The sequence below is a fragment of the Candidatus Tisiphia endosymbiont of Ditula angustiorana genome, assembly GCF_964026425.1.
Taxonomy (GTDB): domain Bacteria; phylum Pseudomonadota; class Alphaproteobacteria; order Rickettsiales; family Rickettsiaceae; genus Tisiphia.
This window is the reverse complement of the sequence record NZ_OZ032143.1, coordinates 1,038,084-1,960,829: the sequence shown is the minus strand read 5'-3', so window position 1 is coordinate 1,960,829 and position 922,746 is coordinate 1,038,084. Positions and strand designations below refer to the sequence as shown.

The following is a 922,746-nucleotide window of genomic DNA, read 5'->3' as shown; positions in this document are numbered from 1 at the left end:
TACAAAACATTAGTAAAGCCATAGGTATAAACTTTACTAACTCGTTAGATCTAATAGGCCAAACAACGTGTCTAAATTTACTATTTCTAGCCCTATTCCACATATTGAAAGAAGAATTTACTGCATCCATTTAATACCCATACTCATTTCCAAGCAACCTAAACTATAAGAAAAACCATGTCAAGTGGTTTTATAATTTAATACAAGATCATCTTGTGTAAAATATATACTTCTCCTACTTCAAGAGTTGTGAAAACAACTCATTGAAGTAGGAAATTATTTAATAATGAGTGCAAAAGGTTCTATTTTTTTAATAATACAGATAAAATTCACTCTATAGCCCTGATGGAATTCGCTGGCTTACAAACTATATACTTATCAATTCGTCGGCTTCAACAGAACCCCAAGGTTGTTCAGTTTTTTTGTAAGATAAGGTTCGTCTTATTTACCATCAATATTATTATTCTTTTGCATATTCCGGGTTGGAATCTCTTACATATTCTTTATTTTTACCTATAATTGTATAGATCACTATTTATGCTAATTAATGATAGCAGCTCTGTGCTACACACTTTACTTTCCACATAATCATCTCCTGACTTAAGTACTGTAAATTGTAATGTAACCTCAGTTCGATATAAGAATTATTAATTCTTATATCGAATTGGCTTTGTTATAAGGAAAAATGCACTCTTGAAGCGGCTGACGCGAGTGCATTTTAACTTTTTTCATCATTCAATATACGTCAATTCGGGATAAGGTTATAATTTAGAGGGAAGTCGAGATTGCAATTTACAGAAGGTTTATTTTTCTTAAGAGAATAGGCAACTAGTGTAGAAAGTATATGAACAAAAGCATTTATAGGTGATCTGTGTCTAGTATGCTCAAGGTTCATTTTGTTCTTTAAATAATCAAAAACTGTTTCAATTAAATTACGTTTTCTTAGCATAATCTTCTCCTTTAAATCCATTAATTTATTTGGCATATTTTTCTTAATCCCATGCACCATTTTTAATCCTCTTTCATATAAACTGACGAATAAGTTTTGCTTAATATATCCTTTATCTGCATACATAACTCCAGTTAAACCATCTGTTAACTCAGGTACTGGAATCCTATCATCAACGTTTCCTTTAGCCATTTTTAATGCTATAAATTGTCCTTTTTCATTAATAATTAAGTGTAACTTGAACCCATAAAAATAACCCATCGATGATTTGCTATGTTTTGCTAGCCCCTTAAATATTTTATTACTATATCGCCTTTTATTATGGCAAGCCTTGATCGTCGTTGCATCAATAAAATAACTACCTGTTTCCTCGCCAAATAACAAAGGCATAAGAATATTAAGTGGGACAAACAATCTAGGCATTAACTCGACAAAACGGTTATAGCTCAATGCTTTTGGGAAATCACCTTTGTGGATATATTCTATACAAGTCTTATAAAAATATTTAAAGTTTTTAGCATAAGAAGTATGATACATTACCATGATTGTCATAATCTCGCTTAAACTCATATCACAACGGCGATTCCTTTGTTTTGCTGTTGGTAATAATTTCTTTTTTTCGTATTCATAGTAAATTTTACAAAAATCGTCTATAAAACTATATAATTCTGTGATATCTTTTTTCATGCCTGTGTTTATTTCTTTTTCCAAAAAAACATTTATCACAGGCATTAACTCCTTGCAACTCTTATATCTACACTATTCTTTCTTATCCCTTATCCCGAATTGACGTGACACGTGCGGATAAATTGACTGATTTATTTTTAGACGGTGATATTAGCAAGGAAGATCATGAAGAAAAACGTCAGAAATTAATACAAAAACGTGAAGATATCATAAGAGAAATAGAAAACCATAATTATGCTGATGATAAATTTTCAGAATGCTTGGTTAACCTAGTAGAACTGGCTTCCGGAGCGTTAGAAACCTTTAAAGGTTCGACTACGGAGGGAAAACGTAAATTGATAAATTTAGTATTTACGAACCTAAAATTAAAAGACGGAAAGCTAGACTTTATGCTACGTCCACCGTTTGACGCATTCGTAAAATGCACTGAAATCGGAGAATGGCGAAACCGGGGGGATTCGAACCTCCGACCTAGCGATTAGGAATCGCTCGCTCTATCCTGCTGAGCTACGGCTTCTTTTTTACTGCTTTTGAAGATTAATCATTAGACCTCTTGCATAATTCTACTTCTGCTGATAATTTGGGCGTCGGGGACTAGACTCAAATCCGTAACGGAACTAGAGTACGCTGCGGATCGAGATTCCGGCTCTCCTACAAATTCCTGAGCTAGAGCGAATTCTACAAGAGGTCTATTATAGCAAAATTTTCAACAGTTGCAAGCGTGTGACACAAAATCAAAAGGATTGACATGTTTATTATTGAGCCAAATTTCAAAATGTAAATGTTCCCCGGTACTATTGCCACTATTCCCTTGCAGCCCAATCATTTGACCTTTTGTAACCATATCTCCTGCTTTTACATGTATTTTTTTCAAGTGAGCATATTTGGTGATAAATTTATTTGAATGTTTTATTTCTATCAAATTTCCATAAGCACGTTCTCGCCTTATGGTAGTAATTATTCCATCAGCAGAGGCATAAATAGGAGCACTACTATAGGCTTTTAAATCTGTCCCACAATGAAATTTCTTTTGTTTTTTCCTAGGGTGTTTGCGTACGCCGTAATGACTGGTAATCTTTACGTTATATTGTGGTAACATTATAGGAATAGCAGTAGTTAGCTTATCTAATTGTGCTAGCTCATTAATATTATGGGAACTATTTTTATTACTAGCTTTTTGAACAAGTCGCAATTCTTCTTGAGATAAGAACTTATACTTACAATTTAATTTTAGTAGTAAGTCCTTAATCTTGGTTGACCTGATCATTGCTTGGTTATTAATATTCTCAGCACAGCTGGCTTTAAACTTTTGTAAAAAAGCCTTATTATATTGGCTATCATTAATAACAAGACCAAAATCTTTTGCATAGATGCAGTTATTTTTACTTAGTGCTGCTAAATTATATTGTATAATTAAAGTGCCGTGATTTAGTTTATGATCTTTTTGTAATTGCTGAGCGGTAACAGTTAAAAGCGTCTTGTTGGTAGATGAAGAGCTACATCCTTGTAATAATAGTATAGTTAACAACAATATACAAAATTTAAGCATTTATTGCCTTGTATACCAAAGAAAATAAACCGGTACTCCGCTTAATATAAAAGAAGTACTAATTATTATATCTGTTAATGGTGTTTTATAAATAATCCATAGGCAAAATATTATTGATCCAATAGCAATTAGCCATTCATACAGTACAGATTCATCTAATTTAGTTAATAGTAGCTTCAAAAATGCTATACTACAAGTTAGATATACAAATAAAATTGAAACAACTGAAAAATCGATTACTTTTCTAATTTGTTTTAACAAGTCCTCACTTATAGTCATGATCAATAACAATAATATCCCTAAACAACATATAATTAAACTCCCAACTGGAGCACCATTTTTATTTATTTTAGAAAAAAACGATGGCATAAAACCGTCTTGTGCTAATCTTAAAGCAATTTGTCCACTAATTAATATCCATGCATTCAGCGTGCCAATACAAATAATGAAAGCAATCAGAGAAATAATTAAATGCCACTGTCCTCCCCAAATTATTTGAGCAGCATCTGCGTAAGGAGCAATTGAATGCATTAAGTTTTTTGTAGGAACTAAGCCCATTATTCCAATACTATTAATAATATAGATAATAGCAGCACAAAATGTACCGGTTATTATTGCTTTTGGTATGGTTTTTGATGGATTATCTACTACACTAGACTGAACTGTTGCTGATTCTACTCCAAAAAATCCCCAAAATGTTAATAATGTTACTTCACCCAAAATTTGATGAGAAGTTAAATTAGCTATTTTTTGATCCATAACAAAATTATTGCTATCAAATTGTAATAACGCCATAACTGGTATTATTATTAATGGAATAACTTTTAGTAAGGTTAGTATTAACTCAGAATAGCCAGCCGCTCTTATACCTCTAAGGTTTATTAACATAATAATAAGTAACAATAATATTTGTAAAAATAAACATATAAAACTGTTATATATACCAATTAAACGCATAAAATAACCAATAGCCTCAACAACAACTACTACTGAACTTACCCATGAAATAACCCAATAAGTCCAACCAGTAAAAAATGCTGCACTATTGCCAAATGCTTGTTTTACATAAATATGAAGACCACCAGTTTGAGGAAATCGTGTACAAAGCATAGAAAATAACAATGCTAAAATCATAGCCCCACAACTAGATATAACCCATCCAATTAAACTAAAAATGCCAAATGAAGCTAAACTGGCAGGTAATATTAAAATACCAGTACCGATTTGGCTGCTAATAACTAGAGCAAAAACTGACCAAAAACCAAGCTTTTGTGACATATAATCCTTAAGATGTAATAATCATAAACTTTACATAAAAAATAAAAACTGATTTATCAATTTTCAAGTTTTTGCAAGCGATATATTATATTGTTGTTTCTTACGATCGCATATAGCTTTGCCAACGTGGATCATAAGTAGGTCATTCCCGCACAGGTAGCGGAATCTATAATATCTAATAGCCTTTGCAGGTTATTTTTTGGATTCCCGCTTTTAGCTAGGAATGACATCGTTTTTGACCTTGTAAGTACCATTACTTACGTTGGCAAAGCCTACGCAAGTATGACATCATTTTTACCTATAGATACTGGTGACCCCTACGGGACTCGAACCCGTGTTTTCACCGTGAAAGGGTAACGTCCTAACCACTAGACGAAGGGGCCTTAAACTCTTTGGTATAGCTAACCCGAGAAGATTTTAGTTGCACGTTGATATCTTAGTTAAAAGTATGTCATCCCTGCGAAGGTAGCGGGATCTATAATATCTAAATAGTCTTCTAGGCTATTTCTTTAGATTCCCGCCGTTGCTAAGAATGACAAGGCTATCACCATTACTATGGCTAAAACATTCTCGGGTTAGCTATAGCCTATCTATATTCTCAGAATCAGAGCGTTCTAGTTTATACAATATCTACGAAATATTGCAAGTATGATTTTATCGTTTCTTCTTATTTTTTCCGTCGGTAGTTTTATTGAACCTGCCAATATTTTTTACAAACTTTTGTAGCCCATTTAATTCTGTACCATAAGTTTTCGTATATTCTTTAATTAACATTATATCATCTTTATGTGAGTCATTAAGTACTAAAACTTCTTCAAGAATATCATTTTTATTAAAAGTAATTCTTACTATTCTTTGTTCAATCACTTTTGGTTTAAACCATGCTCTCCTAGCTAAAGAACGTTGAACATAATACCAAGTATTCGGTGTATAGTCAGGTATAATTGTTGGTGTGCCAATTAAATCTTTTACCTCGGATTTACTAAGCCTCCTCTCCTCAAGCGTAGGTAATAAATTATCATCCACATACTGCCCTCTTGATTCTATAGTTTGACAACTACATAATGTAAAGAATATTGATGAAACAAGAAAAGTCCGAATTATAAAAAATTTCATAAAATTTATGTTTGAAATACCTAGATTTTGCAATGGAAGTATAATATACTGCTTCATCGATTTGACAAATACTTTTTGCACAGGATTATAAAATAACCCTATGTACGCGAATTTGGTATAAGAATTTGTCAATTCTTATACCAAATTCGGTGAAGTTATAGAAACAATCAGATTTGAGACGGCTCTGCATCTGATTGTTAAATTAATATTTTGCTAAAAACATGATTTTAATCTTTTAAAATCATGTTTTTAGCTTTAGAAAGGTTTAAAATGCATTCGCGTTAGCCGCTTTAAGAATGCATTTTTCCTTATTTAAAGCCAATTCGGGATAAGAATTAACTAATTCTTATCCCGAATTGGGGTTATGTATAATTTTTAAGAGGCTATATGGCAGTTCCAAAGAAGAAAACATCAAAATCAAGACGTAATATGAGACGCTCTCATCTTGCACTTGGTAAGATTAATGTAGTAGTAGATTCTCAAACAGGAGAATATAAACTTCCTCATCATATATCTCTAGCTGATGGCACATATAATGGTCGTCAAGTTATTGTGAAGAAAGAAGAAGATGAAGAAGTAGCATAAACCAAAATGGCTTGTAAAATTCTTGGGTGTGGTGCATATTTGCCGGAACGTATTGTTAGCAATGCAGAATTATCGTTATCGGTTGATACCAACGATGAATGGATTTGCTCAAGGACGGGTATATTACAAAGGCACATTGCTAGGAACGATGAATATACGTCACATTTAGCTCTTAAAGCCAGTCAGAATGCCCTAGATGATGCTGGGTTAAAGGCATCATCTATAGATTTGATAATTACCTGCAGCACTACTCCAGATAATAGTTTTCCTTCTATAGCTTCTAAGTTACAAGGTTATCTTGGGCTTAATAATGTACCTTCATTTGATCTCCAAGCGGTATGTTCGGGTTTTGTATATGGTTTACATGTTGCTGACTCTTTGATTAAATCTAGAAAATATAGAACAATATTACTGGTTGGTGCTGAAAAAATGTCGTCTTTACTAGATTGGAGCGATAGAACTACTTGTGTTTTATTCGGTGATGGTGCTGGTACTGTAATTCTGCAACATAGTGAGGATAGTTCTGGTATAATAGATAGTAATATTTACTCGGATGGTCGTTATTTTGATATTCTTTACACTGATGGTGGTGTAAGTACAGATGGCAAAAGCGGTAAAATAAAAATGAAAGGGCGGGAAGTTTTTAGGCATGCCGTAGAAAAAATGAGCAAATCAGCTGAAGACATACTACATAATAATAATTTTACCGTAGATGATGTTAACTATTTTATTCCACATCAGGCAAATATAAGGATTATAGATGCAGTTATAGAGCGACTAAAATTTAATCCAAGTAAAGTAGTAAAAACGGTTGCAGAACATGCCAATTGTTCTGCTGCTTCAATCCCTTTAGCCCTCGCTTCTCTTAAATCTTATGCTAATATCAAAAAAGGTGATATACTCCTTTTTACAGCTATCGGTGCTGGAATAACTTGGGGATCGGTTTTAATCAGATGGTAACAACTAAGACTATTACTAGAGAAAAAATTGCTCACATATTAAAATCTAAGCTGGGGCTATCAAGTATTATATGCGAGGAAATAGTCGATCAAATATTTAAGAATATTCAGCAAATGGCAAGCAACCAAAGATTGACGTTAGCAGGTTTTGGAAGCTTTTGTACTAGCACAAAAAAACCTAGGCCTGGCATAAATTTTCATACAAAAGAGACAGTGATAATTCCAGCAAAAGAGGTAATGCGTTTTATACCAACTAAAAAGTTAAAATTATTAGTTAACCTCAAGTATCGATGTAATACCATTTCCCATTATTAACTACGCTATTTAGTGCTACAGTGTAGTATTAATGTCAAAACGATGTCATCCCAGCGAAAGCTGGGATCTAATAATGTTTAATAGTCTTTTAGGCTATTTTTTTAGATTCCCGCCGTTGCTAAGAATGACAGCTCTAGGTAGTAACTACAACTGTAGTATTAGCGTAGTTAATAATGGGAAATGGTATAAGACATCGGTTTAATAGCCTAGGGGTCTCTGCGAATGGTTTATGTCATTCTGCGAAAGTAGCGGAATCTAACGAAATAAACAGGAAGGGTGCTTTAGATATTCTATATCCCTGCCTTCGCAGGGATGACATCGTTTTGACGTTAGTACTACAGCTGTAGTACTAGGTAATTTGTAGGAGAGCCGAAACCTCGATCCGCAGCGTACTCTAGTTTCGTTACGGATTCTAGTGCCGCACCGACACCATAGTACCCTACATTTTTCTATAATCGTCATCGCGAGGCATCTTTAGATGCCGTGGCGATCTAGGTAAACAACGAAGCTGTTTTTTCTAGTACGCTTCGCGTATCCTAGATTGCCGCGTCGCCGCTTTCAGCGACTCCTCGCAATGACGATTATAGAAAAATGTAGGGTACTATGCACCGACACACAAATTACCAGCAGAAGTAGAATTATGCAAGAGGTCTAAAAATGCAGATTAAGAAATATTACTCCATTAGTGAAGTAACAAAACTTCTAAATATTCACTCTCACCAGCTAAGATATCTAGAGCGGCTACTACCAAACCTAACTATACATAAGATACGTAACAGACGATATTATACAAAACAAGATATTGAATATTTGAAAGCCCATATGACAACCAAGAATATACCGATAGAATCGCAGCCTATTATCTCAAAACTATCCGATAATCAAATAAATAAAATTGATTGCCTGATCAAAAACTTTTATGACTTATCGTTGACTATCCAGCGAATTATTTCTAGATAAAAATTAATAATTCTTACATCGAATTGAGCTTAGATAGGAATATTCTGCATGAATTGAATTGTCAAAGAAAAGCCTTGAAAGGACTGAATACGATTAATAATCATATTACAAAAAAGCTGGCATAGAAAAACTCCACACCAGCCTTAGAAAGAAGGGATTTATTTTTTCACTTCTTCTTTTTCTTCTTTCTTCGTGTCTTTCTTGTTCATGTTGTTTTCATCCATGTTTACTTCGTCTTGCTGCAGATCTTTTTTCTCAGGAGCAGCTACAGCAAAAGCAGAAATAGAGAAAGCTAAAGTTAGAATAATAGTTAATAAATTTTTCATAATAAACCTCATTTTTTGTATTGGTGATTCTAGCTTAAACTTTGTAATATTCAAGTCAAATAATAGGTAGAATTACCTTTATTATAAAAATAAATTATTAATGTAATAACTCTGTGTCATTTTGGTTAATATATTTATTTTAAACCTCAATTTCGGATTAATTTCATTAATCCGAAATTGGAATGAGAATGTAAACAATCAGGCTTAAAGCGGGTTGACGCCTGATTGTTAAATATTTCATTTGCTAATAGATTAAAATGCATTCGCAAAACCGCTTTAAGAATGCATTTTTCTGAATATTCTAGCCAGTTTTGGATTAAAATTTTTAATTTTAATCCAAAACTAAGGTTTTAACGAACTCTCTATTCATATTTTTACAAGTTTATTGACTGTTCTTTGCAAATTATTTTATAAATTTCACATTTCTCAAGCAGTTTAGCATGAGTATCCCTTGCAATTAACCGTCCATGATCAATTACCAAAATTTCGTCAGCCTGCTCTATACTTGAAATACGATGAGCGATAGATAATATAGTTTTGTCTTTCATTATTTTTTGTAATCTATCTAGTAATTTTTGTTCACTCTCGCTATCTAAAGCACTCATTGCTTCATCTAGAAGTAAAATCTCTGGGTTATATAGAATTGCCCTACTGATAGCTATTCGTTGTTTCTGTCCTCCAGATAATTTAATGCCCTTCTCACCAATTTCAGTATCTAGTCCTTCTTGAAGATTTTGAATAAAATCCATTATTCCGGTATTATTAGCTGCTTTTATTATTTCTTCTTCACTAGCATCTGGTTTAGCAAAAACGATATTTGATCTAATCGTACCAGAGAAAATACTTGAATCCTGTGGGACATAGGCAATCATACGCCTTATCTGCTGGTCATTAGTCTTTGATATATCTTGCTTGGCAATTCTAATGATCCCTTTTTTAGGAAAATAAAATTTTAACATTAACTGCATCATGGTACTTTTACCAGCACCTGATCTGCCAACTATACCAATAAATTTACCTCTATCTATTTTAAATGACAGATCATCTATAACTAAACTGTCTAATCTTGATGGATATATAAAGCTTACATTTTCAAACTCTATAATCCTAGAAGTCTTATTATTTTGATAATCACATATTTGGATATTGGTGTGTTGATTTTTGGAAGAATAGTCTATAAGAGCAAAAACCCTTTCTGAGGCTACAAGAGATGAGTGTACCTCACTTAAAAGCTCAAAAATACCCCCGCTGCTCATACCGGCGATTATAGCGTAATAAATAAATGATATCATCTGACCTGATGATAAATGACCATGTACTATATCTCTGCTACCTACCCATATAACTATAGTGATAGAGAATAATATAACTGAAATAGCTATCGCGAAAAATATAGAACGGATTTTTAAGCGATCTGCCGTATGCTTTAAATAATCAGAAATTTGCTTATTGAAATCAGCTATTTTATTTGCCTGCTGATTAAAAGCTTGTATCGTGCAAATATTTGATACAGTTTCTTCTAAATTAGCTGCAATATTGGCTTGCGACTTGAGAGCATTTTTTGATAAATTTCTTACATATTTGCCAAATTTCATTAGTGGTAACAATAATAATGGTATAATGGTAATGACAATCACAGCGAGCTTAGGACTCTGAAAGAACATCAATATAATTCCACCAATTAGCATTATTAAGTTACGAACAAAGAAAGAGAGAAAATTGATAATCAACTTGGAGATAAGTTCTATATCTATAGTCAGGCGGGAGATGATATCACCAATTTTTAGCTCTTCAAAACAAGCAATATCAAAATTAATTATATTACTGTAAGCTTCTTGCCTAATTGTACTCACGATTTTTTCAGCAATATTATTAATGAAATAAGAACGGAAAAAACTACCTACACTAAAAATTATTATTAAAATAGTAATATATAATATCGATTGATCAATTGACTGCAGATAATGTGCTTTTAGACCATTATCAATTAACTGTCTAAAACTACCACCTATTGCTAGCAATGAAATTGACACACATAATAAGGCCAACATAACAATTGCTAGATCTAATTTATAGAGCTTTAAGTAACTGATAAATCTATAAGGAATTGTCTTATGTATTGAAAACATAGTTATAAAATAGCTGGTGCCGGATGTCGGATTTGAACTGACGACCTACCGCTTACAAGGCGGTTGCTCTACCACTGAGCTAATCCGGCAAATAAGAAAAAGCTCTAAAAGAAGTCATTGTAAAACAAATATATTATTTGAATTTACTTCAGGATCGAGTAAAAAACCATTCAATGACATTCCTGCTTGCACACATGGGTATCAATTTAAGTGGTCTGCACGGCTCATTAGTATGTCATCCCTGCGTAAGCAGGGATCTATAATCTCTAATAGTCTTCTAGGCTATTTCTTTAGATCCCTGCTTTCGCAGGGATGACATACTCTTTGCCCTGTAAGTATCATTACTTACGTTGGCTTTTTGATCCACGCGGGCAATGCCTACGCAGGAATGACATCGATTTGGGTGTTTTAGATTCCTGCCACAGCTCGAATGACATGCCCCCCACGGGGGAACATGTTTTTATTCACCTTAAGCTTTTTTTGACTCTTTCTTAGGAGGTTTTATTTTACGATTCTTAATTTTAACTTCCATTTTCTTTTTGATTGATGCCGGGAGTAATATACCAGCTTCTTCAATAAACCTAGCAACACGATCTGTAGGCTGAGCACCCGTACTTAACCAATATTCTATACGATCAGACTTTAAAACCACACGATTTGCATCACCTCTGACAAGCATTGGGTTATAAGTACCTACTTTCTCCAAAAAATCACCATCCCTAGGAGCTGTTGCATTGGCTACAACCACTCTATAATGAGGACGCTTCTTTGCCCCACCTCTTGCCAAACGAATTTTTGTTGCCATATACCTCTATTTCACTATTTAATCTTTTCTTCTTTAAAAGGAACGTGCTTCCTGACTACAGGATCATACTTCTTAAATGATAACTTCTCAGTTTGAGTTTTAGGGTTGCGTTTCTTTACCAAAAAATACCCTGTACCAGCTGTACTAACAAGTCTTACCAAAACATTCTTATTTTTTTTAGCCACAACTATCAGACCTTTTTGTATTATTTATAAAATAAACTGCTGGTCATAATAAAAGTAAGCTAGCAAATAGTCAAGAGTAAAATAGCTTTTGTGTACCAATAACTGTAAATTGTAAACTGCCCTTACCATTCCCTATTGTAATAAAATTTACAAGAAAGATAATTATAGAGCTCAAGAATTATTTATGTTTAAAACAAAAATCATTAAGTATCCATTGGAGAATCAGAGGTCTGTCCTAAAATATTTGATTCCATGTTCTCATGAGCATGATTATTATGATAATCATTTAATATATCAAACCAATTTTTATTTGGGTTTTGGACAAAAGTCTCTTTTATTTCACCGGTACTATTCTCAATTACTTGTACATTGAGAGCCTTTTTGTCAAAAATTATATGATATTTTGAACCAAAACCTATTCCAGCTGAAGAACAGATGTATTTCTCCTCTGTTAATAATAAATTTTTAATATTTCTTCCATAGTTGTTGCATCTCTGAATAATTCAGCAACAGCTCTAGGATCTGATTTTGTTGGTTCATTTCTTTTAGATAAAGTTATTACACGAGAAGTTGAACTAAAAATATTTTCATATGATGCACTATAAATACTGCCATCATGACAAGAAATAAACACTATATTTGGTGAGAGATCTGTTGGAATAATTTTTCTTACAGGGGTTTTGTCATCTATACTATTTAAAGCTAACCCTAGTGTTTCAATATCATTTTCTGTAGTAACTGATCCGTGTATATCAATAATAAGAAGTAAATTATTATCTGAATTTAATGATTTAATTTCTTCTTGATATTTTTCTAAAAAAAAATGATTAGTATCTGTAATATAAGAAACAAAAGGTATCCCTTGCTCTTGATATATTAGTTTTAGGGTATCATTTTTAGATTGTACTTTAAGAAGATATTCTTCTGTAGCAATCTCATTTTCCTGATCTTTTTGCTTATCTTCTTCAGTTCTTTTAACCCCGTAGATCTGATTAAATTCCTCTAAAGTCATTTCTTGACCATTCATAGTAATCTTCATTTGTGGTTTTGATTCTTTTATCTCTTCTTTAATGGCCGAATCAACCTCTATATAAAATACTTTACTTATTTTTTCTGTATGTTTTGACATAATTATTATCTAATTTTTTTATAAATTTATACCGTTATATCGAATATAATTTTGATTACAAGTATTATTTAAAACTTATGTCAGATAGCTTTTGGTTCAATTGTTTGTCGTCCTTAATTTATTCCAAGACCGAGTTCAAGAAGCATAAAGTAATATACCAATCACCACCATTATCATTCCTACTAATCCAACTATTTGAGCAACAATGATTGTAATGTTATGGTGGATTATACCATAAATTAACCAACTCAAAATAACAATAATTATCACAAGAAAACCATCAAGAGATAAGTCATCTGCACTCTTAGTAGTAAAAATTTTATAGGCCTGAGTATAAAACAAATATTGTCCCATTGTACCAGCAAATATCATATATCTATCAAAAAAAATAATTAGTTTATTTTTTGTTTTCTCTGTATATGCCATATATGTACCTATTTAACTATTACGTAAATAACCTCAGTTTGATGTAAGACATCCGTTTAATAGCCACGATGTCACCCCTGCTTCGGTGCGGGATCTAAAACTATATAACATACCTATCTATGCTATTCTTTTAGACCCCTGCCTACGCAGGGGTGACATCCGAAGGCACTGGGATGACATAATGGCGGTAACATCACCCCTAATGGCAATGATTACTTGAGCCTACTATTAATTTATTACATCAATACTTGAGGTTAAATATCTATATGTTGTTTCTCATAATTCTCATGTCGCTCTTGTGCTTCAATACACAAAGTTGCAACTGGTCTTGCTTCTAGACGTTTTAAGCCAATTGGCTCTCCAGTTTCTTCACAATAACCATATTCATTTTTTTCTATCCTTACCAAAGCTTCTTCGATTTTATCAAGAAGCTTACGATACCTATCTCTTGTCCTGAGTTCAATTGCTGTATCCGTTTCAATTGACGCACGATCATTTAAATCCGGCTCATTCCAATTTTCTTCCTTGAGATGGGCTAAGGTTTCTCGTGATTCCTCTAGTAAAGAACTTTTCCACTCAAGGAGTTTTTGTCTAAAATATTCTAACTGTTGAGGATTCATATATTCTTCATCATTGGAAGGTTTATACCCTTTTAATAAAACAATTTTAGACATACAGGCTTCTCATATTCAAACATGGGATAATATAACCTATAATTAAAAAGCATGGCAAGAAGATTATAATAGTTTCCCATTAGATTTTGATATTGGGTGAGCATTATTATAAATATTTTCCAAATGTTTTAGACTAATTTTAGTATAACGCTGGGTAGTTGACAAACTTTTATGACCAAGTAATTCCTGAATAGACCTTAACTCTGCTCCATTCTCAAGCAAGTGCGTGGCAAAACTATGTCTAAAGGAATGAGCTGATAAATGTTCTGATAATCCATAGAAGCGGCGTAATTTTATCAGTTCACGATTAAATACTGGAGCTTGTAATTTCTTACCCATTTTACCTCGAAATATCGGATCTTTTTCATCTATACTATAAGGTAATTTACTCAAATATTGTTCTATTAAATCTCTAGCAACTGGCGTCCATGGTATTATCCGTTCTTTTCTGCCCTTCCCTGTTATTTTTATAAAATCTAAGTTTTGTAAATGAGATGTAGTCATAGATAATGCTTCGGATATTCTAAGCCCAGCAGCATAAATAAGCACTAAAAGGGCTTTATTTCTTAACTCCACCCATTCTAAATCAGCAAAATCATCAATATGTTCAATGGATAATTGAGCATCTGACTGCGATAAAGATTTCGGTAATATTTTAGCTTTCCTAGGGTTTTTGACGGAAAAAATTGCATGGCAAGTGATATTAGCAGTCTTCTCTAGATATTTATAAAAATTCTTTATAGCAGACAAACTTCTAGAATTAGAAGCTGTTAGGTAATTATCTTGTTGCCTTTTAGAAAGCCAGCTCCGTACTAATCTTATGTCAACTTGCCTTATAGAAGTAATGGTTATGATTTCAGAATTATAGTGAGCCATAAAATTCAGAAAATGTTCTAAATCATTCTTATAAGAAATTATGGTATGTTCTGAACAATTCTTTTGTAATTTCAGATATTTTTGCCATTTATCTATTAGCTCTAATACTTCTTGTGCTTTTTTCTGAATCATTGATCATTTACCTATACAAAAATTACTAAATATCTCTCCTAACACTTCTTCAACACTAATTTTACCAGTAACATTACTTAAACTTCTGATAGCCATTCTAACATCTTCTGTGGCTAGCACTAAGTCATTTTCAATATTAAAATTTTCTAAATATTCCAACGCTTTTTCTATACACGCTCGTTGACGTTGTCTAGTAATATGCGGCGATTCAGTTAAACCTGCTATATTATGGGCAATATTTTCGATTTCTTTTAATAAAATATCCAGTCCTATTTTTTCTTTTATAGAGATCTTTAAATAATTTTTGTTTAATAGCAGCAATCTATCTTCCATAATGTCATTCCCGATTTCTCCGGTGTCATCCCTGCTTCCTTCAATGTCATTCCTGCGTAGGCGGGAATCTAGATCCCGCACTGAAGCGGGATGACAATGCCCCAAACTTTTATCCAAAAGATCAATTTTATTGACCAGCATTATGGTATTATCATCTATTAAATCTATAATATCAGCCATCTCCTCAAAATATAAGGGGGAGTTGCTTAACTTTATAGCATCAAGCATAATTATTTTGATATCAGCCATTTTTGCTGACTCAATTGCACGTTTGATACCTTCTAGCTCTATTATATCATTACTAGACCTTATACCAGCCGTATCTTGTAATATAATTGGGTATCCCCCTATATCTAGATGTCCCTCAATTATATCACGAGTTGTGCCTTCAATGTTTGATACAATAGCAACATCTCTTTGCATCAAAAAATTAAGTAAACTAGATTTACCAACATTAGGAGTTCCTAAAATAGTCAATTTAATTCCAGTTCGTAGTAACTCCCCTCGTCTATTATCGTTAAGGTGTTTTATTATAGCATATTTAAGACCAGCACTAATAGTCATAACCCTATTTAATATTTCTTGTGGAATATCTTCATCAGGGAAATCGATATAAGCTTCAAGTAAGCCAATAATGGTAAGTAAAGTTTGTCTCCATCCATTATAAAGTTCTTCAAGCTCTCCACCAACTTGCTTAACCGCCTGCCTATGCTGCCAAACAGTTTCAGCTTCAATTAAATCGGCAATACCTTCTGCAGCAGTTAAATCAAATTTGCCATTTAAAAACGCCCTACGGGTGAATTCCCCAGGCTCTGCAATCCTTAAACCATCTATGGTTAACAATGCTTCACTGAGCATTACGGCAATTGCTATGCTGCCATGTGTGTATATCTCCACTACATCTTCTCCAGTGAAACTGGCTGGAGCTTGAAAATATGCTACAACTGCATCATCAATTAATTCTTGATTTTTAGGATTTATGAGCTTTTTACAGTACATAATTCTCGGAACAAACTCTATATTATTATTCTTAAGCAGGTGTTTTAAGGCAAATAGGCTTTTAGGTCCAGAGATACGAAAGACTGCAACACCAGCTTTTCCTGGTTTAGAGCTTTGAGCAAAAATAGTTTCCACGACAGTAGTGATCCTCTTGCTTAAGTAATTTATTTAATTATAATCAATACCAAGTAGGCAAGGATTAAACAACTTAAATTCTGCACAAAGATGTCACCCCCGCGAAGGCGGGGGTCTAAAGAACTAGGTACTTAAACATTTTTAGATTCCGCTACCTGTGCGGGAATGACATCGAGTATGCTGTGATATTATTCCTAATTTAAACTATTTAAACACTTGTTGCCTACTTAGTAATCTATTGAAACAATTATAAAGTTTGGTAACAACTATGACAATAGAAAAGACATCTTTAGCTTTAAGTAAGCTTACTTGTCAAGTGCCTAATTATAAATCAGAAATTTTATCACTGAGTACAGCAAAAAGTGGGAATCCACTTTATAACACCCCTCTTTATAGTAAGTTTGTACAGAAATTCCTAGTTTATACCCCTGTAGACTATAGATTTAGAGATAGACAAGAATTATTTGCTGAGTTTACAAATAATGCCTTTCAGTTCTTTCAAGAAAAACAGCCTGATAAAAGAAAGTTGCAGATTGTCAGTACAGTAATTGAAAATGATCCTGCAATTAATATTCTGCTACTGAATGATGACAAATCATTTATAGTTGATTCGATCATTTGTTTATTAACAAGCCTAAATTTAAAAGCTAAATTTTTACTCCATCCTATTATAGCTTGTGTAAGGAACAATGATGGTCACTTACAAGAAATATTGGATATAAAGAAAGATAGAGAGGAATCTTTAGTCCATATCACTATTCTAGGGAGTTTTGATCAAAAAGATATTAGCTCTTTGGAAATGGCTTTAAATGAAGTTCTAGATCAGGTAGACACTACTTATAATGTATGGTCTAAAATCTTAAACAGAGTGACGTTAATTTCAAACGATATCCAAAATAATCAGCAATTATATAATGACAATCATTTAGATTATCATGAATCTACAAATTTCTTAGATTGGTTAAAAGATGATAATTTTACTTTTCTAGGTATGATTAACTTTGATCTAACTTCTAAAAATTTTTCATTGGAAGATGGTGTTAAAAAGATATGGCAAGATAGTGGTGAGGTTCTTGATATTATCGAACGCTCAGCAAATTCATTACATGAAAATAAACTAATTATTTTAGGTAAAATTAATATCTTATCAAAGGTACATAGAAGTAACTTAGTAGATTATATTTTAATTAAGAAAATTGATCAGGATAAAAAATATCACTCAGGTAGTATAATTTTTGGCTTATATAGCTCTGCAATGTATTATCAATTAGTTACTGATATTCCTATACTGAGACAAAAACTAAAATTTGTTGTAGATAAATCTGCTTTCCCGATTGGTGGATATAATACCAAAAAGCTTAAAAATATAATTCAATCTCTGCCTAAAGAAGCTTTGATACAGATTGATGAAGGTGATTTATACTGTATGTGTTTACACGTACTCTCAGGGATAACGAGTAGAAAACTTAAATTATTTATTCAACAAGATTGGTCTGGTTCGTTTATTAATATCATAATATTTCTACCAAGAGATCGTTTGACACTAGAAGTACATAGTAGCATAAATTATTATTTATCAAATATACTTAGTGGTCTAATACTTTCAGATTATACTGCAGAAGTGGTAGAAAATTTTTCATATTTATTTGTTACGTTGGAGGTACAAGGTAAAAAGAATATTGATTTTGATGTTGAACTAATAGAGCAAGAATTAGATAAACTCTCCTCTCGTTGGAGTGAGGATTTTTACCAAAAGTTATGTAAAAAATTTGGTGAATACCAAGGGGGAGTAAATTTTAAGCTTTTTGATCCAATTTTTCCTATCGATTATAGAGAAAAATTTAATGGACAAACAGCTTTAATAGATATTGAGTATTTAAAAGAGGCTAGTATTTATCACAAGCCTATATTTAATTTAATTGCTATAAATAATAAAGAGTTCCAGCTAAAAATTTACAGCCCGACGCCTAAATTAGCTCTTTCAAACTTACTACCATCTATAGAAAATTTAGGATTCAAAGCTATAGATGAACAAAGCTTTGCCATAAAAAGAGCGGGAGATATTGAAGAAAGTTGGATATATGAGTTTACTCTCGAAGCATTGATAACTATTGAAAGTGATATTGATTTACTTAAAGCAAACGTAGAAGAGGCTCTAGATAAGATATATCTTGGACTTTTAGCTAATGATTCTTTAAGCAAATTAATAGTATTATCGGGCTTTAATTGGTGGCAAGTTAAGTTGGTTAAAGCATTAACTAGATATTTACATCAAACTGGCTTTATTTATGGTAAGGGTTATGTTCAGTTGACCTTAATAAAGCATTTTTTATATACTAAAATGTTAGTTGATTTGTTTGATACTAAATTTAATCCAGCAAATTTCTCAGATGCACGTTCAAAAACTATAAAAGATAGTATCTTTAACTATCTTAATACAATTACTAGCAGTAGTGAGGACAAGGTTCTAAGACAGATGTTTGATATTATTGAAGCTATTGTAAGAACTAACTGTTATCAGCCCAGCTCTAATGACTTGAAAAATGCAACTAACAAGCATAGTACAGTCAGTAAAAATTATTTTTCTTTTAAAATTGACTCGCAGAAAGTTCCTCACTTGCCTTTGCCAGTACCATTTGCCGAAATATTTGTTTATGCTAATGATTTTGAAGCTATCCATTTACGAGGGGGCATCGTCGCTCGTGGAGGTATTAGATGGTCTGATAGAGGTGAGGATTATAGAGTAGAAGTATTAGGACTAATGAAAGCCCAAATGACCAAAAATTCAGTTATTGTACCTGTTGGCTCAAAAGGTGGATTTTTCGTTAATTTCACCGATGATAATATGACTCGCCAAGAATATATGGCAAGAGTGGTACAGTGTTATAAAAATTTTCTCCGTGGATTACTTGATATCACTGACAATATAATTGACGGCAAAGTTATTCAACCAAAAAATACTGTTATCTACGACCAAGAAGATCCATATCTAGTAGTTGCAGCCGATAAAGGTACAGCAAGCTTCTCGGATTATGCAAATAGTGTGTCGGCTGAATATAATTTCTGGTTAGGTGACGCTTTTGCTTCCGGTGGATCAGTAGGTTATGATCATAAAAAAATGGCTATTACCTCAAAGGGAGCTTGGATTTCTGTAGCAAGCCATTTCCATGCTATGGGTATTGATGTAAAAAAAGACCCTATTACTGTTGTTGGTATTGGCGATATGTCTGGGGATGTTTTTGGTAATGGCATGCTTAGATCCAATACCATAAAACTTGTTGCAGCATTTAATCATAAACATATATTTATTGATCCACAACCTGATCCAATTATTAGTTTCAATGAACGTATACGACTATTCAATTTACCTACATCAAATTGGTCTGACTATAATCAACTATTAATTTCAAAAGGTGGCAGAGTTTTTGAGAGAAGCAGTAAGTCTATCTCATTATCCCTAGAAGCCAAGTTATTGCTAAAGATAGACATTAACGAATTATCTCCTGAAGATCTGATTAGAGCTATCCTACAAGCAAAAGTTGATTTGCTTTGGAATGGCGGTATAGGAACCTATATAAAAGCTTCAACGGAAAATCACCTAGAGATAGGCGATAAGGCAAATGATAATCTTAGAGTCAATGGTAAAGATATCAGAGCTAAAGTAATAGGAGAAGGTGGAAATATTGGCGTATCACAACAAGGTAGAATAGAGTATAGCAAGCTAGGCGGAAGAATAAATACTGATTTCATTGATAATTCAGCTGGCGTTGATTGTTCGGATCATGAGGTAAATATCAAAATTGCTCTTAATCAGGCTATGTCCTCTAAGAAGATTAGTTTAGAAGAACGTAATAAGTTCTTATTTATTATGACAAAACACGTCGAAGAACTGGTCCTAGTTGATAACTATAAACAAAATCAGGCACTTGATATAATGCAATTATCTAGTACTTCAACTATCGGAGTATTTAGCCAATTTATTGATACTTTAGAAGAAGAAAAATTAATTAATAGAACTGTTGAGTTCTTACCAACTCAGGAAGAACTTAGTAAAAGGGCAATTAATAAGGAAATTATGACCCGCCCCGAGCTTTGTGTATTACTTTCTTATAGTAAACGCTCAGTCTATCATGATTTAATAACAGCAACATTTTCAAAAGATAAGTATTTTGAATCTTATCTGATTAATTATTTTCCAAAACTAATGCAAGAAAAATTCCGTGAGGAAATTTTAGCTCATCCGCTTAAGCATGAAATTATTCGAACCGTTGTAACAAATAAAATTGTCAATCAACTAGGCGGACCATCACTTAATCTTATAAAACGTGAAACTCAGACTGCTCTTTGTGATATAGTTCGTTCGTATACTATTATCTGTGAAATTTTTGATTTAGATAATCTATGGGCTATAGTAGAATCTCTAGCAAGTAATATAGATCATAAAGTTAAAATTGACATGTTCACTGAGCTTGCTAAAATTATGTGTAGGGGTATCTCTTGGTTTCTAAAACATATAAAACATCCTATCAATATTAGCAATACCATTGATGAATTTTATGAACCAGCTAGAATGCTTAGTAAAGTGGTTGGTAATCTTCTTTTAGGAGAAGCAAAAAACAAATTCGATAATAAAGTTAAGCAATATACTTTATCAGGAGTGACAGATGAAATAGCTCACAGGATTGCGACTCTTGACAGCCTAGTGTCTGTCTTTGATATAATATATATTGCAAAAAAGACAAAAGCTAAAAATAATGATGTTGCTAATTTATATTTCACTACTGGTAATAAATTTAGTATTGATTGGCTTCGTAAATCTTGTGATAAACAACTAAACGATTCCTATTGGAGCAGATTATCAATTCAATCATTAAAAGATGACTTATATGATAAACAAAGACAATTATTGACTAAAATAATTAACAACTCTAAATTAAATATTGATTTAGATTTATGGATTGATAATAATATAAATTCCGCATGTATTTTTTTAGATTTTGTAAAAGGAATTAGATTGCAAGAAACTATTGACTTAAATATTTTAATTTTAGCAAACAAGAAATTTGAAACTTTTTTGCGTAAACTTGAGTAATGCGTTATGTCGTCATCCCTAAAACAAGCGAGAATAGAATCTGGTAAAACGCTTGAAGAAATATCTAGCTGTTTGAAGATTAGGAAGCAATATTTGGTAGCTCTTGAAGAGGAGGATTTTAGTTCGATGCCAGCGGAAGTTTATGTAAAGGGTTATCTTAAATTATATTCAAACTATTTAGGAATAGTTTTAAATCTCAGTGAGAAAGACAAGCAGGAATCTTCAAAAGATATTGACCTCAGAAATAGGTCAGATCTAATGATATTGGACCATAAATGGAAGAAACAACTAATTATTATTTCTGTTTTAATATTAATAATAATTCCAATAATTTATCACTTAATATTATCATCTGAATGAAAATAACTAATGATTTATTACTTAAGTTAATGCAAGAAGTGGACCAAGGTCTTGAAGGTCTCTTGTCAAATATCGCTAGGCAGCATGAAGAAATCAATAAACTGAAGGATGAAAATAAACAGCTCAGGGATAATTATACAAAAATACTTGAGCAAATAGCTGTATATGTTGCTGAACTTGAAGCAATAAAACATAAAAATACATAAAGATGTCTATAGTAACAATACTACTTGGTAGCAAAACTTTCCAACTCGCATGTAGTGAAGGAGCAGAAGAAGAATTATGCAATCTTGCAGCCAAATTAAATGAAAATATTGCTCAGATAAAAAAAGTTAACCCATCAGCATCATTTGAATTATTATTAGTTATGTCTGCATTGAGTTTACAGGAACAAGTACAAAACTTGACTAACAAAATTGCTAAAATTGATGGTGCTAATATACCTCCCGAAGAAGAAAAATTTGCAGAAACGTTAAGTACTATAGCAGGATATTTAGAAGACCTTGCGAGAAAGATTGGAAAGTGATATTATATAATCCCGTGTACGACAACATCAATGTTTGAAAGGTAATGGGCTGCTTGGTTCGTGAGCTTAACGTATTGCCCCGGGACTATAATTTTTATTATTAGGAAACCGTCCCTGTCTGAATCTATTATACAGATATATGGATTCCACCTTACATACAGGTTCTTTGAGGATCTTAGGCAACGACCAAAGTGGTTCATTTTTTTAGGCAACTTTTGTGCTATATTACATAAACAGGATTTTTACTAATAATAGAATGCAGTCTGCTTTATTAATGTTGGTGGGCTGTTCTACTGCTCTATTACTAGTGACTTATAATCCAAATGATCCTTCCTTTAATTCTGTCACAGACAAATATCCTAGCAATTTATTAGGTCATTTCGGTGCTTATTTGGCAGATCTTTTTTACCAGTTTTTTGGTATAGCGTCCTTTATTTTGCCAATTTGTTGTATTTTTTGGTCTCTGAGTGTATGGCGTTTAAAGAAGAAATGGGCTACCGTCAGGATAATTGTGATGCTGCTGTCAATTATATCATTATCGATAGTCTGCACTAATATAAAAATTAATTATTTACCGGCAGGTGCAGGTGGGACAACAGGTACTATTATTTATCCAATAATCAAGCAACTGGATAGTAGAGCCGATTATGCTTTAATTATTACTACATTTATTTTATTATTTTTATTGACTGAAATAAAATTTTCAGTTTTCTGGACCGCTATAATTAAATTATTCAAACTAGTACCTTATAAAAAATTTATACTTTTACCTACAATATCGACAAATACCAAGTCAACAAAACAAGTTTTGATAAAAAAGATACCTTTTATTAATCAAGAAGAAGCAGCATATGCTCATAAAATAGATGCATTACAAGAAAAAAATAATGACATACAATCCCATTTTTTAAAACAACAATCTCCATTCAAAAAAGAAAATAGCGAACTACCATACTTGCCTCCTATCGAATTATTAAAACAAGCTAGTGATCCCAATATAAAAGCAGAGACTTTATCAGAACTACAACATAATGCCCAAACACTGTTAACTGTTCTTGGGGATTTTGGTGTAAAAGGTCAGGTCATTAATATTAGCCAAGGTCCAGTGGTAACGTTATATGAATTTGAACCAGCTGCAGGTACTAAATCTTCTAGGATTATAGGTTTATCAGATGACATTGCTAGATCTTTATCGGCAATATCAACTAGGATAGCCGTAATACCGGGTAGAAACGTTTTAGGTATTGAATTACCAAATAAACAACGAGCATTCTTTTGTCTAAGAGAATTAATCGAAACATTGGAATATCAAGATAACAGTATTATGCTACCATTGATTTTAGGAAAGGATCTAGCTGGCAAACCTTTTGTTGCAGATTTAGCAAAAATGCCACATCTGTTAGTTGCTGGTACGACAGGTTCCGGTAAATCAGTGGCAATTAACGCTATGATAATTTCCCTACTGTACCGCTATACCCCAGAGGAATGCCGTTTAATAATGATCGATCCCAAAATGCTTGAATTATCTACCTATGATGGCATACCACATCTTCTAACTCCAGTGGTTACTGAGCCAAGCAAAGCAGTGGTAGCCCTTAAATGGGCGGTAAAGGAGATGGAAAATCGTTATAGGGCAATGTCAAATATTGGGGTAAGAAATATAGCAGGTTATAATGCTAAAATTTCAGAAGCTGCATCAAGCGGTAAAATATTAGAGCGTACTATTCAAACAGGATTTGATCCGGAAACTGGTAAGCCTATCTATGAAACAATTGAAATGAATATGGAAAAATTACCATTCATTGTAGTAATTGTTGATGAAATGGCTGATTTAATGTTGGTAGCTGGCAAAGACATTGAATTGTCAATACAGCGTCTAGCTCAAATGGCAAGAGCAGCAGGTATTCATATTATCATGGCAACTCAAAGACCTTCTGTTGATGTTATTACTGGGGTAATCAAAGCTAATTTCCCAAGTCGTATCAGTTTTAAAGTAACTTCTAAGATTGATAGTAGAACTATTCTTGGTGAACAAGGGTCTGAGCAGTTACTAGGTATGGGAGATATGCTTTATATGGGTAATTCTTCAAAGATTACTAGGGTTCATGGTCCATTTGTTGATGATAAAGAAGTGGAGAAGGTTACCCAATATTTAAGGTCCACGGGAATGCCTGAATATATTTCAGCAGTGACCCAACAATTAGATGATGATGAAGTAAATGGCGAAAGTCTAGGAGATGATTCAAGCAGTGATGAAACTTTATATAAAAGAGCAGTACAAATCGTACAATTAGAACGAAAAGTATCAATTAGCTATATACAAAGATGTTTACGAATTGGCTATAATAGAGCAGCTACTCTTGTTGAAAAAATGGAACAAAATGGGGTAATATCTCCTCCTAACCATACTGGTAAGAGAGAAATATTATTGCCAGAAATTAGTTCACGTCCATATATTATTTCCCCATAACATATCTAGAAACTCTCTTATAGGTCAAATAGTAATTTCTTTATTGTCTAATACGATTACACGTTTTGTTTTTTCTAAGCTAATAACATGTAATTTAAAATTATGCTCTTTTGCAAATTCTAAAAGTCCTTTTAAATGATTTTTTTGTATAGAAGAGGAAATTTTAACTTCAAATGCATTATCCTGTACGATAAAATCAACCTCGTAACCTTCTTTCGTACGCCAATAACATAACTGATCTCTTTTATCATTTAGATATTTATATGCTATAAATTCTACAAAACTTACGCTATGTAAGGTTCTAAATAGCGTAAAGAGGGTGAACGTAACTGCTGTTGCATATAATGATCTAAAAGCCCTAACTTTATTTGATAAACCGTCTTACCTATTTTGTGTGCAGTTCTTTTTAGAAAAGCCCACACTAAAAATGCACAACTAATGTGATTACGCTGGATGCGTTGTTTTCTGCATTGGCATCGTTCTATACCGGTAAGTTGCTTGATTTCTCTATGCATGCTCTCAATTACCCAACGAAAGCCACACTCATCTTGTACGGCTTTAGAAGATTTTTGAGTTTTGTTATTGGTAACCTCAGTACAGGACAAAGAGATTAAGGAGAGAAGAAAATAAGTAGATAACGCGTAGCCAAAGCTCTATTACTTAGGTTATTGAAGACTTAAGAGGCAAGAGAATGATTACAGCGTTATCACAATTAATAGGAGACTACTTTTTTAATAGTTTTGCAAGCATAAAATTAATAGAACAAATAATATTAGGATTATTGCAAGTGAGAGATGTAAATCTTACACAGCTTGCCTTAACGATAAAAGGAGATAAGCAAGAATCACGCTATAAGAAATTACAGAGATTTTTTGCCAAATGTGAATTATCATATACGTCCTTAGCCAAGTTACTGGTTAGGTTGGCTGGAATTGATGCTGAACAATGGTTACTAGTGCTGGATCGGACAAATTGGAAATTTGGTAAGCTTGACATCAATATTTTAGTATTATCTATTTGCCATAAAGGCATTGCTATACCAATTATGTGGGATATGTTGCCAAAAGCAGGAACTTCTAATAACGTTGAACGTCAGCAATTAATGGAAAGGTTTATTACTATATTTGGCATAGAGAAGATGTCAGCATTGCTTGGGGATCGGGAGTTTATAGGTGATTTATGGCTAAAGTTTTTAGCCGATAAAATGATACCATTTTATATTAGAATCAAAGCCAATCTTACCATTGGTAGAGCAGAAGATGAGTTAGTTACTGCTAATCATTTAATTAAGAAGTTACAGAATGGTGAATATATGTTGTTTAAAGGAAAAAGATATTTGGGTAAGAATTATAAAGGACCTAAAGTATCTGTAGCAGCATTGCGTAATGCTCAAGGAGAATTAGTAATCATAGCTACCAATGATAACCCTAATATAGCACTAAATATATATAAAAAAAGATGGGAAATAGAAAACCTTTTTGCTTGCCTTAAGACGCGGGGCTTCAATTTTGAAAATACCCATATAATACATTTAGATAGAATTAGTAAATTGCTTGGTTTACTTGCTATAGCATTTACTTTTGCTTATGTTGTGGGTCAATGGCAAAATTCTATCAAACCTATAAAGCTTAAAAAACATGGTAGAAAGTCTATATCCTTATTCAGGTATGGCTTAGATTACTTGCAGAGAATATTTTTGAATATTGCAGAAATGATGGAAAAATGGATGGAAGTTATAACAAAATTTATTAAGCCAATAATACCATCTTTACTCCGATTATCACCTTGTTAATCTCTTTGTCCTGTACTGAGATTGGTAACAATATAATCAACTCTGTTGGTAGAAACAGTAAGTTTAAACAAATTAACATGCTTATCTTTTGCAAAGCCCTTTATATGAATCTCCACTCCGCTCTTAATTTCCTCATCTGAAAACGTTAACTTGCTAACAGCTTTATAAGGCTTAGAAGAGGAAGTTTTAGTAACGTTTCTATTTGCTTTAATAGGAGCATAATAATATTTACCCAAGGAATCAACATGTTGCATAATTTTATGCGTAGCATACCATGTGTCAAAAAGCACAGTTTGAAAAGGAATCTTTTTGCTATACACAGCATTATTTAACATATTTAATAGGTGTTCTACTTTTGTCGCTCCATCATGTTCGGGCGAAAAAATTCGGTAATCTATTACCCAAAACTTATTAATATCCGGATTATAATATACCAAACTTACTACTCCTATACCAGTAGTAATACCACCTGTAGCCCCACTGTACTGTGATCTAGCAATTTCTATTTTCTTGGTATTTCTTTTATTTAACACCGTATCATCAAATATTGTATATCCGTTAGGCGATAAAATAACATCATCCTTAATATGTTCCCATAACAAAGAAGGTGTATATTTTTCATTTTTTAAAAATCTATTAATAACATCATGGCTACATTTTTTGGCATGTTCAGCATAGTAGGTCAAACTATAATTCTTTTGACTCACTATTAGAAATTGACAGTAATCTGTCCTATTAACTGGTATTGCTTGCAATTTTATCCTCTTGGCATTTGTAAATTATACTCAACATAATTTACCATTTTTTTTCTCATAGCGTAAGTTTTGTTTAATTGCTCATAAAGATATTGTTGTTTGTCTAGAGACATACCAATTCCTGTATCATGAACAATGAATTGTAAAATCGCTTCCTCGCTTTCTTTTTCTTCCGTAGTTTCTTCATTATCGTCATTTTGGGATTCTAGGATTCTTGGGGCATGGCTGGTTAAGACAAAAACACCACCTTTGTTAGTAAATTTAAGAGCATTACTAACCAATTGCATTAATATTGCCTCAATCCGATAACTATCACCAGTGATAATAGGTGTAATATCTCTGTAGAAACTACTGACAAGCTGTATGCCTTTATAGTTGGCGGTAGGAGTTAGTTTAGTAATAATCCTGTTTACTAACTTTCTAGGATTGAATTTTTTAAAGATTTTAGGTACTAGTACTGTATTTGTACTATCCATTAAACTTGAGTGGTAATCGATAAAATCTACTATTATCTCCTGAGAATAATCCATTAACTCCGCAGCACAATCGGTAATATCATTAATAGATTGCTTCTTAAGGGGATCATTTTCTGCTGAGGACTGTGCTACGCTATGTTCAAAAATTCCAGTAGATGGATCTTTTATGTTAAGAGCTACATCTTTTACAAAGTCTCGGTGGATAAAATTAGCTAATTTTAGTTTTTTCTTAGCTAGTTCAAGAGAAATATCATTATTGATATTATTTGTTTCATTGTTGTTTTTTTGTTGATTTTCAATATCACTCGACATAGAATTAACTCCTATTTTTTGGGTTTCGGAAAGTAGACACTGAGGTTAGAATTGAAAGTTTGCAACCTTACTCTAACCTCGGTGCTTAACACCACACTACGTGGGTCACCACACCATCATTACTCTCATCAATTAACAGAGTCCAGCGAATTTTTATTGGTTTGGAAATTTTTTATAAAATCCTATAGATCAGCGGTAAAATAGAGACATAGAATGAAATTATTACTATTATTTAGGGGCGAAATAATTAGTTAAGTAAGTGGCTAGTTAACTAACTAACTTAGCTATTTATCATAGACCACCAATAGCAGGGCGATTTAAAAGTCGCAACTTTAAGTTGTCATAACCTTAAATAGTTTGTGTCTATAATTATTAAAATTTTCTCTGGTTTCAGTAATTTTGTTTGAAAATAAAGTTATTACAGAAATAGTTATTGTCCGGAGTAATGACATTACCAAGGGAGCCTTTCCTATACTTATAGTTGACTTATCTTCCCCAAAAACTGTATCTTTGACCCAATTTAAATTATTCTCACATGACCAATGATTCTTATTGAACTTTAGCAAGCTCTTTGGATTAAACTCGCTTCCGAGACTTGTTATCATAAACACATTCTCTTGTTCATAGCTATTAGTTTTATTTTTCTTATCTCGCTCTCGGCTAATTTTACATATTTGTTTGATGTGCCGAAAGCCGTTCAGATATTCAAATGGCATATCAATTACCTCAATTTTTCTTCTCTCTATTCTCCCATGTTGTAAATCGGTATTTTCTTCAAAACTCCTGACTTCTTGCCCTTTTTCTGCTATTTCATCAAAAACTTTGCTGCTATAATAATGCAAATTAGGTTCATTACTTTTCAGAGTAAAAGCAAATTCTCCTTCTTGTTTAACAACTTCTTCACATATATCTTCATGACAAAATGATGCATCTGCTGTCACAATTTTTCCCTTAATATCGTATTCTGATAAAAACTCTAGCATAGAACCATACTCGTTTTTATTTTCTATTTCTATAAAGCCAGTAATAGCTTTAAGCTGGCTACTAAACCCAGTCAAAATTTGCCTTTGCTCTTCTTTCCCATGGCTATTGCTACCACACAGGGTTTTTCCATCAATATGAATAACATCATAACCTATGTTCTTAACTTGGCATATATATTGGATTAGTTCTAATATCACTTCCCTTAAACTCTCTGGAGAAATTTTACGGATAATTAGTGTTAAATTACTATAGCAAAGTGCTTTATTCCTATTAAAACCTAACATTACCAATTCTTTTGGGCTAAAACTTTTAGCAAATCTAGAAATAGATTTTAAATTATTTCTATTACTTAATAAACCTACTACTATAAGTTTTATAACACTCGCTGCACTATATCTCTTACCACGAGCTTTTCTAAAATCTTTGACTTTTTCTAGAGATAAAGATATACTCATAATGCTCCGTTATTTATAGTTGAAAAATCTTTAACGGAGTACTTATACTATTATCATCTATTATATTCTAGATTTTTCTTTACTTTCATCTAATTTTTTAAAAATTTTTAATCGTTCTACATATTAGCCAGAAATAATTAACGTTCAGGCTACAATCCTTGCAATATAATCATTACAACGGCAAAATATTATCCAAACTTTTCAAGCTTATACCAAATATTCTTACTACAATTCTATCACTTTCCCTTCTAAACCCAAGCTAATATTAGATTATAACTCCAACAGATATTTAATCTTTAGTTGCGACTTTTAAATCGCCCTGCACCAATAGCTCTACATTTCCTGTAGTGTTCTTGTGATATTTATGATACAATAGACAAATTATTTTTTAAACTGGCTATTGTTAATCAATTTATTAGTTCAGTTAATTAAGTTTTACTAAATCAATAACCATTATGACTACTACCGCAAATAAGCCGCAACCATTTTTTTACTGGGTTGGTGGAAAAAGAAAACTCACTGATCAATTGATAGAACGTATTCCTCACTCGTTAAATAATTACTATGAACCGTTTTTGGGTGGTGGAGCTTTGTTCTTTGCCATCAAGGATAGATTCAATCAGTGTTTTCTATCGGATATTAACCTAGAATTAATTACCAGCTATAATGCTGTTAAAAAGAATCCACATGTCATTAACTCTATATTTGAACAACATCGGCAGAATCATAATAAAGAATATTATTATCAAGTTAGAAATAATAATAACAGCAATGATCCAACTAGCATTACTGCAAGGTTTCTTTATTTAAACAAATATTCTTTCAAGGGTATTTATCGTATCAATAAGAATGGTAAGTTGAATATGTCATTTTCTACTAAAAAATATGGTACTGCTAATATTGATCAGAAACTACAGCAATGTAGCAGCTTGTTAAGTGATACCTTAATTTACGCTATGGATTTTTCCTTTATCGAACCTAAGGAAAATGATTTTGTTTATCTTGATCCGCCGTATCATCAAACTGGAGAGAGGTTTTATACGAGGTTATCCTTTGATGAAAAGGAGCAAATCAGACTTAGGGATTTTGCCAAGGAACTAACTAGCAAAGGTGTAAAACTGATGATATCCAATAGTGATACTGATTTTATCAGGAGAATATATCAAGATTTTACCATAAACACTATTGACATTGAGGCTATCAGTAGCATATTTCCTGCTACTATAGTACAACTATGTATAGTGCATATGGTACGCAATTCAGTAAAGTACGTGTCATATAAGGATTTAAAAGAGGTAACATCAGATTTAAAACAAATTTACACGGCAAATAACGAAGAAATGGCTCGTTTAAAACTGCAACAATTTAGTGTAAAATGGGATAAAAAATATCCAGTAATTTCTGATATTTGGCAGCGTAGTTGGTCAGGAATAATACCATTTTTTGCCTTTCCTGAGGAGATTAGAAAGGTGATTTATACCACGAATACTATAGAGTCTATAAATCGTCAAATTAGGAAAATTATTAAAAATAAAGGTGTATTTCCAGATGATAAATCAATTCAAAAGATAATATTTTTAGCCTTACAAAATGCGGCTAAAAAATGGACTATGCCTATAAAAGATTGGTCATTAGCTTTAAATCAATTTGAAATACTTTGTGGAGATTTTAAATATGATTTATTGGAAAATAAAAAATGAACTTACACAAAAAAAATTATTGACTCTTCGAGTTTCATAATAAATCTCCTAAATCAAATTCAGCAACCTTATACAAATTTACAAGATCAACCTTAGTATAAATTCGTGTGGTTTCTAATCCCTTATGTCCAAGATGATCACTTATTTCTTTAAGTGATACGCCCTCATTGATTAAATGAGTTGCACAAGCATGGCGTAAAGCATGAGGGCCATGATGTTTAATTTTTAGATCAAGCGGCTTTAGTCTCCTACTAACAAGCTGATAAACAGCTGTAGCTTTTAAAGGTCGATATGGTGACCGCATGCATAAGAATATTGTTCTCAGCAAACAGTTATTCGGTCTTACCTCTTGTAAGTAACGTAATATTGCACTCCCCACAATTTTGGAGAGAGGAAAGATTTGTGGTTTTGATCGCTTTGCTCGTCTTAAATAAAGTAGCTCATTCTCCCAATCAAGATCTTCTAACTGTAAATTAATAACTTCACTACATCTCATACCATATACAGAAAGCAGCATTAAGATTGCATAATCTCTAATATCAATAGAATGATCAGATTTGCTGCTAGCTAGAAGTTTTTTTACATCATCCCAGCTTGGAGAGTAAGGTAGTGATTCGTGCCGGTATACACGTGGTATTTTGATTGAATTAGCTATACCGCTTTGACACCAAGCTTGATTCTCAGCATATTTTAAGAAGCTTCGAATCACTGATGCATAAGACTGAATACTTCGTCTAGAATAACCGTTTACATTATATTTTATTGTTAAAGCTTCATCTATAATGGATGGTGTAAGTTGTATCAAATTTTTCCTTTTTTCGTTAATCTTTATAAGAAAATCTTGAAGTTGGTAAAATCTATTTTTAATCGTATTTTCAGATAGTCCTTGTTCATAACGCATGTAAACAATATAAAGATTTAAGTATTCTTCAAAGGGGAAAGGAAACTTGGGTTCTTGTTTAAGACAACCAAGCATTTTAAACCAGTTTGAAGCAAAGAGAATAAACCGTGCTTTTGCAAATTTTGAATAATTGCCTTTTCTTTTAGAGTTTCTACTATCTTTTGCCCATTCTTCTGCAACTTTCTCAATTTCGATTAATGACACTGTTCTTAGTTCATAAAAACTGAGATAGTTTATAATGACTAACAGATACTGGGCAATATTTCGCAGGCTACTTTTTACTGCTCCATTATCATCCCAGTATTGTAAGTATCGTAAACGTTCCTCTACTAACGGCATACTTGCGTGATGTTGCAAAGCATTGTGCCGTTCAAATATTTTATTAAATAGAGGAATTGTTTCTTCGGGTAGCAGTTCTAAACGATTTAACTTTCTGAGCCAATCTGTTGCATACCAAATAAAACGTTCCTTTCCATATTTTGAAAAAGCCACTTTTTTTTGAGGGTGATTATATTGATAGCAAGCCCAAACATTTGCAGCCAGTTCAATCTTCTTTCTGCTAACAACTACATCATTAGTTTCTAAGTTAAGATAATCAATAATTCTCAAAAGATATTGTGCTGTTGATTGTATAGTACTTCGAGACCTACCTAATGTATCCAAATATTGTAGGTATTGTAGTCGTTCCTCTAACAATGGTGCATTAATATGCTTTCTAATTGTAGAAGCTTTTTTAAATATTTTATTAAACATACTATTACCTCCCGCCTGCCTTATTGATATAATTATAAACAATTAGTGCCAGTATAGATTAAATCATGATAATATTATGTTGATTTAAAAAGAAGTAAAAAAACTAAAAAATAAGAAAATTATGATTCTACACCACATAACTAACTACACAACATATGAACTCTTATGTGGTGTACCACATAAGAGTTCCATCCTAAACGTACATCTTTACATGCCATAAAAGTCTCTTTTGTTATAATTGCTTGGTAACCATGTGACCACATCTCTCCTTTTACTCTCATTTCACCGTAATAAAATGGTTGTTGGATCATGCGATGCACTACTGTTTTATTGACGTAGCAATTGTTTTTGCTTCTAAGACCAAGCTCCTTAGCTTTTTCAGTCAAATAATTAAGAGTATACATTCCTGTTGCATATTCTTCAAAGAGTTTTTTTATGATAGAACCTCTTACAGGATCGAGAATTACTATACTGTTTCCTCTTTCATCTCGACTATTTAGGTAACCAAGAGGGGCTGGTCCTATCCACTCTCCTTTACGCAATTTATGATCTAGGCTTCTTTTAACGTTATCACTTAAACTATCAACGTAAGATTGTGCCATCAATACGTTCATTCCCCACATTAGCTTTGCATGAGACTGAGAATCTTTATCTATTATGTAACCTTCTGTTCTAAAATGTAATTCTATCTTACCAGCTTTTATTGGTTCTTCTAGTAATGAAATTTCTGAGATTCTTCTTTGTACTCGATCTACTTTATCAGCAACTATAGCAATTGTTTCTCTATGGCTTTTAGCAAATTTGATCATCTCTTTAAATTGTTTGCGATCACCTCTGCTGGAAGATTCGATAATTTCAAAAGTTTCGATAACTTCAAGATTTTTACGTTGGCAATATTCTACTAATCTACGTCAATTCGGGATAAGGATATTGAGAACATGTAGATTAAAATCAAATTTTGTTGAAGGTTTATTTTTCTTTAATGAATAAGCAACAAGAGTAGATAATATATGGACAAAGGCATTTATTGGTGATCTATGTCTAGTATGTTCAAGGTTCATTTTATTTTTTAGATAATCAAAAACTGTTTCAATTAAGTTACGCTTTCGAAGTAAGATTTTTTCTTTCAAATCCATTAATTTATTTTCCATATTCTTCTTAATTCCATGAATCATTTTTAAGCCTCTTTCATATAAATTTAAGAACAAATTTTGCTTAATATAACCTTTATCAGCTGCTATAATTCCAGTTAATCTTTTTGTTAACTCCGGTACTGGAATCCTATCATCTACATTGCCTTTGGTCACTTTTAATGCCATAAACTCCCCTTTATTATTGATTGTTACATGTAATTTAAAACCATAAAAATACCCCATAGAGGATTTACTATGTTTGGCTAATCCTTTAAAAACTTTATTGCTATAACGCCTTTTATTGTGACAAGCTTTAATCGTTGTAGAGTCAATAAAATAAATACCTGTTTCCTCACCAAACAACAAATGAATCAACATATTTAGCGGTATGAATAATCGTGCCATTAATTCAACAAATCTATTATAACTCAAGGCTTTAGGGAAATCATCCTTATGCATGCACTCTATATAACTTTTATAGAAAAATTTAAAATTCTTAGCATAGGATGTATGAAACATAATTATTATTGTTAACATTTCACTTAAACTCATGCTACAACAGCGATTTCTCTGCTTATTTGATGGTAATAACTTTCTCTGTTCATACTCCAAATAAATTTTACAAAAATCATCTATAAAACTATATAATTCTGTGATATCTTTTTTCATGCCTGTAGTTTGTTTTTTTGTTTAAAAATATAAATACTGCAGGCACTCCTTTTTGACAATCCTTTTATCTATTACTATTTCATCTATATCTTATCCCAAACTGACGTATATTGATACAATTAACAGATTGTAAATTGTTATAGTAAGCTATAAACTATCAAATGCAATAGGAAAAAATTACTGAAAATTTTATCTTGACAAATTAATCAAGATCATAAATTGTTTTTTATTCATAACTAACATAGGACTTTAATATATGATCAATCATGTGAATTCAGTAGCATCTTCTAAGGAGAATGTAACTAAAAAATCTTATGATTTGTATTTCGCAGGTCCCTTATTTACTAATAAGGATCTTATAGGTAATTTATATTTGGCTTTAGCCCTAGAGGAGGCATCTAGTGGTAAGTATAAATGTATATTACCTCAAAATTTAGAACAAAGGGATATCCATGCTCAACATATAAAAAATAATGATTTAAAATCTGTAAAAGAAGCTGATGGAGGCATATTTAGTTTTGACGGTTCAGATCCAGATTCTGGTACAGTAGTGGAATTTATTCAGAGTAAATTTTTAAATAAACCTGCAGTATTATATAGAAGTGATATTAGGTTGGGGGGAGATTATAAAAGAATCCAGGGTGATCCTTGGAATCTGATGATGTCAAATTATCCGCGCACTAAAAATTATCCGCGCACTAAAGTTGTCATAATTGAGGATATAGTGCCAAAATACCAAGATTTATATAAGCAACATTCAGGTGATGCACACAGTATATCGAAAGCATTATCTCTTCTTATGGTTCAGTCTATTATTAAGGCATTAGATGAAGTATTTGCTACACCGCCGTTAATGCTGCCTGATAACTTAGATGAGAAAATGCTAGATAAGCACTTTCGTATACTTAATGATTTAGATGTGTACTAGTCAAGACGGACTGTTGAAAAAGTATAAATAGTTAAAATTATACTAATGTTTTTACTTTTTAGTAGCAATAGGTAAAAATACAAAAAAATAATTTTAATACACCGTCAAGTTAAGTTATAATGGACTGAAGAAATTAGACAAAAAAGAGAGTAGTTAAGTTTCCGTAATAAGTTAGAATAAAAGAGTTAAACTTAAAAGGAACAACTATGAAAAATAAGGTAAGAATTTTCAGTGCCGAAGCAAAAACAAAAATAGTGCTAGAATTATTAAAAGAGGATATTACATTATCTCAGCTATCATCGAAATATGAAGTTAATGCTAAGAGTATTGCCTCTGTCGTTTTGGCACAGCCGTGTAATATTATGTCCCATAATTCCTCTCTTGATGCTAATTCTTTATAATATACACCATTACACCCTGGGACTAAACACCTAGAATTGGTCTGATGGTAGGTTTGGTAAATAATAAGCCGATAGCCCCTTTTGTGTTTAATGGAACTTGTAATATAGAACTATTTAATAATTGGGTTGAGAAGTTTTTAATTAAAGAATTAAAAGCAGGACAGGTTGTAGTACTGGATAATGCTAGATAAGATAACAGAAACTAGTAAATTATTCGAAGCTATTCCTATGTTCTTTGCCACCTAATTCAATGTATTTTACTATATAATAATATATCTATATCTAGGAGCTACTATTTCTTTTTAGGTGGGTCAATTCTCTTTACAATTCTTGCTCTAAATGGGTCAATAGTTCGTTACAATTTACACTCGTAGCCTCCAGTGGGTTCATACACTATTAGCTCAATTCCTTGATTTTTTGTCAGTTTTATAAATTCCTCATGACCTAAATTATCATTTGCAAAACGGTGATATATTGGTTTATTATTTGGCATATATATATCAAGCCATTTTTTACTTACATCTGTCAATAACATTCTAAAATGTCCGGGTTTTGTAACAAGGTAATTGTCCGTTTTATTGTGAATCTTTTTTTTAAATTCTTAAAAAATATTTTTTAAAATTTAGATGGTTGTGGTTGTGGAATTGTGGGAAACTTCGTTAGAAGTTATCCATAATTCCACAACCAGTTAAAGTTAGTGATTCACAATAACTAGCTCACTTTAGGCTGCAATATTGACGCTATCAGCCTTTTTGCTTAACTTCACAATTACCTTGCCACTTGCATCATATTTTGCTACTCTCCTAGCACCATGGAAAATAGCCAGTTCTCCATTGGTGTATTCATGTATCATTACTCTACATTTTACATAATGATACCTCTGGTCATTACTTGGGATTTGCAAGAGTTTTTTGTTATAGGAAACAGTATTATCTTTTGCTACTACTCTTTCCTCTTGAATCGATAATATATCTTGTAAATCCCTTCCAGTATAGGGGATAAACGCACTCTCCTTAAGCTCTGGGGTCACGCAAAACTGCTCATTATATTCTGGAACAAAAACTTCCTTAAGATAACAATTTGCCTCTCTAATCGTTCTAATACCAGCTACTCTGAATTCTTGTGGTAACCGCTTCTGAAGAGAGCCAAACATCCTCTCTGACCTACCTCTCGCCTCTGGGGAATAGGCATGGATAAGCTGAATGCCAAGTTGCTTGCACGCTCTTCCTACTTGTGTCGGGTTATTCTTATCTACCTTACCACCGGCTATTGCCGTGTAAGCATAATGGCTACCTCTATCCACATACAGAGAACTAAATAACCCTTTAGCTTCTATGACTTCTGTCAGGGCTATAAAACAACTTGCTGTTCCTTCTTCTTCTATTAAAAATGCTGAATATATTTCATTGCTAGCATCGTCCATTGTCACTATCAAATCCGGATGATACCCTAGTCCATAAATCCACTCATGTGTAGAACCATCCTGATGCAGCATCATGCCAACCATGGGCTTCCTAGGTCTTTTAAGACGATGGTGAGGTTTCTTATTAGTAAGTTTAGTTACTAATCCACATCCTTGCAGCGATATCCTAACAAAATTATAACTATGCTTAAATTTATGTTTCTTTACTAGCTGTTCATGAAAATGCTTAGATGTAAAATCATAGTATGTTTCTTCGTATAATTTTAGCATTTGCTCTACTTCATCTACTGCTACTTTGTTAGGTGGCATATGACCTATCCTTCTATCTAACAGACCAAAAAATCCACTTTCTTCATACCTCACTTTCTTTCGTCTAAATGTTCTCTCACTACATCCTAATAAATCTGCTGCAACTTCGTTGCTAATTTCTCCTCTATCGTATCTGTCGTATATTTCTTCAAATCGCATTTTTATAACCTCTTGTAATATGTTTGTCTTACTTGGCATAACCTCTCTCTTCTAATTGAGAGAGACTTATACTCTATTTACGGACAATTACCTTGTTACCAAATACGGTCATACACCTTGTTATCGACAATCAATCAAACATTTGTTGCTCTTTGCTGTTATAAGTGCTAATATAAAGAGAGAATAACTCAGTCCTTAAGGTAAGTATTGCATATGGGTTAATATTATATTTTTCAGAGTTTTTTAGAAGAATTTCTAAGTTTTCTGGTATAGTTTTGGCACTTCTCCACAAATATCCTGAGTGACTTCCTGTCGCCTTAGGTAGCTTAGCAATAATATTTTCTAAATATATTTTATTATTATCACCATTTAGTTCCATTATTTTATTGCTGACTATATCATGCATTTCAAAAATAGGGTTATCCTCATTAGAATTAATATTACTGATTAGCATAAATTTAGATAATTGACATATATCATCATCTAAAGTATCTTTATGATCAGTAATGGTGGTAAGAAACTGTTTTGAAAAACTTTGGTTATTTAATAAAGCTATTTTATTCAACAACTTTATTGCACTTGGTTTTAATTCTTGAATAACCATGTTAATATTCGTTGCTATTTTATCAGTCGATTGATAAATTTTCTTTTTATATTCCTCTTTATCTAAACCTTTAATTTTGTTAAGTAATTGAGCTCCTTGCACTATCAATATTGGATAACCACTAAAAGATTGCGTTAAAAATTTGATATTATTATTATCCTTATTATCCAATAAGTTATTAGCTAAAGCTAAAATAGTAGACTTATCAAGTATAGGCATTGCTATAATATTAGGTAACTTCTCATTATCTTGCGAACAAAATACTATATTACCATTATGCTCCCAATCAATTAAATCTTGTACTTTTTTATTTTCATTAACTTTTAGATTATCAAATATTAATAACCAGTTATTAGCAGAAGTTAAATATGATATTACTCCTTTTTTTGCTAAAGCAACTTCTTCAGATATATTAGTTTGTTTGATAGTATTGAGTTGTTTAGCTAATTTAACAAATTGCTCATTAAAATCAAGGTTACAATCAAAAAACCAAATTAAATCATAATTATTTTTATTTTCATAACTATGCATTCTAATCAGTTGAGTTTTACCTATACCACTAGTACCAACTATACTTGCTTGTCTATATTTATTTAAATGCTCATCAAGGATTTTAAGTTGTTGCTCATGATTGACAAAATAACTAACTGGGGTGATTAAATTAGTTATTTGTTCTTTTGCCAAAGTTCTAGTATTAATGATTAATAATATGATTAACAGTAAAGATTTTTTCATATAATGAAACTGGTGAAAAATAAATTATGTCCTAACGGTACGTATGAAACATATTATACGAATATCTATAAAGAATAAGCAAAAATAACTCAACTTAAGTTTGAATATTAATAATAAAAATCATTAAAAAGCAGGAAAGTTTGGTTGCTAATTCTGAACCTAAATTTCACTAACCTAGTGTCAGTAGACCATCTTTACAATCTCAAAGTTCGTATAATCCCTTATGGTGATTTTTGGATTCTTATATCTTGAGAACATGTTATACCTTTACTACTGGTACTCTAGTGCTACACTGTAGTACTAGAAGCATGGGGCGAAAATAGCCTAAAATGTTATATTTCTCTCTTAATCTCAGTTCGATATAAGAATTAATAATTCTTATATCGAACTGGCTTTGTTATAAGGAAAAATGCACTCTTGAAGCGATTCTGCGAGTGCATTTTAACTTTTTTCATCATTCAATATGTGATTTTAATTATTAAAATCACATATTGAATGGAGTGTTATATTTTAACAATCAGGTGGGCAGCCGCTTCAAACCTGATTGTTTCTATATATAACCACTATTAAAATGGCTGCTGATCGTCTATTAGCGAGGAGTCGCTGAAAGCGGCGACGCGGCAATCTAGGATACGCGAAGCGTACTAGAAAAAACAGCTTCGCTGTTTACCTAGATCGCCACGGCATCTAAAGATGCCTCGCGATGACGATTATAGAAAAATGTAGGGTACTATGATATATAACACGAAAGTTCGATGTAACTTGTTACATCGAATTCAGGTTCTCTTATTATCTTTAGTCTTTAAAAGATCTTGTTTTAGCTTTAAGTTGCTGTTTTTATTAAGGATAGATCTATAAACTTGTAGATTTTCTAAGACACGTTGAGCATAATTTCTAGTTTCATAATATGGGATTAGTTCAATCCAATCAATTATTTGTCGTAAATCTTTTAAGCTTCGTGGATCACCAAACAAATTAATCCACCTGTCTACTTTATTAGGACCAGCATTATAAGCTGCAATAGCTAGTAAGTATGAACCGTCAAATTTCTCTAATATTTCTTTAAAATGATTAGTACCAAGCATGATATTATATTTAGGGTCAAGAGTTAGCTTTTTAATATGACATTTACAGCCAATAGATTTAGCCGTATCATAAGCAACTACGTCTGTAAGCTGCATTAAACCTTTAGCTCTAGCTGTACTAACTGAGTGTTGGTTAAAAACTGACTCCTGTCTCATAATACTATATGTTAAAGATGGTTCTAGGGGGGTATTTTTTACTGCCTCGGTATAAGGGGTAGGGAAAGCATAATCCTTAATAAAAGTATGATGTTGACAAGCAGTTTTTGCTACCTCTACTGTATGATAAATATTACCCTTTGTACTAATTATATCGGTAATTAATAAAATCTCAGACGGTTTTGATGATTTTTCAATAGCCGTTTTAGCATATAACAGAGCTAAATCATGCTTACCATATTTAATTAGATATTTTATGGCTCTAATAATTTCAATATTTTCATTATTATGCTTAGTGGAGGTGGGATTTTGTGGTAAAATGAAGTGCCGTTTGTTAAGTTCGATATTAGCTAACTGCCCATAAAAACTATGGGAATACTTGCTGGCCATATGATAAAATTTATTCGCTTGCTCTTTATCCCTTTTTGCTTCATAGGTTCTAGCTAGCCAATATTGCCCCCTTGATACGCTTAATGGCTTGGCTGCAACTTTCATAAATTTGTTAAAATGACTTAAAGCAATGTCCGGCTTATGCAAAAATCTAAGGGCAAGCCAACCACTAAGCCATTCTGCTTCTCTTACATGCTCAGGGTAGACAGTAAGAGGTATGCTAATTATTTTATAACTACTGACAAAATCTTTTTGGTCAATAAATTCTCTAGCGTAATAAGATTGTACACGAGCCCAACAGGCGGAATGTATTTTATCTTGCTTTACTTTTTTAAATAGAGCAATACTGTGGTTGGTAGGAATCTCTTTTTTCTTGGAATCCAAATAGTGAAATAATAAAGCTGGGGTATAATATTTTTCTGATACTTGTTGAAAAAGTTTTTCACTAGTATTAGATTTACTTAGTATAGCAATTTGGGTAATAAAATTTTGTTTATAGCCGTTACTGACATAATGCATATATTTTTTTGCACTACGCGTATCCCCTGCCCATAAATATTCATCAATTTTTTTTACATGATCTTCTTCACACAATATATTTTTGAAATTACTCAAATAGTTGCTTTCTTCTGCTTGCGTGAAGACCCCATAAATCCAACCATTTTTTATAATCTTCGCTAATTTTTGTGGATCTTTTATTAATTTTTTACTGGCTAAAGCATAAAATTTATAGCCTAAAGCAGTAATTGGTTCGTTTTCACTAAACCAGTTTACAATTAAAGCTTGGTCTGTGTCATAGTTTAAATATTGTTCTGCCATCTCTTTTAGTTTATCGACTTGTGGCCAGTGGGGATTGTTTTGTATAAATTTTATTACCTCTTCAAAGCTATTTTTCTTATAATTCCGGTCTAAGAATCTTTGAGACATAATAATTTTGATTAAGGCTTTATCTTTTGAAGACTTTGCCATCTTTTCACAATCTTGCCATGTTTTCTTGTCTAGACATGTAAAAGTTTCTTTGACAGAGTCCAATGCCATTGACTCTGATATTAGTAAATTTAGAATGATTAAAACTATTGACAGTATTGTTGGAATTCTCATAATCGGCAGTAGATAAATTAAATTATTATGGTATTATACTCGATGAAAATCAAGAATTGCGTTGTCGTCTTCAGGGATCTTCGGTGCTCACGTACTAAATGTACGCTCCGCTCCTCGACCCTTTGACTCCTAGCACTTCATAATTTTGATCTTCGTCTATCAACTCTTCATTTACGAGTAGTATATTATGAATAGAGCATTTGTCTTCCCAGGTCAAGGGTCACAAATAGTTGGTATGGGAAAAGAATTCTACGATAACTTTCAGGTGGCAAAAGAGACATTTGAAATTGTTGATGATACTCTCGAAAGAAAATTAAGTCATATTGTCTTTAATGGATCAAGTGAAGATTTAACTTTGACTATTAATGCTCAACCAGCACTAATGGCAGTGTCTATGGCAATATTGAATGTCATTAAACAACAAACCAATAGAAATATTACTAACCTGTGTTCATATGTTGCAGGTCATTCTTTAGGAGAATATAGTGCATTATGTGCAGCGGAAAGTATAGATCTACAAGTAACTACCCAATTGCTAGCAATACGGAGTAAGTCTATGCAAGAGGCTTATCCAGTAGGTGAAGGTTCAATGGCGGCGTGTATAGGTACTCCTCTAGAAAAGCTTGAAGAGATCGTAAAAGAGTTTACCAACCTTGATATAGCCAATGATAATATAAACGGACAAATAGTCATCAGTGGTAAAACTATAGCAGTGGAGCGGGTAATATCTATCGTAAAAGATTTGGGTTATAAAGCTATTAAATTGAATGTAAGTAGTCCTTTTCATTGTAGTTTGATGAAGCCAGCAGAAGAGCAAATGGCAAAGGCTTTAGACAAAGTAGTAATTAACAAACCGCTTGTTCCGGTAATACAAAATGTTACAGCCAAACCAACAACTAACCCTATAGAGATAAAACAAAACTTAATCTCACAGATTTGCGGTAGGGTGAGGTGGCGTCAAACCTTAAACGAATTGGAAAATCTAAAAATAGAACAAATAGTTGAAATCGGTGCAGGTAAGGTTCTAACTAATATGCTGAAAAAAACTGACCATAAATTTGATTTGATTAATGTTTCAAGTCTTGTAGAATTAGAAAAATTTTTAAAAATTGTGTGATTATGGTATTAGTGTTAAGACAAAAATCTGCTATATTCTCAATTTACCCCAATTTGGGATAAGAATTAAATAATTCTTATCCCAAATTCGGTGAAATTATAGATTGCTTCGTCGACCTACGGTCTCCGACGTTTTATAGACGTATATGTCATTGCGAGCGAACGTATGTGAGCGTGGCAATCCATTTTGCTAAAAACATGATTTTAATAATTAAAATCATCTATTGAACGGTAAAAAAGTTAAAATGTACTCGCGTCAGCCGCTTCAAGAGTACATTTTTCTTTATATCACAGCTAATTCGGGATAAGAATTATAATTCTTATCCCGAATTAGGGTAATTTAATTAAAACAATAAGATAATATAATAATGGCAACGCAAGCAAATACTAAATTTCCTATAAAAATTGATAAGAAACGGGATAATTTACTTACTAATTTTGGCAAAGCAGTGCTAAAAGATAGATACTTGCTAGCCGGAGAGGATTTTCAAGATTTATTCGCTAGAGTTGCTAGCTACTATGCTGATAATGCAAAATCAGCTCAGCAATTATATGAGTACATAAGCAAGTTGTGGTTTATGCCAGCTACCCCAGTTCTTAGTAACGGTGGAACTGACAGAGGGATGCCTATCTCTTGTTTTTTGAATGAAACAGATGATAGTTTAGAAGGTATTGTAGATCTTTGGACTGAGAATGTTTGGTTAGCCTCACGTGGTGGTGGTATAGGAAGCTATTGGGGCAATGTTCGTTCGATTAATGAGGCAATTAAAGGCAAAGGTACTTCTTCTGGCATTATTCCATTTGTCAAGGTTGTCGATTCTATGACCCTAGCTATTTCCCAAGGGTCAATTAGACGTGGCAATGCTGCTATATATTTACCAATTGATCATCCTGAAATTGAGGAATTCATAGATTTAAGACGCCATACTGGTGGTGATACTAATCGTAAAGCTTTAAACATGCATCACGGCATAGCTGTAACAGATGCCTTTATGCAAGCAGTTGAGAATGATGAAAATTTTCCATTAATCAGCCCTGCTACTAAAAAAGTTGTACGTGAAGTTAAGGCTAGAGATTTGTGGGTTAAGTTACTAACTACTAGAATAGAAACTGGAGAACCCTATATTTTATTTATTGATACTGTCAATAAATATATTCCGCAGCATCATAAAAAACTTGGGCTACAAGTAAAAACTTCTAATCTTTGTAGCGAGATTACCCTACCAACTGGCATTGATCATTTGGGTAAGGTTAGAACCGCTGTGTGTTGTTTGTCTTCTGTAAATTTAGAATATTTTGATGATTGGCAAAATGACCCCGAGTTTATTCCTACCGTAATGCGTTTTTTAGATAACGTACTTGAAGATTTTATTACTAAAGCACCTAGTACCATGGAGCGAGCTAAATATTCAGCAATGCGTGAACGTAGTGTAGGTTTAGGTGTTATGGGTTTTCACTCATTCCTACAATTAAAGGATGTACCAATAGAGTCGGTAATGGCAAAGGTTTGGAATAATCAAATATTTGAACATATTCATAAAGAAGTTGATAAAGCTTCAGTAGTTCTATCTGATGAACGTGGTGCTTGCCTCGATGCAGCTGAAGTAGGTATTAACGAACGGTTTAGTAATAAAACAGCTATTGCTCCTACGGCATCAATCTCTATTATTGCTGGCAATAGTTCACCTGGAATTGAACCATTTGCTGCTAATAGTTTTGTCCAAAAGACTCTTACTGGATCTTTTAATGTACGTAACAAATATTTAGAAAAGCTGTTAAGCACCAAAGGTTTTAATAATGAGCAGGTTTGGTCATCAATTGCAACTCATGAAGGCTCAGTTCAACATCTAACCTTTTTATCCAGCCATGAAAAAGATGTTTTTAGAACTGCTTATGAGATTGATCAAAATTGGCTTATTGATCTAGCAGCAGATAGGACACCATATGTCTCGCAATCTCAATCTCTAAATGTTTTCTTAGCAGGCAATGTAAGTAAAATGTATTTAAATAATATTCATTTTAGAGCTTGGAAGAAAGGTGTTAAGAGTTTATATTATTGTAGATCAACCTCAATTCAAAGAGCTGATAAAGTATCACATGATGTCAAGAAAGTGGATTTTCAAGATATTGAACGAGATAATAAGAAAAAACAAGAAGAAGTTGTGTCTTATGATGAATGTTTATCCTGTCAGTAATGAATACAGGGTAATTTAAAAGTCGGGTTGTAAGCCCAATAGATAAGGGAAAAAGTGCTTAATATGCACTTGATGTCACCCCTGCGAAAGCAGGGGTCTAAAAATGTTTTAATAAGCTTTTGGCTATTTTTTTTAGATTCCTGACCGAAGCGGGGGTGACATTTTCTATCTTCAATTGTGACTTTTAAATTGCCCTAGCAAAAAACTCGATAATCAAGTTTTTATTGAGTTATATAATTCAGGGCATTTTAAAAGTCATGAAAAGAAGCTGAGAAGATGTCATCCCTGCGAAGGCAGGGATCTAAAGAAATAGACCGAAAAGGGTGCTTTAAACATTTTAGACCTCTGCTTTCGCAGGGGTGACATAAACTGCCATGAATTGTAGCCTTCAGAAAAAAACTTGATTATCGAGAAAAAGATGTTCCTATGAAAGTCAGGGTAATTTAAAAGTTGGGCTGCAAGCCTAATAGATAAAGGAAAAAGTGCTTAATATGCACTCGATGTCATTCTTAGCAACGGCGGGAATCTAAAAAAATAAGCCTGAAAGACTATTCAGTATTATGGATTCCCGCCTACGCGGGAATGACATTACCTTCACAAGAAGGAAGAATTATTCTTATATCAAACTCAGGTTAATTTAGTATACTTAAAAAGGAAATATATATATGTCTTTACTGGATGCTCGTCCAATTTACAAACCATTTTCTTATCCATGGGCTTATGAAGCATGGCATATTCAACAACGAATTCATTGGTTACCAGAGGAAGTGCCGCTAGCTGATGATCTAAAAGATTGGAAATATAATTTAAGTCCTGGAGAAAAACACCTATTAACTCAAATATTTCGTTTCTTTACTCAAGCAGATATTGAAGTGAATAATTGTTATATGAAACATTATTCTAGGGTATTTAAGCCAACGGAAGTGTTGATGATGTTATCGGCGTTTTCTAATATGGAAACAATTCATATTGCTGCTTATTCTCATCTGCTTGATACCGTAGGTATGCCAGAAACTGAATATTCAGCATTTCTTAAATATAAAGAAATGAAAGATAAATATGATTATATGCAGCGTTTCGGTGTAGAAACGAAAGAAGATATCGCCACAACTTTAGCAGTATTTGGGGCATTTACTGAAGGATTACAACTATTTGCTTCATTTGCCATTTTACTTAATTTTCCTCGTTTCAATAAAATGAAAGGTATGGGGCAAATCATTAGTTGGTCAGTAAGGGATGAGACGTTACATACTGATTCAATCATTATGTTATTTAAAACTTTTATTAGAGAAAATCCTGAAGTATGGACTGAAGAGCTTCGTAGCCGTCTTTATGAAGCGTGTGCTACTATTGTGCATTTTGAAGATGCCTTTATTGAACTGGCATTTGAAGTTGGTGGTATTAAAGGCCTGACAGCTAGGGAAGTAAGACAATATATTCGTTATATTGCCGATCGTAGATTAATGCAGCTTGGACTTAAAGAAATTTATTTAGTTGATAATAATCCATTACCTTGGCTTGATGAAATCTTAAACGGTGCTGAACATACTAATTTCTTTGAAGGAAGGGTGACCGAATATACCAAAGCTGCAACTACTGGATCGTGGGAAGATGTATTTGCTGAGATGGATGGTGGGAAGAGTGGTGCGACTTAATGTGTTCTTCCTGGATTATTAGGTTTTATACTAATGCGTGATACATGGTCTACCATATTTGGGGGTTTTGCTGTTGGAACTTTAGCTTTAGGTAAAATCTTTTTCTCCTGAGGTGGATTGTTAATTGTTGTGTCAAAATCGCTAAATAAACTTGTCTGCGTTTGAGGATTTATTTTATTTTTAGTAGGATCACCAGTAATAACGTTTTTTATATAAGACAGGATGAATCGACCGCAATTTATATTATCAGCTATTTTTTGATGACCTAGATATGATGATTTAAAGGTAACTCTATCTTTTCCAAATGTTTCTTCTAGTGAATCTCTAATTGGTTTTAGTGGGTAAAAACGGCTAAGCCATCCTTTGGAATCATGATGATGAGATGTTATATTTCCATCTTTATCTTTATTCAGTTCTAAATATGTGAAATGTCTCCTTGTCAGCAATCCAAGAAAATATTTGTTAGACTGACACATAGGAATTATTGCTTGCTTCCAATTAGGATCTTGGTTTAGTACTCCAAGTGTATCCTTTAATGGAGCTGCAGTTGTTATAAGCGGACTTCCTTTTTGAGCATCATGAGATGGGGCAGTGATATAATTATTGTCCTTTTTAAGATAATAATTAATTTTATTCTCAGGATTCCCCGGATTTTCATACGTCTCTGTTGATAGTTTATATTCTTGGCTTCTAGATAAATCTTTCAAGACATTATATATCTGAGCAGGCTTATATGCCATATATGTCTCAATTTCTTTCTGATCTTTCATTTCATATCCTATAATATCTTATGATATATATTAGTGGTAAATAAAATAATAGTATACTAAAATGACTGCAAAAAATGGATGTTTTTAACATTAGTAATAAACTAACAGGGTTTAAGATGGTGTTATTAAAGTTTACTTTGCTCATTGAGAAGGAACTTATTAAAGATATTGTACTTTTTTGCATAGTACCCTACATTTTTCTATAATCGTCATCGCGAGGCATCTTTAGATGCCGTGGCGATCCAGGTAAACAGCGAAGCTGTTTTTTCTAGTACGTTTCGCGTATCCTGGATTGCCGCGTCGCCGCTTTCAGCGACTCCTCGCAATGACGATCAGCAGCCATTTTAATAGTGGTTATATAAAAAATGTAGGGTACTATGGAGTTTGCCAAAAAGATCTAATGTTTATGGTCATGATGATGGACATAAAAACCAATTGATGACAAGGTGTTTAGGAAGTCTTGGTTCTGTGCTAAATCGTTAGGTTTACCGCTACAACATATATGTCCATTCAAACATATAACTTGGTCAGAATTTTTCATTACAGTAAATAAGTCATGTGATATCATAAAAATCGTAATATTGAGACGTTTTTTTATTTGATTAATAATCCGATAAAATTCTTGCTGACTAGTAACATCTAATGATTGAGTTGGTTCATCTAAAATGATTAGATCAGGATTGTTGAGTAAGGTAGCAGTCAGAATTAGCTTCTGAAATTGGCCACCAGAAAGTTCTGAAATATCATGATGTTTATAATTATCAAAATCAATAAAATTACCCCATTCTTGCCAATCATTGCGAGTAGCATTTGAGGCTAATAAATACAAAAAATTTTCAGCTGTAATTGGTAAGTCTGAAGCAAAATCTAGTCTCTGCGGTACATAGCCAATTTTTAGATGTGGGTGAATTGTTATATTACCAGATGAGGCACTGTCTAATCCCAAGATTAATCTAGCTATTGTTGTTTTTCCAGCACCATTTGGACCGATTAAAGTCGTAACCTCGCCTTTTTTAACGGTAAAATTAATATTAGTAAGGGGTAACTTTTTGCCAAATTGTTTAGATACATTACTGAATTTTATTAATGTAATATCTTCTGATATAGACACAACCACCTGATCAAAATTATTATTGTGTGTCAATTATGATAACTAACTAACCTCAGTTTTATGTAAGACATAGGTTTAATCTCCTAGATATCATCCCTGCGAAAGCAGGGATCTTAAAAAATAACCAAGAATACTATTAGATATTTTAGACCCCGCACCGAAGTAGGGGTGACATCAAGCCAGTTACATCGAACTCAGGTTAACTAGCAATGTCACCGTTAACATCATTATTACCATCTTGGTCGTCATTATCACTTTCTGATTCTTCACTTTTTTCAGATTTATCCTCCTTCTCTTGTGCAGAACCAAGAGCATACACACACAATTCTTCCAGCAGAACATTATTCTTATTAGCCAGTTCTTGCAGTTTAGTTATCGCATCCATGACCTCAGCTGGTATTTTCCCACCACGTTGCTTTGATAACCAGTCATCCTGAAAATGCAAGGGATGATGCCCCGGCTCAGGTTGCCCTACATATATGGTAAACGGTGCCATTTGTCCACCAAAATCACAATTAACACTAAACTTTTTCATAACATAACATTAGATTATTAGAATAATATTAGGGATTTCAAGATTTAATCCTAAAAAACTTATCCCTAACAAAATTGTATATGATCTAACAAAAAAATAAAAGTAAAAAATTTTGGCGACAGAACTTAACTACTCAATGACGTTTTTTCAAGTAATAGATGTTTAAATTTCTCGGAAAGTTCATAATTAGTAGCAACAAACGTTTTGTCATTATTTATTATTGCTCCACCTGATTCTCGGACAATTAAATCAAAGCTAGCTTTTAAAGTGTAATTTAATGATGAAAAATAAACAGCATCAATCTTACCAGCTGCAAGTAATAGCATTCCATAACAATGAGAACCAAAAACCCTAGCATTTTTCAAAAAAACTGGGTTTATGTTAAGATCGTCAGTAGAAATTAGAAAATTATCAAAACTAGAACAAGCCGAAACTCTTAATCTACCACTATTATTAGTGGTATTATTTCCTACCCACACCCCTTTTCCCTTCTCAACATAATAAATCTCATCAAGAGCTGGAAAGTTTATCACAGTACAAATCGTGGTTAAAATTTTATTAATCTTTTTTAAACACGTTATAGATACAGCAAAAAATGGTATACTTTTCTCTAAATTACTCAAACTATCAAGCGGATTTATTAATAAAACCATCTCAGAAGCGTTATCCAATTCGAACTTATCCTCTGGAAAAAATAAAGAACTTGTATATTTTTGCAACTCATTACGTAATAAGTCTTGTGTTTTAACATAAGACTTATTGCAGAAATCATAGTTTCCCTTGTTAGATCTTTGAAGCATTTCCAGCTCCAAAAAATCTCTCTGCAGAAACTTAACAGCTTTACATGATGCAGTAATAAGTAAGTTAGTTATAGGCTGCATAAGCTATATATGATTTCAAGGGTTGATGATAGACGATAGTATAACTTCAAGAAGAGCCAGGCAGTAGCAAAGTCGAGCGGCGTAGAGTACATGAGTAACGGAGCAGCTTCGATCTCTAGGTCGCGGGAACGCTAATTCTTGAAGTTCTACCTGAGTATATATTACTTTGCTCTCTCAACAAAGCTTATATCTTCAATTTTTACAACTATTTTCTCCCCGGTAACTAAATAAGGCGGTACCATTACCTTTACTCCATTGGTTAAAATCGCTGGTTTATAAGAAGATGTTACCGTAGAGCCTTTAATTACAGGATCAGTTTGCATAATTTCAGCAATAACGGTTTGCGGTAATTCAGCATTTAAAGCTTTTTCTTCATAAAACTGTACCTTGAGTACCATATTATCCTCAAGAAATGGCAAACATTCGCCAAGAATTGCCTTATTAATTAAAATCTGCTCAAATGTCTTATTATCCATTAACACGAGATCATCATCTTCAAAGTATAGGAATTGTAAATCCTTATTCTCAAGCTGTGCTTTTTCAACGTAATCGGATGAATTAAAACGCTCATTAAGTTTTGTACCAGTTTTTAAATTTTTCATCTCTACTTGCACATAAGCCCCACCTTTACCAGGTTTGGTATGTTCAGGTGTTTTGCTTACAACCCATAAATCATCATTATACACTATAATGTTACCAGCCCTAATAGCATTTGCTGAAATTTTCATATTATTATCACTTATTTAAAATAATTATTTTGTATATTTGTTCAAGCTGGTTATTAACACCTTTCTAGGTCTATTTTATCATTTTTATCGATAAAGGTCAAATGTATACTACTCGTAAATGAAGAGTTGATAGACGATAGAATCAAAATTATGAAGTGCTAGGCGTACATTTAGTACGTGGCTACCTACGATCCACAGCTGTCGAAAGTTCGAAGTGGATCATATTTTCAGCTCCACCAAGTTTGGATTACCGCCACAAAAAAGTACAAAATCTTATACTATCTGGTATTGAATTCTTTAACTAGATAAACTGATAGTTGTTGAATCAAATATATTAAATTTTTGTTTATCATTTCCTGCAAATTTATTGTTATAGTAAAATACATTGAATTAGGTGACAAAGAACATAGAAATAGCTTCGAATAATTTACTAGTTTCTGTTATCTTATTTTTAATCCATTTTTTCATATTAGCCCAAAATTTTTCTATTGGATTTAAGTCTGGTGAATATGGGGGTAAAAAAATAACCTTACAACCTACTGATTCTATTAATTCTTTCGTCTTCTTTGATTTATGGAAACTAGCATTATCCAGTACTACAACCTGTCCTGCTTTTAATTCTTTAATTAAAAACTTCTCAACCCAATTATTAAATAGTTCTGTATTACAAGTTCCATTAAACACAAAAGGGGCTATCGGCTTATAACCGCTGTCATTGCGAGAAGGCGTAAGCCGACGAAGCAATCCACTTATGGTTACTTTTTTGGATTGCTTCGTCGACCTACGGTCTTCCTCGCAATGACGTTACCCTATTTAAAACCCCTTCCTCTTCTAACTTTCGACAGTTGTGGGTTGAAATCCTTCCCGCCTACGCGGGAAGGATTTGCCTTGAGCTAGTTTATAACATCGTTTTCATGACTCAAACATTTTCGGGTTTAGCTATAGCCCCTTGTATTATTATTAACCATTAATTATATAAAATACTTAGTGGGGTCAAATATTATGATATATTCTAACCTTAATGCGATGTAACAAGTTAATACTAGGCTCAAGTAATCATCGCCATTAGGGGTGATGTCATCAACTATGATTTAAAAAAAAGAGAATAATAATTATTCTTACATCGATATTTGAGGTTAATTTAAAATTTATAAGGTTATTGAAATGAATATGGATAAATTTACTACACATGCAAAATCTGTCATCTCTAATGCCCAAAGCTTAGCAGCAAAAAATGATCATCAGCAACTATTGCCATTACATATACTGGCGAGTTTGTTAAATGATGATAGCGGCATTATTACTAACCTCATTAATATTTTGGGTAGTAGCTTAGACGATTTAAATAAAGCTGTAACTATAGAATTAAACAAAATCCCAAAAGTACAAATTGAAGGAGGAGGACAGCTTTATTTATCATCGGAAAGCTTAAAATTACTTAATAAAGCCTCAGATCTTGCTAAGGATAATGCTGATAGTTTTGTAACTATTGAGCGAGTTTTTGAAGCATTATCATATGACCAAACATCTGCTGGTAAAATTTTATTGGATAATTCAATAACTAGTAAAAAAATAAACGCCGCAATTCTGCAGTTAAGAAAAGGTAAGAAAGCAGATAGCGAATCTTCTGAAAGTAGTTACGATGCCCTAAAGAAATATGGTAGAGATGTCACGCGGCTAGCAGAACTTGGTAAACTTGATCCAATAATTGGCAGAGATGAGGAAATTAGAAGAACAGTACAAGTTTTGTCAAGAAGAATGAAGAATAATCCAGTGCTGATAGGAGAGCCAGGAGTTGGTAAAACAGCCATAATAGAGGGGTTAGCCCAAAGAATCTTTAGCCAAGACATTCCAGAAACGCTAGCAAATTGCCGTATCATTGAACTTGATATGGGAGCTTTAATTGCTGGGGCTAAATATCGCGGAGAATTTGAAGAACGACTAAAAGCGGTATTAAACGAGATTAAAGAATCTAGAGGGGAAGTCATTTTATTTATTGATGAACTACATCTTTTAGTAGGAACTGGCAAAACAGATGGGGCTATGGATGCATCAAATTTACTAAAACCCATGCTTGCTAGAGGGGAACTCCATTGTATTGGTGCTACCACTTTAGATGAATATCGTAAATATATTGAGAAAGATCCAGCTCTTGCTAGAAGGTTTCAGGCAGTTTACGTTAGTGAACCAACAGTAGAAGATACTATATCAATTTTACGTGGTATTAAGGACAAATACGAATTACATCATGGTGTAAGAATTGCTGATAGTGCTATAGTTGCTGCCAGCACTTTATCCAATAGATATATTACTGATCGTTACTTACCAGATAAAGCCATTGACTTAATCGATGAAGCATGTAGTCGGTTAAAAATAGAATTATCTAGTAAACCAGAAGAATTGGATGAACTTGATCGTCGTATTATTCAAATAAAGATTGAACTAGCAGCTCTAAAAAAAGAAAATGATGAACATTCAAAAAAGAAAATTATCCTCTTAACCGATGAATTAGAAAAACTTGAATCTCTTTCTTATGATATGAGTGCTAGCTGGCAAGCTGAAAAATCCAAAATACATATTGAGCAAAAATTAAAAGAGGAACTAGAAAAAGCTAAAGCAGAACTTGAACGAGCAGAAAGAAGTAGCGATCTTGCACGGGCTAGTGAGCTAAAATATGGTGTTGTTCCTGATTTGACTAAGAAATTACAACAAGCAATAGAAGGAGGAGATAACAAACTATCAAAAGAAGTCGTATCGGAAAACGATATAGCTATAATCATATCTAGAATTACTGGTATACCGATTGATACAATGCTATCAAGCGAACGTGAAAAACTACTAGCTATGGAAGATAAACTTCGCAGGTCAGTGATCGGTCAAGATGAAGCTATAAAAGGAATCAGTGATGCCGTACGCCGTTCTCGTGCTGGTTTGCAAGATATTAACAGACCACTTGGATCATTTTTATTCTTAGGTCCAACTGGTGTTGGGAAAACTGAACTAACCAAAGCTTTAGCACTTTTTTTATTTAATGATCGTAACGCTATTCTCAGAGTTGATATGTCTGAATATATGGAAAAACATTCCATATCACGTTTGATTGGCTCACCTCCAGGATATGTTGGTTATGAGCAGGGTGGCATTTTAACAGAAGCAGTACGCAGGAGACCTTATCAAGTTATTTTATTTGATGAAGTAGAAAAGGCTCATTCAGATATTTTTAACATCATGCTGCAGATTTTAGATGAAGGACGACTAACCGATAGTCAAGGGATAACCGTTGATTTTAAAAATACCATTATTGTTCTTACTTCTAACCTTGGAGCTGAAATACTTATTAATCAACGAGAAGAAGATGACCAACATAAAATCAAAGAACAAGTAATGGAATATGTACGAGCCGTATTTAAACCTGAATTCTTAAATAGGCTAGATGAGATTATTCTATTCCATAAACTAAATCGTGCCAACATACATGATATTGTTAAAATACAACTGGATAATCTAAAAAAAATTCTTTTGCAACAAAATATTATATTGCAATTTGATGAATCAGCTATAAATTACCTTGCTGATAAGGGTTATGACTCAATGTTTGGTGCTAGACCATTAAAGAGAGTTATTCAACGAGAACTACAGAATCATTTTGCCAAAATGATTCTTTCGATTAGTATTATGAGCGGTGATACGGTAAACATAAAATCAACTGGTAGTGAACTAGTTATTAATAAAGTAACCTGAGAAGATTTTGCCATAGTGAATGGTAACATCCGAAGGTGCAGGGACACCCTAGGCTATTAAACCGATGTTTTACATCGAATTGAGTTTATAATAGAATATAATTAGGAGAATAAAATAATTATGAGTATTGAAATTATAGTTCCATCTCTTGGAGAGTCTGTATCAGAAGCGGCTATTGCTAAATGGCATAAAAAACAAGGAGATGCGGTAAAAGTGGATGAGCTACTTTTAGAACTTGAGACAGAGAAAGTTACGTTAGAAGTAAATGCACTTTCCTCTGGTGTAATAAGCAAAATACTTAAGAATGAGGGCGATACAGTATATGTGGGTGAGAGTGTAGGACAAATCACCGAAGGAGAAGCTTCTAGTGTAGCTTCTCCTAGTACACTAGACAAAGAGATAAAACAGCAACCTGCAAGTACAAACAAGGTTGATGTTCCGCCTTCGGTGCAAAGATTAGTGAGTGAAAATAAACTACAATTAACTGACATAAAAGGTACTGGTCGAGAAGGCAGAGTGACCAAGGGAGATGTACTAGAGTTCATAAATACCCCGCCTGCAAAAGAAACAGAATTACCTGTTATAGCTAATGTTGTACAGGCAAATGAAGGGATGGTTGAGCGTGTTAAAATGTCACGTCTTCGTAAAACTATAGCGGATCGTTTAAAACAATCACAAAATACTGCAGCTATTCTAACTACTTTTAATGAAATTGATATGTTGAAAGTTATTAATTTGCGTATGCAATATCGTGAAGAGTTTGAGAAGAAGCATAAGGTTAAGCTGGGATTTATGTCATTTTTTGTAAAAGCTACTATTGAAGCTCTTAAAGCAGTCCCATCGGTAAACGCCGAGATAGAAGGGGATGAGATTCTGTATAAGAATTATTATGATATTGGTGTTGCAGTAGGGACAGAGCAGGGTCTAGTAGTGCCAATAGTTAGGCAGGCTGACAAATTGAGTTTTGCTAAGGTTGAGAAAGAAATTGCTGGTTTGGGTAAAAAGGCTAGAGAAGGAAAATTATCTATGTCTGATTTATCAGGTGGAACATTTACCATTTCAAATGGCGGTGTTTATGGATCACTATTATCAACTCCGATTATTAACCCTCCTCAATCAGGTATTTTAGGTCTTCACAAGACCGAAGAAAGACCAGTAGTGGTTAATGGTAAGATAGAAATACGTCCCATGATGTACGTTGCTTTATCTTATGATCATCGTATTATTGATGGTAAAGAAGCAGTTACTTTTCTTGTAAAAATAAAAGAATTGATTGAGAATCCTGAGAAATTGTTATTAAATCTTTAATATACTCCAATGATCCTACGAATTGGATTTGAAAATGAGGGGCGAGTAAGCGGAATGTACATTTAGTACATGAGTACGCGAGTTCCTGATATTTTCAAAAAACAATTCGTAGGAGCAGAAGAGTATATGGAAAAGGAATATAATTGAGGAGTATAGTTATGGTGAAGAAAAAATATGCTTTCGATGATCCAGATGTTAAAATTGAAAAGTTTCGTCCTACTAGCAAGGATATAAAGGATTATATTACAGCTCAGCATGCAACTTTAGCAAGTGACCCTAAGGAAAGTTTAAGCCTTAACCAGTATTTAAAGGGCAAATATTTTGAAGATAGTAATGTAGTAGTAGTTGCAGATTTATCTGATAGGACTTTTAGTAGATCTGGTAATGTAACAGACCTAAGCGGAGGAGATTTTACTGGTTGTATATTTAAAAATACTACTTTTAAAGAATGTAATTTAGCTGATGCAGTGTTTTGTGATGTTGATTTTGACAAGGCTTATTTCGAAGATACTATTCTACAAAACATAGATTTTAGAGGAGCTGACCTTGCTAATTGTAGGTTTTCTGATAACTATAAAGGATACTCTCAAATAGGGAAAGAACGTGATATTGAGGGGATAAAATTCAGCACCACTTCTTCTTTAGGCAGAAAATATGCTGACATAAAAAGTGACTTAGTTCGCAAAAAAGAGCAGCAAGATTTTATAAGTAGTAAACAAAAAGAATTAGAGGAGGCGGAGAAGAAGTTAAGCTTGAAAGCTCAGGCTTGGCGTATTGGAGGTTATAAAACCGGGAATTCAGAATATGATAGGCTGGAAGAAGAGCTGAAGCTAATGGTTGAGCAAAAAATATTTCCTAGAGAAGATAATCCAATGCATGAAACTTTTCAAAATATTTATGGCAGTAGCAGTTGTACTTTTGATCCAGCTTATGTACGAGGATCAACTAAAGAACAGCGAAATCAAGAAATACAATATGTACCCTTAGCTCGGAAAGATATAGAGCAATATTTGCAGACAAGAAAGAGTAATGAACATTTAAGCTTAAATGATTTTGCTAAATCTAAATTAGAGAAATCACAGATAAGATCAGGAGCAAGAATTATTGCAGATTGTTCTAGTAGAGTTGATACTTCTACTAATAATGAATGGTATGATAGAGTTGATTTATCTGGTTTAGATTTCTCAGGAGCAGATTTACGGGGTGCTGTGTTCGCAGGGTCCGTTTTATCCGGATGCAAATTTAATGGCACTAATATTAGTGAAGCGAATTTCGAGAGTGCAGAACTTGATGGAGCTAATTTTTTAAGGTCTAAAGCAGATAACGCCAATTTTTTTAATAGTAATTTAAGTCAGGCAGTCGTTGATAATAGTCAGTTCACACATGCTTTTATGGCTCGTTCTAATGGTCAAGAGGTTGTGATAAATAACTCCAACTTTGATTATGCAAATATAAAAAATGGTAAATGGGATCACGCAAAATTGACTGATTCAACATTTAATCAGGCAGATTTGCAAGGTATTGCTTTAATATCAGCAGATTTACGAAGAGTACAAATGCAGCATGCAATATTAGATAAAGCTATTTTAACAGAGTGTCAAGTTATAGAGAGTGATTTATCTAATGCTTTGATGGAAAAGGCTGAAGCACATAAAGCAAAATTTAAAGATACTATATTGCAGAACATAGAAGCAAAAGGATTAGATTTGTCGGATGCTGAGTTAAGTGGTTTGACTAAGCTGGATGGAGCGAATTTAGAAGCAGCTATTCTAAGAAGGATTAATGCTGAAGGAGTGAATTTTATTAAGGCCAATCTAAATATGGTGGAAGCACAAAAGGCCAATTTCAGAAATGCAATTTTAGAAGGAGTAGAGGTCAAATTTGCTAACTTAACAGAGGCGGTTTTGGAAGGAGCGAAGGCTAAAGGAATCAATACAAGTTATAGTATACTAAAAAAAGTTCATGCACAAAAGGCTGATTTCTCAAATAGTATAATGAGGAGTATTGACGCTCAGGAAGGTGATTTTACCGAAGTAATATTCATGAATGGTGATCTTACAAAATCAAAATTGCAGCAAGCGATATTGGAAAAAGTACAAGCAGAAAAGGTTAAGTTAGAAGGGGTGAATTTACGTGCGGCAAAGTTAGCTGAGGCTGATTTGTCCAAAGCTACGGTCGATATTGATACTGATATTGTGGACGTAAATTTGATGGGTTTAAAAGGCACATTCATTCAAAATGGTCAAGAAATTATCCCGCAGAAGCTTCAAGAAGAGCAAAAACAATTGGAACAAGTAAAAAAAGCGGAGCAATTAGAATTAACACTAGAGAATTTACCTCACATCGCTGTAGGCCTATTAAAAGAGACAGGGGCATTTCTTCTTGATATTGCTACTATAGTACCTTCAGCTATTAGGAATCCGCTGGATACAAAGAAGCTATTATATGATGAGCTATATGCTGATTTCCTGAAATTTCAAGAAGTCAGTGGAAAATTATTAAGTGATAAGTTGCTAATTGAAGAAAGGCAAAAATTACAAAAAGAACAAGTAGAGCATGCATCTAATCTAATCAAGGGAGCTGGTGCAGTGGCTGATATATATATTCCTGCTCTGAATGAAGCACAATCTGATCTATTGAAAGATCAGATCGCTCAGCGTGTTTTGTTGTCAGTTTTAGGAGCTGTGTTAAATCCTGCTCCAATGATTTCACCTACAGAAGCTAGTAGAGTTAATCCTGATATATTTGATGGAGTAGATAAAAATTTTATTAGAAGGATAGTGCCGTTGGTGCTAAAATTAGGAGGTGGCATATTAGAAGGAGAATCAAATAAAAAAGTACAAGAAATTTATAAAAATCTAATAATTTCTAACGAGAATTCAGGGCGTGATATCATTAAAAATGCTTTGGAAATCTTCACCAGCCCTAAAGTAGCGGAAGTAGTCAAGAAAGATTTAGTTGAGTTTTTACGCGATCCAGCTAATCAAAAAGAAATTACCAAAATTGCTGAGAATGTTCTAGACGATACATTTACTAGATTCGTATCAAAAGAATTTTTTAAAAATACTATGTTACTGGCAACTAATGCAAGTAGCACGATATTAGATCATACTCCTGAAATGGTTATGATTTATGAGCTTTATATGAAACATCAAGATCTTGGCTTGGAATTATTGACTGATAAAAATTTATCTTCGACTCGAAAAGAAGAAATAGTGGAAATACAAAAAGCCATGGTAGCGTATATTTTAGATAATGCTGGTAAGGTCGTTCAAGATCTAGCTCCTGCCTTAAAATCGATGCTACCACAATATTTTGCTGATAATAAAGATAATATTTTAGGTTTTTTGGATCAAACAGAAGTTCAGCAAAATATAAGATCTCTTGGTCTGAATCCTAAATTTGTACGTGATGCAACAGCAGCAACTATTCCATTTATTGTTGATGTTTTACCGATAATAGCAGAACTTACTGAAAGTTGTTTAGCAGACAAAGAGGGGGTAAGAAGAATCATTGAGCAAACTAAAGATGTTATGAACGTACCTGAATCCAAACAAGCAGAAAAAGTTGGTGAATTAGTAAACTCTCTTATTAAGTTTAATAAGGATAATCCTAAGGTTAAAGAAGTTTTACAAGAAAAAATACCTGAGCTTTTAATAAAACATGCTAAAGACCTTGGTCCTGTGGTTGAGAAATTTTTAAATGAAACCGAGATGGGTAAAAAACTAAAACTAAAAGGTGAAGCAGTTGTTAAAGTACTAGGGGATCATGCTAAGGAAGTAGGAACAATAACGGCTTCCTATAAGAAGGGAGAATATAGTGCAATGGTTCGTCCATTGATTAATTTGTTATCTGATGCAAAAGTTCTAAGTTTAGCTGTAGGAGCTACTATTAACCTTTGGAAGTATAATTTTCAAAAACATTTTGTGTCTAATTCAACACGTGAAAAAGTAATTGGTGAAAAAATGGGTCAAATTATTGGAGATATTTTGCTAAGTCCTCTTTTAGTATCATTGCCAGGAGAGAAAAGATATTTATCTTCCATTTTTCAGGAGCAGGCTGAAAAATATAGTCGAAGTAATTCATATGAGTATTCACCAATACTTGATTATTCCTTAAGTAATAAAGATTTAAGAGGATTATCTTTTGAAAAAGTAGATATGAAATTAGATAATTTTGAAATTAAAGGATTTAATTTTAATGAAGTAACATTAGGGAAATGTTCTCTGAAAAATGCTGAATTGAAAGAATGTTCTTTTAAGAGAGTTACTTTTAAAGAACATATAGACTTTGAAGGAGCTACCATTGATGGTAATACTTTAACTACACTTCTTCCGGAAATTAAAAAATATAATAAAAAACATCCAGAAAAAACAATGAATTTAGATAATATAAGAGTTGTTGGGAATATAAGTGAAGAAGTTAAATCAAATCCTTTGCTAAAAAATGTAGATTTGAATAAAGCTACTATAAAAAAAATAAAAGTTGTTCCACCAGTACCTAAAGCAAGTCAAACAATGTCGCCAAATGAACATAGAAGAAGATATGATAGAAATGCTAACAAAGAAAGACAAACAAATCTGTTAATCAGATAAAATAATGTTTGACATTGTTCTGAATAATCGGTATAAAACTTCACACAGGGCAACAATCCTGTAGCTGTTTGAAAAGTTGATAAAACTGAAAACTAAATACACACTGCGATAATAAAAATTTATGATCGTGAGTGGATACTGTAAAGTAGCAGAATTAGTTCTGTACACATCGTACAATCTCAAGCTTTAAAAGAATCAAAGTAAATAAAATAAGAGCATTTGGTGGATGCCTTGGCACTAGAAGGCGATGAAGGACGTAATACGCTGCGATAAGCTTCGGGGAGCTGCGAATAAGCTTTGATCCGAAGATTTCCGAATGGGGAAACCCACCTGCTTAGCAGGTATCGTATAGTGAATACATAGCTATGCGAAGCAAACCCAGTGAACTGAAATATCTCAGTAGCTGGAGGAAAGGACATCAACCGAGACTCCGTTAGTAGTGACGAGCGAACGCAGACTAGGCCAGTGGCTTCAGAATAAAAACTAGAACAACATGGAAAGGTTGGCCATAGAGGGTGATAGCCCCTTATAGGTAAAAAGTTTTGGAGTCCTTGAGTAAGGCGGGACACGTGAAATCCTGTTTGAACATAGGGGGACCACCCTCTAAGCCTAAGTACTCTCTAGTGACCGATAGTGAACAAGTACCGTGAGGGAAAGGTGAAAAGAACCCCGATAAGGGGAGTGAAATAGACCTGAAACCGAATGCTTACAAGCAGTCGGAGCAGACATTGAGTTTTAAAGCTCGTTTATATGTTCTGTGACGGCGTACCTTTTGTATAATGGGTCAGCGACTTAGTTTATCTAGCAAGCTTAAGCCGTTAGGTGTAGGCGTAGCGAAAGCGAGTCTGAATAGGGCGACTTTAGTTAGATGAATTAGACCCGAAACCGAGTGATCTAGCCATGGCCAGGTTGAAGGTGGAGTAATATCCGCTGAAGGACCGAACCCACTACTGTTGAAAAAGTAGGGGATGAGTTGTGGCTAGGGGTGAAAGGCCAATCAAACTCGGATATAGCTGGTTCTCCGCGAAATCTATTTAGGTAGAGCGTTATAGCGATTACCGTCGAAGGTAGAGCACTGGATGAGCTAGGGGGTCCTACAGACTTACCAAACTCAACCAAACTCCGAATGTCGACGAGTACAGCATAGCAGACAGACTGTGGGTGCTAAGGTCCATAGTCGAGAGGGAAAAAGCCCAGACCGCCATCTAAGGTCCCTAAATCATGACTAAGTGTTAAAGGATGTGAGAAAACCAAAACAACTAGGATGTTGGCTTAGAAGCAGCCATCATTTAAAGAAAGCGTAATAGCTCACTAGTCTAAATAAGTTTTCTTGCTCCAACAATGTAACGGGGCTCAAGTCATGTACCGAAGATGCGGATTTGTACTTTAATAGTGCAAATGGTAGCGGAGCGTTCCGTAGGCCTGTGAAGGTGAACTGTGAAGTTTGCTGGAGGTATCGGAAGTGAGAATGCTGACATAAGTAGCGATAAAGAATGTGAGAAACATTCTCGCCGAAAGTCCAAGGGTTCCTGCGTAAAGTTAATCTGCGCAGGCTTAGTCGGCCCCTAAGGTGAGGCTGAAAGGCGTAATCGATGGGAATCAGGTTAATATTCCTGAACCTGAGGAATGTGACGGAAATAGTAAATTGTATACGCTTATTGGATTGCGTGTGCAGTGAATGTTTTCCAGGAAATAACACCTCATTAAAGACCGTACCCTAAACCGACACAGGTGGACAGGTAGAGTATACCAAGGCGCTTGAGAGAACGATGCTGAAGGAACTAGGCAAATTGCATCTGTAACTTCGGGAGAAGGATGACCTGTAAATGGGCAACCATTTATAGGTGGCACAAACTAGGGGGTAGCGACTGTTTATTAAAAACACAGGGCTCTGCAAAGTCAATAGACGAAGTATAGGGTCTGACGCCTGCCCAGTGCTGGAAGATTAAGAGGAGGGGTGCAAGCTCTGAATTGAAGTCCCAGTGAACGGCGGCCGTAACTATGACGGTCCTAAGGTAGCGAAATTCCTTGTCGGGTAAGTTCCGACCCGCACGAATGGCGTAACGATTTCCCCGCTGTCTCCAGTATCGACTCAGCGAAATTGAATTCTCCGTGAAGATGCGGAGTTCCCGCGGTTAGACGGAAAGACCCCGTGAACCTTTACTATAGCTTTGCACTGGTATTAGGAATTAGATGTGCAGGATAGGTGGGAGACTATGAAGCGGTGGCACAAGCCACTGTGGAGTCATCCTTGAGATACCACCCTTTTGATTCTTGATATCTAACCGCGATCCTTGAATCAGGATCCGAGACAATGCATGGTGGGTAGTTTGACTGGGGCGGTCGCCTCCCAAAGAGTAACGGAGGCGCGCGATGGTTAGCTCAGGTTGGTCGGAAATCAACTATTAGAGTGCAATGGCATAAGCTAGCCTGACTGCGAGTCTGACAAGACGAGCAGAGACGAAAGTTGGTCATAGTGATCCGGTGGTCCCGAGTGGAAGGGCCATCGCTCAACGAATAAAAGGTACTCCGGGGATAACAGGCTGATGATTTCCAAGCGTCCATAGCGACGAAATCGTTTGGCACCTCGATGTCGGCTCATCACATCCTGGGGCTGGAGAAGGTCCCAAGGGTTCGGCTGTTCGCCGATTAAAGTGGTACGTGAGCTGGGTTTAGAACGTCGTGAGACAGTTTGGTCCCTATCTGCCGTGGGTGTAGGAAGTTTGAGAGGATCTGCCTTTAGTACGAGAGGACCGAGGTGGACGTACCTCTGGTGGACCAGTTGTCGCGCCAGCGGCATAGCTGGGTAGCTAAGTACGGAAGGGATAACCGCTGAATGCATCTAAGCGGGAAACCCACCTCAAAACTAGACTTCCCTATCAGAGCCGTGGAAGACCACCACGTTGATAGGCCAGGTGTGGAAGCACGGTAACGTGTGTAGCTAACTGGTACTAATAGCTCGATTGTTTTACTTTGCTGAGGTTGTACTTGTGTACAGCATTAATTCTGCAAGAAACATAAAAAGGTTTTCAGTTTTATCAACAACTCAAATTTTAGACCTCTTTTGAAATTATGGTTCTATAAATAAATGTCTAAAGAAGTCTATTATATAAAAAAATTTGTATTGCTAGCTTGGTGGTTATAGCACGAGTGAAACACCCGATCCCATACCGAACTCGAACGTGAAACCTCGTAGTGCTGATGGTACTATGCCCTGAGGCATGGGAGAGTAAGTTGCTGCCAAGCTTGCAATGCAAATTTTTTATGAAGGCCATGTACACTCAAATGATCCTACGAATTGGATTTGGAAATTAGGGGTGAACTAAAGTAGTACGCGAGTTCCTGATGTTTTTCAAAAAAACAATTCTTAGAAGCATAAGAGTGTACAGATTGTCATTAGACCTTTGTTTTGTGTTCCAATTCTCCAAATCATTTAACTACCCTTGCAAGCAAGCCTTTTAAAAAGTAAGTTTTAAAAAATCAACTAAATTATCTACTAACAATAATCCATATTATTTGATAAAATTAGAGCAAAAAGAAGGAGGGAATATGAACAATATTAACACTAAGTTTTACATACCACTAGTAATATACTCGATGAAAATCAACAATTGCGTTGTTGTTGTCCAAGACCTGCGGTGCTCACGTACTAATGTACGCTGTGCTCCTCGGCTTGGACACTCCTAGCACTTGTTGATTTTGATCTTCGTCTACCAACTCTTCATTTACGAGCAGTATACTACTTGGTATATTCACTTATTCATTAAATTTTTTTAATAAAATATCTCAGTGTTCTTTAATATTTGTGTTTTTAGCTTTAACTGCAAATATCATATCTGAACTATATGGCAGGAAAAAAGCTTTGACTGCTGTGACGTTGTGTATAATAGTAAGCTTTGGTTTGTTATGGGACTTCAATTATTATATTCATGGTCGTGTTATTAATGGAATTATTATTGTATCTTTGGTATCTATATTGTTATCAACATATTGTAGTACAAGTGTATTTTTACAGCTCAAGTCAACATGTTCTTTGAATACAAGAAATTTTGCTGGTTTAATGATGGGTGCGGTTGTAGATGGCATTGTGATTCAGGATTCTTTGTAAATATATTCTCTACAAGTAGAGTTTTGTCGGTGTTTTTAAAAGAAGTATTATTTAAATGTGCATATTCATTAACAGTTTATATATGTATATTTTTGGGATCATTTTTAGTCCAAAAAGTATATTGCAATAATAGGAGTACCCGCGAACTGAGGAATTCTTGAGTAAAAAATATAGCTGAGTATACTGCTATGATTTCAAGAGTTGGTAGACGATAGAATCAAAATCATGATAGTAGCGGGAATTACCAAGTCGAGGGACTAGGGGCGTACAGTTAGTACGTGAGTATACCCTCCTCCTTTCAAGTGTTGGTGTTGTGGCACGATGGGACTTCGCGTACTCATGTAGGTTTGACTACGTTCCGTTCGCTCGCCTTACTATTACCCACAAAATAACAATGGTGAAAAAGAAGTAAAAATAATATACTGATTTGCAATTAAAATATTACATTGTAGAGGTATAGTATGAGTCAAGAAATAATAAATAATTATTTGACCGAGGAATTTAGTGGAGCTATTTTGGGTGATAAAAGGCTGACAAATAGGTTAATAAAGATAGCTGATAATTTTGCAAATATACCTGAAAGCTCAATTAATCAAGCATGTGGAAATTGGGCAGAAACAAAAGCAGCATATCGTTTTTTTAAAAACGATAATGTTAAGGAATCAAAAATATTAGAAGCCCATATTGCTAAAGCAGTAGAAAGAATCAAAGAGCATGATAAAGTTCTTGTTATACAAGATACTAGTTATATCACATATACTAGTCATAAAAAAACTACTGGATTGGGTGTGTTATCAAGAAAAGAGGGAAAGAATGTTAAAAATATTGAATGTAAAGGTCTGATAATGCATACTGCCTTTGCGGTTGCTACCAATGGATTAGCACTTGGGTTGTTGGATCAAAAGATTCACAATAGACCAGCAGTGCCTGAAGAAATACAACAGTTAAAAAAAACTAGTCATGGTAATGCGGTACATATTAAAGATAAAGAAAGTATGAAGTGGCTTAATGCATTACAGAACACTATTAATGCAACGAATAATAGTAATACCCAAATTATAACTGTTTGTGATAGAGAAGCTGATATATATGATTTTTTTGAATTGGCACAAGCTCAGAAATCTAAAGTTTTAGTTAGAGCTGCACAGGATAGAGAAATAAATAAAAAGTCAAAATATTCCAAAAAAGATAGACAATATTTGTGGAAGGTAGTATCGGGTTTCCAGTGTGCTGGAGAAATAGCAGTTAAAGATACTAGTCAAGAAAATAAAGCTAATAGGATTAGACATTTGGAAGTTAGATTTGGAAAATTTATAATGAATCCTCCTGTAAACAATGTAAGACATAAAACAGAAACATTGCCAAATTTACCAGTATATGCCATCAATGTTATTGAGCGTCGTCCCCCTAGTGGAACAACACCATTAGAATGGATGTTACTAACCAATATAGTTATCAATAATTTTGAAGAAGCTATAGAGAAAGTAAGATGGTATTGTTTAAGATGGAGAATTGAAATTTTTCATAAAATTTTAAAATCTGGATTTAGGGTTGAACAATGTAGACTTGCAACAGGAGAAAGATTAATAAAATACTTGACAATCATGAGCATAATTGCTTGGAGAATTTTTTTTATTACTTTAATTGGCAGAACTAATCCTAATCTACCATGTAGTGTAATATTAGCTGAAGAAGAATGGCGAGTTTTGTATGTAAAGATACACAAAGCAGCTCCCCCTAATAATACAATTCCTACAATAAAAAATGCTATAATATGGGTTGCTAAATTGGGTGGGTATTTAGCAAGAAAAAATGATCTAGAGCCTGGTCCTATTGTATTGTGGAGAGGATGGCAACGGTTATTTGATCTAGTTCAAGGTTATCAATTAGCTAACTCTAATATTTGTGGGTAATAGTAAGCGCAGGGGTGACATCGTTGTGTTTATGTTCTCCTTGCGTAGGGTTTATGTCATTCCTACTTCGGTGCGGAATCTAGAAAAATGACCAAGATAGGTTGTTAAGTTATTTTAGACCGCTACCTTCGCAGGGATGACATCCGAAGGTGCGGGGAAGACATCGGGATTAAACCGATGTTTTATATCGAACTCATACAATAAAAAAGCCATGATAAATATAACGTGATCAGTTATATATAGTGGTAGGATGGGTAAACTGTATCTCGAATTGAAGCTTTGAATTTTAAAGACTTCGTACCTGAGCAAAGACCCATCCTGTTTGGATAAAGACTACGAACGGATGTCATAAGGTTTAAACCTTGCGTATGAGTATGTAGCGTATCCTATTATTAATATAAATCATGAGGCTCTATATGGCAACAACTTATATTGGTGTGGACGTTAGTAAAAAAACTTTAAGTATCTATATACCAGCTACCAACAAGGCTTTACTACTATGCTTAGCACCATTAATAAACACTATACTGCCTTATCTGAATTAAATGTTGTCTTTGAACCTACTGGTGGATATGAACATAATTTAAGAGAATTTTTAAAAATAAATAAATTGCCTTTTGCTACAGTACACCCTAATAAAGTGCGTAGTTATGCTAAAGCTAAAGGATGGCTTGCTAAAACTGATAATATCGATAGTAAATTGTTGCATGATTATGCAACGTGCTTTGCTTTACCAGTGAATGTTACTTATGATAGTAATAGTCAACAACAGTTACATGCTTTATTAAAAAGAAGAGAACAATTATTACTATTTAAGAATCAAGAAATTGCTAGGCAGGATACAGAGTTTAATGCTGTCGTCATTTTATCTTTGAACCAGCATATTGCTAGTTTAACAGCACAATTACAAGAGATTGAGGATAGTATCAAAGAATTAATTTCTCCCGATTTTAAAAGATTAAAATCATGTTTTTAGCAAAATATTAATTTAACAATCAGATGCAGAGCCGTCTCAAATCTGATTGTTTCTATAACTTCACCGAATTTGGGATAAGAATTGACAAATTCTTATCCCGAATTCGCGTATTACGTAAAGCACTAGGTTTACGTTTTAGAGCTGTTATATAGTGCCATGGATTATAAATTTTCTGATAGCATTTAAAACAACGAACATGTTCTGCAATAATCTTGCTTTCATGTAAAATTACTATCTGCCAAGCATAGGATTTAATCTGTACACTAAGTCCCACATATTCACATGGGACACTATACATATTAGTGTCCCATTGTATTAAGCTCAAAGGTGATATGGTCGTTGGATGTAATCTATAACCCGTAAACTGCCCTCTATATCTTATTAAATATGCCTTCTCTTCCTCATATATTTCTAAAATCGTTCTTTCTGTAAATTCAGGATGTCTTTTAGTTTTAGCCCACTCTATAGACATCTCTCTTAGCTGAATGTTAATAGCTTCATAACTATCTCCTTTCAATATTGGAGTAAAAAAGTTACGTCTAGTGTCTCCTACTTGTTTCTCAACCTGTCCTTTCTCCCATCCCGATGCTGGAGTACAGGCAAGTGGCTCAAATAAATGGTGAAAGGCCATTTGGATAAACTTCTCGTTAAAGATACGATCCTTGCCAATCAATATTTTTTTGACAGCCGTCTTCATATTGTCATAAATACCATTCTTACAACAACCAGCAAAAAACTTGAAAACTTGATCATGGGCATCCATAACCATTTCCAGCTGCTCATTAGGATAAACCACTACCAAAGAATAACGACTATAGCATAGCTTTATTCTTGCTGCTTTAACTTTAGCAACTTCCCCATTTAAACATATTTCTTCCTCTCCCCAATCAAATTGAAATGCTTCTCCAGGTTCAAAATTTAGTGGAATAAATACTTGCCTGCCCCTTGCCTCGTATTCTCTACGAAAGCTTCGCACAATTAGATTCACAGATTCGTAACTTCCTGTATACTCAATTAACCTGAAGAGTTGCAGAAATGGTTAACGGTAATAGTTTGGAAATTATCGTTTATTAAGGTACGTAACCTATCTTTATAATCACCGATGTTGCTAAAAAATTTGTTTATTGCTTCCGAAAATTGTTCAAAATTATGATAAAATTTATTATTAGTTGTAATACGGTGCATAAACTTCCATAATCTCTCAATTGGGTTCAGATTTGGACTATATGGTGGCAAAAATACTAGCTCTATTTTCGTATTTACTAGGTATTCCTTGACTTTCTTGGATTTGTGGTAACTAGCATTGTCACAGATTAAATATATTCTCTCCTTGTCACTATTCTCCTCTTCTAACTTTTGTAAAAAATTAACTATCTGCTCCCCATTTATTTTGGGGTTCTCTGTACTTACTAACTGCAAATCGGCTAGGTTAATAGCACCAATCATGTGCTTTCTTTTCCAGCCACTGAATGTTGGTAAGGTTTTATCTTGGTTCTTTCTTATCCAACCACACCTTGCCCTTGCTTGATACTGAGGATGAACACCATCCATAAAATATATAGCTTCCTTATCTCTGAGATTCCCTTTTAGCAAACTGTAGTTTAACTTAAATAATTCTTGCTTGTCAAAATCCAGCTTAGCCGGTACTATTTTCGGCTTCTTGTAAACAAATCCCAGTTTGTATAGTAATTTTGTTACTCCCGTTATCGTATATGTCACACCATATTTGTTCTCAATGTGATGCATAATATCTTTCGCATAAACATAATTATTTGCTTCTAGGTGAGTCACTAATTCTGTCTTCTCACCATCACTTAATTTGCTTGCACTACCCCCATTGTCGGTATTAAGCTTATTGGCTTTTTGATAATCAACAATATGTTTTCTTATCGCTTCGTGGCTCAAGAGTAGTACCTTAGCAATCTCTACATTACTATACCCATCGTCATACATCAAAACTGCCTTAATACGATCACGTATGCGTCCGTCTCGTTCTGTCTTATGACGTTCCTTCAACTTTTCTCTTTGTTCTTCTGTCAATACATTCTTACTCATAATGTCCTAAACTTTATAATATCTCTCCTATCTTTGCAACTCTTCATTTATGAGTAGTATATAACCCGATATCTGAAGCTGTTGGTATAACTTTTTTGCCGTCATTCTACGTCGAACCGGCTCCTTGCTATTCTCTGCTAGTAGCTGATTTAGTACTTCAAGATGATTGCCAAGAACTGGCTTACCTTTGCTATATTTTGCTAACTCAAATTTAGTTTGATCGCTGCGAATGACTTTTCTTACTGTATTCTTTGATATATTCAGTTCTCTAGCAATTGCTTTAATTGCTTTGCCATCAACGTAATACATTCTACGTATTTTTCCAATTGTTTCCACTATAAACACCCTTTAAAAAACTCCTTAAAAAAATATTAATTTTTTGGAGATATTGTTACTTATTTAGGGGGTCAATTTTCATTACAATTTTTCCCTTAAAGGGATCAATAGCTGATTACAATTTACATAGGTTAATAACCTCTTCCTCTGTAGCTTTTCAGCTGTTACTTACAATAATGACAATTATCTTAATTTATATTAATTTTATGGTTTGGTGGGCAACGGGGATTGTATCAATTACCTGGTTCAGAAAAAAATATGAAAGATTTTTATTGGTACTTAAATAATATGTTGGACTTCTTAAATTTATTGTGCATTCATGACATGTAAACAATAATATCTAAAATATTATACTCATATGGATAATGTCATAAAACAAAGATTAAAATTACAACAAAAGAAAGCCAAAATTATTACTGAAGAAGCTAAACTTAAAATTATAGAAAGAAAAGTGCGTACTCGTCGCTTAATTAAACTGGGGGGATTAATTGCTAAAGCAAAACTTGATGACTTACCTACCAATAGTTTATTTGGAGCATTAGTTTCTTTAAAAAATGACTTAACAGACTCCCCACATATCAAAAACCAATGGACTAAAATTGGTAAAGATATTTTTGATCAAGAATTAAAAGATAAGCATCTATTATCTTAAAATTTGTAACTCATTGGAAAAGCAAAATTATATACTGCTCGTAAATGAAGAGTTGGTAGACGAAGATCAAAATCAACAAGTGCTAGGAGTGTCCAAGCCGAGGAGCACAGCGTACATTAGTACGTGAGCACCGCAGGTCTTGGACAACAACAACGCAATTGTTGATTTTCATCGAGTATACTCTTCCAAGAAAAGTTACAACCAGCTCTAAGGAGACAAAATAGCCTATTGATAATTATATGAATAAATATAATTATCAAAGATTTCATTCAGCTATTGGTTATAAAAAACCTATGCATATCTATCTTAATTATATGCATACATGCAAATTGCTGCTTAATAAATGCAAATAATAAATTTTACCATAATTTTGCTCAATTCTCAGAAGCTATAGATAGATTTTTTGGTAATATTGATAAATACAAAGTTAATTTGCTTACTCTTATAACTGACCAATTTCAGACTATAACTTTTAATCATTTTGCCAACTCTTCAGGTTAATTGAGTATATACACCAATTGCACGCTCTAACTTTACAAAAAATTTATTCTACACTCAAATTTGTTTTGGTAGTCATAAAATTAATCCTTATTTTTGTTGTAGAGAATAGACACTGAGGTTAGAGCTGAAATTTGAAGTTTGTGTTCTAACTTCAGTGCTTGATACCACACCATGTGGCATCTATTCCCAATTCTGTATAATCACAAAGGTGTAGTTGTTTTTCCCCTAATATTAAGCCACAGACAAAGTATCTCTCACTTTTTTGTCGTGGATATCTAGAGCTTTAATTAACAACTCTCCTATTTCGTCACTAATCATTCTTTCTGCAAAATCTATTGTTATTTCGCTGACAACTTTATTAGACTCTAGAATTTTTATTAGTTCCATTGCCCTATCATTACTCATATCCACGTAACCAAAATCTATCTCTTTGATGGTTCTGTTAATTTCTAGAGCTTTAAAAAGCTGCACAATCCCAAAATCACTGATATCATTGCCCTCAAGTTCTATGTACTTTATAGTGCTATTATTTGCTAAAAACCACGCTAATGCAACTGCCCCATGACAACCAATATTGTTATATTTAAGTTTTATATAATCCAATGTGCTGTTAGTCTCTAGCCCCTTGATAAGCAGACTTATTCCCTCACAACCAATATTATTGCCGTTAAGCTCAGTACAGGACAAAGAGATTAACAAGGTGATAATCGGAGTAAAGATGGTATTATTGGCTTAATAAATTTTGTTATAACTTCCATCCATTTTTCCATCATTTCTGCAATATTCAAAAATATTCTCTGCAAGTAATCTAAGCCATACCTGAATAAGGATATAGACTTTCTACCATGTTTTTTAAGCTTTATAGGTTTGATAGAATTTTGCCATTGACCCACAACATAAGCAAAAGTAAATGCTATAGCAAGTAAACCAAGCAATTTACTAATTCTATCTAAATGTATTATATGGGTATTTTCAAAATTGAAGCCCCGCGTCTTAAGGCAAGCAAAAAGGTTTTCTATTTCCCATCTTTTTTTATATATATTTAGTGCTATATTAGGGTTATCATTGGTAGCTATGATTACTAATTCTCCTTGAGCATTACGCAATGCTGCTACAGATACTTTAGGTCCTTTATAATTCTTACCCAAATATCTTTTTCCTTTAAACAACATATATTCACCATTCTGTAACTTCTTAATTAAATGATTAGCAGTAACTAACTCATCTTCTGCTCTACCAATGGTAAGATTGGCTTTGATTCTAATATAAAATGGTATCATTTTATCGGCTAAAAACTTTAGCCATAAATCACCTATAAACTCCCGATCCCCAAGCAATGCTGACATCTTCTCTATGCCAAATATAGTAATAAACCTTTCCATTAATTGCTGACGTTCAACGTTATTAGAAGTTCCTGCTTTTGGCAACATATCCCACATAATTGGTATAGCAATGCCTTTATGGCAAATAGATAATACTAAAATATTGATGTCAAGCTTACCAAATTTCCAATTTGTCCGATCCAGCACTAGTAACCATTGTTCAGCATCAATTCCAGCCAACCTAACCAGTAACTTGGCTAAGGACGTATATGATAATTCACATTTGGCAAAAAATCTCTGTAATTTCTTATAGCGTGATTCTTGCTTATCTCCTTTTATCGTTAAGGCAAGCTGTGTAAGATTTACATCTCTCACTTGCAATAATCCTAATATTATTTGTTCTATTAATTTTATGCTTGCAAAACTATTAAAAAAGTAGTCTCCTATTAATTGTGATAACGCTGTAATCATTCTCTTGCCTCTTAAGTCTTCAATAACCTAAGTAATAGAGCTTTGGCTACGCGTTATCTACTTATTTTCTTCTCTCCTTAATCTCTTTGTCCTGTACTGAGGCCGTTAAGGTTTATTTCACTTAGAACTTTATTATGTCGCAAAGCTTGGCTAAGTAGCTTGACCCCAATACCACCTTTTCAAGATATAAGTTTTCAAGTAGTTTATTAAAATAAGGAAAAATGCATTCTTAAAGCGGCTAACGCGAATGCATTTTAAACCTTTCTAAAGCTAAAAACTCGATAATCAAGTTTTTTTCTGAAGGCTACAATTCATGGTAGTTTATGTCATCCCAGCGTAGGCTGGGATCTAAAAAAGTTTAAATAGTCTTTCAGGCTATTTTTTAGATTCCGCACCGAAGCGGGAATGACATCTTCTCAGCTTCTTTTCATGATTTTCAAACTGCCATGAATTATATAACTTAATAAAAACATGATTATCGAGTAAAAACATGATTTTAATCTTTTAAAATCATGTTTTTAGCAAAATGTTACCTTTTTCGTACTACACCTTGGGTTTTACTACTACTATTTTCAAGGACTACTTTCATAGCATTTCCTACTTGTAGTAGTTCAGGTAACGATTCTAACGGGGTTCTTAACGATGTAAGGTTTTTCAAAAAATATGCTGGTAGAATATTTTTTGTCTTATCCTTAACTAAATTTGCAAAAGATGTGATGATTTGTTCCCTGTCAGGTATTAATTTGACTGTTTCTTGTATTTTAGATTCAATAATCAATATATTTTTGGCTGCTTTTTGGCAATATCCTAACTTCTCAAGAATGCTTTTATTGGTATCTAATACAGCAAGGAGGTTTTCTTTTATGTGAGATAATTCGGTTTCAATTGATTTTTTTAGCTCTTTTCCTTGATCAGGTATATTTCCAAGGATTCTAGTCATACCTTTACGCAGAAGGTCAACACCTCCCATTATACCATTTTTAGTATGAGGGATTTCTTCAGATAAGTCAATAAGTTTTTTAAAAGATTTCTTTTCTTTTGGATCTTGTGCAACCAATTTATTAATTTTCTTCAAAGAGTCAATATCTAACCCTAATTCTGCTACAGCTACAGGTGATACTCCTGCTATTTCTGCGATTTCAACAATCTGCGTAGCTTTGGAATATTTTTCTTTAAGATTTGTACTTTTTTCTATTTCGGCTCGTTTTTCTCTAACTATTTCTAGTTTTTCTTGCCAATTATCTACTGTCTTTGTTAGATTCTCAGTACTGAGAAAAGATTTTACTGAGTCTAATAAGCCACTTCCCTTAAGTATTAAACCGACTACAGGCATTTGCACAGCTATTATACCAATTAATAAATTACCTAAATAATCAACGATCTCTTTTGACGCTCCAGGATACAAGCTATCTAGTCTATTTTGAAACTCCAAAATACTTTCAAGAACTTTTATTATTAGCTCAATGAAAGCATCTTCAAAGAATAATATCTCTTCCTTTACCTGTTGCTGTTCATCAATGTACTTTTCTAATTCATCTAAGGAATTACCTACTGTTTCTCTGAATGATTCAGCTATTTCTCGTTCCCTTTGTTGATCTTCTGAATCAAGAAATATGTTATATATTTTTAATAGCCCTTAAGTTCCTAGGAAACGTTTTGAGTGTTTTCATAGAATCAAACTTTAACTGCTCTATAGCACTAGCAATAGAAGCATCTGATAAGATAATGGGTAAAGCGACTTTTGAAAGGAAAGAGTATATATTAGGCATATAGATAATTGAATTATATTAAAATTTTTAAATTATTACTCAAATAATACAAATAAAAACTACACTTTAAAACTGTTATATTGCTCTGACAGTTAGTTTTTGATATGTTATAGCTAATTGATTTGATCTGAGCTATTATATAGTTAACCCGAGAAGGTTTTAGCCATATGTTAATGTTATCTTAGCTAAAGCTATGTCATCCCTGCATAGGCAGGGATCTACGATATATAATAGCCTTTCAGGCTATTTTTTATATTCCGTACCGAAGAGGGAATGACATCAAGGCTATCATCATTACTACGGCTTAAATATTTTTTGGTTAGCTATACGTGCTAGCTTTATCACAACAAATCAAGTTTTAGATCAAGAATACCTTTAACTTCTTGCATAAGCTAGCAAAATTTTTTAACATAAACATATTTTTAGAAAACCAATTATGTATAAATTCCTATACTTCACCGTTATCATTTTACTAAACTATTCAGTTTATGCTGTTAACTTATCTGATGCTCTAACTAGTGCGTATAATAATAATGGTGAGTTACAAATCAATAGGCAGACTTTTTTAAATGAAATTGAACAGTTTTCTGCAGCTTTTTCAGGTTTTATGCCCAGTGCGTCTTATAATATTGATTCTGCTATTAATACGAATAAACCGAATAGTCAATATGCTGCTTCTTCTAAAAAAGAGCTGAAATCACAACAGGGAGCTTTAGTAATAGAGCAGCCTATATTTAGTGGTGGGAGTAGTGTTGCAACTTTGAAAGCTGCCCAATCAGCTTTTAGGGCATCGCGTGCTAAATATTATGCAGAAGAACAAAAAATTCTTCTTAACCTAATAAAAACTTATCTCGATTGTTATGAAACAAAAGAAAAATATGAGATTTCTGAAATTAGTGTAAAAGCTAACAAACAGCAATTAGAAACCATTGAAGAAAAACTAAAATTAGGTGAGGCAACATCAATAGATTTAGCTACTGCCAAGGCTGGTCTTGCAAAAGCTGAAACTGAGAAGTTAACCGCATATGCTAATTATCAAGCAACAAAAGCAAGTTTCATTCGGATGTTCGGTATAGAAGCGAATGATATTGATATGCCTCCTATACCTGATAACTTACCTAATTCATTAGAGGATTTAATGCAAAGAGCGATAAATGTTAATCCTAACATAGATAGTACAAGACATAGTGTTAAAAGTCATAAAGCTAGTGAACTGGCAGCAAAAGCTGAACTTTTACCCAAGGTAAGCTTTAAAGTTCAATCTGGTAAAACCCATTACACTCCAGAAAGCATATCTAATAGCAATAATAGAAGTACTACATCTACATTATCAGTTAATATACCTATTTATTCTCACGGGGGTAGCGAATATTCAAAAATTAGGAAAGCTAAAAATAGTACTAGGAGTGCAGTTATTCAACTTGATGATACAATAAAACAAATTCGGGCAAGTGCTATTGGTAGTTGGGAAGGATTTGAAGCAGCAAAGTCTAAAGTTATTGCCACATCACAAGGTGTAGAATCTGCTCAAATAGCTTACGATGGGACAATGCAGGAAGAAATTGTTGGTTCTAAAACAATCTTAGACGTTTTAATTGCTGAAGAAAAATTACATAGTGCTAGGGTGTCAAAAGTTGATGCACACAGAGACTCTATTTTAGCAGCTTACCAAATAAAATCTTTACTTGGGGAATTGACAGCAAAAAGCTTAAAATTGAAAGTTAAATATTTTACTCCTGAAGATGAGTTTAAAGGACTCAAGAAGAAACTTATTATAGGTTTTTAATTATACTCGATGAAAATCAAGAATTGCGTCGTCATTATCCAAGATATGTGGTACTCACGTACTAAATGTACGCCTAGCACCTCGACTTGGTAATTCCTGCTACTATCATGATTTTCATCTTCGTCTATTAACTTTTGGAATCATAGTAGTGTATGAGTAAAGATCATAAAAAAAACCAAGATATGTCAGTTGAAGAGATATTGAAATCAATTAAAGGAGTGATTGATAGTCGTGGTACAGTCAATTCAGGAGGATTGGGTAGCAGGAGCGATGGAGCAACGCCTATATGTAATAGGCAAGCGATCGAAAACGACACTACCGGCTTCTCCTCAATTGACTATAGTAATAGCCAATCTAACGATGATGAAATACTAGAATTGACAAATATAGTAGGGGATGAGGCAAATAAGTTAGAAAATAATAGGCATAGTGAACTAGAAGAGGAACTATTGCAGACATCCTTGCTATCCGATAAATCTGCAGCAGAAACTACTAAGATTTTCCAGCATTTCTCGAAAACAGCTCAAGAGATTAGTGCAAATACTTCGAACCCTACGGTCAAAACATTAGAGAATCTAATTATTGAAATGTTACGACCACAATTGAGTCAATGGTTAGATAAAAACTTGCCTTTATTAGTAAAACAATTAGTAGAAAAAGAAATTCAAAAATTAGTACCAAATGATCACAAATGACTTAGTGGAGGACATCATTTGTGTTAGTCTTATTTTAACAGGGTAATTTAAAAGTCGAGCTATAAGCTTTGATAAATAAGGGATAGAGTTCTTAATACGGCTTCGGTGTTATTCCCGCGTAGACATTGCCCGCGTGGATCAAAAAGCCAATGTAAGTAATGGTACTTACAGGACCAAAAACGATGTCATTCTTAGCAACGGCGGGAATCTAATACGATCTTACGATGTCACCCCTGCGTAAGCAGGTATCTAAAATAACTTAACACAACCTATCTTGGTCATGTTTTTAGATTCCGCACCGAAGCAGGAATGACATAAACCCTCGCAGGGATGACATCGCTTCTAGCTAAGCTAAGATTAACATAAAACCTTTTCGGGTTAGCTATACTTAGGCTATTTATCGTTTTTGATTACTTGTATAATAAATTTAACATGAGAATAATTATAAATGTACTTTAACATGGAGAGTAAGAAGATTATCTTAGGTAATAAATTTTTTATAGTCCTAGTAACTATCTTTTTGTTTATGGATAAGGCTGATGCTGCTCCACCACCTCTTCCCCCAGCATTGCCACAATTAGAAAGTGATAAAGTGAATAAACAGAAAGAAGAGGCAGATTCTTTGCTGGGAAAAATACAGCAATTTATGCATTCTAAGAAAATTGATAATGAAGTATCAGGATCAAGCAAACCAGCATCCACACCACAAGATACTAATAATGAAGAAGGTGAGACAGATTCCTTCATTGATTTAGGGAATCATAAATTACCAACCTTAGAAAATACAAAAGAATTGGATCGATTAGATAAAAATCCGTACCAAAAAATTGATCTAGATAGACCTAGTAAGAATGACAGTAATACCAACAAAGATTCTCCTATTCTTCCACCCACTGAGGTTAAAGATGCTGTGCCTATTAAGTCACTTGATTCATCTGCCCAGTCTAAACCTCAAATAGATATTCCGAATAAGTCTGAGCCACAAGCTACTACTCCTATCGTACCTTCTGTAACTATACCTGATAAAGAGAAAGATCCAGTAATATTGCAGCAGCCAAGTAATGAAGATAATAAAGAAGTGGTTGCTCCTAATCTAGATATATTGCCTTCTTCGCAAGAAAAAAAGCCTACTGAACCGCAAGTAACTGCTCCTATCGTACCAATAGTATCACCTAAGGAAAATACTGAATCTAAAGTGACTAAGCCTCAAACTCCTATACCAGTATTTGTAAAAAAGGATAAGCAGCTAGATGATTCTAGTAAAACTGTCCTAGAGAAAGATAGTAATGTAATCAAAGAAGTGCAAGAAGTAAATAAGCATCAACCTAATCAATCTGCAATTACAAAAGATAAAGCTAGCACCATCAAAGAAACATCGCCAAAAATAACTGAATTTGTACAAGATGAAGCACAAATGTTACTTTTGCCAAATGATGATGTAGTATTGGGAGAGCTTACAGAAGAGGCAAGATTAGATCAAATGGATATGTATTCATTTATTCAAATGTTTAAGAAAATTTATGATAGTGACAATAGAAAGCAGCAAAGAAAGATGATAGATAATTTTATTGATAATTATGATAGTGCTTTCCATACTGTTATAGTAGGTGATGCAACGGATAGAGCATTTGAGGCAGTTAGAAAAAATAATTTATTTGTTCTTAGGATTCTTTTGGATAATTATCCAATCATCCAAAGAAGGGGGAATGATAATTATACTCTTTTACATGAAGCTGCAGAAACTAGTAATTACTATATAGCAAAATTGTTAATTATGCGTGGTATAAACATTAAGGCTACTAATTATCATTGTAGAACGGCATTGGACATCTCTGATGAACAAAATAATAATGTGGGCTGTTTGATAATAAAAGCAACAGCAAATTAATCTTGTTATACTCTTCTGCTTTGAAGAATTGTTTTTTGAAAATATCATGGATTCAAAAGAAAATTAGTTTATTTTTGCTAATCTAGCGCTATGTCTTCCACCTTCAAATTTAGTCGTTAAAAATTTATCGATCATTTTACAAGCTAGTTCCTCATTGGGTATTTTAGCTCCTAACACTATTATATTAGCATCATTATGAGCCCTTGATCTTTCTGCCATAAATAAGTCAAAACATAAAGCTGCCCTTATTTCAGACGTACGATTTGCGGCAATTGACATACCTATGCCAGTTCCACAAATTAAAATTCCCAAAGGAGCTATATTTTCTAAAATCCCATCAACAACTTTTTTAGAATAATCTGGATAATCCACTGTTTCTTGATTGTAAGTACCACAATCAAGAATAGATATATTTTTATCGTGTAAATAACTGATAATTTTGCTCTTGAGTAGAAATCCGGAGTGATCACTGGCTATTATAACATCGTAAGTTTTCATAATTACTTAATTTTGATAAAAAATACTAGACTTGATTCTATATTAAAGTTAGTTTATTGCATAATAAAATTGCAAATTTTTTGGTAAGTTATGAAGGGTAATATAGTTTTTGTCTATTTTATAGTGTTTTTGATTTCTGGATGTAGTACACAACCTCCAGCCCCTATTGAGTATAATTATGGAAAGGATTTTGCCAAAAAGCCTACAACCATCAATTCACCAATTACAGCATATTCCGAAAATAAGAAGATATTAGAAAGCGATGAAGATGAAATAATAAGTAGAGAAATTGATGAGAAGGAAAAAGATTTTGACGCTCCAACTGGTTTCTTAAAAGATCGTAATGCCATAGAAACTGAAAATCGAGACGACGTAATAATAGTTCCAAAAGTGAAACCAAATGATAGTAAGCTAATCTACCACGAGGTACAACAAGGAGAAACATTAGTATCAATAGCAAATGATTATGGTCAAAAGGTTGAAGAATTAGCTGAGCTAAATAATATTTCCACACCATATCATCTTAATGAATCCCAAATTATCACAATAAAGATTAGTACTGAGTTATTAAACAAAAAAAATCAAGAGAGTCTTGTAAGAAAAACGAAAAATGCTGTTCAAACTAATACACCAAAATTTATCAAACCAATTGAAGGTAAAATTATTATCAAATTTGGTGAGCAAACATCTAAAGGAAAAAGCAAAGGAATTAATATTGCTGCAGACGAAGGAACTGCTGTAAAATCTATTGCAACAGGTCAAGTAGTGTTTGCAGGTAATGATACAAAGTTTGGTAATTTATTAATAATAAAGTTAAACAATAGCGACCTTTATGTTGCTTATGCTCATTTGCAAGACTTACTTGTTCAAAAAGGAGCAACAATTTCACAAGGCAAGATAATAGGACATGTAGGGAGTACTGGAGATGCTAAATATCCTCAACTACATTTTGCTATTCGCGAGGGAAAGATAGCTGTTGATCCGCTGAAATATGTAGACTATTAGGTACAAAGATAGGGTAATTTATAAATTTGTTGACACTGTAATATAACCTCCGTTCGATTGTAAGACATTGGTTTAATAGCCTAGGGTATCCCTACCTCTCCTTTTATGTCACCCCTGCTTCGGTGCGGGGTCTAAAAAAATAGCATAGAAAGTATGTTAGACCCCTGCTTTCGCAGGGGTGACATATACGATGAAACGATGTCATTCCTGCGAAAGCAGGAATCTACCGTCTTGCTAGTCAAGAAAAAAAGTAGATTATTATTCATAAATTTTATTATTTTTTACCATAGAATTTAAACAAATAATTATTTTACGCATAACGGTTACTAAAGCGACCTTTGCTTTTTTACCAGCATTAGTCATACGTTCATATAATGCCTTCATTTTGTCATTATGACGCATCGCTACTAAAGCAGCCATATACAAGCTTTTTCGAACAAAAAACCTGCCCCCTCTAATATGAGCCCCATTAGTTTTTTGACCGCTTTGGCTTGTTTTTGGGGCGAGTCCAACTAAGCTTGCAATTTCCTTATTGCTCAGCACACCAAGCTCTGGCAGTTCTATTAGCAAAACACTAGCTGTTTTTTCACCTATACCTTTATAGCTTATGAGTAAATCATTTTTTGCCTTTAAACTCTTATCTTCCTTTATAGCAGCCTTTATATCTTTTCTAATTTCCTCAAGCTGTTTTTTGCCACACTTTATCATTTTTTCGAGATATTTCTTAGCCTTCTCGGATGCAACTTTTGTTCTGCATTGATTAGCATGTATATCTTCTTCTATATTACGTTCTATGCTCCTTAGAGATTGTAATTCTTCTTGTATAACAGAAATTATTTGGTCTCCTTTCTCATCATTAGCAATAAAAGCTGCATATTTCTCAAGTAATAACGCATCCAATTTATCAGTTTTAGCAAAATGGTTACAGACCTTAGCAAAAGCGTGAACTCTATTAGGATGAGCTCTATGCACAGCAAGCCCGGCTTGTTGCAACATCCTCATAACCAAACGTTCATAACCGCCAGTAGATTCCAAAACAGTAAGCACAATATTTCGAGAAGCTATTTCTGATTTTATAAAATCAGAAATAGCTTTATCTGTATTTTTAATCTTACAATGAATATTGTTCATAGATATATCAAGCGTATTTTTTGAAACATCTATTCCCATAAATATCTTGCTTTTTTCAGTCATTTGCTTTACCTATAATTAGTGGTTGTTTTGCAAAGTTTTGATACATGATTGTAAATTCGATCTCTAAAGGATCATCCTACCGTTCGTATTATACTTTGCGATTCAAGGAAGGAGTGCACCAAGATTCCCTCGGTCTTTAAAGACCAATCTAAATTAAACGGCGTCACTCCTTCCGACCATATTAACTCCATATTGAGCTAATATTCAAGATACAATCTAAAAAAATAGACAGGAAGGGTGCTTTAGATATTCTAGATCCCTGCCTTCGTAGGGATGACATCACCCCCTAATGGCGATGATACTGAACTTACTATAGTTAAGTCCATAGGATTAGGTAACAAAGAACATAACGATTGTAGGTTGTCATTCCCGCGTAGGCGGGAATCTAGATACCTGCTTTCGCAGGTATGACACAAAATTTGTATCACCTAGGGTGTGTCATCAATTAAGTTGACAGGAGCGTTTATTTGTTGTGTAATAGAGAAAAAATTAAGGATAAATTTTCTCTATGCGTCGATATGCTCTACGTGACGATCAATGGGATCGGATTAAAGATAAGCTACCTGGAAGGGAAGAGTCTGTTGGTGTAACAGCCAAGGATAATCGCCTATTTGTAGAAGCAGTCTTGTATCGATATAGGGCTGGTATACCTTGGAGAGACCTACCTGAACGTTTTGGAGATTTTCGAGTGATTCACCTACGTCATTCAAGGTGGAGCAAGACAGGTGTGTGGAAAAAGGTTTTTGAGATGCTGGCTGAAGATGCTGATAACGAGTATGCCATGATTGATTCAACCATTGTTAGGGCTCATCAACATAGTGCCGGTGCTAAAAAAAAGAGTTAGATGATGACCAAGCAATTGGACGAGGTAAAGGGGGGCTGAGTACTAAAATCCATGCCACATGTGACGCTCTAGGGAATCCAACGGGATTCCATCTTACCCCGGGTCAAGCTCATGATTTGCAAGGATCTGATGTTTTGATGAATGAATTGACGAAAGCGGATGCTGTACTTGCTGATAAGGCTTATGATGCCGATGTACGTATGCGAGATAAGCTGAAAGATAAGGGATGTATAGCTGTGATTCCCCCAAAGAAGAATCGTGTGAATCCAGCTAAGTATGATAAGGACCTATATAAAGCTAGGCATTTGATTGAGAACTTTTTTGCAAAATTGAAGCAATATAGAGCTATTGCAACACGATTTGACAAAACATCTCAGAACTTTTTGGGTGCTGTTTATATGGCTTCCATGGTAATTTGGCTCAATTGATGACACACCCTAATTCAATAGGTTTCACTATATTAATTTATTACATCGATAGTTGAGGTTAGTTAATGCTCAAAAGAGCTTTGATATAATTAACCTAGATTCTAATCCCCTTGATTTTTCTTATACTATTAGGCTTTTAGGACATGATAGTTCTACTAATGATGGTTGTAGTATTTTATAATAGAGGTTGAAATAAGGTGCAACTTTAGGCTTCAATGCCGTCAGGTATTTTTACTCTATATTTTCATACTTCCTTATTTTTATTATCTGGCAAAAATCCTCCAATTTGCGCATCCCACAATGTTCTATAAAAACCACCTTTCTCGAATAGTTTAGTATGGGTGTTATCTTCAATAATTTTACCTTGATCAAACACTAGGATACGATCCATATGCATCAAAGTAGATAAACGATGGGCAATCACAATGGTGGTTTTACCTTGCATTAGTTCCCATAAGCTTTCTTGGATAGTGCTTTCAGTAAGAGAGTCTAGCTGAGAGGTTGCCTCATCCAAAATCAAAATTGGGGCATTTTTGAGGATAGCCCGAGCTATGGCAATCCGCTGACGCTGTCCACCTGATAATTTAACTCCTCGTTCTCCTACCAAAGATTCATACATTTGGGAGAGTTTGGTTATAAAGGCGTGGGCATGGGCACGCTTCGCCGCCTCTATCACTTCTTCATCACTTGCATCAATACGCCCATAACGAATATTTTCCATAAGTGATCGGTGGAACAGTGAAGGATCTTGTGGAATCATTGCAATAGCTTCTCGCAAGGAATCCTGCCTGACTTCTTGAATATCTTGACCATCTATAAGAATTTGACCATCTGTTACATCATAAAGACGCAAAATTAAATTTACAAAAGTTGATTTACCGCTACCGGAATATCCAACCAAACCAACCTTTTGCCCAGCTTCAATAGTTACTGATTTATTCTGAAATAACGGTTCAATGCCTTTGTAATGAAATTTAACTGATGAAAAAGTGATTTGACCATTGGTAATTAGCAAATTTGAGGCATTGTCTTTATCTTTGATCTCTAGCGGTATAAGAAGCTTGGCAATACTCTGCCTACATTTGCCAACAGCTTTATTTAACTCATCTACTTGCTCCATAGCCCACCAAGTCATATATCCTACTTCAAGACTCAAACCTAAAATAAGTGCAAAATCACCACTACTTACCATTTGCTTCATCCGTAACTGAATTAAAAAATAAAGCATGAATCCAAGCATAATAGAAAGAGAAATGCCCTGCATAAAATGCAATGTTATTGCAAATATTGCTTTTGCTTGAAAAGTTTTTTTTGTTATAAGCAAAGTTTTTTTAAGATAAGATATTTCATAAATACGTCTAGCAAAAATTTGTACATTACTGGTATTGGTAATACTATCGACTAATTGCCCTGAAACAATTGATTCAGCAGCAGCATGAGATTCTGATAAATTAACAAGCTTTTTGGACATGCGTAGACTAAAGGAAGCAAATACAAGAAGGCATATGAACAAGGCATAAAAAAACTTAGGATGCACATAATACATATTTACCAAGGACACCATTAGCAGTACAGCCACTCGAATAAGATGCCTTGTGATGTCATGCACAATACGTTCTATGTTATCAGCAAGTGTATTAATTCGAGTGGCAATAGCACCTGCTAAATTATCTTGAAAAAATTGTTGCGTATGTTGTAGTACATAGCCAAAAGTTTCACTAATAATTTGATTCTTTATCATTGGCTGGAACTTATAGTTTATATATCCCATACCACGCCAACAAAGATCATGTATCTCAAAATTCAACACAAAAAATACAGCAAGCCAAAATATAATAGACAGCGTATTGTTTAGCTGTAATGTGCCTAAAGAATCAATCATATATTTAATAAGCAAGCTATTACAAGACCCCCAAAGTCCAGTGATCATAGCAAGACAAACAAAAATAATCACAAAACGTTTGTAGCCTCGCAAAAAATGCCATATAAAAGACCACAAATTTGGTGTTAATGTGTAATCCATATCATCTTTCCTTATTTTTATCATTTGGCAAAAATCCTCCAACTTGTACATCCCACAGGGTTTTGTAGATTCCTCCTTTAGTAATTAACATAGTATGAGTACCATCTTCTACAATTTTGCCACGCTCGAATACTAAAATACGATCCATATGCAGAAGTGTTGATAAACGGTGAGCAATGACAATAGTTGTAGCATTAGTAGTTTCCAAAACTTCATTAATAGATTTTTGGATTAGGGCTTCAGTTGGTGAGTCAAGTGCCGATGTTGCTTCATCTAAAATAATGATGGGTGCATTTTTTAAAATAGCTCTAGCGATTGCAATACGTTGCCGTTGCCCACCACTTACTTTTACCCCTCGTTCACCAACTATTGAATGGTAACCATTAGGCATTCTCTCAATATCATCATGTATTTTAGCTTTTTTACAAGCTTCTTCAATCTCTTGTAAAGTAGCATCATATTTAGCTAGCTGCAGATTCTCTAGAATAGAACGATGAAACATCGTAATATCTTGAGGGATTACTGAGATATTGCTTCTTAGCGACTCCTCCGTTACTTGTGAAATATCATATCCATCTACAAAAATATATCCGCTTTGTAAATTGAAATATCTAAGCAAACATTTAATTAAAGTAGTTTTCCCAGCACCTGATGTGCCAACTATACCGACCCTTTCTCCAGGTTTGATGTGCAATGTAAGATTGTCAAATATAGTACTTCCACTACTATAACGGAAGGTTACGTCTTGATATTTAATATCACCTTTGACACGAGGAAGCAACTTAGCATTTTCTGCATCAGTAACATCTGAGATAGTATGAATAAAGTTAAATGAAGATTTAATGGCAGCAATCTTAGGATTTATGGAAAATATTATACTGTCTAATAACTGATCAATCGCCCACTCAATGTTAAAAGTAATTGCTATAGTAACTGCAAATTCACCAGCGGTGATTTGTTCGGTTTGGTATAAATATGCCACTACCCATATTTGGGCTGCTGCTAGTATAGTAATTAATATGGAATCGATCAGATCTACATAATAAGCATCATATTGCCTAGTTTTTCTATCCCAGCCTTTCCATTTATCAATTGCAGGAAGAAGTTTTAGTTTTAGCTCCGTCCAGCTATTACCAATGATCTTAATACCGAAAATATTGGCAATAGAATCATTGATAATGCCAACCGCTTCTTGTCGAGCCTTAACATATTCTTCTTGCAGCTGTCCTTGTTTTTTTAATAAAACTGACATTATTGGTACATACACAACAAGAAAAGCAATTACAACCCCGGCTATTTTATAATTCATCATGAACAAAAATATTATGCCACTTACAATAGTTACAAGCTGTACTAAAGAATGATTGAGAACAGTCACTATGGTTATAATACCATCTTGAAAATCAGTGATTTTACTAGCAATTTCTCCTGATAAATGAGAATCAAACCAATGTAAAGAGTGTCTGATAGTTTTGCCATAAGTGCTTTCGATGATTTCTGCAAGCATCGCTGGCTTGTATTTAATATCAAAAAGCCTAACGATAAAAAACGTACCGTGATTCATCATTTTATATAATGCAAACAACCAAAGAAGTAAGGTAACATCTATTTTTGGATCTTTAGCAATAGTATCAATAATTTCTTTAATTTGATAGTTAACGAACATATTAAACAGTGAAGCACCAATGGACATAAGCATAATGCTAGCTAGGTACACCCGGTATTTGTAAGCCAAGGCGTATAAGTATGATTTTAATTCATAGTTTTGTTGTTTAATAGAGAACATAAAATATTTCTTTTAATTATAGAAAAATCCATTATAGCAGGTTATAATATCTCCACTAAGTACTATCTTTAGTATTTTTTTTAATTAGTGATAAGGTTATAACCTGCTATAATGAATTATTTACATAATTAAAAGAGAACTGTAGTGCAAAAATTTCTAAAATATTCAGCTGGGTTATTTATTTTAATAATCGTTATATTGCTGATAATTCCTTTATTTATTTCCTTAGAATCATATAAAGGTCTAGCAACTGATAAAGTCAAAGAAATAACTGACCGAGAGCTACAAGTTAATGGTAAGATTACCCTGTCTTTATTGCCAACTCCCACTATTACCGTTAAAGATGTAACACTTGCTTCCCTACCTAATGCTCATTATCCTTCTCTATTGGAAGTTAAGGAAGTGAGTGCTTCTATTTCTATATTATCTCTACTTAAAGGAAAGATAGATATCTCAACGATTGAAATTAACAAACCAATAATTAATTTAGAACGGATGCGAAATGGTCTAGCTTCTTGGGAATTTCCTAAAATGCAAAGCAATGTTAGTAACAGTTCAACTGATAAAAATGCAGGGTTTTCGTTAGATATAAACTTAATTAAAATTGTTGATGCTAAGCTAAATTATGTTAATTTTAACGGTAGTACTAAAGGTAATAGTATTTCCCCAACAACAATAGATATTGATAGATTAGAAATTAAAAATCTCCATGGACCATCTGATTTAGCCTGTCAGTTCTATTCTTCCGGCAAGAATTATGATATCAAAGGTAATATACAAGACAAGCAAGGTGTCATATCTTTAACAGTAGATTTAAATGCTCTACAAGAAAAGGTTAATTTCTCAGGTGACTTTGCTTACGACAATATGACTTTTGCTGGACAGCTCAAACTGGAAGGAGCTGCTAAGAATCTGCAAAGTATTTTTCCTGATATACCTATCCTACACGATTTAGATCATAAACTAACTTTTAAAATTAATAGTGATAAGAAATTATTTAAAATAAGTAGTATTGACTTTACGGCAGGTAAGCTATCAGCTACAGGTAATGCTAATTTTTATTTTGAAGATAATAAGGGAGATTTAAGCGTTAAATTATTGGATAAGCCATTCTCTTTTGCCACAGGCTTTGCATATTTAGATCAGAATTTATCTCTATATAATATTAATCTAATTGTCGATAAAGCTAATTTAACAGGCAATATAGGTCTTAAGGATTGGGATAAAGACCTAGTTGTTTCTTATAATTTAAAAATTAGTGATATACCAACCTTTGCTAACTTATTTGGTAAGACTCTACCTATTAATCTTGGCAATGCTTTGGTAAAAGGTGAGACTATTAAACAGCAAAATCTTTTTAAAACTAATAGTATGATAATGCTGGCAAAAACTACTAATAACATTAAGGGAACTATCTCTTTAGATAAGGATATTAAACCTGCTATTACTATTGAGAGTTTTGGTGATAATTTAGGTCAAACTATAGGTCAATTAACCAATAGCTTGCCTAATAAAATACTTGGTAGCTATTCTCTTTCAACACAAGTCGAAGGAGATATGACAGAAATTATAAAAATCAACATAAATAAATTTACTGTCGCGTTAAAAAAGAACCCTGTAAATTTTAGTGGGGCAGTAAGTATAAATTTGACATCTGCTAAACCAAAGATTCTATCAGATATAAAAATAGCTTCCTTAAATTTAGATGATTTAAGTGACGCACCTCCTAATAGTGGCCCTACTAACTCTGTGCAAAATGTAGACAACTCTGTGCCTTGGTCTAAAGATACGATAGATTTGTCATTTTTAAACAAGTTTGATGGAGATTTAACCTTAACTATACAGAAAATTATTAAAGGGAGTATGATTTTTGATAATATAAAAACTACTATGCTATTAGCAAATGGTGTGCTGGATATAAAATCTTTAAATGGCAATTTATATGGTGGCACTTTAATTGCTACTGGACAAATTTCTTCTCAAGTTAATCAACCTGTTAGCTTTAAAGCTAGTATTAAGGATGCCGAGTTAAAAAATATAGTACCACAAGGAGGTAAAATTAAAGTTACTCAAGGGGTTGTTAATTTTGCACTCGATCTAAAAACAAAAGGTCAGAGCCAATTGCAATATGTAAGTAACTTATTTGGTAAAACAACATTAACGGCGTCCAACGGTAAAGTTAGTGGATTTGATCTACAAAAAGTATTAGATAGCCTTAAAAACATTAAAGACCTTCAAACTATTTTAAAAATGCTCGATGGTTTCTTTGCAAGTGGTGAAACAAAATTTCAAAAACTTGCTGTAGATACTGAAATAACAGAAGGCATAGTTAATATAACACATGGTACATTAGATGCCCCCTCGTCAAAGGTAGCAGTTACCGGCAATATTAACCTTCCTGCCTATACATTTGATACAGATAGCGTTATTACTGTCGATATAAAATTAATGCCACCATTCAAAGTTCGTTTTTATGGCTATCTTAATAATCCACAACATAAACTTGATACTAAAGCATTACAGCAATATCTTGTGAAGAATTTAGTAAATAGCGTGGTTAACGATGTTAAAAAAGGTAAAAAACCTGAAGACATACTAAAAGATATTATTGGGGTAGGCAAAGATAGACAGCCCGTAGGAGAAGGAGTGCAAAATGATCAAGATAGGGGATCTTCTACTAATGGAGAGCAGCCTATCAACAAAGTAAAATCTACCATTGAAAAAGGTTTAAAAGGGTTATTTAAATAATGCCTTTAATGTATAATTATTAACTCATGTATGGAGCTCCTGTAAAATGCAAGAAAAAAAATAACGTTAATAGCAAAAAAGGAGCTAAGATTAATGTTCAAAATGTCCAAGGCAAAACGCCACTACATTGTTTGTTAGAAAGCAAGGAAGTTAGCACAGCAACTAAGCTAGCAATGATACAAGAATTTCACCAGTTATACAATGTGACACTTCAGGATCAAGACGGTAAAACCGTAAGAGATTATGCTATGGAATATTGCCAAGAATCACTGCCTTTACTTGGTATTAGTGAGTTGTAAGAGAATTATCAATACCTCTTCGCGGTAATTTAGTATATATATTATTACTCCTTTGACCTTGTTTACCTAGTTGAACACTCCCAGTAGTGGGGATATTAGTTATCATGATTACAGTAATTGTTGGGTTTGGCTTTGCTTTACTGCATTTTCTAGAGCTAGAGAGAGAAGCTGAAAACCATCCTCAAAAAAAAATTTCTTGCTCTAGAGAAGATTGTTTAATATCTAAATGTTGATAGCATAGGTCAAGCATTTGCTGCGTTACTGTTGGTATTTCTAAATATACAGCTAAAGTTATAAAATAGGTCATAGTTTCTTCTATAATCTTTCTAGCTTTTTCCGGTGATTTAGCTCCTAGAGTTTGTAAGTTATGAATTCGATCAAAAATTTTAATCAATGCTACATCATATTTTTTTTGTTGAAATAATAAATCTAAAGTCTCTTTGGAGCTGATCTTGCCATAAGGTTTGACCCTTGTTAGATCTTCTACTTGACTTGCTACTAGACTTCCAAAAATTTCAGCAATCATGCTTTTGGTAAGTTTTGTATCCTCTATCGTATCGTGTAGTAAGGCGGTTACTATCATGTCAGTTCTAAACAATATTGGCATATTTAAAGCTGTATAGTTAGCGAGCATATAAGCTACTTCAATAGGATGTGAGTAATAGGGTTCACCCGATTGCCTCATTTGACTACCATGATATTTTCGAGCATAAAAAATCCCTTTTTTGACTTCAATAATATCCACTGGCTGCATTACTTTTTTGTTTAGCAGAATCACTTGATCCTCTAACTTCTTCGAATAAACACAAGACTGATATTCTGCCTGCCAACAGTTAATATTTTTCATAAAATACCTATAATAATTTCTAATTATAAAGCATATTAAACTAAAGATTAAGATATTTTTAACTTTGTTACATAAATGTTTATAAAAATAAAGACTAATTGAATATCTGAATTGCAATTACACCATATTCATCATCTCTACTCTTATGTTATGCTTTTCTAGAGCCTCACTTAATAATTTTACTTCAGGACTAATAATAATACTCTCATCATCTTTTACAAAATCGTCTTGTATTATGCTGACAATTGTATTAGTCTCTAGAACTTTCAACACTTCCATTATCCAAGCATTCGTAAAATTGTTATAACCAAAATTTATCATTTTGATAGTTCTATTAACTGTTAGAGCTTTGACAAGTTGCACAATCCCCTCATCACCAATATTATTCAAACTAATATCTATTTTCTTGATAGTTTTATTATTTGCTAAAAATTGAGCTAGTACAATTGCTCCCTTATCACCAATATCGTTATAATGAAGATTTAGTTCAATTATATTATTATTGTTCTCCAAAGCTTCTGTAAGGCTAATTATTCCCTGATCACTAATTTTATTGTTGAAGAGATTTATATGAGTCACAGTATTATTGTTCTTAAGAACTCTAGCCAGTATACTCGCAGCTTCGTTATTAGTACCGATTAATTCTATGTGAGTTACAGTTTCATTACCCTCTAAAGCTTCAGTTAGCAGCAAACTTATATCATCATTATCGAGATTAGGATAGTGAAGCTCTATCTTGGTCAATTTTTCACCAGCTTGTAACTTGTTAATCAGTTCAGTAAGTTTATTCATAATATTTACCCTCTAAAATTTGATAGATATTCTATTAAATAAAGTTTTCAGTTAATCTTCAAGAAAAAGATTTAAGACTAACTAAAAAAGTGGTGGAAATTGTATCTTATAGTTACGCTTCTAGCCTTTTATTGTGGTTTTCTAGAGCCTCAATTAATAACTCTGATACTTTAGGACTAATATCACTATTTTCAATACTTTTACGGTCTATTATTATTTCACTAATAATCTTATTAGCTTCTAGAATTCTCACCAGTTCTATCACCCCATTGTTACTAATATTGTTATAGCTAAGATTCATTTGGGTTATACTCCTATTGATTTCTAAAACCTTGAGAAGTAGCATAAGCCCATCATCACCAATAAAACTCAGCTTAAGATTTATTCGCTGTATAGTATTGTTATTTTCTAGAAATTGAGCCAGTAATATTGCCCCATAGTCACCAATATTGTTGTACTTGAGGTCTATAGTGGTCAAAGTGTGGTTAGTTTCTAATGCTTTGACCAGCTCGCCTACCTCTTTATAACCAATATTGCTGTCAGCAAGATTTATGTGTTTGATAGTCTTGTTACACTTCAAAGCTTTGCTAAGTTGTTCAGCTTCTTTTACCCCAATATAGTTTCCTGCGAGATTGATGTAGCTTATAGCATTGTTATACTTTATCATCGTTCCTAACGAGCATATTCCTTCTAGCCCAATATTAGTATATGCAATATCTATATAATCTACAGACTTATTATACGTTAGAACCTTGGCAAGTGCTTCACCCCCCTCAGATTTAATACGGTTTTCACTAAGATTTATTTTCGTTATATTATCGTTGTACTCCAAACCTTCCGCAAGGCTAATAGCTCCTTTGCTACCAATATTATTTGCTGCCAGTTGTATTTGGCATAGTTTATTATTGATTTTCAGAGCTTCTGCAAATCGATTAGCTCCCTTATCAGCAATCTTGTTGTAGCAGAGATCCATATGAGTTACAGTATTATTGTTTTCTAGAACTTTTGCAAGGGCATACATACCCATATAACCAATATTATTGTTGCTTATATCTATTTGGGTTATAGTTCTGTTGTTTTGCAGAAATTTTGCAATCATTTTTGCTCCATTATCTGCAATATCATTATCGTGCAGATTTATGTGAGTTACCGTTTCATTGTTCTCCAAAGCTTTGATAAGTAGCTTGACACCAATATTACCAATATCACGATGGCTAAGGTTTATATGAGTCAATTTTTCACCAGCTTGTAATTTTTCGATAAGCTCAGTGAATGTAACAAGTGTAGTAGGTTTAATAAGTCTGCTCATAATATTTACTCTCCAAAATTTGTTTATCGTTGAATTGTATTAATAAGATACTCAACTAGTAATTATTTAACTGGTATTTGTACAGTAAAGGTTGTCCCCTTACCATCGCTGCTAATGTCAATTTTACCCTTCAGTTCATCAATAAATTGTTTGACTAGGCTTAAGCCTAAACCTAATTCAAAAGTTGATTCTGAGCTTGTTTTTGATTGCAATTCCTCCCTAGTAGCTTGACTAGTAGAATTGTCTAGACTATTTACAAAACTTACGCTATGTAAGGTTCTAAATAGCGTAAAGAGGGTGAACGTAACTGCTGTTGCATATAATGATCTAAAAGCCCTAACTTTATTTGATAAACCGTCTTACCTATTTTGTGTGCAGTTCTTTTTAGAAAAGCCCACACTAAAAATGCACAACTAATGTGATTACGCTGGATGCGTTGTTTTCTGCATTGGCATCGTTCTATACCGGTAAGTTGCTTGATTTCTCTATGCATGCTCTCAATTACCCAACGAAAGCCACACTCATCTTGTACGGCTTTAGAAGATTTTTGAGTTTTGTTATTGGTAACAATATAATCAACTCTGTTGGTAGAAACAGTAAGTTTAAACAAATTAACATGCTTATCTTTTGCAAAGCCCTTTATATGAATCTCCACTCCGCTCTTAATTTCCTCATCTGAAAACGTTAACTTGCTAACAGCTTTATAAGGCTTAGAAGAGGAAGTTTTAGTAACGTTTCTATTTGCTTTAATAGGAGCATAATAATATTTACCCAAGGAATCAACATGTTGCATAATTTTATGCGTAGCATACCATGTGTCAAAAAGCACAGTTTGAAAAGGAATCTTTTTGCTATACACAGCATTATTTAACATATTTAATAGGTGTTCTACTTTTGTCGCTCCATCATGTTCGGGCGAAAAAATTCGGTAATCTATTACCCAAAACTTATTAATATCCGGATTATAATATACCAAACTTACTACTCCTATACCAGTAGTAATACCACCTGTAGCCCCACTGTACTGTGATCTAGCAATTTCTATTTTCTTGGTATTTCTTTTATTTAACACCGTATCATCAAATATTGTATATCCGTTAGGCGATAAAATAACATCATCCTTAATATGTTCCCATAACAAAGTAAGGTGTATATTTTTCATTTTTTAAAAATCTATTAATAACATCATGGCTACATTTTTTGGCATGTTCAGCATAGTAGGTCAAACTATAATTCTTTTGACTCACTATTAGAAATTGACAGTAATCTGTCCTATTAACTGGTATTGCTTGCAATTTTATCCTCTTGGCATTTGTAAATTATACTCAACATAATTTACCATTTTTTTTCTCATAGCGTAAGTTTTGTCTAGAAACACATAATGCTCAAAAGCTTTACCAGCTTCAAATCCTATCATTTCTTGATACTCATATTTTCTTAAATAATTAACAAGAGCAGTATCAAAAAGATAGAATTTAGGTGTTTCTGTAATAATTTGTCGTTTAGTACGTGATCTATAAGGATATAAATGATACCCAAGATACATATCCTCTAATATTTCAAAATATGTTCTAACAGTTTTTGCATCTACTGCACAATCCCGAGCAATATTACTATAATTGATCATCTCACCATTAGAAATTCCTATAATTTCTAAAAATCTAGCAAAAGCTTCTCTTTTCCTCAGACTTGCCTCAAACTGGACTTCCGGTAAAATATAATCATATAAATACGAAGCTAAATATTTATGAATATTCTGCGAAGCTATATAATGGTCTGGAATAAGCCCATGATTACATATTTTATGCCAATTCAGTTCTTTCAGTTCAGGATAACATAGTGGTAAAAACATATATCTCCAAGCTCTACCTCCAAGTAAATTAGCTCCAGTTGATTTTAATCGCCTTGCACTTGATCCACAAAGAATAAATTGTAGAGAATTATTTGCCAAAAACTTATTTGATTCTATTAAATGATGCACTTCATCAAGAAGCAAAGGTACTTTTTGTACTTCATCGATAATGATAGTAGATACTTTATTTTGCGCGTTTATTTCTTCTCTTAAACGTTCCGGATGTTGGAAATAAATTTGATATATATCTGCTTGCAGTAAGTCTATATAAAGAGCGTTTGGAAAGCATTTTTTTAAATATGTTGATTTACCAGTTTTACGAGCCCCCCATAAAAAACAAGATTGCTTCTCAGGTAATCTTAAATTTAAAAATCTCTTGATAATCATGAATATATTCCTAATAAATCTGATATTTAAAGATTATATTCCTAATATATCTCTTTGTCTCTTATTTTTATATATATTGAGTTAGGGTATACTCGAATGAATCTTGAACATATAAGGATTATTCTTGTTTCTTGGTCTGTGGCGTAGTATTGCTAGAGCTAGCAAATACTCTAAATTCATCAAGTAGCATCTTTATGTATAACTGCACCTCTTCCAAATGAAATGTGATCTGTGATACACCTTGCTCTTTCTTAGTAGTTAGAGTAATTAACTCTTTTATTTCTTTATGCAATAGTGCCACTTCATCTTTTGCCTTGATGTAGGTATTGGGGAAATCTTTACTGGTGCTAAGAATATTGTTATAGTTTAGTTTGATATTATTAAACCACCTAACCAATAACCTAATTAACAACATCTGCCCAATGATTATGCTAAATGCTAGAATGACTAATAGTGGGTAATACATATTCTGCTTCCATTGTATTGTTCTAAGATTGATACCATTTACATTATAGAATTATAAGATTACTAGGATTGTAAAAATAAATGGGGTTGAAATAGGTTGATTTGGGGTTGATTTGGTTAAGAAATTTGTATATGATCATAGATACCTCAATAAAAGGGTTATTATTTAAATAGCATTTGATGCTATTTGATTAATGCTAATAGTAAGTACTTAGAAATTTTGCGAACTTGAAAGTACTTACCAGTTGACTATAATATTCAATATAATACTTGAGCTTTATTTAAGAGTAGAGCTTAAGTATTATATTGTTTTTTTAGTTTGAGATTTAGCAAAATATATTCTTTGCTTTAAAAAATTAATCAATAATCATTGTTCTCTTTTTTAATAATCTCATTCTATTTTGCTAGTTTATTATAGTTATTTTGAGGTGTCAAGAAAAAATATTTCTACAGTGGAAGTATTTAATTTTTAATTGTTCTGAGTATATGGCTCTTGTTCACCCAATACAAGAATTCCTCAAAAGAAAGTTTGATGAATTAAAATTAACAAGAAAAGATTTTGCTGAACAAAGTGGCATTTCTTATTCTACTGTAACTAATATTATGCAATGTCTGAAAGCTAACCCAACTATTAGCAATATATTGAAAATTGCTGACTACTTTAAGTGTTCTATGGATGAAGTTGTAGGAAGAAATAAATATATTTCTTTACCTAATGTAGAAAGTCTAGAATTTTATAAAATTATACCAAATGACATTACTTCTAATATAAAGAAGTTTTTGATTGATAAGGTAAATAAACAAAATTTAAACTTATATAAATTAGGCATGAATATAGGTTTTAGTAATAACTCTTTACATAGTTTTGTTAATAGTAATAGGGGACAAAAAACTTTAAATAGTCAAATTGTAGTAGCCCTAGCAGATTATTTTCAAGTATCACTAGATGAAATGGTTGGTAGAATTGCTCCTACTAAAAATACTGACAATGTTAAGTCTTCTGATTGAATTTTTAGTTGCTACTGACAGGCACTATAAATTTACTCATCTGACAATTATCTTGTAACCGTGTCTATAATCACACAATTAAGGTTTATGATATTTATCAATTATCCAATCTATAAATGTATTATCAACAGACTGCTTCTTCAAAGCATACTCATATACTTCTTTTATTAGAGTTGTAAGGTTTTTCAATGAGAAACTTAAGTTTCTTTCAATTAACATATTAATTGTTGCACTAGTAGCTTTACTAAAAATTTTTATCTGATCAACAGTTAGTATCTCAAGGTTTATTTCATTATCAACAACAAGAGCTTCCAAGTTAATGTCTAAGGCTTTTGCAATCAATTGTAAATTATTAGCACTAGGATTTTTTGAACTACCATACAAAATGCTATAGACAGTATTTCTACTTAGTCCAGTTTCCCTCTCTATATCTATAGCATTTATCTTTCTTTGAGCCATTAACGAGTTAAGTTTGGCCTGTAAATTTGCCATAAGTAAGACTTTGTATACAAAATTAATATTTTTTAAATATAAGGTATAATAATCAAAAAGTAAATACCAATTACATTATTTCCGTGTTAATTCTAATTATTTCTGCTGCTCTAGCTGTTGTTTTTGTCTATATATAACCTCGAGTATCGATGTAATAAATTAATAGTAGTCTCAAGTAATCATCGCCATTAGAGGTGATGTCACCCCTGCGTAGGCAGGGATGACACCCTAGGCTATTAAACTAGATAATCAAGTTTTTTTCTGAAGGCTACAATTCATGGCAGTTTATGTCATCCCCGCGAAGGCGGGGATCTTAAAAATCTTTAAGTCTAAGATGTTTTGTATTTTTAGATTGTATCTTGAATATTAGCTCAATATGGAGTTAATATGGTCGGAAGGAGTGACGCCGTTTAATTTAGATTGGTCTTTAAAGACCGAGGGAATCTTGGTGCACTCCTTCCTTGAATCGCAAAGTATAATACGAACGGTAGGATGATCCTTTAGAGATCGAATTTACAATCATGTATCAAAACTTTGCAAAACAACCACTAATTATAGGTAAAGCAAATGACTGAAAAAAGCAAGATATTTATGGGAATAGATGTTTCAAAAAATACGCTTGATATATCTATGAACAATATTCATTGTAAGATTAAAAATACAGATAAAGCTATTTCTGATTTTATAAAATCAGAAATAGCTTCTCGAAATATTGTGCTTACTGTTTTGGAATCTACTGGCGGTTATGAACGTTTGGTTATGAGGATGTTGCAACAAGCCGGGCTTGCTGTGCATAGAGCTCATCCTAATAGAGTTCACGCTTTTGCTAAGGTCTGTAACCATTTTGCTAAAACTGATAAATTGGATGCGTTATTACTTGAGAAATATGCAGCTTTTATTGCTAATGATGAGAAAGGAGACCAAATAATTTCTGTTATACAAGAAGAATTACAATCTCTAAGGAGCATAGAACGTAATATAGAAGAAGATATACATGCTAATCAATGCAGAACAAAAGTTGCATCCGAGAAGGCTAAGAAATATCTCGAAAAAATGATAAAGTGTGGCAAAAAACAGCTTGAGGAAATTAGAAAAGATATAAAGGCTGCTATAAAGGAAGATAAGAGTTTAAAGGCAAAAAATGATTTACTCATAAGCTATAAAGGTATAGGTGAAAAAACAGCTAGTGTTTTGCTAATAGAACTGCCAGAGCTTGGTGTGCTGAGCAATAAGGAAATTGCAAGCTTAGTTGGACTCGCCCCAAAAACAAGCCAAAGCGGTCAAAAAACTAATGGGGCTCATATTAGAGGGGGCAGGTTTTTTGTTCGAAAAAGCTTGTATATGGCTGCTTTAGTAGCGATGCGTCATAATGACAAAATGAAGGCATTATATGAACGTATGACTAATGCTGGTAAAAAAGCAAAGGTCGCTTTAGTAACCGTTATGCGTAAAATAATTATTTGTTTAAATTCTATGGTAAAAAATAATAAAATTTATGAATAATAATCTACTTTTTTTCTTGACTAGCAAGACGGTAGATTCCTGACCGAAGCGGGAATGACATTAACCCTAGCAAGGGCGAGTAGGGGTGACATAATGGCAGCAGGGAGGACATCGTGCTGATGATTATTTTATTCTGTTAACCGATGCCGGTGAGAAGAAATCGCCTTGCATATTATCAACTTTTAAGTTGATTAAAAAATTGGCTATCTCCCCATTTTCAACAAATTCTGCTACAGTTTGAACACCTAAATTTTCAGAAATTTTAATTAATCGTTTAATGAAATCTTGACTTTGTATATCGCTAGTAATGTTACGTACATAACTACCATCAATTTTAATAATATCTATTGGTAGATTTTGTAATTGTTTAAATGAAGTAAATCCAGCTCCAAAATCATCCAAAGCAAATTTACAACTAAATTTTCTTAATCTGTGCATAAAGGATTTTATTTGTTGGTAATGCTGATTAAGGGTAGTCTCAGTAATCTCAATAATTAATCTTCCTGAAACATCATATGTTTGTAATAGTTTTTCTGCTATCTCTAGGAGAGAAACATCTAATATACCAATATTTGAAATGTTAACTGCAAGCACTAAGCTAGGGTTAGCATCTAGTTCTTTAATTGCCATTTCTAGCACTATTTGATCTATTATAAAAATTAAACCTTTCTTTTCAGCTTCTGGAATTATTGCTCCTACAGAAAATAGATTGTTATTTGTGTCAGGAATCCTTAGTAAACATTCATAGTAATGAATTTTCATTGTTTTACGGTCAATAACTGGCTGATAAGCAAAAACCATTGTTTTGTTTAATAAAGCTTTTCTTAAGAGATTCAGCTGCTTATTGGACTCTTTAACACACTCTATATTATAATATTTATGGTCATACTCACGGTAATAACTTTGGTCACCTTGATAAGAAACTAGCCAATTTAATAGATTATATACTTCTTCAGCTTTATTGGTAAATTTGGGAAACTCTATGCTAGCGCTACTGCAATTCATATAAACTGCAGGTAATAGATCATCGACATAAAGTTGAGATAATAAATGTATTTTTAGGACAACTTCCTTAGCTAGATTTTGGTCTAGTGTGGGTAAAACCAACAATATTCTATCATGCTCAATTTGTTTATAAACTAATATAGAAGGAGCAGTAATTAATTTATTACAAACTTCAGAAATAATTTTATTAAGTTTGTCAATTATATAAATATCTCCTCCCATCATAGCATTCAATTCGTCGTAATTTAATAACTTAAAAGAGATACAATACCCATGCCCTGCTTTATTAAGTTCAGATTGCAAATTTCTAATTTTTGTATCTAATTTTGCCATAACCAACTAAATATAATATTTACTAAATACTAAAATCCCAGTAGACTTGATACAAGTAAAAGTTTTATATATGTATAACTATGACCAAAATAAATAGAATAAAAAGAAAACTAGATGTGTTAAAACCACATTATTGCGAAATAGTTGACGAAAGTTACAAGCACGCTAGCCATAATGGTGGCATTACTGAAAGTCATCTTAAGATCAAAATTTTTTCAGCAGCTTTTATAGGAAAAAGTTTGCTAGAACAACATAAAATAATTAACAATCTTTTAGCAGATGAACTAGCTAGTGGACTACACGCATTATCAATTGATATGAAAAACCCCCGCTCACCTACTGATTAATAAACTCTTCTTTTTTTCTTGACAATCGATTATATTACGTAAGAATGGACAAGGTTTATTCAAATAAACTTTTACTCGATCTTGAAATAAATTTATTATGCCTAATATGTGTAATTGGAACAAAAATTTACCTATTCTAATTCTTGTTATTTTAGCTTGTGTAATGTGGTATATATACTCGGTGAACTTCAAGAATTGGCGTCGTCGTGTCAAAGATCTGTGCTGCTCACGTACTAATGTACGCTCTGCTGCTCGACTTTGACACTCCTAGCTCTTCTTGAAGTTGACCTTCGTCTACCCAACTCTTGAAATCATAGCAGTATACCAGCCCCTGAAGGGCTTGATATTAAAGTATGGCATCTTTCTATTATATTTATTACCACTATTGTGGCTATAATTCTTAATCCTTTACCTATGGGGGCTATAGCCTTATTTAGCATACTCTGTTGTGTTCTGACGCGAACCCTTTCCTTAGAACAAAGTCTATCCGGGTTTAGTCATAGCATTATATGGCTGGTGCTGTTTGCTTTTTTTATTGCTCAGGGTTTTATAAAAACAGGCTTTGGGGAGCGGATAGCTTATCACATCATTCTACTTGTCGGACAAAGTACCCTTGGTCTTTCATATGCTTTGGTAATTGTTGATTTTATACTCGCCCCTTTCATTCCTAGTGTATGTGCTAGGGGAGGAGGGATAATTTTTCCTATTGCTCAGTCACTCTGTACCGCTTACTCTGATAAAACAAATTACGAAACATCCGTTTCAAACGGTGGATTTCTCATGAAAGTAGTCTTTCAATCAAATGTGATAACTAGTGCTATGTTTATTACCTCTATGGCCGCTAATCCTTTAGCTGTTAAGTTCGCAGCTGATGCTGGGATTATAATTTCATGGAGTGACTGGGCAATAGCAGCTATAGTGCCAGGCGTGATTTCTCTTGCTGTCATGCCTCTTATTCTTTATTACTTGCATCCCCCCTCAATTAAATACGATCCATCTGCTATACAAATAGCTAGGGCAAAATTGCAAGAAATAGGTGATATATCATTGCAAGAGATTATTATGCTAATAACTTTTGTAATTCTAATTTTTTTATGGATGCTTGGCAGCAAATGGGGATTATCAGCTACTACAGTCGCACTGTTGGGCGTATGTATTTTATTATTATGCAAAATAATTAAGTTCGAAGATATTCTTGCAGATAAAGGTGCATGGCATACCTTTATTTGGTATGGCACTTTAGTTATGATTTCAAGTTTTTTGTCTGATTTCGGTTTAATATCATGGGTTAGTGATAAACTTAGAGATAATTTATTATGTTTTTTCTCTCCAATGATTGGTATAATTATACTTTCTGTAATATATTTTTATATACATTACTTTTTTGCCAGTACTACAACCCATATTGCTATACTTTTTCCTACTTTTCTAGCGTTATTTATGCATGCTAGAATGCCTGGTTTACTATCTGCATTGCTACTTAGTTTTTTATCAATATTATCTTCGGGTCTTACTCATTATGGACTCAGTAGTGCTCCAATATATTTTGAGACAGGATATATGAAAATCAGAACATGGTGGTATCTTGGTTTAGTTTTGAGTCTAGTATATGGCATTATATGGATTTTTATAGGTGGTATGTGGTGGAAAACACTAGGTTTGTGGTAGAATTGCTACTAAAATATATAGCAATCATTGCTGAATAATTTTATTTATTATAGAATTAGTCTTTAACCTTGTATAATTTGCTGTTAGACTCTCTTTTAAGATTAAATATGATAGGAGTCTAATACCAATGGGTAGTATATTATGACAGATGACAAAAAAGAATCTACGCCGTTTGAAAACCTTGAAAGTTCTGAGATAGATAGTACTACAATTGTGCCTAAAGAGATAGAAATAGCTAATACGTTAGACAATCAAACAGTGCAACCCAAGAAAAGAAAAGAAAAGCTTTCCAAAAGCTTTGATGATATGGAGCTTGAACGTGAAAATAAGTTAAAACGTACCCCCTCTCAAAAATCTGTAAAAAGTAAAGATGATTTATATATAATTGAGCAAGAGAAAAGTGAAAAATTAAAATCGCTTAAAACAAATGAAGTTAAAATTTCAGATGAATTTGCAAAATCTTTAGAACAGGAAAGTATAGAACTAAAGAAGGAATCAAGAATTAAACGATTTTTTAATAAAGTTAACTCTGTTTGGGATTGGACAAAGAGTACGAGGGCTTTCAAGGGGATAAAGTGGCTGTTAGATACAAAAGTGGCTAAGGTACTATTTGGTAGTGCTGTAGGCCGTACTGTTACAATTGTACTTGCAATAGTAATACTAGCCGGGGTCTTCCCGCCAGCAGGCTTGACCGCGGCTGCAATAGCATTAGCTGGAGTAACTAGTGAAATAATAGTTGATGTCCTCAAAACAAGAAAGCTCCGTAAACTTGCACAAGAAAATGACCTGTTGATGCAAAATCGAGGGGACATAGACAAGCAACAATACTTACTACTACTCGATCCCAAATTAGCCAAGGTATTGGAAAAGAAATTACATGTCCCAAATAACCATGTTCCAAATAGCAAAGGTAAACATTACCACTATGTAGATCCCAAAGTAGAAATGGTATTTAGTGCAAGCAAATTCATAGTTGATAATGTTCAAAATGCTGCTAGTTTAGCGTCTAGCATAAGTGCTGCTGTTAGTGGAAATCCTGTTCAGATTCTTGCAGCGGTAAAAAGTGGTACACTTTCAGCTATTTCTATAATTGGCTCAGGTGTAGCTGAAAAGGACTCAGCTAACCTTACTACAGCATTTAAAATCAATATTAATGATGAACTACGTAAGGATGATGTTGCCCATTATCGGAATTTACGAGAGCTACGTGAGGTCGCCCAAAAACAACATATCCAAACTGCAACTTTGGCTGAATTAATACAAGATAAAGATTATTTTAAGTTAACCGATGAGCAAAAACAAAATAAATTTGATATATATCAACAAACTTTAACTGAACTGATGTTTGACAAAAATTATAACAAGTTAACCGATGAGCAAAAACGAGCTACACTTCATACAGCAGTCAATAAGCTTGAAGAAAAACTTAATGAAAAAGCAACTGAACCTGAAACTAAAGAAAAGAACAAAAGTAATAATATACTGACAGCAGCTGCAAAAGGTACACTAAGCATTTTAAAAGATCTAGGTAGGGTGCATAATCCTTTTTATGAACAACCTAAGGTAATAAGGGATTATAGCCCATTAACGAAAGCTATGGAGGCTGCTAAAAAATCTGCTAAAGAGATCGTAACACCTGAGGTTATAGCACAGTTACGAAAAAGTAAATCTGCACCAAATTTATCACAAGAAGAAAGCTTTCTTCATCGGAAGAAACTGCAGAGAAGTAATTCTATAGATAACCATAATCAACATTCAATGTGACTCACCTATCATTATCGTAGTAAGTTACCTACTCCCCCTATTGTTCTTATTTACTGGTGGTTTTACTGGAGGAGTACTAGGTGGTGAAGCAATAGATGAAGTACTAGAACGCAAAGGTTTATGATTATCATGCTTTACTAAACTACGCCTTAGTCTTTTTGCCTTGGATAGTTCTCTGCTCACTTTTTGTTCTTCTTTTAATAATTTTACTTTCTTTTGTGCCTGTATTACTGGTGCTAATATTTCTTGTCTTCTCTGCTTGAACTCCTGTAGATTTTGTTGTTTAGGAGATGGAGCATCTTGATTTTGTGAATTGTTCAAGAGTTCTTTAACAATATCAACAACCTTATCTATAATCTTTGCAAACCAACTTTTTTCCGGCTTTATATCATCCAAAATAGCGTTTTCCTTTGGAACATCGTATCGTCTATTATTATTGTTAATTTCCAGTGGCTTAGATGGTTTCTGTGCCTGTACCCTACGAGAATTAGCTGCTAAATTATTATTCCTTGGACGTGGGGCTACTTTACTTATTGATTTTGTTGACTGAAGTATTTTTTTCTCATCTTCTTTTAATTTTTTCAGTGTTTCTCGCAAATCGTCTACAGTTGGAATTGAACCTTCCACAGTTGGAGTTGGTGCAGAATTCTTTAATGTTTCTTCCGTAGGTCTTGTGTCTTTTAGAGCCTTAAGTCTAGCTTCTATTTCGCGATCTTTTCGTTTGCCTAATTCAGCATATTTATTATCTAAATTAACTTCAGATTGCATTTCCTCTATCAACTTATCTACTTCCGAAGAAGGAACAGAACCACCCATTCTATCTAATGAATCATTAATCATATTTGTCACCATCTCGGATTCAAACAATTTCTTATCTAACTCGCCAAGTGTTTTCTCAAATTTTGCATCAATATTTTGTATTTTCTTACTCAAATCATTAGATTTTTTCTTGGACATATGAAACTAACCCACTATTTAAATACATGAGTTATTATAGTTTATTCTATTAGATCCTACTAATAATTTTATCAAATATATATTTTTTTAGGGTCTTTAGCTTGTAAGATTGTTACTTTTGTGATATAAGTTATATGCTATAATTAGGGCTTATTTCCTATGCAACCAGATCTTGCCCCTCCCCCACTATCAAATAAGCAGTTACTTGCATTCTTTGCAATGATAGTAGGAATGTTTATGGCAGTGTTGGATATTCAAATTGTTGCCAGTTCTTTATCAGTCATTGCAGCCGGCCTTTCTGCTTCTAGTGATGAATTATCTTGGGTTCAAACATCATATCTTATAGCAGAAGTGATTATAATACCAATAACCGGTTTTACAGCCAAGCTTCTCTCCACTAGAATTTCTTATTTTATTGCTGCTCTTGGTTTTACCGTTATGAGTATTCTATGTTCGCTAGCCAGCAACATAGAAACAATGATTATTTTTAGAGCTTTACAAGGATTTTTTGGTGGAGCAATGATACCAACTGTCTTTAGTACAGTATTTATAATTTTTCCTGCCTCAAAACGCCCAATAGTTACTGTGATAGTAGGATTAGTCGTAACAATAGCCCCAACACTTGGACCAACACTGGGTGGTTACATTACTGAAAACTTATCTTGGCATTTTATGTTTTTACTCAATGTAATACCTGGTATTTTTGTTTGTGTAGTCGTATATTTATACGCTGATTTTGATCAACCTAATTACAATTTGCTTAAAAATTTTGATTTTGTTGGCATTATTTTACTGACTGTTACTCTTGCTTCTTTGCAATATGTTTTAGAAGAAGGAAATAAGAAAGGCTGGATAGAAGATAATTTGATATTATTCCTTATCATACTAATTGTTGTTGGATTTATTATGTTAGTTATTAGAGAACTGACCTTTATTAATCCAATCTTAGATCTAACAACTTTTGCTAACAAAAATTTTACTTTTGGTTGTATCTACTCTTTTGTCATAGGTATAGGGCTATATGGTGCAGTCTATTTATTACCTTTATTTTTATTTACAATAGCTGGTTTTAATACTGTGCAAATTGGTTTTACTATGATGGTTACTGGTATGGCACAATTTCTGTCAGCTCCACTTGCAGGAAAAATGCTTGGCTCTGGACTAGATTTAAGAATTATGCTGGCTATCGGTCTTGCTATGTTTAGTTTAGGTTGCTACCTAAATAGTTTTTTAACAGCAGATGCTAAATTTGCCGAGTTTTTCTTACCGCAATTTATTAGAGGACTGGCGATGATGTTTTGCTTTTTACCTACTAATAATATTGCTTTAGATAGCATGAGTAAAGATAAAGTAGGGAATGCTAGTGGGTTATATAATCTTACTCGTAATCTTGGAGGGGCTGTTGGTCTTGCGGTTATTAGCCTACTTCTTACAGATAAAACTAAGATTTTTAGCCAATATTTAAATGAAAATATTTCTTCCACTTCACCCTCTATTCTAATGAAATTACAATTTCTAGGACAATTATTGGATGGTAAAGTGGTTGATCCGGAAAAGGCTTCGTATTTTTTGTTAGCCAGTAATATAAATAAGGAAGCATTTGTAATTGCGATAAATAGCATTTTTAGTATTATAAGTGCATTATTTTTTGTGGTAATGATCTTTCTACCGTTTACATCAACTGTTAAAGGCGGAGGAAAGTATGATGCACACTAAAATCTTTACTTTAATTATTTTGTTATTGCTGTTGTTTGGTCTAACAGGAGTACCTACTGATATTTTTGCATTGTTGGTTTCCTTGATTATCCCCAGTATAGCTTATCTTGTGGCAATAAAGCTCAATTTGATCCCTGATAGGATCTATTTAAATTATCGTTCTATATTATATTTTATTTGGCTAATTAAAGAAATAGTTGTATCTAGCTTAGGAGTAATGAAGATTATATGGCGTAGAAATCTTAATCTACAACCAGTCTTTGAGTGGATTAATTCAGAACAAAAAAACGATACAAGTCTTGTAATATATGGTAATTCTATTACCCTTACACCAGGAACTGTAACACTTAACATATCAAATAGTATGTTATTAGTTCATGCTCTAGAACAATCATCAATCGACAATCTAAAATTTGGTAATTTTACTATGAGTAAAAGAGTTCAGCACATTTCAAAGAACGACTGAAAGGCTAATAGATAAGGGGGGGAGTACTCAATATGACATCGCTTTTATCGATGTAATAAATTAATAGTAGGCTCAAGTAATCATCGCCATTAGGGGTGATGTCATCAACTATGATTTTTAAAAAATTAAAAAAAAGTTTAAAATAAAAAACCAAATTGGTTTAGAGAAATAACAAAAAATCTCTAGCTTAACATTCACAGTAAACCACGACTTGATAAAAATTTAAATAAATATAGGTTTAAATTTTTATCAAGTCTTTGCCGATTTTAAATAATAATCTCTAACCCTTGCATTAGCAATGACAATAATTTTACGCATTAAAGCAGTAATGGCAACTATAGGCTTTTTACCTCTAGCAATTAGCTCTCTATAATATTCACCTAACTTGCTCTTTGATTTAGCTGCTGCCATTGCTGCAGTAAATAATTTGGTTCGTACATTTTGTCTACCACCACTAACTGAACGATACCCTTTATATTGTCCACTATCCTTAGGATGTGGGGCTACTCCGACTAAACTAGCTATTTGCCTCCGATCAACCTTACCAATCTCTGGTAAAAATGCTAATAAAACTTTACTAACAACCTTACCAATACCGGTTACTGTCTCCAATACCTCAAGCTGTTCTACAGTCTTTTCATCGGTTGTTAACTCGGCTATCTCTTCTTCTAATTTCTTTATAGCTTTGGATAAACATAACAATAAATCTTCTATACTATCTTTTATCATATCATTATTAGGTCCTGCCATCCTATTTTTCTCTTGAGTCTGCAATTTTACTAAATCATCACGACGAGATAAAAATATTTTTAGCTTGCTCATCTTTTGATCAGGTTTTTGTTGTAAAGATAATTCCTTATGCCTTTCTTGTCCATATTTTACTAAAGCTTGAGCATCTACAGAATCAGTTTTAGCACGAGTACCAAGTGATCTTATAAAGTACTTTACTTTTTGGGCATGTGCTCTATGAACAGCACATTTTTTGCTTAATAAAAAATTTACTAATTCAGTTTCATATCCACCTGTAGTCTCTAATACTATTAGGGAGTCAGTCAAAAAACTTTTATATTGCTTAAAAAATTCCTTAAATCCAATAGTGTTATTAGAAAAAGTCATAATTTTATTATTATTAGATATTGCTACTGCAAAAGTTGATTTTGCTATATCAATACCAATAAAATTGTTATATAATTTATCCGTTGGGGTCATAAAATCCTCGACATATTTACGATTGTAAGCGGGCGTTTCAGCCCAATGAACTATTTAAACGTTCGAGCTTATTAAGTAAGTGGTCTCTTGATGACAATGTTTGTATAAACTCACCCCTGACGAGTGCCACTTACTTTTTTCATTATATCATAGTTTTATCTTACAACCCCTGATTCTCCTTCGGATGTCACCCCTGCGAAAGCAGGGGTCTAAGATGTTAAATAGTCTTCTATGCTATTTTTTTAGCCCCTTGCCTACGCAGGGGTGACATCCCACAACTTTCGACAGTGTGGGTGACATCCGAGGGTGCAGGGATGACACCCTAGGCTATTAAACCGATGTCTTACATCGAATTGAGGTTATGTTATAAATATCGGTCATTTTAGAATGTTATTAATAGATGTTAAGTAAAAAATGACTTGATATACCAAAAATTAATAATTTAATTATTGACAGGGAACAGCAATTTTTATTAAAATTGCAAGTTGAAGTAGCTAAATTAATGCTAGAATAATGATGTGCCTTTTATGTTATACGAAAATCTTAATGATTTGCACAAGATCACAGATAATATTAGTATTAAGTTGCATGAAAACTCTATAGTAGGGAAGATATCCTCTAGGTTAAAAGACCCTTGTTCTATCACAAAGAAGTTGATAAGAAAAAATGTTGGTTTTCACCGATTAACTGATACAATTGCCTCTAGGATTATAGTTGATAAGCAAGAAGACTGTTACAAAGTACTGGATATTCTTAATGATAACTATTGTATCTTTAATAAGGAAGACTATATTGCTAATCCTAAACCTAATGGTTATAGTTCCTTGCATGTCGTGGCTGCTGCTGGTATACTTAGACGTAATACAGAAATACAGATACGGACTAGAGATATGCACCATATAGCAGAATTTGGCACCGCTAATCATGATGAATATAAAAAGACTCAAGAAGCAAAAATAAAAGAAATATTTTCTCAAAAGGTACTTAATGTTGCTGCTATTCATACTGGACTAAATAACGCATATAAGCTCTTTAAACAGTTCAATTGGACTATGCTTGAACTAATGGCTTATGAGCAGAAAATTGAAATTCTTTGGCATAGTTTGCAAGATAACTTGTGTAAGATACGAGAACAATTTATAGGGGAATAAAAATATAAAATTAACTTTTATATTTAGTAACATATTTTATTATGTTAACTCCTATGTAAAATAAAGGAGTGCTGCATATTGTGAAGAAAAGTTTAAATGAATAGCTGTTCACTATAAGTGACCACATACGATCTATTGGTAGCACTCCAAATATACTCATGAAGCTAATAACAATACAAGTATCTACAAATAGCGAAATTGCTGTACTGCCATTGTTCCTAAGCCATAGCCATCTACCATGAGTGACTTTACGTATCCATAAATAAATTGTAATATCAATGAGTTGAGCAGTGTAACAGGCAATAATTGAACCTATGGAAGCAATACTATATAACCCAAAAACCTTATGAAAAGTTATATTATCGATTTTAGACCACTCTGTGGCATTTAACCTATCCATTATTGCTATAATTAATGTAACAATTATATTCATAGCTAGTGCAAGTTTAACACAGAAATTAGCTTTGCTTTTCCCATAAAATTCAGCAATTAAATCAGTAAGTAAAAATGTTAATGGGTATGTTATCGCACCTACAGAAAGTTCAAAAGTATAAAAAGGTAATATTGGTAAGAAAACAAACTTTTGATATATTAAATTACCTATTACAATGAGAATTGCAAATAATACGCATATAGTAATATAAATTTTTTCATCTATGGTCATGTTGTTGGAATCATAAATTAAGAATATTTTGAGTGAAAACTATAATTTAAAATAAATAAGTCTACCTAAAATTCAACTTATAAAATTATTTATATATGGTAAAGCTTGTTGTATTACATCATCATCCACCACGGTTTCACCATATAATTAATATTGTGACATTAATACAAAAATTTTACTTTTCTTGTATGTAGAATAATATAATTATTCTTTACTAAATGCACCAATATCTATATTAACTCATCTTAACTCTAAATATAATTTTTTTAAAGGTTACAACTATGCTCAAGAAAATTAAGGTACTTTGCATGGCTACTCTGATGGTTATAACACCAACTTTAACAATGGCAATTAGTGGTGAGGTTAGAAAAATTACTCCACCAAAATTAGACACTGCATATTTGGGACAAAAAATACTTTGTTATCGTCCAATGAGACATGGTTCTCCTAGAATGAGTGTAGAGGAAAAAGATAGTAAAATAATCGCTAATAACTATGGACATGGTGGTAGTGGTTGGACTCTTGGGCCTGGTTCTGCTGAGTACGTTAATGACTTACTTATAAACTCAAAATATGCAACTGATCTTACAAAAGATACGCCAATTACCATTATTGGAGCAGGCGTCTTGGGATTGTTTACAGCTTATGATTTAGAACAAAAAGGTTTTAAGAACATTACGATTGTTGCAGAAAAATTTGATGGACTGGCTTCTAATAATGCGGGTGGTTTACTTGCTCCAGTATCTATGGATAATGGTCAAAAAATACAGACAGTTCTTCAAAAAATAGAAATTGATGCTTATAAATTTTATGCGTCAATCGCTAAGAAACAGCACCCACACTTTAAGGAGGGAGCTATCATTGTTCCAACTTATTTTAGAACTCGGGAAGAATCTGGTTTAGAGCCTTATGTTGGTAAAGTCATGAAGCCAGCAAAAGATGTGACAGTTGATTTTGATAATGGTACGACAAGGAAGATGATTGTATATGATGACGGTATTTTTATGGATACAGGCATACTTATGGCAGAACTTAACGAATATTTAAGAAGTAAAAATATTAAGTTTGTACAGAAAAAAGTTAACTCATTTGCTGAACTTGATGGAAAATTTATCTTCAATTGTACTGGGCTTGGTGCCAGTAAGCTTAATAATAGACCTCTTTCGAAACTGGTTGACGTAGTTCAAAATTATAAATGCCAGAGATCAAATTAAATCTAAGACCAAATCTTTTACGTCTATTTCGATATTTGTCAGCAATAATTTTGAACCGTTTTAGCATACCAATAACGTTTTCATTTAGAACTCTTTCTCCTGCTAACCTACGATTATTCTTTTTATCATTTTTAGTTAAAGGATTTTTCTTGCTTTTTTTCTTTGGTAATTCAGAATTATTGTGAATTTTTTGTATATACTCGATGAAAATCAACAATTGCGTTGTTGTTGTCCAAGACCTGCGGTGCTCACGTACTAATGTACGCTGTGCTCCTCGGCTTGGACACTCCTAGCACTTGTTGATTTTGATCTTCGTCTACCAACTCTTCATTTACGAGCAGTATACCTTGATATCCTGTATCAGTAATCGCTTTAACCTTAGGATGGATAAGAATTTTGGATTCCTTAAATAATCTAAAGTCATGTTTTTTACCGTTAGAAAAATCTGTACATATTACTTGGTGTGTTTTCTTGTCTACCACTATTTGAGTTTTTAGTGTATGCCTTTTCTTCTTTCCTGAATAATAGAATTTTTGTTTTTTTTGGGTCTTTCTATAGGACTCTCAGTAGCATCAATCAAGACTACTTCATAATTCATATCACTCTTCATTAGAGCTTTACGACCTGGAAGAGCAAAGTTTGGGTGTTTAACTAGGGTGTCTTCTACCCATTTAACAGCTTTATATGCTGAACTTTCACTAATCCCATAGTTCTGACCTATATGGAAATAAGTACGGTATTCTCTAAGGTATTCTAAGACCATCAGCAACTGTTCCTCCAAATTGAGCTTATTTTTACGCCCACCTTTTGATTTCTTAAGACCATCAGCTTGCCTCAAAATATCCACCATCTTTGAGAATGTTCCCTTCTTTACTCCTGTTAATCGACGAAATTTTTCATCCTCTAACTCTTTAATCTGATCGAATTTCATATTATTACTTCAAATCAGATATTTATAACACCATTCTACATCATTGTCTAGTTTCGAAAGAAGCCTAATGATGAGAAATTGGTGTCAGTCCAAGGTCACTTGATTATGCTTAAAGATCAAAATCCTAAAGATCTACAATATATGATTTTGACTCGTTGGGATGAAGGCAAAACTAAGTCTGGACAGAAAGTAGAACGTGATTTTTATATTTTCCCAAAACATATGCCCAATACTGGTGTTAATGATGTAGGAGTCATTGGTGGTACTTTTATTGAAGGTGCAACACCTGCAACACCTAATGACGAGGAATTTGGTATTATACTACAAAATGCTAAAGAATTTTATGGGATAAAATAAGTCCTGTAATTAAGGTTAGTTCATTAATCATGAATTTTATTAAATTCATTCTTTACTATTTTTAATAAACATTCTAATATTCTATTCATAGTAGCTTACTTTTTGTTTTTGTATTCTAACCTCAGTTCGATATAAGAATTAATAATTCTTATATCGAACTGGCTTTGTTATAAGGAAAAATGCACTCTTGAAGCGGCTGACGCGAGTGCATTTTAACTTTTTCCATCATTCAATATGTGATTTTAATAATTAAAATCACATATTGAATGGAGTGTTATATTTTAACAATCAGGTGGGCAGCCGCTTCAAACCTGATTGTTTCTATATATAACACGAAAGTTCGATGTAACAAGTTATATCGAATTCAGGTTATTCTAGTAAGCTACTTTATCTCTTGAAATCATAGCAGTATATTACTCAAACTTAGTTCTGTTTGTAAATTTTTCCATAAAAACTGATCTGATTGAACTAATTTAATCAATTTATCTAGGGCTACTTTATCTTCATTACCATTTCCATGGATTAGTACTATGTCACCATCTTTAACTGTTTCATGTTCAGGAAGCTTATGTATCCATGCACTTGCACCTAATTGTATTAGCCCATAAGAAGTTAATATATCTAATATTTCTTGACTGGCTACTAACCCAGGAAATCTAAAAAATGGAGATGGTAATTCGCCCCTTTCAATTAGCAAGTGTTCGGTTTGTAATATTTCGTTTTCTATATCAGTATTTGGCAGTAATAAAAAATTGTCTGTAAAATCTTTATCAGGGTAGAAAATATGACTAAAACTATGATTAACCCATGTGATTTTTATATTTTGGGCTGGAAGAGTTTGTAACCACATAAAGTCTTCTAGATGAGTTGCTATCCATAAACCACTTACAGCTATTAATAGGTTTATTTCTTGACTTCTTTTAGCAGTTTTTAAAATTGCATCAAATAAATTATGTTCTAACCTTTTTATTGAGGGACACATATCTATGGATAAAAAACATCCTTTGACTTTTGGAATATTCTTGAGACCTTGATTCTCTCTGCTATCTTTTATATTATTAAAATAATACAATGATCTATAATATACAGAAGATTCAAGTTCCTTTAATGAGAAATATCTGCCATCTTGATCGCTCTTACGGTAAGCACATAAGTTCTGAGCAACTATCTTAACTTCTAGAGTATTAATATTAACTATTACAAAATAGTACTCATTACTCCTTTTAAATGACCGAATTACAATAAATGACTGATTATTAAATATGCATGGTATATGAGATGTTTTTTTGTAATTAAAGATTAACTTATTTGTATTTGTTTGTTGCATAAACCTCTTATTTTATATAATGTAGAGTGCAGTACATAGTACGGTAGTTATGTTATCTAGAGTTTTAGTACTTGCTTCCTAAATTTATATCTAACTAACTTACTCCTTAAAACCTTGCCTCTAGAATCATTTCTGCAAATGTTGGTTTAGAATGAGCTTCTAATATTTTATCAACTATTCCTGCATTATAAATAATTATTATTTTTTGACTACAAAGATAATTTGCAATAATATACTAGACAAATTTTTTACTCATTTTGTTTCCCATTTAAGGTTACCTTTAAGCAACATTTTGTAAATAATTAAGATAAACTTTCATTGGTTTTTGATAACCAATGCTAGAAATCTGTGGTGGTTATATTTATCTATGTAATTATTAATACCTTCTTTAACCTCCTTAATGTTTTTATTTCCCACTTTTTTTTCATGAGGTGATCCTGATATTACTTGCAAATTTTTTATATTAATATAGATTCTCTAATATTGGTGTATAAACGTTTGAATAACTAATAATTTTATGTCAAGCGTGGTTCTGAAATTGTCCACTACGGCAAGCCATTTTAGAAATTAAAAATTATAATTTAGTTAAGTTGTAATGACCAAAGAAGAGCTAATTAATTTTGAAGGTGTTGTCCTTGAACTTTTGCCTAACGCAACTTTTAGAGTGAAGTTGGAAAATGGTCATTTTATTACCGCTCATACTTCTGGTAGGATGCGTAAGAATCGTATTAGGATACTTGTCGGAGATAAAATCACAGTGGAAATGACACCTTATGATCTAACAAAAGGTCGTGTTATCCACCGTCATTAGAGTCTTTCATATTTTATGTCAAATATAGAATCCACTTTTTTAAAACAGCAGAATATACCTATAGTTCTAGCCTCACAATCACCTGCAAGGCTTGAATTACTAAAAAGAATAAAGGTATTTCCTACACAAATTATTCCCGCTAATATAGATGAAACAGAGTACTTACGAGAGTTACCAAACCAATTGGTAACAAGATTAGCACAGGAAAAAGCCGAGGTTGTTGCCAAAAAAATAAGTGGTGAAGCTATAATTATAGCAGCTGATACTGTTGTGGTTCGCGGTAGAAAAATACTACCTAAAGCTTTAACAAGTGAAGATGTTAGATATTGCCTTAATATTTTATCTGGAAGGCGTCATAGGGTTTATACAGGCATCTGTATAATAAAAAAGACTCTTGAACAAGTTCTGCTGCGACAAAAATTAGTGCAAACCATAGTCAAGTTTAAAAGATTGAGCCAGCAAGAGATAGAATTTTACTGTAGCCTAGATGAAGGAATCAATAAATCAGGTGGCTGCGGAATTCATGGATATGCCGAAGCTTTTGTTCCTAGCATATATGGATCTTACTCAAATATTATGGGATTACCACTACTGGAAACCCTGCATATGCTTACTTCTTTAGGTTTTACAAATAGACCTCTTAAATAACCTGAATTCGATATAACAAGTTATATCGAAGGGGTTAAGTAGAAACAATCAGGTTTGATGCTCGCTTACACCTGATTGTTAAAATATAATATTCCATTCAATAGGTGATTTTAATTATTAAAATCACCTATTGAATGATGAAAAAAATTAAAATGTATTCGTAGAACCGCTTCAAGAGTGCATTTTTTCTTATAACAAAGCCAATTCTTCCAAGAAACAGCTAGCTAACATATTGATTTTCATGCACTTTTTACTTTTTTGTTTCTTCCATTATGAACTTGATCGCTCGGTATCAAGTGTTAGCTCCTAACAAACTGGTTTGAAAGAAGGTTTTATTTTTACCATAGCTCACCACCAACAGTTTGTTTATGTTTTTACATAATGCACAGCATTTTGTTTGGTGCTTATATCGAGGTTAGATAATAGATATCTTTTGAACTCTACTTCTGTTGGTAATTGGGACAAAGATTCGGCACTCGAATCCGTAGCAGAATTTGAGTACTGCTTGCGGTTCTTGCTTAGCAAAAATGCCTATAAATCTACTCATTACATAGAAACCTTCACAACCTAGCTATTTATACAACAAAGTTAAGAAATATTTATTTTTATTACCTAAAAAGTAATAAATCTTTGCAAATACTTTAAGTTTTAGGGTGTGTCATCAATTGAGCCAAATTACCATGGAAGCCATATAAACAGCACCCAAAAAGTTCTGAGATGTTTTGTCAAATCGTGTTGCAATAGCTCTATATTGCTTCAATTTTGCAAAAAAGTTCTCAATCAAATGCCTAGCTTTATATAGGTCCTTATCATACTTAGCTGGATTCACACGATTCTTCTTTGGGGGAATCACAGCTATACATCCCTTATCTTTCAGCTTATCTCGCATACGTACATCGGCATCATAAGCCTTATCAGCAAGTACAGCATCCGCTTTCGTCAATTCATTCATCAAAACATCAGATCCTTGCAAATCATGAGCTTGACCCGGGGTAAGATGGAATCCCGTTGGATTCCCTAGAGCGTCACATGTGGCATGGATTTTAGTACTCAGCCCCCCTTTACCTCGTCCAATTGCTTGGTCATCATCTAACTCTTTTTTTTAGCACCGGCACTATGTTGATGAGCCCTAACAATGGTTGAATCAATCATGGCATACTCGTTATCAGCATCTTCAGCCAGCATCTCAAAAACCTTTTTCCACACACCTGTCTTGCTCCACCTTGAATGACGTAGGTGAATCACTCGAAAATCTCCAAAACGTTCAGGTAGGTCTCTCCAAGGTATACCAGCCCTATATCGATACAAGACTGCTTCTACAAATAGGCGATTATCCTTGGCTGTTACACCAACAGACTCTTCCCTTCCAGGTAGCTTATCTTTAATCCGATCCCATTGATCGTCACGTAGAGCATATCGACGCATAGAGAAAATTTATCCTTAATTTTTTCTCTATTACACAACAAATAAACGCTCCTGTCAACTTAATTGATGACACACCCTAGTTTAACCTATAAGTTAGGATATCAAAATATTAAGGATTTTTATGGAAGGCATTAATAATAGTTGGCTAAAGTTTGAATCATGTGATTATGCTGATAGGTTACTCGCTAAACTCTCTCAGCTGAATAGTGAAGTAGATCAACCAATAGATATGAACATTGTTAAAAAAGCCATCTATTACGCCAAAAAGTATCATGGAGAGCAGAAAAGACAAACAGGAGAACCTTATTACTCACATCCAATAGAAGTGGCGTATATGCTTGCAGAATACGCAGCACAAAATGATAAGCTGTACTTTAGAACCGATTTAACTGTAACCGCTATACTGCATGATACCATTGAGGATACTAAACTTACCAAAAGCAATATTGCCTATATCTTTAGTGATCTAATTGCTGATCAAGTAGAAAAACTAACTAGGGTTAAGTGCGACAGAAAGATTAGCTCGGCAGAAATCATGGAATTATTATGGCAGCAAAAGAGATATGATATCATAATGGTTAAAATATTTGACAGAATTCACAATTTAGAAACTGTTGGTATAAAATCTCCAAAAAAGATTAAGAAGATAATAGAAGAAACTTTTAAAAATTTTATAAGTATTAGCATGTGTTGTGGAACAAAACAACTAGAAAATATATTAACTACTTTATGTTACAAACATTTACCAATTACTGACCCCTTAGAGCTCACAACAATTATCCAACATAAATACCAGCTTCCTACTCCAACTTTTGAAAATGATATAAACCAAAAGTAAATCCTATACTTTCCTAATAATTAAACTAGCATTAGTTCCTCCAAATCCGAGTGAATTAGAAAGCACATAACTAATCTTTGCATTTCTAGCTTCTAAAGCAACTAAATCTATTTTTGCTTCTGCTATCGGTTTATGCAAATTTAGAGTTGGTGGAGCGACTTGGTCTCGCATAGCAAGAATTGAATATATTAATTCTACGCTACCAGCTGCTCCAAGTAAATGACCAATAGATGATTTGGTTGACGACATAAGAACATTCGGGTTAGCATCCAAAAATAATTTTTGAACAGCCGTTAATTCTATAGCATCACCAACTTGGGTAGAAGTGCCGTGGGCATTGATATAATCAATAAGACTTGCATCAATTTTTGCATCTTTAAGAGCGTAAAACATAGCTCTATAAGCCCCTCTTCCATCGGGATGAGGTGAGGTCATATGATGAGCATCACCAGTAGAACCATATCCAATAATTTCAGCATAAATCTTAGCATTTCTAGCAAGAGCATGCTGATATTCTTCAAGTACTACAACACCTGCCCCTTCTCCCATTACAAATCCATCACGATCTTGATCCCATGGTCTTGATGCAATTTCAGGCGTAGAATTATATTTAGTAGATAATGCCCTTGCAGCAACGAATCCAGCCACTCCAACCGGAGTAACCGGTGCTTCAGCTCCACCAGCAACCATAACATCTACATTACCGTATTGAATCATACGCATAGCATCCCCTATAGCATGAGAGCCAGTGGAACAAGCTGTAACGACAGCCTGATTTGGCCCGGTAAATCCGTATTTAACGGAAACATGACCTGAAAGGAGGTTAATTAATGAGGAGGGAATAAAAAATGGACTAACTTTACCATTATTTTCTTTATGAAACTTTACAGATGTTTCTTCGATCATCCCAAGTCCACCTATTCCTGAACCAAGTATTAAGCCGGTCCTATCTCCCGATAATTCATCTTTTACTTTCCATCCGCTATCCTCAACTGCCTCAATAGCTGCTGCGATACCATATTGGATGAATAAATCCATCTTATGGACATCGCGAGGGTGAATAAATTTTTCCGGGTTAAAGCCATTATCTGTTGAGTGATCCACTGTACCCGCTATTTTACAGGCAAGGTTAGAAGTATCAAATCTTGTGATTGACTTGATACCACTGCGACCCTTTATAATACCTTCCCAAGAGGGCTTTACACCAATTCCTAGTGGTGTGATAAGCCCAATACCGGTTACAACAACTCTTCTAGTCGACATGATTATTTATAATTAGTTGTTTTTTTATTATGTACTGTACAACATCAGAGACAGTTAAAATTTTCCTAGCATCTTCATCTGGTATATCACATTTATACTTTGCTTCTATTTCCATCATTAATTCAACTGTATCTAAACTATCGGCTTTAAGATCCTCAACAAATCTAGATTCAAGGGTAATTGAATCTTTTTTTACTTTTAATTTATTAACAACGATTTCAATAACCTCTTGTTCGACAATATCTTGCTCAACAACATTTTGTGTAATATTTATATTTTCACTCATAATTAGAACCTCATAACATAAATTAAATTTAGTAAAACACTCAAACTCTAGCCACTTATAATGACTTGTATAGAATAAACATAGTTTCATACATAAGTAAGTCGCGAGTAAGTCGATACAACAATTTCAAACTTCTAGCATAAAAATATATTTTATGCCAGTGTAAAATTTCTTTAGTTCTTAAATTAAAATATTACTAATGGCTTGCAGTCTAGCATACACTCCTTTTCCTGATAATAGAAGCAATAATACCAAACAACAGAAGAGTAATAGTCATAGCCAGTGCAGCGTAAGATGGAATCTCAATAAAATGTTCAGCGAATATTTTTATGCCAATAAATATTAATATTAATGCTAGCGAATATTTTATATAACTAAATTGCTCAACAATATTAGCTAAACATAAGAATAAGGCACGTAAACCTAATATGGCAAAAATATTAGAAGTATAAATTATGTAAGGATCCTTAGTGATAGCAAATATTGCTGGTATACTATCAATGGCAAAGACAATATCCATGATTTCTATAATTATTAATGATGCAAGAAGGGGGGTAATACTCAATCTATTATTAGTTTTAACAAAAAATTTGTAACCGGAAATTTTAGGAGTAAGATTAAAGTATTTTTGCAGAATTCTATAAATATACGATTCCTCTACTTTAAAACTTTTTTTTGCTATATAAAAAGTTTTGATGCCTGTAACTATAAGAATAGCTGCAAAAATATATAATAACCAAGAGAATTTCGAGATAACAATGACACCTAGATATATAATTATAGCTCTAAAAACAATGACACCTAGAATTCCCAAGAATAATATCCGATGCTGATATATTAAAGGAATAGAGAAAAACTGAAAAACCATCAATATAATAAAAATATTATCCAATGACATAGCTTTCTCTATAAAAAAGCAAGTGTAGTATTCCCGGGCTTTTTCTCCTCCCATATCAAAAAAAATGAAAATACCGAAGAGGCATGCTATAATTAAATAAAAAAGACTAAAATAAATAGTTTGGCGGAAGCTCATCACTTTATTTTCTTGGTTTGCAAAACCAAGATCGTAGATTAGTAAACCTACAATCACTGTACAAAAAACAACCCACGTCAAGATTCCCTCCATAAACTACTATAACAACTTGAAGAATTAATTCTCAAGTTCTTGAATTTTCCATATGATCTGATGTTAAGCATTAGCCATTTGTGAAGTAAAGTGGGATTCTTTGATACCGAGATTTTGTAAAGCATTGTGCCATTTACTCTCTGGATGATCAGAAAAAATAAATTCTTTATCACACTTTGTTATTATCCACAAATTCTCCTTAATCTCTGTTTCAAGCTGCCCTGCTTTCCAAGCAGTGTATCCAATAATAAATAAACTATTTTTAGGCCCATGACCAGAAGCAATATCATGAGGGATTTTAGGATTAGAGCTAACTGCTAAATGATTCTGAAACTTCAATAGTAGATTTTCGTTATAATCATCAGAATGTAGGAAGAATCCGCGTTCATGCTCAACTGGTCCTCCTAGATATATAGGCATCATAATGTTACTATCTACTTGATCATCAGATATTTTAAAAAACGATTTTATCTCTATATGATTCACCAAATTATTGAAAATTAAACCCATTGCTCCTTCTGCTGTATGAGACAGCATATAAACAAGTGATTTATTAAATATACCCTCAAGCATGTAAGGAGTAGCGACCAGAACCTTACCAGATAAATTATCAAAAATCTTATCGTTTACACTCATAATGTTTATTGTATTTTAAAATTTATTAACATACTAGCTTTTAGATACATATAATGTTAAATTACGGCTATTCAATAGATCTCTTTCGAAATTTCATCTGAGAGGTCTAATAAAAATTTTGAACATGATGGTAAATATACTCAACTCCTGTTCTAAACTTAAAGTAATTTTTGAAAAAGTCTAATGTTTACTTGGTTTGATATAATAATACTGGCAATTATTACTACTTCATCGATGCTCGGGGCATATGGAGGAATAATAAAGCTTACTATTAGCTTACTTGGCTTTATAGTCTCAATTCTTTTTGCCTATTACCTATCTCCATATACTATTTCCATTATTACTCGATATTTTAATAACCACATTGCATTGGTAGTTACCTCTGGGATTATTTCCTATATTATCTCTCTAATCATATGCTCTTTTGTAACCCGTAAATTTCTTTTGATGATTTCTATTATAAGTGGTGGGGTCATTGACAGATCTCTAGGCTTAGCCGCAGGCATGTTTAGAGGTACGATTATTTGTTTGTGCATCTTCCTAGTCCTAACAATTTTCTTTTCTGACAGTTACTTACAAGCAGAAACCCTAAAAGACGTTATGCAAAATACTACTATTGATAAATATCCAAAATGGCTTAAGGAATCTGTGACTACATCGTATCTAGATAATTTAAGTAAAAATCTTATAAGAACTCTACCACAAGATAGTTTTGAGTCCATTAAATTACCTAAAAAATCAAAGATTATTGATACTACAAATGTGTTAGAAAAATCACAATCTCAAGAATCTCCTAATAAAGTAAAACAACTCCCTGAAGATCTTATGCAAGAACTTGATGAAGTATTATCAAAAAAAGTAGAGAATCATGACTAGGCTATTGAATGGAGTGTTATATTTTAACAATCAGGTGGGCAGCCGCTTCAAACCTGATTGTTTCTATAATACCATTTCCCATTATTAACTAAGCTAATACTACAGTTGTAGTTACTACCCAAAGCTGTCATTCCCGCTTCGGTCAGGAATCTAAAAAAATAGCCTAAAAGACTATTAAACATTATTAGATCCCAGCTTTCGCTGGGATGACATCGTTTTGACATTAGTACTACAACTGTAGCACTAAATAGCATAGTTAATAATGGGAAATGGTATAATTCCACCGAATTTTGGATAAGAATTGATAAATTCTTATCCAAAATTCGCGTGATATAGTTAAGCCCATAGGATTAGGTGACAAAGAACATAACAATTGTAAATTGTCATTCCCGCGTAGGCAGGAATCTAGATACCTGCTTTCGCAGGTATGACACAAAATTTGTATCACCTAATTCAATAGGTTTCACTATATATATACAATCAGAATGAATAACGGTTAAACTGTTAGTTCAATTCATTAAACTCTACTCGAGCAAATAATTTTGTTTGGAGTAGGGAGAGTTCTGAATGATCTTTTGAACCTTCTTCTGCTAATTTATTGGCTTTAGTTAAAAGGTCTAAATCTCTAGCTAGATCAGCAAAAAAGAATCTTATTTCACCACTTTGCTTTGTTCCTAATATTTCTCCGCTACCTCTTAAGAGTAGATCTTGCTCTGCTATATAAAAACCATCATTGCTGTTTCTCATCACTTCAAATCTAGATTTTGCAACCATACTTAATTTTTGAGGATCATATAGAAGAATACAATGAGATTGTAAAGTTCCACGTCCAACTCTACCTCTTATCTGGTGTAACTGAGCTAAACCAAACTGTTCAGCATTTTCTATGACTATTAAGGTTGCTTCTGGTACATCGATACCCACTTCAATTACAGTTGTAGCAACCAAGATTTTAATATTACCATTCTTAAATTGGTGCATAATCATATCTTTTTGCTCATTTTTCATTTTACCATGTATAGTAGCTGTAATGTTAGGGTAGGCATTCTCAATGGTAACTAGTCTAGTATTGATGTCGGTTAATCCTGTATTTTTTGCCTGCGTTGTTAACTCTTCATCATTTTGATCGATAAGGGGACATATCCAGTAAATTTTCTCTCCAAATTTTAGCTTTTTATCCAAAACTGAAATTACATTATTTAGCTTGGTCTTTGGCAATATGCTAGTAATAATTGGTAGTCGATTTTTTGGTTTGCTTGTTAATTTAGCAATATCCATATCTCCAAACATGGTCAAAGTAAGACTTCTAGGAATAGGGGTTGCGGTCATCACTAAAACATCGGGATGCGAGGCTTTGTTAATTAAATCTAACCGTTGTTGTACACCAAATTTATGCTGTTCATCAATGACGATATAACCTAAATTTTTAAAGTTTACTTTTTCTTGAAATAATGCATGAGTGCCAATTAATATATCAATATCTCCGTTTTCTAGGCTTGATAGAACTTTGTTTCGTTCTTTGGTAGATATTTTTCCAGTAAGTAAACCAAGCCTTATTCCGGTTTCACTTAAGGCTTTAACGAAGAATTGGTAATGCTGGTTTGCTAATAAATCGGTAGGGGCCATTAGTGCAGCTTGAAATTTATGGTATGCTACAGTGACCATTGTCAATAAAGCTACTAAGGTTTTACCAGAGCCAACATCGCCTTGGAGTAAGCACATCATTTCTGTAGAAGATAATTGATGTTTCTCAATTGCTTCGATTACTTTTTTTTGGTCTAGTGTGAGTTCAAAGCCTAATGTCTTAAGTATTGCTTGTTGTAGCTGACTAGACCCTGTAAATGAATTACCTTGTTTTAATTTTGTTTGCTGGCGGAGATATTGTAATGAAATTTGATTAGCAAAAAGTTCTTTTTCTGCTAATCGTCTTAAGGTTTGAGCATGTAATTCTTCTAATTTCTTAGTTTTAACTTGATATAAATGCAAAGTTTTTAAATCTTCTAATAATGATTTAGTATAGTCCTTTACTTCTTGAAAACTCTCAGGAATACAGCTCCACTCTTTCTCAAACAAATCAAGCCCCTTTATTATATAGGAATAAAGTTGCTTATTAATTATCCCATAGGTTAAAGGATAGATTGGTTCTAGGGGGCTGGTAAGTTTTTGGTCAAAAATAAGTATTGGGTGGGTTATTTGAGGTAAGCTAGAGAAAACTTGTACCTTACCATTAATTGTATGTTTACTGCCTATTGTAAGTTTACTTAGGATAAAATAAGAGGGTCTATTAAAAAATATCAGCAGAATTGAGCCAGTCTCATTAGATCCTAAAATTTTCAAAGGCTGTTTTTTGTTCTTAGGCACAAGAACTTCTTCAATTGTTATTTCAGTTTGAATTAACTGACCATTTTTTAGTGAAGATAAATTTGGTGAAATTATTTTAACTTGATAAGAAGTAGGACAATAAAATAACAAATCTCTTAAATTGATTATTCCCAATCTTTTGAGTCCAATAATTATATTATCACTAACGCTAATACGTGATTTAATCGGTGAGAAAAAAAACTTGTTAATTGCTAACATATATTTTTTTAATTAGTATAATCCTATATCAACCTTAATATTCTCAATTTTTTCTAGCTCTGCTTTCAGATTTCTTTTTATTTCTTCAATTTTACGATATTTTTCTGCTATTTCTTTTTGTGTTTGTAGATCAAATTCTCCTGCCTGGGTTATTGGGATTTTGACTTTAACATTTTTGATAATTTCAACAGTAACTCTTTTATTTTGAGTACCTTTTGCATAAGTTTTTAGGTTTTCAGTCAAATAGGAATATACATATTCTAAAGAGATATTTGCTATTTTGGTTATTAATGCTCCGCAATGTGTTGTCATGGAAAATTTACCGTTACGCACAAATACTGTGCCGGCATAAATTCCGTCTGTTGTCCACGTTAAGCATTCGCAATCATAGTCATAGCTATCAATGTAACCAATAATACCTCGATCAATTGTTTGTGCTGAATATAGGGGATAATCACCTTTATGATTTTTGACAAAAATATTTGTATATTTTGCTAACCCTTTTTTAACATCAAAAATATCAGCTATTGACAGTTCTTTATAAAGAGGAGAGGTCTCTATATGAAATTCATCCTTTATTTCTATAGATGCATTATTTAATGATTGGGATATGTCTTCAAGTATAGAGCTAAACTCTATTGGAGAAATTAGATTACACTTATCTATTGCTCCAAGTTCTATCCTTTCCTCTTCACTCCAATTGCAATCAATATTCCAATCTCTTAAATTATTTTTAAACCATTCAACTTTCAGTATTTTGCATCTCTTATCATGATTGATACTAGCAAAATATTTTTTACTTCCTTTAAAAGCATTGTATAAATTGACTGCTTCTTTTAGATCATCTTGTTCAATATCAAATCTATAAATATCTCTACTTTCTCCAATCTCACTTACTAAATAAGTAAATACTGGGTCAGTTTGCACTTCAGTAGTATTATTCTTCTTTGTTAATGCTAAAATGTATGTTTTTTTACTAATTGTAAAAAATGTTTTAACAGGCAATGAAATTATTGCATCAATATAGCAAATATCTAAAATATATTGTCTTAAATTTTTATCATTTTGCCTGTTAAACATTCCTTCAGGTACAATTATAAAAGCCTTGCCATCTGGTTTTAAAGCTTTTATAATCCATTCCACAAACAAACCTTCAACACCCATTGCATTGATTTTGTAATGGTTTTTTAGGTTCGTTTTGGCAATTTCTTCCTTAAAATTACTACTTCCACTACTAAAATAAGGAGGATTTGTCAGAATTAGATCATACTGGTTTTCAACAATTTCTGATAATGTACCTAGTATTGATTCCCTCTTTAAAATAAAGCTTTCATTGAATATATTAGCAAATCCTTTTGTAAGCCCTGCATTATCTTTTATAAGGTCACAAAAATAAATCAGCATATTTGCCTTTGCTAAGATAATTATTCTTTGTGCATCTTTATCAAAACCTTTATCAAAACCAACTATTTTTACCTTTTGTTTTATTTTACCATTTTCAATAGTGAATAATTTATCAAGTTTATCTTTTATAAATTCCAAAGGAAATTTTCCGACACCACAAGCAGGGTCACAAATTGTCATGCCTTCTTTTAATGTACCTTCTGCCATTTCATTCACTGCACGCACCACTTTAATCGGTGTAAAAAACTGTCCCCAGTTCTTTTTACTGGTACTTTCCTTTAAAAAACTTTCAAATAATTTGCTTTTAAAATCATGATCAATATGTTCAAGTTTACCATAGTCTCTAAACTTTTCTAAAACTTTTTTAAAGACAGTTCCGTATCCAGTAACGGCTTTTTGATCTTCACTTACAAATATAGTGCAATTTATAATCGTTGTTTTATCTATAGGATTTTCTGGAAATAACTCTTTTATTTTGGGTCTTATAATATTTGCATAATGTTGTAGTACATCATTATATTCATCATATTTGTACATATCTATTAATTTATCAAACGAATAAGTACCAGTTAATATATTCAAATCGCTCAAATATTTGAATATAAACAACTCAACAAAACTATATAAGCAATTTTCAGGAGTTGCACCGCTTACGCTCCAAACATCTTGCCAAATTTGTTTAGAAAGATCTGTTGGATTGACTAGTTTTTTAGGTAAAATCCTATCATTTTTCTCATTTATCGATTGTATTATTTCTGTAATAATTTTTTGTAAATTTTCATCTGTTGGATTAAATTTATATTTAAAAGCATTACCATTCGCATCTTCAATACTATTTCCAGTTGCAACATTAATCCAAAGCGTTTCTTGTGTATCCGTTGCAATTATTAGTTTGGTTTTTAACTTTTCTGCAACCTCGATTCCTTGTAAAATAGCCTGATTTTTCTTGTCAACTGTATTGAATTGCTTAGGATGTTTATATTCAATTATTGCTATAATTTCCTTCTGCTTTACAATAATTGCATCAATTTTTCTATATTCAACACTTCCATAATCTATACTTCTTATTATATCATATTGTTTCAAAGCACTAATAGTTGTTGCACCAATATTATAAAAATTCCAAGTTCCTATTTTTGGGGGATTTTTTATTAAATCTCGTTGCAGTAATTCTTCACTCATAATAGTAACTATATTTTGTTCACAGCATTTAGAGCTTAGTGCATAAAAATATCAATATTGTTCCATCCTACTAGGTCTAAGTTGGCTCTAATAGGTAGAAACTTAAAAATCTGTTTTGCAATATCTAACCTATTTTCGGCCAGTAACATATCTTGCAAGATAGCACGAAGTTGATGTAGGTAAAGGACGTCTTTGGCAGCATATTCTTTTTGCTCAGAGGTAAGATCCAACCTACCCCAATAGGAAGATTGTTGTTGTTTAGAAATTTGGACTGAAAGTAATTCACGGCATAAGTCTTTTAAACCATGAGTATCAGTATAGGTTCTAACCAGTTTAGAAGATATCTTTGTACAAAATATGTTCTCCAAATCTATTCCAAGATATTTTCTTATTGCTGCTAAATCAAATCTAGCATAGTGAAATATTTTGCATCGATTATTATCAAGTAATAGTTTTTTTAAATTAGGTGCAGCGTAATTCTTGTCAATAAAGTTTACTAAGTAAGCCTTACCATCTCCATTACTCAGTTGCAAAAGGCATAGCCTATCCCTATGTAAGTTTAATCCCATCGTTTCTGTATCGATTGCTAGGTCTCCGGCAATATTAAAATCTTCCGGGAGATCATTCTGAAAAACTATAATACTAATACTAACCTCCTAAGTTATTTTAACTTAAGTTCGATGTAAGGCATCGGTTTAATCGCCTAGGTGACATCAAACCTGTTTCATCGAACTCAGGTTATTTTATGGTAAAAACCTGTTCTTTTGACGACGCTACTCCTAAAACTCTTCTTGCTTCTTGGTCAAGCATATCTCTATCTAGAGATTCTGGTCTAAGTAGTTTTACTTTATGTTCAAGTTCAACGCGTTCTGCCCTTAAAGTTTCTAGTTCACTATAGGTTTTTTCGAGTCGTTGATTTAATGTAAAATAAGCAATAATCCCTCTATTACCACAAATAGAATGGAAGATAAAATAAACTAATAATAAAGATAGCAAAACATTAAATATTATCTTTTTGGAATTTTTAACTGAATCAATAAAATATTGATAATTCATAATATTTTAATAATAAAAAATAATATTGGGGCGGTAAGAATTATGCTATCAAATCGGTCTAGAACACCGCCATGACCTGGTATTATAGCACCAGTATCTTTTATAGCAAATTTACGCTTAAAATATGAAATAAATAAATCGCTCATTTGTGCTATTAGTGCTAAACAAATAGCTGCTATAATTAAGTGCCGTTTGTTTAATAAATAGTCAGTTGGTAAGTCAAAGCTAGGTACTAAACTTAATAAAAACGCTGTAAGCCCACTAGCTAATCCCCCTATGATTAGTCCACTCCAAGTTTTGTTAGGACTAATCTTGATGGTCAGCTTAGGTCCGCCTATATTCTTCCCACCAATCATAGCAAATATATCAACTGACCATATTATAATGAAATATAGTAATAATAGCCATCGATTTTTATCTTCAGTAGCAATTATTATTAAAGATATAGTAGGAATGGGAATGATAACAAAGCCCAGTAATATATGCAAAAAGGACGATTTTGTCATTTGATACCATTCATATAACATAATTATGGCAATTAATAACATAACTATATAAAATAATGACTTAATGAACATTATCGCTATAATAAATACTGGTCCTATTACTAGGGCTGATAATATTCTTACTACTATATTAGGCCTCTTATCTAGCACCAAAATTCCTTTTTCTTCTTGAATAATCGTTTAACGCTTCTAATATATCTTGTTTGTCAAAGTCAGGCCAATATTTAGGTAAAAAATATAGTTCAGCATAGGCGGCTTGCCATAGTAAAAAATTACTGATTCTACATACACCACTAGTACGAATTAACAAATCTACATCAGGCATTTCTGGATCATACAAATAATTAGCAAATTCATTCTCGCTAATTTCTGTTTTACCAGAATTAATGATTTTCTGACATGCATCAACAATTTCTGCTCTCCCGCCATAGCTAAAAGCAAAACAAAGAGTTATTTTGTTATTATTATGTTTTGTCAATTCTATAGCATCATGAATTTGTTTTTGTAACGTAGTATCTAACAGATCCAATCTACCAATAATTTTTATTTTAACTCCGTTCTTGTGTAGTGACGCAGTCTCATTTTTTAGGTAGTAACGTAGTAATTTTAGTAAGAATGTAACCTCAGTCTTTGATCTACGCCAATTCTCTGATGAAAAAGTATAAAGTGTAACGTAAGGTATATTAAGTTCTATAAAATTTGGTAATAATTTTTTTACTCTATCAGCACCTGCTCTATGTCCCTCAGATTTTGGTAAGCCTTTTTCTAAAGCCCACCTTGCATTACCGTCCATGATGATGGCTAAATGATTTACTTTGTTGATTATACTCATATTTATTGTTTGTATATACTCTTACCTTAATTCGATATAAGGTCAATTTAAATAATGACCTACTAGAAATTACTTAAATTACCAAGTGTACAAGTCTAAGTAGGTATAATAGTCCTATAATGTCATTCCCGCGTAGGCTTTGCCTGCGTAGATCACTAGTATGTCATTCCGCGTAGGCTTTGTCCGCGTAGATCACTAGTATGTCATTCCCGCGTAGGCGGGAATCCATAATATCTAATAGCCTTTGCAGGTTATTTTTTGGATTTCCGCTTTTAGCTAGGAATGACAGCGTTCCATCGTATATGTCCCTACTTCCCTTTATGTCATCCCTGCGAAGGTAGCGGGATCTATATTATCTAATAGCTTTTGCAGGCTATTTTTTGAATCCCCACCGTAACTCGGACGCCGAGGCTGCTTAAGTTGACAAAACTTGCACACTTGGTTTAAATTGATAATTTTTTCAAGATCGTAATAGATCATTTATAGATACTTTACTTCTAGTTCCTTTATCCACCTGTTTAACGATTACTGCACAATATAAACTTGGTTTTCCTGAATCAGCAGGTAAGCTGCCGGGTACTACAACTGAGTAGGCCGGAACTCTACCATAAATTATCTTTCCACTTTCCCTATCTACTATCTTGGTAGAGGCACCAATAAATACTCCCATACTAATTACACTTCCTTCTTCTACTAAAACCCCTTCTGCTATTTCTGATCTTGCACCTATAAAACAATTATCTTCAATTATTACCGGGGTATTTTGTATTGGCTCTAGTACCCCACCAATACCTGTCCCGCCGGAAATATGACAATTCCTCCCTATTTGTGCACATGATCCTATGGTAGCCCAAGTATCAATCATTGTTCCTTCTCCTATATATGCACCTATATTAATAAAAGAAGGCATAACAATAATGTTTTTAGCTAAATATGTCCCCGTTCTTATAAATGCTCCGGGAACGATACGACAGCCATGGGTTCTAAATAATTCTTCATTATGATTTGTAGAAAATTTGGGAGCAATTTTATCATACCATTTCATACAATCACCAGAATGGATTTGCGAATCAGTTACAATAAAATATAATAAAATTGCTTTTTTTACCCAAAGATTAACTCGCCAATCAGCCCCTTCTTTTGCACAAACTCTAATTAATCCTTGATTTAAACCATCAATAATATTATTCAATATTTGTTTGGCGTAGTTAGTTTTTTCTGAATCCTTGGTTAATTTATCGCGTATTTGCCACAATTCTTCTATAGTATTGATATGTTTTTGCATAACGTCCTTGCTAAACTATTAAAAAAATCATAATTTACTTTATTTTTAAGTCAACCTATATACTCAAATTTGAGTATACAAATTAGATCACGTAAATGAGTATTGCTTGCCCAAATTGTAACACTACCTTTATAGTTTCAAAAGAACAAATAGGTATGACTGGTAGGAAGGTCAAATGTTCAAAATGCCACCATATATGGTATCAAAAGGCAGAGTTTGATCAGCAAGAACCTCCTATTATATCAGATAATACCACAAAAAACGCTAGCACTAATGAAAATAATAAAATATATTTAACTAAAGGTACTAACTTACCGGCTTTATTACCAACTAAAATTCCTGAGCAATCGCATATTTTATCTATATTATTGTGGCTTAGTTTAATTGTCTTCTTATTATTAATGTTATTTCACGAGAAGTTTAATATACCAGCTCTGTATAAAGAGAATAATAATATATTAACTATAAGAAATATACATGTTGAACAAAATAAAGAAATGGGACAAATTAAAGTTTCCTATAGGATAAGTAATATTTCCGACCATGATGTGATAATACCACTTATTAGGGTTAGATTGCTCAATAAAAAATATGTAACAGTAAAATCCTATATAATGAATCAAAAAAATATTAAACTGTCCCCTAAGCAACATATCGACATTGCTACGTATCTTGATGTAGTTCCTCGTTCAAGTGAGTTGTTAAATATTATGCTTGGTAATAGTTTGGATTTCATATTACATTAGACTTCTTCTGAAAGAGATTTATAATCAGTTCAAATACTCCCATAACACGCGAATTTGGGGTATAACATAACCTGAATTCGATGTAACTTGTTACATCGAACTTCCGTGATATATATAGAAAAAAATGAATAAACAAATTATATACCCTAAACTAATTCCTAGGCTCTTCGCTTCTTGCCTAGATTCGTTTTTGTTGTCAATTTTTACAACTCCGATCACCCACTTTATATTATCTAGACTGTCTTTATTTTTTTTTAAAGCTAGTATAGCGGACATACTAATAATGGGTAGCAAGAAACCGGAGTTAGTTCAAAATGTAACTGCTAGTAGTGTTTTTACATTATTTATTTTAATGTTTATAATTAATTTTGCCCTAGCTGCAACATATTTTATTGGTTTTTGGATTTATTTGGGTGCTACTCCAGGAAAAATGGTTATGCATATGAAAATAGTAGACGCAGTAACTCTTGAAAAACCTAGTAAATGGCAATTAATTAAAAGATTTTGTGGATATGTATTAGTGCTAGTTGGTATTTGGTTTATACTCTTTTCTAAACAACGCCAAGCTTTGCATGATAAAATTGCTGGAACAGCGGTTATTAAGAGTTAAAACACACTAGTATTAATTTTAAAAGTTGTAGTATCACTAGATTATTAGTAGTAAAGGTATGCTAAAATGAATAAACCAAATGAAATAGATCAATTGATATATCTTTTCTCCAAACTACCTAGTCTTGGTCAAAGATCAGCAAGGCGTATAGTCCTGCATCTTTTACAAGAAAAAGACGTTAGGTTAAAAGGTTTAATTTCAGCTCTTTCTTACGTAGATAATAATGTTGTCAAGTGCGATATTTGTGGCAACATAGATTCTCATCATATTTGTAGAGTATGTTCATCTGATGATCGCAACGAATCTATTATAGCAATTGTTGAAACAGTGACAGAATTGTGGGCAATAGAGCGTAGTGGCATTTTTAATGGATATTATCATGTACTAGGACATAATTTATCAACTGCAAATAGCCATAATTCTAAAACACTAAGACTACCAGAATTATTAGCTAGATGCCAAGAGAATAACATTAATGAAGTAATTATTGCAACTAATTCCACCTTAGAAGGTCAAACTACAGCTTATTTCATTACTGAATATTTCAAAGATTATACTATCAAAATATCAAGATTAGCTAGCGGCATTCCAATAGGTGGAGAACTAGACTATTTAGATGAAGGAACTTTATCAGCTGCAATAGCCTTAAGACAGCCTTTTGACTAAATTTATTAAAAATTATTTATTGTATTGAAAAATCTAATATAATATATAAGCCGTTGGTTATATATTAAATTTTGTTAATAAATTATCAAAAGTTACTAAACTAGAATTATTTACATGAAATGTTAAATATTTATACATTATAGGTATTAACATACCACTAAATGTTAATTTGAAATTTTTAGATATTTTCATTAGTTATTTTATATTTCACCTTGCATATAATTATTTTAAGTAAAGTAAGCATATGTACCAACTTTTTTGGACTATTTTAGTCATATTTTTGATTCCTGTAGTTCTTTATATTTGCAGGTACAAGATGTTTTCGTGGTTTAATTTAAGAAATAATTCAAAAACTAAAATATTAGAATTAGAACAAAAGATATCAGAGCAAGATAATATTTTGAATCACGTTACTCATGAAATTAGGACTTCGATACATGGGGGAAGTAGTATTGCCCAGTTTTTATATGAAAATTGGGATAAAATGGATGAGCAAGAACACGTAAAGTATGTCAGTATAATAGCTAAAAATAATCAGCGTCTTATAAAATTAATTAATGACCTACTAGACCTATCTAAGTTTAGTACCGGAAAAATGCAGTTTAATTTTGTTGCTATGGATCTATTATCTTCTATAAAAGAGACCGTGCAGCAACTTACAGAATTAAACATAATTAACGATCGAGTTAATATTATTCTTATTGATCATAGTATTACAAAAGCAATGATTAATGGAGATAAAGTTAGGATTAACCAATTATTGAATAATTTATTTAATAATGCACTTAAATATACTAAGGAAGGATTAATTATAGCGATAATTGATTTAAAAAATCATGAAAATATTCCTTATTGGTGCTTTAGCCTAATCGATACAGGTATAGGAATTCCAGACTCAGAACTTGAGACTATTTTTGAAGTATTTACTCGTAGTTCACGAACTAATAATAATTTTCTTGGTACAGGTGTTGGTTTATCTATTTGCCGAGAAATTGTACTGGCTCATAATGGTTATATTTATGCCGAGAATAACCATAAAAGAGGAACAAAATTGGAATTTATGATTCCTGTATACGATAAAAAAGAGACATAAAATGCTTACAAAGGATAATATTGCAAAAGTATTTACGATACTTTTTGTTGATGACGAGCCAATTTGCCATGACGCAATAAATTTAGTGCTACATTATGAACAAAAATACAAAATTATCAGTGCTTATTCCGGACAAGCAGCAGTTAATTTATCTAAAATATATGCTAATACAATAGAGTTAATATTTCTTGATATTTCTCTTCCTGATATGACAGGTTGTGAAGTACATAAACAAATAAGAAGTGATGAGAACCTTGCACATATTCCTATAATTTTTCAAACTGGTTTGTCTAGCAATCATCAGGAAATACAAAAACTCTTACAAAAACAAGCAACATACCTAATCCATAAACCTTATAAAAACGAAGAACTGCTTGAAACTATAAGGCAGTTCCATAAAACTTTCTAGATATACTCATTTATAAGCCAATATAAGAATAACCTCAGTTCGATATAAGAATTATTAATTCTTATATCGAACTGGCTTTGTTATAAGGAAAAATGCACTCTTGAAGCGGTTCTGTGAGTGCATTTTAACTTTTTTCATCATTCAATATGTGATTTTAATTATTAAAATCACATATTGAATGGAGTGTTATATTTTAACAATCAGGTGGGCAGCCGCTTCAAACCTGATTGTTTCTATATATAACACGAAAGTTCGATGTAACTTGTTACATCGAATTCAGGTTATTATATGTTTATCTTTTAATAATGAAACAAGGTCACCATTTTCATACATCTCACGTACTATATCGCAACCACCTATCAATTCCCCTTTTATATAAAGCTGTGGTATGGTAGGCCAATCACTGAAAGATTTGATATCTTCACGTAAGCTAGGATTGGTTAAGACATTAATATCACGAAATTCTATGCCAAGTTTTTTTAAGATAGCAACAACGGTAGCAGAAAAACCACATTGAGGAAAATTGGCAGTGCCTTTCATAAATAATACAATATCATTATTAGCAATTTCATTTTTTATAAAATCAAAGTTTTTATTCTCTAACATTCCTAAACCTGATAAAAATTATAACTTCTTTTACTCTTAAATGTTATATTATGCAAGCTCAAATAGTTGATAAAATTTTTGAAATTTTAAGCCAAAATAATCCTACTCCCCGAACAGAACTAGAATATGTTAATAATTTTACTCTATTAGTAGCGGTGATATTATCCGCACAAGCAACTGATGTTTCAGTTAATAAAGCAACTAGATTATTGTTTGTGGAGTATAATACACCGGAAAAAATATTAGAGCTTGGGGAAGAAGGGTTAAGAACTTATATAAGATCAATAGGTTTATTTATAACCAAAGCAAAAAATATTGTTGCACTTTGTCGAATTTTGATAGATAAGTATGACAACAAAGTACCTAACAATTTTGATGACTTAATTAAATTGCCAGGTGTCGGAAGAAAAACTGCTAATGTAGTATTGAATTGCCTCTTTGGTAAGTCAACTATCGCAGTTGATACGCATGTATTTAGAGTTTCCAAAAGATTAGGGCTAGCAAATAGTAATACTCCCAAAAAAGTAGAACTTGAATTAGTTAAAGTTATCGATATAAAATGGTTACAACATGCTCATCACTGGTTGATATTGCTTGGTAGGTATATTTGCAAAGCACGAGTACCAAATTGCCCTGCTTGCCCAGTTAAAGAATATTGTGAATATTATGCTAATAATTTTCTGAAGTAGCAAAGTGTAAATATACTCAAATGATTTGAAGAATTGGCTAGGAGTACAAGTGGCAAGTTAACTAGTCATACATTTAGTATACTGCTCGTAAATGAAGAGTTGGTAGACGATAGAATCAAAATCAACAAGTGCTAGGAGTGTCTAAGCCGAGGAGCGCAGCGTACATTAGTACGTGAGTACCGCAGGTCTTGGACAACGACAACGCAATTGTTGATTTTCATCGAGTATATGTGAGTACGCAAAGTCCCGATAATAAGACAATGCCAACACTTGAAAGACGAAGAGTATACCAAACCTATTGCTTACGTAGTTAACCGAATCTGATGTAACTTGTTATTCTGAATTCTCATAGATGGAGAGGTGGCCGAGTGGTTTAAGGCGCTCGCCTGGAAAGCGTGTTCACGGTAACGTGTCAGGGGTTCAAATCCCCTCCTCTCCGCCACTTTGGTACAAGTGTTTGTTTTTTCAAAAATATCGAACGGGAAACGTAGAGAGGTCTCAAGTTTTTTGCCCCTGACGTTTAAGGTGAAATGGGAATGTTCGTCTAACTGTGTCAAATAGAAAAAGATAATCTTTTAAATATATAAAATAAAGATTATTGATGTTGTAAATAGCGAAGAATGTGGATAAGTTACTATCAACTTATCCACATGTTCTTCGCGTAAAATAATAGGAAATTTGACATGAGTAAAGCAATGAAACCAATTCAACTAGATAAAGTATCACAAATACTTAATCAAGATAAATGTATGGAGATCATACAAGGACTATACCAAGGCAAGCCATTACTTGGTCCAAGTGGACTGCTAACGTCTTTAGTGAAAGATTTTACGGAGCTTGCCCTAGAAGGTGAAATGGATTCTCACTTACTAGAAAATAGTTTGGAACAAGGTAGTAACCGTAGAAACGGCATTAATACTAAGACTATGAAGACGGCTACAGGTTCCTTCGAACTTGAAACACCAAGAGACCGTAATGGTAGTTTTGAACCACAATTGATTAAAAAAAGACAAACTATTTTAAATGAGGAGCTGGATAATAAAATATTAGCTCTTTATGCTCTTGGGACATCTTACGAAGGGATTGCTGGACACCTACAAGAGATAATATGGTGTAGAGGTATCAGCTGCTACAATTTCATCTGTTACCGACAAGCTGATGCCGCAATTAAATGAATGGCGAAGTAGACCACTTGAAGCGATGTATGCGATAGTTTTTCTTGATGCTATGTTTTTTAAGGTTAGACAAGATAACAAAGTAACAACTAAAGTTGTTTATAATATTATGGGGATTGACCAAAATGGTCATAAGGATATTCTAGGATTTTATGCTTGTGAATCAGAAGGATCACATTTTTGGTTAGGTGTTCTTAACGATTTAAAAACACGTGGTATGAGAGATATATTAATAACCTGTATTGACGGGCTAGAAGGTTTTCCGGAAGCCATTAATACAGTATTTCCAAAAACTGAAATACAGCTTTGTATAGTACATCAAATTCGTAATTCTTTAAAGCATGTAGCTAGCAAAGATCAGAAATCATTTATGGTAGATTTAAAGATGATTTACCAAGCAGAAAGTAGAGATGTGGCAGAATATAACCTGCTACGACTTGAGGAAAAATGGGGTAAAAAATATCCGATGGTTATTAAATCTTGGCAACAAAATTGGGATAATCTAGCAACTTATTTTAAGTATTCAGGCGAGGTTAGAAAGCTGATTTATACCACCAATCCGATTGAGGGTTTTCACCGTCAAGTCAGAAAATATACTAAAACAAAAGGAGCTTTTACTAGTGAAAATGCTTTGTTTAAACTGGTATTTTGTGCTATAAAACAGATTACAGCTAAATGGAATATGCCAATACCAAATTGGGCAGTGACCGTTTCGCAGCTAGATATTTTCTTCCCTGATAGGTTGAATTTTAAAGTATGATATTCTATACTGACACAGTTCAGCGAATGTTCTCAAAAATTGATGAGAAATCAGGCTCTTTTAGCTTATCGCTACAATCTTTGAAATCAGTCGCCGCCATTTAATAATTGACTCACTTAATTGTTCTTTGAGTAGCTCAGGTTTTTATGATTATTTTTTCTAAAACTATTTTACTGTCAAAAGCACCATTGGTATCTTTTTTGTGCTTTTTAATGTTTAGTATATCCTTTAATTTATAAGAATTGCTATTACATATTACCTCAAGTACTTCTATGATATCAGCAATTTCTTCGATAGATTCACTTTTTAAGAATTCTTCTACCTCTTCAGAAAGTTTCTGTCTTAATAATTGTTTATACTCAGCTGGCTTTGCAATACGAAAGACTGGTATTCGACCAGATTTTAAGATAATTTGTGGAACTAAATCTCTCACTAATTTTGTCATATTACCTACGTATTATAGGTTGAAGGTTAACTAATAGTCATAAAATTGGCATTTTCTAGCCATAGAATTTTGCAAATGATTTCACTGTTAGGATACAGTTTTGCTACTATATGTCGATAAAAATTCAACTGATCAATATAAGATTCCTTAACTAATTGACAGGTTTTAGGTGGACTAGCATCAGATTTGTAATCAATAATGGTTATTTTCCCCGTATCAATAGCAAGTAAATCAATTCGTCCTATCTTAACCTCATCATTTATAGTTGTTCCTATCGTCACCTCAGTTTTTAATTCCTGAGAAATAAGTGCCATAAATTCTATATTATTCAGTAATTTATCAATATTGCTATGAATCTTTTCTTGCAGAGTTGTTGGTAACTTGTAAATAAACGGATGTTTATTCATACTAGAAAAATCATTGATCTTTGTGGCATCTTCTAGAATTTTATGAAATATCTTACCATATTCCAAATGATCATTAACTATAAGAGGAGAATTGACTGAATAATTTTGCTTTGTATTTTTGGTGATTTTATTAATTAAAAAAAGATTTGGTATCCAATCTTCAATGTCATCTCTACTTCCCTTTATGTCATCCCTGCGAAAACAGGGATCTAGAATATCTAAAGCATCCTTCCGGTCTATTTCTTTAGATTCCTGCTTTCGCAGGAATGACATATGCGATGAAATGATGTCATTCCTGCGAAAGCAGGAATCTAGATACTTGTTTTCGCAAGGGTAACACTCTATGGTACTTACATCCTGCACCGAAGCAAGATGACATAGCCCATTTCCACTTCCTTCAATAACTGATTCATAAACTATAATACCATTTTCCTGTACCTTCCCGTGCATATTCATTGTCCTAGCAATCAACTCATACCAACAATTTTGTGGCAGCTTACTACTTGACTGATAACCACATATCACTAAATGGTCTTCGGCTCTAGTCATTGCAACATAAAGTAGTCTGATATATTCTTGTAAGTCTTTTTGTTGTTCCTTTTCTTTGAGAGCTTTAAAGAATTCCGGGCTATTGGCTGATTGAGTGGTAGAGAACACTTGACCATTTTCGTCCCAAATGAATTTATTACTATTAGTTGGTACTGAACTAGTATCGCACAGAATAACAATAGGTGCTTGCAGACCTTTAGAAGCATGCACGGTCATAATTTTTATCTTACTTGACAATTCTAAGTTTCTTTTAATCTCAATTTTGTTATTTTCAAACCAATAAACAAAGCTTTGCAATGAGCTATCTATATTATTAGCATAATTGCTACTCAAATATATCAATTCATTTATTACGTCATTACTATCAAATCCATTAGATTCAACTAAAACTTTTCTAACATCCAAACAATCGACAATAAGTGAAAAAAAATTCTCACAATTGGCAACCTTGTATAGTTGCAAGAAATGATACAGTTTCTTATATATACTTGCATAGTCTGGGATAGTTTGTAGGTAACCCCAAATAGAATTCTTGCCTCGAGAAATTGCAATAGTTTGTAGTGCCTGTTCACTCATATCGATTATTGGTGATTTTAACAGACTAGCCAAATTCAAATCATCTTGAGGTAGTAGTACAAATTTCGCTATGCTCATTAAGTCTAATACTGACAAACTTTTATTTAAAGTGATCCGATCAACATCTTCTACTGGCAAACCATGTTGCTTAAGACAGTTAATAATCTCAAAAATCAACTCATCTCTCTTGCGTACCAAAATCATAAAATCTGATTCTTTGACTTCGGAATTAGTAGCAGGCAGGATTCTTCGACTTGCTATTTGGCTTTTTATAAAACTAGCAATTTGTTGTGCAAGTAATTGCTGAGCAGATTTGGATTTATTATGCTCTTCTAGTAAAGGCCAAAACAACTTACTATCTTTTTCACCCTTAACTAATGGCCAAAGTTCAACTCTACCTTTATGAGTTTGACGAAATGGCAAAATTTTAGGATTATCAGATGTAAATAATTGTGGGGTAGTATGTTTAATTTGTTGAAAAATTAGATAGACAATATCAATAATTTCTTTAGTAGATCTATAAGACCACTGGAGGGTAATATTTCTGAAATTCTTATTTGCATCAGATAGGTTTTTATACAAATTTTCATTAACATAACTAAAAGAGCTAAGATCTGCTCCTTGGAAGCTAAAAATCGACTGTTTCTCATCGCCTACGACAAAAATAGTACTTTTTTGCTTAGTGCTAGAAGTAAAGTCTGCTATAATTGCAGTGATAATGTCCCATTGTTCCGGGCTAGTATCTTGTGCTTCATCAACAAGCAAATGGTCAATCCCGCCATTAAGTTTATAAGCTACCCAATTTTTTGCAGCATTATCCGTTAATAATAACTGCGTAAGATAAATTAAATCATCATAATCAAGCAAACTATGCTGGGTTTTGTAGGAATCATATTTATCAAGAAAAATCTTTGCCAAGTTACGTAACGAATTTGAGTAATTCTCCATATCTTGCATTTTAGCCTGTTGATCTAGCTGAAAAATTTTCTCTTGAATATATTCAAGTTCATTCAATAACTTTGGGTACTTCATTGCCACAGATTTAGGCAATATGTTCTTACGCTTCAGGTTTTCTTTAGTAAGGAAAAATTGTTGAATTTCTTGATCTAGGTCAATAGATATTGAGTATTTTGCCAATAATTGCTTAGCTTGGTCATAAATATTTGATAATTGTGCAAAAATAGTTTGAGCATCGTACTCTACAGAATCCATGTGTTTGGCAAATAATTTCTTAAACTTAATTTTTTGCTGGATTATTTCAGAGAAAATATCATTGATCGTTGTTTCATGGAAATTTGTCAGAAAAAAACTAATCAGCTCATTATAAGTCGGATCTAAATAGATTTGGTTTCTTATTTTGCTAAGAACCCCTTGTGCTGTAATCTCGTCAAGAATCTGAAATTTTGGATTAATGCCAACTTCAAAAGGAAATACTTTAAGTATCTTCTGACAGAAAGCATGGATAGTGTAAATATTAATACCATCTTCAGAGTTTAGTAGTCTGTGATATAAAGTTTTAGTATATTGTACCTCACTTTCTAAAGGCTCTCTAGTAAGTAATAAACCTAACTCTTCAGTTAATTTAGTGGTTTCGTTTGCAGCAAATTTAGCAAGCTTATTTTTAATCCTACTCTGCATTTCAAGGGTGGCTGCATTAGTAAAAGTTAAGCATAGGATCTTTTCAAATGGGACTCCCTTAATTAGTAATCGCAGTACCCTATCTGTTAAAATTTTGGTTTTGCCTGTACCAGCTGAGGCAGAAACCCAAACAGAATATTCTGGGTCAGATGCTTGTTGTTGTAATTCATTCATTTAATTCCTATTTGAGTTAACTTAAACTCAATAATCAAGTTTTTTTCTGAGGGCTACAATTCATGGCAGTGTATGTCATCCCTTCCTTATGATGTCCCCTGCTTTCGCAGGGGCATCCGAAGGTGCAGGGGCGATATCACTCTACGCGGGAATGACATCGTTTTTACCATATATGACACCACTTGTATTTTCCAATGATGCAATCATATGATTATCTTCTATAGCAACTAGCCGAGCCTTAACAATTTGTCCTACGTCAAAATTACCTTCAAGTTTTACCGAAATAAAATTTTCTGTATGAGCTATGTTATTCTGTTCTACAAGTAGCTCTACTTCCTGCCCTATATTCCTTTGGAAAAATTTTTGTAATTGTTGTTCTCCGGCAGTTCTTAAAATTTCTGCTCTTGCTTTTCTAATCGATTTTGCTATTTGCGGCATTCTTGCAGCCGGAGTTTCATCGCGTTCAGAATATGGAAAAACGTGTAAATATTGTAAATCTGCCTCAGAGATCAGTCTTTTTGTATTCTCAAACATTGCATCAGTTTCCGTCGGAAAACCAGCTATAATGTCTGCACCGAATGATACATTTGACCTTAAATTACGCAATTTATGACAAAAATCAATAATATTTTGACGATTATGGCGACGTTTCATACGCTTAAGTATCATATCATCACCAGCTTGTAAACTAATATGAAAATGCGGCATAATCTTTGGTACATAAGCCATAAGATCGAACAAATCATCATCGATCTCAGCTACATCAATTGAAGATAATCTAAGCCTCTTTAGTTCTGGAACCAAGCCAATAATTCGTCTAATCATCTGGGCAAAAGTTGGATTTCCTGGCAAATCTGGTCCATAAGCTGTCACATCAACTCCTGTAAATACTACTTCATTGTAACCATTTTCTACTAATGCCCTTAACTGCCGTACTATAACGCCCATCGGTACTGACCTACTATTACCTCTACCATAAGGTATCATACAGAACGTACAACGATGATTACAACCATTTTGCACCTGAATGAAGGCACGAGACCTACCGTCAAAACTACTCACCATATGATTAGCAGTTGCAGTAACCGACATTATATCATTTACCACCACTTTTTCTTCGGTAAATTGATAATTGCTAGCAATCAATTTTTCTTCATTACCAATTACTTTATCAACCTCAACCATATTAGCAAAAATAGCTGGGTTATTCTGAGCAGCACAACCAGTAACAATAATTCTTACATCAGGATTATTTCTTTTAGCCTTACGAATTGCTTGACACGACTGTTTTTCAGCTTCCTTAGTAACCGCACAAGTATTAAATACTATGACATTCTCGAGACCAGAAATAGCTAAGTTATTTTTGATCACTTCACTTTCATAAATATTTAATCTGCAGCCAAAAGTTATAACTTCTTGGGTTACAACTGCTTGTAATTTAGCCATAAAAAAACTCCCCTCGTGAAACTAAAGCGGCAGGACCGGTCATAATTATATTCTCGCCTTGTTTTGACATTTGTAGACTACCTAATTGAAACACCACTTGACAAGGAGAGCTAATAAATCCAAGCTTTACCGCAGAAGCAAAACTAGCACATGCTCCACTACCACAAGCAAGAGTTAAGCCTGTACCTCTTTCCCAAACCGATAAATAAATTTTATTATCCTTGATTGAAGCAAAATTAACGTTAACACCATCAGCAAACAATTCTTTTTCCTGTAATTTTTCTCCTATTATTTCTTTATCTTCAATAGTGAGATCGCTAAAAATAACAAAATGTGGATTACCAATATCGGCACAAATAACTTCCTTGATGTCGATCATATAACGCTCTACAACCGGCCAAATTTTTTCGGATGAAGGTATCCAATCTTCCTCGAAACTAACTATCCCGCTATCTACTTCAATATCGTTCTCATTCAGTATCTTACAAGATAATTGTTTTCCGTATATTAGATCTCTTGCAGAATTCGCTTCTGCTGAGGAATTTGTAGGAGACACGGAACGGAGAACCGGAGCGTACTCTAGTGTACGTGAGGATTCGAGTACCGGATCGACACACAAATTACCAGCAGAAGTAGAATTATGTAAGGGGTCTACCCTCAAAGTGATTTCCTTTATACCTAAATCAAGATATATCAGCTTGGTAAGACATCTTGAAGCATTACCACATAATTTGGCACTTGATCCATCTTGGTTATATATAATCATCTCATAGTAATTTGGTTTTTTATCATAAATAATAAACTGATCACAACCAATACCAGTATGGCGATTGGCAATCTTTAGAGATAATTGTTGCAAATCACAATTTTTAGGTAAATCACGCTGGTTGATAATCACAAAATCGTTACCTAATCCATGCATTTTAGCGAAATTGATTTTTTGGGACACGAAAATATCTTTAGTTGTTTGAGTTTAGCCATTATAACCTCAAGTATCGATGTAACAGGCTTGATGTCACCCCTGCGTAGGCAGGGGTCTAAAATATCTAATAGTATTCTTGGTTATTTTTTAAGATCCCTGCTTTCGCAGGGATGACATCTAGGCGATTAAACCTATGTCTTACATCGATATTTGAGGTTATTATACCAAATATATGAAATTTATGTAGAAAATAATAGACTCCTTGCATAACTAGTTGTAAAGAGTTATTTTAAGGTCATTGGAATCTAATAAGTGATAAAATGACTTTCAACTCAAGCAAACTTAACAATGGACTAACCGTTGTTACTTACCATATGCCTAATATAAATTCTGTAGCTATTAATGTCATTGTCAATGTAGGTAGCCGCTATGAACAATCTTCAGAAATAGGCATATCCCATTTTCTTGAACATATGGCATTTAAAGGCACAACAACTAGGTCTGCTAAACAAATTGCTGAAGAATTTGACTCTATAGGAGGACATTTTAATGCATATACCTCGCATGAACAAACTGTTTATTATTCAAAAATATTGAATGAAAACTGCTATAAAGCTTTAGAAATACTGGCGGATATCATACAAAATTCAGTTTTTTCAAAGGAAGAAATAGCCAAAGAATATCAGGTGATTCTACAAGAAATTGCTCATGTTCAAGATAACCCTGATGAACTTATCCACGAAAAATTTTACAGTAGTGCTTATGAGAATCAAGCACTTGGCAGGTCAATTCTAGGAACTCACGATAGTTTGGCTAAATTTGATAGAGAACATTTTAGTAATTATGTTGACAAACATTATAATGCCGAAAATATTTACTTATCAGTAGCAGGAAATATTTCCCATGAGCAAGTTGTAGAATTTGCCAAAAAATTATTTTGTTCATTAAAAAATAAACAAAATAGTCATTTTGAGAAAGTTAGATATACTGGGGGACATAGCTTTATCACCAAAGATCTTGAGCAAACTACCATAGTTCTAGGTTTCGAGAGTGTACCGTATTTTAACATACAACAATTATATCATACGCAAGTTCTTTCACTAATACTTGGCAATGGTATGTCATCGAGATTATTTCAACAAATCAGGGAAAAACTTGGACTGGTTTATTCAATTGGTAGCTATAATAGCTCCTACTATGATAGTGGAATTTTTGGCATATATGCCTCCACTAATCATGATAAACTACCATTCCTTGCAGAACAATTAGTTAATGAAATAAAAAAAATTTCTACAGACATCAAAGACTCAGAAATTGATAGGGCTAAAATACAACTAAAAACTAGTATCTATATGGCTCAAGAAAAATCTTCTTATAAATCAGAAGAAATTGGTAAGAATTTTGCTGTTTTTGGCAAATATATACCTACTGAACAAATTATTGAACATATTATGAATATAACAAAACAAGATATAATAAATATTGCTAACAAAATATTTGTTACAAAACCTACTTTATCTATTATTGGTCCTAAACCACTTGCCATAGATTATCAAGAATTATGCCATAAGCTAGCTCTATGAAATCGGTGCTATTAACTAGAAGTTTAGAGGATAATGATGAAATCATTAGAGAATTGGAGAAAAATTGTAGTTTTAAATATATCTGTTCTCCTTTAGTGGAATATCAAGCTTTGCCATTAAATAGCACTATTTTGCATAATTATGTTAATATAATTGTCACCAGTAAATTTGCTGCTAGAATCCTTGCTGGACATCAAGAGGTAGAACAAAAGAACGTATGGATAGTCGGCAATTCATCAAAGTTAATTCTAGAACAAAAAAATTTTGTAGTACGATATGTTGCTACAAATATTCAAGATCTACTAGAAAACATCCCTCAAGAAATATATGATCAAACCATATATTTATCGTCAAATGAAATTACTCAAGATTTGCCCCAAAAAATAAAAAGACACATTATTTATCAGGTAAAATACGCGACCCAGCTATACCAAATAGCAGAGATTGAAAAGGGCATCAATTTTATTTTACTATATTCACAGAACAGCACTAAGACCTTCATTGAATTATTAATAAAAAATAATTTGCTAAAACTACTAGATAATAGTTTAGTGATTACTATAAGTGAAAAAGTGGCAAATATTATTAGATATTTTGCCAAAAATGTGGTTTATTGTGATAATGGACAGCCACAACAAATGTTAGAGTTATTAATTTATAATGCAAGAATCAGAAACTAATATAATAAAAGTTCGTAGTAATAATCCTATTATTCTCACAATTATTCTAATTGTGTTATTTGCAATATCGGTAACTTATATGACTTTTTTAAATAATAAAAAGGTCGATTCTGAATTACCCAATAATACAACTATTTCTAAAACAGACTCTATGTCAGAACATGATGTAATTCAAGAAGATAATAGTCCAAAACAAGAAAAGGTCTTATTAAACCACCAACCCGAACCATCTAAGACCCCCCCTAATTATACCATTTATTTACTTAGCGTTAATCTTTTAGTGATGAATTTTTTACAAGATAAAGATTATACACAGCAAATTCGTCAAATTGAAACTGTAGAGTTACCTACAAAAATAAAAAATATTTTGCTAGACCTACACAATTATAATGAAAATTATTTACTTAATAATAGTTTAGGTTTAGTCAAGATCTTTCCAAAAGCAAATTGTTGGATCGAGAAATTTATTAAGATTGAAAGAAAATCTAGTTTTACCAAAGATAAAGAAAAGCTAAAGTTGAGAATAATAGGCAATCTAGATTTCTTTATTAATTTCTTTTATTCAGAAGAATTACAGCAAAAATTTGTAGAGTAAAATAATGATAAGATTATTAATAATTTGTATTACATTTTTGTTATTATATTTAGGCTTTTCTGTCTTAAATCAGCTTGACTCAACATTAACCTTAAATTTATATGATTATTATATAGAAACCTCCTTTTTTACTTTCATTATTTTATATATATTATTTACACTTTTTAGTGCTATTTTTTTTAAAATAATATTTCTAATTATTGACCTACCTACTAATTTAAAAGATCTTTTCTTTTCCAAAAGAGCCACTACTGACAATTACCTACTGATGAAGGCTATGGCAGAATATATTGCTGGTGAAAAATCAAAGTCAGTAGCTTTGATCCAAAAAATAGCTTACCGTTTAAGTGAAGAAAACAAGGTATTTCATACTTTACTTTTAGCAGAAGCAGAATTAGATCCTTCAATAAGAATAAAATATTTTCAGGAATTAGAGCAATCTAAACATTATAGTGCCTTTGTTACCAAAAGACTTGCACAAATATTTTATCAAAATAATATGTATGAAACAGCTGAGAATTATGCTGTTAGATCATTTAACCTAAATGAATTTGATAGTGAAACTTTAGAAATTTTACTTGATTGTTATGCTAAACTTTCTCTGTGGACAAAATTTATCTTTGTGGTGTCTAAACTTAGCAGAGTTGACGCACAAAAACTAGACTCTATAAAGAACAAAATTGCTGATTACTATGTTGACGCTGCCAAAAATATGCTGGAAGCTAATGAAGAAAAAGATGCTATACATTATTTAGAATCAGCTATTAAACTTATACCTTCACATACCTTCGCATTAAATCTTTATCTACCTCTAAATTCTTCTAGCTGGAATAATAAAAACATTGAAATATTAAAAGCTGCCTTCGCACATAACCCTTCTTTTGAGATTGTAGAATTATATAAACAATTCTCCTCTGTAACCCCTTCAAGAATTTACGAAGATCTAGCAATTTTAGTGAATCCTAAACAATATTTAGGGCTATTTTTAGCTATAGCCGTTTATTTAGACTTACCGGAAAAGATTAAAAATCTTAAAAATGAACCTGAACTATTACCTTTTCATGATATTTAAGCTTAATATAACCTCAAATATTGATGTAATACCATTTCCCATTATTAACTACGCTAATACTACAGTTGTAGTTACTACCCAGAGCTGTCATTCCCGCTTCGGTGCGGAATCTAAAAAAATAGCCTAAAAGACTATTAAACATTATTAGATCCCAGCTTTCGCTGGGATGACATCGTTTTGACATTAGTACTACAACTGTAGTGCTAAATAGCGTAGTTAATAATGGGAAATGGTATTACATCAATACTCGAGCTTAATATATTTCCTGAGAAGTATCTTTTTCGGGAGGAATATTATGGAAAGCATCATTATCTTGACCTTGGTTTTTTTCTTGATAATCTAATACTGGTATATCATGAATTTTGAATGCTTCCATAATACTACTAGAAGAAGTAACTTTACCAGTTGTTGGATTTATTGGTAACAATCTAATTGATTCTGGTACTTTAAATGCCAGTGATGGAATATCAGAATAAGCCTTCTCCATAAAATCAATAAATATAGGCAAGGCAACACTTGACCCTGTTGCAGTTTTTCCTAGTGTTTTTGGCGTATCATAACCAATATATGTTCCGACAACTATTTTTGGAGTAAAACCAATAAACCAAGTATCCATACTATCGTTGGTAGTACCACTTTTGCCAGCTATAACCTTAGCAAGTTTTTTTGCAGTGGTTGCCGTACCTCTTTCAACTGCTCCAGTGAGAAATGAGATAATCTGATAATCACTTGCTTCATCGGTAATCATCCGATAGTCAGGTTGAGGTAGGATAGGGAGTGATAAGTTATCAGTAAGCTGGGAGTCAGATACATTACAATTTTTACATTCTCTATTATCTCTACGATAAATTATTTTACCATTACGATCTTTAATTAGCTCTACGAAATGCGGCGTAACTTTTTTTCCTGAATTAGCAATTATTGCATAAGCATTGGTCATTTTTTCTAGTGTGGTTTCGAGCGAACCAAGTACCATAGAATAAAATCTCTTCGGCTCATTATTAATACCAAATCGCTTGATTATCTCAGCAACTTTGCTTAGTCCTATAGCTTGTGCTACCCTAACAGTAACAAGGTTTCGTGATTTCTCAAGCCCTATACGCATAGTAATTGAACCTAGAAAATTCCCTTTATAATTTTTTGGTCGCCAAACTGGCATGCCAGGACCTTGCGGAATCTCTACTGGACCATCTTCAAAGATTCTATTTGGCTGGATTGCGTTTTCTAAAGCAGCAAGATAAACAAAAGTTTTACTGAGTGACCCTGGTTGTCGCAGTGCCTGAGTAGCACGATCAAATTTACTAACTGTGAAATCATATCCACCAACGCTGGCAAGTACCTGACCTGTTGTAGGATTCATCACTATAATCGCACCATTAACGGTAGGAATTTGCCTTAATCCGTAATTAGCATTTACTTTTTCGACTACTACAACGTCACCTTTCTTTAAAAGAGTTTTTACTGATTTAAGATCATTTTTTGCCCACTTCATTTCTGATAAAACTATTTTTGACTGACTCAAGTCACAAAGACCAATTTCTGCTTGATTATCCGAAACATTTAACACAACAGCTAATTGATATTCTAAAATAGCTGGAGGCTTTGCTACTTTATTTAAATTATCTTGCCAGTTATTTAAATCAATATTAGTTATGACTCCTCTAAAACCATGCTTCCTGTCATATGCTCTTATGCCTTGCCTAAGAGCATTTTCTGCAGCTTGCTGATAACCAGCATCAAGTGAAGTAATGACCGTTAACCCTCCAGTATAGAAATATTCTTTATTGCCAATTTTACTAATGACTTCTTCCCGTACTTGCTCAGCATAATAACCGGCTGTAACGGTTTCATTACGATCCCGCTTTTGCAAAGTAATAGGGCTATCTATTGCTTCTTTTGCTGTTTCTTGCGTTATATAACCATCTTCCAACATTCTCATAATAACATAATCTCTACGATCTTTCACCCTAGCATAATTTCTCTCCGGATTAAAATTTGATGGTGCTTTTGGTAGACCAGCGATAAAAGCTGATTCAGCAACAGTTAAATCTTCAATAGACTTATTAAAATAATTCTGAGCAGCCATAGCAACTCCATAAGCTCCCCTACCAAAAAATGTTTGATTAAGATATAACTCCAAAATTTGATCTTTAGTAAAGGTTTTTGATATCCTATAGGATAAAATTGCCTCTTTGATCTTACGTTCTATTGATACTTCAGAGGTTAATAAAAAATTCTTGACTACTTGTTGAGTAATAGTTGACCCTCCTTCTACTCTACGATGATGCAAAATATTAGAGATATTGAATATGGCTGCTCTGATTATACTTATAAAATCAACTCCTGGATGTTCAAAAAAATTCTTATCTTCTGCTGAAATAAACGCTTCTATAAGAGAGCGTGGTACACTACTAATAGGTACAAAAACTCTACGTTCCAAAGCATATTCCTCCATTAATTTTCCATTTTGTGCATAAACTCTTGTTACCGATGGTGGATGATAATCGGCAAGTTGAGAATAATCAGGTAGATCTTTAGAGTAATGATACAACAAATATATACAAGCACTAAGAGCTATTATGCCTGATATTATAAATAATTTAAAAGATATATAAAAAAATTTGAGCATTTTTGACAAAGTGTTTCTCACATTTATTTAAGTAAAAGTTTTATCTTAGATAATATTTCTGCTACCAGCTTTTTGTCTATAGTCAATTCAGGAGAATTGGGCAGCAGGAGCGATGGAGCGACACCTATATGTAATACCATTTCCCATTATTAACTACGCTATTTAGTGCTACAGTTGTAGTACTAATGTCAAAACGATGTCATCCCAGCGAAAGCTGGGATCTAATAATGTTTAATAGTCTTTTAGGCTATTTTTTTAGATTGTATCTTGAATATTAGCTCAATATGGAGTTAATATGGTCGGAAGGAGTGACGCCGTTTAATTTAGATTGGTCTTTAAAGACCGAGGGAATCTTGGTGCACTCCTTCCTTGAATCGCAAAGTATAATACGAACGGTAGGATGATCCTTTAGAGATCGAATTTACAATCATGTATCAAAACTTTGCAAAACAACCACTAATTATAGGTAAAGCAAATGACTGAAAAAAGCAAGATATTTATGGGAATAGATGTTTCAAAAAATACGCTTGATATATCTATGAACAATATTCATTGTAAGATTAAAAATACAGATAAAGCTATTTCTGATTTTATAAAATCAGAAATAGCTTCTCGAAATATTGTGCTTACTGTTTTGGAATCTACTGGCGGTTATGAACGTTTGGTTATGAGGATGTTGCAACAAGCCGGGCTTGCTGTGCATAGAGCTCATCCTAATAGAGTTCACGCTTTTGCTAAGGTCTGTAACCATTTTGCTAAAACTGATAAATTGGATGCGTTATTACTTGAGAAATATGCAGCTTTTATTGCTAATGATGAGAAAGGAGACCAAATAATTTCTGTTATACAAGAAGAATTACAATCTCTAAGGAGCATAGAACGTAATATAGAAGAAGATATACATGCTAATCAATGCAGAACAAAAGTTGCATCCGAGAAGGCTAAGAAATATCTCGAAAAAATGATAAAGTGTGGCAAAAAACAGCTTGAGGAAATTAGAAAAGATATAAAGGCTGCTATAAAGGAAGATAAGAGTTTAAAGGCAAAAAATGATTTACTCATAAGCTATAAAGGTATAGGTGAAAAAACAGCTAGTGTTTTGCTAATAGAACTGCCAGAGCTTGGTGTGCTGAGCAATAAGGAAATTGCAAGCTTAGTTGGACTCGCCCCAAAAACAAGCCAAAGCGGTCAAAAAACTAATGGGGCTCATATTAGAGGGGGCAGGTTTTTTGTTCGAAAAAGCTTGTATATGGCTGCTTTAGTAGCGATGCGTCATAATGACAAAATGAAGGCATTATATGAACGTATGACTAATGCTGGTAAAAAAGCAAAGGTCGCTTTAGTAACCGTTATGCGTAAAATAATTATTTGTTTAAATTCTATGGTAAAAAATAATAAAATTTATGAATAATAATCTACTTTTTTTCTTGACTAGCAAGACGGTAGATTCCTGACCGAAGCGGGAATGACATACTAGTGATCCACGCAACAAAGCCTACGCGGGAATGACATCTTCTCGGCTTCTTTTCATGATTTTTAAACTGTCCTGAATTATATATAGTAAAATACATTGAATTAGGTGACAAAGAACATAGAAATAGCTTCGAATAATTTACTAGTTTCTGTTATCTTATTTTTAATCCATTTTTTCATATTAGCCCAAAATTTTTCTATTGGATTTAAGTCTGGTGAATATGGGGGTAAAAAAATAACCTTACAACCTACTGATTCTATTAATTCTTTCGTCTTCTTTGATTTATGGAAACTAGCATTATCCAGTACTACAACCTGTCCTGCTTTTAATTCTTTAATTAAAAACTTCTCAACCCAATTATTAAATAGTTCTGTATTACAAGTTCCATTAAACACAAAAGGGGCTATCGGCTTATTATTTACCAAACCAGCTATGATATTAGTTCTTTGATACTGTTTACCACTTTTTTGTCCTAGCAACAATTCTCCTATCTTACCCCAACCTCTATCTTGGCAAATAGTCCTATCTATACCACTTTCATCAAGATATACTATTTGCTCTTTGTCATATTTACTGACCTTTTCTAAATATTCAGATCGTTTCTCTGCACTTGCTTCCAAATAGCTAAAGGTTTTTTTTTATAACTATAGCCTAACTTCTTTAATATTCTTCCAACTTGAGTGCCTGTAATCCCAAATTTCTTACCAATATCTTTTAGCGTAATATTTGAATTATTTTTGACAAAATCTTCTAATTGTTGCTTGTCAACTTTACTTTTAAATCCTAATCTTACTTTTGCTAATATTGTTCCTTCTTTTTTCTTCCTTACCTTCCAACGACTAATTGTATTCTCGTGTATATCAAATATCTTAGCAGCAGATCTTTGACTATTACCTTTTTCTATATAATTTATTACTTTTTCTCTTAAATCTCGACTATATGGGCTTGTTGACATTTTTTCTCTTATTTATATCATATAAACTCATCTAATTCAATGTGTTTCACTATAACTCAATAAAAACTTGATTATCGAGTTTAAAATACATTCGCAAAACCGCTTTAAGAATGTATTTTTCCTTATATTAAAGCTAATTCTTATCCCGAATTGGGGTAAATTGGATCACAGCACCATTTCTCCGCTCAAACTACTTGCCCCAGCCTTGATAATTTTTACATCGATAATCTGACCGAACAAATCTCTTGCAGGGTTTATTACATGTACCGACTGCATATAACATGTTTTCCCTATCAGTTGATTGTCCAATTTACCGTCACGATCAAACAATACTGGCATTATTTTGCCAATACAACTTTCATTAAACAATAATTGTTGGCGAGATATTTCTTGCTGTAAAATTGCTAAACGCCTAGATTTGATATGTTCAGGCACTTGCTCTTTAACCGCAGCAGGTGTACCAGGTCTTGGACTATATTTAAAAGAATAACACTGACCATAACCAACCTTCTTTACTAGATCTAAAGTATCAGCAAAGTCTTCATCCGTTTCTCCGGGGAATCCTACAATAAAGTCAGATGAAAAGACTATATCTCTTCTCGCATTTCTTAAACGATTAATAATATCGAAATAATAATCTCTGTTATGTCTACGATTCATTGATTTTAAAATTTTATTAGAACCTGACTGTACTGGCAAGTGTAAAAACGGCATTAATTTTGGTTCAGACCCATGTAACAGAATTAAATCTTCTGTCATATCAATAGGATGAGAAGTAACGTATCTAATACGCTCAAGATTTGGTATTTCTGCTACGTAGCTGATTAGATCTGCTAAACTACACTCTTTGTCTTCAATAGTTTTTCCATGATAAGCATTAACATTCTGACCTAGCAAGATTACTTCTTTTGCTCCGTTTGAAACGGATTTTATAATTTCTCTGTATATTTGTTCTAGATTCCTTGAGAATTCTGCACCCCGAGTATAAGGCACAACACAGAAAGTACAAAATTTGTCACAACCTTCCTGAACTGAAATAAGGCTACTTACTCCTTGTATATTAGACTGTTCAGGCAGCTTATCAAATTTATCTTCTTCAACAAAATCTAATTTAATTACATGTTTTTCATGTCTAGCAATCTTTGCTATCAACTCTGGTAAATCGTAGTAAGATTGTGGTCCTACTACTATATCTACATAACTAGCTCTTCTAAAAATTTCATCACCTTCAGCTTGTGCAACACATCCAGCAACAGTAACGATTACATTACCTTCTCCCTTTGACTTTCTATCATCTTTAATTTGTTTGATACGACCAAGCTCGGAATACATTCTTTCTGCAGCTTTCTCCCTAATATGACAAGTATTTAAAATAATCATATCAGCTTGATGCATAGAATCAGTTGACTGATAACCGAATGGCTCTAGCAAATCCTGCATCTTGATGGAGTCATATACATTCATTTGACATCCATAAGTTTTAATAAAAAGCTTTTTTTTCACGTTTTTTACTTAACAAAAATAAATTAGGTTGCATTATATATAATACTGTAAAAAAGATGACATATTTTTTTTGGAATGATTTTATTTGAGGTTTGGAAAGTTATGAAGCTTATAGCACATATGTTTGTGTAATACTCTAACTATGATATACCAGCCTCTTGTTTTAGATAACAAAACTTACGCTATGAGTGAAAAAGTGATAAATTATTTTAAGAATAAAAAAACATACCAAAGAGGATAAATTACATGTAGCTAAATTATTAAAAAAATTTACTTTGTTATAAGTCGGATACATGTATGCATTTGCTTTTTTGCTATTGACGTTATTTTTTTTCTTGCATTTTACAGGAGTTCCATACATGACTTATTTATCTGCAAAGGCATTCTTCCGTAAAGCTTTTAAGCATAATGGGCGTCCTAACAAACTAGCGATAGATAAGAGCGGTAGTAATATTTCTACTTTTAAGAATTTTGTTATGCTCATGGCATCATAATGTCTAAAACCTGAGGTTTTACGATTTTCGCTAGATCACGATTTACAAATGCGACAAAACCTATAACCTAAATTTCTCTAGCACTAACCCATTGATAGGAGCTGCGATCACTAAATACTTGTCGTAAGAATTGGTTATTCAGAGCATGACTAGTTTTATAACCCGTGATGTCAGCTATTAGATGACCTCCTGTAGTATATAAATCTCCGAACAGGTCGAGAAGTTTGTGACGCACGAATTCATCAGTATATCTTAGTCCATCGTGGTTTATTATAATATCTTGATCTATCCCTATAGCGTTATCGAGAGATGCCCCCCGTGCTAAGCCCTTACTTTTTAAATATTCAAGTTCATGGACAAATCCAAAAGTTCTAGCATCAGCAATATTACTTTTGAAAGACTCATTTTCTGAGAAGACTAAATTTTGCTTGCCAATAGCCTTACTAGCAAAATCTATTGTTATATCAACCGTCATGCTATGAGCAGGGCTACACACTAACTCACAATCTTTGTGAATTGCCCTAATTTCTTTTAAGATTTTTAGGTATTTCTTTGGAGCATTTTGTAATTGTCTACCAGCACATTCTATCATAAAGACGAATGGTTTACTGCTACCATCCATTATCGGGACTTCAGAACCATCGATTTCAATTATTAAATTATCGATTCCACATCCCCAAAGAGCTGCCATTAAATGTTCTATAGTTGAAACATAAATATTATGTTCATTTTTTATGGTAGTAGATAAAGAAGTTTCTGAAACATTTAAACAACTAGCTTGAATAAAATTTATCTCTTGCCTTACATCAGTTCTGACAAAAACAATACCGGTATTTTCTACAGCTGGTCTTAAAGTCATCTGAGTAATATTACCGGAATGAACGCCCACACCATAACAACTTACTGGGTTTAGTATTGATACTTGCATTGGTTAATTTTACTAACATTTTAGAAATTCAACTTATTCTAATGCCTTAAACAATTACATGCAAGTTACATTATGTTACAAAATATTTCATCAATATATACTCTTCTGCTTTAAAGAATTGGCACTTGTTAAGATTTTTGCTATTTTAATTCGATGTAACAAGTTATCAGTATCATTCCTGTTATGGGGTTACCCTGATTCCCCTTCGATGTCACCCCTGCGAAAGCAGGGGTCTAAAAAAGTCTAACACACCTTCTTGGTCTATTTTTCTTAGATTCCTGCCTACGCAGGAATGACATCTTCTCAGCTTCTTTTCATGACTTTTAAACTGTCCTGAATTATATAATTCAATAAAAACTTGATTATCGAGTTAAACTTTTTTACTCACATTAATAGCCATATTACACATTAATTTAATAACTTTATTGATTAAGGAAGCAAATACTACCTTACTGCTACCTTGTACTAGAGCTATATCTTTATGTTCAATTTCTTCAGCCTGAAATTGTTTTATGCTATCTACTAATTCTTTCTCTAAATTATACAATTCGAGATAATCTATTTGTTTTTGATAATGTTGTTCAATCACTTCTTCTACACCTTGCGTTAATAGCATGGCAGTTTTTGTTCCTATCAATATCGATCCACTACCAAGTATATAGCCAATAATATGCCAAAATGGTATCAAAATAGTTGGTCTAACATTACGTTGTAATAACAAATTAGTAAAGTAGCTCAAATGTACTTCTTCTTGCTGCATCATATGTTTTATTGTAGAGGAAGCTTCGTGGTTTTTGCAATAATTTAATTGCCCTTGATAAATTCGTTTAGCCCCATATTCTCCAGCATGATTCACTCTAATAATTTCTTTTATAATATTGTCTGAATTGATGAAATCTGGTCTTGCCATATGCTGCCTTAGTATCTAAATAACGGATAATTTATTGCATTTTACGCGAACTCGGGATAAGAATTTGTCAATTCTTATCCCGAATTGGGGTATTTTATAATATATCAATTTTATTAGATCGGGTGATCTTAGAGATAGTACTAGGAATTAATATAAAAATTCCAAAAACAAGAACACTATATTTTAATATAATACTACAATAGAAAATAAAAATGTTTATTTTTACAGTAGGTATGAATTTTGCTATGCCAATTAAAATGGCTAGGGATATTAGAGCGGTTGGAATACTAATTTTGTGCTGTAGACGATCAATTGCCTGATTTTCTATCCATCGTAAGGATAACCCAAAGCCAATGAGAGCTCCTATTGCCATCGGTATCATAGGTGGCCATGGTAAAGATTGAGACACTATGGTGTATAGTGAAATTATTATAGCAAGTAAAAACCAAAATTTTTTGCAACTATGTTGAAACACTTCTACAAGCAATGCTCTTTCTAAATATGTTTTCCATATATGGAAAACACAAAATCCAAATATCAAACCACCAATTACATCATATATACTATGAACACCAAGATATACTCTTGAAAGACCAATACCAATTATTGGCAGTAAGCATAAATACTTGAAAGGACTATTTTTAAGACTTAAAAAGATTGCTAGCCAAAAAGTGGTTGCCACTTGAACATCACCACTAGGAAAGCCAAAAGGATCATACACAGATATTAAATGTAAAGATATATCAGGGCGCGATATTTTAAATAAATTCTTTAACAAGCAATTAAGTAAAGTACAAAAAGGTATTAGAAATCCTAATGATCTAAATAATAATGCCGATGGATTTAACCAATATCCTAAAGCAGTAAGGGTAATGTAAAAGTAATCACTAGCAAAAAATGGAAATAACTTAAATATGGTTGTTAGAAAATCTGTTCTTGTTTCTACAATCCAACTAGGATCTATCATGAAAAGAACTCTTATAATGATTGATATAGTTTGCAATAAAAACTGATGCTGGGATACAAAATCCGATTATAGCCCATTGTATTTGCCTGATAGCTAATGGTAAAGAGGAGATATAACCAACTGTAAAAAGTATTTTGACTATAAAGAGCATGAAAAAACACAGTATTGTTGCTGATATTTTGCTTCGTAGATTTATAATTATTATTTTTTTTGTAAAAATGTTCTCAGAAAATATTACTCCAATAAGAGCGTAATATGCCATATATAGATGTTCTTCTACCTTATGTATAGATGCAATGTACAACATCAAAAATGTAGTAAAAGTCAATAAAACTGGTGGCAATATTTGCTGTTTTGTACTTGCAAGAAATGTATAAAAGGCTATTAATAAAGAACCAAAAAATATGGCTCCTAGAATATCAAAATAATTATGATAGCCAAAATAGACTAAACTCATTCCTATGCCAAATAGCAAGCCAGTTATCAGAATTTTACATATACGGCTTTGTGTTTTTGTCATCAGCCAACCATACAAAACAACTGAAGACTGCATATGACCACTTGGAAAAGCAAAACCTTGTTTACCAATATGAGCGGATAGTGGTACTTGAAATATAATTTTTAGAGCAAAATTAAATAACATACTTACTAATATTAAACATATTGCATTAAAAAACACTTTTTGCTCTAACCAAATATAGCCTAGTATAAGTAGTGGGATAATGACTATATCATGACTAAAACTTAAAAAAATCTTAGCAACATTGTCTAGCATAAAAAATTGTAGAAGATTTGAACTTATAGACACTATGTATTTACTTGGTCGCCAATTAAACTTTACCCATTATACAGATACTCTGTATACAAGATTTTATCATTTTGTCAATAGCTAATTACCCTGGCTAGAAGCAGGGCGATTTAAAAGTCGCAACTTTAAGTTGTCATAACCTTAAATAGTTTGTGTCTATAATTATTAAAATTTTCTCTGGTTTCAGTAATTTTGTTTGAAAATAAAGTTATTACAGAAATAGTTATTGTCCGGAGTAATGACATTACCAAGGGAGCCTTTCCTATACTTATAGTTGACTTATCTTCCCCAAAAACTGTATCTTTGACCCAATTTAAATTATTCTCACATGACCAATGATTCTTATTGAACTTTAGCAAGCTCTTTGGATTAAACTCGCTTCCGAGACTTGTTATCATAAACACATTCTCTTGTTCATAGCTATTAGTTTTATTTTTCTTATCTCGCTCTCGGCTAATTTTACATATTTGTTTGATGTGCCGAAAGCCGTTCAGATATTCAAATGGCATATCAATTACCTCAATTTTTCTTCTCTCTATTCTCCCATGTTGTAAATCGGTATTTTCTTCAAAACTCCTGACTTCTTGCCCTTTTTCTGCTATTTCATCAAAAACTTTGCTGCTATAATAATGCAAATTAGGTTCATTACTTTTCAGAGTAAAAGCAAATTCTCCTTCTTGTTTAACAACTTCTTCACATATATCTTCATGACAAAATGATGCATCTGCTGTCACAATTTTTCCCTTAATATCGTATTCTGATAAAAACTCTAGCATAGAACCATACTCGTTTTTATTTTCTATTTCTATAAAGCCAGTAATAGCTTTAAGCTGGCTACTAAACCCAGTCAAAATTTGCCTTTGCTCTTCTTTCCCATGGCTATTGCTACCACACAGGGTTTTTCCATCAATATGAATAACATCATAACCTATGTTCTTAACTTGGCATATATATTGGATTAGTTCTAATATCACTTCCCTTAAACTCTCTGGAGAAATTTTACGGATAATTAGTGTTAAATTACTATAGCAAAGTGCTTTATTCCTATTAAAACCTAACATTACCAATTCTTTTGGGCTAAAACTTTTAGCAAATCTAGAAATAGATTTTAAATTATTTCTATTACTTAATAAACCTACTACTATAAGTTTTATAACACTCGCTGCACTATATCTCTTACCACGAGCTTTTCTAAAATCTTTGACTTTTTCTAGAGATAAAGATATACTCATAATGCTCCGTTATTTATAGTTGAAAAATCTTTAACGGAGTACTTATACTATTATCATCTATTATATTCTAGATTTTTCTTTACTTTCATCTAATTTTTTAAAAATTTTTAATCGTTCTACATATTAGCCAGAAATAATTAACGTTCAGGCTACAATCCTTGCAATATAATCATTACAACGGCAAAATATTATCCAAACTTTTCAAGCTTATACCAAATATTCTTACTACAATTCTATCACTTTCCCTTCTAAACCCAAGCTAATATTAGATTATAACTCCAACAGATATTTAATCTTTAGTTGCGACTTTTAAATCGCCCTGGGCTAGAAGCTCCAGTGATTATGATTGTCTTTTTATTGGTGATCATTTATAATTACCTGTACAAACTATCAGAGTTGGCTAGAGGAGAAACAACGTATTGTTAAATGTTAAAATATTTGATCCTTGATGACTTAGTGGAAATCTAATATATTGTATAATATAGGGAGGGTGCTTATGAATTTACCCAAAAAAATGAAGAACCATAAAAAACAAAAAAACTATACTCTGTTATATGTGCTTGTAGCTATGATTGTATTGGTGTATTTTGTAACTTTAATAAAGCTTTCAAGTTAGAACTATGGAAAAAAAAACTATCCTTCAATTTTTTGGAGGTATTATTCTATTGGTAGGTGTAATAATTTTTGCAATTAATCATAGAAGCACATCTAAGGATGATGTAGATACTAATATAGTAGAAATTGTAACGGTTATAAAAAATCATAGATTTGAGCCAAATATTATTAGAGTAGAAAGTGGTAAGAAGATTCGTTTTACTATCCACAACCAAGATAGTACAGTAGAAGAGTTTGAGAGTCATGATCTGCACCGCGAAAAGATTATTATGCCAAATGACTCTATAAATATCATTCTTGCCCCTTTAGCCCCGGGTAAATATGATTTTTTTGGAGACTTTCATCAAGAGACAGCACAAGGGTCTCTCATTGTTAATTAAATTTATTTAGGTTTAGATGTTTAAAATAGCATTAGTGGTATTCAGGGAATGCCTAGAAATAGCTTTGTTGCTTGGTGTAATACTTGCTGTGACAAAACAATTAGAAAAATCTAGAATTTATATAATTGCTGGAGTCATGCTTGGTACAGTTTCTGCTGCGTTATTCGCTTTCTTTACTCGTAGTATAACCGTAGCATTTAGTGGCCTAGGTGATGAGATATTTAACTCTGGAATTATTTTGTTAACAGTTGGATTAATTGGTTGGACTATAGTATGGATGCAAGGTTATGGTATTAAGATAAAACAAAATCTTAATGATTTATCTGTAAAAATTAGTAGCGGCGATAGTAGTTATATAATGCTAGTACTGATTGTTGCGGCAACTATTCTTCGAGAAGGAATGGAAATTATTATATTAGTTTATAGTATTTCTTCAGTCGAAATTATTGACAGTAATAGCTATCTACTAGGATTAATTATTGGTATGGTCAGTGGTCTAACCTTGGGTGTCATTATCTATTTAGGTTTAATAAAAATAGTAAACCAACAATATATATTTCGCATATCTTCCATTTTATTAATGCTTGTTGCTAGTGGCTTTGCAGCAGAAGCTGCTGGTATATTGAGTTCTTCAGGGATTATTACTATTTTATCCGACCAGCTTTGGGATAGCTCTTGGCTCATTTCTGACAGAAGTATCTATGGTAAATTCCTAAAAATGATTACTGGATATATTGCTAGACCTAACGGATTACAAGTTGTTTTTTATATTTGTACTCTAGGTTTAATTAATATCTTAATACAAATAAAAATCAGACACACAAAAGTAGTAACAGAGAAATAAAATTATTTATGATTAATTTTTTATCAGAAGTTGCTCCGCTTATAGCTTTTTTTATTGGCTATTTTTATGGTGGTAGTATACAAAGTGCGACGTTATATATACTTATTACTTCAATTATTTGTGTTAGTCTGTGTTATCTTATAGAAGGCAAAGTTTCCAAATCCTCCTTAATATCTTCTGGAGTGTTGTTAGTTTCAGCTAGTATAGTTTTGATTAGTGGTAACTCTATGTATATCAAAATCAAACCAACTATTCTATATGTAATTTTTGCTAGTACATTTTTTATCAGTGCTGTAAGAAATAAGACCTTTTTGAAATATATGTTTAATCATTTTGTCCAACTTGAAGATAAGAGCTGGAATATTTTAAGCTATAGATCTGCTGCTTTTTTACTGTTCATGGCAGTGTTAAATGAAATAATATGGCGTAATTTTGCAGAATCTACATGGGTTATATTTAAAATATTTGGAGCAATACCTGTAACGATCATTTTCTTTTTACTACAACTACCTTTTATACTGAAGAACAGACTTCCAGATTCAACAGAGTAAGGTATACTCTTCTGCGTTGAAGAATTGTTTTTTGAAAATATCATGGATTCGCACATGTTGCCATTATGTCATCCCAGCGAAAGCTGGGATCTAAGAAAAGTTTAAATAGTCTTCTTAGCTATTTTTAGACCCCTGCTTTCGCAGGGGTTGTACATATACGATGAAACGATGTCATTCCTGCGAAAGCAGGAATCTAAAGAAATAGACAGGAAGGTGCTTTAGATATTCTAGATCCCGCACCAAAGCAGGGGTTGTAAGATAAAACTATGATATAATGAAAAAAGTAAGTGGTGCTCGTCAGGGGTGAGTTTATACAAACATTGTCATCAAGAGACCACTTACTTAATAAGCTCGAACGTTTAAATAGTTCATTGGGCTGAAACGCCCGCTTACAATCGTAAATATGTCGAGGATTTTATGACCCCAACGGATAAATTATATAACAATTTTATTGGTATTGATATAGCAAAATCAACTTTTGCAGTAGCAATATCTAATAATAATAAAATTATGACTTTTTCTAATAACACTATTGGATTTAAGGAATTTTTTAAGCAATATAAAAGTTTTTTGACTGACTCCCTAATAGTATTAGAGACTACAGGTGGATATGAAACTGAATTAGTAAATTTTTTATTAAGCAAAAAATGTGCTGTTCATAGAGCACATGCCCAAAAAGTAAAGTACTTTATAAGATCACTTGGTACTCGTGCTAAAACTGATTCTGTAGATGCTCAAGCTTTAGTAAAATATGGACAAGAAAGGCATAAGGAATTATCTTTACAACAAAAACCTGATCAAAAGATGAGCAAGCTAAAAATATTTTTATCTCGTCGTGATGATTTAGTAAAATTGCAGACTCAAGAGAAAAATAGGATGGCAGGACCTAATAATGATATGATAAAAGATAGTATAGAAGATTTATTGTTATGTTTATCCAAAGCTATAAAGAAATTAGAAGAAGAGATAGCCGAGTTAACAACCGATGAAAAGACTGTAGAACAGCTTGAGGTATTGGAGACAGTAACCGGTATTGGTAAGGTTGTTAGTAAAGTTTTATTAGCATTTTTACCAGAGATTGGTAAGGTTGATCGGAGGCAAATAGCTAGTTTAGTCGGAGTAGCCCCACATCCTAAGGATAGTGGACAATATAAAGGGTATCGTTCAGTTAGTGGTGGTAGACAAAATGTACGAACCAAATTATTTACTGCAGCAATGGCAGCAGCTAAATCAAAGAGCAAGTTAGGTGAATATTATAGAGAGCTAATTGCTAGAGGTAAAAAGCCTATAGTTGCCATTACTGCTTTAATGCGTAAAATTATTGTCATTGCTAATGCAAGGGTTAGAGATTATTATTTAAAATCGGCAAAGACTTGATAAAAATTTAAACCTATATTTATTTAAATTTTTATCAAGTCGTGGTTTACTGTGAATGTTAAGCTAGAGATTTTTTGTTATTTCTCTAAACCAATTTGGTTTTTTATTTTAAACTTTTTTTTAATTTTTTAAAAATCATAGTTGATGACATAGTACTCGAGGATGACACACTATATTGGATTGGAAATTTTGGTATGAACAAGTTTAAAAATATTGCTGTTTATGGTGGCGGTAGTTGGGGAACTGCACTAGCCTGTCAAGTGGCAAGATGTTACGATAATGCTCCAATATTTTTACGTGATAATAATATTGTTGAAGAAATAAAAAATAATAAAACCAATAGCAAATATTTGGGTAGCGATATTACATTACCAAGTAATATAGTGCCTTATAGTGAGTTGGCAGCTATTTTAGATCAAGAAGTAATAATTATTGCTGTACCATCTTTTGCTTTTCATGATACTCTGAATATATTAAAAGATACTGGGATATCTAAGGATGTGGCGTTATTAGTTGCAACTAAGGGCTTTTCTAGAGATCCTACAGAACTACTATCCGATAAAGTAAAAAAGATATTACCAAATAATCCATTGGCGTTTATTGCTGGACCTAACTTAGCTAAAGAAGTTGCCCAAAATTTATTAAGTTCGGTAACTATTGCTTCTGTAGACATTGATCTTGCAAGAAGATTGGCAATTAGTTTAATATCACAGCAATTTAAGGTTACTGTAACTGACTATGTGGTAGCAATGCAAGTGGCATCTGCTGTTAAAAATATTGTAGCAATAAAAAGTGGTTGGTATGAGGCAAAAGGTTATGGACAGAATGCTAAAGCAGGTCTGATAACGGGGGGGCTTCAAGAAATAAGAATTTTATCTGAGGCCATTGACGGAGAACTAGGGGATAGCTCTATTTTATATGCTCCAGGCGTATTAGGGGATTTGGTGCTAACTTGTTACTCTAAAGAATCACGAAATAGTAGATTTGGTTATGAATTAGGGAAACATTTAGATGTTAATAAATTTTTAAATGAACATTTATACTTAGTGGAGGGTCGAGAATCTGCTAAACTGGTATTGGATCTCATAAGAAAATATGATCTAACATTACCGATTATTTCATCAGTAATTAAAGAACTGAAATTAGTATGAAGTTTTTTGGCAATTTATCACAAATATTTGGTAAAATAATATTATCAGAATTCTGTTTGTTATTATTAATTTTTCCGTTAGAAAATTTTAGAATTAATGGAGAATCTATTATTTTCCCAGCTTTTGAAGTTAGTTTACTCTACTATTTTTCCACATTTTATCATATTGGTTTCTGGCTAATATTTTTAGCAGGAATAATTTTTGACCAGTTATATTCCATGCCAATTGGTACAAATTCTTTGGTTCTGATAATTGCTCACATAATTTTAGAATTCACAGGAAAATTTTTTGTACTTAGAAGTTATTTAACAAATTTTATCGTCTTTTGTTTTTATTATTTCTTTATATTACATTTTAGATATTTGCTAATTTTAAGCAAAGGCTTATCTTCGGAGGGGTATTTTATGATGTTAATGCAGTATCTAACTACTATATTCTCATATAATTTGCTACGAATTCCACTTGATAAAGCATTAGAATATTTTAGAAAACATGCTAAATAGTAAAATATTATATAGCCAGTTAATATCAAGAAGGGCTTTTCTCATAGGTTCAGGAAAACTGACATTGCTTTCGTTATTGGCTGGAAGAATGTTTTTTATGGAGTTGCTTGAAAATGATAAATATCGTACTTTATCTGATAAAAATCGTATAAGTTTTATTCTAATTCCACCTTTTAGAGGGCAAATTTATGATATCAGCGGTAACATTATGGCTACAAACCAAACTTGTTTTAGGTTGTTACTTGACATACATGATGGCAATGATTACAAAAATGAATTAGCTCTAGTTGCCAATATCCTAGAATTATCCGAGGAAAAACAAAATTACATTAAGCAAAAAATAAAGAAAGCCAATAAACATATTCCTTTAGTTATACTAGATAATCTTAGCTGGCAACAAATGTCACTTATTGAAGAACAAAAGTTAAATTTAAGTTCTATTTTTGTAGATGCTGGTTATGCAAGATTTTACCATTTTTCAGAAGCGACTTGTCATGTGATAGGATACACTGGACAGATTAATGAGCAAGAAAAACAAGATTTACAAATTAACAATTTAGGGGATTTTAATATTGGAAAATTTGGTGTAGAAAAATATTATGAAGACAAGTTACGTGGCAAATTTGGTTATAAGCAGATAGAAGTAAATGCTTTGGGCAAACAAGTAAGAGAAATCACCAATATTCAAAGCCAGCAAGGTGAGGACTTACATCTAAATATTGACGTGGAACTACAACAAAGAGTGCAGCCATACTTAAATAAACAAGGTTGCTCTGCAATAGTTATCGATAGCAATAATGGTAATGTGCTAGTGCTGGCTATGTTACCAGTATTTGAGGCCAATAATTTTATAAAATTATCCCAAGATTACTGGCAAAGTTTAGTCAATGATCCCTATAAGCCGTTGATTAATAAGACCATACAAAGTACTTACCCACCTGGATCTATTTTTAAAATTATTACAATTTTAGCCGGATTAGAGAATGGCATTAAACCAACTCAAACTGTTAATTGTACTGGTGCTTCAGTATTAGGTAATAATAGTGCTAGGTGCTGGAATCGTCATGGTCATGGCATCGTTGATATGTATAATGCTATCAAACATTCTTGTAATTCGTATATGTATGAAATAGCTCGCTTAACAGGTCATAAAAGAATATTAGATATGGCAAGAAATTTTGGTTTCGGTACAAAAACTGGCATTGATTTAACCGGAGAAGCATCAGGTTTTATCCCTTCAGCAGAGTGGAAAATGAAAAAATTTAACTCTAAATGGACGATTGGTGATACTCTTAATTTATCGATAGGGCAGGGATTCTTATCAGCTACTCCAATCCAGTTAGCTAGATTTGTAACGGCAATTGCCAGTAATGGGAAATTGTATAATCCTAAAATTGCTAAAGATATATCAGTAAAAGATGGGTCAGTATTTGATCAGGTTAATATAAATCAACAATATCTAGATATTTTAAAAGAAGGTATGTATAGAGCAGTTAATACGCAAGGTGGGACTGCCTATTATAGTAGAATTCTGACAGAAGGGCATCAATTAGCTGGTAAAACAGGTACGGCACAAGTGCAATCAAAGGCTAATATCAATGATGATTTAAATAGAGAGTCAATTGCTTGGGAAAGGCGTAACCACGCTATATTCGCTGGGTTTGCTCCTTACCTACAACCTCGTTACTCTATTTTAGTTTTTGTAGATCATGGTGGAGGTGGGGGTAGGGCAGCAGCTCCTATAGCTAGTAAGATTATGGCTATGGTACTTGATAAATATAATTGAACCTGAATTCGATGTAACTTGTTACATCGAACTTTCGTGTTATATATAGAAACAATCAGGTTTGAAGCGGTTCTACACCTGATTGTTAAAATATAACACTCCATTCAATATGTGATTTTAATTATTAAAATCACATATTGAATGATGAAAAAAGTTAAAATGCACTCACAGAACCGCTTCAAGAGTGCATTTTTCCTTATAACAAAGCCAGTTCGATATAAGAATTAATAATTCTTATATCGAACTGAGGTTAATTGAATATTTTTTACTATTCGTACTTAGTGCTAGCGATTTTATAGTATATATTAGCATTTATATAAAAACTTAGAAACTTGCAATATGACAGATCCAATTCTTAAACAATTTGTAATTATTTTACCTGAGATAATGCTGACCTTACTAGCTTTATTTACTCAGACATATGCAGTGTTATTTAGTACAAAAACTAAAACCATTAGCAATACTCAGATATTACTATCGGCAATATTACTTATTGTTGCCTTTCAACAGTTGCAGTATCTTGCTTTACAAGTTTCAGATAATGATGTAATAGCTTTTCATAATTCTTTTGTCGTTAATCATTTTACTGTTGGTTTTAAATTCTTTGTTTTATTATTTTCAATAATGACCATAATGATTTATCAGGCATATTGTAAAATCACTAAGGAGGAGTTTAAAACAGAATTTATAACCTTAGTGCTACTTTCTACTGTTGGTGTTTTTATTACTATATCAGCCCGTAATTTTTTACTTTTATTTGTTGCTATGGAGTTACAGGCACTGGTAGCCTATGTATTAGCTGGCTTTGATCTGAATAATATTAAAGCATCAGAAGGAGCGTTAAAATATTTTATCCTTGGGTCTTTGATTAGCTGCCTAACGTTATTTGGCATTTCCTTTATTTATGGATTTGGCGGTAGTTTAGATTATAGTAATATTTTTCAGAAATTGAATCATTCACCGCAGCCAAATATTGGTTTAATAGTGGGCTTAGTGCTTTTTTTAAGTGGTATCTTATTTAAATTATCAGCTGCTCCTTTGCATAGTTGGACGCTAGATGTATATGAAGGCTCTCCCATTCCTTCAATTACCTATTTCTCTGCTGCCACAAAAATTGGTAATGTGGTGGTGTTATTAAATATAATGACTATGGTAATTGGAGATTATAAGCAAATTTCAGTTGATCTAATAAAAATCACTGCGATTTTGTCCATGCTTATTGGGGCAGCTGGTGCTATTAGACAAACCTCCCTCAAAAGGCTAATGGGTTACAGCACTATTCTAAATATTGGCTATGTTTTAATGGCTATTTCTTTTCATACTCCTCACGGTGATAGGGTAGCATTACTATATATGATTATTTATGCTGCTTCTGTCACTGGCTTTTTTGCCTGCCTAATTACTCTGCTGGGTAAAAAATCAGATTCGGCAACTTTTGATGATATTAAAGGCCTTGCTTCTACTCGTAAGGCGTTAGCTGCTGGGATTGCGATTATCATGTTCTCTATGATAGGCATTCCACCACTGGCAGGATTTCTTGCGAAATACAGCGTTTTCTATCAGGCTATTATAGAGAAGCAATTTACTCTAGCATTTATAGCTATTGGCACAAGTGTTATAGCGGCTTATTATTACCTGAAAATAGTTAAGTCTATGTACTTTTTTGAGGTGGATAAAAGTTTGAAACGAGTTTTAATACCAACACCTAAGAGCTTAAAATTTATATGCTATTTGATTATTGGAGTTTTATTGCTTCTGTGTGTTTTTATCCAGCCACTTGCTGATACTATGGATGGTTTATAGCTATGTCATGGCAGGAAAAATATAATCTACTAATTTTTGATGAGATAGATAGTACCAGTTCTGAAGCTATTAGGATGGCTAAGGCTTGTCCTGATAAAAATTATGTAATATTTGCTAAAAATCAAACAAAATCGCGTGGGAGAAATACAAAGGCATGGCATTCTAGTCTAGGAAATTTGTATGTTAGTATATTATTAAATCATAAGATTGATCTTAACTTTATTCCACAATTATCTTTTGTTATGGCTATTGTTGTTTATAAAACCATAAGATCTTTGTGGGTGGAATCAGAGAATTTTATCAAATTAAAATGGCCCAATGATGTTTTGATAAACGACAGGAAAGTATCGGGTATATTGCTTGAATCTATTAGTATAAATGATAATAATTATCTTATTATAGGTGTTGGCATCAACGTTAAGGGAAGCCCTTTAAATATTGATCAATTGGCAACCAATTTATCCGATGAGAATATAGCAGTAAAAGATCTAGAATATTTATTAGAGCTTCTCATGATTAACTTTGAAAAATATTTTAGTAGATGGAAACAAGAAGGGTTTAGTAAAATAAGACAATATTGGCTTAAAAGAGCTTATAAGTTAGGTAAGATGGTTACCGTAAATGATGGAAACACAAAAATCTCAGGAATTTTTAAAGACATAGATGAAAAAGGGAGCATAAGGATTGAGCTTGCTTCAGGGCAAGTCTGTTGCGTTAATTATGCTACGGAAATAATTTATTAACTGATATTTTTTTGATAAAACTCTATAGCCTTGTTTAAATCTTCTGCTGTATCAACAGAAATGGGGATATTGTTAACATAACATACCCCTATGGACATGTTATTTTGTAATGCTCTTAGTTGTTCAAGTTTTTCGCTTAATTCTAAAGTTGAAACAGGTAAGTTTATGAATTTAGTTAATGCTTCTTTGCGAAACCCATACATTCCTACATGATATAGAAATTCTTCTGCACCGTGTGGAATGAGATTACGAGAAAAATACAAAGCCTTATCATTATGGTCAGTAATAACTTTGACATTACTATGACCATTTACGGCATCTATACCAACTTTTACTACTGGGGTCATAATATCATGGCTACTGGACTTTAGGTTTTCAATAACTTTGATAATTGATTCCGGTTCAACAAAAGGCATATCACCCTGTACATTCAGGATATAATTAATATTGTGATTGTTAGGGATTAGCTGAAATGCTTCGTATACACGTTCGGTACCAGTTTGACATTCTTGGTTTGTCATAATAAATTGTCCACCGCAATCAGTAACTTTTTTAGCTATAGTTTCTGAATCAGTTGCCACATAAATATTTTTTAGTTTGGTTAAATATACTTGCCTAAGAACACGCTCAATTATTGAGATTCCCCCTACAAGTTGTAGAGGTTTTTTGGGAAGTCTTACTGAATCAAGTCTTGAAGGGATAATAATTGCAACATCAGAATGCATAAACTACCATATAATTATATTTAACCTCATGTATGGATCTGCCGTAAAATGTTGTCAGTATGAAATTAGCCAATTATTAAAGCAGATGATAAATTTACTGACACTACTACAACTTACAAATCTTGCCTCTGAAGCCTATGAGACTTTCAAAGATTCTGAAAGCCCTCAAAAACGTAAAATGATAAGTTTCATATTTCAGAACCTCAAACTAAACGGTCAGAAGCTAGAGTTTACTTTGCATTTCCCGTTTTATATATTCGAAAAAACTACTACTAGTCTTGAATGGCTCCCCGGGCCGGACTCGAACCAGCGACCGAACGGTTAACAGCCGTTTGCTCTACCACTGAGCTACCGAGGAACATTTGCCTTTATATAGAAGACTAGGTTTCTTATAACAAATCTTTTGACTAGGGTCTAGTATTTTCTTATTTTATCTATAAAAAATAAATAGACCTCTTGCAGAACTCGCTTATACTGAGGAATTTGAAGGAGACTTGGAATCTCGACCCGTAGCGTACTCAATGCGAGGAGCAGAATACCAGTAGCACATACAAATTACCAGCAGAAGTAGAATTATGCAAGAGGTCTATTTAAGAAACATTACTATGCTGGTGTACCTGAGCATTCATTACTAATCCAAACCCAATAAGCATTGATACCATCATTGTACCGCCGTAAGATATAAAAGGTAAAGGCACACCTACCACTGGCAATAATCCCATCACCATAGCTATATTTATAAATACATGACTAAATAGGATTGATGTTATACCTATTACCATCAGTTTACTAAATATAGCTCTACAATTCACAGCAATCATTAATGAAATTATTATAATTGCAGAATAAAGAGTCAACAGAAACAAACTACCAACAAAACCAAATTCTTCAGCAAAAGTAGCAAAGATAAAATCGGTCTGATGCTCTGGTAAAAAATCTAGATGGCTTTGGCTACCTTTAGCTAGCCCCTTACCCCACAACCCACCAGAACCAATAGCAATTTTTGATTGAATAATGTTATATCCAGCTCCAAGAGGATCTTTCTCAGGATCAAAAAAAACCATGATTCGTTTTCTTTGATAATCATGCATCACTTGCCACATAACTGGTATGCAAGTAAGGACTATAATACCAATTATCACAAAATTTCTTACTCTAAAACCAGCAGCAAAAAAAATAATACTAGCAATAATGATATTAATCACTCCAGTACCTAGATCCGGTTCTTTTATTATCAGTATAACTGGTACTATCACACCTATTATAGGCAATAATATCTTGTAAAATCTAGCAAAATCCTCAATTTTTAGCTGATGAAAATACCTAGCTAACATTAACACTACTGCTAGTTTTGTTGGTTCAGAAGGCTGCACACGGATGACTCCTAAATCTATCCAACGCTTTGCTCCCATAGAAATAGATCCAAAAAGCTCAACACTAACTAATAAGATAATAATAGCAATATAAAATATATATGAAAACTTAAATATATATTTTATATCAATGGTTGCAATAATAATCACAACTGGTAAAAACAAGAAAAAATGCATCATCTGCTTATACGCCCAAGGGTGAATATTACTGTCTGAAGCGGAATATAGTACAACAAAACCAATGCTACAAATCATACTAATAAGAATAATTAAAGTAATTGGTAGTTTTTTTAGTTTTTCAAAATAATTTCTTTGAATTGACATTCTAGGTAGATATCCATAAAAATTAGCTGTAAAATGATATTATTAATTACGATTAAAAAACATGAAATTATTATTACATAACACACTTACTCACAAGAAAGAAGTTTTCATACCGCTAGATAGTAATTTAGTAAAAATGTATGTTTGCGGTCCAACCGTCTACGATCATCCCCATATTGGTAACGCTAGGTCCGTAGTAGTATACGATATTTTATACCGGTCACTAAGCAAAATATTTGGTCAAAATCATGTAAAATATGTGCGTAATATTACCGATGTTGATGATAAGATAATAAATAGAGCCAAAGAACTCAAAATAACGATTTCTGACTTAACAGTTAGAATTACCGAAGAATTTCATGCTAATATGCAATATCTAGGTTGCAAAACGCCAAATATCGAGCCAAAAGCCACCATGCATATTGATGACATGATTGTGATTATTCAAAAATTACTTGACCTAAACCACGCTTATATCGTAGATAATCACGTTTATTTCGATATTTCTACCGCCCCAAATTATACAAAATTATCAAATCGTAATCTTGATGAAATGCTAGAGGGGGTGCGTATTGAAAATAACCCATCAAAAAAGCAACCACACGATTTTGTATTATGGAAACCAGCCAGTAAAGATGAAGAAATATTGGCAAATTTCGATAGCCCTTGGGGAAGAGGTAGACCAGGCTGGCATATAGAATGTTCAGCGATGAGCTATAAATATCTAGGAGAAAATTTTGATATTCATGGTGGAGGGGCAGACTTAATTTTTCCTCATCATACTAATGAAATAGCACAAAGTACATGTGCTTTCCCGAACTCTCACTTTGCTAAATATTGGGTGCATAATGGATTTCTGACCTGTAATGGTGAGAAAATGAGTAAATCGCTCAATAATTTTATTACTGTAAAAGACTTGATAGATAAAAAAATCCCTGGTAGCGTAGTTAGATTACTGTTACTGAGTAGCCACTACCGTAAACCATTAGATTACAACAATAAAGCTCTAGAAGATGCTACAAAAACAATGAATTATTGGTATAGAGCGATAGAGAATTTGGACATTAACAAACTTGACGTTCAGAACATTCCAGAAGAATTTTTATCTCACTTATTCGATGATCTGAATACACCTCTGGCCATTAAAATAATAAACGATTATGCTAAACTGGTCTTTGCGAGTAACAAAGAAGATGATAAGTACTTATATGCCTCTTACCTACTTTCATGCAGCAATTTTATAGGTCTAATGACCCAACCAGCGAGTAGGTGGTTTTACTGTGAAATAAATGATGAACTGATTCTCCAGCATATTGAGCAACGTAGGCAAGCCAAATTACAAAAAAATTGGTTATTAGCCGACCAAATTCGTCAAAATTTATCAAAAGATGGCATAATTCTAGAAGACAAACTAGATGGATCAACTAGTTGGAGAAAAGTTTGATTAAGAATACATTTACTAACTATTAAGGAATGTTTTTTTATATTTTCTTGATTTAAAATCAAAAATGTTTATATGACTAGTTAAAATCGTTTTTACCGGTTTTGAATTTCAGCTACTTAATATAAAACTCGATAATCAAGTTTTTATTGAGTTATATAATTCATGGCAGCTTAAAAGTCATGAAAAGAAGTCGAGAAGATGTCCACAACTGTCGAAAGTTAGAAGAGGAAGAGGTTTTAGAAGTCATAATGGCAGTTTAAAAGTTGTGGGCTTATAACCGCTGTCATTGCGAGAAGGCGTAAGCCGACGAAGCAATCCACTTATGGTTACTTTTTTAGATTGCTTCGTCGACCTACGGTCTTTCTCGCAATGACGTTACCCTATTTAAAACCCCTCCCTCTTCTAACTTTCGACAGTTGTGGAAGATGTCATTCCCGCTTCGGTCAGGAATCTACCGTCTTGCTAGTCAAGAAAAAAAGTAGATTATTATTCATAAATTTTATTATTTTTTACCATAGAATTTAAACAAATAATTATTTTACGCATAACGGTTACTAAAGCGACCTTTGCTTTTTTACCAGCATTAGTCATACGTTCATATAATGCCTTCATTTTGTCATTATGACGCATCGCTACTAAAGCAGCCATATACAAGCTTTTTCGAACAAAAAACCTGCCCCCTCTAATATGAGCCCCATTAGTTTTTTGACCGCTTTGGCTTGTTTTTGGGGCGAGTCCAACTAAGCTTGCAATTTCCTTATTGCTCAGCACACCAAGCTCTGGCAGTTCTATTAGCAAAACACTAGCTGTTTTTTCACCTATACCTTTATAGCTTATGAGTAAATCATTTTTTGCCTTTAAACTCTTATCTTCCTTTATAGCAGCCTTTATATCTTTTCTAATTTCCTCAAGCTGTTTTTTGCCACACTTTATCATTTTTTCGAGATATTTCTTAGCCTTCTCGGATGCAACTTTTGTTCTGCATTGATTAGCATGTATATCTTCTTCTATATTACGTTCTATGCTCCTTAGAGATTGTAATTCTTCTTGTATAACAGAAATTATTTGGTCTCCTTTCTCATCATTAGCAATAAAAGCTGCATATTTCTCAAGTAATAACGCATCCAATTTATCAGTTTTAGCAAAATGGTTACAGACCTTAGCAAAAGCGTGAACTCTATTAGGATGAGCTCTATGCACAGCAAGCCCGGCTTGTTGCAACATCCTCATAACCAAACGTTCATAACCGCCAGTAGATTCCAAAACAGTAAGCACAATATTTCGAGAAGCTATTTCTGATTTTATAAAATCAGAAATAGCTTTATCTGTATTTTTAATCTTACAATGAATATTGTTCATAGATATATCAAGCGTATTTTTTGAAACATCTATTCCCATAAATATCTTGCTTTTTTCAGTCATTTGCTTTACCTATAATTAGTGGTTGTTTTGCAAAGTTTTGATACATGATTGTAAATTCGATCTCTAAAGGATCATCCTACCGTTCGTATTATACTTTGCGATTCAAGGAAGGAGTGCACCAAGATTCCCTCGGTCTTTAAAGACCAATCTAAATTAAACGGCGTCACTCCTTCCGACCATATTAACTCCATATTGAGCTAATATTCAAGATACAATCTATTAATTATTCTTTGCCATTTGCTGCTTATTAATAACAATATGAAACACTAACATCATACTAATTGAAATGATTAGCATAAATAATGGTAATTGTGTCAATGATCCGTTATGCATATATCCCATTAATGCTGTAAAACTTGTGACAATTATATAATACATAAAACCAAAAAGTGAAGCTGCTGTGCCAGCAAATTTGCCATAATTTTCCAAAGCTTGACTTAAGCAATTCGGAGCTATCATAGTGATGCCTGTCATAATAATACCTAGCCATAATAAAGTTTGTAATAAAGACCCTGTCACATTATCTTTATTAATTAGATTAAAATAACTAGATAACAAGAATAGCAAAGATCCTAAACACATAACCTTAATAGCTGCAAAAATAATATTATCAGAAGTTTTTTGCAGTTTATGCATCTTTTTGGATATAAGTCCACCTAAAGCTAAGGGAATACATATAAAAAATGATATCATACCAAATGATGAAGTTAAAATATTTAGTCCTGAGATAAAATAAAAAGGCGCTTCAGTAAAATAACCAAATAAAATACCATTCACTGCTCCAGTTAAAAATGCTAAACCAAGCAATCTTGGATCTTTAATCATTTTACCAAAACATTCTTTATAAAGTGGAATAACCAAACGTTCAGTTCTAAGATTTAGGTTAGTTTCTGGCAGTCTAGCTGATATTAACACCATGATAAATATTGCAATCACTATCAGAACAAGAAATACCGCCGACCAATGATAAAATTTTATTACAAAACCACCTATAATTGGTCCTATAGCAGGAGCAAATGCTATGGCAATAGCTATCGTTGAGAACATTTTACCACGCTCTGCTGGTTTTATTATATCTCTAGCTATGGCTTGCCCTAATACCGACCCAACACTAGCTCCAAAAGCTTGCATAAATCTTGCAGCAAGTAGCATATTAATATTATCTGCTAAATAACAAATGAAGCACGATAAAGTATAAATCAAAAATCCTGTAAGTATGCAAGGCTTACGCCCATAAAAATCAGATAAATTACCCCATATTAAAACACCAACAGCAAAGCCAAACAAAAAAATAGTAAGTGTGTATTCTGCTAAATTAGCACTAATTTTCAAATCCTTCGCTAAGTCAGGAAGTGAGGGGGTATAAATCGTCTCACTTAACGTCGGTATTATAACCATTAATATAATAATATATAGTGGTGCGACTATGATATTCTCAATTTTACCTAATTTCATTAATAACTTCCATTGGTTGCAGATCTTGTCCTTTATACATTAAAACTTTAGAACATTACACAAAATTTTTGGATGGTAAATAATTTCTTACTTTAATTCTAAGAATCTGGCAAATCAAGGCAATATCCTGTGGAACGAACCGTTTTTATAAATACTTCAGATTCTTTATTTTTTAGAGATGCTCTTATTCTATTTATATGTACATCAATAGTACGTAGGTCAATAGCTGTATCTTTGCCCCACACTTTGTCTACAATATCTTGACGGGAAAATATTACTTTAGGTGCTTTTATAAAAAGTTGTAAAATCTTAAATTCTGTTGGTCCTAAACGAATTATCCTGCCGTTATTAGTTACTTTATAGGTAGTAATATCCATACTTACTTCCTTATATTTTATAACTTTATCTTGTAGAATCAAATTAGATCGTCGGAGTAATGATCTTATTGAAATCATTAGCTGATCTGGTGTGAATGGTTTAATAAGAGAAACAACAAAGTTATTATCTTCCAAAGTATAATTAGACGGGGATTCTCCTGAGTGTAGCAAAAAAATTACTGGTACTTTCGCTAAACCATTAATTTCTCTTAGTTTAGTTGCTATTTCTGTAGCAACTTTACCTTGTACCATCGAATCAACAATAATTATATCAGGGTGATTTGCAATAGAGAAGACCATAGCTTTTTCTATTGTGTTAGCTTTAACAAGATTAAACCATGCTCTCTCTATGACATTAGATAAAGAAACGTTAATGCTTTTAGTTGATTCTATAATAAGAACTCTAGGTGGTAATTTATCAAACATTTTAAATACTAATTAAATGAAGACTTTAGGCATGACTAAATTCTTCTTTGTATACCCAAATGATTGAGGGATTGGAGCATAAAACAAGGTATAAGCATGCTAGACGTACATGTAGGTAATGTGAAGTACGCGAACCCTCAAAGTTTTTGCTGAGTCAATTTTTAAAGTAAAAAGAGTATAATTCAGTTATGCAAGAGTCTAATATTACATTGTTGTGAATTTATTGTAATGATATTAATTTGACTTTTTAAAGTACAATATTATCGAATTAATTAATAAATTTCTACTAAATTTATTAATATAAGCCTACTAATTTAATTATTTGTTTACAATCCGTGTAAAATGGTTATATTTTTGCAATCAAAAGGTATTAGTGATTTATTAATTATGCTCTATAATAAAGATAACACTTGAATTAAATGTTTTTTATTGTTATAAATGGCTTTATTTTGTAGCTGGAGATTCTTATATATGGCTTTTTACGAATCAGTTTTTATCATACGTCAAGATATTTCGTCTGCTGATGTAGATAAAATTACCGATGACTTTACTAAAATTGTTAAAGATAGTAACGGCGAAGTTATTAAAACTGAATATTGGGGTTTAAGAAGTTTAGCCTATAAGATTGGTAATAATAAAAAAGGACATTATGTTTTTATGGGGCTTAAAACTGCTTTTTCGGTAATAAATGAACTGGAAAGGAAAATGAAGCTAAGTGAAAATATTATTAGGTTTGTTAATATCAATGTTGATTCAATAAGTGCTGAACCTTCGCCGATTCTAAGAAGTAAAAGTTCAGATCATGAAGAAATAGTTGATGTAACAATTAATAAAGACTAAATAGTAATAAAATTGGAAAATATTAAAATGTTTGAGAATGATGCTGTTGACTCTCAGTCAATGACTAGAATGGCTGATAGAAGTAATAAAAGAGTGTTTTTTAGAAAACGTAAGGGATGCCCTCTTTCTATTCCAAATGCTCCAGTAATTGATTACAAGAACCCTGATTTGTTAATAAAATTTGTATCAGAAGGTGGTAGAATGTTGCCTAGTAGGATTACCAATGTATGTGCCAAAAAACAAAGAAAACTGAAGAATGCTATAAAAATTGCTAGAATCCTAGCGTTGTTGCCTTTTGTATTTCAAATTTGAGCAGAGGAATAAGATGGAAGTTATTTTGATTAAACCTGTAAGAAAACTCGGAAAGATTGCAGAGATTCTTAAGGTAAAAAAGGGGTTTGCTCGTAATTATCTTATCCCCAAAAAGTTAGCAATTAGGACAACAGAACCTAATAAACAGTTCATAGAAGCCCAAAAACATGATCTTGAAACGAAGGAGCTAAAAATAAGATCTGAGGCAGAAGCTATTAATAATGTTATCAGTGGTAAGGAATTAATATTTATTAAGCAGTCTGCTGATGATGGTCGGTTGTTTGGTTCAGTGAATAATAAAGAAATTGCTGAAAGTTTGTCTAAGGCTTCTTTGCACTCAATATCACATTTAAGTATAATTCTTGAGAAACCAATAAAGTCAACAGGTGTATTCGTGGTAGAGGTTAGGTTGCACGCTGAGCTTAGTACAAATATAACGGTAATTGTTGCAAGGTCAGAATCTGAAGCACAGGATTACTCAAGGAACAATAAGCAAGATACTATTAGCTCCCTTGAAAGTTCTAATCAACAAGAAGCCTCTACTCCTAACGATGTGGAGCAGATATAAGACTAACTCTCTTCCTTCAGACCTCTTGCATAATTTTCTTCTGCTAGGGAATTTGAAGGAGACATGAAACCTCGACCCACAGCAGACTATGATGTATGTGAGGATTCGAGTCTAGGTGCATTGCCTAAATTACCAACAGAAGTAGAATTATGCAAAAGGTCTATTTCCCCATCCGTAGGGTTATTTGACTATATTTAATGGAGAGCTGGTAGTTTTTATGGTGATAGCATGTAATTTATTATTATTCAGTATTTCTGCTAAAGCTTTTTTTACCATCTTATGCTGATTAATTAGACTGATTCCAAGAAAAGCATCATCTTGTATTTCTAAGGAATAATGATCCTGATCTCCAGCTAAATCAACAATTTTTATTTTGGCATTTGGAAAACTATAACGTATAATTTCTTCAAGTTCTTTAATAGATATTGCCATTGTTCTTTAGATTTTTTTTATGTAACATAATCTTAGTTCGATGTGAGACATCGGTTTAATAGCCTAGGGTGTCTGCACCTTCGATGTCACCCCCTTCAGTGCGGGGTCTGAAAAATAGCATAGAAGATATGTTATATAGTTTTAGATCCCAGCTTTCGCTGGGATGACATAATGGCAGCAGGGGGTGATGACATCACCCATAATGGTGATGATTACTTGAGCCTACTATTAATTTATTACATCGATACTTGAGGTTAACATACAGCAAAAGCTTAAAGTCTGCAATCATAGAAATTTAACAGTCGGTCAGGGTAATTTAAAAGTCACAATCATTAGTTGCTATAGATACAAATTTAACCACTACCGATGTCATCCCTGCTTCGGTGCGGGATCTATATTACTTAATAGTCTTTCAGGCTTATTTTTTTAGATTCCCGCCGTTGCTAAGAATGACATCGAGTGCATATTAAGCACTTTTTCCTTTATCTATTAGGCTTGCAGCCCGACTTTTAAATTACCCTGCAGTCGGTCTGTAGGGCTGGTAAAGTAAGGGAAAGGGTGTTAGAATCTTATTACAAAGTTTTTTAATTTAAATAATTAACTTTGTATGGACTTCCCGTAAAATGCAAGAAAAAAATAACATATAACAGCAAAAAAGCAAATGCAGTTATGTATACTCTTCTGCTTTGAAGAATTGTTTTTTAAAAATATCAGGAACTCGCGTACTCATGTACTAAATGTACACTCCGTTCGCCTTTCATTTCCAAATCCAATTCTTTAAATCATTTGAGTATACCAACTCTTGAAATCATAGCAGTTTTGTGAAGCCAATTCTTTAAAGCAGGAAGAGTATATCATCCAATAACCTAACATTCTGTTATCACTAGGTAAGATTACTCTTAAGGCAAGTACTCACCTAGTTAGTTTTAGCAATGCACTCTTTTTTACTTTCTAATAACAGTCAACTAAGTCGTCAGCATGCTCGTATAGTGGATCCTGTCCTTCAAGTTCAGTCACTTCTTGAACACAAGAAATATTATCCTTATAATCATGAGAGGTACTGATTATTAATGACTTAACATTTTCTAATAGCTCTGAACGACTCTCTGTATCTAACCCTACAATCCATTGAACGGTTTTTTGTACTTCTTCAGGTAGTGATTCAATTGTAGTAAAATCTAACTTTTCAGGAGATACATTATTAACATATTCTAAATATTCTAATGCACATTTGGAATCCTTTGCATATAACTCTTTAATCCACTGAAGTGTTGTTGTAAATTTCTCACTAGTTACAGTAGGATCTGTTTTTCCATTAGTCACTATAGTACTACTAGATTCTAATTCATTACTTACCATTGCATTTAAGACTTCAGGTTCTGCAGTAGCCACCACTATATCAGAATAGTCTGAGTTGCTATCACTTTCATACCCTTCATCATTAACTCCATTACTTACCATTACATTTGAGACTTTAGATTCCTCAAGATTATCCCTCCAATCAGCTTTTAATCTATCACACAGATCTTGTATTAACTTGGAATTATTTTCTAAATATTGCTCAGCGACTACCTTTAACTTTGTTATATTATTTTGGCTAGAATCGTCTAGGTTTTTACATTCTTTTGGAATAGGAAGTAATATCTCTGTATTTTGCCCTTCACCCGTTAGATCTAACCTAACCTCATTTACATCAGCTTCCTCGTCATTTTTCATAAGTGTATCAATTAAGCCGTTAAATAACCACCCTAATGCTCCATCAAAATTAGCTGACGGTATTTGGGCTTTTGTTTGCTCACCTTTTCCAAAATTGATAGAACAAATCATAGTGTGTTCCATAATATCTGCTTGTTCATGATAACTAAGTCCTTCTTTAAGTACCTGTAGCACTGTAGCAGCTGGACGATTAGCACCAAGACCACCGTCGGCAAAAGCATAAGGCTTACCCGCAGCATAATCATAATCTTTTACGGCCTCTTTATTAACAACAGCTTTAAAATAGGTTGGGGCTACTGTAGTTGCAAGAAGCACATCCTTTATTCTAACATGTGGACTATGTTTATCATGACTATCAAAGATCTGCATACTATTCTTTCCTTCATTCAAATCAGCAACTGGTATAATAAGGCGGCATAGACTATCATCCAATCTATTATCCCCTAAATGCTTTTCTAGCATTTTCTTCAAAGGTTCTTGACTATATTTGTGTTTTATTATTCCCCAGTTAAACCAGCTTTGAGGGAAGATTTCAGGAGCAGTGTTTTCAAATAGTGCTAAAGCTTCTTTAGCTGAATAACGCGGTTCTGCTGATCCTTCTTCCTTAGGAATTGTCAATAAGGCTGCAATTAACCCACCAACACTAGTGCCAGAAATAATATTAAATAATTTAGATATAGGTTGCTGGGTTATTTCTTCTATTTTCGCTAGTACAACTAACTCAGCTATTCCTTTTACCCCACCACCTGAAAGGCAAAGAACTTTGTTTTGTTCCGTTTGATTTGTAGTCATAAACTATGCCTCCGTAACCTTTTAAAGTTTCCTGATATTTAGGTTATCATAAAATTTATATTATAACAAATAAAATTTTGTATCATAATAAATAAAAGTAAAAAATAAGTTATATAGTATCGTAGGGAATCCTAAAATATTACACACCAAACTTGTAAATTGATTTATCAATTTTTCAAAGTATTTGAGTATATAACCTAACATGCTGCAAAATTTTCTTTGCAGCCTCACTAGCAGGAAGGAGTGTAACATCAAGCTCAAATAAATTAGAATGAGAAATTTGAATCAAAGGATATTTTGGATAAACATCTTGTACATCGATTGATTTGTAACGAAGCAGCCTATCTAGCTGTTGAATTCTCATAATATTTTCTTCTTCTGAAATCAATAATTTTACAGGAATAAATGTTGACTTACGGTTCGATGCTAGCTGTTGTACTTGATTAAAAAGCTTATGATCACCATCAATCTCATAGAGACAATTAGTAAGAACATAGTTATTATAAGTTTCTTGGCTTAGAAAATTAAAGATACCATCTCGTATATGTTTAATTGTATCCCAAGCAAATTCTGGAATAGGAGTCAATCCATCATAATTTAGAAGTGAGAAAATAGGATTATTGATATGCTGGTTGTCACATATGCTGTAGCCAGCTTTTGCTATTTCCTTTGCTATAGTATACTTGCCAGTCCCTGGTTTACCTATTAGGTAGATAACGGTAGTCATTTTGTTTAATCTCACTAAAAGCTAATTATATTAATTTAACAATCAGATGCAGAGCCAGGGTAATTTAAAAGTCACACTCTAGAGTTGAAATAAGTAATTATTAAGAACATCAAACGTCATTGCGAGAAGGCACGAAGTGCCGCCGAAGCAATCTAGGAAACAAAAAAAATAAAATTATCGTATTTTTGCTGGATTGCTTCGTAGGTTGCAGCAAGCAACCTCCTCGCAATGACGTTTGTAAGCACATGCCCTTCTAAAATTATTTCGGTTTTTCAACTTTAAAGCGTGACTTTTAAATTACCCTGTGCAGAGCCGTCTCAAATCTGATTGTTTCTATAATTTCAAAGTATTTGAGTATATATTACATTAATTACAACATCGCCATTCTTTAAGACTTGATTTGTTGATGAAAATTGCTCAACAAATTCTATGGTGCGAGCAGACATAACGTTTTTGAGATCTATTATTAGCTCATCAGAAAGTTTTTCTCCTATAATTTCTAATATCTCAATATCAGCTTTGACTGACAAATTCTTTTCTGCTTTAGCTTTCCTAACCAAGTCTAGTATTTCAATAAGTCTATCAGGCTGAATTTGATCCACCGGAAAAGATAAGTTTTTGATTTGAGGCCAGTTGCCCCTTGTATGTATAGATTTTGTACTATACAAAATTTGCCAAATTTCTTCTGTTATATGTGGCAAGAAAGGGGCTAATAATTTGAGCAAAATTTTTATTGAATAATATAAGGTTATTATAGCACTATACTGCCCTTTATTATCTGAACCATCCATATTATAAGCCCGGGTTTTGGTGATTTCGAGGTAATTATCACAAAATACTGACCAAAAAAACTTTTCTATCAAATCCACAGCATTGGCATACTCATAATTTTGCATATCTGATTCAACTTTGCTTACTAACTCAACTAGTTTAACTATTAACCACTGGTCAAACTTATGACAAATCTTGCTTTCTATATCAGATATTTCAGCATTTTTATCTAGTGGGTCTAATTTATCGAAGTGAATAGCAGCAAATTTAGCAGCGTTCCATAATTTATTAACAAGCCTCTTGCCATTTTTCATTACGTCTTCAGAGTAAACAGTGTCTGCTCCAAGCTTAGATTTAGAAGTCCAATAACGTGTTACATCAGCACCGTATTGCTCAAGCAATTTTTGTGGCACAATAACATTTCCTTTAGATTTTGACATTTTGCTACGATCAAATGCTAGACACCATCCACTAATCATAATGTTTTTCCAAGGAAGTGTATTTTCATGTAACTGAGCTTTAAGTATTGTATAAAAAGCCCATGTCCTAATAATTTCATGACCTTGTGGATGCAAGTCAGCTGGGAATAATTTTTTGTGACGCTCGATATCTACGTTAAACTTTTCAGATATACCGTGACTACCTAATTGTGGTGAGATGGAACTTGTCGCCCAAGTATCCATAACATCATAATCCGCCTCTATTTCATCTCTAGAGTAGCCAATTGGTAGATCTTGGGTGGGGTCTACTGGTAACTGATTTATATTGGGAAATATAGCTTTGCCTACTTCACCAGTTCTTTTAGAATACCAAACAGGGAATGGCACACCAAAATAGCGTTGACGACTTATACACCAATCCCATGATAGACTATTTATCCAGCTCTCAAGCCTAATTTTCATATTTTTGGGATACCAATTCAGCTCATTTGCTCGTTGCATTAGAACATCTTTATGTTTTATCGTACGAACAAACCATTGAGGTGTTATAAGTATCTCTAGTGGTGTACCTGAACGTTCGGCACATTTTACTGTTTGAGTAATTTCTACCTGTTTGACTAATAAATTTTCCTCTTTTAAAATTTCTATAATTTTACTTCTAGCATCTTTTATTTTTAAACCATTTATTTGATTATAAAAACGTGAATTTGATAATTCAGCTGGGCAATTTATGATCCCTTGTGCATCTATAACGATTTTCATGGGTAAATTATAAGTTTTCCACCAAATTATGTCAGTTGTGTCACCAAAAGTACAGCACATAACAAGTCCAGTTCCTTTATCTATTTTAACTAAATCATCTGCTAAAATAGGTACTTTAACATCAAATAGCGGTGTTATGGCAAATTGACCTTGCAAATGTTTATATCTATCATCATTTGGGTTATAAAATACCGCAACACAACCTGGTAGTAATTCTGGTCTAGTGGTAGCAATAATAATCTTCTCACCATTATTGGTGTGAAAAATTATATCATTCATCATTGACGTTTTTTCTTGATCCTCGATGTCAGCTTGAGATAAAGCTGTTTGATCAATTGGATCCCACAATATTGGTTGATTATTGCGGTAAATTTCTCCTTTGTCGACTAAGTCTAGAAAGGACATTTGTGATATTTTTTGTGATAATGGATTAATCGTTTGATATTCCAAAGTCCAATCAACAGACAAAGCTATTTGGTTAAATAATGAGCGGAATTTTTCTTCCTCAGAAATAACAACTTCCTTACATATTTCAATAAATTCATCTCTTGGCATACTGTTTGCTTTTAGTTGTTTTTGTTTTTCAACTAAACGTTCGGTAGGCAAACCATTATCATCAAAACTAATTGGATAAAAAATATTTTTACCTAACATCCGTTGGAAACGGACAATAAAATCAGCCTGAGTATAACTGTAAACGTGACCTATATGCAGTTGTCCTGAGACTGTTGGTGGTGGGGTATCTACTACAAAACTATTTTCTCTTGTTTCATTTTTATCCCAAAGATAAATTTCTTGTTCTTGCCAAAATTTTTGCCATTTTCTTTCGCTTTCACTAAAGCTATAATCTTTTGGAAATTCAGTCATAATAATATCTTAATTATATAAGGAATGTTACTAACTAACCTGAATTCGATATTCGGTTATATTTATATATATATACTCGATGAAAATCAACAATTGCGTTGTTGTTGTCCAAGACCTGCGGTGCTCACGTACTAATGTACGCTGTGCTCCTCGGCTTGGACACTCCTAGCACTTGTTGATTTTGATCTTCGTCTACCAACTCTTCATTTACGAGCAGTATAGCAGATTTTTTTGATCCACTAATAGCAATTCCCAATTATTTTTGTGGTATTGCTCATTTTTTTTAACAAAGATATATCATAATTAATAGCAATGCCAAATAAATTTTTTCTGAGCCTTAAATTAATGAGGCTGCAAAGCCCTACTGGCTATCTGTTGCTATTTTTCTCAGCATGCTTTGGGGTACTGCTTACCAATATTACAATTTATAATTTAGTAAAATTATTATCATTGTTTTTTATCGGAAGTATCATTACTAGGGGAGCTGGTTGTGTTCTTAACGATATTTTTGATAAAGATTTTGATAAGCATGTTTTAAGAACAAAGGATAGACCACTAGCTAATGGATCATTAAATGTAAATGAAGCGATGATTTTGCTAACTATATTATCAGTCTGTTCCTTGACAATTTTATTATCATTAAATAAAACAGCGATTTGCCTAGGGTTTCTTAGCTTTATCATGATTGTTTTATATCCGCTAATGAAAAGAATGACAAGCTTCCCGCAAGTATTTCTAGGGCTAACATTTAATGGAGTATTGATTGGCAGTAGTGCCGTAATTGATAAAATATCAATAGAATCGGGTATTATGTATATTGCCTGCTGTTTTTGGATTATTGGTTATGACACTATTTATGGTTTTATGGATATAAAGGACGATAAGAAGATTAAGATCAAGTCAATGTCACTTTTTTTAGAAAAGAGAAATTATAAATTACATTTATATGTTTACTATACCATCTTCATATTATTATTCATACTTGCTAACATTATAGCAACCCATCGACCTAACTATATAGCTATTCTCTGTGCTTATATAATGCTAACTTGGCAGGTAGTAACATTAGAAATTTCAGACCCACAAAATTGTCTTACTAGGTTTAAAAGTAATAATTACGTTGGCTTAATCTTGGCTTTAGGTGCATTAGCATAGTACCCTACATTTTTTATATAACCACTATTAAAATGGCTGCTGATCGTCTATTAGCGAGGAGTTGCTGAAAGCGGCGACGCGGCAATCCAGGATACGCGAAGCGTACTAGAAAAAACAGCTTCGCTGTTTACCTGGATCGCCACGGCATCTAAAGATGCCTCGCGATGACGATTATAGAAAAATGTAGGGTACTATGGTGCATTAGATTTGAATAATTAAATAATTATGCTGACGTTCCTAACTTAACTCTACCCCTTAATTAACCTCAGTTCGATATAAGAATTGTTAATTCTTATATCGAATTGGCTTGTTATAAGGAAAAATGCATTCTTGAAACGGCTGGCACGAATGCATTTTAATCTATTACCGCTAATAATCTTATTTTTATATTGTATAAAAATAAGATTATTAGCAAATTAATATTTAACAATCAGGTGAAGAACCGCTTCAAACCTGATTGTTTCTATATGTATCCCGCAAGTTCGATGTGACAAGTATACCATTTCCCATTATTAACTACGCTAATACTACAGTTGTAGTTACTACCCAGAGCTGTCATTCTTAGCAACGGCGGAAATCTAAAAAAATAGCCTAAAAGACTATTAAACATTATTAGATCCCAGCTTTCGCTGGGATGACATCGTTTTGACATTAGTACTACACTGTAGCACTATAGTTAAGTCCATAGGATTAGGTGACAAAGAACATAACGATTGTAGGTTGTCATTCCCGCGTAGGCGGGAATCTAGATACCTGCTTTCGCAGGTATGACACAAAATTTGTATTACCTAATTCAATAGGTTTCACTATAAATAGCGTAGTTAATAATGGGAAATGGTATTACATCGAATTCAGGTTAATTATTAAGGCTTCTTCAAGCAATTTTTTCTGTTGCTCATTATGTATGATCGGTGAGCCAACTGCTGGTGAAGCAGACTCATTCCTACCAACATATACAAATTGATTATTAATTGATGCATTTTTTAGGCTCTCATTTAAGTGATCTTTAACAAAATTCCATGCCCCCATATTTTTAGGTTCTTCTTGACACCAAATAAACTCTTTAACTTTATTATATTTACCTAATATTTTAATGATAAAATCCGTTTCAAACGGATATAACTGTTCAAGTCTAATAATCACTATATCTAAAATACTCTTTTCTTCTCTTTTTTCTAATAAATCATAGTAGACTTTACCACTACATAATATAATTCGTTTCACTTCCTTGGCATTTATGGCATCATTAATTTCGTCTAGCACAGGTATAAAGCTTGTATTCTCATCAAGCTGGGAGAGAGGTGATACAACCATTTTATGTCTTAATAAAGATTTTGGTGACATTACTATTAGTGGTTTACGAATATTACTGTATATTTGACGACGTAATAAATGAAAAAATGAAGCTGGCGTTGTAGGATATGTAACTTGAATATTATTTTCAGCAGCAAGCTGCAAGAACCTTTCGAGTCTTGCAGAGCTATGCTCTGGACCTTGTCCTTCAAGTCCATGTGGCAGTAGCACTACTATACCGCTCATCCTGAGCCATTTGCTTTCACTACTAGAAATGAATTGGTCGAAAATTATTTGAGTTCCGTTAGCAAAATCGCCAAATTGAGCTTCCCAAATTACTAAATCTTTTGGATTAACTAATGAATAACCATACTCAAAACCTAAAACTGCATATTCAGATAAATTACTGTCAGCAATTTCAAAATTTGCTTGGCTTTGCGATAAATTATTTAATGGTGTATAAGTTCTATCATCCACCTGACTATGTAACACTGCATGACGGTGAGAGAAAGTGCCACGCCCACAATCTTGACCAGTAAAACGTATTTTCGTACCTGTATTTAATAAACTGGCAAAGGCTAACTGTTCTGCAGTTGCCCAGTCAATAGGTTTATCTTGCTTTAAAGTATTTTCTCTTAATTCAAATAATTTTACAAGTTTGGGATTTAAAGGAAAATCTTTTGGTATCTGACAAAGCTTTATACCAAGTTCTTTTAAGGTGTTTTTGTTAACACCAGTAGAGAGCATTTGGGCATTTGACCTAGTATAACTAGACCATAAACCTTCCAAAAACTGAGCTTGCGGCTGATAATTTTTGGCTTGTTCATATTCTTGATCTAATTTCAGTTTAAATTGTTCTTTTAATGTAGGAAAATAATTTTGGTCAATTATTCCACCTGCTACTAGTTTATTTGCAAAAATAGTTGCCGGGGATTGCTTATTTTTTATTACATTATACATAACACCTTGAGTATACATAGGTTCATCACCTTCATTATGACCATATTTACGATAACAAATGATCTCAACGACTATGTCTCTAGCAAATTTATACCGGTAATTCACTGCAATATTGGTAGCCTTGATCACGGCTTCAATATCATCACCATTTACATGTAGAATTGGACTATTAATTATCTTAGCAAACTCAGTAGAATATCTACCTGGTCTAGTGTCATAACTATTCGCTGTAAATCCAAGCTGATTATTAATGACAAAGTGAATAATCCCACCAACCTTATAAGGCTTTAGATCCGACATAAATAAACTCTCAGCTACTACACCCTGACCACAGAAAGCACTATCACCATGAACCAAAATACCCATCACTTTCTTACGATTAGTATCTTGGATGCTATCCTGTTTTGCTCGCACTTTACCAGCTACTACCGGATTCACCGCTTCTAAATGCGATGGATTATCTGCCATAGAAAGATGCACCTTAGACCCTTCTCTTATCTGATCTGATGAATAGCCAATATGATACTTCACATCACCTGAAATACCTAAATCAGTCGGCAAGATACTACCTGTTATAAATCCAGACAAAATAGCTTTATAAGGTTTATTCATTACCTTAGCCAGTGTGCTAAGTCTTCCTCGGTGAGCCATGCCTATTACTACATCTTCTAGTCCATGGATAATAGACATATTTATAGCTTTATCTATAGCCACTACGGCTGTCTCTCCACCTTCTATTGAAAAGCGTTTTGCTCCAGGAAATTTGGTATGTAGATATTGTTCAAATCCTTCAATCTCCACTAAGTCTTGCAATATATTCTTCTTGTCTTGTTCTAATAGACTTCCTGCATAAGTCAATCTAGTTGGTGATTCTTGTTCGCTCGAAACTCGCCTTGCTCCGTAACAATCATCTGAGTACACGAAGGTAGCCGGATTCGTTTCTTCTAAGAATTCCGGGGCTATCTTTGACTTATGCAAGAAGTTTAATATCAGATCCTGAGCATTACTTTCTATCTGCTCAAAAAACCAAGTTTTCTCATCTTCATTAGTCACATGAGCAAATTCTACAGCAATATCTTTAATATAAGTTTGATCAAGCAAATTAACCAATTCCTTAAGGGAACATGCTTTTATTCCAAAAAATTCATCATCAATTTCTATAATATTATTCAACTGATCTATGGTAAAACCAAAATCTTCTATATTAAGTCTCAACTCATTTTTAGTCTTAAGAACCTCAAGATTCAAGGGATCTAGCTTGACTAAATAATGTCCATAATTACGGTAACTGGCAATCATTGCTTTTGCTCTGAGCTTGTTATAGTCAATTGAGGAGAAGTCGGTAGCGTCATCTTCGATCGCTCGCCTATTACATATAGGCGTCGCTCCATCGCTCCTACTACCCAATCCCCCTGAATTGACTATAGTTGCAGCAGAAAGTTCCGTAACATACGGCAGGGATTTTTCTTGAGGTGAAGTAATAACATGAGCAATAGTTTTATTAACTTGGTAACTATTATTATTCTCAATATTTTGGAAATAGTCTTGCCAGCTTTCATCAACTGCTTTATGATCTGATAAATATAGCTGATATAGTTCTTCTATAAAAACAGCATTGCTACCAAATAAAAAACTAGTTTGTTTTAAATTTTTATCCATAAACTCCTATTCCTGATTAGTAAAAAACCTAGATAGTATTCTCCGTGGGGAATGACATCGTTTTTGGTCTTGTAAGTATCATTTCCAATTCTCCAAATCATTTGTCGTGTTTGAAGTACAAACCTAAATTACCATACCGTTTACTTGATGCTCCCAAAGTTCTTTGAATCTACCATTTGGCATTGCAAGTAGTTCTACAAAATTTCCATCTTCAACAATTTAACCGTTTTCTATCACAACAATTCTATCTAAATGTCTTATTGTTGACAGACGATGAGCTATGGCAATTACAGTTGCATTATTTTTTTCAAGTAGTGTGTTTATAGATTTTTGAATTTCTAGTTCGGTTTGACTGTCAAGTGAAGAAGTCGCTTCATCCAAAATTAAAATTGGGGCATTTTTAAGAATAGCCCTAGCAATTGCTATACGTTGACGTTGACCTCCACTTAGTTTAATTCCTCTCTCGCCTACAAGGGTGTTATATTTCTCAGGTAAGGTTTCAATAAATTCATGAAGATTAGCTGCTCGTGCTGCACTTTCTATCTCAGTGTGTGTTGTATTTTCTTTAGCATACCCAATATTTTCTCCAATAGAACGATGAAAGAGCATAATATCTTGCGGAATTAGAGATATTTGACTGCGTAGGCTCTCACAAGATACATTATAGATACTTTGATTATCAATAACAATATCTCCAGTTGTTATTTGAAAGTTTTTGAGTAATAAAGATATTAATGTTGATTTTCCGCCACCAGAATGTCCAACAATTCCAATTTTTTGACCAGCTTTGATATTAAGATTTAAATCCTTAAATATACAATTAGTGTTATTGTAACCAAAAGATAAATTCTGAAATACAATATCACCTTTGGTAATCGTTAATTGAGTTACAGCAAGGTTATCAATTGTGTTTTGTGGGACTTGCATAATTGTAAAAGCAGAGCGAAAAGCAGCAACATCCTCTAGGAAATCTTTTATTTCCATTGTAGTTTGCCAACTATTTTCAGTAAATAAAAAAGTAAGTGACATAACAAAAGCAATATCACCAATTGAAATCTCGTTATTATTTTTCATATAAATGACATAACAAAATAGTGAGATTAAAAATACCCAATAAAATAAACATAATATTATAGATATAATTAAGTCATATCTATAATATTTGATAGTTAATGGGTTATGGACATTATCATAATAATGCTGTATTTTGCCTAACTCGCGTTGCTGTGTAGCAAAAGCAAAAACTGTAAAAATATTAGTAATACAATCTGCTACAGTTCCAAATAAATAATACCATGAATCTTGCTTTTCCTGCTCCATTCTAGCAAGCTTGGTAAAAAATTTAAATGCCATTGGTGCATATATAAAGCTAAATGCTAGAACAAAAAAAAGTATTTTTATATTAGTCAAACCTAGTGCAATACCAGAAAATAACGTAATAAATAAAGGTTTACTCAACTGAAATTCAAGTGCTTGATGTATTTTAAAATAGTTATCACCAATTCCTTTTACTTTCGCAACAATTGAGCCGGAAAGGTTATGTTGAAAAAAAGTATATGATAATTTAAAGCAATGTGTACAAACTTTATTTAATATATCTTGTAAAATATATGTCATACATTTTAATTGAGCAAAATTATGCATCCGCCATGCACCATCAAGGATAATTTGGGAGCTTATAAATATCGTTATCGGTTTCCAACTTTGTTCAAAAGTAATATTTTGATTTTGAGTAAACAAATCAATTAATAGCTTTATAGCATAATTATATATAATTGGATATACACCATGTACACATGGTGCAATCATCATGATAAAATATAAATACTTATATGGTTTTATAACTAACCAAAGAAAGGAAAAGGGGGTTGACATTTTTGTATAAATTTATTGTTATATTTGTTTACTAAATCTTCATAAATTCCTTGAAAATAATCATCGCTATTTTTGATTTGCCTACGTCTAGTTTTTCTTTAATATAGTTAAGTCCATAGGATTAGGTAACAAAGAACATAACGATTGTAGGTTGTCATTCCCGCGTAGGCGGGAATCTAGATACCTGCTTTCGCAGGTATGACACAAAATTTGTATCACCTAATTCAATAGGTTTCACTATCACTAATGATCGGCTAGGTAAGGTAGTTTTCATAAAGCTATTTTTTTATCTTAGATCAACTATATACCAAATAATTAAATAATCAACAACAATTTAACCTTAGATTGCAAAATAAATTTAAAATTACAATCAATAATTGTTATATGTCATAATCAGCAACAATAATATATATAGTCAATTGATGAGAAAGGTAGTGCCGTCTTCGATCGCTCCTCCTGAATTGACTATAGCTTTTCTACCGTAGTTTTAGTGAAGATAAACCAATTAGAGCAAATATTATGGCTATAATCCAAAAACGTATCACAACTTTTGATTCCGGCCAGCCATGTTTCTCAAAATGATGGTGCAGCGGAGCCATTTTGAAAATTCTTTTACCATTAGTAGCTTTAAAATAATATACTTGAATAATTACTGATAAAGTTTCAATAACAAATAATCCGCCAATAATTGCTAGTACAATTTCATGTTTGGTTATAACGCTAATAACACCAAGAACACCACCAAGACTTAAGCTTCCAGTATCTCCCATAAAAATTTCTGCTGGCTGTGCATTAAACCATAAGAATCCCAAGCTAGCACCAACAATTGAAGCACAGAAGATAGTTAATTCAGAAATATTTGGTATATACATAATTTGTAGATAATTTGCATAGAAACTATTACCGACCAAGTAAATAATTAAGGTAAAAGAACCTGCAGTAATAGCAATAGGTACTATGGCAAGACCATCAAGACCATCTGTTAGATTCACCGCATTTGATGCACCAACTATCACAAACATGCTAAATGGTATATAAAACAAACCTAAATCAATCAATAAATTTTTAAAAAATGGAATAGTGAGCAGATTGTTTCCCTGACTATTGGAATCTCTTAATAGTAAACAGGCAATTAGACAAATAGTGAACTGAAATAGTAATTTCTTCTTTCCGCTAACGCCTTTATGGTGGTTTTTTGTTACTTTAGCATAATCATCCATAAAACCAAGTACACCAAAACTAACAAATACAAATAACACTATCCATATATATTTATTAGTAAGGTCAGAGAATAATAGAGTAGAAAGACAAACAGTGAAGAGAATCATTATCCCCCCCATAGTTGGTGTTCCTACTTTTGCTTTGTGCGTTTCTGGTCCGTCGTCACGAATTGGTTGACCATATTTTTGTAAATTTTGTAAAAATCTAATTAACCTAGGCCCTATTAAAAAAGAAATGGTCAAACTAAATAATATGGCAAGTCCAATACGAAAAGTAACATAGTGGAATAAATTGGCTATATGTAATTTATGTATATAGGGGGCAAGAAGGTTGTATATCATTGTAGTAATTCAAAAGATTGTATAATTTTACTAAGTTGGATACTGTTAGATCCTTTTAGTAAGAGTAATTCATCGCCTTTAAGTAATTCATTTAAGTTTTCTATCAACAAATCAACATTATCAAAATGCATTTTTTCTATGTCATTTGGCAAAGAATCGTATATATGTTTGGTAAGATTACCTACTAAAAAAACCCTCTTAGCACCAGAATCGAGAATTGCTGGTATTAAGTCTTTATGGAATTTTATCGAATTTTCTCCCAATTCTAGCATATCACCTAGTATAGCAACTTTTTTATGTCCACTAAGCTGTTTTAGATATAATAAAGCAGCTTTTACTGATGCTGGATTAGCATTATAATAATCACAGATAATTTGATAGTTTTGACCATTATATTTAGCGTTGACTAGTGTACCACGTCCTTCAGTTAATGATATTTTGCTTAATTGTGTTGCTGCAGCATTAATATCTAAGTTCAATATTGCTGCTACCTGAAGAGCGGCAGTATAATTTCTAGCATAATGTTCCGGTACAAAAGGAATTTTTACATCTATTTTAGTATTACAGATAGAATAATGTAGACGTACTTCTTGTCCAATATGCTCATATGATATTAATCTAGAATCTGTGCCTTCGGACTTACCAAAACTATATATATTATTAATCGATAATTGTTTAAGATTCTGTAAAATTCGGTCATAATATTGATGGTCTGAATTTACAATAGCTATGCCATTTTTTGGCATTCCTTCAAAAATTTCACATTTGGCATCAACCAAACTAAGCATAGATTCAAAAAATTCAAGATGAGCTTCCGCTATTGTAGTGATTACTGATATGTTAGGTTGTACCATTTTTGTCAGCTCTCTTATTTCTCCTGAATGATTCATACCCATTTCAAAAACAGCATATTCTATATCATCAGGCATCGAAGCAAGATTTATAGGCACACCAAGGTGGTTGTTAAAATTTCCTCTACTAGCAAAAGTAGATCCAAAATAACTTAATATAGTTTTGATTGCTTCCTTAGTACCCGTTTTACCAATACTACCGGTAACACCAATAAACCTTGCTTTAGATTTTCTACGTTTATACTCAGCCATGTGGTGTAGAGCAGCTAAGGTATCAGAGACCATAATTACTTTATTATCAGGTAATCCTTTTATTTCCTTACTAATAATTACTGCATTTGCTCCTCGTTCTAGAGCGTGTAAGGCATAATTATGTCCATCATTATTACCTTGCAGAGCAATGAATAAATCGCCGTTTGCAACGGAGTTGGAATTAAACTGAATCTGCCTCCCTTGAATATCAGGATGTAGCTCAATATTCAACGCACTACTCAAGTCTTTTGCTGACCAAATCATTATTTTCTCAAATATAATCAGTTAACTCTTCATTTACGAATAGTATACTCTTTTTCCTAGCTTTGCATGACAGCTGCAACTTCGTCCGCAAAATTTTTATCTTCTTGCTTTATGCCTGCACCTAGTTCATATCTTATAAACTGTGTAATTTTAATCGAAGTTCCTAATTCTTTTGCAGTGTTATTTATAACTTCAGAAACTGTTAATTTATCATCAAATAAAAAGTTTTGTTCAAGCAGAACAACTTCTGCTAGGAACTTACGTATTCTACCTTCAACCATTTTTTCAATGATATTGTCCGGTTTACCGGAAGCTTTTGATTGTTCAAAAAATATATTTCTCTCACGTTCAATTAATGTTTGATCCAAACTTGATGCATCAAGGCTATAAGGATTACTTGCCGCTATATGGGTAGCAATTTTCTGTCCTAATTCTAGGAGCTTAGCTTTATCTTTGGTAGTTGATTGTAAACCAACAATGACAGAAATCTTACCTAGACCATCAGCAACAGTATTATGTACATAAGATGCAACTACACCTTCTGATACCCGTAAGACATCCATACGACGTAGATTTAAATTTTCACCAATTGTAGCAATATTGTCTAATATTTCTTCTTCAACTGATCTACCTGTTGATGTTTTTGCTAATTTTAGTGATGGTAAATTATCTTGTTTCAAAGCTAGTTCAGCAATATTCCTAACCAATTGTTGAAACTTATCGTTTCTTGCAACAAAATCTGTTTCCGAATTTACTTCTATAATAGCCCCAACATTATCTTTAATGTGTATTGCTGTTAGTCCTTCAGCAGCAATCCTATCTGCTTTTTTTGCTGCAGCTGATAATCCTTTTTTTCTTAACCAATCAATAGCTGCTTCAAAATCTCCCTTTGTTTCAAGCAAAGCCTTCTTGCAGTCCATCATTCCTGCACCAGTTTTCTCTCTTAATTGTTTTACAAGTCCAGCATTTATCATTTTACTCTCCTTTATTTAAGGTTTATAGTTATTTTTATTGGATTGAGGAGTAGTATACTCAAGTATAACTTCAAGAATTGGCTAAAGATCGAAGTTGATCCGTTACTCATGTACGCTACACCGCTCGACTTTGCTACTGCCTAGCTCTTCTTAAAGTTATACTATCGCCTACTAACTCTTGAAATCATAGCAGTATATGCATGTTAACTTAACCTGAGTTTGATGTAAGATATCGGTTTAATAATCTCGATGCATCCCTACACCTTCGATGTCATCCCTGTTAGGGTTGATGCTCCCCCTAATTCACCTTCGATGTCATCAACTATGATTTTTAAAAAATTAAAAAAAAGTTTAAAATAAAAAACCAAATTGGTTTAGAGAAATAACAAAAAATCTCTAGCTTAACATTCACAGTAAACCACGACTTGATAAAAATTTAAATAAATATAGGTTTAAATTTTTATCAAGTCTTTGCCGATTTTAAATAATAATCTCTAACCCTTGCATTAGCAATGACAATAATTTTACGCATTAAAGCAGTAATGGCAACTATAGGCTTTTTACCTCTAGCAATTAGCTCTCTATAATATTCACCTAACTTGCTCTTTGATTTAGCTGCTGCCATTGCTGCAGTAAATAATTTGGTTCGTACATTTTGTCTACCACCACTAACTGAACGATACCCTTTATATTGTCCACTATCCTTAGGATGTGGGGCTACTCCGACTAAACTAGCTATTTGCCTCCGATCAACCTTACCAATCTCTGGTAAAAATGCTAATAAAACTTTACTAACAACCTTACCAATACCGGTTACTGTCTCCAATACCTCAAGCTGTTCTACAGTCTTTTCATCGGTTGTTAACTCGGCTATCTCTTCTTCTAATTTCTTTATAGCTTTGGATAAACATAACAATAAATCTTCTATACTATCTTTTATCATATCATTATTAGGTCCTGCCATCCTATTTTTCTCTTGAGTCTGCAATTTTACTAAATCATCACGACGAGATAAAAATATTTTTAGCTTGCTCATCTTTTGATCAGGTTTTTGTTGTAAAGATAATTCCTTATGCCTTTCTTGTCCATATTTTACTAAAGCTTGAGCATCTACAGAATCAGTTTTAGCACGAGTACCAAGTGATCTTATAAAGTACTTTACTTTTTGGGCATGTGCTCTATGAACAGCACATTTTTTGCTTAATAAAAAATTTACTAATTCAGTTTCATATCCACCTGTAGTCTCTAATACTATTAGGGAGTCAGTCAAAAAACTTTTATATTGCTTAAAAAATTCCTTAAATCCAATAGTGTTATTAGAAAAAGTCATAATTTTATTATTATTAGATATTGCTACTGCAAAAGTTGATTTTGCTATATCAATACCAATAAAATTGTTATATAATTTATCCGTTGGGGTCATAAAATCCTCGACATATTTACGATTGTAAGCGGGCGTTTCAGCCCAATGAACTATTTAAACGTTCGAGCTTATTAAGTAAGTGGTCTCTTGATGACAATGTTTGTATAAACTCACCCCTGACGAGCACCACTTACTTTTTTCATTATATCATAGTTTTATCTTACAACCCCTGCTTCAGTACGGGGTCTAGAAAAGTCTAAATAGTCTTCTTGGCTATTTTTTTAGACCCCTGCTTTCGCAGGGGTGACATCGAAGGTGCTTAGAATAATAATTATTTTTATGTCGAATTCAGGTTACTTACGATAATTTACGCTAACTACTTGATTTTCTAGATCCTGAAATAAACTCAGGATGACATCGAGGCTACTTAAATTGACACCCCCCAAATACTAGTTATTTTTTTGTTGTAGCAACTTCTGCAAGCTCTAAAGCTGTCTCAAACTCCGACTCTAGTGCTTCTTGATTATTTAGGTCTAGAGTTTTAGAAAATTTCTTGGTTGATTTTAACTTAGTAATACCTTTTATATTTGTGCCTTTTTCTTCATGAGTAGCTATGCTTCCTAAATCAACACCAGATGCAGCTAAAGCCTCTTCTATACCGGCAAGTGCTGCATCAGCAAACAAGGTGCAATAAAGTCTTATAGATCTTATTGCATCATCATTACCGGGAATAGGGTGGTCTATATTGTCTGGATTAGAGTTAGTGTCAACAATAGCAATTATTGGAATACCTAACTTTACTGCTTCTTGGATTGCTAAATGCTCCTTATTAGTATCAATTACCACAAGCAAATTGGGTCTTGTCCCAATATGTCTAATACCCCCTAAGGATTTAAGTAATTTATCCTTTTTACGGGTCATTTCCAGTATTTCTTTCTTAGTATAACCGGAATATTCCTCTTCATTCCCTAAAACTTTCTCAAGATTATCCAGCTTTTTTATTGAGCCAGAAATTGTCCCCCAGTTGGTTAACATACCACCAAGCCATCTGTGGTTAACGTAATATTGCCCACATTTCTCTGCATACTCAGCTATTATATCACTGGCTTGAACTTTAGTACTGACAAATAATATTTTACCGTTTTTCTTGACAGTTTCATAAATTACACCCAAAGCTATCTGCATTAGGGCAGCAGTTTGTTGTAAGTCAATTACGTGGATATCATCTCTGACACCATAAATGTAAGATGCCATTTTTGGATTCCAACGTGAGGTTTTATGACCAAAATGTACCCCAGCATCAAGTAAATCTCTGACATTAACAGCTTGTAGTTTAGACATTATTAAATCTCCTTAAAATGTTAGTTATGTACCTACTATATAGGTACTCCTCTGCAAGAGTTGATACCAAAGAAATTGGACTAACAACTAGGCTCTTACGTGTGAATTTTGCTTTAATATTAATAAGCAAAGTGATTATATATTTTGATCAACATATTTGCAAGGGTTATGTTGAACGTAATTTATCAGGGTAATTTAAAAGTCGGGCTGCAAGCCTAATAGATAAAGGAAAAAGTGCTTAATATGCACTCGATGTCATTCCCGCGTAGGCGGGAATGACATCGATGATGGTTGAATTTATATCTATAACAACTATTAATTGCGACTTTTAAATTACCCTGTAATTTATAGAGGTAATTCCATAATATTTACAGTATTCTCTCCTCCTAGCTCAACTTGAGTATCAGAAGCATAAATATCATCAAGTGCTATAGCGGATGAACCGTCATTACTAAATTGACTTACTGTAGTGACACTGTTACTGTTATTATTTTCTTTGGCTTGTGTAAAATGTGCAAACATACATGCTCCTACAATCGTTCCAAAAAGTGATGGATGTTGCTGGGCAATATCTGTAAACTCTAATTCTTCTAATTTTATATTAGTAACTTCCTCTTCTCTAATAATCTTTGCTTTAATTAACTCTTGCACAAAAGAATTAGTGGTAATAGATTGTTGTAATTCTTTTAAATAGTTAGAAAAATCTATTTTTGTCATTATCCCCTCATTAGTTATAAAGATATCCGGCACGTGCAGTTTTTCTTTAACATTAGCAGCATAAGAAAGTAAGTTCTTTGCCATAACACTCAAACCACATGACATAAAAAAGTTATCTAATATTTTCGAATTGGTAGTATGATCAGCCTGCCAAGTCACATCATCACTTGATAAGAAACTACAAGTAGTATTTTTAAATTTTACTGGATTATCTAATAAATGAGTACCGTAGCAAGATACAGATGTGAGTTCGGTAGAATCTACTTCATAAGTTAACCTTGATATTTGATCTATAATTAAAGAAGCAGGTAACATTTTCGGTGATCCCTGACATCCTTCAGGATCATAGCTTAGACCAAGATGATATTGATCTTCTTCTATAATACCATGCATTTGCAAAATTATATTAAGTTTTTTTATATTATATTTTTGTATATAAGGCTTTGCGATCTCGTATATCTTACCTAAATCATTCCATCCATACCAATGATGACCAAAAACTAGTGTATGTCCTGCGGATTGTAAGGATTCTTCGCTAATAGGGGAGTGCATAGCATTAAATATGCTCAATCCTGGACCTATTAATTTTACATTTAGAGTGTCTACTCCAGGCATTTCATAAAATTTATGTTGATTTAATAAGTTATAGTTGTCACAGGGTCCATTTTTAATGTTAAATAGAACATCATTTACAAAACTTACTGTCTTTTTCATAATCCTCCTTTAATTTCTTTTATTCGATAATCAAGTTTTTTCTAAGGCATACAATTCATGGTAGTTTATGTCATCCGAGCTACGGCGGGGATCTCAAAAACCTTTACGTCTAAGGTATTTTTGTATTTTTAGATTGTATCTTGAATATTAGCTCAATATGGAGTTAATATGGTCGGAAGGAGTGACGCCGTTTAATTTAGATTGGTCTTTAAAGACCGAGGGAATCTTGGTGCACTCCTTCCTTGAATCGCAAAGTATAATACGAACGGTAGGATGATCCTTTAGAGATCGAATTTACAATCATGTATCAAAACTTTGCAAAACAACCACTAATTATAGGTAAAGCAAATGACTGAAAAAAGCAAGATATTTATGGGAATAGATGTTTCAAAAAATACGCTTGATATATACTGCTCGTAAATGAAGAGTTGAAGGAAGAGAAGAAAGAAGCTAGAATATGATTATGGGAAATATTTTAACATCTGAACAAAGAACGGTACTGAAGTCACGTCATGGTAATGAACGAGATAGGAGAGTATGTGACCGAATTAAGGCAGTTTTACTGTATGATAAAGGTTGGAGCTATGGAGAAATAGCAGAAGCATTGCTGTTAAGTGAAGAAGCTATAAGAAAGCATGTAAGAGATTATCAAAAATTTAATAAATTAGAGACAGCTAACGGTGGTAGTGCAAGTAAGCTAAGTGAGCTAGAAGAGAAAGAGTTAATAGAGCATTTAGAAGTATGTAATTATGTTTATGCCAAAGATATTAGCAATTACATAGAAAAAAAATACGGTGTTGCCTATACAATAGCAGGAGTAACAAAGCTATTAAGGAGATTAGGCTTTGTATATAAAAAGCCAAAGATCGTACCCGGCAAGCTTGATGTAGATAAGCAAGAACTATTTAAGCTAGAATATAGTTTGTTAAAAGGTAATCTCAAGGCTAAAGAAGCTATATATTTTATGGATAGCGTTCATCCTCAGTATCAAACAAAAGCCCGTTATGGTTGGATCAGAAAGAATCAAAATAAAACTTTACCAACATTTAGTGGCTGGAAAAGGAAGCATTTAATAGGAGCAATTAATTTATCTGATTTGCAATTAGTTAGCACAGATAATCCTAAAGTAAACGGTGATTATATAATCAATTTTCTACAAAAATTAGAAGCAGAAAATCCTAATAAAGAGAAGATATATTTGATTTGTGATAATGCTGGGTATCATAAGTCAAAGAAAGTAAAGGAGTATCTAGGGCGTGTCATCAATTAAGTTGACAGGAGTGTTTGTTTGTTGTGTAATAGAGAAAAAATTAAGGATAAATCTTCTCTATGCGTCGATATGCTCTACGTGACGATCAATGGGATCGGATTAAAGATAACCTACCTGGAAGGAAAGAGTCTGTTGGTGTAACAGCCAAGGATAATCGCCTATTTGTAGAAGCAGTCTTGTATCGATATAGGGCTGGTATACCTTGGAGAGACCTACCTGAACGTTTTGGAGATTTTCGAGTGATTCACCTACGTCATTCAAGGTGGAGCAAGACAGGTGTGTGGAAAAAGGTTTTTGAGATGCTGGCTGAAGATGCTGATAACGAGTATGCCATGATTGATTCAACCATTGTTAGGACTCATCAACATAGTGCTGGTGCTAAAAAAAAGAGTTAGATGATGACCAAGCAATTGGACGAGGTAAAGGGGGGCTGAGTACTAAAATCCATGCCACATGTGACGCTCTAGGGAATCCAACGGGATTCCCTCTTACCCCGGGTCAAGCTCATGATTTGCAAGGATCTGATGTTTTGATGAATGAATTGACGAAAGCGGATGCTGTACTTGCTGATAAGGCTTATGATGCCGATGCACGTATGCGAGATAAGCTGAAAGATAAGGGATGTATAGCTGTGATTCTCCCAAAGAAGAATCGTGTGAATCCAGCTAATTATGATAAGGACCTCTATAAAGCTAGGCATTTGATTGAGAACTTTTTTGCAAAATTGAAGCAATATAGAGCTATTGCAACACGATATGACAAAACATCTCAGAACTTTTTGGGTGCTGTTTATATGGCTTCCATGGTAATTTGGCTCAATTGATGACACACCCTAGTAAATAGCAAAATAGAATTAGTATTTTTACCTCCCTATAGCCCTAATCTTAATCCGATTGAACGATTATGGAAATTTATGCATAGAATTGTAACAAATAATAAATTTTACCATAATTTTGCTCAATTCTCAGAAGCTATAGATAGATTTCTTGTAATATTGATAAATACAAAGGTAATTTGCTTACTCTTATAACTGACCAATTTCAGACTATAACTTTTAATCATTTTGCCAACTCTTCAGGTTAATTGAGTATATCTATGAACAATATTCATTGTAAGATTAAAAATACAGATAAAGCTATTTCTGATTTTATAAAATCAGAAATAGCTTCTCGAAATATTGTGCTTACTGTTTTGGAATCTACTGGCGGTTATGAACGTTTGGTTATGAGGATGTTGCAACAAGCCGGGCTTGCTGTGCATAGAGCTCATCCTAATAGAGTTCACGCTTTTGCTAAGGTCTGTAACCATTTTGCTAAAACTGATAAATTGGATGCGTTATTACTTGAGAAATATGCAGCTTTTATTGCTAATGATGAGAAAGGAGACCAAATAATTTCTGTTATACAAGAAGAATTACAATCTCTAAGGAGCATAGAACGTAATATAGAAGAAGATATACATGCTAATCAATGCAGAACAAAAGTTGCATCCGAGAAGGCTAAGAAATATCTCGAAAAAATGATAAAGTGTGGCAAAAAACAGCTTGAGGAAATTAGAAAAGATATAAAGGCTGCTATAAAGGAAGATAAGAGTTTAAAGGCAAAAAATGATTTACTCATAAGCTATAAAGGTATAGGTGAAAAAACAGCTAGTGTTTTGCTAATAGAACTGCCAGAGCTTGGTGTGCTGAGCAATAAGGAAATTGCAAGCTTAGTTGGACTCGCCCCAAAAACAAGCCAAAGCGGTCAAAAAACTAATGGGGCTCATATTAGAGGGGGCAGGTTTTTTGTTCGAAAAAGCTTGTATATGGCTGCTTTAGTAGCGATGCGTCATAATGACAAAATGAAGGCATTATATGAACGTATGACTAATGCTGGTAAAAAAGCAAAGGTCGCTTTAGTAACCGTTATGCGTAAAATAATTATTTGTTTAAATTCTATGGTAAAAAATAATAAAATTTATGAATAATAATCTACTTTTTTTCTTGACTAGCAAGACGGTAGATTCCCCATTTTTATAAATCCTCTAAACTCCATTTTGCTCTAGGACAAAAATCGAGTAGGTTAGTAAGATTGTTTTGCAAACGTTCTAGCCCAGCATAAGCGATCATAGCGGCATTATCGGTACATAAATGTGCTGGGGGTACTAAAAGTGCATATCCTTGAGTTGCAGCTTGATACTTAAGTATAGACCTCAAATAATCATTAGCAGCAACCCCACCGGCAAGCACGCAAGTTTTTTGTGGCAATAGCGACTTACCTATAAATTCTTCATACATTCTAAAGCTATTAAGCATTTTTACTGACAATATTTCTCCAACCACATATTGAAAGCTGGCTGCTATATCATTAATTTCTTGATCACCTATAGGTTCTAATTTGGATATTAATATGCGTACTGCAGTCTTTAAACCTGAAAACGACATATTACAGCCAGTTTGATGAATAATAGGTTTTGGTAAAATATACTTAGACGGATCGCCAAATTTTGCTCTTCTCTCAATTTCTACTCCTCCAGGGAAAGGCAAACTCAGCATTTTAGCTACTTTATCAAAACACTCTCCAACCGAATCATCTATAGTTTGTCCTAAAATTTTATATTTGCCAAGGGAGGAAACGGCAACAAATTGACAATGTCCGCCGGAAACTAATAGAAGTAAGTAAGGATATTCAGCCTTATTGGTTAATCTAGCAGTAAGTAAATGTCCTTCTAAGTGGTTAACTGCAACAAAAGGCTTCTTTAAGACACTAGCAATGGACCTGGCAAACATTGAGCCAACTATTACTCCTCCTATCAAGCCGGGACCAGAAGTAGCTGCGATTCCATCTATATCAGATAACTCAAGATGGCTTTCATCTAAAACATATCTAACTGCTTTTTCTAAATTTTGTAAATGTGATCTAGCAGCAATTTCCGGTACTACCCCTTGGAATAGCTTATGCTCTTGGTGCTGGGAAATAACAATATTTGACAAAATTTCTTTATCTGAGGTGACTATTGCCACGCCAGTATCATCACAACTTGATTCAATACCTAGTATTTTAATTATTGTAATCTCTCCTTTAATAAATCATTCACTAGGCTAGGATTGGCCTTGCCTTCAGTTTTTTTCATTACTTGTCCTACGAAAAAGCCAAATAACTTATCCTTACCACTTTTATAAGCAGCAACAGAATCAGGATTTTCCGACAGTATTTCGTCAATTATAGCAGATAGTATACCACTATCTGACATTTGCACTAAGCCCTTTTCTTTAATAATTTTCTCCGGTTGCTCACCAGTTTCAAACATAGTTTCGAAAACTACTTTGGCAATTTTTCCTGAAATAACCCCATCTTCTATTAACTTCACCATTTGGGCAAGCATTTTTGGGGTAATTTTACACTCATTTAAGCTAATGGAATTTTTATTAAGCTGACCAAATAACTCACTAATAACCCAATTAGCAAGTATCTTTGGATTGCATAAGGTCACTGCTGCTTCGAAATAATATGCTACCTGTTCATCAGCCGCAAGCACCTCAGCGTCATATGTGTTTAAACTATATTCGGCAATATATCTTTTGATTTTTGCATCTGGAAGCTCTGGTAGTTCTTGAGCTAATTGCTCTATTAGCTCCTCAGATATCACTACAGGTAATAGATCCGGATCAGGAAAATATCTATAGTCATGAGATTCTTCTTTTAAACGCATTGTCCTAGTTTCACCAATATCAGCATCAAATAATCTAGTCTCCTGTATTATTGTCTGACCATTTTCAATTAAATTTACCTGCCTATTTGCTTCAAACTCTATTGCCCGCATAATATTACGAATCGAATTTATGTTTTTGATCTCACACCTTGTTCCGAGTAGATTCCCGGGAAGCCTTACTGAAACATTAGCATCGCAACGTAACGAACCTTTTTCCATATCACCATCACAACTTCCTATATATCTCAACAAAGCCCTGAGTTTACGAACAAACTCAGCCGTTTCCTCCGGTGAGCTAAGGTCTGGTTCAGTAACAATTTCCATTAATCCTATACCAGCCCGGTTTAAATCAATGAAGCTATAATACGGAGATTGATCATGGATAGACTTGCCCGCATCTTGTTCTAAATGCAAACGATTAATTCTAATCTTCTTGGTTGCTCCCTGCTGAGTTACTATGTCTAAATAACCATCTTGGACAATTGGATGATAGAATTGCGAGATTTGATACCCTTGCGGTAAGTCAGGGTAAAAGTAATTCTTACGATCAAATCTTGAATTAAGATTAATTCTTGCCTTAAGCCCAAGACCAGTCTTAATTGCTTGGTGAACACAATATTCATTTAATACTGGTAACATTCCAGGCATTGCTGCATCAATCAACGATACTTGTGAATTGGGAGGAGCAGCAAATTCGGCGGAACTAGCAGAGAAAAGTTTGGATTTTGAAGAAATTTGAGCATGTATCTCCACACCTATAACATATTCCCATTTACCTGTATTACCAACAATATAAGTCATTTAAAATCTCTTTAGTTTACTATATAAAATGTGAAAAATTTTTAAGATTAAATCTTTATCATATTTTCAATAAAAATTGTAGTTTTTTATAAATCTTTATTTTCTATATCTTTTAAACTACCTTAGTACTACAGTTGTAGTATCACTATAGTTAAGCCCATAGGATTAGGTGACAAAGAACATAACAATTGTAAATTGTCATTCCCGCGTAGGCGGGAATCTAGATACCTGCTTTCGCAGGTATGACACAAAATTTGTATCACCTAATTCAATAGGTTTCACTATAGATTATCAGTAGTAAAAATGATGTCATCAACCTTGCGAAAGTAGCGGTGTCTAAAAATGTATAACATCCTTTATGCTATTTTTCTAGATTCCCGCCGTTGCTAAGAATGACATCGTTTTGCAAGTCTAATTTTAACAGTCTATCTTCCAAGAACATATACAAAAGTGAACAAAAACAACCATACTACATCGACAAAATGCCAGTACCAAGCTGCAAATTCAAAACCCAAATGACCATTACCTTTCACAAAATCCCCTCGCCGCACTCTATAATAACAAACGCTTAAAAATATAGTGCCAATTATTACGTGAACTCCGTGAAAACCTGTTGCTAAGTAAAAATTAGAAGAATAGATTCCATCTTTAAAACCAAAAGCTGCATGATGATATTCATAAGCTTGCATTAAACTAAAAAACACACCAAGTATTATGGTAAAGCCAAGAGCGGTTACACAATCCTTTTGGTTATTTTCCTCAATAGCATAATGTGCCCAAGTTACTGTTGTACCGGACAACAAAAGAATCAATGTGTTAATAAAAGGAATGTCAAAAGGATCAAATGTTTGAATACCAGCAGGAGGCCATACACCAGGCTTTACCACCCATACACCATCTAGCATTCCTACAGGGAAAAGGTTTGCTTTAAAAAATGACCCAAAAAATACAGCAAAAAACATTATTTCTGATAAGATAAATAGTGCCATACCTATCCTTAAGCCAATTCTTACTGGCTGCGTATGATGTTTTCCAATTAATCCCTCTTTAATTACATTACTCCACCATGAATATAAACAAAAAATCACTGAAAGAATACCAGCCCCAAAAACATATTCACCAAATCTATATGCATGCATAAACATTATGCTACCGCTAGCTAAAAGCAATAAGGCAAATGAAGTCAGGATTGGCCAAGGACTTGGATCAACAAGATGAAATAGATGTTGTTTTTCTTCTAAAGAAACAACATTATTGTTTTTAATAGATCTATGTAACATAACAAACTCATAAGCAATTCACTGCTTGGTCATTTTATGCTATCTTCTGTAAATATCAAGAATATACTCAACAGGATAATTTAAAGAATCGCGATCAGTAGTTGCTGTAAACGTAAGTTTAACTACTACTGATGTTATTCCTAGCTAACCTCAAGTATTGATGTAAGACATCGGTTTAATAGCCTAGGGTGTCCCTGCCTCTCCCTTGATGTCATCCCTGCGAAGGCAGGTATAGTGAAACCTATTGAATTAGGTGATACAAATTTTGTGTCATACCTGCGAAAGCAGGTATCTAGATTCCCGCCTACGCGGGAATGACAACCTACAATCGTTATGTTCTTTGTCACCTAATCCTATGGACTTAACTATATCTAAAAAAGTAGCATAGAAGGTATGTTAATAGTTTTAGATCCCAGCTTTCGCTGGGATGACATAATGGCGGTGACATCACCCCTAATGGCGATGATTACTTGAGCCTACTATTAATTTATTACATCAATACTCGAGGTTAGCTAAAATCGGGAATCCAAAAAATAACCTGCAAAAGCTATTAGATATTATAGATTCCCGCCTACGCGGAAATGACATCAAAAACTTATTGAATTGCAATCCTTTTAATACTGATTAGCTACCTTTTAAACCGTTCTAGCAACTATTAATTGTGATTTTTAAATAGAATCCAATTACAATTAATACACCTCAGGAGGAGCGTGTGAAAAATCTGAGCCTCTTCCATCACACGGTACTTCTTGAGCCAAAGCTTCTTGACCACAAGTACTCGGAAGCGAAGCATAATCATTATCAGGTATAAACATCTTGCTAAAAGAGCTAAGAAGCATATTTTGAGAATTAGTTAACTCAGGTATCTCATCCGTATGATTACCGTTGATGATTGAGCTAATCCGACCGGATAGAGCTTCAATTTGTGTATTATCTAATACTTGTAAGAACATTTCTAGAAGCTGAGATTCCCTAGGAGTTAAAGTACTCAAGCCTTTTTGTAGAGTTTCATATTGACTATCATCTAAATCTTTAATCAATAATTGTTGTTTATCACATTCATTCGATATTGCACGATTACTAACAGTACTAGAAGCATTATTATCTTGTCCTTCATCAGTATTATCACTCGCTACTAACTCACTAGAAACATTAGATTCGTCAATGTTTGCTGCTTTTAAGCTTTTTTCTCTATTGACACTCTCAACCAATGTTTTACAGAGACTCTCAAGTAATTCTTTGTTATTTTCTACATATTGCTTACCAATTTCTTTTAATTTAGCTATATTATCCAGCTTAACATTATCCAATTTCTTACATTCTTTTGGTATAGGAATTGAGATCTCTGTAAATTGACCAGCTTCTGGTAAATCTTTTTTAACTTCATTTGTAGCACTACTTTCGGTAGCTTTCGTAATTTTGCTTACTATGTTTCCTTTAACTACCCAACCTATCGAACCATCCAATTTTTTTGATGGTATCTCCGTTTCTCTATTAGTTTGTTCAAAATTGATAGAACAAATAGTCGTATGTTTTAACATTTCTACTTGTTTTTCAATAGTTAGCCCTTCTTTCAGCACTCTTAGAGCTGATGCTGCTGGACGATTAGCACTTAAGCCTCCATCGACAAAAGCATAAGGTACTCCAGCATCATAGCCAAAACCACCTACACCCTCTTTATTAACAACAGCTTTAAAATAAGTAGGAGCTGCCGTAGTAGCAAGAACTACCTCTTTTTTTAGTGGACTGTCAGGGGCATGACTATCAAAAACTTTATTAGGATCATTTTTGCCACTTACGTCAAAAACAGGTATAATAATGCGACTTATAGCCTCATCCAATGTACTATTACCCAAATATTTTTCTAATATTGCTTTAAGAGGTTTTTGACTATATTTATGGCTGAATATGTTACCGATTGGTCCATTAAAATACCACTTTTGTGGAAAAATATCAGCAGCAGTATTTTTAAATAGTTCTAAAGCTTGTTTTGCTGAAAAAAGCGGTTCTGTTGACCCCTCTTCTTTAGGGATAGTCAATAAAGTTGCAATTAACCCCCCAACGCTAGTGCCAGTAATAACATTAAATAATTTAGATATAGGCATGCCTGTATATTCCTCAATCGCTGCAAGTACAACCAACTCAGCAATTCCCTTAATTCCACCACCTGAGATAGAGAGAATCCTATTTTTTATTATTTCATCTATTTTACCCAATTTTGTTTCACCTATGTCGCCCATAATTATAACTCAACTAAAGTTAATGAAAAATATTTATACAACATCCATAGTGGGAGACCTTGTCAAAAAGATCAAGCAATAGATGATGAAAACTACTAATTATTATCTACCTATATTGTATAATAACCACTATATACTAAATAGTAATTAACTTTTTTGTAATATATGTAGCTTGTCACAAAAAATAAAATTATTTTACACTTTATAAGTTGGTTAAGTGGTCTATAATCCGATTTAATTAAATTTGATTGATAAGATCTAGATGAGCAAACCTAAATCCGTTTTTTTATCAGCAATTTCAGGCAATATACTGGAATATTACGATTTCACAGTATATTCAGTATTTGCATTAGTAATTGGTCACACATTTTTTCCTTCAAGCTCAGAATTTTTACAAATATTGTTGGCTCTTGGGGTATTTGCAGCAGGATTCATTACTAGACCAGTTGGTGGTATATTTTTTGGTTATGTTGGCGATAAATATGGAAGGCGTATAGCCTTAATTATTTCCATGCTTGGTATGACTATACCAACATTTACTATGGGACTAATTCCTTCTTATCATGACATAGGAGTTTATGCACCGATAATATTAACCATAATGCGTCTTTTTCAAGGCTTATGTATTAGTGGTGAAGGAGCTGGAGCTGCTATTTTTATTCTAGAACATCATCAAAATTTACGACCAGGTTTTACTGCTGGTTTAGTACATGGCTCAAATATTGCTGGTACGTTAATAGCCACTCTTGTAGGAATTATTATTGAACAATATTTTTATCATTTTGATTTTGCTTGGCGTTTTGCATTTTTACTAGGCGGAGTTATGGGGCTTGTTGGTTTCTATTTACGTCTTCGTGTATCGGAGACTCCAATTTTCAAAATGTTAGCTGAACAAAAGAAAACTTTAAAAGCACCTTTTATCAACGTAGTTAGGACAGCTTGGAAAGCGATGTTTTTAACCTTTTGTACAGGTGCAGTTGCTAGTAGTGTCGTCTATTTAGTAAAAACCTATATTAATGTGTATTACCATGATGTTATGCACCTTGATAATACAATTGCTCTTACTTATATGTTATATACCTGTTTTATATCGATGGTATCTATGCCATTATTTGGTGGATTAACTGATATTATTGGAAAATTTAAGACTTTAGCTTTAGTAAGCTTAGCGATCTTGATATTAGCTTTACCTATTTTGTTATCTATGTCATTACCGTTCATGTGGCAACAAATTCTAGCACTAACTATCTTAGGTATTCTTAGTGGGGCAATAGCTGGGGCAGCCTATAGCTTTATTATATCTTTATTTACTCCTGAACAAAAATTTTCAGGGGTATCCTTTAGTTATAATTTGGGTATTGCTATATTTGGTGGTACTTCTCCTCTTATTTCTCGTTGGCTTGTTGAAAAAACAGGCTTGTTTTATGCCCCTGCCTTTTATATTATGACTACTTCTAGTATATTTTTAGTTATCATTTATTTTATGAGAAATGAAATAAGATGTTTACTTAGTAGGAATTCTTTCAAAACTAGCAAGAGATAATTAACCTTCGTTTGATGTAATAAATTAATAGTAAGCTCCGTATCATCGCCATTATGGGTGATGTTACCGCCATTATGTCATCCCAGCGAAAGCTGGGATCTAAGAAAAGTTTAAATAGTCTTCTTAGCTATTTTTAGACCCCTGCTTTCGCAGGGGTTGTACATATACGATGAAACGATGTCATTCCTGCGAAAGCAGGAATCTAAAGAAATAGACAGGAAGGTGCTTTAGATATTCTAGATCCCGCACCAAAGCAGGGGTTGTAAGATAAAACTATGATATAATGAAAAAAGTAAGTGGTGCTCGTCAGGGGTGAGTTTATACAAACATTGTCATCAAGAGACCACTTACTTAATAAGCTCGAACGTTTAAATAGTTCATTGGGCTGAAACGCCCGCTTACAATCGTAAATATGTCGAGGATTTTATGACCCCAACGGATAAATTATATAACAATTTTATTGGTATTGATATAGCAAAATCAACTTTTGCAGTAGCAATATCTAATAATAATAAAATTATGACTTTTTCTAATAACACTATTGGATTTAAGGAATTTTTTAAGCAATATAAAAGTTTTTTGACTGACTCCCTAATAGTATTAGAGACTACAGGTGGATATGAAACTGAATTAGTAAATTTTTTATTAAGCAAAAAATGTGCTGTTCATAGAGCACATGCCCAAAAAGTAAAGTACTTTATAAGATCACTTGGTACTCGTGCTAAAACTGATTCTGTAGATGCTCAAGCTTTAGTAAAATATGGACAAGAAAGGCATAAGGAATTATCTTTACAACAAAAACCTGATCAAAAGATGAGCAAGCTAAAAATATTTTTATCTCGTCGTGATGATTTAGTAAAATTGCAGACTCAAGAGAAAAATAGGATGGCAGGACCTAATAATGATATGATAAAAGATAGTATACTGCTCGTAAATGAAGAGTTGGTAGACGAAGATCAAAATCAACAAGTGCTAGGAGTGTCCAAGCCGAGGAGCACAGCGTACATTAGTACGTGAGCACCGCAGGTCTTGGACAACAACAACGCAATTGTTGATTTTCATCGAGTATATAGAAGATTTATTGTTATGTTTATCCAAAGCTATAAAGAAATTAGAAGAAGAGATAGCCGAGTTAACAACCGATGAAAAGACTGTAGAACAGCTTGAGGTATTGGAGACAGTAACCGGTATTGGTAAGGTTGTTAGTAAAGTTTTATTAGCATTTTTACCAGAGATTGGTAAGGTTGATCGGAGGCAAATAGCTAGTTTAGTCGGAGTAGCCCCACATCCTAAGGATAGTGGACAATATAAAGGGTATCGTTCAGTTAGTGGTGGTAGACAAAATGTACGAACCAAATTATTTACTGCAGCAATGGCAGCAGCTAAATCAAAGAGCAAGTTAGGTGAATATTATAGAGAGCTAATTGCTAGAGGTAAAAAGCCTATAGTTGCCATTACTGCTTTAATGCGTAAAATTATTGTCATTGCTAATGCAAGGGTTAGAGATTATTATTTAAAATCGGCAAAGACTTGATAAAAATTTAAACCTATATTTATTTAAATTTTTATCAAGTCGTGGTTTACTGTGAATGTTAAGCTAGAGATTTTTTGTTATTTCTCTAAACCAATTTGGTTTTTTATTTTAAACTTTTTTTTAATTTTTTAAAAATCATAGTTGATGACATCCGAAGGTGCAGGAACACCCTAGGCTATTAAACCGATGTCTTACATCAATACTTGAGGTTAATTAAGTTATTTTAACACTCCCACTATAGTGATGGTATAAATTACTATGACCAGCAACAAAGAAAAAGCAGTAACATGGTTTACAAATTTACGTGATCAAGTATGTACTGAATTCGAGAAAATTGAACTTGAATATAGTAAGGCGAAAGGTTTAGCTCCTACAAAATTCATACAATCACCATGGGCTCGAAAAAACGGTGGTGGTGGCGTAATGTCTGTAATGCGTGGTAACTTATTTGAAAAAGTTGGCGTTAATATTTCTACAGTTTTTGGGGAATTATCCCTAGAATTTAGTAAAAATATACCGGGTACTGGAGATAGTAGACAATTTTTTGCTACTGGTATTTCTATCGTTGCTCACCTTACTTCTCCATTAATACCAGCAGTACATTTTAACACACGCTACATTGAAACTACTAACCATTGGTTTGGCGGTGGTGGAGATCTAACACCATTTTATTCTAATGAAAATGAGACGATAAAATTTCATAATGCTTTTAAACATGCTTGTGATAAACATAATCCAAATTATTATCCTAAATTTACAAAACAATGTGATGAGTATTTTTACTTAAAACATAGAAATGAGCCAAGGGGAGTAGGCGGTATATTTTATGATTATTTAAATACTGGAAATTTTAATAATGATTTTTCTTTTACTAAGGACGTAGGACAAGCATTTTTAACAGTATATCCTGAAATTGTTAAAACAAAGATGCTACTGCCTTGGACTAATGAACAAAAGGATTATCAATTAGTGCGTCGTGGTAGATATGTTGAATTTAACTTATTATATGATCGTGGGACAATGTTTGGCTTAATGACAGATGGCAACGTTGAAGCAATATTAATGTCTCTGCCCCCAGAAGTACGCTGGTAGCCTTATAATCCCTAGATTTTTAAGTATTTGGTGCATTCGATTGGATTCGAACCAACGACCTCTGCCTTCGGAGGGCAACACTCTATCCAGCTGAGCTACGAATGCTTAATCTTAAGCAAATATGGGGCGAATGACGGGACTTGAACCCGCGACCCTCAGATCCACAATCTGATGCTCTAACCAACTGAGCTACATCCGCCATGCAACCTGCGTTAAAGTAAATTATTATTACCCGTAAGTCAAGTATATTCAACTCAAATTACCATGACTTAATACATTTATTTTTAGAGTTTTTGCTGTCATAATTATATGATATTATTTTACTAATTCATCTAACTTACCTTCTTTCTCAAGTTTATGAAGAGTGTCACAGCCACCAATATGCTTATCATTAATAAATATTTGTGGTAATGTACGTTGTCCATTAGCTTTAGCTTGCAACTCTAACCTTTGCTTGTCACTATAATTATCTACGATTATTTCTTTGTAAGATATATTTTTTCGATTAAGTAGTTTTTTTGCCTTAGTGCAATAGGGGCAATATGTTAATGTATAAATTATGACAGTGTATAGAATAATTTTGTGCATAATTGTTATCCTATTTTATAGTTATAAAACTATTATCCACATATAATAAACTTTTAGCAAGTTACAAATTAATGATAAATAAATTTTCAATAGTATCTAAATATAGTCCAGCTGGCGATCAGCCAAGAGCAATTAATGAAATCGTTAAAGGTCTTGAATCTAGAATGCGTTCACAAATACTCTTTGGTATTACTGGTTCTGGTAAGACCTTTACTATGGCAAATATTATTGAAAGAACCGGTAGACCATCGCTTATTATGGTACATAATAAGACATTAGCTGCCCAAATTTATTCAGAAATGAAGGCAATTTTTCCCAATAATGCCGTTGAATATTTTGTATCATATTATGATTATTTCCAACCTGAAGCATATATTGCAAGAACTGATACTTATATAGAAAAAGATTCTTCGATAAATGAACAAATAGATTTATTAAGACACTCTGCCACTAGGTCACTACTGGAACGTCGGGATGTAATTGTTGTATCCTCAGTGTCTTGTATTTATGGCCTTGGTTCACCAAATCTTTATTATCAGATGACAATAAGCCTTAAGTCTGGGGAAACTTATGCTAGAGATAAATTGCTTAATGACTTAGTAAATTTACAATATGAGCGTAATGATGTGGGGTTTGAACGCGGTACGTTTAGGGTAAAAGGTGATAATATTGACATATTCCCAGTACATTATAACGATAAAGCTTGGCGATTGTCATTCTTTGGCAATGAACTTGAATATATAAGCGAATTTGATCCGATTACAGGTGAAAAATTAGCTAAATTAGATCAAGCTGTGATTTATGCTAAGTCCCACTTTGTAACACCTAAAGAAGTAGTACAAAATGCTATATCGCAAATTGAGGAGGAATTACAACGACGCTTAGAATTTCTTAAAGCACATGATAAATTAGTAGAGGCTCAAAGATTAAATCAGCGTACCCAATATGATATAGAAATGATGATGGAAACTGGCAGCTGTAAAGGCATTGAAAATTACTCTCGATTCCTGACTGGTAAAGCAAATGGGCAGCCTCCGCCAACCTTATTTGAATATTTGCCTAAAGATGCTTTACTATTTGTCGACGAAAGTCACGTATCTGTCCCACAAATTAGAGCAATGTATAATGGTGATAGGGCAAGGAAAGAAGTATTAGTGGAACACGGGTTTCGCCTTCCATCAGCCTTAGATAACAGACCATTAAAATTTGAAGAATGGCAAGATTTTAGACCTCAGACGGTTTTTGTCTCGGCAACACCTGGGCCTTTTGAATTAGAAGAAACAGCAGGGATTATGGTCGAACAAATTATCAGACCAACGGGACTACTAGACCCAGAATGTATTATAAAACCAGCGACTAACCAAGTTGAAAATTTGATAAGCGAGATTCAATATATGATAAATAAAGGATTCCGTGTTTTAGTAACAACATTAACTAAAAAAATGTCAGAAGATTTAACAAATTATCTACAAGAATTAGGGTATAAAGTATCATATTTGCACTCTAATGTTCATACTCTTGAACGTATGGAAATCATAAGAGATTTACGCCAAGGTACTATAGATATTATTGTTGGTATTAATTTATTGCGGGAAGGTTTAGATATTCCAGAATGTGGACTTGTTGCAATACTCGATGCTGATAAAGAAGGTTTTTTGCGTTCTGAAGTCTCATTAATTCAAACTATCGGCAGAGCTGCAAGGAATAGTCAGGGAAGGGTAATACTCTATGCAGATCGCAATACTAAGTCTATTGATAAGGCAGTAAGTGAGACATATAGGAGAAGGAAAATTCAGGAGGAGTATAATAGGCAACATGGCATAATACCGCAGACAATTAATCACCATATCCATGCACTAATTGAATTAGAAAAATTGGATAGTAAGTTAGATAATAAAAAACAAACTCATATATTATTGGACAATCCAGTGAAATTGAAAGCTCATATCGATAAATTAAAGAAGGAAATGTATGCAAAGGCTAGTAATTTAGAATTTGAACATGCGGCAAAAATACGAGACCAAATTAATGTACTAGAAGAGGCAGCCTTAGAGTTAACTTAATTTAAAGTACTTTCTGTTCCAATGGTCTATCTAACCCATTAATTCAGGATAAGAATAAGCCTTTTAAAGAATGAGTAATAGTAATGTATTGGTTAGGATGAAAAAAATAAGCAATACCGCAAAAATAATGAAAACAGCTATTAGTGGATCATAAAAATCTGTTATATTTTAGATATAACCGAATTTGGAATATTCTATATGTATACTAAAAGATTAGAAGCATCTGTAATGCATGATATCTTAGTCCAACTTGATAATCTTGGTTGGATTGTCGATGAAAAAGACCCAAAATGTAACGTCTTTCAGCAAAGAGTGAAACTTACAAAGCAAAAAGAATTACTTAACGGTAAAATACCTGACTTTGTACTATACAAGGAAGTAACGAACCAATAATAATAATTGAGGCAAAAAAACCGAATGAAAGTATACAATTAGCAATGAACCAAGCATTGAATTTGTATGCTAAACCACTAAATACGCCACTTATATTTGCTTATAATGGAAGTTATATTGAAACACAATATTTGTATAATGGACGTAATCTTAAAATTGATGGGGAAGATGTAAGGCAATTTATAAATCACCATACGGCACTCAGATTTGTTAATGAGGGTTCTGAAATACTATCTGCGGTAAATTTTATTCAGCATTCAAGAGACGAACTTATTAAGGTATTTAAAAGTGCAGCTAATTTACTAAGAGAGGATTGATTACAAGCTGGTCTTGATAGATTTGGGGCATTTTCTGATATTTTGTTTTTAAAAATTCTTGATGAAATTTCTGTTCTAAAGATGTGTGGAAGTGAAGAGAATACATTAGATGAGTATCTTAGATGGAGTTCATTTACTAAGAGAAAAGGAAAAGAATTGTATCAATATGTAAAAGATGTTGTTTGGATTAAGATTAACGAGAAATATGGCGATATTTTTAACGAAGCATTCCCTATTAGTTCACCTGATATTTTTGAAGAAATTATTTGTGAGCTTTCAAAACTTAACCTTACAGCTTCAGATAGTGATGTGAATGGTGATGCTTTTGAGTATTTTTTAAAAAATGCTTACCAAGGCATCAAAATTAAAGATTTAGGCGAATATTTTACACCTAGAAACATTGTAAGAACAATGATAAGTATGGTTAATCCTAAAATTGGCGAAACCATTTATGACCCTTTTTGTGGTACAGGAGGGTTTTTAATTGAAGCGTTTAGATATTTAAAAATCAGAACTTCGTTTAACGATGAGATGCAAAATATTCTAAGAAAAAAAACAATTTACGGTTCTGAGATTACTGTAAATGCAAGAATTGCAAAAATGAATATGATTTTGTTCGGAGACGGACATAGTAATATCAAAAAACAAGACACCATTTCTGATTATGTAAATCAAAAATATGATATTGTAATTACAAATCCACCATATTCGCAACAAACAAGGTTTGGGTATTTATATCCCATTCAATCAAATAATGGTGACGCTATTTGTGCTTTGCATTGCTTTGAAGCTTTAAAACTAGGTGGTAGAGGTTGTTTACTTGTAAAAGAAAATTTTCTTTCAGATGGGGGCGATGTTGGAAAGGTAAGAGAGTATATTTTTAATAACTCATCAAATGTTTCTATTGTTTCATTGCCAAGAAAGCTTTTTGAACCTTACACACCAACAAAAACAAGCATTGTGTATTTCGAGAAAAACAGAAAGATATCAAACACGTTCTTTTTTGCAGTTAATGCGGTTGGTCATGAACTTGGTTCAAGAAAGAAGCCAATTAAGGACAATGATTTGCCAGCTGCACTTGATGCTTTCAATAATAAAAAGACTGTTTTGGAAATTGAGTCTGCTATAATAGCATCAACTGAAATCGCCAAGAATGGTTATAGTTTATGGATTTATGATTATTTTGATATTTTTGCTAATTTAAAAGGCGATATTATAAAACTTGGTAATTATATTGAGGAGATAACAGAAAAAACAGAGCCGTCTTTACAACCAATTACAGATTTTAGAATTCTAGGTGTAAGTAATAGTATTGGTGTTTTTGACAATGAAATTTTAAAAGGTGAGGACATAAACCAAAAATACAAGCAGGTTCAAGCTGGAGATTTGGTATATAATCCGCATAGGATTAATGTTGGTTCTTTAGGTTTAGTCTTTGAGGATTTAAGCGGTGGTTATGTAAGTGGTATTTATATCGTCTTTAGAGTTTTAAAAAAATTCCAAGATACTCTACCATCCGAATATTTATTACATATTTTAAAGTCAAAATATTATTTAGCCATTATTGGCAAATACGATACAAAGTATGGAGCTGTTAGAGCAAACTTAACTTATGAACAGCTTTGTAATATACACATACCATTACTTAAAAAAAATGAAATGAAAGAATTTTTAGAAAAAATAAGTAAACTAAATAATATCACGGAAGAATTTCAGAAAATTAAAAATAATCTTAAAGAATCTATACATAAAATTTTACCTCATTTATGAATTAAATATAATTTCAGATTATTTGACATAAAGTAACAAATTACATACTATACCGCAACTAAAATATGTCTTTGGAGAAAACATGCAATCAAATCGGTTATATTTATTTCGAGATACGCGTTTTTTGCCTATCTTCATAGTACAATTTTGTGGTTGTCTGAATGATAATATACTAAAAAATGCTCTAATTATATTAATTACCTATAAGCTATCTAGCCAACTGATGGATTTAACCCAATTGCTTGTGCTAGCTGCTAATACTATTTTTGTATTACCTTTTGTAATATTTGCAAGTATTGCAGGACAGATGGCTGATAGATATGAGCGATCAACTTTAGTTAAAATCATTAAATTATTTGAACTAGCTATAGTGCTTTTTGCTACTTATGGGTTTTTTTACAATAGTTTAGTTATACTTTTTTTATCTATATTTTTTATGGGTATACATTCAACATTTTTTGGACCAATAAAATATAGTGTTCTGCCGGACCATTTATACCAAAATGAGTTATTGGGAGCTAATGGATTTGTTGAGGCAGGAACATTTATCTCTATTTTAATTGGTACTATTATTGGAGGGTACTACACTATAAGCGGTAATCTAATAACTATTAGTTTGATAATTATTGCTATAGTTGGCGTTGTTTCTAGTTATTTTCTGCCAAAATCAAATAATTCTAACTCTAAAATTAAAATAAATTTAAACTTATTTCGTGAAAGCATAGAAATGATTAAATATGCTAAAGCTAAAAAACAGATATATTTAGCGATTCTTGGTATATCTTGGTTTTGGTTTATCAGTGCAGCAATACTTGCCCAAATCCCATCTCTTGCTAAAGATACTTTTGGAGCAGATGAAAATGTCGCTAATTTGTTCCTTGCAACATTTTCAGTTGGAGTAGGCATTGGTTCTTTTTGGTGTAGTAAGATTTTTGAAAATGAAATTACCACAAAATATGTTTTTGTCTCGGCAATTGGCATAAGTATATTTGGCATTGATCTGTTTTTTGCCAGTCGCATTAGTGCAATTCATTATGAACCGGAACAGTTAAAGAGTATATTTGTCTTTTTATCTAAAAGGCATAATTGGCGGATTATTATAGATTTATTTTTTATAGCTGCTATAGGAGGTTTATATATTGTTCCACTTTTTGCATCATTACAATATTTTAGCTCTTCAGCTCATCGTAGTAGAATAATTGCTATAAATAATTTTATTAATGCTATATTTATGGCTGTGTCTACTGCAATACTTTCATTGTTATTCCATTGGGGATATTCGATACCATTTGTTATATTATTTATTAGCCTACTTAACATAGTAGTAGCTTATTATATTTATCAATTAATTCCTGAAGTAAAAATAGTACCTTTTGCTGTTATCCGAAGTATTTTGAAATTTATTTTTGATTGCATGTATAGAGTGGAAGTTAAAGGCATTGAAAATTTTTATAAAGCTGGCAAAAGATCAGTAATTATAGCTAATCATATTTCATATATTGATCCTGCCTTACTTGCAACCTATCTACCTGAAGAAATGACTTTTGCCATTAATACAACTATAGCTAAAGCATTGTGGGTAAGACCATTTCTAAAAATGGCAAAAACGCTGTCGGTTGATCCTACTAATGCAATGGCTATAAAAACTTTGATTAGAGAGGTACAAAAAGATAAAAAAATTGCTATATTTCCCGAAGGAAGAATAAGTATTACTGGTTCTTTAATGAAGATATATGAAGGACCTGGCATGATTGCTGAGAAATCTGATGCAACAATTCTACCTGTAAGAATAGATGGTACACAATTTACTCATTTTTCCAAACTTAAAAACATACTAAAAACACGGATATTTCCTAAGATTACTATCACTATTCTACCACCAGTAAAATTTCCTTCTAAGCCGAATATAGATAACAGGGAAAAGCGTAAATATATAGGTCAGGCTCTTTATGATATCATGGCTGATATGATGTTTGAAAGCTCTGATTATCATAATACTATATTTCAGTCTCTAATTGAGACAGCAAAAGCTTACGGTTTTAACAAAAAAATAATACAAGATATTGATGATAAATCTATTACCTATCGCCAATTAATATTGGGATCTTTTACTTTAGCAAATTTAATAAAACAGGATACGGAAGTAGCTGACTATGTAGGTCTTATGCTACCTAATATGGTTGAAACTATTGTTACTTTTTATGCTATGCAAGCCTGCTGCCGTCGACCAGTTATGATTGACTATATGAGTGAGGTTAGCAATATAGTGGATTCATGTAAAACAACGTCAGTTAAAATAGTATATACTTCAAAACAGTTTGTCGAAAAAGCTGGATTACAGGAAGTGGTGGCAAAAATCTTAGCAGTCAATATAAAAATTATTTACCTTGAAGATTTAACACAAAGAATTGGTTTATATTTAAAAATTAAGGCTATTATTGCCAGCTTCTTCCCACAAAGTTATTACAACAATATATGTAGCAGTTATGATGATAATGATCCATCAGTTGTAGTATTTACTTCGGGTATTTCAGCAACAGCTAAAGCTGTAGTATTATCACATAGGAACTTGCAGGCTAATAGATGCCAACTTCTAGCTAAGGTACATTTTAGTCCTGATGATTTTGCCTTTATGGCTTTACCGCTTTTTCACTGTTTTGGTTTATCTGGAACAATAATGATGACACTCAATGCTATACCAGTGTTTCTTTACCCGTCTTCTCTACATTATAGGAGTATTCCTGAGGTAATATACGATATCGGAGCGACAATTATGTTTGGTACGGATATATTTTTGCATGGTTATGCTGTCTATGCTCATCCTTACGATTTTTATTCTATAAGATACGTATTTACCAGTAGTGAGAAACTGAGAAAAGAAACAAGGGAATTATGGCTTGATAAGTTTGGTATAAGAATTTTTGAAGGATATGGTACGTCAGAAACATCTCCAATAATATCTTGTAATACCCCAATGCATTATCGTGCTGGAAGTGTAGGGCGTTTGATGCCTAAAATAGAATATTACATTAGACCAATTCACAATAGACCTCTTGCAGAATTTGCTTCTGCTGAGGGATTTAAAGAAGCCACGGAGCTTCGACCCGCAACGTACTCAAATGTATGTGAGGAGCAGAATACCAGTAGCACAAATAAATTATACTCAAATCAGAAGAGTATACCAGCAGAAGTAGAATTATGCGAGAGATCTATTGGAATAGAGGGGATAGGACAACTATTCATCAAAGGACCAAATATTATGCTTGGCTATATGCACTCTAATAATCCCGGAGTTATCCACCCTACATCATCAGAAGAATTGGGTTTGGGATGGTATGATACTGGAGATATCGTAAAAATTGATGAAGGTGGATATCTTACCTTATTAGGTCGTATTCAGCAGTTTATGACAATAGAAGAAGTAATTTCGCTGATATTAATAGAGGATTTAGCTAATATGATCGATGTTGATAGTAAGCATGTTGCCATTTGCCCTGATGATGATAATAAAGACAGACAGATTTTTCTCTTTACCACAAGTCAGACCATAAATAGTGAAAAATTCATAGAAATAATGCATAAAAATTCAATAAACTCAAACCAAAAGAATATACCAGTTATTATCCCTGTTAAAGAAATACCGATTCTACCAATAGGTAAAGTAAATTATCGGCAAATAACTAAAATGCTTGAAAATTATAAAAAAGTAACTAGAATGCTGAAATAAGGTAGGGAGCTATGTAAGTAATGGTGCTTATGTGACTGAAACGATGTCATTCCTGTGTAGTACTACAGTTGTAGTTACTACACAGAGCTGTCATTCCCGCGTAGGTAGAGGAATCTAATACGATCTTACGGTGTCACCCCTGCATAGGCAGGGGTCTAAAATAACTTAACACAACCTATCTTGGTCATTTTTTTAGATTCCGCACCGAAGCAGGAATGACATAAACCCTCGCTGGGATGCTTACTATTACCCACAAAATAACAATGGTGAAAAAGAAGTAAAAATAATATACTGATTTGCAATTAAAATATTACATTGTAGAGGTATAGTATGAGTCAAGAAATAATAAATAATTATTTGACCGAGGAATTTAGTGGAGCTATTTTGGGTGATAAAAGGCTGACAAATAGGTTAATAAAGATAGCTGATAATTTTGCAAATATACCTGAAAGCTCAATTAATCAAGCATGTGGAAATTGGGCAGAAACAAAAGCAGCATATCGTTTTTTTAAAAACGATAATGTTAAGGAATCAAAAATATTAGAAGCCCATATTGCTAAAGCAGTAGAAAGAATCAAAGAGCATGATAAAGTTCTTGTTATACAAGATACTAGTTATATCACATATACTAGTCATAAAAAAACTACTGGATTGGGTGTGTTATCAAGAAAAGAGGGAAAGAATGTTAAAAATATTGAATGTAAAGGTCTGATAATGCATACTGCCTTTGCGGTTGCTACCAATGGATTAGCACTTGGGTTGTTGGATCAAAAGATTCACAATAGACCAGCAGTGCCTGAAGAAATACAACAGTTAAAAAAAACTAGTCATGGTAATGCGGTACATATTAAAGATAAAGAAAGTATGAAGTGGCTTAATGCATTACAGAACACTATTAATGCAACGAATAATAGTAATACCCAAATTATAACTGTTTGTGATAGAGAAGCTGATATATATGATTTTTTTGAATTGGCACAAGCTCAGAAATCTAAAGTTTTAGTTAGAGCTGCACAGGATAGAGAAATAAATAAAAAGTCAAAATATTCCAAAAAAGATAGACAATATTTGTGGAAGGTAGTATCGGGTTTCCAGTGTGCTGGAGAAATAGCAGTTAAAGATACTAGTCAAGAAAATAAAGCTAATAGGATTAGACATTTGGAAGTTAGATTTGGAAAATTTATAATGAATCCTCCTGTAAACAATGTAAGACATAAAACAGAAACATTGCCAAATTTACCAGTATATGCCATCAATGTTATTGAGCGTCGTCCCCCTAGTGGAACAACACCATTAGAATGGATGTTACTAACCAATATAGTTATCAATAATTTTGAAGAAGCTATAGAGAAAGTAAGATGGTATTGTTTAAGATGGAGAATTGAAATTTTTCATAAAATTTTAAAATCTGGATTTAGGGTTGAACAATGTAGACTTGCAACAGGAGAAAGATTAATAAAATACTTGACAATCATGAGCATAATTGCTTGGAGAATTTTTTTTATTACTTTAATTGGCAGAACTAATCCTAATCTACCATGTAGTGTAATATTAGCTGAAGAAGAATGGCGAGTTTTGTATGTAAAGATACACAAAGCAGCTCCCCCTAATAATACAATTCCTACAATAAAAAATGCTATAATATGGGTTGCTAAATTGGGTGGGTATTTAGCAAGAAAAAATGATCTAGAGCCTGGTCCTATTGTATTGTGGAGAGGATGGCAACGGTTATTTGATCTAGTTCAAGGTTATCAATTAGCTAACTCTAATATTTGTGGGTAATAGTAAGGCTGGGATGACATCGTTTTGACGTTAGTACTACAACTGTAGTAGTAGGCAGGAATCTAAAAAATAACCTGCAAAAGCTATTAGATATTATGGATTCCCGCCTACACGGGAATGACATACTAGCGATCCACGTGAGCAATGCCTACGCAGGGCTGACGTCAATGCAGGGGTGGTATACTACTCATAAATGAAGAGTTGATAGACGAAGATCAAAATTATGAAGTGCTAGGAGTCAAAGGGTCGAGGAGCGGAGCGTACATTTAGTACGTGAGTACCGAAGATCCCTGAAGACGACAACGCAATTCTTGATTTTCATCGAGTATATCTAGGCCGCTTAAGTTGACACCCATGTACTATCTTGGATTAATAAACCATTTATAACAAACTAATCTATTTAATAGAAAAATATTATGCATAATGTTGTTGGTAAAGTATTATTGATTATTGTTGTTGTTCTTCTAGCATTATTTGCTTATAAAACTATGAAGACTCCTAGTGCTTCTACTACGGTTTCGATTAACACTCTTGATCAGCAAGTGTTAGACAGAAAAGAAGAAGTGGAAAAAACCGAGAAAATTATAAAAGAATATTTGTTAAATAATCCTGAAATAATCATTCAGGCAATAGAAGGTCTTCAGCAACGTAAAATGCAAGAAATGGAAATAAAAACTAGCGAATATATAAAAGATAATAAATCTGAAATAGAGGATTCTCTTACATCTCCTGTACTTGGTAACCCGAATGGAGATGTAGTCATCGCTGCTTTTTATGATTATAATTGTAGTTATTGTAAAAAAGGCCATAACTTTATTAACCAGTTAATCAAATTAGATACGGGGGTTAAAGTCGTTTTAAAACCATTCCCGATTCTTGGCGATGCATCTAATTATGCTGCAACTATTGCTTTAGCTGTTTATAAAACCACTCCAAATAAGTTTCAAGATATTCATGATGGTTTAATGGTCTTAAAATCTATTACCAAAGAATCTGTAGAAAAATTGTTACTAGTAAATAATCTAAATCCTGAAGTAATTGCGGAAGAAATCAATAAAGATGAAATAAAAAATCTCATCGACAAAAATGTTAAGTTAGCAAAGGGTTTAAAAATACAGGGAGTACCTGCTTATATTATTAATGGTAAATTAATAGCAGGAATGGTAGATCTAGACCAATTGCAGACGATAGTTGCTGATATACGAAGTCAAAATAAGTAGTTTAGGTGTCATCCGTTCCTGCGTAGTACTACAGTTGTAGTTACTACACAGAGCTGTCATTCCCGCCTCGGTGTGCGGAATCTAATACGATCTTACGATGTTACCCCTGCGTAGGCAGGGGTCTAAAATAACTTAACACAACCTATCTTGGTCATTTTCTATATCCCAGCTTTCGCTGGGATGACATAATGGCGAGTAGGGGTGGCATAAAAGGAAAGGCAGGGGTGACATCACCCCTAATGGCGATGATTACTTGAGCCTACTATTAATTTATTACATCGATAGTTGAGGTTAAGATAACATTAACATATATAAATGATCCTAGCCAAAATATTTGCAAAATTGACTTGCAATAATACTTAAAAATATTATACTTACGTCTATTAGCAACGTGGCTTTGGTATGCCTAGTTTTTGCTAGACTGATCTTAAAATACCAAATAAAGGAATTATAATGCCTAAATTAAAAACAAAATCAGCGGTAAAAAAGCGCTTTAAGCTTACTGCTACTGGCAAAGTCTGTGCCACTCAAGCTGGAAAGAAGCACTTCATGCGACGTCGTACAAAATCTCAGCTTCGTAACCTTAGAGGGACAACAATTCTCTGCGATCAAGATGCAAAGAACTTGAAAAAATTCTTTCTTCCATATGGAATTTAATAATTTAAATAAGGAAATAGGTGAGATATGTCACGAGTAAAATCAGGAAAAGTTTCAAAAAATCGTCATAAAAAAATTCTCAAACTTGCTAAAGGTTATAGGGGAAGATCAAATAGTTGCTTTAGGGTAGCAATTGAAAAAGTTGAAAAAGCTCTACAATATGCTTATAGAGATCGTAGAAATCGTAAGCGTGATTTTAGAGGGCTTTGGATACAAAGAATCAATGCAGCAGTACGCGAGCATGATTTAGTATATTCACAGTTTATGGGTGGACTGAAAAAAGCTGCCATAGATATCGATCGCAAGGTGCTAGCTGAATTGGCAGTCAACAACCCACAAGGTTTTGCAGATATAGTGGTGCAGGTAAAGACTCATCTGCAATAGACTTATTAGATATCTTGGATCATTCTACTGCTGATGGTAATTTGGCCGTTGGGATTAGACTAGAATCCTCACGTATATTTGTTATACTGCTTGCGGGTTAAGGTTTCGTCCCTCTTGCAAATTCCCTAGAGAAGAGTATCCTGTAAGAGACCTATTGTTGCTTGCAACTTAGGAGTAGTTTTGCCATCAAAATGAATGAGAGTGTTGAGAACAGGTTCTTTGTGGTAATTTTGTCGTCAAAAATTGCTTCCATTTCTCACATACATCTGCGTACTGCTTGCGGTATTCATCTACATTTTGCCTAAAAATTCCTCAAAAATTATTCAGTTCAATTGGCAACTGGCGATAGTAATTTATTGCATGTATCTATTGTAATTTAGTATAATCTTACTTTTAATTCATTCTTAAATTTTATTAACAATATAAAAATAATAATTTTATGATTAAAAAACTTTTATATACTTTTTTGATTCTTATAATTGCTTCTACTCTTTCTAGTTGCGGTCGAAATCTTGCGGCAAATACATATACTAGTGATTCAACATTAAATATTGTATTGGAAGGAAGGCTTCTTGCCAAAAGAGATATAAAAATCACGGAGGATGAAAGACTTGGTGATAATGCAATTGGTGGTCTAACTGGTGCTATCGCTGGGGGTGCGGTCGCTGCTAGCGGAACTAATAACGCAGCTATAATTGTTGGTGGTGCTATTGTTGGTGGTGTTACTGGTGCAATAATGCAATCTGCTTTGGGAGCATCAAAAGGTACAGAATATATCGTACAGGTTAATAGATCGAATTTGAAAGACGATTATTACGAAGGTAGCAGACTTTTAAGAAATGCTATAGCAGCTGTACGTGCGACAGGTATTATCACCATTGTGCAGGCTAGAGAAGATAAAACCAATCCTGTGATAAATGAGGGGCAAGATGTTCTAGTTATTCTTTCTGAGAAGAGAACTAGACTCATTCCAGCTACATATAAAAATTAATAAAAATACATAGTTATATGGTCAGAATTTTCTTTATAATTTTACTGTTTTTTTCTACATCGGCTTGTACTAAAACGACTTTTGTTAGATCTGCACCTGATTATTCGCAATCGCTAACTAAGTCCAAAGTTGCTTTACTTTTACCACCAAAAGTTGAAGTAAATCAAATTGATGCTTTTAACAAAAAAACGAGAGTTTATAGTTATGAGGATCGCCTTGAAGAAAATATTGTAGATACATTCATAACCAAAATGCAGGACAAAGGGTATAATATTAAACTTTTCTCTAGAACAGAAATTGGTACTAACAAACTGTCAAAATATGTCGTTGATATTAAGGATAATTTTGATGAGACTCTAAATATACTCTATGCTAGTGGAGCTTGGAAAGAGGATGCGGCATATTCTATTGATGAAAAGATTCCTTCTGCAGTTGATCTTGGTGGGAAAGCTGGAGCTGATTTACTAGTTGTAATAAATTTCTATGCGGAGAGTAAAACATCTGGTGCAGTAACTAGGGATTTTTGTACAGAGATTTTGAAGGGATGTATAACTGGTAGAGTCAATTTATCAGACCCATCAGAAGTTTCGCGAGTTAGATTAGCTATTCTTGACGTACCAACTGGTAGGGTACTATGGACACACTCGGTAGGACTGTCTAATGATATGATTGACACCACTATTGCTAGTTTTTCTGATAATGACAAAGTGGATAAGAAAAATCTTTCTATATTGTTTAATTCAGCACTTGCAGATCTTCCTGATGCGAAATAGGTCTGTTATACCTTTTTATATTCATCCACAGATGGCTGGTTGAATGGATCGATTTTTAGGTGATTTGCAATTAGTATAGTACTCAACATTACGTGAATAATTTGATCTACAATTACCTGTTCATCGATATGTACAAAATTCTCTAGCATCACTGGTCGTTTGACTTGACCTAATGCATTATATATATTATTAGCATGAGCAGCTAGAGCTATTGCAATATCTGAGTTTGCTTTGTTAGTAATAACTTGATAAAATTTATCATCCGGACCTTCTAAATAAAGCTGCAATTGACTGTGTTGATCAAATGTTCCTTTTGCTATTATAGGGGTTATACCAAAACCATTCTTACCAAGTGATTCAGCTATAATCTGTTGTTGCCATCTACATAGACCATCTAATTGATAACAATAATTAAACATAACTAATATATGTCTATTTAAAGAATATTGATTAAGGTAATACTCCGCTATCTCACAAATATTAAATCCATCAAGAATAATATCTGATATTTTTTTTGAAGCAGCTAGTACGACTTTATGTACATCAACTCCTGCAATTGCGGTTGGGAGCAGAGATGCATTAGAAATTACGCCAAATCTTCCACTACGAATGTTATCATGTTCCAGACAATTTGTACCAAAAGACTCTGCTAAATTACGTAACAAATTATTATTAAACGGTACTATTACATAAACATTTTGAGGGGGAACATGTAAAACTTCTAAAACATACTTAGTTAATAAATAGGTTTCATTTGTGTTCCCAGACTTACTCAATGAGAAAAAGACTGCTTTACTTAAATCAACTAATGCCAGTTTCTCATCAATTTCCAACTGATCTAAACTATCAAGATATATTAGCCTTTTAGTAGCTACTGCCTTTATACTTAATAATGCTCTAACATTTAAAGAAGACGCACCAAAGCCTATAACTACCACAATATCATATTTTAAAGCAAGCTGAGCTGCGAGATCCTTTATTGCATCTTGCTTAATCAGATCAAACCTTAAAAAATCATATTTATTGGCTTTAATCTGTAAAATAAGATCGTTATATACCTTACTAAGCATTTAATCTCCGGTTAATATGATCCCGCTACCTTAGCAGGGATCATCTGTCAAATTCAACCTGAATTCGATGTAACAAGTTACATCGAACTTGCGGGATACATATAGAAACAATCATGTTTGAAGGGGTTCTTCACCTGATTGTTAAATATTAATTTGCTAATAATCTTATTTTTATACAATATAAAAATAAGATTATTAGCGGTAAAGATTAAAATGCATTCATAGAACTGCTTCAAGAATGCATTTTTCCTTATAACAAGCCAATTCGATATAAGAATTAACAATTCTTATATCGAATTGAGGTAATTCAGGTTATCATAATTTAAATAAGTTGCCTATACCACTACGCATTAGGCTTTTGGGATTCATATTGCTTGCCTTTTTCATGAAACCACTTATTTGTTTAAATTGTTTCAATAGACTATTCACTTTTTGTACTGATGTTCCAGATCCTTCAGCGATACGTTTTCGACGTGAGGCATTTAGCAAATCTGGGTTTTTTCGTTCTTTTTTGGTCATAGATAAAATTATTGCTTCTTGGTGGTCTATTAATTTGCCACTTAATTTCGATTGATCGACCTTATCGATAATTTTATTAATACCAGGCAACATACTCATCATACTACTGAATCCACCTAGTTTCTTTATACTCCTCATTTGCGTTAGATAATCTTCCAAATCAAATTTACCTTTTTTAAGTCTAGCAGCCGCTCTTTCTGCCTCTTGATGGTCTATTATACTTGCTGCTTTTTCAACGAAGGAGATGATATCTCCCATGTCTAATATTCTTGAAGCTATGCGTTCTGGGTCAAATAATTCTAGATTTGTCAATTTCTCGCCAGTGCTTAAGAACTTAATAGGTTTCTTGGTAACATGTTTAATGCTTAGAGCCGCCCCACCTTTGGCATCGCCATCAATACGGGATAAAATTACACCGGTAATCCCTAATTTTTGATCAAAATTGCTAGCTATAAGTACTGAATCTTGCCCCGTCATTGCATCAACCACCAAAATTATCTCTTTTGGGTCTATTAAATTTTTTATATTTGATGCTTCTTTCATCATCTCATCATCGATTTGCAACCTACCTGCTGTATCATAAATAACGACGTCATAGGCAGATAATTTCGACTCGTGTAAAGCTCTTTTCGCAATATCTATAGGAGTATGGTTGGGAACAATAGTTAAACAATCTACCCCTATAGATTTACCAAGGATAGTTAATTGTTCCTGAGCAGCTGGTCTATAAATATCAAGAGAGACTAAAAGTACTTTTTTATTTTGATTTTTTAGCCTAAGTGCTAATTTGGCACTTGCTGTAGTTTTTCCACTGCCTTGCAGACCAACCATTAAAATATTTACCGGTGGTTCAGATTTAAGCTGTAAACTACTTTCATCTAGAGACGAGGATAATATATTGATTAACTCATTATGGACAATCTTTACTATCATTTGCCCTGGGGCTACTGATTTTATGACTTCCTGCCCCGTAGCTTTTAATGCTACTACAGCAATAAAATCCTTAACTACTGGCAGTACAACATCTGCTTCAAGAAGGGCAATCCTAATATCACGCATAGTATCGTTTATTTGGGCTTCCGATAAAGTACCACTTCTTTTGATACGATCAAAAATTTTCGTTAGATTTTGAGTTAATGTTTGAAACATAAAATGTAATAAATTACTTGAATTCACCGCATTGTAGCATACTTACTAATAATCACTAAGCATATTAGCAAAAAAAAGAGCAATTAATTTGTGAAATAAAACTTTCAGCTTTTATTAAGAACTAGTGATATTGTTACAACCAAAAATTTATTATTTCAATTTTCTATGTTATTTTTTCTTGCTATCAATTAACCAAATCAGCAATATAATTACTAAATAGATATATAAAATATAAATAAATCAATGGTAAAAGAGAATAGCTATATTTTGGCAACTGGCGATGAAACGGATTATAGACTCAGTATTTTGAATAAAATATATGGTAAATATACTAATATTCTATTAGACAGGTTAGAACTTCGCCCTAGTATGAAAGTAGCGATTATTGGTTGTGGATCTGGTGAGACTATTGATATAATATATCAGAAAATTGGACAAGATGGCAAACTATTATGCCTAGATATAAGCCAAAAACAGATAGAGCTTACTAAAAGTAAGTTAAGTAGTAAAAACATCGATATTGTTGAATACCAAGTTGCAGATATACAAAATTATCAGGGTAATGAGCAATATGATCTCGTATATTGTAGGTTTGTACTCATACATCTAACACATCCCCAAAAAGCCTTAAATAACATGTTAAGTTTATTAAAGCTAGGTGGAACTATTGCATGTGAAGAGCATGATTATAAAGCCATATTTAATTATCCATATGCTCGTTCAATAGAACAATATAAAGAATTATTACATAAAATTGCAAAAAGACTTAGTGTAGATTATTCTTATGGTATAAAGCTATTTAATACTTTATGCAGCCTTCAATTAACAGATGTAAAATTTGATTTTCATCAACCAGTTTTTAATGGGGCTGAAGAAAAACTATTATTAAAATTATCTCTTTTAGAAGAAAAAGAACATTTTATTAAGCATAAGTTGATCGATAATTTAGAAATAGAAAAGATGCTAAAAGACATGGATCAGATTATTCAAGATAAGACGGTTATACAAAGTGCAGGTGGGGTATTTCAATCTTGGGGGAGAAAACTCCAATAAACGCGAATTCGGAGGCAGGAGTAACATTGTAGGGTTTTATGTTACCCCTGCTTCGGTGCGGGATCTAGAAAAATAAACCAAGAGGATTTGTTAAACTTTTTTAGACCCCTGCTTTCGCAGGGGTGACATCACCCCTGCCACCATTATGTCATCCCAGCGAAAGCTGGGATCTAAAACTACATAACATACCTTCTATGCTACTTTTTAGACCCCTGCCTACGCAGGGGTGACATACGAAGGAGCTGGGATGACATAATGACAGACAGGGGTGACATACGAAGGTGCAGGAACACCCTAGGCTATTAAACCGATGTCTTACATCAATACTTGAGGTTATATTATATCTTAAATATTGCTTTAGTTAGCTCATCATAGCTCTTTAACCTAACCAATATAGGTTCTAAATCATCCAGCTTGATCATACAAGGTCCGTCACTTGGGGCATTATCTGGGTCTTGGTGAACTTCCATAAAAACACCTGCTACTCCGACGCTAACAGCTGCCCTTGCTAGTATTTCAACATATTTTCTTTCGCCACCACTACTGTTGCCTATGCCACCTGGTTGCTGAACTGAATGGGTTGCATCAAAAATTACAGGAGTCTTAGTTTCTGCCATAATTGGCAAACTACGCATATCCGATACTAATGTGTTGTAACCAAAACATGCACCTCGTTCGGTAAGCATGATATTTTCTGCACCAAACGCTTCAAGCTTAGCATACACATTCTTCATATCCCAAGGGGCAAGAAACTGGCCTTTTTTAACATTAACAACCTTATTAGTCCTAGCTGCAGCATGCAGCAAATCTGTTTGTCTACATAAGAAGGCAGGGATTTGGATTATATCAACAATTTCAGCAACTTTAGCACACTGATCCTCTATATGAACGTCAGTAAGAATAGGGCAGTTAAAGGCTGTTTTTACTTTAGACAAAATTTCCAGCCCTTTCTCAAGACCGCTACCCCGGATACCATTTATTGAAGTTCTATTGGCTTTATCGAATGACGATTTATAGATAAAGGGTATGTTAAGCTTAGCAGTAAGGGTCACAAGCTTGTCAGCCATAAATAATGCATGATCTAGACTTTCTATTTGGCAAGGTCCAGCAATAAACACAAATGGTAAGGTATTACCAATTTTGATATTATGTAAATCAATTATTCTTTGCATAGGTTCTGTAAACATCTCTCTTTAATGGGTTTATCGCTCGTTGTTTTCGTCCTCGAATCCTCATGTGGATACCTAACCGTCATTGCGAGGAAGACCGTAGGTCGACGAAGCAATCCATTTCTAGTCACTTTTTGGATTGCTTCGTCGCTACTATAAGTAGCTCCTCGCAATGACGTTGAAGAATCTTGTGTGCATCACCTAGAATGCATACATCGTCCTTAAATTTTACTTGGCAATGGGCAAGCTAGACTCTTCTTGCTTATCGTCAACTTGCTCAATTTTTTTAATTATCCCAAGATTTTTCCTAGAAGACAGATTGGCAAGAATAATAGCATTAATTATAAACAAGGTGGCAAGCACTACCGTGGTTTTAGTCAAGAAATTAGCTACAGTTCTGCCTGTTACAACACCCATATTACCACTACCACCACTCATACCACTTAACCCATCATTGCCAGTCTTTTGCATCAGAATTACGATAATTAGCAATATTGCTATTACAATATGAACAAAAAGTAATATATTCATCATTTTCTAAAAAACCTATAATTTAATATTTGAACTAAAATTTGATAATCAAGTGAAGATTTGCCAATCATAACCCCATCAATATTCTGTATACTCAATATTTTTTCTATATTACCTAAATTTACAGATCCACCATACACTAAGCTAACATTATTTGCAACTTGGCTTTGCTGAAGAAAATAATTGAGGACATCAAATATCTCTGTTAATTCTTCTTGGTTAGGAATAATCCCTGTTCCTATAGTCCAAATCGGCTCATAGGCTATTATTACATCTATCCCCTCCCCTATTGTATCATTTGGCAGGGATTCCACTAATTGTTTTAATAAAAATTTTTTATAATTATTATTTTTTCGTGTAGCTAGGTCTTCTCCGATACAAATAATAGGGCTGATCTTGGCGTTCAAGCAATTCTCTGCTTTTTGTCTGATTAATTCATTGGATTCTTGAAAGAAACTTCTACGTTCACTATGACCAACAATAGCGTAATTAATACCACTTAGTTTCAGTAATAGGCTTGAATATTCTCCCGTATAACTTCCTTGTCCTTCAAATTGACTGACATTTTGTCCACAAAACTCTATAGATTTGAATTTATCAGATAAATAAGCAAGATAGGGAGCAGGAGGAGCTATAATAAATTTGTTGTTATGTTGCTGCTCTGTCAGCCTAGCACAAAATTTAAATGCATCATCTAAATTTATATGCATTTTCCAGTTAGCAATAATAAGTTTTTTCATAAAAATCGCTTGCAGATATTAGTGTACAGAACTATTTTAGTATACTACAAAAACTTGAAGAGAAAAATTTATATTTATGTTAAATAATATTAGAAACGCTGCTGATAGTTTTGTAATGCGTGTTTTACTTGGAATGATTGCCTTTGCATTTGTTGGATGGGGAATTAAAGATGTATTACAGACTACCAATAATTTTGATTTGATTACATTTTCTGATACAAAAACTATTAGCGAAGAAGATTTTCTAAAAGCAAAAGCTGAACAAATTCGTGTTATTCAAAAACAAACTGGAACACATCTTAGTGAAGAAGATATAAAGCAGTTGAATATTGATAATTTTATTATTAAAAAACTTATCAATAATCGCATCATGAACTATTTAGTACACTATTATAATCTAGATCTAACTGATGATACTGTGATTCAGTTTATAAAAGAATCTGCTAATTTTAAGAATGAGCAAGGTCTATTTGACGTAGCGCTCTTTAAAGGTTTCTTAAAAAATTCTTATATTAATGAGGAGGACTATGTATCTGACGTTAAAGAACATACCTTAAAGAATAGTCTAATTAGTATTTTTATAGAATCATTTCAAACACCAAAAATAATGGTCAAAAATATCGTAGACTATATGGCCGAAACAAGAGAGGTCGACCTTGTACAAATTGACCTAAAAGCTCAGCCTAAAGGTGCGTTTATGACTTATGCAACTCCGGTCGAGTTAGAAGAACTATACAAAGAAAACCAAGAGTTATTTGAAATACCAGAAAAACGTAGCTTGTCTTATGTAAAAATATCAAGTGAAGTGTTAGGTAAGCAAATTCATAATAGCGATGAAGAATTATTGAAGTTTTATCAGGATAACCAAGAAGAATTTGCTAATAAAAAATTTAGCGAGGTACGAAAACAGGTTAATGAATTATTGCAACAACAAAAAATAGAAGAGCTGAAGCTACTGTTAGCAAAAAATCTAGAAGATGATGTGGCAGCTGGTTCAAGTTTAACAGAAATTGCTGGAAAATATGAATTACCAATACAGAATTTAGATTCTGTAAGTTATAAGGATTTAACTAATAATATACAAGATGAATTTCAAGATTTGGCTAAGCCTGCGAGTGGCGAGCAAACAAAACGTAGTCAAACCGTTGTTCCTACGCGAAGTCCCATCGTGCCACAACGCCAACACTTGAAAGGCGAATTGTATATTGATCTTGGTCAAAATGCTGACAGTATTTTTGATCTTGCAGAAGGAGAATTATCATATCCAATGGAGCTAACTGATAAAGGAGCTTTTATATTGGTTGAGATTAAATCTATTCAGCCAAGTAAATTACAAGAATTCTCGGCAGTCAGAGATCAAGTATACGAACTATGGTATAAGCAATATATTAGAAAGATAAATTTAGGAAACATAGAGAGTCTTGCTAAAGAATATAAACCTGGTAAAAGTAAAAAACCTCTAGACATTACTACCAACCAAGCTGCAACTTTTTCTAGGTATGAAATTCATAATAATCAGCAATTACCAGCAGAATTACTATCAGCAATTTTTAATGCTAACATTGATTCCAATACTCCAGTTTTTCAGTCAAAAGATAAGGCGTATTTTGCTTATGTAAAATCAAAAAGAATTGATAAGACGAAAAGGCAAGAAATTCAGAAAAAAAATGAAGTAGATATTGCAGTAGCCATAAGAAACAATGTTATTGATGAGCTGATTAGCTATGCCATCAAGAAAAATAAAATGAAACAAAAGAGTATGTGATTTATATTGTAATCTCAGTTTGATGTAATAAATTAATAGTAGGCTCAAGTAATCATCGCCATTAGGGGTGATGTTACTGCCATGATGTCATTCCCGCTTCGGTCAGGAATCTACCGTCTTGCTAGTCAAGAAAAAAAGTAGATTATTATTCATAAATTTTATTATTTTTTACCATAGAATTTAAACAAATAATTATTTTACGCATAACGGTTACTAAAGCGACCTTTGCTTTTTTACCAGCATTAGTCATACGTTCATATAATGCCTTCATTTTGTCATTATGACGCATCGCTACTAAAGCAGCCATATACAAGCTTTTTCGAACAAAAAACCTGCCCCCTCTAATATGAGCCCCATTAGTTTTTTGACCGCTTTGGCTTGTTTTTGGGGCGAGTCCAACTAAGCTTGCAATTTCCTTATTGCTCAGCACACCAAGCTCTGGCAGTTCTATTAGCAAAACACTAGCTGTTTTTTCACCTATACCTTTATAGCTTATGAGTAAATCATTTTTTGCCTTTAAACTCTTATCTTCCTTTATAGCAGCCTTTATATCTTTTCTAATTTCCTCAAGCTGTTTTTTGCCACACTTTATCATTTTTTCGAGATATTTCTTAGCCTTCTCGGATGCAACTTTTGTTCTGCATTGATTAGCATGTATATCTTCTTCTATATTACGTTCTATGCTCCTTAGAGATTGTAATTCTTCTTGTATAACAGAAATTATTTGGTCTCCTTTCTCATCATTAGCAATAAAAGCTGCATATTTCTCAAGTAATAACGCATCCAATTTATCAGTTTTAGCAAAATGGTTACAGACCTTAGCAAAAGCGTGAACTCTATTAGGATGAGCTCTATGCACAGCAAGCCCGGCTTGTTGCAACATCCTCATAACCAAACGTTCATAACCGCCAGTAGATTCCAAAACAGTAAGCACAATATTTCGAGAAGCTATTTCTGATTTTATAAAATCAGAAATAGCTTTATCTGTATTTTTAATCTTACAATGAATATTGTTCATAGATATATCAAGCGTATTTTTTGAAACATCTATTCCCATAAATATCTTGCTTTTTTCAGTCATTTGCTTTACCTATAATTAGTGGTTGTTTTGCAAAGTTTTGATACATGATTGTAAATTCGATCTCTAAAGGATCATCCTACCGTTCGTATTATACTTTGCGATTCAAGGAAGGAGTGCACCAAGATTCCCTCGGTCTTTAAAGACCAATCTAAATTAAACGGCGTCACTCCTTCCGACCATATTAACTCCATATTGAGCTAATATTCAAGATACAATCTAAAGAAATAAACAGGAAGGGTGCTTTAGACATTCTAGATTCCCGCCTACGCGGGAATGACATAAAGAGAATCAGGGATACATAATGGCAAGTAGGGATGGCATAATGGCGGCAGGGGTTGTAAGATAAAACTATGATATAATGAAAAAAGTAAGTGGCACTCGTCAGGGGTGAGTTTATACAAACATTGTCATCAAGAGACCACTTACTTAATAAGCTCGAACGTTTAAATAGTTCATTGGGCTGAAACGCCCGCTTACAATCGTAAATATGTCGAGGATTTTATGACCCCAACGGATAAATTATATAACAATTTTATTGGTATTGATATAGCAAAATCAACTTTTGCAGTAGCAATATCTAATAATAATAAAATTATGACTTTTTCTAATAACACTATTGGATTTAAGGAATTTTTTAAGCAATATAAAAGTTTTTTGACTGACTCCCTAATAGTATTAGAGACTACAGGTGGATATGAAACTGAATTAGTAAATTTTTTATTAAGCAAAAAATGTGCTGTTCATAGAGCACATGCCCAAAAAGTAAAGTACTTTATAAGATCACTTGGTACTCGTGCTAAAACTGATTCTGTAGATGCTCAAGCTTTAGTAAAATATGGACAAGAAAGGCATAAGGAATTATCTTTACAACAAAAACCTGATCAAAAGATGAGCAAGCTAAAAATATTTTTATCTCGTCGTGATGATTTAGTAAAATTGCAGACTCAAGAGAAAAATAGGATGGCAGGACCTAATAATGATATGATAAAAGATAGTATAGAAGATTTATTGTTATGTTTATCCAAAGCTATAAAGAAATTAGAAGAAGAGATAGCCGAGTTAACAACCGATGAAAAGACTGTAGAACAGCTTGAGGTATTGGAGACAGTAACCGGTATTGGTAAGGTTGTTAGTAAAGTTTTATTAGCATTTTTACCAGAGATTGGTAAGGTTGATCGGAGGCAAATAGCTAGTTTAGTCGGAGTAGCCCCACATCCTAAGGATAGTGGACAATATAAAGGGTATCGTTCAGTTAGTGGTGGTAGACAAAATGTACGAACCAAATTATTTACTGCAGCAATGGCAGCAGCTAAATCAAAGAGCAAGTTAGGTGAATATTATAGAGAGCTAATTGCTAGAGGTAAAAAGCCTATAGTTGCCATTACTGCTTTAATGCGTAAAATTATTGTCATTGCTAATGCAAGGGTTAGAGATTATTATTTAAAATCGGCAAAGACTTGATAAAAATTTAAACCTATATTTATTTAAATTTTTATCAAGTCGTGGTTTACTGTGAATGTTAAGCTAGAGATTTTTTGTTATTTCTCTAAACCAATTTGGTTTTTTATTTTAAACTTTTTTTTAATTTTTTAAAAATCATAGTTGATGACATCCGAAGGTGCAGGAACACCCTAGGCTATTAAACCGATGTCTTACATCAATACTTGAGGTTATTGTATGTTATCATGATATAAATAAGACAATTTAAATAACTAATTTTAACTATATTGTTACTAAATCTTGCATATTAATATATATTAAGATTATATTATGTCATATTAATATAATCTTAATATGTGTTTATTATGTCAAAACATCGTACGCTACTAGAAGAAAGGCTTTCTAATACAGTAACATTACTTAAGAATGAAATTGATAAAATAGAACGAGCTAAAAAGTTATTTGCTACTGATAGTAGTGTTCATGAGATATTGAAGGCTGCTGATTTGGAAAAATGTTGTAATTTTGTAAAAAATACGGAAAGTAAATTAATAACTAGTCAGGAACTAAAATTAGCCAGTCGGGAATTAAAAGTTAGTTTAAAGGGTCTATATATAAAAAAATCTACCTTACTAAGGTATGATATAGATGATTGCAGAAATTTTGAAGAACGCAGTGACCAAATAGACGAAATAATTCAAGCTAGAAAGTTACTTAAATGTATTGACCAACATAATTTTAAGGAAGCACTGAAGATTGCTGGGTTGAGCTATATAATTAAGGAGTCTACACCATGGATAAGTAGAATATTGGAAAATACTTTTTTTGAAAATTTGGATGAATATTTAGAAGTTAAACGGGGAGAATATGAGACAATACTAGAGGCACGTCAGGCTGAATATGAGCGTGAACCAAGTACTCCAGAACTATCCCTATCAACTCCTCTTGAAGGATCAAGTAACTGTAATACGTATGTTACTAATAACAACCCTCCAATACCACCTTCAGCACCACCTAGTGTACAACCACTTGATCATTTATGCCCGCAACTACCTTCAGATATTACGACTACATCCCATACAATGAACCCTCTTCCGAAAGCTCGTAGACCTGCACCATCAATACCAGCTTCAGCACCACCTCCATATAGTAAATATTATAGTGAAGCAGTGCATGATGTATCTGATGAGACCCTTTTAGGTGATTTATATCATCATAATTAAGCTCAGTTCGATATAAGTACCCATAGTACCCTACATTTTTCTATAATCGTCATCGCGAGGCATCTTTAGATGCCGTGGCGATCTAGGTAAACGGCGAAGCTGTTTTTTCTAATACGCTTCGCGTATCCTAGATTGCCGCGTCGCCGCTTTCAGCGACTCCTCTCTAATAGACGATCAGCAGCCATTTTAATAGTGGTTATATAAAAAATGTAGGGTAACCTCAGTTCGATATAAGAATTAATAATTCTTATATCGAACTGGCTTTGTTATAAGGAAAAATGCACTCTTGAAGCGATTCTGCGAGTACATTTTAACTTTTTTACCGTTCAATAGATGATTTTAATTATTAAAATCACATATTGAATGGAGTGTTATATTTTAACAATCAGGTGGGCAGCCGCTTCAAACCTGATTGTTTCTATATTATAACACGAAAGTTCGATGTAACAAGTTACATCGAATTCAGGTTAGGGTACTATGATAAGCACCAAACAAAATGATACGCATTATGTCAACATATAACTCAAACATTTTCGGCAGGGTAATTTAAAAGTCGGGTTGTAAGCCTAATAGATAAGGGAAAAAGTGCTTAATATGTACTCGATGTCATTCCCGCGTAGGCGGGAATCTACCGTCTTGCTAGTCAAGAAAAAAAGTAGATTATTATTCATAAATTTTATTATTTTTTACCATAGAATTTAAACAAATAATTATTTTACGCATAACGGTTACTAAAGCGACCTTTGCTTTTTTACCAGCATTAGTCATACGTTCATATAATGCCTTCATTTTGTCATTATGACGCATCGCTACTAAAGCAGCCATATACAAGCTTTTTCGAACAAAAAACCTGCCCCCTCTAATATGAGCCCCATTAGTTTTTTGACCGCTTTGGCTTGTTTTTGGGGCGAGTCCAACTAAGCTTGCAATTTCCTTATTGCTCAGCACACCAAGCTCTGGCAGTTCTATTAGCAAAACACTAGCTGTTTTTTCACCTATACCTTTATAGCTTATGAGTAAATCATTTTTTGCCTTTAAACTCTTATCTTCCTTTATAGCAGCCTTTATATCTTTTCTAATTTCCTCAAGCTGTTTTTTGCCACACTTTATCATTTTTTCGAGATATTTCTTAGCCTTCTCGGATGCAACTTTTGTTCTGCATTGATTAGCATGTATATCTTCTTCTATATTACGTTCTATGCTCCTTAGAGATTGTAATTCTTCTTGTATAACAGAAATTATTTGGTCTCCTTTCTCATCATTAGCAATAAAAGCTGCATATTTCTCAAGTAATAACGCATCCAATTTATCAGTTTTAGCAAAATGGTTACAGACCTTAGCAAAAGCGTGAACTCTATTAGGATGAGCTCTATGCACAGCAAGCCCGGCTTGTTGCAACATCCTCATAACCAAACGTTCATAACCGCCAGTAGATTCCAAAACAGTAAGCACAATATTTCGAGAAGCTATTTCTGATTTTATAAAATCAGAAATAGCTTTATCTGTATTTTTAATCTTACAATGAATATTGTTCATAGATATATCAAGCGTATTTTTTGAAACATCTATTCCCATAAATATCTTGCTTTTTTCAGTCATTTGCTTTACCTATAATTAGTGGTTGTTTTGCAAAGTTTTGATACATGATTGTAAATTCGATCTCTAAAGGATCATCCTACCGTTCGTATTATACTTTGCGATTCAAGGAAGGAGTGCACCAAGATTCCCTCGGTCTTTAAAGACCAATCTAAATTAAACGGCGTCACTCCTTCCGACCATATTAACTCCATATTGAGCTAATATTCAAGATACAATCTAAAAAAAATAGCCTGAAAGACTATTAAGTAATATAGATCCCAGCCTACGCTGGGATGACATCGGTAGTGGTTGAATTTGTATCTATAACAACTAATGATTGTGAATTTTAAATTACCCTGCATTCTCGGGTTAGCTTTGTCTATTAACTATATAGGATTTTACTATAGTATTGGTCTAAACATAAATAATTATTTAACTAACGCTCTGTTTTTGTTGTTCTATTATTAAACTTTATCAGACTTTTACAAATATACACACAATATTTTGTTCACAGAATATTTTTCTTAAAAATTTTTCTTTTTACCCCTTGAACTGTTACAAAATCAGGCATATATAGAATACACATTATAAGTATTAAAAACCTATGGAGGTAAGAATGTCTTTTATACCATTGCACGATAGAATTGCGGTAAAACCAATTCAACAAGAAGAAAAAACAAGTGGAGGAATTATTATTCCTGATACAGCAAAGGAAAAACCAATACAAGGTGAAGTAGTAGCTGTAGGTAAGGGAACAAGAAGTGAGAATGGTACTGTCCATCCATTAGAAATTAAAGTAGGAGATAAAGTGCTTTATGGCAAATGGGCTGGCACTGAAGTAAAAGTTGATGGTTTAGATTTGGTCATTATGAAAGAAAGTGATGTCATGGGCATAATTGGTTAATAATTTATTTATTGTAAGGAGAATATATATATGGCAGTAAAATTAATAAAACACGGCTCACATGCACGTGAACAAATGCTAAAAGGTATTGATATTTTAGCTGATACCGTAAAAGTAACATTAGGTCCAAAAGGTAGAAATGTTGCAATTGAACAATCATTTGGAGCACCAAGGCTAACCAAAGACGGCGTAACTGTTGCAAAAGCCATTGAGCTAAAAGATAAAGCTCAGAATTTGGGAGCCCAATTGGTAAAATCTGTGGCAAGCAAAACATCTGATGTCGCTGGTGATGGAACAACTACCGCAACTGTGTTAACTCAAGCAATAGCAAGAGGAGGCAATAAAGCCGTAGTAGCCGGTTTTAACCCTATGGATATAAAACGCGGTATAGACTTAGCAGTTAACCTAGTAGTTGAAGAAATTAGGAAAGCAAGTAAAAAGATCAGTAGCCAAGGGGAGATTGCTCAAGTTGGTACTATTTCGTCAAATGGTGATAAAGAAATTGGTGAAAAAATTGCCATGGCTATGGAAAAAGTAGGCAAAGAGGGAGTAATTACCGTCGAAGAAGCCAAAAATTTTAGTTTCGATGTAGATGTAGTTGAAGGTATGATGTTTGATAGAGGTTATCTATCACCATATTTTGTTACTAATTCCGAAAAGATGGTAGCAGAATTGGAAAATCCTTTTATCTTACTATTTGAAAAGAAATTATCAAATTTACAACAAATGTTACCAGTACTTGAAGCGGTAATGCAATCAGGACGTCCTTTACTTATAATCGCTGAAGATGTAGAAGGAGAAGCATTGGCTACTCTAGTAGTAAATAAATTACGTGGTGGGTTAAAAGTTGCAGCAGTTAAAGCTCCTGGCTTTGGAGATAGGAAAAAATTCATGATGGAAGATCTATCTATTTTAACCAATGGTCAGCTTATCAGCGAAGATCTTGGTATGAAGCTTGAGAATGTTAATATCAAAATGTTGGGTACTGCTAAAAAAGTTACCATCTCTAAAGACAATACTGTCATAATTGACGGTGCTGGGAGTAAGGTAGACATTGCCGCTCGTTGTTCACAAATTCGTAAACAAATTGATGAATCTACTTCAGATTATGATAAAGAAAAATTACAAGAGCGTTTGGCTAAACTTGCTGGTGGTGTAGCTGTCTTAAAAGTTGGCGGTACTACTGAAGTTGAAGTAAAAGAAAGAAAAGATCGTGTTGAGGATGCCCTGCATGCTACTAGAGCTGCAGTAGAAGAAGGTGTTGTTGCAGGAGGTGGGGTCACTCTTTTCTATGCAGCAAAAGCTTTAGAATCGTTAAAAAATACTAACGAAGATCAACAGGCTGGTATTAACATAGTTAAGGATGCATTGCAGGCTCCATTAAGGCAAATTGCAGAAAATGCTGGTGAGGAAGGAGCTATTGTAGTTGGAAAACTTAATGATAGTAAAGACAAAAATTTTGGCTTCAATGCTCAAGACATGTGTTATGTTAATATGATTGAGGCTGGTATTATTGATCCGACAAAAGTTGTGCGTACAGCTTTACAAGATGCTGCATCAGTTGCTTCTTTGATTATTACTACAGAATCATTTATTATTGATGAGCCAGCTGATAAAGATGAATCTGCTATGCCACGTGGTGGTATGGGCGGCATGGACTTCTAACGCTCATTATCCTCATACGAACAACACTTTGATGTCATCCCTCTGCTTTCTTGTAGGGATGGCATCTTTTTACCATTCATTTGAGTATACTGCTCGTAAATGAATGAGTTGGTATACGATAACCTCAAGTATACTACTCGTAAATGAAGAGTTGATAGACGATAGAATCAAAATTATGATAGTAGCAGGAGTCGAAGGGTCGAGGTGCTAGGCGTACATTTGTGAGTACCAGACATCTTGGAAAACGACAACGCAATTGTTGATTTTCATCGAGTATATACTCAAGAACCTAAGCAAGGGGTAGATATGTTTGTTGCTTATCAGAATAAGTAAAAATTTGCCCAGTTTTTATATCAAAAAACCATAAATGAATAATTAGCTCTTTCTTGGTCACTAGTTCATTAATCCATGGAAACGTCATACAATTTTGATATGATTGTTTAAGTGCTAATTTTGTATAATCATCAGCATTATGATGTCTAAAATTAGGTGTTTTTATCAGAGAAACCCAGTTGGTTATAAAATCATTCTGCACTCTATCGTCACTATTTAATAATTCTTGAATTCCTCCACATTGGCTATGTCCTAATACAATTAAGTGTTCAACTTTCAAAAAGCATATTCCAAACTCTAAGGCAGCACTTGTGCCATGATGAGATCCATCTTTTTCGTAAGGAGGAACAATATTTGCTACATTACGTACAACAAATAAATCCCCTGGATCACATTGTAGTATTAATGCCGGATCTACTCGTGCATCACAACAAGCAACCACCATAATCTTTGGTTGTTGACCATCACGGGATAGACTCTGCATAATAGATTTATTACCATAAGCATATTTTTTTCTAAATAGCTGATAGCCTTTTAGTATTTTTTTAAAACTTTGTTGCATATATGACCCTCAAGACGTCACTGCAATTATAGCAGATATTTTTCAAGCACTAATAGATTTTAAATTTTTGTAGGCATACCATCCCAACGTTTTATTAAATCAGTGTTAATATCAAAAATATCAAGAATCCGTGAAATTGAATAATTTATCATATCATCCAAGGTTTTAGGTAAATTATAAAAAGCAGGTACTGGAGGGGCAATTATCCCACCATAATTCGTTACTTTTAACATATTTTCTAAATGACCTAGATGTAAAGGCGTCTCTCTTATCATCAACACCAGTTTTCTTCGTTCTTTTAGTGTGACCCCTGCTGCTCTACTGATTAAATTATTCTCAATACTGCCAGCAATTGATGCCAGAGTTCTCATGCTACATGGGGCTATTATCATGCCAAATGTCCTAAAAGCACCGCAAGAAACCCTAGCCCCAATATCAGAAAGATTGTAACAGTAATCTGCTATATCTTTTACTTGTTCTATGGAATAATTCGTCTCATGTAATATGGTAAGATGAGCAGATTTTGAAATAATTAGATGACTCTCAATATTTATCTGCCTCAGAATCTCAAGTAACCTTATACCATATATTGCTCCAGAAGCTCCAGAGATTGCCACAAGCAATTTTTTTTTATTATCGCTAGTCATAGCTATATTTTTTCCTTTCAAAGTGTATTTGCTTATATTAAAATGATGCTTGGTTTACAAAAAACCAAGCTTTTAACTGATTATGGAGTTTGCATATGAGTCTCATGAGCCACATACAAAGTTTACAAAAAAAACATAATGATTTAGAAAGACTAATAAATACCGGATTTTTGCATTTGCAAGATAATACTAAAGTCAGGCAGTTAAAGAAACAAAAATTAATATTAAAAGATAAAATCTTATTGCTATATAAAGGTTTCACCAAGAATGCTACTATCTCTCAGAAGTAAAGGATTAGCTATTATTTTGTCTTCACCCTCGGCTACTGGTAAATCTAGCTTAGCTAGAGCAATTTTAAAAATCGACAGTAATCTTAGATTATCCGTTTCTGCAACTACTAGAAGGTCAAGAACAGATGAAGTTGATGGAGTAAGTTACTATTTCAAGACCAAAGAGGAATTTAATAAATTAATTGAGCAAGATGCATTTCTTGAATATGCAAATATTTACAATAATTATTATGGAACACCTAAAAAAGTTGTAGAAGACTTACTAAATCAAGGGTTAGATGTTTTGTTTGATATAGATTGGCAAGGTACAAAGCTAATAAAAAAAACCTTGCCAAATGTAATTACAATTTTTATTTTGCCACCGAGTCCTAGTATTTTGCAACAACGAATTAAAGATAGAGGGCAAGATAGTAAAGAATCAATAAAGTTGCGTATGAAATTGGCTACTAAAGAAGTGTATTATGCCAAACAATATGATTACGTGGTTATTAACAATGATTTTGATACCACTCTTGCAACAATATACTCTATAATCACTGCTGAGCGATCGAAAAGAATAAGACTTGATTTAGGCAAGTTTTATAATGATTGGCATGACCAACTTTGACGTTATACGCGAATTTTGGATAAGAATTAACTAATTCTTATCCAAAATTCGGTGAAATTATAGAAACAATCAGATTTGAGACGGCTCTGCATCTGATTGTTAAATTAACCTGAATTCGATGTAACAAGTTAATACTAGACCCAGTATCATCTCTATTGTGGGTGATGTCACCCCTGCGTAGGCAGGGGTCTAAAGAAGTAGCAAGGATTAAGTGCTTAAACATTTTTAGATCCCTGCTTTCGCAGGGATGACATCGAGCGTGCAGAGAATAATAATTATTCTTACATCGAACTGAGGTTAATTATTAAAATCACATATTGAATGGAGTGTTATATTTTAACAATCAGGTGGGCAGCCGCTTCAAACCTGATTGTTTCTATATATAACACGAAAGTTCGATGTAACAAGTTACATCGAATTCAGGTTAATTAGACAAAATTTCTCTTTAACTGGTCTACATTTATTTCTTTTATAAATTGATCTTGTATTGTCTGCAAGTTATCTTGAACATTATCCCAAAAATTTTTAATTTCTTGTTCGTAAGCAACCAGTTCAGACATAGTCCAATTAAATTGTTCAAAAAGTTTATATAAATTATTTAGGGTGTGTCATCAATTGAGCCAAATTACCATGGAAGCCATATAAACAGCACCCAAAAAGTTCTGAGATGTTTTGTCAAATCGTGTTGCAATAGCTCTATATTGCTTCAATTTTGCAAAAAAGTTCTCAATCAAATGCCTAGCTTTATATAGGTCCTTATCATACTTAGCTGGATTCACACGATTCTTCTTTGGGGGAATCACAGCTATACATCCCTTATCTTTCAGCTTATCTCGCATACGTACATCGGCATCATAAGCCTTATCAGCAAGTACAGCATCCGCTTTCGTCAATTCATTCATCAAAACATCAGATCCTTGCAAATCATGAGCTTGAGTGTGCCAAGAATCAATAACTTCATCGTAGTAAGTTATTGAATGCTTAGTAATAGATGGTGGTAGGTCCACCGAGATCGGCTAGCACGAGCAGATCTCAAACGACCCCACGGTGCTGTTTCTTTCAAGGAGATGGTGTTGAGCGGATGGGGAAAAGGCGATGTAGATCGTCACGTATGATTCAAGGAGACGAGCGTAAGCGAACCAATCGATGAGGTGTCGAAATCTGAGTAAATACTGTCAAAACTAGGGAATCTCAAGCATCGCTAGGATAAGGACTAATCGGTAATGTGTGTTTTGGATTAGTGACAGTCGATATAGAGATGGCGTGAACTTGAATTAGGCTATTACTTAGAACTTGGGAACCATTCCTATTCTCTTTTCTTCCATGGGAGTGGGGTGGATAAAGTTGTAGTAGCGATGAAGGTTTGGAAACAAACTGGAGCAAAGGGCTTTACTTTTGGAGTGATAGAAGATCAAACAACCAATTAGGTAGGAAATGATACTTATATGACTAAACATTATGATGTAAGCAAGGATGAAGTAATGAATGCTTGGAAGAGTGTTCGAAAAAGCGGAGGAGCATGTGGCTTTGATGGCATCACTATAGAAGATGTTGAAGGAGATTTGGATAATCAACTCTATAAGATATGGAATAGGATGTCAGCAGGAAGCTATATGGCTAAATCTGTGCTTTTAGTGAATATCCCTAAAGCTAAGGGGGGATATCGCCAACTTGGGATACCTACTGTTTGTGATCGCATAGCACAAGTAGTTGTTAAGAATAGACTAGAATCAATACTAGAAGACAAATTTTGCCAAAACTCGTATGCTTACAGACCCGGTAAAAGTGCAATAGATGCTGTGACGGTATGTAGAGAGAGGTGTTTTGTGCATGAGTGGTTGGTAGAGATTGATATTAAAGGATTCTTTGACAATATAGATCATGATATATTACTGGATATGCTTTTAAAACATACTGATGACAAAGTTATTGTATTATATGCGAAAAGGTTCTTGAAAGCGACAGGAATAGAGAGTGGCAGGAATATAGAAATAGCAAGGGAAAAAGGCACTCCGCAGGGTGGGGTAGTCAGTCCGATACTTGCTAATTTGTATTTACATGAAGCTTTTGATAATTGGATGCAAGAGATACATAGCAATATAAAGTATGAGAGATATGCCGATGATATTGTGGTTCATTGTTGCAGTGAGAAGCAAGCATATTTTATTAAAGAGAAAGTTCAAGCAAGGCTAAAGCAATATAAGCTAGAGCTGAACCTAGAAAAGACCAAGATAGTATACACAGGAATTAAAAACGATCATGATCATAGGAAGCATAATTTACCACGTAAATTTAGCTTTTTGGGGTATGATTTTAAGCCAAGAATATGGCACGGTAAACTTGTATATACGCCTGGAATTGGCACAGGAGCTATGAAAATGATTAAAGATAAAATAAAGAAGACGTGGCAACTTAAGGTAAGTGTGAGTGGTAGCTTAGAAGATATAGCGGAAAGGGTGAATCCGGTTATTCGAGGATGGATAAACTATTATGGTCATTATAGGAGATCGGATTTATACAAACTAGAATACGTGATAAATAACTATCTAGTGCGATTTATTAAGAAGAAGTACGAGAGTTATGCAACATGGAATAAGGCTTGGAAACACTTAGGCAAACTAAAAGCAGAATCAGCTCACACATTTTGTCATTGGTACATGATAAGTGAATCCAAAGGAAGAGCCGTATAACGCGAGAGTGTTACGTAAGGTTCTGTGAGAGCCTGAAGTGCAAACCTTGGGCTACTCGACCCCGGGGTAAGATGGAATCCCGTTGGATTCCCTAGAGCGTCACATGTGGCATGGATTTTAGTACTCAGCCCCCCTTTACCTCGTCCAATTGCTTGGTCATCATCTAACTCTTTTTTTTAGCACCGGCACTATGTTGATGAGCCCTAACAATGGTTGAATCAATCATGGCATACTCGTTATCAGCATCTTCAGCCAGCATCTCAAAAACCTTTTTCCACACACCTGTCTTGCTCCACCTTGAATGACGTAGGTGAATCACTCGAAAATCTCCAAAACGTTCAGGTAGGTCTCTCCAAGGTATACCAGCCCTATATCGATACAAGACTGCTTCTACAAATAGGCGATTATCCTTGGCTGTTACACCAACAGACTCTTCCCTTCCAGGTAGCTTATCTTTAATCCGATCCCATTGATCGTCACGTAGAGCATATCGACGCATAGAGAAAATTTATCCTTAATTTTTTCTCTATTACACAACAAATAAACGCTCCTGTCAACTTAATTGATGACACACCCTAGCTAAAATATTTTCTGCGTAATCTTTACTATTTAAGGACTTTAAATGATTATTCATGGTTTTACTAAGATTAGTACTATCTTGCCCTAAATCTACTAGAAACTTTGAAGCTTTTGCATCTATAACCATTAAGTTACCAGAAGGTAAGAAAACTAGGGCATCTGGTCTAAGTTTTAAATTATCGGTAGTTGTCACAGAATACTGTATGATAAAGTCTAAATTAGAACGTAGACCTGATGATTTTAGAATGTTCTCAAGAGTAATTTCAGCAAGTAATCCAGCTCCAGATGGAGAAAGAAGGGATTGTTTAATAATGTCTACTGTTCCTTTAGATTGTTCGATATCCCTACTTAATGATCCAACCATGTTTATTAAACGTTCAAACTCGTTATTAAATTTGCTTGTTGCCCCCGAAATATTTTTTTCTGATAATTCCCTTGCTTCTTGATTTTCCCGTCTATGAATTTCAATTAATTGTTTAGACAATTCATTACCAAGATCAAATAAAGCATTTTTTGCAGATGCATAGGACTCCTGTCTTGCTTTATCTGCTTCAGCTATCAATTGACTTTGATAGTCTACTTTACTAGATAATTGCTCAATTTTTTGGATATAAGAAATTTTTTCTTGCTGCAAAATTTGATTCTGCTTACTTGCTTCTAAATAGTTATTTGATAGAAAGCCTAATTCTGCATTTAGTTTGCTTGTCTTATGATAAAACCAAGCAAATAAACCAAATAAAACAACAAGTCCGGTAGTAAGCAATAATGGAATATAACTCATTGATAAATTTACTCTTTAGTTAGTAATTTCGGGATTACCCGCTCTTCTAAAGGACCAGTTGGCATAGCTGGCTTTAATAATTTCGGAGTTAAAATGAATTTAGTCTTTTGTTCAATAGGCGAAAGAGTAACAAAATAACTATGCGGTTGCTGAATTATCCCGTATTTATCCCATTCTGGGTATTGCCTATCTAGGTTACCTTTAAATTCATGAGGGCCATAAACTTCAATCTCACCAAATTTATATTTCTTTAGTGGAAATACTTCATTAATATAAAAGAAATCATTAGGAAATCTACCTAACGTTCTGAAATTAGCATATATAAACATGTTGTCTTTTGGACGAAAAATAAAAATATCTATACATACCTTGTTACATATAGTGTAAAAATCTTGATGGTAAGTTTTATAACCTAACTCGACAAAATCTGTTAATATATCTTGTAACCTTATTTCATCAGCGTGCATTACGCCAATATCTAAGTCATCATCAAAAGGTATGATGCCTTTATGCCTTGCTGCCCCAAGAAGTGTACCACTTGTAATCCAATATTGTATGTTATGTTTAGTCAATATCTCATGAGTATCTTTCATTAATTGGTATAAGCTTAGGGCTTTGTTTTCACTAATTGTATATTTCTGTACTTGTTGGTCGGTAGGAGTTACATATCTCCATTTGTGATCATAAAACTCTACATAGCCTAGGTACAAACCATAGGTAATTATAAGTACTCCAGCTATTTTTAAAAAAAAGTTATTAGTTTTTTTATGATTTTTGTGCATATATATTTCCCATGTTTATTTTAGTAGACTTTTTTAAAGTTATAAACTATAAGTTGCTTTAGTCAGATAATTATATAATTAATAATATATGAAAGTAAAACCAGTAATTATGGCTGGTGGTCTAGGAACTAGATTATGGCCATTATCACGACAGATGCAACCGAAACAATTTATAAGAATATTTAAGAATTTGAGTTTAATACAAAAAACTTTGATTACAAACAGAACTTTAGGCAAACCAACTTTAATAATTACTAAGGAATATGAATTAATAGCAAAAGAGCAACTTAGAGAGCTAAATATAGAAGCAGACTTAATAATAGAACCTATGCCTAAAAATACAGCTTCATGTGCAATTATATCAGCTATTCAAGCAAAGAATAATGGTTATGATACGGTCATACTACTGCCTTCTGATCATTATATACATGATATTGATAAGTACCTAATTACTATTAATGAATCTTTGAATTATGTCGCAAAATTTGGTATTTGTACTATTGGGGTTAAACCTAGTTTTGCAAATACCGAATATGGTTATATTAAAATAAATAAGTTATTAGCAGATAGAACTTACAACACCCAACAATTTGTGGAAAAACCTACTCTTCAACAAGCACAAAATTATCTAGCAAATGGCAAATATTTTTGGAATTCAGGAATTTTTATTTTTAATATAGATTTTATTTTAAAGCAGGCTAAATTATGGCAAAAAGAACTCTTTAAACATGCATATGATGCATATTATTTTGCAACCAAAGATCATAATAATATAGCACTTGCTTTAGAACCATACTTACATATTACCCCAATTTCCTTAGACTATGCTATAATCGAAAATATTAGTCAAATGATTATGATAGAAGCCAATTTTAGTTGGAGTGATATTGGAAATTGGCATTCTTTATGGCAAATACAAAAAGAAGATATAACGAATAATTACTGCGAAGGCGATGTTATAAACATTGATAGTACAAATTCATATATTAGTTCTAATAATAAGCTTACTGCTGTAATAGGAGTTGATAATATAATAATTATTAATACTGAGGATGCTTTACTGATCGTAAATAAATCAAGAGTTGAGAAAATAAAGCAGCTTGTAATGGAAATGACAGAGATGGGACGAAAAGAAGTATTATGAACTTACGTGAGAGTATAAAAAATTATGTCAGCAATTTTCAAGAAGAATATGAATATAAAGAAAGGATGTTGGACTTTTTAGATAATTGTAAAAATCCATTTAGTAGGGAGACAAAAGAAGGACATTTTACCGGTTCGGGATTCTTGGTTAATTCTAATAAAACAAAATTCTTACTAATGCATCATCGTAAGTTGGATAAATGGTTGCAACCAGGAGGACATTGTGATGGTAATAATGACATTTTGGCTGTAGCAATTAAAGAGGCACAGGAAGAATCTGGTATTTTAGAGATTGAACCGATTTCTAGACAGATTTATGATATAGATATTCATCTAATTCTTAGTAATTCTATAGACCAAGAACATTATCATTATGATGTGAGATTTTTATTAAAAACCGTTTGTAACGACCATTTTGTAAAAAATTCTGAATCAAACGAATTACGATGGATAGAATTTGCTTCTAATCATCAAGAACTTGTGCTAGATAATTCAGTAGAAAGGATGATAAAGAAGTACACTCTTATGCTTTGAAGAATTGGCTTCGTAAATATATGATGCTATGATCTCAAGAGTTTAGACGATAGAATCAAAATTATGATAGTAGCAGGAGTCAAAGGGTCGAGCGGCGTAGCGTACATTTAGTACGTGGCTACCTACAATCCCTGAAGACTACAACTGTCGAAAATTAGTAAATACAGCTTCTCTATACGTCTATTAGCGAGGAAACCGTAAGGTCGACGAAGCAATCCAGTAACATCATTTATCTATAGATTGTTTCCTAGATTGCTTCGCTTACGCTCGCAATGACGCTGTGGTATAGGTATTGTAAACTTTCGACAGTTATGCCCTGAAGACGACAACGCAATTCTTGAAGTTCTACCTGAGTATATATACCTTAATTTTTTGGTTATAATTTATGTTAAAAATCTTTGAACAATATAAGTCTCATCCATTTGCTAAATATTTTCTGATTTTGTTTGGCGTAATAGTCGTCTACTTAGCTTATCATATTTATATTTGGATTCATACAGAATCGACTGATAATGCGTATATTGAGGCTGACATATCCAGCGTTAGCTCTGAGATTAATGGAGTGGTTAAGAATGTATTTATTTCAGATAATATGAGGGTAAAAGAAGGTGATCTTATTGCTGAGATCGATGATCAGGATTATAAGTCACGTCTTGCTTCGCTGGAAGCTTCTATTAAGGCATCTATTAAAAATATAGAAATCATAGAATAAAAGACTTTAATAGCTCAAATTAGTTTAGAGCTTTGTCAAGAGGTTGTTGATTCTGCTAGTACTAATTTGGAGATTAACTCAGTTGATTATATAAGAACTCAAGAGCTTAACAAAGAGAGTTTTGCTAGTAAAAAGACGTTAGATGAATCTAAAATGTCTTTTACTAAAGCAAAGACTGATCATAATCAGGCAAAGTTAAACTTGCAAATTGCACAGCAGAACTTACTACTTTTAGCTTTACAGAAAACTGCTGAGGAAGAAAAAATGAAAGGGTTACTGGAAGATAAAAATATAGTAGCTAGAAGTTTAGTAAATACCCAAATTATAGCCCCAGTTAACGGAGTAATAGCAAATAGTAGCTTGCAGGTAGGTAATTTTATTAATCCAGGGAGAGTATTATTTTTTGTTGTGCAGGATGAACAAATGTATGTAAAAGCTAATTTTAAAGAGACGCAAATTGCAAAATTGCAACCAAAGCAAAAAGTTAAATTACAGTTTGATTCTTTACCAAAAAAGATCATATACGGCAGAATACGTAATATATCACCAGCTACCGGCTCAAAATTTAGTCTAATTCCGACTGATAATGCAACTGGTAATTTTACTAAGATTGTTCAACGGATTCCTGTGCTAATAGATTTTGAGACTCCTAAAGATATTACTAGTAATTTGATACCAGGAATGTCTGCTATAGTTTCGGTCAGGACTAATTAACCTGAATTCGATGTAACTTGTTACATCGAACTTTCGTGTTATATATAGAAACAATCAGGTTTGAAGCGGCTGCCCACCTGATTGTTAAAATATAACAAAGCCAGTTCTATATAAGAATTATTAATTCTTATATAGAATTGAGGTTAATTAGTACAACTGTTGAAAGTTAAAAAATCGTCATTGCGAAGTGCTGTTGTAAGGCTTAAACCGTCATTGCGAGGAGCCGCTGCAAGCGGCACTTCGCAATGACGGTTAAGAAAAAACTTGATTATCGACTAATAGTGAAGTATCAACTTAGAAATCAGGTTATATCAAGGATGGTTCGTTATATGATGCAATCTATGATTAAATCAGGGTAATTTAAAAGTCACAATTAATAGTTGTTATAGATATAAAGTTAACTACTATCGATGTCATTTCCGCGTAGGCGGGAATCCATAATCCATAATCCATAATATTTAATAGTTTTTCAGGCTTATTTTTTTAGATTCCCGCCTACGCGGGAATGACATCGAGTGCATATTAAGCACTTTTTCCTTTATCTATTAGGCTTGTAGCCCGACTTTTAAATTACCTTGGATTAAATTATCGAATTAAGCATTGACATATCAGAATAAATATATATAATGCACTTTCTCAGGTCGGGCAAGTATATGAAAATATTTAAAACAATCAATAAATAGAAAAGATATTATGACACAAGATAACAAATATAAAAACTACACCGAGAGCAACGGGGTATATTATGCTATGGGGAGTAGTACTGATGAGAGTTGGGAATCATACGTAGGTAAACTAAATTTAATACGTAATCCTGATAACCTATATAACTTGGCATTATCTTTGTACAAGCAGGATTATAAGTACAGTGCCGAAAAATTTATGAAAATATCGCTACTGGGTGGTGAGTTGAGGGCTGCTGACATGTTAAGTACATGGGATTCTGATAATAAGAAATATTATCAGGATATTAAACAATATTTTGCTAAGCACAAAGATACGAATAAATGGGAGTCAGTTAATGAGAATTTGTCAATTTATAGTGCTGTAATAGGTATAGCATGCTATAACTACAAAGCAGGTCACTCCAACCAATCATGTGGATGGAATGAATTTTATGTGCGTGACTTGGAGTATTTATTAAAAAATATTGATCAATTTATCAATCCATTACAAAATGCCACAATTGCAGTAAAATCTGATAACGTGATAGTAAATCAAACCAATGTGCTAGATGATGTTACAAGTGATACTGCAAAAACACAAACAGAAGTGCGTGAAGACAATCAATCATTGAATGTTAATGCGGAGGAATTATCTAGTGATAATGTTAATGATACTGTATCGACTGACCAGGCAATAATTAACTATAAGCAACTAATAGTGAGCGATGTTGAGGTAAATGAAGACCAAGAGAATTTGTTGCAAAATGTTGATAATGCTGATACTTTGCAGAAAGTAGCACCTGACAATGTCCAATTGGATACTTTTGCTGAACTAGGGTCCAAAGATGAGGATCAGATGGTAGATATCAATCAGTCATTAGAAATTTCGACAAACGATGATTCTTCCTCAATAACTACTGACAATAACCTTACTGAGCAACCAAAAGAGTTAACGGTTGATACTGATCTAGTAATTAAAGAGTGCGATAATTTGGAGCAAGTAGCTGTTAATAATGATACCCAAACTGACTGTACGAAGCCAGTAATGAAAGTATTACCAACTATCAGAAGTACCACTAGCAATTCCGAATCATGGCAAGAGAATGTGGTAAATAGTACAACTGCAGTTCCTATCAACCAGCCATTAGCAACCTTGGTAAGCAATAGTAAACCATTAAAAGCAATAAAAATTAAAGATTCAACACAAAATGATTTTATCAAAAGTGTTAAATCAATTTGGTTTGGGATGAAAAGCTTTTTTTCCTTTGATAAATCATCATCTAATGATGTAGCGCATCAATCAAAAGAAGCAATGCACCATAAAGATAATAGTGTAAACAAAAACTTTACGTTTCAAGATTCTCGCTCTATTACTGAAGATTTTGTGAATACACTAGGTGATGACAATGTTATAGACGGATACTAAAGAAAATTCTACAGCATAAATTTATAAATTTCAGTCTTGGATTAGAACGTCAAATTCTAATCCAAAGCTGGGTTCAACAGTTATGGACTATTACAGTTGTAGTATCATATCACTAGACTATCAGTAGTAAAAACGATGTCACCCCTGCTTCAGTGCGGGGTTTAAAAAAGTCTAAATAGCTTAAAAGAACACTTTCTTATATCCCGCATCGAAGCAGGGATAACAACATTGTGAGTAACTACAACTGTAGTATTAGAATAAGTTGACATTCGTCTAGCAACTTTTGAAATCATAGCAGTATATACTCTTCTGCTTTGAAGAATTGTTTTTTGAAAATATCAGGAACTCGCCCCTCATTTTCAAATCCAATTCGTAGGATCATTCAAGTATACTTCAATTAATTAATTTTTTGCTCGACGACTAAACCAGCTTTGCAAATAAGTTTCTGCAATATCGCTATTCTCTATTAATAAGACGTTTTCGGCATTTCTATTATCAGCTGCATTGGTAAAATTAAAGCTACCAGTAATCACCTTACTTTTATCAATGATCATAACTTTGTTGTGAGCAATACCTGGTACTTTATCTATTGAGACATCAATACCAGCCCGTTTTAATTCATGCATTTTAGAATATCTATCGTGTAAGTTACTACGATCCAATAATATCCTTATTTGAACACCGTTTTGCTTAGCTTTAATTAGTTGATCCACTATATTTTGCGAAGTTAAACCAAATGCTTGAACATAAATACTATCCTTAGCCTTGGATATTTCTTTTGCTATTAATGATCCGCAGCCGGATGGTGGAGTAAAACAAACATTTAAATTATCAGTTTCAGTATGAAAACTGTGCCAAGAAGCTGTTTCTCGTACCTCATTATATCCTATTCCGGTAGTAATGCCGAGTAAGAACGATATTATTACGGATAGATTAAGCTTTTTAGGTAGTTTTTTCATTTTCTTATACTATGCCGAAACCGAGGCCTTAGCACCCTTTAATTTTTGGAAATCGTCACCAGCATGATAAGAAGAACGGGTTAATGGACTGGCGGAAACCATCAAAAACCCTTTAACCCTTGCTACTCTTTCAAAATATTTAAATTCTTCTAGGGAAACATATCTAGCAACTACTGCATGGTTTTTGGTTGGCTGTAAATATTGTCCTATAGTTAGAAAATCAACTTTAGCTTCCCTTAAATCGTCCATTACTTGCATAATTTCATCGTTTGTTTCTCCAAGACCAACCATCATACCTGATTTAGTAAAAATCTCAGAGTCTAATTTTTTCACATTATGCAAAAGACTTAATGAATTATAGTATCTCGCTCCTGGTCTAATAGTTTTGTATAGAGAAGGCACTGTCTCTACATTATGATTATAAACGTCAGGTTTTGCTAATACCACTATTTCAGCTGCCCCATCTTTCTTAAGAAAATCTGGGGTTAGAACTTCAATTGTGGTATTAGGAGCAACTAGTCTTATTTCCTTTATACAATTGGCAAAATGCTCAGCCCCACCATCATCTAAGTCATCTCGATCAACTGAAGTAATTACCACATGTTCAAGCCCTAATTTCATTACGGCTTGTGCTAGTCTCTGTGGCTCGTGAGGATCGAGTAAATCGGGACGACCAGTTTTAACATTACAAAATCTACAAGCACGAGTACAGACAGATCCCAAAATCATAACTGTAGCATGTTTTTTTGCCCAACATTCCCCTATATTAGGGCAAGCAGCTTCTTGACAGACTGTATTTAATTTTAAACTCTCAATTAGTTTTCTTGTATCATGATATTGATATGAATTTGGTGCTTTAACCTTTATCCAATCAGGTCTTTTAAGGGCTTGAGCTTCTTCTATCTTGATTATGTTTGACATATAATCCTGCTTTGTTTATGGTCTGCTTTTTTATGAATTTTATATTCAAATCATTTGAGTATATCATTAAACAAATTGTTTTATTGGTAGTTTAACTATATCTGTAAGGCTAGTGCTGTTATCACAGTTGTAAGATAATTTGGGTTCAATAGGAATCTTACAGATTAAAGGTATATTATATTCTTTGGCAAAATTTTCTCCACTATTACCATTAAATATCTGAATTTTCTTGCCCGAACTTGGTTCAACTAGATAGCTCATATTTTCTATAATACCTAAAATTGGTAGGTTAAATTTTCTGTATAAATCAATCGATCTGACGACGTCTATTGCAGCCATTTTTTGTGGAGTAGTTACTATTATTACTCCATCTAGTTGGTAATTTTCTAAAATACTTAAGTGAATATCGCCAGTACCAGGGGGCATGTCAATAATCAAATAATCTAACTCCTGCCAATGGGTGAGAGATAATAGTTGATAAATGGTCTTGCTGGCCATTGGACCACGCCAAACAATGGCTGAGTGATCCTTAATAAGAAATCCGATAGAAATAATTTCAATGCCTCGCGATTTTAAAGGGGTCATTTTATTATACACTATTTCTGGTACACCACTAATACCAAATATTTGCGGAATTGACGGACCATAAATATCAGCATCCACTATTCCCACCTTGTATCCTTCAAGATTTAGTTGCTCCGCTATCAATGCTGTTATAGTAGATTTACCAACTCCCCCTTTACCGGATGCCACCAATATTATCTTCTTTACTCCATCAATGAAATGCTTAACTTTTGGATTAGTTGATTTTTTAGCTACACCTTTGCTACTAGTTAAAACTATAGTTATTTTTCCAATATTAGGTATTTCATTTAATTTATTAATAGCTTTAATTTTTATTTCATCGATTTCCTTGGAATCTTTACCAAGAATATCAATGGCAAACCCAATATTTTTATCCTTAATTATAATATTAGATATAATACTGACTAATTTTGTATTGTCACTAAAAGTGATATCTGAAATTTTATTTAGTATTTGTTGCTGGTTTATATCAATCATCGTTTTTAAGTAAAATGAAGCTATTATACAGGTTAAATTAGTATATTTATAAACAATAATATTACTGTCATAGTAGTTTTTTTGCTCTAAGATTCATCTTTTTTAAAAAAAGATAATAAATCACTGGAAGTACCTTAATTTTTAGTTTAATTTATATATTAGAGATTTAAAATATTATGGTTTTTTATGGAAGATATTAATTATTGGGACAACTCAAGGTATGAATCTCAGCCTATATTTTTACTAAATATCTCTCCCCCCTTCTAATTTGTTTATAGAACCGTGATATTGTTACAACCAAGATTTATTATTTCAATTCTCTGTATTATTTTTTCTTGCTATCGTTCAACCAAATCTTCAATATCTATAAACACTATAATAAATATAAGGTTAATAAATGATAGGATATCAGCAAGAACACAAAAGCCTAACGAGAGAACAAAAAGAAGCAGTAGGGTTATTATCGATTGGGACTTTTTTGGAATATTTTGATCTGATGCTTTATGTGCATATGGCTGTACTGTTAAATGAGTTGTTTTTTCCAAAATATGACCCTCATACCGCTGCCATCCTTTCAGGTGCTGCCTTTTGTTCCACTTATTTACTAAGACCTTTTGGGGCTATAATATTTGGCTGGATAGGTGACAATATAGGACGAAAATCAACTGTTGTTATTACAATTTTATTATGTCATTATCTTGTCTAGTAATGGCTAATCTACCAACATACGAGCAAATTGGTGTTAGTGCTGCTTGGCTTATCACTATTTGTCGTATTTTTCAAGGTATGTCTTCTATGGGAGAAGTTGTAGGAGCTAAACTTTATTTAGCAGAAATGGTCAAGCGACCAGCACAATACCATATTGTTGCGTTGATTACAGTTTGTTCAACTTTAGGAGCAACAGTGGCCTTAGGTATAGCTTCACTGGTTACTTCTTTTGGATTTAATTGGCGTCTAGCATTTTGGTTTGGTACAGGAATTGCGTTAATTGGTGCAGTAGCAAGAACAACTCTTAGAGAAACACCTGATTTTGCGAATGCTAAGAAACGAATAAAAAACACCATTGAAAAAGCTAATATAGGTACAGAAGGGCTAAAATCTAATCCTGCTTGGCAAGAAAAAGTTAACCAAAAAACCTCTCTAGCTTATTTTTTAATAGAATGCACAGGACCTATATGGTTTTGTATTGCTTATATTTATTGCGGTAATATATTGAAAAATGTTTTTCAATATAATGCAGAACAAATTATTCATCAAAATTTTATCGTTACTTTAATAGAGATGTTCAGTACTATAATTATCACTTTCCTAGTTTATAGAATACATCCTTTGAAGATCCTTAAAGTAAAATTAGTAATATTTTCTATCTTTTCTTTTATTTGTCCTATTTTATTACAAAATATATCAAGTCCTATAGAATTATTTTTTATTCAAATAGCTATTACAGTATTTGCTCCTACAGGTTTCCCAGGTTTTGCTGTGTTTTGTATGCATTTCCCAGTATTTAAGCGTTTTACATACACTAGTTTTACATTGTCGATAACAAGGTGTATGACCGTATTTGGTAACAAGGTAATTGTCCGTAAATAGAGTATAAGTCTCTCTCAATTAGAAGAGAGAGGTTATGCCAAGTAAGACAAACATATTACAAGAGGTTATAAAAATGCGATTTGAAGAAATATACGACAGATACGATAGAGGAGAAATTAGCAACGAAGTTGCAGCAGATTTATTAGGATGTAGTGAGAGAACATTTAGACGAAAGAAAGTGAGGTATGAAGAAAGTGGATTTTTTGGTCTGTTAGATAGAAGGATAGGTCATATGCCACCTAACAAAGTAGCAGTAGATGAAGTAGAGCAAATGCTAAAATTATACGAAGAAACATACTATGATTTTACATCTAAGCATTTTCATGAACAGCTAGTAAAGAAACATAAATTTAAGTATAGTTATAATTTTGTTAGGATATCGCTGCAAGGATGTGGATTAGTAACTAAACTTACTAATAAGAAACCTCACCATCGTCTTAAAAGACCTAGGAAGCCCATGGTTGGCATGATGCTGCATCAGGATGGTTCTACACATGAGTGGATTTATGGACTAGGGTATCATCCGGATTTGATAGTGACAATGGACGATGCTAGCAATGAAATATATTCAGCATTTTTAATAGAAGAAGAAGGAACAGCAAGTTGTTTTATAGCCCTGACAGAAGTCATAGAAGCTAAAGGGTTATTTAGTTCTCTGTATGTGGATAGAGGTAGCCATTATGCTTACACGGCAATAGCCGGTGGTAAGGTAGATAAGAATAACCCGACACAAGTAGGAAGAGCGTGCAAGCAACTTGGCATTCAGCTTATCCATGCCTATTCCCCAGAGGCGAGAGGTAGGTCAGAGAGGATGTTTGGCTCTCTTCAGAAGCGGTTACCACAAGAATTCAGAGTAGCTGGTATTAGAACGATTAGAGAGGCAAATTGTTATCTTAAGGAAGTTTTTGTTCCAGAATATAATGAGCAGTTTTGCGTGACCCCAGAGCTTAAGGAGAGTGCGTTTATCCCCTATACTGGAAGGGATTTACAAGATATATTATCGATTCAAGAGGAAAGAGTAGTAGCAAAAGATAATACTGTTTCCTATAACAAAAAACTCTTGCAAATCCCAAGTAATGACCAGAGGTATCATTATGTAAAATGTAGAGTAATGATACATGAATACACCAATGGAGAACTGGCTATTTTCCATGGTGCTAGGAGAGTAGCAAAATATGATGCAAGTGGCAAGGTAATTGTGAAGTTAAGCAAAAAGGCTGATAGCGTCAATATTGCAGCCTAAAGTGAGCTAGTTATTGTGAATCACTAACTTTAACTGGTTGTGGAATTATGGATAACTTCTAACGAAGTTTCCCACAATTCCACAACCACAACCATCTAAATTTTAAAAAATATTTTTTAAGAATTTAAAAAAAAGATTCACAATAAAACGGACAATTACCTTGTTACAAAACCCGGACATTTTAGAATGTTATTGACAATACACTAGTTTTACATTTGCTTTATCACGTTCTTTAACGTACACTGGTGCTTCTTTCGGCATTGTTTATTTGGTAGATTATTTTAGTCATTGGGGTTTGTTATTTATGATTATTCCAATCCTTATGGGGTTTACATTTGGAATATCTCATTTTACAAAATTAGAGATGGCAGCTGGAAATTATAATTAACAGACAATCCACGGCTATTGTGTATCTCTAAAATATCTAGAGCATTTAAACAGAGTTTAGTTAATTCGTTTTCTAATTCTAATCCGTTAATAGTTGTTGTTATTGACAAAAACGTAATTAAAGTTTCTTTAATAATCTTCTTTACTTTCTCCGGTGATTTAGCCCCAATTGTTTGCAAGTTATGTTTTCTGTCAAGAATTTTAATTAATGCTACATCATGTTTTTTTTGTTGAAATAATATATTTAATGTTTCCGCCGAGCTAATCTTGCCATGAGGCTTAACTCTAGTCAGGTCTTGCACTTGACTAGCCACCTTGCTGCCAAAAATATAGGTAATCATGGGTTCGGTCAGTTGTGTATCTTCAATGGTGTCGTGTAGTAATGCAGTCACAATCATGTCAGTTCTGAAATATTTTGGAATTTTTAGTGCTGTGTACTGGGCAACCATATAAGCCACTTCAATCGGATGGGAATAATACGGCTCGCCTGATTGTCTCATTTGACTGCCATGATATTTTTTAGCGTAGTAGATGCCTTTTTTTACTACATCAATGTCTATTGGTTGCTTTACTTTTGTATTTAGCAAAATTAATTCATTAAGCAACCTCTCAGCATATGCACAATACTGGTATCTTGAATTATCCCAATAGTTAATATCTTCCATAAGAAACCATAATATTTTAATTATAAAGTTATTTTAAACTAAAATTTTAACTGTTTAAAGCATTTACTACTTTTTATTTTTAAAAAGGTGCATATTTTCTAATCTTGTTGTATAAATTAACCTCAATTCGATGTAACAAGTTAATACTAGACCCAGTATCATCTCTATTGTGGGTGATGTCACCCCTGCGTAGGCAGGGGTCTAAAGAAGTAGCAAGGATTAAGTGCTTAAACATTTTTAGATACCTGCCTTCACAGGGACATCGAGCGTGCAGAGAATAATAATTATTCTTACATCGAACTGAGGTTAAATTACAGTTTCTTATCCATAAAAATAATATCCAATAATTCAATAATGTAAATTGTAATAGATCTCTTTCGAAATTTGCTTATGTTAGGGAATTTGCAGGAAATACTTTACTGCAAACTGCAGCGTACTCTAGTATACATGAGGATTCGGATACCGGATCATTGTCCAAATTACCAGCTAGAAGTAGAATTATGCAAGAGGTATATTATTCATCCTGATATACTCCCCACAATACTGTTTTAGGTAGCCATCCAGTATAATTTTTGCAGCACACCTGACAATAATCTTGTTTGCATTTATTAAGTAGGCAACGGACATAATTACTTACTCTTGCAACAATTGTATGTTGATCATTAGCTACTCGAGTCAGAGCTACTAACTCGGGACTTACCACAATCACCGACCTTTTACCGGACAATACACTTGAATGTACCCAGCCTCCTTCTCCTTTTGTATCACGAATTTGCCTCCATTGTTCATATTCTGCAATAATTTCTACTGGTTCACCTTTTTTAACAAATACCCATTCTATAGGTGTATTTATCGAAGGACCAACTCTAGCATTTACCTCATTAGCCTTTATTGAGGCAAATCTAGGTATCGGTAATTTCTGATTATCAGCTTTTGTTAGTAAAGGTGTAATGGTCAAGATTATAATCAAAATATATGACTGTTGCTTTAGTAATTTGATTGCCATGGTTATTCTTAATCATTCTCTTCTAATTCACGCAAAGCATCATCTCGTTTAGCTATTACATAATTACCTGATCTAAATTGCCCTTTGATACGATTTATTTCATATTCACTAAGGCCAATAAATTTTAAAATTGTTCCACCAAGCTGTAACCCCGTCTCATAATTTTCTGGTATGATTGTTGTTGCTCCAGCATCATAAAATTCTCTAGCCTTCTCTAGATTTTTTAATCTTACAATAACTTCAAGATCTGGAAAATGACTTGAAATTGTTCGAAGAGATTTTTTGATAGTAACACTATTATTCATTGTAAGTACTAGAGTTAAAATCCTTTCTGCTCCCACAGCTTTTAGCGTATCAATCTGTGATACATCTCCTTTAAAAACTGGAAATCCATTAGCTGTTTCTGCTTTTACAATTTCGTCATTAACATCTAGTGCTATATAATTGATTCCTTCAGCTTCCAGTACTAATGCTACCATTCTACCAACACTACCAAAACCAGCAATTATTATATGGTTTGTTAAATCTCTTGCTCCAAGTTCTATAATTTGTATTGGAGTTTTGCCAAGTTGTTTATCAAGTCTTTCAGCAAGTTTTTTTCCTAAAATTGCCAGTAATGGAGTTAGTGCCATAGTACATGTCACCACTAACAACAGAACATTAGCCGTACTCTCTTTAATAACCTGAGTTTCTTTACCAAGACCGAATAAGATAAAAGCAAATTCTCCACCTTGTGATAATAATAAACCTGCATGCAAGGCTACTCCTTTATTAAAACCAAATAAAATGCAAGAGGCGGCAATAATGAGCGTTTTTACTACAATCAAGGCAATAGAACAAGTTAGTATAGTTGATATTTGAGCGTATATTTCTTGAGCGTCAATATTCATTCCAACGCTCATAAAAAATAGTCCTAGCAATAAGCTTTTGAAAGGGTATATACTTTCTTCAGCTTGCAGCCGAAATTCTGTTTCTGCAACCAAAACACCTGCAACAAAAGCTCCTAAAGCAAGTGATAAACCAAAATATTGCGTGGCCCAAGCTGCAGATAGAACTACCAATAGAGTCATGGAAATTGGTAGTTCGTTTATATCACCATTGTCCGATGAAATTAACCCAAATAAAGGTCTTAGTAATACTCTACCTGCAACAAATATTGCAAATAGTGCTATGATAGCCTTAAGCAAAGCTGTTCCTAGAGCTATCGCTAACGAATCTTTACTATCGCTAGCAAACAGTGGTACCATAACTAGCAATGGCACAACAGCTAAATCTTGTAATAATAAGATAGCTAGGGATATACGACCTAGTTGAGTTGATTGGCTACGGCTTTCCTCAATAACTTGCATAACAAGGGCAGTTGAGGATAAAGCAAGACCACCTCCAATAATAATTGCAGCACTACTATTACCGCTGATTAGTACAACAACGGCAGCAATTACTATAGCTGTAGTTAACACTTGTAGTGAGCCAAGACCAAATACATACCGCCTCATTACCTTTAATCTTTCAAAAGATAATTCTAAACCTATAGCAAAAAGTAAAAAAACTACTCCTAATTCTCCTAGTAATTTTGTTTGATCATATGTTACAATCTTAAATCCATGGTCTCCAATTACTGCTCCTGCAATTAAATAACCCAAAACAGGGCTTAGATTAAGGCGTTTAAGTATTGCTACAACAAATACAGCTGTTCCTATTAAAATTATAATATTGATAAGAATATGCTCTTCCATTTACACCTTTTCCCCAGAAGTATTAATACATTATTTTTTAAATACACTAAGTAGTTTTCAGTAAAAAATCTAATATTTTTAACCTCAAGTATCGATGTAAGACATAGGTTTAATCTCCTAGATGTCATCCCTGCGAAAGCAGGGATCTAAAAATAACCAAGAATACTATTAGATACTTTAGACCCCGCACCGAAGCAGGGGTGACATCAAACCTGTTACATCGATACTTGAGATTATTTTTAATTTATTTTTTGTTCCACATCTCTTCCAACTTAAAATACTCTCTAGTTTCTGGATAGAAAATATTAACTAATACATTTCCAGCATCTATTAATACCCATTCAGATGTTCCAAGCCCTTCAATATTAGTATCGATATTAGCTTGATGTTTTAACTCTAAAGCTAAATATTCAGCAATTGCTCCAACATTTTTAGTTGAACGCCCGCTTGCAAAAATAATATATTCAGCTAATGTAGTTTTTTGTCTTATATCTATTACTAGTATATCTTCTGCTTTTTTTTCTTCTAAACATTTAACCATAAACTCTTTCAATAGTTTAGTATTTTCTATCATAATTATCTCCAATTGCTAAAGTAACCTGAGGTTACTGTACTATTTCGCTCCCTTATTTGCCAACACCCAACTACTATCCAAATAATCATTACCATACTTATGCAAATATTCCTGATATTTACCTTTAAAATCAGTGATAGTTCGGTGGGATAGAGCAATAATCCTTGTGGCTATGTTGCTAGCAAAATCTCGATCATGAGTTACTAATATTAGAGTTCCTTGGTAGTTAATTAGAGCTTTTTTTAACATATCCTTAGATTCAATATCTAAGTGATTAGTTGGCTCATCTAGTACCAATATGTTACTTTCTTCCAATATAATTTTTGCTAGTAATAAACGTGCTCCTTCCCCTCCACTTAAATTTAGAATATTCTTGCTTACTTCATCTTTACGGAATAATAATTGACCTAGTACACTACGTAGCACATTATCACTTTCAGTAGGTATTTGGTTGGATAACCAATCAATAACACTCATACTTTCATTTAGCAATTCATGATGATCCTGAGCAAAATAGGAAATTTGAGTTTCATATCCCCATTCATAACTTCCTAAATCTGCAAGTGTTTTACCAAGAAGAATTTTTAATAAAGTGGATTTACCAATACCATTTGGTCCAATAATAACAATTTTTTCCGCGCGCGAGACAGTAAAATTCACATTATTTAATATTTTTTTATCCTCGTAGCTTTTAGAAATACCCTGAACTTTTAACGCTAATTTTCCAGATGGTCTTTTTTGCTTAAAATTAAAATATGGGCTAACACGTGAACTTTTTTGGATATCAGGTAATTCCATTTTTTCTATTTGTTTTTCTCGGGATGCAGCCTGTCTAGCTCTAGTGACCAACGCTCTAAACCGGTCAACGAAACTCTGCATAGTAGCAATTTTTTTCTCTAAATGAGAGAATTCTTTAAGTTTTTGTTCGGTAACCAACTGTTTATCACGAACAAAAATATCATAATTACCAGTATAAGTCTTGATAGTACCATAATCTATATCAAGAATATGTGTAGAAATATTATTAAGAAAAGCAAGATCGTGTGAAATAAATACCAAAGCACCTTTGAATTTCTGTTTTAGATAATTTTCTAGCCAATAAATTGAGACTATATCAAGATGGTTTGTTGGTTCATCAAGTAACAATATATCAGGATTATTGAATAAACTTTGTGCCAGTAACACCCTAAGTTTATAGCCGCCGGATAAAACGGATAAAGGCTGATAATGATATTTTTCTTGTATTCCTAAACCAAGCAGTAACTCAACTGCAAAAATTTCTGATATATATCCATCATTGTCAGCTATAATTTGTTCCAACTCACCCAATCGATAACCTATTTCCTCATCACATTGATCATTACATTGAGATTTTTCTAGTAATTCTTCCTTTTCTTGCAAAGCTTGCCATAATTCATTCCTACCAGCAATAACAGTGTTAATAATTGAAGTATTTTCATAAAGAAACTGGTCTTGTTTCAAGCAACCAACACGAGCATTCTTAAGTATATTGACTTCACCAATACTTGCTTCCTCTTCTTTGATTAAAACTTTAAAAAAAGTAGATTTACCAGCACCATTTGCTCCAACAAGCCCATACCTATTACCTTTCTTAATATGTAGGCTCACATCAGTAAATAATATTTTTGCGCCATAGCTCATGGCCAAATTAGTTGTAATAATCATAAGGTATTATCAGGTAATATTGTCCCATTTTTTAATCGTAGCTTAACTTGCTTAAGTGATCTTGGGCTTGCATCAATCACTTCAAGTTCAACCTGCTGCTCAATATCAATTTTAGTACCAACCAAAGGCACATTACCTACTTTTGCTAAGACTAGGCCACCAATTGTATCGAATTCATCATCCTGGAGTTTTAGTGTCACACCAAGAGCTAATTCGAGATCCTCAACTTTCACTCGAGCATTTGATAAAATTGTATTATTATTGATAATTCTGAAACTATCATTATCTGATTTCTTATCATGCTCATCATCTATTCTACCAACTATCTCCTCCATAATATCTTCCATGGTTACAATACCGTCAGTTCCACCATATTCATCCACAACTATCGAGATCTGCACACGATCTCTTCGCATTTTTGCTAGTAAATCTATCAATTTCATTGAGGGAGCAGAGATGATAGGTTTACGAATTATTTTTTTTAGCTGCAACTCTTGATTTGTAATAAGTTGCTTAGTAACAAGGATCTTGAACAAATCTTTTATATGAATAAAGCCAACTATATTATCCAAAGTTTCATCATAAACTAATGTTCTAGTATTAGGTATTTTGCTATTAAGCATTTGGCTTAACTCATCTATACTGGCAGTTAATTTTACTGCCTTAATATCAGATCTAGGGATCATTACATCTTCTACAGTTTTATGACCAAATTTCAGAAGATTCATAAAAATCTTTTTTTCTTCTAACGTCATTTTTTTACTGTTAGATTTTAGCTTTTTAATTGCATCATAAAAATTATCCTCTAGTTTCTCTTTAAAAAACAGCCGAGAGAAAAAAGATTTAAGAGCAACAATTTTTGAAGGATTTTTCAGCATAGCCCTTTTAGAATTAATAGATGTAAGGTTTTCTTTTTTCGAAGAAGTGGACAGAACTTAATATGGGGAGGCAATAGCAAAACCCTTTAATATCTCTACTTCTAAATTTTCCATAATATCTGCTTCCTCGTCATCTTGGTGATCGAAGCCAAGTAAATGTAAAATACTATGTACCAAAAGATGGATAAAATGATCCCCAAATGCTTTATTTTGACTTATAGCTTCGCTTTGAATTATTTCATAGCCAAAAGCTATGTCCCCCAAATACATATAATGTACATTAGGAGTAAATTCAAGTAAATGCCGAAAGTCTAATTCTATATCAGGAAATGATAGTACATTTGTAGCTTTTGCTTTGCCACGAAATTGGCTATTCAAATTTAACATTTCATTATTATTAGTCAGTAATATTGCTAACTCAAACTCTGCAACTCCCTTAAAATTCTTATATTTGCTTAGTATAGCACCAATAACCTTCTTCACTAATAGTTTATTGATAAATTTTTGATTTTTCCAATCTTGACAAGCTCGAATAATCTCTACATTGATTTTCATGATATAGTTTCTTGGCTGAAAATGCTCAATAATATTATATAACAATATCCTGCAGATAATACCAAAAATTTTTCTTAGTGGTAGTATTAGTTTGTGGTATCTTATTAAATAATTTATAATAATTACTATTAACTAGTTAACCTTAAGTATCATGTAACAAGTTACATTGTTAAGCATCAACTGCGAGCGATGTCACCCCTGCAAAAGCAGGGGTCTAAAAAAATAGCATAGAAGGCATGTTATATAGTTTAAGATCCCAGCTTTCGTTGGGATGACATCGAGACTATTAATATAGATGTCTTACATCGAACTCAGGTTAGTTAAGCAATTACAATATATTTATGATAAAAATAGGCAATATTCAGCTACCTCATTCGGTGATATTAGCTCCAATGTCTGGTGTTACTGATCTACCATTTAGAAAGTTAGTGAAAAAATTTGGTGCAGGACTTGTCGTTTCTGAAATGGTAGCAAGTAGAGCGATGATTATTGAAACAAGACAATCTTTGCAAAGATGTGCGATTATTGGGGACGATGCTACTGGTTCATGTGTACAGATTGCTGGGTGTGAACCTGATATAATAGCAGAATCAGCTAGAATGAATGAGGATATGGGGGCAAAGATTATTGATTTAAACTTTGGTTGTCCAGCTAAGAAAGTGGTAGGAGGTTATTCTGGCTCAGCTTTAATGAGAGATGAGAAATTAGCTGCAAAAATTTTAGAAACTACGGTAAAATCTGTCAAAATCCCAGTAACTTTGAAAATGCGGACTGGTTGGGATGATCAAACTAAGAATGCTCCAAATTTAGCAAAAATAGCCTATGATGTTGGAGTGCAAATGATCACTATTCATGGCAGAACAAGATGCCAGTTTTATTCAGGTCAAGCAGATTGGGAGTTTATAAGGCAAGTTAAAGATGTAGTGAGGATTCCAGTTATCGCTAATGGAGATATTACTTCTTTGTCTAAAGCCAAGGAATGCTTACAAAAATCAGGTGCTGATGGCATAATGGTTGGTCGGGGAGTATATGGTAGACCATGGTTTATTTCTCAAATAGCACATTATCTTAAAACTGGAGAAGAGCTTCCGCCACCTTCAATAGCAGAGCAGCTAGAAATAATACTGAGTCATTATGATGCTATGTTAGAGTATTATGGAAATGATACAGGTGTTCAGCTAGCTAGAAAACATATAGGTTGGTATAGTAGTGGTTTAGCAAACTCAGCTGAATTTAGAGGAGGGGTTAATATGATCACTGATCCAATTCAGGTTAAAGAAAAGATCATGGAATTTTATGGAAATTCTTTTAACATCGTGACCCCAAAACTCTAATGCTATCTGATAGGACTAACTTCCCTAGGACGGCTATTGTTCCTAATAGCAGGAGGAGATGTAGTAGGACGAGATGGATAGGTATTCATCGATTTTCTAATGGTATTAACTTTTTGCTTGGCTTTTTCAAGATCCATTGTTTTTGCATGAGTTTGGCGTAATGTTGTTCCTATGTTTTTAGATTCTTCAGTGGTAAGAATTGCCTCGCCTTTTGCCATTTTAATTAAATTATCCACAACGAAAGCCCCACAATCTTTATCATTTTGTTGTTGCTCAGTGTGTAAATCTACTATTTTAGCATCAGGACAAACTTTTTTAACCATATCTACTAACTCCACTCTTGTATCTATATCTGTTCCCATAGGATCATTATAGGTAAACACTATACCTCCCTCGTTGTCTTTAGTGATTGCTAAACTAACCCAATGTTCGTATCCAGTGTTAAGGGGTATAATAACCGCTTCCTTGTTATCTACTATTAAATCACTATACACAGCTTTATAAAGAGTGTCCTTTAATAAACTTTCTTCTCCTATAGAAGCATGAGTAATAATAGAAACCTTTGTTTGATCTACAGACGCTTTTAATACATTGCCAATATCATCTTCGTCATATAAATAATCTAGTTTAGTTAATTTGCTACCCTCAGGCAATGAATGTTCTACCTCATTTTGTCTAGTTGATACCCCCCTTTCATCTGCCACTTGCTGAAGGGTATTGGTAATTCTTTTAGCATTTTCTTGTTTATACTCATTTAAATTCTCTTGCATATCCTTAATAGTTAAGCTGTTGATTCCAGGAACAGTTTCCCTTTGCTTAACTTCAGCAACAATATCAGCCCTTTTCCCATGACCTTGAGCTAATGGGATGCAGCCATTAGTTAAATTTTCGACCGAGCCTCCTTGAGTTATAGTATATTTAGCCTGTTTGGCAATATTCTGAAGTCTCAATGGATCAGATAGGTCAAAATATATATCAACAGGGTTTATTTCTGTTTTACCAAGATCTTTTTGGAATTGTTGAGATAATTGTGATATATAATTTTCTAGTTTTTTAGCCCCACCAACTTTATCTTGTAAAATTGCTTCAACTTCTAGCTTAATACCTAATTGTTGATCTTTGTCAATGATATCAAATTTGTTTGCAATAATATTGGTTACATCATCGATAGATGAAGGATTGCTGGCTATAATTACCCTAGTATTACCCAATTCTTTTGCCGCTTTTACTACCTCATTTAATCTCTCTTTATTAGGTAATTCCCCTGATAATAATATATTAGGGGGTCTTTTTAGAATCTCTGACTCTATTAAATTGCTAACTTGCATAGATTGGATGTATGAAGTTTTTTCTTGTACTACATGCTTTTCAGCCACAGCCCTAATTTGGTCGTTAGCATTGGCAAAAAACACGTGATTGACCTGTGCAAGAAGAGGTGACCAGTAGTTATAATATGGCAAAGTTTGATTATATGCATTATAATTACCAAAGGTAAAACAAGTTTGAATACCTGATTTTTTTAATGCTGCTAAATCATTTGTATCAATTATAGGTTTTTCCATGTTTGAATTATATTGAATATTAAGTATAGGCGTTTCTCCTTGTTTAACTTCATGCAATATTTCACTTATTATATTATCATTATTTAGTTTGCCATTTTGAATGTTATATTTAAGTTCCCTAGTTGGTATGTTTAAGTCAGAATTAGCCACTATAATATTTTGCTGAGTCTCTTGACCTACATGACCATTAATATTAAATAACCTTACCTTATTTTCTTTTTTACCTGTTTTTGCCATACGTACTCCAAAGTCATCATATCTAATGACTATCATCTTAAATGAAAAAACAAGTCTATACAAATCAATTATATATCTAAACCAGTATTACGCGAATTCAGGATAAGAATTTGCCAATTCTTATCCCAAATTCGGTAAAATTATAGAAACAATCAGATTTGAGACGGCTCTGCATCTGATTGTTAAATTAATATTTTGCTAAAAACATGATTTTAAAAGATTAAAATCATGTTTTTAGCTTTAGAAAGGTTTAAAATGCATTCGCGTTAGCCGCTTTAAGAATGCATTTTTCCTTATATTAAAGCCCATTCTGTATAAGAATTAACTAATTATTATACAGAATGGGGGTAGTATTGATAAATTGTGCAGCCTCATTGTATTTTAAGTTAAATTTTACAGATATAGTTGCATAATAATCTCACCCCCTTTAATAATATACTATATATAAGCCTGCACTAATATATTATTTAATTGGTAGAGGGATGGTTAGGTGATAATAGTAATTGCCTATGGAAATAATTAGGTAAAAATAATGCATTGGAATGATGTTGACGAAATTGCTATAAGTTTAGAAAAAAATTATTCCGATGAGGATATATCTGAATTAACACTAAAAGATCTTGAGGACTTAATAAAATCATTGAGTGATTTTGATGACCACGAAATTGAGACAAATAAAGAAGTGTTAAAAGAAATTCTCGAGGCTTGGAAAGAGATTAAAGATAGTAATTTTGAAGATTAATTATATACTCTTCTGCTTTGAAGAAGAGCTATCATAAATACTTGCGGAGAATGTACGTACTTGTACCTCATGTAGTTCATCTATAGCTAACACGAAAAGGTTTAAGGCATAGTAATGGTGATAACCTTGATGTCATTCGAGCTGCGGCGGGAATCTAAAAAATAGCCTAAAAGACTATTAGATATTATAGATCCCTGCTTACGCAGGGATGACATCGCTTCTAGTTAAGCTAAGATTAACATATACCTAAAACCTTTTCGGGTTAGCTATAGAATCTAAATAATTTACAGAAATAACTTGATTTTTTTGCGGAGATAGGGCATTATCTGCGTTAAATTGAAAGAAGGGGCGTTTAGCTCAGTTGGTAGAGCATCCCGTTTACACCGGGACGGTCGGCAGTTCGAGTCTGTCATCGCCCACCATATATCCCTCAGGTTTCAGGGGGTTTATCACTTCAATAAAAAATCTGTATTCCCCTTATATGCTATTTTTTCACTAAAGTTGCCGGAATACGACCCCTAAAAAACTCTCTCTTTAACTAGTTTTTTGAGGGAGGAATTATTACAAAAGTGTTAAAATATACACCTAGTCCGCTTACCCCTTGTTTGTTACCCCCGTCATGTTAGATATTTATTATATAGTTTTTATTTTTAGCGTTTTTGATATATACCTAGTAATATTGGTTCTTGGAAGATAATAATTTTATGATAAGAAAAGTAATTATATTTACTGTCATTGCTATTTCGTTGTTAGTATGTACTATATTAGTTGCGGTGAACTTTGTTGATTATAGTTCCGCCAGTAATAGTCTTGTTAATGAATTAAAAATTTCTCCTCAGAATTTAAAAAAAATAAAAATAATTAAATTTCTCATACCTTATTTGATTATTGATCACATAAAAGAGGAAGGGAAATTAGAATTAGAAAATATAGAAATTCACTTTGTCCCATGGTCATTATTAATTTTCAGACCAAGAATTAGTGCTGTAACCATATATAGTGCCGCAATATATTCAGATGAACAAGATTTTGACATTATAAACCATGATAGGCTAGTTAGTTCATTTATAACAAATGATATAATGGATATAAATTTTAATGTTAAAAATCTGAGTATTTTAAATAAAAATAACCAACCTATTCTTACTTTAAATAATTGCTCTTTATTTAAAAATAACTCTATTGCTAATAGCACTTCATTCAAAGGGGATGGAGGATATGTAGGAAAATTATCTGGGTTTTTTGAAAAAAAGGTCAACCAAATAAATCTCGATCTTACTATCTCTAATGATGATTATAATTTTCATTTGCTAGAAACCTATATAGACTCTAAACTAATAAATGGCAAAGCAGAATATTTAATACAAAATTTAGCTGATATATTACATATTCTAGTGCCAGATTTAGATTCTTTATTTAGAAGATTTAATCAGAATGAAAAGATAAATATAAAATTTGATATCTTACCTACTGGGCAACTGCTCAAGCTAGAAAATGTAACCATAGACTCTAATTCGCTTGTAGGTAATGGAGGGGTATATTTGAGCAGAAATGACAATGTTACTAGTATAATAAAATTATATTTCCCTAAAATAGACGTAAAATCACTTATCACTTCATCAAGCAATATTAACCAATTTAGTGATTCAGTTTTTGGATTAAGACTTATCTTTGATAATAAATCAATCATAACGAATGTTTTAGTTGACCAAATAATATTAGGTAACGATGAGATATTAAATAATACTAAACTTTCATTTAATTTAGATAAAGGGGTATTAGTGGTCAATGATTTTTCTGGTATAATAAAATCCGGAGGAAATTTTCAATTGATAGGTAATATAACCCAAAACTCAGTACGAAGTATATTTGATGGCACAATTTACTTGCAACATAATGACCTTAATTCTGTGTTGAATACTTTAGGTTATAAACAAGCAGTGAGTAAAAAATCTACAGCTTTTATTTTATCTTCAGATTTAAAACTAACCTTAATAGATGTCTATTTACAAAACCTTATGCTAAAAACTGACAACACTAAAGTTACAGGTAATATTACTGCTAGATTTATTGGTTCTATGCCGCATTTTATAGCGACCCTTGACTTTTCCTCGATTGATTTAAATAGAGACGATTACCCGATAATCTCACCAATGATCAAATTTGCTAAAAGTTTGTCAGAGAATATGAAAGATGAATCATACTTAGCTAAATATATTCCCATTAGGACAGCTGATTATTTAGGGAATTTTGATATTACTATAAATGATCTGATTATAGGAAATAATTCATTTGGCAAAGCATATATCTTAGCAAATGTCTCACCAGGTAATATTGGAATTAGTAATCTTGATATAAGAAGCAATAGTGATTACATCAATCTTAGTGCTAGTTTGTTAGCAAGTAACATTAAACCGCAATTAACAGTTACAATAAATGATGGCTCTCTTAATGTTAACTTTTTAACCCCTAAATCTTTACTTAATCTGCGAAATAACTTATTGAATGAATTTGATGTAGAAAAAATAGAGTTAAAATTAAATTGTGCATTATCAAAAATAATTCAGAATGATCTAGTATTACAAAATGTTAAACTGGCTTTAGCAAATAATAATGCTTTATTTAAGATGGATAACCTTGAAGCAAATCTACTTTCTGGTAAATTAAAAGCAGAAGGTAATATTTTATTAAATCCATATACTCTGAACTTTGTTTATGCACTTAATTCTATTGATTTAGCTCAATTATCTAATATTTTGCCAAGAGGATTACTAGACAATTATGGTGGAATGAGCATAAATGGAACACTTGCTACTCATGGCAATAGTTTAAAAGAATTATTGTATGAGCTTAACACTCAATCAGAGTTTGTAGTAAAAAATGCCAAGATTAGTAACTTCTCTGTTGATTCATTGATAGAAAAAATTAATAATAAAGACTATAATCTAAAGTATTTAAAAGATGATTTAGCAAAATCTATGTATCAAGGGCAAACTGAATTGAATAGTTTGCGTGGTAATCTTCAGTTAAAAAATGGAATAGTTACAATGAAAAACTTAGTATTTAATACAAAATATACTAGCGGAGCTGCATCATTAGCTATAAATATATATAATTTAGATATGGTATTATCTTCAATATTATCTTTCTATATAGCAGACTTAAATCCTAATCTAGATAATTCTAGTAATCAAAATACACCTATAAATCTTACAATAAAAACCTCAGGCACTATATTAGATCCCATAAAAACGTCAGACGAGACTGAACTAAGAAAGGCTTTAGAGAACAGAAGGAAATCCACAATTAAAGGAGAATAAATGTTATTATTAAGAATTTTAAAAGATTATAGACTGTTCGAAATATTGGTTCTTGGGGCAATTAGTGGCATGCCACTAGCTATATTATTTACTAGCTTAGTTGCTTGGCTTAAAGATTCTAATATTGATATTGCAATTATTACCACTTTTGCCGTTGCAAGACTATCCTATTCGCTAAAAGTTTTTTGGTCTCCTTTGGTAGATTATTTTAAGATACCATTATTAAAGAAATTTGGTCATAGAAAAAGTTGGCTGATACTTTGTACTATACTAATATCTTTAGTACTATTCAGTATGAGTACAGTTTTACCTAATGAATCATTAACTTTACTATATTTTCTTACTATCTGCCTTGGTTTCTTGTCAGCAACATTTGATATTAGTGTTGATGCGCTTAGGATAGATAAATTTGATCAGGAAACCCAAGCTATAGCGAGTGCTACGGCAGTATTAGGCTATAGACTTGGCATGCTGATTACTGGAGCTGGGGCTTTGTATTTTGCTGAAGCCACAAGTGATTGGTCAGCTACATTTGTGGCTATGAGTATAATTTTTGTTGTAGCAACAATTTTTATAATTACTGTCAATGAACCTACATTATTACGAGAAAATGTTGATATTTTATCTTTATTATCATTAACAAAAATAGTAATTAACCCTTTTAAGGACTTTTTTGTTAGGAAATATGCTGTTACTATTTTACTAGCAGTAATATTTTTTAAATTAGGTGATGCTATGCTTGGTGTAGTATCTATGCCATTTTATATGGAACTTGGTTATACAAAGGGACAGATAGCACTGATTATTAAATTTTATGGGGTACTAGCTACACTTACTGGATCTTTTGCTGGTGGAATAGTTGTATACCGACTTGGAAATTTTAAAGGGCTGATTATAACGGGAATTATACAAAGTATCACGCATTTTGCATTTATTTGGTTGAATCATCAACCAGTAAGTTCTGAAGCTTTCTGCATTGCTATTACTATAGAGAACTTTGCTGGAGCTATGGGTACTACTGCACTTGTTGGATATATTAGCAACCTTTGCAACAAACAATATTCTGCATCGCAATATGCTTTACTCAGTAGTAGTAGTAGTTTATTTAATAACACAGTCACCGTTTCTGGTGGTAGCCTAGTAAAAATGTTGGGTTGGGATAATTTTTTTATCTTAACAATAATTCTAGCCTTGCCAGGACTTATAATATTGTTCTATCTTAATAAAAAGATTCCTAAAACGTAAAATTATGTTAATACGATTATTGCTATTTTTTACTTGCGTAATAACATTCAGTATAAACCTACGTCCTGTTTATGCTGCAAAAAAGCTTGTGTCTTCGCCACCTCAGACAAGTCTTGTCGTAGATTACAATACTGGTAGGATACTGCACGATAAAAATTCTACTACTAGAATATATCCGGCTTCATTGACAAAATTAATGACCTTGTATTTGTTATTTGAAGCGGTAGAATCTGGCAGGTTATCAATGAATCAAAGATTATATGTTTCAAAAAACGCAGAGAAAATGTTGCCCTGCAAATTAGGGCTTAAAGAAAAAGAAACTATTACTGTAAGAGAAGCTATTTTAGGTCTAATTATTAGATCAGCAAACGATGCAGCTATGGTAGTAGCTGAAAATATTAAAGGTACTGAAGAAAGATTTGCTCAGTTGATGAATATTCGTGCTAGACAGCTTGGTATGAAAGATACTTATTTTAAAAACGCTTCTGGATGGCATCATCCTTGTCAGAAAACTACGGCCCGAGATCTTGCTAAACTATCTATAGCTATTAAGCGAGATTTTCCTAAATATTATGCTTTCTTCTCTAGAAACAACTTTGTTTTTAGAGGTAATATTGTACGAGGACATAATAAAGTAAATGAAATTTATGAAGGAGTTGAAGGGTTGAAAACTGGTTATACCATTCCAGCCGGCTATAACTTGATTACTGCAGCAACTAGACAAAATAAATCTTTGGTTGCTATTGTTACTGGTGGTAAATCCGCTGAGTCTAGAAATATGCAAATGGTAAAACTATTAGATAGCCATTTTGACCAGCCTAGAAATGATAAGACTATGGTTGATAAATTGATAGTCAAGACAACAGTACCATCAAGAACATATGGTAAGAAAACAAAATCAACTAAAGTTGCTACAAATCTTAAAGTAAGAAACAGAAAAAGACTATAGAAATATTATGAGAAATGTTGCTGTAGTTATTTCAGGTTGTGGATATTTAGATGGGGCTGAAATCTTTGAAACAGTTTTTACATTATTGGAACTTGATAAGCATAATGTAAATGTAAAAATTTTTGCTCCTAATAAAAATCAACATTATGTGATTAACCATCTAAATGTGATTAACCATCTAACTCAAGAAAAAATGTTAGAGGAACGTAATATATTGGTTGAATCAGCACGCATTGCTCGTGGTAAAATCCAACCATTAAATCAAATACGTGCTGAAGATTTTGATGCTTTAATATTACCGGGTGGGTTTGGTGCTGCACTAAATTTGTCTGATATAGGACTCAAAAATGAAAATGCTACAGTACTAAAAGATTTACAGGAAATAATAGTAGGCTTTTATAATTTATCAAAACCAATTGGAGCTATATGTATTGCTCCTGCTTTACTTGCTATAGTCTTAAGAAATCATACAAAAATTAAGGTTACCCTTGGAGAATCAAATGATCTGATAAATAAGCTAGGAGCAACAGAAGAAACTTGTAATGCTCAAGATATAGTCGTGGATGAAGATAATAGATTGGTTACTACTCCTGCTTTTATGTTAGATGCTCCTTTAGCACAAATACATAAAGGTATTAAGGGTTTAGTAATTAAAGTGCTGCAAATGTGTGCTAATATCTGAGATTTAAGCCATTTTATAAAAGACAATTGGTATTAAATAAGAGAATCAATATGAATAGATTAATACAAGCAGATGGGATGCAGCCTCAAACTCGTCTAACTAGAGAACAAAAAGAGGCTGTCGGATTACTTTCAATTGGTACATTTCTAGAGTATTTTGATCTGATGCTATATATATATATGGCGGTAATTCTTAATGAGTTTTTTTTTCCGAAATATGATCCCCATGCAACACAATTACTTTCAGCCTTTGCTTTTTGTACCACATATTTATTAAGACCTATTGGGGCGTTAATTTTTGGATGGATTGGTGATACTATAGGACGTAAAGTAACTGTTATTATTACCACTTTTATGATGGCATTTTCTTGTATTATTATTGCTAGTTTGCCAACTTATACTGAAATAGGTATTACTGCTGCTGTGGTTGTATCAATATGTCGTATTATGCAAGGTATGAGTTCCATGGGAGAAATAATAGGGGCAGAATTATATTTGACTGAAACTATAAAACGTCCACAACAATATATGTCTGTAGCATTAATAAGTTTTTTTTCTGTATTAGGGGGAACCTTTGCTTTGGGCGTTGCATTTATTTCTAGCTCTTACAACTTCAATTGGCGTTATGCTTTTTGTTTTGGTGCATTGGTTGCGTTAATTGGTTCAGTAGCTAGAACAACTCTACGAGAAACACCAGAATTTGCTGACGCAAAACGACGAATGAAAATGATTTTTGCAGATATTAATGAGAATTCTAGTATATTGGACAAGAATCCTATTTGGACAGAAAAAGTTAATAAAGTAACAGCTTTATATTTGTTTTTAATATTCTGTACTTGGCCAGTATGTTTTTATTTAACATTTATTCATTGTGGAGAGATTCTTAGAAATAATTTTGGTTATACGGTTGAACAAGTTATTTATCAAAATTTCTTTGTTTCAATAGTAGAAATGTTAGGGAATTTATCATTGATATATTTAAGTTATTACGTGTACCCTCTAATGATTTTAAAAATTAGAATGGTAATTTTTTGGGTTCTTATTCTAGTTTGCCTATACTTATTGAATCATGCTAGAACAGCTTTTGATATTTTTCTATTCCAAGCATTTATTATATTGATTGTACCTAGTTTAATACCAGCCCATTCAATTTTATTTATATATTTCCCTGTTTTTAAACGCTTCACATATGTTAGTTTTTTATATGCTATATCTAATACTATTATGTATATTATCACATCTTTTGGGCTTATTTATTTAACAAAATATTTAGGTAATTATGGATTGCTGATTATTATAATTCCAGTCATGATAGGATATAGCTTTGGCATATTTCATTTTGAAAAATTAGAGAAAACAGCTGGAAATTATCCGAAAAAGAAAAAATGGTTTCTCTTAATGAATTAGGTGGTGTCTATTAAAGAAGATTTAATTTTTGTTGGTGTAGTATCATCAGTACACGGAGTGCAGGGTAATGTTTACGTCAAATCTTTTACTACGCCAAATACTAATATCATTAAAATGAATTTGGTGGATGAATTAGGAAAAAAAATTATCCTTAAACTCATTAGTCAAAATTCTAAAGGTGATATAATATGTAGATTTAACGAAATTAATAGTAGGACATTAGCTGAAGGGTTAAAGGGATGTAAGCTTTTTTGTCATAGGCGTGATTTCCCTTCATTAAGTGAAGATGAATTTTATATTGAAGACTTAAGAGGTTTACTGGTACTAGATAGCAATTTGGTGGCTATAGGAAAAATTACAAATGTTTTTAATTTTAAAGCAGGCGATATCATTGAAATCGAGTTTATCAGCAATAAAAAAGTAGAATTATTTCCTTTTAACAAGCAATTTTTCCCAGTAGTGACGAAAGAGCATGCTATTTTAGCAAAGATTTAACTATAGCAATTAGTCCTCATTACGTCGTTCTGATCTCTTTCGGTCATTAGGGTTTAATACTGCCTTACGAAGCCGGATTGATTTAGGAGTAACTTCTACTCTTTCGTCATTTTGGATATAGCTGATAGATTGTTCTAATGTCATAATGACTGGTGGGATAAGACGCATAGCTTCATCTTTGCCAGAAGCTCTGACATTTGATAATTGTTTGGCTTTCAGAGGATTTACCTCTAGGTCATTATCCCGATTATGTTCGCCTATAATCATTCCCTGATATACTAGTTCATTAGGGTTTATAAACATTTTTCCACGATCTTCAAGATTCCATAGAGCATAGGCAACAGATTCACCATCTCCATTAGAAATTAACACTCCATTACGTCTTCCTTCAATAACCCCTTTATACGAACCATAACTATGAAAAACACGGTTCATAACACCTGTACCTCGAGTTTCGGTTAGAAACTGACCGTGGTAACCAATAAGACCACGTGATGGCCCTAAAAATGTGACTCTAGTTTTACCGCCACCAGATGGACGCATATCAGTCATTTCTGCTTTACGTATTGCTAAGGATTTAACAATAACTCCAACAAAATCATCATCAACATCAACTTGGATTTCTTCAATTGGTTCTAATCTTTTTCCCTGTTCATCCTCTTTGAATAATACACGTGGTCTGCTGATTGATAGTTCAAAACCTTCACGTCGCATAGTTTCAATTAATATTCCTAATTGTAACTCACCACGACCTGCAACTTGAAAAGCATCTTTTTCTTCAGTTTGACTGACATGTATTGCCACATTACTTTCGATCTCTCGCATCAATCTATCACCTAAAACTCTTGATGTAAGCTTTGATCCTTCCCGTCCAGCAAGAGGGGAGTCATTTACTCCAAAGGTCATAGATAATGTTGGTGGATCTATAGGTAAGGAAGGGAGTGCTAGCATTATTTCAGGGTCACAGATAGTATCAGCTACCGTAGCGTTCTGAATTCCAGCAATAGCAATGATATCCCCTGCATATGCTACATCGACAGCTACGCGTTCCAATCCTCGGAATGACAGTATTTTACTTATTCTAGCATTTTCAATTACCATATTATCGCGATTAAGTACTTTAACATTTTGGTTGATTTTAACCGTACCGCTCTGCACTAGACCGGTAAATACACGACCAAAATATGAGTTATATTCTCTAGTAGTAACAAGCATAGAAAAGGGAAGGCTGCTATCAGCAACAGGAGCAGGTACATGAGATACTATCAAATTAAAAAGAGGAGAAAGGTCTTTTTGCTCATCTTCTAGATGGCGCGATGCCCAACCGCTACGTCCCGAAGCGTAGATAATTGGGAAATCTAGTTGTTCATTAGTTGCCTCTAATGCCATAAATAATTCAAATACTTCATCAACTACTTCACTTACTCTTCTATCAGGACGGTCGATTTTATTGATAACAACAATTGGTTTCAAACCAAGTTTTAGAGCTTTTGACAGCACAAATTTTGTCTGAGGCATTGTACCTTCAGAAGAATCAACTAGTAATACAACTCCATCTACCATAGTAAGAATGCGTTCTACCTCACCACCAAAATCAGCGTGACCAGGAGTATCAACTATATTGATACGGATATTTTCCCACATAAGGGAGGTACATTTGGCTAAAATAGTTATACCACGTTCGCGTTCAAGGTCATTTGAATCCATAGCACGTTCTGCTACTGCTTGGTTTTCTCGGAAAGTCCCACTTTGCTTAAGCATATTATCAACTAGAGTGGTTTTACCATGATCAACGTGGGCGATAATGGCAATATTGCGAATAGCAGACATCAAAAACCTTTAATATATTTTTTAGATGTGCATTATAGAGCAAAATATATCAAATTGGAATAGAGTTCTTGTGTTATAGTGAATTCAGTTGAATTAGCAACAACGTTGCTCCTCGCTTGCTAGAGTAAATAATTCTTATATCGAGTTAATAGCCTAGGGTGTCACCCACAGCTGTCGAAAGTTAGAAGAGGAAGCGGTTTTAGAAGTCATAATGACAGTTTAAAAGTTGTCGGCTTATAACCGCTGTCATTGCGAGAAGGCGTAAGCCGACGAAGCAATCCACTTATGGTTACTTTTTTGGATTGCTTCGTCGACCTATGGTCTTCCTCGCAATGACGTTACCCTATTTAAAACCCCTTCCTCTTCTAACTTTCGACAGTTGTGGGGTGTCACCCCTAATGGCGATGATTACTTAAGCCTACTATTAATTTATTATACTATTTCCCATTATTAACTACGTTAATAATGGGAAATGGTATTACATCGATAGTTGAGGTTAATTAGTATTTTAAATTATAGATTCTATATTTGCTATCTTACAGCTATTAACCAAATTATTATCTAGAGTAGCAATTTTTGCTTCAAGGCGTAGGGATAATTCAAGGTAAGAAGCATCATAAGACGTTAGACCATATTTAGTTGCAATCTTTGCTATTGTATGTAGAGATTCAGGGCTAGAACAAAATTTATCAATATTAATAGGAAGAGTATTTAAGAGGTGTAAATACTCTTCATAATTACTTTTAGTAATACGCTGTTTTTTTAAGGATGATATAAGCACATTGTTACATTCTAAAAAAAAGACAGCAGGGGCAAATATATTATATACTTTGTTAGAAATCTGATGGTAAATGTTATCGACCTTAAGCTGTTGCTCATCCGATAAAATCGAGGACATAATGAATGAACAATCTACTACTAAATTCATTTTCTACCAAGATTTTTCATTTTAATAACATCATCTGTAGAGCCAAGAGGGCTACGTTTTTTAAGTTCAGCAAGTTTTTTAAATAGATCATCAAATCTTTGGGAATAATATTTAGCTACAGGTATAACAAAAGCTACCTCTTTTCCTCTGTTTGTTATGCATAATTCTTCACCTGCTTCTACTTCTTTAATTAGCTCCGGTAAGTGAGTTTTGGTTTTAAACATACCAACTATTCTCATGAATCCTCTTTAATAAACTAGTTAATTAAACTAGTTTATTATATTTTAATAAGTAATGCAATATGCTAATAACAGTGATTAATATATTTCATTTTACTTAAATAATATTAATAATTTGCTTGCAAAAATTTTAAAATTAATTTATTAAGTTCTGAGTTTTTGGGTTCAAGAAGAATACCCTTCAAAAGGGTAATGCAGTTTTTCCTGAAAATTACCTAATTAACCTCAGTTTGATATAAGATATCAGTTTAATAGCCCCTATGTCACCCCTGCTTCGGTGCGGGGTCTAAAAAATTTTAACAAACCCTCTTGGTTTATTTTTTTAGATCCCAGCTTTCGCTGGGATGACATAATGACGGTGACATCACCCCTAATGGCGACGATTACTTGAGCCTACTATTAATTTATTACATCAATACTCGAGGTTAATTATACAAAATAACAAAAATAAATATAAGAGAACAACAGATGTCAAAAGTAAAAAAGGCAAGATCAAAACTATCCCCTTTAAATTTTAGCATACCATTAGATTCTAGCATACCAAAAGATAAACAGGTAATAAATACTCCGGATGCTAACCAACTAGAAATTAAACAGCAAAAGGATTTTTCGGAGGAAAAAACTCAATCTGATAAGATGTTATTATGTATTGATTGGGATGGAACAATAGTAAAAGGCTCCTTACACAAGGCTCTTAATACTACTTTCAATTATAAGAATTGTGTAGATCTATTTCTAGCAGATGAAACAAAAAGTTGGAAAAATAAAGAGCTATTAGTAGAATTGTTGCAAAAAGTATTAACTATAGGATGTCATATAGCTATTGTATCTTTTGGCTCATATCCTAATTGGATCAAATACGCTCTTAAGCAACTTGCTTTAAAATCAACTCTATTGGAAAAAATTTATGTAGTGTCGCATCCTCGTAGAGATGGCTGTGAAGGCAAACAGGAGCATATAGAGGAAGCCAAGAGGCATTTTGGTGTTTCTGAGAATGAGAAGGTTGTTTTAATAGATGATGATTTAGATAATGTGGATATAGCAAGGAAAAATGGTATGCAGGGGATACATGTTGCCAAGGATATCGGGTATTTAACTGAGGCTTCTAAGATAGTTACAGCACAAGAACAAAAAGAAAATCAAATACAGACTGACTTTGATCAGCCAACAGAGAGTAAATTAGAACTGTTAGGTGAAGATCTTCCTTCCCTAGGAGATTTTTCCCTAGTAGACTCTTATGACACATTGTAGGGATTATACTATTTTGCTTTGAAAAAAAGCAATAGCAAAACTTCTAGGTATAACCTGAATTCGATGTAAGACATTGGTTTAACAACCTAAGGTGTCATCCCTGCGAAGGCTTTGTTGCGTGGATCACTAGTATGTCATTCCCGCGTAGGCGGGAATCTATAATATCTAATAGCCTTTGCAGGTTATTTTTTGGATTCCCGCTTTTAGCTAGGAATGACATCGTTTTTGGTTCTGTAAGTACCATTACTTACGTTGGCTTTTTGATCCACGCGAGCAATGCCTCCCAGCGAAAGCTGGGGTCTAAAACTATATAACATACCTTCTATGCTATTTTTAGACCCCACACCGAAGCAGGAGCATAATGGCGGTAGGGGTGACATTACCTTTAACAGAGATGATACTGAACCTAGTATTAACTTGTTACATTGAATTAACGTTATTTTAACTGTCAGTAAAAATTCATACATTAGACCTCATTCGAAACTGGTTGACGTAGTTCAAAATTATAAATGCCAGAGATCAAATTAAATCTAAGACCAAATCTTTTACGTCTATTTCGATATTTGTCAGCAATAATTTTGAACCGTTTTAGCATACCAATAACGTTTTCATTTAGAACTCTTTCTCCTGCTAACCTACGATTATTCTTTTTATCATTTTTAGTTAAAGGATTTTTCTTGCTTTTTTTCTTTGGTAATTCAGAATTATTGTGAATTTTTTGTATATACTCGATGAAAATCAACAATTGCGTTGTTGTTGTCCAAGACCTGCGGTGCTCACGTACTAATGTACGCTGTGCTCCTCGGCTTGGACACTCCTAGCACTTGTTGATTTTGATCTTCGTCTACCAACTCTTCATTTACGAGCAGTATACCTTGATATCCTGTATCAGTAATCGCTTTAACCTTAGGATGGATAAGAATTTTGGATTCCTTAAATAATCTAAAGTCATGTTTTTTACCGTTAGAAAAATCTGTACATATTACTTGGTGTGTTTTCTTGTCTACCACTATTTGAGTTTTTAGTGTATGCCTTTTCTTCTTTCCTGAATAATAGAATTTTTGTTTTTTTTGGGTCTTTCTATAGGACTCTCAGTAGCATCAATCAAGACTACTTCATAATTCATATCACTCTTCATTAGAGCTTTACGACCTGGAAGAGCAAAGTTTGGGTGTTTAACTAGGGTGTCTTCTACCCATTTAACAGCTTTATATGCTGAACTTTCACTAATCCCATAGTTCTGACCTATATGGAAATAAGTACGGTATTCTCTAAGGTATTCTAAGACCATCAGCAACTGTTCCTCCAAATTGAGCTTATTTTTACGCCCACCTTTTGATTTCTTAAGACCATCAGCTTGCCTCAAAATATCCACCATCTTTGAGAATGTTCCCTTCTTTACTCCTGTTAATCGACGAAATTTTTCATCCTCTAACTCTTTAATCTGATCGAATTTCATATTATTACTTCAAATCAGATATTTATAACACCATTCTACATCATTGTCTAGTTTCGAAAGAAGCCTATTTTGTCAGTGTATTCTTTAACTCCACCACGTTTTTGCTTTCCACAAAAATATAACTTTGCCAAATAATTTTCATCAAAACTAAGGATTATTTCTCCCATTTTTCTTAAAGCTTTGTTATAATCATTCCAGTTACGAACTTTTTTTATAGATGGTATACTGCTTGTAAATAAAGAGTTGGTATTTCTGCTTTGAAGAATTGTTTTTTGAAAATATCAGGAACTCGCGTACTCATGTACTAAATGTACACCTAGTTCGCTCGCCCCTCATTTTCAAATTCAATTCGTAGGATCATTTGAGTATAGATGATAGAATCAAAATCATGATAGTAGCAGGAATTACCAAGTCGAGGGACTAGGCGTACATTTAGTACGTGAGTACCGCTAGAATCTTGGATAATGACGATGCAATTCTTGATTTTCTATTCTAGAGTATATTATATACTTTTGATGAGTTTCTTGCCATTCTATTCAATTTCTAGGTTCATAACAACCTATTTTGACTATCCACGTTAGCAATGCCTCCCCACGAAAGCAGGAATGACATCAATTCTATCACTATCACTATGGCTCAAACATTTTTGGGTTAGCTATACAAGAATAATTACTCTTCACTACAAAGGTAATGTCACTTCTGCCTACGCAGGGGTTTGACATTGAAAGAGCGGGATAACATCAAGGACTATTATACCTACTTAAACTTGTACATTTGGTTAATTTATGAAGTCATATACTTTTAAAGAGCATTTTTTAGAGCTAAAGGCTAGGTTTTTACGAGTATTTGCTGCATTCATTATTGGTTTTATTATTTGTTATTATTTTAGTAGCGATATATATAACATTTTATTAGAGCCGCTTGCAGAACTAGATCATGCTAATATAAGGAAAGTGATCTATACTGGTCTTACTGAAGCATTCTTTACTTATATAAAACTTGCAGCTTTTGTTTCTTTTGTCATGATTATGCCAATTATCGCTATAGAATGTTTTTTATTTATAAGACCTGGGTTATATTCAGGTGAGAAAAAATATGCTGCTTTTATTCTTTTTATGTCACCTATTTTGTTTTGGTGTGGGAGCATCTTTGTATTTTACTTTGTTATGCCGCGTGCATGGCAATTTTTTCTAAGCTTTGAAGATAATAATGCTATTATTCCACTAATTCTAGAAGCTAGAATTAGTGAATATTTAAACTTAGTAATTCAGCTAATTATTGCGTTTGGTATGGCTTTCCAATTACCAATTATTATGTTAATATTAAATTTATTAAAAATATTAACAGCAAAAGACTTAGTGGACAAAAGAAGATCGTCTATAGTAATTATTTTTATTATTGCTGGTATTTTAACTCCACCGGATGTACTTAGCCAATTTGCTCTTGCAATACCAATGCTTTTATTATATGAAACTTCAATTATTATGTGTAAATTTGTAGAAAATCGAGGAAGTTAAATGTTAGATATAAAGTGGATTAGGGAGAATAAGCAGGAATTTGATGATCTACTTATCAAAAGGGGAATTACCCCAATGTCCGATAAAATTACTAAACTAGATGAAAGCAAACGCCAACTAACTAATCTTATTCAGCAATTTCAGCATGCAAGAAGGAAAAAATCTAAGGATCTAGGCAACATGCCTAACAAAGCTAGTAAGGAATTTGAAGAAATAAAGCATGATGTGGATCACATAAATGAAAAGCTGGAAGAACTGAATCTAAAATTAAATAGTAATCATCAGTTAAATGATATGTTGGAGATCCTGCCAAATCTTCCTGATGATGATGTACCATACGGTACTGATGGAAGTATGAATAAACTGCTTAAAACAGTAGGAGACATTACAACAAAACTATCTCCTCCATTACCTAAGCAGCATTTTGAACTTGGTGAAAGTTTAGGTATGATGGATTTTGTCCGTACTGCTAAAATGTCTGGTAGTAGGTTTGTAACTTTAAAAGGAGAGTTAGCAAAGTTAGAACGTGCATTGATTAATTTTATGATTGATACTCATACTCAGGAATTTGATTTTACTGAATTATCTCCTCCAGCTTTAGTACGACCAGCTGCTATGTATAATAGCGGTCAATTGCCAAAATTTGCAGAAGAGTCGTTTGAAACGGTAAATAATTACAGGCTAATTCCAACAGGCGAAGTACCTCTCGTTAATATGGTGGCTGATACCATAATAGCTAGGGAAGAATTGCCTATACGTTATGTTGCTTACACACCCTGTTATAGATCAGAATCTGGCAGTAGTGGTAAAGATACTAGAGGTATGTTCCGTGTGCATCAATTTGGTAAAGTTGAGTTGGTTACAATAACTACTGCAGAAGAATCTCAGCGTGAACATGAATATATAACTAATGCAGCTGAAACTATTCTAAAAAAACTTGATCTACCATATAGAGTTATGTTGCTTTGTACTGGAGATATGGGATTTACTGCCAAGAAAACCTATGATCTAGAAGTATGGTTGCCTGGGCAAAATCTATACCGTGAGATTTCAAGTTGTTCTAATTGTGGAGATTTTCAGGCTAGAAGGATGAAAGCTAGATATAAAGAATTTGGTAGCAACGAAACTACTTTTGTCCATACTTTGAATGGTTCTGGTTTACCAATTGGTAGGACAATAATCGCAATTCTAGAAAATTACCAAAATGCAGATGGTTCAATAACAGTTCCAAATGTTTTGGTGAGTTACATGGGTGGGTTGGAGCGAATTCATACTACTAAAGAGTATAAATAACATACGCGAATTTGGGATAAGAATTTGTCAATTCTTATCCCAAATTCGGTGAAATTATAGAAACAATCAGATTTGAGACAGCTCTGCATCTGATTGTTAAATTAATATTTTGCTAAAAACATGTATTTAATAGGTATCATTGGTGTTCAAAATAGCTAGCAACTCAAGAAAAGTTGATAAGGATTTATATAATAATTCTGCAGAGGATTTCATTCCAATTGCTTGTCATTATAATGAGAATACTTTGTTAACTAAGAATGGTGAACTACTCCAAACTATCCAAATAAATGGTATCAATGCAGAAAATATTAGCACTAAGTTATTCAATTTACGAGAAGTAGTGCGTAATGCGATCAAGAAAAATGTTCGTAATAAAAATTTTGCATTTTGGATACATACTGTACGACGTAAGACAAACTTAGATGACCCAACTTCTTATAATAAATTGTTAGCAGCTAATATTCACAATTTATGGCAAAAAAAGAATTACTGGGATGATAAATTTGTTAACACCTTATATATCTCAATAATTTATGATTCTGCTGAAATTAAAGTTAAAAATCTCAACCTTTTAATAACTTCTTTGTTTTTTGATAAAGTTGTCAGTCTCCAAAATAAGTACTTAAGTAGTGTTTTTGAAATACTAAATAGCACTGTTGATACAATACTTTTGGATTTACAAGATTTCGGTGCAGTAAAGTTAGGAATAAGATTTGAAGGGGAAGAATCTTACTCTGATCTAATGTTTTTATATCGTAGAATAATCCATCTCAACGAAGAATATTGCCTAGTACCGATTGCAAATCTATCTAATGCTTTAGCCTCTAATCAATATGCAGTTGGTAACGATAAGATTGAAGTAATAAGTAGTCATGATAAAAAGTTTGCATCCATTATTTCAATAAAGGAATATCAAGAAGTATCATCAGCTGCACTTGATGGATTCCTACAATTACCTGTGGAATTAATAGCAACAGAAATATTTTACTTCGTTGATAAAAAAGAAGTATCTAAAACATTTGAACAACAGGCATATATTTTACAAGTTAGTAAGGATACTAAACTTGCTGAAATTACAGGAATAGATAAGATAATGAACCTTGATGCTTCAATCCCGAACCAATTTTGTAAACAACAAATTTCTATTGCTATTATAGGGTCAGACTTGGAAAAATTGGATCAATCAATTGCCCAAGCATCTAAGGAACTTGCTAAAATTGGCATTGTCCATGTGCGGGAAGATATAAACTTAGAGCAGACATTCTGGGCACAGCTCCCAGGGAACTTTTCCTATGTTAGGAGGCTCGCTCCCACAATTATAGAAAATACCGCCGCTTTGGCCTCATTACATAATTTCCCGACCGGAAGCCAAAATAACATATGGGGTAAAGCGGTGACTTTGCTTAGAACAGAAAAAGGAACTCCTTACTTTATGAATTTTCATGCTAAAAGTAATAATAGAGGAAATACTTGTATTTTTGGCACAGATAATACTGGTAAGACTGTACTAACAAATTTTTTAATTTCTGAAGCCACTAAATATAAGCCAACAATATTATATCTTTCCAATAATAATAATTCAAAGATTTTTGTTGAATCAATTGAAGGGCAGTGGTTTGAAAAGGAGAAGAACCTAATAAATCCATTTCTACTAGATGATACTCTAGAGTCAAGGCATTTCGTTATCGAATTTCTTAAAATAATTTGCAATCATTCTTTTTACCCTCTAACCAAAGCAGAATTAGCTTTCCTAGAAAACTTCGCTGATAAAATTTGGACTTTAGATAATAAAGATCGTAATTTTTCCTCCATTTTAAAAACAATGGACTTTTCTATAGAAGATGGAGATTTAATTAAACTAAGGTTGACTGATTATACAAAAGGAGGATTATATGATGGTATATTTGATAGTGATAAATTCCCTTTATCTGAAGGCGGCATAATCGGATTTAATTTGTACCCTTTCTCTGAGAAGTCTTTTACTGAACGTTTTTATCCAACAGATAGAAAACTTCTAGAAGATTTTTCAATGAATTTGACTAAGCATAATAGTTTATGTGCAGGATTAATATATGCTTTTAATTATCACTTAACTATTATAGGGAAGAGTCCAAAAATATTAGTAATAGATAATCTAGATTCCTTGTATAGACCGGAAAATTTTGATAATATATCACAAATGATTTCTGATAGATTGCTGAATAATAATGGACTCATGGTTAGTAATTTTGATTTTAGTTATCTACAGTCGATAAAAACAAGGGTGCTACAGCATTGGTTGGATTTAACAGACACTAAAATAATTTTACCATCAGAAATAAAATCACAGTATTTAGAACAAATTTTAGGATTAAATGAATCAGAAATAAATAAATTATCGAAATTTACAATTGCTTCTAGAATGTTCTTAATAAATCAAAATAATCAATCTATTGCTTTGGAGTTAAGTATAGGAAGTTTAATTGGCATTATCAAGATTCTATCCTGTAGAACCGAGGAATTAAAAATATATCAAGAAATATTACAACAATATCCAGGACATCCTGATAATTGGATTAATCCTTTGTATATGGCATTAAATCATATTTAATAGGAAGAGGAATTTGGTGCTAAAGAAATATTATCTAGCATTTTTTTTGTTGATTTACTCTAGCAAGAGTTATGCAGCATTTTGGGATGAAATTGCACAATGTTTCAGTAACCCTTGCAATTGTGGTTATAGCACGATAGATGAAACATGGAACGGAAGTATCAAACGAACAATAAAGCCAAATCCTATATGCCCACCATGGAATAGGAGGGATGGACGCGATACAGATAATTGCTTGGTTCAATTTAACCCTCCTGAGAAGTTTATTGGATTTTATCTTCGTCACTGTGCAGAACGTACACCAGAAAGCTCCTATTTTGCACCAAAGATTCGTATAAGAACTCAAAGTTGTAATGCATTTGCATGCTGGAATCAATCCACTACTTTGAATTGGGATGGTGAATGCGTAATATGGCCTGGGGCTTATGCCTTACCCTTACTCAGAATTTGTGCTAGGGTTGCTGTTCCTGCAATTGGACCTACAAAACTGAATAAAGAAGGAACGCCAGCAGATCCTGGTTATACTCCTGGAAAACACTTGAATGATGTTGGCTTTCTAGAGGATGATAAACCGATTATTGGAGATGATGGAAAACCGATTGTTGGAGATGACGGGAAACCGTTTAATAGACCAAAGCTATGTGCATATAGTGATCCTGGTTTGGTAAATCTTGTTTCAGCTACCGGAGTTCACTTAGATCCTCTGGACTGGAACGCAGTAAAACAGCCTCTTCACAAAACAGATGAGTTACACCCTCTTGCAAAAATTCTAAAGTTTTTAATAGGAATTAAGTCTAGTATGAGTATATCAGGACTATTAGGTAAGTTATTAGACATGATTGGTTCTGACAATACACCAGGTCTTGATGTTATAAAAGAAATAGTTAGATGGATAGGATATATTTTTGAACAACAATGGCTGTATAAGGTGGCAGAAGAAATAGTAGAAGCACTTGGTGCACTAAATCGTTCTGTTGATGACTACCCATTTGGTTGCGTTGAATTACCATTAGGTCCTTTTCCACCACCATATTGCTCTACATTAAAACAATTCATTATTACTCCCACTACAAAGCGTGTATGCAGTAAAAAGAAAGGTGATTTATTTGTTCAATCTTCAAATGCACCATGTGTGGTATCTAAATTAAGAAATAATCTTATTCATAATGTCGTACGTGTTAGTTTAGATAATCTTGTGCCTCTTTGTAAAAATGAAGAAGACCCTCAAAAAACCGATAAATGTGTAAGAATAAACACTCCTGACCCATTTTCTTCAGCTAAAGGAATTCATATTGCTACTGATCGACGCGATACAATAAAAAAATGTTCAGATGGTGATGCAAAACTTTGCGTTAACACAAAAATTCCCTTTAAATGTAATGTTACTGAGAATGATTGCGAAGATAGATTTAGGATAGTCTACACACAAAAAGTAGGTAATATCTCTACACCAAGTAGTTACTATGTTGATGATTTACCTGATTGTAATAGCGAAGAAGCAAAGGGTAAGATTACTTGTCAAGAAATATGGGGCATAAATATTGGTGAGTTTATTGATGTTGATCTTGCATTTCCTCTTATACAAGGTCAAGATGCTACAAGTTTACTACCGCTCAAGAAAACCTTTAAGCTCAGTGATAGGTCTTTTGTTGCTTCAATTACTATAGATACTACATTGGATACTACCTTAGAGCCTCATCTTCGTCGTGATCCAAAATCTATTTGTGTAGCAGAAGGAGAGAGCTTGGTTGGTTGTGAAGACAGGGTGATAGATGGTTACCAAATCCTAACCTACCAGTGTGAAAAATTTCCTGGGATCTGCCTTAAAAATACCTATTATACTCCTCAATTTATTGCGTCAATACAAGTGTCAGACAATAAAGGGAATGTTGTTGATTCAACTAATACTGTTATTACACCATTGTCAGTTAGTCAGTCAATAGCAGGTAAGACAGAAGCAATAATAAATTTAGCAGGATTTAATTTTACTTCCTTCATGGCATATATTTCTAATACCCCCCCAACTATATATACTGCTATGCCATTTTCTGGAACAAAATCTATGAATCCTTTAACGATATATGGTAACTACAAAGATGACAAGACCCCTTATGATGCTAAGACAGGAATTCCTAATACAAATGTTGTATATTTAAAGGGTCTTGAATATATAAATGGTAAATATATTCAAGGTGCAACACATGGCTGTTTACAATTAAAAGATATAGACAAATGTATTCCGGGAGTAAATGATACTAACTGTGTACTAGCAAGACTACTTGAATCAGATACAGTTGATTGCTCAAAATTTAAGACAAAAAGTATGCAATACCTAGGTCTGCAAATCTGTCAGGATACTCATACTGATTGTAACTCTGTGGAGACTATAGATGATCTTAAGACAAAGGGTATTACGATTTATAAATGTGCTAACTCTACGTATTGTTATAAAAATAATCGTAAGCCAGATGTTGAAGTATGTAAAGTGTCTGTAGATAGTAATAATAGAATCGATCCTTCTCCGTCACTAGGTCCTACAATAAACACTGATGGAAAGTATTACACTGCTACTTTTAATAAGGATGGTGTTCTTATTGATAAGGATGGTATTCCTCTTGACAAAACTGCTGCAATCCGAGATAAAACCCCACAAGAATTAGGTTTTTGTACCTTAGTTCCTGCCCCTAAATGTCAAGCAATTACCACCCCGACTAATGACAGTGGTAACGCAACATGGTCTAGCACAGAAATAGGTGATCCTGACACAAAAATAGGTGATTTGGCATTAGGTACTTGTAAGCCTGGTTGGGTAGTAATTGATCCGAATAAACCACTACAACGTTATTGTCTATCAAATATCGATACTAAAACAGTGGCCTTTGAAGCCTTACCGGATGGTGTTGGATGTAAAGAGAATACTGGTCTTAATTTCAAATATACAAGCGATAAAAAAGATTTTCCTGTTAAAAATAACTACGATACTTTAACTAAGGTTGGAACCTTTATACTTGGTGGCTCATACGGTTCTGCAGCATATACTTACGATGCATTTTATTGCGTAAATTATGAGTTTGATATACCAAATACTAACATGCTAAGCTCTTTCACCATAGGTGGTAATGGTTCATATTATGATGATTACATAATGATTAAAGTTAATAATCAACTTATCAATACTGGTCCTGACAGATTTGACTTGATGGAATGTAGAAATTACAACGCTGACCGTACTCACTGTGATGTTTACATTTCTAGAAATGGCGAATTTGTGAAAGCACCCGACATATATAAATCTAATAACCTAACACAACTTAATCTTATGCCACATTTACGAAATGGTAAAAATAATATTAATACTTGTGTAGGAATAGTTGGAGGAGGAACTTTGAATGTTACTATTAAATATCAACTGAAATAACTTGGGCTTGATAAAGACATCAGGCTATCACCATTACTATAGTCAATTCAGGAGGATTTGCTGCTAGGAGCGATGCCTATATGTAATAGGCGAGCGATCGAAGACGACGTTTGCCTACTTCTCATCAATTGACTATATACTCGATAATCAAGTTTTTATTAAGTTATATAATTCATGGCAGTTTGAAAATCATGAAAAGAAGTCGAGAAGATGTCATTCTTAGCAACGGCGGGAATCTAAAAAAATAGCCTAAAAGACTATTTAAACTTTTTTAGATCCCAGCCTACGCTGGGATGACATAAACTGCCATGAATTGTAGCCTTCAGAAAAAAACTTGATTATCGAGATATAGCTAAAACCTTCTCGAGTTAGCTATATCTTAGTTGCGATGCAACTAGCTGTGAATAATTTAATTTGTGCTAGACATGTTGCTACGGCAGTTTCAGTTCGGAGGATATTTGGTCCTAGACTTATTGATAAAGTATTGGGTCTTAATGAAAGCATTTGGAGTTCATTTTGTGAAAAACCACCTTCTGGACCGACAACAACTGAAATATTTGCCGCAATATCTGATGAATATATAGGCATGATTTTTAATAAAGTATTATTTTCATCTTCATTTTCATTGGCATATATTATAGAATTATCTAGAGTTTGCTCTAGGAAAAGACTAAGTGATACTACTGGCATAAGAATGCAGGGTATTAAACGTTCGGACTGCTCTGTAGATTCGATAATACATTTCATCAATCTTTGAGTATTAACAGTGCGAAATTGAGATCTGTCTGCGATTAGTGGAATAATTTTTGTTACCCCAAGCTGTATAGCCATATCTATGGCATCCAACATTCTATCACTTTTAATAATGGATATTCCTAAAGTAAGTTCAGGTTCAACTGTTGCTTTTCTTAAAATATTAGTAAGTCCAACATGTAAATTATTTTTTGTCATACCAGTAATTTGTGCTATAAACTCACCATCTGTGCCGTTAAAAATTCTAAAATGATCGCCAACCTTTAGTCTTAATACTGTTTTAAGGTAGTGACTATGATCTTCTGCAAGATTTAACGAATAGTTTTCAATTAGTTTGATATTGGTATATATTCTGTGAAGATGAGAAAATTTCATAATTTTAACTCTAATGGTTAACACCTAGGCATTTTGACTTTTTCATTTACTTCAAAATATTATTTTAATAATTAAAATTATGTTTTGAGTAACAATATATTATTAAGGAAAAAACAACAATGAAAAAAACTAACTCAAACAGAAGGAGATAATGTAGTATGAAAAGAAAATTCACAGAAATAGAAGATAATTTGTTTAAAACACTTCATAAAAAGGGTAATCCTTTAGTATTGTATAATATTTGGGATGTTGGTTCAGCACAGATTGTAGAGAAGTCCGGGGCAAAAGCATTAGCTACAAGTAGCTGGGCAGTAGCAAAATCTTATGGTTGTGAAGATGGTGAGAAATTCCCACTTAAATTAGCCTTGCAAAATTTAAAGAATATTATTGAAAAAGTCAAAGTACCCGTGAGTTTTGATTTTGAATCAGGATTTGCATCGAAGTTAAGTGATTTAATAGAAAATGTTGAACACGTAATTAAAACAGGGGCAATTGGTATAAATTTTGAAGATCAAATTATTGGGAAAGAAAAGGCAAGATACTCTATAGAAGAACAATGTAAACGAATTAAAGCAATTAAAGAAGCTATAAAGGAGTTATTGCCTAATATGTTTATTAATGCTAGAACGGATATCTTTCTTCAAAAAGATACATCTGAGCATAATGAACAAGACTTAAAAGAAGCTATAGAACGAAGCAAAGCTTATGCAGAAGTTGGAGCTGATGGGTTTTTTGCACCAGGCTTAGCAAATCATAATTTTATAAAACAATTATGTGAATTTTCACCTATTCCTGTCAATATAATGGTGCAAGATATAACGACAGTAAAAAACCTTGTTGATTTAGGTGTATCTAGAATTAGTTACGGTCCTTTCCCATATATTGCAGTGATGCAAGAATTGGATAAATCTGCAACTGAAGTGTTAACATATATAGATACAAATAAAAAGACGTAATAGGAGAGGACTAGTACATTATTATGGATAACAAAAAAGATACTACCATAAAAGATAAAAAAGAAAACCCCAAAGAAATAGGCGGCTTTAAAGGTCAAGAACCAACTACCTATGGAGATTGGCAGCATAAAGGTAAAGTAACTGATTTTTAAAAAGATTAAAAAATTTATGCCAAATTTTCATCAAGTCAAAATTCTACCATATAATGCACAAGAATTATATTACTTAGTTCTTGACGTAAAGTCATATCCTGAATTTTTGCCATGGTGCAAGGCTGCTAGAATCATTTCAGAGAGCGAGAATCAAATTATAGCTGAATTAGTAATTCAGTTGAAAGGTTTCACAGACAAATATCAATCAAAAATTATATACTCAAATGATTTAAAGAAACAAAGCTATTCTATTGAAGTAGAAGCAGTTTCTGGACCATTTAAATATTTAAAAAACTTATGGCAATTTTCCAAAGAAGATACTGGTAGTAAAATAGAGTTCTTTATTGATTTTAAGATGAAATTTGCAATAGTTGACAAGTTAGTTAGTATATTTTTTACTGATGCTACTGAAAAAATGGTTGATGCATTTGAAAAAAGGGCAGATACTATGTTAACTAAAATAAACTTAGCAAACTACTCTTGAAATAGGGATCTATTTAATTAGTGCAAATTTAATATTTATTATTATTTTATAGCAAAATTGAAGGCCGCTACTTTAATTTTGCTACTCAACTTTTACCCAAAAACTTGAAAATTGATTTATCAATTCTGCAAGTTTTTGAAGTAGGTCAATATAGGAGCAGATATAAAAATAGATGAATATGTACCAACTATTATACCAAAAAACACTAATATACTAAAGCTATAAATAGCTTCCCCACCAAATATTACCAAAGCTAGGTTTGCGAGCAAGGTTGTAACAACTGTTAGAATAGTCCTAGACAGAGTTTCATTAATACTCAGATTAATAATTTGTGGCATTACTTTCTTATGTGATTTGCGTAAATTTTCTCTGATTCTATCATAGATAACTACTGAATCATTCACAGAATAACCTATTATGGTAAGAATAGCAGCTATGGAGCTTAAATTGAAGTCTAGCCTCATTACACTCATAAAACCTAAGCTTAGTATGGCGTCATGTAACAAAGCTACAAGTATGCCAAGCCCAAAATACCACTCAAATCTAACCCAAGTGTAAACCATTATGGCAAGAAACGAAAGAATTAGTGCCGTTATTCCTGATTTTATCAGTTGAGTACCAACTTGTGGACCGACAAAATCTACTTTACGATACTCAAATTTATAAGGAAACTGGTTTTTTAAAGTTGATTTGATAAGCTTAATATTTTGCATTAAAGTATCTTCACTATTGCTGCCAACTCGTATTGACAAATCATGCTGATTACCAAAATTTTGTAATACTACTTCACCAATCTTAAGGTTATTAAGCACTTCACGCATTTTGGTTAAATCAGGGTCTTGATCAAGCCGCACTTCTATAACAATCCCACCAGCAAAATCAATACCAAAATTAAATTTGTAAATCCCTATCCAAATAATACTTACAAGAGATAAAATAATGGACATCGTATAACTTACTTTTCTAAATCTGATAAAATCAAAGTTGATTTTATCAGGTAAAAGCCTTAATGGATATAATTGCATTATTGAATTCTTTAATTTATATACCGAGAGCTTGTCTATACAATTCTAAGATCGCATCTTGTTCAGCTAGCTTATTTCTATCAAGTTTTTTTAGTTTTAACACCGACTTCATAGCCTTGGTATCAAAGCCACTAGAGCTGGCTGCATCAAATATATCTTTTATTGCTTCAGATAATTCAGCTTTTTCTTGTTCAAGCCCTTCTATTTGATTTATATATTGTTCTAATTGTTCTTTAGCTATCACTTCTGTCATAAAATTCAAGTTTATTGTTTATCAAAAATTATATACTCTTCTGCTTTGAAGAATTGTTTTTTGGAAATATCATGGATTCGCATGCTCACATACTAATATGTACGTTCCGCTTGCTCACCATTCATTTTCAAATTCAATTCTCCAAATCATTTGAGTATAATATGGCTAGTATATATTATTTTATCAAGCCACTAAGTAATTTATAGATAATTTTGCTATAAATGCTAGAAAAATCTTTAGATTAGTTGTTACCCGAACGATCCTTATAAAAACAAAGAGCTATTAGGCTTGAAATAGCACAAGCAATTACATAATAAATAGATGAAGTAATAGTACCAGTTTTTTGCACAAGATATTCTAGTATTAAAGGTGTTGTACCACCAAAAATACTGGTTGCTGTATTATAAGACAATGATAAAGCAGTATTTCTGATATTGGTTGGATAAAATTCAGCTTGCAGTGCAGGTTCAGGACCAATATAACAAGCAGCTAAAATTGATAATACGATTTGAGATATAATTATAAAACAAAATTCTCCAGTTTCAATTACATTCATCAAAAAAGGGATAACTAAAATAATTACCAGTAAATTAATCACAAAAATTTTCTTTCGACCAATTACATCAGATAAATAGCCAGAACATAAAGTAACAATAGCCATGATTATATAACAATAATTAGCTAAATTGCTAACTTGGTCATCGGTAAAACCACGATTTATCCTCAAAAATGACATTAGATAAGTAGCTTGTAGATAGAATATTACTGAACCTGTAGAATTGATGAAGATTGATATTAACATATCAATCCAATATACAGAGATAACTTTTTTCAGAGGAGATTTTAAAATCCCACCATCTTCTTTTATACTTTGAAAACTAGGGGTTTCACTGGTATATTTTTTGATATAAAGTCCAGCAAATAAAATGAAAATTCCTAATAAAAATGGTATTCTCCACCCCCAATCATTAAATTGTTGTGCTGATAAAAGACTTTGTATAAGCTGCGAAATGAGTGATCCAAATAATATGCCAATACAAATACTGGACATTGGTATACTGCCAGTAAAGCCACGATGTACCTTACCTGTATGTTCAATAGCAAATGCAATTGAGCCAGTAAGTACTCCGCCCATTGATAAACCTTGCAGCATCCGAAGTAGAATCATTAATATAGTTGCGGTAACACCTATATTGTCATAAGTTGGTAATATGCCAATTAGTGCCGTTGGCAGAGACATACAGAATATAGATGTACTTAAAGCAGTTTTTCTACCAAAACGATCTCCGAGTACCCCAAAAAATACCCCACCTATTGGTCTCATTAAATAACCGATAGCAAATACCAAAAAAGCATGCAATAAAGACGAGCTAGGACTTGATCCAGGAAAGAACTTTGCCCCTATTATAGGAGCAAAGTAACCAAATAGTGCGTAATCATACCACTCAAATGCATTTGCTACACCACTTGCAAAAACTAACTTACATTTATTCATATTTTTTATTATTTCATTGGTGATCAAGGATTAGAACGCTTATTACCCCAATTCGGGATAAGAATTAGTTAATTCTTATCCCAAATTCGCGTTTATTAGCAACATATATGATGGCTTACTCATAATGCCCACTCAAGCTGATTATTAGTACAGTCTTTTCATCTTCAAAAATTTCGTATATCAATCTATGTTTGATATTAATTCTTAGAGAATAGCAACCTTTTAAGTTGCCTACGAGTTTTTCACTGCTGATAGGTCTTGGATTATTTTTTAATTCAGTCCATAGTTTTCTAGCCTTATTATCAAGTTTTTCTGACTTTAACTTTTGAAAATCTTTAAATGATTTTTTAGTAAATTTCAAATTGTACAATGACATCAATTCATATCATCTTCATTTAAGCACTCATCCAAAGGTTCTTGCCTAGCTTTTAGTATTTCCTTAACTAATCCAGGTATCGAATATAATTCTAATGTTGCTTGCAAAGATTCGTAGTCTTCTCTAGATAATAGCACTGCGTCATAATGCTTACCTTTTAAATATACTGGTTTATGTGTTTCGTTTGCTTCTTGTACAAGGCTAAATAAATTAGCTCTTGCTACCGATATTGTCTGTACGTTCATAATTTATCTCCCTTATAAGTATACTCTTCTGCTTTGAAGAATTGTTTTTTGAAAATATCAAGGACTCGCGTACTTAACCTCAGTTTGATGTAATAAATTAATAGTAAGCTCAGTATCATCGTCATTAGGGATGATGTCACCCCTGCGAAAGCAGGGGGCTAAAAATGCTTAACCTCGATCTACTTTTTTTAGATACCGCACCGAAGCAGGGACACCCTAGGCTATTAAACCGATGTCTTACATCAAACTGAGGTTACGTACGCTCCGCTTGCTCGCCTCTTATTTTCAAATCCAATTCTCCAAATCATTTAAGTATATACACATATAGTACATGATATTGTACATTCAATATCATTTCAACAAAATGTTTGAAGAGAACAAGCATTGCTAACCTGAATTCGATGTAACAAGTTACATTGAATTCAGGGATACATATAGAAACAATCAGGTTTGAAGCGGTTCTTTACCTGATTGTTAAATATTAATTTGCTAATAATCTTATTTTTATACAATATAAAAATAAGATTATTAGCGGTAATAGATTAAAATGCATTCGTAGAATCGCTTCAAGAATGCATTTTTCCTTATAACAAGCCAATTCGATATAAGAATTAACAATTCTTATATCGAATTGAGGTATTGCTAGTACTTCTTCATGCAGTAGCTTTATCATTTTGTGTAATATTTCCTTTCTCAGAATATATTATAAACAATGTTGCAGGTATTATTATCAATGCTCCGTATAAAGTACTGTTTTCAGGGATTTCATTAAACACAAGATATCCAGCTGATGCTGAAATTATTAACTCTAAATATCTATAAGGGGTGGTGGCAGTGGCATCAACTAGAGAGAAAGCCTTTAATAAGAAAAATAAGATTAAACTACCCCCAGCTCCTAAGGTAAATAGCAAAATAAATTCTGAACTGCTAGGTGTTTGCCAATACATTATTGATGACGGTATTGATACTAAAGATGTTACTAGAGCAGAATAAAATAGCATACTAATCATTGATTCTTTTACTACAAATTTCTTATTGATAATATCTAACATGGCAAAAGCTACAGAAGCTAAAACAAAAATCAATATCTGTGGATTAAAGTCACTAGCATGAGGTTTCAGGGTAATAACAATACCAATAAAACCAAATAAAGTTGCTGCCCATCTTTGCCAAATAATATTCTCATTTAAGAAAAAAACTGCTAGAACTAGAGTAAATAAAGGTGTAGCAAAACCAATAACTGTAGCAGTAGTCACTGGGGCAATATTGAGACCATAAGTCCAAGACGTCATAGCAAAAAACAATAAAACCCCTCTTGCAATATGTATAAAAGGACGATTAGTTTTAAGAGTCTGTTTCCCATAATATAAAATAAAAGGGACAAGAATTAAAGCACTAAAGAAAAAGCGAAAACAAGTTACCTCAAAACTATGTAGCCTAAGTCCAAGATATTTTGCTGTTATGTCATTAGTTGCACTACTTACTAAGCTTAATATAAACCAACCAATACCAACAAAATAAGTGTTTAATTTATTATTCATTGTATAGACCTTAATTCATTATTTTTTTTATATTTTTTGTATTAGTGTTTTCTATATTTAGTGTTATAGTGTCACTAATATTAAACAAGTTTAAAAATCTTATTATCAATTTGATTTTCAAATAAGACAGAATATATATAATACAGCAATATATTTAAAGCAAGAAAAGGTTTATAGTTATGATAAAAGTCACGAAAAAATTTGGAATATTGCTGTTGGTAAGTTGTGTAAGTATTTCTAGCTTTGCTAATTCTGATTCAACTAATAATGACTATGATGCCGATTATTATGAAAATGAAGGTAATCTTGTGTTTAAAATAAGAGGGGGGGGTATCAAATCTAGTGCAAAGCAACAAGGTTTTCCTAAGGCTACCGCCAAAAACCCAGTATCGATTGGTAATTTTGTTGAAAATGGTTACGGTTTTGATGCTTCTACATCAATATTCTTTGCTAGTAACGTTGCCGCAGAGTTATCTTTAGGTTTTAATGTATTACGTACTAAAAATAATAGTTTAAAGAATGTGGCTTATAATTATGGTGGTAATCCAGCAGATGTTGGTAAAAGAAAAGCTCTTTATATTATCCCCCTGACTGTCACGGGACAATATCATATAGCTCCCTTTGGTGCTATTAGACCTTATGTTGGCGTTGGTTATCATGGAGCTTATATGTTCAGTAAATCTAAAGGATGTACAGTCAAAAATGGTCACGGTGCTGTATTACAGATCGGGGTTGATTTATATGCTAAAGATGATACATTGATTAACTTAGATGTAAGGCAGTATTTTCTTAAGACCAAAATTGATTATAAAAATAGTTTAATAAAACAACCTATATCATCTAAAGTAAGGTTTAATCCGTTAATGATTGCAGTAGGTATTGGTTATAGGTTTTAGACTTGCCTGACCTAATTAAGCGAGAAATTGAAGTAGTCTAAGATGTCTATTGTTGACTTATTAGTTAGAAGAGACTATATCTTTTCTAGACATATCAATATTATATTATTAGTTTTTTACTATGAGTTTACAACAAAAATTACCTATACTGCCTAGAGCAACTGCTATTTGGTTGATTGATAATACTGCTTTAACTTTTAAGCAGATAGCGGATTTTTGTGGGATTCATGAGTTTGAAATTAAAGGCATTGCTGATGGTGAAGTATCTCAAGGTATTATGGGGCTAGATCCTATTGTTGGAGGACAATTAACTCAAGAAGAAATAATGCGTTGTACGAAAGATCCAAGTAGTAGTTTAAGACTTTTTGTGAGTAGTGCCTATGATTTGGTAAGCACAAAGAAAAAACAACAATCTAGATATACTCCTATTGCTAGACGTCAGGATAAACCAGACGCAATATATTGGCTACTTAAAAATTGTCCAGAAATTTTAGATAATCAAATTATAAAACTAGTTGGTACTACTAAGCCAACCATAGAAGCTATCCGTGAGCGTAGTCACTGGAACATGAAAAACATTCGCCCACGTGATCCAGTTTTACTTGGAATTTGTAGTCAAGTGGAATTAGACAAGAGTATTGAGCAAGCGAAGCTTTTATCTAAGCAAGAAAAAACTGATAAAGAATAGACTTCCTGCATAAATCAAAAATAGTTGAGGGATTTTTAGAAGAAACGAAGCCGAGTACCGCAGCGTACACAGACGATTGTTACGGAGCAAGGCGAGTTTCGACGACAAAATCACCAACTAGATTGATTTATGCAGGAAGTCTAATAAGTCAGGGCAACTTAAAAACCACGATTAGTAGTTGCTATAGACATAAGTTTAACTATTCTTGATGTTATTCCTGCGTAGACGGAAATCTAAGAAAACAGCCTGCAAAGGCTATTAGATATTATAGATTCCCGCCTACGCGGGAATGACTTGCTTATGATTCATGCAACAAATCCTCCATGCGAAAGTTGAGAGGATTTAAAATGGCATCTTTAGTCCAGGTGGCAAACCAATATTACCTAAAGCATCAGACATAGAGTTTTGTGAATCTTCATCGACCTTGCTTTTAGCATCGCTGAAAGCAGCAACAATTAAATCTTCCAATAATTCTTTCTCTGTCTCTTTAAGCAAAGAAGAGTCAATGGAAACCTTTCGAACCTCACCACGACCACTAACGGTAATATTTACTAACCCACCACCTGCTTTTCCAAAATATTCAGTATTTGCCATTTTTTCCTGCATTTCTTGCATTTTTTTTTGCATTGACTGAGCTTGTTTTAAAAATTGATTAAAATTTGTCATACTATTTACCTTTTAATTTTTTAACAAAATATCTGAAATTGTAACATTTGGAAAGTGTTGTGTTAAAATTTTCCAATCTTGACTTGATTTTACTTTATTTAGCAATTGTTCTTTAAGAGTGATTATTTTTAACTGTTTTGTAATGATAACATTCCAAGTTTTACCTGACCAAGCAAATAATAAATTAGCAATTTGTTCTTTTATTTTTGTATTGAGATTGCTTCCAGCAATTTCTATAGTTTGAAAAACAAAAGATTTTAACTCCACTTGGTTTAGTAATCTATAATAAACTTCCATCTCATTATGCAAATGTAAAAACTCAAGAAAACCGGTAATTTGATAGTTCTGAGTTGATTGTTGTAATACCGGCTGTTCTAGTTGCTCCCCATCATTATATTCCACTAATTCTTCTAGCGATGGCAACATCTGTGAGTAAATAGATTTTATCACCAGCATTTCAGCTTCTATCAATTGATTATGTGAAGTTTTCATCTCTATAATTCCTTTACTATATATTTGCCAAATAATAGATAATTGAGAAAAAGTAGTTTTTGTTAGAATATTTGTAACATTATCATTAAAAGATACATATATAGGATTTTGATAATTAGGTAATATCTTTATTTTACTAAGATAGGCAGTAAAATCAGCAACTAATGCTACAAAAGTTTCTAAATTTGCTGAAGACATATAAAGATTGTTTACTAAATCAATCGATTTAGCAGCATCTTTTTGAATAATATATTCAAAAAACTTAACTATACTAGCTGTATCCACCAAACCAAGTATTTGATAAACGATTTCAGGAGTGATCAAGTCTCCTGCTGCCAAACTCGTTACTTGGTCTAGTACTGAAACTGCATCTCTAGCTGAACCATCAGATCTGGACGCAATTATTCTAAGAGCCTCTATCTCAACGTTTAACTGTTCTTTTTTAGTGATGAACTGAAGCAATTGAAAAATCTCATCAAATGTTAGTCTCCTTAAATCATATCGCTGACATCTAGAAATTACGGTTAATGGAATTTTCTGTGGTTCAGTAGTAGCAAATATAAATATTACATGTGCTGGTGGTTCTTCAAGGATTTTAAGTAGAGCGTTGAATGCACCTTTAGACAGCATATGAACTTCATCAATTATGAAGATACTGTACCTAGCGATTAGCGGCTTATATTCACTGCTTTCTATTATTTTACGGATATCATCAACACTTGTCTTGCTAGCAGCATCAATTTCAATTATATCGGGATGGTTATTTTTATTAAAACTGCTACAATTCTGACAATTTTCACAAGGTTTAATACTATCACCTTCAACTATCAGACTGGTACAATTAATAGTTTTAGCGATAATACGTGCTGAAGTAGTTTTGCCAACGCCCCTAATACCAGTAAGAAGATAACCTTGAGATATACAATTTTTTAGAATAGTATAGCTTAAAATTTTTGTTAAAACTTCTTGTCCGTATAGTTCAGAGAAATTAGTAGGGCGATATTTTCTAGCAAAATTAATATATTGGTCGGTTGTTTTTGTCACTTGTATATTCATAAAATATGATCTACTCAAATGATTTCAAGAATTAGATTTGAAAACAGAAGAGTATGCTAGTAATGACCCACTAGAGACTATTTTGGCTGCTTCCTTTCGAACCTGACCACCTGAACAGCACCAATGCCCACTACTAGCACATGATAAAATAGTTCTTTTATCATCTAGAGGCAAGTTATTTAAGTAGCTAAATTGTATTTTTTTTCTATATCGCTTTTTGTCAGTCTACTTGGTGTTCCGAATATGTCTGGATTCTTAAGCTTAAATAAATCGTCATCAAATTTTTGTACTTTTGCAATATGATTAAATATTATGGTAATAACATTTTCATCTTCAAGTATTTCTAGCTTTTTTATTTGTTTAGTTTTTTTATCAAAAGTAATCTGACTACGCCGCTCTGATAAAGTATGATAAATAGTAATTTTAAACATATTATCTTGATCTATTACTGATTCAATTTTGAAATATTTATCAAAATCTATACTATCTTCTAATAAAAAATTAAATACATTCTCCTCTGCCTTAATACGACTTACATGTTTCATATCATAGTCATACACAGAAACATAATTAGCATTACCAATAACCACCAAAGGAAATGGTGGGTAATAATTACATCGAAACTTAGAAGGCTTATTTATTAATAACTTACCTTCAGCTTTATTCCCTGCTGAATCCTCTTGGCTAAAGTCCACAGCCATGGATTTTATTTCACGTAAATATATTTTAAGTTGATCAATAGCTTTGTTATCAAGAGGCCTATGCTCTAATATTAGAGTTCTAGCAGAATTCGCTTCTGCTAGGGAATTTGTAGGAGGATCGGAACGCAGAACCGCAGCGTACTCTAGTGTACGTGAGGATTCGAGTACCGTACCGACGCCCAAATTACCAGTAGAAGTAGAATTATGCAAGAACTCTATTTCAGCATAGGCTATGGTTAGAAACCAATAAATGGCAATAATACCTTTACAAAGCCAGCTCATCTTTTATACCTATATGTGTTACCCCAATTCGGGATAAGAATTAACTAATTCTTATCCCGAATTGTCTTTAATATAAGGAAAAATGCATTCTTAAAGCGGCTAACGCGAATGCATTTTAAACCTTTCTAAAGCTAAAAACATGATTTTAAAAGATTAAAATCATGTTTTTAGCAAAATATTAATTTAACAATCAGATGCAGAGCCGTCTCAAATCTGATTGTTTCCATAATTCCCCCGAATTTGGGATAAGAATTAATAAATTCTTATCCCGAATTCGCGTGTGTTATATTTCGTTTCGCTGCTTTAAGTGTATTCTTTAGCAAACAAGCGACAGTCATTGGTCCAACACCGCCTGGAACTGGTGTTATATATCTCACTTTATCAACAACATTGGTAAAATCAACGTCTCCTACCATCTTGTCGCTATTAGGAAGTTTACTAATACCAACATCAATAACTATAGAGTTAGGACTGAAATATTCTTTTGTTAATGTTAAAGGAGATCCAATAGCAGATATTACTATATCAGTACGGGAAGTTATAGAACTTAAATTTTGAGTTCTTGAATGGCATATAGTTACAGTACAATCTTCTCTAAGTAATAAAGCTGATAATGGTTTACCTACAATATTAGAACGCCCTATAATTACAGCATTTTTTCCAGCTAAATTTGGTTCAACTTGTTTAAGTAACTCAATGCAACCAAGAGCCGTGCAAGGTACAAAGCCATTGCCTGAGTTACTATGTAGATAACCAACATTTATAGGATGGAAACCATCAACATCTTTGCTAGGATTGATGGCAGATAAGATTAAATTTTTATTGATATGTTCAGGTAGAGGAAGTTGTACGATAATTCCAGAAATATTTGAATCATTGTTGAGCATACTGATTTCATGCAGCATATGTTCAATGTCAATTTCACTGGGCAAATTTATTTGCAAAGCGTCCATACCAATTGCTCCTGCTGCTTTGATCTTATTTCTTACATATATACTACTAGCTGGGTTATCACCCACTAGTATAATAGCAAGAGTTGGTACTAACTTGTGTTGATCCTTGATTAAATTAATCTCTGCCCGTAACTTAGATAATATTTGTTCTGCAACATATTTACCATTAATTATATTACTACGTTCATTCACTATTTATGTACTCCTTTGGTAGTTGAATATTCGAAGTGTAAGGCCTTACCCTCAAATACCCTGCCATAGGCATGATGTAAGCTGCTAGCTGCTTCGGCAAAACCAGTAAGAATTAATTTTAATTTTGCCGGATAACTAGCAATATCGCCAATTGCATAAATGCCTGAAATATTTGTTTCAAAATATGAAGGTTCTACAATTATATGATTAGTTTTGAGATTTAATCCCCAATTTTTTATTGGCCCCAATTCTTGGGCAAGCCCGAAGAATGGTAATAAAATATTCGCGGGTAAAGTACAAATATTCCCCTCAAAATCTTTGACGTTGACGGCTTCTAGTTTGCCATCTTTTCCTACTAAATGGTCTAGTTGATAATTAATTACTAACTCAATTTTGCCACTATTTGCTAGTTCTTTGAGTTGTCTTATACTTTCATTCGCCGCCCGAAATTTCTCACGCCTATGCACTAAATATATTTTTTTAGCAATTTCAGAGAGTGATATTGCCCAGTCTACAGCCGAATCTCCTCCACCAGCTATTACAATTTCTTTGTTGGCAAAACTATTGCGGTTATTGATAAAATAAAATACTGATTTTCCCTCAAATGTTTCTATATTAGATAATGGAGGTCTATTAGGTCCAAAAGAACCGCATCCAGCAGCTATAATAATAACTTTAGCAGTAATTAGGATGTCTTTAGAAGTGGTAATTTGGAATCGCCCCTCTTCTTTTTTCAACTGCACTACTTGCTGATTTAGATGATAAACCGGATCAAACGGTTGTGCTTGCAATGCCAATTGTGCTATCAACTCTTCTGCCATAATTTTAGGATATGCTGGTATGTCATATATAGGTTTTTCCGGGTAAAGTTGGCTACATTGCCCTCCTATTATCTCCTGCGAGTCAACAACATGGCAACGCATACCAAGCATCCCAGCTTGAAAAATAGCAAATAGACCAACTGGACCTGCACCAATTATTATAATATCAGTGTCGTGCATAAAATAAAATTTTTATAAATAAAAAAATAGTATAGCTAAACCATCAAGGTTTTAGATAGCTTCTCCGTCATTGCGAGGAGTCGCTTTGCGGCGACGAAGCAATCCAAATTTGACTATTTTCTTGGATTGCTTCGTCGGTCTTGTGACCTCCTCGCAATGACATTCAGGAACTTATAACAATATCAAGAACCTAATCGAGTTAGCTATAAAACTCTTAGTGATAGCAGGATTTTATGTTAGAATGGATAAATAATCAACTAATCAGTTTAAATTATATTTTGTATCATGATAAATTTTTATTTAGTTATCAATATTTTGTTTATTGGTTTAATGATCTATTTATTACTTAAAAATGTAAATATTTTTGTCAAACTCTTAGTGCTAAATAGTTTAACTAGTATAATAACCTTATTCATTTGTTTTCTTGGTTCATTTAAAATGAATAATTGTTATTTAGATATTGCTCTAATTTATTTTCTCTTAAGTTTTATAGCAAGTGGAGCATATTTAAAGTATTTTATTGGTCAATCTAATAAGGTGATGTGATGCGAAAACTAGTAGAGAAAAAAGAAATAGTAATATTAGGTTGTGGTTTTAGTGGTATGCTTACGGCATTGTCGTTTGCGAAAGAAGATATTAAGACTACCATCCTTGAGTATCAATCGATAAATTCTGATAATTTTTGTACTGATATCAGAACGACCGCCTTAACCCCTGCTTCTGTGCAGTTTCTAAGAGGTCTTAATGTATGGTTTGAGATTGAGAAGATAGCTAGTAAAATGCTTGAAGTCTATGTTGTTGATAATAAAGCACCAGAGATGTTATGTATGCCAAATATCAAAGGAAATGATGCACTAGGTTATATAGTAAAAAACAGTGAATTTAAGAAAATATTACTAGCAAATGTTAGAAAAAACCCTTTGATTAAGGTAATTGATCAGTGTGATTATAAAAAAGTTGATAGTAAACCTGATCATTCAACCATATATTTGGATGACAATAAGACTATGAATAGTGACTTATTGATTGTTTGTGATGGACGTAATTCTAAAGTTCGTCAATATTATTTTTTTAATAAAATAGAGAAAACTTATAACCAAACCGCCTTAACATTTGATATTAAGCATGAGAAAGATCACGAAAACTGTGCTATTGAACATTTTATGCCATCTGGTCCTTTTGCCATTTTACCTCTCAAGGACCAAAAGGCCTCATCTATAATATGGACTACGGGGCAAGAGCAAGCTGCATTATTGATGAGTTTACCAAAGGAAGAATTTGAGTATTTAGCAAGTAAAAATTGTGGGAATTCTTTAGGGTCTATTGCTTTAGATAGTACTATTAGCTCTTTTCCTTTAAAGGCTCGTATAGCTAGTAAATATTTTTATAATAAAATAGCAGTTGTGGCAGATAGTGCTCATATAATTCATCCTCTAGCTGGTCAGGCTTTGAATCAAGGAATAAAGGATATTGAAACTTTAACTCAATTAGTGGTCAGTAGTGGTATAAGTGCAGGAATGCTAGAACGATATCAAAAATTAAGACAAAATGATAATTTTCATATGTATATGATTACTGAAAGCTTAAATAGTATTTTCTCAAACCATTCAAAAACCTTGTGGTATCTAAGACGTTTGGGGCTTAAAACTATTGATAATATACAGCCTATTAAGAATTTGTTAGTAGAGTATGCCATGGGTCGTAGATAAAATGAATAAGGAAATTATAAAAAAAGTTCAAAATACCAGTTGACAGGATGGTAGATTTTGCATATAACTACTCCTACGAAAAGACGAACATTAATTGTTCGTAGCTGTTTTTAAAAGTAAATAATCAGATATAAGTAAATAATCAGATATAGGTAGTGACAGCAAAATGTACTTATCACTAAAAGTGATAAATTAAACCTGTCAATTTTTTGAATAAAAAGTAGACAGAATCAAACTTGAGAGTTTGATCCTGGCTCAGAACGAACGCTTTCGGTATGCTTAACACATGCAAGTTGAACGGATTAATTTAGGGCTTGCTCTGAATTAGTTAGTAGCAAACGGGTGAGTAACACGTGGGAATCTACCCATCAGTACGGAATAACACTTAGAAATAAATGCTAATACCGTATATTCTCTTCGGAGGAAAGATTTATCGCTGATGGATGAGCCCGCGTCAGATTAGGTAGTTGGTAGGGTAATGGCCTACCAAGCCAACGATCTGTAGCTGGTCTGAGAGGATGATCAGCCACACTGGGACTGAGACACGGCCCAGACTCCTACGGGAGGCAGCAGTGGGGAATATTGGACAATGGGCGAAAGCCTGATCCAGCAATACCGAGTGGGTGACGAAGGCCTTAGGGTTGTAAAGCCCTTTTCAGCAGGGAAGATAATGACGGTACCTGACCAAGAAAGCCCCGGCTAACTCCGTGCCAGCAGCCGCGGTAAGACGGAGGGGGCTAGCGTTGTTCGGAATTACTGGGTGTAAAGAGTGCGTAGGCGGTTTAGTAAGTTGGAAGTGAAAGCCCGAGGCTTAACCTCGGAACTGCTTTCAAAACTACTAATCTAGAGTGTAGTAGGGGATGATGGAATTCCTAGTGTAGAGGTGAAATTCTTAGATATTAGGAGGAACACCGGTGGCGAAGGCGGTCATCTAGGCTACAACTGACGCTGATGCACGAAAGCGTGGGGAGCAAACAGGATTAGATACCCTGGTAGTCCACGCCGTAAACGATGAGTGCTAGATATCGGGAGAATTTCTTTCGGTTTCGTAGCTAACGCATTAAGCACTCCGCCTGGGGAGTACGGTCGCAAGATTAAAACTCAAAGGAATTGACGGGGGCTCGCACAAGCGGTGGAGCATGCGGTTTAATTCGATGTTACGCGAAAAACCTTACCAACCCTTGACATGGTGGTCGCGGGAAGCAGAGATGCATCCCTTCAGTTCGGCTGGACCACACACAGGTGTTGCATGGCTGTCGTCAGCTCGTGTCGTGAGATGTTGGGTTAAGTCCCGCAACGAGCGCAACCCTCATTCTTATTTGCCAGCGGGTAATGCCGGGAACTATAAGGAAACTGCCGGTGATAAGCCGGAGGAAGGTGGGGACGATGTCAAGTCATCATGGCCCTTATGGGTTGGGCTACACGCGTGCTACAATGGTATCTACAGAGGGAAGCAAGACGGTGACGTGGAGCAAATCCCTAAAAGATATCTCAGTTCGGATTGCTCTCTGCAACTCGAGAGCATGAAGTTGGAATCGCTAGTAATCGCGGATCAGCATGCCGCGGTGAATACGTTCTCGGGCCTTGTACACACTGCCCGTCACGCCATGGGAGTTGGTTTTACCTGAAGGTGGTGAGCTAACGTAAGAGGCAGCCAACCACGGTAAAATTAGCGACTGGGGTGAAGTCGTAACAAGGTAGCCGTAGGGGAACCTGCGGCTGGATTACCTCCTTTAAAGACTTAATTATAGCATGTTATTACTTTTGTAATACTTGCTCAAGTCCGACTTTCGCTGTCACTACCTTTAACTGATTGTTTATCAAATTTTAAAAACAGCTCTTTCTTTAAGTATTTTTCTGTATTCACCAAGCCTAGCAAAATAAATATTTCCCAATATATATACCCGATGAATTTCAAGAGTTGGCTAGGCGTGCGAGTGGCGAGTGGACTAGGTGTACATTTAGTACATGAGTACGCGAGTTCCTGATATTTTCAAAAAACAATTTTTCAAAGCAGAATTAGACCCCTGCTTTCACAGGGGTGATGTCACCCCTAATGGTGATGATACTGATCTTACTATTAATTTATTACATCAAACTGAGGTTAAGTAATGGTATTTACAGGACCAAAAACAATGTCATTCCCGCGAAGGCGGGGATCTATAGAAACAGACAGGAAGGGTGCTTTAGACATTCTAGATTCCCGCCGTTGCTAAGAATGACATACTAGTGATCCACGTTGGTAAAGTTTTCGTTGGGGTGATATAATGCTTTTGTAGCAAAGTGGCGGCTCATCGCTTATTATAGTGAAACCTATTGAATTAGGTGATACAAATTTTGTGTCATACCTGCGAAAGCAGGTATCTAGATTCCCGCCTACGCGGGAATGACAATCTACAATCGTTATGTTCTTTGTCACCTAATCCTATGGACTTAACTATACCTCACACTCCGCCATAATGGCGGTAGGGGTGATGTCACCCCTAATGTGGCGATGATTACTTGAGCCTACTATTACTTTATTACATCGATACTCGAGGTTAGTTAGTTGTAGCGAATATACAGGGTAATCAACATGCTGTATCACCAATAAGTTCTACAAGTGATTGATATTCCAGCTCTGTAGATGCCGGTAAAAAATCTGCTAGAGTTTTGAGGTCGCATGTTATTGTTGGTTCTTGGGTAGAAGAGTTGCGAAAAAGGTATGGGCTTTTAAAAAACCATGCGTATTCCTTTTCCATATCCTTGGCAGTTAAGTCATTTAATATAATACCATTTTGTGCTGAAAGTTTAAATGATTCATAGTTTTTATAGCCATTACCTTCCTTAACTTCTAAAGGCATCTTGGTGTTTTCTTGTTCCAATAATGCTTGTTGCTTTAATAAATGAATTGATAGTAAATGTAGATTGTACTCAAGGATCGTACGAACACTTTTATGATATCCACCAGCAACCATTTTTTCATGGTTGTTTATCAATGATTCTAAAGGCTCTTTGCTATATTGTGTATTATTATCTTCTATAAAAATCTTACTATTCTTGCCATTATCTTCAAATGATTTAATTAATATTGTTCTCATATGTGAGGCTGGAACAGTTATCATATACTCTTTATCTGGATGATGCTCCAATGTAGCTTTAGCAATAAAACTATGCAAGTTTGTTGATAAATTTTTATGAAATTCCCCTTTATAAGAAGCGGCTCTTGCAATCCCTATATGTCCAGTAAAATGAGCATTTTTAGATGTCATCATACTCACAAACATTTCAATTGATTCTTGGTCAATCTTATTATGATCTTGCCAAATTTTATTTGCAACAAAAGCAACATATGTTTCTGTAAGATCTTGGTCATGATAACGTAAACTAGGTCAAAATCCTGTAATACCAATGTCTGCCTTTGTTATACCTGTATGTTCACCATAATATTTCTTGCTATTTTTGCTCTGATTCATAGCATATTCGTACCACATATCACAATTTTTTTCTGTAACTTTCGCCATATAGAAATGAAGATCTTCTTGTTGTAAATGGTAAATTTCTGATTTTACCTCTTGTGATTCATATATAGATTTTAATTTATCTTTAAGATTAGAATGTCGTTGATCAATTGCAGTAAAATCAAAATTCATGAGTATTTTTAAAGCATGAAGATACTGCATTGATTTGTCATCTGTAGATTTCGCTTTATTATGGGTATTACAAGCATTTTCATGTTATATAATTAATCTTTATTATTTTGCCTCTAATGAAATCAAATAAAACGCTATTGCAGCAGCATTTGAGACATTTAAGCTTTCTACTTTGCTTGAAATGGGTATTTTAACTAAGTGATCACATGCTTCTTTAACTAGACGTCTGATTCCTTTATCTTCAGAGCCAAGTACTATTGCCATTTTATCTGAAAATATTTTTGTACTTAAAGATTGTGTTGCGTTACCATCAAGACCAATAATCCAAAACCCATGTTTTTTTAGATATTCTATTGACCACCTTAAATTAGTGACTTTAACCATTTGTACTAGTTCTAAAGCTCCAGAAGCTGTTTTTGCTATGGTAGCGTTTTCATCGGGTGCATTATCTAGAGGTAATATTATGGCTGTGATGTCAAAAGAAGCTGCACTACGAATAATAGCACCAATATTTTGTGGATCAGTTATTTGATCCAAAATAGCAACTTTACAATTAGGAATAGTTATGTCAATATCTTCAATGCGATTAGAGAAGATACTTTTAACGTTAGCGGCTATTCCCTGATGATTATGATTTGAACCAAAAAGACGGGTCAAGTAATCTATATTGGTAATCTCATACGGGTGGTTAGAGATTAAATTTTTGTGCAAATTGAAAATATCTTCTGTACATAAAACATTTTGAATATAACGTTTTGGGTTGCTTAATGCTGCAAATACTGGATGTTTGCCATATATATAGTGCAAATCTTTAGAAATTTTAGCTTTATTTCTCATCTTATTAGAACCTAGAGTAATTTATTCTTGACACAAACTACTATTTATTATAGAAAGTTACAACTGATAAACGTTCTGAAGTAACGTAAGTTTAATATTAGCTTATTTAGGATGGTTCAAGAGAAAAGATTCGGGGTCATTTGAGCTTCAGTTTTATAACAAAAAAGATGTGATGTCCTTCCCGCGTAGGCGAATCCATGATACCTAACAGCTATTTAGGCTGTTTTTTGGATTTTCACCGCGGGAAGGGTATCGAGGCTTCTTAAGTTGACACCCATGCGATTACGCAGGAATGATACTGATGTTGTATTAAGGGTTGTATCCTTATTTATAAAGGCTTGTAGTCCGAAGTTCAAATGTTCTTGGAAAAGAGCAGAGAAGATTTGTTGGCACTTATACTAATTTATATTATGCTTTACGTTTAATTAGACCATTTAATACTTGCGTAAATTCTTTGGAGGAATGGCCGAGTGGTCAATGGCAGCAGACTGTAAATCTGCCCGCGTGAGCGTACGAAGGTTCGAATCCTTCTTCCTCCACCACAAGTTGGTTAGGTAGATACGCGGGTGTAGCTCAATGGTAGAGCTCCAGCCTTCCAAGCTGGTCACGTGGGTTCGATTCCCATCACCCGCTCCAAGAGTATAGGTGATAATTGGAAATTGGATAAATTTGTATTTTTATGTTAAATTGTATTAAATCTTAAATTGTGGAGAATGAATTATGGCAAAGGTAAAATTTGAAAGGGATCTACCCCATTGTAATATAGGTACTATAGGACACGTAGATCATGGTAAGACTTCTTTAACAGCTGCAATAACTTTAGTGTTATCAAAAGAAGGTGGAGCACAGGCTACTAATTATGATGACATTGATAAAGCTCCTGAAGAGAGGGAAAGGGGTATAACTATTGCTACTGCTCACGTTGAATATAGAACTAAAAGAAGGCATTATGCTCACATTGATTGTCCTGGTCACGCAGATTATATAAAGAATATGATAAGCGGTGCAGCTCAAATGGATGCTGCTATATTGGTAGTATCTGCTGCTGATGGTCCAATGCCCCAAACAAGGGAACATATATTGCTTGCTAAGCAAGTTGGCGTACCTGCAATAGTTGTATTTTTGAATAAAGTTGATATGGTTGATGATCCAGAATTGCTTGACTTAGTAGAAATGGAAGTCAGAGAACTGTTATCAATGTATGATTTTCCTGGAGATGATATACCAATTATCAGGGGTTCAGCTTTACAGGCTCTAGAAGGAAAACCTGAAGGTGAAGCTGCGATTAAAGAGTTGATGAATGCTATTGATGAATATATACCTCAACCTGAGAGAGATACAGATAAACCTTTTTTAATGTCAATAGAAGATGTATTTTCTATTTCTGGAAGAGGTACGGTTGTTACTGGTAGAATCGAAAAAGGTATAGTAAAAGTTGGTGAAGAGGTAGAGATTGTTGGTATAAGAGATACTCAAAAAACTACTTGTACTGGTGTGGAAATGTTTAAGAAGCTATTAGATCAAGGTGAAGCCGGTGATAATGTTGGTATATTACTGCGTGGAACTAAAAGAGAAGATGTATGCAGAGGTCAAGTGTTAGCTAAGCCTGGAAGTATAACTCCGCATACTGAGTTTGAAGCTGAAGTTTATGTACTTACCACGAAAGAAGGTGGTCGTCATACAGCATTTACAGATAAATATCGACCACAGTTTTATTTTAGAACGACTGACGTAACTGGAGAAATTACTTTGAAAGATGGTAAAACAATGGTGATGCCTGGTGATAATGCGAATCTAAAAATTGCATTGATCGCTCCGATAGCTATGGAAGAGGGCGTACGTTTTGCTATACGTGAAGGTGGTAGGACAGTAGGAGCCGGTGTAGTATCAAAGATTATAAAATAATAAAAAATAGTCATCCTGAGAAAGTTCAGGATGACTATTTTTTTAAGGTTAGGCAAAATATGTTTAATTAGGCTTAATTAGAGTAAGTCTATTAAAGAATGTGCTTTGACTGGTCTAGCTGTTTATAAAAAGGTTTAGTTAATGAAAAATAATCAAAAAATCAAAATTCGTTTAAAGTCGTTTGATCACCGCTCGCTTGAGCAAGGTACTAGAGAAATAGTAGGGGCTGTTAAAAGAACCGGTGCTGATATAATTGGTCCAATTCCGCTGCCAAGGACAATTGAGAGATTTACCGTTAATAGGTCTCCACATGTCAATAAAAAATCAAGGGAGCAATTTGAGATTAGAATTCAGAAAAGGCTTTTGATAATAAGTTATCCAACTCCTCAGACTGTTGATGCTTTAAAAAAAGTTGATTTGCCTGCTGGTGTTGATGTTGAGATTAAGTTAGAGAGTGTTGAGTGATGAGAACCGGTTTAATTGCTAAAAAAATTGGTATGAGTTCAATTTTTAATGAAAAGGGAGAGAGATCTACCGTTACTTTTCTACAAGTTGAAGATTGCCAAGTAGTAGGACAAAAGACCTTAGAAAGGGATGGCTATAGTGCTTTGGTTATTGGGGTAAAAGATAAAAAATTATCTAAAGTAACAAAACCAATGAAGCAGGTATTTGCTAATGCTCAAGTTATGCCAAAGGAAAAATTGAAGGAATTTAGAATTTCTGAAACTTGTTTCCTTGATGTAGGTTCTGTATTGCACGTGAATCATTTTGTTATTGGTCAGTTTATAGATGTTGTAGGTACTACTATTGGTAAAGGTTTTGCCGGTAGTATGAAAAGGCATAATTTTAGAGGGCTTGAAGCTTCACATGGTGTATCTGTGTCTCATCGTTCGCATGGTTCTACTGGTGGTAGACAAGATCCTGGTAAAGTATTTAAGAATAAGAAAATGGCTGGTCATATGGGAAGTACAAGAGTTACTATTCAAAATTTGAAAGTAGTCGATACTGATATGGAAAACAGCATAATCATAGTTAGTGGAAATATTCCCGGTTCAAAAGGATCTTATGTCTACATTAAGGATGCTATTAAGAAAACCATTACAGCTATAGGATAAACTATATGAAAGCCAAATTATTAAATCTTGAAAATGAAGCTGTTGGTGAGATTGATTTAGATAACGAAGTGTTTGCCGTAGATTTTGTTAGGGAAGATATTATCAAGCTTGTTGTTGATTGGCAGAGAGCTAAAGCTATGGCTGGTACACATCAAACAAAGACAGTGTCGCAAGTATCTGGTACTACAAAGAAACCTTTTAAGCAAAAAGGTACGGGTAATGCAAGGCAAGGATCTTTAAGATCTGTCCAAATGAGAGGTGGTGGAGTTTCTCACGGTCCAGTAACAAGGAGTCATGCTACAAAATTGCCAAAAAAAGTTAGAAAACTTGGTTTGAAACATGCTTTGTCAGAAAAATTGGCTGAGGGAAAACTGCTAATAGTAGATTCTTTAAAATTACATGAATCCAAAACTTCTAATCTTATGAAATTATTAAATAATTTTCATGGTAAGAGTTATTTTATTGTTAGTGGTGATGAGGTTGATATTAATTTTTCTTTGGCAGTAAAAAATATTCCAAATACTATTTCAGTACCGCAAATTGGTGCAAATGTTTATGATATAATACGCCATGATTATGTTTTGTTATCACAAGAAGCTGTAGATGCTTTAGAAAAGAGGTTAAAGTGAAATCTTATAAACATTATGATCTTATTAGGAATCCTGTGATTACTGAGAAGAGCAATATTTTATCTGAGCAACAAAATAAGTTTACTTTTCATGTTGCTGATAGTGCTGAGAAAGCTTCTATTAAGATGGCTGTTGAAAAGATTTTTCAGGTTAAGGTTAAAAAAGTTAACATAATGAATGTAAAAGGTAAGAGAAAAAGATTCAAGGGTGTTAATGGCAGACAATCAGATAAAAAGAAAGCAATTGTGACGTTAGAAAAAGATTATACTATTGATTTTACAGGGGGTATTAAATAAATGGCTTTAAAAACGTTTAATCCAGTTACTCCATCCCTTAGAGAATTAGTACAGGTTGATAAATCTGATCTTTGGAAGGGTAAGCCTCATAAACCTTTAACTAAAGGTTTATCTAAGACTGGTGGTAGAAATAATTTGGGTAGAACCACTTCTTGGCATAGAGGAGGAGGGCATAAAAGGCTTTATCGTATAATCGATTTTAAAAGAAATAAACAGGATATATTTGCCACTGTTGAAAGAATAGAATATGATCCTAATAGAACTTCCTTCATTGCTTTAATTAAATTCGATGATGGTGAGTATTCTTATATTTTAGCACCACAAAAGCTTATTGTAGGAGATAGAATAGTATCAAGTGATGAAGCTGACATAAAAGTAGGAAATTGTTTATCTTTGAAATCTATTCCTGTTGGTACTACTTTACATAATGTAGAAATGAAAGTTGGTAAAGGTGGTCAAATTGCAAGATCTGCTGGTACTTCTGTTAATTTAGTAGGTAAGGATTCGGGTTATGCACAGATCAAGCTTCGATCTGGAGAATTTAGGTTGATACCGTTAGATTGTAAAGCTACCATAGGTGTTGTTTCAAACCCTGATCAAAAAAATACCAATTTAGGTAAGGCCGGAAGAAATAGATGGCTAGGTTGGAGGCCACATGTTCGTGGTGTTGCAATGAATCCAGTCGATCACCCACATGGGGGAGGAGAGGGGAAAACTTCTGGTGGTCGTCATCCAGTGACTCCATGGGGTTTCCCAACTAAGGGTAAGAAAACACGTAAGAATAAGCTTACATCAAAATTTATTATTAAGAGAAGAAAGTAATTGGGTAGTAATTATGGCTCGTTCAGTTTGGAAAGGACCTTTTGTAGATGGTTATCTGATAAAAAAAGTACAAAAATTGATTGAATCTGGTAAATCAGAAATGATCCAGACTTGGTCTAGAAGGTCAACAATTTTACCATTTTTTGTTGGAATAACATTTGCTGTACATAATGGAAATAAATTTATACCTGTTACTGTAAGTGAAGAAATGGTTGGTAAAAAATTAGGTGAATTTTCTCCAACTAGAACTTTTCATGGTCATGGTACAGATAAAAAAGTTAAGAGAAAATAGATATGGTGAAGGTGAATAAAGGCTCTACTACAGCAATTGCTAAGTCTCTTAGAGTGAGTCCGAGGAAATTGAATTTGGTTGCAACTTCTATTAGGAATATGAAAGTGTCTGAGGCTCTAATTCAGCTTACCTTTTCCCCTAGAAGAATTGCTCAAGATGTAAAAAAATGTTTGCAGTCTGCTGTTGCTAATGCTGAAAATAATTTTGGTTTAGATATTGATACTTTGTTTATTACTTCTGCAACTGTAGGTAAGGCGTTGGTGATGAAAAGAATTATGCCAAGAGCTAAAGGAAGAGCAACAAGGATTAATAAATTTTTTAGTAATTTATATATTACAGTTACTGAAGTTGAGGGGAAATAAGATATGGGGCAAAAAGTTAATCCGCATGGCTTTAGAGTTGGTCCGACATTAATTAAAGGTTGGGACTCGGTGTTATATGCTGATAAGAAGCACTATAAAGTCCTTCTTATCCAAGATTTAGAGGTTAGAAATCTAGTTAATAAAAACTATGTGCAAGCACAAGTTAGTAGGGTGTTAATAGAGAGACCTTCTAATAAGAATGTTATAATTAATATTTTTGCTAAAAAGCCTGGAGTTATTATAGGTAAAAGTGGTAACGACATTGATAAATTAAAAAAATCTGTCCAAAAAATTACGGGTTTAGAAGAAATATATATTAACATACATGAAGTAAAGAAGCCTAATATAGACTCTAATATTATTGCTCAAACGATTGCTATGCAGCTTGAAAAAAGAGTGTCTTTTAGAAAAGCTATGAAAACTGCTATCCAAGCCTGCTTCAAGCAAGGAGGGTTAGGTATAAAGGTTGCTTGTTCTGGACGTTTAGCTGGAGCTGAAATAGCGAGAACAGAGTGGTATAGAGAAGGTAGAGTACCTTTACATACTTTGAGAGCTGATATTGACTATGCGACTGCTGAAGCTATGACAACTTATGGAGTTATAGGTATAAAGGTTTGGGTCTATAGGGGTGATCATGTGGAAAATAGAAAGAAACATAATTAATTTTGAAGTAAAATAATGTTAGCTCCGAAAAAACAAAAATTTAGAAAAGCACATAAGGGGAGAGTTCCCTCAAAGGCAAAGGCTGGTACTATGCTAGCTTTCGGTTCTTTTGGCTTGAAATCGTTAGATGGTTTAAGGGTTACCGCAAGACAAATAGAGGCAGCAAGAAAGGCTGCAGTTCGTTGTATGAAAAGGCAGGGGAGATTGTGGATTAAAATTTTTCCTGATTTGCCTGTGTCAAAAAAGCCTGCGGAAGTTAGGATGGGTAAAGGAAAAGGCTCTACTGAATTTTTTGCAGTGAGAGTATCACCTGGAAGAATTATGTTTGAAGTGGAAGGGGTTACAGATGATGTAGCGACGAAAGCACTTGAGCTTGCTAGTGCAAAATTGCCTGTAAGAACAAAGATAGTGAGGCGTTATGAATAATTTAGGGGTATCAGCAAAGGAATTGGTTGGGCAGACTACGGAAGAGCTTCACAAAAAGAGAATTTTGTTTAAAAAAGAGTTTTTTAATCTAAGATTCCAAAGAACGTTAGGTGAATTAAACAATACTAGCAGGTTTTCTTTTGTAAAAAAAACAATAGCTCGTATTAATACAGAGTTAACTATAAGATCAAAAACTGGAGAATAGGGAAATGCCGAAAAGAGTGCTACAGGGCGTTGTTGTAAGTTCGAAAACTGATAAGACTATTACAGTTAAAGTAGAACGTAGGTTTAAGCATCCTATATACAAAAAAATTGTAAAAGTCTCTAAAAAATACGCTGCTCATGATCCAGAAAATACTTATAAGGATGGTGATAAGGTTAGTATAGTTGAAAGTCGCCCTATATCTAAGACTAAGTCTTGGGTAGTGTTAGGGGATGTAAAGGTATCTCTCTAATAATAGGTTTAGTTGTTACAGAATGGTGAGTTTTATCCTTTGACTTTGTTGTTTAGATTGTTTATTTTGTTGCATTATTAAATTCTCAAGTGGAAGTAAGTTATGATTCAGATGCAGAGCATCTTAGATGTTGCGGATAACTCTGGTGCTAAAAAAATTATGTGTATTAAAGTGCTTGGTGGTTCACATCACATGATAGCAAATCTTGGGGATGTCATTGTGGTATCTATAAAAGAAGCTTTACCAAGCGGAAAAGTAAAAAAAGGTGACGTACATAGGGCTCTAATTGTTAGAACAAAAAAGGGTGTTAGAAGGGCAGATGGTAGTACAATTAAGTTTGATTCCAATGCAGCAGTACTTTTAAATAAGCAAGGGGAACCAATAGGTACGAGAGTTTTCGGTCCTGTAACTAGAGAATTAAGGGCAAAAAAATTCGTTAAGATTATGTCACTTGCAGAAGAGGTGTTGTAATGATTAAGCTAAAAATTAAGAAAGGTGATGAAGTTATTGTTATCACCGGAAAAAATAAGGGAAAAAAGGGTAAGGTCTTAAAGGTTTTGCCTGAACAAAATAGAGCTATTGTTTCGGGTATAAATATTGTTCGCAAGCATGTTAAGGCGAGTAAAACAAGTGAAGGTGGCATAGTGTCAAAGGAGTTATCCATACATATATCCAATGTTGCTCACATAGATCCTAAAACAGGTAACCATACAAAAGTTGCTTTTAAATTTCTAGAAGATGGCTCTAAAGTAAGAGTAGCTAAGAAGTCTGGTGAAATTATCAGTAGTAAGGAAGGTAAGTAATGTTGCTCAGGTTTAAAGATTTATACACTAAAGAGATTGTACCAAACTTACAGAAGGAGTTTGCGTATAAGAATAAACATCAAATGCCTAAAGTTGTAAAAATTGTTGTTAATATGGGGGTTGGTGAAACGGTTGCGGATTCTAAGATAATTAATAATGCTGTCAATGATCTGACTCTAATTTCAGGACAAAAACCTTTAGTGACTGAGGCCAAAAAGTCTATTGCTACTTTTAAGCTTCGTGAAGGTATGAAAGTTGGTTGTAAAGTTACTCTGCGCAAAGATAGAATGTATGATTTTCTAGAGAGATTAGTAATCGTTGCTCTGCCGCGTATTAAAGAATTTAGAGGTTTTTCAAGCAAAAGTTTTGATGGTAGAGGTAATTTTACTTTTGGTATAAAAGAACAGATTGTTTTTCCAGAGATTAATTACGACAAGATAGATGTAATTCGTGGTATGGATATCACGATTGTTACAAGTGCTATGAATAATGAAGAAGGTAAATTATTACTTTCTGGCTTTAATTTGCCTTTTTATAATTAATGTTTAGAAGAAAAATAGATGGCTAAAGTAAGTTCTATAAAAAAGAATAATAGAAGAAGAAAGATGGCACAAAGTTTATATAACAAGCGTGCTAAATTAAAGGACAAGATTTACGATAAAACTTTATCTTTGGAAGAAAGATTTTCGCTAGTGATGGTTTTAGCTAAGTTACCTAGAAACTCAGCTATGAATAGAGTTCGAAATCGGTGTGAGCTTACTGGACGTCCAAGAGGAGTGTATAGTAAATTTGGTCTATCGCGAAATAAGCTGAGAGATCTTGGTAGTAAGGGATTAGTTCCTGGTTTGATTAAAGCAAGTTGGTAAAATAACTTGAATTCGATATAACTTGTTATATTGAATTCAGGGGTTAAGTAGAAACAATCAGGTTTGAAGCGGTTTAGTAGCTGATTGTTAAAATATAATATTCCATTCAATAGGTGGTTTTAATAATTAACATCACCTATTGAATGATAAAAAAAGTTGAAATGTACTCGTGTCAGTCGCTTCAAGAGTACACTTTTCCTTATAACAAAGCCAATTCGATATAAGAATTATTAATTTTTATATCGAATTGAGGTTAAAATAGTAGGTTTATCGTATGTCAATGACAGATAATATAGCGGATATGTTGACTAGAATTAGAAATGGTCAAAAAAGTAAATTGATGAGTATATCTCTACCGTGCTCAAAAATAAAATGTGCTATTTTGGACGTTTTAAAAAAAGAAGGTTATATAAAAGAGTATGTAGTTGTCAAGGATGGTAATATAAGTCATATTGAAGTAGACCTAAAATATTCTGTTAATGGCAAACCTGCTATATGTGAAATAAATAGAGTTTCAAAACCAGGTAAGAGGATTTATTCTTCTATTGATAAACTAAAAGGATATTATAACAATATGGGTATTTATATTCTTTCTACTTCTAGAGGAGTTTTATCAGATAGAGAAGCACATAGCCAAAAAATTGGCGGTGAAGTAATTTGTAAAGTGTTTTAAGGTATAAATAATGTCACGTATTGGAAAATTGCCAGTCCCTGTACCTGAAGGGGTGAAAGTTGAACTTGATGGGTTGAAAGTCAATGTTATTGGTCCCAAGGGAGAATTGACAAAAACTTTCGCAGGAAGTATAGCAATTTTATTGCAAGATAATCAGCTTTTTGTAAAACCATTAGCAGAGACTAAAAGTGCTAGATCTATGTGGGGTACGGCACGAAGTATAATAAATAGTATGATAAAAGGTGTTAAAGAAGGTTTTACAGAAGAGCTTGAAGTCAACGGTGTTGGTTATAAGGCTTTGGTGAAGGATAAATATTTAAACTTAATGCTTGCTAAAAGTCATAATACTAAAGTAGAAATACCTCAAAATATTAAAGTTACCGCTCCTAAACAAAATCAGATTATATTGGAAAGTGTTGATAAAGAAAAATTAGGTCAGTTTATATCAATTATTATAAAGCAGAGGCCACCTGAGCCATATAAAGGTAAAGGTATTAAACGCAAAGGTCAATATGTTCAGAGGAAAGAAGGTAAGAAAAATTAAAATTTAAGAGTTAAATATGCGTAGTTCAAAGTTAAAGTTTGATATAAGAAAGGCTAGAGTAAGGTCTAAGATATCAAAGGTATCAAACAGACTCAGACTGTCTATTTTTAAGTCTGGAAAGCACATATATGCACAAGTCATAGATGACAAACAGTCAATAACTATTGCATCTGCTTCGACTTTAGATAAAGAAATTAGACAGTTAAAAAAATCCAACTGTAATATTGGTACAGCCACGAAAGTAGGTGATTTAATAGGCGAAAGAGCATCGCTTAAAGGGGTACAAGAAGTTGTATTTGATAAGGGTGGTTATAAATATCATGGTGTTGTTAAGGCTTTAGCTGATGCAGCAAGAAAGAAAATGAAATTTTAATTTTAGGTTTAAGAAATGGCTAAAGCTAAAAAAAATACGGGTGAAGCACTAACAGAAACTTTGGTGGATGTAAACAGAGTTACTAAAGTAGTAAAGGGGGGTAGAAAATTCTCTTTTTCTGCTTGTATTGTTGCTGGTGATAAAGCTGGTAAGGTTGGTTATGGTCATGGTAAAGCGAAAGAGGTAACAGAAGCTAGAGCTAAGGCTACTCAAGAAGCAAGGAAAGATATGATTAGAATTCCTCTTTATCAAAATAGAACTATTCATCATGATGTCATTGGTAAAAGTGGAGCAGCTAAAGTCATTTTAAGAAGAGCCAAGGCAGGTACTGGTGTTATCGCTGGTGGTGCTATGAGGGCAATTTTTGATTCTTTAGGAGTGCATGATATTGTTGCCAAATCTTTGGGTTCTAGTAACGTATATGCGATGATTGCTGCAACTTTTGATGCGTTATCTCAACTTTCTTCTCCAAAGAATATTGCTGAAAGGAGAGGAAAAAGGATAAATGAGGTGTCAACTAAATCTACAAAAGGGCAACAAATAATATCAGAACCAAGTGTGCAAGTTTAAGTAGTGTAATAGCCTTTCCAGCGTAGACTCATGGATGTCAAGAAGTTTTGATGTGTCATTCCTGCTTCGGTGCGAAATCTAAAGAAATAGCCTAGAAAAGGTTGTTATGTATTATAGATTCCGCTTACCTAGTGCGGGAATGACATATATGACATTGGAGGTGTTGGGATAACAGCAAAATTGTTTAAGTTGACACTTATGTATACTCGAATGATCCTACGAATTGGATTTGAAAATGAGGGGCGAGTAAGCGGAGTGTACATTTAGTATATGAGTACGCGAGTTCCTGATATTTTCAAAAAACAATTCTTTAAAGCAGAAGAGTATACACGTGAATGGGGCTTTGAAGCAATAGGCTATAGTGAGTCTTTATATTAAAGTAAAGTAATAATTGGGTTGTAGGAATTTATGAGTAGTGATCAAGAAAAAGTAAATGAGGCAAAGGTTAAAGTTACCCAAATTGGTAGTAGTATAGGTCGTAAATATGATCAGGAAAAAACCTTGGTAGGTTTAGGTCTGAATAAAATGCATAAATCTGTTATTTTGAAAGATACGAACTCTGTTAGAGGAATGATCAAGAAGGTACAACATTTGTTAAAAGTAGAAAATATAAATTAGAGTTTAGAAAATGAAATTAAATGAGTTATCTAACAATTTTGGTGCCAAGAGAGATAAAAAAAGAGTAGGTCGCGGTATTGGCAGTGGTAAAGGTAAAACATGTGGCAGAGGCGTTAAGGGGCAGAAATCTAGATCGGGTGTAGCTATCAAAGGTTTTGAAGGGGGGCAGATGCCTATAATTAAAAGATTGCCAAAGAGAGGCTTTAGCTGTCCTAGTTCTAAGAAATATAGTGTAGTAAATATTGCTGATATAGAATTTTTAATAGCAGAAAATCGTTTAAACTCAACAGAAATTGTAACAAAAGAGAAATTAGTTGAAGTCGGATTAATTAAGAATACTAACTTATTGGTTAAGTTACTATCTGTTAGCAGTGGTGAATTTAATAGTCCCTTATCATTTCAATTAGATGCTTATTCTGGCTCTGCTAAGAAGTTAATAGAACAAGTTGGTGGTCAAATATTGTAATTTATGAGTTTAAATTCCACACAAAAATCTAATAAAGACTTAGCTAATAGGGTTATTTTTACTATTTTGGCTCTGATAGTATGTAGATTTGGGTCATTTATTCCTATAGCGGGTATTGATTCAGTTGCGTTAAGCAGTGTGGCTGAACAAAATCAATCTGGTATACTTGGTATGTTTAATATGCTATCTGGGGGTTCTCTAGGTAGAATGTCTATTTTTGCTTTAGCAATTATGCCATATATAACTGCTTCAATTATCATTCAATTAATGTCAATAGCCTACAAGCCTTTGGAGAATTTAAAAAAAGAAGGTGAGGTTGGTAAAAGGAAAATCAATCAATTATCTAGGTATTTAACTGTTTTATTAGCTTCTTTTCAGGCATATGGTGTTGCAATAAGTTTGGAACATGTTGTGACTAATGTAGGTCCAGTAGTTATTATACCGGGACTTTTTTTCAAGGTTACTACCGTTATCACTTTAGTTGTAGGTACTATGTTCTTAATGTGGCTTGGTGAACAGATTACTGGTAGAGGTATTGGCAATGGATCGTCCTTAATTATATTTATAGGTATAGTGTCGGGGGTACCAAGTGCTATTATAAGCATGTTTGAGTTGTCAAGAAGTGGTGGTTTGTCTCTGATAGTAGTTATGGCTATTTGTTTAGGAGTTATTGTAATTATAGCTATAATAATTTTCTTTGAGAAGGCACAAAGAAAAGTTTTGGTACAATATCCAAAAAGACAAGTTGGTAATAAAATTTATGGTGGTGATTCGACTCATATGCCTCTTAAACTTAATACTTCTGGGGTAATTCCGCCAATATTTGCTAGTTCAATTTTATTGTTTCCTGTGACAATAGCTAATTTTTCTAGCAATAATTCGGAAATTATGAGTTTATTAACTTTCCATCTAGGGCATGGAAAGCCTTTATATATTTTGTTGTATGTTGCGTTGATAATGTTTTTTAGTTTTTTTTATACAGCAGTAGTTTTTAATTCAGAAGAAACAGCAAATAATTTAAGAAAATATGGGGCATATATTCCTGGCAAAAGGCCTGGTAAGAATACTGCGGAATATTTTGATTATTTGTTAACTAGGTTAACTGTAATAGGTGGTATATATCTTAGTTTTATATGTATAGTTCCTGAAATGTTAATGAATAAATATGCCGTATCTTTTGCCTTAGGGGGTACAAGTTTTTTAATTGTTGTTAATGTTGTTCTAGATACATTTGTACAAATTCAAACTCATTTATTTAGCAGTAGGTATGAGGGGTTAATTAAAAAAATGAAGTTAAAAAACTAACTGATATTATAAAAAAACAATTCTTTAAAGCAAAAAATTATACATTTTAACTTAGTGGAGGGTATATATACTGCTATGATTTCAAGAGTTGGGTAGACGAAGGTCAACTTCAAGAAGAGCTAGGAGTGTCAAAGTCGAGCAGCGGAGCGTACATTAGTACGTGAGCAGCACAGATATTTGACACGACGACGCCAATTCTTGAAGTTCACCGAGTATATTATGTTATGTTTAAAGATGAGTTTCAAATGATTATAGTGCTTATAGGGTCTCCTGGTTCAGGGAAGGGAACTCAAGGGCAGTTATTGGCAAGAAAGTTAAATTTACCTCATGTATCTACTGGCGATATATTCAGGCAAATGGTAAAGGTTAATAACAAGGATGGTTTGTTAATTAAAGAGTATATGGTACAAGGAAAACTTGCCCCTGCTAAATTGGTGAATAATGTAGTTAAGGAGTTTTTAACTCAGGATGTGTATAAAAACGGTTATGTTCTAGATGGTTATCCTCGTAATTTAGAGCAAGCTAATTTTCTAAGAAGGTTTGCTAATCAAAAGATTAAAGTTGTGTTTTTCGACATAGACGATCAAGTGATTATCAAGAGGATTCTAGGTAGGTTTAATTGTGAAAATTGTGGACAAATTTATAATAGTTATTTCATTAAACCTAAGATTGATAATATCTGTGATGTTTGTGGATCAGATAAATTTATGCACAGACAAGATGATGATGAACAGACTATTAAGCAAAGAATAGAAGAATATAAAATAGAAACTTATCCGTTACTTAACTATTATAGAGATAATAGTGAGTTCTATGTTGTTGATGCAAATAAGGATAAAGAAGAAGTAGAACTTGTTTTGTATAAAGTGTTAAAAATGATTTGACTTTAAGGGATATTTTTATATTATTCCCTTTTGGTTATTATCGAAATTTTGGAGATTATTTGTGGCAAGAATAGCGAGTGTTAATATTCCAGCAAACAAAAGATTAGTAGTTAGCTTAACATATATTTATGGGCTTGGTTTTTCTGCTGCAGAAGAGATTTGTCAAAAAACTGGAATATCTGAAAGTAAAAGGGTCAAAGACTTAACAGATCAAGAGCTTATTATTTTACGTAATATTATTGAAAAAGAATATAAAGTAGAAGGTGATTTAAGAAGAGAAGTGAATCTTAATATCAAAAAGAAAAAGGATATTAGGAGTTACCAAGGTCTTAGACATATAAGAAAGTTGCCTGTTCGAGGTCAGAATACTCATTCTAATGCTCGAACAAGAAAAGGTAAGGCTGTTGCGATTGCCGGTAAGAAAAAAGTTACAAAGTAATATGGTATAATGATGAGTCAGGCTGCTAATACTAAGGTCAAGAAAAAAAGAAAAAATATTACTCTTGGTGTTGTTCATATAAAAACAACTTTTAATAATACTATTGTTACTTTTACAGACGTGCAAGGTAATGCTATAGCTTTTTCAACAGCAGGTACACATGGTTTTAAGGGGGCTAGAAAAGCTACGCCTTATGCTGCTCAAATAACTGTTGATAAAGCCTCAGAAGTTGCAAAAGAACACGGTCTGAAAACTGTTTCAATTAGAGTGCAAGGTGCAGGGGCTCAAAGGGAATCAGCTATGCGTGCGGTATTTAGTCAAAATTTTATAGTTACGTCAGTTTTGGATGTTTCGTCTGTTGCACATAACGGTGTTAGAGCACCAAAAAGAAGAAGAGTATAGGGGCATAGGTAAATAATGTTATCATTAAATAAAAACTGGAGTGCATTGATAAAACCTTCTAAGATAGTTTATGACAGTCCTGATAAGAGTAGTAATATAGTAAAAATTGTGGTTGAACCTTTAGAGAGAGGCTTTGGTTTAACAATAGGTAATGCTATGAGGAGAATTCTACTTTCATCTCTTCAGGGTGCTGCAATAACATCAATAAAGATACTAGGGGTGGTGCATGAATTTTCTGCTATACCTGGGGTTAAGGAAGATTTAGTTGATGTAGTTTTGAATCTTAAGTCTGTGGTCATTAAGATGCATTCTTCAGAAAGAAAGATTGTCAGATTAAGGGCTACTGGTCCTTGCGTTGTAACTGCTGGGATGATTGGAACAGAGCATGATGTGGAGATACTAACCCCTAATCATGTGATTTGTACTTTGGCAAAAGGGGTTCAGCTTGAAATGGAATTAGTGTGTGAGACGGGAAAAGGTTATGTTCCTGCTGCAAGCAGTGTTAGTTCGGAATTAGCTATTGGCGTAATCCCAATAGATGCGTTATTCAGTCCTGTAAGAAAGGTTACCTATAAAGTTGATAATACACGTGTTGGTCAAGTTACAGATTATGATAAACTAATTATGACCGTTGAAACTAATGGTAGTATTACTCCGGAGATGTCTATAGCACTTGCTGCTAGAATTCTGCAAGATCAGTTACAATTATTTATTACGTTTGAAGAACAAACAGAAGATAAACAGGATAAGTTAGAAGAATTAGCATTTAATCCAGCATTGTTGAAGAAAGTTGAGGAATTAGAATTATCTGTTAGATCTCAGAATTGTTTAAAAAATGATAATATAATTTATATAGGCGATCTTGTTATCAAAACAGAAGCAGAAATGCTTAGAACTCAAAACTTTGGTAGAAAATCTCTTAATGAGATTAAGGATATATTATCAGGCTTTGGTTTAAAATTTGGTATGGACATACCAGGATGGCCTCCAGAAAATATTCAGGAGCTATCTAAGCGTTATGAAGATCCATATTAATAAAAGGTAATAACATGCGACATAAAATTAAGGGTAGAAAGCTTAATAGAACAAGTAGTCATAGACAGGCGATGTTTGCTAATATGGCTGTGGCACTTGTGATGAATGAGCAAATAAAAACAACTTTACCTAAGGCTAAAGAGCTTAGGCCATATATTGAAGTGTTGATAACTAAGGCCAAAAAATCTGATTTAGCGACTAGAAGAATGGTGCTTGCTAAAATCAAAGATAAAGTTGCTACTGAAAAACTTATTAGTGTTTTAGGCAAAAGATATAGTGAACGTCCAGGTGGTTATACTAGGATAATAAAGGCTGGTTTTCGTTATGGGGATATGGCATCAGTAGCTTATATTGAGTTCGTTGATAGAGATGTAAATAGTAAAGGCTGTGGACTTCCAAAAGCAGAAAGCCATAACCATGAAGAATAAAATTAATGAATCTGTAGGAAAATAATCAATATGGCTAATCATTCATCAGCAAAAAAGGCAATAAGACAAACAATAAAAAAAACTTTAATAAATAAGAATAGGTCAAGTAGAATTAAAACATACATAAAAAAAGTTTTGCAAGAAGTTATTAGTGGCTCAAAAGAATCAGCTAAATTAGCTTTGACTGTTGCACAATCTGAAATAATGAAAGGCGTAACAAAAAACATTATCAAATTAAATACAGCCTCACGTAAAATCAGTAGATTATCTCAAAAAATTAAAAATATGAATTAGCTTCTAGCTTCTTGTGTATGCCTTCTGTGTCTCAGTTCGATGAAAAACGGTTTAATACCTCGGTGTCATTCCCTGCCTTACTATTACCCACATCTCTAGAGATTTGTGGGACGTCATATATGACGTCAATAGGTTCAAATATACGACTTTTAAAAGATGTGGGTAATAGTAGGTATGTAAGTATAAGTGAGGATTCGAGAACAAAAAGGAGTGTCCACAAATTGATTCTTTTTGGTAATTTTGTTGTCAAAATTTGCTTTCGTTTCTCATGGACATCATAGTACCCTACATTTTTTATATAACCACTATTAAAATGGCTGCTGATCGTCTATTAGCGAGGAGTCGCTGAAAGCGGCGACGCGGCAATCTAGGATACGCGAAGCGTACTAGAAAAAACAGCTTCGCTGTTTATCTAGATCGCCACGGCATCTAAAGATGCCTCGCGATGACGATTATAGAAAAATGTAGGGTACTATGCATGGACATATACGTACTGCTTGTGGCTACTTTTTTACTCAGAAATTCCTAAGAAATTATTCAATTTGTGGGTGCTTTCCCAAAATAACGAACAGATAGACCATAAGAATGAAACCTTCACAGCTAGATAGAAAATGTATGCAAGGACCTAGTTGAGAGGGATATACTTGATGAAAATCAAGAATTGCGTTGTCGTCTTCAGGGATCGTAGGTAGCCACGTACTAAATGTACGCCTAGCACCTCGACCCTTTGACTCCTGCTACTATTATAATTTTGATTCTATCGTCTATCAACTCTTCATTTACGAGTAGTATATGCTAAAGATTTCCGCTTTTATTATCACAAAAAATGCAGCTATTAGAGTTGCAAGAGCTATCAATAGTGTTAAAGGCATTGTGGAGGAGATTATTGTTATTGATAGTGGGAGTACCGATGATACAGTGCAAATTGCTAGAAATTTGGAAGCCAAAGTCATTTCTAACGAATGGAATGGATATGTTAAACAAAAAACTTTTGGTGAAAATTTATGTCAGAATGATTGGATATTAAATATTGATGCTGATGAAGCATTGTCAAAAGAATTACAGGATGAAATAGAGTTTATATTCGCTTCAAATAATCAAGATAACTATTTAGCCTATCGCACTAAAATTGTCACATTGCACCGTAATGATGATAAGACTCGCTGCTTTGCTCCTTATAATAAATGCATCCGATTGTATAATCGTAAATATAGTAGTTTTTCTGATAATAATAACATTACTACCCATGATTCGGTGTTATTTAATCTAAATATTAGTTCACAAAACAAAATATATGATTTAAATGGTATAATTTATCGTAGGCTTGACACGTCAATTGAACAACTGATAGCTAAAGCAAATTGCTATTCCTCCGAGCAAGCAGAAAATTTAGTTAAACTAGGTAGGAGTCCATCAAAAACAAGAATTGTTACAGAAACTATGGTTTATTTTTTTAAATCATTTTTTATAAGACGATATTGTGTATTTGGTTTTGATGGTTTTGTTGACTCTATGATTTTTGCTTTTGCACGGTTTATAAGACTTGCTAAAGCAAGAGAGTTGTTAAATAATAAAAAAGACGATAACAACATAGAAGCGTAGATTACATAATAGTCTACAATTTTTGTAAGGAGTTTAGTAGCAAGCTCAGCATATAGACATAAATACAGGGCAGTTTAAAAGTCGCTACCAGTGGGTGGTATAAATATAGATTTAGCTACTATCGATGTCATACCAGCTTCGGTGCGGGATCTAAAAAAATGTCCTGAGGGGTTGTTTATAGATTGTAGACCCTTGCTTTCGCAAGGGGAACATCAATTCTATTACTATGACTCAAACATTTCTAGGTTAGCTATAATGTATATAAGGCTATACGCTAGTTATGGTTAAAACATTTCCATGTTAGCTACACTACTACTTTCTGTAAACAAAATTAAAAAATTTTAAAATAATTGCTTGCACAAAATAAAATTTTACTGTATGTATGACTAGAAATAATAAAACCGTTTGCTACGGTTTTTTGTTATAAGAAATATATACTCAAATGATTTGAGTATAATCGAGGTTGAAAATGAATAGATTAAAGAGATTATCGGCAATCTAATCAAAAATAAATATTGGTAAAGTTCAAATGACCCTAGGTAAGATATTAATAAGTCGAAGATCCTATATATATGGACTATTATTTGTTGCAGTAGTGACTGTTGTAGTGATAGTTTCTATCAAAAAAGTAGTCAATAGACAAGTTCCAGCACAGCAAGTTGACAATCAAGCTGTCGTAATTCCTGTTGAAGTGGTTAAGGCTCAATATTCAGAGGAGACAAATGATATATTGGTTACAACAGGCAAAACCTTAGCCTATGAAACACATGCAGTTAAAGTCAATACAACAGGAAGAATTAAAGAACTTGACTTGCCTATAGGTAGCTATGTTAAAAAAGGTGATATTTTAGCGGTATTAGATACCACGCAAATTGACTATCTGATTGAACTGGCAAATGAAGAGTATCGTCTTAAAGAGAAAAAAGCTAATGCGATGAAGCAGTTATTGGATAAGAATCTCATTAGATATACAGAGTATGTGAACCATAACATAGAATACTTGGATGCTAAACAAAAATATTATACATTACTTGATGAAAAAACCAATCATTATGTTGTTGTACCATTAAGTGGAATTGTTGAACGAAAACTTGTCACTGTTGGGGAGCTTGTTACACAAAAGGATAAAATAGTCGTTCTTTATGATATTCATATTATCAAGGTTGCGTTTGGTCTTGATGAAAGTGACTATCAAAAATTTAAAAGTTCGGGAGGAAGCTATGTCAATATCTATATTCCCGCTTTAAACTTAGCCCTTAAACTAAGTGATTTTAAAACTTCAGAAATTGCCCAAGATAAGAATCACTCAGTCTATATTGAAGCATTTATTCCAAATGATGATAATTCAATCATGCCGGGCTTATTTGTTAACGTAAATGTTATTTTCAATGGTAACAAGCAACGGATAAAATTGCCAAACTCAGCTATTTTTTTTGACTCTTATTACTATGTCTATATTATTGAGAATAATACAGCTAAAAAAGTAAGGATTGAAATAGGTGATAGTGATAGCCAAAGTGTAGAGGTAGTTAATGGCATCAAACCGAATGACCAAGTGGTTATTTCAGGAAAGAAGGGATTGCATGACGGAGCTAAGGTTTTGATTGAAGATGAGACAACTCACTCAACAATACAAAATAGGCCATAACTTATTGACGCACCGGAATCGAAACTTGATAAATCTAGGGTATTTCAATATAATTTACAATATATTAATACTTTTTTTCATTGTCGGAGGACTAAATATAAATGAATAAAAAAATTCAAATACTATATTTTTTTATAATACTGCTATTTTGTAGTTCTGTTAATGCTCGTGAGAATAATGATGATAACCCAGCTCAACTTAAGCAATTAAACAGAATTCAAGCAGGTATTATACAGGACAAAAGGAGGAAGGAACTTGAGCTTCAGGAAGAATTGAAGAAAAAAGAGCAAGAACTGGAGGAGTCTTACAACATTAATGGTAGTAATGCCTCAAATAATTCAAATTCTTCATCGAATACTGGGCAAGGAACTAATAGTAGTAATAATATTGCTCCAGAACAGTATATTGGTAGTAATAATCGTAATACTCAAGATAATGCAAGTTCTAAAATTAATTCTAAAGTATATGTAAATGATGACAAGAATCTTGATATTATAAAAGTTCCAAATATTACTGATTCTGTGCAGAAAACTAATCAATCACAAAGTGATATTATAACTGGAAATTCGAACCAACAAGAATTATTAGGTGATAATGAGCAATCGGATAGTCAAATTAACCAATTGGATTCAGATGGTGAACCGCTGGAAATACGTGAAAATACTTTGAAATTTGAACTATTACAGAGTGATATTGAAGAAGCTGAAGCAAAATTATTAGAGTTGCAGAGCAGAGAAAATGATTTGAATAATGCTTATATGGAGAAAAAATTAGCATTTGAAGAACTAGAGCAACTACAATCACAATTGCCTAAACAACAGGAGATAAAAGATAATTCATTAAATCAGCTGCAAAATCAAGAGGCTCAAAAAAATGTGGCTGGTTTACAGGGGGGGGTAGAGGCTCAAAAGAAATTGCTTGATGATTTACAACCAAAAGAGCAAGAAGTTGCAGATTTGACTGCAGCTTTGGCTCAAGAAAAACAGGCAAAAAATGATGCATTAGCAGAGCAGGCTAAGTTGGCTGAAGAGGTTAAATCTAACGCACTAGTTCAGAAACAGTTAAAGATTCAGTTAGAAGAGACAGAAAAAAATACACAAAATCAGCTGACAAAACTTAGTGCAACAAAAAATTTAGAATATAATAAGTTGAATACAGATTTACAAGCTAAGTTGGCTGAAGATAAAAAAGAGTATGAGCGAGTTCAGAAAGAATTAGTAGAAGAGCAGAACAAATTTAAGGAAGAAAATGAACGGTTACAAGCAAGTAAGACAGAGTTGGAAAAGAACGTAGCGGCTTTGAATGCAGAAAAAGAGAAAACGATTAAAGAGCTAGAAGCAAAAATGGCAGATTTGACTAAAGCAAACAATGAAGCATTAAAAGTGGCACAAGATAACCATGTATTAGCTCAAAAACAATTTGCGGACGATAAGAAGCAGTTGGAGGAAAGAATTGTAGTGTTGGATCAAGAAAGAGAGAAGAAAGCTAAGGAGCTGGTAGAAAAAGAGCAAGTAGTTACAGCTTTGACTAAAGAGACACAGGCAAAAGATGTGGAATTAAAAAGGGTACAAGATAAGTTGAATGAAACGATAGCAGCTCACGCATTAGACAAACAAAACTTAGAGAAAGAGAATGAGTTAGCGGTGGAGAAGTTTGCAAAGGCAGAAAATGATATAGCAACTTTGATGAAACAAAAAGATGAATTGGATGTAATGGTTAAAGCTCGTGATGATGCAATAGCAGCTTCGACTCAACAAGCAAAGGATGTACAGGATAAGTTTGCTGCATCGGAGCAAGCTTACAAAGATGCGATAGCTGAAATAGCAAAGAATCAACAGGCATTAGAATTGTTTAAGAACGAATTAGCAGCAGAAAAGAGCAAATTTGAAGAAGCAAGTAAAAAGTTAGTTCAGGATAAGGATAAGTTGGAAAAGAACTTAGCAGTTGCTGAAAAAAATGCAGAAGCTTTGACTAAAACAAACGAGAAGGTGGTTAAAGATTTAGAAATTCAGCAAGAACAACTTGCAGCTTTGACTGCAGCTCAGGAAAAGCAAGCTGCTCTAGTTAAAGTAAAAGAGCAAGAAGTTGTGGAGTCAAGGAAGATAAAGGATAAATTAGATGAAGAGGTTAAAGCTCATGAAGCAAGAGAGCAAGAAATTAAAGTAGCAAAAGAGAAGGCAGCACAAGAGTTAACAGCTTTGACGGAAGCTCAGAAAGAATTTGAAGCAAATAAAAAGCAGTTGGATGAAAGAATTGTAGCTTTGACTGAGGCTCAGCAAGTAAAAGAGCAAGAATATAAAACACAAATTGAGGATTTGACTAAAGCAAACGAGCAGGCAATTAAAGATCATGAAAAACAAATAGCAGATTTGAATGCAGATTTGCTTAAAGAAAAACAGGCAAACTATGTAGAATTAAAAGCGTTACAGGCTCAGTTAGACGGAGAGGTTAAAACTCAGAAAGCAAAAGAGCAGGAATTTGCAGCACAAATGGCGGCTTTAACTAAAGAGAAACAGGAGCAAAATGCGGAATTACAAAAGGTACAAGATAAGTTAGCTACAGCGGTTGAAGATCATAAAAAACAAATTGCTGGTTTGAATGCAGAAAAAGATGCTGTAGCTAAAGAGTTGGAAGCCCAACAGCAGAAAGTTACAGATTTGAATCAAACTCTAGCAGAAAAAGAGCAAAAAATAACAGATTTGAATGCAAAACAAGATGAGACGGTTAAAGCTCTAACAGATATGACTAAAGAAAAACAGGTAAAGGATGAAGAATTCAGAAAGGTAGAAGGTGAGTATGAAGAAGCTCAGCAAAAATTAGCGAAAGATAAGAACAAATTTGAGGAAGAAAGTAGGAATCTACAAGAAAAGATGATAGCCTTAGAGGAAGATAAGAAGCAGTTGGAGGAGAGCTTAGCAGAGGTTAGAAATAATGCACGAGAGTTGCAGGAAGCTCAAAACCAATCAGTGGCAGAGTTAAAGTCACTACATGCTAAGTTGGATGGAGAGGTTAAAGCTCATGAAACACAAATTGAGGATTTGAATGCAACTTTGGCTAAAGAAAAACAGGCAAATGAGCAAGAAATAGCAAATTTGGTTAAAGAAAAAGAGCAATTGGTTAAAGCCCATGAAGAAAAGATTGAAGCTGTGACTAAAGCTCAGGAAGAAAAAGAAGAAAAAATTATAACTTTGATGAAACAAAAAGATGAAGTGGCTAAAGCTAAGGAGAAGTTGGAGAATAGTTTAAAAGTTGCTAATAATGAAAAAGATGCTATTCAGGCTAAATTTGATAAAGCAGAAGAATCAGAAAGGTTAGCACAGGCTGAGATAACAAATAAGCAACAGGCATTAGAGTCAGTTCAGAAAGCATTAGAAATAGAGAAGACCAAATTTAAGGAAGAAAGTGATAATCTACAAAAAGAGATGACAGCCTTAGAGGATGGTAATAAGCAGTTGGAAAAGAACTTAGTAGATGCTAGTAACGAAAAAGATGCTGTACAGGCTAAGTTAGAGGAAGTGCTTAGAAATCACGCATTAGATAAACAAAGATTAGAGCAAGAGAATAAGGTAGCGGTGGAGAAGTTAGCAGAAGTTAATGAAAAATCACAACAACAGATAGAGGCTTTGACTAAAGAAAGAGATGTATTGGATGGAGTGACTATGAAGCACGCAGCTACGATAGCAGAGAGGGACAAGGAATTAGCGGATGCTAATGAAAAATTACAACAACAAGTACTTGCTTTGACTCAACAAAATGATGATGCACAAGCTAAGTTAGTTGAGTTTGCTCAAATGCTTGAAGCTAACAAATTGGAAAAACAAAGGGCTCAAGATGCGATAGAAGAATTGGCACAATATAAGAATCAGTTGGAAGAAAAGTTAGCAGCTGCTAAAGATGATACACTAAACAATGAGAGAAAGGTTCTTGATCATGAGCATGCTAAGAATCTGGTAGTTTTAGAAAAAGAAGGAGGGGAAATAAACAAGCAAATAAAAGATCTTGAGGATGAATATGCTAAGAAAGAGGAAATTTTAGAACAAGAAGAGGAATTAATCAACAAGGAGATAAAAGCTCTTGATAATGAATATACTAAATATGTGGAAGCATTAGAAAAAAAAGAAGAGAAAAGAAATAATAAGATAGAAGACCTTAATAATGAGTGTAAGCTGGCAACTGGACAAGCAAAGGAGGCATTGCAGGAGCAAATAAATAAGCAGAAAGAACAGAATGCGAGTAAGCGTAAAAGGGATATGGACAGATTGATAGAAAAAGAGAAGGCTATTGCTACAGCTAAGAGAGTGTTAAAAACAAAAAAGGATAACATAGAGAAGGCGATAGAAAATGCTGAAAAGGACTTTGCTACAGCTAAGAGAACGTTCAAAACAAAAAAGGATGATACAGAGAAGGCGATAGAAAATGCTGAAAAGGACTTTGTTACAGCTAAGAGAACGTTAAAAACAAAAAAGGATGATACAGAGAAGGCGATAGAAAATGCTGAAAAGGACTTTGCTACAGCTAAGAGAATGTTAAAAACAAAAAAGGATTATACAGAGAAAACGATAGAAAATGCTGAACAGGACTTTGCTACAGTTAAGAGAACGTTAAAAACAAAAAAGGATGATACAGAGAAGGCGATAGAAAATGCTGAAAAGGACTTTGCTACAGCTAAGAGAACGTTAAAAACAAAAAAGGATGATACAGAGAAGGCGATAGAAAATGCTGAAAAGTACTTTGCTACAGCTAAGAGAACGTTAAAAACAAAAAAGGATGATATAGAGAAGGCGATAGAAAATGCTGAAAAGGACTTTGTTACAGCTAAGAGAACGTTCAAAACAAAAAAGGATGATACAGAGAAAACGATAGAAAATGCTGAAAAGGAACTTGGTGAACTTTATAAACAATTCAAATTAGAGCAAGACCGTCTAAATCAACAAGGGAATGATAGTGGTATTGCTACAGCTAAGAGAGTATTCAAAACAAAAAAGGATGACATAGAGAAGGTGATAGAAAATGCTGAAGAGGACTTTGCTACAGCTCAGAGAACGTTAAAAACAAAAAAGGATGATACAGAGAAGGCGATAGAAAATGCTGAGAAGAACTTGGCTACAGCTCAGAGAACGTTAAAAACAAAAAAGGATGACATAGAGAAGGCGATAGAAAATGCTGAAAAGGACTTTGCTACAGCTCAGAGAACGTTCAAAACAAAAAAGGATGATACAGAGAAGGCGATAGAAAATGCTGAAAAGGACTTTGTTACAGCTAAAAGAACGTTAAAAACAAAAAAAGATGATACAGAGAAGGCGATAGAAAATGCTGAAAAGTACTTTGCTACAGCTAAGAGAACGTTAAAAACAAAAAAGGATGATACAGAGAAGGTGATAGAAAATGCTGAAAAGGACTTTGCTACAGCTAAGAGAACGTTAAAAACAAAAAAGGATGATACAGAGAAGGCGATAGAAAATGCTGAAAAGTACTTTGCTACAGCTAAGAGAACGTTAAAAACAAAAAAGGATGATATAGAGAAGGCGATAGAAAATGCTGAAAAGGACTTTGCTACAGCTGTTAAACAATTCAAAACAGTAGAAGAGAAAATAAGTAATGGTGTTAATGATGTACGTACAACAAATATGAGAGTTCAAAAAAACTTAGTGAATCAATCCTTGTCAGTAAAAACAGCAAATCAAGGCTTAACTAATGTACGAAATGAAATGAGAAAGGTACAGGGGAGCAGTACACCATTGAATAGTAATAATAACAGTATAAGTGTAACTTCTAGAAGCAATCGTTCAATTACTAGATCTAGTGTAAGTAGTATAGGTAGTGTAGGTGATTTAACACAATCTCCTAATCCATTAAATGAGAAAGTTGCTGCAACTAACCGACTAAAACAACAGAGCAACAAAACTTCAGTTGTAATCCAAAAAGAACCCCCAACTGAGGTAGCTAGTCCAGTAAAAATAGTAGAAACAGGGGCTAAGAACGTATTAAGAGAACAGAATATTCCACAACTTGTACCCTCAAAGCTGCCTAAGGTAATCGATCCAGCGATGGTAAAAGTAACTCCAGCTGTAAATGACAATACCAAGCTGCCAAATACCATGCGAAAATCAGCAACTACAACTAGAACCCCAGATGCAACTAGAATAAACAATGTCAAACCGCAACCCAACATCCCGCACTCCCTATCGAGGCAAATAGGACCGTCGAGTTATATGAGGAATTAATATGAAACTCGATAATCAAGTTTTTATTGAGTTATTCACCTTACGTATAGCATTTAAAAATTGCAGAAAAGTACAAGACGTCATTGCGAGACCACGTAGTGGTCGTGGCAATCCACATTCATTAGATTGCTTCGTCGCCACAAAGTGGCTCCTCGCAATGACGCTAGGCTGTTTTTCCTATGATTTTTAAATTGCCATAGGAGTTATGTGTAAGGTGAGTGAGTTATATAATTCAGGACAGTTTAAAAGTCATGAAAAGAAGCCGAGAAGATGTCATTCTCAGCAACGGCGGGAATCTAAAGAAATAGCATAGACAGTGTTGTTAGATATTTTAGATACCAGCTTTCGCTGGGATGACATAAACTGCCATGAATTGTAGCCTTCAGAAAAAAACTTGATTATCGAGTGAAAAAACTTTTATGATAAAAAAATTATTGGAACATAGTAGCTTCTTTATTGTCATAAATATTGTGGTTGTGCTATTTGGTATATACTCATATTTGCAGCTGAAAATTCAACTTTTACCAAACATTCCTGTTTCAAATATTTATATTTCTATCATCAATCCGAATGTAAAGCCGGACCTGATAGAGAAATATACTACCAAACCTTTTGAGGAAGTTTTTTCACATATTGATGGTCTTAAGTCGATTATTGCTATTAGTCAGTTAGGAGAGAGTAAAATAACTCTAACTATTGCCAAAAAAGTTCCTATAGAACAAGCAATTAATCAAGTTAGAGATTTGATATTAAAAAATAAGGCTCTCCTGCCAGAGGGGGCGAAAGAGCCTATAATATCTACTGAAAGCTTTTCTGTTTTACCAATGATGTATATTGCGGTGAGTTCTAAGAACAATGTATCAACTACTGCTGATGATATTGAGTTAATCAAAAAAAAGCTTAAATATGTCGATGGTGTAGCCAATACATCTAGTTTTGGTGTGAGTGAAAAAGTGATTAATATCGATATTGATCCTGAAAAGATTGCAAAATATTATATCCCGTTAGATAGTATTCTTGCTTCGTTAACACTACAAAACAGTTATTTCTCTGGTGGTAAGTTATCAAATCAATATAAAACAGAGTATATTTCTTTTGATACAGCAATTAATAAGTTGAGTGATTTTGGCGAAATCAATTTAGAAAGTAATAATGTTGCTATAAAATTAAAAAATATTGCCAGCATTACAATATCAGATAAAGAAGCACTTAGCCTTGCTTATTTTGGCATGGATAAAATTGTTTTATTAGGTATTTTTGCTAAGTCGGATGCAAATCCAATCGATGTATCAAAGAGTGTAAAACATTTCCTAGAACATTATGAAAGAGCTAATCCCCAATTTATCTTTCAGGTTATTATCGATGATAGCCAAGATATTTTACAAGCATTTCAAGAAGTAAGAAAAACTTTGCTTGAATCGGTCTTGTTGGTGTCAGTAATTGTTTTACTGCTAATGGGCTCATTGCGATATTCAATTATTGCAATTTGTGCAATTCCAGTCTCGATTGCAGCTTGTTTTGTTATGCTGTACTTATGTGGTTTTACACTCAATGCCATAACGATGTTGGCTATGGTACTGGCTATAGGGTTAGTGGTTGACGACTCTATTGTAGTGATTGAGAATGCTGAACATTATTATCGGAAGAATAAAGATGCTTTAACTAGTATATTGCAAGCAATTTATAGTCTTTTTTTATCTGTTTTAATATTGATGTTTACGCTAGTAGTAATATATGTCCCTATTTTGTTTATTAAAGGAGAAGTAGGAAAAATTTTGCAGGAATTTGCTTTGTCAGTAATTGCTTGTTTAGTGATGTCCTTTATCGTTGCATTTACCTTAACACCCATATTATTTTTAAAACTAGCAAATAATACGCATGAAAGCCGATTTGCTCAAATTGTTAATAAGATGCTGGATATGATTACCTATAAATATACGGGGTCTTTATTTTTTATTATACGTCATGCCAAAATATTTTTATCCTTGGTGGCTATCGTTGTAGTGGCTGGTACATATGTTGCAGTTAACAATATGAAAATAGAAATTGAGCCATTTGAAAAAAAAGATATGCTTATACTTACTAACACCTTTATGGTTAATACCAATTTAAGTTACATCCATCACTATATGGAGAAAATTACTAAAATAATCAAGGATAATGATAATATAAAATATACTCTGAACATTGAAGAATCGCCACGTTCAACGATTTGGTTGATATTAAAAGATAAAACTAAAGCGGTACAAACATTGCATGAAATTGAAGCTAAACTAGCAAAAATAGCAGTGGGTGGAGATATTTCAGTGAAATTTGCTCAAGGGAAAAATGCTGGTTCAGCAAAGGGTAACGTTGAGTTAAGTTTTTATGTCAATAACCAATCATCCATGGAGAATGCTTGGCAAGCTGTTCATTTTATACAGACTAACTCAAAAGATTTATTTACTAATGTTATAGCTATTGAGGCTTCGCCTGTACAAGATTATAAAATTTGGTGTAATCAAGATAAGTTATTTAAATATGGTTTAAGTCAGAAAGATATATCAAGTACCTTAGATATTCTGTTTAATGCTAGGAAAATAGGGAACTTTAAGCACTATGATAATACCTATGATGTCATCGCTAAATCAGATCCTAAATTTGGCAAGACACTAAGTAATATACAAAATATGTTCATTACAACACAGAAGAATGGAGAAAACCTTATTCAGCTTAAGGATATATGTGATATTAATAGGGTGAATACCGTTAATCAAATTATGCGTTATAATGAGCAATATTCTATTGAAGTAATTGCCACTGCTAAACATGGTATTAAATTGCAGGATGCAGTTCATTTTATTAATCAGTTAAACAGCAAGTTACCAAATGATAGTGATATTAGCTATAGTGAGCAAACGCAAATACTTATTGATTCAACATCATCATTTACAGTACTAATTTTACTATCTGTACTTGGACTCTACTTATTAATGTTTGCACGCTTTAACGACTCAATTCTATCATTTTTTATTTTAGTTGGGGGAATTCCAGCTGCTTTAAGTGTAGCATTATTGAGCTTATATTTTTCTCAAGGGGGATTGAATATATATACGCAAATATCACTTATCACATTAGCAGGATTAATGACTAAGCATAGTGTGTTGTTGTGTAGTGCAATGCATCAGAAGGGACAAAGAACTCTAAAAACAATAGTAACAGCGGCAACATCAAGAATCAGGGCAATTTTAATTACTTCTTTAGCTATGAGTATTGGTTTGTTGTCACTTTTCTTTGATAATGGCAACTATGCTAATAGTCGTTTTCAAATGGCTATAGTTTTGGTAACAGGGATTGTTGTTGGATCGATATTAACACTTTATGTAACACCTTTGCTTTATGTTGGTTTTCATCAACTGTCGAAAGTTAGAAGAGGCAGGGGGCAGTAGTAAAAGCTATTAATTAAATATATAAAAGATAGCTTTAATTATACAGGATAATGATAGCACAAATATTAATCCCACTAAGTATAATATTACAAACCAAAGCCATTGTTTGGATTTTTGAGAAAATTGTTGAGAAATAAAAATTTTTCTCAACTTACTAATACATAGGGTGATGAGTCGATTTTCCACGGAATATATAATAACAATAAGTTGTATAACCCAATATTATTGGTAAAAGTGTTGCCGCTCCTACCAACATTAGAGATTGTGATTCTGCTGCCGCTGCCGCTTGCCACAGAGATATTTGATGTGGTACTATAAAAGGCCAAATACTTAAGATAAGCCCCAAATAGCCTAGAACAAAAAGTAAAACTGAGTAACAGAAAGGCTGAAATTCTTTATTCTTATAAAGAGCTGAAAGTAACCTAAATAATGTAAAAATAGTTAAAATGGGGATTAATGAGAGATATATAAAATTAGGCATACTAAACCAAAATATACGAATTCGCTCATTTAAAAACGGTACCCATAAACTTACTAAACCCATAAATAATATAACATACATTAATACGTATGATGCGGATTTACGAGCCCATATTTGGGTATTTTCGTCAGTCTTCATTATCAGCCAAGTAGCACCAAGAAGAGCGTAACCAAATACTAGAGCAATGCCTGTCATGATAGAAAAAGGTGTTAGCCAATCAAAAGCATTGCCAACAAATACCCTGCCATCAATTTTAATTCCTTGTATAAAAGCTCCTAGCATAATCCCCTGAAATAATGCAGCGATGATAGAGCCAAAATGGAAAGAGTAATCCCATATAAAGCAATATTTTAGAGAGGCTTTAAATCTAAATTCAAAAGCTACTCCGCGGAAGATTAATCCCAAAAGCATTACGGTAATTGGTATATAGAAGGCTGACATCAAAACTGAATAAGCTAGTGGGAATGCGGCAAATAACCCACCACCACCTAAAACTAACCAAGTTTCATTACCGTCCCAAAATGGTACTACAGAGTTCATCATTTTATTGCGGCAATCTTGAGTAGGAGCAAATGGGAATAATATACCAATTCCTAGATCAAAACCATCTAATAATACATAAAGAAAGATTGCTGTGACAATTATTCCACCCCAAACCAAAGGTAAATCTATATAGGGAGCAAAATTAAGCATGGTTGATATATCCTTACCTGTTAGATTTCCTAGTACTACAGTTGTAGTACTAACGTTAAAACGATGTCATCCGAGCTACGGCAGGGATCTAATAATGTTTAATAGTCTTTTAGGCTATTTTTTTTAGATTCCCGCCTACGCGGGAATGACATACTAGTGATTCACGTGGGCAGTGCCTTCCCGCATAGCCGCGGATGACAGCTTTTCACCTAGTACTATAGTTGTAGTACTAGGTTTGTAGTACTAGGTCCTTTTTTTATTAAAGTTATAATATAATAAATGCCTCCGCCAAATATAAAAGCATATACTATAACAAAAGCAATTAGTGAGGCAAAGATATATTGACCTAATACTGGTGAAGATATTTCAGATGTTCTGAGTATATTATATACTACATAAGGTTGCCTACCAACTTCTGTAACAAACCAACCTGCTAATATTGCTATAAAACCAGATGGAGTCATCAACATGCACCAATATTGAAACCATTTTGTATCAAATAATCTTTTACGTAAGTATAAAACTAATGCAATAACCCCAGTAATTACCATTAATATACCGATTCCTACCATTACTCGGAAGGCAAGAAATATTATTAATACAGGAGGTCGATTTTCTTTTGACCATTCTTTTAAACCTTTTACTTCTCCATCTAAGCTGTGTGTCAGTAATAAGCTAGCAACTTTTGGTATTTCTATAGTATATTTTGTCGTCTCTTCTTCTGCTGAAGGCCAGCCAAAGAGTCTAAGGCCTGCTCCTTTCTCCGTATCCCATATACCTTCTATAGCAGCAACTTTTGCCGGCTGATGTTTTAGAGTATTTAACCCATGTTGATCACCAATAAGAAGTTGTATGGGGGCAACAGCTACTGCCATCAACATTGCCATGCCAAACATGATTCTAGCATGGTTAACAAATTTTTCATGTAAAAGATAGCATGCAGCAACACCACCAATTGCAAAAGCTGTAGTTAAATATGCTGCTACAATCATATGACAAAAACGATATGGAAATGAAGGATTAAAAATAATTTCTAACCAACTTACCGGGTATAAAATATTATCTGCTCGTACTTCATAACCAGTAGGAGTTTGCATCCAGCTATTAGCTGCAAGAATCCAAAAAGCAGAGATAATTGTACCAACTGCCACGATTAAAGTGGCAGCGAAATGCATATTTTTACTGACTCTATTCCAGCCAAATAGCATAATTCCAAGGAAAGATGATTCCAAAAAGAATGCAGTAAGCACTTCAAAACCTAATAGTGGTCCAAGTACATTACCTACCTTATCAGAGAAACCTGACCAATTAGTACCAAATTGATAAGACATAACAACGCCTGATACCACTCCCATACCAAAAGTAATAGCAAAAATCTTAATCCAAAATTTATATATTTCTTGATAAATATTATTGCCAGTTTTAATCCATAACCCTTCTATGACAGCAAGCCAGCTAGCAAGACCAATGGTAAAGGATGGAAAAATTATATGAAAACTTATGGTAAAGGCAAATTGTATACGAGATAGTAGATTAGGATCGAATTCCATATTGTTACTTTTTTGCTATAGTCAATTGATGAGAAGTAGGTAGCGTCGTCTTCGATCGATCGCCTATTACATATAGGCGTCGCTCTATCGCTCCTGCTACCCAACCCTCCTGAATTGACTACAACCGATAAGAGGCTTCTTTGATAAAAAATACTATAGTCAATTTTATTTTCAAATGCTACCATACACTATGCGTACTAGATTGTCACGTTAAGTTAACCTGAATTTGATGTAATAAATTAATAGTAGGCTCAAGTAATCATCGCCATTAGGGGTGATGTCACCGCCATTATGTTATCTCTACCCCTTCGGATATCTTAAAAATTTTTTAAATATTGCTTGCATGTAATGGAATTTTACTGTACTATGACCACGAGTTTCCGTTTGAAACGGATATTCGTGATATAAAAACTAACTGGAGGAATAAATATGAAGTTTGGAATGATGTTTAATACAGTACGCTATGGTGGTTTAACTACTTTATTTGATAAAAATCCTTTATTTACAGCTGTAAAAACAGGTAACGTAAAGTTAGTAGATCATTTAGTTACAAAAGGTAATGTAAATAATCAAGATAAAGACGGTAATACTGCACTACATTATGCAATAGAACATAAGGACAATCTTAAGAGTACTAAGATCGTTGAAATGTTATTAGGCATGAACGCAGATCCAAATATAGCTGATAATGACACTAATACACCATTAGACATTGCTTCTATAAATGGTAATTATTCAAATATTCGCCTATTAGAAAAATATGGTGCTAAAGTTACAAAACCAAATTTGTTTAAGGCTCAGCTGGGTAAGAATATACAGAAAGATATAAATGATTTTCGGGAATTATTGAAGAACAAATCAATGGCTTTATCATCTGATGCTCATTTAAAAAAGATAAGTGATATTGTAGACTCCTTATATGAAGCAATAAGTCATGACACTACGGATTATTCATTTAATAATAAATATACTACTATATACCAAAATGTACTTGAGCGTGGTATTGATGCAGCTGTTCCATTGTCAGGGGCAGATGAGGGGCTATCTTTTGATTCTTAATGAAGCAAGTGGGTAGCAACTGGAAAATGGATGAAACATATATTAACCTCAAGTATCGATGTAAGACATCAGTTTAACTCGATAATCAAGTTTTTATTGAGTTATATAATTCAGGACAGTTTAAAAGTCATGAAAAGAAGGCGAGAAGATGTCATTCCCGCGTAGGCGGGAATCTACCGTCTTGCTAGTCAAGAAAAAAAGTAGATTATTATTCATAAATTTTATTATTTTTTACCATAGAATTTAAACAAATAATTATTTTACGCATAACGGTTACTAAAGCGACCTTTGCTTTTTTACCAGCATTAGTCATACGTTCATATAATGCCTTCATTTTGTCATTATGACGCATCGCTACTAAAGCAGCCATATACAAGCTTTTTCGAACAAAAAACCTGCCCCCTCTAATATGAGCCCCATTAGTTTTTTGACCGCTTTGGCTTGTTTTTGGGGCGAGTCCAACTAAGCTTGCAATTTCCTTATTGCTCAGCACACCAAGCTCTGGCAGTTCTATTAGCAAAACACTAGCTGTTTTTTCACCTATACCTTTATAGCTTATGAGTAAATCATTTTTTGCCTTTAAACTCTTATCTTCCTTTATAGCAGCCTTTATATCTTTTCTAATTTCCTCAAGCTGTTTTTTGCCACACTTTATCATTTTTTCGAGATATTTCTTAGCCTTCTCGGATGCAACTTTTGTTCTGCATTGATTAGCATGTATATCTTCTTCTATATTACGTTCTATGCTCCTTAGAGATTGTAATTCTTCTTGTATAACAGAAATTATTTGGTCTCCTTTCTCATCATTAGCAATAAAAGCTGCATATTTCTCAAGTAATAACGCATCCAATTTATCAGTTTTAGCAAAATGGTTACAGACCTTAGCAAAAGCGTGAACTCTATTAGGATGAGCTCTATGCACAGCAAGCCCGGCTTGTTGCAACATCCTCATAACCAAACGTTCATAACCGCCAGTAGATTCCAAAACAGTAAGCACAATATTTCGAGAAGCTATTTCTGATTTTATAAAATCAGAAATAGCTTTATCTGTATTTTTAATCTTACAATGAATATTGTTCATAGATATATCAAGCGTATTTTTTGAAACATCTATTCCCATAAATATCTTGCTTTTTTCAGTCATTTGCTTTACCTATAATTAGTGGTTGTTTTGCAAAGTTTTGATACATGATTGTAAATTCGATCTCTAAAGGATCATCCTACCGTTCGTATTATACTTTGCGATTCAAGGAAGGAGTGCACCAAGATTCCCTCGGTCTTTAAAGACCAATCTAAATTAAACGGCGTCACTCCTTCCGACCATATTAACTCCATATTGAGCTAATATTCAAGATACAATCTATTAGATATATAGTGAAACACATTGAATTAGGTGAGTTTATATGATATAAATAAGAGAAAAAAATGTCAACAAGCCCATATAGTCAAGATTTAAGAGAAAAAGTAATAAATTATATAGAAAAAGGTAATAGTCAAATATCTGCTGCTAAGATATTTGATATACACAAGAATACAATTAATCGTTGGAAGGTAAGGAAGAAAAAAGAAGGAACAATATTAGCAAAAGCGAGATTAGGATTTAAAAGTAAAGTTGACAAGCAACAACTAGAAGAATTTGTCAAAAATAATTCAAATATTACGCTAAAAGATATTGGTAAGAAATTTGGGATTACAGGCACTCAAGTTGGAAGAATATTAAAGAAGTTAGGCTATAGTCATAAAAAAAACCTTCAGCTATTTGGAAGCAAGTGCAGAGAAACGATCTGAATATTTAGAAAAGGTCAGTAAATATGACAAAGAGCAAATGGTGTATCTTGATGAGAGTAATATAGATAGGACCATTTGCCAAGATAGCACCAAACAAAATGCTATGCATTATGTAAAAACATAAACAAACTTTGGTGGTGAGCTATCAACCTCATTGTATAGTATTTACGACTATACTGTGTTAAAGTTGCAGTTAGCCGAGTTAATGGTAAAAGCACTATAACCGACAGCACCAATGGTGCAGCGAAAGCAGCCCGTAAGATAGCATGGTTTTGGAGCTATTGGTAAGATCATTGATGGCATTATGTATTTATGGCACATAAGAGACCTCGTTTAGGAGATTAAATTTTTCACTAAATACTCCAACTTTATATTAGCTCGGTCTAATTAATGGAGGAAGTTTATATGACAAATAAAAATGATAAACAAAAATTATCTGTAATCAATCCTAATGCAGCAGGAGTAGATTTTACTGCAATTCCAGGGCTAAGTGAACTAAGTGTACAAACGATAGTATCGGAAGTGGGGTTAGATATGGACAAATGGAGTACAGAGAAACATTTTACATCTTGGCTTGGTTTAAGTCCTGCTAATAAAATTACCGGTGGTAAAGTATTTGATACTAGAACAAAAAAGGTAGAAAATAAAGCAAGTATGGCTTTTAGGATGGCCGCTTTTAATCTAGGTAGAGGTAAATCAGCACTAGCAGGGTTTTATAGACGGATCAAAGGTAGGGCTGGTACACCAAAAGCTATTACAGCAACAGCAAGGAAGTTGGCATGTATGTTTTATCGATTATTAAAATATGGTCAAGACTATGTAGAACGGGGAATCGAGGCATATAAAGAACAATATCAGAAAACAATGATGAGAAACCTGCAGAAACAGGCAACACGACTAGGGTTGAGCGTAGTTAAAATAGAACCTTCTTTAGAACCAGTTTGTTAGGAGCCTACACTTGATACGCTTCGCGGTCAAGTTTATAATGGAATAAACTGACGCAATACCTTAAAATTAGAACCGGATCTGTACAAGAGTTATGGTCGATAAGCTCAATGGTGTTTTCTGTACCCGATTAGGAGCGTGACTTTGGAGGATGGTGTTTTGTACATTGATGGATCAGACATTGATACCTCGTTTGGAAGAGTATAATTTTTTAAATCCCTCTGACTTGTAGCAGGTTCATGTTAAGATTAATGTGCAACTATACTATAAGGAGGATTTATTATGAACAATGATAATAATACCAATACATTACAAATTATCAATCCTGATGCTGCTGGAATTGATATAGGATCAAAATCACATTATGTTTGTGTTCCACAAGATCGGGACAAAGAATATGTAAGAAGATTCGGGAGTTTTACTGATGACTTGCATAAGATTGCTGATTGGCTAAAGAAATGCGGTGTTAAAACTATAGCTATGGAGTCAACTGGCGTGTATTGGATACCAGTATTTCAAATACTTGAACAAAGAGGTTTTGAAGTATATCTAGTCAATGCTAAATATGTTAAAAATGTCCCTGGACGCAAAAGTGATGTACAAGACGCCCAATGGTTACAAAAATTACATAGTTGTGGTTTATTACAGTCATCATTCAGACCTGAAGATAGTGTTTGTGTACTAAGAAGTTATATACGTCAAAGAGAGCGTCTGATCAAAAACTCTACAACGCATGTATTTCGTATGCAGAAAGCTTTAACAGAGATGAATATGCAACTACGTAATGTAATTACCGACATCACAGGTACAACAGGTATGGCAATTATCAGAGCGATTATAGGTGGTGAGCGTGATCCAGTAAAATTGGCAAAATTTAGAGATTACCGAATCAAAAGTAGTGAAGAAACTATAATTAAGTCACTACAAGGTGATTATCGCAAGGAACATCTCTTTGTGTTGAAGCAGGAGTTTGAATTATACATGGGTTATCTAAAAAAAATTTGAAGAGATTGATATTGAAATAGAAGGACATTATAAAGATTTTGAACCCAAAGGGAATGAAGTAATAAAAGATGACTCAAAAAGAGCCGGTAGCAACAGACCTAAATTTAATCTTAAGCAGGAACTCTATAACATGACTGGTCTTGACTTTAGTACAATACCAGGACTTAATGTACTAACTATCCAAACAATTATATCTGAAGTCGGTACAGATATGTCGCAATGGAAGTCAGAAAACCACTTTGCTTCATGGTTGGGTTTAAGCCCTGCTAATAAAATAACTGGTGAAAAAGTCTTTAGTACTAGAACTCGAAAAGTAATCAACAGAGCTTCCACTGCTTTCAGAATTGCAGCTGCCGCAGCAGGTAAAACCAAAACCGCTATTGGATCATTTATGCGTAGAATAAAAATCAGTAAAGGAACTCCAAAAGCTATCACAGCAACTGCCAGGAAAATAGCTTGCTTATTTTATAGGTTGTTGAAATTTGGACAAGTATATGTTGAGCAAGGTATAAGCAATTATGAACAAAAATACAAGAGCAAATTAGTACAGGTTCTTGAAAAACGTGCAAAAGAATTAGGATTTACTTTAACAGCAGAAAATACTGAAAATCAATATGTTATGTAGCAGTTTGTTGGAAGAGGTTGGGGTAAGATAGGAGAATTGTTGGTTGGACAAAAATGTAAATTGTAACGAACTATTGACCCATTTAGAGCAAGAATTGTAAAGAGAATTGACCCACCTAAAAAGAAATAGTAGCTGCTACATAAATTAATAATTTGTTAATAATGTGTAGGAGTGTTTAGGGAGTGTTTATCGTGGAATCAATTTCAAAGATACGTAAAATGTATCATGTTGATGGCAAGGCAATTAGAGCAATTGCCAAAGAGCTTAATATATCAAAAAATACTGTTAAAAAGGTTATACGCAGTAATGCGACCAAGTTTGAATTAGCTAAATATAGTAAAGCTAAGCCAGTTTTAGGTGAATATCTTGCGATGTTAAATCAGCTATTAGCAGAGAATATCAAAGAACCAGTTAGGCGTAGAATGACTGCCAAGAAATTACATCAGCAGCTGAAGATATCAGGTTATCAAGGTAGTTATGAATCTGTGAATCTAATAGTTAGAAGATTCCGAAGAGATCATGAAGCAAAAGGTAAGCAAGTTTTTATACCACTAAATTTTGAGCTAGGAGGAGCATTCCAGTTTGATTGGGGAGAGGAAGAAATATGTTTAAATGGGGAGGTTACTAGAGTTAAAGCAGCGAGAATAAAGCTATGCTATAGTCGTTATTCTTTGGTAGTGGTTTATCCTAATGAGCAGCTGGAAATGGTTATGGATGCCCATGATCAAGCTTTCAAGTTTTTTGCTGGTTGTTGTAAGAATGGTATTTATGACAATATGAAGACGGCTGTCAAAAAAATATTGATTGGCAAGGATCGTATCTTTAACGAGAAGTTTATCCAAATGGCCTTTCACCATTTATTTGAGCCACTTGCCTGTACTCCAGCATCGGGATGGGAGAAAGGACAGGTTGAGAAACAAGTAGGAGACACTAGACGTAACTTTTTTACTCCAATATTGAAAGGAGATAGTTATGAAGCTATTAACATTCAGCTAAGAGAGATGTCTATAGAGTGGGCTAAAACTAAAAGACATCCTGAATTTACAGAAAGAACGATTCTAGAAATATATGAGGAAGAGAAGGCATATTTAATAGGATATAGAGGGCAGTTTAGCGGTTATAGATTGCATCCAACTATAGTCTCACCTTTGAGCCTTGTGCAGTATGATACCAATATGTATAGTGTTCCATGTGAATATGTAGGTCTTGCTGTACAAATTAAATCCTATGCTTGGCAGATAGCTATTCTACATGAAGGTAAGGTTATAGGAGAGCATGATCGCAGTTTCAAGCGTTACCAAAAAATTTATAATCCATGGCATTATATCTCAGCACTAGAGCGTAAACCAGGAGCTTTGCGTAATGGTGTACCCTTTAAAGAGCTGATGAGTTTATTACCAAATATATTTAGTAAGATACGCCATAAACTGGAAAACTACAAGGACGGTGATAAACAATTTGTAGCAATTCTGCAGTTTGTTAATAAGTAGGACTGGATAAGGTAACTAATGCCTGTAATCTAGCAATTACAATTGGTGGCTGCAGTGCTAAGTTAGTGGAACAATATTTACAACCATCTATGCAAGAAGATATCAATGAATATAAGTTTATTCAGTTAAAAAATCCTCCAAATGCTGATTGTAGCAGCTACAGCAAAATATATTTAACAGTCCATTCAGTAGCGGAGGGAAATTAAATGAAAGAGTTGATATTATTATTAGATAAGTTGGGTTTAGTAGGAATGAAGATGCAATTAACAGAGATGGATTTAGCAAAAGAAACGTCAGTGGAAGGAGTGTATCAAACATTAAAAAGGCTTTTTGAAGCAGAATGTCAGTATAAAAAATCACGTTCATTGAATTATCGGTTACAGCTAGCTAGGTTTCCTACAATAAAGCTACTTTCAGACACTAGCCAAGCTAAGTTGGTTGGCAATATTGATATACAGAAAGTTGTTGATAATCACCAAAATATAATGTTAATAGGCGCCTCTGGGTCAGCTAAGACTCATCTAGCAATTGGTTTAGCTTTTACTGCGGTTGAAAAGGGTTACAGGGTGAGGTTCTACACTTTAAATGAACTAGCTAGCCAATTACTCAATGCTAGAATGCATAACTATGAACTCAAATTCATCGATTCAGTTAAGAGATTCAATGTTATTGTGATAGATGAACTGGGCTATGTATACTGCTCGTAAATGAAGAGTTGGTAGACGAAGATCAAAATCAACAAGTGCTAGGAGTGTCCAAGCCGAGGAGCACAGCGTACATTAGTACGTGAGCACCGCAGGTCTTGGACAACAACAACGCAATTGTTGATTTTCATCGAGTATACCAATAAAAGCCGAGGCTAGATTCTTATTATTTGAGCTGTTTGCTAAATTATATGAACAATCTTCGCTCATTATAACGACCCATTTGAGATTTGAAGAATGGGGTGATATATTTGGTAATCCTAAGGCAACAAAGGCAATTATTGATAGGATAACGCATCATTGTCAAATCATAGAAACTGGTAATAAAAGTTTCAGAGGAGGCAAAGATGTAAATTAGTAAAGAGCAATATTGTAATAAAAAAATCATCAACTGAGTATAGTTAAATATTATCTGAATCTGAATTTTAATAATGGTTAAAATCTGATCAAAAAACTATAATTCATTTTATTTTTTAGTATGGTTTGGTGGGTCAATAGTTCATTACAATAGTGGGTCAATAGTTCGTTACAATTTACATTTTTAACAGTATTTTTTGATATATTAAGCTCTTTGGCAATTGCTCTAATTGCCTTGCCATCAACATGATACATTTTACGTATCTTTGAAATTGATTCCACGATAAACACTCCCTAAACACTCCTACACATTATTAACAAATTATTAATTTATGTAGCAGCTACTATTTCTTTTTAGGTGGGTCAATTCTCTTTACAATTCTTGCTCTAAATGGGTCAATAGTTCGTTACAATTTACAGATATGTATCAAGAAGTGTTAGATCGCTGCGTAATAGAGTTTGGTATGGATGCAAATTCTGTGAGGAAGCTAGTAGACAAAAGACATCCTGACGTGATGAAAGTATGGAATAAAATAGCCTCTGAAGAATTACAAAATTTAATGCCTGAAATAAATAGTGGTAAGCACCAAGTATCGGGTCACGTCAATTCGGGATAAGGATATTGAGAACATGTAGATTAAAATCAAATTTTGTTGAAGGTTTATTTTTTTTTAATGAGTCGGGTAATGAAAGAAAGTTACCTTTCTCCCATCCCCTAAGAACCGTACAGGATACTTTCGCATCATACGGCTCAAGCCTCTTAAAGCCCAATTTATTTAGAACCAGCTTCAACATTGAATCTCCGATTATGGATCTGTTTATGGCAATTGATGTGTAGCATCATCAAATTTGAGCTCCTATTATACTACTCATAAATGAAGAGTTGCAAAGATAGGAGAGATATTATAAAGTTTAGGACATTATGAGTAAGAATGTATTGACAGAAGAACAAAGAGAAAAGTTGAAGGAACGTCATAAGACAGAACGAGACGGACGCATACGTGATCGTATTAAGGCAGTTTTGATGTATGACGATGGGTATAGTAATAGACCTCATTCGAAACTGGTTGACGTAGTTCAAAATTATAAATGCCAGAGATCAAATTAAATCTAAGACCAAATCTTTTACGTCTATTTCGATATTTGTCAGCAATAATTTTGAACCGTTTTAGCATACCAATAACGTTTTCATTTAGAACTCTTTCTCCTGCTAACCTACGATTATTCTTTTTATCATTTTTAGTTAAAGGATTTTTCTTGCTTTTTTTCTTTGGTAATTCAGAATTATTGTGAATTTTTTGTATATACTCGATGAAAATCAACAATTGCGTTGTTGTTGTCCAAGACCTGCGGTGCTCACGTACTAATGTACGCTGTGCTCCTCGGCTTGGACACTCCTAGCACTTGTTGATTTTGATCTTCGTCTACCAACTCTTCATTTACGAGCAGTATACCTTGATATCCTGTATCAGTAATCGCTTTAACCTTAGGATGGATAAGAATTTTGGATTCCTTAAATAATCTAAAGTCATGTTTTTTACCGTTAGAAAAATCTGTACATATTACTTGGTGTGTTTTCTTGTCTACCACTATTTGAGTTTTTAGTGTATGCCTTTTCTTCTTTCCTGAATAATAGAATTTTTGTTTTTTTTGGGTCTTTCTATAGGACTCTCAGTAGCATCAATCAAGACTACTTCATAATTCATATCACTCTTCATTAGAGCTTTACGACCTGGAAGAGCAAAGTTTGGGTGTTTAACTAGGGTGTCTTCTACCCATTTAACAGCTTTATATGCTGAACTTTCACTAATCCCATAGTTCTGACCTATATGGAAATAAGTACGGTATTCTCTAAGGTATTCTAAGACCATCAGCAACTGTTCCTCCAAATTGAGCTTATTTTTACGCCCACCTTTTGATTTCTTAAGACCATCAGCTTGCCTCAAAATATCCACCATCTTTGAGAATGTTCCCTTCTTTACTCCTGTTAATCGACGAAATTTTTCATCCTCTAACTCTTTAATCTGATCGAATTTCATATTATTACTTCAAATCAGATATTTATAACACCATTCTACATCATTGTCTAGTTTCGAAAGAAGCCTAATGTAGAGATTGCTAAGGTACTACTCTTGAGCCACGAAGCGATAAGAAAACATATTGTTGATTATCAAAAAGCCAATAAGCTTAATACCGACAATGGGGGTAGTGCAAGCAAATTAAGTGATGGTGAGAAGACAGAATTAGTGACTCACCTAGAAGCAAATAATTATGTTTATGCGAAAGATATTATGCATCACATTGAGAACAAATATGGTGTGACATATACGATAACGGGAGTAACAAAATTACTATACAAACTGGGATTTGTTTACAAGAAGCCGAAAATAGTACCGGCTAAGCTGGATTTTGACAAGCAAGAATTATTTAAGTTAAACTACAGTTTGCTAAAAGGGAATCTCAGAGATAAGGAAGCTATATATTTTATGGATGGTGTTCATCCTCAGTATCAAGCAAGGGCAAGGTGTGGTTGGATAAGAAAGAACCAAGATAAAACCTTACCAACATTCAGTGGCTGGAAAAGAAAGCACATGATTGGTGCTATTAACCTAGCCGATTTGCAGTTAGTAAGTACAGAGAACCCCAAAATAAATGGGGAGCAGATAGTTAATTTTTTACAAAAGTTAGAAGAGGAGAATAGTGACAAGGAGAGAATATATTTAATCTGTGACAATGCTAGTTACCACAAATCCAAGAAAGTCAAGGAATACCTAGTAAATACGAAAATAGAGCTAGGGTGTGTCATCAATTAAGTTGACAGGAGCGTTTATTTGTTGTGTAATAGAGAAAAAATTAAGGATAAATTTTCTCTATGCGTCGATATGCTCTACGTGACGATCAATGGGATCGGATTAAAGATAAGCTACCTGGAAGGGAAGAGTCTGTTGGTGTAACAGCCAAGGATAATCGCCTATTTGTAGAAGCAGTCTTGTATCGATATAGGGCTGGTATACCTTGGAGAGACCTACCTGAACGTTTTGGAGATTTTCGAGTGATTCACCTACGTCATTCAAGGTGGAGCAAGACAGGTGTGTGGAAAAAGGTTTTTGAGATGCTGGCTGAAGATGCTGATAACGAGTATGCCATGATTGATTCAACCATTGTTAGGGCTCATCAACATAGTGCCGGTGCTAAAAAAAAGAGTTAGATGATGACCAAGCAATTGGACGAGGTAAAGGGGGGCTGAGTACTAAAATCCATGCCACATGTGACGCTCTAGGGAATCCAACGGGATTCCATCTTACCCCGGGTCAAGCTCATGATTTGCAAGGATCTGATGTTTTGATGAATGAATTGACGAAAGCGGATGCTGTACTTGCTGATAAGGCTTATGATGCCGATGTACGTATGCGAGATAAGCTGAAAGATAAGGGATGTATAGCTGTGATTCCCCCAAAGAAGAATCGTGTGAATCCAGCTAAGTATGATAAGGACCTATATAAAGCTAGGCATTTGATTGAGAACTTTTTTGCAAAATTGAAGCAATATAGAGCTATTGCAACACGATATGACAAAACATCTCAGAACTTTTTGGGTGCTGTTTATATGGCTTCCATGGTAATTTGGCTCAATTGATGACACACCCTAGTATTTTTGCCACCATATAGTCCAAATCTGAACCCAATTGAGAGATTATGGAAGTTTATGCACCGTATTACAACTAATAATAAATTTTATCATAATTTTGAACAATTTTCGGAAGCAATAAACAAATTTTTTAGCAACATCGGTGATTATAAAGATAGGTTACGTACCTTAATAAACGATAATTTCCAAACTATTACCGTTAACCATTTCTGCAACTCTTCAGGTTAATTGAGTATATCACCACCTTTTGATTTTGGGATAACATGATGTATATCCCAATCTGTTTCTAATGTGATGATTTGCGTGCAATTCGGACACTTACCTTTTTGCTTATTCCATAGACTTAATAATTTTCTGTTATCTGATAAAGATTCATACATTTTATGTTTTAATCTTTTTTCAAAATAATCATCCCATTGCTTATCATATGGATTAGCTTCGGACAAAATCTTTACATGTCGCTTAATAGGTAGTTTAGCTGGGTCAATAAGCTTATAAATAATTGGTTCTTCCCCTAATTTTGGCTTGTCAGCTATACAAGCAAATCTCCAAGCATCACCTCTTATAAACTTAAAATACTTATTCTTAACCCAGTTACTACTCTTATTTGGATGCCGACGTTTAGACCATCACCATACAATCTTAAATATCTCGTGCCTTAATTTACTGAAACTCTCTTTAGCAACTATATGTCTATGATATAAAGTCCAACCCCTGATAATAGGGTTGAGCATAGTTATCAATAAAACTTGTTTGATCATCTTATTATCTTTAGCAATTTTCCTTATCTTTCTTATGACGTTTTGTAAGTTGTTTTTAGATGGCTTGATAAGAAACTTGCCATTATATACTGCTCGTAAATGAAGAGTTGGTAGACGAAGATCAAAATCAACAAGTGCTAGGAGTGTCCAAGCCGAGGAGCACAGCGTACATTAGTACGTGAGCACCGCAGGTCTTGGACAACAACAACGCAATTGTTGATTTTCATCGAGTATATTTCCGTACATTCTGTCCTAAGAAATCAAAACCTTGATCAATATGAGTAATTTTGGTTTTAGTACTAGATAGCTTCAATCCTCGCTCTTGTAAAAATTGCTCTACAATAGGTAAAACAAGATTCTCTAATTGTTCCTTGGATCGACCTGTGATAATAAAATCATCAGCATAGATAATATAGTTGATCTTATGAGCCGGTTTTCTTGAGGATATTTTCATCGGAAACTTTTCAGCTAGTAACTTACCCAATCCACTTAGAGTCATATTCGCAAGTAATGCTGAAGCGATGCCACCTTGCGGAGTGCCAGATTCAGTAGGGTAGATATTACCAGCTTCCATATATCCAGCTTTTAGCCATTTTCTTAATATGGTTTTATCCATTGGAATATTATCTAGAAGCCATTGATGACTAATGTTATCATAACATCCTTCAATATCAGCTTCCAGTATCCATTGAGCAGCGCATTTCCTAGAAAGGACTATATAACACTGTTCTATGGCATCTGCAGCTGATCTTTCTGCTCTAAACCCATACGAATGTCTATCTGCTGTTGTTTCTGCAACTGGTTCTAATGCTAGCTTATAAAGAGCTTGCATAGCTCTATCTTTCATAGTAGGTATACCAAGTGGTCTCTTACCATTCACCTTTGGTATATAAATCCTTCTAAGAGGGGATGGATTATAACCATGTTGCCTCAAGTTTATTATTGCCTGAGATTTAAGATCAGGTGTATGCCAAATTTCTTGATCTACACCCGCAGTTCTTTTTCCTCGATTCTCAGTCACTCTTCTAACTGCAAGAGCTTTGCCGCTAAAAGAATGGGTTAATAGTCGTTGTAAAGCTTTAACTTTACCCCATCTACCTTCCTGTATTGCTTTTACGATACGCATCTGATGACTTCTAATAACTCTGTTACATCGACTCCAGTTAATACTGTGCCAACTCACATTGCTGTCAGTAGATGCACTAGCTACAATTTGATTTGTAACCACCATTTGCTTTTCTCCTTTAAAAGTTTCATCAAATTCTCTCGTAATAAGAGACCATAACGGAAGTCTGCCCGCTTTCGCGTAGGATAATGTTACAACCCTTATCTGCCTCATTACAAAACAGCCTTCGCTTTCTCCGTCTCTCCTCTACCTGCATCCCTATCAGTTTACCTTACGGCTTACTTTCCCAGTCCGGGAAGAAATACAGGCTTACTGTGTTCTATATATATGACATAGATAGGTTAGGTTCTACCTTTCTGCCGGTGATCATAAAGTCTACGTATCGTGAGCCTATAGCACAATAACCAGATCACTTATCCTTTTGGACAGAGCTTATCAGCATCTTTAGCTCCTTACGACTGTAACGACATTTATCAGTAGTTCACATATGTTAACCATACCATCTAAGCCTAGCCTCTAACCACATGATGCTTGCAGTTTAATCTTTACCTCACAGCTTAGATTCTCTTTAAAAGCCGAGTACATTGTCCTGGTAGCTTCAAACAAAGAATTACTTCAATGCATGTACCAGTAGGCTACTGTTGGTAGAACAACAGGTTTAATCAATTTTCATAGTTAAACAATCATATATATAACCTCACATCGCCCATAAGCAACAAGAGTAGATAATATATGGACAAAGGCATTTATTGGTGATCTATGTCTAGTATGTTCAAGGTTCATTTTATTTTTTAGATAATCAAAAACTGTTTCAATTAAGTTACGCTTTCGAAGTAAGATTTTTTCTTTCAAATCCATTAATTTATTTTCCATATTCTTCTTAATTCCATGAATCATTTTTAAGCCTCTTTCATATAAATTTAAGAACAAATTTTGCTTAATATAACCTTTATCAGCTGCTATAATTCCAGTTAATCTTTTTGTTAACTCCGGTACTGGAACCACAACTGTCGAAAGTTCGAAGGTATAGGTGGTTTTAGAGGATTTTCATAAGTAAAAAAGTAGATATAATCAAGTATTAGTAAACATAAAGAGGCTAATACAAATGAATATATCGGAAATAATGAATTTAATAGATAAGGAAAAATTAGAGGAATTAGGAACATTATATAAAGTTGATAAAATCAATAACAAAATTACAGGAAAATTTATTGTTAAAAATTTTGTAAAATGCGTTCTTATGAAAAGAGCTGTTAGTTTACGCTCATTAGAGATGCTATGTAATAATAGCAAAGAATTGTCTGAGTTGTTAAAATCAAAAAGACCAAACAAGAAGCAAGTAGATCATAGTTCTATTGGTAAGAGGTTGGAAAGTATAAACGTTAAATATTTTCAAGGAATTTATGAAGATTTAGTAAATAAATATAACAATAAATTTGCAGGAAATGATAAACAAAAATTTAATATATTTGATTCAACAATTATTAGTTTATCTAGTAAATTATTGAAAGATGGTATAAATGCTGGAGGGAAGGAAACAGCTAGGCATATTAAGATTAGTGTTGGATTAAAGAATTCAATAGCAAATAATATAAGATTTTGTAATGGACAATCGGAAGTCAGCGAAGATATAGCATTAGTTAAAGCGATTAACGAAGCTAAGATAGAAAAAGAAGATGTATTGCTATTTGATAGAGGAGTGTCAAGTGCAGATAGTTTTAGAGAGTTAGATAAGCAAGAAAAGAAATTTATTACCCGTATAAAGTTAAATAGAAAATATCATTTAGTTAAAAGAAACGATATAGTGAATGCAGGGAATTTAGATATTACAAGAGACGAAATAGTAAATCTATATAACAAGAAACATCAGAAAATTAATTGTAATTTAAGGTTAATTAAAGCTAAAAATGTTGCTAAAGATGAGTTATGGTTTTTGACTAACATATTAGATTTATCTGCAGAGGAGCTTGCTGAATCCTATAAGAAACGCTGGTCTATAGAATTTTTTCAAATTTATCAAACAAAATTTACAATTTAAGAATTTTGTCAGTCATAATATGAATGGAATGCAGGTATATTTATATTGCATTTTAATAGCAGCAATTTTGTTTATAATTTTTAAAATTAGTAATAAACTAACAGGATTTAAGATGGCGTTATTAAAGTTTACTTTGTTCATTGAGAAGGAACTTATTAAAGATATTGTACTTTTTTGTGGCGGTAATCCAAACTTGGTGGAGCTGAAAATATGATCCCCTTCGAACTTTCGACAGTTGTGGGTGGGTTACTCGGCTTCTACTTTGTATGATACTTTAAATCGCCTAACCACAAATAATTAAGATACGAATGCTAACGTGTACCGGCATGAAAATTAATGTAAATGTTACTGATAGTAAATGTTATAATGCTTGAAGTTAAACTGATAATGTTATAAAATGATTGTAAGTTTTAAATGTAAACATACTGAGAAATTACATAATAGAGAACTAGTTAAACGTTTTGAGGCTTTTGGCGAGCAGGCACGCAAAAAATTATATATGTTGCATACAACCGTTAATTTAGAAGATTTACGTGTTCCGCCTTCAAATCGTCTAGAAGCTCTTAAAGGTGTACGTAAAACCCAATATAGTATTCGTATCAATAAGCAATGGCGTGTGTGTTTTGTTTGGTATGACGGGAATGCTTACGATGTAGAAATTGTTGATTATCACTAATTTATTAAGAGGTATTAGCTATGACAAAGAAATTATCCCTTATTTCACCTGGTCAAATTCTTCTTGAAGAATTTATAGAGCCTATGGGAATAAGTCAAAGCCAACTAGCTCGTGATATTGGTGTACCTGTTACCCGTATAAATAATATAATTAAACACCATCGTTCTATCACAGCTGATACTGCTCTAAGGCTTGGGAAATACTTTAATGTGAATCCTCGCTGGTGGATGAACATGCAGAATCAATACGATTTGGAATTTGCCGAAGATAACGGTTGGAAGACCACAGAACAAAAAATACGTACTTTATCTGTAGCAAGTTAAACATTCATTCTAAAAATCTAATCATAGAGCAAGTTGTGATTAGGTCAAATTGCTTTTATATGTCTGACAATACTAAGATTTACCAATTTAAAGTACATCTTAAAGATATAAGTCCAATGATTTGATGTAGATTTCTAATTCAAATTTAGCTTTGCCTCTGCTTTTGAATGGTCTTGAATAGACTTATTGGTGTTAAGATACATGCAAGTACAACATATGTAATTAGGATTTAAAAACTAAATAAAATTAAATTTTTCTTATGAAACAATATCATTACTTAGTGATTATTATATTATTTATATTTAGTGGTTGTACACAAAAAAAAAAGATGACCTCACTATGTGACTCAGGTTGCCAAAAAATATATATAATAGCACCAACACAATTAAGGTTTAATAAAAAGCACCAAATTCAGGTGATAGTAATTATTGATGTATTTCGTGCTTTTACTACAGCGGCTTATGTCCTAGACCGTAATCCAACAATATATATGCTGGCAAAAGAAAGTACTATCATTTCTCGTTTGGCAACAAATTTCAATAACCCTTTATTAATTGGGAAATCAGAAAAAGGAGTAGATCTCATTTATGATATTCCAAATTCTCCAACAAGAGTTAGAGCTGTTACTATAGCTGGTAGAAGTGTATTACATAGGACAGAAGCAGGGGCTTGGGGAATTCTTCTTGCTAAGGAAGCAGATATAATACTTGCTGCAGGTTTTGTTAATGCAGGTGCAACTGCCGAATATATTAAAACACTATCAAATGCAAAAGTTATAATAATTCCTATGGGACATGAGGGTACAACTCCTTCCCTAGAAGATAATGTTTGTGCTGAATATATTAAAGATCTCATTAATGGAAAAAAGACAAATTTGACTAAATTTTTGTCTATACTTCGAGAAAGTTCAGGCAAATACTTTTTTTCTCAAGACCAGTGGCAATATCCTAAAGAAGATTTTTTTCGCTGTCTTAAAATAGACCACTTCAATTTTATAATCAAGGCAACTATTATGGATAATTATGCAATCCTAACTCGTGGTAATTAACGTTCTTAAAGGTAAGGTTTCCGGTACTATTCCTAATAGTTCAATAATTAGATTTCTAATCCCATATCCTTGCCACTTAAGCTTATTAAGGGTAGATTTAGTCATATTTTTCCATTCTTCCCGACTTACTGATTGTTTAATATCATACATGTAAGCAAAATAGGGAGTATTTATAGCAAAATGCATAGGGTGAATAGTAATAACTTTTGTTGCTTGATTCAAAACAATATTCCGCAACCTTTCATCCAGTTGCATTGGGTGATTACGCCACAAATATCCACCATCTTCCAAAGAAATAGGGACTTCAAGAAAACCAAACCGATCTTTAAAAGGAGTAATTATTTCTAGATCCGTACATACATTTGATGATATTAACATACCTGCCTCAAACATAGCTTGCTTAGATAAATTACATGTGGCAAACCGATGACAACGGAAAGCTGCCAAATTATGAGGCAAATCCATAACGTGCTTTACTACCTCTGAAATTGTAGTACCATGTGATGAATTTGTACCAAAATACGGATGGAGTCCTATTTCAATTTTATTTATAACGGCTTCTACTATAGATGAATTATGGGTACTAAAAATAGTAGGAGTAATCTTTTTATCTTCTAAAAAAGCTAAGATTCCTTCTATAGCAGGTTCACATGCCCAATCAAGGTCAACAGTTACTATAACACTCATAAGCACATCTCATGAAATTTACGAAAACGTTCTTCGTTAATATCATGCTTTGCAAATAATTCTGACATTGAACCATAAGAACGCAAGTCTTCGGTACGTTTACTAGTTGACCATGTATCATCATCTCTCATATATTGTGCATTACCATAAGACAAGATATTAAATAATGAAGCATCCATTTCTTTATTATCCTTAAAATGCAAACTTATTCTTCTTCCTGATAAGGCTTCCATACTACTATCCTTAAACTGTTCATACATTTTAGTTGAGATTGCATGGGCATTATCTTTTTCAGGGTTGTCGTATGACATATACTGATAAAATTTCCAGCATGATAAGTTACCACCTGCACTTTTTAGAGAATTAAGAATATCTTTAACTTGACTCGGTAATGTTAAATAATTTTTAGTACTAATAACACTGTGAAACTTTAATTCAATACCAGCCTTTGAAATTAAGCTACATTTATTCATAATATTTTTATAATACTCCTTATATCCACCAAAATTTCTACCAATTTCTGTCAAAAAACTATCTTCAGTACTATCAATCGTAACAGCAACAATATCGACTACTCCCTGCATTTCATTAACAACATTTTCATCTAAGTAAGTACCATTGGTATAAAGCTCTATAGTTAAGTTTTTAGCTGGATCTTCTGAACGAAATTTTCGAATATGACGAAGTAACTCAATGAACTCTTTTGGTGGATGTTTACCAAAAATAATTACTTCTCCACCTGATAATGTAAGACGGCGAAAGTTAAGTTTGTGATACAAATGGCTCACTAATTCTTTCTTGGATTCTAGATTAAGTTCTGCCTTGAGCTGATGCGGTGCATCTTCAAGTACACAATAACTGCATCTTAAATTACAACGATTTGTTATCATCCAATAGCCTTTGTAATATGAATCACTCATACATTCCTCCGTTTTTATTAAGCTACTAATTTTTTTGATACCTTAATAGAGTTCTTGTGTAATTAAGCGATCGTTTAATTACACAAGAACTCTATTAATAGTTTTAACAAACTTTCCACCAAAGTAAGTTAAAAATTCTTTATCGTATTCACTATCTCCAAATGCTTCAACTGTTCCAGACCAACTAATATGATTTAAAAGTCTATGAATTGCACGTAATTTTGAGGACTGCCAATTAGCTACAAAAGCTATTTCTTGATAAATTTCAACATGCAAATCAAAAATATCTAGTAATAAACTTATTGGCATAGACATTTGCACAACTTGTTTTGACACAGTTATCTTCCTTGCTTCTGGAACTAAGGATTGTAACTTTTTAATATCTTTCAAATCAATTGGGGTAATAAATAGTATATTACCTTCACCATCAGCAATTACAGCACCGCTATAGGCTATAATCCAATCTACTTTTAGATTATTCTGTCTAATCTCTTTAAGCAAATCATTAAGTGAACGTGCACTACATATAATTTTTGTTGAAAATTGCTGGAATTTTGACATGCATTTTTTTGTTCTTTCATAATCATTTTTATGAAAAAGTGTACCGTCAAAATCACTTATAGCTACAGCTTTTTTATTATGAATTTTTGCTACAAGTAACCTCTCAAGTATTTTATCACTATAAAGTTTACCAATTTCAAGCGACATTTCTGATAGTTTAGGTAGATTATTAAGCACTTCTTCAATAGCATCTAGTGCTTCATTATTATTACTTATGAACTTAGCATAAGGTAAATCTGATAAGAATTCAGCGGCAGCATTATTTTGTATTCTTGCTATATTCGGTATACCAGAAGCAAGAGTTTCAAAGATTGAGCGACCAAAGGTTTCACAAGTTGAGGTAGAGATATGAATGTGTAAATCTTCAATAGCCGATGCAAGTTTAGCTGGAGGTATATAGCCGGTTAATTCTATAATGTTATCAAGTCCCAATTTTTTAATTTTATTCTTAACCGCATTATAATATTCCTGATTTTGAACTGGTCCAATGATACGGAGTGTTGCCTCAGAGAATCTGTTTTTCACTTTAGCAAATAAATCTATTAATCCAAGAGTATTTTTTTGAGGCTTGATGCTACCTAAACTACAAAATACCGGTAGTTTATTAAAAAAACGAATTTTAGGTATAAGTAAACTTGTATCTACACCTCTTGGAACTACTTGAATCTTTCGTTTCGAAACTGCATAAAATTCTATTAATTGCTTTTTTTCCAAGTAACTTGGTGTTAAGACATTTTGAGTATTAGCTAGAGTCAAAAACTCCATTTCTGTATATTTGGATGGTACGTTTTCGCCAGATGCTTGGTAAGAAGGCGTCAAAAACATAGGGAATGTCCATGTTTTTATCTCTTCCCGTAATTTAATATCAATAAACCCAAATTGCATTGATATATGGATAAAAATTATATGAGTAAATTGCTGTTCAACAGATTTTACTTTTTTTGCAATAAACTCAGCATTAGCAAGCCTTTTTTCAAACCGATTATCCAAATTCACAGGATAATCAAAACTCCAAGTTGCTGACGAATTGGTTTGTCCACCAAATTGCATTATGCTTAAGCAATTTTTAAAACCTCGTTTTAGGGTATCTACCAACCTAGCTCCACCATCACGTTGAGTTTTATCAGGACTAAATTTTTCTGTAACTAATAATATTTTCATGTTTAGATACACCTTTACTTTTAGGATTTGGTAACAAAAGATTTACTTTATTCTGTATGTAAATACTTACAAAAATCATTGATTAAACAAAATATGTTGGTAAAAGAAATTTTTATATCTAAACCCTTATCGGGTTAGATATATCCTTAAATAATTCTTCATAACCTTTAAAAATTTTTAACCAACAAAATTTATCGTCCAAAGGCTTTCTAACTTGAGGATATTTTAAAATCTGTTCAACCTGATTAACTATTTGTTGAAAATCATTGAAGTTAACCAGTAATCCACGATCGGCTGTAATAACCTCTAGCAAAGCACCACTGTTACCAGCTATTATAAAAGTTCCTGCTGTTAAAGCCTCTAAAATAGAACGTCCCATTCCTTCTGAATGAATATATGAACCACCGGGAACTTCTGTTACTTTATCACAACTTAATTGCATGTAAATATCTGCATTGATAATCTCTTCACATATTTTTTCATTTTCGAGTACTCCAAGAAATTCTACAACTGAACTCAGATCATTCTTATCTACTAGTCCTTTTATTTGTTCAAGTAAAGGACCTTCCCCGGCTAACCTCAACTTAAAGCTATAGCCTCTTAACACTAACTCATGAACCAAAGATATCATTAATGAATGATTTTTATATGGAACAAAACGAGCGGCACAGAAGATAGTAAAAGGTTTATTATCTAAAATCCTTGCTGCCTTTAATGCAGATATATTTACTCCACCTACAAAACGTTTAAAAGGACATTTTATACCAATTTTACTTAAACGATTTTCCGTGTAAGTAGAATTGGTTATTAATAAATCTACAGTATCATTTAAAATATCAACCCAATATGATCGCCGCATAATATATTCTGACATTTTTCCACTAATCAAAGAAGCTTTCAAAATTTCATTACCACCTGTACGGTATATAAATTTAGTTTTTGGAAATATATTACGAAGTTGTTTAAGATCTTCTATCCATCGCCCACTATTAAAAAATATAATAACTGGATTAAATACATTATCTAATTTATTTAAATTTATTGGTTTAGTTTCTTTGTTTAATATAATACAATCTTGCCCTTCAGCATTTTTTGTAATTATACTCAAAATAGGAAACCTAGAATGAGTAGTGAAATATTCTGTAAAATATTTGGCATGCATTTCCATGCCACCGATTAATGGAGGAAGACGATCAGCAAAAAATAGAATACCTAACTTTTGCATATAGTTTCTTTTTTAAATTCTTGTTCCAAGATATTAACTATCTTCTCTGCTGCGTAACCATCCCCATAAGGAAAATGCACTCTTGACATTGCAGCCAGCAAATTCGGATTTTTTAATAAATTATTGCAATTCTTTATAATATTAACTGATTTTGTTCCTACTAATATACCTGTATTAGCTTCAATTACTTCTAATCTTTCAGTTGTATCTCTAATAATGAGTACAGGCTTTCCAATAAATGTTACTTCTTCTTGTATCCCTCCAGAATCAGTTATTACAAAAAGACATTCTTTTAGCAATTTAATAAATAGAATATGATCTATTGGTGAAACTAAATCAATATTATCTATATCTGATAATAACTTCTTCACAGCCTTACTTATAGAAGGATTAGGATGTAAACAAAATATTATTTTTATATCTAAAAACCGTTTAGAAATATTATGTAAAGCATTACAAACTTCCTTTAGCACTTCACCATGATTTTCTCTTCTATGAATTGTAACTAAGATAAATTTTGATTTATAATCTGTTTCCAATCTATATAATTTGTTATTAACAAGTCTTACTGCATCTATGGATGTATTACCTACTACCCAAATTTTATCAACTTGTACCCCTTCTTTGATAAGATTGATTTTTGCTTGATTGGTTGGCGTAAAAAAATAAGTACTAAGTTTATCTATAAAACATCTATGTACTTCCTCAGGCCATGGTGAATATATATTACCTGTCCTCAAACCTGCTTCAATATGTGCTAATGGTATACGCAAATAGAAACTAGCAAGGGCTGCTACAAAAGCTGTTGTAGTATCTCCTTGAACAATAATTAAATTTGGTCTTGATTTTTCTAATATATTACTAAATTGTGATAACATATGCACTGTGCTTTGGCAAAGAGAACCATTACTTTCTATAGGTTCAAATTGATAACTGACTTTAATGTTCATATCTAAAAGCAAAGAATCAAGTAAAGATGTATGTTGTCCGGTTATACATATCTCATTCTTAAAATACTTATTATCCTTAAAAGCTGTAATAACAGGGGCAAGTTTTATCGCCTCAGGTCGTGTCCCTATTACTGTCATTACTGTTTTCATTTTATAAATACTCCGGTAAAATCAAGAAAAATTTTTTCATGAAATAAATGGTTAGATATATCCAAAAATTCATTGTGAGCAACTAACACAACCACCATATCTGCTTTTATTAGTAAATAATTTATTGATTTTATATTTTTAACATATGGATCAAAAGCAATAACATCAAATTCTTGTTTAAGAGTCTCAGTTATTATGATAGCCGGTGATTGTCTAGTGTCAGGTACATTAGGTTTATAAGTTAGACCTAAACAAGCTATGGTTCTAACATTATTTTCTTTTGCTACTTTATTTATTTTCTGAATTACCCAATTAGTTTTATTGATATTAACTTCCCTTGCTTTTAGTGTTAACTGGACAAATCTAGGTGCTGCATTTGCTAAAAAGTACGGGTCTATAGCTATACAATGACCACCCACACCTGGACTTGGTTGTAAAATATTTACACGAGGATGCTTGTTCGCTAACCAAATCAATTCATTTATGTTTATATTAATATGATCAGCAATCATAGATAACTCATTAGCATAAGCAATGTTAATATCACGATAGGTATTTTCTGCAAGCTTAACTGCTTCTGCTGTTTTTGAATCAGTAACTTCTATCCCACCATGAATAAATGATCTATAAAAATCAGATGCTCGTATCCCAGATTGTCTGTCTATTCCCCCTACAACCCTATCATTATGTATTAATTCATTAAGAATATTACTAGGTAATATTCTTTCTGGACAATAAGCTACAAATATATTAGCACAAACAGCTCGAAGTTGTTTAGCCATTATCTCGGTTGTTCCTATCGGACATGTTGATTCAATAAGAACCAAATTATCAGTTCTAAGATAAGGTGTAATAGATTCAATTGCTGCATTTACATAAGAGATATCTGGTTTGTTTTCTAAATTTAAAGGAGTTTGTACAGTAATTATATAAATATCGGAATGTTCAATCTTTGTAGATATTTTGATATTCCCATCATGCATTCCTTTTATAAATAAATCTTTTACCTCTGCTTCAAAAGTAATATGATTAGTTGTATTTATTCTCAATATTACCTTTTCATCAATATCTACCCCGAGAACTGAATAACCTGAATTTGCTAAAACACAAGCAATAGGAAAACCTATATATCCTAACCCTATAATACAAACTTTTTTATCCATTTTACTCATAATTTTGGCTTAAACTGTCATTTACAAAATTATTTTACACTATTTATGCAACTTATGCAACATTAAATTGCACTTATTAAACTCTCTAGGTTCTATGAACAAAATGTGTGATAGTATTCGTTGTCCAAAGACAGAAGGACTACCAAGAATGAGTACTGGTATAAGATACTTTTCTTTTTGAAAACTTTATATTACACCGTCAAGTTAAATGATAAGTAATTTATATTAAAATATATTAATAATTTTACTAGGGTGTGTCATCAATTGAGCCAAATTACCATGGAAGCCATATAAACAGCACCCAAAAAGTTCTGAGATGTTTTGTCAAATCGTGTTGCAATAGCTCTATATTGCTTCAATTTTGCAAAAAAGTTCTCAATCAAATGCCTAGCTTTATATAGGTCCTTATCATACTTAGCTGGATTCACACGATTCTTCTTTGGGGGAATCACAGCTATACATCCCTTATCTTTCAGCTTATCTCGCATACGTACATCGGCATCATAAGCCTTATCAGCAAGTACAGCATCCGCTTTCGTCAATTCATTCATCAAAACATCAGATCCTTGCAAATCATGAGCTTGAGTGTGCCAAGAATCAATAACTTCATCGTAGTAAGTTATTGAATGCTTAGTAATAGATGGTGGTAGGTCCACCGAGATCGGCTAGCACGAGCAGATCTCAAACGACCCCACGGTGCTGTTTCTTTCAAGGAGATGGTGTTGAGCGGATGGGGAAAAGGCGATGTAGATCGTCACGTATGATTCAAGGAGACGAGCGTAAGCGAACCAATCGATGAGGTGTCGAAATCTGAGTAAATACTGTCAAAACTAGGGAATCTCAAGCATCGCTAGGATAAGGACTAATCGGTAATGTGTGTTTTGGATTAGTGACAGTCGATATAGAGATGGCGTGAACTTGAATTAGGCTATTACTTAGAACTTGGGAACCATTCCTATTCTCTTTTCTTCCATGGGAGTGGGGCGGATAAAGTTGTAGTAGCGATGAAGGTTTGGAAACAAACTGGAGCAAAGGGCTTTACTTTTGGAGTGATAGAAGATCAAACAACCAATTAGGTAGGAAATGATACTTATATGACTAAACATTATGATGTAAGCAAGGATGAAGTAATGAATGCTTGGAAGAGTGTTCGAAAAAGCGGAGGAGCATGTGGCTTTGATGGCATCACTATAGAAGATGTTGAAGGAGATTTGGATAATCAACTCTATAAGATATGGAATAGGATGTCAGCAGGAAGCTATATGGCTAAATCTGTGCTTTTAGTGAATATCCCTAAAGCTAAGGGGGGATATCGCCAACTTGGGATACCTACTGTTTGTGATCGCATAGCACAAGTAGTTGTTAAGAATAGACTAGAATCAATACTAGAAGACAAATTTTGCCAAAACTCGTATGCTTACAGACCCGGTAAAAGTGCAATAGATGCTGTGACGGTATGTAGAGAGAGGTGTTTTGTGCATGAGTGGTTGGTAGAGATTGATATTAAAGGATTCTTTGACAATATAGATCATGATATATTACTGGATATGCTTTTAAAACATACTGATGACAAAGTTATTGTATTATATGCGAAAAGGTTCTTGAAAGCGACAGGAATAGAGAGTGGCAGGAATATAGAAATAGCAAGGGAAAAAGGCACTCCGCAGGGTGGGGTAGTCAGTCCGATACTTGCTAATTTGTATTTACATGAAGCTTTTGATAATTGGATGCAAGAGATACATAGCAATATAAAGTATGAGAGATATGCCGATGATATTGTGGTTCATTGTTGCAGTGAGAAGCAAGCATATTTTATTAAAGAGAAAGTTCAAGCAAGGCTAAAGCAATATAAGCTAGAGCTGAACCTAGAAAAGACCAAGATAGTATACACAGGAATTAAAAACGATCATGATCATAGGAAGCATAATTTACCACGTAAATTTAGCTTTTTGGGGTATGATTTTAAGCCAAGAATATGGCACGGTAAACTTGTATATACGCCTGGAATTGGCACAGGAGCTATGAAAATGATTAAAGATAAAATAAAGAAGACGTGGCAACTTAAGGTAAGTGTGAGTGGTAGCTTAGAAGATATAGCGGAAAGGGTGAATCCGGTTATTCGAGGATGGATAAACTATTATGGTCATTATAGGAGATCGGATTTATACAAACTAGAATACGTGATAAATAACTATCTAGTGCGATTTATTAAGAAGAAGTACGAGAGTTATGCAACATGGAATAAGGCTTGGAAACACTTAGGCAAACTAAAAGCAGAATCAGCTCACACATTTTGTCATTGGTACATGATAAGTGAATCCAAAGGAAGAGCCGTATAACGCGAGAGTGTTACGTACGGTTCTGTGAGCTTACTATTACCCACAAATATTAGAGTTAGCTAATTGATAACCTTGAACTAGATCAAATAACCGTTGCCATCCTCTCCACAATACAATAGGACCAGGCTCTAGATCATTTTTTCTTGCTAAATACCCACCCAATTTAGCAACCCATATTATAGCATTTTTTATTGTAGGAATTGTATTATTAGGGGGAGCTGCTTTGTGTATCTTTACATACAAAACTCGCCATTCTTCTTCAGCTAATATTACACTACATGGTAGATTAGGATTAGTTCTGCCAATTAAAGTAATAAAAAAAATTCTCCAAGCAATTATGCTCATGATTGTCAAGTATTTTATTAATCTTTCTCCTGTTGCAAGTCTACATTGTTCAACCCTAAATCCAGATTTTAAAATTTTATGAAAAATTTCAATTCTCCATCTTAAACAATACCATCTTACTTTCTCTATAGCTTCTTCAAAATTATTGATAACTATATTGGTTAGTAACATCCATTCTAATGGTGTTGTTCCACTAGGGGGACGACGCTCAATAACATTGATGGCATATACTGGTAAATTTGGCAATGTTTCTGTTTTATGTCTTACATTGTTTACAGGAGGATTCATTATAAATTTTCCAAATCTAACTTCCAAATGTCTAATCCTATTAGCTTTATTTTCTTGACTAGTATCTTTAACTGCTATTTCTCCAGCACACTGGAAACCCGATACTACCTTCCACAAATATTGTCTATCTTTTTTGGAATATTTTGACTTTTTATTTATTTCTCTATCCTGTGCAGCTCTAACTAAAACTTTAGATTTCTGAGCTTGTGCCAATTCAAAAAAATCATATATATCAGCTTCTCTATCACAAACAGTTATAATTTGGGTATTACTATTATTCGTTGCATTAATAGTGTTCTGTAATGCATTAAGCCACTTCATACTTTCTTTATCTTTAATATGTACCGCATTACCATGACTAGTTTTTTTTAACTGTTGTATTTCTTCAGGCACTGCTGGTCTATTGTGAATCTTTTGATCCAACAACCCAAGTGCTAATCCATTGGTAGCAACCGCAAAGGCAGTATGCATTATCAGACCTTTACATTCAATATTTTTAACATTCTTTCCCTCTTTTCTTGATAACACACCCAATCCAGTAGTTTTTTTATGACTAGTATATGTGATATAACTAGTATCTTGTATAACAAGAACTTTATCATGCTCTTTGATTCTTTCTACTGCTTTAGCAATATGGGCTTCTAATATTTTTGATTCCTTAACATTATCGTTTTTAAAAAAACGATATGCTGCTTTTGTTTCTGCCCAATTTCCACATGCTTGATTAATTGAGCTTTCAGGTATATTTGCAAAATTATCAGCTATCTTTATTAACCTATTTGTCAGCCTTTTATCACCCAAAATAGCTCCACTAAATTCCTCGGTCAAATAATTATTTATTATTTCTTGACTCATACTATACCTTTACAATGTAATATTTTAATTGCAAATCAGTATATTATTTTTACTTCTTTTTCACCATTGTTATTTTGTGGGTAATAGTAAGGTTATTTTAGTAGCCGTGTTGGTGCTTTCATTTCTAGTAATTTGCTGCTGGGTCATTTAAATTTATCCTTCAATTATTCTCTAGTAAAGCATAGAAGATTAACTAAAAACGAATAGTTGACATTTTTACCCATTTATTTTGTTGTTTGGTAGTCTTGACAACTACATAATGAATATATTAGAATACAATGTATTCAACAATACATTGACATTATTATGACCACAATTACTACACGTATTCCAGATGATTTAAATAACTCTTTATCTTTGATAGCTAAATCAATGGAAAGATCAAAAAGCTATATTGTTCATAAAGCAATTGAAAGCTACATTAAAGAACAACTAGAAGATATAGAGGATGTAGAAGATGCTTTAGTACGAATAAAAAGTCCAAACAGAAAATTTTATACTTCTGAAGAAATGAAACAAAGATTAGAAGAAAGATATCGTGCAGAGCATGGTTTATAAAACTAAATGGGAGGATAAAGTAGATGCAGATTTATCAAATATTTCTCCTGATATCGCTTTAAAAATATATAATAAAGTGGAAAACTATTTAACATCGATGCCACAAAAATTAGGAAAGCCGTTAATTGGTAAATACAAAGGTCTTTATCGATATAGATACGGTGACTACAGAATACTTTATGAAATTGATTTAGAAAATAATTTGCTCATTATAAATAAAATAGGACATAGAAGTAATATTTATTAGTTTAGAATTTTTATATTGATTTGTATTATCAGTAAGAGGTAGTAGGCTACTTATATAGTTAAGTCCATAGGATTAGGTGACAAAGAACATAACGATTGTAAGTTGTCATTCTTAGCAACGGCGGGAATCTAGATACCTGCCTTCGCAGGTATGACACAAAATTTGTATCACCTAATTCAATAGGTTTCACTATAACAGTTGGTAAGAAAATAAAAAATCTAATAATTGTCGGTGGTGATAGATGCCAATTTTATTTTTAGCATTTGTTATATGTTTTTCTGCAGTTCTGTACGATATGCCTAGTCTAGCTGCTATGTGCTTTTTAGGAAAGCCAAGAGCTGCAAGTGTAAGACATTCCATAGATCTTTGAGTAAGAATGAAAGACTTGCCTAAATATTTTACGTTAATTTTAGTTGTTTGCATAATAGGGTTATTTTAGTTAATTGTTTAAAACCCCTTCAGGAAATAATTCTGCCAAGCTATTGGGGCTAAAAATTTTTACGTATAAGCCATTGTTGTGTAAGTTTTGGCAGTATGAATTACTGCATCTTATACTACCTAGAACTAGGCTAACGTAAAGACTTACAAGACTAATAAACTGTTCAAAAGATTCAAAGTGGCTAAGGTAATAGCTAATAATTTCCGGACTATTAGTTGATGGCAAAAAATAAAACCCTTCAATTTTATCTTTGGTTCTTTGGTAAATGACAAAACTGTTACATGCTTGCTGACTGTAGAATTGTATTAGAGATTGGTAGCTAAGATTTTTGTTTTGGCTATTGTCAATATTTTTGGTGCAAAAATTCCGGGTACAGAAACCCATAGTTGTGCCATTGCTTAAAAATTGACGATAGCCAAATTCTTGAATCTGTAAGTTAAACGTACCAGTTAATTGGTCAATCAGTTTTGCTTGTAGTACATTTTTTACTAAACCAGTAAACACAACTTCATTGATTAAACACTGGTTCATTAGCCGCTCACTCATTGGATATTTAATCATTTTTTTACCATTTTGTTCATGCTTACTCTCACTATTTTTGTAAATTTCATTAGACTTCTCGCATAATACTACTTCTGCTGGTGATTTAGACAATGAGTCTAGACTCAAATCCGTAACAGAATTTGAGTACGCTGCGGATTGAGGTTCTGAGTCTCCGTCAAATCCTTGCACAAAAGCAAATTCTGCAAGAAGTCCATTAACTGGCTTCATTGAAGCAAGCTGAGGTTGAGATTTTTCTAAGGTAGTTTTGTTCATAATTTTTACTCTAATTGCCTTTATTAATCACAGTATGACAAGGTTTTTTTATAAAACAATAGGCTTTTCATTGCATGAAATGGTCTTTTATATAAAAAAGAAAGACTAAAGCAAAAAAATAATTTAAATTATTTCATATTGTGAAATTTATTTTATCAAATGCACCTTTAACTTCCACTTGCCACTACCCCGCCTAACAGTATCGTTTTATCTCTGCGGTGAAATAAGCAAATGACCTTGGGTGTTCAAGTTGATGCTGGCAAATGCGAGCTACTACTTGCTCGATTTTTTGGTAGATAAAATCTTTGCTAATACCGCTTTCTAGCCATTCTATAAGCAACGACGCATCTGCTGGTAAAACCATATCGTGCTTATTGAACAACCCTTGTAGCTTTTGAGTTAGTTCTGCTATTTCGGTTTTTGCTAATTTGGCAATCACTGGTGACTTATCCACAGGTCTATCATCATCCTCTAATCTTATATCAATATAATTATCTTTAGACATGCGCGCGCAGGTAATACGATCGTATATACGGTCGTATTTAATTTGTGTATACGATCGTATCGTTAGAGTTGACTCTTTTTTGTCCTCAAATTTGCTAATGTACTTACGATGTTTTCCCCATCTTTTTGCTACATTCAAGGAATTTTGTCGTGATATTTTTATGACCTTTTGATATTCTTTTTTCAACTGTAAATGCGTAATGTTTTTATCAGAAAAAATGAAAAATTTTTTCAAAATTCTTTTATAATTTTGCCATTTTTTTAGGGAAATTTTTAAAAAATTGACCAATTTTTGGTCATTATTTGGCAGTTTTCCACAACTTATCCACATATGTTCAAGTAGTCTAATGTAAATACCTAATTCATCATGTTTAAGTAAATCAGTACCTTCAAGAAAAGATGAAAGAGAAGAGGGTTTGCTGGTTGGTTGTAACATACAATTCTCCTAATAATTTGGTTAGTAAAATACTTATAAAAAATCTTCAAAAACGCTAAAAAGTTGAAAAACAAAAAATTATTTCAAGGCAAATCAAAAAAACTCTAAAAATTTTTAAAAAAATATTGAAAAAAAACAAAAATTTTGGACTTATCCACAAGGTTAAAAAAGTTATACACACGATATCCACATATTATACACACACTTATACACGGATTAATGCACGGATTTTGTGGATAACTTTTACCACTTAGTACCTAAAATTAAGAAGATTTTATTGATATTTACAACTAATAATAACCTTGCTATTTCGGTTAGCTATAAAAACATATAATCAACTCAAATGATTATATGTAATAAAAATAACAACCTAAAGTAAATGTTATAGATAAGCTATTTAAGTATAAGATTATTCTCTACCACTTAACTAGCTTAAGTAATTGGTCGATAAAAGAGATTTATAACGAACTGAAAGTATCAATAGCTAAAATCTATTTCAGGTTTGGGAGGGTTCTTTTTATTTTTTAATTCTTCTTCAAATATTTGGTTAGAAAGCTTAAAAAAAATGTTGGCATCAACTGCTCCCTTAGTAACCGTGTAAATTTTGATCATATTAAACCAAATAAGGCAGGAGTTTATCAGTTATAGATCATTTCATATTATGAAATGGCTATTGTAAATCAAAAAAAATAGTTAACAGTAATATAAAGCAGTAGGGCTAAAAGCTTAACAACAGGGGAATATTATGCAAAATGCTTATATACAGCAGATGATAAAAGAAATAGACAGAGATAAACGTTCGTCTGAAGAAATTTACACAGCAATTGTTAGCAAACTAACAATTATGTCTAAAGGTAAACTTACAGACCAAGAACTTCACGCAGCAGCTAGAAACTTAATAGGTTTTTGTCAGGAGATTATCGATTATAAGATGAAAAAGCAAAGGACTGAGCAAAGTAAGATGAAATGTGATTTAAAAAAAGCCCATATTTAGATTTGGAGAGTAATAATCAAAAGTACTCCCAAAATACGCAAGAATACTAAAATGCGTTGTGCGAGGCTTGAAATAGCTAAATAGGGGTATCTATGATAAAGCACTTGATAAAGTTACTCCTGCTACGAGTTAAAACAATTATTTTTACAATAACTAAAAATTATTAATGCTAAAAAAATATTACACTTGGCTCTAATACTGGGGTTACTTGGATAATTTAATGCAAACTCAACTTGACTTGTTCAGTATTTGCTCTATCTCTGAATGCATAATACTTATTAATTTAAACTCTAATTTATTATTACTATTATCAAAGGAAAAAATATGACAGACAAAGCAACAAAATCAATAATTTTAGTTCGTGTTTCAACAAGGGAGCAAGAAGAAGGGTATTCAATTGAAGCTCAAAAATATAGATTACGTCAGTTTGGGATAAGATATAGATGAAATAGTAATAGATAAAAGGATTGTCAAAAAGGAGTGCCTGCAGTATTTATATTTTTAAACAAAAAAACAAACTACAGGCATGAAAAAAGATATCACAGAATTATATAGTTTTATAGATGATTTTTGTAAAATTTATTTGGAGTATGAACAGAGAAAGTTATTACCATCAAATAAGCAGAGAAATCGCTGTTGTAGCATGAGTTTAAGTGAAATGTTAACAATAATAATTATGTTTCATACATCCTATGCTAAGAATTTTAAATTTTTCTATAAAAGTTATATAGAGTGCATGCATAAGGATGATTTCCCTAAAGCCTTGAGTTATAATAGATTTGTTGAATTAATGGCACGATTATTCATACCGCTAAATATGTTGATTCATTTGTTGTTTGGTGAGGAAACAGGTATTTATTTTATTGACTCTACAACGATTAAAGCTTGTCACAATAAAAGGCGTTATAGCAATAAAGTTTTTAAAGGATTAGCCAAACATAGTAAATCCTCTATGGGGTATTTTTATGGTTTTAAATTACATGTAATAATCAATAATAAAGGGAAGTTTATGGCATTAAAAGTGACCAAAGGCAATGTAGATGATAGGATTCCAGTACCGGAGTTAACAAAAAGATTAACTGGAATTATAGCAGCTGATAAAGGTTATATTAAGCAAAATTTGTTCTTAAATTTATATGAAAGAGGCTTAAAAATGATTCATGGAATTAAGAAGAATATGGAAAATAAATTAATGGATTTGAAAGAAAAAATCTTACTTCGAAAGCGTAACTTAATTGAAACAGTTTTTGATTATCTAAAAAATAAAATGAACCTTGAACATACTAGACATAGATCACCAATAAATGCCTTTGTCCATATATTATCTACTCTTGTTGCTTATTCATTAAAGAAAAATAAACCTTCAACAAAATTTGATTTTAATCTACATGTTCTCAATATCCTTATCCCGAATTGACGTAATATATGTTGTAAATATATTCCATCAATTTCAATGTACGCGAATTCGGGATAAGAATTTGTCAATTCTTATCCCAAATTCGGTAAAATTATAGAAACAATCAGATTTGAGACGGCTCTGCATCTGATTGTTAAATTAATATTTTGCTAAAAACATGATTTTAAAAGATTAAAATCATGTTTTTAGCTTTAGAAAGGTTTAAAATGCATTCGCGTTAGCCGCTTTAAGAATGCATTTTTCCTTATATTAAAGCCAATTCGGGATAAGAATTAACTAATTCTTATCCCGAATTGGGGTAATGTGATAAATTGTACAGCAAGTTTGCAAATCAGAACGCCCTTGCTAAGTGAGGAGCTTGACGATGCCATTTACACTCCTAATAAATAATACTGCTCAAACCACTAGTTACGTCGGGATAAGGTTATAATTTAGAGACCTATCGACGTTATACACGTCAAAAATCACCATAAGGGATTATACGAACTTTAAGATTGTAAAGATGGTCTACTGATACTAGGTTAGTGGAATTTAGGTTCAGAATTAGCAAACAAACTTTCCTGCTTTTTAATGATTTTTATTATTAATATTCAAATTTAAGTTGAGTTATTCTTGCTTATTCTTTATAGTTATTTCGTATATACTACTCATAAATGAAGAGTTGCAAAGATAGGAGAGATATTATAAAGTTTAGGACATTATGAGTAAGAATGTATTGACAGAAGAACAAAGAGAAAAGTTGAAGGAACGTCATAAGACAGAACGAGACGGACGCATACGTGATCGTATTAAGGCAGTTTTGATGTATGACGATGGGTATAGTAATGTAGAGATTGCTAAGGTACTACTCTTGAGCCACGAAGCGATAAGAAAACATATTGTTGATTATCAAAAAGCCAATAAGCTTAATACCGACAATGGGGGTAGTGCAAGCAAATTAAGTGATGGTGAGAAGACAGAATTAGTGACTCACCTAGAAGCAAATAATTATGTTTATGCGAAAGATATTATGCATCACATTGAGAACAAATATGGTGTGACATATACGATAACGGGAGTAACAAAATTACTATACAAACTGGGATTTGTTTACAAGAAGCCGAAAATAGTACCGGCTAAGCTGGATTTTGACAAGCAAGAATTATTTAAGTTAAACTACAGTTTGCTAAAAGGGAATCTCAGAGATAAGGAAGCTATATATTTTATGGATGGTGTTCATCCTCAGTATCAAGCAAGGGCAAGGTGTGGTTGGATAAGAAAGAACCAAGATAAAACCTTACCAACATTCAGTGGCTGGAAAAGAAAGCACATGATTGGTGCTATTAACCTAGCCGATTTGCAGTTAGTAAGTACAGAGAACCCCAAAATAAATGGGGAGCAGATAGTTAATTTTTTACAAAAGTTAGAAGAGGAGAATAGTGACAAGGAGAGAATATATTTAATCTGTGACAATGCTAGTTACCACAAATCCAAGAAAGTCAAGGAATACCTAGTAAATACGAAAATAGAGCTAGTATTTTTGCCACCATATAGTCCAAATCTGAACCCAATTGAGAGATTATGGAAGTTTATGCACCGTATTACAACTAATAATAAATTTTATCATAATTTTGAACAATTTTCGGAAGCAATAAACAAATTTTTTAGCAACATCGGTGATTATAAAGATAGGTTACGTACCTTAATAAACGATAATTTCCAAACTATTACCGTTAACCATTTCTGCAACTCTTCAGGTTAATTGAGTATAATATGTTTTATACGTACCGTTAGGGCATAATTTATTTTTCAACAGTTTTATTATATGAAAAAATTTTTACTATTAATCATTAATACTAGAACTTTAGCAAAAGAACAAATAACTAATTTAATCACCCCAGTTAGTTATTTTGTCAATCATGAGCAACAACTTAAAATCCTTAATGAGCATTTAAATAAATATAGACAAGCAAGTATAGTGGGTACTAGCGGTATAGGTAAAACTCAATTAATTAGGATGTATAGTTATGAGAATAAAAATAATTATGATCTAATTTGGTTTTTTGATTGTAACCTAGACCTTAATGAACAATTTGTTAAATTAGCCCAACAACTCAATATGGTTAAACAAACTAATATATCTGAAGCAATAACTCTAGCCAAAAAAGAAGTAATGTCATATTTAACTTCTACTAGTAAATGGTTATTGGTGTTTGATAATTTAAAAGTTAATGAAAATAAAAAAATTCAGAACTTTATTGATTGGGAACATAATGGTAATGTGGTGTTTTGTTCTCAAAATAACGAGAGATTACCTAATGTTATATTAATGACCTTGTTTAATAAACCTACTATCGTAGCTTTGGCTAATAGTTTATTGGATAATAAGGATAAAAATAGTATCGAATTTTTAACGCAATCTTTTAGTGGTTATCCAATACTTATAGTTCAGGGGGCTCAATTACTCAATAAAATTAAAGGTCTAGATAAAGAAGAGTATAAAAAGAAAATTTATCAATCAACTGATAAAATAGCAACAAATATCAGCATGGCTATTCAAGAATTAAAACCTAGTGCAGTAAATTTACTTAATAAAATAGCTTTGATAAATAACCAAAGTTTCTCAAAACAATTACTTGCTATAATTATTGATAACAAGGATACTCTGGATGATGATATATACCAATTATCTAAGTTTATGTTGATTAGCAATATTGATTCTAATCAGGATAATCCTATTTTTGAAATGCATGATATAATTAGCAATAAAATAATGGAACTAAATGGCAATAGTAATAAAATATATTTAGAAAATATTATTAGCAAATTACCTAAATCACAAGGAACTTATTCAGGATATTTGTGGAAAAGCACTCAAACTATACCAGTAAATTTAGAGATTCTTCTCAAAAATGCCGAAAAATATAATATTAACATATATACAATTCTTAGTTTAAGAAGTGAATTATTTTCTCTATATGTAAACACTGGCAATATTAGCAAAGTCCAACAAATGATTGATTGGTTTAATCAAAAAGATAAAGAATTTAAATTGTGGCAAATGTCTGAATCACAAAAATTGTATTATGCTATATACTTAAGAACAATAGGAGTGTTTCAACGAAAAATATTAGGCAATTTTGAAACCTCTATTTTTTATTTTACTAAATCGTTAAAGGTTTTAGATAAACTTGATGATGAAGTTAATTATTCTCTTAAAGTGAATGTTCTCTATAATATGTCTATAGCTTATGCATCTTTAGGCGAAATTAAATTAGCTGAAGAACTTCTTAAAAAGATAGAAAAGTTAGTAAAACCAGGAGTAATGCAAGAAGATGAAATATATACAATATATATTATAAAAGGTACATTATTTGAGAGGCGAGGTCAATATAAAGAAGCTTTAGAATGTATAGATAAAGTTATTGAAATATTTATAAAAAATGGACAGCATATTAATGACCCATACGCTCTTATAGTTTATGCGTATAGAACAGAATTGTTGAATTTTTTGGGTAGATATCAAGAAGCTTATAATCAGATTCAATCATTATATAACTTCATACAAAATGAGTATAAAGATAAAGAAATATTAGGATATATTTATATAATAATGGCAAAAAGTGCATTAGGTTTAGGTAAAGTAGATAAAGCTTATGAATATATTAATAATGCTATCCCCATGTTGTTAGCAGAAGACAATAACAATTCAGAGAACACAAATTATTCTAAAAATCGTTATTTAGCAGATAGTTATGTAGTACAAGGTGATATTTTGTTTACCCAAAATAGGCTTAAACAAGCCATAGAATCATATAAAAAAGCGTTTGTTATATTTCATCATTTATATGGAAATAGAAGTAAAAATGTTGCCCAAATGAGTGATTTATATAATCATGGAGCAAAAGCTGCCTGTAAAAGCAAAGATTTATATAATTATAAATTCTTTGGCAAGCCACAAATTAAGGAGTTTGGCATACACCATCCTAATACCGTTGATATGCTTGAATATTGTAAACAATATGACATGGATTTGTGGGTCAAGAATCATTAAGCATTAGTTGTGTCAACCAGCAATTATAAAAGTCAATCTAGTTCACTGAAATGGGTCTTATATCTTAAAAACATGTTATAAGTAGTATAATGGACTGAAGAAATTAGACAAAAAAGAGAGTAGTTAAGTTTCCGTAATAAGTTAGAATAAAAGAGTTAAACTTAAAAGGAACAACTATGAAAAATAAGGTAAGAATTTTCAGTGCCGAAGAAAAAACAAAAATAGTGCTAGAATTATTAAAAGAGGATATTACATTAGCTCAGCTATCATCGAAATATGAAGTTAATGCTAAGAGTATCCGGAATTGGAAGAGTCAATTTGTAGCGAATGCAGCATTAGCTTTTGAACTTTCTAAAGTATTGAGTGAATATCAAGAGTAAATTAATAAGCTAAAGGAACCAAATGATGAACTTGCTAAAGTACTCGGGAAAACTACTGTTGAGAGGGATTGGGCTATGGGAAAGTTAAAAAGCTTGGACTTATCAAATAGAAAAAGTCTTGTCGAATCGAAGCTAAAGCTGTTACCAAAGGCAAGACAGTGTGAATTATTGGAAGTTAATCGTGCTTCAGTATATTATAAAGCTAAGCCCTTTAGTATAGACAATTTGAAGGTTTTAAATAGAATAGATGAGATATATACAGAAAATCCTGAATTTGGTTATTGTTATATTCATCAACAATTATTGGAAGATGGTTTTCTGTTGGTAAGGATCGAGTACTGAAATATATGAGGATGATGGGGATAGAGACCATTTATCCACACAAGAAACAACTTACTTCTGTAAAGGATAATCAACATCAGATTTATAGCTATTTACTTGATCAATATTGGACTAAATTTGGCACAACAAAAGAGGTACATGTAGCTCATGTTAATGAAGTGTGGAGTGGTGATATTACTTAACCTGAATTCGATGTAACAAGTTACATCGAACTTTCGTGTTATATATAGAAACAATCAGGTTTAAAGTGGTTCTACACCTGATTGTTAAAATTATAACAAAGCCAGTTCGATATAAGAATTATTAATTCTTATATCGAACTGAGGTTACTTATGTCAGAACTAATGGTGGTTTTATGTATTTATCTGCTATTATAGATTGGCATAGTAAAGCCATATTGAGTTATAAATTATCAAATTCAATGGATGTGACTTTGGTAACTGATGTATTAAAAGATGCCCTTAATAAATACAAAGCTCCAAAAATATTTAATAGTGACCAAGGCAGTCAATATACTAGCCATAACCATACACAGATGCTGAAAGATCATAACATTCAAATCTCAATGAACGGTAAAGGCAGGAGTATTGATAATATAATTATTGAGAGATTTTTTAGAACCTTGAAATATAATTGTATATTTATTAATGATTTTAGCAATATTTAAAGAGCTAAAAGATGGTATTGATAATTATATGAATAAATATAATTATCAAAGATTTCATTTAGCTATTGGTTACAAAAAACCTATGCATGTCTATCTTAATTATATGCAAAACTACATGCAAATTGCTGCTTAATAAATGCAAAATAGGAAACAAAATTATCTTTTTTTTGTGTTGATTTTTCAGTCCATTATATGAGTTTGGTGATATAATAACGTAACCTCATGAATCCTAGCAAAAACTGAATGAAAGCTTGAAGAATAATCTATGAAAATATTAATCCTTGGTATAACAGGCATGCTTGGCAATGCCATGTTTAGGTTTATGGCTGAAGATCATAACCTTAACGTTTACGGGACAGCTAGGAATAATGGTGCTTGCCGTTATTTTTCTGAAGAGTCATCTAAACAACTCATTGCCCCAGTAAATATAGAAAATCATGATTCTCTTATTAAATTATTTGCAACAATTCGACCTGATGTGGTAGTAAATTGTATTGGGCTAATTAAACAACTAGAGGATGCAAATGATTCCCTACAAGCACTATCAATTAATGCTTTGCTTCCTCATAGACTTAGTATAATATGTCAAGCTATAGGGTCTCGTTTTATACATGTTAGTACAGATTGTGTATTTTCCGGGTCTAAGGGTAACTATACAGAGAGTGATTTTGCAGATGCTAATGATCTCTATGGTCGCTCAAAGTTTTTAGGGGAAGTAAATTATCCTAACACTATAACACTTCGTACTTCAATTGTCGGGCATGAGTTATCGGGAGGTAAGAGTCTTATTGGCTGGTTTCTTGCACAAAAAAAACAAGTTAGAGGATTTGCCCAAGCCGTGTTCTCTGGACTTCCAACTATTGAATTAGCAAGGATAGTTCGTGACATCGTTATACCGCGACCCGATATGCGTGGACTTTATCATGTTGCAGCAAAACCGATCAATAAATATGATTTGTTAAAACTTGTGGCTAGTACTTATAAAAAAACAATCGAAATAATTCCATCTAATGAACTGGTCATTGATCGCTCACTTAATGCCGAACTTTTTAATAAGGCAACGGGATATGCACCACCTGAGTGGCCAGAGTTAATTCAACGTATGTATAAATTTCAATAAAAGGTAAGAATGTTTGTTAATAAAATTTTAATGATTACTGGAGGTACGGGGTCATTTGGTAACACAGTGATGAAACGATTACTAGAAAGTGATATTAAAGAAATTCGCATATTCAGTCGGGATGAAAAAAAACAAGAAGATATGAGGATTGCTCTCAATAACCCAAAGCTTAAGTTTTATATTGGGGACGTAAGAAATTATGATAGTATTTACTATGCTATGAAAAATGTTAATTATGTGTTCCACGCTGCAGCCTTGAAGCAAGTTCCATCATGTGAATTTTATCCGATGGAAGCAGTGCGGACTAATGTACTGGGAGCTGAGAATATGATGAATGCAGCTGTTGCCAATGGTGTTGAGCGGATTGTAGTACTCAGTACTGATAAGGCGGTATATCCTATCAATGCCATGGGTTTATCAAAAGCAATGATGGAAAAATTGTTGATAGCTAAAGCTCGAATGAGTTCTAAAGGAGATACCGTCCTGTGTTGTACTCGTTATGGTAATGTAATGGCTTCCCGTGGCTCGGTAATACCTCTTTTTGTTAATCAAATTAAAGAGGGAAAACCGCTAACTATTACCGACCCAAATATGACACGTTTCTTAATGTCACTTGAAGATTCTGTAAACTTAGTGTTATATGCCTTTGAACATGGGCAACAAGGTGATATTTTTGTGCAGAAAGCTCCGGCTGCAACAATTGAAGTATTAGCTCATGCTATAAAAGAATTATTTAATGCTAATAATGAAATTCGTTTAATTGGCGTGCGTCATGGAGAAAAAATCTATGAATCCTTGGTTTCTTCTGAGGAGATGGTCAAAGCTGAAGATTTAGGAAATTATTACAGGATTCCTGCCGATAATCGTGATCTCAATTATTCAAAGTTTTTTGTAGAAGGAGATCTAAACGTTGCTTCTCTAACTGACTATACATCATCTAATACAGAAAGATTGAATATAGAACAAGTTAAAAAACTCTTACTAACACTTGACTTCATTAAAGAGCAACTTAATGCTTAAAGTAATGACCATTATTGGTACTCGCCCAGAACTTATTAAAATGTCTAGAATAATTTCTGAGTTTGATGAGTATACGAACCATATTTTGGTTCATACAGGGCAAAATTTTGATTATGAACTGAATCAGATTTTCTTTGACGATCTTAACATTCGTAAACCAGATTATTTTTTAGAAGCTGCTGTTAGTGGTAATGCAACACAAACCATTGCACGCATTATTGAGAAAACTGATGAGGTTTTAGGAAAAGAACAACCAAATGCATTATTGCTTTATGGTGATACGAATTCCTGCCTTTCGGTTATCGCAGCCAAAAGGCGGAAGATACCAGTTTTTCATATGGAAGCCGGCAACCGTTGTTTTGATCAAAGAGTACCAGAAGAGCTAAATCGTAAAGTAGTTGACCATTTAAGTGATATCAATATAGTTCTGACTGAACATGCCCGTCGTTACCTTATTGCCGAAGGTGTATCTCCGGAGAGAATTATTAAGTCTGGTTCGCATATGCAAGAAGTGTTAGGTTATTTTATGCCTAAAGTGCATCTATCAAATGTGCTAGCTAGGCTAGAACTTCAAGCTCATCAATATTTTTTAGTCAGTATTCATCGCGAAGAGAATGTAGATGTGTCAGCCAATTTACAGGACTTACTTAACACTTTACAGATGTTGGTTAAAGAATATGATATGCCCGTGGTTGTATCAACACATCCTCGTACACGTCAGCTGTTAGAAAAATTAGGTATTAAAGGTTTGGATAAACAAATTCGGTTTTTAAAACCATTCGGTTTTCTAGATTACATCAAACTGCAAATGGAGGCTTTCTGCATTTTATCTGATAGTGGTACAATTACTGAGGAAGCTTCTCTTCTTAAATTACCAGCAATTACCATTCGTAATACTCACGAAAGACCTGAAGGTATGGATGAAGGTGTTTTGATAATGAGTGGTCTTAAAGTAGAAAAGGTTCTAGATGCTGTACGCATTGTAACCAAACAACATAGTAAACATAGTCATTTACAAACAATCGTTTCAGATTATAATGCTGGCTTAGTCTCACAAAAAATACTCCGTATTGTTTTGAGCTACGTGGATTATATTAATAGAGTTGTATGGTTTAAGTGAATTAGTACCACCCTCCTAAATTGAATTGTTAAATGTACATAAAGGTTTGTATGACTAGAATATCTCAGGCTAATTTGCCTTGTCGATTCTCTCAATCTCAAATGAAAGAGTTTGCACTGCTTGCGAGCAATAAGATTATTGATGCAAAAAATAATGGTATGTATTATCTTGAGCCATTTAAACACCTAGTAATTGATAATTTTTTACATGCTGATTTAGCTCAAAGTTGTTTGGATAATTTTCCTTCCCCTAATGAAGATATATGGGATAGAAGCTATGATGAAGATATTGAGATAAAACAAAGGACTATATGGAAATCAGAATTTGATATACCGGAAGCTATTGTTGATACTATTCGTTTGCTCAATTCGTCTATATTTCTTTTAGCCTTATCAGAGACTTTTAATATTAAAAAACTTGTGCCTGATCCATATTTTACTGGTGGGGGGCTTAATCTCACAATGCCAAATGGTTTATTAGATGTACATGTTGATGGTAATTATCATGACGCAACGGGACTTAATCGTCGTATGAATGTTATTATATATTTCAACCCAAAATGGCAAGAAGGATGGGGAGGAGAATTTGGAATATATAATAATAATGGCGAGAATTGTTTAAAAAAGATTGCTCCATTATTTAATCGTCTTGTTGCATTCGATACGCACGATAAAAGCTATCATGGTTTACCAGATCCATGTAAATTTCCAAAAGGCGAATATCGTAAATCGATCATTTTATATTACTATACAAAAGCCCCTCGGGAATCTATTAATAATATTATTGACAAACCTCATAGAGCTCTGTGGAAAAAACGTAATTTTACTGATAAGGATGGTAAAATTATTAGAGAATATAGCTGAGATTTTATGAGTAGTAGTTTAATGAAGATACTGCAAGTGAATGGATATGAATCACCAGGTCGTAGATTTAGTGGATTATCTATAACACCACTTCTTAAAAAATATGGCATTGAATCTCGTCATTTAATTTGGGAGAAGGATACTCAAAATCCGGAAATACTAACTTTTGAAGGATCAATAGCTCGAAAAATTAATCGGGTAATTAATAAAATAGAACGAATTACTTCTTTACAGTCGGTACTGCATTTGAACGCTTCGCGAATCATCAGAATGCCGGCCTTTAAAGAAGCTGATCTTATTCACCTTCATATTATAAGTTCAGGATATTTTTCTATATCAGATTTATCAAAGATTACCAAGCTAAAGCCAACGGTTTGGACTTTACATGATCCTTGGGCTATGACAGGACATTGTATTCATCCGTTTGATTGTAAACGTTGGATGACTGGTTGTGGTAATTGTCCTGACCTGACTAGCCATATACCACTTGCTAGGGATAATACTAGATTTTTATTTAATTATAAGCGTGCAGCTTACAAGAGATCTAATTTCGATATTATTGTAGCCTCAAAATGGATGCAAGATATGGTTAATAACTCACCAATGTTTGAGAATAAACTAGTTCATTTAGTGCCATTTGGGTTAGATCTAAACTTCTTTTCCGCTGCTGCTTGTCCAAATGCACGAAAGCTATTTGATATTCCTGAAGATGCTTTGGTAATATGCTTTCGGGTAGAGCAAAATGAGTTTAAAGGAGTACCTTATATTATTCAGGCACTCGAACGTATTAAGTCAAAGCAGCCAATTTGCTTGTTGACTTTGAGTAGTGGGGGAGCATTATTACAGCAATTTGCCGACCGATTCCAGCTGGTAAATCTTGGTTGGACTAATGATGAAGAATTAGTGCGGGAGGCATTGGTAGCTGCAGATATTTTTTTAATGCCATCAGTTGCAGAAGCATTTGGTATGATGGCAGTTGAAGCAATGGCCTGCGGTAAACCTGTAATTGTTTTTGAAGGTACTTCATTGCCTGACGTTACTTTTGCTCCAGATGTTGGCTTAGCAGTACCTATGCGTGATGGAGAAGCTTTGTACTTAGCACTACAACACTTAATTGATAATCCGGATGAATGTAAAAGGCGAGGACAAAAAGGTAGAATGATGGCTGAATTGCATTATGGAGATGAAACCCAAGCTAAAAAGTTAGCTGATATTTATAATAGGGTTGTTGCTAGATGAAAATTTTACTTTTAACAGATATGCCTCCTTGTCATAATTTTACTGCAGGATTAGTATTAGACCGTTTAGTACGGTTTCTACCAATTGAACAAATTGCAATTTGCTCAATTGTACACCCCTACCTTAAACCAATCATACCTAAAGAATTAGAGATAATTCCTCACCTTAAATTGATAAAACCTCGGGAAATGGCTCCGAGGAGATTGTGGGGCAAAGCAGGTAGGCTGCTAGCACTTGTCTTTGAGTTAATTCAAGCAATGCGGGTAAAATACTCAATATTACCACAAATTGTTAATTTTGCAAAACAACAGCAAGTTGATGCATTATGGGTGGTGTTGGAAGGACAAACTATTGTACGTTTAGCAAAATCTCTTTCTTGTAAGTTAGCATTACCATTATTTACTCAAGTATGGGATCCTTTCGAGTGGTGGTTGCGTGAGAATAATATTGATGTATATACTAGGCGACGACTTCTAGCAGAGTTCGATGAGGTCATAAAACATAGTAAGTCATGTGCATCTGCTTCATGGGCAATGTCAAAGACTTATTTGCATAAATACGGTGTGCGTAGTATACCTATAATTGCTAGTTTACCTAATAAATTTGTCAAGATACCTGCAACAAAACCACATGAGAATAGGAATGAATTTATCATTGCTATAGCAGGACAATTATATGCACAAGATGCATGGCAATGCCTTATTAATACTCTGAATCAAGTTAATTGGTCTATAGCAGGAAGGCGAATTCGTCTTAGAGTCCTTGGGGCTCACTTTCAGGTATATACTCAGTCGCCAACCAATTTCGAATATCTAGGATGGCAGTCACAAGAAGAAACCATCAATTTCTTAGAAGATTCAGATCTCCTGTACATGCCGTACTGGTTTTCAGAAGAGTATCGTCTTGAGGCTACCAATAGTTTTCCTGGAAAATTGGTCTCCTATTTTGCCGCTGGTCGTCCTGTTTTTTGTCATGCACCATATTATGCATCACCTACTAGATATATAGCCAAGCATAATGCAGGGATTTTGTGTACATCTATGGATTCTCTAGTTGTTTTGCAAAAACTAGAACATGCTATCCTAAATACAACTTCATATGCAATAGTTACAAAAAATGCTACTGCTTGTTTTTTGATGGACTTTACTTTAGAGCATATGCAGAAAACATTTTTTGAGTTTTTAGGATTAGATAGCGCATCAAAAAATAACTTAAAGAATAAATTCTCTGAAGTATATAATAAAAATATTTTTGGAGGATCTGTATCACGTTCTGGCGAAGGGTCTGATCTATTACAGACGGAAATTGTTAGAAACGAGATACCAAAGATTATTAGAGAATTTAAAATTAAAACCTTTCTTGATGCTCCATGTGGTGATTGGTATTGGATGCAAAAGACAGAGCTTGAAGTAGAACAATATATTGGCGTTGATATTGTAGATGCTTTGATAGAAAAAAATAAAGAAGAATTTGGTAATGCTACAAGAATATTTAAAGTTTTGAATCTAGCTAAAGACACTTTACCAAAAGCTGATCTTATTTTTTCACGAGATTTACTAGTACACCTAAATTTTGAAGATGCATTTAAAGTAATAGCTAATTTTAAAAAATCAGGTGCTACTTATCTATTAACAACAACATTTGTAAATAGAGGGTTAAATGAGGAGCTTAAAGAAACTTTTTGGCGTGTTTTAAACTTGCAACAACCACCGTTTAATTTTCCAAAACCAATTTTATTAGTGAATGAGGGTTGTACAGAAGATGCGGGTTTATATTCTGATAAAAGCTTAGGACTTTGGTTATTAAAGGATATCTCATTATCAATTGGATGGGATTGAAAATGAGTAAAGAGAATTTGCTATGATGAATAAATACAGTTTAGACAAGTCATGTGAGCTATTTCAATGAGCAATAGCATCTTTTATCCAAAGGTTTCACTTATTATTCCCGTTTACAACGGTGCTAATTATATGCGTGAAGCAATAGATAGTGCAGTTGCTCAGACTTATAAAAATTTAGAAATTTTAGTTGTTAATGATGGATCAAATGATAATGGTGCAACAGAACGCATAGCCTTGTCTTATGGTAACAAGATTCGTTATTTTTCTAAACCAAACGGGGGGGTAGCTTCAGCCTTGAATTTGGCAATTAAAGAAATGAAAGGAGAATATTTTTCATGGCTTAGTCATGATGATGTTTACGTTCCAGAAAAAATTGAACATCAAATTAATGTACTCAATAGTCTTCCTAACCGTAATACGATTATTTACGGGGGGTATGAAGTTATAGATCGTAAATCCAAATCACTGTCTTTTACAAGACCAGATCAAATATTATCAGTGGAAAAATGTAATATACCATTATTCCCTCTTATGCGGGGATTAATTCATGGATGTGTTCTCTTAATACCCACAAAATATTTCCGTGAAATTGGCATTTTTGATGAAACATTATTAACTACCCAGGATTATGCACTTTGGTTTGAGTTTTTACGGATAGCACCTATTCATTTTGATGATCGTATTTTAATTAAAAGTCGTACTCATCTAGACCAAGGAATACATAAAATTACTAGCCATATGAATGAATGTAGTGAATTATGGTCTGGGTTTCTCAGAAGGTTAACTTTAGAAGAAATGACTATAATGGAAGGATCGCCTTATTTATTCCTACATCGTACTAGTGTTTTTCTTGCAAATGCTTCTTGTTATCAACCATCTAAGCTAGCTGAATCAATGGCTAATGCTCTTTTAACTGACATTAAGATTAGTGTAATTATGCCAATTTATAATAGAATTGATTTGGCAATTGAGTCTATAAAGAGTGTTGTTGCACAAACTCATAAGTGTTTTGAATTGATTATAGTAGATGATGGTTCTGAAGATGATGTATCTAGGTTAATTGAGGAATGTAATAAAGATAGTAGAATTAAATATATTCATAAGGAAAATGCAGGATCAGCAGCAGCACGTAATCTAGGTATTAAACATGCATCTGGGCAGTACATAGCGTTCATTGATTCTGATGATTTGTTTTATGACAATAAACTTGAGGTTCAATTGAAGTTTATGGAGGATAATAGTTTGTTATTCTCGCATACTTCTTACCATAGGATAGATTGGGCTGGAAATTTGATCAAATATATAAACTCTGGTACTTTTAGCAAGCAAGTCTTTCCAAACATTATTACTAAATGTCCAATAGCAATGTCTAGTGTGATGGGAAAAACCTCCCTTTTTATGTCAAACAAATTCCCTGAAAATATAAAGATTGGTGAAGATATATGCTTATGGATATCTATAGCAAGCAAACATGATATAGAAGCAATTGATTTGGCCTTATCATGCGTTAGGGTTAATTATGGAATTAGTAACTGTTTCAATAATAGAAAAATGACAATAAGGTTAATTAATATTTTCTCATTTGTTATGAATGATGAATATTTAAGTCAATTTGATAAGCACGTTCAGTTGTTACTATTTTCTGCAGCAAATATATCTAGCTTGCCATTAGATAAATTAATAAAATTTAATGACTGGCAATCTGAGAGACGTAACCCTAATGTAATAGTGAAGTTAATTAGATCACTGCGTGTAGATGGTTTTAGAATAACGTGGAACAAAATTTGTAGGAAACTAGGTATATAATGGACTGAAGAAATTAGACAAAAAAGAGAGTAGTTAAGTTTCCGTAATAAGTTAGAATAAAAGAGTTAAACTTAAAAGGAACAACTATGAAAAATAAGGTAAGAATTTTCAGTGCCGAAGCAAAAACAAAAATAGTGCTAGAATTATTAAAAGAGGATATTACATTATCTCAGCTATCATCGAAATATGAAGTTAATGCGACAGAACCGTCTAATGACTAATATTACCAATACTCATTGATAGGCTGGCTGAAACGAATTTCTCTAAATCACCATCAAGTATACCCTTAGTATCAGAAGTTTCATGGTTGGTACGTAAATCCTTAACCATCTGATAAGGCTGTAATACATAAGATCTTATTTGATGTCCCCAACCATTTTCAGTCTTGGATGCATTTTGTTCATTAATATCATCGGTACGTTTTTTTAACTCTGACTCATAAAGCCTTGCTTTAAGCATTTTCATAGCTTGTGTTTTGTTTTTATGCTGCGATCTATCATTTTGGCACTGGGTTACGATATTAGTCGGTAAGTGGGTAATCCTTACTGCAGAATCGGTAGTGTTTACATGTTGTCCCCCAGCACCGGAAGATCTATAAGTATCAATTCTAAGATCTTTTTCATCTATTATAATGGAAATATCATCATCAATTTCTGGATATACCCAACTGCTAGCAAAACTAGTCATCCTTTTACCTGCGGCATTAAAAGGTGATATCCTAACTAGCCTATGCACACCAGATTCTGTTCTAAACCAACCATATGCTTGGTAGCCATTAATTTTAATAGTACATGATTTTATTCCAGCTTCTTCGCCATTAATAAGATGAATAATTTCACTTTTAAAACCCAGCCTTTCTGCAAAGCGTAAATACATACGCATCATAATTGATGCCCAATCGTGGCTTTCTGTTCCTCCAGCTCCAGCGTTGATTTCTAGAAAGCAATTATTACTGTCAAATTCTCCAGAAAATAAACATTCAGTCTCAAATTTTCCGGCAATAATAGATAGTTTCCCTAAATCTTCTTGAACTTGCTGCAAAACTTGTTGATCATTTTCAATAAATGCCAAATCCTCAAGTTCTAAACATTCCGTAAGATTAGACTGAAGTTGTTTAAACGAGTTAAGCTTGATATCTAGAAGTCTTTTTTCTTTTAGAATACTCGAGGCCTTCTCTTGATTATTCCACAGATCCGGATCTTCTGATATATTTTCTAGCTCTAAAAGCCTTTTGGTTGCGTTATCGAAATCAAAGCGACCTCCTGAGCAGTTCTAAAGACTGTTCGATTTTTTTTACATAATGTTCAATTTCAGCACGCATTATTAATTTTCCTACTATAAAATGGAATTTTATTATATAAAGATAAAACTTCTTTCTAATTTTAACATTAGACCAAATATACCATGAATAATCAAAACTTTATCAGAAATTTTTCAATCATCGCTCATATTGATCATGGTAAGTCTACTCTAGCAGATAGATTAATTGAATATTGTGGGGGGCTGGCAACTCGAGAAATGAGTCATCAGGTACTTGACTCAATGGACATAGAAAAAGAACGTGGTATCACTATCAAAGCACAGACTGTTAGATTAACTTACAAAGCAAAAGATGGTAATACATACTATCTAAACCTAATGGATACTCCTGGTCATGTGGATTTCTCTTATGAGGTGAGTAGATCGTTAGCTGCTTGTGAAGGTTCTTTGTTAGTAGTGGATAGTAGCCAAGGTGTTGAGGCACAAACTCTAGCAAATATTTATCAAGCGATCGATAATAATCATGAAATTATTCCAGTTCTAAATAAAATTGATCTACCAGCTGCTGATCCTGATAAAGTTAAGCAACAGATAGAGGATGTAATTGGTATAGATGCAAGCGATGCATTATTGATTTCTGCAAAAAGTGGTATAGGAATAGAGGAGGTACTTGAAGCAATTGTTAATAGGCTGCCATGTCCAAAAACTAATCAAACAGATATTCTAAAGGCATTATTGGTTGATAGCTGGTACGATTCTTACCTAGGGGTAGTAATTTTAGTTAGAGTTATCGATGGAGTTTTACGCAAGAATATGCGTATTAAAATGATGGCTACCAATTCTAGTTATAATGTTGAAAATGTTGGGTATTTTACTCCTAGAAAACATATATCAGATATTTTATACCCAGGAGAAATAGGCTTCTTTACTGCTTCAATAAAACAAGTTGCTGATTGTAAAGTTGGGGACACAATAACTGACGAGAAAAGACCTTGTAAGGAATCTTTGCCTGGTTTTAAACCGCATTTACCGGTAGTGTTTTGTGGTTTATATCCTTCAGATGCTTCTCAATTTGAGCATTTAAAAGATTCTTTAGCTAAATTAAAACTTAACGATGCTAGCTTTGAATTTGAAGCAGAGAGTTCAACAGCCTTAGGTTTTGGCTTTCGCTGTGGGTTTTTAGGGTTACTACATCTTGAAATAGTACAAGAAAGATTGGAACGCGAATTTGACCTTGATATGATAACCACCGCTCCTAGTGTGATTTATAAGATTAATATGCGTGGTGGAGATCAATTAGCAATACATAACCCAGCTGATTTGCCACCTGTGCAAAATATCGACTCAATGTTAGAGCCTTGGGTTAAGGCAACAATATTAGTACCAGATGAGTTTTTAGGTAATGTGTTATCTTTATGTACCGATAAAAGAGGCGTGCAAATTGAATTAACTTATGTAGCCGGTAGGGCTATGGTAATTTACCGATTACCGTTAAATGAGATAGTATTTGATTTTTATGATAAGTTAAAAAGTTATACAAAAGGCTATGCTAGCTTTGATTGGGAAATAGATGTTTATCAGGAGAGTGATTTGGTAAAATTATCTATTTTAGTTAATAGCGAGCCAGTTGATGCTTTATCTACTATAGTACATCGTTCAAGGTCAGAATATCGAGGTCGAGAATTGTGTAAACGCCTTAGTGATCTAATCCCAAGGCAATTATTTCAAATTGCTATTCAAGCTGCTATTGGCAGTAGAATAATTGCTAGAGAAACTGTCAAAGCAATGCGTAAAGACGTCTTATCTAAATGCTACGGCGGTGATATAACTCGTAAGCGTAAATTATTGGAAAAACAAAAAGCTGGCAAAAAACGTATGCGTAATATTGGTAATGTTGAGATCCCTCAATCTGCTTTTATAGCTGCTCTTAAAATAGGAGATGAGTGATATCATAACCTGAATTCAATACAACATTCTAGGGTTCTTATATCTTAAAAACATGTTATAAGTAACCTCATTTCGATATAAGAATTATTAATTCTTATATCGAAATGAGGTTAAAGTAGCATGATCTATTCTAGCACCTCTAATAATAGTCATTTCTTCTAAATCTTGATAGCTCAAAGAAAATCTACATTTCATATAAACAAATAACATGATGATTTTTGGTGAAGAACAGAATCCTTTAAAATATTTAAGCAGTTTCGGAGAAGTATAAAATGGCATAGATATACTTTCTTTACACTATTCTACTCTTCCCTTGTGTTATTTGCAATAGATGCGACAGAACCGGGGGTATTTGTATATTAATAGGTTTATTACAAGCAAGGTAATTTATGCATTATACAAGGATTACACCTTTGAAACTATCTTATATAGTTCACTTAATAAAGTTGCAAATTCAATTTGCTCAAAACCTTTCCTAGGGACAACTATCATTGCCCAACTATTTTGTTTGAATTTTGATTCCTTGCTTAGCAGTCTAACTAAATGCCTAATGCGTCTTTTGATTTTATTACGAATAACAGCGTTTCCTAACTTTTTTCCGACTTTCATGCCAAAAAGTAATGTATTTGACGAATTATGTAGAATCTCACTAGATTTCTTACATAGCTGCACTTGGGTAGTTTTGTCGTCAATATTACCTTTTACATTTAGTTTTGCAAAGAATTTAGTAGAATTCTTTGCTATTATTGTGATAAAATAAGGACTATGGAACTTTTTTCCTAACTTATTAACTAGGTTAAATTCTTTCTGATTTTTTAGGGATGAGATAAGCACTTACTACGCTGATAATTTTTTTCTGCCTTTTGCTCGGCGTTTCCTTAAAATTTCTCTACCGCCGACAGTTGCCATTCTTGCCCTAAATCCATGTCTTCTTTTTCTTACTAAATTGCTAGGTTGAAATGTACGTTTCATAAATTCACATCCAATACGAAATAATATATTTCTTTATAGTTAGATAATGTTAAACTGTCAACTTAAATAACATTATTTAAAACTAGGGCAGTTTAAAAGTCACAGTCAATAGTTGATATAAACTTAACTACTACCGATGTCATTCGAGGGTTCTGTCACATTTGTAAATCGTGGTCTAGCGAAAATTGTAAAACCTTAGATTTTGGACATTATGATGCCATGAGCATAACAAAATTCTCAAAAGTAGAAAATTTATTATTAGCTCCAGTAATTTGTTTTTTTTGAATCATACGAATATTTTCTATACCAGTAATATAGTTAAGCCCATAGGATTAGGTGACAAAGAACATAACAATTGTAAATTGTCATTCCCGCGTAGGCGGGAATCTAGATACCTGCTTTCGCAGGTATGACACAAAATTTGTATCACCTAATTCAATAGGTTTCACTATATTACCCACTGACTTTTTGCCTTTCCTTACTCGCATATCTATTAACTTCACAAATTTTATCACCCATCTTTGTAAAGTAGCGTAGTCTATTTTATCACCTCTAATAATAGCCATTTCTTCTAAATCTCGATAGCTCAAAGAAAATCTACATTTCATATAAACAAATAACATGATAATTTCCGGTGAAGAACAGAATCCTTTAAAATATTTAAGCAGTTTCGGAGAAATATAAAATGGCATAGATATACTTTCTTTGCACTATTCTACTTTTTCCTTGTGTTATTTGCAATAGATGCGACAGAACCATTGAAATTTGATCCCTTTTAACCAGGATTTCGGACTAAGCTCATATTCAGTCGAGCTTGTGCCTCATTGTCACTCAGCCATATATGCTCTTGGGATAATACTTGAAACTGTTTATCTGCTATATCCTGATTTAATACCTCATTTTTATCTTTGAGCTCAGTGTAATGAATACCTAGATAATTAATTTGAGGATATTTATCTTTAAGTACATTTTGTACTGAAATTAGATTTTTCAATCTGTCATCGACAAGAACGATATTTTTGTAATTTTTATTTAATTGCTCCAAGAAACCTAAAAGCACTTTCCCTTTATCTGCTTTGTTCGTGAATATAACACGAGAAATACATTCAGGAAAGTAACCCTTTAATAAATCATCATTATCTTTAAAATGATACCCAAGAGACTTTAAGCGTGATAAATGAAGTTGTGCTTCATTCTGAACGATACCGTATTTCCTACTGCTGTTAGCCGTAAACCCGATAATAGTCATTTTTTGAGAATCAAGTTCGTTAACAAAACTTGGCATGTCCGAAGAAACCAACTCAACCTTACTAGAAGATAAAATCTGACTAGTTAAATACTCTTCCATCGGTACTTTACACCCATTAAGTACAATCTCTTTTCCTTGAAAATCTTTAAAGATGGCTTTGAGGTGTTTTGAACGATAATTGTCTTTCTCGCCCGCATATCTCAACACGCTATCCCGTGGCACAAACAGTACATAATCGAGGTCAAATAAAACAAGAGTGTTTTCGCCGTCAAATTGAGAAGTATATGTTTTAATCTCGTTAACCGAAGATGCTTGTACAATTTGAGCATTTGCTTCAAAAGCGAAAAAGCCCATGAACACCATGAATCCAATCTTGATACCCAATTTAATCTAGTTCAAGTAATTTTTCATCGTTACACAACCTTCTTGATGCTGTTTAATAAAGAATAAGTATTCTCAATGGAAAATTTAGGAATTTCTTTTTTAATCATTGTGACACTCCCCTGTGTTAATTTATGAGGCTCAAGTAAGCTCAATACTTCAACATCAAAAAACTCCTATGTTCCAATCTTGGATTTGAAATATACTAGAATGGTCCTACGAATTGGATTTGAAAATGAGGGGCGAGTAAGCGAAATGTACATTTAGTACATGAGTACGCGAGTTCCTGATATTTTCAAAAAACAATTCTTCAAAGCAGAAGAGTATAACCTGAATTCAATATAACATTCTAGTACCCTCAATGTCATCTTACAATCCCTGCCCCTTCGGATGTCACCCCCTGCGAAGGTAGAGGGGTCTAAAAAAATAGCATAGAAGGTATGTTATATAGTTTGAGATCCTAGCTTTCGCTGGGATGACATAATGGCGAGTAGGAAAATAGCCTAAAGGCTATTAGATATTATGGATTCCGCTACCTGTGCGGGAATGACATCTTCTCGGCTTCTTTTCATGACTTTTAAACTGCTCTGAATTATATAACTCAATAAAAACTTGATTATCGAGTATGAGTTTTAAACATCTAAATTAACTACATTCAAAGCATTTGCTTGAATGAATTGTCTTCTAGGTTCAACAATATCTCCCATTAATGTTGAAAAAATCACCTCGGCACTATCTTGTTCATGTACTTTAACTTGCAGTAAAGTTCTTTTTTGAGGATCTAATGTTGTCTCTCCTAACTGATCGGAATTCATCTCTCCAAGACCTTTAAAACGTTGAATAGCTATACCTTTTTTACCATGTTCTAATATATAATTCAGTAACATACTAGGTAACGTAATCATAAATTCCTGGTTTTTAATCAACAACTTTGCTTGTCCACTAAATAAATTTACAAGTGGGGTAAATGCTTTAGCTAGCTGAATAAATTCAAAAGACTCAAGCTGTTCTTTTGACAAAATTTTACTTTCTTTTACCCCCCGAACAAAGCGAAAAAATTCTATATTATTTGCGTTAACTATAAACTGCCAATCTGTCTTATCAGGTGTGATATCACCAAGATTTAAAATATTTAAAGCCTGATTTATTTCATTCGTTTTATTCTCATCAAATATTTGATTACCTAATAAACCTTTTATAGCTAGACATTCTGCAATTTGTCGATTAAATTTTTTGCTTACTTGGTCAAGTAACGTAGTGAACCTGATAACCGCCTTTATTATCCCCTCAAGATCATTACCAATGATCTCTGATCCATTATACAGCATAATTGTTGCATCACTAATAGTAGATTTGACTAAATAATCTTGCAGAGCTTGTTCATTTTTCAAGTAAAGCTCGTTATTACCTTTTTTTACTTTATATAAAGGCGGCTGAGCTATATATAGATATCCTTTATCAATTAATTGACGCATATGCCGGTAAAAGAAAGTAAGTAATAAGGTTCTGATGTGCGAGCCATCAACATCAGCATCAGTCATAATAATTATTTTATGATACCTTAACTTATCCAAAGAAAAGTCTTCATTACCAATAGCAGTGCCAAGAGCTGTTATTAGAGTCCCTACTTGCTCAGAGTTTAACATTTTATCAAATCTAGCTCTTTCAACGTTTAAGATTTTACCTCGCAGTGGCAAAATTGCTTGAAATTTCCTATCTCTACCCTGCTTTGCTGTACCACCGGCAGAATCTCCTTCCACAATAAATAACTCTGAAAGAGCAGGGTCTTTCTCTTGACAATCGGCAAGCTTTCCAGGTAAGTTAGAAATTTCAAGTGCCGATTTCCGACGAGTTAATTCCCTTGCTCTTTTTGCTGCTTCTCTAGCAGTTGCAGCTTCAATAATTTTATTAATAATTATTTTTGCGTCACTAGGATGTTCTTCAAACCATTCTAAAATCTTAGTATATACGGCATTTTCTACGATAGGCCGCACTTCAGAACTAACTAATTTATCTTTAGTTTGTGAAGAAAACTTAGGATCTGGTACTTTTACTGATAAAATACATGAAAGACCTTCTCTCGTATCATCACCAGTGAAATTTACTTTATTTTTTTTGTTAAGCCCAATATTCTCAATATAAGTTGTGACAACTCTAGTAAGAGCGGCTTTAAAGGCAATAAGGTGCGTACCACCATCACGCTGCCTTATATTATTGGTAAAACATAAAATATTTTCATGATATGAATCATTCCAATTCATAGCTAGTTCGAAAGTAATCCCTGTTGCTTGGTTATTGGTATTGAGTGCTATACATTTATGTAATGAGGTTTTGGCTCTATCAACATACTTGACATAAGCTTCTACACCACCAGTAAAGCAGAATTCTACTTCTTGTTGTTCAGAAAAACGATGATCCTTTAATAATATCCTTACACCAGAATTCAAAAAGGCTAGTTCTCTAAGCCTATGCTCTACAGTAGCAAAATTAAATTCAATCGTGCTAAAAGTTGTAATAGACGGAAGAAAAGTAATTTCAGTACCATTTTTCTCTGATGAATCTCCTTTCAGTAACAGTGGTACTTCCGTAGCACCATCTCTAAATTTTATAAAATACTCCTTATTAGCCCGCCAAATTTTAAGTTCTAACCATTCTGACAGAGCATTTACCACAGATACACCAACACCATGTAATCCACCAGATATTTTATAAGAATTCTGATCAAACTTGCCTCCAGCATGCAGTTGAGTCATAATAACCTCAGCTGCTGATATGCCTTCTTCATGAATATCAACAGGTATCCCTCGTCCATTATCACGCACTGTTACAGATCCATTTGCATTTAGTATTACTTCAATTAAGTTACAATAACCAGCTAAAGCTTCATCGATTGCGTTATCAACAACCTCATAAATCATATGATGTAATCCTGAACCATCGTCAGTATCACCAATATACATACCGGGTCTTTTTTTTACTGCCTCAAGACCTTTTAAAACTTTGATGGAGTCAGCTCCATATTCTAATTCTGCTATTGATTGTTGTTGATTAGTTGACATATTATACATAAAATGAAAGATAAAGAATAACTATACACCAAATTTACAGCAAGTGTATAGCAATTATGCCAGTGAAGCACAAAATACTATCAATAATTTGTCACAGCAATTGCAACAAGCTCAGCAGGTCTTACGTTCTTTAGAGGAGCAACAGTATCAAGCTAGCTCGAGAAGCTATGATATGCAACACCAACTAGATTATCATACTCGACAATATGAGACTGGCTTAAGAAACATAGAATCACAAAGAGCTAGTTTGACCACATCAGCTGATCAGCTAAAACAAGCTTTTGCAGCATTTACACAAAAAGCTCCAGCCCTTGAAGCAAAAATAAGTGAGGTAGAGCAATTACCGGGTCAGTTCCAAAACCTGTATGATCAAATAGCCCAGCGAAGAGAAAGCTTGAAAGGTTTGACCGAAGAGGAAGCCGGTAGCCATATTACTCAATATCAGCAAGATGTTGAATTGTTAAAAAAGCAACGTAGCGAAACAGAAAGCAAAATACGCCATTCGATGGATAGCATCACCCAAGAGCATCAACAGCTAGCAAGGGAAAAAGCTAATCTTGAATATCAGCTTGCTAACTACCAATCACAGCAAAATCGATTGTTGCAGGATACTAGGGCGTGTCATCAATTAAGTTGACAGGAGTGTTCGTTTGTTGTGTAATAGAGAGAAAATTAAGGATAAATCTTCTCTATGCGTCGATATGCTCTACGTGACGATCAATGGGATCGGATTAAAGATAACCTACCTGGAAGGAAAGAGTCTGTTGGTGTAACAGCCAAGGATAATCGCCTATTTGTAGAAGCAGTCTTGTATCGATATAGGGCTGGTATACCTTGGAGAGACCTATCTGAACGTTTTGGAGATTTTCGAGTGATTCACCTACGTCATTCAAGGTGGAGCAAGACAGGTGTGTGGAAAAAGGTTTTTGAGATGCTGGCTGAAGATGCTGATAACGAGTATGCCATGATTGATTCAACCATTGTTAGGACTCATCAACATAGTGCTGGTGCTAAAAAAAAGAGTTAGATGATGACCAAGCAATTGGACGAGGTAAAGGGGGGCTGAGTACTAAAATCCATGCCACATGTGACGCTCTAGGGAATCCAACGGGATTCCATCTTACCCCGGGTCAAGCTCATGATTTGCAAGGATCTGATGTTTTGATGAATGAATTGACGAAAGCGGATGCTGTACTTGCTGATAAGGCTTATGATGCCGATGTACGTATGCGAGATAAGCTGAAAGATAAGGGATGTATAGCTGTGATTCCCCCAAAGAAGAATCGTGTGAATCCAGCTAAGTATGATAAGGACCTATATAAAGCTAGGCATTTGATTGAGAACTTTTTTGCAAAATTGAAGCAATATAGAGCTATTGCAACACGATTTGACAAAACATCTCAGAACTTTTTGGGTGCTGTTTATATGGCTTCCATGGTAATTTGGCTCAATTGATGACACACCCATGTAACAATTTGTAAAAAATAAGGGAATGTTCGTCTAACTGTGTCAAATAGAAAAAGATAATCTTTTAAATATATAAAATAAAGATTATTGATGTTGTAAATAGCGAAGAATGTGGATAAGTTACTATCAACTTATCCACATGTTCTTCGCGTAAAATAATAGGAAATTTGACATGAGTAAAGCAATGAAACCAATTCAACTAGATAAAGTATCACAAATACTTAATCAAGATAAATGTATGGAGATCATACAAGGACTATACCAAGGCAAGCCATTACTTGGTCCAAGTGGACTGCTAACGTCTTTAGTGAAAGATTTTACGGAGCTTGCCCTAGAAGGTGAAATGGATTCTCACTTACTAGAAAATAGTTTGGAACAAGGTAGTAACCGTAGAAACAGCATTAATACTAAGACTATGAAGACGGCTACAGGTTCTTTCGAACTTGAAACACCAAGAGACCGTAATGGTAGTTTTGAACCACAATTGATTAAAAAAAGACAAACTATTTTAAATGAGGAGCTGGATAATAAAATATTAGCTCTTTATGCTCTTGGGACATCTTACGAAGGGATTGCTGGACACCTACAAGAGATAATATGGTGTAGAGGTATCAGCTGCTACAATTTCATCTGTTACCGACAAGCTGATGCCGCAATTAAATGAATGGCGAAGTAGACCACTTGAAGCGATGTATGCGATAGTTTTTCTTGATGCTATGTTTTTTAAGGTTAGACAAGATAACAAAGTAACAACTAAAGTTGTTTATAATATTATGGGGATTGACCAAAATGGTCATAAGGATACTCTAGGTTCTGTTGACAAAAATTATAGTTAGGAAAGAGGAATAAAAAGTTGCCATAGTAAGAAGAAATGGTAGTTTTTAGTTATCAAAAAAAGGAACTACCAATATGAAGTATTACATAGAAGAACAAGCATGGGAAGTAATTTTATCATTTTTTAAGGAAAGAAATGGTATACACAACAAGAATGAAGAAAAAATGAGACAGTTTATTGAAGCAATATGGTTTATTGTTAGAACAGGTTGCCAATGGCGTCTTCTACCTGATGATTATGGTTGTTGGTACAGTATTTATCGCAGATTTAAGAGATGGGTTGACAAAGGTATATGGGAGGATTTAATGGATTATGTTAAAGTAGATGCAGATATGGAATCAATTATGATTGATGCAACTATTGTGAGAGCACATGCTTGCTCATCTGGATATATCAAAGGTAATCAAGAAGAAGCGGCTTTAGGTAGAAGCAGAGGTGGTTTTAGTACTAAAATTCATGCCCTTGTTGATGGTCTTGGTAATCCATTAAAGTTTATACTAACTGCTGGGCAAAGAAATGATATAACTCAAGCGGGAAATCTTACTCAAGATGTTCAGAATACGACTGTGATAGCCGATAAAGGATACGATAGTAGTGCATTTGTAGAAAGTTTAGAAAATAAGAGGTGTGAGATTGTTATACCACCAAAATCTAACCGTAAAGTACAACGTGAATATGATAAACATACTTATAAGGAACGACATTTAATTGAGTGCTTATTTGGTAAAATCAAACATTTTAGGCGTATATTTTCTAGATTTGATAAAGCTCCAGCCACTTTTTTAGCTTTTCTAAATTTCGTTGGAACTTTAATATGGTTACGTTAAAATTTTTGTCAACAGAACCTAGGAATGTATCTATCGAAAGCAACCCAACTGCTTCTTTTTGTTCTTTAGTTAGACTAGTCTGATTATCAATAATTCTTATATCTGCTTGGACAAATTTGCTCATAATTATCTAACCATATATTTTAAGTAGTTACTCAATAACACTATGTACTTTGTATTTCACGTAAGTTGTCTTGATAAATTCGATAAAGATTTTCAATTGTTTGCTCATAATCAATAGGTTATGCTATAGTCCAATTAAACTGGTTAAAGATATTATTGTTTTATTTAACTTGAACGCTGAACTAAGTTTTCCTTTATCTAATGCAGGACTACCATGTATTTTACCTTTTAGTCTAGCAGTGTTTATGCTTTCCTTAGTACGCTCTGCAATTAGAATTTTATCATCAATCGTGGAAATATTATCCATAGCCATCTTGATTTTTATACATATTGAACTTGTCTATGATAAAATTGAACTTCACTTTGATAATTTTAGAATGAATTTATAAGGTTTTTACACAATCTGCTGAACTCAACTTTGAAAAATGACATAAATGGCGTAAATATTTAATAGATAAATGACGCAAGCAAACTGGTTAGTTTTGGATAACTGTAATTTTTTGTAAAATGAAGTCCAGCTAAAAATGGGGGGTACGTCTTGATGGGTATCTGTTCAGGTGAACGGTTAGTGACAATTACAATGATATATGTTGACAAAAGGCATATATTGTCATACCATGATTGAATGATAAAAAAATATATTTACAATTTTTCATCAGAAAAAAATCAAAAACTTATACTGGAAAGGGGGATAAGTTTTGAAGAGATAATTTCGGCTATTGAAAGTAATTGTATATTAGACGTAATTGAGCATCCTAATTCACAAAAGTACGCTAATCAACGAATGTATGTTGTTAAGTTTAATCATTATATTTATCTTGTCCCTTTCGTTACTGGAGATGACGGAACAATTTTTCCTAATCGTAAAGCAACACAAAAATATTTAAAGGAGGTGAAGAGCTATGAAAAAAAATGATTTCTCAGAAATATTACTTGATCAAGAAGAAGAACTGCTATCTAATTCTTTTGATAATGAAGAATGGCAAACAGTAAAAAACATTCAGCAAGAAAAAAAAAGAGCTTTAGAAGCAGCAAACAATTATTTACAAAAGGATATGAGAATTAATATTCGTATTTCTAGCAGCGATTTGAATCGTATCAAACAAAAAGCTGCTTATGAAGGATTACCTTATCAAACTCTTATAGCTAGTATTCTTCATAAATATTCTGCAGGACATTTATAAATTAGGCTTCTTTCGAAACTAGACAATGATGTAGAATGGTGTTATAAATATCTGATTTGAAGTAATAATATGAAATTCGATCAGATTAAAGAGTTAGAGGATGAAAAATTTCGTCGATTAACAGGAGTAAAGAAGGGAACATTCTCAAAGATGGTGGATATTTTGAGGCAAGCTGATGGTCTTAAGAAATCAAAAGGTGGGCGTAAAAATAAGCTCAATTTGGAGGAACAGTTGCTGATGGTCTTAGAATACCTTAGAGAATACCGTACTTATTTCCATATAGGTCAGAACTATGGGATTAGTGAAAGTTCAGCATATAAAGCTGTTAAATGGGTAGAAGACACCCTAGTTAAACACCCAAACTTTGCTCTTCCAGGTCGTAAAGCTCTAATGAAGAGTGATATGAATTATGAAGTAGTCTTGATTGATGCTACTGAGAGTCCTATAGAAAGACCCAAAAAAAACAAAAATTCTATTATTCAGGAAAGAAGAAAAGGCATACACTAAAAACTCAAATAGTGGTAGACAAGAAAACACACCAAGTAATATGTACAGATTTTTCTAACGGTAAAAAACATGACTTTAGATTATTTAAGGAATCCAAAATTCTTATCCATCCTAAGGTTAAAGCGATTACTGATACAGGATATCAAGGTATACAAAAAATTCACAATAATTCTGAATTACCAAAGAAAAAAAGCAAGAAAAATCCTTTAACTAAAAATGATAAAAAGAATAATCGTAGGTTAGCAGGAGAAAGAGTTCTAAATGAAAACGTTATTGGTATGCTAAAACGGTTCAAAATTATTGCTGACAAATATCGAAATAGACGTAAAAGATTTGGTCTTAGATTTAATTTGATCTCTGGCATTTATAATTTTGAACTACGTCAACCAGTTTCGAAAGAGGTCTAATGTGTTTAACTATATTTACGTTAATTCGGGATCAATACAAAATGGTTTGCAGACATAGACAAACTTAACACATATTTAAGTTTGATTACATGAAGAAAATTAACATAGCAACCGTATTTAGTGGAATTGGTGCAATAGAACACGCACTGCAAAGATTGCAAATAAACCACCATATTGTTTTTGCTTGTGATATTGATCAATATTGCAAACAAACATATTTTGCTAATTATAAAATCAAAAAAAATCAATGGTACAATGAAATAAAAGTACTCGATGGCAATAAATATAAAAATAAAATAGATTTATTTGTAGGGGGAAGTCCTTGCCAATCTTTTTCAATGGTTGGAAAAAGGAAAGGGCTTGAGGACGATAGAGGTAATTTGTTCTTTGAGTTTGCAAGATTAGTTGACGAAATAAAGCCCAAGATTTTTATTTTTGAAAATGTAAAAGGTCTATTATCTCATAATAGTGGTAAGACTTGGAAAACAATTGAAGAAACCATAAAAGGACTAGGTTATACATATTATAAACAAGTTTTGAATTCAAGAGATTATGGCATACCACAAAATAGAGAGAGACTATTTGTTATTGGTTTCTTAGAAGAACAAAGTTTTGAATTCCCAAAACCAATCCCCCTTGAAATAACACGTAACCCAACTGAAGGGAATAGATCAAGTTTTATAGTAAGAGTAGTCGCAGAGTATATAGAGAAAAAAACATAGATATATTAGTTATATAAGTACTATATAGTAACCTAGCAACAACTTTTGATTACTGATAAGATATTCGAAAACCATGTTTTATGTAAACAAATAACATGATTATTTTCGGTGAAGAACAGAATCCTTTAAAATATTTTAGCAACTTTAAAGAAATATGAAAGGGCATAGCTATATCTTTTTTTTGACTATACCTAATTTTTTTACCATTTACAACTGATGCCATTATAGTTGCAATTTTTAACTCTCCATGGTGTCAGAATCACCGATAAAGGTCACTTTATAATCACAATGCGAATTAGGAAATAAATCATTAGAATTAGTACATACTGTAGAACCACCATCATACTTAATGCCCAAAGTATCAAAAGCAACCTCACAGGTGTAAATTGTAAGCAGATTTTGACCCACTATTGTAATCACATCTGACCCACCTCTTGCAACAGTAGAACCCTGATGAGATATGGATTGTGGAGATTAAATTATGAACTTAGGTGGGTCAATAGTTCATTACAATAGTGGGTCAAAATCTGCTTACAATTTACATCTTACAAAAGCGAGATCAAGCAACCTATCTATCTTACGTAAGATGTGATTACTAGGAATCAATGTTTCAATATCTATATAAACAAAATGTTTAAGCTGATAAATGTGATGTCCTTGCATTGAATGTTCAATTTTAATAGTTCATAAAATTATCATAATATAAATTATACTTCACTAATTCAACTAATCTTCTCAGCAACTTTTTCAACAGCCCGACCTGTTATATATACATTAATATTCAAAAAAATATTCCATTCTATTATTTAGGGTGTGTCATCAATTGAGCCAAATTACCATGGAAGCCATATAAACAGCACCCAAAAAGTTCTGAGATGTTTTGTCATATCGTGTTGCAATAGCTCTATATTGCTTCAATTTTGCAAAAAAGTTCTCAATCAAATGCCTAGCTTTATATAGGTCCTTATCATACTTAGCTGGATTCACACGATTCTTCTTTGGGGGAATCACAGCTATACATCCCTTATCTTTCAGCTTATCTCGCATACGTACATCGGCATCATAAGCCTTATCAGCAAGTACAGCATCCGCTTTCGTCAATTCATTCATCAAAACATCAGATCCTTGCAAATCATGAGCTTGACCCGGGGTAAGATGGAATCCCGTTGGATTCCCTAGAGCGTCACATGTGGCATGGATTTTAGTACTCAGCCCCCCTTTACCTCGTCCAATTGCTTGGTCATCATCTAACTCTTTTTTTTAGCACCGGCACTATGTTGATGAGCCCTAACAATGGTTGAATCAATCATGGCATACTCGTTATCAGCATCTTCAGCCAGCATCTCAAAAACCTTTTTCCACACACCTGTCTTGCTCCACCTTGAATGACGTAGGTGAATCACTCGAAAATCTCCAAAACGTTCAGGTAGGTCTCTCCAAGGTATACCAGCCCTATATCGATACAAGACTGCTTCTACAAATAGGCGATTATCCTTGGCTGTTACACCAACAGACTCTTCCCTTCCAGGTAGCTTATCTTTAATCCGATCCCATTGATCGTCACGTAGAGCATATCGACGCATAGAGAAAATTTATCCTTAATTTTTTCTCTATTACACAACAAATAAACGCTCCTGTCAACTTAATTGATGACACACCCTAGTAACTATTGATATTTTTAATACTTTTATAAATTTATTCTCTAGGATATAATTGTTACACTAAACCAATAAAGGTACTAGAATGTCATATAGAGCAAAAATAGCAAAAGGAGGTAAAGTTTCTATACCATCTGCTTACAGGAAATATCTTAATATAGCAGATGGAGAAGAGATAATCTTTACTGCCAAAGAAGGTGAAGTGGTCATTTCTCCTATGAAATTTCTTCTTGAAAAAGCACGTAAAACTATCAATAAGTATCACCCTTCTAGTGAGAGTTTGGTTGATAGATTAATTGCTGAAAGAAGAAATGAGGCAAGAAATGAATAAGGTAGTATTAGATGCTTCTGCCCTACTTGCTTTAATCAAATATGAAACAGGAGCTACAGAAGTAGAAAAACTTCTAGGTAATATAATTATGTCAAGTGTAAACGTTTCTGAAGTAGCAGCAATATTGTTAGACTCTGATATGACTGAAGAAGAATGCAAGAATTCTATAGAGCCTTTTATTAGCTCTATTATCCCTTTCGATAGTGAGCAATCATTTCTTTCTGCTCTCTTAAAAAAACATACAAAACACAAAGGTCTATCTTTTGGCGATAGAGCTTGTATAGCACTTGGTATCAAACTAAATGTTTCTATATACACTGCTGATAAAGCTTGGTATAACTTAGAAATCAATCAAGCAGATATTAAGTTAATAAGGTGATGTTATTATATTAAAATATTTTTAAAAGACAGATTAATATTTATGAGCCTATAAAATATTTTACAAAAGCTGATTACAATCTACAAAGAGCTTTCTAGGGCTATTTATATGCTTCCATAGTCATTTGGCTCAATTGATGACGTGCCCTAGTAAAAGTATATTACAAAAGTATTAAATTTTCTAACTATCTTGTAACACAGATTTTTCCCTAGGAAAGATCGTTTAATATTTTGTACACAGCGGCACGACTTATACCCATCTTTTTAGCTAAAGCTGAATACCCTGGTCCTTATATTGCAGTAATTGTTTTCGATCAATTCGCCGCTTAGCTCCAAATTTTATGCCTTTGAGCTTTGCTTCAAGTCGACCTTCATTGGTACGCTCTAGAATCCGGTGACGTTCTGCTACTGCCGATAAAATGGTTGCTACCATTTTACCAGTTGACCCTTCGGTACTAATACTGTCATCTAAAAAACGTACTCCTACATTTATTTTGTTAAAGCGATTAATTAAGCTTATCATATCTGCCGTATCCCTACCTAATCTATCGAGCTTGGTAATTAACACTACATCACCTTCCTCTACTTTCACCATTAATAAGTTTAGTCCCTCCCTATCAAGATTACTACCAGTTAGTTTGTCAAAAAATATTCTTGATTCTTGCACTCCTGCTTTTTTAAGAGCTTGCTTTTGTATTTCTAATGATTGATCGGAAGTTGATACTCTAGCATAACCAAATAATCTCATATTCTACTTATATATAATACGGAATCTTTATATCCGATGAATGATTAGGAAAGTCTTTAATATTTCTTGTTATTAGTAAACCATTATTATATTGAGCAGTTGCCCATATTATGGCATCAGGTATTTTAATTCTATGTTTCTTCCTAAGAGATATGGCTATTTCACAAATTTCCTCATTAAGATTAATAACAGTAAAATTATTTAAAAATTCTCTAATAGCTTGTTCATCATCTTCTGTAGTTCCAACTAATATTTCTATTTTAGTTATCACACTAATTTGGGGATCCTTATATTGTTCAATTTCTTTACCGGCCTCTACAATCCCTTGTAAATAGTCTATTAAAATATTAGTATCAAATAATGCTTTCATTTAGACCATTCATCTCTTAGTTTTTGTTGATATAGCAAACTATCTATATTTTTTCCTTTCCAAATCCCAAATGCCATTCGATAATTTTCCTTACTTTTATTATAGCTACCAATATAATTATCTAAAGCTTGCCTTACAATTTCCGCTCTTGATACTTTTTTTCTTTTAGATAGCTGGTCTAGAATTTCTATTTGTTTATCAGGTATGTCAACTATTGTTCTCATAATGTTCTATTTCCAATTTATTATATGTGTTATCGTCATCTGATATAATAAGCTTTATCATTGAATTCAAGTTAATAGTTGTTACTTTCAATCAAAGAATTGTCTACTAAGTGGAATAGTATACTATACTGTCTACTATATGTTAATTATCGATTAAATAGATAATAAATTAAACCTATTTATTACTGTCCACTAACTTATAATTTATTGGACAGTGACTTAAGATAGCTTGCACTTTAAAACTTAAGAGTACTATAGAGATTTTGAGAATTCATAAGTTAATTTTGCTTTAAAGGCTTATTTTCTGTAATAGTACCAACTACTGTACCATTTAAGCTTACTCTATTGCTCCCTAAAATTATAGCTTTACGATAGTTTATATTGCGACAATATATTCTCAAAAATTTACGTATTTTAGTTTTAGGCAAATACTCTTGCTCTAACAAAAGTAACTCCTTATGAATACCAATAGCTAGGGGAGTAGGTGGGGTGGTAAAACATTTGGGGTAAGTAGTTTGCAGCAAGTTTAAGATATTAGTATATTCATCCTTGCTTAGTAATATTTTCGGTCGGGCTTTTAATTGAATTTGGGTGTTCTTCTCTTTGGAAGTGATGTTGGTATGGTTGTTTGTCTGTATAATTACAGGCTGAGCTGTATTATTGCCTGCTAGCTCAGCATTATTGTTAACGCTAGGTTTGACTTGAGTTATATTTGTCTTTAATCTTAATATTGGTCTATTATACATAATATATCTTATCATTATATCTTATCATTGGTAAGCGATATAGATGGAATTATCTAAAAGATTTTAGTTTTTGGATTTCTTCAATAGTTAAACCAGTAACCTTGGCAATGTACTCAAATGTATAAAAAATTCATACTAGCAAAAAAATTAGATAAAGTTATGCAGTTCTGCTCACAAATAACATACCCCCAAAAAATGTTTATGTTAGTGCTTTATCTACTATTTTAAAAGCATATAATAAAAAATTAAAGGTTAATGTGAAGTTGGTGCAGGCTAGTATGTTATTTCTCACAAAAAGGGGTTCGAAGCACAAATCCCCGCCGATAAACCAGCATGAACTAAGCCTTTTATAATATAGGTTTTAGAGTGTTTTTTGTGTTATTAATTAAACCATTTAAAAACTCGTATTTTTGTCTCCATTTAAACTATCTTTCAATTTTCTTTTTTGAATATAAGTATTAAGCGATATATGGTTATTATAACCAAAGAATTTGGATATTTTTCTTACCGACAGACCTAGTTTTAGTAATTCTTTAATTTTACTAACGTCTTTATCAAACTTGCTTTTTTGTATACTACCAATTGGTTTACCTAATATTTGTCCTTGAGCTTTTTTAAGTGCAAGGGCATCTTTAGTACGAACACTGATTAGATCACGTTCAAGATCTGAAAATAATGCAAACAAGGTAATTGTGACTTTGGAATTCATATCCTGCTTGCTAATGTCAAGGTTTTGTTTAAGTATTACCACTCTGATATTTTTTTTTACTAATTCATTGACCAGATCTATGACTTCAGGAGTACTCCTGCCAAGCCTACTCAGCTCTGTTACAATCAACATATCAGTACTACAGAGTTTTCCTAAAACGTCTTCTATCCTTCGCTGTTTAGAAGTTTTTCTAGAAGAAACTTGAATTTCAATAAACTCAGATATTTTTAGATTATTTCTCTGGGCATACTCTAATATTGCAAGTTTTTGATTATTTAATTCCTGTTTATCGGTTGAGGTACGAATATAAGCTATAATTTTGGTCATTCTCTAGCCTGTTAAGTTTTAACTGTATTTTTATGAAAAAACTATACATATTGTATTATTTATATAACATATATAGCACTTACAAAATAGCAGTATCTTATCGACCGTTTTATCATATACAAAAAGCTATGATTTATGGTTTTATGGTTACAGGTTATAAACGCATCAAAATTTTAAGCGAGGCTGAAGTCAATGATCTTTATTCTTTGCCAAAGTTCACATTAGAAGAAAGGATTGTTTTCTTTTCTTTAAATAAGAAGGAGAGGCAGCTCATTGAAAAAATTCCCGATATTTCTTCTAAAGTTCATGCAATATTATAACTTGGCTATTTTAAAGCTAAAGGTCGGTTATTTTCTTTTGACTACAAAGATGTTCTGCTAGACTTGGATTATGTGTTAACTCAGTATTTTGCCATACAAGATAAGCGTAAAAGTATATTGCTTAAGGCAAAAAAAGAAGAAAGCAATAAGAAAATTTTGGCTTTACTGAATTTTAGAGACTTCAATGATAAAGCACGTAAAGAGCTTGTAGAACAAGCTTTGCTTTTAGTGCGTATTCATGCAAATCATCTAGATATTTTTAGGGAAATACTATCTCAGATTCAGATAAAACAAATTGTATTACCAAGTTACACTATATTACACGATATAATCAGCCTATCAATCAGTATCGAATTTAAACGTATAGAAAATATACTTCGAGATAATATACCTCCAGCACTTGATAATTTTTTGTTAGGTATGACTCAATCAGGCTCTACAATGAATTTATCAACACTCAAGCGAGAACCAAAGAATTTTAAATACTCAGAACTCAAAGAAGAATGTGCTAAGTCTCGTATATATTCAGAATATTATAAACTATCCAAACAGCTAATAGATAAACTTGAAATATCACCTAAATGTATTAGGTACTACGCCAGTATTGCAGATGAGTATAATATTTACAGATTAGAGCAATTTAGCAAACCACTTAGAAACCTGTATTTGCTATGCTACATTAATCAGAGATACAAAGAGATCATCAATAATTTAGTTACTAGTTTTATCTATTGTAATAACAACTTCATTCAAGAGTCCAATGAATATGCTCATCAGCAACTCGTACTCCATACAGTTCATTATAATGATAATTTACCAAAAGTAAGTAGCTTATTAAGATTTATGGGAGAGGCGGAACAAATAGAGCATACAAATTTTTGGAAATCTGCGTACAATATTCTCCCTAAAACTCAGTATCTACCAACAGCTGACTATATTGAGGGACAATCCTTTGACTTTGAGTCTGCTAAATGGGAATTCTATGTTAATAAAGCCAAGCGTATTAAGGGTAATCTCCGTATGCTATTTAGATCAATAGAGTTTTGTAGCAGTAAAAAGGATGATGATTTAATGCAAGCAATATCCTTTCTACAGGATGTTTTTGATAAAGAAGTGCCGCTAAGTAAGATCGCTAACGATAAATTTCCTGACACATTTATTCCAAAAAGTATCAGAAAATATCTATATATTTTTAAAGGCAATGAAACTAACACCAAACCCTCTGATGCAGCACAAACGTCACCTACGTCCAACCAAAGTCAAATCTTGGCTGGAACTGCCGTAACCACAACTCCTACGGCTGTTACTACAGCAACTAAACCAACCTCAAGCACGGCTACAACCTCCAATGCTTATCATCTAGATAAATATGAGTTTTATCTATACCAATCTATTGTAAAGGAAATTGATAAGGGGAATATTTTTTGTAATGAAAGTACTAAGTATAAAAGCCTAAGCACGGATCTTGTTTCTGATAAGGTATGGCAAAATAAAGACGAACTCATACAAAAACTGAACTACCCTAATATTGCTGTTGATATAGAACAAAGACTTGATGAATTAGAAACAAAACTTCATGCAAAAACTTTAGAAGTGAATAGAAAAATTGCTAGTAAAGAAAATAGCCACATTAAAATAAAAGAGAGTAAGACTAAAGCTGGCAAAGAGGATAAAGATGGTAACAAGAACTACAAATGGCACTTAATCAATCCTACTGTAGATAAGAGAGATGATAATTTCTTCGCTGGAATACCAAATATTAATATTAGTGAGTTGTTATATTGTATCAATGAGCAAACCAACTTCTGTGAAGCTTTTGATCATATCAAACCACGTTACTCTAAGCAAAAAGCTGATTATGAAGGAATCATTGCCTGCATTGTAGCCAATGGGTTTAGTTTTGGTACTTATCGCATGGCACGAAGTTGTGATATAAGCTATAGCACTCTGAGTAATATAGAAAAAAACTTTTTGAGCCTAGAAAATTTACGAGAGGCTAATGATATTATCAGTAACAAAATAGCTAGTCTTAAGGTATTTAACTCGTGGAACATTTTGACGGATAAATTACTAGCTGCAGTAGATGGCCAAAAGTTTGAAACAAGGTTAGATACTATGCAAGCAAGATACTCTCCCAAATATTTTGGCTTATATAAAGGCATTGTTCCGTTTAGTATGGTACTTAACCATGTGCCGATCAATTGCAAGATGATTGGTGCGAATGAGCATGAGAGCCATTATACCTACGACATTATATATAATAATACCTCTGACATTGATCCAAACGCCATATCAGGAGATATGCATTCAATTAACAGGGTTAACTTTGCTGTGCTTGATTCCATAAGCAAATTATTTATGCCAAATTTTAGCGACCCAAAAGAACAAGTCAAAAGCCTTAGAAGTATGAAGCCTTTGACCTTATACAAAGACTGCTTTATCAAACCAACTAAACTCGCCAATAGAAAACTCATCACAGAAGAATGGGATAATATTCAAAGAATATTTATATCGCTCGCGACGATGGAATCAACCCAAGCTACTATTATAGGTAAGTTGTCATCTCATAAGAGGTACAGCAGAATTAAAACAGCTCTTTGGGAATATGATTCAATACTGAAAAGTCTCTATTTATTAGATTTCATCGATGATGACATTTTACGGAGTCAAATTCGTAAAGCTTTAAACAGGGTTGAAGCTTACCACCAGCTACGTAGAGCTATAGCAAAAGTACATAGTGGGAAGTTTAGAGGACAGACCATTTTAGAGAATGAGATATGGAATCAATGTTCTAGATTACTGGCGAATTCTATAATATTATACAATGCAATTATACTAGACAAACTGCTTGCAGAGCTTACCACACAAGGAAATATAGAGGGAATAAACTATTTAAACAGCGTGTCTCCAGTAAGGTGGGAACATATTAACTTTATCGGCAAATATGAGTTTATGCAAGTAAAAGAGACAATAAAAATAGAGGATATAGTTGCACAGTTACAAAAAAATCTAAAAACAACCTTGTAAACCTAGAGATATAAGGTACATAGAGCATCCTAGTTTATCGGCGGGGATTTGTGCTTTGGATACCATCATCAAGTTTATCTAAAATCGTTAATGCTTTAGTACAATAACGAATCGATTGTTCAAAATTTTTTAATATTTTTTTATGATATAGTGAAACACATTGAATTAGATGAGTTTATATGATATAAATAAGAGAAAAAATGTCAACAAGCCCATATAGTCAAGATTTAAGAGAAAAAGTAATAAATTATATAGAAAAAGGTAATAGTCAAAGATCTGCTGCTAAGATATTTGATATACACGAGAATACAATTAGTCGTTGGAAGGTAAGGAAGAAAAAAGAAGGAACAATATTAGCAAAAGTAAGATTAGGATTTAAAAGTAAAGTTGACAAGCAACAATTAGAAGATTTTGTCAAAAATAATTCAAATATTATGCTAAAAGATATTGGTAAGAAATTTGGGATTACAGGCACTCAAGTTGGAAGAATATTAAAGAAGTTAGGCTATAGTTATAAAAAAAAACCTTTAGCTATTTGGAAGCAAGTGCAGAGAAACGATCTGAATATTTAGAAAAGGTCAGTAAATATGACAAAGAGCAAATAGTATATCTTGATGAAAGTGGTATAGATAGGACTATTTGCCAAGATAGAGGTTGGGGTAAGATAGGAGAATTGTTGCTAGGACAAAAAAGTGGTAAACAGTATCAAAGAACTAATATCATAGCTGGTTTGGTAAATAATAAGCCGATAGCCCCTTTTGTGTTTAATGGAACTTGTAATACAGAACTATTTAATAATTGGGTTGAGAAGTTTTTAATTAAAGAATTAAAAGCAGGACAGGTTGTAGTACTGGATAATGCTAGTTTCCATAAATCAAAGAAGACGAAAGAATTAATAGAATCAGTAGGTTGTAAGGTTATTTTTTTACCCCCATATTCACCAGACTTAAATCCAATAGAAAAATTTTGGGCTAATATGAAAAAATGGATTAAAAATAAAATAATAGAAACTAGTAAATTATTTGAAGCTATTTCTATGTTCTTTGTCACCTAATTCAATGTATTTTACTATATGTTCCCATTACTCCTAAGTATCTAGCGTAATAAAACTTTTGATTTTCAGACATTTGCCACAATTTAAATTCTTTGTTCTTATCTTTCTTACTAAACCAATCAGCCATTTGTTGTGCTTTATTATTATGAAGATTTACATATAGAGAAAATAACTCACTTCTTAAAATCATGATCGCATATATGTTAATATTATACTCTTCAGAATTTTTTAGAATAATTTCTAAATTCTCTGGTATAGTCTGGGCAGTTCTCCACAAATGTCCGGAGTAAGTTCCTTTTGCTTTAGGTATTTTGGCAATAATATTTTCTAAATATATTTTATTATTATCACCATTTAGTTCCATTATTTTATTGCTAACTATATCATGCATTTCAAAAATAGGGTTATCTTCGCTAGGACTAATATTACTGATTAGCATAAATTTAGATAATTGATATATATCATCATCTAAACTATCTTTATGATCAGTAATGGTGGTAAGAAGCTGTTTTGAGAAGGTTTGATTATTTAATAAAGCTATTTTATTTAGCAACTTTATTGCACTTGGTTTTAATTGTTGAATAACCATATTAATATTTGTGTCGATAACAAGGTGTATGACCGTATTTGGTAACAAGGTAATTGTCCGTAAATAGAGTATAAGTCTCTCTCAATTAGAAGAGAGAGGTTATGCCAAGTAAGACAAACATATTACAAGAGGTTATAAAAATGCGATTTGAAGAAATATACGACAGATACGATAGAGGAGAAATTAGCAACGAAGTTGCAGCAGATTTATTAGGATGTAGTGAGAGAACATTTAGACGAAAGAAAGTGAGGTATGAAGAAAGTGGATTTTTTGGTCTGTTAGATAGAAGGATAGGTCATATGCCACCTAACAAAGTAGCAGTAGATGAAGTAGAGCAAATGCTAAAATTATACGAAGAAACATACTATGATTTTACATCTAAGCATTTTCATGAACAGCTAGTAAAGAAACATAAATTTAAGCATAGTTATAATTTTGTTAGGATATCGCTGCAAGGATGTGGATTAGTAACTAAACTTACTAATAAGAAACCTCACCATCGTCTTAAAAGACCTAGGAAGCCCATGGTTGGCATGATGCTGCATCAGGATGGTTCTACACATGAGTGGATTTATGGACTAGGGTATCATCCGGATTTGATAGTGACAATGGACGATGCTAGCAATGAAATATATTCAGCATTTTTAATAGAAGAAGAAGGAACAGCAAGTTGTTTTATAGCCCTGACAGAAGTCATAGAAGCTAAAGGGTTATTTAGTTCTCTGTATGTGGATAGAGGTAGCCATTATGCTTACACGGCAATAGCCGGTGGTAAGGTAGATAAGAATAACCCGACACAAGTAGGAAGAGCGTGCAAGCAACTTGGCATTCAGCTTATCCATGCCTATTCCCCAGAGGCGAGAGGTAGGTCAGAGAGGATGTTTGGCTCTCTTCAGAAGCGGTTACCACAAGAATTCAGAGTAGCTGGTATTAGAACGATTAGAGAGGCAAATTGTTATCTTAAGGAAGTTTTTGTTCCAGAATATAATGAGCAGTTTTGCGTGACCCCAGAGCTTAAGGAGAGTGCGTTTATCCCCTATACTGGAAGGGATTTACAAGATATATTATCGATTCAAGAGGAAAGAGTAGTAGCAAAAGATAATACTGTTTCCTATAACAAAAAACTCTTGCAAATCCCAAGTAATGACCAGAGGTATCATTATGTAAAATGTAGAGTAATGATACATGAATACACCAATGGAGAACTGGCTATTTTCCATGGTGCTAGGAGAGTAGCAAAATATGATGCAAGTGGCAAGGTAATTGTGAAGTTAAGCAAAAAGGCTGATAGCGTCAATATTGCAGCCTAAAGTGAGCTAGTTATTGTGAATCACTAACTTTAACTGGTTGTGGAATTATGGATAACTTCTAACGAAGTTTCCCACAATTCCACAACCACAACCATCTAAATTTTAAAAAATATTTTTTAAGAATTTAAAAAAAAGATTCACAATAAAACGGACAATTACCTTGTTACAAAACCCGGACATTTTAGAATGTTATTGACAAACCATATTAATATTTGTTGCTATTTTATCAGTTGATTGATAAATTCTCTTTTTATACTCCTCTTTGATCTAAACCTTTAATTTTGTTAAGCAATTGAGTTCCTTGCACTATCAATATTGGATAACCACTAAAAGATTGTGTTAAAAATTTGATATTATTGTTATCCTTATTATCCAATAAGTTATTAGCTAAAGCTACAATAGTAGACCTATCAAGTAGGGTCATTGCTATAACATTAGGTAACTTTTCATTATCTTGCGAACAAAACGCGACATGACCATTATGTTCCCAATCAATTAAATCCTGTACTTTTTTATTTTCATTAACTTTTAAATTATCGAACACCAATAACCACTTATTAGTAGAAGTTAAATATGATATTACTTCTTTTTTTGCTAAAGCAACTTCTTCAGATATATTAGTTTGTTTGATCATATTGAGTTGTTTAGCTAATCTGACAAATTGTTCATTAAAATCAAGGTTACAATCAAAAAACCAAATTATATCATAATTATTTTTATTCTCATAACCATACATCCTAATCAGTTGAGTTTTACCTATACCACTAGTACCAACTATACTTGCTTGTCTGTATTTACTTAAATATTCATCAAGGATTTTAAGTTGTTGTTCATGATTGACAAAATAACTAACTGGGGTGATCAAATTAGATATTTGTTCTTTTGCCAAAGTTCTAGGGTGTGTCATCAATTAAGTTGACAGGAGCGTTTATTTGTTGTGTAATAGAGAAAAAATTAAGGATAAATTTTCTCTATGCGTCGATATGCTCTACGTGACGATCAATGGGATCGGATTAAAGATAAGCTACCTGGAAGGGAAGAGTCTGTTGGTGTAACAGCCAAGGATAATCGCCTATTTGTAGAAGCAGTCTTGTATCGATATAGGGCTGGTATACCTTGGAGAGACCTACCTGAACGTTTTGGAGATTTTCGAGTGATTCACCTACGTCATTCAAGGTGGAGCAAGACAGGTGTGTGGAAAAAGGTTTTTGAGATGCTGGCTGAAGATGCTGATAACGAGTATGCCATGATTGATTCAACCATTGTTAGGGCTCATCAACATAGTGCCGGTGCTAAAAAAAAGAGTTAGATGATGACCAAGCAATTGGACGAGGTAAAGGGGGGCTGAGTACTAAAATCCATGCCACATGTGACGCTCTAGGGAATCCAACGGGATTCCATCTTACCCCGGGTCAAGCTCATGATTTGCAAGGATCTGATGTTTTGATGAATGAATTGACGAAAGCGGATGCTGTACTTGCTGATAAGGCTTATGATGCCGATGTACGTATGCGAGATAAGCTGAAAGATAAGGGATGTATAGCTGTGATTCCCCCAAAGAAGAATCGTGTGAATCCAGCTAAGTATGATAAGGACCTATATAAAGCTAGGCATTTGATTGAGAACTTTTTTGCAAAATTGAAGCAATATAGAGCTATTGCAACACGATATGACAAAACATCTCAGAACTTTTTGGGTGCTGTTTATATGGCTTCCATGGTAATTTGGCTCAATTGATGACACACCCTAGTATTAATGATTAATAATATGATTAATAGTAAAGATTTTTTCATATAATGAAACTGGTGAAAAATAAATTATGCCCTAACGGTACGTATAAAACACATTATACGAATAATTATAAAGAATAAGCAAAAATAATTCAACTTAAGTTTAAATATTATATAATGGACTGAAAAAATTAGGGGTTATATTCTTTTATGAGCATATTTGCCGGGGGCAAGTTCGATGGATTTTAAACTATCATAATCTAGCGATTTTATTAACTCACCACTATTATCTTCTAACCAAGTAAGCCAGTAAGGCCACCATGATCCTTGATGCTCGTCAGCATTAATAAACCATGATTCACTAGTAAAGGTTAAGTCTTTATTAGTTTTATAATTATATTTAGACATTGCAGGAGGATTAACCACACCTGCAACATGTCCAGAACTTGCAAGACAAAAGGTTTTGTTACCTTTTAATAGTTTTAATCCTTCATACACTGATTGCCACGGAGCTATATGATCCTCATTTGCAGCAAGGAAAAAAGAATTACAGTCAATCTTGCTCAAATCAATTGGCGTACCAAATAATGATAAGTTACTCGGTTCTTTCAATAAATTATTTAGATACATATTACGTAAGTAATAGCTATACATATTAGTTGGTAAATTCGTTGGATCAGCATTCCAATATAATAAGTCAAATGGCATTGGAGTTTGACCAAGCAGATAGTTATTAACAAAAAACGACCATACTAAATCATTAGCTCTTAGCAAACTAAAGCTATTCGACAAATAATGACCATCAAAATATCCTTTAGAATTCATTTCTTGTTCGATCATGGCAATCGATGACTCATTGACAAAAATACTTACTTCCCCAGGATTTTTAAAGTCTAAAAGGGTAGTAATAAAGCTGACACTATTAATATAATTTAAATTATTTGCCTTCAGATAAGCAATGGCAGTCGCAAGAAAAGTTCCACCAATACAATAACCCATAGCATTAATATGGTTATATCCAGACTGCATTATATATTCACAAGCTTCTAAAACTCCTTCTTTTAAATAGTCCTCAAAACTTTTATCAGCTAGAGTTTCATCGGGATTAACCCAAGAGACCATATATACTTGAAAATTATGTTCGACAAGAAATGCTACCATTGAATTATGTTCAGATAGATCAAGTATATAGTATTTATTAATACAGGGTGGAATTATAAGTAATGGTATCGCACGTGTTTTTTGCTTAGGTTCATAACATATTAACTGTATTAATTGATTCTGAAAAACAATTTTTCCTTTAGTAGTAGCTATATTTTTGCCAAGTAAAAAAGCATTATTATCGGTAGTTTTTATATTTAATATATCACTAGAATTTCTTATATCTGCAAGAAAGTTCTCTAAGCCTTGAACAAGATTTTGACCACCTGTTTCCAAAATTTTACTAAGAACTATTGGGTTGCCAAAAGCAAAATTTGACGGAGAGAAAGCATTAATAAATTGATGCGTCATAAATGCCAAATGCTGTTTAAGGTCAGGTGCTAGTTCATATTGTTCGATATTATCCTGTAACCATTCTGAAGACATTAAATAGAACTGCTTAACAAAATCAAAATACGCATTATCCTGCCAAGCTAAATCCTTAAACCTTCTATCTTTACTATTTGGTGAAAAAAGAGGAGTAGTTGATTTTCCTACAAATTTCTCTACTGAATTTATAACAAGATTCTGAAATTTCTCAACATACTGAATATTTAGTTGCCAAAATTTTTCAGGATTTTCTATAAATTGTTCACTTAAGCTTGATAATATAACTCTATTTTTATCCATATCAATAAGAGATGCAGGGATCATATTCCCCCTACCCTGCATAAGACAAAGTATTATCTCTTGGTATTTATCACTAACTTTTTTTATATTTTTGATTATTTCATCACTAGAAATATTATCCATTATATCCAATTCCAATTCTTCAAATCATTTAAGTAACCTCAAATATCGATGTAAGACATCGGTTTAATAGCCTAGGGTGACATCCCTGCCCCTTCGGATGTCATCAACCCGCGTAGGCAGGGGGCTAAAGAAGTAGAGAGGATTAGGTGCTTAAACATTATTAGATCCCAGCGAAAGCTGGGATCTAATAATGTTTAATAGTCTTTTAGGCTATTTTTTTAGATTCCGCTACCTGTGCGGGAATGACAGCTCTGGGTAGTAACTACAACTGTATATTAGCGTAGTTAATAATGGGAAATGGTATAATAAGTCAATATTGGCTTATCAATATTTCAAGTTTTTGTGGATATACCAAGCATATCCCAAATTTTGTCAATCTTTTCAACAACTTCACTAGTCATTTCTATTTTCTTACCCCAAACTCTATTAGTTTCTGGGGCTATTTTATTAGTTGCATCTATTCCCATTTTACTACCAAGGCTAGACACAGGTGAGGCAAAATCAAGATAATCTATTGGTGAATTATCGATAAAAGTAGTATCCCTAGAAGGATCTACCCTAGTCGATATGGCCCAAACCACTTCTTTCCAGTCACGAATATCTATATCATCATCTACCACAATAATAAATTTTGTATACATGAATTGTCTTAAAAATGACCAAATCCCCATCATTATTCTTTTTGCATGACCTGCATAAGCTTTGCGAATAGATACCACAGCAACTCTGTAAGAACAGCCTTCAGGTGGCAACCAAAAATCAACGATCTCTGGAAATTGCTGTTGAATTATCGGAATAAACATTGCATTTAATGCTTCACCAAGTATAGATGGCTCATCTGGGGCTTTACCAGTATAAGTACTTAAATATATGGGTTGCTTTTTCATGGTAATAGTCTTAACATTAAACACTGGAAAATATTCAACATCATTATAGTAACCTGTATGATCACCAAATGGTCCTTCTGGTAGATACTCCTCAAAACTTACATGCCCTTCAATAACAATTTCACTATGAGCTGGCACTTTCATATCTATACTGACACAATTTACTAGTTCAATTGACTTACCTCTTAATAATCCAGCAAAATTATACTCAGACATATTATCGGGTAGCGGCATAACAGCAGCCATAGTTACAGCAGGACTTGCCCCAATAACCACTGCAGCAGGGAAAGGATCAATCTTTGCTGATTGCCAACGCTTATGTTGCTGAGCTCCACCTCGCATTTTAAGCCAGCGCATAATAAGTTTGTTACGCTCTACTACCTGCATTCGATATATACCAAGGTTAAAATTATCTATTTTTTCTAAGCTAGGTCCTTTTGTAACAACTATTGACCAAGTAAGTAGTGGCGAAATATCAAGAGGCCAGCAGGTTTGTATCGGCAATATATTAACATCAGGATCATTAATTATCACTTCTTGACAAGGAGCTTTTGACAAAATCTTGGGTGACATAGCCAATATTCTTTTGGCGAGTGGCCACATAGCAAAGGTTTCTTTAAAGGAAGAAGGTAATTCTGGTGCTTTAAGAAAAGCTAGCAATTCACCAAATTTCCCCAACTCTTCTGTATTTTTTAAACCAAGTCCTAAGGCAATTCGCCGCGTGCTGGCATATAAATTAGTTAAAACTGGCATATCAGATTTAGTCCCATCATCTCTAATAACATTTTCAAACAAAAGAGCAGGACCATCTTTTATTAAAACTCTTCTACTGATTTCTGTTATTTCAAGGTTAGATGATACAGGATAAGATATACGATTTAGGAGACCATTTTGCTCTAAAATTTTTAGAAATTGTGGTAAATCTTGAAAACTCATATAATTTTACGAAAATATAAATACAGGCTTAAAATAATAGCGATAATAATGTTAGCATAACAAGCAAAGATAAAATTTAAATCTTTAGAAGCAAGATTTTGTAATACAAAGTGTAAATATGTGATAATTATTGCAGAAAGTGCCGTAATTAAAATCTGCCTTAGACTAGATTTTTTATTATAAGGCTGTCTTAAAAAAACCGACAATGTTAGAAAAACAAGTACAAAATTATACATTGGCCAAATCAATCTTTGATGTCCCTCAGCAATTAATTTAATCTTCCTCTGCTTCGATAGATTATTGTTGGGTTTTAATAATTCATGAATATAATATTCATTGATTTCTCGACTATACTCTTCTTTTTCCAATCTTTTAGCATCATTACTGACTAATTCTACTGTTAGAACATCAAATGATAAATTAGTTAAATTACCATTATAGTCATATACCTGCCTAACTCCATCTTTTAGTTGAAAAAACGAGGAGTTGTTGTATATTTTAAATACCCCCAATCTAGAAAATAAAATTGCATGATTATCATGTTTACGATTATCAAAAAGGATTAAATCTTTCATAGTACCATCAGCCAATCTTTTATCAAAATAAACTGTGATATCTTTAGAAATTGTATTAAATGTCTTCTCATTTAGTAAAGTGGATGCATAATTATTTTTCATGAAATTAAGATCTGATTTAAGCTTTGCATAAGATAATGGCAATAAACTAGTCGAAATATAATAAGCAAATAACGTAACTGCCAAGGCTACAATCAATGCTGGACTAGCTAGTTGTATATTACTTAATCCCAAATTTTGCAGAATAATTATCTGACGCCTCTCACTTAAAGCATTATAAGTATAAATAATAGTGATAATAGTTGCAAAAGGTAGCAAAATAAATAACAAAGATGGAATAACTAAAATAATTAAATTTAAGAAATCCTGAGCTTTTATTCCTTTATCAATTAAGTGTAAAAACTTTAATATCTGGGTAATCCATACAAGGCTAGTGATCGAGAAAATAATTATCACCAAGGATGGTACAATATTTCTTATTATATAACGTTTATATATTAACATTCTGTAATCAATCTATTGTCTTTCAAATATAACTAAGTGTGCAAGTTTTGTTAACTTAAGCAACCTCGGTGTCATCCCACAACTGTCGAAAGTTAGTAAATACAGCGTCTCTATAAGTCTATTAGCGAGGAGGTCGTAAGGCCGACGAAGCAATCCAGTAACATCTATAGCTTGTTTCCTAGATTGCTTCGCTTACGCTCGCAATGACGCTATGGTATAGGTTCGACAGTTATGGGTATCATCCCCGCCTACGCGGGAATGACAGCGTTTTGCGTATACTGCTATGATTTCAAGAGTTGGGTAGACGATAGTATAACTTCAAGAAGAGCTAGGCAGTAGCAAAGTCGAGCTGCTAGGCGTACATGAGTAACGGAACAGCCTCGATCTTTGGTCGCAGGAATGCCAATCCTTGAAGTTCTACCTGAGTATATAACTAATTTTCAAAATCAAAGTCTTTCCCTTGTTCAATATATTGTCTTATTCTTGACATTAATTCTTGGAAATACACCAAATTATGCCACGTCATAAGTACTGCCCCTAGAATCTCTTTTACCTTTACCAAATGATGTAAGTAAGCTTTATTATAATTTTTACATGCTGGGCATGGACAATCATATTCTAGCGGTTCATGATCGCTACTATACTTACTATTGCGAATATTTACTATACCATATTTGGTAAAAGCTTGACCATTCCGGCCCGAACGGGTTGGAATAACGCAATCAAACATATCTATTCCCCTTGCAACCGCACCAATAATATCAGCTGGTTTACCAACCCCCATAAGATATCTTGGCTTATATTTAGGTAACAAATCCGGAGCATAGTCTAACACATTGAACATTACTTCTTGCCCCTCACCTACTGCTAGACCTCCGATAGCATACCCTTCAAAATCTAATTCTACCAAATTCTGTGCTGACTGAACACGTAACTCCTGATATATACTCCCCTGTACAATACCAAATTGACCATAACCTTCTCTTTGAACGAAGGCTTTTCTTGACCTCTCTCCCCATCTAGATGTCAATTCCATAGATGATTTTGCTTGCTCAAATGTTGCAGGATATGGAGTACATTCATCAAACGCCATAGTAATAGTGCTATCAAGAAAATATTGTATCTCAGTTGCACGTTCGGGAGTTAACATATGCTTACTACCATCAATATGAGAGTTAAAAATTACACCTTCTTCGGTAATTTTACGTAATTTCGATAGGGACATGACCTGAAAACCACCTGAGTCAGTAAGTACAGGCTTTGACCAGTTCATGAATTTACGCAAACCCCCAAGCTTAGCAATTCTTTCAGCAGTTGGTTGCAGCATTAAGTGATAAGTATTACCAAGTACTATATCAGCTCCGGTAGACTCTACCGCTTCAGGTAACATGGCTTTTACCGTACCTTTCGTACCAACTGGCATAAAAGCTGGGGTACGTATCTGACCGTGCCTAGTAGTGATAACACCAGTTCTTGCTTTTTTATGTTGAAACTTTAAGTCAAATGAAAATTTTTGCACTATTAATTTACCTTTTCAATACACATAGCTATCCCCATCCCCCCACCTATACAAAGTGTTGCTAGCCCTTTTTTCGCGTTAATTTTTTGCATTTGATGAATTAATGTTACTAAGATTCTTGCTCCACTTGCTCCTATTGGATGACCAAGAGCAATAGCCCCTCCGTTCATATTAACTTTATTAATATCCCAATTCATCTGTTGATTTACATAAATAGCTTGAGCGGCAAAAGCTTCATTAGCTTCTATTATATCTAGATCTTCTACTTTCCAACCAGCTTTGTCCAAGCTGGTACTGGACCTGTTCCCATAATATTTGGATCTACCCCTACTTCAGCATATGATACAATTCTAACAAGAGGTTTTAGATTATATCTCTTTAATGCTTCTTCAGATACTACCATTAAACAAGCTGCTCCATCATTAATAGAAGAAGCATTACCAGCTGTTACAGTACCTTCTTTGTCAAAAGCTGGACGTAGTTTAGCTAAAACTTCTGATTTAATATCAGCTCTAATTCCCTCATCTTGATCAAACAGCAATGTAACTTTTTGCATCTTAACCTCTACTGGTAAGATCTCGTCTTTAAAACGACCTTCTGCTTGTGCTTCACGTGCTTTTTGGTGTGATCTTAGTGCGAATTCATCTTGCATTTCTCTAGTAATATTAAATCTTTTAGATATATTTTCGGCAGTAATTCCCATTAAATTATTAGAAAATACATCGGTCAAACCATCATACTGCATCAAATCTACCATTTGTGTGCTACCTAACTTATAGCCAGCACGAATATACGATCCATGTAAACCCAAAGACATATTTTCTTGCCCGCCAGCTATCACAATCTCATTATCACTTGCAATAATGCTACTTGCCGCTAAACATACCGTTTTTAACCCAGATCCACATACTTTATTAACTGTGAAGCCTGTAACTTCTTTAGGTAATCCAGCTTGGATTAGAGCTTGCCTAGCAGGATTTTGTCCTACGCCACCAGTGATTACCTGCCCCATTATTACTTCATTAATAATGGCTGGATCTAGTTTGCTATCTTTTAAAATTGATTCTATAATGATAGCTGCAAGTTTGGTTGCTGGAATTGATCCTAGGCTTCCTAGCAGAGATCCTACTGCTGTTCTTTTTGCATGAGTTATATAAACTGCCTTTTTACTCATCGAATATACTCCTTAAATAAGATATCTAAATTATCATTAATCAAATAGCTAATATGACCACCTGGTACTTCGAAGATCATAGATTCTCTAAATAATTTGTGTAAAGATAAAATGGATGATTTTGGTACTATTTTATCGTTATTTGCAATTATTTGATATACTGGTTTATTTATTAATGTCGGATCAATGGTGATATTATTGACTTTCCATTAGGCTTCTTTCGAAACTAGACAATGATGTAGAATGGTGTTATAAATATCTGATTTGAAGTAATAATATGAAATTCGATCAGATTAAAGAGTTAGAGGATGAAAAATTTCGTCGATTAACAGGAGTAAAGAAGGGAACATTCTCAAAGATGGTGGATATTTTGAGGCAAGCTGATGGTCTTAAGAAATCAAAAGGTGGGCGTAAAAATAAGCTCAATTTGGAGGAACAGTTGCTGATGGTCTTAGAATACCTTAGAGAATACCGTACTTATTTCCATATAGGTCAGAACTATGGGATTAGTGAAAGTTCAGCATATAAAGCTGTTAAATGGGTAGAAGACACCCTAGTTAAACACCCAAACTTTGCTCTTCCAGGTCGTAAAGCTCTAATGAAGAGTGATATGAATTATGAAGTAGTCTTGATTGATGCTACTGAGAGTCCTATAGAAAGACCCAAAAAAAACAAAAATTCTATTATTCAGGAAAGAAGAAAAGGCATACACTAAAAACTCAAATAGTGGTAGACAAGAAAACACACCAAGTAATATGTACAGATTTTTCTAACGGTAAAAAACATGACTTTAGATTATTTAAGGAATCCAAAATTCTTATCCATCCTAAGGTTAAAGCGATTACTGATACAGGATATCAAGGTATACTGCTCGTAAATGAAGAGTTGGTAGACGAAGATCAAAATCAACAAGTGCTAGGAGTGTCCAAGCCGAGGAGCACAGCGTACATTAGTACGTGAGCACCGCAGGTCTTGGACAACAACAACGCAATTGTTGATTTTCATCGAGTATATACAAAAAATTCACAATAATTCTGAATTACCAAAGAAAAAAAGCAAGAAAAATCCTTTAACTAAAAATGATAAAAAGAATAATCGTAGGTTAGCAGGAGAAAGAGTTCTAAATGAAAACGTTATTGGTATGCTAAAACGGTTCAAAATTATTGCTGACAAATATCGAAATAGACGTAAAAGATTTGGTCTTAGATTTAATTTGATCTCTGGCATTTATAATTTTGAACTACGTCAACCAGTTTCGAAAGAGGTCTATTGAAGTTTTGCAAGCATATTATTGCCTACTACATCATCCATAATTTGTATATATGTATTTCTAGACAAAGCAGTTCCAGACATCAACCAATTTTCTACTCTAAAAGATAAATCTCTTATTTTTGGTACAGTTATGGTAAAAAATTTATCAAGTTTTGTACTGAAATAATTTGGCATTAATAGGAAAAAAAGAATCTGAATATGTAGTTCAGGAATCATTGGCAAATTTCGTACATAATAATCTAGACCAAGATATTGGTATATATTCCTTGCTGTAGCAAAATGGGAGAAATCCCAAGGTGTTGAAAGTAATGTTAATGTTCTTATCATGTTTGGTACTATTATAGTGGCTGCCATTCCTATAATACCACCAATGCAGTGTCCCACTAAGTCTATTTGATAATTTTTTTGTCTTAAATTGCTAATAATTTCAACTACCCTCTTTACGTAGTCTTCTAACAAATAATCAGCTTCATCAACTTCAAACCAATCAACTAGAAACACCTCACCACAATGTCTTAAGTTATCAACAAAGCTTTTTGATTTAGCTAAGAAGAGAATTTCCGGGGAATTAAAGATCGAAGGAATAACTAAAAATATTCTTTTATTACTAATAATGCAATCTTGCGATGCCAGTGTTTTATAATATAAAATTTGATAATATTTTGTTTTAGTTATTTTTTTACCCAAGGAACAATACTTATTACCCAATAAATATTTTGATGAATAATCACTATATTGATCAAAATATTTTTGATATTTGTCATTGTCCAACATATTTTTTTATACACTAATTAATTACTAGGACCAATTAAAATATCTTGACATAGGGAGGCTAATAATATATAAGTTCCTAACTTTCTTTGGTTTCCATAATAGCCTTAAGCCATTATAGAAAAACTCTTGAACATGTCCTCAAGTTTTTTTTTTGTCTTAGGGAATCCTTATTATGACTAGTATACAGTCAAACTTATTTAAAAGCAAATTCAGAACTATATTTTGGTCTATCCATAATCATGAACTTGGAAAATTCATACCTATGTGTGGTCTGATGTTTTGCGTCCTATTCAATCAAAACATATTAAGAATTTTAAAAGATAGTATTTTAATTTCAGAGATTAGTGCTGAAGTAGTAAGTTTTACTAAAGTTTATTGTGTAACACCTGCAGCAGCTTTATTCGTTATAATCTATGCTAAGATGCTTAATCATTTTAGTTTTGAAAAGATTTTTTGCTATTTAATCACTTTTTTTGTTGGATTTTTCATTCTTTTTGCTTTCATTATTTATCCAAATGTCGATATTTTTCATATTAGTCCAAATTCGCTAGAACAAATTATGGGGACTTATCCTCATCTTAAATGGTATATAGCTTTAATTGGTAATTGGAGTTATGTGGTTTTCTATACATTATCTGAACTTTGGCCAAATATCTTTTATGTTTTACTTTTTTGGCAGTTTGCTAATGAACTCACTACAACAGAAGAAGCAAAAAGGTTTTACACACTTTTTTCATTATTTGGCAATTCTTCTTTAATATTTGTGGGCTTTTTGATGATGAACTTATCATCTGAGAACACTATTGCTAAATATTTCTTAACCGTATCGGATAACAAAACTACACTTATAAAAATATCAACAAGTCTCGTGGTAGTTTCTGCTGTTATATCATGTTTACTTGTAAAATTTATTACCAAAAATGTTTTTATAAATCCAACATTTTATGCAAATGCTAAAGGTGGTAGATCCACTAAAGAGGGAATGGGTTTAATTGAAAGTTTTAAATATATAATAAGATCAAAATATTTATGGTTAATGCTAATTTGCTCTGCTGCCTTTGGTTTATCAATGAATTTAGTAGAAGCAGTATGGAAAGCAAAAATTAAGGAATTATACCCCACTGTTAATACTTATGCAGAATTTAATAGTCTTTACATTCTTTGGACTGGAGTTGCTATTATGGTAATGACTATAATAGGCAATAATATAATGCGTAGTCATGGCTGGTTTGTTGCTGCAGTAATTCCACCAATTGTCATGATGATTACTGGTATATTGTTTTTTATCTTAATCGTATTTGACCACCAAGTATTATCCATATTTGATAGTGCTATTCTCATGACACCATTGGCTCTTGCGGTATCAATTGGTGCTTTACAAAACATTCTAGTGAAGGGTAGTAAATATTCAATTTGGGATACCTCAAGAGAAATGTTATATATTCCTCTTGACCAAGAACTAAAGACAAAAGGTAAGGCAGCTGTAGACGTCATTAGCTCAAAGGTTGGTAAATCTTCGAGCGGTTTAATACAGTCAATTATTTTCACATTAATACCAACAGCTACTTTTAGCTCTATATCACCATTTTTAATGGTGGTATTTACCATTGTTTGTATTGTATGGATTCACTCGGTAAGAAAAATATACTTTGAGTATAAGAAAATTGCCTAGCCTACTCACTATGCACTACTATTCGCTTATCCCTGCCCCTTCGAGTCACCCCTGCGTAAACAGGGGTCTAAATAGCATAGAAAGCATGTTATACCATTTCCCATTATTAACTACGCTATTTAACACTACAGTGTAGTACTAATGTCAAAACGATGTCATCCCAGCGAAAGCTGGGATCTAATAATGTTTAATAGTCTTTTAGGCTATTTTTTTAGATTCCTGACCGAAGCGGGAATGACAGCCTTGGGTAGTAACTACAACTGTAGTATTAGCGTAGTTAATAATGGGAAATGGTATTACTCATCATTTTTTACTACCAATACTTCTAATCCTTTTATTCTATTAAAATCTCGTCCATTCAAAGTTAATATTGGATATCCATGAGATATACAGGGTAATTTAAAAGTCACACTTTAAAGTTAAAAAACCGAAATAATTTTAGATGGGCATGTGCTTACAAACGTCATTGCGAGGAGGTTGCTTGCTGCAACCGACTAAGCAATCCAGCAAAAATACGATAATTTTATTTTTTTTGTTTCCTAGATTGCTTCGGCGGCACTTCGTGCCTTCTCGCAATGACGTTTGATGTTCTTAATAATTACTTATTTCAACTTTAGAGTGTGACTTTTAAATTACCCTAGTAATTTAACACAAAAAAATAATTGAAATTAATCACTTTTCCACTTAGTGGGAGAGAATTTTGGAATATAATATTTAAAGACTTAAAGAATTACTTTATTAATTAGTGGGTTTTTTATATACTTCCATTATTCAGATTATTACGCTTACAAAAAGAATATATAAAATTAGCCTTTCAAAAATAGGAATTTATGCTCAATAACATTAACTTTATAAGTAAAGAATTATCAAATAATCAAGCAACTGTAGTTTTTATTAACGAACAACTGAAGTTAGACAATGAGTTATTGCTACTTGACCAACAACATCATGGTTTAATTTCTAAAACTATTCAGAATAAATTAGTATTTGCTGGAAAATTTGGACAAATTAAAATTGTTAATTCTATCGGTAAGGATGGAGAAATAAGATATTTAATTATAGTTGGCATTGGTGATGAAACAAAACTAAAGACCTCTTGTATTGAGGAGATCGGGGGGAAAATTTTATCCAGTAGTACTTGCTGTAAAATTAGAACTATTGGTATAAAAATCTCTCATAATATTGGACAATATGAGCCGGCTGTTGTGGCGATGCTTATAGCTAGCGGCTGTTTGCTTGCTTCATATAAATTTGATAAATACAAAACTAAACAAAGCGAAATAGAAAAATTTGTTGTAGAATCTCTTGAAATTTCTACAAGCAACAACTCTAAGGCAGAAGAATTATTTAATGAGAAGAGATTATTAGCCAAAGCGGTATTTTTTGCTAGAGATATAATGAATGAACCAGCCAATATCAAAACTCCTTTATCTTACTCGGAAAAGATATTAGAGCATCTTGAACCATTAGGAGTTGAAATTACCATCATCGGTGAAAGAGAAATGAAAAACCTTGGTATGGGGGCTTTGCTTGGCGTTGGACAAGGTTCACAGAATGAATCTAAACTGGTAGTAATGCAGTATAATGGTTTGGATGATGATACTCCTCCCGTAGCTTTTGTTGGTAAAGGAGTTACTTTTGATAGTGGTGGTATTTCACTTAAACCAGCAGCAAATATGGGAGACATGAAATATGATATGGGCGGCTCAGCAGCAGTAGTTGGAGCAATCATGGCTTTGGCTAGCCGTGCAGCAAAAGTTAATGTTGTTGGTGTAGTCGGTCTTGTAGAAAACATGCCTTCAGGTAATGCTCAAAGACCAGGAGATGTGGTAACCACTATGTCCAAACAAACAGTAGTGGTGGATAATACTGATGCAGAAGGCAGGTTAGTCTTGGCTGATGCAATTTGGTATACTCAAGAAAAGTTCAAACCTCAATGTGTAATCGATCTTGCTACCCTTACCGGAGCTATTGTTATAGCTCTTGGCAAAACTTATGCTGGTTGTTTTGCCAATAATGATGAGCTAGCTGATAAACTAATAAATGTTGGTAATAAAGTTAATGAGAAATTATGGCGGATGCCTCTACATAAAGATTTTGATGAAATGATTAAATCTGATATTGCCGATCTTGTAAACATCAGTACTCCGCCTGGAACAGCTAGCAGCTGTACAGCAGCTCAATTCATAGGAAATTTTATAAAGGAAGGTGTAGCTTGGGCTCATCTTGATATTGCTGGTGTTGCCTATAATAAAACAGGTAATCCTCTTGGTCCTAAAGGAGCAGTAGGTTACGGCGTAAGGCTTCTTAACCAATTTATCCAAGACAGTTATGAAAAATAATCAACCAAATCGCATATTTGTAGTTGGTAATGAAAAAGGTGGAGCGGGTAAAACTACCTGCTCCATGCATCTTATTACTGCCTTACTTTATAATGGTCATACGGTAGCTAGTATTGATACTGATTCACGTCAGGGTTCTTTAACAAATTATTTAAAGAATAGGGATGACTATAATCTAAAAAACCCGGGTAAAACGGTTGCCATTCCTCAGCATGTTCACTTAACTGAAAGTCAAGAACAAGTCATTGACCTTAAAGAAGAGGACGAGAAAACTAGGTTTGAACAAATATTTGAACAGGCAAAAAAAGCAGATTATGTAGTAATCGATACACCAGGAAGCTACTCTTTCTTATCAAGGCTAGCTCACTCTTATGCTGATACTATAATTACGCCAATTAATGACAGTTTCCTTGATTTTGATGTACTAGGTAAAGTTAATGCTAACAATTTGTCAATTATTACCCCGTCAATCTATAGCCAAATGGTTTGGGAACAAAAAATGCAGAAGGCTAACCGTAATGGCGAAACAATTAATTGGATTGTAATGCGTAATAGATTAAGCAACTTGGATGCAGTAAACAAAAGGAATGTTGCTACTTCTCTTGAACAATTAGCAAAAAGAATTAGCTTTAAAATTGCCCCAGGCTTTAGTGAAAGAGTAATTTTTCGGGAATTATTTTTACAAGGATTAACATTACTCGACTTAACAACAGCTAATCATGGCAAAACACTTAGTATATCTCACGTAGCTGCTCGACAAGAATTACGAAATTTCTTAAACTTTCTTGAAATTATTTGAGAGTATAATCAATATAACCCAAGAGGATAATATGGCAACAATACCATTAATATCACAATTTATCGGTTGGAAATATTTGGCAAAGAAGTCACTTGGAGCTAATGATGGTGGAGCATTAGGAGGAATATACAAAAGTTCCGATGACCTTCTATCCATGATTAAAAGCGAAGGGGATTCTCGAAAAAATATATCAGAGTTTTTGGGTTCGCAAATTTTTCAAGCAACAAATCCAAATCATGGAGCTAAAGTTTCTCTCATTGTACCTGATCATCTTACCGAGAAAGTACATCAGGAAGGAGGACTTCAAAGTGATGGTTCTGAAGTATATGTACAGTCTGAATTTTTTAAGAATTATAGTGGTGACATGTATGTAGATATGGATAAACACATGTCTACAAAAACTAAACCAAGCGGTTGGCTTCGAAAAGATGGGGGAAGACCGATTTTCATGGGAACAAGAGAATTATTATCTAATACTTTAAGCAAAGCTTTTGAAGAACTTCATTATAGTTCTTTTGATAAAATAGCCCCAACTAGCTTATTAATAGGTGACTTTGATATTCATACAGGTAACATAGGAGTTATAAGAGATCCAGAGGATTCTACCATTCCTCCCAAACTAGTTCGTATAGATTTTGCTGGAAGTCTTGACCAATTAGAGGATAACATACATCCATATTCTTGGTCTAGACATCTACCATTACGAGGTCCAACTAACCATTTTAGGGAATTCCCAAGTAAATTAAGGCATAATGATTCATTTGTAAAAGGTTTACTTGATACTGCACAAGTCGATTTAAATAAGACTATCGATGACAGTTTTGCAGAATTATCAAAATATTATAGTGACAAGCTTCTAGCAAATTGGGCAAAAATGGCAATGAGTCAGAAATTTAAGAATATACCCCTAGAAAACATAAAAATTGCCGATATTAAAGATGCCTTTAAGGAAACTATGCAAAAGAGGCAACAATCATTAAAAGAGTATGGGTTGCAAATTAAATTGGGTCTTTTAGTAACAAAAGGAAAAATTAACACACTAAAATTAAGAGAATTAATCCAAGAACATCCCGATTATTTTAACAATATAATCAATCAAAGCAAAAAATTAAAATTAAGAAAAGAAACTAAAATAGAGTATATTTTAGGCTATAAAGCCCGAGAAGTAGCATTAATTAAAGAAATATCAAAAATATTACAAGAAGAAAAACAGCTACTGACCAAAAAAATAAGCGATCTCGAACCACCTATGCAAATATCTAGAAAAGCACTAGACGTTATGCATACTAGCGAAACAACTACTACTAATGTTCAATCTTCAACTTCAAAAGTAGATTCTATAACATTAGCCTTTAGACAAGAAATTATTGCCAAACAACAAGCAATATTACAAAACGTCCTTGCTGAAGCAAATATTAAGACGGATAAAGGAGTTGCAGTTGCAGGTCTTGCTACTAATTCTCAGGAGTTTAAAGAGTTTGTAGAAAATAACAACGAATTAATACAAAAGGCTTGGGCTGCCCCCAGTATAAAAGCAAATATAGCACAAGCCATGAATGATGAAGTACAAAGTTATGCTAAGATCCTTCAGGCTAATCATTTTAAACCTTTAACTTGGAACGAACGAGAAACAGTAACAAACACAACCTCTACTAGGTCAAGGGTTATTAAAGTCAAAGATGAAGAATTATTTAAATTAATAGAAACTAATATAAAGACCTCTACGAAAGTAATGTTAGAAGATGGCGTAACAGAGAAAGAGATTAGTAATTATCGAAATATTAATCTACCATTAACAATCAAGCCATCTAGTACAGCTGTCCATCTTTCGTTCCCGGTACAAAACGAGAAAGGTGAAAATATTGCAAGCTCGAAGGCACTTTATTTTACTACTCACTATAACGAGCAAGGAAAGTTAGTGGAAATAACCAACCCATTATCACTAAAGTTTGCTGGGGATGATAAAGATGCTATAGGATACATACAAAGAGGGAATAATATCTACACTATCCCTGTAACCAAATGTCAATATGAAGCAATGGTACAAGAAGTAGCAAAAAATAAAGAATGTAATATCAATATGTCACAAGCTATTGCAAGCGACTCTATAGGTGAATTAACGCAGATTCAGAGTAGCTTAAAACGTCATGTGAACAACACCCCACCTGAAACAAAAACAGTAGTATCAAAAACACAAAAGACATTATCCCGACAGCAACAGCGTGATAGAACTCATGGTTACATTTAATACTTCATTTTTGCTTTTAGTAGTGAGCTGATTTTTAGTAGCAGAAGTAGAGAAGGAATTGTGATTATAATAATAAATGTAAAAAAGCTTTTCCATCCGAATTGTACGACAATATATCCTGAAAGAGCTGGAAAAATCGATCTTGAAAATCCCATCATAGAAGAGAAAAATGAATATTGAGTGGCACGAAATTTGCCTGTGCATATTGAAGCTATAAAAGCAATGTAAGCTGTCATAGCCATCCCGCAAGTTATACCTTCACAGACTGTGGTAATAAAGAATAATGGTAAATTCTTGCCATAAATCTCATGCACAATTAATAAGGTATGTGCTATTGCATGAATTACTCCAAATATCAGCAAGCTATCTAAGATATTCTTTTTCTTCATCACTAAGCTGGCTATTAGTCCGCCAATTATTGTAGATATTATGCCAAAAAATTTCCCTGCACTGGCTATTTCAAATTCGTTATAACCAAGATGTATTAAGAAGGGGTTCATCATCATAGTAATAAAATCATCTGGTAATCTATATAAAATAAGGAAAAATATTATTAAAAAAACTAAGGAAAAAGACCCTACAGGTCTTAAGATATTTTGTACAAAGTTTGAAATATTTATTTTATGATCTGGATAAGTTTTTGAGGATAAGCCGTGTTCTAACCGCAAGATACTTACAACCAAAATAGCAGAACAAACAAGTACAGAAATGGCAAAAATTTTATATATATTATTCCATCCTAAATAGCTTGATAGATAGATAGCTCCGGAACTTGAAATTAGCATACCAATGCGGTAGCCAAAAATATAAATTCCAGACGCTGCTCCTTGAGATTCTTTTGCAATAATTTCGGTTCTGAAAGCCCCTAGGATACTATCTTTAGCTGAACTTAAAAATGATATTATCAAGCCTACTAGTGCAAACAATATTAAACTGTGGTGAGGATTCATGGTACTTAAAAGAAAGATAGCAAATGCCAACAAAATCTGGATCAAACAAATCCAAGATAATCTATGACCAAGTAGTTTACTTAACCAACCTAACTGTATAGTATCAAAAATAGGAGCCCATAAAAAGTTAATAGAATAGGGCATTACGATAACAGCAAATATACCAATAGATTGTAAGTCAATATTTTCCTTGGCCAGCCAGTAGTTTAAAGTATTACCTGTAATCATTAAGGTAAACCCGCTAGTTAGTCCAAATAACCAAATAACGAATAATTTTGAAGGAGTTAACATAAAGTTAATATTGGAAAAAAGTTAGAATATAGTAATAATTTTCTTTATACAAGCTAGATTTCTCTACATCTATGCTATGGTAGTTTAAAAATCGGGCTGTAAGCCTAATAGATAAGGGAAAAAGTGCTTAATATGCACTCGATGTCATTCTTAGCAACGGCGGGAATCTAAAAATACAAAAACACCTTAGAGGTAAAGGTTTTTTGAGATACCCGCCGTAGCTCGGATGACATAAACTACCATGAATTGTATCAGGGTAATTTAAAAGTCACAGTCATTAGTTGTTATAGATATAAGTTTAACCACTACCGATGTCATCCCTGCGAAGGCAGGGATCTATATTACTTAATAGTCTTTCAGGCTTATTTTTTTAGATTCCCGCCGTTGCTAAGAATGACATCGAGTGCATATTAAGCACTTTTTCCCTTATCTATTAGGCTTACAACCCGACTTTTAAATTACCCTAGAATTGTATGCCTTAGAAAGAACTTGATTATCGAGTTTTAGGTTGACTGAATTGATAAAAAATATTATTATTACTTTTTTAAACTTAAGCTAGTGAAAGTTTGAAGGTTGATTTATCACTTTTTAGGTTTTTGCAAGTAATACCAAGGATAGTTTTATATGAAAGTTGTAAGTTCGTTAAAATCTTTAAAGAAAAGAGATAAAGATTGTCAGGTTGTAAAAAGAAAAGGTAAAATCCTTGTAATAAACAAGAAAATCAAAAGATTTAAAGCTAAGCAAGGCTAAACTGTATATTTAGGGAGATTTGCACAGCCAAATAGTTAATGTGCATAGTAAGTATTAACTACGAACGATGATATTAACGTCCAATATGTTGAGTTTCTTTCTTTTTATCTTCTATTCTTTCTACAAATTTGAGAGTTGCAGTAGGAGTTTTCTTTTGTGTTTTTTCCTTAACTTCTTTAGAATTAAGTGTAATAGGCTTGCTGTCTACATGTTCTGAAAGCCCATATTGTCCAACATTCTTGCCGGTTAATACATAAGTCACGTAATCTATCATATGTTTTACAAAATTGCTAAGCCCCCCTATAGAATGAGCTTCTAGTTGAAACCATGTTTTCCCGTCTTTCGTTTTGCCAACTAGAAATTCTCTAAATATTTCTCCAGCTTGCACTGATGCATCTGACTCAGCTTTGTTACCTCTATGATGTGAAGAGATTCGTTCTTTAACTAATCCCAAATCTTTTAAGGTATCGTACATACTTCCATTGTCCTCAACCATTATATGAGCACCTTTTAGAAAATCACTCGTATGCTGAAATACAACTTTTTCCATTATATCTATTATTACACCAGCTTTTTCAAGACTACCCTTTGGATCAGTAGAATTTTTGGGTGTTTTGAGTATATTCTGTACAAGAGCTTTTTTGCTATCTAATGGGTTTATGGGGAGTAGGTTAACACGGTTAACCAAAAGATTTTTTAAATCTTCAACATTTAATTCTGAATATTCCGTAAATTTTTTAAATATTTCTTTAATAGTCATAAACATTCCATGTAAAAATATTAAATTGTGCTATTTAATAATATTTGGTTTTGTAGCTTGAATAGATCAGAGGCGGCAAACCTCGCCAATTTTAGCATATCATAAAATTGCTCTTCGGAAAAGGGTTTTTTTTCTGCTGTGCTTTGAATTTCTATTATATTTCCATTGCCTGAGAAAACAAAATTGGCATCTACTTCTGCGTTACTATCCTCTAAATAATCAAGATCAACTATGGGCTGTCCTTTATATATACCACATGAAATAGCGGCTACTTGGCTAATTAAAGGATTAGTTCTAAGTATTTTTCTAGCAATTAATGATCTAATCGCTAAATGAAGTGCAATATAGCTACCAGTAATTGCCGCTGTTCTAGTTCCACCATCGGCATTAATTACATCACAATCAATGATAATTTGTTTTTCTCCTAAGGCTTTTAGATCAATTGCGGCACGCATCGATCTACCAATTAATCTTTGAATTTCTTGCGTCCTACCTGACTGCTTTCCTTGCGTCGATTCACGCTTTATACGCTGGTGGGTTGAACGTGGTAACATACCATATTCGGCAGTTATCCAGCCCTGATTTTGCCCGCGTAAAAATGGCGGGACACTTGTTTCATAGGTTGCACTACATATTACATGGGTATTACCGAACTTAACAAGACACGAACCACAAGCATTAAGTAGAACTGATGGTTCAATTGAAATATTGCGTAATTGATTATTCTTTCTATTAAAATCTCTCATTGGATTATTACTTAATTAAAATTGACTTGAAAATACAAAGATTTACACTATATGTTAAGAAAATAGATTTTTGCAAGAAAAAAGGCTGTAAATATGGAAAAACAACAGGAAAAGAATAATGATAACCAAGAAATTAAGGTTGATAATGATGCTCAGCTACTAAATGAAATAGAGGAAGATCCTGCAGATACCCTGATTTTGCAAGATAGTTTGCAAGAGATTACTAGCTTGAAAAGTCAAATTGAAATTTTACAGGATAAACTGCTAAGGACAATAGCCGAATCTGACAATACTAGGAAACGTTTAGAAAAATTAATTGAAGATGCAAAAGACTATGCCATTTTCTCTTTTGCTAAAGATCTGCTCAGTGTTAATGATAATCTCTCTAGAGCTTTGGAGCATAAGCCACAAAATACGGAAGGTGATCTAGCTAGTATTATTACCGGGGTAGAAATGACTAAAAGTGAGTTGACTAGCATACTAAAAAAGCACGGTTTAGAATCAATAGAACCATTATTAGGGGAAAAGTTTGATTACAATATACATCACGCAATTTCACAAGTAGTATCAGATGAATATGATCAAGATAGTGTTATAGGTATTATGCAATCAGGCTACAAAATAAAAGATAGGCTAGTTAGACCTGCTATAGTGCAAGTATCGAAAAAAATATAGCTAACCTAAAGAAGGTTTTAGCTATATGCTAATCTCTCGCCTTCGATGTCATCCCAGCGAAAGCTGGGATCTAATAATGTTTAATAGTCTTTTAGGCTATTTTTTGGATTCCCGCCTACGCGGAAATGACAGCTCTAGGTAGTAACTACAACTGTAGTATTAGCGTAGTTAATAATGGGAGATGGTATTAGACCCCTGCTTTCGCAGGGGTTGTAAGATCGAAAGCATAGGGATGACCATAGTACCCTACATTTTTTATATAACCACTATTAAAATGGCTGCTGATCGTCATTGCGAGGAGTCGCTGAAAGCGGCGACGCGGCAATCTAGGATACGCGAAGCGTACTAGAAAAAACAGCTTCGCTGTTTACCTAGATCGCCACGGCATCTAAAGATGCCTCGCGATGACGATTATAGAAAAATGTAGGGTACTATGAGGGATGACATACTACCGATCTACACAGAAATAACACACTTTGGGATAATTTATAAAAGAAGAGGAATCATCTTGGATAAAATTATTTTTTGGGTCATTGTTATTGGGACTGTTATAGTAACTTTGACTTTGATCTCTGATATATTGATGCCATTTTTTATAGCTGGGGTAATATCATATATATTACATCCTATAATTGATAATCTCTCATTACGATATAAACTATCTAGAACTATAATAGTTTCGGTAATTTCTTTGCTGTTTTTTAGTATTTTTGCTATAGTGGTTGTGGTAGTGTTGCCTATCATATATCAACAAACAACTCTACTTATTAGTAAGATTCCTGCCTATAAAGATTACTTACAAACCGAATTAGCACCAGTTATTACGGCAAAAGTTTATTCAATAGATCCAAATATTGCCGATAAGATAAAAGATTCTATTAGTAATTTTGTTAATGGCATATTTTTGCTTATCACAGGTCTTGCTAATAATATTTGGCATGTGACGAAGGTAACAGTCAATTTATTTGTGTTAATTTTATTAATACCGCTTATATTGTTTTATTTTTTACGGGATTGGCTAACAATGGCAAAGAATATAAACCTCTTGCTACCTTTAAAAGCTAAAAAGAGAATTCAAGAAATATTATCAGCAATTAATTATTCCTTATCTGCTTATATAAGAGGACAACTAAATGTTTGTTTATTATTATCAGTTTATTATGGGGTCTCTTTATCGATTCTTGGCGTAGATCTAGGGGTATTATTAGGAATTTTATCTGGTTTCTCAATAATTATACCATTCGTTGGAGTTTTTATATCCTTTTCTCTTACCATGATTGTTAGTTATTTTGCTTTTGGTATGGTCAATAAATTATTTTATATAATAATTATCTATTTGATTGGTCTAATAGTTGAGGGGTATATTTTATCACCGAAAATCATAGGTGATAAGATAGGATTACATCCTCTTTGGATAATATTTGCGGTTCTAGCACTGGGTAACCTATTTGGCTTTATTGGTATATTTTTTGCTGTGCCAATTGCTAGTATAATAAAAGTTTTGTTTTTAGCCGCTATCGATTTTTATAAATCCAGCAAGTTTTATAAAAATTAACCACTCTCAATGTCATTCCTGCTTCGGTCAGGAATCCATAATATCTAATAACCCGAATTCGGGATAAAAATTAGTTAATTCTTATCCCGAATTCGCGTGACATGATATTCTTATTCGCTTGCATAAACCAATATATCCAATATAGTCATAGAGCAAAATAAATATAAAATAGGCATTATGACTACAGTTAAAAATCAAGAACCACAAGCTATTACAGACTCAGATAATAACGTTTGCAATCCTAGCAAATTTGTTAGTTTCCTACAATCCGTGCTTCCATGTTGTGCCAAAGTAGGAGATGTAGCTGTGGTTGTATCAAAGGACACAGTTATAGTAGGAAAGACAGTGGTAGAGATTCTCCATCCTAATGGTCATGTGCCGAGTATTCATGAGCTAAATATTAGTGGTGAGGCAGATAATGAGTATGATGATATAGCATGCTAAACTTCAGTAATGTTCCATTGTTGGAAGTTAGGATTCCCTCATGAAAAAAAGTGGAAAAAAGAGTAGCTTCGGTGTAGGATCTAAAACTATATAACATATCGTCTATGCTATTTTTTTAGACCCCGCTACCTTCGCAGGGGGCATCGAAGGGGAATCAAAGGTGACGTCACCCCTAATGGGGATGGGTAAGAGAAGCGAGAGTATTAAATCGATGTCTTATACCATTTCCCATTATTAACTACGCTATTTAGCACTACAGTTGTAGTACTAATGTCAAAACGATGTCATCCCAGCGAAAGCTGGGATCTAATAATGTTTAATAGTCTTTTAGGCTATTTTTTTAGATTCCTGACCGAAGCGGGAATGACAGCTTTGGGTAGTAACTACAACTGTAGTATTAGCGTAGTTAATAATGGGAAATGGTATTATATCTAATTGAGGTTAATTATGCCAAACTCCCAACAATATATATTACCATTATTTAGTAATGATCTATATGTTCTAGATAATTTTATTAATTCACTTTCTAATCAAGTCGCGTACAATTCAATCAAAAACTGGTCTGTATCTTGGGGAAGTAAACCGTATGAGTTTACACTTTTGATTTATGGACCACCATCCTCTGGTAAGACCTATCTTAGTAAAATATGGCAAAATTTGTCGAATGCATTTTTTATAAAAAAAGATTTAGATATACTTAGTGCAGAAGATATAATGCAGTATAATGCTTTTATTATGGAAGATATAGAATTTTGGGATGAAAGGAAAGTTCTCCATTGTTTTAATTTAATAAGTGAGTGTCGTAAATATTTGTTGATGACTACAGGAAGTTTAGCTAGTAATTTTGCGTTACAGGATTTATCCTCAAGAATTAATTCTGTTGTAAGATTAGAAATAAACCAGCCTGATGATGAATTAATGACTAAGTTAATCTTTAAGTATTTTTCTGATCAATCGCTTAAAGTATCTGACTGTGTAATTGAATATTTATTAATTAATTTGCCGAGGCAATTTGATCAAATGATAAAATTATTAGGGGTAATAACGCATTTTGCATTAGTTCATAAGAGAGCTGTTACTGTTCCTCTTATAAAACAAGTTCTTAAATAATATCGCCTTAGTGTGGGCTTAATATATATAATTTTGATTATGTGGTAAAAATGTTATAAAAACAGTTGATTTCTTTTATATAAGCTATTAACGTATAATTTCAATAATTAGTTTTAGGAAAAATCAATGTCTATAGATGTTCTTGTTGTTGATGATGAAGCAGATATTAGAGATTTAGTCTCAGATATTTTAAAAGAGGAAGGATTTACTACCAAGACTGCTGCTAATAGTATTCAAACTTTTAAAATACTCCAGGAAAGAACCCCCTCGGCAATTATTCTAGATATTTGGCTTCAGGGTAGTGAACTTGATGGGCTTGGGATTTTGGAAATAGTAAAAAAACGCTATCCACTAATGCCTGTGATAGTTATTAGTGGACATGGTACTATTGAAACTGCAGTAAATGCTATCAAAATGGGTGCATATGACTATCTAGAAAAGCCATTTAGTCACGATAAGTTAGTGATTTTATTAAAAAGAGCCTGTGAAGCAGCTAAGTTAAAGCGTGAAAATCTTGATTTAAAATCAAAGGTTATTGATAAAACTGAGCTTATAGGTAACTCTCACATTACAGCTAAGCTTAAGTCTGATATTGAAAAAGCTGCTTTAGCTACTAGTAGAGTATTGATTCAAGGTAAAATTGGTAGTGGTAAAGAACTAGCTGCTCGATTAATTCATAAAAAATCAAAAAGGGCTAATGCTCCTTTCGTAATCTTTAGTCCAATATGCATGGATCCTGACCGGGTTCATCAAGAATTATTTGAAGGAATAGAGAACCAAGGCATTATACGTCCTTCGATATTAGAAATAGTAAATAATGGTACTTTATACATAAATGAAATTAGTGGTTTGCCAGTTTCGGTACAAGTAAAATTGCTTAAATTTGTGCAAGATCAAATGTTTCATAAGGTAGGGGGAAGCAAAGCAATAAAATTAGATATACGGATTATTGCTGCAACTTCTAAGGTTATACAAGAAGAAATAAGTAAAGGTGAGCTATTGGAAGATTTATATCATCGCCTAAATGTTATTTCCCTAAAAATACCATCTTTATATGATAGAAAAGATGACATGTCTGTATTAGTGAAATATTTTGTTAGGCAGCTTGCTAAATTTTCTGGTTTAAAAGCACGTGAATTTTCTGATGAAACGATTGCAGCTCTGCAAGTTTATAGTTGGCCAAGTAATATAAGGCAATTACGCAATGTGATAGAGTGGACTTTAATTATGAATCCGTTATCTTCAAATAATAATGAAGTAATAAAACCATCTATGATACCACCAGAAATTCTAGTTAATAATGCTAGTTCTGCAAAGCAGGAAGATAATGTTGATATGATGACCATGCCACTTCGAGAGGCAAGAGAGGTTTTTGAAAGGCAATATTTAGCTGCTCAAATGTATAGGTTTAATAATAATATTTCTAAGACCTCATCCTTTGTAGGTATGGAACGTTCGGCTTTACATCGTAAATTAAAATTGCTCCATTTACATATTCCTAATAATAAATTTAACGAGGAGGAAATTTATGACAGTTACGAATAAGAAAACTCTAGCAAATTTTATAGCTAATAAGCATGCTGTAATTGTTATTAAAGTGATGATGGGGGTAATAGCTCTCTTTGCTGGAAGTCAACTCAGTATTCCTATCGAACCAGTACCAATATCTATGCAAACTGTGGTGGTTAGTATTATCGCTTTTACTTATAGCCCGCAACTGAGTTTTGCTACAATTTTAACTTATCTTACAGCTGGAATAGTAGGGCTGCCAATGTTTGCAGATTTATCTAGTGGTTTACATTGTTTTTTTGGTACAACATGTGGTTATCTTATAGGAATGTTACTTGCAGCTCCTGTTATGGGTATACTTAATAGTAGGTTGTTTGAAAAATTTACTAAGAGATTTTTAGTAGTGTTTTTTAGTTGTCTTATTGGTCACATTATAATTTTCTTTTTGGGAGTTAGCTGGTTGACAACAATTATAGGAATTAAACAAGCTATTTATAGTGGGTTTATAATATTTATACCAACTGGTTTAGTGAAAATTTTAATATTTTCTTCTTTATATCATTATATAACAGGTGTAAACAGAAAGAATGCTCTGTAAACAACCTCAGTGTCACCCCTGCGAAAGCAGGGGGCTAAAAAAATACCCTAAGAGACTATTCAGTATTATATATCCCTGCCTTCGTAGGGATGACACTGAAGGAAGTGATAATGGGCAGGTTGTATTATTGGAGTATTTCAAACTAAAATTCTTTATTCTAATTTTTCTTTCATTCCTTACCGGATGTTCGGATTCTCCGAGAGATGCAGATGGTTTGTTATCTAATAGTCAAAGTCTTGTTATTAGGAATTATATAATAGAACAAAATAAAAATAAGGTACGAGTAAATATTAAAAGTAAATTTGGTTCAAATTTAAGGGGATTAAAATTATTAGGTGTTAAACTGATAGATGAAGATCTTTCTAGTGTTGATTTAAGTTTCTGTGAAATATCACGTGTGGATTTCTCAGGAGCAAATTTTGAGAATGCAATTCTAACAAAATCTGTAATTCAAGAAAGTGATCTCTCTAATACTAAATTAAAAAATATATCAGCTTATGGCTCAGATTTTCAAGCATCTATATTTGAAAATGCCCATTTGGAAAATAATAATTTTATTCAATCAAATTTTGAGGACACTGATTTTATCAAAGCTAATTTAGAAAATGTTAATTTTGAAAATGCCAATCTTATTAAAGTTGTATTTGATGATAGTATTATAAGTAAATCTAATTTTCAGAAAAGCAATTTAGGAAAAAGTAGTTTTAAAAAGGCAGTTATATCAAACTCTATTTTTTATGGTACAGATTTGCGGCAAATATTAGCTAATTACGCTAGTATCACTGATTGTTATTGTGAATCTGTAGATCTAACAGGGGTGGATTTTACTGGAGCGATTATTAATAATTCAGATTTTACTCATGGTATTATTAATCAGGCTCAATTAAAAAATATAAAGCTTACTAACTCGTTATTCTCTTTTTCTTCTTTTCAGTCTGCGAATTTTACCAATGCAATTATTGAAAGTTGTAATTTTGAAAATACCAATTTTAATAATGCACAATTGCAGCAAGTGCAAATTCAAAAGAGTATTATGGATAATACTCACTTTAATAACACTAGCATAAAGGATCTATCAATAAAGAATTGCAGTAGCATTTTGCTTAAGTTAAATAAAATTAATATTGTTAATAGCGATATTGAGAATAGTAATCTTACTGGTATATTACTGAATAATAGCTATGTCAAACAAGCAACGGTTATTAATTCTGATTTGACTAATAGCGAGTTAATAAACTCTAATTTCTCTAGTACTCAATTTAATAAGGTAAATTTTACTAAAGTGCTTATGCAGAATACTGTTTTAAATAGTACCAAATTTGTTGATAGTCATCTTTATCAAATAGCTATCATAAATTCAGATTTGTCAGAAGTGACCTTTGATAATTCATCAATTATAAATTCTCAACTAAATAATGTGAGATATAAAGATGGTAATTTTGTTAATTCAGATTTTAATAGAAATATTGTATTAAATAGTCAGGACTTTGATAAGCTTAAGTCAGCAAATATTATATATTCTGTAAAAGATTTAGAACAGGTAAAAGACTTATCAAATATGAATTTACAAGGTTTAAATTTACTAGATCTTGTATTTAATCAAACTATTTTTTCAGGTTCGGTTCTTAAAAGGGTAGATTTATCTAATTCTAAGCTTCAGAGTTGTATATTACAAAATACTGACTTAACTATGGCAAATCTAAATAACACAGATTTTAGTAAATCATCGCTTATCGGTAGCAAATTAGAATCTGCCAAACTTTATAATACAAATTTTAATGATACTGATTTAACAAATGTTAATTTCATTAGAGCTTTTGTTAGTAAAATATCTTTAGTTAATGCAAAGCTGGATGGAACTAAAGGCCTTGATGGTCAGAGCAGTAAAAATATAGAATAATATAACCTACGCGAATTTAGGATAAGATTTGTCAATTCTTATCCTAAATTCGGTGAAATTATCGAAACAATCAGATTTGAGACGGCTCTGTATCTGATTGTTAAATTAATATTTTGCTAAAAACATGATTTTAAAAGATTAAAATCATGTTTTTAGCTTTAGGGTGTGTCATCAATTGAGCCAAATTACCATGGAAGCCATATAAACAGCACCCAAAAAGTTCTGAGATGTTTTGTCATATCGTGTTGCAATAGCTCTATATTGCTTCAATTTTGCAAAAAAGTTCTCAATCAAATGCCTAGCTTTATAGAGATCCTTATCATAATTAGCTGGATTCACACGATTCTTCTTTGGGGGAATCACAGCTATACATCCCTTATCTTTCAGCTTATCTCGCATACGTGCATCGGCATCATAAGCCTTATCAACAAGTACAGCATCCGCTTTCGTCAATTCATTCATCAAAACATCAGATCCTTGCAAATCATGAGCTTGACCCGGGGTAAGAGGGAATCCCGTTGGATTCCCTAGGTTCTGTTGACAAAAATTATAGTTAGGAAAGAGGAATAAAAAGTTGCCATAGTAAGAAGAAATGGTAGTTTCTAGTTATCAAAAAAAGGAACTACCAATATGAAGTATTACATAGAAGAACAAGCATGGGAAGTAATTTTATCATTTTTTAAGGAAAGAAATGGTATACTCAATTAACCTGAAGAGTTGCAGAAATGGTTAACGGTAATAGTTTGGAAATTATCGTTTATTAAGGTACGTAACCTATCTTTATAATCACCGATGTTGCTAAAAAATTTGTTTATTGCTTCCGAAAATTGTTCAAAATTATGATAAAATTTATTATTAGTTGTAATACGGTGCATAAACTTCCATAATCTCTCAATTGGGTTCAGATTTGGACTATATGGTGGCAAAAATACTAGCTCTATTTTCGTATTTACTAGGTATTCCTTGACTTTCTTGGATTTGTGGTAACTAGCATTGTCACAGATTAAATAGACCTCTTTCGAAACTGGTTGACGTAGTTCAAAATTATAAATGCCAGAGATCAAATTAAATCTAAGACCAAATCTTTTACGTCTATTTCGATATTTGTCAGCAATAATTTTGAACCGTTTTAGCATACCAATAACGTTTTCATTTAGAACTCTTTCTCCTGCTAACCTACGATTATTCTTTTTATCATTTTTAGTTAAAGGATTTTTCCTCAGTACAGGACAAAGAGATTAACAAGGTGATAATCGGAGTAAAGATGGTATTATTGGCTTAATAAATTTTGTTATAACTTCCATCCATTTTTCCATCATTTCTGCAATATTCAAAAATATTCTCTGCAAGTAATCTAAGCCATACCTGAATAAGGATATAGACTTTCTACCATGTTTTTTAAGCTTTATAGGTTTGATAGAATTTTGCCATTGACCCACAACATAAGCAAAAGTAAATGCTATAGCAAGTAAACCAAGCAATTTACTAATTCTATCTAAATGTATTATATGGGTATTTTCAAAATTGAAGCCCCGCGTCTTAAGGCAAGCAAAAAGGTTTTCTATTTCCCATCTTTTTTTATATATATTTAGTGCTATATTAGGGTTATCATTGGTAGCTATGATTACTAATTCTCCTTGAGCATTACGCAATGCTGCTACAGATACTTTAGGTCCTTTATAATTCTTACCCAAATATCTTTTTCCTTTAAACAACATATATTCACCATTCTGTAACTTCTTAATTAAATGATTAGCAGTAACTAACTCATCTTCTGTTCTACCAATGGTAAGATTGGCTTTGATTCTAATATAAAATGGTATCATTTTATCGGCTAAAAACTTTAGCCATAAATCACCTATAAACTCCCGATCCCCAAGCAATGCTGACATCTTCTCTATGCCAAATATAGTAATAAACCTTTCCATTAATTGCTGACGTTCAACGTTATTAGAAGTTCCTGCTTTTGGCAACATATCCCACATAATTGGTATAGCAATGCCTTTATGGCAAATAGATAATACTAAAATATTGATGTCAAGCTTACCAAATTTCCAATTTGTCCGATCCAGCACTAGTAACCATTGTTCAGCATCAATTCCAGCCAACCTAACCAGTAACTTGGCTAAGGACGTATATGATAATTCACATTTGGCAAAAAATCTCTGTAATTTCTTATAGCGTGATTCTTGCTTATCTCCTTTTATCGTTAAGGCAAGCTGTGTAAGATTTACATCTCTCACTTGCAATAATCCTAATATTATTTGTTCTATTAATTTTATGCTTGCAAAACTATTAAAAAAGTAGTCTCCTATTAATTGTGATAACGCTGTAATCATTCTCTTGCCTCTTAAGTCTTCAATAACCTAAGTAATAGAGCTTTGGCTACGCGTTATCTACTTATTTTCTTCTCTCCTTAATCTCTTTGTCCTGTACTGAGGGATTTTTCTTGCTTTTTTTCTTTGGTAATTCAGAATTATTGTGAATTTTTTGTATATACTCGATGAAAATCAACAATTGCGTTGTTGTTGTCCAAGACCTGCGGTGCTCACGTACTAATGTACGCTGTGCTCCTCGGCTTGGACACTCCTAGCACTTGTTGATTTTGATCTTCGTCTACCAACTCTTCATTTACGAGCAGTATACCTTGATATCCTGTATCAGTAATCGCTTTAACCTTAGGATGGATAAGAATTTTGGATTCCTTAAATAATCTAAAGTCATGTTTTTTACCGTTAGAAAAATCTGTACATATTACTTGGTGTGTTTTCTTGTCTACCACTATTTGAGTTTTTAGTGTATGCCTTTTCTTCTTTCCTGAATAATAGAATTTTTGTTTTTTTTGGGTCTTTCTATAGGACTCTCAGTAGCATCAATCAAGACTACTTCATAATTCATATCACTCTTCATTAGAGCTTTACGACCTGGAAGAGCAAAGTTTGGGTGTTTAACTAGGGTGTCTTCTACCCATTTAACAGCTTTATATGCTGAACTTTCACTAATCCCATAGTTCTGACCTATATGGAAATAAGTACGGTATTCTCTAAGGTATTCTAAGACCATCAGCAACTGTTCCTCCAAATTGAGCTTATTTTTACGCCCACCTTTTGATTTCTTAAGACCATCAGCTTGCCTCAAAATATCCACCATCTTTGAGAATGTTCCCTTCTTTACTCCTGTTAATCGACGAAATTTTTCATCCTCTAACTCTTTAATCTGATCGAATTTCATATTATTACTTCAAATCAGATATTTATAACACCATTCTACATCATTGTCTAGTTTCGAAAGAAGCCTAATGAGCAATACCAACAAGCGGAGATAACATTTTGATTCCCGAACCTATCCCAGCAAGTATTGAACCCTTAACACCAATCGCTCCTAAGCCTGCCCCAAGTCCAAAAGTTAAAGCTGTTAGCCCCAATCCTTGTACTAGCCCAGTCTCTCTTGCAGATTTTTGATACTTACCAGCTCGCCACTCTAAATCTCTGCCATAGCTATCCAACTGGCTTTGAGCAGCTTCCCCATAACTTCTTAACTGGTTTTGCAACCCTTCAGCATGCGATTGCTGCCTTGTATACTCAATTAACCTGAAGAGTTGGCAAAATGATTAAAAGTTATAGTCTGAAATTGGTTAGTTATAAGAGTAAGCAAATTACCTTTGTATTTATCAATATTACCAAGAAATCTATCTATAGCTTCTGAGAATTGAGCAAAATTATGGTAAAATTTATTATTTGTTACAATTCTATGCATAAATTTCCATAATCGTTCAATCGGATTAAGATTAGGGCTATAGGGAGGTAAAAATACTAATTCTATTTTGCTATTTACTAGATACTCCTTTACTTTCTTTGACTTATGATACCCAGCATTATCACAAATCAAATATATCTTCTCTTTATTAGGATTTTCTGCTTCTAATTTTTGTAGAAAATTGATTATATAATCACCGTTTACTTTAGGATTATCTGTGCTAACTAATTGCAAATCAGATAAATTAATTGCTCCTATTAAATGCTTCCTTTTCCAGCCACTAAATGTTGGTAAAGTTTTATTTTGATTCTTTCTGATCCAACCATAACGGGCTTTTGTTTGATACTGAGGATGAACGCTATCCATAAAATATATAGCTTCTTTAGCCTTGAGATTACCTTTTAACAAACTATATTCTAGCTTAAATAGTTCTTGCTTATCTACATCAAGCTTGCCGGGTACGATCTTTGGCTTTTTATATACAAAGCCTAATCTCCTTAATAGCTTTGTTACTCCTGCTATTGTATAGGCAACACCGTATTTTTTTTCTATGTAATTGCTAATATCTTTGGCATAAACATAATTACATACTTCTAAATGCTCTATTAACTCTTTCTCTTCTAGCTCACTTAGCTTACTTGCACTACCACCGTTAGCTGTCTCTAATTTATTAAATTTTTGATAATCTCTTATATGCTTTCTTATAGCTTCTTCACTTAACAGCAATGCTTCTGCTATTTCTTCATAGCTCCAACCTTTATCATACAACAAAACTGCCTTAATTCGGTCACATACTCTCCTATCTCGTTCATTACCATGACGTGACTTCAGTGCCGTTCTTTGTTCAGATGTTAAAATATTTTCCATAATCATATTCTAGCTTCTTTCTTCTCTTCCTTCAACTCTTCATTTACGAGCAGTATATTCCTCTAAAAATCTTAAGAATTTGCTCAAATTCTTTTGCTTTATGCCCAAATTCCAAATATGTATTATTAATTGGTGTATCGTATTCATCAATCAATATATATACTTTTTGTTTAAAATGTTTATATAAAATCTGACTTAAAAACTTTAGGCTGTTTTTTAAATAGCTTATGTTAATATCACCACTTAGATAATTTTTTAACTTTACTTTTTGCGGGATACTGAGAAATTTACTACCTTCTTGAGTATATTGTTCTAAATAATTAAATCTTTCGTATAATTCTATTATTTGATCTATAATGCTACTAACTCATGTATGGAGTTCCTGTAAAATGCAAGAAAAAAAATAACGTTAATAGCAAAAAAGCAAATGCATACATGTATCCGACTTATAACAAAGTAAATTTTATTAATATTTTTTAATAATACAGATAAAACTCACTCTATAGTCCTGATGGAATTCCCTAGCTTACAAACTTGAACATAATCACCTTAACGGCTTTATTTAAGCCCATGAGTTAGACAGTTTTTTTGTAAGCTAAGGTTTGTCTTATTTACCATCAATATTATTATTCTTTCGCATATTCCAAGTTGGAATCTCTTACATATTCTTTGTTGTTTACCTATTAATTATATAAATCACTATTTATGTTAATTATAATATCTCCGTTACTACCCACTCTTTAGCTACAAACTTTACTTTCCTCATAATCATCTCCTGACTTGAGTACTGCAAACACCACTCTTGCCAGTTTATTAGCTACAGCTATCACTGTTTTATTATGCCCTCTTCGATCAGATAAATTAAACATCCACTGGCTAAACTTACTAAAATCTTTTTTAGATTTCTGTTCTTCTGAGGTGAATCTTATCTTAGCATTTAGTACAGCTCTAGCCCCCTGAATTAATAAAGTGCGTAAATATACATCTCCTCGCTTGCTAATTCCAAGTAGCTTATCTTTTCCACCACTTGAATCTTGTCACAGCTTCACATATAGCTTTAGCATCAGCTTGATCGTTTTTATTAGTTTTAACATACGGTTTAACAAATTGTGGAGCCATTAGTTTTACTATATGCCCCAATTTAGTTATTTCTCTTGCCCAGTAACTAGCTCCACCGCAAGCTTCCATTCCTATCACATTTTGGCGTATTAGCCATAAATGTTAAAACCTGATCTCTCATCAATTCTTTCTTTAATACCGTCTTACCATTTTTATCTACACCATGAATTTGAAAAATTCTTTTTGCAATATCTATACCAATTGTGGTAACTTCCATCTTAGCCTCCTGATTGTTGTTTTAATATATTTAATATTAACTCTAGAAGATTAGCAACTGCTTTTCATTCTTTATATCAGGAGCTCCATACCATTACCTTACGCATGGCATTTAAAAGTCATAGGGAGAATAGCCTAGAGCTATTAGCGAGGAGCCACTTTGGTGGCGACGAAGCAATCCAATAAATGTGGATTGCCACTACACTCACGTGGTCTCGCTAATAGACGTCTTGTACTTTTCTGCAATCTTTAAATTGCCATGGGGGTTATGCGTAAGGTGAGTTCTTAAGGCAGTTCCAATCAATATCATCTAAAAAATATTATATTTATGAACATTAAAGTTAAAATTAAAAAATTAGAACATTCTGTAGATATTTTGCCCAGTTATGCTACTGAGCATAGTGCTGGTATGGATCTAGTAGCAGCAAATATTGAACCAATAATTATAAAACCACAAGAAGTAAAGTTAGTACCCACGGGAATTTGTATAGCATTACCTAGTCATTTAGAAGCCCAAATCAGACCAAGATCAGGTTTAGCACTAAAACATGGTGTTACCGTGCTGAATTCACCTGGTACAATTGATGCTGATTATCGTGGTGAGATAAAGGTAATTTTAATTAATCATGCTCAAGAAGATTTTATAATTGAGCGTGGTATGAAAATTGCTCAGATGGTTATCGCTAGATATGAGCAGATATTATGGGATGAGGTTGATTCGTTAGATGAAACATCTAGAGGTCTTGGTGGATTTGGTTCGACTGGGAAATTCTAAATTAGACTAACGATATTGCCTAGCTATACTCAAATCATTTGAGTATATGTCTAATACAAAAATTAATAATTTATATTTTCCAGTCGGAGTGTTTAGTTTCTCCAGTTTTATAAAAAGAAGTTACTTCTTTTATAAAATGTTTAAAATCCGAATTTTCTTTAACTAGTCTATTAGCCATATTCCAATCAATCTCTAATCTTTCTTTAGCAGGAATTAGTATTCGACCTTTTTCGGATTCGTTTATGTTTAATAAAATAAATCCTATACCGTGCCTAGCAGAAAGAATTTCCAGTTCACGAGAAGTGTTACTATCCTTACTTTCTACTAGAGAGAAAGCTACTAAATATCCATAGTGAGCCCATGACGAATTTGATAATGCTTGAAAAAAGGATTCTCGTACATTGGAGTGATTAATTTTTACTTTCACCTCAAAAGACCAAAGTTTAGCTTTTATATCCGCATATTGTTTGACGCAATCTTTGATCGGCTCTGTCCAATCTTTCGTCATAGCCTTCATTCCTACTAGGTCGGGATATAACCATTTATTAGCATTAGTACCACTACGATTTGAAGAACGTTTATCATTAATAGTCATGTTATAAATACTAAGCTCATCCCAAAGAAATTCTGAAAGCTTTAGATACACCTCTTTTTCTTTTATATTTGACCATTTTTCAGCGTCTTCTATCTCCGCTTGATCAGTTTTTTTAGTAAAATAATATTTACGCGGACACTCTTGTGTTATTTTAATACCAGGCTCTTGTTTTTGTATGGCTTCATTACGTTCTTTAGTCATTTCTCCACTAAAGAGTACTATAATAATTTGAGCTATTTTTGCTGGATCAGTTACATTGAGTATTGATTTGCATTTACTGTTCTCCGCTTTTTTCTTGACTTCCTCAGGATAAGTTTTTACTAGCCATGCAGCTATTTCTCTAGAAGTAAATTTCTGACCTTCATTGGCTTTAAGGAAACCAATAATTGCTCTGTTACGGTTAAATTGCATAGATACTACTATTTTATAAACTACTAATAAATAATAATCAGAATAGTAAAGAATTTAAATATAACTAATAATATAATTCCAAGTTATTATCTTTAAATTTAAATATAGTTGTAATATTACAACTCATTTTTAACAAATACCCAATCTTCATCGGAAGACTCAGTTTCACTATAGTAATAGTTTTGTTTAGAGAATTGTTTTAATTTTTCAGGTACATCTATAAGATTTTCTGCAATAAAGTTAAGCATGCTGCCCCTAGCTTTCTTGGCGTTTATAGCTATTATTTGTAATTTATTATTTCTTTTTTCTTTAAAATATATATTAATTATTGGATATTTAAGATCATTTTGATTTATGGCAGGGGAATATTCATTAGATGCTAGGTTGATTAGATATTTATTTTGATGAGTTGCTAATATTTGATTTACATAATTGGTGATATCGTCTTGCCAAAAATTTGATAATTTTTCAAAATTTGGCAATTTTGTTGACATTTCTAGCCTATAGGGTTTTATTTTATCAAAAACTCTTAGTGGTCCATATAAACCTGATATAATTAACGTGTGTCCTTGCAAGAAATCCCATTGCTCTTTAGAGAAACTTCGTCTATCAATATTATCATAAACATCCCCATCATAGGCAAATATCGCTTGCTTTTGAGGATGGTTATCGAAATCTTGAAATCTATGATAATTAAGCTCAGCCAGTTTGCTACTTACATTCATTACCTGCTTGATCTGATTCTGCGATAGGCTTTTACATATCTGTAAGAGATACTGCATTTTAGTAAGGAAATGCGGCTGCGTACATGGTAAATCCGGTATTTCAGAGATGAAATCCTGAGTCTTAGCTGGTGAAATTATACTTAACATATCTGTAATCTAGACAAAAAATTTATACCATGTCCGAAAACTAATCATCACGTCGTCGTACTTCATGATATCCGCCTCCTCACGTACTAGTTATACGCTCCGGTGCTCGGCATTCGTACTCCGAGTAGCAATTTAGTTTTGGGAAATGGTATTACAACTTAACTGATTCAATTAATTTTCTAACTCCATCTACTGATTTATTAAATAGATCTTGCTCTTCATCATTTAATTTTATTTCCACTATTTTTTCTACACCATTTTTACCAATAATAACTGGTACTCCGACATACATATCTTTTACTCCATATTCCCCTTGGAGATAAGCAGCACAACTTAATATTTTACGTTTATCTTTTAGATAACTCTCTAACATTTCAATAGCAGAAGTTGCCGGAGCGTAATAGGCAGAACCATTTTTAAGTAGTGAAACAATTTCTCCACCACCATTTTGTGTGCGATCTATTATCGCATTAATACGTTCTTTCGTCGACCACCCCATTTCTACTAAATCTAAAACTGGTATGCCGTTAATTGTCGAATATCTAACCAAAGGAACCATTGAGTCACCATGACCTCCAAGTACAAAACTACTAACATTTTCTACGGAAACATTAAATTCATTGGCTAAGAAAAAGTTAAATCTTGATGAGTCAAGCACTCCAGCCATACCAACCACCATATTGCTAGCTAGTCCACTTTCCTTTAACATTACGTAAACCATAGCGTCAAGTGGATTGGTTATAACAATGACAAAAGCGTTCGGTGCATATTGCTTAATGTTGTTAGCCACAGTTTTTATAACAGTAGTATTAACATTAATTAAATCATCACGACTCATTCCGGGTGAACGTGGTACTCCAGCTGTAACAATGATAGCATCTGAACCTTCTATGTCTTTATAATCGTTAGTACCTTTGGCAATTATATCTGATCCTGTAATTGTTCCAGCTTGTGATATGTCTAAAGTCTTACCCTGCGAAGGACCTTCAGATAAATCAAACATAACTATATCAGCAAGTTCTCTCAAGGCTATCAAATGTGCAAGTGTTCCGCCAATCTTTCCCCCACCAATTAAAGCAATTTTTGTTCTTTTAGCCATACTTCCTCCTGAAAAGCATTTTATGAATTCATTGAATCAAAAAATTCTGTATTAGTTTTAGTGTTTTTAAGTTTATCAATTAAAAATTCTGCTGCATCGATAGTTCCCATTGGGTTAATGATTCTACGAAGAATCCACATTTTGGTTAAAATGGCTTTATCAACCAATAGCTCCTCTTTACGTGTACCAGATTTAGTAATATCAATCGCAGGGTAAATACGTTTATCAGCTATTTTACGATCGAGAACTATTTCAGAATTACCAGTACCTTTAAATTCTTCAAAGATCACCTCGTCCATACGCGAACCGGTATCAATTAAAGCAGTTCCTATTATAGTTAATGAACCACCATTTTCAATATTTCTTGCCGCTCCAAAGAATCTTTTTGGTCGTTGTAATGCATTTGCATCAACCCCTCCTGTAAGAACTTTACCAGACGATGGTACAACAGTATTATAAGCTCTGGCAAGTCTTGTTATTGCATCAACCAATATTACTACATCTCTTTTATGCTCTACTAACCTTTTAGCTTTCTCAATAACCATTTCTGCAAGCTGAACGTGTCTAATAGCTGGTTCATCAAAAGTTGAGCTAACTACTTCACCACGCACTGAACGTTGCATATCAGTAACTTCTTCTGGGCGTTCATCAATTAACAAAACAATTAAAAATACTTCGGGGTTATTGGTGGTAATAGCATGAGCTATATTTTGCAATAGAACAGTTTTACCCGTTCTTGGTGGAGCAACAATCAACGCACGTTGTCCTTTACCCATAGGAGCAACCAATTCAATTATTCTTGTACTAAAATCCTTACTATTATCTTCTAGCTCTAGGGATAATTTTTCTTCAGGATAAAGTGGCGTTAAATTATCGAAATGTACTCTATGATAGGCCTTAGAAGGGTCTTCAAAATTAACTTTGTTTACTTTTAACAAGGCAAAATAACGTTCTCCTGGTTTTGGAGCTCTAATTTGCCCTTCTACCGTGTCCCCTGTACGTAGTCCAAAACGACGAATCTGACTTGGGGAAATATAAATATCATCAGGACCGGCGGAGTAATTTACCTCTGGAGACCTAAGAAAGCCAAATCCATCAGGTAGAATTTCTAATACACCTTCCCCTGAAATCAAATCACCTTGTTCAACAGATTTCTTGAGTATAGCAAAGACTAGCTCTTGTTTTAGCAAAGCACTAGAGTTCTCAATATTAAGATTTTCTGCTTGTATTTGTAACTCTTCAGGTGATTTACGCTTTAATTGTTTAAGATTGATGGTAACAATACCATCTTTATTAGGACTATCGTACTTGATACTATTATTGTAATGATTATCAGATGATTCCTTATTGTTAGTAACTGTATTTTGGGTCATACCTATTTTTTTTAGATTAGTTAAGATCAGACTTTTCTAGAAACTTTATTCTTTCTAGGTCATTTTGTTGTTAGAATCAATCGAAGGAATCCTCATGTACACTAGTACTACTTACGATTTTTTGATTAATTTTTTAGTAAAAATTCCTTTCATAGCTAGTTTTGAAATAGGTCTATTGCTTTAAAAACTGGGAGAATCACGAAACCTACGAAAGTCAAGTTACTTAAAGATTAAGGTTAGACTACTACTCGAATGATTAGACTTCTTGCACCTTTGATGTCACTCCTGCGAAAGCAGGGGTCTAAAAAAGTCCAATAGTCTTCTTGGGCTTATCTTTTTAGATTCCTGCCTACGCAGGAATGACATCGTTTTCATTAGACTTTTCTTGCATAATTCTACTTCTGTTGGTAATTTATTCGTCGTGTCTAGGCTCGAATCCGTAACGGAATTTGAGTACGCTGCGAGTCGAGATTCCGTGGCTTCTTTAAATTCTTGCACATAAACGAACTCTGCAAGAAGTTTATTGAAATTAGCAACACAAAATTTTGACAGTTCAGCTAGACTATGTGGACCTAGAGAGCATTCGTATTTCCGAGTAACTAACTTAATTTGGGAATTGGTATTAATACTAACTTAATTATTTATATTTATCAAATTATTTTGCGGTTGTCAAACAAATTACACATGGTAGGGTAATTTAAAAGCTATAACCAATAGTTGATGCACATGTGTATACTAGTGACCCCCACGACAAAGTCAGTCAATTTACCATAACCTTCCTTTATTTACTGCTTTAAGAGTAGGTCTAGTAGGTTTAGTAGGTGTTTCTAGTTCTTTTTTAATTGTTTCTATATGCCTTAACGTTTTCTTTACTTGTTGAATTTCTGTTTTAATAGTACTAGTAATCCTAGACATGCTTGGATTATTTTGCGGCTTCATTGATGATAATTTATCTGTTTGAGTTTCCTGAACTATAGGGGCTTTTGTAGGCATTTCTTGCTCTGATTTTATTGCTATCATTGAAGTATTTATGGTATCTTGCCTATCATGCACTTCTTCTACCTTTGGGTTGGGCAGCCTAACAGTATCCTCAACTAGCTCTTGAGGTTTAGGTTTGTCCATCTGTGCTATCAAATTGCTCTGTAACTTATCCACCAAAACTCTGTTATCTAGTTGGTCCGTAGTTAACTCATTTAATCTGTATGCTTCTATATTTTCTAACTTAGCTTCTGTTGGTGTTGACACCACAAAATCAGAACTACTAGGTTCGGGTATTTGTTTTGTTTCTATGCTAGAATGTTGAATAAGAGGAGGTGGTGGTGTAGACACTGAAGTTGACATGGTTGGTGTAGTTTGATTGCTATATTTGTCTGTAAGATATGTAGCAATATCCTGTAAATTATTTGTAGAAATAGGTAATTTTTTAATCACAGAAGAATACCAAGATTTATCTGCTGCAATTTTATTTGTTATGTCAGATATTATCCCCTCTTTATGATTTCTTAGTCGCTCAGAACCAAGTTCTATTAAAGTTGGAGATAATTGTTCCGAGATTTTGTTATTTTGTTGTTCTGTAATCTTTATATCTGTTTTATTTTGAATTTTGTTAATAGATTCTTCAAGGATTGGCTGTAATATTAATTTTGCATCTTCATCTTTAATAATTGGATTAATAGAATCGGCAAATCGTTTGATATTTTCTTCTGTAATTTTTGTCTTATCTAAGGTTAGAAACGAAGAATTTTTTGGAGCATTATCTACACTAAAAAATTTCTGAGCTTCCTTGCCAATTAAGCTATGTAATTCTGTTGGTGTCCACTCTTCAAATAACTTAGTTGCTAATTCACTGGGCATATGAACATAAGGTAGAAGCTGTTTACAAAAAGCCTCTTGTCTACTCTTTTGTTCTTCCATAGAACCAGTATCTGTATCCTGTATCTTTGTACTAAGAGTCAATAAAAGCCTTTTGCTTTCATTTGCTCTATAATTAACAAGCTCTGGACTTAAGCCATTATTCCTACTAGCTGCTAATTCTTTTATAAAAGAATTAGCAGATTCATTAACTGCATTAGAAAGAGCTGTAAGTTCTGTCTTATTAAGTTCTTTGAAGTCTTTAGAAAATTTAACAGTTTTATTTCCTTGGCTAATAGTTTCGTTAAAAATATTAAGTTGCTCGGTACTAAAAGCTCTTGGATCTGCTTGTAAACTTTCCATAGTGTTGTTAATTACTGTACTGGCATAATCTGATTTAGGAATTGCTTGACCTTTTAACTCTAATATTACTTTTTTAACAGCTTCAAGAGCGATCTTATTCTCATCATTGTTACTACTTTTAATATCATTTAATACAAATCCTTTTAAACTAGCTTCTAAGTTTGCAAATTGCCTATCTGTTTTTGCCTTGTCATTGTCGTTCATAAGTCCTTTAGAACGTTCTATATTTAAACTAAAATTATCAAGAAGTTCTTCTGTCTTTTGATCAGATAAATTACGGTAAAAATTTTCTACTGCTAATCCAGCTATTGCACTCATAAATGATTCGTTAGTATCAATGAGTAATTCATTAGCTATGAGTTCTTTTGATAATTGTGGAGTTAGTTTTTTTAGAAATTTAAGTTTATATGTGTATGCCCTTCCTATTAATTTATTTATATTTTCTATCTCATTTTTAGTCTTAACTCTAATAATATCATCTTTTTTGTCTGCTAAATTGCTATCACTTTCGTACCCAGAATCAACAGATCTTACCGATATATTATCATCTTGATTAGTACTATATTCAGAATGAATAGACTCCTTCTCCCTCTCAAAATTAGATATATTTAAATTACTGGATTCTATAGTTGCTCTATCGTCTGACATAAAAACCTTTCATTATATTAACCACAAAATTGGAAGATATATAATCCCTATTACAAAAGAATCTCTATTGAATTGATGATTTTTGCAAGCATTTTGATATAGAACAAATATACTTAATGCATTTCAAAGTTGGCGTTGTTGTATTTTTGTGGAAAACCCTGCTAATATTTATTCTTCACAATTGTTTGCCTTCAGATATAATATCATATGTAGATATTCTAAGAGTTAATTATGTTACAAATTAGCGATAAAATTTTTTCTAATCTTAGTGGGCAGGAAAAATATGATATAATAAGTAGTAAGCAACGTGGAGATTGGGATAATACAAAAGATTTTATTATTAAAGGTAGAGAATGGATAATTGATGAAGTAAAAAAATCAGGTCTGCGAGGGCGGGGTGGTGCTGGATTTTCGACTGGCATCAAATGGTCGTTCATGCCTAAAGACCATCCAAAGCCTAGTTACCTAGTGGTTAATGCTGATGAATCAGAACCTGGTACGTGCAAGGATCGTGATATTTTAAGGTATGAGCCACATAAATTAATTGAAGGTTGTTTGCTCGCCAGCTTTGCTATTAACGCACATACTTGTTACATATATATTCGTGGTGAATTTTATAACGAATCCTCCAATGTACAGCGTGCTATAGATGAGGCTTATGATGCCGGTTTTATAGGTAGTAATGCTTGTGATACAGGGTATCATCTTGACATTCATTTGCATAGAGGTGCTGGGGCGTATATTTGCGGTGAGGAAACAGCTCTGCTCGAGAGCTTAGAGGGCAACAAGGGCTTCCCTAGATTAAAGCCACCATTCCCGGCTAATTTCGGCCTATATGGTTGCCCAACAACTATTAATAATGTTGAATCAATTGCCGTTGTACCCACTATACTCCGGCGTGGAGCTGATTGGTTTGCTGGAATCGGTAAGCCTAATAATACCGGAACGAAGATTTTCTGTATTTCTGGTCATGTAAATAAGCCATGTAATGTTGAAGAAGCCATGGGCGTACCTTTAAAGGAGTTGATTGAGAGATATGCCGGAGGTGTACGGGGTGGATGGAGTAATCTGAAAGCTATTATCCCAGGTGGCTCATCAGTACCGTTGCTACCAAAGTCATTATGTCAGGATGTTGCAATGGATTTTGATAGTTTAAGGGCAGCTGGTTCGGCACTCGGGACTGGTGGAGTCATTGTTATGGATAATTCAACGGATATTATTTACGCTATTGCTAGGCTTAGTAAATTCTACATGCATGAGTCTTGCGGTCAGTGTAGTCCCTGTCGAGAAGGTACAGGCTGGATGTGGCGAGTTATGATGCGACTGGTACGCGGTCAGGCAAAAATAGATGAAATAGATCAGTTACTGGACGTTACAAAAATGATCGAAGGACGTACTATTTGTGCCCTTGGAGACGCTGCTGCTTGGCCTATTCAAGGATTAATTCGTCATTTCCGTCATGAGATTGAAGAAAGGCTAGCTCGGCAAGGGTAACTATATGAAGCAAATATAAATGAAGAAAATAATAGGTCTGAACATAAGTAGAAAATCTCAATTTATTATTGCATTTGGTATAATGGGGTTATTATTGCTTATATCATACCGTAGTCGTTCATCTTGTATTACTTACATGTTACCATCAGAATATTTAAATAATGGAAATTTAGCATATTTCCAATTTAATAATCATAATGAACTACAAGAGTTACTTCCTAAAAATATTAGATATATCGAACAATATAATATAATTGCCAGTGGGCAATTTAGTGTTAACCAATTTAAAAATGCTATTGGATCTAAAACAGATATTATTGATGTTGATTTAAGGAATGAGTATCATGGATTCAACGACCTAAACCCAGTGTCCTTTATCAGTTTACCATATGATGACGTCAACGCTAATAAATCTCAAGAGGAAATTATAGTACGGGAGCAATATCTTTTTGGTTCAATATTACCAACTTACAAGCAACTTAGTATATATGTAAATAATTTGAAGACTACGCCAACAAAGAAGGATCTAGCAATCTGTGTACCTATTTCTACTAAGACTGAAGCTGATATAATGGCAGGTTTGAATATTGACTATTATAGAATTACCACATCAGATCATAGAGAGGCAAATCGTGATAATTTAGATAAAATGGTAGCACTTTTTGATCAAAAATTAAAATTAAATCCAAGTCGATGGGTTTATTTACATTGCTTAGGTGGAAGAGGTCGTACCACGGCAGCTATAGCTGAGCTTATGATGTTAAAGCAACAAGAAGCTGGCGAGTTACAACCATTCGATGATTTGGTAACATATGTAGAATCAGTTAGTAATGGTTATAAGTTAGTAGCAAGTTGTAAGCCTAGTGATCAAAATTATCGCTGTCAATGGAAGTGGGATCGTTATAATACTTTAAAAATATTCTATAATTTTGTGCGAACAAGAACTGAGAATCAAACTTTTAGTGATTGGCATAATGTAATGTTCCAAAAGAAAAAGACATTGTAATTAACTTAATCATATTAATTAAAATAATTATTATCATGGAACAATTAAATGCAACTGAAGCAAAACGTGAGTTTGGTGTATTACTTAGTCAAAGTGCAAACAGAACCTATCAGCATTAGTAGAAATGGCAAGCCTATAGCTGTAATAGTTTCTGATAAAGAGTTTCAAGAATTAGAATCTTTTAAAGAACAAGTATTAAAACTTGCAATTTCTGCAGGGTAATTTAAAAGTCATAATCGTTAGTTGCTATAAGTACAAGTTTAACCACTACTGATGTCATCCCTGCGAAGGCAGGGATCTATATTACTTAATAGTCTTTCAGGCTTATTTTTTTTAGATCCCAGCTTTCGCTGGGATGACATCGTTTTGACATTAGTACTACAACTGTAGCACTAAATAGCGTAGTTAATAATGGGAAACGGTATAACTTGTTACATCGAATTCAGGTTAATATAAGGTACGATATACAGATTGTTTATATAAGAGTATATACTAAAAAAGTATTAGGGGAATTGCACAGTTGCCAATATAATTAGATTTACGCTAATAATTTACACAAGGATCAATGACTATTTTTTTGACAATCATTATTGTTCTAATGATAGGATGTGCCGCATTGCTTTCAGCTATTGAAACGGCCATCACCGCGTCTTCTCCGGGGAAAATACAAAAATTTAAGGCAAAAGGTATTAAACGTAACACTGTATTACAAGTTCTAAAGAATAAAGAAAAAGTAATTGGCACATTATTGATTGGTAATACTCTGCTTAATACTGTTTGCACTACCATTGCTACCAGTATATTTATCGATTGGCTAGGTGATGGCGGTACTGTCGTAGCTTCAGCAGTTATGGCTTTCGTGATAATTGTTTTCGGCGAAATAATACCTAAAGCTATTGCTGTAGCAAAAGCAGAACAGTTAGCATTATTCACTTCTCCAGCAATTATATTTTTTCTAAAGCTTTTGAAACCAATTAATTCTATTTTTGAAGTTATAATTAAGCTGTTCTGTTTTATTTTCCGTATTAATCTACAACAAAATATCTCGGGAGCAGAAGAAGTCAGAGGAGTGATTGAACATTATCATCAAGAAGGTAATGTTTATAAATCTGACCGTGACATGTTAGGGGGTATATTAGATATTAGGAAAATGACAGTATCTGAAATTATGATACATAGAAGTAACATAGTAGCCATTAATGTAGATTTGCCTAAAGAGGAGATAGTGAGGCGAGCATTATTATCTAGCCCTCATACAAGAATACCATTATGGAAGGACACTCAGGACAACATAATTGGCGTACTGCACATGAGAGATCTACTCCGGGCTCTTTATGAAAAGAATAACGATGCAAAAAAAATTAATATCAAAGAATTAGTAAATCAGCCTTGGTTTATACCTGATAATGCTTTGGTAACTCATCAACTTCATGCTTTTAGAGAAAGAAAGAGTCATTTTGCCTGTGTTGTTGACGAATATGGTGATCTACAAGGTATTATTACTCTAGAAGATATTCTAGAAGAGATTGTTGGTCCTATTATCGATGAGCATGATTATCCTATTGACACAATTGTAAAAAAATCTGATGTGGAGTTTATTATTGATGGATCTGTAACTATAAGAGATGTAAATAGAGAATTAAATTGGAATCTACCTGATGATGACGCAAATACCATAGCTGGCTTAATTATCCATAAACTTGAGCGTATTCCCAATCAAGGAGAATCTATCAAGATATTTAATTTAAGTATCACTATTAACAAAAAAATAGGTAACAGACTTGATAGCATAAAGGTCATTATTCTACCAAATAAAGAATCTGAAAGTGATAAGTAGCCTTGGCAATTATTTACAAATATCTGCAATCTTATTCAGCATACTAGCAGTTGTTAACTCTTTATATCGTTCTGCTACTTTTTTTTTCTATCTTAGTTTCCTGTCAACATTATTGTCTTTCTTGCTATTAGTATATGGATTTATCATCTCAGATTTTTCCGTGCAGAATGTCTTTCTGAATTCTAGTACATTAAAACCTCTTGGATTTAAAATTGCTGCTAGTTGGGCAAGCCATGAAGGTTCTATACTGCTGTGGCTATGTTTATTACAAACTATAGGCGTTATTTATATTGCACTATTCAATAGCCGTCCAACTCGAGTCTATCACATAATTATACTAGCACTAATACAAATATTATTTGGTAGTTTCATTTATTTTACCTCTAATCCATTTGACAGCCTATCATTCCGTCCCGCCCAAGGCCTTGGTTTAAACCCTATGCTTCAAGATATTGCACTAATAATACATCCACCTATATTATATTTAGGTTACGTCTGTTACGTCGTACCTTTCACATCTGCTTGCGTAATTCTGCTCACATCTAGTTTAGACTTTGTTAATCTCAGAGCAATTAAAATATTTACCAATTTAGGAATGCTATTTTCAACCTTAGGAATAGCCTTAGGATCATGGTGGGCTTATAGAGAACTTGGCTGGGGAGGATTTTGGTTTTTTGATCCAGTAGAGAATATTTCCCTGTTACCATGGCTATCTGCTATTGCTCTACATCATTCAGTCTTGGTAACGATAAAATCTGGACAAATGAAAAATTGGACTATAACCTTATCAATCATCACTTTCTTACTTGTAGTATTTGGTACGTTTTTAGTACGTTCAAGCGTAATCACCTCAATTCACTCTTTTGCATCATCACCTAAGCGAGCGATCTATATGCTAGCAATATTTGCTATCCTTGCTATATCAAGTTTAGTGTTACTCATTCTAAGAGGTCAGAATATCGGTATCCTTCTTCCAACAAAATCAGACAAACCTAGACTTATTATTTGGGGTAGTAGCTTTTTCTTAACAGCCTTAGTAGTATTACTATGTGCCACCATTTACCCCATTGTTTATTCTTTATTATACCAAGAATCTATTACCATTAGCGAAAGATTTTTTACCAATAATTTTATAATCTTTATTATTCCAACGCTTCTACTAGCTGGTATTGCTCAAACAAATAATATAAGAACAAAAAACCTACTAGACTTCTTGCATAAATCAAAAAATCTCTCGAGATTTTTAGGAGAAACGAATCCGAGTACCGCAAGCAGTACAATAGACGATTGTTACGGAGCAAGGCAAGTTTCGACAACAAAATCACCAACTAGATTGATTTATGCAAGAAATCTACTTATCCTAGCTTTTTCTTTAGTAATAACTTTTACTAGCTCGTATCAAATTCAGTATGGTTTTATTTCAGCATGTACCATGACATTTTCTCTTTTTCTAATAATACAAAATTGTTATTACATACTAGCAAAAAGTAATTTTTTTAGAGACAAGCTAAAAGCTAATAGACCTCTTGCAAAATTCACTTTTGCTAGGGAACTTGCAGGAGCCACGAAATCTCGACCCGCAGTGGACGATGATTCCGCTACAGATTCAAGTCTAGATGCATTGCCTAAATTACCAGCAGAAGTAGAATTATGCAAGAGGTCTAATATTGCCATGATCTTAGGACATCTAGGTTTTGGATTACTTGTTTTTACTATTACTGTTAATTCATTATTACAGAGCGAAGTAGATTTTATAGGAAAAGTTGGAGACAAGGTAGTATCAGGAAATTTTGAAGTTACGCTCAGAGATATTAGAGTATCATCAGCTCAAAATTATTATCGTCAAATTGCTGAATTTTGGATTCAGGATAAACAGAATAATATCACTATATTAAAGCCTGAAAATAGATTATATATAATAGAAAAGCAGCTATCGCAAGAAAGTAATATATACTCTTATTTAGCTTATGATCTTTACGCGGTTCTAAGTAAAATTGATGATGATGTAATTCACGCAAAAATATATTACAAACCAATGATGAGTTTTATTTGGATATCTATTATGCTTATGGCTGGAGGATTCTTAATCGGATTATTGAAAAAATGACAGTTTTCTTCTTAATAAGGCATGGTGAAACTGATTGGGCATTAAACGAAAGATATAAACTAAAAGGTGCAAGTAGAGATTTACCTTGTTTGACAGAAAATGGCACAAGAGAAGCTAACGAAGTATCTAAAGACCATAGATTAAAAAAAGCAGAAATAATTTTATCTTCTCCTTATACTAGAGCACTTCAAACTTCTGCAATTATATCAAAAAATATTAATCTAGATATTATTGTTGAATTTGATTTAAGAGAATGGCAACCGGATTTAAATTTTATGATAAAAAATCAATACGAATTAAAAAGTACAATTGAGGATTATGAAAAAAATAAGGGGGTATATCCAGCTGGTATTAGTAAAAGATGGGAATCAAAAGAGTTATTAAGTAATAGAGCAAATAATGTATTAAGAAGGTATTTAGATTATAAATATGTAATAGTTGTAACTCATAAACAAGTAATAAAAACTTGGATAAACACTATCAGAATAGATCATTGCTTTATTAATGAGTTAAATATGGTTTAAGTTAATAAAAGAAGTGTTGCTAACTAACTTTCATAGCAACTTCGAAACAATAAATCAATTTATAGTTAAATTATTATTGACTATTTAATATATTTAGTATATGATTGATTTAGAATAAAAAAGCAGTTTTATGAAAACTACCTTACCTGACCGCTCACTAGTTATTAAAGAAAAGCTAGAGAATATTGTTAAAGAAATCCTATATGTAGGCAAATCAAAAATAGCGATGATTATCTTATTTGGCTCTTATGCTAGAGGAGATTGGGTAGAGGATATAGAGAAGGTAGGGGATATTAGTTATTATAAGTATCAAAGTGATTTTGATCTTTTGTTGATTTTAAAGAACGGAGAATATGCTGGCTATCCAGCTATAAACCTACAACATAAGATAGAGAACAGGCTAGGTAAAAAATTCTCATTAGATGAAAAACCACCAATTACTCTGATACTTGAACCTATTAAACTAGTAAATATGCAACTGGAAAAAGGGCAGTATTTCTTTAGTGATATCAAGAAAGAGGGAATTCTTTTATATGATAGTGGTGAATTTATACTGTCTGAAGCTAAGGAACTATCATGGCAGGAACGTAGGCCAATAGCTGAAAAAGATTTTAAATATTGGTTTAGGAAAGGTATAGAATGCATAATTGACGTCCATAATATCTTACAAAGAAATAATTTTAATAAGTGTGCTTTTGAACTCCATCAAGCTACCGAGAACTTTTATAATGCTATCCTGTTAGTTTTTACTGGTTACAAGACAAAGTCACATGATATACTGGAACTTGGCGATAGGGCTAGAAGTCATCATTACGATCTCTATAAGATATTTCCACATGAGACCCCTGAGCAAGAAGAGTGCTTTACGTTACTGCGAAATGCTTATGTTGACGCAAGATATGATCAAGATTATACAATTAGTAAAGAACAATTACTTTACCTTATTAACCGGGTAAAGGAATTAAAGATAGTGACTGAAAAGATATGTCTAGAAAGGATTAATAAAGAAGACTTAATGTGATTATTTTTCCTGAGGTATTTTCTTAATAAAAACTTTATCAAATAGGAATATATACTCGAATGATCCTACGAATTGGATTTGAAAATGAGGGGCGAGTAAGCGGAATGTACATTTAGTACATGAGTACGCGAGTTCCTGATATTTTCAAAAAACAATTCTTCAAAGCAGAAGAGTATACTCTCATTTGCTAAATAAATAGAATGTAAGCATAGTAATTGAGGTTAAAATAATGGAACTTTTTAATTTAACAGGCAAGACAGCTTTAATTACAGGAGCTAGTAGTGGTCTTGGAGAACAATTCGCACGCCTTCTTTCTAGCCCTTACTATTACCCACAAATATTAGAGTTAGCTAATTGATAACCTTGAACTAGATCAAATAACCGTTGCCATCCTCTCCACAATACAATAGGACCAGGCTCTAGATCATTTTTTCTTGCTAAATACCCACCCAATTTAGCAACCCATATTATAGCATTTTTTATTGTAGGAATTGTATTATTAGGGGGAGCTGCTTTGTGTATCTTTACATACAAAACTCGCCATTCTTCTTCAGCTAATATTACACTACATGGTAGATTAGGATTAGTTCTGCCAATTAAAGTAATAAAAAAAATTCTCCAAGCAATTATGCTCATGATTGTCAAGTATTTTATTAATCTTTCTCCTGTTGCAAGTCTACATTGTTCAACCCTAAATCCAGATTTTAAAATTTTATGAAAAATTTCAATTCTCCATCTTAAACAATACCATCTTACTTTCTCTATAGCTTCTTCAAAATTATTGATAACTATATTGGTTAGTAACATCCATTCTAATGGTGTTGTTCCACTAGGGGGACGACGCTCAATAACATTGATGGCATATACTGGTAAATTTGGCAATGTTTCTGTTTTATGTCTTACATTGTTTACAGGAGGATTCATTATAAATTTTCCAAATCTAACTTCCAAATGTCTAATCCTATTAGCTTTATTTTCTTGACTAGTATCTTTAACTGCTATTTCTCCAGCACACTGGAAACCCGATACTACCTTCCACAAATATTGTCTATCTTTTTTGGAATATTTTGACTTTTTATTTATTTCTCTATCCTGTGCAGCTCTAACTAAAACTTTAGATTTCTGAGCTTGTGCCAATTCAAAAAAATCATATATATCAGCTTCTCTATCACAAACAGTTATAATTTGGGTATTACTATTATTCGTTGCATTAATAGTGTTCTGTAATGCATTAAGCCACTTCATACTTTCTTTATCTTTAATATGTACCGCATTACCATGACTAGTTTTTTTTAACTGTTGTATTTCTTCAGGCACTGCTGGTCTATTGTGAATCTTTTGATCCAACAACCCAAGTGCTAATCCATTGGTAGCAACCGCAAAGGCAGTATGCATTATCAGACCTTTACATTCAATATTTTTAACATTCTTTCCCTCTTTTCTTGATAACACACCCAATCCAGTAGTTTTTTTATGACTAGTATATGTGATATAACTAGTATCTTGTATAACAAGAACTTTATCATGCTCTTTGATTCTTTCTACTGCTTTAGCAATATGGGCTTCTAATATTTTTGATTCCTTAACATTATCGTTTTTAAAAAAACGATATGCTGCTTTTGTTTCTGCCCAATTTCCACATGCTTGATTAATTGAGCTTTCAGGTATATTTGCAAAATTATCAGCTATCTTTATTAACCTATTTGTCAGCCTTTTATCACCCAAAATAGCTCCACTAAATTCCTCGGTCAAATAATTATTTATTATTTCTTGACTCATACTATACCTCTACAATGTAATATTTTAATTGCAAATCAGTATATTATTTTTACTTCTTTTTCACCATTGTTATTTTGTGGGTAATAGTAAGCTCACAGAACCGTACGTAACACTCTCGCGTTATACGGCTCTTCCTTTGGATTCACTTATCATGTACCAATGACAAAATGTGTGAGCTGATTCTGCTTTTAGTTTGCCTAAGTGTTTCCAAGCCTTATTCCATGTTGCATAACTCTCGTACTTCTTCTTAATAAATCGCACTAGATAGTTATTTATCACGTATTCTAGTTTGTATAAATCCGATCTCCTATAATGACCATAATAGTTTATCCATCCTCGAATAACCGGATTCACCCTTTCCGCTATATCTTCTAAGCTACCACTCACACTTACCTTAAGTTGCCACGTCTTCTTTATTTTATCTTTAATCATTTTCATAGCTCCTGTGCCAATTCCAGGCGTATATACAAGTTTACCGTGCCATATTCTTGGCTTAAAATCATACCCCAAAAAGCTAAATTTACGTGGTAAATTATGCTTCCTATGATCATGATCGTTTTTAATTCCTGTGTATACTATCTTGGTCTTTTCTAGGTTCAGCTCTAGCTTATATTGCTTTAGCCTTGCTTGAACTTTCTCTTTAATAAAATATGCTTGCTTCTCACTGCAACAATGAACCACAATATCATCGGCATATCTCTCATACTTTATATTGCTATGTATCTCTTGCATCCAATTATCAAAAGCTTCATGTAAATACAAATTAGCAAGTATCGGACTGACTACCCCACCCTGCGGAGTGCCTTTTTCCCTTGCTATTTCTATATTCCTGCCACTCTCTATTCCTGTCGCTTTCAAGAACCTTTTCGCATATAATACAATAACTTTGTCATCAGTATGTTTTAAAAGCATATCCAGTAATATATCATGATCTATATTGTCAAAGAATCCTTTAATATCAATCTCTACCAACCACTCATGCACAAAACACCTCTCTCTACATACCGTCACAGCATCTATTGCACTTTTACCGGGTCTGTAAGCATACGAGTTTTGGCAAAATTTGTCTTCTAGTATTGATTCTAGTCTATTCTTAACAACTACTTGTGCTATGCGATCACAAACAGTAGGTATCCCAAGTTGGCGATATCCCCCCTTAGCTTTAGGGATATTCACTAAAAGCACAGATTTAGCCATATAGCTTCCTGCTGACATCCTATTCCATATCTTATAGAGTTGATTATCCAAATCTCCTTCAACATCTTCTATAGTGATGCCATCAAAGCCACATGCTCCTCCGCTTTTTCGAACACTCTTCCAAGCATTCATTACTTCATCCTTGCTTACATCATAATGTTTAGTCATATAAGTATCATTTCCTACCTAATTGGTTGTTTGATCTTCTATCACTCCAAAAGTAAAGCCCTTTGCTCCAGTTTGTTTCCAAACCTTCATCGCTACTACAACTTTATCCGCCCCACTCCCATGGAAGAAAAGAGAATAGGAATGGTTCCCAAGTTCTAAGTAATAGCCTAATTCAAGTTCACGCCATCTCTATATCGACTGTCACTAATCCAAAACACACATTACCGATTAGTCCTTATCCTAGCGATGCTTGAGATTCCCTAGTTTTGACAGTATTTACTCAGATTTCGACACCTCATCGATTGGTTCGCTTACGCTCGTCTCCTTGAATCATACGTGACGATCTACATCGCCTTTTCCCCATCCGCTCAACACCATCTCCTTGAAAGAAACAGCACCGTGGGGTCGTTTGAGATCTGCTCGTGCTAGCCGATCTCGGTGGACCTACCACCATCTATTACTAAGCATTCAATAACTTACTACGATGAAGTTATTGATTCTTGGCACACTCAAGCTCATGATTTGCAAGGATCTGATGTTTTGATGAATGAATTGACGAAAGCGGATGCTGTACTTGCTGATAAGGCTTATGATGCCGATGTACGTATGCGAGATAAGCTGAAAGATAAGGGATGTATAGCTGTGATTCCCCCAAAGAAGAATCGTGTGAATCCAGCTAAGTATGATAAGGACCTATATAAAGCTAGGCATTTGATTGAGAACTTTTTTGCAAAATTGAAGCAATATAGAGCTATTGCAACACGATTTGACAAAACATCTCAGAACTTTTTGGGTGCTGTTTATATGGCTTCCATGGTAATTTGGCTCAATTGATGACACACCCTAGTTTCCAAGATAAAAAGGAACATTTTGGTAATATAGTTACTTTGATGTTTGTCCCTACTGAACAGGCAATTGAAAAAATTCTGATTGCAGATAATAATTTTTTACAAAAAGCTTGGGAAAGCAATATTTTCCCAGTTGGTCCAGCAGGACTTATGAATATGCTATCATTTGCTAAATTCCAAATTTCAGATTATAGACGTTCAGAAAATCACAAATTAATTATAGAAGAGGTAAGAAAATTATTGACCTCTATTGCTTCGTTAGCGGAGCATTCGCAGAAACTTGGCAATAATATTCAGCATATAGTCAATAATTATGATAAATTTGCCGCTTCTTTTAATCGACATTTTTTATCTAAGGCTAGGAATATTCAAAAATTAGGCATAGATATTGGTAACAAAACAATCCAGCATCCTATAGAGCGTTATCAGCTTGTTTCATCAAAATCTGAAATTATTGATGCCCAGTTGCTCGAATCATCCGATAAAATCAAGGAATTAGAATAGACCTCTTGCATAATTTGCTTATGTTGAGGAATTCGCAGGCACTCCCATAATTTTAAAAAATGAGGAATTGACTTTAATTGTTAAAATATATATACTTAAATTAGCGTTATAATGACGTCAGTATGATATCAAAATTATGAGACATAGAGCGTGACAAAAATTATTAATTCTAAATATAAGGCTAGCAGAAGACTTGGTGTAAGCCTGTGGGGCGATAGTAAAGATGCCTTCAATACAAGAAATTATCGTCCTGGTCAACATGGTCAGAATAGTATGGTTAAAACCTCTGATTATGGTCTACACTTGAAGGCTAAACAAAAACTTAAATGCCATTATGGTAGAATTAACGAGAAGCAATTTAGAAATACTTTTACTCTCGCACAAAAAATGAAAGGCAATACGGGTGAAAATTTTATAGCTTTGTTAGAAAGAAGGCTTGACGCTGTTATATATAGAATGAATATTGCACCAACGATTTTTTCTGCAAGACAATTTGTTACCCATGGTCACATTAAAGTGAATGGTAAAAAGGTTAATATCCCAAGTATGAGACTAAAAGAAGGAGATGTCATCGAGCTAAAGGAATCAGCAAAACAAATCCCTGTAATACTCGAGACAGCTAGCAAACAAGGAAACGCTGTACCAAGCTATTTAACTTTTGATTCCAATTCATTGTCTGGTCAGTTTGTTAGAATCCCAGTAATTTCTGATGTTCCGTATCCATTCGAACCAGAAGTACATTTAGTAGTTGAACTCTATTCAAGATAATTAAGAGACTAAATATCATCCTCGCAGCTTACTCTCCATGCTATCACCCCTGCGTAGGTAGGGGGCTATAATACTTAACACATCCTTTTAGGCTATTTTTTTAGATCTCAGCCTACGTTGGGATGACAATTCATATTAAAACCTGTCCTACCTATAGTAGCTTATCGATCACCACGTTCCAACCAATGTCCTTCAGCTGGTGACAAGTCACTTGCCACAGCCCTTCTGTCATCAAATACAAAACATTCTCCTTGCCATAACCTATTACGATTATGGGTTACTTCTAAATATTGTAAAATACCGCCCTTAAGATGGTACACATCATTAAAACCCAGTTTCTTCAAATAGGCTGTTGATTTCTCGCATCTAATCCCACCAGTACAAAACATTGCTACTTTTTTTCCAGCAAGTAATTCTTTATTCTGCTCTACCCATTTGGGAAACTGCTTAAACGTTTCTGTCTTCGGATCTATAGCCCCTTTAAAAGTACCTACACAAACTTCATAGTCATTTCTAGTGTCTACTAATACCACATTATTTTGGCTAATAAACTTGTCCCAGTCCTTTGGCTCAATATACTCTCCTTTCAGATTTGCAATATCAATATCCCCAACTGTCATAGCAATAATTTCTTTTTTCAGCTTTACTTTTAATTTTTGAAAAGGATGGATATCACAGTAATTTATTTTAATATTTACATCTTCCGCAGACGTAAGTTTTATAATTTCATCTACTAAAAAATTTACCTCTTCTTTTGTCCCAGAAATTGAACCATTAAATCCTTCTAGAGCTAAAAGAATAGTACCCCTAATTCTTCTTTTTTTACCAATAAGTAAAATCTTTGGCAGCAAAATCTCAAGGTTTTCTAGGTTAGTAAAACTATAAAAACTTAATACTGCTATTTTAGAATCATTATTCATACTGACTTCATTACTACTAATTTTCAGATTTGGTAACTGGCAAAGCTATAAACATAGAAACACCCCGTCTCTGTACCAACAAGATTATATTTTGCTTTTTAATAGATTGGGCATTGTCATACAACACATTTAATTGATCTATAGAAGCTATAGGTTGTTGATTGCTTGCTATTACTAAATCACCAATTTTAAAACCATAATTTTTTCCATCTTTTGCGATATCAGTTACAATAATGCCCTCGACTTTACTTTTAATGGCAAATTTTCGTTTAAGATTATCCGTTAAATTACTAAAAGTAATATTATTTTTTACAACAGAAAATTTATTATCAGAAGTTTTATCGCTTACCTTGTCGTTTACTTTTTTAGGCTCTAGATCCTCTTCACTACTAATCTTGCCACTTAATTCTTGATTTTTGCCATCGCGTGTACAACGATAATTTTTACCTCTTGATCAACGATAGTTTCAGCAACCATTACCTGCAGCCTCCTAGAATTTTTTACCGGTTGTCCAGCAAATTCTATTATTACATCCCCAGGTTTTATACCAAATTTATCAGCTGGACCATCTTTTTGTACTTCCACTACTAACGCTCCCGAAGCTTCTTTTAACTCAAACCCTTCAGCTATTTCATTAGTTACTTCTTGAATTACTACCCCAAGCCTACCGCGATTAATTTTTCCATTTTGCCTTAGCTGGTCAATAATTGATTTAGCAGTATTAGATGGAATAGCAAATCCAATACCAATACTAGTCCCAGAAGGTGAAAATATTGCTGTATTGACTCCTATAACTTCACCATTAATATTAAACATTGGCCCACCGGAATTACCATTATTAATAGCCGCATCAGTTTGTATAAAATCATCTACTATACCGTTAGTGTTATCAATATCACGTCCCTTTGAAGATATAATACCAGCAGTTACTGTTCCTCCAAGTCTACCAAAAGGATTACCAATAGCAATAACCTGATCTCCTACCCTAGCTTTACTGGAATCACCGAATTTTACAAAAGGTAAAGGAGTTTCAATCTCAATTTTTAAAAGAGCAAGATCAGTTTTTTTATCACTACCTACCAATTTAGCTGATAGCTCTCTATTATCCGTTAATTTTATGTGAATCTCATCTGCATTTGCAACTACATGATGGTTGGTAACAATGAAACCTGTAGGATCTATAATAAAACCAGAGCCAAGGGGAACAGATTTAGGATTTGAATACATCTCATCAAAATCAAAAGGTAGATTAAAACGCTCCAAAAGTTCATTAAAATGATCGAATGGAAAACGCTCGAAAGATTTTTTATGAGAATCTTCTAATTTTTGGTTATATTGTACTGTATACACATTTACCACAGCTGGAATAAGTGGCTCAACAATATCTGCAAAACTATAATTATGGGATTCAGGTATCTTTATTGGCACTGACTGTAAATTACTAGATTCCTCAGGAGTAATTTTGCTTGACTGAATATTTTCAGCAAAAACAGAAGATGCTAACCACATAGTCATCAGAAAAGTGGCAATTAAAGACCTTAGTAAATTGTTAAACTTACAAATATTTTGAACCATATCATCTACCTAACTACTAATCATTTTTACTCTCTCAATGTCATTCTATTTACCCAAATTTAGATATTTAAATAGCTCTGCTTCCGGAGACAATACAAAAGAAGTATCATCTTTCTTTAAAGTATTTTTATATACTTCCAAGGATCTATAAAATTTATAGAATTCTGGATCAACAGAATAAGCAAGATTATATATCTTAGCTGCCTCCCTGTCACCATCACCTTTTATGATTTGAGATTGCATATAAGCTTCAGCAAGTAATATTTTACTTTCTTTATCAGCTCTTGATCTTATGCGAGCTCCTTCTTCTTGCCCTTCAGCTCTTATTTGGGTAGCTTCTTTTTCACGAGCAGTTTGCATGCGGCGATAAATTGCTGCACTATTCTCTTTTGGTAAATCAGCTCTTAAAATTCTAACGTCAATTACATCAAGTCCAAAATTCTTTGCTTCCTCATTAACCTGATTTAAGATATTTGACATTATGTCAGACCTTGCACTTGTAAGAAGACTAGTCAAAGGTAATCTACCTATAACTTTCCTCATTGAAGATTCTAGGTTTTTATTAAGTCTAATTTTAACACCTTGGTAGTTATGTACAGTTTTGTAAAACATCACAGGATCAACAATACGAAATTTGGCAAAAGCATCTACGATTACCCTTTTTCCATCAGAAGCAGTTAGCTCTTTTGCTTCCGCCTCTACATTTAAGATACGTTTATCAAAAAATTCAACATTTTGAATAAATGGAATCTTTATATTTAATCCTGGACTTTCAATGGTTCTCATTGCCTCACCAAATTGAAATACCACAGCGGAATGGCGTTGATCAACGGTAAATAAAGCACTGCTAACTGATAATAATAATCCGAAAACTACGAAACTTATATAATAAATTGTCTTCATCCAGCACTACTCCTTAATTTTATTTTGCTGAATTGCCATATGCGGCAAAACGCCATTAGTACCCATAATAACTTTGCTGGTATCCGTTAGAATATTTTCTATAGCTTCTAAGTAAAGGCGATCCTTAGTTATTGACTTATTAGCAACATATTGTGTATAAACAGCAGCAAACCTTTTGCTATCTCCTTCAGCTCTTGAGATAACCTCTTGTCTGTAACCTTCTGCTTCTTGGACAATTTTAGCCGCCTGCCCTCTAGCTTTAGGTAAAATATCATTATTATAGGATTGTGCTTGATTTATCTCACGTTCTTTATCGGCTTTAGAAGTTTGTACATCCCTATAAGCATCAATTACTTCAGCTGGCGGTTCAGCTTTTAGTAACTGCACTTTCTCAATACCAACACCAGCATTATAATGATCAAGGATTTTCTGTGTTAAACCTTCAATCTTATTAGTGATTTCTTGTTTTTGGTCTGATAATATCGAAGAGATAGGAGTATTGCCTATAACTTCTCTTATAGCACTTTCAGCAGCTGTTTTTACAGAATCTTCTGGATTAACAATATTAAAAATATATTTTTCTAAATCATTAATATGCCACATTATATCACAATTTAGTGCAACAATATTCTCATCGCCAGTAAGCATAGTACTTTCAGCAGCCACAGCTTTGGTGTTATCCATATTAGACCTAAGGCTACTTGTTGATCTATAGCCGATCTCAATTCTACGAGACTGGTTTACCTTCTCAACTACTACCTGTTCAAACGGCAAGGGAAGGTGATAATTCAAACCAGGGAATCCTTTACGAACAAACTTACCAAACCTCATTACTGCAGCTTCTTCTCCTTCCTTAACTTCATAAACTCCGGAGGCAAACCAAACAGCAACTAATGACAACAAAACTAACGCCATTATGTTATTGTTAAAGCTAAACTTATTATAGAAATCATTAAGGTTAAACTTATTTTTTTTCCTTGGTCTAGTAAATATATTATATTCACTTTTTTCTTCCTCTTCAGAATCTCCCCAAGGGGATTTTTTTAGAACTTGAGTATATATTCGATTAAACATTTTCTGCTATTGCTATTTTGTTAATTTGTATATTATATCACTAAATATAGTTAGCACTAATACTATTTGATAAAAAAAATTTAGTATATTATTATATCTTGTATATCTAACTGCGTCAAGGTTCGTTACTAAAAAATCAGCAGTTTCCGGTAAAGAAGAAAGGGTAAAGTATTCAAGTGGAAGGAGGAGAAGGAAAAAAAAGATTTCATAATATAGTTAAGCCCATAGGATTAGGTGACAAAGAACATAACAATTGTAAATTGTCATTCCCGCGTAGGCGGGAATCTAGATACCTGCTTTCGCAGGTATGACACAAAATTTGTATCACCTAATTCAATAGGTTTCACTATATCAAAATTTTCAGGAATTTTAGTTGAAATAACACATATGGATTTTTTAGTAAGAGTAGAGAAGTCCTGAACCCCTGATAAGTCTTTGGTGGAGACAGGGGGAATCGAACCCCCGACCTTTTGAATGCCATTCAAAAGGTCGGGGGTTCGATTCCCCCTGTCTCCACCAAAGACCTCCAAGCTTTTCATCATTTTCTACTTTCCTCGTAAATATCCTTATGCTGCTTATATGCTGCTAATAATTTCAAAAATGGTATCTTAATTGCTCTATTACCTCGTTTAAACCTGATGTTTAAGTTGAGGTATTATGCACACTATATGCTGCTCTTTTTTTCCTGCCTGTTCTACTACTGGTAGTGATGTTGGTAATAATTCTACTATCTTTTACCATTTTGTTGGTAATTTTGTGCCACCTGAATGGCGGGGTCTTTCTTCCAGTAATGGTAAAGTTTTAAGTAAAACTGCTAAGCAACTCCTATCATTAATCGTATTTCGCTTGCAAATCTATCATAATAATAGCATAGATGAACTCCAGGAAACTTATAACTTTTTTGAACAGTCTTTAGGAGTTTGCCAAGAACGGGTTAGACAATGTTTGATGGAGTTGCAGAAAGCTGGCTTTATTGATCTTCGTAAAGCAACCATAGTCAAATATGGCATTAAGTGTCGTAATGTCCCTTGTATTAAACTGGCAAGAATTTTCCAACCTCATTCTCAAAAAATTTCTAGTGAAAATGAAAAAATTTTAGACTCAACTCAAAAAAACTTTGGGGCTAACCCCAAAGAATTTTTGCCTCAACCCCAAAAAAGTTTGGATCACTCTATATATACTACTCATAAATGAAGAGTTGCAAAGATAGGAGAGATATTATAAAGTTTAGGACATTATGAGTAAGAATGTATTGACAGAAGAACAAAGAGAAAAGTTGAAGGAACGTCATAAGACAGAACGAGACGGACGCATACGTGATCGTATTAAGGCAGTTTTGATGTATGACGATGGGTATAGTAATGTAGAGATTGCTAAGGTACTACTCTTGAGCCACGAAGCGATAAGAAAACATATTGTTGATTATCAAAAAGCCAATAAGCTTAATACCGACAATGGGGGTAGTGCAAGCAAATTAAGTGATGGTGAGAAGACAGAATTAGTGACTCACCTAGAAGCAAATAATTATGTTTATGCGAAAGATATTATGCATCACATTGAGAACAAATATGGTGTGACATATACGATAACGGGAGTAACAAAATTACTATACAAACTGGGATTTGTTTACAAGAAGCCGAAAATAGTACCGGCTAAGCTGGATTTTGACAAGCAAGAATTATTTAAGTTAAACTACAGTTTGCTAAAAGGGAATCTCAGAGATAAGGAAGCTATATATTTTATGGATGGTGTTCATCCTCAGTATCAAGCAAGGGCAAGGTGTGGTTGGATAAGAAAGAACCAAGATAAAACCTTACCAACATTCAGTGGCTGGAAAAGAAAGCACATGATTGGTGCTATTAACCTAGCCGATTTGCAGTTAGTAAGTACAGAGAACCCCAAAATAAATGGGGAGCAGATAGTTAATTTTTTACAAAAGTTAGAAGAGGAGAATAGTGACAAGGAGAGAATATATTTAATCTGTGACAATGCTAGTTACCACAAATCCAAGAAAGTCAAGGAATACCTAGTAAATACGAAAATAGAGCTAGTATTTTTGCCACCATATAGTCCAAATCTGAACCCAATTGAGAGATTATGGAAGTTTATGCACCGTATTACAACTAATAATAAATTTTATCATAATTTTGAACAATTTTCGGAAGCAATAAACAAATTTTTTAGCAACATCGGTGATTATAAAGATAGGTTACGTACCTTAATAAACGATAATTTCCAAACTATTACCGTTAACCATTTCTGCAACTCTTCAGGTTAATTGAGTATATATAGATAATAATAAAAATATATCTAATAAATCTAGATATGGCAAATCTGAAATTTTTCAAAATGAAAAAAATCAAGTTGATGCTAATGAAATTGATAAAAACCAGCAATTACCACAACAAAAGATTGAGCCAATTTTACAATTTGCACAAGAATTATCAGATGAAGCACAAGTTGATAATACTAATACATCTGCTGAAAATCCTATGAGAGATGCCTTGCCACTCAGTAGAACATTACAAAAAGTTGTTCAGCAAGTCTCACAGAAACGTCAGTATGGAACTAATAAAAATTCTAGAATCTAATAAAGTTGTCAGCGAAATAACAATGTATTTTGAAGAGGAAACGATTAGTAATGAAATATTAGAGTTGTTAATTAAGGCTCTAGATATCCACGACAAAAAAGTGAGAGATACTTTGTCTGTGGCTTAATATTAGGAGAAAAACAACTACACCTTTGTGATTATACAGAATTGGGAATAGATGCCACATGGTGTGGTGGTCGAGTAGCCCAAGGTTTGCACTTCAGGCTCTCACAGAACCTTACTATTACCCACAAATATTAGAGTTAGCTAATTGATAACCTTGAACTAGATCAAATAACCGTTGCCATCCTCTCCACAATACAATAGGACCAGGCTCTAGATCATTTTTTCTTGCTAAATACCCACCCAATTTAGCAACCCATATTATAGCATTTTTTATTGTAGGAATTGTATTATTAGGGGGAGCTGCTTTGTGTATCTTTACATACAAAACTCGCCATTCTTCTTCAGCTAATATTACACTACATGGTAGATTAGGATTAGTTCTGCCAATTAAAGTAATAAAAAAAATTCTCCAAGCAATTATGCTCATGATTGTCAAGTATTTTATTAATCTTTCTCCTGTTGCAAGTCTACATTGTTCAACCCTAAATCCAGATTTTAAAATTTTATGAAAAATTTCAATTCTCCATCTTAAACAATACCATCTTACTTTCTCTATAGCTTCTTCAAAATTATTGATAACTATATTGGTTAGTAACATCCATTCTAATGGTGTTGTTCCACTAGGGGGACGACGCTCAATAACATTGATGGCATATACTGGTAAATTTGGCAATGTTTCTGTTTTATGTCTTACATTGTTTACAGGAGGATTCATTATAAATTTTCCAAATCTAACTTCCAAATGTCTAATCCTATTAGCTTTATTTTCTTGACTAGTATCTTTAACTGCTATTTCTCCAGCACACTGGAAACCCGATACTACCTTCCACAAATATTGTCTATCTTTTTTGGAATATTTTGACTTTTTATTTATTTCTCTATCCTGTGCAGCTCTAACTAAAACTTTAGATTTCTGAGCTTGTGCCAATTCAAAAAAATCATATATATCAGCTTCTCTATCACAAACAGTTATAATTTGGGTATTACTATTATTCGTTGCATTAATAGTGTTCTGTAATGCATTAAGCCACTTCATACTTTCTTTATCTTTAATATGTACCGCATTACCATGACTAGTTTTTTTTAACTGTTGTATTTCTTCAGGCACTGCTGGTCTATTGTGAATCTTTTGATCCAACAACCCAAGTGCTAATCCATTGGTAGCAACCGCAAAGGCAGTATGCATTATCAGACCTTTACATTCAATATTTTTAACATTCTTTCCCTCTTTTCTTGATAACACACCCAATCCAGTAGTTTTTTTATGACTAGTATATGTGATATAACTAGTATCTTGTATAACAAGAACTTTATCATGCTCTTTGATTCTTTCTACTGCTTTAGCAATATGGGCTTCTAATATTTTTGATTCCTTAACATTATCGTTTTTAAAAAAACGATATGCTGCTTTTGTTTCTGCCCAATTTCCACATGCTTGATTAATTGAGCTTTCAGGTATATTTGCAAAATTATCAGCTATCTTTATTAACCTATTTGTCAGCCTTTTATCACCCAAAATAGCTCCACTAAATTCCTCGGTCAAATAATTATTTATTATTTCTTGACTCATACTATACCTCTACAATGTAATATTTTAATTGCAAATCAGTATATTATTTTTACTTCTTTTTCACCATTGTTATTTTGTGGGTAATAGTAAGCTTTCTAGCCAAGGGGTACGAGTCATATTAGCTAGTAGAAGGCTAGATAAACTGCAAACTTTATCTTCTGAGCTTAGCAATGCTGTTGCCTTGGAAATGGATGTAGCAGATAAAATCTCTGTTCAAAGAGCCTTTGATACACTGGAGCAACAAAGAGAACTCATAAATATTTGTATTAATAATGCCGGAATTGCAAAACTCACACCAATCTTTGAGTCGGATGAACTGGATGACTTCGAGTCTGTCATGAAAACCAATGTAATGGGAGTTTGGTACGTTAGCAAAATGGTTGCCAATCATATGAAAAACCATGAAATCCACGGGTCTATTATCAATATTGCTAGTGTCAATGGAGCAAATCGTTTACGTGAAAATATCACTGGCTACTGTGCCTCTAAAGCATCTGTGATTCAAATGACAAAGGCATTAGTAGGAGAGCTGGCAACTGTACATATTCGGATTAATTGTATTATACCTGGTATATTTCACACACCGCTTACAGATTACAAATTAAGTACAGAGGAACAACGTAAAGAATTAGAAGAACTTATACCACTACATTTTGTAGCAGAACCTACTGACCTTGATGGTGCAATTTTATACCTTGCCTCAAACAAAGCATCTCGGTATGTCACAGGTTCATGTATTACTGTTGATGGTGGTATACTGCTCGTAAATGAAGAGTTGGTAGACGAAGATCAAAATCAACAAGTGCTAGGAGTGTCCAAGCCGAGGAGCACAGCGTACATTAGTACGTGAGCACCGCAGGTCTTGGACAACAACAACGCAATTGTTGATTTTCATCGAGTATATTTCGTGGGGAGGCAAATAACTCCACTTACGTCAATTAAGAATAATTATTCTTAATTGACTAAGCAAAATTTTAAGAAAAATGCACTCGTAGAATTGTTTCAAGAGTACATTCTAACTTTTTTAATTATTATCATGAAAGATAGTTGAGGAATTTCTGAGTAAAAAATGTAACTTTTGCGAAGCCAATTCTTCAAAGCAGGAAAGTATACACTGCTTGCAAAGAGTGTTCTGTGACATTTTATGTACAAAGTAAGTATTTTAATTGTATAAAAAAGGTACACTATTAGTTTTTTATAAATAAGGAAGTAGGTTTCTGTATAATCTTCGATGAGTAGTTATAAATTTAAAAATTTATGGGGTAAAAGTGAATTCAGAAAATACCATATTACTTGGACTTGATAATGATGGTAAAAAATTATTTTCAAATGATTATCAGCATATTTTATTATTAGCTCCTCCTAGTTCTGGTAAAGGGGTATGTTTTGTTATTCCCAGCCTGTTAACATTTCAAGAATCTACGATTGTACATGATATAAAGCTTGAAAATTATATGCTTACTAGCAGCTATAGAGCTTCTATTGGACACAAGATTCTTGTTTGGAATCCGCTTGGTGGAAAAGATAAAACTCATAGGTACAACCCTTTGGATTTTATTAACCATAATGAAAAAATAATAGATGATATTCAAAAAATAGCTTATTTCTTGGTAAAGAATGATGAAGCTTATGACACTGATGCAAGAAATTTATTTACTTCAATAGTTCTGTACCTTTGTGCGAATACTACAAAAACTAAATCATTTGGTGAAATTGCAAGAATGCTACAAGGGGATTTAATTCAAGAGCTATCTGATGGAATTAATAAGTTAAAAAATATCATACATCCGATTGGGTATCAAAATATTACAGCATTCCTTAAAAAAGACAGGCAAGAACAAAATTCTGTTATTCAAGTTTTGAATCACTATCTAGCCCCTTGGAATAACCCTTTGATAGATTATGCAACTTCAAAATCAGACTTTGATATAGCAGAGTTTAAAAAAGTAAGATTACTTTGTATGTGGGAATAAATCCTACGGATATTAATAGATTGCAACCGGTAATGCAGTTTTTTTATAGCCACGTTGCTGAATGACTAATGACAACCGCTCAAAACCTTGGACATGGTAAAGAAAACGGTGGTGTATGCTTGTTTATAGATGAATTTTATTCAATCGGAAAATTGAAAATGTTCACATCTTGTATGCCATACTTTAGAGGATACAAAATTAAGCTTTTTTTAATTGCAACGGATTTTTGGAAAATAGAAAAAATTTATGGAAAAGCTGACACTCAAAATATAATAACAAGCTGCGTTTCTAAAATTGCCTTTTCATCCAACGATTATAAGACTGCAAATAAAATATCTCAAATATGTCTTGATAGAACTAAAAATATAGAGTTACTGTCATGGCAAGAAATTATTAATTTACCTTCAGATTTGCAAATTATTTTGAGAAATCACGAACAGCCAATAATTTCAAAGAAAATTTTCTATTACAATGATGAAAAAATGAAGAAAAAGCTAATATATCCAATCGCTATTTCATAGCGTATACTCTAGAATAGAAAATCAAGAATTGCGTCGTCATTATTCAAGATTCTAGAGGTACTCACGTACTAAATGTCACACTACTGGACAAAAAGGTTAGGTTGGTTGCACAAAGTGTAACTTAAACAATTTTATGATTAAGGAATCAAAAAATTGCTTAGAACGACTATAAGCTTGTTTAATTGATCTTATACCTAACTGTAGTACAGAATAACTCCTACATCCTAGCGTTTTCTTCATTTTTATCGGTTGCTCTTGCTCTCCAATTGCTCCTATTTTTATTGCCATTGCATATGCTATAAATAAACATTTTATAAAATTCTCTAATCGCACTTTACTCTTTATATGCGTATCTTCCATTCTAAAACCATTACTTTTGCACCCCTTAAAGGTTTTCGATATTCCATTATTAAAACATCTATAAATTTAGAATTGACAAATTCAGGAGAATCACCGACACTGAGTAAAGCAGCATTGCTAACCCTAGTTGAATGGGTAAAGAAATATCATAATAGGAGTACCTATATTGAAATTCATGCAATGGGAGAACATTCCCACAGAGAATCGTCAGCGCCTAATAAATTTATTAGGAACAATGTCATTGAAAAAACTACAAAGTTTGACAATAAACATGGAGAAAGGCAATGATAGATCAGGAGAAAAAATCACCTCAAATTACGTTATTAAGTGGAAAAATCCAAGCTTGTCACTACGACCGTCTAGCAATTGTCTATGTAAGGCAGTCAACCCTGCAACAAGTAGAACGGCATAGTGAATCGACAAAATTACAATATAATCTAGTGGGAAGAGCCTATGATTTAGGATGGTCTGCTAACAGAGTAGTTATAATTGATGATGATTTGGGTCAATCTGGTTCAACTGCAGAAGGTCGTCCTGGATTTCAGCGTTTAGTTGCTGAAGTTGGGTTAAACCGTGTTGGTATAGTATTAGGAATAGAAATATCGCGATTGGCTCGTTCATGTAGGGATTGGTATCAATTACTAGAAGTATGTGCACTTTTTAGAACCTTGATTGCTGATACTGATGGTGTTTATGATCCAGTTTCTTATAATGATCGGCTACTATTAGGTCTTAAAGGTACAATGTCTGAAGCGGAATTACATATAATTAAACAGCGTATGCTACAAGGAAAGAAAGCCAAGGCTCGTAGAGGAGAGTTAGGTATGCAAGTTCCTATGGGATATGTTAGAAGGGCTTCCGGAGAGATTATTAAAGATCTAGATGAGCAAGCACAAACAATTATTCAAATGGTATTTGAGTTATTTGATAAATTCTCTACAATTAATGCAGTATTGAAATATTTAGCTAAAAATAACATTCAAATGCCATATAGAGAACGTAGTGGTTTGCAAAAAGGTGAATTAGCATGGCATCGTCCTAATAGAGCTACCTTATCAAATTTATTACATAATCCTATATATGCTGGAGCTTATGTATATGGTCGTAGACCCACTGAACCACACAAAAAAAAGCTTGGTAGACCCTCTACTGGAAGGACAGTTGCTAAAATGTCTGACTGGGAAGTGATGATAAAAGATAAAGTTCCTGCTTATATTAGTTGGCAACAATATGAACGTAACCAAAGACAATTATTAACCAACTCTATACAAGGAATTGGTATAGCAAGACAAGGTAGTTCACTATTAACTGGTCTTATTGTTTGTGGTCGGTGCGGTCTAAGAATGGTTACTTGTTATACAAATAATAGTAATAAACTACGTTACATTTGTCGTAGGATGGCTGTTGATTATGCTGAAGATACTTGCCAATCATTAGTTGGAGATGGGCTAGATGAATTAATTACTAATCAGGCATTAGAAGTATTAAAACCAAGTGCTTTAGAAGTTAGCTTACGTGTGGCAACAGATGCTGAGCAAGAGCATAATAATTTACAAAAACATTGGCACAAGCAGCTGGAGAGAGCAAAATATGAAGTTGAACGTAGCTATCGACAATATAATGCCTCAGAACCGGAGAATCGTCTTGTTACTAGGACTCTTGAGAAAAAGTGGGAAGAATCATTATCTGCAGAAGAAAAATTAAAGCAAGAATATAACAAATTTTTAGCTAATCAGTCAAAGATTCTCTCTAGCACTGAACGTGAATTAATATACAAACTAGCCAATGATATTCCTGCCTTATGGGCATCAGAAACTACTACAGTAGAAGAACGGAAAGAAATTTTACGTTTACTTATTGAGCGTGTTCTAGTAACAGTAGAAGGGATAAGTGAGAAAGTGTCTGTGGAAATACATTGGTCAGGTGGATATAAAACTAGTACGAATTTTATTCGTCCTGTAGCAAAACCTGAACAACTTAGTTATTATCATGAATTAATTGCATTGACAACAAGTCTAAGAACTCAAGGTATGACATTGCAACAAATTGCCGATAATTTAAATCAACAAGGACTCCATCCACCTAAATTATTAGGCGGTTTTAGTAAAAATATAGTAGGTACATTACTGAGTCGTAACAATGTTATACCTTTTCATAGAAAAACACTATCAGCAGGAGTTGATCGCACTTACGATGAATTTACTTTTAGCGAATTATCTCAAGAAACAAATGTACCACAACCAACTTTATATAAATGGATGCAACAAGGAGGATTAAAAGCAAGAAAAGCAAAAAATACATTAAACCGTTGGATTTGGCTAATTACAGCCGATGAGCAAGAAATTAAAAGATTAAGCTCATTAAGAGAACAACCAAAACAATGGATTTACCATTCTAGGGTAGAAAAAGTAGACTAAATAATAAACATTAATTAAAATATCAACAACATCACTATTATAGAGGCATTATGGCTGGTAAATCTCAATTTCCCAACGTTTTTTGTAAATATCTAAAGCCTGATAGGGATTGTCATTGGTAGCTATAATGACTAACTCTCCTTCTCCATTACGCAAAGCAGAAATAAAAACCTTAGGTCCTTTATAATTCTTTCCTAAATATCTCTTACCTTTGAATATCCTATATTCATTATTCTTTAGCTTTTTTACTAGGTGATTTGCGGTAACTAATTCATCTTACGACCTGCCAATAGTTAAATTTTCCTTTATTCGTACATAAAACGGGATATTACGATCTGCTAAAAATTTCAACCAACTATCACCGATAAATTCACGGTCTCCAAGCAATGATAATATTTTTTCTACCCCAAATGATTTCAAAAATCTATCTATTAATTTTTGACGTTCACTACTATTGGAAGTGCCAGTTTTTGCTAACATATCCCACATAATTGATATAGCTATACCATTGTGACAAATTGACAATACTAAAATATTGATGTCAAGCTTGCCAAACTTCCAGTTAGTACGATCAAGTGCCAGCAACCATTTTTCTGATTCAATTCTAGCCAATGCTACTAATAATTTAGCCAATGCAGTATAACAAAAATTAACCCTAGAAAAAAATCTTTGTAGTTTGCGATATCGAGAATGATCATTGCTCTGCCCATCAATTACCAAGGCTAGTTGAGTAAGATTGACATCTCTAACGTAGAACAATCCTGTTATTATCTGTTCGATTAATTTTATACTTGCAAAACTCTTAAAAAAATAGTTTCCTAATAGTTGTGATAACGCTGAACTCATACTCCTTCTTCTTAAGCTTGAATAACCTAAGTTATAGGACTTTGATTATGCGTTATCCACTCTTTTTTCTTCTTGTTAATCTTTTTGTCATGTACTGAGAAGCCTTTTTATAAGTCTTTGATCTCCAAAGTTAACATGCCTAAATTCCCTTTCTAACCACTTATCACCTAAGTTGTAAGAATTAGATAACGCTTGCATATCCCCCTTCTTTCCCCCTCTTATATTTTAAGTATATAATTCAATATTATTTTATACTTAATTTTATATTTGTGGGTAAAAGTAAGACTTGTAACAGGGTTAAAAATAGATTTTTTTGTAGGTAAAATTTCAGGAAATTTGTCTGAGAAGTTACATATGAATTACATATGAAATTTTTAAAAAGAGTAAGAAAATCCTGAAATCCTAATAAGAACTGGCGGGGCGTAGTGGACAATTTCAGAACCACGATAGACATAAAATTACTGATTATTCAAACGCTTACAGTCTATTACTAAAGCTCTGTAACCTGATATTGTAAATCCATATTTTTACCACAAAAAGCTAGAGAAAGTTTAATGATCTTTTTGACGTGAGAATGTTCTTTAACCTTTACATCATATTGCTTATCTATAATTTGCTTTAATCCCATTTGGGCTACCAAGGCTAAATCTTCTGTATTTTTGGCAATCTTATACTCAATAATAATTGCCTTATCTCCTTTGCCAACTTTGGGGATCATGATTACATCAGGGCGTCCATCACCTGATTCTTGCTCACTTGATATTATATAGCTCGGTGCTAGCATATTAACAATCCCTAACATAAAGCCACTATAAAATAATTCTGCCTTTTTCTCCCCTACCTGATGAAAACTAGTGCTACTGTGCAGCAACTCCTGCATTTTTTGTTTAAACTCCTCTATTTTACCAGCCGGCAGTAAGCTCATTAGCGGATAATATAATGAACTATCCATTTGCAATTGTTTGCCAAGCCATTGCAGTAATCGAGTTTCATAAATAAATTTTACTTCTTCATTTGGTGCACTTAATTCAAAAATATTTCTTGTTGGCTCGACAGCGGTAGGATTCAAATAACCACTAAATAATAATAAGCTAAACAAACCTGAACGTGAACTAATATCAGCAAAACTTATCTGTTTCATAATAGGAGCAATAATAGCTTTACCAGCAGCCAATACTTGAATATCCTGCTGCATCTCATCTGACAATAAAACATTATCAATCCAACCAGTTCCTCCACTGTCAACCCAATAATAATCTAGCTTCCCTTCACTTGATAAACACATCATAATTGACCAAGGGTTATAGATGACTTCTCCCCCAAAATTATAGCCATTATACCAATCCTTAATTTCTGCTGGATTGGTAGTAAGTGGTACTTTAGTTAATAACTCATCCACTTCTATTTGAGTAAATCCATAAACACTCGCAAATTTTTTATCTAATAAACTATATTCTTTAACATTATTCAAACCGGAAAATAATTCAGCTTTGGCAATCCGCAAAATTCCTGTAATAACTCCACGTTCAACTGGCAATTCTTGATCGCCAGTTTCCCTTTTAAAGGTAGATTTCATGATTCCACGAAAAATTTCTAACACTTTCTGAAATTCTGCCTCATTAGTACCAAACCATCTGTAAGCACTATTAATGGGCGTATCATATTCATCAATCAATACCCAAGGCTTTTTATTGTAATGTTTGTACAGCAAGTGGCTTAAAATAGCCAAACTATTTTTGATATTATCGAGAGTTACTTCCCCAAATAAATAGTGGTTGAAATCTGCACGTTCATCTGATGCAAGCTTATCACTATTAGCTAAATATCTATGTGACTGAAATAATTTCCGTAACTGGCTTTTTACTCCTTGTTCGATATCGTGATAGCTTGAGCCTTCTACGCTTTTAAAGGTGATAAATATTACTGGAAATTGACCCTGACGCTTCATAGCATTTGTTACACTAGCAATTTTTAACGGTTTCAGTTCTTTAGTTTCACCAAAGCCTGAATCTACTTTTCCACCAGCAAACAATTTATAGTTTACCCGGTTTTCTAGCAGCAAAGGATTGCCCTCATTATCTAGCTCTATTTCTAGAAAGCGCCTGACCATATCCATATTAATACTCTTCCCCCAACGCCTTGGTCGAGTAATTAGGGTGACTTTACCGCTATCTTCTAATAACTCCTTGATCATTAAACTTTTATCAACGAATATATCGCTATTAATTAGCAGATCATAGAAGTCATCACTACCCACTAACATCTTTGGTTGATAATTAATATTATTTTTACTCTTTTTTTCTGTCATTGTTTTTACTGTTTTCTACTAACTATAATACCATTATACACCTGTTTTATTATCCACTAATAGATATTACGTCAATTCGGGATAAGGATATTGAGAACATGTAGATTAAAATCAAATTTTGTTGAAGGTTTATTTTTCTTTAATGAATAAGCAACAAGAGTAGATAATATATGGACAAAGGCATTTATTGGTGATCTATGTCTAGTATGTTCAAGGTTCATTTTATTTTTTAGATAATCAAAAACTGTTTCAATTAAGTTACGCTTTCGAAGTAAGATTTTTTCTTTCAAATCCATTAATTTATTTTCCATATTCTTCTTAATTCCATGAATCATTTTTAAGCCTCTTTCATATAAATTTAAGAACAAATTTTGCTTAATATAACCTTTATCAGCTGCTATAATTCCAGTTAATCTTTTTGTTAACTCCGGTACTGGAACCCTATCATCTACATTGCCTTTGGTCACTTTTAATGCCATAAACTCCCCTTTATTATTGATTATTACATGTAATTTAAAACCATAAAAATACCCCATAGAGGATTTACTATGTTTGGCTAATCCTTTAAAAACTTTATTGCTATAACACCTTTTATTGTGACAAGCTTTAATCGTTGTAGAGTCAATAAAATAAATACCTGTTTCCTCACCAAACAACAAATGAATCAACATATTTAGCGGTATGAATAATCGTGCCATTAATTCAACAAATCTATTATAACTCAAGGCTTTAGGGAAATCATCCTTATGCATGCACTCTATATAACTTTTATAGAAAAATTTAAAATTCTTAGCATAGGATGTATGAAACATAATTATTATTGTTAACATTTCACTTAAACTCATGCTACAACAGCGATTTCTCTGCTTATTTGATGGTAATAACTTTCTCTGTTCATACTCCAAATAAATTTTACAAAAATCATCTATAAAACTATATAATTCTGTGATATCTTTTTTCATGCCTGTAGTTTGTTTTTTTGTTTAAAAATATAAATACTGCAGGCACTCCTTTTTGACAATCCTTTTATCTATTACTATTTCATCTATATCTTATCCCAAACTGACGTATATTAGTAAAATTTTTGCTAATCATACTATTTTTTATCAATATTGAAGTCAAACCTTAACTTTTGTATTCTAGTCGAAATTAATTATATATGCCTCTTCTACACCTAATAGAGGTGGGATACAAGTTTTAGCTGTACTAAACAAATACTATTATCACCATCACGTAATTGTTCACCTGTTACTTTCTTTATTGTTGTCATTGATGTTGTATCTACCATTCCATGCTCTAATAAATCATCCTCTTTGCCAGTAATTTGCTCAGTTATTTTAGGCTTATCGTTAATTGTAGTTCTAGGAGTCTGTCGGAAATAACTAAAGTAATTCTATATTTGGATCTTTTTGGCTGCTAATAAACAGGATTTTCTTAAAATAGGTACACTATTCCTTCAAAAATCCTATTTATTATCGCCTAAAAATAGCTCAAAATATAATTAATTAGTTATCTCCGACAGACTCCTAGCAGTTACTTCATCAAATGCAACTTGCGTGTTTGCAAGCTGTACTTTAGTATTTTTTATTTGTAATGTATGCATAACAATTGTATCTCTTACTTCAGCTATCGCTTCAAAAGTATTACAACTAGTATATGCTTAGAGTCAAGTTTAGTATCTATTCACGACCCCGACCAAAATTTAACTATAGGGTAATGTTGTATAAGTTTTTTAAATTTAAGATTGCGGTTTTCGCGTCTTTAGGGTAAGTTTTTGAATATAAAATAGACTAATGATTAAATTTTGACCGGTGTCGTGAATGGATACCAAGTTTAAGGAAGCACACGTTTTGTCACGGTTAGAGAAGTTTATAATCACTCCCTTCTTACTTTTCAAATACTTTTTCTTACGTCGAACTAAGGTTATTTAATAATTAAAAAACTTGATTATTAAATAAAAATGATATATTTGATTTATAAAGTTACTTGCTAAATGAAATTGAAGATATAAATTAATGAATACTCAGGATATAGTTTGCATAGCTCTTTTTGCTGCAATTACGGCTGCGTTAGGTATCATACCTGGTATCGTAATTTCTGTTATTGGTGTTCCTATAAGTGTACAATCTCTAGGAGCTATGCTTTCTGGCAGTATTTTAGGAGCTAAAAGAGGTGCTTTATCTCAAATTCTTTTTCTAGGAATAGTATCACTTGGTCTTCCAGTTCTTGCTGGTGGGCATGGAGGCTTAGGATCAATTTTAGGACCGAGTGGTGGATTTCTTTTAGGATGGCCGATTGCAGCGTTTGTTATTGGTTTTTTATTTAAAAAAAATTGGTCTAATTTAACTAATATTAGTGCTTTTATATATATAATAATTGGAGGCATACTAATTATGTATATTATAGGTATTTTATGGCTTAATATAATTATTAATATTTCTATAAATCAAGCTCTTATTGGAAGTATGATATTCATCCCAGGAGATATTATTAAAGCAATTATTGCTACTACTATAGCAATGGTAGTAAAACGTTCTTACCCTATAATACAAGATTAAGTTTTTATTTTATAATTTTAATATTAGTAAAAGTATAAGCTATAAAGTCTATATGATAAAAATTGAAAATGTTAGTTACAGTGTTAATAATTATGACATTTTATCAAATATCAGTTTAATACTAAGTGAAAGAAAAATTGGTATAGTCGGAGCAAACGGTAGTGGAAAAAGTACATTTGCAAGACTTCTTAATGGCATTAAACTACCTACTACTGGACTTGTAACAATTGATGGTTTAGATACACGTAAATTTGGTAAAGAAATAAGACGGAAAGTTGGATTTGTATTTCAGAATCCAGACAATCAAATTGTTTTTCCAATAGTTGAAGAAGACCTTGCTTTTGGTTTAAAAAATCTTGGTTACAATAAAGATAAGATTGAGCAAAGTATAAATTCAATCTTATCCTTATATAATATACATAATTTGCGTAAATCTCCATCTCATCTTCTTAGTGGCGGACAAAAACAATTATTAGCTATTGCCGGGGTATTAGTGATGAAACCTGATTACATAGTATTTGATGAGCCTACGACGCTTTTAGATTTAAGAAATAAAAAAAATATTTTCCAAGTAATAGAAGATTTAAAGCAAGTTGTTATTATGATTTCTCACGACCTTGAATTATTATCAAATTTTGATCGTGTAATTGTTTTTGAGCAAGGGCAAATAGTTGGAGATGATCATCCTTCTGTTACTATACCTTTATATAAAAATATGATGATATGAATTTAGATACTTATTATCAATATAACTCTCCTATCCATCGCTTATCCCCAAGGATTAAGCTATATTCTCTAGTCGTTTTTTCAAGCGGATTATTTTTAGTATCTAATTTATTTCTGCTTAGTATAAGCTTATTTTTTACATTTTTTTTGTATTTTATAGCTAAAATACCACTACAAAAATTATTTATTCAATTACGCCAGATTATTATTATATTATTAATTATTCTACTTGTTCATATATTTACCAATAATTGGATAGTAGGAGTACAAGTCATCACTCGATTTGCAACATTATTACTTTTTGCTTCATTGATAACACTTACAACACGTATATCTGAAATGATTGATAGCCTTAATGAAATTTTAATTTTATTATCTTATGTTGGGATTAATCATAAGAAAATAAGTCTATCCCTATCTCTTGCCATACGATTTATTCCTGTGATTGTTAGTATCTTTCAAGAAATAAGTGTAGCTCAGCGTACCCGTGGTTTAGAACGTAATTTTATTGCAACTATAATTCCTACAATTATAAAAATTCTAAAAACGGCAGAAAATATTGCTGAAGCTATTGAATCACGTTCTTGGTAATTAACTAATTATATTTATAGAATGAAGAAGAATATCATATATTTATATAATGATTTAGGAGTGTCTATCGAATGTAAATTGTAATGTGTTTTTGACCCTCTATTGTAATTATAAGTGACCCTCTTATCATAACAGTAAAACCCCTGAAGATATAGCTTTTATACAACTTATCAATGGGGTCAAAATTTGTTACAATAGGGGGTCAAAAACACATTACAATTTACAAATATAGGTGAAATAATGAATTAACTTATTAATACATCTAGCAATCTACTTGCTTTGTAAATTAAATGCTAGTAAATAACCATTTATTGATTTGTGCTGCAACGACCAACAGCAGAGATAAAAAGTAAATATAAACTTGTTAAACAACTAAATCTTCCATCGTGGGAGAAGGCATACAAAGGCTAAGCTAAGATATTAACCTAGGATTATGAAGACTATGTCTTATTCTCATGACTGTCAATCAGTAATTTCAATTCTGCTCGTAATCAAAAAAATCTGGGGTTCTACGTCAGAACGCCTACTTATACAAGTAGCGTGATATTGTTACAACTAAAAACTTATTCTTACAATTTTCTATATTATTTTTCTTATTATCACTAGGGTGTGTCATCAATTAAGTTGACAGGAGCGTTTATTTGTTGTGTAATAGAGAAAAAATTAAGGATAAATTTTCTCTATGCGTCGATATGCTCTACGTGACGATCAATGGGATCGGATTAAAGATAAGCTACCTGGAAGGGAAGAGTCTGTTGGTGTAACAGCCAAGGATAATCGCCTATTTGTAGAAGCAGTCTTGTATCGATATAGGGCTGGTATACCTTGGAGAGACCTACCTGAACGTTTTGGAGATTTTCGAGTGATTCACCTACGTCATTCAAGGTGGAGCAAGACAGGTGTGTGGAAAAAGGTTTTTGAGATGCTGGCTGAAGATGCTGATAACGAGTATGCCATGATTGATTCAACCATTGTTAGGGCTCATCAACATAGTGCCGGTGCTAAAAAAAAGAGTTAGATGATGACCAAGCAATTGGACGAGGTAAAGGGGGGCTGAGTACTAAAATCCATGCCACATGTGACGCTCTAGGGAATCCAACGGGATTCCATCTTACCCCGGGGTCGAGTGTAGCCCAAGGTTTGCACTTCAGGCTCTCACAGAACCTTACTATTACCCACAAAATAACAATGGTGAAAAAGAAGTAAAAATAATATACTGATTTGCAATTAAAATATTACATTGTAGAGGTATAGTATGAGTCAAGAAATAATAAATAATTATTTGACCGAGGAATTTAGTGGAGCTATTTTGGGTGATAAAAGGCTGACAAATAGGTTAATAAAGATAGCTGATAATTTTGCAAATATACCTGAAAGCTCAATTAATCAAGCATGTGGAAATTGGGCAGAAACAAAAGCAGCATATCGTTTTTTTAAAAACGATAATGTTAAGGAATCAAAAATATTAGAAGCCCATATTGCTAAAGCAGTAGAAAGAATCAAAGAGCATGATAAAGTTCTTGTTATACAAGATACTAGTTATATCACATATACTAGTCATAAAAAAACTACTGGATTGGGTGTGTTATCAAGAAAAGAGGGAAAGAATGTTAAAAATATTGAATGTAAAGGTCTGATAATGCATACTGCCTTTGCGGTTGCTACCAATGGATTAGCACTTGGGTTGTTGGATCAAAAGATTCACAATAGACCAGCAGTGCCTGAAGAAATACAACAGTTAAAAAAAACTAGTCATGGTAATGCGGTACATATTAAAGATAAAGAAAGTATGAAGTGGCTTAATGCATTACAGAACACTATTAATGCAACGAATAATAGTAATACCCAAATTATAACTGTTTGTGATAGAGAAGCTGATATATATGATTTTTTTGAATTGGCACAAGCTCAGAAATCTAAAGTTTTAGTTAGAGCTGCACAGGATAGAGAAATAAATAAAAAGTCAAAATATTCCAAAAAAGATAGACAATATTTGTGGAAGGTAGTATCGGGTTTCCAGTGTGCTGGAGAAATAGCAGTTAAAGATACTAGTCAAGAAAATAAAGCTAATAGGATTAGACATTTGGAAGTTAGATTTGGAAAATTTATAATGAATCCTCCTGTAAACAATGTAAGACATAAAACAGAAACATTGCCAAATTTACCAGTATATGCCATCAATGTTATTGAGCGTCGTCCCCCTAGTGGAACAACACCATTAGAATGGATGTTACTAACCAATATAGTTATCAATAATTTTGAAGAAGCTATAGAGAAAGTAAGATGGTATTGTTTAAGATGGAGAATTGAAATTTTTCATAAAATTTTAAAATCTGGATTTAGGGTTGAACAATGTAGACTTGCAACAGGAGAAAGATTAATAAAATACTTGACAATCATGAGCATAATTGCTTGGAGAATTTTTTTTATTACTTTAATTGGCAGAACTAATCCTAATCTACCATGTAGTGTAATATTAGCTGAAGAAGAATGGCGAGTTTTGTATGTAAAGATACACAAAGCAGCTCCCCCTAATAATACAATTCCTACAATAAAAAATGCTATAATATGGGTTGCTAAATTGGGTGGGTATTTAGCAAGAAAAAATGATCTAGAGCCTGGTCCTATTGTATTGTGGAGAGGATGGCAACGGTTATTTGATCTAGTTCAAGGTTATCAATTAGCTAACTCTAATATTTGTGGGTAATAGTAAGGTTCTGTGAGAGCCTGAAGTGCAAACCTTGGGCTACTCGACCCCGGGGTAAGATGGAATCCCGTTGGATTCCCTAGAGCGTCACATGTGGCATGGATTTTAGTACTCAGCCCCCCTTTACCTCGTCCAATTGCTTGGTCATCATCTAACTCTTTTTTTTAGCACCGGCACTATGTTGATGAGCCCTAACAATGGTTGAATCAATCATGGCATACTCGTTATCAGCATCTTCAGCCAGCATCTCAAAAACCTTTTTCCACACACCTGTCTTGCTCCACCTTGAATGACGTAGGTGAATCACTCGAAAATCTCCAAAACGTTCAGGTAGGTCTCTCCAAGGTATACCAGCCCTATATCGATACAAGACTGCTTCTACAAATAGGCGATTATCCTTGGCTGTTACACCAACAGACTCTTCCCTTCCAGGTAGCTTATCTTTAATCCGATCCCATTGATCGTCACGTAGAGCATATCGACGCATAGAGAAAATTTATCCTTAATTTTTTCTCTATTACACAACAAATAAACGCTCCTGTCAACTTAATTGATGACACACCCTAGTCCGATATGAAGAACAATTATATTAAGTAATTCTGGAGAAAATAATTTTTTTATCCTTGCTTCTTGTGCTTCTTTATATTCACCATGATTAGCGATGCCAAACTCTGCTATATCATGCATTTGACTAGTCCGTACTTGTATTTCCACATTACGTCTAAATGTACCAATAGTAGTCACAATATGCAAGGAACTATAGCCATTAGCTTTAGGATTAACAATATAGTCTTTATATTTTTCATGGTTACTAGGATATATATCATTAATAATATCCAGTACTTTATAACAGTCTTCTTGCGTATCAACTATAATTCTAAAAGCAACGAGGTCAGTTAATTGATGAAAACCCATACCTTTTCTTACCAATTTCTTTAAGATAGAATGAGGGTCTTTTAATCTGCAAGATATCTTCGCCACTATAGAATTTTCTTGCAATTTAGTACTAATAATATCAGTGATATTGTGTAAATTATCAATATCCTCGTATAACATAAAACTCATACTGTTACTTTATTATTGATTTAGATTATTAATATATAGTCAATGAAAATCAAGAATTGCGTTGTCGTTGTCTTTACTATCAGGAATTCGCAAGTATTTACTCTTCAAAAGCATCGAATATACCCGTAATATTAATAAAAACTATTACCCTGTCAAGATTAAATTATTAATTTATAAATAAGAAAGAGTTTCCAAATGATATAATTTGTTAAATAATTAACCTCAGTTTGATGTAAAACATCGGTTTAATAGCCTAAGGTGTCATCAACTATGATGGCGATGATTACTTGAGCCTACTATTAATTTATTACATCAATACTTGAGGTTAATTATTATTCTAAATGAATACAAAAGGTTCAAGACGGTTCTCAATTTTTGCTACTCAACTTGCATAGTTCATCGTTTATTGCGTAACATCCATTAATAATTTTTATATCGAATTGAGATTAATGTACTTAGTGTTTAGTTATTTTATGTTATTATACAGTCAGTTGATTTGAATTTGCTACGTTGTTTATATAGCTAATTCGCGGGAAAGTTTTAGCTATAAGAAAATAATAGAGAGGATAGGGTGAGAGTTTTAGTAGTAGGTGCTAATGGTTTTATTGGTTCATATATCACCGCTGAGTTATTAAAAGATAATCATGATGTAGTTTGTGCAGTTAGAGATATAAAAGCTACCAAAAAAAAATTTCCTAACCTAGAAATTTTAGCTTGTGATTTTAACAATGATACTGATCAACAAAAGTGGCTTAACAATTTACAAAATATTGATGTAGTCATTAATGTATCCGGAGTGTTAACTTCAACTAATAACAACAAAATAGAGAATGTTCATTTCTTTGGTCCAAAAGCTTTATTTGATGCATGTATTTTAGCTAAAGTAAAAAGAATTATTCATATTTCAGCTCTTGGTATAGATAATGAGAAAACTACTGACTATGCTGTAACAAAGAAAAAAATTGACAATTATTTAAGAACTTTAGAAAATATTGATTGGGTAATTTTACAACCATCGCTTGTGTATACAAGTGGTTGTTATGGAGGCACTTCATTATTTAGATCTCTTTCAGCTTTACCTTGGTTTATTCCTTTAATAGGAGATGGATCACAACAATTCCAACCCATACATATGGATGACTTAACTAAAGTGGTTGTTAATTGCACTAAAAGAGAAGGGGAAATTTGTAGAGTATTAAAAATAGTTGGTCCAGAAATAGTTACAGTAAAAGATATATTGATTAATTTTAGGAGCTGGCTTGGTCTAGATCCTGCCAAACTAATAAAGATTCCTTTAATATTCATTAGAATTGCAGCTAAGTTAGGAGACTTTTTTAGTATAGACCCACTTAATAGCACTTCATATAATATGCTATTACAACCAAATATTGCAGACAAGAAAGACTTTATCAATTTTACTTCTGTCGTTCCAAGAAGTTTTGAGCAAGGATTAGCCACTGAACCTCTTACTGTTCAATCACTATGGCATGCAAGACTTTTTTTGTTGAAACCACTATTAAAAATCATTTTAGGTTTATTTTGGATTATGACAGGCGTCATTACGGGGGTTTTTACTTCAGAACGAGGTCTGAAAATAATAACAGAGTTAGGATTTAGCGAACAAATTGCACAAGTTATGTTATATTCAAGCTGTCTTGCTGATATAATTCTTGGAACTATGATGATTATCAAGCCAAGAATTATAGGGGTATGTATACTACAGATTTTATTAATGCTAGCTTATACATTTTTTCTAACCTTTCTTAAGCCTGATTTATGGCTAGAACCCTTGGGGTCACTTACTAAAAATATTCCTATAATACTTCTTACTCTTGTCTTGCTTGCTATAGAAAAGGATAAATAATGGATTGGTATTCTGTCGTCAAAACTATTCACATCATTAGCTCTACTATTTTGTTTGGTACAGGTATTGGTATTGCTTTTTTTATGTGGTGGGCTAATAAAACCGGGGATTTAGCAGCCAAAGTTTATGCAGCACGTACTACGGTTATTGCCGATTTTCTCTTTACTACCACTAGTGCTATTATTCAACCAATTAGTGGCATAATATTAATCAATATAGTTGGATATGATTTCTTTGATTTATGGCTTGTTTTAACTTATTTAGGATACGCTATTACAGGAGCATGTTGGCTACCAGTAGTATGGATTCAAATACAATTACGGAATATTGCAGTCAGAACATTAAAAAATAATGAGCAATTACCAGCACAATATTATAAATTATTTAATTTATGGTTTTATCTTGGCTGGCCAGCATTTATCAGCCTAGTTATTATTTTCTTTTTAATGATTTTTAAGCCGATGTAAAATATCTAGAATATATTATAACTTCCTAGACAGTTACTTAACTAATAGTTATTTATATTTGATTTTTAATTTCAATCCTAAATATTTTAAAATAACACCAGCGAATTTAATTCTATCAAATTCACTTTGTTCTAATTCAGATAAAATTTGAGCATGAAATTTATCATCCATATTTAACAACTTTGGGGAATACTCAAAGTGTATGCCAGATAAAACTACATTCCCCTTATTATATTTGATTTTTAAAACTGCTGGTAAAACTGATTGGTCTAGAAATTGATAGTAAGCAAGAATATTGATATTTTTATATAATTGAGGATCTACAAAATAAGGACCTCCATTATAATAAATCATAATTTTGTTAGATAAAGAATTATCGTCTATAGCTAACTTAATTAATGCTGCACGTACACCACTATTATCGTCATAATTGTATTTTGCAAGAACAGGACCGATAGTTTTGTTGGGGAAAAATGCTAATTCTCTTTCTCCTAGGATTTCTAAAGAACCATCTTTATCAAATTCTACAAATCCTGAACCATAATAAGCCCCTGCACAAATACCTAAATAGTTACCTCCATTTTCTACATAATTTTTTATAGCTTTATTTCCTTTACCATTAAGTTGTTTAGTATAATATACATCCCTTCCGCCGGGTATTATTAATAGAGCAGCTTGATTTGACCATTTGTTTTCTATAATTTCTGAGGCATTAATTAAATGTATTTTATAGCTAGGAAAAACAATTTGCTTTAGTGTATACATAATGTGCCTAATAGATTCGATAGATACTCCTAAATCATTATATAAATATATGATATTATTCTGCATTTTATAAATATAATTATTAATTACCAAGAACGTGATTCAATAGCTTCGGCAATATTTTCTGCCGTATTTAGAATTTTTATAATTGTAGGAATGATAGTAATTACGTTCTAAACCACGGGTAATTTAAAAGTCGGGCTGCAAGCCTAATAGATGAAGGAAAAAGTGCTTAATATGCACTCGATGTCATTCCCGCGTAGGCGGGAATCTAAAAAAATAAGCCCGAAAGACTATTAAGTATTATGGATTCCCGCCTACGCGGGAATGACATCGATGGTGGTTGAATTTATATCCATAACAACTATTAATTGTGACTTTTAAATTACCATGGTCAGTTAGAATCTTTGGTGCTACTATAGCATTTGTTCTGTTATTTGTTGTTGTCACAAATATCAACTTTTTTCTTCAGTCTTACTTGTACCCAAAGTCACAAAGCGCTGACCCGAAGTATCTAAGGCACGGCAAGCAATTGATTGAACCTGCTTAGTTGCATTATCTGCTTTCTCAGTCAGTTCTTTTATGTATGTTTCCTGTTTCTTGATTTTGTCTTCAAGATAACCGATACTCTGCTCGTTTAGTTTTAATATGCCATCATATTCTTTCTGCTTCAATTGGCTATCAAACTCATATTGTTGTAATAATTGTGTACGCAATAATTCTTCGGCATTTGCCATAGCCTCTTTTATTTTATTTGGCATTTCTTCCACTTGCACTTTTAAAGCATCATAGTCTTGTTCTTTTGCTACCAAATCAGCTTCTCGTCTTAGTAAATTATCTTTTAAGTCAGATAATTCCTTTTCCATAATGACTCTTCTGTTATTATATTCATCAGTTTCCTTGCGACGCTTTAATTCCAAAGCATAACTATATTCTTCTTCCTCACGCTTTCTAGTTTTTGTAAGAATATCTTTCTGTTCCTTGTAATCTTGCTCAAGAATCGTACGTTGTTGTTGCCAATGGGATTTCTCACTAGCCATTTCCTGTTGAAAATTCTGTTTTATTTGCTGCATTTCTAGCTCAAAACGCTCTTTTTGTTCAGATTGAGCTTGCAATAAAGCTGATAAAGTATTTGCTGTTTCATGAATTTGATATAGTTCTTGTAGATGCGTTTGTTCTAAAATAATAGCCTCCCGCAAATTGGCTAATTTTTGAAACTCATCCAACAATTGTTCTGATAAATTATCAATTTTTTTAATAGTCTTTGATTTTAAAGTACTTAAGTCAGCTAATATATCATCCGATGAATTATTGATTGCTTTGGTTACTATTTGTTGTTTCTCTTCCTGCTTTTTATGTTCTTGAGGACTCGCAACCTGTTTTTCAGTTAATTTTGTTACCACCTCATTATAGGCTGCTAAGATCTGATCCTTAGTACTTTTAACCGAAACTTCTTGAATATTCTGTTTTTTTGTCATCTTATTAAAACCACTTATAAATGTTTACTATACTGCTCATAAATGAAGAGTTGGTAGACGATAGAATCAAAATCAACAAGTGCTAGGAGTGTCCAAGCCGAGGAGTACAGCGTACATTAGTACGTGAGTACCGCAGGTCTTGGACAACGACAACGCAATTGTTGATTTTCATCGAGTATACAAACACACGCAAGGTAAACTCTTCTCTATTCCTGATAATTGCAATAACAGATTAGATTGTAAACTAATATCAACCATTACACAAGCAAATACAGGGTAATTTAAAAGTCACACTCTAGAGTTGAAATAAGTAATTATTAAGAACATCAAACGTCATTGCGAGAAGGCACGAAGTGCCGCCGAAGCAATCTAGGAAACAAAAAAAATAAAATTATCGTATTTTTGCTGGATTGCTTCGTCGGTTGCAGCAAGCAACCTCTTCGCAATGACGTTTGTAAGCACATGTCTATCTAAAATTATTTCGGTTTTTCAACTTTAAAGTGTGACTTTTAAATTACCCTGAGTAAATATAAGGTACTTATAAGGTACTTTTCTTTTTGAATACTTTATAGTAATATTATAACATTCCATAATTATTTTTCCATTCTAAAAAAATATATTATCTTATAATAAACCTTTATGAGCAAGTGTTACGGCACGAGTATAGTCAATTACACTAAGAATTAAAAATGAAAATAGCTACTTGGAATATTAATTCTATAAGAATAAGACTACAACATTTACGGGACTTTTTAATAGAAGTAGATCCAGACATTGTTTTGTTACAAGAAATCAAGTGTGAGACTGATAAGTTTCCTTTTGATGAACTATCAGATCTAGCATATAATTTCTATGTGTATGGTCAGAAATCCTATAATGGTGTGGCTATCTTATCAAAGTTTCCAGCTGATGAAGTGGTAAAAGACTTTCCGGGTATTAATTGTACTAATCAAGCACGGATTATAGAAATATCTCTACAGACTCCTATAGGTTTTTGTAGTATCACTTCATTATATGCACCTAATGGTTCATTGGTAGGTAGTGATAAATTTAAGATGAAATTAGAATTTTATGACAATTTAATTAATTACTTTGAATCCAAGAGATCTCTTGATACTAAGGTGATAGTTGGAGGAGATTTTAATATTGCTCCTTTTGATATTGACGTATACTCAGCAAAAGAGTTACAAAATACTACTTGTTTTACTAATGAAGAAAAACAACGACTGAGAATTATTTTAAATTCTAGTTTTGAGGATTTATATAGATTATCAAATCCTACTAAGCAAGAATTCTCTTGGTGGGATTATAGAGCAGGTTGCTTTGAGCAAAATAAAGGTATGCGTATTGACATGATACTTGCGTCGAGCAATGTTGCAGATTATCTAAATGATTGCTACATGCATTATAATTTACGAACTAAAATTAAGCCTTCTGATCATATACCCGTTGTTGCTATCATTAGTTAACCTCAAGTATCGATATAAAACATCGGTTTAATAGTCCCCATGTCCCCTGCTTCGGTGCGGGGTCTAAAAAAGTCTAACACACCCTCTCGGTTTATTTTTCTAGATCCCGCACCGAAGCAGGGATTGTTAATTAATCTGTGGCAGGTATAGCAATAATAATTCTTCTTATTATACATTTTCTTCGATCGATTTCTAAAGAAAATAATATATAATGAAAATTATTAAGAAATGAACTAACTAACATGACCACATTTACTAATATAAAGATTCCTCGCTGGCTATATCGTTTTGATAATTTTAAACGTGCTTTTGCTTTGCTACGTGAGGCGATGTACACAATGCGAGAACGCAAGATAAGTCAGTTAGAGATGGAAGGAATCATACAGCGTTTTGAATATACGTGGGAATTGACATGGAACGTACTTAAAGACTACCTAGAATATAAGGGGGTGATACTATCAACCATTACCCCAGCTACCGTACTTAAGGCAGCTATTGCCGCTAATTTGATTAAGAATGGTGAAGTATGGATGAATGCTTTAGATTCTCGTAATAAGATGTCACATACCTACGATTTCAAACAATTTGAACAAATTATTATAAATATTGAAAAGGATTATTATCCTGAATTGGAGAACATGTATTTAGTGATGCTGAAATTTGCAGAAGAAGAGATGGTAGATGAAAGTAAACATATCTAATCATGGATTAAGTACGGAACAGTTAAACATACTGCGTAATATTTTGTTGCCCTTCTCAAAACAAATCGAGAGTGTTGGTTTGTTTGGTTCGCGTGCTACTGGTTTTTATCGTCCTAATTCTGATATTGATATAGTTATTTATGGTGCGCTTGATGAAAAAACCCTCGATCGTATATTTACTTTACTTAATGACAGTAACTTACCGGTTAAAGTAGATGTACAATCTTATGATCTGATCACCTATCCACCTCTCAAAGAACATATCGATGCTAACATGCTACTATTGTTTACACATGACCAATTTGAAGAGAATTTACTTTAGTGATAGTAAAAGATGAGCTGAAGTAATGTTAAACTAAGCATAAACATGAAAAATCCTTTATCGATATATATACACTGGCCGTTTTGTTTGTCAAAATGTCCGTATTGTGACTTTAATTCTCATGTTGTAAATAAAGTAGATCATGATACATGGTTGAAATGTTATGAATTAGAGCTTGATCATTTCAAGGATACTATAGGTCATAAATATATAAAATCTATTTTCTTTGGAGGTGGAACTCCATCTTTAATGAAGCCATTTGTTGTTGAAGGAATAATTAAAAAAATAGCAAATTTAGCAATAATAGATGAGCAGACAGAAATTACTTTAGAAGCAAATCCCACTTCATTTGAGACTGAAAAATTTAGGGACTTTAGATCAGCTGGAATAAACCGTGTGTCAATTGGCGTCCAGTCTCTAGTGGAAGATGACTTAAAGAGTTTAGGACGACAACATAATGTAGGGCAAGCAATCAAAGCTATTGAGACAGCTCGCCATCTTTTCCCTAGAATATCTTTTGACCTAATTTATGCAAGAAGTAACCAAACTCTAGAAAGTTGGCAAGATGAACTTACCAATGCCATGCAACTTGCCTCAGGTCATATCTCACTATATCAATTGGTCATCGAAAAGGGTACGTTATTTTATAAATTGTTTAACGAGGGAAATCTAACTATACCAAGCTCAGATCAAGCAGCTGACCATTATGAGTGGACTAACTGGTATTTAAAGTCCCAAGGATATCTTAGATATGAAATATCAAATTATGCTATATTAGGTCATGAATGTAAGCATAACTTAACATATTGGCAGTATAACGATTATTTAGGTATAGGTCCGGGTAGCCACAGCAGGGTTAATATGTGTGATAGTAATTTTACATCTAATCTCTATAGTATCATGATGTGGCATAAACCAGAAAAATGGTTACAAGCTGTTGATAGTTTAGGATGTGGTATTCAGCAGATTAATAAACTTTCTATGCAAGAAATAATTGAAGAAATGTTGATGATGGGACTACGTCTTGAAAAGGGTATAACTATTGATAGTATACAGAAAAGAACTGGTAAACAATTATTTGAGATTTTAGATATGGAAAAGGCAACATACTATAAAGAGCTAGGTTTACTTAGGTGGGATGAAGGATTAGGTGATAAAGGTCATATTAATCTTACAAACAAAGGTCTAATGTTACATAGCTATATAGTGCCAAGGTTATTTAAAACCTCAGTTTTGGATTAAAATTTTTAATTTTAATCCAAAACTGGCTAGAATATGAGGTTTAAATAGACTTCTTTATATTAATGTATATGTTGGAACAAAAAGAGCATATACCCTACATTTTTCTATAATCGTCATAGCAAGGCTCTTTAGATGCCGTGGCGATCTAGGTAAACAGCGAAGCTGTTTTTTCTAGTACGCTTCGCGTATCCTGGATTGCCGCGTCGCCGCTTTCAGCGACTCCTCGCTAATAGACGATCAGCAGCCATTTTAATAGTGGTTATATAAAAAATGTAGGGTACTATGCAAAAAGAGTTAGATAAGATACAAAAAAGGATTAAGAAACTTAAAACAAATAATCATTTTCACCCTAAACTTAATCCAAAAAAAGAAATTGATGCGTTGGCTATAGCGTTAGATTTGTTTTCTAGTGTGATGCTGGGGTTTATTGTTGGTTTTACATTAGATAAATTGTTTAATTCTAAACCATTTTGTATTATAATATTTTTGTTAATAGGTATGCTTGCAGGTTTTAAAATAATTTGGCAAAAACTAAATAAGAAATAATGTCCCATAGTCCCTTAGATCAATTTGCAATAAAGAAACTAGTAGAAATTAATTTATTTGGTTTCGATATTAGTTTTACTAACTCTAGTTTGTTTATGTTACTTGCTGGAGTTGTAGGTCTCTCCTATTTTTATTTAGCCTTAAAAGGCAAAAAAATTATACCATCTAGATTACAGCTTAGTGCTGAAATAATTTATGATATAATTACAGTGATGCTCAATCAAAATGTTGGAGAAAAGGGGCGTAAGTTTATACCGTTCATTTTCACTTTGTTTATGTTTATTTTGTTATGTAACTTGCTTGGCATGCTTCCTTACGGATTCACTGTTACTAGCCATATTATAGTAACATTTGCCTTAGCAATTATGATATTTTTTATGGTTACAATTATTGGTTTTATTAATCACGGTATACATTTTTTATCAATATTTTTGCCTAAAGGTACGCCATCTTGGTTAGCTCCGCTTATGATTTTGATAGAATTATTTGCCTATCTAGCAAGACCTATAAGTTTATCTTTAAGGTTAGCTGCTAATATGGTGGCAGGACATATATTACTAAAGGTGATGGCAGGATTTATAGTTTCATTAATGATTTTCTTTAAATTTTTGCCAATTCCACTAATTGTGATCCTTATTGGATTTGAAATTTTTATAGCAATACTTCAAGCTTATATATTTACAATTCTTTCTTGTGTATACTTGAATGATGCTGTAAATTCACATTAGGTTTTGCGAAGACTGCATTTTTATGGTTTTATAGATCGTTATTTTTATTCTCGAATCCTCACGTACATCATAGTCCGCTGCGGTTCTCCGAACAAAAATGCCTATAAATCTACTCATAAAATAAAAATGAAGCCATACGCAAGAATCTAGAATTTTTTATATTTAGGAGTTTAAATATGGACGGAACGTCTCTAAAATTTATTGGTGTAGGATTAATGGCTATTGGTATGTCAGGTGCTGCCATTGGTGTAGGTAGTATATTCAGTGCATTGCTGTCTTCAATTGCCCGTAACCCTTCAGCTACTGATCAATTACAAAGAATGGCATTCATTGGAGCTGGACTTACGGAAGCTATGGGCTTATTCTCGTTCGTAATTGCAATTTTATTGATATTTTCTTAAGTAACTATGCCTCAATTTGATGTTACCTTTTATTGTTCGCAAATCTTTTGGTTGGTAGTTGTTTTTAGTATCTTATACCTTCTAGTTCATAAGTTCATTGCACCACTAACTGAAAAGATTCTTGAGAATAGGCAAGCTTATATAGATACTAATATTGCTAGTGCAGAAAGTCTTGGGGAAAAAGCTGATAGCTTGCACAAGCAATATGCAAATACGCTAGCAGAGATATCAAATATAGTGGAAAATATTAAAAAAGAAGCTAGAGATGCAATGGAAGCATCTCTTTTATCAAAAAAAATGCAACTCCATAATGAGTTGAAAGCACAAATTACCAATAATCATCATGATATAGAAAAAACTAATAAATTATTTTGGATTGATGAAAATGATTCATGCATCAATTTAGCAAAATTATTAATTCAAAAAATTACTAATCAAGAAGTTGATTTAGAATTACTAAAAGAATCTTACAAAAAGATAAAATAATGCAATTATTTGATGAAAAATTTTGGCTAGCTATCTGTTTCCTAATTTTTGTGTATTTGGTCTATAGACCGATAAAAAATATAATTTTAAAATCGTTAGATGACAAAATTATGGCTATCAAAGACCAAGTCTTAGAAGCCCAAAAGCTTAACGAAGATATGACGTTGTTATTTGAAGATGCTGCAGTCCAAATACAACAGATTGAAGTTTTAAGAGAAAAAATGATCAAAGATGGCAAAGAAACTGCCAATAATATAATTAAGCAGCAAAACGAAGAATTTGATAAGTTTCTAGAAAGCAAAAAACTTGAGACTATAGATTTAATGAATAGGCAAAAGCTAGAAGCTTCTCAAATGCTACAATCTGAGTTTTGCGATAAAATGCTAGAATTAGTAGCTATATATATGCAATCTACAAAAAACGATTCCATATCAGATAGTGAGATAGCTAAGAAACTCATGAGAAATCCAGCATCTGAAAAATTTATACAATAACTGTACCTCAATTCGATGTAAGACATCAGTTTAATAGTCTAGGGTGTCCCTGCATGTCACCCCTGCGAAAGCAGGGGTCTAAAAAATAGCATAGAAGGTATGTTATATAGTTTTAGATCCCAGCTTTCGCTGGGATGACATAATGGCGGTGATATCACCCCTAATGGCGATGATTACTTGAGCCTACTATTAATTTTTTACATCAGACTGAGGTTAAGTAGACTCCAATTCTTTAAAAGTAGCAGTATATACAAGCTCATTTTAATATTAATAGGAGGAATAAATGATACAGTATCCGCAGGAACAAAGAAGCCTAACTAGAGAACAGAAAGAAGCGGTTGGATTGCTTTCAATTGGTACATTTTTAGAATATTTTGACTTGATGTTATATATTCATATGGCGATGTTTCTTAATGAGTTGTTTTTTGAACCTACTGATTCTCTCTCCACCTCTTTAATGATGTCTTTTGCCTTTTGTACTACCTTTGTTTTTCGGCCTATTGGTGCCTTAATATTTGGTTGGTTGGGCGATAATATAGGACGTAAATCTACTGTTATAATTACAACTTTTATGATGGCTGCATCATGTTTTGTCATGGCTAATCTCCCTACCTATGCCCAAATAGGGGTAGCTGCTACTTGGATAATAACAATTTGCCGTGTTGTTCAAGGCATTACTTCTATGGGGGAGTCAGTAGGGGCAGGACTTTATTTAACCGAAACGATTAACCCACCAATCCAATATGTAAGTGTGACATTGATGGCGGTGTCTGCTTCCTTAGGAAGTATAGGTGCTTTAGGAATTGCCTCACTTGTTACTTCCTATAGTTTTAACTGGCGTCTAGCATTTTGGATAGGTGCAATAGTGGCATTGATTGGTTCTGCTGCTAGAACAACATTGCGGGAAACACCTGAATTTGCTAATGCAAAACTGAGACTAAAAAGAAAATATGAGAAAGCTAATATTGATATAAAAGCATTGCATAATGATCCAGTCGTTAATGAAAAAGTTAATAAAAAAACAGTAATAGCTTTCCTTTTATTAGAGTGTTCTACACCTGTATGTTTTTATTTTCTCTTTATGCATTGTGGTGCTATTCTCAAGACCGATTTTGGTTACACATCAGCTGAAGTTATTCATCATAATTTTATTGTCTCTATATTACAGGTCTTAATCATATCAATATTATCTTATGTAAGTTACAGAGTATATCCATTATTAACCGTAAGAATTATACTTATTATATATTCTATTTTTATTTTATTTTGTCCATATTGGCTGAATAATCTTCATTTTCCGTTTGAGTTATTTCTCATTCAGACAGTTATTATTTTATTTAAGTACTGTCATACCTCTGCTGCTCCCATTTTTTATAAAAGCTTTCCTGTATTTAAACGTTTTACCTATGTTAGCGTGATATTTTCTGTATCTCGTGCTTTGATGTACGTTATTAGTTCTTTTGGTTTCGTTTATATTATTGACTATTTTGGCAATTGGGGAATATTGATTATTATGATTCCTACAATTATAGCTTTTACCTACGGGTTATTGCATTTTGAGAAGTTAGAAAAAGACTCTGAAAGTTACCCACAAAAGAGAACTACATAGTGTAAGCTCAGTATCCGCCATTAGGGGTAATGTCACCCCTACTCGCCATTATGTCATCAACTATGATTTTAAAAAAATAAAAAACCAAATTGGTTTAGAGAAATAACAAAAAATCTCTAGCTTAACCTCAGTTCGATATAAGAATTATTAATTCTTATATCGAACTGAGGTTATTTAGACTTTTCTAGACCCCTGTTTTCGCAGGGATCGTAGGTAGCCACGTACTAAATGTACGCCTCGACCCTTCGACTCCTGCTACTATTATGATTTTGATTCTATCGTCTATCAACTCTTCATTTACGAGCAGTATACTACGCTGCAGGGTGTAAAGGTAACTTTATTATAGAGTAAGAATTGATTGATGGTGATATATCGAGGGTACTAAAAATTTCAACAAGGGCTGTGGTGAGGTCATGAATCATTTGGTCGGTATGATTAGGTGTTGGGATGATTCTTAAACGTTCTGTGCCACGTGGTACTGTTGGAAAGTTAATATGCTGAACATAAATATTATATTTATCCAACAACATTTCAGAGGCTTGTTTGGCTTTAATTGGATCACCAATAATTATTGGTATAATATGACTATCATTTTTTAAATAATTTACTTTAGCTTTATCAAAAGATTCTTTTACCTTGGCTATTACCTTTTGGTAAGTTTCCCTCTCTATATTAGAATTTTTTAAATGACGAATACTGGCAGTTGCTGCTGAAGCAATAATTGGGGGTAGAGAGGTGGTGAATATAAAACCTGGTGCAGTAAGCCTTATAGAATCGATAATTTGATGATTGGCTGCAACATAACCACCAATAGTGCCGTAAGCCTTACCGAGTGTTCCTTGGATTATATCAATTTTATCAGCACAACCCTGAAGATCGGCAACGCCAGCACCATGCTTGCCGTACAGACCAACTGTATGTACTTCATCAATAAAGGTTAAAGCATTATATTTTTTAGCTAAATTCACTATTTTTTCTATTGGTGAAAATAATCCGTCCATAGAATAAGCTGATTCAAAAACAATAATCTTCGGTCTATTAATATCCACCTTTTTGAGTAATTCTTCAAGATGGCAAGTATCAATGTGCCGATAAATATGTTTTTCAGCTTTTGAATTACAGATACCGGAAATAATAGAAGCGTGATTTAACTCATCTGAGAAAAAAACTATATTAGGCATTATTTTTGCCAGTGTTGCAAGGCTAGTATCATTGGCAACATAACCGGAAGTGAAAACTAGAGCTAATTCTTTATTATGTAGGATTGCTAGTTCCTTCTCTAATTCTATTATGCTGCTATTATTGCCACCTATATTTCTTGTACCACCAGAACCAATGCCGTATTTGGATGTAGCATCTAACGCAGCTTTGGTAACATCTGGATGCTTACTCATACCAAGATAATCATTAATACACCACATTACAATATTTTTATCATAATACCAAGCAGATGGAAAGTTATTTGCCTGTCTTTGAACAGGCACAAATTCACGATATCTTCCTTCTTGTTTAATTCTAGTTATATGGTGATCGAATATATTATGATAGTTAGACATTACATTATTTTTTTATTAGTTTACTAAGTGTACAAGTTTAAGTAACCTCAAGTATCGATGTAACAAGTTAATATTAGGCTTAGTATTATCCCTATTATGGATGATGTCACCCCTACTTTCCTTTATGTCATCCCTGCGAAGGCAGGGATCTAGAATATCTAAAGCACCCTTCCTGTCTATTTCTTTAGATATCTGCTTTCGCAGGGATGACATCATTTTTGATCCTGTAAGTACCATATTAACGTTGGTGTTTTTGATCCACGCAACAAAGCCTTCGCGGGAATGACATCGTTTTGCCATGCAGACACTATTCCTTACTTTATCGTCTTAGTCATAAAGCAAATACTAACTATTGATTATGACTTTTAAATTGTCCTGTTTAAAACTACCTAACCTGAATTCGATGTAACAAGTTACATCGAACTTTCGTGTTATATATAGAAACAATCAGGTTTGAAGCGGCTGCCCACCTGATTGTTAAAATATAACACTCCATTCAATATGTGATTTTAATTATTAAAATCACATATTGAATGATGAAAAAAGTTAAAATGCACTCGCAGAACCGCTTCAAGAGTGCATTTTTCCTTATAACAAAGCCAGTGCGATATAAGAATTAATAATTCTTATATCGCACTGAGGTTACCTACGTCCAAATAATCGCTCAATATCTTTGAGTTTGAGTTCGATGTAAGTTGGTCTACCATGATTACACTGACCAGAAAATGGAGTTTTTTCCATTTGTCTTAATAATTCATTCATTTCTTCAGAAGATAATTTACGACCTGCTCTGATAGCATAATGACATGCATAGGTTTCTGTAACATATTCAATCAATTGAATCAAGGAAATATTTTCACCAAGATCAGATAAATTATCTGCCAAGTCTTGGGTAAGTTGGTTTATATCGGTATTGCCAAGTAAGCTTGGAGTCTCTGATACAATGATGGATCGCTCGCCAAATTTCTCTAAGCTTAAACCTAATTTAGAAAGCTCCTCCTTTTTATTATACAATAAATCAGCTCTTTTGACATCCGGTAATTCTACTATCTCAGGCATGAGTAATCGTTGCTTAATTAATCCATTGTTACTTATCATTTGCTTAATTTTCTCGTATCCTAAACGCTCATGTGCTGCATGTTGATCTACGATAATAATACTATCTGCTGTTTGTGATATTATATAAGTGCCGTGCAGTTGGGCTCTCGCTGCTCCGAGTGCAACATTAGGCTTTTGGCATAACTCTACTTCTGCTGGTAATTTAGGCAATGGTGCTAGACTTGAATCCGTAACGGAATTTGCCGTACTGTTTGAAGGGCGAGGTTTCAATTCTCCTACGAATTCCCTAGTAGAAGCGAATTCTGCGAGAGGTTTATTATTACAATCTAGGTCTAGGATATCATCCTCTAGCACTTCTACTTTAGCATGTGGGTCTGTCTTTATTAATTGTTGCTGAACATTAGAACTATCATTGTGCCTAGGAATGGTTAAATTTTGAGCCTTATAAGTACTGATATTATCAGATATACTCAAACCATCCGGATATACTTTGTTAGAAGAAGAGGTAGGGTTCTTTTGAAAAGCCTTATTTGTTTTAACAAAGTTATTAGCAGTAGTAGTATTGCGAAAAAGACCTAAGGCAGTTGTGGCAATATTCGTTGACACCATATGACTTCTAGTGGCAAGGGCATCTTTGATAGAGCTTATCAGTAATCCCCGTATGGTACCAGGATCATGAAACCTTACTTCTGTTTTGGCAGGATGCACATTAACGTCAACCATGTGGGGATCTATCTGTAGAAACAAAACTGAAACTGGATGTCTATCCCGAGCTAAATAATCCTGATAAGCTAGTCTTAGAGCGATTTGTAGTAATTTATCCTTAACGGGTCTATTATTAACAAATAAAAACTGATCCTCAGCAGAAGCTCTATTAAAGGTAGGAAGGCTGGTAAAGCCATATACTGATATTTCCGGTCTTTGTAGATTAATATGGACAGAATTTTCAATAAAATCATAACCCAATATATCAATTATTCTTTGCTTTAAAAGATCATCAAAATTTCCATCTTGGCCTTTTACTTTTATGATGTTTTTGCCATCATGAGATAAATTAATGCTGATTTTAGGATGAGCTAGTGCAATTTTCTTGATTACATCAACCGAAGCTGCCAATTCAGTTTTATCAGATCTTAAGAACTTTAGTCTTGCAGGGGTAGCAAAGAATAAATCACGTATTTCAATCTTAGTACCCTCGTTATGAATGGTAGGTTTAATCTCTTTATTATGTCCACCGCTAGATTGTATATGATAAGCCCTATCAGCCCCACGTGCCTTTGAAGTAATCAACATCTTACTTACAGAACTTATTGAAGGTAATGCCTCTCCGCGAAAGCCAAAAGTGTGAATATTTTGTAAATCTGACTCATCAAGTTTAGAAGTAGTATGACGTTCTACGGCAATTTTTAGATCTTCCTCAGACATGCCTATTCCGTCATCAGAAATAATAATAAGATTTTTCCCTGCCTGCTCAAGCATGATATCTATCTTAGTGCTAGCTGCATCAATAGCATTCTCAACTAGTTCTTTTACTACCGAAGCTGGTCGTTCAATTACTTCCCCAGCAGCGATGCGGTTTATAGTACTATCTGATAGGAGTTTTATCTTCATTACTTACTAACACAAATGTTTTACTACAATAAGGACACACAATAGATCCTTTGGTTGAATCAATCTCCAAATAAACTCTTGGATGATCAAAAGGTGGTTCTTTGCCAAAACATGATACGGATGTAGAGATAGTCTCAATAATTTCCATATTTTGCATAAATTTGAAGCTATATAAGAGTTTTTTTTAGTATCTTACTACTATAAAACATAAGTGAAATTTATTCAAAATAAAAATTACTATTAGTGGTCTAGAAAATAATGATATAATAGAGAAAGAATCCTTTCACCAAACCATTTTATTAAATTGTTGGTAAAAATTTTAAAAATCATTTTACTAACCACTATAATCATTATGGTGATAAGGAAACTATAAATAATATCAGCTGGGTAATGCATAGCAAGAGTAATACGTGAGACTGCCACTAATAAAACAATAAAAAAAGCTATAATTTTTTGCCCCATTGTTATATATGGCCAAATACAGTAAGACACCATTAATGCTAATCCGGAGTGACTACTTGGAAAGCTGGATAAACATCTTTCAAGTTCAACATTAGCAATTGTTACAAAACTATTAAGAGGTAATGAGCAAAATGGTCTAGCTATATTAACTGAAAACTTAAATAGAGCATAAGTACAACCGAATGTAGCATAAATTATACCAATCATTACCATTTTATTATATATAGACCAAAATTTGATCTGACGCTGATTAGAATCTTGAATCTTTTTTAACTGGATATAGAAATATCCACAATATATAAAATAAACGATAGCAAAGTTGGTAATATTAAAACAATAAGAGATAATTTGTAGAATATAAGCTATTATGCTAAAATGGTTAGTAATTCTATTGATCCACAAGAATATCTCTTGATTAAGGCCATGGAAATTATATAAAAGTTCAAACATTTTCAATTTCAATTTTGTTTGGTTTAAGTATATGCTACAAATAACAGTGCTAGGATGTGGCTCATCACTTGGTATGCCGATAATTAATTGTGATTGCAATATATGCACTTCTACTTCAAGTTACAATAAAAGAACTAGATCATCAATATACATAGATGATGGTAATAGTCAAATTCTTGTTGATTTTGGTTTTGACATCAAGAATCAATTAATGCGAGAAAAGATTAAAAAATTGGACGGTGCTATATTAACCCATTATCATGCAGATCATGTTAACGGTATTGATGATTTACGTGTATTTCCATTTTTCCAAAAAACACCACTAGAAATTTTTTCTGACAGTAGCACAGCATTGAAAACTGAGAATCGTCACCAACATTTATTTGCTCCGGATAAACTGATTGCAAGACCGGTAGATTTTTTTGCAAAATTTAAAATTAATACCATAGATGTACAATTCTTCAGACAACATCATGGTCCTATAGATAGTTTAGGTATTAGAATGGATGATTTTGTATATTCTAGTGATGTGCTAGCTTTTCCGGCAGAATCTAAACCATTTTTGAAGAATATCAATGTTTGGATATTAGACTGTATGGCGTATGAATCTAATGATTGCCATGCAGGATTAGATAAAATTTTACAGTGGAACGATGAATATAAACCTCAACAAATATTATTAACGAATATGAATCATTTTATTGATTACCATGAGATATCAAAAATATTGCCAAGTAATATAAAACCTCTATATGATGGTTACAAATTTATAGTTTAACAAACCTGAACCTGAGTTCGATGTAATAATTATCCTTCCTTGCTGAATGATGTCATTCCCGCGAAGGCGGGAATCCAAAAAATAACCTGCAAAGGCTATTAGATATTATGGATTCCCGCCGTAGATTGATGACATCTATAGTAGTTAAACTTATATCTATAACAACTAATGACTATGACTTTTAAATTTCCTAGGTCTATCAACTTTTCAAATTATAGGAGTATATGATAATACTCGATAAGGTTTCAAGAAACTATGGCAAAACTTATGCTGTTAAAGATATTAGTCTTGAGTTCAAGAAAAAAGAAACTATAGCGATTATAGGATCTTCTGGTAGTGGTAAATCCACTTTATTGCGAATTATCAATGCTTTAGAAGTTCCTACTAGTGGGCATGTGTTAATTGATGACAAGAAATTGACGCAAAAAAATAAAAGGAAGCTTTGTCTTAAAATTGGCATGGTTTTTCAAGCTTTTAATCTTTTCCCGCACTTAAATGTCCAAGATAATTTAATATATGCTCCTGTTAATATTTTAGGAATGAAGCAAATGGCTGCCATTGCTAAGGCAGAGAAATTATTAGAACAATTTGGTTTAAAACAAAGAATTACCGCCTTTCCTGTCAATTTATCTGGGGGACAAAAACAAAGAGTGGCGATTTGCCGAGCCTTGATGATGGATCCAGAAATAATGTTATTTGATGAGCCTACTTCAGCTTTAGATCCTGAAAATATTAAAGATATTATTGAAATTATATCTTTATTTAAAAGTCAAATGACCATGATTGTAGTTACTCATCATATTAAATTTGCTAAAGCCATAGCCGATAGGATAATTTTTATGGATCACGGACAAGTTTTAGCTGATCAGCCGGTAGTAGAATTTTTTGAAAAACCCAAATCTCATAGAGCAAGATTATTTTTAGAGAATATAGGTGATTTAATGTGAGCAAAAAAAGTCTTGTAAAGTTAATTATTATTCTCTGTATTAGTACTGTCATTACCTTCTTTGTACATAAACTGATAGAAGCACAACTTTTTGGTTTCTCTTGGGATAACCAAAAAAGTATAACTTGTTTTATAATGATTTTGGTGATTATCAGTATAGTTTATAATTCCTTTAGTCAAAAAGGTATAAAGATACTCTCTATTCAATTATTAACTTGGGGCGGAATCTTCTTAATTATAATTACTGGTTATGCTTTCAAGTTTGAATTAAATTACGCCGCTCAAAGAGTCATATCCGTACTAATACCATCATATAATTGGGTCAATACACAAGGGGAATTAGTAATTAGTCGTAGTAGCGATGGGCATTTCTACGTTAACGCCGTGGTAAACGGAATAAAAGTTAAATTTATGATTGATACCGGAGCAAGTGATGTTGCTCTTACTATTAGTGATGCTAAAATGCTAGGATTTGACTTATCAAAACTAAATTACACTAGAACTTACTCTACAGCTAATGGTACGAGTAAGGCTGCTCCCGTGAGATTAAATAGTGTTGAGATTGGTAGAGGAGCTTTTTTTAGAAATGTTGAAGCTCATATAGGTACTGGCGGTTTTGACGTATCGTTACTCGGCATGTCGTTATTAGAGCGTTTTAAAGGTTTCAGAATAGATCGAGATATGTTGATTTTGAGTTATTAGGTGTATACTCTTCTACTTTGAAGAATTGCGTTGTCGACATCGTTTTTGGTCTTGTAAGTATAGCTAACACGAAAAGGTTTAAGACATAGTAATGGTGATAGCCTTGATGTCATTCCCGCTTCGGTACGGAATCTAAAAAAATAGCCTAAAAGACTATTAGATATTATATATCCCTGCCTACTACTACAGTTGTAGTACTAACGTCAAAACGATGTCATCCCTGCGAGGGTTTATGTCCACAACTGTCGAAAGTTAGAAGAGGAAGCGGTTTTAGAAGTCATAATGACAGTTTAAAAGTTGTCGGCTTATAACCGCTGTCATTGCGAGAAGGCGTAAGCCGACGAAGCAATCCACTTATGGTTACTTTTTTTGGATTGCTTCGTCGACCTACGGTCTTCCTCGCAATGACGTTACCCTATTTAAAACCCCTTCCTCTTCTAACTTTCGACAGTTGTGGGTTTATGTCATTTCTGCTTCGGTGCGGAATCTAAAAAAATAGACCAAGAGGATTTGTTAAATTTTTTTAGACCCTGCAACTGAAGCAGGGGTGACATCCGAAGGTGCAGGGACATCGTTTTTGGCTTTGTAAGTACCATTACTTACGTTGGCGTTTTTTGTCCACTTTTTCTGTACTCGTCTGTGCTATAACCTTATTGACAAACAGATAGCAAGGTAAAAACAAGACTGCTAACCCTAAGTTAAACGTTGCTATCTTTAAGAATCCTTCTTTATATATATCTAAGGACTCTAGACAATCTACTTCCCCATTTATGGAAGGGATTGACATGAACTTCGATATTAAAATTCCTGCTAAATTAGAAAATGCTGCAAATAACATTATTATACCCATTACCAAACCTTTTAAGTGTTTAGGTGCAAGTAAAGTTGCTTGTTCTTGTATTAATGGTCCTATACATAGTTCTCCAAGCCCTATAAATGCTATACCACCTACTAAATATAGGAATCCTATCTTTCCTTCTATATTTGCATTTAAACATCCTATATATAATATAAAAAAGCATATAGCCATGGTAGAAATACCAAAAACAAATATAGGAGTGGCATATTTTTTATCAAATTTCATATATGTTCCTAATAGAGAACCAAATATTATAATTGAAAGAGGGTTTATTGCCTGAAAAGCAGCAGGTGGAATTGTTAAACCCAATATTTCATTTACAACATTTCTTTGAGTAAATAAGTTGACTAGTGAGCCAAGTTGCATTTCTAATGCAAAAAAACACATAAAAAATGTCATTAGTATTAATAATACTGTTAATCTTTTTCTTTGTAGTGGCGATGATTTTACTATTATGTAAATAAATACACCTAAAATTAGAATACCACACAAAGCAAGTATATTAGCAAAGAACTCACTTGATATAAGCATTCTAGCAACTACAAGAGCAAAAAGAAGGCTAGCTATCATTAATATAGTAAAAATATTTAACCCTAGTATTTTCTTGTTCATCAGTTTTGGTCGTGGGGAAATACCATTATCTCCTAACAAATATTGAAATTTGATAAAAATAGTAAGTCCTAAGATCATATACTCGATGAAAATCAACAATTGCGTTGTTGTTGTCCAAGACCTGCGGTGCTCACGTACTAATGTACGCTGTGCTCCTCGGCTTGGACACTCCTAGCACTTGTTGATTTTGATCTTCGTCTACCAACTCTTCATTTACGAGCAGTATACCACCCCCAGCTATACCAAAACCATAGTGCCAACCATATAAATAAGCTATATAACTACATAATATGGATGCCATGAATGATCCTAGATTTACACCTACATAAAATAAAGTAAATCCTCTACTTCGTTCTGGGTCGTCTTCCTTGTAACATGAACCTAACAAATTAGTTATATTCCCTTTAAACATACCAGTACCTACAGCAATTAACGCAAGACCTATATATATTAGCTCAGACTCCAATTCAACTAAAGTTAAGGACAGGTGACCAATAGTGATAATGATACCGCCAAGTAGTACCATATTACGGAATCCTGTTAATTTGTCAGCGAGGAAGCCGCCAAGCACAGGACCTGCATAACCAACTGCTGCAAATAATGAATAGATGGCATAAGCTTTTGCATCTTCATAGCCTAAACGGGAAGTCAAGAACAGTACTAAAAGAGATCTCATCCCATAGTAACTAAATCGCTCCCACATTTCAACAAAAAATAGTATTATTAAAAATTTGGGAAACCTCGTTGAATTTGGTACATTTAAAATTGCACTCATAAAACACCTGAATAATAATGTTAAAATTTGAATGTTATAGTTAAGCCCATAAGATTAGGTGACAAAGAACATAACAATTGTAAATTGTCATTCCCGCGTAGGCGGGAATTTAGATACCTGCTTTCGCAGGTATGACACAAAATTTGTATCACCTAATTCAATAGGTTTGACTATATATGGAAGTAGGTCATTCTAATGCTAAGCCAAAGAACTTACTAAAACTTAATAAGATTCTTTAGCACGCACGTCAAAAGACAGCACTTTTCAATAACATTTTTTAAAATTTCACATAAATTAAGCGAGAAAACAAAAAATCACGGTTAAATTATGTGTTGTTAAATTAAGAATTAAAGCTTTTTGGAAAAACAAAAATAAGGTGATTAGCACCAAAAATGATGGGGGCATGCGGCAAAGGAAAAGAAGATAGAATTTGCATTAGTATTTTTAACGCTTATTGATAATCGTGGGTTTTTCAAATCATCTGATTCTTTTAACATAAAAATAACCTATAATTAGATAGAAAATGTTATGCCATATATTTAGGGTATGACATTTATAAGTATAATATGGTAGGAAAAAGAGTCAAGTAATTTAAATATAAAGAATTTACAGGGTAATTTAAAAGTCACAATCGTTTGCTATAGATGCAAGTTTAACCACTACCGATGTCATCCCTGCTTCGGTGTGGGATCTATATTACTTAATAGTCTTTCAGGCTTATTTTTTTAGATTCCCGCCGTTGCTAAGAATGACATCGAGTGCATATTAAGCACTTTTTCCTTTATCTATTAGCCTTGCAGCACGACTTTTAAATTACCCTGAGAATTTAAAATACGGTAGCACTTTACAAGCTTCTATAGTAGAATGAGCGAATCTACTTTGTATAAAAAGGTTATTAGTATGTTAAAAAACTATTCGTGTTTAAAGGGAATCATATCAAAGGATTTAGAAGATCATATAAAACACACAATGACTCATCATAATCTTATAGTACAAGCTAATGGATTAGACTATCAAGTAAATATAGACACTCAGTCCGATTCGACACCTAATGTTAAGGTGTACTATACCAATCAGTTTAGTAATGAGCTATTAACTAATTTAAATAAACTAGGAAATGAAGGATTGTTTAGTTTGGATAAGTTACCTCGCACTTCTAGGCTTGATTATCTTCGTAGTGGAATTTTAAAAGTAGCTGATTTAAAGAATATGCTACCAAAATCATGGCAAGAAATATCAGCTTTGTTAGACCAATATCTTATATGTGGTGCAAAAGTGTGTATTTTAGGTGAATCGTATTATAATAGTGAAACAATACAAGAGATGCCTTATGGCTTACATCTAAGACAAACATATAATCATCTACCTCCTAGAGGTATACATGATATACATATGAACCAAGGTACTTCTTTAATGATGCCGCAAAGTGAAAGTAATGGTATTTATCAAGATGGAGCTACATTTGTAGAAACGCCTGATAATACAAACAAAGCTTTCTTCTTTAGATTCACGGAGCAATCTTTGGTTACTGATGATGCCGGTAACCCTCTTGATGAATAAACGCGAATTCGGGATAAGAATTTGTCAATTCTTATCCCAAATTCGGTAAAATTATAGAAACAATCAGATTTGAGACAACTCTGCATTTGATTGTTAAATTAATTTTTGCTAAAAACATGATTTTAAAAGATTAAAATCATGTTTTTAGCTTTAGAAGGTAGGAAAAGGAAAAGATTTTTATGAAAAATTATAGAATTGAAACTGATTCATTTGGAGAAATCAAAGTAGATGATCATTTTTACTGGGGTGCGGGAACTCAAAGGTCTCTTGAAAATTTTAAGATAGGTAATCAAAAAATGCCTATCCAATTGATTAAGGCATTGGCAATTTTAAAAAAATGTGCAGCAAAGGTCAATAGGGAATTAGGTGATCTTAAGCCTGAAATAGCAGAATCAATAGATCAAGCTACCACTAGAATATTAGATGGGGAATTTGATGATCAATTTCCTTTAGTAGTATGGCAGACTGGGTCTGGTACACAGACTAATATGAATATGAATGAAGTAATCGCCTCTATTGGTAATGAACAGCTAGTAGGTAAAAAAGGTGGTAAATCACCAATTCACCCCAATGATCATGTGAACATGGCCCAATCATCCAACGATTCCTTCCCAACTGCTATGCACATAGCAACCGTACTTGCTAGTAAACAACAATTGATTCCATCATTGGTAAGTCTGCATTCAGCGTTAAATACCAAAGCTCAAGCTTGGAATAAAATAGTTAAGATAGGGCGTACTCATCTGCAGGATGCTACACCAATAACTCTTGGACAAGAATTTTCTGGATATGTAACGCAAGTGGCATATGCTATAGAGCGGGTTGAAGAATCACTAAAAAGAGTATATTTCTTGGCACAAGGTGGTACTGCAGTAGGTACTGGTATTAATTGCCGTAAAGAATTTGCTGTAAAATTTTCTGATAAAGTTGCCTCATATACTAACTATCCGTTCAAAAGTGCTGCTAATAAATTTGAAGCACTAGCTACTCATGACGCATTAGTAGAATTCTCTAGTACCCTAAACACTATAGCGGTGAGTTTAATGAAAATTGCCAATGATATTAGACTGCTCGGATCAGGGCCAAGATGTGGTTTTGGTGAATTACACCTACCAGAAAATGAACCTGGTTCGTCAATTATGCCAGGTAAGGTCAACCCAACACAAATTGAAGCCTTAACTATGGTTTGTGTTCAGGTCATGGGAAATAATCTTGCAGTAACTGTAGCCGGATCAAACGGTTGTCTCGAGCTAAATACCTTTAAGCCTGTTATAATATATAATATTTTGCAGTCAATAGACTTAATTTCTTCTAGCATCAATAGTTTTGTTACGCACTGTATTGATGGGCTAGTACCAAATATAGAACGTATTAATAAGCTCAGAGAACAATCGCTAATGTTAATAACAGCATTAAATCCACATATAGGTTATGATAATGCAGCAAAGATTGCAAAAAAAGCCTATCAAGAAGGCATAACTTTAAGAGAAGCGGCTATAAAATTAAATTTTTTATCAGGTGAAGAGTTTGATAGCTTAGTGCTAGCAGAAAATATGGTATAATTAGGGTGATGCCCATAAGTATATTTTATGGTAGAAATTTTTGCATTCTTTACTATACTAACAACAATTTAATTTAACAGGTAGAATATTATTATGGCTTTACATTTCAAAGCACCAGAGAATATAGTTCTTAAACCAGTTATTACAGTATTTGGTGTTGGGGGAGCTGGTGGTAATGCGGTAAATAATATGGTACTTGCAAAATTACAAGGAGCAAATTTTGTTGTTGCTAATACTGATGCACAATCACTGGAACATTCTTTATGTGATAATAAAATACAGTTAGGAGTTGCTATTACTAAGGGTCTTGGAGCTGGTGCATCTCCAGAAATTGGTGCTTTAGCCGCTGAAGAATCAGCTGACGAGATTAAGGGATACTTAGAGGGTAGCAATATGGTGTTTATCACTGCCGGAATGGGTGGAGGCACTGGTACAGGTGCTTCTCCGGTTGTTGCAAAGATAGCCAAGGAACTAGGAATTCTTACTGTCGGAGTGGTAACTAAGCCTTTTCATTTTGAAGGAAAGCATAGGATTAGAACTGCCGAGCAAGGTTTACTAGATTTACAGAAATTTGTTGATACTTTGATAGTAATACCGAATCAAAATTTATTTCGTATAGCAAATGAGAGTACTACATTTGCAGATGCCTTTAAAATGGCAGATGATGTATTACATGCTGGAGTTAGAGGGGTTACTGATTTGATGATCATGCCAGGGCTTATCAATCTAGATTTTGCTGACATTAGAACGGTGATGAGCGAAATGGGTAAAGCTATGATGGGTACTGGGGAATCCTCTGGCGAGGAGAGGGCAGTTAAAGCTGCTGAAGCAGCTATCTCTAATCCATTATTAGATCATAACTCAATGCGTGGTGCTAGGGGGGTTTTAATTAACATTACTGGTGGTACGGATATGACATTATTTGAAGTTGATAGTGCTGCTAATAGAATTAGAGAAGAAGTGGGTGATAGTGATGCTAATATTATTTTCGGTTCTACGTTTAATCCAGAATTAAATGGTGTTATTAGAGTATCGGTAGTTGCTACTGGTATTGATGCTGATCACTCAATAAGTAGTAAATCCCAACCTATTGAATTAATAGCAAGTACTACTACAAGTTCTGAACAGATGGATAGTCAGTCCAATTCGATAGAAACAACAATATTAGAAGAAATTCCAGATTTTGCTCAATATACTGGTGAAAAGCCTAGTTTAGTGGATTCTGAAACACAACCTTTAAATTTAAGTGTTCAAGCAACATCAATTGATATGCTAAATCAGCAAACTATAAGCAGTAATGATGCAAAATCATCTTTATTAAGTAGAATGTGGAATTCACTCAGATCTAATACTACTCAAACTCAGGAGCAAATAAAAAAGCCTACACCGCCTATTCTTCAAAAGAATGATGTAGAAGTTGATATCCATGATATTCCAACCTTTCTAAGGAAACCAAAATAATTTGTTTTTTTATAAGAGATTCTTTAGGGTAGGCTTTTAAATTACTCTACAATTTTCAGGGTAATTTAAAAGTCACAACCATTAGTTGCTATAGATGCAAATTTAACTACTATCGATGTCATCCCTGCGAAGGCAGGGATCTATATTACTTAATAGTCTTTCAGGCTTATTTTTTTAGATTCCCGCCTACGCGGGAATGACATCGAGTGCATATTAAGCACTTTTTCCTTTATCTATTAGGCTTGCAGCCCGACTTTTAAATTACCCTACAATTTTCAACAAATATATTTTACTAAAAATATTTATTGTCTATTATCATCAGATTATCCTATAAGTATAGTGTACAAAATGACTAAACTAGATTTTAGACATATTTCATCTGTAATAGATGATTATGATGTTTTTTTATTTGATCTTTGGGGAGTGGTAGTAGAAGGTAACCAAATTTATCCCGGAGTAGTTGATAATATTAACAAGATGCTTAAACAGCAGAAGAAAGTTTTTTTTGTTACTAATGCCCCACGCAACACATTTTTCTTGTTGACCAAAATTAACAGCTGGGGCATTAACGCAACGAAAGAAATGATTATTAGTTCTGGTGAAGTAGCAATTGATATGATACTAGAAAGTGATAAAAGATTTGCTATAAAACATCCTATAGTTTATCATCTTGGTCAAGAAAATAACGATCTTATGGACGGATTACAGACACCTACTACCACAAACATAAATGAAGCTAATATTTTGCTGTTAACGCTTTATCGTGATGAAGGAAAAAATTTAAATTTAGATGAGTTTGACGATTTATTAAAAACTGCAGTTAAAAGAAACATGGTTAGCATATGTGCGAACCCAGATCTTGGAATTAGGCAACAAGGAATACAGAGATATTGTGCTGGATACTTTGCTGCAAAAATAAAACAATTTGGTGGTGAAGTAATTTTTACCGGCAAACCCTATATAGAAATATATCATAAAGTATTAAACCAATTACCAAATATTGCATTGAAACGTATTCTTATGATAGGCGATACTTTCTATACTGATATTTTAGGGGCAAATAAAGTAGGAATTAATTCAGCTTTAGTATTAACAGGTAATGCTACAAAGTTTCATAACCAGTATCATACTATTGAAGAAAAAATGCACCATTTGAAAATTGCAGCAACTGAGCAGGAAGTAATGCCAAATTTTGTTATTCAATTGACTGCAGATTAACAAGGATACTTGAATGATTTGAAGAATTGTTTTCGATTCTTGTATTCATGTACCTCATGTACTATGCACTCGCTTACCCTTTATTTTTAATCCAATTCGGAGGATCAATGTAATTTAAAAGTCAGGTTGTAAGCCTAATAGATAAGGAAAAAAGTGCTTAATATGTACTCGATGTCATCCACACGGAGGCATTGCCCTCGTGAATCAAAAAGCCAACGTAAGTAATGGTACTTACAGAACCAAAAACGATGTCATCCCTGCTTCGGTGCGGGATCTATATTACTTAATAGTCTTTCAGGCTTATTTTTTTAGATTCCCGCCGTTGCTAAGAATGACATCGAGTGCATATTAAGCACTTTTTCCTTTATCTATTAGGCTTGCAGCCCGACTTTTAAATTACCCTGCGGAAGATCATGCGAGTATATATTGATATTAGTAGAATAATTTGTTATATACACTATTTGGATTAACCAAAATTATTTAGACTACAGGAATAATTTTATTAAAAACTTATTATTAATTGCGGTCGTGGCGAAATTGGTAGACGCACAGCTTTGAGGGGGCTGTTCTTAACAGAGTGGAAGTTCAAGTCTTCTCGACCGCACCAGTTTTCTATATACTCTCAACTTAGTTGTCTTATAAAACCTAACATGTTAGAATACAAGTGACTCATCCTTCTTGGCTACTGAGGGTACTTTTAGAAAATTCAGTATATACTCTTCTGCTCCTACGAATTGTTTTTTGAAAATATCAGGAACTCGCGTACTCATGTACTAAATGTACACTCCGCTTACTCGCCCCTCATTTTCAAATCCAATTCGTAGGATCATTCGAGTATACTCAAATGAGGAGTTATGCAAAATCAATCAAAAAATATGTTGTCGGTTCATCAAAACCAATTTGACGAAACATTTGAGCAAATTAATAATCTTCTGAATAATGATGAATTTGGCAAAGCAATAGAGATTATGAGTAATCTCCACTATGCAGATCTTGCAGATGTTTTAGATAATATAAATCAGAAAACATATAAAACAATTCTTCCCTTATTACAGGATACACTAAAGCCTGAAACTTTAGTGCAACTTAGTGTGAACAGTAAACCACTTATAATGCAAATTTTAGGTATACAGAAAAGTGTACAGTTAATTAATCAACTTGCTATAGAAGATGCTGTTGAAGTTATCGAGGATCTTGATGATCTAACAAAAGAAATGATCTTAGATAATCTCAAAGCAGAAAAAAGACAGCAAATTATAGAAGGCTGTACTTATCCAGAAGACACTGTTGGTAGGGTAATCGAAAGAAATTTTGTGTCATTTCAAGAAGATTGGACAGTAGCCACGGCTATAGATTTTATTAGACACAAACATATAGCACAAGATTTTCATGCTGCTATTGTACTTGACAGTAAATACCGACCTATAGGTAGTATACTTCTAAGCACTTTACTTAAGCATAAAGGGGATAAGTTAGTAAAAGATCTTATGAATCCTGAATTTAAAATTACCGATGTATTTACTAATTTAAGTGAGTTAAGTTTTATTTTTAAACAATATGCTCTAACAATTGTACCAGTGGTGAATAAAAGTGGCAAGTTAATAGGTACTGTTTCAATAGATAGTATGCTTTACATCATTGAACAACAAACAGAAAAAGATATAATGTCACTCGGTGGCGTTTATACTCAAGATACATTTTACAATCTATTTTATACTGTGAGACATAGATTCCCTTGGTTATTTGTCAATTTAATTACTGCTTGTATGACATCGATAATTATTAACCAGTTTAGTATTACAATCTCAAAACTTATAACACTGGCAGCTATTATGCCTATTGTTGCTTCTATGGGAGGGAATGCCGGTACACAAGCCATGACAGTGACAGTTAGAGCACTTGCCAACAAAGATATTCACCATAATAACGTGCTGAGAGTGATTCTTAAAGAAATAGCTGTATGCGGATTTAACGGCTCTATATTGGCCTTAGTTGGGGCACTATTAAGCTTAGCAATGCTTTCTGATCCAAATCTTAGCTTGATTTTCTCCATAGCCGTTATCCTAACTTTTCTAATTGCTGGTCTTTTTGGCTCAGTAATACCAATTACGCTACATTATTTAAATATTGATCCCGCCACTGGCTCAGGTGTATTCTTAACCACCATAACTGATTCATTTGCATTTTTTACCTTTCTTACTTTAGCTTATACCTTTTTGGTGTAAACTTGCCTTGTGATTATTTAGATTCTTATATAAAATTCATATATACTTCTCCTACTTCAAGAGTTGTTTTCACAACTCTTGAAGTAGGGAATTATTTAATAATTATACTGGTGCTTAGATTCACTTGATAATTTTCCTCTCGAATACTTATATACTACTCGTAAATGAAGAGTTGATAGACGAAGATCAAAATTATGAAGTGCTAGGAGTCGAAGGGTCGAGGAGCGGAGCGTACATTTAGTACGTGAGCACCGAAGATCCCTGAAGACGACAACGCAATTCTTGATTTTCATCGAGTATATGATGATGCTTGACAGCCAGTAACAACAAATGGATATCTGTGTTAATAATATCAAAAAGAAACGTAAAGTGAAAATATTTTATAATATAGATAACTTTAATAGCTAATAATTATTGATTTACAACATCTATATCTATATTTTTACTTGATAGTCAAGCTATCATTAGCTGAATTAAATATAAACTAACTCACTTAAAGGAAAAATTTATGCACAAAGGTGAATTCATTGATTATATAGCAAACCAACAAAATTGTACTAAAGTTGAAGCTGAAAAGATTATAAATACATTTACCAATGCAGTCACTTCTATTCTTGCTGAAGGTAAAGACGTAATACTGATTGGCTTTGGTAAGTTTTACTCTAGTAAAGTAGCAGCTAGAGCTGGCAAAAATCCTAGAACTGGTCAGCCTCTTAAAATTGAAGCTTACGTTCAACCTAAGTTTTCTGCTGGTGAAAAACTAAAATCTGCCTGCAATGGACGTAAAGACTCAAAACCAAAAACTGCAAAGTAAAATAGAAACAATAAGGCTTAATGCTATAGCTAACCCTAGAAGGTTTTAGCTATATATTAATCTCTTAGCCAAAAACGATGTCATATAACGAAGTCCATGCAATCATCCCTGCATCTTCTGATGTCACCCTACGCAGGGGTTGTAAGATAAAACTATGATATAATGAAAAAAGTAAGTGGCACTCGTCAGGGGTGAGTTTATACAAACATTGTCATCAAGAGACCACTTACTTAATAAGCTCGAACGTTTAAATAGTTCATTGGGCTGAAACGCCCGCTTACAATCGTAAATATGTCGAGGATTTTATGACCCCAACGGATAAATTATATAACAATTTTATTGGTATTGATATAGCAAAATCAACTTTTGCAGTAGCAATATCTAATAATAATAAAATTATGACTTTTTCTAATAACACTATTGGATTTAAGGAATTTTTTAAGCAATATAAAAGTTTTTTGACTGACTCCCTAATAGTATTAGAGACTACAGGTGGATATGAAACTGAATTAGTAAATTTTTTATTAAGCAAAAAATGTGCTGTTCATAGAGCACATGCCCAAAAAGTAAAGTACTTTATAAGATCACTTGGTACTCGTGCTAAAACTGATTCTGTAGATGCTCAAGCTTTAGTAAAATATGGACAAGAAAGGCATAAGGAATTATCTTTACAACAAAAACCTGATCAAAAGATGAGCAAGCTAAAAATATTTTTATCTCGTCGTGATGATTTAGTAAAATTGCAGACTCAAGAGAAAAATAGGATGGCAGGACCTAATAATGATATGATAAAAGATAGTATAGAAGATTTATTGTTATGTTTATCCAAAGCTATAAAGAAATTAGAAGAAGAGATAGCCGAGTTAACAACCGATGAAAAGACTGTAGAACAGCTTGAGGTATTGGAGACAGTACCCGGTATTGGTAAGGTTGTTAGTAAAGTTTTATTAGCATTTTTACCAGAGATTGGTAAGGTTGATCGGAGGCAAATAGCTAGTTTAGTCGGAGTAGCCCCACATCCTAAGGATAGTGGACAATATAAAGGGTATCGTTCAGTTAGTGGTGGTAGACAAAATGTACGAACCAAATTATTTACTGCAGCAATGGCAACAGCTAAATCAAAGAGCAAGTTAGGTGAATATTATAGAGAGCTAATTGCTAGAGGTAAAAAGCCTATAGTTGCCATTACTGCTTTAATGCGTAAAATTATTGTCATTGCTAATGCAAGGGTTAGAGATTATTATTTAAAATCGGCAAAGACTTGATAAAAATTTAAACCTATATTTATTTAAATTTTTATCAAGTCGTGGTTTACTGTGAATGTTAAGCTAGAGATTTTTTGTTATTTCTCTAAACCAATTTGGTTTTTTATTTTAAACTTTTTTTTAATTTTTTAAAAATCATAGTTGATGACATCAGCTTTAACAGAGATGATACTGAACCTAGTATTAACTTGTTATATCGATACTTGAGATTAAGTAAGAGTATACTCTTCTGCTTTGAAGAATTGGTTTCGCAAATACTTGCGGGGATTTCGTGTACTCACGCACTTCATGTACGCCTAGTCCGCACCCCTTGTTTATTGTCCCCATTCTCCAAATCATTTGAGTATACTCTTTTTGAGGTAACCATGATCAAAATGAAACATCGCTTTAATTTGTTGCTCATACTTATTAGATTTTATCAATTCTTTATTTCCCCTCTACTTGGTGATAATTGCCGTTTTGATCCATCATGTTCAGAATATGCTAGGTCAGCAATAATAATGCATGGTAATATTAAAGGATTATGGTTATTTATTAAGAGAATAATTAGGTGTAATCCTTTCTGTCAAGGAGGATATGATCCTGTGCCTAATACTACCCAACCTGAAAATTAATTGGAAGAGTATAGAGCTACTCATAAAAACAAAATCTTCACATCTTCACGAAGCCTAATTTCTCAAATCATTTTTGCTCAGTCTTGATCAAATGTAGTAATTTTTCTTTTGCCTCTGCTTTAGCACGTAGGCTTGCATAAGTGTCTTGCTTACTGTCATCTGTAATATGGTTCACAAATACAATAGCCCTATTACCTCTTTGAATCCAACCAACAAACCACCCTTGCTGGAGGTCTAACTTCTTCGTTCTATTTTTATTAAGCTGAGAACCGTTGCCTGTTTTCCCATAAAGTTTCCAACCGTTTGGTAATTCCTCCACAAAGAGTATATTTTTTGTCATTTCATGAGATTTAAGACTTATTGGTAATTTGTTATCAATAAGATTCTGTAAGAACACGCTTTGCTCTTCAGGTGAGATTTCCAACGAACTGGATAGCCATGAATTCGTTAATCCATTGTTTTTACCTTTATCGCCTAAAACATTTTGATTCCCATAGTTAAATTTTACAACATAGTCTTTGAATTTACTCATTCCAAGCTTTTGCGTCAAAACTTGAGAATACCAAACACAACTATTTTGCATCCATGTTGTTGGATTGTGGGGCTGTTTCCACCTATCAAGCCAATCTACATAACCTTCTTTAAATGGTAACTCAGGATGAGTCTCATCAACTAGCAATCCTTCTTCATATCCCATCAGACTAATAGCAATTTTGAATGTTGAGCAAGGTGCATAGCGTGATGCACAATCACCTTCTTGTTTGATAATTTTATCATTTTCTTTAGCCAAAAAGCATTTGCTATCTGCCAGTGAGGATGTGTTAAACAATAACCCAATGCTTAAATATAAAATAAGTTTTTTCATTATACCTTCTAAAAATTTAAATTTGTTTCTTCTTTTATTAAGCCAATAAGCCTTATCGGAGCTTCTGTTGCCCCTCTTACCTTAATTGGAAGAGCTAAGATACAGCTTCCTGTTATAGGTAGACTTGCCGAATTAGCAACATTTTCAACAATATATTTGCCATTGCCCAAAAACAATTTATGAACGGGAAATCCATCTGCTGGCCTGTCTGGTGATAAAGTGTCAATACCAAGTCCGCACACACCTCGTTTTGTCAGTACCTCCGCTGCTTCAACTGATATAGAAGGAAAAACGTGATTATTGCTATACTTTTCCGGATCACCCCAAAACTTTTCCCATCCTGTTTTGATCATCACAAAACTTCCCTCATTGATAACTCCATATTGTCCTTCAAAACGCTCAATGTCCGTTAGGCTTAGACTATAACGCTCATGACAAGAGCTTGACACGTCAATCATAACACAAGGAGCAATCAGCTGCGATAATGGTATTTGGTCAATGGTAGTACTACCTGGAATACAGTGTGCTGGTGCATCCATATGTGTACCAATCCCGGCATGCATTTTGAACTGCTGCACGCGAAATTCTTCATTCTGTAGGCAGTCAGAATAATCCAATTTAACCTCAATATTAAACCCACAACCTCCACTCCATGAAGGAGTTTGCTCATCAAGAGTGTGTGTGAGATCAATAATTTTGTATGGAAAAATCATGGTTATCCTTCCTTCAAACTTACCAAAAAGAATCAGTTCGCAATATTCCTATTATAAAGAAAGTAATATAAACAACTATACATAAAACTATATATAAAGTATAATTAAATACGTAACCTGTCTGCGATCTACTCACCAAAAAACCAAAGTAATTTACCGTTTTGGCAAAGCTATTTGGACCAAATCTATCTATCACTCTTTGATCCATCAAATTGCATAACTTACTTAAGTTAGTTACTAATCTTACTATCACAAGGTCATAAACCTCATCAAAATAATATTTATGTACCAACAGCTTTTCTATAAATCCTATTTTTATTTTTTCTTTGATGCTTCTATAAAAATAAATCCCCAAAACAATACCTATTAGTCCCAAAAGCATTGGTAATAATTTTATATAAAGAGGAGGATGAATTGCTAGTATTTGGTAAATATGAATATTAAATATACTATCAAGGAAATAACCATTCGGTTTGTCAAGAGACAATATATAATAACCTATCATCCCTGCAAAAAAACTACCTGCTACTAAAAGACTAAGTGGTCCATTCATGATATTGGGTGATTCATGGACATGATTGATATCAATAGTTAATCTAGTTTTTCCATGAAATACTAATAAGATAATTTTCATAGAATAAATGGCAGTCAGAACTGCAGCAAGAATTCCAAGAATAAACACGATAGTACCGATACCACCGCTACTATATGCTAGCTCTAAAATAGCATCTTTTGAATAAAATCCTGCTAAAGGATAAATACCTATGAGAGCCAGTGATCCAATTAAAAAATTACAATAAGTAATAGGCATCTTATCTTTCAAACCACCAATCTTAAAAATATTTTGCTCGTGACAAGCGTGAATTACACTACCAGCTGATAAAAATAATAAAGCTTTAAAAAATGCATGGGTGACTAAATGAAAAATACCAGCATTATAAGCTGATACACCACAAGCAAGAAACATATAACCAAGTTGGCTACAAGTAGAATAGGCAATAATTTTTTTTATATCATCTTGAACTATGGCAATACTTGCGGCAAATATACATGTAATAGCACCAATAATGGCAATAAAGTGCAATACCCCTATACTATATTCAAATAAATAAGAACATCTAGCTACTAAAAAGACCCCAGCTGTTACCATAGTTGCAGCGTGAATAAGTGCTGAAACTGGAGTTGGACCTTCCATAGCATCTGGTAGCCATATATGCAAGCCAATTTGAGCCGATTTGCCCATGCAGCCCAAGAATAATAGCAAACATACAATATCAATTATTGTTGCTTTAAAACCTAATATACTTAATTGTATATTAGATAATGACTTTGCTTTACCAAATACACTAGCAAAATCAACTACACCAAAATAAACAATAATGGTAATAATCCCAAGTATAAAAGCAAAATCTCCTACCCTATTGACTATAAAGGCTTTAATTGCTGCTTTATTCGCTGCTTCTTTCTGATACCAAAAACCAATTAACAAATATGAACATAGGCCAACACCTTCCCAACCAAAAAATAATTGTAAAAAATTATCTGCTGATACCAAAGCTAGCATGAAGAAAGTGAATAATGATAAAAATGCTAGAAATTTAGGTAATCCATCATCATCTGCCATATAGCCAAGAGAATAAATATGTACAACAGCTGAAATCCAAGTAACCACTATAAACATAATAGCAGTTAGCTGATCGACGTAAATCGCCCAACTTACTTTCATGTTACCAACTTCTAGCCATTTTGCTAAAATTATATGAATAATGGCTTTGTTTATGCCCACATTGTAAAATATAAACATAGATAATAATGCCGATAAACTTATAGCAATAGTAGCAATGAAAGTTGCTTGTTTTTTGCTAAAACACTGACAAAACAGACCATTGATGATACCAGAGATTAAAGGTAACATTACTGTAAGTGTTGCTGCCGAAGCTATCATATCAATTAGCCCTTCATCTGATTTATATCACCCACTTCTATTGAGCCTTTATTTCTAAAATAAACTAGTAATATTGCAAGCCCTATTGTGGTCTCGGCAGCTGCTATTGTTAAAATTATTATACTAAAAATTTGTCCAGATATCTCATGTGCATAAGTAGAGAATGCCACAAAATTGATGTTTACAGCCAGCAGCATCAATTCAATCGACATAAGAATTGTTATGACATTTTTACGATGCATAAACAAACCAACCATCCCTATACTAAAAATGAGGGCCGACAAAGTTAAATAATGTTCCAAAGTAATAGTACTAATCATATTTGAGTCCTTCTATTCCCTCATTTAAATGTGGTTTGACCATTAATATGGAATTATCTTTATTTTTAGCATGCTGCTTAGCAATATCCTGTCTTTTAACTCCGCTACGATGCCGAATAGTTAAGGTAATACAAGATATCATCGCCACAAACAGGATAATACCCGAAACTTGAAAAGGTAAAATATAATCGGTATATAGTATTTTCCCAATAGCATGAGTATTAGTGACATCTGATTTTATCTCAAATTGGCTATTATCTAAAATTATATTTTTAGTACCTAACCAAATTATCAGGACAAGATCAGCAAACATAATAAGTGCAACAGCAATACTTATAAATAAGTTTCTTTTAAATTGCACAATAACATCGGTAAAACGAATATTCAACATCATTATAACAAACAAAAATAATACTGCTACTGCCCCAACATATATAACAATCAATATCATTGCTAAAAATTCTGCTCCTAGCAAAATCATTAGCCCCGAACCGTTACAGAAAGTAAAGATCAACCATAAGACAGAATAAACAGGGTTTTTACTCATGACTACCAAACAACTACTTATAACCATTAACCCCGCAAATAAATAAAAAAATATCTCCATAATTATCTATATTTATAATCATCATGTAACTTAATTGCTAATTCTTGTTCCCACATATCACCATTTTTCAGCAATTTTTCTTTGTCATAAAGCAATTCTTCATGGGTAATAGTAGCAAATTCAAAATTAGGACCTTCCACTATAGCATCAACTGGACAAGCCTCCTGACATAAACCACAATAAATGCATTTAGTCATATCAATATCGTACCTAGTGGTACGCCTACTACCATCTTCTCTTTCTTCTGCTTCAATAATAATAGCTTGAGCCGGACAAATTGCTTCACAAAGCTTACAAGCAATACAACGTTCCTCACCATTGGCGTAACGCCTTAATGCATGTTCACCTTTAAATCTTGGGCTTATCCTTCCCTTCTCATAGGGATAATTTATAGTTACTTTAGGTTTGAAGAAATACTTCAAAGTTAGACTAAGCCCTGAGATTATTTCAAATAAAAAAAAAGACTTCAGGTAACTAATTATTTTCATTTTATTATACACCAAAAATTTGTAGCACTAAGCATGTTTACAATTTATTTTTTCTTCCTAGAGAAGGTTTTAGGTATACTAATACTTATAAAGTTCTATCTTTTAATAAATCAGCTATTGCCTGATAAGATTTCAGAGCTTTTTCTGGATCACTGGCAATCATTTCTGCTCCAAGTTTCTCATTATTATTCATATTCCATAAACGACAATTATCAGGGCTAATTTCATCAGCCAACATTACCATAAATTCCTCACCATTAAACACTCTGCCAAATTCTAGTTTGCATTCAACAAGCCTTATACCAATACCTGTAAATAATCCACTTAAAAAATCGTATGTTCTTATGGCTTTATGTTTTACTTCATCAATTTCTTGTTTACTTAACCAACCAAAATTTAGTATTTGGTGTTCATTAATTATAGGATGCTTTAACTCACTACTTCTAACTCTAAAATCGATAATTGGATGATCAAATACGTATCCTTCTTCCATAGAGAATTCTTTTACAAACCTACCGCAAGCTACTGTAGAAACCAATATTTGAACGGGGAAAATATCTACAGATTGTATTAATTGCTCACGCATATTAATTTTTTCAATTAGATGGTTATCTATTCCTACCATATCAAGTTTGCTCATTATGAAGGACGAAATATTATTATTCAGCACCCCTTTACCCGAAATATCAAAAATCTCTCCGTTTTCTAAAGTAATTTTGTCAGTAAAGGCCATAATAAAAGCAAAATCTTCTTGTGACTGATAAAGAGCTTTACTTGATCCTTGATATAACTTTTGTTTCATTTGAAAAATAATATACTTCTCCTACTTCAAGAGTTGTTTTCACAACTCTTGAAGTAGGAAATTATTTAATAATGAGTGCAAAAGGTTCTATAATAGTGGCTTTCACCTTTTGCACAAATTTAATATTTATTATATCAGAAGAATAGATTAAATAAATATTTAATGCTAATCCAGCTAGCAGCGATTGCTATAAAAGCTATAATAAGTCCAACTATAGAGGTAATAAATCCAAGAACTATAGTTAATCCATCTCGGTTTAAAAGACCTAATGCCATTATTGTAATGCCCAGTGCAGGTATGGCGTTAGTTAGAGGTAAAGGTATTGATATGGCAATAGAGCAAATCAGCGATATTAAACCAATAAATTGTTCACAATATATAGAGGCTGCGAAACTAAATCTTGGTCGTATATATTTTTCCACAAATTTAATCTTTGGTACAATTTTGTCACTTATATTAATAAGTATACCATTGCTAATTTGATAGTTATTAATTTTGGATGGTAAAGAAACTTGTCTAAAGCCAAGCAACATCTGCATAGATAGAATCATCAAAGGAATCCCTACTATAGTAGTAAAACCTGGAGGATACGGCAGCGGAATTGCAACTGGTATTGCAAAAAAAAGTATCATTAATAGAAGACCATTTTCATGAAAATCAACTAATAACTCACTAATTCTAGTCTTTTCTTTTTTTTCTTTTTGTCCTAATTTATAAAAAACACTAGATACTTTAGTTCTATCTAGTTGTTTATCTTTTGATGCAATGTTAAACATTTTTACTTAATTTTCTTGTAAATTATACTATATTTTAGATTATTAGAAAATAATTAATAATTCTCTTACGTTCGTTAGGTTATCTCAAAATTACGATTTTATAGTAATTAAGAAATCCACTACGGAATGTAGCACAATTGTAATGGATTTAGCAAAGAATATTTACTTTATTATCATTAGTTAACCTCAGTTCGATATAAGAATTATTAATTCTTATATTGAACTGGCTTTAATTTAAATGCTTTGTTAAAGTTATCTGAAGATTTTATACAGCAAAAATAATGACTCTATAGATAATTTATGTAAAAAACTAACTATTTCACCTTACATATACTCAGGGTAATTTAAAAGTCGGGCTGCAAGGCTAATAGATAAAGGAAAAAGTGCTTAATATGTACTCAATGTCATTCTTAGCAACGGCGGGAATCTAAAAAAAATAAGCCTGAAAGACTATTAAGTAATATAGATCCCGCACCGAAGCAGGGATGACATCGGTAGTGGTTAAACTTGTATCTATAACAACTAACGATTGTAACTTTTAAATTACCCTGCATATACTGCAGCAAATAAGTTGACTATTTTACAAAAAGAGTAAGACCTATGAATAATAATTTACTTGAATTAGTATCAATTACACAAAGTTTTACAAAAGATGATCATAGTACACAAAAGATACTAGATAATGTTACTCTAAAACTAAAACCTAATGAGATAGTTGCGATACTGGGAAAATCTGGATCTGGAAAATCAACATTACTAAGAATTATCGCAGGTTTTGCAAAACCAGTTAAAGGTAAAGTAATACTAAATAAAAAACCTGCTTTTCGTGATCGTTGCGATATTAGTATGATTTTCCAAACATTTGCACTTTTTCCATGGTTGACTGTTTTTGAGAATGTTGAGCTAGGTTTAAAAAGTTTCAATATTTCTGAATATGAACGTCGCAAGCGTGCATTAGAGGCCATAGATATGATAGGACTTGATGGTTTTGAGTCAGCATACCCAAAAGAATTATCAGGTGGTATGAAGCAACGAGTAGGTTTTGCTAGAGCATTAGTTCTCAGACCAGAAATTTTACTTATGGATGAAGCTTTTTCCGCTCTTGATGTTCTAACGGCTAATACCTTAAAGAATGATTTTCTTGATCTGTGGAGTAGTGGAAAAACTCAAATGCAGTCGGTGGTACTGGTGACTCATTCGATTGAAGAAGCAGTAACTATGGCTGACAAAGTGTTAATACTTTCATCTAATCCTGGGCGTATTGTATCAGAATTAGCAATTACCCTCCCTCGTTCACGTGATGTTCAAAGTATGGAATTTCGTACTGTGGTAGATAAAATTTATGCTCTCATGGTATCAGCCTATGAAAAACCACCTTTGCCTGTTAGTAATAAACAGAAATCTATTGTTGGCAACATCGATCAAAAAATTCATTTGTCGGTAACTGAACTGATCGGTAGCATTGAGGCACTTTCTGCATTGCCATATAAAGGTTCTGCAAATTTATCAGAATTATCTAAGATTTTTCACATTAACAATATGGAGGAAATTTTACATATTGTTGGAGCTTTACAAATATTAAATTTTGCTAATGTTACTTCTGAGAGTATAAAATTAAATAAACATGGCAAGCTTTTTTTCACAAGTAGTTTAGAAGATAGAAAAAAAATGCTTGCTCAGCATTTACTTGACAATATTCCTCTTGCATCCTACATCTGTGAAATTTTACATCAACGTTTAGATCATAAAGCACCTCTTTCGCGTTTTAAGACACAGCTTGAGGATACATTATCTAGTGAAGATGCCACTATAACTTTAAAGTCTATAATAGGTTTAGGAAGATATGCAGAAATCTTCTCCTATGATGATAATAAAAAGGTTTTTAGCTTAGATAATCCAACAGCTTGAAAGTCGAATTGTATACATCGTATTATTTAGTAACTATTAATCTTTTTAATACTTTATACTTTGAAGTTACCTACGTCCCACAAATCTAGAGATGTGGGTAATAGGAAGCTACTTTCGCAGGGGTTGTTTTTACTACTAGACTTCTTGCATAATTCGCTTATGCTGAAGAATTTAAAGAAGCCACGGAACGCAGAACCGCAGCAGATGATGATGTGCGTGAGAAGCAGAGTACCGGGAGTACGAATAAATTACCAGCAGAAGTAGAGTTTCGAAAGATATCTATTTTTTAGCTCACTATTGTATCAACCTGATCAACACATGTTTTTTCTTACCTGCAGAGATCTTAATAAGCTGGTTATCCTGCATAAAGGTCAAGTCAATAACCATGTTTTCGTCTTGGATTAATTGATTATTGATTTTTGCTCCAGCCCCTCTAATCAACCGACGCCCTTCGGATTTTGATTTAGCAAGACCTGCTTCATAAAGTAATTCATATGCTGGAATACCTAGAGCTAACCTCCCCTGCCCTACATAAATAGTTGGTAAATTTGTGTCAATTTCTCCTTGTTCAAAAACCTTGCTAGCTGTTTCTAAAGCTGTTATAGCTGCCTCTTCACCATGACAAAGTTTGGTTAAATTAAAGGCTAATTGCTTTTTGGCACTATTAATATCAGAGGCACTAAGTAAGATAAACTCTTGCATTTCATCTTCTCCTAACTCACTATATAATTTCGCGAACTTGACCACATCTTGATCTTCACAATTCCGCCAATATTGATAATAATCGTACGGGCTTAACATATCCTCATTTAGCCACACAGCTCCACCAATAGACTTGCCCATTTTGTTGCCAGAAGCAGTTGTTAGTAAGGGCGTAGTCATACCAAAGACTTCATTACCTGTTAGTTTCCTTGTAAAATCAACGCCCATTACTATATTACCCCACTGATCACTGCCACCTATTTGTAAAGAACAACCATATAGTTTATTTAAATGATAAAAATCGTAGGCTTGTAGCAACATATAATTAAATTCTAAGAAACTCATATGTTGCTCTCTCTCTAAACGTAATTTTACAGAGTCCATAGATAACATACGATTCACAGAAAAAAAACTACCAAAATTGCGAAGAAAATATAAGTAATTTAACGATTCTAGCCAATTTGAATTATCAACTAATATTGCATCATTTTCCCCAGTACCAAATTTAATAAATTTTGATAATGATTTTTTTATACCTTCAGCATTTTTGGCAATTTCTTCTTTTGTTAAAGGTTTCCTTGCCTCATCTTTACCGGTAGGATCACCAATTTTACTAGTTGCCCCTCCTAGAAGTACTATTGGCTTATGACCATATTGTTGCAATAAACGCAGTATCATAATTTGCATCAGACTACCTACATGTAAAGATTGTGCTGTACAATCAAAACCAATATAAGCAGAGATTTTGCTGTTTTTCATTAGCTCTGTTAGTTTTTCTAAATCAGTACATTGATATAGAAAACCTTTACTATCAAAATTTTTAATAAACATTTTTAAAACTAATTTTTTTAATAGACCTCTTTCGAAACTGGTTGACGTAGTTCAAAATTATAAATGCCAGAGATCAAATTAAATCTAAGACCAAATCTTTTACGTCTATTTCGATATTTGTCAGCAATAATTTTGAACCGTTTTAGCATACCAATAACGTTTTCATTTAGAACTCTTTCTCCTGCTAACCTACGATTATTCTTTTTATCATTTTTAGTTAAAGGATTTTTCTTGCTTTTTTTCTTTGGTAATTCAGAATTATTGTGAATTTTTTGTATATACTCGATGAAAATCAACAATTGCGTTGTTGTTGTCCAAGACCTGCGGTGCTCACGTACTAATGTACGCTGTGCTCCTCGGCTTGGACACTCCTAGCACTTGTTGATTTTGATCTTCGTCTACCAACTCTTCATTTACGAGCAGTATACCTTGATATCCTGTATCAGTAATCGCTTTAACCTTAGGATGGATAAGAATTTTGGATTCCTTAAATAATCTAAAGTCATGTTTTTTACCGTTAGAAAAATCTGTACATATTACTTGGTGTGTTTTCTTGTCTACCACTATTTGAGTTTTTAGTGTATGCCTTTTCTTCTTTCCTGAATAATAGAATTTTTGTTTTTTTTGGGTCTTTCTATAGGACTCTCAGTAGCATCAATCAAGACTACTTCATAATTCATATCACTCTTCATTAGAGCTTTACGACCTGGAAGAGCAAAGTTTGGGTGTTTAACTAGGGTGTCTTCTACCCATTTAACAGCTTTATATGCTGAACTTTCACTAATCCCATAGTTCTGACCTATATGGAAATAAGTACGGTATTCTCTAAGGTATTCTAAGACCATCAGCAACTGTTCCTCCAAATTGAGCTTATTTTTACGCCCACCTTTTGATTTCTTAAGACCATCAGCTTGCCTCAAAATATCCACCATCTTTGAGAATGTTCCCTTCTTTACTCCTGTTAATCGACGAAATTTTTCATCCTCTAACTCTTTAATCTGATCGAATTTCATATTATTACTTCAAATCAGATATTTATAACACCATTCTACATCATTGTCTAGTTTCGAAAGAAGCCTATTAACGAAATCTAATAATTGCATGATGTTTCCTAAATATTTTACCAACAGAGTCACTATACCAGTTAAATCATCATTTAAAGATATCGCTGTGTGTTCCCGTACGTTCTAGTCTTAATACCACAGCTGTCGAAAGTTAGAAGAGGAAGCGGTTTTAGAAGTCATAATGACAGTTTAAAAGTTGTCGGCTTATAACCGCTGTCATTGCGAGAAGGCGTAAGCCGACGAAGCAATCCACTTATGGTTACTTTTTTGGATTGCTTCGTCGACCTACGGTCTTCCTCGCAATGACGTTACCCTATTTAAAACCCCTTCCTCTTCTAACTTTCGACAGTTGTGGTCTTAATACTTCATCGTTTAAGTAGTAAAGTAATATCCAGTCAGGTTCTATATGACAATTCCAAATATTATTCATATTTACAATTTTGTGTAAACAATATTTGGTAGGTAATAACAAATGATGTTCTACACCTTCATTAATATTTTTTACCAACAAATCAGTTGTTTCTACTAATTTTATAATGTTTTTACCACGTTTGTGCATTATAGATAATTCTTTCTCAAATCGTCTAGTAGCACTTTGTATAATCATATCAAGTTTAGTTTTTTGTACATTTCTTCATAAGATGGATATATATTTATATTTAAGCCTTCACTTGATTCTTTTAATGTTTTAACAGATTCTTCGTTTAATTTCTTTTCTTGATGTATTCTAATATATATAGCTTCTCTTACAAAATTCATTATTGTATCTTTTCTGTACGCAGTGTGAATTTTTAAGAACTGATGTAGTTCATTAGGAATATCGATACTTAGCCTTGTCATTTTCGTACTCATTATTTAGTAGCTACTTAAGTAAGTATATCAGTAAATTATAAAAACAGAAATATTTTCTTATATATTAAACGACTTTCCACACCCACAACTACCTTTTTCGTTTGGGTTATTAAAAGTAAACCCGGATTTAAACTTGTTTTCTACATAATCCATTTCACTTGCTAGAATATACATCAGAGCTTTTGGATCGATTAATATTCGTACACCTTTATCTTCTATCACCTCATCAAACTTATTCTTGTCATCCGCATATTCTACGTAATAAGATAGACCAGAACAGCCACCAGATTTTACCCCAACCCTAATACCAAAAGATGGTTTATTACGTTTGTCTATCAATAGCTTTATTTGCCTAGCTGCTGCATCAGTCAATGACATAATATTTTTCATAAGTCTACTGCAATTTTTTAGTTTTATAATCAGCTATTGCAGCTTTTATTGCATCTTCTGCCAATAAAGAGCAATGGAGTTTTACTGGCGGTAAAGATAGTTCTTTGGCTATTTCAGTATTTTTTATACTACCAGCCTCATTAATAGATTTACCCTTAACCCATTCTGTTACTAAAGAACTTGAAGCAATAGCAGAACCACAACCAAAAGTTTTAAATTTGGCATCTGTAATAATTCCATCTTCACTAACTTTAATTTGTAGCTTCATTACATCACCGCATGCAGGAGCTCCGACAAGACCTGTTCCAACATATGCATCATTTTTATCTAATGACCCTACATTACGAGGATTTTCATAGTGATCCAGCACTTTTAGACTATATGCCATTTTATTTCCTATATTAATAATTATTACTTCTTCTAACAATCTTTAGTGTCATTCTCGCACCTCTTGTCATTCCCGCGTAGGCGGGAATCTAGATCCCTGCCTACGCAGGGATGACACAAGATTTACAAGGTTAACACAAAACAGAATTGCTTCGTCACCATTAAAGTAGCTCCTCACAATGATGGTCAAACCGCAAAGCAACTTGTCACTAATAGACAATTAGGATTTGTTAGTGTACCGCCCACTTGATTTGCTTTAAGTTAACCCCCTCTTGCACCATCTCCCAAAGAGGGCTTAATTCTCTTAACTTGTTAATTTTTGACGCTATTAACGCTGCAGCATAATCGATTTCTTCTCTAGTAGTAAATCTACCAATACCAAACCTAATAGAGGTATGTGCCATTTCTTCATCAACACCCATAGCTTTTAGCACATATGATGGTTCAAGCGAAGATGATGTACAAGCAGAACCGGACGAAACGGCTAAGTCTTTAATAGCTAGTATCATAGACTCACCTTCCACATAAGCAAAACTTAGATTTAGATTCCCCTTATATCTATCATGCCTAGCACCATTTAGATAAACGTCGGCAATTTCTTTAGTAAGATTATCATAAAACCTATCAAAAAGCTCTTCTACATGCTTAGCATCTTTTTGCATCTCAAGCAGAGCTATTTCAGCAGCTTTGCCAAGCCCAACAATTAAAGGAGTTGGTAGAGTTCCAGAACGCATACCTCTTTCCTGCCCACCACCATTTAAAATCGGCACTAATCGTACCCTAGGTTTTTTCCTTACATATAAAGCACCAATACCTTTGGGAGCATAAATTTTATGCCCAGAAATACTTGCAAGATCAATATTACAATCATTAACATCTATTGGAATTTTGCCGTATCCTTGGGCAATATCTGAGTGAAAGAATACTCCTCGTTCACGACAAATTTTGCCAATTTCTTTAATTGGTTGGATAACACCAATCTCATTATTTACAGCCATCACCGATACCAGTATAGTTTGATCTGTTATGGCATTTTTCAATATTTCTAAATCAATCAAACCACTTGGCTGAATTGGCAAATATGTTACCTTAAATCCTTCATCTTCTAAATGTCTACAAGCATCTAAAACGCATTTATGTTCACTTACCACCGTCACTATATGATTTTTTTTATTACCATAAAATTTAGCAATTCCTTTAATAGCTAAATTATTAGATTCAGTAGCACCAGAAGTAAAAATAATCTCTTTAGGATCTGCTCCAATAAGCCTAGCTACTTCTTTTCTCGACAACTCCACAGCTTCTTCAGCTTCCCAACCAAAGGAATGACTCCTAGAATGCGGATTACCAAATTTAGTGGTAAAATATGGTAGCATACATTCCAAGACCCTTGGATCTATAGGAGTTGTCGCTTGATAATCCATATAAATTGGTAGTGATTTACCACTTAATTTTACTTTTTGTCTTAATTTTTCTAATTCATCCATACTAGTTACTCTTTTAGCGTTCCTGTGATTTTTAAGATCATCCCTGTACCTAGAAGGGTTATACGTCATTGCGAGGAAGTAGCTTTTCTGCGACGAAGCAATCCAAGAAAATTAGATATGGATTGCTTCGTCGCTACTAAAGTAGTTCCTCGCAATGACGTTTAAGTTAGAAGCGTATATTTCTTCAAATGCTTTAATAAACGTTACAATATCTTGGTTAGTTTGTTGATAATCAAAGCTGACTCTAATCGAAGACCTAGTATCATCCGTACTAAACCCCATATTCGATAAAACATGTGACTTACCAACTTTCCCTGATGAACAGGCAGAACCGGAACTAACTGCTATACCCCGTAAATCAAAAGCTATCAATTTGGTTTGTGCATCAGTGTTCGGTACGATTATCAACGTGGTATTTGGTAATCTTTCAACATCTTTCGACACTATTTTAACATTTTTATAGTTGCACAAATTTTGCTCCAAATATGTCTGTAATTTCTTCATTTTTTTGTATCTATCTTCTATCTCTGTAGTCGCTATTGATGACACAAGCCCGAACGAAGCAATCGCTAGTACATTTTCTGTACCTGAGCGGATGTTTCTCTCTTGCCCTCCACCAATCATCATTGCTTTAAGCGTATGCTCTGCTTTAGCAATCAACGCACTACTTCCCTGTACTCCTCCCAATTTATGACTTGATATAGTAGCAAAATCAACTCCTAATTCTTTAATATTGACCGATATTTTGCCAACTGCCTGAACACAATCACTATGAAATACTGCCCCATATTTTTGGGCAATTTTAACCAGCTCTTGTACATTTTGTACAACACCACTTTCATTATTAGCTAGCATTACAGACACGAGCTTTTTATTACTATGACTAACCGATAGTAGTTCTCCTAAATGCTGAGCATCAACAATGCCATCACTATCGACACGAATAATTTTAATATTATTTCTATATTTAACATGATCAAAGATCGATAAATGTTCTATGCTAGAAACAAAAATTTCTCCGTCATAATAATTATTCATCAGCAAATTATTACTTTCTGTACCAGAGGAAGTAAAAATAACCTGATATTCTCTAGAATTTATGTCAACGCCCACAGATCTTGCAACTTGCTCCCTAGCTGTTTCTACTAAATTCCTAGCATAACGCCCTTTGGTATGAATAGAAGACGGATTATATGCTTCTTCAAGCAAATTCTTCATAAGCTCCTTAACCTTAGGATGAACGTTAGTAGTAGAATTATGGTCTAAATATAACATATAATAACCTCTATTCGATGTAACATTACCGTGTCCTCAGTTCGATGTAACAAGTTATATTGTTAAGCATCAACTGCGAACAATGTCACCCCTGCGAAAACAGGAGTCTAAAAAAGTAACCTAATAGGACAGTTGAACATTTTTAGATCCCTGCTTTCGCAGGGATGACATATGAGGACACGGTAATGTTACATCGATATTTGAGGTTATAATAACATAATTTATTCGTCCACTAATACATAAGTTAAAATAATTTTCAAAAACTTTTAGAGCTATCTAGTGTATCAGCTAGCATATCAGCTACAGAGATGGTGTCAAAATAGTTCCTTATATGCTTACTTAAACCTAACCATAAATGATGAGCGTTACATTTTACTTTATTAGGTACACAACTATTCTGAGATTTTCCTAAACATCTTGTCATTTCAATATTCTCATCTACCGCATCAATAATATTAGTAATCTTGATATTATTTAATTTTTCATTAATGATGTAACCACCTTTTGGACCTTTCGCTGATCTAACTATATTAGCTTTCTTAAGTTTTGCAAAAATTTGCTCCAAATAGTTAACCGGTATATTTTGTTTTGCCGAAATCTCTGCCAAGGTAACAGGCATATCCGACATTTGCGATGCGATTTCTAAGATAGCCATTACAGCATATCGTCCCTTTGTAGTTAATTGCATACAAACAACTCCACTAATAATAGCATTATTATATAATACCCTACTAATTTAGTCAAGTATTATTTTATCATAGCGGTTTATAAAGTCGCAGTCAATAATTGATATAAACTTAAATTTAACTACTACTGATGTCATCCGAGCTACAGCGGGAAGGCATTGCCCACCTGGATCACTAGTATGTCATTCCCGCGTAGGCGGGAATGACATCGTTTTTGGTTCTGTAAGTACCATTACTTACGTTGGCTTTTTGATCCATGCGGGTAATGCCACAGCGGGAATGACATCCAGTAATCAGAGATGATATAGAAAGTAAATTGAAGGTTATGTCTTTTACTTTACAAGCCCTGTAGCCTAATTTTAAAAATTACTACTATTTAACGTCGGATTATCGTATAAATGTATCAAATTTAGTATATAGTACTATATACTAAATGACCGCATTTTACATACCCCCTCACTTCAAAAGTTATCTTTAATGCGAATTTTCTGCAATATATTGATTATTATTACTTTGTTATCGGTTTTTGGTTTTGCAATAGCTGACAAGCAAGGGATGAACAAACAATTTAGCTTTATGTCAGCGGATTATATTGAATATAACCAAAAAGAACAGCTTATTTATGCTAAAGGTGATGTTCAAGTTATATTGGATAATTACTTTCTAACAGCTAATTCTTTGATTTATGATATAGGGCAAGATAAACTTTGGGCTGAAGGTGATATTAGAATTAAAGATCAGAAAAATAGAGTTATTCTAGGAGATCTTGTTATATTAAAAGACAAACTAAAGGCAGGGATAATCTCAGATTTTATTTTATATTTTGGTGATAATACACTATTAGTATCAAAATTAGCAGAAAGAGTAAATGAAGATGTTTTTCGTCTGCATAATACTACCTTTACTCCATGCAAAATACTATGTAACCAAAAACCTATTTGGCAAGTTTCTGCAAAAAATACTGAGATATATCTTAATAAGAATAAAATGGTTTATAATCACCTATTTTTTGAGGTATATGGTGTACCAATCTTGTATATACCATATTTTTCTCATCCAACACCTAAGGCTCCCGCAGAATCGGGAATATTGATACCTAGAGTACGGGATAATGCTTTGGGAATACCGCTATATTATAGAGCTAAACCTAATCTAGACTTTACTCTAACCCCTAGGATTTTTTGGCAAAAGCATAATATTATATATAACATTTTTGAACTAGAAGCTCGTTACAAACCGAATAAAACTGATTATATATCTTTAGACGCTAATTATGGTAAAGTACCATACTCTATAAAAGATGGTGATGTAACGATAAAAAACCGTAAGGTGAACTCATATTATCTATTAAGCAATGGTAATTTTACCAAAAACGATTATAGATACGGATTTAGGTTACAACGTACTTCTGATAAAGCTTATTTAAAAAATTACTATAACAATTATACTCCGTATTTAATGTCTAAGTTATATTTAGAACATGTCAATAATTATAATTACTTATTGACGGAAGGAATATATTTTGAAGGGTTGGGAACAAATGATTCTAGTAGTACGAATCCATTAATTTTCCCCAAGGTTAGAACCAAGAATGTTATACCTCTAAATGACGAAGAAACTAGTAACTTAGTTGTAGAGAATAATGCATTAATCTATAAAGAAAGAAGTGGAAAGGAACTAGGTCGAGTTGCATTACAACTAGCAGTGGATAATAATTTTTTAACCGAGGCAGGTCATTTGTTTAACGTTACCTTACGGAATAGATCAGATGTATATTTTATTAATCACCTATATCCAAATGATTCTAGGACTAATCATGTTCTAACTAGAAATACACCTGAAATCCAAAATATTTGGCGTTACCCATTAGCTGGATCAATTTTTGATAAAACTAGCCTGTTTGTAGAACCAATTATATCCGTAACTATTGGACGTAGACATAATTCTAATAAGAAATTTTCCTTTATTGATCCATCAAAATATGAACTATCAGAAAATAATATATTCAATTCGAATCGCTATAGTGGTATAGATTATCATGAATTTGGCAATAGATTAAGTTATGGGGTTAATTCTTCTATACTATCGGAAGAGAATTATACAAGTTTATTTCTAGGACAAACCTATAACACTGCTATTAATGCTAACTCTATTAATAATATTGAAAATGTTGGTAGAATTGCTAGTAGTTTTGCTGATAAGATAGAGCTGTTCTATAGATTTAGAAAAAGTAGAAATTTTGATCCAATTAGAGATGAATTAGGTGGAAGCCTTAACTCTAAGAAAATTCAGTTAACTGCTGGATTGGTTCAGATTTCAAATTTACAGAAATATTATTTTACAGATAAATTAACTGATAACAAAATAAGGCAATTTTACTACAATTTCACTTATCAATTAACAGAAAATTGGTCAGTTGCCTATGATATGAGAATAAATTGGCCAAAAAGCAAACTAAATGTTCTTTCTAAGAGTATCCAAGTGACATACTTGAATGATTGTGTTAGAATAGCTGGAAAACTTTCAGACAATTATATGGTAGATGGTAGTAGGGGAATAAAAAAGAATTCTGCTATACCTACTATTTCTATAGGTTTAAAAATATTAAACATGTGAGTCTAAAATTATGAAGAAGTTATTTTGTTTAGTTGCTATCGTTTTTAACCTAGCTATAGCGAAAGCAGAATTATCCAATATAGTTGCATTAGTTAATAATGAGCCAATTACATTACATGAATTTCTAGCTAGAAAACACATGATCATGGCACTTAATAATATTAACAATCCTGATTCTCAAACAGATAAGCAACTTGACAGGATGGCAATTAACAGCGTGATTAATGATTTACTGCTTTATCAGTCTGTAAACGGTAAAAAAAGTTCTGATAGTGAGTTAAATGAGTCTATAGAGACTATTGAGCAACGTAATAAAATGGCAAAAGGACAATTAATGCAACTTTTGAAGAGTAAATCTGTAGATATTAATAGTTTTAAATCTCAGATTGGTGCTGAAATTATCAAAATGAATATTTTATCTAGTATTTCCAGATCAGTTGCTATTAGTGCAAAAGAAGTTGATGCTATAATATTAGCGACTAATTCAAAAGACGCAGAAATATCGGTCCAAATCTTTACTTCAAAAGATAAACAGGATAAAACTTTGCAAAAGATGTATGGGTTACAAAAACGCCTTACAAATTGTCACGATATCAAAGAATCTTTATATAAAGATTTTTCTACGTTAGAGATAGTCAATCAAAATTTAAGTACTCTAGATTCTACGCTACAAACAATTCTCAAGGATTTAAATACAGGAGAAAAAAGTAGTGTTTTCGAGATGCAAGATGGGTTTAAGTTAATCTTAATGTGTAATAAAAAGATAGTTAATGTTACTCTAGATGAAAATGATTATGTAGTAAATCTTCTGACCAATAAAAAAATGTCACAAAAAGCCCAAAAATACTTTGAGGATATGCGTAAGAAAGCATATATCAAAATAATGCTACCTTTGTGATATACTCGAATGATCCGAGTACACTACCTTCAATCGCCAAGCATGCCAGCCAACATGGTATTGTTCCTATTAAGAAATATGGTCAAAATTTCATTTTTGATAGTAGTCTATGTGATAAAATAGTTCGCGTAAGCGACCTCCAAGAAAATGACTCTGTATTAGAAGTTGGTCCTGGTACAGCCGGACTCACTAGAGCTATCCTTTCCCACAACCCTAAATCTTTAACTGTGGTTGAAACTGATGCTAGATGCATACCGTTACTAACGGAAATAAGAGAGTTATACCCTAATCTGCATATTATTCATTCAGATGCTTCTAAATTTGATCTATCAACCTTAAGTCATGACAAAACACATGATAAAATAACTATTATTTCAAATTTACCTTATCAAATAGGTACAGAGTTAGTCATAAAATGGTTAAAAAAATCATACTTAATAAGTAGTATGACTTTAATGCTGCAAAGAGAGGTTGTAGAGCGAATATGTGGTAAAGTTGGGACAAAATCTTATGGCAGATTATCAATAATATGTCAGTTACTTTGTTCAGTCGAAAAATGCTTTGATGTTAATCCGCAAGCTTTCTACCCTGCACCAAAAGTCCACTCTGCAATAGTGAGACTCGTGCCTTTTGATAATCCATTAACATCTGAAGTAATTGGGAAAGTTGAACTAATTACTAGACTAGCCTTTAGTGAACGTCGTAAAATGATTAAATCATCTTTAAAGAAACTAACCCCGTACATAGAAGATTTGTTATCTCAATTAAAGATTGATAATTCTTCTCGATCTGAAAATTTATCACCACAAGATTATTTGTCTTTAGCAAAATTATACTCAAATGAACCACTACATCGCTATTAATATCACTACCAGTAAATATTTATTGTTAATTGTCAATTTTTTACTTTGGTATACTTGGTAATGTAATGATACAATTCATTACGGTAAAAGTAACCTACTTAACACGCCAATTCGGGATAAGAATTAACTAATTCTTATCCCGAATTGGGGTTTAACCATATAATCTCAGGTATATATTTATGAGAATAACCAAAATCTTCCTAATCTATTGTTTCGTAGCTATAGTAAATCTACCTTATGCATTATGTGCAGATACAAATAAAACAATTTATATAACATCTGATGATGGTCCTCTTGGAGGAACAGAAAATGTTATTAATGTCATGACCCAAAAAAAGACTCCTATTACCATGTTCATGGTAGGATTACATTATGATAATTCGAGTCCTAGACTAAAGAAAGCTGTTGATCTAGCTAAAAAAAACCCTTTTATTGAAATAGGAAATCACAGCTATACTCACGCTAATAACCACTATAGGAATTTTTATCATCATCTTCCGAATGTAATTAAGGATCTTAAAAAAAATAATACTGTTTTTGGTTTCACTGGTTCACATATCAATACTAGACTACCAGGTAGAGATGTATTCCGTCTCCCTAACCTAAGTAAAGATGATCCATATATTTCAAAAGAAGAAGATAAAGTAGAAAAAATAGATGATGATGGAATATATAAAAATGGCTTCTATCTATATGGCTGGGATTTAGAATGGACACATAATCAGCATGGCAAGCCAATTCAATCCTTAGATACATTAGTGCAAGAGATAGAAGATAAATTTAACAGAAATGATACTGTCTTACCTAATAAATTAATTTTACTTATGCATGATGAAATGTTTCAAGACCAATTTAATGGCAAAGAAAATTTAAGTCAGTTAGTTGATCTTTTACATAAAAGAAATTATAAGTTTGATTTTATTAAAAATTATCATGTAGAGTGATTTTTATCTATAAATGCTTTAAAGAATTGGATTAGAAAATAAATGGTGAGCAAATAATTTATATTAACCTCAGTTCGATGTAAGAATAATTATTATTCTCTGCACGCTCGATGTCATCCCTGCGAAGGCAGGGATCTAAAAATGTTTAAGCACTTAATCCTTGCTACTTCTTTAGACCCCTGCCTACGCAGGGGTGACATCCCCCACAATAGAGATGATACTGGGTCTAGTATTAACTTGTTACATCGAATTGAGGTTATATTAATAACAAGTATATTTTATTAAGATTAGCTCTAGGGTAATTTGAAAATCACAATCAATAGTTAACGTATGTAGTAGCATGAACTATCAAAGAGGTCATTCCCGCCTACGCGGGAATGACCTCGTTTTTGATCCTGTAAGTACCATACTAACGTTGGCGTTTTTGATCCATGCGGGCAATGCCTACGCGGGAGTAACATCAAGGATACACTAATGCTATATTGAACTTAGGTTGTCTATTCGCTTTACACTCCGTGACGTTCTATTATTTGGCTTTTTATCTCTGCAATAGCTTTAGCTGGATTTAAACCTTTCGGACAAGTTTTTGTACAGTTCATAATCGTATGACAACGATATAATTTAAATGGATCTTCTAAAGCATCTAAACGTTCTCCAGTATATTCATCCCTAGAATCAGCAATCCACCGATAGGCTTGTAGTAAAATCGCAGGTCCTAAATACTTATCACCATTCCACCAATAACTTGGGCAAGAGGTGGAACAACACGCACATAATATGCATTCATATAAACCATCTAGTTTTTCTCTATCCTTAAGAGACTGCAATCTTTCAGTATTGGAAGGTGGCGGACTGTCAGTTTTTAGCCAAGGTTCTATTGATTCATATTGAGCATAGAAATGCGACATATCAGGTACTAAATCTTTTACTACCTTCATGTGCGGTAGAGGATATATCTTGACATCACCACGAATTTCTTCAATAGACTTAATGCAGGCAAGTGTGTTAGTTCCATCTATATTCATCGCACAGCTACCGCAAATTCCTTCACGACAAGAACGCCTAAAAGTCAAGGTAGAATCTATTTCATTTTTTATTTTAATTAAGGCATCTAGAACCATTGGACCTGTCTTGCATAGATCTAACTCATAAATATCAATTCTAGGATTTTCTTCAGAATCTGGGTCATATCTATAAATTCTGATATTACGTAACTTAACCGCTTCTCCAGAATGTTGATATATAGTACCTTTACGGACTTTAGAATTAGGTGGTAATCTAAGTTCTGCCATGTTTATTCCTTATCCAAAATTCTAACTATATTTCAGAGCAATTTAAAAGCACACTTCTCTACCGTAGCCACAACTTTTAAATTACCCTGCTGTTCTTTTCTGATTTAGTTTCTTAACTTTTACAGTACCACCATGGTCATTTTTTATTGGAAATAAATTTTCCTCTTCTGAATTCATAGACCTACCACTAAGCAAGTTTTTAATCTGCTGACCGGACAACGTCTCATGTTCAATCAATACTTTAGCTAATAAATGAAGTTGATCAATATGTTTAGTTAATATATTTTTGGCAAAATCATAGCCTTTTTCAATAATTTTTCTCACTTCTGTATCAACTAATTCTGCTGTATGTACAGAAGTATGACCTGCTCCCCTACCACTAGTATATAGATCTTCATTACTCGAACCATGATATACTGGTCCTATTGCATCACTTAACCCCCAGTCCGTTACCATATCTCTAGCCATTTGGGTTGCCATTTTAATATCTGAAGAAGCCCCAGAAGTAACTTTATCTCTGCCAAAAATAAGCTCCTCAGCTACCCTGCCAGCCATTGCCACCGCTATATCAGCTTCCATTTTATCACGTGGCATAGAAAAACGATCATTTTCAGGAAGTCGCATAACCATTCCAAGTGACCTACCCCTTGGAATAATAGTTGCTTTGTGAATTGGATCAGAAGCAGGACAATACAACCCAACCAATGCATGCCCTCCCTCATGATAAGCAGTTATTTTTTTCTGCTCATCTGACATAACCATAGAACGTCTTTCTACACCCATTAACACTTTATCTTTTGCCTCTTCTAAATCTGCCATACTTACTTCTTTTTTACCCTTGCGAGCAGCAATTAATGCAGATTCATTGACAAGATTAGCAAGATCTGCTCCTGAAGATCCAGGAGTTCCTCTAGCTATGATTCTAGCGACTATATTTGAGGCACATTTTATTTTCTTCAAATGTACTTGTAAAATTTGTTCTCTACCATCAATATCTGGATTAGGAACAGTAATTTGGCGATCAAATCTCCCAGGTCTTAGCAACGCTGGATCCAATACATCTGGTCTGTTAGTTGCAGCAATAATAACTACCCCTTCATTATCCTCAAACCCATCCATTTCGACCAGCATTTGATTTAGTGTTTGTTCACGTTCATCGTTGCCACCACCCATACCAATACCTCTGTGGCGACCTACTGCATCTATTTCGTCAATAAAAATTATGCAAGGAGCATTGCGTTTACCTTGTTCGAACATATCACGAACACGGCTAGCACCAACGCCAACGAACATTTCAACAAAATCAGAGCCAGAGATACTAAAGAATGGGACATTTGCCTCGCCAGCTATAGCTTTTGCTAGGAGAGTTTTACCTGTTCCAGGTGATCCTATAAGTAAACATCCCTTTGGAATTTTACCACCAAGTTTTTGGAATTTGCTTGGGTCTCTAAGGAAATCAACAATTTCAGTTAATTCTTCTTTAGCTTCGTTAATTCCAGCAACATCTTTAAAAGTAATTTTCGGGCCTTTATCTGAAACTAGCTTAGCTTTAGATTTACCAAAACCCATGGCTTTTCCTCCACCTTGCATTTGACGCATGAAAAATACCCACCCACCTATCAAAAGAATCATTGGAAACCACGAAACAAATATGTTAAACAACAAGTTCATTTTTGTATCAGGTGGCACTATTTCAATATGAACCGAATTGCTATTTAGGCGATTTATTAGATCTGGATAGTCAGCAGCATAAGTCGAAAAAGAAGATCCATCACTTAGAGTTCCATCAATTATTCTACCTTGAATTTTAACAGAACTTATTGCTTTTTCATCAATTTTGGTTAAAAAGTCTGAAAAAGCGATATTACTTTTTCCTCCAATAAAACCATCATTTTGAAACGCATGAAAAACAAGTACTATTAAAACAAAAATCGACACCCAAATTAGAACATTCTTACTTTGATTATTCATCTACTACTCACCTAACAGAAATGTGTAAAACGCGATATAAAATTAGGAGAGAAAGAAACACTAAGCCTTCTCCCCAAACCTTGGTCATTATAATACGATATATGGGGTATGGCTATAACTTTTTCAAGTATCTTGACTACTGGTAGGGTGAATAAAATAGCTATATGATTGTTAAAACTTGCGTCTTTCAGTATTTTAAAATCTAAATCTTGCCTTATTTTACTATAATCCTTGATCGTTAGGTTACTGATCAAATAGCCTGAATTATTAGACCTCTTGTATAATTCTACTTCTGCTGGTAATTTGGGCGTCGGGGCTAGACTCGAATCCTCACATACGTTATTCGTACTGCTTTCGGTTCTGTGTTCCGGCTCTCCTACAAATTCCTGAGCTAGAGCGAATTCTACAAGAGGTTTATTGATATAGAAATGAAATCTACCATCCCATACATCTACATTATTAAGCCTAATATCTATAGGTAAATTCCTACCAAATTCTCGGTAAATTATTAGATTATTACTAATTTTTTTAATCACGCAACCATGGAGTGTCTTAATAAAGTCTATTTTTTGTTGTAATAGTTCTGTTATCATGCTTATTGAGCCTGATCTACTAGTGCGGTTCTTACCGCTAATAATGATAAGTACAAAACTGATTACCTGTAGTGTTATTGCACTAGAAAATTCTGCAAATTTTAATAAATTTACAGTAGCAAAACCGAAATCATAAATTTTTACTGATTCTGCGATGCAAGCAATCAATTCCGGTTGCCATTTTTCTTCTACTACTTGGTTAATTCTAGATTGTTGAGAAATTATTTGATTTTTTATAGATTCTCCTTCTAGGGATAGCTTTTTTCTAATGATATTTCGTTGATATTTGTCAGATTTATTAGATTCATCTTCAAACCATTTTACATTATTGGTAACTAAATATGCAATTAACTGCTGTTTCGGAATGTTAAACAATGGTCTCACTATTTTAACATTATTATACCAACTAATATTGCTAGCACTAAGTCCAAATAGGCTACTTTTTTTTTCTAATCTCAGACAATAATTTTCCATATAATCATCCAAGTGATGTGCTGTTAAAATTGCCAATATATCTAACTTGCTACATAAATCAGTCATTAATTTATAACGACCTTCTCTAGCCCTTGCTTGTAAATTAGAAAAATTATTTTGGTAATCGAAATGAAGTTGGTGATATCTATGTCCCAATTTATGGCTTAAGTCTCGTACATACTCATGCTCCATCTTAGACTGCTCTCGTAAATGATGATTAACTAACATCACTACTAGCTTAATACTATTAGTGCTAGCCCATTTATGTGTTAACATTAAAAGGGCTATGGAATCAGAACCACCCGAAATAGCCAATGCGATAGACCTCAGGTGAGGTCTATCAACTAGCTTTTCAATATTCTGCTGAAATTGTTCATAAAGCATTATTTAGGCAAATCTTTTTTGTCAGATTTTTTCTCAATAGAGCTAGTATCCTCTTGGTTTTTAGCTGAATTTTTTCTTAAGGATAGTATTCTTTTTTTATAGTCTCGTTCTTTGGCAAGATAGTTTTGAGCTTCTTGTGAGATTTTTTTATATAATTCACGTTTTTGGTCATTAATTTTAGCCACTTCTATTCTATATTTTATTATTTCTTCTCTTAGTTCTGCTGAAACTCCCGCAACATAAGACTTGAAATCGCTCTCAATTTTTTGTAATTCATCATTACTGCCATTACTACTAATATTAGTTTTATTGGCATTTGATTTTGCAGCTGTTGTATCTGCTAAGCTATTTGAACTTAGTAATAGTAATCCTATTATAGTAGTAATTAATCTCTTTTTTTTCATCATCATACGCTCCTAAAATGTTTTTATATATTTTTTACTAAACGTGAAATCTAGCAAAATTTAATATACACTATAATAATCCTATTTAGTCAATCAAAATATACTGAGAAAATCTTTTTAATACCAAATAATATCATAATTTTTTAATATACTGTTATATTTAGAGTATTAGTTATTAAATATGATAATTTTACTTGATATTAATTGATACTTTATCTAAAGTAGTTGAATGCAACAAATTTGTTAATATACAAGAAGGAAAAAATATGGGACGTAACAAACATAATCAGGGAGACTGGGCTAATCATTTCCGGAAATATAATTTTTCAAAACAAGATAAACCTCTTCCTAAAGTAGAGCCTCTTAAGTCGTATACAGCTAAAGATATGCTGTTATTGACAACTCTTTCTATGATTCGCCCTAACTCGATAGATAATAAAGATAGTTTGCCAGCACATTATATTGTAAAACGTGCAACAAGTGAGGGTTATACATTAGAGGGTACTACTACCTCTGATGGCATTACTACTCCTAAAAATAATACTACTGAAAAACCAATTTCTCACGATCAGGATGTTAGTAGTACAATGTTAACAGGAGCAATTTTAGGCATAGCTGGTAGTTTAGCTGCTGGTTCTGTTATTATAGGTTCTGTCGCTATATACAGAGCATGTAAAAGTTCTCACAGTAAGAACGAAAACGTTGATTACCCAATAGTTCCTCCAGTAGATATTAATCCGATAGATATTAACTTGTCAATAACGACAACACCCCAATATGTACTAGAAGAGACTCAAGATATATCTTTAGCAGGTAATACAACAACGTAGGTAGAACAGTAATAAAAATAATATAGTATCAACTCTTCGCTGCTTTCAAGAATTATTTTTTAAAAGCAGCATGGATGAACCGTAGTCACATATAGCTAACTCGAGAAGGTTTTAGGCAAAAACGATGTCATCAACTATGATGTTTAAAAAATTAAAAAAATCAAGTGCAAAGGCTATTAAATATTATAGGGTAATTTAAAAGTCACAATTAATAGTTGCTATAGATATAAATTCAACCACCATCGATGTCATTCCCGCGTAGGCGGGAATCCATAATACTGAATAGTCTTTCAGGCTTATTTTTTTAGATTCCCGCCGTTGCTAAGAATGACATCGAGTGCATATTAAGCACTTTTTCCTTTATCTATTAGGCTTGCAGCCCAACTTTTAAATTACCCTGCTCAAATTCGTGCTTATTCTTCTTGACACTAAAGACAATAAGCTTTAATATGTAACCCTAACCAATAAGTAGGTTAGGTCTTATATGGCAGTTATTTCTAAAATTTTTTCGTATCTCTCTATAACTCACAATACATCACCTACCTCAAAATTAACAAATAGACTGTCAGAATATGTCTTTCCTATCGAAAGGCATGAATTATCTAAATTTCTATATGTAACATTGTTGATGTTTTGTATTTTATTTATACAAAATATTATCAGAGCCTTAAAAGACAGTTTGGTTAATACCATGATTGGTACCGAAACTGTATCATTCCTTAAATTTTGGGGGGTTCTACCTTCGGCATTTCTGCTGTCGATAATCTATGTGAAATTAGTAAATAACATGAAAGGAGAATATATATTCTACCTTATATTGTCAATTTTCCTACTATTTTTTGCCTTATTTGCCTTTTATATTTTTCCTAATCACCTAGCATTACATTTGAGTAGTGAACATGCTGGCGTTTTAATAAAGTCTTATCCAAACTTGAAATGGTTTATATTACTTTTATCTAATTGGAGTTTCTCTCTGTTTTATATTATAGCAGAATTGTGGTCGAGCGTGATATTTGCATTACTTTTTTGGCAATTTGTTAATAATATAACCTCGGTGGAACAATCGAAAAGATTCTATCCTTTATTTGGACTTTTTGCTCAAACGGGACTTTACATATCAGGTAAGTTTCTAGAAAATTTAGCTTATTTAAATCAATTTCTAATTAAAAAGTTTGACCTACAACATACAGAGACTGAACTTTCAGTACAAATTATATTAGGTTGTGTACTGGTATTAGGCGTAATAGCATTGGCAACTTTTTGGATGCTGAACCATAAAATATTAGATAAAATTCAGGTAGAAAAACTGCAATTTTCTGTCAAGAGACAATCGTTAACTCTTATAGAAAGTTTTAAAATGATTATTGCTTCAAGATATATTAGATTAATTGCTACATTACTTGTTTGTTATGGTATAGCTATAAATTTAGTTGAAGGACCTTGGAAAGCATCAGCTTCAAAGATTTATAAAACACCTACGGAATTTGCTGCTTTTGTTGGCAATTACCTAAGTATTACTGGTATATTTACCATTTTATTTGTTATTCTTGGCTCTAATATTGTAAGAAGGTTGGGCTGGTTTACAGCAGCAAGTATAACGCCAATAATGGTCTTTATAACTGGCATGCTATTTTTTTCAGTATCTAACTTTGATGGGTTTGCTGCCATAATAGTGGTTAGCTTTATGCTAACTGATCCTTCTTTGATTGCTATTACAATGGGACTAGTAAACAATGTTCTAAGTAAATCAAGTAAATATACTTTATTTGATTCTACAAAAGAAATGTCATATGTTCCTCTAGATACCGAACTTAAGACAAAAGGTAAAGCAGCTGCCGACGTAATTGGTACTAAACTTGGAAAGTCAGCAAGTGCCCTTCTCCAGTCTTTAATATTTATTATTTTGCCTTGTGCGACTTATCAATCTATTTCTATATATTTAATGATAGTATTTGGCATAATTTGTACCATATGGATTTGGGTGATTAGAGAATTAAGTAAAGAGTACAATAATATAACATCATGAATCTTAGATATTATTCCTTAAATCTAAGATAACAACTAATATACTCAAATGATTTGAAGAATTGGATTTGAAAATGAATGGTGAGCAGCATAGTACCCTACATTTTTTATATAACCACTATTAAAATGGCTGCTGATTGTCATTGCGATGAGTCGCTGAAAGCGGCGACGCGGCAATCCAAGATACGCGAAGCGTACTAGAAAAAACAGCTTCGCTGTTTACTTGGATCGCCACGGCATCTAAAGATACCTCGCGATGACGATTATAGAAAAATGTAGGGTACTATGGGTGAGCAGGCGTAGCGTACATCTAGTACATGAGCATACGAATCCATGATATTTTCAAAAAACAATTCTTCAAAGCAGAAGAGTATAGCTACAATTTAGCATATTAATTTTTAACTCCTGCTCTAAAATAACAACTAGATCATCAGAGGATTTTGATTTCCATTTACCAGCAACATAATAAAAATGGTAAGGACCACTAATCGGTGAAGATAACCAAATTTCTTTAGCAGCTGAGTGTTTGTTAATAACAAATACTCCTTGGTTAGTAGTTAGGGTTAGAATATCACCTTGAAAATCAATATCGATAAGACAATTCTTATCCTCTGCCTCAATTGTATCGGCAATTAAAGATATTGTTTTTTCAGCCAATTTGGCAAATTCAGTATTGTCCATACTTAATGCTCCTTCAAATTTTTGCGATAAATCTCAACGTACTTATTGTGATCGTTAAGGTTATTGGAAAAATTATGCCCTCCCTTAATGTTCACAACAAAATATAATGAATCAATTGTAGCAGGATTTACTACAGCTTCTAAAGATTTTACTCCAGGGCAAGAAATAGCTCCAGGTGGTAAATTAAAGACATAATATGTATTATAGGGTGATTGGATAGCTAAGTCTTTTTTAGTTAATCGCCTTGCTAGTTTATCTTTCCCAAGTGTTATAGCATAAATCGTCGTTGGATCTGCTTGCAATTTCATATGTTTGGTAAGACGATTTAGAAATACAGCAGCAATCAAAGGTTTTTCTGCATCTAAGCTAGCTTCCTTCTCCACAATGGATGCTAAAATTAAGACGTCAAGACGGGTTTTTAATGGGGAATTGGGTGATAATTTCGCCATGACTTTGTCAAGCTGCAGGGACATTAATTTTCGCATTTTATCAATGATCTGCTCTTTTTGATCGCCATATGAAAAAAAATAAGTAGATGGCATTAAAAATCCTTCAGGAATTGTTCCTAGAATCTCACCAATTAAGCGTTCTTCATTATTAATCTTCTGTATTATTTCATGCACACGCATACCCTCAGGTATAATCATTTTATGAATAATCGATTTGCCATTGGACAATATTTTTAAAGTTTGCATTGGAGAAATATTTTGAGTAAAAATATATTCCCCACTTTTTATAGGATGTTTTAATGAATACATTTTTGTAAGAAATGCAAATAAATAAGGATATTTAATGATTTTGTTATCATTTAATATCGTAGTAATTTGATTAATCGACAATTTAGGCTTGATTATTAGAGTTTTACTTTCTGCAAGTAAACCAGGTACAAATAAGTAAAATATACAAAAATTGATTCCGCTGATCAGCAAAATCAATGTAATAGTTACAAAAACAATTTTTATTTTTAGTATTTTCTTAAACAAGCTATACCTAATTAGAATGAGATGATTTCAGAAGATTATAACATAAAATAAACTAGCACTAATAGTATACTTTAGAATAAAAAATCAAGAATTGCGTTGTCGTCTTCAGGAGCAGCATTGACCATAGTACCCTACATTTTTCTATAATCGTCATCGCGAGGCATCTTTAGATGCCGTGGCGATCTAGGTAAACAGCGAAGCTGTTTTTTCTAGCACGCTTCGCGTATCCTGGATTGCCGCGTCGCCGCTTTCAGCGACTCCTCGCTAATAGACAATCAGCAGCAATTTTAATAGTGGTTATATAAAAAAAGTAGGATTCTATGAGCATTGACATACGCCTTAACTTCTTCTTCACTTTGTAATTGTTCTCTTAAGTAATTAGCAAATTTTTCCATATGATCTCATATATAGTGAAACCTATTGAATTAGGTGATACAAATTTTGTGTCATACCTACGAAAGCAGGTATCTAGATTCCCGCCTACGCGGGAATGACAATTTACAATTGTTATGTTCTTTGTCACCTAATCCTATGGGCTTAACTATAACGCGAATTCGGGATAAGAGTTAACTAATTCTTATCTCGAATTGGAGTATATACTCAAATGATTTAAAGCACGAGGTATCTTCTTGGAATTAATAGATACATTAAACGCCATAGAGACCCATTTTCCAAGTTCTTCCTCTTGATCTAAAATTTCAGGTAATACTTTCCAATATGATATAGTTACCAGCTTATTTTTGCTATTATAGGTAAATGGCTGTGAGCCAAAAGATTTAAAATATTTAGCGGCGAAGCTATCTGCTTTAAAATATAGCTCACTTTCTGCAATAATCCCTATTATCACTCTATCTTTATATATACCATAACTACCGAACATCGCACGAGTAGTTATTTGACCTTACTATTACCCACAAATATTAGAGTTAGCTAATTGATAACCTTGAACTAGATCAAATAACCGTTGCCATCCTCTCCACAATACAATAGGACCAGGCTCTAGATCATTTTTTCTTGCTAAATACCCACCCAATTTAGCAACCCATATTATAGCATTTTTTATTGTAGGAATTGTATTATTAGGGGGAGCTGCTTTGTGTATCTTTACATACAAAACTCGCCATTCTTCTTCAGCTAATATTACACTACATGGTAGATTAGGATTAGTTCTGCCAATTAAAGTAATAAAAAAAATTCTCCAAGCAATTATGCTCATGATTGTCAAGTATTTTATTAATCTTTCTCCTGTTGCAAGTCTACATTGTTCAACCCTAAATCCAGATTTTAAAATTTTATGAAAAATTTCAATTCTCCATCTTAAACAATACCATCTTACTTTCTCTATAGCTTCTTCAAAATTATTGATAACTATATTGGTTAGTAACATCCATTCTAATGGTGTTGTTCCACTAGGGGGACGACGCTCAATAACATTGATGGCATATACTGGTAAATTTGGCAATGTTTCTGTTTTATGTCTTACATTGTTTACAGGAGGATTCATTATAAATTTTCCAAATCTAACTTCCAAATGTCTAATCCTATTAGCTTTATTTTCTTGACTAGTATCTTTAACTGCTATTTCTCCAGCACACTGGAAACCCGATACTACCTTCCACAAATATTGTCTATCTTTTTTGGAATATTTTGACTTTTTATTTATTTCTCTATCCTGTGCAGCTCTAACTAAAACTTTAGATTTCTGAGCTTGTGCCAATTCAAAAAAATCATATATATCAGCTTCTCTATCACAAACAGTTATAATTTGGGTATTACTATTATTCGTTGCATTAATAGTGTTCTGTAATGCATTAAGCCACTTCATACTTTCTTTATCTTTAATATGTACCGCATTACCATGACTAGTTTTTTTTAACTGTTGTATTTCTTCAGGCACTGCTGGTCTATTGTGAATCTTTTGATCCAACAACCCAAGTGCTAATCCATTGGTAGCAACCGCAAAGGCAGTATGCATTATCAGACCTTTACATTCAATATTTTTAACATTCTTTCCCTCTTTTCTTGATAACACACCCAATCCAGTAGTTTTTTTATGACTAGTATATGTGATATAACTAGTATCTTGTATAACAAGAACTTTATCATGCTCTTTGATTCTTTCTACTGCTTTAGCAATATGGGCTTCTAATATTTTTGATTCCTTAACATTATCGTTTTTAAAAAAACGATATGCTGCTTTTGTTTCTGCCCAATTTCCACATGCTTGATTAATTGAGCTTTCAGGTATATTTGCAAAATTATCAGCTATCTTTATTAACCTATTTGTCAGCCTTTTATCACCCAAAATAGCTCCACTAAATTCCTCGGTCAAATAATTATTTATTATTTCTTGACTCATACTATACCTCTACAATGTAATATTTTAATTGCAAATCAGTATATTATTTTTACTTCTTTTTCACCATTGTTATTTTGTGGGTAATAGTAAGGTTATTTGACCGAAAGGTGCTAATATATCTTTTATATATTCAATAAATTCATTATTTCTTACAATCTTGTACATACTTTGTACTTTTTATTTTTATAAGCTCATCATACTTTGCTTTAAGCTCATCTAGAGAATAATTACCATCATAATAGCCTTGGATATTAATGATTCTTTCTAAATAAAAATTCAACTGCTCAGCATTATTCTTTAGAATATCGTTATCAATTTTTAAGTCTTTCGTAATATAACCCAATGCTTGATTTTTGATAGCTGAGCAGTATAATTTAAATTCTTGGATTTTTTTTATAATGCTTGGAATATCTTCTGGCTTCATTACTATCAGTGCTACTAACATAACCACTAATATTTCTCCTAGAGACATAATAGACCTCTTCATAATTCTACTTCTGCTGGTAATTTGTGCGTCGGGACTAGTACTACAATTGTAGTATCACTAGATTATCAGTAGTAAAAACGATGTCACCCCTGCAAAAGCAGGGGTCTAAAAAAGTTGAATAGTCTTCTTGGCTATTTTCTTAGACCCCTGCTTTCGCAGGGGTGACAATATTGTGAGTAACTACAACTGTAGTACTAGACTCGAATCCGTAACGGAACTATTCCAACCCTCCTACAAATTCCCTAGCAGAAGCGAATTCTGCAAGAGGTCTATTTTATACTAACTTTTTATGACGATATTTAGGATTAATAATATTTTCCCCTGTTAAATTAATCATATAATCATGGTAATCTTGGTAATTTCCTTCAAACCATGTAGCATTTCCATCTTTATCAAAAGCAATAATATGTGTTGCTATTCTATCTAAAAACCAACGATCATGGCTTATTACTAATACACATCCAGCAAAATCCAAAATCGCATCTTCCAAGGCTCGTAACGTATCAACATCAAGATCATTCGATGGTTCATCAAGTAATATAACGTTAGCTCCCTCTTTTAGTAATTTGGCTATATGCACTCTATTGCGTTCACCACCAGAAAGTTGCCCTACTTTCTTCTGTTGGTCTCCACCCCTAAAATTAAAGGCTGCACAATAAGCTCGACTTTTCATTGATCTAGAACCAAGTTGTAACTCTTCAAGACCTGAGGAAATCTCATCCCACACAGTCTTGTTATCGTCTAAATCATCTCTTGATTGATCAACGTAACCAAGTTTAACAGTTTGTCCTAATTTAATAGAGCCGTGATTTGGATCAGTTGTGCCAGTGATAATGTTAAATAAAGTAGATTTACCTGCTCCGTTTGGACCTATAATACCAACAATAGCTCCTGGAACAACCTTAAAGCTAAAATCTGATAACAACACCTTATCACCGTATCTCTTTGCTATATGCTCTGCCTCTATAACTAAATCGCCTAGGCGTGGACCATTAGGTATAATAATTTGTGCAGTGCCGGATCTTTGTTCTTTTTGTTTGGTCAACAAATCCTGATAGGCGGTAATTCTAGCCTTACTTTTTGATTGCCTAGCTTTTGGTGATTGACGTATCCATTCAAGTTCTCTTTTTAATTGTTTACTCCTATCATCTTCTTCTTTATCTTCAAGCTCTAATTTTGCTTGCTTTTGCTCGAGCCAAGCAGTGTAATTAGAATGCCATGGAACACATCTACCACGATCCACCTCTAATATCCAATCCGTTACATTATCAAGAAAATATCGATCATGGGTAATAACTACTACAGTACCTTTATAATTTTTTAAATAATTTTCTAGCCAAGATACCGATTCAGCATCTAAATGGTTTGTCGGTTCATCAAGTAATAACATATCAGGCTTTTCTAGTAAAAGTTTACATAACCCAACTCGTCTTTTTTCCCCACCTGAGATTTTTGTAACATCAGCATCTTTATCTGGACACCTTAATGCAAACATAGCAATCTCTATTTCCCTCTCTAAACTCCAAGCATCACAACTATCTATTTTCTCCTGTAGATCAGCCTGTTTTGCTAGAAGTTCGTTCATTGCATCATCTGACATTTCCTCAGCAAATTTATAGCTTATTTCATTAAATTCATCGATTAAAGCTTTCTTCTCACTTAAACTTTCCATAATATTATCAAAAACATTTCTAGTAGGATCAAGATGCGGCTCCTGAGCTAAATAGCCAACCCTAATCCCACTAGCTACAAAAGCCTCACCGTCATATTCTTTGTCAATACCTGCCATAATTTTTAAAAGAGTAGATTTACCTGCACCATTTGGACCAATAATACCAATTTTTGCTCCTAGTAAGAAGGATAAATACGTTTCTTTTAAGATTTGTTTACCATTAATAGTCTTACTTAGACCATTCATAACATAAACATATTGATATGACATAACTCTTAATTCCTTTATTTTTTGTAATTTATTTGTAGTTTCTAAATAGTACTGGTACAGATTAATCTGTACATGAATTCTTTAAGGGAACTAATATACATATACAACCTAAATATTTTGTTTATTTGTCCAAGTTGTAAATTCAGACATACTAAAAACACCTTTTAAGTTTCCATGAACTTGATCCTTTAACCATTGTAAAGCACCTTTTTTGTAACCATCTCCATCTATAATGATAATAACATCATAAACACTTTGTTTTCTAATATTTAATATTGTATAAGGGTATTTTTCATCTGCAGAACCGCCTGATTGTTGCCACTTAGATTCAATAACAAGACAATTAGAATGTTTTGTAGGATGATATAGAATAAAATCGCATTGCCAAGCAGTATTATAGATAGTTTCTCCTAAATTAAATTGTCTAGTATAGATTGGTTGGGCTAATGCTTGTGAAGCAATAAATCTAGTCTTGGGAACAAAAACGTAACCTTCCCTAACAAGACGATTATTTATAAATACCTCAAGTTCGTTCCCTGTTTTATTTGCAGTTGTTCCACCTTGTATTTTATTCATAATTTCTAATCAAAACCTCTTCTGCATTTTTCCTTCCATTAGCTTTACAATTAATAGTGCGTGGCACTTCTATAATTTCTATATAAAAATCTTTATACATATGCTTTATAAACTGAATATTAGAGTTTGAAAGCATAAAATATACACCCTTATCGTTTAACTCTTTACATTTTTGATAAAGTTTTATCTGATCTATTTCTGTAAAATCAAGTTTTGTATATTTAGTAAACGATTTATTATTTATAGGATGATAAGGAGGGTCAATATAAACAAAATCACCTTTATTTGGAGAAATTTCGCTGAAATCTTGATGTTGTATATCAACATTTTGTAGTAGTTTACTACAAGCTATTATATTTGTCTCATCAACTATTGCTGGATTTTTGTACTTCCCCATAGGCACATTAAATTCCCCTTTGTTATTGACTCTATACAAACCATTATAACAGGTTTTATTAAGATATATAAAACGTCCAGCAACTTCTACATCATTATCATTAATAAATTGTTTTCTGATTTTGTAATAATATTCTTCACAATGATTTACTTTATGTTTTGTTAGTAGCTTTATCAATTCTTGAGGATTATTTTTAATCACAGCATATGTAATAACTAAATCTAGGTTTATGTCTGATATAGTTGCACTAGATGGAGTAAGAGCAAACAAAAGGGCTCCTCCTCCTACAAATGGTTCATAATATCTTTTATAAGTTTGCGGTGTTCTTGTGGATAATTCTTTTATTAAACTTCTTTTTCCACCTACCCATTTTACAAATGGTTTTGCTTTACTGTCGTTTTCAGTTATTATGTCATCATTTTTTAGTACACTTTTTCCTATTTTTGATAAAGCTTCATTAAACGATATTCCTAAATTGTTTACTAATTCAATTTGCATAAGAATTTACCAAAGTTTTATATGCCAAGTATCAACTGTCCTTTAGCATTTACAAGAATGTTATTAAACATAACACCTAATTTTATGATTCCCCAAATTATCTCTTAAAGATAAATTTATTCAAATATCTTCCAGTGTGTTTCTTGTTTATAAAATAGACCTCTTTCGAAACTCGCTTATACTGAGGGGTTTGAAGGAAACACTTCACCTCGAACCGTAGCATACTTAAATGTACGTAAAGATTTGAGTACCGGATCTACGTACAAAATCATCAACAGAAGTAAAGTCACGATAGGTTTAATGATAATTCCCAACCACTCCACACTTAAACACAGCCCAAAAACTTTCTATTGTGTTGCTTCTCTTATCCTATGAATCATAAGCCAAACTGTTTTTTTGAGTAACTTTTATATCTCTTGAAAGTTACAGTGAAGATAAACTTTTTTATGTGTTGTTACTTGAAATATAGCAGTATATAACTCTTTTTTTAACTATTAAAACTTTAATCTAGATTTAGCCCAATCTCTATTAAAAACCTCTAAACCTGAATCTGTTAGTGGATGATCTAATAATTGTTTGATAATTTTACTAGACATTGTAGCAACATCAGCTCCGTACATAGCAGATTGATAAACATGGTTAGGGTTTCTTATAGATGCAGCCAGGATTTTTGTCTGATATTGATAATTATCATACATCTGTCTTATATCGCTTATTAAACTCATACCATTTTGACCTATATCATCAAGCCTACCTATAAAAGGTGATACATAATACGCTCCAGCTTTTGCGGCGATAAGAGCCTGATTAACAGAAAAGCATAACGTCATATTCACTTTTCTTCCTTTATCTGCAAAATATTGGCATACTTTAATACCATTCCATGTCATAGGTAATTTAATAACAATATTGCTGGATATTTCTAAAATTTTATTACCTTGGCTAATCATAGTATCGACATTATTGGCAACTACTTCTACACTAACATCAGAGCGTACTATCTTACATATCTTAACAATGGTTGATCCAAAATCATCTTTTGTTTTAGACATCAAAGAAGGATTAGTAGTTATACCATCAATTATACCCAATTGGTTAATCTCATCAATTTCTTTAATATCAGCACTATCTAAAAAAATTTGCATTTAATTTAACCTCAATAAAATTGAATCAAGCTCCTCTAAGCTACCATAGTGGAATATTAGTTTTCCACCAATTGGGTAGTCTTCAATAGTTACTTTTATGTTAAACCTTTCTGACAACGATTTAGCTAATAATTGTAGATCGTTCTCTTTACTACTTTCTTTTAAAAAACTTTTCCCTATACGTTTATCACGTTCTGGGGTTTTTGTATATTCATTTTTAGACCAATTTCTTACTATATCTTCAGTTTGTCGAACACTTAAATCATTCTCAATAATATGATTAGCTATTACCTCAGCCTGCTCATGATTAATTAAGCATCTTGCATGACCCATAGTTAAAAGTCTTTCATTTATTTTATCTTTGATAGATTGTGGTAATTGATTTAGTCTTAACAGATTAGCTACATGACTACGACTTTTACTAAGTTTTTCTGCTAGCTGCTCTTGTGTATAACCAAACTCTTTTATTAACCGCTCAAATCCTTCTGATTCTTCTATAACCGATAATTCCTCCCTTTGAATATTTTCAATTAGAGCTATTTCTATAATCTCTTTATCATTTAAATTTTTTATAATTGCAGGAATATCAGTAACCTTAGCTATCTTACAAGCACGCCAACGTCTCTCACCAGCTATAATTTTATATTTCCCATTGCTAATTGAACTAACAATAATTGGTTGTAACAAACCATTATTACTTATGGAATCGGATAATTCTTTTATTTTATCATACTCAAATTTTTTCCTTGGTTGATTATTCCTAGCTTCAATTTTATCGATATCTATAATTTTCACTAATTCATCTTTCTCTATAGTAAAAACCTCTTCTCCAAGCAAAGCTGACAACCCTTTACCTAAACCTTTATTTTTCATATATTTCTACCTAAAATCTCTTTAGTAAGTTCCATATAAGCAATAGAGCCAGCACATTTATGATCGTAAATAATTGCTGGCTGACCGTAAGATGGTGCCTCAGATAGTTTTATATTCCTTGGAATAACTGTCTTAAATACCAATCTTCCTAAGCATTTTCTAACATCCTCTTCCACTTGCTCAGTTAATAGATTGCGTTTATCATACATAGTAAATAAAATACCAGCAATTTTTATTTTTGGGTTTAGATTCTTCTCTATAATTTCAATTGTTTTTAGTAAATGACTTAACCCTTCTAATGAATAAAAATCGCACTGCATAGGAATTAACACATTATCACAAGCAACTAACGCATTGACTGTCAGCAGATTAAGAGATGGAGGGCAATCTATTATAACATAATCATAGTCATCGACTAAGTTATTTAATAAATCTGATAATAAATATTCTCGCTTTTTTATATTTAACAAATCCGACTCGGCACCAGACAAATTAGTATTAGCTGTAATTAATTGTAAATTTGGAATATTTGTTTGTATTATAGCTTCTTCAATAGGCTTTGAACCTGTTAATACCTGATAAATAGTAACTTTTCTATCTTGTTGACTTATACCAAAGCCAGTGCTACTATTTCCTTGAGGATCTAAATCTATTACTAAAATTTTTTTATCCATTACAGATAAAGCTGTCGATAAATTTACAGTAGTCGTAGTTTTAGCAACTCCACCTTTTTGATTAACTATCGCAACTATTTTTGTCATGTATATTACTAATTTCTAGAATTTTACTATTATTAGAAGTCTCACTATCATATACCGAATGACAAAAAGACCACCTCTTTTTGGCAATCTCAATTTCTTTTTGATACTGCTCACCTTTAAATAACAAATACTTATTTTTTACATTAATATGTTTGGTATAAACAAATATTTTCTCTAACTGAGCAAATGCCCTAGAAGTTAATATATCACAATCTAATTTAATATCTTCTATTCGTTGATTAACCACCTTTACTTTGTTACTAGAAATTTTAGAAGCTTGCAATAAAAAAATAGACTTTCTTATATCAGATTCCACTAAAGTAACATTCTGTATCCCTGCAATAGACAATACTATCCCTGGAAATCCACCACCCGAACCAACATCTACTAAATGGATATTTTGCTCATTTATGTATTTCATTAATTGCAAAGAATCTAAAATATGTCTTACCCAAAACTCATGTTCAGTATTACAAGAAACGAGATTAATAGTTTTATTCCATTTCAATGTTAACGATTGATATTTTTCAAGAGCATTTATTGTTTCACGTGAAATGTTACCATAGTTAAGCATTAATTTCTATGTCTTGTTTTCATATAAATTATAATTGCTATTAAAGCGGCTGGAGTAATACCGGATATTCTTCTAGCCGCACCAATAGTATCTGGTTTATGATGATGTAGTTTTTCTCGTACCTCTGTAGACAAACTTGGTATTTTAAAATAATCAATATCATCATCTAACAATTCCAACTCTTCTTCTTTAAATAATTGAATATCTGCATTCTGTCTAATCAAATAAGAGGAATACCTTGATTCGATATAAAGATAATGAAGAAGTTTTCTATTTAATGAAACAAGCTCTGGAAAGATTTCTATTGTTTTATCGACACCAAAATTTGGTAATCCTAATAAATCAAAGGCTGTTTTATGCGAACCATCCTGTGAGATAGACACACCTAGATTAGCTAACTTAGTGGTTGTTAAAGAAATAGTTTTTACAATATTTTCTGCCTTATGAATATCTTCACATTTTTTGTTAAAAATCTCTTTGCGTAAATCAGATACAATACCAAAATCTATAGCCATTTGAGTTAGTCTTAAATCTGCATTATCTGCCCTAACTGAAAGCCTATATTCAGATCTAGAAGTAAACATTCTATAAGGCTCTGCTGTACCAAGAGTAATTAAATCATCAATCATAACACCAATATAGGCATCTGCTCTAGTCAAAATAAAATTTGATTGACTTTTTAGTGATAAAGCTGCATTAATACCTGCTATGATTCCTTGCCCCGCCGCTTCTTCATAACCAGTAGTGCCATTAATTTGACCAGCAAAGTATAACCCCTCAACTTTTTTTGTTTCTAACGTTGCTTTTAATTCTCTAGGATCAACATAATCATATTCTATTGCATAGGCTGGTCTTAACATTGTAGCCTTCTTAAGACCAGGAATTGTCTTTAGTAATGCTAGTTGTATATCTTCAGGTAATGATGTAGATATACCATTTGGGTATATAGTATGGTCATCCAAACCTTCAGGTTCTAAAAATATTTGATGACTTGCTTTAGAAAACCTAGTAACCTTGTCCTCAATAGATGGGCAATATCTTGGTCCTATGCCCTCGATTTGTCCAGAATACATAGCTGATTTATCTAAATTATTTCTAATAATTTCATGAGTTTGTTCAGTTGTTCTAGTAACGAAACAATTTATTTGCTTTACCTTAATAGAATCTGTAAGTTCAGAGAAAGGGCGTGGTACGGCATCTCCAGCCTGCACTTCTACTTCGTTATAATCAATTGTTCTCCCATCTATTCTTGGAGGTGTACCAGTTTTTAACCTACCAAGAGAAAAACCTAGATCTTTTAATGTGTTAGATAAGCCGTATGATGGTCTTTCACCCACTCTACCAGATGGGATTTTTTTAGGTCCTATATGAATGAGTCCAGATAAAAACGTACCTGTAGTCAACACAGTTTTTTGACATTCAATTCTCGTACCATCGTCTAAAATCAATGCTTTTACTTTAGAGTCTTGGATTTCAATATTTTCTACAGATGCATATAAAATTGTCAAATTTGGGTGATTTATCAAAGCATTATACATAGCTTTTTTATAAAGTTTTCTATCAGCTTGAGCTCTTGGTCCCCAAACTGCTGGCCCTTTACTTTCATTAAGCATCTTATAATGTATACCAGCTTGATCTATAATTTTACCCATAAGCCCATCAAGTGCATCTACCTCTTTCACTAGAGTACCTTTTGCCACTCCACCTATTGCAGGATTACAAGACATTTCACCAAGATTATCTAGCTTTAGAGTGATTAAAAGAGTATCTACACCACGACGTGCAGAAGCGGAAGCTGCCTCACAACCAGCATGACCACCACCAATAACTACAACGCTATATTTCATAAGACTTAAGTTATTCTACAATTTCTTTTTTAGTAAAGAATAATTTCACTTCTCTTTCTGCACTTTCTAAACTATCAGAACCATGGATACTATTAGCCTCAATATTCTCTGCAAAATCTTTTCGAATTGTGCCTAGTTCAGCATCATTTGGGTTAGTAGCCCCCATTATTCTACGATTTTTTAAAACAGCATTTTCCCCTTTAAGTACCTGCAAGACGACTGGACCAGAAATGATATATTCCACTAAACTATTAAAAAATGCCTTTGACCTATGTTCTGCATAGAAATTTTCTGCTTGATCTTTAGTTAAAATAGTCATTCTTTGAGCTACTATTTTTAGTCCAGTATTTTCTAAGTAAGAAATAATTTTACCAATTAGGTTTCTTTTCGTAGCATCTGGCTTAATCATTGAAAATGTATATTCTTGAGTCACAGTAAACCTTTATTAATTTATTGTTAATATTTATATAAATTTATATATTTTTGGCAAGCAAATTCTGATAGCACGGTTAAAGTAGTACTTTATGCAATTTTTCTAGAACTATAATTCCAAGTTAAGGAAAAAAGTATTGCCCCCAAGAAAGCAGAAAAGATAAAAAATAAGAAAACACCATTCCAACCTAAATTATCAGAAATCCAACCAACACATACCCCAGCCAATGCAGCACCAAGATAACCAAATAGACCTGAAAGACCGTTAGCTGTACCAACTGCTTGTTTATTAGTAAAATCTGCTGTAGCAACACCTATTAATACTTGCGGCCCAGATACAAAGAAACCAGCCAAAGCAAGAATAATCATGCTAAATATTTCATACTCGTTTGGTATTTGCCAAAATAAAATAAGAGTAAAAGCCAAAACAAACATAAATACTGAACCAACTGGCCCACGTCGTCCTTGAAATAGCTTGTCTGACATCCATCCAGCAACAACACCACCAATTAAACCTAAGATGTCATAAGAAGCAACTTGTAGACCAGCTTGAGCAATAGTAACGTTTTTTAGTTCACGTAAAAATACGGGTGCCCAAAAAATTACACCTGACCGTACAATATAAACAAACATATTAGCAAAACACACATACCACACTAGCCTATTACAAAATACAATTTTTATTAGTTGACTCGTTAATAAATTATCACCATCGCTTCCAAGAGATATATCACATTCTTTATACTCTTCCACTATGGGTAAATTAACCTCATTGGGAGAATTACGTAATCTATTAAATAAAAATAACGATATTAATAATGCCATTATTCCAGGAATTATAAATGCTACTTCCCAACCATAAACGTCTATTAAATAGCCACACACTATCATAGTAGTTGCTCCACCAATTTGATTAGAAGTAGCCCCCAAAGACCATTTCATTCCTAATTCCTTAGAAGCGTACCAATAAGTCAACATACGTGTTGCAGGCGGCCAGCCCATGGATTGAAACCAATTATTCAGAATCCATAAAAGACCCAGTGAGGTTATACTAGAAGCACAACCCGATAACAATGTTATGATGCCTACAAGGGCAAGACCAACCACCATAAATATACGAGCGTTTGATCTATCACTAAAGAATCCATTACACAACTTTCCTACACCATAAACTATAGAAGAGGCTGTTAAAATCCAGCCAAGTTGAGTTTTTGTTACCTCAAAATGATCCATTAAAGCAGGCATTGCAATATTAAAATTCTGACGACAAAATATGAATGTTGAATAACCAATAATTATTGAATATAAAATTCTAATACGCCAGCTATTATACTTTCTAGCATAAGGAGGTCTTTCTTTGAATGTGGTACTTACCATCGTTTCCTCAGGTTATTACTTGCAAATATTTGAAGAGAGTATATATGCTTGTCAGGGAAAATACCACAAGCTATTATGTATTTTGTATCTAAAGCTTATTTTTTATCAAATGTACTTGAGATTTATTGCGAACTAGGTTAACCTCCTATAGAATCTAAGATAATAAAATTAATTCTAAATGACAATTATGACAAAATTATTAAGATTTTCTATGTTTTTTGTTATACTCTTGCAGTTATTATCATGCACTCCTGGTCCTCCTTACGAGATTAAAAGCCCTTGTGTGTCTATTGAATCAACAGATTCTTCTAGTACTGGCAACCCATGTGTTCGTAGACCGGTAAATTTAACTAGAGATATTGCCTAAACCCCCTTTCGGGATAAGAATTGACAAATTCTTATCCCGAATTCGCGTCTAAAGATTTGCTTTTATAATAATGTACAGAATCAGTAGATTTTATAATTACCTAATAGATTATATCTTACCAGCAAGATGTTTGTCTTGTGCTGAAATGACTGCCACTAAAGAGGATTTTTGTCTAAATTGTTGGAAGAAACTTGATTTTATTACAAAACCTTACTGCAATATTTGTGGTTGTAGATTAGATATATCAATTTTAGATAATATGTGTTGTGCAAAATGCTTTCAACATAAACCTTGCTATGACATGTCTCGTAGCTTAATTAAATTTAATGAGCATAGCAAAGAAATAATTCATGCCTTTAAATATCAAGATAAAACTATTTTCTCCAAAACTTTCAGCAAATTACTTTATAGACAATACCACAGCGAATTTCAAGATATTGACCTGATTATTCCAGTTCCAATGAATAGGTTCAAAAGATTGTTTAGAATGTATAATCCTGCTTTGATTATGGCTCAAGAAATCAGCAAACTACTAAAAAAACCGGTAAGTCCTGACGTATTAATTAAGTCAAGATGGACCAAATCCCAAACTTTTTTATCTAAAAAAGAACGAGAAAAAAACTTATCAAATAGCCTTATATTCAATAAAAAATATCAAATTATAGACCAAAAAATATTATTAGTAGATGATGTATTGACCACTGGCACTACCATTAACAAATGTGCTAAAATATTAAAGGATTCCGGGGCTAAGAGTGTTTACGTTATGACAATTGCCATGACATAAATGGCAGGAAGATGTCATCCCCGCGTGTAGGCGGGAATGACATCTTTTTCGTTCTACTTAAAAATTCACTTTAACCTTCAAACTACCTTGGTGACCAATATATTTGCTGGCAATGTTAGCATTATAGGCAACGCCACATTCCATCATATTATATTTCGCAGTTAAGCCAGTACCAACAGTGAAGGAGGTCTTAGCAGGTTTAACTAATCTAGTCGGTAATGGTTCATTTATCCCATCTAACCTTGCATCAATAATTGGTGCTTTTCCTTTGAAGTCATGATTAACGTAACCATGCAATTCTGGTATTAACAGTACTTCGTTAACCTTCAGGGTTATCGCAGTTCTTAACCCCAAAATACCTTCAAGTTTATTGTACGACCTTTTCTTAACAGCTAGGTTTTGGAATTTTGTACCAGTTTCCGTATAGCCAGAATCCTTAAATTGCAAATATCTGAGTCCAATTGTTGGGGTAATCATTAACTTTTCAGAAGCTTGATAATTATACCCTGCAAGTAATTGACCACTATAAGAAATAGATTTATACTTAGCAGCAGCAGTCTCTAGAGCAGTAACAGTTTTCACCTTCGTTGCGATCAGGCGTCCTTCTGAGTTCTTAACCCTAGTTATGCCATATGATGCTATAGCTTCAGTAAACCAATTATTTGGAAAATCATATAAACTATATAAAGAGAAGATATTAGTCTTGCCGTTAGTTTTATCACCAACCTTCTGATCTTGATGAGACATTTGTGTGTTAATTCGGCTATAAGCTGCACCAAGTAGCAGATTATCATTTACTAAGCCATCAAATCCAACTATTCCACCAGCTGATTTCGATTTATAACCACTAACTCCTTTATACGTTTCTTGGCAAGCAGTACCATAGAATGGACTACCCCATACTCCATACATTACCTGATCATCATCACCAGACCCTATAGCTGATGCAGGATTATGCATTCTCATAGACTGTCTTGAAGCAATTTGGATAGCAGTTTGAGATATCAACGTTCCCATTATTGCAGATGTTTTTGCAAGACTCTCTCCTATTGGATGTTCATTACCAGGCAATAGTTTCTCAATCGCTTGAAGGGCATGCTTTCTATCCATTAAACCTATATTGCTCCTGAACTTACCAGCAGAACTATTACGATCTGTTACATTATTCAATTGTGTATAAAACTCCCGATCTTCCTGTGGTAGGGATTTATCAGCAATTTCTTTAGCTATAACTTCCTTAGAAATATCAGTTATATACAGTTTTAGCTCACTAGAATCCATGGACCACTGTACAAAACGGTTTTGTTCACCAGTTGGGTCAAATTTAATTTTACTGTTATCAATTGCAACAAGACCCTTACCATCAACTGACGAAATCACAACATACTGAACACCCTTAGGAATTTTGTTAAGATCAGTCTGAGCCTTCACTTTTATCATCAGCTCATCTGCTTTCGATAAATCCAATTTACTACCTGTCTGAACCTCTATATTACCACCTGCTCCATTTGATGTATCGTAGGCAGTAACTAGTTCTATCTTTCCTGTCAGCTGTGCCTGACCAGTATATTGTAATTTATTAGCTGCAAGATCTACTGTGAAATCTTTAGCTGCTAAATTACCAGTTATAGAGGCTGTTTTAGGTAATATAATTATCTTAGCTTTATCTGCTTTAATATTAGCAAACCTAATATTTTGTTCTAATATTACAAACTTATCTGCAGCAAAACTTGCTTCTGTTCCTTCAGCAGTTTGTTTAAACCAAACATTATCGGCAAACGTTACCTTACCACCATTAATTTTAGCATCAATCAGTACTGCATTATTAAATTTTGCAATACCTGCATTTTTTATTTCATCCGAAACAATTTGTGTACTATAGGCAAAACTTTTCAATAATCTTGATAGGCTAGACCCATCTACAGTGAAGTTTGGCACAGATATAGTTCTGTTTTTAGTACCAGCAAAAGTTGCAGTCTTATCTTTAGCAATTGTTATTTGCTTAGAATAAACATCACCTTTTACCGTAGCATTTTTATAAAAGGTTACAGCAGACAATTTTAATTTATCTGTTCCAAGGTCATAAGCAAAGCTTTTATCCGAGTCGAAAACTACTTTACCAGTATTATTAGTTTCAGTTGATACATCGGAATAGACAGCACTCCTAATAGTAATTTTATGATCACCCAGTAATTTAATAGATTTTAACCTGTTATTCTCTGACCCAATATCTTGCACGCCAGTGGTAAAATCTGCAGCTAATTCAAGAGTATGAACATTATTACCATCAACCCTAATACCACCTACAATACTTGGTCCCCCTAAAGTTAAAGTTGTCGACTGTGTCTTATTAGAGAAGCTAATATTATTCGCCGAAACTGCTTTGGTAATCTTTACATCTGCTCCCGCTATTTCTAGAGTATCTACTGGATTTTCAGCACCTATTGTACTATTAATAGTCATAGAATTGGTATTGCTAAATTTAACCGTACCTTGGTCTTTTGCCTTTCCCTTAATATTACCAGTCGTCACAATATCAGCAAACTCAGCAATTGCCTTATCATATATTATGATGTTCTGACTATTACCAGTTTGAACTTTGTTGCCAAATTTGGTAGTAGCTTCGACTTCTATAGTACCAACAGGATTTGTTGCCGTTCCAACTACACCACTAATGCCACTAACGCCACTATTGCCTTTGAATATTAAACCAACTGCAGTTCCTCCTGTTGAGTTAATAGAACCTGTTAAATTAAAGTTATCAGTAAAAATTAAATTACTAGTACCATTACCTTGAATTTCAGTAATAGTATGATTGCCACCTGCTAATTGTACATCACCTGCCCCAACTTTTAACATCTTTAAGTTAGTAATCGAACCTGTTACTCTACCCTCTCCTAGGAATGCTAATGTTCCCTTAGCATTACCAGTACCAGTACTAGTTACACTACCAGTGATGTTCTTAGTATGTGCCAAACTAACTGTACCATCATTATTTTGGAAATCTACATTACCTGTAATATTACCATTAGCGGTAAGTACAGTATTAATAGCAAATAAAATATTGCTATTAACCGCACCCAATGTTAGTTCATTTACATTTAATTCTATATTTTTGCTATGAATGGTAATCTGCTGAGTGTTAAATTTACCAGCACCAGAAAAAATTACCTTTTTTAGGTTATTACCACCAGTACCTAAAGATAAGCCTACTCCAGCAATCGTCAATGTTTTTCCATCTACAACAGAATGAAGCTTAACTATACCCTTACCATCAGCACCTACACCTGGATCTAGATCGTGTAGCAAAGTTATAGTTCTATCTGCAGCAGCATCACTATTCCGTAAGACTAACTGAGAATCTGCATGGTTAAAAGTAATCTGATCAGCCTTAGTAGCATTTAAATCAAAACCACCGTGTTTTGCATCAAGTATATAAGTTGCTGGGACACCAACTTCCCCAATACGAATATCTTCAATCTTTGCCGAGGTAGCACTATTATCGGTAAATTCCGCCCCCTTAACAAGGAGCAATCTATCTGCACGACTGATGTCAAGCCCATTAGCACCTCCTGCAATGGTAACTTTACCACCAACACTCAAACCAGTTAGATTATTACCTGTACCAAGCTTAGCTCCTCCTCCTGCTGCAGATTCTAGAGTTAAAATTGCATTATTACTGTCCATCCACACGAAACCACCTACTCCACCAGCAAATCCTGCTAAATCATTGTGAAAAATTATGGTGCGATTATTATTTTCTGTATATAAGGACAATGCTGATGCTGCATTGCCGAAAATAATAGTTTGATTACCACCACCACCACCAACATCATCAAGAAGATGAACATCATCAGCTGAGGCATCTATTAATAGAGTCTGATGACCCCCAGCAGCACCTATATTTATGGTCTTAATCTTTCCAATGTCTTTATTTGTAGCTTGGAGGTTAGTACGAACATTTAAAGTACCCTGATGACCATTTACTATTGTTGAGTCGAAAGTATAAGGTTCACCAGCAGCAGCACCGTTGAATATCAGCATTCCAGCATTAGCAGCATCAAAAGTAACTTTTCCTTTAAAATGACCACCAATTGTTACAGGGCGAGCACCAACAAAGTTAAGATCATCAGTATAGACACTTCCTCTTAATGCAGTAGCAGTGTTGATATTAATTTGGGCAAGTCTCGCACCATCAGTACCAATATCCCCAGTTACCGTACCAACTGCTGCGAAAGTTAATGTTCCCTTACCATTTATAGCCGTAGTGATAGCACCATTGATTGTTTTACCACCCCCAACATTAAGTACAGAATTTGCATCGGTAAGATTAGTGTTCTTAGCCCAAACATGACCATCTAAAGTAACCGCTCCATTACCTATGTTTATAGTTGCTAAAGACTTCTTACTCAGAAGAACATCAGCAGCACCAATATTTCCAGTTACTCTACCAATTCCTTCGAAGGTTAATGTACCATTAGCATTATCAGGATCAACCTTAGTATTCAATATATCACCAGTGATTGTCTTATTGTCTGCTAGCTTAAGTACAGAATTTGCATGGGCAAGATTAGTGTTCTTAGCCCAAACATTATCGCTTAAAGTAACTGCTTTATCACCGATATTTACGGTTAGTAAAGAAGCACCATCAGCACCAATCGTCCCAACTCCACCACCTGTTATAAAGGTTAATACGCCCTGCTCATGTATACCAGCCAAGACATTGCCGACAGTTATATCCCCATCATCATCAGAATTAACTATAAGAGTTGAGGCTGCACCCCGAAGCGTTACATTACCCAAGCCGTAGGTATTGACTGCTGCAATGAAGCCATGATCAGCCGCAGTAGCTGCAGTACCAGTTAAAGTTAGTGTTTGACCAGCTGTTATAGTTGGAGATAAGTTACCACCAACTATAGAACCGATTGACATATCTGCATCAACCGTAAGCCTACCATTTTTACCATTTAGGTTGATAGCGGTAATAATGGCATTTGCTCTGTCAGCAGTAAGTGTGAAAGCATCACCATAGGTAAATGCGTCGCCATTCGGAGGTGAAGGAGCAGGAGCAAGTGGATCCATAGCCCCACCCACCTGATCAATCTGATGCCATTTCGCATCACCTACAACATTATTCAACGTCGCATTATCTGTCATCAAAGCACCATTCGGAGCTTGCACTCCAGCCCCCAATGCCACACTACTACTGCCTAGGCTAGCTACAACCGAGGCAATTGCACTACTAGCCAGTAAATATTTAAAGAATTTTTGTTTTTTTGCCATCATTTTACCATTTTATAATTAAAAAAAATAATTCACTTCTAGATTCCTACCATCCACTATGTCACCCCTCCCTCTCTTATGATGTCACCCCTATCCACCACAATGTCAACCCCTGCGTAGGCAGGGGTCTAAAAAAGTCTCACAAACCCTCTCGGTCTATTTTTTTAGATCCCTGCCTACGCAGGAATGACATACACCCTAGCAAGGACATAAACCTTTCGCAGGAATGACATAAAACCTCGCAAGAATGACATTTAGACAACCTCTTTATACAAATCTACCCAATTCGGGTTGTGTTCTTCAATCAGCCGTATTTTCCACTGACGCTTCCAACTTTTTAAGCACTTCTCCCTATAAATAGCTTCGTTAATATTAGTAAATTCTTCTGCATAAACAAGTTTGCCCACCTTGTATTTTGAAGTAAAACTAACAAAAGCGTAAGTCTTGTGTTCATAAACTCTGCGTACTATATTATTAGTTATACCAATATACAACACTCCATTTTTTTTGGAACAAAGAATATAAACCCAATAGCTTTTCATAACTTTCCCCTCTCGGTTTATTTTTCTAGATTCCTGCCTACGCAGGAATGACATAAAAGCCACAATGTCACCCCTATCCACCATGATGTCACCCCTGCGTAGGCAGGGGTCTAAAAAACTTAACACAACCTTCTTGGTCTATTTTTCTAGATCCCTGCCTACGCAGGGATGACATAGACCCTCGCAAGGACATAAACCTCTCGCAGGAATGACAAACCCTACGCAGAGATAACAACTACTACAACTATCAGGCATTCTAACACATAAGTTTATATCACATAGTTACTAATCATGTCAACAAATACAAGGACATAATAATGATTAAAAACTGTATTATTATAAATTATAGACTATCTTTTTATTCATAGCATTATCAATTTAATTACGAATTGCTATTGACTAAAATAGTTGCTGGTAATATAATGCCGACTTAATTTGTTTAAATTTTAGTTAGGATATTTTTCATGTTCGCAATCGTCAAATCAGGCGGGAAACAGTATAAAGTCGGCAGAAACAGTGTCATCAAAGTAGAAAAAATTGACGGTGAAAGAGGTGCAAAAATCCAATTTGACCAAATATTGATGATTGGTGAAGATTCAAAGCCATCTTTTATAGGTACGCCAATGGTTAAAGGAGCTCTTGTTACTGCTGAAATTACTAACCAGTTTAAAGATAATAAGGTTATTGTCTTTAAGAAAAAACGTCGTCAGAATTATCGTCGCAAGACTGGTCATAGACAGGAATTGACCGAACTGAAAATATTAGACATTACTAAACTATAATAGGATTTATTTAAGGATATATAGATGGCAACTAAAAAAGCTGGTGGTAGTTCTAGAAACGGCAGAGACTCAGCCGGTCGTAGGTTGGGTCTCAAAAAATATGATGGACAATATGTGATACCAGGTAACATTATTGTTAGACAACGTGGCACTAAATTTTACCCAGGTAAAAATGTTGGACTTGGTAGAGATCATACGTTATTTGCCTTGGTTGCAGGCAAAGTAGAATTTTCTAGTAAGAGAAACCATAAAATAGTCAATATTGTGTAGGTTTATGTCATTCCTGCGTAGGCAGGAATCTAGAAAAATAAATCAAGAAGGTTTGTTAGACTTTTTTAGACCCCTGCCTACGCAAGGGTGACATCGTAAGAGAGGCAGGAGTAACATTGTAGGGCTTCATGTCATCCCTGCGAGGGTTTATGTCATTCCTGCGAAAGCAGGAATCTAGAAAAATAAATCAAGAAGGTTTGTTAGACTTTTTTAGACCCCTGCCTACGCAGGGGTGACATCGTAAGATCGTATTTGGATTCCCGCCTACGCGGGCAATGACATACTAGTAATCTACGCAGAGATGACATTGAAGCCACAGGAATGACATCGAAAATTACGCTTTCAGATTTATGTCAATAATAGTTCAAAAATTTGGTGGAACTTCCGTTGCTAACATTGCAAGAATAAAAGAAATTATTCCAATTATTAAGCTTGAAAAGCAGCATGGCAATCAAGTAATAATTGTCGTCTCGGCTATGGCCGGGGTTACCAACCAGCTAGTTACTCTATGTAATGAAGTTTCTAGCCTTAAGACTAATTCAGAACTCGCAGAATATGATGCCGCTCTTTGTAGCGGGGAGATGGTAACAGCATCCTTACTAGCCCTTAAACTACAAGAGCAAGGCATGAATGCAAGATCTGTGCTGGCATGGCAATTACCGATCTTAACCAATGATAATTATAGCAAAGCTTTGGTTGAACAACTCTCTACTAGTTTATTAATAGAATGTATTAAGCAAAACATCATCCCAATAGTTGCTGGATTCCAAGGTGTTACCAATAATAATAGGTTGACAACGCTTGGTCGAGGAGGATCAGATACTACCGCCTCTTTAATTGCAGCTGCTATGAAAGCTGATAGATGTGATATATACACTGATGTGGAAGGAGTGTTTACTGCCGATCCTCGAATTGTCCCGGGAGCAACAAAATTATCACAGATTAGTTTCGAAGAAATGCTGGAATTTACATCTTGTGGGGCTAAAGTGCTGCATCCACGTTCCTTAGAGGTTGCTATTAGATATAATGTACCCATACGCGTTTTATCATCGTTTTTACTTCCATTATACCACGAAAAAAACGGTACACTAATAACATCTAGAGATAAAATTATGGAAAATAGGCAAATTACTGGTATTACTTCCAACAAAAATTTATTACAACTAGTGGTATCCTCCCAATTGAGTTTTTCTAAGATATGCAACCTCATCGCTGACCATAATATTCACCTAGAATTAATGGAAAATATTGAGGCAAATATACAATATAGTTTCATTATCCAACTATCTGATAAAAATAAATTACAACATTTACTAGATGATCTAAAAAATACTAATCAAATAAATAATTTTATCATTGATAGTCAAATTTCTATAGTATCAATTATTGGTTATGGTATTAAAAATGATCAAACCCTACTTGGTATGGTATTAAATGAACTAGAAAAAGAAAATATATCAGTGAGAAAGATACAAATCTCAGAAATTAAAATTTCTATCCTAATAAAAGACCTAGATACCGAAAAAACAATACGTTGCTTGCATCAATTATTTGAATTATCAGAAAATTAAGCAGAATTATGTCTAAAAGAAAAAAATTTGTAGAACTTTTTGTAACTTTTTTCTATATAGGTAGAATAAAATACTGTCCTGGTACATTTGGGTCTTTAGCTGCTTTCCCTTTGTGTTACTTGATCGTATATCTTTCTATAACTAATCAACTAATTTTTTCATTTACTAATTTCACAACTTTACAAGCACAATTTATTACTCTCTTTATTATTACTCTTTTGATTTGCCTGTTGTTATTTATATTAGGCACATACTTCTCTTCAATATACATACAATATGGTACACAGGACGATCCAAAAGAAGTGGTGATTGATGAGGTAGTTGGTCAAATGCTAACAATAATACTAAGTTGTTTTTCTGTGGTTTTCGTAAACTACTCAGGACTTACAAAATATTTAAGTTCACAACTAATAAATTTTATCTTTTTATTTGCTTTGCCCTTAGTGTTGTTTAGATTTTTTGATATAATAAAACCATGGCCAATAAATTGGCTCGATGCTAATATCAAAGGGGGTATTGGTATTATGGTAGATGACATTGCAGCAGCAATCTTTGCTTCAGTCATGCATTATGCTATCACTTTTACTTTAATAAATTGGTTTGGCTAAATAATATTTTAATTAGGCTGTTCTAGGTTTGGAAACTTATGATCTTGACATAATAGGAGTTTAGGGATATATTATACTCTTTCTAAAAATTTCACCATTTTCAACTTTAAAATGCTATCTAGGATTCAAGTATACTCGGATGATCCTACGAATTGAAAATGAATTAGGGACGCACGCAGCGTACTTTGGTACGTGAATCCAATAATATCTCAAAAAGCAATTCTTTAAGCAGAAGAGTATATAATGCACCCGTAGCTCAATTGGATAGAGTATATGACTACGGATCATAGGGTTAGGGGTTCGACTCCTCTCGGGTGCGCCATTCTCCGATTTCAGTGCATTTTACGAATAATCAACTAATATGATAGTCAAACTCTCTGATACTAACTTACATCACAAAAAAACTAACATTGTTAAAGATCATAATAAATTGCCTAAAATGAGAACAGGTACTGATGACTTTAAAACATTGTTGTTAAACAGTGATGTATTTGTTGATAAAAGTCTAATGATCAAAGAGTTGCTAGAGGATAGTGGAGAAGTGATCCTAATTACTCGACCAAGACGCTGGGGTAAGAGCCTGAATATGGATATGCTCCGGAAATTCTTTGAAATTGAAGTAGATGAAAAAGGCAAGCCTTTACCACTAGAACAAAAGATAAATAACAAACTATTCCTTGGAGGTACAGTAGATTTAGGTATTAAAGGTGAAAGGACTCTAAAACCTTTAAAGATTAATAGTAATGAATACGCTATGGTTCAACAAGGTAATTATCCGGTTATTTCTATAAATTTCAAGGATGTTAAGGGCAGCAGTTACCAAGAAATTGAAAGCGGTATACGGAATCAGGTTATACAACTATTTGCGAATCATTATTATTTAAAACATTACCTAACTCAAGACATAGGACTGTTAGATAGTGTACAAAAAGCAAAATTAGAACGATATTTTACAGAAGAGCTGACTAAAGAAGATTTAAAGTATAGTTTAAGGTTTTTAAGTGAAATACTTTACAAACATTTTAACCAAAAAGTTTATATATTAATCGATGAATATGATACACCAATTAACAGTTCATACATTGAATTTGGCGATAAATCAAAAGAGTTTGATGATGTACTAAAGATATTCCGCGGAATATTTGGCAGCGGCTTAAAGAGCAACCCTTATGTAGAAAAAGGAGTAATAACTGGCATCTTGCGTATTGCTAAAGCTAATTTATTTTCCGATTTGAATAATGTTAGTGAATATACCTTACTTGATAAAAATTTTGCTAAGTTTTATGGCTTCACCCAAGCAGAAGTTGATGAGCTATTAACCGTCGTCCCAACCAAAACTAATCCCGAAGAAATTAAAAACTGGTATAATGGTTACACCTTTGGTGGAGAGATCATCTACAACCCATGGTCAATTATGCAATGTCTTGCACGTGAGGGCGAGCTTGATCACTATTGGCTAGATAGTGGTGGGACTAACATTATCGATAAAGTTTTTGTATCAGATGAAATACAAGAAGATCTAACTAAACTATTAGAGGGAGAAGGTATAGTAAAGAAATTATATAAACAAATTTCTTTAACAGAAATTGAAGATAATCAAAATATATTTTATAGCTTATTATTATTCACTGGTTATCTGAATGCAAATCTCGCTAATGATAATAAAGAAGACCCTAGATATTGTTTCACCATACCTAATAAGGAAGTACGCAACATCTATGTAGAAAGGGTTATAAAATGGCTCACTAAAAAATTAACCATAAAAATGAATGAGTATGATAATTTTATTAACTTATTGATTAATGAACAAATAGATAAGTTTGGAGAAAGATTACAAGAGTATTTGTTAAGATCAACTAGTTATCATGATTTAACGGAGGAAAAGGATTACCATAATTTAATAGGAGGGTTGCTTGCTCCCCTAGTCAGTCAATATATGATAGAATCAAATAAGGAAACTGGATATGGTAGATGTGATCATATATTAATCCCTATAGCTGGACTTAGAGATAACGCACTGATCATTGAATATAAAATAGCTAAACCTACTGAAAATTTAGAATCCATTGCAAAAACAGGCTTAAAGCAAATTATAGATAAACAATATGATACTACGATAGGAGAACACAAACATGTCAAGAAGATTGTAAAAATCTCTATGGTCTTCTGTGGCAAAAAAGTAGTACTAGAATACCAAATTGATTAAGAAAAATATTGTATACATAAATTCTTTACCCCTATAACCAAAATTCACTCTTTAAAATGGTTATTTGGGGCTAACTATAAAAGCCCTGTTAAGGGCAGAGCTTTGTTATAATTAGCCTGAATTCGATGTAACAAGTTACATCGAATTCAGGCTAATTAAGTATTTTATATTCTTGTAATAATTTATAACAAGTAATTAACGTAATAATTATAGTAGTACACATGACAATTGCTAATGGTAGAAAAGTACCATGATGAAAATAACTAACTAATTGTACACATATTGCAGTAACAATAAATCTTCCTGACATTGCTACGGCAGTAATTCTACCCTTAGCATTTGGTATAGTTTCTAACATTAAGGGCCATAAAATATTACAAGGAAATATTATTCCAATAGCAATTAATTGGATCACTATAGTTATTATTAATGGATCATTAATCTTGTATATTACTAAGATTATAGCAGAAATAATAAATGCACTAAGCATTAAAATACCAAAAAATAAACATTTTTTTTGTCCAAATCTTTTCAAAAAATAACTACTAGAAAAATTGCCAATACAACATATTGCCGCCATAACCCCTTGATAAAAACCAAATTGTTGAATAGGTACTCCTAGGTCTCGCATATAGTAGATAGGAGAAATAGCAATAAAAACCCAATAACTCTGCAAAATAAAAATTGCAATTATTAAATAATAGATAGTCTTCTTTGATTTAAAAATTACATTATATTCTCTTAGTGATATTTTAACATTATAGTTTACTTGACTTTTAGGAATGAATAATATTCCAAGTAAAAAACAAATTAATCCCAGTGCTAACAATATAGAAAAATTACCTCTCCAACCAAGCAAAAAACTTACATAACTTCCTATTACTGGAGCAAAAGCCATCCCCAAGGTAATGGCTCCATTAAGAATCCCCAACATTTGTTGTTGTTGTTCAGCGGAATAGATATCAGCAATTACTACATAACCTAATACTGCTATTCCAGCAATACCGATGCCTTGTAATAATCTACCTAATAGCAATACATAATAATCCATTGCAAACGCACAAGATATGCTACCAATCACAAATATTATTAAACCTATAATAATAATTGCTTTTCTACCAAATCTATCCCCTAAATTTCCAACAATTAAGGAAGTGATACAGTGTCCTATAAAGTTTATTCCAAGTAATAACTCTACTTCAAAAGTAGAAATATTAAAGATAGTTTGTATTTCTGGAAAACTAGGAACAAATAAATCTATCTCAGCTCCCACTAAAATTTCCATAATTAAAATAGTAATAAATAAATACATAAAAATAATCTTTGTAAAATTCAGAAACAACTTGTTAATTAAGAGATATGTAACTCGATAATCAAGTTTTTATTGAGTTATATAATTCAGGACAGTTTAAAAGTCATAAAAAGAAGTCGAGAAGATGTCATTCCCGCGTAGGCGGGAATCTAAAAATACAAAAACACCTTAGACGTAAAGGTTTTTGAGATCCCCGCCGTAGCTCGGATGACATAAACTATCATGAATTGTATGCAGGGCGATTTAAAAGTCGCAACTTTAAGTTGTCATAACCTTAAATAGTTTGTGTCTATAATTATTAAAATTTTCTCTGGTTTCAGTAATTTTGTTTGAAAATAAAGTTATTACAGAAATAGTTATTGTCCGGAGTAATGACATTACCAAGGGAGCCTTTCCTATACTTATAGTTGACTTATCTTCCCCAAAAACTGTATCTTTGACCCAATTTAAATTATTCTCACATGACCAATGATTCTTATTGAACTTTAGCAAGCTCTTTGGATTAAACTCGCTTCCGAGACTTGTTATCATAAACACATTCTCTTGTTCATAGCTATTAGTTTTATTTTTCTTATCTCGCTCTCGGCTAATTTTACATATTTGTTTGATGTGCCGAAAGCCGTTCAGATATTCAAATGGCATATCAATTACCTCAATTTTTCTTCTCTCTATTCTCCCATGTTGTAAATCGGTATTTTCTTCAAAACTCCTGACTTCTTGCCCTTTTTCTGCTATTTCATCAAAAACTTTGCTGCTATAATAATGCAAATTAGGTTCATTACTTTTCAGAGTAAAAGCAAATTCTCCTTCTTGTTTAACAACTTCTTCACATATATCTTCATGACAAAATGATGCATCTGCTGTCACAATTTTTCCCTTAATATCGTATTCTGATAAAAACTCTAGCATAGAACCATACTCGTTTTTATTTTCTATTTCTATAAAGCCAGTAATAGCTTTAAGCTGGCTACTAAACCCAGTCAAAATTTGCCTTTGCTCTTCTTTCCCATGGCTATTGCTACCACACAGGGTTTTTCCATCAATATGAATAACATCATAACCTATGTTCTTAACTTGGCATATATATTGGATTAGTTCTAATATCACTTCCCTTAAACTCTCTGGAGAAATTTTACGGATAATTAGTGTTAAATTACTATAGCAAAGTGCTTTATTCCTATTAAAACCTAACATTACCAATTCTTTTGGGCTAAAACTTTTAGCAAATCTAGAAATAGATTTTAAATTATTTCTATTACTTAATAAACCTACTACTATAAGTTTTATAACACTCGCTGCACTATATCTCTTACCACGAGCTTTTCTAAAATCTTTGACTTTTTCTAGAGATAAAGATATACTCATAATGCTCCGTTATTTATAGTTGAAAAATCTTTAACGGAGTACTTATACTATTATCATCTATTATATTCTAGATTTTTCTTTACTTTCATCTAATTTTTTAAAAATTTTTAATCGTTCTACATATTAGCCAGAAATAATTAACGTTCAGGCTACAATCCTTGCAATATAATCATTACAACGGCAAAATATTATCCAAACTTTTCAAGCTTATACCAAATATTCTTACTACAATTCTATCACTTTCCCTTCTAAACCCAAGCTAATATTAGATTATAACTCCAACAGATATTTAATCTTTAGTTGCGACTTTTAAATCGCCCTGAATTGTATGCCTTAGAAAAAACTTGATTATCGAGTGTAATAAAATATAATGATATTATAGGCAAATGAAATGCATTATCTCCAAAAAATTTGAATAATATAATTTAACTAACAAATAAATCAATTTTTACTAGTAAATCTTTCTTCATTTTTTGTTCGGAAATCATCCACTAGGGTACGCCACCTCCTATCAGGGTTTCAGGGGGATTCCTAATTATAGTCAGAAATTTTTATGCAACTCTATTTATTTTAAATAAACGGATTAGTAATTAATAATTTATTTTGACTAATAACAGCTGATGTACCTAATGGCAGTGGTAGATTTCGTGCTATATGTCCTATATCTTTTATAAAGAAGGCAGGTACTTGTGAATTTTCTACTGCAATTTGAATTGCCGTTTGTGTAAGATCTCTACCATCTTGTTCCTCTCCGTTTGTAAATTCACCGAAAAGAATTGCTTGGCTTTTTTCTAAAATTCCTACTTGTTTTAATTGTTCTAATCTTGCAAATATTCTATAACCTCTTTCTCCTACATCTTCAAAAATTAATATTTTATTGGTAGAATTAAGTTGCCAGTTTGTACCAAGAGAATATTGCACCATAGATAAATTACCACCAAGGATTTGTCCTAAAATTGACTCTCTATTCGTCAAATTTTTTGCTATTGCATTTATAGGATAAAGATCATAAGTAAAATTTTTAGTATTACCTAAAAGAACATTGATTATATCAATGTGGTCTTGAGCATTTACGCCTCGCACTATTCTGTCTAAAACTGTAGCGTGTAAAGATGACCACCCTATTATTTGGTTAAAATATAAGTGTAACGCAGTAATATCGCTAAAGCCTACTAATACTTTATATTTATTGAACATATGAGGTCTCAAAAAAGGAATTAATTCCATAGAACCATATCCTCCTCTATAAGCCCATATAACATTTGAATCTAGATTTTGTAAAGCTGAAATAAAACTTTGTAGTCTTACTTCTAATGTTGAGGCACTAAATACACTTGAATCATCAATAATGTTATCTGCAATACTTATTTGTATATTATAATAATTCTTAAATAATGCTTGGATCTGATCAAAATATTGGTACATACCAAGCGTTTTTGAAGAAGGAGCTACAACATCTATAATTAATTTTTTCATTGAAATCTCTTAAGGCATTTAAAATTATATCCTTTCTTTAATTTATGATTTAAAATAAAAAGATTGATACTAATATGGTGCCGCTAGTAGGAATTGAACCTACGACCTCATCATTACCAATGATGTGCTCTACCTCTGAGCTATAGCGGCCTAGTTTTAAGAGAAGTCTCAGACTATATGAGTATGATCTTTTTGACATATATTGCTTTATTGGTCAAGCAATAATTTTAAAATAATTACTTAGTCAGTTAGCATTTGAGTGTATAGTGTATAATTAGATTCTTTTTCGTCTAGTAAAAAAAACTCTATTACCATGCGTTTTCAATAATAATTGGTATACTGTAAGGTTTAATAATTATTAGGTCAAATCTAACTTGATAATTTTGGTATTTTGGGTTAGAGCTTAAAAATACACTAGCAGATCTTTTTATTCTTGCTTGTTGATGAGTTGATAATATCCGATCATCAACGTCAGAACGCCTTGCTTTTACCTCTATAAAAACAAGTTGTTTCCCACGTAGGGCGATAATATCAATCTCACCAACATAATATCTTTTACGATGGTGAAGAATTTGATAAAATTTAATTTTATAAATAACAATAGCCACATACTCAGCTATTAAACCGAATGTAATCCTTTTCATAATAATGTTTGCAAGAACTTGAAGAATTTCGAGTACATTCACCGCATAATAGCATATATATCAAGTAGCACTAATGACTTTCATATATAAAATATAAAAAAAATCGCAGTATACTTAATGCTTTAAAGAATTATTTGTTGATTCTTATTATGAAAACCCCCATTATACAAATTCTAGATAACAAACCACCACATGAATTAGCATTTTGGTAGCGAGGGAGGGATTTGAACCCCCGACACGCGGATTATGATTCCGCTGCTCTAACCAACTGAGCTACCCCGCCATGATGGAAAGAGCTTCAGAAAATCACATGCTAGACAACTACAAACAGACTCTGTAAAATTTTAACGTTTAGAGAATTGAGTACTTTTTCTAGCTTTATGCTTACCATATTTTTTCCGTTCTACAACCCTTGAGTCTCTTGTTAAGAAACCGGATTTGCGTAAAATACTATGAAATTCTGGTGCAATTTTGTCAAGAGCTCTAGAAACACCGTGTAATACAGCACCCAGTTGTCCTGATATTCCACCGCCTCTGACAGTACATATTATATCATATTGTCCAGCAGTATTGGTTACAACAAATGGTCGCAAGAGAGATTTGGTATGAGCTTCACGAGTGAAATATTGCTCCATATTTTTTTTGTTGACAATTACCTTGCCACTACCGCTTTTTAACCAAACTCTAGCTATTGCACTTTTTCTTCTACCTGTACCATAGACTTTATTATCACTGCTTCCTACAGGCGTTTTAGGCTTAACTAACTTACTCTGAACTGTATCGCTTTTGGTTTTTTCGCTTTGAACCTTTAATGTTGTCATAATTCACTATTTTTTATTCTTTGTATTTTTGCTTGCAAAATCATAAGACTCAGGTTGCTGAGCTTTATGTGGGTGTTCATTCTCTGCATAGACATATAGATTACCCATCTGCTTTGATCCCAAAACATTTCGCGTAATCATTCTTTTTACAGCAAGCTTAACGACACGTTCAGGATACTTACCAGACAGAATTTTTCCAGCTGTTGTATCCTTTATTCCACCTGGAAAACCAGTATGGCGATAATAAAACTTACCATCTTTAAGGTCTGATTTTTTACCTGTCAAGCAAATATGCTTGGCATTAATTATTATTACATAATCTCCACAATCTAAATGAGGAGTGAAGGAAGGCTTATGTTTGCCGCGTAAGATTTTAGCTACTTCACTAGCAAGTCTACCTAATACAAGGTCTTTAGCATCTATGACCCACCACTTCTTCTGAATTTGTGATGGTTTTGCAGAATAAGTTTTCACGTTATATATCTTTATTAATTAGAATTAATGTTATCATTGTCCCAGCCTAGGCTATACTAAATAGCATTATAACCACTATTTTGTCAAGATAAATGTAAATATATATTTAACATAGTTCTTGACTACTCGACAAACATAATTTTTTTATCAGTAGCAAAATACATACTACCACAGCAGGTTTTTCCATGATATTCAATATTTTTAGTAATTTTAGTAATCTGTGGAGTAGTGCTTAAATTACCATTAACATCTGATTGGAAACTATATAATTCACCTTTAGTGGAAATAATATTTAAATTCCACTCTTTTGTCTCAACTACCTTACCAATTATAGGGGGTAGGAATGATGCAGCTTTAACTTTTTTAATATCTTTCCCATCATTTAGATCTGCTACAAACTTGACTTTACCAAAATCAGTACTTATAGCAGCTATTTGTCCAGCATTATTTGTTATAAATAAACTATTACCAGCTAACAGCATGGATTGCACATCATAAGCTTTGGTTTGCCAAAGAATATTACCCGTCATGATATCTAACTTTACTATCTTACCAGCACTATTAGCTATATATATATGAGAGTTATTGACAATAGGTTTGCATAATATAGAGGCTGCCTCAAAATTTGGTAAACCTATTTCTTGATGAGATAAATCGTTAGTCCATAAAACTTGGCCGCTACTAGCTTCTAGAGCAAGAATTTGCCCTGAATTATAGTTTACTATTACATGATTATTTTGTACTATTGGGCTAACATGGTAACTTGATGACAAAGTTTCTACTACACCTTCATGTTGCCAAACAAAATTTAAGTTATCAATATTAATCGCTAATATTTGATTAGTTACTGTTTGAACTACAATAGTATGATTATTAATTAATACCGGTTTTACTCTAGTAATATCAGGCAACTCTTTTCTGATTATTTCATGACCTGACCTACTATCTAATACTACCAAGAATCTTGAACCATAGGTAACATATAGTTTATCATTGTGGCATAAGATCCCTCCACCAACATAATAATCACTCTTGTTAGTGCTGATATTATATGACCACATAATAGATTTATCTTTCATAGAAAAAGCGGAAATATTACCTTTAGTATCAATGGTATAGGCAACAGCTTTATTAAAAATTGGCTCTGATATTATTTTATATTTTGCAACAGTATATTCCTTATTTTGCAGCTGTTCAGGGCTAAATATATTTGTTTTTACAGTAGAATCTATTTGAATTGTTTCATTACTTTCTACAGATAATCTAGGAGTTAATTCTACAATATTTTTAATCTTTTTAGCTCCAAGGCCGCAAGAAGTTAGAATAAAAGGTAGTAAGAAAATAATTAATCGTTGTTTTATCATAATTTAAGCCTTTGTTATTACGCGAATTCGGTGAAATTATAGATTGCTTCGTCGACCTACGGTCTCCTCGCAATGACGTTTTATAGACGTATATGTCATTGCGAGCGAACGTATGTGAGCGTGGCAATCCATTTTGCTAAAAACATGATTTTAATCTTTTAAAATCATGTTTTTAGCTTTAGAAAGGTTTAAAATGCATTCGCGTTAGCCGCTTTAAGAATGCATTTTTCCTTATATTAAAGCCCATTCGGGATAAGAATTAACTAATTCTTATCCCGAATTGAGGTTTATTGTAAGTTTGAAAGTAAAGCTTTAGCCTGCTCTTTAACTACTTGAGTTGTACTTTCTAGTGATATTACCTTTTTCAAAGTATTTTCTGCTAAATCTTTTGAGTTGTTGTTAATATACCAAATTGCTTTGATAATATTTGCAGTACCAAAGAATGGTTTATTCTCATCATCAAAATAATTTAAATATTCCTCGATTTCATTAATGTTTACATTAGATAAATTTGTTTCATCTATCATTAAACTTAACCAAACTAGACGTGCATATGCACTTGTTAATTCGGCATAATTCTTGTTATCAATAATTTTCTTTAATAAAGTTCTAGCCTCTATAAAATCTCCTTGTTGTATTTTTATACTGACTTGTTCGATAGCAGCAAGCTCCCCTACTTTATTATTACTTGTTTCAATTAAATTATCCAACGACTTTATGGTTAGATCTTTGTTGTCATTGATAAGCGACATAGACTTAACTAAAATATCACCTGTCTTTTGATTATTCTTTATTTTCTTACCATCAAGCCAATTGTTTATTAGCATAAATAATACAACTATTAGTGCGAGGATTATAGTTATAGGAAGAAGTTTTTTAAAGTAATAAAGTTTCTTTTCTTCATTTTTATCATTTAAGACTTCTTCTAAAATGTCAGTCATTATTATTTACCTTTTTGTTCATAAGAACCTAACGCTTACAAGCAAATTTGGTTCTTGCATCCTTAGCTCTTTTTATTGATGTAGCTGATCTACTCGGAAATTCTGTTTCAAGTTTATCAAGAATAGAACATGCCTCTTGTATTTTCTTCAATTCCCCAAGAGATAATACTAATTTTAACAATGAGTCAGAAGCTTTAGAGCCTTTTGGTGATTGTTTGTAACCTTTTAGATAATTTATAGCCGCTTTATCAAACATATTACGTCTAAAAAAAGATTCTCCATACCAAAAATATGCATTACTTACCAAAGGACTATTAGAGTAATTTTTTAAAAAATTTGCAAATTTTTCTTCTGCATCGGTTAATTTATTATCTTTTAAAGAGGCAAGTGCTAAGTCATAAAGTTGCTTATCTTTTGCTATCCCCGAGATGGGTTTTGCAATATTATACGACGCAACTTCTTTTTGTACTTCTTTAGTAGCTGGTATTTCAAAGACATCGCCAACTATAGAATCATCTGCTAAATTTTTTGCTGTACTGGTATCCTCAGAACTTATTACCTCTTGTTTTGTAGAGGCTAAAATTCTCTCTAATTTGGCAATAGTATGTTCAATTATTTCGACTCTGCCAAGTAAGTGTTGATTCTCTTTCTCCAAAATATCTAATCTTTCTGTGCAATCATTAGATGAATCAAATTTCAAACCTTTTCTAGTAATTTGATTTCCAGCAAATACTTGCGTAGAAATTAAAATAATCAATAAATATATAGAAACTGCTTTCATGAATTAATATTTAATTTAAATGTTGTAACACCATCTGAGTATACTAAATGACGTTGTTTTAGCCACATTATACCATTTCCCATTATTAACTACGCTAATACTACAGTTGTAGTTACTACCTAGAGCTGTCATTCCCGCTTCGGTCAGGAATCTAAAAAAATAGCCTAAAAGACTATTAAACATTATTATATCCCAGCTTTCGCTGGGATGACATCGTTTTAACATTAGTACTACACTGTAGCGCTAAATAGCGTAGTTAATAATGGGAAATGGTATTATACCCCAATTCGAGATAAGAATTAGTTAATTCTTATCCCGAATTCGCGTATTATGAGTTATGCATAAACCCTTAAACAGCTTTTGGCATCTGTTGCAATATAAAGTTTTTCACTTTCTCAAATGCTGTGTTTTCAATCTGCCTAATTCTTTCCTTAGAGATTTTATATTCTATACTAAGAGTATCAAGAGTTTTTGGAGAATCTTTTAATTTACGCTCAGTGAGAATATGTAATTCACGATCATTTAATATCTTCATCGCTTGTGTTAACAAATTATGTTTGTTAACAGAATCCTCTTGGCTAATTAATCTTAGCTCTTGGCTTGGACGAGTTTCCGGTAAAAATTCAATTAGTTCGCTATCACTGTTATCATTTCCACTATTTACCAAATTATTCAATGATAAGTCTGAACCAGATAACCTAGAATTCATTTCACTAACTTCATTCTTAGTCACTCCAAGTTCTTGAGCAATTTGAATAAAATCTTGATCTGTAACAGCTCTTGAATATAGGTTAGTGATTTTATGCTTAATTTTACCAAGGCTGAAAAATAACTTTTTTTGTGCTGCCGTAGTACCCATTTTAACCAAAGACCAAGATCTTAGGACATATTCATGGATTGAAGCTTTAATCCACCACAAAGCATAAGTAGACAAGCGAAAACCTAAATCAGGATTATATTTCTTTACTGCTTGCATAAGACCTAAATTCCCTTCTGACACAAGCTCATTTAGAGGTAGCCCATAATTTCTATATCTAATGGCAATTTTTGCTACCAATTTCAAGTGGCTAGTTACTAGCTTATGAGCAGCTTCTAGGTCATTCTGCTCAAGATAGGCTTTGGCAAGTAGAAATTCTTCCTCTTGTGAAAGTGACGGAATTTTATTGATCTTTTGCAAATATTGATAAAACCCTGATTCTGCAGAAATTACTGGCACACTGATTTTGTTAGTCATATAATACCTTTAAAATAGATTCCTTTACTTAAGGATATACTAGAATGGGTACATAATATCATAAGTTTAAAATATTTTAAATAGACTTCTTGTAAAAAATTGAAATTTGACTTTTTACAAAAAGAGAGCAACATAGTGTTACAAAAATCTAATAGAAATTTTGCCTTAGCCCTAGTTAGTTTAGTACTTAGCATGGTTTTTTTAAGCTTTGCATCAATACCAATTTACAATTTATTTTGTAAAGTCACTGGATATGGTGGCACTACCACAAGACAGGAACTCAATATATATTCTCCTAAAAAAGGAACTAGAACCATAACTATAGAATTTGATTCCAATGTTGACAGTAAATTACCTTGGCGATTTATTCCTAAGCAAAGGAGGTCTAAAGTTACCCTAGGACAAAATACACTAATTTTTTATGAGTCTGAAAATCTAAGTAACGATGATATAATAGGCACTTCCGTTTATAATGTTACACCTAATAAAGCTGGTAAATATTTTGTTAAAATACATTGTTTTTGTTTTGAAGAACAGTTATTAAAAGCAGGAGAAAAAATGTTGATGCCAGTGACATTTTTTATAGACTCTGATTTTGAGGAAGATAAAGAAATGAATGATGTGGATACAATAACCCTATCTTATAGTTTTTATAAGGTAAGAACCATTGAAAAAGATTCAATGAAGTTCAAATAATAATTTAAAAAGTAGAAATTTAGTATATTATACTCAAGTGATTTGAAGAATGGGAACATAAAAAAACAAGGGGTAAGCGGACTAGGTATACATTTAGTACATTAACCTCATTTGATGTAAGAAATCGGTTTAATAGCCTAGGGTGTTATCCCTGCACCCCGGATGTCACCCCACAACTGTCGAAAGTTAGAAGAGGAAGGGGTTTTAAATAGGGTAACGTCATTGCAAGGAAGACCGTAGGTCGACGAAGTAATCCAAAAAAAGTAACCATAAGTGGATTGCTTCGTCGGCTTACGCCTTCTCGCAATGACAGCGGTTATAAGCCGACAACTTTTAAACTGTCATTATGACTTCTAAAACCGCTTCCTCTTCTAACTTTCGACAGCTGTGGATGTCACCTCTGCGTAGGCAGGGGTCTAAAAAAATAGCATAGAAGGTATGTTATATAGTTTTAGATCCCAGCTTTCGCTGGGATGACATAATCGCGAGTAGGGATGACATCACCCCTACTCGCGATGATACCGAGCCTAGTATTAATTTATTACATCGACACTCGAGGTTACATTAGTACGTGAATTCCTGATATTTTCAAAAAACAATTCTTCAAAGCAGAAGAGTATATATACCGTTCATTCAATTTATTATATATATATTATGACCATAACAATTCATTCACAAGAACACTTTAAGAAAATGCATATTGCAGGCAAACTTGCTGCAGAAACCCTAGATTTTATTACTGATTACGTAAAACCAGGAGTGAGTACGATCTATTTAAATGATCTTTGCCATGAGTTTATTGTGTCCAATAATGCAATCCCCGCACCTTTAAACTATAATGGGTTTCCAAAATCAATTTGTACTTCTGTTAATCATGTAGTATGCCATGGTATTCCAAATGATAAACTCCTTAAAAATGGCGATATAATAAATATCGACGTTACTGTAATTGTCGATGGATGGTATGGTGATACTAGTAGAATGTATTATGTTGGTGATGTAGGAATTAAAGCAAAACGCTTAGTGCAGGTTACTTATGATGCTATGATGATAGGAATTGAACTAGTAAAACCAGGAGTATATTTAGGAGATATCGGAAATGCTATACAAACTTATGTTGAAAAACATAATTATTCAGTTGTTAGAAATTATACTGGTCACGGGATAGGGCGTATATTTCATACAGAACCAACTGTTCTACATTATGGCAAAGCTGGCACTGGCTTGGTCTTGGAGGAAGGTATGTTTTTTACTATTGAACCAATGGTAAATGCTGGACATTATTCCACTCATCTAAGTAAATTAGACGGTTGGACAGTCACAACAAGTGATAAATCATTATCAGCACAATTTGAGCATAGTTTAGGCGTAACCAAAGATGGTTTTGACATTTTTACTTTATCACCAAAACATTTGATACATCCACCTTATAAAACAGACTTATTGTAAAACTAAATATGAAAGATGATATACCCCATTATATTGGGCATAGACAACGCCTAAAACAACGTATTATTGTTTCTGCAGAAAATCTTGCAGATTATGAATTACTTGAAATGATATTATTTTTTGTAATACCTAGAAAAGATGTAAAACCATTAGCAAAGGAATTATTAACACAATTTAGTAGTCTCGCTAATTTAATAAATACAGATAAAGAGAAATTGCTTAATATTAAAGGAACTAATGATAATTTATATGTAAATTTTGTCATTATGCGTGAACTAATTAACAGAATGCTAAAACAAAAAGTAATAAATCAAAATGTAATTAGTTCTTGGAACGTTCTAATAGACTATCTAAAAGCAACGATGGGTAGCATGAAGACAGAACAATTTCGTATCTTATTTTTAAATAAAAAGAATGTCCTAATTGCTGATGAAGTTTTAAGCCAAGGCACTATAGATCAGGCAACAATATATCCAAGAGAAATAATTAAAAGAGCTTTATTTAATGAAGCTGGTGCAATTATATTGGTACATAATCATCCAAGTGGTGTTAGTAAGCCTTCAAATACCGATATTGAACTAACACACAAAATAGTAGAAACTTGTGCTAATATGAACATATCGGTTCATGACCACGTAATTATTACAGCCAATGAATATTTCAGTTTTAAGTCTAATATGCTATTATGAGTAACTTTATTAATTATAGTTTTTTGTTTTTATTATCTTTTATAGCAACAAGCTTTCTTACTTGGCTATTGATTTCTAGCCTTCCATCTTTTGGAGTGGTGGATATACCAGATCCACGTAGAGTACATAGTAGAATCACACCAAGAGGAGGTGGGCTTGCGATAGTTATAGTGGTAATAATTGCTCTTATCGCCTATGAATATTTTGGGGCAAAAACTCTGATAAACTCAATTAAAATTGTACCTTTACTGCTGATCATTTCCACCATTTCATTTTTAGATGATCTTATTTCTATTCCGATATTTGTAAGACTAATTTTTCACATAATTTGTTCTACAATAGCCATTTTTTTATTTTTATCTCCAGCAGTATTGTTTCATCACGAATTACCTTTATATATTGATTTTGTGCTATCTATAATAGGATTGATTGTCTTTATAATAGGATTGATTGTCTTTTTAAATATTTATAATTTTCTTGATGGAATAGATGGCATTAGTGGTGCTGAATCTATTCATTTATCGATCACTATATTGATACTTTGTTATCTAAAATCTGATATAATAATAAATATAAATTTTATAATTATGCTTAACATCATTATATTAGCATGTTCCATAGGTTTTTTGATATTTAACTGGCATCCTGCCAAAATCTTTCTAGGAGATGTAGGTAGTATAAGCTTAGGATTTTTATTAGGTTTATGTTTGCTACTTATTTCAGCATCTAGTGTTCATTTGTTTGTTGCCTCATCTATTGCTAGCTTATATTACCTAGCAGATGGAGGATTAACCATACTAATTAGACTAGTTAATAAGGAGAAAATTTGGCAACCTCATTTAAAGCATTTTTTTCAAAAAGCAGTCAGAAATGGTAAGAGTCATAGGGAAGTAGTGAGTAGAATTATAATATGCAATATATTACTCATGGTATTATCAATTATTTCTCTGTACTTTCCTTTATTATCAATTATCTTTGCTATATTAGTAGTAATGGTTACAATAATTAATTTTGCCCATGAAACCGCTCAGCCATGACATCAACATAATTATTAGACGAATCTTTGGTAAACAGCACCCATTGCTTGCAGAAATTATGATTAATTGGAGCAAGATTGTTGGATCGAAATTTAGTACCAAAACTAGCCCGTTAAAAATATCTAGCCCTAAAGAGAAAGGACAGAGAATAAATATTTTACATGTACAAGTGGAAAATTCGAGCATCGCCTTAGAACTATCATTTCATCAACAGATAATTATTGAGCGTATTTCCGTTTATCTAGGTTTTAAGGCCATACATAGTTTAAGAACTACAATATATGCTACAAGAAATAACTAGAATAGACTTCTATTTTCATCGAGTATTATCCTGAAATCTTGGAAATATCGGCTCTGGCTGGTTAATGTTACTACCTAGAGCTAAAGTAAACTCCTTTGTTAAATGTTTAAACATTCTCTGATTTTTTGGTACACCAAGCTGATCAAGCATTTTATTAGCCGAATCAGGGATAAATGGTTGTAACATTACAGCAATATATCTTAGTGTCTCAAGTAGCGTATATAACACCTCATTCATCCTTACAGGATCAGTTTTTTTTAACTGCCAAGGAGCTTCTCGATCTATGTAAATATTGGCTTCTTCGGTTAAAGTAATAATATTTTCTAACACAGAATTAATAGCAAAAGTCTTAATGAACAGTGAATTGTCTGATATAATTTGGTGGGATAGCTTCATTAAAAATGACTCATAAATGCTATCGATAGATTCCTTGCTAATTGACGGAATTTTTGCCTCATTGTTATTATAAACAAAGGCTAGGGTTCTTTGTAATAAATTACCAATTTTATTAGATAGCTCACTATTAACTCTATTGATTAAGCTACTACGAGAATAATTACCATCTGAGCCAAATATTACCTCTCTCATTAAATAATATCTAACTGGATCTAAACCAAACTCTTTTATTAATTGCAATGGATCAATTACATTCCCTATAGATTTCGAAATTTTTTGCCCTTCATTAGTCCACCACCCATGTGCCATAACACATTTTGGTAGCGGTAAGCCAGCTGCCATCAAAAATGCTGGCCAGTATACGGCATGAAAGCGTAATATATCTTTCCCGACTATATGAACATCAGCCGGCCAAAATTTGTTATACTGGCTTGTATCATTTGGATATCCTAAAGCCGAAATATAGTTGGTTAGTGCATCAAGCCATACATATATTACGTGCTTTTCGTCATTTGGTACTTTAATCCCCCACTTAAAACTAGAACGTGATATGGATAGATCATGCAACCCTGATTTGACAAAACTAATAACTTCATTACGTCTAGTATTTGGTCTGATAAAATCAGGGTTGGTATCGTACAAATCTAATAATTTATCTTGCCATTTTGATAGGGCAAAAAAGTAACTTGGTTCTTCAAGCCATTCAACAGGAGCTTTAGTCGGAGCTAGCCCATCTTCTGTTAATTCTGATTCATCATAAAAAGCCTCATCGCGCGTCGAGTACCAGCCTTTATAGCTATCAAGGTAAATATTGCCACTATCCAGCAATTTTTGCCATAGACTACTTACCGCTTGTTTATGCCTAGCTTCTGTAGTTCTAATAAAATCATCATTAGAAATGTTCATTGAGTGCATTAATGTACGAAAAGTTTCAGATACTGTATCGGTAAATATTTGTGGTTCAACATTTTTGGCAATAGCAGATTTTTCTACCTTTTGACCATGTTCATCAGTACCGGTCAGAAACATTACCTCTTTACCTGATAAACGCATAAATCTTGCTATTACGTCAGACGCAACGCTTGTATAAGCATGCCCTATGTGAGGTATATCATTAACATAATAAATAGGGGTGGTAATATAATATGTATTTTTCATAATGAATTTATAATGGATAAACCTATATTTACCTCAGTTTTGGATTAAAATTTTTAATTTTAATCCAAAACTGAGGTTATATTTGTTATAGTTATTCTTGCTAAATATGTATACTATTAAAAATAATTAAAGCAACTTTTGAAGTAGAGGGAATTATATGAAACATTATACATTGTTAGAACAAGAGTTAGAGCAAATTTCTCAAATTAATAACGTGATTAACATACTTTATTGGGATATCGCAGTAAATATTCCGCATGGATCAATTGATAGTAGAACAAGCGAAATAGCACTACTATCTTCCATAGCCCACTCTAGGTTACAATCGAAAAAATTAGCTGAACTAATAGAATCTGTCTCTGAAAACGTGAACACTCTTGATGTTTGGCAGTTAGCTAATTTACGAGAAATAAAAAGACGAATTACAGAATCTACATGTATAGATGATGATTTACGGAAAATGTATGTTACTGCTAGTGCAAAATGTGAGTTAATTTGGCGAGATGCTAGAAAAAATAATGATTATCTATCACTTAAACCTTACCTACAAACAGTATTAGATTGCGTACAAAAAATGGCTAAATCTAAAGCCAATGCACTAAACTGTCCTGTATATGATGCTTTACTTGACACATATGACCCTGAACGCACACTTGATGAAGTCAAAGTAGTGTTTAATAATCTAAAAAAAACTATACCAGAATTAATTGGTCAAATAGTAGAAAAACAAAGTAAAGAAAATGTTCTACCTATCATTAATAGTATTAGTGAAGCACAACAAAAACTAATTGCTAAAAGGCTTATGAAAATAATGGGTTTTGACCTCACTAAAGGTAGGTTAGATGAATCAACCCATCCATTTTGTAGGGGTACTCCTGATGATGTTAGGTTAACTAATAGATATAATGAGCATAATTTTATTTCAGGGATTATGGGGATTATGCATGAAACTGGTCATGGTTTATATGAACAGGGCTTGCCCAGCAAATATAAAAACCAACCAGTAGGTAAGGCTAAAGGTATGGCTGTCCATGAAAGTCAATCTTTATTTATGGAAATGCAAGTAGGTAGGTCAGGGGAATTTTGTCAATATCTATCAAAGCTACTTAAGGATGAATTTGGATTCAAAGGACTAGAATATTCCGCAGAAAATCTTTACAAATTAATGACAAGAGTCAAACCTGGTTTTATTAGAGTAGAAGCAGATGAAGTGACTTATCCAATGCATGTAATAGTTAGGTTTGAACTAGAAAGATTACTAATTAGCGGAGATCTATCTTTGGATGATCTACCACATTATTGGAATAATAAAATGCAGGAATATTTAGGCATTACTCCACAAAACGATAGAGACGGATGCTTACAAGATATACATTGGCCAATGGGCAGTTTTGGTTATTTTCCATCCTATACTAATGGAGCAATTATTGCTTCAATGGTCATGAAAAAAGCACAGGAAGTTAATCACAATATAAAAAAGGAAATAACAAGAGGAGAATTCAATGGTGTAAACCAATTCTTAGATAATAATATTAGAAGCTATGGCTCATTAAAAAATACCAGTGAATTAATTAAAGACGCTACGGGTGAAGATCGCATTCAATCGGAAATATTTTTAAAATATCTCCAACAAAAGTATTTATAACTTATTTAACCTCAAGTATACTCAAATGATCCTACGAATTGGATTTGAAAATGAGGGGCGAGCGAACTAGGTACACATTTAGTACATGAGTACGCAAGTTCCTGATATTTTCAAAAAACAATTCTTCAAAGTAGAAGAGTATATCGATGTAACAAGTTAATATTAAACTTAGTATCATCCTTATTAGAGGGTGATACCACCCCTGATCCCCCTTCGATGTCACCCCTGCGAAAGCAGGGGTCTAAAAAAATAACCAAGAGACTATTCAACATTTTTATATCCCGGATTCGTAGTTCGAGCCTTTGGCTCTTACTCGCCCATACCATCATTCCTAGGTTCTGTTGACAAAAATTATAGTTAGGAAAGAGGAATAAAAAGTTGCCATAGTAAGAAGAAATGGTAGTTTTTAGTTATCAAAAAAAGGAACTACCAATATGAAGTATTACATAGAAGAACAAGCATGGGAAGTAATTTTATCATTTTTTAAGGAAAGAAATGGTATACACAACAAGAATGAAGAAAAAATGAGACAGTTTATTGAAGCAATATGGTTTATTGTTAGAACAGGTTGCCAATGGCGTCTTCTACCTGATGATTATGGTTGTTGGTACAGTATTTATCGCAGATTTAAGAGATGGGTTGACAAAGGTATATGGGAGGATTTAATGGATTATGTTAAAGTAGATGCAGATATGGAATCAATTATGATTGATGCAACTATTGTGAGAGCACATGCTTGCTCATCTGGATATATCAAAGGTAATCAAGAAGAAGCGGCTTTAGGTAGAAGCAGAGGTGGTTTTAGTACTAAAATTCATGCCCTTGTTGATGGTCTTGGTAATCCATTAAAGTTTATACTAACTGCTGGGCAAAGAAATGATATAGTTAAGCCCATAGGATTAGGTGACAAAGAACATAACAATTGTAAATTGTCATTCCCGCGAAGGCGGGAATCTAGATACCTGCTTTCGCAGGTATGACACAAAATTTGTATCACCTAATTCAATAGGTTTCACTATATAACTCAAGCGGGAAATCTTACTCAAGATGTTCAGAATACGACTGTGATAGCCGATAAAGGATACGATAGTAGTGCATTTGTAGAAAGTTTAGAAAATAAGAGGTGTGAGATTGTTATACCACCAAAATCTAACCGTAAAGTACAACGTGAATATGATAAACATACTTATAAGGAACGACATTTAATTGAGTGCTTATTTGGTAAAATCAAACATTTTAGGCGTATATTTTCTAGATTTGATAAGCTCCAGCCACTTTTTTAGCTTTTCTAAATTTCGTTGGAACTTTAATATGGTTACGTTAAAATTTTTGTCAACAGAACCTAGCTAAAAGCGGGAATCCAAAAAATAGCCTGCAAAGGCTATTAGAACCTGAATTCGATGTAACAAGTTACATTGAACTTTCGTGTTATATATAGAAACAATCAGGTTTGAAGCGGCCGCCCACCTGATTGTTAAAATATAACACTCCATTCAATATGTGATTTTAATTATTAAAATCACATATTGAATGATGAAAAAAGTTAAAATGCACTCGCATCAGCCGCTTCAAGGTATACTTGCAGCAAAACTGCATAACTCTATTAAATTTTTTTGCTGGTATGAATTTATTTTATAAATTTGGGTTTCTACTATGCAAATATCACCGATTAATAAAAAAACTAGTTAAAAAAGTACCAGTCATATTATAACATTTGAAATATTAACAATAATGATAATTAATCGAAATGCAAAAGCCAAAAGTAGCGACCTTAAGTTCTGAAGAACGAGAAGAACTAATACAACATATTAAGGCAAGTTCATTAACAGGAGATGAACAGCAAGTGATAATAGAACTTGTGAAATTTTGTAACGAACTAATAGACAAGCTAGCATCATCAAATGTCAGTATAAATAAGCTTAAGGAAATGCTGATTGGTTTTAAGGCAGATAACAAAAAAAAGATAGTTCAGATTCATTAAAAGAACCGCCAAGTGAATCTGATAACGGGAATGGTGGTAATGAAGAAGAGTGCGATAAGCCCAAAAAGATAGATCGTAGTAATTGGCAAGGTAAATATGGGTTTGATGATTATAAGGATGCGAATACCAGCTATTTAGCTCCTGAGAATTTTTGTAGTGGTGATAGCTGTCCTCACTGCTATAATGGCAAACTATATAATAGTGAAGCTAGAAAATTGCTACAATTTACAGGTAATGCTCCAATTACAGTTAACAGATATGTAAAGAAAACGCTACGCTGTAATGCTTGCGATTATAGAGTTATGAACAATAAAAATATCAACAAATGGACAAATAGTAGCAGAAGTGCAATAGTGTTACAAAAGACCTATGGTACTCCTTTCTACCGTTTATCTAGGCTGCAAAGTTTAAGCGGAGTTCCTGTAGCATATAGCTCGCTTTGGCAACAATATTTAGATGTTTGGCAAGAAGGTGGTGGAATTGAGATTTACGGGGTATTATTGGAAATGGCTGCCGAATGTAGTTCACTGAACCTTGATGATACTAGAGCTAGGATTTTAGAAATTACTATAGCCAATAAAAAATTACGTACTCAAAATAAGAAAGGACGCAGCTGTTATACTACTACTATATGTGCTAAGACTACAAATAATGAGGTGATAGTTTTATATTTTACTGGTAATAAGCATGGCGGGGAGAATATTGGTAACGTACTAAAGAATCGTAAGAATAGAACAGATTCTATCCAATTAATGACTGACGCAAGTAACAATAATAACCCGGTATTATCAGAATCAGGTAAAGAATTACTGGCAATAATAGTGATGATCAATTGTTTGTCACATGGTCAGAGAAAATTTACAGAGAATGAACTATATTACCCTGAAGAATGCGGATATTTTCTCAGACAAACACGTGGGATTTACCACAATGAACATCAATGTAAAGAGATGAGTCCTGAAGAAAAACTGGAGTACCATCAGGAACATAGCAGTAAATATATAGAAAACATATATGACAAAATAGACGAATTATTTAACGACAAGAAAGTTGAGCCTAATAGTAGGCTTGGACAAGCTATGAGATATTGGTTAAATAATAAAGAAGGTTTGACCCAATTTTTAAAAATTCCAGTTAGCAGTCTTGATAATAATTGGGCTGAGAGAGTACTGCGTACCATTATTTTACAAAGGAAGAATTCATTATTCTTTAAAACAATCAATAGTGCTGAGGTACATAGTGGTCTATATAGTATAGTAAAGACTTGTAGTGAGAATGAGATCAATGCCTTTAAATATTTAAATTGGCTACAAGAGCAGAGTAGCAAAGCAAAGAAGCATCCTGCGAATTATACCCCTTTTTCCTATGCAAGATATATGAATAATACGGAATTAATCAAGACAGCAGCTTAAATGACAGAACGCCAATCATTAGAGAGTTTGGCAGAACTAGGATCGCCATTATGAATAAGAATGTATAAGGTTCTATGGCAAATTTGATAAGATAAATTATCAGAAGGGAAGAGTTTTGCGGTAAATTTACCTTTGGATAGGCGTTTAGAGCATAGCCAAAAGCCTTGACCGTCAAAGGACAAAATTTTAATGGCAGTTCTGTTTTTATTATAGAATAAAAACAAGGAACCATTAAGAGGGTCAGAAGAAAGTTTTTGTCTACAAACAGCGATTAAGCCATCTATACCCTTGCGAAAATCGATGGCAATAGTGGCAACAAAAATAACTGACGCCGGGGTTAGTTGCAGCATAGAAATGTCTGAATTATGGTTTTTAGCTCTAGTGTTTGGATAATAAGCTTGGTACCATTTGGTTCAATAATGTGACAAGTATACTGCTCGTAAATGAAGAGTTGAAGGAAGAGAAGAAAGAAGCTAGAATATGATTATGGGAAATATTTTAACATCTGAACAAAGAACGGTACTGAAGTCACGTCATGGTAATGAACGAGATAGGAGAGTATGTGACCGAATTAAGGCAGTTTTACTGTATGATAAAGGTTGGAGCTATGGAGAAATAGCAGAAGCATTGCTGTTAAGTGAAGAAGCTATAAGAAAGCATGTAAGAGATTATCAAAAATTTAATAAATTAGAGACAGCTAACGGTGGTAGTGCAAGTAAGCTAAGTGAGCTAGAAGAGAAAGAGTTAATAGAGCATTTAGAAATATGTAATTATGTTTATGCCAAAGATATCAGCAATTACATAGAAAAAAAATACGGTGTTGCCTATACAATAGCAGGAGTAACAAAGCTATTAAGGAGATTAGGCTTTGTATATAAAAAGCCAAAGATCGTACCCGGCAAGCTTGATGTAGATAAGCAAGAACTATTTAAGCTAGAATATAGTTTGTTAAAAGGTAATCTCAAGGCTAAAGAAGCTATATATTTTATGGATAGCGTTCATCCTCAGTATCAAACAAAAGCCCGTTATGGTTGGATCAGAAAGAATCAAAATAAAACTTTACCAACATTTAGTGGCTGGAAAAGGAAGCATTTAATAGGAGCAATTAATTTATCTGATTTGCAATTAGTTAGCACAGATAATCCTAAAGTAAACGGTGATTATATAATCAATTTTCTACAAAAATTAGAAGCAGAAAATCCTAATAAAGAGAAGATATATTTGATTTGTGATAATGCTGGGTATCATAAGTCAAAGAAAGTAAAGGAGTATCTAGTAAATAGCAAAATAGAATTAGTATTTTTACCTCCCTATAGCCCTAATCTTAATCCGATTGAACGATTATGGAAATTTATGCATAGAATTGTAACAAATAATAAATTTTACCATAATTTTGCTCAATTCTCAGAAGCTATAGATAGATTTTTTGGTAATATTGATAAATACAAAGGTAATTTGCTTACTCTTATAACTGACCAATTTCAGACTATAACTTTTAATCATTTTGCCAACTCTTCAGGTTAATTGAGTATATAGTAATTTTGTTTGGGGGCAGCTACAGGATCAGTAGCTATAGAATTTACTAGTTGAAATGGGACAAAATTAATATTTTGTTGTAGAGCTTGATTTGAAGTTGAGACAGGAGAAGTTTTGAGGGTAGGTTCATGGGCTTTTTTAATTGAACTAATTGTTGCTTTATTAATATTAAGATGTTTAGCTATCTCTTGGTAAGAATAATGATGGAGTAATTGGTGAACTAATTCCTTTAGATGGTTTGGTATGGGATCAAACTTGTTAGTTTTAGTTTGACGCCAGGCTTTAAATTGCTGAGCTACTTGCTCAATAGCACCAAACAAAATGCTAAGCATTATGTAATAACATAAACAAACTGTTGGTGGTGAGCTATGATAAATAACACCTTCTTTCAAACCAGTTTGTTAGGAGTAATTGATGGTATTTGCATAGTAGGAACCCAAATGTATAAAAATTCATACTAGCAAAAAAATTAGATAAAGTTATGCAGTTTTGCTGCAAGTATACGATCATCATGATAGACAAACATTAGCCGAAGAAACATTAAAGAAAACAGTTGAGCATTATCAATTAGCAAAAGAACAAGCTGAGATGGAATCACAAGGGCTACAGTACGTTTCCAAGCATAATACTGCTGCTAATCGGCAATTATTTGAGCAACACAGGCAGCAGACCTTAAGACAATCCATGATCTTACTCCTCAGCAAGAAATCTCAGATAAGTTACAATCGGCAATTAATTCTAGAAATCAAGAAAGAAAATCATTGCAACAACTAGCTCAACAATATCCTACTTTAGTAAGCAAGCTAGTGACACAACATTTTACTACCTATGCAGCAGCATATAAGCAAGAAAAAACAGACGATATAAATAGTAAAGCATTAGAAGAGTTAGATTCTATTGTAAAAATATGTGGTGGTTATAAAAAATTAGGTTTAACTCCAGTAATAAAACAATCCCCTGAACTTAGTAAAATAAAACAACAATCTGCTAAAATGGAAAAAAAAGCAGACAAACTAATGGCTAAGTTAGAAACAACTACTCAATCTTTGCGTAAAGAACTTAACAAAATACAAGCACTAGCTGATAATTTACTAGGTTCTGTTGACAAAAATTTTAACGTAACCATATTAAAGTTCCAACGAAATTTAGAAAAGCTAAAAAAGTGGCTGGAGCTTTATCAAATCTAGATAGCAGAGCTTCAAGTGGTGGAGCTTCCAAGAAACAGCTAGCTAACATATTGATTTTCATGCACTTTTTACTTTTTTGTTTCTTCCATTATGAACTTGATCGCTCGGTATCAAGTGTTAGCTCCTAACAAACTGGTTTGAAAGAAGGTTTTATTTTTACCATAGCTCACCACCAACAGTTTGTTTATGTTTTTACATAATGCACAGCATTTTGTTTGGTGCTTATATCGAACTGAGGATATTAGATATTATGGCTTCCTGACCGCAGCGGGAATGACATACTAGTGATCCACACGGGCAAAGCCTTCACGGGGATGACATAACTACAACTGTAGTACTAAGCTAAAGCTTTTACTTGAATAATCGTGAGAGTAATATCAATAAAAACTCTTAGGATCTATATCCACTTTCAAATGACAAAAAGAAGGGATTTTGATTAAACTTAACCATGTTTGTAAAAATTTTTGTAAATTAAATTTCCTATCCACTATGATTAGAATACGGTAGCGAAACTTTCCTGCTAATTTAAACATTAATGCACTAGATGGTCCGAGTATTCTAGCTGAACTTTTTGGTGCAATTGCAACTAGAGTTTTGGATATTTCAAGCACTTTATGCTCATTTTTCCCAGACAAAATTATTGATGCCATTTTGGTGAAAGGAGGCATATTCTCTGCTTGCCTTGTTTCAAGTTCATATTGTAAAAACTGATCTCCTCCATTTTTTATATAACTAAATATAGCATTATCTGGATAATAAGTTTGCATTAATACTAGACCTTTTTTATCTTCTCTTCCTGCCCTACCTCCTACTTGGTGAAGTAGTTGATAATTGCGTTCACTTGACCGCAAGTCTCCACCACCAATAGCCCCAAGATCAGCATCAACAACACCTACTAAAGTAAGGTTAGGAAAGTGATAACCTTTAGTAATCATCTGAGTACCAATTAGAATATCAACCTCAGAATGCTCCATTTTATATAGTAATTCGCGGATCTTTTCAGGTTTTTGGGCATAATCTTTGCTAATTACCGCAATTTTATTATCGGGAAAAAGATACCTAGTTTCTTCTTCAATTCTTTCAATCCCAGGACCACAAACAGTTAAAGAATCTTCTTCCCGACAATCAGGACAAAAAATATGAATCCTACTTTGATAACCACAATGGTGACATTCAAGTTTTTTGCTAGATTTATGTACCACTAACCAAGCAGAGCAAGAATTACAAGTAAAACGATAACCGCAAAGTTTACATAACATCAAAGGGGCATAGCCCCTACGATTCAAAAATAATAACACCTGCTCTTTGCTTGCTAGCTTTTTACCAATTAATGCTATTAACTCCTTAGATAAGTAAGAATTTTTTGATAATTTCTCCTTTTTCATATCAATTATTTGAATTTCTGGCAAAGTCGCCTCCCGGTAACGATTTGACAATTCAATTAATTGATACTTATTGGTACTTACGTTATAAATTGTTTCAATAGACGGAGTAGCCGAGCATAATACTACTTTTGTTTTGGATAAGCTTCCCCGCAATACCGCCACATCGCGAGCATTATATAATATACCATCATCTTGCTTATAAGAACTATCATGCTCTTCATCAATAATAATTAATCCAAGATTACTATACGGTAGAAATAGACTACTTCTAGCACCAATTATAACTTTAATCTCATTGTTGAGCAAACCTCTTAAAATCATCTTTTTCTGAGCTTTAGTAACCACAGAATTCCATATTACTGGCTGAAAGCCAAAGCGTGCTGTAAAACGATTTATAATTTGCTGACTTAAAGCAATTTCTGGTAACATTATCAATATTTGGTTACCTTGCTTCAAATAATCAGCCAATAGATGAAAGTAAATTTCTGTTTTACCTGATCCGGTTACTCCCTTAATAATTGATGGTTTATCCGATTGACTTAATAGAGAAAGTGCTTCTTGTTGCTCTACTGAAAGAGTTGGCAAAATAAAATCTTTGTTTAATTCTTGATGCTTTATTTTTATAGGTTGCTGGGCAATATCGATAGGCAAAGCCAACTTGGCAACCGAACCAAGTGAAGTCATATAATAATTAGCAGCCCATTTAATTAAATCTAATATTTCCTGATTAAACCTAAATTCAAGTGGCACTTTCTGTTTAATAGATTTAATTTTATTAGTGTTCTCTGAAACTTCAGTATCTAATTGCCAAACTATACCCGTTAATTCTTTATTCCTAAAGGGGACAACTACTAAATCTCCTATAGCTAATTTTAATTCATTTGGAATTAAATAATCCAACGGAAAAAGCTTAGCTAATGGCAATAATATTTTGGCAACTTGCATTGAAATTCATTTTCAGGTCATTTGAGTATACCATTACTATACACGTCAGTTTGGGATAAGATATAGATGAAATAGTAATAGATAAAAGGATTGTCAAAAAGGAGTGCCTGCAGTATTTATATTTTTAAACAAAAAAACAAACTACAGGCATGAAAAAAGATATCACAGAATTATATAGTTTTATAGATGATTTTTGTAAAATTTATTTGGAGTATGAACAGAGAAAGTTATTACCATCAAATAAGCAGAGAAATCGCTGTTGTAGCATGAGTTTAAGTGAAATGTTAACAATAATAATTATGTTTCATACATCCTATGCTAAGAATTTTAAATTTTTCTATAAAAGTTATATAGAGTGCATGCATAAGGATGATTTCCCTAAAGCCTTGAGTTATAATAGATTTGTTGAATTAATGGCACGATTATTCATACCGCTAAATATGTTGATTCATTTGTTGTTTGGTGAGGAAACAGGTATTTATTTTATTGACTCTACAACGATTAAAGCTTGTCACAATAAAAGGTGTTATAGCAATAAAGTTTTTAAAGGATTAGCCAAACATAGTAAATCCTCTATGGGGTATTTTTATGGTTTTAAATTACATGTAATAATCAATAATAAAGGGGAGTTTATGGCATTAAAAGTGACCAAAGGCAATGTAGATGATAGGGTTCCAGTACCGGAGTTAACAAAAAGATTAACTGGAATTATAGCAGCTGATAAAGGTTATATTAAGCAAAATTTGTTCTTAAATTTATATGAAAGAGGCTTAAAAATGATTCATGGAATTAAGAAGAATATGGAAAATAAATTAATGGATTTGAAAGAAAAAATCTTACTTCGAAAGCGTAACTTAATTGAAACAGTTTTTGATTATCTAAAAAATAAAATGAACCTTGAACATACTAGACATAGATCACCAATAAATGCCTTTGTCCATATATTATCTACTCTTGTTGCTTATTCATTAAAGAAAAATAAACCTTCAACAAAATTTGATTTTAATCTACATGTTCTCAATATCCTTATCCCGAATTGACGTTATACACTAATTAGCAGAAGCACTAATAGATAAACAACAACAAAATGCAAAAATATTCATCTTTTTCAAAAAAATATAATAATTCCTAGTAATATTCTAATTTTTAGTTTAACTTGTATAGCGATTTAAAATATTATGATTTTTTATGGAAGATATTAACTATTGGGACAACTCAAAGTATGAATTTTGTCAATATGCTACTAGGTTACTGAACAAAATCTGTAAGATAAATGAGGAAGTAAACCGACCAATAGATATTGATGAAGTTAAAAAAGCTATTTATTATGCCAAAAAATATCACGGCAGCTAGATGCGGCAGTCTAGCGAACCCTATTACTCGCATCCGATTGAAGTAGCATATATGGTAGCAGAATATGCAGCATCAGAAATTCCAAGATATTTCAGAACTGACATGATTGTTACCAGTATACTGCATGATACTATCGAGGATACAAAACTGACAGAAAAGATGATGTAGCATTTATTAAAATTTTTAGCCGAATTCACAACTTACAACTCCTACTCGCCATTATGTCATCCCTGCGTAGGCAGGTATCTAAAAAAATAGCCAAGAAGACTATTAGATACTTTAGACCCCTGCCTACGCAGGGGTGACATCACCCATATTGTTATATGCGTCACGATTAGAAATCAGTAATATAAATAATAAAGCAGAAAAATATATTAATCAAATGGTTTTACAATTACCATAACAACAGCCACTATCATCAATAGTGCTGGTACTTCATTAATGATACGATAAAATCTTTCAGAATGATTATTTTTGCCGTCAACAAAATTCTTCCTCCATCTAGCTAATAAACCATGAAAAATAGTGATACCTAGAACTGCTGTCATTTTTACGTAAAACCATGTTCCTAAAGCTACTAATCCGTATATATAACTGTTAATTATACCTAAGGTATAAGTGCTGATCATAGCCGGATTCATAATGATTCTGAGTAACCTGCTTTCCATTAACTGAAACATCTTGTCAGTTTCACTACCTACTACAACTTTAGTGTGGTAGACATATAATCTTGGTAGGTATAGTAAACCTATCATCCAAGAAATTGCTGATACAAGATGGAATGCTTTAAACCATAAATAATAACTAGCCATTAATTTTACCTCCAATGTCTTATGGGAGTGTCAAATTAAGCAGCCTCGATGTCATTCGAGCTGCGGCGGAAATCTAAAAAAATAGTCTAAAGACTATTAGATATTATAGATACCTACCCACGCAGGGATGACATACTAGTGATCCACATGGACAATGCCTATGCATAACATCGAGACTACTTAAGTTGATACTCCATTACTTAGTTTTTTAAATTACAAGGACACATAGTAAAATTATAAGGACATATTCTTTTATTAATTGAACTACATATCAAATCTTTTGTATCGAAACCGTAATTAACTAAATTTGATACCATTTTAGTTATGCTATTGATGAACAATTTATTTGTTCCAAGAGCAGGAGTCCTAATATATTCTATTTTGTACTTACCAGCAATCTTTCTATATTCAATGTCCAATTCTACCAATGTTTCAACATGTTCTGATACAAATGCTATTGGGACTATTATAAGAGATTTATCTTCTTTGCCCGCTATCTCAATTTCATCCTCTGTATTAGGTTTAAGCCATTCCACTGGACCAACACGACTTTGATAAGTTATTTTATAATCTAAATTATCTATACTAAGCTTAGACACCAAATTTTCTACAGTCTTTTCAATCTGCCACTGATATGGATCTCCTGCTTTTATTATTTTTACAGGTAGACCATGAGCTGAAAATAGTATACGAAAACTTTTTTTGTTTTTCAATTTTTTTAATGATTGCTTTATTAATGATAAATGAGCTTCAATAAATTCGTCATCGATAGGGTAACAACAAACAGTTTTAATATGTTGGGAATCCTCACTTTTATTTTTATAAAGAGAAGATATAAAATCTTTAATAGAAGATCCAGTAGTGGTGCTAGAAAAATGTGGGTATAATGGTAACAATATTATTTCTGAAGGGTTATACTCATTTATTTTTCTTACTGCTTCTTTGGAATCAGGATAAGAATAACGCATTGCTATAAAAATCTTAAAATCCTCATTCAGAGTTTGTTTTAACTTCTCTGTAATAGCAGCTTTTTGAGATTCTGTTTCTTGTAAAATAGGCGAATTATTACCTACTAGAGAATATATTTTCTGAGATTTTTTATTTCTAGTAATTGATATTATCTTAGCAAGAATAAACCTTAGGGGATTTGGCAGGTTAATAATTGCTTTATCATAAAATAAGTTAAATAGAAATCGTTTAACTGAGCTTAAGCTATTTGGTCCACCAAGATTAAAAAGTACTATGGCTATTTTTTTTTGAGGTATTTTAGTATTTAAATTCTCTAACATAATTAACTAAAAACTCAACATTTTCAACTGGTGTATTTGGTAAAACACCATGTCCTAGATTAAATATAAAATTTCTTTCTTTAAAATTTGCAATTATTTTACTTACTTTTTTTGCGATAATTTCTTTATTAGTAAGCAATATAAATGGGTCTAAATTACCTTGTACAACAATTTTCTCACTCCATAATTTCATGGCACTAGCTGGTACAAACTGATCTACCCCAATAACATCCACTCCAGTATTACTAATATATTTTTCATATAAAAGTCCAGAGCCTTTTGGAAAACCTATAATCGGTAAACATGGAAACTGTTCTTTTAAAGCTACTACTATTTTTTTTGTTGGTTGTACTATAAACTGATCATATTCTGCTTCTTCTAATATCCCTGCCCATGAATCGAATAATTGTACTAAATCTGCCCCAGCTTTTACCTGTTCCTTTAAATGAATAATAGTTTTTTCAGTAATAAAGTCTAGAAGTTCTTGTGCTAAGTTATTATTTTCATAAATAAATTTTTTACTTGTTTCAAAACTTTGTTTGCCTCTTCCCTCAAGCATATAAGTCATTACCGTCCAAGGACTACCGGCAAAACCTATCAATGCAGTATCAACTGGCAAATTTGCTTTAGTTTTATTGATTATTTCATAAATTACATTTAGTTTTCCATTATAATTTCCTTCAAGATATTTAAAATCTTCTTTTGATTGAAATTTACGTAATATTGGTCCTGTATTTTCTTCAAATTTTACATCCCAGCCAAGTGCATCAGGTAAAACTAAAATGTCAGAAAAAATTATAGCAGCATCAAAGCCATACCTTCTTATTGGTTGTAAAGTCACCTCTACAGCCTTATCAACATTATAGCATAGATCTAGGAAACCACTAACAGTTTTTCTTATTTTTTGATACTCAGGTAAATATCTACCAGCTTGACGCATTAACCAAATAGGTACAAGATTATTTTTTTTCTTAAAAGTTTGTAAAAGCTGATTCATGAAATAATCCATAATAATTTATAATATTATATAATATTTTTTTAGTTGATGTAGACATTGTTAATATGTAGATTAATTATATATACACATAGTTATACACATTTTTTTTATTGCTAAATTACTAGTAAGGTTTATTGATTATAATTATTACTCACATTATTCATAGGATTATTTTTTTAGTGGATAATTCATAGTGGTTTATGTGTGTAGAATGAGAAAACGTGAAGGATATTAGATATCTAGCATTTTACACACAAAATTATCCACAAAATTATTCTTTAAATTATAGAGGTTATTAACCTCTATATACGGGATATGTATAAGTAGTTATTGGTTACTTTTAATATAGAGATTAAAATATGAATAAAAAATTATCCACAAAGACTAATAAACTATGAATAAGCTGATTATTCACTTAGTTTCAGACTCTTCAGTGCAAACAGTTAAACATGCAGCTAATACTGCCTTGTCACAATTTAGCAAAATTGAGTCAAAATTGTATCATTGGCCAATGTTAAGAAATGCAGAATCATTAAATGAGGTTTTGAAAAAGATCAAGATGAAACCAAGCATTGTATTATACACTATTTTAGATCATGAACTAAGAAGAAATTTAACTAAATTTTGTTATGATTTAAAAATTCCTTGTATTTCTGTTGTAGGTAGAATTGTAAAAGAAATTTCAGTTTTTTTAGGTGTAGAAACAGAAGAAAGTTTAGTTTATGATTATAAATTTGATGAAGGTTATTTTGATAAGATTCATGCTATTGATTATACTCTTAGACATGATGATGGTCAGATGACTAGTGAATTAGACGAAGCTGATATTATTCTGATTGGTCCTTCTAGGACATCAAAAACTCCAACTTCTGTATATCTAGCATATCATGGATTTAAAACAGCAAATGTGCCTTATATTCATGGTTATCCGTTTTTAGATCTTTTAGGCAGTATTACAAAACAGCTTGTAATTGGTTTGATTATTAACCCAACTCGGCTAATTGAAATAAGAGAAACTAGAATGCATTCGTTACAGATGAGCGATAATACCAATTATACAGATTTTAAAATAGTCCAAGAAGAATGTATGCAAGTAAAACAAATTTGCGAGCAACAAGGGTGGCCAATAATTGATGTTTCAAGAAGATCTGTAGAAGAAACCGCTGCTGTAGCTATGAAACTTTATTATGATCGTAAGAAACATGTTCTTAACAATTTAGATACTAACCAAGTGTGCAAGTTTAAGTAAGTATAATAGTCCTTAAGGACTGATGTCATTCTTAGCAACGGCGGGAATCTAAAAAAATAACATGGATAATGTTGTTAGATATTTTAGATCCCTGCCTTCGCAGGGATGACACCAAGGCTACTTAAGTTAATAAAACTTGCACCTTGGTATACTAACATTTTTAAGTAAACTTAAAGCAGTCATTTACAATAAGAATTTTACTTAGTATGATTATATAGTTAACCCGAAAAGGTTTTAGCTAAAAGCGATGTCATCCCTGTGCAAGCAGGGATCTAGAGAAATAGACAAAAGAGGGGCTGTAGAATTTTTTTAAGACCCCTGCTTTCGTAGGGGTGACATCAAGCCTGTTACATCGAACTCAGGTTAATTGTTAAAACAATATTAAAAATAAGAGATTATGGCAAGTAATATAACAGATGATTCTTTTAACAAAGAAGTTTTAGAGTCCACTACACCTGTATTAGTTGATTTTTGGGCTGAATGGTGCGGACCGTGTAAAATGTTAACACCTATTATTGAAGAATTAAGTAAGGAATTAGTGGGCAAAGTAAAAATTGTTAAAATGGACATAGATCAAAATCCCAATATACCTTCAAGTTTAGGTATTCGTAGTATACCTACAATGATTTTGTTCAAAGATGGAAAACAACTAGCTACTAAGACTGGAGTATTCCCCAAAAATATTATTGAAGAATGGATTAAAGCGAATTCGGGATAAGAATTAACTAATTCTTATCCTGAATTGAGGTGATTAACTCTTCAGTAAAATATAACTCATGTTTTAATATATGACATCTAAACTAGTATCTATAGAGATATCTGATGGTTGTGTAGAAGGAATCAATAACCAACAAAGAGTAGAAAGTTTAAGACACTTTTTTATTAAAGGAGGTAAACTTTTTCCTTCGTCAATTCCTATCTTAAATAACATAAATCTTTCCTGTCAAAGAGGCGAAAAAATTGCCTTTATTGGTAGCAATGGTTCAGGTAAGAGTTCTTTACTTAAGGTGATTGCTGGAATTTACCCATTAAAGTTTGGAAAAATTAAAGTTCATGGTAACTTTGCTGCCATTATTGAGATGGGAGTAGGTTTTGAATTAGAGCAAACTGGCAGAGAAAATATCAAAATGCTCATGATTTATAATAATATGTTAGGTAAATACAGTAAAGAATTGGAACAAGAAATCATAGATTTTTCTGAGCTAGGGAATAAAATAGATTTACCGGTAAAAAATTATAGCTCTGGTATGTTATCAAGATTGGCTTTTTCTGTATCGGCTTTTCAAGATTCAGATATTCTTTTGCTAGATGAAGTTTTTGCTGCTGGTGATAGTCATTTTATTGAGAAGTCGACCAATTTTATGAAAAACAAGTTACAAAATATACCTATTTTAATATTAGTAAGTCATCAAGAAAATATTATTAAGGAGAATTGCAATAGATGTGTGTTATTAAAAGAAGGTAGTATTATCGCAGACGGTAATCCAAATGAAATACTAAAAATTTATAATAGTGGGAATTATTAATGATAAAGTATTTTTTTTCCAAGAAATACTGGTTGTCAGTGGTGTTATTAACCCAAGCTTCTATATCTCGTCAAAATAAAGATTCTTTTTTAGGTTCGTTATGGGGTTTAGTTCAGCCTTTTGTGCATATAATGATCATTTCATATTTTTTTGGATTGGTACTTAAGATACCAAGAGAAGCAATGATTATAAACCTAGTTGGTGGTTTACCGTTATGGACATTTATTGTTAGCAGCTTAAATATATCATCAAATTCATTAATTAATCGTAGTGGTATTATAAAAAAGGCAATAATTTCTAGGACTATCTTTCCTATATCGGATAGTTTAATACAAGTTTATACCCTAATTTATTCGTTTGTAGCTATGTATGTAGCTTTTATCATTTTATATCCCGAAAAATTTAGTATATATATACTTTTTGTACCAATTCTTGTGTTACCACTGGTTATTTCTGTGATTAGTAGTTCTATTGCTTTTGCATTTTTAACCCCTTATATACGTGATGTTCCACAGATATTAAATTTGATTTTGAATGTTGCATATTGGACTATACCAATAGTGTACCCATATTCTATGGTACCAGAATCAAAGAAAATATTTTTTGAAATTAACCCCATTTTTCTTGTCATAAGACCAGTTCAATTCTTAGTAATAGAAGGAGTGCTGCCAGATGTATTTATGATTATAAAATCCTTTATTGTAGCTGTTATTGTGTCATTTTTCAGTTATCTTGGTTACAGATTTTTTTCTAAAAATGTCATATATTATATATAGTTAACCTAAAGAAGGTTTTACTCGATGACCAAGTTTTTATTGAGTTATATAATTCAGGACAGTTTAAAAGTCATGAAAAGAAGCAGAGAAGATGTCATTCTTAGCAACGGCGGGAATCTGAAGAAATAGCATAGACAGGGTTGTAGATATTTTAGATCCCAGCGAAAGCTGGGATGACATAAACTGCCATGAATTTAGCCTTCAGAAAAAAATTTGATTATCGAGTTTTAGCTATATGACACTTGCTTTCGGTTTAGATTTTGTAGATTTAAATAAATTAGAAGGTCTAAAAAAATTAGATGAAATTTTTTTAAATTTTCTGCGTAGCCATAGTTATTCTCTTTATGAAATTATTTTATCATTAAGGGCTAATCCCGATCAAGTTGATCAAAAATATTACTCAGATTTTTTATTAGAAATTTCGCCTGTTTTTGATGATTTTCTAGCTAAGTTATTTGGTATTGAACAAGAAATAGCCAATCTAAGATTTAGTCATAAAGAGTTTGATGTAATTTATGAATGTAAGAGAAAGTTCATCCAGCGTATTGCAGTAAAAAAATATCCTCCTGAGACACTAAAAGAGATTGATTTCGATAGTGTATCAATTTTTCTAGAAAAACTTTTAGGAGGGGAATTTACTCAAGGCAAGTTTGCTCGTCAAGTAATAAAATGGCAATTAGATGATGAAAAATATGCTTTTGAGTTAGATATAGCAGCAAAATATGCTGCCTTCATGGTTTATAATAGACCTCTTGCAGAAATAGAGTTTCAAAGGAGATCTAATGAATCTGAAAGTATATTATTTTCTCTACCAAATAAAATAGGTAAAGATAATTTAATAGATCTTAATAAGGTAGCTAAATATAAAAAACATGTAAGAGTAGGGTTTGATTGTTTAAATTCCACTCAATGTCATCCCTGCGAAAGCGGGGATCTAGATCCCCGCCTACGTGAGGATGATAGTGGGATACAAAGGGATGACATTAACCCTAGCCTAGATACAGTCTTAAATGCTACTCACTATTGTATCTACTGTCATAAACAGGGAAAAGACTCGTGTTCTAAAGGGTTATACTCGAATGATTCTGCGAATATACTACCGACTACGCTATCAAAGTCGGGCTGTCCGCTGAAGCAGAAAATCTCTGAGATGAATTATGTAAAGTCCAAAGGATTCAATTTAGCTGCTCTTGCTATTATTGTCATTGATAATCCAATGGTAGCTGCTACTGGTCATAGGATTTGTAATGATTGTTCCAATGCTTGCATTTATCAAAAGCAAGAACCTGTAGATATTCCTCTTGTTGAATCTAATATTTTGGAAACTACTTTACTTCTACCTTACGGGGTGGAAATATATTTATTACTTACCAATTGGAATCCACTTAACATTTTTGCTCTGATGCCAAAGCCTCCAACTAATTACAAAGTTTTAGTAGTGGGTCAAGGACCAGCTGGGTTTAGTTTAAGCCATTATTTATTACGAGACGGACATACTGTAGTAGCTATAGATGGCTTAAAAATCACCCCATTACCTTTTGATATTAACAAGCCTATTAAATATTGGTCTGATTATAAAAAAAACTTATCAGAAAAAATACCTGAAGGTTTTGGAGGAGTAGCCGAGTACGGTATTACTGCAAGGTGGGATAAAAATAATTTAACTATATTACGTCTGATATTGGAGAGAAACAGTCATTTTAAGCTTTTTGGTGGTGTAAGTTTAGATAGTAATATAACTATGGAGCAGGTATTTCATTTAGGATTTGACCATGTTGCCTTGTGTATTGGAGCTGGTAAGCCTAAAATCGCCCAAATGAAAAATTTTCTTGCAAAAGGTGTAAAAACAGCCTCCGACTTTTTAATGACCTTACAATCAGGAGGAGCTTTTTTAGAACAATCTAACACTAATTTGCTTATTAGGATGCCTATTATTATCATTGGTGGGGGACTGACCTCCATTGATGCAGCAACTGAAAGTTTAAATTATTATAAGTTACAAGTAGAAAAATTTCTAAAGAAGTATGAATTGTCAGTTGAGGAGAATGGGAAAAATCATACAGAACAAAATTGGACAGATGAGGACAAATTAATAGCCGAAGAATTTATCTCGCATGCAAAATTATTTAGGCAAGCACAAAATAAAGAATCTATAAAGAAAATCTTAGATGAACTAGGTGGAGTAACAATTTGTTATAGAGGAAAGTTAAAGGATTCTCCTGCCTACAAGTTAAATCCTGAAGAAATTATGTATGCTATGGCTGCAGGTGTAAATTTTGCTGAAAATATGATACCTTTAGGCATTGATGTTGATCAGTATGCTTACGCTGAATCAATAGAATTTGATAATTTAGGTATAAGGAAAAAATTTAAGGTAAGGACTGTACTTATGGCAATAGGTACGCATAAAGATAATAGTTATTTGGAAGACATATACTCAAATGATTTGAGTATAACATATTTTGGTGATTGTAATCCTCAATATTCTGGAAGTGTGGTTAAAGCCTTAGCAAGTAGTAAAGAGGGGTACAAGTTTATTGGGACAAAACTTATCAAAAATAAACCAAGTTTTTTTGGTAATAATCTAGATTTTTTCGCTAAACTAGATTATTTACTAGCTAGCCGTATCGAACGGATTAATATACTATCTTATAAGATAGTAGAGCTGGTAATACATTCTCCTCTCGCTGCTCAAAATTTTCAACCGGGGCAATTTTTCCGTTTACAAAATTATTCTAGTGATATTTCAAAAATTATCGAACCATTGGCTGTCACTGGAGCTTATGTTGATGCAGAAAAAGGGTTAATTCATTTAATAGTTTGGCAAAATGGTAAATCAAGTAAGTTATGTAGATATTTATCGCAAAATGAACTAGTAGTACTAATGGGACCTAGTGGTAAGCCAACTGAGATATTAAAGGATAGCAATGTAGTGCTTGTTGGTGGAGGAGTTGGAAATGCAGTTTTATGCTCAATAGCTAAGGCTCTTAAAAATAATAATTGTAAAATTATATATTTTGCTGGTTATAAAAATTTACAAGATAGGTTCTATCAAGAGAGAATAGAAGAAGCAGCCGATATAGTAGTTTGGTGTTGTGAAGAAGGTATTTTATCAAAAAATAGGGCGGAAGATATTAGTGTTAAGGGCGATTTGGTGTATGCTATAATGGGGCATTGTTACCTTTGGAAAAATTTGAGCATAGATAGAATAATAGCTGCGGGTAGTATAGAAATGATGGAAGCTATAAGAGATATAAAAGATGATTTTTTTGGTAATAAAACTCAATTAATAGTAAGTCTTAATTCTCCTATGCAGTGTATGATGAAAGGTATTTGCGGACAATGCATTCAGAAAGTTACAGACGAAAGGAAATATATTTTTACTTGTGCTTGCCAAGATCAAGATGCAAAAATAGTTGACTTCCCAGGGTTTAAAAGTCGTTTAGAACAAAACTCTCTCCAAGAAAAAAATTAAAATGACAAAAATATATAGATATATAGACTTACCAATTGCTCTAATATACTCAAATGATTTGAATATATTATTGGTATCAGATGGGAACTTCTTAACAGGTTTATATTTTGTAGGGCAAAAACATATGCCAATTTTAGATAGTAGCTATCATGAGCAGCAAAATTCCAGTATATTCGATCAAACTTACCAAGAGCTAACAGAATACATAAATGGTACTAGAAAAGAATTTACCGTACCTTACCGTTTCACGGGGACTAATTTTCAGGAGAAAGTATGGTCCACCATCTCTGCCATCCCATATGCTAGAGTGATGAGTTACAAGGATATTGCAAATTTAATATTTGCTCCTAAAGCTGTACGTGTAGTAGCAAACACTGTGGCACGCAACACTTTGTCAATTATAGTGCCATGTCATAGGGTTATAGGTACTGATGGTAGACTAACTGGTTACGCTGGAGGACTTGAACTCAAGAAAAAACTTTTAGAATTAGAAGAAGGCTGTTTAAGGATATGATTGCATCGAGAATGTACTATACTTGATAAAAATCAAGAATTGCGTTGTCGTCTTCAGGGATCGTAGGTCACAACTGTCGAAAGTTAGAAGGTATAGGTGGTTTTAGAGGATTTTCATAAGTAAAAAAGTAGATATAATCAAGTATTAGTTAAACATAAAGTGTAAATTGTAATCATCTTTTGCCCCCCTATTGTAATAAACTATTGCCCCCCCTAACCACATAAAAAAATTAGTTAATTTTGGTTAAAATTCAGATAGAATTTTCTAAAATCATTGTAATTTTTAGGGAATGTTCGTCTAACTGTGTCAAATAGAAAAAGATAATCTTTTAAATATATAAAATAAAGATTATTGATGTTGTAAATAGCGAAGAATGTGGATAAGTTACTATCAACTTATCCACATGTTCTTCGCGTAAAATAATAGGAAATTTGACATGAGTAAAGCAATGAAACCAATTCAACTAGATAAAGTATCACAAATACTTAATCAAGATAAATGTATGGAGATCATACAAGGACTATACCAAGGCAAGCCATTACTTGGTCCAAGTGGACTGCTAACGTCTTTAGTGAAAGATTTTACGGAGCTTGCCCTAGAAGGTGAAATGGATTCTCACTTACTAGAAAATAGTTTGGAACAAGGTAGTAACCGTAGAAACGGCATTAATACTAAGACTATGAAGACGGCTACAGGTTCCTTCGAACTTGAAACACCAAGAGACCGTAATGGTAGTTTTGAACCACAATTGATTAAAAAAAGACAAACTATTTTAAATGAGGAGCTGGATAATAAAATATTAGCTCTTTATGCTCTTGGGACATCTTACGAAGGGATTGCTGGACACCTACAAGAGATAATATGGTGTAGAGGTATCAGCTGCTACAATTTCATCTGTTACCGACAAGCTGATGCCGCAATTAAATGAATGGCGAAGTAGACCACTTGAAGCGATGTATGCGATAGTTTTTCTTGATGCTATGTTTTTTAAGGTTAGACAAGATAACAAAGTAACAACTAAAGTTGTTTATAATATTATGGGGATTGACCAAAATGGTCATAAGGATATTCTAGGATTTTATGCTTGTGAATCAGAAGGATCACATTTTTGGTTAGGTGTTCTTAACGATTTAAAAACACGTGGTATGAGAGATATATTAATAACCTGTATTGACGGGCTAGAAGGTTTTCCGGAAGCCATTAATACAGTATTTCCAAAAACTGAAATACAGCTTTGTATAGTACATCAAATTCGTAATTCTTTAAAGCATGTAGCTAGCAAAGATCAGAAATCATTTATGGTAGATTTAAAGATGATTTACCAAGCAGAAAGTAGAGATGTGGCAGAATATAACCTGCTACGACTTGAGGAAAAATGGGGTAAAAAATATCCGATGGTTATTAAATCTTGGCAACAAAATTGGGATAATCTAGCAACTTATTTTAAGTATTCAGGCGAGGTTAGAAAGCTGATTTATACCACCAATCCGATTGAGGGTTTTCACCGTCAAGTCAGAAAATATACTAAAACAAAAGGAGCTTTTACTAGGACGTGTCATCAATTAAGTTGACAGGAGTGTTTGTTTGTTGTGTAATAGAGAAAAAATTAAGGATAAATTTTCTCTATGCGTCGATATGCTCTACGTGACGATCAATGGGATCGGATTAAAGATAACCTACCTGGAAGGAAAGAGTCTGTTGGTGTAACAGCCAAGGATAATCGCCTATTTGTAGAAGCAGTCTTGTATCGATATAGGGCTGGTATACCTTGGAGAGACCTACCTGAACGTTTTGGAGATTTTCGAGTGATTCACCTACGTCATTCAAGGTGGAGCAAGACAGGTGTGTGGAAAAAGGTTTTTGAGATGCTGGCTGAAGATTCTGATAACGAGTATGCCATGATTGATTCAACCATTGTTAGGACTCATCAACATAGTGCTGGTGCTAAAAAAAAGAGTTAGATGATGACCAAGCAATTGGACGAGGTAAAGGGGGGCTGAGTACTAAAATCCATGCCACATGTGATGCTCTAGGGAATCCAACGGGATTCCATCTTACCCCGGATCAAGCTCATGATTTACAAGGATCGGATGTTTTGATGAATGAATTGACGAAAGCGGATGCTGTACTTGCTGATAAGGCTTATGATGCCGATGTACGTATGCGAGATAAGCTGAAAGATAAGGGATGTATAGCTGTGATTCCCCCAAAGAAGAATCGTGTGAATCCAGCTAAGTATGATAAGGACCTATATAAAGCTAGGCATTTGATTGAGAACTTTTTTGCAAAATTGAAGCAATATAGAGCTATTGCAACACGATATGACAAAACATCTCAGAACTTTTTGGGTGCTGTTTATATGGCTTCCATGGTAATTTGGCTCAATTGATGACACACCCTAGTTTGGTTTTAGGGTAAGCAATTTTATCTATAGCTTCTTTAGTAAAATTAAATGAATAGGTTGCCATATTACCCTCTTATTTAAGTTATTGCATAATTAATATAACCTAAGCCACTTTATCGTTTCAAAAGTTAGATAGATAGTTAATTTCAGATTGACTTAATAGATGATTAAATAGCGTCAATAAAAACAAAGCAAGTCTTAATTTATTTTCTTGTTTTCAAGTATTAAACTGTTTTATTTATAAATATTAATTTTCAATTTTAAGTATTGACTCATTTGTTCTAATTATTAATTTTTTTTGTTTATATTAATAACAATTTCAATGAAAATATGGAGGAAGAAGTAGCATTTCTCATGCTAATTATATGCTATGTTTTAAGAAAAATGACCTTAATTCTTATGACAGATTGACAAACATATTAAATTTAGATACTTTTAAATCTTAAAGTTTGAGTAAATGAAGAAATCTTATAAATATTAGGGTTTTAATGACTAAAAAGGAGGTATTAAATGTTAATTTTAATAAAAAAAGTAATTAAGTCAAGAATCATGCCCCCTTGGTTTGAGACCAGAGGGTCGGGAGTTCAAATCTCTCTGCTCCGACCACTTCCTGATACGGCTTACATAATCTTAAGAAATTCTTATGATTCTTCTCAAAGTTTTGTATGCTACTTCCATGCCGTTTTTTCACAAAAGTTGCCGGAATACGACCCTCAAAAAATCTTCTTTTTAACGAGTGTTTTGAGGGGGGAAATATGACAAAAACGTTAATTTTTCCGACAGCTTAGTTGAAAATCCTGATACCATCTTTTATAATATAGTAGGTAATTTTATCCCACCTGAGTGGCGAAATCTTACTAACAATTGTGGGAAGCGATTAAGTACAACTTCTCGTCAACTTTTGTCGTTGATAGTTTCTCGTCTACAATTTGATAACAAGAGGGATAGACCAGTAGAAGAATTACGGGAAGGCTTTCTTTTCTTCCAACAAGAGCTAGGAGTTGGTCAAAAACGGGTAAAACAATGTCTGTTAGAACTGAAAGACAGTGGTTTAATTGATTTTTATTCAACCATTCTGATTATACATAATATGAGATGTCCTCATATTCAATGTATCAAACTTCTTAAAAATTTTGTCAGTTTCCGTAAAACTAGTGACGACTCTAACCAACAAAAATCTTCAAAGCAATCTGAAACAAACCATAACTCAATAGGCCAAAATATTCAACCTAACTCGAAAAAAATTTCCACCACACAATATAATAGATATATATAGTGAAACACATTGAATTAGATGAGTTTATATGATATAAATAAGAGAAAAAATGTCAACAAGCCCATATAGTCGAGATTTAAGAGAAAAAGTAATAAATTATATAGAAAAAGGTAATAGTCAAAGATCTGCTGCTAAGATATTTGATATACACGAGAATACAATTAGTCGTTGGAAGGTAAGGAAGAAAAAAGAAGGAACAATATTAGCAAAAGTAAGATTAGGATTTAAAAGTAAAGTTGACAAGCAACAATTAGAAGATTTTGTCAAAAATAATTCAAATATTACGCTAAAAGATATTGGTAAGAAATTTGGGATTACAGGCACTCAAGTTGGAAGAATATTAAAGAAGTTAGGCTATAGTTATAAAAAAAAACCTTTAGCTATTTGGAAGCAAGTGCAGAGAAACGATCTGAATATTTAGAAAAGGTCAGTAAATATGACAAAGAGCAAATAGTATATCTTGATGAAAGTGGTATAGATAGGACTATTTGCCAAGATAGAGGTTGGGGTAAGATAGGAGAATTGTTGCTAGGACAAAAAAGTGGTAAACAGTATCAAAGAACTAATATCATAGCTGGTTTGGTGAGTCTATAATATAGTTTGTGTAAGTTGCAAAAAAAGCAGTAAGAGAGTACTGTAAAAAAAGTAACTTAAACAAGGAAAAATTATGGCTAAAAAAATAGATATACTCAATTAACCTGAAGAGTTGCAGAAATGGTTAACGGTAATAGTTTGGAAATTATCGTTTATTAAGGTACGTAACCTATCTTTATAATCACCGATGTTGCTAAAAAATTTGTTTATTGCTTCCGAAAATTGTTCAAAATTATGATAAAATTTATTATTAGTTGTAATACGGTGCATAAACTTCCATAATCTCTCAATTGGGTTCAGATTTGGACTATATGGTGGCAAAAATACTAGCTCTATTTTCGTATTTACTAGGTATTCCTTGACTTTCTTGGATTTGTGGTAACTAGCATTGTCACAGATTAAATATATTCTCTCCTTGTCACTATTCTCCTCTTCTAACTTTTGTAAAAAATTAACTATCTGCTCCCCATTTATTTTGGGGTTCTCTGTACTTACTAACTGCAAATCGGCTAGGTTAATAGCACCAATCATGTGCTTTCTTTTCCAGCCACTGAATGTTGGTAAGGTTTTATCTTGGTTCTTTCTTATCCAACCACACCTTGCCCTTGCTTGATACTGAGGATGAACACCATCCATAAAATATATAGCTTCCTTATCTCTGAGATTCCCTTTTAGCAAACTGTAGTTTAACTTAAATAATTCTTGCTTGTCAAAATCCAGCTTAGCCGGTACTATTTTCGGCTTCTTATAAACAAATCCCAGTTTGTATAGTAATTTTGTTACTCCCGTTATCGTATATGTCACACCATATTTGTTCTCAATGTGATGCATAATATCTTTCGCATAAACATAATTATTTGCTTCTAGGTGAGTCACTAATTCTGTCTTCTCACCATCACTTAATTTGCTTGCACTACCCCCATTGTCGGTATTAAGCTTATTGGCTTTTTGATAATCAACAATATGTTTTCTTATCGCTTCGTGGCTCAAGAGTAGTACCTTAGCAATCTCTACATTACTATACCCATCGTCATACATCAAAACTGCCTTAATACGATCACGTATGCGTCCATCTCGTTCTGTCTTATGACGTTCCTTCAACTTTTCTCTTTGTTCTTCTGTCAATACATTCTTACTCATAATGTCCTAAACTTTATAATATCTCTCCTATCTTTGCAACTCTTCATTTATGAGTAGTATATCAACTAATTTTAGTTTTCTTTCGATCATTGCTAAAAATCCTTCTTCTTTAACCTCAAAAATTGTTCCATATATGCCAAAATCCTTAGCAATAGTTATTTGTGGTAGTAGAATTACTAAAATCATTGTTAGTATTCGTTTCATTTATATTTTCTTTAAATCTTTACCAATTTCTCTCCATTGCTCAAGTATCTCTGGTTTACTAGCAAGTACCATTTTACTAACTAGCAACATGCCATACAGAGCTTGGTCATCTTTTGGATGCAAGTAATCTAATCCTGCTTTTATTATCAGCCCACCCAGCATAATCTTTTTTCTAGCATCTTGTTTGCGTTCTAAATAATTAGTACTTTGATTATTCATACTATACTTGTAATTGTTATATGTATTCATATTGTCTCTGTTTGCTTTGTTATAAAACGGATACTGAATTTTTTCGTACATTTAATCTCTCTAATTTATTGTTTAATTGGTTGTTATTTGATAGTTTTTGCTGTTTCTTAATATTTGTTCCTTTTGAATCATCCCCTAAATCATCCTGCTTTAGGTTACTGATTAGTTTTGCTAAATTCTCTATTACATTCTGATGTACTTGCCTGCTTATTGATATCACTCCTTCTCCCGTAATAAATTCATCAGCTGCAAATATTACTTTAGTTCTTTTATCTTTATATTTTTGGGCTTCCTCGTTTATTAGTTCTATTGCCTGATTAATTTGGCCAAAAAATAAATTGCTCTCTTTTGGTTGTTGGTTTATTCTTGCTTCTTCTAATTCCTTACTTACCCTTTCTTTTTCTAGCTTTAATATTTCTTTTTGTGATACATACATAATCTTGCATTGATTACCAATATCACCAAATAACAAAAACCCAAGCCAACCAATTCCAACCCCAAGTAAGATAGACACTAGTAAAACAACAATTTGTTTCTTGCTAAATTCGTTATCACTTCTTATATTTATGTTCCTATTCATCTCCATACACTTACCGTATTATTACTTATCCATTTTTTCTGTAGTTGGCAGAATAGCTAGCTCACCATATTTTTTTGCCAAGGCTTTTACTGCTTCATCTTTACTAAGACCACTGCGTCTTGCTTCTAATAAATATTTAAAATCAGCTGCTTCTGTTGAGTATAATCCTTGCGAATATGGATCTAGACTAAGGCGTCCAACAACTTTTAAGCCAGTAGATATCAACAGCATCTCGGCATATTTACTTGGTATACTCGATGAAAATCAAGAATTGCGTTGTCGTCTTCAGGGATCTTCGGTGCTCACGTACTAAATGTACGCTCCGCTCCTCGACCCTTCGACTCCTAGCACTTCATAATTTTGATCTTCGTCTATCAACTCTTCATTTACGAGTAGTATATCAAACTAATAGACTCAATCAACGGTACAATATCTTTAAAGGCTTCTGAAGTACTAAATGAGTTTAGTCCTTTCTCATCTTGCTTTAATATTACCGTCCAAGCACTATTTTCTAAAATGCTCCTACGCTCATCACTTTTTTGAAAATCAGTAAAATTTTGCACACAAATCACTAATGAACCCCCATATTTTCTAACAGTTCTACCAAAACTTTCTAAGAACTTGGCTGAATAATCTAAAATCATCCAAGCTTCATCAACAATAAGTAAAAATTGCTTCGACCTATCACCACATAAGAACTGCATAGTTACTTGCATCAATACTACCTGTAATATTACCGCCAGTAATACTGGATCATTCTTGACCTCCTCAAACTCAAAAATGGTTAGTATTTCTTTAAATGATGCAGCTTTACCTTGCTCAAAAAATTTACCATGTACTCCTTTTTCACTATAAGGGTATAAAGTCTCAGCAAGAGCTTTTGCTGTAGTTGCCCCCTCTAATTCTTCTAATACTTTAGTAAGTTTGGTAATATCTAGCGTAGTACCATGTTTTTCTATACCCTCATTTATTGCTCGTTCAATGATAGCTTCCTTATGAGCATCCTTGCTAATACCACACATAGCACCAATAATGCTTTTGGCGTATATGATACTATCTTTAGTAACAAAATGATTACCTATCTGTAATATCTCTATTCTTTGATCTAGGTTTATTTGGTCTTGATCCTTAGCAGTAAGCATCTCAATTTGTTCTAAGGACAAACCAGTAACTGATCCTATTTCCACTAAATTACAATTTCTAGCAAGCATAGAAAGAGCCTTAGCGTGTTTTGTTCCACTACCTGCTATTTGAGCAAAAGGATTTAAAGAAATATTACTATGCTGATTAAATCTAATTGTTTCTCCGCCAATTAACTCACAAATATTTTGGTAACTACCACCTATATCTAAGATAAATACTGAAGCGTTTTGTGCTAGCATTGAGGTAGCTAGTTCTTGCAAAAATACTGACTTACCTGAACCAGATGGTGCCATAACAGCTACATTGTAATTACCGCTATTAATTCTTACAAATGGATTCCAATTAAATAACTCACCTCTGCGTCCTATTAATAGAACTCCACTTTGATTTACTCCTTTCCACTCACCATGGATCGGCAACTTGGCTATCACTTCTTTAGCCTGAGCAATTTTAACTAGCTGGAAATGCTGTAAAAACTTCCAGCTAAGTGCCTGATGCATTGGTAACTGAGATAACATTGCTGGTAATTGGAGATGCTTGTTAACTTGTAATTGGAAGTCGTGTGCATTATATAGGCTAATTAAAGATTCCTCAGCTATTTCTATTTCTGACTGAGGTGCAGTAATCATTATTTGCAGTGATTCTGTCAAAAACTGCTCGCCATTTTTAGCTTTAGCAATTATCTCCCGCCACTCTAAAGCTTCTTTCTTCAAATTAGTATCATGCCTTGCATACCATTGTTCAGCAGCATGTATGCTTCTATGTCCTCTTGCTAGAATTTTTGAGCTTTGTGTTTTACTTACATTATTTGCCACTGTGTAACTAATTATTAGCCTTGCTGGTAAACTATGATCACTGGCTGAACCAAGTAAATTAATCATCTCCAGTAATGACCACTGCTCTGGTAGCATACTTGGGTAAAAACATTTAGAGACTAACTTGTTAGAATCTAGGTTAGAGGCTAGTTTATTAGATGTTAATTTGTTTGGTTTTAATCCATTATCGTTATAAATACTATCTAGATGAATTAGGCAGTCTTCTTTAACAATGGTTCTTGAAAGTGGTGTCAAGATTTGATTAGCTAAAGGGTTTATTGGATCATATTTACGGCTTAATCTTTCTTGCATTTGCATTTGTGCCATATCGCCTGCTACAAACATTAAATTTTGTGCATCACATATATGGGGAGATAATTTTATTGCTTGCAGCTTTTTTACTAATTTGCTTTGGAACGCCACTACTTCTTCGATAGATTTTATACTATTATTACCTTCACTTTTTTTGCTAAAAGAAACATATATCCGAAAATCTTTAGCCATCCTTCCATCTGAACTTGTAAAATCTTTAGCACATTTACTAATAAATTCTCTACGGAATTCTGTTAATTGCTGCAACATCTGATTAGAATTGGTTCTAGCATTACTCCATAATTTTAATTTTTGCTCTATATTATGACTGGCAATCAGTAAAAATTGTAAATAGCAATTTACTGGTAATTCATTATTAAAAAATAAGCTTAAGTTTTTTTCCAAATTAACATCTGTTCCAACTATCGGAGCTATTTCTAGCATGAAGCCTATTACATTATTTTCATTAAAGAAGATATTACATTTAGGATCAAAATATCGATAACTTAGATATCCTGCTAAAGATTTTGCTCCTTTAGTATTTTGTTCGATATGTTCTTGCAACAGTTGTGTACTGCTGTAATTTACCTCGGCAGGACTAGCTAAACCGCAAATATTCCCTATATTTTGTAATAGATTAACTATGTTCATATGATCATCTCATTGTCTTATTTGATATATAACAAGTTGCCATCTTTAAGTACTTTCTGATTAGTTTCTTGTTGCAACTTTATTTTATGAACCTTATTAGCTTTAATGTCAGGTTTGTCCAAGTGTCTAGCATAGCAATTTTTTCCTTGACACTTTGCCCTTTCCTTTAATTCTACTTCGACAATTTCTCCGCTATTAATTTTTTGATCAACTATGCTCAAAGGCACACAATTAAAACCACTTGCGTCTTTGCAGCTAAAAGATGAACCATATCCACCACAGGCAGATAAACTAAATACTGTAATAATCAGTAAAATATTTGATATTCCTTGCATTACTGTTCTCCGTATTGTTTATTTGTTGGTTTTTTGGTTCTTTCCTTGGCTATCTTTTTATGGGTGGTTAATTCTCCGACAAAAAAGCCTTTCATGAAGACAACATCTACCTTTACTCCACTAGGTATAGTAAGAACAGGCGACATGTTCTCTGCCATTCTTAAGTAATAGTCAGCTATTTTCTCAGCAGCATTCGATGTTCCTGAGAGAATACCATCTGTTACCATATCCTTAAAACCTTTCTTTGGGCTAGCAATTGCTCCAAGGCCGGTGATAGTCATACTATCTAGACCTTTACTACTTTGGCTAAGCCCGCTAATAACTCCACCTATTAGGGCATTTTTTATATGCTTACTGCTCGTAGCTACTACTTTCCCCTTAATGCCATTCATACCATCTGGCCCATGCACTATTCCAGCTATGTTACTGGCAGTTACTAACTCTGTGATTGGATCAATACAAACCATTTTCTCCAAGCGGATAATTACTCTTTCGCTGGATAAGTCACCATAACTACTACCTAAAATACGGCAGGTAGTAATATCAAGATTAAAGTTCTTGGGTAAGTTGCCTCTTTCTGTTAGTCTAATTACTATTGGAGTAGCATGTTCATCTGGGGTATTTAATGCAGTAGATACTGCAAGACCACCAAGTAAATAGCCACTAACATAAGAAGTTTCAGGGATATAAATCTTAGTATCTTTTGGTTTATCAAATTCTATTTCACCATTTAAGTCTATAACACCAATATTTACATCACTGCCAAAATCCTTACCTTTTGTATTTTGCTCTGCTTCTTGGTGAATTTGACGCATTCTTTTTAATTCTTCTGTGCTACTGATCAGCTCATTTTTAGCAAAATTTAGTTGAATCTGCATTTTAGTTAGTTCTAATTTTATCTCTTCTTGTAGTTTTTGTTCTTTTTCTCTAAAGTTTGTTTCTGCTAACTGTAAGCGTTCATCAAATTTACGCCTATTGTCGTTTAACAAATCTTCAAAGTGGTTGTGCCACATTTTCTCCGGGTCTAACGCTTCACTTGCTACTTCTAATTTAGGTTTAGTATTATCATTAATAATTGCTTTGTGCTTAATTTTTCCTTGCATTATGTTGATTAGAACAAGTACTGTAATGATGCTACCACCCAAAAGCAGTAACAAGAAATTATGCTGTTTACGTCTAATATCCTTATTATTAGTTGTATCTAACGACTGTTTTTGACTATCAGCTATAAACGAACTAGCCACTGGAACTTTATCTGAAACCTTGAGCTGCATATTCTCTACTATTTTGCTCTTCCCTAATAAAAAAGAGAGTCTTTCTTTAAGCTTTGCAAATATTGTCATATCAGTCCCTATCTTGCTCCTTTGCTACTATCCAAACAAACCCTTTAGCTTTAGGAAGAAGTATGGTTTTGTCGATAGTGGTAGCTAAACAAAAATCAAATAGATTACTAAAATCTGCTTCTTTAAGATGAACTAAGTCTTGGGCTTTTCTGTTGATTACTACTAGTCTTGCTCCAATAAGCTTACCAAAACGGTAAATCCTATCTTGCTCTATGGAAAGTCCTATGTTACATAAGCGGTCAATTTTTCTTTTTACCTGAGTAACGTAATATTTACCTTCCTTGTCAGCAATCATGTTCCTTATCATTCCAGCAATTTCTTGTTCTTGGGTGTTTACTGAGCATTTATTGTTAACAGCTGAATTATTTAGGAAACCATTGGATGGCTTATTATAAAAACTATCCATGGAAATCTTGATAATTTGCCCTTCCATATCTTCCACTTTAAGTATTAAATCAGCAACATTCCCAGAAAAGTTGACTAAGGCTAGCTCCAAAGTCTGAGCAACTGGAATTTTCGGTAATAAAAATATGTTTTGTGCCTTGCTATCCGCTATTATTTTATACTTGCTTTCATCACCAATAATTTGTGCTATGCCTATTTTGCCAAACTCTATTCTATTAACGTTACTTGCACTTATTTTAGCCTTGATTTTATTGCCAGCTATATATTCAAATTCTTGTGCTGCAAGTGCTGCATTACTCGTTAGTATCATGGCAATTATTAGTATTATTTTGATCATTATTTATTCTCTTATTTTTCTTATCCTTTATTTTTTATCTTTATCATTTTCTTTGTTATGTTGTGCCGTTTCTTGACCTTCTTTGATTCTTACAAATTCTTTAAGTCTTAGCTGTCTACCTGCCCATTCATAAGATAATTGATAAGAAGCAGGACTAACCTCAAAGCCCTTATCGCCAAACCTTGAGGTTAGCATGCCAGCGGCTATTACCTGCAAATTCTTACTATCAACTTCCAAGCTTTTGATGGAAAAGTAGGTTGATAAGGCAAATTTTTTGTACTTCTCTTTGCTATCTGCAAAATAACTTTGAATATTTCTCATATAGGTAGTATCACTTTGAGAAATATATTTAAATATGATACCTGCTTTGTAATCTATTATTTCTGGATTTAAATCTAGTAATAATGGTAGGTACATTAAACTTGTTTCTTCCAAATATCCTTTGGAGACTCCATTATTACTAATCCATACTTCTTGGCTAAGACTTGGCATCAATATTACTTTCTCATTGTTTGTCAATAATTTAACTGATAGTCCTAAAGCAGTTAGGCAAAGCAGCAACGTCAGTATTAAAAACAAATTTCGCTGTCTTGCTACTTGCTCGATGTTACCTATTGCTATTATCTTTTCCATTTTTATCTCTGCTTATTCATATCTATTTACATTTAAATTAGTATTACTACATAAGCAACCTTACATGAGACTCTGGTAAATTAGCTGATATAATCAGCCTAGTCAGTGGTAGATGCCAATAGAGCCAACGCTGGATTATTCCAAGCCACCATTGATGCATAAACCAACCACCTATAGCAAAACCAATAGCACCACCAGTAAAAGACCATAGCACGCCTTTAAAACATAAAATGATTAACCCAAAGCTAATGCCCCCTATTATTGAACCAATAGATATGTTCCAAAATCTAACGTGTTTGTTTAAGCAATTATTAAATCGTACTCTTTCCATAATTGAATCTCACAAGTAAAAAACAATATTGTCACAATTTACACTTGATTTAAGTCATAGCAGCAAGTATGCCCATACAAACAGCACTGCTACCTATAAAAACTGTACCGCCACGAAATACCCGAACACGACCATCACCTTCAGACATAATGGCTGTGGTAATACCACCAATACCAGCTCCATAAACCCAGTAATCTGCGGCAAATTTTACCAGTGGTTCAGTTACACCTTTACCAAATTTACCTAAATCTACTGCTAAACTTTCTGATGTAATAAGGGTAAGTAAAATGCCAATTATTCCATAACTAAGATATAAGAAACTCTTATTCCAGTTGTCATCTAGACAATTTTGTTTGCTAGTTATTTTCTTTGAATCGACCATAATTCTCCTCTTTTGTTATTTTTTGTTACTTTCTCTGTAGTAAACGGTGTAACTAAACATTAAGTAATAAATTATGTGATCCTTTTAAAAATAAATAGGGGGCATTTTCCCCCATTATTTTTGAAGACTACATACTTAGAAAACAATACCCTTCAATTGCCAAGTATTGGTGTTTGATGTTGTCGTATTTTTAAAGATAATAGACCTCTTTCAAAACTAGACTTTAAGGAAGAGAGGTGTTATAAGTATCTGATTTGGAGTAATAATGAAATTCGATCAGGTTAAAGATTTGGAGGATGAACAGTTTCGTCGATTAACAGGAGTAAAGAAGGTGACATTCTCAAGGATGGTGGATATTTTGAGGCAAAGAGACAATTTGACTAAACTCTTAATAAAAAATAAATAAATTGTATTAATTCTCCTCTAATATTTTGATAGCTAATGTGTATAGTTCTTGTTCTATCCATTCTACCCTAGCTAGTTTTGCCAACGGTATAAAGTTCTTTAAAGTATCAAAAGCGATTCTTTTCTGTTTTTCTTTTGACTTAATGTAATGAAGAGTTTGCATATTATGTAACCTATCAGCAAGCTTGATATACCATGCATCTATATCTTCTGACTCACGTAATTTCTGCAAGGCATGTTCTCCTTCAATTTTTACTTTTTTTATTGCAATATCATCAAGCTTCGTCAGTTTGTTAACTAATTCTGCTATTTTTGTGCCAAATGAAAACCGTATCTGACTAATAGTAAGTTCTGTATCTTCTACAATATCATGCAATAAGGACGCTGCTATTATTTCAGTTTTACATGAAATTCCGGATGCTATTAATGCAACCTGTATTGGATGATGATAAAATGATTCGCCAGAGTGTCGTTTCTGATCTGCCTGGTGTTTGATAACGTATTTTAATGCCAGTTTTACAACAGGAACATCTATTATGGTACTGTGCCTTTTACTACATGCTTTAATTTTATCTAAGAACTCCTTTTTCAAAGATTCTTGTAGTTGCTGGCTATGAGACTCATGTAACGAATGTAGCAGGATAATGACTTTTTTACCGGTCATAAACGACTCCCTATTGAATGTTTACTCTGAAGCTTGCTTAGTCTATTAGCGACGAAGCAAGCCAATCTAATGAATAATGGATTGCCACGACCACTACGTGGTCTCGCAATGACGAGTTATAGACGCAGACGTCATTGCGAGGAGCTACTTTTAGTAGCAACTAAGCAATCCAGAAAAATGATTAGATTTGGATTGCTTCGTAGTGCTTACGCACTTCTCGCAATGACGATATCATTCTTGATCATGTAATGCCCCTGCTATTGATACTTCTTCTGTAGTTTCAGAGAAACAATAATATGCTGGTTCAACAAAATTACTCCAGTATTTTACTCCGGCTGTTCCAGAGTCTTGGATAGTTTGATAATAGGAATGACCTGATAACTCCTCAACAAAATAAGCAAATGCTTTACCTCTGGACATCATCTCATCACATAATATTTCTCTACCTTCTACCCCTAATTTATGTTGGATGATTTCTAGTAAACATTCTTTGGCTACATTTTGTATTTGAGATGATATTGATATTTTTTCCGTTAGTTTAATTGAGTCCTGATCTCCCAACTCGGCTCCTATGCTCAGAGTTAAATCAGCAAGGAACTCATCTTTAACAGTACCATAACCTTTTCTTAAATATTCTGACAAATATGAAGCAACCTCTTGTTTCCCTGCCACTAAATGTAAATATAAATCCCAAGCGGTGTTTTTTTGGCTATTATTAAATATTTCCTGGAATTCTGGAAGTTCAATATTTTTAACTGTCTCCAACATAGACATGTCTGAGTCATAATTTTTTAAAACTTTGTCAAAATCAATCTGATATTCTTTACTTAAATAGTTGTGAATTTGTTCTTGAACATGCATTGATGTATCAGACTTAAGTACTCTACTATATAAAAATTGCTTGCCTGGCATAGTTACCTCCCTTTAGTGTTATTTAATTGTAGTTTTGATCTATTTAATGGTGGTGGTGTATTAGATGGAGAATATCTACTCATAAATCTTCCTATCATACGATCTACTTTTTTAGTTGTCTCAGTTTCCATTTTTAAAGACTCATCTCTTTCTTTGCTTTTTAGTAGCGGTTTACTGGTGTTAATTGACTCTTGTGCTTCTAGCTTTAGTTTTACAAAAATATTCAATTTTTCTTTATCAGGATTAGATTCTGGTAATGCATCAGCCGATAGTTGTATTTTCTTCAGTTTTTCATAAAAAGATTTATCAGCTGCTTCTATCTTGGTCATTACTTTGTCTACATCTTTCTCTCCTTGTCGTCGTATTTTATCAAGTTCAGCTAATTGTTTCTCTACCGGAGTTAAGCCTAATTTCTTATACCCCCCACATATTTTTACAAGGTTCTCTAACTCTTCTAATGCCGTACTACTTGCATCTGCTGTTTTTTCTTTGTGATATACTACTGCATGAGTATCATAATGTCTTGCTACTGACTTAGCTGCTAGATCAGGACATAGCTCAGCAACTTTGTATAATGCTTTTCTTTCTTTTTCTCGCGAGCTAGTTAATGGTTGTAATTCATTTAAGATTGCTTGATATTTGCTAATTGCCTGCTCAGGAGACATGTCATGGATATACTGAGAATCTTCTGACATTTTTTCAAATAATTGTCGATTAGCAACATTATCACTCTTTTCTGTTAACTGCATTTCCTGTGATATTGATTCTGCTTGTCGTTTTGCTAACTCATGATGCTCTGTTGTTTTCTTTAATGTTTCTTCGGCTAATGTTTGTCTATCATGATGATATGTCTTTTTTTCTTCTTGCGTTGACAAATCACTATTTACAATATTAGCAGTAACTATCATATCCTGAGCAGTAGTGATATTTTGAGAGAGGTCGATTTCTTGTCCCTTATTTTTCTCCAAAGCTAGCATCATTCCTCGATATTTACCTTGGGTTACTGGCAAACTATAGACATGTCCTAGATGTTCTATATAGCCTATTGCCTCATCTCCTTCACCATTAAATCTTACTGGCTTTGGACTACTGATCTCTGACAATTTACCTTGACTATCATAATGAGCAGTAAAATATACTGCTCGGTCTAAGGCAATATTTCGACCATTTTCATCTTTTACAGCTAATGACAAATGCATAGGACCGCTTTTATTTACCAATTCTGTTGGTAGGTCTATGGTTCGATAGTTATTGATTTGCTTAAGAGTGCCATCTGACAAAGAGACTAGAGTATTAATTTTATGAGTTGTTTCCTTGATAGTAGCTAACTCATTACCTGAATCATTTCTTACTATTTGGCTTCTGATATTGGTTTGCCTATCACCATCTTGCCAATTTATTGTATGGAATCGATCAGCAAAATTATGGTGAATTTTCTTATAACCTGCTATCTCTGTTCTTTCTAGCTCAGCTTTAACTTTACTATTTAGAAATGCTTGATTAATTATTGCACTATTATTAACATTTCTGAGATATTTGACAAATTCCTGATCGTCATGGTAATGTACTGTTACATCAAGATTCGCAGCGATATAATCTTTTAAGATATTCCGCTGTTTTTTCAGGATTTCTTGCCTTATGGCTTCAGTGATAGGATCTAATTCTTCTTTTTTACCAAAGAAGCTGCTACTACTGACTGAATTAGCTAAAACAACTAAGTCTTGTGCTTCTTCTATTTGTTCTATAACCTCATTACTATCCCCTTGAGGAATATTAGTGGGTTGTGGGTTATCTTTCATAATCCTACTCTACTATTTTGTGTTAGAAACAATTTAACATTTGGTATAGCAAACTGTCGTCATTGCGAGACCACGTAGTGACCGAAGCAATCCATAAAGTAATTAGAAATTGCTTCGTCGTAGCAATGTTACTTCCTCGCAATGACGCATGTATACTGTCATTGCGAGGAGCTACTTTAGTAGCTACGAAGCAATCCAAAGCTTCTCGCAATAACATCGGTATGGCTAGTACTTACGTTATAAAGCTGCAAAAATAATAGAATTTGACTAGTGGAAGAAATTTGTGTATGATCATAGTTACACCTCAATAATGGTTGTAATTTAATAGCAGTGCTATTGGATTAATTTTGCTAGTAAGTACTTTAAAGCCTCGAAACCTTGGAGTACTTACTAGTTTATAACCTAAATGTAACATTCAAGTTTTAGCTTTATTAATAAGCTAAACACTTGAGCGTTACACTGGCTTTTTTAGTTTGAGACTTATAGCTAACCCGATTAGCATTAATCCGTCATTGCGAGGAGTGCATAAGCACGACGAAGCAATTTAATTTTTCTAGATTGTTTCGTCGCTACTAAAGTAGCTTCTCGCAATGACGCCAATTTATATGGCTAAATACTAGTCGGACAGCTAAACCAAAATGTGTATTTTGGTTCTAAAAAACTAGTCAATAGTTACTGACCTATTTTTTTTGGTCTCATACTATTTTTGGGAGTTTAATATAATTATTTTGGGGTGTCAAATAAATTATGTCCTCAGGACATAATTATTATTTAAATAGCACTTTTTATATTAGAAAATGGCTCTTGTTTATAAAATACAAGAATTTTTAAAGAGAAAATTCGACGAATTAAATTTAAAAAGAACGGATTTTGCTAAAAACAGCGGCATTTCCTATCCTACTGTAATTGATATAACAAAAGGGTATAAACTAAATCCTGATATAAGTACTATACTTAAAATTGCCAATTATTTTAGATGCTCACTTGATGAAGTTATAGGTAGAAATGACTATACTATTTTACCTAACACAAGAAATTTGGCATTTCATGAAATTACTTCAGAAGAGATAATAACTAATATAAGAAGATTTCTAGAAAACAAAGTAACGAAACAAAATCTAAATTTATATAAACTAAGTATAGATATAGGCTTTAGTATTAAACCTTTACATAGGTTCGTTAATGTTAATAGGGAACAAAAAACTTTTAATAGCCAAATCGCAGTAGCCCTAGCAGATTATTTTCAAATATCACTAGATGAAATGGTTGGCAGAATTAAGCCTACTACCTCTGATAATAATGAACCTTCTCAACAAAACTCCAATAGTGATACTGAGGTGAAGTAATAATAAACTGAAAACCCAAAATGTCATTGCGAGACCACGCAGTGGTCGTGGCAATCCATTATTCATTAGATGGGGTTGCTTTGTCGCTACTAAAGTATCTTCTCGCAATGACGGTGTGTTGCAAACCGACTCCTCATAATGACGGAGTAATGTTAGTCGTATTAGCTATAAAAACATTATATTGACTTTATACAAGTATATATTTAAAATCTAAGGTGGGATTACTGTAAAGTAATTCTGGAGGTTCGAAAGCCTCTATCTAACGGCGGTATGCATCAACCGTAAAAATGATGCTTCTCGATCTTTTTTGGTCGGGGGGATGGTAGAGTCTGGCTTAAGTGTTTACATTTAAGCTAGACGGTTACCATAGCTGTCTGTTAGCAGTCTTTCGAACCCCCGATCACCAATCTAGACTCATTTCTTCTAAAAATCTTGTCTTTGGTGGTCAAAAACTTACAGTTTATTGACATTCAGGGGAAGATTATATGCATTTAAGTTGGGATTGGGATACAACCATTTTTGCTATTTTTTTAGTTTTTAACTTAGCAGTAGGTTTATTTTATAGTCGTGGTATAAAAAATATTAACGAATATGCTATAGGAAACCGCAATTTCTCCACCAGCACTATAACTGCTACAATTATTGCCACTTGTATAGGGGGCGGTTTCTTTTCTGAGGCAGTTAGTGAATCGTATAAACAAGGTTTATATTTTATCATTCCAGCAATTGGTGAACCTTTGGCTCTCATAATTGTTGGTTACTTATTAGCTCCACGTATGGCAGAGTTTTTGGGTAATCTTTCCATAGCTGAAGCTATGGGTACTCTATATGGTAAAAAAGTTCAATTGGTTACAGCTATAGTAGGTATTTTCCTTTGCACCGGAATAGTTGCATTGCAATTTAAGGTTTCAGCTACCATGCTGCAACTTTTCTTTAATCTTTCTAGTTTTTATGCTGTTTTGGCAAGTGCTGTTATAGTAATATTATATTCGGCTTTTGGTGGTATAAAGGCTGTTACTTTTACAGATATAATACAATTCTTTACTTTTGGCACTATCATTCCTGTAATTACTTTAATGATTTGGGGAACTCTGCATGATCCTCATAAAGTTTTTGTAACAATTAATGAGAATCCTTTATTTGATTATAGGCAGCTATTTAATTTTAACTCTAAGTCTATAAGCTCCTTTTTGCTGTTATTATTTTTTCTAATCCCAGGTTTTCAACCGGTTTTTTTTCAAAGATTGGCAATGGCTAAGAATATCACACAAGTTAGACAGTCTTTTATAACAGCAGGTTTAATATGTCTTGTAATATTAGTAATAATAATGTGGGTTGGAATATTATTACTGGCAGACAATCCTAATCTTAACCCTAATAACTTGTTAGCCCATATTATAGAGAATTACAGCTATTCAGGATTAAGAGGACTTACTGCTATAGGTATTATAGCGATAATCATGTCTACGGCAGACTCATACATTAATTCTGCAGCTATATTATTCACTAATGATATTTTAAAATTATTAGATTTTAAGGTTATAGCTAATCCTACTAACATTACTCCATCATTACGAGAAGCCACTTTGGTGGCAACGAAGCAATCTAATGAATGTGGATTGCCACTACACTCACGTGGTCTCGCAATGACGCTGGGGATGCTTCGACGTAATAGTAATGATTTGGTTATATTACGTATTATTGCTGTTTTTGTTGGTATTTCTGCTATTTTCCTAGCTTTTAAAGCAAATAGTATACTTGCTTTACTGTTAATAGCATTAGATTTCTATATGCCTGTAGTTTCAGTACCTTTCCTCTTGGCAATTCTAGGCTTTCGTAGTAGTAGTAAAGCAGTATTAATGGGAATGTTTGCTGGATTTATTACAGCAGTTAGTTTTAAAGTCCTAAATGTAAAAATGGAGCCTATAGTACCAGCTATGGCAGCTAATTTGTTAACTTTGATGTTTAGCCATTACTTTTTTAAACAAGCTGGTGGTTGGATTGGGGTAAAAGACACAAGCCCCATCATCGCTCTTAGACTTGAACGTAAAAGAAAATTTAGGAAAATTATTAGTGCAATCAAACAATTTAATCTGATAAATTTTTGTAAAGGTAATCTACCAAAAAATGAAATTACTTATTTTCTATTTGGCTTCTTTGTAATAGTTTCCACTTATTCATCATTATTTACTATCCCAGAATATTATAGCACAAAATATGCTAATATTTATCACTTCATTCACCATTCAGTATTAATAATAGCTACCGGATTTGTAACTTATTCGATATGGCCTCCTAGATTTAAAAACGAGATATTTATCGCATTAGTTTGGAATTTAGGTATTTTATATCTGTTGATTTGTGTTGGAAGTATGTTGGTTATGATTAGCGAATTTCATCAACTACAATTAATGATATTTATTATTAACTTGTTAGTTACGGGAATATTGCTTAGGTGGCAGATAGCTTTATTTATCACAATTTTTGGCACATTTACATCATTACAATTTTTTAAATGTTGTATGGGTAAATATTATTTAACTAGTAATTTTGGTAATATACAATTCCAAATAATTTACCTTTTATTACTATTTAGTAGTGTACTAATAGCATTTCTGAAACCAAAACAAAAATATGAAGAATTGTCTGAGACCATGAAGAGTGTATGGGAAACAAAATCAAGAAAACTAACGCATGATTTGATAAAAATAGCACAACATGAAGAAGAGTTTTTTAATAGAATAGAAGCTCAAGAACAACAGCAACTTCATAGCTTGCAACTCCAATTTAAAGCATTATGTACAAAACTACAAAAAACAGCTAATAAAGACCAAATTTCTCGGATTACTGAAGAATTATATGAAGTAGCAAAACGAATAGAGGCTTGGGCTTTATATCTTTCGACTATTACTCACAGAGTAAGACGTCAAGTGCATATTAAGCCTACTAAAATTAACATTATGGATTTAGTAAATGAAGTAGTAGTAGAATGTGAAAAATTATCTGATCAACCATTACGGTTTGTTAGCCAATATGCAATAAAATATCATAATATAATATGCGATCCAAAGAAACTGAAGGCAGTAATAAAAAGCCTGTTGATTCATGCTATCAACAATAATGTTGATAGTAATCTAGTGAGTATTTTTCTAGAGGATGATGTTCTAGATTTTAAGGTAAATATCTCGGAAACTACTAAAAGTAAAAAATCAATTGAAGCAGTAAGACTAACAATAAAAAATCAAGGAGATCACCTTACGAAGCAACAACTTAAATTAATTTTCACTCCAACTTTTAGGGAAACTAATGAACTAACTTTTTTTGAGTGTTCTAATATTATAGATGCTCACTATGGGAATTTTAAGGTCGATAATAACCAAGATAAAGGTATAAATTATAATATCACTATTCCTGCTAATATTAAGGAGATTCGACCTAAAGTAATGGATTTGCCTGATATAAGGATTGAGAACTTTGAAAAGATTACAGAAATATTTTTACAGGAACAAAAGGACGATAGATTAAATATAGCACAAAAATTACTGCAAGCAGGGGTTGACTTTGATATTATTGAGCAAGCTACCTTACTTAAAAAGGAAGAAATTACCAATATTAAGGTTACTTGAGAACTGTTACTAGAGTCACTATAACTGCTTCGGTATTTTTATTATAGTAAAACTTATAAAATTAGGTGATATAAATAGAAGAAAAATATCAGTAATTTTTAGGAAATTATGTTATATTCTTGTCACCTAATATTATAGGTTTTACTATAGAAAACAATAGTCTTCAACTGCCAAGTATTGGTGTTTGATATTGTCGTATTTTTTAAGATAATATTTTTCCTAGTGTCTCTATTCTACCGCTGATCTATTAAATTTCGCAAAAAAATACCCTAGGCAAAAATTTTCTCTAGACTCTGTCAATTAGTGGGATTAAATGTGGTGTGGATACTACGCAGGGTGGTGGTCGAGTAGCCCAAGGTTTGCACTTCAGGCTCTCACAGAACCTTACTATTACCCACAAATATTAGAGTTAGCTAATTGATAACCTTGAACTAGATCAAATAACCGTTGCCATCCTCTCCACAATACAATAGGACCAGGCTCTAGATCATTTTTTCTTGCTAAATACCCACCCAATTTAGCAACCCATATTATAGCATTTTTTATTGTAGGAATTGTATTATTAGGGGGAGCTGCTTTGTGTATCTTTACATACAAAACTCGCCATTCTTCTTCAGCTAATATTACACTACATGGTAGATTAGGATTAGTTCTGCCAATTAAAGTAATAAAAAAAATTCTCCAAGCAATTATGCTCATGATTGTCAAGTATTTTATTAATCTTTCTCCTGTTGCAAGTCTACATTGTTCAACCCTAAATCCAGATTTTAAAATTTTATGAAAAATTTCAATTCTCCATCTTAAACAATACCATCTTACTTTCTCTATAGCTTCTTCAAAATTATTGATAACTATATTGGTTAGTAACATCCATTCTAATGGTGTTGTTCCACTAGGGGGACGACGCTCAATAACATTGATGGCATATACTGGTAAATTTGGCAATGTTTCTGTTTTATGTCTTACATTGTTTACAGGAGGATTCATTATAAATTTTCCAAATCTAACTTCCAAATGTCTAATCCTATTAGCTTTATTTTCTTGACTAGTATCTTTAACTGCTATTTCTCCAGCACACTGGAAACCCGATACTACCTTCCACAAATATTGTCTATCTTTTTTGGAATATTTTGACTTTTTATTTATTTCTCTATCCTGTGCAGCTCTAACTAAAACTTTAGATTTCTGAGCTTGTGCCAATTCAAAAAAATCATATATATCAGCTTCTCTATCACAAACAGTTATAATTTGGGTATTACTATTATTCGTTGCATTAATAGTGTTCTGTAATGCATTAAGCCACTTCATACTTTCTTTATCTTTAATATGTACCGCATTACCATGACTAGTTTTTTTTAACTGTTGTATTTCTTCAGGCACTGCTGGTCTATTGTGAATCTTTTGATCCAACAACCCAAGTGCTAATCCATTGGTAGCAACCGCAAAGGCAGTATGCATTATCAGACCTTTACATTCAATATTTTTAACATTCTTTCCCTCTTTTCTTGATAACACACCCAATCCAGTAGTTTTTTTATGACTAGTATATGTGATATAACTAGTATCTTGTATAACAAGAACTTTATCATGCTCTTTGATTCTTTCTACTGCTTTAGCAATATGGGCTTCTAATATTTTTGATTCCTTAACATTATCGTTTTTAAAAAAACGATATGCTGCTTTTGTTTCTGCCCAATTTCCACATGCTTGATTAATTGAGCTTTCAGGTATATTTGCAAAATTATCAGCTATCTTTATTAACCTATTTGTCAGCCTTTTATCACCCAAAATAGCTCCACTAAATTCCTCGGTCAAATAATTATTTATTATTTCTTGACTCATACTATACCTCTACAATGTAATATTTTAATTGCAAATCAGTATATTATTTTTACTTCTTTTTCACCATTGTTATTTTGTGGGTAATAGTAAGCTCACAGAACCGTACGTAACACTCTCGCGTTATACGGCTCTTCCTTTGGATTCACTTATCATGTACCAATGACAAAATGTGTGAGCTGATTCTGCTTTTAGTTTGCCTAAGTGTTTCCAAGCCTTATTCCATGTTGCATAACTCTCGTACTTCTTCTTAATAAATCGCACTAGATAGTTATTTATCACGTATTCTAGTTTGTATAAATCCGATCTCCTATAATGACCATAATAGTTTATCCATCCTCGAATAACCGGATTCACCCTTTCCGCTATATCTTCTAAGCTACCACTCACACTTACCTTAAGTTGCCACGTCTTCTTTATTTTATCTTTAATCATTTTCATAGCTCCTGTGCCAATTCCAGGCGTATATACAAGTTTACCGTGCCATATTCTTGGCTTAAAATCATACCCCAAAAAGCTAAATTTACGTGGTAAATTATGCTTCCTATGATCATGATCGTTTTTAATTCCTGTGTATACTATCTTGGTCTTTTCTAGGTTCAGCTCTAGCTTATATTGCTTTAGCCTTGCTTGAACTTTCTCTTTAATAAAATATGCTTGCTTCTCACTGCAACAATGAACCACAATATCATCGGCATATCTCTCATACTTTATATTGCTATGTATCTCTTGCATCCAATTATCAAAAGCTTCATGTAAATACAAATTAGCAAGTATCGGACTGACTACCCCACCCTGCGGAGTGCCTTTTTCCCTTGCTATTTCTATATTCCTGCCACTCTCTATTCCTGTCGCTTTCAAGAACCTTTTCGCATATAATACAATAACTTTGTCATCAGTATGTTTTAAAAGCATATCCAGTAATATATCATGATCTATATTGTCAAAGAATCCTTTAATATCAATCTCTACCAACCACTCATGCACAAAACACCTCTCTCTACATACCGTCACAGCATCTATTGCACTTTTACCGGGTCTGTAAGCATACGAGTTTTGGCAAAATTTGTCTTCTAGTATTGATTCTAGTCTATTCTTAACAACTACTTGTGCTATGCGATCACAAACAGTAGGTATCCCAAGTTGGCGATATCCCCCCTTAGCTTTAGGGATATTCACTAAAAGCACAGATTTAGCCATATAGCTTCCTGCTGACATCCTATTCCATATCTTATAGAGTTGATTATCCAAATCTCCTTCAACATCTTCTATAGTGATGCCATCAAAGCCACATGCTCCTCCGCTTTTTCGAACACTCTTCCAAGCATTCATTACTTCATCCTTGCTTACATCATAATGTTTAGTCATATAAGTATCATTTCCTACCTAATTGGTTGTTTGATCTTCTATCACTCCAAAAGTAAAGCCCTTTGCTCCAGTTTGTTTCCAAACCTTCATCGCTACTACAACTTTATCCGCCCCACTCCCATGGAAGAAAAGAGAATAGGAATGGTTCCCAAGTTCTAAGTAATAGCCTAATTCAAGTTCACGCCATCTCTATATCGACTGTCACTAATCCAAAACACACATTACCGATTAGTCCTTATCCTAGCGATGCTTGAGATTCCCTAGTTTTGACAGTATTTACTCAGATTTCGACACCTCATCGATTGGTTCGCTTACGCTCGTCTCCTTGAATCATACGTGACGATCTACATCGCCTTTTCCCCATCCGCTCAACACCATCTCCTTGAAAGAAACAGCACCGTGGGGTCGTTTGAGATCTGCTCGTGCTAGCCGATCTCGGTGGACCTACCACCATCTATTACTAAGCATTCAATAACTTACTACGATGAAGTTATTGATTCTTGGCACACTCAAACACTGAAGTTAGAACACAAACTTCAAATTTCGTCTCTAACCTCAGTGTCTATTCTCTACAACAAAAATAAGGATTAATTTTATGACTACCAAAACAAATTTGCCAATGAAAAAATAGGTGATTATATATATTTATTTTGGAATACCAAATTGTTCAGGTTTATTAAAGTTTTGCTTGATGTCTGATATACCAAGAATGCCAACATTGATATATTTATGAAGAACTAACTAAACTTGAATCTAGAACAAAAAATAGGGGGTTGGGTCTAGTGTTTGTCAAACAGTTTATAGAAGATTTGCATGGCGTATGTTGTTAGAAGTATCGAGGGTAAAGGCACAATCTTCGTATGTGACGTACCGGTTAAATTACCTTTACTTGATGGTATTATTTATAATGAATTGTAAGTGATGTTATAGTTGAAATATCATAAAAGATGTTTAAGCGAAGCATCTATACACTAGGAACTTTAGATGCTTATCAGGGACAGTTTTTTAATAAGAATAAACTCAGATCACTAGGTTAAGGGATCAAAAAGATAATTGCTAGTGCTGATAGCTTATTTATGGTACAATTTCTGTAATTAAATAATTTATTTTCAAATATAATCAAATAATATGACTATTGAACCTTATGATCAGAATACAACCAATCAAGATATTTATATGGAAAATAATACGCCACCAAGAATGAGAACAGGTACTGATGACTTTAAAACGTTATTGTTAAATAGTGACGTATTTGTTGATAAAAGTCTAATGGTCAAAGAGTTATTAGAAGATAGTGGAGATGTTATACTCATTACTAGACCAAGACGGTGGGGTAAGAGTTTGAATATGGACATGCTTTGGAAATTTTTTGAAATAGAGGTAGATGAGAGAGGTAAAGCTTTACCACTAGAGCAGAAGGTAAATAACAAGCTATTTACTGGTGGTATAATAGATTTAGGTTTTGACGAAACTAAAGAATTAAAACCTTTGAAAATTGCGAGTGATGTGAGTAGCATGAAACGTCAAGGTCAATTTCCTGTGATCTTGCTCAATCTTAAAGATGTTAAAGGTGGTAGTTATCAGGAAATTGAAAACGGCATAAAACGACAGATTATAAGTCTATTTTTGCAACATCAATATTTAGAACATTACATAAGAGAAAATACAGGAATACTGAAGGACATTCAGAAACAAGAACTTAAGAAGTATTTTACAGGAAACCTTGATAAAGATGACATAAAAAGTAGTTTACGTTTTTTAAGCGAATTACTCTTTAAGCATTTTAATCAAAAAGTGTATATATTGATCGATGAGTATGATACACCTATTAATAGTTCTTACCTTAAGTTTGGTAACAAGTCAGAAGAGTTTGAACAGGTACTTGAGCTGTTGCGTGGTATGTTGGGTAGTAGCCTAAAAAGTAATCCTTGCTTAGAGAAAGGTGTAATAACTGGTATATTACGGGTTGCTAAAGCTAATTTATTTTCGGATTTAAATAATGTTACTGAATATACATTACTTGATGAAGAATTTTCTAAGTTCTATGGCTTTACTCAGGCAGAAGTTGATGAGTTATTAACCGTCGTCCCAACTGAAACTGATCCAGATCAAATTAAAGGCTGGTATAATGGTTATAATTTCGGTGGTGAGGTAATTTATAACCCATGGTCAATTATGCAATGTTTAGCTCATAAAGGCAAGCTTGACCACTATTGGCTAGATAGTGGTGGGACAGGTCTTGTTGATAAAGTATTGTTATCAGATGAGATGCAAGAGGATTTACAAAACTTAACTGCCGGGAAAAGTATTACCTCCGTTATTACCAAAAAAATTACTTTTGCTGATATCGATAAACCAATAGGACTGTTTAGTTTGTTGTTATTTAGTGGTTATCTAAACCCAACTGCTATAGCACCAGAAAGAAATATTTATGAATTATCGATACCTAATGAAGAGGTAAAATACATTTATGAAGCAAGAGTATTGCAATGGGTGACTGATCAATTAAAAATCGATAGTTCTAGATATTATTCTTTTGTCAGCTTGCTACCTGTTTGCAAAATAGAAGAATTTAAAGAAAGACTACAAGAATTATTACTAAATGCTACTAGTTTTCATCAAACTGGCGAGAAAAAAGCTGAGCTATTTTATAGTGGTTTCATGCTCGGTTTAATTAACATGCTAACACCTGATTATATCATAGAAAGCGAAAGAGAAACAGGTACTGGTAGAGCTGATATTATGTTGCTACCTAAAATTGGAAAGCAGAACAATGCTATTATCATTGAATATAAAATATGCAAATCTCCTGATATTCTAGTATCTGTTGCAAAAACAGGACTAGAACAAATAGTGAAAAAACAATATGAGGCTAAAATAAAAGAATACTCACATGTTCAGAAAATCATCAAAATTGCCATAGCTTTTTGCGGCAAAGAAGTGGCACTGCAATATCAGATTGATGTATTCTTTAAACATAATATAAATACAAAAACATGAATAATGAAATTAGTTTAATATTTTTAATATATTGGACTTTGGACAAAAGGATTTTGTTAAGTGATTCATTTGAACAGCCAAAATGGCATAATTTTAAATTAATTGCTACAGCTAAAATTAGGGTATATTTGCAGCCAATGCAGTATAACAAAAATTAACCCTAGAAAAAAATCTTTGTAGTTTGCGATATCGAGAATGATCATTGCTCTGCCCATCAATTACCATTATCGAAAAAGTCAATATACGCTAATAGGATGATTCCTTATCATCACCAATGAAAATAATCTACATTATTGCATGCTTTTTAACATTATACTTGATTCTGCAACCTCAGATTGTGACTTTTAAATTACCCTGATTAAACATTTGATTAAATTACTAGTTATGTTAGCTCATTTATACTATAACTTCTAAAAAGAGTTCTATGTAATTTTAAGTAATAAGTAGTTAATTACAATTTACAAAAAAGTTATAAATCTAATTTAAGCAGACATATGAAGTAATATTTTAACATGGGAAACATCAATATTTTTTTTGGCATTCCAGATATCATACTGTTGCTGAAGATTAAGCCAGTATTCAGGGCTTGTGTTTGGAAATGCTGTAGATAAACGAATAGCCATAGAAGAACTAATGCTAGATTTTTCATTGATTAAAAATGATAAAGTTTTACGGGTAACTCCAAGCGATAGAGATGCCTCAGTGACAGTTAAATTTAAAGGTTCTAAATATAATTCTTTTAATATACTACCTGGGTGTGGGGGATTGAACATATATACCTCGTTTTAATGATAATCCAAATAATCAACGTCATAGGCATCTCCATTACTAAAACGAAATATCGGACGCCAGTTACCATTAATTTTAACTGACCAAAAGTCTTTCATATTACCTTGCAGCTTGTATAATCCGAGTCTTGGTAAATTTATGTTTTCTACCTTAGTTACAGCATTTAAGTCAGCTAGTAACAGCCTGAGTTTTTTTATATGATCACTTTGTATTTTTGTAGTATCGCCATTATTAAAGAAACTGTTTAGACCTTTATGGCTGAAAGTTTTGATCATATCATAAATAATATTACCTTATGACGATTGTAACATATAACGTTATAGTTATCAAGCTAATTATCTAGCCTAAACTATAATATGAATAAAAAGCAAGGTGGTTCAACTACAAATAAAACTAAATTTACAACTTAGACGAACAAACAAAGTAGTTACTAATTGAATTTTATAGTTTCAATTTAACAGATATTAATTAAAAAACCCAACGGGCTTGGTAAAACGTATACTTACAGCAAACTGCTTTGCAATCTTTTAGCAGTACAAATTATTTTAAAACTAATTCACCAAGTAAATTGTTGGTAAATTCTTCAGTTACCAGCTCATAATTGCAAAAATCAGGCTCTTGCTGTACTCTAGTAGCAAAATCTTGCCTTTGAGCAGTAACATTATCCATAATCTTAATTTTCTCTAAAGCTGCAGCCTTAAAATTATTATCCTGACTTAGGCTGAATGCGTTGAGCCAATATTTTTTGGCTTGCTCAAACAAACCTACAGACTCGGAATACTCAGCATATTTTAGCATTATATATGGATTTTCTTTATCTTGTTTTAGCCATGCTTTAAAACATGCTTTTATCCTAAATTCATTATTAACTACTTTATAGCAGTCAATTGCTTTAGCATATTCACCTTTGTTAAAAAATAGCTGACCAAGTTTTTCATATATTTTTGGTAGATGACTATTCGCCTCTATAGCTTTTACATAGTAAGCCAATGCCTCATGTTCACCATTCTGCTCAGCGATACTAGCTAAGCAACTATAGGCTATAGCCTTAAGATTCTTGCAGGCAGGAGAGTCCTGATAATCCTCTAGATACTTTATAGCTTGATGAAGATAAACTTGGTCAAGTTTATCTTCATCAATAGGCAAACTACTAACTTGGTACTCAAGATTTTCTGTTACTTTAGCATGGCAAGCCGTTATTAACTCTGCAATTTTGGCATGATCAGGTAACTTAACTCCACAGACACTGGCAAAGAATTTCACATATTCATATTGCTGCTGTAAACAATAACCATAGCCTTGTATCTGATGCTGAAGTTGAACATTACCAAGTTCAGCATATTCAGCAAAAATCTCCAATGCTTTCTGCAAGATCATTATGGCATTTGGTATGCTTACTATTTGCTCACAGTTAAGTACTTTTTGCAACTTTAATAATAAGTCCAGCTCTGAAAAATATTCATCTTTGTCATGCTTTGGCAAGAGGTTGTTGTAATTAATTGATGATGGTATCCAATCTTTAACAAGATGATAATTTTCGGAAAATGCATTGAGTGGATTGACATTTGAACACTTAGTTGCATTACCAATAGCCTTAACTATCACCTCTAATAGTTGATTAAAATTATTACTGGCAGTATTTAACAGATGAGATGAACACTCCATAGCTTTATTAGAAATAGTTATATTGACCATATCACCTTTAGCGTCAGAATATTTGGATGACGTGTCTATTGCCGCAAGTAAATCAGGTACAACTAACTCACCTTCGTCAGTTGGTTTATAGAATAGATGTATTGAACCATCATCTTTGAGCTTATTAATCAGTGCCTTATGCTCCTCTGTTGCCCTTTGATTATCTGTTAATATTTTCTCTATAGATTTTCTGATATGCTGAATATTCTTGTCTTTTGACACTTGGGTAACTACTAAAGATATGCTACCCTCTATAGTTCCAATATCATTAAAACTTTTTATAAAATTAGATAGTGTTTCAAGGAAGTCATTGCCTCTCTTACTCCTTAAATCTGATTCAGTTATCACCAACACAAATTTTAGCTGCTCTGTAGTTTCAAAGAGCCTTTTAATATAAAAGCTGTTAGCAATTTCTTGAACAGGATCAGTGTCATTAAAGCCAGGGCAATCCCAAATGATTAGGTCTTTATCTTTAGCAAAACATTTATTAGGAATCTTAGTCTCGGAAGCCAATTTATGACCAATGACAATATCATCAAGTAGCTCCATCGCGTCAATAACCAGTTCATCAGTTTCATCATCAAAAATCGCCTGCAACTTCCTACCACTAAACACATGAGCGAGTGTACTCTTACCAGCTCCGGTATTACCAAGCAGCAATATCCCCTTCTTACCATATTCCTGCAGGCGGTCGTTACCATCTCGGATTAGATTTGATACTTGCTTGATAGTAGCCTGATCATCATTATCAAACTGATTATCCCCATCTGCTACCTGAAATAATTTCACAACAGCTATCTCTGGAACATATTCTTTTACTTTTGCCTCCTCTATGGCTTTTAATTTAGCTGTTTCTTCTATTGCCTTAGCTTCCTCTTGCTCTCTAAGCTTTGCCTCTTGCTCAAGTCTGTCAGCTTCTTGTCTGGCTTTTTCATCTGCCTCTGCTTGTTGTTGCTGTTTTAGTATCTTAGCAGCTTTTTTAGTAGGATCTCTATTAATCTGTAATTCTGTTTCTATCTCCTTTGCTACAACATCTCCTATTTGGTTATTATGAAGGGAAAGAGTAGTAATATAGGGATTAATCTTTAAGCCTTCTGCTAGACCTTTAGCTCCTGCATCTGCTATCTGGTTATAATGAAGGTGAAGAGTAGTAATAGATTGATTAATCTTTAGGGCTTCTGCTAGACCTTTAGCTCCTGCATCTCCTATTTGGTTATTTCGAAGGTCAAGAGTAGTAATAGATTTATTATCCTTTAAGGCTTCTGCTAGACTTTTCGCTCCTGCCTCTCCTATATGTTCACCGTTAAGGTAAAGGGTAGTAATAGAGTTATTTCTTATTTGTTGTATAATAGCTTGTTTTAATGGCATTTTTCCTCTCTTTTATTTAGGTCAAAAGTGATAAGTACTTAGTAGTTATCAATAAAGTACTGTTAATTGTTTTTAACAATAGCCATATCAATCCATCTAAGATTAAATAATAATAATTTGTTAAACAACTAAATAACTACTTGTCACTATTTTTTAGTAAGAGTTGTGATTTTTTTAGCATCACTTCCAACAAACTGCTACATAACATATTGATTTTCAGTATTTTCTGCTGTTAAAGTAAATCCTAATTCTTTTGCACGTTTTTCAAGAGCCTGTACTAATTTGTTCTTGTATTTTTGTTATAATTGCTTATACCTTGCTCAACATATACTTGTCCAAATTTCAACAACCTATAAAATAAGCAAGCTATTTTCCTGGCAGTTGCTGTGATAGCTTTTGGAGTTCCTTTACTGATTTTTATTCTACGCATAAATGATCCAATAGCGGTTTTGGTTTTACCTGCTGCGGCAGCTGCAATTCTGAAAGCAGTGGAAGCTCTGTTGATTACTTTTCGAGTTCTAGTACTAAAGACTTTTTCACCAGTTATTTTATTAGCAGGGCTTAAACCCAACCATGAAGCAAAGTGGTTTTCTGACTTCCATTGCGACATATCTGTACCGACTTCAGATATAATTATTTGGATAGTTAGTACATTAAGTCCTGGTATTGTACTAAAGTCAAGACCAGTCATGTTATAGAGTTCCTGCTTAAGATTAAATTTAGGTCTGTTGCTACCGGTTCTTTTTGAGTCATCTTTTATTACTTCATTCCCTTTGGGTTCAAAATCTTTATAATGCCCTTCTATTTCAATATCAATCTCTTCAATTTTTTTTAGATAACCTATGTATAATTCAAACTCCTGCTTCAACACAAAGAGATGTTCCTTGCGATAATCACCTTGAAGTGACTTAACTATAGTTTCTTCACTACTTTTGATTCGGTAATCTCTAAATTTTGCCAATTTTACTGGATCACGCTCACCACCTATAATCGCTCTGATGATTGCCATACCTGTTGTACCTGTGATGTCGGTAATTACATTACGTAGTTGCATATTCATCTCTGTTAAAGCCTTTTGCATACGAAATACATGCGTTGTAGAGTTTTTGATCAGACGCTCTCTTTGACGTATATAACTTCTTAGTACACAAACACTATCTTCAGGTCTGAATGATGACTGTAATAAACCACAACTATGTAATTTTTGTAGCCATTGGGCGTCTTGTACATCACTTTTGCGTCCAGGGACATTTTTAACATATTTAGCATTGACTAGATATACTTCAAAACCTCTTTGTTCGAGTATTTGAAATACTGGTATCCAATACACACCGGTTGACTCCATAGCTATAGTTTTAATACTACATTTTTTTAGCCAATCAGCAATCTTATGCAAGTCATCAGTAAAACTCCCGAATCTTCTTACATATTCTTTGTCCCGATCTTGTGGAACACAAACATAATGTGATTTTGATCCTATATCAATCAGGATTGATAATTTGTAATGTATTGGTATTATTATCGTTGTTCATAATAAATCCTCCTTATAGTATAGTTGCACATTAATCTTAACATGAACCTGCTACAAGTCAGAGGGATTTAAAAAATTATACTCTTCCAAACGAGGTATCAATGTCTGATCCATCAATGTACAAAACACCATCCTCCAAAGTCACGCTCCTAATCGGGTACAGAAAACACCATTGAGCTTATCGACCATAACTCTTGTACAGATCCGGTTCTAATTTTAAGGTATTGCGTCAGTTTATTCCATTATAAACTTGACCGCGAAGCGTATCAAGTGTGGGCTCCTAACAAACTGGTTTGAAAGAAGGTGTTATTTATCATAGCTCACCACCAACAGTTTGTTTATGTTATTACATAATGCTTAGCATTTTGTTTGGTGCTATTGTAAAACAACTTAAACTTATATTAGTGAAAATATGAGGTAAAAATATCACAAAATATGATGCAAATTGTGATTTTTTATGATATAATAACTCCCCTACGATACAGATACTACTCAGTACTATATTCTACCAATAATAATGTAGCTAGACAATATTTAGGTAAGCACCGTGGCATTGAGATAATACTAGAAAATTTTCAATTAAGCGGGGATCTTAAAACTAACATGATGTGGGATAATGGAAGCAAACAATATTATCCAGCCTTAATTGCCTTTGCACGAGATCAAGAAGGTAGAATCACTGGTGGACAATCGATCTATTTAAATAAAGAAACAGGTGCTAAAGCTGATATTGCCGTTAATAAACGTTCATTTGGTAAAATTAGTGGTTCTTTTGTGGAAATTCAACAAGATAATCAACAGGAGTATAAGTTAAGGAATAATATAACAATTATAGCAGAAGGAGTAGAAACAGCTTTAAGCTTGCAGGAAGCAGGCATTAAAGGTAAAATCATCTGTAGCTTAGGGATAAATAATATCAAGAATTATCAGCCTACAACAGGCGAGAAGATAATTATTGCTGCCGATAATGATGGACAAAGTGCCATATCAGTTAATATTGCCACTAAAGCTAAAGAACAATTAGCAAATAAAGGGGCAGTAGTATCGGTAATAATGCCGCAAGATATAGGGGATTTTAACGATATGCTCAAAACTAAAGGGACAGAGTCTATTAAAAATCTTATAGAACCTGAAATAGCAAAATTAACAACAAATGAAACACTAAACGAAAAAACAATTAAATTTACTGAGTCATTAAAACCAATTGACAATAGTAAGGCTGATAATAATCAATCACAAATCAAATATATAGAACTAGAACTTGGAAAATCAACAAATAATAATGTGTTGCAGGAGTTTCAACAGCAGATAAAATCATTGGAAAGATTTACTACCAAAGAGAATATCAGTACAGCCTTACAAATATATAAGGAAAAAGGCATAGAGTCTTTTATTAGCTATAGTAATGATAGTTGTTCTAAAGCTATTGAGCAGAAAATAACAAAAGACTTACAAATAATGAAAAATAAGTTTGATCCTAATTATAATCTTAGTGCTGTTAAATTTTGTGATATAGTAATAGATGATTTTAAAGATAAAAGCTATCCAGTAGCAGAAGATTACTTAGCTGCCATAGCCAAAGATAAACGAGTGATGCAATATATCAACCCACAATCAATAATAGGTAAGGAAATAAGTAATGAGCTAAAGCAAGCATCAGAAATAAAGCAAAATCGCGGAATAAGAGTTATTAAATAAGAACAAAAAAAATATGTCAAATCAACTAAAACATGATGCATTGTTTAAAAAGATAATGGTCAATCAAATAGCAGCCAAAAAATTTTTGGAACATTATTTACCAAAAGAGGTTAAGGAAATAGTTGATTTAAGCAAAATAACAATAGAGAAAGAGTCATTTGTTGAGGACGACCTAAAAAGAGCTCTTAGTGATTTAGTCTATTCTGTTAAAACTAAAGATAATGAACAAGCCTTTGTGTATGTGTTGATTGAGGCGGAGATAAGACCAAAATATTGGATGGCACTCAAATTATGGAAATATATGTTGCTATTAGCTGAAAGACATAAAAAAGGTAGAGATAAATTACCTTTGATAATACCAATGGTGTTTTATCATGGTACTAGAAAGTTTAATGTGCCAAAGAACTTGTTTGAGTTATTTAGCGATCCTAAACTTGCAAAACAACTAATGTGTGAGGATTATAAGCTAATAGATTTACAAGCAATGTCTGATGATGAGATAAAGCAGAAGCAACATTTCGGTATGTTAGAATTTATGATGAAAAATATACAGAAGCGAGATATATTGAAGTTGTGGGATGAACTGCTAACAAATTTTAAACCATATATTAGTATAGATAAGGCAACAGGATATATTTACATAAAATCGTTTTTATGGTATAGTAACGCTAAGATAGAAGAAGGTAAACAACAAGAGCTAGAAAGGCTAATAGCTAGTCATTTAACTGCAACAGAAGAGGAGAATATTATGAGAACTATTGCTGAGAAATATATTGATGAGGGTATAGAAAAAGGTATCCAAATCGGTGAAGCTAAAGGTATCCAGATCGGTGAAGCTAAAAAAGCTGAAGGTAAAGCTGAAGAGAGAGTTGAAATAGCAAAAAAAATGTTAGTTCAAGGCTCTGATTTTGCCTTTATTTCTGCTGTAACTGGTCTTAGCAAATCTTTTATTCAATCTCTTGCTCAGAAAAAATAATTTATTTTTAGTAATATTTTGAGATAAGCTGAACAAAATTTTTATGATTACTAAATAGATTATAAAAAATAAATATAAATTAGCCATTTTAAGGGGGGTTATAGTGCAATTTTTCCTTTTTATGCATTTTTACATGAAATCATTAAAACGCCCTAAAAATGTCTTAAAATAGTTTTTGACATTGTTAATGAGTTTGCAAATTCATTGTTAGTTTAGTAATAGGAATATTACCGCCTGCGAAAGCAGCGATCTAAAACAACGCCTGAAAATCCCTAAGGTATTATAATTCCTGCCTACGCATGACACATTTTGCATTTAAATGATGTTATATTCTAGACTTTTGACGGAGCGACAATATAATATTTTGAATAAAATTATCAATTTTATTATGCTTTACTACGATGCAAGCTTTGTAGGTTAAGGTTTTTATGACTCGAACAAACTGCTTTGCAATCTTTTAGCAGTACAAATCACATTTTAAGTCGCCAAGTAAATTGTTGGTAAATTCTTCATTTACTAGGTCATAATTGTAAAAATCATGCTCATCTGCTCTAGTGGCAAAATTTTGCCCTTGAGCAGCAACATTATCCATAATCTTACTAATTTTCTTGTAAGCCGCAGCCTTAAAATTATCATCCTGACTTAGGCTGAATGCGTGGTGATAATATGTTTTAGCTTTCTCAAATAAACCTATAGACTCAAAATACTCAGCCTGCTTTAGCATTATATTTGGATTTTCTTTATCTTGTTTTAGCCATGCTTTAAAACATGCTTTTATCCTAAATTCATTATTAACTACTTTATAGCAGTCAATCGCCTTAGCATAGTCACCCTTATTAAAAAATAGCTGACCAAGTTTCTCATATATTTTTGGTAGATGACTATTCGCCTCTATAGCTTTTACATAGTAAGCCAATGCCCCATTTTCACCATTCTGCTCAGCGATACTAGCTACGCAACTATAGGCTATAGCCTTAAGATTCTTGCAGGCAGGAGAGTTCGGATAATCCTCTAGATACTTTATAGCTTTATGATAATAAACTTGGTCAAGTTTATCTTCATCAATAGGCAAACTGCTAACTTGGTACTCAAGATTTTCTGTTATACTCGATGAAAATCAACAATTGCGTTGTTGTTGTCCAAGACCTGCGGTGCTCACGTACTAATGTACGCTGTGCTCCTCGGCTTGGACACTCCTAGCACTTGTTGATTTTGATCTTCGTCTACCAACTCTTCATTTACGAGCAGTATACTTTAGCATGGCAGGTTGTTATTAACTCTGCAATTTTTGTATGATCAGGTAATTCAGCTTTACAAACACTAGCAAAGAATTTCACATATTCATATTGCTGCTGTAAACAATAACCATAGCCTTGTATCTGATGCTGAAGTTGAACATTACCAGCATATTCAGCAAAAATCTCCAATGCTTGCTGCAAGATCATTATGGCATTTGGTATGCTTACAATTTTATCACTAAGTACTTTTTGCAACTTTAATAATAAGTCCAGTTCTAGAAAATATTCATCTTTATCATGCTTTGGCAGGAGGTTGTTGTAATTAATTGATGATGGAATCCAATCTTCGACAAGATTATAATTTTTAGAAAATGCATTATTGACATCTGAGAATTTAGTTGCATTACCAATAGCCTTCACTATCACCTCTAATAGTTGATTAAAATTATTACTGGCATACTGCTCGTAAATGAAGAGTTGGTAGACGAAGATCAAAATCAACAAGTGCTAGGAGTGTCCAAGCCGAGGAGCACAGCGTACATTAGTACGTGAGCACCGCAGGTCTTGGACAACAACAACGCAATTGTTGATTTTCATCGAGTACAGTATCTAACAGATGAGATGAATACTCCTGAGCTTTCTTAGAAATAGCTATGTTGACCATATCACCTTTAGCGTTAGAATATTCAGATGACATGTCTATTTCCGCAAGTAAATCAGGTACAGCTAACTCACCTTCTGCATTTGGTCTATGGAATAGATGTATCGAGCAATCTTTGAGCTTATTAATCAGTACTCGGTGTTCATCTGTTGCCCCTTGATTATCTTTTAATATTTTATCTATAGAGTTTTTGATATGCTGAATATTCTTGTCTTGCGATACTTGGGTAACTACTAAAGATATGCTACCTGCTATAGAGCCAACATCCTTAAAACTTTTCATAAAATTAGATAGTATTTCAAGGAAATCATTACCTCTTTTACTCCTTAAATCTGATTCAGCTATTACCAATACAAATTTTAGCTGATCTGTAGTCTCAAAGAGCCTTGTAATATAGAAACTGTTAGCAATTTCCTGAACAGGATCAGTATCATTAAAGCCAGGACAATCCCAAATGATTAGATTTTTAGCATCTTTAGCAAGACATTTATTAGGAATCTTAGTCTCGGAAGCAAGTTTATGACCAATGATAATATCGGGAAGTGGCTGCATTGCATCAATAACCATCTCGTTAGTTTCATCATCCATAATTGCCTGCAGCTTCCTGCCACTAAGCAAATGAGCAAGTGTACTCTTGCCAGCTCCGGTATTACCAAGCAGCAATATCCCCTTCTTACCATGTTCCTGCAGGCGGTCGTTACCATCTCGGATTAGATTCGATACTTGCTTGATAGTAGCCTGATCATCATTATCAAACTGATTATTCCCATCTGCTACCTCAAATAATTTCACAACCTGTATCTCTAGGACATATTCTTTTACTTTTGCCTCCTCTATGGCTTTTAATTTAGCTGCTTCTTCTATTGCCTTAGCTTCCTCTTGCTCTCTAAGCTTTGCTTCTTGCTCAAGTCTCTCAGCTTCTTGTCTAGCTTTTTCATCTGCCTCTGCTTGTTGTTGCTGTTTTAGTATCTTAGCGGCTTTTTTAGTAGGATCGCTATTAATCTGTAATTCTGTTTCTATCTCCTTTGCTATTCCTTCAAGGTAAAGAGTAGTAATATGGGGATTAATCTTTAAGGCTTCTGCTAGAGCTTTCGTTCCTGCCTCTCCTATATGGTTATTTCGAAGGTCAAGATAAGTAATAGATTTATTATCCTTTAATGCTTCTGCTAGGGTGTGTCATCAATTAAGTTGACAGGAGCGTTTATTTGTTGTGTAATAGAGAAAAAATTAAGGATAAATTTTCTCTATGCGTCGATATGCTCTACGTGACGATCAATGGGATCGGATTAAAGATAAGCTACCTGGAAGGGAAGAGTCTGTTGGTGTAACAGCCAAGGATAATCGCCTATTTGTAGAAGCAGTCTTGTATCGATATAGGGCTGGTATACCTTGGAGAGACCTACCTGAACGTTTTGGAGATTTTCGAGTGATTCACCTACGTCATTCAAGGTGGAGCAAGACAGGTGTGTGGAAAAAGGTTTTTGAGATGCTGGCTGAAGATGCTGATAACGAGTATGCCATGATTGATTCAACCATTGTTAGGGCTCATCAACATAGTGCCGGTGCTAAAAAAAAGAGTTAGATGATGACCAAGCAATTGGACGAGGTAAAGGGGGGCTGAGTACTAAAATCCATGCCACATGTGACGCTCTAGGGAATCCAACGGGATTCCATCTTACCCCGGGGTCGAGTAGCCCAAGGTTTGCACTTCAGGCTCTCACAGAACCGTACGTAACACTCTCGCGTTATACGGCTCTTCCTTTGGATTCACTTATCATGTACCAATGACAAAATGTGTGAGCTGATTCTGCTTTTAGTTTGCCTAAGTGTTTCCAAGCCTTATTCCATGTTGCATAACTCTCGTACTTCTTCTTAATAAATCGCACTAGATAGTTATTTATCACGTATTCTAGTTTGTATAAATCCGATCTCCTATAATGACCATAATAGTTTATCCATCCTCGAATAACCGGATTCACCCTTTCCGCTATATCTTCTAAGCTACCACTCACACTTACCTTAAGTTGCCACGTCTTCTTTATTTTATCTTTAATCATTTTCATAGCTCCTGTGCCAATTCCAGGCGTATATACAAGTTTACCGTGCCATATTCTTGGCTTAAAATCATACCCCAAAAAGCTAAATTTACGTGGTAAATTATGCTTCCTATGATCATGATCGTTTTTAATTCCTGTGTATACTATCTTGGTCTTTTCTAGGTTCAGCTCTAGCTTATATTGCTTTAGCCTTGCTTGAACTTTCTCTTTAATAAAATATGCTTGCTTCTCACTGCAACAATGAACCACAATATCATCGGCATATCTCTCATACTTTATATTGCTATGTATCTCTTGCATCCAATTATCAAAAGCTTCATGTAAATACAAATTAGCAAGTATCGGACTGACTACCCCACCCTGCGGAGTGCCTTTTTCCCTTGCTATTTCTATATTCCTGCCACTCTCTATTCCTGTCGCTTTCAAGAACCTTTTCGCATATAATACAATAACTTTGTCATCAGTATGTTTTAAAAGCATATCCAGTAATATATCATGATCTATATTGTCAAAGAATCCTTTAATATCAATCTCTACCAACCACTCATGCACAAAACACCTCTCTCTACATACCGTCACAGCATCTATTGCACTTTTACCGGGTCTGTAAGCATACGAGTTTTGGCAAAATTTGTCTTCTAGTATTGATTCTAGTCTATTCTTAACAACTACTTGTGCTATGCGATCACAAACAGTAGGTATCCCAAGTTGGCGATATCCCCCCTTAGCTTTAGGGATATTCACTAAAAGCACAGATTTAGCCATATAGCTTCCTGCTGACATCCTATTCCATATCTTATAGAGTTGATTATCCAAATCTCCTTCAACATCTTCTATAGTGATGCCATCAAAGCCACATGCTCCTCCGCTTTTTCGAACACTCTTCCAAGCATTCATTACTTCATCCTTGCTTACATCATAATGTTTAGTCATATACTGCTCGTAAATGAAGAGTTGGTAGACGAAGATCAAAATCAACAAGTGCTAGGAGTGTCCAAGCCGAGGAGCACAGCGTACATTAGTACGTGAGCACCGCAGGTCTTGGACAACAACAACGCAATTGTTGATTTTCATCGAGTATATAAGTATCATTTCCTACCTAATTGGTTGTTTGATCTTCTATCACTCCAAAAGTAAAGCCCTTTGCTCCAGTTTGTTTCCAAACCTTCATCGCTACTACAACTTTATCCACCCCACTCCCATGGAAGAAAAGAGAATAGGAATGGTTCCCAAGTTCTAAGTAATAGCCTAATTCAAGTTCACGCCATCTCTATATCGACTGTCACTAATCCAAAACACACATTACCGATTAGTCCTTATCCTAGCGATGCTTGAGATTCCCTAGTTTTGACAGTATTTACTCAGATTTCGACACCTCATCGATTGGTTCGCTTACGCTCGTCTCCTTGAATCATACGTGACGATCTACATCGCCTTTTCCCCATCCGCTCAACACCATCTCCTTGAAAGAAACAGCACCGTGGGGTCGTTTGAGATCTGCTCGTGCTAGCCGATCTCGGTGGACCTACCACCATCTATTACTAAGCATTCAATAACTTACTACGATGAAGTTATTGATTCTTGGCACACTCAAGCTCATGATTTGCAAGGATCTGATGTTTTGATGAATGAATTGACGAAAGCGGATGCTGTACTTGCTGATAAGGCTTATGATGCCGATGTACGTATGCGAGATAAGCTGAAAGATAAGGGATGTATAGCTGTGATTCCCCCAAAGAAGAATCGTGTGAATCCAGCTAAGTATGATAAGGACCTATATAAAGCTAGGCATTTGATTGAGAACTTTTTTGCAAAATTGAGGCAATATAGAGCTATTGCAACACGATATGACAAAACATCTCAGAACTTTTTGGGTGCTGTTTATATGGCTTCCATGGTAATTTGGCTCAATTGATGACACACCCTAGATCTTTCGCTCCTGCATCTCCTATTTGGTTATTATGAAGGGAAAGAGTAGTAATATAGGGATTAATCTTTAAGCCTTCTGCTAGACCTTTAGCTCCTGCATCTGCTATCTGGTTATTATGAAGGGAAAGAGTAGTAATATAGGGATTAATCTTTAAGCCTTCTGCTAGACCTTTAGCTCCTGCATCTGCTATCTGGTTATAATGAAGGTGAAGAGTAGTAATAGATTGATTAATCTTTAGGGCTTCTGCTAGACCTTTAGCTCCTGCATCTCCTATTTGGTTATTTCGAAGGTCAAGAGTAGTAATAGATTTATTATCCTTTAAGGCTTCTGCTAGACTTTTCGCTCCTGCCTCTCCTATATGTTCACCGTTAAGGTAAAGGGTAGTAATAGAGTTATTTCTTATTTGTTGTATAATAGCTTGTTTTAATGGCATTTTTCCTCTCTTTTATTTAGGTCAAAAGTGATAAGTACTTAGTAGTTATCAATAAAGTACTGTTAATTGTTTTTAACAATAGCCATATCAATCCATCTAAGATTAAATAATAATAATTTGTTAAACAACTAAATAACTACTTGTCACTATTTTTTAGTAAGAGTTGTGATTTTTTTAGCATCACTTCCAACAAACTGCTACATAACATATTGATTTTCAGTATTTTCTGCTGTTAAAGTAAATCCTAATTCTTTTGCACGTTTTTCAAGAGCCTGTACTAATTTGTTCTTGTATTTTTGTTATAATTGCTTATACCTTGCTCAACATATACTTGTCCAAATTTCAACAACCTATAAAATAAGCAAGCTATTTTCCTGGCAGTTGCTGTGATAGCTTTTGGAGTTCCTTTACTGATTTTTATTCTACGCATAAATGATCCAATAGCGGTTTTGGTTTTACCTGCTGCGGCAGCTGCAATTCTGAAAGCAGTGGAAGCTCTGTTGATTACTTTTCGAGTTCTAGTACTAAAGACTTTTTCACCAGTTATTTTATTAGCAGGGCTTAAACCCAACCATGAAGCAAAGTGGTTTTCTGACTTCCATTGCGACATATCTGTACCGACTTCAGATATAATTATTTGGATAGTTAGTACATTAAGTCCTGGTATTGTACTAAAGTCAAGACCAGTCATGTTATAGAGTTCCTGCTTAAGATTAAATTTAGGTCTGTTGCTACCGGTTCTTTTTGAGTCATCTTTTATTACTTCATTCCCTTTGGGTTCAAAATCTTTATAATGCCCTTCTATTTCAATATCAATCTCTTCAATTTTTTTTAGATAACCTATGTATAATTCAAACTCCTGCTTCAACACAAAGAGATGTTCCTTGCGATAATCACCTTGAAGTGACTTAACTATAGTTTCTTCACTACTTTTGATTCGGTAATCTCTAAATTTTGCCAATTTTACTGGATCACGCTCACCACCTATAATCGCTCTGATGATTGCCATACCTGTTGTACCTGTGATGTCGGTAATTACATTACGTAGTTGCATATTCATCTCTGTTAAAGCCTTTTGCATACGAAATACATGCGTTGTAGAGTTTTTGATCAGACGCTCTCTTTGACGTATATAACTTCTTAGTACACAAACACTATCTTCAGGTCTGAATGATGACTGTAATAAACCACAACTATGTAATTTTTGTAGCCATTGGGCGTCTTGTACATCACTTTTGCGTCCAGGGACATTTTTAACATATTTAGCATTGACTAGATATACTTCAAAACCTCTTTGTTCGAGTATTTGAAATACTGGTATCCAATACACACCGGTTGACTCCATAGCTATAGTTTTAATACTACATTTTTTTAGCCAATCAGCAATCTTATGCAAGTCATCAGTAAAACTCCCGAATCTTCTTACATATTCTTTGTCCCGATCTTGTGGAACACAAACATAATGTGATTTTGATCCTATATCAATCAGGATTGATAATTTGTAATGTATTGGTATTATTATCGTTGTTCATAATAAATCCTCCTTATAGTATAGTTGCACATTAATCTTAACATGAACCTGCTACAAGTCAGAGGGATTTAAAAAATTATACTCTTCCAAACGAGGTATCAATGTCTGATCCATCAATGTACAAAACACCATCCTCCAAAGTCACGCTCCTAATCGGGTACAGAAAACACCATTGAGCTTATCGACCATAACTCTTGTACAGATCCGGTTCTAATTTTAAGGTATTGCGTCAGTTTATTCCATTATAAACTTGACCGCGAAGCGTATCAAGTGTGGGCTCCTAACAAACTGGTTCTAATGACGACTCTATTCTAACCACGTTAAATCCCAATTTTGTTGCCTGTTTTTGTAGGTTTTTCACCATTGTTTCTTGATGTTGTTTTTCATAAGCCTCAATTCCTTGTTCGACGTAGTCTTGACCATATTTTAATAATCTATAAAACATACACGCTAACTTTCTTGCTGTTGCTGTAATAGCTTTTGGTGTTCCAGCTCTACTTGTTATCCTTCTGTAAAATCCTGCTAATGCTGATTTACCTCTACCTAGGTTAAGAGCAGCCATCCTGAAAGCTATACTTGCTTTATTTTTTACTTTTTTTGTTCTCGTATCAAATACTTTACCACCAGTAATTTTATTAGCAGGACTTAAACCAAGCCAAGAGGTAAAATGTTTCTCTGTACTCCATCTGTCCATCTCTAACCCCACTTCCGATATTATCGTTTGTACACTTAACTCACTTAACCCTGGGATTGCGGTAAAATCTACTCCTGCGACATTATATAATGATTGTTGTAAATCGAACTTGGGGGAATTTTTGTTCTTGCGTTGCTTATTTGTTACATCACCATCACCACGTTTATCAAATTCTTTGTAACAGCTTTCTGTTGCTTCGTCACACTCCTTGATTTGTTTTAGGTAAAATTCATAAATATCTAATTCTTGCTTTAATACTACAAGATGCTCTTTGCGATAATCTCCCTCCAAAGCTTTGATAATAGTCTTTTCATCACTTTTTATACGACTATCCCTAAATGTGGCTAATTTATTTGCATCCCTTTCACCAGCAATAATTGCTTTTATTATACTCATTCCTGTAACGCCTGTTATATCACTAATCACATGATGTAACTGGCATGTTACACGAAATATCCAGTATCTCCATAGACTTATTATACTTTAGAGCCTTGGCAATCTTTCCTACTCCTTCTTTTCCTATATTATTGTCAGCAAGAGATAGCCAATATATACTATTATTATTCTCTAGAAACATAGCTAAGCCTTCTACTCCACCATCTTTAATATTATTTTCATCAAGATTTAGTATAGTTATATTATGGTTTTTTAAAGCTTCTGCAAGTTGGCAAGCTCCCATATCACCAATATTGTTACCGTTAAGATATATTTTGGTTATAGTATTATTGTCTTTCATCGCTTCTGCAAGTTTACATATACCAATATTGCCAATATTATTATCGCTAATATCTATTGTGGTGACAGTGTTATTATTCTGCAAAAACTCTGCAATTAGCTCTGTTCCAGCATCACCAATCGCGTTGCCACAAAGATATATGCCCTTCACTGTGTTATTGCTTTTCAAAGCTTGGCTAAGTAGCTTGACCCCAATACTACCAATATTATAATTTTCAAGATTTACATCGGACACATTTTCACCAGCTTGTAGTTTTTCAAGAAGTTCATAAAATTTATTAAGTTCAACAAGTTTAGTCATAATATTTGTACCTCCAAATTTATTAGATATTTTTAACGACATTCCAGGATTTGCTGCTATAGTTAAACCCTTAGAATCAGGTGACAAAGAACATGACGATTGTAAGTTGTCATTCCCGCGTAGGCGGGAATCTAGATACCTGCTTTCGCAGGTATGACACAAAATGTGTATCACCTAATTCAATAGGTTTCACTATAATTAATTAGCTAACAATTTCACCGGTACTTGACAGGTAATAGTTGTACTCTTACCCTCTTTGCTGGTTATTGTAATCTCACCGTCCATTTCATTGATAAGTTGTTTGACAAATGTTAGTCCTAAGCCTAATCCTTTATTATATTTAGCAATTGTATTTGCATCATCTAATTCTTTACGCATATCTCGCTGTTTTCCCTCAACGATACCAACCCCTGTATCATGCACAATAATTTGTAACATCTTATCTCGTGCATTATTTGTGCCATTTAAAGGTGGGAATAAACCAACTGTCACAATAACATGACCTTCTTTAGTAAATTTAATAGCATTACCCACTAATTGATCCAATACTGCCTGCAATTTAGAATGATCGCCAATGATATAATCTGCCATATCATATTGAAAATTACAGGAAAGATTTAACCCTTTACTTATCTCAGCTGGCTTAGCTTTAGTGATCGTTTTATTGACTAATTCTTTTATGTTAAATTTTTCTAGAGTTATGGTTGGTGCTGCAGCATTCTGCCTTAAAAAGGCTAGAACATAATGCGAATAATCAAGTAATATTTCAGCACAATCTACTATAGTTTTTAGATAATGTTTCCTCTCTGGTTCTTGTTCTACTTCATAAAGAACAGTTATTAGGGCAAACATCCCACTGCAAGGCACTTCTATGCTATAACCAATATTGCGAATTAAATCTATCCTCATTAATTCATCAATTTTTAGTTTATTTTGTGCTTCTTGCAATTCTAGTTGTATTTCTTTATATCTAATAATATCCGCATAATTTCCTTGTGGAGCTATCATTTGGCAAGCTTGATCGGATGGTATTAATGTGACAGTTGTTGGAGCTAGATGTAAAATCCAGTTTTTTTCTGTAGAATTTTCTATTTTATTGTTATCTTGTTGTTGATTTTCATTATTAATTGTCATAGCATACCTCTGCTGTTTTCAGTGATGGAAATAGAAAGCCAGAGGTTAAATGGTTAAACTTGCATAGTAAAATTTAACCTCTGAGCTTGATGCATGCCTTAATTAGCAGCATCATTCACACAGATATCGCCATAATTCTTGACAGTACAGAGGATTTGCCAAGTTTTTAACAGATTTTTGTCCAACCTGATAAAGAGCTGCACAAATGAGACACTTAGATTGTGCTAATTAATAAAAGCAATTCTTAATTATAAAAATAAACAGAATATTATAGTGTTTATTATACTAATAATAACACTAAAAAAACCTAAAACTACAGTATTATCTGGCATCTAAGACTATTTTAGATATAATCTATAATAGAATATTTAATAAATAACTTTATGTCAGTAACTATAGAAAAAACCCAACCATTCATCCAATGGGTTGGTGGTAAAAGAAAAATTGTTGATCAATTAATTAAACATATTCCTTCAGGAGTAAGTAATTATTATGAACCATTTCTTGGCGGTGGTGCATTATTTTTCCAAGTCCGACACATGTTTAATAAATGCTATCTATCTGATATTAATCTTGATTTAGTGACGTCTTATAATGCGGTTAAAAAGAATCCACAAGCAATAAGTAAGTTACTTGATTCACATCAAGCAAATCATTGCAAAGACTATTATTATCAAGTTAGAAGTGATAATAATAGTAATAATCCTAATAAAATTACTGCAAGATTTATCTATCTTAATAGATATTCCTTTAAAGGAATATATCGTGTCAATATCAATGGTGAGCCAGCTCAAAGCTTTTCTGGTAGAAACTATCATAAATCTGACATTATTACTAAATTACAACAATGTAGCAGTCTGTTATCTAATACATCTATTTGTGCTATAGATTTTTCTTTTATTGAACCGCAGAAAAATGACTTTGTCTATTTCGATCCACCTTATCACCAATCCGGTGAGAAATTTTATACTAGATTGCCATTTGATGAACAAGACCAAATGAGACTAAGAGATTTTGCTAAGGAACTAGATAATCAAGGTGTTAAATTTATGATCTCTAATAGTGATACAGCTTTTATTAGAAACTTGTACCAAGATTTTAACATTAATACTATCCAGGTCACCTATTCCATGTCACAGCAAAGAAAAACCTCTTATGAGGTAATAATTACAAATTATTAGTTTTAATTAATAATATTGTAATTATCATTCCAGCTAATTAATTCTAAGCTACAATTTTGAGCTTGCAAGGCAGCTTTTAAATCTTGCATATGACGATCTCTAATGTAATAATCATAAAAAGCTGAAGTGGGTTTAAGAGTTACTTTTTTATTGATGTTATCTTCTTTTACCACTATTAATTTACTAAAGGTAGCGATATCAACATATTTATTGTATCGTTCAATTAAAAATTTTCTAGCTTTATACCATAATGAATCAGGATTTAATTGTTTACTTAGCTCAAGCAAATAGGCATAATTTTCATCTTTAGTATTATTTCCTTGTGTTGTTGATATAGATCGCTTACATGGCATAATTTGTAACTTTGTTATTTTATTACCATATACCATTTGTACTTGCTGTAATATTTTAGTTTTAACATGTTCTGATAAGGAAATATCTTTTAATAACTTAACCTGAAATTGCTCCTCTAAAACTTTACCAAATGTACAAGAAGTTAACAACTGATAAGCTGTATCAGTATCAAAAGCACCAGAAATTTTACGTTTTAATTGAGCCTGCTGGCTATTATCAGTCTCTTTAGTTTTATTGTCATCACTAGATTTAAACTGGAAATTACTAGAATTAGCTTTAGTAGTTTCTCGTAGTTCATTGCTTAAAGCTTTAGCCATATAGCTCAACAACACTTTCTTATGACCAAAATGATGATTTGAATATTCCCCAGCTAGCTTTAATAGCAACTTATTGATAAAGTCTAAGTTAAATTCTCGATTTGATTTAATCTGCAATAAATCGGCATCTTCTTGAGTTAAAGGATAAAAATCAGCTAATCTTTTTCTTCTGAACCAGCTATTTTTATGGTTTACAACTGGAATGCATGAACTATTGGAACAATTTGACTCTATTACTGACTGACGTTTCTGTGAGACTTGCTGAACAACTTTTTGTAATGTTCTACTGAGTGGCAAGGCATCTCTCATAGGATTTTCAGCAGATGTATTAGTATTATCAACTTGTGCTTCATCTGATAATTCTTGTGCAAATTGTAAAATTGGCTCAATCTTTTGTTGTGGTAATTGCTGGTTTTTATCAATTTCATTAGCATCAACTTGATTTTTTTCATTTTGAAAAATTTCAGATTTGCCATATCTAGATTTATTAGATATATTTTTATTATTATCTATATATATAGAGTGATCCAAACTTTTTTGGGGTTGAGGCAAAAATTCTTTGGGGTTAGCCCCAAAGTTTTTTTGAGTTGAGTCTAAAATTTTTTCATTTTCACTAGAAATTTTTTGAGAATGAGGTTGGAAAATTCTTGCCAGTTTAATACAAGGGACATTACGACACTTAATGCCATATTTGACTATGGTTGCTTTACGAAGATCAATAAAGCCAGCTTTCTGCAACTCCATCAAACATTGTCTAACCCGTTCTTGGCAAACTCCTAAAGACTGTTCAAAAAAGTTATAAGTTTCCTGGAGTTCATCTATGCTATTATTATGATAGATTTGCAAGCGAAATACGATTAATGATAGGAGTTGCTTAGCAGTTTTACTTAAAACTTTACCATTACTGGAAGAAAGACCCCGCCATTCAGGTGGCACAAAATTACCAACAAAATGGTAAAAGATAGTAGAATTATTACCAACATCACTACCAGTAGTAGAACAGGCAGGAAAAAAAGAGCAGCATATAGTGTGCATAATACCTCAACTTAAACATCAGGTTTAAACGAGGTAATAGAGCAATTAAGATACCATTTTTGAAATTATTAGCAGCATATAAGCAGCATAAGGATATTTACGAGGAAAGTAGAAAATGATGAAAAGCTTGGAGGTCTTTGGTGGAGACAGGGGGAATCGAACCCCCGACCTTTTGAATGCCATTCAAACGCTCTACCAACTGAGCTATGACCCCTAAAAATACTTTATATCAGCCCAGCTTTATACTATAGTTACAGTGCTGAATCCATAAATTTTTTGAATATTTCATTATTTTCTAATATCTCGAACTCTTCTTTACACCAAGGGGAAAAGTTTGCTGAGTACTCCTCTGTGTATAACTTAAAATCTTGCCATTTAAGTAATTTTACTTCTGCTATTTCTTGTTCATTTATTTTTATGATATCATCTGATAAAGCCAAATATATCGGGCATATTTCATTTTCTACAATATTATTTATAGCAAATTTATAGCGATAATTAGCAATAAGATCTACTCTCTGTAGACTTACTAAACCTAATTCAAATTTTGCATGCCTATAAATTGCTTGTTCATAAGTTTCGTTAATTTGTGGATGTCCGCAGAAACTATTTGACCAAAATCCACCCCAAGTTTTTTTAAGTAAACTTCTTTTTTGTATCAAAACTTCTTTTTTGCTATTGAAAAGAAATACAGAAAATCCCCTATGCAATGGAGTATTAGAATTATGAGCTTTTAACTTATCCTCTATTCCAAGGACATTATCTTGTTCATCAACTAATACAACATGTTTCGAGTATAACATAACACTAATTCTCCACTAAGTGTTTTTCTATAATATTTAAATAATTACCTAAAATTTGTTGGTTTTTATTGACAAATTTCAAAGCATTAGCCTGATAAATTTCAGCTTCCTGAGTACCAGTTTCAGATAGAAGATACTCAATTTTATTCAGCAAATCGCTTTCATCTCGAATTTGAGTAGCAGCTTTATTAGTAAGCATTTCATTAGCAATATTAGCAAAATTACTCATATTTGGTCCAAATATAATATAATTAGCAAAATATGCTGGTTCAAGTACGTTATGTCCTCCTTGTTTAAATGAACCGCCAATGAATGAGATATAGGCTATGCTAAAAAACAATCCAAGTTCGCCAAATTTATCAACAATGTAAAGATCATCAGTTAGAATAGGTATATTTTGTTCGGACTTGATACTATAAGTTAAATTTAATTGAGTACACGCTTTTCCTATATCATTCTTACGCTCAGGATGGCGTGGAATTAGAATAAAATAGCAATCTGGGTGTCGTTGTTTTATTGGTTTTATAATATTAAGTACTACTACCTCATCGTCTAGGTGGGTGCTAGCAAATACAATAACTCTTTTACCACTCATATGTTGTGTAAAAATTGTTAACTCTTGTTCATTTACAGGTAATTTTTTGTTGGCAAATTTAATGTTACCTAAATTAACTATATTTGTCACACCAAGTTGCATAAATTTTTGGAAATCACGGTTACTTTGCACAATAATCTCACTAAAGTTAGCGGTAACTAACCTAAAAAATGAACTTATTTTTTTCCATGATTCAAATGATTTATCAGAAATACGTGCATTCAATAATAATAGTTCACAATGTTTTGCCCCTTCACTAATGAGACATGGCCATAACTCTGATTCAACAAAAATTCCTAGGTTTGGTTGCCAATTTCTAAAAAACTTTTTAACAAAAATAATATTGTCTATAGGAATGAATTGATGAATGGCATTTTGCGGTAGTTTTTGTTGTAATATTTTTCCAGAAGATCTAGTTCCCGAAGTAACCAAAAACTTTAAGGAGGTTTTTGGCATAGTTCTTTTTAACCAAAGATTATTGATATTTTCAACTAAGGTAAGAGCTATAAGAGATTCCCCTATACTGGCTGCATGTATCCAAACTAAAGTTTCATTTCGTTTAGTATGTGCATGGAAAATAGCAAAACGTTCCTTAATACGTTTTACATCTTCTTTGCCAATAATAACTCTTAATACTAATAAAAAAAAATACACTGGAAGAAGTAGAAAACTTAAGACATGGTATAAATAGATCATAGATAGATTTACTTCAACCCTGTTAATGCTTGTGCTAAATTAATATTGTCCTGGTTTTCATTTCCTACAAAAGCTAGTGGTAAGCCTATAAAAGCTGTTATTTTACCAAAAGGTAGAGGCATAATCAGTTTATCCCAACTTTTGAGTAAAAAATATCTAGAAGCACTACAAGAAACTGGTATCAATTTTATATTATATTTTTGAGCCACTTTGTTAATATTACTATTTATTTTATAAATAGGTCCACGTGGACCATCTGGTGTAATCACTATATTACTGCCGTTATGTAACTTTTTGATAATTATTTTTAAAGCTGATACAGGATTCTTATTACTAGAACCATTTATTACCCCAAAGCCAAATTTACCTACTATATCACTAATTATTCTGCCATCTCGATGAGGGGAAATAAGAGCATAAATATCTTTATGACCGGCAAATATTCCTGGACCGAAAGCCAGCCTATTATGCCAAAAGGCAAAGATTACCCCTTTTTGTGCTAAAAATTCCTGTTTATTGTAATTATCTGAAAAGACAAATTGCCAGCGACAGGTAAAATAAACCACTCTCAAATAAGTATACAGCATCTTAGTAACTACACTAAGTACAAAATTGTTTTTTTTAAGGATTTTTTTTATCACGTTAATTGATTACAAGCATTCTTTATACGCGAGCATGCTTGCTCCAAATTGTTTATTGAAGTTGCGTATGAAATTCTAAAATAACCTTCTAGACCAAATGCAATACCAGGAATAACTGCAACGTTACATTCTTCAAGCAGATATTCTCCAAAGTCGTTACTATCTTTGATAATTTTACTAGAAGGGGTTTTAAGACCAAATAATTCATTGCATTTAGGAAATAGATAAAATGCTCCTGCTGGTTTATCACAACTAATACCCTTAATATCACTTAGGATTGATAAGGTTAGATCACGTTTTTCTTGAAAGTTTTTTGCATTAGGCCTAATAAAATCTTGAGTGCCAGTTAAAGCTTCAATAGCTGCCATTTGGCTTATAGAACAGGGGTTAGAAGTACTTTGTGACTGAATAACAGTCATTGCCTTAATTAATGATTTAGGACCAGCCCCATATCCTATACGCCATCCTGTCATAGAATAAGCTTTTGATACACCATTAACAGTAAATATTCGATCTTTTAAATCCGGTGCTACTTGGGCAAAAGTATAAAATTTAAAATCATCAAAAATAATATGCTCGTAAATATCATCTGACATAATATTTACATTGGGATATTTGCGTAGTAATTCAGCAATATCTACTAGCTCTTGGTAAGAGTATGCAGCTCCTGTTGGATTACTCGGTGAGTTAATAATTAACCATTTAGTTTTTTGGGTAATTACTTGCTCTAGAGCTTCAACAGTAAGCTTAAAATTGCTGTCAATGCCACAGTTAACAAATACCGGAATTCCCTCAGCTAACATTACCATGTCTGGGTATGAGACCCAGTAAGGACTGGGAATAATTACTTCGTCCCCTTGGTTAAGGGAAGCCATAAATAAATTATAGATTACTTGTTTACCACCGCTTGATACTATTATCTCATCTAACTCATAATCTAAATTATTTTCATACTTGAATTTAGTCTGTACTGCTTGTTTAAGCTCCAAAGTGCCATCAACATTTGTATATTTTGTGAAACCATCTCGCACCGCTTTAATTGCAGCCTCTTTGATATTATTGGGTGTGTCAAAGTCAGGTTCACCAGCCCCAAGAGAGATTATATCTCTACCTAGCTTTTTTAGTTCAAATGTTTTTTTGACTAAAGCTAAAGTTGGAGATGGTTTTATTAGATCTAAGCGTTTAGCAATAAGTGACATGATTCTGTAGAACCTTATAATTATTTTCGTATTACGCGAATTCGGGATAAGAATTTGTCAATTCTTATCCCAAATTGGTGTGTATTATACTATGTTGTTAAAAAAAAACAATTATTGAAAGCAAAATAGTACAATATGATTTATTTTATATAATTTATTACTATAACTATTAGTGTCATTTGATATATATGTTATTATATGATGAATATATGTTTACAAAATCAAATTCATAGCAATTTATGTTCGGCAGCAAAATTATTCGTAACAGTTACGGCTTAATAAAAGACAAAATAAAATTATATTATCATTGTAGTAAAAATTTTCCATCTTGGTATAGGGAGAAAATTTTTACGTGTATCAATTATTTTGTCGATGTAAAATATAAGGTAACACACTTAAAAGAAACTAATTTTAATCTTGGTATAGAACATTTGTATAAAAATAACTTAAATGACGCTATACTAAGGCTCAAATTGGTTGATAAAATTTTTTCTCCTAACGACCATCAAGCTAATTATTGGCTTGGTTGGACATATTTCTTAAAAAATAATTATGAAAAAGCTTTGTATCATCTACAAAAAGCTTTTGAAGCTGATCAAGTAAGGTTAGAATCTTTTCTACAAAATTATAATAATTTGTCAGAGATTCCACCGCAAATTTGGCATCAATATAGAAATCTTACCGCTGAATATTATGGCAATAAATTTCGTAGTAATAATAAACTATACCTACCTTACAGTTTTGTAAGCACAACTATGAATAACATAACAGACTTACCTGATAATTACCATATTTTGGAGCTAGGTAGTAATATAGGTCTAGTGGGTTATGAAGTGAAAAAGCGTTTTCCTGATGGCTGTACTTTTACCGGTGTTGAAAATTCAGAAATTATGAATAAGCTTGTTACCGTATATGGCAATATTTATGATCAGTTATTAGAAATTTCAATATCGGATTTTATTAAACACGACTCTAATAAATATGATGTAGTACTAAGTTTTAACTCTCTTTCTTTTACTAAAAACCTATTATATTACTTTAATTCTATTTATTCTATAGTCAATGCATTAGGATATTTTGCATTTTGTTTACCAATAGATAACGTCACAAACCTTTCATTAAAGAGAAAAGGATTTATTTTTACTATAGCAGATATTAAGAAAGCTTTAGGTCAAACTAAGTTTACCATATTAAATAGTGAAGAATTAGCTCTAGAAAAAAATGATAAATACTATATGGTGATTTGTAAGAAAAACCATTAATGACGCCATGAAGCAATTTATATTACTATTGTTAATTAATTTTTCTAGTATAACTGCAATAGCAAGTACTCAAAATACTCAAGATGATGAAGATTTTAGGTATGTTTATAATGAAGGTAAGGGGTGTACTCAAGTCTATGACCCTTATGAGAAACTAAATCGTAAAATCTTTGCCTTTAATTCTGTTTTAGACTATCTGTTCTTACGACCTATTACTATAGGCTATAAACGAATTAGTAATAATTATACTAGGGCTAGAGTGAGTAGTTTTCTAGATAACATTAGTATGCCTTTGACTGTTGTCAATTATGGCTTACAGATGAATTATGATCAAACTATGAAAAGTCTATGGAGATTTTTAATCAATGCTACGTTTGGTATAGGTGGGTTATTTGATGTGGCAGATAAAATTGGATTGAGAGTTACCAAACAAACTTTGGGTAGTACTTTCGCCCACTATGGAGTTGGTCCTGGACCATATTTAGTCATACCATTTCTTGGTGGTACTAATGCAAGAGATAGTACAGATGCTATATTTACAAATAGTTACTTAAATCCTATAATGTACGCGGTACATAGAGATTTTGAAATCATAGTTTCTGGTGTACAACTTATAAATACTAGGTTAGGATTATTACCGTTTACTGACTATATAGGATGTAGTTCTACTGATCCTTACATAGCTGTAAGATCAGCTACGCATCAAAATCGTGAATCTGTAATTTGCTATCCTAAGCAATTTAAATGCCTTAAACCTAATTAAAAAATGCAAAATTATGAAAAAAATTATTGTTTATTTAATTTTAAGTTTCCTGTCTTTGTCAGCCTACTGTGCTACTACTGATAACAAGGTGATTGATAATTATGTTAATCAGCTAATAAAAGATGGGCTAGACGTATTTAATGATGAGAGTTTAAATCAAGACGCTAAAATTGCTAAAAGTAAAAAGCTAATTTTAGCTAACTTAGATCTGAATTGGATGGCTAAATTTACCCTTGGTGTTTACAGAAGAACTCTAACTCCTGAACAAATTAAACAATTCACAGAAGTTTACAGTAATTATGTAAGCAAGTCCTATGCTGATTTAGTAAAGAATTACCATGGTCAAGAACCTAAAGTTCAACAAGTGCGTGTTCTTGATGAAGGAGAGTTTATGGTAGAAATGTTAATAGGAACTGCTAAAGTAAATTACTTAGTGCGTCAAGTAAAGGGTGCAAGCGATAAAACTAATTTAAAAGTCTCAGATGTTATTACAGAAGGTGTTAGTCTTATCAATTCTCAACAGTCAGAGTTCATGAATATTCTCAGTAATAGTGGTTTTGATAAGTTAATAGATGAATTGATGAAAAAGTCGTGATTTTTTAAAAGGCGTATACTTATACGTCATTGCGAACGAACGTATGTGAGCGTGGCAATCCATGAAGCTTGTCATATAGATTGCTTCGTTGACCTACGGTCTCCTCGCAATGACGTTTTATAGACGCATATGTCATTGCGAGCGAATGTACGTGAGCGTGGCAATCCATGAAACTTGTCATATACTCGATAATCAAGTTTTTATTAAGTTATATAATTCATGGCAGTTTGAAAATCATGAAAAGAAGCCGAGAAGATGTCATTCCCGCGTAGGCGGGAATCTAAAAAAATAGCCTAAAAACTATTTAAACTTTTTTAGATCCCAGCCTACGCTGGGATGACATAAACTACCATGAATTGTATGCCTTAGAAAAAACTTGATTATCGAGTAATAGACGACAACTTGAATAGAAATAATAAAAATATTTTTCATAAAACACTTAGTGCAAATTATAATTATTGTATACTACAAAAACTTAAACCAATTATTATAATTAGCATGAAAATTCTTGCAGGTCTTAGTCATAAAAAATTAGTTAGATGTTTATCTGAGGAACTAAATTGTAAATATGTCGAAACTTATATTACAACTTTCGATGATGCTGAAACAAGGGTGGAAATCCTTGAAGATATGCATAAGTGTGATGTTGTTATAGTACAATCTACTTCTAGACCAGCCAATAACCACTTGATGGAACTTTTATTATTAGTTGATACGGTAAAAAGAGCGGGAGCTTCACAAGTAACTGCGGTTATACCGTATTTTGGTTATAGCCGCCAAGATCGTAGATCTTGTAGTTTTACTCCAATATCAAGCCGTCTTGTAGCGAGTATGCTGGAAGTTGCTGGTGTTGATCATGTAATAACTGTCGATTTGCATTCACAGCAATTAGAGGGTTTTTTTAAAATTCCAGTACAAAATCTTGATCCAATAAGTTTATTTGCTCCGATTATTGAAACTTATAATAATTCTATTATTGTATCTCCAGATGTTGGTGGTTTTGTACGCTTACTATTACCCACAAAATAACAATGGTGAAAAAGAAGTAAAAATAATATACTGATTTGCAATTAAAATATTACATTGTAGAGGTATAGTATGAGTCAAGAAATAATAAATAATTATTTGACCGAGGAATTTAGTGGAGCTATTTTGGGTGATAAAAGGCTGACAAATAGGTTAATAAAGATAGCTGATAATTTTGCAAATATACCTGAAAGCTCAATTAATCAAGCATGTGGAAATTGGGCAGAAACAAAAGCAGCATATCGTTTTTTTAAAAACGATAATGTTAAGGAATCAAAAATATTAGAAGCCCATATTGCTAAAGCAGTAGAAAGAATCAAAGAGCATGATAAAGTTCTTGTTATACAAGATACTAGTTATATCACATATACTAGTCATAAAAAAACTACTGGATTGGGTGTGTTATCAAGAAAAGAGGGAAAGAATGTTAAAAATATTGAATGTAAAGGTCTGATAATGCATACTGCCTTTGCGGTTGCTACCAATGGATTAGCACTTGGGTTGTTGGATCAAAAGATTCACAATAGACCAGCAGTGCCTGAAGAAATACAACAGTTAAAAAAAACTAGTCATGGTAATGCGGTACATATTAAAGATAAAGAAAGTATGAAGTGGCTTAATGCATTACAGAACACTATTAATGCAACGAATAATAGTAATACCCAAATTATAACTGTTTGTGATAGAGAAGCTGATATATATGATTTTTTTGAATTGGCACAAGCTCAGAAATCTAAAGTTTTAGTTAGAGCTGCACAGGATAGAGAAATAAATAAAAAGTCAAAATATTCCAAAAAAGATAGACAATATTTGTGGAAGGTAGTATCGGGTTTCCAGTGTGCTGGAGAAATAGCAGTTAAAGATACTAGTCAAGAAAATAAAGCTAATAGGATTAGACATTTGGAAGTTAGATTTGGAAAATTTATAATGAATCCTCCTGTAAACAATGTAAGACATAAAACAGAAACATTGCCAAATTTACCAGTATATGCCATCAATGTTATTGAGCGTCGTCCCCCTAGTGGAACAACACCATTAGAATGGATGTTACTAACCAATATAGTTATCAATAATTTTGAAGAAGCTATAGAGAAAGTAAGATGGTATTGTTTAAGATGGAGAATTGAAATTTTTCATAAAATTTTAAAATCTGGATTTAGGGTTGAACAATGTAGACTTGCAACAGGAGAAAGATTAATAAAATACTTGACAATCATGAGCATAATTGCTTGGAGAATTTTTTTTATTACTTTAATTGGCAGAACTAATCCTAATCTACCATGTAGTGTAATATTAGCTGAAGAAGAATGGCGAGTTTTGTATGTAAAGATACACAAAGCAGCTCCCCCTAATAATACAATTCCTACAATAAAAAATGCTATAATATGGGTTGCTAAATTGGGTGGGTATTTAGCAAGAAAAAATGATCTAGAGCCTGGTCCTATTGTATTGTGGAGAGGATGGCAACGGTTATTTGATCTAGTTCAAGGTTATCAATTAGCTAACTCTAATATTTGTGGGTAATAGTAAGGTTTTGTACGTGTACGTGATGTGAATAGGCTTTTTAACATGAATATAGCTGTTATTAATAAAAGTAGAGATATCAAGAGCTCTAATGATAAATGTCAAATGTCAGAAATAATAGGTAACGTTTCCGGCAAGCATTGTATATTAATTGATGATATTGTTGATAGTGGCGAAACCCTTTGTAAGGGAGCTAAGCTATTAATGGAAGTAGGAGCTTTATCTGTCAATGCTTTTATAACTCACCCAGTGCTTTCTAGAATGTCTAAAGAAAATATTCAGAATTCTGATGTAATGAACGTATATATAACTGATACAATAGAAACTACTGATTTACCATCTAAGTTCCATGTAATATCGGTTGCTCCAATTATTATAGCAGCATTACAAAAATCTGTAAGATTATGAGAATTTAGAACTTTATGCATACTGATAAATGTACACTTGAAATAGACTTAGCAAAAATTCGTGCTAATTATCGTATTATTTCTAAAATTTGTAAAACTTCAGAGATTGCTTCCGTGGTAAAGGCTAACAGCTATGGACTTGGTGCTGATGCTATCGCACCAGCCTTACAGATGGAGAATTGTCAAAGTTTTTTTGTAACCTCAGTTGATGAAGGAATATCATTACGTAAAGTATTGGGGCAAAAATCTAATATTTTTGTGTTTAATGGTGTATTTAGCAATGATGTTGAGGAATTTAGGAATAGTAATTTAATTCCTGTGCTTAATAGTTTAGAGCAAGTTGAAATTTGGCAAAAATTTGCTACTCTTAAAAAAGAAGTGCTACGCTGTACAATCCATGTTGATACTGGTATGAATCGCTTAGGAATGCTCGACACAGAAATGCAACATATAATAGACAAACCCGATCTATTAGTTGGTCTTGAATTGCAGTATATTATAAGTCATTTATCTACATCTGAAATAGTTGATGATCCTTATAATTTACAACAATTAAAAAAGTTTAAGCGTTATTTAAAATATTTCCCAAAAGTCAAAGCTAGTCTAGCTAACTCTAGTAGTATATTTCTAGGACAAGAATATCATTTTGACTTAATACGTCCTGGTGCAGCATTATATGGACTTAATCCTTTGGGAAATGCCTTGGAAAATCCGATGCATAATCCAATAAGACTGACTGCTCCAATAATACAATTGCAAGAATTACCACCGGAAAGTTACATTGGTTACAATATGACCTTTAAAACAAATAGTAATAGACTAATTGCTACCTTGCCTCTTGGTTATGCTGATGGCTATCCCCGGGCTTTTAGCAATTGTGGGGTAGTAGTTATTGATTCGCATTCAGCTCCTGTAGTTGGCAGGGTATCAATGGATTCAATTACTATTGATGTTACTGAACTACCACCAAACAAAATTTTCCTAGGACAACAAGCTGAAATTATAGGGAATTATTGTACTTTAGATAAAATAGCGAATATAATAAATACCATTGGTTATGAAATTCTCACTCTACTAGGTAGTAGATATAAGAGAGTATATAAAAATGATTCTTGATACCGTTAATTTATTAGGTAAACATACTATTAATTTTGCAAGGACTATAGGGGCTTTTTCTCTATTTACTATTGCGGGAGTCACTAGTATTTTTAAGAGACCTTTATACTACAACTTAGTGTTAAAACAGTTATTGTCTATAGGTTTTTATTCCCTACCAGTTGTAGCTATGACTACCTTCTTTTCTGGTGCTGTGCTGGCATTACAAAGCTATACAGGTTTTTCTCGTTTTTCGGCTGAAAGTTCAATAGCTACGGTGGTAGTTCTTTCAATAACTAGAGAGCTTGGTCCAGTTCTTGCTGGTCTTATGGTTGCTGGTAGGATTGGTGCATCAATTGCTGCTGAAATAGCTACTATGAGAGTGACTGAACAAATAGATGCACTTTATACTTTGTCAACTGATCCCATAAAATATTTAGTTTTTCCAAGAGTACTAGCAGCAGTTATTACGTTACCATGTTTAGTATTAATAGGTGATATATTAGGAGTAATGGGTGGTTATTTGGTAAGTGTTTATAAGCTTGATTTTAATAGCTTTAATTATATAACGAATAGCTTTAAGTTTTTAGAACCAATAGATGTCATTTCTGGCTTGGTAAAAGCAGCAGTGTTTGGTTTTATTATCTCAATAGTAAGTTGTTATAGTGGTTACTATTCAGGTACAGGAGCAAAAGGAGTTGGGACGAGTACAACTTCCGCGGTAGTAAATTCTTCAGTTCTTATTCTAATCAGTAATTACTTGATAACAGAGTTGTTTTTTAAAGTATAAGACTCGATGACATACGCGAATGCATTTTAAACCTTTCTAAAGCTAAAAACATGATTTTAATCTTTTAAAATCATGTTTTTAGCAAAATATTAATTTAACAATCAGATGCAGAGCCGTCTCAAATCTGATTGTTTCTATAATTTCACCGAATTTGGGATAAGAATTGACAAATTCTTATCCCAAATTCGCGTATATTAGAATAGATTATGGATAACGAATCAAAAATAAAAATACGCTCATTATATAAATCTTTTGGCGATCATAAGGTACTTGATGGTATAGACTTAGATATAAAGCGGAATAGTTCAATAGTAATTCTTGGGGGATCAGGAACTGGTAAATCAGTGTTAATAAAGACTATAGTTGGTTTAATGCAGGCTGATGAAGGTAGTATAGTTATTGATGAAGTGGAGACTGTAAACATTTCAAGTAAAGATAGATTTAAAATGATGGAAACCATGGGGTTTCTATTTCAGGGAGGAGCTCTTTTTGATTCTTTAACTGTTCAAGATAATATTACATTCTTTACTGAAAAACTGTATAAACTATCTCCAAAAAATAAAGAGGAGTTAGCTGCATCTAAACTTAATTCTGTAGGTTTGTCTACAAAAATACTGGGTCTTTATCCATCTGAGCTTTCCGGAGGTATGCAAAAGCGAGTATCTTTAGCTAGGGCTATTTGTGGCGATCCGTTGATTCTTTTCCTTGATGAACCAACTACCGGTCTTGACCCTATCATGGCTAATGTTATCAATGAATTAATAATTAAAGTTCAAGAGGAGCTAAAGGCTACTACCATCACCATAACTCATGATATGAATAGTGCTTATATGATAGCTAAAGAGGTTGCTATGATTTATAAAGGGAAGATTTTATGGTTTGGTAAAAAAGATGAGATAAAAAATAGTGATAATCCTTACTTGCAACAATTTGTTAATGGTTTAACTACTGGACCAATTGAGATTTAGTAAGGTGTATTCAATAATAGAAAGTCAACTAAATCTACAAAATTAAATAACAACCTCCATAGAACCTAATGAGTTTCTTAACCAAGTTTTTTGAAAATTGAAAAAATGTTATAATTATTTCAATTTTAGGTGTATTTTTAGTTGACTAGCTAATGTATAAGTTGTAAAATATGTCTTTTAGGTAGCTTCTTGGTATAAGCATTATTTATCGATAGCTTTAAAAAATTATCGAATATTACTTAGTGCTTGAGAGTTTTTTTGCTATACTACTAATGAGTATTATATAATTCAAGTTATTTATTATGGCTATTTCCCGTTTTCTTGATCCAAAAAATGATTTTTGCTTTAAGCAAATCTTTGGTACAGAGAAAAATAAAGATATATTAATTCACTTCCTTAATGATATTTTAGGATATCAGGGAAAGGATCAAATTATTGAGGTTAGTTTTCTTAAAACTATCCAAGATCCTGTAATTGCTGCATATCGGCAATCTATTGTCGATGTTTTGTGTAAAGATCAGAATGGCACACAAGTAATTATTGAAATGCAGGTTAGCGAACATAAGGGATTTGAGAAAAGAGCTCAATTTTATGCAGCTAAAGCCTATTCACAGCAGATACTTAAAGAAGATAAAAATCATAAGAAGTTAGCAGTATATGCTAAACTAAAAAGGGTGATATTCCTAGCTATTGCCGATTTCATCATGTTCCCAGATAAGAAAGATTGGAAATCAACACATCGAATGTTGGATAACAAGACTTATGAACATGATCTCAAGGATTTTTACTTTATCTTTGCTGAACTGCAGAAATTCCATAAAACCATTGACCAACTAGAAACTATTGAGGAAAAATGGATGTATTTCTTTAAACATGCCCATCATAGTACTTTAATAGAAATGGAGCATTTAATTGGTCACGATATTATTATTAAAAGAGCTTTCCAAGCAATAGACCAAGCTTCTTGGTCAGAAGAAGAGCTAAATACCTATGATCATATAACCAAAACCCAACTAGATAATCTAGCAGTAGAGCAGTTCAAAATCGAACAAGCTGAAAAAGCTGCTAAAACTAGAGGTGAGGCTAGAGGCGAGGCTAGAGGTGAAAAGAAAAAAGCTATAGCTATAGCTAAAATTTTACTTAAAGAAAATATGACGTCTGAGTATATAGCAAAGATTACCGGTTTGAGTATTGAAGAAATCAATAAGCTAGAAAAGTAATTGATTACTTAACCATTTCTGTCCTCTAATTGAAAGTAGAGGATAAACTTGTTGTTTAATTTTTTGATAGTATTGTTCTATATAATTTATCTCATCTGCGTTTAGCATTCTGCGATCTATTAAATCTTTTGCATAAGGAACAAGGGTAAGCGTGTCAAACTCTAGATAATTTTCATCCTGTAAAGTATTTTTGACATACATCAGATTTTCTATTCTAATGCCAAATTCGTTCGTTTTATAATAACCTGGCTCATTGGATACAATCATACTAGGCTCTAGAATAACGTTACTGCGTAAACTAATATTTTGTGGTCCTTCATGAACACTTAAGAAACTACCAACACCATGACCTGTACCATGTGGGTAATCTTGTCCATCTCTCCATAAAAACTGCCGAGCTAGCACATCTAAATTAGCTCCAGTAATAAGATTAACTGGAAACTTAATCATCGACAAAGCAATATGCCCCTTAAGAACTTGAGTGTAACGTAATTTTTGTTCTTTTGTAGGGTATCCACCTATAGCAAGAGTCCTAGTTACATCAGTAGTACAACCGTTATATTGACCACCAGAATCAATTAATAATATGCCTTTACCTAAGATTTTCTTTGCCCCCGTGCTTGTTGCTCGGTAATGAATTATAGCACTATTTTCCTTAAAGCCACATATAGTAGGGAAGCTATCCATAACATATTGATCTTGCTTAAATCTAAACCCTGTTAATATTACTCCTAAATCATATTCAGTTTGATCTTGTAAATTTGGTAGTTCGAATAAATATGCAAAGAATTCGCATAGTGCCACCGCATCCTTAATATGGGAATTAATTGCATGGTTAATTTCAATATCGTTTTTACGGGCTTTAGCTAATTGACAAGGATCATTAATTTTTTCTATTATCTTAGTGCTTAGCAAATCTATGATATAATTTGAAGTGAAGTTTTCGTCAATTAGGATTTTATTAGCTTGACTCAATATATCAGAAAATTGTGCTGAAGGTAAGATAGTTATATGAGGACGAGCAAGTATAATATCTTGGTCTACCCTATTTGGATTAGTAAATAAATATAGTTGATCCTTAGTGATTAGAACTATACCAAGCATCAATGGTGAATATGGAATGTCACTTGCTCTGAGATTTAATAACCAGCATATTGAATCTGCTGCAGTAACAATCATGGTATCTGCAAAATATTTAGTGAGTAAATTACGGCACATGGTAATTTTATCACTATACGATTGACCAGCAAACTTGTCATCATAAATATATATTTTTGATGATGGCTCAGCCGGCCTATTACGCCAAATTTGATCTACTAAATTATTAGATATTTTATGTAAACGAGGCTTTATTTTAGAAAATATTTTTAACTTAACATTAGTGAAGAGTTTCGCATCATATCCTAATATACCATCATTACCTAAATAATCATCCCAAGGAAAATAGGGTAAATCTTTAATATCAAAAATCTCAAAAATTTTTGGATCTAGTTCACGCTTACTTTGTTCTAGATAACGACCATCTGTGAAAAATATAACATTATTTTTGCAGATCACCACAATACCGTTTGACCCACTAAAGTTAGTCATATATTGCAGTCGTTTAGCACTTTCATGAACATACTCACTAAGATATTGATCATTAGACGGTACTATATAGGCATCTATTTTATACTTAGCGAAAAGACTCCTAATATTGCTAATACGTTCTTGCATTAAATTATTATCGATAAAAAAGATTTACCTTTCTTTGCTGCTATTAGGTGATTTCTTAATTAAAGAACTCACATGGCTGGGAGCAACATTATCTGTAGTCAGAGCCTTAGGTGATATATCACTTGCAATGGATTTCCCAATCAGTTGAGCGGTTTTTAGAACTTCAGGACTCAATGTTTTTAAGTTACCTAAAGATCTGTCTACCTGTTTCTCTCTTCCAAGCTGCGAAGTTCTACCTAGCATTCCATCAATAGGAGCTTTAAAATAATCAGCAATAGCTATAACCGCTTCGGTACTTAGCATTTTTTTGTTATTATCATCTTCTTTTAAAAAAGGACGAACGCTGTCTTCACTACGACCAATTTTTGATCCTAATTCGTATTGAGTCATTTGGTTTTTGTTCATCTTCTCGTTGATAAAGCTCTTCAAATTAGCACTTAATGCTTCTGGAGATAGTTGCATATATTCTTGTTTTTCTTGAGACTCAAATTCCTTTCTACCTAGCACTTCATCAATAGAGCAGTCAAAATAATTTGCAAGTTTGATTATGTTTTTTATTTCAGGATGTCGATTATCCAACATCCCTCTCATAGTAGTTGGAGGAATGCCTGTAAGTTCAGCAAGATCACTTGCCTTTAGTTGTTTTTCTTCCATTTTATTCCCAAGGAATTCTCTTATATTTTCAATCCAGCCCATTGTAAATATTTTTTTTATAAAATTGATCCGTGAAAAACGGTTTTTTCTTGACAATAAAAAATTGTCACAGTAGAGTTGTTTATCTTACTAAATGAACCAAGGAATTATTTAGTAAGATAAACTTTAAAAACTAAAACTATTTAGTACATAAATTCAACTACTAAATATAGGTAAGTTGAATAAAAACGAAATAATACTAAATGTTAGTTAAGCACAAAACCTCAATCATAAAAGGAAATGCCTTATGAATATATACAATATTTGCTCAGTAATCAAATTTATTCTTGCTTATTTAGCAACTTTATTTTTAAAAATGCAACCTCAACTACCCTATCTAATAATGAATAGGAATATTTTACCTACAATCATAGTAAGAGGGTTTTATGCAAAATGATCTTAATGATAAAGATCTAAAACAACTATATAGCAAGATTATGACTATATCAGGTTACATAATTGCCATGAGATCAGAGTGTATAAGAGAAGCTAAGAAGACTGAAGATGCTCTAAAAATCCTAATCAAGCGTACATATGACATTAGAGGTGGACTTTGGATATGTTTGATTACTATATGGTTTTTAACCATACTTTTTTTGCAGAAAAACTTTTAGCCAGTACTTATTAAATTTACAAACTTAAAATTGGAAGACGAAAAGCTAGACTTTATGTTACATTCACCGTTCGACACGTTCATAAAATGCACTAAAATCGAAGAATATTTAAAATCTAAGTCTAATAGTTCCTTAAAAGGAACAGTGCTTACAGTGGACGTGTTTGATTCGGAATGATCGAGTATTAATGCAGAAAGTGTAAATTGTAATCGGTTTTGACATTGCAAGCTTGGATCAAAAACGCTAACGTAAGTAATACTACTTACAGGGCAAAAAAGACGTCCCTGCGAAAGTAGGGGCTGTAAGATAAAATCTATTGCCTTAATTCTTTAGATACACTAAATAAGTTTAATAAAAAGTCCGCATTCATTAGCGAGTCCAATAGTTCTTTCTATCTCTAGAATAATCACTTTATCTTTCTGTATGGCTAATCCTTTATAACCATAATTAGCTAAGTTACTTATTGTCTTTGCTCCTATTGTAGGTATATCAATTCTAGTATCTTGACCTTTCTTCATCATTTTAATAAGTACACCACCTGTAGAATTTTTACGTAAATATGAACATCTTTCTATTAAATTATCTGTACCCTCAGCCGCTTCAATACCTATAATATACCCATTATCAACAATTACTGACTGTCCTACATCAAGATATCCTATACTATCTAATAGCTTTATCCCCAGTTCGATATCTGTATTATCTATTCTAGATGGAACAGCTATGGTCATAACATCATTATTTGTTCTTAATATTTCATAACTAGAAATTACTTTAAACCCTTTTTCTTCTAGGAAATCTGTCACTATACTAAGAAGTTTATCATCTCCTAAAAATTTTTGTTTCAATATGCGTGCAAGTAACCTTGATCCCATTAAATCTACTTTAATTGATCGCAAATTAGGACGATTTAGACCACCAGCAAGAATTATATTTTTTACATCATACTTACGAAAATATTCAATTATTGGCTTAACCATACCGATTTTAAAAAATTGGTGGGTAAAATCCTTATACAATGCCGGATTTGCTTCTCCCTCCAAAGCTGCAATATAACATTGCCCGCCTTGCTTAATGAAACTATTGGCAAGTGAAATTGGCAATGAGCCATTTCCTGCTATAATTCCAATTATACTCTTTTGCTTTAAAGGGTATATTTGCAACATTTTACCTGCTTACCTTATCATGCTCAACTTTTCTTGGCTGACAAAATACCCTAGTAATATCCTGTTTTATAAAAGTGATAATTTGTTCTACAATAGGATTACCTTTATATTGCTTTAAAACTATCTCAATTCTATCAGTAAAAATACCTTCGCCAATAAAAATCTCATCTACGGCTTTTATAGTATCAAGCGTTTCCTGGTTATCAAAGCCACGTCTTTTCATCCCAACTAAGTTTATTCCTTCAAGAAATGCCCTTTCATTTGTAACTACCCCAAATGGAATCACATCTTTGCTCACTGCAGACATACCCCCCACCATCGAATGTTGTCCTATACGTACGAATTGCAGAACAGCAGAAAGCCCTCCTATAATGGCATAATCATCAACTTTAACGTGACCACCTAGGCTAGCATAGTTTGCAAAAATTACATTATTTCCTACGATGCAATCATGTGCTATATGTACTCCAACCATAAATAAACCATTATTACCTACAGAGGTAACCATACCACCACCTTTACTACCAGCCTGAATAGTTACATATTCTCTAATAGTATTATTACTGCCTATGATAACCTCTGACTCTTCTCCCTCATACTTAAGTATTTGAGGGGGCTGACCAATAGAAGCAAATGGATATATAACTGTATTAGCACCAATTTTTGTTTTTCCCTCTATAACTACGTGTGATTTTAACTCAATATTATCCGCCAAAACCACATCCGACCCAACAGTACAAAAAGGACCTATCTTGACATTTTTACCAATTGAAGCCCTTGGATCTACTATGGCAGTTGCGTGTACAGCTGATAAGGTCATTGTTAATTCCTATTTTTAACCATTGCAGTAAATTTACTCTCTGCAACTATCTGATCATTGACTTTGCTGTTACTTGAAAATTTCCAAACAGAACCTCTATTTTGTTCTATTTTAGCATAAATATGTAATGTATCACCTGGTTCAACAACTTTACGAAATTTTGCCTCTTCAATAGTCATAAAGAAAACATCTTTATCTTTGAAGTCCATTGATTTGGCTACTAAAATAGCAGATAGTTGAGCCATAGCCTCAATAATTAGCACACCAGGCATTACTGGTTTTGTAGGAAAATGACCAGTAAATTGCGGCTCGTTAAAAGTAACATTCTTGATACCAACAATAGACTCATTAAGTTTAAATTCTAGCACCCTATCTATTAATAAAAATGGATAACGATGAGGTAGCATTTCCATTATTTCTATAATATTAATTGTCATCTATATCCCGTTTTTTTGTTTACAAGTTGCTTCATAATTACTGATTGTTTATGCCAATCTCTAATTGGTACTGCAGGATATCCACCAACTGTAACTCCTAGTTCAACATCTTTTATCACGCCAGATTGGGCTGCTACTTGGACTTTATCGCCTAGTACTATATGTCCGGATATGCCTGACTGCCCTCCTAAAGCACAATATGCTCCTACCTTAGTACTACCTGCTATACCTGCTTGGGCAACAATAACTGACCCCCGTCCTATTATAGCATTATGTCCTATCTGCACTAAGTTATCTATTCTACAAAAATCTTCTATTATTGTATCATTTATCGATCCTCTATCAATAGTAGTATTACTACCTATTTCAACATTATTACCTATTTTTACCATACCAGTGTGCAAAATTTTCTTATGAATTCCTTTATCTGTTGCAAAACCGAATCCATCTTGTCCAATTCTCGCTCCCGCTAATATTACCACATCATCACCTATTATACTGTAACTTACTGAAACATTTGAGTATATTAATGCTCTATTACCTATTACTACTCCAAAATCTATACTCGTCCCAGATTCTATAATGCAATTATCTCCTATTATAACATGATCTTCAATAACAACGTTATGCCCTATATAACAATTACTTCCTATAGTGGCAGAATCTGAAATATAAGCAGATGGCATAATTTTGTTAGGATAAGTTTTTGCTTTACTATAAAACAAATCTACTAATTTTGCATAAGCAAAATACGGATTTTTTGTTTTTAATAAAATTGTTCCATTATTAGATTCGTGCAAAAAATTCTCTGGGACTATGCAGCATGAAGCTTTAGTGTTTTGGAATTGAATAATATATTTGTTATGAATTAAAAAACTTATATCACCAACATCAGCCTCTTCTAATGACTTAACATTATGGATTAACAAATCATTTGAGTATACTATCTCAGTATCTATTAATTTTACAATTTCTGATAATTTATAAGGAGCAGATTTCTTATAAAAACGTGAGTTTATCATGGTTATTTAATTTTACAAAATAATGGCGACAGTATAAACGCTAGTTAGAAAATACTCAAGTTTTCTTACAATAATTTACCCCAGTTCAGGATAAGAATTAGTTAATTCTTATCCCGAGTTCGCGTAATTTGTATTTCAGGATATTGTTCATGATTGTATAATAGTTATTATACAATCTAGATATTTCATAAAGTATACGATAAGAGATTTATTATAGAGATGGTGGCCAGAGCCGGAATCGAACCGGCGACACAAGGATTTTCAGTCCTTTGCTCTACCAACTGAGCTATCTAGCCGTATAAACAGACCTATTGTGTAATAAACTCAAATCAATTGACTACAGCTAAAGATTCAAGGCAGAGTTTCTTATAACTAATTAAAAAAACTTTGTCCATATAATTTTTTAAATGATAAAGAGTATATAATTTTTATCTAGACAAATAACCCTACATTCTCTCTGATTCCCCTTCAATGTCACCCCTGCGAAAACAGGGGGCTAGAAAAGTCTAAATAGTTTTCTTGGCTATTTTTTTAGACCCCTGCCTACGCAGGGGTGACATTGAAGGTGCTTAGAATAATAATTAATGTCGAATTCAGGTTACTTACGATAATTTACGCTAACCACTTGATTTCCTAGATCCTGAAACAAGTTCAGGATGACGTATGCTCTAGTTTTAGATGACAACCGACTTAAACCAAACACTAGTACGCGAAAGCTAGGATGACATCGTTTTTGCTCCTGTAAACACTATTACTTATGTTGGCGTTTTTGATCCACGTTGACCAAATACTGAGTAGTCCCTCAATCTAACTTCGTTACAACTAACTTTCGGATTTGACATCAGATATCTGAACTTTATATTCCTTATTAAGTGCTTTGATCGCGTATAGCCACAATATTACAATAACAAAAAACACACCAGCAAAATAAGGTGTAGCTTCAGTGAAGGTAAAAGCAGGGAGCAAGATAAAGAATGTTGACTGGATAATACCACCTCCAGATTTACCGAACCTACCACCTATAACTTCTACTGCCGCTTGACCTTTTGTTCTAAGATCCTTATCAAGAGGAATATATGCCATATTCTTGGTAGCATCAAATAGTGAATATTTTGTTGCCTTACTTAAAATATTCTGAATCATGCCAATCATCACTGCTACTGCCAAAGGTCCAGAAGTGAATAGACCAGTAACGTACATCGCAATAGTACTATCAAAGAAAATGAAAGCAAAAAAAGCAATACCAGTAATTAACATCATCAAAGGAGTAATCATAGCGGCTGTGAACCAAGAAACCCTTCTTAGAATATTACTGCCAATAATCATGAATAATATAGCTGTAACACCTTGCCAAGCCTGAAATTGCCCCATATACATGGTATATTCTTCTTTAGTTGGATATAGCTGCTGAATTTTTGATTTCCATACACCTTCTACAAGATTTACTGACACACCATAACATATAATTAGTAAGGCAATAAGTCCTAAATATTTTGAGCTAAAAATCATTTTGAAGCTTTCTATGAGAGATAACTTAACCTTGCCTTTCTTGGTTGCTTTACTTGTTGAGTCATATAAAGTAGGATCGGTTAAAACATGCTGATTCATCCATCTATATAACAACATGATAACTACAGCACTACTCATCATAATAACAAGTAGTGGCGTAAATTTCAGTTCTTCTGAAACTATTTGAGTTTCTTTGCTTAAAAAATAGCCAAGTATTAATGCAGTGACTGGTAAAGATAAATTCGCTAACATACCAAACATAGAATAAAAGCGTTTTGCTTCTTCGGTCTTGGTAATTTGGTTAGCAAATTGCCAAAATAATAAGCTAAGCATCATACTTCCCCAAAGTTCTGATATAGCATAAAAAATTGCAAAGCTCCACTTGCCAACTACCCTAATGAACCACTTAAAATTTGGATATTCATTACTCAATGCATCGATTGTTTCGGGATTAGGATGCACTAACTCTGGGTAAGGATATAAGACAAAAGTGAATAGGACAAAATATGCAAGAAAAAAACTAGTTACAGCATAAAAAACATTTTCTTGTTTTAACACATCACAAAGCTTTACGTAAGCAACCATAAATAGTACTGCCATTGGTAAAACAACATAGGTTTTTACAAAACTTATTGATTCAGGACCAATATCTGTTACCACAAATCCATCTTTTATCGATCTAAGAGTGGAGTAGTTGAGCAAAATACAAAACATCATAGCCGCCATCGGCAAAAATTTCTTATTTTCATGCCCTTCAATTGGCCAAACTACTCTTCTCATTTCTGAGAAATAACTATTATTTTCCACCTTATTCATACTATTTGATTATCATTATAAGTCAGTGGACTTATACAGATATATACAAGAAAAGTCAAACGAAATGATTATTTTTTGCTAGATAAGTCTAATTATTACTCGATAATCAAGTTTTTTCTAAGGCATACAATTCAGGGTAATTTAAAAGTCACACTCTAGAGTTGAAATTAAGTAATTATTAATAACATCAAACGTCATTGCGAGAAGGCACGAAGTGCCGCCGAAGCAATCTAGGAAACAAAAAAAATAAAATTATCGTATTTTTGCTGGATTGCTTCGTCGGTTGCAGCAAGCAACCTGCTCGCAATGACGTTTGTAAGCACATGCCCATCTAAAATTATTTCGGTTTTTTAACTTTAAAGTGTGACTTTTAAATTACCCTGGGGTGTACACTCTAGTTTTGGCTTTGTACTTCTTCTCCTAGTAGTGACACATATGTCGAAGGCTAACAGTATCATCACTAACACTGCTCTGATATCCAAGATTAACTTCGCCATTATAGGGATAAGAAGCTTCCGCCTCCTCGTGTGTAGATGTTGGTAACCAATTAGGCGTTAACTTGCTATGTAAATTAATGAGATTGTTGCATTTGGTTATTTGACTATTTACTATTTCTATATTCACTCCTTCAGCATGAATATCAGATTGAGCTTTTCTCACTACTGCTACAAACTCATCTATTATAGCCTGCATAGACTCAGGAATTTCTATTCGGTATTTAGGTAGCATTTCAGTACATTTTTTGGGTGTAAGCTGTAAGGCTGCTCCATACATTAGAGTTTTTATCTCAACATCTTCTTTCTCATTGCTACAAATATGGCAACGGCAATTAAAAAAGGCAAAAGCAGCTTTTACATTGCCTAAGCACAAAGATAGCCAAAAACTTTTTGCAGCCTTAGTCCAGTTATCATTTATATTTTCCTGTTGTCCATTATCAAATTCTAATGAAACTGCCTTTTTGCTATAATATATTCCTAATTTATAAAAACCTTTAGCTGTATATTTTTCTTCTCCTGCCTTTTTTCTTGATTTTGCCATCTTGATATCTTCCTTAAGTTATATAAGGATTAATTATACAAATTTATAGATTTACTATTCAAATACTCAAATATTCCCTCATCCGAACCTTCCACTCCAAATCCTGAATTCTTGCGTCCAGCAAATGCTGCTTTGGCATTAGCAGGTAGTGAATCATTAATTGATACCATACCAAAATCAAGTTTTTCTGCCATTATTTGAGCCGTGGATATATTTTTGCAATATATATAAGCTTGCAATCCATACTCTGTATTATTGGATCGAGCTATAACCTCGTCTATATTAGCAAATTTATAACAGGCAAGAACCGGTCCAAATATCTCTGTTATAAAAATCTCCATATTATCCTGACAGTTGCTAATAATTGTTGGCTCAAAAAAATTATTATGAGCTTTACCTCCACATATGATTTTCCCACCTTTATTTTTAGCATCTTCGATCAATTTTAAAATCTTATCTGTAGCTGCTTTGTTAATCAGTGGCCCTATAACTGATTCAGGATCAGAACCATCTCCTACTTTAAGGTTAGCAAATTTCGTAGTAAGAATCGATAAAAATTTATCATAAATTGTCTCTTCAATAAATATTCTGTTAGGAGAAGTGCAAGATTGTCCACTATTCCTGATCTTTCCTAATATAAGCTCACTTGCAGCCTTCTCTAGATCAACGTCACTTAATACAATAAATGGTGCATTACCGCCAAGTTCTAGAGACAACCGCTTCATAGTAGCACTAGAGTTTTGGTATAATATCCTCCCTACCCTAGTAGAACCAGTAAATGATAATTTACGAATTCTAAAATCATTACAAAATATCTGCCCAATATTATTGGCATCACCTGTGATAATATTTAGTACTCCAGCTGGCATGCCAGCATCACTTGCAAGTTTAGCCAAAATCAATGCAGAAAAAGGAGTGAGTTCCGATGGTTTAAGTATAACACTGCAACCAGCAGCCAGTGCTGGGGCAACTTTTCTTGCTACCATGCTACTTGGAAAATTCCACGGAGTAATTGCACAAACCGGACCAACCGGTTCATATTCGGTAATAATTTTGTGATTTATTGATTTACCAAGCTTGATTTTACCTTGAATATTATAAATATTACTGGCAAACCAATCAATAAACGACGCTCCATATGCTACCTCCCGCTTTGCATCTTCTAATATTTTCCCTTGCTCTAAGGTAATTATACAGGCTAATTCATCAATATTCTCTAATATTAAAGAATGCCATTTTCTTAATATGATGATTCTTTGTTCAAAAGAAGTCTGTGACCAATCTTTAAAAGCTCTAACAGAACTGTGAATAGCACCAACAATTAAATCATTGGGCAAATTTGGTATCGAGCCAATTACCTCGCCATTCGCAGGATTTGATACTTCCAACTGTTCTTGGCAATCTAGCCAATTTCCATTTATGTAATTTTTTTTATTAGACCTCATTCGAAACTGGTTGACGTAGTTCAAAATTATAAATGCCAGAGATCAAATTAAATCTAAGACCAAATCTTTTACGTCTATTTCGATATTTGTCAGCAATAATTTTGAACCGTTTTAGCATACCAATAACGTTTTCATTTAGAACTCTTTCTCCTGCTAACCTACGATTATTCTTTTTATCATTTTTAGTTAAAGGATTTTTCTTGCTTTTTTTCTTTGGTAATTCAGAATTATTGTGAATTTTTTGTATACCTTGATATCCTGTATCAGTAATCGCTTTAACCTTAGGATGGATAAGAATTTTGGATTCCTTAAATAATCTAAAGTCATGTTTTTTACCGTTAGAAAAATCTGTACATATTACTTGGTGTGTTTTCTTGTCTACCACTATTTGAGTTTTTAGTGTATGCCTTTTCTTCTTTCCTGAATAATAGAATTTTTGTTTTTTTTGGGTCTTTCTATAGGACTCTCAGTAGCATCAATCAAGACTACTTCATAATTCATATCACTCTTCATTAGAGCTTTACGACCTGGAAGAGCAAAGTTTGGGTGTTTAACTAGGGTGTCTTCTACCCATTTAACAGCTTTATATGCTGAACTTTCACTAATCCCATAGTTCTGACCTATATGGAAATAAGTACGGTATTCTCTAAGGTATTCTAAGACCATCAGCAACTGTTCCTCCAAATTGAGCTTATTTTTACGCCCACCTTTTGATTTCTTAAGACCATCAGCTTGCCTCAAAATATCCACCATCTTTGAGAATGTTCCCTTCTTTACTCCTGTTAATCGACGAAATTTTTCATCCTCTAACTCTTTAATCTGATCGAATTTCATATTATTACTTCAAATCAGATATTTATAACACCATTCTACATCATTGTCTAGTTTCGAAAGAAGCCTATTATAACCCGGATAGAGGAGATATTATCTTTAATCCATTAGATGCTAGATCTCACAGTTGGGATTTTTGGACTGATACTAGTTTTAATAATAGCTAGTTTTAATAATAGTAATGATCATGAACAAGCAGAATATATTGATCCAAAGTTAGATAAATTTGCTAAAGTACTGTTTAAGTTTAACAAGAAGACTAGTAGCGGCTTTGATCCATTTTGGAATAATAGTAGTGCAGCTATTTTTTGTGCTTGTGTTCAATCCTTAATAAAAGAAGGCAATAAATCAATTACTGAATTGCAGAAAATGTTACAGCTATCTTCTAGGCAATCACTTGAGAAAAAATTAGCTAATACAGTAGCCGCTAGATATTTAACAGCCAGTAATAAGACTACTGCTAGTTCTATTTTATCAGTGTTGGCGACTAGTACTGCTCCTCTAAATCTCTTATTTGACTCTGAAAAAAAGTTTTCCCTGACCAAATATTTTACTGAAGTAACCCAAGGCAGTCCCGCTTGGTTATTCTTGAGTAACAGGCCAGATATGCGAAACGTTACAATGCCGCTAACTAGCTGTTTATTTGAACTAGCAATTTCATGTCTAATTGGCATAGGGATCAATGAAAAAAGACGTATGTGGTTTATTATCGATGAACTAGCGTCTTTAGGTAATTTGCCTAGCTTTCCTACTTTAATATCAGAATCACGAAAATATGGTGGATGCGTTCTTTGTGCTACTCAATCAATTAATCAAATATTCGATAATTTTGGTATGTTGCAAGGCAGTAGTATCTTTGGCCAATTTGCTACTAAGTTTCTCTTTAGAAGTGATGAGCCAGCTACAGCTAAAATTATTACTGAGATATTTGGACAACTGGAATATGCTACTAGCCAAAAAAATACTTCTTATGGAGCTCATGAGCTTCGAGATGGTATTAGCTATAGTGAAAATACTAAACATAAAGCTTTAATCACTACCGATGATCTTGCTACTTTAGCAGATTTAGAGTGTTTTGTTGGACTACCTGAGCCAAAAGCTAGAATAGCTAGAATTAAAGTGCCTTTAGCTGCGGATGTTCCTAAAAAACACCCATATTTTGTTGCTGCAAGTAAGCTTACTGATAATAATTCCATTAATAATCATAATGTTCAGGAAGCTAGTGTTTCTAATATTTTAAATGACCAAGCGAGTATAACAGATGTTGAGCAAGTAGTACCACAAGATCAACGCAAGGATCAACCTTGGTGGCAAGAAGCTAGGCAAGAATATGTTGCTATAACTAACGAGTGTAATACATTAACGAATATTCATGGTAAAAAATGAGTAAAAAAATAACGGCTGACTTTACTACAGTTTATGACAAAGTAGATAAGCACTTTACTACATGTATAGAACTGGTTAAAGAACTGCCATATATTAAACGGGAGGTTCAAGATATTTTAACATCTTTTAGTGATTCCACTAAGCAATATAGTAATAATATTAATATTCAGTTGGAAGATTTTAAAAAAAATCTTTCTAAGCTTAGTGAGGAGTGCTATATTTTAAGCAAAATACCGGAGAAGTTAGATAAAAGCATAATAGCTATAGCCCCTAAAGTTGCTGAGGAAATTCAAAATCACAACCAACTTAAAATAGATGAAATGACTATAGCGATTAATAGCTGTAGTCAAAATCTCAACAAAATTAAAGATGATATTGAGTCTCTTAGGATTAATCGTAGCAAGAATTTCTTTCCTGTGGTAGCGATTAGTCTTAGTTTATCAACTATTACTACAACCACTGTCCTTTATTTTGTGTTACAATGGTTTCCACCACAGCAAAAATATCTAGTTGATAAAGCTCACGATATTCATACAGAAGGAGTAGTACAAATATTTGATATGCAAGGTAAATTCTGTAATAAAGCAAAAATAATCAAGGATTAAATATGCAAATAAAGACCAAATTTGATATGAGAACGGTAGATCAAATTAAAGAAATTGAGTATAATTAATATTATGAACATTTTTATTACTAATATTTGTCCAATATTATCAGCACAGGCACTTGATAATAAACGAGTCCTAAAAATGATAGTTGAGTCTGCTCAATTACTTAGTACTGCTATTTTCTGCAATAGTCAAATTGTCTATCCTGATATTTATAAACCTACCCATTTGAAACACCCTTGTACTATTTGGGCATCTTCAAATAGAAATAACTGGTTTTGGCTTTCTGAACATCTTATAGCTCTTTGTCATGAATATACACATCGTTATCATAAGAAACATAAAACTCAACAATTAATCAGCAACTTACTTAAATATTCTTCGCATTTAATCGACGATAATAATATGACACCATTCGTCAATTGCACTAAATCAGACTATTTACAAATTGATTTTTCTAATCACTCTAATACTTTTAAAGCATATCAGCAATACTTAACTGTAAAATGGAATAACGATATAATAAAACCAAAATGGACAAATCGTTCTATTCCAAAGTGGTATACTCAGAAATATATTCAAAATTATTAACTGATGTTACGCAGCTAACCATTCTCGCCTTTACACTGCCTAATTTTATAAAAATACTTAGTTGTTGTAAATCTTGTGTCTGTTTATCGCTTTCTCTTATTCCATATCTTGTTTTTAAAGCACTATTACTAATTATAAGTTTATGATGTTTCAACTTCTTTAGTAATTAAAGATCGTATCAATGCATTAACCGCTTGCTGCTGCTCTGAACTACGAATTTTCATAAAATTCTTTGAAACCTCTATGTACATATGCTGATTTTCAACAAATACTGGCTGTACAGTATCAGCATCTTCTAAATCTTTATAAAAATACTCTATATTTTTATCTAGTGCTTTAGCAATAAGAACTAATCTACCTATTGATATTCTATTAATGCCTCTTTCGTATTTTTGTAACTGCTGCCCTGTTACTTCTATTATATCCGCCAGTTGTTGTCGTGACAATCCTTTAGCAAGTCTTAGAGAATAAATCTTTTCTCCAATAAGTTGATCGATCTTATGTAAATAGTCATTTCTTCTTGCTATCATTTTTTTAACATTGATGGTATCATATCTTAAAAGCCTTCATTATACTCTTCAAGCTTTCTAAGATTATGTTATGATAAGTTACTTAACGTGTCAATAATTTAATTTATTATTATAAAAGTAACCTTATTTTTACCTTTGATATATAACTAATTTGTTGTTTGTCACAATTCTTCCAAATTTATAATCGTAATTGGGGTAAGGCTAAAAATAGCAACCCATCTTTAGTAAGTTGTTTAAAACCTGTTCCTTAATCCTAGGTCTATATAAATCACACAGCTTATATCTCCTTAATGATTTTTGCCCCACAAATCCATGTTATATTGTTTGCAATATTCAAACATATCAACTGTATTAGGGTGGTGTATGCCAAACTCCTTAATTTGTGACTTGCCAAAGAATTTATAATTATATAAATCTTTGCTTTTACAGGCGGCTTTTGCCCCTTTGTTATATAATTCACTTACTTGAGCAACATTTTTACTTCTATTGCCATATAAATAATGATATATAACAAAAGCTTTTTTATAAGATTCCATAGCTTGCTTAAGCCTATCTTGGGCAAACAAAATATCACCTTGTACTACATAAGTAGCTGCTAAATCAAAATTTTTAGAATAATTTATGTTCTCCGAATTGTTGTTTTCCTCTGCTAACAATATAGCCTTATTAATGTATTCAGAAGCTTTATATACTTTACCTAAACCTAATTTACTTTTTGCCATTTCTGTATAAATACATGAAAATTTAATATCATAATCATACCCTATGAGCTTCTTAGATGTGTTATATAATTGTTGAGCTTGAGCATAAGCTTCTTGATATCTACCAAGACAATTCAGTACCATTACTCTATAAATATAAATTCTGTTAAGGTATAAGCCATTAGCATGGAATCCATTTTTTATAAGAAGCTCAATACTTTGATCTCTATATTCTAAAGCTTCGTTATATTTTCCTTGTGTATAAAATAAGTAAGCCTTTAAAAAATATATTGTATATATATGTTCTACTTCTTGTGTTGCTAATTTTTCAATCTTTTTAAGTAATTCTTCAGCCAATTTTATCTCACCTATGTTTATATACGTTATACATATTTGATGAATTAAATTAAATTTTAGAGCATCATTGCCTTCATCATTATCAAGTGTATATAAAACTTCTAATGATTTAGTAAAATAAGAAATCGCTGTTTCAAAATTTCTTATTAACCTATTATAGATTCCTATTGCCCCTAAATATCTACTGTAATAAAATTTGTAATTCTCAGGCATTTGCCATAATTTAATTTGTTGATTTTTTTGATTAAACCAATCAACCATTTGCTGGATTTTGCTATTATCACCAACGTTTATATATAAAAGTAATAACTCACTTCTTAATTTAAGTATTGTATATATGTTAATATTATATCCTTCAGAATTTTTAAGAATAATTTCTAAGTTTTCTGCTATAGTCTGAGCGGTTCTCCACAAATATCCTGAGAGAGTTCTTGTAGGTTTAGGTAATTTGGCAATAATATTTTCTAAATATATTTTATTATTATCACCATTTAGTTCCATTATTTTATTGCTAACTATGTCATGCATTTCAAAAATAGGGTTATTATCATTAGAATTAATATTAGTTATTAGCATAAATTTAGATAATTGATATATATCGTCATTAAGGGTATCCGGATTATCAGTGATGGCAGTAAGTAATTGTTTTGAAAAACTTTGATTGTTCAATAAAGCTATTTTATTCAGCAACTTTATTGCACTTGGTTTTAATTGTTGAATAACCATATTAATATTTGTTGCTATTTTATCAGTCGCTTGATAAATTTTCTTTTTATATTCCTCTTTATCTAAACCTTTAATTTTATTAAGCAATTGAGTTCCTTGCACTATCAATATTGGGTAACCACTAAAAGATTGCGTTAAAAATTCGATACTATTATTATCCTTGTTGTCTAATAAGTTATTAGCTAAAGCTACAATAGTAGGCCTATCAAGTAGGGTCATTGCTATAATATTAGGTAACTTTTCATTATCTTGCGAACAAAACGCGACATGACCATTATGTTCCCAATCAATTAAATCCTGTACTTTTTTATTTTCATTAACTTTTAAATTATCAAACACCAATAACCACTTATTAGTAGAAGTTAAATATGATATTACTTCTTTTTTTGCTAAAGCAACTTCTTCAGATATATTAGTTTGTTTGATAGTATTGAGTTGTTTGGCTAATTTAACAAATTGCTCGTTCAAATCAAGGTTACAATCAAAAAACCAAATTAGATCATAATTATTTTTATTCTCATAACCATACATCCTAATCAGTTGAGTTTTACCTATACCACTAGTACCAACTATACTTGTTTGTTTATATTTACTTAAATTGTCCTTAATAGTCTTAAGCTGTTGTTCATGATTGACAAAATAACTAACTGGAGTGATTAAATTAGATACTTGTTCTTGAGCAAAAGTATTACTATAAATAATTAGTAATATAAATAATGTTAAAAATTTTTTCATACACTAAGCTTCTGCATATATCTTTTATTTGACTATACCTAATTTTTCTACCATTTACAACAGATGCGACAGCATCCCCCAAGACATCGATTTAGTAAACATTTTCAATGCTTCAAAATAAGATAATAAAACGTCTTATCTTTTAGTAATTTAGTATACTTCTCCTACTTCAAGAGTTGTGTTCACAACTCTTGAAGTAGGAGTTATTTATATCTTCATTAGATTATTTTTTCCCGTGTTAGCTCTGATTGTTTTTGCTGATCTAGCTGTTGTTTTTGTCTATATATCTCTGTTAATCTTTTTTCTATTTCTGTATTTTTCAAATAAAGACCAATTAGCTTATCATTCATCCTATATTCTAAATAAGATTTTGCATCATAAGTATTATTGTTAATTTTTATCATCCCGTGTTCTTTAAGCTCTTGTATTTCAGGACTCAATTCTTTTAGTACATGTGCTTGACGTTCTTTATATAATTGCCTTGTTAGCACAGTTACTTTCTTTGTATCTTTTATTCCTTCCACTAGCATTATTTCAAAATCAGCCCCTCTTATATAAGACCTTATTTCCTGATTATTCATTAAGTCATTTAGATAACTTTGCACGGTTTTAAATTGTTGTTTATTTTCTTTAATTAATATCCCGTGTTCTTTTATTATTTTTATATCTTGTTCAATTTGCTTCTTACAATGTTGTTGACTAAATTTAAACATTAGCGGTGCTACTCTATCCTTTAACTCTGAAGTATTTCGCTTTAATTCCTTAATTAATAATTCTTCTTCCCATATATTATGCTTTGCTATATATAAACTATCCCTTTTAATATTCTCTAATAGATCAGGCTGGCAATCATGCACTCTCCTTTTATCATTGATACTCTCTCCTTCCATCTCTTCTGATATACGATAAGTTAAACTTTGATAGTCCTTACCCACCTTTAAACTTAAGTCCCTCTCTTGCTCGAGGCTATTCAGTAATCCCTTAACTTCTTGTGTTTCTTGCCGCTCCCGCTCTATTCTATTAAATTGTGGAATTACCCAATCTCTAAAACTATCGACCCGTATTTTATCTGCCGCCTTTACCATATCGTCATATTTTAATGGCTTTATTTGATGCTTTAGATCCTCTACATTGAACTTATCATTAAATTTTTGTATTTCATCTATCCTATCCTTATATACTTCAAGTACTATTTTAACTCTCTATTTTTATTGTCATTAATGCTAACAGTTTCTTTAAATGCTTGTTTGAAGCCTTTTTCCTCTCCTATCTTAATAATGTCACTTAAACTATCTGCACTATATGTTTTTAGTTCTTCTAACTCTGAAGTCCATTTATTGACCAATTCAGGGTTTTGTCCTTTATATTTCTCTACTATCTCCTCTATTCTTCTCTCATAACTATTATTCTTAGCCAGTTTTGTTTGAACTTTTTGTACGTAGGTTAAATCTTTTACTACTAAACTTTGCCACCATTTACTACTACAAAGACTATCATATATTTTACTAGATATTTTTACTTTATCATCATAGTCTAGTTTATTACTTGTTTGATTTCTCGCTTGCCTTATTTGATAAGTTTTAATTTGCTGATATACTGTTTGCTCTATGGCTCTTTGGTGAGCTTTAATTATTTCACCCTTTATCCCACTTAATTGTTCTTGATGTAGCAAGCTTATATCCCTGACCATAATATGATATAGCTCTATCCTATCAGCACCATAAGATTCTAAACTTGCAATATGAGATTGATAATGATCGTTATCACCAAAACTACGACCACTACTGCCATAACTTAAAGTTATTTGTTTTTGCTCATACTCATGTTGCAGTTCTGCTATTAATTTTGGTAATTCTAGACACTCTTTATCTTTGATTTTGCTATTCGCAGCTATAGCAACTAGTGTATCTCGGTATAGACTATCTTGTAACCCTAAAAACTCATGTTTACTCCCATCTTTTTTGGTAGTTTCAGCATATTTCATATAATAGTCAGCTTCTGATGAGGTCAGCTTCTCTTGCCAGCTGACTTCTTTTGCAGCTGCTTGTCTTATGTGTTCTATGGCAAGTATAGTACCGCTACTTCTAGCTTGCCACAATATTCTTTCTCCTATCGCTAGTTCTTTCTGTGGTAGTAATTGTTGTAGTCTTGCAGCCATAGACCGACTATAAGATAAGGAACTATTTTGCTGCTGACAATTTATGATAGCTTCCCTGATATTATCTATATTGCAACCTACTGGTAATTGGTCAGCCAAGTCCCATTTATCTAGTAAGATGTCGGTATGGATAGTACCATTAAACTCTAGTCGACTTGGGTCAATGATAGTTACATTGCCAATATGACCATTAGCCTCATTAATCATGTGGCATATTGTTCTAGCCGCTTTGATGCCGGCTTGATCATGATCAGGCCAAATAACTACTCTTCTACCTCGCAATTGCTGCCAATTTGCTTTATCTGCCGAACTACTACCACCCAACCAAGATAGTACAATATATTCGGGCAGTAATTCTTGGGCTTTATCACAGGTCTTCTCACCTTCCACTATTAATATAGTAGTATTTAATTTACTCTTCTGCTCATCTGTTATTTTCTCTATATGATAGATCGGTTTATAACCATTATCACTAAAACCCTTTAACCGCCAAGCTTCTTTATTTAATGATTCATTTTGGCAATAGCTCACAGGTAGTACTTGCTTCGTTCCATCTTGGTTACTTATCAGTCTAACCGTTAAACCTATTAGCTGGCTCTTATCATTTCTGTAATAATAGATGCCTGCAATAGTATTACTTTTCAGCATACCAGCCAAGTGAATATTAGGATCGAATTTAGGTGCAGATTCAGGGACGTAAGGCTGTGCATACCATTCATTGATTAAGTGTGTCACTTTTTCATGCCCATCACTTTCTTGTAGTTGCTTATTGCTGCTGTAGTTATCATTATGATAATTATTTACTCTAGCCCTGATACCAGATATCGAGGCTACTTGCTCTAATGCTTCTAATTTGCTGCAGTTAAGAGCCTTCTGAACAAAAGAAAATATATTGCCTCCCTCTCCAGTACTATGGCGAATCCATAATCCTTTCCTTAAATTCATACTCAAACTGCCAAGGCTAATCTCAACACCACTCCTTTTAAAATTTTTGCCATCACTATTAATCCTTCTAGCATAGCTTTCAAAAATATTACGATAATTATATTCACTCAAACTTTGGATAACTTCATTGAAGTCTAATCTCTCATTCCTAGCTGCATTAATGCTATCATATTTGTTAGTTTCTAGTCTAACTTTACCGTCTCTTACTTCCTCTATTTTGTTGCTAGTTATTTCTTTCTGATCTTCACCTTGAATATCAGCCGAGATGGATATTAGTTCTGCATCATTAATATAGTTATAATATTCATAAATAAGCCCTTGTAGATCATCTTCTTTTGCTAGTGCTGCCAAATTTTCTATAGTTAATTTTCCCTCCTTTTGTAAAAGGTAAAGCTGATCCAAAAAGCTCTGTTCATATTTATTAGGCAAACTATCAGTTAACGACGTTATTTCTGCTGATAAGCTCTCAAGTAACTTCGGATAGTTTCCTGCTGTTAGTTTATTTTGTAGTTCTTGTGCTTTAATTGCACCTTGCTCATAATTTCTGAACCTTTTAGCTATGACCTCAAAATTGTTAATAGCATCTTTCCGACGCTGGCTAATACTCAAAATGTTACCAAAGCCAATACCTCTAAAATTACCCAGTAATTTAGGATTTTTCTTTACTTTAGAAATGGCATCTGCTAATTGCTCATACCGGCATTCTACTAACAAATCTTGCCATTTCTGCAGTATTTTTGATACAGGAGTTTTATATATACGACTTAAGAATTCAGGGAATAATTTTTCCCGATAAGTAATTATTTCTGCTAGTTCTTTTTTTATCTCTTGATGCTCTATATTAGTCTTTTCTAATAGTTCAGTTCTCTCTGTTAGTAACAGCTTGGTTTCAGTAATAAATTCATTGAGATCAGCCAAATTAGTGGTAAAGATATTTATCAAGTTTGTATTATTTAAGGAGTCGGTACTATCATTTTGGGTGGAATGCAAACCATGACAAATCTCCATCATTTGTCCCCAATGATTATTTGTAATTAATGTTGCTCCTTGATTGATGTTGTTCAAGAAGTATTTATAAGTTGAATAGCCGGCATGTTTTTGGATTGTCTGATAATTTAAATTAAGCTGGATAAGTCTATCACCCATCCTTACTTGATCCTTAACATCGCTACCTCCTGCGTCTTTAATACTGACACTACCATAATAATTATCACAAATAATTTTAGCATGTTTTTGCAACTTCGCCTTTGCTTCTTGTAGTTCCTTATAGATAGTTTCTAGTTCCTCCCTATCATACTCTGACAGATATTGCCAAATAAGCTGATTACGCTTCTCTTTTGATAATGTTGCCCATAATATTTTTTTATTACTAATGTCTTTACTATCAATCTTTTCATCAACCTCTCTATTAAACATTAAATCATACGGGTCTATAATAATTTCTCTAACATTCTGTATCTCGATATTAGCACTTTGCTTAAATAGCACACATAGTCCAACTAGTTTAATAGGCATTTCTTGACGCTCTCGCCATTCTTGTATCTTACCACGTAAATCAAATACTTCTCGTCTAGAGTCTAAATAATTCTTAATTACTTGTTGATTAGGGGTTAAATTATCAAGCTTACGGTAATCAATCGCTAAATTATTATCTACTCTTCTACTGATCCCTAACATTAAACCAATATACCAAGTAGGTATTTCTTCCCTAACTAACTTTGAATCTTTTCCACCTGATACCTTATAGGCAAAACTTACGCTATGTAAGGTTCTAAATAGCGTAAAGAGGGTGAACGTAACTGCTGTTGCATATAATGATCTAAAAGCCCTAACTTTATTTGATAAACCGTCTTACCTATTTTGTGTGCAGTTCTTTTTAGAAAAGCCCACACTAAAAATGCACAACTAATGTGATTACGCTGGATGCGTTGTTTTCTGCATTGGCATCGTTCTATACCGGTAAGTTGCTTGATTTCTCTATGCATGCTCTCAATTACCCAACGAAAGCCACACTCATCTTGTACGGCTTTAGAAGATTTTTGAGTTTTGTTATTGGTAACAATATAATCAACTCTGTTGGTAGAAACAGTAAGTTTAAACAAATTAACATGCTTATCTTTTGCAAAGCCCTTTATATGAATCTCCACTCCGCTCTTAATTTCCTCATCTGAAAACGTTAACTTGCTAACAGCTTTATAAGGCTTAGAAGAGGAAGTTTTAGTAACGTTTCTATTTGCTTTAATAGGAGCATAATAATATTTACCCAAGGAATCAACATGTTGCATAATTTTATGCGTAGCATACCATGTGTCAAAAAGCACAGTTTGAAAAGGAATCTTTTTGCTATACACAGCATTATTTAACATATTTAATAGGTGTTCTACTTTTGTCGCTCCATCATGTTCGGGCGAAAAAATTCGGTAATCTATTACCCAAAACTTATTAATATCCGATTATAATATACCAAACTTACTACTCCTATACCAGTAGTAATACCACCTGTAGCCCCACTGTACTGTGATCTAGCAATTTCTATTTTCTTGGTATTTCTTTTATTTAACACCGTATCATCAAATATTGTATATCCGTTAGGCGATAAAATAACATCATCCTTAATATGTTCCCATAACAAAGAAGGTGTATATTTTTCATTTTTTAAAAATCTATTAATAACATCATGGCTACATTTTTTGGCATGTTCAGCATAGTAGGTCAAACTATAATTCTTTTGACTCACTATTAGAAATTGACAGTAATCTGTCCTATTAACTGGTATTGCTTGCAATTTTATCCTCTTGGCATTTGTAAATTATACTCAACATAATTTACCATTTTTTTTCTCATAGCGTAAGTTTTGTAGGTATACTCAATTAACCTGAAGAGTTGGCAAAATGATTAAAAGTTATAGTCTGAAATTGGTCAGTTATAAGAGTAAGCAAATTACCTTTGTATTTATCAATATTACCAAAAAATCTATCTATAGCTTCTGAGAATTGAGCAAAATTATGGTAAAATTTATTATTTGTTACAATTCTATGCATAAATTTCCATAATCGTTCAATCGGATTAAGATTAGGGCTATAGGGAGGTAAAAATACTAATTCTATTTTGCTATTTACTAGATACTCCTTTACTTTCTTTGACTTATGATACCCAGCATTATCACAAATCAAATATATCTTCTCTTTATTAGGATTTTCTGCTTCTAATTTTTGTAGAAAATTGATTATATAATCACCGTTTACTTTAGGATTATCTGTGCTAACTAATTGCAAATCAGATAAATTAATTGCTCCTATTAAATGCTTCCTTTTCCAGCCACTAAATGTTGGTAAAGTTTTATTTTGATTCTTTCTGATCCAACCATAACGGGCTTTTGTTTGATACTGAGGATGAACGCTATCCATAAAATATATAGCTTCTTTAGCCTTGAGATTACCTTTTAACAAACTATATTCTAGCTTAAATAGTTCTTGCTTATCTACATCAAGCTTGCCGGGTACGATCTTTGGCTTTTTATATACAAAGCCTAATCTCCTTAATAGCTTTGTTACTCCTGCTATTGTATAGCTAACACCGTATTTTTCTTCTATGTAATTGCTGATATCTTTGGCATAAACATAATTACATATTTCTAAATGCTCTATTAACTCTTTCTCTTCTAGCTCACTTAGCTTACTTGCACTACCACCGTTAGCTGTCTCTAATTTATTAAATTTTTGATAATCTCTTACATGCTTTCTTATAGCTTCTTCACTTAACAGCAATGCTTCTGCTATTTCTCCATAGCTCCAACCTTTATCATACAGCAAAACTGCCTTAATTCGGTCACATACTCTCCTATCTCGTTCATTACCATGACGTGACTTCAGTGCCGTTCTTTGTTCAGATGTTAAAATATTTCCCATTATCATATTCTAGCTTCTTTCCTCTCTTCCTTCAACTCTTCATTTATGAGCAGTATATATGATTCTATACTAAACCGTTCCCGTCCTTTTGCCGCATCTTCTTCCACTCTTCTATAAACTATATCTTCTAATACATCTCTAGCTCCATACAGTTTTACTTCATATCTAAACCTACTCATCAACACATTAAATGCTTCATAACCCATAATAGCTTCATGGTATATTTTCATATAGTCCACTGTTTCACCTTGTAGCTTATATCCAGTAACTGCATAACCATATTGAAATTGAACTGGATATAGTGGGTCAGATGTATCAATCTTGACTATCTTCTTACTGCCATCTGCTTTATGTACTAGCAATTGCACGCAGCCATGACCAAACTTATCGGACTTATTAAAATCTATAACTGTTGCTACCTCGCCATTTAGTACTCCATTAAACCCCTTATATTCTGCCTTGTTACTGGTAAAAACTATTTGCTCACCTCGCAACAATTCTATCATCTCATGGCCAGATTTAAAATTACCACTCAGTCCCTTTAAAATACCAGCCTGTTTTAACTTCTCTCTAACTTGTATGTTAAAATAATTCACAGCCACATTAGTATAAGCACCTATTACTATCGACCTAATCGACACTAAATCATCTCTAGCTAAATTCTTGGCTTGCTCTAAATACTCATTAATATAATCTGTTACTAACGCTTCTTTAGTTACTTGTACATTGTCATAAATATTAAATACTCCAAGCCCTTGATAAATCTCTAATGCTTTTTCTATCTTATAAAGACCCATTAGCTTGGTAGCTTGCCTTTGTAGTCTCATAGTCCTTACTATTACCCACAAAATAACAATGGTGAAAAAGAAGTAAAAATAATATACTGATTTGCAATTAAAATATTACATTGTAGAGGTATAGTATGAGTCAAGAAATAATAAATAATTATTTGACCGAGGAATTTAGTGGAGCTATTTTGGGTGATAAAAGGCTGACAAATAGGTTAATAAAGATAGCTGATAATTTTGCAAATATACCTGAAAGCTCAATTAATCAAGCATGTGGAAATTGGGCAGAAACAAAAGCAGCATATCGTTTTTTTAAAAACGATAATGTTAAGGAATCAAAAATATTAGAAGCCCATATTGCTAAAGCAGTAGAAAGAATCAAAGAGCATGATAAAGTTCTTGTTATACAAGATACTAGTTATATCACATATACTAGTCATAAAAAAACTACTGGATTGGGTGTGTTATCAAGAAAAGAGGGAAAGAATGTTAAAAATATTGAATGTAAAGGTCTGATAATGCATACTGCCTTTGCGGTTGCTACCAATGGATTAGCACTTGGGTTGTTGGATCAAAAGATTCACAATAGACCAGCAGTGCCTGAAGAAATACAACAGTTAAAAAAAACTAGTCATGGTAATGCGGTACATATTAAAGATAAAGAAAGTATGAAGTGGCTTAATGCATTACAGAACACTATTAATGCAACGAATAATAGTAATACCCAAATTATAACTGTTTGTGATAGAGAAGCTGATATATATGATTTTTTTGAATTGGCACAAGCTCAGAAATCTAAAGTTTTAGTTAGAGCTGCACAGGATAGAGAAATAAATAAAAAGTCAAAATATTCCAAAAAAGATAGACAATATTTGTGGAAGGTAGTATCGGGTTTCCAGTGTGCTGGAGAAATAGCAGTTAAAGATACTAGTCAAGAAAATAAAGCTAATAGGATTAGACATTTGGAAGTTAGATTTGGAAAATTTATAATGAATCCTCCTGTAAACAATGTAAGACATAAAACAGAAACATTGCCAAATTTACCAGTATATGCCATCAATGTTATTGAGCGTCGTCCCCCTAGTGGAACAACACCATTAGAATGGATGTTACTAACCAATATAGTTATCAATAATTTTGAAGAAGCTATAGAGAAAGTAAGATGGTATTGTTTAAGATGGAGAATTGAAATTTTTCATAAAATTTTAAAATCTGGATTTAGGGTTGAACAATGTAGACTTGCAACAGGAGAAAGATTAATAAAATACTTGACAATCATGAGCATAATTGCTTGGAGAATTTTTTTTATTACTTTAATTGGCAGAACTAATCCTAATCTACCATGTAGTGTAATATTAGCTGAAGAAGAATGGCGAGTTTTGTATGTAAAGATACACAAAGCAGCTCCCCCTAATAATACAATTCCTACAATAAAAAATGCTATAATATGGGTTGCTAAATTGGGTGGGTATTTAGCAAGAAAAAATGATCTAGAGCCTGGTCCTATTGTATTGTGGAGAGGATGGCAACGGTTATTTGATCTAGTTCAAGGTTATCAATTAGCTAACTCTAATATTTGTGGGTAATAGTAAGCTCATAGTCCAGTCGTCTTGGTGTTTATGACGCATCACTTCAGTTAATGTACTTACCTTTGCAACAGTGCATATCTTCTTAAAAGCCCCAGCCATACCAACTGCAGCAAACTGATTATTATCACCCACTATTATCGCTTTTGACCCTGACTTTAATACTGTATACTCGATGAAAATCAACAATTGCGTTGTTGTTGTCCAAGACCTGCGGTGCTCACGTACTAATGTACGCTGTGCTCCTCGGCTTGGACACTCCTAGCACTTGTTGATTTTGATCTTCGTCTACCAACTCTTCATTTACGAGCAGTATACTTAGTAAATAGTCCATATTTGCCAATTCGACCATACTAGCTTCATCTATGATTAATATGGTCTTATCATCTAACTCTCCACTAATATTTTGATACGAACTCAAACTACTCTCTATTCTGTCTTGATGTTGATATTCTATTTCCTTATAATAATCAGAACGCAGCACTAACTCAAACGTTTGCCCCTTAGCTTCTTGCCATTCTTTACGCAGTAGTGCTATATTCTTTGATTCAATACCCGTACTACTTGCTAGAACTTGTGCAGCGGTACTACTTGGGGCTGTTCCTATTACCCTGTAACCCGCCTTGTTATACTGAGATACTATTTCCCGCATGACAAAAGTCTTACCAGTTCCAGGATATCCTTCTAATACGCTGATATCTTTACCATTGACAATTTCTCTTACTGCTTTACGTTGCTCATTTGTTAAAGGCTCGCATTGTTTATCAATTAACTCTATCTTTAGCCCTGTTTTGTTGTTTACCACTTCCTGCACAGCAACACCAACTTGCCGAATAATAGCAATTAATTTCTTCCCTATAGAAAGCTTATCTATTGCTCCATCATCAATAGACAGATTATGTTTCTCACTATGCTGTAACTCCTCTACTATCCCAATAAATCTTTGCTCTAACTCTGCCCTTTTGGTTAATGCGTATAAGGTACGACCTTTTAAATCACTAAGATTTATTAAACTAATCTTATCAGACGCCAGCAATTTACTATAGAGCAACATAAATTCAGTAGAATATTCTTGATTCAATAGTTCTATATCTGATAATACTGGACTATTATTATCAGTAACACTATTATCACTGCTATTGTCAACGCTACTAATAGTAGCAATATTAATAGTATCTTCCGTACTAGGTACGCCGCTATCTTGCTTACTACTAGGCTCTGTTACAATAGTTGTATCTATAGCAATATCTTCCTGAATATTCTCTTGTACTAATTGCTTGCTTAGCTCTCTTAAATTTTGTTGAAATTTTTGCTTATCAATACTACCATCTGCACTATTTTCCATTTGTTTTTCTGCTTGACCTAACTCCAAATCTATAGCTAACGTATCGGCTAATGCTATAGCAATTTCTTCCTTAGTAAAAACTGGCTTGTTAATTGATAATTTCTGAAAAACTAATTCTATATCTTCTTTAATCTTTGTAGCATTTTCTTTTAGTATTTGCACATTTGCTAATTTTAGCTTCGAGTCTTTTATATACCACGCTGTTCCTTCATGGATAGTCGGTATTAAATCAATTCCTCTTGCTTTATGCGATAAATGTGATACCTTAGCTAAATGACCATATTTTTCTAAATATTGGTTGATGAAATAGGCTACATTTTCCCGATAATAATATAAAAATTTCTTCTTCCCCATTCACGTCCTTTCTCACCAAAAATTACTTCGCCATTTTCTAAACGTAGTAGTTTTCTAGTAGTCATCTGAATGTGGGCATGAGGATTATTTGGATTGTCATAATGAATGTTTATATCTGCTATCATGCCATGGCTAACTAGGCACTCAGAAGCAAAGTGTTCGGTAAGTTCAGTATTCTGTTGTTGAGTTAATTCCTTTGGTAAGGCTATGGTCAGCTTTCTAGCAGTCTCAGCATTTTCTCTTGTTTCACTACTTTCTGCTCTATTCCATAATTCTTGTCTATCATACACCCAACTAGGAGCTCCCTCTGGAGCTAGAATTACGCTATGAACAAGTCCTTTCTTGCTGCTAAAATTATAGGTAACAGTACGCTTTTCTCCTGTTTTACGGTCAGTTGTAAAAAACTGCAATTTACTTCTTGAAATATAGCTACTTGCTGCAACTGCATTTTGTCCTTTGCTTCTTCGTACTTCTGATTTATTACAGTGATATATTGCCATTGCTATTACCGCTATAAGCTGTAAGTTTTGGGTAATAGCAATGACAAAAACTGAATCTTTGAGCGCAGGCAAACTAGGTTTACCTAGTTTGCCCAAGTGCGGGTAGAGGGATTCCAAAAGCAAATGCTAAAACCTAACTTGTAACTACATAGTTTATTTTATTGGCAAGCTTTATATAGGCAGCAGAATGCTCCTTAAGTGGGTTGTTTAGGTAGGATAGGTGGGTGAAGAAAAGAGAAAATGGTTTATCTAAAAAATAGCTATAGGTGGAAAATATTAATTGATTGTAAAATAAACGAACTGTATAAATTTAAGAAAAAGTAGCTATAATTTTATTGAACTGGTAGTAAGTTAAATGTATTACAAATTACTTTATTAAAAATAAGCTTTTTGTAATAATAACTGCAAGCGTGAAAATTGGTCAGAAAATTTAATAAAAATACTTCTTTGTTTAAAAAGGCAAAAAATTATAGATATATTGAAAATATTTAATGTTTTTGTAATAATATAAAACTGCTTAACAAGGTAGATTGAACTCGTACAAGACTCCTTTTGAGTTGGTTATTTTAGATTTTTTATCTGAGATTGACCAAGGTAAGTAAGCTCGGTAATGACGTTAATAAAACCAGTCAATAAAATTTTCAGTTAGTCTTTAAGAAAAATAACAATATCAAGACTAACTGAAAAAGTAGTGGAATTTTTTCTAGTTTATAGTTATACCATTAGTTTCTATATAGTTGTTCTCTAGATTTTCAATTAATAACTTTAGTTTAGGATCAATATTATTAAGATTAACATCATAATTTTCATTGCCGCCAAAACTCACCATTATTTTGCTGACAATATTTTTATTACTTAGAATTTTTACAAGTTTCTTTGCTACTTTATGACTAAAAATATTGTGACCAAGTGTTATTTCGCTTAGAGTCCTATTAATTTCTAAAGCCTTGAAAAGTTGTAAAGCCCCCTCATTACCAATATTATTACCATTAATATGTAATCGCTTAAGGGTTCTATTATTTGCTAAAAATTCAGCCAATATCATTATGTTCAAGGTCTATTTCGTCCAAAGTATTATTATACTCTAACGCTTTAACAAGGTACTTTACTCCTTTATAGCCAATATTGCTTTCACCAAGATTTATGTTGGTTACAGTCTCATTATACTCTAAATCTTTACTAAGTATCTCAGCTCCTTTTGGCCAAATATAGTTTCCAGCAAGATTAATATGGGTTATAGTATCGTTATACCGTAACATACTACTTAACGACTTTATTCCACAATCCCCTATATCAATATCTCTAAGATCTAGGTATTTTACAGAGTTATTATGTCTTAGAACCCTAGCAAGTTCCCCAGCTCCCCAATTTCCAATATGATTTTCACTAAGGTTTATTGCCGTTATATTATTATTGTTCTCCAAACTTTCCGCAAGCATAAATCCCCCATTTTTGGCAATATTATTTGCTGCCAGCTGTATTTGACATAAATTTTTATTTATTTTTAGAACTTTGGCAAATCGAATAGCTCCCCTACTAGTAATCTCGTTATGGCACATATCTATATGACTTACACTATTATTGTTTTCTAGGGCTTCGGCAAGCCTATGCATACCTATATCACCAATTTTATTGTTGCTTAAATCTACTCGGGTTACTGTGTTGTTGTTTTGCAACAACTTCGCAACTATCTTTGCTCCCTCATCGTCAATATTACTATTACGAAGATTTATGTGGGTTAGCGTTTTATTATTTTCTAAAGCTTTGCTAAGTAGCTTGATACCACCACTACTACCAATATTATGGTTGCTAAGATTTAAGTAGGTTAATTTTTCATCAGCTTGTAGTTTTTTCTTAGCTTGTTTTAGTGCAAAAGAAATATCACTTGTTAATTTAACTTGTTTGTTATTTTGTGGTTGATTTTTAATATTGGTCACCATACAATTAGCTCCTGTTTTTTTCTTTTAGAAAATAGTGGCACGGGGGTTAGATTTTAAAAATTTTCTGATTCTTTGCTTCTAACCTCGGTGCTTGAACACCACACCACGTGTGTCACTACTAATATATTACCCTCATCACTAACAGAGTCCAGAGAAGTTTTAGCACCTAGGGTGTTTTTTTATGAAATTTGATAAGTCTGCGGTAAAACGGAGACAGTGGGTAAAATTATTGTTATAGTTAGGGGTTAATTATTTTAGATTTTTTATCTGAGATTGACCAAGGTAAGTAAGCTCGGTAATGACGTCAATAAAATCAATAAATTTGGATTTCAGTTAGTCTTCAGGAAAATAACAATACAAGACTAACTGAAAAAGTAGAGGAATCTATATCTAGTTTATATTTATTCTATGTATTTATCTCTTAAAGCCTCGATTAATAACTCTGATAGTTTAGAATAATTAGAATTAATATCATATTTTTCGTGGCCATAAAAACTTATCATTATTTTGCTGACAATCTTTTTATTCTTTAGACTTTTTATAAGCTCCTCTGCATCATTATGATACAAAAAAGTGTAACCAAGCGTTATTTCGGTTAGAGTCCTATTAAATTCTAAAGCCTTGCAAAGTTGAAAAGTCCCCTTAGCACCAATATAATTATCATTGAGATGTATTCGCTTGAGAGTCCTATTATTTGCTAAAAATTCAGCTAGTATGTCTGCTCCTTGATCGCTAATATCATTATGTGCAAGGTTTATCTCGTCCAAAGTAGCCGAGTAACCAACTCTCATTACTGAGAGTCAGTCCTCTAAGAACCGTGCTTGCAACTTTTATTGCACACGGCTCAAGTTCTAGGTAAGGCAGCATTGCCACCCAGCAGTTTTATACTCAACTCAGGACTAAGATCATCCACTGTTAGTCTAATATTGTCCGTCTTATCCCTGTGTTTAAAGTAATCTTTAAACACAGGATTAAATGGACTTACTTCACTCCTGATTTTAATGTGCCGTCTTATAGAAGTTTCACTTGCTTTGTATAGGTAGAGAGGAATTTTATTTCCTTTCTTATCTTTAACCATAGCATGAAAATTCCAATTATTTAGCCCACGTCTAATGTAGTATTTCTTAGTAGTCCAAGATTTACTTTTATTAGGGTGTCTTCGTAATATCCAGGACTTAAGTATTGTATAAACCATGTAATCCACATATGAGAAAGCCCTCGACGACACAGCATTACGAAAATAATTAGCCCATCCCCTTATTTTAGGGTTTAATAGGTTTATCAAATCTTCTGTCTTTGCTGAATAATTATCTTTAATTTTACTCCTAATGTCCTTTAGAAATACTTTAATATTTTCCTTTGCAGGTTTTATTAATAGTTTTCCTTTATACTTACGTATACTGCTCGTAAATGAAGAGTTGGTAGACGAAGATCAAAATCAACAAGTGCTAGGAGTGTCCAAGCCGAGGAGCACAGCGTACATTAGTACGTGAGCACCGCAGGTCTTGGACAACAACAACGCAATTGTTGATTTTCATCGAGTATACATTAAAACCTAAAAAATTAAAACCTTCGTCGATGTGGGTTATTTTAGATTTCTCTTGCGATAGCTCTAATCCTCTTTCTGCTAGGAATTCTATTACAATTGGTATTACCTTTTCTTTTAGCACTTCAGGTGAACTTCCTGTAATAACAAAATCATCCGCATAAGAGATAAAGTTGATCTTTTCTTTGACTCTCATTCTTATATTGCTGCTTCTGATTTTCTGTTCGATTCCAGATAATGCCATCAATGCTAAAGTTGGCGAAATAATACTTCCTTGACCAGTTCCAAGCTCTGTGGGATATAACCTTTGCTTTTCCATAAATCCAGCTTTTAGAAATTTCCTAAGGATTTGTTTATCCATAGGAATATTTTCTAGTAGCCATTGATGTGAGATTTTATCAAAGCAGGCATGTATGTCCCCCTCAAAAATCCATTCAGCAGATCGCTTTCTAGATAGTACAGTAAAGCATTGTTCACTTGCATCTTTCGTGGATCTTTTCGGTCTGAAGCCGTAGGAATTTAAGTCAGCTCTTTCTTCTGCTATTGGTAGTAAAGCTATGTGCCACAGGGCTTGCATTGCTTTATCTCTCATAGTTGGGATTGAAATTGGTCTAAATTTTCCTTGTTGCTTCTTAGACGCATATATCCTCCTTGACGGTAATGGTTTATATCCATGTCGCTTAAGTGATAGAGCAGCTTGTATTTTCTGTTTTGATGTTTTCCAAATAATACCATCAACACCAGGTGTTTTGCCACCTTTATTGAGTACAACTCTTTTTACCGCTAAACATTTAGCATAAAATGAGCAAGTCAGGATTCTCTGCAAGGCTTTCACCCTACCTTTCTTCCCTTCTCGTTCTGCCTTAGCAATACGCATTTGTAGTCGAGTTACTTGCTTATCAATCTTCTGCCATGAGAGATCATCCCATGTTTTAGCTGTAAGAGCTGAAGAGGCATCAGTAAATATTGCTATTTCTGTCATTTGCGTTTCTTCATTATTTCGATTCTCCAAATTTTCTTGCTATCTAGAACCAGCTGGACGTAGGCACACTTTCGTGTCTGATCATTTGACCAGTATCTGCCTCATTACAAAGCAGCATTAGCTTTTTCCAGCATCCCAAACCTGCACGATTATCAGTATCCCTCACGAGATGCATTCCTAAAGATTGCTCTTTAGGAATCGTACAGGGTTTCCACGTTCCATGTTAGAAGTATGCCGGGTTAGGTGTCTGCTTTCGACCGGGAAATATAATGACCACGAGAATGCATAATAAATGCATTGCTCCGATTTCCATTACCATTTTTGGTTCAAGTGTATCAACGACTTTCACTTGTTTATAGTTATGATCTTTATCACAGATTCAGTTGCCTTCACCATACCGGCTTGCTTGCACTCACCCAATATGTCGTTATCAGGAGGAACATCTTCTCGCGATTCAGTCCCCACATAATTGCTTATGTTTCGTTACTTTGTCAGGGTCGCTGCTTTATTCAGACCCCTAGCATCATCCGGTGGTACGAATGGTCCTCTCTGAAGCGGAGGACAACTCCTTAACATAGCCTCGTGTCGCAGTTATTAATATTTAACGCTTTAACAAGATGTTTTGTTCCTTCATAACTAATATTATTGTTGCTTATATCTATTCGAGTTACTATGTTGTTGTTTTGCAAAAACTTTGCAACTATCTTTGCTCCCTCATCGTCAATATTACTATTATGAAGATTTAGGTAGGTTACCATTTCACTATTTTTTAAAGCTTTGCTAAGTAGCTTGATATTACTACCAATATTATGGTTGCTAAGATTTAGATAGGTCAATTTTTCACCAACTTGTAGTTTTTTCTTAGCTTGTTCTAGTTCAAAAGAAATATCACTTGTTAATTTATCTTGTTTATTATTTTTTTGTTGATTTTTAATATTGCTCACCATACAATTACTCCTGTTTTTTGACTATAAAAAATAGACACTGAGGTTAGATTTAAAAATTTTCCGATTCTTTGCTTCTAACCTCGGTGATTGACACCACACCACGTGGGTCACTACTAATATATTACCCTCATCACTAATAGAGTCCAGAGAAGTTTTAGCACCTAGGGTGTTTTTTTTGAAATTCGATAGATTTGCGGTAAAACGGAGATATTGACTGAAATTATTGTTATAGTTAGGGGATAAATAGTTATAGTAAAATTCAGTTAACTTTTTTATAATAAAGCTTTAATAGTTTTTTTTGTCATCAATATTATTGAGTTCTTGCCTAAGGTGTAGTTTTTCTGCTTGCTGTTTTGCCTTGTTACAAATACAAGAAATGCTAAATTTATCGTATTACCTAAAATACGGTAATAGACTCAAGGTTGAAGAAACTTTTTCTAGACTTAAACCTTATAAAATATTTATGCTTTCAACTAAGATAATAGAAACTAACGAATGATTATGTTTTTTGTCATCTAATTTAACAGGTTTAACTATATGCCTAATGATCTATACTATTTTTATGAAAGTGATTTAGATAAAGGAAATTTCAGTAAATTTTACAATAGTCTGCCCTCTTCAGGTCTAAAAAAACAATTTCTAAATTCTATACCAAAGGGTAATATATGCTGGGACAGCACTTGGGTTTTACAAGGGTATAAGGGGCCATATCCTAATGGTGAAAGTGGTGACAGTGAAAAATTGTCTCCAAGTTGTGGATTACAAGAGGTAAGATATTGGTGGGGTGTATCAAAGCATATAAACTGGATTCCTATAGCTGGTATCCTCGTCTGGGGTGCATCGAAGATTGCGGGTAAAATAACTGATGTGTCTAAATGGTGTAGTTTATATTTTGATAGTAAAACCGGTGAATGCCTTAGCCACGATAAAGAGGTAGCTGCATCAAAACTAAATGACATAGGAAGACAATTATTTGATAGTGGTAAATTTAATGAAGCAAGGGAATATTTTAGTAATGCTTACACACACTCAAATAACAAGGCAAATTATGATATCTATAAGGATAATGAAAATAAAGCTAAAACTGAAGTAGATGCAATAAACTTAAACTCTCAGGGAAATAATTTATTTAGTCAAGGCAAATATAGCGAGGCACAAAGTAAATATCAAGAAGCTTATGATAAATCGCAGGTTAGCAAAGAGTATAATACATATAAGGCTAATAGAGATAAAGCCCAAACTGAAATAGATGCAATAGGTTTAAAAGAACTAGGAGATAAAGAATTTAACGCTGGTAGATATGATGGTGCAAAAGTTAAATACCAGCAAGCCTACGATAAATCCTCAGTTGCTGCTAATAAGACGACATATACTACTTGCAGTAATAAAGCTAAAGCAGAACTAGATGCTATAGGTTTAAAAGAACTGGGAGATAAAGAATTTAACGCTGGTAGATATGATGGTGCAAAAGTTAAATATCAGCAAGCCTACGATAAATCCTCAGTTGCTGCTAATAAGACGACATATACTACTTGCAGTAATAAAACTAAAGCAGAACTAGATGCTATAGGTTTAAAAGAACTAGGAGATAAAGAATTTAACGCTGGTAGATATGATGGTGCAAAAGTTAAATATCAGCAAGCCTACGATAAATCCTCAGTTGCTACTAATAAGACGACATATACTACTTGCAGTAATAAAGTTAAAGCAGAACTAGATGCTATAGGTTTAAAAGAACTAGGAGATAAAGAATTTAATGCTGGTAGATATGATGGTGCGAAAGTTAAATACCAGCAAGCCTACGATAAATCCTCAGTTGCTGCTAATAAGACGACATATACTGCTTGCAGTAATAAAGCTAAAGCAGAACTAGATGCTATAGGTTTAAAAGAACTAGGAGATAAAGAATTTAACGCTGGTAGATATGATGGTGCAAAAGTTAAATATCAGCAAGCCTACGATAAATCCTCAGTTGCTACTAATAAGACGACATATACTACTTGCAGTAATAAAGTTAAAGCAGAACTAGATGCTATAGGTTTAAAAGAACTAGGAGATAAAGAATTTAATGCTGGTAGATATGATGGTGCGAAAGTTAAATACCAGCAAGCCTACGATAAATCCTCAGTTGCTGCTAATAAGACGACATATACTGCTTGCAGTAATAAAGCTAAAGCAGAACTAGATGCTATAGGTTTAAAAGAACTAGGAGATAAAGAATTTAACGCTGGTAGATATGATGGTGCAAAAGTTAAATATCAGCAAGCCTACGATAAATCCTCAGTTGCTACTAATAAGACGACATATACTACTTGCAGTAATAAAGTTAAAGCAGAACTAGATGCTATAGGTTTAAAAGAACTAGGAGATAAAGAATTTAATGCTGGTAGATATGATGGTGCGAAAGTTAAATACCAGCAAGCCTACGATAAATCCTCAGTTGCTGCTAATAAGACGACATATACTGCTTGCAGTAATAAAGCTAAAGCAGAACTAGATGCTATAGGTTTAAAAGAACTGGGAGATAAAGAATTTAACGCTGGTAGATATGATGGTGCAAAAGTTAAATATCAGCAAGCCTACGATAAATCCTCAGTTGCTGCTAATAAGACGACATATACTACTTGCAGTAATAAAACTAAAGCAGAACTAGATGCTATAGGTTTAAAAGAACTAGGAGATAAAGAATTTAACGCTGGTAGATATGATGGTGCAAAAGTTAAATATCAGCAAGCCTACGATAAATCCTCAGTTGCTACTAATAAGACGACATATACTACTTGCAGTAATAAAGTTAAAGCAGAACTAGATGCTATAGGTTTAAAAGAACTAGGAGATAAAGAATTTAATGCTGGTAGATATGATGGTGCGAAAGTTAAATACCAGCAAGCCTACGATAAATCCTCAGTTGCTGCTAATAAGACGACATATACTGCTTGCAGTAATAAAGCTAAAGCAGAACTAGATGCTATAGGTTTAAAAGAACTAGGAGATAAAGAATTTAACGCTGGTAGATATGATGGTGCAAAAGTTAAATATCAGCAAGCCTACGATAAATCCTCAGTTGCTACTAATAAGACGACATATACTACTTGCAGTAATAAAGTTAAAGCAGAACTAGATGCTATAGGTTTAAAAGAACTAGGAGATAAAGAATTTAATGCTGGTAGATATGATGGTGCGAAAGTTAAATACCAGCAAGCCTACGATAAATCCTCAGTTGCTGCTAATAAGACGACATATACTGCTTGCAGTAATAAAGCTAAAGCAGAACTAGATGCAATAGACTTAAACTCTCAGGGAGATAATTTATTTAAGCAAGGCAAATATGGTGAAGCTCAAAGTAAATATCAAGAAGCATCTAATAAATCCAAGGTTAGCAATCAGTATAATAAATATAAGGCTAATATAGACAAAGCTAAATATAAGTCTGTGTTCACAGACTTTAGCCTTATGTTAACCCAAGATATTACTGATAGTGAGTTAAAAGAATTTGCTGATAAATTAGAGAGAATGATAGATGAAGGATATGGAAGTGATTCCGAGATTGTAAGTAGGTTTCATATAGTATGCTTAAGAATAGCTAGAAAGGAAATGAATAGTCAATTAGAGTCAATTAATCGAGAAGATATAAATGACCTCAGAACTGCAATTATGAACTTAATAGAAACCGAAATTAAGGTATTAAAAAAACTAAATATTACCGATCCAAAGTTAGAGCAAGAATTAGAATCATTAGAGGAAAAGTTAAATGTTATAGATGATGAGAATGAGGCAGGTAATAATGATGTAAATATAGAATTAATTGCAATTCGAGTTAAGGAAATCGACCAGGAAATAGAGACGAAAGTATTTGAAACACTAGCACAAGAGAGGCAGTTAGAACATGGTGGAAATGCTCTAGCACTACGAGATCCATTAATCACTCCTATAGTTGAAACATATCTAATGAATGGAATGAATGAGATTTTACAACTCAGAATTTCATCTATAGAAGAAGAAAATACAAAGCAAATCAAGTTATTACCTTCTAATGTTACAGATACCGAAATTAGTGGAATTAATTTACATGATGTGGCAAACCAACTGGTGTGTGCAACTAATGAAAATGAAATTACCGTAATTCCATTACTTGTTACAGCACAAAACATTAATATAGGAAGCAATATTAATCATTGGGTAGGCTTGATTAGTGAACATAGCTTGGATGGAATTATAGTAAGTTATTTAGATTCAGAAAACTCAAGTTTGGAAGGATTAAGTGAATATATTTTAGATGTTTTTAAAGTTATCCATCCTAACTACAAAATCTCTTTTAGAGAAATTGCAGTAGAACAGCAACGGTATAATAATTGTGGTTCTGAGCTAATTGAAAATATCGTACTATATATAACTGGATCTAGGACGGACCAAGAATCTGCTATTTACCTTCATTCCTCATTATGGGAACAAAGTTTAATATTGGCTGATATTAATACTCCTCAAGATAAAGATATGAGGTCAACTCTAACTACTTTATCTAAAAAAACTACAGATAGTGCTTGCAATGATAGGGCATTCGTCACAAACTATGATGATGTAGACAGCTCATTTAGTGAATGTACAAACCTCAGTGGTTCTATTAATTACGATATGGAGAATTTATGACATACCACATAGCAGAGTTAAGGAGATAGAAGTATTTAGCGAAGTTATAAACTTTATTAGATACTTTTTACGAAGCTCAACTTTGGAGAATTAAAATAAGAAGAAATTAATTATATAGAGGTACTTAATCTCAATTATACTGTTGCGACTAAATCCATAATTTATCAAAAGGTAAACTTCATGACCAAACAAAAATTAGAACAAGAGTCCCAAATTAATCCAGCCGATAAAGCTCAATTGTCAGAAGAACTAAATTCTTTACTCAAAGCTTTAGAACCTTATAAATTTATTTTTGATTCTAGAACATTCAATAAGATTCCTTCCTCTCCACCAAGAACCATTACCATCAAACTAAATGTAGAGAGAACATTATTATGTTTAAAACATAATAATCATGAGTTTGAGATTGAGAATGATAGCAATATAATAGAGAAACAAGCCTATGATAATGTTAGGAGTACACTACAAAATAAAAGAACTCTTATTCAAGAAAATAAATGGGATGAATCTTTTAAGCTAGCTAAGCAACAAATTTTTTCTTATTTAATTAAAGAAAATAAGTTAGAGGATCAAGAGGGTTGTTTTTTAAGGGAATTTCAACAATTTATCAATGAATTACCCGAAGTCTCGTATGAGTTTATGTCTGCTCGTAATCAACTTCAGGAAATTAATTTTGAAGATTGGGATATTGACGATAGTACGGAAGATGATCCACGTTTGGTAGACTTAAAGAAAATACATGAAAAAATGTTAGCATCTTTCGACTCTGAGTTATATAAGACTATGGATAAAAACTATATTGAGCTAAAAAATCAGAATGCAAGTGGTACTACGGTAAATACTCAAGAAGAAGAACAAAAAACTGACGATACGCTGCTACCATTTGAAAAAAAATATCCTAAACAAAGTGATAAGATCAAGAGAATCTTTGAGATGCTAAATGACCTTGAAAGATGTGAAGAGCTAGATTGCCAAATAGAGATTATTGCAGGTAAACTAGGTTTATCTTTAGAATCAATAAAAAAGTTAAAAGGCTATTTTAATGCAAGCAATATAACTAAGGCACAAAAGACTGTTAATTTTATAGAAGATAACTACTGGTACACTGACGAAGATATGAACTCATATGGTCGCCGGTTAGAGAAATATGGCGTAAATTTTGATACTCAATTTTCAAATAGACTCACTGAGGATGGTATAAAAACTTTACCATCTATAGAATCGTTAATAGAGAATCATCCTAGATACATCAGTTATAATATAGGAGGGAGTGCAAATAAAGATAAAAGTGGAATGCACTGGGTAGCTATTGTTCTAGTAAAACGAGGAGAGATAGTTACAATATTATATAAGGATTCTAAAGGAGATTGGAATAATAGCTCTGAAGCCATTGAAACTCTATTTAATGAGTACTACAATAACAATGTGGAGTTTATCAGGCACTCACAAGTTGAACAAAAGGATGATGCTAGTTGTGGTCCTATGACTATAAATAACTTAGAGATTATGGCACTAAAAGTTAAAGAAGCTAATGATGAAGGTAAAGATGGTATAACTGAATTAATCAGATTATTTAAAGGTGAATTTGGGGAAATAGCTTTTACCACTCAAGATCAAGTCCAAAATATAAGAATATCTCATTCATTACAAAATAAGTCATATAGCAAAGCTAATTTGAAGCAAGATAGCAATGTCGATGATCTAAGCACTATAATAACAAAGCTGAAATTGACTGATAATGATATATCAATGAAAGACGGCAAAAACTTTAATCTAGTAATAATCGAAGGAGATGGTAATTGTTTTTATTCTGCTGTTGCAGATCAGCTCAGAAGACTTGATATAAAAATAAAAAACAATGAAGCAAATAATCAATCAGAAGCCTGTTATACTCATCAAGACCTCAGGGCATTAACTATAGATTATATAGAAAAAAATAAAGAGCAAGAATTTGGTAAGTATCTTGAAGAGAGATTACAAGCCCAAAATACAGATTTATTACATCGTGATTTACCGTCAAATATACATACAATTGATCAATATATAGCATCTCATAGCGAAGAAGGAGCATGGGCTGATTCTAGAATGATTGGAGCATTAGTCCAAGCATTAGATATTACCCTAAGAATATATTACCAAGACGGTATGCATGGAACATATAATGCTCCACAAGATGCGGATTCCACTGTCAAGAAAATTGTAAATCTCCAATATACTGGTAATCATTATAATTCTCTGGTTGAGGTTGATATAGAAGATACTATAAGCCAGAAGAAGGATGAGATAGAGTCTTATATTCATAAGATAGATGAATATTATGATAAATTAAAGTTAAAGGATTGGGGAGTAGATGAATTAAAAAGCTGGTCTAATCAGCATAAAGGGCAATTAAGCAAGAATTTCGGTGATAGTATAGAAGCAGGAGAAAAAATATGTGAAGCAATAGCTGTAATGGACAGAGCTAATGAGCTTGCAACTGCTGGTCATAGACTACGTAATACTCAAAAAGCTGTAGTTTTAATTTTTATACAAACAAATACCAAGGGTCATATTAGTCAAATCAATACAGGCGAAGGTAAGACAACAATAATTTCGGTTATAGCAGCGTTGAAGGTGATGCAAGGATATAAAGGACATGTAATTACTAGCAATAATGTGCTTGCTGCTGATGGAGTCAAAGACAAGAAATTATTCTATGACTTATTAAATATTACTACAGCAGACAATAATCCTGATGATAAGTACACTGATGGTCCTAGAACCTGTTATAGTAAAGATATAGTATATGGCAGTATAACCAGTTTTCAATTTGATTGGCTAAGGGATTCATTTGAACAATTAAAGACTTTAGGAGATATAGACTTTAATAATATTTGGGTCATGTTAGATGAAATAGATAGTTTACTAATAGATCAAGGGAGTAATATAGCAAAATTATCCGGTCCATTTCCTGGAATGGAGAGCTTAAGATATGTTTATATTAATATCTGGGTTGCACTAGCTAAAACCGAGGAGCAAGTAACACAACAAATATTAGCAAAGTTACAGACTAAAGCTGATGAATTAGCCAATGACTCTAAAACTAATGATGATGAAAAACAACTCAAATATGAAGAATACGAAGATAGTCTTAGAGAATCATTTTTAGATGAGATCAAAAAACAGATCAAGAATCAGAAAGATCATTTAATCAACAAAAAGATATTAGCAAAACATTTACATCAATATGCAGAAGATAGTATAGAAAGATGGATAGAACACGCATTTACTGCAAAGTATCAATATAACGAAAATGTAGAATATAAGATAAGCAAAGACAAAGATGGTGAAAATATTATAACCCCAGTAGATAATCAAAATACCGGTGTTTCTATGAAAAACACTATATTGTCTAATGGATTACACCAATTTTTACAAATTAAGCATAATTTATGCTTAACATATGAGAGCCTAACTAGTTGCTACGTTTCAAATTTAGATTATATCAAAAAATATGGTAGTAAATTATCTGGCGTTACTGGCACCTTAGGATCTGAGCCAGAAAGAAATCTACTTGGATCGGTATTTAATCTTGGATTCTCTGTTATTCCCCCATTTAAACCTAAGCAGTTTATACAATTTCCAGGCAAAGTATCTGCAGATGATCAATTTGTCAACGATGTAGCCATAGCGGCTCTGGGGGAATTAACAAGAGTTCAGAAAGAATATCAATATCTTGAAGAAAAACAACAAGTTGAAATAAGCGAAATCAAGACACCAAGAGCAGTCTTAATAGTGTGTACAAGTATTTTAGATGTTGAAATAATAGCTAAAGAGATAGATAGGGAGGCAAAATCAGCTGGGTTGACTCCCAAAATTCTTAAATATATAGATGAGACTGATGTCCATATTACGGAAAATATATTAGATGTCTGTGATATAGTAATAGCTACAAATTTAGCTGGAAGAGGAACGGATTTTAAAACTAGTGCTAATTTAGAAAGTAACAGTGGTTTACATGTTATAGAAGCTTTTTTACCATGCAACAAAAGAGTTGAGGATCAGGGTTTAGGTAGAACTGGAAGACAAGGTAATAAAGGTACTGGTCAGATTATTGTCAGAATAAGTGAGGTAGAAGCATTAGGTATTACAGTAAATAATACTGAAAATATAGACTTTGATGAAATTATTCAATGTAGAGATGAATTAGAAACTATGCGTATAAATGACATAGCCGATAATAAGATAACTGAATTAGAATTCAAGGGGCAGTTATTTAATAAATTTTCATCACAATATGGGACATTAAAAGAAAAGCATAAAATTGGCATAGGAACTGATGTAATAAAATGGACATATGTTTTAAGAGACCTTAAAGAAAGATGGGCTTTTTGGCTAGAAAAGCAAGCATATACAGCAGAAAACATTAAACAAATCATAGCTAAACAACGATCTTGGTTAACAAAAAAAGAAGATTATCTTTTAAAGGCTGTAGAGCAAGAATATAATAAATTTCAAACGGAAGCGAAACCAATAATTAATGGTACTATAAGCCATAATCCTTTTTATAGTATTTGTTTATCTGAAAGATATTTAGAAAATAGTACTGATAAAGCAAATAGAGAAAAAGCTAAGTTAGAACTTGAGCATGCCCTTGATATTAGTGAGAACAGCGAATTATTATATTCTGCATATATTAAATTATTTGAAATAGCAATAGAAGATGGTGGGCAAGTTTTAAAAAGATATAAGAAAGTAGTAGCGAAAATCTTCTTTTATCCTTTAGAAAGTGGCTGCCCAGATTACAAAAAACATGCCATTGAAAATCTTCAAAAAGCAGCAATAACATTAACAATAGAGCATGATTATTTAAAGGAGTTAATTGAAGGCAAGAATACAAATGATGCCCAACAAGAAGAATCGATTTTAGCATCAATAATTATTAAGCAAGAACAAGAGCCTACTAGCACCATCAATGATCAGCAAGATCAGGGTGTTGTAGGTAACCCAAATCTTTTTGTAAAACACTTACAAGCAAGGTTGTTATGTTTAGGTGCTTATAAAGGAAATATAGAAAGTTTAATAAAACAGATAAAGGGAGAAGAAAAATTAGAGAATCCTAAGGACTCCATTGGACCAAATGATGGTGTTATTATTGATGTTAAAGTACCAAAATATTTAAGTAAGTTAGATTCTCAAAATGCACTTAAAAAGCATATAACAGACAGATCGGTTGATGAGCTTGAGTATGTGGGTACGAGTTCAGTATATCAATTACGCAAAATCCATGATGTACATGAAGAAGTAATAACCGGTGCCCAGATACAAATAGGGGGTGCTTTTGCACTACTTGCAAGTGCTGCGGTATTTCCTGTGTTATTACCAGTGAATGGTCCACTTGCTGGTGCGATGATTTCAGAGGGTATAACTGATATTATTACCGCATTAATACAACAAGGACAATCTGCTTTTAATGCGAAGGATTATACCAAGGGCAAGGTAATTAGCTATGGTATAACTATATTAACTATGGGTATAGGTGCCATAATGAGTAGTACTAAAATTTTAAATAAAGCAATGAATGCTTGTCGTAGTTTAGCAACAAAATTAAGGTCAATCAAAGGACCTTTTGCAGGAATATGTAAGTTTTTAGGCAATCAACTAGATAAATTAGCGATATATTTGGAACTAATGATAGAAAAGATAGAGTTTGCTAGAAAAACAGCCGTAGAGCAAGCTAAACACCTAACTCAGTTAAAAGATGTAAATAAATTGCAACAATTTCAGCAATTTCAGAAGGCACTAAATCAGAAGGCACTAAAATTTTCAGATGCGGTAATATCTCGCGGTCAAATGGTTACTCAGATTGTCAAGCAATCAGCGGTCGGTACACTCAAAGGCGTGGTAATTTCTGTGGCTATGGAAAAGATAGTGATTGCTAGCTTAAATAATCTGATGACTGGATTACAACCTATAATAAAAGAACAGGTTCATAATGCTGTTAGTTGCAAAATAAAAGACGAATATCAAAATGGAACTCAAAAAGGGATCTTATTAACTCCAGAGTTAATAAATCAAGCTATTGCACAATTATTCAACACTAGCTTAGAGGAAGATATTAAGCATGTTAGTAAGGAGATTGGTCTTGGAATATTAAGACATTCGAGTAATTGGAAAATGCAATTAGCTACTCTTGCTTTTGAATCTATATTATCTGGTATTGATATTGCAACATGTACAAATACAATATGTAATAAATTTATTACTAACCTAGCTCACTTATCTAATCAACAAGCTAATAATAATGGTAGTGATAGGAACAAGTTGATTGAAACTATTATAACTCAAATAAGCGAGCCAGTATCAGTTATTATATATGGTAAAATAGTTGCGATTACTGGTAAAGTAGTTGTAACATTACCTAAAGCTATATATAGAGGATATAAAGCATACCAAGAGAAAAAAGTCGATGAAAAGGCTGTTGCTGATATGAGACAAAAATTGAATCAGATTGATACTGCAGATGACACAGCCAAAGCAGCAGATACAAAATGTGTACATGATGCAGTATCAGAAACATTAGGATTAGATAGTGATAAGGGTAGTAAACAACTTGCTGATGCTACGAATTTAGTCGCATCAGGAGATGGAGCAAGCATTGAAGATACAAAACAACTATTTATCCAAAATGGGATAGATGTTACTTCCTGCAGCACAGAAGATGTACAAGTACAATTTGCAAAACAAGATTCAGATAGAGCGGTAGTATGCCTAAGCGGTAATCAGCTACTTAGTCATGCAATAGGTGTTACTATGGAAGGTGATTGCCTTATGGTCAAGGAAGGTGGACAAAAAATACCTTTAGATCAATATAAGCAGAAGCATGGTTACACCAAAGCAGAGTTTATAATACCAAAAAATGTTAATGCCTCAACTTTGCAAGATATCCAACATAAATGTAATCTAAATCGAATTGTAAGAGCCACGCATCCAATTAGTTATGTTGGACAAGGTGATGGGATAAAATTTGGAAGAACAAATGTGCCTGATGATAATAATCGTTATAGTGCTACAAAAAATATGACAATAAAAGATGCTATGATAAAGCATTATGCTGATGGAACAAATGATTTTTTTGATCTAATTGTTTATTCTGCAAAGCTAAAATCGGAAAATCCAGATGTTGAGTTTGTGGTAAAAAAGGGATCAACATTACAAATTAACCGAGGAACAAGATCAAAACAAAATGATACAGAACTGGAGAACTTAGTTAATCTTGAAATAAAGGATTGTAATAAAACAGATGCATCTCATACCATTGGATTTAATGTAGAGATAAATATTCCAAAGATACGTAGTAGTTGTAGTGAAAAAGATATTGGACATATAAAACATATAACTGCAAGAACAAATATTATGCCTCATGCTATAAATAATAGTGGAAAATTTGATAGAGCAAGAGATAATATCGGGTATAAGGTGTATGAAGAGTTTATCAATAACGGTGCAAAAATCTCAGATATAGAAACTTATCAGCAAAAATATGTAACAAAGTCGTTAGAATCTTTACAATCAAATAGTACTACGAATACAACAGGAATTGATATGCTACAAAATGTAGCGAGACAAGGCATACAAAATACATTGAAGGAATATAATAGAGTGGTAGACCTCTCTCAACACAATCCAAAGAAAAAAGATACAAAGGAAGAGCAATTAAATGGTCTGCACCATTTGCAACCAATACACATAAATCGTATCCATTGCTATTTTACTCAATATACTTTAGATGGAATGCAAAGAATATTGAGATTAAGGCTTGCTAAGCAAAATCTTACTAGAGTAACTACGTTAGAAGGCTATATATATCAAGAAGATTATACCAATATATACAGCATATTTTTTGAGCTAAATAAAATCGATGCAGATATTATATTAGTTCCTCTAGCTCTATATAACAAACATGCGGTAGGAGTGATGTTGGTAAAACAGCAAGATAATAGTATAAAGGCTTTTTATATCGATCCGGAGAATAATACTATACCTAAACAACTAGAAAATAAACTTGTTGCTTTTAATATAGCGGTAGAACAATTGCCAGTACTAACACAACAATATACTAATTGTGGTCCTGAAGTAATTGAAAATTTTATGTTATATTTGACAGGAGAGCGTTTATCACAAGAAGAAGCAATTCCCTTTCACTCACAACTTATAGAAGAAGCACTAAAGGATTATAGACAGTTAGAAACTAAAGAAATTAGTACTAGTAATGGTAGTATGATTACTTATCAATTCAGAGACGTGATTGCTACTTATCCTTTAGAGAATATACAATTAGGGAGTACTAGCATAAATGTGCATGCTACTGATATTCCTTACATCAATCTACTAAATGAGGAAGAAATTCAACTAGGAGTTGCCACGGTGGAAGGAAAATTAATATCCGTAGATTATCATCCAGTCAATATTAAGAATGCTGTAAATGACCACAACTATAGAAAAAATGATTTAGCATATGATTCAGATCGTATAATGGTAGATAATGCAGTTATTAGGAATCAGCTTCAACCTATTGATGTATATGTTGATTTTAGTGCTTCTAATATTAATCAACCTAATATTTATAATTCTACTGATATAGAAGAAATGGATAGTGCCGTTAGTAATAAAGAGCAAGCATTAATTGCTTATTCTATAGAATATTCATCTCCAATCTCCATAACGACAGAAGATACAAAATTATTCAAAAAAGATAAAGATCTTAATACAAATAGTAATAAGAACTCTATCAACGATGATCTTATCAGAGAACAGAAAGCATTTTTTGCCTATAACCAAGGGAATATACTAGGTAATGAAGCTTGGGAAGCTGAAAATGATGAAAACGATGATAGATCGGTAGAAGCAGAGCAGAAGTTTGCAAAATCACTACAATTATATAAAGTAGCTGTCGAATTATCACCAACTAATATTGCTTATAAGCATGCCTTGGATATAACAAGCTTAAAAATAGAAGGTAATAGTTTATTTAGTGAAGGTGTGGAATTAGCTAATATAGCTTACGATCTACAAAAGGAAGCTAATGAATTAACTGTTGATCAAGAAGTTTATCATGAAATATTAAGGAAATATCAACAAGCTTTAGAATTTTATAAGGCAGCTCAAGCTAGTTTCCACGAAGGATGGTGTTTAAGTAAAGATGTTAGATTTAAGTTGTGTATTGAGATAGTTCAGGATTCTATAGGATTAATTCAGGGGCATATTGAAGAGATTCAAACAGAAGTTGATGGTGGATCAATAGAAAAAAATGATGTCACAGATACAAACAACTCTTTAACAAGAGGTTCTATAGAGTTATTTAGGCAAGATGATCAAGACTGTGTATTAAATGATTATCTAATGGGAAATATTGCTCAAGAAATTTATTACATGTAAGTAGTATGAGCATATAAAATGATAATTCATATATAGGTATTCTAGATGAGGAGACATGCAGCAAGGATTTTGGAGAGTAAGATAAAAACGAATAGTATTAGTAGTAAAAATGCTTTACCTCCAAACACAACAGAAGCCCAAACGGTTTCTGTTGCTGCGTCTTTACCTATAGCACCAACTCTCTCGGTATCTAACAAAATTAATCATACATTTCAGGAGAAACTGCAAGAACTTTTGAACTTTAATATTCAAGCTCATAATGAGGCAATTAGCAAGTATGTTAGGGAGTTGCAAGGAAAAATAGGACTAGAAGAAGAACCAACACGCTCAACGGATACAATAACAACAAATATTACATATCTTATAGAGGGGAACATTGATAGAGTTAATAAACTAGCTAATTTAATACAAGATTTAATAGTAAATTATCCCGATCTTTTTAGGCAATTTAGCAAGTTTTGTAATAACTTTTATGATTTAGGATTAAATAGAGAAAATGTACAACGAACCCAAATATTAGCTAAGACAGCTCGTTCTTTAGAACTTGATCCTATTAAGTTAGAATTATGGTTAACTGGAGTTGCTTCTCAGAAAAGGCAAGCTATAGATTATGCAAATAGTAACGATACAAGACACAATAATGATAGTTTTAATAAAGTTCCTATAATAGAAGACCCATGTCCTAAAAATATTGATGCAATAGTTTTTTCTAAACTAATCCAGTATAAATCAGACCCACAAGCTAAATCATTAGAGAAATTATTATCAGAAATGATTTTTACTACAGATACTAAAGATATAGAGGATAATAGTGAAAGTAATAATTATCAATCAAGGATATCTGAATTACAAATAAAGTACCAAAAAATAGTCGAATATTATAAAGGGTGGGCAAATAAGGGAGCTAAAGAGATTCATGATTGGGCTAAAGGTAAGAAGAATAATCTTAATGATGAAGATATTTGTGAAGCAATAGCTGTAATGGATAGAGCCAATGAGTTAGTAACTGGTGGGTATCGTCTACGAGACACCCAAATATTAGCAGTTTTGTCTTTTTTAAGTATAGAAGAAAATAAAGGAAAATTATGTCAAATTCAGACAGGTGAGGGTAAAACCACTATAGTTTCACTACTTGCTGTCATCAAACGATTACAGGGTGAGAAAGTAGACATTATAACTAGTAATAATGTCTTAGCTGCAGAAGGAGTGGCTGCTCGAGAAGATTTTTACAGTTTATTTGGTTTTAGTGTTGCAACTAACAACCCTGATAATAATCATGGTAATAACGAGGATACTGATAATGGTAGTAGCAAAAAAGACCAAGAAGAACCAAAAATATGTTATAGAGCAGATATTGTTTATGGTTCTATAAGTAATTTCCAGTTTGATTACTTGAAAGATTCCTTTTTAGGCTACGGAACTCTTGCCGGTAGAGAATTTGGCACTGTCATACTCGATGAAGTTGATAGTATGTTGGTGGATAATGGTAGGCATATTGCTAAATTGGCAAATCCTTTTCCTGGGATGGAGAGTCTCAGATATGTATATATCAAAATTTGGCATGAATTACATAAAGCAGAACAAAAACTCGCAAGTTTTCCTATCACTAAAAAAATAGAAATCATTAAAGCTAGAATAAAAGCAGCTAATCCAACAGATACAGACTTAATACCCAAATATCTAAAAGCTTATGCAGAGAAACAATTAGATAAATGGATTGATAATGCACTTTACGCAAAATATGCTTGCCATGAGAATCAACAATATATTATCAAATCTAAAAACGGTGAGGGCATAATTACTCCTGTCGATTACATGAATACAGGAGTAAATCTCAATAATACTGTTTGGCCTTACGGTTTACATCAATTTCTACAACTAAAGCATAATTTACATTTAACTACTGAGACCCTTACTAACTCCCATGTATCAAATATGCATTATATTAAGAAATATGGTAGTAAAATATTTGGTATGACAGGTACTTTAGGCTCAAATGCTGAGAAATCTTTGTTATCTAAAATATATAATGTAGATCATACGGAAATTCCTACTTATAAAGAAAAAAAATTTACAGAATTAGCTGGAATAATAATTAAAGATAGTAATTGGCTTGATAGCATTATACTTGGCATATTAGAACAAATTAATCTAAGTAGAGCAGTGCTGGTTATTTGTGAAACTATTCAAGATGTTAAAATAATAAAACAAAGCTTAGAATTATTTAAAAGCTTAGATAAAAATGCTATTAATACAATTAAAACTTATGTTGATGAAGATGACGCGAAAATTACCAAGGATAGGGTAAGTTCTAGAGATATAATTATAGCGACCAATATAGCTGGTAGAGGAACAGATTTAGAGACAGTCGAAGAGCTGAATCAATATGGTGGATTACATGTCTGCGTTACTTTTCTGCCATCTAACCAAAGAGTGGAAGATCAAGCATTTGGTCGCACAGCTAGACAAGGCAATACTGGCAGTGGGCAATTAATTATCAGAGAAAGTGAGATTAGAAGTTTAGGTATAATAAAACCACTGGAAGATATTAAGATTCATGAAGTAAAAGAGTTTAGAAATGAAGCAGAAAAATTAAGAGTGCAGAATATTTTAGATAAAGTAGTAGAGCTTGATCTTCAGGATGAATTATTTCATTGTTTTTCTAATTTGTATCAGGAGTTACGAGAAAAGAATAAACATATTGAAGGATTTCATTTTGTACTAGAAGACCTAAAAGAATATTGGGCTTTTTGGTTGGAACGACAAGAGCTTAAAACCGACAATTTACCTAAGTTAGAAATAATCGAGCAAAAGAAAAATCTAACGCAGAAATCAGAACAACATTCTCCTATCAAAGCTTCTGCAGAACAAGTATTTGCCAAGTTCACAGAAGAAGCAAAAATTCTGATAGAGGGACAAAAAGCTTATCAAGATGGAATAGAAACTAATGATAATGTAGTAAAGAGGATCATTCACAATCCTTATCATAGTATAAAACAAGCCGAGTATTTCGTACAGAAAAATAATTTACGCAATAATAAATTATCTAAAGCTGAGGATGCATTAAAGCAGGCTATTTTTCTAAGCGGTAGCACAGAAATATTACCCAGTGCCTATATAACGCTCTTTGAACTAGAGATAGAACGTAGCTGGCATCTAATAAGGAAGTTTACCTCAATATTTACTGCTATATCTAATGGAACGTTTATTATTAAAGAGCCAGAATCATCAACACCTAATGCAAATTACCAAGATATTGCTAAACAGTACCTTGAAAAGGCAAAAAAACCTTTAGAGAAAGAAATTAATTACCTAAGAGAATTTTTTAAAATCAATAATGATTTTAATTTAATATTATTACCTGAATCTTCTAAGGATAGTAATCAAGATATGTTAAACCACACTAGCCTAAAAGCTTCAATAGTCTATAGAGCTACAGATACAGACTATTTCCACCTTAAGTCAAAAGAATATGATCAAGAAGTTGTTCATAAGGTACATGGTATAATAGAGCTAGCAGAACTTTTAAATAAATATCAAGACGACATCAACAATAAACCTATTTGTATTCACTACTGTAATAAGAACAATAATGATCAAAACGCAGAAGGCATAAACAATGTTATAACTATTTACATATTAAAAGATAATGATCATATTAGCATATTATATGATGACCCTTTAGGCAATAAGATGCCATATGATATAATATGGTTGCTTACAAAATATTGTCACAATCAACGAAAACAAATAGATCCGGTTGATCAAATGGAGCAATTAGCTAAAATGTTCTTTCTTGAACAAGAAGGAGTCATTGTACCAATGGCAAGAGAAGCAATAAAAGAGGAGACTATTCATAGTGGAAATGAAAAATCTTATCAAGAAGAGTTACTACAAAGGAACTTGTTATTAAAACATTTATACTCTAAATTAGTATGTTTAAAGATTCAGCAAGACAATATAGATGAGCTTATCAAGAAGCTTAGCAGTGTAACAGGGGACTTGATAATTAATAGTAGAAACTCCGAATCTAAATATTTTCAGAAAATTGCCTCTAACAAAGAAGTGATTACTAGTGTTGAAATAGCGGAATTAGAGCATATCGGTTTAGGCAATATATACGGGTTGAATACTGTACAAGAATTGACTCACGGAACTACTGAGAATATAACTAGACAAGTATGTAATGGTTTATCTTTACTTAAAACTGCAGAAGAGTTTCCTTTTTTATCTCTTATCATGAAACAAGTTAGTTATATCTTAATAGCAGAAGGAATATCTAATTTAACAAGTGAATTGATAAATCATAAAGAAGAGTCATTATCTTGCAATCAATTATTTTATCTAAATGGCAGAATAATCAATGAAGCTATTAGTTTAATAGCCGAAGAACCAGTAACCTTTATTGAGAAAATTATGCAATATACAATTAAGTCATATCAAGAACTTATTGTACAAGAAAGCCTGCCGTCTGTGATAAGTTTATATGAAGAGCTACATAATCAACAAATTGCAATAATTCAAGAGTTCTTAGATAAGGTAAATTTTGATCAGACAAAGACAGAACAAGAATATACGAATTTAAAAGATGAAAAAGATAGTGAAGTAGTACCCTATGATGCGTATCAAACCCAAGATTTGGAACAAATGCAAGGACAAGATGTTGGATTGATTGGCTGTGATTAGGTTATATAAATTGTATTTCAGTTAATTACGCTTTATAATAATCCACGGTTTATAAATTCTAGATAAAATTTTAACATCATTTTAATACTAGCTTTAAATATTAGCAGTGAGTTGATCTTTATTGGCAAGGAGAATAATTACTGTCCTACTAAATCTCATAGAATGAAAATATTTGGAATAATATAATGAATACAGAAAGCGAATTAACATCTGAAAATGAAAATATAGTAATACCTAAAATGAGAGTCGGAGACGATGATTTTAAAAGTCTATTGTTCAATAGTGATATTTTTGTTGATAAAAGTTTACTAGTTAAAGAGATTATTGAAGATAGTGGCAGCGTAGTACTTATAACTCGCCCAAGACGTTGGGGTAAGAGCCTGAACATGGATATGATTAGGAGATTTTTAGAAATCGAAATAGATGAACATGGTAATCTATTACCACTTGCACAAAAGATAAATAATAAACTATTTACTGGAGGAAAAATAGATTTAGGCTTTGATGAAACCAAAGAGTTGCAACCTTTAAAAATATCTATTCATAAAAATATAATCAAGCGTCAAGGACAATTTCCAGTAATATATGTAAATTTTAAAGAAGTGAAGGGAAGTAATTATAAGGAAATTGTTAGTAGCATTATAGATCAAATAATGGAATTATATGAAAAATTTAACTATTTAGAACAATATGTTCAAGAAGATAATAAAACCTTCAGCATTCCACAAAAAGTGAAACTAAAAAATTATCTAAACGGTACTATTAACATAAACTATTTAAAAAACAGTTTAAAGTTCTTAAGTCAGATTTTGTATAAACATTTTAAACAAAAAGTATATATTTTGATCGATGAATATGACACACCGATTAATAATGCATATTTGGAACTTGGGTATAAAACAAAAGAATTTGACCGGATTATTTTGCTGTTTAGAGGGATATTTGGTAGCAGCTTAAAAACAAATCCCTACTTAGAAAAAGGAGTAATTACTGGTATATTACGGATTGCTAAAGCTAACTTGTTCTCAGATTTGAATAATGTCACTGAATATACATTACTTGATAAAAAATTTGCTAAGTTTTATGGCTTTACCCAAACAGAAGTTGATGAGCTATTAACCAAAGTATCAACCAAGACTAATCCTGAAGAAATTAAAAATTGGTATAATGGTTACGCCTTTGGTGGAGAGGTAATTTATAATCCATGGTCAATTATGCAATGTCTTATACGTGAGGGCGAACTTGATCATTATTGGCTAGATAGTGGGGGAACTGGGCTTGTTGATAAAGCATTATTGTCAGATGAAATGCAAGCAAATTTGCAACAACTTGCTGCAGGAGGAAGTGTAACAACCCCAATTACTAAACAAATAAGTTTTGCTGACATCAGCAAACCAGTAGGATTATTTAGTTTGTTACTATTTAGTGGTTATTTAAATCCTACAGCTCAAAATTCAGAAGAAAATATTTATGAGTTGTCAGCACCAAATCAAGAAGTAAGGTACATATATAAAGCAAGGATGCTCCAATGGGTTACAGATCAACTGAAGATTGATAATTCTATTTATTATTCGTTTATTAGCTTGCTACCAGTAGGTAAAATAGAAGAATTTAAAGAGCGGTTACAAGAATTGTTGTTAAATTCTACCAGTTTTCATCAAACAGGAGCGAAAAGGGCTGAATTATTTTATAGTGGTTTTATGCTAGGACTTGTTAACATGTTATCTTCTAGCTACATCATAACCAGTGAACAGGAGTCAGGCAATGGCAGAGCTGATATTATTATGATTCCTAAAGCTGGCAAGCTAGACAATGCCATCATTATTGAATATAAGATCGCTAAAACTACAGAAGATTTAGCCTTGGTAGCCCAAATGGGATTAAAGCAAATTGTAGATAAGCAATATGACACTAAGATAAAAGAACATTCTCATGTCAAAAAAATTATTAAACTTTCAATGGCTTTGTGTGGTAAAAATATGGATTTACAATATCAGGTTACAGAGCTTTAGTAATAGACTGTAAGCGTTTGAATAATCAGTAATTTGATGTCTATTGTGGTTCTGAAATTGTCCACTACGCCCCGCCATTCGGTACAAGTTGTCGTTTTTTCAAAAATATCGAACGGGAAACGTAGGGAGATCTCAAGTTTTTTGCCCCTTAGTTTGAGGTTCTGAAATACGAAATTTATCATTTTGCGTTTTTGGGGCATTTCAGAACCTTTAAAAGTTTCATAGGCTTCAGATGCTAGAGTTATTAGCGTTGTAGCGGTATCAGTAAATTTATCGTCTGCTTCCTCATAAACTTTAATTAAACGAGCAATTTCATATTGGCGATCTTTTAATTGTTGTTTTTTTCTTTGAAATTCTTCTGTACTAAGTTCTCCATTGAGTCGCAAATCTATTAATGAATTTAATCTATTCTCATTTTCGGTATGCTCTTTCTTTAAAGCAGCTGTTGCTTGCCCATACTCATCTTTCTTTAGCTCATTAGTGTTTTTTAAATAGGCTAGAGTCTCTTTTAGCATTTCTGGGTCTCTCTTATACCTATTCTTTTAAAAACCTCTTCTATTTGCCTTAAAACTTCATCTTCCCTTATATATATTTTCTTGTCTAGGTTCTTATATCTTAAAAACATATTATAAGTAGTTATAAGAGGGTGACTTGATAAGAGCTAGACTGAAATAGTCGTGCATAGAATAAGTACCCTCTTATCGTTAAGTTTACTTTGAACAAATTGCAGAAGGTGCTGGAAGCAGCAGTCTTGTACAATAAGATGAAGGAGATTATATCATGAATAAAATAATAGGTCTAGATGTAAGTAAAAAATGTGTCGATAACAAGGTGTATGACCGTATTTGGTAACAAGGTAATTGTCCGTAAATAGAGTATAAGTCTCTCTCAATTAGAAGAGAGAGGTTATGCCAAGTAAGACAAACATATTACAAGAGGTTATAAAAATGCGATTTGAAGAAATATACGACAGATACGATAGAGGAGAAATTAGCAACGAAGTTGCAGCAGATTTATTAGGATGTAGTGAGAGAACATTTAGACGAAAGAAAGTGAGGTATGAAGAAAGTGGATTTTTTGGTCTGTTAGATAGAAGGATAGGTCATATGCCACCTAACAAAGTAGCAGTAGATGAAGTAGAGCAAATGCTAAAATTATACGAAGAAACATACTATGATTTTACATCTAAGCATTTTCATGAACAGCTAGTAAAGAAACATAAATTTAAGCATAGTTATAATTTTGTTAGGATATCGCTGCAAGGATGTGGATTAGTAACTAAACTTACTAATAAGAAACCTCACCATCGTCTTAAAAGACCTAGGAAGCCCATGGTTGGCATGATGCTGCATCAGGATGGTTCTACACATGAGTGGATTTATGGACTAGGGTATCATCCGGATTTGATAGTGACAATGGACGATGCTAGCAATGAAATATATTCAGCATTTTTAATAGAAGAAGAAGGAACAGCAAGTTGTTTTATAGCCCTGACAGAAGTCATAGAAGCTAAAGGGTTATTTAGTTCTCTGTATGTGGATAGAGGTAGCCATTATGCTTACACGGCAATAGCCGGTGGTAAGGTAGATAAGAATAACCCGACACAAGTAGGAAGAGCGTGCAAGCAACTTGGCATTCAGCTTATCCATGCCTATTCCCCAGAGGCGAGAGGTAGGTCAGAGAGGATGTTTGGCTCTCTTCAGAAGCGGTTACCACAAGAATTCAGAGTAGCTGGTATTAGAACGATTAGAGAGGCAAATTGTTATCTTAAGGAAGTTTTTGTTCCAGAATATAATGAGCAGTTTTGCGTGACCCCAGAGCTTAAGGAGAGTGCGTTTATCCCCTATACTGGAAGGGATTTACAAGATATATTATCGATTCAAGAGGAAAGAGTAGTAGCAAAAGATAATACTGTTTCCTATAACAAAAAACTCTTGCAAATCCCAAGTAATGACCAGAGGTATCATTATGTAAAATGTAGAGTAATGATACATGAATACACCAATGGAGAACTGGCTATTTTCCATGGTGCTAGGAGAGTAGCAAAATATGATGCAAGTGGCAAGGTAATTGTGAAGTTAAGCAAAAAGGCTGATAGCGTCAATATTGCAGCCTAAAGTGAGCTAGTTATTGTGAATCACTAACTTTAACTGGTTGTGGAATTATGGATAACTTCTAACGAAGTTTCCCACAATTCCACAACCACAACCATCTAAATTTTAAAAAATATTTTTTAAGAATTTAAAAAAAAGATTCACAATAAAACGGACAATTACCTTGTTACAAAACCCGGACATTTTAGAATGTTATTGACACAAATGTTTGATTGGTTTAATCAAAAAGATAAAAATAAAGAATTTAAATTGTGGCAAATGTCTGAATCTCAAAAATTTTATTATGCTAGGTACTTAGGACTAGTAGGAATGATATCAATAAATCTTGACACAGCGATTTCTTATCTTACTAAATCAATAAATATTTTAGATAAGCTTGAGGATGATGCATCTAATCATTCCCTTAAATTTAATTTAATATCCCATATATCTGCATTGCATATGTTTTTGGGTAATATAACACTTGCTGAGAAATTTCTTAAAAAGATAGAAGAATTAGCAAAACAAGGAATAATACAAGAAGCTGATTTATTTATAATATATCTTTTAAAAAGTGCATTATTTAATATACAAGGCAAATATAATGAGGCTTTAGAGTGTATAGATAAAATGATTAAAATATTTAATGACCCACATATTAATGACCCATACTTTACTGGAGCTTATATGCTTAGAGCACAAATATTGAATTCTCTTGATAGATATCAAGAAGCTTATATTCAAGCTCAACAAGTATATAACATACACAAACATATAAAAAATGAAAATAATGAAATATTTGCAAATGTTTATATAAAAATGGCAAGAAGTGAATTAGGTTTAGGTAAAGTAGATAAAGCTTCTGAATACATTAATAAAGCTATTCCAATACTTTTAGCAGATGAAAACAGAAATCCTGAGGTAATAAATTATTCCAAGGATTCCCACTTAGCAGTTGGTTATGTAGTGCAAGGTACCCTAATTCGGGATAAGAATTATAATTCTTATCCCGAATTAGGTGTAATATAAAGAAAAATGTACTCTTGAAGCGGTTCTGCGAGTACATTTTAACTTTTTTACCGTTCAATAGATGATTTTAATTATTAAAATCATCTATTGAACGCAAATGATATTTTAACAATCAGGTGGGCAGCCGCTTCAAACCTGATTATTTCTATATATACAGCCGAATTTGGGATAACTTGTTATCCCAAATTCGCGTAAGGTGATATTTTGTTTGCTCAAGATAGGCTTGAACAAGCCATAGAATCTTATAAAAAAGCGTTTGTTATATATCATTATTTATATAAAGATAAAAGTAAAAATATTGCTCAAGTAAGTGAGTTATATAACAAAGGAGCAAAAGCTGCCTGTAAAAGCAAAGATTTATATAATTATAAATTCTTTGGCAAGCCACAAATTAAGGAGTTTGGCATACACCACCCTAATACAGTTGATATGTTTGAATATTGCAAACAATATAACATACGTCAATTCGGGATAAGGATATTGAGAACATGTAGATTAAAATCAAATTTTGTTGAAGGTTTATTTTTCTTTAATGAATAAGCAACAAGAGTAGATAATATATGGACAAAGGCATTTATTGGTGATCTATGTCTAGTATGTTCAAGGTTCATTTTATTTTTTAGATAATCAAAAACTGTTTCAATTAAGTTACGCTTTCGAAGTAAGATTTTTTCTTTCAAATCCATTAATTTATTTTCCATATTCTTCTTAATTCCATGAATCATTTTTAAGCCTCTTTCATATAAATTTAAGAACAAATTTTGCTTAATATAACCTTTATCAGCTGCTATAATTCCAGTTAATCTTTTTGTTAACTCCGGTACTGGAATCCTATCATCTACATTGCCTTTGGTCACTTTTAATGCCATAAACTCCCCTTTATTATTGATTGTTACATGTAATTTAAAACCATAAAAATACCCCATAGAGGATTTACTATGTTTGGCTAATCCTTTAAAAACTTTATTGCTATAACGCCTTTTATTGTGACAAGCTTTAATCGTTGTAGAGTCAATAAAATAAATACCTGTTTCCTCACCAAACAACAAATGAATCAACATATTTAGCGGTATGAATAATCGTGCCATTAATTCAACAAATCTATTATAACTCAAGGCTTTAGGGAAATCATCCTTATGCATGCACTCTATATAACTTTTATAGAAAAATTTAAAATTCTTAGCATAGGATGTATGAAACATAATTATTATTGTTAACATTTCACTTAAACTCATGCTACAACAGCGATTTCTCTGCTTATTTGATGGTAATAACTTTCTCTGTTCATACTCCAAATAAATTTTACAAAAATCATCTATAAAACTATATAATTCTGTGATATCTTTTTTCATGCCTGTAGTTTGTTTTTTTGTTTAAAAATATAAATACTGCAGGCACTCCTTTTTGACAATCCTTTTATCTATTACTATTTCATCTATATCTTATCCCAAACTGACGTATAATAAGTTAATTATTGCTATTCACTTTATCAAAAAGTTACCACAAAAAATACCACTTAACTTGGGGTAAATGATCAAAATGATGTCACCTTTAGTAGTTGAAGTTTACCTCTATTAGACGAGCATCAATTTACTGATAATGGTTATAGTGACTCAAACCTTGTTCGCCCCGCATTAGAAAAACTACGTGATCAAGTTGCAGCAGGTATAATAGACAAAATTTACATTCACTCACCTGATCGATTATCAAGAAAATATGCATACCAGATGATTTTAATAGAAGAATTTGAGAGGTATGGTGCGGACGTTGTTTTCTTAAATTTTCAAAAATCGAATGAAAATCCGAAGTCACAGTTATTATTACAAATGCAGGGAATGATTGCTGAATATGAACGTTCAAAAATTATGGAGCGACCCCCGGGGAAAAATTCATGCAGCAAAAAGAGGTTCTGTCAATGTGCTTTCGGTTGCAGCTTCGTGGCTCAAGAGTAGTACCTTAGCAATCTCTACATTACTATACCCATCGTCATACATCAACACTGCCTTAATACGCTTACTATTACCCACAAAATAACAATGGTGAAAAAGAAGTAAAAATAATATACTGATTTGCAATTAAAATATTACATTGTAGAGGTATAGTATGAGTCAAGAAATAATAAATAATTATTTGACCGAGGAATTTAGTGGAGCTATTTTGGGTGATAAAAGGCTGACAAATAGGTTAATAAAGATAGCTGATAATTTTGCAAATATACCTGAAAGCTCAATTAATCAAGCATGTGGAAATTGGGCAGAAACAAAAGCAGCATATCGTTTTTTTAAAAACGATAATGTTAAGGAATCAAAAATATTAGAAGCCCATATTGCTAAAGCAGTAGAAAGAATCAAAGAGCATGATAAAGTTCTTGTTATACAAGATACTAGTTATATCACATATACTAGTCATAAAAAAACTACTGGATTGGGTGTGTTATCAAGAAAAGAGGGAAAGAATGTTAAAAATATTGAATGTAAAGGTCTGATAATGCATACTGCCTTTGCGGTTGCTACCAATGGATTAGCACTTGGGTTGTTGGATCAAAAGATTCACAATAGACCAGCAGTGCCTGAAGAAATACAACAGTTAAAAAAAACTAGTCATGGTAATGCGGTACATATTAAAGATAAAGAAAGTATGAAGTGGCTTAATGCATTACAGAACACTATTAATGCAACGAATAATAGTAATACCCAAATTATAACTGTTTGTGATAGAGAAGCTGATATATATGATTTTTTTGAATTGGCACAAGCTCAGAAATCTAAAGTTTTAGTTAGAGCTGCACAGGATAGAGAAATAAATAAAAAGTCAAAATATTCCAAAAAAGATAGACAATATTTGTGGAAGGTAGTATCGGGTTTCCAGTGTGCTGGAGAAATAGCAGTTAAAGATACTAGTCAAGAAAATAAAGCTAATAGGATTAGACATTTGGAAGTTAGATTTGGAAAATTTATAATGAATCCTCCTGTAAACAATGTAAGACATAAAACAGAAACATTGCCAAATTTACCAGTATATGCCATCAATGTTATTGAGCGTCGTCCCCCTAGTGGAACAACACCATTAGAATGGATGTTACTAACCAATATAGTTATCAATAATTTTGAAGAAGCTATAGAGAAAGTAAGATGGTATTGTTTAAGATGGAGAATTGAAATTTTTCATAAAATTTTAAAATCTGGATTTAGGGTTGAACAACTCAGTACAGGACAAAGAGATTAACAAGGTGATAATCGGAGTAAAGATGGTATTATTGGCTTAATAAATTTTGTTATAACTTCCATCCATTTTTCCATCATTTCTGCAATATTCAAAAATATTCTCTGCAAGTAATCTAAGCCATACCTGAATAAGGATATAGACTTTCTACCATGTTTTTTAAGCTTTATAGGTTTGATAGAATTTTGCCATTGACCCACAACATAAGCAAAAGTAAATGCTATAGCAAGTAAACCAAGCAATTTACTAATTCTATCTAAATGTATTATATGGGTATTTTCAAAATTGAAGCCCCGCGTCTTAAGGCAAGCAAAAAGGTTTTCTATTTCCCATCTTTTTTTATATATATTTAGTGCTATATTAGGGTTATCATTGGTAGCTATGATTACTAATTCTCCTTGAGCATTACGCAATGCTGCTACAGATACTTTAGGTCCTTTATAATTCTTACCCAAATATCTTTTTCCTTTAAACAACATATATTCACCATTCTGTAACTTCTTAATTAAATGATTAGCAGTAACTAACTCATCTTCTGCTCTACCAATGGTAAGATTGGCTTTGATTCTAATATAAAATGGTATCATTTTATCGGCTAAAAACTTTAGCCATAAATCACCTATAAACTCCCGATCCCCAAGCAATGCTGACATCTTCTCTATGCCAAATATAGTAATAAACCTTTCCATTAATTGCTGACGTTCAACGTTATTAGAAGTTCCTGCTTTTGGCAACATATCCCACATAATTGGTATAGCAATGCCTTTATGGCAAATAGATAATACTAAAATATTGATGTCAAGCTTACCAAATTTCCAATTTGTCCGATCCAGCACTAGTAACCATTGTTCAGCATCAATTCCAGCCAACCTAACCAGTAACTTGGCTAAGGACGTATATGATAATTCACATTTGGCAAAAAATCTCTGTAATTTCTTATAGCGTGATTCTTGCTTATCTCCTTTTATCGTTAAGGCAAGCTGTGTAAGATTTACATCTCTCACTTGCAATAATCCTAATATTATTTGTTCTATTAATTTTATGCTTGCAAAACTATTAAAAAAGTAGTCTCCTATTAATTGTGATAACGCTGTAATCATTCTCTTGCCTCTTAAGTCTTCAATAACCTAAGTAATAGAGCTTTGGCTACGCGTTATCTACTTATTTTCTTCTCTCCTTAATCTCTTTGTCCTGTACTGAGGTTGAACAATGTAGACTTGCAACAGGAGAAAGATTAATAAAATACTTGACAATCATGAGCATAATTGCTTGGAGAATTTTTTTTATTACTTTAATTGGCAGAACTAATCCTAATCTACCATGTAGTGTAATATTAGCTGAAGAAGAATGGCGAGTTTTGTATGTAAAGATACACAAAGCAGCTCCCCCTAATAATACAATTCCTACAATAAAAAATGCTATAATATGGGTTGCTAAATTGGGTGGGTATTTAGCAAGAAAAAATGATCTAGAGCCTGGTCCTATTGTATTGTGGAGAGGATGGCAACGGTTATTTGATCTAGTTCAAGGTTATCAATTAGCTAACTCTAATATTTGTGGGTAATAGTAAGCTTAATACGATCACGTATGCGTCCGTCTCGTTCTGTCTTATGACGTTCCTTCAACTTCTCTCTTTGTTCTTTTGTCAATACATTCTTACTCATAATCTCCTAAACTCTACAATATCTCTCCTATCTTTGCAACCCTTCATTTATGAGTAGTATACCAGGGCGATTTAAAAGTCGCAACTAAAGATTAAATATCTGTTGGAGTTATAATCTAATATTAGCTTGGGTTTAGAAGGGAAAGTGATAGAATTGTAGTAAGAATATTTGGTATAAGCTTGAAAAGTTTGGATAATATTTTGCCGTTGTAATGATTATATTGCAAGGATTGTAGCCTGAACGTTAATTATTTCTGGCTAATATGTAGAACGATTAAAAATTTTTAAAAAATTAGATGAAAGTAAAGAAAAATCTAGAATATAATAGATGATAATAGTATAAGTACTCCGTTAAAGATTTTTCAACTATAAATAACGGAGCATTATGAGTATATCTTTATCTCTAGAAAAAGTCAAAGATTTTAGAAAAGCTCGTGGTAAGAGATATAGTGCAGCGAGTGTTATAAAACTTATAGTAGTAGGTTTATTAAGTAATAGAAATAATTTAAAATCTATTTCTAGATTTGCTAAAAGTTTTAGCCCAAAAGAATTGGTAATGTTAGGTTTTAATAGGAATAAAGCACTTTGCTATAGTAATTTAACACTAATTATCCGTAAAATTTCTCCAGAGAGTTTAAGGGAAGTGATATTAGAACTAATCCAATATATATGCCAAGTTAAGAACATAGGTTATGATGTTATTCATATTGATGGAAAAACCCTGTGTGGTAGCAATAGCCATGGGAAAGAAGAGCAAAGGCAAATTTTGACTGGGTTTAGTAGCCAGCTTAAAGCTATTACTGGCTTTATAGAAATAGAAAATAAAAACGAGTATGGTTCTATGCTAGAGTTTTTATCAGAATACGATATTAAGGGAAAAATTGTGACAGCAGATGCATCATTTTGTCATGAAGATATATGTGAAGAAGTTGTTAAACAAGAAGGAGAATTTGCTTTTACTCTGAAAAGTAATGAACCTAATTTGCATTATTATAGCAGCAAAGTTTTTGATGAAATAGCAGAAAAAGGGCAAGAAGTCAGGAGTTTTGAAGAAAATACCGATTTACAACATGGGAGAATAGAGAGAAGAAAAATTGAGGTAATTGATATGCCATTTGAATATCTGAACGGCTTTCGGCACATCAAACAAATATGTAAAATTAGCCGAGAGCGAGATAAGAAAAATAAAACTAATAGCTATGAACAAGAGAATGTGTTTATGATAACAAGTCTCGGAAGCGAGTTTAATCCAAAGAGCTTGCTAAAGTTCAATAAGAATCATTGGTCATGTGAGAATAATTTAAATTGGGTCAAAGATACAGTTTTTGGGGAAGATAAGTCAACTATAAGTATAGGAAAGGCTCCCTTGGTAATGTCATTACTCCGGACAATAACTATTTCTGTAATAACTTTATTTTCAAACAAAATTACTGAAACCAGAGAAAATTTTAATAATTATAGACACAAACTATTTAAGGTTATGACAACTTAAAGTTGCGACTTTTAAATCGCCCTGGTAGTATACCAAACAAAATGCTAGGCATTAAAGTTAAAAAGTATTCATATTTTTTAAGAAATAAAAATAATAAATGGTTGTAAATAGCTAATATTTTAGTTTAGTATAATTATAAGAATTAAAATAATGTGTTAGGTATTTAATGGATGATATTAGTTGTTGGCAATCAAAATTTCAATCTTGTTATTACTCTGATAGGTTGTTGGATAAGCTTTTGAAGCTAAACAGCAGAGTAAATCGACCTATAGATATTGGCAAGGTAACTAAAGCTATTTACTATGCTAAAAAATATCATGCTGAGCAAATGAGGCAGTCAGGAGAACCTTACTACTCACATCCAATAGAAGTAGCGTATCTGCTGGCAGAATATGCAGCAGATAATGCTAAAAACTACTTTAGGACTGACTTAACTGTGACCTCCATACTTCATGATTGCCTAGAAGATACTAAACTTACCAAAAGCATGATTGCTAGTATTTTTGGAGAGCTAATCGCTGGACAAGTATACGATTTAACTAGGGTTAAACCAAACAGAAAGATTAGCTCAGCAGAAATGGTAGAATTATTATATAAAGAGAAGAAATACGATGTCTTAGTTGTTAAGATATTTGATAGGTTTCATAATCTTCAAACTATAGAAGCTAAATCTCCGGAGAAAGCAAAAAAAATTATACTAGAAACTATTAGTAGGTTTATGAGCCTCAGTATATATCTTAGAGTACCAGTAATTGAACAGATATTACTAGAATTACACGCTAGAATTACACAGAAGCAAGTTGATAAGCAGTATTATAATAATTTCCTGCTTCCTTCTCTAATTTCACAAAATACAATACTCCAACTCCATAACCTATTGTCATAGGTAGTATAATTAATGACAGTCCCCATTTCCCCAAATATTTCTCACAGTAGATAATTCCAAATGATGTAGTAATATGCATTAAAGCACGGGATATGGCATATATAAAACCACCATAAGTAAAACGTTTAAAAATAGGAATATGAGTGTAAAAAATTGGGGTAGCTGGATTAGTGCTAAGCACAAATAACATAAAAAATGATTGAAGTAAAAATAGATGCCATGGGTTAGCTATATTATTCAATAAATAGGGGCAAAGTAAGGCAACAGGCAAGAATATTAGAACTTTTGCTTTAAGTATTTTTAATGGATGTATCTTATAACTTAAATACATTAAGGATATATAACCAAACAGATTTACCATTGATACGATAAAATTGTGATTAATTACTTCTTCCGGTTTATAACCAAACTGACTTTTAAGGAGATTACCACAATAAATATAGGTAAAATAAAAACATATTGGCCACCCACATTGTATTAAAAATAAAGCTATAGCTGTTTGTTTTTTTACTTTCTCATATAAAATTGGATCATCTTTTAACGTAATAATATTAACGTTCAATTTATCTAAAGTATTTTTTAACCTACGTTTTGCATCTGCAAAGTCCGTTGTTTCTTTTAATGCAGTTCTAGCAACACCCCCTACCATCGCAATACATGCTCCCATCCAAAATGCGATACGCCAATTAAATTCGTACTTAGTTGCAACGAAGGCAATGCCTAAAGCTGTTGTTCCCCCTAAAATAGAAAAAATTGCAATTAACATTACAGCAGGATATTGCATAGGGGGTCTTACAAATTCAGTTAAATAAATCTCTGCCCCTACTATTTCTCCCATGGAAGAAATACCTTGTATCATACGACATAGGGTAACTAGCCATGCTGCTGCTATACCTATTTGTTCATATGTCGGAAGAGTAGCTATTATAATACATGAAAGAGACATTAAAAATGTTGTAATAACAACAGTTATTTTTCGACCAATCTTATCGCCTATTTGACCAAAAACGAATGCACCAACTGGTCTTAAAACAAAAACGGAACAAAATGCAAAAGCAGACTGTAATGAAGCACTAAAAGGATCAGCTTTTGGAAAAAACAACTCATTCAACAATACAGCCATGTGTACGTATAGCATCAGATCAAAATACTCTAGGTTCTGTTGACAAAAATTATAGTTAGGAAAGAGGAATAAAAAGTTGCCATAGTAAGAAGAAATGGTAGTTTTTAGTTATCAAAAAAAGGAACTACCAATATGAAGTATTACATAGAAGAACAAGCATGGGAAGTAATTTTATCATTTTTTAAGGAAAGAAATGGTATACACAACAAGAATGAAGAAAAAATGAGACAGTTTATTGAAGCAATATGGTTTATTGTTAGAACAGGTTGCCAATGGCGTCTTCTACCTGATGATTATGGTTGTTGGTACAGTATTTATCGCAGATTTAAGAGATGGGTTGACAAAGGTATATGGGAGGATTTAATGGATTATGTTAAAGTAGATGCAGATATGGAATCAATTATGATTGATGCAACTATTGTGAGAGCACATGCTTGCTCATCTGGATATATCAAAGGTAATCAAGAAGAAGCGGCTTTAGGTAGAAGCAGAGGTGGTTTTAGTACTAAAATTCATGCCCTTGTTGATGGTCTTGGTAATCCATTAAAGTTTATACTAACTGCTGGGCAAAGAAATGATATAACTCAAGCGGGAAATCTTACTCAAGATGTTCAGAATACGACTGTGATAGCCGATAAAGGATACGATAGTAGTGCATTTGTAGAAAGTTTAGAAAATAAGAGGTGTGAGATTGTTATACCACCAAAATCTAACCGTAAAGTACAACGTGAATATGATAAACATACTTATAAGGAACGACATTTAATTGAGTGCTTATTTGGTAAAATCAAACATTTTAGGCGTATATTTTCTAGGGTGTGTCATCAATTAAGTTGACAGGAGCGTTTATTTGTTGTGTAATAGAGAAAAAATTAAGGATAAATTTTCTCTATGCGTCGATATGCTCTACGTGACGATCAATGGGATCGGATTAAAGATAACCTACCTGGAAGGAAAGAGTCTGTTGGTGTAACAGCCAAGGATAATCGCCTATTTGTAGAAGCAGTCTTGTATCGATATAGGGCTGGTATACCTTGGAGAGACCTACCTAAACGTTTTGGAGATTTTCGAGTGATTCACCTACGTCATTCAAGGTGGAGCAAGACAGGTGTGTGGAAAAAGGTTTTTGAGATGCTGGCTGAAGATGCTGATAACGAGTATGCCATGATTGATTCAACCATTGTTAGGACTCATCAACATAGTGCTGGTGCTAAAAAAAAGAGTTAGATGATGACCAAGCAATTGGACGAGGTAAAGGGGGGCTGAGTACTAAAATCCATGCCACATGTGACGCTCTAGGGAATCCAACGGGATTCCCTCTTACCCCGGATCAAGCTCATGATTTGCAAGGATCTGATGTTTTGATGAATGAATTGACGAAAGCGAATGCTGTACTTGTTGATAAGGCTTATGATGCCGATGCACGTATGCGAGATAAGCTGAAAGATAAGGGATGTATAGCTGTGATTCCCCCAAAGAAGAATCGTGTGAATCCAGCTAATTATGATAAGGATCTCTATAAAGCTAGGCATTTGATTGAGAACTTTTTTGCAAAATTGAAGCAATATAGAGCTATTGCAACACGATATGACAAAACATCTCAGAACTTTTTGGGTGCTGTTTATATGGCTTCCATGGTAATTTGGCTCAATTGATGATACACCCTAGATTTGATAAAGCTCCAGCCACTTTTTTAGCTTTTCTAAATTTCGTTGGAACTTTAATATGGTTACGTTAAAATTTTTGTCAACAGAACCTAGGATTTTATGCTTGTGAATCAGAAGGATCACATTTTTGGTTAGGTGTTCTTAACGATTTAAAAACACGTGGTATGAGAGATATATTAATAACCTGTATTGACGGGCTAGAAGGTTTTCCGGAAGCCATTAATACAGTATTTCCAAAAACTGAAATACAGCTTTGTATAGTACATCAAATTCGTAATTCTTTAAAGCATGTATACTCGATGAAAATCAAGAATTGCGTTGTCGTCTTCAGGGATCTTCGGTGCTCACGTACTAAATGTACGCTCCGCTCCTCGACCCTTCGACTCCTAGCACTTCATAATTTTGATCTTCGTCTATCAACTCTTCATTTACGAGTAGTATAACTAGCAAAGATCAGAAATCATTTATGGTAGATTTAAAGATGATTTACCAAGCGGAAAGTAGAGATGTGGCAGAATATAACCTGCTACGACTTGAGGAAAAATGGGGTAAAAAATATCCGATGGTTATTAAATCTTGGCAACAAAATTGGGATAATCTAGCAACTTATTTTAAGTATTCAGGCGAGGTTAGAAAGCTGATTTATACCACCAATCCGATTGAGGGTTTTCACCGTCAAGTCAGGAAATATACTAAAACAAAAGGAGCTTTTACTAGTGAAAATGCTTTGTTTAAACTGGTATTTTGTGCTATAAAACAGATTACAGCTAAATGGAATATGCCAATACCAAATTGGGCAGTGACCGTTTCGCAGCTAGATATTTTCTTCCCTGATAGGTTGAATTTTAAAGTATGATATTCTATACTGACACAGTTCAGCGAATGTTCTCCTGACCAATTTCAGACTATAACTTTTAATCATTTTGCCAACTCTTCAGGTTAATTGAGTATATAGTGTTGCTTTATTATGACAAGTATTTCATTAGCACAGCTTTCTATTTCTTTGGTCGCCTTATCGTCTTGCGGGGAACATTCTATTACTCCTCTTCCACTTTTAATAGAGTGTTTAAAAGCTACTCTTTCTTTAATAACAGAGTTTAAAATATAATCAGGATTGATATTATTTTGATCAAAAAAAATCTTTGCTTCCTCTATGGCTAAATTTGAATGTATGCTGGGTACTTTATTAAATACTAATAACAACGGTATTTTTCTATTTTGTATTGTTTGAAGCTTCTTTCAGCTTCTTGAAATATAATATTATTCTCCAGTAAATTTTTAATAGTTGTCAAAGTAATTTTGATATTTGTATCAATTAACTTCAAAAAAGATCTGTATATCTCTTGATGTAACTCTATAGAGAAGTGTTCCGCTCTCAAGAAGTTTCCTATTCTATCTATATAATTTTGTTCAACTATGATAGCTCCTAGTATCATCTGTTCCGCCATTATAACCGATGACAGGTTATTATTACATGATTTGTTGATTATCATATTTTATCCATATATTTATAATGTTTAATTTATTACTGAGAATAAACTAATTGTTCTCAGTACATGACATAAAGGTTAACATGATATAGTTGTTGGCCATCGTGAAATTAATGGTTTAATAAACATATCAATAATGATAGTTAATTCCTTGTGCATTTTATCTTGATTTAAATATATTTTTCGTAAATAATCAAGTCCATACCTGAAAGTTGACATTGCCTTTCTACCGTGAGCTTTCAATTTTATAGGTTTAATAGAATGTTGCCATATGCCTACAGTATAAGCAAAGGTAAAAGTTATAGCTAATATCCCTAGTAATTTGCTTATCCTATCTAAATGTACTAGATGGGTATTTTCAAAATTGAAGCCCCGCGTTTTAAGGCAAGCAAAAAGGTTTTCGATATTCCATTATTAAAACATCTATAAATTTAGAATTGACAAATTCAGGAGAATCACCGACACTGAGTAAAGCAGCATTGCTAACCCTAGTTGAATGGGTAAAGAAATATCATAATAGGAGTACCTATATTGAAATTCATGCAATGGGAGAACATTCCCACAGAGAATCGTCAGCGCCTAATAAATTTATTAGGAACAATGTCATTGAAAAAACTACAAAGTTTGACAATAAACATGGAGAAAGGCAATGATAGATCAGGAGAAAAAATCACCTCAAATTACGTTATTAAGTGGAAAAATCCAAGCTTGTCACTACGACCGTCTAGCAATTGTCTATGTAAGGCAGTCAACCCTGCAACAAGTAGAACGGCATAGTGAATCGACAAAATTACAATATAATCTAGTGGGAAGAGCCTATGATTTAGGATGGTCTGCTAACAGAGTAGTTATAATTGATGATGATTTGGGTCAATCTGGTTCAACTGCAGAAGGTCGTCCTGGATTTCAGCGTTTAGTTGCTGAAGTTGGGTTAAACCGTGTTGGTATAGTATTAGGAATAGAAATATCGCGATTGGCTCGTTCATGTAGGGATTGGTATCAATTACTAGAAGTATGTGCACTTTTTAGAACCTTGATTGCTGATACTGATGGTGTTTATGATCCAGTTTCTTATAATGATCGGCTACTATTAGGTCTTAAAGGTACAATGTCTGAAGCGGAATTACATATAATTAAACAGCGTATGCTACAAGGAAAGAAAGCCAAGGCTCGTAGAGGAGAGTTAGGTATGCAAGTTCCTATGGGATATGTTAGAAGGGCTTCCGGAGAGATTATTAAAGATCTAGATGAGCAAGCACAAACAATTATTCAAATGGTATTTGAGTTATTTGATAAATTCTCTACAATTAATGCAGTATTGAAATATTTAGCTAAAAATAACATTCAAATGCCATATAGAGAACGTAGTGGTTTGCAAAAAGGTGAATTAGCATGGCATCGTCCTAATAGAGCTACCTTATCAAATTTATTACATAATCCTATATATGCTGGAGCTTATGTATATGGTCGTAGACCCACTGAACCACACAAAAAAAAGCTTGGTAGACCCTCTACTGGAAGGACAGTTGCTAAAATGTCTGACTGGGAAGTGATGATAAAAGATAAAGTTCCTGCTTATATTAGTTGGCAACAATATGAACGTAACCAAAGACAATTATTAACCAACTCTATACAAGGAATTGGTATAGCAAGACAAGGTAGTTCACTATTAACTGGTCTTATTGTTTGTGGTCGGTGCGGTCTAAGAATGGTTACTTGTTATACAAATAATAGTAATAAACTACGTTACATTTGTCGTAGGATGGCTGTTGATTATGCTGAAGATACTTGCCAATCATTAGTTGGAGATGGGCTAGATGAATTAATTACTAATCAGGCATTAGAAGTATTAAAACCAAGTGCTTTAGAAGTTAGCTTACGTGTGGCAACAGATGCTGAGCAAGAGCATAATAATTTACAAAAACATTGGCACAAGCAGCTGGAGAGAGCAAAATATGAAGTTGAACGTAGCTATCGACAATATAATGCCTCAGAACCGGAGAATCGTCTTGTTACTAGGACTCTTGAGAAAAAGTGGGAAGAATCATTATCTGCAGAAGAAAAATTAAAGCAAGAATATAACAAATTTTTAGCTAATCAGTCAAAGATTCTCTCTAGCACTGAACGTGAATTAATATACAAACTAGCCAATGATATTCCTGCCTTATGGGCATCAGAAACTACTACAGTAGAAGAACGGAAAGAAATTTTACGTTTACTTATTGAGCGTGTTCTAGTAACAGTAGAAGGGATAAGTGAGAAAGTGTCTGTGGAAATACATTGGTCAGGTGGATATAAAACTAGTACGAATTTTATTCGTCCTGTAGCAAAACCTGAACAACTTAGTTATTATCATGAATTAATTGCATTGACAACAAGTCTAAGAACTCAAGGTATGACATTGCAACAAATTGCCGATAATTTAAATCAACAAGGACTCCATCCACCTAAATTATTAGGCGGTTTTAGTAAAAATATAGTAGGTACATTACTGAGTCGTAACAATGTTATACCTTTTCATAGAAAAACACTATCAGCAGGAGTTGATCGCACTTACGATGAATTTACTTTTAGCGAATTATCTCAAGAAACAAATGTACCACAACCAACTTTATATAAATGGATGCAACAAGGAGGATTAAAAGCAAGAAAAGCAAAAAATACATTAAACCGTTGGATTTGGCTAATTACAGCCGATGAGCAAGAAATTAAAAGATTAAGCTCATTAAGAGAACAACCAAAACAATGGATTTACCATTCTAGGGTAGAAAAAGTAGACTAAATAATAAACATTAATTAAAATATCAACAACATCACTATTATAGAGGCATTATGGCTGGTAAATCTCAATTTCCCATCTTTTTTTATATATATTTAGTGCTATATTAGGGTTATCATTGGTAGCTATGATTACTAATTCTCCTTGAGCATTACGCAATGCTGCTACAGATACTTTAGGTCCTTTATAATTCTTACCCAAATATCTTTTTCCTTTAAACAACATATATTCACCATTCTGTAACTTCTTAATTAAATGATTAGCAGTAACTAACTCATCTTCTGCTCTACCAATGGTAAGATTGGCTTTGATTCTAATATAAAATGGTATCATTTTATCGGCTAAAAACTTTAGCCATAAATCACCTATAAACTCCCGATCCCCAAGCAATGCTGACATCTTCTCTATGCCAAATATAGTAATAAACCTTTCCATTAATTGCTGACGTTCAACGTTATTAGAAGTTCCTGCTTTTGGCAACATATCCCACATAATTGGTATAGCAATGCCTTTATGGCAAATAGATAATACTAAAATATTGATGTCAAGCTTACCAAATTTCCAATTTGTCCGATCCAGCACTAGTAACCATTGTTCAGCATCAATTCCAGCCAACCTAACCAGTAACTTGGCTAAGGACGTATATGATAATTCACATTTGGCAAAAAATCTCTGTAATTTCTTATAGCGTGATTCTTCCTTAATCTCTTTGTCCTGTACTAAGATGAATAATAGAATTTTTGTTTTTTTTGGGTCTTTCTATGGGACTCTCAGTAGCATCAATCAAGACTACTTCATAATTCATATCACTCTTCATTAGAGCTTTACGACCTGGAAGAGCAAAGTTTGGGTGTTTAACTAGGGTGTCTTCTACCCATTTAACAGCTTTATATGCTGAACTTTCACTAATCCCATAGTTCTGACCTATATGGAAATAAGTACGGTATTCTCTAAGGTATTCTAAGGCCATCAGCAACTGTTCCTCCAAATTGAGCTTATTTTTACGCCCACCTTTTAATTTCTTAAGATTATCAGCATGCCTCAGAATATCCACCATCTGTGAAAATGTTAGCTTCTTTACTCCTGTTAACCGACGAAATTTTTCATCCTCTAACTCTTTAATCTGCTCGAATTTCATTATTACTTCAAATCAGATATTTATAACACCATTCTACATCATTGTCTAGTTTCGAAAGAAGTCTATTGATCAACTTGCTTTATGTAGTGATTTTTTCTTGCCATTATAGCAAAACTTACGCTATGAGTTAAAAAGTGAAAAATTATTTTAAGAATAAAAAAACATGCCAAAGAGGATAAATTGCAAGCAATAGCAATTAATAGAACAGATAACTGTCAATTTTTAACAGTTAGCCAAAAGAATTATAGTTTGACCTACTACGCTGGACATGCAAAAAAATGTAGGCATGATGTTATTAATAGATTTTTAGAAAATGAAAAATATAGCCCTTCTTTGTTATTGGAACATATTAAGCATGATGTTATTGTTTCACCTAACGGATACAATATTTGATGATACGGTGTTAAACAAAAGGAACACGAAGAAAATAGAGATTGCTAGAACACAATACAGTCAATCCTTCTTTTTGTCTAGTTTCGAAAGAGATCTAGCGTAGTACTATTGGACAATTTCATAAGGTTAGTAAAAAATATCTTAAGTATCTATTGTCTATGAGTTTTGTTTTGGATATAATTAAAGGGACAATAATACTACTTTTGATTTGTTATTGAATAATTGTGTGATTTAATTATGAGCGAAGAACTTCTGCAACGAGATTTAATCAAGAATCCTCAAAAAATAGGGACTTGGAATTTTTATAATATTGGTGCAACAACTATTAGTGCTTTAATAAAAGCTGATATAATAAGAAGTATAGATTATGGGGATGTATCAAACAAGAGAGTTGATGCCATTATCACAAAACAAAAAGAAGTTATTGCTATTGTGGAATTTAAACTACCTAAAAACTTTAATACCAAGGATAAAAAAAATAATGCCATTTTGCAAGAAATTGAGGTTGCCAAAAAACTAAAAACAAAATTAATTATTGCAACTGATACCCTAGAAACGGTATGGATTAATGTTGCTACTGGTAATAACGTAAAAACGAAAAAGGTGATGATTTTAAGTATCTTTTTAACTCCAAAGATACAAAATTGCAAAAAGTTATCAATGAAATAATACAATCAATAAATGAAAAAATGATAGAATCTTACCAAAAAAACTAATCAATCCAACCGACTTAGCAAAACAAATATGGCAAGATGTTTGGAGTGTTAGTGGTGCAACCCCTGAGAATTGCTTATACACATTTGTTGAATTATTTATATTCAAATATCTAAGTGATTTAAAAATATTGCAAGGTACTTATAATTTTTATCCTTTACTCAGGATGTATGAAGAAGGCAATGAAACTAACACAGTTTTGCAACATTACGCAAATATTATCAGACCACAAATAAAGGAGCTGTTTCCTGAAAATGCCCTAGACAAGACCACCATAATAAATGGTAGCATATTTATCAGTAAAGAACAAAAAGCTGTAGATGGTTACGGAACAGTCTTTAAAAAAGTTTTACAAAAATTTAGAGATTATGGAAAACTTGAGCATGTTGACCATGATTTTAAAAGCAAGCTTTTTGAAAGTTTTTTGAAAGAAAGTATCAGTAAGAAGAATTGGGGGCAGTTTTTTACTCCAATTAAAGTTGTTCGTGCTATCAACGAAATGGCAGAAGGTGAACTAAAAGATGGGATGACTATTTGTGATCCAGCATGCGGAGTGGGTAAATTTCCATTAGAATTTATAAAAGACAATCTTGATAAGCTTTTTAAAGTTGAAAACAATAAAATAATACAAAAAGTTCAAATAGTTGGCTTTGATAAAGGTTTTGATAAAGATGAACAAAAAACCATCATTTTAGCAAAAGCCAATATGCTTATTTATTTTTGTGAACTGATAAAAGATAATATTGGATTAACTAGAGAATTTGCCAAAATATTTAATGAGAGTTTTATTTTAAAAACAAACTCAATACTTGGTACTCTTTCCGATGTTGCAGAAGAGAAATATGACTTAATTTTAACAAACCCTCCTTATGTTACTAGTGGAAGTAGTAACACAAAAGAAGAGATAGCTAAAAATATTACGTTAAAGAATTATTACAAGATAAATGCCATGGGTATTGAGGGACTTTTCATGGAATGGATTATAAAAGCTCTAAAAAAAGGTGGCAAGGCTTTTATAGTCATTCCTGACGGCATTTTTAATAGACAGAATGATAAAAAACTAAGGCAATATATTTTGGATAGTTGCTATATTGATGCAATTATTTCTTTGCCATTAAAGACATTTTTTACAACACAAAAAAAGACCTATATTTTAGCAATTACAAAAAAATCTGATATTTCTGATATTCAAACTGATCCTGTATTCACTTATTTGGTCAGTGAAATAGGTGAAAGTAGAGATATCTACAGATTTGATATTGAGCAAGATGACTTAAAAGAAGCTGTTAATTTATATAATGCTTTTAAGGGCAATAAGAAGTATTTTGCAACTCTTAATCATGATAAGAGGTGTAAGATAGTTTCGATAAATGAATTTGACAGTGATAAAAATTGGTCTGTAGAAAGATGGTGGAGTAAAGAAGAAAAAATTGAATTAGGCATTGAAGGAATAGACCAAGTAGTTTCAATTAGTGAGTTTAGTGATATAATTAGCGATTTAGTAACGAGCTGTAATGAGTTTACTACATCTTTGCAAGATATTGGTTTTAATGTAACTCAAGAAAAAAAAAGTACTTAGAAATACCTTTAAATGATTGTAGCTATTTTAAATTATTTATAGGTAAAAGAGTTTTAAAAAGGGATTTAATAAATATTAAAGATGGCAACATACCTGTATATAGCGCAAATGTATTTAATCCAATTGGCTTGATAAAAAATAGTAATATAAAAAATTTTGATAGTAATTTTGTTATATGGGGTATTGATGGTGATTTTAAATTTAATTTTATTAGAAAGCACACTCCATTTGTGACAACTGACCATTGTGGCACAATAAGAATATTGGAAGACACTATCTTGCCACAATATTTAATGATTGAGCTAGATAGAATTAAGCATATTTATGGTTTTGATAGGGGATTAAGAGCTTCTCTAAAAAATATGCAGAATATCATTATTAGATTACCTGTAGATGTCGATGGGAATCTTGATATTGACATCCAACAAGATATTATAGAAAAATATCAAGTAATCTCTGAAATTAAGCAAGAAGTTGGGGAATACAAACATAAAATAGATAAACTTGTTATCAAAATTGATGATGCAATCGAGTATTGCCAAAGTGTAAAAATAGAGGATATTTTTAATATAAAAAAAGGAATAGCAAAATACACTAAGACTTATATTAAAAAACATAAAGGTTCGTATCCTATCTACTCAGCAAACACAAAACAAGGTGGTGTTTTAGGTTATATAAATCATTTTGATCATGATGTTGAATCTATCCAGATTACTACCAATGGATATGCTGGCACAGTTTTTTATAGGTCAAAACATAAATTTAGCATAAATGGAGATGCAAGATTGTATATCCCAAAATGTGATAACCTTGATTGTTTATATCTATCGTTTGAATTACAAAAAGTATTAGATAAAAATAACTTTAACTGGGAATACAAGCCAACCATAGAAAGAACAAGAAATATTGAAATCAAAATCCCAATTACTGCAACAGGTGAATTTGATTTACCAAAACAAAAGGAGATAGCAGAAAAATATCGTAAAATCGAAGAAATAAAAAATAATATAAAAAGAGAACTTGAAAAAATAGAAAATATACAAGTTGATATTGGTTTATAATTTTTAATCTATACTCAAATGATTTAAAGAATTGGAACGAAAAACAAGGAGTGAGCAAGCTCAAGAAGTGCAATGAGCTATGCGAGCATACCAATTATTCGTGCAAATATTTGCAGAGTCAATTTGAGGGGGCAGAGGATTGCTAAGTGTTAGGTTGTAAACAGAGCCTAACAGATCAAGTATAAAATTAATTAATTCTAGGTGTTTAGTCCCAGGGTGTAATGGTGTATATTATAAAGGACCTAAAGTATCTGTAGCAGCATTGCGTAATGCTCAAGGAGAATTAGTAATCATAGCTACCAATGATAACCCTAATATAGCACTAAATATATATAAAAAAAGATGGGAAATAGAAAACCTTTTTGCTTGCCTTAAGACGCGGGGCTTCAATTTTGAAAATACCCATATAATACATTTAGATAGAATTAGTAAATTGCTTGGTTTACTTGCTATAGCATTTACTTTTGCTTATGTTGTGGGTCAATGGCAAAATTCTATCAAACCTATAAAGCTTAAAAAACATGGTAGAAAGTCTATATCCTTATTCAGGTATGGCTTAGATTACTTGCAGAGAATATTTTTGAATATTGCAGAAATGATGGAAAAATGGATGGAAGTTATAACAAAATTTATTAAGCCAATAATACCATCTTTACTCCGATTATCACCTTGTTAATCTCTTTGTCCTGTACTAAGGTATAACCTATAAAACTTTTTCTTTTATCATTTTATCTTTGGCGATCAAAACTCTTAATTATTAAAACATTAGAGAAGGGGGCGCATCATAGTACCCTACATTTTTTATATAACCACTATTAAAATGGCTGCTGATCGTCATTGCGAGGAGTCGCTGAAAGCGGCGACGTGGCAATCCAAAAGGTGCAGTGGCAAAAAATAAAACAGCAAGCTGTTTATTTGGATCGCCACGCCACTTTGTGGCTCGCGATGACAACTATTTGTTTCTATAATTTAGTATTTTTTATTATTAGTTGCGACTTTTAAACTGCCCTGGAATTAAAAGAGTATAAAAAAGACTGTACAAAACTATCTGAACGTGTTACTTTTATTATGCTTGATGAAAAATTAGCATTAAATGCTTCACATCGAGAATGTATTGAAGATCACTTTTACTGATCCTATTATATTGTACAATTTTTAATTAATAAGAGGTTATTATGTTCGAAATAGTAGACTTAAAGAATTTTAAAATTAAGCAACCTAGTTATACAAGTACGTTATTTTCAAGTTTTGATAGAGATTTGTTAGAGACGATAAAGAAAGGCGATGTTGATAAGTGTAAGGAGCTTTTTAATGGTAAATCTTTTCAGCAGGATAACACTGATGTACAAATATTTAGAAATATACTCACTGAAGTAATTGGTGATTCAGAGGTTAATGATACAATATTTCTTCAAACTGTAGGGAAAGCTATAGACGATCCACATACTGATACGGGGACGTGGTTGTATTATTCTATACGCACGTCTAAATTTAGTCATGGGTCATTAAGCAATGCTCTAAGTAACGCATTTGAGCATATTGGAAAGCATGCTAGGGATCTTTATCTATATAATTGGCTATCTCCAGAAACAAAGGACACTGAATCAAAATCCATTACTTCAGATGAAAATTCAGGTACTGATGCTAATAAAACAGTTTGTGACAATTGTGATCCACTGCAAAGTGAAGCTCCTATTATAGGCAAGGTTGATAGTGACACAGGAGCGGAAGATTGCTTATAATTGTGAAAAATTAAGAATTTAACTTTTTTATGCTCATTATTTGGATAATTATCCATTTGAGCCAAAAGTACATCTAGTAGTTGTGTTATATTCAAGATAAATAATATTTGCAAAATTGCTTTTTACTAATCATGTTATGTACTGCTCATAAATGAAAAGTTGATAGACGATAGTATAACTTCAAGAAGAGCTAGGAATGTCAAAGTTGAGCAGTGGAGATATTTAGACACGACGACACCAATTCTTGAAGTTCACCGAATATACTTTATAGCTAAACCTTCTCACGCGAATTCGGGGTAAGAATTTGTCAATTCTTATCCCGAGGGGGTTACTTGTCATAACTGTTGAAAGTTAGAAGAGGAAGGGGTTTTAAATAGGGTAACGTCATTGCGAGGAAGACCGTAGGTCGACGAAGCAATCCAAAAAAGTAACCATAAGTGGATTGCTTCGTCGGCTTACGCCTTCTCGCAATGACAGCGGTTATAAGCCCACAACTTTTAAACTGCCATTATGACTTCTAAAACCGCTTCCTCTTCTAACTTTCGACAGCTGTGGTTACTTGTTCGTATAGCTCAGCTGGAACTAAATAAGCCGTTAGTTTATTATGATTCAATAAAGATCTCACCACTAGATTTAGCCAGCAATGCCGTAGGACTCTTTTTTAATATAGGATTTTACTATAATTATCTTTTATCAAAAGGAATAAATTCTCTTTGTACATACCCAGTATATAATTGCCGAGGTCTGCTAATTTTTTGTTCAGGATCTTCATGCATCTCTTTCCATTGTCCCATCCAACCAACAGTTCTTGCTATAGCAAAAAGCACTGTAAACATCTGTGATGGTATCCCCATAGCTTGATAAATAATACCAGAATAAAAATCAACGTTTGGATAAAGCTTACGATCTATAAAATATTGGTCATTGAGAGCAATTTTTTCAAGCTCAGTAGCGATTTGTAGTAATGGGTTATTATTTTCTCCTAATTCATCTAATACTTCTTTGCAGGTCTCTCTAAGTACAACTGCTCTTGGATCATAACTTTTATAGACTCGGTGACCAAAACCCATTAAGCGGAAAGAATCATTTTTATCTTTTGCTCTTGCAATATATTGTGGAATACGATCTATTGTCCCAATCTCTTTCAGCATATTAATTACTGCCTCATTTGCTCCGCCATGTGCTGGTCCCCATAAAGACGCTATGCCAGTACTGATACAAGCAAATGGGTTAGCACCGGACGATCCAGCTAAACGTACTGTTGAAGTGGAGGCATTCTGCTCATGGTCAGCATGGAGAATAAATATTTTATCTAAGGCGTTCTTTACTACTTGGTTTACCTTATATTTTTCACAAGGCGTCGCAAACATCATATGGAGAAAATTTTCAGTAAAATCTAAACTATTATCAGGATATATAAAAGGCTGACCTATTGAATATTTATATGCCATTGCTGCAATAGTTGGCATTTTTGCAATCATTCTAATAGCAGCTAACTCTCGTTCATTTTCTTCTACGTTTAAAAAATTTGGATAAAATGCAGATAAAGACCCTACCACAGCCAACATAATTGCCATAGGATGAGCTGAGTGACGGAAAGCCATAAATAAACTTCTAAGCTGTTCATTAACCAGCGAATGATTAGTAACTTTCTGAGAAAAAGATTTATACTGATTCGTGGTTGGTAATTCACCATTTAACAGTAAATAGGCGACTTCTAAGAAACTACTTTTTTCTGCTAACGTTTTAATATCATATCCTCGATGTCTTAATATCCCTTGATCCCCATCTATGTACGTCATTGCAGATTTACAAGCTGCTGTAGACATAAAGCCAGGGTCATAAGTGAAATAGCCTGTTAATGAATATATACCGCTAACATCAATAACATCTTGACCAATCGATGCTTTTTTTATTGGTAAATTAAAAGACTTATCACCTATTTTTAATTCAACATTTTCCAAAGTTTTAATTCCATTATTTGTCATATGTTCTCTTTTATCATATTTTATGTTGCCCACTAATACAAAAAATGTATTTTTTTATATATTTTACCAAATTGTCATCAACCCCTGCTTCGGTGGAATAATACCATTTCCCATTATTAACTACGCTATTTAGTGCTACAGTTGTAGTACTAAATAGCGTAGTTAATAATGGGAAATGGTATAACATAACCCCTCACCGAAATACTACCTAGAACTTGTACACTTGGTATATTTGTTAAACCGAGTTATATGTATCTCTATCCAAAGTACCTTCACTGTTATCGATAATCAAGGTAATTGTTGCATCACCTGTAATATTAATGGTAGTACGTAACATATCTAATATCCTATCAATTCCAGCAATTATAGCAACACCTTCAATCGGTAAATGGATTGAAGACAGAACCATAGGTAGCATTATTAAAGAGGCCCCTGGAATACCAGCACCACCTATAGATCCAAGAGTTGAGGTAATAATAATGACTAAATAATCATGCACCGCTAAATCTATACCCATCATTTGAGCAAAGAATATGGTGGTAAGAGCTAAATTTATAGCAAACCCATCCATGTTTATCGATGCCCCAAGTGGCAATATGAAAGAAGTGCTAGATTCAGAGATACCTAGCCGTTCACGACAAACTTGCATAGTTGTAGCAAGCGTTGCTTTACTACTAGAAGTAGAGAAGGCAAGTATTTGGTATTCCAAACTCTTTTTATAAAAAGGTAATGGTGACATTCGACAAAATACATAAATTAGCGTGCCAAAAATACCATATTGACATATCATGGCAATCACTACGGCAGCAACTAATTTTGATAAACTAATCATTACATCAAAGCCTTGCGTACCGACTACCCAAGCCGTTAAAGCAAATGCACCATATGGAGAAAGTTGAATGATCATTGAGATCATTTTTAACACCATTTTTGATAATCTATGAAATAAATCTTTAATGGGTGCAGCACTAGCTCCCATTTTATTTAGTATAAGTCCAGAAAATATTGCAAAGAATACAATTTGTAAAACATTAGAACTGGCAAAAGCCCCTACGACATTATCAGGCACAATATTCACAAAAAAATCAATCATATTAAAGGATTTCTCTTGTGAAATATTTGAGGCAACATCAAAGTTAATATGAACACCATGACCTGGCTTTAATACAAGAGCAACTGTAAGACCAAAAACTGTGGCAAAAAAAGTAGTTCCTAAGAAAGCAGCAACAGCCTTTATTCCTACTCTTCCAAGAGAAGTAGGGTCACTCATACTAGTTATGCCTGCTACTAAACTAAAAAATATTAAAGGAGCAATAATCATTTTGATCAAACGCAAAAAAATATCTCCTACCGGTTTTATATAAGATACATATTCAGGACAATATATACCAAACATTATACCTAGGATTAATCCCAAGGTAACTTTTTTCCATAATTTCATTGTTCTACTTAATTAAATTAAAGAGTGTTTTGATTAAACTTATTTTGCTGATTTCATGTAAATGTCTATAGCTAACCTAAAGAAGGTTTTAGCTATATGTTAGTTATCTTAACCTCAGTTCGATATAAGAATTAATAATTCTTATATCGAACTGGCTTTGTTATAAGGAAAAATGCACTCTTGAAGCGGCTGATGCGAGTGCATTTTAACTTTTTTCATCATTCAATATGTGATTTTAATAATTAAAATCACATATTGAATGGAGTGTTATATTTTAACAATCAGGTGGGCAGCCGCTTCAAACCTGATTGTTTCTATATATAACACGAAAGTTCGATGTAACTTGTTACATCGAATTCAGGTTATCTTAGCTTAGCTAGAAGAGATGTCATCCCTGCGAAGGTAGCGGGATCTATAATATCTAATAGTCTTTTAGGCTATTTTTTTAGATTCCGCTACCTGCACGGGAATGACATCAATTCTATCACCATTACTATGTCTTAAACCTTTTCGGGTTAGCTATATATATTGAGTAAATCTTAGTTCTAATAAACACTCTCTTAAAATTAGATACTTTGAGTTACCCAGTTTAAATACGCCGGTAGCCCGTCTTGAATGTCGAGCTTTATTATTTGCGGAAGATCATAATTATGTATATCAGTAATCACCTTTTCTATTGTATTGTAGTTATCAGACTTAGCCTTTATCACAATACGATATTCTAGCACAGAAGATATCTTGCCTTCCCATTTAAAATAGCTGACTATATTGTCTACTTGTATACAAGCAGCTAGATTTGCTTCCAACAAACTAATGGTTAGTTTGTCTACTACCTGTTGGTTATCGGTCGTAGTTAAAATTACACAACATCTTTGTACCACTTATACCTCAACAAAGCAATTAGGTGTTTCAAATAATTTGACTTTTGTAATAACAAAAGAACTATTAGTAAATAATTTGGGTAAAATATCCAATTTTAGGTATAACGCTATATTTTCTGCGGTTGGATTTTGTTGCATATAATATATTTTTTGACCAGTCCAGTCACATATTCTATCTCCCATTTCTCTATCATTTTGATGTAATATAAGATTATGATCAAAATTATCATCTATCCACTTTTGTATTATTGACTTCATGTGACCAAAATCTATAACCATACCAAGATTATCGGTAACACTTGATCCCGCTGTAACTTCAAGGAGATAACGATGACCATGTAGAAATTGACACTTATTCTCATGTCCAACAACTCTATGACCTGCATCAAATTCAATTTTACGAGTACACTTTATCATAATTAACCTCAAATATCGATGTAAGACATCAGTTTAATAGCCTAGGGTAACCTGAATTCGATGTAACAAGTTACATCGAATTCAGATTCCCTATGACTTTTAAATGCCATGCGTAAGAGGAGTTCTTTAAATATGAGCTAGCAAAGATTCATATCTAGCAATATCCAATTTAATAATCTCAATTTTTGTATCATCAATTTCTTCGTCTATTTCTTTTGTTAAATAGTCTATTTTCCTAATTATCTCATGTAGTTGCAAACTGCTAGTATCAACAGCAAACTCTGTTACTATATTTATATTTGTCCACGTGACCTCAGCTAACCCTGAGTAGATAAAGTACTTAAATACAGAATTATCTACTGTAATTTTTGTCAATCCATCTTTTAAATTTGCAATCAATAACTCATGGCCTGGTAAAACCTCAAATTCTCCTAATTCTCCCGGCATCGTTACCATCCTAGCTTCCATGTCAAACATAACATTCGCTGGCGTTACAATTTTAACCCTAATTGTTTTATTCATTATGCCACTTTTTCTTTAAGTGTTTTACCTTTCTCTACTGCTTCATCAATGCTACCAACCATATAAAAAGCAGCCTCTGGTAAATAGTCATATTTGCCAGAAACCAACCCATGAAACCCCTCAATAGTATCAGCTAAACTAACAAATTTTCCAGCTATACCTGTAAATACTTCGGCAACATGGAAAGGTTGAGATAAAAAGCGTTGAATTTTCCTTGCCCTAGTAACGGTTAATTTATCTGCTTCCGATAACTCATCCATTCCTAGAATGGCAATTATATCTTGCAGAGACTTATATGACTGTAAAACTTTTTGTACCTCACGAGCAACCGAGTAATGTTTCTCTCCAACAATTGCCGGATTTAGTAATTGTGAACTACTATCAAGTGGATCTACTGCCGGGTAAATACCAAGCTCAGCAATTTGTCGACTAAGTACGGTAGTCGCATCTAAATGGGTAAAAGAGGCAGCAGGAGCAGGATCAGTTAGGTCATCTGCTGGCACATAAATAGCCTGCACAGAGGTAATTGATCCAAGCTTTGTTGAAGTAATACGCTCTTGTAGCTCTCCCATATCTGTTGCCAGTGTTGGTTGATAACCAACTGCTGAAGGTATTCTGCCTAAAAGGGCTGATACCTCAGAACCAGCTTGGGTAAAGCGAAAAATGTTATCGACAAAAAACAAGACATCCTGTCCTCCATCTAAATCCCTGAAACTTTCGGCTATAGTAAGACCAGTTAAAGCAACTCTAGCTCTTGCACCGGGTGGTTCGTTCATTTGCCCATAAACAAGAGCTACTTTAGATTTTTTGGGATTTTTTAAATCAATTACCCCAGAGCCAATCATTTCGTGATAAAGGTCGTTACCTTCTCTAGTCCTTTCCCCAACTCCTGCAAAAACCGTATATCCTCCATGTGCTTTTGCTATATTATTAATAAGTTCCATAATTAACACTGTCTTTCCTACCCCAGCACCACCAAATAACCCAATTTTTCCTCCTTTTGAATAAGGAGCTAAAAGATCAATGACTTTAATCCCTGTAACCAAAATGTTTCTTTCAGTTGATTGATCAACAAAATTTGGAGCTGGTTTGTAAATTGAAGCAAAGTCAGTTGAATCAATCTTACCTCTTTCATCAATTGGTACACCAACCACATTTATTATGCGTCCGAGTGTGCCAATACCGACAGGTATCTTAATAGTCTCTCCTGTATCTGCTACTGCTTGCCCTCTTACTAGCCCTTCTGTTGGTCCCATAGATATACATCTAGCAATATCGTCTCCTATATGCTGTGATACTTCTAGTATCACTTTCTCTCCATTATTATCGCACTCAAGTGCATTGAGAATTTTGGGCAATTTACCATCACTACTAAACTGCACATCGACTACAGCTGAAATAATCTGCACAATCTTGCCAATAGTTTTCGTCATATTTTACCTTAATTTATTTTTTATACGGCTTCTGCCCCTGCAATAATCTCTATCAAGTCCTTAGTAATCAGATCTTGTCTAGATCTATTAAGTTTTAGTGTTAACTTATTAATAAGCTCCTTAGCATTTTTTGTTGCATTATCCATTGCTGTCATTCTAGCTCCTTCTTCGCTAGCTCTATTTTGTAGTAGAGCATAATTAATTTGAGCCGATACATAAAGATTAATCATATGCAAAATAAGCCCTTCACCTTCATATTCATAGCTCAAATATTTCTCATTTGAACATAGCTGTTTTTCAATTGGCAATATTTGCTTTTTAGTTGGAATCTGTATCATAGCATTTTTACAGTTGTTAAAATATATTTGACAATTGCTAATTCTAGAATCCTCTACCATCTCCATCAGTTTTTCTTTGACCTGAAATGACAAATTATTATGAGCTTTTGGAAATTCATAATAATTATCAATATAATGGGAATATTGCCCCTTAAATGCATCATAACCCTTTTTGCCAATAATAATAAGCCTTACTTGTTTACCAGCATTTTCCAAATTTGCAATATCAGATTTTACCTGCTTGGACAGTAAAAAATTAAAAGCTCCGCATAAACCTCGTTCGGAGGTGACTACTATTAGTAAATATGACTTATTTATATTCAAGTCACCTTGGTCTAATAATCCTTCCGAAAAAAATTTTTTCTGTTCGATAGGCAGATCCTGTAAATTATTGCCAAATGCCACGCTAGACATTATACCCTGCAGAATCCCAATATAATCCTCTGAGTCTTTAACTTGGTTTTTGGCTTTTGTAAACTTAGTAGCCGAAACTATCTGCATAGCCTTAGTGATTTTTTGCGTTGTTTTAATGCTCTTAATACGAGATCTTAACTGTTTTAAACCTGACATACTACCTAATTAATCTTAACCTAAAGTCGATACAACATTACCATATCATCAATGTCATTCCCGCGGATGACCTCACCTTCGCAGGGAGGAATAATTATACCATTTCCCATTATTAACTACGCTATTTAGTGCTACAGTTGTAGTACTAATGTCAAAACGATGTCATCCCAGCGAAAGCTGGGATCTAATAATGTTTAATAGTCTTTCAGGCTATTTTTTTAGATTCCCGCCGTTGCTAAGAATGACAGCTCTGGGTAGTAACTACAACTGTAATATTATCGTAGTTAATAATGGGAAATGGTATTATTCTTATATTGAGTTCAGATTAACTTACTGAACAAGCATTAAAGTTCTGCACAAAATTTTCTAAGAAAATTTTTAACCTTTGTTCCATTTCTTCAGTAATTTGTCCTTGCTCTCTAATAGATACTAAAATATCGTTTTCACTCAGTTTTATTTCTTGTAGCATTCTATGCTCAAATTCTTTTATTCGTTCAACAGGAATACTATCAAGATAATTTTTTACCCCAGCATAAAGACTAACCACTTGTTCCTCAACAGGGAAAGGGCTATATTGATCCTGCTTCAATATTTCGCTAAGCTTTGTACCATGTGAAATAAGTTGTTTAGTTGAAACGTCTAAGTCTGAACTAAACTGAGAAAAAGCTGCTAACTCCCTAAATTGTGCTAACTCAAGTTTCACACTTCCTGCCACTTGCTTCATAGATTTTACTTGTGCTGCTGATCCTACCCTACTCACTGATATACCAATATTTACTGCCGGTCTGATACCTTTATAGAATAACTCATTTTCTAAAAAAATCTGTCCATCAGTAATTGATATAATATTGGTTGGAATATATGCGGAAACATCACCTGCTTGGGTTTCAATAATTGGCAAAGCTGTAAGAGATCCACCACCAGCTTTATCTGACATTTTTGCTGCTCGTTCAAGTAACCTAGAATGTAGATAAAATACATCTCCTGGATAAGCTTCACGTCCCGGCGGTCTTCTAAGTAATAGTGAGATTTGTCTATAGGCAACAGCATGTTTGCTTAAATCATCGTAAATAACTAGTGCATGCATACCATTATCACGAAAATACTCACCAATACTGCAACCAGTGTAAGGTGCAACATATTGTAACGCAACAGGATCAGAGGCAGTAGCGGCTACAACTGTAGTATATTCCATTGCTCCTGAGTCTTCTAATCTTTTTACTACCTGTGCAACAGTCGATCTTTTTTGACCAATAGCTACATAAATACAATAAATTTTATTTTTTTCATCGCCGTTAAGATGAGCTTGTTTTTGGTTAATAATAGTATCGATAACAATAGCGGTTTTACCTATTTGCCTGTCACCAATAATTAGCTCCCTCTGACCTCTACCAATAGGAATTAGGGCATCAATCACTTTAATACCCGTTTGCACCGGCTCTTTAACACTTTTTCTAACAATTATCCCCGGAGCTTTTTCCTCTATATTCCTATATGTATCAGTTATAATCTCGCCTTTACCATCAATAGGATTTGCCATACCATCAACGACTCTACCAAGCAATGACTTACCAACTGGTACTTGTAAAATCTTTCCAGTTCTTTTTACCGCATCACCTTGTTTGACTTCTCGATCACTACCAATTAATACAATACTTACAGAGTCTGTTTCAAGATTAAGAGCAAGACCTTTCACTCCTGACGCAAACTCAACTACCTCGCCAGCTTCCACATTATCGATACCATATACCCTAGCTATACCATCACCAACTGTTACAACCTGCCCTACTTCTCGTAAATCGCTAAGCTGATCAATATTAGCAATTTCTTTTTTTAATATTTCAGCAAGTTCGACAGCCTTTAATTGTTGGGTAGACCCCATAGTTATTCCTCATATAAAATTTATTTAACACACGAATTTGGGATAACAAGTTATCCCAAATTCGGCTGTATCTTTGTAGTTTTCAAGGTTTTCGTTATTTTTTCTAACATTCCAGCAATAGAATAGTCCCTAACTATGCTATCATATTGCACCACAATACCACCAATAATTGACTGACTTTGGCGAAAATTTATAGCAACCTTCTGCTGAAAGTCATCTGCTAAATATTTTGTTAACCATTCTTTCTCTCTAGTCTGCAAAGATTTAGAAGAAGTTACTTTTACCATTTTAATATTTCTGCTGTTATTAAGTAGTTGTTGGTATAATACTACTATGTTTGATAAAATAGGCATACGTGAATGCCTTAGTAATATTAACAAAAACCGCTTAACTATAGATTCAATATTAAAGGTTTCTGTAATTAACTCAATTATTTTACATTTGTCAACATCCTTTACTATAGGAGAAAATATAACAGCCTTGATTTGCGAATTATCCTCGATAAATTGATTAATAATGGTAATCTGCTGTAATATTTTATCTTCCAAGCTACTTGCCAATGCATTATCAAATAAAGCAGAAGTATAGTTACGTACTAATTTATTGTTAATCATTATGTTTTTATATCCATTAAAATTCTATAACGTTAGTACTACAGTTGTAGTACTAACGTCAAAACGATGTCATCCCTACCGCCATTATGTCATCCCAGCGAAAGCTGGGATGACATAATGTTTAATAGTCTTTTAGGCTATTTTTTTAGATTCCGCACCGAAGCAGGAATGACATCGTTTCATCGTATATGTCCCCCTGCTTTCCTCAATGTCATCCCAGCGAAAGCTGGGATCTAAAAAAGTAGCATTCTAAGCTATTTAAACTTTTCTAGACCCCTGCTAAGCAGGGGTTGTAAGATCGTATTAGATTTCGCTACGCGGGAATGACATCAATTCTATCACCATTACTATGCCTTAAACCTTTTCGGGTTAGCTATACTAAAACTAAATCAAACAATAATAAGCCACATACAGCCAAGAAAACACGCCATGTACGATTGCCCATAATACCGACGAGTGGTTTATATTAAATGAAATAGCCATAGCAAGTGCCGAACCAAATGACACGCCATGCTGCATAACAAGGTTTATTTTCCTCCTTGGTGGGTAGATTCCATAATCTTCACGGTTCATTTTACTCATTTCTTTTTCCTCATATAATTCTAGGACAATTTATAACATAATTTATGCTTACCACTAAGTAGCAAAAAGAAAATTTTTTTTATATATGAATAGCCCTACCATAAGCCTGTAATACCGCTTCTCCCATCATTTCAGATAAAGTTGGATGTGGAAAAATGCTATTCATTAAATCAAGTTCTGTACCCTCCATAGTTCTAGTGATTACATAACCTTGAATTAGTTCAGTAACCTCTTCACCTATCAAATGAGCTCCTAATAATTCACCAGCCTTTACATCAAAAATCGTTTTAATCATTCCTTCATTATAACCATCAACCAAAGCTTTACCGTTAGCGATAGATGGGAATCTACCAATTTTTACTTGGTAACCAGCTTTTTTCGCTTGTTCTTCAGTAAGTCCTACACTAGCAATCTGTGGTGAGGAATAAGTACAGCCTGGAATATTACGTTTTTCTATAGGATGAGCCTTAAGACCCGCTATAGTTTCCGCAGCAATAATACCTTCATGACTTGCCTTGTGGGCAAGCCATGGTGCTGATGTTACATCACCTATTGCATAAATGCCTTCTTCCGAAGTTTGCATAAACTGATTGGTAATAATATGACCTCTATCTATTTTGATATTAGTTTTTTCTAAATTAAGGTTTTCCGTGTTACCAACTATACCAACGGCTATAAGCAAAATTTCAGCTTGTATCTTGTAATTTTTGCCATCTATCTCAACTTCAACTACAATATGGTCTTGGGTTTTGCTATGATTTAACAATTTGCTATTAGTATGAATTTTTATACCTTTCTTTTCAAAGGTTTTTCGTGCCATTAAAGAAATCTCCTCATCTTCACTAGGTAAAATCCTATTTTGTGCTTCAATTACAGTGACATTTGTTCCTAAATCATTATAAAATGAAGCAAATTCTATACCAATCGCTCCTGATCCAACGATAATCATAGATTTTGGTAATTTATCAAGAACCATAGCCTCTTTGGAGGTAATAATTTGCTTGCCATCCGGCTCAAATCCATCTAAGATTCTAGATCTTGCACCTGTTGCAATTATTATGTCCTTTGCTTTAATCGAAATTTTTTGACCATTATTATTGATATCTACTACCTTGCCTGTTCCTAGCCTAGCCGTGCCATCAATTATCGTAACCTTATTTTTTTTTAGCAGAGATTTAATACCAGATGTTAACTGCGTCGATATATCTCTAGAACGCTGTACTATTTTTTTTAGGTCAAAACTTGCTTCACCTACTATAATACCATAATCTTTAGCATGTCTAATTTTTTGAAATAATTCAGCTGATTTAAGCAATGCTTTTGTTGGTATACAACCCCAATTTAAGCAGACTCCCCCTAAATGCTCCTTCTCAATCAACACAACTTTTTTATTTAGTTGTGCGGCCCTAATCGCAGCCACGTAACCACCTGGTCCACCACCAATAATCGCTAGATCGTAATTTTCCATTAATATATCCACTTATTCACTACTTATAATATCAATTTTTATAAAAGTTCATTAACCTTCTAATCCCCACAAGGGTTGACGTCATTCCCGCGTAGGCTTTGCCCGCGTGGATCACCAGTATGTCATTCCCGCGTAGGTGGGAATCTAAAAAGGTTGAATAGTCTTCTAGGCTATTTTTTAGACCCCTGCTTTCGCAGGGGTGACATCCCCTAATAATGACATTCAATCTCTTAATTATAGGATTTTACTATATAACCTCAGTTCAATATAAGAATTAATAATTCTTATATCGAACTGAGGTTAAGCTAAGATTAACATATACCCAAAACCTTCTCGGGTTAGCTATACTATAACTCCACTAATAAAAATGGCTACTGAAATTTATAACAAGTTTGATTTTTTATACCTTTATGAGTTAGTATACCTTCCTTAACACCAAAGATTAGATCACGACTGGCCGATGCAGAAGAAATATCCTTATGTAATAGAATATAATCTTTCCTTGAAAACCAACTATTTGGTAATTTTATTTTAGCAAATTCTAACCTAGACTTAGGAGTTTTGACTGGAGATACTACATTATTAACATATAGTTGCAGAGTCTCTAGTATCTGTGTTGCCATAAATTCAATGAATAAGGTAGACTCCCCTGCTTTATCACACTCAGCTAAAACGTTATAGTACTCACTTTGTTCGTTTTTTATTAGTACCTCCACCGGAATATATTTAAAAATTGGATCTGCTTTCATTAATAATAATTGTTGCCATAACCTACCCATTCGTCCATTACCATCTGAGAAAGGATGGATAAATGCTAGCTCATAATGAAATACGCAAGCTTTAATTAGCCACGGAATATCCTTATTTTGTTTTATGAACTGAAATAATTTATCCATTAATAATGGGACACGACTAGCTTTAGGAGCTATATGAGTTATTTCATCGCCTTTAAATATGCCAACTCCGCTAGCTCGAAAATAGCCATTATCAACTATTAACTCTTGCATCAATAATCTATGTGCCTCTAGTAAATAATCTATTAATAATGGATTTAGTTTATGTAAATTATTATATAATTTAATGGCATTGTTAACTTCAATAATATCATTTTTAGGACCTAGTACCGGTTTCCCATCAATTATATTGGTTATTTGGTCTAAACTTAAACTATTACCTTCAATTGCTAAAGAAGAATGGATAGTCTTTATTTGGTTACTTTTTCTAAGTTTTACTGCAGGCAGAGAAAGCTTAGCTCCAGATAAAATACCAAGCTCATATGCAATATCTTGCAGTAATGTAAGTACTTTATTACTTACTTGAAAAGGTGGTTTGTTATTCATAAAATGATAGTATCATATGATACTATCATTGGCTATAATTTAATTTGGAAAATTGTTTTCTACTACGATCCGTAAACAGAATACTATAAGCCATTTTCCTTTTTAATTTGATTTAATGAGTAAGTTTTAAAACCATCGTTATAAAACTCATCTAAAGCTTGCCTGCCAATTGCAGGGCAATTTAAAAGTCGCAATCATTAGTTATTATAGATGTAAGTTTAACCACCACCAATGTCATTCCTGCGAAGGCAGGGATCTATATTACTTAATAGTCTTTCAGGCTTATTTTTTTAGATTCCCGCCTACGCGGGAATGACATCGAGTGCATATTAAGCACTTTTTCCTTTATCTATTAGGCTTGCAGCCCGACTTTTAAATTACCCTGGCCAATTGTAAGATCATTTTGATTGACTAAATATAACTCTACAGCTTTTCTTAGTACATAGGCTTTACTACGGTCATGCACTTTAGCAAAAGTTTCAATTTGTTCATTTAACTGGTCATCTACATCAAAAGATAAAGTATGCATAATTAAGTTACTCTTAATAAATTTAATTAACTATAATCATCAATATACTATATTAGTAATAATTTTTAAATTAGATTTTAAACATGAAACATCAGCAGATTACTTTAGATAAACTAGGGTCTGATATTAATATTCCAGTAAGATATAGTAATAAAGCCAAACGAATTAGCATTAGAATAAACCACAAAGGAGCTGAATTAGTTTTACCTAATAAAAATTTTAATACAGGATATAAATTCTTGTTAGAAAAAGAATCTTGGATTAGACAAAATTTGCAAAAATTCTTAAATAAGCCTCCCTTTGATTATAACACAATAACAGTCTTTGACGAAGTATATTCGTTATTAAATATTGATGCAGATTATGAAAAAGTACAAATCACGGATGATGTTATTCAAATATATTCCTTACCCTCACAACACAAAAGTACTTTAGTAAGATTTTTGAAAGATATGTTGTTACTAGAAACCACAAAACTGGTTACTCTTCTAGCGAAAGAACATAATATAAACTTTACTAGAATTAAAATTATGAATAATAAGGGCAAATGGGGAAGTTGCTCTAGTAAGGCTGTACTTGCTTTTAATTGGCGTCTTATTTTTGCTCCAAAAAAAATATTAAAATACTTAGTGGCCCATGAAATGTGTCATATAATTGAAATGAATCACAGTACTCGCTTTTGGAATTTAGTAGCAAGACTTTATCCAGACTATAAGTTGGCTAGATTATGGCTTAAGGAACATGGCAATAATCTCCATCAATATTTAATGTCTTAGTAAGTCTATTTGTTTTTGATAATCTTTTGATTGGAAAATAAAATTACCTGATACTAAAATATCAGCTCCAGCTTTTATGCAGTTCTTACCGGTAACATCATTTATTCCTCCATCTACAGAAAGCATTATAGGTTTACCAAAATTTTTGATTTTTTCTGAAATAATTTTGACTTTCTCTAGCTGATTCTCTATAAACTTTTGGCTAGAAAAACCGGGATTTACAGTCATTGCTAAAATTAGATCTACTTTATCAATAATATAATCTATAGAATTTGGACTTGTAGAGGGAAGTAGTGCCACCCCAGCTTTTAGCCCTAAATTTTGAATAATACTTAAAGTTCTGTCAAGATGGATAGTGGTTTCAGGATGGATAGTGATAATATCCGCTCCACTACTAGCATAGTCTTTAATCGAATATTCTGGGTTATTAATCATTAAATGTACGTCAAATGGTAATGTAGTGTGAGGTCTTAAAGCTTTGATTATAGGAGACCCAAATGTTAAGTTAGGTACAAAATGTCCATCCATAACGTCTATATGGATCATATCAGCCCCAGCTTCTTCCAAAAAACTGATTTCTTTTTGCAAATTAGCAAAATCTGCTGATAGTAACGAAGGTGCGATCTTAATTATTTTCACTTTTGTTTTTATCCTCAATATGAACTTTTTGGCTATTTTTTCTTCTTGCTATATTCTGTTTTAAAGCACTAGACAGTTTTTGAAATTTACTCTCACTATTTTGTAATTTCTGCTGCTTTTCCTTTGTTATAAAAACCCTCCTATAAATTCTTCAAGTTTTATTACTGACATTCTATAACTATTCAAATAAATTTCTACTATCTTTTCGACATTTTATTATTATACTACAGGTTATGATTTTATAATGAACTAGTATAGCCATAATGAATCAACATATTGTAAATTCTCCTGAATCACTTGATGAAAAGCGTAATAATGCCCGTCAAGGTGGGGGGGGAGAGAGAATCGCCTTACAACATAAAAAAGGTAAGCTTACTGCGAGAGAAAGGATAGAAGTATTGCTAGATCCTGAGAGTTTTGAAGAAACAGGAATGTTTGTTGAACATAGATGCAGTAATTTTGGCATGAACGACAAAAAATTCCTAGGGGATGGTATAATAACTGGACATGGCACTATAAATGGTAGGTTGGTTTTTGTGTATAGCCAAGATTTTACCGTGTTAGGTGGATCTCTTGGAGAATATCACGCTAAAAAAATTTGCACTATACTCGATTCTGCTTTGGCAGTAGGAGCACCAGTTATTGGCATAAATGATTCGGGGGGTGCAAGAATTCAGGAAGGGGTTGACGCTCTTGGTGGTTATGGAGAATTATTTCAACGCAATGTAATTGCTTCCGGTATTATTCCACAAATCACCTTAATTATGGGACCTTGTGCTGGTGGTGCTGTTTATTCTCCTGCCTTAACAGATTTCATATTCATGGTTAAAAATACTTCTTATATGTTTGTAACAGGACCAGACGTAGTTAAAACTGTTACAGGTGAAGAAGTAAGCCAAGAACAACTTGGCGGGGCAAAAATGCATACTACCAAGAGTGGTGTTGCTGACCTTGCTTTTAAAAATGATATAGAGCTACTTCTAGAAACTAGAAGGTTTTTTAATTTTTTACCTCTATCAAATCGCAGTCCCCTACCACATCGTCGTACCGAAGACCCAGCTGATCGGGTTGATATGTCCCTAAACACCTTAGTCCCAAGCATTCCGAACAAAGCTTATGACATGAAAGAATTAATTGAGCGTATTGTTGATGAAGGAGAATTTTTTGAGCTGCAACCAGATTTTGCTAGAAATATTATAATCGGCTTTGGTTATATGGAAGGAAGACCTATAGGATTTGTTGCGAATCAACCATTACATTTAGCTGGCTGTTTGGATATTAACGCATCAAGAAAGGCAGCAAGGTTTGTTCGTTTTTGTGATGCGTTTAATATCCCAATAGTAACTCTAGTTGATGTACCAGGTTTTTTACCTGGCACTGATCAAGAGCATAACGGAATTATTAAACATGGAGCAAAATTGTTATATGCGTACGCTGAAGCAACTGTACCAAAAATTACCATAATTACTAGAAAAGCTTATGGTGGAGCTTATATAGTGATGAACTCAAAACATCTTCGTGGTGATGTGAATTATGCGTGGGTTAACTCAGAAATTGCAGTACTTGGGGCTGAAGGAGCTGCTGAAATAATATTTAAAGAAGAATGCAAAGATCCAGAATCAAAAAAACGAAAAATCCAAGAGTATAAAGATACTGTCACTTCTCCTTTCGCTGCAGCATCTAGAGGATACCTAGACGATATTATAAAGCCTCAAAATACTAGATGGCGCATATGTAAAGCATTAAACTTTCTTCAAAATAAAAAAATACAATTACCATGGAAGAAGCATGATAACTTACCACTTTAGTATACTTAAGCACGAGATTTTATGACTAAACCATTATTTGATAAAATTTTAATCGCCAATCGTGGTGAAATAGCTTTGAGAATAATGCAAACCCTAAAGAAAATGGGTATTAAATCAGTTGCAGTATATTCTGAAGCAGATACACATTCAATGCATGTACAATATGCTGATGAAGCTTATTATATCGGCAATTCTCCTGCCACTGAGAGCTATTTGTCAATTAAAAATATTGTAAATGCTATTAGAGCAAGTGGTGCTTCGGCGGTGCATCCAGGATATGGATTTTTATCAGAAAATTCAAATTTTGCAAATATCTTAAAAAGGGAAGGAGTTGCCTTAATAGGTCCCAATGCTTCTGCTATTAAGAAAATGGGTGATAAAATTGAAGCAAAAAAAATTGCTATGGAAGCAGGAATCAGCCTAGTCCCTGGCTATATTGGTACTATCAGCAATATAAATCAGGCCATAGAAATTGCAGAAAAAATAGGTTTCCCTGTTATAGTTAAGGCAACAGCTGGTGGTGGTGGTCGTGGAATGAGAGTGGTAAGAAATTCTGAAGAAATGGCTGATGCCTTTGAATCAGCTAAGCTTGAGGCAGTAAATAATTTTAGCGATGGTAGATTATTCATTGAAAAATTAATTAAGTCCCCAAGGCATATTGAAATACAATTATTAGCTGATCAATATGGTAACAGTGTTTGTCTTGGTGAGCGAGAATGTTCAATTCAACGTTATCATCAAAAAGTGATTGAAGAAGCCCCAAGCTCCTTTATTACCGAGGAAATACGGCAGAAAATGTATAAAGAGACCTTAGCTTTATCTAGCAAGGTAGGTTATTACTCAGCCGGTACAGTTGAATTTATAGTTGATTTAGATAAGAATTTTTATTTCCTTGAGATGAATACTAGGCTACAAGTTGAGCATCCAGTAACTGAACTGATCACTGGTATTGACATAGTAGAAGAGATGATAAAAATTGCTGCTGGTGAAAAATTATCATTTTCTCAAGAAGATATAAAATTAAAGGGGCATGCGTTTGAATCGAGAATTTGTGCAGAAAATCCAACGCGTGGATTTCTGTCGTCTAGCGGTAGAATTACTGAATATGCAGAACCACCAAAAAATGCTAACATACGTGTGGATACAGGTCTTGGACTTGGTGGAGAAGTCAGTATGTTTTATGATTCAATGATTGCAAAACTTTGTACTTACGGAGAGACCAGAGAACAAGCTATTGAGGTTATGCGTTCTGCTTTAAGTGCTTACATAATACAAGGTATTTCTCATAATATTAGTTTCTTAGAAGCAGTAATATCACATCCTCGTTTTATAGCAGGTGATATAAATACTGCTTTTATAGAAGAAGAATATCCAGATGGTTTTTCTGGAGCAAGCTTAACTTCTGAAATCACTAAAATATTCCTCGCTACAGCCATTTTTATTTATATTACCGAACAAAAACGTGCTTCGTTAATTTCTGGTCAAATAGTCGATCAAACTCATAAAATCGGCACTAGATGGGTTGTATCAATTGATGATAAACTATTTCCAGTTTTAATTAAATCAGTAGATTATGGTTATAATATAAGACAAGAAAATGATAGAATTTATATACGTAGTAACTGGAACTTAGGCAGTAGACTCTTTTCCTGTATTGTAAATGGTAGAAAAGCCAATATAAAACTTGACAATATCTTAACAGGTTATATGTTATCACATTCAGGTATTACTGTTAAAGCCTATGTCCGTTCCCCACGGATGTCCGAACTAGAAGCGTTGATGATTACAAAAAATATCCAAGAAGAGCAAACAGAACTGCACGCCCCGCTTGCGGGACAAATTATTGCAATTAAGGTTCAAGAAGGTAGTAAGGTAGTTATTGGTCAAGAGATTATGGTTTTAACTGCCATGAAAATGGAAAATATACTTGTTGCCGAACGTAATGGGAAAATTGCTAAAATCCTAGTTAATGAGAAAGATCAGGTGGTTAGTGGGCAGGTGTTACTTGAATTTGCTTAGGTTTAAACTAGGGTGTGTCATCAATTAAGTTGACAGGAGCGTTTATTTGTTGTGTAATAGAGAAAAAATTAAGGATAAATTTTCTCTATGCGTCGATATGCTCTACGTGACGATCAATGGGATCGGATTAAAGATAAGCTACCTGGAAGGGAAGAGTCTGTTGGTGTAACAGCCAAGGATAATCGCCTATTTGTAGAAGCAGTCTTGTATCGATATAGGGCTGGTATACCTTGGAGAGACCTACCTGAACGTTTTGGAGATTTTCGAGTGATTCACCTACGTCATTCAAGGTGGAGCAAGACAGGTGTGTGGAAAAAGGTTTTTGAGATGCTGGCTGAAGATGCTGATAACGAGTATGCCATGATTGATTCAACCATTGTTAGGGCTCATCAACATAGTGCCGGTGCTAAAAAAAAGAGTTAGATGATGACCAAGCAATTGGACGAGGTAAAGGGGGGCTGAGTACTAAAATCCATGCCACATGTGACGCTCTAGGGAATCCAACGGGATTCCATCTTACCCCGGGTCAAGCTCATGATTTGCAAGGATCTGATGTTTTGATGAATGAATTGACGAAAGCGGATGCTGTACTTGCTGATAAGGCTTATGATGCCGATGTACGTATGCGAGATAAGCTGAAAGATAAGGGATGTATAGCTGTGATTCCCCCAAAGAAGAATCGTGTGAATCCAGCTAAGTATGATAAGGACCTATATAAAGCTAGGCATTTGATTGAGAACTTTTTTGCAAAATTGAAGCAATATAGAGCTATTGCAACACGATATGACAAAACATCTCAGAACTTTTTGGGTGCTGTTTATATGGCTTCCATGGTAATTTGGCTCAATTGATGACGCACCCTAGATCTAATAATAGCTTGAAAATTAATTGTAACTAGTACTACAGTTGTAGTATCACTAAATTATCAGTAGTAAAACGATGTCACCCCTGCTTCAGCACCTTCCTATTACCCACATCTTTGGAATCGTGGGACGTCATCCTGAATTTATTTCAGGATTCATTAAAAATGCTATAATCTAGATATTGTGGGTAACTACAACTGTAGTACTAGGTAGGTGGTAGAGCTTCAAATATACTCAAACGATTTTGAATAATAAAAATGTTGAATTACTTTTATCGAGATCTTAAAAAATATTGTAATAGCGGTAAATTAATATTTGTTCTAATAATTATAGCCATTATATTGGCTTGCTCGACTTATTATGTGATTTCAATTGAGTCGAAATCTCTTGGTCCAGACCCAAGTAGAGTTATAGGGCTTATATTAGTAGATCTTGCTGTATTCTTATTTTTAGGCATTTTATTAGCTCGTAAATTTTTACGAGATTTTATTGATAAAGGTGAGAGGGAGACGTCTTCAAAATTACAAAATCGTATCATTATTACCTTTAGTTTGATTGCTACAATCCCAACTATTATTGTTTCAGTGTTTTCAGCATATTTCTTTAACTTTGGTATTCAATCTTGGTTCGATAAAAAGATTTCTGCTGTGCTTGATCAGTCAATAATAGTAGCAGAATCTTATATAGACGAACATAAATTGCAGTTACGAGAAACAGCATTATCTGTCGCTGATGATTTAACTGAGATGTATTATAATTTAATACATAATCCCCTTTCATTTAATGAAGCATTAAATACTGAAGTTGAGATGCGTTCTCTTGATGAAGCTATAGTTTTTCATAGACCTACTAATACTGTTATTGCTAATACATTCTTAAGTTTCGCAATTTCATTTGCTACTATTCCAGCTCATTTAATGAAAAGAGCTGAGGTAGGAGAAATTGTTGAAATAAAATCTGATCCTAAAAAGATTCGAATGCTTACAAAACTTAAAGATCATAATGATATATATTTGTTGGTAGGTAGATTGATTGATGCCAAAATTATTGATCATATTGATAAAACTAACGGTGCAGCTGAAGAATATTATCGTCTTAAAAAACATATATCTAGTATGCAGATCAAATTTTCTATAGTATTTATTTTTATTGCTTTATTACTGCTATTAGCTGCAATAAGCTGGGGGATGATTTTTGCTACAAAGATAGTAAAGCCTATTCGGAAATTAGTGATTGCTACTGAAAAGGTTAAAAATGGGGACTTAACTATTCAAGTGCCAGAAGACCTTGTTAATAAAGATGAAATAAGCGTTTTATCCTCAGCTTTTAATAGGATGATTAAACAAATTGATCATCAACAAAGAGATCTAGTTATAGCTCAGCGTGCACTTGCTTGGTCTGACGTAGCAAGGAAAGTAGCACACGAAATTAAGAATCCTTTGACACCTATTCATCTTGCCTCCGAAAGATTGCTTAGGAAATTTAGTAATCAAGTTGAAGATAAGGCAGAGTTCAACAAATACATACAGATGATTATACGTCATACTGACGACATTAAGAAAATTGTCTCTGAATTTGTTAATTTTGCAAGATTACCAGCCCCAATATTTATGGATTGTGATCTAGTAATTCTTATAAAGAATATGGTTGAATCACGAAAATTAATTAATGATAAAATATTATATAAGTTCATCACAACTGATCAGCACATAGATTTCATCTGTGATACAACTCAAATTAATCAGATTATGGTTAATTTATTAAAAAATGCCGAAGAATCTATAGGACTTACTAGATTTCAACAAGGTGTTATTGCTGTTTCTATAACCAAGTCTAACCATCAGATTACTATTACAGTAAATGACAATGGAGTAGGATTCCAAGCAAATTTAATTGATAGGGCTACAGAAGCCTATATAACAACTAGATCTAAAGGAACTGGTTTAGGGCTAGCCATTATCAAAAAAATAGCACAAGATCATTGTGCAACACTAGAGTTAGCAAACAAGCACGAGGGAGGGGCAATTGTCAACATAACGTTCAACCTTGATGAATTAAAATTAAAGATCCATAATTCGAAGTCGATAAATCACATTTTCACTTAATATTCTTGCCTTACTTTACTTTTTTCTTGGTAGTTCTCTCATATTTAAAGTCATGCTTTATAACAATATACTTAATCTGTAATCGTGATTTTTATCACATATTAATAAATTCTCCTTTAAAAATAAAATTATAAATACACTTTTTACTTTCCCTCTCTATGACAATCGCATTAACATTAATTAATCTTTAATAAATAAATTAACTAACAGGTAATAAAATGGTTTTATTTAACAAGCTACAAAATAACTTTCTTATTAATAGATCTAATAGATATTTAGTAACAAAGTGCATAATTTTTCTTTTTTTTTTATTACAAGGGTTTGGTACATCTAATGTTTTGGCAGCAGGACTAAGAAATGAGCAAATATACTCAAATGATTTGGAGAATTGGAAGGTAAAACAAGGGGTGAGAGAACGGAGCGTACATGAAGTACGTGAGTACGCGAATACCCCGCAGTTTTACAAAACCAATTCTTCAAAGCAGAAGAGTATAAATCTACCTCATCCAGACCCAACTACTCATAGAGAATACTTTGAAAATGAAATAGAGGCAACTCTGCAACTTATTTATGAAGCTCATGGTGAGTTGAAAATACTAAAACAAAAATACAATTCACATAGAGTAACAAAAGCATTTGGTAAAAAAAACAATTATTATTCAGGAGAACTTAAGTTACTAGAAGCAGATTATTTAACATTACTTGATTCACAGAAAGAGTATAGTTCAAAGAAAAACATGATCGAAGAAAAAATATCAGATAACGAAACGCTGAAAGATATAAAAGAGAAAGGTTTAATACTAATAAATCAACTAATAGATGAGGGTCAAAATAAATATTATAGTGATGAAGTTCAGACAAACGATGATAAAAATAGTTTGGTGGAACTAGAAATGTATTTAAGCACAAAAGAAGCAGAGTTAAAACAAAGCTCTTGCCAAGATGATGTAACAAGCATTCTAAAAGATCTAGGCGTCTCCCTAGAAGATTTGGAAAATTTGTATAGTGATAAAACACAAAAAGATCCCACTATTAGCCTTAATGAAGTAAAGAAAAAATTAGAAGACACACAACAATATATAGATGAGATAGAACAGACAGTGTCAACACTCAACCAAGAAAAAGATAATTACGACCAACTATCAAGTGCTATTAAATTACAACAAGATAAAATTAAAGCATTATTAGAAATAAAAAATGAACTTGAATCCAAGGTAGATATACAACCTCAAACTTCTAATAATTTGGTGTCAGTAAAATCACCTTATATATCTCTTGATGACCAACCTCCAGCTCCAAGCTTAAGTATGCAAACAGAGATATTACCATACCAAATAGAGCCTTCTGTTGTTACGCCTCTAATATTAGATCCCCCTAATAATGAAACGCTAACCAATGAAGCTATACCACAAGTAAACACTAAAAGTTTACACGATGAATTTCAAGAGTTTTCAACAGAAAATGACGGTAATAATCAATGTAAGGAGATTATTACTCGCAGACATAGCGTCGAAACAGAACAACCTAAATATTATCAAGATAAGAAAACTATTACTCGTACGTTTAGCCTCGAACTCCCCCGACCCCAATCACTAGACGAAGGTTTTTTTTCTCATCACAGCACATCAGAATCTGAAAAGGAAGAGTGGAGCGACTCTGAAGATGAATCATTCATAGATTCTTCCTTCAAAAGGTTTTCACGGTCATCTTCATTAGCACCACTCGATCCACTATATTATTCAAGAAGATCATCAGATGCCTCAAATCTTGATTCTAGTGATGAATCCCTAGATAGTAAACTAGATGACGAGGAATCTAAACCACCAAGATTGTATAGAAGATCTTCTTCAGCTCCTCCTATATTGCAATCTCATCCTCTAGAAATAGATAGAACTCCAAATGCAACATCTGATCAAGATGTTGCACCCTCTCAAAACAGTAATGAAATAGCAATAGTAACGTTTCCCCTACCAATAACTCAAGAGGCTGTGCCAATAGTAACTGAATCTCAGTCTCTTGCAAAAACTACACCTCCAGTAACTAAACTTCAGTATCCTGCAGAAACTATAGCTCCTATAGAAACTATGCCCTCAGTAGCTAAATTAACTAACCATCCACCTCTTCTAGAACCGACATTCTATGAGGATAAACCTCCACAAATAACTCAAGAACAATCTTCAACAATACACGCAATAGTTGACCAAGTTGTAATATACAATGTGGACAATAAACAAGGAGTAAGCGAAAACAACGTAGAGCTACATGAATATAAGAATCCACCGAAACTTTACAAAACTAAAAGGCAGAAAAGGAGTATAGCTGTACATGATATATTTGAAGATAATCTTGGGTTAGAAGAATTGTTTAAAGAAGAGGCTGTGCCAATAGTAGCTAATGAGCAGCCTCCTGAGGCTAAATATCATGCAGTTGAACATATTGTAGATAAGCCTGAATATCACGCAATTGAACATATTGTAGCTAGGTCTGAATATTACGCAGTTGAACATATTGTAGCTAATGATCAACCTCTTGCAGCTGCACCTGCACCTCAACCTCCTGCAGCTGCAGATGCACCTCAACCTCCTGCAGCTCAACCTCTTGCAGATAATGATCAATCTCAGAAGGATGAACAGATTGTAGATAATAAGCAAACTCTCGTAGCTGCACCTCAACCTCCTGCAGAAACTATAATATTAGTTGAAAAAAACCTTATATCCCTCCTATTAATTTCGATATCGAACAAAATATAGCAAAATATACTACATATATAGAATTTGATTACTTGGATTTAATTTCAAATGCTTTAAGTACTAGAAATAATCTATTAAAACATAATTCTACGGTAAATATGGCAGCGGCAGGGGATAATGATTATTATATTAAAAAAGGAGGGTGGATTCAAGTTATGAACTCTACTAGCAAACAAAAAGGAAATACTTTACCCTTTAAAAATAATCAGCAAGGCTTCGTTCTAGGTTTTGATGCACAGCCTCTTGATGAACTTATTATAGGAATCGCATATGCTAATGCAAATTCATACACTGAATTTCAAAACATCTTTAATGATAAGCAAAATACTATTTTACGTCAATTCGGGATAAGGATATTGAGAACATGTAGATTAAAATCAAATTTTGTTGAAGGTTTATTTTTCTTTAATGAATAAGCAACAAGAGTAGATAATATATGGACAAAGGCATTTATTGGTGATCTATGTCTAGTATGTTCAAGGTTCATTTTATTTTTTAGATAATCAAAAACTGTTTCAATTAAGTTACGCTTTCGAAGTAAGATTTTTTCTTTCAAATCCATTAATTTATTTTCCATATTCTTCTTAATTCCATGAATCATTTTTAAGCCTCTTTCATATAAATTTAAGAACAAATTTTGCTTAATATAACCTTTATCAGCTGCTATAATTCCAGTTAATCTTTTTGTTAACTCCGGTACTGGAATCCTATCATCTACATTGCCTTTGGTCACTTTTAATGCCATAAACTCCCCTTTATTATTGATTATTACATGTAATTTAAAACCATAAAAATACCCCATAGAGGATTTACTATGTTTGGCTAATCCTTTAAAAACTTTATTGCTATAACGCCTTTTATTGTGACAAGCTTTAATCGTTGTAGAGTCAATAAAATAAATACCTGTTTCCTCACCAAACAACAAATGAATCAACATATTTAGCGGTATGAATAATCGTGCCATTAATTCAACAAATCTATTATAACTCAAGGCTTTAGGGAAATCATCCTTATGCATGCACTCTATATAACTTTTATAGAAAAATTTAAAATTCTTAGCATAGGATGTATGAAACATAATTATTATTGTTAACATTTCACTTAAACTCATGCTACAACAGCGATTTCTCTGCTTATTTGATGGTAATAACTTTCTCTGTTCATACTCCAAATAAATTTTACAAAAATCATCTATAAAACTATATAATTCTGTGATATCTTTTTTCATGCCTGTAGTTTGTTTTTTTGTTTAAAAATATAAATACTGCAGGCACTCCTTTTTGACAATCCTTTTATCTATTACTATTTCATCTATATCTTATCCCAAACTGACGTATTTTACACGTAGCTGCAATTTACAGCAAATATACCTTATCACCAAATATGTATCTGAGTTCTTATCTTAAATATGGTAAAGCCTTTATTAAAAATCTAGGGAAAAGAGATACTATATCAATTAACAGCAAGACTAACGGTTATGTAGGACGTGCGAAGCTTGAAACTCACTATAAAGTTGATTTAGATAAATTTTTGTTCAAACCAATGGTAGGAATAATATTTGATCGTTTTCTAATCAAAAATTTTACAGAATATAGGAAAGATTTTAATATTAATGTACCAACTAGGAAAGGAAAAAGAGTATCATTTGAAACTGGAATTGATTTCAGTAAACGCATTTTGGTAAAAAATATTTCAATTATTCCTAAGGTACACTTCAAACTAGATCAGACTATTCTACTAAATAATTCAAACGACATTATTAATTTTACTAGCATAGAACACCATACTCAAACAGTAACTATCACAAAATCTCTAAGACCTTCTCCAAAGAATGTTATGTATACTTTAGGAGGTTGTATAAACATGCAATCTGTATCAGCACTTGAATTAGGTGCTGGTTATGATTATAGTTTAAAGAAAAATTTTACTACCCACTCTTTCTATGTTAATGGATCAGTGAAATTTTAATATAAGTTGCTAATTATTACATAATTAGCAACTCTCGTTAAAACTTTCCGACACTACCTACATTTCGGTTAGGTTTTTTATGAACAAGTCCTTTCATATCTAGAGAACCATCTAAAGCAGGGGTGGCATTAGCATCGTGTAATAGCTGAGACGCATCCTTAAAAAGAGGGTCAGCTGTTACACAATCAGGTTGCAACCCGTGAATAGCAGCTGAATTTACCCTAATATTACCCTGGGCATTTTTAACTATCCCTACATATTCTCCTTTGTTTTTAAGGACTTCTTGCTCAAGTTGCTCAAGAGTGCTTTTATCTACTGGTAAAGTATAAGTTTTACCCTTACGTTTCAAATATAAAGGTGACTTATTGTCATCAGAACAAGAAAATATTTCTGTAGGTTTGGTCAGATGCACTAACTTGCCATTCTTATAGTGAGCAGTCAAATATACAGCATCTTCTTTACTAATATTACGTCCATTTGTATCTTGTACTGCAAAAGACATATGGCACGCCCCCTTCATATCTATAGATAACGGTATATTTACCATACGAGCATTTTTAATTTCTTCTCCCTCACTAGTTTTATATTTAGCATTTTTGTCATCATGATTCAATGTTGTTTCATTTATTGTCACAACATCCTGACCGTTTTGCTGCAAGCTAAAGCTTTTACCTGATTCTTTTTCTTGCCATTCAATATCTTTATACTCATTTGCAAATTTTTCATGAATATCTGTATAGCCTCTTTGTTCAATATTTTCTATCTCTCGTAGTACTTCTGAGTCCTGAAATGCTTTGGATAATTCATCAACATTTTCTTGGGCAAATTGAGCAAAACTGCTTGTAGATTTCAAAGAAAATTTATTAACAATTGGCTGGACTTGCTCTCTTGACAATTCCTTAAAAGCTTGCAATATTTTATCATCGTCATAAACATTACCCTTAGTCTTATTCTGAACCAACACTTTATCTACAGTTTGCTCTTCAATTGAAGTAGGTACTGTTTGCTCCTAAACAATTACCTTTGCCACATTAGTTGCAACTTCCTCGGTTGACACGCCACTATCCATACTAGACCTATACTCTGTACCTACTGATTGCTCTAGCTTTTCATGCATGTTATCTGTTTGGCTATCAACTGCTCTAAACTCTTTAGTAATATTCTCTGTTTCCGTACTTACTGACGTCTTCTCTTTACCAGCTATCTCATCCGTTTGAATCCCAGCTCCTTGTACTTCCGGCTTAATTTGTAATTTTTTCAACTGCTCTAGAAGTGCAGCATTTTTAGCTTCAAGTTCCGCTATCCTAACATCCTTATCTTTAAGCTCTGTTACCCTAGCCTGTTCATCTTTTTGGATTCTTTGGGCATGTTCCTGAGCAACCTCCAACCTCCCCCAAAGTTCATCCATAACCCCTTTTTGTTTTTCTTCTAAAGCATTATACTCTAAATCTTTTCTTACACTAAGTGTTTCTAGCTGATTTTTTGTATCTTCTTTTATTTTTTCTAACTGAGATTTTAAACCCGCATTCTCGTCGGTTACTTGATTTAGCTGAGTTTTAAAGTTTTTATTTTGGTCATATTGCTCATCAGAAATAGCTTTTTCCAACGTTAGTTCTTCTTGGACTTCGGTTAATTCTTGTTGAATTTTCTTTAGCTCTGCCTGTTGTTTTTCGTATTCTGCCTCTAAATAATTATACTCTAAATCTTTCTTCCCACTAAGTATCTCTAACTGTTTTTTTTCATTTTTTTCTGCTTGTAACTGAGTTTGTAAATTATTATTCTCATTGGTTAATCCACCTAGCTGAGCTTGTAATTCTTTAGCTTGCTTACTTTCTACACCATATTCTTGCTCAACTGCCTTTAGGCTTTCTTGAACGGTTATTAATTCTTGTTGCTTCTTTTCTAGCTCACTCCGACTTTCTTGCTGCTCTAATTTTAGTTTTGATAATTCCTCATCTACCTCTCGCAATTTTGCTACAGCTGCCTCTGATTGTCCTTTAAGCATTGCTTCATAGGCTAATCGTGCTGCCTGTAAGTCGAGAGTTGCTGATTCTTTTTCTTTAGTAAGTCCTGCTATTCGACTTTCTGCCCCTTCTCTTGTTTCTTTTAACTCAGTCGTTAATTGATGCTGAACCTTGGTTAATTCCTCTACCTGATCTTGTAATTCTTTAGCCTGCTCACTTTCTTTTCCATGCAATTTTTTAGCTTCAAGCAATTTCTCACTAGTACCGGTTAATTCTTCTTTCGTCTTTTGTAGCTCTGCCTGTTTTTCTTGCTGCTCTGATTTTAGTTTTGATAATTCCTCATCTACCTCTCGCAATTTTGCTATACTGCTCGTAAATGAAGAGTTGGTAGACGAAGATCAAAATCAACAAGTGCTAGGAGTGTCCAAGCCGAGGAGCACAGCGTACATTAGTACGTGAGCACCGTAGGTCTTGGACAACAACAACGCAATTGTTGATTTTCATCGAGTATACAACTGCCTCTGATTGTTCTTTAAGCATTGCTTCATAGGCTAATCGTGCTGCCTGTAAGTCGAGAGTTGCTGATTCTTTTTCTTTAGTAAGTCCTGCTATTCGACTTTCTGCCCCTTCTCTTGTTTCTTTTAACTCAGTCGTTAATTGATGCTGAACCTTGGTTAATTCCTCTACCTGATCTTGTAATTCTTTAGCCTGCTCACTTTCTTTTCCATGCAATTTTTTAGCTTCAAGCAATTTCTCACTAGTACCGGTTAATTCTTCTTTCATCTTTTGTAGCTCTGCCTGTTTTTCTTGCTGCTCTGATTTTAGTTTTGATAATTCCTCATCTACCTCTCGCAATTTTGCTACAACTACCCCTGATTGTTCTTTAAGCATTGCTTCATAGGCTAATCGTGCTGCCTGTAAGTCGAGAGTTGCTGATTCTTTTTCTTTAGTAAGTCCTGCTATTCGACTTTCTGCCCCTTCTCTTGTTTCTTTTAACTCAGTCGTTAATTGATGCTGAACCTTGGTTAATTCCTCTACCTGATCTTGTAATTCTTTAGCCTGCTCACTTTCTTTTCCATGCAATTTTTTAGCTTCAAGCAATTTCTCATTAGTACCGGTTAATTCTTCTTTCGTCTTTTGTAGCTCTGCCTGTTTTTCTTGCTGCTCTGATTTTAGTTTTGATAATTCCTCATCTACCTCTCGCAATTTTGCTGCATAATTTTCTTTTGCTTTACTATACTCTAAATCTTTTTCCTCACTAAGTACCTCTAACTGTTTTTTTTCATTTTCTATTTTTTCTAACTTAGTTTTTAAATCATTATTCTCTTGGGTTAACTCATTTACCCGAGCTTCTAACTTTACAAATTCATTTGGTTTAAGTGCTTTGTCTAGCTCATCAAATAAACTAAGATCCTGCGGTATAATAAATTGCTGCTGCCCTATTTGCTGCTCTTTTTTTTCTCTTTCCAGTACTCCAATCTGTTCTTGGAGTTCATTTATTAGGGCTAGATTTTTTTGTATTTGCACATTTGTAGATAATCTTTCCTTATCTGTAGATAACTTTAATTGCTCTAATTGGTAGGTTTGATCAGCTGCTTCTTCCTGTGCAATATCAAGCTGTTTATTCAACTTACCAAGCTCAATTTGACGTTTCAGTAACGCCTCAACATCATTAGCTCTTTCTTGTAATATAGGATACTGACTGACTGAACCTTCTTGTTGTTGTTTTTCACTGGATAGAGGGGGGTAAGATTTTTCTTCCAATTGTTCTAATGCTTCAAACAACTTCTCTTCTTTTTGCTTGCTTTGCTCAATGATTTGAGTTTTTTGCTCTATTTGATCTTGGATTTTCTTTATTTCTTCTTCCTGTAGTTTTACATTTTTATATTGCTCCACTATTATAGGATTTTCTGCTAACATAACGTCTATTTCTTTTGTTATCTCCGCTTGGCATTCCTCGAATAATTTTTGTAGTTTTGGCTGAACATAAACTGTCAAATTATCAGATAAATCTGTCTTTTGTAACTCCTCTTTTTGCTCGATTAAATAGGTCTCTCTTGCTTGTAGATTCTGTATACCACCATTAAGTTCTGCAATAACCTGCAAATTTTTCTTAAGCAACTCTTTTTTGTCACCTTCTTTTAGTAATTCATTTCCTTCAAGGAATTTAGCAAATTCCTCTTTGTGTTCAATACTCTTATGAGAAATATCTTTTCCATCTTCATGTAAAAACTGCTCAAACTCTCGACATAGCTCAAGATTTGATACAATGTTTTCATATTGCTGCTTGACCAAATCTAACTCTGAATCTATAAATTCATTTTGTTCTTGGATGGCTTGTATTATTTCGTCTGCTGATTGAGCAGCTAGGTATCCTTTTATTTTTTCCTGCTGTTTCCAAAGTTTTTCCAACAATTCTGATGCATCATTATCTTGTTCTTGTAAAGTCTTTCTAGAGTCCTCTAATAGTATACTGCTCGTAAATGAAGAGTTGGTAGACGAAGATCAAAATCAACAAGTGCTAGGAGTGTCCAAGCCGAGGAGCACAGCGTACATTAGTACGTGAGCACCGCAGGTCTTGGACAACAACAACGCAATTGTTGATTTTCATCGAGTATACTTGTTTTTTTACTAAATCTTTTTGCAGCAATTCACGTTCTTTATTAGCATCACCAAATATTTCCTGCTCAACCTTTATCTTTTCTTGAAGTTGTTTTATTGCGGATAAAGTTTCTTCTGATTCTCGTAATGACATTATTATTTACCCATAGTTAAAATTATCTAAATTAACCTCAAATATCGATGTAATAAATTAATAGTAGGCTCAAGTAATCATCGCCATTAGGGGTGATGTCACCCACAGCTGTCGAAAGTTAGAAGAGGAAGCGGTTTTAGAAGTCATAATGGCAGTTTAAAAGTTGTGGGCTTATAACCGCTGTCATTGCGAGAAGGCGTAAGCCGACGAAGCAATCCACTTATGGTTACTTTTTTAGATTGCTTCGTCGACCTACGGTCTTTCTCGCAATGACGTTACCCTATTTAAAACCCCTTCCTCTTCTAACTTTCGACAGTTGTGGGATGTCACCCCTGCCGCCATTATGTCATTCCCGCTTCCCTTTATGTCATCCCTGCTTCAGTGCAGAATCTAAAACTATATAACATACCTTCTATGCTATTTTTTTTAGATTCCCGCCTACGCGGGAATGACATAAACTTTTACCGGGATTACAACCCTAGGCTATTAAACCTATGTCTTACATCGAATTGAGATTAAATTAATCTTATAAAATTATTTAAGTATACTCGATGAAAATCAACAATTGCGTTGTTGTTGTCCAAGACCTGCGGTGCTCACGTACTAATGTACGCTGTGCTCCTCGGCTTGGACACTCCTAGCACTTGTTGATTTTGATCTTCGTCTACCAACTCTTCATTTACGAGCAGTATATAACTATAACTTCAAAAGTTGTTAAAAACAACTTTTAGAAACAAAATCTCTAGATTATTGGAAATCTTCTATGTTAATTTCGTGGATTTATAAGAATTCTTGCTAAAGTAACTCACCTTACGCATGGCATTTAAAAGTCATAAGGAAGAAAGCCCGACGTCATTGCGAGGAGGTTGCTTGCTCATAACTGTCGAAAGTTAGAAGAGGAAGGGGTTTTAAATAGGGTAACGTCATTGCGAGAAAGACCGTAGGTCGACTAAGCAATCTAAAAAAGTAACCATAAGTGGATTGCTTCGTCGGCTTACGCCTTCTCGCAATGACAGCGGTTATAAGCCCACAACTTTTAAACTGCCATTATGACTTCTAAAACCGCTTCCTCTTCTAACTTTCGACAGCTGTGGTTGCTTGCTGCAACCGACGAAGCAATCCAGCAAAAATATGATGATTTTATTTTTTTTGTTTCCTAGATTGCTTCGGCGGCACTTCGTGCCTTCTCGCAATGACGTTTGATGTTCTTAAAATTACTTATTTCAACTCTAGAGTGTGACTTTTAAATTACCCTGAATAGTAAGCCCATATCTCGGACTCGTGGGACGTCATATATGATGTCGGTAGGTTAAGTGTATGGCTTTTTAAAGATATGGGGATGAAAGTATAAGACAGGTCTATTTAATAACCTTTGGGATAGTAACTGTACGAGTATGCCACAAAGTATATATACCCTTAGCTATATTCTCACTAGCAGAATAATACTTAGCTCGCGTATTATTAGGTAAATGAAGATGCATATTCTCATCAATAATTGACACTCTTCCTGCATTAAACTCATTTTTTATATGTCTTTTATGGGTTTCGTTCATTGTGGAGTTATAATACACCGTAACAGTTTTAGTAGGTAACATATCTACGGTTTCCGAAACCATAGAAGTAGATTCACCTGGTACTATAATCAAGCTATGCTTGTTATATAAAACAGCTCCAAGAATAGCCTTATACATACTTGGTTGTCCTTTCTTAAAGTCAAATAATTTAAAGGGTACTCGATTTTCTTGTAAAACCCTTTGGAAAGTTGATGTCACCGTATCCATTATACTATCTTTTTCATGTACACTAAGCTCTTTATTGTTTTGACAATCATATTTTCCTGTACGTGGTCCATTGGATACTAATACGAAATAATTATTTTTTAATGCAAGGTTACTAACATAATTGGCTAACTTCTCTGTTTCTTTATTTGTGTAGCAATGATATGTACCATTTTCCGGTACATCCCCTGCTAAAATCACTGCTAAATATTTATCAAAGGAAGAAAACATTGATTTAAATGCACCATATTCTGATTCAATATCAGAGACCTGCATATTATGAGCTACCCCATTAGTAGTAAGTAGTATAGTGTTCACGCCAGTAAGTTGAGTATTCTGCTTATCTAATGCATGGCTAGGTAAGGCGATTATGTCTGCACCAAAAAAATCATCACGTTTTTCTTGGACAAGTTGCTTGTGTGATAAAGTGCCATTATCTAATAGTTGGTGAGAAAGATGTACTGCGATAATCTTTTTTGCCAGTTCAATATCTGACTTTAATTTAGTTATTGATTCTATGCCGTAATAACCAACTGAAACTATAATGGCAAGATTTTTGTTACTGCTAATTTGATCCTTAACGGTTTCTAATTGAGATTTATCGTATTCCTCAACATTCAGCGTAACAAACTTGCTTTTAAAGTATTTCTCGCTTTCTCTTGCTACTCCTAGCAATTGACTACGATCCCCGACAAAAGCTTTATCGCTTATGATATACAAATTAGCACTCTTTGTTTCAGCTGCGTGGGTGTGCATCACAAAAGATGATATTATTAAAACTGTAAAAAAAATATAGCAAAGATATGTTCTAATAATCATAAATTATTTCAAATTTAGAATTGTGTCATCGCCCAAATGTTATTGCTGAGGAGTTGTACAACCATTATCTATTAACGAGGAGTCACTTTAGTAGCAACGAAACAATCTAAGAGATTAGGCATAGGTAAGCCAATATATTGGATTGCTTCGTCGACCTTAGGTCTCCTCGCAATGACGAGTTATAGACGCAGACGTCATTGCGAAGAGTGCGTAAGCACAACGAAGCAATCCATTTCTAATCACTTTTATGGATTGCTTCGAAAGTCTTATGACTCCCTCGCTAATAAACGTTGGTTGTTTTTCCACAACTCTTAAACTGCCCTGCTTCGCAGATATAATAGTTTTAAGCTCGATTAACCTTCCATTAGTTGTTTACGAGCAACTTTTCTTTTTCTTCTTTCTGTTTCTTGATCTTTACGAACACGTTTTACTGAAGGAGGCTCATAGAAACGCGACATTTTCATTGAACGGAACACAAGCTCTCTTTGCATTTTTCTTTTCAAATTTTTAATTGCTTGCTCACCATTCCCAGCATGAACGTTTACTAGTATCACTTTTAATTACCCCCTTTTTAGCATAAATTAGACTATTGAATGATAGTAACATTATCTATATACTAAGCTTATATGTCAAGATTAAAAGATGCATTTAATGACTATTTACGAAAAATATCATAGTTTGAAAGTACAATTTGTACAAGTTATAGCAAAACTGCTAATCTTTGATGAGTGGAATAATAAATTATTGGCAGATGCGGAAAAGGAATGTGGTTTTGTTAAGGGGTATTGTCATATAATTTTTCCAAAAGGTTTAAGGGAAATAGTTGATTTTTTTGAAAACTGGCAAGATCAAAAAATGCTTGAGTTATTATCTCAACAAGAAACCCCAGCTAAAATAAAAGATAAAATTGATTTAGCTTTGAAAATTAGAATAAAAAATTGTACACCTAAACTTGTACATTTGAAGAATCGTACTTATTTTACCACACCATCAAACACTCTATTTGCTACAAAAATAGGCTTGCGTACCTGTGATTTAATTTGGCGTTATGCAGGTGATACATCTATAGATTATAATTATTATACTAAGAGAAGTTTGTTACTCAGCGTTTATATAAGTTCTATACTCTATTACATTCAAGATGAGTCAGAAGATAATATAGATACTGATAAATATATTACTAAATCCTTATCCAATATTATAACTATAACTTCTAAATGTAAGAATATTTTTAAATTACCAAATCCCGTCGATATACCAATTATTCGACTATTTTTATAATAATCAAGATTACAACATGACTAATAAATACTACCAAGATATCCAATCTAATGTCGATTTTCCAACGATTGAAAAAAAGATTTTAGCTTATTGGCAAAAGCACAATATTTTCCAAAAAACTATAGATGCTAGACCATCAGTAAAAAATGGACAAAATAACGAATTCATCTTTTATGATGGTCCACCCTTTGCTAATGGCCTACCGCATTATGGCCATCTGCTAACTGGTTTTATCAAAGATGTTTATGCACGCTATCAAACTAGTAAAGGCAAAAGAGTCGAGCGACGCTTTGGTTGGGATTGTCATGGACTCCCTGCCGAAATGCAAGCAGAAAAGGAATTAAGTATTTCTGGTAGAACGGCCATTATCAATTTTGGTATTGATAAATTTAACGAGCATTGTCAATCATCGGTGATGAAATATGCTGATCAGTGGCAGGAATATGTTAATCGACAAGCACGATGGGTGGATTTTACCAATTCCTATAAAACCATGGATAAAGCTTTTATGGAATCTGTGCTATGGGCTTTTAAAGAATTATATAACAAAGGACTGCTATATGAATCAATGAGAGTAATGCCTTATTCTTGGGCATGTGAGACACCTTTGTCTAATTTTGAAACAAGGCTAGACAATTCATATAGAGAAAGAACTGATAAGGCGGTTACGGTCAGTTTTGTACTTGAGGGTAAATTACCAAATTCTGTACAATATAACGAGTACAGAATGCTGGCATGGACTACAACGCCATGGACTTTGCCTGCTAATTTAGCACTAGCCATTGGATCAAATATTGAATATGCTCTAGTGCCAAATGGTCAGGTTTGTTATATTTTGGCTAAATTTGCTTTGGAAAAATATCACAAAGAATTAGGGCTTAGTGCTGACACAAATTATGATATAATTGAAGGTAAGTGCTTATTAAACCTGAATCTCACTTACAAGCCATTATTCGATTATTTTGCCAATCATCCAAGTAGCTTTAAAGTACTTTCCGGAGATTTTGTTGTTGAGGGAGACGGCACCGGTATCGTACATATGGCTCCTGGTTTTGGTGAAGAGGATCAGATTCTTTGTCAATCTCAAGGAATAGAACTTGTTTGTCCTGTAGATAATGCTGGGAAATTTACCAAAGAAATTTATGATTTTGTCGGTTTACAAGTATTTGATGCTAATGATCAAATTATTATTAAGCTAAAAAATCAGGGTAATTGGCTTAAAACCGAGCAATATATTCATAGTTATCCCCATTGTTGGCGTACTGACACCCCTCTTATATACAAAGCCGTTCCTTCTTGGTATGTAAAAGTTACCGAATTTAAAGACAGAATGACCCTATTAAATCAACAAATTAACTGGATACCCTTACATGTCAAGGATAATTTATTTGGCAAATGGCTAGAAAATGCTAAGGATTGGTCAATTAGCCGCAACAGATTTTGGGGTACACCGCTACCTGTATGGAAATCAGATGATCCGACTTATCCTAGGATTGATGTGTATGGATCAATAGAAGAGTTAGAAAAAGATTTTGGGGTTACAGTTACCGATTTACATAGACCTTTTATTGATCAACTAACTAGAAAAAATCCGGATGATCCAACCGGTAAATCAATGATGGTTAGAGTAGAAGATGTCTTTGATTGTTGGTTTGAAAGCGGCTCTATGCCTTATGGGCAAGTACATTATCCATTTGAAAATAAAGATTGGTTTGAAAAACATTTTCCTGCCGATTTTATAGTGGAATATTCAGCACAAACACGCGGTTGGTTCTATACTTTAATGGTACTGTCAACAGCCCTTTTCGACCAACCACCTTTTCTAAATTGTATTTGTCATGGGGTTATATTAGACAGCACCGGGCAAAAATTATCAAAGCGTCTTAATAATTATGCTGATCCGCTAGAATTATTTGATAAATATGGTTCTGATGCTCTAAGAGTTACCATGCTCTCTTCTAATGTAGTCAAAGGTCAGGAACTGCTGATCGATAAAGACGGTAAAATGGTTTATGAGAGCTTACGTTTATTTATCAAACCCATTTGGAATGCTTACCATTTCTTTACTATGTATGCCAATGCTGATCAGATAAAAGCGGAAAGCCACTTTAATTCTCAAAATGTGCTAGATCGTTATATCTTATCAAAACTAAAAATATCAGTAGAAAAAATCCAGTATGGGCTAGATAATTTTGATACTCAAATAGCTTATAATAATGTCGGCAATTTTTTTGAAGTATTAAATAATTGGTATATTAGAAGAAGTAGAAATCGTTTTTGGAAAAGTGAAAAAGATCAAGATAAAAAAAATGCTTATAATACTTTGTATAGTTGTCTTGAAATAATGTCTATTGCTCAATCCAGTTTACTACCATTAATTTCTGAGGAAATTTATTTAGGACTTACAAGGCTAGAAAAGCAAGGAGGCAGTGTTCATTTAGCGGATTTTCCTAAACTTGACATGATAGAAGTCGATTATGATTTAGTCAGCATCATGGATCAAGTATTAGATATTTGTAGTAATGCTTTATTCATTAGAAGTAACGAAAATATCCGGGTTCGGCAACCACTGAGCAGTTTAACGATCATTAGTAAAAATAATGAATTACTAGTAAAATTTGAAGAATTAATTAAAGATGAGATTAATGTTAAAAGGATAATTTATAAAGATGATGTAGAAAATCATGCTGATTACAAATTATCGATTAACTTTCCTAATTTAGGGAAACGTCTACCTCATAAAGTCAAAGATATCATAATAGCTTCTAAAAAGCATCAGTGGCAACTGATGAATGAGCATCTAGTAATAGCGGGAGAAACATTAAATCAAGATGAGTTCTCTCTAATTTTAGAACCTAAAAATGTTAAAGGTACAAAGTCTTTAGCTAATAATCATGGACTAATATTACTGGATTTAGAAATAACAAAAGAACTATACGAAGAAGGTATTGCAAGAGATTTAGTACGCTTTATTCAACAAGCAAGAAAAGATGCCAACTTTGCCATGAATGATAGAATATTCCTAGAAATCATAGGCAAACCGGATTTTATGCAAATAGTTGAGCAACATAGTACATTCATTCTCGAGCAAACCTTAAGTGAATTTGCTAGCGATTTCACGCCAGAATATATGACTAATATTGAATTAAATTCAGACATAATAACTATAAGGGTAGCAAGATTTTCTAAGTAACCTCAAGTATCGATGTAAGACATCGGTTCAATAGCCTCAATGTCCTCCCGGTAAGAATTTATGTCATCAACTATGATTTTTAAAGAATTAAGTTGGTTAGAGAGTTAGCAAATAAATCTCTAGGCTTAACATTCGCAATAAACCACGACTTGATAGAAATTTAAACATATATTTATTTAAATTTCTATCAAGTCTTTGCTAATTTTAAATAATAATCATTAACAATGACTGTTGGTTAACACAACTAATGCTTAATGATTCTTGATCCACAAATCCATGTTATATTGTTTGCAATATTCAAACATACTGGTAGTATTAGGGTGATGTATGCCAAATTCTTTAACTTGCGGTTTACCAAAGAATTTATAATTATATAAACTTTGCTTTTACAAGCTGCTTTTGCTGCATGATTATATAAATCACTTACTTGGGCAATATTTTTACTTCTATCTCCATATAAATAATGGTATATAACAAATGCTTTTTTATAAGATTCTATGGCCTGCTTTAGCCTATTTTGGGTAAATAGAATATCACCTTGTACTATATAACTAGATGCCAAGTCGGGATTATTAGAATAATTTGTTGTTTGCTTCGAATTGCTATTTTCACTTGCTAAAAATATGGAAATAGCTTTTTTAATATATTCATAAGCTTGTTCTACTTTATTTAAACCTAATATACTTCTTGCCATTTCCGTATAAATATTTGCAAATATTTCATTATCTTCATTCTTGATAGGCTTATATATGTTATATACCTGTTGAGCTTGAGTATAAGCTTCTTGATATCTACCAAGAAAACTCAACATCTTTGCTCTAGATATATAAGTTCCAGTAAAATATAGGTCATGAATATGCGAGCCATTTTTTATAAACAGCTCAATAATTTTATCTACATATTCTAAAGCCTCATGATATTTTCCTTGCATCTCACATAACACACTTTTCGAGGAATATATTAGAGACATATCAGCTTCTTGTATGCTTCCGTGTTTTACTAATTTTGCCATCTTCGCAAGCAATTCTTCAGCAAACTGTGTTTTACCTAAAAACACATAAGAGTCATATATATGGGATATTAAATTAAATTTAAGACAATAATTAGCTTCATCATGGGGTTCGAAGCACAAATCCCCGCCGATAAACCAGCATGAACTAAGCCTTTTATAATATAGGTTTTAGAGTGTTTTTTGTGTTATTAATTAAACCATTTAAAAACTCGTATTTTTGTCTCCATTTAAACTATCTTTCAATTTTCTTTTTTGAATATAAGTATTAAGCGATATATGGTTATTATAACCAAAGAATTTGGATATTTTTCTTACCGACAGACCTAGTTTTAGTAATTCTTTAATTTTACTAACGTCTTTATCAAACTTGCTTTTTTGTATACTACCAATTGGTTTACCTAATATTTGTCCTTGAGCTTTTTTAAGTGCAAGGGCATCTTTAGTACGAACACTGATTAGATCACGTTCAAGATCTGAAAATAATGCAAACAAGGTAATTGTGACTTTGGAATTCATATCCTGCTTGCTAATGTCAAGGTTTTGTTTAAGTATTACCACTCTGATATTTTTTTTTACTAATTCATTGACCAGATCTATGACTTCAGGAGTACTCCTGCCAAGCCTACTCAGCTCTGTTACAATCAACATATCAGTACTACAGAGTTTTCCTAAAACGTCTTCTATCCTTCGCTGTTTAGAAGTTTTTCTAGAAGAAACTTGAATTTCAATAAACTCAGATATTTTTAGATTATTTCTCTGGGCATACTCTAATATTGCAAGTTTTTGATTATTTAATTCCTGTTTATCGGTTGAGGTACGAATATAAGCTATAATTTTGGTCATTCTCTAGCCTGTTAAGTTTTAACTGTATTTTTATGAAAAAACTATACATATTGTATTATTTATATAACATATATAGCACTTACAAAATAGCAGTATCTTATCGACCGTTTTATCATATACAAAAAGCTATGATTTATGGTTTTATGGTTACAGGTTATAAACGCATCAAAATTTTAAGCGAGGCTGAAGTCAATGATCTTTATTCTTTGCCAAAGTTCACATTAGAAGAAAGGATTGTTTTCTTTTCTTTAAATAAGAAGGAGAGGCAGCTCATTGAAAAAATTCCCGATATTTCTTCTAAAGTTCATGCAATATTACAACTTGGCTATTTTAAAGCTAAAGGTCGGTTATTTTCTTTTGACTACAAAGATGTTCTGCTAGACTTGGATTATGTGTTAACTCAGTATTTTGCCATACAAGATAAGCGTAAAAGTATATTGCTTAAGGCAAAAAAAGAAGAAAGCAATAAGAAAATTTTGGCTTTACTGAATTTTAGAGACTTCAATGATAAAGCACGTAAAGAGCTTGTAGAACAAGCTTTGCTTTTAGTGCGTATTCATGCAAATCATCTAGATATTTTTAGGGAAATACTATCTCAGATTCAGATAAAACAAATTGTATTACCAAGTTACACTATATTACACGATATAATCAGCCTATCAATCAGTATCGAATTTAAACGTATAGAAAATATACTTCGAGATAATATACCTCCAGCACTTGATAATTTTTTGTTAGGTATGACTCAATCAGGCTCTACAATGAATTTATCAACACTCAAGCGAGAACCAAAGAATTTTAAATACTCAGAACTCAAAGAAGAATGTGCTAAGTCTCGTATATATTCAGAATATTATAAACTATCCAAACAGCTAATAGATAAACTTGAAATATCACCTAAATGTATTAGGTACTACGCCAGTATTGCAGATGAGTATAATATTTACAGATTAGAGCAATTTAGCAAACCACTTAGAAACCTGTATTTGCTATGCTACATTAATCAGAGATACAAAGAGATCATCAATAATTTAGTTACTAGTTTTATCTATTGTAATAACAACTTCATTCAAGAGTCCAATGAATATGCTCATCAGCAACTCGTACTCCATACAGTTCATTATAATGATAATTTACCAAAAGTAAGTAGCTTATTAAGATTTATGGGAGAGGCGGAACAAATAGAGCATACAAATTTTTGGAAATCTGCGTACAATATTCTCCCTAAAACTCAGTATCTACCAACAGCTGACTATATTGAGGGACAATCCTTTGACTTTGAGTCTGCTAAATGGGAATTCTATGTTAATAAAGCCAAGCGTATTAAGGGTAATCTCCGTATGCTATTTAGATCAATAGAGTTTTGTAGCAGTAAAAAGGATGATGATTTAATGCAAGCAATATCCTTTCTACAGGATGTTTTTGATAAAGAAGTGCCGCTAAGTAAGATCGCTAACGATAAATTTCCTGACACATTTATTCCAAAAAGTATCAGAAAATATCTATATATTTTTAAAGGCAATGAAACTAACACCAAACCCTCTGATGCAGCACAAACGTCACCTACGTCCAACCAAAGTCAAATCTTGGCTGGAACTGCCGTAACCACAACTCCTACGGCTGTTACTACAGCAACTAAACCAACCTCAAGCACGGCTACAACCTCCAATGCTTATCATCTAGATAAATATGAGTTTTATCTATACCAATCTATTGTAAAGGAAATTGATAAGGGGAATATTTTTTGTAATGAAAGTACTAAGTATAAAAGCCTAAGCACGGATCTTGTTTCTGATAAGGTATGGCAAAATAAAGACGAACTCATACAAAAACTGAACTACCCTAATATTGCTGTTGATATAGAACAAAGACTTGATGAATTAGAAACAAAACTTCATGCAAAAACTTTAGAAGTGAATAGAAAAATTGCTAGTAAAGAAAATAGCCACATTAAAATAAAAGAGAGTAAGACTAAAGCTGGCAAAGAGGATAAAGATGGTAACAAGAACTACAAATGGCACTTAATCAATCCTACTGTAGATAAGAGAGATGATAATTTCTTCGCTGGAATACCAAATATTAATATTAGTGAGTTGTTATATTGTATCAATGAGCAAACCAACTTCTGTGAAGCTTTTGATCATATCAAACCACGTTACTCTAAGCAAAAAGCTGATTATGAAGGAATCATTGCCTGCATTGTAGCCAATGGGTTTAGTTTTGGTACTTATCGCATGGCACGAAGTTGTGATATAAGCTATAGCACTCTGAGTAATATAGAAAAAAACTTTTTGAGCCTAGAAAATTTACGAGAGGCTAATGATATTATCAGTAACAAAATAGCTAGTCTTAAGGTATTTAACTCGTGGAACATTTTGACGGATAAATTACTAGCTGCAGTAGATGGCCAAAAGTTTGAAACAAGGTTAGATACTATGCAAGCAAGATACTCTCCCAAATATTTTGGCTTATATAAAGGCATTGTTCCGTTTAGTATGGTACTTAACCATGTGCCGATCAATTGCAAGATGATTGGTGCGAATGAGCATGAGAGCCATTATACCTACGACATTATATATAATAATACCTCTGACATTGATCCAAACGCCATATCAGGAGATATGCATTCAATTAACAGGGTTAACTTTGCTGTGCTTGATTCCATAAGCAAATTATTTATGCCAAATTTTAGCGACCCAAAAGAACAAGTCAAAAGCCTTAGAAGTATGAAGCCTTTGACCTTATACAAAGACTGCTTTATCAAACCAACTAAACTCGCCAATAGAAAACTCATCACAGAAGAATGGGATAATATTCAAAGAATATTTATATCGCTCGCGACGATGGAATCAACCCAAGCTACTATTATAGGTAAGTTGTCATCTCATAAGAGGTACAGCAGAATTAAAACAGCTCTTTGGGAATATGATTCAATACTGAAAAGTCTCTATTTATTAGATTTCATCGATGATGACATTTTACGGAGTCAAATTCGTAAAGCTTTAAACAGGGTTGAAGCTTACCACCAGCTACGTAGAGCTATAGCAAAAGTACATAGTGGGAAGTTTAGAGGACAGACCATTTTAGAGAATGAGATATGGAATCAATGTTCTAGATTACTGGCGAATTCTATAATATTATACAATGCAATTATACTAGACAAACTGCTTGCAGAGCTTACCACACAAGGAAATATAGAGGGAATAAACTATTTAAACAGCGTGTCTCCAGTAAGGTGGGAACATATTAACTTTATCGGCAAATATGAGTTTATGCAAGTAAAAGAGACAATAAAAATAGAGGATATAGTTGCACAGTTACAAAAAAATCTAAAAACAACCTTGTAAACCTAGAGATATAAGGTACATAGAGCATCCTAGTTTATCGGCGGGGATTTGTGCTTTGGATACCAAGATGAGATCTTGTATCTTGAACACTTATCTGACAGTCAAAATTTATCTGACAATCTGATAAGTTAATTTATGCTGTCTGTAAGATCAAATCTTGACTTCTACAAATTATTTGACGTAAATTGAGAACCTTGATCCGTATTGAAAATCTCTGGCTGACCATGTTGTTCTATAGCTTCTTCTAGTGCTTCAATACAAAAATCACTATCTAAGATAATAGACACCTTCCAGCTCAGAATATAACGACTAAACCAATCAATGATTGCTGCTAAATAGACAAATCCTTGTGCCATTCTAATATAAGTTATATCGATACTCCATACCTGATTTGTCTTGGTAATCTCAACTCCTTTTAAAAGATAAGGATATACCTTATGAGCTTGGTTGCGCTTACTTAAATTTATTTTGGGATAAACAGCTTCAATAGCCATTATTCCATAATAACGACTTACTGCTTTGCGACCGATAACAATTCTAAATGGTACAAGATGCTTAGACATTCTTCTCGCCCCGAAATACGGATGCTCTGTATAGATTTCATCAATTGTTTTCATTATTTCTAAGTCTCTTGCAGTTATTCCTTTTGCCTTGTAATAATAAGTAGATTTATTAATTAACAGTAGATCACATTGCCTTGCAATGCTTAGATTTCTACAATTATAATCATACTTTTCCTAGTTTCCAAGCCCAAACAATGTAGATTTTTTTTCAGCCAGTCTCGCTCAACACTTAACTGTCCTATTTGTTCATATAATTGTTTTATCAGTTCTTTACTATCTGGATCTTTGGTTGCGGGCTTAACTTGAAAACCACTTACTAAATTTTCTATACCTCTTTTTTTCCATACTTGTATTTGAGTTGCATGAACCCCGTATTTACTGCTTATTTGTGCTATTGTCATTTCAGCTTTTATTGCTTCTAGAACAATTTTTGTTTTTTCTGTTGCGCTATATTGCGTTGCTTTTTTAGACATATAATTTCCATTTTTTCGTTGTGAAATTATATTTCATTTTTCATTTTTACCAGTCCAGTTTTTGGGGGCCATTATACTGTCATATATGATTTTAATATACATAAGAACAAGCTCTTATGTATATTAAAATATCATATATTCAAGTTATAGTGAATTGAAATATTAGAACAAGGACTGAAGTCTTTCCCAGCTGAAGCTGGGGGTTTTAACCAAAAAGGTGACTATAAAAAGCATTTTTGATATGATCAAAGCCATAGGTAAATAATGAAAACCATTAGACCTCTTTCGAAACTGGTTAACGTAGTTCAAAATTATAAATGCCAGAGATCAAATTAAATCTAAGACCGAATCTTTTACGTCTATTTCGATATTTGTCAGCAATAATTTTGAACCGTTTTAGCATATACTCAATTAACCTGAAGAGTTACAGAAATGGTTAACGGTAATAGTCTGGAAATTATCGTTTATTAAGGTACGTAACCTATCTTTATAATCACCGATGTTGCTAAAAAATTTGTTTATTGCTTCCGAAAATTGTTCAAAATTATGATAAAATTTATTATTAGTTGTAATACGGTGCATAAACTTCCATAATCTCTCAATTGGGTTCAGATTTGGACTATATGGTGGCAAAAATACTAGGGTGTGTCATCAATTGAGCCAAATTACCATGGAAGCCATATAAACAGCACCCAAAAAGTTCTGAGATGTTTTGTCATATCGTGTTGCAATAGCTCTATATTGCTTCAATTTTGCAAAAAAGTTCTCAATCAAATGCCTAGCTTTATATAGGTCCTTATCATACTTAGCTGGATTCACACGATTCTTCTTTGGGGGAATCACAGCTATACATCCCTTATCTTTCAGCTTATCTCGCATACGTACATCGGCATCATAAGCCTTATCAGCAAGTACAGCATCCGCTTTCGTCAATTCATTCATCAAAACATCAGATCCTTGCAAATCATGAGCTTGACCCGGGGTAAGATGGAATCCCGTTGGATTCCCTAGAGCATCACATGTGGCATGGATTTTAGTACTCAGCCCCCCTTTACCTCGTCCAATTGCTTGGTCATCATCTAACTCTTTTTTTTAGCACCGGCACTATGTTGATGAGCCCTAACAATGGTTGAATCAATCATGGCATACTCGTTATCAGCATCTTCAGCCAGCATCTCAAAAACCTTTTTCCACACACCTGTCTTGCTCCACCTTGAATGACGTAGGTGAATCACTCGAAAATCTCCAAAACGTTCAGGTAGGTCTCTCCAAGGTATACCAGCCCTATATCGATACAAGACTGCTTCTACAAATAGGCGATTATCCTTGGCTGTTACACCAACAGACTCTTCCCTTCCAGGTAGCTTATCTTTAATCCGATCCCATTGATCGTCACGTAGAGCATATCGACGCATAGAGAAAATTTATCCTTAATTTTTTCTCTATTACACAACAAATAAACGCTCCTGTCAACTTAATTGATGACACACCCTAGAACTCTTTCTCCTGCTAACCTACGATTATTCTTTTTATCATTTTTAGTTAAAGGATTTTTCTTGCTTTTTTTCTTTGGTAATTCAGAATTATTGTGAATTTTTTGTATACCTTGATATCCTGTATCAGTAATCGCTTTAACCTTAGGATGGATAAGAATTTTGGATTCCTTAAATAATCTAAAGTCATGTTTTTTACCGTTAGAAAAATCTGTACATATTACTTGGTGTGTTTTCTTGTCTACCACTATTTGAGTTTTTAGTGTATGCCTTTTCTTCTTTCCTGAATAATAGAATTTTTGTTTTTTTTGGGTCTTTCTATAGGACTCTCAGTAGCATCAATCAAGACTACTTCATAATTCATATCACTCTTCATTAGAGCTTTACGACCTGGAAGAGCAAAGTTTGGGTGTTTAACTAGGGTGTCTTCTACCCATTTAACAGCTTTATATGCTGAACTTTCACTAATCCCATAGTTCTGACCTATATGGAAATAAGTACGGTATTCTCTAAGGTATTCTAAGACCATCAGCAACTGTTCCTCCAAATTGAGCTTATTTTTACGCCCACCTTTTGATTTCTTAAGACCATCAGCTTGCCTCAAAATATCCACCATCTTTGAGAATGTTCCCTTCTTTACTCCTGTTAATCGACGAAATTTTTCATCCTCTAACTCTTTAATCTGATCGAATTTCATATTATTACTTCAAATCAGATATTTATAACACCATTCTACATCATTGTCTAGTTTCGAAAGAAGCCTAATGTCAGGTTATCAATATGTTTATCCATCAGAAACAGTTTGTCGGATGGAATTTTTGTTAAAATCAGCCTCAGATATGATAGCATTTCGTAAGATTCAATGTATTTATTTACGTGCCAAGTTTTCATATTTACCTAAGCAGATTTCTGAAATTACCGGTTTAAGTATTAGTCGAGTTAGGTAAATTCATACAGCTTATTACAAACTCGGAGAATCAGTATTAAAAGAAACTAAAAGAGGTGGTAGGAATCATTGCTATATGGACGAGGCTACTGAAAGTAAAATACTGGAATCTTTTAATCATAGAGCATCACAAGGGGAAATTGTAGTAGTCAGAGAAATACAGAAAAAATATGAAGAAGTTTTGCAAAAGAAAGTAACTAAATCAGCAATCTACAAAATTTTACATCGTCATTGTTGGCGTAAAGTTTTCCCTCGTCCCCATCATCCAAAGCAAAATAAAGATGAGATGGAAGCTTTTAAAAAAACTTCAGCTCAGTGGTTACCGCCGCAAATACACAATCTAAATCACAGGGGCTTGAGTTACAAGTGATGTTTCAAGATGAGTCTCGTTTTGGAAGGATAAATGATATAAAAAGATGTTGGAGTTACAAAGGCAACAGACCTGCTGTCGCCAAACAAGTTATCCGGGAGTATAGTTATATTTATGGAGCATTTTGTCCAATTACTGGAGTATCGGATATGCTAATCTTACCTTCTATGACATTAGACTGTATGAATATTTTTTTACAAGAATTATCCACAAGACATCCTGATAAGTTTATTTTGTTGATATGTGATGGGGCATCAAATCATGTCAAACTTCTATAACAATACCACAAAACATAATGATTCATCATCTTCCACCTTTGTCTCCCCAACTAAATCCTGCTGAGAATATATGGAAAGAAATAAAAGAAAAGTTCTTTTACAACAAACTATTCCATTCAATGGAGGATGTATTAAATAGAATGTCGGATGCTATATTAAAATATGAAGCAAGTCCTCAAATTATTAAGTCTATCACTAGTTGGAACTGGATTATTAATCCTATTAATTCTGTATTGAAAGATAATTAGTATTAGATAGATAAATCTTAACTACTATACTCGATGAAAATCAACAATTGCGTTGTCGTTGTCCAAGACCTGCGGTGCTCACGTACTAATGTACGCTGTGTTCCTCGGCTTGGACACTCCTAGCACTTGTTGATTTTGATCTTCGTCTACCAACTCTTCATTTACGAGCAGTATATTATAACTACTAAGTTAATATAATCAAATGTTGACTAAATTAACCTACAATAAATATTATAAATATATTTGACTATTACATTTAACTAATTATACTATAAATTATATATTTATTATAAGTTAAAAGAATGTCTACTAAAATAGCTATTAGCCAATTTAAGTCTCATTGTCTTGAAATAATTGAAAAACTACAAGTTAATGGACAATCAGTTATAATTACTAAAAGAGAGAAAGCAATAGCTAAAGTATTACCAATTGATACCAAAAAAGTTTCATTATTTGGAATGCTTAAAAATAAAGCTGAGATAAAAGCTGATATATTAGAGCCAATTGACGAAAAATGGAACGTAGAACATGAATAATCCTATAGTACTCGATACCCATGTTTTACTATGGGCGTTGTTACAACCTGAAGAATTATCAGAAGATGTTAAACAACAAATAAATTTAGCTCAAGAAAACTCGCAATTATTTCTAAGTTTAATTTCTCTATGGGAAATTGCTATGCTTAAATTAAAAAAACGTATTAACATTTATGAACCTATAAAAAACTTCCTAGAATCTATAGCTAATATTAACGGATTATCTATCAAAGATATCTCCCCAGAAATTGCTGCAGAAAGTATTTCTCTATAATTTTCCTTGTTTTTTGCTCACGCCTTCTAGTAATTCTACATAATTGCTTTATATGCCTGTGACCATTTAGATATTCCCAAGGCATATCTATCACTTCTATTTTTCGTTGTTCAATACGACCATGATTATATTCAACATCTTTCTCAAAAGTTCGTACATTTTCCTGCTTGCTATCGCTAAAAGCTTGCTCTGTTGTTCGCAACAAATTTGCTTCATTGCCCTTTAAACATATAGCAAAATCAGCACCTTGTTGAATTATTTCTTCGCATATATCTGAGTGGTCAAAGGCTGCGTCGGCAGTGATATTTGCCCTTTGTATGTCAAATTTTGTAGTATTTCTAACATTGCTTTATTTTCGTCTTTATTCAATATTTCTTCAAAACTAATTACATACTTAGTTTTATTATTAAAACCAGTTAAAACTTGTATTGCTCTATTCTCTAAATCCTTACTACCTCTCAGAGTCTTACCATCTATATGCACTTCCTGAAACTCCTTAGTTTCCTTCATTCCGCTAATTACTTTTACAATCGCATCATGTAAATCCTTTGGATTTATCTTACGTAACATTATAGTTAATGTACTATAACATGGCGTAATAGCATTATAAAAACCTAAATTCTGTAACAGTTTTTTACTTAAAAATTTCTTAAATCTTGCTATAGACGCTATGCTATTACAATTACACAACAAACCTGCAACAATTAACCGCAATATCGCTGCTAAATTATACCTTTTCCCACGCATGTTTCTTGGATCTTTGACTTCTGATAAAAAGTTTGTTACAGTCATAAATGCTCCGTTATTTGTAGTTGAAAATCTTTTGACGAAGCATTTTACATTAAACTCATGTTACAGGGCTTATTTCTTTTCTTGCCTAAATTTGCTAAAAAATAATTTTGATTATTTTTATCAAAATACTTGCAAAAATCATCAATTGAGCAGAATATTTTCTCTAGGGAAGCGAACATAGTTACCTCTTTAATTGTCAGTTAAAATTAGTAACTTTAATTCACTTCCCACTACACTGCAACCCTTATATCTTTATATAATCCTTCTACTCTTATATCGAACTTAGGTTATTTTAAATAAAATGGTAGCTTTCAAATATCGAAATTATTGACTGATAACAATAACATACTTATCCTAAAACGAAGTTTTAGGATAAAGTGAAGACCAATCTCTGAACTTTATAAAAAACGTAATGGATTTGATAAATTTTTTCAAATTCACAGCAGAAGCAATTTAGTAAATTGAATCTTGCTAAATTTCCTGTACCTAATTTTTGAAAATTACCAAAGTAACAAAAATACATTGCCCTAGATACTAGCCTTTCAATCTTTGGTCTTATTTTTATAGTCGTCTTGTATTCCTGTTCATCAAGGTATCTATTTAGTACGTGGCAAACCTTTACAGGATCAGGGTTTCAAGAAGAATAATTTTACCACATAATAAAAATTCTTAACGTTAGGATATGGGATTGCAGACAAGTGTTTAATTTAGCTCTTTGACAGCGAAATCTGCGTATATCAAGAGGTTAAAGGCATGCCGTTCACCTGAACAGATACTCATCAAGACGTACCCCCCATTTTTAGCTGGACTCCATTTATTGAACCTAAAATTATTTATGCCTTCATGCAAGCAACCTGTGTAAATGATCATCCTACATTCTGTTCTAAACACCAAACCGTAGGCTAGAGCTTGCAGACTTAATAAATTCTACAAATAGTGGATGAGGGGCAAATATTCTAGATTTTAACTCTGGATGGAACTGCACTCCTATAAAATATGGATGTTTTAACAATTCAACAATTTCAACCATATCATTATCAGATGCATAACCACTAAATATCATATCAGTATTTTGAAATTGTTTTTTAAACATCATATTAAAAGTATATCTATGTCTATACCTCTCTGTAATATTTGTTTTTTTATAAATTTTATAAGCAAGTGTATCATTTATAATAGAACACGGATAACTTCCTAATCTCATTGTTCCACCTACTTGTTGACTGTTTTCTCTATTTTCTATTAAACTACCTCTAATCCATTCTTTCATATTACATATTATATTAGTCCCTTTAATATTAAACTCAGAAGAAGTAGCATCTTTTATATTTAATACATGTCTTGCATATTCAATTAATGCTAATTGCATGCCTAAACAAATCCCTACAAAAGGTATTTTATTCTCCCTAACATACTTAATTGCTAGGATCTTACCTTCCGTATCACGTACTCCAAAACCACCAAGAACTAAAACTCCTGCACTGTCCGCAAGTTTTTCCGTAATATTTTCTTCTGTTATTTCACCTGCATCAACCCACTTAATTATTACCTTATACCTATTAGCAACTCCCGCATGCATTAATGATTCAGTTACCGACTTATAAGCATCTTTAGTTTTCATATATTTTCCGACAATCGCAATGGTAATGTGTGTTTTTAAATTCGAAATTTGTCTAACAATATTATTCCATTTTTTTGTATTAGCTAAAATTGTAGGGGCTACTCCAAAATGCTTTAATATCTGTACACATAAATTATCACCTCTATATGCAGTAAGAGCTTTATAAATATTTTTTTGGTCTAATGCCTGAATTACTCTTTCTTGACTTATATTACAATGAAGAGCTACTTTTTGTTTTATGTCAATAGGAAGAGGTTTTTCTGACCTTAAAAGTAGTATATCTGGTTGAATACCTGCTCCTCTTAATTCTTTGACAGAATGTTGAGTTGGTTTGGTTTTAAGTTCTTTTGCTACTCTTAAATATGGTACTAAAGTTATGTGAATAAAAGCTGTATTCTCTTTACCTAGGTCATAACGAATCTGACGGATAGCTTCTAAGAAAGGTTGGGCTTCAATATCTCCTACTGTACCCCCAATTTCACAAATAATAAAATCTTCCTTATTAAGATTAGAAGTAATAAATTCCTTTATTAGGTTAGTAACATTAGGTATGACCTGTACTGTTTTGCCAAGGTAGGCACCTTGGCGTTCCCCTAATAATAAATCAGAGTATATTTTACCAGCTGTAACATGATCACGTTTTGTAGTATTAACAGCAGTAAAACGCTCATAATGACCTAGGTCTAAATCAGTTTCTGCTCCATCTTCAGTTACAAAAACCTCTCCATGTTCATTAGGTTGCATAGTACCGGAATCAATATTAAAGTAGGGATCAAGTTTTCTTAAACGCACCCTATATCCATATTCCTGTAACAAGACACCAATAATCCCACTAGCAACACCTTTACCTAATGAAGAAACTACTCCTCCTGTTATAAAAATAAATTTTACTAAGTTATGCATTAAATAATTACTGACCTAAGCTAAAGTTATACATAATATTGGAACTTGACCATTGAAAAGACAAGTACGATTATTGGTTCTTCAAGTTATAATTTACGCTACTATAGGAATAGTATATTGTTGCATTATTAAAGTTATAATAATTTTAAATAAGAAAAAGAGGAAATAGTTGCTCTTAGTATCTTTAATATATAAAATCATTGTAATAACTAATATCGGATTTAGTCTCTACTTGCTTTATTACCCAATAGATAAGGGTCGTATGAGATGAATGGCTTATGTATAGTTTGAAGCTAGAGGAGAAATTCCTCTAGCTTGCTTGACTATACATATTATGATGCCTTATAAAGTATCTACCATACTACCACTTGCCCCATCATCTCCCATAGTAGTAACTGCTTTTGATGGTTCATGGCAGACAATTAATAGAGCTTGATCTACTATTTCTGATATCTTAGATTTGTAAGATTCATCTGTTAATTCTTGATATTTAGTACGTAATAATTTATTAAGGTCACTATGTATAGCATTTCCATCTTCTCTTACGCATCTATATTTTTGTGCTTCTATTATAGCGTTTGCTAAAACTCTACACTCATTTAGCTTTAATTTCTGATTATTACTAAACTTTTCATGATCAATAGCATTAATAAGCGTAGATAACCTATCAAATTTATTTTCAGCAATATACTTTATAATTAATGACTTTTCTGCTTCATAAAATGCAATTTTTGACTGAGCGTTTGTGTTGGGATTATCATTAATTAGATTTTCTTCTACCCATTGAGTAATAGGCTCAGGGTTATTAAGAATGCTATGAATAAAAAATCTCGAATGATTTTCCTCTAAAACCATTTGTAAGTTACTTTTAGGCATACAATGTTCTCCTGTAATTTGTTGATATGAAATATATTATACCTTTTAATTTAATAACTATTGATGCAATTACGTTGCAAGCTTAGGTTAATTCATAATTATCTATCATAGGTTCAGATGCACCAGTTACATTAATAGACTCATTATATTTTACATACTCACTATTAATTTGTTCTTTCCACTGGTTATCCAAAGTTATTGTTTTCCCATGACAATCTTTAGTGTTTTTATAATCATTTTGTACTAATTTTAGAAATGCATTGAATATTTCTTTCATCCCTTCTTGACTATCATTTATTGTACATCCTGTTTTTAACCCTTTAAAAGGTATTAGTGAAATTATTATATGAGTAGTAACTTTTTTTTGTAGTATGTCTTTTATAGTGTTATTATCCATGTTTGAACGAAATATTGCATTATCATTGTAACCTTTTCTAGAATTATATTGTAATTCTCTATACAGTTTTCCTTCTTGTATTGAATATTTTGCTGTTGTTGTTCCACTGGCGGAAGGATATACTGCAATAGTATTATGAGCTTCACCTTTTTGTCTAGGTGCCAATACTTTTGTTTCTAATGGTTTAAAATCAAACACTGAGTATAGATGCTTTGCAACGTGAAATTGAAAAATATTATGTAAATTATTATCAAAATCAATTTTTGTATTATATTGGGAATTAGTAGGGTTTACACCTCCTATTTTAACATTAAAATTATATTTAGTATTATATTGATCTTGATATTTATGCATTTCTTCTGTTATGTGGTGAATATTTAGTTTCCCAAATATTAAGGAATTTATAATATCTAATGCTTTCGCTGCTCTTTTAACTATTGATCCCTCATTGTTTACAATTCTAATACGCTCATCATATTGTAGGACGGGATATTTAGTAATTTCAGTGTGAGACTTTATAGTATATTCCTGCTGTTCTAATTTTAATGTTGCTGCTTTTTTTGCATCATCTTTATTTTTATATACACGTATCTCTTCCAATAAAGAATTACCTTCGTCAGGGAAAGCAGCATACTTATCCTGATTAAATAAAGTTAATATTATTCTTGCAATTCCTTCACAAGTCATTGTTATAGTATTAAGGTCATTTGCATCCAGTATTACTTCAGTGAGGTATCTTATACCATAAGTGATATATTTGCTAAATTTAGAACTAAAATCTGTCTTAGCTTTATCTTTTTCGTTTTGAGAAAAATCATTACAATTTATAAATTGTGTTATAAGGGCATCGTCATATATTAAGTAATATTCTCTACTAGTAGTAGATAGTTTAAATATTTCTTGTTCTTCAATTTGCAATGTGGAGTTAGCAACTAGTTTAGAATGTTGCTCAGTAGTTAAACATATTCCGTCTTTAGTGCTGATTATAGGCTTAATAGCTTCTAGTATATTTTCCATATAAGCCATGTAGTCACTTTGCTCTTTCTTTGCTACAACCATTTCCTTAATAGCTTTTTCTATGAAAGCATATGGAGTCACATGTCGCATTTGTTTTTTTGAACTTCCTAGTAGTTTAGGACGTCCTACTATTAAGATTTGATTATCGTTTATATCTTCATTAATTATGATATCTACTAACGCATCTTGACTCATATCTATTTTAAAGAGATGTTCTAAAAACTTATAAATATAAGATTTATGTTTTTTTGTAACAAGTAAAGGATTCATAGGTGTGGAGTGAAATACTTCAGCACTGCTACTACTAGGTAAGTTGGTTGATGAACTAGAAGATTGAGTGGAGATAATGCTTTGCTGACTTATAATACTACTAGATTCTTTTTTGCTTTTTCTATCCATAATTTTGTGTTTGTGTTAAATATAATTCCATATAAAGGATCACGACGGGCATGTTAACATGTTTTATTTTGGAAAGCAACAAATTTTATAATTTAATTTAATTAACTATTTATGATAGTTATGCTTTATGAGTATATGGCTGGATACTCTTAAATTAATAATACTTGGGGTATCAGTAATATTTCTGTTATTATTATAAATAGTTATACCAATTCCCGGATTTAATTTAGTAAATAATTCATACAACAAATCGATTTAATTAACGTCAATTCGGGATAAGGATATTGAGAACATGTAGATTAAAATCAAATTTTGTTGAAGGCTTATTTTTTTTTAATGAGTCGGGTAATGAAAGAAAGTTACCTTTCTCCCATCCCCTAAGAACCGTACAGGATACTTTCGCATCATACGGCTCAAGCCTCTTAAAGCCCAATTTATTTAGAACCAGCTTCAACATTGAATCTCCGATTATGGATCTGTTTATGGCAATTGATGTGTAGCATCATCAAATTTGAGCTCCTATTATCACCACCTTTTGATTTTGGGATAACATGATGTATATCCCAATCTGTTTCTAATGTGATGATTTGCGTGCAATTCGGACACTTACCTTTTTGCTTATTCCATAGACTTAATAATTTTCTGTTATCTGATAAAGATTCATACATTTTATGTTTTAATCTTTTTTCAAAATAATCATCCCATTGCTTATCATATGGATTAGCTTCGGACAAAATCTTTACATGTCGCTTAATAGGTAGTTTAGCTGGGTCAATAAGCTTATAAATAATTGGTTCTTCCCCTAATTTTGGCTTGTCAGCTATACAAGCAAATCTCCAAGCATCACCTCTTATAAACTTAAAATACTTATTCTTAACCCAGTTACTACTCTTATTTGGATGCCGACGTTTAGACCATCGCCATACAATCTTAAATATCTCGTGCCTTAATTTACTGAAACTCTCTTTAGCAACTATATGTCTATGATATAAAGTCCAACCCCTGATAATAGGGTTGAGCATAGTTATCAATAAAACTTGTTTGATCATCTTATTATCTTTAGCAATTTTCCTTATCTTTCTTATGACGTTTTGTAAGTTGTTTTTAGATGGCTTGATAAGAAACTTGCCATTATATACTGCTCGTAAATGAAGAGTTGGTAGACGAAGATCAAAATCAACAAGTGCTAGGAGTGTCCAAGCCGAGGAGCACAGCGTACATTAGTACGTGAGCACCGCAGGTCTTGGACAACAACAACGCAATTGTTGATTTTCATCGAGTATATTTCCGTACATTCTGTCCTAAGAAATTAAAACCTTGATCAATATGAGTAATTTTGGTTTTAGTACTAGGGTGTGTCATCAATTGAGCCAAATTACCATGGAAGCCATATAAACAGCACCCAAAAAGTTCTGAGATGTTTTGTCATATCGTGTTGCAATAGCTCTATATTGCTTCAATTTTGCAAAAAAGTTCTCAATCAAATGCCTAGCTTTATATAGGTCCTTATCATACTTAGCTGGATTCACACGATTCTTCTTTGGGGGAATCACAGCTATACATCCCTTATCTTTCAGCTTATCTCGCATACGTACATCGGCATCATAAGCCTTATCAGCAAGTACAGCATCCGCTTTCGTCAATTCATTCATCAAAACATCAGATCCTTGCAAATCATGAGCTTGACCCGGGGTAAGATGGAATCCCGTTGGATTCCCTAGAGCATCACATGTGGCATGGATTTTAGTACTCAGCCCCCCTTTACCTCGTCCAATTGCTTGGTCATCATCTAACTCTTTTTTTTAGCACCGGCACTATGTTGATGAGCCCTAACAATGGTTGAATCAATCATGGCATACTCGTTATCAGCATCTTCAGCCAGCATCTCAAAAACCTTTTTCCACACACCTGTCTTGCTCCACCTTGAATGACGTAGGTGAATCACTCGAAAATCTCCAAAACGTTCAGGTAGGTCTCTCCAAGGTATACCAGCCCTATATCGATACAAGACTGCTTCTACAAATAGGCGATTATCCTTGGCTGTTACACCAACAGACTCTTCCCTTCCAGGTAGCTTATCTTTAATCCGATCCCATTGATCGTCACGTAGAGCATATCGACGCATAGAGAAAATTTATCCTTAATTTTTTCTCTATTACACAACAAATAAACGCTCCTGTCAACTTAATTGATGACACACCCTAGTATGTTCAAGGTTCATTTTATTTTTTAGATAATCAAAAACTGTTTCAATTAAGTTACGCTTTCGAAGTAAGATTTTTTCTTTCAAATCCATTAATTTATTTTCCATATTCTTCTTAATTCCATGAATCATTTTTAAGCCTCTTTCATATAAATTTAAGAACAAATTTTGCTTAATATAACCTTTATCAGCTGCTATAATTCCAGTTAATCTTTTTGTTAACTCCGGTACTGGAATCCTATCATCTACATTGCCTTTGGTCACTTTTAATGCCATAAACTTCCCTTTATTATTGATTATTACATGTAATTTAAAACCATAAAAATACCCCATAGAGGATTTACTATGTTTGGCTAATCCTTTAAAAACTTTATTGCTATAACGCCTTTTATTGTGACAAGCTTTAATCGTTGTAGAGTCAATAAAATAAATACCTGTTTCCTCACCAAACAACAAATGAATCAACATATTTAGCGGTATGAATAATCGTGCCATTAATTCAACAAATCTATTATAACTCAAGGCTTTAGGGAAATCATCCTTATGCATGCACTCTATATAACTTTTATAGAAAAATTTAAAATTCTTAGCATAGGATGTATGAAACATAATTATTATTGTTAACATTTCACTTAAACTCATGCTACAACAGCGATTTCTCTGCTTATTTGATGGTAATAACTTTCTCTGTTCATACTCCAAATAAATTTTACAAAAATCATCTATAAAACTATATAATTCTGTGATATCTTTTTTCATGCCTGTAGTTTGTTTTTTTGTTTAAAAATATAAATACTGCAGGCACTCCTTTTTGACAATCCTTTTATCTATTACTATTTCATCTATATCTTATCCCAAACTGACGTGTAATAGCCTTAAAAGCATCTTAAAACGCATTTGCTTGTCCCAGTTAATACTATACAAGATATTGAAATTGCAGCTGTAAGACTTAGATGTATTGGCTTGCAATCATAAACACAAATTCTAGCAATCAAGGAAAGTTTTTGATTAAGGATGTTAGACCAATAGCCTCTACTTTTTCAGATAATTTAAAATTGATGTCTCCAGGAAAAATAATTTTTATTTGATCAAGTTTTAAATCTTCTAAACTGATTTTTATTGATGGGGTAATTTTAGGAGTATCAGTGTACTTAAATTCAAATCCTATACGTTTACCATCTTTGAAAATTAAAAGGTCTATTTCTGCCATGTTATGAGAAGACCAAAAATAACACTCTTCTGTTTCTGCATTGTAATATCTAATGGTTTGTTCTAAGGCAAAACCTTCCCAAGATGCACCTATTTTAGGGCTATAAATAATAGCTTCACTATTATTTAGTCCTAAGAGAGTATGATAAATGCCACTATCTCTAAAATAGATTTTTGGTGTTTTAACTTGTCTCTTTTTTAAATTTTCATACCATGGTTGCAAGACTCGAATCATAAATGTTCCTTCTAAAATATCGAGATAATGCTTTGCCGTGTGATAAGAAATACCTAAAGATTTACCTAACTCTGAAGCATTAAATATCCCTCCGTGATAATGACAAATCATAATCCAAAACTTACGTAACTGCATTGCAGGTATCGAGAATCCCAAATTTGGTATATCTCTCTCTAAAAAGGTTTTGATATAATTTTGTCGCCATAAAAAACTTAATTCATCACTTTTAGCAAGATATGATAAAGGGAATCCTCCACGTAACCATAATTTGTTAGTGTCTGAAATTTCTGATATCTCAAATGGAGTCATTTCTATGTAACCAATTCGTCCAGCCAATGTTTCTGAACTTTGTTTAATTAGGTCTTTTGAGGCACTTCCTAATACTAAAAACTTAATATTTTCTCTGTCGGCTAATACTCTAAGGATAGAAAATAAATTGGGTTTATATTGGATTTCATCAATAATAACGAAACCTTGTAAGTCGGAAAGAGCAAGCATAGGTTCTCTAAGTCTTGCTAAATCTAAAGGATTTTCAAGATCAAAAATATTAATTTGGGGGATCTTTTTTAAACTAGCAAATTGTCGAGAAAATGTTGTTTTACCGCACTGCCTTGGTCCAAGTAATGCACAAACTTTATGAATTTGAAAATGTTGCTCAACTAGTGAAAGGAATTTTTGTCTAAGCATTTTAATTTACTAACTATGAAAATTAGCAATTATACTTCTAATTTTCATAGTTAGTAAATTATTTTGTGCTTATTAAGGATTTCTAGTAATTTTTTATAAAGAACGCCGTAAAACCCATATGTCTTTAGCATGTGGGATGTAAGGCGTTACTTACCTTGAGTTTCAATATATCGTCTAATTGTATCGGCATTAGCTTCGCCAATCGAGCAAACAAAATAACCATCCGACCAAAAAGTATTTTCTTTCCAAAATTGTTGTTTTAAATATTCATAGTGTAACTTCCATATTCTGTATGTAGATATTGATTTTAAGCGATTAACAATAGAACTAATAGCAAATTGAGGAGTGATATTTAATAATATATGAATATGATCTTGGTCAGTTTCGATGATGTCGATCGAGAAAGAAAAGTTTTTAGATACCTCAAAAATAATTTGTTTAATATTATCTAAAATTGCTTTGGACAAAAGCTTTTTTCTATATTTACAAACAAATATTAAGTGTATTTTTATGCTGTATTTACATCTATTTTTTGAAATATAGTTTGACATTATACCACAAGTATTATACTATATGCTATGATAGTATAATTTAATAATAATGCAAACTAATTTCGCTTACAAATATCGAATATATCCGACTAAAGAGCAAAAGCAATTACTCTCTAAACACTTTGGTTGCGTGCGTTTTGTATGGAATTATTTTTTAAATGAAAGAAAGGAACACTATTTAAAAAATAAAGAAGAAATAGAAGCAAAAAGGATAAAAGGTAATTTAAATTATTACGATAATGCAAAACGACTAACCTTGCTAAAACGAGAAAAAGAGTGGTTAAGAGATTGTAATTCTCAAAGTCTACAAGCAACCTTAAAGCATCTTGATAGTGCTTATAGAATGTTCTTTAGGAAGACTCATGCTTTTCCTAATTTTAAGGATAAAGATGCTAAGCAGTCTTTTACAATTCCACAACATTTTAAATTGGAGGATAATAAAATACACTTTCCTAAATTTAATGAGGGGATAAAAGTTGAAGAACATAGAAAATTACAAGGTAAATTTGTAGTAGCAACATTATCTAAAAGCACTACAAATAAGTATTACATTTCTATCATTGTTGAGAAAGAAATACAAACCTCTTCGTTAATAGAAAAATCAATAGGTATCGATTTAGGAATAAAAGACTTAATAGTTTGTTCTGACGGTAAGAAGTATCACAATATCAGATCATTATCTAATTTAGAAAACAAGTTAAGATATAAGCAAAAACAATTATCAAAAAAAGTAAAAGGAAGCAATAACAGAAAAAAAGCTAAGCATAAAGTGGCTATTGTTCACGAGAAAATTAAAAATACTAGAAGCGATTATATTCATAAAATTACTAAAGCAATTATCAACGAAAACCAAGTAATAATTGCAGAAGATCTACATGTTAAAGGTATGATGCGAAACCATAAGTTAGCTAAAGCAATTAGCGATGTAGCTTGGCATGAGATACATAGACAACTTGAATATAAAAGTAAATGGAATGGTAGAGCCTATCATATAATAGATCGGTTTTTTCCTTCTAGCAAAATGTGCAGTTCTTGTAATTTTGTTAATGATCAACTAACACTAAAAGATAGAACATGGAGTTGTCCAAGTTGTGGTACTCAATTAGACCGGGATTTAAACGCATCAATAAATATACTAAATCAAGGTCTAAACAATTTACAGGCGGTAGGGATTACCGTCTAAAGCTTGGGGAGCTGCCCGTTCTAACAAGGAGCGTTGAACCAAGAAGCCAAATGGTCTTTAGCCGTTTGGTAATTCACATCGACTAAACGTCGCGGTCTATATGGTGGAAGACCAGTGGCTATTAATCCCGAGAAAATAGAAAAAATCCAAGAAGTTTTAAGAGTTGGCAAAACCAAAGCTTCTATCTGTAGAAACTTTGGCATTAAACGTTATATCGCACTTTGATTTACCTTCGGAAAAATCTGAGGTTTACGCTTAGAACCCCTATTAGCTAAACATAAAAAGACTAATACAATTTACTTTGGCTTGGTTTTAATATTATTAAAAGAAAACTGATTTCCTAAAATCTCAGAAAGTTTTGATAATTCCGGTTCACTTTTCTTTTTTGATGCAGGTCGAGATTTTGGCTTTAGGTAAACATTACTGGTAATACCAGTTTTTTGATTAACTACCTTATAAACTGTAGCTTTGTTAAAGTAGAACTCTACAGCAACCACTTTACGCCCTTTTTTAATTTCTTTAAATCTTAAATCTAGATTATATTGATTATTGATTTCTTGGCAGGCATGAATAAAGGTCTTACGTTTGAAATCAGCATAAAGTTTTAACTTATCACCAACAGCAAAGCCTTCTCTTAATTGGTCAACCGATTTACGTACCCATCCAGTCTCTTTAAATTCTTGGATTAACTCATACAAGCGAGTTGTGTAAAAACTACCAAAATTAACTATTTCCTTAAGATTATATACTCAATTAACCTGAAGAGTTGCAGAAATGGTTAACGGTAATAGTTTGGAAATTATCGTTTATTAAGGTACGTAACCTATCTTTATAATCACCGATGTTGCTAAAAAATTTGTTTATTGCTTCCGAAAATTGTTCAAAATTATGATAAAATTTATTATTAGTTGTAATACGGTGCATAAACTTCCATAATCTCTCAATTGGGTTCAGATTTGGACTATATGGTGGCAAAAATACTAGCTCTATTTTCGTATTTACTAGGTATTCCTTGACTTTCTTGGATTTGTGGTAACTAGCATTGTCACAGATTAAATATATTCTCTCCTTGTCACTATTCTCCTCTTCTAACTTTTGTAAAAAATTAACTATCTGCTCCCCATTTATTTTGGGGTTCTCTGTACTTACTAACTGCAAATCGGCTAGGTTAATAGCACCAATCATGTGCTTTCTTTTCCAGCCACTGAATGTTGGTAAGGTTTTATCTTGGTTCTTTCTTATCCAACCACACCTTGCCCTTGCTTGATACTGAGGATGAACACCATCCATAAAATATATAGCTTCCTTATCTCTGAGATTCCCTTTTAGCAAACTGTAGTTTAACTTAAATAACTCTTGCTTGTCAAAATCCAGCTTAGCCGGTACTATTTTCGGCTTCTTGTAAACAAATCCCAGTTTGTATAGTAATTTTGTTACTCCCGTTATCGTATATGTCACACCATATTTGTTCTCAATGTGATGCATAATATCTTTCGCATAAACATAATTATTTGCTTCTAGGTGAGTCACTAATTCTGTCTTCTCACCATCACTTAATTTGCTTGCACTACCCCCATTGTCGGTATTAAGCTTATTGGCTTTTTGATAATCAACAATATGTTTTCTTATCGCTTCGTGGCTCAAGAGTAGTACCTTAGCAATCTCTACATTACTATACCCATCGTCATACATCAAAACTGCCTTAATACGATCACGTATGCGTCCGTCTCGTTCTGTCTTATGACGTTCCTTCAACTTTTCTCTTTGTTCTTCTGTCAATACATTCTTACTCATAATGTCCTAAACTTTATAATATCTCTCCTATCTTTGCAACTCTTCATTTATGAGTAGTATATAACACGAATTTTTTCTAACCTCTTGAGCTAAATAAGGCATAATCCTATCGGTAAATTCGATTGTAATACTACCCTCTGTCTTATTGTACTTAGCCATCGAACAAACATTTATTCGCCACACCTCCTGTAAGTCTATTCTTTCTACCTGTAGGTCTGTCTTCATTAATTTATTTGCTGCATGTTTTAAAATTCCATAGCAGTTAGCTAAAGATACATTAAATAATTCACTAAATTCCTTTGCAGTTAAAACGTGTTCTCTTTGTAACTGCTCTGGCTGTAGATATTTCCCATATTCATCAACACCACCTATTTTACTAATTAAGTGCAAGAAAACTTGATAATCAGTAAGATGAAAATCACCAAAGTTAGCAGTATTCAATTTTTTATTTTTATAAACCTTTGGAGTTTTTGACTGTAAAATAAGATTCCCCATACATAATAAACCAAAAATTAATAACTAATCATGACTTTATACTATAAGACATATTAAATGTGAATAACTATAGTGACTTTGACTATAAAAAAGTCATAGTAATTCCTGCTAAGCCTTATAAGTATTGACTTAGCAGATTTTTTAATATCAAAATTTTCGGTAGATTAATTTTATTCATAATATGCTCAAAAAATACAAATCACAAATAATTATATCACTAGTATAAAATGTTAATTAATGTGCATAATTAATGTGAATAAGTGCAATATTCGACTATGAAAAAGTCATACACGCACCCAGCTAAGCAGCATAAGTACTGGTCTAGCGGGGTGCTGAGAATATCTTAGAATATATTTAGAATATTATTTATGAAAGGGATAACTTCTGTGGATAACTGCAAGAACCTAGCCATTAAGTCAACCGTTATTAGGTAATAAACTTAAAAAAAGCTTACAAAACAGTATTAGTGATAACAACTAACTCATTGGATGCTAAAAAGCAGAAATATGCAATAAAGGGAGATTGTTTTAATGACGATTTAACCAAATTAGAGCAAATGCGTTTTAAGATGCTTTTAAGGCTTTTACAGAAGAATCTTTGTTTTTAAGCTGGGAAAATACATAAAAAAACAAATACCAGTATATAATAGCTTTAAAACACGTAATTTAATGGTATTACGTCAGTTTGGGATAAGATATAGATGAAATAGTAATAGATAAAAGGATTGTCAAAAAGGAGTGCCTGCAGTATACTCGATGAAAATCAATAATTGCGTTGTCGTTGTCCAAGACCTGCGGTACTCACGTACTAATGTACGCTGTGCTCCTCGGCTTGGACACTCCTAGCACTTGTTGATTTTGATCTTCGTCTACCAACTCTTCATTTACGAGCAGTATATTTATATTTTTAAACAAAAAAACAAACTACAGGCATGAAAAAAGATATCACAGAATTATATAGTTTTATAGATGATTTTTGTAAAATTTATTTGGAGTATGAACAGAGAAAGTTATTACCATCAAATAAGCAGAGAAATCGCTGTTGTAGCATGAGTTTAAGTGAAATGTTAACAATAATAATTATGTTTCATACATCCTATGCTAAGAATTTTAAATTTTTCTATAAAAGTTATATAGAGTGCATGCATAAGGATGATTTCCCTAAAGCCTTGAGTTATAATAGATTTGTTGAATTAATGGCACGATTATTCATACCGCTAAATATGTTGATTCATTTGTTGTTTGGTGAGGAAACAGGTATTTATTTTATTGACTCTACAACGATTAAAGCTTGTCACAATAAAAGGCGTTATAGCAATAAAGTTTTTAAAGGATTAGCCAAACATAGTAAATCCTCTATGGGGTATTTTTATGGTTTTAAATTACATGTAATAATCAATAATAAAGGGAAGTTTATGGCATTAAAAGTGACCAAAGGCAATGTAGATGATAGGATTCCAGTACCGGAGTTAACAAAAAGATTAACTGGAATTATAGCAGCTGATAAAGGTTATATTAAGCAAAATTTGTTCTTAAATTTATATGAAAGAGGCTTAAAAATGATTCATGGAATTAAGAAGAATATGGAAAATAAATTAATGGATTTGAAAGAAAAAATCTTACTTCGAAAGCGTAACTTAATTGAAACAGTTTTTGATTATCTAAAAAATAAAATGAACCTTGAACATACTAGACATAGATCACCAATAAATGCCTTTGTCCATATATTATCTACTCTTGTTGCTTATTCATTAAAGAAAAATAAACCTTCAACAAAATTTGATTTTAATCTACATGTTCTCAATATCCTTATCCCGAATTGACGTATATTGGTATCCAAAGCACAAATCCCCGCCGATAAACTAGGATGCTCTATGTACTGTTAATAATTATTATAACAATATACTTATTATTAGCCTTATTCATACTATAAAATGTAAGTGGTCATTGAGTATAAACCTCATCCCTTATCGCTACTCTTAAAACAAGCACTGTTAATAGCTCTTCTTCTATGCTACAAATCACTCTATACTTTCCTATTCTATATCTCCATAATCCAACATAATCATATTGCATTGACTTGCCTAAATCTTTAGGATGGCTACATCTTAGTACCTTATTTTTAAAATAATTACTGATCAACCCTTGCGATGTTTTATCTAGCTTTCTAAATTCTTTAACAGCCTTGAGATCAAATTCAACTTTCCAAGTCATTATTATCTTCCAACTGCTCTAAAGATATTCTAGGATTTTTTTGCTCTAATCTGTTTAAAGCTATAAAATAATCTTCCCTTTCTTCCAAAAAGCCCTCTACTGCTTTTCTGATAAGATAACTTTTCTTTCTATCTATAATTTTTCCAAGTTGGTCTAGTCTATTATAAAGATCATCTGGTAGCTTTGATGTGATTGTATGCATAGGTATACTTTTGATACATTATATACTATTGAATATAGTATATACTTCTTGTAAAGTCAAGGTTTAGCAAATATTTTGTTGAAATTATATTTACGATTCAAAAAATAAGAAAACTTACTTTTGCTTGAATTTCATATTATCAAAAGAAAACTGACTTTCAGAAATATCAGAAAGTTTTGATAATCCCATTTCTCTTTCCTTTTTTTCTAATTGAAGTTTTGTTGGTTTTTTGTAGATATTAGGTTCTGTTGACAAAAATTATAGTTAGGAAAGAGGAATAAAAAGTTGCCATAGTAAGAAGAAATGGTAGTTTCTAGTTATCAAAAAAAGGAACTACCAATATGAAGTATTACATAGAAGAACAAGCATGGGAAGTAATTTTATCATTTTTTAAGAAAAAAAATGGTATACACAACAAGAATGAAGAAAAAATGAGACATTTTATTGAAGCAATATGGTTTATTGTTAGAACAGGTTGCCAATGGCGTCTTCTACCTGATGATTATGGTTGTTGGTACAGTATTTATCGCAGATTTAAGAGATGGGTTGACAAAGGTATATGGGAGGATTTAATGGATTATGTTAAAGTAGATGCAGATATGGAATCAATTATGATTGATGCAACTATTGTGAGAGCACATGCTTGCTCATCTGGATATATCAAAGGTAATCAAGAAGAAGGGGCTTTAGGTAGAAGCAGAGGTGGTTTTAGTACTAAAATTCATGCCCTTGTTGATGCCCTTGGTAATCCATTAAAGTTTATACTAACTGCTGGGCAAAGAAATGATATAACTCAAGCGGGAAATCTTACTCAAGATGTTCAGAATACGACTGTGATAGCCGATAAAGGATACGATAGTAGTGCATTTGTAGAAAGTTTAGAAAATAAGGGGTGTGAGATTGTTATACCACCAAAATCTAACCGTAAAGTACAACGTGAATATGATAAACATACTTATAAGGAACGACATTTAATTGAGTGCTTATTTGGTAAAATCAAACATTTTAGGCGTATATTTTCTAGATTTGATAAAGCTCCAGCCACTTTTTTAGCTTTTCTAAATTTCGTTGGAACTTTAATATGGTTACGTTAAAATTTTTGTCAACAGAACCTAATAGGCCAGACCATGGCCTTTCTTTTAATTCATCATCAGGAATCTTATGAACATTAATCAGCTGATAATCATTCATCCAAAACTCGCGTGCAAGGTGGTTATTAGTGCCAAATAAATCCCATAAATTGCGTGCTACATCGTACTCTTCAGTGCCATTATACAGCACCAAAGGATATATTAGCGGTAGATGCTTAGATTTGGGGTGGTTTTTTAAATATCGATCGCAAATCCGGGTCATATATTTAAATAAATGGAAGGCCATGAACTTATCAGCGGTACTTTGGTGTTCCAGCAAAATGAAAATATAACCATCCTGATCATTAAATTTAGCCGAAAATAATACATCCGAGCTACTACGAGTAAGCTTTGGTTCAATAAAGCTTGCGTTTTCTACTTTTAAAGAAGAAGTATCAATTATAGCCAGCACATCCTTAGGCAAATGAGTTTTAAGAAAATCATAAGCTACTCTAGGATTTTCCATTGCTACTTTAACAATTTCATCATGCTTCGGCTTCTTTAACTTTTTGGACTTCTTTGTGACCATTATGATAATTTATTATTAGTTTTTTTGTTTGCTATGCTTGAGTACCAAACAAATTAGGTTGTATATGTTTACTCTCAGTAGGTATAATTGCCTATTACTTATTCAATATATGATTTACTAGCAATTGACAAGCTTATTTTTATTTGTTAGCATTAAAGACTACCATAATATTATTTAAAAAACAAATTCATTACAACTGCACTAAAATAGCAAATATGCAATCTCAAGATATTAACGATTTACGTAAAATAGCCGATATTATTAGTACTAAGCTAAGTGAAAATGATATAGCAGCAACAACATATTACAGATTAAAAGACCCTTGTTCTGCCTTAAATAAGATGATACTAAAGACTAACGAATTAACTGACCTAGTTGCTTTTAGATTTATAGTTGATAAGCTAGAATATTGTTATAAAGTGTTGGATATTATCCGTGGCATCTATTCTGTTAAAACAGCAGAGAAAAAGAACTATATTGATTATCCTAAAGATAATGGTTATCGTTCCTTGCATATTGTTACGAGTATCGGTAACCCGAGACGTGATGTGGAAATGCAGGTACGAACCAATGAGATGCATGATATAGCAGAATTTGGTACAGCAAATCACAATGAATATAAAAAGACACAGGCAGCAAAGATAAGAGAGTTACTGCCTAGTGGCATGTTGAATATAGCTGGTATTAATACTGAGCTAAATAAGGCTTATGATATCTTTAGCCAGTTTAATTGGACTATACAAGAACTTATTGCTTATGAGCAAGCAATTGAAAATATTTATCGTATTTATCAAGACCAAGACAGCTTGCGTAAAGTATGAAGTGCATAGTGTTATTGAGTAACTAAAAATATGTGGTTAGGTAATTATGAGCAAATTTGTTCAAGCAGATTTGAAAATTATTAATACTCCGACTAGGGCGTGTCATCAATTAAGTTGACAGGAGCGTTTATTTGTTGTGTAATAGAGAAAAAATTAAGGATAAATTTTCTCTATGCGTCGATATGCTCTACGTGACGATCAATGGGATCGGATTAAAGATAACCTACCTGGAAGGAAAGAGTCTGTTGGTGTAACAGCCAAGGATAATCGCCTATTTGTAGAAGCAGTCTTGTATCGATATAGGGCTGGTATACCTTGGAGAGACCTACCTAAACGTTTTGGAGATTTTCGAGTGATTCACCTACGTCATTCAAGGTGGAGCAAGACAGGTGTGTGGAAAAAGGTTTTTGAGATGCTGGCTGAAGATGCTGATAACGAGTATGCCATGATTGATTCAACCATTGTTAGGACTCATCAACATAGTGCTGGTGCTAAAAAAAAGAGTTAGATGATGACCAAGCAATTGGACGAGGTAAAGGGGGGCTGAGTACTAAAATCCATGCCACATGTGACGCTCTAGGGAATCCAACGGGATTCCCTCTTACCCCGGATCAAGCTCATGATTTGCAAGGATCTGATGTTTTGATGAATGAATTGACGAAAGCGAATGCTGTACTTGTTGATAAGGCTTATGATGCCGATGCACGTATGCGAGATAAGCTGAAAGATAAGGGATGTATAGAGCTGTGATTCCCCCAAAGAAGAATCGTGTGAATCCAGCTAATTATGATAAGGATCTCTATAAAGCTAGGCATTTGATTGAGAACTTTTTTGCAAAATTGAAGCAATATAGAGCTATTGCAACACGATATGACAAAACATCTCAGAACTTTTTGGGTGCTGTTTATATGGCTTCCATGGTAATTTGGCTCAATTGATGATACACCCTAGACCTATTATTTTATTCATAGTATAATCTCCTTCATCTTATTGTGCAAGGCTACTGCATTGCAGCACCTTCTACAATTTGTTCAAAGAAGACTTTCTAAGAGGATACTTATTCTGTCTACGACTCTTTCAGTCCAAAATCCATCAAGTCACCCTCTTATAACTACTTATAACATGTTTTTAAGATATAAGACCCATTTCAGTGAATAAACTAGATTGACTTTTATAATTGCTGGTTGACACAACTAATGCTTAATGATTCTTGGTCCACAAATCCATATCATATTGCTTGCAATATTCAATCATATCAACGGTATTAGGATGGTGTATGCCAAACTCCTTAATTTGTGGCTTGCCAAAGAATTTATAATTATATAAATCTTTGCTTTTACAGGCAGCTTTTGCTCCTTTGTTATATAACTCACTTACTTGAGCAATATTTTTACTTTTATCTTTATATAAATAATGATATATAACAAACGCTTTTTTATAAGATTCTATGGCATGCTTTAGCCTATTTTGGGTAAAATTGCTATTTTCACTTGCTAAAAATATGGAAATAGCTTTTTTAATATATTCATAAGCTTGATCTACTTTATCTAAACCTAATATACTTCTTGCCATTTCCGTATAAATATTTGCAAATATTTCATTATCTTCATTCTTGATAGGCTTATATATATTATATAGCTGTTGAGATTGAGTATAAGCTTCTTGATATCTACCAAGAAAACTTAACATCTTTGCTCTAGATATATAAGTTTCAGCAAAATATAGGTCATGAATATGCGAGCCATTTTTTATAAACAGCTCAATAATTTTATCTACATATTCTAAAGCTTCATGATATTTTCCTTGCATCTCACATAATACACTTTTCGAGGAATATATTATAGACATATCAGCTTCTTGTATGTTTCCGTGTTTTACTAATTTTGCTATCTTCGCAAGCAATTCTTCAGCAAACTTTATTTTACCTAAAAGTACATAAGAGTCATATATATGAGATATTAAATTAAATTTAAGAGAATAATTGGATTCATCATCATCAAGTTTATCTAAAATCTCTAATGCTTTAGTAAAATAAGGAATCGATGTTTCAAAATTTTGCAATATTTTTTTATGATATGTTCCTATCGCTCCTAAGTATCTAGCATAATAAAATTTTTGATTTTCATACATTTGCCACAATTTAAATTCTTTATTCTTATCTTTCTGAATAAACCAATTAACCATTTGTTGTGCTTTATTATTATGAAGGTTTACATATAGAGAAAATAACTCACTTCTTAAGATCATGATTGTATATATATTAATATTATATTTTTCAGAGTTACTTAAAAGAATTTCTAAATTTTCTGGTATGGTCTGGGCAGTTCTCCACAAATATCCTGAGTGAGTTCCTTTTACTTTAGGTAATTTGGTAATAATATTTTCTAAATATATTTTATTATTATCACCATTTAGTTCCATTATTTTATTGCTAACTATGTCATGCATTTCAAAAATAGGATTATTCTCACTAAAATTAATATTGCTAATTAGCATAAACTTAGATAATTGATATATATCATCATCTAAAGTATCTTTATGATCAGTAATGATGGTAAGCAGCTGTTTTGAAAAACTTTGGTTATTTAATAAAGCTATTTTATTCAGCAACTTTATTGCACTTGGTTTTAATTGTTGAATAACCATATTAATATTTGTTGCTATTTTATCAGTTGATTGATAGATTTTCTTTTTATACTCCTCTTTATCTAAACCTTTAATTTTGTTAAGTAATTTAGTTCCTTGCACTATCAATATTGGATAACCACTAAAAGATTGCGTTAAAAATTCAACACTATTGTTATCTTTATTATCCAATAAGCTATTAGCTAAAGCTATAATAGTAGGCTTATCAAGTATGGGCATTGCTATAATATTAGATAACTTTTCATTATCTTGCGAACAAAACACTATATTACCATTATGTTCCCAATCAATAAAATCTTGTACTTTTGTATTTTCATTAACTTTTAGATTATCAAACACCAATAACCACTTATTAGTAGAAGTTAAATATGATATTACTTCTTTTTTTGCTAAAGCAACTTCTTCAGATATATTAGTTTGTTTGATAGTATTGAGTTGTTTGGCTAATTTAACAAATTGCTCATTAAAATCAAGGTTACAATCAAAAAACCAAATTAGATCATAATTATTTTTATTCTCATAGCCATACATCCTAATCAGTTGAGTTTTACCTATACCACTAGTACCAACTATACTTGCTTGTCTATATTTATTTAAATGCTCATCAAGGATTTTAAGTTGTTGCTCATGATTGACAAAATAACTAACTGGGGTGATTAAATTAGTTATTTGTTCTTTTGCCAAAGTTCTAGTATTAATGATTAATAATATGATTAATAGTAAAGATTTTTTCATATAATGAAACTGGTGAAAAATAAATTATGCCCTAACGGTACATATAAAACATATTATACGAATAACTATAAAGAATAAGCAAAAATAACTCAACTTAAGTTTAAATATTAATAATAAAAATCATTAAAAAGTAGAAAAGTTTGTTTGCTAATTCTGAACCTAAATTCCACTAACCTAGTATCAGTAGACCATCTTTACAATCTCAAAGTTCGTATAATCCCTTATGGTGATTTTTGACATGTATAACGTCGATAGGCCTCTAAATTATAACCTTATCCCGAATTCATACAATAAATAAGCCATGATAAATATAACGTGATCAGTTATATTAGTGGTAGGATGGGTAAACTGTATCCCGAATTGAAGATCTAAATTTCGGAGACTTCGTATGTTAGCAAAGACTCATCCTATTTGGGATAAAGACTACGAACGGATGTCATAAGGATTAACCTTGAGTATGTAGCATATCCTGTTGTTAACTATAAATCATGAGGCTAGCGTAACTAGTGATTTGGGCAGTATTATTTATCAGGAGTGTAAATGGCATCTTCAAGCCTCTTACTTAGCGAGGACGTTCTGACTTGCAAACTTGCTAATTTGCTGTACAATTTATCACATTGAAATTGATGGAATATATTTACAACATATATTGATATAATTAACAACTTGTAAATTGTTATAGTAAGTTATAAACTATCAAATGCAATAGATCGAGTACAAGTCTTTTTGATTCAAACTAATATTATGCAACAATTAATACAACAATTCAAACCGTTCATTATTGCTATTATTATGTTTTTATTTTTTAATATTGGTTTTTATATTTACCTTTTACATCTACAAAAAGAAAAAGAGAAATTAATGCTTACTGGTTATTTAGATAGTGTTGGTAGTTTATTATTTCATGATTTAACAACAGTCTTCAACAAATCTAGCGATAATAAAACCTTTTTTTATTTAAAAATTTTTCAAGAACAAATAATGGTATAAGCGAGAATACAATAAAAAATAAACCATATACAATTTCTATCAGAAATTCAGCAGAAGATTTCATATTTGATTTACAAGAACTAAGGGAGAATTTAAATAGAATATTCCCCAATTTCATAGGTTATGCAATTATAATCAATGATTATAGTGTTGCATTTGGTTTAGACTATAAGCAAAATTTTAATATAATAAAAGATTATCAAATTGATTTAAACACAGTTTTAACCATAAAAGTTGGAGTTAACAAAAATTCTAGTTTTTATCTTTTGAATAGAAGAAAAATATATAAAAATACTTTGATAACGGCTATTTCAACTTTTTTATTTGTTTGTTATTTTTGTATTTGTATTTAAAAATAACAAAAATAATAGAAGAAAGATTGTCCATATTAGAACATGACTTACACGAAGAAAGGAAGATTAATAATACGCTACTGAGCAACAAAAAAATTAATCAAAAACTAAAGAAGCTCTTTATAAAAAAAGCAACTGAGATGTATATCAAGCAAGAAATGGGGATAATACTAGGTAATGAGAAAATAATTCAGAATATATCCCCAAGTGACTATTTATTTCCAATGTGCTTATATGATACATCTCCTGAAAAAATAAATATAGTAAATTTAACTAAGTCTTTAAAAGAATATTTTTCACCTTATTTTATTAGAGTAGCTTTAAAGATAAAAAAAACTATAGATACAATTAACATTAATTGTGCGACCGAAGTTTTTTATCAGTTAATTTTTAGCCTTATTTTTAATTTAATGGAATTTATGGATAGACAAAGTGAAGTTCCTAAAATAATGGAAATAAGATTTACCGAAAAAAAAGTTATTATTGAATATGACAGTTTCCCTTTAAACGAAGAAAGAATGGTTGATATATCTGAAACTATAGTGTTAGAATATATGGATGTATTTCTACTTAGCTGTCGTAAAATATTCAAATCTCTAAAGGAGCATAAGTTTGAGTACAGTGTATCTTCTACTGATGAATCTAATATAGTTGAGATTATTTATCCTATAGTAATAAATAAATCAGTACAAAAACAAGAGCAAGTGTTAGATTTTGCTAAATATGTGAATAATATTAGAAAGAAAAAATGAAAAAATATTTATTAATAATAATGGTATTAATAATGCCTTATACATCAGTTGCTCAAGCAGAAATATCCAATCTTGTTATACCAGTAAGCTATTTTGTAGATCATGTTAAACAATTAACTTTAGTTAAGAATAATTTGATCAAGTATAGACAAACAAGTCTCGTTGGCATTAGTGGTATGGGCAAGACTCAGCTTGCGAGAATGTACACCTATGAGAATAAAAATAATTATGATCTTATTTGGTTCATTGATTGCAATTTAGATATTAATGAAGAGTTTCTAAAACTAGCAAAATCAATTAATGAAAAAGCTAAGACTAATTTAATATCAGAAGATGTAAGAACAGTAAAAAAAGAAGTATTGTCTTACTTATCTAGTAAGAAAAAATGGTTGTTAGTATTTGATAATTTAAAGATCAAAGAAAATCATAAGGTGCAAGAATTTGTTAATTGGGAACATAATGGTCATGTTATCTTTGCTTCCCAAGACAGTGAACTATTAGCTAATACAGTCAAAATGACGGCATTTGAAAAAAATGATGCTATTACTCTTGCTAATAATATTTTAGAAAAAGATGATCCTAAACTAGCAGAATTTTTAGTTCAAGAATTTGTTGGTTATCCTATATTGATAGTACAAGGTACACAGTTATTGAACCAAGTACCGGGTTTAAATCAAGAAGAATATAAAAAGAGGATACGAGATTCTGCTGATAAAATTAAATTAAATATTACTTTAGCAATTAAGGAATTAAAGCCAAATGCTAAAAGATTACTGAATAAGATAGCTTTAATCAATAACCAAGCTTTTTCCAAGGAACTATTGAAGATTATTGCTGATGACAAAAACACCATTGATGATGATATTTATCAACTGTCTAAATTTGCTTTAATTTCTAATACTGATCCAAATGAAACCAATCCTGTTTTTGAAATGCATGATGTTATTGCTAATAAGATCATGGAACTAAATGGAAATAAGAATAATAAAAGTTATCTAGAAGATATTATTACTAAGTTAATGGATGGAATACCAAAAAATGTACTTAAGGGACGTATTTTTAGAAACACAAAAACCATTAGGGAAAACATGGAAATAATTCTAAAGAACGCACAAAAATATAATATAAAGTATAAAGTGATGGAATTAAGATTTCATGTACTTAATAGTTATCTTAATATTTTTGATTATTATAATGCAGAAAAACTAGTTGAGTGGTTTAATAAAAATGATAAAGAGGGTAAATTAAAATTATTATTTATGAATAATAATGAGAAACGCATATATGCTGGGTATTTAGGATTAATAGCTGCATATTATAAAAGCAAATATTCAGATTATAATGTAACACTTGAATATTATAAAAAAGCACAAGAAGTTTTTAAAGGTATAAAAGGGTATAATTCTTATAGATACAATATATTGTATAACTTAGCATCGACCTATACTATATTAGGGCAAATTCAAAAGGCACAAGAAAATATTCAGATAATTGAAAAGATGTTTAGTGATGGTTTAGTAGACGAAAGTGAACTTTTTTATATATATGTTGCGAAAGCAAAATTGCTTTTTACTTTAGGAGAATATACTAAAGCATTAGAACAAATCAATGGTGCTGTAAATGTATTTCTCAGTAATAGGCTAGGCTGCACCAAGATAATTTATTATTTACGAATAGTTATGTACTTAGAGCTGAGATATTAAATGCTCTTAGCCAATATAAAGAAGCCTATGCTCAAGTTAAACAATTATATAATATGCATAAACCCTCTAAAAAAGATGATCATGAAGTATTTGGTCGCATTTTTATCCAAATGTCAAGAGCAGAGCTAGGTTTAGGTAATACTAATAAAGCTATAAACTATGCCAGCAAGGCTAAAACCATATTCATTAATGACCCAGCTAGACCTAATAAAGATATCAGCATTTCATCAGACACATATTTAGCAAAGGCTTTTGTTGCAGAAGGAGATGCATTAGCAGCTCTTGGTCAGAATGAAAAGGCGGCTGAATCCTATGCTTCAGCAGAAGTATTATATTATAATAATTATCGGGACAATATGAAAAATGTCGATGAAGTAAGCTACCTGTATTGGGCTGCAGCAAAAGCGACTTGCAATTTACCAAATAAATTTTGGTATATAAAATTTAGCACCCAACTCATAGAAAAATTTGGTGCAACCCACTTTAGAAGTATAGATCTTTTGAGTAAGTGTAAAAACTAATAACAATTTGATAAAATATTCACTTTTGCCCCAAATTTACTTTTTTTGTATGCGTTGTTGTAATATCCAATTAATAAACCTTTTCTCTAGTTCTTTTTTGGGTTCGGGTTTCGAGTAATTAAACACTTCTAACATAATATTGACTAGGGTGTGTCATCAATTGAGCCAAATTACCATGGAAGCCATATAAACAGCACCCAAAAAGTTCTGAGATGTTTTGTCATATCGTGTTGCAATAGCTCTATATTGCTTCAATTTTGCAAAAAAGTTCTCAATCAAATGCCTAGCTTTATATAGGTCCTTATCATACTTAGCTGGATTCACACGATTCTTCTTTGGGGGAATCACAGCTATACATCCCTTATCTTTCAGCTTATCTCGCATACGTACATCGGCATCATAAGCCTTATCAGCAAGTACAGCATCCGCTTTCGTCAATTCATTCATCAAAACATCAGATCCTTGCAAATCATGAGCTTGACCCGGGGTAAGATGGAATCCCGTTGGATTCCCTAGAGCATCACATGTGGCATGGATTTTAGTACTCAGCCCCCCTTTACCTCGTCCAATTGCTTGGTCATCATCTAACTCTTTTTTTTAGCACCGGCACTATGTTGATGAGCCCTAACAATGGTTGAATCAATCATGGCATACTCGTTATCAGCATCTTCAGCCAGCATCTCAAAAACCTTTTTCCACACACCTGTCTTGCTCCACCTTGAATGACGTAGGTGAATCACTCGAAAATCTCCAAAACGTTCAGGTAGGTCTCTCCAAGGTATACCAGCCCTATATCGATACAAGACTGCTTCTACAAATAGGCGATTATCCTTGGCTGTTACACCAACAGACTCTTCCCTTCCAGGTAGCTTATCTTTAATCCGATCCCATTGATCGTCACGTAGAGCATATCGACGCATAGAGAAAATTTATCCTTAATTTTTTCTCTATTACACAACAAATAAACGCTCCTGTCAACTTAATTGATGACACACCCTAGATCGACTTCAGTAACTTCTAACTTAAGGTTTTTTATCTCTTCTATTACAGTCTTAAGTACTTTTTCCATCAATTCAAAATCATCATTATTTAAATAATTTTTTGTTTCAATAAAGGGATTATACGTCAGTTTGGGATAAGATATAGATGAAATAGTAATAGATAAAAGGATTGTCAAAAAGGAGTGCCTGCAGTATTTATATTTTTAAACAAAAAAACAAACTACAGGCATGAAAAAAGATATCACAGAATTATATAGTTTTATAGATGATTTTTGTAAAATTTATTTGGAGTATGAACAGAGAAAGTTATTACCATCAAATAAGCAGAGAAATCGCTGTTGTAGCATGAGTTTAAGTGAAATGTTAACAATAATAATTATGTTTCATACATCCTATGCTAAGAATTTTAAATTTTTCTATAAAAGTTATATAGAGTGCATGCATAAGGATGATTTCCCTAAAGCCTTGAGTTATAATAGATTTGTTGAATTAATGGCACGATTATTCATACCGCTAAATATGTTGATTCATTTGTTGTTTGGTGAGGAAACAGGTATTTATTTTATTGACTCTACAACGATTAAAGCTTGTCACAATAAAAGGCGTTATAGCAATAAAGTTTTTAAAGGATTAGCCAAACATAGTAAATCCTCTATGGGGTATTTTTATGGTTTTAAATTACATGTAATAATCAATAATAAAGGGGAGTTTATGGCATTAAAAGTGACCAAAGGCAATGTAGATGATAGGATTCCAGTACCGGAGTTAACAAAAAGATTAACTGGAATTATAGCAGCTGATAAAGGTTATATTAAGCAAAATTTGTTCTTAAATTTATATGAAAGAGGCTTAAAAATGATTCATGGAATTAAGAAGAATATGGAAAATAAATTAATGGATTTGAAAGAAAAAATCTTACTTCGAAAGCGTAACTTAATTGAAACAGTTTTTGATTATCTAAAAAATAAAATGAACCTTGAACATACTAGGGTGTGTCATCAATTAAGTTGACAGGAGCGTTTATTTGTTGTGTAATAGAGAAAAAATTAAGGATAAATTTTCTCTATGCGTCGATATGCTCTACGTGACGATCAATGGGATCGGATTAAAGATAAGCTACCTGGAAGGGAAGAGTCTGTTGGTGTAACAGCCAAGGATAATCGCCTATTTGTAGAAGCAGTCTTGTATCGATATAGGGCTGGTATACCTTGGAGAGACCTACCTGAACGTTTTGGAGATTTTCGAGTGATTCACCTACGTCATTCAAGGTGGAGCAAGACAGGTGTGTGGAAAAAGGTTTTTGAGATGCTGGCTGAAGATGCTGATAACGAGTATGCCATGATTGATTCAACCATTGTTAGGGCTCATCAACATAGTGCCGGTGCTAAAAAAAAGAGTTAGATGATGACCAAGCAATTGGACGAGGTAAAGGGGGGCTGAGTACTAAAATCCATGCCACATGTGATGCTCTAGGGAATCCAACGGGATTCCATCTTACCCCGGGTCAAGCTCATGATTTGCAAGGATCTGATGTTTTGATGAATGAATTGACGAAAGCGGATGCTGTACTTGCTGATAAGGCTTATGATGCCGATGTACGTATGCGAGATAAGCTGAAAGATAAGGGATGTATAGCTGTGATTCCCCCAAAGAAGAATCGTGTGAATCCAGCTAAGTATGATAAGGACCTATATAAAGCTAGGCATTTGATTGAGAACTTTTTTGCAAAATTGAAGCAATATAGAGCTATTGCAACACGATATGACAAAACATCTCAGAACTTTTTGGGTGCTGTTTATATGGCTTCCATGGTAATTTGGCTCAATTGATGACACACCCTAGACATAGATCACCAATAAATGCCTTTGTCCATATATTATCTACTCTTGTTGCTTATTCATTAAAGAAAAATAAACCTTCAACAAAATTTGATTTTAATCTACATGTTCTCAATATCCTTATCCCGAATTGACGTTATTTGGAAGCAAGTGCAGAGAAACGATCTGAATATTTAGAAAAGGTCAGTAAATATGACAAAGAGCAAATAGTATATCTTGATGAAAGTGGTATAGATAGGACTATTTGCCAAGATAGAGGTTGGGGTAAGATAGGAGAATTGTTGCTAGGACAAAAAAGTGGTAAACAGTATCAAAGAACTAATATCATAGCTGGTTTGGTAAATAATAAGCCGATAGCCCCTTTTGTGTTTAATGGAACTTGTAATACAGAACTATTTAATAATTGGGTTGAGAAGTTTTTAATTAAAGAATTAAAAGCAGGACAGGTTGTAGTACTGGATAATGCTAGTTTCCATAAATCAAAGAAGACGAAAGAATTAATAGAATCAGTAGGTTGTAAGGTTATTTTTTTACCCCCATATTCACCAGACTTAAATCCAATAGAAAAATTTTGGGCTAATATGAAAAAATGGATTAAAAATAAGATAACAGAAACTAGTAAATTATTCGAAGCTATTTCTATGTTCTTTGTCACCTAATTCAATGTATTTTACTATATAGTAATAAAATATTTAAGGGGCTAGCAAAACATAGCAAATCATCGATGGGTTATTTTTATGGGTTCAAGTTACACTTAATTATTAATGAAAAAGGACAATTTATAGCATTAAAAGTGACCAAAGGCAATGTAGATGATAGGATTCCAGTACCTGAGTTAACAGATGGTTTAACTGGAGTTATGTATGCAGATAAAGGATATATTAAGCAAAACTTATTCGTCAGTTTATATGAAAGAGGATTAAAAATGGTACATGGGATTAAGAAAAATATGCCAAATAAATTAATGGATTTAAAGGAGAAGATTATGCTAAGAAAACGTAATTTAATTGAAACAGTTTTTGATTATTTAAAGAACAAAATGAACCTTGAGCATACTAGACACAGATCACCTATAAATGCTTTTGTTCATATACTTTCTACACTAGTTGCCTATGGGCGATGTGAGGTTATATATATGATTGTTTAACTATGAAAATTGATTAAACCTGTTGTTCTACCAACAGTAGCCTACTGGTACATGCATTGAAGTAATTCTTTGTTTGAAGCTACCAGGACAATGTACTCGGCTTTTAAAGAGAATCTAAGCTGTGAGGTAAAGATTAAACTGCAAGCATCATGTGGTTAGAGGCTAGGCTTAGATGGTATGGTTAACATATGTGAACTATTGATAAATGTCGTTACAGTCGTAAGGAGCTAAAGATGCTGATAAGCTCTGTCCAAAAGGATAAGTGATCTGGTTATTGTGCTATAGGCTCACGATACGTAGACTTTATGATCACCGGCAGAAAGGTAGAACCTAACCTATCTATGTCATATATATAGAACACAGTAAGCCTGTATTTCTTCCCGGACTGGGAAAGTAAGCCGTAAGGTAAACTGATAGGGATGCAGGTAGAGGAGAGACGGAGAAAGCGAAGGCTGTTTTGTAATGAGGCAGATAAGGGTTGTAACATTATCCTACGCGAAAGCGGGCAGACTTCCGTTATGGTCTCTTATTACGAGAGAATTTGATGAAACTTTTAAAGGAGAAAAGCAAATGGTGGTTACAAATCAAATTGTAGCTAGTGCATCTACTGACAGCAATGTGAGTTGGCACAGTATTAACTGGAGTCGATGTAACAGAGTTATTAGAAGTCATCAGATGCGTATCGTAAAAGCAATACAGGAAGGTAGATGGGGTAAAGTTAAAGCTTTACAACGACTATTAACCCATTCTTTTAGCGGCAAAGCTCTTGCAGTTAGAAGAGTGACTGAGAATCGAGGAAAAAGAACTGCGGGTGTAGATCAAGAAATTTGGCATACACCTGATCTTAAATCTCAGGCAATAATAAACTTGAGGCAACATGGTTATAATCCATCCCCTCTTAGAAGGATTTATATACCAAAGGTGAATGGTAAGAGACCACTTGGTATACCTACTATGAAAGATAGAGCTATGCAAGCTCTTTATAAGCTAGCATTAGAACCAGTTGCAGAAACAACAGCAGATAGACATTCGTATGGGTTTAGAGCAGAAAGATCAGCTGCAGATGCCATAGAACAGTGTTATATAGTCCTTTCTAGGAAATGCGCTGCTCAATGGATACTGGAAGCTGATATTGAAGGATGTTATGATAACATTAGTCATCAATGGCTTCTAGATAATATTCCAATGGATAAAACCATATTAAGAAAATGGCTAAAAGCTGGATATATGGAAGCTGGTAATATCTACCCTACTGAATCTGGCACTCCGCAAGGTGGCATCGCTTCAGCATTACTTGCGAATATGACTCTAAGTGGATTGGGTAAGTTACTAGCTGAAAAGTTTCCGATGAAAATATCCTCAAGAAAACCGGCTCATAAGATCAACTATATTATCTATGCTGATGATTTTATTATCACAGGTCGATCCAAGGAACAATTAGAGAATCTTGTTTTACCTATTGTAGAGCAATTTTTACAAGAGCGAGGATTGAAGCTATCTAGTACTAAAACCAAAATTACTCATATTGATCAAGGTTTTGATTTCTTAGGACAGAATGTACGGAAATATAATGGCAAGTTTCTTATCAAGCCATCTAAAAACAACTTACAAAACGTCATAAGAAAGATAAGGAAAATTGCTAAGATAATAAGATGATCAAACAAGTTTTATTGATAACTATGCTCAACCCTATTATCAGGGGTTGGACTTTATATCATAGACATATAGTTGCTAAAGAGAGTTTCAGTAAATTAAGGCACGAGATATTTAAGATTGTATGGCGATGGTCTAAACGTCGGCATCCAAATAAGAGTAGTAACTGGGTTAAGAATAAGTATTTTAAGTTTATAAGAGGTGATGCTTGGAGATTTGCTTGTATAGCTGACAAGCCAAAATTAGGGGAAGAACCAATTATTTATAAGCTTATTGACCCAGCTAAACTACCTATTAAGCGACATGTAAAGATTTTGTCCGAAGCTAATCCATATGATAAGCAATGGGATGATTATTTTGAAAAAAGATTAAAACATAAAATGTATGAATCTTTATCAGATAACAGAAAATTATTAAGTCTATGGAATAAGCAAAAAGGTAAGTGTCCGAATTGCACGCAAATCATCACATTAGAAACAGATTGGGATATACATCATGTTATCCCAAAATCAAAAGGTGGTGATAATAGGAGCTCAAATTTGATGATGCTACACATCAATTGCCATAAACAGATCCATAATCGGAGATTCAATGTTGAAGCTGGTTCTAAATAAATTGGGCTTTAAGAGGCTTGAGCCGTATGATGCGAAAGTATCCTGTACGGTTCTTAGGGGATGGGAGAAAGGTAACTTTCTTTCATTACCCGACTCTCTTAAGAAAAATAAACCTTCTATAAATTGCAATCTCGACTTCCCTCTAAATTATAACCTTATCCCGAATTGACGTGTACTATAAAATCTCCTATTTTTTTATTATCTAAATGATTGTCTAAAGGAGCATCTAAAATTTTTTGTAATTGATCCAAGTGTTGTTGTTTAATATTAGTGTCATCTGATGAATTAGTAGCTGATGAACTAGTAACTGATGAATTAGTAGCTGGTGAGCCAATAGCTGATGAGCTAATATTTCTAGACGGTTTTGTAGAGTGTTGATGTTTTTTTGACTTTGCCATATAAATAAACTAATGTAAATTAAACATTGATCCAGAAGCACTTAATAAAAAATAAAATAACAAAAATTACAATTTATTATGTAATTATGTAATAGTTAATATTATTTAATTATATAATACTTAAAGTATATTATCAATATTACTATATGTCGTATTATCTAGGGTATATCTTCGGTTCTAACATAATCCTTTTAGTTTAAGATTAACCAATTAAATTAATAAATGGAGAAATTGAATTATGGCAAAATTTACAATAAAAGAAGAAGAGGTTACTAGGGTGTGTCATCAATTGAGCCAAATTATACTCGATGAAAATCAACAATTGCGTTGTTGTTGTCCAAGACCTGCGGTGCTCACGTACTAATGTACGCTGTGCTCCTCGGCTTGGACACTCCTAGCACTTGTTGATTTTGATCTTCGTCTACCAACTCTTCATTTACGAGCAGTATACCATGGAAGCCATATAAACAGCACCCAAAAAGTTCTGAGATGTTTTGTCATATCGTGTTGCAATAGCTCTATATTGCTTCAATTTTGCAAAAAAGTTCTCAATCAAATGCCTAGCTTTATATAGGTCCTTATCATACTTAGCTGGATTCACACGATTCTTCTTTGGGGGAATCACAGCTATACATCCCTTATCTTTCAGCTTATCTCGCATACGTACATCGGCATCATAAGCCTTATCAGCAAGTACAGCATCCGCTTTCGTCAATTCATTCATCAAAACATCAGATCCTTGCAAATCATGAGCTTGACCCGGGGTAAGATGGAATCCCGTTGGATTCCCTAGAGCGTCACATGTGGCATGGATTTTAGTACTCAGCCCCCCTTTACCTCGTCCAATTGCTTGGTCATCATCTAACTCTTTTTTTTAGCACCGGCACTATGTTGATGAGCCCTAACAATGGTTGAATCAATCATGGCATACTCGTTATCAGCATCTTCAGCCAGCATCTCAAAAACCTTTTTCCACACACCTGTCTTGCTCCACCTTGAATGACGTAGGTGAATCACTCGAAAATCTCCAAAACGTTCAGGTAGGTCTCTCCAAGGTATACCAGCCCTATATCGATACAAGACTGCTTCTACAAATAGGCGATTATCCTTGGCTGTTACACCAACAGACTCTTCCCTTCCAGGTAGCTTATCTTTAATCCGATCCCATTGATCGTCACGTAGAGCATATCGACGCATAGAGAAGATTTATCCTTAATTTTTTCTCTATTACACAACAAACAAACACTCCTGTCAACTTAATTGATGACACACCCTAGAATAATTATAATTAGAATTAATATAATCGTAATTAATATCATAATTTTCGTGACCATAAAAACTTATCATTATTTTGCTAACAATTTTTTTATTCTTTAAACTTTTTACAAGCTCCTCTGCTTCATTATGATACAAAAAAGTGTAACCAAGCGTTATTTTGGTTAGAGTCCTATTAAATTCTAAAGCCTTGCAAAGTTGAAAAGCCCCATTAGCACCAATATAATTATCATTGAGATGTATTCGCTTGAGAGTTCTATTATTTGCTAAAAATTCAGCTAGTATGTCTGCTCCTTGATCGCTAATATCATTATGTGCAAGGTTTATTTCGTCCAAAGTAGCCGAGTAACCAACTCTCATTACTGAGAGTCAGTCCTCTAAGAACCGTGCTTGCAACTTTTATTGCACACGGCTCAAGTTCTAGGTAAGGCAGCATTGCCACCCAGCAGTTTTATACTCAACTCAGGACTAAGATCATCCACTGTTAGTCTAATATTGTCCGTCTTATCCCTGTGTTTAAAGTAATCTTTAAACACAGGATTAAATGGACTTACTTCACTCCTGATTTTAATGTGCCGTCTTATAGAAGTTTCACTTGCTTTGTATAGGTAGAGAGGAATTTTATTTCCTTTCTTATCTTTAACCATAGCATGAAAATTCCAATTATTTAGCCCACGTCTAATGTAGTATTTCTTAGTAGTCCAAGATTTACTTTTATTAGGGTGTCTTCGTAATATCCAGGACTTAAGTATTGTATAAACCATGTAATCCACATATGAGAAAGCCCTCGACGACACAGCATTACGAAAATAATTAGCCCATCCCCTTATTTTAGGGTTTAATAGGTTTATCAAATCTTCTGTCTTTGCTGAATAATTATCTTTAATTTTACTCCTAATGTCCTTTAGAAATACTTTAATATTTTCCTTTGCAGGTTTTATTAATAGTTTTCCTTTATACTTACGTACATTAAAACCTAAAAAATTAAAACCTTCGTCGATGTGGGTTATTTTAGATTTCTCTTGCGATAGCTCTAATCCTCTTTCTGCTAGGAATTCTATTACAATTGGTATTACCTTTTCTTTTAGCACTTCAGGTGAACTTCCTGTAATAACAAAATCATCCGCATAAGAGATAAAGTTGATCTTTTCTTTGACTCTCATTCTTATATTGCTGCTTCTGATTTTCTGTTCGATTCCAGATAATGCCATCAATGCTAAAGTTGGCGAAATAATACTTCCTTGACCAGTTCCAAGCTCTGTGGGATATAACCTTTGCTTTTCCATAAATCCAGCTTTTAGAAATTTCCTAAGGATTTGTTTATCCATAGGAATATTTTCTAGTAGCCATTGATGTGAGATTTTATCAAAGCAGGCATGTATGTCCCCCTCAAAAATCCATTCAGCAGATCGCTTTCTAGATAGTACAGTAAAGCATTGTTCACTTGCATCTTTCGTGGATCTTTTCGGTCTGAAGCCGTAGGAATTTAAGTCAGCTCTTTCTTCTGCTATTGGTAGTAAAGCTATGTGCCACAGGGCTTGCATTGCTTTATCTCTCATAGTTGGGATTGAAATTGGTCTAAATTTTCCTTGTTGCTTCTTAGACGCATATATCCTCCTTGACGGTAATGGTTTATATCCATGTCGCTTAAGTGATAGAGCAGCTTGTATTTTCTGTTTTGATGTTTTCCAAATAATACCATCAACACCAGGTGTTTTGCCACCTTTATTGAGTACAACTCTTTTTACCGCTAAACATTTAGCATAAAATGAGCAAGTCAGGATTCTCTGCAAGGCTTTCACCCTACCTTTCTTCCCTTCTCGTTCTGCCTTAGCAATACGCATTTGTAGTCGAGTTACTTGCTTATCAATCTTCTGCCATGAGAGATCATCCCATGTTTTAGCTGTAAGAGCTGAAGAGGCATCAGTAAATATTGCTATTTCTGTCATTTGCGTTTCTTCATTATTTCGATTCTCCAAATTTTCTTGCTATCTAGAACCAGCTGGACGTAGGCACACTTTCGTGTCTGATCATTTGACCAGTATCTGCCTCATTACAAAGCAGCATTAGCTTTTTCCAGCATCCCAAACCTGCACGATTATCAGTATCCCTCACGAGATGCATTCCTAAAGATTGCTCTTTAGGAATCGTACAGGGTTTCCACGTTCCATGTTAGAAGTATGCCGGGTTAGGTGTCTGCTTTCGACCGGGAAATATAATGACCACGAGAATGTATAATAAATGCATTGCTCCGATTTCCATTACCATTTTGGTTCAAGTGTATCAACGACTTTCACTTGTTTATATTTACGATCTTTATCACAGATTCAGTTGCCTTCACCATACCGGCTTGCTTGCACTCACCCAATATGTCGTTATCAGGAGGAACATCTTCTCGCGATTCAGTCCCCACATAATTGCTTATGTTTCGTTACTTTGTCAGGGTCGCTGCTTTATTCAGACCCCTAGCATCATCCGGTGGTACGAATGGTCCTCTCTGAAGCGGAGGACAACTCCTTAACATAGCCTCGTGTCGCAGTTATTAATATTTAACGCTTTGACAAGGTGATTTACTCCTTCATAGTTAATATTGTTGTTGCTTAGGTCTATTTTGGTTACTATGTTGTTGTCTTGCAAAAACTTTGCAACTATCTTTGCTCCCTCATCGTCAATATTGTTATTGTGAAAATTTATGTGGGCTACCGTTTCACTATTTTTTAAAGCTTTGCTAAGTAGCTTGATATTACTACCAATATTATGTTTGCTAAGATTTAGATAGGTCAATTTTTTATCATTTTGTAGTTTTTTCTTAGCTTGTTCTAGTTCAAAAGAAATATCACTTGTTAATTTATCTTGTTTATTATTTTTTTGTTGATTTTTAATATTGCTCGCCATACAATTAGCTCCTATTTTTTGCTCTTTTAGAAAATAGACACTGAGGTTAGATTTAAAAATTTTCCGATTCTTTGCTTCTAACCTCGGTGCTTGAACACCACACCACGTGGGTCACTACTAATATACTACCCTAATCACTAACAGAGTCCAGAGAAGTTTTAACACCTAGGGTATTTTTTATGAAATTCGATACGTCTGCAGTAAAATGGAGACAGTGACTGAAATTATTGTTATAGTTCGGGGCTAAATAGCTATAGTAAAGCTTAATTAACTTTTCTGTAATAAAGTTTAATAGTTTTTTCCTTAGTGTAAACACCTTCTTATACTCTTTTATCCAGCTAGAATTGTGTTTATGACAAGGCACTAACCAAAGAGTTATAAACTTTTGTGGTAAAAGTTAAAAGTTGAGTTTTTGTTTACGTAAGCTGCAAATTCCTCAAAACTTTTTACTAGCTGACTTTCCTGTACTGTAGCACTTTGTTCCTTATAATACTATACCTGATAAATATATAAAAGTGCTTGTATTTCTGCTTTACTATGACTACCCGCTATCGGCTGACGCTACTTGTTGCTCTATAATTAAATAATTATAAAAAGTTTTTAATAGTATTTCTTTTTTAATTTCTATGCTTAAATTATCAACTGTTTCATTTAAAAAATTGGCTGTTTTAATTTGGCAAAGAAATTTCCATTATTAGAAAAGTCAATTATTATTCTTTTTCTTGTTCTAATTGAGTTTTTCTTTTCCCAATTATCTTGATATTGTGTACATTCATTATTATCAAAATCATTCATATCTTTGTTCAACAGAGTTAAGATAAAATATCAGTGTTAGTTTCCAAAAAACCATTTGAATTTGCTGCCCACATTCTTGCATAAAGACCATTTTTAGCAACTAATTCACTATGCGTTCCATCCTCAACTATTTTACCGTTATCCAGCACTAATATTCTATCCATATTAAGTAAAGTAGAGATTCTATGTGCAATAATTATGCTGGTTTTAGCTTTGGCAAAATTGATTAAAAAATCTCGTATAGCATTTTTAGTGATTGCATCTAAACTTGATGTTGCTTCGTCCATAACCAAGATAGGGGCATTTTTTTAAATAGTTCTAGCAATAACCATTCTTTGTCTTTGTCCACCTGATAGCTTCATTCCTCTTTCACCAACTAATGTATAACGTCAATTCGGGATAAGGATATTGAGAACATGTAGATTAAAATCAAATTTTGTTGAAGGTTTATTTTTCTTTAATGAATAAGCAACAAGAGTAGATAATATATGGACAAAGGCATTTATTGGTGATCTATGTCTAGTATGTTCAAGGTTCATTTTATTTTTTAGATAATCAAAAACTGTTTCAATTAAGTTACGCTTTCGAAGTAAGATTTTTTCTTTCAAATCCATTAATTTATTTTCCATATTCTTCTTAATTCCATGAATCATTTTTAAGCCTCTTTCATATAAATTTAAGAACAAATTTTGCTTAATATAACCTTTATCAGCTGCTATAATTCCAGTTAATCTTTTTGTTAACTCCGGTACTGGAATCCTATCATCTACATTGCCTTTGGTCACTTTTAATGCCATAAACTTCCCTTTATTATTGATTATTACATGTAATTTAAAACCATAAAAATACCCCATAGAGGATTTACTATGTTTGGCTAATCCTTTAAAAACTTTATTGCTATAACGCCTTTTATTGTGACAAGCTTTAATCGTTGTAGAGTCAATAAAATAAATACCTGTTTCCTCACCAAACAACAAATGAATCAACATATTTAGCGGTATGAATAATCGTGCCATTAATTCAACAAATCTATTATAACTCAAGGCTTTAGGGAAATCATCCTTATGCATGCACTCTATATAACTTTTATAGAAAAATTTAAAATTCTTAGCATAGGATGTATGAAACATAATTATTATTGTTAACATTTCACTTAAACTCATGCTACAACAGCGATTTCTCTGCTTATTTGATGGTAATAACTTTCTCTGTTCATACTCCAAATAAATTTTACAAAAATCATCTATAAAACTAGGGTGTGTCATCAATTAAGTTGACAGGAGCGTTTATTTGTTGTGTAATAGAGAAAAAATTAAGGATAAATTTTCTCTATGCGTCGATATGCTCTACGTGACGATCAATGGGATCGGATTAAAGATAAGCTACCTGGAAGGGAAGAGTCTGTTGGTGTAACAGCCAAGGATAATCGCCTATTTGTAGAAGCAGTCTTGTATCGATATAGGGCTGGTATACCTTGGAGAGACCTACCTGAACGTTTTGGAGATTTTCGAGTGATTCACCTACGTCATTCAAGGTGGAGCAAGACAGGTGTGTGGAAAAAGGTTTTTGAGATGCTGGCTGAAGATGCTGATAACGAGTATGCCATGATTGATTCAACCATTGTTAGGGCTCATCAACATAGTGCCGGTGCTAAAAAAAAGAGTTAGATGATGACCAAGCAATTGGACGAGGTAAAGGGGGGCTGAGTACTAAAATCCATGCCACATGTGATGCTCTAGGGAATCCAACGGGATTCCATCTTACCCCGGGTCAAGCTCATGATTTGCAAGGATCTGATGTTTTGATGAATGAATTGACGAAAGCGGATGCTGTACTTGCTGATAAGGCTTATGATGCCGATGTACGTATGCGAGATAAGCTGAAAGATAAGGGATGTATAGCTGTGATTCCCCCAAAGAAGAATCGTGTGAATCCAGCTAAGTATGATAAGGACCTATATAAAGCTAGGCATTTGATTGAGAACTTTTTTGCAAAATTGAAGCAATATAGAGCTATTGCAACACGATATGACAAAACATCTCAGAACTTTTTGGGTGCTGTTTATATGGCTTCCATGGTAATTTGGCTCAATTGATGACACACCCTAGTATTAATTCTTAGCAATGAAAAGAAGAGGCTACATCATAGTATACTGCTCGTAAATGAAGAGTTGGTAGACGAAGATCAAAATCAACAAGTGCTAGGAGTGTCCAAGCCGAGGAGCACAGCGTACATTAGTACGTGAGTACCGCAGGTCTTGGACAACGACAACGCAATTATTGATTTTCATCGAGTATATTGATGGCATTGATAAAGAGAGTATAGAAAAACTCATTAAATTTTTACAGAATGAAATAGCTGAGCTTGATAAAAAATTAAATGAGGTAATAGACGAATCAGAAGAGTTGAAAGAGAAGGTAAAAATATTAGAGAGTGTGCCTGGTATTGGTAAATGCGTAGGTAAAAAACTAATTAGTTTTTTACCTGAATTAGGAAATAAAAATTATAGTAGTAACGAATTGTCAGCAATTGTGGGAATAGCTCCTTATGCTCGTGATAGTGGTAATAAGCAAGGACGAAGATTTATTAGAGGTGGCAGGAAAATACCACGAGATGCTTTATACCTTACTATTACCCACAAATATTAGAGTTAGCTAATTGATAACCTTGAACTAGATCAAATAACCGTTGCCATCCTCTCCACAATACAATAGGACCAGGCTCTAGATCATTTTTTCTTGCTAAATACCCACCCAATTTAGCAACCCATATTATAGCATTTTTTATTGTAGGAATTGTATTATTAGGGGGAGCTGCTTTGTGTATCTTTACATACAAAACTCGCCATTCTTCTTCAGCTAATATTACACTACATGGTAGATTAGGATTAGTTCTGCCAATTAAAGTAATAAAAAAAATTCTCCAAGCAATTATGCTCATGATTGTCAAGTATTTTATTAATCTTTCTCCTGTTGCAAGTCTACATTGTTCAACCCTAAATCCAGATTTTAAAATTTTATGAAAAATTTCAATTCTCCATCTTAAACAATACCATCTTACTTTCTCTATAGCTTCTTCAAAATTATTGATAACTATATTGGTTAGTAACATCCATTCTAATGGTGTTGTTCCACTAGGGGGACGACGCTCAATAACATTGATGGCATATACTGGTAAATTTGGCAATGTTTCTGTTTTATGTCTTACATTGTTTACAGGAGGATTCATTATAAATTTTCCAAATCTAACTTCCAAATGTCTAATCCTATTAGCTTTATTTTCTTGACTAGTATCTTTAACTGCTATTTCTCCAGCACACTGGAAACCCGATACTACCTTCCACAAATATTGTCTATCTTTTTTGGAATATTTTGACTTTTTATTTATTTCTCTATCCTGTGCAGCTCTAACTAAAACTTTAGATTTCTGAGCTTGTGCCAATTCAAAAAAATCATATATATCAGCTTCTCTATCACAAACAGTTATAATTTGGGTATTACTATTATTCGTTGCATTAATAGTGTTCTGTAATGCATTAAGCCACTTCATACTTTCTTTATCTTTAATATGTACCGCATTACCATGACTAGTTTTTTTTAACTGTTGTATTTCTTCAGGCACTGCTGGTCTATTGTGAATCTTTTGATCCAACAACCCAAGTGCTAATCCATTGGTAGCAACCGCAAAGGCAGTATGCATTATCAGACCTTTACATTCAATATTTTTAACATTCTTTCCCTCTTTTCTTGATAACACACCCAATCCAGTAGTTTTTTTATGACTAGTATATGTGATATAACTAGTATCTTGTATAACAAGAACTTTATCATGCTCTTTGATTCTTTCTACTGCTTTAGCAATATGGGCTTCTAATATTTTTGATTCCTTAACATTATCGTTTTTAAAAAAACGATATGCTGCTTTTGTTTCTGCCCAATTTCCACATGCTTGATTAATTGAGCTTTCAGGTATATTTGCAAAATTATCAGCTATCTTTATTAACCTATTTGTCAGCCTTTTATCACCCAAAATAGCTCCACTAAATTCCTCGGTCAAATAATTATTTATTATTTCTTGACTCATACTATACCTCTACAATGTAATATTTTAATTGCAAATCAGTATATTATTTTTACTTCTTTTTCACCATTGTTATTTTGTGGGTAATAGTAAGGCTTTATACATGGCGGTATTGGCGGGGAAGAATGGTGTCAAGAATGGTTTTCAATATTTAAAAGCTTTATATGATAGGCTTGTTAACAATTTTAAACCTAAAAAGGTTGCTATAGTTGCATGCATGCGTAAACTACTTGAAGTGTGCCATAAACTTATTCAACAAAAACGTTGTTTTGTTATTTAGATAAATATTTTTTATTTTTTTGAAAATTTAGATAAAAGATAATTGCTGTTTTTGCATTCCTAAAAATATGAGCTTTTACCACGCTACTTGGTATAGAGTTCATTAATTTAGTAACAATGTCTTCTAAATAATTTTTATTATTCTTATCTCCATTTATTTCTACTATTTTCTGAGCAATAACATCGTGCATTTCGAAGATAGGATTAGTTTCATTTGGATCAGTATTGGAGATTAAAATGAATTTAGAGAGTTGATAAATATCATCATCAATGGTACTTTGATCATCAGTGATAAATTTTAGAAGTTCTTTTGAAAAAGATTGATTATTGATTAATGCTATTTTACTTAGTAATTTTTTTGTGTTAGGCATTAGTTCCTTGATTGCTAACGTAATATTTAGTTTAATCTTATCAGCAAATTGTTGAATTCTTTGCTTATATTCTTTCTTATCTAGACCTTGCACTTGGTTCAATAATTGTACCCCCTGCACTATAAGGATAGGGTAACCAACAAATTCTTGTGCTAGAAATTCTGCTGATTTTGGATCATTATTTTCTAAAATATTATTAGCAAGAGTAATAGCATCTTTCTTATCAAATGCTGTCATCTTAATTATACTGGGTAATCCATCACTATCTTGAGAACAAAATATAATATTACCGTTATGTTCCCAATTAATAAACTCTTGTATTTTCTGATTTTCTTTAACTTTTAAATTATCCAATACTAGCAACCATTTATCCTTACTGGATAAATAAGCCATTAGTTCTTTTTTTACTAAGGTTATATCTTCTGATATTAGATTAGATTTAAAAGTACTATTAATAGTTTTTGCTAGCTTCAACAATTCTTCATTAATATCTAAGTTACAGTCAATAAACCAAATAATATCATAATTCTGTCTGTTCTCATAAGAATACATTCTAGTAAGCTGAGTCTTCCCCATTCCACTAACACCTACTACACTTGCTTGTTTATATTTAGTTAAATTATTCTTGAGTAGAGTTAGTTGTTTGATGTGATTAATAAAATAAGTGACCGGTACAACAGAGTTGGATACTTGGTCTTGAGCAAGTGAAATACTGGACACAACTAATATTATTATTAATATATATTTCTTCATTTTTTCTTTCTGATACTATTTGAATATTTAGTAAAATCTAACCCTTGTTTTTGTACTGATTTATCTATTATTATAGGATAAGTAATTTCAACTATATTAGATTCGTCATCAGAAGATACACTGTACTTAAACTTATGCTCCTTTAGAGATTTGAATATTTTACGACAACTAAGTAGAAATACATCCATATATTCTAACACTATAGTTTCAGATAAATCCACCATTCTTTTTTCGTTTAAAGGAAAACTGTCATATTTAATAATAACTTTTTTGTTAGTAAAACTTATTTCCATTATTTTAGGAATTTCACTCTGCCTATCCATAAATTCCATTAAATTAAAAATAAGGCTAAAAATTAACTGATAAAAAACTTCGGTCGTACAATTAATATTAATTGTGTCTATATTAGTTTGTACCTTTAAGGCTATTGTAATGAAATAAGGAGAAAAATATTCTTCTAAATACTTAGTTAAATTTACTATATCTATTTCTTCAGGAGATGTATCGTATAAGCACATTGGAAATAAATAGTTACTTGGGGATATATTCTGAATTATTTTCTTATCACCTATACCCATTTCTTGCTTGATATACATCTCGGTTGCTTTTTTTATAAAGAGCTGCTTTAGTTTTTGATTAATTTTTTTGTTGCTCAGCAATGTACTATTAATCTTTTTTTCTTCGTATAAATCATGCTCTAATATATAAAGTCTCTCTTCCCTTCTTTTTTTTATTCTGAGGTAAACATACAAAAACAATGAGCAAATTAAAAAAGTCAAAACGACAGTTATAAAAGTATATTGGTACACTTTATTGTTGTTTAAAAGATAAAATTTAGAATTTTTGTTAATTCCTACTTTTATGGTCAAAACTGTGTTTAAATCAATTTGATAATCTTTTTTTAGATTTAAATTTTTTTTATAGTCTAGACCAAATGCAACACTATAATCATTGATTATGATTGCATAACCTATGTAATGGGGAAATATTTTATTTAAATTATCCCTTAGTTCTTGTAAATCAAATATAAACTCCTCTGCTGAATTTTTAATAGAAATTGTATATGGTGTGGTTTTTATTGTATTTTCGCTTATACCATTATTTGTTCTTGAAAAATTTTTAAATAGAAAAAAGGTTTTATTGTAGCTAGATTTGTTGAAGACTGTTGTCAAATCATGAGATAATAAACTACCAACACTATCTAAATAACCAGCAAGCATTAATTTTTCCTTTTCTTTTTGTAGATGTAAAAGGTAAATATAAAAACCAATATTAAAAAATAAAAAAACAATAATAGCAATAATGAACGATTTGAATTGCTGTATTAATTGTTGCATGATATTAGTTTGAACCAAACTTGTACTCAATCTATCTATTGCACTTCAAACTCAAACCTCATATAGATAGCAATAACATGTATTCATAATCTAGGCATATTTCCGTCTATATGCATTTAAAAATCATATCCAACTTAATTTTAACAATATCTACTAGTTGTTGTAAATCTTGTGTCTGTTTATCGCTTTCTCTTAGTCCATGTCTTGTTTTTCAAGCGCTATTACTAATTATAAGTTTATGATGTTTCAACTTCTTTAGTAATTAAAGATCGTATCAATGCATTAACCGCTTGCTGCTGCTCTGAACTACGAATTTTCATAAAATTCTTTGAAACCTCTATGTACATATGCTGATTTTCAACAAATACTGGCTGTACAGTATCAGCATCTTCTAAATCTTTATAAAAATACTCTATATTTTTATCTAGTGCTTTAGCAATAAGAACTAATCTACCTATTGATATTCTATTAATGCCCCTTTCGTATTTTTGTAACTGCTGCCCTGTTACTTCTACTATATCCGCCAATTGTTGTCGTGACAATCCTTTAGCAAGTCTTAGAGAATAAATCTTTTCTCCAATAAGTTGATCGATCTTATGTAAATAGTCATTTCTTCTTGCTATCATTTTTTTAACATTGATGGTATCATATCTTAAAAGCCTTCATTATACTTTTCAAGTTTTCTAAGATTATGCTATGATAAGTTACTTAGTGTGTCAATAATTTAATTTATTATTATAAAAGTAACCTTATTTTTGCCTTTGATATATCACTAATTTGTTGTTTATCAAAATTCTTCCAAATTTTAGGTTTGTCAATAATATATATTTATACTTTTTCTCAAATTAACGACGATTCCTTTCGCTTGTTACCTAGTTAATATCAATTATTTTTGCTCCTTGGTCTGTGGCGTAATATTGCTAGATATAGCGAACTCTCTAAATTCATCAAGTAGCATTTCTATAGTATACTTGCAGCAAAACTGCATAACTCTATTAAATTTTTTTGCTGGTATGAATTTATTTTATAAATTTGGGTTTCTACTATGCAAATATCACCGATTAATAAAAAAACTAGTTAAAAAAGTACCAGTCATATTATAACATTTGAAATATTAACAATAATGATAATTAATCGAAATGCAAAAGCCAAAAGTAGCGACCTTAAGTTCTGAAGAACGAGAAGAACTAATACAACATATTAAGGCAAGTTCATTAACAGGAGATGAACAGCAAGCGATAATAGAACTTGTGAAATTTTGTAACGAACTAATAGACAAGCTAGCATCATCAAATGTCAGTATAAATAAGCTTAAGGAAATGCTGATTGGTTTTAAGGCAGATAACAAAAAAAAGATAGTTCAGATTCATTAAAAGAACCGCCAAGTGAATCTGATAACGGGAATGGTGGTAATGAAGAAGAGTGCGATAAGCCCAAAAAGATAGATCGTAGTAATTGGCAAGGTAAATATGGGTTTGATGATTATAAGGATGCGAATACCAGCTATATTCTTTAAAACAATCAATAGTGCTGAGGTACATAGTGGTCTATATAGTATAGTAAAGACTTGTAGTGAGAATGAGATCAATGCCTTTAAATATTTAAATTGGCTACAAGAGCAGAGTAGCAAAGCAAAGAAGCATCCTGCGAATTATACCCCTTTTTCCTATGCAAGATATATGAATAATACGGAATTAATCAAGACAGCAGCTTAAATGACAGAACGCCAATCATTAGAGAGTTTGGCAGAACTAGGATCGCCATTATGAATAAGAATGTATAAGGTTCTATGGCAAATTTGATAAGATAAATTATCAGAAGGGAAGAGTTTTGCGGTAAATTTACCTTTGGATAGGCGTTTAGAGCATAGCCAAAAGCCTTGACCGTCAAAGGACAAAATTTTAATGGCAGTTCTGTTTTTATTATAGAATAAAAACAAGGAACCATTAAGAGGGTCAGAAGAAAGTTTTTGTCTACAAACAGCGATTAAGCCATCTATACCCTTGCGAAAATCGATGGCAATAGTGGCAACAAAAATAACTGACGCCGGGGTTAGTTGCAGCATAGAAATGTCTGAATTATGGTTTTTAGCTCTAGTGTTTGGATAATAAGCTTGGTACCATTTGGTTTAATAATGTGACAAGTATAGTAATTTTGTTTGGGGGCAGCTACAGGATCAGTAGCTATAGAATTTACTAGTTGAAATGGGACAAAATTAATATTTTGTTGTAGAGCTTGATTTGAAGTTGAGACAGGAGAAGTTTTGAGGGTAGGTTCATGGGCTTTTTTAATTGAACTAATTGTTGCTTTATTAATATTAAGATGTTTAGCTATCTCTTGGTAAGAATAATGATGGAGTAATTGGTGAACTAATTCCTTTAGATGGTTTGGTATGGGATCAAACTTGTTAGTTTTAGTTTGACGCCAAGCTTTAAATTGCTGAGCTACTTGCTCAATAGCACCAAACAAAATGCTAAGCATTATGTAATAACATAAACAAACTGTTGGTGGTGAGCTATGGTAAAAATAAAACCTTCTTTCAAACCAGTTTGTTAGGAGTAATTGATGGTATTTGCATAGTAGGAACCCAAATGTATAAAAAATTCATACTAGCAAAAAAATTAGATAAAGTTATGCAGTTTTGCTGCAAGTATACGTTGCTATAGTAGCTATGTATGCGTAAATTACTTGAAGTTTGTCATAAGCTTATTCAACAAAAACGCTTATTTGTTGTTAATCAATAATATTTTTTATTGATATAAAATACAGATAAAAAATATTTATTTTTTTAAAGATAATTGCTGTTGACAGATCAATTTTTTCATAATACATTTAATCGAACCGAGTTGCCAATTAATTTATAAGAGCAGAGCTAGGTTTATGAACGTTTGAGGTTAATTTGTAACATTAAAACACTCAATAAAAACTATATTTTTTAGAAATATGTTTGTATTGAAAATGTTTTAGTATCGAGTCTCACATGGAATCAGCTTTAAATATAGCTTTTGCCAGTATAATTAATTGGCAACTCGGGTTAATCAGTAAAATGAGGTTACATTCAATAAAAATATTTTTAAGCTTTCTATTATAGATTTTCGTATTTGGGTTCATCTTGGATGTACTGAGGAAGAGAAGGTTCATCCCCAAATGATTAGCCTTAATATTGACTTGTGTTTTGAGGTCTGTCCTCAAGGGGCTTATACAGATAAGCTAAAGGATGTTGTTTGTTATTCTAAGATAGTTGAGTTAATTACTGTCTTTTGTCAAGATAAGCACTTTAATCTTGTTGAGTATTTAACAGAATCTATTTATAAGGCAATTTTTGATTACTTAAATTCATTCCAACATCTAACCCAATCAATTAAAATTGAGACCCGTAAAGTTTCTCCTCCTGTACCAAATATTCATGGGGGTATTAGTTGGACGCATTACATTAATTTTATTAATGAGGATGGGTGATGATTTATATAAGCTTGGGATCAAATTTAAGTAATCGCCTCGATAATTTATGGGAATCTGTTAACTTAATTAGGCAATATTGTTTATCAAATATTAGATGTTCTATCATTCTTGAAACTAAGGCCATTTTACCATGCAATGCTTCTGATGACTGGGATAAGCCATTTCTAAACATGATAGTTGCTGGAGAGACAAACTTATCGCCAACAGAATTATTGCAATCATTGCAAAATATAGAAATAATTATAGGACGTCCTAGAGAGCATGAATTATGGGCTCCACGTGTTATTGATTTAGATATTTTGTTTTATAACGATCTAATTATAAACACAAAGAATCTTGTTATTCCCCACCCTAAACTGGAAAATCGTGATTTTCTCAAACATCTATTAGCATTAATGGGTAAAGAGCCATGGAAATTCCAACCAAGTATAGAGAACTCTTTTATAAAAAGCTCTGTCTTAAATCCTCGGTTGGTAGGAATCGTTAATATAACTAAGGATTCTTTTTCAGATGGCGGAAATTTTTATGAAACAAATAAAGCTATAAAACAAGTGATAAAGCTTGTAGAAGATGGAGTCAGCGTTATTGAAATTGGTGCTCAATCAACAAGACCTAATGCAACTATTCAACCTATTGAATCTGAATATGCTAAGTTAGATGAAGTGTTAGGGGAGCTTATGCCTATTATTACTGATAAAAAGATCGATATAAGTGTTGATACATTGCATCCTTTTATTGCTGTAAATCTTATAGAGAAATATCATATAAGATGGATTAATGATGTTGGTGGAGGGTTTGATGATAACACATTAAGGGCTATAGCAAAAGCTGGTTGCAAATTTTGTCTTATGCACTCTATTACTATTCCACCAAGCAAAAATCAGATTATACCTTTAAACGTCAAACCAATTGATTATATGATTCAATGGGGTAAGGGTGCTATACAAAGGCTTACTAAGCTTGGATTTACTCTAGAGAATATCGTTCTAGATCCTGGTATAGGGTTTGGCAAAACAGCTTATCAAAATATTGAAATATTAAGAACTATAGATCAGCTTAAAACCTTAGGTTCTTTAATAATGATAGGTCATTCTAGAAAATCATATATTCATGCTTTTTCTGAAGAACCCAATGTTTATGCTAGAGACATAGAAACAATTGGAGCTTCCTTGGCTATTAAAGATAAAGTAGATTTTTTACGAGTACATAATGTGAAAGATCATATGAAGGCTTTGGTTGCCTATCACTCATCTAATAACGAGTAATGGCATGATAAGCAAACAATCTAGGTCTATTATAGGAATCATGGCAGCAACAAAAGATGGGGTCATAGGACGTAATAATGCCTTACCATGGTATTATCCAGATGAAATCAAGCATTTTAGAGCTACTACCCACAACAGTATAGTTATTATGGGACGTAATACTTATCAATCTATGCCGAAAACACTATTTATAGACAGGCAGGTCTTTGTTTTATCTAATGATAACAACTTAAAATTAAATGATACTAAAGTTTTTACCTCTCTACAAAAATGTTTAGAACATCTTAAAGAATCGAAAACTAATGATAAGATTTTTATGATCGGAGGTAGACAAATAGCTCATTTATTTCTAGAACATAATTTAATTTCTTCCTTTATTCTTACAGAAATACATAAATTATATTCTGGTGATGTATATTTGGATCTTCGGTATTTCAGAAGATGGACGAGATATATACTAAAGAAATCAAGTGATTATACAGTTTATCTATTAAAAAATCCTGAGGAGGTTTCATGGAATTTATAAATAATTTGAATGATGCATTGGAAAAATGGTCTTTACTTAAACACCCATTTTACCAAGCTTGGAATAATGGTATCTTAAATAAGGATACACTGAACGTTTATGCACAAGAATATTATCATCATGTTGCTGCTTTTCCTAGATATATCAGTCAGATTCATGCTTTATGTGCTGATATCCGGGCTAGACAAGTCTTATTAGAGAATTTGGTTGATGAAGAACAAGGTGACAATAATCATCCAGAACTATGGTTACGTTTTATCGAAGGATTAGGTGTTTCTCGAGATGATGACAAGAATCCAAAATTTGAGTCAACAAAAAGATTGGTTAATGGTTTTTTTGAGTTAACTCAAACAGATTATTCTACTGGGCTTGGAGCCTTATATGCTTATGAAAGACAAACTCCAACCGTATCAAAAGTCAAGATTGATGGTCTGAAAAAACATTATAATATTCACAATCAAAGAACCTTAGAATTTTTCGTTGTTCATGCAAAAACTGATATATGGCATACCAATGAACTTATTAAGCTGATTAACAAACTTAATAGCATAGAACAAAAACAAGTACATTATGGAGCCGTGAAGGGAGCCAAATTACTTTGGCAATTTCTTGATGGGATGGAAGGGTTATATGCAAATTTATGCCATTAAAACTCATAAAATCCAATATGGTGAGTCATTACAAACTATATTGACTCAGTATATTGCGGATTTAAAAGAAGGGGATGTTGTAGCTATAACTTCAAAAGTAATTAGTGTATTAGAGGGGAGGTTTGTTAAAAAAGGTGATATTGATAAATATACATTAATTCTACAAGAGGCAGATCAAATATTAGAGACAGAAGAAAATAGATATGATATTTATTTAACTCTAAAAAATGGCTTACTAATTCCATCTGCGGGTATTGATGAATCTAATGTCGATGGTGTTTATGTATTATATCCTCAAGATGTTCAGAAAACAGCCTATTGGATTTGGCAATATTTGTGCAGTAAACATAATATTCGCGATCTAGGAATTGTTATAACCGATAGTCATGCAACTATTATGAGACGAGGTGTAACTGGAATTGCTCTTGGTTGGTGTGGTTTTAGCCCCTTATATTCCTATATTGGTAAGCATGATATTTGTAATCAATCTTTAAATGTCACACAAATTAATACATTAGATTCATTAGCAGGAGCAGCGGTTTTTGTTATGGGGGAAGGCAATGAGCAAACCCCTATAACTATTATTAAGCATGCTCCTCGTATGACCTTTCTTGACAGACCTCCATCGGAAGAGGAAAAACTTAGCATTGTCATTAGTATGGAAGAAGATTTATATGGTCCATTATTAAAATCAGCGAAATGGGTGATGAATAAATTAGGTTCTGTCCCATTTGGCAGGCTGCATGGTATACATTGAGAACTTTCTACCAGTTTAGGTTAGAATTTTTGCAAATTCCTTTAAAGCCTAATTATAACAAAGCTCTGCCTTTAACAGGGCTTTTATAGTTAGCCTCAAATAATCTAAAGAGTGAATTTTGGTCATAGGGGTAAAGAATGGGTCTATCAGAAAGATTGTGTAAGTATGATATCAGAGTTAGTCCATCTTTGATCGACATTTGCCCATTTTTGGTCATCAGTACCACAAAGTATGGCAAATTGATTCAAGGCAACTGACCAATCTTTAATTGGCATTGTCCACTTCTTTTGAGTGTTTGTCAATGCCAAAAATATTATTTTCTGAATTGATTTATCATCTGGAAATACCCCTTTATTTTTAATAATTTTCCTGATTTGCCGATTGGCTGATTCAATAGTATTATACTGATTATCTTTCAAAATAGAATTAAGTATACTTGCAGCAAAACTGCATAACTTTATCTAATTTTTTTGCTAGTATGAATTTTTTATACATTTGGGTTCCTACTATGCAAATACCATCAATTACTCCTAACAAACTGGTTTGAAAGAAGGTTTTATTTTTACCATAGCTCACCACCAACAGTTTGTTTATGTTATTACATAATGCTTAGCATTTTGTTTGGTGCTATTGAGCAAGTAGCTCAGCAATTTAAAGCTTGGCGTCAAACTAAAACTAACAAGTTTGATCCCATACCAAACCATCTAAAGGAATTAGTTCACCAATTACTCCATCATTATTCTTACCAAGAGATAGCTAAACATCTTAATATTAATAAAGCAACAATTAGTTCAATTAAAAAAGCCCATGAACCTACCCTCAAAACTTCTCCTGTCTCAACTTCAAATCAAGCTCTACAACAAAATATTAATTTTGTCCCATTTCAACTAGTAAATTCTATAGCTACTGATCCTGTAGCTGCCCCCAAACAAAATTACTATACTTGTCACATTATTAAACCAAATGGTACCAAGCTTATTATCCAAACACTAGAGCTAAAAACCATAATTCAGACATTTCTATGCTGCAACTAACCCCGGCGTCAGTTATTTTTGTTGCCACTATTGCCATCGATTTTCGCAAGGGTATAGATGGCTTAATCGCTGTTTGTAGACAAAAACTTTCTTCTGACCCTCTTAATGGTTCCTTGTTTTTATTCTATAATAAAAACAGAACTGCCATTAAAATTTTGTCCTTTGACGGTCAAGGCTTTTGGCTATGCTCTAAACGCCTATCCAAAGGTAAATTTACCGCAAAACTCTTCCCTTCTGATAATTTATCTTATCAAATTTGCCATAGAACCTTATACATTCTTATTCATAATGGCGATCCTAGTTCTGCCAAACTCTCTAATGATTGGCGTTCTGTCATTTAAGCTGCTGTCTTGATTAATTCCGTATTATTCATATATCTTGCATAGGAAAAAGGGGTATAATTCGCAGGATGCTTCTTTGCTTTGCTACTCTGCTCTTGTAGCCAATTTAAATATTTAAAGGCATTGATCTCATTCTCACTACAAGTCTTTACTATACTATATAGACCACTATGTACCTCAGCACTATTGATTGTTTTAAAGAATATAGCTGGTATTCGCATCCTTATAATCATCAAACCCATATTTACCTTGCCAATTACTACGATCTATCTTTTTGGGCTTATCGCACTCTTCTTCATTACCACCATTCCCGTTATCAGATTCACTTGGCGGTTCTTTTAATGAATCTGAACTATCTTTTTTTTGTTATCTGCCTTAAAACCAATCAGCATTTCCTTAAGCTTATTTATACTGACATTTGATGATGCTAGCTTGTCTATTAGTTCGTTACAAAATTTCACAAGTTCTATTATCGCTTGCTGTTCATCTCCTGTTAATGAACTTGCCTTAATATGTTGTATTAGTTCTTCTCGTTCTTCAGAACTTAAGGTCGCTACTTTTGGCTTTTGCATTTCGATTAATTATCATTATTGTTAATATTTCAAATGTTATAATATGACTGGTACTTTTTTAACTAGTTTTTTTATTAATCGGTGATATTTGCATAGTAGAAACCCAAATTTATAAAATAAATTCATACCAGCAAAAAAATTTAATAGAGTTATGCAGTTTTGCTGCAAGTATACCTTGAAGCGGCTGATGCGAGTGCATTTTAACTTTTTTCATCATTCAATATGTGATTTTAATAATTAAAATCACATATTGAATGGAGTGTTATATTTTAACAATCAGGTGGGCGGCCGCTTCAAACCTGATTGTTTCTATATATAACACGAAAGTTCAATGTAACAAGGAATTCAGGTTTTGGTAAACATTCAGGGTGGTTTAAAAGTCACAATCAATAGTTGGTATTTATTTTGTAATCAGAAACAATACGGTAAAAAATAGTGTTTACATAGCAAAAAGATGCCATGCCTAGCTAAAAGCGGGAATCCAAAAAATGACCTGCAAAGGCTATTAGATATTATGGATTTCCGCCTACGCGGGAATGACATCGGTAGTGGTTAAACTGACGACGCCAATTCTTGAAGTTCTACCTAAGTATAACACACTTTCTTCACAGCACTAATAACATCTTCTATAGTTGGCAGTGCTAATTTTTCTAGATTAATAGCATATGGTAGAGGAACATCCTTACCCGAGATAATCTCTATAGGAGCATCTAGATAATCAAATGCTTGGTTCATTACCATACTAGCTATAGTTGCACCAACACCTGCAAAAAACCAGCCTTCTTCTATAACAACCAACCGATTAGTTTTTTTAACCGACTCTAATATAGTTTCTATATCTAAGGGCTTGATAGTTCTTAGGTCGATTACCTCACAGTTAATGCCACTATCATACAAACTATTTGCTGTATCTAAGGCCAACTTAACTTGCAAAGAAAATGTTACTATTGTGACATCATCACCTTCAATAAGTTTCTTAGCCTGACCAAATGGAATTGGTTCTATTATTTCGGGGACTTCAAAACTATGACTATAGAGAATTTCATTTTCTAGAAAAATAACCGGGTTATCGTCACGAATAGCAGTCATTAGAAGCCCTTTGTGATCTTCTGCACTATAGGGAGCTACTACCTTAAGCCCCGGAATATGACTATAACAAGCTGTATAATTGTGACTATGTTGGGCAGCAACTCGACTTGCTGCCCCATTTGGTCCACGAAATACTATTGGACATTTAATAGTTCCACCAGACATATAATGAGTTTTAGCTGCAGAGTTAACTATTTGATCCATTGCTTGCATGGCAAAATTAAATGTCATAAATTCAACAATGGGACGAAGCCCAGCAAATGCCGCTCCGATAGCCACACCAGTAAAACCATGTTCTGTTATTGGCGTATCAATTACCCTTTTTGAACCAAACTGCTCTAATAACCCTTGGGTTATCTTATACGCTCCTTGGTACTGAGCAACTTCTTCTCCCATAATAAAGATACTATCATCTCTTAACATTTCTTCTTGCATTGCTGCACGTAAGGCTTCCCGTACCGTCGTTTGTAACATGTTTCTACTCATTCAACGTAAATATTCGTATATAGCTCTTTTTCATCCGGTAAGGCTGATCTTTCTGAGAATCCAACTGCTTCTGCAATAACCTCTTTAACCTCTTTCTCAATTTCTTTTAACTGCTCTTCACTAGCATATTTATTAGCCAAAATTATATTTTTCACTTGTGATAATGGGTCTTGTTCTTTATAGTTTTCCACTTCTTCCTTACTACGGTATTTACCTGGATCAGACATTGAATGTCCTCTGTAACGATAAGCATCCATTTCTAATATTATTGGTCCACCATCATTTCTAACAAACTCCGCAGCCTGCCGAACATAATCATAAACTGATTCTAACGACATACCATTTAGTTTAAATCCCGTAATACCACATGACTCTCCTTTCTTGTAAAGATCAGTCATAAAGGTAGAACGAGCTACTGAAGTACCCATTGAATATTGATTATTTTCAATAATATAAACTACAGGTAAGTGCCATAACGCCGCTAAATTAAAAGCTTCATATACTTGACCTTGATTAACTGCCCCATCTCCCAAGAAAGTAAAACATACATTATTAGTATTTCGATATTTCGCAGCAAAAGCTAGACCAGTACCTATAGGCACTTGAGCCCCTACAATACCATGTCCACCGTAAAATTTGTTTTCTACGTCAAACAGATGCATTGAACCACCCTTGCCTTTCGAGCAACCAGTTTCTTTACCCATCAGCTCTGCTAATACGTATTTTGCTTCAGTCCCTGCTGAAATAATATGAGCATGATCCCTGTAACTGGTAATAGTACTATCACCAACCTGTTTTACTAAATCCACACCAGCAATTATTGCTTCTTGCCCAATATATAAGTGACAAAACCCACCTATTAGACCCATACCATAAAATTGCCCACATTTTTCTTCAAATCTTCTAAGCAACAACATTTTCCTATAAGACTCAAGACACTGAGGACTATTTAATTTATATTTTCCAGAAACAATCATGTATACTCCTATAAAAGCTTGAAGAATTGGTTTTCCAATTTGGGCATACACTATAATACAAAAATCATCAAGGGTTAACTGCCAATTTATGTTTTAGATTTACTAATTTAATATGACAATTAACGCTACATTTAGGATTGGCTACTTTCTTTTTTGCAATACAATTTTCCTTAGGCTTTAAAGCAATATTATTCAAAAATTCTTTAGTCTCCTTATGCATATATTGTACTCTAACCTTTGCTATACCTTGTTTTTTAAATCCTAAAATTTCAGCAGATTTTTCCGAAACATCTATAATACGGTTCTTTTTAAAAGGACCGCGATCATTAATCATAAGAATCAGGGATTTATTATTACTTAAGTTAGTAACTTTAACCAAACTAGGTAATGGCAAACTAGGATGAGCTGCACTTAGCATATGTTTATTATATGTATCACCATTTGCTGTTTTTTTTCCATGAAATTTATGCTTAGAACCATACCAAGACGCTATACCTACTTGGTTACAATTAATATCTTCCTTAGGTTTATAAGTCTTACCTTTGATAGTATATTTATTGCCTATCTTATAATGCCCCTTATAATGAACATTTTTAGGATCTTCCTGCGATAATTTACGATATAGACTAGGCTTAGTAGAACAAGAGCTAAGCCCTATACAATAAACTAACAACAAAAGAATAGATCTAAGTTTCACTTTCATTTATATCATATTTAACCTGAATTTGATATAACAAGTTATATCGAATTCAGGGGTTAAGTAGAAACAATCAGGTTTGAAGCGATTCAGCAACTAATTGTTAAAATATAATATTCCATATAACAAAGCCAATTCGATATAAGAATTATTAATTCTTATATCGAATTGAGATTATTTTTTATCATTTTCTTCAGTTTCTTTTATTTTAACATGACAGACAACCCTTGCCACACCATTAATCTGGGAAGCAATAGAAGTAACTTTTTCTAATTCTTCCTCAGACCTTGCTATACCAAATATATATACTATATCATTCACTGTAACAATGGTATAATTTACCCATTTTATATCTCGGTTAACAAAAGTTCTAGCCTTGATCTGACTAGTAATCATAGCATCTTTAGTATATTGCACTAAGTCAAAATGATCACTTTTTTTATCTATTATTAGTTCGTTAATAACTTCACGAACTCCTTTTTCACCCCACACAATTTCTACAGCTTTTAATGCATCTTCTTTTTTGTCTATGATTCCAGTCAGTAGTACCCTACCCTGATTTACCTCAACCTTAATCTTAGTATATAATTCCCTGAAATTATTTTTTATAAAAGAAGCTTTGATTTTTGTAGATATTTTTACGTCATCAATTGTCTCCGCAATTGATTGATCTTTTGCAACTGCAAGAGTAGAGGTAGTTGCTGCAGTAAAAATAGCTGGCAGACAACCTGTAAGCATGAAAGATAAGATTATAATAATAAAGTTAATTCTATACATAACCCTCCTTAAATCTACTAATTTAACCTCAAGTATCGATGTAAGACATCAGTTTTATAGCCTAGGGTGTCATTCCCGCTTCGGTGAGGAATCCATAATATCTAATAGCCTTTACAGGCTATTTTTTGGATTCCCGCCTACGCGGGAATGACATCAACACTCACGAGGATGATACTGAGCCTAGTATTAACTTGTTACATAGAACTCAGGTCAATTTAGAGTCAGTAATATTCGTGCCTTAAGATAACCTCAGGTTAAAATAAAGCCTTTAAATAGTTTATTATAATAAAATTCATAATAAACACAACTGATTTCATTGTTTTAAGTTAGATTTGGGGAGTAACCTGATCGATATAACTTGTTATCAGTATCATCCCTATTAAGGGTGATGCCACCCCTGATTCCCCTTCGATGTTACCCTTACTATTACCCACAAAATAACAATGGTGAAAAAGAAGTAAAAATAATATACTGATTTGCAATTAAAATATTACATTGTAGAGGTATAGTATGAGTCAAGAAATAATAAATAATTATTTGACCGAGGAATTTAGTGGAGCTATTTTGGGTGATAAAAGGCTGACAAATAGGTTAATAAAGATAGCTGATAATTTTGCAAATATACCTGAAAGCTCAATTAATCAAGCATGTGGAAATTGGGCAGAAACAAAAGCAGCATATCGTTTTTTTAAAAACGATAATGTTAAGGAATCAAAAATATTAGAAGCCCATATTGCTAAAGCAGTAGAAAGAATCAAAGAGCATGATAAAGTTCTTGTTATACAAGATACTAGTTATATCACATATACTAGTCATAAAAAAACTACTGGATTGGGTGTGTTATCAAGAAAAGAGGGAAAGAATGTTAAAAATATTGAATGTAAAGGTCTGATAATGCATACTGCCTTTGCGGTTGCTACCAATGGATTAGCACTTGGGTTGTTGGATCAAAAGATTCACAATAGACCAGCAGTGCCTGAAGAAATACAACAGTTAAAAAAAACTAGTCATGGTAATGCGGTACATATTAAAGATAAAGAAAGTATGAAGTGGCTTAATGCATTACAGAACACTATTAATGCAACGAATAATAGTAATACCCAAATTATAACTGTTTGTGATAGAGAAGCTGATATATATGATTTTTTTGAATTGGCACAAGCTCAGAAATCTAAAGTTTTAGTTAGAGCTGCACAGGATAGAGAAATAAATAAAAAGTCAAAATATTCCAAAAAAGATAGACAATATTTGTGGAAGGTAGTATCGGGTTTCCAGTGTGCTGGAGAAATAGCAGTTAAAGATACTAGTCAAGAAAATAAAGCTAATAGGATTAGACATTTGGAAGTTAGATTTGGAAAATTTATAATGAATCCTCCTGTAAACAATGTAAGACATAAAACAGAAACATTGCCAAATTTACCAGTATATGCCATCAATGTTATTGAGCGTCGTCCCCCTAGTGGAACAACACCATTAGAATGGATGTTACTAACCAATATAGTTATCAATAATTTTGAAGAAGCTATAGAGAAAGTAAGATGGTATTGTTTAAGATGGAGAATTGAAATTTTTCATAAAATTTTAAAATCTGGATTTAGGGTTGAACAATGTAGACTTGCAACAGGAGAAAGATTAATAAAATACTTGACAATCATGAGCATAATTGCTTGGAGAATTTTTTTTATTACTTTAATTGGCAGAACTAATCCTAATCTACCATGTAGTGTAATATTAGCTGAAGAAGAATGGCGAGTTTTGTATGTAAAGATACACAAAGCAGCTCCCCCTAATAATACAATTCCTACAATAAAAAATGCTATAATATGGGTTGCTAAATTGGGTGGGTATTTAGCAAGAAAAAATGATCTAGAGCCTGGTCCTATTGTATTGTGGAGAGGATGGCAACGGTTATTTGATCTAGTTCAAGGTTATCAATTAGCTAACTCTAATATTTGTGGGTAATAGTAAGGATGTTACCCCTACGTAGGCAGGTATCTAGAAAAGTCTAAATAGTTTTTTTGGCTATTTTTTTAGACCCCGCTACCTTTGCAGGGGTGACATCGAAGGCACTTAGAATAATAATTACACGTAATCATACAATTCACGCGAATTCGGGATAAGAATTAACTAATTCTTATCCCGAATTGGGATAATTCATCCCACATACCATTCAGAAGCCACAGTTAAACCCATGCTTTTAAGGAAGCTACGTTTGGGTTCGTCATATGCACCACAAACGACAAGAAACTGAGTAGCATTTTTAGTTTTTGCGAGTTCCTTGATTTCCTTAATCAATTTCTGACCAATAGAATTCCAATCGTGTTTACTTTCCACACAAAAATCATCGATCATAAGCGTTAGTCCACCCGGGTTATAAACTTTCGGTGCTGACATTAATCTACCGATGATGAAACCTAAGACTTTTTCTTTATAAACTGCAGCCAGCATAATGTGATCGTCTAACCTCAATAATTCTTTGAACCATTGCTTTTGAGATTCCTCGGATTCAGGACCAGCATATTTCCAAAACTGTGGCTGAGCTTTTTCATAAGCACGACGCTTTTTATATGACAGAGCGACAAATGATGAGATGTCAGTAGTTTCAGCAAGGCGGATTAAAATATTTTCCTGAAACTTTACTGTATTCTTTACTTTGGTATTAATTTGAACCATTGATTACAATCGCTTTACTAAAAAATGTTTGCGTCCAGCAAATACCCCCTCTCCTTCCATAATAAAATCATCGACATATTTAAATCCCGCTTTTTCATAAACATGTCTAGCCCTTGAATTTGTGACATCTGGATCGATAAAAAAAGTATCAGCTTGGTTATCATAACTACTTCTAATAAAATCAATAAATACTTCTAAAGTCCTTGCCCCTAATCCTTTGCCAAAATAGGCTATATTACCAATGGTATAATCCATGCTATAGGTGTGACCATGCTTTGAAAGATAAGCTTTTTTGAGTAGTGGTATAGAATATTCCTGCTTTTCTTGTAGTGTCATGACCAAGCAATAAGGTTCGTTATAGACACACCCAATCCAATATGTGTATAGGCCATCTGCGTAGCTTGAAGGCTTTATACGACCGTTGATGAAATTTAAAATATCATCTTTATGTTCTTGGCTATTATCCCAAAATTCCTGAACATGGGGTTCTTTTAACCAGTTAAAAATAGTTTCTTTATGACTTAAGTTAGCTTTTTCAAAATGAATATTCATAACATATCCTGTAACAAGGTTTATCTTACTTTTTCTTGGCTATAACTTCATAATAATGATCAATTTTCCCATCCTCTTTTGGTGAAGTTTTCACTTCTTTAAAACTAATAATGTTAAACTCTTTAAAAAGATCAATTGTTTGCTCTTTTGTATGAAAAGTCATATTTTTCTTATCCTCCTTACAAAAAGTTACAATTTCTGGATCAAAAGTGTTCCCAACAAAATAACCACCTAAATCAATCTTATTTACAATATTACTCCAAAATTTTTCAAAATATTCAGGTTTACAAAACGGTACAGAAAAGCTAGCAACTATGATGTCTACATTTGGTAATTCTTGAGAATCTAACTCTTCAAAAGAAGATATTAAAGTTTTAAAATGATCTTTATATTTAACAATTTCTGGATACTTAATAAGCATAAAATCAAAAGCCATTTTTTGGTTGTCTATTGCAATAACATTGAAGCCTTTTTCTAATAACAAAAATGTTTCATGTCCTACTCCTGCCCCTAAATCAATGGCTGTACCTCGCATTTTTTGATTATCTAGTAATTCAACTTTTTTAAAGAATTCAACAACAAACTCTCTTGCTGGTTTATGAAGTTTTTCTTTGTAATAAGCCTCCCATGCATTTGGCTTTAAAAGAGATTTTGATTTATTCATTCAATTTCTTTCCTTAAATATAGTTTTGCCATCAGACCATCATTCTGATAACCAAGGCTTTTATAAAACTCATGGCTTCCATCCTTGGCACGCCTAAGACCAGAGGTTAAATCAACGATGCTTGGACTAGACTGTTGTGCAACGTTCTCTACAAAATCCATCAGTCTTTTCCAATAGCTTGACCTCGGTAACGTTTATCAACCACAACTCCTTCAATATGAAATCTTGTTTTATCTGATATAAAAAGTTGAGACTTAGACCATGCAACCCACCCAACAATTTGGGATGACGTCCCTCAAATCTAGAGATGTGGGTAATAGGAAGCTACTTTCGCAGGGGTTGTTTTTACTATACTCGATGAAAATCAAGAATTGCGTTGTCGTCTTCAGGGATCTTCGGTGCTCACGTACTAAATGTACGCTCCGCTCCTCGACCCTTCGACTCCTAGCACTTCATAATTTTGATCTTCGTCTATCAACTCTTCATTTACGAGTAGTATACTAGACTTCCTACATAAGTCAAAAAAGCTCTTGGGATTTTTAGAAGAAACGAAGCCAGTTACCTTCGCATACACAGACGATTGTTATGGAGCAAAAGCAAATTTTGACGACAAAATTACCAAAAAGAATCAGTTCGTAACACTCCCATTTTTTGCAGTACATATAAGCACATTACCATCAACTTGCACTATGCGAAGTAGATCTCCTTTATGTACTGATTTTATAGTATCTTTGCTGAGTTTAGCATTCATAATAGTTCCTGACCACAATACCTGTCCTGTTTCCCCTACTAGAAGTTCATGGCTGTATACCACTACTTCCTTACCAACCATATCAGAATATTCGTACTTATCATATTTCTTGTAAACATAAAATTTTAGCGGATACCATAAGGTAATCAGGCACATAAAAGAAGCAAAGCCAAAAATTATATACTGGTATTTTAAAAGACCCGGGTAATTGTTTAATATTATTGCAGTAGATACTCCACCTAGACCCAAAAATAAAAAACCAACATTTGGAATGTTAGCAAATTCTATAATTATACAAATAACGCCAGCGATCAGCCACCATTCTACTATTGAAATTTCAGATAGGATCATAGAATACCTTCAACTAATATAATCTCAAGTATCGATGTAATAAATTAATAGTAGGCTAATCATCGCCATTAGGGGTGATGTCACCGCCATTATGTCATCCCAGCGAAAGCTGGGATCTAAAAAAATAGCCAAGAAAACTATTAGACTTTTTTAGACCCCTGCCTACGCAGGGGTGACATCTGAAGAGGTAGGGATGACACCCCACAACTGTCGAAAGTTAGAAGAGGAAGGGGTTTTAAATAAGGTAACGTCATTGCGAGGAAGACCGTAGCATAACTGTCGAAAGTTAGAAGAGGAAGGGGTTTTAAATAGGGTAACGTCATTGCGAGAAAGACCGTAGGTCGACGAAGCAATCTAAAAAAGTAACCATAAGTGGATTGCTTCGTCGGCTTACGCCTTCTCGCAATGACAGCGGTTATAAGCCCACAACTTTTAAACTGCCATTATGACTTCTAAAACCGCTTCCTCTTCTAACTTTCAACAGCTGTGGACCGTAGGTCGACGAAGCAATCCAAAAAAGTAACCATAAGTGGATTGCTTCGTCGGCTTACGCCTTCTCGCAATGACAGCGGTTATAAGCCAACAACTTTTAAACTGTCATTATGACTTCTAAAACCGCTTCCTCTTCTAACTTTCGACAGCTGTGGATGACACCCTAGGCTATTAAACCGATGTCTTACATCTAATTAATGGTTAATATATACTGCAAAAACTTGAAGAATTGGTTTATCAATTCTTCAAGTTTTTGGGTAGAATAAGTCCTCAGCATCTTCCCACGTAGGCAGAATGACCGAGGGAGAATTTAGTCATGAACAAATGTCTTTAAAAACATTATAACATTAGCTATATCTTGAGGTTTATTTAAACCAGCAAAAGTCATCTTTGTGCCAGATATATATTGACTAGGTTTATGCAAAAAATGAAATAAACTTTCTTCATCCCAAATTCCCCCTTTGCTGGATAAAGCACTTGAATATTTATAATTCTCTGCTTTAGCTTTTTCCGCCCCAACGATATTCCATAGATGTGGTCCAACCTTATTAGCTTTATTCTTATCAAGAGAATGGCACATTAGGCATTTTTTTGCTATCTCTCTTCCTGCTTCAGCATTAGCAGTTTTCATCAATTCTTCTATATTCACTGGTGCTTCTACAGCAGCTTTAGCGTCAGGGTCACTATGAGAATCTTCTGTTACTTCTATACTGTAACCTCGAGATTCAGGATGTAAAACAGGCTTATACAAAATATTTGTTATAAACCCTACCATCATTGCAATTAAACTGGCTAACAAAATAGAAGCGGCAATTTTATTTAATTCTATTCCAGACATATTTAGGTCGTCTCCGTAGAGAGAATATGTATTATCTTAGAACCATTTTTATACTGGAGCGGGTGAAGGGATTCGAACCCTCGACTTCGACCTTGGCAAGGTAGCGCTCTACCCCTGAGCTACACCCGCTTTTAAAAGGCTCACTTATACAAAAACAAGTCATGAATATAAGGAAATACTGTAAAAAGATCAAGAAGAAATAACATCAAAAGAAATTTAATTTTAATCGTAGATACTTATTAATTAGGTTACCCTACAGAAATGTAGAAAACTCTTGCTTAAAATAACTAAATCCACTAGAAATTATTACTTTTATCATGGAGCAAATTATGGGGCAAAAAAACAATCCTAATAACAGTTTGCTAGAAAAGCAAACAAATAATATTAATTATGATGATTTTCCTTATGAAAGTTTTCCTTTTACTTATACAAGACCGGAACATTTAAGAACTATTGGCCTATTATTTAACATGAAACCTCCTGCTATAGAGACCGCTAGGATACTTGAGATGGGTTGTGCTGAAGGTGCCAATATAATTGATTTTGCTGAAAGTTACCCAAAATCTTATTCTTTAGGAATTGATTTGTCAAAAGTCCAAATTGTTAATGGCATGGAAATAGTTAAGAGTTTAGGTCTTAAAAATATTGAACTAAAACACTTATCTATACTAAATCTTGATGAGTCAGTTGGTAAGTTTGATTATATAATTTGCCATGGAATAATCTCGTGGGTGCCTACTATAGTTAAGGACAAGATTTTTGAAATTTGCCATAAATTATTAAACCCTAACGGTATTGCCTTTATTAGTTATAATACTCTGCCAGGTTGGAATATGCAAAAAACTATCAGAGATATGATGATGTTTCACAGTAGCACCTTTACTGACAACCATAGTAAAATACAACAAGCTAGATTATTATTAGATTTTGTTAATGATTCTTTAGAAGGTTCAGATAATTCTTATTCTAAATTCTTACAACACGAAACTAAACTTCTGAAAACTACAAATGATTCATATTTACTACATGAATATCTTGGAGAAGAAAATACAGCTTTTTATTTCCATGAATTTATAAGTACAGCTAGAAAACATAATTTAAATTATCTTGGAGATTCTTCACTTTCTGCGATGTTTGTCGGTAATTTACCCGCTAAGGCCGCAGAGCAATTACAAGCGATAAATGATATTGTTAGAACCGAACAATATATGGATTTTATCACTAATCGTAAATTTAGGACTACTTTGTTATGCCACAATAATGTCACTATAGATAGGAAAATTGAACCAAGTAAGTTAAGTGATTTTTATACTACTGCTAATATTATACCAGTCATGCCTGAAAATGAAGTGGATATGAATAATACAGTAGAAAGTTTGGAATTTCATTATAATAATTCAGAATCCCCTAATATTTCGACGTTTTCTCCTATAATAAAGGCAGTTTTCTATGTTTATGCTGATAATATTGGGAATCCTTTGACTTTGGATCAAATTTGTAAATTGGCTATGGAAAAATTAGAAAAATTACAGCTTAAAGATATTAGAGAAGAATTGGATTCTGCAATTATACAACTAGTGTTACAAGGGTACGTACAAATATTTGCAACAAGACCTCAGTCAGTATATGAAATCTCGTTAAAACCAAAAGTAAGTGATTTAGCAAGATATCAAGCTCAAAAATTAGACTCAACTAATTTGTTTGTGACAAATCGAATTAATGCTATTGTTCTATTGCAATTGCATGAAAAATATATTATTGAGCTATTAGATGGACACAACTCTATCCAGCAGATTGAAGAAAAAATATTTGAAAAATTTGCTTCTGGAGTATTAGTGGCATCTAATGAAAATGGTAAGATAAGCGACGAAAACCTTTTAAAGCCATTTATTAGTCATTATGTAGATGTTTGCTTGCAAAAATGCAAAAGAAATTATTTATTAATTGGGTAAAGTGATGTTAGTTGATAAAATTAAGACCAAAGTTGATCATGAAGAGATAAATGTGATTATCGAGATTCCAATGCAAGATAGTCCTATAAAATATGAGATGGATAAGGAATCAGGAGCAATATTTGTTGATAGATTTATGCAAACTGCTATGTTTTACCCATGTAATTATGGCTTTATTCCGCATACCTTATCAGAGGATGGAGACCCGGTAGATGTATTGGTTGTATCACATTATCCTGTCATACCTAGCTCTGTGATTAGGTCACGCCCTATTGGTGTTTTAATGATGGAAGATGAATCTGGATTGGATGAAAAAATTATTGCTGTACCTAGCTCTAAGCTAGATATTACTTTTGATTCAATAAAAGATTTAGATGATCTTTGCCCAATGTTGAAACAACGTATAGTACATTTTTTTGAACATTATAAAGATCTAGAGAAAGGTAAGTGGGTGAAGGTAACTGGCTGGGAAAATGCTCAAAAAGCTAAGGAGTTGATTAATGAAGGTATATTAAGGGTATCTACTAAGATAGAAAATCAATAATTGACATTTGCTTTATGATCGGAAACGATAAGGTGCAGAATAGTGCTTACATGACATCGAGACGGCTTAAATGAAAGGCAACGGATATACAACATTATTTCGTTCTGGAATTATAGTAGCTGCCTTTACTTTAATCTCCCGTATATTTGGTTTGGCTCGCGAATTATTCATTGCTTCATTATTTGGTGCTGGTAATATTGCTGATAGTGTTAATGTTGCTTTTAAATTACCCAACCTATTTAGGCGTATTTTTGGGGAAGGGGCACTTTCAGTCGTTTTTGTACCTATTTTTAATACAAAACTCATAGAATCTCGAGAAGCAGCACGCCATTTCACTGGCATTATCTTTACTATTTTACTCATTACTTTAATAAGTGTAGTAGTGTTAATGCAGGTTTTCATGCCATCATTAATGTTCATTATTGCTCCTGGTTTTCATGAAGATCTAGACAAGTTTAATTTGACAGTTATTTTGTGTCGCATTACCATGCCATATTTAATTTTTATCTCGGTAAGTGCTTTACTAGGGGGAATTTTAAATTCAGTAAAAAGGTTTGCAGCTTTTGCTTTTTCTCCGATCATTTTAAGTATTACTGTTATAATTACAACGGTAATATTACAAGAACATATATCTACTCCTATATCGATTAGTTTATCTTTGTTGATTGCTGGGTTATTACAAATTATCTTTATGTTTTTTTGTGTAATTAGGGTTGGTTTATCATTCCCACTAGTTTTTGACCCATGTAATAAAGATGTAAAAAAGTTCTTGTTTGGTATGGGTCCAGCGACTATTAGCTCTGGATTTCAGCAGCTTAACTTATTTATCTCGCAATCAATAGCTAGCTTCATCGAAGGGACAATTTCAATATTATCCTATGCAGATAGAATATACCAATTTCCTTTATCTATAATAGGGGTAACTTTTGGTACTATATTATTACCAGAATTATCAAAAACATACCAAATGAATGATTTAGAAAAAGCGTCAAGAATTCAAAATAATGCTATTAAAGTGGGACTTTTATTATCTTTGCCAGCTGCGTTCGGTATTATCACTTTATCAGAATCAATCATTCATGTAATATATGAGCGTGGAGCTTTTACTTATGCTGATACAATTAAAACTGCTGAAGCTATTTCCGGTTTTGCCCTTGGTTTACCAGCTTTTATACTTGCCAAAATTTTGATGCCTATATTTTATGCTAATAGTGATACGAAAACTCCTTTAAAAGTAACATTATATTCTCTTACTGTGAATACTATATTAAATATCGTTCTGATGAAACCATTTGGTCATCTTGGTATCGCTCTTGGCTGCTCTATTACCGCTTGGTATAATGTTTGGTTGTTATATATATATACAAAGAAATATGGTCATTCTTTCATTGATTCAAAATTATACTCTTTTTGTGGCAAGATTTTATTCAGCTGCGTAATAATGGTACTAGTAATTTGGGTGATTAAGCACTATTGTTCCGAATATTATTATTCCGAATTGTTATTAGTAAAAACTTTTATGCTGGCAGCCACGATTTTAGCTGGAGCAATGACGTTTTTTCTAATGGTTTTTTATTTTAGACTTTATCCAAAATAATTTAACCTGAATTCGATGTAACAAGTTAATACTAGACCCAGTATCATCTCTGTTAAAGCTGATGTCATCAACTATGATTTTTAAAAAATTAAAAAAAAGTTTAAAATAAAAAACCAAATTGGTTTAGAGAAATAACAAAAAATCTCTAGCTTAACATTCACAGTAAACCACGACTTGATAAAAATTTAAATAAATATAGGTTTAAATTTTTATCAAGTCTTTGCCGATTTTAAATAATAATCTCTAACCCTTGCATTAGCAATGACAATAATTTTACGCATTAAAGCAGTAATGGCAACTATAGGCTTTTTACCTCTAGCAATTAGCTCTCTATAATATTCACCTAACTTGCTCTTTGATTTAGCTGCTGCCATTGCTGCAGTAAATAATTTGGTTCGTACATTTTGTCTACCACCACTAACTGAACGATACCCTTTATATTGTCCACTATCCTTAGGATGTGGGGCTACTCCGACTAAACTAGCTATTTGCCTCCGATCAACCTTACCAATCTCTGGTAAAAATGCTAATAAAACTTTACTAACAACCTTACCAATACCGGGTACTGTCTCCAATACCTCAAGCTGTTCTACAGTCTTTTCATCGGTTGTTAACTCGGCTATCTCTTCTTCTAATTTCTTTATAGCTTTGGATAAACATAACAATAAATCTTCTATACTATCTTTTATCATATCATTATTAGGTCCTGCCATCCTATTTTTCTCTTGAGTCTGCAATTTTACTAAATCATCACGACGAGATAAAAATATTTTTAGCTTGCTCATCTTTTGATCAGGTTTTTGTTGTAAAGATAATTCCTTATGCCTTTCTTGTCCATATTTTACTAAAGCTTGAGCATCTACAGAATCAGTTTTAGCACGAGTACCAAGTGATCTTATAAAGTACTTTACTTTTTGGGCATGTGCTCTATGAACAGCACATTTTTTGCTTAATAAAAAATTTACTAATTCAGTTTCATATCCACCTGTAGTCTCTAATACTATTAGGGAGTCAGTCAAAAAACTTTTATATTGCTTAAAAAATTCCTTAAATCCAATAGTGTTATTAGAAAAAGTCATAATTTTATTATTATTAGATATTGCTACTGCAAAAGTTGATTTTGCTATATCAATACCAATAAAATTGTTATATAATTTATCCGTTGGGGTCATAAAATCCTCGACATATTTACGATTGTAAGCGGGCGTTTCAGCCCAATGAACTATTTAAACGTTCGAGCTTATTAAGTAAGTGGTCTCTTGATGACAATGTTTGTATAAACTCACCCCTGACGAGTGCCACTTACTTTTTTCATTATATCATAGTTTTATCTTACAACCCCTGCGTAGGCAGGGGTCTAAAAAAAGCCTGAAAGACTATTAAACATTATTAGATCCCAGCTTTCGCTGGGATGACATCGAGCGTGCAGAGAATAATAATTATTCTTACATCGATACTCGAGGTTACGTTGGTTTTTTGATCTACGTTGGCAATGCCGTAGCTAGGATGACATCAACCCTAACAAGGATTATGCTCAATCTACTAACTTATCCCGAATTAGGGTAACTTGTTACATCGATATTTGAGGTTAATTTATTAATGATGAAAACTGAATCTAATTATCAAGATTTTTTGAAAACTATAGCCATAATAACCATGGTGATAGATCATTTAGGGTTATACTTTTTCCCTGAATACGAAATAATGCGGGTTATCGGTCGTATTAGTATGCCAATTTTTTGCTTTTTTGTTGGCTATAATTTTCATAAAAAACCAAAAATTAAAATTCTTGTAGTCGGAGTTCTACTACATATTTTTACTACCATATTATTTAAGCAGTTCACCACAACTAACATACTTATTCCTATTTTTCTAGGTCAGTGCTATCTTTATTATTTTCAAAATAGCCTAAATAATTTTTTCTATAAGGGTTATTGTCACGTTGTCTTACTTGGCTTACTATTACCCACAAAATAACAATGGTGAAAAAGAAGTAAAAATAATATACTGATTTGCAATTAAAATATTACATTGTAGAGGTATAGTATGAGTCAAGAAATAATAAATAATTATTTGACCGAGGAATTTAGTGGAGCTATTTTGGGTGATAAAAGGCTGACAAATAGGTTAATAAAGATAGCTGATAATTTTGCAAATATACCTGAAAGCTCAATTAATCAAGCATGTGGAAATTGGGCAGAAACAAAAGCAGCATATCGTTTTTTTAAAAACGATAATGTTAAGGAATCAAAAATATTAGAAGCCCATATTGCTAAAGCAGTAGAAAGAATCAAAGAGCATGATAAAGTTCTTGTTATACAAGATACTAGTTATATCACATATACTAGTCATAAAAAAACTACTGGATTGGGTGTGTTATCAAGAAAAGAGGGAAAGAATGTTAAAAATATTGAATGTAAAGGTCTGATAATGCATACTGCCTTTGCGGTTGCTACCAATGGATTAGCACTTGGGTTGTTGGATCAAAAGATTCACAATAGACCAGCAGTGCCTGAAGAAATACAACAGTTAAAAAAAACTAGTCATGGTAATGCGGTACATATTAAAGATAAAGAAAGTATGAAGTGGCTTAATGCATTACAGAACACTATTAATGCAACGAATAATAGTAATACCCAAATTATAACTGTTTGTGATAGAGAAGCTGATATATATGATTTTTTTGAATTGGCACAAGCTCAGAAATCTAAAGTTTTAGTTAGAGCTGCACAGGATAGAGAAATAAATAAAAAGTCAAAATATTCCAAAAAAGATAGACAATATTTGTGGAAGGTAGTATCGGGTTTCCAGTGTGCTGGAGAAATAGCAGTTAAAGATACTAGTCAAGAAAATAAAGCTAATAGGATTAGACATTTGGAAGTTAGATTTGGAAAATTTATAATGAATCCTCCTGTAAACAATGTAAGACATAAAACAGAAACATTGCCAAATTTACCAGTATATGCCATCAATGTTATTGAGCGTCGTCCCCCTAGTGGAACAACACCATTAGAATGGATGTTACTAACCAATATAGTTATCAATAATTTTGAAGAAGCTATAGAGAAAGTAAGATGGTATTGTTTAAGATGGAGAATTGAAATTTTTCATAAAATTTTAAAATCTGGATTTAGGGTTGAACAATGTAGACTTGCAACAGGAGAAAGATTAATAAAATACTTGACAATCATGAGCATAATTGCTTGGAGAATTTTTTTTATTACTTTAATTGGCAGAACTAATCCTAATCTACCATGTAGTGTAATATTAGCTGAAGAAGAATGGCGAGTTTTGTATGTAAAGATACACAAAGCAGCTCCCCCTAATAATACAATTCCTACAATAAAAAATGCTATAATATGGGTTGCTAAATTGGGTGGGTATTTAGCAAGAAAAAATGATCTAGAGCCTGGTCCTATTGTATTGTGGAGAGGATGGCAACGGTTATTTGATCTAGTTCAAGGTTATCAATTAGCTAACTCTAATATTTGTGGGTAATAGTAAGGTATAAAGCATCTCGTGGTATTTTCCTGCCACCTCTAATAAATCTTCGTCCTTGCTTATTACCACTATCACGAGCATAAGGAGCTATTCCCACAATTGCTGACAATTCGTTACTACTATAATTTTTATTTCCTAATTCAGGTAAAAAACTAATTAGTTTTTTACCTACGCATTTACCAATACCAGGCACACTCTCTAATATTTTTACCTTCTCTTTCAACTCTTCTGATTCGTCTATTACCTCATTTAATTTTTTATCAAGCTCAGCTATTTCATTCTGTAAAAATTTAATGAGTTTTTCTATACTCTCTTTATCAATGCCATCAATATACTCGATGAAAATCAATAATTGCGTTGTCGTTGTCCAAGACCTGCGGTACTCACGTACTAATGTACGCTGTGCTCCTCGGCTTGGACACTCCTAGCACTTGTTGATTTTGATCTTCGTCTACCAACTCTTCATTTACGAGCAGTATACTATGATGTAGCCTCTTCTTTTCATTGCTAAGAATTAATACTAAATCTTCTCGCCTTTGCTGATATCTCTTCAAAGTCTCTGATTCAACTTGATATAAATAATTAGCTGTAAGTTGCATCTTATCGCCATAATATGCTAATTTAAATGCGTCCTTCTTATCAGTTTTACACAAATTCACCGATTTACTAAATGAATTAAAACTATAGGTATTGACCTTATGTATCTGTTGCTTATGGGCGATGTGAGGTTATATATATGATTGTTTAACTATGAAAATTGATTAAACCTGTTGTTCTACCAACAGTAGCCTACTGGTACATGCATTGAAGTAATTCTTTGTTTGAAGCTACCAGGACAATGTACTCGGCTTTTAAAGAGAATCTAAGCTGTGAGGTAAAGATTAAACTGCAAGCATCATGTGGTTAGAGGCTAGGCTTAGATGGTATGGTTAACATATGTGAACTACTGATAAATGTCGTTACAGTCGTAAGGAGCTAAAGATGCTGATAAGCTCTGTCCAAAAGGATAAGTGATCTGGTTATTGTGCTATAGGCTCACGATACGTAGACTTTATGATCACCGGCAGAAAGGTAGAACCTAACCTATCTATGTCATATATATAGAACACAGTAAGCCTGTATTTCTTCCCGGACTGGGAAAGTAAGCCGTAAGGTAAACTGATAGGGATGCAGGTAGAGGAGAGACGGAGAAAGCGAAGGCTGTTTTGTAATGAGGCAGATAAGGGTTGTAACATTATCCTACGCGAAAGCGGGCAGACTTCCGTTATGGTCTCTTATTACGAGAGAATTTGATGAAACTTTTAAAGGAGAAAAGCAAATGGTGGTTACAAATCAAATTGTAGCTAGTGCATCTACTGACAGCAATGTGAGTTGGCACAGTATTAACTGGAGTCGATGTAACAGAGTTATTAGAAGTCATCAGATGCGTATCGTAAAAGCAATACAGGAAGGTAGATGGGGTAAAGTTAAAGCTTTACAACGACTATTAACCCATTCTTTTAGCGGCAAAGCTCTTGCAGTTAGAAGAGTGACTGAGAATCGAGGAAAAAGAACTGCGGGTGTAGATCAAGAAATTTGGCATACACCTGATCTTAAATCTCAGGCAATAATAAACTTGAGGCAACATGGTTATAATCCATCCCCTCTTAGAAGGATTTATATACCAAAGGTGAATGGTAAGAGACCACTTGGTATACCTACTATGAAAGATAGAGCTATGCAAGCTCTTTATAAGCTAGCATTAGAACCAGTTGCAGAAACAACAGCAGATAGACATTCGTATGGGTTTAGAGCAGAAAGATCAGCTGCAGATGCCATAGAACAGTGTTATATAGTCCTTTCTAGGAAATGCGCTGCTCAATGGATACTGGAAGCTGATATTGAAGGATGTTATGATAACATTAGTCATCAATGGCTTCTAGATAATATTCCAATGGATAAAACCATATTAAGAAAATGGCTAAAAGCTGGATATATGGAAGCTGGTAATATCTACCCTACTGAATCTGGCACTCCGCAAGGTGGCATCGCTTCAGCATTACTTGCGAATATGACTCTAAGTGGATTGGGTAAGTTACTAGCTGAAAAGTTTCCGATGAAAATATCCTCAAGAAAACCGGCTCATAAGATCAACTATATTATCTATGCTGATGATTTTATTATCACAGGTCGATCCAAGGAACAATTAGAGAATCTTGTTTTACCTATTGTAGAGCAATTTTTACAAGAGCGAGGATTGAAGCTATCTAGTACTAAAACCAAAATTACTCATATTGATCAAGGTTTTGATTTCTTAGGACAGAATGTACGGAAATATACTCGATGAAAATCAACAATTGCGTTGTTGTTGTCCAAGACCTGCGGTGCTCACGTACTAATGTACGCTGTGCTCCTCGGCTTGGACACTCCTAGCACTTGTTGATTTTGATCTTCGTCTACCAACTCTTCATTTACGAGCAGTATATAATGGCAAGTTTCTTATCAAGCCATCTAAAAACAACTTACAAAACGTCATAAGAAAGATAAGGAAAATTGCTAAAGATAATAAGATGATCAAACAAGTTTTATTGATAACTATGCTCAACCCTATTATCAGGGGTTGGACTTTATATCATAGACATATAGTTGCTAAAGAGAGTTTCAGTAAATTAAGGCACGAGATATTTAAGATTGTATGGCGATGGTCTAAACGTCGGCATCCAAATAAGAGTAGTAACTGGGTTAAGAATAAGTATTTTAAGTTTATAAGAGGTGATGCTTGGAGATTTGCTTGTATAGCTGACAAGCCAAAATTAGGGGAAGAACCAATTATTTATAAGCTTATTGACCCAGCTAAACTACCTATTAAGCGACATGTAAAGATTTTGTCCGAAGCTAATCCATATGATAAGCAATGGGATGATTATTTTGAAAAAAGATTAAAACATAAAATGTATGAATCTTTATCAGATAACAGAAAATTATTAAGTCTATGGAATAAGCAAAAAGGTAAGTGTCCGAATTGCACGCAAATCGTCACATTAGAAACAGATTGGGATATACATCATGTTATCCCAAAATCAAAAGGTGGTGATAATAGGAGCTCAAATTTGATGATGCTACACATCAATTGCCATAAACAGATCCATAATCGGAGATTCAATGTTGAAGCTGGTTCTAAATAAATTGGGCTTTAAGAGGCTTGAGCCGTATGATGCGAAAGTATCCTGTACGGTTCTTAGGGGATGGGAGAAAGGTAACTTTCTTTCATTACCCGACTATTATACAATTCTTGGCAAATCTCTGCTTCATAACCTCCAGTAGGCTCACATACTATTATCTTAATTTCTTGCTCTTTTATTAATTTTATCAGTTCTTCATGCCCTAACTTATCATTGGAAAAACGATTATATATCGGTTTATTGTTAGACTCATATAAACATATATCTAACCATTTTTTACTTACATCTAGACCTATTATTTTACTCATGATATAATCTCCTTCGTCTTATTGTGCAAGGCTGCTGCTTCCAGCACCTTCTGCAATTTGTTCAAGGTAAACAACTAAGAGGGTACTTATTCTGTTCACGACTATTTCAGTCCAGTGTCTATCAAGTCACCCTCTTACAATTACTTATATCACATTTTAAAGATATAAGTGTCTAGAAATTGATCGAGCTGCAATAAGTGGTAGGGGCATTGGGGCTGAGCCACTAGGTATTCTTAACACAGTTGGCATTGGTAATGTTACTTTTGATGACGATGAGCCAATAAGCTGGGGTAAGATCGTAGACCTTGAAAGCCTAATTGCTGCAAGGAATGCTGATATTGGTACGCTTGGCTATTTATGCAATGCCAACATACGGGGAATTTTAAAGCAAACAGAAAAAGCTGAAGGAACTGCCCAATTTGTTTGGGAAAGTAGTAGTGAGCTAGGTTTTGGTTACCTTAACGGCTATAGAGTTGGAACAACCAACCAAATACCAGCTGATACTATATTATTTGGCAATTTTGCTGATCTAATTATTGGACAATGGGGAGTACTGGATGTATTAGTAGACCCTTACACTTTAGGAACTAGCGGTGGCATTAGAATAAGAGTCATGCAAGATGTAGATATTGCAGTTAGACACTCTGAGAGTTTTGCAGTGCTAACTAGATAATAATTATTGGTAATTATTTTTAATATCACGATAAGAACTTATAACACGCAAAATTTGCAGTGGCTTTGTTTTAGGATTATATATTATGTAGTAGCTATAAACTAGCCAAAAACGTACAGGTTGATCAATTAAATCTTCACGTTTACTTCCAATGTTAGGATTTGCAGCTAGTTTTAAAAACGCTTGTTCAAAAAGACTGGCTATTTTCTCAGCAGCTTTGGGATTATCTTTGGCGATATATAACCAAATATCCTTAATATCTTGCTCTGCTTGAACAGTTAAGCAAAAATTATTTTTACTCATGAGATTTTAATTTATCTCTACGAAAATTCCTGAAATTTTGCAAAGCTTGGTCACCTGAAATGACCTTACCTTCAGCTGCTTGGTCAAGACCTATTTGAATTTCCTGATTAAGCCACATTTTATAGTTTTCAAAACTAGTGTTGTGAGTTTCTGATTTAATAAGTAAACGTAATGCAGTTCTTATAACTTCACTGGAAGAATGATAAAAACCACTTTCTACCTGTTTATCTATATATTTTTCGAGTTCTGGTGTTAAGGACACATTCATAATTATCAGCCATAATAACAATAATTGACATTATAGTAACATAAATAGTTATGGCATTTCAAGAAGATTTTGCTGAGTTTTTAGATACAGAACAAGGTTTTGCAGTAGAGGCAACAGTAATGCCAAAAGATGGACTAGCTTACCAACTCAAAGGGATATTTGTTAGCAACTACTACCCTATAGATATTGGAACAAGTGGCTTTGTCGGATTTAATCCAAGCTTTGAGTGCTGTGAGGAAGAGGCAAGAAAAATCAATGAAGGAGATATACTAACTATCCGGCAAACAAAGTACAAAATTGTTGAAATCAAACAAGATGATACTGGCTGGGTAGTGCTGGGATTAGAGCGACAAAGCTGATATGCTACATGCTAGAACCAGCATAAGGCAAACTTTTGTGGATATCATTAAAGGAAAAACGGCAGCAAAAGATAAAGTTTACGATAACCGGTTATATAGCATGAATGACAGCACTTTGCCTGGGATTATTATATTTTCTAGCCAAGAAGAAATAGTAACCAGCACTATCAGTCCACCAAGATGTCAGAACAGGACGGCACGAATAACGGTAGAATGTTATGCCAAGGCTACTACTTCGGTCAATATCATAGTTGATAATATGACAGCTGAAGTGGAAAGTTTAGTGTTAAATAATCCTGAACTAAGGAAGCTTTGCAAAGATTGCCGTTTGGAATCAACCGATATTAGCCTGAATTCAGATGGCGATCAACCAGTAGCAGTAGCAAGCCTCGTATTTGCAGTAAGCTACCAAACTAAAGAGACTTCACCGAATATAATAATATAAATCCAATAATGAGAAACCAATATGTCAACACATGCAGGATCAGAAGGAATAGTTAGAATTGGTACAACACAGGTAGCCGAAGTTAAATCATGGTCGTTGGAAGAGGTATGTGATACGGTAGATGCCAGCATTATTGGCACTGAGTGGCGTAAGTCTCAGGCTACTATCAAAAGCTGGTCAGGTTCGATAGAGGCCTTTTGGGATGAAGCTGATACTGAAGGTCAAGGAAGGCTTACCATTGGAGCAACCATACAGCTAAGTCTTTACCCAAAAGGCGAGAATGAAGAAAAAATATATTTTACTGGTCTAGCAATTGTTACTGGCATTTCTCGGCAAGCTTCTTTTGATGGGTTAGTTGAGAGTTCCTTTACCTTTCAGGGCAATGGTAAATTATCAGAAGTAAAACAAGAATAGTAGAAAGTAGGAGAAGACAATAATGACTGGATTATGAAGGCTAAAGATACTGAAGGTAATTGCCTGTTTAGCAGAGCAGACAAACCAAATTTAATGAGAAACTGTGACCCTGATGTGTTAATTCGTGTTGCAACCTCAATCATGGAGAGCAATGATACTGAGGTAGCAGAAAAAAACTAACTAACCAGCCAACATTACTTAACATGTTTGTTTTAGCGGAGCATTTAGGAAAAACCATAGCTGAAATCGAACAAATGACAATAGATGAGTGGTATCATTGGCTGGCATATTTTAAAATTAAAAAACAGTATCAACATAAACACAAATTAACAAGGTAAATGAGTTCTAACAATAAAGAAGTCAGAGTAACTTTTAGAGGAGTTGATAAAACCAAAGAAGCATTTGGCAGAATCAAGCAGAATTTCAAAAAACTACAAGATCAGCTTGGCAGAATTAAACTAGGCTTTGGTAGAATCGGTACGGCAATAGCTGCGGCATTTAGTGTAGCAACCTTAAAGAAGATTATTGATAGCGGTGAGGAGATTGGTAAACTTGCTAATAAGCTAGATATTAGCACCCATAGTTTATCAGAGTTAAAATATGCTGCAGAGAGATGCGGGGTGGAGTTTAGTACCCTTACTTCAGGTCTTGAACAAATGGCAATGAGGGTGTCAGATGCAGCAAGAAACTCCGGGGAAGCAAAAGATGCTTTGAGGTTACTGGGTTTATCAGCTAAAGAATTGAATCAAGTAGCACCCAATGAACAGATTGGACAAATTGCTGAAAACTTGCTAAGAGTCAGAGATGCTTCAGATAGAACACAGTTGGCAATAAAGTTGTTTGGTTCTGCTGGAGCTGCCCTGCTATACTGCTCGTAAATGAAGAGTTGGTAGACGAAGATCAAAATCAACAAGTGCTAGGAGTGTCCAAGCCGAGGAGCACAGCGTACATTAGTACGTGAGCACCGCAGGTCTTGGACAACAACAACGCAATTGTTGATTTTCATCGAGTATACCAATACTTGAACAAGGTGAAGATGGTATAAGAAGGCTTAGAGAAGAAGCAAGGAATCTAGGGCTATCATTGTCACAGGAAGAATGTGAGGCAATGGCTAAGTTTAACGCAGAACTCTCAAAATTACAGGCAATAATGACCAGTTTAATAACCTCAGTATTAGTGCCTATATTACCGTTACTGATAGGATTTTTTGCGGCTATTAGGGAGGGACACCCAGCCATAACTTTTATAATTACTGCAATATCTACTTTGCTAGCTTTGAGATTAGCAGTATGGTTTATTGCGGCTGCTACTGCTGTTAGGTCTTTTACGGCAGCTCTTGTAGCAAATCCATTAGGCTTAGTAGCAGTGGCAATATCAACTGTGGTAGCTGGGCTCGTTACCTTAACTAAATGGTTTAACAAATCAACTGAAGTAACTAAAGAATTTAATCAGACTTTAGAGGAAACCAAAACATTAACAGCAATAACCATCCCTAAAGCGTCACTTGAGGTAATGAGTAAAAGGAACGAATGAAGCAAAACGGATATTTGAACAAACTAGGACACCGCTGGAAAAGTATAACATGGAAATGGAAAAACTAAATAAACTGCTTAAGCAAGGTTTAATTGACCAAGATACATATAACAGAGCTATGGAACAAAATAAACAATTACTTGGTAATATGGCAAATGAATCTGAAGATGCATTTAATTTGATTAAAGATCGTTCCAAAGATGCAGCAGATAGTTTAATTGATAATTTTGCCAAGGCTGCCTTTGGTGTAGGTGATCAGGTAAAAAGTTTGAAAGATACTTTTAGTGATTTTTTTAAACAGTTGCAAGTTGATATATTAAAGATGACGCTTAAACAGGCTTTCTCTTCGGCTAGTGGAGGTACATTTGGTGAAATGTTTGGCGGCGGAGGAAGTTTGGGAGGGATAAGCTCCATTTTTGGAGGTTTGTTTGCAAGTGGTGGTACGGTAAAGCCCGGTAAAGCACATGTGGTTGGTGATGGTGGTGAGCCTGAGTTGTTTATTCCCAATAGTGTTGGTAGCATTGTACCCTTTAGCAAACTGGAAGCATCGGGTGCTAGCAGCAACAATATTGTAGTTAACATGAATATTCAAACCCCGGATATTAGCTCATTTAACCAAAGCAGAAGTCAAATTGCCGCTGATATGGCAAGACAGATAGCAAGGAGTTCTAGAAATTTGTGACATATAACTTGACAAAAATTTGTACGTAACGTACATTTGAGTAGTAGATTAAAGAGGGTTACAATCCTACTATGAATTTTATTACCACTGTAGAAGCAAGAGAACATTTTTCTGAAGTACTGAATCGTAGTGCTTATGGGAAAGAAAGAATCATTTTTACAAGGCGAGGAAAAAAACTTGTTGCTATAATACCTATGGAAGATTTAAATTTGCTTGAAGCTCTTGAAGATAAATTAGATGTAGAGGATGCAAGAAAATCCCTAGAAGAAGCTAAGCAACGTGGCACTATATCTCTAGCTGACTTTAAGAAAAATGAAGATATTTAGAAGATATTAAATTGTGAATGTTAAATACAATATCGAGCTAGCACCACTAGCTCAGAGACAACTCAAGAAATTACCAAGACAATTACAAAAGGACATTATCAAAAATCTCGAAAATCTAAACCCCAAAATACCTAATCTTGGAATAAAAAAATTAAGTGGGATGGATGATTTGTATAGATTAAGAGTTGGTGATTACAGAGTAATCTATAAAATTCAACATAACATCTTGCTTATTTTAGTTTTAAAAATAGGACATAGAAAAGATATATATAATAATCTTAACTCTCTGATTAACAAGCTAATTTAATCATTTATGTCTGTCTTTGCTGAGGTGCAATTTCCGTCTGAGATATCTTATGGTTCTAAGGGTGGCCCAATATTCTCAACTAACATCGTTACAACATTTAGTGGTCATGAGCAACGCAATATTAACTGGCAAATGGCAAGAAGCAGATATGATATAGGTAGTGGTATCAAGACGCAAGCCCAGTGGCAGGAGCTAATAAGTTTTTTTCGGGCAAGACGTGGCAGAGCTATAGGTTTTCGTTATAAAGACTGGTCTGATTATCAAGGTATACTCAATTAACCTGAAGAGTTGCAGAAATGGTTAACGGTAATAGTTTGGAAATTATCGTTTATTAAGGTACGTAACCTATCTTTATAATCACCGATGTTGCTACAAAACTTACGCTATGTAAGGTTCTAAATAGCGTAAAGAGGGTGAACGTAACTGCTGTTGCATATAATGATCTAAAAGCCCTAACTTTATTTGATAAACCGTCTTACCTATTTTGTGTGCAGTTCTTTTTAGAAAAGCCCACACTAAAAATGCACAACTAATGTGATTACGCTGGATGCGTTGTTTTCTGCATTGGCATCGTTCTATACCGGTAAGTTGCTTGATTTCTCTATGCATGCTCTCAATTACCCAACGAAAGCCACACTCATCTTGTACGGCTTTAGAAGATTTTTGAGTTTTGTTATTGGTAACAATATAATCAACTCTGTTGGTAGAAACAGTAAGTTTAAACAAATTAACATGCTTATCTTTTGCAAAGCCCTTTATATGAATCTCCACTCCGCTCTTAATTTCCTCATCTGAAAACGTTAACTTGCTAACAGCTTTATAAGGCTTAGAAGAGGAAGTTTTAGTAACGTTTCTATTTGCTTTAATAGGAGCATAATAATATTTACCCAAGGAATCAACATGTTGCATAATTTTATGCGTAGCATACCATGTGTCAAAAAGCACAGTTTGAAAAGGAATCTTTTTGCTATACACAGCATTATTTAACATATTTAATAGGTGTTCTACTTTTGTCGCTCCATCATGTTCGGGCGAAAAAATTCGGTAATCTATTACCCAAAACTTATTAATATCCGGATTATAATATACCAAACTTACTACTCCTATACCAGTAGTAATACCACCTGTAGCCCCACTGTACTGTGATCTAGCAATTTCTATTTTCTTGGTATTTCTTTTATTTAACACCGTATCATCAAATATTGTATATCCGTTAGGCGATAAAATAACATCATCCTTAATATGTTCCCATAACAAAGAAGGTGTATATTTTTCATTTTTTAAAAATCTATTAATAACATCATGGCTACATTTTTTGGCATGTTCAGCATAGTAGGTCAAACTATAATTCTTTTGACTCACTATTAGAAATTGACAGTAATCTGTCCTATTAACTGGTATTGCTTGCAATTTTATCCTCTTGGCATTTGTAAATTATACTCAACATAATTTACCATTTTTTTTCTCATAGCGTAAGTTTTGGATGAATATTTTCTAGAGCTGGACTTATTATTAAAGTTGCAAAAAGTACTTAACTGTGAGCAAATAGTAAGCATACCAAATGCCCTAATGATCTTGCAGCAAGCATTGGAGATTTTTGCTGAATATGCTGAACCTAGTAATGTTCAACTTCAGCATCAGATACAAGGCTATGGTTATTGTTTACAGCAGCAATATGAATATGTGAAATTCTTTGCTAGTGTTTGTGGAGTTGAGTTACCTGATCATGCAAAGATTGCAGCAGAGTTAATAACTGTTTGCCATACTAAGGTAGCAGAAAATCTTGAGTACCAAGTTAGCAGTTTGCATATTGATGAAGATAAACTTGACCAAGTTTATTATCATAAAGCTATAAAGTATCTAGAGGATTATCAGGACTCTCCTGCCTGCAAGAATCTTAAGGCTATAGCCTATAGTTGCGTAGCTAGTATCGCTGAGCAGAATGGTGAAAATGAAGCATTGGCTTACTATGTAAAAGCTATAGAGGCCAATAGCCATCTACCAAAAATATATGAAAAACTGGGACAGCTATTTTTTAATAAGGGTGACTATGCTAAGGCGATTGACTGCTATAAAGTAGTTAATAATGAATTTAGGATAAAAGCATGTTTTAAAGCATGGCTAAAACAAGATAAAGAAAATCCAGATATAATGCTAAAGCAGGCTGAGTATTTTGAGTCTATAGGTTTATTTGAGAAAGCTAAAACATATTATCACCACGCATTCAGCCTAAGTCAAGATGAAGATTTTAAGGCTGCAGCTTTAGAGAAAATTGGTAACATCATGGTTAATACTGCTGCTCAGGGGCAAGATTTTATTACTAGAGCACAGGAACACAATTTTTACAATTATGAGCTGGTAACTGAAGAATTTACCAACAATTTACTTGGCGACTTAAAATGTGATTTATACTGCTAAAAGATTGCAAAGCAGTTTGCTGCACGTATACGTTTTATCAAGTCCGTGGGGGTTTTTAATTAATATTTGTTAAAACCCTAGTTTAGAAAAAGACCTTAATTAGTTATCCAATATTTTTTTAAATGAACACAATTATGATAATTAGGCGATGTTGTCACGAGATGTAATTCTATATTGAATCAAACTTATCTATACTATATCATATTTTTATCGAAACAGCATATTACTACATTTTATTAAAACTTAATCGGTAAAATAATTTAGTAAAATTTAACTAAAAATTTTACTACCAAAAACATAAATATAATTGAATAATATGATAGTTGAGCTTTCAGACACTAATACACATCTCAAGGGAACTGATACTGTTACGGAGAGTAGTAAGCTGCCTAGACTGAGAGTAGGTACTGATGACTTTAAGACATTATTATTAAATAGTGATGTATTTGTTGACAAAAGCTTAATGATTAAAGAACTGCTAGAGGATAGTGGAGAGGTGATCTTAATTACTCGACCAAGACGTTGGGGTAAGAGCCTCAATATGGATATGCTTTGTAAGTTCTTGGAAATTGAAGTGGACGAGATAGGTAAGCCTTTAGCTCAAGAAAAGAGAGTAAATCATAAACTCTTTACTGGAGGCATAGTAGATTTGGTCTTTGATGAAACCAAAGAGCTACAGCCTTTAAAAATATCCATTCATAAAAATATAATAAAGCGTCAAGGCCAATTTCCAGTAATATATATAAATTTTAAAGAAGTGAAGGGGAGTAACTATAAGGAGATTGTTAGTAGCATTATAGATCAAATAATAGAATTATATGAAAGATTTAATTACTTAGAGCAATATCTTCAAGAAGATAATAAATTTTTCAGTATCCCGCAAAAAGTAAAGTTAAAAAATTATCTAAGTGGTGATATTAACATAAGCTATTTAAAAAATAGCCTAAAGTTTTTAAGTCAGATATTATATAAACATTTTAAACAAAAAGTATATATATTGATTGATGAATACGATACACCAATTAATAATGCATATTTGGAGTTTGGGCATAAAGCAAAAGATTTTGAGCAAATTCTTAAGATTTTTAGAGGAATATTTGGTAGCAGTTTAAAAACGAATCCCTACTTAGAAAAAGGAGTAATAACTGGCATCTTGCGTATTGCTAAAGCTAATTTATTTTCCGATTTGAATAATGTTAGTGAATATACCTTACTTGATAAAAATTTTGCTAAGTTTTATGGCTTCACCCAAGCAGAAGTTGATGAGCTATTAACCGTCGTCCCAACCAAAACTAATCCCGAAGAAATTAAAAACTGGTATAATGGTTACACCTTTGGTGGAGAGATCATCTACAACCCATGGTCAATTATGCAATGTCTTGCACGTGAGGGCGAGCTTGATCACTATTGGCTAGATAGTGGTGGGACTAACATTATCGATAAAGTTTTTGTATCAGATGAAATACAAGAAGATCTAACTAAACTATTAGAGGGAGAAGGTATAGTAAAGAAATTATATAAACAAATTTCTTTAACAGAAATTGAAGATAATCAAAATATATTTTATAGCTTATTATTATTCACTGGTTATCTGAATGCAAATCTCGCTAATGATAATAAAGAAGACCCTAGATATTGTTTCACCATACCTAATAAGGAAGTACGCAACATCTATGTAGAAAGGGTTATAAAATGGCTCACTAAAAAATTAACCATAAAAATGAATGAGTATGATAATTTTATTAACTTATTGATTAATGAACAAATAGATAAGTTTGGAGAAAGATTACAAGAGTATTTGTTAAGATCAACTAGTTATCATGATTTAACGGAGGAAAAGGATTACCATAATTTAATAGGAGGGTTGCTTGCTCCCCTAGTCAGTCAATATATGATAGAATCAAATAAGGAAACTGGATATGGTAGATGTGATCATATATTAATCCCTATAGCTGGACTTAGAGATAACGCACTGATCATTGAATATAAAATAGCTAAACCTACTGAAAATTTAGAATCCATTGCAAAAACAGGCTTAAAGCAAATTATAGATAAACAATATGATACTACGATAGGAGAACACAAACATGTCAAGAAGATTGTAAAAATCTCTATGGTCTTCTGTGGCAAAAAAGTAGTACTAGAATACCAAATTGATTAAGAAAAATATTGTATACATAAATTCTTTACCCCTATAACCAAAATTCACTCTTTAAAATGGTTATTTGGGGCTAACTATAAAAGCCCTGTTAAGGGCAGAATCTTGTTATAATTAGGCTTTAAAGAGATTTGCAAAAATTCTAACCTAAGCTGGTTAAAAGTTCTCAACGTATACCATGCGGCCCGCCATTCGGTACAAGTGTTTGTTTTTTCAAAAATATCGAACGGGAAACGTAGGGAGGTCTCAAGTTTTTTGCCCCTTAGTTTGAGGTTCTGAAATACGAAATTTATCATTTTGCGTTTTTGGGGCATTTCAGAACCTTTAAAAGTTTCATAGGCTTCAGATGCTAGAGTTATTAGCGTTGTAGCGGTATCAGTAAATTTATCGTCTGCTTCCTCATAAACTTTAATTAAACGAGCAATTTCATATTGGCGATCTTTTAATTGTTGTTTTTTTCTTTGAAATTCTTCTGTACTAAGTTCTCCATTGAGTCGCAAATCTATTAATGAATTTAATCTATTCTCATTTTCGGTATGCTCTTTCTTTAAAGCAGCTGTTGCTTGCCCATGCTCATCTTTCTTTAGCTCATTAGTGTTTTTTAAATAGGCTAGAGTCTCTTTTAGCATTTCTGGGTCTTTTCTTATACCTATTCTTTTAAAAACCTCTTCTACCTGCTTTAAAACCTCATCTTCTCTTACATAAATCTTTTTGTTTGGATTCTTTGGATCCCATGTACCTAAATAAGTCCATTCGTCCACTTTGCCATCTGAATATGTTTTGCTGTGAGTTTCAGCTGTTACAACTTTACCAGTTACTGCACAGGTGATTAATCCTCTAAAAAGAAAATCCTTACCACCATATTTAAAAGGCTTCTTCTTCCACCCTAAACGTACATCTTTACATGCCATAAAAGTCTCTTTTGTTATAATTGCTTGGTAACCATGTGACCACATCTCTCCTTTTACTCTCATTTCACCGTAATAAAATGGTTGTTGGATCATTCGATGCACTACTGTTTTATTGACGTAGCAATTGTTTTTGCTTCTAAGACCAAGCTCCTTAGCTTTTTCAGTCAAATAATTAAGAGTATACATTCCTGTTGCATATTCTTCAAAGAGTTTTTTTATGATAGAACCTCTTACAGGATCGAGAATTACTATACTGTTTCCTCTTTCATCTCGACTATTTAGGTAACCAAGAGGGGCTGGTCCTATCCACTCTCCTTTACGCAATTTATGATCTAGGCTTCTTTTAACGTTATCACTTAAACTATCAACGTAAGATTGTGCCATCAATACGTTCATTCCCCACATTAGCTTTGCATGAGACTGAGAATCTTTATCTATTATACGTCAGTTTGGGATAAGATATAGATGAAATAGTAATAGATAAAAGGATTGTCAAAAAGGAGTGCCTGCAGTATTTATATTTTTAAACAAAAAAACAAACTACAGGCATGAAAAAAGATATCACAGAATTATATAGTTTTATAGATGATTTTTGTAAAATTTATTTGGAGTATGAACAGAGAAAGTTATTACCATCAAATAAGCAGAGAAATCGCTGTTGTAGCATGAGTTTAAGTGAAATGTTAACAATAATAATTATGTTTCATACATCCTATGCTAAGAATTTTAAATTTTTCTATAAAAGTTATATAGAGTGCATGCATAAGGATGATTTCCCTAAAGCCTTGAGTTATAATAGATTTGTTGAATTAATGGCACGATTATTCATACCGCTAAATATGTTGATTCATTTGTTGTTTGGTGAGGAAACAGGTATTTATTTTATTGACTCTACAACGATTAAAGCTTGTCACAATAAAAGGCGTTATAGCAATAAAGTTTTTAAAGGATTAGCCAAACATAGTAAATCCTCTATGGGGTATTTTTATGGTTTTAAATTACATGTAATAATCAATAATAAAGGGGAGTTTATGGCATTAAAAGTGACCAAAGGCAATGTAGATGTGTAAATTGTAACGAACTATTGACCCACTATTGTAATGAACTATTGACCCACCAAACCATACTAAAAAATAAAATGAATTATAGTTTTTTGATCAGATTTTAACCATTATTAAAATTCAGATTCAGATAATATTTAACTATACTCAGTTGATGATTTTTTTATTACAATATTGCTCTTTACTAATTTACATCTTTCCCTCCTCTAAAACTTTTATTACCAGTTTCTATGATTTGACAATGATGTGTTAATCTATCGATAATTACTTTTGTTGCCTTAGCATTACCAAACATATCACCCCATTCTTCAAATCTCAAATGGGTAGTGATGATAAGCGAAGACTGTTCATATAATTTAGCAAACAGCTCAAATAATAAGAATCTAGCCTCGGCTTTTATTGGTACATAGCCCAGTTCATCTATCACAATAACATTGAATCTCTTAACTGAATCGATGAATTTGCTTTCATAATTATGCGTTCTAGCATTGAGTAATTGGCTAGCTAATTCATTTAAAGTGTAGAACCTCACCCTGTAACCCTTTTCAACCGCAGTAAAAGCTAAACCAATTGCTAGATGAGTTTTTGCAGAACCAGAACCACCTATGATCATGATATTCTGATGATTATCAATCACTTTTTGTATATCAATATTCTCAACCAATTTAGCTTGGCATGTATCTGATAGTAACTTTATGGTTGGAAACTTAGCTAACTGCAACCTATAATGCAGAGAACGTGACTTTTTATATTCACACTCTGCTTCAAGCAGTTTCTTTAACACATCATACACACTAGTAGTAGGGGCATCATTTGTTAAATTACTTGACTCAGATAACAGCATCTTCATACCTGCTAAACCTAATTTGTCTAATAACGATATTAAATCTTTCATTTAATTTACCTCCGTTGTTAAATGCAACTTGCTATAGATACTGCAATCAGCATCAGGAGGATTTTTTAGCTGAATAAACTCAGTCTCTTGGATATCTAGTTTCATTGCTGGTTGTAACAAATATTGCTCAACTAATTTAGAGCTACAGCCGCCAGCAACAATTGTTAGGTTACAAGCATTGGTTACCTTTTCTAATCCATACTTATTAACAAGTAGTAGGATATCTATAAATTGTTTATCACCATCCTTGTAAGTCTCTAACTTATTTCGTAATTTGCCAAATATCTCAGGCAACAAACTCATTAACTCTTTGAACGGTCCACCATTACGTAAAGCACCGGGTTTACGTTCTAGAGCTGCTATATAGTGCCATGGATTATAAATCTTCTGATAGCGTTTAAAACTACGTACATGCTCTGCAATAATCTTGCTTTCATGTAAAATTACTATCTGCCAAGCATAGGATTTAATCTGTACACTAAGTCCTACATATTCACATGGGACACTATACATATTGGTGTCGTATTGTATTAAACTCAAAGGTGATACGGTCGTTGGATGTAATCTATAACCCGTAAACTGCCCTCTATATCCTATTAAATATGCCTTCTCTTCCTCATATATTTCTAGAATCGTTCTTTCTGTAAATTCAGGATGTCTTTTAGTTTTAGCCCACTCTATAGACATCTCTCTTAGCTGAATGTTAATAGCTTCATAACTATCTCCTTTCAATATTGGAATAAAAAAGTTACGTCTAGTGTCTCCTACTTGTTTCTCAACCTGTCCTTTCTCCCATCCCGATGCTGGAGTACAGGCAAGTGGCTCAAATAAATGGTGAAAGGCCATTTGGATAAACTTCTCGTTAAAGATACGATCCTTGCCAATCAATATTTTTTTGACAGCCGTCTTCATATTGTCATAAATACCATTCTTACAACAACCAGCAAAAAACTTGAAAGCTTGATCATGGGCATCCATAACCATTTCCAGCTGCTCATTAGGATAAACCACTACCAAAGAATAACGACTATAGCATAGCTTTATTCTCGCTGCTTTAACTCTAGTAACCTCCCCATTTAAACATATTTCTTCCTCTCCCCAATCAAACTGGAATGCTCCTCCTAGCTCAAAATTTAGTGGTATAAAAACTTGCTTACCTTTTGCTTCATGATCTCTTCGGAATCTTCTAACTATTAGATTCACAGATTCATAACTACCTTGATAACCTGATATCTTCAGCTGCTGATGTAATTTCTTGGCAGTCATTCTACGCCTAACTGGTTCTTTGATATTCTCTGCTAATAGCTGATTTAACATCGCAAGATATTCACCTAAAACTGGCTTAGCTTTACTATATTTAGCTAATTCAAACTTGGTCGCATTACTGCGTATAACCTTTTTAACAGTATTTTTTGATATATTAAGCTCTTTGGCAATTGCTCTAATTGCCTTGCCATCAACATGATACATTTTACGTATCTTTGAAATTGATTCCACGATAAACACTCCCTAAACACTCCTACACATTATTAACAAATTATTAATTTATGTAGCAGCTACTATTTCTTTTTAGGTGGGTCAATTCTCTTTACAATTCTTGCTCTAAATGGGTCAATAGTTCGTTACAATTTACATCATAATCAGTAGGCTTTAATCCAACACTTGCTAAAATTTCAGCAACAATAGCTCCAAGGCTTGAAGCTCCCAGCTTACCGTTAATCCAGTGACCAGTTGGCCATAATATTCCATCTTGCCATATGCTTTTAAAGTCAGGCCAAAAAGGGAAAGGTCTTGCGTCATAAGTCCAAACAAATCTTTTTGGTATCAGTTGCTCACAGCCTTCTTTACTATTACGTTCTGCTAGATAATCTAGTGTAGCATTTAGTGCATGACGTTGAGCTGAAAAATTTACTCTACCTTTAGAATTTCTAGGAAAGTACGACTCAACGGAAGTCGGGTCATAAAATACATTAGGCTGATTAGTGCAAGCATCTACTGACGGAAAACCAAATTCAGTAAACCATATAGGCTTCATCTTCGGCTGCCAGCTAGTAGCTCCACCATCCGGGTTATGATGTGCAGTTGTCCACCAATGTTGTAAATTTTTCCAAGCATATTTATCAGGGGTTTGTGGTGATTCAGCAGCAAAATAATGTTTTTGCTTCCTTTGCCAGTCCCAATAATAGTCCCAACCTTCACCACTTTCCCAGCCTTTTTTAATAAGCTCTTCGGTAATCTGAGAATGTGGCAAGTCCTCAGTAAGAGGAAAATAGGCATCAATACCGACAAAATCAATGTTTGGACTAGCCCACAGTGGATCAAGATTAAACCAACCACCTTTTGTATGATGGTATTCTGTCCAGTCAGCAGCATATGTTACTAGAGTATTACCTAATTTTGCTTTTACCATAAAGGCTAGCTGAATAAATTGCTCAACTGCTGGGTATGATCCAGCTCTATCGGTAAAGGAAGTTAGGCTAACCATTTCAGAGCCAATAATGAACGCATCAACTTGTCCAGCCATAAGGTCTGCATAATGCATAATAAAACTATTATATCCTGAAACCGGGTTATTAAACCAGTTATCAATTTCACTGCTACTAGCCGCTGTTATCCTTCCTCTCCAAGGTTTCGGCTTTGGCTCAAGTTCATCTACAAAGAGCATGGGATAAAACATTACTTTATACCCACGCTGCCTAATATGTTGACAAATAGCTACTACGCTATCATCAGAAGGAGTACCACCATAGGTTGGAGTAGATTCATTGATGTAAAGTACTACTTCAGCCTGCGACCTAGCAACTCCTGCTACTTGCCAATCAGTTGGTAATATTTTTGTGCTATCACCATAATATTCTACTTTGGGTACAATGCGACAATCAATAGCTCTGCTAGAGGTTGCAAACCAAGTTACTACTAATGCCACCCACTCAAGGTTCGGTAAAGTCCTTGCCATTTGCTCCAGTGCTACAAACATATTAGGCTTGTTTGCATAATTATGCATGTTAAGATAGTATTTGTTCCTTAGTGGCATCCAGCTATTGCCAATATTCATACCATCTTGTTTAGTATAAATCTGATCAGCATAAACAAATTCCCCAGCTCCCGGGATCAATACTACCTCTTTAATTTTGTCCTCTACTGCTGGCTTAAACTTAACTAAACGCTTAACCTCAAAGGTAAAATTCGGAATGCGATTGTCAAACTGCTCAAGAGGAAAATCCTCTATTACCACATAGCATAAACCTCTATAGGCTGGATATGTTTGAGCAGATTTGTACTTACCAATAATGTCATCGGGCATTTGTTCTTCAGTACCAAGATGAATGTTAAATTTCCCCTGATTACTTCTCAAGATATCTTCAGTAAGCAACTTGCTATCAGCCCAAATTCTAATAATTTCATTAACTTCACCTTCACATATGCTAATTGCTAGGCTAACAAAATAGCTATAAGTGATGGTGCTTTGAGTAGTAATAACTGTTTGTCTGCCTCCTCCACCTTTACCACCACTGTTTTGCCCTTCAGAATGTTCATGCTCAGTTGCCACTTCTTTAATATCAGTAGCCCAAATAATATTGCCAGCAAGCCTCATTGAGCCGTATATTTTAGGTATTACTTCACCGTAACTTGATAGCTGCCCCCTTAGGTCACTAAGCCTTGACCCTTCTTGGGTAGGTAATTTAATACTTTGCTTTTTTCTTGGTAAAAAAAGATTATTGGCTGCCATACCCAAATTAGCACCCATAATCGCTCCAACAGGCCCGCCAATGAAAAAGCCGCCTACCGCTCCTGCTACTGGTAATATGGCATTGGTCATTGGTAGCTAAACCTATAAATCCCAACTAGCATTCTCTGCCATGCAGCTGATAAATAATGTTCGACTACTTGACCTGAACCTGAATAACAATGAATAATGCCTATACCTCCACTAAAATAGTTGCTGGCTATACCGACATGTTGGGGATGGCTAAATAGCTTAAACAACAGCACATCACCTAGTTTTACTTGCTTGTTACCAATGGTTTTTAAATGTAAATCTAGAAACTGCTTTAATCTTACCCCATCAGGATAAGGAGAATAGCTAGTTTCATCAAATTCTGCTAATAGTTTGCCATCTGCCCCAACTAGCCTTAGTTCCATAGCAACTCCCATAATCAGCCCAATGCAATCAACACCGCCATTGCTGGCATAACTTCTCTTCAGTCTACCTTGGTGATGATACTTAGTGCCAAGCCATGTTCTGGCGTTTGTTACTATATCTTTACCGCTGATCATTATTACTCTAGTTACTTCTACGTGTTCCAGCGGTACTCATCAGTCTATCTATGCCGGGCAAATCAGGTTCACCACGGAAGTTGACAATGTTTTGAAATTTCTCTATACATGTTTCACTACTTTTATCACAACCAACAATAATAGCAAATTTATCAGATACACTAATAGCAAAAGGCATTGGTAGAGCTAATATTATCTTTGTATCAGCAAAATCTTTTACTTCCATCTTTAGTCCATGATTACTACCGCTATACCAAATAACGTAACCTCCAGTAAACCAGCCATTGGGCTGATTAAGGCTTTGAGCAAAGAAGCTTTGCTGGTCAATCACCCTCGATACTGTTTCTTCCACAGTAAATCCTGGTTGTTGCAGGTTAAACTTGCATTTTGTATCACCAAGATTAGCTCGACAATGAGGCAGATAAGTTTCACACATTGTTTGTGATAAAAATTGTGTAAGCCCTCTTATTTCAGCACAAAACATGTTGCTATTTAAGGTTACTTCTCCTAATACTCCCCGCTTTTGTATTAGCTTACCACTATTTGGCTCTTGATAATTTACTAAAAATATTTCAACTTCAGCAAAATCATATTTACCAGCCAGTAAATCGCTAGCATTTATTTTAGGGGTAAAAATCTGTCCTGATAAGTCAAGATTATCTACTGCCATATTACTGCTACTCTCAACATTGGTTGGAGTAAAACTGGCAATAGAGTCATATTGCAAATCATCAATCAGTAAATTTTGGTCATAATCAGTAAATCCTAAAATTATTTTGTCCAGTCTAGTAATTTTCCAGCAGGTAGCAAGGCTTGTCACCTCAGATTTTAAGTGATGAGTTAATGTTGGCGGTAAGTTTCTCATACTCTAATTTCAATGAGAGGAATATTACCCCAAGAGCCTATGTTAAAGCTATCCATCGATAAATCAAGGTGATCCGTGTCAAACCTAACTGGTACGTCAAATTCAAAATCTGCCGTTATTTCTTCATCTCTTCTCGGAGGCTGAGCAAAGACAATTGAGCCATTGGTAAAATTAATATCAATTTCTTCTGTTTGAACTGGACAAGAATCAAGGTAAATTTTGCAAAAACTATTTTTTACTGGTTTAGTTATAATTCTAGCATAAATATATCCACCACTAATATAATTTTTAACTAATTGGAATTTTTTTGTTTGACCGTCCCCTTTGCCTAATAACTGATTTATATACTACTCATAAATGAAGAGTTGCAAAGATAGGAGAGATATTATAAAGTTTAGGACATTATGAGTAAGAATGTATTGACAGAAGAACAAAGAGAAAAGTTGAAGGAACGTCATAAGACAGAACCTTACTATTACCCACAAAATAACAATGGTGAAAAAGAAGTAAAAATAATATACTGATTTGCAATTAAAATATTACATTGTAGAGGTATAGTATGAGTCAAGAAATAATAAATAATTATTTGACCGAGGAATTTAGTGGAGCTATTTTGGGTGATAAAAGGCTGACAAATAGGTTAATAAAGATAGCTGATAATTTTGCAAATATACCTGAAAGCTCAATTAATCAAGCATGTGGAAATTGGGCAGAAACAAAAGCAGCATATCGTTTTTTTAAAAACGATAATGTTAAGGAATCAAAAATATTAGAAGCCCATATTGCTAAAGCAGTAGAAAGAATCAAAGAGCATGATAAAGTTCTTGTTATACAAGATACTAGTTATATCACATATACTAGTCATAAAAAAACTACTGGATTGGGTGTGTTATCAAGAAAAGAGGGAAAGAATGTTAAAAATATTGAATGTAAAGGTCTGATAATGCATACTGCCTTTGCGGTTGCTACCAATGGATTAGCACTTGGGTTGTTGGATCAAAAGATTCACAATAGACCAGCAGTGCCTGAAGAAATACAACAGTTAAAAAAAACTAGTCATGGTAATGCGGTACATATTAAAGATAAAGAAAGTATGAAGTGGCTTAATGCATTACAGAACACTATTAATGCAACGAATAATAGTAATACCCAAATTATAACTGTTTGTGATAGAGAAGCTGATATATATGATTTTTTTGAATTGGCACAAGCTCAGAAATCTAAAGTTTTAGTTAGAGCTGCACAGGATAGAGAAATAAATAAAAAGTCAAAATATTCCAAAAAAGATAGACAATATTTGTGGAAGGTAGTATCGGGTTTCCAGTGTGCTGGAGAAATAGCAGTTAAAGATACTAGTCAAGAAAATAAAGCTAATAGGATTAGACATTTGGAAGTTAGATTTGGAAAATTTATAATGAATCCTCCTGTAAACAATGTAAGACATAAAACAGAAACATTGCCAAATTTACCAGTATATGCCATCAATGTTATTGAGCGTCGTCCCCCTAGTGGAACAACACCATTAGAATGGATGTTACTAACCAATATAGTTATCAATAATTTTGAAGAAGCTATAGAGAAAGTAAGATGGTATTGTTTAAGATGGAGAATTGAAATTTTTCATAAAATTTTAAAATCTGGATTTAGGGTTGAACAATGTAGACTTGCAACAGGAGAAAGATTAATAAAATACTTGACAATCATGAGCATAATTGCTTGGAGAATTTTTTTTATTACTTTAATTGGCAGAACTAATCCTAATCTACCATGTAGTGTAATATTAGCTGAAGAAGAATGGCGAGTTTTGTATGTAAAGATACACAAAGCAGCTCCCCCTAATAATACAATTCCTACAATAAAAAATGCTATAATATGGGTTGCTAAATTGGGTGGGTATTTAGCAAGAAAAAATGATCTAGAGCCTGGTCCTATTGTATTGTGGAGAGGATGGCAACGGTTATTTGATCTAGTTCAAGGTTATCAATTAGCTAACTCTAATATTTGTGGGTAATAGTAAGGTTCTGTGAGAGCCTGAAGTGCAAACCTTGGGCTACTCGACCCCGGGGTAAGATGGAATCCCGTTGGATTCCCTAGAGCGTCACATGTGGCATGGATTTTAGTACTCAGCCCCCCTTTACCTCGTCCAATTGCTTGGTCATCATCTAACTCTTTTTTTTAGCACCGGCACTATGTTGATGAGCCCTAACAATGGTTGAATCAATCATGGCATACTCGTTATCAGCATCTTCAGCCAGCATCTCAAAAACCTTTTTCCACACACCTGTCTTGCTCCACCTTGAATGACGTAGGTGAATCACTCGAAAATCTCCAAAACGTTCAGGTAGGTCTCTCCAAGGTATACCAGCCCTATATCGATACAAGACTGCTTCTACAAATAGGCGATTATCCTTGGCTGTTACACCAACAGACTCTTCCCTTCCAGGTAGCTTATCTTTAATCCGATCCCATTGATCGTCACGTAGAGCATATCGACGCATAGAGAAAATTTATCCTTAATTTTTTCTCTATTACACAACAAATAAACGCTCCTGTCAACTTAATTGATGACACACCCTAATAATTCCATAATTTGTTCAAATTGCAATAAATATTCTTGTTGTTTATCAAGATCTTTTAATTTTAAATTATTGTTCATTTGTTCATTATCGCCAACAAAAATAGCATATTTAGCCTTTTGTAGATTAGCTCGTACCATTCTTTTAGCTATTTTGCCGTTAGTATCTAAGGTAACAGGAATATTTTTTTGACGCAATTGATTTGTTAAAATTAAGCAATATTCTAAATTATTGTCGCTGATGGGAAAGACAAATACTGGTCTTGGTTTAGATATGTGGTACTCTTTCATTAGGCTCAGGCGTTCAATTCCAGCAGCAAAGCCAATGGCTTTTACTTCAGGACCTCCCATAAGTTTGCTCAGCCCATCATAGCGACCACCAGCAAGAACTGTCGATTGACTACCAAGTTTGCTAGTAGTAAACTCAAAAGCTGTATGACAATAATAGTCAAGTCCCCTTACTAATCTTGGATTAATGATATATTTTACATTGAGTAAATCTAAGTATTTTAGTAAATTGTCAAAATATTTTGCAGCATCACTGCTATAATATTGAGACATGATGGGGCTATTGACAACTATTTTTTTATCGTTCTCATCTTTTGAATCTAATATACGCATTGGATTCTTGATAAGCCGCTTTTGGCTATCTTCTGATAATTCTGACTTATAATCATTGAAATATTCTACCAACTTTTGTTGGTAAACAGCACGAGTTGTAGTACAACCCAGTGAGTTTATTTCTAAAGTTGTATCTTGATCTATTTCTAAAGTCCGAAGAATATCTAATGCAAGCTTGATTGTTTCAGCATCGGTGCTAGGTCCTTCTCCACCAATATATTCAAAATTTATTTGATGGAACTGCCTTTGTCTTCCAGCTTGTGGTCGGTCGTAACGAAACACTGGACCGCTTGAGAAAAATTTAATAGGTAATGTTTGTTGCAGATTATTAGATATAAAAGCCCTGATAATGCCAGCTGTAAATTCCGGTCTAAGAGAGATATGATTACCACTTTTATCAAGAAAACTATATATTTCCTTACTTATTACATCAGAAGTTTCTCCAA

At 33.0% G+C, this 922,746-nt stretch carries 833 protein-coding genes, 19 tRNA genes, 3 rRNA genes, 2 other RNA genes and 57 pseudogenes (2 of these 914 running past the window's edge); 445 read left to right on the top strand and 469 right to left on the bottom strand.

Annotation, left to right across the window (positions count from 1 at the left end):
- From AAGD29_RS09435 to AAGD29_RS09405, 7 genes are all read right to left on the bottom strand, one after another.
- Positions 1 to 130 carry the beginning of an NTP/NDP exchange transporter gene (locus tag AAGD29_RS09435; RefSeq protein ID WP_341757939.1) on the bottom strand. The gene continues 1,409 nt to the left of window position 1, outside the view, so 130 of the gene's 1,539 nt are visible here — the first part of the coding sequence; its start codon is at positions 128 to 130; the stop codon falls past the left edge of the window.
- 615 nt (positions 131 to 745) lie between these two features.
- Positions 746 to 1,636, bottom strand: a complete 891-nt coding sequence (locus AAGD29_RS09430) for an IS982 family transposase (RefSeq protein ID WP_341757938.1) — start codon at positions 1,634 to 1,636, stop codon at positions 746 to 748.
- 440 nt (positions 1,637 to 2,076) lie between these two features.
- A tRNA-Arg gene (locus AAGD29_RS09425) sits at positions 2,077 to 2,153 on the bottom strand.
- A gap of 189 nt (positions 2,154 to 2,342) precedes the next feature.
- Positions 2,343 to 3,185, bottom strand: coding sequence for a M23 family metallopeptidase (locus AAGD29_RS09420; protein WP_341757937.1), 843 nt, complete (start codon positions 3,183 to 3,185; stop codon positions 2,343 to 2,345).
- A complete protein-coding gene (locus AAGD29_RS09415) occupies positions 3,186 to 4,463 on the bottom strand; it encodes an amino acid permease (RefSeq protein ID WP_341757936.1) in 1,278 nt (425 codons plus the stop codon). It lies immediately after the preceding gene.
- Positions 4,464 to 4,771: 308 nt separating this feature from the next.
- Positions 4,772 to 4,846 (bottom strand) — tRNA-Glu (locus AAGD29_RS09410).
- Between the two features lie 271 nt (positions 4,847 to 5,117).
- Positions 5,118 to 5,579 carry an outer membrane protein assembly factor BamE gene (locus tag AAGD29_RS09405; protein ID WP_341757935.1) on the bottom strand — a complete coding sequence of 154 codons (462 nt, stop codon included), beginning with the start codon at positions 5,577 to 5,579 and terminating at the stop codon, positions 5,118 to 5,120.
- Between the two features lie 387 nt (positions 5,580 to 5,966).
- On the opposite strand from AAGD29_RS09405, the gene rpmF reads away from it, so the two are divergent.
- The 4 genes from rpmF (at position 5,967) to AAGD29_RS09385 (ending at position 8,398) form a co-directional block, all read left to right on the top strand.
- The gene (gene rpmF / locus AAGD29_RS09400; protein ID WP_341757934.1) at positions 5,967 to 6,164 is read left to right on the top strand and encodes a 50S ribosomal protein L32; all 198 of its coding nucleotides are present in this window, start codon (positions 5,967 to 5,969) and stop codon (positions 6,162 to 6,164) included.
- Positions 6,165 to 6,170: 6 nt separating this feature from the next.
- Positions 6,171 to 7,124 carry a beta-ketoacyl-ACP synthase III gene (locus AAGD29_RS09395; protein WP_341757933.1) on the top strand — a complete coding sequence of 318 codons (954 nt, stop codon included), beginning with the start codon at positions 6,171 to 6,173 and terminating at the stop codon, positions 7,122 to 7,124.
- The gene (locus AAGD29_RS09390; protein WP_341757932.1) at positions 7,118 to 7,438 is read left to right on the top strand and encodes an HU family DNA-binding protein; all 321 of its coding nucleotides are present in this window, start codon (positions 7,118 to 7,120) and stop codon (positions 7,436 to 7,438) included. Before AAGD29_RS09395 ends, AAGD29_RS09390 begins: the two co-directional genes overlap by 7 nt.
- Positions 7,439 to 8,095: 657 nt before the next feature.
- Positions 8,096 to 8,398, top strand: coding sequence for a MerR family transcriptional regulator (locus tag AAGD29_RS09385; protein ID WP_341757931.1), 303 nt, complete (start codon positions 8,096 to 8,098; stop codon positions 8,396 to 8,398).
- Between the two features lie 158 nt (positions 8,399 to 8,556).
- On the opposite strand, the gene AAGD29_RS09380 is transcribed toward AAGD29_RS09385, so the two are convergent.
- The 10 genes from AAGD29_RS09380 to mnmE form a co-directional block, all read right to left on the bottom strand.
- Positions 8,557 to 8,724, bottom strand: coding sequence for a hypothetical protein (locus tag AAGD29_RS09380; RefSeq protein ID WP_341757930.1), 168 nt, complete (start codon positions 8,722 to 8,724; stop codon positions 8,557 to 8,559).
- Between the two features lie 374 nt (positions 8,725 to 9,098).
- Positions 9,099 to 10,844 (bottom strand): ABC transporter ATP-binding protein, encoded by a 1,746-nt coding sequence (locus AAGD29_RS09375; protein ID WP_410521211.1) that lies wholly within the window; start codon positions 10,842 to 10,844, stop codon positions 9,099 to 9,101.
- Positions 10,845 to 10,867: 23 nt separating this feature from the next.
- Positions 10,868 to 10,942, bottom strand: a tRNA-Thr gene (locus AAGD29_RS09370).
- A 380-nt stretch (positions 10,943 to 11,322) separates the two neighbouring features.
- Positions 11,323 to 11,658 carry a 30S ribosomal protein S16 gene (rpsP, locus tag AAGD29_RS09365; RefSeq protein WP_341757928.1) on the bottom strand — a complete coding sequence of 112 codons (336 nt, stop codon included), beginning with the start codon at positions 11,656 to 11,658 and terminating at the stop codon, positions 11,323 to 11,325.
- Between the two features lie 14 nt (positions 11,659 to 11,672).
- A complete protein-coding gene (gene rpmG / locus AAGD29_RS09360) occupies positions 11,673 to 11,843 on the bottom strand; it encodes a 50S ribosomal protein L33 (RefSeq protein WP_341747615.1) in 171 nt (56 codons plus the stop codon).
- 451 nt (positions 11,844 to 12,294) lie between these two features.
- Entirely contained in the window at positions 12,295 to 12,972 is a 678-nt protein-coding gene (locus AAGD29_RS09355; protein ID WP_341757927.1) for a hypothetical protein, read from the bottom strand.
- 135 nt (positions 12,973 to 13,107) lie between these two features.
- Positions 13,108 to 13,398, bottom strand: coding sequence for a SemiSWEET family sugar transporter (locus tag AAGD29_RS09350; RefSeq protein WP_341757926.1), 291 nt, complete (start codon positions 13,396 to 13,398; stop codon positions 13,108 to 13,110).
- A 254-nt stretch (positions 13,399 to 13,652) separates the two neighbouring features.
- A complete protein-coding gene (gene dksA / locus AAGD29_RS09345) occupies positions 13,653 to 14,072 on the bottom strand; it encodes an RNA polymerase-binding protein DksA (RefSeq protein WP_341757925.1) in 420 nt (139 codons plus the stop codon).
- 63 nt (positions 14,073 to 14,135) lie between these two features.
- Positions 14,136 to 15,080, bottom strand: coding sequence for a tyrosine recombinase XerC (locus AAGD29_RS09340; protein ID WP_341757924.1), 945 nt, complete (start codon positions 15,078 to 15,080; stop codon positions 14,136 to 14,138).
- 3 nt (positions 15,081 to 15,083) lie between these two features.
- On the bottom strand, positions 15,084 to 16,547 hold the full coding sequence (gene mnmE / locus AAGD29_RS09335) for a tRNA uridine-5-carboxymethylaminomethyl(34) synthesis GTPase MnmE (protein ID WP_341757923.1): 1,464 nt from the start codon (positions 16,545 to 16,547) through the stop codon (positions 15,084 to 15,086).
- Between the two features lie 268 nt (positions 16,548 to 16,815).
- On the opposite strand from mnmE, the gene AAGD29_RS09330 reads away from it, so the two are divergent.
- The 6 genes from AAGD29_RS09330 to AAGD29_RS09305 all read left to right on the top strand — a co-directional run bounded on the left by AAGD29_RS09330 (position 16,816) and on the right by AAGD29_RS09305 (position 24,995).
- Entirely contained in the window at positions 16,816 to 21,639 is a 4,824-nt protein-coding gene (locus AAGD29_RS09330) for an NAD-glutamate dehydrogenase (RefSeq protein WP_341757922.1), read from the top strand.
- Between the two features lie 6 nt (positions 21,640 to 21,645).
- Complete coding sequence (locus AAGD29_RS09325; protein ID WP_341757921.1) at positions 21,646 to 21,999, top strand: helix-turn-helix domain-containing protein; 354 nt, start codon at positions 21,646 to 21,648, stop codon at positions 21,997 to 21,999.
- The gene (locus AAGD29_RS09320; protein WP_341757920.1) at positions 21,996 to 22,205 is read left to right on the top strand and encodes a hypothetical protein; all 210 of its coding nucleotides are present in this window, start codon (positions 21,996 to 21,998) and stop codon (positions 22,203 to 22,205) included. Before AAGD29_RS09325 ends, AAGD29_RS09320 begins: the two co-directional genes overlap by 4 nt.
- Positions 22,206 to 22,207: 2 nt before the next feature.
- Positions 22,208 to 22,525, top strand: coding sequence for a cell division protein ZapA (locus AAGD29_RS09315; RefSeq protein ID WP_341757919.1), 318 nt, complete (start codon positions 22,208 to 22,210; stop codon positions 22,523 to 22,525).
- A 43-nt stretch (positions 22,526 to 22,568) separates the two neighbouring features.
- A non-coding RNA gene (ssrS, locus tag AAGD29_RS09310) (6S RNA) lies at positions 22,569 to 22,727 on the top strand.
- Positions 22,728 to 22,742: 15 nt separating this feature from the next.
- Entirely contained in the window at positions 22,743 to 24,995 is a 2,253-nt protein-coding gene (locus AAGD29_RS09305) for a DNA translocase FtsK (RefSeq protein ID WP_341757918.1), read from the top strand.
- 24 nt (positions 24,996 to 25,019) lie between these two features.
- On the opposite strand, the gene AAGD29_RS10405 is transcribed toward AAGD29_RS09305, so the two are convergent.
- Both AAGD29_RS10405 and AAGD29_RS10400 read right to left on the bottom strand, forming a co-directional pair.
- Positions 25,020 to 25,265, bottom strand: coding sequence for a hypothetical protein (locus AAGD29_RS10405; RefSeq protein ID WP_410521210.1), 246 nt, complete (start codon positions 25,263 to 25,265; stop codon positions 25,020 to 25,022).
- A 160-nt stretch (positions 25,266 to 25,425) separates the two neighbouring features.
- Positions 25,426 to 25,525: pseudogene (locus tag AAGD29_RS10400) on the bottom strand (IS701 family transposase); the annotation flags it as partial.
- Positions 25,526 to 25,686: 161 nt separating this feature from the next.
- Here AAGD29_RS10400 and AAGD29_RS09295 point away from each other — a divergent pair.
- Positions 25,687 to 26,787 (top strand): IS4 family transposase, encoded by a 1,101-nt coding sequence (locus tag AAGD29_RS09295; RefSeq protein WP_341757405.1) that lies wholly within the window; start codon positions 25,687 to 25,689, stop codon positions 26,785 to 26,787.
- On the opposite strand, the gene AAGD29_RS09290 is transcribed toward AAGD29_RS09295, so the two are convergent.
- The 3 genes from AAGD29_RS09290 to AAGD29_RS09280 all read right to left on the bottom strand — a co-directional run bounded on the left by AAGD29_RS09290 (position 26,784) and on the right by AAGD29_RS09280 (position 29,769).
- A complete protein-coding gene (locus AAGD29_RS09290) occupies positions 26,784 to 27,542 on the bottom strand; it encodes a transposase (RefSeq protein ID WP_341757916.1) in 759 nt (252 codons plus the stop codon). The genes AAGD29_RS09295 and AAGD29_RS09290 overlap by 4 nt on opposite strands.
- Before the next feature lie 2 nt (positions 27,543 to 27,544).
- Positions 27,545 to 28,330, bottom strand: a complete 786-nt coding sequence (locus AAGD29_RS09285; RefSeq protein ID WP_341757915.1) for a hypothetical protein — start codon at positions 28,328 to 28,330, stop codon at positions 27,545 to 27,547.
- A 332-nt stretch (positions 28,331 to 28,662) separates the two neighbouring features.
- Positions 28,663 to 29,769 (bottom strand): ISAs1 family transposase, encoded by a 1,107-nt coding sequence (locus AAGD29_RS09280; protein ID WP_341757404.1) that lies wholly within the window; start codon positions 29,767 to 29,769, stop codon positions 28,663 to 28,665.
- A gap of 452 nt (positions 29,770 to 30,221) precedes the next feature.
- On the opposite strand from AAGD29_RS09280, the gene AAGD29_RS10395 reads away from it, so the two are divergent.
- Entirely contained in the window at positions 30,222 to 31,469 is a 1,248-nt protein-coding gene (locus AAGD29_RS10395; protein WP_410521209.1) for a Dam family site-specific DNA-(adenine-N6)-methyltransferase, read from the top strand.
- A gap of 34 nt (positions 31,470 to 31,503) precedes the next feature.
- Here the strand turns inward: AAGD29_RS10395 and AAGD29_RS09265 are convergent, their stop codons facing one another.
- From AAGD29_RS09265 to AAGD29_RS09255, 4 genes and pseudogenes are all read right to left on the bottom strand, one after another.
- Entirely contained in the window at positions 31,504 to 33,123 is a 1,620-nt protein-coding gene (locus AAGD29_RS09265) for a site-specific integrase (RefSeq protein WP_341757914.1), read from the bottom strand.
- 140 nt (positions 33,124 to 33,263) lie between these two features.
- Entirely contained in the window at positions 33,264 to 33,665 is a 402-nt protein-coding gene (locus tag AAGD29_RS10390; RefSeq protein WP_410521208.1) for a recombinase family protein, read from the bottom strand.
- Positions 33,660 to 34,019: pseudogene (locus AAGD29_RS10385) on the bottom strand (recombinase family protein); the annotation flags it as partial. The pseudogene AAGD29_RS10385 and the gene AAGD29_RS10390, both read right to left, overlap by 6 nt.
- A gap of 15 nt (positions 34,020 to 34,034) precedes the next feature.
- Positions 34,035 to 34,925: an IS982 family transposase gene (locus AAGD29_RS09255; protein ID WP_341757407.1), complete on the bottom strand. Its 891-nt coding sequence runs from the start codon at positions 34,923 to 34,925 to the stop codon at positions 34,035 to 34,037.
- 256 nt (positions 34,926 to 35,181) lie between these two features.
- Here AAGD29_RS09255 and AAGD29_RS09250 point away from each other — a divergent pair, with 256 nt between their 5' ends.
- The 3 genes from AAGD29_RS09250 (at position 35,182) to AAGD29_RS09240 (ending at position 36,445) form a co-directional block, all read left to right on the top strand.
- Positions 35,182 to 35,853, top strand: coding sequence for a nucleoside 2-deoxyribosyltransferase (locus tag AAGD29_RS09250; RefSeq protein ID WP_341757913.1), 672 nt, complete (start codon positions 35,182 to 35,184; stop codon positions 35,851 to 35,853).
- Positions 35,854 to 36,059: 206 nt separating this feature from the next.
- The gene (locus tag AAGD29_RS09245) at positions 36,060 to 36,254 is read left to right on the top strand and encodes a hypothetical protein (protein ID WP_341757912.1); all 195 of its coding nucleotides are present in this window, start codon (positions 36,060 to 36,062) and stop codon (positions 36,252 to 36,254) included.
- 44 nt (positions 36,255 to 36,298) lie between these two features.
- The gene (locus tag AAGD29_RS09240; protein ID WP_341757911.1) at positions 36,299 to 36,445 is read left to right on the top strand and encodes a hypothetical protein; all 147 of its coding nucleotides are present in this window, start codon (positions 36,299 to 36,301) and stop codon (positions 36,443 to 36,445) included.
- Between the two features lie 164 nt (positions 36,446 to 36,609).
- On the opposite strand, the gene AAGD29_RS09235 is transcribed toward AAGD29_RS09240, so the two are convergent.
- The 4 genes from AAGD29_RS09235 to AAGD29_RS09220 all read right to left on the bottom strand — a co-directional run bounded on the left by AAGD29_RS09235 (position 36,610) and on the right by AAGD29_RS09220 (position 42,219).
- A complete protein-coding gene (locus tag AAGD29_RS09235; protein WP_341757910.1) occupies positions 36,610 to 36,783 on the bottom strand; it encodes a hypothetical protein in 174 nt (57 codons plus the stop codon).
- Between the two features lie 192 nt (positions 36,784 to 36,975).
- Positions 36,976 to 38,184, bottom strand: coding sequence for an ISNCY family transposase (locus AAGD29_RS09230; protein WP_341757410.1), 1,209 nt, complete (start codon positions 38,182 to 38,184; stop codon positions 36,976 to 36,978).
- Between the two features lie 91 nt (positions 38,185 to 38,275).
- Positions 38,276 to 39,484 carry a hypothetical protein gene (locus AAGD29_RS09225; RefSeq protein ID WP_341757909.1) on the bottom strand — a complete coding sequence of 403 codons (1,209 nt, stop codon included), beginning with the start codon at positions 39,482 to 39,484 and terminating at the stop codon, positions 38,276 to 38,278.
- Between the two features lie 776 nt (positions 39,485 to 40,260).
- Positions 40,261 to 42,219, bottom strand: a complete 1,959-nt coding sequence (locus AAGD29_RS09220) for a lytic transglycosylase domain-containing protein (RefSeq protein ID WP_410521207.1) — start codon at positions 42,217 to 42,219, stop codon at positions 40,261 to 40,263.
- A 184-nt stretch (positions 42,220 to 42,403) separates the two neighbouring features.
- Between AAGD29_RS09220 and fabD the strand changes: the two genes are divergently transcribed.
- From fabD to AAGD29_RS09205, 3 genes are all read left to right on the top strand, one after another.
- On the top strand, positions 42,404 to 43,333 hold the full coding sequence (gene fabD / locus AAGD29_RS09215; protein ID WP_341757907.1) for an ACP S-malonyltransferase: 930 nt from the start codon (positions 42,404 to 42,406) through the stop codon (positions 43,331 to 43,333).
- A gap of 367 nt (positions 43,334 to 43,700) precedes the next feature.
- The gene (locus AAGD29_RS09210) at positions 43,701 to 45,527 is read left to right on the top strand and encodes a ribonucleoside-diphosphate reductase subunit alpha (protein ID WP_341757906.1); all 1,827 of its coding nucleotides are present in this window, start codon (positions 43,701 to 43,703) and stop codon (positions 45,525 to 45,527) included.
- A 665-nt stretch (positions 45,528 to 46,192) separates the two neighbouring features.
- On the top strand, positions 46,193 to 47,182 hold the full coding sequence (locus tag AAGD29_RS09205; protein WP_341757905.1) for a ribonucleotide-diphosphate reductase subunit beta: 990 nt from the start codon (positions 46,193 to 46,195) through the stop codon (positions 47,180 to 47,182).
- Here the strand turns inward: AAGD29_RS09205 and AAGD29_RS09200 are convergent.
- The 6 genes from AAGD29_RS09200 to AAGD29_RS09175 all read right to left on the bottom strand — a co-directional run bounded on the left by AAGD29_RS09200 (position 47,179) and on the right by AAGD29_RS09175 (position 51,951).
- Positions 47,179 to 47,952, bottom strand: a complete 774-nt coding sequence (locus AAGD29_RS09200) for a hypothetical protein (protein WP_341757904.1) — start codon at positions 47,950 to 47,952, stop codon at positions 47,179 to 47,181. The two genes, AAGD29_RS09205 and AAGD29_RS09200, sit on opposite strands and share 4 nt — an antisense overlap.
- Before the next feature lie 397 nt (positions 47,953 to 48,349).
- Positions 48,350 to 49,045 carry a metal ABC transporter ATP-binding protein gene (locus tag AAGD29_RS09195; RefSeq protein WP_341758792.1) on the bottom strand — a complete coding sequence of 232 codons (696 nt, stop codon included), beginning with the start codon at positions 49,043 to 49,045 and terminating at the stop codon, positions 48,350 to 48,352.
- 217 nt (positions 49,046 to 49,262) lie between these two features.
- Positions 49,263 to 49,598 carry a DUF2610 domain-containing protein gene (locus AAGD29_RS09190; protein ID WP_341757903.1) on the bottom strand — a complete coding sequence of 112 codons (336 nt, stop codon included), beginning with the start codon at positions 49,596 to 49,598 and terminating at the stop codon, positions 49,263 to 49,265.
- A 125-nt stretch (positions 49,599 to 49,723) separates the two neighbouring features.
- On the bottom strand, positions 49,724 to 50,479 hold the full coding sequence (locus AAGD29_RS09185) for an inositol monophosphatase family protein (protein WP_341757902.1): 756 nt from the start codon (positions 50,477 to 50,479) through the stop codon (positions 49,724 to 49,726).
- A gap of 161 nt (positions 50,480 to 50,640) precedes the next feature.
- On the bottom strand, positions 50,641 to 51,207 hold the full coding sequence (gene efp / locus AAGD29_RS09180; RefSeq protein WP_341757901.1) for an elongation factor P: 567 nt from the start codon (positions 51,205 to 51,207) through the stop codon (positions 50,641 to 50,643).
- Between the two features lie 390 nt (positions 51,208 to 51,597).
- Complete coding sequence (locus AAGD29_RS09175) at positions 51,598 to 51,951, bottom strand: transposase (RefSeq protein WP_341757900.1); 354 nt, start codon at positions 51,949 to 51,951, stop codon at positions 51,598 to 51,600.
- A gap of 420 nt (positions 51,952 to 52,371) precedes the next feature.
- Between AAGD29_RS09175 and clpB the strand changes: the two genes are divergently transcribed.
- The 9 genes from clpB (at position 52,372) to AAGD29_RS09130 (ending at position 67,848) form a co-directional block, all read left to right on the top strand.
- Positions 52,372 to 54,948, top strand: coding sequence for an ATP-dependent chaperone ClpB (gene clpB, locus AAGD29_RS09170; protein WP_341757899.1), 2,577 nt, complete (start codon positions 52,372 to 52,374; stop codon positions 54,946 to 54,948).
- Positions 54,949 to 55,068: 120 nt separating this feature from the next.
- The gene (odhB, locus tag AAGD29_RS09165) at positions 55,069 to 56,256 is read left to right on the top strand and encodes a 2-oxoglutarate dehydrogenase complex dihydrolipoyllysine-residue succinyltransferase (RefSeq protein WP_341757898.1); all 1,188 of its coding nucleotides are present in this window, start codon (positions 55,069 to 55,071) and stop codon (positions 56,254 to 56,256) included.
- Between the two features lie 158 nt (positions 56,257 to 56,414).
- Positions 56,415 to 60,851 (top strand): pentapeptide repeat-containing protein, encoded by a 4,437-nt coding sequence (locus AAGD29_RS09160; RefSeq protein ID WP_341757897.1) that lies wholly within the window; start codon positions 56,415 to 56,417, stop codon positions 60,849 to 60,851.
- A gap of 198 nt (positions 60,852 to 61,049) precedes the next feature.
- A 23S ribosomal RNA gene (locus tag AAGD29_RS09155) occupies positions 61,050 to 63,827 on the top strand.
- A 155-nt stretch (positions 63,828 to 63,982) separates the two neighbouring features.
- A 5S ribosomal RNA gene (rrf, locus tag AAGD29_RS09150) occupies positions 63,983 to 64,097 on the top strand.
- 559 nt (positions 64,098 to 64,656) lie between these two features.
- Positions 64,657 to 64,959, top strand: coding sequence for a hypothetical protein (locus AAGD29_RS09145; protein WP_341757896.1), 303 nt, complete (start codon positions 64,657 to 64,659; stop codon positions 64,957 to 64,959).
- Positions 64,960 to 65,420: 461 nt separating this feature from the next.
- Positions 65,421 to 66,872, top strand: coding sequence for an IS4 family transposase (locus tag AAGD29_RS09140; RefSeq protein ID WP_341757292.1), 1,452 nt, complete (start codon positions 65,421 to 65,423; stop codon positions 66,870 to 66,872).
- Positions 66,873 to 67,288: 416 nt separating this feature from the next.
- On the top strand, positions 67,289 to 67,417 hold the full coding sequence (locus AAGD29_RS09135) for a hypothetical protein (protein ID WP_341757895.1): 129 nt from the start codon (positions 67,289 to 67,291) through the stop codon (positions 67,415 to 67,417).
- Positions 67,372 to 67,848, top strand: a complete 477-nt coding sequence (locus tag AAGD29_RS09130; RefSeq protein WP_341757894.1) for an IS110 family transposase — start codon at positions 67,372 to 67,374, stop codon at positions 67,846 to 67,848. Before AAGD29_RS09135 ends, AAGD29_RS09130 begins: the two co-directional genes overlap by 46 nt.
- A 52-nt stretch (positions 67,849 to 67,900) precedes the next feature.
- On the opposite strand, the gene istA (AAGD29_RS09125) is transcribed toward AAGD29_RS09130, so the two are convergent.
- Genes istA (AAGD29_RS09125) through AAGD29_RS10380 form a run of 3 tightly spaced genes read right to left on the bottom strand, consistent with a single transcriptional unit; the run spans position 67,901 to position 70,239 of the window.
- Positions 67,901 to 68,863, bottom strand: a complete 963-nt coding sequence (istA, locus tag AAGD29_RS09125) for an IS21 family transposase (protein WP_410521206.1) — start codon at positions 68,861 to 68,863, stop codon at positions 67,901 to 67,903.
- Positions 68,863 to 69,903 carry an IS630 family transposase gene (locus AAGD29_RS09120; RefSeq protein ID WP_341757344.1) on the bottom strand — a complete coding sequence of 347 codons (1,041 nt, stop codon included), beginning with the start codon at positions 69,901 to 69,903 and terminating at the stop codon, positions 68,863 to 68,865. The genes istA (AAGD29_RS09125) and AAGD29_RS09120 overlap by 1 nt, the downstream gene beginning before the upstream one ends.
- A 27-nt stretch (positions 69,904 to 69,930) precedes the next feature.
- Positions 69,931 to 70,239 (bottom strand): hypothetical protein, encoded by a 309-nt coding sequence (locus tag AAGD29_RS10380; RefSeq protein ID WP_410521152.1) that lies wholly within the window; start codon positions 70,237 to 70,239, stop codon positions 69,931 to 69,933.
- 358 nt (positions 70,240 to 70,597) lie between these two features.
- Between AAGD29_RS10380 and AAGD29_RS09110 the strand changes: the two genes are divergently transcribed.
- Positions 70,598 to 70,891 carry a conjugal transfer protein TraD gene (locus AAGD29_RS09110; RefSeq protein ID WP_341757892.1) on the top strand — a complete coding sequence of 98 codons (294 nt, stop codon included), beginning with the start codon at positions 70,598 to 70,600 and terminating at the stop codon, positions 70,889 to 70,891.
- Positions 70,892 to 71,623: 732 nt separating this feature from the next.
- Here the strand turns inward: AAGD29_RS09110 and AAGD29_RS09105 are convergent.
- The 3 genes from AAGD29_RS09105 to AAGD29_RS09095 form a co-directional block, all read right to left on the bottom strand.
- Positions 71,624 to 72,079: a hypothetical protein gene (locus AAGD29_RS09105; RefSeq protein WP_341757891.1), complete on the bottom strand. Its 456-nt coding sequence runs from the start codon at positions 72,077 to 72,079 to the stop codon at positions 71,624 to 71,626.
- 5 nt (positions 72,080 to 72,084) lie between these two features.
- Positions 72,085 to 73,185 (bottom strand): IS4 family transposase, encoded by a 1,101-nt coding sequence (locus AAGD29_RS09100; RefSeq protein WP_341757405.1) that lies wholly within the window; start codon positions 73,183 to 73,185, stop codon positions 72,085 to 72,087.
- Positions 73,186 to 73,714: 529 nt separating this feature from the next.
- Entirely contained in the window at positions 73,715 to 74,617 is a 903-nt protein-coding gene (locus tag AAGD29_RS09095; RefSeq protein ID WP_341757890.1) for a hypothetical protein, read from the bottom strand.
- 773 nt (positions 74,618 to 75,390) lie between these two features.
- On the opposite strand from AAGD29_RS09095, the gene AAGD29_RS09090 reads away from it, so the two are divergent.
- The 3 genes from AAGD29_RS09090 to AAGD29_RS09080 all read left to right on the top strand — a co-directional run bounded on the left by AAGD29_RS09090 (position 75,391) and on the right by AAGD29_RS09080 (position 79,323).
- Positions 75,391 to 76,740 (top strand): TolC family protein, encoded by a 1,350-nt coding sequence (locus AAGD29_RS09090; protein WP_341757889.1) that lies wholly within the window; start codon positions 75,391 to 75,393, stop codon positions 76,738 to 76,740.
- Between the two features lie 152 nt (positions 76,741 to 76,892).
- Positions 76,893 to 77,435: a DUF2497 domain-containing protein gene (locus AAGD29_RS09085; protein WP_341757888.1), complete on the top strand. Its 543-nt coding sequence runs from the start codon at positions 76,893 to 76,895 to the stop codon at positions 77,433 to 77,435.
- A gap of 460 nt (positions 77,436 to 77,895) precedes the next feature.
- Positions 77,896 to 79,323 (top strand): ankyrin repeat domain-containing protein, encoded by a 1,428-nt coding sequence (locus tag AAGD29_RS09080; RefSeq protein ID WP_341757887.1) that lies wholly within the window; start codon positions 77,896 to 77,898, stop codon positions 79,321 to 79,323.
- A gap of 63 nt (positions 79,324 to 79,386) precedes the next feature.
- Here the strand turns inward: AAGD29_RS09080 and rpiB are convergent, their stop codons facing one another.
- Positions 79,387 to 79,821, bottom strand: coding sequence for a ribose 5-phosphate isomerase B (gene rpiB, locus AAGD29_RS09075; RefSeq protein ID WP_341757886.1), 435 nt, complete (start codon positions 79,819 to 79,821; stop codon positions 79,387 to 79,389).
- Positions 79,822 to 79,911: 90 nt separating this feature from the next.
- Between rpiB and AAGD29_RS09070 the strand changes: the two genes are divergently transcribed.
- Positions 79,912 to 80,826: a LysM peptidoglycan-binding domain-containing M23 family metallopeptidase gene (locus AAGD29_RS09070; protein WP_341757885.1), complete on the top strand. Its 915-nt coding sequence runs from the start codon at positions 79,912 to 79,914 to the stop codon at positions 80,824 to 80,826.
- Positions 80,827 to 81,084: 258 nt separating this feature from the next.
- On the opposite strand, the gene AAGD29_RS09065 is transcribed toward AAGD29_RS09070, so the two are convergent.
- Positions 81,085 to 82,020: an IS110 family transposase gene (locus AAGD29_RS09065; protein ID WP_341757706.1), complete on the bottom strand. Its 936-nt coding sequence runs from the start codon at positions 82,018 to 82,020 to the stop codon at positions 81,085 to 81,087.
- 508 nt (positions 82,021 to 82,528) lie between these two features.
- Between AAGD29_RS09065 and AAGD29_RS09060 the strand changes: the two genes are divergently transcribed.
- Positions 82,529 to 83,292 (top strand): IS5 family transposase gene (locus AAGD29_RS09060; protein WP_341757859.1). Its coding sequence is split into 2 segments (ribosomal slippage): positions 82,529 to 82,861 and positions 82,864 to 83,292, totalling 762 coding nucleotides; the frame shifts between segments, so codons are not numbered across the junction.
- Positions 83,293 to 83,536: 244 nt separating this feature from the next.
- Here AAGD29_RS09060 and AAGD29_RS09055 read toward each other — a convergent pair.
- Both AAGD29_RS09055 and AAGD29_RS09050 read right to left on the bottom strand, forming a co-directional pair.
- A complete protein-coding gene (locus AAGD29_RS09055) occupies positions 83,537 to 85,339 on the bottom strand; it encodes an ABC transporter ATP-binding protein (protein ID WP_341757884.1) in 1,803 nt (600 codons plus the stop codon).
- A complete protein-coding gene (locus AAGD29_RS09050; RefSeq protein ID WP_341757883.1) occupies positions 85,317 to 87,101 on the bottom strand; it encodes an ABC transporter ATP-binding protein in 1,785 nt (594 codons plus the stop codon). The genes AAGD29_RS09055 and AAGD29_RS09050 overlap by 23 nt, the downstream gene beginning before the upstream one ends.
- Positions 87,102 to 87,245: 144 nt before the next feature.
- On the opposite strand from AAGD29_RS09050, the gene AAGD29_RS09045 reads away from it, so the two are divergent.
- The gene (locus AAGD29_RS09045; RefSeq protein WP_341757882.1) at positions 87,246 to 89,849 is read left to right on the top strand and encodes an AsmA family protein; all 2,604 of its coding nucleotides are present in this window, start codon (positions 87,246 to 87,248) and stop codon (positions 89,847 to 89,849) included.
- A 26-nt stretch (positions 89,850 to 89,875) separates the two neighbouring features.
- A complete protein-coding gene (locus tag AAGD29_RS09040) occupies positions 89,876 to 90,148 on the top strand; it encodes a hypothetical protein (RefSeq protein WP_341757881.1) in 273 nt (90 codons plus the stop codon).
- A 181-nt stretch (positions 90,149 to 90,329) separates the two neighbouring features.
- Here AAGD29_RS09040 and AAGD29_RS09035 read toward each other — a convergent pair whose 3' ends face one another.
- The 9 genes and pseudogenes from AAGD29_RS09035 to AAGD29_RS08995 all read right to left on the bottom strand — a co-directional run bounded on the left by AAGD29_RS09035 (position 90,330) and on the right by AAGD29_RS08995 (position 95,801).
- Positions 90,330 to 90,995: an HD domain-containing protein gene (locus AAGD29_RS09035; RefSeq protein ID WP_341757880.1), complete on the bottom strand. Its 666-nt coding sequence runs from the start codon at positions 90,993 to 90,995 to the stop codon at positions 90,330 to 90,332.
- Between the two features lie 117 nt (positions 90,996 to 91,112).
- Positions 91,113 to 91,787: a hypothetical protein gene (locus AAGD29_RS09030; protein ID WP_341757879.1), complete on the bottom strand. Its 675-nt coding sequence runs from the start codon at positions 91,785 to 91,787 to the stop codon at positions 91,113 to 91,115.
- A 112-nt stretch (positions 91,788 to 91,899) separates the two neighbouring features.
- Positions 91,900 to 93,096 carry a hypothetical protein gene (locus AAGD29_RS09025; RefSeq protein WP_341757878.1) on the bottom strand — a complete coding sequence of 399 codons (1,197 nt, stop codon included), beginning with the start codon at positions 93,094 to 93,096 and terminating at the stop codon, positions 91,900 to 91,902.
- 62 nt (positions 93,097 to 93,158) lie between these two features.
- Positions 93,159 to 93,308, bottom strand: a complete 150-nt coding sequence (locus AAGD29_RS09020) for an ATP-binding protein (protein ID WP_341757877.1) — start codon at positions 93,306 to 93,308, stop codon at positions 93,159 to 93,161.
- 50 nt (positions 93,309 to 93,358) lie between these two features.
- Complete coding sequence (locus AAGD29_RS09015) at positions 93,359 to 94,258, bottom strand: transposase (RefSeq protein ID WP_341757876.1); 900 nt, start codon at positions 94,256 to 94,258, stop codon at positions 93,359 to 93,361.
- Positions 94,218 to 94,391, bottom strand: a complete 174-nt coding sequence (locus tag AAGD29_RS09010; protein WP_341757875.1) for a hypothetical protein — start codon at positions 94,389 to 94,391, stop codon at positions 94,218 to 94,220. The genes AAGD29_RS09015 and AAGD29_RS09010 overlap by 41 nt, the downstream gene beginning before the upstream one ends.
- 2 nt (positions 94,392 to 94,393) lie before the next feature.
- On the bottom strand, positions 94,394 to 94,948 hold the full coding sequence (locus AAGD29_RS10375) for a DUF4143 domain-containing protein (RefSeq protein ID WP_410521205.1): 555 nt from the start codon (positions 94,946 to 94,948) through the stop codon (positions 94,394 to 94,396).
- A pseudogene (locus tag AAGD29_RS09000) lies at positions 94,931 to 95,335 on the bottom strand (AAA family ATPase); the annotation flags it as partial. The pseudogene AAGD29_RS09000 and the gene AAGD29_RS10375, both read right to left, overlap by 18 nt.
- A 118-nt stretch (positions 95,336 to 95,453) precedes the next feature.
- Entirely contained in the window at positions 95,454 to 95,801 is a 348-nt protein-coding gene (locus tag AAGD29_RS08995) for a hypothetical protein (RefSeq protein WP_341757874.1), read from the bottom strand.
- Between the two features lie 422 nt (positions 95,802 to 96,223).
- Between AAGD29_RS08995 and AAGD29_RS08990 the strand changes: the two genes are divergently transcribed.
- The gene (locus tag AAGD29_RS08990) at positions 96,224 to 96,808 is read left to right on the top strand and encodes a helix-turn-helix transcriptional regulator (protein ID WP_341757873.1); all 585 of its coding nucleotides are present in this window, start codon (positions 96,224 to 96,226) and stop codon (positions 96,806 to 96,808) included.
- A gap of 78 nt (positions 96,809 to 96,886) precedes the next feature.
- Here AAGD29_RS08990 and AAGD29_RS08985 read toward each other — a convergent pair whose 3' ends face one another.
- A complete protein-coding gene (locus tag AAGD29_RS08985; protein WP_341757872.1) occupies positions 96,887 to 97,300 on the bottom strand; it encodes a helix-turn-helix transcriptional regulator in 414 nt (137 codons plus the stop codon).
- A gap of 567 nt (positions 97,301 to 97,867) precedes the next feature.
- Here AAGD29_RS08985 and AAGD29_RS08980 point away from each other — a divergent pair.
- Positions 97,868 to 98,803, top strand: coding sequence for an IS110 family transposase (locus AAGD29_RS08980; RefSeq protein ID WP_341757706.1), 936 nt, complete (start codon positions 97,868 to 97,870; stop codon positions 98,801 to 98,803).
- 123 nt (positions 98,804 to 98,926) lie between these two features.
- On the opposite strand, the gene AAGD29_RS08975 is transcribed toward AAGD29_RS08980, so the two are convergent.
- On the bottom strand, positions 98,927 to 100,141 hold the full coding sequence (locus AAGD29_RS08975) for an EAL domain-containing protein (RefSeq protein WP_341757871.1): 1,215 nt from the start codon (positions 100,139 to 100,141) through the stop codon (positions 98,927 to 98,929).
- Between the two features lie 80 nt (positions 100,142 to 100,221).
- On the opposite strand from AAGD29_RS08975, the gene AAGD29_RS08970 reads away from it, so the two are divergent.
- The 3 genes from AAGD29_RS08970 to AAGD29_RS08960 all read left to right on the top strand — a co-directional run bounded on the left by AAGD29_RS08970 (position 100,222) and on the right by AAGD29_RS08960 (position 103,920).
- Positions 100,222 to 100,488, top strand: coding sequence for a BolA family protein (locus tag AAGD29_RS08970; protein ID WP_341757870.1), 267 nt, complete (start codon positions 100,222 to 100,224; stop codon positions 100,486 to 100,488).
- A gap of 321 nt (positions 100,489 to 100,809) precedes the next feature.
- Positions 100,810 to 102,156, top strand: a complete 1,347-nt coding sequence (locus AAGD29_RS08965; RefSeq protein ID WP_341758791.1) for a DASS family sodium-coupled anion symporter — start codon at positions 100,810 to 100,812, stop codon at positions 102,154 to 102,156.
- Positions 102,157 to 102,297: 141 nt separating this feature from the next.
- Positions 102,298 to 103,920 (top strand): hypothetical protein, encoded by a 1,623-nt coding sequence (locus tag AAGD29_RS08960; RefSeq protein ID WP_341757869.1) that lies wholly within the window; start codon positions 102,298 to 102,300, stop codon positions 103,918 to 103,920.
- 24 nt (positions 103,921 to 103,944) lie between these two features.
- Here AAGD29_RS08960 and AAGD29_RS08955 read toward each other — a convergent pair whose 3' ends face one another.
- Positions 103,945 to 104,877 carry a hypothetical protein gene (locus AAGD29_RS08955; protein ID WP_341757868.1) on the bottom strand — a complete coding sequence of 311 codons (933 nt, stop codon included), beginning with the start codon at positions 104,875 to 104,877 and terminating at the stop codon, positions 103,945 to 103,947.
- A gap of 159 nt (positions 104,878 to 105,036) precedes the next feature.
- On the opposite strand from AAGD29_RS08955, the gene AAGD29_RS08950 reads away from it, so the two are divergent.
- On the top strand, positions 105,037 to 106,593 hold the full coding sequence (locus AAGD29_RS08950; RefSeq protein WP_341757867.1) for a DHA2 family efflux MFS transporter permease subunit: 1,557 nt from the start codon (positions 105,037 to 105,039) through the stop codon (positions 106,591 to 106,593).
- Positions 106,580 to 107,059 carry a Na+/H+ antiporter subunit E gene (locus AAGD29_RS08945; RefSeq protein WP_341757866.1) on the top strand — a complete coding sequence of 160 codons (480 nt, stop codon included), beginning with the start codon at positions 106,580 to 106,582 and terminating at the stop codon, positions 107,057 to 107,059. The genes AAGD29_RS08950 and AAGD29_RS08945 overlap by 14 nt, the downstream gene beginning before the upstream one ends.
- A gap of 249 nt (positions 107,060 to 107,308) precedes the next feature.
- Here the strand turns inward: AAGD29_RS08945 and AAGD29_RS08940 are convergent, their stop codons facing one another.
- Positions 107,309 to 108,268 (bottom strand): IS110 family transposase, encoded by a 960-nt coding sequence (locus tag AAGD29_RS08940; RefSeq protein ID WP_341757783.1) that lies wholly within the window; start codon positions 108,266 to 108,268, stop codon positions 107,309 to 107,311.
- Positions 108,269 to 108,795: 527 nt separating this feature from the next.
- Here AAGD29_RS08940 and AAGD29_RS08935 point away from each other — a divergent pair.
- Complete coding sequence (locus tag AAGD29_RS08935) at positions 108,796 to 109,419, top strand: bifunctional (p)ppGpp synthetase/guanosine-3',5'-bis(diphosphate) 3'-pyrophosphohydrolase (protein WP_341757865.1); 624 nt, start codon at positions 108,796 to 108,798, stop codon at positions 109,417 to 109,419.
- 10 nt (positions 109,420 to 109,429) lie between these two features.
- Here AAGD29_RS08935 and AAGD29_RS08930 read toward each other — a convergent pair whose 3' ends face one another.
- Positions 109,430 to 110,083, bottom strand: coding sequence for a queuosine precursor transporter (locus AAGD29_RS08930; protein ID WP_341757864.1), 654 nt, complete (start codon positions 110,081 to 110,083; stop codon positions 109,430 to 109,432).
- A gap of 281 nt (positions 110,084 to 110,364) precedes the next feature.
- Here AAGD29_RS08930 and AAGD29_RS08925 point away from each other — a divergent pair, with 281 nt between their 5' ends.
- A complete protein-coding gene (locus tag AAGD29_RS08925; RefSeq protein WP_341757863.1) occupies positions 110,365 to 111,297 on the top strand; it encodes an FAD-dependent oxidoreductase in 933 nt (310 codons plus the stop codon).
- Here AAGD29_RS08925 and AAGD29_RS10370 read toward each other — a convergent pair.
- Positions 111,230 to 112,228 (bottom strand): annotated as a pseudogene (locus AAGD29_RS10370) (IS5 family transposase). The gene AAGD29_RS08925 and the pseudogene AAGD29_RS10370 sit on opposite strands and share 68 nt — an antisense overlap.
- A 105-nt stretch (positions 112,229 to 112,333) precedes the next feature.
- Here AAGD29_RS10370 and AAGD29_RS08910 point away from each other — a divergent pair.
- Positions 112,334 to 112,585 (top strand): hypothetical protein, encoded by a 252-nt coding sequence (locus AAGD29_RS08910; protein WP_341757862.1) that lies wholly within the window; start codon positions 112,334 to 112,336, stop codon positions 112,583 to 112,585.
- Positions 112,586 to 112,985: 400 nt separating this feature from the next.
- On the opposite strand, the gene AAGD29_RS08905 is transcribed toward AAGD29_RS08910, so the two are convergent.
- Positions 112,986 to 113,912 (bottom strand): hypothetical protein, encoded by a 927-nt coding sequence (locus AAGD29_RS08905; RefSeq protein WP_341757861.1) that lies wholly within the window; start codon positions 113,910 to 113,912, stop codon positions 112,986 to 112,988.
- 595 nt (positions 113,913 to 114,507) lie between these two features.
- Here AAGD29_RS08905 and infA point away from each other — a divergent pair.
- Complete coding sequence (gene infA, locus AAGD29_RS08900) at positions 114,508 to 114,723, top strand: translation initiation factor IF-1 (protein WP_341757860.1); 216 nt, start codon at positions 114,508 to 114,510, stop codon at positions 114,721 to 114,723.
- A gap of 15 nt (positions 114,724 to 114,738) precedes the next feature.
- Positions 114,739 to 115,371 carry a nucleoside triphosphate pyrophosphatase gene (locus AAGD29_RS08895; protein WP_341754058.1) on the top strand — a complete coding sequence of 211 codons (633 nt, stop codon included), beginning with the start codon at positions 114,739 to 114,741 and terminating at the stop codon, positions 115,369 to 115,371.
- Positions 115,372 to 116,032: 661 nt separating this feature from the next.
- Here the strand turns inward: AAGD29_RS08895 and AAGD29_RS08890 are convergent.
- A protein-coding gene (locus AAGD29_RS08890; protein WP_341757859.1) for an IS5 family transposase occupies positions 116,033 to 116,796 on the bottom strand; the annotation gives its coding sequence in 2 pieces (ribosomal slippage) (positions 116,033 to 116,461 and positions 116,464 to 116,796; 762 coding nt in all).
- A 121-nt stretch (positions 116,797 to 116,917) separates the two neighbouring features.
- On the opposite strand from AAGD29_RS08890, the gene AAGD29_RS08885 reads away from it, so the two are divergent.
- Positions 116,918 to 117,634 (top strand): HD domain-containing protein, encoded by a 717-nt coding sequence (locus AAGD29_RS08885; RefSeq protein ID WP_341757858.1) that lies wholly within the window; start codon positions 116,918 to 116,920, stop codon positions 117,632 to 117,634.
- A gap of 3 nt (positions 117,635 to 117,637) precedes the next feature.
- Here the strand turns inward: AAGD29_RS08885 and fabF are convergent, their stop codons facing one another.
- The 4 genes from fabF to AAGD29_RS08865 form a co-directional block, all read right to left on the bottom strand.
- The gene (gene fabF, locus AAGD29_RS08880; protein ID WP_341757857.1) at positions 117,638 to 118,897 is read right to left on the bottom strand and encodes a beta-ketoacyl-ACP synthase II; all 1,260 of its coding nucleotides are present in this window, start codon (positions 118,895 to 118,897) and stop codon (positions 117,638 to 117,640) included.
- Positions 118,887 to 119,183, bottom strand: coding sequence for an acyl carrier protein (gene acpP, locus AAGD29_RS08875; protein ID WP_341757856.1), 297 nt, complete (start codon positions 119,181 to 119,183; stop codon positions 118,887 to 118,889). Before acpP ends, fabF begins: the two co-directional genes overlap by 11 nt.
- A gap of 211 nt (positions 119,184 to 119,394) precedes the next feature.
- Complete coding sequence (locus AAGD29_RS08870; protein WP_341757855.1) at positions 119,395 to 120,297, bottom strand: TerC/Alx family metal homeostasis membrane protein; 903 nt, start codon at positions 120,295 to 120,297, stop codon at positions 119,395 to 119,397.
- A gap of 75 nt (positions 120,298 to 120,372) precedes the next feature.
- Positions 120,373 to 120,945, bottom strand: a complete 573-nt coding sequence (locus AAGD29_RS08865) for a YqgE/AlgH family protein (RefSeq protein ID WP_341757854.1) — start codon at positions 120,943 to 120,945, stop codon at positions 120,373 to 120,375.
- A gap of 183 nt (positions 120,946 to 121,128) precedes the next feature.
- Here AAGD29_RS08865 and AAGD29_RS08860 point away from each other — a divergent pair, with 183 nt between their 5' ends.
- Positions 121,129 to 121,821: a CvpA family protein gene (locus tag AAGD29_RS08860; protein WP_341757853.1), complete on the top strand. Its 693-nt coding sequence runs from the start codon at positions 121,129 to 121,131 to the stop codon at positions 121,819 to 121,821.
- Positions 121,822 to 122,325: 504 nt separating this feature from the next.
- Here the strand turns inward: AAGD29_RS08860 and AAGD29_RS08855 are convergent.
- The 7 genes from AAGD29_RS08855 to dapD all read right to left on the bottom strand — a co-directional run bounded on the left by AAGD29_RS08855 (position 122,326) and on the right by dapD (position 130,666).
- Complete coding sequence (locus AAGD29_RS08855; protein ID WP_341757852.1) at positions 122,326 to 124,401, bottom strand: ATP-dependent DNA helicase RecG; 2,076 nt, start codon at positions 124,399 to 124,401, stop codon at positions 122,326 to 122,328.
- 12 nt (positions 124,402 to 124,413) lie between these two features.
- Entirely contained in the window at positions 124,414 to 126,987 is a 2,574-nt protein-coding gene (locus tag AAGD29_RS08850) for an N-6 DNA methylase (RefSeq protein ID WP_341757851.1), read from the bottom strand.
- A gap of 35 nt (positions 126,988 to 127,022) precedes the next feature.
- On the bottom strand, positions 127,023 to 127,634 hold the full coding sequence (locus AAGD29_RS08845) for a ribonuclease H-like domain-containing protein (RefSeq protein WP_341758790.1): 612 nt from the start codon (positions 127,632 to 127,634) through the stop codon (positions 127,023 to 127,025).
- A gap of 91 nt (positions 127,635 to 127,725) precedes the next feature.
- The gene (locus tag AAGD29_RS08840; protein ID WP_341754077.1) at positions 127,726 to 128,043 is read right to left on the bottom strand and encodes a septum formation initiator family protein; all 318 of its coding nucleotides are present in this window, start codon (positions 128,041 to 128,043) and stop codon (positions 127,726 to 127,728) included.
- Positions 128,040 to 128,702, bottom strand: coding sequence for a phosphatidate cytidylyltransferase (locus AAGD29_RS08835; RefSeq protein ID WP_341757850.1), 663 nt, complete (start codon positions 128,700 to 128,702; stop codon positions 128,040 to 128,042). Before AAGD29_RS08835 ends, AAGD29_RS08840 begins: the two co-directional genes overlap by 4 nt.
- Positions 128,689 to 129,381 (bottom strand): polyprenyl diphosphate synthase, encoded by a 693-nt coding sequence (uppS, locus tag AAGD29_RS08830; RefSeq protein ID WP_341757849.1) that lies wholly within the window; start codon positions 129,379 to 129,381, stop codon positions 128,689 to 128,691. The genes AAGD29_RS08835 and uppS overlap by 14 nt, the downstream gene beginning before the upstream one ends.
- Positions 129,382 to 129,841: 460 nt before the next feature.
- The gene (dapD, locus tag AAGD29_RS08825; protein WP_341757848.1) at positions 129,842 to 130,666 is read right to left on the bottom strand and encodes a 2,3,4,5-tetrahydropyridine-2,6-dicarboxylate N-succinyltransferase; all 825 of its coding nucleotides are present in this window, start codon (positions 130,664 to 130,666) and stop codon (positions 129,842 to 129,844) included.
- Between the two features lie 95 nt (positions 130,667 to 130,761).
- On the opposite strand from dapD, the gene AAGD29_RS08820 reads away from it, so the two are divergent.
- The 5 genes from AAGD29_RS08820 to AAGD29_RS08800 all read left to right on the top strand — a co-directional run bounded on the left by AAGD29_RS08820 (position 130,762) and on the right by AAGD29_RS08800 (position 134,190).
- A complete protein-coding gene (locus tag AAGD29_RS08820; RefSeq protein WP_341757847.1) occupies positions 130,762 to 131,412 on the top strand; it encodes an MJ0042-type zinc finger domain-containing protein in 651 nt (216 codons plus the stop codon).
- Positions 131,413 to 131,536: 124 nt separating this feature from the next.
- Positions 131,537 to 132,022, top strand: coding sequence for an RDD family protein (locus AAGD29_RS08815; protein ID WP_341754072.1), 486 nt, complete (start codon positions 131,537 to 131,539; stop codon positions 132,020 to 132,022).
- A gap of 66 nt (positions 132,023 to 132,088) precedes the next feature.
- Positions 132,089 to 132,688: a recombination mediator RecR gene (recR, locus tag AAGD29_RS08810; RefSeq protein WP_341757846.1), complete on the top strand. Its 600-nt coding sequence runs from the start codon at positions 132,089 to 132,091 to the stop codon at positions 132,686 to 132,688.
- 316 nt (positions 132,689 to 133,004) lie between these two features.
- Positions 133,005 to 133,781, top strand: coding sequence for a HAMP domain-containing sensor histidine kinase (locus AAGD29_RS08805; protein ID WP_341757845.1), 777 nt, complete (start codon positions 133,005 to 133,007; stop codon positions 133,779 to 133,781).
- 1 nt (position 133,782) lies between these two features.
- Complete coding sequence (locus tag AAGD29_RS08800) at positions 133,783 to 134,190, top strand: response regulator (protein WP_341757844.1); 408 nt, start codon at positions 133,783 to 133,785, stop codon at positions 134,188 to 134,190.
- 276 nt (positions 134,191 to 134,466) lie between these two features.
- On the opposite strand, the gene grxD is transcribed toward AAGD29_RS08800, so the two are convergent.
- Entirely contained in the window at positions 134,467 to 134,796 is a 330-nt protein-coding gene (gene grxD / locus AAGD29_RS08795) for a Grx4 family monothiol glutaredoxin (RefSeq protein ID WP_341757843.1), read from the bottom strand.
- A 50-nt stretch (positions 134,797 to 134,846) separates the two neighbouring features.
- Between grxD and nth the strand changes: the two genes are divergently transcribed.
- From nth to AAGD29_RS08780, 3 genes and pseudogenes are all read left to right on the top strand, one after another.
- Positions 134,847 to 135,485, top strand: coding sequence for an endonuclease III (gene nth / locus AAGD29_RS08790; RefSeq protein WP_341754065.1), 639 nt, complete (start codon positions 134,847 to 134,849; stop codon positions 135,483 to 135,485).
- A 354-nt stretch (positions 135,486 to 135,839) separates the two neighbouring features.
- A tRNA-Ser gene (locus AAGD29_RS08785) sits at positions 135,840 to 135,927 on the top strand.
- 307 nt (positions 135,928 to 136,234) lie between these two features.
- A pseudogene (locus AAGD29_RS08780) lies at positions 136,235 to 137,420 on the top strand (IS256 family transposase).
- A 136-nt stretch (positions 137,421 to 137,556) separates the two neighbouring features.
- Here AAGD29_RS08780 and AAGD29_RS08775 read toward each other — a convergent pair.
- From AAGD29_RS08775 to dapF, 5 genes and pseudogenes are all read right to left on the bottom strand, one after another.
- On the bottom strand, positions 137,557 to 137,865 hold the full coding sequence (locus AAGD29_RS08775) for a nucleoside triphosphate pyrophosphohydrolase (protein ID WP_341753919.1): 309 nt from the start codon (positions 137,863 to 137,865) through the stop codon (positions 137,557 to 137,559).
- Positions 137,866 to 137,891: 26 nt separating this feature from the next.
- Positions 137,892 to 138,545: a PD-(D/E)XK nuclease family protein gene (locus AAGD29_RS10365; protein WP_410521204.1), complete on the bottom strand. Its 654-nt coding sequence runs from the start codon at positions 138,543 to 138,545 to the stop codon at positions 137,892 to 137,894.
- A 183-nt stretch (positions 138,546 to 138,728) separates the two neighbouring features.
- Positions 138,729 to 141,209, bottom strand: a pseudogene (locus AAGD29_RS08765) (UvrD-helicase domain-containing protein); the annotation flags it as partial.
- 141 nt (positions 141,210 to 141,350) lie between these two features.
- Positions 141,351 to 142,655 carry a tRNA (N(6)-L-threonylcarbamoyladenosine(37)-C(2))-methylthiotransferase MtaB gene (mtaB, locus tag AAGD29_RS08760; RefSeq protein ID WP_341757842.1) on the bottom strand — a complete coding sequence of 435 codons (1,305 nt, stop codon included), beginning with the start codon at positions 142,653 to 142,655 and terminating at the stop codon, positions 141,351 to 141,353.
- Positions 142,648 to 143,604: a diaminopimelate epimerase gene (dapF, locus tag AAGD29_RS08755; RefSeq protein ID WP_410521151.1), complete on the bottom strand. Its 957-nt coding sequence runs from the start codon at positions 143,602 to 143,604 to the stop codon at positions 142,648 to 142,650. Before dapF ends, mtaB begins: the two co-directional genes overlap by 8 nt.
- Positions 143,605 to 143,897: 293 nt before the next feature.
- On the opposite strand from dapF, the gene AAGD29_RS08740 reads away from it, so the two are divergent.
- From AAGD29_RS08740 to AAGD29_RS08725, 4 genes are read left to right on the top strand one after another with little or no spacing between them, the layout of a single operon-like run.
- The gene (locus AAGD29_RS08740) at positions 143,898 to 145,160 is read left to right on the top strand and encodes a pitrilysin family protein (RefSeq protein WP_341757841.1); all 1,263 of its coding nucleotides are present in this window, start codon (positions 143,898 to 143,900) and stop codon (positions 145,158 to 145,160) included.
- The gene (locus AAGD29_RS08735; protein ID WP_341757840.1) at positions 145,157 to 145,840 is read left to right on the top strand and encodes a uroporphyrinogen-III synthase; all 684 of its coding nucleotides are present in this window, start codon (positions 145,157 to 145,159) and stop codon (positions 145,838 to 145,840) included. The genes AAGD29_RS08740 and AAGD29_RS08735 overlap by 4 nt, the downstream gene beginning before the upstream one ends.
- Complete coding sequence (locus tag AAGD29_RS08730; protein WP_341757839.1) at positions 145,821 to 146,435, top strand: hypothetical protein; 615 nt, start codon at positions 145,821 to 145,823, stop codon at positions 146,433 to 146,435. Before AAGD29_RS08735 ends, AAGD29_RS08730 begins: the two co-directional genes overlap by 20 nt.
- Positions 146,436 to 146,439: 4 nt before the next feature.
- Entirely contained in the window at positions 146,440 to 147,507 is a 1,068-nt protein-coding gene (locus AAGD29_RS08725; protein ID WP_341757838.1) for a tetratricopeptide repeat protein, read from the top strand.
- A gap of 253 nt (positions 147,508 to 147,760) precedes the next feature.
- On the opposite strand, the gene AAGD29_RS08720 is transcribed toward AAGD29_RS08725, so the two are convergent.
- Positions 147,761 to 150,136: a penicillin-binding protein 1A gene (locus AAGD29_RS08720; RefSeq protein WP_341757837.1), complete on the bottom strand. Its 2,376-nt coding sequence runs from the start codon at positions 150,134 to 150,136 to the stop codon at positions 147,761 to 147,763.
- A 475-nt stretch (positions 150,137 to 150,611) separates the two neighbouring features.
- On the opposite strand from AAGD29_RS08720, the gene AAGD29_RS08715 reads away from it, so the two are divergent.
- Positions 150,612 to 151,547, top strand: coding sequence for an IS110 family transposase (locus AAGD29_RS08715; protein ID WP_341757706.1), 936 nt, complete (start codon positions 150,612 to 150,614; stop codon positions 151,545 to 151,547).
- 164 nt (positions 151,548 to 151,711) lie between these two features.
- Here AAGD29_RS08715 and AAGD29_RS08710 read toward each other — a convergent pair whose 3' ends face one another.
- From AAGD29_RS08710 to miaB, 3 genes are all read right to left on the bottom strand, one after another.
- Positions 151,712 to 152,230, bottom strand: coding sequence for an IS630 family transposase (locus tag AAGD29_RS08710; protein WP_341757328.1), 519 nt, complete (start codon positions 152,228 to 152,230; stop codon positions 151,712 to 151,714).
- Positions 152,194 to 152,565: an IS630 transposase-related protein gene (locus AAGD29_RS08705; RefSeq protein ID WP_341757490.1), complete on the bottom strand. Its 372-nt coding sequence runs from the start codon at positions 152,563 to 152,565 to the stop codon at positions 152,194 to 152,196. The genes AAGD29_RS08710 and AAGD29_RS08705 overlap by 37 nt, the downstream gene beginning before the upstream one ends.
- 165 nt (positions 152,566 to 152,730) lie before the next feature.
- The gene (miaB, locus tag AAGD29_RS08700; RefSeq protein WP_341757836.1) at positions 152,731 to 154,068 is read right to left on the bottom strand and encodes a tRNA (N6-isopentenyl adenosine(37)-C2)-methylthiotransferase MiaB; all 1,338 of its coding nucleotides are present in this window, start codon (positions 154,066 to 154,068) and stop codon (positions 152,731 to 152,733) included.
- Between the two features lie 359 nt (positions 154,069 to 154,427).
- Here miaB and AAGD29_RS08695 point away from each other — a divergent pair, with 359 nt between their 5' ends.
- Positions 154,428 to 154,562, top strand: a complete 135-nt coding sequence (locus AAGD29_RS08695; protein ID WP_341757835.1) for a DDE-type integrase/transposase/recombinase — start codon at positions 154,428 to 154,430, stop codon at positions 154,560 to 154,562.
- A 67-nt stretch (positions 154,563 to 154,629) separates the two neighbouring features.
- On the opposite strand, the gene lpxC is transcribed toward AAGD29_RS08695, so the two are convergent.
- The 5 genes from lpxC to AAGD29_RS08670 all read right to left on the bottom strand — a co-directional run bounded on the left by lpxC (position 154,630) and on the right by AAGD29_RS08670 (position 159,407).
- Positions 154,630 to 155,490, bottom strand: a complete 861-nt coding sequence (lpxC, locus tag AAGD29_RS08690) for a UDP-3-O-acyl-N-acetylglucosamine deacetylase (RefSeq protein ID WP_341757834.1) — start codon at positions 155,488 to 155,490, stop codon at positions 154,630 to 154,632.
- A 370-nt stretch (positions 155,491 to 155,860) separates the two neighbouring features.
- Positions 155,861 to 156,400: a demethoxyubiquinone hydroxylase family protein gene (locus AAGD29_RS08685; RefSeq protein WP_341757833.1), complete on the bottom strand. Its 540-nt coding sequence runs from the start codon at positions 156,398 to 156,400 to the stop codon at positions 155,861 to 155,863.
- A 94-nt stretch (positions 156,401 to 156,494) separates the two neighbouring features.
- Positions 156,495 to 157,367, bottom strand: a complete 873-nt coding sequence (locus AAGD29_RS08680; RefSeq protein ID WP_341757832.1) for a phosphatase PAP2 family protein — start codon at positions 157,365 to 157,367, stop codon at positions 156,495 to 156,497.
- Complete coding sequence (locus AAGD29_RS08675; protein WP_341757831.1) at positions 157,354 to 158,142, bottom strand: phosphatase PAP2 family protein; 789 nt, start codon at positions 158,140 to 158,142, stop codon at positions 157,354 to 157,356. The genes AAGD29_RS08680 and AAGD29_RS08675 overlap by 14 nt, the downstream gene beginning before the upstream one ends.
- 158 nt (positions 158,143 to 158,300) lie before the next feature.
- On the bottom strand, positions 158,301 to 159,407 hold the full coding sequence (locus tag AAGD29_RS08670) for an ISAs1 family transposase (protein ID WP_341757404.1): 1,107 nt from the start codon (positions 159,405 to 159,407) through the stop codon (positions 158,301 to 158,303).
- A 620-nt stretch (positions 159,408 to 160,027) separates the two neighbouring features.
- Here AAGD29_RS08670 and AAGD29_RS08665 point away from each other — a divergent pair.
- The 9 genes from AAGD29_RS08665 (at position 160,028) to AAGD29_RS08625 (ending at position 169,160) form a co-directional block, all read left to right on the top strand.
- The gene (locus AAGD29_RS08665) at positions 160,028 to 160,402 is read left to right on the top strand and encodes a cupredoxin domain-containing protein (RefSeq protein ID WP_341757830.1); all 375 of its coding nucleotides are present in this window, start codon (positions 160,028 to 160,030) and stop codon (positions 160,400 to 160,402) included.
- Between the two features lie 16 nt (positions 160,403 to 160,418).
- Entirely contained in the window at positions 160,419 to 161,246 is an 828-nt protein-coding gene (locus AAGD29_RS08660) for an FTR1 family protein (RefSeq protein ID WP_341757829.1), read from the top strand.
- Between the two features lie 8 nt (positions 161,247 to 161,254).
- Positions 161,255 to 161,797 (top strand): septation protein A, encoded by a 543-nt coding sequence (locus tag AAGD29_RS08655; RefSeq protein WP_341757828.1) that lies wholly within the window; start codon positions 161,255 to 161,257, stop codon positions 161,795 to 161,797.
- 417 nt (positions 161,798 to 162,214) lie between these two features.
- Complete coding sequence (locus tag AAGD29_RS08650) at positions 162,215 to 163,174, top strand: IS110 family transposase (RefSeq protein ID WP_341757783.1); 960 nt, start codon at positions 162,215 to 162,217, stop codon at positions 163,172 to 163,174.
- Positions 163,175 to 163,368: 194 nt separating this feature from the next.
- On the top strand, positions 163,369 to 164,325 hold the full coding sequence (locus AAGD29_RS08645; protein WP_341757827.1) for an NAD(P)H-dependent glycerol-3-phosphate dehydrogenase: 957 nt from the start codon (positions 163,369 to 163,371) through the stop codon (positions 164,323 to 164,325).
- On the top strand, positions 164,322 to 164,828 hold the full coding sequence (locus AAGD29_RS08640) for a hypothetical protein (protein WP_341757826.1): 507 nt from the start codon (positions 164,322 to 164,324) through the stop codon (positions 164,826 to 164,828). Before AAGD29_RS08645 ends, AAGD29_RS08640 begins: the two co-directional genes overlap by 4 nt.
- A complete protein-coding gene (gene mrdA / locus AAGD29_RS08635) occupies positions 164,818 to 166,614 on the top strand; it encodes a penicillin-binding protein 2 (protein WP_341757825.1) in 1,797 nt (598 codons plus the stop codon). The genes AAGD29_RS08640 and mrdA overlap by 11 nt, the downstream gene beginning before the upstream one ends.
- A gap of 339 nt (positions 166,615 to 166,953) precedes the next feature.
- Complete coding sequence (nuoN, locus tag AAGD29_RS08630; RefSeq protein ID WP_341757824.1) at positions 166,954 to 168,417, top strand: NADH-quinone oxidoreductase subunit NuoN; 1,464 nt, start codon at positions 166,954 to 166,956, stop codon at positions 168,415 to 168,417.
- 2 nt (positions 168,418 to 168,419) lie between these two features.
- On the top strand, positions 168,420 to 169,160 hold the full coding sequence (locus AAGD29_RS08625) for a biotin--[acetyl-CoA-carboxylase] ligase (RefSeq protein ID WP_341757823.1): 741 nt from the start codon (positions 168,420 to 168,422) through the stop codon (positions 169,158 to 169,160).
- Here the strand turns inward: AAGD29_RS08625 and AAGD29_RS08620 are convergent.
- The 3 genes from AAGD29_RS08620 to rodA all read right to left on the bottom strand — a co-directional run bounded on the left by AAGD29_RS08620 (position 169,157) and on the right by rodA (position 171,576).
- The gene (locus tag AAGD29_RS08620; RefSeq protein WP_341757822.1) at positions 169,157 to 169,885 is read right to left on the bottom strand and encodes a 3-deoxy-manno-octulosonate cytidylyltransferase; all 729 of its coding nucleotides are present in this window, start codon (positions 169,883 to 169,885) and stop codon (positions 169,157 to 169,159) included. The two genes, AAGD29_RS08625 and AAGD29_RS08620, sit on opposite strands and share 4 nt — an antisense overlap.
- Before the next feature lie 283 nt (positions 169,886 to 170,168).
- Positions 170,169 to 170,243: transfer RNA gene (locus AAGD29_RS08615), tRNA-Asn, on the bottom strand.
- A gap of 232 nt (positions 170,244 to 170,475) precedes the next feature.
- Positions 170,476 to 171,576: a rod shape-determining protein RodA gene (rodA, locus tag AAGD29_RS08610; RefSeq protein ID WP_341758787.1), complete on the bottom strand. Its 1,101-nt coding sequence runs from the start codon at positions 171,574 to 171,576 to the stop codon at positions 170,476 to 170,478.
- Between the two features lie 67 nt (positions 171,577 to 171,643).
- On the opposite strand from rodA, the gene cysS reads away from it, so the two are divergent.
- Positions 171,644 to 173,026: a cysteine--tRNA ligase gene (cysS, locus tag AAGD29_RS08605; protein ID WP_341757821.1), complete on the top strand. Its 1,383-nt coding sequence runs from the start codon at positions 171,644 to 171,646 to the stop codon at positions 173,024 to 173,026.
- Between the two features lie 486 nt (positions 173,027 to 173,512).
- Here cysS and AAGD29_RS08600 read toward each other — a convergent pair whose 3' ends face one another.
- From AAGD29_RS08600 to AAGD29_RS08590, 3 genes are all read right to left on the bottom strand, one after another.
- Positions 173,513 to 174,448 carry an IS110 family transposase gene (locus AAGD29_RS08600; RefSeq protein ID WP_341757706.1) on the bottom strand — a complete coding sequence of 312 codons (936 nt, stop codon included), beginning with the start codon at positions 174,446 to 174,448 and terminating at the stop codon, positions 173,513 to 173,515.
- A 219-nt stretch (positions 174,449 to 174,667) separates the two neighbouring features.
- Positions 174,668 to 175,903, bottom strand: coding sequence for a multidrug effflux MFS transporter (locus tag AAGD29_RS08595; protein WP_410521150.1), 1,236 nt, complete (start codon positions 175,901 to 175,903; stop codon positions 174,668 to 174,670).
- 98 nt (positions 175,904 to 176,001) lie between these two features.
- Complete coding sequence (locus tag AAGD29_RS08590; protein ID WP_341757820.1) at positions 176,002 to 176,706, bottom strand: winged helix-turn-helix domain-containing protein; 705 nt, start codon at positions 176,704 to 176,706, stop codon at positions 176,002 to 176,004.
- 471 nt (positions 176,707 to 177,177) lie between these two features.
- On the opposite strand from AAGD29_RS08590, the gene rpsF reads away from it, so the two are divergent.
- The 3 genes from rpsF to rplI are packed head-to-tail and all read left to right on the top strand — an operon-like array spanning position 177,178 to position 178,426.
- On the top strand, positions 177,178 to 177,546 hold the full coding sequence (gene rpsF, locus AAGD29_RS08585; RefSeq protein WP_341757819.1) for a 30S ribosomal protein S6: 369 nt from the start codon (positions 177,178 to 177,180) through the stop codon (positions 177,544 to 177,546).
- Between the two features lie 27 nt (positions 177,547 to 177,573).
- Positions 177,574 to 177,858 carry a 30S ribosomal protein S18 gene (gene rpsR, locus AAGD29_RS08580; RefSeq protein WP_341758785.1) on the top strand — a complete coding sequence of 95 codons (285 nt, stop codon included), beginning with the start codon at positions 177,574 to 177,576 and terminating at the stop codon, positions 177,856 to 177,858.
- Between the two features lie 13 nt (positions 177,859 to 177,871).
- Positions 177,872 to 178,426, top strand: a complete 555-nt coding sequence (gene rplI, locus AAGD29_RS08575) for a 50S ribosomal protein L9 (protein WP_341757818.1) — start codon at positions 177,872 to 177,874, stop codon at positions 178,424 to 178,426.
- 180 nt (positions 178,427 to 178,606) lie between these two features.
- Here rplI and AAGD29_RS08570 read toward each other — a convergent pair whose 3' ends face one another.
- From AAGD29_RS08570 to AAGD29_RS08550, 5 genes are all read right to left on the bottom strand, one after another.
- Positions 178,607 to 178,858, bottom strand: a complete 252-nt coding sequence (locus AAGD29_RS08570; RefSeq protein ID WP_341751523.1) for a BolA/IbaG family iron-sulfur metabolism protein — start codon at positions 178,856 to 178,858, stop codon at positions 178,607 to 178,609.
- A gap of 951 nt (positions 178,859 to 179,809) precedes the next feature.
- The gene (locus AAGD29_RS08565; RefSeq protein WP_341757817.1) at positions 179,810 to 181,366 is read right to left on the bottom strand and encodes a patatin-like phospholipase family protein; all 1,557 of its coding nucleotides are present in this window, start codon (positions 181,364 to 181,366) and stop codon (positions 179,810 to 179,812) included.
- Positions 181,367 to 181,541: 175 nt separating this feature from the next.
- Entirely contained in the window at positions 181,542 to 182,093 is a 552-nt protein-coding gene (locus AAGD29_RS08560; protein WP_341757816.1) for a hypothetical protein, read from the bottom strand.
- Positions 182,094 to 182,434: 341 nt separating this feature from the next.
- Positions 182,435 to 184,933 (bottom strand): valine--tRNA ligase, encoded by a 2,499-nt coding sequence (locus tag AAGD29_RS08555; protein WP_341757815.1) that lies wholly within the window; start codon positions 184,931 to 184,933, stop codon positions 182,435 to 182,437.
- Positions 184,934 to 185,057: 124 nt separating this feature from the next.
- Positions 185,058 to 185,189 carry a hypothetical protein gene (locus AAGD29_RS08550; RefSeq protein ID WP_341757814.1) on the bottom strand — a complete coding sequence of 44 codons (132 nt, stop codon included), beginning with the start codon at positions 185,187 to 185,189 and terminating at the stop codon, positions 185,058 to 185,060.
- A gap of 50 nt (positions 185,190 to 185,239) precedes the next feature.
- Between AAGD29_RS08550 and ubiA the strand changes: the two genes are divergently transcribed.
- Positions 185,240 to 186,088 carry a 4-hydroxybenzoate octaprenyltransferase gene (ubiA, locus tag AAGD29_RS08545; RefSeq protein ID WP_341758784.1) on the top strand — a complete coding sequence of 283 codons (849 nt, stop codon included), beginning with the start codon at positions 185,240 to 185,242 and terminating at the stop codon, positions 186,086 to 186,088.
- Between the two features lie 840 nt (positions 186,089 to 186,928).
- Here ubiA and AAGD29_RS08540 read toward each other — a convergent pair.
- The 8 genes from AAGD29_RS08540 to AAGD29_RS08505 form a co-directional block, all read right to left on the bottom strand.
- Entirely contained in the window at positions 186,929 to 190,000 is a 3,072-nt protein-coding gene (locus AAGD29_RS08540) for a 2-oxoglutarate dehydrogenase E1 component (RefSeq protein WP_341757813.1), read from the bottom strand.
- A 219-nt stretch (positions 190,001 to 190,219) separates the two neighbouring features.
- Entirely contained in the window at positions 190,220 to 191,875 is a 1,656-nt protein-coding gene (locus AAGD29_RS08535) for an ABC transporter ATP-binding protein (RefSeq protein ID WP_341757812.1), read from the bottom strand.
- 476 nt (positions 191,876 to 192,351) lie between these two features.
- Complete coding sequence (mraY, locus tag AAGD29_RS08530) at positions 192,352 to 193,437, bottom strand: phospho-N-acetylmuramoyl-pentapeptide-transferase (RefSeq protein ID WP_341757811.1); 1,086 nt, start codon at positions 193,435 to 193,437, stop codon at positions 192,352 to 192,354.
- Positions 193,434 to 194,804: a UDP-N-acetylmuramoyl-tripeptide--D-alanyl-D-alanine ligase gene (locus AAGD29_RS08525; RefSeq protein ID WP_341757810.1), complete on the bottom strand. Its 1,371-nt coding sequence runs from the start codon at positions 194,802 to 194,804 to the stop codon at positions 193,434 to 193,436. The genes mraY and AAGD29_RS08525 overlap by 4 nt, the downstream gene beginning before the upstream one ends.
- 56 nt (positions 194,805 to 194,860) lie before the next feature.
- Positions 194,861 to 195,778 carry a translation elongation factor Ts gene (tsf, locus tag AAGD29_RS08520; RefSeq protein ID WP_341757809.1) on the bottom strand — a complete coding sequence of 306 codons (918 nt, stop codon included), beginning with the start codon at positions 195,776 to 195,778 and terminating at the stop codon, positions 194,861 to 194,863.
- Between the two features lie 463 nt (positions 195,779 to 196,241).
- Positions 196,242 to 197,201 (bottom strand): IS110 family transposase, encoded by a 960-nt coding sequence (locus AAGD29_RS08515; protein ID WP_341757783.1) that lies wholly within the window; start codon positions 197,199 to 197,201, stop codon positions 196,242 to 196,244.
- A gap of 393 nt (positions 197,202 to 197,594) precedes the next feature.
- Entirely contained in the window at positions 197,595 to 198,482 is an 888-nt protein-coding gene (rpsB, locus tag AAGD29_RS08510; RefSeq protein WP_341757808.1) for a 30S ribosomal protein S2, read from the bottom strand.
- Between the two features lie 345 nt (positions 198,483 to 198,827).
- Positions 198,828 to 199,913 (bottom strand): hypothetical protein, encoded by a 1,086-nt coding sequence (locus AAGD29_RS08505; protein WP_341757807.1) that lies wholly within the window; start codon positions 199,911 to 199,913, stop codon positions 198,828 to 198,830.
- A gap of 463 nt (positions 199,914 to 200,376) precedes the next feature.
- Between AAGD29_RS08505 and AAGD29_RS08500 the strand changes: the two genes are divergently transcribed.
- The 4 genes and pseudogenes from AAGD29_RS08500 (at position 200,377) to AAGD29_RS08485 (ending at position 203,151) form a co-directional block, all read left to right on the top strand.
- Positions 200,377 to 201,183, top strand: a complete 807-nt coding sequence (locus AAGD29_RS08500) for an IS630 family transposase (protein ID WP_341757806.1) — start codon at positions 200,377 to 200,379, stop codon at positions 201,181 to 201,183.
- Between the two features lie 59 nt (positions 201,184 to 201,242).
- A protein-coding gene (locus tag AAGD29_RS08495) for an IS5 family transposase (RefSeq protein WP_341757805.1) occupies positions 201,243 to 202,006 on the top strand; the annotation gives its coding sequence in 2 pieces (ribosomal slippage) (positions 201,243 to 201,575 and positions 201,578 to 202,006; 762 coding nt in all).
- A gap of 18 nt (positions 202,007 to 202,024) precedes the next feature.
- Positions 202,025 to 202,103, top strand: a pseudogene (locus AAGD29_RS10360) (transposase); the annotation flags it as partial.
- Positions 202,104 to 202,278: 175 nt separating this feature from the next.
- A complete protein-coding gene (locus tag AAGD29_RS08485; RefSeq protein WP_341757804.1) occupies positions 202,279 to 203,151 on the top strand; it encodes an IS110 family transposase in 873 nt (290 codons plus the stop codon).
- A gap of 46 nt (positions 203,152 to 203,197) precedes the next feature.
- Here the strand turns inward: AAGD29_RS08485 and tsaD are convergent, their stop codons facing one another.
- From tsaD to AAGD29_RS08465, 4 genes are all read right to left on the bottom strand, one after another.
- Positions 203,198 to 204,232, bottom strand: coding sequence for a tRNA (adenosine(37)-N6)-threonylcarbamoyltransferase complex transferase subunit TsaD (gene tsaD / locus AAGD29_RS08480; protein WP_341758783.1), 1,035 nt, complete (start codon positions 204,230 to 204,232; stop codon positions 203,198 to 203,200).
- Positions 204,229 to 205,677: an Asp-tRNA(Asn)/Glu-tRNA(Gln) amidotransferase subunit GatB gene (gene gatB / locus AAGD29_RS08475; protein WP_341757803.1), complete on the bottom strand. Its 1,449-nt coding sequence runs from the start codon at positions 205,675 to 205,677 to the stop codon at positions 204,229 to 204,231. Before gatB ends, tsaD begins: the two co-directional genes overlap by 4 nt.
- 425 nt (positions 205,678 to 206,102) lie before the next feature.
- Positions 206,103 to 206,957 (bottom strand): cytochrome c oxidase subunit 3, encoded by an 855-nt coding sequence (locus AAGD29_RS08470; RefSeq protein WP_341757802.1) that lies wholly within the window; start codon positions 206,955 to 206,957, stop codon positions 206,103 to 206,105.
- 689 nt (positions 206,958 to 207,646) lie between these two features.
- Positions 207,647 to 209,197, bottom strand: a complete 1,551-nt coding sequence (locus tag AAGD29_RS08465) for a patatin-like phospholipase family protein (RefSeq protein WP_341757801.1) — start codon at positions 209,195 to 209,197, stop codon at positions 207,647 to 207,649.
- Positions 209,198 to 209,459: 262 nt separating this feature from the next.
- Here AAGD29_RS08465 and AAGD29_RS08460 point away from each other — a divergent pair, with 262 nt between their 5' ends.
- The 4 genes from AAGD29_RS08460 (at position 209,460) to hemF (ending at position 213,366) form a co-directional block, all read left to right on the top strand.
- Positions 209,460 to 210,740 carry an MFS transporter gene (locus tag AAGD29_RS08460; RefSeq protein WP_341757800.1) on the top strand — a complete coding sequence of 427 codons (1,281 nt, stop codon included), beginning with the start codon at positions 209,460 to 209,462 and terminating at the stop codon, positions 210,738 to 210,740.
- Between the two features lie 426 nt (positions 210,741 to 211,166).
- Positions 211,167 to 211,757: an IS110 family transposase gene (locus AAGD29_RS08455; RefSeq protein ID WP_341757799.1), complete on the top strand. Its 591-nt coding sequence runs from the start codon at positions 211,167 to 211,169 to the stop codon at positions 211,755 to 211,757.
- 31 nt (positions 211,758 to 211,788) lie between these two features.
- Positions 211,789 to 212,274, top strand: a complete 486-nt coding sequence (locus tag AAGD29_RS08450) for a transposase (RefSeq protein ID WP_341757798.1) — start codon at positions 211,789 to 211,791, stop codon at positions 212,272 to 212,274.
- A 258-nt stretch (positions 212,275 to 212,532) separates the two neighbouring features.
- A complete protein-coding gene (gene hemF / locus AAGD29_RS08445) occupies positions 212,533 to 213,366 on the top strand; it encodes an oxygen-dependent coproporphyrinogen oxidase (protein WP_341757797.1) in 834 nt (277 codons plus the stop codon).
- Between the two features lie 28 nt (positions 213,367 to 213,394).
- Here hemF and AAGD29_RS08440 read toward each other — a convergent pair.
- The 3 genes from AAGD29_RS08440 to grxC all read right to left on the bottom strand — a co-directional run bounded on the left by AAGD29_RS08440 (position 213,395) and on the right by grxC (position 213,954).
- Positions 213,395 to 213,471, bottom strand: a tRNA-Arg gene (locus AAGD29_RS08440).
- Positions 213,472 to 213,488: 17 nt separating this feature from the next.
- A tRNA-His gene (locus AAGD29_RS08435) sits at positions 213,489 to 213,565 on the bottom strand.
- 116 nt (positions 213,566 to 213,681) lie between these two features.
- Positions 213,682 to 213,954 carry a glutaredoxin 3 gene (gene grxC, locus AAGD29_RS08430; RefSeq protein WP_341754140.1) on the bottom strand — a complete coding sequence of 91 codons (273 nt, stop codon included), beginning with the start codon at positions 213,952 to 213,954 and terminating at the stop codon, positions 213,682 to 213,684.
- 74 nt (positions 213,955 to 214,028) lie between these two features.
- Here grxC and uvrB point away from each other — a divergent pair, with 74 nt between their 5' ends.
- The 11 genes from uvrB to AAGD29_RS08375 all read left to right on the top strand — a co-directional run bounded on the left by uvrB (position 214,029) and on the right by AAGD29_RS08375 (position 228,031).
- Positions 214,029 to 216,017 (top strand): excinuclease ABC subunit UvrB, encoded by a 1,989-nt coding sequence (gene uvrB / locus AAGD29_RS08425; protein WP_341758782.1) that lies wholly within the window; start codon positions 214,029 to 214,031, stop codon positions 216,015 to 216,017.
- Between the two features lie 198 nt (positions 216,018 to 216,215).
- Positions 216,216 to 216,410, top strand: a complete 195-nt coding sequence (locus AAGD29_RS08420; protein WP_341757796.1) for a hypothetical protein — start codon at positions 216,216 to 216,218, stop codon at positions 216,408 to 216,410.
- Positions 216,411 to 216,454: 44 nt separating this feature from the next.
- A complete protein-coding gene (locus AAGD29_RS08415) occupies positions 216,455 to 216,727 on the top strand; it encodes a hypothetical protein (RefSeq protein ID WP_341757795.1) in 273 nt (90 codons plus the stop codon).
- A 42-nt stretch (positions 216,728 to 216,769) separates the two neighbouring features.
- Complete coding sequence (locus AAGD29_RS08410) at positions 216,770 to 218,497, top strand: N-6 DNA methylase (protein WP_341757794.1); 1,728 nt, start codon at positions 216,770 to 216,772, stop codon at positions 218,495 to 218,497.
- 82 nt (positions 218,498 to 218,579) lie between these two features.
- Entirely contained in the window at positions 218,580 to 222,224 is a 3,645-nt protein-coding gene (locus AAGD29_RS08405) for an acyl-[ACP]--phospholipid O-acyltransferase (RefSeq protein ID WP_410521149.1), read from the top strand.
- Positions 222,225 to 222,554: 330 nt separating this feature from the next.
- Positions 222,555 to 224,006, top strand: coding sequence for an IS4 family transposase (locus AAGD29_RS08400; RefSeq protein ID WP_341757292.1), 1,452 nt, complete (start codon positions 222,555 to 222,557; stop codon positions 224,004 to 224,006).
- 416 nt (positions 224,007 to 224,422) lie between these two features.
- Positions 224,423 to 225,226: a DsbA family protein gene (locus AAGD29_RS08395; protein WP_341757793.1), complete on the top strand. Its 804-nt coding sequence runs from the start codon at positions 224,423 to 224,425 to the stop codon at positions 225,224 to 225,226.
- 453 nt (positions 225,227 to 225,679) lie between these two features.
- Positions 225,680 to 225,883 (top strand): 50S ribosomal protein L35, encoded by a 204-nt coding sequence (gene rpmI / locus AAGD29_RS08390; protein ID WP_341747956.1) that lies wholly within the window; start codon positions 225,680 to 225,682, stop codon positions 225,881 to 225,883.
- A gap of 27 nt (positions 225,884 to 225,910) precedes the next feature.
- Positions 225,911 to 226,267, top strand: coding sequence for a 50S ribosomal protein L20 (gene rplT, locus AAGD29_RS08385; RefSeq protein WP_341757792.1), 357 nt, complete (start codon positions 225,911 to 225,913; stop codon positions 226,265 to 226,267).
- A gap of 439 nt (positions 226,268 to 226,706) precedes the next feature.
- On the top strand, positions 226,707 to 227,258 hold the full coding sequence (locus AAGD29_RS08380) for a hypothetical protein (protein WP_341757791.1): 552 nt from the start codon (positions 226,707 to 226,709) through the stop codon (positions 227,256 to 227,258).
- Between the two features lie 17 nt (positions 227,259 to 227,275).
- A complete protein-coding gene (locus AAGD29_RS08375) occupies positions 227,276 to 228,031 on the top strand; it encodes a hypothetical protein (protein ID WP_341757790.1) in 756 nt (251 codons plus the stop codon).
- Positions 228,032 to 228,036: 5 nt separating this feature from the next.
- Here the strand turns inward: AAGD29_RS08375 and AAGD29_RS08370 are convergent, their stop codons facing one another.
- Together AAGD29_RS08370 and ffh are read right to left on the bottom strand one after the other, a co-directional pair.
- Positions 228,037 to 229,101: a hypothetical protein gene (locus AAGD29_RS08370; RefSeq protein ID WP_341757789.1), complete on the bottom strand. Its 1,065-nt coding sequence runs from the start codon at positions 229,099 to 229,101 to the stop codon at positions 228,037 to 228,039.
- Between the two features lie 315 nt (positions 229,102 to 229,416).
- Positions 229,417 to 230,769: a signal recognition particle protein gene (ffh, locus tag AAGD29_RS08365; protein WP_341757788.1), complete on the bottom strand. Its 1,353-nt coding sequence runs from the start codon at positions 230,767 to 230,769 to the stop codon at positions 229,417 to 229,419.
- A 243-nt stretch (positions 230,770 to 231,012) separates the two neighbouring features.
- On the opposite strand from ffh, the gene AAGD29_RS08360 reads away from it, so the two are divergent.
- Positions 231,013 to 231,822, top strand: coding sequence for a class I SAM-dependent methyltransferase (locus AAGD29_RS08360; RefSeq protein ID WP_341757787.1), 810 nt, complete (start codon positions 231,013 to 231,015; stop codon positions 231,820 to 231,822).
- A gap of 338 nt (positions 231,823 to 232,160) precedes the next feature.
- Here the strand turns inward: AAGD29_RS08360 and kdsA are convergent, their stop codons facing one another.
- The 3 genes from kdsA to AAGD29_RS08345 all read right to left on the bottom strand — a co-directional run bounded on the left by kdsA (position 232,161) and on the right by AAGD29_RS08345 (position 234,262).
- A complete protein-coding gene (gene kdsA, locus AAGD29_RS08355; RefSeq protein ID WP_341758781.1) occupies positions 232,161 to 232,994 on the bottom strand; it encodes a 3-deoxy-8-phosphooctulonate synthase in 834 nt (277 codons plus the stop codon).
- Between the two features lie 225 nt (positions 232,995 to 233,219).
- Positions 233,220 to 233,525: a preprotein translocase subunit SecG gene (secG, locus tag AAGD29_RS08350; RefSeq protein WP_341757786.1), complete on the bottom strand. Its 306-nt coding sequence runs from the start codon at positions 233,523 to 233,525 to the stop codon at positions 233,220 to 233,222.
- Positions 233,522 to 234,262: a triose-phosphate isomerase family protein gene (locus tag AAGD29_RS08345; RefSeq protein WP_341757785.1), complete on the bottom strand. Its 741-nt coding sequence runs from the start codon at positions 234,260 to 234,262 to the stop codon at positions 233,522 to 233,524. The genes secG and AAGD29_RS08345 overlap by 4 nt, the downstream gene beginning before the upstream one ends.
- Positions 234,263 to 234,338: 76 nt before the next feature.
- Between AAGD29_RS08345 and AAGD29_RS08340 the strand changes: the two genes are divergently transcribed.
- Positions 234,339 to 236,027: a peptidylprolyl isomerase gene (locus AAGD29_RS08340; RefSeq protein ID WP_341757784.1), complete on the top strand. Its 1,689-nt coding sequence runs from the start codon at positions 234,339 to 234,341 to the stop codon at positions 236,025 to 236,027.
- A gap of 145 nt (positions 236,028 to 236,172) precedes the next feature.
- Here the strand turns inward: AAGD29_RS08340 and AAGD29_RS08335 are convergent, their stop codons facing one another.
- Complete coding sequence (locus AAGD29_RS08335) at positions 236,173 to 237,108, bottom strand: IS110 family transposase (RefSeq protein ID WP_341757706.1); 936 nt, start codon at positions 237,106 to 237,108, stop codon at positions 236,173 to 236,175.
- Positions 237,109 to 237,609: 501 nt separating this feature from the next.
- Here AAGD29_RS08335 and AAGD29_RS08330 point away from each other — a divergent pair.
- Complete coding sequence (locus AAGD29_RS08330; RefSeq protein WP_341757783.1) at positions 237,610 to 238,569, top strand: IS110 family transposase; 960 nt, start codon at positions 237,610 to 237,612, stop codon at positions 238,567 to 238,569.
- A gap of 344 nt (positions 238,570 to 238,913) precedes the next feature.
- Positions 238,914 to 239,771, top strand: a complete 858-nt coding sequence (locus AAGD29_RS08325; RefSeq protein ID WP_341757782.1) for a hypothetical protein — start codon at positions 238,914 to 238,916, stop codon at positions 239,769 to 239,771.
- Between the two features lie 663 nt (positions 239,772 to 240,434).
- Here AAGD29_RS08325 and AAGD29_RS08320 read toward each other — a convergent pair.
- Positions 240,435 to 241,370 carry an IS110 family transposase gene (locus tag AAGD29_RS08320; RefSeq protein WP_341757706.1) on the bottom strand — a complete coding sequence of 312 codons (936 nt, stop codon included), beginning with the start codon at positions 241,368 to 241,370 and terminating at the stop codon, positions 240,435 to 240,437.
- A gap of 595 nt (positions 241,371 to 241,965) precedes the next feature.
- On the opposite strand from AAGD29_RS08320, the gene AAGD29_RS08315 reads away from it, so the two are divergent.
- Together AAGD29_RS08315 and groL are read left to right on the top strand one after the other, a co-directional pair.
- Positions 241,966 to 242,253: a co-chaperone GroES gene (locus AAGD29_RS08315; RefSeq protein WP_341757781.1), complete on the top strand. Its 288-nt coding sequence runs from the start codon at positions 241,966 to 241,968 to the stop codon at positions 242,251 to 242,253.
- Between the two features lie 30 nt (positions 242,254 to 242,283).
- Complete coding sequence (groL, locus tag AAGD29_RS08310) at positions 242,284 to 243,918, top strand: chaperonin GroEL (protein WP_341757780.1); 1,635 nt, start codon at positions 242,284 to 242,286, stop codon at positions 243,916 to 243,918.
- A 289-nt stretch (positions 243,919 to 244,207) separates the two neighbouring features.
- On the opposite strand, the gene AAGD29_RS08305 is transcribed toward groL, so the two are convergent.
- Positions 244,208 to 244,813, bottom strand: a complete 606-nt coding sequence (locus tag AAGD29_RS08305; RefSeq protein WP_341757779.1) for a carbonic anhydrase — start codon at positions 244,811 to 244,813, stop codon at positions 244,208 to 244,210.
- A 59-nt stretch (positions 244,814 to 244,872) separates the two neighbouring features.
- Positions 244,873 to 245,460: a UbiX family flavin prenyltransferase gene (locus AAGD29_RS08300; RefSeq protein WP_341757778.1), complete on the bottom strand. Its 588-nt coding sequence runs from the start codon at positions 245,458 to 245,460 to the stop codon at positions 244,873 to 244,875.
- A 104-nt stretch (positions 245,461 to 245,564) separates the two neighbouring features.
- On the opposite strand from AAGD29_RS08300, the gene AAGD29_RS08295 reads away from it, so the two are divergent.
- Entirely contained in the window at positions 245,565 to 245,750 is a 186-nt protein-coding gene (locus AAGD29_RS08295) for a DUF465 domain-containing protein (RefSeq protein ID WP_341755487.1), read from the top strand.
- Entirely contained in the window at positions 245,728 to 246,357 is a 630-nt protein-coding gene (gene gmk / locus AAGD29_RS08290) for a guanylate kinase (RefSeq protein ID WP_341757777.1), read from the top strand. Before AAGD29_RS08295 ends, gmk begins: the two co-directional genes overlap by 23 nt.
- A 428-nt stretch (positions 246,358 to 246,785) precedes the next feature.
- On the opposite strand, the gene AAGD29_RS08285 is transcribed toward gmk, so the two are convergent.
- Together AAGD29_RS08285 and AAGD29_RS08280 are read right to left on the bottom strand one after the other, a co-directional pair.
- Positions 246,786 to 246,917: a hypothetical protein gene (locus tag AAGD29_RS08285; protein ID WP_341757776.1), complete on the bottom strand. Its 132-nt coding sequence runs from the start codon at positions 246,915 to 246,917 to the stop codon at positions 246,786 to 246,788.
- Between the two features lie 51 nt (positions 246,918 to 246,968).
- A complete protein-coding gene (locus AAGD29_RS08280; RefSeq protein ID WP_410521141.1) occupies positions 246,969 to 247,364 on the bottom strand; it encodes a transposase in 396 nt (131 codons plus the stop codon).
- A gap of 438 nt (positions 247,365 to 247,802) precedes the next feature.
- Between AAGD29_RS08280 and ltrA (AAGD29_RS08275) the strand changes: the two genes are divergently transcribed.
- Complete coding sequence (gene ltrA / locus AAGD29_RS08275; RefSeq protein WP_341757463.1) at positions 247,803 to 249,047, top strand: group II intron reverse transcriptase/maturase; 1,245 nt, start codon at positions 247,803 to 247,805, stop codon at positions 249,045 to 249,047.
- Positions 249,048 to 249,097: 50 nt separating this feature from the next.
- Here the strand turns inward: ltrA (AAGD29_RS08275) and AAGD29_RS08270 are convergent.
- The 3 genes and pseudogenes from AAGD29_RS08270 to AAGD29_RS08260 all read right to left on the bottom strand — a co-directional run.
- Positions 249,098 to 249,546: pseudogene (locus AAGD29_RS08270) on the bottom strand (IS5 family transposase); the annotation flags it as partial.
- Positions 249,547 to 249,624: 78 nt separating this feature from the next.
- Positions 249,625 to 250,407, bottom strand: a pseudogene (rmuC, locus tag AAGD29_RS08265) (DNA recombination protein RmuC); the annotation flags it as partial.
- An 8-nt stretch (positions 250,408 to 250,415) separates the two neighbouring features.
- Positions 250,416 to 251,189: a LicD family protein gene (locus AAGD29_RS08260; protein ID WP_341757775.1), complete on the bottom strand. Its 774-nt coding sequence runs from the start codon at positions 251,187 to 251,189 to the stop codon at positions 250,416 to 250,418.
- 88 nt (positions 251,190 to 251,277) lie between these two features.
- Between AAGD29_RS08260 and AAGD29_RS08255 the strand changes: the two genes are divergently transcribed.
- The 4 genes and pseudogenes from AAGD29_RS08255 to AAGD29_RS08240 all read left to right on the top strand — a co-directional run bounded on the left by AAGD29_RS08255 (position 251,278) and on the right by AAGD29_RS08240 (position 256,383).
- A complete protein-coding gene (locus tag AAGD29_RS08255) occupies positions 251,278 to 252,333 on the top strand; it encodes a mannose-1-phosphate guanylyltransferase (protein WP_341757774.1) in 1,056 nt (351 codons plus the stop codon).
- Positions 252,330 to 252,866, top strand: coding sequence for an NUDIX hydrolase (locus AAGD29_RS08250; protein WP_341757773.1), 537 nt, complete (start codon positions 252,330 to 252,332; stop codon positions 252,864 to 252,866). Before AAGD29_RS08255 ends, AAGD29_RS08250 begins: the two co-directional genes overlap by 4 nt.
- 385 nt (positions 252,867 to 253,251) lie before the next feature.
- A pseudogene (locus AAGD29_RS08245) lies at positions 253,252 to 254,292 on the top strand (HlyD family secretion protein).
- 693 nt (positions 254,293 to 254,985) lie between these two features.
- Positions 254,986 to 256,383, top strand: a complete 1,398-nt coding sequence (locus AAGD29_RS08240) for a hypothetical protein (protein WP_341757772.1) — start codon at positions 254,986 to 254,988, stop codon at positions 256,381 to 256,383.
- Between the two features lie 401 nt (positions 256,384 to 256,784).
- Here the strand turns inward: AAGD29_RS08240 and AAGD29_RS08235 are convergent, their stop codons facing one another.
- The 3 genes from AAGD29_RS08235 to AAGD29_RS08225 all read right to left on the bottom strand — a co-directional run bounded on the left by AAGD29_RS08235 (position 256,785) and on the right by AAGD29_RS08225 (position 259,325).
- The gene (locus AAGD29_RS08235; RefSeq protein ID WP_341757771.1) at positions 256,785 to 257,342 is read right to left on the bottom strand and encodes a phospholipase D family protein; all 558 of its coding nucleotides are present in this window, start codon (positions 257,340 to 257,342) and stop codon (positions 256,785 to 256,787) included.
- Positions 257,343 to 257,351: 9 nt separating this feature from the next.
- Positions 257,352 to 258,263, bottom strand: coding sequence for a lipoyl synthase (lipA, locus tag AAGD29_RS08230; RefSeq protein WP_341757770.1), 912 nt, complete (start codon positions 258,261 to 258,263; stop codon positions 257,352 to 257,354).
- 66 nt (positions 258,264 to 258,329) lie between these two features.
- Entirely contained in the window at positions 258,330 to 259,325 is a 996-nt protein-coding gene (locus AAGD29_RS08225; RefSeq protein WP_341757769.1) for an Mrp/NBP35 family ATP-binding protein, read from the bottom strand.
- A 397-nt stretch (positions 259,326 to 259,722) separates the two neighbouring features.
- Here AAGD29_RS08225 and AAGD29_RS08220 point away from each other — a divergent pair, with 397 nt between their 5' ends.
- The 3 genes from AAGD29_RS08220 to AAGD29_RS08210 are packed head-to-tail and all read left to right on the top strand — an operon-like array spanning position 259,723 to position 262,158.
- On the top strand, positions 259,723 to 260,031 hold the full coding sequence (locus AAGD29_RS08220; protein WP_341757768.1) for an MFS transporter: 309 nt from the start codon (positions 259,723 to 259,725) through the stop codon (positions 260,029 to 260,031).
- Positions 260,013 to 260,915, top strand: a complete 903-nt coding sequence (locus AAGD29_RS08215; protein ID WP_341757767.1) for an MFS transporter — start codon at positions 260,013 to 260,015, stop codon at positions 260,913 to 260,915. The genes AAGD29_RS08220 and AAGD29_RS08215 overlap by 19 nt, the downstream gene beginning before the upstream one ends.
- A gap of 34 nt (positions 260,916 to 260,949) precedes the next feature.
- The gene (locus tag AAGD29_RS08210) at positions 260,950 to 262,158 is read left to right on the top strand and encodes an ISNCY family transposase (protein ID WP_341757766.1); all 1,209 of its coding nucleotides are present in this window, start codon (positions 260,950 to 260,952) and stop codon (positions 262,156 to 262,158) included.
- Positions 262,159 to 262,508: 350 nt separating this feature from the next.
- On the opposite strand, the gene AAGD29_RS08205 is transcribed toward AAGD29_RS08210, so the two are convergent.
- The 7 genes from AAGD29_RS08205 to ybeY all read right to left on the bottom strand — a co-directional run bounded on the left by AAGD29_RS08205 (position 262,509) and on the right by ybeY (position 269,645).
- Positions 262,509 to 263,210, bottom strand: a complete 702-nt coding sequence (locus AAGD29_RS08205) for an HD domain-containing protein (RefSeq protein WP_341757765.1) — start codon at positions 263,208 to 263,210, stop codon at positions 262,509 to 262,511.
- A 514-nt stretch (positions 263,211 to 263,724) separates the two neighbouring features.
- The gene (locus tag AAGD29_RS08200; RefSeq protein WP_341757764.1) at positions 263,725 to 264,216 is read right to left on the bottom strand and encodes an SH3 domain-containing protein; all 492 of its coding nucleotides are present in this window, start codon (positions 264,214 to 264,216) and stop codon (positions 263,725 to 263,727) included.
- 8 nt (positions 264,217 to 264,224) lie between these two features.
- Positions 264,225 to 265,952: a cation:proton antiporter gene (locus tag AAGD29_RS08195; RefSeq protein WP_341757763.1), complete on the bottom strand. Its 1,728-nt coding sequence runs from the start codon at positions 265,950 to 265,952 to the stop codon at positions 264,225 to 264,227.
- 244 nt (positions 265,953 to 266,196) lie between these two features.
- Positions 266,197 to 266,526, bottom strand: coding sequence for a ribosome silencing factor (gene rsfS, locus AAGD29_RS08190; protein ID WP_341757762.1), 330 nt, complete (start codon positions 266,524 to 266,526; stop codon positions 266,197 to 266,199).
- 39 nt (positions 266,527 to 266,565) lie between these two features.
- Positions 266,566 to 268,155 carry a ribosomal protection-like ABC-F family protein gene (gene abc-f / locus AAGD29_RS08185; RefSeq protein ID WP_341757761.1) on the bottom strand — a complete coding sequence of 530 codons (1,590 nt, stop codon included), beginning with the start codon at positions 268,153 to 268,155 and terminating at the stop codon, positions 266,566 to 266,568.
- Between the two features lie 53 nt (positions 268,156 to 268,208).
- Positions 268,209 to 269,144: a hemolysin family protein gene (locus AAGD29_RS08180; protein ID WP_410521203.1), complete on the bottom strand. Its 936-nt coding sequence runs from the start codon at positions 269,142 to 269,144 to the stop codon at positions 268,209 to 268,211.
- Between the two features lie 3 nt (positions 269,145 to 269,147).
- On the bottom strand, positions 269,148 to 269,645 hold the full coding sequence (gene ybeY / locus AAGD29_RS08175; RefSeq protein ID WP_341757759.1) for an rRNA maturation RNase YbeY: 498 nt from the start codon (positions 269,643 to 269,645) through the stop codon (positions 269,148 to 269,150).
- Between the two features lie 341 nt (positions 269,646 to 269,986).
- Between ybeY and dusB the strand changes: the two genes are divergently transcribed.
- Positions 269,987 to 270,979 (top strand): tRNA dihydrouridine synthase DusB, encoded by a 993-nt coding sequence (gene dusB / locus AAGD29_RS08170; RefSeq protein ID WP_341757758.1) that lies wholly within the window; start codon positions 269,987 to 269,989, stop codon positions 270,977 to 270,979.
- A gap of 2 nt (positions 270,980 to 270,981) precedes the next feature.
- Here the strand turns inward: dusB and AAGD29_RS08165 are convergent, their stop codons facing one another.
- Complete coding sequence (locus AAGD29_RS08165; protein ID WP_341757757.1) at positions 270,982 to 272,814, bottom strand: Ulp1 family isopeptidase; 1,833 nt, start codon at positions 272,812 to 272,814, stop codon at positions 270,982 to 270,984.
- Positions 272,815 to 273,310: 496 nt separating this feature from the next.
- On the opposite strand from AAGD29_RS08165, the gene iscX reads away from it, so the two are divergent.
- From iscX to rimM, 8 genes are all read left to right on the top strand, one after another.
- Positions 273,311 to 273,520, top strand: coding sequence for a Fe-S cluster assembly protein IscX (iscX, locus tag AAGD29_RS08160; protein ID WP_341757756.1), 210 nt, complete (start codon positions 273,311 to 273,313; stop codon positions 273,518 to 273,520).
- Between the two features lie 346 nt (positions 273,521 to 273,866).
- Positions 273,867 to 273,942 (top strand) — tRNA-Val (locus tag AAGD29_RS08155).
- Between the two features lie 282 nt (positions 273,943 to 274,224).
- Positions 274,225 to 276,840 (top strand): AsmA-like C-terminal region-containing protein, encoded by a 2,616-nt coding sequence (locus tag AAGD29_RS08150; RefSeq protein WP_341757755.1) that lies wholly within the window; start codon positions 274,225 to 274,227, stop codon positions 276,838 to 276,840.
- Positions 276,841 to 278,085: an AmpG family muropeptide MFS transporter gene (locus AAGD29_RS08145; RefSeq protein WP_341757754.1), complete on the top strand. Its 1,245-nt coding sequence runs from the start codon at positions 276,841 to 276,843 to the stop codon at positions 278,083 to 278,085.
- Positions 278,086 to 278,089: 4 nt separating this feature from the next.
- Positions 278,090 to 279,034 (top strand): D-alanyl-D-alanine carboxypeptidase family protein, encoded by a 945-nt coding sequence (locus AAGD29_RS08140; RefSeq protein ID WP_341757753.1) that lies wholly within the window; start codon positions 278,090 to 278,092, stop codon positions 279,032 to 279,034.
- 7 nt (positions 279,035 to 279,041) lie between these two features.
- Positions 279,042 to 279,716 (top strand): isoprenoid biosynthesis glyoxalase ElbB, encoded by a 675-nt coding sequence (gene elbB / locus AAGD29_RS08135; protein ID WP_341757752.1) that lies wholly within the window; start codon positions 279,042 to 279,044, stop codon positions 279,714 to 279,716.
- Between the two features lie 50 nt (positions 279,717 to 279,766).
- Complete coding sequence (locus AAGD29_RS08130) at positions 279,767 to 281,122, top strand: MFS transporter (protein ID WP_341757751.1); 1,356 nt, start codon at positions 279,767 to 279,769, stop codon at positions 281,120 to 281,122.
- Positions 281,123 to 281,125: 3 nt separating this feature from the next.
- On the top strand, positions 281,126 to 281,617 hold the full coding sequence (gene rimM, locus AAGD29_RS08125) for a ribosome maturation factor RimM (protein ID WP_341757750.1): 492 nt from the start codon (positions 281,126 to 281,128) through the stop codon (positions 281,615 to 281,617).
- Between the two features lie 9 nt (positions 281,618 to 281,626).
- Here the strand turns inward: rimM and typA are convergent, their stop codons facing one another.
- The 3 genes from typA to AAGD29_RS08110 form a co-directional block, all read right to left on the bottom strand.
- The gene (gene typA, locus AAGD29_RS08120; protein ID WP_341757749.1) at positions 281,627 to 283,447 is read right to left on the bottom strand and encodes a translational GTPase TypA; all 1,821 of its coding nucleotides are present in this window, start codon (positions 283,445 to 283,447) and stop codon (positions 281,627 to 281,629) included.
- 508 nt (positions 283,448 to 283,955) lie between these two features.
- Positions 283,956 to 284,375: a type II toxin-antitoxin system VapC family toxin gene (locus AAGD29_RS08115; RefSeq protein ID WP_410521148.1), complete on the bottom strand. Its 420-nt coding sequence runs from the start codon at positions 284,373 to 284,375 to the stop codon at positions 283,956 to 283,958.
- A complete protein-coding gene (locus AAGD29_RS08110; RefSeq protein ID WP_367364440.1) occupies positions 284,372 to 284,614 on the bottom strand; it encodes a type II toxin-antitoxin system Phd/YefM family antitoxin in 243 nt (80 codons plus the stop codon). The genes AAGD29_RS08115 and AAGD29_RS08110 overlap by 4 nt, the downstream gene beginning before the upstream one ends.
- A gap of 468 nt (positions 284,615 to 285,082) precedes the next feature.
- On the opposite strand from AAGD29_RS08110, the gene AAGD29_RS08105 reads away from it, so the two are divergent.
- Positions 285,083 to 285,865, top strand: coding sequence for an HAD family hydrolase (locus AAGD29_RS08105; protein WP_341757746.1), 783 nt, complete (start codon positions 285,083 to 285,085; stop codon positions 285,863 to 285,865).
- 466 nt (positions 285,866 to 286,331) lie between these two features.
- Here AAGD29_RS08105 and AAGD29_RS10355 read toward each other — a convergent pair.
- Positions 286,332 to 287,324, bottom strand: a pseudogene (locus AAGD29_RS10355) (IS5 family transposase).
- A 785-nt stretch (positions 287,325 to 288,109) separates the two neighbouring features.
- Between AAGD29_RS10355 and tatC the strand changes: the two are divergent.
- From tatC to AAGD29_RS08075, 4 genes and pseudogenes are all read left to right on the top strand, one after another.
- A pseudogene (tatC, locus tag AAGD29_RS08090) lies at positions 288,110 to 288,864 on the top strand (twin-arginine translocase subunit TatC).
- Positions 288,842 to 290,134, top strand: coding sequence for a serine--tRNA ligase (gene serS / locus AAGD29_RS08085; protein WP_341757745.1), 1,293 nt, complete (start codon positions 288,842 to 288,844; stop codon positions 290,132 to 290,134). Before tatC ends, serS begins: the two are co-directional and overlap by 23 nt.
- A 151-nt stretch (positions 290,135 to 290,285) precedes the next feature.
- Positions 290,286 to 292,724, top strand: coding sequence for a VirB4 family type IV secretion/conjugal transfer ATPase (locus AAGD29_RS08080; RefSeq protein ID WP_341758780.1), 2,439 nt, complete (start codon positions 290,286 to 290,288; stop codon positions 292,722 to 292,724).
- A 16-nt stretch (positions 292,725 to 292,740) separates the two neighbouring features.
- Complete coding sequence (locus AAGD29_RS08075) at positions 292,741 to 296,142, top strand: hypothetical protein (RefSeq protein WP_341757744.1); 3,402 nt, start codon at positions 292,741 to 292,743, stop codon at positions 296,140 to 296,142.
- Positions 296,143 to 296,514: 372 nt separating this feature from the next.
- Here AAGD29_RS08075 and AAGD29_RS08070 read toward each other — a convergent pair whose 3' ends face one another.
- The gene (locus AAGD29_RS08070; RefSeq protein ID WP_341757743.1) at positions 296,515 to 297,270 is read right to left on the bottom strand and encodes a 16S rRNA (uracil(1498)-N(3))-methyltransferase; all 756 of its coding nucleotides are present in this window, start codon (positions 297,268 to 297,270) and stop codon (positions 296,515 to 296,517) included.
- 158 nt (positions 297,271 to 297,428) lie between these two features.
- On the opposite strand from AAGD29_RS08070, the gene AAGD29_RS08065 reads away from it, so the two are divergent.
- The 3 genes and pseudogenes from AAGD29_RS08065 to AAGD29_RS08055 all read left to right on the top strand — a co-directional run bounded on the left by AAGD29_RS08065 (position 297,429) and on the right by AAGD29_RS08055 (position 298,862).
- Complete coding sequence (locus tag AAGD29_RS08065) at positions 297,429 to 298,226, top strand: isocitrate lyase/phosphoenolpyruvate mutase family protein (RefSeq protein WP_341757742.1); 798 nt, start codon at positions 297,429 to 297,431, stop codon at positions 298,224 to 298,226.
- Between the two features lie 17 nt (positions 298,227 to 298,243).
- A pseudogene (locus AAGD29_RS08060) lies at positions 298,244 to 298,378 on the top strand (DUF1674 domain-containing protein); the annotation flags it as partial.
- Between the two features lie 16 nt (positions 298,379 to 298,394).
- Positions 298,395 to 298,862: a type II toxin-antitoxin system RatA family toxin gene (locus AAGD29_RS08055; RefSeq protein WP_341757741.1), complete on the top strand. Its 468-nt coding sequence runs from the start codon at positions 298,395 to 298,397 to the stop codon at positions 298,860 to 298,862.
- A gap of 119 nt (positions 298,863 to 298,981) precedes the next feature.
- On the opposite strand, the gene secF is transcribed toward AAGD29_RS08055, so the two are convergent.
- The 6 genes from secF to AAGD29_RS08025 all read right to left on the bottom strand — a co-directional run bounded on the left by secF (position 298,982) and on the right by AAGD29_RS08025 (position 303,797).
- Positions 298,982 to 299,887, bottom strand: coding sequence for a protein translocase subunit SecF (gene secF / locus AAGD29_RS08050; RefSeq protein WP_341757740.1), 906 nt, complete (start codon positions 299,885 to 299,887; stop codon positions 298,982 to 298,984).
- 16 nt (positions 299,888 to 299,903) lie between these two features.
- On the bottom strand, positions 299,904 to 300,140 hold the full coding sequence (locus AAGD29_RS08045) for a DUF2312 domain-containing protein (RefSeq protein WP_341751598.1): 237 nt from the start codon (positions 300,138 to 300,140) through the stop codon (positions 299,904 to 299,906).
- A gap of 241 nt (positions 300,141 to 300,381) precedes the next feature.
- Complete coding sequence (locus tag AAGD29_RS08040) at positions 300,382 to 301,635, bottom strand: MFS transporter (RefSeq protein WP_341757739.1); 1,254 nt, start codon at positions 301,633 to 301,635, stop codon at positions 300,382 to 300,384.
- 115 nt (positions 301,636 to 301,750) lie between these two features.
- Positions 301,751 to 302,011, bottom strand: coding sequence for a Txe/YoeB family addiction module toxin (locus AAGD29_RS08035; RefSeq protein ID WP_341751596.1), 261 nt, complete (start codon positions 302,009 to 302,011; stop codon positions 301,751 to 301,753).
- The gene (locus AAGD29_RS08030; RefSeq protein ID WP_341757738.1) at positions 302,011 to 302,256 is read right to left on the bottom strand and encodes a type II toxin-antitoxin system prevent-host-death family antitoxin; all 246 of its coding nucleotides are present in this window, start codon (positions 302,254 to 302,256) and stop codon (positions 302,011 to 302,013) included. The genes AAGD29_RS08035 and AAGD29_RS08030 overlap by 1 nt, the downstream gene beginning before the upstream one ends.
- 653 nt (positions 302,257 to 302,909) lie before the next feature.
- Positions 302,910 to 303,797 (bottom strand): DMT family transporter, encoded by an 888-nt coding sequence (locus AAGD29_RS08025; protein WP_341757737.1) that lies wholly within the window; start codon positions 303,795 to 303,797, stop codon positions 302,910 to 302,912.
- Between the two features lie 179 nt (positions 303,798 to 303,976).
- Between AAGD29_RS08025 and AAGD29_RS08020 the strand changes: the two genes are divergently transcribed.
- Positions 303,977 to 304,693, top strand: coding sequence for an OmpW family outer membrane protein (locus AAGD29_RS08020; protein ID WP_341757736.1), 717 nt, complete (start codon positions 303,977 to 303,979; stop codon positions 304,691 to 304,693).
- A gap of 121 nt (positions 304,694 to 304,814) precedes the next feature.
- Positions 304,815 to 305,381 carry a cell cycle transcriptional regulator TrcR gene (locus AAGD29_RS08015; protein WP_341757735.1) on the top strand — a complete coding sequence of 189 codons (567 nt, stop codon included), beginning with the start codon at positions 304,815 to 304,817 and terminating at the stop codon, positions 305,379 to 305,381.
- A 342-nt stretch (positions 305,382 to 305,723) separates the two neighbouring features.
- On the opposite strand, the gene AAGD29_RS08010 is transcribed toward AAGD29_RS08015, so the two are convergent.
- The 6 genes from AAGD29_RS08010 to AAGD29_RS07980 form a co-directional block, all read right to left on the bottom strand.
- Entirely contained in the window at positions 305,724 to 306,047 is a 324-nt protein-coding gene (locus tag AAGD29_RS08010; RefSeq protein ID WP_341757734.1) for a YbaB/EbfC family nucleoid-associated protein, read from the bottom strand.
- Between the two features lie 12 nt (positions 306,048 to 306,059).
- Complete coding sequence (dnaX, locus tag AAGD29_RS08005) at positions 306,060 to 307,595, bottom strand: DNA polymerase III subunit gamma/tau (protein ID WP_341757733.1); 1,536 nt, start codon at positions 307,593 to 307,595, stop codon at positions 306,060 to 306,062.
- 47 nt (positions 307,596 to 307,642) lie between these two features.
- An RNA gene (ffs, locus tag AAGD29_RS08000) (signal recognition particle sRNA small type) lies at positions 307,643 to 307,738 on the bottom strand.
- A 36-nt stretch (positions 307,739 to 307,774) separates the two neighbouring features.
- Complete coding sequence (locus AAGD29_RS07995) at positions 307,775 to 308,578, bottom strand: outer-membrane lipoprotein carrier protein LolA (RefSeq protein WP_410521147.1); 804 nt, start codon at positions 308,576 to 308,578, stop codon at positions 307,775 to 307,777.
- A gap of 263 nt (positions 308,579 to 308,841) precedes the next feature.
- Positions 308,842 to 309,723 (bottom strand): bifunctional 5,10-methylenetetrahydrofolate dehydrogenase/5,10-methenyltetrahydrofolate cyclohydrolase, encoded by an 882-nt coding sequence (locus AAGD29_RS07985; RefSeq protein WP_341757732.1) that lies wholly within the window; start codon positions 309,721 to 309,723, stop codon positions 308,842 to 308,844.
- Entirely contained in the window at positions 309,723 to 310,724 is a 1,002-nt protein-coding gene (locus AAGD29_RS07980) for an NAD(P)/FAD-dependent oxidoreductase (protein ID WP_341757731.1), read from the bottom strand. Before AAGD29_RS07980 ends, AAGD29_RS07985 begins: the two co-directional genes overlap by 1 nt.
- Before the next feature lie 285 nt (positions 310,725 to 311,009).
- Here AAGD29_RS07980 and AAGD29_RS07975 point away from each other — a divergent pair, with 285 nt between their 5' ends.
- The 3 genes from AAGD29_RS07975 (at position 311,010) to AAGD29_RS07965 (ending at position 314,168) form a co-directional block, all read left to right on the top strand.
- Positions 311,010 to 311,270, top strand: a complete 261-nt coding sequence (locus AAGD29_RS07975) for a monovalent cation/H+ antiporter complex subunit F (protein ID WP_341754685.1) — start codon at positions 311,010 to 311,012, stop codon at positions 311,268 to 311,270.
- A complete protein-coding gene (locus AAGD29_RS07970; RefSeq protein ID WP_341757730.1) occupies positions 311,270 to 312,433 on the top strand; it encodes an FAD-dependent monooxygenase in 1,164 nt (387 codons plus the stop codon). Before AAGD29_RS07975 ends, AAGD29_RS07970 begins: the two co-directional genes overlap by 1 nt.
- Before the next feature lie 232 nt (positions 312,434 to 312,665).
- Positions 312,666 to 314,168: ribosomal RNA gene (locus tag AAGD29_RS07965) — 16S ribosomal RNA — on the top strand.
- Positions 314,169 to 315,003: 835 nt separating this feature from the next.
- On the opposite strand, the gene AAGD29_RS07960 is transcribed toward AAGD29_RS07965, so the two are convergent.
- The 3 genes from AAGD29_RS07960 to rlmB all read right to left on the bottom strand — a co-directional run bounded on the left by AAGD29_RS07960 (position 315,004) and on the right by rlmB (position 316,902).
- Positions 315,004 to 315,687, bottom strand: a complete 684-nt coding sequence (locus AAGD29_RS07960; RefSeq protein ID WP_341757729.1) for a hypothetical protein — start codon at positions 315,685 to 315,687, stop codon at positions 315,004 to 315,006.
- Between the two features lie 117 nt (positions 315,688 to 315,804).
- A complete protein-coding gene (locus AAGD29_RS07955) occupies positions 315,805 to 316,095 on the bottom strand; it encodes a hypothetical protein (RefSeq protein WP_341757728.1) in 291 nt (96 codons plus the stop codon).
- A 72-nt stretch (positions 316,096 to 316,167) separates the two neighbouring features.
- A complete protein-coding gene (gene rlmB / locus AAGD29_RS07950; protein WP_341757727.1) occupies positions 316,168 to 316,902 on the bottom strand; it encodes a 23S rRNA (guanosine(2251)-2'-O)-methyltransferase RlmB in 735 nt (244 codons plus the stop codon).
- A 456-nt stretch (positions 316,903 to 317,358) separates the two neighbouring features.
- Here rlmB and AAGD29_RS07945 point away from each other — a divergent pair.
- From AAGD29_RS07945 to AAGD29_RS07775, 35 genes are all read left to right on the top strand, one after another.
- Positions 317,359 to 317,444, top strand: a tRNA-Tyr gene (locus tag AAGD29_RS07945).
- Positions 317,445 to 317,464: 20 nt separating this feature from the next.
- Positions 317,465 to 317,538: transfer RNA gene (locus tag AAGD29_RS07940), tRNA-Gly, on the top strand.
- A gap of 84 nt (positions 317,539 to 317,622) precedes the next feature.
- The gene (tuf, locus tag AAGD29_RS07935) at positions 317,623 to 318,807 is read left to right on the top strand and encodes an elongation factor Tu (protein WP_341757726.1); all 1,185 of its coding nucleotides are present in this window, start codon (positions 317,623 to 317,625) and stop codon (positions 318,805 to 318,807) included.
- A gap of 141 nt (positions 318,808 to 318,948) precedes the next feature.
- The gene (gene rpsJ / locus AAGD29_RS07930) at positions 318,949 to 319,272 is read left to right on the top strand and encodes a 30S ribosomal protein S10 (protein ID WP_341748171.1); all 324 of its coding nucleotides are present in this window, start codon (positions 318,949 to 318,951) and stop codon (positions 319,270 to 319,272) included.
- The gene (rplC, locus tag AAGD29_RS07925) at positions 319,272 to 319,922 is read left to right on the top strand and encodes a 50S ribosomal protein L3 (RefSeq protein ID WP_341757725.1); all 651 of its coding nucleotides are present in this window, start codon (positions 319,272 to 319,274) and stop codon (positions 319,920 to 319,922) included. Before rpsJ ends, rplC begins: the two co-directional genes overlap by 1 nt.
- Before the next feature lie 5 nt (positions 319,923 to 319,927).
- A complete protein-coding gene (gene rplD / locus AAGD29_RS07920; protein ID WP_341757724.1) occupies positions 319,928 to 320,551 on the top strand; it encodes a 50S ribosomal protein L4 in 624 nt (207 codons plus the stop codon).
- Positions 320,548 to 320,847: a 50S ribosomal protein L23 gene (gene rplW / locus AAGD29_RS07915; RefSeq protein ID WP_341757723.1), complete on the top strand. Its 300-nt coding sequence runs from the start codon at positions 320,548 to 320,550 to the stop codon at positions 320,845 to 320,847. Before rplD ends, rplW begins: the two co-directional genes overlap by 4 nt.
- Positions 320,848 to 321,669: a 50S ribosomal protein L2 gene (gene rplB, locus AAGD29_RS07910; RefSeq protein ID WP_341754674.1), complete on the top strand. Its 822-nt coding sequence runs from the start codon at positions 320,848 to 320,850 to the stop codon at positions 321,667 to 321,669. It begins immediately after the preceding gene.
- A gap of 13 nt (positions 321,670 to 321,682) precedes the next feature.
- Positions 321,683 to 321,961 (top strand): 30S ribosomal protein S19, encoded by a 279-nt coding sequence (gene rpsS, locus AAGD29_RS07905; protein WP_341748176.1) that lies wholly within the window; start codon positions 321,683 to 321,685, stop codon positions 321,959 to 321,961.
- 2 nt (positions 321,962 to 321,963) lie between these two features.
- Positions 321,964 to 322,323 (top strand): 50S ribosomal protein L22, encoded by a 360-nt coding sequence (rplV, locus tag AAGD29_RS07900; protein ID WP_341748177.1) that lies wholly within the window; start codon positions 321,964 to 321,966, stop codon positions 322,321 to 322,323.
- Positions 322,324 to 322,326: 3 nt separating this feature from the next.
- Positions 322,327 to 322,986 carry a 30S ribosomal protein S3 gene (gene rpsC / locus AAGD29_RS07895; protein WP_341754673.1) on the top strand — a complete coding sequence of 220 codons (660 nt, stop codon included), beginning with the start codon at positions 322,327 to 322,329 and terminating at the stop codon, positions 322,984 to 322,986.
- Between the two features lie 15 nt (positions 322,987 to 323,001).
- On the top strand, positions 323,002 to 323,412 hold the full coding sequence (gene rplP, locus AAGD29_RS07890; protein WP_341757722.1) for a 50S ribosomal protein L16: 411 nt from the start codon (positions 323,002 to 323,004) through the stop codon (positions 323,410 to 323,412).
- Positions 323,405 to 323,617 (top strand): 50S ribosomal protein L29, encoded by a 213-nt coding sequence (gene rpmC, locus AAGD29_RS07885; RefSeq protein WP_341757721.1) that lies wholly within the window; start codon positions 323,405 to 323,407, stop codon positions 323,615 to 323,617. The genes rplP and rpmC overlap by 8 nt, the downstream gene beginning before the upstream one ends.
- Before the next feature lie 4 nt (positions 323,618 to 323,621).
- A complete protein-coding gene (gene rpsQ, locus AAGD29_RS07880) occupies positions 323,622 to 323,867 on the top strand; it encodes a 30S ribosomal protein S17 (RefSeq protein ID WP_341757720.1) in 246 nt (81 codons plus the stop codon).
- Between the two features lie 102 nt (positions 323,868 to 323,969).
- Positions 323,970 to 324,338, top strand: coding sequence for a 50S ribosomal protein L14 (gene rplN, locus AAGD29_RS07875; RefSeq protein WP_341748182.1), 369 nt, complete (start codon positions 323,970 to 323,972; stop codon positions 324,336 to 324,338).
- Positions 324,338 to 324,670 (top strand): 50S ribosomal protein L24, encoded by a 333-nt coding sequence (rplX, locus tag AAGD29_RS07870; RefSeq protein WP_341754669.1) that lies wholly within the window; start codon positions 324,338 to 324,340, stop codon positions 324,668 to 324,670. Before rplN ends, rplX begins: the two co-directional genes overlap by 1 nt.
- A gap of 2 nt (positions 324,671 to 324,672) precedes the next feature.
- Positions 324,673 to 325,212, top strand: a complete 540-nt coding sequence (gene rplE, locus AAGD29_RS07865; RefSeq protein WP_375359106.1) for a 50S ribosomal protein L5 — start codon at positions 324,673 to 324,675, stop codon at positions 325,210 to 325,212.
- Between the two features lie 18 nt (positions 325,213 to 325,230).
- The gene (gene rpsN, locus AAGD29_RS07860) at positions 325,231 to 325,536 is read left to right on the top strand and encodes a 30S ribosomal protein S14 (RefSeq protein ID WP_341748185.1); all 306 of its coding nucleotides are present in this window, start codon (positions 325,231 to 325,233) and stop codon (positions 325,534 to 325,536) included.
- 274 nt (positions 325,537 to 325,810) lie between these two features.
- Positions 325,811 to 326,209, top strand: a complete 399-nt coding sequence (gene rpsH / locus AAGD29_RS07855) for a 30S ribosomal protein S8 (RefSeq protein WP_341757719.1) — start codon at positions 325,811 to 325,813, stop codon at positions 326,207 to 326,209.
- A gap of 10 nt (positions 326,210 to 326,219) precedes the next feature.
- On the top strand, positions 326,220 to 326,753 hold the full coding sequence (rplF, locus tag AAGD29_RS07850) for a 50S ribosomal protein L6 (RefSeq protein ID WP_341757718.1): 534 nt from the start codon (positions 326,220 to 326,222) through the stop codon (positions 326,751 to 326,753).
- Between the two features lie 16 nt (positions 326,754 to 326,769).
- Complete coding sequence (rplR, locus tag AAGD29_RS07845) at positions 326,770 to 327,126, top strand: 50S ribosomal protein L18 (RefSeq protein ID WP_341751354.1); 357 nt, start codon at positions 326,770 to 326,772, stop codon at positions 327,124 to 327,126.
- A gap of 15 nt (positions 327,127 to 327,141) precedes the next feature.
- Positions 327,142 to 327,696, top strand: coding sequence for a 30S ribosomal protein S5 (gene rpsE / locus AAGD29_RS07840; protein ID WP_341757717.1), 555 nt, complete (start codon positions 327,142 to 327,144; stop codon positions 327,694 to 327,696).
- 408 nt (positions 327,697 to 328,104) lie between these two features.
- The gene (rpmD, locus tag AAGD29_RS07835) at positions 328,105 to 328,314 is read left to right on the top strand and encodes a 50S ribosomal protein L30 (RefSeq protein WP_341754664.1); all 210 of its coding nucleotides are present in this window, start codon (positions 328,105 to 328,107) and stop codon (positions 328,312 to 328,314) included.
- Between the two features lie 10 nt (positions 328,315 to 328,324).
- Positions 328,325 to 328,780, top strand: coding sequence for a 50S ribosomal protein L15 (gene rplO / locus AAGD29_RS07830; protein WP_341757716.1), 456 nt, complete (start codon positions 328,325 to 328,327; stop codon positions 328,778 to 328,780).
- Between the two features lie 3 nt (positions 328,781 to 328,783).
- Positions 328,784 to 330,085 (top strand): preprotein translocase subunit SecY, encoded by a 1,302-nt coding sequence (gene secY / locus AAGD29_RS07825; protein WP_341757715.1) that lies wholly within the window; start codon positions 328,784 to 328,786, stop codon positions 330,083 to 330,085.
- Between the two features lie 245 nt (positions 330,086 to 330,330).
- Positions 330,331 to 330,969, top strand: coding sequence for an adenylate kinase (locus tag AAGD29_RS07820; RefSeq protein ID WP_341758777.1), 639 nt, complete (start codon positions 330,331 to 330,333; stop codon positions 330,967 to 330,969).
- Positions 330,970 to 331,030: 61 nt separating this feature from the next.
- Positions 331,031 to 331,408, top strand: coding sequence for a 30S ribosomal protein S13 (gene rpsM / locus AAGD29_RS07815; RefSeq protein ID WP_341754660.1), 378 nt, complete (start codon positions 331,031 to 331,033; stop codon positions 331,406 to 331,408).
- A 9-nt stretch (positions 331,409 to 331,417) separates the two neighbouring features.
- Positions 331,418 to 331,810: a 30S ribosomal protein S11 gene (gene rpsK, locus AAGD29_RS07810; protein WP_410521146.1), complete on the top strand. Its 393-nt coding sequence runs from the start codon at positions 331,418 to 331,420 to the stop codon at positions 331,808 to 331,810.
- Between the two features lie 15 nt (positions 331,811 to 331,825).
- Positions 331,826 to 332,845: a DNA-directed RNA polymerase subunit alpha gene (locus tag AAGD29_RS07805; protein WP_341754659.1), complete on the top strand. Its 1,020-nt coding sequence runs from the start codon at positions 331,826 to 331,828 to the stop codon at positions 332,843 to 332,845.
- Positions 332,846 to 332,859: 14 nt separating this feature from the next.
- A complete protein-coding gene (gene rplQ, locus AAGD29_RS07800) occupies positions 332,860 to 333,273 on the top strand; it encodes a 50S ribosomal protein L17 (protein ID WP_341757714.1) in 414 nt (137 codons plus the stop codon).
- Positions 333,274 to 333,303: 30 nt separating this feature from the next.
- Positions 333,304 to 333,567: a 30S ribosomal protein S20 gene (rpsT, locus tag AAGD29_RS07795; RefSeq protein WP_341748197.1), complete on the top strand. Its 264-nt coding sequence runs from the start codon at positions 333,304 to 333,306 to the stop codon at positions 333,565 to 333,567.
- Between the two features lie 792 nt (positions 333,568 to 334,359).
- The gene (locus AAGD29_RS07790; protein ID WP_341757713.1) at positions 334,360 to 335,169 is read left to right on the top strand and encodes a glycosyltransferase family 2 protein; all 810 of its coding nucleotides are present in this window, start codon (positions 334,360 to 334,362) and stop codon (positions 335,167 to 335,169) included.
- A gap of 607 nt (positions 335,170 to 335,776) precedes the next feature.
- A complete protein-coding gene (locus AAGD29_RS07785; protein WP_341757712.1) occupies positions 335,777 to 336,817 on the top strand; it encodes an efflux RND transporter periplasmic adaptor subunit in 1,041 nt (346 codons plus the stop codon).
- A 101-nt stretch (positions 336,818 to 336,918) separates the two neighbouring features.
- Positions 336,919 to 343,041, top strand: coding sequence for a hypothetical protein (locus AAGD29_RS07780; protein ID WP_341757711.1), 6,123 nt, complete (start codon positions 336,919 to 336,921; stop codon positions 343,039 to 343,041).
- Positions 343,042 to 343,460: 419 nt separating this feature from the next.
- The gene (locus AAGD29_RS07775; protein ID WP_341757710.1) at positions 343,461 to 346,469 is read left to right on the top strand and encodes an efflux RND transporter permease subunit; all 3,009 of its coding nucleotides are present in this window, start codon (positions 343,461 to 343,463) and stop codon (positions 346,467 to 346,469) included.
- 154 nt (positions 346,470 to 346,623) lie between these two features.
- On the opposite strand, the gene cydB is transcribed toward AAGD29_RS07775, so the two are convergent.
- Positions 346,624 to 347,643, bottom strand: coding sequence for a cytochrome d ubiquinol oxidase subunit II (gene cydB, locus AAGD29_RS07770; protein WP_341757709.1), 1,020 nt, complete (start codon positions 347,641 to 347,643; stop codon positions 346,624 to 346,626).
- A gap of 215 nt (positions 347,644 to 347,858) precedes the next feature.
- Positions 347,859 to 349,193, bottom strand: coding sequence for a cytochrome ubiquinol oxidase subunit I (locus AAGD29_RS07765; protein WP_341757708.1), 1,335 nt, complete (start codon positions 349,191 to 349,193; stop codon positions 347,859 to 347,861).
- A 429-nt stretch (positions 349,194 to 349,622) separates the two neighbouring features.
- On the opposite strand from AAGD29_RS07765, the gene AAGD29_RS07760 reads away from it, so the two are divergent.
- On the top strand, positions 349,623 to 350,252 hold the full coding sequence (locus AAGD29_RS07760) for an ankyrin repeat domain-containing protein (RefSeq protein ID WP_341757707.1): 630 nt from the start codon (positions 349,623 to 349,625) through the stop codon (positions 350,250 to 350,252).
- Positions 350,253 to 350,460: 208 nt separating this feature from the next.
- Here AAGD29_RS07760 and AAGD29_RS07755 read toward each other — a convergent pair whose 3' ends face one another.
- A complete protein-coding gene (locus AAGD29_RS07755) occupies positions 350,461 to 351,396 on the bottom strand; it encodes an IS110 family transposase (RefSeq protein WP_341757706.1) in 936 nt (311 codons plus the stop codon).
- 281 nt (positions 351,397 to 351,677) lie between these two features.
- On the opposite strand from AAGD29_RS07755, the gene AAGD29_RS07750 reads away from it, so the two are divergent.
- From AAGD29_RS07750 to AAGD29_RS07720, 7 genes and pseudogenes are all read left to right on the top strand, one after another.
- Positions 351,678 to 352,040, top strand: a complete 363-nt coding sequence (locus tag AAGD29_RS07750; protein WP_341757705.1) for an IS630 transposase-related protein — start codon at positions 351,678 to 351,680, stop codon at positions 352,038 to 352,040.
- On the top strand, positions 352,012 to 352,164 hold the full coding sequence (locus AAGD29_RS07745; protein ID WP_341757704.1) for a hypothetical protein: 153 nt from the start codon (positions 352,012 to 352,014) through the stop codon (positions 352,162 to 352,164). The genes AAGD29_RS07750 and AAGD29_RS07745 overlap by 29 nt, the downstream gene beginning before the upstream one ends.
- A 281-nt stretch (positions 352,165 to 352,445) precedes the next feature.
- Positions 352,446 to 352,988, top strand: a complete 543-nt coding sequence (locus AAGD29_RS07740) for a transposase (protein WP_410521145.1) — start codon at positions 352,446 to 352,448, stop codon at positions 352,986 to 352,988.
- A gap of 279 nt (positions 352,989 to 353,267) precedes the next feature.
- Positions 353,268 to 354,615: pseudogene (locus tag AAGD29_RS07735) on the top strand (IS110 family transposase).
- A 191-nt stretch (positions 354,616 to 354,806) separates the two neighbouring features.
- Complete coding sequence (gene istA, locus AAGD29_RS07730) at positions 354,807 to 356,105, top strand: IS21 family transposase (protein WP_341757703.1); 1,299 nt, start codon at positions 354,807 to 354,809, stop codon at positions 356,103 to 356,105.
- 206 nt (positions 356,106 to 356,311) lie between these two features.
- Entirely contained in the window at positions 356,312 to 356,812 is a 501-nt protein-coding gene (locus AAGD29_RS07725; protein WP_341757702.1) for an ATP-binding protein, read from the top strand.
- Positions 356,813 to 356,945: 133 nt separating this feature from the next.
- Complete coding sequence (locus AAGD29_RS07720) at positions 356,946 to 357,167, top strand: ATP-binding protein (protein ID WP_410521202.1); 222 nt, start codon at positions 356,946 to 356,948, stop codon at positions 357,165 to 357,167.
- 77 nt (positions 357,168 to 357,244) lie between these two features.
- Here AAGD29_RS07720 and AAGD29_RS07715 read toward each other — a convergent pair whose 3' ends face one another.
- Positions 357,245 to 357,448, bottom strand: coding sequence for a hypothetical protein (locus AAGD29_RS07715; RefSeq protein ID WP_341757701.1), 204 nt, complete (start codon positions 357,446 to 357,448; stop codon positions 357,245 to 357,247).
- 140 nt (positions 357,449 to 357,588) lie between these two features.
- Here AAGD29_RS07715 and AAGD29_RS07710 point away from each other — a divergent pair, with 140 nt between their 5' ends.
- Complete coding sequence (locus AAGD29_RS07710; protein WP_341757700.1) at positions 357,589 to 357,783, top strand: hypothetical protein; 195 nt, start codon at positions 357,589 to 357,591, stop codon at positions 357,781 to 357,783.
- Between the two features lie 393 nt (positions 357,784 to 358,176).
- Here AAGD29_RS07710 and AAGD29_RS10350 read toward each other — a convergent pair.
- Positions 358,177 to 359,205: pseudogene (locus tag AAGD29_RS10350) on the bottom strand (IS5 family transposase).
- Positions 359,206 to 359,277: 72 nt separating this feature from the next.
- Here AAGD29_RS10350 and AAGD29_RS07695 point away from each other — a divergent pair.
- The 3 genes and pseudogenes from AAGD29_RS07695 to AAGD29_RS07685 form a co-directional block, all read left to right on the top strand.
- Positions 359,278 to 359,979, top strand: a pseudogene (locus AAGD29_RS07695) (IS630 family transposase); the annotation flags it as partial.
- 59 nt (positions 359,980 to 360,038) lie between these two features.
- A protein-coding gene (locus tag AAGD29_RS07690; protein ID WP_341757317.1) for an IS5 family transposase occupies positions 360,039 to 360,802 on the top strand; the annotation gives its coding sequence in 2 pieces (ribosomal slippage) (positions 360,039 to 360,371 and positions 360,374 to 360,802; 762 coding nt in all).
- 18 nt (positions 360,803 to 360,820) lie between these two features.
- Entirely contained in the window at positions 360,821 to 361,042 is a 222-nt protein-coding gene (locus AAGD29_RS07685) for a transposase (protein ID WP_341757360.1), read from the top strand.
- Here AAGD29_RS07685 and AAGD29_RS07680 read toward each other — a convergent pair.
- From AAGD29_RS07680 to AAGD29_RS07665, 4 genes and pseudogenes are all read right to left on the bottom strand, one after another.
- Positions 361,039 to 361,260 (bottom strand): hypothetical protein, encoded by a 222-nt coding sequence (locus tag AAGD29_RS07680; RefSeq protein WP_341757698.1) that lies wholly within the window; start codon positions 361,258 to 361,260, stop codon positions 361,039 to 361,041. The two genes, AAGD29_RS07685 and AAGD29_RS07680, sit on opposite strands and share 4 nt — an antisense overlap.
- Before the next feature lie 183 nt (positions 361,261 to 361,443).
- Positions 361,444 to 361,611, bottom strand: coding sequence for a group II intron maturase-specific domain-containing protein (locus AAGD29_RS07675; protein ID WP_410521201.1), 168 nt, complete (start codon positions 361,609 to 361,611; stop codon positions 361,444 to 361,446).
- A 196-nt stretch (positions 361,612 to 361,807) separates the two neighbouring features.
- Positions 361,808 to 362,806 (bottom strand): annotated as a pseudogene (locus tag AAGD29_RS07670) (reverse transcriptase domain-containing protein); the annotation flags it as partial.
- Positions 362,807 to 363,376: 570 nt separating this feature from the next.
- A pseudogene (locus AAGD29_RS07665) lies at positions 363,377 to 363,700 on the bottom strand (transposase); the annotation flags it as partial.
- Between the two features lie 106 nt (positions 363,701 to 363,806).
- On the opposite strand from AAGD29_RS07665, the gene AAGD29_RS07660 reads away from it, so the two are divergent.
- From AAGD29_RS07660 to AAGD29_RS07640, 5 genes are all read left to right on the top strand, one after another.
- The gene (locus AAGD29_RS07660) at positions 363,807 to 364,739 is read left to right on the top strand and encodes an IS4 family transposase (RefSeq protein ID WP_341757696.1); all 933 of its coding nucleotides are present in this window, start codon (positions 363,807 to 363,809) and stop codon (positions 364,737 to 364,739) included.
- Between the two features lie 19 nt (positions 364,740 to 364,758).
- A complete protein-coding gene (locus AAGD29_RS07655) occupies positions 364,759 to 364,953 on the top strand; it encodes a hypothetical protein (RefSeq protein WP_341757695.1) in 195 nt (64 codons plus the stop codon).
- Between the two features lie 183 nt (positions 364,954 to 365,136).
- Complete coding sequence (locus AAGD29_RS07650; RefSeq protein WP_341751247.1) at positions 365,137 to 365,415, top strand: type II toxin-antitoxin system RelE/ParE family toxin; 279 nt, start codon at positions 365,137 to 365,139, stop codon at positions 365,413 to 365,415.
- 20 nt (positions 365,416 to 365,435) lie between these two features.
- Positions 365,436 to 365,738 (top strand): HigA family addiction module antitoxin, encoded by a 303-nt coding sequence (locus AAGD29_RS07645; protein WP_341757694.1) that lies wholly within the window; start codon positions 365,436 to 365,438, stop codon positions 365,736 to 365,738.
- Between the two features lie 259 nt (positions 365,739 to 365,997).
- On the top strand, positions 365,998 to 366,786 hold the full coding sequence (locus AAGD29_RS07640) for a 2-phosphosulfolactate phosphatase (RefSeq protein ID WP_341757693.1): 789 nt from the start codon (positions 365,998 to 366,000) through the stop codon (positions 366,784 to 366,786).
- Here AAGD29_RS07640 and AAGD29_RS07635 read toward each other — a convergent pair.
- From AAGD29_RS07635 to AAGD29_RS07605, 7 genes are all read right to left on the bottom strand, one after another.
- Positions 366,769 to 367,473 (bottom strand): hypothetical protein, encoded by a 705-nt coding sequence (locus AAGD29_RS07635; RefSeq protein ID WP_341757692.1) that lies wholly within the window; start codon positions 367,471 to 367,473, stop codon positions 366,769 to 366,771. The genes AAGD29_RS07640 and AAGD29_RS07635 overlap by 18 nt on opposite strands.
- On the bottom strand, positions 367,470 to 368,393 hold the full coding sequence (locus AAGD29_RS07630) for a radical SAM protein (protein ID WP_341757691.1): 924 nt from the start codon (positions 368,391 to 368,393) through the stop codon (positions 367,470 to 367,472). Before AAGD29_RS07630 ends, AAGD29_RS07635 begins: the two co-directional genes overlap by 4 nt.
- Before the next feature lie 78 nt (positions 368,394 to 368,471).
- A complete protein-coding gene (locus AAGD29_RS07625; RefSeq protein ID WP_341757690.1) occupies positions 368,472 to 370,115 on the bottom strand; it encodes a glycosyltransferase in 1,644 nt (547 codons plus the stop codon).
- A 118-nt stretch (positions 370,116 to 370,233) separates the two neighbouring features.
- On the bottom strand, positions 370,234 to 371,340 hold the full coding sequence (locus tag AAGD29_RS07620; RefSeq protein ID WP_341757689.1) for a glycosyltransferase family 4 protein: 1,107 nt from the start codon (positions 371,338 to 371,340) through the stop codon (positions 370,234 to 370,236).
- Positions 371,328 to 372,428: a non-hydrolyzing UDP-N-acetylglucosamine 2-epimerase gene (gene wecB / locus AAGD29_RS07615; RefSeq protein WP_341757688.1), complete on the bottom strand. Its 1,101-nt coding sequence runs from the start codon at positions 372,426 to 372,428 to the stop codon at positions 371,328 to 371,330. Before wecB (AAGD29_RS07615) ends, AAGD29_RS07620 begins: the two co-directional genes overlap by 13 nt.
- 8 nt (positions 372,429 to 372,436) lie before the next feature.
- On the bottom strand, positions 372,437 to 373,612 hold the full coding sequence (locus tag AAGD29_RS07610; RefSeq protein WP_341757687.1) for a nucleotide sugar dehydrogenase: 1,176 nt from the start codon (positions 373,610 to 373,612) through the stop codon (positions 372,437 to 372,439).
- Between the two features lie 260 nt (positions 373,613 to 373,872).
- Positions 373,873 to 374,268 (bottom strand): transposase, encoded by a 396-nt coding sequence (locus tag AAGD29_RS07605; RefSeq protein WP_410521141.1) that lies wholly within the window; start codon positions 374,266 to 374,268, stop codon positions 373,873 to 373,875.
- Between the two features lie 438 nt (positions 374,269 to 374,706).
- On the opposite strand from AAGD29_RS07605, the gene ltrA (AAGD29_RS07600) reads away from it, so the two are divergent.
- Complete coding sequence (ltrA, locus tag AAGD29_RS07600; RefSeq protein ID WP_341757463.1) at positions 374,707 to 375,951, top strand: group II intron reverse transcriptase/maturase; 1,245 nt, start codon at positions 374,707 to 374,709, stop codon at positions 375,949 to 375,951.
- 36 nt (positions 375,952 to 375,987) lie between these two features.
- On the opposite strand, the gene AAGD29_RS07595 is transcribed toward ltrA (AAGD29_RS07600), so the two are convergent.
- A complete protein-coding gene (locus tag AAGD29_RS07595; RefSeq protein ID WP_341757292.1) occupies positions 375,988 to 377,439 on the bottom strand; it encodes an IS4 family transposase in 1,452 nt (483 codons plus the stop codon).
- A 306-nt stretch (positions 377,440 to 377,745) separates the two neighbouring features.
- Here AAGD29_RS07595 and AAGD29_RS07590 point away from each other — a divergent pair, with 306 nt between their 5' ends.
- The gene (locus tag AAGD29_RS07590) at positions 377,746 to 377,997 is read left to right on the top strand and encodes a ribbon-helix-helix domain-containing protein (RefSeq protein WP_341757686.1); all 252 of its coding nucleotides are present in this window, start codon (positions 377,746 to 377,748) and stop codon (positions 377,995 to 377,997) included.
- On the top strand, positions 377,987 to 378,244 hold the full coding sequence (locus AAGD29_RS07585; RefSeq protein ID WP_341757685.1) for a type II toxin-antitoxin system RelE/ParE family toxin: 258 nt from the start codon (positions 377,987 to 377,989) through the stop codon (positions 378,242 to 378,244). Before AAGD29_RS07590 ends, AAGD29_RS07585 begins: the two co-directional genes overlap by 11 nt.
- A 189-nt stretch (positions 378,245 to 378,433) precedes the next feature.
- Here the strand turns inward: AAGD29_RS07585 and AAGD29_RS07580 are convergent, their stop codons facing one another.
- The 4 genes from AAGD29_RS07580 to AAGD29_RS07565 form a co-directional block, all read right to left on the bottom strand.
- A complete protein-coding gene (locus tag AAGD29_RS07580; RefSeq protein WP_341757684.1) occupies positions 378,434 to 378,667 on the bottom strand; it encodes a helix-turn-helix transcriptional regulator in 234 nt (77 codons plus the stop codon).
- Between the two features lie 16 nt (positions 378,668 to 378,683).
- The gene (locus AAGD29_RS07575; RefSeq protein ID WP_341757683.1) at positions 378,684 to 379,499 is read right to left on the bottom strand and encodes a hypothetical protein; all 816 of its coding nucleotides are present in this window, start codon (positions 379,497 to 379,499) and stop codon (positions 378,684 to 378,686) included.
- A 193-nt stretch (positions 379,500 to 379,692) separates the two neighbouring features.
- Positions 379,693 to 380,439 carry a DUF1376 domain-containing protein gene (locus tag AAGD29_RS07570; RefSeq protein WP_341757682.1) on the bottom strand — a complete coding sequence of 249 codons (747 nt, stop codon included), beginning with the start codon at positions 380,437 to 380,439 and terminating at the stop codon, positions 379,693 to 379,695.
- A gap of 477 nt (positions 380,440 to 380,916) precedes the next feature.
- Positions 380,917 to 381,051 carry a hypothetical protein gene (locus AAGD29_RS07565; protein ID WP_341757681.1) on the bottom strand — a complete coding sequence of 45 codons (135 nt, stop codon included), beginning with the start codon at positions 381,049 to 381,051 and terminating at the stop codon, positions 380,917 to 380,919.
- 133 nt (positions 381,052 to 381,184) lie between these two features.
- Here AAGD29_RS07565 and AAGD29_RS07560 point away from each other — a divergent pair, with 133 nt between their 5' ends.
- The 17 genes and pseudogenes from AAGD29_RS07560 (at position 381,185) to AAGD29_RS07480 (ending at position 397,502) form a co-directional block, all read left to right on the top strand.
- A complete protein-coding gene (locus AAGD29_RS07560) occupies positions 381,185 to 381,433 on the top strand; it encodes a hypothetical protein (RefSeq protein WP_341757680.1) in 249 nt (82 codons plus the stop codon).
- 324 nt (positions 381,434 to 381,757) lie between these two features.
- Positions 381,758 to 381,880 carry a hypothetical protein gene (locus AAGD29_RS07555; RefSeq protein ID WP_341757679.1) on the top strand — a complete coding sequence of 41 codons (123 nt, stop codon included), beginning with the start codon at positions 381,758 to 381,760 and terminating at the stop codon, positions 381,878 to 381,880.
- A gap of 79 nt (positions 381,881 to 381,959) precedes the next feature.
- Positions 381,960 to 382,850, top strand: a complete 891-nt coding sequence (locus AAGD29_RS07550; RefSeq protein ID WP_341757342.1) for an IS982 family transposase — start codon at positions 381,960 to 381,962, stop codon at positions 382,848 to 382,850.
- Positions 382,851 to 383,550: 700 nt separating this feature from the next.
- A complete protein-coding gene (locus AAGD29_RS07545) occupies positions 383,551 to 384,591 on the top strand; it encodes an IS630 family transposase (protein WP_341757344.1) in 1,041 nt (346 codons plus the stop codon).
- Positions 384,592 to 384,654: 63 nt separating this feature from the next.
- Positions 384,655 to 386,883 carry a tetratricopeptide repeat protein gene (locus AAGD29_RS07540; RefSeq protein ID WP_341757678.1) on the top strand — a complete coding sequence of 743 codons (2,229 nt, stop codon included), beginning with the start codon at positions 384,655 to 384,657 and terminating at the stop codon, positions 386,881 to 386,883.
- A 176-nt stretch (positions 386,884 to 387,059) separates the two neighbouring features.
- On the top strand, positions 387,060 to 387,263 hold the full coding sequence (locus tag AAGD29_RS07535) for a transposase (RefSeq protein ID WP_341757677.1): 204 nt from the start codon (positions 387,060 to 387,062) through the stop codon (positions 387,261 to 387,263).
- Between the two features lie 75 nt (positions 387,264 to 387,338).
- Positions 387,339 to 387,605: a hypothetical protein gene (locus tag AAGD29_RS07530; protein ID WP_341757676.1), complete on the top strand. Its 267-nt coding sequence runs from the start codon at positions 387,339 to 387,341 to the stop codon at positions 387,603 to 387,605.
- Between the two features lie 14 nt (positions 387,606 to 387,619).
- Positions 387,620 to 387,787 carry a hypothetical protein gene (locus tag AAGD29_RS07525; RefSeq protein ID WP_341757675.1) on the top strand — a complete coding sequence of 56 codons (168 nt, stop codon included), beginning with the start codon at positions 387,620 to 387,622 and terminating at the stop codon, positions 387,785 to 387,787.
- Between the two features lie 146 nt (positions 387,788 to 387,933).
- Positions 387,934 to 388,405 (top strand): annotated as a pseudogene (locus AAGD29_RS07520) (IS3 family transposase); the annotation flags it as partial.
- A 132-nt stretch (positions 388,406 to 388,537) separates the two neighbouring features.
- Positions 388,538 to 389,392, top strand: a complete 855-nt coding sequence (locus tag AAGD29_RS07515) for an SDR family oxidoreductase (protein WP_341757674.1) — start codon at positions 388,538 to 388,540, stop codon at positions 389,390 to 389,392.
- 9 nt (positions 389,393 to 389,401) lie between these two features.
- Complete coding sequence (locus AAGD29_RS07510; RefSeq protein ID WP_341757673.1) at positions 389,402 to 390,412, top strand: polysaccharide biosynthesis protein; 1,011 nt, start codon at positions 389,402 to 389,404, stop codon at positions 390,410 to 390,412.
- Positions 390,405 to 391,532, top strand: a complete 1,128-nt coding sequence (gene wecB, locus AAGD29_RS07505) for a non-hydrolyzing UDP-N-acetylglucosamine 2-epimerase (RefSeq protein ID WP_341757672.1) — start codon at positions 390,405 to 390,407, stop codon at positions 391,530 to 391,532. Before AAGD29_RS07510 ends, wecB (AAGD29_RS07505) begins: the two co-directional genes overlap by 8 nt.
- A 50-nt stretch (positions 391,533 to 391,582) precedes the next feature.
- Positions 391,583 to 392,395, top strand: a complete 813-nt coding sequence (locus AAGD29_RS07500) for a 2OG-Fe(II) oxygenase (protein WP_341757671.1) — start codon at positions 391,583 to 391,585, stop codon at positions 392,393 to 392,395.
- Positions 392,396 to 392,401: 6 nt separating this feature from the next.
- The gene (locus tag AAGD29_RS07495) at positions 392,402 to 393,634 is read left to right on the top strand and encodes a glycosyltransferase family 4 protein (RefSeq protein WP_341757670.1); all 1,233 of its coding nucleotides are present in this window, start codon (positions 392,402 to 392,404) and stop codon (positions 393,632 to 393,634) included.
- Positions 393,631 to 395,472 carry a hypothetical protein gene (locus AAGD29_RS07490; RefSeq protein ID WP_341757669.1) on the top strand — a complete coding sequence of 614 codons (1,842 nt, stop codon included), beginning with the start codon at positions 393,631 to 393,633 and terminating at the stop codon, positions 395,470 to 395,472. Before AAGD29_RS07495 ends, AAGD29_RS07490 begins: the two co-directional genes overlap by 4 nt.
- Positions 395,473 to 395,538: 66 nt before the next feature.
- On the top strand, positions 395,539 to 397,281 hold the full coding sequence (locus AAGD29_RS07485; protein WP_341757668.1) for a glycosyltransferase family 2 protein: 1,743 nt from the start codon (positions 395,539 to 395,541) through the stop codon (positions 397,279 to 397,281).
- An 86-nt stretch (positions 397,282 to 397,367) separates the two neighbouring features.
- Positions 397,368 to 397,502, top strand: a complete 135-nt coding sequence (locus AAGD29_RS07480) for a hypothetical protein (RefSeq protein WP_341757667.1) — start codon at positions 397,368 to 397,370, stop codon at positions 397,500 to 397,502.
- Here the strand turns inward: AAGD29_RS07480 and prfB are convergent.
- Positions 397,492 to 398,602, bottom strand: a protein-coding gene (prfB, locus tag AAGD29_RS07475; RefSeq protein ID WP_341757666.1) for a peptide chain release factor 2 whose coding sequence is annotated in 2 segments (ribosomal slippage) — positions 397,492 to 398,532 and positions 398,534 to 398,602 — 1,110 coding nt in all. Because the reading frame shifts where the segments join, the coding sequence is not laid out codon by codon here. The two genes, AAGD29_RS07480 and prfB, sit on opposite strands and share 11 nt — an antisense overlap.
- An 83-nt stretch (positions 398,603 to 398,685) precedes the next feature.
- Between prfB and lepA the strand changes: the two genes are divergently transcribed.
- Entirely contained in the window at positions 398,686 to 400,488 is a 1,803-nt protein-coding gene (gene lepA / locus AAGD29_RS07470; RefSeq protein ID WP_341757665.1) for a translation elongation factor 4, read from the top strand.
- A 111-nt stretch (positions 400,489 to 400,599) separates the two neighbouring features.
- Here the strand turns inward: lepA and AAGD29_RS07465 are convergent.
- The 6 genes and pseudogenes from AAGD29_RS07465 to gyrB form a co-directional block, all read right to left on the bottom strand.
- Positions 400,600 to 400,767: pseudogene (locus tag AAGD29_RS07465) on the bottom strand (IS6 family transposase); the annotation flags it as partial.
- Positions 400,768 to 400,893: 126 nt separating this feature from the next.
- Positions 400,894 to 401,322, bottom strand: coding sequence for a ribonuclease P protein component (gene rnpA / locus AAGD29_RS07460; RefSeq protein ID WP_341754585.1), 429 nt, complete (start codon positions 401,320 to 401,322; stop codon positions 400,894 to 400,896).
- Between the two features lie 3 nt (positions 401,323 to 401,325).
- Positions 401,326 to 401,460 carry a 50S ribosomal protein L34 gene (gene rpmH, locus AAGD29_RS07455; RefSeq protein ID WP_341748129.1) on the bottom strand — a complete coding sequence of 45 codons (135 nt, stop codon included), beginning with the start codon at positions 401,458 to 401,460 and terminating at the stop codon, positions 401,326 to 401,328.
- A 466-nt stretch (positions 401,461 to 401,926) separates the two neighbouring features.
- Positions 401,927 to 402,152 (bottom strand): annotated as a pseudogene (locus tag AAGD29_RS07450) (IS6 family transposase); the annotation flags it as partial.
- A gap of 83 nt (positions 402,153 to 402,235) precedes the next feature.
- Positions 402,236 to 403,063, bottom strand: coding sequence for a DUF2608 domain-containing protein (locus tag AAGD29_RS07445; RefSeq protein ID WP_341757664.1), 828 nt, complete (start codon positions 403,061 to 403,063; stop codon positions 402,236 to 402,238).
- A gap of 659 nt (positions 403,064 to 403,722) precedes the next feature.
- Complete coding sequence (gene gyrB, locus AAGD29_RS07440; RefSeq protein WP_341757663.1) at positions 403,723 to 406,149, bottom strand: DNA topoisomerase (ATP-hydrolyzing) subunit B; 2,427 nt, start codon at positions 406,147 to 406,149, stop codon at positions 403,723 to 403,725.
- Between the two features lie 52 nt (positions 406,150 to 406,201).
- Here gyrB and AAGD29_RS07435 point away from each other — a divergent pair, with 52 nt between their 5' ends.
- The 5 genes from AAGD29_RS07435 to AAGD29_RS07415 all read left to right on the top strand — a co-directional run bounded on the left by AAGD29_RS07435 (position 406,202) and on the right by AAGD29_RS07415 (position 409,287).
- A complete protein-coding gene (locus tag AAGD29_RS07435) occupies positions 406,202 to 406,795 on the top strand; it encodes a hypothetical protein (RefSeq protein ID WP_341757662.1) in 594 nt (197 codons plus the stop codon).
- A 54-nt stretch (positions 406,796 to 406,849) separates the two neighbouring features.
- A protein-coding gene (locus AAGD29_RS07430; protein WP_341757661.1) for an IS5 family transposase occupies positions 406,850 to 407,613 on the top strand; the annotation gives its coding sequence in 2 pieces (ribosomal slippage) (positions 406,850 to 407,182 and positions 407,185 to 407,613; 762 coding nt in all).
- A 184-nt stretch (positions 407,614 to 407,797) separates the two neighbouring features.
- Complete coding sequence (locus tag AAGD29_RS07425; RefSeq protein WP_341757660.1) at positions 407,798 to 408,289, top strand: transposase; 492 nt, start codon at positions 407,798 to 407,800, stop codon at positions 408,287 to 408,289.
- Positions 408,273 to 408,461 carry a transposase gene (locus AAGD29_RS07420; RefSeq protein ID WP_341757659.1) on the top strand — a complete coding sequence of 63 codons (189 nt, stop codon included), beginning with the start codon at positions 408,273 to 408,275 and terminating at the stop codon, positions 408,459 to 408,461. The genes AAGD29_RS07425 and AAGD29_RS07420 overlap by 17 nt, the downstream gene beginning before the upstream one ends.
- Positions 408,462 to 408,534: 73 nt before the next feature.
- Complete coding sequence (locus tag AAGD29_RS07415; protein ID WP_341757658.1) at positions 408,535 to 409,287, top strand: IS5 family transposase; 753 nt, start codon at positions 408,535 to 408,537, stop codon at positions 409,285 to 409,287.
- 247 nt (positions 409,288 to 409,534) lie between these two features.
- Here AAGD29_RS07415 and AAGD29_RS07410 read toward each other — a convergent pair whose 3' ends face one another.
- Complete coding sequence (locus AAGD29_RS07410; RefSeq protein WP_341757657.1) at positions 409,535 to 409,717, bottom strand: hypothetical protein; 183 nt, start codon at positions 409,715 to 409,717, stop codon at positions 409,535 to 409,537.
- 318 nt (positions 409,718 to 410,035) lie between these two features.
- On the opposite strand from AAGD29_RS07410, the gene AAGD29_RS07405 reads away from it, so the two are divergent.
- The 4 genes from AAGD29_RS07405 (at position 410,036) to AAGD29_RS07390 (ending at position 412,230) form a co-directional block, all read left to right on the top strand.
- Positions 410,036 to 410,326 (top strand): toxin, encoded by a 291-nt coding sequence (locus tag AAGD29_RS07405; protein WP_341757656.1) that lies wholly within the window; start codon positions 410,036 to 410,038, stop codon positions 410,324 to 410,326.
- On the top strand, positions 410,313 to 410,594 hold the full coding sequence (locus tag AAGD29_RS07400; protein WP_341754343.1) for a CopG family antitoxin: 282 nt from the start codon (positions 410,313 to 410,315) through the stop codon (positions 410,592 to 410,594). Before AAGD29_RS07405 ends, AAGD29_RS07400 begins: the two co-directional genes overlap by 14 nt.
- Before the next feature lie 69 nt (positions 410,595 to 410,663).
- Positions 410,664 to 411,508, top strand: a protein-coding gene (locus AAGD29_RS07395; protein ID WP_341757655.1) for an IS5 family transposase whose coding sequence is annotated in 2 segments (ribosomal slippage) — positions 410,664 to 411,051 and positions 411,051 to 411,508 — 846 coding nt in all. Because the reading frame shifts where the segments join, the coding sequence is not laid out codon by codon here.
- 89 nt (positions 411,509 to 411,597) lie between these two features.
- A complete protein-coding gene (locus AAGD29_RS07390; protein ID WP_341757654.1) occupies positions 411,598 to 412,230 on the top strand; it encodes a DNA (cytosine-5-)-methyltransferase in 633 nt (210 codons plus the stop codon).
- A gap of 52 nt (positions 412,231 to 412,282) precedes the next feature.
- Here the strand turns inward: AAGD29_RS07390 and AAGD29_RS07385 are convergent.
- The 3 genes and pseudogenes from AAGD29_RS07385 to AAGD29_RS07375 all read right to left on the bottom strand — a co-directional run.
- Positions 412,283 to 412,396, bottom strand: a pseudogene (locus AAGD29_RS07385) (IS6 family transposase); the annotation flags it as partial.
- Between the two features lie 71 nt (positions 412,397 to 412,467).
- Positions 412,468 to 412,650, bottom strand: coding sequence for a hypothetical protein (locus AAGD29_RS07380; protein ID WP_341757653.1), 183 nt, complete (start codon positions 412,648 to 412,650; stop codon positions 412,468 to 412,470).
- Between the two features lie 399 nt (positions 412,651 to 413,049).
- Positions 413,050 to 413,813, bottom strand: a protein-coding gene (locus tag AAGD29_RS07375) for an IS5 family transposase (protein WP_341757317.1) whose coding sequence is annotated in 2 segments (ribosomal slippage) — positions 413,050 to 413,478 and positions 413,481 to 413,813 — 762 coding nt in all. Because the reading frame shifts where the segments join, the coding sequence is not laid out codon by codon here.
- A gap of 160 nt (positions 413,814 to 413,973) precedes the next feature.
- On the opposite strand from AAGD29_RS07375, the gene AAGD29_RS07370 reads away from it, so the two are divergent.
- Both AAGD29_RS07370 and AAGD29_RS07365 read left to right on the top strand, forming a co-directional pair.
- Positions 413,974 to 414,219: an AbrB/MazE/SpoVT family DNA-binding domain-containing protein gene (locus tag AAGD29_RS07370; RefSeq protein WP_341757652.1), complete on the top strand. Its 246-nt coding sequence runs from the start codon at positions 413,974 to 413,976 to the stop codon at positions 414,217 to 414,219.
- Positions 414,212 to 414,598 (top strand): type II toxin-antitoxin system VapC family toxin, encoded by a 387-nt coding sequence (locus AAGD29_RS07365; RefSeq protein ID WP_341757651.1) that lies wholly within the window; start codon positions 414,212 to 414,214, stop codon positions 414,596 to 414,598. Before AAGD29_RS07370 ends, AAGD29_RS07365 begins: the two co-directional genes overlap by 8 nt.
- A 208-nt stretch (positions 414,599 to 414,806) precedes the next feature.
- On the opposite strand, the pseudogene AAGD29_RS07360 reads toward AAGD29_RS07365, so the two are convergent.
- The 5 genes and pseudogenes from AAGD29_RS07360 to AAGD29_RS07340 all read right to left on the bottom strand — a co-directional run bounded on the left by AAGD29_RS07360 (position 414,807) and on the right by AAGD29_RS07340 (position 417,721).
- Positions 414,807 to 415,345, bottom strand: a pseudogene (locus AAGD29_RS07360) (recombinase family protein).
- A gap of 7 nt (positions 415,346 to 415,352) precedes the next feature.
- On the bottom strand, positions 415,353 to 415,715 hold the full coding sequence (locus AAGD29_RS07355) for a type II toxin-antitoxin system VapC family toxin (RefSeq protein WP_341757650.1): 363 nt from the start codon (positions 415,713 to 415,715) through the stop codon (positions 415,353 to 415,355).
- Complete coding sequence (locus tag AAGD29_RS07350; RefSeq protein ID WP_341757649.1) at positions 415,712 to 415,939, bottom strand: ribbon-helix-helix protein, CopG family; 228 nt, start codon at positions 415,937 to 415,939, stop codon at positions 415,712 to 415,714. Before AAGD29_RS07350 ends, AAGD29_RS07355 begins: the two co-directional genes overlap by 4 nt.
- 278 nt (positions 415,940 to 416,217) lie before the next feature.
- Positions 416,218 to 416,700 carry a ProQ/FINO family protein gene (locus AAGD29_RS07345; RefSeq protein ID WP_341757648.1) on the bottom strand — a complete coding sequence of 161 codons (483 nt, stop codon included), beginning with the start codon at positions 416,698 to 416,700 and terminating at the stop codon, positions 416,218 to 416,220.
- 379 nt (positions 416,701 to 417,079) lie between these two features.
- Positions 417,080 to 417,721 carry a recombinase family protein gene (locus AAGD29_RS07340; RefSeq protein WP_341757363.1) on the bottom strand — a complete coding sequence of 214 codons (642 nt, stop codon included), beginning with the start codon at positions 417,719 to 417,721 and terminating at the stop codon, positions 417,080 to 417,082.
- A 32-nt stretch (positions 417,722 to 417,753) separates the two neighbouring features.
- Between AAGD29_RS07340 and AAGD29_RS07335 the strand changes: the two genes are divergently transcribed.
- The 5 genes and pseudogenes from AAGD29_RS07335 to AAGD29_RS07320 all read left to right on the top strand — a co-directional run bounded on the left by AAGD29_RS07335 (position 417,754) and on the right by AAGD29_RS07320 (position 422,122).
- Entirely contained in the window at positions 417,754 to 418,041 is a 288-nt protein-coding gene (locus AAGD29_RS07335) for a hypothetical protein (RefSeq protein ID WP_341757647.1), read from the top strand.
- A 12-nt stretch (positions 418,042 to 418,053) separates the two neighbouring features.
- Positions 418,054 to 418,365: pseudogene (locus AAGD29_RS10345) on the top strand (DUF4158 domain-containing protein); the annotation flags it as partial.
- A 96-nt stretch (positions 418,366 to 418,461) separates the two neighbouring features.
- Entirely contained in the window at positions 418,462 to 421,068 is a 2,607-nt protein-coding gene (locus AAGD29_RS07330; protein ID WP_410521188.1) for a Tn3 family transposase, read from the top strand.
- A 200-nt stretch (positions 421,069 to 421,268) separates the two neighbouring features.
- Positions 421,269 to 421,640 carry an IS630 transposase-related protein gene (locus tag AAGD29_RS07325; protein ID WP_341757646.1) on the top strand — a complete coding sequence of 124 codons (372 nt, stop codon included), beginning with the start codon at positions 421,269 to 421,271 and terminating at the stop codon, positions 421,638 to 421,640.
- Positions 421,604 to 422,122, top strand: coding sequence for an IS630 family transposase (locus AAGD29_RS07320; protein ID WP_341757645.1), 519 nt, complete (start codon positions 421,604 to 421,606; stop codon positions 422,120 to 422,122). Before AAGD29_RS07325 ends, AAGD29_RS07320 begins: the two co-directional genes overlap by 37 nt.
- A gap of 1 nt (position 422,123) precedes the next feature.
- Here AAGD29_RS07320 and AAGD29_RS07315 read toward each other — a convergent pair whose 3' ends face one another.
- Positions 422,124 to 422,711 (bottom strand): hypothetical protein, encoded by a 588-nt coding sequence (locus AAGD29_RS07315; protein WP_341757644.1) that lies wholly within the window; start codon positions 422,709 to 422,711, stop codon positions 422,124 to 422,126.
- A gap of 101 nt (positions 422,712 to 422,812) precedes the next feature.
- Here AAGD29_RS07315 and AAGD29_RS07310 point away from each other — a divergent pair, with 101 nt between their 5' ends.
- Positions 422,813 to 424,021, top strand: a complete 1,209-nt coding sequence (locus AAGD29_RS07310) for an ISNCY family transposase (protein WP_341757410.1) — start codon at positions 422,813 to 422,815, stop codon at positions 424,019 to 424,021.
- Between the two features lie 250 nt (positions 424,022 to 424,271).
- On the opposite strand, the gene AAGD29_RS07305 is transcribed toward AAGD29_RS07310, so the two are convergent.
- On the bottom strand, positions 424,272 to 424,928 hold the full coding sequence (locus AAGD29_RS07305; RefSeq protein ID WP_341757643.1) for a hypothetical protein: 657 nt from the start codon (positions 424,926 to 424,928) through the stop codon (positions 424,272 to 424,274).
- Positions 424,929 to 424,994: 66 nt separating this feature from the next.
- Here AAGD29_RS07305 and AAGD29_RS07300 point away from each other — a divergent pair.
- Positions 424,995 to 425,758, top strand: a protein-coding gene (locus tag AAGD29_RS07300) for an IS5 family transposase (RefSeq protein ID WP_341757317.1) whose coding sequence is annotated in 2 segments (ribosomal slippage) — positions 424,995 to 425,327 and positions 425,330 to 425,758 — 762 coding nt in all. Because the reading frame shifts where the segments join, the coding sequence is not laid out codon by codon here.
- Positions 425,759 to 425,949: 191 nt separating this feature from the next.
- Here the strand turns inward: AAGD29_RS07300 and AAGD29_RS07295 are convergent.
- The 6 genes and pseudogenes from AAGD29_RS07295 to AAGD29_RS07270 form a co-directional block, all read right to left on the bottom strand.
- Positions 425,950 to 427,704, bottom strand: a complete 1,755-nt coding sequence (locus tag AAGD29_RS07295; RefSeq protein WP_341757642.1) for a class I poly(R)-hydroxyalkanoic acid synthase — start codon at positions 427,702 to 427,704, stop codon at positions 425,950 to 425,952.
- A gap of 332 nt (positions 427,705 to 428,036) precedes the next feature.
- Positions 428,037 to 429,527, bottom strand: coding sequence for a UbiD family decarboxylase (locus tag AAGD29_RS07290; protein WP_341757641.1), 1,491 nt, complete (start codon positions 429,525 to 429,527; stop codon positions 428,037 to 428,039).
- Positions 429,524 to 430,606 (bottom strand): LptF/LptG family permease, encoded by a 1,083-nt coding sequence (locus tag AAGD29_RS07285; RefSeq protein ID WP_341757640.1) that lies wholly within the window; start codon positions 430,604 to 430,606, stop codon positions 429,524 to 429,526. The genes AAGD29_RS07290 and AAGD29_RS07285 overlap by 4 nt, the downstream gene beginning before the upstream one ends.
- Before the next feature lie 433 nt (positions 430,607 to 431,039).
- The gene (gene tgt, locus AAGD29_RS07280) at positions 431,040 to 432,125 is read right to left on the bottom strand and encodes a tRNA guanosine(34) transglycosylase Tgt (RefSeq protein WP_341757639.1); all 1,086 of its coding nucleotides are present in this window, start codon (positions 432,123 to 432,125) and stop codon (positions 431,040 to 431,042) included.
- Positions 432,126 to 432,127: 2 nt separating this feature from the next.
- Positions 432,128 to 433,299 (bottom strand): annotated as a pseudogene (locus tag AAGD29_RS07275) (acetyl-CoA C-acyltransferase).
- Positions 433,296 to 433,508 (bottom strand): annotated as a pseudogene (locus AAGD29_RS07270) (alpha/beta hydrolase); the annotation flags it as partial. The pseudogenes AAGD29_RS07270 and AAGD29_RS07275, both read right to left, overlap by 4 nt.
- 68 nt (positions 433,509 to 433,576) lie before the next feature.
- On the opposite strand from AAGD29_RS07270, the pseudogene AAGD29_RS10340 reads away from it, so the two are divergent.
- Positions 433,577 to 434,572: pseudogene (locus AAGD29_RS10340) on the top strand (IS5 family transposase).
- Here the strand turns inward: AAGD29_RS10340 and AAGD29_RS07255 are convergent.
- Complete coding sequence (locus AAGD29_RS07255) at positions 434,566 to 435,345, bottom strand: hypothetical protein (RefSeq protein ID WP_341757638.1); 780 nt, start codon at positions 435,343 to 435,345, stop codon at positions 434,566 to 434,568. The pseudogene AAGD29_RS10340 and the gene AAGD29_RS07255 overlap by 7 nt on opposite strands.
- A gap of 172 nt (positions 435,346 to 435,517) precedes the next feature.
- Between AAGD29_RS07255 and AAGD29_RS07250 the strand changes: the two genes are divergently transcribed.
- From AAGD29_RS07250 to AAGD29_RS07235, 4 genes are all read left to right on the top strand, one after another.
- Positions 435,518 to 437,017 carry an Npt1/Npt2 family nucleotide transporter gene (locus AAGD29_RS07250; RefSeq protein WP_410521144.1) on the top strand — a complete coding sequence of 500 codons (1,500 nt, stop codon included), beginning with the start codon at positions 435,518 to 435,520 and terminating at the stop codon, positions 437,015 to 437,017.
- Between the two features lie 830 nt (positions 437,018 to 437,847).
- Entirely contained in the window at positions 437,848 to 439,359 is a 1,512-nt protein-coding gene (locus AAGD29_RS07245) for a leucyl aminopeptidase (protein ID WP_341757637.1), read from the top strand.
- Positions 439,349 to 440,158: a division plane positioning ATPase MipZ gene (locus tag AAGD29_RS07240; RefSeq protein ID WP_341757636.1), complete on the top strand. Its 810-nt coding sequence runs from the start codon at positions 439,349 to 439,351 to the stop codon at positions 440,156 to 440,158. Before AAGD29_RS07245 ends, AAGD29_RS07240 begins: the two co-directional genes overlap by 11 nt.
- Before the next feature lie 31 nt (positions 440,159 to 440,189).
- Positions 440,190 to 442,406, top strand: a complete 2,217-nt coding sequence (locus tag AAGD29_RS07235; protein ID WP_341757635.1) for a Sca4 family protein — start codon at positions 440,190 to 440,192, stop codon at positions 442,404 to 442,406.
- Here the strand turns inward: AAGD29_RS07235 and AAGD29_RS07230 are convergent.
- Complete coding sequence (locus AAGD29_RS07230) at positions 442,403 to 443,647, bottom strand: AmpG family muropeptide MFS transporter (protein WP_341757634.1); 1,245 nt, start codon at positions 443,645 to 443,647, stop codon at positions 442,403 to 442,405. The two genes, AAGD29_RS07235 and AAGD29_RS07230, sit on opposite strands and share 4 nt — an antisense overlap.
- Before the next feature lie 624 nt (positions 443,648 to 444,271).
- Here AAGD29_RS07230 and ykgO point away from each other — a divergent pair.
- The gene (gene ykgO / locus AAGD29_RS07225; protein ID WP_094648811.1) at positions 444,272 to 444,397 is read left to right on the top strand and encodes a type B 50S ribosomal protein L36; all 126 of its coding nucleotides are present in this window, start codon (positions 444,272 to 444,274) and stop codon (positions 444,395 to 444,397) included.
- Positions 444,398 to 444,470: 73 nt separating this feature from the next.
- Here the strand turns inward: ykgO and AAGD29_RS07220 are convergent, their stop codons facing one another.
- Positions 444,471 to 445,157: a hypothetical protein gene (locus tag AAGD29_RS07220; protein WP_341757633.1), complete on the bottom strand. Its 687-nt coding sequence runs from the start codon at positions 445,155 to 445,157 to the stop codon at positions 444,471 to 444,473.
- 20 nt (positions 445,158 to 445,177) lie between these two features.
- Positions 445,178 to 445,903 (bottom strand): ribonuclease PH, encoded by a 726-nt coding sequence (gene rph, locus AAGD29_RS07215; protein WP_341757632.1) that lies wholly within the window; start codon positions 445,901 to 445,903, stop codon positions 445,178 to 445,180.
- 93 nt (positions 445,904 to 445,996) lie between these two features.
- Here rph and grpE point away from each other — a divergent pair, with 93 nt between their 5' ends.
- From grpE to AAGD29_RS07180, 7 genes are all read left to right on the top strand, one after another.
- A complete protein-coding gene (grpE, locus tag AAGD29_RS07210; protein ID WP_341754047.1) occupies positions 445,997 to 446,578 on the top strand; it encodes a nucleotide exchange factor GrpE in 582 nt (193 codons plus the stop codon).
- A gap of 433 nt (positions 446,579 to 447,011) precedes the next feature.
- Positions 447,012 to 448,133 carry an AI-2E family transporter gene (locus AAGD29_RS07205; RefSeq protein WP_410521143.1) on the top strand — a complete coding sequence of 374 codons (1,122 nt, stop codon included), beginning with the start codon at positions 447,012 to 447,014 and terminating at the stop codon, positions 448,131 to 448,133.
- Positions 448,134 to 448,310: 177 nt separating this feature from the next.
- Entirely contained in the window at positions 448,311 to 448,577 is a 267-nt protein-coding gene (locus AAGD29_RS07200; RefSeq protein WP_341754050.1) for a hypothetical protein, read from the top strand.
- Positions 448,578 to 449,024: 447 nt separating this feature from the next.
- Complete coding sequence (locus tag AAGD29_RS07195) at positions 449,025 to 449,687, top strand: HdaA/DnaA family protein (protein ID WP_341757631.1); 663 nt, start codon at positions 449,025 to 449,027, stop codon at positions 449,685 to 449,687.
- Between the two features lie 126 nt (positions 449,688 to 449,813).
- The gene (locus AAGD29_RS07190; protein WP_341757630.1) at positions 449,814 to 451,232 is read left to right on the top strand and encodes a sigma-54 dependent transcriptional regulator; all 1,419 of its coding nucleotides are present in this window, start codon (positions 449,814 to 449,816) and stop codon (positions 451,230 to 451,232) included.
- Positions 451,216 to 451,794, top strand: a complete 579-nt coding sequence (locus AAGD29_RS07185; protein ID WP_341757629.1) for a biotin transporter BioY — start codon at positions 451,216 to 451,218, stop codon at positions 451,792 to 451,794. Before AAGD29_RS07190 ends, AAGD29_RS07185 begins: the two co-directional genes overlap by 17 nt.
- Positions 451,795 to 451,921: 127 nt before the next feature.
- Positions 451,922 to 453,694: a pentapeptide repeat-containing protein gene (locus AAGD29_RS07180; RefSeq protein WP_341757628.1), complete on the top strand. Its 1,773-nt coding sequence runs from the start codon at positions 451,922 to 451,924 to the stop codon at positions 453,692 to 453,694.
- A gap of 171 nt (positions 453,695 to 453,865) precedes the next feature.
- On the opposite strand, the gene AAGD29_RS07175 is transcribed toward AAGD29_RS07180, so the two are convergent.
- From AAGD29_RS07175 to AAGD29_RS10325, 10 genes and pseudogenes are all read right to left on the bottom strand, one after another.
- A complete protein-coding gene (locus AAGD29_RS07175) occupies positions 453,866 to 454,288 on the bottom strand; it encodes an IS5 family transposase (RefSeq protein WP_410521200.1) in 423 nt (140 codons plus the stop codon).
- A 110-nt stretch (positions 454,289 to 454,398) separates the two neighbouring features.
- Positions 454,399 to 454,755: a transposase gene (locus tag AAGD29_RS07170; protein WP_410521199.1), complete on the bottom strand. Its 357-nt coding sequence runs from the start codon at positions 454,753 to 454,755 to the stop codon at positions 454,399 to 454,401.
- Positions 454,729 to 454,914, bottom strand: a pseudogene (locus AAGD29_RS07165) (transposase family protein); the annotation flags it as partial. The pseudogene AAGD29_RS07165 and the gene AAGD29_RS07170, both read right to left, overlap by 27 nt.
- 18 nt (positions 454,915 to 454,932) lie before the next feature.
- Complete coding sequence (locus AAGD29_RS07160; protein ID WP_341757626.1) at positions 454,933 to 456,033, bottom strand: IS4 family transposase; 1,101 nt, start codon at positions 456,031 to 456,033, stop codon at positions 454,933 to 454,935.
- Between the two features lie 302 nt (positions 456,034 to 456,335).
- Positions 456,336 to 456,925: pseudogene (locus AAGD29_RS07155) on the bottom strand (IS5 family transposase); the annotation flags it as partial.
- Positions 456,926 to 456,989: 64 nt separating this feature from the next.
- On the bottom strand, positions 456,990 to 457,244 hold the full coding sequence (locus tag AAGD29_RS07150) for a hypothetical protein (protein ID WP_341757625.1): 255 nt from the start codon (positions 457,242 to 457,244) through the stop codon (positions 456,990 to 456,992).
- Positions 457,245 to 457,279: 35 nt separating this feature from the next.
- Positions 457,280 to 458,317, bottom strand: a complete 1,038-nt coding sequence (locus tag AAGD29_RS07145) for an IS630 family transposase (RefSeq protein ID WP_341757624.1) — start codon at positions 458,315 to 458,317, stop codon at positions 457,280 to 457,282.
- A 43-nt stretch (positions 458,318 to 458,360) separates the two neighbouring features.
- A complete protein-coding gene (locus AAGD29_RS10335; protein ID WP_410521198.1) occupies positions 458,361 to 458,594 on the bottom strand; it encodes an AAA family ATPase in 234 nt (77 codons plus the stop codon).
- 463 nt (positions 458,595 to 459,057) lie between these two features.
- Positions 459,058 to 459,186, bottom strand: coding sequence for a hypothetical protein (locus AAGD29_RS10330; RefSeq protein WP_410521142.1), 129 nt, complete (start codon positions 459,184 to 459,186; stop codon positions 459,058 to 459,060).
- Positions 459,187 to 459,349: 163 nt separating this feature from the next.
- Positions 459,350 to 459,653 (bottom strand): annotated as a pseudogene (locus AAGD29_RS10325) (IS110 family transposase); the annotation flags it as partial.
- A gap of 327 nt (positions 459,654 to 459,980) precedes the next feature.
- Here AAGD29_RS10325 and dut point away from each other — a divergent pair.
- On the top strand, positions 459,981 to 460,427 hold the full coding sequence (gene dut / locus AAGD29_RS07135) for a dUTP diphosphatase (protein WP_341757623.1): 447 nt from the start codon (positions 459,981 to 459,983) through the stop codon (positions 460,425 to 460,427).
- 70 nt (positions 460,428 to 460,497) lie between these two features.
- Here dut and AAGD29_RS07130 read toward each other — a convergent pair whose 3' ends face one another.
- The 5 genes from AAGD29_RS07130 to AAGD29_RS07110 all read right to left on the bottom strand — a co-directional run bounded on the left by AAGD29_RS07130 (position 460,498) and on the right by AAGD29_RS07110 (position 467,639).
- The gene (locus tag AAGD29_RS07130) at positions 460,498 to 461,433 is read right to left on the bottom strand and encodes a hypothetical protein (protein WP_341757622.1); all 936 of its coding nucleotides are present in this window, start codon (positions 461,431 to 461,433) and stop codon (positions 460,498 to 460,500) included.
- 116 nt (positions 461,434 to 461,549) lie between these two features.
- Positions 461,550 to 462,305 (bottom strand): peroxide stress protein YaaA, encoded by a 756-nt coding sequence (locus AAGD29_RS07125; protein ID WP_341757621.1) that lies wholly within the window; start codon positions 462,303 to 462,305, stop codon positions 461,550 to 461,552.
- A gap of 151 nt (positions 462,306 to 462,456) precedes the next feature.
- Entirely contained in the window at positions 462,457 to 463,404 is a 948-nt protein-coding gene (mdh, locus tag AAGD29_RS07120; protein ID WP_341757620.1) for a malate dehydrogenase, read from the bottom strand.
- 20 nt (positions 463,405 to 463,424) lie between these two features.
- On the bottom strand, positions 463,425 to 464,777 hold the full coding sequence (gene rho / locus AAGD29_RS07115) for a transcription termination factor Rho (RefSeq protein WP_341757619.1): 1,353 nt from the start codon (positions 464,775 to 464,777) through the stop codon (positions 463,425 to 463,427).
- Between the two features lie 765 nt (positions 464,778 to 465,542).
- Positions 465,543 to 467,639, bottom strand: coding sequence for a hypothetical protein (locus AAGD29_RS07110; RefSeq protein ID WP_341757618.1), 2,097 nt, complete (start codon positions 467,637 to 467,639; stop codon positions 465,543 to 465,545).
- Positions 467,640 to 467,870: 231 nt separating this feature from the next.
- Here AAGD29_RS07110 and nuoF point away from each other — a divergent pair, with 231 nt between their 5' ends.
- The 8 genes from nuoF (at position 467,871) to AAGD29_RS07070 (ending at position 475,986) form a co-directional block, all read left to right on the top strand.
- Positions 467,871 to 469,133, top strand: a complete 1,263-nt coding sequence (nuoF, locus tag AAGD29_RS07105; RefSeq protein ID WP_341757617.1) for an NADH-quinone oxidoreductase subunit NuoF — start codon at positions 467,871 to 467,873, stop codon at positions 469,131 to 469,133.
- 19 nt (positions 469,134 to 469,152) lie between these two features.
- A complete protein-coding gene (locus tag AAGD29_RS07100) occupies positions 469,153 to 470,139 on the top strand; it encodes a hypothetical protein (protein ID WP_341757616.1) in 987 nt (328 codons plus the stop codon).
- Between the two features lie 48 nt (positions 470,140 to 470,187).
- Positions 470,188 to 470,361 carry a type II toxin-antitoxin system prevent-host-death family antitoxin gene (locus AAGD29_RS07095; protein ID WP_341757615.1) on the top strand — a complete coding sequence of 58 codons (174 nt, stop codon included), beginning with the start codon at positions 470,188 to 470,190 and terminating at the stop codon, positions 470,359 to 470,361.
- Between the two features lie 343 nt (positions 470,362 to 470,704).
- Positions 470,705 to 471,976, top strand: coding sequence for an HlyC/CorC family transporter (locus tag AAGD29_RS07090; RefSeq protein WP_341757614.1), 1,272 nt, complete (start codon positions 470,705 to 470,707; stop codon positions 471,974 to 471,976).
- A 28-nt stretch (positions 471,977 to 472,004) separates the two neighbouring features.
- Entirely contained in the window at positions 472,005 to 474,083 is a 2,079-nt protein-coding gene (locus AAGD29_RS07085) for a heme lyase CcmF/NrfE family subunit (RefSeq protein ID WP_341758773.1), read from the top strand.
- Entirely contained in the window at positions 474,080 to 474,607 is a 528-nt protein-coding gene (locus AAGD29_RS07080; protein ID WP_341757613.1) for a histidine phosphatase family protein, read from the top strand. The genes AAGD29_RS07085 and AAGD29_RS07080 overlap by 4 nt, the downstream gene beginning before the upstream one ends.
- A 130-nt stretch (positions 474,608 to 474,737) precedes the next feature.
- A complete protein-coding gene (locus tag AAGD29_RS07075) occupies positions 474,738 to 475,628 on the top strand; it encodes a HEPN domain-containing protein (protein ID WP_341757612.1) in 891 nt (296 codons plus the stop codon).
- Between the two features lie 229 nt (positions 475,629 to 475,857).
- On the top strand, positions 475,858 to 475,986 hold the full coding sequence (locus tag AAGD29_RS07070; protein ID WP_341757611.1) for a hypothetical protein: 129 nt from the start codon (positions 475,858 to 475,860) through the stop codon (positions 475,984 to 475,986).
- On the opposite strand, the gene AAGD29_RS07065 is transcribed toward AAGD29_RS07070, so the two are convergent.
- Positions 475,956 to 477,407, bottom strand: coding sequence for an IS4 family transposase (locus tag AAGD29_RS07065; RefSeq protein ID WP_341757292.1), 1,452 nt, complete (start codon positions 477,405 to 477,407; stop codon positions 475,956 to 475,958). The two genes, AAGD29_RS07070 and AAGD29_RS07065, sit on opposite strands and share 31 nt — an antisense overlap.
- A 120-nt stretch (positions 477,408 to 477,527) precedes the next feature.
- Positions 477,528 to 478,772, bottom strand: coding sequence for a group II intron reverse transcriptase/maturase (gene ltrA / locus AAGD29_RS07060; protein WP_341757463.1), 1,245 nt, complete (start codon positions 478,770 to 478,772; stop codon positions 477,528 to 477,530).
- A 438-nt stretch (positions 478,773 to 479,210) separates the two neighbouring features.
- Here ltrA (AAGD29_RS07060) and AAGD29_RS07055 point away from each other — a divergent pair, with 438 nt between their 5' ends.
- From AAGD29_RS07055 to rpsD, 3 genes and pseudogenes are all read left to right on the top strand, one after another.
- Positions 479,211 to 479,606 carry a transposase gene (locus AAGD29_RS07055; RefSeq protein WP_410521141.1) on the top strand — a complete coding sequence of 132 codons (396 nt, stop codon included), beginning with the start codon at positions 479,211 to 479,213 and terminating at the stop codon, positions 479,604 to 479,606.
- A gap of 23 nt (positions 479,607 to 479,629) precedes the next feature.
- Positions 479,630 to 480,124, top strand: a pseudogene (gene rmuC / locus AAGD29_RS07050) (DNA recombination protein RmuC); the annotation flags it as partial.
- Between the two features lie 150 nt (positions 480,125 to 480,274).
- Complete coding sequence (gene rpsD, locus AAGD29_RS07045) at positions 480,275 to 480,892, top strand: 30S ribosomal protein S4 (protein ID WP_341757609.1); 618 nt, start codon at positions 480,275 to 480,277, stop codon at positions 480,890 to 480,892.
- Positions 480,893 to 481,053: 161 nt separating this feature from the next.
- Here the strand turns inward: rpsD and AAGD29_RS07040 are convergent, their stop codons facing one another.
- The 5 genes and pseudogenes from AAGD29_RS07040 to AAGD29_RS07020 form a co-directional block, all read right to left on the bottom strand.
- Positions 481,054 to 481,812, bottom strand: coding sequence for a rhodanese-like domain-containing protein (locus AAGD29_RS07040; protein ID WP_341757608.1), 759 nt, complete (start codon positions 481,810 to 481,812; stop codon positions 481,054 to 481,056).
- A 16-nt stretch (positions 481,813 to 481,828) separates the two neighbouring features.
- A pseudogene (locus AAGD29_RS07035) lies at positions 481,829 to 483,387 on the bottom strand (Do family serine endopeptidase).
- A gap of 45 nt (positions 483,388 to 483,432) precedes the next feature.
- Complete coding sequence (gene hflC / locus AAGD29_RS07030) at positions 483,433 to 484,290, bottom strand: protease modulator HflC (RefSeq protein ID WP_341757607.1); 858 nt, start codon at positions 484,288 to 484,290, stop codon at positions 483,433 to 483,435.
- Positions 484,291 to 484,296: 6 nt separating this feature from the next.
- Positions 484,297 to 485,364: an FtsH protease activity modulator HflK gene (gene hflK, locus AAGD29_RS07025; RefSeq protein WP_341757606.1), complete on the bottom strand. Its 1,068-nt coding sequence runs from the start codon at positions 485,362 to 485,364 to the stop codon at positions 484,297 to 484,299.
- Between the two features lie 436 nt (positions 485,365 to 485,800).
- A tRNA-Ala gene (locus AAGD29_RS07020) sits at positions 485,801 to 485,879 on the bottom strand.
- Between AAGD29_RS07020 and AAGD29_RS07015 the strand changes: the two genes are divergently transcribed.
- The 4 genes from AAGD29_RS07015 to AAGD29_RS07000 all read left to right on the top strand — a co-directional run bounded on the left by AAGD29_RS07015 (position 485,805) and on the right by AAGD29_RS07000 (position 488,082).
- Positions 485,805 to 485,883 (top strand) — tRNA-Gly (locus tag AAGD29_RS07015). The genes AAGD29_RS07020 and AAGD29_RS07015 overlap by 75 nt on opposite strands.
- Before the next feature lie 138 nt (positions 485,884 to 486,021).
- The gene (locus tag AAGD29_RS07010; RefSeq protein ID WP_341757605.1) at positions 486,022 to 486,558 is read left to right on the top strand and encodes a hypothetical protein; all 537 of its coding nucleotides are present in this window, start codon (positions 486,022 to 486,024) and stop codon (positions 486,556 to 486,558) included.
- 43 nt (positions 486,559 to 486,601) lie between these two features.
- Positions 486,602 to 487,642: an IS630 family transposase gene (locus tag AAGD29_RS07005; protein WP_341757344.1), complete on the top strand. Its 1,041-nt coding sequence runs from the start codon at positions 486,602 to 486,604 to the stop codon at positions 487,640 to 487,642.
- A gap of 284 nt (positions 487,643 to 487,926) precedes the next feature.
- Positions 487,927 to 488,082, top strand: a complete 156-nt coding sequence (locus tag AAGD29_RS07000) for a hypothetical protein (protein ID WP_341757604.1) — start codon at positions 487,927 to 487,929, stop codon at positions 488,080 to 488,082.
- A gap of 117 nt (positions 488,083 to 488,199) precedes the next feature.
- Here AAGD29_RS07000 and AAGD29_RS06995 read toward each other — a convergent pair whose 3' ends face one another.
- Positions 488,200 to 489,651 carry an IS4 family transposase gene (locus AAGD29_RS06995; protein WP_341757292.1) on the bottom strand — a complete coding sequence of 484 codons (1,452 nt, stop codon included), beginning with the start codon at positions 489,649 to 489,651 and terminating at the stop codon, positions 488,200 to 488,202.
- A 76-nt stretch (positions 489,652 to 489,727) separates the two neighbouring features.
- On the opposite strand from AAGD29_RS06995, the gene AAGD29_RS06990 reads away from it, so the two are divergent.
- The 3 genes from AAGD29_RS06990 (at position 489,728) to AAGD29_RS06980 (ending at position 492,145) form a co-directional block, all read left to right on the top strand.
- Positions 489,728 to 490,501, top strand: coding sequence for an SDR family oxidoreductase (locus AAGD29_RS06990; protein WP_341757603.1), 774 nt, complete (start codon positions 489,728 to 489,730; stop codon positions 490,499 to 490,501).
- Positions 490,502 to 490,919: 418 nt separating this feature from the next.
- Complete coding sequence (locus AAGD29_RS06985) at positions 490,920 to 491,624, top strand: type IV secretory system conjugative DNA transfer family protein (RefSeq protein WP_341757602.1); 705 nt, start codon at positions 490,920 to 490,922, stop codon at positions 491,622 to 491,624.
- Positions 491,625 to 491,692: 68 nt separating this feature from the next.
- A complete protein-coding gene (locus AAGD29_RS06980; protein ID WP_341757601.1) occupies positions 491,693 to 492,145 on the top strand; it encodes a type IV secretory system conjugative DNA transfer family protein in 453 nt (150 codons plus the stop codon).
- Positions 492,146 to 492,241: 96 nt separating this feature from the next.
- Here the strand turns inward: AAGD29_RS06980 and AAGD29_RS06975 are convergent, their stop codons facing one another.
- On the bottom strand, positions 492,242 to 492,505 hold the full coding sequence (locus AAGD29_RS06975) for a hypothetical protein (RefSeq protein ID WP_341757600.1): 264 nt from the start codon (positions 492,503 to 492,505) through the stop codon (positions 492,242 to 492,244).
- Between the two features lie 72 nt (positions 492,506 to 492,577).
- On the opposite strand from AAGD29_RS06975, the gene AAGD29_RS06970 reads away from it, so the two are divergent.
- Both AAGD29_RS06970 and AAGD29_RS06965 read left to right on the top strand, forming a co-directional pair.
- On the top strand, positions 492,578 to 492,793 hold the full coding sequence (locus tag AAGD29_RS06970) for a hypothetical protein (RefSeq protein WP_341757397.1): 216 nt from the start codon (positions 492,578 to 492,580) through the stop codon (positions 492,791 to 492,793).
- The gene (locus AAGD29_RS06965) at positions 492,790 to 494,922 is read left to right on the top strand and encodes a recombinase family protein (RefSeq protein ID WP_341757396.1); all 2,133 of its coding nucleotides are present in this window, start codon (positions 492,790 to 492,792) and stop codon (positions 494,920 to 494,922) included. Before AAGD29_RS06970 ends, AAGD29_RS06965 begins: the two co-directional genes overlap by 4 nt.
- 276 nt (positions 494,923 to 495,198) lie before the next feature.
- Here the strand turns inward: AAGD29_RS06965 and AAGD29_RS06960 are convergent, their stop codons facing one another.
- From AAGD29_RS06960 to AAGD29_RS06950, 4 genes are all read right to left on the bottom strand, one after another.
- A complete protein-coding gene (locus tag AAGD29_RS06960) occupies positions 495,199 to 495,768 on the bottom strand; it encodes a hypothetical protein (RefSeq protein WP_341757599.1) in 570 nt (189 codons plus the stop codon).
- Between the two features lie 87 nt (positions 495,769 to 495,855).
- Positions 495,856 to 495,966: a transposase DNA-binding-containing protein gene (locus AAGD29_RS10320; protein ID WP_410521140.1), complete on the bottom strand. Its 111-nt coding sequence runs from the start codon at positions 495,964 to 495,966 to the stop codon at positions 495,856 to 495,858.
- 292 nt (positions 495,967 to 496,258) lie between these two features.
- On the bottom strand, positions 496,259 to 498,076 hold the full coding sequence (locus tag AAGD29_RS06955; RefSeq protein WP_341757598.1) for an AAA family ATPase: 1,818 nt from the start codon (positions 498,074 to 498,076) through the stop codon (positions 496,259 to 496,261).
- Positions 498,077 to 498,147: 71 nt separating this feature from the next.
- Positions 498,148 to 499,038, bottom strand: coding sequence for an IS982 family transposase (locus tag AAGD29_RS06950; protein ID WP_341757504.1), 891 nt, complete (start codon positions 499,036 to 499,038; stop codon positions 498,148 to 498,150).
- Between the two features lie 1,053 nt (positions 499,039 to 500,091).
- On the opposite strand from AAGD29_RS06950, the gene AAGD29_RS06945 reads away from it, so the two are divergent.
- The 5 genes and pseudogenes from AAGD29_RS06945 (at position 500,092) to AAGD29_RS06925 (ending at position 504,658) form a co-directional block, all read left to right on the top strand.
- Positions 500,092 to 500,634, top strand: a complete 543-nt coding sequence (locus AAGD29_RS06945) for a biotin transporter BioY (protein WP_341757597.1) — start codon at positions 500,092 to 500,094, stop codon at positions 500,632 to 500,634.
- 52 nt (positions 500,635 to 500,686) lie between these two features.
- On the top strand, positions 500,687 to 501,361 hold the full coding sequence (locus AAGD29_RS06940) for an energy-coupling factor ABC transporter ATP-binding protein (protein ID WP_341747595.1): 675 nt from the start codon (positions 500,687 to 500,689) through the stop codon (positions 501,359 to 501,361).
- Positions 501,358 to 501,951, top strand: coding sequence for an energy-coupling factor transporter transmembrane protein EcfT (locus tag AAGD29_RS06935; protein WP_341747594.1), 594 nt, complete (start codon positions 501,358 to 501,360; stop codon positions 501,949 to 501,951). The genes AAGD29_RS06940 and AAGD29_RS06935 overlap by 4 nt, the downstream gene beginning before the upstream one ends.
- A 682-nt stretch (positions 501,952 to 502,633) precedes the next feature.
- Positions 502,634 to 503,079: pseudogene (locus tag AAGD29_RS06930) on the top strand (IS5 family transposase); the annotation flags it as partial.
- 127 nt (positions 503,080 to 503,206) lie between these two features.
- A complete protein-coding gene (locus AAGD29_RS06925; protein WP_341757292.1) occupies positions 503,207 to 504,658 on the top strand; it encodes an IS4 family transposase in 1,452 nt (483 codons plus the stop codon).
- A 38-nt stretch (positions 504,659 to 504,696) separates the two neighbouring features.
- Here AAGD29_RS06925 and AAGD29_RS06920 read toward each other — a convergent pair.
- Together AAGD29_RS06920 and AAGD29_RS06915 are read right to left on the bottom strand one after the other, a co-directional pair.
- Positions 504,697 to 505,145: pseudogene (locus tag AAGD29_RS06920) on the bottom strand (IS5 family transposase); the annotation flags it as partial.
- A 59-nt stretch (positions 505,146 to 505,204) separates the two neighbouring features.
- The gene (locus AAGD29_RS06915; protein WP_341757596.1) at positions 505,205 to 505,723 is read right to left on the bottom strand and encodes a bifunctional (p)ppGpp synthetase/guanosine-3',5'-bis(diphosphate) 3'-pyrophosphohydrolase; all 519 of its coding nucleotides are present in this window, start codon (positions 505,721 to 505,723) and stop codon (positions 505,205 to 505,207) included.
- A gap of 571 nt (positions 505,724 to 506,294) precedes the next feature.
- On the opposite strand from AAGD29_RS06915, the gene AAGD29_RS06910 reads away from it, so the two are divergent.
- Both AAGD29_RS06910 and AAGD29_RS06905 read left to right on the top strand, forming a co-directional pair.
- Positions 506,295 to 507,587, top strand: a complete 1,293-nt coding sequence (locus tag AAGD29_RS06910) for an SDR family oxidoreductase (protein ID WP_341757595.1) — start codon at positions 506,295 to 506,297, stop codon at positions 507,585 to 507,587.
- Positions 507,587 to 508,054, top strand: coding sequence for a DUF2269 domain-containing protein (locus tag AAGD29_RS06905; protein ID WP_341757594.1), 468 nt, complete (start codon positions 507,587 to 507,589; stop codon positions 508,052 to 508,054). The genes AAGD29_RS06910 and AAGD29_RS06905 overlap by 1 nt, the downstream gene beginning before the upstream one ends.
- A 48-nt stretch (positions 508,055 to 508,102) precedes the next feature.
- Here the strand turns inward: AAGD29_RS06905 and AAGD29_RS06900 are convergent, their stop codons facing one another.
- The 3 genes from AAGD29_RS06900 to AAGD29_RS06890 form a co-directional block, all read right to left on the bottom strand.
- Positions 508,103 to 508,885, bottom strand: coding sequence for a BPL-N domain-containing protein (locus AAGD29_RS06900; protein ID WP_341757593.1), 783 nt, complete (start codon positions 508,883 to 508,885; stop codon positions 508,103 to 508,105).
- Positions 508,886 to 509,122: 237 nt separating this feature from the next.
- A complete protein-coding gene (locus AAGD29_RS06895; RefSeq protein ID WP_341757592.1) occupies positions 509,123 to 509,269 on the bottom strand; it encodes a hypothetical protein in 147 nt (48 codons plus the stop codon).
- A 5-nt stretch (positions 509,270 to 509,274) separates the two neighbouring features.
- Entirely contained in the window at positions 509,275 to 510,297 is a 1,023-nt protein-coding gene (locus AAGD29_RS06890) for a hypothetical protein (RefSeq protein WP_341757591.1), read from the bottom strand.
- 689 nt (positions 510,298 to 510,986) lie between these two features.
- Here AAGD29_RS06890 and xth point away from each other — a divergent pair.
- The 10 genes from xth (at position 510,987) to AAGD29_RS06840 (ending at position 518,295) form a co-directional block, all read left to right on the top strand.
- Entirely contained in the window at positions 510,987 to 511,766 is a 780-nt protein-coding gene (xth, locus tag AAGD29_RS06885; protein WP_341757590.1) for an exodeoxyribonuclease III, read from the top strand.
- 242 nt (positions 511,767 to 512,008) lie between these two features.
- On the top strand, positions 512,009 to 512,467 hold the full coding sequence (locus AAGD29_RS06880; protein ID WP_341757589.1) for a nucleotidyltransferase substrate binding protein: 459 nt from the start codon (positions 512,009 to 512,011) through the stop codon (positions 512,465 to 512,467).
- Positions 512,448 to 512,789 (top strand): nucleotidyltransferase domain-containing protein, encoded by a 342-nt coding sequence (locus AAGD29_RS06875; protein ID WP_341757588.1) that lies wholly within the window; start codon positions 512,448 to 512,450, stop codon positions 512,787 to 512,789. Before AAGD29_RS06880 ends, AAGD29_RS06875 begins: the two co-directional genes overlap by 20 nt.
- A gap of 45 nt (positions 512,790 to 512,834) precedes the next feature.
- Positions 512,835 to 514,031 (top strand): radical SAM family heme chaperone HemW, encoded by a 1,197-nt coding sequence (hemW, locus tag AAGD29_RS06870; protein WP_341757587.1) that lies wholly within the window; start codon positions 512,835 to 512,837, stop codon positions 514,029 to 514,031.
- Between the two features lie 282 nt (positions 514,032 to 514,313).
- On the top strand, positions 514,314 to 514,577 hold the full coding sequence (locus AAGD29_RS06865) for an AtpZ/AtpI family protein (RefSeq protein WP_341757586.1): 264 nt from the start codon (positions 514,314 to 514,316) through the stop codon (positions 514,575 to 514,577).
- Positions 514,577 to 515,305 (top strand): F0F1 ATP synthase subunit A, encoded by a 729-nt coding sequence (locus AAGD29_RS06860; protein ID WP_341754091.1) that lies wholly within the window; start codon positions 514,577 to 514,579, stop codon positions 515,303 to 515,305. The genes AAGD29_RS06865 and AAGD29_RS06860 overlap by 1 nt, the downstream gene beginning before the upstream one ends.
- A gap of 176 nt (positions 515,306 to 515,481) precedes the next feature.
- Positions 515,482 to 515,706 carry a F0F1 ATP synthase subunit C gene (locus tag AAGD29_RS06855; protein ID WP_341748043.1) on the top strand — a complete coding sequence of 75 codons (225 nt, stop codon included), beginning with the start codon at positions 515,482 to 515,484 and terminating at the stop codon, positions 515,704 to 515,706.
- A 6-nt stretch (positions 515,707 to 515,712) separates the two neighbouring features.
- Positions 515,713 to 516,192, top strand: coding sequence for an ATP F0F1 synthase subunit B' (locus AAGD29_RS06850; protein WP_341757585.1), 480 nt, complete (start codon positions 515,713 to 515,715; stop codon positions 516,190 to 516,192).
- Positions 516,192 to 516,686, top strand: a complete 495-nt coding sequence (locus AAGD29_RS06845; RefSeq protein ID WP_341757584.1) for an ATP F0F1 synthase subunit B — start codon at positions 516,192 to 516,194, stop codon at positions 516,684 to 516,686. Before AAGD29_RS06850 ends, AAGD29_RS06845 begins: the two co-directional genes overlap by 1 nt.
- Positions 516,687 to 516,969: 283 nt before the next feature.
- A complete protein-coding gene (locus tag AAGD29_RS06840; protein ID WP_341757583.1) occupies positions 516,970 to 518,295 on the top strand; it encodes an MFS transporter in 1,326 nt (441 codons plus the stop codon).
- Between the two features lie 311 nt (positions 518,296 to 518,606).
- On the opposite strand, the gene hemA is transcribed toward AAGD29_RS06840, so the two are convergent.
- The 4 genes from hemA to AAGD29_RS06820 all read right to left on the bottom strand — a co-directional run bounded on the left by hemA (position 518,607) and on the right by AAGD29_RS06820 (position 523,433).
- Positions 518,607 to 519,851 carry a 5-aminolevulinate synthase gene (hemA, locus tag AAGD29_RS06835; protein ID WP_341757582.1) on the bottom strand — a complete coding sequence of 415 codons (1,245 nt, stop codon included), beginning with the start codon at positions 519,849 to 519,851 and terminating at the stop codon, positions 518,607 to 518,609.
- A gap of 642 nt (positions 519,852 to 520,493) precedes the next feature.
- On the bottom strand, positions 520,494 to 522,521 hold the full coding sequence (gene mutL / locus AAGD29_RS06830; protein ID WP_341757581.1) for a DNA mismatch repair endonuclease MutL: 2,028 nt from the start codon (positions 522,519 to 522,521) through the stop codon (positions 520,494 to 520,496).
- Positions 522,496 to 522,669: a zinc-finger domain-containing protein gene (locus AAGD29_RS06825; protein ID WP_341753834.1), complete on the bottom strand. Its 174-nt coding sequence runs from the start codon at positions 522,667 to 522,669 to the stop codon at positions 522,496 to 522,498. The genes mutL and AAGD29_RS06825 overlap by 26 nt, the downstream gene beginning before the upstream one ends.
- 92 nt (positions 522,670 to 522,761) lie before the next feature.
- Entirely contained in the window at positions 522,762 to 523,433 is a 672-nt protein-coding gene (locus tag AAGD29_RS06820; protein WP_341757580.1) for a phosphatase PAP2 family protein, read from the bottom strand.
- Between the two features lie 31 nt (positions 523,434 to 523,464).
- Between AAGD29_RS06820 and AAGD29_RS06815 the strand changes: the two genes are divergently transcribed.
- The 3 genes from AAGD29_RS06815 to AAGD29_RS06805 all read left to right on the top strand — a co-directional run bounded on the left by AAGD29_RS06815 (position 523,465) and on the right by AAGD29_RS06805 (position 525,859).
- Complete coding sequence (locus tag AAGD29_RS06815) at positions 523,465 to 524,211, top strand: MBL fold metallo-hydrolase (RefSeq protein WP_341757579.1); 747 nt, start codon at positions 523,465 to 523,467, stop codon at positions 524,209 to 524,211.
- Positions 524,212 to 524,435: 224 nt separating this feature from the next.
- The gene (locus AAGD29_RS06810; RefSeq protein WP_341757578.1) at positions 524,436 to 525,158 is read left to right on the top strand and encodes an amino acid ABC transporter ATP-binding protein; all 723 of its coding nucleotides are present in this window, start codon (positions 524,436 to 524,438) and stop codon (positions 525,156 to 525,158) included.
- The gene (locus AAGD29_RS06805; protein WP_341757577.1) at positions 525,155 to 525,859 is read left to right on the top strand and encodes a TIGR02281 family clan AA aspartic protease; all 705 of its coding nucleotides are present in this window, start codon (positions 525,155 to 525,157) and stop codon (positions 525,857 to 525,859) included. The genes AAGD29_RS06810 and AAGD29_RS06805 overlap by 4 nt, the downstream gene beginning before the upstream one ends.
- Positions 525,860 to 526,454: 595 nt before the next feature.
- On the opposite strand, the gene AAGD29_RS06800 is transcribed toward AAGD29_RS06805, so the two are convergent.
- Both AAGD29_RS06800 and AAGD29_RS06795 read right to left on the bottom strand, forming a co-directional pair.
- Positions 526,455 to 527,429: a hypothetical protein gene (locus tag AAGD29_RS06800; RefSeq protein ID WP_341757576.1), complete on the bottom strand. Its 975-nt coding sequence runs from the start codon at positions 527,427 to 527,429 to the stop codon at positions 526,455 to 526,457.
- A 31-nt stretch (positions 527,430 to 527,460) separates the two neighbouring features.
- Positions 527,461 to 528,105 (bottom strand): oligopeptide:H+ symporter, encoded by a 645-nt coding sequence (locus AAGD29_RS06795; RefSeq protein WP_341757575.1) that lies wholly within the window; start codon positions 528,103 to 528,105, stop codon positions 527,461 to 527,463.
- 864 nt (positions 528,106 to 528,969) lie between these two features.
- Here AAGD29_RS06795 and AAGD29_RS06790 point away from each other — a divergent pair.
- From AAGD29_RS06790 to yidD, 9 genes and pseudogenes are all read left to right on the top strand, one after another.
- Positions 528,970 to 529,665, top strand: coding sequence for a DUF2278 family protein (locus AAGD29_RS06790; RefSeq protein ID WP_341757574.1), 696 nt, complete (start codon positions 528,970 to 528,972; stop codon positions 529,663 to 529,665).
- Positions 529,666 to 529,844: 179 nt separating this feature from the next.
- Positions 529,845 to 531,227 carry a class II fumarate hydratase gene (fumC, locus tag AAGD29_RS06785; RefSeq protein WP_341757573.1) on the top strand — a complete coding sequence of 461 codons (1,383 nt, stop codon included), beginning with the start codon at positions 529,845 to 529,847 and terminating at the stop codon, positions 531,225 to 531,227.
- 93 nt (positions 531,228 to 531,320) lie between these two features.
- Positions 531,321 to 532,293: pseudogene (gene ftsZ / locus AAGD29_RS06780) on the top strand (cell division protein FtsZ); the annotation flags it as partial.
- 743 nt (positions 532,294 to 533,036) lie between these two features.
- Entirely contained in the window at positions 533,037 to 533,906 is an 870-nt protein-coding gene (locus AAGD29_RS06775; protein ID WP_341757571.1) for a TIGR01459 family HAD-type hydrolase, read from the top strand.
- A 522-nt stretch (positions 533,907 to 534,428) separates the two neighbouring features.
- A tRNA-Leu gene (locus AAGD29_RS06770) sits at positions 534,429 to 534,513 on the top strand.
- A 247-nt stretch (positions 534,514 to 534,760) separates the two neighbouring features.
- Positions 534,761 to 536,131 (top strand): magnesium transporter, encoded by a 1,371-nt coding sequence (gene mgtE / locus AAGD29_RS06765; protein WP_341757570.1) that lies wholly within the window; start codon positions 534,761 to 534,763, stop codon positions 536,129 to 536,131.
- 508 nt (positions 536,132 to 536,639) lie between these two features.
- Positions 536,640 to 536,945, top strand: a complete 306-nt coding sequence (locus AAGD29_RS06760) for an HU family DNA-binding protein (RefSeq protein WP_341752074.1) — start codon at positions 536,640 to 536,642, stop codon at positions 536,943 to 536,945.
- A 305-nt stretch (positions 536,946 to 537,250) separates the two neighbouring features.
- Entirely contained in the window at positions 537,251 to 538,210 is a 960-nt protein-coding gene (locus AAGD29_RS06755; RefSeq protein WP_341757569.1) for an IS110 family transposase, read from the top strand.
- 374 nt (positions 538,211 to 538,584) lie between these two features.
- On the top strand, positions 538,585 to 538,824 hold the full coding sequence (gene yidD / locus AAGD29_RS06750) for a membrane protein insertion efficiency factor YidD (RefSeq protein WP_341758772.1): 240 nt from the start codon (positions 538,585 to 538,587) through the stop codon (positions 538,822 to 538,824).
- Between the two features lie 67 nt (positions 538,825 to 538,891).
- Here the strand turns inward: yidD and blaOXA are convergent, their stop codons facing one another.
- The 8 genes from blaOXA to AAGD29_RS06710 form a co-directional block, all read right to left on the bottom strand.
- A complete protein-coding gene (gene blaOXA, locus AAGD29_RS06745; protein ID WP_341757568.1) occupies positions 538,892 to 539,689 on the bottom strand; it encodes a class D beta-lactamase in 798 nt (265 codons plus the stop codon).
- Between the two features lie 8 nt (positions 539,690 to 539,697).
- Positions 539,698 to 540,402, bottom strand: a complete 705-nt coding sequence (locus AAGD29_RS06740; protein ID WP_341757567.1) for a cyclase family protein — start codon at positions 540,400 to 540,402, stop codon at positions 539,698 to 539,700.
- A gap of 19 nt (positions 540,403 to 540,421) precedes the next feature.
- The gene (gene nuoL / locus AAGD29_RS06735) at positions 540,422 to 542,347 is read right to left on the bottom strand and encodes an NADH-quinone oxidoreductase subunit L (protein WP_341757566.1); all 1,926 of its coding nucleotides are present in this window, start codon (positions 542,345 to 542,347) and stop codon (positions 540,422 to 540,424) included.
- Positions 542,348 to 542,352: 5 nt separating this feature from the next.
- Positions 542,353 to 542,667 (bottom strand): NADH-quinone oxidoreductase subunit NuoK, encoded by a 315-nt coding sequence (gene nuoK / locus AAGD29_RS06730; RefSeq protein ID WP_341757565.1) that lies wholly within the window; start codon positions 542,665 to 542,667, stop codon positions 542,353 to 542,355.
- Positions 542,660 to 543,274 carry an NADH-quinone oxidoreductase subunit J gene (locus AAGD29_RS06725; RefSeq protein WP_341757564.1) on the bottom strand — a complete coding sequence of 205 codons (615 nt, stop codon included), beginning with the start codon at positions 543,272 to 543,274 and terminating at the stop codon, positions 542,660 to 542,662. The genes nuoK and AAGD29_RS06725 overlap by 8 nt, the downstream gene beginning before the upstream one ends.
- 2 nt (positions 543,275 to 543,276) lie before the next feature.
- Positions 543,277 to 543,756 (bottom strand): NADH-quinone oxidoreductase subunit NuoI, encoded by a 480-nt coding sequence (gene nuoI, locus AAGD29_RS06720; protein WP_341754835.1) that lies wholly within the window; start codon positions 543,754 to 543,756, stop codon positions 543,277 to 543,279.
- A gap of 91 nt (positions 543,757 to 543,847) precedes the next feature.
- Positions 543,848 to 544,564: a phosphoribosylaminoimidazolesuccinocarboxamide synthase gene (locus AAGD29_RS06715; protein ID WP_341757563.1), complete on the bottom strand. Its 717-nt coding sequence runs from the start codon at positions 544,562 to 544,564 to the stop codon at positions 543,848 to 543,850.
- 134 nt (positions 544,565 to 544,698) lie between these two features.
- Positions 544,699 to 545,340 (bottom strand): exopolysaccharide biosynthesis protein, encoded by a 642-nt coding sequence (locus tag AAGD29_RS06710; RefSeq protein ID WP_341757562.1) that lies wholly within the window; start codon positions 545,338 to 545,340, stop codon positions 544,699 to 544,701.
- A gap of 600 nt (positions 545,341 to 545,940) precedes the next feature.
- Here AAGD29_RS06710 and AAGD29_RS06705 point away from each other — a divergent pair.
- Positions 545,941 to 547,248, top strand: a complete 1,308-nt coding sequence (locus AAGD29_RS06705; protein ID WP_341757561.1) for a nitrate/sulfonate/bicarbonate ABC transporter ATP-binding protein — start codon at positions 545,941 to 545,943, stop codon at positions 547,246 to 547,248.
- Positions 547,249 to 547,542: 294 nt separating this feature from the next.
- Here the strand turns inward: AAGD29_RS06705 and tyrS are convergent, their stop codons facing one another.
- From tyrS to AAGD29_RS06650, 9 genes and pseudogenes are all read right to left on the bottom strand, one after another.
- Positions 547,543 to 548,781: a tyrosine--tRNA ligase gene (gene tyrS, locus AAGD29_RS06695; RefSeq protein WP_341757560.1), complete on the bottom strand. Its 1,239-nt coding sequence runs from the start codon at positions 548,779 to 548,781 to the stop codon at positions 547,543 to 547,545.
- Between the two features lie 17 nt (positions 548,782 to 548,798).
- A pseudogene (locus AAGD29_RS10315) lies at positions 548,799 to 549,794 on the bottom strand (IS5 family transposase).
- A gap of 364 nt (positions 549,795 to 550,158) precedes the next feature.
- On the bottom strand, positions 550,159 to 550,452 hold the full coding sequence (locus AAGD29_RS06680) for a type II toxin-antitoxin system mRNA interferase toxin, RelE/StbE family (protein ID WP_341757559.1): 294 nt from the start codon (positions 550,450 to 550,452) through the stop codon (positions 550,159 to 550,161).
- Entirely contained in the window at positions 550,449 to 550,685 is a 237-nt protein-coding gene (locus AAGD29_RS06675; protein WP_341757558.1) for a hypothetical protein, read from the bottom strand. Before AAGD29_RS06675 ends, AAGD29_RS06680 begins: the two co-directional genes overlap by 4 nt.
- Before the next feature lie 69 nt (positions 550,686 to 550,754).
- Entirely contained in the window at positions 550,755 to 551,087 is a 333-nt protein-coding gene (locus tag AAGD29_RS06670; RefSeq protein ID WP_341757557.1) for an iron-sulfur cluster assembly accessory protein, read from the bottom strand.
- A 4-nt stretch (positions 551,088 to 551,091) separates the two neighbouring features.
- Positions 551,092 to 551,475, bottom strand: a complete 384-nt coding sequence (gene iscU, locus AAGD29_RS06665; RefSeq protein WP_341757556.1) for a Fe-S cluster assembly scaffold IscU — start codon at positions 551,473 to 551,475, stop codon at positions 551,092 to 551,094.
- Positions 551,476 to 551,704: 229 nt separating this feature from the next.
- The gene (locus AAGD29_RS06660; protein WP_341757555.1) at positions 551,705 to 552,961 is read right to left on the bottom strand and encodes an IscS subfamily cysteine desulfurase; all 1,257 of its coding nucleotides are present in this window, start codon (positions 552,959 to 552,961) and stop codon (positions 551,705 to 551,707) included.
- A gap of 111 nt (positions 552,962 to 553,072) precedes the next feature.
- Positions 553,073 to 554,236: a cysteine desulfurase family protein gene (locus AAGD29_RS06655; RefSeq protein WP_341757554.1), complete on the bottom strand. Its 1,164-nt coding sequence runs from the start codon at positions 554,234 to 554,236 to the stop codon at positions 553,073 to 553,075.
- Positions 554,237 to 554,492: 256 nt separating this feature from the next.
- Positions 554,493 to 554,924 carry an Rrf2 family transcriptional regulator gene (locus AAGD29_RS06650; RefSeq protein ID WP_341757553.1) on the bottom strand — a complete coding sequence of 144 codons (432 nt, stop codon included), beginning with the start codon at positions 554,922 to 554,924 and terminating at the stop codon, positions 554,493 to 554,495.
- A gap of 475 nt (positions 554,925 to 555,399) precedes the next feature.
- Here AAGD29_RS06650 and AAGD29_RS06645 point away from each other — a divergent pair, with 475 nt between their 5' ends.
- From AAGD29_RS06645 to AAGD29_RS06630, 4 genes are all read left to right on the top strand, one after another.
- Positions 555,400 to 557,538 (top strand): LPS-assembly protein LptD, encoded by a 2,139-nt coding sequence (locus AAGD29_RS06645; protein ID WP_341757552.1) that lies wholly within the window; start codon positions 555,400 to 555,402, stop codon positions 557,536 to 557,538.
- Positions 557,539 to 557,548: 10 nt separating this feature from the next.
- Positions 557,549 to 558,436 carry a SurA N-terminal domain-containing protein gene (locus tag AAGD29_RS06640; protein ID WP_341757551.1) on the top strand — a complete coding sequence of 296 codons (888 nt, stop codon included), beginning with the start codon at positions 557,549 to 557,551 and terminating at the stop codon, positions 558,434 to 558,436.
- Positions 558,436 to 559,299: a 16S rRNA (adenine(1518)-N(6)/adenine(1519)-N(6))-dimethyltransferase RsmA gene (gene rsmA, locus AAGD29_RS06635; protein WP_341758771.1), complete on the top strand. Its 864-nt coding sequence runs from the start codon at positions 558,436 to 558,438 to the stop codon at positions 559,297 to 559,299. Before AAGD29_RS06640 ends, rsmA begins: the two co-directional genes overlap by 1 nt.
- 179 nt (positions 559,300 to 559,478) lie before the next feature.
- Positions 559,479 to 560,243 carry a polysaccharide deacetylase family protein gene (locus AAGD29_RS06630; RefSeq protein ID WP_341757550.1) on the top strand — a complete coding sequence of 255 codons (765 nt, stop codon included), beginning with the start codon at positions 559,479 to 559,481 and terminating at the stop codon, positions 560,241 to 560,243.
- A 506-nt stretch (positions 560,244 to 560,749) separates the two neighbouring features.
- Here AAGD29_RS06630 and AAGD29_RS06625 read toward each other — a convergent pair.
- From AAGD29_RS06625 to AAGD29_RS06605, 4 genes are all read right to left on the bottom strand, one after another.
- Complete coding sequence (locus AAGD29_RS06625; RefSeq protein WP_341757549.1) at positions 560,750 to 561,535, bottom strand: succinate dehydrogenase iron-sulfur subunit; 786 nt, start codon at positions 561,533 to 561,535, stop codon at positions 560,750 to 560,752.
- Between the two features lie 81 nt (positions 561,536 to 561,616).
- Entirely contained in the window at positions 561,617 to 563,506 is a 1,890-nt protein-coding gene (gene ftsH, locus AAGD29_RS06620) for an ATP-dependent zinc metalloprotease FtsH (protein WP_341757548.1), read from the bottom strand.
- An 11-nt stretch (positions 563,507 to 563,517) separates the two neighbouring features.
- Positions 563,518 to 564,957 carry a tRNA lysidine(34) synthetase TilS gene (gene tilS, locus AAGD29_RS10310; RefSeq protein WP_410521139.1) on the bottom strand — a complete coding sequence of 480 codons (1,440 nt, stop codon included), beginning with the start codon at positions 564,955 to 564,957 and terminating at the stop codon, positions 563,518 to 563,520.
- Positions 564,957 to 565,367, bottom strand: coding sequence for a hypothetical protein (locus AAGD29_RS06605; protein ID WP_341757547.1), 411 nt, complete (start codon positions 565,365 to 565,367; stop codon positions 564,957 to 564,959). Before AAGD29_RS06605 ends, tilS begins: the two co-directional genes overlap by 1 nt.
- Before the next feature lie 188 nt (positions 565,368 to 565,555).
- On the opposite strand from AAGD29_RS06605, the gene AAGD29_RS06600 reads away from it, so the two are divergent.
- Entirely contained in the window at positions 565,556 to 566,191 is a 636-nt protein-coding gene (locus AAGD29_RS06600) for a hypothetical protein (RefSeq protein WP_341757546.1), read from the top strand.
- Between the two features lie 520 nt (positions 566,192 to 566,711).
- Complete coding sequence (locus AAGD29_RS06595; RefSeq protein WP_341758770.1) at positions 566,712 to 568,217, top strand: Npt1/Npt2 family nucleotide transporter; 1,506 nt, start codon at positions 566,712 to 566,714, stop codon at positions 568,215 to 568,217.
- A gap of 356 nt (positions 568,218 to 568,573) precedes the next feature.
- Here AAGD29_RS06595 and cyaY read toward each other — a convergent pair whose 3' ends face one another.
- From cyaY to AAGD29_RS06515, 15 genes are all read right to left on the bottom strand, one after another.
- Positions 568,574 to 568,897, bottom strand: a complete 324-nt coding sequence (cyaY, locus tag AAGD29_RS06590; protein WP_341757545.1) for an iron donor protein CyaY — start codon at positions 568,895 to 568,897, stop codon at positions 568,574 to 568,576.
- A 2-nt stretch (positions 568,898 to 568,899) separates the two neighbouring features.
- A complete protein-coding gene (gene mltG, locus AAGD29_RS06585; RefSeq protein WP_410521197.1) occupies positions 568,900 to 569,868 on the bottom strand; it encodes an endolytic transglycosylase MltG in 969 nt (322 codons plus the stop codon).
- A gap of 589 nt (positions 569,869 to 570,457) precedes the next feature.
- Positions 570,458 to 570,775 (bottom strand): TfoX/Sxy family protein, encoded by a 318-nt coding sequence (locus tag AAGD29_RS06580; protein ID WP_410521196.1) that lies wholly within the window; start codon positions 570,773 to 570,775, stop codon positions 570,458 to 570,460.
- Between the two features lie 12 nt (positions 570,776 to 570,787).
- Positions 570,788 to 572,239, bottom strand: coding sequence for an IS4 family transposase (locus tag AAGD29_RS06575; protein WP_341757292.1), 1,452 nt, complete (start codon positions 572,237 to 572,239; stop codon positions 570,788 to 570,790).
- Positions 572,240 to 572,381: 142 nt separating this feature from the next.
- Positions 572,382 to 572,726, bottom strand: a complete 345-nt coding sequence (locus AAGD29_RS06570; protein ID WP_341757542.1) for a DUF2672 domain-containing protein — start codon at positions 572,724 to 572,726, stop codon at positions 572,382 to 572,384.
- A 274-nt stretch (positions 572,727 to 573,000) separates the two neighbouring features.
- The gene (gene ettA / locus AAGD29_RS06565) at positions 573,001 to 574,668 is read right to left on the bottom strand and encodes an energy-dependent translational throttle protein EttA (protein WP_341757541.1); all 1,668 of its coding nucleotides are present in this window, start codon (positions 574,666 to 574,668) and stop codon (positions 573,001 to 573,003) included.
- Between the two features lie 108 nt (positions 574,669 to 574,776).
- Positions 574,777 to 575,244, bottom strand: a complete 468-nt coding sequence (locus AAGD29_RS06560; protein WP_341757540.1) for a PD-(D/E)XK nuclease superfamily protein — start codon at positions 575,242 to 575,244, stop codon at positions 574,777 to 574,779.
- Entirely contained in the window at positions 575,237 to 576,139 is a 903-nt protein-coding gene (locus AAGD29_RS06555) for a DNA adenine methylase (protein WP_341757539.1), read from the bottom strand. The genes AAGD29_RS06560 and AAGD29_RS06555 overlap by 8 nt, the downstream gene beginning before the upstream one ends.
- Positions 576,140 to 576,633: 494 nt before the next feature.
- Positions 576,634 to 577,284, bottom strand: a complete 651-nt coding sequence (fsa, locus tag AAGD29_RS06545) for a fructose-6-phosphate aldolase (RefSeq protein WP_341757538.1) — start codon at positions 577,282 to 577,284, stop codon at positions 576,634 to 576,636.
- Positions 577,285 to 578,157: a ParB/RepB/Spo0J family partition protein gene (locus AAGD29_RS06540; protein WP_341757537.1), complete on the bottom strand. Its 873-nt coding sequence runs from the start codon at positions 578,155 to 578,157 to the stop codon at positions 577,285 to 577,287.
- Entirely contained in the window at positions 578,154 to 578,918 is a 765-nt protein-coding gene (locus AAGD29_RS06535; RefSeq protein ID WP_341757536.1) for a ParA family protein, read from the bottom strand. Before AAGD29_RS06535 ends, AAGD29_RS06540 begins: the two co-directional genes overlap by 4 nt.
- Positions 578,893 to 579,492 carry a 16S rRNA (guanine(527)-N(7))-methyltransferase RsmG gene (gene rsmG, locus AAGD29_RS06530; protein ID WP_341753750.1) on the bottom strand — a complete coding sequence of 200 codons (600 nt, stop codon included), beginning with the start codon at positions 579,490 to 579,492 and terminating at the stop codon, positions 578,893 to 578,895. Before rsmG ends, AAGD29_RS06535 begins: the two co-directional genes overlap by 26 nt.
- The gene (gene mnmG, locus AAGD29_RS06525; RefSeq protein ID WP_341757535.1) at positions 579,492 to 581,339 is read right to left on the bottom strand and encodes a tRNA uridine-5-carboxymethylaminomethyl(34) synthesis enzyme MnmG; all 1,848 of its coding nucleotides are present in this window, start codon (positions 581,337 to 581,339) and stop codon (positions 579,492 to 579,494) included. Before mnmG ends, rsmG begins: the two co-directional genes overlap by 1 nt.
- A 10-nt stretch (positions 581,340 to 581,349) precedes the next feature.
- Positions 581,350 to 581,772 carry a nucleoside-diphosphate kinase gene (ndk, locus tag AAGD29_RS06520; RefSeq protein ID WP_341757534.1) on the bottom strand — a complete coding sequence of 141 codons (423 nt, stop codon included), beginning with the start codon at positions 581,770 to 581,772 and terminating at the stop codon, positions 581,350 to 581,352.
- Positions 581,773 to 581,861: 89 nt separating this feature from the next.
- Positions 581,862 to 583,148 carry an MFS transporter gene (locus AAGD29_RS06515; RefSeq protein WP_341757533.1) on the bottom strand — a complete coding sequence of 429 codons (1,287 nt, stop codon included), beginning with the start codon at positions 583,146 to 583,148 and terminating at the stop codon, positions 581,862 to 581,864.
- A 187-nt stretch (positions 583,149 to 583,335) separates the two neighbouring features.
- Here AAGD29_RS06515 and AAGD29_RS06510 point away from each other — a divergent pair, with 187 nt between their 5' ends.
- Positions 583,336 to 583,515: a DUF2706 domain-containing protein gene (locus AAGD29_RS06510; RefSeq protein ID WP_341753754.1), complete on the top strand. Its 180-nt coding sequence runs from the start codon at positions 583,336 to 583,338 to the stop codon at positions 583,513 to 583,515.
- A 70-nt stretch (positions 583,516 to 583,585) separates the two neighbouring features.
- On the top strand, positions 583,586 to 584,302 hold the full coding sequence (locus AAGD29_RS06505; protein WP_410521138.1) for a ComF family protein: 717 nt from the start codon (positions 583,586 to 583,588) through the stop codon (positions 584,300 to 584,302).
- A gap of 57 nt (positions 584,303 to 584,359) precedes the next feature.
- Here the strand turns inward: AAGD29_RS06505 and AAGD29_RS06500 are convergent, their stop codons facing one another.
- A complete protein-coding gene (locus tag AAGD29_RS06500; RefSeq protein WP_341757531.1) occupies positions 584,360 to 589,588 on the bottom strand; it encodes an autotransporter domain-containing protein in 5,229 nt (1,742 codons plus the stop codon).
- Positions 589,589 to 589,839: 251 nt separating this feature from the next.
- Positions 589,840 to 590,127: a GIY-YIG nuclease family protein gene (locus AAGD29_RS06495; protein ID WP_341758769.1), complete on the bottom strand. Its 288-nt coding sequence runs from the start codon at positions 590,125 to 590,127 to the stop codon at positions 589,840 to 589,842.
- A gap of 464 nt (positions 590,128 to 590,591) precedes the next feature.
- On the opposite strand from AAGD29_RS06495, the gene rplU reads away from it, so the two are divergent.
- From rplU to AAGD29_RS06465, 6 genes are all read left to right on the top strand, one after another.
- A complete protein-coding gene (gene rplU, locus AAGD29_RS06490) occupies positions 590,592 to 590,909 on the top strand; it encodes a 50S ribosomal protein L21 (protein WP_341753929.1) in 318 nt (105 codons plus the stop codon).
- A 24-nt stretch (positions 590,910 to 590,933) separates the two neighbouring features.
- Positions 590,934 to 591,179, top strand: a complete 246-nt coding sequence (gene rpmA / locus AAGD29_RS06485) for a 50S ribosomal protein L27 (RefSeq protein ID WP_341757530.1) — start codon at positions 590,934 to 590,936, stop codon at positions 591,177 to 591,179.
- 350 nt (positions 591,180 to 591,529) lie between these two features.
- Positions 591,530 to 592,750, top strand: coding sequence for an aspartate kinase (locus AAGD29_RS06480; protein ID WP_341757529.1), 1,221 nt, complete (start codon positions 591,530 to 591,532; stop codon positions 592,748 to 592,750).
- A gap of 8 nt (positions 592,751 to 592,758) precedes the next feature.
- On the top strand, positions 592,759 to 593,358 hold the full coding sequence (locus tag AAGD29_RS06475; RefSeq protein ID WP_341757528.1) for a phosphatidylglycerophosphatase A: 600 nt from the start codon (positions 592,759 to 592,761) through the stop codon (positions 593,356 to 593,358).
- Between the two features lie 245 nt (positions 593,359 to 593,603).
- A tRNA-Arg gene (locus AAGD29_RS06470) sits at positions 593,604 to 593,680 on the top strand.
- A 39-nt stretch (positions 593,681 to 593,719) separates the two neighbouring features.
- Positions 593,720 to 595,564 (top strand): AAA family ATPase, encoded by a 1,845-nt coding sequence (locus tag AAGD29_RS06465; protein ID WP_341757527.1) that lies wholly within the window; start codon positions 593,720 to 593,722, stop codon positions 595,562 to 595,564.
- A 151-nt stretch (positions 595,565 to 595,715) separates the two neighbouring features.
- Here the strand turns inward: AAGD29_RS06465 and AAGD29_RS06460 are convergent, their stop codons facing one another.
- The 12 genes from AAGD29_RS06460 to rpoH all read right to left on the bottom strand — a co-directional run bounded on the left by AAGD29_RS06460 (position 595,716) and on the right by rpoH (position 605,976).
- Positions 595,716 to 596,876, bottom strand: coding sequence for an MFS transporter (locus AAGD29_RS06460; protein WP_341757526.1), 1,161 nt, complete (start codon positions 596,874 to 596,876; stop codon positions 595,716 to 595,718).
- Between the two features lie 258 nt (positions 596,877 to 597,134).
- A complete protein-coding gene (locus AAGD29_RS06455) occupies positions 597,135 to 598,241 on the bottom strand; it encodes an ISAs1 family transposase (protein WP_341757404.1) in 1,107 nt (368 codons plus the stop codon).
- Between the two features lie 570 nt (positions 598,242 to 598,811).
- Positions 598,812 to 599,717, bottom strand: coding sequence for an LD-carboxypeptidase (locus tag AAGD29_RS06450; RefSeq protein WP_341757525.1), 906 nt, complete (start codon positions 599,715 to 599,717; stop codon positions 598,812 to 598,814).
- Positions 599,718 to 599,792: 75 nt separating this feature from the next.
- Positions 599,793 to 599,867 (bottom strand) — tRNA-Thr (locus tag AAGD29_RS06445).
- Positions 599,868 to 600,025: 158 nt separating this feature from the next.
- Positions 600,026 to 600,361, bottom strand: coding sequence for a YraN family protein (locus AAGD29_RS06440; RefSeq protein ID WP_341757524.1), 336 nt, complete (start codon positions 600,359 to 600,361; stop codon positions 600,026 to 600,028).
- Positions 600,362 to 600,567: 206 nt separating this feature from the next.
- Positions 600,568 to 600,644 (bottom strand) — tRNA-Met (locus tag AAGD29_RS06435).
- A 61-nt stretch (positions 600,645 to 600,705) separates the two neighbouring features.
- On the bottom strand, positions 600,706 to 601,182 hold the full coding sequence (rpsI, locus tag AAGD29_RS06430; RefSeq protein WP_341757523.1) for a 30S ribosomal protein S9: 477 nt from the start codon (positions 601,180 to 601,182) through the stop codon (positions 600,706 to 600,708).
- A gap of 6 nt (positions 601,183 to 601,188) precedes the next feature.
- Positions 601,189 to 601,656 carry a 50S ribosomal protein L13 gene (rplM, locus tag AAGD29_RS06425; RefSeq protein WP_341753937.1) on the bottom strand — a complete coding sequence of 156 codons (468 nt, stop codon included), beginning with the start codon at positions 601,654 to 601,656 and terminating at the stop codon, positions 601,189 to 601,191.
- A 122-nt stretch (positions 601,657 to 601,778) separates the two neighbouring features.
- On the bottom strand, positions 601,779 to 603,017 hold the full coding sequence (locus AAGD29_RS06420; RefSeq protein WP_341758768.1) for a PQQ-binding-like beta-propeller repeat protein: 1,239 nt from the start codon (positions 603,015 to 603,017) through the stop codon (positions 601,779 to 601,781).
- 290 nt (positions 603,018 to 603,307) lie between these two features.
- The gene (locus AAGD29_RS06415; protein WP_341757522.1) at positions 603,308 to 603,961 is read right to left on the bottom strand and encodes a DUF2659 family protein; all 654 of its coding nucleotides are present in this window, start codon (positions 603,959 to 603,961) and stop codon (positions 603,308 to 603,310) included.
- Positions 603,962 to 603,989: 28 nt separating this feature from the next.
- Positions 603,990 to 604,742, bottom strand: a complete 753-nt coding sequence (gene ybgF, locus AAGD29_RS06410) for a tol-pal system protein YbgF (protein ID WP_341757521.1) — start codon at positions 604,740 to 604,742, stop codon at positions 603,990 to 603,992.
- A gap of 349 nt (positions 604,743 to 605,091) precedes the next feature.
- The gene (gene rpoH, locus AAGD29_RS06405) at positions 605,092 to 605,976 is read right to left on the bottom strand and encodes an RNA polymerase sigma factor RpoH (protein WP_341757520.1); all 885 of its coding nucleotides are present in this window, start codon (positions 605,974 to 605,976) and stop codon (positions 605,092 to 605,094) included.
- A gap of 135 nt (positions 605,977 to 606,111) precedes the next feature.
- Between rpoH and AAGD29_RS06400 the strand changes: the two genes are divergently transcribed.
- From AAGD29_RS06400 to AAGD29_RS06380, 5 genes are all read left to right on the top strand, one after another.
- Positions 606,112 to 606,672, top strand: coding sequence for a cytochrome c oxidase assembly protein (locus tag AAGD29_RS06400; RefSeq protein ID WP_341757519.1), 561 nt, complete (start codon positions 606,112 to 606,114; stop codon positions 606,670 to 606,672).
- A 654-nt stretch (positions 606,673 to 607,326) separates the two neighbouring features.
- A complete protein-coding gene (gene map / locus AAGD29_RS06395) occupies positions 607,327 to 608,121 on the top strand; it encodes a type I methionyl aminopeptidase (protein WP_341757518.1) in 795 nt (264 codons plus the stop codon).
- Positions 608,122 to 608,129: 8 nt separating this feature from the next.
- Entirely contained in the window at positions 608,130 to 608,810 is a 681-nt protein-coding gene (gene radC / locus AAGD29_RS06390; RefSeq protein WP_341757517.1) for a RadC family protein, read from the top strand.
- Positions 608,807 to 609,847: a UDP-phosphate alpha-N-acetylglucosaminyltransferase gene (locus tag AAGD29_RS06385; RefSeq protein WP_341757516.1), complete on the top strand. Its 1,041-nt coding sequence runs from the start codon at positions 608,807 to 608,809 to the stop codon at positions 609,845 to 609,847. The genes radC and AAGD29_RS06385 overlap by 4 nt, the downstream gene beginning before the upstream one ends.
- Positions 609,828 to 610,148, top strand: a complete 321-nt coding sequence (locus AAGD29_RS06380; protein ID WP_341758767.1) for a DUF721 domain-containing protein — start codon at positions 609,828 to 609,830, stop codon at positions 610,146 to 610,148. Before AAGD29_RS06385 ends, AAGD29_RS06380 begins: the two co-directional genes overlap by 20 nt.
- Before the next feature lie 15 nt (positions 610,149 to 610,163).
- Here the strand turns inward: AAGD29_RS06380 and metG are convergent, their stop codons facing one another.
- Positions 610,164 to 611,702, bottom strand: a complete 1,539-nt coding sequence (metG, locus tag AAGD29_RS06375) for a methionine--tRNA ligase (protein WP_341757515.1) — start codon at positions 611,700 to 611,702, stop codon at positions 610,164 to 610,166.
- 157 nt (positions 611,703 to 611,859) lie between these two features.
- Here metG and AAGD29_RS06370 point away from each other — a divergent pair, with 157 nt between their 5' ends.
- The 4 genes and pseudogenes from AAGD29_RS06370 to AAGD29_RS06350 all read left to right on the top strand — a co-directional run bounded on the left by AAGD29_RS06370 (position 611,860) and on the right by AAGD29_RS06350 (position 616,740).
- Entirely contained in the window at positions 611,860 to 613,347 is a 1,488-nt protein-coding gene (locus AAGD29_RS06370; RefSeq protein WP_341757514.1) for a carboxypeptidase M32, read from the top strand.
- A gap of 434 nt (positions 613,348 to 613,781) precedes the next feature.
- Positions 613,782 to 614,671, top strand: a pseudogene (locus AAGD29_RS10305) (IS5 family transposase).
- 423 nt (positions 614,672 to 615,094) lie between these two features.
- Positions 615,095 to 615,328, top strand: coding sequence for a hypothetical protein (locus AAGD29_RS06355; protein WP_341757511.1), 234 nt, complete (start codon positions 615,095 to 615,097; stop codon positions 615,326 to 615,328).
- Between the two features lie 302 nt (positions 615,329 to 615,630).
- The gene (locus AAGD29_RS06350) at positions 615,631 to 616,740 is read left to right on the top strand and encodes an IS66 family transposase (protein ID WP_341757510.1); all 1,110 of its coding nucleotides are present in this window, start codon (positions 615,631 to 615,633) and stop codon (positions 616,738 to 616,740) included.
- Here AAGD29_RS06350 and tnpB (AAGD29_RS06345) read toward each other — a convergent pair.
- The gene (tnpB, locus tag AAGD29_RS06345; protein ID WP_341757307.1) at positions 616,737 to 617,090 is read right to left on the bottom strand and encodes an IS66 family insertion sequence element accessory protein TnpB; all 354 of its coding nucleotides are present in this window, start codon (positions 617,088 to 617,090) and stop codon (positions 616,737 to 616,739) included. The two genes, AAGD29_RS06350 and tnpB (AAGD29_RS06345), sit on opposite strands and share 4 nt — an antisense overlap.
- 136 nt (positions 617,091 to 617,226) lie before the next feature.
- Here tnpB (AAGD29_RS06345) and AAGD29_RS06340 point away from each other — a divergent pair, with 136 nt between their 5' ends.
- Entirely contained in the window at positions 617,227 to 618,264 is a 1,038-nt protein-coding gene (locus AAGD29_RS06340) for an IS630 family transposase (RefSeq protein ID WP_341757509.1), read from the top strand.
- Here AAGD29_RS06340 and AAGD29_RS06335 read toward each other — a convergent pair.
- Positions 618,261 to 618,608, bottom strand: coding sequence for a hypothetical protein (locus tag AAGD29_RS06335; RefSeq protein WP_341757508.1), 348 nt, complete (start codon positions 618,606 to 618,608; stop codon positions 618,261 to 618,263). The genes AAGD29_RS06340 and AAGD29_RS06335 overlap by 4 nt on opposite strands.
- Before the next feature lie 157 nt (positions 618,609 to 618,765).
- Between AAGD29_RS06335 and AAGD29_RS06330 the strand changes: the two genes are divergently transcribed.
- Together AAGD29_RS06330 and AAGD29_RS06325 are read left to right on the top strand one after the other, a co-directional pair.
- Positions 618,766 to 619,050, top strand: coding sequence for a hypothetical protein (locus AAGD29_RS06330; protein WP_341757507.1), 285 nt, complete (start codon positions 618,766 to 618,768; stop codon positions 619,048 to 619,050).
- Positions 619,038 to 619,463 carry a hypothetical protein gene (locus AAGD29_RS06325; protein WP_341757506.1) on the top strand — a complete coding sequence of 142 codons (426 nt, stop codon included), beginning with the start codon at positions 619,038 to 619,040 and terminating at the stop codon, positions 619,461 to 619,463. The genes AAGD29_RS06330 and AAGD29_RS06325 overlap by 13 nt, the downstream gene beginning before the upstream one ends.
- Before the next feature lie 377 nt (positions 619,464 to 619,840).
- On the opposite strand, the gene AAGD29_RS06320 is transcribed toward AAGD29_RS06325, so the two are convergent.
- Positions 619,841 to 621,793, bottom strand: a complete 1,953-nt coding sequence (locus AAGD29_RS06320) for a primosomal protein N' (RefSeq protein WP_341757505.1) — start codon at positions 621,791 to 621,793, stop codon at positions 619,841 to 619,843.
- Between the two features lie 149 nt (positions 621,794 to 621,942).
- Between AAGD29_RS06320 and AAGD29_RS06315 the strand changes: the two genes are divergently transcribed.
- Together AAGD29_RS06315 and AAGD29_RS06310 are read left to right on the top strand one after the other, a co-directional pair.
- Entirely contained in the window at positions 621,943 to 622,833 is an 891-nt protein-coding gene (locus AAGD29_RS06315; RefSeq protein ID WP_341757504.1) for an IS982 family transposase, read from the top strand.
- Positions 622,834 to 622,981: 148 nt separating this feature from the next.
- Complete coding sequence (locus AAGD29_RS06310; protein ID WP_341757503.1) at positions 622,982 to 623,146, top strand: guanosine polyphosphate pyrophosphohydrolase; 165 nt, start codon at positions 622,982 to 622,984, stop codon at positions 623,144 to 623,146.
- 374 nt (positions 623,147 to 623,520) lie between these two features.
- Here AAGD29_RS06310 and hemJ read toward each other — a convergent pair whose 3' ends face one another.
- From hemJ to hemE, 3 genes are all read right to left on the bottom strand, one after another.
- Complete coding sequence (gene hemJ / locus AAGD29_RS06305; RefSeq protein WP_341757502.1) at positions 623,521 to 623,958, bottom strand: protoporphyrinogen oxidase HemJ; 438 nt, start codon at positions 623,956 to 623,958, stop codon at positions 623,521 to 623,523.
- Between the two features lie 200 nt (positions 623,959 to 624,158).
- Positions 624,159 to 625,247 (bottom strand): ferrochelatase, encoded by a 1,089-nt coding sequence (gene hemH, locus AAGD29_RS06300; protein ID WP_341757501.1) that lies wholly within the window; start codon positions 625,245 to 625,247, stop codon positions 624,159 to 624,161.
- The gene (hemE, locus tag AAGD29_RS06295; RefSeq protein WP_341757500.1) at positions 625,225 to 626,244 is read right to left on the bottom strand and encodes a uroporphyrinogen decarboxylase; all 1,020 of its coding nucleotides are present in this window, start codon (positions 626,242 to 626,244) and stop codon (positions 625,225 to 625,227) included. The genes hemH and hemE overlap by 23 nt, the downstream gene beginning before the upstream one ends.
- A gap of 394 nt (positions 626,245 to 626,638) precedes the next feature.
- Here hemE and AAGD29_RS06290 point away from each other — a divergent pair, with 394 nt between their 5' ends.
- The 10 genes and pseudogenes from AAGD29_RS06290 (at position 626,639) to AAGD29_RS06240 (ending at position 638,058) form a co-directional block, all read left to right on the top strand.
- Positions 626,639 to 627,493, top strand: coding sequence for a pyruvate, water dikinase regulatory protein (locus AAGD29_RS06290; RefSeq protein WP_341757499.1), 855 nt, complete (start codon positions 626,639 to 626,641; stop codon positions 627,491 to 627,493).
- 397 nt (positions 627,494 to 627,890) lie between these two features.
- Positions 627,891 to 628,211 (top strand): thioredoxin, encoded by a 321-nt coding sequence (gene trxA, locus AAGD29_RS06285; protein WP_341757498.1) that lies wholly within the window; start codon positions 627,891 to 627,893, stop codon positions 628,209 to 628,211.
- Between the two features lie 70 nt (positions 628,212 to 628,281).
- Positions 628,282 to 629,019 carry an ABC transporter ATP-binding protein gene (locus AAGD29_RS06280; RefSeq protein WP_341757497.1) on the top strand — a complete coding sequence of 246 codons (738 nt, stop codon included), beginning with the start codon at positions 628,282 to 628,284 and terminating at the stop codon, positions 629,017 to 629,019.
- Positions 629,019 to 629,795: an ABC transporter permease gene (locus tag AAGD29_RS06275; RefSeq protein ID WP_341757496.1), complete on the top strand. Its 777-nt coding sequence runs from the start codon at positions 629,019 to 629,021 to the stop codon at positions 629,793 to 629,795. Before AAGD29_RS06280 ends, AAGD29_RS06275 begins: the two co-directional genes overlap by 1 nt.
- 235 nt (positions 629,796 to 630,030) lie before the next feature.
- A complete protein-coding gene (locus AAGD29_RS06270; protein ID WP_341757495.1) occupies positions 630,031 to 633,270 on the top strand; it encodes an FAD-dependent oxidoreductase in 3,240 nt (1,079 codons plus the stop codon).
- 1 nt (position 633,271) lies between these two features.
- On the top strand, positions 633,272 to 633,784 hold the full coding sequence (locus AAGD29_RS06265) for a methylated-DNA--[protein]-cysteine S-methyltransferase (RefSeq protein WP_341757494.1): 513 nt from the start codon (positions 633,272 to 633,274) through the stop codon (positions 633,782 to 633,784).
- 448 nt (positions 633,785 to 634,232) lie between these two features.
- Positions 634,233 to 635,331 (top strand): annotated as a pseudogene (locus AAGD29_RS10300) (IS256 family transposase); the annotation flags it as partial.
- A gap of 78 nt (positions 635,332 to 635,409) precedes the next feature.
- A protein-coding gene (locus tag AAGD29_RS06250) for an IS5 family transposase (RefSeq protein ID WP_341757491.1) occupies positions 635,410 to 636,173 on the top strand; the annotation gives its coding sequence in 2 pieces (ribosomal slippage) (positions 635,410 to 635,742 and positions 635,745 to 636,173; 762 coding nt in all).
- Positions 636,174 to 637,513: 1,340 nt separating this feature from the next.
- Positions 637,514 to 637,885: an IS630 transposase-related protein gene (locus AAGD29_RS06245; protein ID WP_341757490.1), complete on the top strand. Its 372-nt coding sequence runs from the start codon at positions 637,514 to 637,516 to the stop codon at positions 637,883 to 637,885.
- A complete protein-coding gene (locus AAGD29_RS06240; protein ID WP_341757489.1) occupies positions 637,849 to 638,058 on the top strand; it encodes a hypothetical protein in 210 nt (69 codons plus the stop codon). The genes AAGD29_RS06245 and AAGD29_RS06240 overlap by 37 nt, the downstream gene beginning before the upstream one ends.
- 99 nt (positions 638,059 to 638,157) lie before the next feature.
- Here the strand turns inward: AAGD29_RS06240 and AAGD29_RS06235 are convergent, their stop codons facing one another.
- The 12 genes from AAGD29_RS06235 to AAGD29_RS06180 all read right to left on the bottom strand — a co-directional run bounded on the left by AAGD29_RS06235 (position 638,158) and on the right by AAGD29_RS06180 (position 646,918).
- Positions 638,158 to 639,198 (bottom strand): IS630 family transposase, encoded by a 1,041-nt coding sequence (locus AAGD29_RS06235; protein WP_341757344.1) that lies wholly within the window; start codon positions 639,196 to 639,198, stop codon positions 638,158 to 638,160.
- 27 nt (positions 639,199 to 639,225) lie between these two features.
- The gene (locus tag AAGD29_RS06230) at positions 639,226 to 639,402 is read right to left on the bottom strand and encodes a hypothetical protein (protein ID WP_341757488.1); all 177 of its coding nucleotides are present in this window, start codon (positions 639,400 to 639,402) and stop codon (positions 639,226 to 639,228) included.
- Positions 639,403 to 639,621, bottom strand: a complete 219-nt coding sequence (locus AAGD29_RS06225; protein ID WP_341757487.1) for a conjugal transfer protein TraD — start codon at positions 639,619 to 639,621, stop codon at positions 639,403 to 639,405.
- 49 nt (positions 639,622 to 639,670) lie between these two features.
- Positions 639,671 to 640,237, bottom strand: a complete 567-nt coding sequence (locus AAGD29_RS06220) for a hypothetical protein (RefSeq protein WP_341757486.1) — start codon at positions 640,235 to 640,237, stop codon at positions 639,671 to 639,673.
- Between the two features lie 15 nt (positions 640,238 to 640,252).
- Positions 640,253 to 640,462 carry a hypothetical protein gene (locus tag AAGD29_RS06215; RefSeq protein ID WP_341757485.1) on the bottom strand — a complete coding sequence of 70 codons (210 nt, stop codon included), beginning with the start codon at positions 640,460 to 640,462 and terminating at the stop codon, positions 640,253 to 640,255.
- A gap of 155 nt (positions 640,463 to 640,617) precedes the next feature.
- Positions 640,618 to 643,152 (bottom strand): TraC family protein, encoded by a 2,535-nt coding sequence (locus AAGD29_RS06210; protein WP_341757484.1) that lies wholly within the window; start codon positions 643,150 to 643,152, stop codon positions 640,618 to 640,620.
- A 17-nt stretch (positions 643,153 to 643,169) separates the two neighbouring features.
- A complete protein-coding gene (locus AAGD29_RS06205; protein ID WP_341757483.1) occupies positions 643,170 to 643,487 on the bottom strand; it encodes a hypothetical protein in 318 nt (105 codons plus the stop codon).
- Positions 643,487 to 644,830 (bottom strand): TraB/VirB10 family protein, encoded by a 1,344-nt coding sequence (locus AAGD29_RS06200; RefSeq protein WP_341757482.1) that lies wholly within the window; start codon positions 644,828 to 644,830, stop codon positions 643,487 to 643,489. Before AAGD29_RS06200 ends, AAGD29_RS06205 begins: the two co-directional genes overlap by 1 nt.
- 1 nt (position 644,831) lies before the next feature.
- Positions 644,832 to 645,572, bottom strand: a complete 741-nt coding sequence (locus AAGD29_RS06195; RefSeq protein ID WP_341757481.1) for a type-F conjugative transfer system secretin TraK — start codon at positions 645,570 to 645,572, stop codon at positions 644,832 to 644,834.
- A gap of 27 nt (positions 645,573 to 645,599) precedes the next feature.
- Positions 645,600 to 646,205, bottom strand: coding sequence for a TraE/TraK family type IV conjugative transfer system protein (locus AAGD29_RS06190; RefSeq protein WP_341757480.1), 606 nt, complete (start codon positions 646,203 to 646,205; stop codon positions 645,600 to 645,602).
- 46 nt (positions 646,206 to 646,251) lie between these two features.
- Positions 646,252 to 646,419, bottom strand: coding sequence for a hypothetical protein (locus AAGD29_RS06185; RefSeq protein WP_341757479.1), 168 nt, complete (start codon positions 646,417 to 646,419; stop codon positions 646,252 to 646,254).
- Positions 646,420 to 646,585: 166 nt separating this feature from the next.
- The gene (locus tag AAGD29_RS06180; protein WP_341757478.1) at positions 646,586 to 646,918 is read right to left on the bottom strand and encodes a hypothetical protein; all 333 of its coding nucleotides are present in this window, start codon (positions 646,916 to 646,918) and stop codon (positions 646,586 to 646,588) included.
- A gap of 265 nt (positions 646,919 to 647,183) precedes the next feature.
- Between AAGD29_RS06180 and AAGD29_RS06175 the strand changes: the two are divergent.
- A pseudogene (locus AAGD29_RS06175) lies at positions 647,184 to 647,303 on the top strand (IS5/IS1182 family transposase); the annotation flags it as partial.
- 27 nt (positions 647,304 to 647,330) lie between these two features.
- Here AAGD29_RS06175 and AAGD29_RS06170 read toward each other — a convergent pair.
- The 3 genes from AAGD29_RS06170 to AAGD29_RS06160 form a co-directional block, all read right to left on the bottom strand.
- The gene (locus tag AAGD29_RS06170; protein ID WP_341757477.1) at positions 647,331 to 647,987 is read right to left on the bottom strand and encodes an HD domain-containing protein; all 657 of its coding nucleotides are present in this window, start codon (positions 647,985 to 647,987) and stop codon (positions 647,331 to 647,333) included.
- Positions 647,988 to 648,218: 231 nt separating this feature from the next.
- On the bottom strand, positions 648,219 to 648,899 hold the full coding sequence (locus AAGD29_RS06165; protein WP_341757476.1) for a hypothetical protein: 681 nt from the start codon (positions 648,897 to 648,899) through the stop codon (positions 648,219 to 648,221).
- A 2-nt stretch (positions 648,900 to 648,901) separates the two neighbouring features.
- Positions 648,902 to 650,698, bottom strand: coding sequence for a Sca4 family protein (locus tag AAGD29_RS06160; protein ID WP_341757475.1), 1,797 nt, complete (start codon positions 650,696 to 650,698; stop codon positions 648,902 to 648,904).
- Between the two features lie 797 nt (positions 650,699 to 651,495).
- Here AAGD29_RS06160 and AAGD29_RS06155 point away from each other — a divergent pair.
- Positions 651,496 to 652,044 (top strand): helix-turn-helix transcriptional regulator, encoded by a 549-nt coding sequence (locus AAGD29_RS06155; RefSeq protein WP_341757474.1) that lies wholly within the window; start codon positions 651,496 to 651,498, stop codon positions 652,042 to 652,044.
- Positions 652,045 to 652,529: 485 nt separating this feature from the next.
- The gene (locus AAGD29_RS06150; protein ID WP_341757473.1) at positions 652,530 to 655,670 is read left to right on the top strand and encodes a sodium:solute symporter family transporter; all 3,141 of its coding nucleotides are present in this window, start codon (positions 652,530 to 652,532) and stop codon (positions 655,668 to 655,670) included.
- 390 nt (positions 655,671 to 656,060) lie between these two features.
- On the opposite strand, the gene AAGD29_RS06145 is transcribed toward AAGD29_RS06150, so the two are convergent.
- Together AAGD29_RS06145 and ltrA (AAGD29_RS06140) are read right to left on the bottom strand one after the other, a co-directional pair.
- Positions 656,061 to 657,512 (bottom strand): IS4 family transposase, encoded by a 1,452-nt coding sequence (locus tag AAGD29_RS06145; protein ID WP_341757292.1) that lies wholly within the window; start codon positions 657,510 to 657,512, stop codon positions 656,061 to 656,063.
- Between the two features lie 120 nt (positions 657,513 to 657,632).
- Positions 657,633 to 658,877: a group II intron reverse transcriptase/maturase gene (gene ltrA / locus AAGD29_RS06140; protein WP_341757463.1), complete on the bottom strand. Its 1,245-nt coding sequence runs from the start codon at positions 658,875 to 658,877 to the stop codon at positions 657,633 to 657,635.
- A 1,128-nt stretch (positions 658,878 to 660,005) separates the two neighbouring features.
- Between ltrA (AAGD29_RS06140) and AAGD29_RS06135 the strand changes: the two genes are divergently transcribed.
- Positions 660,006 to 661,877, top strand: coding sequence for an AAA family ATPase (locus AAGD29_RS06135; protein ID WP_341757472.1), 1,872 nt, complete (start codon positions 660,006 to 660,008; stop codon positions 661,875 to 661,877).
- Positions 661,874 to 662,035, top strand: a complete 162-nt coding sequence (locus AAGD29_RS06130; protein ID WP_341757471.1) for a hypothetical protein — start codon at positions 661,874 to 661,876, stop codon at positions 662,033 to 662,035. Before AAGD29_RS06135 ends, AAGD29_RS06130 begins: the two co-directional genes overlap by 4 nt.
- A 324-nt stretch (positions 662,036 to 662,359) precedes the next feature.
- On the opposite strand, the gene AAGD29_RS06125 is transcribed toward AAGD29_RS06130, so the two are convergent.
- The 4 genes and pseudogenes from AAGD29_RS06125 to AAGD29_RS06110 form a co-directional block, all read right to left on the bottom strand.
- Positions 662,360 to 662,650, bottom strand: coding sequence for a HigA family addiction module antitoxin (locus AAGD29_RS06125; protein WP_341757470.1), 291 nt, complete (start codon positions 662,648 to 662,650; stop codon positions 662,360 to 662,362).
- 12 nt (positions 662,651 to 662,662) lie between these two features.
- Positions 662,663 to 662,941, bottom strand: a complete 279-nt coding sequence (locus AAGD29_RS06120; protein ID WP_341757469.1) for a type II toxin-antitoxin system RelE/ParE family toxin — start codon at positions 662,939 to 662,941, stop codon at positions 662,663 to 662,665.
- Between the two features lie 265 nt (positions 662,942 to 663,206).
- Positions 663,207 to 665,729: a hypothetical protein gene (locus tag AAGD29_RS06115; protein WP_341757468.1), complete on the bottom strand. Its 2,523-nt coding sequence runs from the start codon at positions 665,727 to 665,729 to the stop codon at positions 663,207 to 663,209.
- Between the two features lie 197 nt (positions 665,730 to 665,926).
- Positions 665,927 to 667,251: pseudogene (locus AAGD29_RS06110) on the bottom strand (IS110 family transposase).
- A 501-nt stretch (positions 667,252 to 667,752) separates the two neighbouring features.
- Between AAGD29_RS06110 and AAGD29_RS06105 the strand changes: the two are divergent.
- Both AAGD29_RS06105 and AAGD29_RS06100 read left to right on the top strand, forming a co-directional pair.
- Positions 667,753 to 668,958, top strand: a pseudogene (locus tag AAGD29_RS06105) (toprim domain-containing protein); the annotation flags it as partial.
- Positions 668,959 to 668,971: 13 nt separating this feature from the next.
- A complete protein-coding gene (locus AAGD29_RS06100) occupies positions 668,972 to 669,934 on the top strand; it encodes an Rpn family recombination-promoting nuclease/putative transposase (protein WP_341757467.1) in 963 nt (320 codons plus the stop codon).
- 457 nt (positions 669,935 to 670,391) lie between these two features.
- Here the strand turns inward: AAGD29_RS06100 and AAGD29_RS06095 are convergent, their stop codons facing one another.
- The 3 genes from AAGD29_RS06095 to AAGD29_RS06085 all read right to left on the bottom strand — a co-directional run bounded on the left by AAGD29_RS06095 (position 670,392) and on the right by AAGD29_RS06085 (position 672,625).
- A complete protein-coding gene (locus AAGD29_RS06095; RefSeq protein ID WP_341757466.1) occupies positions 670,392 to 671,006 on the bottom strand; it encodes a hypothetical protein in 615 nt (204 codons plus the stop codon).
- A gap of 166 nt (positions 671,007 to 671,172) precedes the next feature.
- Entirely contained in the window at positions 671,173 to 671,592 is a 420-nt protein-coding gene (locus tag AAGD29_RS06090; RefSeq protein WP_341757465.1) for a hypothetical protein, read from the bottom strand.
- 121 nt (positions 671,593 to 671,713) lie between these two features.
- Entirely contained in the window at positions 671,714 to 672,625 is a 912-nt protein-coding gene (locus AAGD29_RS06085) for a hypothetical protein (RefSeq protein ID WP_341757464.1), read from the bottom strand.
- 454 nt (positions 672,626 to 673,079) lie between these two features.
- On the opposite strand from AAGD29_RS06085, the pseudogene AAGD29_RS06080 reads away from it, so the two are divergent.
- Positions 673,080 to 673,528: pseudogene (locus AAGD29_RS06080) on the top strand (IS5 family transposase); the annotation flags it as partial.
- A gap of 50 nt (positions 673,529 to 673,578) precedes the next feature.
- Here AAGD29_RS06080 and ltrA (AAGD29_RS06075) read toward each other — a convergent pair.
- Positions 673,579 to 674,823, bottom strand: coding sequence for a group II intron reverse transcriptase/maturase (gene ltrA, locus AAGD29_RS06075; RefSeq protein ID WP_341757463.1), 1,245 nt, complete (start codon positions 674,821 to 674,823; stop codon positions 673,579 to 673,581).
- A 586-nt stretch (positions 674,824 to 675,409) separates the two neighbouring features.
- On the opposite strand from ltrA (AAGD29_RS06075), the gene AAGD29_RS06070 reads away from it, so the two are divergent.
- A complete protein-coding gene (locus AAGD29_RS06070; protein ID WP_410521137.1) occupies positions 675,410 to 675,805 on the top strand; it encodes a transposase in 396 nt (131 codons plus the stop codon).
- On the opposite strand, the gene AAGD29_RS06065 is transcribed toward AAGD29_RS06070, so the two are convergent.
- The 5 genes and pseudogenes from AAGD29_RS06065 to AAGD29_RS06045 all read right to left on the bottom strand — a co-directional run bounded on the left by AAGD29_RS06065 (position 675,798) and on the right by AAGD29_RS06045 (position 680,648).
- On the bottom strand, positions 675,798 to 676,253 hold the full coding sequence (locus AAGD29_RS06065; protein ID WP_341757461.1) for a hypothetical protein: 456 nt from the start codon (positions 676,251 to 676,253) through the stop codon (positions 675,798 to 675,800). The genes AAGD29_RS06070 and AAGD29_RS06065 overlap by 8 nt on opposite strands.
- Before the next feature lie 197 nt (positions 676,254 to 676,450).
- Positions 676,451 to 677,775 (bottom strand): annotated as a pseudogene (locus AAGD29_RS06060) (IS110 family transposase).
- Between the two features lie 289 nt (positions 677,776 to 678,064).
- A complete protein-coding gene (locus AAGD29_RS06055; protein ID WP_341757460.1) occupies positions 678,065 to 678,874 on the bottom strand; it encodes a transposase in 810 nt (269 codons plus the stop codon).
- A gap of 22 nt (positions 678,875 to 678,896) precedes the next feature.
- The gene (locus tag AAGD29_RS06050; RefSeq protein ID WP_341757459.1) at positions 678,897 to 679,514 is read right to left on the bottom strand and encodes a hypothetical protein; all 618 of its coding nucleotides are present in this window, start codon (positions 679,512 to 679,514) and stop codon (positions 678,897 to 678,899) included.
- A gap of 198 nt (positions 679,515 to 679,712) precedes the next feature.
- Positions 679,713 to 680,648 (bottom strand): HAMP domain-containing sensor histidine kinase, encoded by a 936-nt coding sequence (locus tag AAGD29_RS06045; protein WP_341757458.1) that lies wholly within the window; start codon positions 680,646 to 680,648, stop codon positions 679,713 to 679,715.
- A gap of 383 nt (positions 680,649 to 681,031) precedes the next feature.
- Here AAGD29_RS06045 and AAGD29_RS06040 point away from each other — a divergent pair, with 383 nt between their 5' ends.
- A complete protein-coding gene (locus tag AAGD29_RS06040) occupies positions 681,032 to 681,829 on the top strand; it encodes a Dam family site-specific DNA-(adenine-N6)-methyltransferase (RefSeq protein WP_341757457.1) in 798 nt (265 codons plus the stop codon).
- A gap of 2 nt (positions 681,830 to 681,831) precedes the next feature.
- Here the strand turns inward: AAGD29_RS06040 and AAGD29_RS06035 are convergent, their stop codons facing one another.
- From AAGD29_RS06035 to AAGD29_RS06010, 6 genes are all read right to left on the bottom strand, one after another.
- Positions 681,832 to 683,535, bottom strand: a complete 1,704-nt coding sequence (locus tag AAGD29_RS06035) for a hypothetical protein (RefSeq protein ID WP_341757456.1) — start codon at positions 683,533 to 683,535, stop codon at positions 681,832 to 681,834.
- Between the two features lie 138 nt (positions 683,536 to 683,673).
- Positions 683,674 to 683,749, bottom strand: a tRNA-Ala gene (locus tag AAGD29_RS06030).
- Between the two features lie 37 nt (positions 683,750 to 683,786).
- Positions 683,787 to 684,338 (bottom strand): isopentenyl-diphosphate Delta-isomerase, encoded by a 552-nt coding sequence (gene idi / locus AAGD29_RS06025; protein ID WP_341757455.1) that lies wholly within the window; start codon positions 684,336 to 684,338, stop codon positions 683,787 to 683,789.
- A 4-nt stretch (positions 684,339 to 684,342) separates the two neighbouring features.
- Complete coding sequence (gene waaA / locus AAGD29_RS06020) at positions 684,343 to 685,629, bottom strand: lipid IV(A) 3-deoxy-D-manno-octulosonic acid transferase (RefSeq protein ID WP_341757454.1); 1,287 nt, start codon at positions 685,627 to 685,629, stop codon at positions 684,343 to 684,345.
- Between the two features lie 8 nt (positions 685,630 to 685,637).
- A complete protein-coding gene (locus tag AAGD29_RS06015) occupies positions 685,638 to 686,216 on the bottom strand; it encodes a lysophospholipid acyltransferase family protein (protein WP_341758766.1) in 579 nt (192 codons plus the stop codon).
- A 50-nt stretch (positions 686,217 to 686,266) separates the two neighbouring features.
- Positions 686,267 to 687,469: a pyridoxal phosphate-dependent aminotransferase gene (locus AAGD29_RS06010; RefSeq protein ID WP_341757453.1), complete on the bottom strand. Its 1,203-nt coding sequence runs from the start codon at positions 687,467 to 687,469 to the stop codon at positions 686,267 to 686,269.
- Positions 687,470 to 687,708: 239 nt separating this feature from the next.
- Between AAGD29_RS06010 and AAGD29_RS06005 the strand changes: the two genes are divergently transcribed.
- The 10 genes from AAGD29_RS06005 (at position 687,709) to AAGD29_RS05960 (ending at position 697,119) form a co-directional block, all read left to right on the top strand.
- On the top strand, positions 687,709 to 688,731 hold the full coding sequence (locus tag AAGD29_RS06005; protein WP_341757452.1) for an SAM-dependent methyltransferase: 1,023 nt from the start codon (positions 687,709 to 687,711) through the stop codon (positions 688,729 to 688,731).
- A 7-nt stretch (positions 688,732 to 688,738) separates the two neighbouring features.
- Positions 688,739 to 689,494 carry a VacJ family lipoprotein gene (locus AAGD29_RS06000; protein WP_341757451.1) on the top strand — a complete coding sequence of 252 codons (756 nt, stop codon included), beginning with the start codon at positions 688,739 to 688,741 and terminating at the stop codon, positions 689,492 to 689,494.
- A gap of 13 nt (positions 689,495 to 689,507) precedes the next feature.
- Positions 689,508 to 690,089, top strand: coding sequence for a phospholipid-binding protein MlaC (locus AAGD29_RS05995; protein WP_341753863.1), 582 nt, complete (start codon positions 689,508 to 689,510; stop codon positions 690,087 to 690,089).
- Positions 690,090 to 690,491: 402 nt separating this feature from the next.
- Positions 690,492 to 691,118: a ribose-phosphate diphosphokinase gene (locus tag AAGD29_RS05990; protein ID WP_341757450.1), complete on the top strand. Its 627-nt coding sequence runs from the start codon at positions 690,492 to 690,494 to the stop codon at positions 691,116 to 691,118.
- A gap of 69 nt (positions 691,119 to 691,187) precedes the next feature.
- Positions 691,188 to 692,639 carry an IS4 family transposase gene (locus AAGD29_RS05985; protein WP_341757292.1) on the top strand — a complete coding sequence of 484 codons (1,452 nt, stop codon included), beginning with the start codon at positions 691,188 to 691,190 and terminating at the stop codon, positions 692,637 to 692,639.
- 45 nt (positions 692,640 to 692,684) lie between these two features.
- Entirely contained in the window at positions 692,685 to 693,047 is a 363-nt protein-coding gene (locus tag AAGD29_RS05980) for a phosphoribosyltransferase family protein (RefSeq protein WP_341757449.1), read from the top strand.
- A 14-nt stretch (positions 693,048 to 693,061) separates the two neighbouring features.
- Complete coding sequence (locus AAGD29_RS05975) at positions 693,062 to 694,162, top strand: alanine racemase (protein ID WP_341757448.1); 1,101 nt, start codon at positions 693,062 to 693,064, stop codon at positions 694,160 to 694,162.
- Complete coding sequence (locus AAGD29_RS05970) at positions 694,152 to 694,931, top strand: ABC transporter permease (protein ID WP_341757447.1); 780 nt, start codon at positions 694,152 to 694,154, stop codon at positions 694,929 to 694,931. Before AAGD29_RS05975 ends, AAGD29_RS05970 begins: the two co-directional genes overlap by 11 nt.
- A gap of 206 nt (positions 694,932 to 695,137) precedes the next feature.
- A complete protein-coding gene (locus tag AAGD29_RS05965) occupies positions 695,138 to 695,899 on the top strand; it encodes an ABC transporter ATP-binding protein (RefSeq protein WP_341753860.1) in 762 nt (253 codons plus the stop codon).
- Positions 695,900 to 696,201: 302 nt separating this feature from the next.
- Positions 696,202 to 697,119, top strand: a complete 918-nt coding sequence (locus AAGD29_RS05960) for an Rpn family recombination-promoting nuclease/putative transposase (RefSeq protein WP_341757446.1) — start codon at positions 696,202 to 696,204, stop codon at positions 697,117 to 697,119.
- On the opposite strand, the gene AAGD29_RS05955 is transcribed toward AAGD29_RS05960, so the two are convergent.
- Together AAGD29_RS05955 and AAGD29_RS05950 are read right to left on the bottom strand one after the other, a co-directional pair.
- Positions 697,108 to 698,835, bottom strand: a complete 1,728-nt coding sequence (locus AAGD29_RS05955; protein ID WP_341757445.1) for an aminopeptidase P family protein — start codon at positions 698,833 to 698,835, stop codon at positions 697,108 to 697,110. The genes AAGD29_RS05960 and AAGD29_RS05955 overlap by 12 nt on opposite strands.
- Positions 698,836 to 698,859: 24 nt before the next feature.
- Positions 698,860 to 699,585, bottom strand: a complete 726-nt coding sequence (locus tag AAGD29_RS05950; protein ID WP_341757444.1) for a helix-turn-helix transcriptional regulator — start codon at positions 699,583 to 699,585, stop codon at positions 698,860 to 698,862.
- Between the two features lie 329 nt (positions 699,586 to 699,914).
- Between AAGD29_RS05950 and AAGD29_RS05945 the strand changes: the two genes are divergently transcribed.
- Positions 699,915 to 700,142, top strand: a complete 228-nt coding sequence (locus tag AAGD29_RS05945) for a hypothetical protein (protein ID WP_341757443.1) — start codon at positions 699,915 to 699,917, stop codon at positions 700,140 to 700,142.
- 338 nt (positions 700,143 to 700,480) lie between these two features.
- Here the strand turns inward: AAGD29_RS05945 and AAGD29_RS05940 are convergent, their stop codons facing one another.
- From AAGD29_RS05940 to AAGD29_RS05900, 9 genes are all read right to left on the bottom strand, one after another.
- Positions 700,481 to 701,308 carry an LpxI family protein gene (locus AAGD29_RS05940; protein ID WP_341757442.1) on the bottom strand — a complete coding sequence of 276 codons (828 nt, stop codon included), beginning with the start codon at positions 701,306 to 701,308 and terminating at the stop codon, positions 700,481 to 700,483.
- A 1-nt stretch (position 701,309) separates the two neighbouring features.
- A complete protein-coding gene (gene lpxA / locus AAGD29_RS05935; RefSeq protein WP_341757441.1) occupies positions 701,310 to 702,128 on the bottom strand; it encodes an acyl-ACP--UDP-N-acetylglucosamine O-acyltransferase in 819 nt (272 codons plus the stop codon).
- 2 nt (positions 702,129 to 702,130) lie between these two features.
- A complete protein-coding gene (fabZ, locus tag AAGD29_RS05930; RefSeq protein ID WP_341757440.1) occupies positions 702,131 to 702,565 on the bottom strand; it encodes a 3-hydroxyacyl-ACP dehydratase FabZ in 435 nt (144 codons plus the stop codon).
- Complete coding sequence (gene lpxD, locus AAGD29_RS05925) at positions 702,562 to 703,587, bottom strand: UDP-3-O-(3-hydroxymyristoyl)glucosamine N-acyltransferase (protein ID WP_341757439.1); 1,026 nt, start codon at positions 703,585 to 703,587, stop codon at positions 702,562 to 702,564. The genes fabZ and lpxD overlap by 4 nt, the downstream gene beginning before the upstream one ends.
- Before the next feature lie 220 nt (positions 703,588 to 703,807).
- A tRNA-Phe gene (locus AAGD29_RS05920) sits at positions 703,808 to 703,883 on the bottom strand.
- A gap of 526 nt (positions 703,884 to 704,409) precedes the next feature.
- Positions 704,410 to 705,912, bottom strand: a complete 1,503-nt coding sequence (locus AAGD29_RS05915; protein WP_341754084.1) for an NTP/NDP exchange transporter — start codon at positions 705,910 to 705,912, stop codon at positions 704,410 to 704,412.
- Positions 705,913 to 706,332: 420 nt separating this feature from the next.
- Complete coding sequence (locus AAGD29_RS05910) at positions 706,333 to 706,950, bottom strand: hypothetical protein (RefSeq protein WP_341757438.1); 618 nt, start codon at positions 706,948 to 706,950, stop codon at positions 706,333 to 706,335.
- Positions 706,951 to 706,979: 29 nt separating this feature from the next.
- Positions 706,980 to 708,395 carry an NAD-dependent succinate-semialdehyde dehydrogenase gene (locus AAGD29_RS05905; protein WP_341757437.1) on the bottom strand — a complete coding sequence of 472 codons (1,416 nt, stop codon included), beginning with the start codon at positions 708,393 to 708,395 and terminating at the stop codon, positions 706,980 to 706,982.
- Positions 708,385 to 709,229, bottom strand: a protein-coding gene (locus tag AAGD29_RS05900) for an IS5 family transposase (RefSeq protein WP_341757436.1) whose coding sequence is annotated in 2 segments (ribosomal slippage) — positions 708,385 to 708,842 and positions 708,842 to 709,229 — 846 coding nt in all. Because the reading frame shifts where the segments join, the coding sequence is not laid out codon by codon here. Before AAGD29_RS05900 ends, AAGD29_RS05905 begins: the two co-directional genes overlap by 11 nt.
- On the opposite strand from AAGD29_RS05900, the gene AAGD29_RS10295 reads away from it, so the two are divergent.
- From AAGD29_RS10295 to AAGD29_RS05885, 4 genes are all read left to right on the top strand, one after another.
- Positions 709,223 to 709,393, top strand: coding sequence for a type IV secretion system DNA-binding domain-containing protein (locus tag AAGD29_RS10295; RefSeq protein WP_410521195.1), 171 nt, complete (start codon positions 709,223 to 709,225; stop codon positions 709,391 to 709,393). The genes AAGD29_RS05900 and AAGD29_RS10295 overlap by 7 nt on opposite strands.
- The gene (locus AAGD29_RS05895; protein WP_341757435.1) at positions 709,338 to 710,612 is read left to right on the top strand and encodes a type IV secretion system DNA-binding domain-containing protein; all 1,275 of its coding nucleotides are present in this window, start codon (positions 709,338 to 709,340) and stop codon (positions 710,610 to 710,612) included. The genes AAGD29_RS10295 and AAGD29_RS05895 overlap by 56 nt, the downstream gene beginning before the upstream one ends.
- Positions 710,609 to 711,217: a hypothetical protein gene (locus AAGD29_RS05890; protein ID WP_341757434.1), complete on the top strand. Its 609-nt coding sequence runs from the start codon at positions 710,609 to 710,611 to the stop codon at positions 711,215 to 711,217. Before AAGD29_RS05895 ends, AAGD29_RS05890 begins: the two co-directional genes overlap by 4 nt.
- Before the next feature lie 72 nt (positions 711,218 to 711,289).
- Positions 711,290 to 711,811, top strand: coding sequence for a pyrimidine dimer DNA glycosylase/endonuclease V (locus AAGD29_RS05885; RefSeq protein ID WP_341757433.1), 522 nt, complete (start codon positions 711,290 to 711,292; stop codon positions 711,809 to 711,811).
- A gap of 140 nt (positions 711,812 to 711,951) precedes the next feature.
- Here the strand turns inward: AAGD29_RS05885 and AAGD29_RS05880 are convergent, their stop codons facing one another.
- The 8 genes from AAGD29_RS05880 to AAGD29_RS05845 form a co-directional block, all read right to left on the bottom strand.
- Positions 711,952 to 712,338: a helix-turn-helix transcriptional regulator gene (locus AAGD29_RS05880; protein WP_341758765.1), complete on the bottom strand. Its 387-nt coding sequence runs from the start codon at positions 712,336 to 712,338 to the stop codon at positions 711,952 to 711,954.
- A gap of 290 nt (positions 712,339 to 712,628) precedes the next feature.
- On the bottom strand, positions 712,629 to 714,860 hold the full coding sequence (locus tag AAGD29_RS05875; protein ID WP_341757432.1) for a tetratricopeptide repeat protein: 2,232 nt from the start codon (positions 714,858 to 714,860) through the stop codon (positions 712,629 to 712,631).
- Between the two features lie 218 nt (positions 714,861 to 715,078).
- Positions 715,079 to 715,945 carry a hypothetical protein gene (locus AAGD29_RS05870; RefSeq protein ID WP_341757431.1) on the bottom strand — a complete coding sequence of 289 codons (867 nt, stop codon included), beginning with the start codon at positions 715,943 to 715,945 and terminating at the stop codon, positions 715,079 to 715,081.
- A 104-nt stretch (positions 715,946 to 716,049) separates the two neighbouring features.
- Positions 716,050 to 719,640 carry a toprim domain-containing protein gene (locus AAGD29_RS05865; RefSeq protein WP_341757430.1) on the bottom strand — a complete coding sequence of 1,197 codons (3,591 nt, stop codon included), beginning with the start codon at positions 719,638 to 719,640 and terminating at the stop codon, positions 716,050 to 716,052.
- A gap of 77 nt (positions 719,641 to 719,717) precedes the next feature.
- Positions 719,718 to 720,329 carry a transposase gene (locus AAGD29_RS05860; protein WP_341757429.1) on the bottom strand — a complete coding sequence of 204 codons (612 nt, stop codon included), beginning with the start codon at positions 720,327 to 720,329 and terminating at the stop codon, positions 719,718 to 719,720.
- Between the two features lie 62 nt (positions 720,330 to 720,391).
- Complete coding sequence (locus tag AAGD29_RS05855) at positions 720,392 to 720,748, bottom strand: hypothetical protein (RefSeq protein WP_341757428.1); 357 nt, start codon at positions 720,746 to 720,748, stop codon at positions 720,392 to 720,394.
- A gap of 85 nt (positions 720,749 to 720,833) precedes the next feature.
- A complete protein-coding gene (locus tag AAGD29_RS05850) occupies positions 720,834 to 721,871 on the bottom strand; it encodes an IS630 family transposase (protein ID WP_341757427.1) in 1,038 nt (345 codons plus the stop codon).
- 2 nt (positions 721,872 to 721,873) lie between these two features.
- Positions 721,874 to 722,698 carry a hypothetical protein gene (locus tag AAGD29_RS05845; RefSeq protein ID WP_341757426.1) on the bottom strand — a complete coding sequence of 275 codons (825 nt, stop codon included), beginning with the start codon at positions 722,696 to 722,698 and terminating at the stop codon, positions 721,874 to 721,876.
- A gap of 95 nt (positions 722,699 to 722,793) precedes the next feature.
- On the opposite strand from AAGD29_RS05845, the gene AAGD29_RS05840 reads away from it, so the two are divergent.
- A complete protein-coding gene (locus AAGD29_RS05840) occupies positions 722,794 to 724,245 on the top strand; it encodes an IS4 family transposase (RefSeq protein ID WP_341757292.1) in 1,452 nt (483 codons plus the stop codon).
- On the opposite strand, the gene AAGD29_RS05835 is transcribed toward AAGD29_RS05840, so the two are convergent.
- The 7 genes from AAGD29_RS05835 to AAGD29_RS05805 all read right to left on the bottom strand — a co-directional run bounded on the left by AAGD29_RS05835 (position 724,219) and on the right by AAGD29_RS05805 (position 729,702).
- On the bottom strand, positions 724,219 to 724,434 hold the full coding sequence (locus AAGD29_RS05835) for an AAA family ATPase (protein ID WP_341757425.1): 216 nt from the start codon (positions 724,432 to 724,434) through the stop codon (positions 724,219 to 724,221). The genes AAGD29_RS05840 and AAGD29_RS05835 overlap by 27 nt on opposite strands.
- Positions 724,435 to 724,465: 31 nt before the next feature.
- Positions 724,466 to 725,944, bottom strand: coding sequence for an AAA family ATPase (locus AAGD29_RS05830; RefSeq protein WP_341757424.1), 1,479 nt, complete (start codon positions 725,942 to 725,944; stop codon positions 724,466 to 724,468).
- Positions 725,902 to 726,516: a MobA/MobL family protein gene (locus AAGD29_RS05825; RefSeq protein WP_341757423.1), complete on the bottom strand. Its 615-nt coding sequence runs from the start codon at positions 726,514 to 726,516 to the stop codon at positions 725,902 to 725,904. The genes AAGD29_RS05830 and AAGD29_RS05825 overlap by 43 nt, the downstream gene beginning before the upstream one ends.
- 631 nt (positions 726,517 to 727,147) lie before the next feature.
- On the bottom strand, positions 727,148 to 727,489 hold the full coding sequence (locus AAGD29_RS05820; protein ID WP_341757422.1) for a hypothetical protein: 342 nt from the start codon (positions 727,487 to 727,489) through the stop codon (positions 727,148 to 727,150).
- On the bottom strand, positions 727,476 to 728,384 hold the full coding sequence (locus AAGD29_RS05815) for a hypothetical protein (protein ID WP_341757421.1): 909 nt from the start codon (positions 728,382 to 728,384) through the stop codon (positions 727,476 to 727,478). The genes AAGD29_RS05820 and AAGD29_RS05815 overlap by 14 nt, the downstream gene beginning before the upstream one ends.
- 401 nt (positions 728,385 to 728,785) lie before the next feature.
- A complete protein-coding gene (locus AAGD29_RS05810) occupies positions 728,786 to 729,175 on the bottom strand; it encodes a hypothetical protein (RefSeq protein ID WP_341757420.1) in 390 nt (129 codons plus the stop codon).
- A gap of 53 nt (positions 729,176 to 729,228) precedes the next feature.
- Positions 729,229 to 729,702 carry a group II intron maturase-specific domain-containing protein gene (locus AAGD29_RS05805; protein ID WP_341758764.1) on the bottom strand — a complete coding sequence of 158 codons (474 nt, stop codon included), beginning with the start codon at positions 729,700 to 729,702 and terminating at the stop codon, positions 729,229 to 729,231.
- A gap of 10 nt (positions 729,703 to 729,712) precedes the next feature.
- Here AAGD29_RS05805 and AAGD29_RS05800 point away from each other — a divergent pair, with 10 nt between their 5' ends.
- The gene (locus AAGD29_RS05800; RefSeq protein ID WP_341757419.1) at positions 729,713 to 729,877 is read left to right on the top strand and encodes a hypothetical protein; all 165 of its coding nucleotides are present in this window, start codon (positions 729,713 to 729,715) and stop codon (positions 729,875 to 729,877) included.
- Here AAGD29_RS05800 and AAGD29_RS05795 read toward each other — a convergent pair.
- Positions 729,833 to 730,912 (bottom strand): reverse transcriptase domain-containing protein, encoded by a 1,080-nt coding sequence (locus AAGD29_RS05795; protein WP_341757418.1) that lies wholly within the window; start codon positions 730,910 to 730,912, stop codon positions 729,833 to 729,835. The genes AAGD29_RS05800 and AAGD29_RS05795 overlap by 45 nt on opposite strands.
- Positions 730,913 to 731,481: 569 nt before the next feature.
- Positions 731,482 to 731,859 carry a hypothetical protein gene (locus AAGD29_RS05790; protein WP_341757417.1) on the bottom strand — a complete coding sequence of 126 codons (378 nt, stop codon included), beginning with the start codon at positions 731,857 to 731,859 and terminating at the stop codon, positions 731,482 to 731,484.
- 298 nt (positions 731,860 to 732,157) lie between these two features.
- Here AAGD29_RS05790 and AAGD29_RS05785 point away from each other — a divergent pair, with 298 nt between their 5' ends.
- From AAGD29_RS05785 to AAGD29_RS05765, 5 genes are all read left to right on the top strand, one after another.
- Complete coding sequence (locus tag AAGD29_RS05785) at positions 732,158 to 732,358, top strand: hypothetical protein (RefSeq protein ID WP_341757416.1); 201 nt, start codon at positions 732,158 to 732,160, stop codon at positions 732,356 to 732,358.
- Positions 732,359 to 732,396: 38 nt separating this feature from the next.
- Positions 732,397 to 736,506 (top strand): tetratricopeptide repeat protein, encoded by a 4,110-nt coding sequence (locus AAGD29_RS05780; protein WP_341757415.1) that lies wholly within the window; start codon positions 732,397 to 732,399, stop codon positions 736,504 to 736,506.
- 180 nt (positions 736,507 to 736,686) lie between these two features.
- Positions 736,687 to 745,923 (top strand): hypothetical protein, encoded by a 9,237-nt coding sequence (locus AAGD29_RS05775; RefSeq protein ID WP_341757414.1) that lies wholly within the window; start codon positions 736,687 to 736,689, stop codon positions 745,921 to 745,923.
- Positions 745,924 to 745,968: 45 nt separating this feature from the next.
- Positions 745,969 to 750,609, top strand: coding sequence for a helicase-related protein (locus tag AAGD29_RS05770; protein WP_341757413.1), 4,641 nt, complete (start codon positions 745,969 to 745,971; stop codon positions 750,607 to 750,609).
- Positions 750,610 to 750,794: 185 nt separating this feature from the next.
- Positions 750,795 to 752,621 carry an AAA family ATPase gene (locus AAGD29_RS05765; RefSeq protein ID WP_341757412.1) on the top strand — a complete coding sequence of 609 codons (1,827 nt, stop codon included), beginning with the start codon at positions 750,795 to 750,797 and terminating at the stop codon, positions 752,619 to 752,621.
- Here AAGD29_RS05765 and AAGD29_RS05760 read toward each other — a convergent pair.
- On the bottom strand, positions 752,618 to 753,136 hold the full coding sequence (locus AAGD29_RS05760) for a hypothetical protein (RefSeq protein ID WP_341757411.1): 519 nt from the start codon (positions 753,134 to 753,136) through the stop codon (positions 752,618 to 752,620). The genes AAGD29_RS05765 and AAGD29_RS05760 overlap by 4 nt on opposite strands.
- Before the next feature lie 393 nt (positions 753,137 to 753,529).
- Here AAGD29_RS05760 and AAGD29_RS05755 point away from each other — a divergent pair, with 393 nt between their 5' ends.
- The 3 genes from AAGD29_RS05755 to AAGD29_RS05745 all read left to right on the top strand — a co-directional run bounded on the left by AAGD29_RS05755 (position 753,530) and on the right by AAGD29_RS05745 (position 756,283).
- Positions 753,530 to 754,738 carry an ISNCY family transposase gene (locus tag AAGD29_RS05755; protein WP_341757410.1) on the top strand — a complete coding sequence of 403 codons (1,209 nt, stop codon included), beginning with the start codon at positions 753,530 to 753,532 and terminating at the stop codon, positions 754,736 to 754,738.
- A 201-nt stretch (positions 754,739 to 754,939) separates the two neighbouring features.
- Complete coding sequence (locus AAGD29_RS05750) at positions 754,940 to 755,743, top strand: tetratricopeptide repeat protein (protein ID WP_341757409.1); 804 nt, start codon at positions 754,940 to 754,942, stop codon at positions 755,741 to 755,743.
- 204 nt (positions 755,744 to 755,947) lie between these two features.
- Entirely contained in the window at positions 755,948 to 756,283 is a 336-nt protein-coding gene (locus AAGD29_RS05745) for a hypothetical protein (RefSeq protein ID WP_341757408.1), read from the top strand.
- Here AAGD29_RS05745 and AAGD29_RS05740 read toward each other — a convergent pair.
- On the bottom strand, positions 756,205 to 757,095 hold the full coding sequence (locus AAGD29_RS05740; RefSeq protein WP_341757407.1) for an IS982 family transposase: 891 nt from the start codon (positions 757,093 to 757,095) through the stop codon (positions 756,205 to 756,207). The genes AAGD29_RS05745 and AAGD29_RS05740 overlap by 79 nt on opposite strands.
- Positions 757,096 to 757,392: 297 nt before the next feature.
- Here AAGD29_RS05740 and AAGD29_RS05735 point away from each other — a divergent pair.
- Positions 757,393 to 757,695, top strand: a pseudogene (locus AAGD29_RS05735) (recombinase family protein); the annotation flags it as partial.
- On the opposite strand, the gene AAGD29_RS05730 reads toward AAGD29_RS05735, so the two are convergent.
- Positions 757,633 to 757,770, bottom strand: coding sequence for a hypothetical protein (locus AAGD29_RS05730; protein ID WP_341757406.1), 138 nt, complete (start codon positions 757,768 to 757,770; stop codon positions 757,633 to 757,635). The pseudogene AAGD29_RS05735 and the gene AAGD29_RS05730 sit on opposite strands and share 63 nt — an antisense overlap.
- A gap of 76 nt (positions 757,771 to 757,846) precedes the next feature.
- Here AAGD29_RS05730 and AAGD29_RS05725 point away from each other — a divergent pair, with 76 nt between their 5' ends.
- On the top strand, positions 757,847 to 758,968 hold the full coding sequence (locus AAGD29_RS05725) for an IS4 family transposase (protein ID WP_410521136.1): 1,122 nt from the start codon (positions 757,847 to 757,849) through the stop codon (positions 758,966 to 758,968).
- Here AAGD29_RS05725 and AAGD29_RS05720 read toward each other — a convergent pair.
- Positions 758,965 to 760,065, bottom strand: coding sequence for an IS4 family transposase (locus AAGD29_RS05720; protein WP_341757405.1), 1,101 nt, complete (start codon positions 760,063 to 760,065; stop codon positions 758,965 to 758,967). The two genes, AAGD29_RS05725 and AAGD29_RS05720, sit on opposite strands and share 4 nt — an antisense overlap.
- 68 nt (positions 760,066 to 760,133) lie before the next feature.
- Between AAGD29_RS05720 and AAGD29_RS05715 the strand changes: the two are divergent.
- From AAGD29_RS05715 to AAGD29_RS05705, 3 genes and pseudogenes are all read left to right on the top strand, one after another.
- Positions 760,134 to 760,529 (top strand): annotated as a pseudogene (locus AAGD29_RS05715) (IS4 family transposase); the annotation flags it as partial.
- A gap of 484 nt (positions 760,530 to 761,013) precedes the next feature.
- Positions 761,014 to 762,120, top strand: a complete 1,107-nt coding sequence (locus AAGD29_RS05710) for an ISAs1 family transposase (protein WP_341757404.1) — start codon at positions 761,014 to 761,016, stop codon at positions 762,118 to 762,120.
- 166 nt (positions 762,121 to 762,286) lie between these two features.
- On the top strand, positions 762,287 to 763,006 hold the full coding sequence (locus AAGD29_RS05705; RefSeq protein ID WP_341757403.1) for an HD domain-containing protein: 720 nt from the start codon (positions 762,287 to 762,289) through the stop codon (positions 763,004 to 763,006).
- Here the strand turns inward: AAGD29_RS05705 and AAGD29_RS05700 are convergent.
- Positions 762,906 to 764,117: an MFS transporter gene (locus AAGD29_RS05700; RefSeq protein WP_341757402.1), complete on the bottom strand. Its 1,212-nt coding sequence runs from the start codon at positions 764,115 to 764,117 to the stop codon at positions 762,906 to 762,908. The genes AAGD29_RS05705 and AAGD29_RS05700 overlap by 101 nt on opposite strands.
- Positions 764,118 to 764,261: 144 nt before the next feature.
- Between AAGD29_RS05700 and AAGD29_RS05695 the strand changes: the two genes are divergently transcribed.
- From AAGD29_RS05695 to AAGD29_RS05680, 4 genes and pseudogenes are all read left to right on the top strand, one after another.
- Positions 764,262 to 764,966 carry an IS5 family transposase gene (locus AAGD29_RS05695; RefSeq protein ID WP_341757401.1) on the top strand — a complete coding sequence of 235 codons (705 nt, stop codon included), beginning with the start codon at positions 764,262 to 764,264 and terminating at the stop codon, positions 764,964 to 764,966.
- A gap of 54 nt (positions 764,967 to 765,020) precedes the next feature.
- A protein-coding gene (locus AAGD29_RS05690) for an IS5 family transposase (RefSeq protein ID WP_341757400.1) occupies positions 765,021 to 765,784 on the top strand; the annotation gives its coding sequence in 2 pieces (ribosomal slippage) (positions 765,021 to 765,353 and positions 765,356 to 765,784; 762 coding nt in all).
- Positions 765,785 to 765,885: 101 nt separating this feature from the next.
- Positions 765,886 to 766,137, top strand: a pseudogene (locus tag AAGD29_RS05685) (transposase); the annotation flags it as partial.
- Between the two features lie 96 nt (positions 766,138 to 766,233).
- A pseudogene (locus AAGD29_RS05680) lies at positions 766,234 to 766,652 on the top strand (transposase); the annotation flags it as partial.
- Positions 766,653 to 766,735: 83 nt separating this feature from the next.
- On the opposite strand, the gene AAGD29_RS05675 reads toward AAGD29_RS05680, so the two are convergent.
- Both AAGD29_RS05675 and AAGD29_RS05670 read right to left on the bottom strand, forming a co-directional pair.
- Positions 766,736 to 766,999 (bottom strand): hypothetical protein, encoded by a 264-nt coding sequence (locus tag AAGD29_RS05675; RefSeq protein ID WP_341757399.1) that lies wholly within the window; start codon positions 766,997 to 766,999, stop codon positions 766,736 to 766,738.
- Positions 766,990 to 767,289, bottom strand: a complete 300-nt coding sequence (locus tag AAGD29_RS05670; protein ID WP_341757398.1) for a DnaB-like helicase N-terminal domain-containing protein — start codon at positions 767,287 to 767,289, stop codon at positions 766,990 to 766,992. Before AAGD29_RS05670 ends, AAGD29_RS05675 begins: the two co-directional genes overlap by 10 nt.
- Before the next feature lie 434 nt (positions 767,290 to 767,723).
- Between AAGD29_RS05670 and AAGD29_RS05660 the strand changes: the two genes are divergently transcribed.
- Complete coding sequence (locus AAGD29_RS05660) at positions 767,724 to 767,939, top strand: hypothetical protein (RefSeq protein WP_341757397.1); 216 nt, start codon at positions 767,724 to 767,726, stop codon at positions 767,937 to 767,939.
- Positions 767,936 to 770,068 (top strand): recombinase family protein, encoded by a 2,133-nt coding sequence (locus tag AAGD29_RS05655; RefSeq protein WP_341757396.1) that lies wholly within the window; start codon positions 767,936 to 767,938, stop codon positions 770,066 to 770,068. Before AAGD29_RS05660 ends, AAGD29_RS05655 begins: the two co-directional genes overlap by 4 nt.
- Positions 770,069 to 770,116: 48 nt before the next feature.
- Here AAGD29_RS05655 and AAGD29_RS05650 read toward each other — a convergent pair whose 3' ends face one another.
- Entirely contained in the window at positions 770,117 to 770,680 is a 564-nt protein-coding gene (locus AAGD29_RS05650) for a transposase (protein WP_341757395.1), read from the bottom strand.
- A 110-nt stretch (positions 770,681 to 770,790) separates the two neighbouring features.
- Positions 770,791 to 771,203, bottom strand: a pseudogene (locus tag AAGD29_RS05645) (transposase family protein); the annotation flags it as partial.
- 180 nt (positions 771,204 to 771,383) lie between these two features.
- On the opposite strand from AAGD29_RS05645, the gene AAGD29_RS05640 reads away from it, so the two are divergent.
- The 6 genes from AAGD29_RS05640 (at position 771,384) to AAGD29_RS05615 (ending at position 776,692) form a co-directional block, all read left to right on the top strand.
- The gene (locus tag AAGD29_RS05640) at positions 771,384 to 771,596 is read left to right on the top strand and encodes a hypothetical protein (protein ID WP_341757394.1); all 213 of its coding nucleotides are present in this window, start codon (positions 771,384 to 771,386) and stop codon (positions 771,594 to 771,596) included.
- Positions 771,597 to 771,833: 237 nt separating this feature from the next.
- On the top strand, positions 771,834 to 772,265 hold the full coding sequence (locus AAGD29_RS05635) for a hypothetical protein (protein ID WP_341757393.1): 432 nt from the start codon (positions 771,834 to 771,836) through the stop codon (positions 772,263 to 772,265).
- A 175-nt stretch (positions 772,266 to 772,440) separates the two neighbouring features.
- On the top strand, positions 772,441 to 773,889 hold the full coding sequence (locus tag AAGD29_RS05630) for a class I SAM-dependent DNA methyltransferase (RefSeq protein WP_341757392.1): 1,449 nt from the start codon (positions 772,441 to 772,443) through the stop codon (positions 773,887 to 773,889).
- A 2-nt stretch (positions 773,890 to 773,891) separates the two neighbouring features.
- A complete protein-coding gene (locus AAGD29_RS05625) occupies positions 773,892 to 774,950 on the top strand; it encodes a restriction endonuclease subunit S (RefSeq protein ID WP_341758763.1) in 1,059 nt (352 codons plus the stop codon).
- Between the two features lie 262 nt (positions 774,951 to 775,212).
- Complete coding sequence (locus AAGD29_RS05620; RefSeq protein ID WP_341757391.1) at positions 775,213 to 775,626, top strand: transposase; 414 nt, start codon at positions 775,213 to 775,215, stop codon at positions 775,624 to 775,626.
- 499 nt (positions 775,627 to 776,125) lie between these two features.
- On the top strand, positions 776,126 to 776,692 hold the full coding sequence (locus AAGD29_RS05615) for a hypothetical protein (protein ID WP_341757390.1): 567 nt from the start codon (positions 776,126 to 776,128) through the stop codon (positions 776,690 to 776,692).
- 683 nt (positions 776,693 to 777,375) lie between these two features.
- On the opposite strand, the gene AAGD29_RS05610 is transcribed toward AAGD29_RS05615, so the two are convergent.
- From AAGD29_RS05610 to AAGD29_RS05555, 12 genes are all read right to left on the bottom strand, one after another.
- The gene (locus AAGD29_RS05610; RefSeq protein WP_341754175.1) at positions 777,376 to 778,680 is read right to left on the bottom strand and encodes a citrate synthase; all 1,305 of its coding nucleotides are present in this window, start codon (positions 778,678 to 778,680) and stop codon (positions 777,376 to 777,378) included.
- 235 nt (positions 778,681 to 778,915) lie between these two features.
- Entirely contained in the window at positions 778,916 to 780,121 is a 1,206-nt protein-coding gene (locus AAGD29_RS05605; RefSeq protein WP_341757389.1) for a dicarboxylate/amino acid:cation symporter, read from the bottom strand.
- 566 nt (positions 780,122 to 780,687) lie between these two features.
- The gene (gene cutA / locus AAGD29_RS05600) at positions 780,688 to 781,002 is read right to left on the bottom strand and encodes a divalent-cation tolerance protein CutA (RefSeq protein ID WP_341757388.1); all 315 of its coding nucleotides are present in this window, start codon (positions 781,000 to 781,002) and stop codon (positions 780,688 to 780,690) included.
- Positions 781,003 to 781,419, bottom strand: coding sequence for a 6-carboxytetrahydropterin synthase (locus AAGD29_RS05595; RefSeq protein ID WP_341757387.1), 417 nt, complete (start codon positions 781,417 to 781,419; stop codon positions 781,003 to 781,005). It lies immediately after the preceding gene.
- Between the two features lie 126 nt (positions 781,420 to 781,545).
- Positions 781,546 to 781,941, bottom strand: a complete 396-nt coding sequence (gene atpC, locus AAGD29_RS05590; RefSeq protein ID WP_341757386.1) for an ATP synthase F1 subunit epsilon — start codon at positions 781,939 to 781,941, stop codon at positions 781,546 to 781,548.
- Positions 781,941 to 783,374 (bottom strand): F0F1 ATP synthase subunit beta, encoded by a 1,434-nt coding sequence (gene atpD, locus AAGD29_RS05585; RefSeq protein WP_341757385.1) that lies wholly within the window; start codon positions 783,372 to 783,374, stop codon positions 781,941 to 781,943. Before atpD ends, atpC begins: the two co-directional genes overlap by 1 nt.
- Before the next feature lie 20 nt (positions 783,375 to 783,394).
- Entirely contained in the window at positions 783,395 to 784,282 is an 888-nt protein-coding gene (gene atpG / locus AAGD29_RS05580; RefSeq protein WP_341757384.1) for an ATP synthase F1 subunit gamma, read from the bottom strand.
- Between the two features lie 325 nt (positions 784,283 to 784,607).
- Positions 784,608 to 786,164, bottom strand: a complete 1,557-nt coding sequence (gene atpA / locus AAGD29_RS05575; RefSeq protein WP_341757383.1) for a F0F1 ATP synthase subunit alpha — start codon at positions 786,162 to 786,164, stop codon at positions 784,608 to 784,610.
- 50 nt (positions 786,165 to 786,214) lie between these two features.
- Entirely contained in the window at positions 786,215 to 786,778 is a 564-nt protein-coding gene (gene atpH / locus AAGD29_RS05570) for an ATP synthase F1 subunit delta (protein WP_341757382.1), read from the bottom strand.
- A gap of 661 nt (positions 786,779 to 787,439) precedes the next feature.
- On the bottom strand, positions 787,440 to 788,828 hold the full coding sequence (gene lpdA / locus AAGD29_RS05565; RefSeq protein ID WP_341757381.1) for a dihydrolipoyl dehydrogenase: 1,389 nt from the start codon (positions 788,826 to 788,828) through the stop codon (positions 787,440 to 787,442).
- Between the two features lie 371 nt (positions 788,829 to 789,199).
- Positions 789,200 to 790,168 carry a Fic family protein gene (locus tag AAGD29_RS05560; RefSeq protein ID WP_341757380.1) on the bottom strand — a complete coding sequence of 323 codons (969 nt, stop codon included), beginning with the start codon at positions 790,166 to 790,168 and terminating at the stop codon, positions 789,200 to 789,202.
- A 352-nt stretch (positions 790,169 to 790,520) separates the two neighbouring features.
- Positions 790,521 to 790,697: a hypothetical protein gene (locus tag AAGD29_RS05555; RefSeq protein ID WP_341757379.1), complete on the bottom strand. Its 177-nt coding sequence runs from the start codon at positions 790,695 to 790,697 to the stop codon at positions 790,521 to 790,523.
- An 83-nt stretch (positions 790,698 to 790,780) separates the two neighbouring features.
- On the opposite strand from AAGD29_RS05555, the gene AAGD29_RS05550 reads away from it, so the two are divergent.
- On the top strand, positions 790,781 to 791,473 hold the full coding sequence (locus AAGD29_RS05550) for a SprT family zinc-dependent metalloprotease (RefSeq protein ID WP_341757378.1): 693 nt from the start codon (positions 790,781 to 790,783) through the stop codon (positions 791,471 to 791,473).
- Here AAGD29_RS05550 and rpe read toward each other — a convergent pair.
- Positions 791,462 to 792,112, bottom strand: a complete 651-nt coding sequence (rpe, locus tag AAGD29_RS05545) for a ribulose-phosphate 3-epimerase (RefSeq protein ID WP_341757377.1) — start codon at positions 792,110 to 792,112, stop codon at positions 791,462 to 791,464. The genes AAGD29_RS05550 and rpe overlap by 12 nt on opposite strands.
- A 263-nt stretch (positions 792,113 to 792,375) precedes the next feature.
- Between rpe and AAGD29_RS05540 the strand changes: the two genes are divergently transcribed.
- The 6 genes from AAGD29_RS05540 (at position 792,376) to AAGD29_RS10290 (ending at position 802,073) form a co-directional block, all read left to right on the top strand.
- Positions 792,376 to 793,920: an acyl-CoA carboxylase subunit beta gene (locus tag AAGD29_RS05540; protein ID WP_341753708.1), complete on the top strand. Its 1,545-nt coding sequence runs from the start codon at positions 792,376 to 792,378 to the stop codon at positions 793,918 to 793,920.
- Positions 793,921 to 793,941: 21 nt separating this feature from the next.
- Complete coding sequence (locus AAGD29_RS05535; RefSeq protein ID WP_341757376.1) at positions 793,942 to 795,939, top strand: acetyl/propionyl/methylcrotonyl-CoA carboxylase subunit alpha; 1,998 nt, start codon at positions 793,942 to 793,944, stop codon at positions 795,937 to 795,939.
- An 87-nt stretch (positions 795,940 to 796,026) separates the two neighbouring features.
- Positions 796,027 to 796,790, top strand: a protein-coding gene (locus AAGD29_RS05530; protein ID WP_341757317.1) for an IS5 family transposase whose coding sequence is annotated in 2 segments (ribosomal slippage) — positions 796,027 to 796,359 and positions 796,362 to 796,790 — 762 coding nt in all. Because the reading frame shifts where the segments join, the coding sequence is not laid out codon by codon here.
- 269 nt (positions 796,791 to 797,059) lie between these two features.
- On the top strand, positions 797,060 to 798,907 hold the full coding sequence (locus tag AAGD29_RS05525; protein WP_341757375.1) for a PAS domain-containing sensor histidine kinase: 1,848 nt from the start codon (positions 797,060 to 797,062) through the stop codon (positions 798,905 to 798,907).
- 218 nt (positions 798,908 to 799,125) lie between these two features.
- Positions 799,126 to 801,657, top strand: coding sequence for a hypothetical protein (locus tag AAGD29_RS05520; protein WP_341757374.1), 2,532 nt, complete (start codon positions 799,126 to 799,128; stop codon positions 801,655 to 801,657).
- A 32-nt stretch (positions 801,658 to 801,689) separates the two neighbouring features.
- A complete protein-coding gene (locus AAGD29_RS10290) occupies positions 801,690 to 802,073 on the top strand; it encodes an autotransporter outer membrane beta-barrel domain-containing protein (protein ID WP_410521135.1) in 384 nt (127 codons plus the stop codon).
- On the opposite strand, the gene AAGD29_RS05515 is transcribed toward AAGD29_RS10290, so the two are convergent.
- Positions 801,995 to 802,885, bottom strand: coding sequence for an IS982 family transposase (locus AAGD29_RS05515; protein WP_341757373.1), 891 nt, complete (start codon positions 802,883 to 802,885; stop codon positions 801,995 to 801,997). The genes AAGD29_RS10290 and AAGD29_RS05515 overlap by 79 nt on opposite strands.
- 107 nt (positions 802,886 to 802,992) lie before the next feature.
- On the opposite strand from AAGD29_RS05515, the gene AAGD29_RS05510 reads away from it, so the two are divergent.
- Positions 802,993 to 803,625 (top strand): autotransporter outer membrane beta-barrel domain-containing protein, encoded by a 633-nt coding sequence (locus tag AAGD29_RS05510; protein ID WP_410521194.1) that lies wholly within the window; start codon positions 802,993 to 802,995, stop codon positions 803,623 to 803,625.
- A 37-nt stretch (positions 803,626 to 803,662) separates the two neighbouring features.
- Here AAGD29_RS05510 and AAGD29_RS05505 read toward each other — a convergent pair whose 3' ends face one another.
- From AAGD29_RS05505 to rpsU, 6 genes are all read right to left on the bottom strand, one after another.
- Positions 803,663 to 804,589, bottom strand: a complete 927-nt coding sequence (locus AAGD29_RS05505) for a Sca4 family protein (protein WP_341757371.1) — start codon at positions 804,587 to 804,589, stop codon at positions 803,663 to 803,665.
- A 45-nt stretch (positions 804,590 to 804,634) separates the two neighbouring features.
- Entirely contained in the window at positions 804,635 to 805,945 is a 1,311-nt protein-coding gene (locus AAGD29_RS05500; RefSeq protein ID WP_341757370.1) for a hypothetical protein, read from the bottom strand.
- Between the two features lie 58 nt (positions 805,946 to 806,003).
- Positions 806,004 to 808,004, bottom strand: a complete 2,001-nt coding sequence (locus AAGD29_RS05495) for a hypothetical protein (RefSeq protein WP_341757369.1) — start codon at positions 808,002 to 808,004, stop codon at positions 806,004 to 806,006.
- A gap of 106 nt (positions 808,005 to 808,110) precedes the next feature.
- The gene (locus tag AAGD29_RS05490) at positions 808,111 to 808,344 is read right to left on the bottom strand and encodes a hypothetical protein (RefSeq protein ID WP_341757368.1); all 234 of its coding nucleotides are present in this window, start codon (positions 808,342 to 808,344) and stop codon (positions 808,111 to 808,113) included.
- Between the two features lie 1,358 nt (positions 808,345 to 809,702).
- Positions 809,703 to 810,842 carry a hypothetical protein gene (locus AAGD29_RS05485; protein ID WP_341757367.1) on the bottom strand — a complete coding sequence of 380 codons (1,140 nt, stop codon included), beginning with the start codon at positions 810,840 to 810,842 and terminating at the stop codon, positions 809,703 to 809,705.
- A 452-nt stretch (positions 810,843 to 811,294) separates the two neighbouring features.
- Positions 811,295 to 811,495 carry a 30S ribosomal protein S21 gene (gene rpsU, locus AAGD29_RS05480; protein WP_341748434.1) on the bottom strand — a complete coding sequence of 67 codons (201 nt, stop codon included), beginning with the start codon at positions 811,493 to 811,495 and terminating at the stop codon, positions 811,295 to 811,297.
- Between the two features lie 97 nt (positions 811,496 to 811,592).
- Here rpsU and AAGD29_RS05475 point away from each other — a divergent pair, with 97 nt between their 5' ends.
- Together AAGD29_RS05475 and ileS are read left to right on the top strand one after the other, a co-directional pair.
- Positions 811,593 to 812,222: a COQ9 family protein gene (locus AAGD29_RS05475; RefSeq protein ID WP_341757366.1), complete on the top strand. Its 630-nt coding sequence runs from the start codon at positions 811,593 to 811,595 to the stop codon at positions 812,220 to 812,222.
- A gap of 16 nt (positions 812,223 to 812,238) precedes the next feature.
- Complete coding sequence (ileS, locus tag AAGD29_RS05470; RefSeq protein WP_341757365.1) at positions 812,239 to 815,415, top strand: isoleucine--tRNA ligase; 3,177 nt, start codon at positions 812,239 to 812,241, stop codon at positions 815,413 to 815,415.
- 244 nt (positions 815,416 to 815,659) lie between these two features.
- Here the strand turns inward: ileS and AAGD29_RS05465 are convergent, their stop codons facing one another.
- Together AAGD29_RS05465 and AAGD29_RS05460 are read right to left on the bottom strand one after the other, a co-directional pair.
- Complete coding sequence (locus AAGD29_RS05465) at positions 815,660 to 816,547, bottom strand: tetratricopeptide repeat protein (RefSeq protein ID WP_341757364.1); 888 nt, start codon at positions 816,545 to 816,547, stop codon at positions 815,660 to 815,662.
- Between the two features lie 81 nt (positions 816,548 to 816,628).
- The gene (locus AAGD29_RS05460; protein ID WP_341757363.1) at positions 816,629 to 817,270 is read right to left on the bottom strand and encodes a recombinase family protein; all 642 of its coding nucleotides are present in this window, start codon (positions 817,268 to 817,270) and stop codon (positions 816,629 to 816,631) included.
- Between the two features lie 32 nt (positions 817,271 to 817,302).
- Between AAGD29_RS05460 and AAGD29_RS05455 the strand changes: the two genes are divergently transcribed.
- Positions 817,303 to 820,617, top strand: a complete 3,315-nt coding sequence (locus tag AAGD29_RS05455; RefSeq protein WP_341757362.1) for a Tn3 family transposase — start codon at positions 817,303 to 817,305, stop codon at positions 820,615 to 820,617.
- 164 nt (positions 820,618 to 820,781) lie between these two features.
- On the opposite strand, the gene AAGD29_RS05450 is transcribed toward AAGD29_RS05455, so the two are convergent.
- The 6 genes and pseudogenes from AAGD29_RS05450 to AAGD29_RS05425 all read right to left on the bottom strand — a co-directional run.
- On the bottom strand, positions 820,782 to 821,294 hold the full coding sequence (locus AAGD29_RS05450; RefSeq protein ID WP_341758762.1) for a DDE-type integrase/transposase/recombinase: 513 nt from the start codon (positions 821,292 to 821,294) through the stop codon (positions 820,782 to 820,784).
- Between the two features lie 29 nt (positions 821,295 to 821,323).
- Entirely contained in the window at positions 821,324 to 821,653 is a 330-nt protein-coding gene (locus tag AAGD29_RS05445; protein WP_341757361.1) for a hypothetical protein, read from the bottom strand.
- Positions 821,654 to 821,948: 295 nt separating this feature from the next.
- Positions 821,949 to 822,056 (bottom strand): annotated as a pseudogene (locus AAGD29_RS05440) (IS5/IS1182 family transposase); the annotation flags it as partial.
- An 8-nt stretch (positions 822,057 to 822,064) separates the two neighbouring features.
- The gene (locus tag AAGD29_RS05435; protein ID WP_341757360.1) at positions 822,065 to 822,286 is read right to left on the bottom strand and encodes a transposase; all 222 of its coding nucleotides are present in this window, start codon (positions 822,284 to 822,286) and stop codon (positions 822,065 to 822,067) included.
- An 18-nt stretch (positions 822,287 to 822,304) separates the two neighbouring features.
- A protein-coding gene (locus AAGD29_RS05430) for an IS5 family transposase (RefSeq protein ID WP_341757317.1) occupies positions 822,305 to 823,068 on the bottom strand; the annotation gives its coding sequence in 2 pieces (ribosomal slippage) (positions 822,305 to 822,733 and positions 822,736 to 823,068; 762 coding nt in all).
- 77 nt (positions 823,069 to 823,145) lie between these two features.
- A pseudogene (locus AAGD29_RS05425) lies at positions 823,146 to 823,843 on the bottom strand (IS5 family transposase); the annotation flags it as partial.
- Between the two features lie 67 nt (positions 823,844 to 823,910).
- Between AAGD29_RS05425 and AAGD29_RS05420 the strand changes: the two are divergent.
- The 6 genes from AAGD29_RS05420 to AAGD29_RS05395 all read left to right on the top strand — a co-directional run bounded on the left by AAGD29_RS05420 (position 823,911) and on the right by AAGD29_RS05395 (position 825,798).
- Positions 823,911 to 824,093, top strand: coding sequence for a hypothetical protein (locus AAGD29_RS05420; RefSeq protein WP_341757359.1), 183 nt, complete (start codon positions 823,911 to 823,913; stop codon positions 824,091 to 824,093).
- Between the two features lie 75 nt (positions 824,094 to 824,168).
- Positions 824,169 to 824,462, top strand: a complete 294-nt coding sequence (locus AAGD29_RS05415; RefSeq protein WP_341757358.1) for a winged helix-turn-helix domain-containing protein — start codon at positions 824,169 to 824,171, stop codon at positions 824,460 to 824,462.
- On the top strand, positions 824,462 to 824,740 hold the full coding sequence (locus AAGD29_RS05410) for a hypothetical protein (protein ID WP_341757357.1): 279 nt from the start codon (positions 824,462 to 824,464) through the stop codon (positions 824,738 to 824,740). The genes AAGD29_RS05415 and AAGD29_RS05410 overlap by 1 nt, the downstream gene beginning before the upstream one ends.
- Before the next feature lie 17 nt (positions 824,741 to 824,757).
- Positions 824,758 to 824,988: a transposase gene (locus AAGD29_RS05405; protein ID WP_341757356.1), complete on the top strand. Its 231-nt coding sequence runs from the start codon at positions 824,758 to 824,760 to the stop codon at positions 824,986 to 824,988.
- Between the two features lie 302 nt (positions 824,989 to 825,290).
- Complete coding sequence (locus AAGD29_RS05400) at positions 825,291 to 825,524, top strand: type II toxin-antitoxin system Phd/YefM family antitoxin (RefSeq protein WP_341757355.1); 234 nt, start codon at positions 825,291 to 825,293, stop codon at positions 825,522 to 825,524.
- Entirely contained in the window at positions 825,517 to 825,798 is a 282-nt protein-coding gene (locus AAGD29_RS05395; RefSeq protein WP_341757354.1) for a type II toxin-antitoxin system VapC family toxin, read from the top strand. The genes AAGD29_RS05400 and AAGD29_RS05395 overlap by 8 nt, the downstream gene beginning before the upstream one ends.
- Positions 825,799 to 826,053: 255 nt before the next feature.
- On the opposite strand, the gene AAGD29_RS05390 is transcribed toward AAGD29_RS05395, so the two are convergent.
- The 9 genes from AAGD29_RS05390 to tnpA form a co-directional block, all read right to left on the bottom strand.
- The gene (locus AAGD29_RS05390) at positions 826,054 to 826,590 is read right to left on the bottom strand and encodes a transposase family protein (protein WP_341757353.1); all 537 of its coding nucleotides are present in this window, start codon (positions 826,588 to 826,590) and stop codon (positions 826,054 to 826,056) included.
- A gap of 883 nt (positions 826,591 to 827,473) precedes the next feature.
- On the bottom strand, positions 827,474 to 829,114 hold the full coding sequence (locus tag AAGD29_RS05385) for a CTP synthase (protein WP_341757352.1): 1,641 nt from the start codon (positions 829,112 to 829,114) through the stop codon (positions 827,474 to 827,476).
- Positions 829,115 to 829,456: 342 nt separating this feature from the next.
- The gene (locus tag AAGD29_RS05380; protein ID WP_341757351.1) at positions 829,457 to 829,990 is read right to left on the bottom strand and encodes a hypothetical protein; all 534 of its coding nucleotides are present in this window, start codon (positions 829,988 to 829,990) and stop codon (positions 829,457 to 829,459) included.
- 82 nt (positions 829,991 to 830,072) lie between these two features.
- The gene (locus AAGD29_RS05375; protein ID WP_341757350.1) at positions 830,073 to 831,803 is read right to left on the bottom strand and encodes a hypothetical protein; all 1,731 of its coding nucleotides are present in this window, start codon (positions 831,801 to 831,803) and stop codon (positions 830,073 to 830,075) included.
- Positions 831,804 to 832,237: 434 nt separating this feature from the next.
- Positions 832,238 to 832,888 (bottom strand): group II intron maturase-specific domain-containing protein, encoded by a 651-nt coding sequence (locus tag AAGD29_RS05370; RefSeq protein ID WP_410521193.1) that lies wholly within the window; start codon positions 832,886 to 832,888, stop codon positions 832,238 to 832,240.
- 276 nt (positions 832,889 to 833,164) lie between these two features.
- Positions 833,165 to 833,928, bottom strand: a protein-coding gene (locus tag AAGD29_RS05365; protein ID WP_341757317.1) for an IS5 family transposase whose coding sequence is annotated in 2 segments (ribosomal slippage) — positions 833,165 to 833,593 and positions 833,596 to 833,928 — 762 coding nt in all. Because the reading frame shifts where the segments join, the coding sequence is not laid out codon by codon here.
- Between the two features lie 54 nt (positions 833,929 to 833,982).
- Positions 833,983 to 834,765: an IS982 family transposase gene (locus AAGD29_RS05360; RefSeq protein WP_341757349.1), complete on the bottom strand. Its 783-nt coding sequence runs from the start codon at positions 834,763 to 834,765 to the stop codon at positions 833,983 to 833,985.
- A gap of 232 nt (positions 834,766 to 834,997) precedes the next feature.
- Positions 834,998 to 836,137: an ATP-binding protein gene (locus AAGD29_RS05355; RefSeq protein WP_341757348.1), complete on the bottom strand. Its 1,140-nt coding sequence runs from the start codon at positions 836,135 to 836,137 to the stop codon at positions 834,998 to 835,000.
- A 146-nt stretch (positions 836,138 to 836,283) separates the two neighbouring features.
- Positions 836,284 to 836,688, bottom strand: coding sequence for an IS200/IS605 family transposase (gene tnpA, locus AAGD29_RS05350; RefSeq protein WP_341757347.1), 405 nt, complete (start codon positions 836,686 to 836,688; stop codon positions 836,284 to 836,286).
- A 49-nt stretch (positions 836,689 to 836,737) separates the two neighbouring features.
- Here tnpA and AAGD29_RS05345 point away from each other — a divergent pair, with 49 nt between their 5' ends.
- Complete coding sequence (locus AAGD29_RS05345; RefSeq protein WP_341757346.1) at positions 836,738 to 837,871, top strand: RNA-guided endonuclease TnpB family protein; 1,134 nt, start codon at positions 836,738 to 836,740, stop codon at positions 837,869 to 837,871.
- A gap of 296 nt (positions 837,872 to 838,167) precedes the next feature.
- Here the strand turns inward: AAGD29_RS05345 and AAGD29_RS05340 are convergent, their stop codons facing one another.
- Genes AAGD29_RS05340 through AAGD29_RS05330 form a run of 3 tightly spaced genes read right to left on the bottom strand, consistent with a single transcriptional unit; the run spans position 838,168 to position 840,160 of the window.
- Positions 838,168 to 838,569: a replication initiation protein gene (locus tag AAGD29_RS05340; RefSeq protein WP_341757345.1), complete on the bottom strand. Its 402-nt coding sequence runs from the start codon at positions 838,567 to 838,569 to the stop codon at positions 838,168 to 838,170.
- A gap of 55 nt (positions 838,570 to 838,624) precedes the next feature.
- Entirely contained in the window at positions 838,625 to 839,665 is a 1,041-nt protein-coding gene (locus tag AAGD29_RS05335) for an IS630 family transposase (RefSeq protein WP_341757344.1), read from the bottom strand.
- A 27-nt stretch (positions 839,666 to 839,692) separates the two neighbouring features.
- Positions 839,693 to 840,160 (bottom strand): replication initiation protein, encoded by a 468-nt coding sequence (locus AAGD29_RS05330; protein ID WP_410521134.1) that lies wholly within the window; start codon positions 840,158 to 840,160, stop codon positions 839,693 to 839,695.
- A 931-nt stretch (positions 840,161 to 841,091) separates the two neighbouring features.
- On the opposite strand from AAGD29_RS05330, the gene AAGD29_RS05325 reads away from it, so the two are divergent.
- Positions 841,092 to 841,982 (top strand): IS982 family transposase, encoded by an 891-nt coding sequence (locus AAGD29_RS05325; protein ID WP_341757342.1) that lies wholly within the window; start codon positions 841,092 to 841,094, stop codon positions 841,980 to 841,982.
- 121 nt (positions 841,983 to 842,103) lie between these two features.
- On the opposite strand, the gene AAGD29_RS05320 is transcribed toward AAGD29_RS05325, so the two are convergent.
- The gene (locus AAGD29_RS05320; RefSeq protein ID WP_341757341.1) at positions 842,104 to 842,373 is read right to left on the bottom strand and encodes a type II toxin-antitoxin system RelE/ParE family toxin; all 270 of its coding nucleotides are present in this window, start codon (positions 842,371 to 842,373) and stop codon (positions 842,104 to 842,106) included.
- Complete coding sequence (locus tag AAGD29_RS05315) at positions 842,357 to 842,575, bottom strand: ribbon-helix-helix domain-containing protein (protein WP_341757340.1); 219 nt, start codon at positions 842,573 to 842,575, stop codon at positions 842,357 to 842,359. Before AAGD29_RS05315 ends, AAGD29_RS05320 begins: the two co-directional genes overlap by 17 nt.
- 341 nt (positions 842,576 to 842,916) lie before the next feature.
- Here AAGD29_RS05315 and AAGD29_RS05310 point away from each other — a divergent pair, with 341 nt between their 5' ends.
- A complete protein-coding gene (locus AAGD29_RS05310) occupies positions 842,917 to 843,669 on the top strand; it encodes an IS5 family transposase (RefSeq protein WP_341757339.1) in 753 nt (250 codons plus the stop codon).
- Here the strand turns inward: AAGD29_RS05310 and AAGD29_RS05305 are convergent.
- Positions 843,596 to 844,234, bottom strand: a complete 639-nt coding sequence (locus AAGD29_RS05305) for an Rpn family recombination-promoting nuclease/putative transposase (protein WP_341757338.1) — start codon at positions 844,232 to 844,234, stop codon at positions 843,596 to 843,598. The genes AAGD29_RS05310 and AAGD29_RS05305 overlap by 74 nt on opposite strands.
- A 215-nt stretch (positions 844,235 to 844,449) precedes the next feature.
- Here AAGD29_RS05305 and AAGD29_RS05300 point away from each other — a divergent pair, with 215 nt between their 5' ends.
- Both AAGD29_RS05300 and AAGD29_RS05295 read left to right on the top strand, forming a co-directional pair.
- Positions 844,450 to 845,055 (top strand): bifunctional (p)ppGpp synthetase/guanosine-3',5'-bis(diphosphate) 3'-pyrophosphohydrolase, encoded by a 606-nt coding sequence (locus AAGD29_RS05300; protein ID WP_341757337.1) that lies wholly within the window; start codon positions 844,450 to 844,452, stop codon positions 845,053 to 845,055.
- 172 nt (positions 845,056 to 845,227) lie between these two features.
- Positions 845,228 to 845,993: pseudogene (locus AAGD29_RS05295) on the top strand (IS5 family transposase).
- Between the two features lie 262 nt (positions 845,994 to 846,255).
- Here the strand turns inward: AAGD29_RS05295 and AAGD29_RS05290 are convergent.
- Positions 846,256 to 848,436: a tetratricopeptide repeat protein gene (locus AAGD29_RS05290; RefSeq protein WP_341757336.1), complete on the bottom strand. Its 2,181-nt coding sequence runs from the start codon at positions 848,434 to 848,436 to the stop codon at positions 846,256 to 846,258.
- Between the two features lie 744 nt (positions 848,437 to 849,180).
- On the opposite strand from AAGD29_RS05290, the gene AAGD29_RS05285 reads away from it, so the two are divergent.
- The 4 genes from AAGD29_RS05285 (at position 849,181) to AAGD29_RS05270 (ending at position 852,755) form a co-directional block, all read left to right on the top strand.
- Positions 849,181 to 849,426 carry a hypothetical protein gene (locus AAGD29_RS05285; protein WP_341757335.1) on the top strand — a complete coding sequence of 82 codons (246 nt, stop codon included), beginning with the start codon at positions 849,181 to 849,183 and terminating at the stop codon, positions 849,424 to 849,426.
- Between the two features lie 343 nt (positions 849,427 to 849,769).
- Positions 849,770 to 850,531 carry a hypothetical protein gene (locus tag AAGD29_RS05280; protein ID WP_341757334.1) on the top strand — a complete coding sequence of 254 codons (762 nt, stop codon included), beginning with the start codon at positions 849,770 to 849,772 and terminating at the stop codon, positions 850,529 to 850,531.
- A complete protein-coding gene (locus AAGD29_RS05275; protein ID WP_341757333.1) occupies positions 850,528 to 852,234 on the top strand; it encodes a tetratricopeptide repeat protein in 1,707 nt (568 codons plus the stop codon). The genes AAGD29_RS05280 and AAGD29_RS05275 overlap by 4 nt, the downstream gene beginning before the upstream one ends.
- A gap of 53 nt (positions 852,235 to 852,287) precedes the next feature.
- Positions 852,288 to 852,755: a hypothetical protein gene (locus AAGD29_RS05270; RefSeq protein ID WP_341757332.1), complete on the top strand. Its 468-nt coding sequence runs from the start codon at positions 852,288 to 852,290 to the stop codon at positions 852,753 to 852,755.
- Between the two features lie 156 nt (positions 852,756 to 852,911).
- Here the strand turns inward: AAGD29_RS05270 and AAGD29_RS05265 are convergent.
- A protein-coding gene (locus AAGD29_RS05265; protein WP_341757317.1) for an IS5 family transposase occupies positions 852,912 to 853,675 on the bottom strand; the annotation gives its coding sequence in 2 pieces (ribosomal slippage) (positions 852,912 to 853,340 and positions 853,343 to 853,675; 762 coding nt in all).
- A 59-nt stretch (positions 853,676 to 853,734) separates the two neighbouring features.
- Positions 853,735 to 853,932: a hypothetical protein gene (locus AAGD29_RS05260; RefSeq protein WP_341757331.1), complete on the bottom strand. Its 198-nt coding sequence runs from the start codon at positions 853,930 to 853,932 to the stop codon at positions 853,735 to 853,737.
- A 52-nt stretch (positions 853,933 to 853,984) separates the two neighbouring features.
- Between AAGD29_RS05260 and AAGD29_RS05255 the strand changes: the two genes are divergently transcribed.
- The 6 genes and pseudogenes from AAGD29_RS05255 (at position 853,985) to ltrA (AAGD29_RS10285) (ending at position 859,008) form a co-directional block, all read left to right on the top strand.
- Entirely contained in the window at positions 853,985 to 854,767 is a 783-nt protein-coding gene (locus AAGD29_RS05255; protein WP_341757330.1) for an IS982 family transposase, read from the top strand.
- A gap of 54 nt (positions 854,768 to 854,821) precedes the next feature.
- A protein-coding gene (locus AAGD29_RS05250; protein WP_341757317.1) for an IS5 family transposase occupies positions 854,822 to 855,585 on the top strand; the annotation gives its coding sequence in 2 pieces (ribosomal slippage) (positions 854,822 to 855,154 and positions 855,157 to 855,585; 762 coding nt in all).
- Positions 855,585 to 855,728: a hypothetical protein gene (locus AAGD29_RS05245; RefSeq protein ID WP_341757329.1), complete on the top strand. Its 144-nt coding sequence runs from the start codon at positions 855,585 to 855,587 to the stop codon at positions 855,726 to 855,728. Before AAGD29_RS05250 ends, AAGD29_RS05245 begins: the two co-directional genes overlap by 1 nt.
- Positions 855,729 to 855,734: 6 nt before the next feature.
- Entirely contained in the window at positions 855,735 to 856,253 is a 519-nt protein-coding gene (locus AAGD29_RS05240) for an IS630 family transposase (protein WP_341757328.1), read from the top strand.
- A 23-nt stretch (positions 856,254 to 856,276) separates the two neighbouring features.
- Positions 856,277 to 856,741 (top strand): annotated as a pseudogene (locus AAGD29_RS05235) (IS982 family transposase); the annotation flags it as partial.
- 570 nt (positions 856,742 to 857,311) lie between these two features.
- Positions 857,312 to 859,008 (top strand): annotated as a pseudogene (ltrA, locus tag AAGD29_RS10285) (group II intron reverse transcriptase/maturase).
- 155 nt (positions 859,009 to 859,163) lie between these two features.
- On the opposite strand, the gene AAGD29_RS05220 reads toward ltrA (AAGD29_RS10285), so the two are convergent.
- From AAGD29_RS05220 to AAGD29_RS05185, 8 genes are all read right to left on the bottom strand, one after another.
- Positions 859,164 to 859,406: a hypothetical protein gene (locus AAGD29_RS05220; RefSeq protein WP_341757325.1), complete on the bottom strand. Its 243-nt coding sequence runs from the start codon at positions 859,404 to 859,406 to the stop codon at positions 859,164 to 859,166.
- Positions 859,407 to 859,842: 436 nt separating this feature from the next.
- A protein-coding gene (locus tag AAGD29_RS05215; protein ID WP_341757324.1) for an IS5 family transposase occupies positions 859,843 to 860,603 on the bottom strand; the annotation gives its coding sequence in 2 pieces (ribosomal slippage) (positions 859,843 to 860,268 and positions 860,271 to 860,603; 759 coding nt in all).
- A 54-nt stretch (positions 860,604 to 860,657) separates the two neighbouring features.
- Positions 860,658 to 861,041, bottom strand: coding sequence for a hypothetical protein (locus AAGD29_RS05210; protein WP_341757323.1), 384 nt, complete (start codon positions 861,039 to 861,041; stop codon positions 860,658 to 860,660).
- 53 nt (positions 861,042 to 861,094) lie between these two features.
- On the bottom strand, positions 861,095 to 862,630 hold the full coding sequence (gene ltrA, locus AAGD29_RS05205) for a group II intron reverse transcriptase/maturase (RefSeq protein ID WP_341757322.1): 1,536 nt from the start codon (positions 862,628 to 862,630) through the stop codon (positions 861,095 to 861,097).
- A gap of 568 nt (positions 862,631 to 863,198) precedes the next feature.
- A complete protein-coding gene (locus AAGD29_RS05200; RefSeq protein ID WP_341757321.1) occupies positions 863,199 to 863,576 on the bottom strand; it encodes a hypothetical protein in 378 nt (125 codons plus the stop codon).
- Positions 863,577 to 864,227: 651 nt separating this feature from the next.
- Positions 864,228 to 864,383: a hypothetical protein gene (locus AAGD29_RS05195; RefSeq protein WP_341757320.1), complete on the bottom strand. Its 156-nt coding sequence runs from the start codon at positions 864,381 to 864,383 to the stop codon at positions 864,228 to 864,230.
- Between the two features lie 5 nt (positions 864,384 to 864,388).
- Positions 864,389 to 864,658: a hypothetical protein gene (locus AAGD29_RS05190; RefSeq protein ID WP_341757319.1), complete on the bottom strand. Its 270-nt coding sequence runs from the start codon at positions 864,656 to 864,658 to the stop codon at positions 864,389 to 864,391.
- Between the two features lie 102 nt (positions 864,659 to 864,760).
- On the bottom strand, positions 864,761 to 865,636 hold the full coding sequence (locus AAGD29_RS05185; RefSeq protein ID WP_341757318.1) for an IS982 family transposase: 876 nt from the start codon (positions 865,634 to 865,636) through the stop codon (positions 864,761 to 864,763).
- 66 nt (positions 865,637 to 865,702) lie between these two features.
- Between AAGD29_RS05185 and AAGD29_RS05180 the strand changes: the two genes are divergently transcribed.
- A protein-coding gene (locus tag AAGD29_RS05180) for an IS5 family transposase (protein ID WP_341757317.1) occupies positions 865,703 to 866,466 on the top strand; the annotation gives its coding sequence in 2 pieces (ribosomal slippage) (positions 865,703 to 866,035 and positions 866,038 to 866,466; 762 coding nt in all).
- 184 nt (positions 866,467 to 866,650) lie between these two features.
- Positions 866,651 to 867,019 carry a transposase gene (locus AAGD29_RS05175; RefSeq protein ID WP_341757291.1) on the top strand — a complete coding sequence of 123 codons (369 nt, stop codon included), beginning with the start codon at positions 866,651 to 866,653 and terminating at the stop codon, positions 867,017 to 867,019.
- On the opposite strand, the gene AAGD29_RS05170 is transcribed toward AAGD29_RS05175, so the two are convergent.
- Positions 867,003 to 868,454, bottom strand: a complete 1,452-nt coding sequence (locus AAGD29_RS05170) for an IS4 family transposase (RefSeq protein ID WP_341757292.1) — start codon at positions 868,452 to 868,454, stop codon at positions 867,003 to 867,005. The genes AAGD29_RS05175 and AAGD29_RS05170 overlap by 17 nt on opposite strands.
- A gap of 76 nt (positions 868,455 to 868,530) precedes the next feature.
- Here AAGD29_RS05170 and AAGD29_RS05165 point away from each other — a divergent pair, with 76 nt between their 5' ends.
- Positions 868,531 to 868,731: a hypothetical protein gene (locus AAGD29_RS05165; RefSeq protein ID WP_341757316.1), complete on the top strand. Its 201-nt coding sequence runs from the start codon at positions 868,531 to 868,533 to the stop codon at positions 868,729 to 868,731.
- On the opposite strand, the gene AAGD29_RS05160 is transcribed toward AAGD29_RS05165, so the two are convergent.
- From AAGD29_RS05160 to AAGD29_RS05150, 3 genes are all read right to left on the bottom strand, one after another.
- Positions 868,724 to 869,854 (bottom strand): hypothetical protein, encoded by a 1,131-nt coding sequence (locus AAGD29_RS05160; RefSeq protein ID WP_341757315.1) that lies wholly within the window; start codon positions 869,852 to 869,854, stop codon positions 868,724 to 868,726. The two genes, AAGD29_RS05165 and AAGD29_RS05160, sit on opposite strands and share 8 nt — an antisense overlap.
- A complete protein-coding gene (locus tag AAGD29_RS05155; protein ID WP_341757314.1) occupies positions 869,851 to 871,221 on the bottom strand; it encodes a hypothetical protein in 1,371 nt (456 codons plus the stop codon). Before AAGD29_RS05155 ends, AAGD29_RS05160 begins: the two co-directional genes overlap by 4 nt.
- Before the next feature lie 206 nt (positions 871,222 to 871,427).
- Positions 871,428 to 871,814, bottom strand: coding sequence for a helix-turn-helix transcriptional regulator (locus AAGD29_RS05150; RefSeq protein ID WP_341758761.1), 387 nt, complete (start codon positions 871,812 to 871,814; stop codon positions 871,428 to 871,430).
- A 516-nt stretch (positions 871,815 to 872,330) separates the two neighbouring features.
- Between AAGD29_RS05150 and AAGD29_RS05145 the strand changes: the two genes are divergently transcribed.
- Together AAGD29_RS05145 and AAGD29_RS05140 are read left to right on the top strand one after the other, a co-directional pair.
- Positions 872,331 to 872,564 carry a hypothetical protein gene (locus AAGD29_RS05145; protein WP_341757305.1) on the top strand — a complete coding sequence of 78 codons (234 nt, stop codon included), beginning with the start codon at positions 872,331 to 872,333 and terminating at the stop codon, positions 872,562 to 872,564.
- Between the two features lie 117 nt (positions 872,565 to 872,681).
- Complete coding sequence (locus tag AAGD29_RS05140; RefSeq protein WP_341757306.1) at positions 872,682 to 872,906, top strand: hypothetical protein; 225 nt, start codon at positions 872,682 to 872,684, stop codon at positions 872,904 to 872,906.
- Here AAGD29_RS05140 and tnpB (AAGD29_RS05135) read toward each other — a convergent pair.
- Both tnpB (AAGD29_RS05135) and AAGD29_RS05130 read right to left on the bottom strand, forming a co-directional pair.
- Positions 872,903 to 873,256 carry an IS66 family insertion sequence element accessory protein TnpB gene (gene tnpB / locus AAGD29_RS05135; protein ID WP_341757307.1) on the bottom strand — a complete coding sequence of 118 codons (354 nt, stop codon included), beginning with the start codon at positions 873,254 to 873,256 and terminating at the stop codon, positions 872,903 to 872,905. The two genes, AAGD29_RS05140 and tnpB (AAGD29_RS05135), sit on opposite strands and share 4 nt — an antisense overlap.
- Complete coding sequence (locus AAGD29_RS05130; protein ID WP_341757308.1) at positions 873,244 to 873,672, bottom strand: hypothetical protein; 429 nt, start codon at positions 873,670 to 873,672, stop codon at positions 873,244 to 873,246. Before AAGD29_RS05130 ends, tnpB (AAGD29_RS05135) begins: the two co-directional genes overlap by 13 nt.
- A gap of 588 nt (positions 873,673 to 874,260) precedes the next feature.
- On the opposite strand from AAGD29_RS05130, the gene AAGD29_RS05125 reads away from it, so the two are divergent.
- From AAGD29_RS05125 to AAGD29_RS05105, 5 genes are read left to right on the top strand one after another with little or no spacing between them, the layout of a single operon-like run.
- Positions 874,261 to 874,650 (top strand): dihydroneopterin aldolase, encoded by a 390-nt coding sequence (locus tag AAGD29_RS05125; protein WP_341758760.1) that lies wholly within the window; start codon positions 874,261 to 874,263, stop codon positions 874,648 to 874,650.
- A complete protein-coding gene (gene folP / locus AAGD29_RS05120; RefSeq protein WP_341757313.1) occupies positions 874,650 to 875,918 on the top strand; it encodes a dihydropteroate synthase in 1,269 nt (422 codons plus the stop codon). The genes AAGD29_RS05125 and folP overlap by 1 nt, the downstream gene beginning before the upstream one ends.
- Positions 875,919 to 875,922: 4 nt before the next feature.
- Positions 875,923 to 876,444: a dihydrofolate reductase gene (locus AAGD29_RS05115; RefSeq protein WP_341757312.1), complete on the top strand. Its 522-nt coding sequence runs from the start codon at positions 875,923 to 875,925 to the stop codon at positions 876,442 to 876,444.
- Positions 876,432 to 877,094, top strand: coding sequence for a CADD family putative folate metabolism protein (locus tag AAGD29_RS05110; protein WP_341757311.1), 663 nt, complete (start codon positions 876,432 to 876,434; stop codon positions 877,092 to 877,094). Before AAGD29_RS05115 ends, AAGD29_RS05110 begins: the two co-directional genes overlap by 13 nt.
- Positions 877,075 to 877,851 (top strand): coenzyme F420-0:L-glutamate ligase, encoded by a 777-nt coding sequence (locus AAGD29_RS05105; protein WP_341757310.1) that lies wholly within the window; start codon positions 877,075 to 877,077, stop codon positions 877,849 to 877,851. The genes AAGD29_RS05110 and AAGD29_RS05105 overlap by 20 nt, the downstream gene beginning before the upstream one ends.
- Positions 877,852 to 877,997: 146 nt before the next feature.
- On the opposite strand, the gene AAGD29_RS05100 is transcribed toward AAGD29_RS05105, so the two are convergent.
- The gene (locus AAGD29_RS05100) at positions 877,998 to 878,270 is read right to left on the bottom strand and encodes a transposase (protein WP_341757309.1); all 273 of its coding nucleotides are present in this window, start codon (positions 878,268 to 878,270) and stop codon (positions 877,998 to 878,000) included.
- A 186-nt stretch (positions 878,271 to 878,456) separates the two neighbouring features.
- Here AAGD29_RS05100 and AAGD29_RS05095 point away from each other — a divergent pair, with 186 nt between their 5' ends.
- Entirely contained in the window at positions 878,457 to 878,885 is a 429-nt protein-coding gene (locus AAGD29_RS05095; RefSeq protein WP_341757308.1) for a hypothetical protein, read from the top strand.
- Entirely contained in the window at positions 878,873 to 879,226 is a 354-nt protein-coding gene (gene tnpB, locus AAGD29_RS05090; RefSeq protein ID WP_341757307.1) for an IS66 family insertion sequence element accessory protein TnpB, read from the top strand. Before AAGD29_RS05095 ends, tnpB (AAGD29_RS05090) begins: the two co-directional genes overlap by 13 nt.
- On the opposite strand, the gene AAGD29_RS05085 is transcribed toward tnpB (AAGD29_RS05090), so the two are convergent.
- From AAGD29_RS05085 to AAGD29_RS05060, 6 genes and pseudogenes are all read right to left on the bottom strand, one after another.
- Entirely contained in the window at positions 879,223 to 879,447 is a 225-nt protein-coding gene (locus AAGD29_RS05085; protein WP_341757306.1) for a hypothetical protein, read from the bottom strand. The two genes, tnpB (AAGD29_RS05090) and AAGD29_RS05085, sit on opposite strands and share 4 nt — an antisense overlap.
- 117 nt (positions 879,448 to 879,564) lie before the next feature.
- Positions 879,565 to 879,798 (bottom strand): hypothetical protein, encoded by a 234-nt coding sequence (locus AAGD29_RS05080; protein WP_341757305.1) that lies wholly within the window; start codon positions 879,796 to 879,798, stop codon positions 879,565 to 879,567.
- Between the two features lie 585 nt (positions 879,799 to 880,383).
- A complete protein-coding gene (locus AAGD29_RS05075; RefSeq protein WP_341757304.1) occupies positions 880,384 to 881,361 on the bottom strand; it encodes a pyruvate dehydrogenase complex E1 component subunit beta in 978 nt (325 codons plus the stop codon).
- 8 nt (positions 881,362 to 881,369) lie between these two features.
- The gene (gene pdhA, locus AAGD29_RS05070; RefSeq protein ID WP_341758759.1) at positions 881,370 to 882,350 is read right to left on the bottom strand and encodes a pyruvate dehydrogenase (acetyl-transferring) E1 component subunit alpha; all 981 of its coding nucleotides are present in this window, start codon (positions 882,348 to 882,350) and stop codon (positions 881,370 to 881,372) included.
- Positions 882,351 to 882,417: 67 nt separating this feature from the next.
- Positions 882,418 to 883,038, bottom strand: a pseudogene (locus AAGD29_RS05065) (septal ring lytic transglycosylase RlpA family protein); the annotation flags it as partial.
- 183 nt (positions 883,039 to 883,221) lie between these two features.
- On the bottom strand, positions 883,222 to 883,824 hold the full coding sequence (locus AAGD29_RS05060) for a BON domain-containing protein (protein ID WP_341757303.1): 603 nt from the start codon (positions 883,822 to 883,824) through the stop codon (positions 883,222 to 883,224).
- A gap of 510 nt (positions 883,825 to 884,334) precedes the next feature.
- On the opposite strand from AAGD29_RS05060, the gene AAGD29_RS05055 reads away from it, so the two are divergent.
- Entirely contained in the window at positions 884,335 to 885,786 is a 1,452-nt protein-coding gene (locus AAGD29_RS05055) for an IS4 family transposase (RefSeq protein WP_341757292.1), read from the top strand.
- A 192-nt stretch (positions 885,787 to 885,978) separates the two neighbouring features.
- Here AAGD29_RS05055 and AAGD29_RS05050 read toward each other — a convergent pair whose 3' ends face one another.
- The 8 genes from AAGD29_RS05050 to AAGD29_RS05015 all read right to left on the bottom strand — a co-directional run bounded on the left by AAGD29_RS05050 (position 885,979) and on the right by AAGD29_RS05015 (position 890,274).
- Positions 885,979 to 886,497 carry a GNAT family N-acetyltransferase gene (locus AAGD29_RS05050; protein WP_341757302.1) on the bottom strand — a complete coding sequence of 173 codons (519 nt, stop codon included), beginning with the start codon at positions 886,495 to 886,497 and terminating at the stop codon, positions 885,979 to 885,981.
- A gap of 3 nt (positions 886,498 to 886,500) precedes the next feature.
- Positions 886,501 to 887,049, bottom strand: coding sequence for a GNAT family N-acetyltransferase (locus AAGD29_RS05045; RefSeq protein ID WP_341757301.1), 549 nt, complete (start codon positions 887,047 to 887,049; stop codon positions 886,501 to 886,503).
- 25 nt (positions 887,050 to 887,074) lie between these two features.
- Complete coding sequence (locus AAGD29_RS05040) at positions 887,075 to 887,713, bottom strand: class I SAM-dependent methyltransferase (RefSeq protein WP_341757300.1); 639 nt, start codon at positions 887,711 to 887,713, stop codon at positions 887,075 to 887,077.
- A complete protein-coding gene (locus AAGD29_RS05035) occupies positions 887,710 to 887,874 on the bottom strand; it encodes a hypothetical protein (RefSeq protein WP_341757299.1) in 165 nt (54 codons plus the stop codon). Before AAGD29_RS05035 ends, AAGD29_RS05040 begins: the two co-directional genes overlap by 4 nt.
- Positions 887,874 to 887,954 carry a hypothetical protein gene (locus AAGD29_RS05030; RefSeq protein ID WP_341758758.1) on the bottom strand — a complete coding sequence of 27 codons (81 nt, stop codon included), beginning with the start codon at positions 887,952 to 887,954 and terminating at the stop codon, positions 887,874 to 887,876. The genes AAGD29_RS05035 and AAGD29_RS05030 overlap by 1 nt, the downstream gene beginning before the upstream one ends.
- A 387-nt stretch (positions 887,955 to 888,341) precedes the next feature.
- Complete coding sequence (locus tag AAGD29_RS05025; protein ID WP_341757298.1) at positions 888,342 to 888,815, bottom strand: NfeD family protein; 474 nt, start codon at positions 888,813 to 888,815, stop codon at positions 888,342 to 888,344.
- A gap of 802 nt (positions 888,816 to 889,617) precedes the next feature.
- Positions 889,618 to 890,145, bottom strand: coding sequence for a cytochrome c family protein (locus AAGD29_RS05020; RefSeq protein ID WP_341757297.1), 528 nt, complete (start codon positions 890,143 to 890,145; stop codon positions 889,618 to 889,620).
- A 54-nt stretch (positions 890,146 to 890,199) separates the two neighbouring features.
- Positions 890,200 to 890,274 (bottom strand) — tRNA-Gly (locus AAGD29_RS05015).
- A gap of 200 nt (positions 890,275 to 890,474) precedes the next feature.
- Between AAGD29_RS05015 and AAGD29_RS05010 the strand changes: the two genes are divergently transcribed.
- The 3 genes from AAGD29_RS05010 to murJ all read left to right on the top strand — a co-directional run bounded on the left by AAGD29_RS05010 (position 890,475) and on the right by murJ (position 894,238).
- Positions 890,475 to 892,097 (top strand): class I SAM-dependent methyltransferase, encoded by a 1,623-nt coding sequence (locus tag AAGD29_RS05010; protein WP_341757296.1) that lies wholly within the window; start codon positions 890,475 to 890,477, stop codon positions 892,095 to 892,097.
- 4 nt (positions 892,098 to 892,101) lie between these two features.
- Entirely contained in the window at positions 892,102 to 892,641 is a 540-nt protein-coding gene (gene ppa / locus AAGD29_RS05005; RefSeq protein ID WP_341757295.1) for an inorganic diphosphatase, read from the top strand.
- 70 nt (positions 892,642 to 892,711) lie between these two features.
- The gene (murJ, locus tag AAGD29_RS05000; protein ID WP_341757294.1) at positions 892,712 to 894,238 is read left to right on the top strand and encodes a murein biosynthesis integral membrane protein MurJ; all 1,527 of its coding nucleotides are present in this window, start codon (positions 892,712 to 892,714) and stop codon (positions 894,236 to 894,238) included.
- Positions 894,239 to 894,450: 212 nt separating this feature from the next.
- On the opposite strand, the gene AAGD29_RS04995 is transcribed toward murJ, so the two are convergent.
- Positions 894,451 to 895,410 carry an IS110 family transposase gene (locus AAGD29_RS04995; RefSeq protein WP_341757293.1) on the bottom strand — a complete coding sequence of 320 codons (960 nt, stop codon included), beginning with the start codon at positions 895,408 to 895,410 and terminating at the stop codon, positions 894,451 to 894,453.
- A gap of 427 nt (positions 895,411 to 895,837) precedes the next feature.
- On the opposite strand from AAGD29_RS04995, the pseudogene AAGD29_RS04990 reads away from it, so the two are divergent.
- Together AAGD29_RS04990 and AAGD29_RS04985 are read left to right on the top strand one after the other, a co-directional pair.
- Positions 895,838 to 896,200: pseudogene (locus AAGD29_RS04990) on the top strand (TraX family protein); the annotation flags it as partial.
- A gap of 84 nt (positions 896,201 to 896,284) precedes the next feature.
- Positions 896,285 to 897,736 carry an IS4 family transposase gene (locus AAGD29_RS04985; protein WP_341757292.1) on the top strand — a complete coding sequence of 484 codons (1,452 nt, stop codon included), beginning with the start codon at positions 896,285 to 896,287 and terminating at the stop codon, positions 897,734 to 897,736.
- Here the strand turns inward: AAGD29_RS04985 and AAGD29_RS04980 are convergent.
- Entirely contained in the window at positions 897,720 to 898,088 is a 369-nt protein-coding gene (locus tag AAGD29_RS04980; protein ID WP_341757291.1) for a transposase, read from the bottom strand. The genes AAGD29_RS04985 and AAGD29_RS04980 overlap by 17 nt on opposite strands.
- 34 nt (positions 898,089 to 898,122) lie before the next feature.
- The gene (locus AAGD29_RS04975) at positions 898,123 to 898,398 is read right to left on the bottom strand and encodes a hypothetical protein (RefSeq protein ID WP_341757290.1); all 276 of its coding nucleotides are present in this window, start codon (positions 898,396 to 898,398) and stop codon (positions 898,123 to 898,125) included.
- A gap of 659 nt (positions 898,399 to 899,057) precedes the next feature.
- Between AAGD29_RS04975 and AAGD29_RS04970 the strand changes: the two are divergent.
- Together AAGD29_RS04970 and AAGD29_RS04965 are read left to right on the top strand one after the other, a co-directional pair.
- Positions 899,058 to 900,056, top strand: a pseudogene (locus AAGD29_RS04970) (reverse transcriptase domain-containing protein); the annotation flags it as partial.
- A 67-nt stretch (positions 900,057 to 900,123) separates the two neighbouring features.
- Positions 900,124 to 900,903 carry a group II intron maturase-specific domain-containing protein gene (locus tag AAGD29_RS04965; RefSeq protein ID WP_410521192.1) on the top strand — a complete coding sequence of 260 codons (780 nt, stop codon included), beginning with the start codon at positions 900,124 to 900,126 and terminating at the stop codon, positions 900,901 to 900,903.
- Positions 900,904 to 900,956: 53 nt separating this feature from the next.
- Here AAGD29_RS04965 and AAGD29_RS04960 read toward each other — a convergent pair whose 3' ends face one another.
- Complete coding sequence (locus tag AAGD29_RS04960; RefSeq protein WP_341757287.1) at positions 900,957 to 901,208, bottom strand: hypothetical protein; 252 nt, start codon at positions 901,206 to 901,208, stop codon at positions 900,957 to 900,959.
- Between the two features lie 178 nt (positions 901,209 to 901,386).
- On the opposite strand from AAGD29_RS04960, the gene AAGD29_RS04955 reads away from it, so the two are divergent.
- On the top strand, positions 901,387 to 901,881 hold the full coding sequence (locus AAGD29_RS04955) for a phage major capsid protein (protein WP_341758757.1): 495 nt from the start codon (positions 901,387 to 901,389) through the stop codon (positions 901,879 to 901,881).
- Between the two features lie 3 nt (positions 901,882 to 901,884).
- On the opposite strand, the gene AAGD29_RS04950 is transcribed toward AAGD29_RS04955, so the two are convergent.
- Together AAGD29_RS04950 and AAGD29_RS04945 are read right to left on the bottom strand one after the other, a co-directional pair.
- Positions 901,885 to 902,184 carry a type II toxin-antitoxin system RelE/ParE family toxin gene (locus tag AAGD29_RS04950; RefSeq protein ID WP_341757286.1) on the bottom strand — a complete coding sequence of 100 codons (300 nt, stop codon included), beginning with the start codon at positions 902,182 to 902,184 and terminating at the stop codon, positions 901,885 to 901,887.
- Entirely contained in the window at positions 902,177 to 902,452 is a 276-nt protein-coding gene (locus AAGD29_RS04945) for a type II toxin-antitoxin system ParD family antitoxin (protein ID WP_341757285.1), read from the bottom strand. Before AAGD29_RS04945 ends, AAGD29_RS04950 begins: the two co-directional genes overlap by 8 nt.
- A gap of 50 nt (positions 902,453 to 902,502) precedes the next feature.
- Between AAGD29_RS04945 and AAGD29_RS04940 the strand changes: the two genes are divergently transcribed.
- The 9 genes from AAGD29_RS04940 to AAGD29_RS04900 all read left to right on the top strand — a co-directional run bounded on the left by AAGD29_RS04940 (position 902,503) and on the right by AAGD29_RS04900 (position 906,797).
- Entirely contained in the window at positions 902,503 to 902,811 is a 309-nt protein-coding gene (locus AAGD29_RS04940; protein ID WP_341757284.1) for a hypothetical protein, read from the top strand.
- A 37-nt stretch (positions 902,812 to 902,848) separates the two neighbouring features.
- Positions 902,849 to 903,256: a hypothetical protein gene (locus AAGD29_RS04935; protein ID WP_341757283.1), complete on the top strand. Its 408-nt coding sequence runs from the start codon at positions 902,849 to 902,851 to the stop codon at positions 903,254 to 903,256.
- Between the two features lie 21 nt (positions 903,257 to 903,277).
- Positions 903,278 to 903,670 carry a phage tail tube protein gene (locus tag AAGD29_RS04930; RefSeq protein WP_341757282.1) on the top strand — a complete coding sequence of 131 codons (393 nt, stop codon included), beginning with the start codon at positions 903,278 to 903,280 and terminating at the stop codon, positions 903,668 to 903,670.
- Positions 903,671 to 904,008: 338 nt separating this feature from the next.
- A complete protein-coding gene (locus tag AAGD29_RS04925; protein WP_341757281.1) occupies positions 904,009 to 904,548 on the top strand; it encodes a hypothetical protein in 540 nt (179 codons plus the stop codon).
- Positions 904,549 to 904,777: 229 nt separating this feature from the next.
- Positions 904,778 to 905,203 (top strand): hypothetical protein, encoded by a 426-nt coding sequence (locus AAGD29_RS04920; RefSeq protein WP_341757280.1) that lies wholly within the window; start codon positions 904,778 to 904,780, stop codon positions 905,201 to 905,203.
- A 55-nt stretch (positions 905,204 to 905,258) separates the two neighbouring features.
- The gene (locus tag AAGD29_RS04915; RefSeq protein WP_341757279.1) at positions 905,259 to 905,885 is read left to right on the top strand and encodes a hypothetical protein; all 627 of its coding nucleotides are present in this window, start codon (positions 905,259 to 905,261) and stop codon (positions 905,883 to 905,885) included.
- Positions 905,886 to 905,956: 71 nt separating this feature from the next.
- A complete protein-coding gene (locus tag AAGD29_RS04910; RefSeq protein WP_341754388.1) occupies positions 905,957 to 906,211 on the top strand; it encodes a type II toxin-antitoxin system Phd/YefM family antitoxin in 255 nt (84 codons plus the stop codon).
- A 13-nt stretch (positions 906,212 to 906,224) separates the two neighbouring features.
- Complete coding sequence (locus tag AAGD29_RS04905; RefSeq protein WP_341757278.1) at positions 906,225 to 906,518, top strand: type II toxin-antitoxin system RelE/ParE family toxin; 294 nt, start codon at positions 906,225 to 906,227, stop codon at positions 906,516 to 906,518.
- Positions 906,519 to 906,524: 6 nt separating this feature from the next.
- On the top strand, positions 906,525 to 906,797 hold the full coding sequence (locus tag AAGD29_RS04900) for a DUF2460 domain-containing protein (RefSeq protein WP_341757277.1): 273 nt from the start codon (positions 906,525 to 906,527) through the stop codon (positions 906,795 to 906,797).
- A 99-nt stretch (positions 906,798 to 906,896) separates the two neighbouring features.
- Here AAGD29_RS04900 and AAGD29_RS04895 read toward each other — a convergent pair whose 3' ends face one another.
- A complete protein-coding gene (locus tag AAGD29_RS04895) occupies positions 906,897 to 907,928 on the bottom strand; it encodes a transposase (protein ID WP_341748048.1) in 1,032 nt (343 codons plus the stop codon).
- A 69-nt stretch (positions 907,929 to 907,997) separates the two neighbouring features.
- Between AAGD29_RS04895 and AAGD29_RS04890 the strand changes: the two genes are divergently transcribed.
- Together AAGD29_RS04890 and AAGD29_RS04885 are read left to right on the top strand one after the other, a co-directional pair.
- Entirely contained in the window at positions 907,998 to 908,936 is a 939-nt protein-coding gene (locus tag AAGD29_RS04890) for a hypothetical protein (protein WP_341757276.1), read from the top strand.
- A gap of 316 nt (positions 908,937 to 909,252) precedes the next feature.
- Entirely contained in the window at positions 909,253 to 911,097 is a 1,845-nt protein-coding gene (locus AAGD29_RS04885; RefSeq protein ID WP_341758731.1) for an AAA family ATPase, read from the top strand.
- Positions 911,098 to 911,171: 74 nt separating this feature from the next.
- On the opposite strand, the gene AAGD29_RS04880 is transcribed toward AAGD29_RS04885, so the two are convergent.
- Positions 911,172 to 912,389, bottom strand: coding sequence for a recombinase family protein (locus tag AAGD29_RS04880; RefSeq protein WP_341758730.1), 1,218 nt, complete (start codon positions 912,387 to 912,389; stop codon positions 911,172 to 911,174).
- A gap of 164 nt (positions 912,390 to 912,553) precedes the next feature.
- Here AAGD29_RS04880 and AAGD29_RS04875 point away from each other — a divergent pair, with 164 nt between their 5' ends.
- The gene (locus tag AAGD29_RS04875; protein ID WP_341758729.1) at positions 912,554 to 913,075 is read left to right on the top strand and encodes a transposase; all 522 of its coding nucleotides are present in this window, start codon (positions 912,554 to 912,556) and stop codon (positions 913,073 to 913,075) included.
- A 175-nt stretch (positions 913,076 to 913,250) separates the two neighbouring features.
- On the opposite strand, the gene istB is transcribed toward AAGD29_RS04875, so the two are convergent.
- The 6 genes from istB to AAGD29_RS10280 all read right to left on the bottom strand — a co-directional run bounded on the left by istB (position 913,251) and on the right by AAGD29_RS10280 (position 919,448).
- The gene (istB, locus tag AAGD29_RS04870) at positions 913,251 to 913,961 is read right to left on the bottom strand and encodes an IS21-like element helper ATPase IstB (RefSeq protein WP_341758432.1); all 711 of its coding nucleotides are present in this window, start codon (positions 913,959 to 913,961) and stop codon (positions 913,251 to 913,253) included.
- Positions 913,962 to 915,458, bottom strand: a complete 1,497-nt coding sequence (gene istA / locus AAGD29_RS04865; RefSeq protein ID WP_341758433.1) for an IS21 family transposase — start codon at positions 915,456 to 915,458, stop codon at positions 913,962 to 913,964. It lies immediately after the preceding gene.
- A 91-nt stretch (positions 915,459 to 915,549) separates the two neighbouring features.
- Positions 915,550 to 917,781: a glycoside hydrolase TIM-barrel-like domain-containing protein gene (locus AAGD29_RS04860; RefSeq protein ID WP_341758728.1), complete on the bottom strand. Its 2,232-nt coding sequence runs from the start codon at positions 917,779 to 917,781 to the stop codon at positions 915,550 to 915,552.
- Positions 917,778 to 918,239, bottom strand: a complete 462-nt coding sequence (locus AAGD29_RS04855; RefSeq protein ID WP_341758727.1) for an NlpC/P60 family protein — start codon at positions 918,237 to 918,239, stop codon at positions 917,778 to 917,780. Before AAGD29_RS04855 ends, AAGD29_RS04860 begins: the two co-directional genes overlap by 4 nt.
- A 7-nt stretch (positions 918,240 to 918,246) precedes the next feature.
- A complete protein-coding gene (locus AAGD29_RS04850) occupies positions 918,247 to 919,104 on the bottom strand; it encodes a DUF2163 domain-containing protein (RefSeq protein WP_341758726.1) in 858 nt (285 codons plus the stop codon).
- On the bottom strand, positions 919,101 to 919,448 hold the full coding sequence (locus AAGD29_RS10280) for a DUF2460 domain-containing protein (protein ID WP_410521191.1): 348 nt from the start codon (positions 919,446 to 919,448) through the stop codon (positions 919,101 to 919,103). The genes AAGD29_RS04850 and AAGD29_RS10280 overlap by 4 nt, the downstream gene beginning before the upstream one ends.
- A gap of 215 nt (positions 919,449 to 919,663) precedes the next feature.
- On the opposite strand from AAGD29_RS10280, the gene AAGD29_RS04845 reads away from it, so the two are divergent.
- Entirely contained in the window at positions 919,664 to 921,115 is a 1,452-nt protein-coding gene (locus tag AAGD29_RS04845) for an IS4 family transposase (RefSeq protein WP_341757292.1), read from the top strand.
- A gap of 38 nt (positions 921,116 to 921,153) precedes the next feature.
- On the opposite strand, the pseudogene AAGD29_RS04840 reads toward AAGD29_RS04845, so the two are convergent.
- Positions 921,154 to 921,602 (bottom strand): annotated as a pseudogene (locus tag AAGD29_RS04840) (IS5 family transposase); the annotation flags it as partial.
- Positions 921,603 to 921,661: 59 nt separating this feature from the next.
- On the bottom strand, positions 921,662 to 922,746 hold the 3' portion of the coding sequence (gene hisS, locus AAGD29_RS04835) for a histidine--tRNA ligase (RefSeq protein ID WP_341758725.1). 193 nt of this gene lie beyond the right edge of the window; 1,085 of the gene's 1,278 nt are visible here — the last part of the coding sequence; its start codon lies off the right edge, out of view; its stop codon occupies positions 921,662 to 921,664.

Bases quoted from the DNA above. Each gene is read 5' to 3' on its own strand.
- tnpB (WP_341757307.1), top strand. From the start codon at position 878,873: ATGCTGCAACTAACCCCGGCGTCAGTTATTTTTGTTGCCACTATTGCC.
- AAGD29_RS08725 (WP_341757838.1), top strand. From the start codon at position 146,440: ATGATAAGATTATTAATAATTTGTATTACATTTTTGTTATTATATTTA.
- rplQ (WP_341757714.1), top strand. From the start codon at position 332,860: ATGCGACATAAAATTAAGGGTAGAAAGCTTAATAGAACAAGTAGTCAT.
- AAGD29_RS04950 (WP_341757286.1), bottom strand. From the start codon at position 902,184: ATGAGTAAAAATAATTTTTGCTTAACTGTTCAAGCAGAGCAAGATATT.
- AAGD29_RS08565 (WP_341757817.1), bottom strand. From the start codon at position 181,366: ATGACTACAAATCAAACGGAACAAAACAAAGTTCTTTGCCTTTCAGGT.
- AAGD29_RS04960 (WP_341757287.1), bottom strand. From the start codon at position 901,208: ATGAGTAAAATAATAGGTCTAGATGTAAGTAAAAAATGGTTAGATATA.
- AAGD29_RS05200 (WP_341757321.1), bottom strand. From the start codon at position 863,576: ATGGCGAGCAATATTAAAAATCAACAAAAAAATAATAAACAAGATAAA.
- grxC (WP_341754140.1), bottom strand. From the start codon at position 213,954: ATGCACAAAATTATTCTATACACTGTCATAATTTATACATTAACATAT.
- AAGD29_RS07550 (WP_341757342.1), top strand. From the start codon at position 381,960: ATGAAAAAAGATATCACAGAATTATATAGTTTTATAGATGATTTTTGT.
- grpE (WP_341754047.1), top strand. From the start codon at position 445,997: ATGGAAAAACAACAGGAAAAGAATAATGATAACCAAGAAATTAAGGTT.
- AAGD29_RS05615 (WP_341757390.1), top strand. From the start codon at position 776,126: ATGTTCGAAATAGTAGACTTAAAGAATTTTAAAATTAAGCAACCTAGT.
- AAGD29_RS05945 (WP_341757443.1), top strand. From the start codon at position 699,915: ATGCAAAATGATCTTAATGATAAAGATCTAAAACAACTATATAGCAAG.
- AAGD29_RS07350 (WP_341757649.1), bottom strand. From the start codon at position 415,939: ATGAGAACAATAGTTGACATACCTGATAAACAAATAGAAATTCTAGAC.
- AAGD29_RS07515 (WP_341757674.1), top strand. From the start codon at position 388,538: ATGAAAATATTAATCCTTGGTATAACAGGCATGCTTGGCAATGCCATG.
- AAGD29_RS08395 (WP_341757793.1), top strand. From the start codon at position 224,423: ATGCATAATGTTGTTGGTAAAGTATTATTGATTATTGTTGTTGTTCTT.
- AAGD29_RS08455 (WP_341757799.1), top strand. From the start codon at position 211,167: ATGACCCCAACGGATAAATTATATAACAATTTTATTGGTATTGATATA.
- AAGD29_RS05335 (WP_341757344.1), bottom strand. From the start codon at position 839,665: ATGAGTAAGAATGTATTGACAGAAGAACAAAGAGAAAAGTTGAAGGAA.
- AAGD29_RS09395 (WP_341757933.1), top strand. From the start codon at position 6,171: ATGGCTTGTAAAATTCTTGGGTGTGGTGCATATTTGCCGGAACGTATT.
- AAGD29_RS05985 (WP_341757292.1), top strand. From the start codon at position 691,188: ATGAGTCAAGAAATAATAAATAATTATTTGACCGAGGAATTTAGTGGA.
- AAGD29_RS07065 (WP_341757292.1), bottom strand. From the start codon at position 477,407: ATGAGTCAAGAAATAATAAATAATTATTTGACCGAGGAATTTAGTGGA.
- AAGD29_RS06225 (WP_341757487.1), bottom strand. From the start codon at position 639,621: ATGAATAATCAAAGTACTAATTATTTAGAACGCAAACAAGATGCTAGA.
- AAGD29_RS08705 (WP_341757490.1), bottom strand. From the start codon at position 152,565: ATGTCAACAAGCCCATATAGTCGAGATTTAAGAGAAAAAGTAATAAAT.
- AAGD29_RS08115 (WP_410521148.1), bottom strand. From the start codon at position 284,375: ATGAATTTAGTAGTAGATTGTTCATTCATTATGTCCTCGATTTTATCG.
- AAGD29_RS05830 (WP_341757424.1), bottom strand. From the start codon at position 725,944: ATGGGGAAGAAGAAATTTTTATATTATTATCGGGAAAATGTAGCCTAT.
- lipA (WP_341757770.1), bottom strand. From the start codon at position 258,263: ATGTCAAACATAATCAAGATAGAAGAAGCTCAAGCCCTTAAAAGACCT.
- fabD (WP_341757907.1), top strand. From the start codon at position 42,404: ATGAATAGAGCATTTGTCTTCCCAGGTCAAGGGTCACAAATAGTTGGT.
- AAGD29_RS08925 (WP_341757863.1), top strand. From the start codon at position 110,365: ATGCTCAAGAAAATTAAGGTACTTTGCATGGCTACTCTGATGGTTATA.
- ybgF (WP_341757521.1), bottom strand. From the start codon at position 604,742: ATGAAAGCAGTTTCTATATATTTATTGATTATTTTAATTTCTACGCAA.
- AAGD29_RS05380 (WP_341757351.1), bottom strand. From the start codon at position 829,990: ATGCCTAAAAGTAACTTACAAATGGTTTTAGAGGAAAATCATTCGAGA.
- AAGD29_RS05085 (WP_341757306.1), bottom strand. From the start codon at position 879,447: ATGCGAATACCAGCTATATTCTTTAAAACAATCAATAGTGCTGAGGTA.
- AAGD29_RS06215 (WP_341757485.1), bottom strand. From the start codon at position 640,462: ATGCTGTTGATATCTACTGGCTTAAAAGTTGTTGGACGCCTTAGTCTA.
- tnpB (WP_341757307.1), bottom strand. From the start codon at position 617,090: ATGCTGCAACTAACCCCGGCGTCAGTTATTTTTGTTGCCACTATTGCC.
- AAGD29_RS07095 (WP_341757615.1), top strand. From the start codon at position 470,188: ATGCAACTGAAGCAAAACGTGAGTTTGGTGTATTACTTAGTCAAAGTG.
- AAGD29_RS08035 (WP_341751596.1), bottom strand. From the start codon at position 302,011: ATGTCATTGTACAATTTGAAATTTACTAAAAAATCATTTAAAGATTTT.
- AAGD29_RS08670 (WP_341757404.1), bottom strand. From the start codon at position 159,407: ATGAGTATATCTTTATCTCTAGAAAAAGTCAAAGATTTTAGAAAAGCT.
- rpsI (WP_341757523.1), bottom strand. From the start codon at position 601,182: ATGACAACATTAAAGGTTCAAAGCGAAAAAACCAAAAGCGATACAGTT.
- AAGD29_RS07255 (WP_341757638.1), bottom strand. From the start codon at position 435,345: ATGTTGGACAATGACAAATATCAAAAATATTTTGATCAATATAGTGAT.
- AAGD29_RS08975 (WP_341757871.1), bottom strand. From the start codon at position 100,141: ATGGCAAAATTAGATACAAAAATTAGAAATTTGCAATCTGAACTTAAT.
- AAGD29_RS05940 (WP_341757442.1), bottom strand. From the start codon at position 701,308: ATGTTGCAAATATACCCTTTAAAGCAAAAGAGTATAATTGGAATTATA.
- AAGD29_RS07595 (WP_341757292.1), bottom strand. From the start codon at position 377,439: ATGAGTCAAGAAATAATAAATAATTATTTGACCGAGGAATTTAGTGGA.
- AAGD29_RS06850 (WP_341757585.1), top strand. From the start codon at position 515,713: ATGCCTCAATTTGATGTTACCTTTTATTGTTCGCAAATCTTTTGGTTG.
- rpsP (WP_341757928.1), bottom strand. From the start codon at position 11,658: ATGGCAACAAAAATTCGTTTGGCAAGAGGTGGGGCAAAGAAGCGTCCT.
- AAGD29_RS07780 (WP_341757711.1), top strand. From the start codon at position 336,919: ATGAATAAAAAAATTCAAATACTATATTTTTTTATAATACTGCTATTT.
- rplC (WP_341757725.1), top strand. From the start codon at position 319,272: ATGAGAACCGGTTTAATTGCTAAAAAAATTGGTATGAGTTCAATTTTT.
- AAGD29_RS05870 (WP_341757431.1), bottom strand. From the start codon at position 715,945: ATGGTAAAGGCGGCAGATAAAATACGGGTCGATAGTTTTAGAGATTGG.
- AAGD29_RS06165 (WP_341757476.1), bottom strand. From the start codon at position 648,899: ATGCCAGGCAAGCAATTTTTATATAGTAGAGTACTTAAGTCTGATACA.
- AAGD29_RS06570 (WP_341757542.1), bottom strand. From the start codon at position 572,726: ATGAAGAGGTCTATTATGTCTCTAGGAGAAATATTAGTGGTTATGTTA.
- AAGD29_RS07755 (WP_341757706.1), bottom strand. From the start codon at position 351,396: ATGACTGAAAAAAGCAAGATATTTATGGGAATAGATGTTTCAAAAAAT.
- AAGD29_RS04880 (WP_341758730.1), bottom strand. From the start codon at position 912,389: ATGGCACAATCTTACGTTGATAGTTTAAGTGATAACGTTAAAAGAAGC.
- rpmH (WP_341748129.1), bottom strand. From the start codon at position 401,460: ATGAAACGTACATTTCAACCTAGCAATTTAGTAAGAAAAAGAAGACAT.
- AAGD29_RS05865 (WP_341757430.1), bottom strand. From the start codon at position 719,640: ATGTTAGGGATCAGTAGAAGAGTAGATAATAATTTAGCGATTGATTAC.
- AAGD29_RS07410 (WP_341757657.1), bottom strand. From the start codon at position 409,717: ATGGATAATATTTCCACGATTGATGATAAAATTCTAATTGCAGAGCGT.
- AAGD29_RS08465 (WP_341757801.1), bottom strand. From the start codon at position 209,197: ATGGGCGACATAGGTGAAACAAAATTGGGTAAAATAGATGAAATAATA.
- fumC (WP_341757573.1), top strand. From the start codon at position 529,845: ATGAAAAATTATAGAATTGAAACTGATTCATTTGGAGAAATCAAAGTA.
- AAGD29_RS09330 (WP_341757922.1), top strand. From the start codon at position 16,816: ATGACAATAGAAAAGACATCTTTAGCTTTAAGTAAGCTTACTTGTCAA.
- rpsN (WP_341748185.1), top strand. From the start codon at position 325,231: ATGGCTAAAGTAAGTTCTATAAAAAAGAATAATAGAAGAAGAAAGATG.
- AAGD29_RS06235 (WP_341757344.1), bottom strand. From the start codon at position 639,198: ATGAGTAAGAATGTATTGACAGAAGAACAAAGAGAAAAGTTGAAGGAA.
- acpP (WP_341757856.1), bottom strand. From the start codon at position 119,183: ATGAGTGAAAATATAAATATTACACAAAATGTTGTTGAGCAAGATATT.
- AAGD29_RS06310 (WP_341757503.1), top strand. From the start codon at position 622,982: ATGGAAGATATTAACTATTGGGACAACTCAAAGTATGAATTTTGTCAA.
- AAGD29_RS05885 (WP_341757433.1), top strand. From the start codon at position 711,290: ATGAACATTTTTATTACTAATATTTGTCCAATATTATCAGCACAGGCA.
- cydB (WP_341757709.1), bottom strand. From the start codon at position 347,643: ATGCTTAATTTTGCTCCCTATATAGATTTACCTTTGGTTTGGGGTGGA.
- ftsH (WP_341757548.1), bottom strand. From the start codon at position 563,506: ATGAATAATCAAAGTAAGAATGTTCTAATTTGGGTGTCGATTTTTGTT.
- hemW (WP_341757587.1), top strand. From the start codon at position 512,835: ATGAAAAATCCTTTATCGATATATATACACTGGCCGTTTTGTTTGTCA.
- AAGD29_RS08570 (WP_341751523.1), bottom strand. From the start codon at position 178,858: ATGGCAATATCTATTAAAGAACTTGAAGAAATTATACGTTATAGTTTT.
- rpsJ (WP_341748171.1), top strand. From the start codon at position 318,949: ATGAAAAATAATCAAAAAATCAAAATTCGTTTAAAGTCGTTTGATCAC.
- AAGD29_RS06135 (WP_341757472.1), top strand. From the start codon at position 660,006: ATGACTATTGAACCTTATGATCAGAATACAACCAATCAAGATATTTAT.
- AAGD29_RS06495 (WP_341758769.1), bottom strand. From the start codon at position 590,127: ATGAAAAGCTATTGGGTTTATATTCTTTGTTCCAAAAAAAATGGAGTG.
- AAGD29_RS05460 (WP_341757363.1), bottom strand. From the start codon at position 817,270: ATGACCAAAATTATAGCTTATATTCGTACCTCAACCGATAAACAGGAA.
- AAGD29_RS04995 (WP_341757293.1), bottom strand. From the start codon at position 895,410: ATGACCCCAACGGATAAATTATATAACAATTTTATTGGTATTGATATA.
- AAGD29_RS05275 (WP_341757333.1), top strand. From the start codon at position 850,528: ATGAAAAAATATTTATTAATAATAATGGTATTAATAATGCCTTATACA.
- AAGD29_RS08815 (WP_341754072.1), top strand. From the start codon at position 131,537: ATGAATAAACAAATTATATACCCTAAACTAATTCCTAGGCTCTTCGCT.
- AAGD29_RS06450 (WP_341757525.1), bottom strand. From the start codon at position 599,717: ATGAAAAAATTAATTATAGATGTTGTAGCTCCTTCTTCAAAAACGCTT.
- AAGD29_RS06705 (WP_341757561.1), top strand. From the start codon at position 545,941: ATGAATAATAATTTACTTGAATTAGTATCAATTACACAAAGTTTTACA.
- AAGD29_RS05110 (WP_341757311.1), top strand. From the start codon at position 876,432: ATGGAATTTATAAATAATTTGAATGATGCATTGGAAAAATGGTCTTTA.
- AAGD29_RS09185 (WP_341757902.1), bottom strand. From the start codon at position 50,479: ATGCAGCCTATAACTAACTTACTTATTACTGCATCATGTAAAGCTGTT.
- AAGD29_RS06280 (WP_341757497.1), top strand. From the start codon at position 628,282: ATGACATCTAAACTAGTATCTATAGAGATATCTGATGGTTGTGTAGAA.
- xth (WP_341757590.1), top strand. From the start codon at position 510,987: ATGAAAATAGCTACTTGGAATATTAATTCTATAAGAATAAGACTACAA.
- AAGD29_RS05910 (WP_341757438.1), bottom strand. From the start codon at position 706,950: ATGGCAAAATCAAGAAAAAAGGCAGGAGAAGAAAAATATACAGCTAAA.
- AAGD29_RS06035 (WP_341757456.1), bottom strand. From the start codon at position 683,535: ATGCACACTATATGCTGCTCTTTTTTTCCTGCCTGTTCTACTACTGGT.
- mutL (WP_341757581.1), bottom strand. From the start codon at position 522,521: ATGAAGATAAAACTCCTATCAGATAGTACTATAAACCGCATCGCTGCT.
- AAGD29_RS07645 (WP_341757694.1), top strand. From the start codon at position 365,436: ATGACAAAGAAATTATCCCTTATTTCACCTGGTCAAATTCTTCTTGAA.
- rplD (WP_341757724.1), top strand. From the start codon at position 319,928: ATGAAAGCCAAATTATTAAATCTTGAAAATGAAGCTGTTGGTGAGATT.
- AAGD29_RS06170 (WP_341757477.1), bottom strand. From the start codon at position 647,987: ATGACCGGTAAAAAAGTCATTATCCTGCTACATTCGTTACATGAGTCT.
- AAGD29_RS05170 (WP_341757292.1), bottom strand. From the start codon at position 868,454: ATGAGTCAAGAAATAATAAATAATTATTTGACCGAGGAATTTAGTGGA.
- AAGD29_RS06040 (WP_341757457.1), top strand. From the start codon at position 681,032: ATGTCAGTAACTATAGAAAAAACCCAACCATTCATCCAATGGGTTGGT.
- AAGD29_RS08025 (WP_341757737.1), bottom strand. From the start codon at position 303,797: ATGAATAATAAATTAAACACTTATTTTGTTGGTATTGGTTGGTTTATA.
- AAGD29_RS08305 (WP_341757779.1), bottom strand. From the start codon at position 244,813: ATGCAACAAAGTTTTAAAAAAATACTAAAAGGCTATCAGCTATTTAGA.
- yidD (WP_341758772.1), top strand. From the start codon at position 538,585: ATGAAACATCGCTTTAATTTGTTGCTCATACTTATTAGATTTTATCAA.
- AAGD29_RS05800 (WP_341757419.1), top strand. From the start codon at position 729,713: ATGTCCTTTAGAAATACTTTAATATTTTCCTTTGCAGGTTTTATTAAT.
- AAGD29_RS04900 (WP_341757277.1), top strand. From the start codon at position 906,525: ATGTCTGTCTTTGCTGAGGTGCAATTTCCGTCTGAGATATCTTATGGT.
- AAGD29_RS08460 (WP_341757800.1), top strand. From the start codon at position 209,460: ATGAGCAAACCTAAATCCGTTTTTTTATCAGCAATTTCAGGCAATATA.
- AAGD29_RS08225 (WP_341757769.1), bottom strand. From the start codon at position 259,325: ATGATTGATATAAACCAGCAACAAATACTAAATAAAATTTCAGATATC.
- AAGD29_RS07145 (WP_341757624.1), bottom strand. From the start codon at position 458,317: ATGGAAAATATTTTAACATCTGAACAAAGAACGGCACTGAAGTCACGT.
- AAGD29_RS07820 (WP_341758777.1), top strand. From the start codon at position 330,331: ATGATTATAGTGCTTATAGGGTCTCCTGGTTCAGGGAAGGGAACTCAA.
- AAGD29_RS06315 (WP_341757504.1), top strand. From the start codon at position 621,943: ATGAAAAAAGATATCACAGAATTATATAGTTTTATAGATGATTTTTGT.
- AAGD29_RS08215 (WP_341757767.1), top strand. From the start codon at position 260,013: ATGTCATTATCTTGTCTAGTAATGGCTAATCTACCAACATACGAGCAA.
- AAGD29_RS08045 (WP_341751598.1), bottom strand. From the start codon at position 300,140: ATGACAGAAGTGATAGCTAAAGAACAATTAGAACAATATATAAATCAA.
- AAGD29_RS07660 (WP_341757696.1), top strand. From the start codon at position 363,807: ATGAATATATCGGAAATAATGAATTTAATAGATAAGGAAAAATTAGAG.
- hemH (WP_341757501.1), bottom strand. From the start codon at position 625,247: ATGTTAGAGAATTTAAATACTAAAATACCTCAAAAAAAAATAGCCATA.
- AAGD29_RS08330 (WP_341757783.1), top strand. From the start codon at position 237,610: ATGACCCCAACGGATAAATTATATAACAATTTTATTGGTATTGATATA.
- AAGD29_RS09255 (WP_341757407.1), bottom strand. From the start codon at position 34,925: ATGAAAAAAGATATCACAGAATTATATAGTTTTATAGATGATTTTTGT.
- AAGD29_RS08110 (WP_367364440.1), bottom strand. From the start codon at position 284,614: ATGAGAATAGTTGGTATGTTTAAAACCAAAACTCACTTACCGGAGCTA.
- AAGD29_RS05445 (WP_341757361.1), bottom strand. From the start codon at position 821,653: ATGTCTAAAAAAGCAACGCAATATAGCGCAACAGAAAAAACAAAAATT.
- AAGD29_RS07310 (WP_341757410.1), top strand. From the start codon at position 422,813: ATGCCAAGTAAGACAAACATATTACAAGAGGTTATAAAAATGCGATTT.
- folP (WP_341757313.1), top strand. From the start codon at position 874,650: ATGATTTATATAAGCTTGGGATCAAATTTAAGTAATCGCCTCGATAAT.
- AAGD29_RS08020 (WP_341757736.1), top strand. From the start codon at position 303,977: ATGATAAAAGTCACGAAAAAATTTGGAATATTGCTGTTGGTAAGTTGT.
- AAGD29_RS05475 (WP_341757366.1), top strand. From the start codon at position 811,593: ATGACTATTTACGAAAAATATCATAGTTTGAAAGTACAATTTGTACAA.
- AAGD29_RS05540 (WP_341753708.1), top strand. From the start codon at position 792,376: ATGAATCAACATATTGTAAATTCTCCTGAATCACTTGATGAAAAGCGT.
- AAGD29_RS07425 (WP_341757660.1), top strand. From the start codon at position 407,798: ATGAGTAAAGCAATGAAACCAATTCAACTAGATAAAGTATCACAAATA.
- AAGD29_RS05325 (WP_341757342.1), top strand. From the start codon at position 841,092: ATGAAAAAAGATATCACAGAATTATATAGTTTTATAGATGATTTTTGT.
- AAGD29_RS05860 (WP_341757429.1), bottom strand. From the start codon at position 720,329: ATGTTAAATAATGCTGTGTATAGCAAAAAGATTCCTTTTCAAACTGTG.
- AAGD29_RS06535 (WP_341757536.1), bottom strand. From the start codon at position 578,918: ATGACAAAAATAGTTGCGATAGTTAATCAAAAAGGTGGAGTTGCTAAA.
- AAGD29_RS07980 (WP_341757731.1), bottom strand. From the start codon at position 310,724: ATGCACGACACTGATATTATAATAATTGGTGCAGGTCCAGTTGGTCTA.
- tnpB (WP_341757307.1), bottom strand. From the start codon at position 873,256: ATGCTGCAACTAACCCCGGCGTCAGTTATTTTTGTTGCCACTATTGCC.
- AAGD29_RS09285 (WP_341757915.1), bottom strand. From the start codon at position 28,330: ATGTCGAGTGATATTGAAAATCAACAAAAAAACAACAATGAAACAAAT.
- trxA (WP_341757498.1), top strand. From the start codon at position 627,891: ATGGCAAGTAATATAACAGATGATTCTTTTAACAAAGAAGTTTTAGAG.
- elbB (WP_341757752.1), top strand. From the start codon at position 279,042: ATGAGAAATGTTGCTGTAGTTATTTCAGGTTGTGGATATTTAGATGGG.
- AAGD29_RS05815 (WP_341757421.1), bottom strand. From the start codon at position 728,384: ATGGTGACCAATATTAAAAATCAACCACAAAATAACAAACAAGTTAAA.
- idi (WP_341757455.1), bottom strand. From the start codon at position 684,338: ATGTTATACTCGAAACATGTTGTATTAGTTGATGAACAAGATAATGTC.
- AAGD29_RS07400 (WP_341754343.1), top strand. From the start codon at position 410,313: ATGAAAAAAAATGATTTCTCAGAAATATTACTTGATCAAGAAGAAGAA.
- AAGD29_RS08515 (WP_341757783.1), bottom strand. From the start codon at position 197,201: ATGACCCCAACGGATAAATTATATAACAATTTTATTGGTATTGATATA.
- AAGD29_RS05055 (WP_341757292.1), top strand. From the start codon at position 884,335: ATGAGTCAAGAAATAATAAATAATTATTTGACCGAGGAATTTAGTGGA.
- AAGD29_RS06190 (WP_341757480.1), bottom strand. From the start codon at position 646,205: ATGGAAAAGATAATAGCAATAGGTAACATCGAGCAAGTAGCAAGACAG.
- metG (WP_341757515.1), bottom strand. From the start codon at position 611,702: ATGAAAAATACATATTATATTACCACCCCTATTTATTATGTTAATGAT.
- AAGD29_RS06200 (WP_341757482.1), bottom strand. From the start codon at position 644,830: ATGACAATATTTGCAAAGCTTAAAGAAAGACTCTCTTTTTTATTAGGG.
- AAGD29_RS06845 (WP_341757584.1), top strand. From the start codon at position 516,192: ATGCAATTATTTGATGAAAAATTTTGGCTAGCTATCTGTTTCCTAATT.
- AAGD29_RS05145 (WP_341757305.1), top strand. From the start codon at position 872,331: ATGCAAAAGCCAAAAGTAGCGACCTTAAGTTCTGAAGAACGAGAAGAA.
- AAGD29_RS07420 (WP_341757659.1), top strand. From the start codon at position 408,273: ATGCCGCAATTAAATGAATGGCGAAGTAGACCACTTGAAGCGATGTAT.
- AAGD29_RS08715 (WP_341757706.1), top strand. From the start codon at position 150,612: ATGACTGAAAAAAGCAAGATATTTATGGGAATAGATGTTTCAAAAAAT.
- AAGD29_RS06945 (WP_341757597.1), top strand. From the start codon at position 500,092: ATGAATACTCAGGATATAGTTTGCATAGCTCTTTTTGCTGCAATTACG.
- mgtE (WP_341757570.1), top strand. From the start codon at position 534,761: ATGCAAAATCAATCAAAAAATATGTTGTCGGTTCATCAAAACCAATTT.
- AAGD29_RS05965 (WP_341753860.1), top strand. From the start codon at position 695,138: ATGGATAACGAATCAAAAATAAAAATACGCTCATTATATAAATCTTTT.
- AAGD29_RS05845 (WP_341757426.1), bottom strand. From the start codon at position 722,698: ATGAGACTACAAAGGCAAGCTACCAAGCTAATGGGTCTTTATAAGATA.
- AAGD29_RS06010 (WP_341757453.1), bottom strand. From the start codon at position 687,469: ATGTCACTTATTGCTAAACGCTTAGATCTAATAAAACCATCTCCAACT.
- AAGD29_RS07500 (WP_341757671.1), top strand. From the start codon at position 391,583: ATGACTAGAATATCTCAGGCTAATTTGCCTTGTCGATTCTCTCAATCT.
- AAGD29_RS07530 (WP_341757676.1), top strand. From the start codon at position 387,339: ATGGGAAAGTTAAAAAGCTTGGACTTATCAAATAGAAAAAGTCTTGTC.
- ppa (WP_341757295.1), top strand. From the start codon at position 892,102: ATGTTAGTTGATAAAATTAAGACCAAAGTTGATCATGAAGAGATAAAT.
- AAGD29_RS05040 (WP_341757300.1), bottom strand. From the start codon at position 887,713: ATGAATAAATCAAAATCTCTTTTAAAGCCAAATGCATGGGAGGCTTAT.
- AAGD29_RS08720 (WP_341757837.1), bottom strand. From the start codon at position 150,136: ATGCTCAAATTTTTTTATATATCTTTTAAATTATTTATAATATCAGGC.
- AAGD29_RS05780 (WP_341757415.1), top strand. From the start codon at position 732,397: ATGCCTAATGATCTATACTATTTTTATGAAAGTGATTTAGATAAAGGA.
- AAGD29_RS05515 (WP_341757373.1), bottom strand. From the start codon at position 802,885: ATGAAAAAAGATATCACAGAATTATATAGTTTTATAGATGATTTTTGT.
- AAGD29_RS10320 (WP_410521140.1), bottom strand. From the start codon at position 495,966: ATGCAAGCGTTATCTAATTCTTACAACTTAGGTGATAAGTGGTTAGAA.
- AAGD29_RS09080 (WP_341757887.1), top strand. From the start codon at position 77,896: ATGGAGAGTAAGAAGATTATCTTAGGTAATAAATTTTTTATAGTCCTA.
- AAGD29_RS06905 (WP_341757594.1), top strand. From the start codon at position 507,587: ATGGATTGGTATTCTGTCGTCAAAACTATTCACATCATTAGCTCTACT.
- AAGD29_RS09245 (WP_341757912.1), top strand. From the start codon at position 36,060: ATGAAAAATAAGGTAAGAATTTTCAGTGCCGAAGCAAAAACAAAAATA.
- AAGD29_RS06775 (WP_341757571.1), top strand. From the start codon at position 533,037: ATGACTAAACTAGATTTTAGACATATTTCATCTGTAATAGATGATTAT.
- AAGD29_RS08695 (WP_341757835.1), top strand. From the start codon at position 154,428: ATGACTTATTTATCTGCAAAGGCATTCTTCCGTAAAGCTTTTAAGCAT.
- AAGD29_RS08325 (WP_341757782.1), top strand. From the start codon at position 238,914: ATGTCAAAACATCGTACGCTACTAGAAGAAAGGCTTTCTAATACAGTA.
- AAGD29_RS06065 (WP_341757461.1), bottom strand. From the start codon at position 676,253: ATGCCATTAAAACAAGCTATTATACAACAAATAAGAAATAACTCTATT.
- AAGD29_RS09030 (WP_341757879.1), bottom strand. From the start codon at position 91,787: ATGAATAAACTTACTGAACTGATTAACAAGTTACAAGCTGGTGAAAAA.
- efp (WP_341757901.1), bottom strand. From the start codon at position 51,207: ATGAAAATTTCAGCAAATGCTATTAGGGCTGGTAACATTATAGTGTAT.
- AAGD29_RS06220 (WP_341757486.1), bottom strand. From the start codon at position 640,237: ATGGAGATGAATAGGAACATAAATATAAGAAGTGATAACGAATTTAGC.
- rplF (WP_341757718.1), top strand. From the start codon at position 326,220: ATGTCACGTATTGGAAAATTGCCAGTCCCTGTACCTGAAGGGGTGAAA.
- AAGD29_RS07970 (WP_341757730.1), top strand. From the start codon at position 311,270: ATGCGAAAACTAGTAGAGAAAAAAGAAATAGTAATATTAGGTTGTGGT.
- AAGD29_RS06925 (WP_341757292.1), top strand. From the start codon at position 503,207: ATGAGTCAAGAAATAATAAATAATTATTTGACCGAGGAATTTAGTGGA.
- ltrA (WP_341757463.1), bottom strand. From the start codon at position 658,877: ATGACTAAACATTATGATGTAAGCAAGGATGAAGTAATGAATGCTTGG.
- AAGD29_RS05075 (WP_341757304.1), bottom strand. From the start codon at position 881,361: ATGTTACAAACGACGGTACGGGAAGCCTTACGTGCAGCAATGCAAGAA.
- AAGD29_RS07765 (WP_341757708.1), bottom strand. From the start codon at position 349,193: ATGGAATTCGATCCTAATCTACTATCTCGTATACAATTTGCCTTTACC.
- AAGD29_RS06975 (WP_341757600.1), bottom strand. From the start codon at position 492,505: ATGGAAGATACGCATATAAAGAGTAAAGTGCGATTAGAGAATTTTATA.
- AAGD29_RS05290 (WP_341757336.1), bottom strand. From the start codon at position 848,436: ATGAAAAAATCTTTACTATTAATCATATTATTAATCATTAATACTAGA.
- AAGD29_RS05810 (WP_341757420.1), bottom strand. From the start codon at position 729,175: ATGAGAGTTGGTTACTCGGCTACTTTGGACGAGATAAACCTTGCACAT.
- AAGD29_RS08740 (WP_341757841.1), top strand. From the start codon at position 143,898: ATGACTTTCAACTCAAGCAAACTTAACAATGGACTAACCGTTGTTACT.
- AAGD29_RS05710 (WP_341757404.1), top strand. From the start codon at position 761,014: ATGAGTATATCTTTATCTCTAGAAAAAGTCAAAGATTTTAGAAAAGCT.
- recR (WP_341757846.1), top strand. From the start codon at position 132,089: ATGAATAAACCAAATGAAATAGATCAATTGATATATCTTTTCTCCAAA.
- AAGD29_RS07185 (WP_341757629.1), top strand. From the start codon at position 451,216: ATGACAGTTACGAATAAGAAAACTCTAGCAAATTTTATAGCTAATAAG.
- rpmA (WP_341757530.1), top strand. From the start codon at position 590,934: ATGGCAACTAAAAAAGCTGGTGGTAGTTCTAGAAACGGCAGAGACTCA.
- AAGD29_RS09320 (WP_341757920.1), top strand. From the start codon at position 21,996: ATGAAAATAACTAATGATTTATTACTTAAGTTAATGCAAGAAGTGGAC.
- AAGD29_RS07315 (WP_341757644.1), bottom strand. From the start codon at position 422,711: ATGGTTATTCAACAATTAAAACCAAGTGCAATAAAGTTGCTAAATAAA.
- AAGD29_RS05395 (WP_341757354.1), top strand. From the start codon at position 825,517: ATGAATAATCCTATAGTACTCGATACCCATGTTTTACTATGGGCGTTG.
- AAGD29_RS05635 (WP_341757393.1), top strand. From the start codon at position 771,834: ATGAGCGAAGAACTTCTGCAACGAGATTTAATCAAGAATCCTCAAAAA.
- AAGD29_RS06340 (WP_341757509.1), top strand. From the start codon at position 617,227: ATGGGAAATATTTTAACATCTGAACAAAGAACGGTACTGAAGTCACGT.
- AAGD29_RS07415 (WP_341757658.1), top strand. From the start codon at position 408,535: ATGAAGTATTACATAGAAGAACAAGCATGGGAAGTAATTTTATCATTT.
- AAGD29_RS08675 (WP_341757831.1), bottom strand. From the start codon at position 158,142: ATGCTAGACAATGTTGCTAAGATTTTTTTAAGTTTTAGTCATGATATA.
- AAGD29_RS06660 (WP_341757555.1), bottom strand. From the start codon at position 552,961: ATGGATGAATTAGAAAAATTAAGACAAAAAGTAAAATTAAGTGGTAAA.
- AAGD29_RS07560 (WP_341757680.1), top strand. From the start codon at position 381,185: ATGCAAAATGCTTATATACAGCAGATGATAAAAGAAATAGACAGAGAT.
- AAGD29_RS05405 (WP_341757356.1), top strand. From the start codon at position 824,758: ATGATTCATCATCTTCCACCTTTGTCTCCCCAACTAAATCCTGCTGAG.
- AAGD29_RS10375 (WP_410521205.1), bottom strand. From the start codon at position 94,948: ATGTTTTTACCACTATGTTATCCTGAACTGAAAGAACTGAATTGGCAT.
- AAGD29_RS05305 (WP_341757338.1), bottom strand. From the start codon at position 844,234: ATGGTCACAAAGAAGTCCAAAAAGTTAAAGAAGCCGAAGCATGATGAA.
- AAGD29_RS06625 (WP_341757549.1), bottom strand. From the start codon at position 561,535: ATGGCAGAACTTAGATTACCACCTAATTCTAAAGTCCGTAAAGGTACT.
- AAGD29_RS07525 (WP_341757675.1), top strand. From the start codon at position 387,620: ATGGGGATAGAGACCATTTATCCACACAAGAAACAACTTACTTCTGTA.
- AAGD29_RS09085 (WP_341757888.1), top strand. From the start codon at position 76,893: ATGAGTAAAGATCATAAAAAAAACCAAGATATGTCAGTTGAAGAGATA.
- AAGD29_RS06855 (WP_341748043.1), top strand. From the start codon at position 515,482: ATGGACGGAACGTCTCTAAAATTTATTGGTGTAGGATTAATGGCTATT.
- AAGD29_RS05765 (WP_341757412.1), top strand. From the start codon at position 750,795: ATGAATACAGAAAGCGAATTAACATCTGAAAATGAAAATATAGTAATA.
- rpmI (WP_341747956.1), top strand. From the start codon at position 225,680: ATGCCTAAATTAAAAACAAAATCAGCGGTAAAAAAGCGCTTTAAGCTT.
- AAGD29_RS09205 (WP_341757905.1), top strand. From the start codon at position 46,193: ATGTCTTTACTGGATGCTCGTCCAATTTACAAACCATTTTCTTATCCA.
- AAGD29_RS06145 (WP_341757292.1), bottom strand. From the start codon at position 657,512: ATGAGTCAAGAAATAATAAATAATTATTTGACCGAGGAATTTAGTGGA.
- AAGD29_RS06275 (WP_341757496.1), top strand. From the start codon at position 629,019: ATGATAAAGTATTTTTTTTCCAAGAAATACTGGTTGTCAGTGGTGTTA.
- AAGD29_RS10365 (WP_410521204.1), bottom strand. From the start codon at position 138,545: ATGTCATTCCTGCGAAAGCAGGAATCTAAAGAAATAGACCGGAAGGAT.
- AAGD29_RS05415 (WP_341757358.1), top strand. From the start codon at position 824,169: ATGGACGAGGCTACTGAAAGTAAAATACTGGAATCTTTTAATCATAGA.
- AAGD29_RS05725 (WP_410521136.1), top strand. From the start codon at position 757,847: ATGAGTCAAGAAATAATAAATAATTATTTGACCGAGGAATTTAGTGGA.
- AAGD29_RS05970 (WP_341757447.1), top strand. From the start codon at position 694,152: ATGATTCTTGATACCGTTAATTTATTAGGTAAACATACTATTAATTTT.
- AAGD29_RS08590 (WP_341757820.1), bottom strand. From the start codon at position 176,706: ATGTTTGATAAATTACCACCTAGAGTTCTTATTATAGAATCAACTAAA.
- AAGD29_RS07230 (WP_341757634.1), bottom strand. From the start codon at position 443,647: ATGTTAACTCCTTCAAAATTATTCGTTATTTGGTTATTTGGACTAACT.
- AAGD29_RS05550 (WP_341757378.1), top strand. From the start codon at position 790,781: ATGAAACATCAGCAGATTACTTTAGATAAACTAGGGTCTGATATTAAT.
- rplR (WP_341751354.1), top strand. From the start codon at position 326,770: ATGCGTAGTTCAAAGTTAAAGTTTGATATAAGAAAGGCTAGAGTAAGG.
- AAGD29_RS09070 (WP_341757885.1), top strand. From the start codon at position 79,912: ATGAAGGGTAATATAGTTTTTGTCTATTTTATAGTGTTTTTGATTTCT.
- uppS (WP_341757849.1), bottom strand. From the start codon at position 129,381: ATGAGTATAATCAACAAAGTAAATCATTTAGCCATCATCATGGACGGT.
- AAGD29_RS06605 (WP_341757547.1), bottom strand. From the start codon at position 565,367: ATGATGATGAAAAAAAAGAGATTAATTACTACTATAATAGGATTACTA.
- AAGD29_RS08600 (WP_341757706.1), bottom strand. From the start codon at position 174,448: ATGACTGAAAAAAGCAAGATATTTATGGGAATAGATGTTTCAAAAAAT.
- nuoF (WP_341757617.1), top strand. From the start codon at position 467,871: ATGTTACAAATTAGCGATAAAATTTTTTCTAATCTTAGTGGGCAGGAA.
- AAGD29_RS05820 (WP_341757422.1), bottom strand. From the start codon at position 727,489: ATGATATTGGCTGAATTTTTAGCAAATAATAGAACCCTTAAGCGATTA.
- dnaX (WP_341757733.1), bottom strand. From the start codon at position 307,595: ATGAATATACAAGTGACAAAAACAACCGACCAATATATTAATTTTGCT.
- AAGD29_RS04985 (WP_341757292.1), top strand. From the start codon at position 896,285: ATGAGTCAAGAAATAATAAATAATTATTTGACCGAGGAATTTAGTGGA.
- AAGD29_RS06465 (WP_341757527.1), top strand. From the start codon at position 593,720: ATGATAGTCAAACTCTCTGATACTAACTTACATCACAAAAAAACTAAC.
- mraY (WP_341757811.1), bottom strand. From the start codon at position 193,437: ATGATATACAACCTTCTTGCCCCCTATATACATAAATTACATATAGCC.
- AAGD29_RS06000 (WP_341757451.1), top strand. From the start codon at position 688,739: ATGAAGCAATTTATATTACTATTGTTAATTAATTTTTCTAGTATAACT.
- AAGD29_RS08055 (WP_341757741.1), top strand. From the start codon at position 298,395: ATGCCAAATTTTCATCAAGTCAAAATTCTACCATATAATGCACAAGAA.
- AAGD29_RS06440 (WP_341757524.1), bottom strand. From the start codon at position 600,361: ATGAAAAGGATTACATTCGGTTTAATAGCTGAGTATGTGGCTATTGTT.
- AAGD29_RS08930 (WP_341757864.1), bottom strand. From the start codon at position 110,083: ATGACCATAGATGAAAAAATTTATATTACTATATGCGTATTATTTGCA.
- AAGD29_RS07775 (WP_341757710.1), top strand. From the start codon at position 343,461: ATGATAAAAAAATTATTGGAACATAGTAGCTTCTTTATTGTCATAAAT.
- AAGD29_RS07335 (WP_341757647.1), top strand. From the start codon at position 417,754: ATGAAAAAACTATACATATTGTATTATTTATATAACATATATAGCACT.
- AAGD29_RS05560 (WP_341757380.1), bottom strand. From the start codon at position 790,168: ATGAATAACAAACCACCTTTTCAAGTAAGTAATAAAGTACTTACATTA.
- AAGD29_RS08205 (WP_341757765.1), bottom strand. From the start codon at position 263,210: ATGGAAGATATTAACTATTGGGATAATTCAAGATACCAGTATTGTGCA.
- AAGD29_RS08415 (WP_341757795.1), top strand. From the start codon at position 216,455: ATGAACCAAGCATTGAATTTGTATGCTAAACCACTAAATACGCCACTT.
- AAGD29_RS07545 (WP_341757344.1), top strand. From the start codon at position 383,551: ATGAGTAAGAATGTATTGACAGAAGAACAAAGAGAAAAGTTGAAGGAA.
- AAGD29_RS09210 (WP_341757906.1), top strand. From the start codon at position 43,701: ATGGCAACGCAAGCAAATACTAAATTTCCTATAAAAATTGATAAGAAA.
- AAGD29_RS08505 (WP_341757807.1), bottom strand. From the start codon at position 199,913: ATGAAAAAGACAGTAAGTTTTGTAAATGATGTTCTATTTAACATTAAA.
- AAGD29_RS09420 (WP_341757937.1), bottom strand. From the start codon at position 3,185: ATGCTTAAATTTTGTATATTGTTGTTAACTATACTATTATTACAAGGA.
- AAGD29_RS09200 (WP_341757904.1), bottom strand. From the start codon at position 47,952: ATGAAAGATCAGAAAGAAATTGAGACATATATGGCATATAAGCCTGCT.
- AAGD29_RS06100 (WP_341757467.1), top strand. From the start codon at position 668,972: ATGTCAAATCAACTAAAACATGATGCATTGTTTAAAAAGATAATGGTC.
- AAGD29_RS07125 (WP_341757621.1), bottom strand. From the start codon at position 462,305: ATGTTAAGTATAATTTCACCAGCTAAGACTCAGGATTTCATCTCTGAA.
- rplT (WP_341757792.1), top strand. From the start codon at position 225,911: ATGTCACGAGTAAAATCAGGAAAAGTTTCAAAAAATCGTCATAAAAAA.
- AAGD29_RS05995 (WP_341753863.1), top strand. From the start codon at position 689,508: ATGAAAAAAATTATTGTTTATTTAATTTTAAGTTTCCTGTCTTTGTCA.
- rpsT (WP_341748197.1), top strand. From the start codon at position 333,304: ATGGCTAATCATTCATCAGCAAAAAAGGCAATAAGACAAACAATAAAA.
- AAGD29_RS04855 (WP_341758727.1), bottom strand. From the start codon at position 918,239: ATGATCAGCGGTAAAGATATAGTAACAAACGCCAGAACATGGCTTGGC.
- AAGD29_RS05270 (WP_341757332.1), top strand. From the start codon at position 852,288: ATGCATAAACCCTCTAAAAAAGATGATCATGAAGTATTTGGTCGCATT.
- AAGD29_RS06475 (WP_341757528.1), top strand. From the start codon at position 592,759: ATGTCTAAAAGAAAAAAATTTGTAGAACTTTTTGTAACTTTTTTCTAT.
- AAGD29_RS05555 (WP_341757379.1), bottom strand. From the start codon at position 790,697: ATGCATACTTTATCTTTTGATGTAGATGACCAGTTAAATGAACAAATT.
- rpsH (WP_341757719.1), top strand. From the start codon at position 325,811: ATGTCAATGACAGATAATATAGCGGATATGTTGACTAGAATTAGAAAT.
- AAGD29_RS09025 (WP_341757878.1), bottom strand. From the start codon at position 93,096: ATGAGCAGACTTATTAAACCTACTACACTTGTTACATTCACTGAGCTT.
- AAGD29_RS06210 (WP_341757484.1), bottom strand. From the start codon at position 643,152: ATGAACATAGTTAATCTATTACAAAATATAGGGAATATTTGCGGTTTA.
- AAGD29_RS06825 (WP_341753834.1), bottom strand. From the start codon at position 522,669: ATGGAAATTATTGAGACTATCTCTACATCCGTATCATGTTTTGGCAAA.
- AAGD29_RS07000 (WP_341757604.1), top strand. From the start codon at position 487,927: ATGGAACTAATAAAAATTCTAGAATCTAATAAAGTTGTCAGCGAAATA.
- AAGD29_RS06385 (WP_341757516.1), top strand. From the start codon at position 608,807: ATGAGTAACTTTATTAATTATAGTTTTTTGTTTTTATTATCTTTTATA.
- AAGD29_RS06460 (WP_341757526.1), bottom strand. From the start codon at position 596,876: ATGTATTTATTTATTACTATTTTAATTATGGAAATTTTAGTGGGAGCT.
- nuoN (WP_341757824.1), top strand. From the start codon at position 166,954: ATGACAGATCCAATTCTTAAACAATTTGTAATTATTTTACCTGAGATA.
- AAGD29_RS08595 (WP_410521150.1), bottom strand. From the start codon at position 175,903: ATGAAATTAGGTAAAATTGAGAATATCATAGTCGCACCACTATATATT.
- radC (WP_341757517.1), top strand. From the start codon at position 608,130: ATGAAAGATGATATACCCCATTATATTGGGCATAGACAACGCCTAAAA.
- AAGD29_RS05535 (WP_341757376.1), top strand. From the start codon at position 793,942: ATGACTAAACCATTATTTGATAAAATTTTAATCGCCAATCGTGGTGAA.
- ffh (WP_341757788.1), bottom strand. From the start codon at position 230,769: ATGTTTCAAACATTAACTCAAAATCTAACGAAAATTTTTGATCGTATC.
- dapD (WP_341757848.1), bottom strand. From the start codon at position 130,666: ATGCAAAAACATATCAATACTATAGAAGAATTGTGGCAAATACGCGAT.
- rpsF (WP_341757819.1), top strand. From the start codon at position 177,178: ATGGCTTTTTACGAATCAGTTTTTATCATACGTCAAGATATTTCGTCT.
- rplI (WP_341757818.1), top strand. From the start codon at position 177,872: ATGGAAGTTATTTTGATTAAACCTGTAAGAAAACTCGGAAAGATTGCA.
- AAGD29_RS10330 (WP_410521142.1), bottom strand. From the start codon at position 459,186: ATGTTTAATTTATCTGATCGAAGAGGGCATAATAAAACAGTGATAGCT.
- AAGD29_RS07370 (WP_341757652.1), top strand. From the start codon at position 413,974: ATGTCATATAGAGCAAAAATAGCAAAAGGAGGTAAAGTTTCTATACCA.
- AAGD29_RS08860 (WP_341757853.1), top strand. From the start codon at position 121,129: ATGTTTACTTGGTTTGATATAATAATACTGGCAATTATTACTACTTCA.
- AAGD29_RS08250 (WP_341757773.1), top strand. From the start codon at position 252,330: ATGAACTTACGTGAGAGTATAAAAAATTATGTCAGCAATTTTCAAGAA.
- AAGD29_RS08680 (WP_341757832.1), bottom strand. From the start codon at position 157,367: ATGATAGATCCTAGTTGGATTGTAGAAACAAGAACAGATTTTCTAACA.
- AAGD29_RS08940 (WP_341757783.1), bottom strand. From the start codon at position 108,268: ATGACCCCAACGGATAAATTATATAACAATTTTATTGGTATTGATATA.
- ykgO (WP_094648811.1), top strand. From the start codon at position 444,272: ATGAAAGTTGTAAGTTCGTTAAAATCTTTAAAGAAAAGAGATAAAGAT.
- AAGD29_RS05490 (WP_341757368.1), bottom strand. From the start codon at position 808,344: ATGTCATTACGAGAATCAGAAGAAACTTTATCCGCAATAAAACAACTT.
- AAGD29_RS06790 (WP_341757574.1), top strand. From the start codon at position 528,970: ATGAGCGAATCTACTTTGTATAAAAAGGTTATTAGTATGTTAAAAAAC.
- AAGD29_RS05740 (WP_341757407.1), bottom strand. From the start codon at position 757,095: ATGAAAAAAGATATCACAGAATTATATAGTTTTATAGATGATTTTTGT.
- AAGD29_RS09190 (WP_341757903.1), bottom strand. From the start codon at position 49,598: ATGAAAAAGTTTAGTGTTAATTGTGATTTTGGTGGACAAATGGCACCG.
- rpsQ (WP_341757720.1), top strand. From the start codon at position 323,622: ATGCCGAAAAGAGTGCTACAGGGCGTTGTTGTAAGTTCGAAAACTGAT.
- AAGD29_RS09390 (WP_341757932.1), top strand. From the start codon at position 7,118: ATGGTAACAACTAAGACTATTACTAGAGAAAAAATTGCTCACATATTA.
- AAGD29_RS07005 (WP_341757344.1), top strand. From the start codon at position 486,602: ATGAGTAAGAATGTATTGACAGAAGAACAAAGAGAAAAGTTGAAGGAA.
- AAGD29_RS06540 (WP_341757537.1), bottom strand. From the start codon at position 578,157: ATGAAAAATAAAGGTTTAGGTAAAGGGTTGTCAGCTTTGCTTGGAGAA.
- AAGD29_RS05520 (WP_341757374.1), top strand. From the start codon at position 799,126: ATGGTTTTATTTAACAAGCTACAAAATAACTTTCTTATTAATAGATCT.
- AAGD29_RS06655 (WP_341757554.1), bottom strand. From the start codon at position 554,236: ATGTTATATTTAGACCATAATTCTACTACTAACGTTCATCCTAAGGTT.
- AAGD29_RS08655 (WP_341757828.1), top strand. From the start codon at position 161,255: ATGATTAATTTTTTATCAGAAGTTGCTCCGCTTATAGCTTTTTTTATT.
- hflK (WP_341757606.1), bottom strand. From the start codon at position 485,364: ATGTTTAATCGAATATATACTCAAGTTCTAAAAAAATCCCCTTGGGGA.
- AAGD29_RS05105 (WP_341757310.1), top strand. From the start codon at position 877,075: ATGCAAATTTATGCCATTAAAACTCATAAAATCCAATATGGTGAGTCA.
- AAGD29_RS04910 (WP_341754388.1), top strand. From the start codon at position 905,957: ATGAATTTTATTACCACTGTAGAAGCAAGAGAACATTTTTCTGAAGTA.
- AAGD29_RS08685 (WP_341757833.1), bottom strand. From the start codon at position 156,400: ATGGCAAGACCAGATTTCATCAATTCAGACAATATTATAAAAGAAATT.
- AAGD29_RS04940 (WP_341757284.1), top strand. From the start codon at position 902,503: ATGGCATTTCAAGAAGATTTTGCTGAGTTTTTAGATACAGAACAAGGT.
- tilS (WP_410521139.1), bottom strand. From the start codon at position 564,957: ATGCTTTATGAACAATTTCAGCAGAATATTGAAAAGCTAGTTGATAGA.
- AAGD29_RS09055 (WP_341757884.1), bottom strand. From the start codon at position 85,339: ATGATAAAAATAAGGAAAGATGATATGGATTACACATTAACACCAAAT.
- AAGD29_RS09120 (WP_341757344.1), bottom strand. From the start codon at position 69,903: ATGAGTAAGAATGTATTGACAGAAGAACAAAGAGAAAAGTTGAAGGAA.
- AAGD29_RS06555 (WP_341757539.1), bottom strand. From the start codon at position 576,139: ATGCAAATTGAATTAGTAAACAATTTAGGAATATCGTTTAATGAAGCT.
- AAGD29_RS06980 (WP_341757601.1), top strand. From the start codon at position 491,693: ATGACAACCGCTCAAAACCTTGGACATGGTAAAGAAAACGGTGGTGTA.
- AAGD29_RS08640 (WP_341757826.1), top strand. From the start codon at position 164,322: ATGAAGTTTTTTGGCAATTTATCACAAATATTTGGTAAAATAATATTA.
- AAGD29_RS07650 (WP_341751247.1), top strand. From the start codon at position 365,137: ATGATTGTAAGTTTTAAATGTAAACATACTGAGAAATTACATAATAGA.
- AAGD29_RS07070 (WP_341757611.1), top strand. From the start codon at position 475,858: ATGGAACTTTTTAATTTAACAGGCAAGACAGCTTTAATTACAGGAGCT.
- AAGD29_RS07205 (WP_410521143.1), top strand. From the start codon at position 447,012: ATGAGGGATGACATACTACCGATCTACACAGAAATAACACACTTTGGG.
- AAGD29_RS07625 (WP_341757690.1), bottom strand. From the start codon at position 370,115: ATGAAAATATTATTAGTTACAGAAAAATTTAGTCCTGATAAAACTCAA.
- hemA (WP_341757582.1), bottom strand. From the start codon at position 519,851: ATGTCTAACTATCATAATATATTCGATCACCATATAACTAGAATTAAA.
- kdsA (WP_341758781.1), bottom strand. From the start codon at position 232,994: ATGCAAAGAATAATTGATTTACATAATATCAAAATTGGTAATACCTTA.
- AAGD29_RS08855 (WP_341757852.1), bottom strand. From the start codon at position 124,401: ATGTTAGCAATTAACAAGTTTTTTTTCTCACCGATTAAATCACGTATT.
- atpC (WP_341757386.1), bottom strand. From the start codon at position 781,941: ATGAATAAAACAATTAGGGTTAAAATTGTAACGCCAGCGAATGTTATG.
- AAGD29_RS07635 (WP_341757692.1), bottom strand. From the start codon at position 367,473: ATGAGTGTTATAGTAACTGTTGACCTTGATTGGGCATGTGAACCTGCT.
- hflC (WP_341757607.1), bottom strand. From the start codon at position 484,290: ATGAAGACAATTTATTATATAAGTTTCGTAGTTTTCGGATTATTATTA.
- AAGD29_RS06245 (WP_341757490.1), top strand. From the start codon at position 637,514: ATGTCAACAAGCCCATATAGTCGAGATTTAAGAGAAAAAGTAATAAAT.
- AAGD29_RS08145 (WP_341757754.1), top strand. From the start codon at position 276,841: ATGTTATTATTAAGAATTTTAAAAGATTATAGACTGTTCGAAATATTG.
- AAGD29_RS06815 (WP_341757579.1), top strand. From the start codon at position 523,465: ATGCTACAAATAACAGTGCTAGGATGTGGCTCATCACTTGGTATGCCG.
- AAGD29_RS08315 (WP_341757781.1), top strand. From the start codon at position 241,966: ATGTCTTTTATACCATTGCACGATAGAATTGCGGTAAAACCAATTCAA.
- groL (WP_341757780.1), top strand. From the start codon at position 242,284: ATGGCAGTAAAATTAATAAAACACGGCTCACATGCACGTGAACAAATG.
- AAGD29_RS08485 (WP_341757804.1), top strand. From the start codon at position 202,279: ATGAACAATATTCATTGTAAGATTAAAAATACAGATAAAGCTATTTCT.
- AAGD29_RS06500 (WP_341757531.1), bottom strand. From the start codon at position 589,588: ATGATGGCAAAAAAACAAAAATTCTTTAAATATTTACTGGCTAGTAGT.
- AAGD29_RS05345 (WP_341757346.1), top strand. From the start codon at position 836,738: ATGCAAACTAATTTCGCTTACAAATATCGAATATATCCGACTAAAGAG.
- AAGD29_RS08345 (WP_341757785.1), bottom strand. From the start codon at position 234,262: ATGAAAAAACTTATTATTGCTAACTGGAAAATGCATATAAATTTAGAT.
- rpsK (WP_410521146.1), top strand. From the start codon at position 331,418: ATGATGAGTCAGGCTGCTAATACTAAGGTCAAGAAAAAAAGAAAAAAT.
- AAGD29_RS07080 (WP_341757613.1), top strand. From the start codon at position 474,080: ATGACAGTTTTCTTCTTAATAAGGCATGGTGAAACTGATTGGGCATTA.
- ltrA (WP_341757463.1), bottom strand. From the start codon at position 674,823: ATGACTAAACATTATGATGTAAGCAAGGATGAAGTAATGAATGCTTGG.
- AAGD29_RS07250 (WP_410521144.1), top strand. From the start codon at position 435,518: ATGACTAGTATACAGTCAAACTTATTTAAAAGCAAATTCAGAACTATA.
- AAGD29_RS06510 (WP_341753754.1), top strand. From the start codon at position 583,336: ATGACAAAATTATTAAGATTTTCTATGTTTTTTGTTATACTCTTGCAG.
- AAGD29_RS07495 (WP_341757670.1), top strand. From the start codon at position 392,402: ATGAGTAGTAGTTTAATGAAGATACTGCAAGTGAATGGATATGAATCA.
- nuoL (WP_341757566.1), bottom strand. From the start codon at position 542,347: ATGATAGCTTCGGCAGCAACACTTACAGTAATGTTACCTTTAATCTCT.
- AAGD29_RS07535 (WP_341757677.1), top strand. From the start codon at position 387,060: ATGAAAAATAAGGTAAGAATTTTCAGTGCCGAAGAAAAAACAAAAATA.
- AAGD29_RS08995 (WP_341757874.1), bottom strand. From the start codon at position 95,801: ATGTATTACCCACTATTAGTCATTCTAGCATTTAGCATAATCATTGGG.
- AAGD29_RS06265 (WP_341757494.1), top strand. From the start codon at position 633,272: ATGACAAAAATATATAGATATATAGACTTACCAATTGCTCTAATATAC.
- AAGD29_RS05895 (WP_341757435.1), top strand. From the start codon at position 709,338: ATGCTAGATCTCACAGTTGGGATTTTTGGACTGATACTAGTTTTAATA.
- AAGD29_RS05080 (WP_341757305.1), bottom strand. From the start codon at position 879,798: ATGCAAAAGCCAAAAGTAGCGACCTTAAGTTCTGAAGAACGAGAAGAA.
- AAGD29_RS06120 (WP_341757469.1), bottom strand. From the start codon at position 662,941: ATGATCAAAACTTTCAGCCATAAAGGTCTAAACAGTTTCTTTAATAAT.
- tsf (WP_341757809.1), bottom strand. From the start codon at position 195,778: ATGATAAATGCTGGACTTGTAAAACAATTAAGAGAGAAAACTGGTGCA.
- AAGD29_RS07490 (WP_341757669.1), top strand. From the start codon at position 393,631: ATGAAAATTTTACTTTTAACAGATATGCCTCCTTGTCATAATTTTACT.
- AAGD29_RS04885 (WP_341758731.1), top strand. From the start codon at position 909,253: ATGATAGTTGAGCTTTCAGACACTAATACACATCTCAAGGGAACTGAT.
- infA (WP_341757860.1), top strand. From the start codon at position 114,508: ATGACCAAAGAAGAGCTAATTAATTTTGAAGGTGTTGTCCTTGAACTT.
- AAGD29_RS08620 (WP_341757822.1), bottom strand. From the start codon at position 169,885: ATGCATTCTGATGTTGCAATTATTATCCCTTCAAGACTTGATTCAGTA.
- AAGD29_RS07345 (WP_341757648.1), bottom strand. From the start codon at position 416,700: ATGATAAGATATATTATGTATAATAGACCAATATTAAGATTAAAGACA.
- AAGD29_RS09040 (WP_341757881.1), top strand. From the start codon at position 89,876: ATGTATGGAGCTCCTGTAAAATGCAAGAAAAAAAATAACGTTAATAGC.
- AAGD29_RS06150 (WP_341757473.1), top strand. From the start codon at position 652,530: ATGCATTTAAGTTGGGATTGGGATACAACCATTTTTGCTATTTTTTTA.
- AAGD29_RS08130 (WP_341757751.1), top strand. From the start codon at position 279,767: ATGAATAGATTAATACAAGCAGATGGGATGCAGCCTCAAACTCGTCTA.
- AAGD29_RS08420 (WP_341757796.1), top strand. From the start codon at position 216,216: ATGTATACTAAAAGATTAGAAGCATCTGTAATGCATGATATCTTAGTC.
- AAGD29_RS05060 (WP_341757303.1), bottom strand. From the start codon at position 883,824: ATGTATAGAATTAACTTTATTATTATAATCTTATCTTTCATGCTTACA.
- AAGD29_RS08065 (WP_341757742.1), top strand. From the start codon at position 297,429: ATGAAAAGAAAATTCACAGAAATAGAAGATAATTTGTTTAAAACACTT.
- AAGD29_RS08295 (WP_341755487.1), top strand. From the start codon at position 245,565: ATGAGCCACATACAAAGTTTACAAAAAAAACATAATGATTTAGAAAGA.
- rpsE (WP_341757717.1), top strand. From the start codon at position 327,142: ATGGCTAAAGCTAAAAAAAATACGGGTGAAGCACTAACAGAAACTTTG.
- AAGD29_RS07540 (WP_341757678.1), top strand. From the start codon at position 384,655: ATGAAAAAATTTTTACTATTAATCATTAATACTAGAACTTTAGCAAAA.
- AAGD29_RS06380 (WP_341758767.1), top strand. From the start codon at position 609,828: ATGAAACCGCTCAGCCATGACATCAACATAATTATTAGACGAATCTTT.
- AAGD29_RS08320 (WP_341757706.1), bottom strand. From the start codon at position 241,370: ATGACTGAAAAAAGCAAGATATTTATGGGAATAGATGTTTCAAAAAAT.
- AAGD29_RS06935 (WP_341747594.1), top strand. From the start codon at position 501,358: ATGAATTTAGATACTTATTATCAATATAACTCTCCTATCCATCGCTTA.
- AAGD29_RS07090 (WP_341757614.1), top strand. From the start codon at position 470,705: ATGACTATTTTTTTGACAATCATTATTGTTCTAATGATAGGATGTGCC.
- AAGD29_RS08470 (WP_341757802.1), bottom strand. From the start codon at position 206,957: ATGTTACATAGATCTATTAAAAACAATAATGTTGTTTCTTTAGAAGAA.
- AAGD29_RS06180 (WP_341757478.1), bottom strand. From the start codon at position 646,918: ATGGTCGATTCAAAGAAAATAACTAGCAAACAAAATTGTCTAGATGAC.
- atpG (WP_341757384.1), bottom strand. From the start codon at position 784,282: ATGTCAGGTTTAAAACAGTTAAGATCTCGTATTAAGAGCATTAAAACA.
- AAGD29_RS06205 (WP_341757483.1), bottom strand. From the start codon at position 643,487: ATGCAAGGAATATCAAATATTTTACTGATTATTACAGTATTTAGTTTA.
- AAGD29_RS07100 (WP_341757616.1), top strand. From the start codon at position 469,153: ATGAAGAAAATAATAGGTCTGAACATAAGTAGAAAATCTCAATTTATT.
- AAGD29_RS06290 (WP_341757499.1), top strand. From the start codon at position 626,639: ATGAATAAGCTGATTATTCACTTAGTTTCAGACTCTTCAGTGCAAACA.
- rplB (WP_341754674.1), top strand. From the start codon at position 320,848: ATGGCTTTAAAAACGTTTAATCCAGTTACTCCATCCCTTAGAGAATTA.
- AAGD29_RS05020 (WP_341757297.1), bottom strand. From the start codon at position 890,145: ATGTCTGGAATAGAATTAAATAAAATTGCCGCTTCTATTTTGTTAGCC.
- AAGD29_RS06810 (WP_341757578.1), top strand. From the start codon at position 524,436: ATGATAATACTCGATAAGGTTTCAAGAAACTATGGCAAAACTTATGCT.
- AAGD29_RS08645 (WP_341757827.1), top strand. From the start codon at position 163,369: ATGAACAAGTTTAAAAATATTGCTGTTTATGGTGGCGGTAGTTGGGGA.
- AAGD29_RS08500 (WP_341757806.1), top strand. From the start codon at position 200,377: ATGGGAAATATTTTAACATCTGAACAAAGAACGGTACTGAAGTCACGT.
- AAGD29_RS07555 (WP_341757679.1), top strand. From the start codon at position 381,758: ATGACAGACAAAGCAACAAAATCAATAATTTTAGTTCGTGTTTCAACA.
- AAGD29_RS05980 (WP_341757449.1), top strand. From the start codon at position 692,685: ATGAATATAGCTGTTATTAATAAAAGTAGAGATATCAAGAGCTCTAAT.
- AAGD29_RS06045 (WP_341757458.1), bottom strand. From the start codon at position 680,648: ATGACAATTAATAATGAAAATCAACAACAAGATAACAATAAAATAGAA.
- rho (WP_341757619.1), bottom strand. From the start codon at position 464,777: ATGACCCAAAATACAGTTACTAACAATAAGGAATCATCTGATAATCAT.
- AAGD29_RS05400 (WP_341757355.1), top strand. From the start codon at position 825,291: ATGTCTACTAAAATAGCTATTAGCCAATTTAAGTCTCATTGTCTTGAA.
- rpsR (WP_341758785.1), top strand. From the start codon at position 177,574: ATGTTTGAGAATGATGCTGTTGACTCTCAGTCAATGACTAGAATGGCT.
- AAGD29_RS08235 (WP_341757771.1), bottom strand. From the start codon at position 257,342: ATGAAAAAACTACCTAAAAAGCTTAATCTATCCGTAATAATATCGTTC.
- AAGD29_RS07110 (WP_341757618.1), bottom strand. From the start codon at position 467,639: ATGTCAGACGATAGAGCAACTATAGAATCCAGTAATTTAAATATATCT.
- AAGD29_RS07610 (WP_341757687.1), bottom strand. From the start codon at position 373,612: ATGAGTAAAATGGATAAAAAAGTTTGTATTATAGGGTTAGGATATATA.
- AAGD29_RS08300 (WP_341757778.1), bottom strand. From the start codon at position 245,460: ATGACTAGCGATAATAAAAAAAAATTGCTTGTGGCAATCTCTGGAGCT.
- AAGD29_RS07160 (WP_341757626.1), bottom strand. From the start codon at position 456,033: ATGATTACAGCGTTATCACAATTAATAGGAGACTACTTTTTTAATAGT.
- AAGD29_RS06350 (WP_341757510.1), top strand. From the start codon at position 615,631: ATGAACAATAAAAATATCAACAAATGGACAAATAGTAGCAGAAGTGCA.
- AAGD29_RS07290 (WP_341757641.1), bottom strand. From the start codon at position 429,527: ATGAGTTTTCAAGATTTACCACAATTTCTAAAAATTTTAGAGCAAAAT.
- rpmC (WP_341757721.1), top strand. From the start codon at position 323,405: ATGAATAATTTAGGGGTATCAGCAAAGGAATTGGTTGGGCAGACTACG.
- AAGD29_RS05420 (WP_341757359.1), top strand. From the start codon at position 823,911: ATGTCAGGTTATCAATATGTTTATCCATCAGAAACAGTTTGTCGGATG.
- AAGD29_RS08070 (WP_341757743.1), bottom strand. From the start codon at position 297,270: ATGAAATTTTCTCATCTTCACAGAATATATACCAATATCAAACTAATT.
- AAGD29_RS06680 (WP_341757559.1), bottom strand. From the start codon at position 550,452: ATGATTATACAAAGTGCTACTAGACGATTTGAGAAAGAATTATCTATA.
- AAGD29_RS04915 (WP_341757279.1), top strand. From the start codon at position 905,259: ATGGAAAAACTAAATAAACTGCTTAAGCAAGGTTTAATTGACCAAGAT.
- AAGD29_RS09035 (WP_341757880.1), bottom strand. From the start codon at position 90,995: ATGAAAAATATTAACTGTTGGCAGGCAGAATATCAGTCTTGTGTTTAT.
- nth (WP_341754065.1), top strand. From the start codon at position 134,847: ATGCAAGCTCAAATAGTTGATAAAATTTTTGAAATTTTAAGCCAAAAT.
- AAGD29_RS08665 (WP_341757830.1), top strand. From the start codon at position 160,028: ATGGAAAAAAAAACTATCCTTCAATTTTTTGGAGGTATTATTCTATTG.
- AAGD29_RS06710 (WP_341757562.1), bottom strand. From the start codon at position 545,340: ATGTTTAACATTGCATCAAAAGATAAACAACTAGATAGAACTAAAGTA.
- AAGD29_RS04850 (WP_341758726.1), bottom strand. From the start codon at position 919,104: ATGAGAAACTTACCGCCAACATTAACTCATCACTTAAAATCTGAGGTG.
- AAGD29_RS05905 (WP_341757437.1), bottom strand. From the start codon at position 708,395: ATGAGGTCTAATAAAAAAAATTACATAAATGGAAATTGGCTAGATTGC.
- AAGD29_RS08895 (WP_341754058.1), top strand. From the start codon at position 114,739: ATGTCAAATATAGAATCCACTTTTTTAAAACAGCAGAATATACCTATA.
- AAGD29_RS06195 (WP_341757481.1), bottom strand. From the start codon at position 645,572: ATGATCAAAATAATACTAATAATTGCCATGATACTAACGAGTAATGCA.
- AAGD29_RS05220 (WP_341757325.1), bottom strand. From the start codon at position 859,406: ATGGCAAAGTCAAAAAAACATCAACACTCTACAAAACCGTCTAGAAAT.
- AAGD29_RS07355 (WP_341757650.1), bottom strand. From the start codon at position 415,715: ATGAAAGCATTATTTGATACTAATATTTTAATAGACTATTTACAAGGG.
- AAGD29_RS09405 (WP_341757935.1), bottom strand. From the start codon at position 5,579: ATGAAATTTTTTATAATTCGGACTTTTCTTGTTTCATCAATATTCTTT.
- AAGD29_RS04925 (WP_341757281.1), top strand. From the start codon at position 904,009: ATGAGTTCTAACAATAAAGAAGTCAGAGTAACTTTTAGAGGAGTTGAT.
- AAGD29_RS07285 (WP_341757640.1), bottom strand. From the start codon at position 430,606: ATGTTAATATATAAACGTTATATAATAAGAAATATTGTACCATCCTTG.
- AAGD29_RS07190 (WP_341757630.1), top strand. From the start codon at position 449,814: ATGTCTATAGATGTTCTTGTTGTTGATGATGAAGCAGATATTAGAGAT.
- AAGD29_RS09110 (WP_341757892.1), top strand. From the start codon at position 70,598: ATGGATAATGTCATAAAACAAAGATTAAAATTACAACAAAAGAAAGCC.
- AAGD29_RS09160 (WP_341757897.1), top strand. From the start codon at position 56,415: ATGGTGAAGAAAAAATATGCTTTCGATGATCCAGATGTTAAAATTGAA.
- iscU (WP_341757556.1), bottom strand. From the start codon at position 551,475: ATGGCATATAGTCTAAAAGTGCTGGATCACTATGAAAATCCTCGTAAT.
- AAGD29_RS08935 (WP_341757865.1), top strand. From the start codon at position 108,796: ATGTTATACGAAAATCTTAATGATTTGCACAAGATCACAGATAATATT.
- AAGD29_RS07325 (WP_341757646.1), top strand. From the start codon at position 421,269: ATGTCAACAAGCCCATATAGTCAAGATTTAAGAGAAAAAGTAATAAAT.
- AAGD29_RS06740 (WP_341757567.1), bottom strand. From the start codon at position 540,402: ATGATTTTTCCATACAAAATTATTGATCTCACACACACTCTTGATGAG.
- AAGD29_RS05050 (WP_341757302.1), bottom strand. From the start codon at position 886,497: ATGGTTCAAATTAATACCAAAGTAAAGAATACAGTAAAGTTTCAGGAA.
- AAGD29_RS07480 (WP_341757667.1), top strand. From the start codon at position 397,368: ATGAAAAATAAGGTAAGAATTTTCAGTGCCGAAGCAAAAACAAAAATA.
- lpdA (WP_341757381.1), bottom strand. From the start codon at position 788,828: ATGGAAAATTACGATCTAGCGATTATTGGTGGTGGACCAGGTGGTTAC.
- AAGD29_RS06230 (WP_341757488.1), bottom strand. From the start codon at position 639,402: ATGAAACGAATACTAACAATGATTTTAGTAATTCTACTACCACAAATA.
- AAGD29_RS08260 (WP_341757775.1), bottom strand. From the start codon at position 251,189: ATGCACAAAAATCATAAAAAAACTAATAACTTTTTTTTAAAAATAGCT.
- AAGD29_RS06715 (WP_341757563.1), bottom strand. From the start codon at position 544,564: ATGAAACAAAAGTTATATCAAGGATCAAGTAAAGCTCTTTATCAGTCA.
- AAGD29_RS07590 (WP_341757686.1), top strand. From the start codon at position 377,746: ATGACCACAATTACTACACGTATTCCAGATGATTTAAATAACTCTTTA.
- AAGD29_RS06015 (WP_341758766.1), bottom strand. From the start codon at position 686,216: ATGCTGTATACTTATTTGAGAGTGGTTTATTTTACCTGTCGCTGGCAA.
- AAGD29_RS08945 (WP_341757866.1), top strand. From the start codon at position 106,580: ATGATGCACACTAAAATCTTTACTTTAATTATTTTGTTATTGCTGTTG.
- AAGD29_RS05330 (WP_410521134.1), bottom strand. From the start codon at position 840,160: ATGGGGAATCTTATTTTACAGTCAAAAACTCCAAAGGTTTATAAAAAT.
- AAGD29_RS05315 (WP_341757340.1), bottom strand. From the start codon at position 842,575: ATGCATACAATCACATCAAAGCTACCAGATGATCTTTATAATAGACTA.
- AAGD29_RS06900 (WP_341757593.1), bottom strand. From the start codon at position 508,885: ATGCAGAATAATATCATATATTTATATAATGATTTAGGAGTATCTATC.
- rplN (WP_341748182.1), top strand. From the start codon at position 323,970: ATGATTCAGATGCAGAGCATCTTAGATGTTGCGGATAACTCTGGTGCT.
- gmk (WP_341757777.1), top strand. From the start codon at position 245,728: ATGCTACTATCTCTCAGAAGTAAAGGATTAGCTATTATTTTGTCTTCA.
- wecB (WP_341757672.1), top strand. From the start codon at position 390,405: ATGCTTAAAGTAATGACCATTATTGGTACTCGCCCAGAACTTATTAAA.
- AAGD29_RS07200 (WP_341754050.1), top strand. From the start codon at position 448,311: ATGACTACAGTTAAAAATCAAGAACCACAAGCTATTACAGACTCAGAT.
- AAGD29_RS07485 (WP_341757668.1), top strand. From the start codon at position 395,539: ATGAGCAATAGCATCTTTTATCCAAAGGTTTCACTTATTATTCCCGTT.
- AAGD29_RS05755 (WP_341757410.1), top strand. From the start codon at position 753,530: ATGCCAAGTAAGACAAACATATTACAAGAGGTTATAAAAATGCGATTT.
- rplP (WP_341757722.1), top strand. From the start codon at position 323,002: ATGTTAGCTCCGAAAAAACAAAAATTTAGAAAAGCACATAAGGGGAGA.
- rpoH (WP_341757520.1), bottom strand. From the start codon at position 605,976: ATGACTAACAAAATCAGTGTGCCAGTAATTTCTGCAGAATCAGGGTTT.
- AAGD29_RS06055 (WP_341757460.1), bottom strand. From the start codon at position 678,874: ATGAGTATAATAAAAGCAATTATTGCTGGTGAAAGGGATGCAAATAAA.
- AAGD29_RS09385 (WP_341757931.1), top strand. From the start codon at position 8,096: ATGCAGATTAAGAAATATTACTCCATTAGTGAAGTAACAAAACTTCTA.
- AAGD29_RS08210 (WP_341757766.1), top strand. From the start codon at position 260,950: ATGCCAAGTAAGACAAACATATTACAAGAGGTTATAAAAATGCGATTT.
- AAGD29_RS09130 (WP_341757894.1), top strand. From the start codon at position 67,372: ATGCTTAGCACCATTAATAAACACTATACTGCCTTATCTGAATTAAAT.
- AAGD29_RS06320 (WP_341757505.1), bottom strand. From the start codon at position 621,793: ATGCAAGTTGCCAAAATATTATTGCCATTAGCTAAGCTTTTTCCGTTG.
- AAGD29_RS05300 (WP_341757337.1), top strand. From the start codon at position 844,450: ATGCAATCTCAAGATATTAACGATTTACGTAAAATAGCCGATATTATT.
- AAGD29_RS06995 (WP_341757292.1), bottom strand. From the start codon at position 489,651: ATGAGTCAAGAAATAATAAATAATTATTTGACCGAGGAATTTAGTGGA.
- AAGD29_RS05775 (WP_341757414.1), top strand. From the start codon at position 736,687: ATGACCAAACAAAAATTAGAACAAGAGTCCCAAATTAATCCAGCCGAT.
- AAGD29_RS05310 (WP_341757339.1), top strand. From the start codon at position 842,917: ATGAAGTATTACATAGAAGAACAAGCATGGGAAGTAATTTTATCATTT.
- AAGD29_RS08560 (WP_341757816.1), bottom strand. From the start codon at position 182,093: ATGACTACCGTTATCTACCTAATAGGTAAACCAGGGACTGGCAAGTAT.
- AAGD29_RS05245 (WP_341757329.1), top strand. From the start codon at position 855,585: ATGACACACCCTAGACATAGATCACCAATAAATGCCTTTGTCCATATA.
- AAGD29_RS07570 (WP_341757682.1), bottom strand. From the start codon at position 380,439: ATGTTACAACCAACCAGCAAACCCTCTTCTCTTTCATCTTTTCTTGAA.
- AAGD29_RS05840 (WP_341757292.1), top strand. From the start codon at position 722,794: ATGAGTCAAGAAATAATAAATAATTATTTGACCGAGGAATTTAGTGGA.
- AAGD29_RS08040 (WP_341757739.1), bottom strand. From the start codon at position 301,635: ATGAATAAATGTAAGTTAGTTTTTGCAAGTGGTGTAGCAAATGCATTT.
- AAGD29_RS06890 (WP_341757591.1), bottom strand. From the start codon at position 510,297: ATGACAAAAAAACAGAATATTCAAGAAGTTTCGGTTAAAAGTACTAAG.
- AAGD29_RS04845 (WP_341757292.1), top strand. From the start codon at position 919,664: ATGAGTCAAGAAATAATAAATAATTATTTGACCGAGGAATTTAGTGGA.
- AAGD29_RS05790 (WP_341757417.1), bottom strand. From the start codon at position 731,859: ATGGTGAGCAATATTAAAAATCAACAAAAAAATAATAAACAAGATAAA.
- rpiB (WP_341757886.1), bottom strand. From the start codon at position 79,821: ATGAAAACTTACGATGTTATAATAGCCAGTGATCACTCCGGATTTCTA.
- typA (WP_341757749.1), bottom strand. From the start codon at position 283,447: ATGTCTGCTATTCGCAATATTGCCATTATCGCCCACGTTGATCATGGT.
- rpmD (WP_341754664.1), top strand. From the start codon at position 328,105: ATGAGTAGTGATCAAGAAAAAGTAAATGAGGCAAAGGTTAAAGTTACC.
- AAGD29_RS08625 (WP_341757823.1), top strand. From the start codon at position 168,420: ATGTCATGGCAGGAAAAATATAATCTACTAATTTTTGATGAGATAGAT.
- AAGD29_RS07585 (WP_341757685.1), top strand. From the start codon at position 377,987: ATGGTTTATAAAACTAAATGGGAGGATAAAGTAGATGCAGATTTATCA.
- AAGD29_RS07040 (WP_341757608.1), bottom strand. From the start codon at position 481,812: ATGAATAATGATTCTAAAATAGCAGTATTAAGTTTTTATAGTTTTACT.
- fsa (WP_341757538.1), bottom strand. From the start codon at position 577,284: ATGCAAATTTTTTTAGATAGTGCTGATATTAAAGAAATTGATGAGATT.
- AAGD29_RS06795 (WP_341757575.1), bottom strand. From the start codon at position 528,105: ATGAGTGCAATTTTAAATGTACCAAATTCAACGAGGTTTCCCAAATTT.
- cysS (WP_341757821.1), top strand. From the start codon at position 171,644: ATGAAATTATTATTACATAACACACTTACTCACAAGAAAGAAGTTTTC.
- AAGD29_RS05160 (WP_341757315.1), bottom strand. From the start codon at position 869,854: ATGAAGAAATATATATTAATAATAATATTAGTTGTGTCCAGTATTTCA.
- AAGD29_RS06965 (WP_341757396.1), top strand. From the start codon at position 492,790: ATGATAGATCAGGAGAAAAAATCACCTCAAATTACGTTATTAAGTGGA.
- AAGD29_RS05210 (WP_341757323.1), bottom strand. From the start codon at position 861,041: ATGAGAGTTGGTTACTCGGCTACTTTGGACGAAATAAACCTTGCACAT.
- AAGD29_RS06675 (WP_341757558.1), bottom strand. From the start codon at position 550,685: ATGACAAGGCTAAGTATCGATATTCCTAATGAACTACATCAGTTCTTA.
- AAGD29_RS08375 (WP_341757790.1), top strand. From the start codon at position 227,276: ATGGTCAGAATTTTCTTTATAATTTTACTGTTTTTTTCTACATCGGCT.
- AAGD29_RS05285 (WP_341757335.1), top strand. From the start codon at position 849,181: ATGCAACAATTAATACAACAATTCAAACCGTTCATTATTGCTATTATT.
- AAGD29_RS05525 (WP_341757375.1), top strand. From the start codon at position 797,060: ATGTTGAATTACTTTTATCGAGATCTTAAAAAATATTGTAATAGCGGT.
- clpB (WP_341757899.1), top strand. From the start codon at position 52,372: ATGAATATGGATAAATTTACTACACATGCAAAATCTGTCATCTCTAAT.
- rsmG (WP_341753750.1), bottom strand. From the start codon at position 579,492: ATGCTTAACTATGGTAACATTTCACGTGAAACAATAAATGCTCTTGAA.
- atpD (WP_341757385.1), bottom strand. From the start codon at position 783,374: ATGACGAAAACTATTGGCAAGATTGTGCAGATTATTTCAGCTGTAGTC.
- rplV (WP_341748177.1), top strand. From the start codon at position 321,964: ATGGTGAAGGTGAATAAAGGCTCTACTACAGCAATTGCTAAGTCTCTT.
- AAGD29_RS08950 (WP_341757867.1), top strand. From the start codon at position 105,037: ATGCAACCAGATCTTGCCCCTCCCCCACTATCAAATAAGCAGTTACTT.
- AAGD29_RS08240 (WP_341757772.1), top strand. From the start codon at position 254,986: ATGACACAAGATAACAAATATAAAAACTACACCGAGAGCAACGGGGTA.
- AAGD29_RS05655 (WP_341757396.1), top strand. From the start codon at position 767,936: ATGATAGATCAGGAGAAAAAATCACCTCAAATTACGTTATTAAGTGGA.
- cyaY (WP_341757545.1), bottom strand. From the start codon at position 568,897: ATGGACAATACTGAATTTGCCAAATTGGCTGAAAAAACAATATCTTTA.
- AAGD29_RS04945 (WP_341757285.1), bottom strand. From the start codon at position 902,452: ATGAATGTGTCCTTAACACCAGAACTCGAAAAATATATAGATAAACAG.
- AAGD29_RS06160 (WP_341757475.1), bottom strand. From the start codon at position 650,698: ATGAAAGATAACCCACAACCCACTAATATTCCTCAAGGGGATAGTAAT.
- AAGD29_RS08555 (WP_341757815.1), bottom strand. From the start codon at position 184,933: ATGACTGAATTTCCAAAAGATTATAGCTTTAGTGAAAGCGAAAGAAAA.
- AAGD29_RS06860 (WP_341754091.1), top strand. From the start codon at position 514,577: ATGTCCCATAGTCCCTTAGATCAATTTGCAATAAAGAAACTAGTAGAA.
- AAGD29_RS08910 (WP_341757862.1), top strand. From the start codon at position 112,334: ATGCTTAAAGATCAAAATCCTAAAGATCTACAATATATGATTTTGACT.
- AAGD29_RS08865 (WP_341757854.1), bottom strand. From the start codon at position 120,945: ATGAGTGTAAACGATAAGATTTTTGATAATTTATCTGGTAAGGTTCTG.
- fabF (WP_341757857.1), bottom strand. From the start codon at position 118,897: ATGTCGACTAGAAGAGTTGTTGTAACCGGTATTGGGCTTATCACACCA.
- AAGD29_RS06940 (WP_341747595.1), top strand. From the start codon at position 500,687: ATGATAAAAATTGAAAATGTTAGTTACAGTGTTAATAATTATGACATT.
- wecB (WP_341757688.1), bottom strand. From the start codon at position 372,428: ATGACAGTAATAGGGACACGACCTGAGGCGATAAAACTTGCCCCTGTT.
- AAGD29_RS09430 (WP_341757938.1), bottom strand. From the start codon at position 1,636: ATGAAAAAAGATATCACAGAATTATATAGTTTTATAGACGATTTTTGT.
- AAGD29_RS05750 (WP_341757409.1), top strand. From the start codon at position 754,940: ATGTTTGATTGGTTTAATCAAAAAGATAAAAATAAAGAATTTAAATTG.
- AAGD29_RS05960 (WP_341757446.1), top strand. From the start codon at position 696,202: ATGGCTATTTCCCGTTTTCTTGATCCAAAAAATGATTTTTGCTTTAAG.
- AAGD29_RS06125 (WP_341757470.1), bottom strand. From the start codon at position 662,650: ATGTTCAATCCCCCACACCCAGGTAGTATATTAAAAGAATTATATTTA.
- AAGD29_RS09135 (WP_341757895.1), top strand. From the start codon at position 67,289: ATGGCAACAACTTATATTGGTGTGGACGTTAGTAAAAAAACTTTAAGT.
- AAGD29_RS08805 (WP_341757845.1), top strand. From the start codon at position 133,005: ATGTTTTCGTGGTTTAATTTAAGAAATAATTCAAAAACTAAAATATTA.
- AAGD29_RS04860 (WP_341758728.1), bottom strand. From the start codon at position 917,781: ATGACCAATGCCATATTACCAGTAGCAGGAGCGGTAGGCGGCTTTTTC.
- AAGD29_RS07340 (WP_341757363.1), bottom strand. From the start codon at position 417,721: ATGACCAAAATTATAGCTTATATTCGTACCTCAACCGATAAACAGGAA.
- AAGD29_RS07580 (WP_341757684.1), bottom strand. From the start codon at position 378,667: ATGCAAACAACTAAAATTAACGTAAAATATTTAGGCAAGTCTTTCATT.
- AAGD29_RS08255 (WP_341757774.1), top strand. From the start codon at position 251,278: ATGAAAGTAAAACCAGTAATTATGGCTGGTGGTCTAGGAACTAGATTA.
- AAGD29_RS08195 (WP_341757763.1), bottom strand. From the start codon at position 265,952: ATGGAAGAGCATATTCTTATCAATATTATAATTTTAATAGGAACAGCT.
- AAGD29_RS05975 (WP_341757448.1), top strand. From the start codon at position 693,062: ATGCATACTGATAAATGTACACTTGAAATAGACTTAGCAAAAATTCGT.
- AAGD29_RS08735 (WP_341757840.1), top strand. From the start codon at position 145,157: ATGAAATCGGTGCTATTAACTAGAAGTTTAGAGGATAATGATGAAATC.
- AAGD29_RS08165 (WP_341757757.1), bottom strand. From the start codon at position 272,814: ATGATAGTCATTAGATATGATGACTTTGGAGTACGTATGGCAAAAACA.
- AAGD29_RS07750 (WP_341757705.1), top strand. From the start codon at position 351,678: ATGTCAACAAGCCCATATAGTCAAGATTTAAGAGAAAAAGTAATAAAT.
- AAGD29_RS06575 (WP_341757292.1), bottom strand. From the start codon at position 572,239: ATGAGTCAAGAAATAATAAATAATTATTTGACCGAGGAATTTAGTGGA.
- AAGD29_RS09065 (WP_341757706.1), bottom strand. From the start codon at position 82,020: ATGACTGAAAAAAGCAAGATATTTATGGGAATAGATGTTTCAAAAAAT.
- AAGD29_RS08370 (WP_341757789.1), bottom strand. From the start codon at position 229,101: ATGCTTAGTAAGGTATATAACGATCTTATTTTACAGATTAAAGCCAAT.
- AAGD29_RS08535 (WP_341757812.1), bottom strand. From the start codon at position 191,875: ATGTCAACCCCCTTTTCCTTTCTTTGGTTAGTTATAAAACCATATAAG.
- AAGD29_RS08850 (WP_341757851.1), bottom strand. From the start codon at position 126,987: ATGAGTGAAGAATTACTGCAACGAGATTTAATAAAAAATCCCCCAAAA.
- AAGD29_RS09355 (WP_341757927.1), bottom strand. From the start codon at position 12,972: ATGTCAAAACATACAGAAAAAATAAGTAAAGTATTTTATATAGAGGTT.
- lpxA (WP_341757441.1), bottom strand. From the start codon at position 702,128: ATGACCTTATCAGCTGTACACGCAACTGCCATAGTAGATCCAAGGGCT.
- AAGD29_RS08525 (WP_341757810.1), bottom strand. From the start codon at position 194,804: ATGATTTGGTCAGCAAAAGACTTGAGTAGTGCGTTGAATATTGAGCTA.
- AAGD29_RS08730 (WP_341757839.1), top strand. From the start codon at position 145,821: ATGCAAGAATCAGAAACTAATATAATAAAAGTTCGTAGTAATAATCCT.
- AAGD29_RS05670 (WP_341757398.1), bottom strand. From the start codon at position 767,289: ATGATAATCAACAAATCATGTAATAATAACCTGTCATCGGTTATAATG.
- AAGD29_RS05850 (WP_341757427.1), bottom strand. From the start codon at position 721,871: ATGGGAAATATTTTAACATCTGAACAAAGAACGGCACTGAAGTCACGT.
- AAGD29_RS06650 (WP_341757553.1), bottom strand. From the start codon at position 554,924: ATGCAATTAACTACAAAGGGACGATATGCTGTAATGGCTATCTTAGAA.
- AAGD29_RS06760 (WP_341752074.1), top strand. From the start codon at position 536,640: ATGCACAAAGGTGAATTCATTGATTATATAGCAAACCAACAAAATTGT.
- secG (WP_341757786.1), bottom strand. From the start codon at position 233,525: ATGATGAATATATTACTTTTTGTTCATATTGTAATAGCAATATTGCTA.
- gyrB (WP_341757663.1), bottom strand. From the start codon at position 406,149: ATGTCAACTAATCAACAACAATCAATAGCAGAATTAGAATATGGAGCT.
- grxD (WP_341757843.1), bottom strand. From the start codon at position 134,796: ATGTTAGAGAATAAAAACTTTGATTTTATAAAAAATGAAATTGCTAAT.
- rpsB (WP_341757808.1), bottom strand. From the start codon at position 198,482: ATGTCTAAACTACAAGCTGTTAATGTCAGAGATTTACTTGATGCTGGG.
- AAGD29_RS07130 (WP_341757622.1), bottom strand. From the start codon at position 461,433: ATGCAATTTAACCGTAACAGAGCAATTATTGGTTTCCTTAAAGCCAAT.
- ltrA (WP_341757463.1), top strand. From the start codon at position 247,803: ATGACTAAACATTATGATGTAAGCAAGGATGAAGTAATGAATGCTTGG.
- blaOXA (WP_341757568.1), bottom strand. From the start codon at position 539,689: ATGAAAAAACTTATTTTATATTTAAGCATTGGGTTATTGTTTAACACA.
- rpsC (WP_341754673.1), top strand. From the start codon at position 322,327: ATGGGGCAAAAAGTTAATCCGCATGGCTTTAGAGTTGGTCCGACATTA.
- AAGD29_RS09140 (WP_341757292.1), top strand. From the start codon at position 65,421: ATGAGTCAAGAAATAATAAATAATTATTTGACCGAGGAATTTAGTGGA.
- mtaB (WP_341757842.1), bottom strand. From the start codon at position 142,655: ATGGCTAAATTACAAGCAGTTGTAACCCAAGAAGTTATAACTTTTGGC.
- AAGD29_RS08030 (WP_341757738.1), bottom strand. From the start codon at position 302,256: ATGAACGTACAGACAATATCGGTAGCAAGAGCTAATTTATTTAGCCTT.
- AAGD29_RS08660 (WP_341757829.1), top strand. From the start codon at position 160,419: ATGTTTAAAATAGCATTAGTGGTATTCAGGGAATGCCTAGAAATAGCT.
- AAGD29_RS04875 (WP_341758729.1), top strand. From the start codon at position 912,554: ATGAAAAAAGATATCACAGAATTATATAGTTTTATAGATGATTTTTGT.
- AAGD29_RS06670 (WP_341757557.1), bottom strand. From the start codon at position 551,087: ATGAAAAATATTATGTCATTGACTGATGCAGCAGCTAGGCAAATAAAG.
- AAGD29_RS06865 (WP_341757586.1), top strand. From the start codon at position 514,314: ATGCAAAAAGAGTTAGATAAGATACAAAAAAGGATTAAGAAACTTAAA.
- AAGD29_RS09225 (WP_341757909.1), bottom strand. From the start codon at position 39,484: ATGAAAAAATCTTTACTGTTAATCATATTATTAATCATTAATACTAGA.
- AAGD29_RS08140 (WP_341757753.1), top strand. From the start codon at position 278,090: ATGTTAATACGATTATTGCTATTTTTTACTTGCGTAATAACATTCAGT.
- fabZ (WP_341757440.1), bottom strand. From the start codon at position 702,565: ATGACAATTAATATTATAGAAATAATGGAAATGCTACCTCATCGTTAT.
- tyrS (WP_341757560.1), bottom strand. From the start codon at position 548,781: ATGTTTATTAAAAATTTTGATAGTAAAGGTTTTCTATATCAATGTACT.
- istB (WP_341758432.1), bottom strand. From the start codon at position 913,961: ATGAAAGATTTAATATCGTTATTAGACAAATTAGGTTTAGCAGGTATG.
- AAGD29_RS05875 (WP_341757432.1), bottom strand. From the start codon at position 714,860: ATGAAAAAATTTTTAACATTATTTATATTACTAATTATTTATAGTAAT.
- AAGD29_RS08540 (WP_341757813.1), bottom strand. From the start codon at position 190,000: ATGGATAAAAATTTAAAACAAACTAGTTTTTTATTTGGTAGCAATGCT.
- AAGD29_RS08015 (WP_341757735.1), top strand. From the start codon at position 304,815: ATGAGTTTACAACAAAAATTACCTATACTGCCTAGAGCAACTGCTATT.
- AAGD29_RS06630 (WP_341757550.1), top strand. From the start codon at position 559,479: ATGAGAATAACCAAAATCTTCCTAATCTATTGTTTCGTAGCTATAGTA.
- atpA (WP_341757383.1), bottom strand. From the start codon at position 786,164: ATGGGGTCTACCCAACAATTAAAGGCTGTCGAACTTGCTGAAATATTA.
- AAGD29_RS05605 (WP_341757389.1), bottom strand. From the start codon at position 780,121: ATGAAATTATGGAAAAAAGTTACCTTGGGATTAATCCTAGGTATAATG.
- ileS (WP_341757365.1), top strand. From the start codon at position 812,239: ATGACTAATAAATACTACCAAGATATCCAATCTAATGTCGATTTTCCA.
- AAGD29_RS07630 (WP_341757691.1), bottom strand. From the start codon at position 368,393: ATGAGTGATTCATATTACAAAGGCTATTGGATGATAACAAATCGTTGT.
- AAGD29_RS09295 (WP_341757405.1), top strand. From the start codon at position 25,687: ATGATTACAGCGTTATCACAATTAATAGGAGACTACTTTTTTAATAGT.
- AAGD29_RS07295 (WP_341757642.1), bottom strand. From the start codon at position 427,704: ATGGATAATATTTCTAGTGATGAAATAATCAAAAATATAAAAAAAGTT.
- AAGD29_RS06915 (WP_341757596.1), bottom strand. From the start codon at position 505,723: ATGAGTTTTATGTTATACGAGGATATTGATAATTTACACAATATCACT.
- map (WP_341757518.1), top strand. From the start codon at position 607,327: ATGACCATAACAATTCATTCACAAGAACACTTTAAGAAAATGCATATT.
- murJ (WP_341757294.1), top strand. From the start codon at position 892,712: ATGAAAGGCAACGGATATACAACATTATTTCGTTCTGGAATTATAGTA.
- AAGD29_RS05375 (WP_341757350.1), bottom strand. From the start codon at position 831,803: ATGGATAGAAAAAGCAAAAAAGAATCTAGTAGTATTATAAGTCAGCAA.
- AAGD29_RS05955 (WP_341757445.1), bottom strand. From the start codon at position 698,835: ATGCAAGAACGTATTAGCAATATTAGGAGTCTTTTCGCTAAGTATAAA.
- hemE (WP_341757500.1), bottom strand. From the start codon at position 626,244: ATGAATCAGCTTTTACAAACTTTTAAGAAAAAAAATAATCTTGTACCT.
- rpmF (WP_341757934.1), top strand. From the start codon at position 5,967: ATGGCAGTTCCAAAGAAGAAAACATCAAAATCAAGACGTAATATGAGA.
- AAGD29_RS08840 (WP_341754077.1), bottom strand. From the start codon at position 128,043: ATGAATTATCAATATTTTATTGATTCAGTTAAAAATTCCAAAAAGATA.
- AAGD29_RS05035 (WP_341757299.1), bottom strand. From the start codon at position 887,874: ATGGATTTTGTAGAGAACGTTGCACAACAGTCTAGTCCAAGCATCGTT.
- AAGD29_RS09325 (WP_341757921.1), top strand. From the start codon at position 21,646: ATGTCGTCATCCCTAAAACAAGCGAGAATAGAATCTGGTAAAACGCTT.
- AAGD29_RS06335 (WP_341757508.1), bottom strand. From the start codon at position 618,608: ATGCTTAGCATTTTGTTTGGTGCTATTGAGCAAGTAGCTCAGCAATTT.
- AAGD29_RS06455 (WP_341757404.1), bottom strand. From the start codon at position 598,241: ATGAGTATATCTTTATCTCTAGAAAAAGTCAAAGATTTTAGAAAAGCT.
- AAGD29_RS07725 (WP_341757702.1), top strand. From the start codon at position 356,312: ATGAAAGAGTTGATATTATTATTAGATAAGTTGGGTTTAGTAGGAATG.
- AAGD29_RS08335 (WP_341757706.1), bottom strand. From the start codon at position 237,108: ATGACTGAAAAAAGCAAGATATTTATGGGAATAGATGTTTCAAAAAAT.
- AAGD29_RS06875 (WP_341757588.1), top strand. From the start codon at position 512,448: ATGAAAGTAAACATATCTAATCATGGATTAAGTACGGAACAGTTAAAC.
- AAGD29_RS07365 (WP_341757651.1), top strand. From the start codon at position 414,212: ATGAATAAGGTAGTATTAGATGCTTCTGCCCTACTTGCTTTAATCAAA.
- AAGD29_RS08010 (WP_341757734.1), bottom strand. From the start codon at position 306,047: ATGACAAATTTTAATCAATTTTTAAAACAAGCTCAGTCAATGCAAAAA.
- AAGD29_RS05010 (WP_341757296.1), top strand. From the start codon at position 890,475: ATGGGGCAAAAAAACAATCCTAATAACAGTTTGCTAGAAAAGCAAACA.
- AAGD29_RS07575 (WP_341757683.1), bottom strand. From the start codon at position 379,499: ATGAACAAAACTACCTTAGAAAAATCTCAACCTCAGCTTGCTTCAATG.
- AAGD29_RS07220 (WP_341757633.1), bottom strand. From the start codon at position 445,157: ATGACTATTAAAGAAATATTTAAAAAATTTACGGAATATTCAGAATTA.
- AAGD29_RS08970 (WP_341757870.1), top strand. From the start codon at position 100,222: ATGACCAAAATAAATAGAATAAAAAGAAAACTAGATGTGTTAAAACCA.
- AAGD29_RS08285 (WP_341757776.1), bottom strand. From the start codon at position 246,917: ATGTCTGAACTGGTTGCTTACGAACAAGAAATTAAAAATTTTTGGGAT.
- AAGD29_RS08980 (WP_341757706.1), top strand. From the start codon at position 97,868: ATGACTGAAAAAAGCAAGATATTTATGGGAATAGATGTTTCAAAAAAT.
- AAGD29_RS05410 (WP_341757357.1), top strand. From the start codon at position 824,462: ATGTTTCAAGATGAGTCTCGTTTTGGAAGGATAAATGATATAAAAAGA.
- AAGD29_RS07390 (WP_341757654.1), top strand. From the start codon at position 411,598: ATGAAGAAAATTAACATAGCAACCGTATTTAGTGGAATTGGTGCAATA.
- rplX (WP_341754669.1), top strand. From the start codon at position 324,338: ATGATTAAGCTAAAAATTAAGAAAGGTGATGAAGTTATTGTTATCACC.
- tuf (WP_341757726.1), top strand. From the start codon at position 317,623: ATGGCAAAGGTAAAATTTGAAAGGGATCTACCCCATTGTAATATAGGT.
- AAGD29_RS07405 (WP_341757656.1), top strand. From the start codon at position 410,036: ATGATAAAAAAATATATTTACAATTTTTCATCAGAAAAAAATCAAAAA.
- nuoK (WP_341757565.1), bottom strand. From the start codon at position 542,667: ATGATTAGTACTATTACTTTGGAACATTATTTAACTTTGTCGGCCCTC.
- lpxC (WP_341757834.1), bottom strand. From the start codon at position 155,490: ATGCAAGTATCAATACTAAACCCAGTAAGTTGTTATGGTGTGGGCGTT.
- secY (WP_341757715.1), top strand. From the start codon at position 328,784: ATGAGTTTAAATTCCACACAAAAATCTAATAAAGACTTAGCTAATAGG.
- AAGD29_RS08960 (WP_341757869.1), top strand. From the start codon at position 102,298: ATGACAGATGACAAAAAAGAATCTACGCCGTTTGAAAACCTTGAAAGT.
- AAGD29_RS06115 (WP_341757468.1), bottom strand. From the start codon at position 665,729: ATGCCATTAAAACAAGCTATTATACAACAAATAAGAAATAACTCTATT.
- AAGD29_RS07805 (WP_341754659.1), top strand. From the start codon at position 331,826: ATGTTATCATTAAATAAAAACTGGAGTGCATTGATAAAACCTTCTAAG.
- AAGD29_RS09100 (WP_341757405.1), bottom strand. From the start codon at position 73,185: ATGATTACAGCGTTATCACAATTAATAGGAGACTACTTTTTTAATAGT.
- mrdA (WP_341757825.1), top strand. From the start codon at position 164,818: ATGCTAAATAGTAAAATATTATATAGCCAGTTAATATCAAGAAGGGCT.
- mnmG (WP_341757535.1), bottom strand. From the start codon at position 581,339: ATGAAATATAGCGTTGTAGTTATTGGTGGTGGTCATGCTGGTTGTGAG.
- rlmB (WP_341757727.1), bottom strand. From the start codon at position 316,902: ATGAGAAATAAAGCTAAAATTTCTAAAGATTTGCACTATATATATGGC.
- AAGD29_RS08650 (WP_341757783.1), top strand. From the start codon at position 162,215: ATGACCCCAACGGATAAATTATATAACAATTTTATTGGTATTGATATA.
- AAGD29_RS08220 (WP_341757768.1), top strand. From the start codon at position 259,723: ATGATAGGATATCAGCAAGAACACAAAAGCCTAACGAGAGAACAAAAA.
- waaA (WP_341757454.1), bottom strand. From the start codon at position 685,629: ATGATCTATTTATACCATGTCTTAAGTTTTCTACTTCTTCCAGTGTAT.
- AAGD29_RS09350 (WP_341757926.1), bottom strand. From the start codon at position 13,398: ATGGCATATACAGAGAAAACAAAAAATAAACTAATTATTTTTTTTGAT.
- AAGD29_RS08105 (WP_341757746.1), top strand. From the start codon at position 285,083: ATGTCAAAAGTAAAAAAGGCAAGATCAAAACTATCCCCTTTAAATTTT.
- AAGD29_RS08955 (WP_341757868.1), bottom strand. From the start codon at position 104,877: ATGTCCAAGAAAAAATCTAATGATTTGAGTAAGAAAATACAAAATATT.
- AAGD29_RS07510 (WP_341757673.1), top strand. From the start codon at position 389,402: ATGTTTGTTAATAAAATTTTAATGATTACTGGAGGTACGGGGTCATTT.
- AAGD29_RS05770 (WP_341757413.1), top strand. From the start codon at position 745,969: ATGAGGAGACATGCAGCAAGGATTTTGGAGAGTAAGATAAAAACGAAT.
- AAGD29_RS06130 (WP_341757471.1), top strand. From the start codon at position 661,874: ATGAATAATGAAATTAGTTTAATATTTTTAATATATTGGACTTTGGAC.
- AAGD29_RS07760 (WP_341757707.1), top strand. From the start codon at position 349,623: ATGAAGTTTGGAATGATGTTTAATACAGTACGCTATGGTGGTTTAACT.
- AAGD29_RS09415 (WP_341757936.1), bottom strand. From the start codon at position 4,463: ATGTCACAAAAGCTTGGTTTTTGGTCAGTTTTTGCTCTAGTTATTAGC.
- AAGD29_RS06370 (WP_341757514.1), top strand. From the start codon at position 611,860: ATGAAACATTATACATTGTTAGAACAAGAGTTAGAGCAAATTTCTCAA.
- AAGD29_RS07075 (WP_341757612.1), top strand. From the start codon at position 474,738: ATGAAAACTACCTTACCTGACCGCTCACTAGTTATTAAAGAAAAGCTA.
- gatB (WP_341757803.1), bottom strand. From the start codon at position 205,677: ATGACTTATATTGTTGGTAATACAGGTAAATGGGAATATGTTATAGGT.
- AAGD29_RS07620 (WP_341757689.1), bottom strand. From the start codon at position 371,340: ATGCAAAAGTTAGGTATTCTATTTTTTGCTGATCGTCTTCCTCCATTA.
- AAGD29_RS07655 (WP_341757695.1), top strand. From the start codon at position 364,759: ATGAATGGAATGCAGGTATATTTATATTGCATTTTAATAGCAGCAATT.
- AAGD29_RS09050 (WP_341757883.1), bottom strand. From the start codon at position 87,101: ATGTTCTCTATTAAACAACAAAACTATGAATTAAAATCATACTTATAC.
- AAGD29_RS05720 (WP_341757405.1), bottom strand. From the start codon at position 760,065: ATGATTACAGCGTTATCACAATTAATAGGAGACTACTTTTTTAATAGT.
- AAGD29_RS05915 (WP_341754084.1), bottom strand. From the start codon at position 705,912: ATGAATAAGGTGGAAAATAATAGTTATTTCTCAGAAATGAGAAGAGTA.
- AAGD29_RS09250 (WP_341757913.1), top strand. From the start codon at position 35,182: ATGATCAATCATGTGAATTCAGTAGCATCTTCTAAGGAGAATGTAACT.
- AAGD29_RS06755 (WP_341757569.1), top strand. From the start codon at position 537,251: ATGACCCCAACGGATAAATTATATAACAATTTTATTGGTATTGATATA.
- lpxD (WP_341757439.1), bottom strand. From the start codon at position 703,587: ATGATAAACTCACGTTTTTATAAGAAATCTGCTCCTTATAAATTATCA.
- rpsS (WP_341748176.1), top strand. From the start codon at position 321,683: ATGGCTCGTTCAGTTTGGAAAGGACCTTTTGTAGATGGTTATCTGATA.
- AAGD29_RS05255 (WP_341757330.1), top strand. From the start codon at position 853,985: ATGAAAAAAGATATCACAGAATTATATAGTTTTATAGATGATTTTTGT.
- AAGD29_RS05355 (WP_341757348.1), bottom strand. From the start codon at position 836,137: ATGCTTAGACAAAAATTCCTTTCACTAGTTGAGCAACATTTTCAAATT.
- AAGD29_RS07565 (WP_341757681.1), bottom strand. From the start codon at position 381,051: ATGATCAAAATTTACACGGTTACTAAGGGAGCAGTTGATGCCAACATT.
- AAGD29_RS07640 (WP_341757693.1), top strand. From the start codon at position 365,998: ATGAAACAATATCATTACTTAGTGATTATTATATTATTTATATTTAGT.
- AAGD29_RS05140 (WP_341757306.1), top strand. From the start codon at position 872,682: ATGCGAATACCAGCTATATTCTTTAAAACAATCAATAGTGCTGAGGTA.
- AAGD29_RS09340 (WP_341757924.1), bottom strand. From the start codon at position 15,080: ATGATTCAGAAAAAAGCACAAGAAGTATTAGAGCTAATAGATAAATGG.
- rph (WP_341757632.1), bottom strand. From the start codon at position 445,903: ATGAGAGATTTTAATAGAAAGAATAATCAATTACGCAATATTTCAATT.
- AAGD29_RS06950 (WP_341757504.1), bottom strand. From the start codon at position 499,038: ATGAAAAAAGATATCACAGAATTATATAGTTTTATAGATGATTTTTGT.
- iscX (WP_341757756.1), top strand. From the start codon at position 273,311: ATGCATTGGAATGATGTTGACGAAATTGCTATAAGTTTAGAAAAAAAT.
- AAGD29_RS07305 (WP_341757643.1), bottom strand. From the start codon at position 424,928: ATGACACACCCTAGAACTTTGGCAAAAGAACAAATATCTAATTTGATC.
- AAGD29_RS08985 (WP_341757872.1), bottom strand. From the start codon at position 97,300: ATGGCAAATTTACAGGCCAAACTTAACTCGTTAATGGCTCAAAGAAAG.
- AAGD29_RS05760 (WP_341757411.1), bottom strand. From the start codon at position 753,136: ATGCTAAAAGAGACTCTAGCCTATTTAAAAAACACTAATGAGCTAAAG.
- AAGD29_RS09315 (WP_341757919.1), top strand. From the start codon at position 22,208: ATGTCTATAGTAACAATACTACTTGGTAGCAAAACTTTCCAACTCGCA.
- AAGD29_RS06515 (WP_341757533.1), bottom strand. From the start codon at position 583,148: ATGGTAAGTACCACATTCAAAGAAAGACCTCCTTATGCTAGAAAGTAT.
- tnpA (WP_341757347.1), bottom strand. From the start codon at position 836,688: ATGTCAAACTATATTTCAAAAAATAGATGTAAATACAGCATAAAAATA.
- AAGD29_RS07955 (WP_341757728.1), bottom strand. From the start codon at position 316,095: ATGCAGTATCTTCATGCTTTAAAAATACTCATGAATTTTGATTTTACT.
- AAGD29_RS07740 (WP_410521145.1), top strand. From the start codon at position 352,446: ATGACAAATAAAAATGATAAACAAAAATTATCTGTAATCAATCCTAAT.
- AAGD29_RS05385 (WP_341757352.1), bottom strand. From the start codon at position 829,114: ATGCATAACTTAGTAAAATTTATTTTTATAACAGGAGGAGTAGTTTCT.
- dut (WP_341757623.1), top strand. From the start codon at position 459,981: ATGAACATTAAAGTTAAAATTAAAAAATTAGAACATTCTGTAGATATT.
- AAGD29_RS09015 (WP_341757876.1), bottom strand. From the start codon at position 94,258: ATGAAAAATATACACCTTACTTTGTTATGGGAACATATTAAGGATGAT.
- ybeY (WP_341757759.1), bottom strand. From the start codon at position 269,645: ATGAAAATCAATGTAGAGATTATTCGAGCTTGTCAAGATTGGAAAAAT.
- AAGD29_RS07195 (WP_341757631.1), top strand. From the start codon at position 449,025: ATGCCAAACTCCCAACAATATATATTACCATTATTTAGTAATGATCTA.
- AAGD29_RS06155 (WP_341757474.1), top strand. From the start codon at position 651,496: ATGGCTCTTGTTTATAAAATACAAGAATTTTTAAAGAGAAAATTCGAC.
- hemF (WP_341757797.1), top strand. From the start codon at position 212,533: ATGACCAGCAACAAAGAAAAAGCAGTAACATGGTTTACAAATTTACGT.
- AAGD29_RS05795 (WP_341757418.1), bottom strand. From the start codon at position 730,912: ATGACAGAAATAGCAATATTTACTGATGCCTCTTCAGCTCTTACAGCT.
- rsfS (WP_341757762.1), bottom strand. From the start codon at position 266,526: ATGATAGAAAATACTAAACTATTGAAAGAGTTTATGGTTAAATGTTTA.
- AAGD29_RS09230 (WP_341757410.1), bottom strand. From the start codon at position 38,184: ATGCCAAGTAAGACAAACATATTACAAGAGGTTATAAAAATGCGATTT.
- AAGD29_RS07235 (WP_341757635.1), top strand. From the start codon at position 440,190: ATGGCAACAATACCATTAATATCACAATTTATCGGTTGGAAATATTTG.
- AAGD29_RS06050 (WP_341757459.1), bottom strand. From the start codon at position 679,514: ATGACTAAACTTGTTGAACTTAATAAATTTTATGAACTTCTTGAAAAA.
- AAGD29_RS08800 (WP_341757844.1), top strand. From the start codon at position 133,783: ATGCTTACAAAGGATAATATTGCAAAAGTATTTACGATACTTTTTGTT.
- secF (WP_341757740.1), bottom strand. From the start codon at position 299,887: ATGCAATTATATCCATTAAGGCTTTTACCTGATAAAATCAACTTTGAT.
- AAGD29_RS07330 (WP_410521188.1), top strand. From the start codon at position 418,462: ATGACTCAATCAGGCTCTACAATGAATTTATCAACACTCAAGCGAGAA.
- AAGD29_RS06645 (WP_341757552.1), top strand. From the start codon at position 555,400: ATGCGAATTTTCTGCAATATATTGATTATTATTACTTTGTTATCGGTT.
- AAGD29_RS05190 (WP_341757319.1), bottom strand. From the start codon at position 864,658: ATGGACGAAGCAACATCAAGTTTAGATGCAATCACTAAAAATGCTATA.
- AAGD29_RS07975 (WP_341754685.1), top strand. From the start codon at position 311,010: ATGATAAATTTTTATTTAGTTATCAATATTTTGTTTATTGGTTTAATG.
- AAGD29_RS06355 (WP_341757511.1), top strand. From the start codon at position 615,095: ATGCAAAAGCCAAAAGTAGCGACCTTAAGTTCTGAAGAACGAGAAGAA.
- AAGD29_RS05025 (WP_341757298.1), bottom strand. From the start codon at position 888,815: ATGATCCTATCTGAAATTTCAATAGTAGAATGGTGGCTGATCGCTGGC.
- AAGD29_RS05455 (WP_341757362.1), top strand. From the start codon at position 817,303: ATGAAAAAACTATACATATTGTATTATTTATATAACATATATAGCACT.
- AAGD29_RS08405 (WP_410521149.1), top strand. From the start codon at position 218,580: ATGCAATCAAATCGGTTATATTTATTTCGAGATACGCGTTTTTTGCCT.
- AAGD29_RS09090 (WP_341757889.1), top strand. From the start codon at position 75,391: ATGTATAAATTCCTATACTTCACCGTTATCATTTTACTAAACTATTCA.
- AAGD29_RS08905 (WP_341757861.1), bottom strand. From the start codon at position 113,912: ATGCAACAAACAAATACAAATAAGTTAATCTTTAATTACAAAAAAACA.
- AAGD29_RS08360 (WP_341757787.1), top strand. From the start codon at position 231,013: ATGGTAAAAGAGAATAGCTATATTTTGGCAACTGGCGATGAAACGGAT.
- AAGD29_RS09265 (WP_341757914.1), bottom strand. From the start codon at position 33,123: ATGTTTAATAAAATATTTAAAAAAGCTTCTACAATTAGAAAGCATATT.
- AAGD29_RS06960 (WP_341757599.1), bottom strand. From the start codon at position 495,768: ATGAGTTCAGCGTTATCACAACTATTAGGAAACTATTTTTTTAAGAGT.
- atpH (WP_341757382.1), bottom strand. From the start codon at position 786,778: ATGATTAACAATAAATTAGTACGTAACTATACTTCTGCTTTATTTGAT.
- ltrA (WP_341757322.1), bottom strand. From the start codon at position 862,630: ATGACAGAAATAGCAATATTTACTGATGCCTCTTCAGCTCTTACAGCT.
- AAGD29_RS08380 (WP_341757791.1), top strand. From the start codon at position 226,707: ATGATTAAAAAACTTTTATATACTTTTTTGATTCTTATAATTGCTTCT.
- lepA (WP_341757665.1), top strand. From the start codon at position 398,686: ATGAATAATCAAAACTTTATCAGAAATTTTTCAATCATCGCTCATATT.
- rplO (WP_341757716.1), top strand. From the start codon at position 328,325: ATGAAATTAAATGAGTTATCTAACAATTTTGGTGCCAAGAGAGATAAA.
- AAGD29_RS07710 (WP_341757700.1), top strand. From the start codon at position 357,589: ATGTATCAAGAAGTGTTAGATCGCTGCGTAATAGAGTTTGGTATGGAT.
- AAGD29_RS05695 (WP_341757401.1), top strand. From the start codon at position 764,262: ATGAAGTATTACATAGAAGAACAAGCATGGGAAGTAATTTTATCATTT.
- AAGD29_RS07245 (WP_341757637.1), top strand. From the start codon at position 437,848: ATGCTCAATAACATTAACTTTATAAGTAAAGAATTATCAAATAATCAA.
- AAGD29_RS07960 (WP_341757729.1), bottom strand. From the start codon at position 315,687: ATGATGACATCTAAAAATGCTCATTTTACTGGACATATAGGGATTGCA.
- AAGD29_RS09240 (WP_341757911.1), top strand. From the start codon at position 36,299: ATGGTAGGTTTGGTAAATAATAAGCCGATAGCCCCTTTTGTGTTTAAT.
- AAGD29_RS05115 (WP_341757312.1), top strand. From the start codon at position 875,923: ATGATAAGCAAACAATCTAGGTCTATTATAGGAATCATGGCAGCAACA.
- AAGD29_RS09280 (WP_341757404.1), bottom strand. From the start codon at position 29,769: ATGAGTATATCTTTATCTCTAGAAAAAGTCAAAGATTTTAGAAAAGCT.
- AAGD29_RS05045 (WP_341757301.1), bottom strand. From the start codon at position 887,049: ATGAATATTCATTTTGAAAAAGCTAACTTAAGTCATAAAGAAACTATT.
- AAGD29_RS06955 (WP_341757598.1), bottom strand. From the start codon at position 498,076: ATGACAGAAAAAAAGAGTAAAAATAATATTAATTATCAACCAAAGATG.
- serS (WP_341757745.1), top strand. From the start codon at position 288,842: ATGTTAGATATAAAGTGGATTAGGGAGAATAAGCAGGAATTTGATGAT.
- AAGD29_RS08775 (WP_341753919.1), bottom strand. From the start codon at position 137,865: ATGACAAAATTAGTGAGAGATTTAGTTCCACAAATTATCTTAAAATCT.
- AAGD29_RS05130 (WP_341757308.1), bottom strand. From the start codon at position 873,672: ATGCTTAGCATTTTGTTTGGTGCTATTGAGCAAGTAGCTCAGCAATTT.
- AAGD29_RS06270 (WP_341757495.1), top strand. From the start codon at position 630,031: ATGACACTTGCTTTCGGTTTAGATTTTGTAGATTTAAATAAATTAGAA.
- AAGD29_RS05320 (WP_341757341.1), bottom strand. From the start codon at position 842,373: ATGACTTGGAAAGTTGAATTTGATCTCAAGGCTGTTAAAGAATTTAGA.
- AAGD29_RS09380 (WP_341757930.1), bottom strand. From the start codon at position 8,724: ATGAAAAATTTATTAACTATTATTCTAACTTTAGCTTTCTCTATTTCT.
- AAGD29_RS06560 (WP_341757540.1), bottom strand. From the start codon at position 575,244: ATGAATAAAATACAAGGTGGAACAACTGCAAATAAAACAGGGAACGAA.
- AAGD29_RS05890 (WP_341757434.1), top strand. From the start codon at position 710,609: ATGAGTAAAAAAATAACGGCTGACTTTACTACAGTTTATGACAAAGTA.
- AAGD29_RS08340 (WP_341757784.1), top strand. From the start codon at position 234,339: ATGTTAAATAATATTAGAAACGCTGCTGATAGTTTTGTAATGCGTGTT.
- mdh (WP_341757620.1), bottom strand. From the start codon at position 463,404: ATGGCTAAAAGAACAAAAATTGCTTTAATTGGTGGGGGAAAGATTGGC.
- AAGD29_RS08885 (WP_341757858.1), top strand. From the start codon at position 116,918: ATGGAAGGCATTAATAATAGTTGGCTAAAGTTTGAATCATGTGATTAT.
- dksA (WP_341757925.1), bottom strand. From the start codon at position 14,072: ATGTCTAAAATTGTTTTATTAAAAGGGTATAAACCTTCCAATGATGAA.
- AAGD29_RS07445 (WP_341757664.1), bottom strand. From the start codon at position 403,063: ATGGGCTTTTTCGCTTTTGAAGCAAATGCTCAAATTGTACAAGCATCT.
- rplU (WP_341753929.1), top strand. From the start codon at position 590,592: ATGTTCGCAATCGTCAAATCAGGCGGGAAACAGTATAAAGTCGGCAGA.
- odhB (WP_341757898.1), top strand. From the start codon at position 55,069: ATGAGTATTGAAATTATAGTTCCATCTCTTGGAGAGTCTGTATCAGAA.
- AAGD29_RS06820 (WP_341757580.1), bottom strand. From the start codon at position 523,433: ATGTTTGAACTTTTATATAATTTCCATGGCCTTAATCAAGAGATATTC.
- AAGD29_RS05360 (WP_341757349.1), bottom strand. From the start codon at position 834,765: ATGAAAAAAGATATCACAGAATTATATAGTTTTATAGATGATTTTTGT.
- AAGD29_RS07010 (WP_341757605.1), top strand. From the start codon at position 486,022: ATGCACACTATATGCTGCTCTTTTTTTCCTGCCTGTTCTACTACTGGT.
- ettA (WP_341757541.1), bottom strand. From the start codon at position 574,668: ATGTCATATCAATATGTTTATGTTATGAATGGTCTAAGTAAGACTATT.
- AAGD29_RS05705 (WP_341757403.1), top strand. From the start codon at position 762,287: ATGGATGATATTAGTTGTTGGCAATCAAAATTTCAATCTTGTTATTAC.
- AAGD29_RS06505 (WP_410521138.1), top strand. From the start codon at position 583,586: ATGTACAGAATCAGTAGATTTTATAATTACCTAATAGATTATATCTTA.
- pdhA (WP_341758759.1), bottom strand. From the start codon at position 882,350: ATGATTGTTTCTGGAAAATATAAATTAAATAGTCCTCAGTGTCTTGAG.
- AAGD29_RS06640 (WP_341757551.1), top strand. From the start codon at position 557,549: ATGAAGAAGTTATTTTGTTTAGTTGCTATCGTTTTTAACCTAGCTATA.
- AAGD29_RS06415 (WP_341757522.1), bottom strand. From the start codon at position 603,961: ATGACTGACATTTTAGAAGAAGTCTTAAATGATAAAAATGAAGAAAAG.
- AAGD29_RS05185 (WP_341757318.1), bottom strand. From the start codon at position 865,636: ATGACACACCCTAGTTTTATAGATGATTTTTGTAAAATTTATTTGGAG.
- dusB (WP_341757758.1), top strand. From the start codon at position 269,987: ATGATAAAAATAGGCAATATTCAGCTACCTCATTCGGTGATATTAGCT.
- AAGD29_RS06880 (WP_341757589.1), top strand. From the start codon at position 512,009: ATGACCACATTTACTAATATAAAGATTCCTCGCTGGCTATATCGTTTT.
- AAGD29_RS08820 (WP_341757847.1), top strand. From the start codon at position 130,762: ATGAGTATTGCTTGCCCAAATTGTAACACTACCTTTATAGTTTCAAAA.
- AAGD29_RS05595 (WP_341757387.1), bottom strand. From the start codon at position 781,419: ATGATAAAGTGTACTCGTAAAATTGAATTTGATGCAGGTCATAGAGTT.
- AAGD29_RS06725 (WP_341757564.1), bottom strand. From the start codon at position 543,274: ATGGAGATATTTTTTTATTTATTTGCGGGGTTAATGGTTATAAGTAGT.
- AAGD29_RS06840 (WP_341757583.1), top strand. From the start codon at position 516,970: ATGATACAGTATCCGCAGGAACAAAGAAGCCTAACTAGAGAACAGAAA.
- AAGD29_RS05390 (WP_341757353.1), bottom strand. From the start codon at position 826,590: ATGACTGTAACAAACTTTTTATCAGAAGTCAAAGATCCAAGAAACATG.
- AAGD29_RS05610 (WP_341754175.1), bottom strand. From the start codon at position 778,680: ATGACAAATAATGGAATTAAAACTTTGGAAAATGTTGAATTAAAAATA.
- AAGD29_RS06005 (WP_341757452.1), top strand. From the start codon at position 687,709: ATGTTCGGCAGCAAAATTATTCGTAACAGTTACGGCTTAATAAAAGAC.
- AAGD29_RS07790 (WP_341757713.1), top strand. From the start codon at position 334,360: ATGCTAAAGATTTCCGCTTTTATTATCACAAAAAATGCAGCTATTAGA.
- AAGD29_RS06480 (WP_341757529.1), top strand. From the start codon at position 591,530: ATGTCAATAATAGTTCAAAAATTTGGTGGAACTTCCGTTGCTAACATT.
- hemJ (WP_341757502.1), bottom strand. From the start codon at position 623,958: ATGGCTAGTTATTATTTATGGTTTAAAGCATTCCATCTTGTATCAGCA.
- ltrA (WP_341757463.1), top strand. From the start codon at position 374,707: ATGACTAAACATTATGATGTAAGCAAGGATGAAGTAATGAATGCTTGG.
- ltrA (WP_341757463.1), bottom strand. From the start codon at position 478,772: ATGACTAAACATTATGATGTAAGCAAGGATGAAGTAATGAATGCTTGG.
- AAGD29_RS05095 (WP_341757308.1), top strand. From the start codon at position 878,457: ATGCTTAGCATTTTGTTTGGTGCTATTGAGCAAGTAGCTCAGCAATTT.
- AAGD29_RS07995 (WP_410521147.1), bottom strand. From the start codon at position 308,578: ATGAGCTGGCTTTGTAAAGGTATTATTGCCATTTATTGGTTTCTAACC.
- AAGD29_RS04930 (WP_341757282.1), top strand. From the start codon at position 903,278: ATGTCAACACATGCAGGATCAGAAGGAATAGTTAGAATTGGTACAACA.
- AAGD29_RS04920 (WP_341757280.1), top strand. From the start codon at position 904,778: ATGGCTAAGTTTAACGCAGAACTCTCAAAATTACAGGCAATAATGACC.
- AAGD29_RS08400 (WP_341757292.1), top strand. From the start codon at position 222,555: ATGAGTCAAGAAATAATAAATAATTATTTGACCGAGGAATTTAGTGGA.
- AAGD29_RS07240 (WP_341757636.1), top strand. From the start codon at position 439,349: ATGAAAAATAATCAACCAAATCGCATATTTGTAGTTGGTAATGAAAAA.
- AAGD29_RS08200 (WP_341757764.1), bottom strand. From the start codon at position 264,216: ATGGCAATCAAATTACTAAAGCAACAGTCATATATTTTGATTATAATC.
- AAGD29_RS08150 (WP_341757755.1), top strand. From the start codon at position 274,225: ATGATAAGAAAAGTAATTATATTTACTGTCATTGCTATTTCGTTGTTA.